Below are 899,647 nucleotides of genomic sequence, written 5' to 3' on the forward strand. Positions count from 1 at the left end.
GAACACCACCGGGCGGTCGTCGGGGGCCTCGGACAGTTCCTCGATGAACACCGCGCCCAGGGCCTTCAGGCGGTCGACCACGTGGCGATTGTGGACGATCTCGTGGCGCACATAGACGGGCGCGCCGAACTTCTCGACGGCGCGCTCGACGATCTGGATGGCGCGATCCACGCCGGCGCAGAAGCCGCGCGGGCTAGCCAGCACGAGCGAGATCTGACGACGAACCGGCAAAGGGGCGAGCGTATGGGCGTTCATACGCGGAAACTAGTCGTTCAGACGGCCAGGCGCCAGGAGTCTGCGTCGTTGCGACGTCACGCATATGCCTTTATCAGGCTGCATGACGCCGACGGGGCTTTGTGGTCCCGTTTGGCTCTTCCTTTCTCGAACCGGACGTTTCATGCGCCGCACCTTGCCGCTCGCCCTCAGCGCCCTGATGGCCTTCTCGATCGCCGCGACGGCGACGACTGTTCACGCGCAGATGGGACCCGGCGGCGGCCAGGGCGGCGGCCCGGACGACGACGGCGGCGCGGCCAAGAAGAAGAAGCGCGACGAGGAGTGGAACCAGCCCAAGGCGCCGCTGCAGCAGCTGCGCAACGCCGGTCCGTGCCCCTATGTAAAGGTGCTGTACGACGCCAGCCGCTATGTCGAGTTCAAGAACGGCAAGGAAGCGGCGAACCAGGCCGGCTTCACCGGCGAGATCCAGAGCCTCTCGTCGGGCTGCGCCTACAAGACCAATGAGCCGATCAAGATTCGCATCGAAGCTTTGTTCCAGCTGGGCCGTGGCCCGCAGGCCGAGGGCGAAAAGCACGTCTATCGCTACTGGGTCGCCGTCACCGAGCGGAACCAGTCGGTGATCGCCAAGGAATTTTTCGACCTGCCGGTGACTTTCGCGCCCGGCCAGGATCGCGCCTACGCGACCGACACCATCGAGCAGATCACCATTCCGCGCGCCGACGACAAGGTAAGCGGCAGCAACTTCGAGGTGCTGCTGGGCTTCGACGTGACCCCGGAAATGGCCGCCTTCAACCGTGACGGCAAGCGGTTCCGGGTCAATGCCGGCCAGACCGTACAGGCTCAGCAAGCTGGGCAAGCAGGGAACACCAACAAGCAATGAGCGATTTGAAGCGGTCCCTGAGCGAGGCGGCCGCGGCCGCTTTCCAGGCCGCCGGACTGCCCCCCGAATTCGGACGCGTCACCGCCTCCGACCGCCCCGACCTGGCTGATTTCCAGTGCAACGGCGCCCTCGCGGCGGCCAAGAGCGCCAAGCGCAATCCGCGCGAGATCGCCGTGCAGGTCGTTGATATCCTCAAGGGCGACCCTCGCCTGGCCTCGGTCGAGATCGCCGGCGTCGGCTTCATCAACATGCGCGTCAGCGACGAGGCCCTGTCGGCCCGCGCCCGCGAGATCGCCTCCGACGATCGCGCCGGCGCCCAGTTGCTGGAGACGCCGCGCCGGGTGCTGGTCGACTATGCCGGCCCGAACGTGGCCAAGCCGATGCACGTGGGCCACCTGCGCGCCTCGATCATCGGCGAGTCGGTCAAGCGCCTCTATCGCTTCCGCGGCGACGACGTGGTGGGCGACGCCCACTTCGGCGACTGGGGCTTCCAGATGGGACTGCTGATCAGCGCCATCATGGACGAGGATGCCTTCATCAACGCCTTGATGGAGAAGCTGCCCGAGGCGCCGCGCGGCTTCAGCGCCGCCGACGAGGCCAAGGTGATGGCCGAGTTCGAGAGCCGCATCACCCTCGCCGACCTCGACCGGATCTATCCGGCCGCCTCGATCCGCCAGAAGGAAGATCCGGCGTTCAAGGAGCGCGCCCGCAAGGCCACGGCCGAGCTGCAGAACGGCCGCTTCGGCTACCGCCTGTTGTGGCGCCACTTCGTCAATGTCAGCCGCGTGGCGCTGGAGCGCGAGTTCCATGCGCTGGGCGTCGACTTCGACCTGTGGAAGGGCGAGAGCGACGTCAACGACCTGATCGAGCCGATGGTCCGCCAGCTGGAGGCCCAGGGCCTGCTGGTCGACGACCAGGGCGCCCGCATCGTCCGCGTGGCCCGCGAGGGCGACAAGCAGGACGTGCCGCCGCTGCTGGTGGTGTCGTCGGAAGGCTCGGCCATGTACGGCACGACCGATCTGGCCACCATCCTGGATCGCCGCAAGTCGTTCGACCCGCACCTGATCCTCTACTGCGTGGACCAGCGTCAGGCCCTGCACTTCGAGACCGTGTTCCGCGCCGCCTACCTGGCCGGCTACGCCGCCGAGGGCTCGCTGGAGCACATCGGCTTCGGCACCATGAACGGGACGGACGGCAAGCCGTTCAAGACCCGCGCCGGCGGCGTCCTGAAGCTGCACGACCTCATCGAGATGGCCCGCGAGAAGGCCCGCGAGCGCCTGCGCGAAGCCGGCCTTGGCGCCGAGCTGTCGGAAGAGGCCTTCGAAGAGACGGCCCACAAGGTCGGCGTCGCGGCCCTGAAGTTCGCCGACCTGCAGAACTTCCGCGGCACTTCGTACGTCTTCGACCTCGACCGCTTCACCAGTTTCGAGGGCAAGACCGGCCCCTACCTGCTGTACCAGTCGGTGCGCATCAAGAGCGTGCTGCGTCGCGCCGCCGAGGCTGGCGCCGTCGCCGGCCGCATCGTGATCCACGAGCCGGCCGAGCGCGATCTGGCCATGCTGCTCGACGCCTTCGAGGGCGCCCTGCAGGAGGCCTACGACAAGAAGGCCCCCAACTTCGTGGCCGAGCACGCCTACAAGCTGGCTCAGTCGTTCTCGAAGTTCTACGCGGCCTGCCCGATCGTCAGCGCCGACACCGAAGAGCTCCGCGCCTCGCGCCTGACCCTGGCCGAGACCACCCTGCGCCAACTGGTGCTGGCCCTCGACCTGCTCGGCATTGAAGCGCCGGAACGGATGTAGGATCGGTCTTGGCGTTCCCTGTGCACGCGTGCATCATCGGATCATGAGCGACAGCGTCTATCATGTTGCGGCCGAGTGGGATGCCGAAGCCGGCGTCTGGACTTCGTCGAGCAACATTCCGGGGCTGGTCGTCGAGGCGGCCACCCTGCCGGAGTTTGTCGACTTGGTTAGCGCTCTTGCGCCGGAGCTTCTGGCGGAGAATGTAGGGGTCAAGGGTAAGGTGCCTTTGGAGATCAGTGCTCACGGCACCATCGAGTTGGCGGTCGCCTAACGTCCTCTCCGAAAGAACCTTTCGAGAACAAACTTTCTCCCTCGGGCATTTCCGCTAGGATTGGGTGCTCGCGGAAAAAGCGCTCGATTCTCAACGCCTAGAGACTTCTATCCGGAACTCATTCGGCTACTGCTTGACGCGGGCTGCGAGCGTGTGCCGGGCGGCAAGGGCCGCCACGAGAAGTGGAGGTGTCCCAACGGCCTTGTCGTGATCGTCCCGCGTTCGAAAAGCCGACACACCGCTAACTCTGTGCTGAAGCAAGCAGGTCTTCCGAAAGCCTTCTGAGCTTTTGTCGCTCACCCGTTGCAATCCCTGAAATCCCGCACGACAGTCCCGCGGCGCGTGCGCTTGCGTCGGGAGGGGTTATGAACAAGTCCGTGGTCGCCATGTTGATGGCGAGCGTCTGCGTCAGTGCTTTTAGCGCGCCAGCCTTCGCCGAGAAGGCCAAACCCAAAGCCGACAAATATGCCGACGCGACCGCCGGCCTCGAGCGCAGGGACGGCCTGCTGCCGGTCTTTGTCGACAAGAAGGACGGCAAGATCCTGGTGCTGCTGCCCAAGCCGGGCGCGGATGGGATCGCTGGGCGCTACATCTACCAGACCTATCTGCGCTCGGGCTTGGGCTCGAACCCGACGGGGCTGGATCGCTCGGCGCCAGGCGACACCCAGATCATCGCCTTCCGCCGCGTGGGCGGGAAGGTCATCGCTCAGTACGAGAACTGGGGCTTTTCCGCCGCGCGCGGCTCGGTCGACGAGCAGAAGGCGGTGGCCGACTCGTTCCCGATCTCCAGCGTCTGGTCGAACACAATCGAGGCCGAGAGCCCGGACGGCGGCCTGCTGGTCGACGTGACCAGCTTCCTCACCCGTGACGCCCAGGGCGTCGCCAAGACCCTCAAGCGCAGCAAGCAGGGCGACTTCCGCCTGAACGACGGCCTGTCCTACGCCGACACCGGCGCGGTGAACGTCTTCCCGCTGAACGTCGAGCTGGAGGCGGTCGAGACCTTCGTCGGCGATGATCCGGGTTCGGAGGTTCGCGGCATCGTTCCCGATCCGCGCAACGTGACCCTGGCCCTGCACCACTCGCTCGTGGCCCTGCCCGAGCCGGGCTATCAGCCGCGCCAGAACGATCCGCGCGTCGGGGTGATCGACCACACCGTCGCCGACTATTCCGCGCCGCTGGGCGAGCCGCTGGTCTATCGCCTGGTCCATCGCTTCCGGCTGGAGAAGACCGATCCGAGCGCCGCCCGCTCGCCGGTCAAGAAGCCGATCGTCTTCTATGTCGACCGCGCCGCGCCCGAGCCGGTGCGCTCGGCCCTGATCGAGGGCGGCCGCTGGTGGAACCAGGCCTTCGAGGCCGCAGGCTTCATCGACGCCTTCAAGGTCGAGCTGCTGCCCGAGGGCGTCAGCCCGCTCGACGCCCGCTACAGCGTCGTCAACTGGGTCCACCGCCAGACGCGCGGCTGGTCGTACGGCCACGCGGTGGTCGACCCGCGCACCGGCGAGATCATCAAGGGCGACGTGCTGCTGGGCTCGCAGCGCGTCCGCCAGGACCGGATGATCTTCGAGGGGCTGGAAGGCGCGGCGGCCACGGGCCAGGGCGGTCCCAACGATCCGATCGAGATCTCGCTGGCCCGCCTACGCCAGCTGGCCCCGCACGAGATCGGCCACTCGATCGGCCTGCAGCACAATTTCGCCGCCAGCACCTATGGCGACCGGGCCTCGGTGATGGACTATCCGGCCCCGAGGATCGCCATCAAGGGCGGCCAGCTGGACTTTTCCGACGCCTATGGGCGCGGCGTGGGCGCCTGGGACAAGTTCGTGATCGACTGGCTGTACGGCGTCGCCCCCGCCGGGACCGACGAGAAGGCGTGGCTGAAGGCCAAGGCCGACAAGAGCCAGGCCGACGGCCTGCGCTATGTCGCCGACGAGGACGCCCGGGGCTCCGATACGCCGCATCCGGTCGGCGCGGTCTGGGACAATGGTTCCGATCCGGTCGTCGAGCTCGATCACCTGATGGCCGTGCGCAAGATCGCGCTGGACCGCTTCGGCCTGGCCAACCTGCCCAAGGGCGGGTCGGTGGCCGACCTGCGCCGCGTGATCGTGCCGATCTACATCTTCCACCGCTATCAGGTCGACGCGACGGCCAAGCTGGTCGGCGGCGTCGACTTCACCTACGCCGCCGAGGGCGATGGCCACGAGCCCAGCAAGATCGTCCCGCCGGCTCGCCAGGTCGCCGCCATTGACGCCCTGCTGCGGACGCTGACGCCCGCCGCGCTGGACCTTTCCGACAAGACCCTGGACGTCCTGACCTCGGGCCAGTCGCAGGGCAACGACAAGGCCAATGATATCGAGACCTTCGGCCAGGGGCCGGTCTTCGACCTGCCGGCGACCGCCGACGTCGCCGCCGACCTCGTCTGGGGCGACCTGTTCGCGCCGGCGCGTCTGAACCGCCTGATGGAGGCCAAGCGCCGCGATCCGACCCAGCCGGGCGTCGAGGGGCTGATGGACAAGGCCCTGGCCTTCGCCGCCTTTGACGGCAAGGCGGCCGGTCGCCAGGCCGAGCTGGCCCGCCGCGTCCGCCAGCGCATGGTGGTCAATCTGGCCAACGCTTTGGGCGACAAGGATCTCTCGCCGACCGCCGCCGCGGTGATCCGTGCGCGCCTGGCAGACTGGGGCAAGGGGCTCAAGGCCGTGACCGCCGGCGACGCCGCCGATCGCGCCCAGGCGCGCGCCCTGGCCGGCGTCGTCACCGACGAGAGCGGCGAGCGCCTGGCCGCGCTGATCGAGGACGGAAAGGCCAAGGTCGCCATCCCGCCCGGCCCGCCGATCGGCGAGGACGACTGGTTTGGAGGCGTCGGCCTCTGACGTGGCAGGCCGTGCTTGACTCGCACGGCCGCCTCCCGCATCACCCCGACGACCCTCGCGGGAGACATCGGGATTCGTCCCGAGGCCGAAGGCGCAACCGCCCCGGAAACGCTCAGGCAAAAGGACCGCGCGGGTTTAGGAACGCTGGAAAGAAGCCTCCCGAAAGGGCGGCTCGCCGAAGGAGCAAGGCCATGCGAATGGCCGGAATCTCTCAGGCCTAAGGGACAGCGGGGGCGCGACCAGTCGGCGAGAGCCGACCGTCTCGCCGACCCCGTTTGGAGCCCGTCCAGTGTCCGACCAAGACCTCAAGAAGACCCCGCTCTTCGACGCCCACGTGGCGCTGGGCGCGCGCATGGTGCCGTTCGCCGGCTATTCGATGCCGGTGCAGTACAAGGACGGGGTGCTGAAAGAGCACCTGTGGACCCGCGAGCACGCCGGCCTGTTCGACGTCTCGCACATGGGCCAGGCGCGCATCCGGGGCGCCAATGGTGACGCAAGCCCGGCCAAGAGCTTCGAGAAGGTGGTCTCGGCCGACTACCAGGGCCTGAAGCCGGGCAAGCAACGCTATGGCGTGCTGCTGAACGCCGAGGGCGGGATCATCGACGACCTGATGACCGCGCGTCCCGACGACGACGGCCTGTTCGTGGTGGTCAACGGCGCCTGCAAGGACAACGACTACAAGATCATCGCCGACGCCCTGGCCGGCGAGGCCACGGTGACCCGCCTGGAGGACCGCGCGCTGCTGGCGCTGCAAGGTCCGCGGGCCGCCGCCGTGCTGGCCGCCCACGTTCCCGAAGCCGCCGGCATGGTGTTCATGGACAGCCTGGCCCTGACCGCGTTCGGCGTCGACGCCATCATTTCGCGCTCGGGCTATACCGGCGAGGACGGCTACGAGATCTCGGTCCCGGCCGACGCGGCGACGCGCATCTGGAACACTCTGCTGGACGACGAGCGCGTCAAGCCGATCGGCCTGGGCGCCCGCGACAGCCTGCGCCTGGAAGCCGGCCTGCCGCTGTATGGCCACGACCTGGACGAGACCGTCTCGCCGATCGAGGGCGGCCTGAACTTCGCCGTCGGCAAGTCGCGCCGCGAGGCCGGCGACTATCTGGGCGCGGCCCGGATCGCCAAGGAGCTGGCCGGTGAGCTGTCGCGCGTCCGCGTCAATCTGAAGGTGCTGGAAGGCGCCCCGGCCCGCGAAGGCGCCGAGATCGCCGACGAAGCAGGCAATGTCATCGGCAAGGTGACCAGCGGCGGCTTCGCCCCCAGCCTGGGCTTCCCCATCGCCATCGGTTTCGCCCCGCCGGCCTATGCCGCGATCGGAACCAAGTTGAAAGTCATCGTGCGAGGCAAACAGGCGGCCGCCGAGGTGGTCGCCACGCCGTTCGTGCCGAACCGTTACGTCCGCAAACTCTAAAGCGCGACAGCCAAAAGTGGCCGCCGGTTTTGGCGGCCGTCGCGCGCTAAACCTAGAAAGAAGGACCCAGGCAATGCGCTTCACCAAAGATCATGAGTGGGTGATCGTCCAAGACGACGTCGCCACGGTCGGCATCACCGCCTACGCCGCCGAGCAACTGGGCGACGTGGTGTTCGTCGAGGTTCCGGAAGCCGGCAAGACCGTGAAGCAGGGCGAGAACCTCGCCGTCGTCGAGAGCGTCAAGGCCGCCTCGGACGTCTACGCGCCGGTCTCGGGCGAGGTCGTCGAGGGCAATGCCGAGCTCTCCGATACGCCGGAAACCGTCAACGCCCTGCCGGAAAGCGGCGGCTGGTTCGCCAAGATCAAGCTGTCGAACCCGGCCGAGGTCGACGCCCTGATGGACCGCGACGCATACGAAGCGTTCCTGGGCACGCTTTAAACCCCGCTCATCCCCGCGAAAGCGGGGACCCATGCGGCCCCTTCAGCTTAGGTCCCCGCTTTCGCGGGGATGAGCGGATTTAGAAAATGCGTTATCTCCCCCTGACCCCTGAAGACCGCGTCGAGATGCTCGGCGCGATCGGCGTCAAGTCGATCGACGACCTGTTCGTGGACGTGCCAGCCTCGGCCCAGCGTTCCGGAACCGTCGACCTGCCGCTGCACGCCGGCGAGATCGAAGTCGAGCGCGAGATGGCGGGCCTGGCCCGTCGCAATCGCTCGGCGGGGGAGGGGCCGTTCTTCTGCGGGGCCGGCGCCTATCGCCACCATGTGCCGGCCACGGTCGACCACATCATCCAGCGGTCGGAGTTCCTGACCAGCTACACGCCGTATCAGCCGGAAATCGCCCAGGGCACGCTGCAGGTCCTGTTCGAGTTCCAGAGCCAGGTCGCGGCCCTGACCGGCATGGAGGTGGCCAACGCCTCGCTCTATGACGGTTCGACCGGCGCGGCGGAAGCCGTGATGATGGCCCACCGCATCACCCGCCGGACCAAGGCGGTGATGTCGGGTGGCGTCCATCCGCACTATGTCGAGACCATCGAGACCCTGGCCCACGCGGCCGGTGTCGCGACGCAGGCCCTGCCCGCCGCCATCGACGCCGAGGCCGCGGTGATCGCCGCCATCGACGCCGAAACCGCCTGCGTCGTCGTCCAGACCCCCAACGTGTTCGGCACGGTCACCGACGTCACCAAGATCGCCGAGGCCGCCCAGGCCGCCGGCGCGCTGCTGATCGTGGTCACCACCGAGGCCGTGTCGTACGGCCTGCTGAAGTCGCCCGGCGAGATGGGCGCCGACATCGCGGTGGCCGAGGGCCAGTCGATCGGCAACGGCCTGAACTTCGGCGGTCCCTATATCGGCCTCTTCGCCTGCAAGGAAAAGTTCGTCCGTCAGATGCCGGGCCGCCTGTGCGGCGAGACCGTCGACGCCGACGGCAAGCGCGGCTTCGTGCTGACCCTGTCGACCCGCGAGCAGCACATCCGCCGCGACAAGGCGACCTCGAACATCTGCACCAACAGCGGCCTCTGCGCCCTGGCGTTCAGCATCCACATGAGCCTGCTGGGCGAGACAGGGCTGCGCCAGCTGGCCGCCCTGAACCACCAGAAGGCCCTGGCCCTGCGCGATGCGCTGAAAGCCGTGCCGGGCGTCGAGATCCTGACCCCGCGCTTCTTCAACGAGTTCGCCATCCGCCTGCCGAAGAACGCCGCCGACGTGGTCGAGACCCTGGCCAACAACGGCGTCATCGCCGGCGTGCCGTTCTCGCGTCTCGACGCGGGCGCGGGCCTGGACGACGTGCTGCTGGTCGCGGCCACCGAAACCACGCTCGACATCGACATGACCTTCTTCGCCAAGATCCTCACCAAGGCGGTGGCCCAATGAGCATGAACAATATCGGCCGCCCCACGCGCCCGGAAGCCGCCGCCCCAAAATCCATCGGGGACGGCCCGGAGGGTCATGAGACCCTGACGGGAAATCGCGGCCTGCTCCAGAACGAAGCCCTGATCTTCGAACTGGATTGCTGGAACAAGACCGGCGTCGACCTGCCCGAAGCCGCCGCCCCGTCGAGCGACCTGGCCGGCCTGCTGCGGGCCGCGCCGATCGGCCTGCCGGGCCTGTCGGAGCCTGAAGCCGTCCGCCACTATGTGCGCCTGTCCCAGAAGAACCACGCCATCGACCTGGCGCTGTATCCGCTGGGCTCGTGCACGATGAAGCACAATCCGCGCCTGAACGAGAAGATGGCGCGCCTGCCGGGCTTCTCGGACATCCACCCGCTGCAGCCGGAGTCCACCGTGCAGGGCGCCCTGCAGCTGATGGACCGTCTGGCCCACTGGCTGAAGACCCTGACCGGCATGCCCGCCGTCGCGCTGAGCCCCAAGGCCGGCGCCCACGGCGAGATGTGCGGCATGCTGGCCATCCGCGCCGCCCACGAGGCCAACGGCCAGGGCCACCGCAAGACGGTGCTGGCCCCGACCAGCGCCCACGGCACCAACCCGGCCACGGCCGCCTTCGTCGGCTACACCGTGGTCGAGATCGCCCAGACCGACGACGGCCGGGTCGACATGGCGGATCTGGAGTCCAAGCTCGGCGACCACGTGGCCGCCATCATGGTCACCAACCCCAACACCTGCGGCCTGTTCGAGCGCGACGTCGTCGAGATCGCCCGCCTGACCCACGCGGCGGGCGCGTACTTCTACTGCGACGGCGCCAACTTCAACGCTATCGTCGGCCGGGTGCGTCCGGGCGACCTGGGCGTCGACGCCATGCACATCAACCTGCACAAGACCTTCTCGACGCCCCACGGCGGCGGCGGTCCGGGCGCGGGTCCGGTGGTGCTGAGCCAGGCCCTGGCGCCGTTCGCGCCCACGCCTTGGCTGGTCCACGACGACAACGGCTTCTCGCTGGTCGAGCACGCGGGCGAGGCGGGAGCCGAGACCGCATTCGGCCGCATGAGCGCCTTCCACGGCCAGATGGGCATGTATGTCCGCGCCTACGCCTACATGCTCAGCCACGGGGCCGACGGCCTGCGCCAGGTGGCCGAGGACGCCGTCCTCAACGCCAACTACGTCAAGGCCCGCCTGAAGGACGTGATGAGCCCGGCTTTCCCGGACGGTCCGTGCATGCACGAGGCCCTGTTCGACGACAGCTGGCTGGAAGGCACCGGGGTGACCACGCTGGACTTCGCCAAGGCGATGATCGACGAGGGCTTCCACCCGATGACCATGTATTTCCCGCTGGTCGTCCATGGCGCGATGCTGATCGAGCCGACCGAAACCGAGAGCAAGCAGGAGCTGGATCGCTTCATCGAAGCGCTTCGCCTGCTCGCGGGCGCGGCCAAGTCGGGAGATACGGAGCGCTTCAAGGGCGCGCCGTTCCACGCGCCGCTGCGTCGCCTCGACGAGACCCTGGCGGCCCGCAAGCCCCGGTTGAGGTGGAAACCTGTGGCCGCGGCGCCACTAGCCGCTGAATAGCAAATTCCATACCCCCCTTGCGACCGCGGGGCGCCTTTACGGCGCCCTGTTGTCTCCACATATCGGGGGAGCGCATCCGGGCTGACTGGCTTTTCCAGGGAGCAAGCGGCGCGTGAGCCCGTTCGTCCTCCCATGACTGCATTAGCCCTCGCCATGCCGCGCGCCCGACGCACCGCCGATGACCTCGCCCGCGAGCTCGTGGCGCGTTTTCTGCGCGTCATTCTGGTGACGCTGGGCGTTCTGCTGGTCCTTGGCGGCATACTGATCGCGCCTCTGCCGGGCCCCATGGGCCTGCCGCTGACCGTGGTCGGCCTGATGCTGGTGCTGCGCAATTCGTTCAAGGCCCGCAAGCAGTTCGTCCGCTTCCAGCACGCCCACCCCAAGCTGATCTTCCCGCTGCGCCGCCTGCTGCGCCGCGAGCCGGAAGTTGTGCTGGTGGCCTGGCAACAGGCCCTGCGGGTCGAGCGCCTGATCGTGCCGCGCCGGTGGCGGGTGGCCGTTCGTTGGCGTAAGTCGTTCAAGCTCCGCGCTCTGAAGCGTAGCCAAAGGTGAGCGCTGTCGCCACGATTGACGATATCAAGCACAGGGTCCGGCGCCGCGCGCGCCTGGCCTTGCTGCTGCGCGAGTCCGCCGCCCGCGCCTTCCGCTGGATCGCCATCGGCTTCGGCACGCTGGTGATCCTGGCCGGCGCCGTGCTGACGCCGCTGCCGGGCCACCTGGGCCTGCCGCTCCTGGTCATCGGGCTGATGATCGTGCTGCGCTACTCGTTCGCCGCGCGGAAGACCTTCATCCGCTGGCAGAAGCGCCACCCCAAGCTGGTCTTCCCGATCCGCCGCCTGATGCGCCGCGAGCCCGAGGTGCTGCTGGTCGTCTGGCAGCAGATGCTCCGTACCGAGAAGATGATCCTGCGCCGCGCCCGCTGGCGCCTGTTGAAGAAGACCCGCAAGCGCGTGAAGAAGTACGTGGCGCGGAAGATGGCGAAGAAGGACTAGGGCAGGGCCTCGGCTTTAGGCCCTTAGCCGACTCTCAACCTTGAGGGCGCAGGTTCGCGGTCATGAAGCTGAAACTTGCACTTCTTGCGTTGATCGCCATGGCTCTGGCTAGCTGCGGGAGGTCGCAGACCCCCGCTCGCCCGGATGCCCCCGCCTGGGTGTCGGAGAAGTTCAATGTTCTGAGGCGGATCGGTATCGACCCGAGCGCTGATCTCGTGGCGGCTGCCAACTACCACTGGAGCTGGAGGTCGCGTAGTGAAGTCGTAGCGGGAAGCTACCGTTGCCCGATCGGTAGTTCTGTGGACGTATCTCGCAGGATAGTTGTCGTACGCACGCCTTCGTCGCAGGCTTGTCGTGGACCTCGCGGCGACGCGGTCCAGACGTTAAAGATCCTCCCGGACGGGTCGGCTGAGCCTCTGGGCGGCCAAGGCGGCTAGCCACCCTTCTCAGGCACCCGACAGGTCTGCTCCACCGCAACCGCCCAAAAGAAAAGGGCGCGGACCTTTCAGTCCGCGCCCTCTTGTCTTGTCCGATGGCGCTAGCCGCTATTGCAGCTTTGCGCCCATCTGGCGGATCGCGGCGTCGACCAGGCCGTCGTTCGTCGAACCGGCGAGGCGGGCGGCCAGGACGGTCTCGGCGGCTTGCGCGGCGAGATCCACCGCGGCGGCCTTCACGTCGGCGGCGGCTTGCGCCTCGGCCTGGGCGATCTTGCGTTCGGCCATTTCGGCGCGGCGCTTGATCTGCTCCTCGAGCTTTTCCTTGGCTTCCTCGGCCATCCGCTTGGCGTCGGCCTTGGCGGCCTCCATCATGGCTGCGGCCTGGCGCTCGGCTTCGTCGCGCTGGGCCTTGACGTCCGCGAGCAGGGCCTGGGCCTCTTCACGCAGCGTCTGGGCTTCGTCGAGCTCGGCCTTGATCTTGGCGGCGTAGCCGTCCAGCGCGCCGAACAGCGCGCCCGGCAGAACCTTCAGATAGACCAGCAGGCCGAAGAAGATCACCAGGGCGACCAGAACCCAGAACTCGGGGTTCGAGAGGCTGAACAGGGATTCGTGTTCCATCGTCAGCTCCTTAGGCCAGGGCCGACTTCAGCTCGGCGGCCGTGGCCGCCTTGCCGGTCAGCTTCTGGACGATCGCGCCGGCCGTGTCCTGAGCCACCTCGCGGACATGGCTCATGGCCGTGTCGCGGGCGGCCTGGATCGAGGCTTCGGCCGCGGCCAGCTTCTCGGCCAGGACGGCCTCTTCCTTGGCCTGACGCTCGGCGGCTTCGGCCGAAGCCTTGGCCTTCGCATCGGCGGCCGTCTTCTGGGCCTTGGCGCGCGCCTCGGCCACTTCGGCGGCGGCCGCGCGGGCCTGGGCCTCCGCCTCGTCCTTCAGACGACGGGCGTCGGCGATGTCGCCGGCGATCTTGGCGCCGCGCTCGTCGATCGCGCCGCTGACGCGGGGCAGCAGGCCCTTCGACAGCACCGCGTAGAGGACGGCGAAGATGAGCAGCAGCCAAACGATCTGACCGCCCCAGTGCTCGAACTGCAGCTGCGGAAGGCCGCCGCTTTCGTGCTTGGGGGCTTCAGTCGTCTCGACCGCGCCGTGATGTTCCGTCGCCATGGGCGAAGGCGCCTCTCAGCTAGTGCGCTTGAAGCGGACCGTCATCCGGCCCGCTCCAGAAAGCGCGAGAAAACAGAAAGCATGGAGCGCGTCGCTTCCGATGAAGCGCCGCGCCCCAGGGTCGGATTACGAGAACAGGATCAGGAAGGCGATGACCAGGGCGAAGATGCCCAGGGCTTCCGTCAGGGCCATGCCCAGGAACAGCATCGGGCGCTCTTGAGCGGCGGCCGTCGGGTTGCGCAGAGCGCCTTGGAAGTAGTTGCCGAACATCACGCCCAGGCCAACGCCCGCGCCGATCATGCCGAGCATGGCCAGGCCAGCGCCGATGTACTTAGCTGCAGCAGCGTCCATGATAGAGACTCCTTGGAAGGGTATTTGTTGGAAAGACTAAAGGTTGATCAGTGGCTGTCGAGGTGCACGACGTCGTTGATGTAGACGCAGGCGAGCACCGCGAACACGAAGGCCTGCAGGAAGGCCACCATGAACTCGAGGGCCGTCAGGGCGACGACCGAGGTCAGGGCCAGGGCCGAACCGGCCCAGCCCAGGGCGCCGAGACCGCCCAGGGCGATCACGAAGCCGGCGAAGATCTTCAGCACCACGTGGCCGCCCAGCATGTTGCCGAACAGACGAAGGCCCAGGGTGATGGGGCGGATCAGGAACGACAGGATCTCGATCGGCACCAGCAGGAAGTACAGCGGCCACGGCACGCCCGACGGGGCGAACAGCTTGAAGAACTTGAGGCCGTTCTTGGCGAAGCCGACGGCGACCACGGTCAGGATGACCATCAGGCCCAGCGTCAGGGTAACGGCCAGCTGCGACGTGGCGGTGAACACCAGGAACATGCCCTGGATGTTCATGAACAGCACGAAGGCGAACAGCGTGAAGATGAACGGCAGGAACTTCTTGCCGTCGTGGCCGATGATCGACTCCGCGAGCCCATCGACCAGTCCGTAGAGCATCTCGCCCACCGCCTGCAGGCGGCCCGGGACGACGGCCTTGCGCGCGGCCAGGCTGTAGAACGTGATGACCAGCAGCGCCGCCAGCATCATCGCGAACACCGAGTTCGTGATCGACAGGTCGATAGCGCCGAGGCCGGGAACGGTCACGGTGGGCAGTTCCACGATCTTCTGGATCTGGAACTGGTGCATCGGATCGGCCATCGGCCCTAGTCTCTCTTCTGCTTGGGGACGGTTGACCCGCCTCCCGTGTCTCCGTCGGCATTCCCTTGAGGGGACGGCGCCGACGCCTGCGCGCTCATTTTCGTCGCCTTGCGGACGACGGAGAAAATCGAGAGCCCCAAGCCGATCAGCAGACCGCCGACCATGCCCCAGGGGCTCGTGTGGACATAGTGGTCGAGCAGCCAGCCGAAGCCGAGGCCCACCAGTACGCCCCCGATCAAATCCGCCAGGAGGCGATAGCCGTCCTGGTTGGCCTTTTCGGACGCGGCTTTCGCCGGCTTTTCCGCCGCCTTCCTCGCCTCAAATGCGTCGAGCCGAGCGTCGAGGCTTTCCAGAGCCTTGTCGTTCGGTTCGTCGGCCTTGGGCATGGGAGCGGCAGGTCCGAAAACGCCGCGGGCGCGCCAAAACAAGGCGCATTTCCGGCCGGCTTGATCGGCGCGGAACCTATAGACCTCGCCGCGGTGCGTCAAGGTAAGCGCTTCGTGGGCCAAGTGACGGGAATACTTAAGGATTTCGCCTTTGGCTTCAGCGAGGGGCAAAACCGTCCCCTTTTCATTCGATTGGCCATGGGCGCGCGGCCCTTTCGAAAGCGGGAACGGCTCCCTACATCTCACCCGTTCTTTCGGCGCCACACCCCATAGGCAAGGTGCGGCGCGGCCCGATCTCGCATTGATTTTTTCGCGGATTTGGGTTTTAGAGCCGCCGCCTCCAAACAATACGAAGATTCATGTCGCACCTGAAGAACACCGGATTCGCCGATCGCATCTCCTCCCAGCAAGAGGCCAAGAAGGCCATGCTGGCGAAGTTCAAGGCCAAGCCGACCGTCCAGGATCCCGATTTCGACAAGCGTGAGGAACTGCGCGCCGCCGAACTCGAGGCTGTCCGCGCCGCCCGCGCCGAAGCCAAGGAACTGGCCCGTCTTGAAGCCCTGGCTCGCCAGGAAGAGATCATGGCCGTCAAGCGCGCCGAGCGCAAAGAGCGCAAGGCCGTCGAGGCCGCGGAAATGCGCGTGCGCAAGGAAGAGAAGGCCAAGGAGCGCGACGAGCTTCGCGCCCTGGGCAAGACCAGCAACAGCAAGGCCAACCGCGCTCACGCGTGGGGCAGCCTCCTGGGTTGATCTGATAAGGGGCCTCATCGGGCCCCTTTTTCTTTGCCTGATGTCTCGAACCGGACCATGAGCCGCTCATGGTCCATCTCGACGTCATCGCCAGCCTGTTCGTGATCGCCGCGCTCGCCGGCGCGCTCGACGCCATAGCCGGCGGCGGCGGTCTGGTGACCCTGCCCGCCCTGCTGCTGGCCGGTCTGTCGCCCGTCCAGGCCCTGGGCACCAACAAGCTGCAGGGCGCGGTCAGCGCCCTGTCCTCGACCACCGCCTTCGCCCGCCGCGGCCTGATCGACTGGAAGACCGCCCTGCCGGTCGCTGGCACTGCCGCCATCGCCGGCCTTTGCGGCGCGCTGTGCGCCAGTCTGCTGTCGCCGCAGGTGCTGCGGGCGATCGTGCCGCTGCTGCTGATCGCCATCGCCCTCTATTTCGGCTTCTCACGCGCCCTCAAGGCCGAGGACGTCGCGCCGCGCATGGCGTTGATCCCCTTCGCCTGCTTCGTCGCGCCGCTGGTCGGCTTCTATGACGGCATCTTCGGGCCGGGCGCGGGAGCCTTCTACATGGTCGCGATCGTCACCCTGCTGGGCTACGGCGTGCTGAAGGCCACGGCCCACACCAAGCTGGCCAACGCCGCCAGCAATGTCGGCAGCCTGTGCCTGTTCATCCTGAAGGGGGCGGTCGTCTGGCCCGTCGGCCTGGCCATGGCCGCCGGGGCGTTCATCGGCGCCCAGGTCGGCTCGAGGCTGGCCATGCGCTTCGGACCCAAGCTGATCCGCCCGTTGCTGGTGGTGATCTCGTGCGCCATGGCCGTGAAGCTGCTGGCGGATCCGGCCAATCCGATCCGGCAGGCGGTTGGCTTCTAAGCGGCGACTAGCTTCTCGGCCGTGCTGAGATCCACGCTGACCAGCTGGCTCACGCCGCGCTCGGCCATGGTGACGCCGAACAGACGGTCCATCCGGCTCATGGTCACCGGGTTGTGGGTGATGGCGATGAAGCGGGTCTGGGTGCGCCGGCGCATCTCGTCCAGCATGTTGCAGTAGCGGTCGACGTTCGCATCGTCCAAGGGCGCGTCGACTTCGTCCAGCACGCAGATCGGGGCCGGGTTGGCCAGGAAGACCCCGAAGATCAGGGCGCTGGCCGTCAGGGCCTGCTCGCCGCCGCTCATCAGGCTCATGCTGGCCATGCGCTTGCCGGGGGGGCAGGCGAAGATCTCCAGACCGGCCTCCAGCGGATCGTCGCTCTCGATCAGCTTCAGCTCGGCCTGGCCGCCGCCGAACAGGGCCTGGAAGAGGGTCTGGAAGTTGGCGTTGATCACGTCGAAGGCGGCCAGCAGGCGTTCGCGGCCCTCGGCGTTCAGCTCCTCGATGCCGGCCCGCAGCTTGCCGACCGCGCCCGACAGGTCGGCGCGCTCGACCCGCATGGTCTCCAGGCGCCCGGCATACTCCTGGGCCTCCTCCTCGGCGCGCAGGTTCACCGGGCCGATGGCGTCGCGCTCTCTCTCCAGCGCGAACAGGTGAGCTTCCACCCCGGCCGCGTCCTTCGGCACGGCCACGGCTTCGCCGGCGACGTGGCGGCCCAGCTCCTCGGGCTCCATGCGGGCCTGCTCGCGGATGGCCGAGGCGACTTCGCCGAAGCGCTGGCGAGCCCCGTCCAGGTGGGCGACCAGGGCCGCGCGCTTCTCGCGAGCCTCGCCGGCGGCCTGTTCGGCGGCGCGGGCGGCGCGGTCGTTGTGGAGGCGGGTGGTCTCGGCGGCTTCCAGGGCGTCGCTGGCCTTGGCCCGGCGGGCCTCGGCGGCGGCGAACTCGTCCAGCAGGACTAGAAGCTTTTCCTTCAGCGCCGCCGGGGCCTCGCGGGCGCCGTCCAGGGCGGCGGCGGCCTTCACGCGGTCGGCTTCGAGCGACTCGGTGCGCTTGCCGGCGGTCTCGGCGCGCTTGGCCCAGTCGGCGCGATCGCGCTCCAGGCTCTCCAGGCGGCGCTGGCGGCCGGCGCGCTCGCGGGTCTCGACGTCGAGGGCGGTGCGGGCGGCGCTGGCGGCTTCGCGGGCCTGGGCCGAGGCCTGGCGGGCGGCGGCGAGTTGGGGCTGGAGATCGCCTGAGGTCTGAGCGGCGGCATGGGCCTCGCGGGCCTCCGCCAGCGCTCCGTCGACCTCGGTCTTCTCGGCCTCGAAGCGGGCGATGGTGTCGTCCAGCGACTGGGCGCGGGCGGCGCGCATCGCCTGCTCGCGCTCGAACTTGGCGACGGCCTCGCGGGCGCCGTTGAGCAGGCGCTCGGCGTCTGGCGGACCGCGACGTTTGTCGCGCAGCAGGTCCTCGATGGCGCGCATTCGGTCGGCGGCGGTCTTCAGCGCCGCGGCGGTGGCCTCGGCGCGCGGGGCCATGACGTCGATCTCGGTCTCGACCTCGGCCAGGCGCGTGCGTTGCTCCAGCCGCACGGCGGCGGGCCTGGGCGCGTCGGCGCGGGCCACGAAACCGTCCCAGCGCCACAGGTCGCCTTCCTTGGAGACCAGGCGCATGCCGGGCTTCAAGGCGGATTGCAGCTTGTCGCCATCAGCACGGGCCACGACGGCGACGTGCGAGAGACGGGCCGCCAGCGCCGGCGGCGCCTTGACCAGAGGCGCCAGAGGCTGAGCGCCCTCGGGCCAGGTCGGGGGCGGGGCCTCGGCGCCGCCCCAGTAGGACGGGGCCTTGGGGTCGAGGGCGGCGTCCAGATCGTCGCCCAGCGCCGCCGCCAGGGCCGCGCCATAACCCTTGTCTGGTGCGACGCTATCGAGGGCCGGCGCGTGGCCGCTCTTGGAGCGGGGGGCGGTCAGTTGGGCCAGACCCCGGGCTTCGGTCCGCAGACGGCCCAGCTGGTCCTCGACATTGCGGGCCAGCTGGCGGGCCTGGGCCTCCTGCTCGGCGGCCTTGACCCGTTCGGTCTCGGCCTCCTCCAGCGCCGCGCGGGCGGCGGCCAGGGCGGCCTGCGCATTGTCGAAGCGCTGGCGGGCGTCGGCGGCGGCCGGATCGACCTCGGGGCCGACGGCGGCGCGCTCGGCCCTGGCCTGGTCGAGGGCGCGGTTGGTGCGGTTGGCGCGGGCCTCGGCTTCCGAGAAGCGCGCGGCGGCGGCGCGGAACTGGGCCTCCTCGGCGGCGACGCGGGCGGCCAACTGCTCGACAGCGGCCTCGGCGGCGGCGCGGGCTTCCTCGGCGGCCTTGGCGGCGGCTGCAAGCTCGGGACCCCGCTCCGGCGCGGCGGCGACCAGGGCGCGGACTTCGGTCAGCTCGGCGTCGATGCGGGCCAGGGCGGCGGCGGCGTCGTCCTTGGCCTGCGCTTCCCGGGCGAGGTCGGCGTCGATCCGCGCCAGGTCGCTTCCGAGACGTTCGAACTCGGCGGCGGCGGCCTCGGCCTCGCGTTCGGCGCGGTCCTTCTGGATGGCCAGTTGACCCAGGATCGCCTGGGCGATGGTCGCTTCCTCCCGCAGCGGCGGCATCGCCGCTTCCGCCTCGGTGATGGCGACCTGTGCGGCGGCGCTGGCGCGGGCGGTTTCCTCGACCAGGCGGGCGGCGCTGGTGGCCTCGCTGGTGGTCCGCTCCAGCGTGTCGCGGGCCTCGGTCCAGCGGGTGTAGAGCACCGCGCCCTGCACGGCGCGGATCTCGGACGACAGGCGCTTGTACTTCTCGGCCTGGCGGGCTTCGCGCTTGAGGCGGTTCAGCGCCGTCTCCAGCTCGCGGGCGACGTCCTCCAGCCGGGCGAGATTGCTCTCGGCGGCCCGCAGGCGCAGCTCGGCCTCGTGGCGGCGGGTGTGCAGGCCAGAGACGCCGGCGGCCTCTTCCAGGATGCGGCGGCGGTTCTGCGGCTTGGCTCCGATCAGCTCGCTGATCTGGCCCTGACGGACCAGGGCCGGCGAGTTGGCCCCGGTCGAGGCGTCGGCGAACAGTAGTTGCACGTCGCGAGCCCGTACCTCGCGGCCGTTGATCTTGTAGGTCGAGCCTTCGCCGCGATCGATGCGCCGGACGACCTCCAGCACGGGATCGTCATTGAACTGGGCGGGGGCGGTGCGGTCGCTGTTGTCGATGGTCAGGGCGACGTCGGCGTGGTTGCGGGCCGGGCGCGCGCCGCTACCGGCGAAGATCACGTCGTCCATGCCGCCGGCCCGCATGGCCTTGGCGGAGTTTGCGCCCATCACCCAGCGCAGGGCCTCCAGCAGGTTGGATTTCCCGCAGCCGTTCGGGCCGACAATGCCCGTCAGCCCGGGCTCGATCCGGAACTCGGTCGGCTCGACGAAGGACTTGAAGCCCGAAAGGCGCAGGCGCTGGAACTGCACGGAGGCGGTCCCTTCCGGTCCTCTAGCCCTTCGCCGCGGTGGCGAAGGCCTTGGAGAGCACGGCGAAGTCGGCGCTGTGATCGTAGGGCGCGCCGTTGACGAAGAAGGTCGGGGTGCCCTCGACCCCATCGTCCACCGCCTTGGCCATGCGCTCGTTGACGCCCTTCAGCGCCGCCGGGTCCTCCAGCGCCGCCTTGAACTGCGCGTCGGTCAGGCCGTACTGCTTGCCGATCGCCTGCAGGCCCTCGAACAGCTTCTCGCTACGATAGATCTCTTCCTGCTTCTGGAAGACCGTGGTCAGCACCTCGAAATACTTGCCCGGGATGCGGCGAGCCAGGATGAAGCCGGCGGCCGCGAACTCGTTCGGCGGGGTCAGGAATTCGCGGAACACTAGGCGGACCTTACCGGTGTCGATGAAGGCCTTGCGGACGTCCGGCAGCACCGTCGTCCACCAGTGGGCGCAGTGCGGGCAACTGGCCGAGGCGTAGACCACGAACTGGACTGGCGCCTTGGCCGAGCCGAGCACCATCTCGCCCGGGGCCGGCGGTAGCGGCGCGGCGCGCGCGCCGGAGGCCGTCGCCGCCAGGGCGAGACCCGAAACGATCAGCGCGCGCCGGTCGATCGCCATTACTTCGAGGCTTCCGCGATGGCCGCGTCCAGCTGGGCCAGGGTGACCTCGCCGCCGGACTCGCCGCCGACCTTCTTGCCGTTGACGATGAAGGTCGGGGTGCCTTCGATCTTGTCGGCCTTCATCGACTTTTCGATGCGCTGGGCCGACTTGGCGGCCTTCTCGTCGGTCAGGCAGGCGTTGAACTGGTCTTCGCTCATGCCGACCGCCTGGGCGATGGTCAGCAGCTCGCCGCGGATGTCACCGGTCTGGAAGATGCTGGCCTGGGCGTTATAGATCGCGTCCGTCACCTGGAAGTACTTATCCTTGCCGGCGCAGCGGGCCAGCATGTCGCCGGCGTTGGCCAGGGTCGGCTCGCCGGTCAGGGCCGGGCGGGCGACATACTTGACCTTGCCGGTGTCGATGTACTTGGTCTTGAAGGCCGGGAAGACGTCCGCGTTCCACCTGGCGCAGTGCGGACAGGCGACCGAGGCGTACTCGACCACGGTGACCTTGGCGGCGGCGTTGCCCAGGGTCATGTCGTCGGCGGTGACCTTGGTTCCCGCGGGACCGCAGGCGACGAGCGCGCCCAGCGAGGCGGTGAGGGCGACGGCGGTCAGAAGCCGGCGGGTCAGCGGACGCATGGTCGATCTTCCTTGCAGTAGAACGGCGAAGTTAAGCGCGATTCTTAGAGGTGGCGAAAAGGGCGCCGATATGGCCTCTGCAACAGCGCGATCAGGGTGGGGTTGTCAATCGGAAGGTCGGCGGATCGGGGGCATCAAGGATGCTCGCGCAACACGCCGCGCCCCAGTTTCAGCAGGGCGTCCTTGAGATCGCCGTCGGGTTGCCCCGCCAGGCTGTCGGCGAGCTGCTTCTCCTGCGCGGCGTCCAGCGGCGGCTTGCGGCGCGGGCGCTGGGCGGCCGGTGCGGCGGCGGCCTTGACCGGGCCCTGGACGATGCGCAGGCGGGTGACGACGCCCTTGCCCAGCAGCATGTCGAGGCGCGCGGTGATCTGCGGCGCCTGATGCTGGATCAGCGAGGCCACGGGGCCGTCGACGCGCAGCTCCAGCGCGCCGCCTTCGCCATTGCGGCCCTTGATGATGCGGACGGGCTCGGTCCGGCGCGCGAGGGTGTCGCCGACAATCTCGCGCCAGCGGGCCTGCAGCGCGGCGGGACCTTTGCCGAAGCGCTCTTCCAGCGACTTTAGCAGCGGGGCCAGGCTCTTGCCGGCGGGCGGCGGCGGACGGCGCTGCGGGCGCGTGCGCTTGGCGCGCAGGATCGCGAGCGCTTCTTCGGCGGTGGGCAGGGGGCGGCGCATGCGAGGAAACTAGCATGCCGGGCTCGGTTCGCGGTAGGCGAGGGATGATGAAAGACCGCTCCCCTTCCCATCGCGATGCGATGCGCGCGGCCCTACTGGCCTGGTACGACGCCCAGGCCCGGACCCTGGCCTGGCGCGTCTCGCCCGCCGACCGTCGCGCCGGCGTGCGGGGCGACCCCTACCGCGTCTGGCTTTCGGAGGTGATGCTGCAGCAGACCACCGTGCCGCACGCCACGCCGTACTTCCTGGGCTTCACCGAGCGCTGGCCGACCGTCTCGGACCTGGCGGCGGTGGAGGACGGCGAGCTGATGGCCGCCTGGGCGGGGCTGGGCTACTACGCCCGGGCCCGCAACCTGCTGGCCTGCGCGCGCGCCGTGGCCGGCGAGCACGGCGGCGTCTTTCCGGACACCGAGGAGGGCCTGCGCGCTCTGCCCGGCGTCGGGGCCTACACCGCCGCCGCCGTCGCCGCGATCGCCTTCGACCGCGCCGCCAATGTCGTCGACGGCAATGTCGAGCGGGTAATGGCGCGGCTGTTCGCCGTCGAGGCGCCGATGCCGGACAGCAAGCCCGAGCTGAAGGCCCTGGCCGGCGAGCTCGTCACCGACGAGCGCCCTGGCGACTGGGCCCAGGCGCTGATGGATCTGGGGGCCACGGTCTGCAAGCCGAAGGCCCCGTTGTGCGACCGCTGTCCGATCTCGGCTTGGTGCGCGGCCTATAAGGGCGGGACGCCGGAGACCTATCCGCGCAAGACCAGGAAGGCCGACCGTCCGCGCCGGTTCGGCGTCGCCTATGTCCTGACGCGCGGCGAGGAGGTCGCCCTGGTCCGCCGCCCGCCCAAGGGCCTGCTGGGCGGGATGCTGGGCCTGCCGACCAGCGACTGGCGCGCGACGCCGTGGTCGGACGCCGAGGCGGTCGCCGCCGCCCCGGCCGCGGCGGCCTGGCGCGACCTCGGCGCGGTCGAGCACGTGTTCACGCACTTCTCCCTGACCTTGCGGGTGTTCGCGGCGGCGGGCGCGAACGCGGGCGACTTCGTCTGGACCCCGCGCGAGGGCCTGGGCGCGCTGCCCAGCGTGTTCCTGAAAGCAGCGCTGGCGGCTGAGCGGCTGGTCTAGTTCATCCCCGCCCGCACCTGGGCCCGCAGCACGTCGATCGGGGCGAGGCCGGCGTCGGTCTTGAAGTGCCAATAGGTCCAGCCGTTGCAGGCCGGGGCCGACTGCACCAGGGCGCCGATCTTGTGGATCGAGCCCGACAGGTCGCCCACCGTGATCGAGCCGTCGGGGCGGACCTTGGCGGCGTGGTTGCCCTTGGAGCAGTAGAGCGTGTCGCCCGGCGACAGCAGGCCGCTCTCGACGATGGTGCCGAACGGCACGCGGGGCTCGGCCCTCTTTGAGCCCATGACCTCAAGGTCATCGGGGTTGATTGGAATGACCTTGGCGATGCGGGCCTTGGCGTGTTCGAGGTATTCGGCCTCGCGCTCGATGCCGATGAACTTGCGGCCCAGGCGCTTGGCGGCCGCGCCGGTGGTGCCGACGCCGAAGAACGGATCCAGGATCACGTCGCCCGGCTTGGTGGTCGACAGGATCACCCGGTAAAGCAGGGCTTCGGGCTTCTGGGTCGGGTGGGCCTTGTGGCCGTCCACGCCCTTGATGCGCTCCTCGCCGGTGCACAGCGGGATGGTCCAGTCCGAGCGCATCTGCACCTCGTCATTGGCCATCTTCAGGGCGTCGTAGTTGAAGGTGTAGCGCTTGGCGTTCTGGCTCTTCGACGCCCAGATCAGGGTCTCGTGGGCGTTGGCGAAGCGGGTGCCCTTGAAATTGGGCATCGGGTTGGACTTGCGCCAGACGATGTCGTTGAGGATCCAGAAGCCCAGGTCCTGCACGGCCACGCCGACGCGGAAGATGTTGTGATAGCTGCCGATCACCCAGATCGCGCCGTCGTCCTTCAGCACGCGGCGGGCGGCCTTCAGCCACTCGCGGGTGAACTTGTCGTAGGCGGCGAAGCTCTCGAACTGGTCCCAGTGGTCGTCGACCGCGTCGACCTTGGAATTGTCGGGACGCAGCAGGTCGCCGCCCAGCTGCAGGTTGTAGGGCGGATCGGCGAAGATCAGGTCGACCGACTTCTCCGGCAGGGCGTTCATCTGCTCGATGCAGTCGCCCAGGATGATGGTTTCCGGCCCGAACTTCATGTCCCGCGTCCCTACAAAAGAGAGCGGAATCATGAGTCTTGCTGGTAAATGCGGGGTGATCAGACATGGTTAGCGGGGCGTTAATGCGGCCCCAGGACGACTATTTGAGTCTGGTCAGACTCAAAACCTCTTTTGGATCAGAGGTCTAGGTCGTCGCCCAGCGCCAGCTCTCCGGCCAGCGCGGCCTTTACCGGGGCCCAGCCCATGCGGTGGATCGGCGAAGGGCCAAGCTTGCGCAGGCCCTCGACGTGGATCGGCGCGTGGTAGCCCTTGTGGCCGGCGAAGCCGTAACCGGGATAGACCGTGTCCATCTCGACCATGATCCGGTCGCGGGCTTCCTTGGCCAGGATCGAGGCGGCGGCGATCGAGCAGGACAGGCTGTCGCCCTTGACCACGGTCTTGATCGGGCAGGGCAGCTTGAAGGCGTAATTGCCGTCCACCAGCGCGATGGCGGGCGTCACCGACAGGCCCTCGATGGCCCGGCACATGGCCAGGCCCGCGGCGTGCAGGATGTTGAGCTCGGCGATCTCGTCGATCGAGGCCAGGCCGACGCCCCAAGCGATGGCGACGGCCTTGATCTCTTCCTCCAAGGCGGCGCGGGCCTTGGCGGTCAGTTTCTTGGAGTCGTTGAGGCCCTTCGGCACCCGGTCGGGATCCAGGATCACGGCGCCGGCGCTGACCGGTCCGGCCCAGGGACCGCGTCCAGCCTCGTCCACCCCGCAGACCGGCCCCGGTCCGCAGGCCAGCTCCAGCATCATGTCGGGTCCGGTGCGCATGAGCCGGTGTTTAGGCCGGTTCGCGGAGACGGGAAAGAATTTTACGAACGTAATAATTATCCTTGACGGTTCGGCATGGCGCCGCTCACTTGATTACAGTCGTAATTCCGGGGGCGAGCATGGATACCGGCCAAAGCTATCGGCGCGACATCGACGGCCTGCGGGCCGTGGCCGTGGCGGCCATTGTCATCCACCACGCCTTTCCGGGCCTGCTGCCCGGCGGCTTCGTCGGGGTCGACGTCTTTTTCGTCATCTCTGGCTTCCTGATCACCCGGCTGATCGCGCAAGCGCGGGACGCGGGGACGTTCTCGTGGGGCGGCTTCTACCTGCGCCGGGCGCGGCGGATTATTCCGGCCTACCTGCTGGTCGTTCTGGTCACGGCCGCCCTGGCGGTGGTGATCGAGATGCCGCGCCTGCTGGCCATGACCGGCGCGGCGACGGCGGCCTCGGGCCTGTTCGCGGCCAATATGCTGTTCACCCAGACCGCCGGCTATTTCGCGCCGGGCGCCCAGCAGAACCCGTTGCTGCACCTGTGGTCGCTGGGCGTGGAGGAGCAGTTCTATCTCGTCTGGCCGGCGCTGATCGCGTTGCTGTCGTGGAAGCCTCCGCGCGGGATGCGGGCCTCCCTGGCTTTGGCCCTGCTGCTGGTCTCGCTGATGCTGGCCCAGATCCTGGTCGGGCGGGGCGCGACGACCTGGGCCTTCTTCGGCCTGCCGACGCGGGTCTGGGAGTTCCTGGCCGGCGGGGTCCTGGCCCTGGGCCTGGTCAAGCCGCCGGCGGACCGTGCCACGGCCAATCTGGCCGGGGCGATCGGCGGGCTGATGATCGCCGGCAGCCTGGCGCTGCTGAACGAGGCCAGCGCCTTTCCGGGGCTATCGGCGGTTCCGGTCTGTCTGGGGACGGCGCTGCTGATCTGGTGCGGCCTGGGCGCTCGCCCGGGTCTGGCCGTCCTGCGCCTGGCGCCGGTTGTCGGCCTGGGACGGGTGTCTTACTCCCTTTATCTCTGGCACTGGCCGCTGCTGGTCCTGGCCGCCGACGTCGCTCAGCAGCCGTTGACGACCCTCCAGCGCTTAGGCCTTGTCGTCCTGTCGCTGGCCCTGGCCGTCGCGACCTGGCGGCTCATTGAGCAGCCGTTCCGGTGCGGTCCGGTCGAGCGGCCCTGGCGGCGTCTCGGCGTCCGGCTTCTGCCGCTGCTGGTCCCGATCGCCGCCGGCGCGGTGCTGTTCCTCGGCCACGGCCTGCCCCAGCGCCTGTCGCCGGCCGCCAAGGCCTTGGCCGACCTGGAGGAGACCGATGTCAATCCGGCCCGCGAGGCCTGTTTCGAGAAGGCCAGGACGGCCAAGCCCGAGGACTGCCGCTTCGGCGCCGCCCCGGGTCTTCAGGGCGACGACGTCCTGGTCTGGGGCGATTCCCACGCCGACGCCCTGACCCCCGGCGTGGTCGACTGGGCCGTGGCGCGCGGCTGGAGCGTCCGCGAGATGGCGCGCGGCGGCTGCCCGCCGCTGGTCGGTGTCAATGTCCGCACGATGTACCGCTTCAAGCTGGAATGCGCGGCCGCCGCCGACCAGGCCATGGCCCTGATCGCGTCCGACCCGAAGCTGAAGCTGGTGGTGCTGATGGGCCGCTGGCCGCTCTATCGCGACGCGCCGCCGTTCTACGACGTCAACTCGCCGCGCGTGACGATGGAGGTCATCGGCCAGCCAGGGAAGCGGCAGCGCGTGTCGACGGCCCTGAAGGCCACGCTGGACGCCATCGCCCGCAAGCGGCCCAATGTCCGGGTGCTGGTGGTCGGGCCGTTCCCGGAACTGACCCTGGGCGCGCCCGAGTGCCTGGCCCAGCAGAAGCAGCTCGGCGGCCCGCCCGGCGTCTGCGCCAGCGTCGCCGCCGACCTGCCCCTGTCGCGGGCCCTGCCGGCCGAGGACGCCCTGCGCGCCGCCGTCCAGGATCGCCCGAACGTGGCGGTGGTGTTTCCGTCCGAGACCCTGTGCCGCGACGATCGTTGCCTGGCGATGATGGACGGGGAGCCGATCTATTTCGACGACGACCACCTCGGCGCCTCGGGCGCGCGCCGCCTGGCGCCGACCTGGCTGGAAATGGGCTGGTCACGCTTGGAAAAGCCGGATCCAGCGCGTCTAGATGGGCCATGACTTTCAAGACCCTCGCTGTCGCCTTCGTCCTGCTGTCCGCCGCCGCGCCAAGCCTCGTCCATGCCGATGAGGGGGGCTGGAAGCTGGTCTGGTCGGACGAGTTCGACGGCGACCGGCTGGACGACTCCAAATGGACCTACGCCGCCGACTGCGGCGGGGGCGGCAATGACGAGCGGCAGTGCTACGTGGTCAGCCCGCAGACGGTGTCCGTCGGCGGCGGCGTGCTCAGGCTGACGGCGATCAAGCGCAAGACCCAGGGCCTGGCCAATCCGTGGGCCGGGCCGACGGGGCCGATGAAGACCGGCGACTACGCCTCGGGCAAGATCCTCACCAAGGGCAAGGCCTCGTGGCGTTACGGGCGGATCGAGGCGCGGGCGCGCGTCCCCGGCGGACAGGGTGTCTGGCCGGCGATCTGGATGATGCCGGAGCGCGAGGCCTATGGCGGCTGGCCCCGTTCGGGCGAGATCGACATCCTGGAGACGATCAATCTGGGCGCGGCGTGCGGATCTTGCGAGGGCGGCCGCGAGAACCGGATCTTCGGCACGATCCACTTCGCCGGCGACGCGGCCGGCGCCCACCGGCAGGTCAGCACGGGCGCGCCGATGCCGGCCTCCGCGACCGGCTTCCACGTCTACGCCGTCGAGTGGTCGCCCGAAGCCATCGTCTGGTTCGTCGACGGCCAGCGCTACGCCGAGGCCAAGGCCGCGCAGTGGAAGCGCGACGACGCCGCCGCGGCCGCGGCTCCGTTCGATCAGCCCTTCCACCTGATCCTCAACCTCGCTTTCGGCGGCCGCTGGCCCGAGGGCGCCAACGCCAAGGGCGTCGACGAGGCCGTCCTGCCGGCGACCATGGAGGTGGACTGGGTAAGGGTGAGCCAGCGGGCGGATTTGTCGCCCAAACCTTGAAGGTGGCCTCGCGCCGGCGAGCGGCTTCGGGCTCTCGCGTCGATTGAGCTCTTGCCCGTAAAGGCGTAGCTTCCTGGGCTGGACGGCATCACTGTCAGAGTTTCCGATCAGTTATGGGATGAGGCGAGCCATGAGCCCGACAAACGCCGCCGCTCGCGTGAAGGTCTCGCGCTACGCGGCGGGCGCCATGGCCACCCATAGTCATGATCGACCCAGCCTGACCCTGGTGCTGAACGGTCGCTACGAGGAAACGATCAGGGGGCGCGCCGCCTGGCACGGCCCCGGCGCCCTGCTGTTCTATCCGCCAGGCGAACCCCATTCCCAGCTTTTCGCGCCCAGCGGAGCGGTGAAGCTCAGTCTGTCGCCGCCAGCGGCCATGCTGGACTATCTGGCGGACCGCCTGCCGCTGTCCGATGCGCCGGTCGCCGATGCGCCGGAACTGGCCCGCCTGGGCCGCCGCATGGCGCAGGAGATCCGCCTGGCCGACGGCTATTCCCGGACGGCGCTGGAGGGCTTGTCCTGGGAGATGGTCGCCCTGTTCGGCCGCCACGCCGCGCGCACCGAAACCGACGGGTCGATCAGCGTCGCCATGGCCCGCGAAATCATCGCGGCCCACCTGGATCAGCCGATATCGGTCGCTCGCCTGGCCGCGCTCTGCGATGTCCATCCGGCGCGCCTGGCCCGCGCCTTTCGCCGCGAGCTGGGCGTCGGGCCGGGCGAGTACCAACGCGCGCTTCGCCTGAGACACGCCCTGCGCCTGGTCGCCGAGACCGACGCGCCCCTCAGCGAGGTGGCCCTGGCGTGCGGCTTCTGCGACCAGTCGCACTTCTCCCGCGCCTTCAAGGCGGCTTATGGCTGCGCTCCTAAAACCTATCGGTGCGCGTAGAATACCAATTGTCGCCGCTGTCCAAGACGGGGCTTCCACCCGGCCTCTAGGCTTCCGAGCTGAACCGGCGGAAAGAGACGATGATTGCATTGCTGAGTGGGGCCTTGGCGGCGGTCGCCCTTACGGGCGTGTCCCCGTCCTATGACGCGGCCGCCTGGCGCGCGGACTTCGCCCAGATGCAGGCCGAGTTGCAGGCGCGCTATGTGAACCTCGCCTGGATGGGGTCGCGCGAAAGCGGAGTCGACGTGCCGTCGATGGTCCGCCGGACCAACGCGGCGCTGGACGCGGCCCACAGCGACGTCGAAGCGGGCCAGGCCTTGCGGGCCTTCATCGCTGATTTCCATGACGGCCACCTCTCGGAACTGGCCACCCTGGCGCCGTCTAAGGCCGCGGTGATCGAGCCCGCCAAGCCGACGCTGAACCCGGACGACCCGATTTCGGGCTGCGCGGCGATCGGCTATGCCTCGACCGCCAGCGTCGCTTTCAGCTTGCCGCTCGAAAGCCTGCCCGGCGTCCGCCTGCTCGGCGACGGGCAGGACAGTGTGTTCCGCGTCGGCCTGGCCGAGGTCGGCGGCAAGCGCATCGGCCTGATCCGAATCCAGGTCTTCCGCGCGCGAGGATTTCCCCAGGCCTGCCGTCGCGCCTGGACCCAGGCGCGGGCCGCCGGGACTCCGGTCACGCGCGGCGCCGTCGGCGAAGCCGCCGGTCACCTTTGGCTCGCGGACCTGGCCGCTCAATTGAAGGCCCTGGAGGCCGCGGGAGCCCAGGCGGTCGTCGTCGACGTCGGCGCCAATTCCGGTGGCGACGACAGCGGGGACTGGATCCCCCGCCTGTTCGGAACGCGTCCTATCGCCTCCGCCCCCCTGCTCGTCGTCGATGCGCCGTCCGGCGTGGCCTATCTCGACGAGGAGATCGACGATCTGACCGACGCGCTGGGCGCGGGACCCGGTCCCAAGGCCAAGGCCGACCTCGAAAAGGCGTTGGCCCTGTTCAAGGCGCGCAAGGCCCGTGTCGGCGCGACGCCCTGCGACCTGTCGTGGGTTTGGCGGGAACGGCGCGCCTGGCGCGACCTCGCTTGCCGCGGAGTGATCGAGGCTGGATACGCCGATGGTCCGCTGCCCGGCCTCCCGGCCCATGCCTATGACGACAAGCGGACGGAGCTTGCCTTGGCCTGGTCGACGGTCGTCCAGGACCTTTACGGCGCGTGGTCCGGTCCGGCCTACGTCCTCACCGACCGTAAGACCTTTTCCTCGGCCGAGATGTTCGCGGCGACCATGCGCGACAATGGCGCGGCGAAGATCGTGGGCGTGCGGACCGGCGGTGACGGCTGCGGGTTCATGGGCGACTCTCCGCCGCTCGTTCTGACCCACTCTCGCCTTCGCTTCCGGGTGCCGAACTGTATTCGCTTGCGCGCCGACGGGACCAACGAGGTCGCTGGCGTCACGCCGGACCTGCCGGTCGCTCCCACCGAGGGCGAAAGCGACCGCGCGCGGGCGGCGCGCTTGCTGCAAACCGTGGCGGCTGACCTGAAGCCTTAACGGCCCCCAGGGCGAGCCGCCATCGCCTTGCACTCTTCATGCCGATAGCACCCCACCAGGTGGTCGTTGACCAGGCCGGTGGCCTGCATGAAGGCGTAGACGATGACCGGGCCGCAGAACTTGAACCCCTTGGCCTTCAGGGCCTTGGCCATGTCGACCGCCAGCGGGGTCTGCGCTGGGACCTCGCCGGCGCGCCACGCGTTCTGGATCGGCGCGCCGCCGACCATGTCCCACAGGAACTGGCCGAAGTCCTCGCCGCGCTCGCGCATGTCCAGATAGATCCGCGCGCCCGAGATGGCCGCGTCGATCTTGCCGTTCGAGCGGATGATGCCGGCGTCGGCCATCAGTCGGGCGCGGTCGGCGTCGGTGAAGCGGGCGACCTTCTCGGGATCGAAATCGGCGAAGGCGGCGCGAAAGCCCTCGCGCTTGCGCAGGATGGTGATCCACGACAGGCCGGCCTGGAAGCCGTCCAAAACGAGCTTCTCCCACAGGGCGCGGCTTTCCCACTCGGGCACGCCCCATTCGTGGTCGTGATAGGCCTCGTAGAACGGGTCGCCGTTCATGCCCTTCCAGGTGCAGCGCGTCAGCTCGGTCATGAGGCCAAGCTACCAGAACTTTTCGAGAACGAAAGGGCCTAGCCTAGCCAGTCGGGGCGTTCGACCCGCACGGGCCGGCCGTCGGCCGTGAGGTCGGCGCCCTCGATGCGGTCGAGGCGCAGCAGGGCCATGGCGCGGCCGTCGCGCCCGCTCAGCACCTCGCCGGCCCGAAGCTCGCCCGCCAGCACCTCGGTCCCGAAGGCGGGCGCGGGGCCGTCGAAGACGATCGGTAACATGCGGGTCTTGATCACGCCACGCCGCTTCATGCGGCTGGTGGTTTCCTGGCCGACGAAGCAGCCCTTCTTGAAGTCGATGCCGGCCATCAGGTCGAAGTCGGCCTCGATCGGATAGGTCGTCTCGCTGCCCCAGTCGGCGGGGCCGGGAACGCCCAACGCCAGGCGATGGGCCTCGTAGGCGTCCTCGTCGGCGGTGGCGGGGCGGTCGTCATAGGCGCGCAGGCCCAGGCCCGACAGACGAGGATCGACGTAGGAACCGGTAACGCCGTCGCCGAACACCGCCAGCACCGGCGTATCGCTGGCCTCCAGCGTCACCTTGGCCCGCAGGCGGTACATCGTCAGCCGCGCGAGGATCGCCGCGCGGTGCTGCGCCGCCACGTCCAGCAGGGCGCCGTCCTCCGTTCCGGCCACGAACAGGTCGTAGAGCAGCTTGCCCTGCGGCGTCAGCAGGCCGGCGAAGCGCAGTTCGCCCGGCGCGAGGGTCTCGACGTCCTGGGTCAGCAGGCCTTGCAGGAAGCTCCTCCAGTCCGGACCGGACACGGCGATGACGGCGCGGGAGGCGAGGTGGGCGACAGCAAGCGTGCTCATGCCAGCGATATAGTCGCGACACGGCGTCGGCGCCACGCTGGGTTTCGCCGCGACGCCATGTCGCGGGAAGCGGAAAGCTCAACCGTTAACGTGGGATGCGCCGACTCGCCGACTGATCTATGGATAGTCCGATGACACAGCGGGCCTTCCCGATTCTCTTCATCACGGCCACCCGCATCGGTGATGCGGTGCTTTCGTCCGGCCTCATCAAGATGCTGGCCGACCAGATCCCCAACGCGCGCTTCACGATCGTCGCCGGCCCGCTGGCCGCGCCGCTGTTCGCCCACGTGCCGGGCCTGGACCGCGTGATCGTCATGGAGAAGGGCAAGGGCAAGGGCAAGGGCCACTGGTTCAAGCTCTGGCGGCAGGTGCGTCACAAGAAGTGGAGCCTGGTCGTCGACCTGCGCGGCTCGGCCACGGCCCTCTTCCTGCGCCGCGACAAGCGGGCGATCTGGAAGAAGCTGCCGGGCGAGGTGGTGCACAAGGTGGTCGACGCCGCCCGCACCCTGAAGCTGGAAGGCGATCCGCCCGCGCCGCACCTCTACATCACCCCCGACGTCCAGGCCCTGGCGGATGATCTGCTGGCGGGTGAGGGACCGATCCTGGCCGTAGGACCGGCCGCCAACTGGGTCGGCAAGGTCTGGCCGATCGAGCGCTTCACCCAGACGGCGGCCCGGCTGCTGGACAAGGACGGCCCGATGGCCGGCGGCCGCCTGCTGATCCTGGGCGGTCCGGAAGACACCCGCATGGTCGATGAGCTGCGCATGGCCTCAGCGCGCGGCCGGACCATCGACCTGACCGGCAAGGTCGACCTGCTGACCGCCTATGCCTGCCTGAAGCGCGCGCGGCTGTTCATCGGCAACGACTCGGGCCTGATGCACATCGCCGCCGCCGCCGGAGCGCCGACCCTCGGCCTGTTCGGCCCCTCGGACGAGCGCCGCTATGCGCCTTGGGGCGACAAGGCCGTGGCCGTACGCGGGCCTCGGACCTTCGACCAGTTCCTGGCCGTCGACCCCGATCTCTCCCAGGCCATCCGTCACATGAGCGACCTGCCGGTGGCCACCGTGGTCCGCGAGGCCAAGGCCCTGCTGATCCGCACCGAACCGGACGCCGAGGTCTCGCCCCGGGAAGCGGTGGTCGAGGAGACGATCGCCGAGGAGGTTTACGGGGCCGAGATCGCGCCGCCGACGGAGGCGTCCGCGCCTGAAGCCGTCGACGCGGTGGTCGACGAGGTTTCGCCCGAGCTGGCCGGGGTCGAAGAGGCGCTTGTCGGAGAGGCTCTGGCCGAAGAGCGCCAAACCGAAGAGCGCATGACCGAACGGGACGCCAGCTAGTTTCGGTTGCCTCGCGCGCGAGCCGGTCCTACGACCGCCTCGACCCATCGCCAGGAGCCGTCCCATGACCCAGACCTTCGACCTGATCGTGCGCGGCGGCGAAGTGGTCAATCACGCGGGGCGCGGGATCACCGATATCGGCGTCCGAGGCGGCAAGATCGTCGCCATCGGCGACCTGTACCACGCCTCGGCCGGCGAGGTGTTCGAAGCTGCGGGTCTGACCGTCCTGCCGGGCGTCATCGACAGCCAGGTCCACTTCCGCGAGCCGGGCCTGGAATGGAAGGAAGACCTCGAGAGCGGCTCGCGCGGCGCGGCCCTGGGCGGCGTGGTCGCCGTGTTCGAGATGCCCAACACCGAGCCGACCACCACCGACCCGGACGCCCTGGCCGACAAGCTCAGCCGCGCCAAGAACCGCATGCACACCGACCATGCCTTCTATGTCGGCGGCACCCACGAGAACGCTGAGTTCCTGGGTGAGCTGGAGCGCCTGCCGGGCTGCTGCGGCATCAAGGTGTTCATGGGCGCCTCGACCGGCTCGCTCCTCGTGCAAGACGACGAGGGCGTCGAGAACGTGCTGCGCCACGTCAACCGCCGCGCCGCCTTCCACTCCGAGGACGAATACCGCCTGGCCGACCGCCGTCACCTGGCGCGTCCCGGCGACTGGACCAGCCACCCGGAGGTGCGTGACGCCCAGGCCGCCCTGCAGTCGACCCACCGCCTGGTCCGCATCGCCAAGAATCTTGGCAAGCGCATCCACGTGCTGCACGTGACCACCAAGGAAGAGATCGACTTCCTGGCCCAGAACAAGGACGTCGCCTCGGTCGAGGTCACGCCGCAGCACCTGACCTTGGTGGCGCCCGAGGCCTATGAGCGGCTGAAGGGCTTTGCCCAGATGAACCCGCCGATCCGCTCGGCCGACCACGTGGCCGGCGTCTGGCGCGGCATCGAGGCCGGCATCGCCGACGTGCTGGGTTCGGATCACGCCCCCCACACCCGCGAGGAAAAGGCCCGGCCCTATCCGGCCTCGCCCTCGGGCATGCCGGGCGTCCAGACCCTGGTGCCGGTCATGCTGACCCACGTGGTCGACGGCAAGCTCAGCCTCGAGCGCTTCGTCGACCTGACCAGCCATGGCGTCAACCGCGTGTTCGGCCTGGCCGACAAAGGCCGCATCGCCGAGGGCTTCGACGCCGACTTCACCATCGTCGACATGAAGGCCCGCAAGACCATCACCCACGCGCAGATGGCCAACCGGGCCGGCTGGACCCCCTTCGACGGCTTCGAAGCCAAGGCCTGGCCGATGGCGACCATTGTCCGGGGCGTCGTGGTCATGCGCGACGACGAGATCGTCGCGGCGGGCAAGGGCGAGCCGGTGCGCTTCCTGGAGACGCTGGCGGGCTGATCTTGTGGCGTCCTCTCCGTCACGTCGCCTATCGGCGCGGCGAGACGGAGGGGGTGCTCAATCCCGCTCGATCTCGCTACGCCGACGCGCCAGCCACAGCCGTTCCGCCGGTCCCGGCGCCATCTCCAACGCCCGGTCATAGGCTCGCAGCGCCTCCTCGCGCCGCCCGAGCCGGGCCAGCAGGTCGGCCCGAACCGCGTGGAACGGCTGGAAATCGTCCAGCCGGGCGGCGTCCAGCCTGTCGACCTCGGCCAGTCCCGCCGCCGGCCCGGCGACCTCGGCCAGGGCCACGGCCCGGTTGAGCCGGACGAACGGATCTTCCCGCCAGTCCAGCAGCAGGTCGTATAGCGCCAGGGCCGCCGACCAGGGCGGCGGCTCGGCCAGCGAGCGGCGGACGCACCAGACGCCGTGCAGCGCCGCCCGCAGCTGGCGCGGGCCCGGGGCGTTGAGCCGCGCCGCGCGGCGCAGCAGGGCCTCGGCCTCGGCGATCAACGGCCGCAGCCACCGTTTCGGGTCCTGTTCCGACAGCGGGACCATCGCGCCGTCGGCGTCGAGCCGGGCGGGCCTGCGCGCCTCGGCGAAACGGACGAGGGCGGCGAAGGCCAGGCACTCGGGCTCGTCGGGCAGCAGCTCGACCAGCACCGCGGTCAGGTCCAGCATCTCGCGGGCGTAGCCGGCGTGGCGCCCCGTCCCGGCGGCGTCCTCGTGGGCGCGGGCATAGGCGACGTCCAGGGTCGAGAGCACGGCCGCCAGGCGTTCGGGCCAGGCCTCGGGGCCGGGGACCTCGAACGACACCCCCGCCTGGGCGATCTTCTTCTTGGCGCGGGTCAGGCGTTGGAACATGGCCGGCTCGGCGACCAGGAAGGCGCGGGCGATCTCCGGCGCCGACAGGCCGCAGACCAGCCGCAGGGTCAGGGCGGCGCGGGCCTCGGGCGCGACGGCCGGGTGGCAGCAGACGAAGATCAGCCTCAGGCGCTCGTCGGGGATCAGCCGCGCGTCCGAGGCCAGGACGTCCTCGGCCGTCGCTTCCGTTTCGGGCGGGTCGAGGACCGTGTTTCGCCTGATATTCTGTCTACGGATCATATCGAGCGCCCGCCGCCGCGCGGTGGCGTAAAGCCAGGCCGCCGGGTCTAGGGGCGGCGCGGCCGGCCAGACGGCGGCGGCCCGCGCGCAGGCCTCGGCATAGGCCTCCTCGGCCAGGTCGAGGTCGCGGAAGGCCGCCGCCAAGGCGGCGACGATGCGCCCGCCGACCTCCCGGGCGGCGGCGTCCAGCGTCTTGGCGGCGTCCAGCGGCGTCAGTCCTCGTCGATCACGGGACGGACCTCGATGGCGCCGTCGCCGGCCATCGGGATGCGTCGGGCGATGGCCAGGGCGGCGTCCAGGTCCGGCGCCTCGACCAGGTAGAAGCCGCCCAGCTGTTCGCGGGCCTCGGCGTAGGGTCCGTCATGCAGGGTGTGCTGGCCGCCGGACTTGCGGACCGTGGTGGCGGTGTCGGTGGTCTTCAGGCCCGACCCGCCTTTCAGGATTCCTTTCTCCGCCAGCTCGCCGGCCAAGGCCTGGTGGGCGGCGATGACATCCTCCAGCGCCCGCCCGTCGCCGGCGCGGTAGAGGTCCTCGTTCTCGTAGATCAGGAGGGCGTATTGCATCGTTCATCTCCCACGAGCGCGCGGCCATCCCGCCGCTCTGTTTCCAGAGACGCGCCAGCCGGAGCGAATTCGACAGGTCTTGGAAAAAATGTCGAGGGTGGCGCATAACGAGGGCATGGACGGATCGCCCCTCAATGCCGCCCCTTTCCGCGACGCCCGCTATGCGCCCCGCGCGCTGGAGGTCGAGCGTGTCTCCGGGCGCGAGGCCGACACCCTGATCCTGCGCAATCCGATGCCGTATTCGGACGCGGTGCGGACCACGACCCAGCCCCTGGCGCGCTGGGCGGCCGAAGCGCCGGACCGCGTCTGGCTGGCCGAGCGGGACGGCGAGGGCTGGCGGACGGTGACCTACGCTGAGGCCAAGGACCGCGTGGCCGCCCTGGCTGGCGGGCTCGCGGGCCTCGGCCTCTCGCGCGGCCAGCCGCTGCTGATCCTGGCCCGCAACGGGATCGACCACGCCCTGATCGCCTATGCCGCCATGAGCCTGGGCGCGCCCGCCGCGCCGGTCTCGCCGCAGTACGGGCTGAAGGGCGCGGACCTGACCCGGCTGCAACACGCCGTCGAGCGGCTGAAGCCCGCCGCCGTCTATGCCGACGACGCCGAGGCGTTCGGCGACGCCCTGGCCGCGCCGTTCCTGGCCGGCGTGCCGGCCGTGGTCAGCCGCAACGCGCGGCCCGGCGACGTCGCCTTCGCCGAGCTTCTGAACAGCGCCCCGGCCGAGCCGATCGCCCAACCCGACGACATCGCCAAGCTGCTGCTGACCTCGGGCTCGACGGGGCGGCCCAAGGCGGTGGTCTGCACCCATGCCAATATCGCGCTGAACGCCGCCCAGATCGAAGCGTGCTACGCCGATCCCGAGCCGCCGGTGCTGGTCAATTCCGCGCCCTGGAGCCACAGCCTGGGCGCCAACGCCATCCTGCACATGGTGCTGCATCGCGGCGGGACCCTGCACATCGACGCCGGCCAGCCCGTGCCCGGCCGTTTCGCCGAGACGGTCCGGAACCTCAGCGAGGTGTCGACGACCTATCACAACATGGTCCCCGCCGGCTGGGGGCTGTTCGTCGGCGAGCTGGAGCGCGACGAGGCGCTGGCGGCGAAGTTCTTCGAAAAGGTGCGGGTGCTGCAGTACGGCGGGGCCTCCATGGCGCAGTCGATCCTCGACCGCGTTCAGGCCGTGGCGGTGCGGACGGTGGGCGAGCGGATCACCTTCGCGGCCGGCTATGGCGCGACCGAGACGGGGCCGACGGCCTGCAACATCCACTGGCTGAACGCCCGCTCAGGGATGGTCGGCCTGCCGACCCCGGGCACTTCGGTGAAGCTGGTCCCGGCCGGTGACAGCGGCAAGTTCGAGATCCGGGTGAAGGGGCCGCAGGTCTCGCCGGGCTATCTGGATCAGCCCGAGGCGACCGCCCAGGCCTTCGACGAGGACGGCTTCTACCGCCTGGGCGACGCCGCGCGGCTGGCCGATCCGGAGGGCCCAGCGGCGGGGCTCGTGTTCGACGGGCGGCTGGTGGAAAACTTCAAGCTGGCCAGCGGCACCTTCGTGGCGGCGGGCGCCCTGCGGGTGGCGGCGGTGTCGGCGATCGGCGGCGTGGTCTCCGACGCGGTGGTTTGCGGCGAAGGCCAGCACGGGGTCGGGCTGATGCTATTCCTCGACGCCAAGGCCTGCGAGCGGCTGGGTGACGCGGCAGCGGTGCGGACGGCGATCACCGACGGCCTTACGCGGATGAACGCGGCGGCCAAGGGCGGCGGCGGCAAGGTGCTGCGCGCGCTGATCCTGGACGGCGCCCCCGACGCGGCCAGCGGCGAGCTGACCGACAAGGGCTACATCAACCAGGCGATGGCGCGCGATCGGCGGCCGAAGGAGCTGGAGCGGCTGTTCGCTACGCCGCCGGATGACGAGGTTCTAGTTCTTTAGCCACGCCCACACAGATCAACAGTTGGCCGAAATAGTAGAGACCCCAGACCGCCAGGCCGGTGGCCAGGTTGTCCGGCAGCGGCCCCAGCCGGCCGAAGATCAGGAGATCCGAGACCACGAACATCAGCGCGCCCAGGCCCACGGTCTTCAGCGGGAAGCGGCTCATCAGCGCCGTGGCGGCCATCACCGCCAGGAACAGGCTGTACAGCGCGATGCCCGAGGCTCCGGATCGATCATGCGGCAACAGATAGGCGATCCCGACCACGACCGGGATGAGGGCCAGAGGGATGAAGGAGCCCGGCTTGCGATGTCGCGGATAGAGGACGCTGGCTACCACATGGCCCAGCAGGAACGACACCGCCCCGACGGTAAGGCCATGGGTCTCCAGCAGCACGTCGCCGCCCGCGCCGAACGCCATGATCGCCGTCAGCAGCCAGCCGTCCAGGCTCCTGGCCCGCAGCGCCGCATGGACCGCCAGCAGCGCCACGCCGGCGCCCTTCCAGGCGGTCTCGACGCCCGGCGGAAGGGCCAGGCCCCAGGTCGCGACATAGCTGACGCCGGCGATCACGGACGCGATTAGCGTCCACCGCGCGGCCGCGCTCATCCCAGGCATGGCCCGTTTCCCCCCCGATTTTGCCGATCAGACTGCAATGGGGATCGCCCGATGCGCAACCGGGTTGGCGGCCTAGCCGAAATGTCGGAGACAGGAGGCATAAAAGCGGAGGAACGCATGAACGGCGCGGACGCCCTGATCACCACCCTGGCCGACAACGGGGTCGTCGCCTGCTTCGCCAATCCAGGCACCAGTGAAATGCAGTTCGTCTCGGCCCTGGACCGCGAGCCGCGCATGCGCTCGGTGCTGTGCCTGTTCGAGGGCGTGGCCACCGGGGCCGCCGACGGCTATGGCCGCATGGCCGGCAAGCCCGCCTGCACCCTGCTGCACCTGGGGCCGGGCTACGCCAACGGCGCGGCCAATCTGCACAACGCCCGCAGGGCGTACACCCCGGTGGTCAATGTCATTGGCGACCACGCCACCTATCATCGGGGCTTCGACGCGCCGCTGAACAGCGACATCGCCGCCTTGGCCGCGCCGAATTCGGTCTGGGTCCAGTCGGCCGAGACCGCCGACAGCGTCGGCCCGCTGGCCGCCGAGGCCATCGTCGCTAGCTACGGAACGCCGGGCGGCAACGCCTGCCTGATCCTGCCCGCCGACGCGGCCTGGAACGAAGCGACGGTGAAGGGACCCGTGGTGACGCCGCCCGCCTTCGCCGAGCCCGACCCGACCGCGATCGACACTGTCGCCAAGGCGCTTTCCTTCGCCAGGAAGCCGGTGCTGCTGCTCGGCTCCGGCGCCTGCGGAGAAGCCGCCCTGGCCGCCGCGGGGCGGCTGGCGGCCCATGGCGTCCGCGTGCTGACCGACACCTTCACCGCCCGCCAGGCGCGGGGCGAGGGGCGCTTTCGACCCGACAAGCTGCCCTATTTCGGCGAGCAGGCCCTCAAGGACCTCGACGGCGTCGACCTGATGGTCCTGGTCGCTACCCAGCGCCCGGTCGCCTTCTTCGCTTATCCCGACAGGCCCAGCGTGCTGGTCCCCGAGGGCTGCTCGGTCGAGACCCTGTGTGGTCGCGAGATCGATGCGGCGGCGGCGCTGAACGCCCTGGCCGACGCGATTGGCGCGCCGGCCGCTGGCGCGGTCGAGACCTATGCAGCGCCCGAGGCCCCGACCGGCCGCCTGGACGCCTGGGCGATCGGCGCCTCGATCGCGCGGCACATGCCGGCCGATACGGTGATCTCCGACGACGCGGTGACCGCCGGCCTGCCGATCTTCACCCAGACCAAGGCCGCCCGGGCTCACGACTGGCTGTCCCTGACCGGCGGCGCGATCGGCCAGGGCATCCCGCTGGCGATCGGCGCGGCCGTGGCCTGCCCGGACCGCAAGGTGCTGGCCCTGACCGGCGACGGGGCGGGCATGTACACGGTGCAGGGCTTGTGGACGATCGTCCGCGAGCAGCTGGACGTCACCGTCGTGGTCTTCGCCAACCACGCCTACCGGATCCTCGGCATCGAGCTCTCCCGCACCGGGGCCGGCAATCCGGGGCCGGCGGCCTCAAAGCTGCTGGACCTGGGCGATCCGCGCATCGACTGGGTGAAGCTGGCGCAAGGCATGGGCATGGCGGCCGAGCGCGCCGAGACCGCCGAGGCCTTCGACGACGCCTTCGCCCGGGCGATGGCCGCGCCCGGCCCCCGCCTGATCGAGGCGGCGATTTAGCAACGAAAAGGCCCGCCGGATCGCTCCGGCGGGCCTAATCATTCAGAGATCAAAGGCTGGGATCAGCTCTTGGTCTTGTTGGTCGGCAGCTTGCAGCCGCCGCCGATGCCCTTGGCCTGGGCGCAGGAGAGGAACTCCTTGGCCGCCGGCTTGGCGACGCCCGTCGGATAGCCCAGCACCCAGCCCGGCAGACCGTCCGAGCAGGCGACTTCGACGAAGCCTTCGTTATCGGTCGAGCCCATGATGCGGACATCCGAAACCTTGCACGAGGCCTTGTTGAAGCCGACCAGGTCCTGGCTCAGGCGAGCGTACTGCGTATCCTTCTTGGTGAAGCTGCAGCGATAGCCGTTGAGCTCGGCCGTCAGGCAGTCGAACACCGTGCCGCCGGTGGCGGTGAACACGGCGATGCCGCCAACGTCGTTGCCCTTGCACTTCAGCTCGACGACTTCCTTCTTCGGGTCGGCGCTCGGCAGCATGCCGTACTTCTCGACGTCGCAGGGGAAGCCGGCCTTGGCCGACAGCTTGCTGTAGAAGCCGGCCTGCTCGGTCTGAGCGGCGACGGAGTCGGTCATCTTGCAGCCGCCGCCGACGAAGCCGGCCTGGGCGCAGGGGATCGACTTGACGAAGGCGCCAGTGGCCATCGTCTGCTGGTACATGTAGCCCTTGCCGTCCTGGCAGGCGACTTCGTAATAGCTGTCGGTCTTGGTGCTCAGGACGTAGCTGCGGTCCTTGATGACGCAGTTGTTGCCGGCCGCGGCGTTCAGGCCATCGACCAGCTGCAGCTGGGTCTGACGGTTGGTCAGCTTGCAGCTGACATTGCCGCCTTCTTCGTACAGCAGGCAGCTGTTGGCGACGACTTCGCCGTTCAGGCTCATCGGGTTCGACGTCTGGACGATGTAGCCCGCGCCGCCCTTACAGGCGACTTCGAAGAACGAGTTCTTGGCGCCCGAGCCGATGGCGCGGGCGTTTTCCTGCTCGCAGGTCACGCCGGCCTTCTTGACGTAGGGGGCCAGTTGAGCGCCCGGGTTGGCGTTGCCGGGCAGCAGGCAGGCGAGACCGCCGACCTTGCCGTCAGGACCCGGCTGGCTCGATTCCAGGCAGGAATAGAGCTGCGGGGCGCCTTCCTTCTTAGCGATGACCGCGAAGCCCATGCCCTCGTTACAGGCGACTTCATAGTACTTGTCACCGGCCTTCTTGTCCTCGCCCATGAAGCGGGCGTCGGAGACGGTGCAGCTGGCGCCGCTGGCCTGGATGACGGCCGGGGCGTCCTTCTTGCCGATCTCGCGCGACTTGGCGTCGATGGCGGCGGGCTTGCCCTTCTCTTCCTTTGGCGCCGAAATGACGGCGGCCGGAATGAGAATGGCGACCGCGAGGGCGGCCGACAGGCCGATCGCGAAAGGCCTCATGGGTAACATCTCCTGGGTGGATTCCTCGCGCGGACATAAGCGCGTGCTTGTATCAGGGGTCAAGATACCGTCCGACCTAGGCATGACGATGACCGGGTTTCAGGGCAAAAAATGGGTTGGATCAACGATAAGCGCCGCTTGAACGGAGCCTGGGGAGAACACGATGCGCGACGGATTTGAGGAAGAAGCGGCGCCCGAGGCGCCGGACGTCCGGAAAGCCGGGCGGCTGGTCTATCCGTTCGAAACCGCGCCGGAGGCTGGTTCGGGCGGCGCGGTCGAGGTCGCGCCGGGCGTGCTGTGGCTACGCATGCCGCTGGGCGGCTCGCTGCAGTTCATCAATGTCTGGGCCATAGCCGACGGCGAGGGCTGGGCGATCGTCGACACCGGCATCCAGACCCGCGAGACCAGCCAGGCCTGGCGCGACGCCTTCGCCGGCGCCATGGGCGGCAAGCCGGTCACCCGGGTGATCGTCACCCACCTGCACCCGGACCATATCGGCCTGGCCGGCTGGATCACCCGCAAGTTCGACTGCCGGCTGTGGATGACGCGGCTGGAATATTTCCAATGCCGGATGCTGGTCGCCGACACCGGCCGCGAGGCGCCAGAGGATGGGGTGAAGTTCTTCCACGCCGCCGGCTGGGACGAGGACGCCATCGAGAACTACAAGGCCCGCTTCGGCGGCTTCGGCAAGGCGATCTACGCCCTGCCCGACAGCTATCGCCGACTGTCCGACGGTGAGGACTTCGACATCGGCGGCAAGACCTGGCGGGTGGTGACGGGGCAGGGACACTCGCCCGACCACGCCTGCCTGTGGTGCCCCGAACTCAATGTGCTGATCTCCGGAGACCAGGTGCTGCCGCGCATCTCGTCCAACGTCTCGGTGTTCCCGACCGAGCCGGAGGCCGATCCTCTGAGCGACTGGCTGCGGTCGCTGGCCAAGGTCAAGGCGACCGTGCCGGACGACGTCATCGTCCTCCCCGCCCACAACGATCCGTTCGAAGGCCTGCACACTCGGATCGACGGCCTGATCTCCGGCCACGAGCGCGGCTTGGCGCGGCTGGAGAAGAAGCTGGCCGAGCCCAAGCGGGTGGTCGACACCTTCGGCGCCTTGTTCGCGAGGCAGATCGGGCCGGACCTGCTGGGCATGGCGACGGGCGAGGCGCTGGCGCATCTCAACTGCCTGCTCGGTCGCGGCAAGATCCGACGCGAGGTCGATGGCGAGGGCGTGGCCTGGTACGCGGCTTTTTCTAGTCCCGACTAGAAACGCTCGTTTGACATTTCGCATACGAAACATAATCTGCGGGCATGTCCGTGTCCGCTGATCGCCGTCTCATCTTCCTGCTCAACGCCGGCCATCGGCGCGTGCAGCGCTGGATCGAGGGCAAGATGGCGGCCAAGGGCGGCCTGACCGCCGCCCAGTCGGGGGTGCTGTTCTATCTGGGTGAGCAGGACGGGGCGCTGATCGGCGAGGCCGCCGACGCCCTGGACCTGGCTCCCTCGGCCATGACCGGTCTGATCGACCGTATGACCCGCGCCGAACTGGTCGAGCGCCAGGCCGATCCCAAGGACGGCCGCGCCATGCGCCTGCACCTGACCGACAAGGGCCGCGCCGCCCGCGCGGCCGCCAAGGCGGGTCTCGACGGCGTCAACGCCCACCTGACCGAAGGCTTCACGGACGAGGAGATCGGCGTCGTCGCGCGCTGGCTCGCCAGTCTGCAGACCAAATTCCCCAAGGGAGAATGATGAGATGACCGACCAGGTTAAGGTCGAGATCGACGCCGGCGTGATGACCATCACCCTGGCGCGTCCGCAAAAGAAGAACGCGCTCTCCAACGCCATGTACGGCGTGCTGGCCGACAGCCTGGAGGCGGCCGAGACCGACGCCGCTGTTCGTGTCGTGGTCATCCAGGCCGACGGCGACAGCTTCACGGCGGGCAACGACCTGCAGGACTTCGCGGCCCAGGCCACCGGCGCCTTCACCGGCGAGCGGCACGTGCTCCGCTTCCTGAAGGCCCTGGCCAACGCCACCCGGCCGCTGGTCGCGGCCGTCCAGGGCCAGGCCGTGGGCCTGGGCACGACCATGCTGCTGCACTGCGACCTCGTGTTCGTGACGCCCGACGCGCGCCTGACCACGCCGTTCGTCAACCTAGCCCTGGTGCCCGAGGCCGCCTCCAGCTGGCTGCTGCCGGCCCGCATCGGCCACGCCCGCGCCTACGCCATGTTCGCCCTGGGAGAGGCGGTCGACGGTGCGACCGCCGTGGCTTGGGGCCTCGCCAACGGCTCGGCCGAGCTAGGCGATCTGCGGGCCCGCGCCCGCGCCGCCGCCGATCAGTTGGCCAAGAAGCCGCTGGGCGCCCTGACGGTCACCAAGCGTCTGATGCGCGACGCCGAGAAGATCGCCGCGCTGATGGACACCGAGGGCGCCGAATTCGCCGCCCGCCTGCGGACGGCCGAGGCCCGCGAAGCCTTCATGGCCTTCGCCGAACGTAGGCCTGCCGATTTCTCGAAGGTGGGCTAAGCTCCACCGATAACAACACGATCTGGGAGGATCGCATGGCGGAACGGATCACCTCGCCCTTCGGGGCGAAGTCGACGGCGCGCGAGGTCGTCGCGGGACATGACCTGTCGGGCAAGGTGGCGATTGTCACCGGCGCGGCCACCGGCATCGGCGTCGAGACGGCGCGGGCCCTGGCCCTGGCGGGCGCGGAGGTGATCATCGCCGCCCGCAAGCCGGAGCTGGGCGAAGAGGTCGCCAACCAGATCAACGAAGAGGCGGGGCTGAAACGCGTCAGCTTCGGCATGCTGGACCTTTCCAGTCTCGAGGCCATTCGCCACTTCGCCCACCGCTGGGGCGATCGCCGGCTGAACATCCTGATCAACAACGCCGGCGTCATGGCGAGCCCTCTGATGCGCACCGCCGACGGCTTCGAGATGCAGTTCGGCACCAATCACCTGGGCCACTTCCTGCTGTCGGTGTTGCTGGCCCCGAACCTGGTCGACGGCGCCGCGCACTCGGGCCACCGATCGCGCCTCGTCTCGCTCTCCTCGATCGGCCACCGCCGCGCCGGGGTGAATTTCGAGGACCCGAACTACGAGCACCGCGACTACGACAAGTGGGAATCCTACGGCCAAGCCAAGACCGCCAACAGCCTGTTCGCGGTCGGCTTCGACAAGCGGTTCAAGGACCAGGGCGTCAACGCCAACGCCGTCATGCCGGGCGGCATCATGACCCCGCTGCAGCGGCACATGTCGATCGAAGAGCAACGGGCCATGGGCTGGCTGGACGAGAACGACAAGCCGCGCGAGGGCTTCAAGAGCACAGAGCAGGGCGCGGCCACCAGCGTCTGGGCCGCGGTCGGCGATGAGCTGGACGACGTCGGCGGGCTCTATCTGGAAGACTGCAATCAGGCCGTTCCGTGGAGCCAGGAGCGCCCCTGGAACGGCGTGATGCCCCATGCGCTCGACCCCGACGCGGCCGAGCGGCTGTGGGACCTGTCGGTGAAGACCGCGGGCGCCGGCGTCTGATGGACGACCGGTCCGTCCTGCGTCTGGCCGGGATCTCCACGATCGTCGGCGCGGTGATCGACGTCATCGCGCCGTTCGTCATCTATCCGCATCTGATCGAGCCGCGGCCGCACCTGGTCTATGTCGCCATCGACTTGCTGCTGACCTTCGGCATACTGGGTGTCTGGTCGGCGAGCCGGCGCACCGCGAGCCTTCTGGGCTTGGCCGGGTTTGTCATGGCGCTGCTGGGCGTGATGCTGGTGCGGACCTCGTCGGCCAAGATGTTCGGGGAGGCCTCTTACATGATCGCCTCCAGCGTCTGGTCGATCGGCATGGGGGTCTGGGCTCTCGACCTTCTGAGGGCGAAAGCCTTTCGCATCCCGGCCGGCCTGTGGATCGCCGCGCTCGTCATCGGCCTTGTCGGGGTGGCCCTGAAGGATCACGGTCCCGTCGCGCACGTGGCGAAGATGAGCTTCATGCTCGGTTTCATCGTCGCCGGCGTCGACCTGATCAAAGCGCGTGGAGAATCCGCATGAGCCAAGCCAAGAGTCTTCGGGGCAAGACCCTGTTCGTCACCGGCGCCTCGCGCGGCATCGGCCTGGCCATCGCCCTGCGGGCGGCGCGGGACGGCGCCAATATCGTCATCGCCGCCAAGACGGCCGAGGCGCATCCGAAACTGCCCGGCACCATCTACACCGCCGCCAAGGCGATCGAGGACGCCGGCGGCAAGGCCCTGCCGCTGGTCGTCGACGTGCGCGAAGAGGCCAATGTCCAGGAGGCGGTCGAGAAGGCCGTCGCCCAGTTCGGCGGCATCGACATCTGCGTCAACAACGCGTCAGCGATATCGCTGACTGGCGTGCTGTCGACCGACATGAAGCGCTACGACCTGATGCACCAGATCAATACGCGCGGCACGTTCGTCACCTCCAAGGCCTGCATCCCCTATCTGAAAAAGGCCGAGAATCCGCACGTCTTGATGCTGTCGCCGCCGCTGGACATGTCGCCGCGCTGGTTCGGCTCGCACGTGGCCTACACCATGGCCAAGTTCGGCATGTCGATGTGCGTTCTGGGCATGGCCGAGGAGTTCAAGAGCGAGGGCATCGCCTTCAACGCCCTGTGGCCGCGCACCGGCATCGCCACCGCCGCCATCCAGTTCGCCCTGGCCGGCGACGAGGGGCTCAAGCACTGTCGGACGGTCGAGATCATGGCCGACGCCGCCCACGCGATCTTCACCAAGCCGTCGCGGGAGTTCTCGGGGAATTTCCTGATCGACGACACCTTCCTTTATGGCGAGGGCGTCCGCGACTTCGACCAGTACAAGGTCGATCCGGCCGCGACCCTGATGCCGGATTTCTTCGTGCCGGAGAGCAGCGAACCGCCGCCGGGGGTGAAGATCGGCTAGCGTTTTTTCTTGGAGGTCGCTGCTTTCGCCGCGACCGCCAGCGACTTGCGCGACCACGCCAGCAGGATGTCCTGGTCGTCCAGCGCCTCGGCCGGCGCCGCCCAATAGGCCATCGGCTTGCCCTCGCCGAACGGGTCGAAGGCGTGGGAGCCGGCGGCTTCGAACTCGACCTTCAGCGCATCGTCGCCCTTGAGGTAGAGGGTGTCGTCATCGATCAGGGCGAAGAACAGGCCGTTCGCATAGACGCCGACTCCGCCGAACATGCGGCGCGCGGTGATCTGGCCCAGTGGGGCCAGTTGCTCCAGAACGAAGTCCCTATAGGCCGCCGAGACCGCCATGCCCGTATCCATCCGTGCCGCCACACCCGCCGACGCGGGCCTGATCCACCAGTTCATCCTCGATCTGGCCGACTATGAGAAGCTGCTGGATACGGTCCAGGCCTGCGAAAGCGACACGGCCGCCGCCCTGTTCGGCGACAACCCGCGCGTCTTCGCCGACATCGCCGAGATCGACGGCCAGCCGGTCGGCTTCGCCCTGTGGTTCTATAACTACTCGACCTTCGTCGGTCGGCACGGGATCTATCTGGAGGATCTGTTCGTACGGCCTTCCGCGCGCGGCTCGGGCGCGGGCAAGGCGCTGCTGGCCAACCTCGCCAAGCGCTGCGTCGACGAGGGGCTGGGCCGCCTGGAGTGGACGGTCCTCGACTGGAACGCCCCCTCGATCGCCTTCTATGACAGCCTCGGCGCGGCCGCGATGGACGAGTGGATCATCCGCCGCCTGACCGGCGACGGGATCAGAAGGCTGGCGGGGCTTTAGGTTCTATTCCAGCCGGTCGGCCTTGCGCAGGTCGGGGAACAGGAAGGCCCACAGGGCGGTGACCGCCATGGCTCCGACGCCGCCGAACACCGCCGCCCCGATCGGACCGAGCAGCCAGGCCATGGCCCCGCTCTCGACCTCGCCCAGTTCGTTGGAGGCGCTGATGAACACGCCCGACACGGCGGCGACCCGGCCGCGCATGGCGTCCGGGGTGACGATCTGCACCAGGGTCTGGCGGACATAGACCGACAGCATGTCGGCCCCGCCCAGCACGGCCAGGGCCCCAACCGACAGCCATTCCAGCTTGGAAAGGCCGAACACCGCCGTCGCCAAGCCGAACACGGCCACCCCCGCGAACATGATCTTGCCGGCGTTGCGGCGGATCGGATTGCTGGCCAGGTAAATGCCGACCAAGGACGCGCCGATGGCCGGCGCGGCGCGCAGCAGGCCGAAGCCGCCGGGGCCGATATGCAGTACGTCCTTGGCGAACACCGGCAGCAAGGCCGTGGCTCCGCCCAGGATCACCGCGAACAGATCGAGCGAGATCGAGCCGAAGACGATCTTGTTGTTCCAGACGTAGGACAGGCCTTCCTTGATCAGCTCCACGCGCGAGCCGGGCTGGGTTTCCGGCTTGGTGTTCTTGCGGATCGCCAGGGCCAGCAGGGCGGCGACTAGGTAGAGGACCAGCGAGGTCCCGAAGGCCAGTGCCGGCGAGTGGATCAGCAGCAGGCCGCCCAGGGCCGGGCCGAGGATGGAGCCGCCCTGCCAGGACAGCGAGTTCCAGGCGATGGCGCGCGGCAGTAGCGGGCGCGGCACCAGCATCGGTCCCATGGCGCTGCTGGCGGGCGACAGGAAAGCGCGGCTGGCCCCGAACATCACCGAGACGGCGAAGATCGGCCACAGCGCGTGCGAGCCCATCAGCGCCAGGACCAGCAGCACGCTGGCGCTGATCGCGTCGAGGCACAGGGTGGTGGCGACGATCAGCTTGCGGGTCCGGCGGTCGGCGTTCTCGCCGGCCACCAGGGTCAGCAGGAACAGCGGCACGAACTGCGCCAGGCCGATCATGCTGACCATGAAGGCCGACTCCCCGACCGAATGGGTCAGGCGGGCGATGGCGTAGACCTGCCAGCCCAGGGCTACCGACTGGATCTGCACCCCCAGGGTGGAGACGAAACGCGCCACCCAGAATAGGAGGAAGTCACGCTCCCGCAACAGGGCGCGGGTAGAGGTGTCGGGAGCGGGCGGCGCGGAGGAGACGGGGTCGGACATCGGCCCGCAACATAGGCCGCGCTTCGCGCACCGCAACGTTATTGACCTGAGAAAGGCTTGGCCCTACAGCGCGCGCATCTTTTGAGGCCACGGAGCGTGATCAAGTCACGCTCCGAATCCTTGGTAAGGAACTTTGGCGATGCCCCGCCTGCGACGAATGACGCGCGAACGCGCCACGATCTGACGCCCTCCCGGTCGCGCCTTCGCGTCGGGAGCCCCCGACGCCCTTTCGCATTTCCCGAAGGCCGATGACCTCCGCTCATAAGACCATCCCCCCCACGCTCGCCTGTCCGCCGCTGGTCCATGAGACCCCGGCGATGGAGGCGGCCGTCACCCACCTGATCGACCGGGTGTTCGGCCCTGGCCGTTTCGCCAAGTCGTCCGAGCGCCTGCGCGAGGGCAACACCCTGCTGCCCGGCTGCTCGTTCGTCGCCCTGCGCGACGGCCAGCCGGTCGGCTGCTGCCGCATGTGGCCGGTGACGATCGGCGGCGAGCCGGTCGCTTTCCTGGGGCCGTTGGCGGTTGATCCCGACGAGCGCAGCGCCGGCCTGGGCCAGGCCCTGGTCGAGAGCGCCGTCGAAGCCGCTCGCGCCGCCGGCTGGCGCGCGGTGCTGCTGGTCGGCGATGGTCCCTATTTCGGCCGGGTCGGCTTCACCAACGCCCACACGGCCGGCGTCGTCATGCCTGGCCCGGTGGATCAGCGTCGCGTGCTGCTGCTGCCGCTGAAGGCCGCTGGCGACGAAGGCCTCGCCGGTCTGGTCGCGATCGATCCTCGAGGTTGAGTGGCCGCTTCGGCTTGAGCCGGGAGGCCATACGGCCTAACTGATCGGTGATGACCGATGCTCCGAAGCCAGGCTTGGAAGGCGTCGCCCTGGCCGCGAAAGCGGCGGGCGCTCGCGGCCTGCCGCCGGTGCACCTGTGGCATCCCGAGCACTGCGGCGAGATCGACATTCGCATCCGCAAGGACGGGGTCTGGTTTCATGAGGGCACGCCGATCGGCCGCGAGGCCCTGGTGCGGTTGTTCTCGACCGTGCTGCGGCTCGATCCGGACGGCTATCACCTGGTCACGCCCGTCGAGAAGATGAGGATCACGGTCGAGGACGCGCCGTTCATCGCCACGCGGGTCGATCGTGAGGGCGAGGCGCTGGTCTTCCAGACCAATGTCGGCGACACGGTCGAGGCGGGGCCGGACAATGCGATCCGCGTCGAGATCGATCCGGAGACCGGCGAGCCGCGCCCCTACGTCCACGTCCGGCGCGGCCTGGAGGCGCTGATCGCCCGGCCGGTGTTCTACGAGCTGGCCGAGATGGCGCGCGAGCGGGACGGCGTCTGGGGCGTCAACTCGAACGGCGCGTTCTTCCCGATCGCGCCGCCGGGAGCCGTCCCGGCATGACGCACCCCGACATGACGCGGGAAGAGCGCCGCGCCTGGATCACCGCCCGCCTGCATCCGATCTCGGACTACGATCCCAGCCTCGCCAATCCGAAGAAGTCCGACTACGACCTCAATCCGGGCTTGAGGGCCGACAACCCGCACGCCCTGCGTCCGGCCGCGGTGCTGGTGGGACTGATTGAACACGAGGACGGACTGACGGTCCTGCTGACCCGCCGTTCCGACACCCTGCGCAGCCACACCGGTCAGATCGCCTTCCCCGGAGGACGCTGCGATCCGGGCGAGACGCCTTGGCAGACGGCCCTGCGCGAGGCGCGGGAAGAGGTGAACCTCGATCCGGCGCTGGTGACGGTGGTCGGCCTGCTGCACGGCTACCAGACGGTGACCGGCTTTCATGTGACGCCGGTGGTCGGCTTCATCGATCCGAAGGCGACCTTCGTGGCCAGCCCCGAGGAAGTGGCCGACGTCTTCGAGACGCCGTTCGCCTTCCTGATGGATCCGGTCAACCATCAGCGCCAGTCGCGTGAGGCGCCGGACGGGGCGCGACGTCATTTCTATGCGATGCCCTGGAACGATCGGTTCATCTGGGGGGCGACGGCCGGCATGCTGCGGTCGCTGTACGAGGCGCTTTACGACGAAAGCGAACGGACACCCTCCGAATAGGGTGTATCGCATCTGGTGAAGCCGGGGTCTCCTGGCCTAACAATGTCGCCCCGTTTCAAGGGGCCAAGACGCGTACTTGTGGGAGTTCGGCGTTGAGCAGTGAATCGATCGGCGTTCAGCCGTGGATGGCGCTATCCGAGACAAAGGCGGTCTTCGCGGCCCTGGAGGCGCGCGGGTATCCCGGCTGCGCCCGCTTCGTCGGCGGCTGCGTGCGCAACGCCGTGATGGGCAAGGCCATCGATGACATCGACATCGCCACCACCCTGACGCCGGACCTGATCATCGACGCCCTGGAACAGGCGGGCCTGCGCGCCATCCCGACCGGCGTCGACCACGGCACCATCACCGCCCTTTCGGGTGGCCGGCCCTATGAGATCACCACCCTGCGCAAGGACGTCTCGACCGACGGCCGCCGGGCGGTGGTGGCCTTCACCCAGGACTGGGGCCAGGACGCCGAGCGCCGCGATTTCCGCTTCAACGCCCTCTACGCCGATCTCGAAGGCCGGGTCTATGACCCGACCGGCGAGGGGATCAAGGACGCCCACGAGGGCCGCGTGGTGTTCGTCGGCGACCCGATGACCCGCATCCGCGAGGACTATCTGCGCATCCTGCGCTTCTTCCGGTTCCAGGCCTGGTACGGCAAGGGCGACGCCGACCAGAAGGCCCTGGCCGCCTGCAAGGCGCTGAAGGGCATGGTCTCGGGCCGCGCCGCCGAGCGCACCCAGAAGGAACTGATGAAGATGCTGGCCGCGGAGGATCCGCGCCCGGCTTTGCGCCTGATGGCGGCGACCAGCGTGCTGTCCTCGATCCTGCCGCAGGTGAAGTCCCTGGCCCGCTTCGAGGCCCTGGTCGCCATCGAGACCGAGCAATTGTTCGAGAACGACCCCGACCTGCGCCTGGCGGCCCTGATTCCGGACGACCCCAAGCAGGCCGCCGACCTGGCCGAGCGCCTGCGCCTGCCCAACAATGTCCGCGACCGGATCGTCGACGCCGTCGGCAAGAGCCCCCGTATTGTTTCGTGGATGAGCCCGCGCGAGGCGCGCCGCGCCGTCTATGGCCTGGGCGTCCGGGCGTTCAGCGACCGGATCAAGCTGGCCTGGGCCGGTTCAGGCCGCGACTCGACGGCGCCACAATGGCGGGCCCTGCTGGCCCTGGCCGAGACCTGGAGCCCGCCGGCCTTCCCGCTGTCGGGCGACGAGATCATGCAGGCCGGGGTGCCCAAGGGCCCGATGGTCGGCGAGGTGATGCGCGAGATCGAGATCTGGTGGATCGACCAGGACTTCATCGAGGACAAGTTCAGCGCCATCGAGCGGCTGAAGGCCGTCGCGCAGGGCATGGTTTACTAGGAGGGTGTCTTGAAGATCGGCCTGCTCGAGACCGGCAATCCGCCCGGCGACCTCGCGGAGACCCACGGCAGCTATTCGGCGATGTTCGAGGCGCTGCTGGGGCCCGAGCACAGCTACCGCGTCTACGATGTCCAGAAGGGCGAACTGCCCGAGAATCCGGCCGAGAACGACGCCTATGTCATCACCGGCTCGGCGGCCGGGGTCTATGATCCGCTGCCCTGGATCGAGCCGCTGAAGGCGTTTCTGCGCGAGGCCAAGGGCGAGCAGCCGCTGGTCGGGGTGTGCTTCGGCCATCAGATCATGGCCGAGGCGTTCGGCGGCAAGGCCGAGAAGTCCGACAGGGGCTGGGGCGTGGGGCTCCAGGCCTATGAGGTCTCCGATCGCGAAGCCTGGATGGATGACGCGCCACACGTCGCCGTGCCCGGCTCGCATCAGGACCAGGTGACCGCCCTGCCGCCTGGCGCGCGAGTGCTGGCCGGCAGCGCGTTCACGCCCTACGGCATTCTGGCCTATGACGACGCCAAGGCGATCTCGATGCAGTTCCACCCCGAGTTCTCGCCGGCCTACGCCAAGGCGCTGATCGAGGCGCGGCGCGGCACACGGTTCACCGACGAGCAGGCCGACGCGGCGATCGCCAGTCTGTCGGCCGACAATGACGCCTTGCGAATGGCCCAATGGATCGGGCAATTCCTGAAGCAGGAAACCCAAGGCTAAGCTGGCGCGTTGGTCCGTCGGTGAAATCCGAGAGGTCCGTCCATGCGTATCGCTACCGTCGTGATCCTGGCCGGAACCCTGGCCGCCGCCGGCGCGGTCGTCGCCAGCGTCCAGGCCGCGCCTGAAACTCAGGCGGCCAAGCCGACGCCCGTTGACCTGAAGACCGCCGCCAGCTTCCAGTCGATCAAGGACCCGGCCGCGCGGTCGGTCGCCTTGTTCCAGGAAGCCGGCAAGGTGATCCAGAGCCCGCGCTGCCTGAACTGCCACCCGGTCCAGCGCGCCCCGACCCAGGGCGACGACCTGCATCCGCATAACCCTCCGATGGTCGCGGGCGACAGCGGCCATGGCCCGACCGGCATGCCGTGCTTCTCGTGCCATATGCAGGCCAACGTCCCAACCTGGGGCGCGGACATCAAGAGCATTCCCGGCGATCCGAAATGGGCCCTGGCCCCGGCCGAGATGGCCTGGCAGGGCAAGTCGCTGGGCCAGATCTGCGCCCAGATCAAGAATCCCTCGACCAACGGCGGCAAGTCGATGGCCGAGCTGCACCACCACATGGCCGAGGATCACCTGGTCGGCTGGGCCTGGAACCCCGGCGCGGGCCGCGTCCCGGCCCCCGGCACGCAGACCCAGTTCGGCGAGCTGATCAAGGCGTGGATCGACACCGGGGCGAAATGTCCTAAGCCCGCGTAGAAGCGCCTTGGGCAAAGCGGTTGCTTGGATTGTCCGCGATGGGGGGAGCGGAAATCAGGCCGCCGCCCGAAACCGGACATTGGACCTTTGGCCCGCAAGCGGACATCGCGAAAGTCAGAGAGGGGTGGATGTCGGACTTTCGTATCTCGGCGTGAAGTGACAAGTATGGCGCCATGCTCGCCCTAACGATTGCCCGCTTCGATGCTCATCCTGACGCGGTCACCGAAATCCTTGATCTTGCGCCGACATCAGTCGCAATGCGTGGTGAGCCCCGGCCAAGTGGGCGGCTACATGATTTCAACATGTGGCGGCTGGAACTGAATGCCGCTCCGCTCGTCGATGGCCGCGAGCACGCAAACGCCATCGCCAAGCTGATCGGTCAACTCAAAGGGCGCGAACACCTCTTCGTCGAGCTGGCCAAGACGATCAGGCCCGCAAGTATCTCGATCTACGGGGGCTTCTATGTCTCTGACGAACAGCAGGGCGTTTGGCTCGACTCTGACCAAATGGCTGTCCTCGCGGGATGCGGCATCGGCTGGGGCCTTGATCTATTCGAGGCAACAATGCTGAGCTGAACGTCCGACTAGGGTCGAGGCTGTGTGAAAACCCCGCAAATCAGCTAGAATCCTGACATCAGACGAGCTGTCAGGAGGTGGAGTTGAGCCGCTTCGTTGAGGGTTGCGACCGCCTGCAGCCAACGCTGCTTCCCGAATGTCTGGACGACTACGTGGCCGAGGAGAACCCGGTGCGTGTGGTCGATGTCTTCGTCGACGAGCTGGATCTGGCGTCGCTGGGCTTCGAAGTGATGCCGGCGGCGACGGGACGTCCGGCCTATCACCCGGCCATGCTGCTGAAGCTCTACGTCTACGGCTACCTGAACAAGGTGCAGTCCAGCCGCCGGCTGGAACGCGAGGCGCGGCGCAATGTCGAGCTGATGTGGCTGACGGGCCGGCTGGCGCCCGACCACAAGACCATCGCCGACTTCAGGAAGGACAACGGCCCAGCGATCCAGGCGGCCTGCGCCCAGTTCGTGGTGCTGTGCCGCCAGATTGGTCTGTTCGGCGCGGCCCTGGTGGCCATCGACGGCAGCAAGTTCAAGGCGGTCAACACCCGCGATAAGAACTTCACGACCAACAAGCTCAAGAAGCGCCTGGAGCAAGTGGCCGAGCACATCGCCGGCTATCTGCGCGACCTGGACACCGCTGATCGTCAGGAGGGCGAGGCCGCCGAGACGCGATCGGAACGCCTGAAGGAGAAGGTCGAGCGGCTGCGCGAGCAGATGCGCTGGCTCCAGTCGATGGAAGCCAAGGTCTCGGCCTCGCCGGATGGCCAGGTCTCGCTGACCGATCCCGATGCCCGTTCGATGGCCACCACGGGACGCGGCAGCGGAATGGTCGGCTACAACGTCCAGTCCGTCGTAGACGCTGAGCATCACCTGATCGTCGCCCACGACGTGGTCATGACCGGTAGTGATCGCCAGCAACTCTCGGCCATGGCCGCCCAGGCCAAGGACGCCCTGGGTGTCGACGAACTGGAGGTGCTGGCCGACCGCGGCTACTTCTCGGGCGAGGAGATCCTGGCCTGCGAGGCTTTGGGCGTCACGCCCTATGTGCCCAGGCCCCTGACCTCCGGGGCCAAGGCCAATGGCCGGTTCGGCAAGCAAGACTTCGTCTATCTGCCTGACCAGGACGTCTACCGTTGCCCCTCGGGCGCGCTGCTGCCGCGCCACATGACCAATGTCGAGAACGGCATGACGCTGCACCGGTACTGGGATCACTTCAGTTGCCAGAGCTGCGCGCTCAAGCCCCAGTGCACGCCGAGCATCACCCGACGGGTGACCCGCTGGGAGCACGAGGCGGTCATCGACGCCATGCAAAGGCGGATGGACCTGACGCCCGGCGCCATGCGCCAGCGAAGGCGGACCGTCGAGCACCCCTTCGGCACGATCAAGGCCTGGATGGGATCCACACACTTCCTGATGAAGCGCCTTCCCAATGTGAAGACCGAGATCGGCCTCCACGTTCTGGCCTATAACCTCAAGCGGGTGATCGCCATCCTGGGCGTGGCGCCGCTCATGGAGGCGATCCAGGCCTGACGCCGGCCTCGCCGCGCGCTCGCCCCGTCTGGCCATGCTGCGGCCGTCAGCGGGTTTTTACACAGCCTCGGTCGGAAGCCGACCTTGGTCGGGGCGAGCCTTTCATCTCTTGGAGGCTGCAGCGTGCAGGGCTGTCCAGGTTAGTCAAGGACGGCTTCGCCGCCGCGCGCGGCCGCTCGGAGAGCGGTCCTTGAGTGACCTGGACAGCCCTGCGATCGTCTCGCCGTGAGATGTGAGGGGCGCGCTCTTCCGGGGCGGAAGGCGGCTTGGACGGGAAGAGGCCGCGCACACCGAAACCCTCTCTCTTTGAGAGAGGGCGGGGCCCGCCGCGTAGCGGTGGGAGGGTGAGAGGTTTCACGGGTGGCCGTTGACGCCCAGGCCGTTCCGACGCGCGTTTCGTCACTGCCTTGTCCGGAGAGGGTGTAACCTCTCACCCTCCCACGCCGCAGGCGTGGGCCCCGCCCTCTCTCAAAGAGAGAGGGGATTGAGCGCGCTCTATCCCCGGCGTTCGCGACACAGACCCCCACGAAATCAACCGCTTCCCACTTTTTCGCACCCCTGCATCATCGGCGTTCAGCACCGCCGCATACTCAGAGCTGTCCCCGTCGCGGGGGAGGGCGTTTGGATCCGGCCCAAAACGGCGGCGGGGGTAGGTTGAGCGGGGCCGCTGGCGGTTCCCAGAGATTCGAAAGTCGCCCCCTCCGTACTCTTTAGGCGGATCGGTTGGCGAACGGGCAGTCTCCGGGGTTCAAGCCATCAGCGGAGCGACAGGGCGGTGATCGTACAAGCCGCCTATCGTGGATCGTCGGGGTCGAGACGGATGTAGCCGATCGACTTGATCCGCGCCCGTCCGGGGGCAAATGGGGTCCCGAGCTGAAATACGCTCACGCCCCCCATCCTCACGGGCAAGAACAACCTGGCGGAGCGGTCTGCGAGCCGAAACACAAACAAACCCTACGGTCCCCGGGTTCGCCCGGCCGCTCCGTCGCCTCCCCAACACCTTCAGCGGCCGCGCCGCGTGAAGCGGCGGACGCACGCCCGAGCGAAGGGTTCAAAGACGTCCTAAGGCCACTTCACGGCCGGCGGCATCGAGCTGAGGATCGACTCGACATTGCCGCCGGTCTTGAGTCCGAACATGGTGCCCCGATCGTAGAGCAGGTTGAACTCGACATAGCGGCCGCGCTGGACCAGCTGCTGCTCGCGCTCGTCCGCCGTCCAGGCCTCGCCCATCCGGCGGCGGACCAACCGCGGATAGATTTCCAGGAACGCCCGGCCGACGTCCTGGGTGAAGGCGAAGTCCCGGTCCCAGTCGCCGCTGTCGTGGTGGTCGTAGAAGATGCCGCCGATGCCGCGCGGCTCGTTGCGATGCGGCAGGAAGAAGTATTCGTCGCACCAGGCCTTGTACTTGGCGTGCCACTCCGGATCGTGCTTGTCGCAAGCGCGCTGGTAGGCGGCGTGGAAGTCGATGGCGTCCGGGAAATCCTGCTGGCGCTGATAGCCGAGCAGGGGGGTAAGATCCCCGCCGCCGCCGAACCAACTGGTCGTCGTGGCGATGAAGCGGGTGTTCATGTGCACGGCCGGCACGCGCGGATTGGTCATGTGCGCGATGAGGCTGATCCCGCTGGCGAAGAACCGGGGATCGTCGGCCGCACCGGGCATGTTCTTAGCCATCTCGGGCGTGAAGGTCCCGTGCACCGTGGAGACGTGGACGCCGACCTTCTCGAACAGGCGACCGTACATCATGCCCATGACGCCGCCGCCGCCAGCCTCGCGGTTCCAGGGCTTCTTCGTAAAGCGGCCGGGCGCGCCGGGATAGAGATCGGCCGGGGCCTCGTCCTCCAGGCGTTCGAATTCGGCGCAGATCTGGTCGCGCAGGCTTTCGAACCAGGCGCGGGCCCTGATCTTCCTGTGTTCGAGGGCCTTCTTGTCGTCGAGGGAGAAGTCGGTGCTCATGCCTGCCGATTAAGCCTACCCGCGTCCGCGTGCAAATAGGTCGCCGCGCCTAAGGAGAAACCGAAGGGCGGTATTCGACAAGATCGGGGTGACGACCCCATATAGATCAAGGTTTCCGCGCCTTCCGGAGTTCGTCCCATGCCCGTCGCCGCCAAGTCCTCAGCCGATGTCTGGATCGCCTCGGGCGTCCGCACCCCCTTCGCCAAGGTCGACGGGCCGCTGGCCTCCTACGATGCGATCGAGCTGTCCGTGCCGGTCGTGAAGGCCATGCTGGCAAAAGGCGCGAGGCCCGACTTCGCGGTCTGGGGCACGGTCATTCCGAACCTGACCTGGAGCAACCTGGCGCGCGAAGTGCTGCTGGACGCCGGCGCCGACCCGACCATCCCGGCCTTCTCGACCATCATGGCTTGCTCGACCAGCATGATCGGCGCGATCGAGGCGGCTGGCATGATCGACGGGCGCGGCCGCGACCTCGCCCTGGTCGGCGGCGTCGAGAGCATGAGCCGGGTGCAGATCGGCCTGTCGGTCGCGCTGTCGGACTGGATCCGCAAGTTCCAGGGCGCCAAGACCGGCCAGCAGCGACTGGCGGCCCTGGGCGCGCTGAACCTGAAGGACGTGAAGCTCTTCATCCCCAAGGTCGCCAACCGGGTCACGGGGCTGTCCATGGGCGAGCACACCGAGATCACCGCCAAGGAATGGGGCCTGACCCGCGCGGACCAGGACGCCATCGCCTTCGCCAGCCACCAGGGCGCGGTGAAGGGCTGGGAGGCGGGCTTCTTCGACGACCTGGTCATTCCGATCGGCGGCGCCAAGCGCGACAGCATCCCGCGCAAGGACTCGACGCTGGAGAAGCTGGCCAAGCTGGGTCCGGCCTTCGACAAGACCAGCGGCAAGGGCACGCTGACGGCCGGCAACTCCTCGCCCCTGACAGATGGGGCGGCGGCGATCTGGGTCGGGTCCGAGGCGGGCATGGCGCGCCTGCCGTCCGAGACCCCGAAGGTGAAGATCGTCGACCACGAGGTCACCTCGATCGACTTGAGACACGAGGGCCTGCTGATGGCCCCGGCCTATGGCGTGCCGCGCATGCTGGTCCGCAACGGCATGACCTATGCCGATGTCGGCCTGTGGGAGATCCACGAGGCCTTCGCCGCCCAGGTGCTGTCGCACATCGCGGCGTGGGAGAGCGCCAAGTTCCTGTCGGAGAAGGCTGGCGTCACCGCGCCGATGGGCGCTTTTCCGCGTGAGCGCATGAACCCGTTTGGCGGCTCCCTGGCGCTGGGCCACCCGTTCGGGGCCACCGGGGCGCGGATCCTCAGCCAGGCGGTGAAGGAGCTGGCCGCCCGTCCCAAGGGCGAGCGCGCCATCGTCAGCATCTGCGCCGATGGGGGGCAGGGCACGATGATGCTGCTGGAGAGCGCGTAAGCGCTCTCGGACGATCCTAGGTCAGGGCCGTGAAGATCAGGGCCACGACGGCGACGTCGAAGATGCGGATGGCGACGGACAGCATTTGATGACCCGTGGGCGATGAATTCACCAACGACTAAGCAAGACGGGCGCCAACCCTTCGGTTCCCGGTTCTAGATGGCCCTCTTCTTCGACGCCGCCTGGTACGACGAACGCCTCGCCGAGCGTGGTCTGAGCCGTACGATCCTGGCCGCCGCCGCTGGCCTGAGCGAGGCTGATCTCACCCTGGCCTTCAAGGACCAGCGCGAGTTGTCGATGCGGGAAGTCTCTGTGTTCGCCGAGCTTTTGGGCGTTGCGCCGGCCGAGGCGGCGTCTCGCGCCGGGGTGCGCCCGCCGCCGGCCAGCGACGCCCAGCGCCTGGCGGCGTTGGAGGCGCGGGTCGCCGCGCTCGAGGCGGAGCTGGCGCGTCTGAAAGGCTAGATCTTGGTCTTCTTCAGCAGGCCCGTCGGGGGACGGCGATCGGCCGGGCCGGAATATTCCGTCCCGAGATAGGTCGATCTGGCCGTATCCAGCACTTCCTGCCCACCGCGCAGGCCGCGTTTCTGTCCAGGCTGGCCCATGACCTGCGCGGCGAAGGCGGCGAAGCCTCCGCGGCGCGGCGGGGGTTCCTGACGCGGTGGGGGGGCGTCTTCCTCCACGACGAACACGACCTCTTCTTCGGTCTCAGGACGCTCGCCATCGCGCGGCGCCGGCAAGGCGCGAGGCGCGGGACCAGGGCGTCGAAGAGGATCGATCGGGCCGCTCATGGTGAAGAGCTTAGAAGCCGGACGGTTAAGAACGGCTGGAGCGTCTTGGTTAAGGCGTGGGTTAGGACTTGTTCGCCAGCTTGGCCAGCTGCGCCTGCATCGCCTCCATCTGGCGTTTCAGGTCGGCCAGGGAGTCGTCGCCAGCCGGGGCGGGCGACGGCGCCGGCTGAGGTTCGGCGGGTGCGGCGCCGCCGTCCTCCGGACGCACATAGGCGAACGGCGAGAACATCTTCATGGCCCGGTCGAACAGGGCCATGTTCTGGCGGATCTGCTCTTCATAGACGCCCATGCCGGGGATCTTGCCGGGCGCCAGGCCCGCGAACTGGCCGCGCATGCGCTCCTGCTGCTTGGAGAAGCTCTCCAGCGACATTTCCAGGTACGACGGCAGGAAGGCCTGCATCGAGTTGCCGTAGAAGCCGATCAGCTGGCGCAGGAACTGGATGGGCAGCAGGTTCTGGCCGCCGCCGCGGTTCTCTTCCTCGAAGATGATCTGGGTCAGGACCGAACGGGTGATGTCGTCATTGGTCTTGGCGTCGTAGACCACGAAGTCGACGCCTTCCTTCACCATGTCCGACAGGTGTTCGAGGGTCACGTAGGACGACGAGGCCGTGTTGTAGAGGCGACGGTTGGCGTACTTCTTGATGATGACGCGCTGGCCGGCCGCCTTTTCGGCGCCGGCGGTCTTTTCGCCTTTTTCAGGGTTCTCGGACATTTCGTTCCCTAAGGTAGCGGTTAGGCCCGCTTCTCGCACCGCACTATCGCTAATGCAAAGGCGAGGCGCCAGTGGTCTGATGACTTGGAGCTGTCGCCAAGCCGTGAAAATGTGCCCGTGACGAACGCCGTCGCGATGTGCATGCTGGATGTTGCATCGCAAAAGCACGGGCGCCGCAACCGCGAAGGCGCCACGTCAGAACCGTCACGGGAGCCTATCCATGAGCGACATCGTCATCGTCTCCGCCGCGCGCACGCCGGTCGGTTCGTTCAACGGGGCGCTGTCCAGCCTGCCCGCTTCGGACCTGGGCAAGATCGCGATCCAGGCCGCCGTCGAGCGGGCCGGCATCGCTCCCGCCGATGTCGACGAGGTGATCCTGGGTCAGGTGCTGCAGGCCGCCGCCGGTCAGGGTCCCGCCCGCCAGGCCTCGGTCAATGCCGGGATCCCGGTCGAGAGCCCGGCCTGGAGCCTGAACCAGCTGTGCGGCTCGGGCCTGCGCGCCGTGGCCCTGGCGGCCCAGCAGATCGCGGCCGGCGACGCCAAGATCGTCGTGGCCGGCGGCCAGGAAAGCATGAGCCAGGCGCCCCACGCCCAGAACCTGCGCAATGGCCAGAAGATGGGCGACCTGTCGTTCGTCGACACCATGATCAAGGACGGCCTGTGGGACGCCTTCCACGGCTACCACATGGGTCAGACGGCCGAGAACATCGCCAACCGCTGGCAGATCACCCGCCAGGACCAGGACGTCTTCGCCGTCGCCAGTCAGAACAAGGCCGAGGCCGCCCAGAAGGCCGGCAAGTTCGACGCCGAGATCGTTCCGGTCACCATCAAGGGCCGCAAGGGCGACACGATCGTCGACAAGGACGAATTCATCCGCCATGGCGCGACGCTGGAAAGCGTCCAGGGCCTCAAGCCGGTGTTCAACAAGGAAGGCTCGGTCACCGCCGCCAACGCCTCGGGTCTCAATGACGGCGCCGCCGCCCTCGTGCTGATGAGCGCCGACGAAGCCGCCAGGCGCGGTCTCAAGCCCCTGGCGCGCATCGCGTCGTGGGCCAATGCCGGCGTCGAGCCGGAGATCATGGGCACGGGTCCGATCCCGGCCTCGAAAAAGGCGCTGGAAAAGGCTGGCTGGACCGTCGCCGACCTCGATCTGGTGGAAAGCAACGAAGCCTTCGCCGCGCAGTCGCTGTGCGTCGTCCGCGAGCTGGGCCTTGACCCGGCCAAGGTCAATGTCAACGGCGGCGCCATCGCCATCGGCCACCCGATCGGCGCCTCGGGCGCGCGGATCCTGACCACCCTGCTGCACGAGATGAAGCGTTCGGGCGCCAAGAAGGGCCTGGCCACTCTCTGCATCGGCGGCGGCATGGGCGTGGCCATGTGCGTCGAGGCCGTCTGAGGTCGGCCCTCAAAGCCATCGACTGACTCGAAAACGTCGCGCAACCTGAGCCGTGATCCGCGCGCTTCCTCTTGCTGAGGCGCGCGGATCACGCGAACCATAAGAAAACTGCGTTCGGGAGAGATCAGATGACCAGAGTGGCTTTCGTGACGGGCGGCACCCGCGGAATCGGCCGGGCGATCTGCGAGCGATTGGTCGCCGACGGCCACAAGGTGGCGGCGGGCTATTCCGGCAACGAAGAGGCCGCCGCGGCGTGCGCCAAGTCGCTGGGCGTCATGGTGGTGAAGGGCAATGTCGGCTCCTTCGAGGATTGCGCCGCCGCCGTGAAGACGGTGGAGGCCGAGCTCGGCCCGGTTGACATTCTGATCAACAACGCCGGCATCACCCGCGACGGCATGCTGCACAAGATGACCTACGAGCAGTGGTCCGAAGTGATCCGGGTCAACATGGACTCGGCCTTCAACATGACCCGCCCGGTGATCGAGGGCATGCGCGACCGCGGCTGGGGGCGCATCGTCAACATCAGCTCGATCAACGGCCAGAAGGGCCAGATGGGCCAGACCAACTATTCGGCCGCCAAGGCCGGCCTGATCGGCTTCACCAAGGCCCTGGCCCTGGAGAACGCCAAGAAGGGCGTCACCGTCAACGTGATCTGCCCCGGCTATATCGACACCGAGATGGTGGCGGCGGTGCCGGAGAACGTGCTGGCCCAGATCATCGCCGGCATCCCCGTCGGCCGCCTGGGCAAGGGCGAGGAGATCGCCGACATGGTCTCGTTCCTGTCGGGCGAGCGCGCGGGTTTCGTCACGGGCGCCACGCTCAGCCTCAACGGCGGTCAATACATGGCCTGACGCGGGCCTGGTCCACGTCTCTCGAAGCCGGAGCTTGACGCTGACTGTTGCGGTTGGGCCTCATGCCGCCGGCTTCGGGGTTTGGACGTTAACGCGTCCAAGATTCGCCCCAGTCGGCGGGCAGTACGGATCGCATGAAATTCTGTAAGGCGGAGTTGGCTCATCTGGGGACGCGCATGTCCCTGACGATCGCGACTCTGATGGTCATGACGGCGTCCGCGAACGCCCAGCAACTGCACTCGCTGCGGGATGCTCTGCTTGGCCACAAGGGGCCGGCCGAGGCCCGCCGCGTCGCCGCCCCGCCGGTCGGGCGCTATGTCTCCGAAAGCGGCGGCGCCTTCATCTTCGACCAGGCCGCTCCCCAGCCGCTGATGAAGTTCGACAACAGCGCCGAGGTCTGGGTGCTGTCTGCCCAGCCCGCGTCGCGCGGCGATGTCATCTACCGCAACGATCTCGGCGAGCCCGTGCTGCGGGTGACCAAGCTGGGCGGGGTGATCCTGTTCACGGACGACGCCCCGATGGGCGCGGCCGCGGCGCTGTCAGGCCGAGCCTCGTCGATCCAGCCGCCCGCGCTCATGTCGTTCAGCGTGTTCGTCCAGCGGGTGCGCATCGCCACGGCCCGCGCCAGTCGCGCGGCGCAACGCGACATCGAGTTCTCGACCGTCGAGGATGTGCGGCCCGAGACCTCGGTCCTGGCCGCCGATTCCGCCACCGTGGTGGCCGAGGCCTTCGAGCGCATGGCCCGCAAGGGCGACCGCTCGCTCATTTCCAAGGTCTTCCGCGTCCTGCTGGCCGAGGGCCACAAGCCGGCCGCGACCCTGAAGGACGGCTCCCTGACCGTCACCTATTCTCCGGATCAGGGCCTGGCCGGGCGGCCCTCGTCCAAGCGGATCATCAAGGTCATGAACCGCTGATCGTTCCCGCGAACTGAGACTCATGGCGAACATCGTTCTCCAAGCGTAACCATAAGCGCTCAGCGGCGGTTTACCGGTATGGTCTAGCTGGGTGACATACGCCTTCGACGGCGTCGCCCGGACGGACTCGACCCGGAGTAGTGCGACGCCAGTGGGGCTTTTCGTGCATCCGCAAGGTTCTATTGTCTGCCCATGGATAGCCCCGAGCTCGCCGAGGTCCCTGAACGCGCACGGCTGAAGATGGCCGACATCGCCCGTATGGCTGGCGTGTCGATCTCGACGGTGTCACGCGCCCTGGCCGGCAATCCGCTGATCCCCAAGACGCTGCGCGACCAGATCGTCGAGATCGCCCAGACCCACGGCTATGTCGTCAACCAGTCGGCGCGATCCTTGCGCCTGCGTAAAACCGACACCATCGGCGTCATCATCCCTCTGGCCCACGAGGCTGGGCAGATGATCTCCGACCCGTTCTTCCTGGAGATGTTCGGACGGCTGGCCGACGAGATCACCCGCCGCGACTATTCCGTCCTGCTGAACAAGGTCACCGTCACCGAGCCCGGCTGGCTGGACCGCATCATCCAGTCGCACCGCGCCGACGGCCTCGTCCTGATTGGCCAGAGCACCCAGCACGAGACGCTGAACCTGGTCGCCGACACCTACAAGCCCATGGTGGTCTGGGGCGCCCAACAGCCGGGCCAGCGCTATTGCGCCGTCGGCAGCGACAACGTCCAGGGCGGGCGCCTGGCCGTCGCGCACCTAGCCGCCGCCGGCCGCAAGCGCATCGCCTTCCTCGGCGCGGGGGAGGCGCCCGAGGCCGCCCAGCGCTTCGAAGGCTACAAGCAGGGCCTGGCCGAGGCGGGTCTCCCATTCGACCCGGCGCTGGCCGTTCCCGCGCCCTTCACCATGGATGAGGCGCAAGGCGCGATGGCGGCCTTCCTGGCGACGGGCGCGGCTTTCGACGCCGTCTTCGCCTTCTCGGACGTCATCGCCCTGGCGGCGATCGGCGCCCTGACCGAGGCCGGCAAGAGCGTGCCCGGCGACGTCGCGGTAGTCGGCTTCGACGATATCGTCCTGGCCCGCCACAGCAATCCGCCATTGACCACGATCCGCCAGGACCTGGCGTCCGGGGCGCGGTCGATGGTCGATCTCCTCTTCCGCCGCATGGCCGGCGAGGACGCGACCGCGATCTTCGCGCCGGTCGAGTTGGTGGTGCGCGGCTCCAGCGTCTAGCAGGCTGTTGAAGAAGCCTCCCGTCTGGCGATGAAGTTGGCTTCGTCGCCGCCGTGGAAGCAGATCTGGCCCTTGAGGGAGCCGTCGGGCTGGAGTTGAGCCCATCCGTCGCCCTGGGCCTCATCCATTTCGTCGTTTCCGCGCCAGTCGAACTGCACGGCGTCGTGGTCGCCGGCGGCGGCGAAGGCGCCAGTGACGCAGCCGAAGGCGAACTGGCCATGGGTGGCTTCGAAGAGGATGTAGGCGGGCTCCATCATGTCCCGATAGTCGTCAGTGTAGTCGGGCGTCTGGACGATGCGCCACTGGCCCAGGACGCTCATGCCGGGGCCGCCAGGAGCTTGGGCAGACGGATCAGGTTGTAGGCCGCCAGCGCCAGGGTGAAGGCGGCGTCGACCTTGGCGCGGCCGCGCACCTTGACCTTGGCTAGGCCGGCCGAGCCCTTGATCCAGCCGAACACCTCTTCGATGCGCTTGCGACATCGCTGGCTGATCGCATAGCCGGGGTGGCGCTTGGTGCGGCCGTCAATGGCGGTCGAGCGCGGCTTGCCCAGCTTGGACAGGTGGCCATCGACGGCGATGTGCGGTGTCACCCGGCGCGCCCGAAGTTGGCCAATGAAGTCGCGCACGTCATAGGCCTTGTCGGCGCCCAGGGTGATCCGACGCCGGCCGCTTCTTCGGTCCAGCATCGCCACAGCCGCCTCGCGCTCGGCTGTGCCCGTGGCCAGGGTCACCCCACCATCCGTCACCAGGCCATGGCGGTTCTCCATCAGGGCGTGGCCCATATAGCAGAGCCTCGCCGGCTGGCCGTCGCCCTTCTTATAGAGCCGAGCCTCAGGATCGGTGGTGCTGCGGTGCGTCTGGTTGGAACGCTTCTCCTTGTGGAAGCCGCGCTCGGCGTTGCGACCCGGCCCCTCGGGATCGCTGTCGTCGCCATCGACCCTGCGGAAGCTCTTGGTCGACGCCCAGGCTTCGATCAGCGTGCCGTCCACCGAGAAGTGGTCTGACGACATCAGCCGCTTCACCCGAGGCTGGGCCAGCACCGCGCGCAGGAACTTGCCGGCGATCTCGCCCGCCAACAGCCGGTCGCGGTTCTTGGTGAAACTGGAATGATCCCAGGCCGCATCGTCCACGCCAAGACCTACAAACCAGCGGAACAGCAGGTCAAACTCCATCCGCTCCATCAACTGGCGCTCCGATCGGATGCCGTAGAACGCCTGCAGCAGCATGGCGCGCAACAACCGTTCCGGCGGGATCGACGGACGTCCCAGCCTCGGCGGATAGAGCGCCGCGAAGTCCGCGCTCAAATCCCCAAGCGCCCCGTTCGCGATCTCCAGGATCGGCCGCAAGGGATGATCGCGCCGAACCCGAGCATCCAGATCTACATATGAGAACAGCGACCCCGTCCGCTCGTCCGACCCGCGCATCCACCCCTCCAGAGCTCCCGCCCAAAGAGTGAATCATGTCGAACTCCGCCCCGCTACGGACTTCTTCAACAGCCTGCTAGAGCATTTTCCGACGAAGTGGACACCGGTTCGTCGTCAGAAAATGCGTCAAAACAAAATGGCGCCGGCCGTCGGCCTAGCTCGCTTCGACGCCGATCGACTTCAGTTCCTTGAGAAAGCGGGCCAGGCTCTGGTGCGAACGCTTCAGGCCTTGCAGGACCTCGGGTTTGGCCAAGGCCGACTGCGGGACGATGAAGCCCTCGCGGCCGACGCGCTGGGCCATGCCCTTCTCCAGCATCTCGACGAAGCGGCGACGCACGGTCTCGTAGGGAAGGGCCAGTGAGTCGGCGACCTGGCGCACGGTCAGCGGGCGACGCTCATGGTCCGGCGGCACCTCGTCGACCTCGGCGTAGAGGCCGCCGCGGATATGCGAGCAGTTGCCGGCCCAAAGAGTAGTGAAAACGAGGGCGTACAGGAGGTCCGAACCGTGGACTTCGTTGGCGATCTCGACCCAGCGTAGAATGTAGTCCGTCGCGTAGCGGCTGGCCGCGCGAGCATTGAAATACTCATCAGACATAGGTGACTCGGTTCCCCAGGGTCGTCGTCTCAACGCGACGTGAAAAGGATTGCATGGCTCGATGAACGACGCCATGCGACCAAGTTGCCCACTATGGGTACCCTATCTGAGCATCCGCGACAGGTTGACGCAGGTATGGCGTTTAGGTTTTCGAAGGGCTCCAGTCGGCTTCGGCCAGCTCGAAACCCTCGAAGCGGAAGCCCGGCGCGACGGTGCAGCCGACCAGGGTCCAGGCGCCCAGGCTGACGGCCGTCTGCCACCACAGCCTCGGCGCCACCACCTGCGGACGGCAGCCCGCGCGCAGGTTCGGACCCAGCACATAGGCCGTGGCGCCTTGGCCGTCGGGCGGCGACAGGGTGATCGAGATCGGCGCCCCGGCGTACCAGTGCCAGGTCTCGACCGCGTCGACGCGGTGCCAGGCCGACATTTGCTCGGCCTCCAGCAGATAGTAGATGCAGGTGGAATAGGCGCGGCCGTCAGGGCCCGGCTCGTCCTCGAAGGTCCGCTTGTACCAGCCGCCCTCGGGATGGGGCTGCATGTCCAGCATGCGGATGATTTCCTTGGCGCCCAGGTCGCCGGAAATACCCGGCCCGGTGTTGTTGGAGTCGATCACGCTACTCATCCCTTGAAGCTGTCCTTGGCGGCCCGGATCTCGGCGAAGGCCTGGGCGGGGGTCGGCGCGTTCGGTCGCAGTAGCGACGCGCGCAGGAATGGATTGGTCGCCCTCTCGACGCCGATGGTGGTCGGCACGGTCGCCTCGCCGCGTTCGCGGGCCGCGAACACCGCATTGGCGCGGGCCTTCAGGGCGGGGGCGTCGTCTACCGACAGCGCGAAGCGGGCGTTCGAGGCGGTATATTCGTGGGCGCAGTAGACGATGGTGTCGTCGGGCAGGGCGGTGACGCGGGAGAGCGACTCCCACATCTGCTCGGGGGTGCCCTCGAACAGGCGACCGCAGCCCAGGGCGAACAGGGTGTCGCCGACGAAGGCGACGCCGTCGGTGGCGTCGTGATAGGCGATGTGGCCCAGGGTGTGGCCGCCGGCGTCGATGACCGCGAACGAGGTCTCGCCCAGCATCACGACGTCGCCGCCGCGCACCACGCGGTCCAGCGGCGCGATGCGGGTGACCTCGGCCGGGCCGGTAATGGTCGCGCCCGTGGCCTTCTTCAGCGCCTCGTTGCCGCCGGCGTGGTCCGGATGCCAATGGGTGTTGAGGATCAGGTCCAGGCCCCAGCCCAGCTTGTCCAATTCGATCAGTATCGTCTCGGCGTCCGGCGTGTCGATGGTCGCCACCTTGCCGCTGGCTTCGTCGCGCACGAGGAAGCCGTAATTGTCGGACAGGCAGGGGAACTGATGGACGGTCAGGGGCATCACGGGGCGCTTGCTCTATCGCGCCTCGGCCGGCGCGCCTACAAGGATGACCTCGACGCCCGGGAGACTCAATGCGCCGCGACGTGCTCGACCTGAGAGCCTTCTACGCCGCCCCGCTGGGGCGCGCGGCGCGCACCATGCTTACGCGCAAGGTGGAGGAGGCCTGGGGCAATACGCGGGACCTCGACGTGCTGGGCGTGGGTTACGCCACGCCGTTCCTGGACGCCGCCCGGGGCAACGCCCGCCGCGTGGTCGCCGCCATGCCGGCTCAGCAGGGCGTCGAGGTGTGGCCGCACGGCGGCCGCAACCAGGCCTGCCTCGTCGAGGAGACCGCTTTGCCGCTGCCCAACGCCATGTTCGACCGCGTCCTGGCCGTCCACGCGCTGGAAGAGGCCGACGACCCGGCGGCCCTGCTGGCCGAGATCGGCCGGGTGATGGCCCCCACGGGGCGGCTGATCGTGGCGGTGTCGTCACGCGACGGCGTCTGGACGGGAGCCGAGACCACGCCGTTCGGCCACGGCAGGCCCTACAGCCGCGGCCAGTTGGAATCGCTGATTCGGGAGGCGGACCTGGAGCCGGCCGGCTGGACGCGGGCCCTCTATGCGCCGCCGGTCGAGGCCATGGCGTCCTGGGCCGAGGGTTTCGAGCAGGTCGGCGCGCGCCTGTGGCCGCGTTTCGCCGGCGTGATCTTGATGGAAGCGATCAAACAGACCTTCGCGGTCAAGCCGCGTGGCCATCGCGCCCGCGCCCGGGTGTTCGCGCCCGGCGTCCTGCTGCCCAGTCCGGCGGGGCCAACCCCCGCGCGACACGACGGCGGGCGGCCCGTTCCCGCTCATCAGGCGCCTGTTCCTCAGGCGCCGAACAGTCGGGACGGCTGATCTTACTTGGAGCGAAGCGCGCGGACGCCTAGCTTATGTCCCTAACCACCGTTCGCTCCCCGGGAACACCGCCATGAAGATGATCGTCGCCGTGATTAAGCCGAGCCGCCTGGATGCGGTGCTCGAAGCGGTCACCGAGGCGGGCGCGTCGGGTTTGACCGTCACCGAGGTGCGCGGCTACGGCAGGCAGAAGGGCAAGACCGAGGTCTATCGCGGCGCCGAGTACGAGGTGAAGCTGCTGCCGAAGGTCAAGCTGGAGATCGCCGTGCCCACCGATGTGCTCGAGCCCGTCATCGAGGCCCTGCAGCGCACCGCCAACACCGGCAAGATCGGCGACGGCAAGGTCTTTGTCATGGACCTGGAACAGGCTCTGCGCATCCGCACGGGCGAACGCGACGCGGCGGCCATCGCGGGGTAAGACAAGCGGAGCCATGAGCCGCCCCGCGCGTTGTCGTGGTCAGCGACGATTTGGGGCGACATGGATCCGGGAACTTCCGTCTTCCAACCGGGATACAACTGCTGGCGGGTCGAGCCCGCCGATCGCGTGGCCCTGTTCATCGACAACGACGAGGCGTTCGACGCGCTGAAGCCGTTGATCCTGTCGGCCAGGAAGTCGATCTGGATCCTGGCCTGGGTGTTCGATCCCCTGACGCGCCTGGATCCCGATCGGGTCAGGCGCAGCCGCGACCCCAGCCACGCCGATCGCATCGGCTTGATCCTACGGCGGCAGGCGGCTCTGAACCCGGCGCTCGACGTGCGGGTGCTAACCTGGGACATGCCGTTCCCGATCGCCGCCTCGCAGCTGTTTGGCCCGCATCGCGGCGCGGCCTTCTTCGCCGGCTCGCGGGTCAAGTACCGCCTGGACGCCACCCTGCCGGCCAGCGCCTGCCATCACCAGAAGGCGGTGATCATCGACGGCGTCACGGCCCTCGTCAGCGGCGGCGACATCGGCGTCGACCGCTGGGACGACACCCGGCACCTGGACAACAATCCTCTGCGCCGCCTGCCGACCGGGCGACACTATCCGGCCCGGCACGAGGTCTCGATGCTGGTCGACGGCCGCGCGGGCGAGGCGATGGCGGACCTGTTCGTCGACCGATGGAAAGCGTCGGGCGGCGACCCGGTCGAGCGCCCGGATCGCCCCGACGAGACGCCCTGGCCCGATGGCCTTTTGCCCGACCTGCGCCGGATGCCCGTTGGGGTGGCCCGCACCTCGGCCGCTTGGCAGGGCAGACCCGAGATCACGGAGTGCCTGCTGCTTCACCTGGCGGGCATACGCGCGGCGCGGCGGCTGATCTACCTGGAGAACCAGTACCTGACGTCTCCGATCATCGTCGAGGCCCTGGCCGAGCGTCTGGCCGAGCCCGACGGCCCCGAGGTGGTCACGATCGGACCGGCGCGCAGTCCCAGCTATTTCGACCAGATGACCATGGATAGCGCGAGGACCTCGGCCATCAACCGCCTGCGCGAGGTCGACGTCCATGGTCGCTTCTCCGCCTTCTCGGCCCATACCCCGAGGGGCGCACCGATCATCGTCCACTCCAAGGTGGCGATCATGGACGACTGGATGCTGCGGATCGGCAGCGCCAACCTCAACAACCGCTCGATCGGTCTGGACAGCGAGTGCGACCTGGCCTTCGAGGCCAGGAGCGAGATCGAGCGCGAGACGGTGCGCGCCTTCCTGGGCCGCCTGGTCGGTCATTTCATCGACCGCTCCGCCCAGGACGTACTGGAGGCCATGGAGCGCGAGGGCGGCCTGGGCGCGGCGATCAATACGCTGGACGTCAAGGGCGGCCCGCCGCGCCGGCTGCAGCCCGTGCGGGCGCGCCGCCTGGCCGGTATTCAGAAGTTTATCGCCGACTGGAGCCTTGGCGACGCCATCGCGCCCGACGACGCTTGGCGCCCGTGGGGCCGTCGCGCTCGCTTGCGCCGCGACATCGCCCGGCTTACCCAGCCGCCGCCGGCGCCTCCCGAGCGGCTTCAGCCGTGATCTCCAGCTCGACCACCAGCGGCAGGTGGTCGGACGCCACGCGGGCCAGCGGGCTGAACGGCGAGCTGACGCCGCGCGTCTCCAGGCCCTTGGTCAGGAACACGTGGTCGATGCGCATGAACGGGAAGCTGGACGGAAAGGTCGCCGTGGCGGGGCGCGGCCAGCTCGGTGTCGGCGCCTGGGCGTCGCGCAGGGCCGTCCGCAGCATCCGATAGGTCGCCGAATAGGGCGTGGCGTTGAAGTCGCCCAGCACCACGCCGGGGGCCAGCCAATCGTCCGCGCCCATCCAGTCGGGACCCAGCAGGGCGGCCGCCTGGCGCTTCTGCTCCTGGGGGATGAGGCCCAGGTGGGTGTTGATGATCTGGACCTTGGTTCCGCCGACATCCACCTCGACCCACAAGGCCCCGCGCGGCTCCAGGCCGGGCACGCGCTTGTAGAGCGGCAGGCTCTGGGCCTTGACCCGCCGTTCGGGCAGGGCGGTCAGGATAGCGTCGCCGTAGAGTTCCTCCTCCACGGTCATCGCCGGGTGGAAGTGAAAGCTCATCTTCAGCAGTTCGGCGAGACGATGGGCCTGGTCGACGCCTTTCGTGCGGGCGCGCAGGACATCCAGCTCCTGCAAGGCGACGACATCGGGCTTTTCAGCCGCGATGACCTCGGCCACACGCTCGACATCGAGCTTGCGGTCCGTGCCCACGCAGCGGTGGACGTTGTAGGTCATGAGACGAAGGGTCTTCATCCGTCGAAGAGATCGCCCGAGACGGGCGGAAGTTCCTTGCCGGAGGACTTTCCTTGGGCCGTCGCGCCGTTGCGGCTGAGCATGAACAGGCAACTCTCGGCCCGCCAGTTCTCGACCGCGCTGGCGGGGTTCATCGGCCGGGCCGGACCGCTTCCCGCGAAGGCGGCGCAGGCGTCGACGCGCAGGTTCAACTCGGCCGTCAGGGCCAGGAAGTCGGCCAGGGTGCAGAGGTGGATGTTCGGCGTCGACCACCACGGCATCGGCAGGGCCTTGGTCTCGGGCATCCGGCCTCGGCTCAGCAGTGACCAGCGCACCCGCCAGTGGCCGAAGTTCGGGAACGAGACGATGGCCCGGTCGGCGATGCGCAGCAGCTCGTCCAGCACGTGCCGCGGATGGCGCGTCGCCTGCAGGGTCTGGGACAGCACCGCGTAGTCGAACGAACGGTCTGGGAAATGGTCGAGATCCAGGTCGGCGTCGCCCTGCACCACCGACAGACCGCGCGCCATGCAGGCGGCGACGCCGCTGGCGCTGATCTCCAAGCCGCGGCCGTCGATCTGCTTGTCGTGGCTCAGCAGGTCCAGCAGAGCGCCCTCGCCGCAGCCGACGTCCAGCACCCGCGAGCCGGGGCGCACCAGGCGCAGGATCTCGCGGAAATCCTCGCGGATGCCACTCTCGGAAAGTGTGGTCAAATCAGCCCCCGGTCACGCTCGGCCGAACTCAGGAAGCCAGCCAGCGCCGCGTCCATCACCGGCTCGTCCAGCAGGAAGGCGTCGTGGCCCTTGTCGCTCTCGATTTCGGCGAAGGCGGCGCGGGCGCCGGCGGCGGTGAGGGCGCGAACGACGTGGCGGTTCTCGGCGGTGGGATAGAGCCAGTCGCTGGAGAAGCTGAGCACGCAGAACCGCACATGGCGCGCGCGGGTGAAGGCCCTGGCCAGCACGCCGCCGTGGCTGGCCGCGATGTCGAAATAGTCCATGGCCCGCGTGATATAGAGGTAGCTGTTGGCGTCGAACCGGTCGACGAAGCTGGATCCCTGGTGGCGCAGGTAGCTTTCGACCTGGAAGTCGGCGTCGAAGCCCCACGACAGGCCGTCGCGCTGCAGCTCGCGTCCGAACTTCCGTTGCAGGGCGGGCTCGGACAGATACGTAATGTGCGCGGCCATACGTGCGACGGCCAGGCCTTTCTCGGGCCGAACACCGTGGTCGGCATAGGCGCCGCCCCGCCAGTCCGGATCGGCCATGATCGCCTGGCGGCCCACTTCGTGGAAGGCGATGTTCTGGGCGGAGTGTCGCGAGGCCGAGGCCAGGATGACGGCGCTGAACATCCGCTCGGGATAGTCCACGGCCCATTGCTGGACCTGCATGCCGCCCATCGAGCCGCCAACCACGGCGAACAGGGTGTCGACGCCCAGGGCCGTGACCAGCATGGCCTGGGCCCTGACCATGTCGGCGATGGTGATCATCGGGAACGACAGGCCATACGGCTTGCCCGTGGCCGGATTGTTCGAGGCCGGGCCGGTCGACCCCATGCAGCCGCCGACCACGTTCGAGCAGATGATGAAGTGGCGGGCCGGATCCAGCGGTTTGCCGGGGCCGACCAGGCGGGGCCACCAACCAGGCTTGCCCGTGGTCGGGTGCGGCGAGGCCACGTACTGGTCCATGGTCAGGGCATGACAGATCAGAACGGCGTTGGACTTGTCAGCGTTCAGTTGCCCGTAGGTCTGGTAGGCGACCTCCAGGCTCTCGAGCATGGCGCCTGAATCGAGCCGCAGGGGTTCGTTCGCGGGAAACCGCCAGGTTCCCCCGTCGGCGGGTGTAACCAGATCGAGCGCAGCCATGGCCCGCCTTGGACCCCTTGGCGCACAAGGTGTCAACCACCGGCTTCCTGACAAGGCGAGGGACGGCTATGGAGGTCGCATGGAGCGACTGATCCTGATGCGCCACGGCAAGGCCGAGCGGCACGCCGCGAACGGCGGCGATTTCGAACGCGCCCTGGCCGACAGCGGCCGGGCGGACGCGGCCGTCATGGGCAAGGTGCTGGCGCGGGCCGGCGTCGCGCCCGACCTGGTGCTGGTCTCTTCGGCCCGGCGTACGCGCGAGACGGCCGAGCGTGTCGCGCCGAACTTTCCCGCCGCGCGGGTCGAGCATCTGCGCGACCTCTATCACGCCGATCCGGAAGACGTCGTCCAGGTGGTCGAGGCGCACGCCGACAGCGTGGCCACGGTGATGGTGGTCGGGCACAATCCCGGCCTGCACGAGCTGGCCCTGCGCCTGGCCCTGCAGGGCGACGCCTCGCCGATCCACACGAACAAGCTGCGCGGCCGGTTCCCGACCTCGACCACGGTGGTGTTCGGCTGGACCGACAAGGGGCCGGCGCTGGAGCACCTCTTCTACGCACACGAGAACGGCGGAGCCGGCGGCGAATGACCCTGATCTACAAGATCCTGTCTCGCGCGGAGTGGGACGCCGCCAAGGCCGCCGGCCGCTTCGAGGGCTCGGCCGTGGACCTTCAGGATGGTTTCATCCACCTTTCCGGGGCCGACCAAGCCCAGGAGACCGCCGCCAAGTACTTCAGGGACCAGCCGAACCTGGTCCTGCTGGGCGTCGAGGCCGAGGGCCTGGGCGCGGACCTGAAGTGGGAAGCCTCGCGCGGCGGCGCCCTGTTCCCTCACCTCTACCGTCCGCTTCTGGTCAGCGACGTGATCACCGAGGCCGAGCTTGGTCTCGACACCGATGGCGTTCCTCAACTGGGCGATCACCTCGCATGATCCTGCATGACATCGCCGCGCGCGCCCTGCATGTCCTGGACCCCGAGGACGCCCACGGCTGGGCCGTCCGGGGCCTCAAGATGGGCCTGGGACCGCGCGAGAGCGGTCCCGACGATCCGATCCTGGCGGTGAAGATCGCCGGCCTGGAGCTGTCCAACTGCGTGGGCCTGGCCGCTGGCTTCGACAAGAACGCCGAGGTCGCCGATCCCATGCTGGCCGCCGGCTTCGGCTTCGTGGAGGCCGGCACCGTCACGCCGCTGGCCCAGGCCGGCAATCCGCGCCCGCGCCTGTTCCGTCTCACCGAGGACCAGGCGGTGATCAACCGAATGGGCTTCAACAATGGCGGCCTGGATCCCTTCTCGGCGCGGCTGAAGGCTCGCCAAGGTAGGGGCGGCGTGGTCGGCGCGAACATCGGCGCCAACAAGGACGCCAACGACCGTATCGAGGACTATGTCACGGGCCTGACCCGCCTGTGGGGGCTGTCGGACTATTTCACCGCCAACATCTCCTCGCCCAACACGCCGGGCCTGCGCGCGCTGCAGACCAAGGCGGCGCTGGAGGAGCTGCTGGGCCGCATCTCCGAGACCCGCGCGGCGATGAAGGTCGCCTCGGGCGCCGACTATCCGATCTTCCTGAAGGTCGCGCCCGACCTGGAGGACGGCGAGATCGAGGCCATCGTCGAGGCGGTGGTCGATGCGGGCCTGGACGCCATCATCGTCAGCAACACTACCATCGCCCGCCCCGCTGACCTGAGGTCGGCCCAGGCCACGGAGAGCGGCGGCCTGTCCGGCGCGCCGCTGCTGGAGCCTTCGACCCAGGTGCTGAAGCGCTTCCACGCCGCCGCGGCCCGCCGGGTCTCCCTGATCGGCGCGGGCGGCATCGCCGACGGCGCGGGGGCCTACGCCAAGATCCGCGCCGGCGCGCGGGCGGTGCAGCTCTATTCGGCCCTGGTCTATGGCGGGCCGGGCCTGGTCACCCGCATCAAGCGCGAGCTGGCCGCCCGCCTGCGGGCTGATGGCTTCGCCGCCGTCGAGGACGCGGTCGGCGCCGCATGACGCGTGAAGGGGCTTTGACGCTGCTGCGCCGCTTTGGCCCGCTCGCGGTCATCGTGATCCTGTTCGTGGCCGCCTTCGCCAGCGGGGTGACCGATCATCTTTCGTTGGAGGAGCTTCGCATCCAGGGAACCGCGCTGCAGGCTTTCGCGCGGGAACGGCCGCTTCTGAGCGTGGCGATCTATCTGGCGATCTATATCGGCTCGGTCGCCGTCTCCTTGCCTGGCGCCCTGATCCTGTCCCTGACCGGTGGTTTCCTGTTCGGCCCTCTGGGCGGCGGCTTCGCGGCGGTCACCGGCGCCACGGGCGGCTCGACCGTGACCTATCTGGTCTTCCGCACCGCGTTCGGCGACGTCCTGCGTCGCAGGCCCGACGCCTTCCTGGCGCGCGTGGCCGACGGGCTGCGCAAGGACGCCTTCAACTACCTTCTGACCCTGCGCCTGATCCCGGCCTTCCCGCTGTTGATCGTCAATGTCGCCGCCGGCGTGGCCAACATTCCCGCCCGCGCCTTCGTCCTGGCCTCGCTGCTGGGCATGATCCCGAGCTCCTTCGTCTATGCCGGCATCGGCGCGGGACTTGGCCATCTCTTCGCGCAAGGCGGGCCGGTGACCATGGAGACCCTCTTCTCGCCACGGATTTATCTTCCCATTGTCGGCATGGGCGTTCTGGCCTTTCTGCCGCCGTTGTGGCGCCATTGGCGCAGGCAGCGCCAAATAGCGCCCTTGCCAAAGCCCTTGGACGAGAAGTAGCCGCACCGGATGGTCGAAACGGTTTCGCCGTCAGAGACTGAGCCCGCCCCGCCCCGGAAGCGATTTCCGTGGCCGGGCGGCCTGTCGGCGCGCCTGCTGCTGTTCACCGCCATTGTCGTCACCTTCGGCGGCCTGCTGATCCTGCCGCCGACCCTGGCGGCCTATGAGGAGCAGTGGCTGCTGGACCGCGTGCGCGCCGGGGAGCTGGCCTCGACCATCGCCGAGTCGGATCCGGACCTGCGGGTCAGCGACGCCGTCGCCAACCAGATGTTCGACCAGGCCGGAGCGGTCACTGTCGCTGTCCAGGCCGAGGGCGCGCGCCGCCTCGTCCTGCCGCCCAAGCAGCCGTTCAAGACGCCCTATCTCGTGGACCTGCGCCGCCAGAACCCGGGCTCGTGGCTGGCCGCGCCGTTCTTCACCCTGACCAGCCCCGAGGGCAGCATGGTCCGCGTGATGGCCGAGCCGCGCTTCCGCAAGGCCGAGTTCGTCGAGGTCGTGGTTCCGGACGCGCCTTTGAAGGCGGCCCTGGTCGAGTATTTCTGGCGACTGGCCGGCGTGACCATCTTCGTCGCCGCCCTGGCCGGCCTGTTCGTCTACGCCTTCCTCAACGTCTTCCTGGTCCGCCCCATGCAGCGGATCACCCGCGCCATGGAAGCCTTCCGCGTCGACCCCGGCGATCCGGAGGCGCGTATCGCCGTGTCCAAGCGCCGCGACGAGATCGGTCGCGCCGAGGCCGAGCTGGACCGCATGCAGGTCGACCTGCTGGCGGCCCTGGCCTCCAAGGCCCGTCTGGCCGCCCTGGGCGAGGCGGTGGCCAAGATCAATCACGACCTGCGCAACATGCTGACCAGCGCCCAGATGGCGTCCGACCGTCTGGCGGCCCTCGGCGATCCCAAGGTGGCCCAGGCCCTGCCGCGCCTGGAGCGGGCTTTGGACCGCGCCATCACCCTGGCCTCGGACGTCATGGCCTATGGCAAGTCCAAGGAGCCCGAGCCGGTGACGCGGATCATCCCGCTGCGCCCGGCTCTGGACATGGCCGCCGAGGATGCCGGTCTGACCCCGCGGGGCGTCGCGCTTGAGACCGTCATCGGTCCGCGCGAGCAGCTTCTGGCCGATCCGGACCAGCTGCACCGCATCCTCACCAACCTGTTCCGGAACGCCCGCGAGGCCATCGAGGGCGCGGCCGATCGCGGCGGCAAGGGCAAGGTCTTCGTCGAGCTGCGCCGCGACGCCGGCCACAGCATCCTGCGCCTGTCGGACGATGGTCCCGGCGTGCCCGAGCGCGCCCGCGCCAACCTGTTCCAGCCCTTTGTCGGCTCGGTGCGTCGCGGCGGCACGGGCCTGGGCCTGGCTATCGCCCGCGAGCTGGCCCAGGGTCATGGCGGCGACCTGGCGCTGGTCGAGACCGGCCCAGGCGGCTCGGTGTTCGACCTGACCCTCGCCGGCGCGCCCGATCCGCTGCCTGAACCTGACGACAAGGCCGCCGACGCCTCGGCCACCTAGGAGGACGTGCGATGACCACCACCTGGACCATCGCCGTGAAGATCGGCGCCTCGGCCGACGGCGCGCCGATCCACGAGATCACGGTCGAGGCGCCGGACGTCCCGACCGCCCTGCGCCGCGTGGCGGCCATGGTCGCGGTGCAGGAGGCCTCCGATACCGAACTACTCATGGATGGCCAGGAGGAGGTCTTCTCCCGCGCCGAGGTCGAGGCGGGCCTGGAGCCCTGATCGTTCGATCAGGGTCCATCTTCAAAATGCAGGGCGTGGCGGGCCCCGAAACCGTTTACACTTTCGGCTGCCATGTCCGGGAAGAACACCGGGCCAGCACCTGGTCCCGCGCGGGGCTCAGAGCCCCTTGGCCACGCCTTCGCGACGCGGATCGGCGCCGCCTTCCAGAATGCCGTCCGGCCGCACGATCACGCCTTGCAGGCCCGAGCCCTCGACCTGGCCGACCTTGATGTTGACGCCGCGTGCGTTCAGCGCCGACAGCATGGCGGGTCCGAACCATTCGGCGTCGCCGGAATAGGTGTCGCCGCGCGCCACGACGTTCGGCAGCGACACGGCCTCCTGCATGTTCAGGTTCCAGTAGAACAGCCCGACCATGGCCTTGAGATTGTAGGACAGGATGGCGTTGCCGCCCGGCGAGCCTACGGCCGCCAGGAACTTGCCCTTCTTGTCCAGCACGATGATCGGCGACATCGACGAGCGCGGGCGCTTGCCCGGCGCGATGGCGTTGGCGGCCGGCGCGCCGTCCTTCTCCTTCGGCGAGAACGAGAAGTCGGTCAGCTGGTTGTTGAGGAAGAAGCCGTTCACCATCCGGCCGTTGCCGAAGATGCTCTCGACCGTGGTGGTCATCGACACGACATTGCCAGCCGGATCGACCACGACCAGGTGAGTGGTGCCGCCCGGCTCCTTGGTCATGTCGACGCCGACCTTGGGCGCGCCCTTCGGTTTGCCGAACGGCGGCGCCGCGCCCGCCGTATCGGTGATCAGCTTGGCGCGTTCGGCGACGTATTTGGGATCCAGCAGGCCGTCGACCGGCACGGTCACGAACGAAGGGTCGCCGACATAGCGGTCGCGGTCGGCGTACATGACCCGCTCGGCCTGGGCCAGCTGGGTCCAGGCCACCGGATCGGTGGGGTCGCGCTTGCCGATGTCGGTGTGCTCCAGCATCCGCAGCGCCTGGATCACCGCCAGACCCGAGGACTGCGGGTTGGGCACGCAGACGGTGTAGACCTTCCACGGCTTGCACAGGGCCTGGGCCGAACGCGGCTTGTAGCTCTTCAGGTCGGCCAGGGTGATGCTGCTGGGCAGGTCGCCCTCGTGCAGGCGGTCAACGATCGCCTGGGCGATCGGGCCGTCGAGCAGGGCCGCCGGACCCTCGGCGGCGATCTTGCGCACCGTGGCGGCATAGGCCGGGTTCTTCAGCACGTCGCCGGCCTGGTAGCGGGTTCCGTCCGGCTTGGTGAAGTACTTCATCGCGTCCGGCTGCGAGGCCTGCGGCGCGCGGCTGACGATCATGCCGGCCAGGCGGGGGCTGACCACGAAGCCGTCGTCGGCCAGTGTCTCGGCGTCCTTGAACAGCGTGTTCCAGGCGATCTTGCCGTGTTCCTTCTGGGCCAGGGACAGCATGGCCACCGCGCCCGGAACGCCGGACGAGCGGCCCGACAGCAGCGCCTTCACGAAGGGCAGGGGCTTGCCGTCCGGTCCCATGAACATGTCCGGCGAAGCGCCGGCGGGCGCGGTCTCGCGGCCGTCATAGGCCGTCACCTTACCGGTCTTGGCGTCATAGAAGACCATGAACGAACCGCCGCCCAGACCGGAGCTCTGCGGCTCGACCAGGCCCAGCACCGCCTGGATGGCCACGGCGGCGTCGACGGCCGAGCCGCCGTCGCGCAGCACCCGCAGGCCCGCCTCGACCGCCAGCGGATTGGCCGCGGCGACCATGCCCTTGGCGGGCGTCGAGGTGGAGACCGGCTTTGCGGCCGGCATGCCCAGCGGGATCGACTCGGCGTGGGCGGCCGAGACCGGAGCCAGCGCCAGTTGCATCGACGCGGCGAGGGCGAGCAGGGAAACGAAACGACGCATACGGATCCTCTATGGCGGACGAGGGCGAACATTGGGGATGGCCTGCCCGCCGTCCCAAGGCGTTCCATGGACACCAATCAAGCGACGCTGTCACGTCCAGATCGTCCGCGAGCGGCCTCAATCCCGCGCCCTGAACCGTGGCGCGGCAACGACATTCCGCCGAGCGAACACCGGCGTGCGAAACTTTTCGATTTTTCCCGCGAACCGGGCTTGCGTTCCCGAAACGGACGGGCTACTTCCCCCGCCTCGCCGAAAGGCAATGCGCGCCCGTAGCTCAGCTGGATAGAGCATCAGACTACGAATCTGAGGGTCGGACGTTCGAATCGTTCCGGGCGCGCCATTTTCTCCAAGAAAATCAAAGATTTAGCCAAGCCCTCCGGGCGAAGCCCCTTTCTAAGTTCCCGTCTAATCAGGGGTTTAGTAAGGGGGCGAGACGGCGCTAATTTTTTTGCTCGCTGGCGTTCGCCATTGCCGCCGCGTCTCGTCTAGCGCGCGCCTGTCGCGCATCGCGCGTGAGACCGCGATTCGGCACAGACTGAACGACATTCCGGCTTTGCCGTCGGGAGGCGGCCAAGTGCAGAGCGCTGCAGAGATCTTCGGCCTTGTGCGTGCAGGGCGCCACGCCCTCGGCTTCGCGTGTCGAAGCCATCCAAGCCCAGCGTCAATGAAGCCGCTCGGGAGGAGTGGACGCACCGATAAGGGGACGCCAAAGTGGGCAGAACTTGGAGGCGCGAATGGACATCACTGTTTTGGCTTCGACCGACGAGGTCAGGAGCGTCCTCCGAGAGGCGCTCGACCCAGAAGCCATGGCCAACATCGCCATCGAAGATGCGCCGCAGGACCCTTTCGCGCCTGCGGAGCGAGGCGAGGCGATCACCTTGGCTGCGCTGGTGACCTGGACAGCTGGCGCTGTAGCGGGCGGGGTTGTCGGAAATGCCGCCTACGATGGTCTCAAAGCCGCCGCGGCGGCGCTCATCAAACGCTTCGGGGCTGACCGTGTCGTGGTGGAAGAAGAGCCCGAGGCCTGATCCCTTCGAGCCGCAGCCGCGCTTCGAGGACGCTCGTGGCGCGCGATATTGGCCCGATACGCTGTTTGTCGACATGTCGGCCTATCCTGAAGAGCTCCAAGCCTTCGAAGGTTCGGCGCGCGATCTCGTTGAAACCGGCGACCTTGGGATCTTCGTCGCCATCGCTGCTCGAATGCACGAACAGACCCACTGGCTTCAGACCGTGGGAACGACATTCGGCCGGTTCCTGGCCCGCAACCGTATTCTGACCGGTGATCTTGCGTCGGCGATCCTGACGACTGCCACCCCTCGCGAACTTGATCTCTTGCGCGCGGCGCGACGGGCTGGAGTAGCGCCAGCTGAACGCAGCCGTAACGGCCAGCTCAAGCACAGCCTGGGCTATTCCACGACCCTGCAGTCTCTGTTCGATCACTGGTGGGCTGGCGTGGCGCTTGAGCACTTCCTGATCGACGGTGGCCGTGACCTCCTAGGCCCTATTCCGCCGACGTTTCTAGTTGGCCTTGGCCTCCGCTACGCAGCCGCAGGCGATGATCTGGCGAGCGTCTTCAACGCGCCCGACGAAGGTTTCATGCCAGCCACGCGCGCCATGGGACCGCGTGGCGAGCTGGTGCTTGATCGATCGCGCGAGCGGATTACCGTCCGACACATCGAGGAAGGGGCGGCGATGGTCGTCCAGCATCTCTTCACCGCTCGCCAGAAAGATCGTCTCCCCGAAGCTCGCTATACGGCTTTCGCCAGCCAGGCCCTGGCCTGGACGCTGACGCGCTTCGCCGACCAACGCCACAGCCTCTACACCGAAGCCGTCACAACCTTCAGTCAGGCCGGTGTTCGGGGTGATGATCTACGCGCCCTCGAACTCTTTCTGTTGGTCTGCGACGTCGCGCTAAACCCAGTGATCCCTGACGACGGATCAGCCGTGAGCACCGATTGGAGTGACTTCCACCCCGTACTTCGGTTCCGTCGGCTCATTGCCGTTTTGAGCGACTACGAGCCGGATCAAGTTCTCGTCGATGGCGCGCCGCCGGCCAGCTGGTGGACCAAGGAGCGCGAGCGTCTCATAACCTTGTCCGGGCTTTCAGACGGCGCGGGCTCAGGCGTCTTCGGCCAAAGCGGTTCTGCGAGCGTCAATCCGCTCAGCGAGCCGGGAAAGTTCCAGCGCCGCTTCCTGGGAGAGGCGGCCGCGCAACTCGATCGACTACGCGCATCCTTTCCGGCTGCTGGGGCAAGTCCGCTACACGCCGGGGACCCCGACGAGGTCGGATTCATGGCTATGCTCGATGCCGCCGAGGGGCCGGGTTACGATCCGCCCTTGCTGATCAAGTCGGGGGGGAATGGTGAGCCGTCATCGATCTCCGAAACGTTGTTTGCGCGCGCGACGCTGGCAGGCGCGTCGCGGCGGGCGCTGCATAGTTGGATCGCCAAGGCCGGCCCGCTGATGTTCATGGGACTGCCGAGTGATCTCCCCGGTCAGCGAGCTTGCGAGCTTTCGACACAGCGCTTGGCCGAGGCGTTCGATCTCGAAGCCTGATGAGCAACAGGAGGCTATGCGCGTTAGGCCAGCACCTTCTCTGAGCCAAGCAGCCAATCGTGATCCGCCCGATATGTTCGGCCGCCGAGAGGCATCCACCGTGCCAAATCCGTTGTCATGTAGGACTGAAATCTCAAACACGCCTGCGTCGGCGAGATTCTGGGCTCGGCTCCGCCCCTAACGCGTTTCGGATCGGCTTCCGCTCAGATCATCAAGGCGGACGCCAAGGCGCGCTTGGGCAAACCGCAACAGCCCGTAGCGCATGATCCGCTCGAGCCCGGCAAAAGTCGGGGCGTCGGCGAGGATCTTTGCGAAGGCCTTGTCCTCGTCCATGGGCCGCCCCGTTTGCACGTCAGGAGGGGCGGCGCCCCGCGATTGGACGCGTGCGCCAAAGCCCTGGCCCGTGTGGACGTAGCGGCTGCGTAGATCATAGGCCGCGCCGAGGGTCTTCAGGAACCGATCGCTGCGATGACGCGCCCAAACGTGCTCGGCTTCCCCGCGCTCGAAGAAGGCTGCGTCGGTTAGGTCGGCGAAGGTTCGCACAAACCGGCGGCGTATCGATCGCATCTTTCCTCTCAGGGTTTTAGCGACCGCCGGGCCATCGGCCAGGCCCACCTCGATGCGCGAAAGCATGTGCCGCGTCTGGGCGTCGAGCAGCTGGTCGGCCGGAATGTCGACGGCGGCCGACAGGATTTCCCCGCTCGTGATGAGGTGAAGATAGGCGACTTCGACATCCGTCTCGGCCGACTGAAGGGCGCGCAGGTAGAACTTCGAGGCGTTGCGGAAAACCGACGCCTCAGGCGATCGACCGGCATCGGAGAACATCAGCTCTGAAAGGCGATCGATCTCCTTCAGGGACAGGGGCACGGGGAAGTCGGCGCGGGGCTGACCGCTATTGGTCGGAAGCTCCGGATCGGCGAAGGCGTCCAGCGCTCGCAGGTCCGGAAGATAGAAAAGACCGGCGCCTTCGTAGGGGCCATGACTGTCGAAACGTTTCCCGTAGAGCACCGCCAAATAGGCGCACATCATCTCGCCGACGTGGTCGTAGTTGGGAATCATCACCTTCGGCAGGTTCGCCGACGGCGCGGCGCGAAACGACAGCGTGATGGCGGTCCGTCCGCCCTCCCGACTACGTCTTGTATGGGCGGCATGATGGCCAAGAGAGGGGTAGGCCTCCCGGGCGACCACAGTTGGCGAGACGAAATCTTCGTTCAGCCGGGCTGTCGTCGAGATCAAGTGCTTCTGGACGTGCTCGTGGGGGTCCAGAGGCGGAAGCGCGCTTGCACGCGCGGCCGAAGCCTCCTCCAGTTCATCTGCGGACACGGACATACTCCGACGGCTTGCGGCGATATTAAAAAAGGCTTTGCTCACGCTGTACACGGGCCCCCGCGCGCGGAGCGAGTTCGCCGATCGCGCCTGCCCCCTCGGCTAGCGCCACTGTCCACGCTTTGCGAGGCGGGCCTGCTCTTCCTCCCCCGCGTAGAGGCCCTTGCTGTATCGGCGATACTCCGTGGCGAAGCCTGAACGGATCAAGGCCGCGTTGAGGTCGGGGCTTTCGCTGGACCAGCACCTGGCGACAATTCGGCCATACCGATCCCGATCGACGGGACGGCAAGCCACTCGGCCCCGCGTCAGGCGGATGAGCTCGTCGCGGGCTTCATAGGCGAAGGGCTCGGCCGGGGTTTGCCCCCGACGCACCTCGGGCGCATCGACGCCGAAAAGACGAATACGGTCAGGACCGCAGCGCAAGGTGTCGCCGTCATGAACGGTCGGGGCGGTGCAGGCGATGATCGCGGCGGCGACGAGTGAAGTGGGCATGGGGCTCCATAGGCTGGTTCGCGTCGGGGCCTAAGGCCGCGCGACGGTGCGGAACGTCACTGAATAGCGCAGGGCGTCGACTGGCGGGATGCTGTGCTGCCAGGCGCTGCGCGCGGGGCCACTCATCAAGTAGGCTGATCGCGGCTCGGCCGTGATCGAGGCGCGCTCCCAGGTCTCGCCGGCCTTGCGCCGCAGGCGGAAGGTGCAGGGCGAAAGCAGCGAGACACCCGCGATGGCTACGGCGGGCGGGCGATCGCGGTGCCAGCCGATGCCGGCGCCGGCGGCGTATTCGGTGACTAGGGCGTGGCGAAAGCTCTCGATCGCCAGGCCGGTGAAGGCGGCGACCTTGGCGAGCAGTGGTTGCAGGAAGTCGGGCACGCCCTCGCCGGTCTCGACCATCGCCCCGTCCTCGCCGCGTCGCCAGCCGAAGGCCGCCACCCGACGATTGCCCAGGTAGCCCAGATGTTCGTACGGTGTGAACGCCAGGGTCTCCAGGCGCGCGACTAGGTCGCGCTCCTCCTGCGGCGTAACCAGCCCGGCCTGGTAGCGAAAGCCTTCCGGCAGGGGATTGCGTGGCGCTATCGGCAGGTCGAACAGGCTCGGCTGCAAGGTCATGGCTTTCCAGTCGTCGCGGACGGCCGCCAGCCGTAACCGTAGTCGCTCGGGTTCAGGCCGGCGTCGAGCAAGGTTGAGATCAAGGCCCAGCGCAGCTGCTCGGCTCTCGCGCCCGGTTCCTGGATCCCCGAGATCCAGATGATCGGCAGCCGGCCCGGGCAGCGTGGACATGCGGCCTTGCGCTGGATCGCGGCGAAGGTCTCGCCCAGCAGGCCGCGGGCCCGGCCCAGCATGAGGTCGCGCCGCCAGGTCTTTGTCGTGCCGCAGTATTGGCACCGAAAGTGGACTTCCCAGCCGCGCTCCAGGGCGTCGACCAGGCGCGAGGACGCCAGCCACGGTTCCATCTGGGCGGCCTTGCGCCGATCGCTGTCGCTGGGCTCAGGCATCGGCCGGAGGCTCCACCTGCCGGACCGCCCGCCACCAGGGCCAGCGATTGTCCCCGCCACGCTCGATCTTTTCCATCTCGAACCAGGCCACGTCGCCCTCGAACTCGGGGACGTTCTCCGGGTCCACAAAGTCGGCGGGGCGGTTGAGACCGCGATGGGGGTGAAGCAGGAAGCGTAGCGTCCGCCGGGTCCGGTCCGGTCCATATCCCTCGTCGACCGCCATCCGGGTAAGCCGGGCGATGGTCCGCTGATAGACCCGAGGCGTCCTCGGGGCGTGTTTCGTCGCGCGCTGACCAGCACGTGGGGTAGGCATTGGCGGCTCCGTTGTGTTCCTTAAATGTTCTCGTTCCGACGATGGCGAGAGTCAACCGGCCAACTAGACGCAGGACGGCTCCCGCCGCCCGCTTGCGCGTTCGGCTCCCGCCGAGGTTCGAGAGCGGCCGGCGGTCGCGCTCGGTCCCGCGGCTTTCGCCGCTCCCTCGGGCGCGACGCCTGGCGGGCGCCTTTGGGGCGCCGCCGGCCGCTCGGCGCCGCTTCCCGCCACGCGCATGCGCGGGCTCCTCGCAGTCTTCATTCTTGTTGGCGACCGGTAGCGCGCAGTTCGGACTGCGCGCTACCGGTCGCGACCTCATCTTGCCAGGGCTCATAGGGCTTCAGCGCGCCGCCGCGGCTTCGCGCGATCGCCGATCGCATGAAATCGCTGCGCGAGGCCGCCCAGCCCGCCGCCGCATAAGCTTGCTCAAGGCTTCCAAACCGGGTCCGGAAGAAGCTCGCCTTCGGAACGCCGGGTGTCAGCATGATCAGCCGTTCGGTCAGATAGCCGTGCTCGGCGGCGAGCCGGCGCAAAATTTCGGCCAGTTGTTCGTCGGTAAACGGCGATCCGTCGGCGTTGCGCGTGACGTTCGGCCGCCGCGGCGGCTTGTCGACGATGCCCGCCGCCGCCAGCCCGTTGCGGAGCTTGGCCGCGCGGCAGATGTCCTGAAGACGGTAGGGCAGCCCGGCCTGCTCATAGGCCTTCGTCAGCCCGTTGAAACGCGACGCGATGGAATCGGCATGAGGAAGATAGTCGCAGGCGTTGATCAGCTTGTAATTGACGAAGCCCTTGTCGTCCCACAGGCGACGGAGGCCCTGGAGGATAGCCTCCTTGGACTGGCGCCGCAGGCGCACGCGATGCAGCCTGCCCTTGATCATGATCGCGTGCGGCAGGCCGGCGGCGACGTAGGCGGCGGGCAAGCTGCCGAAGCGGTAGGCGATCGCTGAAACCGAGGGCAGGTAGGGGCAGTCTTCGATGATCCTGGTCGACAGATAGCCGAACTCGTCGCGGCAATTACGCAGGCGCTCCAGGAGGTCATCCCGGGGAAAGTACCGGCGGCGGGAGGTGCGCTTGCGCCTAGCCGCGTCGAAGGTCTCGCGCGAGACGATCGGCGGGAAGGTCACGCCGCCGATCCACTCGTCTCTCGGCAAATCCAGTTTTTCACCCTGTAGGGGGCGCGTGCTCTTGCCGTAGAAGACTTCCCCGACATAGCCCTCATAGCGCAGGATCAGCATCACCGATGACTGGGTCCAGCCGCCGACAGGCGGCGGCCGACCCTCCGCCGCCATCTGGCGGGCGATGGAAAGCGCGCCGATCGAGCAGCTCAAGTACAGGTCGTAGATGTCACGGATCGCCTGCACCTCCTCATCGGGCCCGTGGACCAGCCGAATGCGCTCGGTGGCGATGGCCTTGCGCTGGCCGCGAGCCATGATCTGGCGAGGCGTCCCGTCCTCGGTCACCAGCTGACGGCGCAGGCCATAGGCGGCGCGCGAGCCGACATAGTTGCCCAGCCGGGTCTGGGTCTGCTGGCCGGCCTTGATCTTCACGCCCAACTCGCGGGCGAACTCCCCGGCCATGATCCGCTTGACGTGCTTGACCAGCGAGGCGGTCGGGCTGCCGTCGTTCAGAAACGGCTCGCCGGTGTAGTGCACCTGCACGCCAGCCATCTTGCAGAGAAATTCATAGGTGGCCGACTCGTCGGTATCCTGGAAGCGTCCCCACCGGCTGACGTCAAGGACCAGCACCGCCGAGAACCCGGCCCGGGTCGACATCACGTCCGCGAGCAGGCTCTGCAGGCCGGCCCGCCCCTTGAGCGTCAGGCCACTGCGCCCATGGTCGCGGTAGGTCTTGACGATCCGGATGCCGTTGTTGAGCGCGTAGACGCCCAGCGCGGCCATCTGGTTCTCGAGCGAATAGCGCTGATGCTCGGTCGACATGCGGATGTACTGGGCGGCGACGATAGGCTGGCGAGAGCCGGTGTTCCTCTGGTCCATGGGATCCTTCGAGAGGGCTGCGAGACATCACAGACGCACGACGGCGGCCCGATCCCTGGAGGCGGGCGAAATATTTTCAGGCCCGCCGGGAATGAAGCGGCCCTGGCCCGTCTATGGGCTTTGGAGATTCCCGATGCTCGCCTTCGCCATCGTCGATCCGCGCAACGACCATGAGCTCTGTCGCTTCAGCGCGCCGTGGGCCACGTCCGTGCCGATCTTCCGCGATGTCGCGGCCGGCTACTTCGCACGGATTCCAAGCGCCGAAGCGCTGCTGTTCTACGCTGCGGCCGGCGCCGACGAGCCCTGGATCCTTGTGTGTCGGGCAGAGCGAAAAGCCGGCGTTTCCAGAGGCGTCGAGATCACGGCGGGGCCGCTTCTGCTTCTCGCCGTTCCGCCGTCCCTGCACTGAGGCGCCGGGCGTTCGCCAGGCATGACCGCGCCGCGTGATGCGCGGCCTCTTTCCTTTGGCGGCCGCTCCGCGACCGCGTGGCTTGGGGGCGCTGCCCCCCAGCGCTCTTCGCATCGGTTCCGCCCACCTTCGGGCGCGCGCGAAGAGCAGCGATCCGCACGCCGGGCTCGACGCCCTGCAGGCGGTTCCCCGCGAACCGACGCTCCGTTTGCACCCCCCGGTCTCGCCGACGGGCAGGGGTCAGGCGCGCCTTGCGCCTGCCCCCAACCCTCAACGGGAGACCCGTCATGACCCAGTCCAGCCAAGCCGCCCTGGAAAAGGGCTTCGTCCTCACCGACACCGGCGCGATCCGCGCCGGTGAGGAGCGCGCCTATCCCCTGAACAAGCTCAAGCGCTCGCCCGAAAACGTCCGCAAGGGCGGCCACAGCGAGGCGGTGATCGAGCAACGCGCCGCCTCGATCCTGGCCAAGGGCCTGATCCACCTGCCGGTGGTCAAGCCCGAGCGCCGACCCGACGGCAGCGAGACCGGGTACGCCCTGGTCACGGCCGGGGAAGGGCGGCGCCTGGCCCTGCGCCTGCTGGCCAAGCGCAAGCTGATCCCGAAGACGGCCATCATTCGCTGCCTGGTGGACGAGGCAAACGACGCGGTGGAGGTCAGCCTCGATGAGAACATTTCCCGCAACCCGCTTCATCCGGCCGACGAGTTCGAAGCCTTCTTCGACCTCTCCGAACGCCAGGGGCGAGGCGCCGAGGAGATCGCCGCGCGCTTCGGCGTCACCGCCGCCGTGGTGCGCCAGCGGCTTCGCCTCGCCGCCGTCGCGCCCGACCTGATCACCCGCTACCGCGAGGAGGAATTGACCCTCGACCAACTGATGGCCTTCGCCGTCAGCGAAGACCACGACCGCCAGCGGCAGGTGTTCGAGGCCTATCCGCACGCCCATCCTTCCGCCATTCGCCGGGCCATGACCGAAAAGACGGTCCAGGCCGACGACCGGCGCGTGCGCTTCGTCGGGGTAGAGGCCTATGTCGCGGCAGGCGGCACGGTCATCCGTGACCTCTTCACCGAGGATCGGGGCGGCTATCTGTCCGACGTCGCCCTGCTCGACCAGCTCGTCGGCGGCAAGCTCGCCGCCATGGCGGCGGACCTGAAGGCCGACGAGGGCTGGAAGTGGGCCGAGACCCACCTGGACTACCCCCATGGTCATGGTCTGGCGCGTATATGGCCCAAGCCCGTGGAGCCTTCCCCGGAGCTTCTGGCCCGCCGCGCGGAACACCAAGCCTTGGGCGAGGAATGGGGCGAGGTCGAAGACCTGCCGCCCGAGGTCGCCGCGCGCCTGACCGCCCTGGAGACCGAACTCGCCGACGATGTGACCGAAGCCTATGACCCTGACGATCTCGCCCGCGCCGGGGTGTGGGTGGTGCTCGGCTATGACGGCCAGCCCCGCATCGAACGCGGCCTCGTCCGGCCCGAGGACGCGGTCGTCGCGCCCGAACCGGAAGGCGACGGCGAGGACGACGAGGGTCCCGCCGACATGGGCGCCGAGGAGAGCCCGGCGGAGTCCGACGACGAGGAGGCGGACGGCGATCCGCGCGCGCCGCTGTCGGCCAAACTCGTCGCTGAACTGACCGCTCATCGGACGGCGGGCCTGCGGTTGGCCCTGTCCAACGATCCGGACATGGCCCTGGTCGCCGTCACCCACGTCCTGGTGTTGGGCACGTTCCACGGCCTCGGGCGCGCCTCGTGCCTCGACATCCGGGTCAACTCCACTTTCCTGCCCGAGCATGGCGAAGGGGTGAAGACGAGCCCCGCCTACGAGGCGATGCAGGCGCGCTATGGCCAGTGGGCCAAGCAAATCCCCGAGGACACCGAAGCGGTCTGGGATTTCGTCGTCGGCCTGGACCATGACAGCCGCGCCAGCCTGCTGGCCTTCTGCGTCGCGAGCAGCCTGGACGCCGTACGGTCTTTCGGCGGTCGCGGCCACGCCCCGGCGCACGCCGACGTCCTGGCCACCGCCACCGGTTTGGACATGACGGCCTTCTGGTCGGCCACCGAGGATCGCTATCTCGCCCGCGTTACCAAGGCTCACGTGCTGGCGGCGATCGACGAAGCCGTCTCTCCCGACACGGCCCAGCGCCTATCGGGCCTGAAGAAGGCCGAACTGGTCGCGGCGGCGGAGCCCGATCTGGTCAAGGCCCGCTGGTTGCCCTGGTTGCTGCGGACCCGCCCCGCGATGGCGACCACGGCGCGGGACGAAGGCGCGCCGAGCGACAGCCCGCCGCCTGAGCCGGTGGCCGAAGGCGACGCCCAGGACAAAGCCGCCGCGATGTTGGTGGCGGCCGAGTAGGAACCGGGCCGGGTCGTCCTGCGGGACGGCCCGGTCTTGGGCGCGGCGTGGCGACCGCCCCGACCTTGGGGGCATGGGTCTCCCCGCCGCGCGGCGCCGGGACGCGGGCGGGCCGCGCCGCCGGGCTTTCGGTTCGGGGCGGCCTTCGGCTTCGGCCGGGACCTCGACTTCCGTGTCGCACTTGTGGGCTAGGCGGGTCCAGGCGAGGTCGAGGCCCTCCTCGGCGGCGTAGACGGGCGTGACCGGAGCCGTAATGCGCGGGCCGCCGCATCGACCGGCGGGTTTCGACGCCCGTGCCGGAGGCGTGGTCCAGGCCGCCGATTCCGGCTTCGAGCGAAGAGGGCAGCCAGGCTGCGACTTGGCCGGGTCGCCCTCGATAGACTTGAAGTCGACCTTGCTCCGGAGCTCCCAGCGGGGACCGAGGCGATCAAGTCGCCCGACGTGGCCTTGAACGTGCCGATGCGAGCCATGGGACGGGGCCTTTGGCCTTGAACCGGGCCGACGTCCGTCGCGACCTCTCCTGGCTTCAACCGGACCGAGGCGGCGTCCGCCGGCAACCTTGGGGGCGGGTTTCTTCCCCGGCGCAAGCGCCTTCCTCGCGAGGCAACAAACCCGCGCCCGGCGGTCCTTCGCTCCGCTGCGGGGCCGCTTGCAGCGTCCTGCCGCCCTCCGCCTGACCCCGGTCTCCGGCGCGCCATCGAGGCCGCGATGGGCGCGGCTCGAGACAAAGCGAAAGGACTATCCCATGGCTCGCATCGGCACGTTCAAGGCCACGTCGGACGGTTTCACCGGCTCGATCCACACACTGCGGCTCCACGTGCGCAAGGTGGACTTCAAGTCCATCGAGGGCGACCCGGCCAAGTCGCAACCCGTCTACCGGGTCTTCGCCGAAGGCGCCGAAATCGGCGCGGCCTGGAAGCACACCTCCAAGAAGGGCGTCGAGTTCCTGTCGGTCAATCTCGACGACCCGAGCTTCCCGGCTTCAGTCAATGCCCGGCTCTACGCCGCCGAGGAGGGCTTCGACCTCGTCTGGACCCGCCCGGCCCGCAAGCGCGACGCCGAGGCCGAGGTCCCGGCCGAAGCCGAAGGCCAGCCCGAGCCGGAAGCCTAACGGCGCGGCCCAACCGCTCCCCGCCGCCGCGCGGCGGGGAGCCCCCATCCCCAAATCATCAGGAGGCCGCCATGTCGCGCGCCCAAGAGACCTCGCGCCCGGACGGCGCGACCCGCCAAGACCTCTATTCGACCATCACCAACCAGATCCTCGCCGATCTCGCCCAGGGGGTGATCCCTTGGACCAAGCCCTGGACCGCCGGGCACGGCGCCGGCCCCGTCTCCCGGCCCCTGCGCCATACGCTGGAGCCCTATTCCGGCATCAACACCCTGGTCCTCTGGGGCACGGCCGTCGAGCGGGGCTACGCCGCCCCGATCTGGATGACCTTCCGCCAAGCCCTCGAACTCGGCGGCGCCGTGCGCAAGGGCGAGAAGAGCACGACGGTCGTCTACGCCAACCGCGTCACGCGCCAGGACACCAACGACAAGGGCGAGGATGTCGAACGTTCGATCCCCTTCCTGAAGGCCTACCCCGTCTTCAACGTCGAGCAGGTGGACGGCCTGCCGGACCGGTTCACCGCCCTGCCGGCGATCCTGCCCGAAAGCGAGCGCATCGCCCGCGCCGAGGCGTTCCTGGACGCGATCGGCGCCGAGGTGGGCCATGGCGGCGACATGGCTTGCTACGACGTGGCGGGCGACCGCATCCGCTTGCCGGTCTTCGGGGCCTTCGCCAGCGCCCACGACTACTACGCCACGCGCGGTCACGAGACGGTGCACTGGACCCGCCATCCCACGCGCCTGGATCGCGACTTCGGTCGCGCGCGGTTCGGCGACGAGGGCTATGCCCGCGAGGAACTGGTGGCCGAACTGGGCGCTGCCTTCCTGTGCGCCGAGCTAGGCGTCGACCTTCGGCCGCGCGCCGACCACGCCGCCTATATCGGCTCTTGGCTGCAAGTGCTGTCGGGCGACAAGCGGGCGATCTTCACCGCCGCCGCCCACGCCCAGCGGGCGGTGGACTTCCTCAAGGGGCTGGCGGGCGAGACGCCCGTGGCGACCGAGGGCTGAGGACCCTGGCCGGCGGTGAAACGCCGCCGGCCGACCGTCAAGCCGTTTCGTCTTGAGGTTCGTCCGGGGCGAAGGCACGGATCAGGCCCAGGACCGAGGCGCGTTGGCGCGGCGGAAGCCGCGCTAGGTTGGCGGCCAGTTCCGCGCCCTCGCGCGTCGCCATCAGCTCCTGGATGGCCGCCGCGCGGGCGGCCATCTTCGGATCGGCCCCCTTGGGACCTTGACCGGGCAGCCCCTCGAAGAACCAGGCGATCGTCACCTTCAGCACCCCGGCCAGGGCGTGCAGCGTCGATGCGGAAATACGGTTTGTCCCTTTCTCGTATTTCTGGATCTGCTGAAACGTGACCCCGACCGCCTCGCCGACGGCGTGCTGGCCAAGGCTTCTCAAGGTGCGGGCTGCGCGCAGGCGATGTCCAACATGGACGTCGACGGGATGGGGCGATGGGGTACGGGGCAAGGATGAGGTCTCCGACACACGCCGGGTAGGGGCGCGGGTCTAGGACGCGCCAGGCGCCGCTCTTCCCTGGCCAACAGCCCGCCGATTTCACGCTAGCGCCTGTCTTTGCACGATCCCCGCCAGCGCGGGCTTGAGGCCGGCGCGCCGCGCCGACATCGTCGTTCCGCCGGCCGCCCTCGGGCCGTGACCGGCGCCGCCCCAGGCGGTAGCGACGACGTCTCGGGCGCCCCCCACCCGACCCGGACGTCGTCGCGAGCCCCTTCATGAAAGGATATGCCATGACCACGATCGGATTGTTCCGGCGCGAAGGCGACGGTTTCGTCGGCCGTCTCGCCACCCTGCAGATCGACGCGACCGTCCGCTTGGCGCCGGTGGACAAGGTCTCGGCCCGCGCCCCGGAATATAGGGCGTTCGTCGGCGAAACCGAGTGCGGCGCCGCCTGGAGGCCCATGGACCCGGCCTCGGGCGCGGTCTTGAACCTGCGCCTGGACGACCCGACCTGGGCCGAGCCGATCGACGCGCGACTGATGGCGGGCGAGGAGCCGCTGCCGCTCGTCTGGATCCGGCGCGACGACAAGGAACGAGAGCCGCGCACCAAGACCGCGCCGGGCTAGCGCCACGCGCCCGATGCCGCGACCGCATCACCCGATGCGATACGGAGGCCATCCCAACGGGCGTGAAATCCACTAGGGTCCGATCCCGGCGACGGGTGGGAGGCCCCATGAGCGACGATGACCTGCGCGACGAGCCGCCGCGCGAGCCGCACGTCACCGACTACGACCGCGCCCACCTGCAAGCCTATGTGCGCCTGCTGGACGCCGCCGCCGCCCACGCCGACTGGCGCGAGGCGGCGTCGCTCGTCCTGGGGCTCGACGTCGAGGCCGACCCAGGCCGCGCCCGGCGTGTGCATGACGCGCACCTGAACCGCGCGCGATGGATGTCGACGACCGGCTATCGCGGCCTCGTCGGCGGGGGCGGGCCAAGGTGATGCCGCGCCGGCATCACCTGTTCTCGAAAAGCCGCCTTCCCGGCGGAGCGACAGCTCGAAAGATCAAGCTCTAGCTCAATCAGAGAGCGAACCAGCTGGAGTCTCTCATGTCGCCAGACGCGTCCCGATGGCGTTTCGCCGAAGCTTACGACTATTTGGATGAACTGCCAGCGGCGGACCTAGCGTGGGAATGCCTCCGGCGAAATCCTGAGTACCGAGACGCCTACCAGCGCGCCGAAGCCGGGAGCGCGCCCGACGACTGGAGCGCGCGCTGGGGGCTGCGATTTCCCAGCCGATCCTTCGCTTGAAGCCCCTGCCGCCGAGGTCTGGTGGCGGCCGGAGATCGACCCAGGTCTCGTCTTGCTCGCCCCCTCGCCAATCGCCGCTGGCGTCCAGTTAACCCCGCCGGCCACCGCCCGGTCGGATGCGGGCCAGGCGTGGTGGATGCGGGCGCGCGGGCGCGATCGCCAGCGCCTAGCCCTCCTGGCGGGTGGGGTCGATGTGGCCGCCAGTCCCTCGGCCGCCGTCATTCCCCTCGACGCGAGCCTGCCCGCCCGCCTCGAGGCGGTGGCGCGGCTTTGGCGCGACCTGCAGGGGCGGGCCTGGAGCAACACCTCCATCACCCCCCAGCGCCGAAGCCGGCTGAAGGCGATGCTGCGCGCGCTAGACGGTCGACAGGACGGGGCGGCCTATCGCGACATCGCCGTAGCGCTCTACGGCGCCGGGCGCGTGGCCGCCGAGCCTTGGAAGACCTCGTCCTTGCGCGACGCCACCATGCGCCTGGTGCGCGACGGCCGCGCCATGTTGGCGGGCGGATACCAGGGCCTACTGCGATAGCGCCGGCTAGGGGTGCGATCTTGCCCTGGCGATCTTCGCACTCCCCGCCCGGGCGCGGCCCTCGCCACGCTCCCCTAGTCCGCGCAAGGCCATCCTGGCCAACGCCGCTGGACCCGGGAGCTTGCCGATGTCCGCCACTTCGCCCGCCAACCCGCCCGCCGCCGGGGCGCGTTTCGTGCGCACCCAGCAGGCGGCCGCCTATCTTGGCCTGTCGCACCGCACCTTGGAAAAGCACCGCACCTATGGAACGGGGCCGGCCTATCGCAAGCTGGGCGGACGGGTGGTCTACGCCATCGAGGATCTCCAGGCCTGGGCCGATCGCGGCGCCAAGGTCTCAACGACCGATCCGGGCGTCGGCGACGTCCTGCCGGCCAAGCGCCATGGCGAGCAGGCCGAGGCCCACTCCGCCCCGGGCATCGGCTGACCATGGCGCGCCAACCCGCCTTTGGCCTGGGCGAACGGGAGCGATTGCATCCTTTCGTCGTCGCCGCCGGAGACGCTAGTCCCCGCGACCAGCGCGACCTGATGGAGCGCCCGTTCTTCTCGCTGTCCAAGTCGCGCCGCGTGCGCCCGATCCTCTACCAGTCCGGCGCCGTAGAGGTGCAGGTCCATGGGTTGCCCGAGCACGGCATGGCCACGATCTGGGACGCCGACCTGCTGATCTGGGCCGCCTCCCAGATCGTCGATGCCGAAAACCACGGGCTGCGCACCTCCCGGCTCCTGCGCTTTACGCCCTACCAGATGCTCACCGCCGTTGGACGGGCGACCGGGGCGACCGAGTACCGATTGTTCAAGGCTGGGCTGCGCCGGCTGCAATCGACCGTCGTGGCCACCACCATTCGCCAAGGCGAGCATTGGCGACGCCAGCAGTTCTCTTGGATCAACGAATGGGAGGAACGCAGCACGCGGACTGGGCGGGTCGAGGGCGTGGAGATCGTGCTGCCCGACTGGTTCTATCGCGGGGTGGTCGATCGCTCGCTCGTCCTGACCATTGACCCGCTGTATTTTCGCCTGACCGGCGGCATCGAGCGCTGGCTCTATCGCGTGGCCCGTAAGCACGCTGGTCGCCAAGCCCATGGTTGGGTGTTCGAGCTGCAGCACCTGCATCGCAAGTCCGGCAGCCTCGCCCGGCCCTCGGACTTCGCCCTCGACATCCGGCGCATCGTCGCCCGCCAACCCCTGCCGGGATACCGCCTGTCCCTGGATCGCGCCGACGGCCACGAACGGCTCTGGATCGCGCCGCGTGGGCCAGCGCGCTTTGTGGACGAGCCTGTGAATGGGGTCGTGAGATCAGGCGCAGCCATTATCGGGATATCGGGCGCGACCGACACGGGAGATCAGGCGTACCGACAGACGCCAATCCCAGGCCAGGCAAGGCCTGGGCCATCGCCTAACTTAGACTCTAACCCAGACTCTAACTTCTTGGTTGTTGGGCGGGACGCGTCCGGTGGACGCGGCGTTGGCGACCGGACTGGCGGACGGTCTGGCGCGCGGCCGGGAGCGCGCCCATGATCGTGGCGCTTCTCAACCAGAAAGGCGGGGTGGGCAAGACGACCCTGGCCGTCAACCTCGCCGGGCGATGGGCCGCGCAGGGGCGGCGCGTCATCCTGGTCGACGCCGATCCGCAGGCCTCGGCCCTGGACTGGGCGCAGGCCCGGGCGCACGCCGGCCTGCCCCGCGCCTTTGGTGTCGTTGGGCTGCCGCGAGACACCCTGCATCGCGAGGCGCCCGACTTAGCGCGCGGCGTCGACCACCTCATCATCGACGGCCCGCCCAGGGTCGCTGCCCTCATGCGCTCGGCCTTGCTGGCCGCCGACCTCGTCGTGGCGCCGGTGCAGCCGTCTCCCTTGGATGGCTGGGCTTCCGAGGAATTGCTGCGGCTGATCGAGGAAGCGCGGATCTACCGGCCAAGCCTGCGCGCCCGCTTCGTCATCAATCGCCGCCTGGCCCGCACCATCATCGCGCGCGACACGGCCGATGCCCTCGCGGGCCAGGAGATCGGCGCCCTGTCGGCGCAGGTCGGCCAGCGCGTGGTGTTCGCCGATGCGGTCCGCACCGGACGGCTCGCCAGCGAGCTCGCGCCGAACAGTTCGGCCGCGCGCGAGATCGCCGCCCTGGCCGCCGAGATCGAGGGCCTGTTCCCATGACCAGCAAGCCCTTCGCCGCTCGCCCGGCCGCCGGCGCGGTCGGAGCCGAAGCCTGGGTCAAGTCCAAGGCGGCCCTAGACGATCGCGCGGCGGCCTTCAGCGCCCGGCTGACGATCGACGTCACGCCCGCCTGTCGCGCGCGCATCAAGATCGCCGCCTTCGCGCGAGGCCAGACGGTCGCCGACATGGTGCGCGAGCTCTTCGATCGCGAGTTTCCGGAGCAAGCGCCATGACGAGGCTGGCCGCGCCGGACACTGCGGTGGACCTCACCTGGATCGCGGGGAAGGTCGAGGATTGGCTGCGCTTTGGCCGCTTCAAGGCCGAGGTGCTCCACGATCGCCGCCGCCGCACGGTCGTCTTTGCGCCTGGCGCCATCTTCGCCCTGGTGAGGTGGGAAGCGGGTGACTATGGCACGGTGCGCTCGGGCCTGGAGATCCTCGTCGCCGCCCAGACCGGCGCGGCGATGACGACCCGGCCAGGCGTCAGGCCCGGCGCGCAGGTCTTGGCCGCGGTGGCGGGATGGACGCGCGTGCAAAGGGCCCTGGCCGCGATTGACGCGGCCGAGGCCTGGGGCTTGGCGGGACACCGGGTCGCGCCAGACTATTGGCGCCATGTCCACAATCGCCTGGCCGCCGGATTGGCGCCACGGCCCTACGACCGCGAGCGCCATCGGGCCTGGCTGCTGCGCCAACGGGTGCGCGCATGAAGGTCGGCCGGGTGCTCTTCCTGGGCGCGGTCGGCTGCGCGCTGCTGACATGGCGGCCCGCCCCGCCACGGCTGATGTGGAACGCCACCGCCAGCGTGCCCGTGGGTCTCTACGCCCTCTCGCCCGCTAGCCCTCTGGCGCTGGGCGACCTCGTCGTCATTCGCCCCCCTGGCGCGATGGCCCGGTTGCTGGCCGCGCGCGGCTGGCTGCCGCCCGGGGTGCCGCTGATCAAGCCCGTGGCGGCGCTTGAGGCTCAGGTCGCCTGCAGGAGCGGCGCGATGGTCAGCATCGATGGTTTCCCCGTGGCCATGGCCCGTCGAGCGGACACCATGGGCCGCACCCTCCCGGCCTGGGAGGGATGCCAGCGCCTGCTGCCGGACGAGGTCCTGGTCTTGAGCCCCGTCGCTGGCAGCTTCGATGGGCGCTACTTCGGCGTCCTGCCTGGCTCGGCGATCGCGGCCAAGGCAAGGCCGCTCTGGATCCCGCGTGCGCCGGCCGGACGTGAAGGAGCGGCGCGGTGAAGGGGCGCGACCTAGCCCTCGCGATCGTGGGCTGCCTGACCGTGGCGGGGCCGGGCCATGCTCAAGCGCCCGGTCTAGATGCGCCCAGTCTCGACGTAACCACGCTCCAGGAGGGCGGCCTGCACGCCCCGCACGTGCAGCGCGCCGCGGCGAGGTTCGGCTTGCCTGCGGAGCTGGTCGCCGAAGTGATCCGCGTCGAGAGCCATGGCCGCTCCGACGCGGTGTCCCGGGCCGGCGCCATAGGCCTCATGCAGTTGATGCCCGGAACCTGGGCGGAGCTTCGCGGTCGCTTTGGCCTGGGCGACGACCCATTCGATCCAGCCGACAACGTCATGGCGGGCGCGGCCTATCTTCGGATGCTGCTGGATCGCTACGGCGCGCCCGGCTTCCTGGCCGCCTATAACGCCGGGCCCGGTCGCTACGAGGAAAGTCTGGCGGGCCGTCCGTTACCCCTGGAGACGCGGCGATATGTCGAGCGCTTGTCGGGTGTCTCGACACCGCGCTCACGAGTCCTGGCGTGGCGAGAGGCGGGCCTCTTCGCCGCCCCGTGGCCCGTCCAACTTGGCGCGTCTCAAGCCGCGAGCGACACCGCCAACGCCCCTTCGGGAGGCCTATTCGCATCACGACGGTCGCCATGGCCGTGAGCCGGAGGCGTCCGATGGGCAGGGCGGGGTGCAAGCCGATAGCGAGCGGGAGCGTAGCCAAGCGAAGCCGAGGAAGATGGCAAGATAAAAGCAGCGCCGGCGGTTCGCACGCGAACCCTTGTGGCGCTGGGGGTTGGCGCGCCATCGCCGCCGAGGCGGCGCTGGCGCGTGGGCCTGAAGGCCTCGTTTTTTCAAGGGGCTTGCCGACGGCGGCTTGCCAGCGCCCCGCATGAACGAATTCGACGACGATTTCTTGCTGAGGCCAGGCCGGGTGCGCAGCGACCGTGGCGGCGCGGGGCGAGGGTTCCTGGGCCAGGTTCGTCGCGCCACCCAGAAGGCGGCAGGCGGCGGCATGGGCGGTGGGCGTAGTCAGCGCGGCCGCACCGCGGCCGGCTCGGGGCGAGGGCTTGGCCGTGGCGGCGCGCCAGCCAATACGCGTCGCGTCGCCGTCGTGGGGCGCATTGTCCGCCACAGCGGCTCTCGCTACCGCGCAGCGCCCTTGGCTCGACACATCGCCTACCTCGAGCGCGACGGCGTGACCCAGGATGGCGAGCGCGCCCACATGTTCGACGCCCAGGGCGATGCGGCCGACATCGAGGACTTCGCCGCGCGGTGCGAGCCGGACCGACACCATTTCCGCTTCATCGTCTCGCCCGCCGACGCCGGCGAGCTGTCGGACCTACGGGCCTTCACCCGCGACCTGATGCGCCAGGCCGAGGCGGACCTGGACACGCGCCTGGACTGGGTGGCGGTCGATCATTGGAACACCGACAACCCTCACGTCCATGTGCTGGTCCGCGGCAAGGCCGACGATGGCCAGGACCTAGTGATTTCCGGCGACTACATCGGACGCGGCTTTCGCGAGCGCGCCCAGGCCTTGGCGATCCTGGAGCTGGGGCCTCGCTCCGAGCTGGAAATGGCCGCGGCCCTCGAGGCCGAGGTGAGCGCCGAGCGCCTGACAAGCCTGGACCGCGGGCTGCGCCGCGCCGCCGATCGCGACACCGGCGTGGTGGACTTGCGCGTAGCGACCCAGGACCCGGCCCATCCCCGATTGCTGATCGCCAGGGCCCAGGTCCTGGAGCGGCTTGGTTTGGCACAGGACGACGGACCAGGGCGATGGCGCCTGGCGACGGACCTGGAGGATCGCCTGCGCGATCTGTCCGAGCGAGGCGACGTAATCAAGACCCTGCACCGGGCGATGGCGCGCAACGGCAGGACGCTCGACACTTCGCGCCTGTCACTGCACGACCAAGCCGCCAGCGAGCCCATAGTTGGGAAGCTGGTCGAGCGCGGGCTCCGCGACGAGCTGGCTGGCACGGCTTACGCCATCGTCGATGGCGTCGATGGCCGGCAACATCACCTGCCGTTCGCCAGCCTGGAGGAGACCGGTGACGGCAAGCCCGGGTCGATCGTCGAGTTGCGCATGTTCTCGGGCAAGGACGGGTTCACCCAGCGCAGCCTGGCCACCCGCAGTGACTTGCCGCTCGAAGCCCAGGTCAATGCGCGCGGCGCCACCTGGTTGGATCGCCAGCTGCTCGGCCAAGACATCGAGCCCGGGGTGGGCGGCTTTGGGCAGGAGGTCGGCCAGGCCGTTGTCCGCCGCGCCCAAGTACTGGTCGATCGCGGCCTAGCCCGCCGTCGGGGCGACGTGATCTCGCCGGCGCCGGGATTGCTGGCCAGGCTGCGCACGCAGGACCTTGCCGCGGCGAGCGCCAACCTCGCGGCCGAGACAGGCTTGGTGGCGCGCGAGGCCAAGCCGGGCGACGCCGTCGCCGGGGTCTATCGGCACCGCCTGGACTTGGCGTCGGGACGTTTTGCGATGATCGACGATGGCCTTGGTTTCCAGCTCGTCCCTTGGCGTCCAAGCCTGGAGGGGCGCCTTGGCCAGGCCGTCTCGGGCGTGGCGACGCCGGGTGGGGTGGACTGGACGATGGGCCGAACGCGCGGCCGAGGTCCCGCGCTCTAGGTCTCTTCCGGAGGTTTGGGAGGCTCGGGCGCCTCTGGATCCTCGGGTCGCTCGGCATCGTCAGGGCCAGACGCGCGGGGCAGGCCCAAACGACCGGCGTTGTTGGCCAACCAGCTGTCGTTGTCGTGCTGGGCGGCGCGAGCCTGGCCCGCCAGGTCCTTGAACATCGCCCGATAGGCCGAGACGAAGGTGGTGGTTTCCAGCCGGGCGATGCTCTCGCCCGCATCCTCGACGAATTCTTGCAGGGTGATCATGAAGGCGATCATCGCCTTGTTCTGGGCGGTGTAGGCGGCGAACTCCGGCTTGCCGATCTGTACTGCGGCCAGCACGCCGATCGGGTCGCAGTCGATGGCGGCCCCGAAGCGCTGCACATGGTCGAGGTTGAGCTGGCCGCCGCCAGCCTCGAAATTCTGGTAGCCGCGCAGCGACAGGCCCAGGGCGGCGGCGAGATCTCGCGAACGCGCCGGGCGGATAGCCCGCACCGCGCGAAGGGCGAGGGATAGAAGCTGACCGCGCTTGCGGCCGTCCGTGTCCTTGTCGCTCATCCAGTCCCACGCAACGCAATCTACCCTAGGTATACCAACGCTTTGGCGCCTAGCGGAAGTCGGTGCGCGGCAAGATGGCGGCGCTCCGGGCAAGGGCGCCGTTCTTAGGGCAGTGTCAAGTAAAGCGCAAATCTATACGCGCATAGATAATGCGCATACGCGCAAATATTATGCGTAGTAGAATAATATAAGACCTTCTGCTCACGGTTGACTGTCGAGTAATTGCGACTAACTGTGAATAGTAGCGTGCCGGAGCGATTTTCTGGCGGGCATAGCGTTTGGAGGCCCGTTTGAGAATTACTTCACACGGAAAGCCGAGGGATCCCTTCAGCACCGCTCTCGAGGCCCTTCGCCATGCGATCGCCAGCGGGCGGATGGTGTTGGGAGAACCGCTGACCGTCACCGACCTAGCCCAAGACCTTGGGCTGAGCGCCACGCCGATCCGCGAGGCGCTCTCGCGGCTGGCGGGGGAAGGCCTGATCGAGGATCGACGCGGACGCGGTTACTTCGCGCGGCGTCTCGACATCTCCGACCTTGTCGAACTCTACGGCTTGCGCAGTCTCTACCTCGTCGGCGCCGTCGAGGGCGCCCTGGTCACCCAGGGACGCGGCGCGTGGATCGCTGATGATGTCGAGCACCCGCCAGCGATGGGGCCCGCCCAGGCGATAAGGCAGGTGTTCGACCAAGTCATCGCCCAAGGCGGCAATCGCGCGCTGTTCGAGGCCTATCGCGTGGCCAGCGATCGCCTAGCCCCCGCGGCCATCGCCGAGTCCGAACTCTTCCCCCTCCAGGACGAAGGGGCGGCCCTGCAAGAAGCCCTGACGCAAACGCCCGCCGAGCGCGTCCAGGCCATCATTGGTTTCCATCAAGCGCGCCAGGAGCGCGCGGGAGAGTTGGTTCGCGTTATGCGAGCTCGGGCGACTATATCCAGCCTATAGGTGCAATATTCTGCCAATGCAGATTGATAGGTGCGCTGATGATTTCGCCGCAACGGTGCGGCGATTTCATCAAAGGAGCGTGCCATGACCATCACCAGCAAGAAGCGCCTCATCCGCCTGGGCGACGCCAAGCGCCTGACGCAAGGCGAAGACGGCCCCGGCGTCGAGAACGCCCTGATCCGCAAGGACATCGGCTGACAAGCCCGCCGGCCTAGCTGGCGACGATGGGCGGCTCCGCTGGAGCCGCCCAGTTTCGGACCAATCTCATGGAGGCTGCGATGCAGACCCAATCCAAGAGCCGGCTCATCCGCCTGGGTGACGCCAAGCGCCTGACCCGAGGCGATTCCGGTACGGGCCTGGAAATGGCGACGTTCCATTTCGAACAGGGCTGAACCTAAGCGGCGTCGGTGCGCCGGCGCCGCGTTCTCGGGAAATCCACGTGCCTAGCCATCTTTCGCCGAACGCTTATCTCGCCGCTATCGGAGCCGACATTGTCGTGCTCGACACCCGCAACAACGCCTACTTCTGTTTGCCGGACGCTGCTGGCGCCGTTCAGGTTGTCGGGCGAACCGTCACGATCAGCGACGCTGCCCTGGCCGAAGAATTCGAAGGCGCGGGTTTCCTGGCTTCCAGCCCTTCCGCCCCGCACGACGCCACGTCGCCGCGTCCGACGCGGGACCTTGGCATGAGGACGGCGGAGCGCGTCTCCGCCAACGATCTCGCCGTGATCCTTGGCGCGTGGCTTTCGATGTTCACGCACTACCACGGTCGGTCCTTTGACAGCCTGCTCAAGGTCGCTCGCAACGGGCGCAAGGGCGGCGGTATCGACAAGCCAATCGACGGCGCGATCAAGTTGGTTGCGGCCTTCGAGCGTGTCTTGCCTTGGCTGCCCTTCCAAGGCGTCTGCCTCTATCGGGCGTTCCTGTTGCTGCAGGTTTTGCGCAGACGTGGATACGACGCGCGCTGGGTGTTCGGCGTGCGAACTTGGCCTTTCCTGGCTCACTGCTGGCTGCAGGTCGGCGAGACGGCGCTGGACGACACGGCCGATCGACTCGTCGCCTTTGAACCCATTCTGGTGGTCTGATGGAGGGCTTCCTTGTCGTCTATGGCGACGCCGCGACACGCCGATCCCGAGAGGCCTTGGAGCCGGGCCTGAAGGCGATCGGATGGCGACTAGCCCGCGCCAACGACGCCGCATGTCTGTTCACGCGGGACGAAACGCCCGTCCGTGATCTCGGTGACCAATGGGTTGTCGGCGAGCTTTTCGTCCGTGGAAGCGGTCGCCCGGCGCCGCCCAGGCTAGAGCCGCCAGCCACTCAAGAAGACCCGTCGTGGCGGGCGGCCAGTCACATGGTCTCTTGCTACTGGGGCCGATACGTCCTTGTCGCACCAGGCGCTCGCGCGGTCATGCGCGATCCCTCGGGCCACATGGATTGCCTAGCCTGGGAAAGCGCGCTCGGGTGGGTGGCGGGTTCCGAGATCCCCGACGATCTCCCCGCCTTGGCCATGCCGATCGACCTTGGCCTGGACTGGAAGCAAATCGCCGTGCTCGCAAGGGGCCAACCCACGCCGGGCGTGCGCCTTGGCCTCGTCGGCGTCGCGCCCGTGCTGCCAGGCGAGCTGAAGACGCTCGGCTCGTCGGGTCTCCGCCGCTTGGCTTGGGATCCGGTGATCGTCGCCAGCACGCCGCACGGGTCCTATGAGGCCTCGCGAAAGGCCGTCGCCCAGGCCGTCGAGGAAAGCCTGACCGCCGAACTGGCCTCGGGCGAGACAATCTTGGCGGAGATCTCCGGCGGGCTCGACTCGGCGATCATGTCGACCACGCTGGCCAGGTTGGGCGGTGAGTCGCGATCGCGCTTCGTGAACTTTCACGCCTCGGACCCGGCAAGCGACGAGCGGCCTTTCGCAAGGGCTGTCGCGGGATGCGCCGGCGTGGATCTTGTCGAGCTGCAAAAGCCGGAGTGGGTGCTGGACGCTGCCGCCCTTGAAAACCTGCCGGTGGCCGTACGCCCATCCGTCAACGGCGTCGATCGCCACTACGATGCAGAGATGGCGGCCCAAGCCCAGGCCAGCGGCGCAGGGCGGATCCTGACGGGGCAGGGTGGCGATATCGTTTTCTTCCAGAGCCCAACGCCGGCCATCGTGTCGGAGCTGTGGGGCCCGTGGCTTCGGCACCCTCGCGCCGATCCCCTATGGCGACAACTTGAGACCGCGGCGCGATGGAATCGCCGCTCGGTCTGGTCGCTCCTGGGCGAGGCCGCCCGGGAAGCGTGGAGGGCGCGGCCGGCCCCGACTGGCGGCGAAGACCACCCGTGGCTCTCTCGAGCGCTTCCACCCGCCAAGGCTCGACAAGTCCGCAGCCTGGCCCGCGCCCAACTGTTTCATGGCGCCAGCCTCCGAGGCCGGCAGGCCAAGCTGATCCATCCACTTCTCCACCAGCCCGTCCAGGAGGCGGTCCTAGCCGCGCCGGCGATTGATCTTGCACGGAACGGGCAAGGCCGATCGCTGGCGCGCGACGTGTTCGCGGGGCAGCTGCCAGACGCCGTCCGCGACCGTCGCTCCAAGGGGGACCTGACCGCCTACTATGGCCGCATGGTCCTTCGGAGCCTTCCGGCAATCGTTCCCTTCCTTCTGGAGGGCCGACTGGCCCAGGAACAAGTCCTGGATCGAGGAGAGGTCGAAGCCCTCCTCGATCCAGACCGGCTTATCCACGAAGGCGACTATCCACGCCTCTTCGAGATTCTCATCCTTGAGGCGTTTGTCCGTCACTGGGAGGCGCGCGTGGGGTCGCTGGCGGCCGGGAGCGGCCGCGCGAGGCGATCGGAAAGCCAGGGCAGGACCTCCGCGTAGATGGCGCGGATGTTGGCTGGGCTCGTCGGCAAATGACCTTCGCCAAACAGCGAGACCAGGGTGGCGTCCTTGTCCTGCCGATAGAGGGCGTTGAACATGGCTTGGCCCTCGGAGAGCGGGACGTGATCCTGGTCGGCGAAGATCAGCATCAACGGCGTGGTGATCCGGTCCGCCTGCAAGAGCGGGCTATTTCTCACGTAGCGCGCGGTCTCGCGCCACGGCGGGCCCTTGAGCGCCCCTTGGCCTGTCTCGCCGTATCCCATGTAGCTTGGATTGGGCGCGCCATCTTCCGGCGCGGTCGAGAAGTAAGGCTGCACCGCGCCCCACCGCGCGATATAGTTGGAAGGACCCGACTGGGCGATGATCGCCTTGAACCGATGGGTCTGCGTCGCCGTCACGAGGGCAGCGTAACCCCCAAAACTATGCCCCCAGAGCGCCAAGCGCTCGGGATCGGCATAACCTTGGTCCACGACTCCATCGACCACGGCCAGGATCTGGTCGGCCAATCCCTCGGCGGGTTCACCCTTGGAGCGATCACGCGGCAATCCCGGCACGAGGACGGCGTAGCCCTGAGCCGCGAGCAGCGGTGCGTTCGGCGTCATCGCTTGGGGCGAGACGCCAAGCCGGCTTGGAACACGCTGGGGCGCCGATCCTGGGTAGGGCACGACGACCAGCGCCAGGCGCTGGCCTGGCCGCCAGCTGGGCGGCAGGCGTAGCCAGCTCCTGACCGGCTTGCCATCACGTCCGGTCGTCTCGATGGCGCGCACTTGGCCAAGGTCGAGCTGGGCGAGGCCCTGGTTGATCCTCAGGAGCTCTCGGTCGTGATCGATGCCTCCGGAAACTGCGACCCTGGCCGCGCCGTTCGGCGGACGCTCCTCATAGACGAGCCCCGCAGCCGCGAGGACGAGCGGCCTGGCGTCCGGGCCAAGCGGAGTGAGGTCCGCCGAAGACGGATCGACGAGCCCCAGCGCACCACGCAGCAAGGGGGTCGGCGAGCGCCAGGGCGCGGCCGCGATGCGTGACCCGGCGCCGAAGGTGGCGGGCCGAAACCAAGCTGTCCCAGCCCCCTTCATGCGGACAGCGCCAGCGGCGTCGATCCGCCAGGCGACGCCATCCACAAGGCCAAGCATCACTTTGTCGTCGACGATCGCGATATCGGCAGGAGCGGCGGGCAAGGTCGAGGTCAGATTGATGGCGCGCTCGCCAGTGAGGGCAAGCCAGTCAGCCCTGCTGGCCTCGGCCGTTTTGGCCAGCACGATCGGGCGATCCCCGAGCCAATCGGCATGGACGGTGGCGAACCCCTCCCCGCCATAGTCCAAGTCAGGCCGCACGCCGCCTCCAACACTCGAACGCTTGCCGGTCGCGCCGTCGATGACCACCAATTGGCCCGTCTCTTCGGAGGACCGCGCATCATGTTGGTAGGCCAAGAGGCGGTCCCCCGTTGGCGCCCAGGCCATTGGCTGGATCAGGGTGGTGCAAGACGTGCACGGGTCTTTGCGAGCTCCGGTCTTCAAGTCGATGATCATTAAGGCGCGGCGCCGATTGGGCGCGCTCATGCGAACCGCAGGGGTGTCCACGAGCCCAATGGGTTCGGCCTCGCTCAAGGCGGCGATGAACCGTCCGCTCGGCGAGACTTCCAGGTCGAGGAGTCCGCCAGTCGCCAGCGTCGTGACATTGCCAGTCCTAAGGTCGAGACGGACGAGACGTCGACTTTCGTTGGCTGTCGCGCGGCGCGCAGCCCCGCTTCCCATGACCGTCACCGACGCGACCTTGCCGAGGGACTGGCGTTCCCAAAGCGCTGTCGTCCTGGCTTGGTTTTGCCATCCGAGCTTGACGTGGATCGGCGCGTCGCCCTGCTCCAGGGCGATAGCCACCAGCGACGTATCCGACAGCCAGTGGAGGCTCCGTCCATAAAGGCCCTGGTCGACACCAAAGCCGAGCCAACGGACAGACCCGGTCCGCAGGTCGACCACGCCGGTGTCCCACCGCCGCGCCATCCAACGATGGACGACTATCTTCCGGCCACTGGGCGCGAAGGGGCCCGCAATGTAGCCGGCCTTGGGGCTGGGCTTGAGCAAGGGTCTTGCGCGTTCGCGCCGCGTGAGATCGACGATCATCAGCCGACCATTGGCGGCGGCGGGTATCTCGAAATCAAAGCGGTCGGCCTGATCGTAGGGCCGTTCGGTTTCGATCACGAGATGGCGGCCGTCTGGTGACAGCGCGCTGCCACCGAGGGCTTCCTGCGCCAGGAGGCGATCAAGGGTGAGAGGCTGGGCCCCGGCCGCGCATGCGCCCAGGGCCAGCCAGGCCGCCAAGAGGCGGCCCAGCCAGCTTGAGGTCATGGTTATCTCCGCCTACCAGCGCTTGGTGAGCTGAAGGGAGACGAAGCGACCTAGGGGATCGGCGTTGGCGGGATCATAGCCCACCCCGACCGGCGTGTCGTAGAAGGGAGGATCGGTGTCGAACAGGTTCTGGACGGACAAGGACAGCGTCAGGCCGTTGGTCACGCCCTCGCCCTGTCCGCGCCATGAGACCTGGGCGTCGGCAGTCGTCCAACTGTCGATCTTCACGCCGCTGGCGGTGGCGTAGTCATCGACGTAGTTGACGCCCGTGGCTATCGACCAAGCCTTCCGAGACCAGCTGGCGCCTAGCTTGGCGCGCAAGTCGACCGGTTGGCCGGCGGTGTTGAGAAGCGTAAGCCAACCGGTGTCGGGCGTGACCTTGCGCTCGTAGTCGAGCAGGTACGTAACAGCGCCGGTCAGGTCGAGACGCCCCCCGGCAAGGTCGCGGCCGAACCGTCCTGACAGGTCGAGGCCTTGGACATGCAGGCCGCCCGTATTGACGTAGCGCCCATCGACGATGGCGGTATAGGCGTTGGCCGGGTAGAGGCCCCCGTTGGTCGTCGTGGCGATCAACGCGGCGATCTTGGCTTGGTCCGCCGCGTTGTTTGGATCCAGGTACTGCACGAACGCGCCGTAGGCGACGTTTCCGAGCACGTTGTAGATGTTTTCGTAGACGGGCGTGCCGATCTGCCCGGCAAAGCGCGTGTCGAACCAGGTCGCGGACACTTTCAGGCCCGGCCAACGCTCCGACGCGTAGTCGACGCCGGCCGTCCAAGACTTTGCCTTCTCGGGCTGGAGGTTGGGATTGCCGCCCGCCCTGAGAAGCACAAGCCTGTTGACGCCTGCATTGGGCAGGAACACGGGCCCAGCATCCTGTGGCTCGAAGACTTGCGGCAAGGACGGCGCCCGGAAGGAAGTGCCGTAGCTGGCGCGCAGGTTCACGGACTGGGTCGGAACCCACAGCACGCCGATCTTCGGGTTGCTTGTGCTCCCCACATCGTCATACCGCTCGATGCGGCCGGCGACCGAGAGTTCAAGCCGCTGGACGCCGGGGAGGGCGTTGTCAGGGCCGACCAGAGGCACGCGAAGTTCCGCGAAACCGGCGCTGACGGTGCGCCTGAACGGGCCTGTGACGGTCCTCGTCTCGGTTGCCCGCGAGGTCATGGCCAGCGTGCGCGTATCAAAGTGTTCTTGGCGAAACTGGCCGCCGACGGCCAGTTTCACGGGGCCGCCGGGAAGGCTAAACAGCGTCCCGTCAGCCTGGCCGTTCAGGGTGGTGACGTTGCTAGCGTAGCGACTGTGGACATAGCCGCTGCCAATGAAGTCGAGCACCGCCTTGCTGTTGGCGCCGCCATCGCCAAACGGATTGAAGTAGCCATCACGCGCGGCGACATAGGTGGTCGCTGGATCGTCGGCGATCGTGCCGAGCGCTTCGCTGAGGAAGCGGGTGTTCAGGCGGTTGGTGCTGGATCGCCGCATCACCTCTTCGGCGTAGGCGCCATAGAGGTTGGCGTGCCACGTGCGCCCCAGGTCGATATCGGCCGCCAGCGACGCTCCGAGGCTGTCGGACGTCCCGCGTGAGCGCAGCGGTCCAAGTTCGTCGGTGAAGGAATAGCCGATGACGTGGGACGTCGAGCCATTGGGCGAGACGAAATAGGGGTTGGCGCGTGTCACGGTCAGGTTGGTCACCGAGCCAGGCAGCGCGAAGGCGGAGCGCCGCTTGCTGATCCGGGCGTCGCCGCTGATTTCCAGCCGAGGGGCGAGTTCTTGCGCGAAGGCTAGGTAGGCGCCGTCGCGATCCTGTTTGGGTAGGATGTCGGAGCCCGTGCGCTGGTTTTCCAGGTTGACGACGCCGGCCTGGAAACTGGCTGGTGTCAGCCCCGTCCCCGATTGCCCTGCTGGGATCGCCCACGTCGGCACATAGACGCCGGCGGCGGCGTTGAGCACCAGGATGTTGCCAGGGTGGCTGGTGACTAGCCGATGGTCCGTCCCGCCCAACGAACGCAGGTCCGCGTTGGCGGTGAAGGCGCGATCGGCGCTTGCCAAGTGGTCTCGCTCATAGTGCTCGTACGAGATCAGGGCGTGGCCACTGGACCATGCGGCGCCAAACGTCTGGGCGAATTGACGCTCGAAGGCGCCCCCACCGGTCGCCGCCCCGACGCGAGCCCGCGTCTCGGCTCCCGAGAAATCCTTCTTGAGTATGACGTTGATGACGCCACCCACCGCGTCGGAACCGTAGAGGGCCGAGGCGCCATCCAGCAGTATTTCAACGCGATCGACGGCCGAGGCCGGCAGGGCCGAAACATCGGCGAAATCGCCTTGCAGGCCAGAGCCTGACATACGTCGTCCATTGACCAGGACCAGCGTCGCCGAGGCGCCCAGGCCGCGCAGGTTCACGCCGGTCGACATGGCAAGGTTCGACCCTGTTCCGTCCGTGTTGGCCAAGGCCGCGTCCGGCGAGCTGGCGCCGCCGAAGGCTTGCGGCAGCTCGGTCAGCATGTCGGAGATGTTTGCGCGGCCAGACCGATCAAGGTCGTCCCGAGACAAGGTGACTACCGGTGAGACGCCGTTAGCCGACCCCCGAATGAGCGATCCCGTAACGACAAGCTCCTCAAGCGCCGTCGGTTCGGCCGCCTGGGGTTCGGCCTGCGACAGCACCGAGCGCGGTTCGACGAGGTTCACCTGGGCCGGGCGGCGTTTGAGAACGAACGCGTTGGCGCCGCCACGGCGAACATCGATCGGCAAGCCGGACAGAAGCTTCTCGATGGCTTGCTCCGGTTCCAAGCGCCCGCGCAGTCCGGTGGTCTGCAGGCCAACGACAAGGTCAGGTGTATAGACGAGCTGGCGTCCGCTCTGGGCCGCGAAGGCGAGCAAGGCAGTGTCCAGTGAGCCTGCGGGAATGTTGAACTCGACCAGCGGAGCTTGGGCCACGGGCGCGGCAAGCGCCTGCGCCGAAACCATGGGAGCCGCCAGGATCGAGGCGGCGATCCCCGCCAATAGCCGCCGTTTAAAAGCGTTGATGCGCACGAAAATAGTCCCCTCGGACGCCTGGCCGGCGTCCGTCGTCGGACGGATCTTCGAGGCACGGAACATGACGTCGTCGGATTGACGCGCCACCCCGCCTTCGTCCCTGGAGCGACTGAAGAAAATTCTACTGGCTCGCGCTGCGGCCTTCCGCCCGACTGAGCCGGATCACGCCCTTGGCCGGCCGCGTGACCGCCAGATCGTGCAGTTCCGCCACCGATCCGACGAAGGTCTCGGTGTCGCCGGCGTCGAAGGCGCCGGTGATCGGGTCACTGGCCATAGACCCAAGATCAAGCTCCACCCGGGTCCGGTTGTAGCGATTGACCTCGGCCACCGCGTCCACGAGCGGCGTGGCGTGGAAGACGAGCCGCCCGCTGGTCCAGCTGGTCGCCGAAACGACATCGACGGGCCTGGGCGTCGGCGCCTGCGCGCCCGTACGAATCCCTTGGCCTGGGGCGAGGCGCCAGACACCGTCGGTTCCTTCACCATCGTGGCGGACCTCGACCGAGCCCCTGACCAAGGTGACGCGAACGCCTTGGTTGTCTCGCCGAACGTCGAAGCTCGTTCCCAGGGCGGTCACGGCGGTGCCGTCCGCCCGCACGACGAAGGGGCGGGACGGGTCATGCGCGACGTCGAACAGCGCCTGGCCTTTTTCCAGCTGGATGTCGCGGCGCTGGCCCGAGAGGCGCACCTGGACACGCGTGTCAGTATCGAGCTTCAGCGTCGAGCCATCCGCGAGGCGCACGAGGCGTTGTTCGCCAACGCCCGTCGAATAGGTCCTTGGACCCCACGCAAAATAGCCGGCCGAGCCAAGCACGACCACGGCAGTCAACCCCGCGAAGGCGATGATCGGCCCAGTGCCCCTTGCACGACGTGTTGAAGGTTTTGCCCTTGAGAGCGTTTCGGCCATGGCGGCCTGGATCTCTGGATCCGCTTTAAGGGAGTCGCTCCGCCGCCAGAGCGCATCGATCTCGTCATAGGCTTCCTTGTGACCAGGCGCCTTGCGCCACAGCCGGAACGCCTCCAGTTCGGAGGCGGCGACGTCGCGCTTCTTGAGGCGCGCGAACCAATCGGCGGCCTCGTGTCGCGCTTGGTCTGTCGGAACGGTCGAGAGAGTCATGGCCGTCTTCCGCTCAATCCTGCTGCCGCGTGGTGCAATGGGACATCGCCTTGCTCAGCCGCCATTCGACGGCCTTGACCGATAAACCACAGCGTGTGGCGATCTCTTCATACGTCAATCCGTGAAAGCGGCTCAAGATGAAGACGTCGCGATAGGCCTCCGGAATGGAGAGGATCGCCTCCTTGAGCAAGAGATCGTCCAAGGGAGCGCCCACCATGGGCGGGCCGACCTCGGCCTGGCGACCTTGGTCTGCGAAGCGTCCTCGCACGGCGCGACGCCGCAAGACATCCTTGGCGAGGTTCACGGCGACCCGCATGAGCAGCGCTTGCGGACGGCGGATGCTAGCCGGGTCATGCGGCGCTAGGCGCACATAGGTCTCCTGGACAACGTCCTCGGCCTCGAGCCCCTGGCCAAAGCGCTTGCGCAGCATCGCCTCCAGCCACGGCGCGTAGCGCCGATAGAGCTGGTCAAGATCTTGGTCGCCATCCCACCCGCCGTCGGGCTGGGTGGCTACGCGCGGGATGTTCCGGTCCATCGCCAACTCCGCTGGTCTCGGAGGCGAAACGGAAACACTCGGGCGGCTAGGGACGCGCGGCCGCGAAGACGCGGACACGTTCATGCGAGCCCGCTAGGCAGGCGCGCGCGGTCAGCCGCAGAGGGCTTTTCGCTATGGCTCTAGTTATCGCACGGGGTTTCCACGCCCCACCAGCGCGCTAGGCGCCGGCGGTTGAATCCTGAATCAATCGGAGGCCTGGCGCAAGCGGCGAACACCGATAGGCGAGTTGGGGGCGGGCGTTGGAACCTCGTGCGTTCGCGAAAGGCCCGCTGATTTCAGCCCCGACCGCCGCCGATTACCCCCGGCTCAAGATCGAGGCCTATAGAGCGGCGCCCGCGTTTGGATGGTTACGGGCGTCGGGTGTGGCGATCAAGAGCGCGCATACCCCTTGGCGGATAGACAGGGAGTGCTTATTATTTATTCTCTGGATGGAGATGAATTATGGGCGCCGCTCGCCTCTACACTCCCGCCGAAGCCGCCGCGGTCAGCGGACTGGCGCTGAAGGCGGTCAACAATCTGATCGACAAGCACATCGTCGATGTCGCCAGACCCCAGGCGGGGCGTTCCGCGCGCCGCTATCTCACCCATAGCCATCTGCTCTGCATGCGGCTCGAGCACTTCCTGGCGGGCAGCTTGCCGGTCGATCGCCGACAGGTCCTGTTTCGTCAGGTCGAAGCTATGCCCAATGCGCGGATGGTGCAGGCCAATAGCGTCCTGCACGTCGATGTTGCGGAGGCCCGTCGTGAAGTGGACGCCAGGGTCCGGGATCTCGAGACCGCCGAGGCGCTCATCCATAGCGACGCGGCGACCTTGAGCGGCGAGCCGGTGTTTCGCGGCACCCGCATCCCGGTCTACGCCATTGCCGCTATGTTGGACGCTGGCGCGGACCCAAGCGAGCTCCTGGACGGCTATCCCAAGCTTGATCAACACAAGCTCGAGCTCGCCCGGCTGTGGGTCGCCGCCCATCCTCGTCGCGGTCGACCCAAGCGTTTGGCCGACCACGGGGTGAAGGCGACTTCGGCCAAGAGGGTCCAATTGAAGTCCGACCCCCTGCCGAAGGGGTCGACGGCGGATCGGTCGTGAACATCCTTGTCGATGAGTGCCTGCACACGTCTCTGGTGCAGGTGGCCATCGATCGCGGCCACGAGGCGACACACGTCACCTGGCGGGGCATGGCCGGCGTACAGGATTGGAACCTGATGGAGCCGATCCGTCAGGAGCTCTTCACGTTCGTCACCAACAACGCCCGGGATTTTCGGCGCCTCTATGCCGAGGAAGAAGTCCATGCGGGGCTACTGATCGTCGTGCCGTTCGTTACGCCGGCCGAGCAGCGAATCCTGTTCGAGGCCATCCTCGACGACATCGGCGGCCAAGAGCTGATGAACGAGGTTGTCGAGATCAGTTACGTCGACGGCGATCCAACGATCTTGCGGTATCCTCTGCCGCTCGATGAGGGCGCCGCGGGCTAGCGTTCAAAGACCTTGTCCGTCGGTCAGGCCGCAGCCTTTCGAAGATGGTCGATCCGCTCCTGGCAGATGGTCTCAACGACCTTCTGCAGGTCGCTCACACGCGCCTCAAGCCAGTCCAGGTGCTCGTCGGAGATTTGGTAGAAGTCCGAGTAGCGCGCCTCGACATAGGCTCGGCGGATCAGGTCGAACCCCTGGCGCTCGAACTTGTTGGTCCTGGGCCAGATGCCGAGCATCCGACTGTCGAGTTCCTCGGCGCGGTCGCGCAACAAGTTAAGCCGGTGGGTCTTCGCGCTGTAGAGGGCCAGGGTCAGTACGAGGCCATGGTAAAATTTCTCGGCGGCCTGATGGAGTAGAAATGCTGCCTCTTTGGGGCTGCCGTCTGAGCGAGCAAACTTAGCAAGTCTTGCAAAGCTCCCCCCGCTGCGCTGCCACTCGTCAGCGTAACCCTTTGTCTGAGTGAAGGCATCGTGGGCGGATAGCGTCGTTGGCTGCACAAACGGAAAGCCGCTTTCCTCGAAAAGCGTAATCCCGTCTCTCAGGATGTCCTTAAAGAAGTAGCGGCCTAGGCGAAGCTGCTCGTTCACATCGTCCAGGCTGTGGACCACGAAGTTGGGCTGAGTGCGCAGAAGCTCGCCCGAAGCCAGGGCGTCGAGAAGTCGTTCATCCGGCTTGCCCCAGAACTCCTCCAACTCCGTCAGGTCCTCGTGGTTGACCACCACCAGCAGGTCGTAGTCCGAGAAGTAACGGCCCTTGGGATCCTCGACCCAGTCCCCGCGCGCATAGCTGCCGAACAAGATGATCTTCAGCAGCTTACCATTGCGAAAGCGCGGCATGGTCCGACGGCTGAGCGCATCGGCAAACCCTTCACGCAGGACCTGCACGACGAAGTCGAGCTCCTTGCGCTTGCCAGCGGGCAGGTGGTCCAGCGAGGTCTTCATCATCCGTCCGGCCGCGTGGCAATCGAGAACGCCACGGCCGCGGCCGCCGTGGGGCGATAGGGCTGCCGGATTGTCCGGCGTGGAGCGAGTCTAAGGCGCCATGGGACCAAAAAGCCATGCCAGCCTTGGTTCGAGTGGCGAATATTGCGCGTATATTCGTCCTATAGAGTAGCCCGGCGCGCTCGCGCGAGCTCCGGTGGCGATGGTTATTTCGCCATGCGGTTCGCCCAAGCTTTGTTCGACACGCAAGCCCGCCTCTCGGACTTTGAACGCCCGCCCGGTCGCTCGACGGCGTGGGCTGGCCTGGGCATGCATCAGCTCCGCTACGTACTGGCCGCCGCGGAGCACGGCGGCTTTCGCCGCGCGGCGCGGCGGCTTGGCGTCCAGCAGTCGGCCGTGTCGCGACGCATCCGCGAGCTTGAGGAGCGTCTCGGCGCCCAGATCTTTGAGCGTGGCCCAAGCGGTGTGCGGCTCACTCAGGCCGGGTGCGAGTTCGTCGCCGGCGCGCGTGGCGCCATGACCGAGCTAGACCGGGTCGTGGATGTCGTCAGCGAATGCGGCCGGGCTGGCCAGGGCGTGTTGCGGATCGGCGTCGTCGGAGCCCTCGGTCCAGGACCGCTCGAAGACATGCTTCGCCAGGCGCTTTCCGGCGACCCAGGTCTCGCTTTGGAGGTCATCGAAGGCGAAGGCCAGGTCCTGGCCGAGCAGTTGGCCCAGGGTCGCCTGGATGTCGCGTTCCAGGCCTCGATGGACCGAGAGCCGGGGGAGCCTGCCTGGCGCGAGCGCATACTACTGGCGCTGCCAGTAGGCCACGAGCTCCAGGCTCGGGCCTCGATCCGCTGGAGCGAACTATCGGGATTGAGGGTCCTGGCCCACGCCGATCCAGCCCTTCGTGCGCTCCTGCATCGCCGCGGCCGCTCGACGTCCAACCTGTCCTGGGTCTCCCAAGCCGCCAGCGCCGCGACGGTGCTACGCCTTGTGTCCTTGGGCCAGGGCGTCGCCCTGGTCTCGGAAGCAAACGCGGCCAAGGTCAGCGGCGTCGTCTATCGGCCGATCTTCCGGGAGTTCCTGTCGTATCGCGCGGTGATCGGCCGTGGTTCGACCAAGCCCGCGCTGCGGCGACTGTTGTCTGCGTTGCCGGGCAGTCCGCCTACGGCCTGAGCCCGTCGCCGAAGACGATGTCGCGGGTCACTAGGATCGTCACGGGGAGACCCGCGCGCAGAGTCAGGGTTGGCTGGACGTCGAGCTGGCGTCGCACGACCTGCTGGCCGGCCTGGCTCACCGTGTCCTGCACGCCGCGCCGCAAGGCTCGCGCCACGTCACCATCGTCGTCGGAGCCAAGTTCGGCGCCGATGCCCAGCACGCTCGACAGGAGAGCGGCCTTTGCCATCGAGCCCCAGTGGGCGTCGACCTTGTCTTGCAGGCCCGAGCCACCGCCGGCGTCGGCCCCAACCAGCCGGTCCAGCTTCAACGAGCGGCCATCGGGGAAGATCACCCTGTCCCAGGCCAGCAACACGCGGCGTTGGCCAAACGAGACGTCGGCGTCGTAGGCGCCAACCAACTTGGAACCTTGCGGGATCAGCAGGATCCGCCCCGTTAGGCTGTCATAGACGTTTCGGGTCACTTGGGCGGAGACGGGACCAGGCAAGTCGGAGTTCACGGCCGTTACCAAGGCAGCGGTGATCACCGTGTTGGCCTGGAGGGCCGGCCCCGAGGGCGCGGGCGCAACGCGAAACGCGCTCTGCGTGGAAGCATCGGGCCCGCGATCCAGGAAAGCGCGCTTGGCGGCCTGCCCGGAAGCGGGCGGCGCGGTCATGGCCGGCGCGATCGGCATGATGGACCCGCCCGCCGCCATCGTGCTCTCGATGGGCGAGGCCGTCGCTGGAGCGGTGCGCGCCGCGCTTGTCGTAAACAGGCTGCTGGTCCGCGCAGCCGCATTCACCTGGCGACGGGCCTGGGCTGCCTGCATGTCGGCGGCGTCCGGCTGGGGGCTGCGCCCCATCGCCGGAGGGGACACCTCCTGGCTCCGATTTTGGGCGGCCACGATCGGGCGTCCAAGATCGCCCGGCAATGGCGGTCCAAGCCGCGGGACGTCGCCATAGGTCTTCGGCGCGTCGGCCACCGCGCTGGGCGGCGGCCGGGCCGCCGGTTCATCCGTGCTCGGATCAATGGGCCTGTGGCTGCGCGATTGCAGGGCCAACACCAAGGCCGCGCCGATCGCGACCGCCGAGACGCCGCCAAGGGCAATGACGACGGGACGGGACAAGCGGGCCACGCGAGGTGGCTCCGCCCGCAGCCGGACGGCGTCGCGCGCGGTCGCATTGGCGTCGTCGGTCGCGCTCATTGGGCGAGGCTTCCGACGCGGGCCAGCCTCACGCGGCGCATGCGGCGCTTGTCGCCAAGCCGAAGCTCGGCCTGGTCGAACAACCGATCCACCACCATCTGCCGACCGTTGATACGGTAGTTGACGAGCTCAAGCCGGCCATCCTGGACGAGGAAGAGCGGCGGCAAGTCGTCTTGCGCGATGCCGGCGGGGAAGACGATGAAGACCTTCTTGCCGTCGTCGAAGACTTGGGTCGGGCGCCAGGCGGGATGGTCGCCGGCGACCTTGTAGTTGAAGTTCAAGTTGGCGATATCGACGCCGCCCGTCGCCGTGATCGATGCGGGCGGCGGTGGCGGCGCCGCAGGCTTGGACACCGCGATCAAGGCTCCTTGCGGATAGGTCCAGGCGACGGAGGCCATGTAGGTCGAGGCGTTGGCCCTCAGCTCGACATAGTAGGTGCGCCGGTCGGTGTTGATCACCAGGTTGGTGGCGAGGTTCGCGGCCGTCGGCTTCACCAGCACGTGGACGCGGCGTTCGGCGCCCACGCCGCTTTCCGTGTCGCCCAACACCCAGCGCGCGGTGTCGCCGGCGGCGATCGGGCCCGGCCCCGCCAGCTGCTCGCCGGGCTGCAAGACGAGATCGGTCACGCGGCCGGGCGCGGCATACACCTGGTAGAGGCCGCCTTCGGTCCAGGCGTAGCGCTGCACCGCGCCTTGGAAGGTGTCGAGGGCGGGCTGCACACGCGCGGCGGCGTTGGCCGCTACCACGGGCGTCTTGGGATCGACGGCGCGGGGCGCGGCCTGGGCCGCCGGGGCGTAGATCAGTAAAGCCGCAACCACGGCTTTGCGGCTTTGCAGGCGCTTCATGGGGCCATCTCCTTGGACCAGTCGATCGCCGAGACGTAGACGCCCAGCGGGTTCTTCTTCAGTTGCTCGACATTGCGGGTCGGGCGGCTGACGAGGGTCACGATCGCTGCCCATCGCTCGGTCGCCACCAGGGCGCCGTCCTGGTAGCGGCGCTCGATCCAGGCAACCCGGAAGCTGTCGGGCGAGGCGCGAATGACACTGGAAACCTCGACCGAGACCTGGACCTTGCCGACCAGCAGGAAGGGATCGTTGGCCTGGGCATAGGCGCTCAGCGCCCTGGCGCCCTCAACGCTCGTGAAGTCGTAGGCGCTAAGCCAGTTCTGCCGCACCACGATGGGGTCCGAGGATATCGACCGCACCTCCTCGATGAACCGGCGCAGCCGCGCGGCGACCACCACGTCCGCGGGGCGATAGTCGGCCTTGGCCGGCGCCACGGTTCGCGCCTCGCCAAGCCGGTCGACCTCGACGACCCAAGGCACGACATGGCCGCGCGCGCCCTGCCAAACGAGCGCGCCGGCAAGTGCGACGACGACCCCGGCCTCGACCAGCGCCAAGGTCCAGGCGCGCCGTCCAGTCACGGCCAGGCGGCCTTCGCGGTCGTCCCAGGCTTGGCGCGCCCGCCGATAGGGCGTGTCGGGTTCGGGCGTGCGCCCGTAGCGAACCTCGGGTCGCTTGAACATCATTCAGGATCCTTCCGAAAGGTCGATCGCCGCGCCGCCGCCACCCGGGCTGGACGACGCCGCATGGCCGACGGCCGACGCGCCGTGGGCGACGTCCTGGCCCTGCTTCATCCGGCGCGCCCAGGCCGGCGGACCGCCTTGTGTCCCGGCGTTCGAGCTAGGCGGACTGCCGCCGTTTGGGGGGCCAGCCTGCTGTTGGCGAGCCGCCTGGAACCGGGCGCCGAGATCTTGGGCAATCTTCCGCAGCGGGCTTGCCGCTGCCTGGGCGCCCGCGCGCGCGACACCTGCCACGCCGCCCGATTGAAAGGCCCCGGTCGCTCCGCCGGCCAGGGTCGCTGCGCCTCGCGCGGCGCCTGCCGCCAGGCCTGCGGCACCGCCCACGGCCATGCCGGCCATGGCCCCGCCAGCCAGCAACGCGCCGCCCGCGGCCGCGCCGGCGCCGACGGCGGCCCCGGCGCTCAGTTGCGGCCCACCCGAGACCAAGCCGTTGGCGATGCCTGGGGCGAAGAGGCCAAGGCCCAAGAGACACAGCGAGGCCAAGACAACAGCGAGCGCTTCCTCGACCGTTGGCTGTGTGTTGGCGAACCCCGCCGTGAACTGGTCGAAGAGCGTCGAGCCGATCCCGACCACGACGGCCAACACCATGACCTTGACGCCAGACGACACGACGTTGCCCAGCACGCGTTCGGCCAGGAACGCCGTCTTGCCGAACAGCCCCCACGGCATCAGCACGAACCCGCAAAGCGTGGTCAGCTTGAATTCGATCAAGGTGACGAAGAGCTGCACGGCCAGCACGAAGAAGCTGAGCACCACGATCAGCCAGGCGATCAGAAGCACGGCGATCTGAATGAAGTTCTCGAAGAACGCCACGTAGCCCATCAGCCCGGAAATGCTCTCCAGTAGCGGGCGTCCTGCATCAATGCCGGCCTGAGCGACGCGGCCCGGTCGAAGGAGGTCGGCGACGGTGAAGCCGGTGCCGGACGCCTTGAGGCCAAGACCCGCGAAGCTCTCGAAGATGATCCGGGCTAAGCCGTTCCAGTTGCCGATTAGGTAGGCGAAAACGCCAATGAACAGCGTCTTCCGGATCAGCCGGGCGATCACGTCCTCGCCTTCGCCAAGGCTCCAGAACAGCGCCGCCAAGGTCACGTCGATGACGATGAGGGTGGTGGCGATAAAGGCGACCTCGCCGCCCAGCAGGCCAAAGCCTGAGTCGATGTAGGACGTGAAGACGCCCAAGAACCTGTCGATGACGCCGGGCCCCTCCATGTCAGGCGCCCCGCTGGCCTGTTGCGCGACCGGCTCCGAGGAAGCGCGCGCGCTCGTCGGCCCAGGCCTTCAGGCAAGCGGGATCCTGCGCTCCGGCTTCGCCGAGGCCCTGGCAACGGCGCAGGGTCGGGTCGGCGACTTGGCCTGGCTTTGGCGCCGGCGCCGCGGCTGGCGTCGCCGGGGAGCGCGGCCGAGCCCCTTGCAGGGCGGCCATCAAGATGGCGAGCGCCGCAAACCCAATCGCGGCCAGCCGGAAGGCCAGGCGCGCGTTCATGGTTGGTTGAACATCTTGGCCGAGCCCGGCTGGTAGCCGGCGCTCGGTGCCAGGAACCGGCGCAGTTGCTCGCGAGCCTGGTCCTGGGCGGCCGCCCGCTGGGCCGCGTCGAGCGTCTGGGCGCGACCCGAGGCGGCGAGCAACGTGACGAGGTCAGACAGCTGCTGGGATTGGAGCGCCAGCAGTTGGTTGCCGGCCTGGGCGGCCTGCAGCGCGCCGCTGGCCGATTGGCTGGCGTTGACCAGCTCGCCCATCTGCGTCCGGGCGCCGTCGAGATTGCCGACGACGCCGGCCTGGATCTTCAGCGCGTCCTGGAAAGCCGCCACGCTGTTGGCCCACCGGGCCTGGGCGTTGGCCACCAAACCCTGGTCCGTCGCCGTCAGGTCGGCCGGGCGGTAGGCTTCCTTGAAGGCCGCCTCGATGTCGCTGACGCGCATGGCCAGGCCTCGGGCTTGGTCGACGAGCGCGCGCGTCTGTTGCAGCTGCGATTGCAGGCCCTGCAGCGCCGAATAGGGAAGGCCCGCCAGGTTGCGCGCCTCGTTGACCAGCGACTGGGCTTGGTTCTGGAGGGCGTTGATCTGGTTGTTGATCTGCTGGAGTGCGCGCGTGGCGGTCAGCAGGTTCTGGGCATAGTTGGTCGGGTCGAAGACCGTGAACTGGGCGCACGCCGGCTCGACGCTCGCGACCAAGGGGATCGCGAAGGCGCAGAGCAGCAGCGCCCGCCGCGAGGCGACGGGGGTCATGACGGGGACTCCAGGGATTGGGACGAAAGCAGGTCCGCGGCCCAGTCCAGGCCACGCTCGCGCAGCCATGCGTCGGCGAAGTCACCAGGCTCCGCGGAGGCCAGGACGCGAGCGATAGCCGCTTGGTCTGGCTTGGAAGAGGCGGCGGCGAAGGCCAGGGCGACTTCGCCCAGGCCCAGGTCGAACAATCGATCGCCCAGCGGGGACTGGCAGTAGTAGTCGCGCTTTGGCGTGGCGCGGGCGAGGATCTCGACCTGCCGGCCGTTGAGGCCAAAGCCGGCGTAGATCGCCGCGATCTGCGGCTCGAGCGCGCGGGGATTGGGAAGGAACAAGCGGGTTGGGCAGCTCTCGATGATCGCCGGGGCGATCGGACTGCCTTGGATGTCGGCCAGGGATTGGGTGGCGAAGACGACGCTGGCGTTCTTCTTGCGCAGGGTCTTGAGCCACTCGCGCAGCTGTCCGGCGAACGCCACGTCGTCGAGCGCCAGCCAGCCCTCGTCGACGATCACCAAGGTCGGGCGACCATCGAGCCGGCCTTCGATGCGGTGGAACAGGTACGACAGCACCGCGGGCGCGGCCGGGGATCCCGCCAAGCCTTCGGTCTCGAAGGCTTCGACGTCGCCGCGACCCAAAGATTCGTGTTCGGCGTCGAGCAGGCGACCAGCCGCGCCGCCGACGCAGTAGGGGCGCAAGGCGAGCTTGAGGGCGTTGACCTGCAACAGGGCCGCGAGGCCGCTCAGCGTGCGCTCCTCGATGGGCGCGGTCGACAAGGCGGCCAAGGCGGACCACAGGTGTTCGCGGGTCTCTGGGGTGACCGCCGCGCCTTCCCGGGCCAGCAACGCCGCCAGCCACCCCGCCGCCCAGGACCGTTCGATCGGGTCGTCGATCTTGGCAAGGGGTTGCAGGGCTGGCGCACCGGCGCCGCCCAGGTCGTGCCAGTCGCCGCCCATTCCAAGCGCCGCCGCGCGGATCGAACCGCCAAAGTCGAAGGCGAAGACTTGCGCCTGGCGGTAGCGCCGAAACGACAGCGCCATCATCGCCAGCAGGACGGACTTGCCTGCCCCGGTCGGGCCGACCACCAGGCAGTGGCCGACGTCGCCGACGTGCAGCGAGAACCGGAACGGCGTGGATCCATCGGTCTGCGCCTGCAAGAGGGGCGGCGCCGCGAAGTGCTCGTCGTGGTCGGGGCCCGCCCAGACCGCCGATAACGGCATCATGTGGGCGAGGTTGATCGTCGAGATCGGGGGCTGGCGAACGTTCGCGTAGACTTGGCCGGGCAGGCTTCCGAACCAGGCCTCCACCGCGTTGATCGTCTCGTTGATGACGGTGAAGTCGCGGCCCTGGATCGCCTTCTCGACGAGACGCTGCTTCTCGGCGGCGGCCAGCGGATCCTTGTCCCACACCACCACGGTGGCGGTGACGAACGCCTGGGCGACATCGTCGGACCCGAGGTCCTGCAAGGCGGCGTCGGCGTCGGCGGCCTTGTTGGCGGCGTCGGAGTCCAGGAGGACGGACGCCTCGTTGGTCATCACCTCCTTGAGGATCGCGGCGACGGACTTGCGCTTGGCGAACCACTGGCGACGAATGCGCGACAGCAGCTTCACCGCGTCGGTCTTGTCGAGCATCAGCGCCCGGGTACACCAGCGGTAGGGGAAGGCCAGGCGATTGAGATCGTCCAGGATCCCGGGGAACGTCGCCGTCGGAAAGCCGATGATCGTCAGGATCCTGAGGTGGTGCTCGCCCAGCCTGGGCTCTAGCCCGCCTGCCAGCGGTTCGGTCGCCAGCACCGCGTCCAGGTACATCGGCGTCTCGGGTACGCGTACGACCTGGCGGGTTGTGGAGACCGCCCCATGGAGGAAGGACAGGGTCTGGCTGTCGTCGAGCCACGCCGCATGCGGCATGAAGCTCTCGACCAGCTGCAGCACGCGGTCGGTGCGCTGGATGAAGCCCTTGGCCTGCTCCCAGGCGTCGACGCCCTTCTGGGCCCGCCCCTCGACGAGGAGACCCTCGAAGCGCGCGCCGTCCTCGGCCGGCGGCCGCCAAGCGAACGTCAGGTAGTAGCGGCTCTCGAAATGGGTCCCGCCCTCGGCGAACTGCTCGCGGCGCTCCAAGTCGACCAGCGCGGACGCGCCGTCGGCGAACGTACCGGGCGGATAGTCGGGCGCCGGATCTCTGCGGGCCTCGACGAACAACGCCCAGCCCGAGCCGAGCCGCCGCAGGGCGTTGTTGAGCCGGGCCGTGGTGGCGACCAGCTCGGCGGGCGTGGCGCTGTCGAGGTCTGGGCCGCGGAAGCTGGCCGTTCTCTGAAGGCTGCCGTCCTTGTTGAGGACGACGCCCTCGGCGACGAGGGCGGCCCAAGGCAGGAAGTCGGCCAGCAACGGCGTTAGGTTGGAGTAGGCGGAGAGCGGCATCATCGATGTCAGGTCCGCAGGAAGGTCGGGTAGCGCAGGTGGCGGCGCGCGACCTCGACGAACTGGGCGTCGCGGCGCGCCGCCCACACGGCGGCGGCGTGGCCGAGGGCCCAGATGACAAGCCCAGCCAACCACAGCCTCAGGCCAAGGCCGATCGCGGCCGCCAACGTGCCGTTGGCGATGGCGACCGTGCGCGGCGCGCCGCCCAGCAGGATCGGCTCGACCAAGGCGCGATGGACGACGGCGAAATAGCCGGGCGGCAGCTCCCGGCTCACGCGACCAGCGCCCCGCCGCCGAAGGAGAAGAAGCTGAGGAAGAAGCTCGAGGCGGCGAACGCGATCGAGAGGCCGAACACGATCTGGATCAGCCGGCGAAAGCCGCCCGACGTGTCGCCAAACGCCAGGGCCAGCCCGGTCGTGATGATGACGATCACCGCGATGATCTTGGCGACCGGTCCCTCGATCGACTCCAGGATCGATTGGAGCGGCGCTTCCCAGGGCATCGACGAGCCGGCCGCACGGGCGGGGACGGCATAGACAAGGCCCGACGCGGCGACTACCGCGCATCCCAGGCGATCGAGCAACGATCGGGCCAGCAGGCGACGCTTGCGGCGCACGGCCGCGACTTGCGAGGTCATGACATGTCTCCAAGGTGGGAAAGGGCGTAGTCGCCGTCGGCCAGGCCTTGGACGGCGGCCAGCTCGGTCAGTCGGCGCTGGGCGCCTCGACCGACGAGGACGGCGATGAGATCGATGGTCTCCGCGATCAGCGGGCGCGGGACGGTGACGACCGCCTCCTGGACCAGCTGCTCAAGCCGGCGCAGCGCGCCTATCGCGGAGCCAGCGTGCAACGTGGCGACACCACCGGGGTGGCCCGTTCCCCAGGCCTTTACGAGATCAAGCGCCTCGGGGCCGCGAACCTCGCCGATGATGATGCGGTCGGGACGCAACCGAAGCGTTGAGCGCAGCAGTTCGGTAAGGCTGGCGACGCCGTCCTTGCTGCGCAGCACGACGGTGTTGGCCACCGCGCACTGCAGCTCGGCGGTGTCTTCGATCAGCGCCACCCGCTGGCCACTGGCCTCCAGTTCAGCGAGCAGGGCGTTGGCCAGGGTGGTCTTGCCGCTAGATGTGCCGCCGGCGACCAGGATGTTGCGTCGCTCGGCGACGGCGGCACGCAGGTGTTGGGCTTGGCCCTCCGTCATCACGCCAGAGGCGACGTAGGCGTCCAAGCGGATGACCTGTCCCGCCGGCTTGCGGATCGCGAAGGTCGGCGCGGCGACGATGGGCGGCAGCAGCCCCTCGAACCGCTCGCCGCCCCCTGGCAGCTCGGCCGAGACGCGCGGGCTCCCGGCATGGACCTCGGCGCCGACGTGGTGCGCCACCAGGCGAATGATCCGTTCGCCGTCCGACCTGCCGAGATGTTGGCAGGTATCGACGAGGCCCACCCCGAGACGGTCGAGCCAGAGGCGACCATCGGGATTGAGCATGATCTCGGCGACGTCATGGCATTCGAGCCATGCCCCGATTTGCGCGCCCAGGGCGGTGCGGAGCATCCGCGCGCTGCGGGCTTCGGACTCGGCGTGGAGCGTGTGGAGGGACATGGGGGCCTCGACAGCGGCCGGCGTCGCCGGCCATCGGGGCTCACTAAGGAGGGGTGAAAAACCTCTTGGACAACAACGATTTAGTCGCCGTCGTGCCCTGGCGTGAAAAGACAGGCGCTAGCGAAAATGCGCCCTCCTGGCCAAGCGTTTTCCGGCACGTCGCGCTGGCTGGACCTTAGTCTTCGGCGGTGTCGAAGGACGCGCTTGGATTGAGGGCGGCGATGTCGTGGGATAGGTCACGCCCCTTGGCGATGCGGCGACCTAACGCCGCCAGGAAGCCTTCGTAGCGTTCCTTCCCCTTCGCCTGTTGCGCCGCCAGCGCCGCCTCGGGCAAGGCCAGGGTGTTGGCTAGCCAAAAGCGGACGAACAGGCCGATGGCCTCGTTGGAGACAAGGGACTGATGCTCGACGCGATCGATCTGGCGCGACAGCCGGTCTAGGCGCCGACTCAAGGCCGCCTCGAGCTGCTCGGCATTGTCAGGCGACAAGAACGACGCCAGGGCGGACTCCACGATCGCCGCCTGGGAGACGCGCTTGCGAATGGCGTACTCGGCCAACCGGCCAGCGAGCGACGGGGGAAGGCGGAAGGTGTGCTTGGTTCGCATCTAGAGCTCCACGCCATCGCTTGGGTCGAGAGCCGCCTGCCGCGCGACGCTGGCCACCTTTCGCTGGAAGTTCGAGGCGGCGACCACCGTGTCGTCGTGGGCTTGGTCTATGTCGTCGAAGTCGAAGTCCCTCGGCTTCGATGTCTCCGTCGGCAGCTGCACGACCAAGTCCAGGCTGCGCTCGGCGGGGCCCTCACCCTCGGCCGCCCCGTCTTCGCCTAACGTGGCGGGCTTGGATGTCGACGGGGACGGCGCGATCGGCGGATTGGACGTCCAATCATCGGCCGGCGGCTGCGCGGCGCGCCAAGGCTTCGGGGGCCTGGCGATCCTGGCCATCAGTCGCGGGTCGGCGAAGTATCGAGCCTTCTGCGCTCGAATAGGCGGTGCGCCTGCGAGCATCACGACCTCTTCGTCGGGCGGCAGCTGCATGATCTCTCCCGGTGTCAGCAAGGGGCGCGGAGACTCTGCCTTCGACACCATCAAGTGGCCGAGCCACGGCGAAAGGCGGTGGCCAGCGTAGTTGCGCATCGCGCGCTCCTCCGTCGCCGTCCCGAGGGCCTCTGAGACACGCTTGGCGGTCCGCTCGTCGTTCGTCGCGAAGCACACCCGGACGTGGCAGTTGTCGAGAATCGCGTTGTTGGGCCCGTAGGCCCGCTCGACCTGGTTCAGGGACTGCGTGATTAGGAAGGCCTTGACCCCGTAGCCGGCCATGAAGGCCAGGGTGCTTTCCAGGAAATCGAGCCGCCCCAGCACCGGGAGCTCGTCGAGCATCAGCAGCATGTCCTGTCGCTCGCCGCGCGCCACCAGCGTCTCTGTCAGCCTACGGACGATCTGGTTCAGCATCAGCCGGATCAGGGGCTTGGTACGGCTGACATCTGAGGGCGGTACGACGAGGTAGAGGGAGCAGGGTCCATCATTGACGAGGTCTTGGATCCGCCAATCGCACCGGCTGGTGACCTTGGCGACGACGGGGTCGCGGTAGAGGCCCAGGAATGTCATCGCCGTGCTGAGCACGCCCGAGCGCTCGTTTTCGCTCTTGTTCAGCAACTCTCGCGCGGCGCTGGCGACGACCGGGTGGGGCCCAGCCTCGCCTAGGTGCGGCGTGCGCATCATCGCGGCCAGCGTTTGCTCAATGGTCCGCTGGGGGTCGGACAAGAATGTCGCCACGCCGGCCAGTGTCTTGTCCTCTTCGGCGTAGAGGACATGGAGAATCGCGCCCACGAGCAGAGCGTGGCTGGTCTTTTCCCAATGGCTACGCTTGTCTAGCGAGCCTTCCGGATCGACGAGGATGTCGGCGACGTTCTGCACGTCCCGCACCTCGGTCTCGCCGCGGCGGACCTCGAGCAAAGGGTTGTATGCCGAGGACGCGGCATTGGTCGGATCGAATAGGAGAACCCTTCCGAACCGCGCGCGAAAGGCGGCCGTCAGCGTCCAGTTCTCTCCCTTGATGTCATGGACGATGCTCGAGCCTGGCCAGGTCAGCAGCGTGGGCACTACCAAGCCGACACCCTTCCCCGACCGGGTAGGGGCAAAGCACAGCACGTGCTCGGGTCCATCGTGACGGACATAGGCTCCGTCCAGCTGGCCGAGCACCACGCCGTCGCTCGATAGCAAGCCGGCGGCCCGGACCTCTGCCGGCGTCGCCCAGCGCGCGGACCCGAACGTGCTGGCGCCGGCCGTTTCGCGGGATCGCCAGGTCGCCATGGCGATCGCGGTCCCGACGGCGAGGATTCCGCCGGAAGCGGCGATCATGCCGCCACGAAGGAAGACGCCAGGGGCATAGGCGTCATAGGCAAACCACCACCAGAAGAAGGCGGGGGGCGGATAGAGGCTGACGCTCCCGAATCGAAGGCAGGGAGACCCTAACGCTTCCTGGTATCCGAGCGCGTGCGCGGTCCATTGGGTGGCGCCCCAAGTCGTGGCCAGCACCACGAGACAGACGACACCAATGGGCGCCCAGAGGATGCGCGTGGCCGACATCGGAACCTGCCGAGGGAGCAATCAGGCGCCTAGCAAAGGGCTTCCGGACTCGTCGGCAAGGTCAATCGTATGAGCGGCGCACCATGGCGTGGAAAGACAGGCGCTGGCGTAGGCGTCCACTTTGAAGGCTCAGTCTGGAAGATGCGCTCCGCGGGAGCCACGACGAGCTGTGCAGCACGACTGCCGGCAACGCGCAAACCTGACTCTCAGGCGACCTTCATTTGGTCCGCTATCGGTGGCGGAAAATTCAAGCGGCGACATAGCTGCCCGTTAAGCGGGAATGGAATAAGTCGCTCGCGCGGCTAGCCATGGCTCCGCTTGCATGATGTTGTGGAAACCGAAGAGAGTTCGGTCTGAGGCTGGGGTATTTGGGAACCGATAAGAACCAACCTGCATCGGCGCTGCAGGTGTTGCCGACACCGTCCGCGTGGCCCAACGCTAATGCGCGCCTTCTGGGTCTGGGGCTGGGTTTGCCGGTTGATCCGCTTGATCGCCTTGCTCAATTCAGCGCTAAGGAGTTCGAACGCTTTACCCTCGAATGGGCAGAGGGTTTTCTGAAGTCCAAAATTCCCGGTGTGCATGAGGTTCAACAACGCGGCGGCGCCGGCGACAAGGGCCGCGACATTGTTGTTTGGCTGGATCCGCCATCGAGTGCGCCGCGTCGTAGCCACATCTACCAGTGCAAGCACTACGGCGTCGCCTTAGGGCCTGGTCCGGCCGCAGGCGAGATCGCTAAGCTTCTCTACTACACCCAGTTGGGCGAGCAGTCTGTCCCTGAGCTTTACGTTTTCGTGACGCACAAGGGCGTCACCGGCACGATGCAAGACCTTCTGGACGCTCCAGAAGATCTCAGGGCATTTATTCTAGCCAACTGGAATGACCATTGCGCCAAAGCCGTTTCGGGTAAGTTCACGTTCGACCTGACCCCGGAGGTCAAGGCGTACATCGCAGCCTTCGACTTCACGATCTTTCGCGCAAAGCAACCGCTGGAGCTGCTGAACGAGCATGCTCAGACGCGCTATCACCTCACGGTGTTCGGCGCGCCGCTGATCGAACGCCCGCCCCCGCAGGCCCCGCCCTCAAGCGTCGCGCCGCTCGAAACAGCCTATGTCGCCCAACTCTACGAGCTGATCGGCCAGCAACTGAAGAAGGTCGTGAACAAGCCGGACGACCTGGCACAGGAAGGAGCCTTCCGTGTGCTTTTCGACCGCTCGCGGATCACCTTCTATTGCGCTGAGGGCCTCAAGGAACTGGCGCGAGACCAGATGGCCGATCAGCAATTCTTCATCTCGCTGCTGGACGAGTTCAGCGACGGGCTCTTCCATACCTATACCGCCGCCGGGCAGTCGGGACATCAACGGTTACTCGAGACAATCAGGCAGTCGCAAAGCCTCCAGCTGGGTGGACATGTCCTGGCTCCCCACGTTCAGGCCAAAGATCGTGAAGGCATGTGTCACCAGATGGCCAATGACAGCCGTCTGCATTGGTGCGCGCCATGAGCCCGCAGGTCGCCAAAAGGCGTGCTACTGCGCGTCCGTTTAACTCCCCGCTGGAATGCGGCTTGCGGATGCTGTTCGTGCTCGATGCGTCGAGGGAGATACCTTGCGATCTGCAACGCCTGATCGCCTACGACTATCTGATGGTCCATTCCGGAGATGTCGAAGGCCCAGTCAGCCTCCATCCCGCTGTGCCATTCCGAGGCGGCGAGATGTTGGTCAAGCGCGATGTGCTGAAAGCGGGGCTGGACCAGATGTTCTCCAAAGAGCTGTTGGACAAGCGTTTTGATGCCAGCGGCATCAGCTATTACGGGACTGAGCTCACGGCCGCGTTCATCGAACTGATGGCCAACTCCTATTCGCAAGCCTTGCGTTGGCGTGCCCGCTGGGTCGTTGAGCGCTTCTCGCCCTTATCCGATCATGAGCTAACGTCGTTCATGGACGAAAATCTCGGCCGGTGGGGCGCGGAATTTGACCGTTTCACCGCCTTGAACGATCTGGAGCTCTAGCGTGTTTCAGCTGCGTAGAGTGGTTGTTCGAGGCATGGGCAAACCGGACGCGACCCTGTCGTTCCGTCCCGGTGCCAATATTCTAGCCGGCCTCTCGGACACGGGAAAAAGCTATCTCATCCACTGCCTCGACTACATCTTCGGGGCGGCCAAGATGACCAAGCAGTTTCCGGAATCGGAAGCCTATAGCCAGCTCTTGGTCGAATTCGCTAACGACGAAGGCGAAGCACTGACGCTCTACCGGGCACTCGCTGGCGGCGATCTACTGGCCTACAAAAGCGCGATCGACGATATCAATGGCGCGGGCGAAACAATCGTGCCGCAACGGCGCGGCAAGAGCCTAGCCAAAGATGTCACCTCCGCGCTTTTTCCGTTTGCTGATCTTCCGGAAGCCCGTCTGCGCAAGAACAAGCTCGGCGAGCTACAGCGCCTGACACTCCGGCACTGGATGCCGGCGATGTTGGTCGACGAGGTTGCCGTCATTGACGAGCGATCGCCGGTCCAAGGCCCTCCGGGTTATGACAAGACCATCAATGAACGCGCCTTTGCGTTCATGTTGTCAGGGCAGGACGACGCAGACGTGGTGTCGGCTGAACGCAACGACGTCATCGTCGCGCGTTTGCGTGCCAAGCTGGGTGTCATCGACGCTTTGATGAAGCCTTTGGAAGACCGACTAGCGACACCTGCAAGTGAAACCGAGGACTCGATTGATAAGGTCGAGGCAGCGATCGCCCGGATTTCCACCGTGATCGACGGCAGCGCTCAGGCGCATGAAGCCCTGCAGGTCGAACGCGAGATCGCGTTAGGTCAGCTGCAAAAGGCCGAGGGCCAGATCCTCGCCATCGACGAGTTGTTGGCCCGTTACCGCCTTCTGGAAAGCCGCTACGTCTCGGACTTGGATCGCTTGGATTTCATCGCCGAGGGCGCGCACTATTTCGGAGAGCTGCAAACTGTTGCTTGCCCGCTCTGCGACCAGGCGATGGAGGACGCGCATGATCATGGCGCGCATGGCACCGACGTCCAACTCGCCGCGCGGGCCGAGGCGGCGAAGATCCTAGCCTTGCGCACGGATTTGATGGGCGCGATCGAAAATGTCGAGGCCCGTCGTATTTATCAGGGCGCGCTTGTAGGTACGGCTCGATCGACGATCGAGCGCGTTGATCGAGACGCGCAAGCGCTGATGAGTCCGACGCTTCGGGACGCTGACGTTCGTCTGACCCGCTTGGTCGAGCGGCGCGTCATGCTTGAGGCGGCGCGCAATGATCGTGACCAACTCGACAGCCTGAAGACGATGCGCCAGACCATCGAACGCGAGGCCGCTCAACCCCGCAGTACGGCGCAGACCTGGGAGGCGCTCCCCGCCAAAGCTCTGGAAGAGCTGTGTCTTGAGATCGAACAGGTGCTGACCGAATGGAGTTGGCCGGGCAAGGGCCGTGTCACCTTCAACCAAGACGCCTACGATATTGTCGTTGATGGCCAGGCGCGACAGTCGCATGGCAAGGGTGTCCGCGGCGTTCTCTATTCGGCCTTCGTCATCGGCCTGATGCACTACTGTCGCGCGAGAGGTCGACCGCATCCGGGTCTCGTTGTGATCGACTCACCGTTGACCGCCTACAGTAAGGTCAAATCCGCAGGCCCAGGCACCAGCGCCGTTCCTGTCGATGCCGGCGTCGAGGCCAAGTTCTGGGCCTCGTTAAAGCGTATCGGCTCTGAAGTGCAGGTTATCATCGTCGAGAACAAGCCGCCGCCCGAAGATGTCGCTAAAGCGCTTGGTTCGGTGTGGTTCGCCGGTGAGTTCGCGATCGACGGCCAGCGCGCTGGCTTCTTCCCTCCGCTGCCATTTACTGGGACGCCCTTGATCGACGACTGAGCCCACTCGCACCTCGTGTTGCCGGCGGCGGCGCTTTACGGCGCTAGCCTCGAACGCGCCCGAGATCGTCATGATCGGCAAGCGACCGTAGCAGGCGGGTGGAGAGATGGACCTGGGTCTCGGCATTAGTACGGTTTAGGTATGCGCGCGCCTGACCCAGCGGCCCCGCTCGGCCACCTTCCATCCAAGCTCGCTGAGCCGATAGCCGACCTCATAGCCGCGGCCGGCATAGGCGTCCGATGGTCGCCCCCTTTCGGCCAAGCCCATCCGCACCAGGCGCTCGGTGACCGTGATGCCGAGATTGCCGCGCTTGGCCAGAGGCTCGAAATCCGACATTGCGTTCTCAAGCTGGTTCACCCCGCGCCACTCATTGGCGTCGAGCGAGATCGTCCTTAGAAACTCGTCGTCATCCATGTCGGCGCTCCTTCTCTGCAGGACGATGGTGCTCGCCTGCGTCAGACGCGGACGGGCCTGCTAGTCTAGGGCCTCTTCTATTCCCGACAGCCAACCGACAATGCGATCGACGTGGTCCGCGGCCTCCAGGAAACCGCCATGCCAGATGGCGGTTCGGTGCGGCCGGGACACTTCGAAGCCGCCACTTCGCGCCAAGGTTTCCGGTTCGGGCCAGCCGTCCTGGTTGGGTGCGCGGAAAAAGCTATTGGGGACGACCAGGGACCGGCAAAGGTCGCGGCTCCAGGCATCCATCCTGCCGGCCATCGCCAGGGTTTGGGGCCGAGCCCAGTCCAACACCATCACGGGCGGCCGCTCGGGCGATGCTAGACCTTCGAGACGATTGCGCAGCGCGCGGTTCACATGGACGTCGGCGAACCCGTAGCCGCCCACGATGATCGCGTCGGCCATGTGGGAGTGACGGATGAGGGCCGCGTGCAGCGAATGGAAAGGCTCCACCAGCAACTGGTCCAGTTTCAATCCGCCGGCGATCAAGGTCGATTTGGGAAAGGTTCGCCCCTCCGACCGCTCATCGCCCAGGATGCTCTGGTAGCTGTCGTTGAAGTCGCCCCCCAGGTCGTCACGCCACGCGATACGGGCGCCAAGTGGGTCGGCCAGCGTGTGATGAACGCTGCCGTGGAGGTGGTAGACAAAACCCCAGTCTTGCTTGCCGTGAACACGCTCGGGCGCGAAGGCGCCGGCGACAAATCCCGTATCCGCCTCGGGCCACGCCGACAGGGCGGCGCTGTCGTAGTTGAGGTTGTAGACGCCCAAGTCGAACCTCGCCCGTAAGCCGTCGAGCAGCGCGCCGTAGGCCGCCACCTTTGGGCCGGCGCGATCGATTTGGCGCGAGCGCTCGCGAATGTCCCGGGCGAGCTGGGTCAACAGATGCTGCAGTTGATCCTGCACCACGTGCGCTGGCCCATACCCCTCTGGATGGGGAAATCTGAAAGGCGGGGGACCCTGAACCGCTAACACTTCGCGCAACGACAAACCCAAGGGCGGCGGTGTCAGCCAGTGCGATAGATGGGCCATGTCGCCGAGCACGGTCTCGAACGTCGGCGTCGGTCGAGGCCGGACCTCACCGCGCAGTGCGTAGGCTCGCGTCGCGGCTTCGACCTGGTGATAGTAGTTTGGCCAGCCGCGCTGGCGGCTCCAGTCGGCGGCCCAGGTGCGCATGCGCTGGTCGAGGTCGGCGACGGAGGGCATGCCCAGTCCGACCGAGCTTCCCGCTCCGAGGATGATCAGGAGCTTTTTCTTGGTCGGGCGTGCGGGATCGGGTGGCCTCACCGGCGGCCCGAGGCAAGCGGCGCCCACTCACTGTAGCCGCCCGCATTCCATAGAGCGTCCAGAGCGGGCTTGAGCGCGGCGCGATAGGCGTCATCAGATCCAAAATCGTCGATCACGCAAATCGGCAACATCAGATCGTCCACCCGAAGCGGCGTCGGCGGATCATCCAGGCCGTAGTCCGAGCAAGTCACCACGGCGCTGTGCGCGCCCTGAAGGGAAAGGGCGACAAACAACGGCGGATTGACCCCGGCGGCCTGCAGTCCCCGAACATAGACCGGAGCGTGCTCGAGGAGGAGCCGTTCAATCTGTCGGCCAGGAATGCGGCGGCTCTCTCCGTTTACATTCAGATAGCCGACAGAGGTCGCCTCCAGTTGACCATCGCGGAATACTTGCGTGTAGCCATGGCACTGGCCGCCGCCACGGGTGTTGATGAAGCCGTCGAGATTGAAACGCGGCGTCCAGCCTGTGGACCCCAGGGGCCTGAACAGCTCGCTACGCTCCAGGGCCACGGTCAGGTCCACGGCGCCGGCGGTGTTGGAAAGCGGCATGATGTGCAGCACCAGGCGATCGGCGCCATCGGCGAGCACCACCGGACCGGCGTCGGCTTCAAGCAGGTTCAGACGGTCTCGGCGAAAGGCGGCGATACGGTCGGCGGCCGCCGAAGTTTGCAGGAACATCGTGCGCAGCTCGTCATAGCTAGCCTCGTAAACGCCGGCCGAGGCCCGCAGATAGAAGCGGTTGGAGTTCTTGCTGGTGACGCGGTGAGGTGGCGCTGGGCTTCGCGGAACGCGAATGGCCAGAATGTATCCCTTGTCGGCCGGGATTGCCTTCATCTGGACCCCGAACACTCGCGGTTCGAGCGCGGACTGCAAAAGGCTGTGTAACCGTTGCTGCATCTGGTCGGCGTCTGGCGTCTGGAGCGGTTGTAATCCGGCCGCGACGCCGCCTTCCTCGCGGACACCGATCAGCAGCATCCCGCCCGCTGTGTTGGCCAGGGCGCTCACGTCCTTGAGAAATTCCCGAGTATCGTCGTGGCTCGGGCCATAGGGCGCCGACTTGAATTCGAGGGTGACACTCTCGCTGGCCTGCGCCTCAACGAGGCCCACTAAAGTTGCCAGGTCCAATAGATCGAGATCCTGCGGCAAGCCCGCCATAAGCGCTCTCTCTAGCTAAGGGGGGGGGCGACCGCCAGCGGCACAAATAGGTGGCTCAGGCGAATTTGACCCGCGCCACTCGACTTCTTGTGATTGGTCTCGAACAGCAGCGCATCGGGCGGGATGTCTTGGGTGTCGGACGCTATGGAGCCGTCCGACGAGGTGATGCAGGCCAGGCGCTTCTGGCATCGCGTGAGGCTGGCGCGCATCGCGTCAACCTCGCTGGCGACATCGACGGTCACCATTCCGCACATGACGCCTGACGGCTCGTTCGGCGCGTAAGGTCCGGCCAGGAACCTGGTGATGCCCGAATTTCGGTAAGCGTTTCGGCAGCTGGTCTTGCCCTGGAGCTTCTTGAATTCAAGCGTCAGGGCCGCGCTGCCAGAGGCTGGGTAGTGGTACTCGACATCGGTGCGGCCAAGTTGCTTGGGCTTGCCACCGCCGCGTCGGTAGTTGATCGGGCGCTCGGCGTGGAAGCGGCCGCCGAGCGCGACGGTTCGACGTCGAGAGGGGTCGTCAAGATAGTCGGCCAGGCTCTTGGTCAGAACAGGCTCGCGTTCGCCAGCGTGATGGGCGCGGGGATAACGTGCGGCCAATTCCGCCCAACTGGCGGCGACATAGGCGACGACGCTGGCGACGTCTTGCTCGGGAAAGCAGGTCAGCCACGCCGTGTCGGCGTCTCCGGCGATCGCCGTCATGCGCGCGTCCTGGCGCTGACCGCCGCCCGGATCTGGCCCACGAGGCGATCGGCGTCCGCCAGGGCCGACCGTTGCAACCAAAAGCGCACGCGCAACGGCTTGACGATCGTGATGGTGCGGCCGCTCGCGACCGTCAGGTGCGGCAGGGTCAGCATGGCGCTGTCGCTGGCCCCGCGAACGTGCGCGCCCAGGCTCTCTCCAATCGCCCACAGGGGCGCGTCGGCCTCGGCCTCCGTGATGGCTCCGACGGGGCCGGTGGAGGTCGCCCCCAACTCGATGATCGCCGCGCCCAGGAGGTTCTTGCCGTCGACCTGAAGTGAAACCTTGATGGCGCCCGAGCCCCCGGCCGCGTCGCGCCAGGCTTCCAGCGTGGTCTGCAACTTTCGTCGATAGGCCTCAAGATCGTCCGTCGAGGGGTGCTTCAACAGGGGCGTCAGGAGGTCTGAGGGACGCGTCGACGAGGGTTGGATCGAGGGGGCGACGCGCTCGACCATCTCCAGAACCAAGACGCGATCGTCCTCGTCCAGTTCGAAATAGTCGAGCACCAAGGCGTTCAACCGGTCGCGATGATAGTCGTAAGCGCCGCCTCGAAAATGGTCGGGCGCGTCGGCCAGGGCCTGGAAGACTTCGCTGACCTGGGCCAGTACCGAGCGCGCCCGATCTGGGTTGGGGTGATGTTCCGGCCGAACAAACGGCATGGCCAGCAGCTCGTTCTTGTGCAGCTTCGGCCGCTCGCCGGAGACCGTATGGCTGCCCAGGATCATCAGATATTGCGCCAGAGGCGAGCGCAGATAGGCCGCAAGGAACTGGAGTAGCGAACGATCGCGTTCAGGGCCGCCAATGGCCTTGATGGAATGGCGGAAGGTGAAGGGCGCTTCGCTGAAGACCGCCCGAATTTCGCCTTCGGCGCTGACACCGTCGGGCCAGATGACGCGCGGCCCCCGGTAGAGTTCACGCTCGCCAAAGAACGCTATATTCGAGAAGTCATCAACCGGGAACGATCGCAGGGCGCTGTCGCCGGCCGCGAGCATGAGGCCGACATGAGGAAGCGTGCGCGCGTCGAGAAAGCGCATATCGCGCAGATCGCCCGCGTCGCTTCCCGGGTATCCTTTGTAGGGGCCGACCCAGCCGGAATTGCAGAGCCACGCGCCGTCGCCGTCTTGGGCTTCCGTCACCAGGTCTTCGAGCCGTCCCAGCCGTCGGCATTTGCGCAAGAGGGCGACATCGTGTTCGGTGCCCCAATAGCGCAGTCCAAACAGTCGCTCGTCGGCATACAGCGTCGAGGCGGGCAGGGTGATGCGGTCGTCGCCGTGAATGGCCAGGCGCCCGTAGGCCAACGCCACGTCGGCCTTGGGAACAAGATACTCGATGACCTCGCCGTGGCCGGCGGCAATGTCGCCCGCGCGGATAGCCGCCTGTTGCGTCCGGTCGCGCGCGCCGCCCGAAATCACCACGAACGGATGCTTGGCGCCGGGGAACACCAGGCGGCGCATGTCGGCGAAGTTGACCACTTGATCGATCTTCATCCGCTCGACAAGCTCGGCTCGGAAGTCCTGGGCGCGGTCGCCGACGATCAACCTCACAGGCAGGACCAAGGACACACGGCCGCCGGGCTTGAGGCATTCAAGGGCGCGAAAGACGTAGGCGATCGCGATCTGGCGATAGGAGACGGCCGGGGCGTCTTCGAGCGCGGCTAGCCATCGCTCGAAGCTGGTGACCTCGTCGGCGTCCGGCTCACGCCAGGGCGGATTGGAGATCACGAGCGAGAAGCGACCCTTGGTGGCCTCCACCGCGCTGGCGCCAAAGACGTCGCCGTCTTCCGGGCCGGCGCGCAAATTGGCGCCAATCAGGTTGGGCAGCTTGCCGCCTTGCTCCTGAATGATTGCCAGGTCGCGTGGCTCCAGTTCGGACAGGAGCGCCAAATAAAGGCTGAAGGCGGTCAGGCGACAGGCGTCGCGGTCGATATCGCTGCCAAATATGCCGCGTTTCAGAATGTCGCGCCGTTCCTCGAACGTGGGCGGGCGGCCTTGCCGATGCTCGGCTAGGCGCAACAGATTCCGATAGGCCGTCGTCAGCAGGATGCCCGAGCCGCACGCTCCGTCGAAGATGGTTTCCTCAAGCGGATCGACCACGCTCGTGAAAGCTTGCTCGACAACATAAACGGCCAGGTGGCGCGGCGTGTAGAAGGCTCCCAGTTCCTTCTGCGTTGGAGGCTTTTGCCCTGCCCGTTGCGGCTGAGACTGGGCGGAGATCTGGCCTTTGGTCGCTAGGAACGTCTGGTAGATTCCCGATATCAATTCGATCGGGATCTCGGAAAAGTCATAGCCCCAGAAGCTGCGCTGGCCCGTCTGTAGGTCGGTGCGCTCTAGGAATTCGCCAATCGCACTCAGGGCGCGAGGGGGAAGGTCCCAAAATTCAGCGGCGTCATCGATCACGGGGTTGAGGAAGTCGCCGTTGAAGTCCGTGCGCAGGCGATCAAAGAGCCGCTCCAAGCCGGCGCGGTCGCCGCGCGAAACCAGCTGCAGGAGCGTGGCGACCTCATGGCGCGCGCGATAGGTCTCGCCGACGATGCCGCGTTGCTCAAGGAAACAGACGAAGATTGCTTTGGAGAGGCTGTGACGCGCCTCGTCCTCGGTTAGTCCGCTTGGTCCAGCGCACAGCACTTTTAGGAGTGCGACGATGTTGGCCAGCAACGAGTTGTCGACGCGAAGCTTAGGGTCGAACCAAGAGCCGTGACGCTCCCAAACCCGCCCAGAACTAAGGTCGGCGTGGGACCAGGGGCCATCGGTGCTCGTTGGGCTGGTCTTGAGGCGCTGCGGCGCCGCAGCTGGGTCGAGCACCGAATAGGCCGAGACTTCGTCCGCGCCCAGCACGAGCACGACGCTGGCGAGGTTCTGGTTCCAGAGCCGGCGACAGAACAGCCGCACGGCAAGCTCCCGAGGTCCAGGCTCCGTGGGCAGGCTGTCAGCGTCGACCAAGCATGCAAGGGGGGCGCCGCCGTGCATGAACACCGCCGTGGCGCCGGCTTCCGCATCGCGCGGCGCGAACATCCTGCGGATTTCTGGCGCGAACGGGTGATCCGCCGGGATGTCCTGGGCATTGCGCAGGAGCGCGCCATCGCGTCGGCCATAGCCGAGCGTGATGATCTGCTGCTCGAAGCTGCGCATCGATCCTCCTGATTTGCCCCGCCGACCCTAGCCGCAACGCGGCTGAGCTACAATGCAAGAGCCTACGGATTTTCCGTGCCTATCAATTTCTCCATACCCTATGGAATTTCAGTAGCTATTTTTGTTGGCGTCGGTTTTCTTGGCGATCCATGGTTCGCCGTTCCACCCCGCGATCAAGTTCGACCGTGCGCTCGCCGCCGGATGGCCGGGGCATCTCCCCGGCGCGGCGACGTCGATTTGCGTTCCTGGAAGAGGAGCTGTTCTGGAAGGGCGAGGTCGGACGCGAGATCCTCAGCAGCGCCTTCGATCTGACGCCCAATCACGTCACCGACGACTTGGCGACCTACAAGGCCGCGTGTCCTTCGAACCTGCTTTATGACGAGCGAAGGCGGCGCTATCGGCCTGGGCCAAGATTCAGGCCGCAATTCACCGCAGCAGATCCTCGTCGCTACTTGGCTGAACTACGAGCGCAGGCTGACGGCTATTTTCCGTTGGCGGGAGGCGTTGCTGGAGTCGAGGTGGTTCCCGACCCCGCCGGCGCGGTCGACGCGACGCTGCTACAAACCTTCACACGCGCGGTTCACGCGCGAACCGGCCTGCGTATCAGCTATCAGTCCCTTTCAACGGCTGTGCCGACGCGAAGGACGATCTTCCCCCATGCCTTGGCCCACAATGGCCGCCGATGGTTCGTCAGGGCTTACGACGCCCTACGCGGCGAGTTTCGCGACTTCGCCTTGTCGCGCGTCTTGACCGTTGTGGGCGCCGCCGGAGCGCCACCCGAAAACGTCGACGATGATTGGGAGGCGCGAGTGCGGCTTATTCTGCGGCCCAATCCGCAGCTGCACGCGTTCCAACGCGATGTTGTGGCCAAAGAATACGGCATGCGGCGCGATGGCGAGGAATGGGTTTGGGAGCTGGACCTCCGTCGCGCCATGGTCGTCTACTTCCTAGATATTCATCGTGTACGGCCGGAGGCCTATGCGGAATGGCCTGACCGGGCGCCTGTGATCCTTGAGAACTACGATGAAATTTCCTCGGCGGATTGGTCGCGTGGGGCCTGGCCTCGAACGCTCTAAAGGTGGCTTTGACAACACGTTCGGGGGAGCCTCCTACTATGTAAGGCGGTGAGGCGCGCCGTTTTGGTGGCGCTGTTTCGGCGCTGCTATTCAGGGTAGTGAACTTGGTCGGTTTGAGACTAAGCTCGACCATGGCCCTGCCTCCAAACGCCGCCACCTTGAAACCGTTCTTGGCTCCGCTGCTCTTGAGCCGGGGTGCCACCACGCCGCCCGCCAACTTGCTGCCCGCGCTTGTCGCCGAGGTGCAGGCCGCGATCGTCTCCAAGGGCGCGGTGACACGAACGAACGTGACCACCTCAGCAGTCCAGGCCTCCGGCGGAATATCTGTCCAAACCATCGAGTATGCTGAAAAGAGCCCGCCCGCATGGGCGCCGCTGAGCGGACTGGAAGACATCAAGCACCAACTCGTGGTGGTCGCCACGAAGGGCGACCTCGCCGCGATCTGTTCTTCCGACCCTGGGCTTCGCAACAAGCTGGGCGCCGGCCTTGCCGCGGCCAGGCCCGTCGACCGCGCGACGATTGAGCAGGCGTTCGTCGGCGCGCAGGCCAGCGCCATGTGGCTCGTCGGCGTTCATACCCCCACGGATTCGCGCCCCAACGCCAAGACGCTGATGGGAACGGCGTTGGAGTACGCTCTGGACCCCTTGGGTGACCAAAGCTTCTACTATTCGGCGGTGCGCAGCCGGATCCCGTGGCAGGCCGCCGGCGGCGCGCCGGCCAACATTTTCGTCGGGGCCGCCCCCGGCTCCGGAAGGATCTGGGTCAAGCGGCCGCAGACCTGGGCCGATTTCCTCATCGAGCTTGAGGCCGTGTTCGACATCCTGGCGACCCCTCCGGCGGCGTCGGTAAAGTTCAGCGCGCTGGCCCAGGCCGTAGCAACGCTGGCTGGAGTGTCCGACGCCTATGCGCTGACCTTGATCCCGCCTGAGCTGTTGTCTGACGACGATATCACGCCGCAAGAGCGTGAGGCCGCGAACACCTGGGCCTATGAAGCGCGGTTTGATGTGCGCGCCGGGGCTGGAGCGTCCCTGGAAGCCACTGTTCATCTCGCCGGCGCCGACCTGGGTGACGTGGCCTTGAATGTCGCCATGGTGGATGGCCGCATCCAGCTGACCCCGGTCTGGATCCGCGATCCCGGTGGCGTGGACGGTCCGCGCGAGCAATGCGTCGCCTATCTCGCCGACACCGACTGGACGAAGATCTACTACGAAACAGGCCACGCCATCAGCCAGGGGCGTTGCTATCAGTCGGCTTACCGCGATCAGCCGTTCGATTGGAAATTCGAGCCGTTCGCAAACTATGACGTCACCGCCGAAAAGCCGACGCCGCAGTTCAATCAAAGTCTTGCCGATGCGATCGGGACACCCAAAGCAAGCGGTCTGCGCGACGACTCTCTCTTTGCCTACGTCCTTGACCAGCTCGGTCCACAAGGCTGGTTGGCCAGTGACGACGGGTCGATGGAATTCGCCGACTTCGTTCACATCGCCGACGACGATGTCGTCACGCTCATCCACGCTAAGGCCGCCAAGTCAGCCAACGCCAACCGGCAGGTCTCGGTCTCGAGCTATGAGGTCGTCGTCGGCCAGGCGGTGAAAAACCTGCGTCACCTGGAGCGAGCGACCTTGGCCGCCGAACTGGAGAAGGGGAAGGACAAGCTGATCTCCAAGGCGGTCTGGCGCGATGGTGTCCGACAAGCGGACCGATCCGGCATCATTGCCCGCGCCGATGCGCTTCCCGCCAGCTACAAGCGCCGGGTGATCGTTCTGCAGCCGCAGTTGACCCGGCGAGAACATGATCAATGCCTGGCGGCGGGCGCGGCGCGCGGCCGCTCGATGCGCATGAAGCAGTTGAACACCCTGATGCTGGCGGCGCGCCTGTCCGCCGCGGCTGTGGGCGCCGATTTCATCGGGTGGGCCGCCAGCTAGCGGCATTGGCTAGGTCGATTTCTCCATTGGAGAGGGTTGAGTGAGCGAATTGGAAGACTGGCTGGAGGCCCAGACCGAAGACCAATTGGTGGTCGAGCGCGTCGCTGATGATGTGACCGCGGCATACTATTTGCCGTGCCGGGCCTCCATCAAGCAGGCCTTCAACCACGAGCGCGGCTCGCTGTTGGACCATCGCAAGCCCCTGGCGCATTTCGACCAAGCCGAGGGCGTGATCACCACATACCCCCTGCAGACCCGTCTCTCGGCCGACTTTTTGACTCCGAAGTATCGACGGCTCGCATCGATCGACTTCGAAATGGAAGATCTCGTGTCGCCCGAGGATGAATGGGAGGCCATCGAGCTGTTCGCCGCGCTGCCGGACGGTTTCGTCAAGGACTGGAAATGGGGCCTGGGAATCCACAAGCTCTACAAACCGGTGCTCGACATGGTGGGGTCCATCAAGCGGTCGGAAGTTTCAAAACCATCGCTTGAAAGGTTGCTGATCTCGCGCGGACGGGCTTCCCACATTGATGACCACGGTTACGTTCTCAGCCTGACTCGGTATGATGGCTTGCGGCTTGGTCTCTATCGCACGCAAGCCGCCCACCAACGCGCGGCGCTCATCGAGCGGACGGTGCTGGCCTACAATAGCCTCCTGTCGGAGGTGGACGCCTCGACCTATCCGCACCGCGCGGTTCCCTACAAACCCGATACGATCTTCAAGTTGATCGACGGCTCGGGCCCTGCGGCAAAACTATCGGCCAGCGATCGATCAAGCCTGGTCGGCGCGGTCGAACGACGCGCCGATGACCTTGCTCGCGACGAGCCCGCGCTCCTGGCGGCTCTGCACAAGACCGTGCAGATCGCCGGCCTCGATGCGCTCATCGAGCGTTTCGAGGCGCTGCTTGGTCGCAACAACGCCGCCGAACGGGACTGGCAAGCGTTGTTGCACCAAAACCCATTCCTGTTGTCGCTCGTGTTCGGTTTTCCGATCGTGCTGGTCGCCCAGCAGGCCAATGTCGGGGGCATGGGCATCGAAGGCGACGGTACGCGATATGCCGACTTCCTGTTGAAGAACGAGGTGACCCAGAGCGCGGCCCTGATCGAGCTCAAGCGTCCCGGCACGAACCTCGTCACCGAAGGCGAATACGCCGGCGTGCGAAACATCTCGTCCGATCTGACCAAGGCCGTGATGCAGGTGCTGGATCAAAGGTTCAGGCTCCTGACCAACCTGCCCACCACGCTGATGAACAGCGGGTGGCGGGACCTGCAGGGCTGGTACGTGAGCTGCGTCGTGATTGCCGGTCGAAATCCCGCTGGGCCAGCGGAGGCGAAGGCTCTTGAGCTTTACCGTAACAGCCTCAAGGACGTCATTGTCCTCACGTTCGACGAGTTGCTGTCGCGCCTCCTAAGTCTCCGAACCTTTCTCGCCACCGATGACGTCGCGCCAGCAGGCGCGGCGGGAGGAGAGGAGCCCTAGGCATCGGCAGGCGCGAACGCGAGTATCCGGAGGTGCGCAAAGACCGCGGCCCATCCATACGGCGTTTACTGAGCTCGCGACAGGCGACGGTCGAGCGCCGAACGTCGTCTTTCTGGAGGCGGGCAAAGGACCGCTTCTCTAATCGGGCATCGGGGTCAAGCTCGTTTGATCTAGCGGCCGGGGTCGTTCACGCGGGTCACGCTTCTCTTCGCAGTCTGATGGCTCCTTGCGAGCGGAGCCGCTGCACGCATGCATGGGATCAGGGTCTGGAGAGCCGCGCTAATGGACGCACTCGAAGTGCAGCAGACTTTTTCGGCTTCATCCATCCCGTCGTCCGCATGGGACGATCCGACCAGGATCCGGGGTTGGGCAGTGAGGGTTAGGTCATGCCGCAGCCTCCGATCCTAGGCGGAAGTCGGAGCCGTCGATCCACATGCGGTGCAGGACGACAGCGATCTTGCGAGCCACGGCGACGATGGCGCGCCGGCGGCCCTTGGTCTTCATCAGCCGCACGCCCCAGGCCTTCAGGCTGGTCCATCTGATGGAGCGCATCAGCATGGCGTTGGCGGCCGCGTAGAGCGTGGCGCGCACGTCGGCGTCGCCGGCGTGGGAGATGCGGCCGGGGTTGTCCTTCTCCCCGGACTGGAAGCGTCTGGGCGTCAGGCCAAAGTGGGCGCCGACGGTGCGCGAGCTCTTGAAGCGGGAGGGATCGTCGACGGCCGCCTTGAAGCTGAGCGCGGTGATCTCGCCCACGCCGGGCACGCCCATGAAGCGCTGACAGACCGGATCGGCGTGGGCGGCCTTGCGAACGCGCCGGTCGAGCTCAGTGAAAGTGTCGAACAGCACGCGCCTGGCCTGCAACATCGGCAGCATCGCGTGGCTCAGCGCCGGATCGCTCTCGATGGTGTCGCGCACGGCGATGTCGAAGCCGCCGCGCGAGAGCCGTAGCGGCAGCTTCACGCCGAAGACTTTCAGGAGCCCGCGGATCTCATTCTCCAGGTCGATGCACTTGCGCTGCATGACCTTCCTGCAGGAGAGCAGGGCGCGTAGGTGATGGCTCTCGACGCTCTTCACATGCACGCGGCTGTACCAGCCTGAGCGCAGGATCTGGGCGATGCCGCGGGCGTCGTGCTTGTCGGTCTTGTTGCGCATGGCCGACAGAGCCGCGGCGACTTGGCGCGCCTCCATGCACACGACGTCGAAGCCGGCTTCCGTCAGGCCGTAGGTCAGATGCTGGGTCAGCGTACCGGCCTCCAGTCCGACCTGGTGGATCGGCTCGCCGAACTCGCGCAGGCAGCGCACCAAATCTGGGACATCCGAAGGCACGGACCGCTCGAGCCGCACCTTGCCGTCCTGATCGATGATGCAGATCGCCACTGACCGCAGCGACACATCCAACGCAGCGTAGAACATCGTCGTCTCCCTTCGTCTCGGCTGAAAACCGAGAGCTTACTGGAGAGCTTGATCCTTCACAGGTCCGCCCGATTACGCATGCTATTGGCGCTGCACGGCCAGCGGAACGGACCTTCTGACCAGCCGGGGAGGGTGGCGAACGGACGTCTCTAGGGATGGAATAAGGCGAAAAGCAAAACCTCGCCTTCGGTCGCGAAGTATCCGTTCCCCTTCGCGCTTTCAGCCCAAACAGCGTCCCTTGCTCGTTTTTCTCAGCTCGGATCACGAACAAGGGGCGACGCGCACCGCTCTCCTCAATGAGATGGGTGAACTGCGGGAAGTTGATTGGCGCGGGCGAACCGGAGGGCTTCAGTCGCATTGCGCAAGTCGCGAACGGCGTGCTGGGGTCTGATTGCAAAGGGGAAAATCCACGTCATCGCGAATGCTAGGCGCTGGAGATATCACCCAGCGCAGGACGTCGCCCTGGCCCTCGCGGGACCTCACGCTCCAGAGCGACGGCATTGACCAGTACTCCGTGACTATCGAGAATCGGGAAGACCTCCACCTCACACCGGTAGGCCTCGCCTGACTTGCGATAGTTGACCAAGGCGACCTTCAGCCGCTTTCCGGCGCGCAGGGCGCGCGACAGTGCGCGGCGTGTCGCAAGACTGGTCTTCTCGCCTTGGAGCAGTCGAGGCGTCTGCCCCACCAGTTCCGCCCCCGGATAACCCGTCATGCGCTCGAAGGCGCCATTGACGTACAGGATGGTCGGGCCCGGATGCGAAAGCTCGCCATCCGTGACAACCACCGCCGTATCCGAGTCGGCTGTCAGGACGGCCAATAGATCTTCCAAACCCATACTCACGCCACCACGCATTGAACTCATCTACCGCGACTGCGGCTTAGATGGGATCGGCCAGATTGCAATTCATTAGTCGTTAACCGTGGCCAATAGTCGCGCCCTCAAGTGTATTGCCCGGTTTGGGGAAGCTTTGCCTGCGGCATACCGTCGTTTGAATTGAAAATTAGGACCCCGTTAGCGTTTAGCGACAAAGTTCGCGCAACATTGTTCTCGGAGCGAAATCAAACCGCCATGCTGTTTTCCAACCTGGCCAAATCCAAGCAAGCCGCCATCGCCGCTGAAGTGCGCGAGCTGAAGGCTCAGGTCGCCGCGATGGATCGATCTCAGGCGGTGATCGAGTTCAAGCTCGACGGAACGATCCTCGGGGCCAACGCCAATTTCCTGAACGCCTTGGGCTACCGGGCCGAGGAAGTCGTCGGCAAGCATCACAGCATCTTCGTCCCGCCAGCCGAAGCGGCGAGCGCCGAGTACCGCGACTTCTGGAATGAACTCAACGACGGGCAGTTCGTCGCGCGCAAGTTCCTGCGGATCGGCAAAAGCGGCGCCGAGTGCTGGATCCAGGCTTCGTACAACCCCGTGCTCGATGAGAACGGTAAGCCCTACAAGGTCATAAAGTTCGCCACCGACGTCACCGCCATCGAGACGGAGCGAATGCGTTCCGAGGGTGAGCGGCAACGCGCGGCCGAGGAGCAGGAGGAGGTTGTCGCCAACCTCGCCGAAAGCCTCAAGCGGATGGCGCAAGGTGACCTGACAGCTCGGATCAGCGCCCAATTCCTGGGTCGCTATGCGCAGATCAAGGACGACTTCAACGCCGCGATCGACAGCCTGCGTGAAGCCATGAGCGGCATCACCGCGACGACGGGCGGCTTGCGCGCCGGCGCGGATGAAATCTCCACCGCGTCCGACGACTTGTCGCGCCGCACCGAGCAACAAGCCGCCAGCCTGGAGCAGACGGCGGCGGCCCTCGACGAGATCACCGCCACCGTCAAGCGGAGCGCCGCCGGCGCCAAGCAAGCGTCATCCGCGGCTTCCAGCGCGCGAACCGACGCCGCCCGATCTGGCGACGTCATGCGAGATGCGGTCGCGGCCATGGGCGAGATCGAGCAGAGCTCAGGTCAGATCACCCAGATTATCGGCGTGATCGACGAGATCGCCTTCCAGACCAACCTCCTGGCCTTGAACGCCGGTGTCGAAGCCGCGCGCGCGGGTGAAGCCGGGCGCGGCTTTGCCGTCGTCGCCCAAGAGGTCCGGGCCTTGGCCCAGCGTTCGGCCGAAGCGGCCAAGGAGATCAAGACCTTGATCGCCAGCAGCACGGCGCAGGTCGAACGCGGCGTCAGGCTCGTCGGCGACACCGGCCAAGCGCTGACGGGAATCGTGACCAAGATCGCCGAGATCGATGTCTTGATCTCCGAGATCGCCACCTCGTCGCAGGAACAAGCCACCGGCCTCAATGAGGTCAACACCGCCGTCAATCAGATGGATCAGGTCACTCAGCAGAACGCCGCCATGGTCGAGGAAGCCACCGCCGCGGCCGCCAATCTGAAGACCGAAGCCGCCGAGCTTGCCTCGCTGGTCGCGCGCTTCCAGACCGGCGCGCCCGCCGCGCGGATCGAACGCGCGCAGCCTGGCCGTCACGCCCCAGCCCCCAACCCAGTGGCGCGGGCCCAGGCCAAGATCGCCGCCTTCGCGCGTCCCGGCGGCGGCGCGCAGGCGTCGGCGCAGTCCTGGGAAGAATTCTGATCCGCGCGAAGGGAGATGGTCCAATGCTGAACGATGGCGGCCTGCCCAGCGCCGGGCAACTAGAACTGATCTCCTTTGAGATCGGCGGCCAGGAGTTTTGTATCGACATCCGCAGCGTAAGAGAGATCCGGGGTTGGACCGCGGCGACGCCGATGCCGCACACGCCAAGCTACGTGCTCGGGGTCATTAATCTTCGGGGTGCGGTGATGCCGGTCATCGATCTGCGCTGCCGGTTAGGTTTGAGCATGACCGAAGTCTCGTCGCGCCATGTCATCGTCGTGATCCAGCACGGCGCGCAGTTGGCGGGCGTGCTCGTCGACGGCGTCCAGGAAACCTTCCAGGTGGACGCCAGCGTGCTGCAAGAGCCGCCTCACATCGAAACCACGTCATCGGACCTTTTCGTCGACGCGATTATTCCGATCGGGGATCGCTTGCTCAGCCGGCTCGTCGTTGGCGCGCTTCTCCCAGCCCAGCGCCTCGCCGCGTAAGATCAGCTCCAGAACTGTGGCATTGCCGCTGCCCATTGCGACTGCCGGCAATCCGACCAACTGTCTGGCGGGCGGCTGTTGAAGGTCTGTCACCGGCCATTCGTGCGTTGGGTAGGCAAGCTGGCCTAAAGCCGAACGTCGTGTTTCTGGAGCCGTACGAGAGTCAGCTCTTGGCGCTGAACGGGCGCAGAGAAAGCGTCAACAACAACGCGCCCGTAGTGGCTTAGTCGGCGTGGCGGGCGCCCTAAGTTTGCCGCGTGAAGCCGTCCCGGCTCCAGGCCTCACTGCCGACGCCATGATGGACGATGAACAGCCCCGCCGGGTCATAGCGTTGTTTGACTTGGCGCAGGCGCGTCCAATGGCGGCCCCAGCTGGAACGCTGCCAGTCGCGCGCGAAGAAATCGCATTCCGACAGATAGCCTCCCGCGTCTGGCGCGGCGGCCCTCAGGGCGGCGGTGGCGGCTTGGACCTTGGCGGCGGCCTCGCGGGCTTGCACCATGTCAGGCTCGGGCATGCCGGCAAAGGCTGGGCCGCCGCAGTCGGCGATGATCGCCAGAGCGAAGGCGTCCAACACCTGGGGGTTCATGGCTGTGTCGCGCGAGGCCGCCAGCACCCCGGCGTCGGCGCCGGCCAGGCCCTTGTTGAAGTGGAAGGCCACCGGCCAATGGCGGCTGGCGGCGAACCAGGCGTCGGCCAGACGATGCTGCGCTGCCGGCTTCAGCAGCGAGACGGGCAGCCAGGCCGAGGTGTAGGCGTGCCAGAACGCGCCGATCTGGTCGCTGTCGCCCGACCACCACCAGTCGCCCGAGCGGCCGTCGGCATGGGCGCTGTGCTTGATCGCGCCGGCCGCGTACTTGTCGAGCACCGCAGGGTTCCAGAAGTGGCGGGCCGGAAGGGCCAGGACGACCGGCTCCGGCGCCTGATACGTCTCGGGGCGGGCCTGGACGAAGGCGACCAGGTCGGCCCAGGCGTCGCGGGCGGCCGAAGCATCCAGACCCTGGAACACCATCGAGATCACCAGTTGGTTGTCCGGCGTGGCGCGGACCTGCTCGCCCCAGTGCGGGTTCAGGAGGTGGATAGCGTAGGTCTGGATGAAGCGGCTGATGAGATCGCGGAAGGCTTGGTCGGACATCGCTTGGATGGTCCATCGCACCGCGCCGAAGGCCGGCGGCAGGTCGTGGGTTTTCAGGGTCAGCCGGGTGACCACGCCGAAAGTGCCGCCGCCGCCGCCCTTCAGCGCCCAGAACAGATCGGGCTCCTGATGGGCGTTGACCACGCGGACGACGCCGTCGGCGGTGACGATCTCGGCCTCCAGAAGACTGGCGGCGGCTAGGCCAAAGCCCTTGGAGAAGCTGCCAAAGCCTCCGCCTTGAACGAGGCCGGCCACGCCCACCGTGGTGCAGCCGCCGCCCTGGACGTAGCGGCCGCCCTTGGTGGTCACCGCGTCATAGACGTCGACCCAGAGGCAGCCGGCCCCGACCGAGACGGCGGCGACGGGCGCGGCGGTCGAGCCCCGGGGCGTGAAGCCGTCGTGCAGGGCGATGTCGCGCATGCCCCTGGTCCAGATCAACAGGGAGTCTGGCGCGTTGGAGCCGCCGAGATAGCTGTGGCCGCCGCCGCGAACGACCAGTCGCAGCCGGTGCTCGGCGGCGAAGCGTACGGCCTCGACGACGTCGGACGTTTGCTCGGCGCGGATCGCATAGACGCTGGGGGCTGAACGCCACCCCTCCAGCCAACCCGAGCTCTGGGTCAACGCGGCCTGCTCGCCAATATAGAAGGGATCGGCTAGCCGCGCGGCCGCGTCCTGCCCTGCCAGATCAGGCATAGTGACGGGCTTCAATCGGCCGCCGACGGCGGCGTCCAGCGACGCCCATTGTTGCTGTGACGGCCAAGCGCGCGTTCCAGGGCGCGCGTGTTGAACCACTGCCGCCACGGCGCGATCCACGCCCGCCACGCCAGCCGCCGTCAGGGCCAGCAGCGACGCAAGCAAGGTCCTGCGGGTCGTAAGGGGCGTGGTGGAAGCGATCTGCATGGGGGTCTCCTGGGATGGCGGCGGTGTGGTGATCTCCACGCTGCGGCCGCCCCGATCCAGCAGCGAGGGACGAGCGGCGCAGTCGTTGGGATGAATGGCTTTGCTCCTCATCCCCAAGGTGACGAGCGGCGTCAGAACCGGGGTCAACCGATCGCGGGGCGCTGCTCTCAAGCGTCCGATGGGCGTGGACGCCAGGCGCCGGCCAAGGTCGTGTTTGCGGCGAGGCCCCAATGTCGGCAATTGGCGCTCTGCGGAAACCTTCCACTTGGGGGAGCCAGCTTTTTCGGTTCGCGTCTGCGGCGGCTTTGATTTGATGGGCATATCACTCAGGCAACTGGCGGAGCCATTCGTCCGCCGGGCCTAGACGCGCCAGGGCATCCCCGTCCCTGGCGCTTGCGCCAGTTTTTTGCGGGCCTCGCATAGGGGAAGTTCCCCCTCCTCGACAGTGGCGAATTCTGGCGATCGTGGGATGATCGTAAGGTAGCCTCGATGGAGCTCGCATCATGCCACGACGCAAAGACCAGGATCCTTCGGTCGCCGAGCTTTTGGCATGGATGCGCGAAATACCCACGCCGTCATGGGCCGCCGTCGTTCTGTCTACGCCGCTTAGAGATGTCGCGGAGTCTGCCATTTAGAAATGTCACCTGGCTCTGCATTTGGGGTCGGGCGGCGGGCGGGCGCGGAGCCTTCACGGAGCGCAGAGCCCGACCGGCGACCGTGGCAAGGGCAGGGCGGCTTCGTCTTTTTGATCTCACCGAGCGCGCCGCCAGGCGGGCGAGGCTCTGACGGGTTTGCTCGCCGCGAGCGGACGTTCCGAACTTCTCAGAAGGGTGGATTGTGTTGAAAAAGGCCGTTGAGGCGGCGCCTGCGGCCTGATTCACTCCTGTTGTAGCAGGAGGTCGCGGCCATGATGGGCGAGCGTCGGATCGAGCAGCCGGCTCTGTTCTACGAGTTTTCGCTCGATGGGCACGTGCCCCAGGATCACCTGCTGCGCGCCATCGATCGGTTCGTCGATCTGGAAGGCGTGCGGGCCCATTTGGCGCCGTTCTACAGCGCGATCGGCAGGCCCTCGATCGATCCGGAGCTGATGATCCGGATGCTGCTGATCGGCTACTGCATGGGCGTGCGCTCCGAGCGCCGACTGTGCGAGGAGGTCCACCTCAACCTCGCCTACCGCTGGTTCTGCCGCCTGGGCCTGGACGGCGACGTGCCCGATCACTCCACCTTCTCCAAGAACCGCCACGGCCGCTTCCGCGACAGCGACCTGCTGCGCGAGCTGTTCGAGAGCGTGGTGCGCCGCTGCATTGCCGAGGGCTTGGTCGGCGGCGAGGGCTTCGCCGTTGACGCCAGTATCATCCGCGCCGACGCCAGCCGGCACAGGACCGCCGTCGATGGCGCCGCGGGCTTGCCGGCAGAGGCCGCCGGGCGGGCCATCGAGGAGTATCTGGCGGTCCTGGACGACGCAGCCTTCGGCGCGGCCACGCCCGTCATCCCCAAGTACATCTCACTGTCGGATCCGGCTTCGCGATGGACCGCCGCCCAAGCCGGGCCGGCCAGCTTCGCCTACTGCACCAACTACCTCATCGACCTGGATCATGCGGTGATCGTCGATGTCGAGCCTTCGACGGCGGTGCGTCAGGGCGAGCTGGCCGCCTGTCGCACCATGATCGAGCGCGCCAACGACCGCCTTGGTCTCTATCCCGAGCGCCTGGCCGCCGACACCGCCTACGGCACGGCCGAGATGCTCGACTGGCTGGTCCATGATCAGGGCATCGAGCCCCACATTCCTGTCTTCGACAAATCCCAGCGCGATGACGGGACCTTTTCCCGCGCCGACTTCAGCTTCGACCACCAGGCCGACGCCTACACCTGCCCGGGCGGCAAGCTGCTCAAGTCCAGCCGGCGCGCCTTCAAGGTTCCGCGCAACGCCCAGCCCGCCGACGACACCATCCGCTACCGCGCCAGCACCCACGACTGCCAGCCGTGCTCGCTCAAGACGGCCTGCTGCCCCAACCAGCCCTATCGAAAAGTGACCCGCTCGATCCACGAGGGCGCGCGTGACATGGCCCGCGACATCGCCAAGACCGACGCCTACATCACCTCCCGGCGCGAACGGAAAAAGGTCGAGATGCTCTTCGCCCACCTCAAGCGCATCGTCGGGTTGGATCGCCTTAGATTACGAGGCCCCAACGGCGCCAGAGACGAGTTCCTCCTCGCCGCGACGGCCCAAAACCTCCGCAAACTCGCCAAACTCGTCCAGCAGCAGCCTCACGCCTCACCAGCCTGAGCGACAACGGCTCTCATCGCTACCTAACGCCCGCCAGATAAGAGGCCTTTTTCAACGGCATCGGTGGTTGTCGGACATTGGCGGGGCTAGCTTCGCCTTATGAAAAGGCTCTGGATCGCCCTTGGGCTAATTGCTGCAGTGCTGGTCGCGGCTGTCGCCTACATCCGCTTTTCGCCGACGGTCGCTCAGGACACGTGTCTCGACGGTGGCGGTGCGTGGCATGCTGGACAATGTGTTGGCCGAAGGCCCAACGGCTAAACCAACACCGGACCTTTTTAGCGTCGCCGACGGGTGGTTAGGAGACATTCTACCCGCTGGTAAGCACTGCGTCCTTTCGCGCTCCTGCCGCGAGGCTGCGCAGCTGAGGCACCAGCCGATCAATTGCCGCGTAGCTAGTCATTAGCTTTGCCTTCAATCTGCAGGACGGATCGTCCGGGTCTGCAATCTCCACGCGGACCTCTAGGGTGCCCAGGCTTCCCACTGGCCGGACTTCGACTGCTAGCCGCAGGTCGTCACCGTCACCCATTCCGTAAGCGAGTTGCAGTCTTGGCGGTTCGCCCGCCCGAATTGGATACGCGGAGAGCTGATCAGCGAAGTCGCTGAAACTCTCGGGGGAGCCCCATGACCAGCCCCTCCCACTGAAAGTCTCTGTTTCCAAGTGCGCATGCACTTGCCAAACACCGTCACCGTCCGGCGTAACGCTGAAAGAGAGTTGGCCCATCCGCCAAAGCTAGCCGTTACTGGCGAGTCCGCAATGGGTCGAGGCTGTGTAAAAACCCGCTGACGGCCGCAGCATGGCCAGACGGGGCGAGCGCGCGGCGAGGCCGGCGTCAGGCCTGGATCGCCTCCATGAGCGGCGCCACGCCCAGGATGGCGATCACCCGCTTGAGGTTATAGGCCAGAACGTGGAGGCCGATCTCGGTCTTCACATTGGGAAGGCGCTTCATCAGGAAGTGTGTGGATCCCATCCAGGCCTTGATCGTGCCGAAGGGGTGCTCGACGGTCCGCCTTCGCTGGCGCATGGCGCCGGGCGTCAGGTCCATCCGCCTTTGCATGGCGTCGATGACCGCCTCGTGCTCCCAGCGGGTCACCCGTCGGGTGATGCTCGGCGTGCACTGGGGCTTGAGCGCGCAGCTCTGGCAACTGAAGTGATCCCAGTACCGGTGCAGCGTCATGCCGTTCTCGACATTGGTCATGTGGCGCGGCAGCAGCGCGCCCGAGGGGCAACGGTAGACGTCCTGGTCAGGCAGATAGACGAAGTCTTGCTTGCCGAACCGGCCATTGGCCTTGGCCCCGGAGGTCAGGGGCCTGGGCACATAGGGCGTGACGCCCAAAGCCTCGCAGGCCAGGATCTCCTCGCCCGAGAAGTAGCCGCGGTCGGCCAGCACCTCCAGTTCGTCGACACCCAGGGCGTCCTTGGCCTGGGCGGCCATGGCCGAGAGTTGCTGGCGATCACTACCGGTCATGACCACGTCGTGGGCGACGATCAGGTGATGCTCAGCGTCTACGACGGACTGGACGTTGTAGCCGACCATTCCGCTGCCGCGTCCCGTGGTGGCCATCGAACGGGCATCGGGATCGGTCAGCGAGACCTGGCCATCCGGCGAGGCCGAGACCTTGGCTTCCATCGACTGGAGCCAGCGCATCTGCTCGCGCAGCCGCTCGACCTTCTCCTTCAGGCGTTCCGATCGCGTCTCGGCGGCCTCGCCCTCCTGACGATCAGCGGTGTCCAGGTCGCGCAGATAGCCGGCGATGTGCTCGGCCACTTGCTCCAGGCGCTTCTTGAGCTTGTTGGTCGTGAAGTTCTTATCGCGGGTGTTGACCGCCTTGAACTTGCTGCCGTCGATGGCCACCAGGGCCGCGCCGAACAGACCAATCTGGCGGCACAGCACCACGAACTGGGCGCAGGCCGCCTGGATCGCTGGGCCGTTGTCCTTCCTGAAGTCGGCGATGGTCTTGTGGTCGGGCGCCAGCCGGCCCGTCAGCCACATCAGCTCGACATTGCGCCGCGCCTCGCGTTCCAGCCGGCGGCTGGACTGCACCTTGTTCAGGTAGCCGTAGACGTAGAGCTTCAGCAGCATGGCCGGGTGATAGGCCGGACGTCCCGTCGCCGCCGGCATCACTTCGAAGCCCAGCGACGCCAGATCCAGCTCGTCGACGAAGACATCGACCACACGCACCGGGTTCTCCTCGGCCACGTAGTCGTCCAGACATTCGGGAAGCAGCGTTGGCTGCAGGCGGTCGCAACCCTCAACGAAGCGGCTCAACTCCACCTCCTGACAGCTCGTCTGATGTCAGGATTCTAGCTGATTTGCGGGGTTTTCACACAGCCTCGGTCGGGTGCAGAAATCGGGTCTGCGCCGGAAACCGGACATCAGGGCAGGGGGCTTAACCCACCCCGAACATATGTCCGGTCTGATCGCGGCGCCTGGGACCTTTACGGGTGCGTGCCCCAGGCGGCCCTGCCGCCTGGCTCTGTTTGATCAAGGCGAGCAGGCCGCCCAGGCGCTTGTTCTCGATCACGGCCGTCTCGGTGACGCGCCGAACCTTGTCGAAGGTCCGGTAGGGCATGCTGCGACCCTTGTGGCGGATCTCCAGGCGGCCATCGGGGAAGTCGACGACCTCGACGCGCTGGCCGATCGCTCCTTGCGCGAACTCGGATGGCTCGATCATGAAGAGGATGTTGTCGTACTGGAGCGTCAGCGCCTGCGAGAGTGTCCGCTCGGCGCGCCAGGTGAACGCCTCGTCCAATCGGTCCCGCGGCGCCATGGGCCGGTGAAGATCCTTGTCGTTGAACGGCGCCTTGGCGAAGCGCGTGTTGTAGTCGGCCATGAAGCTCGGGAGGAAGGCGTTGCCGTCGTCCATCGAGCTGACGCCGGCGAGCCTGAGCTCCTTCACCAGCCGGTCCTGCAGGGTCTTGTTGGCCCGCTCGACCCGGCCCTTGGCCTGGCTGGAGTTGGCGCAAATGATCTCGATGCTCAGGGCTTTGAGGGCGCGGCCGAACTGGGTCATGCCGTCTCCATGGAGGCCGCCGGACTTGTTCACCCGAAAGACCGCATGCTTGTCGGTGTAGAAGGCGATCGGCTTGCCGTGGGCCTCAAGGTAGCGCTGGGTGGCGTTGAAGTAGGCGAAGGTCGACTCCGACTGGACGAACTGCAGGTGCATCAGCCGACTGGTGGCGTCGTCGATGAAGACCAGCAGCGTGCAGCTGTCGGCGCGGTCCTCGAACCAGAAGTGATCGGACCCATCGACCTGGATGAGCTCGCCGACGCATTCCCGGCGATAGCGCGGCTGGTAGACCCGACCACGCCGCTTCTGGCGATCGGCCCATAGCCCGGCCTCAAGCATCCAGATCCGCAGTGTCTCACGCCCGATATAAACGCCGTGGAGCTCGCGGAGCTTCTCGGCCGCCAGCGTCGGACCAAAGCCCGAGTACCGCGCGCGGATCAGGTCCAGCGCCTGCGTCTTGACGGTCGATGGCGTGCGCCGGTTGCTCGGCTGACCACGCTTCTTGGAGATCAGCGCCGTGGCGCCTTGCTCCTGATAGGCCTTGGCCAATCGCTGAACCTGGCGTCGCTCCAGGCCCAGCAGCTGCGCCGCCGCCGGCGTCGTGAGCCGGCCGCTAGCGAGATCGCGAAGGATCTCCAGCCGCGAGAGCTCCTTGTCGCTCATGAAATGCAACGCCATCCTGGAGGCCTCCGTCGCGGTTGCGGCGGAGGGTGACATGTCTAAATGGCACGGTGCGACATTACTAAATGGCGGCTACACGTTCGCAGCGTCGAGTACGCTTTATCGGAAATGAAAGACGAGGCGCGCCTTGCTCGCCGCCGACGTGTCCGGGAGCCGTCCGGTCGGCCTCTCGAAGTCGATTAGGCTAGCGCGGGGATGGCGACGGGGGACAGCGAAACGTGCGGCCAATGCGAGCCGCGCGCCGTGCCTCTGTGGCCATTGCACCGGCTAGTCGAGCTCGGATGTGGGTTGAGACCGAGGTCGCTCGCCGCCTTGCTGTGACGACCCATTCGCTTCAAATCCCAGACCGACGGCGCGCTGGCGGCGCCAGACTCTCGGCGTCGTGCCGACCACACGCCGAAATACCCGCGAAAAATGGGCTTGGTCCGCGAAGCCGCAGGCCAGGGCGATCTCACAAAGCTTGTCCCGCGTGGTCACCATCAAGGATTTGGCCCGGTCCACGCGGCGCATGACGAGAAACTGGGTGAATGGGACGCCGAAGGTCTCCTTGAACGCGCGTCCAAAATGGCTTTTGCTGAGGCAAGCCAGCTCGGCGACGTCCTCAATGCGGACGGTCTGTCCGATGTGGGATTCGATGTGCGCCGTGACGCGCTCTGCTGCCCAGGGCGGCAAGCCACCGCCTTGGGTGTGGTCCGCAGGCAAGGGGCGCAGCAGGCGATTGGCTTGCTGGATCAAGTCGCGGGCAGGACCTTGGTCCTCGCCAAGGCTGGACAAGGCTTCGCCGAGAAGGCTGGCGATGAGGGTGTCGTCTCTTCGGGATGAGGCGGTTGCGGACATCCGGCAGCTCCACAGCTGAAAGAGAGCCTGTCGATGGGCCGGTCCGGCTGGTAACCCCCCCGCCGCTCGCCCACGTGTGGCTATTGATCCGCGAAAAGTTCTTTACGCACGGTCATGCCCAATCCCGGCCCGTCGGGGAGTTTGATCGTCCCATCGGAGCGGACCACGGGCGGATCTTCGAAAATGGCGAAGCCGCTCTCGTATCCACCAAACGGCTGTTCGTTGCCCATCTCGACCCAGGGATAGTTGGTCGCGCTTCCGGACAGGTGCATGTTGCAGACTGTTCCGAGGCGGCCGTCTCCCAAATGGGGGCACACGACCCTTCCCGACGCCTCGGCCATGACGAGCACCTTCCGTATCTCGAGCGCGCCAGTGATTTGGACCTCAGGCTGAAGCACGCGGTAGCAGTCCCGGTCGATGTAGTCCTTGAACTGGTTCAGCCCCTGGTTTTCCTCTCCGCCCGCGATGTTGATGGAGGTTGAGGCCTGCAGCTTGGAGAGCTGCTCAAGATTGAAACGCGGCAGCGGCTCCTCCAGCCAGTAGACGTCGGTCTGCTCATAGGCCTTGGCTGTCTGGTAGGCGCGATGGAAGTCCCACGGGACCTGCGCGGGGCTCAAGGCTGGGATGCGAAGGCCCGCCTTATTGGCGTCCACCATGATCGTGAAATCGTCGCCCGCCTGTTTACGGATTTCCTCGCACAGGCTGATGTCGTCCTTCATCGTCGGGTAGTGCGCCTTGACCTTCATCGCGCGCCAGCCCCTTGCCTTGAGCCGAGCGGCCAGGGCCCCGCGCTGCTTGGGCGTCTCAAGCATGAAGTGGCTGGAGTAGGGGGTCACGTAGTCGACGCCATTGCCGCCGCCCCACAGCTTGTAAAGCGGCTGGTTGGCGAGCTTGCCGATCAGGTCCCACAGAGCGATCTCAACGGCCGGCCCATGGAAGGGCACCGTCTTGAGGCGTTCTGCGTTCAGCTCCATGTCGAATGGGTCTTTGCCGACGATGATCTGGTTGAGCTTTTCAAGCTGGCCCGCCGGCACGAATGAGCCGATGCCGGTGATGCCGGCGTCGGTTTCCACGAGACAGAAGCCTCCACCGCCGACCCGGTAGGATCGGGTGCGGCCAAGGTAATCGACATAGGATCCCAGCTCCTTCTCGACCTTGAGGTTCTGAACCTTGACGGCGGTGATCTTCACCTGGCCGGCGGCCTGGGCTTTCGCCGCGCCGAAAGCGGGCAAGAGCGCCGCCAGGGTAGAGGTCGAAAGGAAGCTTCTGCGATCCATCTGATTTCCTCTGGAGTCGACGCCGACGCGATCGGCGAGGAAGGACTCGGCTCTGGCCCCGCGCGTCAGGAGCATCAGCCCGCCGAGAGCCACACGAAGCGGACAACAAACACGCCCGCGAGGGTTAGCAGCGCCGCGTCTTTCCAGCCTGCCCGACCTCTGACGATGCGCAGCGTGGCGTGTGCGACAATGCCAAAGGCCAGGCCGTTGGCGATCGAGAAGGTGAGGGGGATCATCGCCACCGTGAGGAAGGCAGGAATGGCGGCCATGGGGTCGGCCCATTCCACGTCTGCCAAGGGCGCCATCATCAGCGCGCCGACCAGGATCAGAGCCGGCGCCGTCGCGGCGAGCGGGACCAACTGGGCATAGGGCGCTACGAACATCATCAGGAGGAAGAGGACGCCCGTGACGATGGCCGTAAGCCCGGTCCGTCCGCCAGCCTCCACGCCCGCCGCGCTCTCGACATAGGAGGTGACGGTGCTGGTGCCCACGAGTGCGCCAAACATCGTGGCGACGGAATCGGCGACGAGGATGCGATTGAGCTTTGGGATTTCGCCGTCTGGGCCAATCAGCCCGGCGCGGCGGGTGACGCCCACCAGGGTCCCGATGTTGTCGAGCAGGTCGACGAACAGGAAGACAAACAGGATCTCGAACACGCCCAGGGCTGCCTTGCCGCCGAAGCCGAAGACGCCCGCGAAATCCAGCTTGAACGCGGCGCCCGATATGGCCCCGAGATCGTAGGGCATTGGCGTCATCGACACCTGGCCGAAGGCCCAGGCGACAATGGTCGTCAGGATGACGCCGATCAGGATCGCGCCGCGGACTCTCCAGACGCTGAGGCCCGCGATGATAGCGAGCCCAAGAATGGCGAGCGCGGCGCCAGGCGCGTGCAGGTCGCCCAGCGTTACGGAGGTGGCTGACGAGGAAGTGACGATGCCCGCGTTACGAAGGCCGATAAAGCCGATGAACAATCCGATCCCGCCCGCCGTCGCCGCCAGCAGATGCGGGGGCAGGGCGCGCACGATCGCTTGGCGCACACCGCCCAGCGTCAGCACCAGGAAGCAAAAGCCGGAGATGAAAACGCAGGCCAGCGCCACCGGCCAGGGCACGTGCATGCCTTGCACGACAGTGAAGCTGAAATAGGCATTGAGGCCCATGCCGGGCGCCAGCGCGAGGGGAACGTTGGCGACGAACCCCATCAGGATGCTGGCGAAGGCGGCGGCAAGGCAGGTCGCCGCAGCGACGGCGGCGATGGGCATCCCCGCCTGCCCGAGGATCGCTGGATTGACGAGCACGATGTAAGCCATCGTGAAGAAAGTCGTCGCGCCGGCTGCGATTTCCGTCCGGACGCTCGTGCCCCGCGCGGCCAGTCCGAAGCGGCGGTCAAGCCAGCCCGCCGGGCCCTTTGTGTTCGAGGCCATGATCAATGCGCCGACGCCGGCGCGGTCGGAATCGCGTCGCGGTAGCGAGGCCAGTTGCGCGTCAGTTCATCGACAACCCGGCCGCCGACCATGAAAGCGGCGTCTAGCGACGGCTGGAGCGCGGAGTATTCCGTGCTCTCGGTCAGCAAGCTCTCGGCGGCCCCGACGCCAGGAGGCGGCATCGAATAGTTGGCGCCTGTGCGCAAGACGAGCGCTCGGCGCGGGTCGACCTTCCCCGCGCGCCCAAGCGCTGCCAGCGCGCCCAAGACGCCGCTGTCCTCCATGGCTGTCATCACGAAGCGGCCCCGGCCCGCGGTCCAGTAACGGGTCCACGCCTCGGCGTGAGCGTTAAGGAGCGCCCCGTGCCAAAAGGTCTGGCCGGTGGCTTCGTCGCCCACGACCACGGCGGGTGGTGTTACCGCTTTGGGGAACGCCGCGTAAGGCGCGCGAAGCTGGCGAAGCCCAGGGCTGTCGGAGAGCGCCATGTCACGGGTCAGCAAGAAAGCCCAATCGCGCAACCCGGTGTCCAATGGAAAGAGGTTGTAGCCAGTTTCCTTGGGTGTTCCCTCATAGGGGGACTTGGCGCCGCGCGCGACAGTGCCCGTCGGCCAGCCCTTCGGCGCCTCGCGGGGATCGACCGCATAGGCATAGTCAGTGTCGACGACGTTGCCGATCCACGCGGCCGAGCCCACCGACGCCTCGTTCGGGTTGACCCCTGCGATGGCGGCCACGAGCCAGTAGGCGTGGCTCAGGTCGAAGCGCGGATCCAGCCCGAGCGCCATGGTGGAGACAGCGGCGCGGTTGGTGCCGACACCGGTCGAGAGCAGCAGGACCTGGCGGGCAGGATCATAGCGCAGGGAACGGAAGCCGGCGGGAAAAGGCAGAACTTGGGGAGCCGTTTCCGCCCATGCCTGGAACTCTCCAGGGCGGTCGCCAATGTCCTCGCCGACCTCATAGGCCGTGACGACCACGACGCGCACCGGCAGCGCCGCCGCCGACACGGACGGCGCGAGGCACAGCAGCAGCAACGCGATAATTAGACGGGTAAACGACGTGGCCGCCTCCGTGATCAGACGTGACATCAAAACCTCCGACGAACATCGCATTAGTGCAACCGGTTGCATCAAGTTGCGGCCAGCAGAGGTTGTCAAGGTGCGCGGGTCTCGCCGCCGAACGCCTGCCTGATAGCGTAGAAAACGATCAGGTTATCGGCCATCACGTGCGTTCTGCATGCAGCCGGTCGAAATGGCGTCGGCGCCCCCGATCGCTCCAACACGGCGCGCCCAAGGTGAGGGCCGCCCACTGCAGGGACCAATGGCGGCCATCGTCGAACGCCAGGTCCAGCGCTTTCCGGCCTCTACGACAAGAGCGCCTTAGGGCGTCGTTGGAACGGGCGATAGGACCACCCAGGCAGGCCCGATCCATGAGACCTAGGCTGGAGCGGCGCGTCTGCGCTCGGCGACGCCGCAGGACTTGGTCGCGCAGTCGGCGTCGACCAATTTTCGAGCCCGGCCTCGCTAGCGACTGCGCCCCAGACACGTCACTTTTGTTCGGCCCTGTAGGCCTGCTGGGCCCGCGCGCACTGGTTGATAACGCGCAAGAACCTCTTCACCGACAAGGTTCCCACGACGTAGGGGTTGGGCGTCCCAGCGGCACTCGAGGCCAGTGTCGTCAGCTTGCTCACGCTCTCGTCGTACTTGAGATGATTGTTCAGGATCACGTCTATGCGCTGCTGCCGCACGACCTTCGAGAAGCGCTCGGTCGAGCGCACATAGACCGGAAAATCCGCGGGCTTCATGAAGGTCAGGCCCGTGCCGCCCCACAACGCCGCCTTATGCGGGCGTCCGTGGTCCATGACGGTGAAGACAAGCGATAGCGTGCCCGGCGTATGGCCCGGCGTTTGGTAGAGTCCGATCCTGGTGTCGCCAAGGGTTAGCGTGTCGTCGTGGCGGATCGAGATATCTCGCTGGGGCGGAACGCCGTAGATGTCATGGGCGCGCGGCGGCGCAGTCTCGATCAAGGTCCAGTCCGCATCGCCCATGACCACCCGCGCCTTGTACTTTTCGGCGAGATAGCGCGCACCGCCGTAATGATCCCCATGACCATGGGCGATGACGATGTAGCGGATCGTGGACGGATCGAGCCCCAGCGCGCGCATGCCGCCTTCGATATAGGTCTGGGCATCCTCGGTGGTGTTCAAGGCGTCGATCAGGATGATCCCCGCCGAGGTGGTGATCGCCCAGGAGGAAACCTCGCCCTCTCCGAGATAGTAAAGATTGTCAAAGACCTTGGCTGGCTTGCGCGAAATCGGGGCAGGGGGAGCCATAGGGGCGGCGGCCCTGGGGCGCGGCCCGATCTCACAGAGCTGAAGCGCTCCAGGATAGCCGCTACCCGCGGCCGCCTTGGCCGCCTTGATATGGGCTGCGACGGTGTTCGGCGCGCCGACGGCGCTTGGCGCAAGGCTCACGGCGGCCAACACCGCAGCCGCCGACGAGATCCATCGCGGCATCGTTCTGGAATTTGCTTTCATGCTGGTTCTTCCTTTCCGAACACGCTCTGCCCAGCCAGCCAGACATCTTCGAGCGCAAGCGTGCGATCATCACGTCGAACACGAAAAGAGATCAGGTCGGCGCGCTCGCCGACGGACAGTTCGCCGCCGCCGCCGGCAAATCGCGCGGGGTTCGTCGTCGCCATGCGGACCGCGTCCGCCAACGGGAGGCCCGCGTCCTGGACCGCGCGCGCAATGCAGTCCTTGAGCGATAGGGCGGCGCCGGCCAGGAACGGCGTGCCGGACAGGCCAAGTCGCCCATCTTCGGTCAGGGTCACGCGCCCGCCAACGGGCGTGTCGTACACGCCGGCCGGAAGCCCGGCCAGGGCGACAGCGTCGGAGACGAGGATCGCTCTTTCAAGGCCCTTGGCCCGGATCATGGCCCGCAAGGTGTCGACCGTCAGATGATGACCATCGGCGATGAAGGTGGCCGCCAAGCGGTCCTCCGCCAGTTGCGCCCACAGCAGGTTTGGATGGCGCGGCAGTTGCGAGGCGACGCCATTTCCAAGATGCGTGGAAAGGATCGCTCCGGCGTCGGCGGCGGCACGGATCTGCTCGGGCGAGGCGTCGGAATGGCCGATCGCCACGTGCACGCCTTGCCCAGCCAACGCGGCGACGTATCCGAGCGTCCGGTCGTCATGCGGCGACAGGGTGACCATGCCAACAAGCCCGTCCGACGCCTTCTGCCAACGTGCGAACTCATCCAGGTCCGCAGGGCGAACCCACTCGGCGGGATGGGCGCCGCGCGGGCCGTCCCGAGGAGAGATATGAGGGCCCTCGACATGGACGTACGGGATCATCGCTCGCAGTCGAGCGCTTGCCGAACGCGCCTGGGCGATGGCCTTCAGGTTGGTGATGATCGACTGCTCGCTGCTCGTGATCAGGGTTGGCGCGAACCGGGTTACGCCCACCGCCAACAGAGCCTGCGCCAGCGCGTCGACCGTGCTGGGCTGAAGATCGGCGGCGTTGAGATCGTGGCCGCTATAGCCGTTGACCTGGAGGTCGACGAGGCCTGGCGCAAGCCAGGGATGATCGGCGCTGTCGACGTCCAGGGGGGCGATCGACGTGATGGTTTCGCCGACGACCGCCACCCTCACGGGCTTGCCGGTACTGACATCTCGGCCGGTGATCGTCCTAGGGGTCATAGCGAAGCGATCCGCTTGCGCATCGTGTCGACCTGCTCGGCGTTGTTGCGATCGCCGGCCGCGGCGTTCCGGCTTAGCCAAAGCGCGGGCTGTAGGCCGCGATCGGTCAATATCTCTATCGTCCGAAGCGTTAACGCGTTGAGCGCGAAGCTGTTGGCAAGGGTGGCGACCGGGCCGACCGGCGTTTGCAAGCCATCCACGATCATGGCCGCGTCGCCGTCTGGGATCTTTGTGTCGATCGCGATATCGACAACGTCATGCAGGTTCATCCCGGAAGGATGCCTCGCGGGATGGTCGGCGGGAATGGCCTGCGCGGCGGCTCGGCTGCTCAAGCCGATCACCGTGACGCCCCGTGCCCGCGCGGCGACCGCCGCGTCGATGACCGCCGCATTAATCCCGAAAGCGTTGACGAGCAGGAGCACGTCTCCCGGGCCAATGCCCGAGGTTTCCACGACCGTCGCGCCGTGGCCAAGACGCCGCTCTGCCTCCGTCGATCGAAACGCGCCGTTGCTCAGCGCCGTTTCGGCGTCGAAGATCGGAGAGATGTGCATCAGGCCGCCCGCCCGATAGAACAGCTCCTGGGCGGCCAGGCTTGAGTGCCCTCCAGGTCCGTAGACGTGAATAAGCCGATCGGCGGCGACCTGGTCGGCTAGGTGAGCCGCCGCACGGTCCATCGGCCCCCCCTCCTCGTTGATGATCCGGTGCAGGATGATCTGGCAGTGCGCGAGGTAGTCACCGCACAGCGAGGCGGGGGTGGTCCTGATCATGGCTGGGGCGCCGACGCGGGATCGAGATAAAGCGTGCAGGCAGGGTGGAGCCGGAGCGCGCTGGCCGGGCAACTGCCGCTGATCGGGCCTGAAAGGGCGCGTGCGACAGCCGCGCGCTTGGAGCTGCCGGGAACGACGCAGAACAGCGCATCGGCGCGTAGCAGTCGGGGCACGGTCAGCGTGAGGGCCTGGGCCGGCACCGCGGCGAACGCGTCAAAGCAGCCGTCATCGACCTGCTGCTGGCGGCAAGCGGTGTCGAGCGTAACGACCGCGACATCGCGTGGGTCGTTGAGATCGGCGGGCGGATCGTTGAAGGCCAAGTGACCGTTGGCGCCGATTCCCAGGCAGACGATGTCGATCGGCGCTTGCGCTAGCCGGTCGGCATAGGCCTGCGCCGCTTTGGCGGGATCCTTGCCCGGTTCGAGCAGATGCGCGGCCTTGAGTGGGACGTGGTTGAAGAGGGCAGCTTTCAGCCAGAGACCAAAGCGCTGGGGCGCCGTGCCCGATAGCCCGATGTACTCGTCCATGTGGAAAGCCGTTACGCGATCCCAGGCAATGCCGGGGGCCAGCCGTAGGGCCGCCAGCATCTCGCTCTGGCTGGGCGCGGCCGCGAACACCATGCGCACGTCCGCCTGGCGGGCCAGTCGCTCGCGCAGCATCTGGGCGATGTCCGCTGCGGCGCGCTGGCCCATCGCCTTGCGGTCTGGGGAAACAATAACCGACAGGTCGGTCGAACTGATTTCGGATAGGCTGTTCACGAAGATCTCTCAGTAGGAGCGGAGCAAGTTGAGGCGCTAGGGGGCGTCCGACGAAAGCCGGTCTAGAAGGTCATCCGACCGCGAATTGCGCACGCGCGGGAGCAGCCCGACCGTGACAAAAGCCAGCATCGCGCAGGAGACCGGCACGCCGACGACCAAGGCGGTCGCCTCGCTCGACGCGGCGACGGCGTCGGCGAACACGAACTTCACGAGCAGGAAGCCCGCAGCGCCGGCGAACACCGACGAGATGGCGGCGGCCGGGCCGCAGTTACGGAAAGCCGGTAGCAGTCCTAGAACCATGGGCACCGCGATCGGGCCAACCAGGGCGCCGTACCACAGCAGGATCAGGCCCATCACGCCACCGAAGCGATCGGCGACCATGCCCAGCAGCATGCTAAACGCCAGGAACAGGAAGGTCGCCGCGCGGCCCGCCAGGAGTTCGCTAGAGGCGGCTAGCGCAGCGCGACCGCGGCGCAGCACCGGTAGAATATCGCGGACGACGACCGCCGAGACCGCGTTGGCGTCCGACGAGGTCATCGCCATCGTGTGGGCAAACATGCCGGCCAAGACCAGTCCCACCAGACCGCTGGGCAGCAGCTCCTGCGTCAGCAGGGCATAGGACTCAGTGGGGTCGGCAAGCCCCGGCAACAGGATGGGGGCCGCCCACATCGGAAAGAAGAGGATCGGCGGCCAGACAAGGTAAAGCGCCGCCGAGAGCAAGGCCGCTCTCTTGGCCGAGCTTCCTGAAGGCGCGGCCATGAAGCGCTGGGCCAGATTCCAGGTGCCGCCGTTGTAGGACAGCAGACTGACGGCCAGGAAGGCCAGCGCGAACCACGGGGTGTACTGCCCCTCGAAAGGTTGGTGGTGGGCTGGGGGTAGGCGATCCCATACCGTCCAAAGGCCGGAGACGCCGCCAAGACGAGCCAAAACCGCCACGAGCATCACCAAGCCCGCTACGGTCTGGATCACGAACTGGCTAAGATCGGTAAGGGCATCGGCCCACAAGCCGCCCACGACCGAATAGACGAGCGTGACACCGCCCGTCAGCAGGACCCCCCAGACGAAGGGCACGCCGCCGAACACGTGCAGAAGTAGGGCCGCCGAGGCCCACTTGGCGCCCACATCAAAGAGCTTGAGGAGCGCACCGCTCCAGGCCAGCAACTGCTGGGTGGGAATGTCATAACGGACAGCGAGAAACTCGAGCGGCGAGATCACATCCAGCAGCAAGCGCAACCGTGCCCAGCGCGGGGCAAACAGTCTGGCTCCAACGAGCAGGGCCAGGAAGATCGAGCACGCCCACCAGACGTAGAGGGTGAGGCCGTCATTGTAGGCGATAGCCGCGTATCCCACGAAGACGGCCGAGCTGTAGCCAGACATGTGATGGGAGATGCCCGACAGCCACCACGGCATGGCACCGCCTGCGGTGAAAAAGTCGCGCGCGTCGGTAACCTTGCTGCGGGCCCAGACGCCGACGCCGAGCATCAGGATGAAGAAGAGGGAAAGAACGATCCAGTCGAGGCTGTGCACGGGGTCTCTCGCGATAGACGGCCCGGGGGCCTGTCACAGGGGGCGAACCTAGGGCGGGGCTCTCTCGCATGCCGCTAGGCCGCGAGAGAGCCTTGACACTAGAAGCCGTAGGCGACCTTCAGGCCGGCGTAGCGGCTAAAATCGCGCGGCAGGTATCCGCCGATCGACGCGCCGCCAGTGAAGTAGCCGTTACGGGCAAGACGCGAGTAGTAGTGCTCGTTGAAGACGTTGTTCACGAAGCCGGTGACCGATACGCCCTTGCCGCCGACCTGCTGCACGCCGAAGCGAATGTTGACGATGCCGTAGGAAGGCACGATCGTCAGGGGATCCTGGGAGATGTTGTTCTGCGTCGCGCTCGTCCAGTTGAACGCGCCGCCCACGACAGCTTCCCACGGCGAATTGCCCAGCGGCGCGACATAGTTCGCGTCGAGGTTGCCCTTCCAGCGTGGCGCGTTGTTCAGGCGGGTGCCGGAGAGGTCTTGCAGACCGCCAACGCAACCCTGCGCCACGGTCTGGCTGGTGTAGCACTCGCCGTTGACGAACGATCGGATCGTCGCGTCGGTGTAGCTGCCGCCAGCGGTAATGGTCAGGCCGCCCAGCTGCACCTGAGCGTCGGCTTCAACGCCACGCGTGCGTAGCGCGCCGACGTTGGCGATGAGAAACGCGCCGCCGAGCGTCGGCTCCAACTGCTGGGCTTGGAAATCCTTGAAGTCCGTCCAGAACGCCGCGACGTTCAGCAGCAGGTGGCGATCAAACAAGGTTGTCTTCGCGCCGATCTCGTAGGCGTTCGAGCGCTCAGGCTGCACGGGTTGGCGCGCGATGATGGCCGCGGTGGTGCTGCCGCCCAGGTCATAGGCCTGACCCTTGTAGCCGCGAGCGTAGCTCGCATAGACCATGACATCCTGGTTGGGACGGTACTGCAGGCTCGTCTGGCCGGTGATGACGTCGTCTCGAGAGCTGTTGGGGGCCCCGGGCGCGGGCAGGGTAATGTTGCGCGCGACGTTGGTCAGGACGTAGTCGATGTCTTGAACGTTGTAGCGAAGGCCCGTCACGAGCGTGAAGCCTGGCTGGAAATCCCACTCGGTTTGGCCAAACAGGGCATAGACGTCCGAGCCGGTGCTGTAGTCGTAGTCCGATACGGAAAGCACGGGGCCCCGCTTGTAAACGCGGCGGTTGGTGTTGTGGGAATAGTAGCCGCCGACGAGATAGCGGAACGCGCCTTCGTTCGGCGAGACGAGCCGGACCTCGTGGGTGAACTGCTTTGCGTCCAGCGTTCCCCTTGAGGTGATCGATCCGTGCTGGACGCCGGCCGTCGCGATGCCGAGCACATCGTAGTCGGAGTTATCCTGGTCCTGGCGATCCAGGGCGTGGAACTTCTCATAGCTGGTGATCGAGACGAGCGAAGGGCCGTCCAGATCATAGGTCATTCGCAGCGATCCGCCGGCGTCGCGCGAATTGTAGGTGACGGGGGCGTCCAGCCGAACCTTGTTGTTGCTGTCGTTGATCGTGATCCCCGGCAGGACGCTCGCCCCTGTTAGGCTCGCGACGCCGCGGAACCTGGCGCTATCGTCCAGGCGGGTCATGGCGAATGTGCAGCAATCGGTCCGTGACCGGCTGAAGTGGCCTTGCAGGGCCGCCGTGAAGTTTTCGGTGGGATCCCAGTCCAGGCGGCCCTTGATGGAATATTCCTTGCGGCCGTTGATCCAGTCGCCATTGACGATGTTCTTGGCATTGCCGCGGTAGTCGTTCACCTCGCCGGTGATGCGATAGCCGAGCGTAGAGGTGAGCGGTCCAGAAACGGTGCCGCCCAGCCGCTGCTCATCGTCGCTCGTGACGAGGCCCTCGATACGGCCGGTCTGGTCGCGCGTGGGTCGCAGGGTGGTGATGCTGATGACGCCCGCGCTGGCGCTCTTGCCAAAGAGCGTGCTCTGCGGGCCGCGCAAAACCTCGATCCGTTCAACATCGGAAAGGTTGCTGAACGCCTGGGCCTGGATGGAGACCGGCACGTCGTCGATCAGGATCGCGGTGCTGCGTTCGATACCAATGGAGAACGCGTAAGTGCCCACGCCGCGCAGGGAGATCGAGGCCTCCATCGGGACGGCCGAGCCCTGGATGTAAAGCGACGGGGACAGCTTCGAGAGGTCGGCAAATTGCGTAACGTTAGCGTTGGCCAGGGCCTGTTGGCCGATCACGGTGACGGCGACCGGCACGTCCTGCAGGTTCTGACTGCGGCGCTGGGCGGTCACGACGATTTCGCCGAGCGTCCCGGACGTGTCCGTGGCTTGAGCGGTTGTTGCGCCCGCTGCGGTGTCTTGATCGCCGTCCGCGGCCAGGGCCGCCCCCGTCGAGAGCAGCGGAAGCAAAGCGACAGTCGCGTAAAGTAGTGTCTTCGAGCAAAGCATGATGAACCCCCTTTTTGTGTGAAAAATGTCGTCGTGAAACTCGCTAGGTTGAGGCGTAGAGCGACGGCATGAGCCGGGCAGAGCGCCGGAAACGAGCGAAGTCTTTGTGGCTCGGAGCGCTCCAGCCGGCTTCGGCGACCGCCGACAGGCGCGGGAAGACAAGGCGCTCGAAGATGCCCGGTTGATCAATCAGCGGCGTCCAGATGCAGGCCTGGACGCCCATCACGCGGTCACGGTCGCCATCCGGGAAGCCAGCGAGCGGGTCGAACGCATAGCTCGCCTCGAGGCTGACCGAGCCGTAGTAGGACGCGCCAGGTTCCCACCAGGAGTCCGACAGCGCGCTGTTGAGATAGTAGGGCTGGCCCGGAGCCATCACGAGGTTATAGCCCCGCGCGGCAAGGGGCGGCCCAGAGGCTGCGCGTCGCCAGGCGACCATGTAGGCGTGGTCGCGGTCGAGGCCCGCCCCGTCGGCCGCTTCCTCCCAGGCGCCGGTGATCTTGCCATGTGCGGTCAGCACCGCCTGGACCTTGCGCAGGAAATGGGCCTGCAGGTCGGCTGTGGTCGTGCCGCCGATCGCGCTGAGCTTGGCCTGCGCGGCCGGCGAGTACGCCCAAGCGCGATCGGGGACCTCGTCCCCACCGATGTGGAAATAGCGGGACGGGAAGATATCGACCAGTTCCCCGATCATCGTCTCCGCGAAGCGGTAGGTGACGTCGAGGCCGGGGTTCAGAACGTTGTGGCTGAACTTCTGAATGCTCACATCCGAGTGTGTCTCATCCGGGTCGCTCAGTTGCGGCAAGGCGACGCGAGCCGCGAAGAAGTGCCCCGGCATGTCGATTTCGGGGATGACCTCGATCCCGAGCCGCAAGGCCCAGGCGACCGTATTGGCCATGTCGGCGCGAGAGTAGGAGCCGCCATAACGCTCGGCGCCCGAACCGCAGAACGCTGGGAGCGGCAACCCCTCGCCACGCCAAGCCCCGATCTGAGTGAGCGCAGGGTAGGCGGCGATCTCGGGGCGCCAGCCCTCGTCGTCGCTTAGATGCCAGTGGAACCTATTGAGCTTGTTCCAAGCCATCACGGCCAGGAGGCGCCGGATCTCGCCCATCTCGAAGAAACGCCGAGCGACATCGAGCATGCAGCCGCGCCAGCGATGGACGGGCTTGTCGACAATGACGCCGCTCGCAGGAAAGCCGTACTGACCCGGGTCCTTGACCGTTCCCCTGACCATCTGGCCGAGGGTCACCAGGCCATAGAACCGGCCTTGGTCGCTTGCGGCCGACAGCGTCGCGCCGTGCGCAGAGAACTCGATCTGGTAGCCCTCGGCATGGAGGCTCGCATCGTCCCGAAAACTGATCTTCAGGCCTTTGGGAGAGAGCAGGCGCTCGCGCGGAAAGAGGAGGGCGACCACCTCTGCGAAAGCTTTCGAGGCGTTGCCCGGCGGGAGCGCCAGACTTGAGACGTCCTCCCGTTCGGCCTTGCACCGCACGTCGCTCGGCCAGGGAACGACGCTCAAGGAGGTTGAGGTCGCGGGGGCCTGGCGGTCGCCTTCAACGCCGAGCCTGGGCGACTCCAAGGCGACCGCCGCGGAAGCACAGGGCTCGACCGTGACCGTTGCGACCGCGCCGTCGGCGAAGATGACGTAGGCGCCGTGAACGAGGTCCGTCCAGTGAGACAGCTTCTGCCGCTCTGACGGCCATTGGACCACGAAATCCCACCGCCCGTCGGCTGAGATCGACGGCGTCTGCGGCGCCAGAACCGTGTTGACCCCCTGGCGAAAGACGATCTCTCCGTTGTCCACGGATGCTTTAAGGTCAAAACCCGAAGGGCCCGACACCACGAGCCGGAAGTCACCGACGATCGCGGCGCCTGCGTTGTGAAGGCTAAACGCGAGTTGATGAGGTCGGCTAAGCGCGCCCGGATGATAGGTCGACGCCAGGCGGAGCGCGGCTCCATTTCGCCACTTCAGAGGCTTGGCGGCGGCAATCGGCCGTGGCGAAGCCAGCGCCGGCGAAGCCAGCCCAAGCGCCAGGAGGATTTGCATGATGTCTCTGCGCCTGACAGCGAAGTGCATCGGAAGCGCCCTTCTGCGAGATCGCCATCAACTTTGATGACCGTGCAACCGGTTGCGCACGGAGTTCCGTTTGTCAACAGGCAACCGGTTGCATACCTTGTCAGCGATTGGGCGGAATCGGAGCGTGATTGGCTCGTTCGATTTTCGCTTGGGGACGCCCACGCGCGGCGGAAAAAGGCTGGGGATGACAACACCGCAGAGGCGCGCCGCACCAACGTTGCAAGATGTCGCAGACACTGTCGGCGTCAGCAAATCCACGGCGTCGCGGGCCTATAGTCATCCGCATCGGCTGACGGAGGACACGGTCCGGCGCGTCAAGGAGGCGGCCGATCGGCTCGGCTACCGGCCAAACCAAGCGGCGCGTGCGCTTAGTACGGGGCGGCAGGGAAACGTCGCAATTGTGGTTCCCGACATCGCCAACCCCTTCTTTCCGCCTATTCTGCGCGCGGCCCAGCATCTTGCCGATAAAGCCGGATTTGGCGTTTTCTTGGGCGATGCTGCGGAAAGCGCGAGCAGGGAATTTGATCTGGCCAACAGACTCGTCCCGCAGATTGAGGGCTTGATCCTGGCGTCGCCGCGGATGTCGGCGCAGAAAATCCGCCAAATCGCCAAGTTGCGACCAACGGTGCTGATCAATCGTGACGTCGAGGGACTGTCGCGCGTGCTCATCGATCCCCTGGACGGCCTCGACCAAGCGGTGGCCTTGCTGGAGAGCCAGCGGCACCGGAACGTCGTCTATGTCAGCGGTCCGTCGGTATCTTGGTCCGACCAGCGCCGCCGCGCCGCCTTGGAGGCGGCGAGCCAAAAATATGGCGTGACGATCCAAATCATTTCCGACATCGAACCCAATCTGGAGGGCGCCCGCGCCGCCATCGCACGGGTCCTGGATAGCGGCGCGAGCGCGGCGATCGCGTTTGACGATTTCATCGCGCAGGGTCTGCTGGTCGGCGCGTCCGAACTTGGTGTGTCGATCCCCGCTTCATTCAGCGTGATCGGCTTCGACGATGTGCTTGGCGCTTCAACCTACCCCGCGCTGACCAGCGTCCGCGCGCCAAATGCTGAAGCCGGCTCGCACGCCATGGCGATACTGCTGGACGAGATAGCGGCCGGCTCCGGAATTGCGCGATGCTTGTCGCTCAGCACGGAGTTGATCCTGCGCGGAACCACGGCGGAGCGCATTTAGCAGACGCTTTTCTTGAAGCACTCCGTGCTGCGCCGATCCCAAAGCTAGTTGAAAGCCCGCCCTAAATTGCCCAAGCAAGTGAAGTTGGTCCGCTCACTGAAGACTGCGGTGATGAACTTGGTTGACCCAGCGCCCTAGCTCGACTGTCGCTTTCCTCGCCCAGAACAAACTGGGCCGGGGCGGCGGCTCCCGCCAGAGTCCTGTCCGAAATCAATCTGCGAAAAAATGGCGAGCTAAGCTGACGTGAGCAGTTTATTCCGCCTCCGCCATCAATGCCCGCCGTGTTGCAGGGCTTGGCCAGTGTGGGGCTCCGGCCCGCCGCAAGCGCTGACCCTGTGTGGGTAGAGAGGCTTGTCCGAAGATGCCTCGCCAAGGGGCGGAACCTGAGATTCGGAAGCGACGTTACAGGGCCTCTGAGGAAGGTGAGGGCGACGTATGAGCCCCCAAATGTCCGTTATCGCCACCACGCTCGGATTGTACGCGGCCGGCGTCATGAGTCCGGGTCCCAACTTCGCGCTGATCTCCAGGCTCGCGCTGTCAGGTGGGCGCCCGGCCGCCGTTGGCGCGACATTGGGACTCGCGATTGCGTCGACCTTCTATGCCCTCCTGACCATGACGGGATTGGCGCTGGTCCTGACCAGGATCGGATGGCTGGCAAATGTCGTCCAGATCGGTGGAGGATGTTACCTCGTCTATCTTGGTGTCCAATCGTGGCGATCTGCCGGACACGCAGCGGCCGAGCAGGCCGACGCAAAGGATAGCGGCGTCTTACGAGGCCTTCTCAAGGGCTTGCTGGTCAATCTATCGAACCCGAAGGTGATCACATTCTTTATCGGTCTCTACGCGGTGACAGTGCCGTCAGAGGCACCGCTATGGACTAAGGCGGTGATCCTTGCCGGAGGATTTGTCCTGGAAATCGCTTGGTATGGGCTTGTGACCCTTGCCCTTGCGCTCCGGCCGGTTCATGCGGCCTACCGCCGCTTTGGTCGTTGGATAGAGCGGGCGATCGGCACGCTCCTCGGAGCGTTTGGGTTGCGTCTCATCAGTGAAAAACTCTGAGAGCATCTAAGCTTGGTCGGCGCGATAAACTTGCGGCGGCCTCCCGGAACGGTCGCCCAGGCGCGCCCAATCCATCTGCGAGGATCAAAGAGAAGATTGCCGGCCCAGCGTCGCAGGCAGACCGGCTGTCTCCGGTCGGGGACATGCCGGCTCGGCATGTCCCCTGGCTCGAAGCCTGCGGTTCGATCCGCAATCGTTTAGCCAAGCGCCTCGATTACGGCGGCGGCGAGCATCGAGGACGATGCCGGATTCTGGCCCGTCAACAGGTTGCCATCCTTGACGATGAAGGCGCCCCAGTTCGGTCCCTGCTCGAATTGCGCCCCCGATTTGCGAAGCGTGTCGGCGAGCAACCAGGGCGCGTTGTCTGCGGTCCCGAACTCGATCTCCTCCTCATCGCTGAGCGAAGTCATCCGGCGTCCGGCGAACGGCCACGCGCCGTTCTCGTCCTTCGCCGCGAGGAAAGCGGCCGGGCCGTGGCACACCGCAGCGATGATCTTGGATCGCTTGTTGGCGTCAACGAGCACGCGGCCCATGTCGGGGTCCTTATAGAGATCCTCGACCGGGCCATGGCCCCCAGGGACGACGACAGCGTCGTAGGTGACGGTGTCGATGTCGGCCAGGACCAGCGGACGCTCGATCCGCGCCGCGTTTTTGGCAAGATAGTCGCGCATCTGCGCCGCGACCTCTTCACCGACGACCGCCGGATCGAGGCTTTTCTTGTCCATCGTGGGCGCGACGCCGCCCGGGCTGGCGAGGTCAACCTGATAGCCGGCCTTCACGAACGCCTCGTCGAGGTCGACGAATTCCTGTGCCCAGACCCCCGAGTCGTAAGTCGAGCCGTCGGCGCGGGTCCATTTATCGGCTGCGGAAAGAACAATCAGAATCTTAGTCATCACTATTCTCCTTGCTGGGATCGTTTGAAGTTTCGCGCTGTCGCGCGGGAAGGAGCGCTAACAAGTCCGCGCGCCCGTCGGGCCATGTGGCGGTGCTTCGAGAATTGAGACTCGCAGCCACATCGACCGATACAGCCAGGTTTTGGTCCTGCCTCAGATCGCTGGCGCGTCCAGGGGCGTCGCCCTGAGTGCAGCGAGATCGGGATTACTGCCGAAAATTCCCCAGTTCGCCTCGGCGATCTCTTGGACCACGATGTAGACGGGCGCGCGGTCGGTGATGCCAAGGCGCCGGCCGATGATCTCGGTCACACCGGAGATCAGCCGCGTCTTCGCCGGGGAATCGAGTCCGCCTTCGATGACGTAGAGCTGCACGCTGACGACGGGCATGGTCGCCTGCTGGGCCCCCATAAAGACCGCGTCGCCGTCATAGAGGTTGAAATAGGTCCAGACCGTGCTCTTCACGAAGGGCGATTTGGGTAGCTTCTCGCAATCGAGCGCGAAATCGGTCAGCTCTGCGGCGATCGCCTGCCGGGCCTTCGCATCGAAGGCCGCAGCGGGGGCGTGGACGATGATTTTTGGCATGGTCGCAACTCCGCTGGAAAGGGTGAGGCCGCCGCATCGAGTGTGCTTGCGCGGCGGCCTTCATGTCAGGATCAGATGTTCTGGCCGCCCGACACTTCGATGCGCTGGGCGGTGACCCAGTGATTGTCCGGGCTGAGCAGGCTGGCGACCGCCGGACCGATATCGTCGGGGACGCCGACGCGGCCTAGGGCGATCATTGCGGCGAACGCCTCATTGTAGGCCGGCGTGTCACGAACCGCGCCGCCCAGGAAGTCGGTCTCGATCGCGCCAGGCGCGATCGTGTTGGCGGTGATGCCGCGGCTTCCGAACTCCTTGGCCATGTAGAGCGTCAGGATCTCGACCGCGCCCTTGGCCGCGGAGTAGGCCGAGAAGCCCGGATAGGAGACGCGGGTCAGGCCAGAGGAGAAGTTCACGATGCGGCCGCCATCGGCCATCAGCGGGAGCAGCGTCTGGGTTAGGAAAAACACGCCCTTCACATGGACGTTGAATAGCTGGTCGAACTGCGCTTCGGTCGTTTCAGCGATGCCGGCCATCTCGCCGTGGCCTGCATTGTTGACGAGGTTGTCGAAGCTGTCGCGACCCCACGACTGCAGCGTCGCGCGGACCTTGGCGGCGAAGCCGGCGAAGGCTGAGATATCGGCGACCTCGAGCTGCAGCGCGACGGCCTTGCGACCGAGCGCCTCGATCTCGGCGACGACAGCCTGCGCCTGCTCGGCGCCGCTGCGATAGGTGAGGATCACGTCACCGCCGTGGCGCGCGATGCTCATGGCGGTGTTGCGGCCAAGACCGCGGCTCGCGCCGGTGACGATCGAAATGGTGGTCATAACGAGCTCCTGGGTGGTTGTGGGGTGAGGCACAATATGACCGACCGACCGGCTGCGATGTTGCCGGATCCTCGGCGGTATTTGCCTATTTCTACGAAGGCGCGTCCGAGAAGCGGGCTAGCACACGATCGACCATCGCTCCGGCGGAGCCGAGATAGTTTGTCGGATCGGTCAGGAAGCGCAGCTGTTCAACACCCAGCGGCCCAGCGACGTCGGGCGCCTTTGCGAGGACATCGTACAACGATGCGCCGGTCTCCGCGGCAGTGCGGCAGCCGGCATAGACGAGGTCGTGCGCCACTTGCCGACCGGTGATCGGAGCCAGCGCCATCATCACGGCCTCGGCGACGATAAGGCCGCGCGACACGCCGAGATTGTCGAGCATCCGGCCGGGATGCACTTCAAGGCCAGAAAGCATGAACTTGGCCTGGGCAAGGGCGCCGGACGTCAGCGCGAAGCTTTCGGGCACAGCGGCCCATTCGATGTGCCAGGGTCCGGTCGCGCGCTCGAAATCATGCACCATCGCGTCGAGCATCAGCCCGCCGTGCTGACGCACCATCTTTGCCGCCGCGATGATGATCTCGCACGAGATCGGGTTTCGCTTCTGCGGCATCGTGCTCGACGCGCCGCGGTGCCGGACGAACGGTTCGGCGACCTCCCCGATCTCAGTCGTCATCATGATCGACACGTCGACGGCGATCTTAGCGAGGCTGCCGGTGATCAAACCAAGGAGCTGGACGGTTTCAGCGAGCCCGTCGCGGGACGAATGCCAGGTGATCAAGGGAGCGCCCAGCCCTAGCTCCTTGGCGAGTTCGGCCTGCACCGCTAGGCCCTGGTCGCCGAGAGATGCGAGCGTGCCCGACGCCCCCGAAAACTCGACGACGAGGACGCGCGGCTTAAGTTGGGTTAGTCGCTCGCGGTGGCGCTCGAGCGCCGAAAGCCAGACTGCGGCCTTGTAGCCGAACGTGATGGGCAGTGCGTGCTGGAGATGAGTGCGCCCCGCCATCGGCGTGTTTCGGTGGACCGCCGCGAGGCGCCGCAAGGCGTCAATTGAACCTTCCAGGCCCGCCTCAATGGTCTCGATCCCGCTGCGGACCTGCAGAACTGTCGCGGTGTCCATGATGTCTTGGGTGGTCGCCCCCCAATGGAGATAGCGTCCCGCCTCGCCCGCCGCGTCGGCAAACTGCTCGACGAGCGGCAGGATTGGATAACCGACGATCTCAGTGTCGTGCTGCAACCGTTCGAAGTCGACGCTGAAGCGCAGGGCCGTGGCCGCAATGCCGTCGGCAGCGTCCATGGGAATAACGCCCAGGCGCGACTGCGCGCGCGCAAGCGCGACTTCGCACTCGATGCAGCGTTGCACGAAGCTGCGAACGTTGAAGGCGTCGCGCATTCCAGCGTCGACCAAGCTCGCGCCAAACAGTGGCGAGTCTAGCAGCGTCAGCGGGATCATGGGTTCAGATGGCATCGCCGACACTCCCTTGTGTTCCTTCCTCGGCCGCTAACTTGCGGAAATTGCGGTCCAGCCCGAGGAGCGCTCGGCCACAAGCGCCCTCCTGGAAAAAGGTGATGGTGGCCGTGAGAAGCAGGACGAGCGCGGCGGCGCCGGCGCTGACCAGAACGATGCCGACGGGTGCCGCCGGCAGTGCGTGCAGCTGGACGAGGAACGCGCCGCCGAGACCGAAGACCGTAGTCGCCGCAAACAGCGCCACCGCAGCATTGAGTAGGCCCAGCCCGCGCAGCTGGAGCCGTACGCGACGCCCAGCAAGTTTAAGCGCGGCGTCGCCGTCGAAATATTGCTCGGTGATCCGGCCGTCCCCGATCGAGATCGAGGCGTGGAACTCGCGCCATTGGGTGATCGCCAGATTGTACCGGATCGTCGCCCCATTTTGCATGATGGCGCAAGCGTTGGTCAGGATGGCGGGGCCAGCAATGAAGGAGAGCGGTGAGAACGGATCTTCGAGCATGGTGGGGGCGCCTTCGTGCGCTATGCGATGCTGACGTGCTTGGTGTGCTGGTAGGGCTTGAGGATCTCGATGCCGCCCTCGGTGTCGATGCCGCTCTCCTTCCAGCCGCCGAGCGGCGCTTCGGGATAGTGCGTCACCGCGCCGTTCACGCCGACCACGCCATAGTCGAGCGCGGCCGTGAGGCGCCGCTGGCGGTTGACGTCATTGGTGACGACGTAGGAGGCGAGGCCGAACTCAAGCCCGTTAGCCCGCTTGAGCATGTCGGCCTCGTCGGTAAAGGGTAGGATCGGCACGACCGGGCCGAACGGCTCTTCGTGTAGAACCAGAGCCTCGTTGGGTACGTCGGTGATGACGGTGGGTTCATAAAAGAAGCCACGATCGCCGTGGCGCCTGCCCCCGGTTAGCACGGTGGCGCCGCGCAGCCGGGCGTCCTCGACCAAGCCTGTGATCGCCTCCAGCCGTCGGGCATTGGAGAGCGGGCCCATTTGGGTCTCAGGATCAAGACCGTCTCCGAGGCGTAGCGCGCCTGCCAACTCCACGAAACGACGGGTGAAGCGGTCGCGCACCGGTTCCTCGACAAAGAAGCGCGAGGGGCAAAGGCAGATCTGGCCTGCATTTGTGAACTTGGCGCGGACCAGCATCTCAGCGGCCCATTCAGGGTCCGCATCTGCGCAAACGATCACTGGCGCATGACCGCCCAGCTCCATCGTGACAGGCTTGATCCGGGACGCGGCGTCAGCGGCCAGCCGCTTGCCGATCGGTATCGAACCCGTGAACGTGATCTTAGCGATCTCAGGCGCCGCAATCAGATAGTCCGAGACCTGCCCGGCATCGCCGAAGAGCACCGCGAGCGCGGCCGGCGTGACGCCCGCCTCAAGCAACGCCTTGGCCATGAACAAGACCGAGCCCGGAGTCTCCTGCGATGGCTTGCAGATGATCGCGCATCCCGCGCCGAGCGCGCCAGCGAACTTCTTCGCGGCGAGCGCCATCGGGAAGTTCCAAGGCGTGAAGGCGGCGACGACGCCAATCGGATGGCTCTGGACCTCTACGCGGCTCCCAGGCGTACGGCCCGCCATCACGCAGTCGGTGATGCGCCGCGCCTGCTCGCCGCCCCATTCAAGAAAGTCGGCTGACCGCTCGACCTCGATCCGCGCCTCGGCGAGCGGCTTGCCTTGCTCGAGCGTCATAGTACGGGCCGCTGCCTCGCCGTCGCGACGCAGGATGTCGGCTGCGCGCTTGAGGATGCGGCCGCGGTCCCAGGGCGAGACGGCCCGCCACTCGCGCATGCCGCGGACAGCCGCCGCAACCGTTTCCTCGAGATCGGCGACAGAGGCGTAGGCTGTACGACCGATCGGCTCACCCGTCGCCGGGTTAAGCAGGGCTTCGCTATGGCCGGTCGAGCCTTCTCGATCCTCGCCGTCGATAAGCAAATTGAAATCGCCGTTCATGACAGAGCTCCTGGGCCTGCGGACCCGGCGGCGGCCGGGGCACAATTTTCTAGGCTTCCGAACCAGGAGGTAGTTGCCGGAAGCTCTAAAGTTTTTGCCTGTTCCTCCGGGGTGGCGGCGCTGGCGGCGCGTGGTGGTTCAGCTCGCTGCGGCTCAGGCCTGGATGAAGGTCAGCAGGTCAGCATTGAAGCGGTCCGCCTCGACTTGCGCGAGCCCGTGGCTGCCGCCCGGATAGATTTTCAGGGTCGCGCCGGGGATAAGCTTCGCCGTCCGTTCGGCCGAGGCCTTGATCGGCAGGATCTGGTCATCGTCCCCGTGGATGACGAGGGTTGGCTTGTCGATCGCCAAGAGATCGTCAGTGTAGTCGACCTCCGAAACCCACGGCGCGGAGGCTCGCTCGCGGCGCGTCTAAGCAGCCTCCGCCCGAGCCTTGATTGCTTTGATGTCGCGTGCCGGCGGCGAACCGAACATTCGCGCATACTCGCGCGTGAATTGGGAAACGCTCTCGTAGCCGACATCATGAGTGGCGGCGCCAATGCTGACGCCGTCTGTCAACATCAGGCGTCTGGCCTCGATCAAGCGCAGCTGCTTTTGAAACTGGAGCGGCGTGAGCGACGTGATGGCGCGGAAGTGCTCGTGGAACGACGATGCGCTCATCCCCGCGGTCTCAGCAAGACGTTCGATCCGCAGCGGGCTGGCAAAGCTGCTCCGTATGACCGCGACTGCGCGGGCGATGCGCTCCGCATGGCTATCGGCGACGCCCAAGCTGCGAATGGCGCCGCCATGACGGCCCGACAGCAGCCAAAAGTGTAATTCGCGAAACAGCTGCGCTTCTAGGATCGGGCGTGACGCAGGACGATCGATCAGCTTCAAGAGCCGCAATGCCGCGTCCGCGACCTCACTCTCGGTGCGATCGATCCGCACGGGCGCGCCCGCGGCGAAAGGCGAAGAACCCATCTCCACGACCAATCCGGCGATGACAGCCGGATCAAGGTCAATCACCAGCGAAATATAGGGCTTGGCGGCGCTGGCCTGCGTAATTTGGCTGACGGTGGGGACATCCGCTGTAATCAGCAACGACTCCCCCGCGCCAAATTCGAAGGTGCTGCTGCCGGTGATGACGCGCTTGGTTCCCTGCTGGACCAAGACCACCATGGGCCGCGACACGGCGTATTGCAGCGTGCTCGGCGATGTTGCGCGAATGATTGTGAGGCCTGGAAGGGGCGTGCGCGCGACGCCGTCGCGGTCGGCGTAAGTCGCTGCATAGCGACTGGCATGCTGAGGGAGGGCGTCGTCCATCTTGTAAACGTGGCGCGCTCCCGGTGAACTTGCAACCGGTGCTGTGGAACAGACACACTCAGCGAGCTTGCGTCCGGTGAAGCTCTTCCAACGAGATCAGGCAGGGTTTATCGGGCGCTTTAAGCGGATCGGGAGTGGGAAGCCTTGTCCCCGGGCCGAAAGCGGCGATCGAGAGGGTGCTAGCCGCAGAAGCTAACCACTTGGGAGTATCGCAGGTCGCGTCTGCCGGCCCTCAGCGAGCCTAACGCAAGTCCAAAGGTCGGATCGGCCTCTCGGCTAGCCCCTTTCAGAACCCAGTGGCGCAATGCCCGGGAAGGCGACCCGTGAGCGCAACAGCCGCGAAGCGGCCGCGCAACAAGTGAGTAGTTGACGAACCAGCGGCGGCGGCGGCGCGCCGCCCTCGAAAACATCGCTGGCCATGACCAGGGTGATGATCCCGGCAAGCGTCTCGGTCTGGTCAAAAACCGGCGCGGCGATCGCGCCGTAGCCCACGTTGTACTTATTGCGGTCCCAACAATAGTAATCCTGCTGGATAGCAGAAACCTGCTCGCGGAAGTGCTCCTCGTCGTCGATGCGGAACTCTGGCTCGCGCTGCTTGAGATGGCCAAGTAGCGCTTCCCGCTGCTCTCGCGGCTGAAAGGCGAATGAGATCCTGGCGCTGGGTGAAAGGGGCAGGCCCATGACCAAGCCGACCTTGACCTTGATGCTGATGGCTGAGGCCGATGGCAGGCACCGTAGCACGATTGCATCGGCCCCCGCAGGCGCGCACAGCAGCACCGTCTGGTTGGAGCTGTCACTGAGTTTGCGCAAAGGCTCATCCAGGATCTGGATCAGGTCATAGCGGGTTGCCGCCACCTGCCCCCAGCGCAGAACTCGCCAGCCGAGCTGGTAGCCCCTCCCTGTCGAGACGCGCGACACCAAGCCCAGAAGTTCAAGATTGGCCAAATGACGCGAGGCGCGTGACTTGGTGATCGACAGCACGTCAGCGACCTTCTGAACGCTGGCGGTTCCATTGTTCTCAGCCAAGAGGTCGATGATCGCGCTGGCCATGGCCACCGCCTCGATCTTGGGCGCTTCAGGCTGGGGGACGCGCCGTCTGGGGTCTCGGTTGGACATGGTCCGAGCTTTGCGCTTTGTCGCGATCTGCGCAACTCCCTCACCAGCTTGTTGCGGCTGGCGCGTCCGATAGCCGACTACGGACCCGTGTTTGTCCGGTTTTGTCGCGCGTGCTGCAACTTTTCGACGGCAATGTTGCGGCAGGAAGGCTGAATGCCTAGCCATCGCCAAGCTGGTCAATGGCAAGGGGAGGGGCAATGGTTAGCCCGCTGCAAAACGAGCGCTTCGTTCGGGTCGGACCCGAAACCCCGATGGGGCAGCTGCTGCGCCGATACTGGCATCCTTTCGCGGCCGTGGCCGAAGTCGACGACCTGGGCATAAAGCCAGTGCGTTTGCTGGGCGAGGACCTTGTAGCCTTCCGGTCCAAGTCGGGGACCTACGGCCTCGTAGATCGCCAGTGCCCACACCGTCGCTCCGATATGATGAACGGCATTCTCGAAGAGGACGGCCTTCGCTGTAGCTATCACGGCTGGTGTTTTTCAACGTCCGGCAAGTGCCTGGAGCAGCCGTTCGAGGACATCGCCAATCCACGAGCCCGGTTTAAGGACAAGATACGCATCAAGTCCTATCCGGTCGAAGCCAAGGCCGGAATGCTATGGGCCTATCTAGGACCCCAGCCTGCGCCACTGGTGCCCACCTGGGAGCCGTTCACCTGGGACAATGGGTTCCAGCAGATCGTCTTTGCCGAGGTGCCCTGCAACTGGTTCCAGTGTCAGGAAAACAGTTGTGACCCTGTCCACTTTGAGTGGATGCACCGTAACTGGTCGTCGGTCCTGAAGGGCGATGGGCGCTACGGCCCTACCCACCTGGAACTGGCCTTCGACGAGTTCGAGTTCGGCCACGTTTACCGACGGGTTCGCGAGGACACCGACAAGGACAACCAGCACTGGACGATCGGCGCTACCGCGCTTTGGCCCAACGCCTTCTTCCTGGGCGACCACATCGAATGGCGCGTGCCTATCGACGACGAAACCACCTTGTCGGTGACCTGGATGTTCCATCGCGTGCCGGTCGATCGCGAGCCGTTTGTCCAGAAGCGCATCCCCTACTGGACGGGGCCGGTGAAGGACGAAGACGGCGCGTGGATCACCAGCCACGTGATGAACCAGGATATCGTCGCCTGGGCGGGGCAAGGCGTCATTGCCGACCGGACCCAAGAGCACTTGGGCAAGAGCGATCAGGGCATCGTCATGATGCGCCGCGCCTTCGAGCAGAACATGAAGATCGTCGAAGCGGGCGAGGGCGACCCTAAGGGCCTGATCCGAGACGCCGAACGTAACCGATGCGTCGAATTGCCGATCAAGCACAAGGAGCTCTTCACCAGCTCCATGACGCTCGAAGAAAGCCGGAGACTGGGCGATGCCCTGGCATACCGGCTCAACCGTCCTGACTACCAGCACCAGGTCGGGCAGCCCGAGGCCATCAAGCGCGAATATCAGATCGCCATGGGGATGATCGCCGAGGACGCGACGCACACCCTCTGAACTCAATCCAAAACAAGGAATTGCCCCATGAAACTGGGTACGATCCGGCTTGAGGGCCGCCCGACCGTTATCGCGCGCGTCGCCGACGACAAGGCTGTCGTCTTGGCCGCCTACCCCTGGATGGAAGACCTCATCGAGGCCGGCAACGCCGGTCTCGACACGGCCAACGAAGCCATCCAGGCCGCGCTAGCCGGCAAGCTTGCGGTCATCGATCTGGCCAACGCCGACTGGATGGCGCCCAACCCGCGCGCCTCCAAGATCCTCGGCTGCGCCGTCAACAACAACAATCTGAACGACAAGGCGCTCAAGCCGATGACGGCGCCGATGTTCTTCACCAAGGGCCGCTCGGCCCTCACCGGTCACAACAAGACCATCGATCTGCTTAAGGACCACGGCCCGGCCATTCCTGAGCCCGAACCGGTCGTGGTGTTTGGCAAGACCGCCAAGAATGTGCCGCCCGAGAAAGCGCTCGACTACGTCTTCGGCTACACCCTGACCAACGATGTGACCGCCAGCGGCGTCAAATTCGGTGAGGACTCGATCGCGCTCAAGCAGACCGCCGACATCGTCAAGCCGCACCATACCGCCTGGCGCCCCAAGTTCGAGGGCGAGGACACCTGGCTGCTGTTCATCTACCACTCCAAGTCCAAGGCGGCCGACACCTTCGCGGCCATGGGCCCGTGGCTGACCACCAAGGACGAGGTGCCCGATCCCAACAAGCTGATCGTCCGCGGCTATGTCGATGGCGAATGCTTCACCGAGGACACGACGGCAAACTACTTCTTCCCGGTCGAACAGGTGATCTCGACCGCCTCCAAGTGGTTCACCATGGAGCCGGGCGACTGCATCCACACGGGCACCGCCTCCAAGGGCACCGCCAAGCACCCGCGCGGCAATATCGGCACCTATCTGGCCCCCTACGACGGCAAGCTCTGCGACGTCGAGATCGAGGGTCTGGGCCGTCTTTCCAACCGTATCAACCTGGAGAAGTGACCATGTCCTCTGTCCCGGTGATCGACGTCCATACCCACATGCTGAGCCAGCCGTGGGTGGATGAACTCCGCCAGCACGGCGGGCCCAAATATGAGGTCAAGCCCACCAAGGCCGGCCAGGAGACGGTGTACCTTCGCGGCAATCCATTCGTGACGCTGACGCCGGGAATGTTCGACTACGACCTGCGCATCGCCAACATGGACAAGGCCGGCGTCGACGTGGCGATCGTCTCGCTGACCTGCCCCAGTGTCTTCTGGGGCGGGGAGGCGGTCAGCAGCGCCAACGCCGCGGCGATGAACGACCTGATGGCCTACCAGCAGGGCCGCTACCCCGACCGCCTGCGCTTCTTCGCCGCGCTGCCCTGGCAATATGCCGACCGCGCGGTGACCGAGCTGCGCCGCGCCGTGAAGGCGGGCGCCGTGGGTGTCTTCGTGTCGGCCAATATCGACGGCGAAAGCCTGACCGCCCCGCAGTTTGCGCCGGTCTGGGAAGCGATCGACCAGTTGGCCCTACCAGTTCTGGTGCACCCCACCGCCCCACAAGGCGCGGTCGACCTGCAGCTCGACGAGTACGGCCTGGTGCCGCCCATTGGCTTCATGATCGACACGACCTTGGCCATCTCGCGGATGATCCTCGACGGCTTCCTCGATCGCTATCCGAATCTTGGGATCATCGCCGCCCACGGCGGCGCGGCCCTGCCCTATCTCGCCGGACGCCTGGATCGCTGCCATGAGATGATCCCCGCCTGCGCCGAAAAGATCAGCGACAAGCCGTCCAGCTATCTCAAGCGGATCTACTACGACGCGGTCGTCTATGAGCCGGGCGCGCTCAACCTGTGCCTGGACGTGGCGGGCGGGCCCGAGCGGGTGATGTACGGCTCGGACTATCCGCACAACATCGGCGACATGCAAGGCTGCCTGGCGCGGGTCAACGCCCTGGATCCGGGCGTGTCCAAGCTTATCAAGAGCGGCACGGCCCAGAAGCTGTTCAAGCTATGAAACTGGTGACCTTCGTGACGGGCGGCCAGGCGCGAACCGGGGCGGTGACGCCCGACGGCAAGATCCTCGATCTGGCCGCCGCGGCCGCGGCGGCCCGCCGCGCGCCGCTGTTCGCCCGCATGCTGACGATCATCGAAAATGAGGTGGAGGCCCTCGACATCGCCGCGGGTCTCCTGGCTCAGAACCGCGGCGACCACCTGTTCAGCCTCGATGACGTGACCCTGCAGGCGCCGCTGCCTGTCCCCAACTCGATCCGCGATTTCGCCAACTTCGAATTGCACAGCCTGCAGGCGCTCGAGGCCAGCATGCGCACCCGCGCCGCCACCCAGCCCGACCCGCAAGCCGCCTACGCGCAATACAAGGCCAGCGGCGCCTATGACCTGCCGCCGATCTGGTACCAGCGGCCCTTCTACTTCAAGGGCAACCGGATGACCGCTTCGGGCCATGGGGCCACGATCCGCTGGCCGCGCTTCACCAACACCATGGACTACGAGGTCGAGTGCGCGGCCATCGTTGGTCGCCGCGGCGTCGACATCGCCGTGGACGACGCCCGCGAACACATCTTCGGCTACACCATCTACAACGACTTCAGCGCCCGCGACGAGCAGGTGCGCGATCAGCAGTTCCGGATGGGGCCTTCCAAGGGCAAGGACTTCGACACCGGCAACGCCTTCGGGCCCTGGATCGTAACCCGCGACGAACTCCCTGAACCGGCGAGCTTGCGCATGCAAAGCCGCATCAACGGCCAGGTGCAGGGGCAAGGCCGGCTGGGCGACATGCAGCACAGCTTCGAAGAGATCATCGCCTTCGTCAGTCGCGATGAGACCCTCTATCCCGGCGACGTGCTGGGTTCGGGCACCATGGGCAACGGCTGCGGCTTCGAGACCGGTCGCTATCTCGAACCCGGCGATGTGATCGACCTGGAGATCGAAGGCATCGGCACGCTGACCAACATCATCGGCGAAAAGCGGTGATCCGCGCGCGCCAAGCCAGGGAAGACTGCTGTGGCTGAGATCGTTCTGGGAATTGGTTGCGCCCACACCCCGCAACTGCACACGCTGGCCAAGGACTGGGATATTCGCGCCGCGCGCGATCGCCTCGATGGCGTGCCGATGTGGTGGAAGGGGCGAAAGGTCTCCTACGCCGAACTGGCTGCTTTGCGTACCCATGAGAACATCGCCGCCGAGCTCGACCTTCCCACCCGCCAAGCCGCTCTGGACGCCAGCTTCGCGGCGATCGAGCGCCTGCACGATGCCTATGTCGCCGCCGACCCGGATGTCGTGATCATCGTCGGCAACGACCAGCACGAAATCTTTTCGGACATCGTTCCAGCCTTCGCGGTGATCGCCGCCGAGGAAATCGGCAACCTGCCGCGCACCGACGAGCAGAAGGCGCGGCTGCCGGTCGGCATCGAGATCTCCGATCACGGTCACCTGCCCGAGGCGCAGACCGTCTATCCTGGCCATCGGACGCTCGGCCTGCATCTGGGCAGGAGCCTGACGCAGAGCGGGTTCGACGTTACGCTCTGCCACGAGAAGCCCACGGTGCGCGGCGACAAATCGCTGCTCCACGGCATGCCCCACGCCTATGGCTTCCTCTACAAGAACATCATGCGCGACCACGTCCGGCCGCACGTGCCCGTCGACGTCAACTGCTGGTACTACGACAATAGCCCGAGCGCGGCGCGCTGCTACGACTTCGGCGCGGCCCTGGCTGACGCCGTCGCCGCTTGGGACAGCGATGCGCGGGTGGCGATCCTGACCACCGGAGGCCTGACCCACTTCGTGGTCGATCCGCAATGGGATGCGCGCTTCCTGCAGGCGATGCTGACTGATGACGCGGAGACTTTGCGAAGCCTGCCGCAGAACGAACTGATGGCGGGCACCTCCGAGTGCAAGAGCTGGATCGCGACCTCCGCGGCAATGACCCGTGCGGGTCTGGCCATGGAGGTGGTCGACTACCAACGCCTCTATCGCACCGAGGGGGGCACCGGCTCGTCCTGCGGGTTTGTCGCCTGGCGCAAGCCATAACCTCGTCGGCCTCGCGGCCGAATTTCGCTGGTAAGTGGCGCATTCTGGTCGGCGAGTGCTCGTATGTGTCGAGCTTGCCGGGCGCGCCTTTGAAGGAGTTCCCAAGGGCGCGCAGTCGCTCGCGGGCACGGTTGTGAGTAGGGGCGGAATGGATGTCTGATTTCGATGAACTGATCCGGCGCCGGCAGCAGGTGCTCGGCAAGAACAGTCCGCTCTTCTACGAAAGGCCGCTGCACCTCGTGCGCGGGGAGGGCGTCTGGGTTCATGACGCCGACGGCCGCGTTTATCTCGACGCCTATAATAACGTGCCGTGTGTTGGCCACTGCCACCCGCACGTCGTGGAGGCCATAGCCCGCCAGGCCGCGACACTGAACGTTCACTCGCGCTATCTGGACGAGACGCTCGTGGCCTACGCCGAGCGGCTGACGGCCAAGTTCGAAGAGCCGCTGGATTCGGTGATGCTGACCTGCTCCGGCACGGAGGCCAACGAGCTGGCCTTCCGGCTGGCGCGGTTCGTCACAGGCGGCCAGGGCATCATCGTCAGCGACAACAGCTATCACGGCAATTCGACGATCTTCGCCGGGCTCGCTAAGTCGTTCCCAGGTGGCGAGCCGTTCCCCGCCTTTGCCCGGTTCGTGCGTGTGCCCGATCCGGTTCACGACCGTCAGGGCCGGACCGACGCGGAACTCGCGTTGGCCTACGCCCTGCAGGTGCAGGCGGCGGTGGATTCCCTTGCGGCCGACGGGATCAAGGTCGCCGCGCTGCTCTTGGACACGCTCTTTGCCAATGAAGGCCTGCCCGACCACGCGCCCGGCTACGTCGAGAAGGCGGTGGAGATCGTGCGCCAAGCCGGCGGCGTCTTCATCTGCGATGAGGTCCAGTCGGGCTTTGCGCGGACCGGCGACGGCATGTGGGGCTATCAGCGCACCGGCGTCATCCCCGACATCGTCACCCTGGGCAAGCCGATGGGCAACGGCTTCCCCGTCGCAGGCATGGTGACGCGCCGTGAATGGGTCGACGCGTTCGGCGCGGCCACGCGCTACTTCAACACCTTCGCCGCCAATCCCGTCGCCGCCGCCGCCGGCGCTGCGGTGCTGGACGTCATCGAGCGCGAGGATCTGCTTGGCAATGCCCGCCGCGTCGGCGATCACGTGCGCGCGGGCCTGCTGGGGCTAATGTCGAAACATCCCTTGATCGCCAATGTGCGCGGCAGGGGGCTGTCGTTCGGCGTCGAGTTCCTCAGGCCTGACGGCGAACCCGCCCGGGAGGAGACCACGCGGATCGTCAACCGCATGCGCGAGGACGGGGTGCTGATCAATCGTATCGGCCGTCACAGCAACATCCTGAAGATGCGGCCGCCGCTGGTCTTCTCCGCCGATCATGCCGACCATCTGGTGTCGGTCCTCGATAGCGCCTTGAGCGCCGCATAGGAGGCCATGTCCGTGTCTGGCTTCTATACGATGTCGAGCGAGGATCAGGCTGAACGCCTGACCGAGTTGGCGCGCGCGGCCCTTACCCAATGGGACGGTCGCTTCACCGACCTCAAGCTGTTCAAGAACCGCGAGAACGCCGTCTTCTCCGCAAGGCGCGAAGATGGCGCTCGAGTGGCCTTGCGAGTCCACCGCGCCGGCTATCACGACGACGCGGCGCTACGCTCAGAGCTCTTCTGGATGGCCGAACTGAGCCGTTCGGGGATCGCCGTGCCGCCTGTCATCCGCGCGGCGGACGGCAGCTTGTTCATCCACGCCGAGGCCCCAGGGGTTCCGGAAATCCGTCAGGTCGACATGCTCGGCTGGCTGTCAGGCGGTCCGGTCGGTGCGGATGGCCGCCTTTCCAAGGCCGATCAGTTTCGACGCGTCGGCGCCCTGGCTGCCCAGCTTCACGCCCACGGCGCGGCGCTGCCGCTGCCACAGGGTTTTTTCCGCCACCGTTGGGACGAAGAGGGCCTGCTCGGGTCCAACCCGCTCTGGGGGCGGTTTTGGGAACTTCCAGCCCTGTCGGCAAGCGAGCGGGCGCTGCTGCTTGAGGCGCGGGAATACGCCTGGGCGGATCTGGCGGCCTTCGGCAAGGACGGCGGCCGGTTTGGCATGATCCACGCCGACCTCATCCGTGACAACGTGATGGAGCACGACGGCCAACTGCAGGCGATCGATTTCGACGACTGCGGGTTCGGCTGGTATCTGTTCGAGCTGGCGACCATCCTCAACGCCGCCCGAAGCGAGGCTGAGTATCCCCTGCTGCGCGACAGCCTGCTGGCGGGTTATCGCACCGTCAGGCCGTTGCCCGAGGCTGACCTAGGACACCTGCCGCTGTTCCAATTCCTGCGCGCCACGACGTATCTGGGCTGGCTGCAGACGCGCTCGGAGACAGAGACGGCCCGCGAGAAGGCGCCTTTTCTGATCGAGCAATGCCGCCAGTGGGCCCTGGCCTATCTTGCGCGCAAAGACCGAAGCCAACGAAAAGGGGCGAGCCAATGATCCGCGAGATCCTGAAGCTTGGCGACATTCGCCTGCTGGACGTCGCCAAGCCCGTGAACGACATCCACGACCCGTCGGTCAAGGCGGCGATCGCAGATATGTACGACACCATGAACGCGCTGGGCGGGTTCGGCTTGGCCGCGCCGCAGATCGGGATCGACCTGAGGCTGCTGATCTTCGGCATCGCGCCCAACAAGTATCATCCCGACGAAAAGCCGGTGGCGCTGACCACGCTCATCAATCCGTGGCTGGAATTCCTAACCGAGGAGACGGACCAGAAGCCGGAATCATGCCTTTCGGTGCCGGGGATGCGCGGTCTCGTACCGCGCGTCACACATATCCGTTACGGCGGCACGCTCGAGGACGGGCAGAGCCTGGAGCGCGAGGCAAAGGGCTTTCATGCCCGGCTGTTTCAGCACGAATACGACCATCTCGATGGAATCCTCTACCCGCAACGCATCACCGACATAACGAAATTTGGGTTCACCGAGGCCTTGCTGCCCGGAAACCCATGGGCCCGACACGCCTCCGAGTAGCGCGCCGGACCTGACCACCGACTTTCGCAATCCGCGGGTTCGCGGAGGCGCTGGGGTCCGCACGGCGGGCGCCCAATGCCTTTGCTCGCCATTTGAAGACCTGCATCGGCAGGCTGAAAGAGAGCAAGACATGGAACCGACTCCGACCGCCACGCAGGACGCGCCGCTCACCATTCCCTCCCTGATGGTGGACGGCAAAGCGTTGGCGACGACGGAAACCTTCGCCGTCATCGATCCGGCGACGGGCGCGGCCTTCGCTCAGGCGCCGCAAGCTAGCCGCGAGGATCTCGATCGCGCGGTCGCGGCGGCAAGGCGCGCTTTCCCCGCCTGGGCAGCCACGCCGATCGAGGCGCGGGCCCACGCCATCGAAGCGATAGCCGACGCCCTGGAAGCCGAGCGCGAAGCACTTGGAGCGCTGCTTTCCAAGGAGCAGGGCAAGCCGCTGCGCACCAGCGCTGTTGGCGAAATCATGGGCGCGGCCCACTGGGCTCACGCCACCGCTGCGCTGCGGCCCGTGGTCGAGGTGGTCAAGGACGATGGTGCCGAGACGGTCGAGGTGCACCGCCGGCCGCTCGGTGTCGTGGCTTCGATCACCCCCTGGAACTATCCCGTCATGATCGCCGTCTGGCACATCATGCCCGCGCTGCTGACCGGCAATACGGTCGTGGTCAAGCCCTCGCCCTACACGCCCCTGGCCACCCTCCGCTTCATCGAGATCGCCAACGCACACCTGCCGCCCGGCGTCCTCAACTCGGTGTCGGGCGGCGCCGATCTCGGGCAAGCCATCTCCGAACACCCCGGGATCGACAAGATCGTCTTTACGGGCTCGACCCCGACCGGCCGGCGCATCATGGCCAGCGGCGCGGCCAATCTGAAGCGGTTGACGTTGGAACTGGGCGGGAACGACGCGGCGATCGTGCTGGCTGACGCCGATATCGAGGCGATCGCACCGAAGATCTTCTCCAAGTCATTCGGCAATGTCGGGCAGACCTGCGCCGCGCTCAAGCGCCTCTACGTGCACGAGGCGGTGCACGACGCCCTGGCCGACAAGCTGGCGACCCTCGCCAAGGAGGCCCGGATCGGGCCCGGCGACGATCCGGCCACGCAGTTTGGCCCCGTGCAAAACCGGGCGCAGTTCGACTACATTTCCGCCCTGGCCGAGGATGCTATCGCCAAGGGCGGGCGTTTCCTCAGCGGCGGCGCGCCCCTTGAACGCGAAGGCTACTTCTTCCCTCTGTCGGTCCTGGTCGACGTCGCCGAAGGGGTCCGTGCGGTCGACGAGGAGCAGTTTGGCCCCATCCTGCCGCTGATCCGCTTTTCCGATCCGGAGGATGCGCTCGCCCGCGCCAACGCCAGCGAAAACGGCCTCGGCGGATCGGTCTGGTCGACGGACCTGGATGCGGCGCGGCGCCTCGCTGAGCGGATGCAGGCGGGTACGGTGTGGGTCAACGACCACGCCACCATCTCCCCCGACGCCCCGTTCGGCGGCGCCAAGCAGTCGGGCATCGGCAGCGAGTTCGGGCTGCATGGCCTGGACGAGTACATGCAATTGCAGACCGTGCGGGTCCCCGGCAAGCCAGCGCAAGCGACATGACCGCGCCAACGTCACCCAAGTTAGAGATCGGCATGCTCGTGTTCGATCAGATGACGAACCTGGACTTCGCCGGTCCCAGCGACGCGCTCGCGCGCGTGAAGGACGCGCGGGTGAATGTCATCGGTAAGACACGAGGGTCGATCTCAACCGATTGGGGCTTGCGGATCATGGCCGACATGACGCTCGACGAGGCGCCGCAACTGGACATGATCTTCGTGCCAGGCGGAATCGGGACCACGCGCCTGATGGAAGACGTCGAAGTTCTCGATTTCCTGGTCCGGCAGGCCAAGGGCGCCCAATGGATCACCTCGGTCTGCACTGGGGCCCTGGTGCTGGGCGCTGCGGGCCTGCTGAATGGCTACAAGGCCGCGACCCACTGGGCGGCCATGGGGGAATTGCCGATCTTCGGCGCTGAACCCGTTCATCAGCGCGTCGTCGTCGATCGCAACCGCATCACCGGCGGCGGGGTCACGGCAGGCCTGGACTTTGCCTTGACGCTGATCGCCAAGCTGTGGGGAGATGACCAGGCCAAGCTCATCCAGCTAGGCCAGGAATATGATCCGGACCCGCCGTTCAGGGCTGGCTCGCCGGCGCTGGTCCCTGACGTCGCCGCGCGCTTCGCGGAGCTGACCCGCGAGGGCAAGGCCGAGCGTCGCGCCGCCGCGATGCGGGCGGCGACCCGGCTGGGCCTGGTCTAGGACGATGACGATCTCGCCGTCCGGAAAGCAGCAAGGCATCGGGTCCAGTGGCCGAAAAAGCCCCGTCAACGTCCTTTCCGGGCTGGCCGTCCGCAGGGCAAGATCAAGCACATGTCGAAGGGGGCTTCGCGGCAGCATGGATTCGCTTTTCTTGCCCGTCAGGGCTGACTTTGCGCATGGTCGAGGTGTCGCGTGACCGATCTTAATATGGCTCCGTCGTCCCGCGACCTGGACGTGGCTCTGGCCGACGGCGAGACGCCGGCGAGCCGTCGCTACGCCTATTATGTCCTCTTCATCCTAGTCCTGATCTTCATCCTCAACTGGATCGACCGGATGGTCGTGTCCATCCTCCTCGTGCCGATCCAGCAGGAACTGCAACTGTCCGACACCGCCATGGGCGTGCTGTCCGGTTTTGGCTTCTCGCTGCTCTACGCGCTCTCGACGGTGCTGATCGCGCGCTACTCGGACGTACACAACCGGCGCAACCTCTTGAGCGGCGCGGTGGTGATCTGGAGTCTGGCGACCTCGTTCTGCGGCACGGTCACCGGCTTTGGCCAGTTGCTGCTGGGCCGGGCGATTGTCGGCGTCGCCGAGGCTGGCGGCGGCGCTCCGACCTACTCCATCATCGCCGACTACTTCCCGCCACGCCGCCGAGCGCTGGCCATGGGCATCTATTCCAGTGGCATCTACATCGGCATCATGTTGAGCTTCCTGCTCGGCTCGTTCCTGGCCGCGCGGTTCGGATGGCGCGCGACGTTCTGGCTCCTGGGCCCCCCCGGACTCCTGCTGGCTCTGCTGGTGCGCTTCACCGTCAAGGAGCCCCTGCGCGGTCGCTTCGAACCCCAAACGCTGCGTAGCGATGTGTCGACGCGCACAGTGTTGAGCTTCCTCTGGAGCCAGCGGGCCTATCTGGCCGCCGCCGGGGGGCTGACGGTCGTCGCCGTGACGCAAGGCGCCTATGCCGCCTGGGTCCCAGCCTTTCTGATCAAGGTCCATGGCCTGACGCTGACCCAGGTCGGACTGCAGCTTGGCCTGGTGCTTGGGATTTCCGGCGCGATCGGCACCTTCGCCGGCGGGGCGCTATCGGACTGGCTGTCGGCGCGCAATCCGCGCGTCAGACTCTATTTCCCCGCGATCGTGACTTTCCTGACCACGCCGTTCTTCGCCCTATTCTGTCTGGCTGGTGATCTTCACGTCGGCCTGGCCATCTACGCGGTCGGTACGGTGATCTCGGCGATGCACTTTGGCCCCGCCTTTGGCCTGACCCAGAACCTGGCGCGTCCGGCCATGCGCGGCCTGGCGACCGCCTTGGTGATGGTGACGACAGCCTTGACCGGACAAGGGCTGGGTCCGTTGCTGACCGGCTTCCTGAGCGATCTGCTGCGGCCCGAGTTTGGCGCGCAGTCGCTGCGCTACGCCCTGGCGATCATGGCGGGGTTCGCCAGCCTCGGCGCTCTGCTGTTCCTCTATGGAGCCCGCTTCGTGGCGGGCGACATCGCGCGCGCGACCGGCGCTGACCTCTCCCAAACAGCGCGGCCGACGGCCGGAGGCATCGCATGAATGATCCGATCGATCGTCGAAGCTTCGCCGCTAGTGGCCTGGCGGGCGGCGCTCTGGTCGCGGCAGGCCGCGGCGCCCACGCGGCTGGAGCGGACCACGACGCGATCCTGGCGGCGATCGCCGACCGCCGAAGGGTGTTCGCCGACGCCTTATTCAATCGGGACCACGGCGCGCTGCCTGCTCTGTTCACCGGGGACACGCTCCTGCTGCCGTCGGGTGGTCCTTATGTGGAAGGGCGCGACGCCGTGGTGGCGTTCTGGACCGCAGCAATCAGCGATCCGGATAAGCAATCGCGCGGACAGTTCGACGCCATCGACTCGATCATTCTGGACGAACTGGTCATCGAAAGCGGACGGGCCGTGGTCACCCGCCTGGAGGCCAGGCGCGAGGTCGGCGTCAATCTCGGCAAGTACATCGTCGTCTGGAAGCGCGAAGACGGTTCCTGGAAGCGACACCGCGACATCTTCAACAGCGACACCCCCAGCCGCTGAGCTCGCCGGCTCAGCCATAACCCTTCGCCCGCCCGCAACCGGGCGCTCTGAAAATCCGACAGGAGGACATCCATGAGTGATCCTATCAATCGTCGCACCGCCCTGGGCCTTGCGGGCGGCGCTGCGCTACTCGCTGCGGGCGCGGCGGCCAAGGCGCAACCGGCGCCGGCCGAAGATCCCAAGCCGGGCGCGCCGGTCAAGAAGACCCAAGTGACGATGCTGCTCTACCCCGGCACCACGGTTCTGGACTGGATCGGCCCCTACGAGGCTCTGCATCGCGTCGAAGGCATCGAGGTCGTTCTGGCGGGCAAGACGACCGATCTGATGAAGAGCGACAGCGGCATCGTCGACTACAAGGCCAATGTCAGGATCGACCAGATCGAACGCACCGACGTCCTACTTGTCCCGGGCGGCGCCCAGGGCCTGATGGCTGCGGCCAACGATCCAGTGATCGCTGACTGGGTGAAAAAGATCGACGCCACCTCGACCTACACTGTCGGGATCTGCACAGGCTCGCTCCTCCTGGCCCAGATCGGCCTTCTCAAGGGCCGGCGCGCCACCACCTATTGGAAATTCCCGACCATGATCGAGGGGGCTGGCGGCACGTTTGTGCAGGAGCGCTGGGTGCGGGACGGCAAGTATTGGACCTCCGCCGGCGTGTCGGCGGGCATCGATCTGACGCTGGCTCTCATCGCCGATCTCTACGGACCTCAGCAAGCCATGATGGCGCAATTGGCCATCGAGTACGATCCGCACCCGCCGTTCAACGCCGGTTCGGTCAAGACCGCGCCAAAGGCGGTGATCGACGCTCTGGGCGGGGTCATGCCGCCACACACCCACACGCACGGGTAGCCCCATGGGCCAGGCTACGCCTGGCCCAGCCAACTCTCCCTCACAACCCACGGCCAGGGTTCTCGCTCCATCGACGGCGGCGATCCCTGGCTGTTGCCCGCAAGAGATCTTCGGAGACCCTACCGTGCCAAAACTGATCGTCGTCACTCGGCAGGGCGAGGAAATCGAACTCGAAGCCCAAATGGGGCGATCGGTCATGGAACTGATCCGAGACGGAGGCGTGGACGAGCTTCTGGCGCTTTGCGGCGGCTGCTGCAGTTGCGCGACCTGCCACGTCTATGTGGATCCCGACTTAGCCGCGACGCTGCCGCCGATGGGCGAGGACGAAGATGACCTCCTCGAGAGCTCGAGCCATCGCCAGCCGCACTCTCGTCTGTCGTGTCAGCTGCGCTTCGACGATGCGCTGGACGGCCTTCGCGTGCGGATCGCCGAGGAAGACTAGGCATGATCGATACCGATGTCCTGATCGTCGGCGCGGGGCACGCTGGCGCGGCCTGCGCGATCGCTTTGCGGCAGGCAAAATATGAGGGCCGTATTCTCGTGATAGGGGCCGAGCCGGACCTGCCCTATGAGCGCCCGCCCCTGTCGAAAGACTATTTCGCCGGCGACAAGACATTCGAGCGCCTGCTGATACGTCCGGAAAGCTTCTGGGCCGAACGCGAGGTCGTCTTCAAGCTCGGAGTGGCCGTCGATAGGGTCGACCCCGTTCGTTACAGCGTCACAACGAGCGCTGGCGAGACAATCACATACCGCCACCTCGTCTGGGCTACGGGCGGGCAACCGCGACGGCTGAGCTGCGCCGGCGGGGCGCTCGCCGGCGTAAACACCGTGCGCACTCGTGGAGACGCCGACCAGATCGTCGGCCAGGCGGCCAAGGCTACGCAGGTGGTGGTAATCGGCGCCGGCTATATTGGCCTTGAGGCCGCCGCGGTATTGGCGAAAGCCGGCAAGCAGGTGGTGTTGCTGGAAGCTCTGGACCGCGTGCTGGCGCGGGCGGCGGGAGAGCCGCTGTCGCGGTTCCTCGAGGCTGAACATCGCGCCCATGGCGTCGATGTGCGTCTGGGCGCCGCGGTCGAGGCGATCCTGGGCGAGGAGAGCGTCACAGGCGTACGCCTGGCTGACGGCCAGGTGCTCGAGGCTCAGCTGGTCATCGTCGGTATCGGCATCATCCCAGCCGTCGCGCCGTTGCTGGCCGCCGGCGCCGAAGGCGGCGACGGGGTCGAGGTCGATAGCTTTTGCCAGACCTCCCTGCCCGACATCTATGCGATCGGCGACTGCGCGCGTCACGCCAACGGCTATGCCCGCGGCGCACGGGTGCGGCTGGAGTCTGTCCAGAACGCCAATGACCAAGCCAGCGTCGCAGCCAAGGCCATCCTTGGCCAGCCGGCCGCCTACGACGTCACGCCCTGGTTCTGGTCCAACCAGTACGACATCAAGCTCCAAACGGTCGGCTTGAGCCTTGGTTATGATGAGATCGTCTTGCGTGGTGTTCCGGCCGATCGCAGCTTCACGCTCGTCTATCTGAAGGCTGGACAGGTCATCGCCCTGGACTGCGTCAATAGCGTCAAGGACTACGTGCAGGGGCGCAAGCTGGTGGCGCAAGGCGCCCAGCCGGACCGGCGACGCCTGTCAGATCGGACCATCGCCCTGAAGTCCCTCGAGCCCGAAGCCTAGCATCCGCCGCTAGGCCAAGGCCACTCGGCCGCCGGGCGAGGCTTTGCAGCCGAGCCCGGCGGCCGCTTTTTTAGAACCAGGCGCGCACGCCCGCGACCAGGCTCCAACCGCCAGCCTTCTCACCGGCCGCACGCGCCAGATCGGCAGTGTCGCCAAAAGCGCGGTGGTAGTCGACGCCAACATAGGGCGCCAATTCCGGCTTGAGCGCGTAGCGCAGACGCAGCCCCGTCTCGAAGCTCGAGAGCCCGGCGCCCACGCCAATTGACCGCGTCGTCTGCGCCGAAAGGTTAGCTTCGAGACGCGGCTGCAGGATTAGCCGGTTGGTTAGGCGCGCGTCGTATTCAGCCTCGAACCTGGCTGACACCGCCCCCCGATCGGAGACGAAGGCGGCTGCATCGACCTCGAACCAGTAGGGCGCCAGCCCTTGGACGCCCAGCGTCAAATGGCTACGGTCCTGGCCCCGGCGGATGTCGTGGCGCACGCCCGCCTGCAACTCAAACCACGGGTCTAGAACATGGCTCCAGAGCGCTTGAACCTCGACGGTCTCCGGCGTTCTGCCACGCTCACCCTCGGCGGTGGTCTTGAGCAGGAGACGATCATAGTCGCCGCCGAACCACGCCTGGCCGTCCCAACCGTAGCCGTCCCGGCCATCTTGCGCGCGGGTTTCTAGGCGATCGATCAGGATGCGGCGGCCGCGAAAGTCGCCATGCTCGTTGAAGACCGCGCGCCGCGACGCAGCCATCGCCTGGGCTCCCCAGACAGCGTCGGCGGCGAACGCTGGTCCGCTCGCAGCTTCTGACGGCGGTCCGTTGCGTGGCGGCGCGCCCATTGATGGCGTGCAGTGGCCCATGGCGGCGTGGGCGGGGGGGCAGGCGGGATCCTCGCTAGCAGATGCGGGCGCTGACGGTGACGCGGGGACGCAATGACCCATGGCGGCATGGGCGGGCGGGCAGGCCGAGACAGCCGGCGCGGTCTGGCCAGCGGCCTCGGGCACGGGGGCCGTGTGGGGGGAGGCGGTCGCGGCGGCGATCGCAAACAGGACTGCGGGGATCATGACGCGACCCCTTCGTCCAGCGGCCGCACCTTGACGACATTCATCATCCCCGCGTGCATGTGATAGAGCAGATGGCAGTGGAACGCCCAGTCCCCAGGCGCGTCAGCCGTGAGGTCGAAGCTAGCCTTGCCGCCGGGCATGACGTTGACGGTGTGCTTGATCGGGTGACCGTGGGCCTGGCCGGTCACTAGCTCGAAGAAGTGCCCGTGGATGTGGATCGGGTGGTTCATCATCGAGTCGTTGATCAAGGTCACCCTGACCCGCTCGTTACGCGCCAGCCGGATCGGCTCGGCGCCCTCATTGAGCTTTCGCCCATCGAACGACCACATGAAACGCTCCATGTTGCCGGTCAGGTGGATGTCGATCGTGCGCGTCGGCGCGCGCCGATCTGGGAAGGGCCTTAGCGGCGCGAGATCGTGATAGGTCAACACGCGGTGAGACTCGGTCTCCAGGCCCAGTGGACGGTCGCCGGTTCGATCGACGGGCATGGGCGCGATCATGTCGACGCCCGCGCCGACCTTGACGGTGGGCGGCGCCAGCGACTTGTCGCGCATGCTGTGGTGCATGGCGCCGGCCGGTTGACCCGGCGTGCAATGGCCCATGGCCGCGTGTTCGGGCGGGCAGGCTTCGTTTGCGCTCTGCGCGCCAGCCATAGCGCCCATCCCCATGTCGCGCATCGACAAGATCGGCCGAGCACGCAGAGCCGGCACGGCGGCGGCCATGCCAAGCCGCGGCGCGAGCGTGGCTCGTCCCATGCCTGAGCGATCGATCGCTTCGGCGACCAGCGTGTAGGCTGCATCGGCCTGCGGGGTGACGATGACGTCATAGGTCTCGGCGACCGAGATCTGGAACTCGTCGGTCTCCACAGGCTGGACCGGGTTGCCGTCGGCCTGGATCACAGTCATCGGCAGTCCGGGTATGCGGACGTTAAAGATCGTCATCGCAGAGGCGTTGATGAAGCGCAGGCGCACGCGCTCGCCGGGCCGGAAGAGGCCGGTCCAGTTCTCCGTCGGGCCATGGCCGTTGATCAGGAAGCTATAGGTCGAGCCATTGACGTCGGCGATATCAGTGGGGTCCATTCGCATGGCCGAGAACTGCGCGCGATCGGCGCGGCTCATGCTTCGGCTGAAAGCGGTGAGGCGGCGGCGGTTGAAGTATCCGCCCTCCTGCTTGACCTTCGCGATGACCTGGTGGGGATGCAGGAAGGTCCAATCGGAGAGCACGATGACATGCTCTCGATCGTAGGCGACAGGCTCCGCCTCGGCCGGATCGATGACCAGCGGGCCATAGTGTCCCATCTGCTCCTGCAAGCCCGAATGAGAGTGGTACCAATAGGTGCCCGCCTGGCGGATGGGGAACCTGTAGGTGAATGTCTCGCCCGGTTTGATGCCGGGAAAACTGATCCCGGGCACGCCGTCCATATGGAACGGCACGATTAGGCCGTGCCAGTGGATGGAGGTGTCCTCGGCCAGGCGGTTCTCGACATGCAAGCGCACGTCCTGGCCTTCCCGGAGCCGGATCAGCGGTCCAGGCAGGACGCCATTGATCATCACCGCATGGCCCGTGCGACCCCCGACCGAGAAGCGCTCGTGGGCGATCCGCAGCCGAATGTCCTCGCCGCTCAGCGCCGGGCGCTCGGGTTGCAGGCCTGGCGACCCGCTCTGGGCCCAGGCGGGAAAGGCTCTGTCGAGCCCAAGGCCGACAAGGCCTAGGGCGCCGGCGCGCAGCATGCTGCGGCGCCTCATCATCGAGTTCATCGCGATATCCTGTTGTACTTGAGAAGGCTCTGCCCTGACGTGGCCCGTGGGGGCGGGCAGGACTGCAGTCTGGAGCGGCCAATTGGCCGCCCGGCTCAAGACAGGCGCGGAGGCGGGGTGTCGCCTTCGACCAGGACGCCTTCAGGCAGGGGCACAACGGTGATCAGGGGGGCGATGCGGTAGGATCCCGCCACCAGCACGAGCGAGATCGGCTGCGCCTGGAGCGCAACGCAGACCCCATTGCAGCCATTCGTCTTGGCCGGCGCGTGTTGGCCAGCCGTGTCGCCATGGGCGCAGTGGTTGCTTGATGACAAGGCCATCTGGACCGCGTCCGCCGACGCGGCGCAACCCGGCGCGGTCAGGGCCGGCGCCAGCAGCACGCTCCAAACGAGCAGAGCGATGAAAAGACACCGAGACGTCATTCAGCCACCGTGATCATCGCGCGCGAGCCGTGCAAGGCTGACCGACGTCTTGTCTCGCAGGGCGCAACCTGCGGCCAGGTTTGGCAGAAACTTGTCGGTATATGACCGCATCCGCCTGAAGCGCCGTTGTTAGGCTCAACCTACAAAACGCCGGTAGATGAGCTCGGAGGGCAATGTCCGTCTCGTCTGCTCGCGAAGACTTCTGCGGTGAAGGGAAGCGCCAAGAACGCCGCCTCCATTGGCAGGGTAAAGGGGAGTCCTAGCGGGACACCTATCTTAAGGGGAGAGATATGGTTTCAATTCTTCGGCACAACGCGCGCAGGTCTCTGCGGCAGCAAGCATTTTCGTGCGTCGCTCTAGGCGCGCTCGGCGCGGCGCTTTGCGCTGTCCCGGCGCTGGCGCAGGAGGCTGGGTCATCGTCGTCGGAAACGCTGATCGAAGAGGTCATCGTCACCGTCAATCGGCGGGCTGAGAACGTCAACAAGGTCCCGGCCAGTATCGTGGCGCTTGATCAGCAGGCGCTCGACAGGCAGGGCATCCGCAACTTCACCGACATCGTCGCCCAGACGCCTGGCCTGTCGCTCGTGCTGCCCAGCACCTTCCAGCCGGCCAACATCGCCATCCGCGGGGTGCGTTCGGTGGTCGGGGCGGCCACGACGGGCATCTATATCGACGACACGCCGATTCAGATCCGCAACATCAGTCCGCAGGATCCGGGCGACGCGCTGCCCTATATCTTCGATCTGGATCGTGTCGAGGTCCTGCGCGGTCCTCAGGGCACGCTGTTCGGCTCGGGGTCCGAAGGGGGCGCCGTGCGTTTCATCTCGCCCACGCCAAGCCTTCACTCCCCCAGCGCCTATAGCCGGGCTGAAGTCGCCTCGACCGATAGCGGCGGCGTCAGCTACGAAGGCGGCTTGGCCGCAAGCGTGCCGATCATCGAAGGCAAGCTGGCTGCGCGCTTCAGCGCCTCCTACCGCCATAGCGCCGGATTCGTCGATCGCATCAACGAGCGCACTGGCGCGGTGCTCGACCGCAACGTCAACAGCTCCAACGTCCACACGATGAAGTTGGCCGTTCAATTCGAACCCAACGAGACCTTGCGTATCGCGCCCTCGGTGAACTTCCAGGAAACGCGCAACCACGACGCGGGCCAGTACTATGTGCGTCTGTCGGATCGCGCAAACCAGCGCCTGGTCAGCGGTGCGACGCTGCGCCAGCCGTCGCAAGACCGCTTCTATCTGCCGACACTGAAGGTCGAGCAGGACTTTGGCGAGGTGACCGCCACATCGGTGACCTCGAACTTCTCCCGCCGCCAGTCCGGCATCCAGGACTTCAGCATCGTCGACGACGGCGTCATCCGCCTGTTCAACACCGGCCCTGCCGGCCCGATCAATCCGGCTCTGCCGGCGCTGCCCTTGCCAGCGGTGCTGCCGGCCGCCTTCGTCGCCGCCGGCGGCGCTTCGACGGGGATTCGCAATCGCCAGGACAACTTCACCCAGGAAGTGCGCCTGCAATCCAAGGATGGTTCGGCGCGCTTCACTTGGCTGATCGGCGCTTTCTACCAGCGCAACAAGCAGGTCAACAACATCCACGTCGACGACGCTTACTACGCGGCGGCCTTCGAAGGATTGCTGCACGCGCCCAACGTCAATGGGATTTCCAACTACACGTTGGACTACCATGTGCGTGACAAGCAGGTCGCAGGCTTCGCCAACGTTGACTACCGCCTAGGCGCGGTGAAGCTCTCGGCCGGCGGCCGCATCGCATCGACCCAGTTTTCGTTCGTGCAGAACCTGGATGGGCCCCTCAACGGCGGGCCGCACACCAATGTCGGCAAGCAGAAGGAAAACCCCTTTACCCCGAAGTTCAGCGCCGCCTGGGAGCCGAACGACGACACGCTGCTTTACGCCTCGGCGGCCAAAGGCTTCCGCGTCGGCGGGGCCAACACGCCGGTAGCGGCCTCGCCACCGTGCGCTGCGGGCCTCGCTGGGCTTGGCCTGACGAGCACGCCCTCCACCTACGCCTCTGACTCGGTGTGGAACTACGAAGCGGGCGGCAAGCTGCGACTTCTCGATCGGAAGGTGCAGGTCAACGCCAGCGCCTACCACATCGACTGGAGCAACATTCAAAGCTTCGTCAGTTTGAGCGGCTGTCCGACCGGCTTCGTGGCCAATCTCGGCGCGGCCAACAGCGACGGCTTTGATTTGGCGGTCACGGCTCGTCCTAGCCAAGGCCTGATGCTGTCGGTGTCTGGCGGCTACAACCGCTCGCGCTACCAGGAGACCGTGGTCAAGGGCGGGGTGGTGCTGGCCGAAAAGGACGCGATCGTCTCCGACGCACCGCCCTGGCAGATCACCACAACCATCGAGTATTCAAGGCCGCTGTCGCGCGGGGATGGCTATGTGCGCGCCATCGACCAGTACGCCTCACGCAACAACGGGCGCTACTCGAAGTTCGACAACCCGCTCGCCTCCGGCTTTGATCCGAACGGCCAACGCAACGAAAGCTTCCACTTGGCCAGCCTGCGCGCCGGTTGGCGCGACGACGCCTTCGATGTGTCGCTTTTCGTCGACAATCTCCTCAACACCCATCCGCAGCTGAACCATACCTATGGTGCGCTGCCGACCGACTCCACCTACTTCGCCAGTACGCTCCGTCCACGGACGGTCGGGCTGACTGTTACCGCGCGGCGGTAGTCGCGGGGGCTGCATGCGAGGCGAGGCTCCCTCCCTCGCCACGCATGCGCAAATTTCGAGGGGACGACGACGGCGCTATCTGGCGTTACATCCGGCCTTAGCTCGCCGTCGTCTCTTCCTCCGGGCCGCACTCGGCCTCAAGCCCTGGATCGCGCTGTAGAGCCCGACGAAGATTGCGCTCGTTGCCAAAACCATAGTCACGCGCGATGCGCTTGAGCGATGAGGCGCCGCGCTCGATGGCGCTCTGCGCCGCCTCCAGCCGCAGGTCAGCAATGGCGCGGGCGGGTGTGCGGCCGGTTTGGTCGCGGTAGCGCCGCGAAAAGGTGCGCACGCTCATGCCAGCGATTTCGGCCATGCGCTCGACCGTCAGATCCTGGGTTAGATTCTCGCGGATCCAGGCGTGCAGCCCGGTAAAGCTGTCGTCGGCAGCTTGCAGCGAGAAGGTCTTGCTCAACTGCGACTGCGACCCTGGCCGCCGCACATAAACGACCAGGTAGCGCGCGACCTCCATCGCCGCCTCGTAGCCGTAATCGTCTTCGATCAGCGCCAGAGCGAGGTCGATGCCGGCTGTGACGCCCGCGCAGGTCCAGATGTTGCCCTCGCGCACATAAATGCGATCCTCTTCGATCTGCGCCTTGGGCGCGCGCTTGCGCAGTAGATCCACCGCCGCCCAGTGCGTCGTGGCTCGGCACCCGTCCAGTTGGTGAGCCGCAGCCAGGAGGAAGGCGCCCGTACAGACAGAGCACAGCCGCCGCACCTTGGGCGCGGTTTGGGCGATCCACCCCACCATGTCTTCGGGCACTTTGGGCGACCTGGGGCTGCCGCCACCGGGTACGATCAGGGTGTCGACCGGGTCCAGTGCGTCGCACCGCGTGGTCTCGAACAGGACGCCGCTAGAGCTGCGGATATGGCCGCCCTTGAGCGATACGGTCGAGATCCGATAACGCGGCGGGCTTTCCTTGCCCGACTTCGCCGCCAGCCAGAAGGCTTCGAGGGGGCCTGCGACATCGAGTAAGTTGATATCGTCGAACAGCGCAAACGCGATATGGAGCGGCTTTGTTCTGGCCATGTTGGGCGACGCTAACAGCAGGAGATTCTTCACGCAACGCGAGGCTTCCCATGGCGGTCAAGGTGCGGCCAGACTGCCGCACTTGGCGGCAGCATCGGGCGGGCCGCGAGCTAGAGGCCAGCCATTTGGCAGCGCGGAACGCCGGCCAAGCGGACGGTGCTGGCCAGGGACTACGCTTGACACACTGGGTTCCTATGACGCCGGCGCGACCACGCCGCGGCAGGGGCCAAAGCCGATCGACACGAACCCATCAGCTTCAGCGCGCGCCGACATGAGGATCTCGTCGCCGTCCTCGAGGAAGGTGCGCTGGCCACTGGGGATTGCTATCGGCGTGGCGCCGTTGGCTGACAGTTCCATCAAGCTTCCATAGCCCGAGCACTCCGCCGACGAGATCGTGCCCGTGCCCAGAAGATCGCCCGGCGAGAGGTTGCAGCCGTTCGAAGCATGATGGGCGACGATCTGAGCCACGGTCCAATACATGTCCCGAGCCGAGCCTTGGCTGAGGCGGTGGGGCGCCTGGCCCTCGCGTCGCATTGCGGCGCTGGAGATGGCGACCTCCAAGCTGATCGCAAGCGCGCCATGCGCCTGATCGGTGTCGTCCCACAGATAGTCGAGCGGTCGCGGATCGCTGTGTGCACGGGCGGCCTGACTGACCAGGAACGGCGCCATAGCCTCGGTAGTCACCACCCATGGCGAGATGGTGGTCATGAAGTTCTTGGCCAGGAACGGGCCCAGCGGCTGATATTCCCAAGCCTGCAAATCGCGCGCCGACCAGTCGTTGAGCAAGCAGAAGCCGGCGATGTGCTGATGGGCTTGTTGGATTGGGATGGTTTCGCCCAGCACGTTGCCGGGCCCGATCCAGACGCCAAGCTCCAGCTCGTAGTCGAGCCTGACGCTCGGCGCATAGGCCGGCGCCTGCGCGTCGGGCGCCTTGCGCTGACCCCTTGGCCGACGAACCAAAGCACCCGATGTCCGGATAGACGAGGCGCGTCCGTGATAGCCGATGGGCACGTGCTTGTAGTTCGGCAGCAACGGATTGTCGGGGCGCAGCAGCCGGCCGATGTTCTGGGCGTGATGGATGCCGACATAAAAGTCGGTGTAGTCGCCGATCATTGCCGGTAGGTGCAACGTGCACGCCTGGGCGGGATAGAGCCAGTGCGCGAGCGTGGCCTTGGCGGCGGCATCCGACAGCAGCTCCGACAGCGCGCGGCGCAGAATGCGGCGTTCCTCACCCGGCCGGGCCAGCAAAGGGTTGAGACTCGAAGCCCTCAAGGCCGCGGCGTCGACCGCGTCGAAGCGCCTGAGCGCGGCCGCCGCACGCAAATCCAGGATGAAGTCCCCAATCGCCACGCCAAGCCGTGGTGCTCTCCCGGCCGGAGAAAACACTCCCAGTGGCAGGTTCTGGATCGGGAAGTCGGCGTGGCCGTTGGCGGTCTCGACCCAACTGGTCCGCGCCGGATCGTGGGTCTCGTCGATGAGAGGCTTGGTCACCGCAGCGGTGCTCCCTTTTCGAAATTCGACCAGACGTCGTCATAGTCGACCTGCATGGTGGGCGCGCTCAGCGCATAGGCGGTCGGCTGGATGACCCAGCGGCTCTCGAACATGAAGGCCATGGTGCCGTCGATCTTGTGGGGCTTGAGCGGGGCCTTGATCGCGGCCTCGTAGGTCGCCTGGTCGGGGCCGTGGCCGCTCATGCAATTGTGCAAGCTGGCCCCGCCAGGGGCGAGGCCGCCCGCCTTGGCGTCGTAGACACCGTGCACCAGACCCATGAACTCGCTCATCACGTTGCGATGGAACCAGGGCGGCCGGAAGGTGTCCTCGGCCACCATCCAGCGCGGCGGGAAGATGACGAAGTCGCAGTTGGCGGTGCCGACGGTCTCGCTGGGCGAGGTCAGGACCGTGAAGATCGAGGGGTCGGGATGGTCGAAGCTGACCGTATTGATCGTGTTGAAGCGCGCCAGATCGTAGCGGTACGGCGCCAGGGTCCCGTGCCAGGCGACGACGTCAAAAGGCGAGTGATCCAGCATCAAGGTCCAGAGCTGGCCCTGGAACTTCTGGATTAGCTCAACTGGCCCGTCGTGGTCCTCGTAGGCGGCCGTAGGCGCTTCGAAATCTCGCGGGTTTGCCAGACCGTTCGAACCGATCGGGCCCAGTTCGGGCAGGCGGAACATCGCCCCATAGTTCTCGCAGACATAGCCGCGCGCGCGCTTGTCCAGCAGATGGACTGAAAAGCGCAAACCCCGGGGGATGAGCGCGATCTGCCCAGGCGCGACATCCAGCACGCCAAGCTCGGTGAGGATACGCAAAGCGCCCTGCTCAGGTACGATCAGCAGTTCGCCATCGGCGTTGAAGAAGACTCGATCGCGCATCGAGCGGCTGCAGGCATAGAGATGGATGCCGATGCCCGACTGCGTCGCCACATCGCCGTTGCCGCCATAGGTGACCAAGCCGTCGACAAAATCGACCGGCGCCTCGGGATAGGGCAGCGGATCCCAGCGCAGGCGGTTGGGCGTCGGCGCGCTCTCGAACGGGCCCGAGCGCAGCAGGTCGCGCGGGGCGTAGGGTGAGAAAGGCCCATGGTTGGCGCTCGGCCGCAGGCGGTAGAGCCAGCTGCGCCGGTTTTCCGCCCGCGGCGCGGTGAACGCCGTCCCCGACACCTGCTCGGCGTAGAGTCCGAATGGCGCGGTCTGCGGGGAATTTTGTCCCACAGGCAGGGCGCCAGCCACCGCCTCGCTGGTGAAATGGCTACCAAAGCCAACAAGGTAGCGCATCGCATTGTCGCCCTGCGGCCAGGGTCGGCTAAGCGCGGTCATGCAGCATCTCCCGACTAGGCTTGGCGCGAGGCGGGGCCGGTGGTCGCCGACGAGGGAACCGTGGCGTGCGCCAGGCCGATCGCGGCGGTGACCACGGCGTCGTCGCCGATATGGTTGGCCAGCAGCAGCACCAGCCGCGACAGCGCCAGCAGGCTGTCAGCGTCGGACAGGCCGAAATGGAGCGCGACCAGCCGCTGGTAGATTTCGTCGGGGCGCGCCAAGTTGGGCGCCGTGTTGAGTTTGGTCATGATAGTCCTCCGCTGGCCCGCAGGAGCGCGGCTTCGATCTTGACGGCCGACGGCGCCCGCCAGCGCGCGGCCACGTACTGGTCTGGGCGGATGAGGTAAGCGCAGCCCTTGGCCAGGCCGTATCGAGCGCGCAGGGGATGATCTGCGCCGAGACGAGAGACGTCGATCACTTCCAGTCCGGCTGGGACGTGGGCCAGCCCGTCGGCGAGCAGTGCGAACCCGTCGCCCAGCCGCTCAAGCAGCCAGCCCTCGCCCAGCGGCGCATCGAGCGCTGGCGAGCCTGGAGCGACCCCTGCGGGCCAAGCGTCCTCGTCGGGGGTGTTGAGCGCGCTCGCCGGATAGCTGACGGGCGTCGACAACCGACCCGAATTGACAAACGGGCGGGCGAAGGCGTGGTCCCTGGCCAGTTCGAGCACCGCGTCGCGCAAGGCCCGGGCCGCGGTGGTCTTTGGGGTCATGAAGTCGGTCGAGCGCGAGGAGTTGAGCAGGTTCTCGTCGGCGGTGGTGACGGCCTCGTCGTTATAGGTCTCCAGCAACGTCTCCGGCGCCGCGCCCTTGAGCACGAGATCAAGCTTCCAAGCCAGGTTGTCGGCGTCGGCCAAGCCGCCATTGCACCCGCGGGCGCCAAACGGCGACACCAGGTGGGCGCTGTCGCCGGCGAAGATCACCCGGTTATGCAGGAACCTGGCCATCCGACGGCACTGGAACGTATAGACGCTGTACCATTCCTGGCTGAAGGCCACGTCGGGGCCCACCATGGCGCGGACATAGGTCTCGACGTTTTCCGGCCGGACCGCAGCGTCGCGGTCGACGCCACTGCCCAACTGGAAATCTAGCCGCCAGACATCGTCAGGCTGCTTGTGCATCAGCGCAGACTGCCCCCGATTGAACGGCGGATCGAACCAGAACCAGCGCTCGGCCGGGAACGCCTGCTTCATGCGGATATCGGCGATGAGGAAGTTATCCTCGAACACCCGACCCTCGAAATCCAGACCCAGTGACTCGCGCACCGTCGATCGCGCCCCATCGCAGGCCACCACCCAATCGGCATCGATCTGGTAGTCGCCGTCCTGGGCGGCCACCGACAGGCGTGCGCCCTGCGTCCGAGGCTCGACCCCCTCAACCTTGTGGCCCCATCGCACCGTGATGTTGGGCAGAGCCTCCACCGCCGCCAGCAGGTGCTCTTCGACATAGTACTGCTGGATGTTGATGAAGCCGGGGCGCTTCTGACCCTTCACCGGCAGCATGTCGAACTGGTAGATCGGATCGTCGCTATCGCCCCAGAACACCTTGCCGACATTCCAGGTCACGCCCTGGTCAACGAGCGCCTGACCCACGCCGAGCCGGTCGAAAATGTCGAGCGAGCGCTTCGAAAAGCAGATCGCTTTGGAGCCCGCAGCGATGAAGTCGAGGCGATTGAGCACCAGCACCGGGTGACCGCGCCGGCCCAGATCCAGCGCCAGCGCCAGACCCACCGGGCCTGCGCCGACGATCACGATCGAAGCTTGTTCTCTTGCCGCGGTCGCAGGGCGCGGGCTCGCGCCCACGCGCCGCCAGACGGGAATTCCAGAACCGATTGCCATGGTCGTGCGTCAGTCCTGCAGCTTGGCCCAGACCTCGCGGTCGCGCTCGACCGTCCAGATCCGCGGGTGCTCGATGCCGTCGAATTCGTCCCAAAGCCGCTGCACATCGAAGGGCAGGCAGTGTTCGAAGATCGGCCAACGGCCAAACTGCGGAGCCAGGGCGGCGTGGGTGGCTTCGAAGGCGTCCTTGAGCGTGCCGCCACGCGCGTGCGCGGCGCCGACATGCTCGATCATCGCCGACAGGAAGCCTCGCGTTTGCTCGATGGCCGCGTCGGTGGCGGCCACGCCCCGGGCCACCGCCCCGCGACCGCCCACGAGGTTCTCCGCACGGAAGGCCTTGACGTTGTCGAGCGTCTGGCCAGCCCATTCCTTGTGATAGGCGTCACCCGTGTAGAGCGCCGCCTGGGCCTCGACCAAGTCGCCGGCGAACAGGGTCTTGGTCTTGTCGTGCCAGACGACGATATCGCCAGCGGTGTGGCCACGACCGCAGAAGCGCAGTTCGAGGGCGCCGCGCGATCCGCCCAGGTCGATCGTGAATTCGGTGTCGAAGGTCTGGGTCGGCCAGGTCAGGCCAGGAACCTCTTCGGGGTTCTTGGCGAGGCGCGGCATACGGCCAAATTCGCTGGCCCAGTCCTCCATGCCTCGCTCGGCGATCAAGTCGTAGGTCGCCTGGCTGGCGATGATGTTTTCAGCTCCGAAGGCGCTGGCCCCTAGGACGCGCACCGCGTGGTAGTGCGTCAAGATCAGGTGTTTGACCGGCTTGGTCGTCTTCTCGCGGAGCTTGACCAGCCAGTCGCGCGCGGCGGCCGGGGTGGCGCGGCCCTCAATACAGACGATGAAATCTTCTCCCTCAAAGGCGCCGACATTGGGATCGCCCTCGGCGGTCAGGGCATAGACGCCGTCCGCCAGGATCTCGAGGGTTTCAGCCTTCTCGGTTAGGTCCGTCGAGGACGCGAAAGGTTTCGCCATGGTTCTCTCCCAGATGAAGCGGCCGATATGGGCTCGTCATTGGCCGAGAGAGGTAGAGGCGGGGCGTCGCCTTGTCTGTCCGTAGGTCTATGGACAGGATAGGATGTGGCGGCGCTCAATAGATCGCGCGTCTACGTCATTTACGAGACTGCCTTGAATGGACCCGGCCTCATTGATCCGGACTTTGCCGCGGATCTGATCGATGCAGCCGGCAGCGCCGGTTTCTCCGCCCAGGTCCTGGATCTCGCCCACGATCTTGCTGGCATCGAAGAAGTCTTCGCCTATCAGGTCGAAGCTGCTGGAGCGCCCAAGACGCTGGTCTCGTCGAGCGGCCTAGAGCACGTCGCTGACCGGGCGGCCTGGTACGCCCGGCGCTTCCATCACATCGATCCGGCCAACATCGCCCGCCAGCAGGCGCTGCCCGGCACGGGCTTTGTGAAGCGCGTGACGATCGATGAGATTGTGCAGCCCGATTATCGGCGCATCTGCTTTGAGCGTCCGCGGTTCAGCGAGAAGCTCTGTTATGGTTGGCGCGGCGGGGCGCGATCCTTCGTCGTCAGCTTCTATAGCCGCGCGCCTATTCCGCACGGCGTCGCCGCGCTCGATGCGCTCGCCCAGGTCGTCCTGACGGGCCTTGCGCGTGACCGACGACCACGCGACGGCGGCGCGCTTGTCGCCGTCTTCGAACAGCGCCTGTCGAGCTTATATCCCGCCCTGACCTCCCGAGAACGCGAAGTTACTGCGCGCACCCTGGCTGGGGCGACGGCCAAGGACATTTCTATCCAGCTAGGGGTAAGCCCCGGCACGATCCTCACCTACCGGCAGCGAACCTACCAGAAGCTTGGGGTGTCCAAGGCCAGCGACCTCCTGGCGTCGATGACGCATTGAGACCATATCCGCCAGGTCGTGCGCGACCGCCGCGCTTCCAGAGAATTTACGCCAAGGGCGCCTGGCGCCTTGGCCCTCCCCGCCTCTTGCGGACGGTGAGATAGCGTCGGCAAAGGCGCTGGCCACTCTTGGGGGCCGGATCGCGCGCGCGATCCTTCGCCTTCCAGCGTGAGACCGCCAGTCGGTCCCCGCAATGGTCTCGCTATTGGGGGATGCGAGCGATGACTTTGATCTCGAAGTCAAAGCCGGCGAGCCATGTCACGCCGACGGCCGTCCAGTTGGGATAGGGCGCCTGCAGAAAGATCTCGTTCTTGACTGTCATAACGGCGCCCAATTGCCTTTCCGGATCGGTATGGAAGGTCGTCACATCGACGATGTCGTCTAGCCCGCACCCGCCCGCTTTCAGGGTCGCCTCAAGGTTGGCGAACGCCAGACGGACCTGAGCTTCAAAGTCGGGCTCGGCCGTACCGTCGCTGCGACTTCCGACCTGTCCAGATACAAACAGGAGATCCCCTGACCGGATCGCCGCCGAATATTGGTGGAGGTCGTAAAGGTCTTGTCGATGGGCAGGAAAGATAGCGTGGGATTTGGACATGTCCTGTTCCTTGTCGGCGTATCGCGAGGAAGCCCCGCTGGCCATACGAAGATAGGGCCTTGGCGATCAGTGGATTAGACTTTGAAATGCGCATGCGTTGATGGGAAAATGCCATCAATGGCTCGTCCCTCGATCAACGATCTGACAGCGTTCGTGGCAGTCGCCACTCACCGGAGTTTCCGTCGTGCGGCCGACGAGCTGGGCGCGGCGCCGTCCACCTTGAGCCATACGATGCGGACGCTGGAGGCGCGCCTGGGCGTGCGGCTGCTTAATCGGACCACCCGAAGCGTCTCGCCGACCCAAGCGGGCCTTCAACTCCTGACTAGGCTTCAATCGGCCTTGGCCTCACTCGACGACGCTCTTGAAAGCGTAGCCGGATTTCGCGGCCAGTTGACGGGCACGGTCCGTATCAATGCGCCGCGCGTTGCGGCGGCGCTGATCGTCGACAAGGTGCTGCCGCTGATGTCGGCGCGCCATCCCGAGGTCAACGTCGATATCGTCGTCGAGGGCGCGCTGGTAGACATCGTGGCGGGTGGATTTGACGCCGGCGTACGGCTCTTCGAGTCCATTCCGCGGGACATGATCGCCGTGCCGCTGACCCGGCCGCTCCGGTTCCTGTGCGTGGCCTCCCCGGCCTACCTGGATCGCGCGGGAGCGCTTGCGACGCCCGAAGATCTCAAGGCCCATCGTTGCATCGGCCACCGGCTTCCTAGCGGCAGGCTCTACCGCTGGGATTTCGAGCGTGGCGGTCAGTCCCTGTCGGTCGAGGTGGCGGGAGCCGTCGTACTCGACGATGAGAACCTGATGGTCGACGCCGCCGTCAGGGGGATGGGCATTGCTTATGTGGTCGAGCCGGCGGCCTCGGCGGCGTTGGCGGCAGGGCAGGTGGTTGAAGTGCTCGCGCCCTGGCTTCAGGCGAAGGAAGCGGCGGCCGTCTACTACCCAGGGCGCCGCGCCGTGCCTCTGGCCCTGCGGGCATTCCTGGACATTGTCCGGGAGGTCGGACAGGCCGATTGAAACCGTCGTTCTTGGCGGGCTTAGTCGGTCGAACGGTTGATATAGTAGGCGCCTGGCGCGCTTACAGGTGACAGCGGCAGATCGGGGGTATAACCGCCCCGGCTCACCGGTCAGGCCGTCTAGGTCGTCATGCCTCGACCGACGCCGGCCCCCGGCGTCGAACAAAACGAACCCGCAGGCAAGACCGAAGGACGGACTGTCGAATTTGTCCGCCGGACTGTCGCTAGTGTCATCCACGGGACGTGCCGAGGCATTCTCGGGGGCGTCTTGGGGGGCGGTTATGGGGACGCGCGAAAACGAGGGGCCAATCGCTGGAAGCCCTCGATCAGTCACCCTGTCGCCCGTACGGCTCCTGGTGGACGGCCTGCCGACGGACTCCTACAGCGACGCCGCGATCAGCCTTGTTAATCCTGCCAATGGTGCGCGGCTGCGCGAAATTCCGGCCGGATGCGAGCGCGATGTCGACGCCGCGGTAGCCTCGGCGCGCCAGTCTGTCGGCCTCGGCGCGTGGAGCCGCGCAGAGCCCGCATACCGTAAGGCGGCGCTTGCGCGCTGGGCGGATCTGATCACGGCCGAGGCGGAGGGGTTGGACGCGATTGATGCAACCGAGATGGGCAAACCCGTGCAGTTGGCCGCGTTCAATGCGCAGGCGGCCGCCGGCTTGGTGCGCTTCAACGCTGAAGCCACCGACAAGGGCTTTGGGACTGTGCTGTCTAGCGATCATCCCTCCACTGTGCTGCAAACGCGGATGCCCCGGGGCGTGGTAGGCGCCATCAGTCCTTGGAACTTCCCAGCCTATAATTGCGTCCTGAAGGCTGCGCCCGCCCTGGCCGCCGGCAATAGCCTTGTCCTCAAGCCTTCCGAGCTAGCCAGCGAGTCGGCGTTTCGCTTGGCAAAACTGGCGCTGGAGGCGGGCGTGCCGCCTGGCGTGTTCAATATCGTGCCCGGACGCGGTGAGACCGTTGGCCGAGCCCTTGCCTTGCACCGGGACGTAGACATGGTCTCGTTCACCGGGTCGACCGAGGTCGGCAAACTGATGCTGCAATATTCCGGCGCGTCCAACATGAAGGCGGTGCTCACCGAATGCGGAGGCAAGTCGCCCCATATCGTGTTCGACGATGGGCTGGACCTGGACCTGATCGCGGCCAATATCGCAGCCACGCTCAGCGCCAATTCGGGTCAAATCTGCAGCGTCGGGTCGCGACTTCTAGTCCAGGACACGATCGAGGAAATCCTGGTTCAAAAGATCGTCGCCTGCCTGCAAGCGATCCGCCCAGGCAATCCGCTGGATCCCGAAACGAGCTACGGTCCGCTGGCGTCGAAGGCCCAGCTCGACCGCGTGGAGCGCTATCTCGCCACGGCGGAGATTGACGGCGCGGACATGGTGTACGGGGGCGAACGCATTCTGGAGGAGACCTGCGGCTTCTTCCTGCAGCCGGCCGTTTTCGTAAACGTGCCCGAGGACAGCCGGCTCGCCCGAGAGGAAGTTTTTGGTCCGGTGCTGTCGGTGATGCATTTCAAAGACGTCGGCGACGCGATCCGTCTCGCCCGGGGCACGGCGTTTGGCCTCGCGGCCTATGTCTGGACGACGCGCTTGGATGTGGGGTTTCAGGTTTCAAAGTCGTTGGAGACGGCGATCACAATCGTGAATGGCCGCCCTGAGGGGACGGTTGGACCCGGCTTTGGCTATTCGGGAGAGCCGGCGGGATTATCAGGCGTGGGCGTGGAAGGGGGCATGGCGGGGCTAGAGTCCTATACGCGCCGCCAGACCGTCTGGTTCAATCATGGCTAGGCCTGGCCGGGCGTCCTCAGGCCTGACGATGGCCCACAAGGATAGAAGAGGCCTTGGGCTTGTAGGCTTTGGGCAAGACGCCAAACTTTCGCGTGAAGGCGCGCGTGAAGGACGAAATTTCCGAGTAGCCTACGGTGAAGGCAGCTTCCGTCACGCTGAGTTCGCCTGATTGCAGAAGCTCGCGCGCGCGAACCAGACGAGCGTCTCTCCAGAAGGCTTGGACGGAGTCGCCATAGGTCGCCTTGAAGCCGAGCGCCAGCTTGGTGCGGTTGAGACCGACGCGTCGGGCCAGGCTGGCCAGCGACAGCGTGTTCTCGAGGTCCTCGACCATGATGCTCCGCGCCGCCGCGAGTTTGCCGAGATCCGAGGCGCTGAGTTTGACCGCGCCGGGGAGCTCTGGGCCGGCGGAGCGATCTAAAGCGTCGATCACGGTCGACAGGATTTCGAGGCTCTTGGCGCGCATGAAGGCGCGCCGCACAGCTCCCCGATAGGTGCAGGCGAAGATGTCACTGAGCGGCGCCATCATGGCCGAACTGAGCGGCAGTGTGTCCGAGCGGAACTCATCGTTCCGGCTCGCGGCGAGCCAGTTGGCGTTTTCGGGTAGGGCGTCTTGGCCAATGTCGAGAAGATCGTTGAAAGCGCGGGGTCGAAGATAGAGGCAGGCGTATTTCCAAGTGTCGGCCTGAAGAATCTCGCGCGCGATGACCGAACCCTCGGGATACCGTGACACGATGCAAGAGCGTTCAGGGGTCGCAATGAGGTGGTCTAGCCCTACCTGCTCGGAGCCGCCGCCCTTGAACCGGAACTGCACATGCAGCCAGTCGTCGCCTTCGACGAGTTGAGTGTGACGATTGTCGCTGGTGGGCGCGACCTCGGTGGCCAGCAGATAGGCTTCGTCCGACAACCGCACGGCTTCGTGGAAGAACGTGGCGCCTTGGCCGGGCGCGCGGTACTGAACGCCGTCGCCTGCCGCGTAAAGCCCCTCGGTGGAGGCCAAGCCGCCATAGGTTTTGCCCGGGTCCACCAGGGTGCGATAGTCGGTAACCTGCATCGACGCGCCTCACCGCGGCCAGGCCGCTTAATGACGGCCCGGCATTGATCCGCGCTCTGACCATAGCGACACGGCGGACGTCGCAAAGCGTTAATGAGCGCAGCAGACGCGAGAAAGAACCCGCGGCTGGATTTGCCTGAACGTTCAGCCAAGCAACGCCGTGTCACTTCCATAACGTATGGATGGGGTGGCGCATCACACAGCTTCGACTGGCCCCTCGAGCTCACAACAAGGAGGGGTTGTCATGACATTCGAGGCAGGTCGCGAGATCTCGCGAGAAGTTGTCCGGGACGGCGTTCTGGCTGCGACGCAAGGTCATCGCCTGGCGTTGGTGGCTTCGGTGTTCGCCGGGGCCTTTTTGCTGACGCCGTGTGTCGCGCTAGCGCAAGCAAGCACGATCGAAGAGGTCGTCGTTACGGCGCAGAAGCGGTCGGAGAAACTCACCGAAGTGCCGGTGTCGGTTTCCGTCGTCAAAGGTGAGGCGCTCGCCAACAAGGGCGCGACAGCACTGACCGATTTCGCCTCTTACGTGCCGGGGCTGTCTGTCTCCAACAATGGCGCGCCGGGCGTCAATGGCATCGTCATTCGCGGCCTGGCCACGAGCTACAACAATTCCTTCAACGCCCCGCTGGTGGTCACCTATATCGACGACCAGCCCACGGGAGCGTCGGCGGGGGGCTTCGGGGGCGCGCGCGGCGGGACCTACACCCTTGACCTGATGCCCTACGACGTGGCCGAGGTCGAAGTGCTGCGCGGCCCGCAGGGTACGCTTTACGGCGCCAACGCCATGGGCGGCATCCTGAAGTACACGCTCAAGCGCCCCAGCCTGACCCAGAGCGAATTTCGCATCGGCGGCGACTTGGCGCGCACCAAGGCCAGCGGCGGGGCCGACTGGGGCATTCGCGCGGCCGGCAACATCCCGCTCATACAGGACAAGCTGGCGCTGCGGGTGAGCGCCTATCAAAGGGACACCGCCGGTTACGTCGACAACATCGGCATTGGCCAGAAGGATTCCAACTCGACCAGCACGGTCGGCGGACGAGCGAGCCTGCGCTTCGTGCCGACCGATCGGCTGGACATTGAGGTGACTGCCTTGGCGCAGAGCATTCGGTCCGACGACAATACGGCGGTCAACCTCGCCGCGGCGACCAACGCCCCCGTCTACGGACGCTACGTCCGCTCGACCAAATATGCCGAGCCCTACAAGCAGGACGCGCACAATCTATCGCTGCGGGTCAACTGGGACCTCGATTTCGCGACCCTGACAAATTCGACGAGCTATTCGAAGGCAATCAACACCTCGACGCTCGACCTGTCGGATATTCAATATGTGCCGCCGTATCCGACGGCGCTGATCCCCTACACCTTCCGTACGGAGGTGAAGAAGTTCACCCAGGAGACGCGGCTCACCTCGCCCACGAACGACACCTTCGACTGGATGGTGGGGGCCTTCTATACGACCGAGAAGCCGGACGAGTTCGACGACTTCCGCGCCTATTCCAGCGCAGGCGCTCCGCTGCCCGCGCCCTACGACATCCTGCTCCTGGGCACCAACCCAGGCTCGCGCAACAAGTATACCGAGTGGGCCCTGTTCGCGAACACGACCTATCGCTTCAACGACAAGTTCGATGTGGGCGCTGGCCTTCGCTATGGCGAAAACAAGTCGGCCGGTTGTGACTCCGGCTCCATCGGGCTCTACGCGGTCAACGCCGGCTACCAATGTCAGTCGCGTCCCTACGACGGCGTGACGACGTGGTCGGTCAACGCCCGCTATCACTTCCAACCGGGGGCGATGCTGTATGGCCGGATCGCCACGGGCTATCGCCCGGGCGGCGGCTGTGACACCTGCGGCAATCCCCTGCTGGGCATTCCGGCGATCTATCAACCCGATCGCCTCACCAATTATGAGCTGGGCGTGAAGGGGCTGTTCCTGGAACGCCGACTGCAACTGGACGTCGCCGCCTTCTACATCGACTGGACCGACATTCAGTTGCGCGTCACCAACGCGAACGGCTTCAGCTATCCAGGCAATGGCGAAACGGCGATCAGCAAGGGCGTCGAGGCTAGCATGGCCTATGCGCTCGATAGCGGCCTGCGGCTGGGCGGTTATGTCACCTACACGGACGCCCACCTTACCGCTGATGCGCCCGGCGTCGGCGGCCTGGACGGCGACCGGCTCCCCGCCTCGGCCAAATGGGCGGCGGCCTTCACGGTGGACTATAGTCGCGAGCTGCGCGATGGGCTCAAGCTCGTGGCGGGCGCCGGCTACCACTACAAGGACGGTGTCGACAACCAGTTCCGCGGCACCGGCGAGCCGTTCCCGATGGGCGCACAGAACGCCGTGGATCTCTATGCGGGACTTGATTTCGGACAGACCCAAGCGCGCCTCTACGTCAAGAACGCGCTCAACGACCGCGCCTATACCGGGCTCATGTTCCTGACCGACCGCGCCGCGCCGCTCTTCGTGCCCGTCCAGCCGGTGACGATCGGCTTGCAACTCGACCACACGTTCTGACCGTGATCGGCCCGGTCATGCGCCGGGCCGATCCCCACCCAAGGGGAGGCGAGACCATGGGCCACCTGGCCGAGTTGCAGGCCCGATTGGCCGCGTCTGATTTCGATGCGATCCTGCTGCCGTCCTCCGATGAATATCTGAGCGAATACAGTCAGCCACACGATCGCCGCCTAGCCTGGGCTACGGGCTTCACCGGCTCGACCGGCGCGGCGATCATCGGCCGCGCGCGCGCCTGTCTGTTCGTGGATGGGCGCTACACCGAGCAAGCCGCTCAGCAGGTCGACGCCGCAAAGGTCGAGGTCCGCCCGCTCACCGACGCGGCGCGGCTTGATTGGCTGCTTCACGAGATGGGTCCTGGAGACCGGTTGGCGGTGGATCCTCGGCTGCATGGCGAGCCGGAACTCGGTCGGCTTCGGGAGCAGGCCCAGCGCGCTGGCGTGACCGTGCTGTTCGAACCCAGCAACCTCGTGGACGAACTCTGGCGAACGGGTCGGCCACCCGCCAGCACGTCCGCCATCTTCGACTACGGCGTCCAATATGCGGGGCGCCCGCGCGAGGCCAAGATCGCCGAGGTCCGGACGGGCATGCTTGCCCGCCGCCAGGACCTCCTGCTGCTCGACGACCCGGAAGATGTGGCTTGGTTGCTCAATGTGCGGACCCGCGACAGCGCGGAGGCGATTCCGCAACGACGCCATGTCGTGCCGATCCCGCATTCGCGCGTGATCGTGCTGCCGCAAGGACCGCTCCTCTGGTTCGTCGAGGCTGCGCGTCTGGAACCGGCGCTTGCGCGTAGCCTCCAGGACGTGGCGCGTCTCTGCGCGCCAGAGACCTTTGAGGCGACCCTCGCGGAGTGGGCCGCCGGCCGTTGCGTGGCGACCGATCTGCGCAAGACCTCCTACCGCCATGCCGTGATTATACGGGCCGTGGGGGAACTGGTGGACGACGCTGCGGTGGCGCGGGCGCGCTGGATCAAGCACCCAAACGAGATTGCCGCGGCGCGCGAGGGGCACCTGATCGATGGCGCGGCGGTCATTGGTTTTCTGGCCTGGCTGCTGAAGGCGCTCGGCGAAGGTTCGGTCACCGAGATGGAGGCCGATGAGGCAGTTACTCAGTTTCGCCTGCGTGACGCCCGATATCTTGGTCTGTCGATGACCAATCACTCGGCCAGCGGCCCAAGCGCGGCCCTCCCGCACTATGTGGCCACGTCGGCCTCGAACCGGGTGATCAATGCTCATCCGATCTTCTGGATGGACACAGGTGGGCAGTATTTAGGTTGTTCGACAGACAACACCGTCTGTTTCGCTGTTAGCGAACCGGAGCCCCGGCACGTCGAGGCCCACACCTTGGTGGTCAAGGGTTGGATGGCGCTGGCGCGGGCGCGCTTCCCCGACGGGGTGCACTCGACCCAAATCGACACTTTTGCGCGCCAGTTCCTCTGGAGCCGCGGCATGGACTACGGCCACGGCACGGGACACGGCGTGGGCAACCTCATGAACATTCACGAGGGCCCGTACATCCGAAAGGAAATCCAACATCCCCTCGTCACAACCATGACGGCGGGGATGATCGTCTCGAACGAGCCCGGCTTCTACGCGCCCGGTGACTTCGGCGTGCGGGTCGAGAGCCATCTGTTGACCGTGCCATCGCCGTTCGACGGTTTCCTGCAATTCGAGACCATTTCAAAGCTGCCCATCGACCCGAAACTGGTCGACGCGGCGCTTCTCGACGCCGACGAGGCCGCCTGGCTGCGGCGCTATCACGAAGACCTCGTGACCGCTTACGCAACCCGGCTCGACAGCGTGTCGCTCGATTGGCTGAAGGCTGTGCGCGACGGCTTCATCGCCATCGCCGAACAAAGGAACACGCGATGAGTCTCTGGTCCCGCAGTGTCGAGTCGCTGGCCCTCCCATCCTCGCGTCAGTTCGCTTTGGCCGCCCTGGCGGTGACTGTGCTCTCCATCGCCGGTCACGCGAACGCCTCGCTGAAGCCGTTGCTGATCAGCACCTATGTCAGCTTCCTCGACGTGCCGCGCTCAAGCGCTGGCTATATCGTTGGCGCGGAGGCGGGGGCCACGGCCCTGACGATCGCTCTCGTCGTCAATTTGCTCGACCGGCTGGGACGCGTGCGCACGCTTCTAGCCGCCACCGTGCTGATCGTCCTTGGCAACCTGCTGTCGGTGTTCGCCGGCTCCGTCCACGAATTGGCCGCGACCCGCGCCCTCGCTGGTGTGGGGCACGGCGCGGCCCAGGCCGTCTGCGCCGCGGCCATCGCCAGCTTCATCGGCGCCGAGCGCGTTAGCGCCTTGGTGGCGGTAGGCGTGGCGATCGCCGGGATGGGGTTGATGCTGGGAGTGCCATGGGCTCAAGGCATATGGGGCGCCGCGCCGCTGTTCATCGCCATGGCCGCCCTCACGGCCCTCCCGCTGGCCATGCTACGCTGGCTCCCGACGCGGCCCAGTGAGGCGGTGGTCAAGGCGCACGGCGTCGCCACTCAGGGCCGTCCGCTGCTGGTTCTCGTCAGCCTAATTGCCGCAGGGTGTTTCTATCTTAGTGTCGGCTGCTTCTGGCCCTACTGCACCGAGTTTGGCCGCCTCGCCGGACTCTCCTACCAGCAAGCGTCCGCCGGCGCCGCGTTCGCGCAGCTGGCGGCGGTTGGCGGATCGGCCTGCGTTATGCTGCTGGGGCGCATCATCCCTCGCACGGTAGGCGTGGCCGTTGCGATCCTAGGCGGCATCGCGGCCCAGAGTTTTCTGCTGTTCGGACCCGCCACGCCTGCGCTCTACAGGGGGGCCTGTCTTGGCTTCATGTTCTGCTGGGGCGTGTTCTATCCCCTCTTCGTGGGGTTCCTCTCCGAGCTTGATCGCAGCGGGCGCGCCAATGGCTACTTCTACGTGCTGGCGATGGTCGCCTTCGCCGTTGGGCCCACGCTCGGCGGCGCGGTCATCTCCCTAGGCGCTGGACCGGAGGGGGAGTTGAAAAACATTCTTTGGGTCAGTCTGCTCTTCGAGATTCCGGCCCTTAGCGGTGTGGCCGCGATGTGGATCCAAGGCAGTCGCGGCCGGGCTCCGCGAACGGCCTGACAAAACCAACGGACGGCGCGCCGCGCATGCGGACGCGCGGCGCGCGACACTGGCCACCCTACCATCATCCAGGCGGGCCGGGGAGGCGAGGCGGCGACATGCGCGAGCAGGACCACGACGAGGCGGCGGGGGTGACCGTCTACCTGGCGGCCTTCGCGCTGGACTTCAACACAGGGCGAATGGACCGGATGGAGGACCACTACGTCGCCACCTTCACGGCCGTCGTCGACGGGGTCTTCGTCGATCGCGACGCCTATTTGCGCTCGACCGCGGCCTTGCACGTCGCGGGCTACGCGGCGATCCGGTTCGACCTCAACAAGGCTGTGGCGCTTTGTGAGCGGTTCGTCCTGGCCGACGGAACCACGACCATCACCAGTCCGGAAGGGCAGGCTCTGTCCTCGAGCTTCTCGATCCTTTGCGAGCGGGGCGCGGGAGGGTTGAGGTTCGCCTACACCCATTCCTCGACCCAAAAGGCCCATGAGACCTTCGCCACCTTTGCCGGCGGCGATCACGACGCGTCAGCAGCGCAAGGATAGATCGCGCATGAGCCCGGAACTCCATTTCGACTACGTGATCATTGGCGGCGGGTCGGCCGGCTGTGCGGCGGCCTACGGATTGGCCGAGCGCGGGGCCGGACGCATCCTGTTGATCGAGTCTGGTCGCGACGTGCGGACCATGCAGACCCGGGTGCCCGCCCTCGTGCGTGAAGCCGTTGGACGGTTCGACTGGGGTTACGTTTCCGAAGCCGATCCCAGCCGCCAAGGTCGCCGCGAGGGCTGGGCGCGCGGGCGCATTCTTGGCGGCAGCAGCAGCATCAACGGCATGATGTATGTCCGCGGCGCGCCCTCCGACTACGATCGTTGGGCCAGCTTGCAGAACGCTGGCTGGAGTTGGTCTGACGTCGAACCGCTGTTTCGCGAGATCGAAAGCAGCGACCGTCCCGGCGCGGAGCGCGGCCACGGCGGCCCGTTGTCCGTTCGCACAGTCGGCCGACCGCACGCCCTGACGCGAGCCTTCCTGGAAGCCAGCGCGGCGACGGGATACGCCGGCAACCCCGACTACAACGGCGAGAGTCAGGAAGGTTTCGGCCTAGCCCAACTGTCACAGCGCAATGGCCTGCGTTGCAGCGCGGCCGACGCCTTCATCAGTCGCCTGCGCGGCCGCAAGGACGTGACGATCTGGTCAGAGTGCGACGTTGAGCGGTTGGTCTTCGAGGACGGCGTCGCCCGTCAGGCGATCTGTCGAAGGAAAGATCGCGAAGTCGCCGTTAGCGCCAATCGCTTCATCCTTAGCGCTGGCGCCGTCGGCACGCCGAAACTGTTGATGCTGTCGGGCGTCGGCGACAGGGAGACGCTCAACGCGCTCGACATCCGCTCTACGATCCACTCGCCGCAGGTGGGGCAGAATCTGCTTGAGCATCCTCTGGTGCGTCTGGTGTTCGAGACCACGGCGCAATCGCGAAACCTAACCGGCGGTCTTGGACAGTCCCTCGGCGAGGTGGCCGAGTTCCTCGTTCGCCGCGAGGGCATGCTCGCCAGCGTCTTCGAGGCGGCGGGCTTTGTCAGAAGCGACACAGGCCTGGCTCACCCGGACATTCAATATCATTTCCTGCCGATGGGCATCCAGGATCCGGTCACCCATGCCGATCCGTTGCTCAAGGTCCCGTCGGTGACGCTCTACGCCAACCTAAGCCATCCGGGCGGCAGGGGGAGCCTGGCCCTGTCGTCGAAAGATCCCACGGCTCCGCCACGGTTGTTTCCAAATCTTCTGGGCGGCGGCGAACGTGACGTGGCCGCCCTCGCCAACGCCGTTCGCATCGCCAGACGGATCATGGCCGCCGCGCCCATCGCGGCGTTGGTTAAGCAGGAACTGACGCCGGGAAGCCACGTCCAAGCCGAGGACCAGTTGCGCCAGTACGTGCGCAACCACACCGAGGTCGCCTACCACATCTCCGGCACGTGTCGCATGGGCAGCGACGCCAACGCGGTCGTGTCGCCCACGTTGAAACTCAACGGCTCTCGAAATGTCTGGATCGCCGACGCTTCGATCTTCCCCGACCTGATCAGCGGCAACACCAACGCCGCCTGCATGATGATCGGGACGAAATTGGCTCATATCCTCACTGAGGCCTCAGCCTCGAAGGCGGCCGCATGAACCGCCATCTCACGGCGCTTGAGCGCTTCAAGGCCATACACGAGGCCGAATGGGCCTGGCGCCTTGACCAGTTTGCCGACGTCACGGGTTTGGATGTCGGCGTCGAGCCGGGCCGCCCCCTCTATCGGAGCCTGCCGGACGCCGGTCTGGAGGCCCAAGCCGCGCGGCTCGAGCGCTGGCGGCGCGTCGACGCAGAGCTTGAAGCCCTAGACACGACCGCGCTGGGGCGGCGAGAGCTCGTCGACTACCAAGTGTATCGCGCCCAGATCGCCACCTTGATCGACCGCCAGGTCTGGCGGGATTTCGAAATGCCGCTCAATTCGGACTCCGCCTTCTGGAGCGAGACCGCCGCCATCGCGCGCAGGCCCATGCCTCGGCGCGAGGATCGCGTGCGGTGGATCGAGCAGATGCGCGACCTCCCGCGCTACTTCGCCGAAATGACGCAGAACATGCGTGCGGGTCTCGCTCGCGGCTTCACCCCGCCTCGCGCGACCTTGGTTGGCCGTGAAAGTGCGATCGCTGTCGTTGCCGAGACCCCGGCCATCGACAGCCTCTACTTCGCCCCGTTCCGGCCCGTGCCGGCCGGTGACGAGGCCTTGGCCCAAGAGGCTATCCAGGTCATCGAGGAGGCGGTCATCCCGGCCCATCGGGAGCTTTTGCGGTTCTTTACCGACGAGTACCGCCCCAACTGCCGCCAAACCATCGCCGCCGCTGACCTGCCCGAAGGCCGCGCCTACTACCAATCCAAGATCCGCGAACACACGACAGACAACCGTGCGCCCGAGGCGATCCACGCCTACGGGCTTGAGGAAGTGGCCCGGCTGCGCGCGGAAATGGCGGAGGCGATCGCGGAGACCGGCCACCAGGGCGCGCTGCCTTCGTTCGTCGAGTATCTACGGACCGATCCGCACTTCTACGCGCGCACTGAAGACGAGCTTCTGATGCGGGCTGCTTGGATCGCCAAGAAGTTTGACGCCGTCGCCCCAGCCTTCTTCGGGAAGCTTCCCCGCGCCCGGTTTGCAATCAAGCCGGTCCCGGCTGAGATCGCGCCCTACTACACCGCCGGCCGAGGCGGCCCTGGTCTCTATCTGCTCAACACCTACCAGCCGACGACGCGGCCCCTCTACAGCCTGCCAGCGCTGACCCTGCACGAGTCGGCCCCTGGGCATGCGTTTCAGATTGCCGTGGCGATGGAAGACGAGGCGCTCCCCGCGTTCCGACGCCTCACCTACCTGCCCGCCTACGCCGAAGGGTGGGCCCTCTATTGCGAAGAGCTGGGTCTCGAAATGGGGATCTATGAGACGCCCTACGAACGGTTCGGCATGCTCGGCTACCAGGTCTGGCGCGCCGCGCGCCTCGTCGTCGATACGGGGATCCATTGGCTCGGTTGGAGCCGCGATGAGGCGATCGCCTTCCTGGCCGAAAACACAATCCTCCCGGCCCATGAGATCGTCTCTGAGATCGACCGGTACATCTCATGGCCCGGCCAGGCGCTCTCGTACTATCTGGGCCAAGCCTGCATCCGAGACTGCCGCCGCAAGGCGGAAGACGTCCTAGGGGCGCGGTTCGACGTCCGCGATTTCCACGACGCCATTTTGGCGCTCGGCTCGACGCCGCTCGACGCGCTGCGCGGCGCCGTCGACCTCATGATCACGCAACGATCGAGTTCCGCCGCCTAAGGCGGTGACTGCTTTTGGAGCCGCAAGGTGAACGCCCTGAACAAAGAGTCCCCCATCGCCTGTCTAGGCCACTTCGTTGACGGCTGCGAACGTGCGTCCAAGACAGCCCAGCGCATTGCGGTCATCAACCCCTATGACGGATCTGTGGCCTGCGAGATCCCCCGCGGCGATGCGGGCGACATCGACGTCGCGGTAGCGGTGGCGCGGCTAGCTTTCGAGGACGGAAGATGGTCGCGCCAGGCGCCATCCTGGCGCAAGTCTGTCCTGCGCAAATGGGCTGACCTCATCACGTCGCGGGCCGAGACGCTTGACCAACTCGACGCTGGCGATATGGGAAAGCCCGCCGGCCTGGCGGCCTATAGCGCGCGGTCCGCCGCCGACCTTTTGCGCTTCAACGCCGAAGCGATCGACAAGGTGTTCGGCGATACCCTGCCGAGCGCTCAGCGCAGTCTTGTCGTTCAGCGCTGGGCGCCCCACGGGGTCGTCGGCGCGATCACGCCGTGGAATTTTCCAACCTTCAACGCGCTCCTGAAAATCGCGCCAGCCCTCGCAGCGGGCAACACCGTGGTGCTCAAGCCCTCGGAGCTTTCGCCTCGGTCCGCCCAGGAACTGGCGCGCCTGGCGCTCGAGGCCGGCCTGCCGCCCGGCGTACTCAACATCGTGCATGGCCTAGGCGAGATTGTCGGCAAGGCGCTCAGCGTCCACCCCGATGTCGACATGACCGCGTTCACGGGTTCCACGGAGGTGGGCAGGCTCGTAGTGGCTGACGCCGCGCGCTCGAACATGCGGCCCGTCCTGGCCGAATGTGGTGGTAAATCGCCCCACGTCGTTATGGGTGACGGCGTCGATCTGACAGTCGTAGCGGCGATCGTGGGTGGCGCGATTGTAACCAACCAGGGGCAAATCTGCAGCGTTGGTTCCCGGCTGATCGTCCACGAGGCGATCGCTGAGCGTCTCATCGAGGCGATCGTGCTCGGTTTCGAAAACATCAAGCCCGGCGATCCCAGCTCCGCTGGCGTGACGTTCGGACCGCTATGTTCGACGGGGCAACGCGAGCGGGTGCTCGGATTGATCGAGCGCGCGCGCCAAGCGGGGGCGACGGTGATCTCCGGCGGCCCGGACCTGCCAGAGGGCTGCTTCGTGCGTCCCACGGTGGTGCGCGTACGCTCGCCTGACGATGAGATCTGGCGCGAAGAAGTCTTTGGCCCGGTGCTCAGCGTCTTGACCTTCAAGGACGTCGACGAGGCGATCCGTCTGGCCAACGGCACCGACTACGGTTTGCTCGCTTACGTCTGGAGTGCCGACCTAGCGACGGGATTGACGCTGTCGGACGGCATCCGCTCCTCGGTGTTGCTAAACGCCGCTGCGCCCAGCGGTGAGGGCGCGGGCCATGGCTTCTCGCTAGAGCCCGCCGGCGCATCTGGCCAAGGCGTCGAAGGCGGCGTGGAGGGGCTTAAAAGCTATCTGCGACGCCAGACCGTCTGGATCAACTACTAGCCCGATATGCCAATGCACCGGTCGCGGATGCGAGCGGCGCGGCGACGATTTCCTCAAGGATCATCCATGACCCGTACGCTGCTTAGTAACGTCCGCATTTTCGATGGCCTGAACGATACTTTGAGCGGCCCAGCCTCGCTGCTGATCGAGCACGATCGTATCGTCTCGATCCTGCCTTTCGGAGAGGCCGCAAACGCTGATGTGACGCTCGATCTGGAAGGCCGAACGGTGATGCCGGGTCTGATCGACGCTCACTTCCACGCCTACGCGTCGCGGGCCGATCTCGTCGCCTTGGAAAAGATGCCGCCGACCTACGTGGCCCAGACAGGCCGCGCGGTCATGGAGGGCGCCCTGAGCCGCGGGTTCACCACGGTCCGTGATGTCGGCGGCGCCGACTATGGCCTGTGGCGCGCCTTGGAGGAGGGCTGGTTCGAAGGCCCGCGTCTCTTCTACTGTGGCCGCGCCTTCAGCCAAACAGGCGGCCATGGCGATGCTCGCGCGCCCCATGAAACGGAGTCGCTATGCGGCTGCGCGGGTCACGGCCTGATCGCCGAGCGCGTCGATGGTGTTGATGCGATGCGACTTGCCGCCCGCGAAGCGCTGCGCAAGGGTGCCCATCACCTGAAGATCTTCGTGTCGGGTGGCATCGCCTCGCCCAGCGATCCCATATGGATGGCGCAGTTTTCGGAGGAAGAAATCGCGGTCGTCGTTGATGAAGCCCGGCGACGTCGGGTCTATGTCGCCGCCCACGCCTACACTGCGGAGACCATCATTCGGGCCGTGCGCCTTGGCGTCCGAACGATCGAACACGCGAACCTGATCGATCGAGAAGCGGCCAAGGCCGTCGCGGAAGCTTTCGCTTATGTCGTGCCAACCTTGGCGACGTACGAAGCGTTCAGGCGCAGCGGTCTCGAGGACGGCGCGCCCAAGCATCTGTTGGACAAGCTGGACGACGTCTACAGTCATGGGCTTGAGGCGGTGCGGATCTGTCGCGAGGCCGGTGTTAAACTCGGGTTTGGCACCGACCTCCTGGGGCCGATGCACCGCCATCAGCGCGATGAATTTCGACTGCGCGGACAAGTGGAAACGCCCTTCCAGGTGCTCAATTCGGCGACCGCAATCAATGCCGAGATCCTCGGCATGCAGGGCGAACTTGGGTGCATCGTCCCGGGCGCGTTCGCCGACCTTCTGGTCCTCGACGGGAATCCTTTGGAGGACCTCAGCCTACTTTATGAAGACTCGACGGCTATCCATTCCATTTGGAAGGCTGGCAACTCCCTGCCGAAGGGCATCTCCAGTCTGTAGAGGCTTGCTAGCCAAGCCGATTTGTATCCGCGACCTTAGTTGGCGGCATGTCCTCGGTCCCATAGCCTGACCTGCTAGCGCGCTGCGGGTTCAACCGCCGGCATGAAGCTTCGGCCTCCAGCGCCATCAGTGGGCTGCTCCGGCAAGTGGCCACCGGCGGCCAATTATCCTATAAAATAGGATCTGATCGCCCGCCGGTGGACAGTTGGCCCTCGCCGTCGGCCGTTCGATTCCTCCTCGTTTTGCCAGCACCGCAGAGCCCGGTGATGAAGGGCTCCAACGACCCTGCACCCAGGATGGGTAAGCTTGTCGCGCAAATATCTGACCGGATGGGCGCCTGGCGCCCCGGAAGGATGCACAGGCGTGTCCCGTCGCGAGGGGCCATGAACCTGCCGACAGAGTCTGGGGTGAGGGCTCAGCAAAGCCTTGACGGTGGTGGGTCCAGAGCGACGCAGGTCGCACGCGGAACCAAGCCACACTTTGCCGATTGACAATCAATCAGTTGATTGAATATCGTCCAGGCAACGATAATGGCTCGCTGGAGTGAGCAAGGGGGGGCGATGACGGCCGCTAGCAGCTTAATAGGCTTGATGATGATGCTCGCGTCAGGCCCCGCCCTTGACGGTGGGAACGCCAAAGCCCCCGTGGTCGCAAGCCCGGCCGCCCCGGCGCGCAGCTCGGCCGAACTCATTTCGGCCCAGAAGGCGGCGCTGAAGCACTTCGCGCCGTTGATGGGCGTCTGGCGCGGGACGACCGTACAGACTGGACCCGACGGAAGCGTGCTGCGAACGATCGGGGCTCATCGCGTCGGACCGATGCTCGACGGCGCGACCATGATGCTTGAGGGGCGAGGATATCTGCCGAACGGCTCGCTCGCCTACAATCTGATGTCGATCATCTCCTATGATCCGATCGCCGACGTTTACGGCTTTCGCGCCTACGGCCGCGGCTACGTGGTCACCACCACAATCAGGCTCACACCGGATGGCTACGTCTTCGAGCGGCCCGATCCGAGCGGCGGCCTTCTGCGCGTGACCGTCACACTGGGGGAGGGGCGCTGGCAGGAGCGCGGCGAACGCCTCACACCCGGCGCGGCCCCCGAGACGGTTCTGCAGACAGACTTGCGGCGCGTGGGGGCGACGGGCTGGCCCGCCGCCGATCCCGTCGCCTTCGAGGCGCCCTGAGGTGGAGGAGACCGTGACAACCTCCGCGCGCCAACGCGCGCCGCGGCTTTTCAAGAGCGAGATCTGACATGCCGATCCTTGAGCGCGCGCTCCCGGCCTCCGCTTTGGAGGGCTTGCATCTCTTCCACTACGGCCCGTCAAGCTGTTCGCAGCGCGTGCGGATGGCCCTGGCCGAAAAGGGCCTGGCCTACGAAAGCCACATCGTCGATCTGCGTAGCCTAGCCCAGTTGCAGCCCGACTATCTGGCGATAAACCCCCGCGGCCTAGTGCCGGCGCTCGTGCGCGATGGCGAACGCGTCATCGAGTCTGTCGACATCCTCGCCTATCTCGAGACCCATTATCCTAACCCGCCTCTTGTCGGACCCGACGTCGGACGCTCTCTGGCGCTTCGCGAGGCGGCCGACGGCGCAGTCGAGCCGCTGCGCGTGCTCACCCACGAATTTGTCTTTCGCGCTCAAATGCGTTCGAGCGAGGACATCGAGGCCTACGTCCAGGCCTCTCCCAACCCAGACGCCGGTCCGTTCCTGAGGAGCTATGCCGCGCAGGATGCAGATTGGACCGGTCGCGTGTCCAAGAGCCTCTTGGAAATGCGTCAGGCCCTAGACCTTCTGCAGGCGGCGCTGGCTCCGGGCACATGGCTGGAGGGAGCCAGCCTCGGGCTCGCCGACATCGCCTGGGCCCCTACGGTCCACCGCCTGCAGTCGATGGCCTGGCCGTGGGACCGCTGGCCCGCCGTAGGAGCCTGGTATGAGGCGATCGCGCAGCGTCCGAGCCTCTCAAGCGCGATCCTGAACTTCGAGCCTGCGCCCTATCGCGCCGCTCTCGGCGACTACATCGCCCGCCGCGCCGCCGAAGGCGCCAGCGTCGCCAATCGCTTGATGGAGCTGACCTGATGCTTGACCGATACGCGCCGGCTTCCGCCATGCCGGTCGATGCAAGCGACGATGCAGACCTTGGACGGCGCACGATCTCACGCATTTCCTGGCGCTTGCTGCCCTTGCTGTTCGCCGCGGCGCTGATCGCTGGCGTCGACCGGTTCAACGTCGGCTTCGCCGCGCTGTCGATGAACGCCGACATCGGCCTGACCCACGCCACCTACGCCATCGGCAGCAGCATTTTCTTCCTGGGATTCTTTCTGTTCGAGCTGCCCAGCAACATGTTCCTGGCGACCGTCGGCGCGCGGCGATGGCTGGCGCGCATCATGGTCACCTGGGGGCTGATCGTGATGCTCCTGGCGTGCGTCCAAGGGCCGCGAACCTTCATCGGGCTTCGCCTGCTGCTCGGGATCGCCGAAGCTGGATTCGCGCCGGGCGCGATCTACTTTCTCAGCCAATGGTTCCCCGACCGATATAGGGCGCGTGTCTCAAGCCTGATCGTTCTGTCGGTGCCATTGTCGTCGGCCGTCAGCGGGCCTTTGGCGGCGGCTATCCTTCCGCTGGATGGACGCCTGGGCCTAGCTGGCTGGCAGTGGCTTTTCCTGCTGGAAGGCGCGCCGGCCGTGGTGCTCGGCATCGTCATCTTCTTCAAGCTAGCCGAAGGCCCCAACGAGGCCAAATGGCTGCCGCAAGCCGAGCGGCAATGGCTGAAATCACAGTTTGGCTCCGCCGAGCCCAGACCTCACGTCACCAACTGGAGCGAGTTTCGCGCGGCCCTGTCCATGCCGATGACTTGGACGCTGGCGGTGGCCTTTATGCTGTTTGGCATGGGACTACCCAACTTGAACCTCTGGTTGCCCACGCTTCTCAAGCAGATGGGGTATGGCGTCACGACGATTGGCCTGCTCGCGGCGATACCTTTCGTCGTCAGCGTGGCGGCGATGCTGATATCGGCCCGCAATTCCGATCGCACTGGCGAGCGGACCTGGCACGTGGTGGCGCCGCTTCTCGTTGGTGCGGTCGGTTTTGGCGTTTCGGCCTTGGACTTGCCGCTTGGCCTGCGCGTGCTGGCGATGATGGTGGGCTATGTCGGGCTCACCGGCGCGCTGCCGGTCTTCTGGACCCTGCCGCCGCGATTCCTGTCCGGGCGGGGCATGGCCGCCGGGATCGGAGCGATCGCGGCCATCGGTAATCTGGGCACATTTCTCGGGGGCGCGGCCAGCGGCCTGTTGATGGGACCAGGAAACGACTTCAGCCGCCCGGGGCTGCTCTTCGCCGCGACTGCCCTGGCCGGGGCGCTGATCATTTTCATGGCGCAGCGGCCCTCCCGCGCCAGCGCGCGCACGCCTTCAGCATCGCTTTGAGGATCAAACATGGCTAGCGGTATTGCAAAAGCCAACGGCGTCGACCTCTGGTACGACCGGATCGGCGAGCCAACCGACCCGGCATTCCTGCTGATCACCGGCGCCCACGGCCAGGCCATGGCTTGGAACGTCTGCTTCTGCGAGATGCTCGCCGAGCGAGGCTTTCAGGTGATCCGGTTCGACCAGCGCGATACCGGCCTTTCGGCGCGCATTCCGGCAGACCAGTCCTTTAATGGCGCGGACCTCGGCGATGACGCGATCGGCCTGCTCGACGCCCTAGGCATTGAGCAAGCCCACGTGGCCGGCATCTCCGCCGGCGGCGTCTTCGCCCAGTATGCGGCCCTTCGGCATCCGCATCGGGTGATTTCGCTGATTTCGATGATGAGCACCACCGGCGATTTCCGCACCGACCCCATGCTGGATAAGCCTGATGGTCGCGTCATGGCGTTGCGGGAAAAGCCGGCCCCGACAGACCGCCAGGGCTGGATCGACCGCATGGTGGACTCCTTCACCAACTACGTCTCGGGCCCTCGCTATCCCGTCAACGAGGAGTTCGTTCGCGCCTATGCGTCGGTGATGCTCGACCGCGGAGAGCAGACAGGTGACGCTCATCGCTTGGTTCAAGCCGTCTATGCGTCCCTCCCTGTGCCCGCACAGACGATCACCGCCCCGACCCTGGTCATCCATGGCTCCGATGACCCGCTGCTGCGCTATTCGGGCGGCCTCTCCACCGTGCGCGCCATTCCCGGCGCGCGTCTGCTCACCATTGAGGGGATGGGCCACGACCTGACCTCGCCGCGGGCGTTTCCGTGGATGGTCGAGGCGTTCGCGCATCATGCTCAGACCGCGCCGCCCTTATGGGTTCGCGCCGGCCAGAAGGTCGCGCCCGCCGCTTGACTGAGCGGCGTCGGAAAAGGGGCCTCAGGGCCGAAGTGACCTTGGCTGCGGGCATACCCTGGCTCTGGATCGGTGGGCCCGGGAAAATCGAGAAGAGGCCGCCAAGGCCAAGGGCAAGACCATGTACAAGAAGATCGTGCTGGCTTTCGACAGCACCCTGGAGGGCCGGCGCGCGCTGCGCGAAGGTGTTCTCCTGGCCAAGGTCTGCGCGGCGGAGGTCTTTCTTCTGTCCGTGACCGTCGAAGGGGCCGGCGTGGCGATCGCTGAAGGCGTCCAGGCCGGCGCCGCCCATCGTCACCGTGAAGCCTATGAAGCTGTATTACAGGAAAGCCTCGCGAGGCTGCGCCAGCTGGGGTTCGAGGCGCGTGGCAAGGTCGTCACCGGCGACCCGGCCCAACAGATAAGCTTGTACGCCAATGAGGTGAAGGCCGACCTCGTCGTCGTTGGTCACCGCCGACAAAGCTTTCTGGAGCGCTGGTGGTCTGGCGCGTCTGGCGTCTACATCGTCGACAACATCGACTGTAGCTTGCTGGTGGCGCGCTCGGAGATCAGCGACGAGGCATTCGAGCAGGCCCTCAAAAGCCTCAAGCCTCCTCGTTAGGCGAGAGCTCGCGCACACCCCGCCTGGGCCGAGCGCATCCTCGATCGCCAGCCTCGGCGCGATCGCGCCCGGACACCCTTTTAATGCTGGCGGCGCCTGAGGCGATCGCACCACGTGTTGGCACGCCCCCGGGCGGGCGCGTCCGCAGGCAGCCGGGTGAGGCGCTGTGCCGCTTCGCCGACAATGGCGAGCTCAAAGGGCCACGCGGCGTGACGGCTTTAGGCCTTTGAGATCGGTCGCCTAACGCGATCGGATAGACGGCTCCACGGGCAGGCGGACACAAAAAAGGCCCGGGCGCCAAGCCCGGGCCTGAGTCTGTCGTCTGTCGTCTGTCGGACCTCAGTAGCGGTAGGCCAGCTCGGCGCCGAAGGATCGCGGAGCGTTCACCACTGACGCGGCCCAGGCGCCGCCGCCCAGCCGTCCAACCGAGGCGTAGTAGCGATCGTTGTCCAGGTTGCGGCCCCACACCGATACCTTCCACTGGGTGGAGAGGGCGAGCTCGGCGCGAGCATCCAGGCTCGTGGCGCTAGGACGCACATAGTAGTTGCTGCGCTCGGGCTCGGGCACGGCATTGAAGGCGATCTTGTCCTCATAGGTGTAGGAGCCTTGGAGCAGCAGTTTTCCAAGGCTCGTAGGCACGGTGTATTCGGCGACGAAGCTCCCCTTCCATCGTGGCGCCCGCTCCAGCGTTGAGCCCTTAAGATTAGCCGTCGCGCTGAACTGGTAATCGTCGAACTCGGCGTGGAGATAGGCCAGCGTACCGCTCAGCCGCAGGCCTTCGAACGGAATCACCGTGGTTTCGGCTTCCAGGCCATAGATCGTCGCGGTGGCCGCGTTGCGTAGCGATACGCGCCCGCCCGGCAGGTTCAGAGCGACTTGCAGATCCTTGTAGTCGGTGTGGAAGGCGGCTAGGTTCAGGCGCACGCGACGTTCGGCCAGGTCGGTCTTGGCGCCCAGCTCGTAGTTCCACACCGATTCCGGATTGAAGGGCGCGCCGTCCGGGAAGTTGAAACCGCCGCTCTTGAAGCCGCGGGAAGCCGTGCCGTAGAGGAAGACGCCTTCGTTAAGCTTGAAGTCGAACCCTACCAGCGGCGTGGCCGCCTCCCAACGCTTGCTCGTGTCGGTAGTGAAGAGCGTGGAGCCTCCTGGCGCGGTTGGCGCATAGATCCGCGAGTTGATCTGGTAGTGCTTTTTTTCGGAGCTGTAGCGCAAGCCCGCGCGCAGCGTCAGCCGGCTCGTCACGTCGTAGCCCGCATGAGCGAAGGCGGCGTAGGCGTTGGTCGTCGACTTCTCGAGCGGCCCCCCATAGCCCGAGACGCGCACACCCGCGGGATTGAAGATCCGCAGCTCGCTGCCGCCGCCATCGGGGGCGTCATGCAAGTAGTAAAGACCAGCATCGATGCGGACGCGCGAGAACGAAGTGGAGGAAACGCGCACCTCGCCCGAATAGCCCTTGTAGGCGGCTTTGTAGAAGCTCTCCGACACCCGGTTGGCCGTGCCGTCCTGATCGGTCTGAGCCACGTAGTCATAGTCATTGTAGCCGGCCAAGGCCGTTAGGGTGAGAACGGGGAACTTATATTCGAATTCCGCCGACGCCTCATTGGAGACGCGATGGTTAAAGCCCGGGAAGTCGTTGCGCACCGCGTTCGGACCAAGGCTGGGATCATTGAAGATCGCGTCGCGTTGGCTGGCCCAGCCGACGAGGTTCTTGTAGCCGACGGTCGTATCCTCCTTGGCGTGTCCGGCGCGCAAGACCAGGCGAGCCGCATCCGTGGGCTTCCAGACCAACGAGCCGCGGACCCCGCGCACCGAGAAGCCGAAGATGTCCCGCCCTAGCGTGACATTGCGTCCGTAGCCGTCGGAGTCGCCATAGTCGGCCGCGACGCCGAGGGAGAGAGTGTCGCTGACGGGGCCGCGCACCGACAACTGCGCCTCGCGGGTATTGAAGCTGCTATAGGCCAGTCGGCCCAGCACCGCGAGGCTGTCGCCGGGCAGAGCGTGCTCGATGCGCACGGCGCCGGCGGTGGCGTTGCGACCGAACAGAACGCCCTGGGGCCCGCGCAAGACCTCGATGCGCTCGATGTCGAACAGTTTGGCGTAGACGCCGTAGGGCCGGTCCATGAACTGGCCATCGACATAGAAGGCGACAGGCGAGCTTGTCGACGACAGGGCGCTCACAAAGCCGATGCCGCGAATGGTCGGCGCGGCGGTCCCGTTGAACGTGGGGGCGGGCACGGTTATACCCGGCGCAAACTTTGCCAGGTCGTCGACGTGAGTGACGCCCAGGCGCTCGATCGCCGCGCTGTCGACAGCAGTGATCGCCACCGGCGTTGTCTGGATGCGGGTCTCGCGACGCTGCGCGGTCACGACGATGTCGTCCAAAACGTAGCTATTGTCGGCGGCAGCGATCGGGGCTGCGGGGCTTTGGGGAGGCGCGGCAGGTGGCGCTGCGGTCTGGGCCAGAGCGGAGCCAGAGTATGTCATGAAGGCCGCGCCCGAGAGCAGAAGCGCCCGCAGACCGCAAAGCCGAGTCGGACGCGTGGCGTCGCGTAGTGTCATCCTTGCCTCCCCATATGATCCTGTCGGGCTAAGTCCCGCTTATTGGATTATATCAATCGACTGATTGACACAGGGTGGGGAACTTTTCAAGCGCGCCGTCGCGTCAAGCGTCGGACGTCCTAGTGTTAAGGCCCCGGTCGCCCAATTTGACGAGCGTGCGAGCCGTCAGGCTCGTCGATCGGATGCGGACTAAGTGTCGGCTAGCGGACCACAAGCTTCGATGAAGCCGGCGGCTGCGAAGGTGATGATCGACGCTATCCAGGCCGACACCGGCTCGTTGCGCGCGCTGCGTCCCGTCATGGCCAGGTAGGATTGATCGTAGGGCAGGGTGACCATCATGATGATCACGAACGACAGGCACCTTGCGATCTGAACGCGGCTGGCTTCGGGAAAGAGCCTGCTCAGATCGGCGACAAAGCGATCGCGCAACGGCTGCAGGTCGCCAATCAGGTCAGGGCCCTGGCGGTTGATTTCCACCACCTTGCGAGCGATCAGCCGACCATAGGCCTCCCCAGCCTCGCTGGCGATCACCTCGAGATGCGGCGTGACATAGGCCTCCAGCAGCGCGTCCAGCCGCGCGCGACCGCGCAGGGAAGCGTCCAGCCCCTCATAGCGCTGCTTACGATCGGCCTGTATGCGGCTGAAGTAGGACTCCACGATGGCTTCGTACACGGCCAGCTTGGAACCGAAATGATAATGGGCGGTCGCGGGATTGACGCCGATCTCCTGCTGGATGGCGCGCAGGCTGGCGCCTTCAAATCCGAACTCGGCGAAGTGGCGCGCGGCGGCCTCGATCAGGCGCTGGCGGGTGTCGCCGGCGACGGGTTCTTCGGTCACGGTCGAAGCGTCGGCCTGTGGTCCGCCCTTGGCAAGACGGCGTCCGCCTGACGCCCGCGACGATGTTGGTGCCATGCGCTACGCCTTGATCCACCGCAAAACCGGGACATTCGACATGCGGGAGGCATTGTAACCTGTCAATCGGAAACCAACCGTTTGATTGAATGGTGCGGTGACGACAAGCCGGCCGATCTCATCCCCAGGGCCCTAGGAACGGCTCCCCCGCAAAAAGGCTCGTCGGCGCAGCGATCGTCTCAGGCCAATCTTGCGCGGGCGGCGTGGTTTGGCCGCCTGCAGGATCCATATGCCAGTAGAGCTCGATCAGGTGACCGTGCGGGGAGCGGGCATAGATCGTCCGGTCGATCCCCGGCCGCAGCCAGGGGGGCATCTCGACCATCTCTACGCCGCGGGACGAGAGCCAGTCGCGCGCCGCGCGCAGCTGAGCATAGCCGCCAACCCGGACGCCGAAGCTCAGATGGGTGTCGTCCTGTCGCACCGGCAGCTCAGAGCGCAGCGCCATATCGTAAACCGCGAGCGTGTGGTGTTCGGCCGCGCAACGGAAAAAGGCCGCTCGATCGGTCCGATCGGTAAGGGTCAGGCCCATGCGTCCAGACCAGAAGGCGATCGACGCCTCAAGGTCGCTGACGAACAATCGAAGCGGACCAATGCCGGTGATCTTGAAGGGGCGCGCCAGGCGGACTCCCTCGACCTCATGGATGACGGGAAGGGCTTCGCGATGACGATAGCCTGAGGCGAGCGCATAGCCGCTCGCAAGCGCCTGATCGACCTCCTCGAATTCCGGGCGTTGGGGCAGCTGCGGCGCCTCCCGAAACTCTTGGGCATGCACGCCCTTGGGCTTTGAGACGCCGTCCCAGCCGATCTGCTCCATCCCGTAATAGAGCTCGATGATGTGGCCGTCGGGATCGTAGAAATAGCTATGCCAATTGGAGCCGGGCACATCGCGGCCAGAGCGATGCAACGGTAGGCCCTTTTCCTGGATCCATCCCACCGCATCGACAACTTCCTGCAGAGAGCCGACCTGGAAGGTGATCTGGTTCGAAGAGACCTCCTTGCCCATACGCGCCGTGCGGCCCAGTCCATGGAACACCGCGCCGTTGAACAGCACAAAACTATGATGATCGCCGCCGTGGCGCATGAAAAAGCCGCGCGTGTCGCCAAGGGCGGCTAGGCGGTCGGGGTCGGAAGTCTTGGTGCGGAAGTCCAAAATGTCCGAAACCGCAAAGCCTAAGGTGTCACGGTAAAACACCAGATTGGCTTCGAGATCGGCGACGTTGAGCCCGTAATGGCCAAGGCGGCGCAGATGAAACGGCCGGGGGAGCCTCACCCCCCCGACATCATAAAATGCTTCGTCGAGCTTCATCAGGCGGCCGCTGGCTGACGGTTCGGGATCAAGGCGCTGTGGGAGCCGCTGAGGATGGCCTCGCCATCCGCGCCCATCGCCTTGAGCCCGTCGATGAAGCGCTTGAGATCCTCATCGGTCCGGATTTCGAGCGGGTAGTCGGTGCCAAACACCACGCGCGAGGCGGGGATTTCGCCCAGGGTCGCGCGCACGGCGTTGAGCGAACCGAAGATGCCGGCCGTATCGAACCACAGATTGTTCTCCAGATAATACTGGAGCGGCTTTTGCGGCAGGATCCCGTGGACCGGGTCGCCAACCATTCCCCAGTTCTCGCGCTTGGTGAAGCCGCGCACGCGCTCAAGATGCACCGCGACATTGCCCGCCAAATGGCCGAACTGAACCTTCAAATTCGGGAAGCGATCAAACGTGCCGCCGATCACCATGCGAAGCGCGGTGGTGGCCAGGCTGTACTCGCGGCCCACCGAGCGCACGAGGTCGTAACGGTCCAATTGTGGGCCCACATTCGGCCGCAGGGCCGGGTGCACGAAGACATACAGGCCCAAGCGTTCGCAGGCGGCCCAGTAGGGATCGAACGCCGGATCGTCCAGCGGCAGGCCGTCGACTTCCGAGATGGTCACACAGCCAACCACGCCGTACTCGTTCACGCACCGCTCAAGCTCGGCAGGGGCTCCGGCCGAGTCCAGCGCAGGCGCGTGGCCGAGCATCGTAAAGCGGGTGGGGTGGCGACGGATGGCGGCCGCCATGGCGTCGTTGACCATCTGGCAGATCTCAAGATCCGCCCCGTCCATACCCAGGCCACAGGTCAACACGGCCATGTCGATGCCGGCGTAATCCATGGCCCGAACCTGCTCGTCCAAATCGGTGAGCGCTGGCGGCATGAAGTATTTGGGAGCCTTGCCGGCCTTGTTGATGGCCATGTTGGCGATCTTGGGATGGTTCAGCAGTTCGGGCGGGGTGTAGTGGTGCTGGAAGTCGATGATCATGGGGGTCCTCTCTAGAGTTTAGGCGGAGCGTCGGGCGTTGGACGCCGGTTGGCCAAGACGCGCGCGGAAGCGATCGGCGAATGCGCTTTCGTCCATGGGATGAAAGGCGCCCGCCACGTAGCGGTCCGGTCGCACGACCAAGACCTGTCCGGGATGTTGAGCCAGAACCTGAGCGAGCACGTCGCCGCGGTCCCCCACGGCCGAGGCACTGCGCGGCGTGCGATCGCCGGCAAGGACGACTAGGCGTTTGGCCCGGAGCCGATCCCAAAGCGGGCTGGACAAACCGTCCAGCGCCGCTGGGTCCGCCGAAAGCAAGGTGAAGCCGGGGCCAAGCCGCGTATCGAGCAGCACCAGACTTCCGTCGCCGGACGCCACGAGCGGCTGGGGGAGCATTGCGCCAACCGCCCCGACGATGGCCTGGTCGAGGCAGCCAGCGCCATACCGTGGCGGCGGCTTCCATCGCATGGTCGCAACCCATTCCCGTGCGGCCGGCGCTAAGGACAAAGCTGTGAAAATGGCGTCGCGCGCCCAAGAACCCACGCGCGAACGCGACATGACGATTTGGCCAAGGCGCACCGACAGCGCGATCATCGCTTCGACATGAGGGCGCCGCTCGGCCTCATAGCTATCGAGCAAGGCGGGGCCAGCGTCTCCGGCCGCGCACAGCGCCAGTTTCCAGGCCACATTGTGCGCGTCGCGGATGCCGCTGTTCATGCCCTGTCCGGCGAATGGCGGCATCATGTGCGCGGCGTCGCCAAGCAGCAGCCGCCGGCCGTCGCGAAAGCGCTGCGCGGTCAGGGCGTGGAACGTGTAGACGGTCTTGCGCACGATGTCGGCGCCGTCCAGGTCTCGATAGGGACGGGTAAGCGCCGCCACGGAGTCTGGCGCCAGCATGGCGTCGGCCTTTTCGCCCGGCAGCAGCATGAATTCATAGCGACGTCCGCCGCGGGGGGCAGGGACCGAGACCGCCGGGCGCGCCGCATCGCAAATGAACTTGGTGAAGCGGCTGTCGTCCGGGTCATTGGCGGTGTCGACGATGAGCCAAGGTTCGGCGAAACTGTCGCCGCGCATCTCGATGCCGCTCAGGGTCCGCACCGTCGAGCGGCCGCCATCGCAGCCGATGACCCAGTCGGCCTCGATACGCATTGGCCCGGTCGGACCTTCCAACGACGCGATCTCGCCCTCGCCGTGGCGGGTGAGGGCGGTCAGCCGGGTGGAGAAGCGCTCCGTCACGCAGTCATGGCGACCGAGCGCTGCGCGCAGGATCATCTCCAGGGCGGGCTGGTCGAAGGCCGAGCGCTTGGGGAAGCCGTAGGCCCCGACCATCGGACGCACGGCCGCCAGAAGGCGCCCTGCGGCCGAATAGTAACGCGCGCCCGTGCCATAGACGACGGCCTCGCGGATCTCGTCGGCTAGGCCGATGGCTTGAAAGGTCCGGAAGGACTCGTCGTCGATCAGGATGGCCCTGGGCGTATCCGATGTGGCTGCGTTGGCTTCGATGATGACCGTTTCAACGCCCGCCTCGCCGAGCAGATTGGCCAAGGTCAGGCCAACCGGGCCTGCGCCGACGATCAGAACCGTTACGCGGGCTTGCGTCATTGGGCGGCCTCAAGGCTTGGGACGCTCACGCCCATCAACTCGGACAAGGCTTGGGCGGCGACGTCCTCGTCGGCCGGGTCGAACACCGCGGCGACGTAGCGGTCAGGCCGCACGACCAGGAGCTTGCCCCCGAGCGGCTCGAAGATGTCCGGCGTCGAGCAACCCTGCGGGTCTAAACGTACGGCCCGCGCGCCCAGCCGCCTCCAGAGCGGATGGCGCGGCGCCGGCGAAAACCCCACCCCGAGCAGGGCGAAGCCGCTTCCCAAATCTTCATCGAGCAGCCGCCCGTCGCTCAGTCTGGGCTGGGGCAGCATCTTGCCGACTAGGCCCCGGGGACCGGCGGGCGCGACGAAGAGCCCGTCCGTTATTTCCGGTTTGGGTTTGAAGAACTGGCCGTTGATATAGCGCCGGACTGACGGGATGCTCCTGGCCAGTGCAAAGGCAAGGTTGCGCGCCCAGGCCTTCGCATAGCTGGTGGTCATCGCCAGCTCGGCCACCGTGACCGACGTCTCGATCATCTTTTCCACATGCGGGCGACGCTCCTGCTCATAGCTGTCGAGCAGCCGCCCGTCCGCGCGTCGCTGCGCGTCGATCGCCAGCTTCCAGCCCAGGTTCCATACGTCGCGCATGCAGGAATTGAGGCCCTGGCCCATAAAGGGCGGCATCATGTGCGCTGCATCGCCCGCCAGCAGCACCGGGCCTTGCCGCCAACGCTCGGCGTGACGCGCATGGAAGACATAGATGGTCTGGCGCTCGATCGAGGCGGGGTGGTCCGGCCCGTAGCCGTAGTCAGCCAACAGCCGCGCGATCCGCGCGGGATCCAGGAAGCTTTCACGCCGCTCGCCGTGCTTGATCATGAACTCGAAGCGTCGGCGTCGGTAGGGCCCCGGGACGGCCACGGCCGGTCGACGCGGATCGCAAATAATCAGGGTGTCGGGCGGGTCGAACGGGTCATCGACCAGATCCAGGACCAGCCACGGCTCCTGGTAGCTGTCGCCGCTGGTGGGGATGGCGAGTTTGCGGCGGATCGGACTGGCCCCGCCATCGCAGGCCACGACCCGCCGGGCCGAGACCTTTTCGCCGCTCGCCAAGCTCAAGGTCGCGCCGTCCGCCTCCAGCGTGAGATCAAGCAAAGCCATATCGTAGCGGACGGTGACGCTGGACCATCGTCCTAGTCCTGCCTTAAGCACCCGCTCAAGGTCAGGCTGATGGATGCGCAGGCGCTTTGGCCAGCCGTACTCATTGCCCTGGGGATTGACCTCGGCGAAGGCTTGGCTGGCCCTCGGGCTAGCCATGTAGCGCGTCGAACGGCCTTCCCGGACGTGCGGGATCATCGCGCTGGCCAGTCCGATAGACTGCAGGAAGCGAAGGGTTTCGTCATCGATGATGACCGCTCTGGGCTCGGCGGCCGTGGCGGCGTTGCGCTCGAGCAACAGCGTGGAGACGCCTTGCTGCCCAAGCATATTGGCCAAGCCAAGGCCCGTCGGGCCCGCCCCGACGATGACCACGTCGTATTGGTTCATGCCTGGAGCGCCACGCTGATGCGGTCGGCTGTCTCGGCCTGCCATTGCGCCATCGGCTTGTAGCCGGGCGCGCTTGCGCAGCGGGTTTGGCCCTGAACGTAGATTTCGTCGTCGGTGAGGCTCAGGTCGAGCGGCTCTCGGAGGGGCTGAGGAACGTACCAGGGGGTATCCATGAAGAGCTCCAGCCGGTTGCCCTCGGGATCGCGGGCATAGACTGACCAGGAGATGCCGTGATTGATCGGCTGGATGTCGCCGGCTTCGGCGGCCTTCAAGAGCGCGTGGGCCGAGCGAAGGCCGGTCAGATCCGTCAGGCGCCAAGACAGCTGATTGACGGTGGTGAAGGCCAGGTCCTGCGGTCGCCCGGTGCACAGCACCAATTGATGATGCTCGCGAGGATCGCGCGACAGGAACACTAAGCTCGAGCCAGGCAGTTCTCCGCGATCGGTCACCACCATGCCCAGCACGCGCTTGTAGAAGCCCTCCATCACCGCCAGGTCCGTGACAAACAAGCCGACGTGGGAAAACGAAAGGCTTGCGGGGGCGGGCGGCGCGCTCATGACCAGTTTCCTCTCTCGCGAGGCTGCTGCTGCTCGCTTCCCACAGACGCTAATGTCTGCTAGCACCTCAGTCAATCGACTGATTGAATGAGGGCGATTATGGATTGGCGGTTAGCGGTAGTCAGGGGCGAAGAGGGCGAAGACGCTGCGGCGGTCTTCGGTGATTCAGTCTTTCGGCTAGGGCGGCCTGTGATCAGCCTGATCGGAGATTGGGAGGCGGCGGACCGGCTGGCGCGGGCGGTGAAAGCCAACGGCACGCCTCTGAGCCTGTCGTCGGTCGAGCTCGCCCCGCCCGTGCGGCCGGGAGCCGTGTTCTGTGCGGGGGCCAACTATGTCGATCACGTGATTGAAATGATCGGGCGCCCGCCGGCGCCCAAGGCGGGCTCAGAGCCCTTCTTCTTCCTTAAGCCGGGTCAGGCCTCGATCGTGGCCGACCAGGCTGTCGTGGCCCTTCCCCACCCGGGCGCGCGGCTCGACTGGGAGGCGGAGATCGCCGTCGTGATCGGCCGTCCAGCCCGACACGTCAGCACAGGCGACGCGATGGACTGCGTGGCCGGCTACACCATCGTCAACGACCTATCGTCCCGGGACCTGATGAAGCGGACGGACGTCTCGTTTGTCTATGACTGGATCGGGCAGAAGTGTTTCCCGGGTTCATTGCCCGTTGGCCCTTGGATTACGCCGGCCCCCCTCATCGCCGACCCTCACGCCCTTCAGATCCGCCTCTGGCTCAACGGCGAGCTGATGCAGGACTCCAGCAGCCGCCAGATGCATTGGTCTATCCCCGAACAGATCGCCTACCTGTCGCGCCGCGTGGGCCTTGCGCCAGGCGACCTAGTGGCGACCGGCACGCCAGCCGGATGTGGCGTCCGCAAAAACATAATCCTCAAGCCAGGAGACGAAATGCGCATTGAGATCGAAGGCCTGGGACGGCTGGTCACCAGGATCGCCGCGGCGGAGCGCGCGGCATGAGGGCGGCGGTTCTCCGGGCGTTCGAAGGGGCGGGCGCGCTCAAGATCGAGGCGCTGCCTGACCTCGCCCCAGGCCCGCGCGAGCTGATCATCTTGGTCGAGGCGGTGTCGATCAACCGCAACCTCGATGGCGCAGTGATGGCGGGGCGTTGGCCGATCAAGCCTGCGTTGCCTCACGTGCCAGGCATCGATCCGGCCGGCGTCGTGGTCGCCGCGGGCGCCGAGGTCACCGAATTCGCGCCTGGCGATCGCGTGGCCGCCGCGCCTGTTCGGTGCGGCGAGTGCGCAGGTTGTCGTCAGGACCAAACCGAGGCGTGCGTGCAGACCCGCTTGCTGGGCATGGCGCGGTGGGGCGGGGTTGCAACCCATTGCGCAATCCCGGTGTCGGCCGCCCGCCGCATCCCGGCGGGTGTCTCGGCAATCGACGCCAGCTTCGCCGTCCGTCACGGCTCCCTGGCCATGCACATGCTCCGCCGCCGCCTAGGCCTTGTTTCCGGCGAGCGCCTGTTGGTCACGGGCTCGGCGGGCGCGCTCGGCGCGGCTGCGGTTCAGATCGCCGCCGCCGCGGGCGTGGAGGTCATCGCAGCGGCCGGCGACCCGGCCAGAGCTAGGCTGGCGCTGGAATGGGGCGCGGCCTCGTCGCTGAGCTATGAGGAGCTGCCAGCGCTGGCGAGCTCGGTACGGGGCGTGATTGAGACCACGGGCGCGCCGGCGGTTTGGGAGGCGGCGTTGGCCGCCTTGGGGCGCGACGGGCGACTGGTGGGCTCGGCGGGCGCGCCGGGCGTACGGGCAAGCCTTGAACTTTCGCGCCTCTACACCGCGCGCTTGGTGGTGTCGGGGGCGACGCTGGGCAGCGTCGAGGACGAAAATGCCGCCCTGGCCCTGGCGGCCGAGGGCCGGCTGCGCGCCCCCGTGGGCGCTCGGTTCACGCTCGACCAGGCCGCCGACGCCTATGCCCTGGCCGCCGGGGGGGCGGTGTACGGGAAAATCATTATCGAACCGGGGAAAATTGCATGAAACTGGCCACCCTTAAGCGCGGCGGCCGCGATGGTGCGCTCGTCGTGGTCAGCGACGACCTGTCGCGCTGTGCGTGTTCGTCTTACTCCACCATGCAGGACGCACTTGACGACTGGACGGCCGCCGAGCCGGTTCTGCGGGCCGAAGCCATGGCCTTGGTCGCCGGCGGAGGACAGAGCTTCGACCCGCATCAGGCGCACTCGCCACTCCCGCGCGCCTATGCGTGGTGTGATGGCTCAGCCTATCTGTCGCACATGGCGCGCGTACGAGCTTCCCGGGGGGCGGAGATGCCGCCCAGCTTCCACAGCGATCCGTTGATGTACCAAGGCGGGTCCGACACCTTCATCGGTCCCCGCGACCCCATAAGGATCGCGGACGCGGCCTGGGGCATCGACTTTGAGGGAGAGGTCGCCATTGTCACCGACGACGTGCCGATGGGGGTTTCGGAAGCAGACGCCGCTGGGCACATCGTGCTGGTGATGTTGTGCAACGACGTTTCGTTGCGCAACCTGATCCCGCCGGAACTGGCCAAGGGTTTTGGCTTCTTCCAGTCCAAGCCGTCCTCGGCCTTTTCCCCCGTCGCGGTCACGCCCGACGCCCTGGGGCAGGCCTGGGATGGCGGTCGCCTCTGCCTGCCGATACGCGTCACGTACAACGGCAAGCTCTTTGGCGCGCCGGACGCCGGCAAGGACCTTTCGTTCGATTTCCCCCGCCTGATTGCACACGCGGCGCGCACCCGAGCTTTGGGCGCGGGTACGATCATCGGCTCGGGCACCGTGTCCAATGAAGACGAGAGGACCGGCGGCTCGTGCTTGCAGGAGGCGCGCGTCATCGAGACTCTCCGCTCGGGCGCGCCCGTTACACCGTTCATGCAGTTTGGCGACACCATCCGCATCGAGATGACCGATGGCGAAGGGCGCTCGATCTTCGGAGCCATCGATCAGCGCGTAGAGTGCTACGACGGTCCTTAGTTCAGGGGGCGTCCCGCGCGGGGACACGATGCCCGCGCGGGACTGGTCCACCATCGTGGACCCGTTGTTGCTCACGGCGGCAAGCCAGCGGGCGTGGGTGTCCGGAGGCAGCGTCGGGAACGCCAGCAATGCGAAGGTCAGGCTGCACATCGGCGGCGGCGCGGACTTTCGGATCGGGAGGGCGGGGAGCCCCCAAACCGTGCACGCCGACGCTGCTCATTCCAATAACGAGTTGGCGCGGTCCGCTAGTCGAATGGCGCGCTTGGTGAATGTTCAAATTCTCCGCTGCCCTAACTTCCCCTCATCGGCGCCGGCGATCTCCATGATTGCCGAGGCGCTCTGATCCTGGAGAAGGCAGCCATGAACAACCTCATTAAGGACGCACGTCACATCCCGGTCGACAGCACCGGGACCACGGTGTCGTTCAGCCCGATCACCCTGGACGCGCCGGGCCGGGGCGTGCCGCTTGAGCTGCGGATCACCGGGCCCGTTTCGGGCGACGCCCTGCCCATTGTGCTGCTTTCGCACGGCCATGGCCCTTCGAACTACATCCCCTCGAAGGATGGCTACGGCCCGCTGGTCAACTTCTACGCCGAGCGCGGCTTTGTCGTGATCCAGCCCACCCACCTGAACTCCAAGGTCGCGGGCCTTCCGGCCGGCGCCGCAGGCGGGCCGCTGTTCTGGCGCTCGCGCGTCGAGGACATGAGCATGATCCTGGACCGCCTGGACGAGATCGAGGCGCTGGCGCCGACCTTCAAGGGGCGGCTGGATCGCGCCAAGGTCGCGGTTGTCGGCCATTCTATGGGCGGACAGACCGCCGGCATGCTGCTGGGAGCCCGGCTCACCGATCCGACGGACCCGGAGGCCCAGGACGTCAACCTGTTGGAGGCGCGTATTAAGGCTGGCGTGCTGCTCACCGCGCCTGGCAATGGTGGCGACAGCCTGAGTGAGATGGCGCGCACCAACTACGGGTTCTTCAATCCCGACTTTTCCCACATGACCACCAGGCACCTAGTCGTTGTCGGCAGTGACGACGCCTCGGCCCACCTCACGGTCCGGGGGCCGGCTTGGCATGCCGACCCCTACTACGGCAGCCCTGGCGCCGAGGCGCTGATGACGGTCCTCGGCGCCAAGCACGGCCTGGGCGGCATTTCCGGCTACGACGCGAGGGAGACCGACGACGAGGATCCCGACCGCCTGGAGGTCGTCCTGCGCATGACATGGGCCTATCTACGCTCCGCCTTCGATGGCGACGACCGCGCCTGGGCGGCCGCGCGCGACGCGTTGCAAAGCCAAGCCTCTTCGCAGGCGCGAGTCGACCTGCGCTAGCGAAGCCGCCCGTTCCTGGCCATTCTCACGTGGATGGCCAGGACCGGCGCAAGCGCGGAAAAGGAGCTACGCACATGACGTCGCCAGTGATTGACAGAGGCCGATTTCCGCCGACGCTTTGGCGAGCGATGCGGAGCGCGGGTTTGGAACCGCCCAAGATCCTGCGCACGGCCGGGCTTTCATCGACCCTTCACCTCGACGCCGCCGCGACCCTCTCGACGGCCCAGCTGTTCGCGATCTGGAAGGCGCTCGAGACCATCGCGGACGATCCCGCCGTGGCGCTGCGGCTGCTTGACGGCGCCGATCGCTGCGGCCACCAGCCCGCCTTCATTTCCGCGCTCTACGCGTCCGACTTTCGGGACGCCATCCAGCGTATCGAGCGCTTCAAGCGGATGGGCGCCTGCGAGGTGTTCAGGACGGAGGAGGCGAACGGGCGCTGGACGATCATCAAGGAATGGCCGTTTGCAATGGAGGCAGAACCGGCGGTCTCCGTCGATCTGAGCTTCATGTTCCTACTGGAGCTGGGTCGCCGAGGAACCGGCAGGCGTATTTCACCGGCGCGAATTGAATATCAGCGAGCTGGCCCGGCGAACCGCAAACTCGAGGATTATTACGGCGCGCCTTTGGTGTTCGCGGCCCCGCGAAACGCGATGATCTTTCATGCCGAGGATCTGGCTGCGCCGTTCCCCGGACACAGTCCCGAGTTTCTCGATCTGGTGACGCCGGGATTGGCTGCGGCCTTCGCTGAGATCCATGAAGGACACACGATCGCCGACCGCGTGAAATCGGTTCTCAAGCGCTCTCTCGCTAGCGGACGCCCCGAGGTGGCCTACGTCGCGCGGGTTCTGGGGGTGAGCGAACGCACGCTGCAAAGACGGATAACCGATGAGGCCACGACATTTAGAGCGCTGCTCTCGGATGCGCGCCGCGAGCTGAGTCAACAGCTGCTCGCCGATCCCGCCATTCACATCGACGAGGTGACCTACCTGCTCGGGTATCAGGACGCCACGTCCTTCTATCGGGCTTTCAAGGACTGGGCGGGCATTTCGCCGGGCGAGTGGCGCGCAGGAATTGGAACGCAACCCGAGATGTCCGAGGTGCTGCATTGAAGGTCCGCTTGCCGCGTGGGGCACCAACGTCTGGTGATAGCGCGACCTGAACGCCCGCGTCGGAGGTTCACGTTCCCCCTGCTCTCCGGCAATTGGCCACTGGCGGCCAATTATCCTTTAAAATGGGGTCCTATTGTCCACCGGTGGCCAGTTGACCATAGCGGTCGGCGGTTCAATTCCTCCGTGTCGCAACAGCAGAGCCAGCGCCGCAGGATGAAGGCAGCGCCGCGCCTGTCGCGCCAGCGGCCGTTACACAGATGGAGCCATAGCGGGCAAAGACTGGCTCTGACTTGCAGCGCCGCAAGCTCCGTTGCGGATTAAATCCGCCAAGGCGTTGGCGCTAGATCCCTCGCTTGGTTGGGCGCATACCGGCGAGGGGTAAGCTTGGGTCCCTGGCCAGGTGGCGCTCCCAATAGCTGTCGAAGGCGGCGATACCGGCGGGCGACAGAGCCAAGGCGTCGGGCCTGTCTAGCGGGGGCTCCAAGAGGCCCAGCTTGACCAACGGATTAATGGCGACAGGCGGGTAGCTGTGGGCGGTTTCGGCGGCATCCTCAGCGCGCCAACGTAAGCGACCCTCAACCTCAATTGTTGTGAGCGTCAGGTCTCGTTTGTCGCACCCATGTATGGGTCGTGTCCGGATGCCAAGGGAGGTTAGAGCCTCGCGGGCCCGGGGCGGAATTTCTTCCCAAGTCAGCCCCGTTGTGTCCGCAGCGGGCGCGCCGTCCCGCCCTAGCTTGAACGCGCGCTCCATTGTGTTTCGGCTTGCAAAAGTGACCCCCTTCTCGGGGATATCGGCGTCCAAAAATGACCCCCTGTCCTTGAGGCTTTGATGGCCAGATCGGCGGCTTGTGTAGTCGCGGATCGAGACGGGGATGTTGGTATTGGAGACGGTGGCGAAGATCCGGCGCGAGCACTTCGCGCGGGGCAAGGGCGTGAAGACGATCGCGCGGGAGATGGGCCTGGCGCGCAACACGGTGCGCAAGGTTCTGAGGTCGGGAGAGACCTCGCTGGAGTACGAGCGGCGCGAGCAGCCGCATCCCAAGTTGGGGACCTTCATCGACCGCTTGGAGGGCATGCTGGAGGCCAATGCGTCCGGGGCCCGCAAGGACCGACTGACCCTGACGCGGATCGCCGACCTGCTGAGCCGCGAGGGTTATGACGGCGGCTACGACGCCGTGCGGCGCTACGCGGGGCGCTGGGCCGATCAGCGCCGGGGCGTCAGCTCGCCGGTCGAGGCTTTCGTGCCCCTGAGCTTCGCGCCGGGCGACGCCTATCAGTTCGACTGGAGCCACGATCAGGTGGAGATCGGTGGCACGCCGCTGACGGTGAAGGTGGCCCACCTGCGGCTCAGCCACAGCCGCCGCTTCTACATCCGGGCCTATCCACGCGAGACCCAGGAGATGGTGTTCGACGCCCATGCCCGGGCCTTTGCGCTGTTCGGCGGCGTCACCCGGCGAGGCATCTACGACAACATGAAGACCGCCGTGGAGGCGGTGTTCGCCGGCAAGACCCGGCGCTTCAACCGGCGCTTCGAGCAGATGTGCTCCCACTACCTGATCGAGCCGGTGGCCTGCACCCCGGCCTCGGGCTGGGAGAAGGGCCAGGTGGAGAACCAGGTCGGCTACGCCCGCGACAACATCTTCAAGCCGCGCCCTCGGTTCAGGACCCTGGAGGAGCTGAACGGCTGGCTGGAAGCCGAGTGCGAGCGCCGGGCCCGCAACGATCGTCACCCCGAGTATCGCGACCGCACGGTCCAGGAGGTGTTCGAGGCCGAGCGGCCGTTCCTGGCGCCGTTCGTAGGTCCCTTCGACGGCTTCCACCAGGTCGAGGCCGTCGCCCAGGCCACCTGCCTGATCAACTTCGACCGCAACCGCTACTCGGTGGAGGCCAGGGCGGCGCGGCGCGCGGTGCAGATCCGCGCCTATGCCGACCGGGTCATGGTCCTGTGCGACGGCGAGGTGGTGGCCGATCATCCCCGCGGCTTTGGCCGCGACCACACCGTCTACGATCCCTGGCACTACCTGCCGGTCCTGGCCCGCAAGCCCGGGGCGCTGCGCAACGGCGCGCCGTTCCAGGACTGGTCTCTTCCGCCCGCCCTGACCCGGCTGCGCAAGCGGCTGGGCTCGGGTGACGAGGCCGATCGGCGCTTCGTTCGGGTGCTGGCCAGCATCCTCGATGACGGCCTGGATGCCGTGGACGACGCGGTCCGCGAAGCTCTCGACGCCGGCGCCGCCAGCGACGAGGTGATCCTCAACATCCTGGCCCGCCGGCGCGAGCCGCCCAGGCCCGAGGCGATCACCACCTCCCAGGCCCTGGCCTTGCGCCACCCGCCGATCGCCGACTGCGCCCGCTACGACCTGCTGCGAGGTCCCCGTGCAGCGGCATGAGATGATCGAGGCCCTGGGCCAACTGGGCCTGAAGGGCATGGCCGCCGCGTTCGACGACGCGGTGACCACGGGCCTGCAGCGCAATCGCACCGCCTTGGAGATGCTGGCCGACCTGCTCAAGGCCGAGACCGCGCACCGCCAGGCCGCCTCCATCCGCTACCGGATCACAGCCGCCAAGCTGCCGGCGATGAAGGATCTGGCGCGCTTCACCTTCGACGGCTCGCCGATCAACGAGGGCCTGGTCCGCGCCCTGCATGCCGGCTCGTTCCTGGCCGATCACCGCAACATCGTCCTGGTCGGCGGCACGGGCACCGGCAAGACCCACCTGGCCATCGCCATCACCGCCAACGTTGTGCGGGCCGGCGCGCGCGGTCGCTACTTCAACACCGTCGATCTGGTGAACCGCCTCGAGGACGAGGCCCGGCGCGGCAAGACCGGCGCCCTGGCCGCCCAGCTCTCACGTCTGGACGTCGTGGTGCTAGACGAGCTGGGCTATCTGCCGTTCGCCCAGTCCGGCGGCCAGCGCCTGTTCCACCTGGTCAGCAAGCTCTACGAGCGCACCTCGGTGATCATCACCACCAACCTAACCTTCGGGGAGTGGCCCACCGTCTTCGGCGACGCCAAGATGACCACGGCGCTGCTCGACCGCCTGACCCATCACTGCGATATCGTCGAGACCGGCAACGACAGCTGGCGGCTCAGGAACCGCGCCTGACCGGCGCGCCCAGCGTCATCCACAACTTGTTCAACCTCCCCCAGACCCCCTCCGGGCGGCTGAACGATCAGTGGCTCACTAGGCGGCGACGCGCTGCGCTAGCTGACCGCTACGCGCCTCGCCGCCGGTCCGGGAACAGAGGCTAAAGGGGTCAATATTGGACGCCGATCGGGGGTCAGTTTTGAACGCCGTTTGACACTTTCGGTGATTGACGAGATATTTGTGCTAAGGCGCCAGAGAAATCTCGACCGGGCCGTTGTTGGCGGCGCGATAAATGACATTTACGCAGATCTTGTGAATCAAATATATGTAGATGCAGTTACGCATTTGAAACGCGTATGGTGGGATCCCGACAGCGGGCTTACCTCAGGCCGCGTGTTCAACTTCCCGCGTTAAGCTTTCCTCATTGCGGAAGCGCGAGTTCGCTCAAGTTGCGACCTCCAAGTATCGACAGAACGCGTTGGCGAGCTGCATCTGCCTCGGCGTTCGACAATCGGCCGAGAAAATATTTGGCGAGCCTACAAGTATCGACAAACACTTGGCCCGCGACGTCGCCACGTTCAGGCGGTTTGGGCTGTAGAGAAACTCCATGCCGCGCGGCGCATCTGCGTAGCTGGATGTGGTCATGGAGTAGATGGCGATCGGGGCTTCCTGTCCTTGAAACTTGTCGACCGTTCCGACCCTTGCGCCGGGAATACGCCGCTGGATCTCATAAACCTGGGCGTTGTAGGGCGCGATGATGAGGATGTCGTCCAAGGTCAGGGGATGCTGGCCCTTGTGATCGACCCAGGTGACGTCGGCCCCAAGTAGCCCCGTTACGATGCCAGCAATGGCGTTGGCCTCTTCCAGTGAAGAGCTCTGATTACCGCTATGTTGGACAGGAAAGTAGCGAAGTCCGGAACCATCGAAAGGCCCAGCGCCAGCGATCACCTGCTTTTCGGAGCCGGCGCGGGCGGTCAGCTTGCCCTCGTAGAAAAGCTCCGACGTGTAGTCGCAGATCGATGGCGCTAGTCGCCATGTCTCATCGAGAAAGAGGCCCTCATCCTTTCCGATCGTCTGCTTACCATTGAGCAAGTGATGGAGTGAGGAGCACTCGGTGCCATCGGGGTGGCTTCCTTGGGTGGGTTGATCCAACTGCTGTGGATCGCCGACCAAAACGAGGATTGGCGCAGCCTGCGAAACGGCCAGCACGTTCGCCAGCGACATTTGCGCTGCCTCATCCACGAAAAGGACGTCGACCGACTGGAAGGCTTCAGGACTGGCCCACAGCCACGCGGTGCCGCCCGCGACTTGGCAACCCGTGCTCAATGCGGTGAACAGATCCGACGCCTTGTTTGCGATCTTCAGCCTATGAGAATCCTCTTCCTTCTCTTTGGGCTTCTGAACGCAGCGCACATCGACGTCCGTCTCGTCAGCAGCTTCAATCACCTTGTCGAGGAGGTTGCGGATGACCGCGTGGCCGTTTGCGACAATCCCCACCTTCTTGCCCTGCGCCACCAGAGTGCAGATCATCCGTGCGGCGGTGTAGGTTTTGCCAGTCCCCGGGGGGCCTTGGATCGGGAGCACACCGGCTTGCAGCAGAGGGGCGATGCGTCTGGCGGCTTCTAGTGTGGGCTCGTCGTCGAGCCGCAGAGGGACGTCCTCGCTCAGGGCCGGTCGGCGCCGCATGAGAAGGGCCCGCGCAGACGCATACGGACCATTGCCGACCATCCCGTGCGCAACCACGTGTTCCGCGAGGCGCAACAGCGACAGCTTCATCGGTTCGGGCGATATGTAGTCGTGAACGAATACGGCTTCGGGGTGCAGATCCGCCGTGTCCTTCCGCTTCTTGATGTCGACAGTCAGGTCGTCGGACGAGATGTCCTCCACGGCACCCATGGGTTTTCCACCCACATACTGGAGTCCCTTGCCCGGGCGCACGTCTGTATCTTGCGGCGGAAACTGGTAGCGGTGGATCGGCGCTGCAGCGGTGCCGCCGACGGCGGCCTGGAAGATCAAGCCGGAAAGCGCGGACTTCTCGTCCATGAGTTCATCAGCGCCAAGATCGCCGAGGCGGAAGAACTCCCACCAGACGGCCTTATCCTCGCGTCGATGCCACTCAAGCATATGCGCAAGAAGCCAGCGGCCATGCTGTTCGGGGGACCGCTCCAGCGGATCAACCGGCACATCATTGGTCAGCGCCGCGACGAGCGGCCCTATCTTTTCCAGCCATTCCGCCACCTTCTCGGATGGGGTGCCGTCGCCTGGCTGCGGGCGGGCGATATTGATCCCCTCGGCTAGTCGCCCTTCGCGCAGCGCCTCAAGCCAGTTCCTGAGATGGCGCGTGGCGGTGCAGTCCTCGCGATTATACGCCTGCACGGTGTCGCGATCGGGCGGGTCGATAGCCTGGGCTTCTCCCAGCTCCAGGCAGGTCTCCACGCGGGTCAGCGCCAGTCGCGCATCGGGCAAGCTCGTGTCCCGCGTGAAGCCGAAAAACGGCTCCATTTTCTTGAGGGAATAGCTCTCAACGCCAGCCCTGACGCTCTGTTTGGTGATGCTCAGGAGGTCGACGGGAAGCAGACCGCGCAGGATGCGATCCAAGTCATCTTCGCGGGTGGCGTAGCGCCCCATCAGTCGCTTGAGCGCCCCAGTTTCATATCCGCCGAAATGATAAATGTGCAGGTCTGGAAACTTAGCCCAGCGATCGACGATGAAATCGATGAACGTTTCGAACGCGGCCTTCTCAGCCTCCCGCGTCAACGCCCATAGTGGGGCGTAAGTCCATTCCCCGGCATCGTTGCGGTATTCGTAGCCGAGGAGGTACTCGAGGCCATGCTCGCCGACGTAGGGGGCGGACTCGAAATCGAGAAAGACATCGGCATCTGAGGGCTCGGGTAGTCGCCACAGGCCAAAGCCTTGTTGATTGGGCATCAGCTCGAAAATTTCGCCGCCGGCTTCTCTTGCCTCCACTTGGACGCGGGCCTGCTCCCTGACGCGGACATAGGATTCGGCGGCACCGCGCTCGGGCTTCCACGGCAGCGGAATAGGTAGCGCGGCCAGCGCCGCAGTCGTCGCGATCCCTCGTCCTGTCAGCTCGACCCGTTGAACCTTGGAGATACCGGCTACGAGGGAGAGGTGATCGTCTTCACGCCGGCGTTGATCGCAACGATTGCGCCACCGGCAGATATCACACGACGGATTGGGATCGGGATAGGTTTGCCCGTCCACCAGAGGGGCGGCGGCGGCGGCCTCCAGACTACCACGGACAACGCGATAGTAGGCCGCGAAGTCCGTGACGCGATAGGTCTCAGCTTCAAAGCCGGCGTAAGGGGGAACGACATGCATCCACTCAGGCACCGCTCCTTGCACTTGAGCTAGAAGGTCCGAGTAGAGGCTTATCTGGAGAACCGTGCTTCCCTTTGTCTCTCTCGCAAGCTTTGTGTCGATCACTTCATAGGACCAATCACCCAACTCACTCGCTTCGGCGATCCGCCGCAGGACATCGGTTCGCCCCGCCCAGGCACCAGTTTGTAGCGCCCCTTGGACGATGATCGGCGCACCGGCCTGCATTGCCGCCTTGGTCTCGGCGACGGCGTCGGATGTGATGTCGACGCCGGCGATGGTGACGACTTCCAAGCCCTGATTCGCCAGGTGTTCGACGTAACTGGCCTCGTGCTCCTTTCCCCTTTCCCAAAGGGCCTCCAGGGAGGGGTCCCAAACCTTCGGCGCTGCTAGGTCTCCTTGGGCCACCGCACGATTGAGGTCCGTGAGGTGGCGACAGTTGAGGTGTCCAACCAGGTCGGACGCGCTCAGGCGGATCGTTTGGCCATCGATCTTCATTTGCGAACGATACGGTAGCGCTTGCCCAGGTCAACAACCATGGCGCGTTCAAGCCAACTGATAGCGCCGAAAATCCTCTGAAAAGGGTAGTAGGGCAGTTTGGGGGACGGCAAGATAAAAGGACCGGGACCTTTCAGGTCCAGGTCATTGATGGTGCTAAGCTTTTCTAGGGACCAACCGTTGAGGCAGGTCCCTATTTTTCCGACTTCCCCATATGCTTCGACGGCTTGACCGGGACCAATCGTGTTGGGCCGTCCCGCTGGTCCCGGATAACTCTTTGTCCCTGCTCAAGAAGCTTTGAAATCCGGGACCTAGGCTGAAAACGAGGTCCCGGAAATTACTCAACACCACCAGCGACATAGACCTGAAAGGTCCCGGCGCTTTTATCTCGCCATCGAACTTTTGAGGGAATTTCCGCCTCCCTGCCTCCTCTCAATCACCCCAATCGCCGGCCACCACCAAGGGCGTCGGACCTTCGCTCGGAGACAATCCGCCCTGGTGCGCTTGGTGGAACGAGGGCCGGACGGGCTGGCGCGCGTCAAGGGTGCGCGCCTTCGGCGCGTATCGCGGAGCGACGGCGAAGCCGCCCTTGACCCGCACCATCCCGCCCGGCAGAGGCTCTCCAAGCGCTCCAGGGCGAGCACCGACCTTTCAGGTCCTGGCTCCCTTGAGCGGTTGAGGTGATGCCGGCGGCTATTTCGCCAGGCGGACACCTGGTCCGCCGCTGGCGTCTGCGCTGATGAAAACCGCCCCACCTTCTTCCAAAGCCGTCTGAACCTTGTCGAGGTTGGCGGCCAGAATGCCTCCACGGCCCGTTTCGAAACGAAGGATCGTAGATTCCGCGACGCCTGATCGTTCTGCGAGCTCGCGAACGCTGATGCCCAAGGCGGCTCGGGCCATTCGAACTTGCGGCGGGGCGAGAAGAGTCAACGTTATTCTCCACAAGTGAATGAATTCCGTTGACTCGGTCACCGTAATTCGTTTGAGTGTAGCTTCAATCCATTCAAACTCCACCGATTAGCGTGCTGATCGGACCGAGCGCCTACGCCGGGAGCCCCCGCATGTCTGAAGACAAGGCCGATCCCACCTCCATCTCTCGCCGCACGCTCCTCGGCGCGACGTCCGCCGCGCCGCTGGTTTGCAGCGCCCCGAACGTAGCGGCGACGCCAGCGGAGGATAGCCTCATTGGCCAATGCGCGCTCTGGCTGGCGAACGACTTCGAGCACGATGGCCTGGCCCGGCGCTGGTCCGCGTTGGAGACCCTTGCGGCCTCTGGGTACGATTATTTCCGCATGAGTGGCCATCAGCGCAGCAGCCTCCCCATGGCGCCCGAAATGGCCGCCATAGAGGTTCAGCTCGGTGAACTCTGGAAAGAGCGCAACCGCCGTCTCAAGGAGATCACCAAGCTCGCGCCGCGCAACCTCCATGAGGTCGCAAGCCTTCTAGTGATCGCTGCCCGTATTGACGTTTATGAGCCGGGTGACACGGCTCCGTTTGTGAGCAAGGCCATCGCGTTTCTGGCGTCGGCCAAATGCCCCGGCTGCGGAGAGCCCTATGTGCCGCCGAGCCTACCTACTGGCTGATAGCGTCTGGGCTCCTCACAGTCGGCGTGGGGCTATATCAAAGCTCGCAGGACATGCCTAAGGTCGTGCCTCCGATACCCTCCAAGTCAAACTCTCGATGCTTCCCAATCCAAGTCCAGGCGTCATAGCGGTTGCAAGCTTGAGGCAAGCGTGGCGCCATAAACGGCGATTTGACGCTGTAATCACCCTAGAAGATCCCGCGTGCCGCTCGGCTGATCAGCTGCGGTTTCATCGAGCGCCAAAACCTCCCCACCTCATTTTGCCGTTCGAGGACGTCGATGACGACGGCCTCGGCGTCCGGGTCGCGACGACGGATCAAGTGGGCCAAGCGATCCAATTCGCCAGAGTGCATCGCCATCACTCACTGCTTGTCCATTGCCGGCATGGCGTCGGCCGATCTGCCGCAATCGCGCTGGCGGCAATCGCAGACCGTAAGGGCTCGGGCCAAGAGGCGGCGGCGCTTGAGGCGCTTCTCACCATCCAGCCCGAGGCGACGCCGAATCTGGTGGTGGTCAAGCTTGCAGATGCCGCTCTGGGGCGAGAGGGACGATTGATTGCGGCGGTCGCTGCATGGGAGGCCTCGTCTCCACATATGGCGCGTGCCAGAGCCGCGCGTCGGGCGTTTCTAGCCTCGAACCCACAGCTCTACACCTGGCACACGGACAGGCGCTGACCGACACACCTACGACCGAGGCTTCGGCGACTATCAGCCGAGGTTTAGGTGTCGGAGGCGGCGCTGTTCAGCGTCGCGCGAGCTTTTGCGCTGACGCGGAGCCGTGGCGCCAGAGCCAGCTTTTGTTGGCGAAGCAGGTCGTCCATGCTGGTTGCCTCTGGCGTGGGGAAGAGGCCTGCCAATCCCTCTTCGCACCGAAGCGCGAGCGCGGCTTTTACTAGGTCCTCTATAGAGGCCTTACCTTCGGCTTCCATCCGTCGCCATGTGCGATAGGCGACCCCGGCCCGCGTCGCCGCATCTTTCTGACTGAAGCCGAGGGCGATGCGGCGTATTTTGACCCGATCGCCAAGATCGGTTTGTAGTTCAACAGCGGTTTTCAATGGTGTCCACATAGGGACAATTAAGTCGTTGAATTGACCGTAATTGTCCATATCCGGCCAATTGTTGTGAAGGGGCAGCCGTAAAGTGCGGCTTCGCCCACGATGGTCGTCGCCAAGGTCAGATGCCTCGTCCTCTGTCGATGTTTATGCCGATCTTGGTCGCTATTGCCGTCGTGCCGAAATTCCCTTTTTCACAAGGCATTTTTCGACATCCGACCCGCGACCTAGCCGATTATTCTGCCGATCTTCGGGCCGATATTTTGGAGGTATCAGCGCGCGGGACACACAAAGGAGGGGGAGCCATTATTAGCCCCGGCGGCGCCGGGCCTGACTAAGCGGGGGTTTAAGCCGGGACTTGCGCAATGGCGCGCTTTGCGTCGTTGAAGTCGCGCGTTTCCCTGGCCATCTCGTACTGCTGGATTCCGGCCAGTGAGCGCGGATCCGGGGGCACGGGATCGGCAATGGGATGACCGATCTTGCGGGAGGGCAGGTGAGGCCAGAGCCGACCGTTCGAACCGGGGGTTGGCGCCCCGGCGGTGATGATGGTGCCCGACAGCTTTTCCTGGGCGAACCGTAGGTGGTCGCCCAGCAGCTTGGCGCGGGTGATGTAGCCCGCGTTCACTCCCGGAAGGCTGTGGTTCATCAGCAGGTGCATGTCGATTTCAGAGAGGCCGGCGGCCTGACCCACGGTGCGATAGGTTTGACGCAGGTCATTGGCAAATTTCGACAGGACGTGCCGGGCCTCCTTGTGGACCACCATATGGCCGGTGGCGCTTTCGGCCGCGAAGATCCAGGTCTCGGCATGTCGTGGCCACACCGCGCGGCTGGCTCGAATGGCGCGGATGAGGCAACGGATCATCGGGCGCGAAAGTGGAATGCTGAACGCGCGCTTGGCGCCGCCCTTTGGGCGCGGGATGTGCAGCACGCGCTCCTTCAAATCCAGATGATCCAAGCGCGCCCGACATAGCGCCCCAGGGCGGCTACCCGACAGCAGCGTGAAGAGGTGAAACTCGCGACGAATGGCGTGCCTCATCCGCCCGGCTTCCTCGAACCAGCCAGGCAGATCGGCGAGGCCCATCGCGGTGTCGCGGCGCTTTTCCTCGTTCCAGTCCACGGCCAGCGTTGGGTTTTCCGGCGGCAAGTACCGGTGGGAGCGGCGAGCATGGTTGTAGATCGCGCGTAGGGTTCTCATGCAGCCGTTGGCGGCGTTTGGACCGTTGTCGCGCGAGATCTTGTCATGGCGTTCCGCAACGAGAGCGGGATTGTCGCCCAGCTCAAAGAGTGGTCGATCCAGCCAGTCGGCCATCATCCGCTCAACGTGGCTGCGATAGCCTCGGATGGTTTCTGCGCTGCGGCTCTTCCGTTCCATGTGAGCAGTGCAATAGCGTTCCCAGGCCTGGCGCAGGGTGACGCCAGCTTCACGCTGCGGCTTGGCCTCTTCGGGCCTGGCGGCAAATTCTCCCTTGGCGATCTTTGCCAGCAGTTCCTTGGCGCGGGTGCGCGCTTCGCGCGTGGTCATCTCGCCGGCCGCGCCAATCGCCATCGTCTTGTGCTGGCGACGGCCTTCGCTCCAGAACTCGCCCTTCACCGTGAAGGTTTTCTTCCGTGCTCCGACGACGAGCGAGAAGCCCGGCAACTCCTCGTCGCGAACGACGTATTGGCCGCTTTGGGCGGGTGGGAGGCGGAAGATCGTGCGGTCGTTGAGCGTAGTTCTCAGATTGGCCATGGCAAAGGTCCAATTCCAAGCCGGGTTCTAAGCCGGGTTTGGCGTTTTTCCGATCTCGGGGCCGCCTTACGCTATGGCCCGACGCCATACTACTCGAAATGGAAAGGTCCAACAATAACAAATACCTTTCGTACTCTGGCGTACAATCGGCGACTTACTTCGGAAGTGGTATTCAATACTACGAATTCTGAGGGTCGGACGTTCGAATCGTTCCGGCGTCCAACATTCGGTTTAAACCGCGAACCTCGACCAGAGCAGACTGGTCGCCCGCCGAAGCGGCCATGGTGCGCGGTAGTTCAGTCCTCCCCGCCCCGCGCGTGATCAGACGGTGAACCGCCGATCGGCCAAACCTCCGCATGGTCACCACGGCACGGTTTTGCCATGCCGGTCGATGAAGCGCAGGCCCGGCTTGCCCAGCTGCGCGACAAGCGTATCGACCAACCGCGGAATGGTCTCCTCGATACTGAACGGGGCCTGCGGTCCGCCCAACTCCGTGCGGATCCAGCCCGGGGCCATCAGCACCATGGCCCGCTGGCCGTCGCGATGGCGGGCGGCATAGCTACGCATATATTGGTTGAGGGCGGCCTTGCTGCCTCGGTAGACCTCGTGGCCGCCCTTCAGGTTGTCGCCGATGCTGCCTTGGCCCGACGACATGACGCCGATCAGGCCGGCGGGGCGCACCAGGTCCTGCAGTCCTTCCACGGCGCGCATGACGCCAAAGGCGTTGGTGAGCATGACACGCACGAACTCATCGGCCGACGTTTCGGCGATCGTTTCGGCCTGATCCTGGTTGGCGGTCCCGGCGTTGACGAACAGCATGTCGAAGGCATGGCCCGCGAGACGTTCGCGCAAGCTCACGATCTGGTCAGGCTCGGTGATGTCGAGCCTCTCGACCACGACCCGATCGGGATGGGCGTCGGCGAGGGCGCTCAAGCCCGTCGGACCATCGTTGCGAACCGTGCCGACGACGCGCCAATCCTTCTTGACGAATTCGGCCGCCATCGCCAGGCCAAGGCCGCGCGACGCGCCGAACGGTTTGGGGGTGCGGATTCAGGGATTTTGTCATGTGGCGGTTCCCTTCATTGTCACCGTCTCAATGTGGATCCGCCGGTGGCGTACGCCAGGCGCATGAGACGCAAAGTATGATTTCGTGGAACGCTATCCGAAGGTCGGACGACTGCCGCGGGTCGAGATCCCGCGGCGCTCGGCTGACGATACGGCCACCTTCCTCGCCGAGGCTGGCGTCCGCTAGAGTACCCCCCATGCGTACTGACTATCTCGGCAACCCGGTCAGCCCGACACCAGACGCCGCCCTGGCGGCGGTGAACGGCTTCGTCGACGGCTTCCTCGGGTATGAGGCCCGGGCGGCCGAAGTGATCGGGGCCGCCGAGGCGCATCCGGATTGCGCCCTTCTGAACGCCTATGCCGCGACGCTGTGGCTGCTGCTGGAGGCGCCGGACGCCGCCGAACGCGCCGCGCCGTATCTGGCTCGAGCTCGGGCGGCGGCGGGTCGAGCCCATCCGCGTGAACAGGCTTTCTTGGACTTCGTCACGGCCTGGTCGGCCGACGATATTCCCGGCGCCCTGGGCGTCGCCGACGCTATCCTGGCGGCGTGGCCCCGCGATCTGCTGGTGCTGAAGCTTCGGCAGTATCACGACTTCAACCGCGGCGACTTCCCGGCCATGCTGCGGGCGGCCAGCGCCGTCCTGCCCGCCGCCGAGGACGTGGCCCAGCTGCACGGCATGCTGGCCTTCGCCTACGAGCAGTGCCACCTGCTGGACGAGGCCGAGGCCGCCGCCCGGCGGGCGCTGGCCCTGAAGCGCAAGGAGCCCTGGGCTCAGCACGCCCTGGCCCATGTGATGCTGACCCAGGGTCGGGTCGCCGAGGGCGTTGCGTTCCTGGAGGGCGTCCGCGACACCTGGACGGGCCTGAACTCGTTCATGGATACGCATCTTTGGTGGCATCTCGCGCTGTTCTATCTCAGCCAGGGTCGCTTCGACGCCGCCCTGGCCGCCTATGACGACCACTGCTGGGCGCAGGCGAAGGACTACTCCCAGGATCAGGTCGGGGCGGTGTCGCTGCTGGCCCGGCTGGAGCTGGCCGGCGTGGATGTCGGCGAGCGCTGGACCGATCTCGCCGACCACCTGGCCGTCCGCGCCCAAGACGTGGTGCAACCGTTCCTGACCCTGCAATATCTCTACGGCCTGGCCCGCGCGGGCCGGCCCGAGGCGGGCGCCTTGCTGGCCGCCGTGCGTCGCGCGGCGCTGGAGGCGCCCGACTTCGTCCGCGAGACCTGGCGCGAGGTCGCCTTGCCGGCGGCGGAGGGCTTGGTCGCCCACGCGCGGGGCGATTATCCGAGCGCCCTGCGCGGCCTGCGCGCCGCCCTGCCGCGCCTGGCCGAGATCGGCGGCAGCCACGCCCAGCGGGATCTCTTCGAGCAACTGATCCTGGACGCCCTGATCCGCGCCGACCGGCTGTCGGAAGCCCAGCAGGCGCTGGAGCTGCGGCGCGGCTTCGATCCCGACGGCGTGCCGCTCAATCGCGCCCTGGCGAGAGTCTATGACCGCCTGGGCCTGCCCACCGAGGCCGCCAAGGCCCGGGCGCGCATCGCGTGAAACTCCGCGCTCTTCTTGGTCTGGCGGTCGCCTGCCTGCTGGCCTTCGCGCCCGTCGCCCACGCCGCGCCCAAGGACACCCTGACGGTCGCGCTGCAACTGGAGCCGCCCAACCTGGATCCCACCTCCGGCGCGGCGGTGGCGACCGACGAGGTGGTCTACCGCAACATCTTCGAAGGCCTCGTCCGCCTGGACGCCCAAGGGGCGGTCAAGCCGCTGCTGGCGACCTGGTGGGAGGTTACGCCCGACGGCCTGACCTACACTTTCCATCTTCGGGACGGCGTGCGCTTCCAGGACGGGACGCCGTTCGACGCCGGCATCGTCAAGTTCAGCCTGGAGCGCGCCCTCGCGCCGGCCTCGACCAACGTCCAGAAGCAGGCGTTGAGCGTCATCCGGCGGGTCGAGATCATCGATCCGCGTACGGCGCGCCTGCATCTGTCCAAGCCCGACAGCAACCTGCTCTACGCCCTGGCCTGGGGCGATGCTGTGATGGTCTCGCCGAAGTCGGCGGCGGGCCTGGCCACCACGCCGGTCGGCACCGGCCCGTTCAAGTTCGCCGGCTGGCGGCGCGGCGATACCGTGAGCCTGGTCCGCAACGACGGCTATTGGGGCCAGCCCGCCAAGCTGCGTCAGGTGAAGTTCAAGTTCATCGCCGATCCGGCGGCGGCCTATGCGGCGATCAAGACCCACGAGATCGACGCTTTCCCCGACTATCCGGCCCCGGAGAACCTGGCCCAGCTGCGCGCCGATCCGGCCCTCAAGGTGATCACCGCCCCCAGCGAGGGCGAGGTGATCCTGGGCATGAACAACCGCACTGGCCCGCTGGCCGACGTGCGGGTGCGCCGCGCCCTGCAATACGCCCTCGACCGCCGGGCGATCATCGACGGCGCCATGTACGGCTACGGGACGCCGATCGGCAGCCACTTCCCGCCGCAGAACGCCGCCTATGTCGACCTCACCGGGCTCTATCCGCACGACATCGCCAAGGCCAAGGCGCTGCTGGCCCAGGCCGGCTATCCCAACGGCCTCGACCTGACCCTGAAACTGCCGCCGCCGAACTACGCCCGGCGCGGTGGCGAGATCGTCGCCGCCCAACTGGCCAAGGCCGGCGTGCGGGTGAAGATCGAGAACATCGAGTGGGCCCAATGGCTGAACCAGGTCTATGGCCGCCACGCGTTCGACCTGACCATCGTCAGCCATGCCGAACCCATGGACTACGCCATCTATGACAAGGCCGACTACTATTTCGGCTATCATAGCGAGGCTTTCCACGAGCTGATGGAGGCCCTGAAGGGCGCGACCGACGAGGGCAGGCGAACGGTGATCCTGGCTCAGATCCAGCGCCGGATCGCCGACGACGCGGTCAACGGCTTCCTGTTCCAGTCCCCGCACCTGGGCGTGTTCGATGCTCGCCTGAGGGACGTCTGGATCAATTCGCCGACCCAGACCCTCGACCTGCACGCGGCCGGGTTCGATGGCGCCGGCGGGGCGGAGGCCCTCGGGAGCGGCAAGGCCGGTCCTGCCGGCGCCGTCATGGGCGCGGTCCTGGCGCTCGCCGTGATGGCGGGGGTGGCCCTGCTCGCCGTCCGCTTCGGGGCGGCCTATCTGGGCGGCCGGGCGGTGGTGATGGTGCTGACCCTGCTGACCGCCAGCGTCGTGGTCTTCGCGATCATCCAGGTCGTGCCGGGCGACCCGGCTGCCTACATGCTGGGCCTCAACGCCAGTCCGGAGGCCGTCGCCAACCTGCGCCAGCAGATGGGGCTGGAAGGTCCGGCGGCGCAGCGCTACCTCGCCTGGCTGCTGGGCATGCCGCGCGGCGACCTGGGCGTCAGCTACACCTACCAGACCCCGGTCGCGGCCCTGGTCGCCGAGCGGATCGGCGTCTCGCTGCCCCTGGCCCTGTTGGCCCTGGTCCTCTCAGTCGCTGTCGGCGCGCCGATCGGCGCCCTGGCGGCGGCGCGGCGGGGAAGGGCGACCGACACGGTGGTCATGGGCCTGACCCAGGTGGGCGTGGCCATTCCCAACTTCTGGTTCGCCGTACTGCTGGTCATGGTGTTCTCGATCGGCCTGCGCTGGGTGTCGGCCGGCGGCTTCCCCGGCTGGGACGCGGGCCTGGTCCCGGCGCTGAAGGCCCTGGCCTTGCCGGCTGTCGCCCTGGCCGCGCCGCAAGCCGCCATCATCGCCCGCGTCACCCGCTCGGCCCTGATCGACACCCTGGCCGAGGACTATATGCGCACCGCCCGCGCCAAGGGCCTCACGGCCAGCCAGGCGCTGTGGCGGCACGGCCTACCCAACGCCCTGATCCCCCTGCTGACCATCCTGGGCCTGCAGTTTCCCTTTCTGCTGGCCGGCGGGGTGATCATCGAGAACGTGTTCTTTCTGCCCGGCCTGGGGCGTCTCGTTTTGCAAGCCATCACCCAGCGCGACCTGATCGTCGTGCAGGGCGTGGTCATGCTGCTGGTCTTCGCCGTAGTGGCCACCAACTTCCTGGTCGACGTGGCCTATGTGCTGGTCGATCCCCGCCTGCGGAGGCGCGGATCATGAGCCGCGCCCGCCTTTCGCCAACCCTGATCGTCGGCGGCGTGATCAGCATCGCCTTCGTGGCCGCCGCGCTCCTGTCGCTGGTTTGGACGCCCTACGACGTGGCCAGTTTCGACATCGAGCACCGCCTTCAAGGACCTTCGGCCGTCCACTGGCTGGGCCTGGACCATTTCGGCCGCGACGTCGCCTCGATGATCCTGCTCGGCGCTCGCAACGCCCTGGCGGTCTCGCTGGTGGCCGTGCTGTTGGGCGCGGGCGTCGGCGTACCGCTGGGCCTGCTGGCCGCCGCCCGGCGGGGCCTCGTCGACGAACTGGTCATGCGCGCCTCGGACGTGGTCTTCGCCTTCCCGGCCCTGATCCTGGCCATCCTGATCACCGCCGTCCTGGGTCCGGGGGCGATCAACGCCGTCATCGCCATCGGCATCTTCAACGTGCCCGTGTTCGCCCGCCTCACCCGAGGCTCGGCGCTAAGCCTTTGGACCCGCGACTATGTCCTGGCCGCCCGCGCGGCCGGCAAGGGGCCGACGCAGATCTCGCTGGAGCACATCGCACCTGGGTTGCTCAGTGTGCTGATCGTCCAGGCGACGCTGCAGTTCTCGCTGGGCGTCATCGCCGAGGCGGGGCTCTCCTATGTCGGTCTCGGCGCCCAGCCGCCGGCCGCCAGTTGGGGCAAGATGCTGGCCGACGCCCAGACCCTGGTCGCGGTCGCGCCCCTGCAGGCGATCTTCCCGGGCCTGGCTATCGTCATCACCGTGCTGGGGCTGAACCTGCTGGGCGACGGCCTGCGCGACCGGCTCGACCCGCGCCTGGGCGAGGAGCGCTAGGTGGCCCTGCTCGAGATCCAGGACCTGAAGCTGATGCTGGGCGACCAGCCGATCCTGCGCGGCCTGTCGCTTATGCTGCAGGCCGGCCAGGTGCTCGGCATCGTTGGCGAGTCCGGCTCCGGCAAGTCGCTGACGGCGCTGTCGATCCTGGGCCTGCCGCCGCGTGGGGCGCGGGTCGAGGGGGCGATCCGGTTCGAGGACCGCGACCTCGTCGGCCTGCCCGACGGCGAACTGTCGCAGCTGCGCGGCGACCGCATCGGCATGGTGTTCCAGGAACCGATGACATCGCTCAACCCGGTCATGACCATCGGGGCCCAGGTGGCCGAGGTCGTTCGCCTGCACCGCAAGGCCTCGCGCGCCGAGGCCAAGGCCGCCGCCCGCGAGACGCTGGACCGTGTGGGCCTCGCCGACATCCCCCTGACCCGCTATCCGCACGAATTGTCCGGAGGCCAGCGCCAACGGGTCGCGATCGCCATCGCCGTCGTGCTGTCGCCCCGTCTGCTGATCGCCGACGAGCCGACGACGGCGCTGGACGTCACCACCCAGGCCGAGATCCTCAAGTTGCTGCGCCACCTGGTGCGCGAGGACGGCGCGGCCCTGATCCTGATCAGCCACGACCTGGCCCTGATCGCCGAGGCCGCCGACCACGTCGCGGTGATGAAGGACGGCGAGATCGTCGAGCAGGGCGAGACCGGCGCCGTCTTCAAGGCCCTGGCCCATCCCTACACCCGCGCCCTGGCCGCCGACGCCGAGCGCCTGCCGGTCCGGACCCGGACGCCGGACGTCCAGGCCGCGCCGATCCTGGAGGCGCGCGGCGTGGTCCGCGACTATCCCGGCCCACGCCGCTTCCTTCGCGCCTGCCCGCCGGTCCGCGTGCTGCAAGGCGTCTCGCTGGAAATCCATCCCGGCGAGATCGTCGGCCTGGTCGGCGAGTCCGGCAGCGGCAAGTCAACCCTGCTGCGCGCCCTGCTGGCCCTGGATCCGGTCCAGGGCGGCGAGGTGTGGCTGGCTGGCGAACCCTTCACGCCGGCCTCGCCGCGCCGCCGCCGACGCGCCATCCAGCTGGTCTTCCAGGACCCGAACGGCAGTCTCGATCCGCGCTGGACGGTCGAGCGTCTGGTGGCCGAGCCGCTGCATTTGCTGGACGTCAAGCTCTCGCCCCTGGAACGCCGCGCCAGGGTCGAGGCCATGCTGGCCAAGGTGGGGCTGCCGGCCGAGGCCGCCGATCGCTATCCGCACCAGTTCAGCGGCGGCCAGCGCCAGCGCATCGCCATCGCCCGCGCCCTGATCGTCGAGCCCGACGTCATCGCCCTGGACGAAGCGGTTTCGGCCCTCGACGTCACGGTCCGCGCCGAGGTGCTGGACCTACTGGCCCGCCTCTCCGATGACCTGGGCGTGGCCTATCTGTTCGTGACCCACGACATGGGCGTGGTGCGCGGCCTGACCGACCGGGTGCTGGTGATGCGTGAGGGGCGGATCGTGGAGGCTGGACCGACCGCCGAGGTCTTCGCCGCGCCGAAACATCCGTATACGGCGCAATTGATCGCCGCGACGCCGAATCTGGCCCGCGCTCTGGCCTCGAGAGCCTAGAGCATTTTCCGACGAAGTGGGTACCGGTTCGTCGTCAGAAAATGCGTCAAAACAATAGGCTAGAGCATTTCATCGATCCAATTGGATCGAAAAATGCTCTAGCTTCGCGCCGCGTAGACCCCTCGGGCGATGGCCCGCGCCAGGCAGTCGCCGGCCGCCGAGCCGAGGCGGGCGAGGTGGCGCAGGCGCCCGGTCTCGCCCAGGTCGACGGCGCCCGACGCGGCCGCGAACACCACGTCGCCATCGAACGGCGTGTGGGCCGGACGCACCGCGCGTGACAGCCCATCCTGGGCCATCATCGCCAGGCGCTTGCACTCGGCGGCGGTGAGCGCCGCATTGACCGCGACCACGGCCAGGGTGGTGTTGGCGCCCTGCGCCAGCCGCCCCTGGCCGGCCAGGCGGGAGTCATCCGGCATCGGCTCGACCGCCCCGGCCGGCCCGGAGGGCGTCCGTCCCCCGAACTCGCCGTCGATCTCGAACGGCCAGGCCCAGAAGGTCTCGCCGTCCGGCATGAACACCGAACCAACCGGGTTCACGGCCGCCAGGGCTCCGACGATCAAGCCGTCGCCCAGGTCCAGGGACGCGGAGCCTAGCCCGCCCGGGACCAGGCCCGCCCGCGCGCCACGTCCCGCCCCGACCGCGCCGAGCGCGAAGGTCGTGTCGGCCGAGGCCAAGGCCTCCTGGCCCAGGCGGCGGTACGGCGGCTCCAGTCCCCAGGCCTTGTCGCCGCCATTGCCCAGATCGTACAGCACCGCCCCCGCCACGATCGGCGCCGTCGGCGCGCCGGGGCTGATCGGAAAGCCTTCGCCCGCCCGCGACAGAGCGGCCACGACGCCGTCGGCCGCGCCCAGGCCGAAGACCGAGCCGCCGCTCAGCGTCAGGCCGTGCAGGCGCGCATAGCCATTCTCGGGCGACAGGGTCGCGGTCTCGCGCACACCCGGCCCGCCGCCGCGCACATCGACGGCGGCGGTCCAGCCGCCCGGAAAGCGCACGACGGTCACGCCGCTGCGCACCGCCTCGTCCGTGGCGTTGCCGACCGTCAGGCCGGGCACGTCGGTGAGCAGATTGCGCGGACCGGGTCGAAGCAAGGCGATGTCCTTTCAGGGATTCGCCGGCACTCTAGCGAAGCCGCCCGTGCTGGGCCTAGTCTTCCCGCATGAGCGAGCTTCCCGATCTGACCGCGACCGAACTCTCCCGGCTCTATGGCGAGGGCGGCGCGTCGCCAGTCGAGGTCGTCCAGGCGGTGCTGGCGCGGATCGAGGCCAGGGAGCCGGACCTGGCCGCGACCTGGGCTCTGGACGCGAAGGGGGCGTTGGACGCAGCCCGCGCGTCCGAGGACCGCTGGCGACGCGGCGAGGCGTTGGGGCCGCTGGACGGCGCGCCTGTCACCATCAAGGAACTGATCGCCACCCAGGGCGTGCCCAAGCCGATCGGTTCGGCCGCGTCCGACCTGGTTCCCGAGCCGGTCGACGCCCCGCCGGCCGCCCGGCTGCGCGAGGCCGGCGCGGTAATCCTGGCCAAGACCACCAATCCCGACTTCGGCATGTTATCGTCCGGTTTGTCGAGCTTTCACGCCCTGTCGCGCAATCCGTGGGACCTGGCCAAGACGCCGGGCGGTTCCAGCGCGGGGGCGGGATCGGCCGCGGCGGCGGGCTATGGACCGCTGCACATCGGCACCGACATCGGCGGCTCCATCCGGCTGCCGGCCGGCTGGTGCGGGATCTTCGGCTTCAAGCCCAGCAACGGCCGCATCCCGATCGACCCGCCCTATATCGGCCGCTGCGCCGGCCCCATGACCCGCGCGGTCGAGGACGCCGCCCTGGCCATGAGCGTGCTTAGCGCCCCCGATGGTCGGGACCATATGAGCCTACCGCCGGCGTTGATCGCCTGGGACGACTTCGATCTAGACCTGAAGGGCCTGCGGATCGGCCTGATGCTGGACGCTGGCGTCGGCCTGCCCGTCGAGCCCGAGGTCGTCGAGTCGGTGACCGCCGCCGCCCGGGCCTTCGAGGCGGCGGGCGCGATCGTCGAGCCGTTCGCGCCTTACCTGACCCGCGACATGCTGGACGGTCTCGACCTTTTCTGGCGCACGCGCTCGCTGAGCGACCTGGACGCCCTGCCGCCGGAGCGGGCGGAGCGCTGCCTGCCTTATATCCTGAAATGGGCGCGCGCGGCGCGTGGCGCCGACGGGCTGTCGGTCTATCGCGGCTTCAACCAGATCCAGCGCATGCGCGAAGCCGGCGCCAAGGCGTTCCAGCCGTTCGACTTCCTGCTCTCGCCCACCGCGCCCATGCCGGCCTTCGACGCGCACCTGCCGTCGCCGACCAATGACCCGGCGCGGCCTTTCGAGCACATCGGTTTCACCGTCGCCTTCAACATGACCGAGCAGCCCGCGGCGTCGATCAATTGCGGCTATACCGCCGAGGGCCTGCCGATCGGCCTGCAGATCGTTGGCCGGCGCTTCGACGACCTGGGCGTCCTGCGGCTGTCGCGGGCCTATGAGCGGCTGCGGCCGGTTCAGCGGCCCTGGCCATCCAGGCCGTTCCACGACACCCGGCGCTGACGCTCGAGCGGCGGCTCTCCGTCAGCCGAACGTGAAGGCGTAGGCCTGGGCGCCGGCGTCGAGGAACTGGATCTCGAAGGTGCGGTCGCCGATCGCGCCCTTCTGCCGGACCAACTGATAGAGCCGCTGGCCGGTGATCACGCCATTGCCGGCCGCGTCGGTGTCCATGCCATGGTCGGCGCCGGGCGGCTTGCCGTCGATCGTGACCCGGTAGCGGACCTTCGCGGCATTGGCCGCGCCATTGGCCGCCGGACCCAGCACCAGGTGCAGGTCGCGCGCGTGGAAACGGTAGGCGATCTTGCCGCCGGGCGCGTTTAGGCCGGCCTGCTCGGCGCCGATGGTCCAGTCGCCGGCCAGACCCCAGGCGTTGAGCTTCAGCGGCCCAGCCAGGGCGTAGACGTGACGCGCGTCGCGCACCGCGCCTCCGGTCGAGGCGAAGTTCTCGGCGCGGCCATAGCCTATATAGGTCTCGGGCGAGTTGACGTCCTTGCCGTCCGAAGCGGCTTGCGCGCCGGTGGCCTTGACCGCCACCAGGCCGCTTTCGATCTTGGCCTTGCCGGCCTCGGCCAGCAGTTGCTGGATCACCCGCTCGGACTGGTCGTAGCCGCCCTCGCCGAAGTGGTGGTGGCGCACCTGGCCATTGGCGTCGATGAAGTAGTGCGCGGGCCAGTACTGGTTCCCGAAGGCGCGCCAGATCGCGTAGTTGTTGTCGACCGCCACCGGGTAGCCGATCTTCAGGTCGGCGACGGCCTTGCGCACGTTCTTGACGTCCTTCTCGAAGGCGAATTCCGGCGCATGGACGCCAATCACCACCAGGCCCTGGTCCTTATACTTCTCGGCCCAGGCGCGGACGTAGGGGATCGCGCGCAGGCAGTTGATGCAGGAATAGGTCCAGAAGTCGACGACCACCACCTTGCCCTTCAGCTGGGCGGTGGTCAGGGGCGGGGAGTTCAGCCAGGTCACCGCGCCGTCCAGGGCGGGCGCGGCGCCCTCGACCGGCAGGACCTCCCCCTGGCCGGGCTTGGCCCGCATCATCATCGCGTCGCCCGGAGCGCCATTGGCGGACATCATCGCGGGATTGGCGCTCATCATCGCCGGGTTGGCGGCCATCATGGCGGGACTGCCGCTCATCGCGTCGCCGCTGGCGGGCAGCAGCACCGACTCCTGGCGAGGATGCAGCTTGTTGACCAGGCCCTGCTCCAGCGCGGCCGTGCTGGTCCGCGAGACGCGGGTCAGGAAGCCGGTGTCGACGCCCAGGGCGATGGCGGCGACGGCGACCAGGATCACCGCGCCGACGCCGCGCCGGATCCACTCGCTTGCCCCCAGCGAGCGCTTCATGGCCGTGAAGACCTTGCCGCCGACCAGCAGGGCCAGGCCCAACGAGGTCGCCGCGCCGGCGGCGAAGGCGACCAGAAGCAGGGTCGTCTGGGCGTTGGCGCCCTGTAGCGCCGCGCCGGTCAGGATCAGGCCCAGAACCGGACCCGCGCACGGGGCCCACAGCAGTCCCGTGGCGACGCCGAGCAGGGCCGAGGCCATGACGGTCGAGCCGCCGGCCGCCTCTCGTTCGTCAGCGCTCTGAGACAGCCGTCCGCCCAGGGCGACCAGCGGCCGGGTCAGGCGATCGGCCAGGCTCGGGATCAGCAGGGTCAGGCCGAAGAAGGCCATCAGGGCCAGGGCGATCCAGCGGCCATACTGGTTGACGTGCACCGCCCAGCCGCCGCCCACCGCCGCCAGGGTGGCGATCAGGGCGAAGGTCACGGCCATGCCGGCCAGCATCGGCAGGCCGCTGCGCACGAACGGCTTGTCGGCCCGTGCGAACACGAACGGAAGGATCGGCAGGATGCACGGGCTGACGATGGTCAGCACGCCGCCCAGATAGGCCAGCAGGAACAGGATCATGGAACTCGGGTCCCGAAAAACGCAGGGGTCTAGGCGGCCTTGAAGGTCAGGGCGACGCCGTTCATGCAGTAGCGCAGGCCGGTGGGCTTGGGACCGTCGTTGAACACATGGCCCAGGTGCCCGCCGCAGCGCCGGCAGTGGATTTCCGTACCCCACATGATGCTGCCGCCGGGGCTCTTGGCCGTGGCGTTGGGCAGGGACTGCCAGAAGCTGGGCCAGCCGGTGCCGCTGTCGAACTTGGTCGCCGACGAGAACAGCGGCAGGTCGCAGCCGCGGCAGCTGTACGTGCCCTTCTTGTAGTTCTTGTCGAGCGGGCTGGTGCCGGCGCGCTCGGTGCGGGCGTGGCGCAGCACCTCGTAGGCGTCCGGCGGCAGCATGCGCTTCCACTCGGCGTCGCCGCGGGTGACCTCGAAGGTCTCGGCTCGCGCGCCGAAGCCGGCCAGGCCCAAGGCCGCGCCAAGGACCGAGAGGCCGCCGGTGGCCAGAAGGTGTCGTCGCGTCGTCATCGCAAAATCTCCATTTCGCCGCCCGCAATCAGATACGTCGTGGCGAGCGGAAAGGTTACGCGCCGATCGCTGATTTCGCCGGGTCTCATTTCGCGGGGCGAAGGTTGGCGGGCTTGACGGAGGCCGCTCAGCCAGGCTTGCCGTACAGCTTGGTCAGATAGGCCTGGACCTGCTTGGCGTCATCGTCGCTCAGATCGGCGCCGTTGGCGCGCATGCGCTCGATGACGTTGTTCCACTCCTTGGCGGTGTGGCGGGCTTCAGTGACCATGCCCAGCTCGTGGCACGACTGGCAGGACTTGGCGACGATGGCCTGGCCGGGATCCACAGCCGCATTGGCGGAGGGCGCGCTGGCCGGCGTGTCAGCGGGCGCCGACGCCCCGGCGCTCGCAAATCCACAAGCCAGGGCCGCCCCGATCAGGAGCGCGTTTTTCAGAGTTTTGCTGAACATGGTCTAACGGGTTTTCGCGTGGTGGCCAGCGCTAGACGGGAGGCCAGGTCAGCCTCCCGAGATCGAGCACCCGAGCATAGGGCGATCGTCGCGCAAATCCATGGCGATTCAGTGATGGCCCGATCGGCGCCGCCCCTCGCTCCGCAGCCACAGCTCGGCGACCAGCAGGTTCGGAACCCAGGCCAGGAACGAGATCGCGCGGTACCAGGGCAGGAACGGCAGGTCGAGGATCTGCACCGCCGGCAGGTAGAGCCGCAGGGTGACGGCCGCGAGCGTCAGAGCCCAGGACCGGATCATCCAGCGGCGGTGGTCCACGAAGCGCCGGTCCAAGGCGGCGCGCCAGCCCAGCAGGGAGACGGCGATCCAGATCACGGCCAGGCTTCCGAAGCCGGCGGTCGCGATAGGGCCGGCGAAGGACCCCGGCGCCAGGATCAACCCGGCCACGCCACCGACCAGGCAGCCCAGCACATAGATGCGCCCGATCCACCGATGGCCGCCCGTCCTGCGCGGTCCGGGCAGAAACTGCAGCGAGCCCAGCAACAGGGCGGTCGTCGCGCCGGCGATATGAACGACCAGCCAGGGAACCCCCAGCGGATTGCCCAGGGCCTCGGCCGGGGTGCGTGGCGGATGTAGCAGGTACCGCGCGGCATAGGCGACAATCCCGAGGCTCAGGAGGGCGCCCAGGCCCCACAGGGCGCGGGCGGGCCAGCGGGGCGTCTTGGTCAGGGTCGTGGTGTTCACGGTCGGTCCTTCAGTGGTGTTCGCCGAACCTCGTTGCGACGTGCGCGGCGTCTCGCTAGGCCTTGCTTCGCGAACGGCGCCAGGCTTGCGCGAACGGGACGGCATGGACAGGGAGGCGACGATTCGGGACCGAGCGGCCAACGCGCGACGATGGGCGATCGACATCGCCATCATGGGCGTGATCGGCCTGCTCATGGGGTTCCTGGGACCCTTCGCCTCCGAGCGCGCGCCGATCGTCGGACGCTATGTCTATTGGATGATCTGCATGGTCGGCGGCGGGCTGATCGGTGTCGTGCTGGACGATTGGCTGGCCAGGCGCGTGCCTGAGACCTGGCGACGCGTGGCGGTGGTCTCGGTGCTGATGACGCCGCTGGTGTCGCTGCACGTGCTGGCTACCGAGCACCTGGTCATGGGGGGGCCGTTCGGTTGGGCGGGCTTTCTGCGCCTGCTCTGGCAGGTGTGGCCGATCTCGCTGGCGGTGATGGTCGTGCGGACCCTGGTCTGGCGTCGCCGGCCGACGCGGGTCGAGACCCTGACCATCGTCGCCCCGCCGCTGCCCGAGGCCGAGGCTGCGTTCCGCAGAAGGCTCTCAGCCCGGCGACGCGGCGCGCGGCTGATCGCCGTCGAGGCCCACGACCACTATCTGAAGGTCCACACCGACGCCGGCGCGGAACTGATCACCCTGCGCTTCGCCGACGCGCTGACCGAACTGCAACGCGCCCACGGCTGGCGCGTCCACCGTTCCTGGTGGGTGGCCGCCGAGGCGGTCGAGGCCGTCCGTTGGCGGCGCGGCGCCGGCGAAATTCGCTTGGCGGGTGGCCTGGAGGCGCCGGTCAGCCGGACCTATGCGCCTATCCTGAAGGACGCCGGCTGGTTTTAGCCCTGCCTGACGGCGGCGCGATCGGCCTGGCTCAAGTCATTCGACTAAAGTTTTTACGCAACAGAGGGTTCGTCAAGCTTCCAAAGCAATTGTCGGCGCGCGCGCGGCTCTGTAAGCAGGCCCCTTGCTGGTCGCCGCGAGGCGTTTTGGAAGGTCGCGAATGCCGAGTCCCTTGATGGCGGCGCTGAAGGATGTGGGAGACGGCGTCCGTCTCGCGCCCCTGTGGTGGCGGCTCGGCCTGGACCAGACGGCCTCGCGCTTCCAGAGGTCGATCCTCGGGCCGTTCTGGATGGCCTGCAACCTGCTGGTCGTCGCCTTCGCCCTGGCCTTCCTGGTCAGCGCCCTGATGGGCGTGGACATGTCGAAGAGCTATCCGCAGGTGGTGGCCGGCCTCTTGGCCTGGTCTCTGGTCGGCACCACGATCGCCGAGGCCCAGGCGATCTTCCTCTACAATTCCGGCCTGATGCAGAGCCAGCGCCTGCCGCTGACCTTCTACGTCTTCCTGCACGCGCAGAAGGCGGCGACGAACTTCCTGTTCCAGCTGATCGCCTTCTGGGCGGTGATGCTCGTCATCGGCCGGTTCGCCGTGCCGCACTGGACGCTGATCCCGGCCGTCGCGCTGATGCTGCTGGTTGTGTGTTTCCAGGGCTTCATCATCGCCATCCCGTCGACCCGCTTCCGCGACGTGGCCTACATGATGAGCTATGTCGTCCAACTGCTATTCTACGTGACGCCGGTGTTCTGGATGACCGCCAATGTCAGCGCCAAGCACCGCTGGGTGGTCGAGCTGAACCCGCTGGCTCACCAGGTCGAGCTGCTGCGCGCGCCGCTGACCGGCCATGCCCCCGCCACGATCGACTGGCTCTGGACGCTGGGGACGACCGGCGTCCTGGCGATAATCGCCCTCGCGCTGCTGGCCATGTTCCGCAAGCGCGTGGTCTTCTGGCTGTAGGGGACGGCGATGACGCACCAGATCAAGCTGACGAACGTCGATCTCGACTATTTCGTCTACAGCCTGCGCTCGCAGTCGCTGCGCAGCGCCGTATTCAACCTCGCGGTCGGCGGCAAGATGTACAAGGCCGCCGGGGATGTCGCCGCGGTCAAGGCGCTGCACGACATCAATCTCGACATCGTCGAGGGTGATCGCATCGCCCTAGTGGGCCACAACGGTTCGGGCAAGACCACCCTGCTCAAGGTCATCGCCGGCATCTATTCGCCGACGCGGGGCGAGTTGTCGATCGATGGCGACATCACCTCGATGATCGCCATCAACGCCGGTATCGACATGGAGGCCACCGGCCTTCGCAACATCCACAAGCTGGGCCTGATGCGCCGGTTGCCGCGCAAGGTCATCGACAGCCGTGTCGACGCCATCGCCGAGTTCTCGGGCCTGGGCGACTTTCTGCATCTGCCCGTGCGCACTTACTCGGCCGGCATGCTGGCGCGCCTGATGTTCACGGTGGCGACCGAGTTCGAGGCCGACATCCTGGTGCTGGACGAGTGGCTCAGCGCCGGCGACGCCGCCTTCGTGCAGAAGGCCGCCGACCGCATGCAGCGCATGGTCGAGGACGCCAAGATCGTCGTCCTGGCCACCCATGACCACGACCTAGTCCGCCGGGTCTGCAACCGGGTCTGCGAGCTGCAAGCCGGCAAGATCGTCTTCCTGGGCTCGACCGAGGACTGGCTTGTCCACCGCGAGGCCAGCGTCGCATGACCGCTCGCCTTCTGGCCCATGAGGATCTTCGCGGCCTGGCGCCCGAGGTCTGGCTGGCGCGGCTGAAGCGCTCGGTCGTCGAACGCGTCCAAAGCGGTCTCACCTATCCCGACTTCCCGTCGGCCGAGATCCAGCGGCAGTTCGTCGGCTCGGCCTATGAGGACGCCCTGGACGAGGCGGGCAAGTTCTACGCCTTCGCTCAGGAGGCCATGGCCGACCGCGCCTACAAGGGCTCGACGGGGCAGGGCTATCTGGACTTCGGCTGCGGCTGGGGCCGGATCGGCCGGTTCTTCCTGCGCGACTTCGACGCCAAGGACATGGTCGGGGTCGATATCGATCCTGACATGGTCGCCTTCTGCGCCGGGGCCGATCTGCCGGGCCGCTTCGAGGCCATCGCCAACGGCCGGCCGCTGCCGTTCGCCGACGGAACGTTCCGACTGATCACCGCCTATTCGGTGTTCACCCACCTGCCGCCGCACCTGTTCCGCGCCTGGCTGGCCGAGCTGCTGCGCGTGCTTGCCCCCGGCGGTCAGCTGGTGTTCACGGTCGAGCCGCCGCGTTTCCTGGACATGGTCGAGGCCATCGCGCCAGACGCCGACAACGCCTGGATGGCGGCCCTGTCGATCTACAAGGAACAGCTGCCCAAGCTCCGCGCCGACCTCGCCAGCGAGGGCATCTGCTACCTGGCGTCGGGCGGCGGCGACTATCGCGAGCCTGACGTCTATGGCGAGGCGGTGGTGACGACGAAGTTCGTGGCTAAGGAAGCCGCCCCGCATGGCGGCGAGGTGGTGCGCTATGTCGACGATCCGGCCCAGTTCTGGCAGGCGGCGGTGGTGATCCGCAAACGTGACCCGAACGCGCCGAAGGGGCTCCTGGCGCGGACGATCGCGCGATTGACGGGCAGGGCATGAGCACGCTGCCGCCTAAGGCGATGCTGGGCGGCCTCAAGCCCGGCCGCGACGTCACGGTCCTGGGCCTGGACGCTCAGGGCCGGGCGATCCTGGCGGCGGCCGGCGGCGATCCGCAGATGGTCTGGACCCCGACCCGTCAGCAACGCGCTGACCTGCGCGCGGCCAAGGCCGTGCGCATCGACCTGAAGCTGGAAGCGACCGAAGGTGAGCTGGTCGGTCCGGCGCTCTATGCCGACTGGGGCGATGGCTTTTCCGAGGATTCCTACACGCGGCTGAAGGCGGGGCCGGACGGCTGGTTCGCGTCGCTGCCGGCGCGCAGCTTCCAACTGATCGGCGTGCGCCTCGACCCGTCCGAAGGCGCATGTCGGTTCACCGTCGGCGACTTCAAGGTCACGCGCATCGGCGACCTGGGCAAGGATCCGCGCGGCCTCAAGGGCGCGGCGATCCAGGCGGTCAAGCCGCTGCTGGGTCCGTTGCGCAAACCGGCCGGCGCGCTCTGGCGCCGCGGCCGGACGGCGCTGCAGGGCTCGCGAGCGTCCCGTGTCGGCGGCGACGCCGGACCGGTGCAGGCGACCTACGCCCACGCGATCGCGGTTTCGAAGACCCTGCGCAGCCCGCACTTCGCCGCCCCGATCGCCGCCCCGATCACCTTGCCGGCCGACGCGCCGAGGGTGGTGGCCTTCTATCTCCCGCAATTTCATCCGTTCCCGGAGAATGACCTCTGGTGGGGCAAGGGCTTCACCGAGTGGACCAACGTCTCCAAGGCCCAGCCGCAATTCCTGGGCCACTACCAGCCGCGCCTGCCGGCCGATCTGGGCTTCTACGATCTGCGCCAGCGCGAGGTGCTGGCCCAGCAGATCGACCTGGCCAAGAGCGCGGGCGTCTCGGCCTTCTGCTTCCACTACTACTGGTTCGCCGGCAAGCGCCTGCTGGAGCGGCCGATCGAGCTCTATCTGGCCGATCCGACCCTAGATCTGCCGTTCGCCCTCTGCTGGGCCAACGAGAACTGGACCCGGCGCTGGGACGGCGACGAGAGCGACGTGCTCATGGGCCAGGACCACTCGCCCGAGGACGACCGCGCCGTGTTCGAGGATATGGCGCGCTACATCCGCGACCCGCGCTACCTGAAGGTCGGCGGCAAGCCTGTGCTGGTGCTGTACCGCCCCGAAATCCTGCCGGACGCCAAGGCGACCACCGACCGCTGGCGCGCGCAGGCGCGGGCCATGGGCCTCGGCGAACTGCACCTGCTGTGCACCACGGCCTTCGGCTTCCAGGACCATGCCTCGCACGGCTTCGACGGGATCATCGACTTCCCGCCGCACGCCATCGTCGAGGGCGAGATCACCCGGCAGGTGACCCCCTTGCATCCGAACTTCACCGGCAAGGTCTATGACTATCCGACCGTCGTGCGGTCCAAGCTGGATGAGCTGGCGGCGGTTCCGGACGCCTTCGTGCCCGGCGTCATGCCGGGCTGGGACAACCAGGCCCGCAAGCCCTGGGCCGGCCATGCCTTCCACAACGCCGACCCGGAAAGCTACCTGACCTGGCTGTCGGGCGCGCTGAAGCATGCAGAGGCCAGGCATCCGCAAGGCCAGGCGATGGTGTTCGTCAACGCCTGGAACGAGTGGGGCGAGGGCGCCTATCTCGAGCCCGACCGCTGGTTCGGCCACGGCTATCTGCACGCCACCCGCACGGCGCTGGCCGCCTACGCGCCGCGCCTGACCGACGCCCATCCGCTGGTGGTTGAAGCTCAAGCCGGGTTCGCCAAGCGCGCCGAGGCGGTGACCCTTCTGCATCTCTTCTACCCGGAACTGATCGACTGGTTCGCGGAGCGTCTGGCCGCGACGACCGACGTCCTGGACCTGATGATCACCGTGCCGGAGACCTGGGACGAGGCGGATCTGGCGCGGGCTCGCGAGGCCTTCCCCGCCGCGCACCTGGCGATCGCCGAGAACCGAGGCCGCGACATCCGGCCGTTCGTCGAGACCCTGCGTCGGGCGCGGGCCTCGGGCTATTCGGTGTTCTGCAAGCTGCACTCCAAGCGCTCGCCGCACCGGGCCAAGGGCGACCAGTGGCGCGCCGAGCTGGTCGATGGCCTGCTGGGCGGCGAGGCGGCGGCCCTGGCCCTGCGCGCCTTCGCCCAGGACTCGCAACTGGGCCTGCTGGCCTCGTCGGACGCGCGAATGCGGATCGGCGACCCGGACGTCATGGACAACAACCGCGTGGCCGTCGAGCGCCTGACCGCCCGCATGGGCCTTAAGCCCCGGCCCGAGACGCCGTTCGCGGCCGGCTCAATGTTCTGGGGACGGACGGAAGCCTTCGCGCCGCTGTCCGACCTGACCGACGCCGAGATCGGCTTCGAGCCGGAGCTGGGCCGGGTGGACGGCACCACGGCCCACGCGATCGAGCGCCTGACCGCCGCCATCGTCGCCCGCGCCGGCTATCGCGCGAGCTTCGAACTGTGAGCAAGCTGGTCCGCCTCGCGCGCCGGGTGAAGCGCAAACTCAAGGCCATGATCCCCGAGCCGGCGCCCGCGCCGGGCGTGCCGCTGGCTGTGGTCGAGGAGCCTGCGGTCCTGACCCGCGTCGACGCCCCCATGGCCGGCTCGGCCGGCGTGATCGGTCCCGTCGTCGAACAGTCCGTGCTCGACGACCCCGAAGCCCGCGCACGGCTGGAAGGCAAGAGCGGCGGCGTCGATGCGCCCGCTTGGGCCAACGGCGTCGGCGGCGTCCTGCGCTCGGCCGTGGATCTCGTTCGCGTCGCGGACGTCTGGCACGCCCCGGCCTTCGGCGCGGTGTTCGATCAGGCCGGACGGGTCTTCAAGAGCTCGGTGCACGAGGCCCTCTACCTGACCCCGACCCTGGCGGCCCTGCCGCACACCCGCCGGGAGGGCGAGACCACGGTGTTCGTCCCGCCGGCGGACGCGCCGACCCTTCCGGGCGGCACCGTGTTCATGGCTTGGGGAGGCCTGCACAACTATGGCCACTTCCTGATTGACTGCCTGCCGGCCCTGCTGGCGGCGGAGCAGGCCGGCGCGCTGGGCAGCCATCCGCCCGTCGCCCCGCCATTGCTGCCCTGGCAGGCCGAACTTTTGGCCCTGCTGGGCCTGACGCCGACCGTGATCGAGGTCCCGGTGGCGCGGCTCGGCGAGGCGGTGTTCACGACGCCGATGGATCACTTCCTGCACGCGCCCGGCCCGCCGCTGGACGCGGTGCGGGAGCGCGTCCTGGCCGCCGCGGCGATCACGGATGACCCGGCCGCCCCCAAGCGCCTCTACATCAGCCGCCTGGGCTCGCTGAAGCGGGTGCTGGTCAATGAGGCCGAGCTGCAGGCCGCCCTCGAGGCGCGCGGCTTCACGATCGTGCGGCCGGAGACCCTGTCGGTCCGCGACCAGATCGCGCTGTTCCATCGCGCCGAGACCATCGTCGCCCCGGCCGGCGCGGCCCTGGCCAACGTGCTGTTCGGCAAGCCCGGGGCGACCCTGATCGAGATCCAGCCCAGCAACTTCACCGGCGTCTGGGTGCGCAACATCGCGCTTTTGGCCGGCGTCGACTGGCGCGGCTTCTTCGCCCCGTCGCCGCTCAGCGAGACCGAGATCGTGATGGAGGGGCAACTTCGTCCGGCCTCGGAGTTCCGCTGGCGGCTGGACCTGCCCAGTTTCCTGGCCTTCCTCGACGGCGCGCTCTAGGCCCATGGCCGCCTTCGTCGACATCTCGGCCGCCGACCGGGTCTCGATGGCGGAGGCGCTCAGCGGGGTCCACCGCGCTGCGCGCGTCAAGCTGATGGGTTCCAGCGGCCCGATCCCGCCGCGCCCGATGCTGTGGCCCTGCGCCGGCGATCTTCTGAACGCCATGCACGACCTGGACGGCCTGGTTGCGCCAGAGATCGACCTGCTGGTCGCCCACCGCGTCGTGGCCGGCGGCACTGGCGCGCACCTGAAGCTGGACGGACAGCTCGTCTACGCCGAAGGGCCGTATCCCTTCTACATCCGCCACTGGTACGAAAACGACATCACGCGGGAGGCCTGGGACTTCCAGGCGAAGCCGCGCATCCGCCTCGATCGGGCCTTCGTGATCAGCCACTTCAACTACGTCTGGGGTCACTGGCTGACCGAGATGTATCCGAAGCTCTTCCTGATCCGCGCCCTGAACGCGGCCGGCGTCACCGCGCCGTTGGTGCTGCCGTCGACCGCGCCGGGCTATGTCGCGCGGATCGTGCGCTCGATGCTGCCGGACCAGGAGATTGTCACCTACGACCATCGCGACGAGGCGGTCGAGATCGGCGCGGTCCTGCTGCCGCACATGCTGCACAAGGACTACCAGTTCCACGACGTCCTGCGCTGGGGGCTGGAGCGCGAGGTGCTGGCCTGGCCGCGCGCCGGCGCGGTTGACAAGATCTTCGTCAGCCGGGGCGGGGTGCGCACGCCGCGATCGTTTCGCGAGATGGAGAACGAAGCCGAGATCGAGGCGGTCGCCCAGGAGCTGGGCCTGACCCTGCTGCGGCCCGAAACCCTCCCGTGGGCGGACCAGGCCCGGATCTTCTCGCGCGCGCGGGTCGTGGCCGGCGAGTTCGGCTCGGGCCTGCACAACGCCCTGCTGTCGCCGGAGGGCTGTCAGGTGGTGTCGCTGAACTGGCTGGTCGAGGTGCAGTCGCGGATCGGCAACTTCCGCCGCCACGACGTGGGTTATATCCTGCCCGCCGACGGCCGGGCGCGGTTGCACAGCATCGAGGCCCAGGCCCAGCCGTTCTCGATCGACCCCGACGCGTTCCGCCGCAAGCTGACGATCGCCGTCGAACGCGCCGACGCCCAGCGGCCGATGGCGGGCTGGGACGACGCGCCCATGGCCATAGGGGAGCTGTTGCTATGAAGGCGCTACTTGTGGCTGTTCTGCTGCTCGCGACACCAGCGGCGGCCGAGCGCGTGTCGCTGATCAAGGCCTGCGAGACGCCGAAGGGGATCGAAGTCCAGGGCGGCGGCTATGGCGGCATCTCGGGCATCGACTACGATCCGCGCACCAGGCTCTGGGCCTTCATCAGCGACGACAAGTCCGAGCACGGGCCGTCGCACTTTTTCCTGGGCAAGCTGGACGTGCGGCCGGGCAAGGCCTGTGGCCCGGCGCTGACGGCGATGGTCCCGCTGCGCCGCGAGGACGGCGAGACCTTTCCCGATCGCAAGGCCGGGACCGAGGCGGCGGACGGCGAGGCGATCCGCTTCGACCCGCTGAACGCGGATCTCGTCTGGTCGACCGAAGGCGACTTCGACCACGGCTATCCGCCGGCCATCCGTCGCATGAAGGCCGATGGGGCCCCCGTCGCGCGGCAGGTCGTCCCCGACGCCCTGACCTTCCATGACGGCGGCAAGACCAGGGCGCACAAGAACGCCACGACCGAGGGGGTAAGTTGGTCCGCCGACGGACGATCCCTGTGGGTGTCGATGGAATGGCCCCTGGTCCAGGACGGACCCGCCCCCTCGGTGGCCGAGGGCGGGCTGACCCGGCTGAGCCGGCTGGATCGCGCCGGCAAGCTCCTGGCGCAGTACGCCTATAGCATCGACCCGGTGCAGGTCGCCTCCCCGGTGGGCGTCGGCGACAACGGGGTCAGCGAGATCCTGACCCTGGACGATCATCGCCTGCTGGTGCTGGAGCGCTCGGGGATAAAGCAAGCCGACGGCCGCTACAGCTATCACATCCGGCTCTACCTGGCCGACGTGGGCAGGGCCGAGGACGTGTCAAAGGTCGCCAGCCTGCTGGAGACGCCGGTCCGGCCGGTGGAGAAGCGCCTGCTGTTGAACTTCGACAGCCTCGGGATCCGGATCGACAATCTGGAGGCCATGGCCTGGGGGCTGCGCCAGGCGGACGGCGCGCGGACCCTGGTGCTGGCCTCGGACGACAACTACGACGCCAAGCAGATCAACCAGATCCTGGTCCTGCGCTTCGAACGCTGAGGCGACGAAGAGCCCGCATGACCCTGGCGTGGCGGCTATCAAGGCGCGGCGGTCTCGGGAGCCGCGATTTCGCCGTGCAGAACCTGCCTGAGACGCTCCCGGTCCAGGGCGCCCTCCCACCGCGCGACGACCAGGGTCGCCACGCCGTTGCCGACCAGATTGGTCAGGGCCCGGCACTCGCTCATGAAGCGGTCTACGCCGACCAGTACGGCCAGCGCCGCGATCGGGATATCGGGCACGACCGCCAGGGTCGCGGCCAGGGTGATGAAGCCCGCGCCCGTCACGCCGCTGGCGCCCTTCGAGGTCAGCATCGCCACGCCCAGCAGGGCCAGTTCCTGGCCCAGGGTGATATGGGTGTTGGTCGCCTGGGCCAGGAACAGGGTGGCCAGGGTCATGTAGATGTTGGTGCCGTCCAGATTGAAGCTGTAGCCGGTCGGAATCACCAAGCCGACCACCGAGCGGCGGGCTCCGACGTTCTCCAGCTTCAGCATCATCTGCGGCAGCACGCTCTCCGACGAGCTTGTGCCCAGCACGATCAGCAGCTCTTCGCGGATATAGGCCAGGAACCGCAGGATCGAGAAGCCGCACGCCCAGGCGATCAGGCCCAGCACCACCAGCACGAATAGCAGCGAGGTGACGTAGAAGGTCGCCACCAGCGCTCCCAGCTGAATCAGCGCGCCGATCCCGTACTTGCCGATCGTGAAGCCCATGGCCCCGAACGCGCCCAGCGGCGCCAGGCGCACCACAACCTGGATGATGCCGAAGAACAGCTTGGACGCGTCTTCCAGCACATTGGCGACCTTGTCGCCGAAATCGCCCAGCCGCGTGCAGGCGAAGCCCGTCAGTATGGCGATCAGCAGCACCTGCAGCAGGTTGCCCTCGGAAAACGCCCCGAAGAAGGTGTCCGGGATCAGGTGCAGCAGATAGGCGACCAGGCCCTCGCCGTGCTTGGCCTTCTCCAGGTAGCCGGCGGCGATCGACGGATCGAGCGTCTTGGGGTCGATGTTGAAGCCGGCTCCGGGCTTCAGGGTCCGCCCGACCAGCAGGCCCAGCACGAGAGCGAAGGTCGAGACCACCTCGAAATAGAGCAGGGCCTTCACCCCCACCCGCCCGAACGCCTTGATATCGCCCATCCGCGCGATGCCGCCGGCCACGGTGCAGAAGATCACCGGCGCGATGACCAGCTTGATCAGTTTGATGAAACCGTCGCCCAGCGGCTTCACCGCCACCCCAACCTTCGGCCACAGCGCGCCGACCAGTATCCCCAGCGCGATGGCGATCAGGACCTGGACATAGATCGATTTCAGATGCCGCACCGCGTTCGTCCCCCGGAAGCTCCGCCCAAGCCGTTCGGACAGGCTTCGCACGCCCGCCATCTTGCGCTATTGACCCTGCGCCTCGCACGCTGAGGCCCAGTAGCTCAGCAGGATAGAGCAGCGCTTTCCTAAAGCGAAGGTCGGGGGTTCGAGTCCCTCCTGGGCCGCCAGCGGCTTGCTGGCGACACGGTCAACCGCCTCTCGTTTGAAGGTCTCCGGAAAGGCCCGACGCTTCACGCTCATCAGACACTCCTGTCCAGCTCCGAAAAGCTAGCATGGGTGTCCACTGAAACGAGGGAGGATCAGGATCGTCCTAGATCGCTGCGACACTCATCGCTGAACCTGGAGAGGTCCGCAGATGGGCAGCGGCCAGGGGCAGGCGGTCGGCCTCGATGTAGTCTTTCACCCGCTGCTGGGCGAGTTCACGGGCCCAACGGCCGCGGCGGCGGCAATCATGCTCTTCTCGCATCGAAGGCCGCGCGTGCGGCCTCAATGCGTTCGATATTTTTCTCCGCCCACAGCCAAACGCCGCAGAAGGCTTCGGCGAGGGTCAATCCCAGATCTGTCAGCCGGTATTCGACCTTGGGCGGGATCACCGGGTGGACCGTCCGGACGACAAGCCCATCGCGCTCCATTTGCCGCAGCGTCTGGGTCAGCATCTTCTGGCTGATGTTTCCAACCCGCTCGCCAATAAGGGTGAATCGGGTCTCGCCGTGCTCGGCCAAAACCTCCAAAATCAGCATGGTCCATTTGTCCGCGACCCTGCCGATCACCTCGTTGACGAGGGCTTCGACGCGCGGATCGGCATATTCGCCAGTTTCGGGGTTCGTAATTTTCGCCGGCGGAAGAGCTGTCATTTCCAATTCTTTCTGCTGGGTAAGTATGGCGACTTTTGGTGCCTCCTTCCCAATGGAGAGCGACATTCATACCTGATCTCCAGCGCTTGGGCGCCCTCTTGGAGACCACCATGAACATCACCGGGAATACCATCCTGATTACCGGCGGCGGCAGCGGCATTGGCCGCGCTCTGGCCGAAGCCCTGCATGCGCGCGGCAACCAGATCGTCATCGCGGGGCGCCGCGAGGGCATGCTGAAGGAAACCGCAGCCGCCAATCCCGGCATGGCCTGGGCGACGCTGGACGTGGAGGACCCCGCCGGTGTCGCCGCCTTTGGCGCCCGTATCGTCAAGGAACACCCAGGCCTGAACGCCGTGATTCTCAACGCCGGGATCATGAAGGCCGAGGATCTCGTGGCCGAACCGTTCGATCTGGCGACGGTAGACGCGACGATCACGACCAATTTCCTGGGTCCGATCCGGCTGACGGCGGCCCTGCTGCCGCACTTGCGAACCCAACCAAAGGCGACGGTGATCACCGTGACCTCAGGCCTGGCGTTCATTCCGCTCGCGGCGACCCCGACCTACAACGCGACGAAGGCAGCCATGCATTCGTGGACCCAGTCGCTTCGTCATCAGCTCCGCGATACGGCCGTGGAGGTTCTGGAGCTGGCCCCGCCCGCCGTCGCCACCGATTTAATGCCGGGCCACGCTGAGAATCCCAACTCAATGCCACTGGCCGACTACACCACCGAGGTCCTGGGCCTGATCGAAAGGGGCGACACCCCGCGCGGCGAGATCCTGGTTGAGCGGGTCAAGCCGCTGCGCTTCGCCGAGATCGGCGATTACGAAGCGATCTTCCACAGGTTGAACGGGGCGCACTGACCACGCTCGAATGTTGGAAGTCGTCAGAGCAGGGCGGCTTCCAACTCTCAGAACAGATCTGTCGCCTGTGTCGCGACGGCGTCAATCGCAGACATCGAGGCCCCTCCAGACTACGGACCTACAATCGACGGCCTCAATGGCGATACGACGCCACATCAGAGCGCGCTCTCATTTTAACGCGAACTGCTAAGCGCGGTGACTTCGCCGATGCTCACCGAGCGCGCATCATGGCGCGGTAGCATCGCGAGCGCTGGAGAGCCGATCGCTTAGCGAGCGACGATAGTGGGTCAGTGCGCGGCGATCTGGGCGATGATTGGGAAATGGTCGGAGATAACTTGGCCGCCATCCGTATCGGTCAGGGTGGCGAAGCGTAGAACCCGCAACGCTCGGTCGACGAAGACATAGTCGATGGGCCCCGTCGGCGGGAGGGCCGGCGAGAAGTCGTTGAAGGTTCCCGCTGGCCCAAAGACGACGGGACTCGCGGCGCGCGCGTCCCGCAGTCCGTCGACGCCGGATGTCAGGACGTCGTGAGGCGGCTCGCCGGGCGCGCTGTTGAAATCGCCGAGCACGACCAGGCGCGCGCCGGGCCAGGCGGCCTGGTCGCGTATCTGCTGGGCGCAAAGCCGCCGCGACTCCGCGCCCACATGGTCGAGATGGGCGTTGCGCACATCCAGCAGCACGCCGCTGGCGCGATCGCGCAACACGACCCGCGCATAGGTTCGCGGCAGCGCCGCGTCGTAAGCCTTGCCCGGCCGCTCGGGCGTCGGCGAGCACCACTGGGTCCGCGCCAGCAGTCGCTCGAAACGGGCGCTGCGATAGAAGATGGTCGTGGTTTCGCCGGCCTTGTCGCCATCGTCGCGCCCGACGCCGTAGTGCGCGTAGCCCGGCAGCGCGGCCGACAGGTCCGCCACCATCGGAACCAGCGCTTCCTGCAGGCCCAGAATATCCGGCGAGAAGAAGCTGATCTGCCGCGCCATCGGTCCGCGGCGGGCGCGCCAATCTGGCTGGTCGTCCGGATTGTCGTAGCGGATGTTGTAGCTCATCACCCAGAACGAGGGCGGCGCGGCCTGCGCGGCGGCCGGAAGGACAGTCATCGCGACGATGGCGGTCAGAGCGGTTCTCAAGACGTTTCGGAGCATGGCGGTGTCCTTAGGCCGCGATGACGACGGTGGCGCGACGGAAGGCCTCGGCGAACGGCGGGTCCAGCGGCTTGTCGGTCACCAGGATGTCGACTTCCTCCGCGGAGGCCGTGCGGATCAGGCCCAGGCGACCGAACTTCGTGTGGTCGGCGGCCAGCAGCACCCGGTCGGCGCGCTCGTAGACGATCCTGCTGATGGCCGCCTCGCGGGCGTGCCGGTCGGTCAGGCCGTGATCGGCATGGACGCCGCCGACGGTCAGGATCGCCAAGTGTGGCGTGAACTGGGACACATAGGCCTGGGCGACGTGGTCGGAGAAAGCCTTGTAGTCGTAGTCCAGCTCACCGCCGGCCAGGAACAGACTGTTGCCGTCGCGCCCGCCAAGGATCTGGGCCACGACCAGCGAATTGGTGATCACCTTCAGTTCGCGGCGCGCGCCGGCCAGCGCGCGCGCCACGTAACAGGCGGTGGTGCCGGCGTCGATGAACAGGGTGTCGCCGTCGCGGACGAACGGAGCCGCGGCCGCGGCGATGCGGGTTTTCTCCGCCAGGTTCTCCTGCATGCGCCGATCGTGCGGCCCTTCGCTGGAGACGGCCGCCAGCTGCACCGCGCCGTGTGTCCAGACCACCGCGCCCCGCACCTCGAGCACCCGCAATTCGCGGCGGATCGTCTCCTCGGAGACTTCCAGCTCCTGGGCCAGCCGACCGATCGCGTGGCTTTCGCCTGGCTTCAGCTTACGCAGTATTTCGCGCTGGCGGTCCTGACGCCTGAGCATGCCGCTCCCCTTTCGCCGGCTCCGCGCCGTTTGTGAGAATTCTGATGATATTGTGTGATTTTGTCGAGGCTCGAGTGTGGGTGAGCGGCAAATCGCGCATAAATGTCACACCCTTGTCTCAACAGTCCCTTATGAGCCGCGCCGTCGCGAACAGCGAACCAAGTCAGGGGTGTGGTCATGAAAGTGTGGAATGGCGAGGGCGCCAAGCGTCCGCGCGGGCAAGCGGGCAAGTCGATCAAGGCGGCGCTGTTGGCGGGGGTCTTCGGCCTGGTCGGGGCGAGCGGAGTCCATGCCGAGACAGCCGCGCCGGCGACCGAACCGTCCGAAGCCGTCGATTCGCTGCTGATCGTCGCCAAGCGCAACGACGCGGCCAAGACGCAGATGCGCGCGGCGAACGCGATCGCGGTGCTGTCGGCGGAAGACCTCGAACATACGGCCGTCCACAACGTGGCCGAAGCGCTCGGCATGATGCCCAGCGTCAACGTGATGAACACCGGCTCGTCGTTCTTCGGCGGCATTGACGGCGCCTCGCGCGGCGAAGGCATGTTCGTCTCGATCCGCGGCCTGAACGCCGAGTTCAACGTCAACATGATCAACGGCGTGACCGTGGCGCAGGGCATGCCCTACAGCCGCCAGGTCCAGCTGAGCCTGATGCCGCCGTCGGGCCTGCACACGATCGTGCTGAACAAGACCTCGACCGCCGACATGGACGGCGACGCCATCGGCGGCACGGTCGACTTCCGCACCCCCTCGGCCTTCGACTTCCGCGACGATTTCTCGGGCTCGGTCACCGCCTCGGGCCGGGTCGAAAGCCGCGCGCGCGACTATGGCGACAAGGGCCTGGGCGGCGGCCTGTCGGCCGAACTGGCCAAGAAATTCGGCCCGGACAACAGCTTCGGCGTCTATGCCAGCGCCTTCTACGACAAGCGCAACTACGCCAACAGCGAGATGGCCGGCGTCATGGCCGCCCAGAACGACGGCGGCTGGAGCTACCTGGTCCGCAACGCCGCCGGCGCCAGCTATCCCGGCCTGGATCCCGAGAAGAACATCACGCAGACGGGCGTGAACTTCGGCGTCTCGAACGGCTACACCGAGCGCTGGGGTGGCAACTTCACGCTGAACTGGCGCCCGGACGCCACGCTGGACGCCTATCTGCGCGGCTCCTACGCCTACGCCAAGACCCAGCAGAACTCGACGCTCAGCCAGTTCGTCAGCACCAGCAAGAGCTACAAGGAGGCGGTCGCCGGCAGCGGCCGCTACGCCCTCAGCGTCGATCAGATCTCAACCCGCGTCTGGTACGAAACCAACCCGGAAGAGGCCGATCTGGCCACCCTGCAGGCTGGGTTCGACAAGACGCTGGGCGCCTGGACGCTTTCGCCCCAGGTCTTCTACAGCGAAGGCGCCAATGATCGCCCGAACCACATCGAAGCCTCTGCGCGGATCAACCAGAGCGACAAGTACAACAACGGCGCCAATCGTCCCCTTGGAGGCTTGTCGATCGGCTATGCCGACAACCTGCCCTATCCGCTGTTCACCTCCACGATCTACGACGATCTGAACAACGCCAACACCGCCCTGCTGGCGCGGCGCGCGGGCCAGCTGACCGAGCAATACAGCGGCCAGCAGAAGTACGGCTTCAAGTTCGACGCCAAGCGCGTGTTCGAGGGCGGCGCCCTGCGGTGGATCAAGCTGGGCGGCAAATATGTCGACAGCCACCGTCGGGTGACCAACCGCGACTGGACGAACGACCACTTCGCCAACCTGATCGGCCAGGGCGGCCTGACCTGGCAGAGCCTGGGCCTCTCCACCGGCTACTACGACGCGGTGTTCCCGGGTAAGTACGAGTGGCGCGTGCCGAAGGTCAGCCAGGAGAAGCTGTTCGAGTACTTCTACAAGTACAAGACCGCCGCCTCGTTCGACACCTGCGGCTCCAACGCGATCAACAACTACAACTGCAACACCCAGAAGGGCGACGAGGCCGTGGCCTCGATCTACGCCGTCGCCGACTATCAGTTCGGCGATGTCGAGGTTTCGCCCGGCCTGCGCTACGAGCACAGCAAGATCGACAATACCTATTGGGCGATCCCGACCACCAGCGCCGGCGAGCAGACGGGCAATTGGGCCAAGAGCAACACCGAATATAATGAAGTCCTGCCCAGCGTGTTCGTGACCTGGCGCCCCGGCGACGCGGCCGTCTATCGCGGCTCGGTCTGGACCTCCTATACGCGCCCGGCCTTCATCCAGCTTGCCGGCGGCGAGCGCCGCTCGATCAGCGACGACGGCAGCGTCTCGATCTCCCGCGGCAATCCCGACCTGAAGCCGATCAAGGCGATCAACCTCGACCTGTCGGGCGAGTGGAGCAACACCAAGGGCGGCTACGCCATGCTGGGCGGCTTCTACAAGCGCCTGTCGGACTACATGTACGACAACGGCTCCAGCTCGGTGAACACCGACACCTACGCCGAGGGCAAGACCACGATCAGCCAGCCGACCAATGGCGGCGACGGCGACGTGTATGGCCTGGAACTGCAGCTGCGCCAGAAGTTCTCGGACCTGCCGGGCCTGCTCAGCGGCTTCGGCGCCGGCATCAACGTCACCCGCCAGTGGACGAGCGTGGACCTGGGCGACGGCGTCGACAACCGCATCCAGAACGCGCCCGACTGGCTGGCCAACGCTCAGCTGTTCTACCAGAAGGGCGGCTTCAGCTTCGACGTGATGTACCGTTACACGGGCGCCTATGTGGCCGGCTATGACGTGCTGGATCAGCCCGGCGAGTGGGACAACCTGTGGGTCCGGCCGATGCGTCGCGTCGACCTGCACGTTGGCTATGCGTTCGACAGCGGCTTCAAGCTCGACCTCTCGGTCTCCAACCTGCTGAAGAACGAGAGCTACTGGTCGCATATCGGCAAGGACAGCCTGGCCCTCTCGGACGTCGTCGACTCCGGCCGGACCACGCTGCTGACGCTCAAGAAGAGCTTCTGACGGCGCCACGGGCCCCGGCGCCACGAAGACGCGATGCGCTCCTCCCGCGAGGAGCGCATCGCTGCATTTGGACCACAACCCGCAGAGGATTGCCCATGCTCGGCCTTCGCTCCCGCCGCCTGATGGCGCAAGTACTGCTCGCCTGCGCGGCCCTGGCCTGCGCCAGCGCCAGCCAGGCCGCCTCTCCGCGCGTGGAGCGCGTCATCATCATCATGCGCCACGGCGTGCGCGCGCCGATCGTCGGCGAGGCGCCGCTGGACACCCAGACCGGCGCCCCCTGGCCGACCTGGCCGGTTCCGCCCGAGCACCTGACGGCGCGCGGCGCCAAGGCGCTCGAGGTCTTGGGGCGTTCGGACCGCCGCTGGCTGGCCGGCCTGGGGGTCCTGCCCGCGCGCGGATGCCCCGCCGAGGGCCAGGTGCGGATCTGGACCAACACCGCCCAGCGCACGATCGCTAGCGGCGAAGCCTTCGCCCAGGGCCTGACGGCTGGATGCGGAACCCGCGTCGGTCATCGCCCGCAAGGCGAAGTCGATCCGCTGTTCGAGCCTCTGCGCGCGGGCGTCGCCCCGTTCGATCCGGCGGCCGCCATCGCCTCGATCCAGGCCTATACGGGCGGCGTCGATCGCCTGGCCGCGCGCCTAAAGCCGGCGCTCGACGAACTGGACCAGGTGCTGGACTGCGGCGCGGCCAAACCCTGCTCGCCCCGCCACGCCTCCGCCGTGACGCCGTCGGCGGACGGACGCGGGATCGACCTGACCGGCCCCGTCCGCGACGCTTCCGGCACGGCGCAGGTGCTGCTCCTGCAATATGTCGAGGGGCTGTCGCCCACCCCCAAGAGTTGGCGCGCCATCAAGCCCAGCGCCCTGAAGCGCCTGGGCGCGTTGCACGCCGCGCTGTTCGATGTCTTCACGCGCCCGCCTTACATGACGGCGCGCCAGGCCGGTCCGCTGAGCCGACGCGTGCTGGAGGCCTTCGACGCGCCAGGAGCCGGCGGAGTCGACGTTTTCATGGGCCACGACACCAACGTCACGGCCATGGCGGCGGCGCTCGGCGCTCCCCTCGACGCGCCCGGCTACGCCACGGGGGACGTTCCGCCCGGCGGCGCGCTCATCCTCATGAGCCTCGTGGACGACGCGGGAAACCGATCGGTTCGCGTCCACTACCAGACCCAGTCGCCAGAGACGTTGAGGCGACTGGGCGCCCGCGTTTCCAGGCCGGCGATCGCCGTCCTCGGCCATGAGCGCAAGGCTATCCCGTTGGAAGAATTCCGCCGCCGTCTCGCCGAGGCGATCACGACGGACAGGACGGCGCTCAACTAAGGCGCGGGGGCGGGCCGCTTCAGAAGCGTTGGCGCGCCGCTGTCGGCTGTAGTTTGAGCCCCTCCAGGACCGAAGAAGATCGTCGACCACTAAAGTGGCCTGACCACTCTTTGGAAATTGACAGGCCAATCTCAATTGGCCATGGATGGAATGGCCGTGGGCGGCCCTGGGGGCGGTCGCGCTCGTCGCTCAGATAATAATCAAAGGGGCAGGAAGAACAGTGACTTGGCGCTCGGCGCGGCTGCGCATCCTCCTGCTGGTGATCGCCGGCACGATCATCAACTACATCGCGCGCAATTCGCTCGGCGTCCTGGCGCCGCAGCTGAAGCAAGACCTGGCGATCACGACCGAGCAATACAGCTACATCGTCGGCGCCTTCCAGCTGGCCTACACCGTCATGCAGCCGATCGCGGGGCTGCTGATCGACAAGATTGGCCTGACCGCCGGCTTCGCCTTGTTCGCCCTGGCCTGGAGCGTGGCCAACATGATGCACGGCGCGGCGAAGGGGTGGGTCTCGCTGGCGGCGTTCCGGGGCATGCTGGGCATGGCCGAGGCCGCCGCGATCCCGGCCGGCATGAAGTCGATCGGCGAGTGGTTTCCGGATCGCGAGCGCTCCGTCGCCGTCGGCTGGTTCAACGCTGGCACCTCGCTCGGCGCGGTGATCGCGCCGGTTCTCGTCGCCTTGGTCGCCAAGACCTGGGGCTGGCAGGCGGCGTTCTTCGTCACGGGCCTGATCGGCGTGGTCTTCGCCGGCGTGTGGTTCCGCTTCTACCGCTCGCCGGCCAAGGCGGGCTTCGTCTCGCCCGCCGAGCGCGCGGAGATCGAGGCCGGCCAGCGACCGGTCACGTCCAGCGCCTCGACCCTGAAGGCGATCGCCGCCACGCCGCGGTTCTGGGCTATCGCCGTGCCGCGCTTCCTGGCGGAGCCGGCCTGGCAGACCTTTTCGTTCTGGATCCCGCTATACCTGGCCAAGGAGCGGGGGATGGATCTGACCCACATCGCCCTGTTCGCCTGGATGCCGTTCCTGGCGGCCGACGCGGGCGGCATCCTGGGCGGCTACCTCGCGCCGTTTCTACAGAAGTGGCGAGGCCTGAGCCTGGAGGGCTCGCGTATCGCCGGCGTGGCGATGGGCGCGGTGCTGATGATCGCGCCGGGCTTTGTCGGCATCGTCGGCCATCCGATGGCGGCGATCGCCTTGCTGGCCATCGGCGGCTTCGCCCACCAGGTGATCTCCGTCCTGATCAACACCCTGTCGGCGGACGTCTTCCCAAAGGGCGATATCGCCAAGGCAAACGGCCTCGTGGGCATGGCCGGCTGGACGGGCGGCCTGCTCTTCTCGCTGGCGATCGGCCAGCTGGCCGACAAGATCGGCTTCGCGCCGCTGTTCGCCTGCCTGGGCGTGTTCGACCTGATCGGGGCCATCTGGCTGTTCGCCATGCGCCGTCATCTCATCGTGAAGGAAGCCTGATCATGCGCAAGGCCAGTCTGGCCCAGCCGCCCCTCTTCGCCCTGGCCGAGCGCGACGGCCCCCGGGTGACCCTGCGCGCGGACACCGGCGCGGTCGCCCATGTCTTCGTGCTGGAAGAGGACGTCGTCCGCGTCCTGCTGCTGGCTGATGGCGCGCCGACCTCGCCGCCCAGCTGGGCCATCGCCCCCGGACAGACCGACATCGCCGAGCCCGGCCGCGACCGCATGGACGTCTCGGGCTTCGCCACGCCCGTCTTCACGCTGGAAGAACAGGGCGGATTCCTGGTCCTGGCGACCTCCCGTCTGCGCCTGGAGATCACGCTCGAGGGCTTCTTCTGCCGTTGGTCGCAACAGACGCCCGGCGGCTGGCGAATGATCGCCGAGGACCGCCCGACCCAGGCCTATAACTTCGGCTGGTGGGACGAGGGCGTCTATCACTACGTCAAGCGGACGCCGGGCCAGCGCTACTATGGCCTGGGCGAGCGGGCCGGGGCCATGGACCGCGCCGGCCGCCGGTTCCGCCTGACCAATCTGGACCCGATGGGCTACGACGCTTCGTCCGACGATCCGCTGTACAAGTCGATCCCCTATGTCCTGGTCGTCGACGCCGAGGGCGCGGCGCACGGGGTCTTCTACGACACGACCGCCGACCCGGTGTTCGACTTCGGCCACGAGCACGACAATTACCATCCGCACTACCGGTACATGCGGGCGGCGAGCGGCGACCTCGACTACTACATGATCGCCGGTCCCGACGCCCGCGAGGTCACCCGCCGCTACACCTGGCTGACCGGCCGGCCGGCGCTGATGCCGCGCTGGGCGGTGGGCTATTCCGGCTCGACCATGACCTATACCGACGCGCCGGATGCGCAGAAGCGCATGGGTGAGTTCATCGCCGGGGTGAGCCGCCACGACATTCCGTGCGAGTCCTTTCACCTGTCGTCGGGCTACACCTCGATCGGCGACCGGCGCTACGTGTTCCACTGGAACCGCGACAAGTTCCCCGACGTGGAAGGCTTCGTGCGCGGCTACGCCGAGGCCGGGGTCGAGCTGGTTCCGAACATCAAGCCGGCCCTGCTGGTCACCCATCCGCGCTATGAGGAGCTGGCCGGGAAGGGCTGGTTCGTCAGCGACGCCGACGGCGACCCGATCGTGTGTCAGTTCTGGGACGAGGTCGGCAGCTATGTCGACTTCACCCAGCCCGCCGCCGCCGCCTGGTGGCGCGCCCAGGTGACCGAGCAACTTCTGGCCTACGGCATTCGCTCCACCTGGAACGACAACAACGAGTACGAGATCTGGGACCGCCGGGCCCGCATCGCCGGCTTCGGCCAACCACGTGACGCGGCGGCCGAGCGGTCGGTGCAAACCCTCCTGATGATGCGCGCCAGCCGCGCGGCGCAGATCGCCTATCGGCCGAACGAGCGGCCCTATGTGGTCACCCGCAGCGGCATGGCCGGCATGCAGCGCTACGCCCAGACCTGGTCGGGCGACAACTACACCGCCTGGAAGACCTTGCGCTTCAATCAGAAGATGGGCCTGGGGCTGGCGCTGTCGGGCGTCTCCAACACCGGCCACGACATCGGCGGCTTCGCGGGGCCCGCGCCCGAGCCCGAGCTTCTGCTGCGCTGGGTGCAGGCCGGGATCGTGATGCCGCGTTTCTCGATCCACAGCTGGAACACGGACGGCACCGTCAACGAGCCCTGGATGTATCCGGAGGCGACCCCGGCCATCGTCGAGACGCTGAAGCTGCGCCGCGCCTTGCAGCCGCTGCTGCACGACCTGCTGTGGCGCCACCACGCCGACTACGAGCCAGTGACCCGTCCGTTGTGGCTGGACTTCGCGGATGATCGCCGGAGCTGGGAGGACGGCGACGCCTACCTGCTGGGACCGGACCTGCTGGTCGCCCCCGCCCTAGACCCGGGCGTCGAGGCCGTGCGCGCCTATCTTCCAGCCGGCGCCGTCTGGCGCGACCTGCGCGACGACAAGGCCTATGTGGGCGGGGAGGAACACGACCTCGCCGCGCCGCTCAGCGGTCTGCCGCCGATGCTGGCGAGAGAGGGCTCGGGCGTGTTCGTCGACCTCGCGCCGGCCGGTTTCGCCGCCGTTGCGCCGCGCCCCGGCGTCCTGCTCTACCCGCCGTCCGGCGCGGGGCGGATGACCTGGAGCGGCTTCGACGAGAGCGACGCCGCCCCCCGCGATCCGGCGGCGCCGCAGGGCTGGACCCTCGAGGTCGAGGCCGATGCGGACACGCTGACGATCCAGGTGGGCTGGCGAGGAGAGGTCGCGCCGGCGGCCGGCGCCCTGGGGCTCGTCCTGCCGCGCGGCGAGACTCGCCGCCTTGTCTTGAACGGCGCGGAGGTCACCGCCCAGCGGGAAGAGATTCTGGGGATCGAGCGTCTCGTCCTGACCTGGATCGTCTGAACGAAAACGGCCGGCGCGGTGAACGCGCCGGCCGAACAGGATCTCGGCTATGTCCCCGGATCAGGGCGTCAGCTTCATCGCCTTCAGCCACAGCGCGTACTGATCGAACCAGGCGTCGCTGGTCGTGCCTTGCGGCCGCGAAGCGAAGCCGTGCGCGCCCGCGCTGTACAGATGGAGCTCCACCGAAGCCCCCGAGGCGCGCCAGTTGTGGATCAGGCTGAGGTCCTGGGACCGGAAGAAACGGTCGTCGGCGGCCAGGGCGGCGAACAGCGGCGGGGCGTTCGGGGGGACCACGTCCGACTGGGTCGGGCCGTAGATCATGCCGGCGAAGTCCGGCCGCGCGTCGGGCGCGTTGGCCTGCAGGGCCCCCAGCACCGTCATCGCGCCCGCGGAGAAGCCGAGAACGCCCACGCGCTTGGGATCGACGCCCCACTCATGGGCATGATCGCGGATCGCGCGAATGGCGGCCTGGGCGTCGGCGACGGCGTACGGCGTCTGGCGGGTCCGTTCCTCGGCGCCCTCGCCGCGCTGGAACGTACCGGCGAGCGCGGCCTTGAAGCCGTCGATGCTGTCGGGGAGGGGGATCGTCCGATACTTCAGGATGAAGACGCGTACGCCCAGCGGCGCCAGCCGCTTGGCTACGTCGTAGCCCTCGTTGTCCATGGCCAGGAACTGGAAGCCGCCGCCGGGGACCAGGATCACCGCCGGGGCGTCCTTGTCGGCCGCAGGGCCGCCCGGCATCGGGGTCAGGCTCGGTCGCGCGACGTTGTAGACAAGGCGCTGGCTGGAATCCTGCCGGGCCCAGGCCTCGTGGGCGGGGTTGGCCAACGCGTTCGCCACGGGCAGGGCGAAAGCCGGAGGCTCTTTAGGCGCGGGGATCGGCAGGACGCCGTCGACCCAGCTTCCGGGAGCGGCGGGAGCGGCGTGGGCGGTCAAGGCGGCCAGACAGACCGCCGCGCCGGCTAGAAGGCCGAGCAATCCGCGGGAAGGGGCGTGACACATGGCGAGGTCTCCTGTTTCGCGACTTTGAATAAAAAAGGGGAGCAGGCCAGGCCCGCTCCCCATCGCAGGTCGTCCGGGGAGGAGGGACCTAGAACTTGGTGTCGACCTTCAGGCCGAAGTAGCGGTCGCTATCGCGCGACAGCACCTGGCTCACGAAGTGGACGCCGTACGAGCCGAAGCCGTCGCCAATGCCGCTCACGAAGTGCTCGTTGAGCAGGTTGTTGACGAACAGGGTGGCCTTGACGTCGCCACGCGCCAGCGACGCCGAGGCGTTGAGCAGGCCATAGGCCTTCTGCTCGGCCAGCGGGTTGCCCAGCAGGTCGAAGTTGACCTTGCTCTGGTACTGGTAGTTGACGGTGAAGACGCCCTTCAGGTCGCTGGCCAGATCACGGGTGATGGCGCCGCCCAGATTGATCTTGAACTTCGGGCTGTTGGGTAGCTGGGTGTTCGAGCGGTCCTGAACATTGCCCAGACCGACCGGGTTGGTCGACGGTCCGCAGCCCGTGCCGGTCTGGGCCTGGCCCGGATAGCAGGCCGCGTTCGGGAACGAGATCACCTGGGCGTCGGTATAGGCGGCCGAGGCGTCCAGGCGCAGCCATTCGACCGGCATGGCCTGGGCTTCGATCTCGACGCCCTTGGTGCGCAGCTTGCCGACATTGTTCAGCTTCTGCTGCAGGGCGCCGTTGATGTACTGCGACGACTGGGCCTGGAAGTTGTCGTAGTCGGTGTAGAAGGCCGCGAGGTTCAACTGCACGCGGTTGTCGAAGAAGCGGCTCTTCAGACCGGCCTCGTAGGATTTCGACTTCTCGGGCTGCACCGGGTTCTGGGTGCGCAGCGGCGTGTAGCCCGACGAGATGTCGTAGGCGAAGCCCTTATAGCCGGTGGCCGCGCTGGCGTAGACCGAGACCCGCGGCGCCACTTCCTGGTTCAGCGAAAGCTTCCAGGTGGCGACCGTGTCCTCGTTGCTGCCCGCGCAGAGCTGGCTGCCCGCGCCGCAGGTCCCGATATTGGTCGGCGAGACATAGACCGTGGCGGTGGACAGCAGATTGACGAAGCTGTCCTCGATCCGCTCGTTGTTGACGCGCACCGCGCCGCTGACGGTCGTGTTGGTCGGGAACTTATAGTCCACGCCGGCGAAGGCCGCGACGCTGCGCGTGCTCTGCCAGCCCGTCCAGTTGGCCAGGATCAGGGCCGGGCCGCGCTGGAAGTCGCGGCTCGTCTTGGCGTCGGCGTAGAAGGCGCCCACCACGTAGGAAAGCGGCCCCTCGCCCTTGGAGGTCAGGCGCACTTCCTGGCTGAACGACTTGGAGTGATAGGGTCCCGAATTGCTGACGCCCAGGCCCGGCTGGATCGGGTTCGTCACGTTCGGGGCCGTACCGTTGACCGCCAGGTCGGTGCCATCGACATCGGCCGCGAAGTTGTACTTCCAGTCCTGGTACGAGGTGACCGAGATCAGGTTGGCGAAGCCGAGGTCGTAGCTCAGCTTGCCGCTGAAGCTGGCCTGCTTGTTGTCGGTGAAGCCGAGATTGTCGACCCGGGTCTTGCGGTTTTTCGCGCCGGGCGTGATGCCGGCCAGGGCCGGCACGATCGAGACGCCGTTAAACTTCGGGATCACCGCCGTGGTGGCGCCCGCGGGAATGTAGTTCAGGTCGATGAACCGCAGCGTCGCCGCGGTGCCGTCCGACTTGGACTTGGCGTACGATCCGCTCAGCGACATCACCAGCTTGTCGGTCAATTCGGACCGCAGCTTGCCACGCACGCCGTACGAGGTGTTGTCGTTCAGGCGTTGACCGTTGGTGAGGTTGCGGACGTTGCCGTCCCAGTGGTTGTAGTAGACGCCCAGGCGATAGCCGGTGGCGTCCGAGATCGGGCCGGAAATCGAGGCGTCGGCTTTGTAGCCCCGGTCGGTGGTGGCGGTGGCCGAGGCGTGGCCGCTGAAAGCGACCGAGGGATCACGGGTGACGATGTTGATCGCGCCGGCGCTGGCGTTCTTGCCGAACAGGGTGCCCTGAGGGCCGCGCAGCACTTCGATGCGCTCGACATCGGACAGGTTGTCGAAGGCCTGGGCCTGCTGGACCACCGGTACATCGTCGATGATGACGGCGACCGAAGGCTCGACGCCGATCGAGAAGGCGTAGGTGCCGATGCCGCGCAGGATGATGGCGTTGTTCGGCGAAGCCGTGCTCTGGGTCAGGGTCAGCGACGCGGCGGCGCGGGTCAGATCCCCGAACTCGTTGATGCGCTGGTTCTGGATCGTCTCGCCGGTGATGGCGGTGACGGCCACCGGAACGCTTTGCAGGTTGGCGGAACGCTTCGTCGCGGTGACGACGATTTCGGCCAGGCCGGTGGGCTGATTGTCCTGGGCCGCGGCGAGGCTCGGCACGGCCAGAACACCGGTGGCCGCGCTGGCGAGCAAGATCAACTTACGCATAATTCCCTCCCTAAGTTATTGATTTTAATTTTGTTTAAGCTTGGCTACACCCTGCAAAAAGACTGGTCAAGCCAATTTCGAAGGGTGGCTGAACAGTTTCGCGGAGCGGGGTTTTTATACCTCACGGTCCCGAGGCTCCGGCGCGGGTCGCGGGGCGATAGAGCGTGCGGGCCACCGCGTCGCGCCAGCCTTCCAGGCACTGTTCGCGCGACGGCGGCGTCATCTCGGGATCGAAGCGGCGATCCAGCCGCCAGCCCTCGGCGATGGCGGTCAGGCTGGGCCAGACGCCCGCGCCCAGGCCGGCCAGGAAGGCCGCGCCCAGGGCGGTGGTCTCGATATTGACGGGACGCTCGACCGGCGCGTCGATCACGTCGGAGAGAAAGGCGCAGAGCCAGTCGTTGGCGGCCATGCCGCCGTCCACCCGCAAGGCGCTGGGGCGCGAGGCGCCGTCGGCGAACATGGCCGCGATCAGGTCGTGGGTCTGGAACGCGACCGATTCCAGGGCGGCCCTGGCGATGTGGGCGGCCGAGGTGTCCAGGGTCAGGCCGTGGATCAGGCCCCGGGCGTGCGGATCCCAGTATGGCGCGCCGAGGCCGACGAAGGCCGGCACCATGTAGACGCCGTGGCCGTCTGGCACCTGGGTCGCCATGCTGGAGGTGTCGGACGCCCGTACGATCAGGCCCATCTGGTCGCGCAGCCACTTGATCGCCGCGCCCGCCACGAAGATCGAGCCTTCCAGCGCATAGGTCGGCTGGCCGTTCAGCCTATAGGCGACCGTGGTCAGCAGACGCGTGTTGGAAGACACCGGCCGCGGACCCGTGTTCATAAGCATGAAGCAGCCGGTGCCGTAGGTGGCCTTGACCATGCCCTGATCAAAGCAGGCCTGACCGATCAGCGCCGCCTGTTGGTCCCCGGCCATGCCGCGGATCGGCACGGGCGCGCCGAAGAGGTCGGCCTGGGTCTCGCCGAAGTCGGCGCAGTTGTCGCGCACGTCCGGCAACAGAGAGGCGGGGATGTCGAACAGCGCCAGCAGGTCTTCGTCCCACGCCTGGCGATGGATGTCGAACAGCAGGGTCCGAGAGGCGTTGGTCGCGTCGGTCGCGTGCACGGCGCCGCCGGTCAGCCGCCACAGCAGGAAGCTGTCGATCGTGCCGAACGCCAACTCGCCCCGCTGGGCGGCCTCGCGCGCGCCAGGGACGTGATCGAGAATCCAGGCCAGCTTGCTGGCGGAAAAATAGGGATCCAGGCGCAGACCGGTGCGCGCCTGGACAAGGGCTTCGTGGCCGGCCCGCCGCAGGGCCTCGCAGCGATCGGCCGTTCGGCGGTCCTGCCAGACGATCGCCGGGTGAACGGCCTGTCCGGTCCGCCGATCCCAGACCACGACGGTCTCGCGCTGGTTGGCGATGCCGATGGCGGCTACGGCGTCCGCGGCGACCCCGGCGCGGACCAGGGCGGCGCGCGCGGTGTCCACCACGTCCCGCCAGATGGTCTCGGGGTCATGCTCGACCCAGCCCAGCTCGGGATAGCTCTGGGCGAACTCGCGCTGGTCGACGCCGACGACCGCGCCCTGATCGTCGAAGATGATGCTTCGCGTGCTGGTCGTGCCCTGATCGATGGCCAGGATGCGGCGGCCGGCGGTCATGCTTCCAGCGCCTCTACCGACGGCGTGGCGCGGGCGCGATCCAGATAGGCTTCGAGGCGGGCGGCCCCTTCCGGCGGTATGTGCAGGCCCAGCTTGCCGCGGCGATAGAGGACATCCTCGGCCGTGCGCGCCCACTCCTCGGCGACCAGATAGTCGACCTCGGCGGCGTGCAGCCCGGCGCCGAAGTTCTCGCCGAGGTCCGCCAGGCTCTTGGCGTTGGCCAAGATCCGTCGCGTCCGCGTTCCGTAGGAGCGCGCCAGGCGGAGCGCGAGATCGTCCGGCAGGAACGGAAACTCGGCGCGTAGGGCGCGAGCGAGGGCGGCGCGGTCCAGGTCGGGCAGGTCGCCGCCCGGCAGGACTGCGCCGCGTGTCCATGACGGACGCGCGTCTGGGAAGAACGGGCCGAGGCGGTTCATCGCCTGATCCGCCAGGTGGCGATAGGTGGTGATCTTGCCGCCGAACACCGACAGCACGGGGGCCTGCCCCCGCGGCGCGTCCACCTCCAGCACGTAGTCGCGGGTCACGGCCGAGGCGCTGTCGGCGTTGTCGTCGAACAGCGGACGGACGCCGGCATAGCTCCATGTCACGTCGCGCGCCGTGATGGGGCGGGCGAAATAGCGATTGATGCTCTCGCAGAGATAGTCGACCTCATCGGCGGTGATCCGCGCCGGCCCCGGCGGGGCGTCCCAGGCCACATCCGTCGTGCCCACCAGGGTGAAGCGATCCTCGTAGGGGATGGCGAACACGATGCGGCGGTCGGGGTTCTGCAGCATGTAGGCGTGGTCGCCCTCGAATAGGCGTGGGACCACGATGTGGCTGCCCTTGATCAGGCGCGTCCCGCTGCCCGTCGAGACGTCCAAGGCTCCGCTCAGGACATCGGAGACCCAGGGGCCGGCGGCGTTGACGATGGCGCGCGCGCGCACCGTACGCTCGGGGCCGTCCTGGGGCGCCAGCCGCGCTTCCCAGGCCGCGCCGTCCCGGCGGGCCGAAACCAGTTTGGTGCGGGTCTGGATCACCGCGCCGCGCGCGTGGGCGTCCATGGCGTTGAGCGTCACCAGGCGGGCGTCGTCGACCCAGCAGTCCGAATAGGCGAAAGCCTTGCGGTATTGCGGACGCAGCGCCGCGCCCTCCGGCGCGCCTTTCAGCTGGAGCCCGCGCGACCCGGGCAGCCGGCGGCGACCGCCGAGGTGGTCGTAGAGGAACAGGCCCAGCCGGACCAGCCAGGCGGGGCGGGTCGCGTGGGCGTGCGGAAGCACGAACCGCAGCGGCCAGATGATGTGCGGGGCCATGGCCAGCAGCGTCTCGCGCTCCTCGAGCGCTTCGCGGACCAGCTTGAACTCGTAATATTCGAGGTAGCGCAGGCCGCCATGCACCAGCTTGGTGCTCGCGGACGATGTCGCGCTCGCCAGATCGTTCTGTTCGACCAGCAGGACCGACAGCCCGCGACCGGCCGCGTCACGGGCCACGCCCGCGCCGTTCACGCCGCCACCGACCACCAGAAGATCGAACTCCACCCTGACGCTCTCCCTATTTTGCGATCATGGCTAGCGTGCTTGAGCTAAAAACGCAAATTCGAAAATGAAAAGCGAAACCAATTCGCGAAAAGCGCGCGCCCATCCGAAAGCGGCCGCAAGCCGCTCTGGCCAAGAGCGACATCCGCGCGTTAAGCCGGGGTCGGAGGTGGACTGATGGCTATCGAGCGACGTCACGAAGCGATTCTGGCTCTCGCCCGCAAAAGCGGACGCGTGACGGTCGAGGCCTTGTCCGATCAGCTCCAGGTCTCGCGCCAGACGATCCGCAAGGACCTCAACGATCTTTGCGACCAGGGAGAGCTTAACCGCGTTCACGGCGGCGCGGTGATCGCCGCGGGCGGTGTCGACAACCTGGAATACGAGGCGCGGCGGGTCCTGGCGCGCGAAGCCAAGGAGGCGATCGGCGCCGCCGCCGCGGCCCTGATCCCTGAAAAGGCCTCGCTGTTCATCAATATCGGCACGACCACCGAGGAGGTGGCCAAGGCCCTGCAAGGCCGGACCGGCCTGCTGGTGATCACCAACAACCTCAATGTGGTCGATATCCTGGCGTCGTCGCCCGGCGTCGAGGTCATCGTGGTCGGGGGGCGTGTGCGCACCGCCGACCGCGCCTCCGTCGGGGCTTTCGCGGTCGACTTCATTCGCAACTTCAAGGTCGATTTCGCCATTATCGGCGCTTCGGCCATGGACGAGGACGGATCGCTGCTCGACTTCGACATCAACGAGGTCCAGGTGTCCCGGACGATCATCCAGAGCTCCCGGCGGGTGATCCTCGTCGCCGACAGCCAAAAGCTGGGCCGCCCCGCGCCCGTGCGGATCGGCCACATCGGAGACGTCCACGTCTTCGTGACCGACCGCCTGGACAGCCCCAATCTCGCGGCGAGATGCGAAGCCCAGGGCGTCCGTGTGATCGAGACCGGGACGCGGTAAGGGCTAACCGATCATCCGAGGGAATCTGGCTCGTCCGCCTTCAGCATATCTTATTGTTTTAATTATATTTTCAACGTGCACAAAGGTTACCCGATCTGGGCAGCGTCGATGCTGCCGTTAAGCTCGACTTCACCTCCGCGGCGGACGTTGCGCGCGTTCCAGAAATGAACGCATACGGGGAAAAGCACCATGCGGCTGAAGCTATCGGGCGCGATGAATTTGTTCGGCGTGGCCCTGTGGATCGGCCTCGTTCTGCTGGCGGCGGGTTCGTGGAACGCGATCGCCACCTTGCGGATCGGCGGTCCCCTTTACGAGCGTATCATCGCCGGCAAGGACCTCACCGCCGACATCCTGCCGCCGCCGATGTATGTGGTCGAGGCCTACCTCGACGCCGAGATGGCCTACTACATCCGTTCGCCCGAGAAGATCGAAGACGCCACGCGCGAAATCCGTGAGCGCCGCGAGGAGTACGAGGACCGGGTGGCGCACTGGCGGACGGTCGAGATCGCGCCCGAGATCAAGAGTGTCCTGCTGGAGCAGTCCGACGCTCAGGCGCGCCGCTTCCTGGACGACGCCGAAGCCATGCTCGCGGCGCTGCGCTCCGGCGATCAGGTGCGGGCCGACAGTCTGCACGCCAGCATGATGAAGGCCTATGAGGCGCACAAGGCGCTGGTCAACCGCGCGACGCCGATGATCGCGAAGGACAGCGCCGCCGTCGAAGCCTTGGCGCACGCCAAGCAGCAAGTTGAACTGAGCCTGATGGCCGGCGTGACCCTGCTGCTGGCCGCGCTGATCGGTGGTGGGATCTGGGCCATGCGCCGCGCCATCGTCCGGCCCGTCGAGGCGATCACTCGCTACATGGGCGACCTGGCGGAGGGGCGCTACGAGGCGTCCGTGCCCTATGCTGGTCGCCACGACGAACTGGGCGAGATGGCCAAGGCCATCGCCGTCTTCCGGGAGAACGTCCTGGAGCGGCGCGGTCTGCGCGAACGGGAAGACAGTGCTCGCGCCCAGGTTGAGGGGGGACGCCTCGCGGCGGACGCCGACCGTCGCGCCGCCGAGCATGACCGCCGCACCGCCTTGGACGCCCTGGCGATGGGCCTGGAGCGTCTGGCCGCCGGCGCGGTCGGCACGCGCCTGAACCAAGCCTTCGCCGCCGACTACGAACGCCTGCGCCGAGACTTCAACACGACGGCCGAAACCCTGAACGCCACGATGAGCGACATCGGCGGTTCGTCGCGCGGCGTCGGCGCCGGCGCGGCCGAGATCGCCGCCGCCACCGACGACCTGTCGCGCCGCACCGAACAACAGGCCGCCAGCCTGGAAGAGACCGCCGCCGCGCTCGGCGAGATAACTGGCGCCGTGCGTGATACCGCCGAGGGCGCGCAGAAGGCCAGTGCGCTGGTCGAGGCCGCGCGCTCCGAGGCCCGCTCGACGGAGACCTCGGTTCGCGACGCCGTTACGGCCGTGCGCGAGATCGAGACCGCTTCGGCCCAGATCGGCCAGATCATCGGGGTCATCGACGAGATCGCCTTCCAGACCAACCTGCTGGCCCTGAACGCCGGGGTCGAGGCGGCGCGCGCGGGTGAGAGCGGCAGGGGCTTCGCCGTCGTCGCCCAGGAAGTCCGGGCCTTGGCCCAGCGATCCGCCGAGGCCGCCAAGGAGATCAAGACCCTGATCGGCGCGGCCACGAACAAGGTCGAGGTCGGCGTCGCCCTGGTCGATCGCACTGGCGTGGCCCTGGGCAGCATCATCGCGCGGGTCGGCGAGATCTCGACCATGGTCGCGGAGATCGCCGCCTCCGCCAAGGAGCAGGCCACGGGGCTGCGCGAGGTCAATGCCGCCGTCAATCAGATGGACCAGATGACCCAGCAAAACGCCGCCATGGTCGAACAGACGACCGCCGCGGCCCATGCCCTGAAGGGCGAGGCCTCCCGGCTGGGCGACCTGGTGAAGCGGTTCGACGTTAACCCCGGCGATCACGCCCGCGCGGCCTGAGCGCCCGCCAGGGACGGGGGCGGCGCGCCGCGCCAAGGCGTGATCGCCCGCGCGCGGTAGAGCAAAATCGCGCGGCCCGCGCCGGAATCTCGCTTACATAGCGCCATGCCCGCCCGATCCGACCCCTTGGCCTTCACCCCCCCGGATCGCGACGACGCGCGGGCGCGGGCGGTGGCCGCGGCCATGGACATCGTCGCGGGTCAGGGGCTGGCGGCGCTGTCGGTGCGCGACCTCGCGGCCGCGATCGGCAAGAGCACGACCGTCATCTTCAATCTCTTCCAGACCAAGGCCGGGGTTGTGGCCGCCATGGTCGAGGCGGCGATGGAGGAGGATCTGGCGTTCCATGACGCCTTCCTGGCCCAGGTCGACGGCCTGGTCCTGGATCATCGGAGAATGGTCGACGTCACCGCGCGCTACGTCCTGGCGCGGGCCGAATCCTCGGCGCGCTTCGCCCGGATCTGGGAAGAGGTCCTGATCGATCCCGAGGCCGCCCAGGCCGCGCGCGAACCGCTCTCGCGCTGGCTGGCGATGCGGCGAGGCAAGCTGGACGGTCTGCTGGCCCGCGACGCGCGGCTGGCGCGGCTGGGCGCTGTCTATCTGCCCTATCTGCTGATGGAGGAGCTCTACGCCGCGGCCCTGGCGCGGCGGCTCGACTATGAACTCCTGCTGCGCGAGAGCCTCGAGGGGCTGGTGGCCATGGCGTTCGGCGAGCCGTCCGGCGGCGAGGCCAAGGTCGCGCGATGGTTCACCGACGCCCTGGTGCTGCCCGAGCCGCCCAGCAAACGATATTCGCCGCGATCGGTGAAGATGCGTTTGCTGGACATCGCCGCCGACCAGATCCTGGAACGGGGGATCGGGGCGGTCACCAACCGCGCCGTGACCCAGGCGGCAGGGGTCTCCACCTCGACCATCCTCTACCATTTCGCGGACATGCGTTCGTTCCTGGCCGAGGCGATCTGGCACAGCGTGTTTCGCGAAATCCCCGACTATCTGGACACCCGCAGCCCGCGCGACCGTGAGCGGCCGGCCGACCTCGAGGGCCTGGCGGCGCTGCTGGCGCCGACCCTGCGGCCGGGATCATCCGAGGACCCGGGGCGCGCCGGCTTCTACGTCAAATACGCCCGCCTGATCGCCCAGATCTGCCTGATCGCCCGCCGCGACGCCGCCTTCGAGAACATGGCCATGCTGCTGCGCGGCCCCGAGGGGGGCGGCACCTATGCGCGACGCGAGGCCGTCTGGCCGCCGGCGTTCGACATGACCCGCCTCGGCGCCATGCGCTTCGCGATCTGGATCAAGGGCTCGGCCCTATTGAGTTCGGCCTTCCCCGAGACCGAGGCCCGAGGGGCCGAGGCGCGGCTTGGCGCGGCCGCGCTGGCCCTGGTGCCCACGAAGGCCTAGTGAGTCGAACGAGCGATATTATTCCAGTCGTTCCATCGGCCGCATACCCACCCAGACGCGAGTGGATGAGCGCCTTTAAAGGGGCTTCATCAAAGCGACACGGGGCGCTCCTATATCCCATCTCAGTCGAACAACTGATTTTTCCGGCCGCTGTCGTCGGGAAGAGGGGGCGTGATGCGTGTACTGTCGAAAGTGAAATTCGTGGCTCTGCTGATGGGAAGCGCCGCGATCTTCGCGGGGCCGGCCATGGCGGCCGAGGCGGTCGCTCCGGCGGCGGACGAGGCTGTCTCCAACCGTCTGGACGAGGTCACGGTGACGGCGCGCCGCCGCGCCGAATCCGAGCAGAAGGTCGCCGCCGCCCTGACGGTGGTCAGCGGCGCCGAACTGGACCGCCGCAACATCCAGACCGTCAACGACCTGGAGAACAGCGTCCCGAACCTGGAAGTCACCAGCCAGCTGGGCGGCGGCCAGCCGCAGTTCCGCATCCGCGGCGTCGGCCTGACCGACTACGCCGCCAACAACACCGGCACCGTCGGCGTCTATGTCGATGAGGTGGCCTATCCGTATGGCTCGATGACCCAGGGCGCGCTGTTCGACGTGGCCCGCATCGAGGTGCTGCGCGGTCCGCAAGGCATCCTCTACGGTCGTAACACCACCGGCGGCGCGGTCAGCGTCATCACCAACGCCCCGACCCAGACGTTCGACGCGGGCCTGACCGCTTCTTACGGCCGCTTCGACGCCGCCCATGTCGACGGCTTCGTTTCGGGTCCGCTGACCGAGACCCTGTCGGCCCGCCTGGCCATGACCACCGACCAGGGCGGCGCCTGGCAATATCACCGCGACACCCACGAGAAGCTGGGCGACAAGGACCGCTGGGCCGCCCGCCTGAAGCTGGATTGGAAGCCGAGCGACGTCACCGAGATCGACGGCTCGCTGCGCTACAACCGCGACAAGTCCGACGGCCTGGGCCTGCGCCTGGTCACCCGCGCCTTCCAGTCGCACAACTATGCCCCGATCGGTAAGCTCTACCCGATCGACACCGACCCGCGGATCACTGGCTGGGGGATCACGCCCTATTTCGCCAATCTGATCGGCGCCTCGACCAACGCCAAGCCGTTCCGCGACAACGAGGGCGTCGGCGCCAATGTCCGCCTGCGCCATGACTTCGGCTGGGCCGCCCTGACGGCCGTGGTCGGCTACGAGACCTTCAAGCGTCGCGAGTTCAACGACTGGGACGCCACGGCCTCGAACGAAGCCGGCACCTTCTTCTTCAACGACATCGACACCCTGTCCCAGGAAGTGCGCCTGGCCTCGCGCGGTGACCAGTCGTTCCGCTGGCTGGCCGGCCTCTACCACTCCACGGAGTCGGTCGACGGCGGCTTCTATTCGGACTTCTCGGAAGCCTCGACCCTGAAGAACTGGTTCTCGACCACCTATAAGCAGGACGTCGAGACCACGGGCGCCTTCTTCAACCTCGACTACGACCTGACCAGCCGCCTCACCCTGTCGGGTGGCCTGCGTTACGAGGACGAGACCCGCGAGCTGAAGGGCTTCAAGACCCAGATCATCGCGCCGACCTACTCGCTGCTGGCCAACACCAACAAGGACCGCCACATGGGCGAATGGTCCGGCAAGGTCGGCGGCGAGTACCATTTCACCAAGGACGTGCTGGGCTACGCCAGCGTGGCGCGCGGCGTGAAGTCGGGCGGCTTCACCACCTACAACAGCGGCCTGCCCACCCAGCTGGACCCGTTCGATCCTGAAAAGCTGATCGCCTACGAGGCGGGCCTGCGCTCGGAATTCTTCGACCGCCGCCTGCGCGTCAACCTGGCCGCCTTCTACTACGACTATCGCGACCAGCAGCTGCAGGGCGTGCTCTACACCCAGACGGGCCGCGTCGGCCGGATCATCAACGTCCCCAAGTCGCACATCGAGGGCGGCGAGCTGGAGATCACCTGGAAGCCAACGGCGCGCCTGACGATCAGCCAGTCGCTGGGTTACAAGTACGGCCAGTATGACGAGTTCTTCTTCGTCAACGCCACCGCCACCGAGGCGGCCAAGGATCCGGTCACCGGCCAGTACAACAAGATCGTCTACAGCGACCGCTCGGGCGAGCGCCTGCCGTTCCCGCGCACCGACTACAAGGGCGCCATCAGCTACGTGATGGACGTCGGCGCCTGGCAGGTCGAGGCCGAGACCAACTACAACTACCGCAGCGACCAGTTCAGCACGTCGTCCAATTCGGTGATCGGCGACTACTGGCTGTTCAACGCCAGCCTCACGGCCCGCCCGGCCAACGGCAAGTACTCTGTGGGGGTCTGGGTCAACAACGCCACCGACGACTATTTCGAAGAGACCCGCAACGCCTTCATCTCGGCGGCGACAGCTTCCCCGCACGAGCCCCGGACCTATGGCGTTCGCGTAACCTGGCGCTATTGATCGACGGCCGCTTCCCCTTCGGCCATCGGCCTGGCCGCTGCGCGCCTATCGCGCCGCGGCCAGGTTTGTTCGTTCTGGACAGGAGCTTGTCATGAAGGTCGATCGCAGACGAGTCCTGGGGACGGGCCTGGCCCTGAGCGCCGCGGCCTTGGCCCCAGGCGCCGAAGCCGCCGAGCCCGCCTTCCGTCATGGCGTGGCCAGTGGCGAGCCGGGCGCGGACCGGATGCTGCTGTGGACGCGGGTCACGGGCATGGGCGAAGTCGACGGCCGCTGGCGGATCGCCACGGGCCCGGCCATGCGCGAGGTCGTCGGGGAAGGGCGCTTCATCGCCCTGGCCGAGCGCGACTTCACGGTCAAGGTCATGGCCGAGGGGCTGAAGCCGGCGACCGACTACTGGTATCAGTTCGAGACCGGCGGCCAGCGTTCGCCCGTGGGTCGCACCCGCACCCTGCCGGTCGGCCGGCTGGACCAGCTCGACCTCGTGGTCGCCTGCTGCGCCATGTACGCCATGGGCTATTTCCAGGCCTATCGGGCCATCGCCGAGCGGCCGAAGCTGGATGTGGTGCTGTTCGTGGGCGACTACATCTACGAATACGGGGCCTCGAACTATCCGGGCCTGCCCACACTGCGGCCGGCCGATCCGCCCCGCGACACCGTCACGCTCGACGACTATCGCCGCCGCTTCGCCCAGGCCCGGACGGACGCCGATCTCCAGGCCGCCCACCAGCGCGCGCCGTGGATCTGCACCTGGGACGACCACGAGATCGCCAACGACGACTGGATGCACGGCGCCCAGCACCACGATCCTGCCAAGGACGGCGACTGGGAAGCCCGCAAGGCCGCCGCCGTCCGCGCCTATTGCGAGTGGATGCCGATCCGCGATCCCGACCCCGCCGATCCCTACGCCATCCAGCGCGTGGTGGCGTTCGGCGACCTCGCCACGCTGATCGTCCCCGAAACCCGTCTGAAGGCCCGAGCGGCGCAGCTCGCCCTGCCGAAGGATCTGGACCGTTCGCCGGACGGACGCCCCGATGTCGAAGGCTTCCGGCGCAAGATCGCCGATCCCGAACGCCGGATGCTGGGCCAGCAGCAGGTGGACTGGATCGCCGCCGAGATGCGCGGCTCTGTGACCGCCGGCCGGCCCTGGGTGCTCTTGGGCAGCGCCACGGTCATGGCCGACTACGCCTATCCGGACATGAGCCGCTGGGCCCCGGCCTCGGGCGCCCTGAAGGGCTTCTTCGAGCTGACCAAGTTCGATTTGCCGCTGCTGAACCTCGACGCCTGGTCGGGCTACGCGGCCGAGCGGCAGAGGGTCTATGACGCCATCCGCGCCAGCGGGGCGCGCACCGTCGTGCTGTCGGGCGACAGCCACATGGCCTTCGTCAACGAACTGCACGACGCGCAAGGGCGGGTGGCGGTGGAGCTGTCGACCAGCACCCTGACCGGGCCGTCGCTGGGCGTGGTCCTGGCCATGAAGGACGCGCCGTTCGGCCAGCGGGTGGCCGAGCGTAACCGCGACATCGTCTGGTGCGACCACCTGGCGATCGGCTTTGTCGCCGTCCACGTCACGCGCGAGGCGGTCGAGGCCAGCTTCGTCAGCGTCACCGACCCACGCGTCGTCGGTTCGCCCACCCCGGTTCAGCGCCGCGTGCGCGCCGTCGCCGAGGCCAAGGGCGTCGGCGCTTGGACCCAGCTCTAGGAACCGCCATGTCTTCGCTTACCCTGAACCGCCGCGCGCTGCTGTCCGGCCTGATCGTCGCCCCGGCCCTGCTGCGCTTCGGCCAGGCCCGGGCCGGCGGCGCCTATGTCTTTCCGCTGGGCGTGGCCAGCGGCGATCCGGCCCCCGACGGCATGGTGCTGTGGACCCGGCTGGCGACCGACCCGCTGGCCCCCGACGGTCTGGGCGGCATGGGCGCCGCCGTCCCCGTGCGCTGGGAAGTGGCCGCCGACGAAGCCTTCCGCCACGTGGTCATGGCCGGCGACGCCACGGCCGAGCCCGCCGCCGCTCACAGCGTCCACGTCGAGGTCGCCGGCCTGCGCCCGGGCCGCCCGTACTGGTACCGCTTCACCGCGCTGGGCCAGCAAAGCCCGGTCGGCCGCACCCGCACCGCCCCGGCCGCGAACGCCGACATCGACCGCCTGCGCCTGGCGGTGGCCTCGTGCTCCCACTGGGAGCGCGGCTATTTCAGCGCCTATGGCCACATGGCCGACGAGAACCCAGACCTGACCCTGTTCCTGGGCGACTACATCTACGAATATTCGATGGGGCCCGACCGCAAGGACCAGGTCGTCCGGCCCTACGGGCTGGAAGAGGCCACCACCCTGGCCGGCTATCGCAACCGCTACGCCCTGCATCGCACCGACGCCGATCTCCAGCGCCTGCACCACGTCGCGCCCTGCCTGGCGACCTGGGACGACCACGAGATCCAGGACGACTATTCGGGGATCTGGTCCAAGACGCCCGGCGTCTCGCCGGATAGCTTCCGCCGCCGCCGCGCGGCCGGCTACCAGGCGTTCTACGAGGCGATGCCGATCCGCCGCACGCGGCTGGACGCGCGCCTTCAGATGCCGATCTACCGCCGGGTTCGCTACGGCGAGCTGGCCGAGTTCTTCATGCTGGACGGCCGCCAGTACCGCTCGCGCCAGCCCTGCGCCGACGGTCCGGGCGGCGGCAAGGGTCAGATCCTCACCGACGCGGCCTGTCCCGACCGTCGCGATCCGTCCCGCACGTTCCTGGGCTTCGACCAGGAGCGCTGGCTGTACGACGGCCTGGCCAACACACGGGCCCGATGGACCGTGCTGGGTCAGGATCTGGTGATGGCCGGCCTGCGCTTCGGCGACGGCGGACCCGACACCAAGTACTGGACCGACACCTGGGACGGCTTCCCCGGCGCCCGCGACCGCCTGGCCGAGGCGATCACGACACTGAAGCCGCGCAACCCCGTGGTTCTCAGCGGCGACTACCACTCGTTCTGGACCAATGACGTCAAGCTGAACGCCGACGATCCGGCCTCGGCCACGATCGCCACCGAGTTCGTCGGCACCTCGATCACTTCGTCGGGGCCGCCCTATGAAGGTCTGATGGCGGCCATGCCCAACAATCCGCAGATAAAGTTCTTCGACAGCCGGGTGCGCGGCTACATGTCGATCGACGTGGGGCGTGATCGGATGACGGCCCGCTACAGGGCGATCTCGGACGTCCGCGACCCCCGCGCCACGGTCGCCACGCTCAACACCTGGGTCGTCGAGGACGGCCGCGCCGGCGCGACGAAGGTCTGAGGCCCCTCAGGACACCGGGTTCGGCGTGACAAGCCGCAAGCGGTGATGGACGCGCGTCTAAGTTTGACGGAAAACCCGCAGCCGTGCATCGCAGAGGGGAAGACCCATAACAAGGCGGGGAAACGTGTCGGAAGGACGCGCGCGCATCGTGGCGTGGCTGGGGCGGGAAATCCTGCCCCATGAAGCAGCCGTGCGCGTCTGGCTGCGGCGTTCGTTCGCCGCCGCCGGCGATGTCGACGATATCCTTCAGGAGACCTATTGCCGCTTGGCCGCCCTCAGCAACATCGACCACATCAGCGAGCCGCGCGGCTATTTCTTCCAGGCCGCGCGTAGCGTGGCCCTGGAGCAGATCCGCCGCGCCCGCGTGGTGCGCATCGAAACCGTCAGCGAGATCGAGGCGCTGGACCTGGCGCTCGAGGAGCCCTCGGCTGAGCGGATCGTCTCGGGCCGGCGGGAGCTGGAGCGGGTGAGGGGCCTGATCGCGGCCCTGCCGGACCGCTGCCGCCGGATCTTCGAGCTACGCAAGATCGAGGGCGTGCCCCAACGCGAGATCGCCCGGCGGCTGGGCGTCAGCGAACACGTCGTCGAGAACGAGTCGGTGCGGGGGCTGCGCGCCATCCTCGCGGCCATGACCGAACAGGATGCGCCGGCCGGCGCGCGGGGAGCCAGAGAGAAGACCGATGGTCGAACGCGAAAGCGCCGCTGACATCGAGGCGGACGCCGCCCGGTGGGTGGTCCGCGTCGACCGTGACGGCGAGGCCGTCCGCTCCGACCTCGACGCCTGGCTGGCCGGCGATCGCCGGCGCGTGGGCGCCTATGCCCGGGCCGAGGCCGGCTGGACCCGCCTGGATCGAGGCCGCGCCTTGGGGGGGCAACCACCGGCCGAAGTGGAATACGCGCGCCCGCGTCGTCGAGGCGTGGTGGCGGGCCTGGGGGCCATCGCCGCGGGTCTCGCGGCCCTGGTGGTCGCTCCGCGTCTGCTCGCCAAGCGCTACGACACGACCCTGGGCGAGATCCGCCGGGTGCCGATGGCCGACGGCTCGGTGGCGGCGATCAACACCAGCTCCGAGCTGGAAGTGAACATGCAGCCGCGGCTTCGCGCCGTGAGGCTGCAGCGCGGCGAGGCCTGGTTCGCGGTGGCCAAGGACGTCGATCGTCCCTTCGTCGTCGAAAGCGGGCCGGTCCGCGTCCGGGCGGTCGGCACGGCCTTTTCGGTGCGCAAGCGCGAGGGCGGCAGCGACGTGCTGGTCACCGAAGGCGTGGTCGAGGTCTGGACCAAGGACGGTACGACCCCGCCGCGCCGTGTCGCCGCCGGCGAACGGGTCTTCGCCAACAATGATTCCGGCGTCCTGGTCCCGCCGGAGGCTGACGATGATCTAGCCCGGCGACTGGCCTGGCGTGACGGCCAGATCGTCCTGGACGGGCAGACCCTGACCGAGGCCGCGGCCGAGTTCAACCGCTACAACGACCGCAAGATCGAGATCGCCGACGCGCGTCTGGCCGACGCGCGTTTCGTCGGCTGGTTCCGCACCAACGACCCGGAAGGCTTCGCGCAAGCCGCCGCCGCCACCTTCAACGGCAAGGTCGCGCTTCGCGCCGACGCCATCGTCCTGCGGGGCCAGTAGGGCGTCGTGCGAAAAAATTGACCGATGCCTGACGGAAACCGGTTTCCGCCGCATCGCTCCAGACAGGCGTTCCAAGAAGCGCCGTTTGAACCACAGAGGGAGGGGCGCATGCGGACGTCGCTGCGTACTTACGAAAAGTCCTGTTTGATGCTCGCGGCCGGCGCCAGCGCGCTTTTGGCCGCGTCTGGGGTTCACGCCCAGGTGCGCAAGTTCGACGTGCGCGAGCAGTCCGCCGCCACCGGCATTCCCCAGTTCGGCAAGCAGGCCGAGCTGCAGATCCTGGCCCCGCAGAGCGCGGTCGCCGGCAAGCGCGTCAACGCCGTGCGCGGCGCCTATACGGTCGAAGAGGGTCTGGCGCGCCTGTTGCGCGGCGCGGACCTGACCGTCGTATCCAACAACGGTCGCACCGCGGTGCTGGGCCAGGCCGCCTCGCTGCAGCTGGCGTCCACCGCCGCCGCGCCGATGATCGCCGTTCAGGCCGCCGAGCCGGTCTCGGCGCCACAGGATGAGGCCTCGTCCGAGGTCGAGGCCGTGGTCGTCACAGGCTTCCGCGCCAGCCTGCAAAGCGCCATGAACCTCAAGCGTCGCGCCAGCGGCGTGGTCGACGTCATCAAGGCCGAGGACATCGCCGACTTCCCGGACGCCAACCTGGCCGAGTCGATCCAGCGCGTGCCGGGCGTCTCGATCGCCCGCGACGCCGGCGAGGGTCGCCAGATCACCGTTCGGGGCCTGGGTCCCCAGTTCACCCGCGTGCGCATCAACGGCGTCGAGGGGCAGAGCACCGCCAGCGGCACCGACAGCTCGGGCGGCGCCAACCGTAACCGCGCGTTCGACTTCAACGTCTTCGCCTCGGAACTCTTCAACAGTATCACGGTGCGCAAGACCGCCTCGGCCCAGACCGAGGAAGGCTCGCTGGGCGCCACCGTCGACCTGCAGACCGGCCGGCCGTTCGACTACAAGGGCGCGACCCTCGTGGTCTCGGCCCAGGAGGGCTACAACGACCTCTCCAAGTCGTGGGACCCGCGTTTCGCGGTCCTGGCCTCCAACACCTGGCTCGACGGCAAGCTGGGCGCGCTCGTCTCGGTCGCCTATACCGAGCGTGGCCTGCTCGAAGAGGGCCACGGTTCGGGCGGCTGGCTGAACGGCACGGAGGCCGGCGGCTTCAACCCCGCCTCCACCTTCAAGCCGGCCAGCACGGCCTCGGTCTTCACGCCCCGCTTCCCGCGTTACGGCCGTCTGAGCCATGAGCAGAAGCGCCTGGGCGTCACCGGTTCTTTCCAGATGCGGCCCGACGACAAGACCCTGATCGGCGTCGATGTCCTCTATTCGGACTTCAAGGCCACGCGTGAGGAGAACTGGCTCGAAGCCCTGTCCTTCGCCCGCAACGCCTCGCAGGGCGGCCGCCCCGAGATCATCGTCCGCGACGGCGTGGTCAATTCGAAGGGCGACATGGTCTACGGCCTGTTCGACGACGTCGACGTCGAGAGCGAGACGCGTTTCGACAAGCTTGACACCAAGTACAGCCAGGCCACGTTCACAGCCGAGCACCAGTTCGGCGACCGCTTCAAGCTGAGCGGCCTGGCGGGCTTCTCGAAGTCGGACTTCGACAACCCGATCCAGACCACGGTGATCCTGAACCGCGAGAACGCCGACGGCTTCTCGTATGACTATCGGGTCAATCCGAACCTGCCGGCGATGAACTTCGGCTTCGACGTCACCGATCCGTCGGCCTACAATTTCGGCGCGGCGCGGTCGGAGATCCGCCTGCGGCCGCAGGGCGTGACCAACAAGATCGCGACCGCCCAGCTGGACGGCGACTACCGGCTGAGCGACGGCCTGAACCTGAAGGTCGGCGTCAACTTCAAGAAGTACAACTTCGACTCCTGGGCCCAGGCCCGGGTCAACGAGTCCGTCGTCCCCACCCTGCCGGCCGGCGTGACGCTGAGCAGCCTGACCAAGCTGGTCTCGGGCTTCGGCCACAACCTCGGCGCCTCGGGCATCCCGTCGAGCTGGGCCGCGCCGGACCTCGACGCCTTCGCCAAGCTGTTCAACATCTACAGCGGCACGGGCCTGTTCGAACTGAGCGGAGCCTCGAACGCCAACGCGCGCGGCAACATCCGTAGCGTGGAGGAAAAGGACAGCGCCGCCTACGCGCAGCTGGACTTCCGCACCGACCACTTCGCCTGGCCGATCCGCGGCGATATCGGCGTCCGGTATGTAAAGACCGAGCAGAGCTCGACCGGCTACCAGCTGGTGGCCGGCGCGGCCCAGCAGGCCACGGTCAAGCGCGACTATGACGACATCCTGCCGGCGCTGAACGTCACGGCCGAGGTCACGCCCGACTTCCTGCTGCGCTTCGGCGCGGCCAAGGTGATGACCCGTCCGAACCTGGGCAGCCTGACGCCGGGCGGCAGCCTGTCGACGGTGGGCGTGTTCAGCGTCAGTTCGGGCAATCCGAACCTGGAGCCGATACGGGCGACCACCTACGACCTGTCGGCCGAATGGTATTTCGCCAAGGACGCGTTGCTGTCGGTCGGCCTGTTCTACAAGGACATCGACACCTACATTCAGACCTCGCGCATCTCACAGCCCTTCAACGCCTCGGGCCTGCCGCTGAGCCTGCTGGACGGCCTGGGCGTCTCGGCCGGCGACACCTTCCTGTTCAGCCAGCCTGTCAACACCAAGGGCGGCCCGCTCAAGGGCGTCGAGATCAGCTACCAGCAGCCGTTCAGCTTCCTGCCGGGCCTGCTGAGCCACACCGGCGCGATCTTCAACGTGACGGTGGTCGACTCCAAGATCGACTACATCTCGTCCCGTTCGCCGACCGGCTTTGTCCAGAACGACCTGGTGGGCCTGTCAAAGAACGCCTTCAACGCCACGCTCTACTACGAAGACGAGGCGTTCAGCGCCCGCGTCTCGGCGGCCTATCGCGACAAGTACCTGACCGCCGTGCCCAGCGGCACCAGCACCAACGACATCGACGGCGTGCGTTCGATCACAACCATCGACGCCTCGGCGTCCTATGCGATCAACAAGCGCCTGAAGCTGACGTTCGAGGGGCTGAACCTCACCGACGCCTTCAACAATCAGTACACGGACAGCAACCGCGATAGCGTCTACGTCTATTCGCACACCGGCCGGCAATTCAACTTCGGCCTGCGGTACGCGTTCTAGCGCATTTTGCTTTGACGCAGTTTCTAACGACGAGCCGGTATCCACTTCGTCGGAAAATGCTCTAGGCGCGCTATTCCTCCTTCCGAGGAATCTTGGGCGTCGGCTGTCCTCCCGGCCGGCGCCCGCCCCCTTTCGAAAGAGGCGTCATGTCGCAGATCTGTCCTTCGCGCCGCGGTGTATTGGCGGGCGCGGCGTTGGTGGTTCCAGGCGTAGCGCTCGCCGCGCAACGCTTTAACGCCGTGCTCTGGCGAGGGGAGGGGCGGCCTCCGGTCTCGGTCCCCGCCTTTGCCAGCCTGTCGGCGGCGGTCGCGGCCGCGCCGGCCGACGGCAAGACGCCGTATCGGATCCTGGTCACCCGTGGGGTCTGGGACGAGCAGGTCGTCATCGACAAGCCGTTCGTCCACCTGATCGGCGAGGACCGCGAAGCCTCGGTGATCAGCCACCTTGCGGCCTCGGGCCTGACCGCCCCGGACGGCAAGCGTTGGGGCACCTTCCGCACCCCGACCCTGTTCGTGCGTGCGCCCGACTTTGCGGCGCGAAACCTGACCATCCAGAACGCCTTCGACGGTCTGGCCGAGATGGGCAAGCCGGGCGGGCTTCATTCGCATGACGGCGGCGGCCCGCAGGCCGTGGCCCTGATGCTGGACAAGGGCTCGGACCGCGCCCGCCTGACCGAGGTCGACATCCTGAGCTATCAGGACACGCTGTTCCCGGACGCCGGATCCAGTCTGTTCGAGCGCTGCCTGATCACCGGCAGCTACGATTTCATCTTTGGCGCGGGACGGGCCTATTTCGAGGGGTGCGAAATCCGCTCGCGGCCGCGTCCCGTCGACCCGGTCGACGGCTACATCGTCGCGCCCAGCACGCCGCTCAACCAGCCCTTCGGCTTCGTGTTCCGGGGTTGCCGACTGACCAAGGAAGCCAGCGTCAAGACGGGGTCGGTCTATCTGGGCCGCCCCTGGCGCCCCTCCAGCCAGTTTCCCGACGGCCGCTACGGCGATCCGAAATACGTCGGCATGGCCGCTTTCCTCGACTGCTGGATGGACGACCACATCGCCCCGGCCGGCTGGACCGAGATGTGGTACACGGGCAAGGACGGCAATCCTCGCACCATGCTCCAGCCCGAGGACGCTCGTTTCTCGCAATATCGTCCAACCGGGCCCGGCGCGGGCAAGCTGTCCCGAGGCCGCTGGCTGTCACGCGCGCAGGCGCGAGCCATGACCAAGGCCGCGGTGCTCGCCTGATGATCCTCGCGCTCAAGCCTCTATAGCGGGGCAAGGCGACGAAGACGCATCCGGCTGAGCTTGGCGCGCGTAGATGGATCAGAGGTCCTTCCGCGGAGAGCGCGCTATGATGCTACCGATGATCTTCGCCCTGGCGCTCAGCGGCGCGCCGGCGCCGCAACCGAACCCGATGGGGGGAGACTGGGCGGTCGATCTCTCCGCCAAGGAAAGCGAGCCCTACTTCAAGGGAATGAGTCTCGTTCTGGAGGCTGACGGCCGAGTCACGGGCACCTTCTACGACAGCGCGATCGAGGCTGGCCGCTGGCGAGAGGCGCGTGGCCGCACATGCGTCAGCTTCCGCACCAGCGACGGCAGGGGTCCCTATCACACGAGCGCGTGCCTCAAGGGCAGCGCGGTCGAGGGGCAGACCTGGGCTGAGCACCGGAATTTCGTCTTCGTGTGGAACGCCCGGCGCGCCACGTCCGCCGACCGGGCCGCGCCCTGGTGGTGAGCGCCTAGGTTCGCCGGCGATGAAAGCCGCACATCGACCGAAGGCCGCGATAGCGCCTAAGATCTGCATGGCCTGCGGCCGCCCCTTCTCCTGGCGGCGCAAATGGGCGCGCGATTGGGAGCAGGTCAAAACCTGTTCGGAGCGTTGCAAGGGTGTGCTTCGGCAGAGCGCACGCCAAGATTAGCGCCGCCCCCGCCCGCCGCCCCCGCCCGCCGCGACGTCACGCCATCGCGGGCATCTCCGCCAGCAGTTTGTCCAGCGTCACCGGATACTCCCGCACCCTAACCCCGGTGGCGTTGTAGATGGCGTTGGCCACCGCCGCCCCGACGCCGCAGATGCCCAGCTCACCCACGCCCTTGGCCTTCATCGGCGAGGACATCGGGTCGGTCTCGTCCAGGAAGATCACCTCCTGGTGTGGGATGTCGGCGTGGACGGGGACCTCGTAGCCGGCCAGGTCGTGGTTGACGAAGAAGCCCAGGCGCTTGTCGACCACCAGTTCCTCCATAAGCGCCGCGCCGGCCCCCATGGTCATGGCCCCGATCACCTGGCTGCGCGCGGACTTGGGGTTGAGAATGCGGCCGGCGGCGCAGACGGCCAGCATCCGGCGGATGCGGATCTCGGCCGTGACGCTGTCGACGCCGACCTCGACGAAGTGGCCGCCGAAGGTCGACTGCTGATAGGTCTTGGCCAGGTCGCCATATTCCATCGCATCCTCGACGACGAGCGGCGCGTCGGCGGCGGCCTGGGCCAGCGGCAGGCTCTGGTTGCCCAGCTTGACGCGGCCGTCGGAGAACTCGGCGGTGGTTGGATCCAGGCCGAGCTTGGTCGCCACGGCTTCGCGCAGCTTGACGCAGGCCGCGTAGACGCCCGCCGTCGAACTGTTGGCGCCCCACTGGCCGCCCGAGCCGGCCGAGACGGGGAAGCTCGAGTCGCCCAGCTTCACCGTCACCCGATGCAGCGGCACGCCCATCATCTCGGCGGCGGTCTGGGCGATGATGGTGTAGCTGCCGGTGCCGATGTCGGTCATGTCGGTCTCGACGACGATCTGGCCGTTGCGCTCCAGCCGCACGCGGGCCCCGGACTTCATGACCAGGTTGTTGCGGAAGGCGGCGGCCACGCCGATTCCGACCAGCCAACGGCCATCGTGGATCTGGCCAGGACGGGCGATGCGCTTGTTCCAGCCAAACTTGTCGGCGCCGGTGCGCAGACACTCGACCAGCTTGCGTTGCGAGAACGGCCGGCCCGGCTTTTCCGGATCGACCTGTGTGTCGTTGATCACGCGCAGCTCGATCGGGTCGAGGTTCAGCTTTTCGGCGAGTTCGTCGATGGCGATCTCCAGGGCCATCAGGCCGGGGGCCTCGCCGGGGGCGCGCATGGCGTTGCCCTCGGGCAGGTCCAGGGTGGCCAGCCGCAGCTTCATCATCCGGTTGGGCGCGGCGTAGAGCAGGCGGGTCTGCTGGGTGGCGGTCTCGGGGGCGCCGCCGGGCAGGTCGCCGGACCAGCTCTCGTGGCCGATGGCGGTCAGCTTGCCGTCCGGCGTCGCGCCCAGGCGGATGCGCTGCAGGGTGGCGGGGCGGTGGGTGGTATTGTTGAACATCAGCGGCCGCTGCAGGGCGACCTTGACCGGCCGGCCGGCCGCTTCCGCGCCCAGCGCGGCCAGGATGGCGTCGGCGCGGACGAACAGCTTTCCGCCGAAGCCCCCGCCGATATAGGGCGAGACCAGGCGGACATTGTCCTTGGGGACGCCCAGGGTCTTGGCCACGTCGCCATGCCCCCAGGCGACCATCTGGTTGGCGGTCCAGACGGTCAGCTTGTCGCCCTTCCAGGCGGCGATGGTGGCGTGCGGCTCCATCATGGCGTGGGCGTGATCGGGGGTGGCGTAGGTGGCGTCCAGCTTGACCGGGGCCTCGGCGAACGCCTTGTCGAAGTCGCCGACGGCGGTGTCGGGATTGTCCTTGTGGGCGACACCCGTGTCCTTGACCGAGGCCAGGTCGAAGCTGCCCTTCGCGCGGGCGTAGTCGACCTTGATCAGGGCGGCGGCGGCGCGGGCCTGCTCGAAGGTCTCGGCGACCACCAGGGCGACGGCCTGATGATAGTGCTGGATCTCGGGGCCGCCCAGCAGGTTGGCGGTGTTGAAGTCGCCCTTGGTCAGCTTGCCGGCGCTTGCCGCGTTGACCACGGCCAGCACGCCGGGCGCGGCCTTGGCGCGGCTGATGTCCATCGAGACGATGCGGCCCTTGGCGATCGCCGCGCCCAGCACGTAGCCGTAAGCGACGTTCTCCAGGGCGTCGTGGCGCTCATAGGCGTAGGGCGCCGCGCCCGTGGTCTTCAGGGGCCCGTCGATGCGGTCGGTGGGCTTGCCGATGACTTTCAGCTGGTCGATCGGATTGGTGGTGGCGGGCTTGTCGAACTTCATGACTCTAGGCCCTCGCTTGGGTCATCGCCGCGCCCAGGGCGCGTTCGGCCAGGGTCAGCTTGAAGGCGTTCTGCGGGGTGGTCTTGGCGCCGGCCAGCAACAGCTCGGACACCGGCTTGATGCCTCGCGGCAGGGCGCTTTCGGCCGCCTCGACCCGCCAGGGCTTGTGGGCGACGCCGCCCAGGGCGACCCTGCCCGAACCGTCCTGGTGCAGGATGGTCGCCACCGAGACGAGGGCGAAGGCGTAGGACGCCCGGTCGCGGACCTTGTGATAGGCGTGCGTACCGCCGACCGGCCTGGGCAGGGTAACGGCGGTGATCAGCTCGCCCGGCGTAAGGGCCGTCTCGATGTGCGGCGTGGATCCTGGCAGGCGGTGGAACTCGGCGATCGGAATGGTCCGGGTCGCGCCGTCTGGGCGGACGGTCTCTACGCCGGCGTCCAGCACCCGCATGGCCACCGCCATGTCGGACGGGTGGGTGGCGATGCAGGCCTCGCTGGTCCCCAGCACCGCCAGCGACCGCGTGAAGCCGCCGATCGCCGAGCAGCCCGCGCCGGGGTTACGCTTATTGCAGGGCATGTTGGTGTCGTAGAAGTAGGGGCACCGGGTCCGTTGCAGCAGGTTGCCGGCGGTGGTGGCCTTGTTGCGCAGTTGGCCCGAGGCGCCGGACAGCAGGGCGCGGGAGAGGACGCCGTAGTCCTGGCGCACCCGCTTGTCGGCCGCCAGATCGGTGTTGCGCACCAGGGCGCCGATGCGCAGGCCGCCGTCCGGTGTGGCTTCGATCCTGTCCAGCTTGAGCCCATTGACGTCGATCAGCCGACGTGGCGTCTCGATCTCCAGTTTCATCAGGTCCAGCAGGTTGGTGCCGCCGGCGATGAACCGCGCGGTCGGGTCCTTGGCGGCGGCCGCGGCGGCCTCCGCCGGGGTGCTGGCGCGTTCATAGGCGAAGGCTCTCATGCCGTTTCCCCCTTGGAGAGGCCTCCCGCGACATCGGCGATGGCTTCGACGATGTTTGAGTAGGCCCCGCAGCGACAGATGTTGCCGCTCATCCGCTCACGGAGTTCGCCCTCGGTCAGCTTCGGGTCTTTCGTGATGTCCTCGGTGACGTGGCTGGGGACGCCGGCCTTGACCTCGTCCAGCATCGCCTTGGCCGAGCAGATCTGGCCCGGCGTGCAGTAGCCGCACTGGTAGCCGTCGTGCTTGACGAAGGCGGCCTGCAGCGGGTGCAGCTTGTCGGGCGTACCCAGGCCCTCGATCGTGGTGACCTTGTCGCCCTCGTGCATGACCGCCAGGGTCAGGCAGGAATTGATCCGGCGGCCATCGACGATGACCGTGCAGGCCCCGCACTGGCCGTGGTCGCAACCCTTCTTGGTTCCCGTCAGCTTCAGGTGCTCGCGCAGGGCGTCTAGCAGGGTGGTGCGGGTGTCTAGTGTCAGGGCCTGCTCGCGGCCGTTCACCTCGAAGGCGACCTTGACCAAGCTGGGCGCGTCGGCGGGGGAGGCGTTCGCGGCCCGCGCGGAGCCCGCCAGCGACGCGGTCGCCGCGCCGGCGGCCATCAGATCGCGCCTCGACAAGCTGAGGTCTTCCACGTCGGCCATTCCATCCTCCGATCCTCCACCGCGACAAACGGCATAAAGCGATCAGGCGGGCCAGTGGTTGCGACGCCAGCGTCGCTTTCACGGGTCCAGTCGTGCGCCCGTGGACTATGGAATTTTCGACGCAAGCCCGTGAGCCGCGTCAGTCAGCGGCCGATGCAGGCGCGGCGGCCGGTCAGTGGAAGACGGTGTACCCGCCTATCAGCGCGATCATCAGCCATCCGCTGAGCAGGCTGCCCGCGAAGTGACGCGAAAGCCAGTTCCTGGTTTTGTCCAACGCTGACATGAAACGCCCCTGACTAAACTGAACAGTAGACTGCCGGGTGATTCTATCCACAGGCAATCTCGTTCCGCGTGTTGCGGCAAAGTTTATCGGATTTCGTCGCCTCGCCACCTCCCCATCGACAGAAAAATGCGTTCCTTCTTCAAGAATTAAGAGATGGTTAACAAAATGTCTTGAGTTCAAAAGTCGACATTTCGTCAAGCTTAAGTATGGATATCTTTTTCTGATCAGTATTTTTGACGCATGTCTCAAAATCATAATGCGATAACCTGCCGCATTACCCCCGCGGAATGCTCCGGATACATTGATTAACCACACTGGCTTTTTATCCGTCGAGCTGAAGGGGGCGTGCTTGAGTTTCGGTTTCACCCGTCAGACCGCGTTCATGGCCGTGGCGATGTTCATCGGCGGCCTGCTCGCCCTGCCCGCCGAGGCCCAGGTGCTGGAGATCGGCGCCGACGGCGCGGTGACGCGCTTCGAAGGGCCGGCCGTATTCACCGACGACGGCGCCAAGGCGCTGGTCCAGGACGCGCCGGTGGCGCACGTCTTGATCGGCGCGGACGCCGTTCGCCAGCAGATCTCGACCGCCGCCAACGCCTACGCCCTCGATCCGAAGCTGGTCGAGGCCGTGGCCTGGCGTGAGAGCCGCTTCCATACCGCAGCCTTGTCGGCCAAGGGCGCGATCGGTGTCATGCAGCTGATGCCGGGCACGGCTCGCGACCTGGGCGTCGACCCCCACGACCCGGCCCAGAACATTCGCGGCGGCGCCCTCTATCTGCGCCGGATGATGTCGGCGTTCGGCGGCGACGTCCGCCTGGCCCTCGCCGCCTACAACGCCGGCCCTGCCGCCGTCCGCAAGCATGGCGGCGTGCCGCCCTATGCGGAAACCCAAGCCTACGTGACCTCGATCCTCGGCCGCATGGCCGCGACCGGGGCCGTTCTCGCCGTTCCCGTCCTTGGAGCCCCCCAGTGATGCCCGAAGTGATGCGTAAGTTTCTGAACACCAAGGCCGCTGCTCTCGCGACCGCTCTGACCGCCGCGGCCAGCCAAGCCCACGCCCAGGCCGTGCGGTCCGACCCGCAAGGCTCCAGCGCGCTGCTGGCCGGCGTCATGTGGCTGCAAGGGTCGCTGATGGGCAATGTCGCCACCGCCGTGGCGGTGATGGCGGTGGCCGCCGTCGGCTTCATGATGCTGACCGGCCGCCTGAACTGGCGCTATGGCGCGACGGTCATCCTGGGCTGCTTCATACTCTTCGGCGCCACCACGATCGTCAGCGGCATCCGCGCCGCCTCGGGCGCGGCCTAGGCCATGGCCGCGCCGCTGGATCGCGACGTGGTGTTCGGCGCCCTGACGCGTCCGCAGATGTTCGCGGGCGTGACCTACAGCTACTTCGTGATCAACGGGGTGGTGACCGCCGAACTCTTCCTGATCACCAAGTCGTTCTGGGCCATCGCGGCCGCGCTGGTGATCCACGCGATCGGCTACGCGGCCTGCCTGCGTGAACCGCGCATCTTCGATCTCTGGCTGACGAAGGTCAGCCGCTGTCCCCGCGTACCCAATTTCCGAGCCTGGCGATGCAACAGCTACAGCGCTTGAACCCGCGTAAAGAGATGATGGCAGGCAAGCGCCTGCCGTACGCCCGTCACCTGGACGACGTCACGCTGGAGACGCGCGACGGCCTGCTGATGCAGGTGATCCATCTGGCCGGCCTGCCCTTCGAGACGGCCGACAGCGAGGCGCTGAACTACCGCAAGGCCGTGCGCGACGTGATGTTGCGCGGCCTCTCCAGCTCGCGGTTCGCCCTCTACCACCACGTGGTCCGCCGCCAGGTCGACGCCAGCACGCAGGGCGCGTTCCCGGACGCTTTCAGCGCCGAGCTCGACGCCACCTGGAGCGAGCGGCTGGCCGCGCGGAAGCTCTACGTCAACGACCTGTTCCTGACGATCGTCCGTCGTCCCTTGCAGGGCCATGGCGGGGTGATCGACGGCGTCCTGCGCGCCCTGAAGGGGACCGGCAAGGTCGAGGCCGCCGCCGTCCAGGCCGCCGACCGCCGCGAATTGGACAGCGCCCGCGACAGCCTGATCTCTGCCCTGACTCCTTATGGCGCTCGCGTCCTCGGCGTCTATGACGGCCCGACGGGGCGCTGCTCCGAGCCGCTGGAATTCCTGTCCTGTCTCTACAATGGCGAGATGCGCCCGGTGCTGGTCCCGCAGGGCGACGCCGGCGAGTACCTGCCCTACCGCCGCGCCAGCTTCGGCCTGGAGACGCTGGAGCTCTCACGCGCCGGCGCCCTGGCCCGGAGCTTCGGGGCCATGGTCTCGATCAAGGACTACCCGGCCCAGACCACGCCGGGGATGCTGGACGACCTGCTGCGCCTGCCGTGCGAGATGGTCATCACCCAGAGCTTCGGCTTCGTGGATCGCCAGCCGACCCTGGAGCGGATGAACCTGGCCCTACGCCGCATGAAGGCCGCCGACGACGACGGCCTGTCGCTGCGCGCCGACCTGACCCGCGCCAAGGATGACGTCGTCTCGGGCCGCGCGGCCTTTGGCGAGCATCACCTGACCGTACTGGTGCGCGGCGAGAGCCTGGAGGGCCTGGACCGCTCGGCCGCCGAGGTGATGTCGGCCTTCACCGAGATGGGCGCGATCGCCGTGCGCGAGGACATCAATCTGGAGCCGGCCTTCTGGGCCCAGTTCCCCGGAAACTTCAAGGATATCGCCCGCAAGGCGCTGATCTCGACCGCCAATTTCGCCGGCTTCGCCAGTGGCCACAACTTCCCGGTCGGCCAGGCCGAGGCCAACCACTGGGGTCCGGCGGTGACCTTGCTGGAGACCACCTCGGCGGGGCCCTACCACTTCAACTTCCACAAGGGCGATCTGGGCAACTTCACGGTCATCGGCCCGTCGGGGTCGGGCAAGACCGTGGTGCTGAACTTCCTGCTGGCCCAGGCCCGCAAGTACAGCCCGCGCATCGTGTTCTTCGACAAGGACCGGGGCGCGGAGATCTTCCTGCGCGCCATCGGCGGCCGTTACGAGAGCCTGCGTCCGGGCCAGCCGACGGGGTTCAACCCGCTGGCCCTGCCGGACGGGCCGGGCAACCGCCGCTTCCTGACCGAGTGGGTCGCCAAGCTGGTCGCCTTGCCGGGCGAGGCGCTGTCGGCCGACGATACGGCGCGGATCAAGGACGCCGTCGACGCCAGTTTCGACCAGGCCCCGGGCTTGCGCCGCCTGCGCTACTTCGCGGAACTCTTCCGGGGCGCCCGCCGGCCGGACGCCGCCGACCTCGCCGCGCGCCTGGCGCCCTGGCACGGCACGGGCGAGCACGCCTGGCTGTTCGACAACGAGACCGACGGCCTGGATCTGGACGCGGCCACCCTGGGCTTCGACATGACCCAGCTGCTGGACGATCCAGCTCTGCGGACCCCGGCCATGATGTACCTGTTCCACCGCGTGGAAGAGCGCCTGGACGGCCACCCGACCCTGATCGTCATCGACGAGGGCTGGAAGGCCCTGGACGACGACGTCTTCGTGGCCCGTATCCGCGATTGGGAAAAGACCCTGCGCAAGCGCAACGGCGTGGTCGGCTTCGCCACCCAGAGCGCCCAGGACGCCCTGGAAAGCCGCATCGCCAGCGCCATCATCGAGCAGGCCGCGACCCAGATCTTCATGGCCAACCCCAAGGCCCAGGCCAAGGACTATTGCGAAGGCTTCGGCCTGACCCAGCATGAGTTCGAGCTGGTCAGGACCTTGCCCGACACCTCGCGCTGCTTCCTCATCAAGCACGGGACCGACAGCGTCGTCGCCCGCCTGAACCTGGCCGGGTCGCCCGAACTGCTGACCGTATTGTCGGGTCGCGAGACCAGCGTCCGCGAGCTGGACGCGCTGCGCGAACAGCTGGGCGACGATCCCCAGGCCTGGATGGCCCAGCTGGTGAAGGCCGCGTGATGGCGTCCTGCGCGCAACTGCCCGTCGACGCCCCTATGGTCCCGGGCCTGATCGGCTCGGTCGACTGCCGGGTCCATGATCTGGCTGAGAGCGGCTTCGCCGCCTTGGCCGGACCGGGCTCGCCGGTCGGGCTGCTGCTGACCGGGCTGCTGACCCTCTATGTCGTGTTCATAGGCTATCGTCTGATCCTGGGCCGCGGCGACCTTCGGGTCGGTGACGCCGCCCTGTCGATGCTGAAGATCGGCCTGCTCGTGGCCCTGGCCACCAACTGGGGCCTGTTCCAGACCCTGGTCTACGACACCCTGACCAAGGCCCCGACCGAACTGGGCGGCATCCTGCTGGACGGTCAGGCCCCGTTCGCCCGCCTGCAAGACGCCTTCGACGGCTTGCAACAGTCGGCGACCCTGATGGCCAGCCGCGCCAGCGTCGGCGCCGCAGCCACGCAAGGCGGCCCGGGCTTCGGCGCCTTCGCGGTCAATACCGGGAGCATGACGCTGGTCCTGTCGACCCTGGGCGTACTACTGGCGTCCAAGGTGGTGCTCGCCATCCTGCTGGCCCTGGCGCCCTTGGTCGTCGGCCTGGCCCTGTTCGAGGCCACCCGCGGCCTGGTCGAGGGCTGGCTGAAGGCGATGATCACCCTGGCCCTGACGCCGCTGATCGCCACCCTGACCCTGTCGCTGGAGCTGGCCATGCTGGCGCCGTCGCTGAAAGCCCTGACCGAGGCTCGCGCGGCCCAGCAGTTCGCCGCCTTCGACATCAATCCCGCCGTGACGGTGCTGGTGCTGACCACGGTCTTCGCCCTGGTCATGCTGCTGGCGGTGATCGCCCTGGGCGTCATCGCCGCGGGCCTGCGCTTGCCGCGTGGCTTGGCCGGCGCCGCTTGGTTGGACCAGAACGCCGCCCCCGGCGGGTCGCGCTACGCCACCTCACAGGTCGAGCCGATGAGCCGCGTCGCCACCATCGCCGCCGCCGCAGTGGCCATGGACCGCCGCGACAGCGCCGCTCCGTCGTCAGACCCGGTCAGCACGCGGATGCTCACCGTCGTCTCGGATCGCACCTCAACCACGACCTCCACCGCCCAGGCCGGCCCCGCCGCGCCGCTTGGCCATACCTATCGCCGCACACCCGCCCCCCGTCGCGCCGCCTCCAGCGCCCGGAGAGACCAGTGACCCTCGCTTATCCCCGCACCCTTCTCGCCGCGCTGGCCGTGACCTCCATTGGGAGCGCCGCCCTGGCCGGCCCCGCGCTGGCCGCCGAGACGCCGCGCCCCGGCGCCGTCGACCCGCGCATACGCAGCGTCGCCTACGACCCTGACCAGGTCGTGCGCCTGACCGGCTATCTCGGCATCCAGACCATGCTGGAGTTCGCCGCCGACGAGCGGATCGAGAACGTCTCGATCGGCGACGCCATGGGCTGGCAGGTGACGCCGAACAAGAAGGCCAACCTGCTGTTCCTGAAGCCCCTGGACCGCACGGCCGTCACCAACATGACCGTGGTGACCGACCGCCGCCGCTATGTGTTCGAACTGGTCGTGGCGGGACCCAAGGCCTCCGCCAGGGACATGGCCTATGTCGTCCGGTTCCTGGTTCCGGCCCCCGCGCGGGTCGCGATCATCGCGCCGCCGCCGCCGGCGCCGCCGGCCGCGCCCGTGGCCCGCAACAGCGCCTTCATCCTGAAGGGCGACGCCGCCCTCCAGCCGACCCGTGTCTTCGACGACGGAGTCGCCACCTATTTCGCCTGGCCCGCCCAGGCCGACCTGCCGGCGGTGTTCGTGGTCGGCGCCGACGGCGTGGAGGGCCTGGCCAATGCGGTGGTCCGCGACGGCTATCTGGTGGTCGACCAACTGGCCCCGCGCTTCGTGCTGCGCTCGGGCAAGTCCAGCCTGACCGTGACCAACGCCGCCTTCAGTTCGCTTTCTCCGAAGGGGGGGGCGACCCGATGAGCGATCCCCGCCAGTCCGCCCAGGTCCAGCAGGACCTCGCCGCCGCCGACGCCCAGGCGCGCCCGGCCGTCGCCCGCACCCACGCCGGCCTGCCGACGCCCGTGATCATGGCCGGCTTCGGCCTGCTCGGCGTCGGGGTCTTCCTGTGGATGGCCAGCCACCGCGCCGACGCCCAGCCGCGTCCGCCGCGCAAGGCCGAGGTTATCGCCGCCACCGCCCTGACCGCGCCCGCGGCCCCGGCTGTGGTCATCCCCGGTCCGCAGTTCACCGAGAACAACAGCTTGCCGCCGACTCCGGCCCAGGTCGCGGCGATGAACGCCGCGCCGCTGCCGCCAGCCCCGCCGGCCGATCTGGACCAGCGCCGCCGCGCCCCGACCCTGGTGGTCGACTTCGGCGGGGCGCCGGCCCTGATCAAGGCCAACGTCTCGACGGATCAAGCCGCGCCGATGGCGGGCAAGGCCGTCGACACCGGCCTGAACGCCGACGAGAAGTTCGCCGATCGCGTGGGGACCAGCGACGCCGAGCCGGCCAGGGCCACGGCCATGCGCGATCTCGACGCGGTCATCCCGCAAGGCGCGGTGATCCCGGCGGTGATGGAGACAGCGATCAATTCCGACCTGCCGGGCCTGGCCCGCGCCATGGTCACGCGCGACATCAAGAGCTTCGACGGCTCCACCGTGCTGATCCCGCGCGGCAGCCGGGTGATCGGCCAGTACAAGTCGGGCGTGGCCATGGGCGCCTCGCGCGTCTTCGTGGTCTGGACCCGGGTGATCCGTCCGGACGGCGTCTCGATACAAATTGCGTCTCCGGCCGCCGACCCGCTGGGGCGCGGCGGCCTGGAAGGCAAGGTCGATCGTCACTTCTTCAGCCGCTTCGGCGGCTCGATCCTGATGTCGGTGCTGAACGCCGGCGTCGCGGCGATCGGCAACGCCCGCTCGACCTCGCAGATCTATATCGGCTCGGCGTCCGAGGCCGCCAACCTGGCCGGCACGGTGATGAAGAGCGACCAGGTCGCCCCGACCATCCAGACGCCGCAGGGCGCGCCGGTGACGATCTTCGTGGCCCGCGACCTGGACTTCTCGGGTGTCGGCAAATGACCGCTCACGCCAAGCTTGGGGTTTATCTGGAGGCCTATCTCGCCCCGCTCGCGCCCTGGCTGGCCGAGCCGACGGTGACGGACCTCTATGTGAACCGTCCGGGCGAGCTGTGGGTCGAGCGCCTCGGCGGAGCCGCCGAACGCGTCGAGGTCCCGGCCCTGGACGAGACCAACCTCTGGCGGTTGGCCCGCCAGGTCGCCAGCCTGTCCAGCCAGGGCGTCAGCCGCGAGCATCCGCTGCTGTCGGCCGTGCTGCCAGATGGCGCGCGGGTGCAGGTCGTGGCCCCGCCGGCGACGCGCGAGGGCCTGGTCCTGGCGATCCGCAAGCACGTGGTCAGCGACCTCTCCCTGACCGACTACGCCGCGTCCGGGGCCTTCGACCAGGTGCTGTCGCCCAAGACCAATTCCGATGCGATCCTGCGCGCCTTTCTCGACACGGGCGATATCCGCGATTTCCTGGCCGCCGCGGTGCGGGCCGGCAAGAACATCGTCATCAGCGGCGGCACGTCGACCGGCAAGACCACCTTCCTCAACGCGCTCCTCAAGGAGGTTCCGCTCGACCAGCGCCTGGTGCTGATCGAAGACGTTCCCGAGATCCGCCTCATCCACCCCAACGCCGTCGGTCTGGTGGCCGTGCGCGGCGAGCAGGGCGAGGCGCGGGTGACGACCGAGGACCTGCTGCGGGCCTCGCTGCGTCTGCGGCCGGACCGCATCATCCTGGGCGAGCTGCGCGGAGCCGAGGCCTTCTCGTTTCTGCGCGCCGTGTCCAGCGGCCATCCCGGCTCGATGACCACCGTCCATGCCGACGATCCGGCGGGCGCGGTCGACCAGCTGGCGCTGATGGCGCTGCAGGCCGGGGCCAATCTTCGCCGCGCCGACGTGGTCGATCATGTCCGGCGCGTCGTCGACGTCTTCATCCAACTTCACCGCCAGAACGGTGTCCGAGCGGTCAGGGAGGTCGTCTTCCAGGGCCGCTAACCCCGCCTCTCCCTTCAACCTTTCCTGGTTTTCCAGCTTAAGGCGCGCCGGTCCTCGCGGCGCGTCAGGGACCTTGTCATGCGTAAACAGTACTTTGGCTCGGCCGCCGCGCTGAGCCTGGCCTTCTTTCTCACCGCCTGCGGCGGCGGAGGCTCCAATGGCGGCGGCGGCGCATCGCCCGTCGCCGAGAAGCCCGCGTCGATCGCGACGGGCGGCCTGGCCGGCACCATGCCGACAGCGCCGGAAGACTTCACCCGCGAAGCCGCCGGCCGCCTGGCCAAGCAGGCCAGCTTCGGGCCGACGCCCGAGCTGATCGATCACATCCACGCCCTGGGCAGCGCGGAGGCTTGGCTAAACGAGCAACTGGCGCTCTCGACCAGCACCTATGGCGACCTGGCGGCCAAGCCGGTGCTGGGCAACGCCTGCTCGGCCCTCACCGGCCAGGACCAAACCAACTGCAACCGCGAGAACTTCTCGGCCGCGCCGATGCAGATGCGGTTCTACGCCAACGCGATCGGCAAGGACGACCAGCTGCGCCAGCGGGTCGCCTTCGCCTTGTCGCAGATCGTGGTGGCCTCGGCCGTCGAGGTCGGCAACACCGCCGGCCTGGCGACCTTCAACCAGATCCTGCTGAGCAACGCCTTCGGCAACTACCGCGACATCCTCAAGGCCGTCACCCTGAACCCGTACATGGGCGACTACCTCGACATGGCGGACAGCAACAAGACCCAGCCCAACGAGAACTACGCCCGCGAACTGATGCAGCTGTTCTCGGTCGGCACGGTGCTCCTGAATTCGGATGGCACGCCGCAGACCGACGGCGCCGGCGCGCCCATCGCCACCTACAGTAACGCCGACGTCAAGGAAGTCGCCCGCGCGCTCAGCGGCTGGACCTATGCCCGCCTGAACGGCGCGGCCATGACCGACAACAACGCCCGCGATTGGACACAGCCGATGGTGATCGTCGCTTCCCGCTACGATACGGGCGCCAAGACCTTCCTGGGCAGGACCGTGCCGGCCAACGCGACCCAACAGGCCAGCGTCGACGCGGTGGTGGACGCGGTGTTCAACCACCCCAACACGGGCCCCTACATCTGCAAGCGGTTGATCCAGCAACTGACCTTGGCCAATCCCACACCGGCCTATGTCGGTCGCGTCGCCGCCGTCTTCGCCAACAATGGCGCGGGCGTGCGGGGCGATATGACGGCCGTGATCAAGGCGATCTACCTGGACAGCGAAGCTCGCGCGAGTTCGCAGTTGCCGGGCAAGGTCAAGGAGCCAGTGCTGCTGGCCACGTCGCTGGCCCGAGCGATCGGCTACACGACCGACGGCTACGCCTTCACCACCCGCGACGCCGGCATGGGCCAGGCTCCGTTCCGCGCGCCCTCGGTGTTCAACTTCTACCCCTATGATTTCCCGCTGCCGCAAGGCGCGGGCCTGCTGAGCCCGGTCACCAAGCTGATGACCACCTCGACGATCATCGCCCGCCACAACTTCGTCTATGACTGGACCGTCGGCGGCGACGCCACGCGCGGCGAGTTCCAGAAGCAAGCGACGATCACCTATTCCACCGGCACGGTTCCCAACTGGGCCAGTTGGGAGGCCAGCGGGATGGACGACGGCAAAACCATCGACCGCATCAACCTCGTCCTCCTGAACGGCGAGATGACGGCGGGGCAGCGCCAGGCGCTGGTCTCCGCCATGGCCGCCGTCAAGAACACCGACCCCGCCCTGCAGGCCCGCAAGCGCGCCCAGGTCGCCCTCTACATCGCGGCCTCCTCGCCGCTCTTCCAAGTCGATCGGTAGGCGTAACCATGACCGTTTCTCGTCGTGAAATCATGCAGGTGGTCGCGGGCGGCTCGGCAGTCGCGGCCCTGGGCCAACTCGGCCTTTCCAGCGCCCTGGCGGCTGATACCGGCGCCTATCGCGCCATGGTCGGCGTCTTCCTGTTCGGCGGCAACGATGCCTGGAACATGGTGGCGCCCACCGACAGCCGTTACGCCGACTACGCCAAGCAGCGAGGCGCGAGCCTCGCCCTGGCCCAGAGCAGCCTAGTTCCGTTGACGGGCACGGCCTTCGGTCTCCACGGGTCCATGACCGCCCTGAAGTCGGTCTGGGACGACGGCGGCCTGGGTGTGGTGCTCAACACCGGCACGCTGTTCGCGCCCCTGACCAAGGCCCTCTACACCAGCCGACCGGACCTGCGTCCGATCAACCTGATGTCTCACGAAGACCAGCAGAACCAGTGGCAGGGCATGAGCATGCGGGCCACGAACAAGGACGGCTTCATGGGGCGGATCAACGACCGCTCGGACAGCATGTCCAACCTGCCGCCGCTGATCTCGATCGCGGGCTCGAACCTGGCCTTGATTGGCGACCGCACCGTGCCGCTGATCCTGCCGTCCAGCGGCTCGATCGTTCGCAACGGCTACAACGCCGCCAGCACCGACGCGGCGGTGAAGGCCCGCCAGGCTGCCCTGGACGTCTTCGCCGACGCCTCGTCCTACGGCGCGATCACCGACCTGACCGGCAAGGGCATTTCCTCGGCCTACGCCCAGGCGGTCCAGGCCAACACGATCGTCAGCGCCACGACCTCGGCGGTGGACAAGTACTTCGTCAATCCGAACACCGGCGCGGCCCTGACCTCGGCCATCTCCCGCCAGTTGCTGCGCGCGGCCCGGATGATCGAGGCCCGCAACACGTTGGGTCACGCCAAGCAGACCTTCTTCGTCAGCCAGGGCGGTTACGACACCCACACCAATCAGCTGGCGGCGCACAATGGGCTCTACGCCGACCTCGGCAACGCCCTGGCCGGATTCTACAACGCCATGAAGGCCCTGAGCCTGCAGGACAACGTCACCGCCTTCACGATGTCGGACTTCGGCCGGGTCTACAAAGGCAACGCCAGTGGCGGCAGCGACCACGCCTGGGGCTCCAACCACCTGGTGGTCGGCGGCGCCCTGGCCAACGGCAAGGTGCACGGCCGGTATCCAGACCTGACCTTCGGCGGGCCGGAGGACGCCTCCAACGACGGTCGCTGGATCCCCTCGATCGCCACCGAGGAATATGTCGGGGCCATCGCCCAGTGGTACGGCGTCAGCGCCGCCGATCTGTCCTATGTGTTCCCCAATTGGGGCGCCTGGAACGGTGGCGGGCGCGGTCCCGTGCCGCTGTTCAGCTGACGGCTTGTCAGGCCGGGACGGGCGCCCTTAAGCAGGGAGCGTGTCTCGGCCCGGTTCAGCAGCGAATGGCTTCGATCACCTCCGGCTGATCGCGGCCGCGCTGGTGGTGGTTCACCATGCTCGCGTGCTGAACGGCGACGCGCCGCGGATGATCGGGTGGGGACCCGATCCGGGAACTCTGGGCGTCGGGATCTTCTTCGTGATCAGCGGCTATCTGGTGACCGCCAGCCTGCGCCGCGCGCCCGGTGTCGGCGTGTTCCTGGCCAAGCGGGTGCTGCGCATCGCGCCGGGTCTGCTGGCCGCCCTGTCGCTGACCGCGCTCGTGCTGGGACCCTTGGTCAGCGGCCTGCCGGTCTCCGCGTATTTCGCCGGCGCCGCGCCGCTGCTCTACGTTCTGAAGAACCTCAGCCTCTACGCGGTGACCTACGATCTGCCGGGGGTCTTCGCGCACGCGCCGTATCCGAACGTGGTCAACGGCTCGCTCTGGAGTCTGCGGCTGGAGTTCACCGCCTATCTGGGCCTCGCGGCGTTGGGCGCGCTGAGGCTGGTCCGGGCGCCGGTGCTGGCGGGCCTGGCGCTGCTGGCGGCCGGGGCGTTCCTGGCCGTGCACCTCACTGGCCTGGACGCCCGAAGCGACCTGGCGCGGCTGGCCTCGTTGGCCACCTTGAACGGCTGGCTCTTCCTGTGCGGCGCGGCGCTCGAGGCGTTCGAGGTCAAGCCGCCGGCCTGGACGGCGGTCGTCGGCCTGGTCCTGCTGCCGACCCCGGCCTGGTTCCTGGGGTTGCCGCTGGCCATGGTGGCCCTGGGCCGGATGACCGCGCCACGCCTGCCCGCCGATCTGTCGTACGGCCTCTATATCTATAGTTTCCCGCTGCAGCAGGTGCTGGCCGAGCACGGTCGCCTGAACCTGCTGACCTCGCTGGCCCTCGCCCTGCCGTTCGCGGCGGCGTCGTGGTTCCTGGTCGAGAAGCCGGCTCTGAAGCTGAAGGCGCGGCTGCCCGGCGCGGTGAGCCCAGCCCCCGCGCCGGTCGATCAGCCGCTCCCCTAAGCCTTCGGTCTCGCCAGTCGCAAGATCGCCATGCCGACCAGGGCCGAGGCCAAGGAGCCGGCCAGCACCCCGATCTTGGTCTCGTCGATCAGCAGGGGATCGGCGAAGGCCAGGCCGCCGATGAACAGGCTCATGGTGAAGCCGACGCCGCACAGCACCGCCACGCCGTAGAGCTGGCTCAGCGAAGCGCCGCGCGGCAGTCGCGCCCAGCCCATCCGAACCAGGCCGAAGGTGACGCCGAACACCCCGACCTGCTTGCCGAGGAACAGCCCCAGGGCCACGCCCAGCGGCACGGGATCCAGCAGGGCCGAGAGGCCGATGCCGGCGAATGACAGCCCGGCGTTGGCGAAGCCGAACAGCGGCGTGACGACGAAGGCGACGGGCTTGTGCAGGGCGTGCTCCAGCCGGTGCAGCGGCGAGTGGTCGTCGGCCCTCAGCGGGATCGTCAGGGCCAGGGCGACGCCGGCCAGGGTGGCGTGGATCCCCGACTTCAGCACCAGCACCCAAAGCACCGCGCCCAGCACCAGATACGGCCAGAGGCTCAGCACCTTCAGCCGGTTCAGGGCGATCAGGACCAGCAGCACCGCCCCCGCGCCGGCCAGGGCCAGCAGGTGCAGCTGGGCGGTGTAGAACAGGGCGATGATCACGATGGCCGCCAGGTCGTCCATGATGGCGATGGCGGTCAGGAAGATCTTCAGGGAGGTCGGCACGCGCGGCCCCATCAGGGCCAGCACGCCCAGCGCGAAGGCGATGTCGGTGGCCGAGGGAATGGCCCAGCCGGCGATGCTGTCGGGGTGGCCGGCATTGAAGGCCAGATAGATCGCCGCCGGCGCGATCACTCCGCCCAGGGCCGCCGCGCCAGGCAGCAGCACATCGGCGGGACGCGACAGCTGACCGTCCAGCACCTCGCGCTTAATCTCCAGCCCCACCAGCAGGAAGAACAGCGCCATCAGTCCGTCATTGATCCCGTGCTGCACGCTCATCGGCCCGATCGACTCGTGCAGCGCCGCGAAATAGGCCGGGGCCAGCGGCGAGTTGGCGACGATCAAGGCGAGAGCCGCGGCCGCCATCAGCACGTAGCCGCCGGCCGCCTCGTCCTTCAGAAACGCGGCCAGCGCCCGTCGGGCGCGTAGACTGATCTTCAGCAGGGCCATACTCAAAGCCTCGACAGGAAACGGTTGGCGAAGAAGAGACCTAGCAAACCGAGGCCGCAGGCGACATAGGCCCCGACCGCCAGGAACTGGCCCCAGGCGATGTCGAAGTGGCCGAACGACTTCACCAGCAGCAGCGAGATGCTGCCCACATAGCCGAACGAGTCCGCCACATAGATCAGAAAGCCCGCCGTGCCCACCTTGCCGGTGGCGGCGATCATCCGGTCGAACAGCATGGCGTTGAAAGGCGTGTAGCCCATGTAGAGCCCGGCCCCGGCCAGGATCATCCACCAGACCGGCGGCAGTACGCGCAGCTGATAGGCCAGGGTCGAGGCGCCCAGCAGGATAAAGCCCAGCGCCACGAAGCCAATGTTGAAGGCCACCGCGCGGCGGTTATCCTTGACCCCCATCAGGGCGGCCAGGCCGATCAGCACGATGGCCGCCACCGGCAGCTCCGACAGGGTAAAGATCGAGGCGGCGTTCTTGAACCCCAGCTCGGCCCAGATCTCGGCCGAGAAGTTGTCGCGGACGTCGCGCAGGGCGGTCAGCATCACATAGACCGCGATCAGCAGGATCAGGGCCGGGGCGTGGGCGGCGAACAGCGCCGCGCGGTCCTTGGCGTTCATCGGCGCGCGGCGCACGCGCTCGGCCTCATCGGCCGGCGAGGGCGGCGGAAGCTGAGCCAGGGCGACCACGGCGATCAGCATCAGCGGCGCGAAGACCACGCCCGACACGGCCGGCATCCACGTCTCGTCGACGTTGGACAGCAACAGCATCTTGCCGACCGACTTGGCCACGCCCGACGACAGGATGAAGCTGGCGCACAGCATGGCCCCAAGCACTTCAGTCAGGCGGCGACCCTCGAGAAAGCCGAACACCAGCCCCCAGATCATGCCCAGGCACAGGCCGTTCAGGTACAGCGCCAATGGCCCGATCGCCGCCGGCAGCAGACCGAACAGCAGCAGCGCCATCTGTGCCCCGAAGATCAGGGCCAGGATCGCCACGGCCCGGCGGCTGGCCCGCATCTCGGAGATCACCTTGACGCCGATGAACTTGGCGGTGGCGTAGCCGGCGACCTGGGCGATCACGAGGGCGATCTTGAAGTCGAAGGCGAACGGCCAGCCGTCGGGATGGGCGTAGGCGGCCGAGGTGAACGGCTTGCGATAGCCGAACATGGCGAAATAGACCGCGAACGACGAAAGGCCACCGTAGATCGCCAACACCCAGGGCGGGGCCGAGGCCAGGAAACGGGTGACCGCGCCTCGCGGGGCATTGGCCGCGGCCCTGTCGTCCATGCGAATTGTCGTCCCCGCGGCTGAAGGTCTTCAGCTAGCCTGCTTTGTCGCGCGCGGGCAATTAGGGGAAAGAAGACGCTCCGTAGTCGGAGCGCCTTCTGGTCAGGCTATCGGCTGGGAGCGTTGGGGCCGACCTGAAAAACGATCGGAATCGTAACCTTGCCGCCAGCGGTCGGCTTGCCGTCCAGCGAGGCCGGTTTCATCTGGAAATACTGGGTCAGCCGCAGCGTCGCTTCGCCGAAACCCGCGTCCGTTGGACTTTCCGAAAGCACCACGCAGTTCTCCAGATGTCCGTCGAGCTTGACGTCGCAACTGACCGTCGTCCGGCCGGGGAGGTGGGCCTTCGCGGCGTCGGCCGGATAGTAGCGCGCCAAGTCCTGGGCGGTCGGCTTCTCCGTCCAGTCCGGCGCGACGACCGGCGGCTTGGCGGGGACGGGATTGGCGGCCCAGACCGTCCCGGCGCCGGCCAGGGCGATCGCGCCGACCAGGATCAGGCCGGCCCGGCGGCGGGCCACCGTCGTGGAGATCGTATTCAGCATCGTCAGTCTCTCCTTCAGGGGATGGACGCCGGTCGCCGGCCAGTGGCAGCCGAACGGCGCGGAAAAAGGGGTCATGGCCGCGCCCAGCAGTAACTCGGCGTAGAGCCTTCGGTCGTCGGGGCGGGCCAGGGTGACAGCGGCGTCGCAGGCTATCTCCTGGTCGACGCGGAACCGGCGGGCGCCCAGATGGGCCAGAGGGTTGAACCAGGCCAGGCAGCGCAGACCCACCACCAGCGCGTTGACCGCCGCGTCGCCGCGCGCCTGGTGGACATGCTCATGCTGGAGCACCAGGCGGCGGGCAGGGCCGGTGAAGCGCGTCTCGAAGTCGGCCGGGACGACGATGCGCGGCCGAATCGCGCCTAGAAGCATCGGCCCGCCGCCCAGATGCTCGCCGCGTAGGATCTCGGGATCGCTCTCCAGCGGCGTCAGGCGACCCAGCGCGCGGACGAACTGGATCTGGCGCAGCGCGAACAGGGCCGCCATGACCAGCGCCCCGCCCGCCCAGACCGCGATCAGCGGAGGCGTCAGGCTGGCGGCCTGCCGGGCGACGGGCGCCAGGCCGCGCGCGCCGGCCCCGACCAGGGTGACGACCGGCGCCGCGATCGCCGATGGGGCATGGACGGGCAGCAAACCAGCGAGCAGGCAGACCGGCGCGACGAGCCACAGGGCGTAGGCCGCCAACGGGCCGAAGCGCTTCCGCACGGGGCGTCGCAGGGCGAGGATCGCCAGGACGGCGAGGGCGAGAACCAGATTGGCCAGCAGGAGGGCGGGAAGGATCGCCGCGCTCATTTGCCGATCTTCTCGATCAGGGCCTTCAGCTCGGCGATGTCCTCGTCGCTGAGCTTTTCGCCTTCGGAAAAGTGGGTGACTAGCGGGGCCAGACGTCCGCCGAACAGGCGATCCAACAAGCCCTGGCTCTCGGCTCCGACATAGGCCTGGCGCGAGACCAGCGGCGAATAGAGATAGCGGCGCCCGTCGGCCTGGGCGGCCACCGCCTTCTTCTTGACCAGACGGCTGATCAGCACCTTGACCGTCCCCTCGGTCCAGCCCTGGGGCTCGCCGACCTCGTTGATGATGGCTTCTGAGGTCAGGGGGCTGCGTCGCCACAGCGCCTCCATCACGACGCTTTCCGCCGAACTGATCTTCATGGTGGCCTCTCGATGACAAGTGTCAACGAGGCGACGTTGACACTTGTCATCGATCTGGTCAACCGCCGGTCTTCGGGCGTGGGGCAAACAAAAACGCCCCCCGCGAAGCGAGGGGCGTTTTCGGTAACCGGACCGGAAAAAGGTCTCTTAGGCGGCCTTGACCAGCGACTTGGTCAGGATGCCGATGGCGGCTTCGCGGTCGATGCGCTCGATGGCGGCGACTTCGCGGGCCATGCGGTCCAGGGCCGATTCATACAGCTGGCGTTCCGAGTAGGACTGTTCCGGCTGGTTCTCGGCGCGGTGCAGGTCACGAACCACCTCGGCGATCGAGATCAGGTCGCCCGAATTGATCTTGGCTTCGTATTCCTGGGCGCGACGCGACCACATGGTGCGCTTCACGCGGGCGCGGCCCTTCAGGGTGGTGAGGGCTTGCGAAACGGTGCCGCCTTCCGCCAGCGGACGCAGGCCGGCCGTCTTGGCCTTCTTGGTCGGGACGCGGAGGGTCATTTTCTCGTGGTCGAAGGTGATGACGTAGACTTCGAGCGAATAACCGGCCACTTCCTGGGTCTCGACCGCCTGAATGGTGCCCACGCCGTGCGCGGGGTAAACGACGTGATCGCCGACCGAGAATTCCAGACCAGTCTTGCTCATGTTCGTCCTCATCTATGCGGGCCCGCGGGGCCCGAACGCCGTGATCTTCCCCAAATCAAAAATGACAGGTTCTTGCTCCGCGAAATCAGGTGCGCGGGGCTAAGCCTGTCAGGATTGGGAATAGATCTCTAAGACACCTTCGCCTTCGATCGGGCGGGCCGGCTCGAATAGCGTCTCGAACCGGCTTCTTCGACAAGACGGACCGTCGCGATTAGCCGCAACCGTCACGTCGGCAGCGACAATAGCATAAAATTCAGCCCTATGAAAGGGTTGCGTCCGGCCGAGCCGAGCTCACCGTCAAGCTTTCGCGGCTTGGCGGGGATCAAGCTTGAGAAATCGCCGAGGCGCGTGGCGGTCGAAAGTGTAAGCGTCCAAGCTCCTCGCGCCGGAAAACGAGCCTGCTGATCCGCTTCTGATGTCCCATCAAAAACGGGCAGGCTGTCGGGCTTACGAACCCTTGCCCGGCTTTTCGCTGAAGTACTTCTCGAACTTGCCGGTCTCGCGCTCGAACGCCTCGCGGTCGGCGGGCGGCTCGCCCTTGACGGTGATGTTCGGCCAGACCTTGGCGTAGTCGGCGTTGATCTTCAGCCACTTGCCGTCCGCCTCGTCCTCGGTGTCCGGCTTGATGGCGTCGATCGGGCACTCGGGCTCGCAGACGCCGCAGTCGATGCATTCGTCCGGATTGATGACGAGGAAGTTCTCGCCCTCGTAGAAGCAATCGACCGGGCACACCTCCACGCAATCCATGAACTTGCAGCGGACGCAGGCGTCGGTGACGATGTAGGTCATCGATTTACTCGAATGATGTCGGACAGAGTTCGGCGCGCGCGTTTTCGAAGCCTGGGACCCGCTTGTCAATGCGGCTTGGCCGCGCGCGCGCTCAGGAATTCTCTAGGCGTGGCCAGCGTGCGACGTCTTTCTGACTCCGGGCATTCCGCATGGCGCGACAATGCGCGCGGACGGCGCGCGGCGGACGCAAACACTTTCTTATCGAACGAACACCAATATGTGGGATTGGAAACGCTCAATAAAAACAAAGTCGGAAAGCCGACACACATGAAGATTGAAGCCTTGCCGGTCCAACCGATTCCGGAAGCGGACGCCGCTATACGCGCCCTGGCCAAGGCGCGCGCCCGCGCGTTCGGCGAGTTCGTCGGTCAGATTCCGTTCGCCGCGGCCTTGCTGGACCGCGACCTGACGCTGGTCGCCCGCAGCCGAGAATGGGCGCGGCAAGGCATCGCGCCCGGCCTGACGCTCGGCGGCGACGCCGGAGCCGGCGGGCTGGTGGCGGTCGAGGACGTCGGGTCGCTGCTGATCTGCGCCGAGGCGGGGATCGCCTTCTCGCGCTATCTGCCGACCGTCGACGCCGAGGGCGTCCAGCACGTCTGGCGCACCGAGTTCAGCGCCTGCCGGGATGGTCCTCCAGGAAGCGAAGAGACCTATGCGGTGATGATCACCGCGCGCGACGTGACCGGCTATGCCGACAGCGTGCTGCGCGCCGAGCGCGACAAGCAGCGCCTGACAATGGCCCTTGAGCTCGACGACCTGCTGGTCCGCGAATTCGACCTGCGCACCAAGGAGGTCTATTTCTCGGGGCACGCGCCCGAGTTGCAGAAGTACTGCACGTTCAAGGACGATCCGCTGGAGATCGTCGATCCCGAGGACCGCCAGCGCTGCGCCGACCTGGTGGCCACGCGCAAGATCGGCGAGGCGCGGGTCTTCGAGTTCAAGCTCCGCCGCGACGACGGGGTCGAGACCTGGGTCCGCTCGGTCGGAAAGGTGTTCGTCGGCGCCGACGGCAAGCCGGAGAAGCTGGTCAACCTCTTCAAGGACATCACCGACCGTCGCCGCCAGACCGAGGCGATCGAGACCCTGGCGTTCAAGGATCCGCTGACGGGCCTGCCCAACCGGGCCCTTTTCCAGCACCGCTTCCAGGAGGCGGTGACGGCGTCCGAGACCTTGGGCGAGATGTTCGGCCTGATCATGATCGATGTCGATCATTTCAAGGACATCAACGACACCTTGGGTCACGACGCCGGCGACGCCTTGCTCAAGCGCCTGGCCGGCATGCTGCAGCACGCGTTCCGAACCGGCGACACGGTGGCGCGTCTGGGCGGCGACGAGTTCGCCGTGATCCTGCGCGGCCTGCACGGCGAGGCTGACATGCTGCCGCCGATCGCCAAGCTGCAGGACCTGCTGCGACGGCCGATCGAACACGCCGGCCGCAGCTTCACGGCCAGCGCCAGCATCGGGGCCGCCCTGCACGGCGATCCGGACGCCGACCCGGCCCACATGATCAAGAACGCCGACATCGCGCTCTATCGCGCCAAGGAAGCGGGCCGCAACCGCAGCATCGTGTTCGAGCCGTCGATGCGCTCCGAGGTCGAGCAGCGGATCGAACTGCTGCGCGACGTCCGCGCGGCCCTGACCGAGAACGAGTTCACCCTCTACTACCAGCCGGTCGTCGACATCCGCGAGAACAAGGTCGCCGGCTTCGAGGCGCTGATGCGCTGGATCCATCCCGAGCAGGGCGTGCTGACCCCGGCCCGCTTCATGCCGGCGTTCGAGGACCAGGACCTGTCCTTGAAGCTGGGCGACGTCGCCTTCGAGGCGGCCCTGAAGCAGATGCGCCAGTGGCTGGACGACGGCGTCGAGTTCGGCCGCGTGGCGGTCAATATCAGCTCGGCCCAGTTCCGCTCGGGCCGCCTGGCCGAGGAGATCCAGGAGCGCCTGGCCCGCTGGAACGTGCCGTGCGAGCGCCTGACCATCGAGGTCACCGAGAACGTCTACATGGGCTGGGGCTCGGACCTCGTCAGCAGCACCGTCAGGCAGCTGCACGACGCCGGGGTGATGATCGCCCTGGACGACTTCGGCACCGGTTACGCCAGCTTGGCCAACCTGCGGCAGTTCCCGATCGACCGTCTGAAGATCGACAAGTCCTTCGTCCAGAACGTCGAGGACGAGGCGATCGTCAAGGCGGTGATCACGCTGGGCGCGTCCATGGGCATGAAGGTGGTCGCCGAAGGGGTCGAGGACGCCGCGCAGCTCAAGGCGCTGGAGCACTACGGCTGCGACCAGGTCCAGGGCTATCACTTCGGCCGGCCTATGCCGGCGGGCGAGGTGGCGGGCTTCCTGAAGGGGTTCGGGGTCAACCCTTAGTGGCCTAAGGCGCGCGGCCTCGTATAGCCTCGGGGTATGACTCTGACGATGGGTAAGGCGCCGTGGCGGTCTCGCGGCTTCGTGGGGCGCTCCATCTGGGTGGTGGTCGCCGTCGTGCTGGTGCAGCTCTGCGCCAGCGTCGCCTTCTATAGCGCCATCGATCGCCAGACCCTGCGCGAGGACCACGCTCGGCGGATCGGCGAGTTGCTGGTCGTCGGCCAGCGGGTCGCCAAGCTGGGCCAGGCCGACTTCGACAAGGTGATGACCTCGCACTACATGGAGGCCGAGATCGCCGTCCTGCCGCCGGAGGGGCCGCCCCTCACGCGGCTCCAGATGGCCGAGGCCGAGGCCATCGCCGACTATGTCCGCCAGTGGGAGCCGATCCTGGCTGGGCGGCCGCTGCGCCTGTGGTCGGAAAGCCGGCCCGAGGGCGGCCGCGACCTGGTCGGCGTCATGGGGCTGGAGGACGGTCGGTGGCTGACCTTCCGCTCGCGCAACTTCCCCCGGCCCTGGCCGATCGCCCTGCGCGCGGTGGCCACGACCCTGGTCTTCTCCCTGGCCTGCGTGGCCCTGGGCGCCTATGCCCTGCGCCAGCTGGGCGAACCCCTGCGCCGCCTGACGCAGGCCTCGCGCCATGTCGGCGAGAGCCCGCCGTCGCCGATCCTGGTCGAGGGGCCCAACGACATCGTCGAGCTGGGCCGGGCCTTCAACGACATGCAGCGCCGCATCGCCGGCCTGATCGAGGACCAGGCCCGGGCCATGGAGGCGCTCAGCCACGACCTGCGCACCCCGCTGGCCCGCCTGACCCTGGCGGCTGACTATATCGAGCCGGACGACATCAAGGTCCTGGTCGCAGACAACGTCGCCGAGCTGGACGCGATGCTATGGTCGCTATCGGACTGGCTGCGCGCCCAGCACTCGTCCAGCACCGCCGAGGTCGTCGACCTGCCGTCCCTCATCCAGGGCGTGACGGCCCGCTGGCCGGACGCCGTGCGTTACGAGGGCGGCAAGGCTCTTGAGGTTACCACCCATCGGGGACCGCTGGAGCAGGCGCTGATCCGCCTGGTGGACAACGCCGTGCGGTTCGGCGGCCAGGCGCGCGTTCGGCTGGTGGCCGACGGTCCGGAGGGACCGCTGATCGAGGTGCTGGATCAGGGACCCGGCCTGACCGCCGACGCCATGGCCCGGATCTACGAGCCGTTCTTCCGAGGCGACGTCGCGCGCGCCCGCGACACCGGCGGCTTCGGCCTGGGCATTCCCACCGCCGAGCGCCTGATCAAGCGTTTCGGCGGGCGGTTGGTGATCGGCAACCGCGAAGGCGGCGGCGTCAGCGCCCGGATCTGGCCGCCGGCAGCGGTGGCGGAGGGCTAATCCTCCACCGCCTGATAAAGCCCGCGCGCCTCGGTCGCCGGGCCCCGGCGTTCGCCGCAGTCCAGCACTCGCACGGCGATCAGGCGGCCGCCCAGGCCGAACACCACGACGTCGCCGGGCTTTACCGTGCGGGAGGGCTTGTCGATGCGGCTCTCGGTTCCGGCGCGGGTCAGGCGGATGCGGCCTTCGTCGACGAACTTGGCGGCCAGGGAGCGGGTCTTGAAGAAGCGGGCGCGCCACAGCCAGATATCGGCCCGCACGGAGTCTTTGGCGGACTCGCCGTGGGTGTCGGTCACGACGCGGCCTGCTTGGGCGCGGCCGGCTTGCGTCGGCGCGGCCGCTTGCGGCGCTCGGGCGGCGGCGGCGGCTCCGTCAGCTTGGCCAGAGCCGCGAACGGCGAGTCCGGGCGCGCCTTGACGGGCGTCTGGTCCAGCTTGGCGGCGCCGCGGCGCTTCCAGACGATCGGCTGATCGGGCTTGGCGCGGATGGCGGGGGTGTAGTCGAGCGCGCGCAGGACGTTGGAGGCCTGCTTGGCGGTCCAGCCCAGTTTCCGCGTCGCCGCATCGGTCAGCACCACGCCGCCGTGCTGCTGCTCGGCGCGCAGCAGGGCGTCCAGTTCCTCCAGCGCGTCCACCGGGATGCTGAAGCCCGCCACCGAACGCAGCCCGCTGGCCGACAGCTCGCGGGCCGAGGGCTCGGGCGAGGGCAGGGGCTCCAGCGTCGTCAGCGCGCCGCGCCAGCCGGTCGGGTTCAAGGCGCGTGCGGCGGCGATGGCCTCGGCCTTCAGCACGGCCGGGCAATAGAGGCTGAACGCGCCGATCCGCACGCCCAGGCTCTTGAGGGTGCGGCGCTCGGCCTGGCTCAGCGCCTTTAGTTCGGGATCGACGGGACGCTTGTCCAGCACGCCGCCGGCTTCCAGCAGGCGGTGGGCGACGCCGCGCGGCAGACCGCGAAGCTCGCCGCCGCCCAAGGCTCGCTCCAGCTTGCGCAGCGGGGCCAGGTGCTTGTCGACCTGCGAGGCCAGGAAGGCGTCCAGCCGCCGCTCTGCCCGCTCGCGCACGGCGGCGACGCCCAGCTCGCCCAGCAGGCGGGCGCGGGGCGACAAGAGGGGCAGGCCGTGGCGCACGGCTCCCGCCGCCTCGCCCCGCCACAGGATCGCGCCGTCGGGCGTCAGGGCGAAGGCGTCGTCGGGCTCGGACGCCAGCACACCCAGGCGCTTGGCGATCTCGGGGCCGACCGCGCGCTGGGCCGCGTTGCGCAGGGCCTTCTCCTCAAGCGGAGAGGCGGCCTTGACCGGGGTGAAGGCGACGCCCGACAGGTGCCCCACGACATGGCCTTCGACCGTAACCTCGCCGTCCTGGCCGACGCCGGCATAGAGGGTTTCCCGCTCGCCCAGCTGCTTCATCAGCACGCTGGTGCGGCGGTCGATGAACCGAGCCATCAGCTTTTCGTGCAGGGTGTCGCTGATCCGGTCCTCGAGCTGGCGGGTCAGGCCTTGCCAGTGGGCGGGATTGGCCACCCAGTCGGGACGGTTGGCGATGTAGCTGAGCGTGCGCACGCCCGACAGGCGGCCGGCCAGGCTGTCGATCTCGCCGTCGACGCGGTCCAGCGCTTTGTACTGGCTGTTGATCCAGTCCTCCGGCAGGCGCTTGCGGCCGGTGGTCAGGTCGTCGAACAGGGTGCGCGCCATGCGCTGATGGTCGTCGTCGGTGGTCTTGCGGAAGTCCGGCGTCTGGCAGACGTCCCACAGCCGCAGCAGCGCCGAGCGATCGGTCTTGCAGCGCTTGATGACGTCTTCCTGCTGGGCCAGGGCGCGCAGTGTGCGCTCGTCCAGGGCCTCCTGCGACAGCGACAGGCCATTGCGCCTGGGTGTCTCGTTCAGCGAGCGCAGCAGGCCGGGCAGCGAGCCGAAGTCCAGCCGCGCGTTGCGCCATTCGGCGGCCTGGATCGGCTCGAAAGTGTGGCTTTCGACGGCCTCGACCAAGTCCTCGTCGATCTCCTCGCAGTCGCCGGTGACGCCGAAGGTGCCGTCGCGGGTGTAGCGGCCCGCCCGGCCGGCGATCTGGCCGACCTCCTGCGGATAGAGCCAGCGGGTGCGCTTGCCGTCGAACTTGCGCAGGCCGGCGAAGGCCACGTGGTCGACGTCCATGTTCAGGCCCATGCCGATGGCGTCGGTGGCCACCAGGAAGTCGACCTCGCCGGACTGGTACAGAGCCACCTGGGCGTTGCGGGTGCGGGGGCTCAAAGACCCCATGACCACGGCCGCGCCGCCCCGCTGACGCCGGATCAATTCGGCGATCGCGTAGACCGCGTCGGTGGAGAAGGCGACGATCGCGCTGCGCCGGGGGAGGCGGGTCAGCTTCTTGGAGCCGGCATAGGACAGGTTGGAAAACCGCTCGCGCCCGACGATCTCGGCGTCCGGCAGCAGGCGGCGGACCAGTGGGGCCATGGTGCCCGCGCCCAGGAACATGGTCTCGAACTTGCCGCGCGCATGCAGCAGGCGGTGGGTGAAGATGTGGCCGCGCTCTGGATCGGCGCACAGCTGGATCTCGTCGACGGCCAGGAACTCGACCTCGCGGGCCAGCGGCATGGCTTCGACCGTGCAGACGAAATAGACCGCCCGCGCCGGGACGATCTTTTCCTCGCCGGTGATCAGCGCCACCGACGCCTTGCCGCGCAGCTTGACCACCCGGTCGTAGATCTCGCGCGCCAGCAGCCGCAGCGGCAGGCCGATCATCCCCGACCCGTGGGCCAGCATCCGTTCGACGGCCAGATGGGTCTTGCCGGTATTGGTCGGACCCAGGACCGCGGTCAGCTTCGAAGGGGCCAGTCCGGTCGAACGGTCACTCATGGGTCCAAGGTGGTGCGGGAATCGTGGGGAGGCAAGCCGACGCGGCGTCGTAGGTGAATCTCCCTTGGGTGGAGTGGACAGATCGCGCGCGCTTCGGTAGCGAGGTGGCTAGCGTATTTGGGGGCTAAAGCGTCTTGCAGCGTTTCGTATCGGCAAGGTCGGCCATGTTCGCGACGCTCGTTCTGGCGGCGATCATCCTGTTCCATATCGTCATCGGCCTGCCGCTGCTGAGCGCGGGTCACGACTACTGGCTGGAGCCGGGCGGTGACATGGCCACGATGATGGCCGGTCACTACGCGATTATCGACCACCCCTGGCATTTCCCGCTGGGCGTGACGACCGCTCTGCGCGGCGAGGCCATACCGACGTCGATCGTTTACACCGACAGTCTGCCGTGGCTGACGCTGGCCATGAAGGCATTGGGTCTGGGGCGGGTGTTGAACCCGCTGGCCCTGTTCCTGCTGATCGCCTACGTCGCCCAGCCCTTGGCCATGGTTGCTCTGTTGCGAGCCTGCGGCGTGACGCGCCTGTCGTCCCTGCTGCTGGGCGGGCTGTTGTCGCTGTTCTTCCCGGCCTGGCTTTCGCGCCAGCTTGGTCATATCGCCCTGGCCGGCCAGTTCCTGCTGATCCTGGGCGCGACCTGGACCGTGCTGGTGGCGCGGTTTGGCCTGACCCGGCGGCGGATCGTCGAGATCGCGATCCTCGGTCTGGTGGTCACCGGAACCCATCCCTATCACCTCGTGCCGGTGGCCGCCTGCCTTGGCGCCGGCCTGCTGTCGGAACTTCTGCAGCGGCGCGCCAAGGCCTGGGCCAATGCGGTCGTCGCCACGGTCGCCTTCGCCGTGGCCGTGGCTTTCGCCGCCTGGGTGCTGGGTTATGGCGGCGTCGGCATGTCCGGCGGCGGCGTGTCGCTGGGCTCCTTCTCGATGAACGTGCTGGGCCCGTTCTGGCCCCAGGCCTCGGCGCTGGCCGGGCAGACCTGGAACGGCGTCTGGTTCACCGGCACGCTGGAGGTCCTCGGGCAGCCCTTCGAGGGCTACAATTATCTTGGCGCGGGCGCGCTGCTGGTCGTCATCGCCGCCGCGATCCAGGTCTTGCTAGGCCTGGCGCGCGGCTGGAAGCCGGACGCCGCGGCCTGGCGCCGCTTCGGGCCCTTGATCGCCGCCCTGGTCGTTCTGACCGTCTACGCCATCGGACCGCGCCCCTATGTGGGGCCTTTCTTGTTGTTCGACGTCGGACGTCCGAAGGGACTTTTCGGCGACATCGTGGGCCTGTTCCGCTGTCACGGTCGGTTCTTCTGGATCGTCGGCTACGCGATGCTGGCCTTCGGGGTGGTCCAGGTCGATCGCATCGAGTCCGGCCGCCTTCGCATCGGCCTGCTGGTCGTGGCCCTGGCGCTGCAGGTCGCCGACATGAGTCAGATGATCCATGCCGTGCGTGGTGTCTATGTGCGGACCGCCCCCTTCTACGACGCCGTCCTGCGCACCGATCCCGCGCTCGAAGGCCGCCCCTGGCGCTTCCAGCCGGTGATCGAGTGCTCGTCGAACGTCGACGCCTGGGCGACCATGCAGATGTCGCATCTGGCGCTACGTCGGCACGGCGTTTCCAATTCAGGGCCCGTAGCCCGCCCCCTGGTCGTCAGCTGCGAGGCCGAGCCGGCGGCCAAGGTCGACGCGGCGGCGGGAGACCGAACCATCACCGCCGTGATCGGCGATCCCGTCGAGAAACCCGCTCTGTTCGAGGCTTTCGGCCAGCGTTCCGACTGCTACCGTTTCGTTCGTGGCCTGCTGTGCGGGCGTGACCTCAAGTCGGTCCGCGGCCTGCAGCCCTATGTCGCCGTCTCGGCCAAGCAGGTGGCCGCCGCGCCGGTGATCTACCTGAACAAGGGCGTCCGGCCGCCAGAACTGGGCCCCGGGTGGGGCCTGCCCGAGCAGTTCGCCATCTGGAGCGACGGCAAGGCCGCGTGGCTGATCCTCGACACCCAAGGCGCGCGGGACTTCGCGCTGCTCCTCAACGTCATCGCCATTGGCCCGTCCCAGGACGACACCCAGGCGATCGAGGTCGTGTTGAACGGCAAGGTCCAGCGCCGAGCTCGGATCACTCGAGGCGTTTTCTCCGTGCGGATCAGCGGCGCGACGCCAGGCAAGCCGACCAAGGTCGAGTTGCGCTTGCCCGAGGCCGCCGCGCCACCGCCGTTCCACGGCGTCCCGGATCCCCGCTTGCTGGGCATCGGGGTCAACGAAATCCGTGTGATACCGCTGAAGTCCTAGAGCATTTTCCGACGAAGCGGATACCGGTTCGTCGTCAGAAAATGCGTCAAAACAACAGGCTAGAGCATTTCACCGATCCAATTGGATCGAAAAATGCTCTAGCGGCTGAACACCACCTTGCCGTCCACCACGGTCAGCACCGGCTGGGCGGTGAGGATCTCCTTGGGCTCGATGGTCATGAAGTCCTTGTCGAAGGCGGTGAGGTCGGCCTTCTTGCCGGCTTCCAGCGTGCCCAGCTCCTTGTCGCGGAACACGGCGTAGGCGGGGGCCAGGGTCAGCATCTTCAGGGCCTCGGCGCGGGTGACGGCCTCTTCCAGATGCCAGTCGGCGTTGGCGAAGCCGTCAAGGCCGTGGCGATAGACGGCGGCGTAGAACTCGATGCGCGGGTCGCCGACCTCGACCGGGGCGTCCGAGCCGGCCGCGACCACGACCCCGGCGTTCAGGAAGTCTTTCCAGCGATAGCCCTCGTGCAGGCGGGCCTGACCCAGTCGCGCGGGGGCGAAATAGAGGTCGCCGATCGCGTGGCTGGGCTGCATCGAGGCGATGACGCCCAGCTTGGCGAAGCGCGGCACGTCGGTGTCGGCGACGATCTGCGAATGCTCGATGCGCCAGCGGGCCTTGGTGTCGCCCGCCAGGCTCTGTTCGAACCAGTCCAGGGTCATGCGGTTACCACGGTCGCCGATGGCGTGCATGGCCACCTGGGCGCCTACGGCCTTGGCCTGCTTCATCAGCGCCAGCCCCTTGTCCCGCGGGGTCAGCTGCAATCCAAGCCCTTCGGCATCGCTGTAAGGCTCTAGGAGCGCCGCGCCGCGCGAGCCCAGGGCGCCGTCCATATAGAGCTTGATCCCGCGGGTCCGGATCAGGCCCGTGGCGTCGGTCTGGGGACCCTTGCTCAGCACCTCGGCCGCGCCGCTGGGGTCCATGTAGTTGTCGACGCGGATGTGGAACGCGCCCTTGGCGGCCTCGTCGCGCAGCAAGGCCAGGTCGTCGGCCATGACGCTCATATTGTCGAGGCCGGTCCAGCCCCGCGCGGCGTACAGCGCGCCGGCCTTGCGCAGGGCCTCGCGCTTCAGGGCCTCGCCGGGCGGCGGGATGACGTCCGCGATCAGCGCCTGGGCGTGATCGATCAACATGCCGTCGGGCTGGCCATCGGCCCCCAGCAGGATCTTGCCGCCGGCCGGGGCGGTGGTGGCCGCGGTCACGCCGGCCTTGGCGAGGGCGGCGGTCGAGGCGACGCTGGCATGGCCGTCCGAGCGGCCCAGGACCACGATCCGGCCCGGCGCGGCGGCGTCCAGGTCGGCCTTGGTCGGGAAGCGCTTCTCGGGCCAGTGGGTCTCGATCCAGCCCCGACCGTAGATCGCGCCTTCGGGGTGGGCGGCGGCATAGGCCTTTACCGTGGCGACCAGTTCGGCCAGCGACTTGGTCTGGTCGAGATTGAGGGTCAGCTCGCGCAGGCCTATGCCGGTCAGGTGGGCGTGGGCGTCGACGAAGCCCGGATAGGCCGCCGCGCCCTTCAGGTCGATGTCGCGAACGTCCTTGGCCGCCTTGGCCTTGGCGCTTTTCAGGTCGCCGACGAACAGGATCTTGTCGTCGCGGACCAGCACCGCCTCGGCGGTCGGCTTGGCGTCGACGCCGGTGTGGATCGGACCGCCGTGGATCAGGATGTCGCCGGCGTTCGCGGCCGTGAACGAGGTCGCGGCCAGCAGGGCGGCGAGTAGGATCCGGCGCAAAGGCGACCTCCGAAGCTTAGCAAATTTCGGAAAACGTACGGCGCGCCCCTGCCAAGTCGCAACAGGCCTGCTAGCTTTTCGTCATGAGCGCCCAGCGTTTTGTCCTGTTCGACACGATCATCGGCCGCTGCGGCGTCGCCTGGGGCGATCGCGGCCTGATCGGCGTGCAGCTTCCGGAGACCTCGCCGGGCGCGGCCTGGGCCCGGCTGCGTAAGCGCTTCCCTGACGCGGCCGAGAGCGAGCCGACCGCCGAGATCGAGGCGCTCATAGAGCGGATCCGTGAGCTGCTGGCCGGCGGGCGCGATGATCTGGCGGACATCCCGCTCGATCTGAACGGTCAGCCTGCGTTCAATCTGCGGGTCTACGAGATCGCTCGGGCCATCACGCCGGGCGAGACCTCGACCTATGGCGAGGTGGCCAAGGCCATGGGCGAGCCGGGCGCGGCGCGGGCCGTGGGCAAGGCGCTAGGCGAGAACCCCTGGCCGATCGTGGTGCCCTGCCATCGCGTGTTGGGCGCTTCGGGGAATATGGGCGGCTTTTCCGCGCCGGGCGGGGCCGAGACCAAGGCGAGGCTGCTGACCATCGAGAAGGCGCGGACCGATGCGGTCCCGACCCTGTTCGACCTGGAGTTCTCGGTCGCGCCTCGGCGTGGGGCCTAGGCTTCGAAGACCCTCCGAGCACGTCTCTTAACGCGCGGTAACGCTTCTTCGAACAGGGGCGAAACGAATCAGGACCGAATCAGCGACGTCCGCCAATTCGGTGTTTGTTCCCTACAAGCTATTGTAGCTTGAAGCGGATTAACCACAAATTGGTTTCCGGAGGCGGCGCTACTTCGCCGCCGTTTCGCCGGCCTTTTCCGCCACTTTCTCTTCAGGCGCGCACTCGGCCGCGACGCGCTTGGCGTTCATGCTGCCGGCCAGGTTCATGCCGCTGATGGTCTTGATGTGGATGTTCATCTTGAAGCTCTCGGGCGTGTAGCTGCCCTCGGCGGTCACCGGCGAGACGCGGTCCTTCTTGTCGGTCCAGGTGCCCTTCAGCTGGATCTTGCCGTCCCTGACCACATTGGTGGTGTAGTCGCAGCGATAGCGCTTGGTGCAGATGCCGCGCGAGAACTGCTCGGCGTCGGACGGCTTGAGGCACTTGCGCTCGCTGCTGACCGGGATCACGCCGACCTTGTAGTCATACTCCCACTGGCCCGGGAGAATCGTCGCCTTGCTCGAGGCCGAGGCCGAGGCCTTGGCGGCCGCCGCGCGGACCACGGGCTGGGCGAGGGCGACGCCGCCAAGAAGGCCTCCCAGGGAGAGGATAAGAACAGAAGCGGCGAGGGCGGTCGAACGCATGTGGCGGGTCTCCTTGATACCGCTCCTATATAGAGTGGCATATGAACCGTGCTTGAAGGCGGAGGTTGGGCGGCCGGTTCCCTAACGGATCTGGCGATCCTTGGTCAGGCGCCTTGACTCAGGGGCGACCCTTCGCCTATATCGCCCGCTCTCGCGCGGTCGGCCTGGTCCAGTCGCGTGTCCGAATTCATATCTTATCGGGACCAGGCTCTTCACCGAGCCAGACGGTTTCGCCCAAGCCAAGGTAATCACTATGTCGCGCCGTTGCGAACTTACCGGTATCGGTCCGATGGTCGGCCACAATGTGAGCCACTCGAACATCAAGACCAAGCGCCGCTTCCTGCCGGCCCTGTCGCCCGCCACGCTCCAGTCGGAGTCGCTGGGCCAGAGCTTCCGCCTGCGCATCAGCAACGCCGCTCTGCGTACGCTGGACTTCAAGGGCGGCCTGGACGTGTTCCTGCTGGGCGCCAAGGACGAGCAGCTGTCGCCGCGCGCCCTGAAGATCAAGACCCAGGTCAAGGCCAAGGCCAAGGCCGCCGCGACCGCCCAAGCCGCCTAAGGCTTTACGGTCTCGACCGACGATTGAAAGCCCGCCGGGAGCGATCCCGGCGGGCTTTTCGTCGTGGGCGTGAGGGGCGAGGCGAGTGTGATCCGCCGCGGACCCTCCCCTCCAGGCAAAGCAAAACCCGCCGCGACCGAGCCGCGGCGGGTTTTGAACGCTTGGTACTGTTACGCTTGGTACTAAAGCCTTGGGTCGCTTAGCGCGCGACGACGGCGCTCGAAGCCGGGTTAGCCGAGTTGAAGGCGGTCAGGGCCGGGTTGTTGATCTTCGACACGGCGTCGTTGACCGAGGCGCGGATGCAGGCCGGGTACAGGTAGCCGGCCATGGCTTCACCGCGGATGTCCTGCCAGCAGACGGTCGAAGCCGCCTTGACGATTTCGGCGCGGACTTCGGCGGCCGACTTGCCGGTGAGCTTGACGCGGACTTCGGCGGCCGAGGCCGGAGCGGCGGCGAACAGGGCGATGGCCGAGGCGGCCAGAACGATGGAGCGGATCATGTCGATGTTCCGAAAGAGGGTTGGGTTCAACCCCCTCCAGACGCGTTCCTCTGACGGCCCGTCCCCGGTCTATCGCCTGCTCAGCCCGTCGCGTTGTCTATAGCAACGTTATGTTGGGTTATCAACGATTATGTTGCAGCGCACCTAAGGTGGAGCGGTCGGTTGCTTCGCGCGCGAACAACCGATTGCAGGCGTGAAAAAGCCCGCGAAACGGGGGTTTCGCGGGCTCTGTCGTGAAGCGCTGGGCGTCTTAGCGGGCGGCGATCTTCAGGAAATAGACGTCGCGGCCCTGGGCCTTGTCGTAGGCGATCAGGTCGCGGCTATGGGCGCGGCTGATGGCGTCGCGGGCGACGTCACGCACGCAGTAGGGGGCGATCTGAACGGCGTAGGGATTGCCGATCAGGTCTTCCTGGCACAGCTGCTTGGCGGCCTGGACGATCTCGGCGTGGACGGCGGCGGTGTCGCGGCCGGCGACCTTGACCTTGATTTCGCCAGCGCTGGCCGAGGTGGCGGCGGTGGTGGCCATGAGGGCCGTGAGGGCGATAACGAGCAGACGGATCATGTTGTGTAGTCCCGGAAAGGAGGTTGAGTTCAACCGCCTCCCGACGCGTTCCTCTGACGGCCCCCAGGATCTCGCCTCGTCGTCCGTCGAGGTCTTGGATATATGGTACCGGTACCTTTCGCAAGTGCGAAATTGCCTTTTGCGGCAAAAAGTCCAATACAATCATATGGTTGGTAATGAAACCGTCTCGTCTGAAACGAAACGGCCTTAGCGCTTGCGAACAGGCTTGCGGACCGCCTTGGGCGGCATGGGCGCGGGCAGGGGCGGGGCCACCCAGTCGAAGGCCAGCAGCAGGGTGCGCTGGTTGGCGCCGATCGCCTGGTCGTCGGAGATCAGATAGATCCGCGTCGCGCCGGCCGGCGCTCCGGGCGGGGCGGCGGTGATGGATAAGCCCTCGAAGTTGTCGCGCGGCATGGACCCTTCGATATGCAGCGCCGCCGCGGTGCGCTGGCGGGCGGCCGGCAGGGTCGGGTCGGAGATGAAGCGAACCACCGAGCGCCAGCCTCGGATCGGGTCATAGCCGCGATGCAGGGTGGCGATGGCCGCGCCCTGGAAGGGCGCGAAGCCGGTCAGGCCCCAGGTGAAGTCCGGGCCCGACTGCGGCGGCAGCGATTTGCAGTCGGCCGACAGCTTGCACAGCCACACTTCGCCCTCCTCGCTGCCGACGATATAGGCGTCGGCGCCGGCGGCGGGGTAGGCCGAGATCGCCTCCATGCCCTCGTTGTCCGGGAAGATGGTGGCGGGCTTGGGCGCGGGGGCAGGCAGGCTCCAGGTCCCATCGGATCCGACCGCGTAGCGCCAGATGCGGTGGTCGCGCTCGAAGCTGACCAGGCGGTCGCCGTTGGGCAGCACGGCCACGCCCTCGGCGTCGGCCTGCTGCTTGTTTTGCAGGGGGCGGCCGTCCAGGCCCTTCAGCGGGGCGAGCTTGGTGTCGGTGAGGCCGACCAGCCTGCCGGCCGCGTCCAACTGCACCTTGGCCTCGAAGACGTCGCCCTCGTCGCTGATCGCCGTCAGCCGGCCGTCGGCGGAGACCGACAGGTCCGACAGGCCGTGCAGGCGCGACGTGGTCGCGCTGGTCAGCGCCAGGCCGCCCGCATAGGTGAAGCCGCCGTCCAGCGTGGTCTTGGCCGGATTGGACGCGTCCAGCGGCACGGGCGCGGCGGTGACGGTGATCTCGGGGCCGACCTTGATCGGCGCGGGCGGCGTGGCGACCACGGGCGGCGGCCTGCGCGGCGTGCACTGGGTGGCCAGGCCGCTCAAGCCGCCGACCATGCCCAGGACGAGCGCGGCGCGCAGACCGATCACGCGGAAACCTTACCGACCTTCGGCGCCTGAGGCGTCACCACGGGCGGCGGGGTCAGCAGGCCGCGCGCACGGGCGATCTGGCGCGGTTCTTCCTCGAACAGGGCGGCCAGCTGCTCGACCAGCACTCCGCCCAGCTGCTCGACGTCGACGATGGTGACGGCGCGGCGGTAGTAGCGCGTGACGTCGTGGCCGATGCCGATGGCGATCAGCTCCACGGGGCTCTTGCCCTCGATCTCACCGATGACATGGCGCAAGTGGCGCTCCAGATAGTGGCCCGAATTGACGCTCAGGGTGGAGTCGTCCACCGGCGCGCCATCGGAAATCACCATCAGAATGCGGCGAGCTTCGGGCCGGCCGATGATCCGCTGGTGGGCCCACATCAGGGCCTCGCCGTCGATGTTCTCCTTCAGGAGCCCTTCGCGCATCATCAAGCCGAGGTTCTTGCGCGCCCGGCGCCACGGCGAATCGGCGGCCTTGTAGATGATGTGGCGCAGGTCGTTCAGGCGGCCCGGGGCGGCGGGCTTTCCGGCCTTGATCCACTCGTCGCGGCTGGTCCCGCCTTTCCAGGCGCGGGTGGTGAAGCCCAGCACCTCGGTCTTGACCCCGCAGCGTTCCAGCGTGCGCGCCAGGATGTCGGCGCAGATCGCCGCCACCATGATCGGCCGCCCGCGCATCGAGCCGGAATTGTCGATCAGCAGGGTCACGACCGTGTCGCGGAACTCCTGGTCCTCTTCCTGCTTGAAGGACAGAGGCGCGGTCGGGTCGATGATCACCCGCGTCAGGCGGGCGACGTCCAGCATCCCTTCCTCGAGATCGAAGGTCCAGGCGCGGTTCTGCTGAGCCAGCAGGCGGCGCTGCAGCTTGTTGGCCAGGCGCGAGACGACGCTGGAAAGCGCCGACAGCTGCTGGTCCAGATAGGCCCGCAGGCGCGTCAGCTCCTCGGCGTCGCAAAGGTCCTCGGCGTCGACGACCTCGTCGTGGGCCGTGGTGAAGACCTTGTAGAGCGGCTCCCCGCCCTGGGCGGCGCCCGGGTCGGGACGGGCGGGCTTGGCGCCGTCGCCCATTTCGGGCTGCTCGTCGGATTCCTCGGGCTCGCCCTCCTGGTCCGACTGGACCATTTCCTCGTCTCCAGCCTCGGTCTCGCGGTCGGAGGCTTCGCTTTCCTGCGGCGAGGAGCCCTCGGGCTGTTCGCCTTCGCCCTCGCCCTGATCCTCGTCGGAATTCTCGGTCGCGCCTTCCTCTTCGCCGTCGTCCTCGTCGGCGCTTTCGGTGGCGTCGGACATCTCCTCGCCGAGGTCGAGGTCGCGCAGGATCTCGCGGGTCACCCGGGCGAAGGCGGCCTGGTCGTCGATGGCGGCGGCCAGGCGATCCAGATCCTTGCCGGCCTTCATCTCGATGTCGTTGCGCAGGATGTCGACCAGGGCCTTGGCCCCCTCCGGCGGCGCGTCGCCGGTCAGGCGCTCGCGGACCATCAGGCCCAGGATCTCGGCCATGGGCGCGGACTGGCGGTCGGTGGCGACGGCGCGCGTCAGGCCCTGCTTCTCCAGCCGGGCCTCGAGGGCGGCGGTCAGGTTGCCGCGCACGCCGCCCAGGGCGTTGGCGCCGATTGCTTCGAGCCGCGCCTGCTCGATCGACTCGAAGGCCGCCTGGCCGTCGGGGGAGCTGGGCCGGGCGCGGGCATGGGCGATCGGATCGTGGTGCGCCAGGCGCAGAGCCATCTGGTCGGCCAGACCCCGGATGCGCGCGGCTTCCTTTGACGAGAGGTCGCGCGGCGGGTGCGGCAGGATCGCCCGCTTGCCCAGGAGCTGCGGGCCATCGCCCGAGAACACGACCTCCAGGTCCGGCGTCTCGGCAAGCGAGCGCGCGGCGTGCGCCAGGGCGCGCTTGAAGGGTTCGGTCGGGCTTTCGGGCTTGGAGGCCATGGCTTCGAGTTAGCGGCGCCGGGCGGCGAAAACAAGGAACGCCGTGCCCGGACGGGACGTTGATTTTTCAACAGCGCCGCTCAGGCGGTCTTCAAAGGAAGCCAAGATGCTCAAGTGGGCCATCATTCTCGCCGTCGTCGCCCTGATCGCCGGGGCTTTGGGTTTCACCGGTATTGCCGGCGCTGCCGCCGGCATCGCCAAGATCCTGTTCTTCCTGTTCCTGATCGGGTTCGTGATCGTGGCCTTGCTGGGCGCGACCGTGTTCAAGGCGGCGGCCGGCTCCAAATAGCCGCCACTTGCCTTGCGCGGGCCGGAGCGGACGTCGACCCGCCGCCGGCATCAGTGTGGCGCTAGGACCCCGTGGGAGAGGTCCTAGCGTCCCGCGTACGCATTAGCCTGGCGGGCCACCAGCGCGTTCAGGTCGCCCATCTCCAGATTGACGTCGATCAAGTGCAGGCCCCAGTCCTTCAGCACATAGCCGCCGACCATGACGTCGCCGGCGATCTCGTCGGTGCGGGGATCGGCCGGGTCGGCCTTCACCTTGACCGCCAGATAGGTAAAGTCGCCTTCGCTGACGCACTTGGCCGAGAGCAAGCCGGGCATTGAAACGAAGGGCGTCGAGACCTTCACATCCTTGGCGAACGGTTTCGGCTCGCCGCTCGACTGGAAGCTCTTGCTGCTCAAATAGCTGTGCAGAGGGGTTTCGTCGGTCGCGGCCTTGCCGGCGACCAGGGCGGCGGGGTTCACGCAGCCGGCGCGGTGGCCCTGCTCGTCGGTCTTGCCAAAGCGGCTGTTGGCCGGCGGCGGGCTCGAGGCGCGGAACGAGACGTAGGTGACCAGACATCCGGCCTGATCGGCCTTGTCGCACAACGGGATCGAGCCGAACTTGCCGTCGGCCACCGGCGTGTTCATGCCGAGCACATAGGCCGAGATCATCTGCTTCTGGGCCGGCTTGCCGTCGATCTCGTTCTTCAGGAGGTCCAACAGCATCCGCGAGCCCTGGCTGTGGCCCAGCAGCACAACACCGCGTCCCTTGTTCTCATGGGCCAGGTACCAGCGCCAGGCGTCGCGGACGTCGCCATAGGCCAGGACGCCGTTGCCCGGCGAGGGCTGGCCCATCATCACCGCGCGCAGGGCCGCCAGGGTCACCTGGCGATACATCGGGGCGAACAGCCGGCATTGGCCGCCGAAGCGGGCCAGTTGCTGCTCGACCACGCGGCGCTCGGCCTCGTCGATGACCATGTCGCTGTTGCCGCCCGGATCGGTCGAGACGGTCGGATAGATGTAGAAGCAGTCATAGGCGAGGCTGGCGGCCGGCTTGAAGGCCTCGGTCGAGGTCTTGCCGTCGGCCTGGACGATGGTCGTGGTCTGGTCGACCGCGCAGGCGTCCTGGCGGCCCGGCAGGCACAGCCAGTTCTCCGTCTTGCCGTAATCGTTGGGGGCCGTGTTGGTCGGCGCCTGGGCGTGGGCCGCGCTCGTCAGGGTCAGGCCCGCCACAAGGCCGAAGGCCGCCAGAGTCTTTGAAGCCAGAGTCTTCGCAGCCATCGTCTTTTCCCCGAACGCTTGTTTGGCGCGGACAATGGCCGAGAGAACGGCGCTCGCCAAGGGGCCTTTGGCGCGAGGCTTGCGACGTCGACCGCGATTGTCCCGTCAAGGGACGCTCCTGCGTTCGTATCGAGGTCGGCCATGAGCCCCAAGACCCTTCTCCGCGTCGGCGTGCTGGCGGTTTTCGCTGGCCTTACCCTGGCTTCGCCCGTGCTGGCGGACGGCTATGAGCGCGCGCCCGTACGCCAGCATCACGCGCCAAAACGGGCCACGACGCGCACCAAGGTGATCTATGTCGACCGCGTGGTGGAGCGCCGCGTGCCGGTCTATGTCGACCGCCCCACCACCCAGATCGTCGAGAAGATTGTCGAAAAGCCGGTGATCGTCGAGCGTCCGGTCGTGGTCGAAAAGCGCATCGAGGTGCCCGTCGAGAAGCTGGTCCAGGTTCCGGTCGAGAAGATCGTGGAGCGGCCCGTCTATATCGACCGTCCAGTTGAGAAGATCGTCGAGAAGATCGTCGAGAAGCGAGTGGAAGTGCCGGTGGATCGTCCGGTCTATGTCGATCGTCCGGTTCCCGTGGATCGCCCCGTCCCCGTGGACCGTCCGGTTCCGACCCCGGCCCCGACGGTCACGCCGTGCCAGCAGGCCTGTTCAGGACCTGGCGGCGAGGTGGTCGACAGGATCATTCAGGTGCCGGTCTACGTCTATGTCGACCGTCCGGTGGACCGCCCGGTCTATGTGCCGGTCCAGCAGCAGGACGGTTGCCAGCCGCGCGTCTGCGGAGGCGCGGTCTACCCGCGGCAATGCGGCCCTTGTGGCGGACAACGCTACGAGGAAAGCTATTACGAGGAGAGCCGCGAGCGCTCGTCCTACGACTATTCCGGATCGCGCTATAGCGCGGGCGGCGGCTGGAACGCCGGTTCGGCCGGCAGCTCGGCGTGGGGCGCCTATGTCGAGCCGCCGCCCCTGCCGATGGGCTATGTCGGCGCGCAGTCGGGCGGACGTGGCGGCGGCTATGGCGGTCCCGGCCTGGCCGGCGGTGGCGGCTACGCCGCCGGCTCTTCGAGCGGCTATGCGTCGAGCTCGGCGTCGGCCTCAGCCTCCGCGTCGTCCTCGATCCACATCGGCGGCGGCTATCACGGCGGCGGCGGCGGCTGCGGCGCCTGCGGTGGCGGCGGCAAACACCACTAAGTCTAGAGTGAGAGCCAGCGCCTCGGGTTCTTGTCGCCCAGGGCGCGGGCCTCGCCGGGCTTGAGGCCCAGTTCGCGCATCCGGTAGGCGACGATCTCGCGCAGGGCCTCTACGGGCTCCTGGCCTTTGACGGGGCTGGAGGCGACGGAGCCGGCGTTCATCGCCAGGTCCACGGCCGCCCACTCGGCCTGGGCGCGATCCGACTTTCCGACAGCGAAGTAGTGGCGGACGGGCGTACGCTCACCCGCGACCTCGACCATCACGCCGATGACCCAGCCTTGAACGATGAGATCGGCGTCGGGGCGTTGGCGGAACATAGACGCGCATGTAGCGCCCGCATGGCCTCGCGGATAGGGCCTCTAGCCGATCAGCTGGAACGCCGCCTGACTGATCAGGCCCAGAACAAGCCAAGCCGAGACGCCCAGCGCGACGAGGGTGGCGCGCGACGCGCGACGGCGGCGATGAGCGGGATATAAACGCACGAACGACATATCAGCCTCCATGCTCCGCAACGTGAGCGGAAGGTTAACGTCGAACCTTCGCCTTGGTTCTCGCGCGTCACGGGAGTGTGAGATCGTCGCCATTCGGACAAAGAAAAAGGGCGGAGCCTCACGGCCCCGCCCTCGATCATTTCCTAGCGGTAGGCTGAACTTCTTAAATTAGAAGTCCATGTCGCCGCTCGGGATCGGCGTGCCGATCCCGATCTCCTTGGAAGATGGGCGACTTAATGGATTTCTCTTAGAAATCCATGTCGCCGCTCGGGATCGGCTGGCCGATCCCGATCTCTTTGAAAGATGGGCGACTTAATGGATTTCTCTTAGAAATCCATGTCGCCCATGCCGCCCGGCATGCCGCCGCCCGGAGCGCCACCGGCGTTCTTCTTCGGGGCTTCGACGATGGCGGCTTCCGTGGTGATCAGCAGGCCGGCCACCGAAGCGGCGTCTTGCAGAGCGGTGCGGACAACCTTGGCCGGGTCGATGACGCCGTCGGCGACCAGGTCGACATACTGTTCGGTCTGGGCGTTGAAGCCGAACGAGGCGCTGTCGTTTTCCAGGATCTTGCCGACCACGATCGAGCCTTCGACGCCGGCGTTCTCGGCGATCTGGCGGATCGGAGCCTGCAGGGCGCGACGGACGATCGCGATGCCGGCCGTCTGGTCATCATTGTCGCCGGTCAAGCCCGCCAGGGCCTTGGAGGCCTTCAGCAGAGCCGTGCCGCCGCCCGGGACGATGCCTTCATCGGCGGCCGCGCGGGTCGCGTTCAGGGCGTCGTCAACGCGGTCCTTCTTTTCCTTCACTTCGACTTCGGTCGAGCCGCCGACGCGGATGACCGCGACGCCGCCGGCCAGCTTGGCCAGACGCTCTTGCAGCTTTTCCTTGTCGTAGTCCGACGTGGTGTCTTCGATCTGGCGCTTGATCTGGGCGATACGGGCTTCGATCGCGTCCTTTTCACCAATGCCGTCCACGATCGTGGTGTCGTCCTTGGTGATCGAGACCTTCTTGGCCTTGCCGAGCATGTCGAGCGACACGTTCTCGAGCTTGATGCCCAGGTCTTCCGACACGACTTGAGCGCCGGTCAGGATGGCCAGGTCTTCCAGCATGGCCTTGCGGCGATCGCCGAAGCCCGGAGCCTTGACGGCGGCGACGCGCAGGCCGCCACGCAGCTTGTTGACGACCAGCGTGGCCAGGGCCTCGCCTTCGACGTCTTCAGCGATGATAACCAGCGGGCGGCCCGACTGGACGACGGCTTCCAGCACCGGCAGCAGCGGCTGCAGCGACGACAGCTTCTTTTCGAACAGCAGGATGAGCGGTTCTTCGAGCTGAACTTCCATCTTGTCGGCGTTGGTGATGAAGTACGGCGACAGGTAGCCGCGGTCGAACTGCATGCCTTCGACGACGTCGAGTTCGGTCTCGGCGGTCTTGGCTTCTTCGACGGTGATGACGCCTTCGTTGCCGACCTTGTCCATGGCGCGGGCGATCATGTCGCCCACTTCCTTGTCGCCGTTGGCCGAGATGGTGCCGACCTGGGCGATTTCAGCGTTGGTCGTGACCTTCTTCGACGACGACTTGATCTCGGCGACGACGATGGCGACGGCCTTGTCGATGCCGCGCTTCAGGTCCATCGGGTTCATGCCGGCGGCGACCGACTTCAGGCCTTCCTGGACGATGGCCTGGGCCAGGACCGTGGCGGTCGTGGTGCCGTCACCGGCCTTGTCGTTGGTCTTCGAGGCGACTTCGCGGATCATCTGCGCGCCGAGGTTCTCGAAACGGTCAGCCAGTTCGATTTCCTTGGCGACCGAGACGCCGTCCTTGGTCGAGCGCGGGGCGCCGAAGGACTTTTCGATCACGACGTTGCGGCCCTTGGGGCCCAGGGTCACCTTCACCGCGTTGGCGAGGATGTTGACGCCGCGCAGCATCTTGTCGCGCGCGTCCGAAGAGAAATAAACGTCTTTAGCGGCCATGTGTATGAGCCCTTCTAAAAGAGAAACTAGGGGTCGAAAGCGAAGAGGACGGAGGAGGGCTTAGGCCTCGACCACGCCCAGGACGTCGCTTTCCTTCATGATCAGGAGGTCCTGACCGTCGACCTTCACTTCCGTGCCCGACCACTTGCCGAACAGGATGCGGTCGCCAGCCTTCACGTCCAGAGCGACGACGTCGCCCTTGTCGTTACGCGCGCCGGGACCGACGGCGACGACTTCGCCTTCCTGCGGCTTTTCCTTGGCGGTGTCGGGGATGATGATCCCGCCCTTGGTCTTGGTTTCTTCTTCGACGCGCTTCACGAGGACGCGGTCGCCCAGGGGACGAAATTTCATGGGTGTTCTCCGTCGGAACGGTTTCAAATAAAGGCTGCGCTGGATCGGGGAGCGAGGCTGTTAGCAGTCGCTCCCATCGAGTGCCAACGCTGGGCGTGAGTTAGGCAGCGCGCTCGGTTGAGTCAAGGACAAGGCGGGCGAAGTTTTTGCGTCGCCCGCTCAAAGGGAGACCGCCGATGTTTGATCATATGGGGCTTGGGGTGAGTGATTTCACCCACTCGGCCGCCTTTTATGACGCCGCCTTGGCGCCGCTAGGCATCCGCCTGCTCTATGTCGTGCCCAAGGAATTCACCAACGGCGTCGATGTGGCGGGTTATGGCCGCGAGCGGCCGATGTTCTGGGTGTCCGGCCAGGACGCGACACGGGGCAAGCTCCACGTCGCCTTCGCCGCGGAAACCCGCGCTCAGGTGGACGCCTTTTACGAAGCGGCGCTGAAGGCTGGCGGAAAAGACAATGGTCCGCCCGGACTTCGCCCACATTACGATAAGGACTATTACGGCGCGTTCGTTCTGGACCCGGATGGCTTCAACGTCGAGGCTGTCTGCCGCGCGCCAGAATAAAGTCGAGACTAGCGGGAGTTCCAAGGCCTATGTCGAGCTACGTCCTGTCGCTGTTCCTGGCGGTCCTGGCCTGCGTCATCGGCGGGAGCCTTGGCGGTATGATCCTGGCCCGGCCGCAGACCATGCTGGGCCTGGCGGGACTGGCCGACGACGATACGCCCAAGCCGCCGCTGTTCGCCGAGGGCCGGGCCCTGGGCGGGGTGCTGATCGCCTCGCATGGCGTGGCGGCGCTCTATCTCGGATACCAGCCGCGCATCGGGGCGGCCATGGCCCTGGCCCTGGCCGTCGCCTGGCTGGGCGCGGCGGTGGGAAGGGCGATCTCGGCGGCGCTGGACGGCGAGGCCGGGCGCTACAACAGCGGCGCGATGGTGTTCAACGCCCTGATCGGCGTCACGCTAAGCTTGCCGTTCTTCAATATCGGCCGCGTGGTGCTGGAAGGCGCGCGACTGGCCTAAAGCGCCTGCTCGTGCGTGAGCAGCCAGCGCTTGCGATCTATCCCTCCGCCGTAGCCGGTCAACGCCCCGTTCATGCCGATCACCCGGTGGCAGGGCGCGACGATGCTGAGCGGGTTCGAGCCGTTGGCGTGGCCGGCGGCGCGGACCGCCGGCGGCCGCCCGGCGCGACGGGCAAGCTCCGAATAGGTGATGGTCTCGCCAGCCGGGATCCGCGTCAGGGCCGTCCACACCGCGTGCTGGAAAGCCGTGCCATTGGTGGCCCAGGCGAGGGTGTTCAGGGCGTCGAACTGGCCGGCGAAGTAGGCGGTGATGGCCTCGCGGATCGCGACCGGCGCGGCGCCAGGCTCGGGACGCAACGGGCCGTAGTGGGTCTTCAGCAGGCGGTTGAGGCGGTGTTCGTGGTCGTAGAAGTCCAGCGCCCGCAGAACCCCGTCCACATCGGTGACGATGAGCAGCTCGCCAATCGGCGAGGGCGCGTGGTCCAGGAACAGGCGAGCGGGGCGACTCATGGGGTGATCATCGCCGGCCGAGGCGAGGGTGTCCGCCCGTTTGTTGCTCGCTTCTCACCCTGTGGGAGAAGGTGGCCGCGAAGCGGTCGGATGAGGGGTTGATAGGCCTTACCGCCGCGCACGAAAAAGGGGCCGCTCGCGCGACCCCTCATCCGTCGACTGCGTCGACACCTTCTCCCGCAAGGGGAGAAGGAAAAACCTACCGGATCCCCGGCACGTGCAGGGCGGCTTCCTTCTCCGCTTTCTGCTTGTAAACGAGGTCGCCGTACTTGCCGTATTCCATGCGGGCGATCGTGCGCTGGTGCACCTCGTCCGGGCCGTCGGCCAGGCGCAGGGTGCGGATGCCGGCATAGGCCTTGGCCAGGCCGAAGTCAGTGGTGACGCCGCCGCCGCCGTGGGCCTGGATGGCGTCGTCGATGATCTTCAGGGCCAGGCGCGGGGCCGCGACCTTGATCATGGCGATCTCCAGACGAGCCGACTTGTTGCCGGCCTTGTCCATCATGTCGGCGGCCTTCAGGCACAGCAGGCGGCACATCTCGATGTCGATACGGGCGTCGGCGACGCGCTCTTCCCACACCGAGTGGTCGGAGACGTACTTGCCGAAGGCCTTGCGGCTCATCAGGCGCTTGCACATCTTTTCCAGCGCGACTTCCGCCGTGCCGATGGTGCGCATGCAGTGGTGGATACGGCCCGGGCCCAGGCGGCCCTGGGCGATCTCGAAGCCGCGGCCCTCGCCCAGCAGCAGGGCGTCCTCGATCGGCACGCGCACGTCCTTGAGAATGACCTCGGCGTGGCCGTGCGGGGCGTCGTCATAGCCGAACACCGGCAGCATGCGGACAATCTCGATGCCCGGCGCGTCCAGCGGCACCAGGACCTGGCTCTGCTGGGCGTGGCGGCTGGCGTTGTCGGGATCGGTCTTGCCCATGACGATGGCGACCTTGCAGCGCGGATCGCCCACGCCCGAGGACCACCACTTGCGGCCGTTGATCACATAGTGGTCGCCGTCGCGGACGATGGAAGTCTCGATATTGGTGGCGTCCGAGCTGGCCACCGCCGGCTCGGTCATCAGGAAGGCCGAACGAATCTCGCCGTTCATCAGCGGGCGCAGCCACTTTTCCTTCTGCGCCAGCGTGCCATAGCGCATCAGCACTTCCATGTTGCCGGTGTCGGGCGCCGAGCAGTTGAAGACTTCCGAGGCGAAGCCGACCTTGCCAAGCTGTTCGGCGATCAGGCTGTATTCCAGATTGGTCAGTTGCACGCCTTCGAACTGGAAGGTGTCGTCGACGTGCACCTGACCGCTGTGCGGCGGCATGAAGAAGTTCCACAGGCCGGCGGCCTTGGCTTTCGCCTTCAGTTCCTCGACGACCTGGACGACCTTCCAGCGCTCGGCGCCCAGGACGTTCATCTCGGCCTCGTAGACCGGGATCGCCGGTACGATGTGCTCGTCCATGAACGCGGTGACGCGGTCCAGGAAGGCGCGCTGCGTGGGGGAGATATCGAAGTCCATGGTCGTTTCCCTCTGCCCGGTTCTCAATGTGTCAAACGCTTGTTTGAAGTGTTTGTAGACCGGCTTTCCGCGGGCGGCAAGCGGGCAGGTGGGGACCGGCGCCGAGGGGGCTGTTCGAACTGGGTTGTCACGGCGGCGCTCGTGTCCGAAAACACGATCATGCTGAACCTGACCGCCGATACCTTGCAGGGCCGCTATGTGCGGCTTGAACCGATCACCATCGATCACCGCGAAGAGCTGCAGGGGGCCGTCGACTGCGATCCCGCCAGCTGGGAGATCATGTCGGTCAACGGCTGCGGCGAGGGCTTCGAGGACTTCTGGGGCGCGCTGCGGGGCGAGACCGACCGGGGCGAGCGTATCGGCTTCGCCATCCGCCGCCTGTCTGACGGCAAGGTGGTCGGCACTTCCAGCTACCTCAATATCCGCCGCCTGCATGGCGGGCTGGAGATCGGTTCGACCTTTCTCAATCCCGACGCGCGCTCGGGCCCGATCAACCCGGAGAGCAAGCGCCTCATGCTGGCCCACGCCTTCGAGAAGGCTGGCGCCATCCGTGTCGAGTTCAACATCGACGTCCGCAACGCCCGCAGCCAGGCCGCCGTCGGTAAGCTGGGGGCCAGCAAGGAAGGCGTGCTGCGCAACCACAAGGTCACCTGGACTGGCCACATCCGCGACACGGCGGTCTTCTCGATCACCGACTACGACTGGCCGGCGATCCGCGAACGGCTAGAATTCCGCCTCAGCGAAACGTTCGTCTAAAAAGGTTCCCAGGGGCGGAGAAATAAAACGACGTTAGCTCAACGGTTGTAACCGTTCACAAAGCTTCCGCCTCTAACGTCCTGTTCCATGACGGCCATCTGTTGCCTGCGCATCCTGTTCACCGTTGGCGAAAGTCAGCAGGGTGAAGTCCCCAAGCACAAGGCTCAGGGGGTAGCGGACGCGTTCCTGAAGGCCCGATGGCGTGCGCCGCGCAAGTGCGGAGCCGTGGCGCCTCTGGCCTTCGTCCTGGCCGACAACCGCGTCGAGACCCTCGACCCTACCGAAATGCAGGCCGTGGCGGCCGAGCTGGAGAAGGTGCTCTTCCCCGGGCGTCCGATCGGCCAGATCGCCTTGATGACCTTCGAGGGCGATGAGCAGGCCGTCCTGAAATTCGCGGCCCTGACCCAGGCTGAACTGGCGGGCCTGATGGCCGGTGAAGGCTATGAAGGCCCGGCCGGCCGCGTCCACGTGGTCACCGCCGATAGCGTCGAGCCCCGCCCCAGCACCCGGGCCGAGGCCAAGACCTTCGCCGAGGACAAGGCCAGCGCCAAGAAGCCGGGCCTGGCCGCCGCCACGACCGTGACGCCGGAACGTCCAGTTAAGGCCGCCGCCCCCGTCTCCGCCGCCCCCGCGGCGGAACCGGTCAAGCCGGTCGCCGCCCCGGCTCCGCCGCCTGTCGCCGCGGCCGTCGCGCCGGAACCGCCCAAGGCTCGGCCGGCCCCGCCGCCCAGCCTTGCCGCGGCCAAGGTCGCGGCCCCGCCGCCGCCGGCCCAGACCGGCTGGTGGGGCGTCTATGATCTGGCCCAGGGGGCCTTCGTCGGCTCGGCGATCGGCATGAGATCGGACCTGATTGGCCCGCCGCCAGAGGACGATGGCAAGCTGCTGAAGCGCGACCTGATCTGTCTGACCGACACCCAGGCCGTCCTCAAGGCCGCCCCCTTCGGCGAGATCCAGGCCCCGTTCGGGTTCTGGAACCTGACCACCCCGTCATCGCAGGAGGCCTATAAGAGCCGCCTCTCGCGTTATCCGCTGGACCATCAGCCGCGCCTGACCGCCACGATCTACGCCACGCCGCGCGAGGCCTCGATCGGCATGCTGCAGCAGATGCGCCTGTTCCTGAAGGGCAGCTTTTCGCGGATGGACGTCCAGGTCTGCGACCCGACCTTCCCGATCTCGGGCCTGCCGCACGAGCTGGTCGACAGCATCACCCTGGTGCTGAGCGGCGAAACCGAGCACGATCGGCTGAAGCAGATCCTCAAGTTCGTCGAGCGCAAGGCCGCCTACGTCGCCAAGGGCGTGGCCCAGGCCGCGGCCAATGTCTGCTCTGCGGTCGAGCTGGAAGCCTGCAAGGCGGGCGGGATCGCCTTCGTGCGCGGACCCGCCGTCACCGACCTGCTGGAAAAGCCGGTGGCCAGCGCCGACGGCGCGACCCTGGCGGCGGCCAACGCGGCCTGAAGCCCGGTCATTTTAGGGCATTGACCCTCACGCCGCGTCAGACCTGACTGGTTCTTCCATCGAAGAGGGAAGGTCACCAAGGGCACCGGATGAGCGTCTACACGGTCAAACAGATGGCGAAGCTGTCGGGCGTCTCGGTGCGGGCTCTGCACCACTACGACGCCATCGGCCTGCTGCGGCCTCGCGCCGTCGGGGCCAACGGCTATCGCTACTATGACCGCCAGGACCTGCTGCGCCTGCAGCAGATCCTGTTCCATCGCGCCCTGGAGACTCCGCTCAAGGACATCCAGGCCGCGCTGGACGACCCGGCCTTCGACCTCGCCGCCGCGCTTCGCGCCCATCGCGAACGCCTGGCGGCCGAGGCCGAACGCTACGCCAAGCTGGTGGACATCGTGGACCGCACCCTCGCCGACCTCAAAGGAGACGAGACGATGGAAGATAAAGAGATGTTCAAGGGATTCGACCCAGAGAAGCAGGCCAGGCACGAGGCCGAACTGGTCGAGCGCTACGGCGACGGCATGGCTGAGAAGATCGCCCATTCGAAGGCCGGCATGACGAGCTGGGGCAAGGGCGACTGGGCCGGCTTCCAGCAGGAAGGAGCGGCGATCGAGCACGACATGGCCAAGGCGCTTGGCCAGGGCCTGCCAGCCGACAGCGGCGCAGTCGCGGCGATCATGCGCCGCCACTGGGCCTGGATCGCCAAGTCCTGGAACCGCGAGCCCACCCCGGACGCGTTCACCGGGCTGGGGCGGCTCTATCTGGAGAATCCGGAGTTCACCGCCCGCTACGAAGCGATCGCGCCGGGGCTGACGGAGTATCTGGCCGAGGCGATGCGGGTGTTCGCTGAGAAGCGGGCGGCTTAGCGCCGCCCGAACAGCTTCTCGATATCGGCCAGCTTCAGCTCCACATAGGTCGGCCGGCCGTGGTTGCACTGGCCCGAGTGGGGCGTGGCTTCCATCTCGCGCAGGAGGGCGTTCATCTCGGCGCCGTTCAGGCGGCGGCCGGCGCGGACGCTGCCGTGGCAGGCCATGGTCGAGCAGACCTCTTCCAGCCGTTCCTTCAAAGCCAGGGCCTGGCCGTTCTCGGCCAGGTCGTCGGCGATGTCGCGGACCAGGGCGGCGGCGTCGGTCTTGCCCAGCAGGGCCGGCGTCTCGCGCACGAGGACCGCGCCGGGGCCAAAGCTCTCGATGACGAGACCCAGGCTGGCGAGATCCTCCGACCGGGCGACCACGCGCTCGGCCTCGGCGGGATCCAGGTCGACCACCTCGGGCAGCAGCAGGGTCTGGCGGGACACGCCGCCGGCGGCCATCTCGCCCTTCATGCGCTCATAGACCAGGCGCTCGTGAGCCGCGTGCTGGTCGACGATGACCATGCCGTCGCGGGTCTGGGCGACGATATAGGTCTCGTGCACCTGGGCCCGGGCCGCGCCCAGCGGGAAGTCGACGGGGTCGAACGGCGCGGCGGACGCGTAGTCCTGCGCCGGGCGATCCTCGAAGGCCACGGAGGTGTACGCCTCACGCACGACCTCGGCCAGTTCACCGCCGAAACCATTCGAGTAGCTGGGTTCCACGCGCGCCGAGACCTCGTTCAGCCCCGGCAGATCCATCGGACGCTGCGTCGGCGGCGTCCACCCGCCTTCGCGCCAGGCCGAGAAGCCGGCGGGCGAGGGGCCCCCTTGATAAGAATTGGGCTGATATCCCGAGAACGGGCTCTGCTGGGCGCGGATGCTGTCCAGGGCTTGCGTGGCGACCGTGGTCGAGGCGCGGTGGCCGGCGCCGGCCAGGGCGTGGCGCAGGGCCCCGACGATCAGGCCGCGTACCAGGGCGGGATCTCGGAAGCGGACCTCGGCCTTGGCGGGGTGGACGTTGACGTCGACCTCGCTGGTGTCGAGCGTCACATACAGCGCCGCCGTCGGGTGGCGGTCCCTCGCGAGAAAGTCGGCATAGGCGGCGCGCAGGGCGCCTTGCAGCAGGCGGTCGCGCACCGGGCGGCCATTGACGAACAGGTACTGGTGGGCGGCGTTGCCGCGATTATAGGTCGGCAGGCCCGCGAACCCCGACAGCCGCACGCCGTCGCGGACCTGGTCGATCTCGATGGCGTTGTCCTGGAAGTCGCGGCCCAGCACGGCCGCCAGGCGGGCCAGGCGTCCTTGCGGTCCCGGATGCTCGGGCGGCAGGCGCAGGATGCGGCGGCCATCGATGTCCAGCGAGAAGCCGATGCTCTCGTTGGCCATGGCCTGGCGCTTGATCTCTTCGGTGATCGCCAGGGCCTCGGCGCGCTCGGACTTCATGAACTTCAGGCGGGCGGGGGTGGCGTAGAAGAGATCGCGCACCTCGATCCGCGCCCCGTGCGGGCCTGGGAAGGCGGCCGGCGACACATCTCCGACCTGGCCGCCCTCGACCAGGATCGAATGGGCGTCGCTGGCCCCCTTGGCGCGCGAGCTGATGGTCAGCCGCGCCACCGAGCCGATAGACGGCAGGGCCTCGCCCCGGAAGCCCATGGTGTGTATCCGCAACAGGTCCCAGAGGCCGTCCTCGTCGGGGGCGAGCTTCGAGGTCGCGTGGCGCTCGATGGCCACGGGCAGTTCCTCCGCCGAGAGGCCGCAGCCGTCGTCGGCCACCAGGATGCGGGTCAGGCCGCCGCCATGGGCCTCGACCTCGATCCGCGTCGCGCCCGCGTCGATGGCGTTGTCGACCAGCTCCTTGATGGCGCTCGCGGGCCGTTCGACCACCTCGCCGGCGGCGATGCGGTTGACGGTCTCGGGCGGCAGGCGACGGATGGGCATCACTGGGACTTTCACGAGGCAGGCCGGAGCAGAAGCGCCAGCATTGCAACTCCTTAAGTTGACCGGACGAACCCCGATCAGCCAACGAAGAGGAGATCGCGAAGTTTAACGCGATTCCGCCGCCGTTCGAGGAAGACAGATAGTGACCCTTCGCCGTTTCGCCGCCGCCAGCCTCGCCCTTTCGCTGCTTTGCGGGGGATCGGCGCTGGCGCAGGCCCGCAATGAGGTCTCGGTCCATCAGACCGCGCCGGTCGACCTGCGCGCCGCGGATCCGGAAGGGTCCTTGGTCGAGGAACTGATCGTCAACGCCAAGCTGCCCGGCCCGGCCTGGTGGAAGGTGTCCGACGCCGACAGCACCGTCTACGTCCTGGCCATTCCGGCCCTGTCGCCCAGGAATTTGGCCTTCGACACTTCGGTGGTCGAGCGTCGCCTGGAGGGCGCCAATCGCCTGATCATGGCGCCGGAGCCGGACGTCAGCGTGGTGCGGATCATCGCTCTGGCCCTGGGCGGCCGACGCTATTTCCTGACCGACAAGCCGATGCGCGACACCCTGCCGCCCGAGCTGCGCGCCCGCCTGGAGAAGCGCCTGGCCGACAGCGGCGAGAAGCTCGACAGCATGGACGACATCAAGCCGGCCTTCGCCGGTTTCTTGGTCACGAGCATGAAGAAGGGCGGCGGCTCGATCAGCATCCAGGGCGGCGGCGTCGCCGACAAGATCGAGGAGATCGCCAAGAAGGGCGACCTGAAGAAGCGGCCACGGATCCAGAAGCTGGAAGGCTACGACGTGATCGACGCCCTGAAGTCGGTCGGCTCGCTGCCCAAGCCGATGCAGGAGTTCTGCCTGGACGCGGGCCTGCGCGAGGCCGAGGCGGGCGGCTCAAGGGTCGCCGAGACCGCCGAGACGGCCCAGCGTTGGGCGACGGGCGACGTGGTCAAGCTGGCGGCGGCCGATCGCGGCTACCAGGCCTGCCTGTCGGCGACGCCGGGCGTGGCCTCGGAGATCCGCAAGACCATCGACCGCTCGACCAAGGCCATTGAGCAGGCGCTGAAGACGCCCGGCAAGTCGGTGGCGCTGGTCAACTTCCGGCCGTTGCTGTCGGAGGAGGGCGTCTTGGTCAAGCTGAAGGCCAAGGGCTACACGATCACCACGCCTGGCGACGTACAGCCCTAAACGAAAACGGCCCGGAACCGCGAGGCTCCGGGCCGTTCGAATCTCTGACGCCGTCGGAGCCTTAGAGGCCCGGCAGCTTGATACCGGTCTTCTTCTCGCGGGTAATGACCACGCCACCGGCGCCCACCAGCTTCTTCAGACGGGCTTCCTCGGCGGCGGCGTCGACTTCGGCCGGGGCGTTGGCGCCCGACTCGGCGGCGGTAGCGACGTTCGTCGTCTTGGGCTGGCCCTTCTTCCAGAACATCACCTTGCTGGCGAAGCTCTCGTCCTTGTGGGCCAGGTCGCCGTTCTCGTCGTCGACCACGAAGCGGATCAGCGGATCGGCCTTGTCGGTGCCGGCGCGGGCGACCAGCAGCTTTTCGCCTTCCGAACGACCGGCGGCGTTGCTCTGGCCGATCAGGGCGGCGCGAGCGGCGCTTTCCGGCTGCAGTTCCTGCGGACGCGGCTCGCCGGGCGCCGGCGGGCGCAGGGCGTAGTCCGGCGGCACGGCCAGCGGAGCCTTGCTGACGACGCGGAATTCGTCGGGAACCACCTTGTTCATGCCCAGGGCTTTCTGGGTCGAGGTGCAGCCGGCCAGACCGATAACGGCCACGGCGGTCAGGGCGCTCACGGTCGCGACCCGATTGAAACTCATCAAACCATGCTCCAGCAGGCCGACCCCCGGCCCAAATTTTGGACGCTCTCGATACGACATCCTCGCCCGGGCGCCAATCTCCCACGCGAATGCGGCGTCATTCCGTCAAAAGGCCCTGGCGTCTTAAGTCTCTGTCGGCTCGACCAGCTTCTTCTCGCCATAGAGAAAGCTGTCGATCAGGAGCAGGGCCACCCCGATGTTGATCGCCGAGTCGGCGACGTTAAAAACCCAAGGGAAGTTCAGGCGCGAGACGTCGATGAAGTCGACGACATAGCCATACAGCACCCGGTCGATCAGGTTGTTGCCGATCGCCGCGCCGATGATCATGCCGACACCGAGGGCGGGCAGCAGCTTGGTGGCCTTGCGCGCCCACCACGACAGCCCGATCACCACCAGGAGCGAAAAGCCGATCAGCAGCCAGCGGCCCCAGTCGTGGTCGCGCAGCAGGCCAAAGCTCATGCCGTAGTTGTGGACCATGGTCAGGTGCAGCGGACCGACGGCATGTACCGAAGAGCCCTGCTCGCGGCCGAGGAGGCCCAGGACCCAGAGCTTGGAGATCTGGTCCAGAACCAGGGTGGCGGCGGCGACGGCGTAGGCGGTCCAGCCGAGGCGGGTGATTTTCAGTGACGACAAGCTCATCCATCCATCTTGCACCCTCTCCCATGGGGAGAGGAGGGACCCGCCGCGCAGCGGTGGGAGGTGAGGGGTTTCACCGGTAGCCGGCGTGCCGGCACGCCGTCAAACCTCGTAACCCCTCACCCCTACCCCTCTCCCTATGGGAGAGGGAGGTTTCAGCCGTGCGTCGCGTCCCAGTACGCCACGGCTTCAGCGTCGCGAAGGCTAAGCTCCGGATAGCGGGGATCGGTTCCCACCTCCGGCAGGATGCGCCACGAGCGGGCGCACTTGTTTCCTTCGGCCAGCTTCGGATCCACCGACACGCCATTGACCTCTTCGGTCGTGAACGCGCCGCCTTCACCGGTGACCAGGGTCGCGGCGGATGTGCGGAACACCTCGGCGGCGTCCAGGCCGTCGAAGGCGGCCAGCAGGTCGGCGTCGGCGACGTGGACCACCGGCGAGGCTTCCAGCGCCGAGCCGATGCGCTTTTCGCGGCGTTCGACTTCCAGGGCGCCAGTCACCACCGACATCACGGTCTCGACCTTGGCCCAGCGGGCGGCCTCGGCGTCGTTGCGCCATTCCACCGGCGTCGCCGGGATCACCCGCAGGCTGTTGGAGCCCGCCTCGGGGAAGCGCGTCTGCCACGCCTCTTCCATGGTGAAGCTGGTCAGGGGCGACAGCCAGATGGTCAGGCGCTCGAACACATAGTCCAGCACCGTGCGATAGGCCCGGCGACGCAAGGCGTTGGGCGCGTCGCAATAGAGGCTGTCCTTGCGGATGTCGAAGAACAGGGTCGACAGGTCGCCCTGGCAGAACTCGATCAGCGGCCGCGTCACGTCGGCGAAGCGATAGGCCTCGTAGGCGGCGCGCACCTGGCCATCCAGTTCCCACAGGCGGTGCAGGATGTACTTCTCCAGCGGCGGGAAGTCGGCGTAGTCGGTGACCCGCTCGGCCTCGTCGAAGCCGGCCAGGGCGCCCAGCAGGTAGCGCGTGGTGTTGCGCAGCTTGCGATAGGCGTCGGTTGTCGTGGCCAGGATGGTCTTGCCGATCCGCTGGTCTTCCGAATAGTCGACCATCGCCGCCCACAGACGAAGGATCTCGGCGCCGCTTTCCTTGGTGATGGTCTGCGGCTCGACGGTGTTGCCCTTGGACTTGGACATCTTCTCGCCGTTCTCGTCCTGGGTGAACCCGTGGGTGAGAACCGCCTTGTAGGGCGCGCGGCCGCGGGTGCCGCAGCCTTCGAGAAGCGACGACTGGAACCAGCCGCGATGCTGGTCCGAGCCTTCCAGATACAGGTCCGCCGGCCAGTGGCTGTCGGCGCGGCCCTCGATGGTGAAGGCGTGGGTGCAGCCCGAGTCGAACCAGACATCCAGGATGTCGCCGACCTTCTCGTACTGGGCCGCGTCATGGGCCTCGCCCAGGAAGTCGGCGTCGGGACGCGAGAACCAGGCGTCGGCCCCGCCCTCGCGGATGGCCGCCAGGATGCGGGCGTTGACGGCCTCGTCCATCAGCGGCGCGCCGGTCTCCTTGTCGACGAACATGGCCAGGGGCGTGCCCCAGGCGCGCTGGCGGCTGACCAGCCAGTCGGGACGCGTCTCGACCATCGAGCCGATGCGGTTGCGGCCCGCGTCGGGGTGGAAGGCGGTGTCGGCGATGGCCTGGATCGCCGTCTCGCGCAGGGTCTGTCCGCTATCCAGCGGCTGATCCATGCGGATGAACCACTGCGGCGTGTTGCGGAAGATGATCGGGGCCTTGGAGCGCCAGCTGTGCGGATAGCTGTGCTCGACCCGGCCGCGCGCCAGCAGGTTTCCGGCCTCGATCAGCTTCTCCATCACCGCGCCGTTGGCGGGACCGAACTTGCCGGCCTTCTTGCCCTCGGTCTCGATGACCTTCAGACCCGCGAACAGCGGGACGTGCGGGAAATAGGCGCCGTCGGGGTCGACGGTGTCGGGGATGGAGTCCAGCGCGTAGCCGCTCTTCAGCCAGACCAGATAGTCATCCGCGCCGTGGCCCGGGGCGGTGTGGACGAAGCCGGTGCCGGCGTCGTCGGTGACGTGATCGCCAGCCAGCAGCGGCACGTCGAAGCCGAAGCCCTCATCGAACTGGGCCAGCGGGTGGGCGCAGATCAGGCCTGTGGGATCGACGGGCTCGATCCGGCGCCAGGTCGCGACCTTGGCGGCCTTGCGGACGTCCTCGGCCAGCTTGTCGGCGATGATCAGGCGGTCTCCGGCCTTAGACCACGGCGCGAACTCGAGGTTCTCCTCCATGGCCTCCACCTCATAGAGGCCGTACTCGACCTTGGGGTTGAAGCTGATGGCGCGGTTGGCTGGGATGGTCCAGGGGGTGGTGGTCCAGATCACGACGCTGGCGTCGTTGGGGGCCAGGCGGAAGACATTGTCGCCGGCCGGATTGCCCGACAGCGCATAGTGCTCCTCGTCATAGACCTTGACCGGGAACTTCACCCAGATCGTCGGGCTCACATGGTCGTGGTACTCGATCTCCGCATCCGCCAGGGCCGTGCGCTCGACGGGGCTCCACATCACCGGCTTGGAGCCGCGATAGAGTTGGCCCGAGGCCGCGAACTTGTGGAACTCGGCGACGATCGTGGCTTCGCTGGTGAAGTCCATGGTGGCGTAGCGGTTCCACCAGTCGCCCAGGATCCCTAAGCGCTGGAACTCGGTCTTCTGGGCCTCGACCCAGCCGCCGGCATATTCGCGGCAGCGGGTGCGGAACTCCTCGGCCGGGACCTCGTCCTTGCGGCGGCCCTTGGCGCGGAACTCTTCCTCGATCTTCCATTCGATCGGCAGGCCGTGGCAGTCCCAGCCGGGCACGTAGTCGACGTCGTAGCCCAGGGCGAAGCGCGAGCGGACCACGAAGTCCTTCAGCGTCTTGTTCAGGGCATGGCCGATGTGGATGGCGCCATTGGCGTAGGGCGGGCCGTCGTGCAGCACGAACAGCGGGGCGCCGTCGGCCTGACGCTTGGCGCGGACAGCACCGTACAGGCCCTTGGGCGAGAGGGCGGCCCAGCCCTCCAGGATCTCGGGCTCCTTCTTGGGCAGGCCCCCGCGCATCGGGAACGGAGTGTCGGGAAGGAAGACGGTTTCGCGATAGTCGCGGGCGGTCGTGGCGTCGTCGGCCATGGAAGAGGTGTCCGGCTTGAAGGTATCGGAAGAGGGCGGGAAAACCCGGCGCGCGCTGGAGGTCGTCCGGCGGCGTCACGCCGGGCGGATAATTCGCGAAATCTTCCGAACGAAATTCATGGCCAGCGGGATAGCAGAGGGCGGGCCGGGGCGCAAAGGCTTCGGCTAAGCCCCCGGCTTTCGCAGCTTCGGCGTCACGGTCACGGTCATCAGGCGGGCGTTGCGGATGACCAGGAACGCGGTGGCCCGGCCGATGCTGTGGTGGTCCAGCGCGCGCAGCAGGTCGTCGAGGCCGGTCAGGATCTGGCTCCCCGCCGCGACCAGCAGGTCGCCTTCCTTAATGCCGGCCTTGGCCGCCGGCCCGCCGATGTCGACATGGGCGACATAGACGGCATAGGGCTGCTGGACGCCCGTCGCCCGCGCCAGGGTCGGCGGGATCGGGGCCTGCTGGGCGATCAGGCCGATCGAGCCGCGCCGCACATGGCCGTGCTCCAGCAGTTCGCCGATCACGAATTTGGCGGTGTTGGCCGCCACCGCGAAGCACAGGCCCTGGTAGCCGGCGATGATGGCGGTGGCGATGCCGATCACCTCGCCGGTCGAATTGACCAGCGGCCCGCCGCTGTTGCCGGGATTGAGCGCCGCGTCGGTCTGGATCAGGTCTTCGATCAGCCGGCCGCGCTCGCCGCGCAAGGACCGGCCCATGGCGGAGACGACGCCGGTGGTCACCGTGGCCTCGAAGCCCAGCGGCGCGCCGATGGCGATGACCAGCTGGCCGCGCCGCAGTTTCTTGGAGTCGCCCAGCCGGGCCACCGGGATGTCGGCGGCCTGGTCGATCTTGATGACGGCCAGATCGGTGTCGGGATCGTCGCCGACGCAGCGGGCGGTGAAGTTGCGCCCCTCGGCCGTGATGACCACGAAGCGGCTCGCGCCCTGGATCACATGGCTGTTGGTCAGGATCAGGCTACCCCCAACCCCTTTGGCCTCACCAATGGCGAAGCCCGAGCCGACGCCGGACATCCGGGGATCTTCCAGCATCGGATGGATGCGCACGACGCTGGGCCCCACGCGCTCGACCGCCCGGACCACGGCGTTGGAATAGGCGTCCAGCAGGTCGCCGTCGGGCAGGGCGCAATAGCCGCCCTCGACCTCGACCGCCTTGCCCGTGTCGAACACGAACTGCGCGCCCTCGGGATAGGCCAGGATCTCGTGCGCCCGCGCCTTCACCGGCCGCCTGGCGCGCGCGAAATATTGGTACTTGCGCCCCTTGAGCATGCGGTCCCCACCCAGCCGTTAAACAAGGTTAACGGGGCGGGGGCGGAGGGGAAAGGGTTTCTCCTCCCCCGCAGGCGGGGGAGGAGAAATAGTCAGAACCCCGGCGCCACGATCGCCCGCGCCGCCTGCTCGTCCTCGTGGATCTGCTCGATCATCAGCTCCAGGCTGTCGAACTTCAGTTCCGGGCGCAGGAAGGCGATCAGGTCGGTCTCGATGATCTGGCCGTAGAGATCCTCGTCGAAGTCGAACAGCCAGGTCTCCAGCCGGGTCTCGACCATGCCGGTGGTGGGGTTGTTGCCCAGATTGGCCACGCCGGGCACTTCGCGGCCGTCGGGCAGGCGGGTGCGGGTGGCGTAGACGCCGAGCTTGGGGACCACATAGTCCTCGACCTCGACATTGGCGGTCGGGAAGCCTAGCTGGCGGCCTAGTTGCTGGCCGCGCCGCACCACGCCCTCGATGGCGAAGGGGCGGCCCAGGATGCGGGCGGCCTGATCGGGCTGACCATTGCGCAGGGCGTCGCGCACGCCGGTCGAGGAGAACTTCTCGCCGTCACGGCTCGCTACCGGCTCGGCGATCGAGACAGTGAAGCCGTACTCTTCGCCATAGCGCTTGAGGAGGTCGCCACTGCCGGTGCGGCCCCGGCCGAACGAGATGTCGAAGCCCGCGGCGACGTGCTTCACGGAGAGGCCTTCGACCAGCACCTTCTCGACGAACTCGCGGTCGCCGAAGCTGGCCATCTCGAAGTCGAACGGCAGCAGATACAGCAGATCCACGCCGAGGCCGCCCAGGGCGCGGGCCTGCTGGGCGTGGGTCATCAGCTTGAAGGCCGGCTCGGTCGGGCGGAACAGGCGGCGCGGGTGCGGATCGAAGGTGATCACGCCCAGCGGCGTGTGGTCGGCGAGCGCGGCTTTGGCGGCCTGGGCGATCACCTGCTGGTGGCCGCGATGCACGCCGTCGAAATTGCCCAGCGCCACGGCGGCGCCGCGCGCTTCGGCGGGGAGGTTCTTCCAGGCGTTGACGATCTCGAGCGGCATCAGGCGACCTTGCGCGGAACCATGACCACGGCCTCGCCGTCGACCACCGCCTTGCCATTGACCTTGCAGACGGTGGCGAGCGTGACCTGGGCCTTGGCCGCGTTGATTTCGGAGATGGTGACCATGGCGGTGACCTCGTCGCCGATCTTGACCGGGCGTTTGAACTTCAGCGTCTGCGACAGGTAGATCGCGCCCGGGCCGGGCAGGGTGGTGCCCAGCACCGCCGAGATGTAGCCGGCCGACAGCATGCCGTGGGCGATGCGTTCGCCGAAGCTGGTCGTGGCCGCGTAGTCGGCGTCCAGATGCACCGGATTGGTGTCGCCGGTGACAGCTGCGAACGCGACGAGGTCGGCTTCGCCGACGGTGCGGACCAGCTGCGCCGACTGACCGACGCTCAGCTCTTCGAGAAACTTGCCCTGCATCATGATCCCCTTGTTCTTGTTGCTTACCAGACCAGATCGCCGATGGCGTGGGTCGCGCCCACGGCCTCGGCGTCGAGCAGGGCCTGGACGGCCTCCGGGATCAGCTGGCCATCGGCCCCGACGGCCGTTTCGCCATGGATGCCCTTGGCGATGAACAGGCAGGCCAGCTTCTGGTCGTGGGCGCCCTTCACGTCGGTGATCACGCCATCGCCGATGCACAGCACCCGGTCGCGATCGACGGGACGGCCCAGCAGCTGCGCCGCCTCGGCCACGGCAAGGTCGTAGATCGCCGCATAGGGCTTGCCGGCCATGACGACTTTTCCGCCCAGGGTCTCATAGAGATCGGCCAGGGCCCCGGCGCAGAAGATCAGCTTGTCGCCGCGCTGCACGACACGATCCGGATTGGCGCAGATGAACTTAAGGCCCCGGTCGGCGGCGACCTTCAGGCGGTCGCGATAGTCCTCGGGGACCTCGCTCTCGTCGTCATAGAGGCCCGAACTCAGGATGAAGTCGGCGTCCTCGGGACCGGCCAGGGTCAGGTCGAAGCCCGCCCACAGAGGACCGTCGCGCTCGGGGCCGATCTTCCAGACCTTGGTCCCGGTGTGCGGCGTCAGCAGCGCCCGGGTGGCGTCGCCCGAGGTGACGAAGCCCTGCCAGGCCGAGCGAGGCACACCCAGGCTGTCGAGCTGGGCGACCACGTCGTAGGACGGGCGCGGCGAATTGGAAATCAGCACCACCGGACCCTTGGTCTTAGCCCATTGGGTCAGGGCCGCGCACGCCTGCGGGAAACTCTCCACCCCGTTGTGGATCACGCCCCAGACGTCGCACAGGACCACGTCATAGCGGTCGGAAAGGGCGGAAAGGCCAGCGGGGAAGTCCATCATGGCGACGGCGGTACCGAGTGAAGCGGCGGGCGTCAATGTCGCCCCCGCCTTAGCTGTTCGCGAGGGGCTGGGATTCAAGGGCCAGAAGGCGACGCTTTCGAAGACCGGCGTTCCGTGACTATCCTCCGGGCGAAGAGGAGGGGCCGATGACGATACTGATCCTGGGGCTGGCTTTGTTTTTGGGCGTCCACTCCACGCGGATCCTGGCCGCGCCGTTCCGCAACGCTCAGGTCGCCGCCCATTCGGGGCGGTGGAAGGGGTTGTATTCCGTCCTCTCGGCGGTGGGGCTGGGCCTGATCATCTGGGGCTGGATCCAGTTCCGACCGATGGCGCCGCGGCTCTATGATCCGCCGCCCTGGGGACGCCATGCGGCGATGGGCCTGGTGTGGATAGCCTTCGTGCTGCTGGCAGGATCGAACGGGCCGGTCGGACGGATCAAGGCGACCGTGCGCCATCCGATGCTGCTGGGAACCATCCTGTGGTCGGCCGGCCACCTGCTGGCCAATGGCGACCAGGCCTCGGCGCTGCTGTTCGGCGCGTTCCTGGTCTGGGCGATCGCGGACCTGATCTCGGCGCTGAGACGCGGCGAGCCGGCGCCGGTCGTGACCAGGCCGGTCGCGGATGTGATCGCGGTGGTCGCCGGCACGGCGCTGTACGCGGTGTTCGTGTTCGTCCTGCACCGGCTGCTGTTCGGGGTTTCGCCGCTGGGTTAGGTCGCGTCGTGGAAGATCACCCCCAGCGTCCGTCTCCGACCTGAACGCACCTCGCTCACCCCATGCCGCAGCACGCGCCGATGTACGCCGCGCACGCCTTCCGCCGGCCGTTCGCGCACCGCGAAGATCACGCCCTCGCCTTGCCTTAGCGGCACGACCCGCGGCGCGGACTGCTGCCGGGGCCGCTGCTCGACGATGACGAACTCGCCGCCGTCGAAGTCGCGGCCCGGTTCGTCCAGCAGGAACGCCGCCTGCAGCGGGAAGACGTGCTCGCCATAGAGGTCCTGGTGCAGGCAGTTGTAGTCGCCGGGGCCATAGGTCAGCAGCAAGGGCGTGGGCCGCGCCTGGCCGGCCTCGCGACAGCGGGCCAGCATGTCGTCCAGCGCTTCCGGAAAGCGGCGGTTCTCGCCCAGGCGTTCGGCCCAGGCGTTGGCGATCGTCGACAGCGGTCCGTAAAGGCCCTGCCGGAGCCGCTGGACGACATCCGGCAGGGGATAGCTGAAATACTTGTACTCGCCGCGCCCGAAGCCGTGGCGGGCCATGACCACCCGACCGCGGAAGCCCGCGTCCTGCGGATAGAGGTCGGCGATCCCCTGGCAAGTCTCGGGTTTCAGGATCGGGCCGGTCAGGGCCCAGCCGCGCGCGTCGAGCTCGGCGGCGATGTGGCTCCAGTCCATCCGGGTCTGAGCGAGGGTCACGCCGCCTCGCGCGCCAGCAAGGCCCGCTTGCGCTCGACGCCCCAGCGGTAGCCGGAAAGGCCGCCGTCGGCGCGGACCACGCGGTGGCAGGGCGTGATCACGGCCAGCGGATTGGCCCCGCAGGCCTGGGCCACGGCGCGTGAGGCGGTGGGCTGGCCGATGGCGCGGGCGATGTCGGCGTAGGAGGCGGTCCGCCCGGCCGGGATCTCGCGCAGAGCGGCCCAGACGGCCTTCTGCAGCTCGGTCCCCTGAGCGTCGATCGGCAGGTCTGGAGCCTGGCCGGGATGGTCGATCAAATCGGCCACGGCCTTCAGGTCGGCGGCGAGGCCTTCGGCGTCCCAGGCGATCCGGGCATGCTTGAAGCGCTTTTCCAGGTCTCGCCGCAGCGCCTCGGCGTCATCGCCCAGGGTCAGCAGGCGCAGGCCCGCCTCGGAACGCGCGACCAGAGCCAGGCCCAGGCTGGTCTCGCCGACCGCCGAGCGCAGGGTCTCGCGGTTGATGTCGGGCTTGCAGCGCAGGCAGGCGCGCAGGCCGGCGGCGCGGGCGTCTTCGCGCGTGGCGTGGAAGGCGACGTTCTGGCGCAGCGGACGGCCGCCGCAGCTGGCGACGCAATAGACGCCGGTGGTGCGCACGCCGATATAGAAGGCGCCTTCGGCGGCGCGATCCTTGGCGCGCATGGCGTCCCAGCGCGCGTCGTCATTGGGATAGGTCGCAGCGATCATGGGGATCTCCTTTCGTGAGGAGATCGTGCGCCGCGCCGCGGCCCCGGTCATTCCGAAGCTTGCGGCTTGGCGCCCAAAGCTGTCAGCAGTCGAAAGACCCTACCAGGCGACGGCGCGGCGACGCAGGGCCCCGCGCATGAAGTCCTGCGGCGGCTCGGCCTCGGCCAGGACGGCGTCACGAATGGCGCGCGGCTCGCCGAACAGGTGGCCTTGGCCATAGCCGATGTCCAGGTCGAGAATGTCGACGATCTGCTTCTCGGCCTCGACCTTCTCGACGATGACCTCGATGCCGTAGCGGCGGGTCAGGGCGGCGAAGTCGGTGGCGTTCAGGTCGGGCAGCGAGGCGATGACCAGCTTGCCGTCCTGCTCTTCCAGCTGGTCCAGCATCATCTGGGCGCCGACCTTCAGGTAGCGGACGTCGGCGCGGGCCAGGTCCTGGAAGTCCAGATCCAGGTCGCTGACCTTGTCGAGGCTGAAGCTGAAGCCCAGGCTGGCCAGCCGGGCCATGTGGCGGGCCTCGACCGGACCCCGGCGATCGAACGCCGCCTGGCCCAGCTCGAAGATCACCGCGCCGGCCAGGTCCTTGTTGGCCTGCATGAACTCAAGGAACTGCGGGAAGAAGCTCTCGTCGCCCAGGCTGGCCAGGGAGATGTTGCAGAAGATCCCGACCTTGCGGTCCTGCTTGGCCAGGCGTCGGACGATCTGCACGCAGCGGAACAGCAACAGGTTGTCGATGGCCGTCATCAGGCCTTCGGGCTCTGCCACGGCGAGGTATTCGGCCGGCATCATCACGCGGCCGGTCTCGTCGCGCAGGCGCGAGAAGCTTTCGTAGAACACGGTCCGGCGCTGGGGCAGGCTGACGATCGGCTGCAGGTAGAGGTCGACGCGGTTCTCGGCCAGGGCGTCCTGCACGACCTGCAGCATGTGGCTGGCGTGCGGCGCGCGCTCGCGTCCCAGATTGTGGCTGCGGGCCGAGGCGGCGGCGACCTGGTGGTTCAGCTGATGCTCCAGCCGGTCGTTCATGCCGGCGATCAGGTCTTCCAGCTGGTGGACCTCCGTCGACAGCTCCTCGGTGCGGCGCTGGGCGTCGGCGGCGACCGACTCAACGAGATCCGACACGCGGGCGTCGACCTTCTCGATCTGGTCCAGGAGGATGGCGTGGGCTTCGCGCACGGTGTCGATGTCGCCGCGCAAGGCGGCCGCCAGGAAGGTCTGGCCCAGCACGCCGTGGAAGGCGAAGGCCAGGCCCAGACTGCCGATGAAGGCCGAGACGCCGACAGCCGGGGTCGCGCCCATCCTCCAGAGGAAGAGGGAGACGATCAGAGCCAGACAAAGATAAGCCCCCGTCAGGAGCCACAGCATCAGCCTACGCATCATCCGCCCACACGAATCGTAAGACGCAATCAGACCGACCGGCGCGCCAAGAGTCTAATCTATTAACGACCCTGCGCCATTCGGTCCTAACAGCCCTTAAGGAGCATCATAACCCAAGACGCGCGGATCGTTGAATCGACATTCGCCTCTTCGACTGATAATCGTTCGCAATCTAATCGGAGCCATTATGTCCGAGGCGTTCGCATTGTCCTCCCCGTTCCACCCAGCCGAGACCCCCGGCGTGCGTCCCCTGGCCACCGCCGGGCGGGGTGATCGCGGGGTGATCGTCAAGGTCACCGGCGTGTCCGGCGCGGCCGAGGCCGTGGTGGCGGAGGAGCTTGAGCGGCGCCTTCTGGAGATGGGCTTCGTGGAGGGCGCTTCCATCGAGGTGCTGCACGAAGGCCTGTTCGGCCGCGACCCGATCGCCGTGCGCGTCGACGACACGCGCGTCGCCCTGCGCCGCCGCGAAGCCGCCGCCGTCACCGTGAAATTCGACGGACGCTAATATCTTGGCTCTCGATACCCTCAATACCGCTTCCGACACCGCTTCGAAGTCCTCGGTCGCCGAGCCCGCCCGCGTCGCTCTGGTCGGCAACCCCAATTCCGGCAAGACCGCGCTGTTCAACGCCCTGACCGGCAGCCGCCAGAAGGTGGCCAACTATGCCGGCGTCACGGTCGAGCGGAAGGAAGGCGTGCTGACCACGCCGTCCGGCCGCCAGATGCGCGTGCTGGATCTGCCTGGCACCTATTCCCTGCGCGCCCGCAGCCCCGACGAGGTCGTCACCCGCGACGCCGTGGTCGGCAAGCTGGAAGGCGAGCTGGCGCCACAGGCCCTGATCTGCGTGGCCGACGCCACAAACCTGCGCCTCGTCCTGCGCCTGGTCCTGGAACTGAAGCAGGTGGGCCGGCCGTTCGTGCTGGCCCTCAACATGTACGACATCGCCCAGCGCCAGGGCCTGCGGATCGACCTGGAGCGCCTGTCGGCGGAACTGGGCGCGCCGATCGTCACCACGGTGGCGACCCGCAAGCGCGGCGTGCCGGAGCTGCTGGAAAAGGTCGAGGCGCTGATCGCCGAACGCCGCATGGCGGCCGAGAACGTCTGGCGCGAGCCGACGGCGGGCGAGATCCGCGCCGCCCACGCCGAGGCCCAGCGCATCTTCAAGGCCTGCGTGAAGCCGCCCGAGCGCCCGGACACCGTCACCGGCAAGATCGACGACGTGCTGCTGCACCCCGTCGCCGGCGTCCTGATCCTGATGACCCTGCTGTTCGTGATGTTCCAGGCGGTGTTCACCTGGGCCACGCCGGTCATGGACGGCATAGACGGCGCCTTCGCGGCCCTGGTCGGCTGGACCAACGCCCACCTGCCGGCCGGGCTGGCGACCAGCTTCATATCGGACGGCCTGATCGCCGGCGTCGGCAGCGTGTTGGTGTTCCTGCCGCAGATCCTGATCCTGTTCTTCTTCATCCTGCTGCTGGAAGACAGCGGCTACATGGCCCGCGCGGCCTTCCTGATGGACAAGATCATGGGCGGGGCGGGCCTGCACGGCCGGGCGTTCATCCCGCTGCTGTCCAGCTTCGCCTGCGCCATCCCCGGCATCATGTCGACGCGGGTGATCGACAACAAGGAAGACCGGCTGACCACCATCCTGGTCGCCCCGCTGATGACCTGCTCGGCGCGGATCCCGGTCTACACCCTGATCATCGGCGCCTTCATTCCCAAGCAGACCGTCTGGGGCGTGCTGTCGCTGCAGGGCCTGGTCATGTTCGGCCTCTATGCCGGCGGCATCGTCAGCGCCCTGCTGGTCTCGTTCGTTATCCGCCGCGTCTTCTGGCGCGGCGCGGTCGAGCCCTTCATGATGGAGCTGCCGACCTATCGCTGGCCCGAGCCGCGCAACGTGCTGATGAACCTGTGGACGCGCGCGCGGATCTTCATGACCCGCGCCGGCCGGATCATCCTGCCGCTGATGGTGCTGGTCTGGGTGCTGTCGACCTTCCCCTATCCGCCGGAAGGCGCGACGGGGCCGGCTATCGACTACAGCTTCGCCGGCCGCATCGGCGCGTTCATCGCGCCCGTCATGGCCCCCATCGGCTTCAACTGGCAGATGACGGTGGCCCTGATCCCGGGCTTCGCGGCGCGCGAGGTCGCGGTGGCGGCGCTGGGCACCGTCTATGCGGTGGGCGGCGACGGCGACGCGGCCGCCACGACCCTGGGCTCGCTGCTGTCCCACCAGTGGTCGCTGGCCAGCGCCCTGTCGTTCCTGGCCTGGTACGTGTTCGCCCCACAGTGCGCGGCGACGCTGGGCGTGGTCAAGCGCGAGACCAACGGCTGGACCTGGCCGACGGTGATGTTCGTCTACATGACCAGCCTAGCCTATCTGGCCTCGTTCGTGACCTACCACGTCGCCGTGGCGATGGGGGCGGGCTAGCTGCCGCTATAGACCCTTAAGCCAGGCGAAGACGTCGTCGGGTCGCTCCTGGGCCGACAGACCCTCCTGGCGCGCCACCTCGCCCAGGTTGCGCAGGCGGCCGGGCGTGACGCCGAACCGGGTCCGGAAGGCGCGGCTGAAGTGAGCGTCCGAGCGGAAGCCGTGGCGATAGCCCACCTCGGCGAGGGTCATCTGCTCGGCGCGGTCCTGCAGGATCACGTCGAAGACCCGGTCCAGGCGCCGTCGCTGGATGAAGGCGCTGACGCCGCCGGCGGGTTCGAACACCTTGTAGAGCTGGCTGCGCGACACCCCCAGATGCTCACGCACCGTCTCCGGCGACAGGTCGGGATCGTCCAGCCGTTGCTCGACGAACCGCTGGCCGGCGCTCAGCAGCACCTTTTCCAGCGGGCGGGGATCGGCGCTCATCGGTTCGCCGCAGGCCAGGATCACACCGCTCACCAGGGCGGCCGTGGCCTTGGCGGCCATCGGCGTTTCCGCCGACGTCATCGTCTCGATGGATTCCCACAGGGCGCGCAGATGCGAGGCCAGCATCCTTCCGGTCGGGCTGGCCTCCGAAACCACCCGGCCGTGGAAGTCGAGGCCCGCGGCCCGCGGGTCCAGCAGGCCGCGCGGCATCATGAGGTAGAGCGTGACGTAGGGGCTCTGGATCGTCGAGTGGTAGGGCCGCGCCATGTCCACCAGCCGGATCGCACCCATGTCGCTGCTGGCCTCGCGGCCATCGTAGTCGGCGCTCCAGATGTTCTCCCCCAGATCCAGCACCGCCATGATGGTGTCCGTCGCGTCGGCCATGATGTGGGTGAGCTTGCGCTCGAACCGTTGAGGGACGCCGACGCATCGCGCGAAGACGACAGGACCCAGTTGGTAGCCTTCCAGCCGGTTGTGGAACTCCGCCTCGGGCGACAGCAGGGTGATGTCGAACAGGTGCGCGCAGGCTTTGCGGTAGAGTTCGAGGGCGTCGGGCTGCTCGCGGGCGTCCAGCACCCATAGATCCCGACTTAGACGCTCATTCACGCGGAAGCCTCGACGAACGGCCGAGACTCATCCCGGCGAAAATTCCAGAGCAATAGAATGTGGATCGTCGGTCAATGACAGAGCCGCGAGGCCGCGCGAGAACAAGGGGCATGTCGCGCGCCGGTGGGGTACAGGCGCGCCATGCCCAGTGCCTTCTCCTGTGCGGAAACCCAGGAGGCGGGTGGGGGCGGTTCGTCGGCGCGCATCCTGATCGCGCCGACGAAACGCTGGACCCCAACGGGTGACTTTAGCGGGTCGGAACCGGGACTTCGCCGCGATAGTCGTAGAAGCCGCGGCCGGTCTTCTTGCCCAGCCAGCCGGCCTCGACATACTTCACCAGCAGCGGGCAGGGGCGATACTTGCTGTCGGCCAGGCCCTCGTGGAGCACGTTCATGATGCTCAGCACGGTGTCCAGGCCGATGAAGTCGCCCAGCTCCAGCGGGCCCATCGGGTGGTTGGCGCCCAGCTTCATCGCCGTGTCGATGGCGTCGACCGTGCCGACCCCTTCGTAGAGCGTGTAGATCGCCTCGTTGATCATCGGCACCAGCACGCGGTTGACGATGAAGGCGGGGAAGTCCTCGGCGTTGCTGGTGATCTTGCCCAGCGACTTGGCGAAGGCCACGGCCGTTTCATAGGTCGGGACGTCCGTGGCGATGCCGCGGATGATCTCCACCAGCTTCATCAGCGGCACCGGGTTCATGAAGTGCAGGCCGATGAAGCGCTCGGGACGATCCGTGGCCGAGGCCAGTCGGGTGATCGAGATCGACGAGGTGTTCGAGGCCAGCAGCGTGTCCGGACCGAGGTGTGGCTGCAGCCCGCGGAAGATCGACTTCTTGACCTCCTCGTTCTCGGTCGCCGCTTCGATGGCCAGGTCGGTCGCGCCTATGGCTTCCAGGCCCTCGGCCGCCGAGATGCGGGCCAGGGCCGACTTCATGGCGTCGTCGTCGATGATACCGCGGCCGACCTGGCGGGCCATGTTCTTCTCGATGAGGGCCAGGCCCGCGTCGATCCGATCGCGCGAGACGTCGTGGAGACGCACGTCGTAGCCGGCGAGGGCGACGACATGCGCGATGCCGGACCCCATCTGGCCCGCGCCGATGACGCCGACCGTCTTGATTTCACTCATAAAAGCCAAGCCTTCGCTTGAATTCGCGCCGGACCTGCGTGTCCGCGCCCTGGATGTGCCGACTTTTCTAGCACGAGAAACCGTGGCGCCGCCAAGGCTTTGCTGCGATGCAACGTGGGCGGGGTTGTCAGGCGGAGATCACGCCGTGGGCGGATAGGCGCGGACCACGCCCTCCGGGTCCTCGATAGCGCTCCCGTCTGGTCCTTGAGCGACGTAGTTCGGTCCGACCGGGACCTTGCCGTGGCCGCCGGGGATGTCGAGGACATAGGTCGGCTGGGCCAGGCCCGAGACCGTCCCGCGCAGGGCCTTCATGATCGCCTGGCCCTCGGCCAGGGTGGTGCGCAGATGGGCGGTGCCGGGGGCGTGGTCGCCATGGTGCAGGTAGTAGGGCCGGATCCGCATCTCGACGAATGCCCGCATCAGCTCGGCCAGCACGTCGGCGTCATCATTGACGCCTCGCAGAAGCACCGTCTGGCTGACCATCGGGATGCCGGCGTCGATGATCCGCGCGCAGGCGGCGCGGGCGGCCGGGGTCAGTTCGCGGGCGTGGTTGGCGTGCAGGGCGACATAGACGGTCTTGGTCGAGCGCTTCAGCGCGGCGACCAGACCGTCGGTGACGGCCTCGGGATCGACGGCCGGGACGCGCGTGTGGAAGCGGATGATCCTGACGTGGGGGATCGCCTCCAGGCGGTCCATCAGGTCGGCCAGGCGGCGGGGCGACAGCACGAAGGGGTCGCCGCCCGTGACGACGACCTCCCAGATCTCCGGCCGGCCGGCGATATAGGTGACGGCGGCGTCCAGCTGGGCCGGAGTCAGGTTCGCCAGACCCTCGGGACCGACCATCTCGCGGCGGAAGCAGAACCGGCAATAGACCGCGCAGGTGTGGGTCGGCTTCAGCAGCACCCGGTCGCGATAGCGATGGACGATCCCCTCAACCGGGCTGTGGACGGCGTCACCGATCGGGTCGCCGTCCTCGCCGGGGCTGCTGATCAGCTCCTCGGGCGAGGGGACGAACTGACGGGCGATCGGATCGTTGGCGTCGGCCGGATCGATCAACTCGGCCATCGCGGGCGTGATCGCCACCGCATAGCGCGCGGCCACCGCCTCCAGCGCCGGCAGGCGCTCGGGCGCAACCAGTCCGGCCTCGGTCAGGGACCGGGCGTCGCGGAGGGTTTTCCCCAAGGTCGAAGAGGGGGGCGGCATGAGGCGCGGGGATATGCGGGATTTCCGGGCCCGAGGCAAATTACGGGTCTGTTCAGCTCTGGCCCTTAACCCTGTTTCGGAAGGAGAGAGGACCATCGTGATCCAGGAACGCAACATCGTCCCGCTCGCGGCGGCCCTGGTCATGGCGCTGGTCTTTCTGTTTCTGCCCCAGGTGCTGAACGACGGCGACACCTACTGGCACATGGCCACGGGCGAATGGATCCTGGCCCACGGCCGCGTCCCCGATCACGACATATTCTCCTACACCCAGGCCGGTCGGCCCTGGGTGGCGCACGAGTGGCTGTCCGAGGCGCTGATGGCCCTGGCCGCGCGACTGGCCGGCTGGGCCGGGGTGACGGCGCTGTTCGCCATCGCCGTCGGCGGCGCGACCTGGATGCTGGTCCGCCGGCTGTCCTTGCAACTGGGCGGCCTGACCCTGATCACGACGACCGTGCTGGCCCTGGCCTGCATGAGCGGCAGCCTGCTGGCGCGGCCGCATCTGTTCATGCTGCCGCTGCTGGTGGCCTGGACGATCGAGATGCTGGCCGCCCGTGACGAAAACCGGGCGCCGCGCCTTTGGTTCGCCCCGCTGATGATCCTCTGGGCCAATCTGCACGGCAGCTGGGTGTTCGGCCTGGTGGTCGCCGGCGCCTTCGGCCTGGAGGCCCTGACCGCCCCGGACGCCGACCGCTTGAAGGTGCTGCGCGGCTGGGGCCTGTTCGGTCTGGCCAGCCTGGTCTGCGCCGCGATCACGCCGCACGGGCCGGCGGCGCTGCTGTTCCCGTTCCAGGTGACCAGCATGGCGGTGCTGCCGCACATCACCGAGTGGCGGGCCGAGGACTTCTCGCACCTCTCGACCTTCGCGATGGTGCTGCTGGCGGCCCTGTTCGTCTGCCTGGGCCGGGGCGTGAAGATCCCGACGTTCCGGCTGCTTCTGCTGCTGGGCCTGCTGTTCATGGGCCTGCAGCACGTGCGGCATCAGCTGGTCCTGGCCGCCGTCGCGCCGCTGCTGCTGGCCGGCCCTCTGGCCGAAGCGCTGGGCCATGAGCCGGCCAACCCCAAGCCCTCGCGGGCCCTGCTCGCCGGCTTCGGCGTCGTCTGCGTCCTGCTGCTGGGCGCGCGCCTGGCCGTGCCTCAGCACCGCGTCGACGGCCTCAACAGTCCGGTCACGGCGCTGGACAGCGTGCCGGCCGAGCTGCGAATTCAGCCGGTGCTCAACGGCTACGGCCTGGGCGGCTACCTGATCTACAAGGGCGTGAAGCCCTTCATCGACGGGCGCGCCGACATGTACGGCGACGCCTTCAGTCGGCGCTACTTCCAGGCCGTCGAGCCCGACCCCGTCGCGCTGCGCAAGCTGCTGGCCGACTACCACGTGGCCTGGACGATCTTCACGCCGGACGATCCGGTGGTGGCGCTGCTGGACAAGGATCCGGCCTGGCGCCGGGTCCACGCTGACCCGTACGGCGTGGTCCATCAGCGGGTGAATTAGCCCTCCGCCACCGGCGTCCAGACCACGTCCTCGATCCGTCGCGCGCCGGTGGCCAGGAGCACCAGGCGGTCGAAGCCGAGGGCCGATCCCGACGCTTCTGGCATGTGCTCCAGGGCGGCCAGGAAGTCCTCGTCGAGCGGATAGCGCTCGCCGTAGATGCGGGCCTTCTCGTCCATCTCGATCATGAACCGCCGACGCTGCTCGGCCGGGTCGGTGAGCTCTCCGAAGGCATTGGCCAGTTCGACCCCGCAAGCATAGAGCTCGAACCGTTCGGCCACGCGCGGGTCGGCGTCCTTCGGCCGGGCCAGGGCCGCTTCCGAGATCGGATATTCGCACAGCACCGTGGCGCGACCTTCGCCCAGGCGCGGTTCGACCTTCTCTACGATGATGCGGCTGAAGACGTCGGCCCAGCCGTCGTCATCGGCCACCCGGATGCCGGCGGCGCGGGCGGCTTCGGCCAGGGCGTCGCGGTCCGTGGCGCCATCGGCGGCGATGCTGGCCAGCAGATCGACGCCGGCGTGGCGGTCGAAGGCCTCGGCCACCGACAGTCGCTCGGGCTCGGCGAACGGATCGCAGACCATGCCCCGGAAGTTTAAGCGCCTGGCGCCCGCCGTCTCGGCCGCCAGGGCCAGCAGGGTCGCGCAGTCGTCCATCAGCGTCTGATAGGGCGCGCCGGCCCGGTACCATTCCAGCATGGTGAATTCGGGATGGTGCAGCGGCCCGCGCTCGCGGTTGCGCCAGACCTTGCCCAGGCTGAAGATCTTCTCCTCGCCCGCCGCCAGCAGCTTCTTGCAGGCGAACTCCGGCGAGGTGTGGAGGTAGAGCGGGCTGGCCTCTCCAGAGATCGTCAGCGCCTGCGTCGCGAAGGCGTGCAGGTGGGCCTCGTTGCCAGGGGACACCTGCAGGGCCGCGGCCTCGACCTCCTCGAATCCCTGGGCCTCGAACCAGGCGCGGAACGCCTTGGTGATGCGGTTGCGGGCCAGCAGGAACGGGCGGCGGTCGGCGTGGACGCCTGCGCGCCACCACGGGGAAGAGGTCTGGGACAAGGACAGAAACCGAAGAAGCTGGAGATTTCGCCCCGATCGCTATAGGAGGGCGAACACAGATCAATAGCATGATCGCGCCCGCGGCCTCGCGCGCGCTTTCTTCCAAGGACGGAATTTAAGTGAAGGTCGCAGCCAGCTCGCTCCGCAAAGGCGCCGTCGTCGACATGGACGGCAAGCTCTACGTCGTCCTGACGGTCGACAACATCCACCCCGGCAAGGGCACCCCGGTGACCCAGCTGAACATGCGCCGCATCTCGGATGGCGTGAAGGTTTCGGAACGCTACCGCACGACCGAGCAGGTCGAGCGCGCCTTCGTCGACCAACGTGACCACACCTTCCTGTACCAGGACGGCGACGGCTATCACTTCATGAACCCGGAAACCTTCGACCAGGTCGTGGCCACCGAGGACGTGATCGGCGACGCCGCGCCCTACCTGCAGGAAAACATGATCGTGCAGCTGTCGACGCACAACGACGTGCCGATCGCCATCGAACTGCCGCGCACCATGATCCTCGAGATCGTCGACACCGAACCGTCGGTGAAGGGCCAGACCGCCTCGTCGTCCTACAAGCCGGCCTTGCTGAGCAACGGCGTCAAGACGACTGTCCCGCCCTACATCACGGTCGGCACCCGGGTCGTGATCCTGACGGAAGACAATTCGTATCAGGAACGCGCCAAGGACTAAGGTTCTTCGGAGCTTCCGGACGAACCGAAGGCCCGACGGAGCGATCCGGCGGGCCTTTTGTTTGCGTCCGCGTCGGCCGGACAACAGGTCCTGGGGGAGCCGCTTCACGGAGCCCCGCGCCAAAGCTTAGAGGCCGATGGCCTCCAGTTGCGCGGCGCTCATGGCGTCGAGTTGGGCGGCGGTGAGCTTGTTGACCTGGGCCCGCGAGAGCCCGCTCAGCTGGTTGGGGCTGAAGGCGGCGATCTGCTCGCTGGTGAAGCCCGAGATCTGGCTGGGCATGATCTGGCCGATCTGCGCGCCGGTGAGGGCGCGGATCGCCACGGCCGGCAACTGGCCGACCTGGGTGGTGGTCAGGGCTCCCAGCTGGGCGCCGGACAGCCGCGCCAGGCCCTCGGCCCCGAACGCCGTCAACTGCTCGCCCGAGAAGCCGCGCACCTGGGTCGCCGACAGGCCGCCGAACTGGTCGTCGCTCATGCCGTTCACGGCCGCCAGCGACAGCGCGCTGATCTGGGTGTTGGTCAGGGCCGCGACCTGGGTGCGGTTGAACTCGCCGATGTCGGCGGGGGTCAGGCCGCGCACCTGCACCGGCGTCAGAGCCGAGATCTGGCCGGCCGAGAGCGCCGCCACCTGGGTGATGTTCAGGGCCGAGATGTCGGCGGCCGAGAAGCCTTCCAGCTGGCCGACGCCCAGAGCGCCGATCTGGGTGGCGGTAAACTCGCCGATGTCGGCGCTGCTGAACCGCTCGATCTGGCTGGTCGTCAGGCCGCGCACCTGGGCGGTGGTCAGGCGCGCGAACTGGGTGGCGTCCAGGGCCGAGAGAATCTCGCCGCTGACCGCGCCGATCTGAGTCCCGGACAACACGGCCATCTGGGAGGAGCTCAGGGCCCCGAAGGCGGTGGCGTCGAGGCTGGCCACCTGGCTCGTCGACAGGCCGGTGATCTGGCTGGTCGTCAGGCTGGTCAGGCGCGAGGTTCCCAGGGCCGCGAAGGCCGTGGGCGACAGGGCGCCCAGCTGGGTCGGGTTCAGGTTGGCCACCTCGGTCGAGGTCAGGTTGGCGATGAACGCGCCCGACAGGCCCGCCATCTGGGTGGCGCTGAGCGTCGGCAGGCGGCCCTTGAAGACGCTGTCGGGCAACACGGCGAGCTGGGTGGGCGACAGGCCCGCGAACTGGGCGGCCGTCAGGTCCGCGATGGCCGTGGTGCTCAGGCCGCCGATGTTGGTCGTCGACAGCGCGCCCAGCTGTGAGGGGGTCAGGGCGTCGACCTGGGTGGCGGACAGCTCGGCGAAGTCGGTTGTCGACAGGCTGGCGATCTGGGTGGTGCTGAGGCTCTGCACCTGGGCCGCCGACAGGCGGGCGACTTGGGTGGCGGTGAGCGCGGCGAAGGTCGTGGGCGTCAGCGCCGACAGGAACGAACTGGAGAGGCTGCCGACCTGGGTGATGGCCAGGGCGGCCAGCTGGTCGCCGGTCATGCTTCCCGCCTGGGTGGTCGAAAGGCCGGCGAGCTGGGCCGAGGTGAATCCCGACACCTGGGTGGCGCTCAGCGCCGGCAGGGCGTCGCTGGCCAGGGCCCCGACCTGGATCGAGCTGAGCGCCGCCAGCTGGGTGGCCGACAGGCCGCCGAGCTGGGTCGATTGCAGGGCCGAGATCTGCGACGGGACGAGGGCGCGGACCTGGGCGGTGCTCAGGGCGGCCAGCTGGTCGGGCTTGAGGGCCGCCACGTCCGTGGCCGAGAGACCGCCCAGCTGCGACGCGGCGATGGCGCCCACCTGGGTCGTGCTCAACTCGCCGATATCCTCGGGCGTCAGGCCGCGCAGCTGGGTGGCGTTCAGGCCGCCGATCTGGGTGGTGGTCAGCGCCGCGACGCGCGCGGCGTCCAGGGCCGAGAAGGCGGTCGCCGACAGGCCGCCGATCTGGGCAGGGGTCAGCAGGCGCAGACGCTCCGTCTCGATCGCCGCCGCCGCCGTGCCGCTCAGGCCGGCCAGCTGGCTGGCGCGCAGGCCGGTCCACTGGGTGGTGTCGAGATAGGTGAGGTCGGTCGCGTCCAGGCCGCTCAGTTGGGTGGCGGTGAGGCCCTGAACCTGGGTGACCGCCAGCCCCGCCCATTGGGTGGCGTTGAGATTGCCGATCGTCTCCGGGCTCAGGGCGCCCAGCTGTATCCCGGTCAGGGCGGCGATCTGGGTGGGGGCCAGGACGCCGAACATCGTCGTGGCGAAACCCTTCAGCTGCGTCGACGTCAGGCCGCGCAACTGGGCGCTGGTCAATTGCCGCAAGCTTTCGGGGCTCAGGCGGCCCAGATTGGTCACCGACAGCGCGCCCAGCTGGCTGGCGTTCAGGCTGCCCAGCTGGGTGGCGGTCAGGTTCGAGGCGATGTCGGATGGCAAACCGGCCATCTGGTCGGTGGTCAGACCGCGCAGCTGGGCAGCGCCCAGGGCCGCGATCTGGGCGGCGCTCAGGCTGTCCAGCGCCGTGGTCGACATCTTGCCGACCTGGGTGCTGCCCAAGACGCTGACGGCCGTGGCCGACAGGTGCGGGACCAGGACGCCGACCTGGGTCCCGTCCAGGGCGCCGATCTGGGCGGCGCTCAGCTCGGCGACGTCGCCGTCCGTCAAACCCTTCAGCTGGGTGGTCGTCAGGCCGCGCATCTGCACGACGTTGAGCCGGGCCGTCTGGGTCGCGTCCAGGGCCGACAGCGCTTCGGGCGTCAGGCCGCCGATCTGCGTGGCGCTCAGCGCGGCCACCTCGGTGGTGGTCAGCCGGCCGATGTCGGTGGGCGTCAGCACCTTCATCTGCGTGGCCGTGACGCCCTTCAGCTGAAGACTGGTGAGGGAGGCGACGCCGCGCAGCGTCGCGAACTGCGTCCCCGACAGGGCGCCGATCTGGTCGAACGTCAGGGCCCCGACCTGCTCGGACGTCATGGCGGCCAGATCGCTGGTCGACAGCGCCTTTACCTGCAGCGGCAGCAGCGCCTTGATCTGGGTCGGGGTGAACGCGGCGAAGTCCTCGTCCGACAACGCCGCCAGCCGTTCGGGGGGCAGTTCGCGGATCTGGGCGGCGGTGAAGGCTTTCAGCTGGGCGCGGGTGAATTCGTTGAAGTCGTCGCCGTTCAGGCCCTTCAACTGCTCGGTCCGCAAGCGGGCGATCTGACTGGCGGTGAGCGCGGCCACATGGGTGGCGTCGAGACTGGAGAAGGCCGTGGCCGACAGTCCGCCGATCGCCACGGGGTCCATGGCGGCCAGCAGTTCAGGCTTGAGGGCGTCGACCGCGGTCACGGACAAGCCGCCGGTGTGGTTGCCGGTCAGGCCGGCGATCTGGGCCGGCGTTAGTTGGTTCAGGAAATCGGCGCCGGCGCGGCCGATCTCGGCGGAAGGCAGGCTGCGGATCTGGGCTGGCTTCAGCGCGGCGATCCGCTCGGGGCCCAGCGCCTTGAGCTGGCTGGCGGTCAGGGCCGACATCTGCAGGGTGCTGGCGCCGGCCCACTGTTCGGGGGTCGTCAGGGCGATGGCGTCGGCGCTCAGGCCTTTAAGAGTCGCGACCGACAGGCCGGCGAACTGGGCGGGGCTGAGTGCTCCGACCTGATCGGCCGACAGGCTGGCGAACTGTGTCTGGGTCAGGCCGCCGATCTGGGTGGCGCTGAGGGACGATAGCTGCTGGTTGCTGAATTCGCCGATGTCGGACGCGGGCAGCTGCCGCAGCTGAGCTGGGGTCAGGGACCGCACCTGGGCCAGCGACAGGCTCTGGACCTGTTCGCGCGACAGGGCCGAGACCGCCGTCGAGGACAGGGCGACGATCTGGGTCAGGGCCAGGCTGTCCAGCGCCGTGGTGCTGAGCCGCGCGATGGTCGTGCCCGACAGGGCCTGCACCTGGGCGGCGTTCAGCAGCTTCAATTGGTCGGCGCTGAAGGCGACGGCCGAGGACAGGCGCGGCAGCTGGGTGGTGGTCAGCGCCGACAGCTGGGTCTTGTTGAAGCTGGCGAACTGCTCGGCGGTCAGGCCGCTTATGGCCGTGGCCGAGATCGCCGCGACCTGAGCCTTGGTCAGCTTGGCGAATTCGGACGGCGGAGCCTCGGCCAGGGCCGCGGCGCTCAGCGCGGCGATGCGGGCGGCGGGCAGGCTGGACAGGGCCAAGCTATCGGAAACGCCGGCCACCATCGCTACTCCATACACTTAACGCGCCGCGGGCGCCTCCAACACGATCGGACGAATCGCGGGTCCACTTTAGGTGGAAAATCGTACAGTTTAAACTATATTCCGACTTTGGCGTAGCGGGTCAAGCCTTCGACCAGGGCGTCGAAGACCAGCCGGACCCGGCGGACGTCCTTCAGGTCCTCGTGGGTGACCACGAAGGTCTCCAGGTCGATGACGAAGGTGTCGGTCATCACCCGCTCGAGCATCGGGTCTCGCGCGGCCAGGCCGACCTGGCAGATGCCCAGGCCCAGGCCCGCCCGGATCGCCGCCAGCTGGGCCACGTCGTTGTCGGTGCGGAAGGCGAAATCCTCGACTCGCAGATCCACGCCAAGGCCCATGGCCTTGACCGCCCGAACGCCGATCGTCTCGCTCTCGTAGCCGATCAGCGGCATCCGGCGCGCCTGTTCCATGGTCGTCGGCCGGCCCCAGGCGTCCAGCACGCGCTTGTGGGCGAACATCCCCAGGCTGATGGCGCCGACCCGCTTGGCGACCAGAGCCTCCTGGGTAGGGCGCACCATCCGCACGGCGATGTCGGCCTCGCGGCGCAGCAGGTCCTCGCTGCGGTTGTTCAAGGCCAGCTCGAACACCAGGCCCGGATGCGTCTCGCGCAACGCCGCCAGGATCGCCGGCAGCACTTCCATGCCGACCACCTCGCTGGCGGTGATCCGCACCGCGCCCGAGGCCGCGCCCGCCTCGGCCGAGGCGGCGCGGGCCAGGGAGGCGGCGGCCAGCGCCATGGCCCGGGCGTGCTGGGCCAGGTCCTTGCCCAGCGCCGTCGGCGTCAGGCCCGAGGGTGAGCGGGTGAAGAGGGCCACGCCCAACTGGGCCTCCAGGTCCTCGATCCGTCGCCGCACCGTGGGCTGGGCCGCGCCCAACCGGCGAGCGGCGGCCGACAGACTGCCGGTGTCGATCACGGCCAGGAAGGCGCGCTGGCGCTCCCAGTCAACGGCGTCGGGCGGATCCAGGCTCATTCATTTCTGATAGGCCGATCAATCATTCTCGGCAATTTCTATCAAGAGATGCGCGGCGCATCTTCCGGTCATCGACCTTCACGGAGACGCCCGATGACCACCCCCAACCGTATCGCTCTCGTCCTCGGCGCCAATGGCGGCGCGGGCGGAGAAGCCGCCGCCGCCCTGGTCCGCCGCGGCTGGACCGTCCGCGCCCTGGTCCGCGACCTGAGCAAGGCCACGCGCCCGGACTTCGAGTACATACAGGGCGACGTGATGGACCGCGCCGCCGTGGTCGCCGCGGCCAAGGGCGCGTCGATCATCGTCCACGCGGTCAACCCGCCCGGCTATCGCGGCTGGAAGAAACTGGTCCTGCCGATGATCGACAACAGCATCGCCGCCGCCCGCGCCAGCGGGGCGAGGATCCTGCTGCCGGGTACGATCTACAACTACGATCCCGCCGCCCACGCCCTGATCGACGAGACCACGCCGCAACGCGCCTTCACCCGCAAGGGCAAGATCCGCGTCGAGATGGAGGCCCGGCTCGAAGCCGCCGCCGCCAGCGGCGTGCGCTCGCTCATCCTGCGGGCCGGCGACTATTTTGGGCCGCGCTCGACAGCGAACAGCTGGTTCGCCTCGGGCATGGTCACGCCGGGCAAGCCGGTGAAGACCATCCTCTATCCGGGCGACAAGGGCGTCGGCCACGCCTGGGCCTATCTGCCCGACGTGGGCGAGACCTTCGCGCGCCTGGCCGATCGCGAGGCCGAATTGCCGGCCTTCGCCCGGTTCCATTTCGGTGGGGTCTGGGACGCCGACGGGACCGCCATGGTCAGCGCCATCGCCCGCGCGGCGGGTCTCAAGCGTCCCAATGTGTTCCGCCTGCCCTGGGGCTTGGTTCCGATCGCGGGGCTGTTCAACGAGACCTCTCGCGAACTGACCGAGATGAGGCCGTTCTGGCGCGAACCCGTCCGCCTCGACAACCGCCGCCTGATCGCCTTCCTCGGCGAGGAGCCCCGCACCCCGCTCGACGTTGCTGTGCGAGCGACGATGCGGGGGCTGGCTGTGCCGGTGGCGGATATCGCGCCGATGCGGTTGGCGCGTGCGGCTTGAGGGAAGCTTGGCGAGGACGATGTGGTCGGCTAGGTCTGCAGCCTAAGGTTTTCCCGCGAGTCATCATGTCGTCCACGACCGTCAAGCTAGCGCCTCAAGATCTGCTCGCCGCTTGGCGTCTTCAGCGCCGCAAGAGCTTCCCCGTCCAACTGTCGCGGTTCATGCCCATCGTCCTGATCGCGCTATACCTGTGGGGCAGTTGGCGGAATCTCGTCGACTTTGGCTGGAGTGCGCTGCTCGAAGATCCTGTCCTGCCGCTGCTCACCGTCTTCCTGTCGACGATGAACATCGTGGTAGAGACCGTGACGCTTCCCCGGCGCGCCAAGCGCATCGTGGCCCAGCAGAAAAGCCTGAGCGACGAGGTCACCTTTACCTGGGACGAGAGCGGCATCGAGATCAGCGCCTTGACGGGCCACAATCGCCTCGCCTGGGGCGACTACACGCGCTGGCTGGAGGATGACCTCATCTTGGTGCTGTTCCAGAGCGACAGTATCCTGAATCCGCTGCCCAAACGCTGTCTGAGCGACCAGCAGGTCTCCGAGATCCGGCGCCATCTCACCGCCGCGTTGGGCAAGGCGGGCAAGAAGAAAAAGATCGGGTAGCGGTCTTCTACCTCCGATCCCGCCCGTCTTCCGAGGGAACCTTGGCGCGCTGAGCGCCGGCGCCGCCTAGCAAAAAGGCCCGGAGATCGCTCTCCAGGCCTTTCGCATTCTCGCGATGCTCGGGGGCTGGACTTACTTGCCCGCCGCCGTCAGGGCGTCCATCAGTTCCGGCACGGCCGTCTTGTAGTCGGCCACGAGGCCGAAGTCGGCGACTTGGAAGATCGGCGCGTCGGCGTCCTTGTTGATCGCGACGATCACCTTGGAGTCCTTCATGCCGGCCAGGTGCTGGATGGCGCCCGAGATGCCGATGGCGACGTAGAGCTGCGGGGCCACGACCTTGCCGGTCTGGCCGACCTGGTAGTCGTTCGGGGCGTAGCCGGCGTCGACGGCCGCGCGCGAGGCGCCGACGGCGGCGCCCAGCTTGTCGGCCAGCGGCTCGATCACGCGCTGGAACTCTTCGGCCGAGCCCATGGCGCGACCGCCAGAGACGACGATCTTGGCCGCGGCCAGTTCCGGACGATCCGACTTGACCATCTCTTCGCTGACGAAGCGGGTCTTGGCCGCATCGGCGCCGCCCACGGTCTCGACCGAGGCCGAGCCGCCTTCTTCCGCCGCCGCGAAGGCGGTCGGACGAACGGTGATCACCTTCTTGGCGTCCGACGACTGGATCGTCTCCAGGGCGTTGCCGGCATAGATCGGGCGCGTGAAGGTGTCGGCCGAGACGACCTCGACGATCTCGCTGATCGGGGCGACGTCCAGCTTGGCGGCGACGCGGGGGGCGAAGTTCTTGCCGCCCGAGGTGGCCGGCACCAGGATCGCATCGTAGTTGCCCGCCAGGGCCAGGACGGCGTCGGCTTGCGCCTCGGCCAGGCCATGGCCCAGGGCGTCGCTCTCGGCCAGCAGCACCTTGCGGACGCCGCTGATCTTGGCGGCCGCGTCGGCCACGCCCTTGGCGCCCTTGCCCAGCACCAGCACGTCCACGTCACCCGACAGCTTCAGGGCGGCGGTGACGGTCTTGTGGGTGCCATCGCGCAGGTGCGCGTTGTCGTTATCGGCGACGACGAGAACAGCCATTACAGCACCCCCGCAGTGTTGAGCTTGGAAACCAGATCGGCGGCGGTTTCGACCTTGATGCCGGCCGAGCGCTTGGCCGGCTCGGTGACCTTGACCACCTTCAGGCGAGGGGCGATGTCGACCGCGTAGTCGGCGACCGCCTTACTGGCGATCTCCTTCTTCTTGGCCTTCATGATGTTGGGCAGAGACGCGTAGCGCGGCTCGTTCAGGCGCAGGTCGGCGGTGATCACGGCCGGCAGGTCGACGTCCAGGACCTGGAGGCCGCCGTCGACTTCGCGGGTGACCTTGGCGGTCGAACCGGAGACCTCGATCGCCGAGGCGTAGGTCGCCTGCGGCCAGCCGAGCAGGGCCGACAGCATCTGGCCGACGGCGTTGTTGTCGCCGTCGATCGCCTGCTTGCCCATCAGGACCAGGTTCGGATTTTCTTCAGCCACGACGGCCGCCAGCAGCTTGGCCACGGCCAGCGGCTCGGGATCGGCGTCGGTGGTGATCAGGACGCCGCGATCGCCGCCCATGGCCAGGGCCGTGCGGATCGTTTCCTGAGCTTGCGCCGGACCGATGCTGACGATGACGACCTCGGTCGCCACGCCCTTTTCCTTGAGGCGCACGGCTTCTTCGACCGCGATCTCGCAGAAGGGGTTCATCGACATCTTGACGTTCGCAAGGTCGACACCGGTCTGGTCCGCCTTCACGCGGGCCTTGACGTTGTAATCGATAACCCGTTTGACCGGGACTAGGACCTTCATCGGTTTCCACCGCCTCCAGGCTGCTTTTTATCCATGCTTGGCCTCCGACTTACCGCTTCGGCGCCGCAATGCAAGTTTCCCTTTGCGTAAGCGTAATGCGTAAAGTCGGGTATGGTTCAAACGGTTGTACGATTTTAAGCGCTTCGCGGGTCGGCCGCATCGGCTGAGCCAATTCCCTTACGTGCGGAAAGGCGGGCGAGCGTGGCAGCCGAAAGTGTGAGCGGTTTCGGCGGCCGCCACGCTCCATCTCTAAGTGTTAGAGCCTGTTTGTCCGTTTCTGATGTTCCATCAGAAACGGACAGGCTCTAAAGAGCGCCCATGAACAAGACTTTCACCCGCCTGAAGTACATCTTCCTGGGCCTGTTCGTGCTGCTGAGCGGCGCCGCCCTGACCTACCACGTCGTTTGGGTATGGCCGAAGGCGAAGTGCGAGGAGCAGGGTCGTCCCTGGGCCGGCAAGTGGATGAAGTGCGGGCGGGTCTATTCGATCGAGACCCTGACGCGCCGCCCGCTGAACGTGCCGCCGATCAATGGCGAGGCGCCCGCGTCGCCCGCGCCCGCGGCGACCCCTGCCGCTCCGGCGAAGAAGTAGGCTCTACCGCGTCGCGCCGGGCTTCCAAAGGACGTCGGCGCGGCCCTTGTCGTTGCTCCAGCGCGCGGCGACGAACAAAAGATCCGATAGCCGGTTCAGGTACTTGATCGCCGGCTTTCCCACGATCTCGCCCTCCGTCTCCGACAGCGCCACGCAGGCGCGTTCGGCCCGGCGGCAGACGGTGCGCGCCACGTGCAGGGCCGCCGCCGCCGGCGACCCAGCGGGGAGCACGAACGAGGTCAAGGGCTCCATCTCGCCGTTCAGCAGGTCGATCTCCTGCTCCAGCCGCTCGACCTGGCCTTCGAGGATGCGCAGCGGCTCCCATTCGGGCTTGCCGTGCTGCTCGGGCGTGGCCAGGTCCGCGCCCAGGTCGAAGAGGTCGTTCTGGATCCGCTCCAGCATGGCGTCGAGCGCCGGATCGGCGCTGGTGTGCTGTCTCGCGACGCCGATCGTGGCGTTGGTCTCGTCGACCCCGCCATAGGCTTCGACCCGCAACGAGGCCTTGCTGACCGGCGCGCCGGTGGCCAGGCGCGTCGAGCCGCCGTCGCCGGTGCGGGTATAGATGCGATTGAGCGTGACCATTCGTCGCGGGTTCCGTTTCGGCGAAGCAGCTTAGCTACGCGCCGCCACGCCGCCACCAGAACGCGGCGGCGACCAGCACGATGATGGCGATGAACTGCAGCAGCACCCGCAGTCGCATCAGCTTGTTGGAGTACGAACGGCCAAAGTCGCCGCCGCGAAACAGGGCGTAAAGCCCCGCGGCCAAGGCGAGCAGAACCGCCAATAGCGCGGCTGGGACGAGGAAATCGAACAGGTGGCTCATGGCCTCGGAGAATAGGGCGTTGCGTCAAGCCGCGCCATAGCGACCGGAGCCATAAGGGGGCGTCAGCTGGAAAGCGCGGGGCGGTCACCGCCGCGAACGGCGACTCGGTTCGATGACCTCGGTCCGATGAGTCAATTCGGCGAACTTGTTCGTTGAGCGGATTTGTCGCAGTGACGCTTTGAGAGCGCTCCCATATCTATATCCCGCGCCCCTTGTTCGGGGATTTGAGTTCGTTTTCGCGGTTGCAATGGCGCGCCCCTAGCGTTATTGCGCCCGCTTCCTATTTCTCAGTGCGCGTTCGTTGAACATGATCAACCTCCCCCACCGCGGATCGTTCAACGCTTTTCACTCACCCCAGCGGGGGTAGGAGTTAACTGCAATGGCCCAGAGCACTCTGCTCTCGACCAACGCTGCGCTCTCCGCGTCCGATCGCGAAGATGCCCTGGCCGAAGTCCATCAACTGATCACCGACCTGCGCGACGCCGCGCAGGATGGCCGTCAACTGGCCCGTCGTTACGCCGACGTCCTTCAGAATGTCGTCGACGAGTACTGCATCGAATTCGAGAAGCGCGCCGAAGCGGCTCTCGCCCGCCTGGAGGCCGCCGCATGAGCTTTGTGTCCGTGAACATCGAGTCCGCCACCGACTCTCCGGTGAAGCTGACCCGCCGGGCCCTCGCCAAGCAGCGCACCCGTGAACGCGTCCTGGCCGCCGCCCGCGGCCTGTTCAGCGAGCGCGGCTACGAAGGCGCGACCATCCGTGACATCGCTCAGGCGGCCGGCATGTCGACCGGCGCCGTGTTCGCCAGCTTCGCCGACAAGTCGGAGCTGTTCGAAGAAATCCTGACCGCCGACTACGAAGTCGTCTACGCCCAGATGACCCAGGCCTCGCGCAACGCCAAGACCGTCGATGAAGCCCTGCTGGGCCTGTTCGGCGTCGCCTACGGCTTCCACGTCGAGCAACTGCCGCTGCTGCGCGCCAGCATCGCGGTGTCCTGGACTCGCTCGGAAGCCGCCGAGCGTCGCGCCCGCAACGACATCAAGCACCTGTTCCGCCTGATCGCCGACGCCCTGCAACGTGGCATCGACCAAGGCCAGCTTAAAAAAGATATCGACGCCAAGCTCTTGGCTGAGATGAGCTGGGACGTGTATGTCGCCAACTATCGCCGCGCCGTCTACGACGGCTGGTCGGTGGAAGCTCTGCTGGCGCGGCTTTCGGATCAACTGAAGGTCATCTTCGCGGGCGCTCGCGCCTGACGAACGAAACTGGGCGCTCCGTTCGGGGGAACGGAGCGCCTTTGTAACAGCGACGCTAGCGTGTTCGAGGGGGACGTGCGTGGGCGTAAGAACTGACCAGAAGGCGGCGACCCGGGAACGGGTGCTCGAAGCCGCCAGGGACCTCTTCAACGAGGTCGGCTACGATGAGACGACCATCCGCGCCATCGCTGAGCGCGCGGGGGTCTCCGTCGGGAGCGTGTTCACGACCTTCGCTTCCAAGGCGGAGGTGCTGAGCCATGTGATGGACCACCGTCTTGCCGAGCTCTATGCGGAGTTCGACCGCGTGGTGCCGTTCCTGCGCGGCAGCACGGCCGACAAGCTGTGCTCGATCTTCGCCATCCACTACGAGTACGAGACGCGGCGGGTGAAGCTGTTCCTCGCCCACGTCGCGGCCTCGTACAATCCGAACAACGATCCAGGCGTCACGCCCTACGGGCGCAATCCGCGCCTGAACCAGATGCTGCTCGACGTGCTGGAAGAGGGCGTGCGCAAGGGCGAGGTGCGCCCCGATCTCGAGCCGCAACTCATCGTCGACACCTTGAAGGCCTCGTACGCCTGGAACTACCGCATGGCCGCGGCGGCCGGCGGGAACCTGCCGGCGGCCCAGATGTCGGCGGTGATGGACAAGCAGATCGGGGTGATCGCCGAGGGCTGGAAGCCGCGCTAGGACGCCGAAGGTCCGCGCGCCGGGAACAGGGCCGCCTGTCAGGAATTGTTAACGCGCCAGCCAGGAGCGTCGGCATGCGCGTCACCACCTCGTCCGCAGTCCTTTTCGCCGCCCTTCTGGCGGGTTTCGCGGTTCTCGCCGCGACGCCGGCCCTGGCCTGTTCGGCGCGGGCCATGGCGGGCGAGACCGTCTCTGGACCGGTCCTCGACGTTCCCGCCGCCGGCGTGATCTGCGTCGCCTTGGGACCCAAGCCTTCCGACTGGGTGCTGGTGCGGCTGGATGGCGGGGCGTCGATCGACCGCAAGATCCTGATGGCCGCCGCCTTCTCCCGGCGCGTCGACTGCGTGATGAGCGCCGACGGCCGGGGCCGCTGCAGCCTCGACGGCGCCGACGTCGTGACCCTGGCCCAGACGCCGACGGTTCAGCAGGCCGCGATCAGCTGGCGCTGAACGCCTTCTCCTACTGCGGTCCCGCGCCCGGATTCTGGAACTCGAAGCCCGGATCCTTGCGGCCCTTGCCGGTCCCGAAGGTCCAGGCCAGGGTGATGCGGATATTGCGGGCGTCGGGGTCGCGGACCACCAGGCTCTTGAGCGAGGGCGTGTCGATCACCTGCTTGTCGCGGTAGAGGCCGAGGGCGTCCTGGACGGAGACCAGCAGGGACAACTGCTCGCTCATCTTGTGGCGATAGCCCAGGTCGATGCCCCCGAAGGGCATGGCGTAGCCTTGCGGCGTCAGGCGCTTGCCGACCATGACGCCGTTGATCTGCAGGAGATCCTTGGGCGTGGCCTGCCAGCTCAGGCTGGCGCGGCCCTGAACCGTCGTGCCCTTGCGCTTGTCGGTAAAGCCAAGGTTCGAGCCGTCCAGCTGCGCCCAGAACAGGGTGCTGCTGAGGTTGTAGGTCAGCTTGGGCGTCAGCTTGCCGTTCAGGACCAGTTCCAGGCCGCCGTTGCGGGTCTGGGCGACATTGGCCTTGGTGGTGACGAAGACGCCGCCGCCCCGGTCCGTCACGACATCGGTCACCACCTTGTCGTTCTCGCGATAGAACAGAGTGGCCAGGGCCATCACCGGCGCCCTGCGGTACTGCCAGCCCAGCTCGAACGAGTGGGTCTGCTGCGGCTTAAGGTTCGGGTTGCCGACCCGGTAGTTCAGCGGGTCCAGCAGGAACGGCACGGGATTGAGGTCGAACGGGCCGGGGCGCTGCAGGCGCTCGCTATAGCTGGCGGTCAGCTTCTGCTGGTCGTTCAGCTTGTAGGACAGGTGCAGGCTGGGCATCAGCCGGGTGGTGTCGTTGTCGGTCTCGCGGCCGGTCGAGGTCAGATCCAGCTTCGACTGCTCGTAGCGCAGGCCGGCCAGCATCGTCAGGTCGCCGAGCGGGCGCTCGTAGGTGACATAGGCCTGGCTCAGTTTTTGTTCGTAGAAGAACGTGTTGGTCAGGCCGGGATCGATGGCGAGGCCGCTCAATGCGCCGCCGCTCAGGCCGACATTCTCATAGGCGTTGTCGTCGAACTGCAGGTCGAAGCCCAGCTTCAGGGTCTGGCCCGGACCCATGGGCCGGACATAGTCGCCCTTGAGGTCGGTCTGGCGGGTGTCGTAGCCCAGCCGCTGCTGATCGTAGGCGCTGGAGGCGCTCGGCGCGGTCGCCAAGGTGTGGCCCGTCCGCGTGCGATTGTCGTCGGTGACGTCGTAGCTGAGCCGCAGCGACAGCTCGTGGCCCTCGCCGTCGAACTTGCGGCGCAAACTGCTGACGATCGCCGCGTTCTCACGCTTCTGGCGGATCGAGAGGTCGCGCCCATAGGCCTGGACCAGCGCGCCGGCGGCGTCCTCTCGCGTGGTGTCGGCCGTGCTGTCGAGCGCCAGGTTGAAGCGCGACAGCCGCGCCTCGCCGCCGATCCGCAGCTTGTCGGAGATGTCGTAGTCGACCGTGCCCTGGCTGGTCACGCCGTCGATGTCGAAGTCGGTGGAACCTCGCGTTTCGCTGTCGAGACTGGCCTGCTGGCGGCGCTCGTAGTCGACCTGGTCGAACACGTCGCGGCGGTAGTTGATATCGCCCGAAGCCGACAGCTTGCCGCTGTTGTAGCCGATATTCCCCGACAGCCCGCCGCGGCCGTGGTCGCCGCCGGTGACGCGGATCGAGCTGGTGCGACCCGAGCCCTTGGCCTTCTTGGTGATCAGGTTGATGACCCCGCCCGTGCCATCGGCGCGGAACTCGGCCGAGGGGTTGGTGATCACCTCGACGCGGTCGATGCGCTCGGCCGGCATCTGCTGCAGCGCCTGGCCGCGCCCGTCGCCGCTGAACAGGCCCGAGGGCTTGCCGTCGATCAGGATGGTGACGTTGGGATCGCCGCGCAGGCTGACATTGCCTTGCACGTCGACCTCCACGGAAGGGACGTTGCGCAGGGCGTCGGCGACGCCGCCCGACTGCGCGGCCAGATCGCCCGCGACGCTGTAGCTGCGGCGGTCGATCGAGGTGCGCACCGCCGGAGCGTCGGCCGTGATGGTCACGGCGCTGACGCCATTGGCGCCGTCGCCGGGCTTGGCGGCGGAGGGTTTCGCGGCCGGCGCCTGGGAAACGGGCGGTTGCGCGGCGGGAGAGGCCGCGGCGGCGGCTTGGGCGGCGAACGCGATCCAGACGATACCGACAGGCACTGCGAAATTCCCCCCTAGGTCGCTGGCGTCAGCGACGGACTAGGCTAGGATACAGCTGTATTCTCGCGTAAAATACAAATGTAATTTCGGTAATGGAGTGGGCGCGTGCGGATTTCGGGCGCCGAGAGTCAGGTCATGGAAGCGCTGTGGCGCTGCGGTCCGCTGACGCCCGAAGGCGTGGTGGCGCAGGTGGGCGAGGCTCACGGCTGGGCGCCCGGCACGGTGAAGACCCTGATCACGCGCCTGCTGAAGAAGGGCGCTATCGCCGGTGCGCGCGAGGCGGGCGGTTATCTCTATCGGCCGCTGGTGTCGCGCGACGACTATGTGCAGTCCGAGAGCCAGAACCTGGTCGATCGCCTTTTCGGCGGCGAGGTGGCGCCCTTGGTCGCACACTTCGCGCAGCACCGGGCGCTGACGCCTAAGGACGTCAAGCTGCTGAGGGACCTGATCGCGGACATCGACGACGATGGCTGAGCGCTTCGCGGACCTGCTGAACCTGAACCTCGCCCTGGCCGTCGCGGTCGCGGCGGTGATGGTTCTGCGCCTGCCGGCGCGGCGGCTGTTCGGAGCGCGGGTGGCGTACGGCCTGTGGAGCCTGCCGCCGCTGGCCGGGCTGGCCATGCTGCTTCCCACGCGGGTGCTGACGGTCAGGGTTCCGGCGGCTTCGGTCGAGCCAGGGCGGGCCTCGGTCCTGTCGGCGGAGACCCTGGCCCGTGCGCCGGTCGATATCCGGCCCTATCTGGCCGGGCTGTGGCTGTTGGGCATGGTCGCCAGCCTGGCCTGGCTGGTCTGGAACCAGGTCCAGTTCGCCCGCGCCGCCCGCGCGGGAAAGGCCGGGCCGGCGGTGGTCGGCGTGCTGCGGCCGCGCGTGGTGGTCCCCGACGACTTCGAGCGCCGTTACACCCCCCGCGAGCGGGAAGTGGTGCTGGCCCATGAACAGGCGCATCTCAAGCGCCGCGATCCGCCGATCAACGCCCTGATGGCCCTGGCGACCTGCATCCACTGGTTCAACCCGGCGGTCCACGTGATGGGACGCTGGCTGCGCATCGACCAGGAGCAGGCCTGCGACGCCGGCGTGGTCGCCGCCTATCCCAAGGCCCGCCGCGCCTATGCCGAGGCCATGCTGAAGACCCAGCTGGCCATCCGTCCGCTGCCGCTGGGCTGCCACTGGGCGACCCACCCGCTGGCCCAGCGCGTGAAGCTGCTGTCGCGCCGCACGCCCAGCCGGGGCCGCCGCCTGGCGGGCCTGTCCTGCATCGCCCTGCTGGTCGTGGGCGGCGCCTCGGCCGTCTGGGCCTCGCGGCCGCCGGACGTGGTGATGGCCGTCGATCCGCCGCGCTTCGTCGAACCGCCTCCCCAGGCGCCGCGTCCGTCCCCGGCCCCGGTCGCGCCGCGCGCGCCCACGGGCTCGCCGCATCGCGCCGTCGCGGCCCCGACCCTGGTGGCCGTGGCCGAGCCTGTCCTGGAGCCGGTCGCCGAGCCGGCGCCCGTCGTCATCGCCCCGCCGATGCAGATGCGACGAGCCCGGATCATCCAAGCCGTCGCCGACCGCTCGCGGGTCCAGCCCGGTCTGGCGGTGCGGGTGGTGGCCAGCGGCGTCGCGCCCGACGGCGCCCGCCTGTGGGCCGACTTCACCGCCTTCGGCTCGCAGCGGCTCTATCGCAAGGGCGCCTATGAGCGGGCAGGCAGCCGCTATTCGCTGTTCACCAGCGTGGTCCAGCAGGGCGAGCGTCTTTTAGTGACGGTCAGTCTGGGCCGCAGCTTCCGGCCTGAGCTCACCGCCTCGATCGAGCTTCCGCCCAACCAGTCCGGCGTCGTGCGCCTGCCGACCGGCCAGGACATCGTCGTCACCACCAGCGTCCGCGCCGAGACACCCGAAGAGATCGAGGAAGGCCGCCAGCTCACGGCCTACCAGGCGATGTTCGAGGGGATGCGGCGCTCCGAGCGCGGTTAGGCTTCTTTCGTCAGCCTCAGATCCTGATAGTCGAAGCTGAAATCGGCCAGCGGCGAGACCGCCTTGACCAGGGCCGAGACGACCTTGCCGTCCTTGAGGTCGAAGGTGAAGAAGGCGTCCTCCTGGGTGCGGTCGTCGAACACGGTCTTGAAGGTCTCGCCGTCGAAGACCTCTAGCTTGCCCTTCAGCAGCGGGGTCTTGTCGAAGGCCACGTGCAGGCCCTGCGCCTTACCCTTCCCGACCACCTTGATCGTCACCGTACCGTACCAGGGGTCGCGATAGACGCCAGCATAGGCGCTCAGCGGCAGGCTGGGCTTGGCGCCAGACGACGGCGTGGCGGCCTTGGCCGCGTCCCGGATCGTATCGGCGTCGGCCTGGGCCTGGACGCGCTTGGACGAGGCGATCCAGTCGAAGTCGCTACGGCCCTGCAGGCGGTCCGGCCCGCCGTAGCGCAGCGAGCGCAGGACCGGGTTCTCCTCGGCGTTGGTCATCACCATGATGCCGGACTTCCGACCCGGCAGCAGGCCCGTATAGGAGATGAAGCCGGCCAGGCCCCCGGTGTGCCACAGCAGCCGCTCGCCGCGATGGTCCTGCACGAACCAGCCCAGGGCGTAGGCCTGAATCGACGGCCGCGCCGGGTTCTCCGTGGTCGGACCATCGGTCGAACTGGTGATGGTCTGCGGCTTCCACATTTCCTTGGCCGAGGTCTCGCTCCACAGGCGCTTGCCGTTGGGCGACAGGCCAAGGCCCAGCTGGACCATCAGCCACTGGGCGATGTCCTTGGGCGTGGAATTGACCCCGCCGGCCGGACCCGCCGCGTCGAAACTGCCGTCGAACGGCAGCACGGTCTGGGGGCCCAGGCCCCGCACCGGCGGACCCAGGCGGCAGTGCGGCTCGGCGCGGTGGGCGCGGTCGACCAGGGCCGGGCTGGAGACGGTGTCGTTCATGGCCAGCGGCTGGAAGATCCGGGTCTTGATGACCTCTTCCCACTTCTGCCCGGTGACGGTCTCGATCAGCACGCCGGCGGCGACATAGAGGACGTTGTCATAGGCGTAGCCGCCCCGGAACTGGCCGCCGATCGGCAGGTATTTCAGCCCGGCCACGATGTCGGCGCGGGTGTGGGTGGGCGAGGGCCAGATCATCAGGTCGCCAGCGCCCAGGGTCAGGCCGCTGCGATGGACCAGCAGGTCGCGGACGGTCATCAGCTTGGTGACGACCGGATCGCTCATCTGGAACGACGGCATGTACTGGGTGACCGGCGCGTCCCAGGCCAGCTTGCCCTCCTCAACCAGCATGGCGATCAGGGCGGCGGTCATGGCCTTGGTGTTGGAGGCGATGCCGAAAGCGGTGTTCTCGTCGACCCGACCTTCTGTCCCCAGGCGCTTGACGCCATAGCCCTTGGCCAGGGTGACCTTGCCGTTCTCGACCACCGTGACGCCCAGGCCCGGCTGGTCGGGGAAGGCCGCCATCACCTCCTGGGCGAACTTGTCGACCGCCGCCCCGACCGCGCCGGTGTCCTGCGCGAAGGCCCGGTTGCCGAACGCCGCGAGGCCGCCCGTGGCGAGAGCCGAGACAAGGGCGGTGCGGCGGGTCGTGGCGAGCATGGGCGATCCTTCGGCGTGAGGCAGGCACGCTAAGCTGATGCTCGTGGAGGCGGCAAGGGGCGCTAAGCCTCAGTTCCCACCATCCAGCAGACGGCGCGCGATCACCTGGGCCTGGATCTCGCCCGCGCCCTCGAAGATGTTCAGGATCCGGGCGTCGGCCAGCAGGCGGCTGGCCACATATTCCATGGCGAAGCCGTTGCCGCCGTGGATCTGCAGGGCGTTATCCGCCGCCGCCCAGGCGACCCGCGCGGCGATCAGCTTGGCCATGCCGGCCTCAAGGTCGCAGCGCTTGCCTTCGTCCTTCTGGCGGGCGGCGTAGTAGGTCAGCTGGCGCACGCCCATGATCTCGGCGGCCATCATGGCCAGCTTGTTGTGCACGCGCGGGAAGTCGAAGATCGCCTGGCCGAACTGTTGGCGGTCCAGGGCATAGCCAAGGCCGGTCTCCAGCGCGGCTTGCGCCACGCCGACGGCGCGGGCGGCGGTCTGGATGCGGGCGCTCTCGAAGGTGGCCATCAGCTGCTTGAAGCCCTGGCCCGGAACCCCGCCCAGCAGGTTCTCGGCCGGCACGGTGAAGCCGTCGAAGCCCAGTTCGTATTCCTTCATGCCGCGATAGCCGATCACCCCGATCTCGCCGCCGGTCATGCCGTCGGCGGGGAAGGGGGCCTCATCCGTGCCGCGCGGCTTGGGGGCCAGCAGCATCGAGAGGCCGCGATAGTCGGTGGTGGCCGGGGCGGTGCGGACCAGCAGGGTCATGACGTCGGCGCGGGCGGCGTGGGTGATCCAGGTCTTGTTGCCGGTCACGACGTAATTCTCGCCGTCCAGCACCGCGCGGGTGCGCAAGGACCCGAGGTCGCTGCCCGTGTTCGGCTCGGTGAAGACGGCGGTCGGCAGGATCTCGGCGCTGGCGATCTTCGGCAGCCAATATTCCTTCTGAGCGTCCGTGCCGCCGGTCAGGATCAGCTCGCCGGCGATCTCCGAGCGGGTGGCCAGCGAGCCGACGCCGATCCAGGCGCGTGACAGCTCTTCGGAGACCACGCACATGGCGGTCTTGCCCATGCCGCTGCCGCCATATTCCTCGGGGATGGTCAGGCCGAACACGCCCAGCGCGCCAAGCTCTTCCACCAGCTCGACCGGGATCAGCTCGTCTTTCAGGTGCCACTCGTGGGCGAAGGGGGTGACCTTTTCCTCGGCGAAGGCGTGGAACTGGTCGCGGATCATCTCGAAGGTCTCTTCGAGGCCCGTCTGCTCCAGGGTCGGGCGACCGCGCGCCTCGGCCAGGCGCTGGGCGATGCGGGTCTTTACGGCCTGGGTCCCACCCTCGACCATCAGTTTCATCAGGCCGTTGGAATAGAGCCGGTTCAGCACCGCCCGGTCCTCGACCAGATGGGCCGGGCGGACGATCTCGCCCTGGTTCATCGGCACGCCGCCGACCAGTTGGGCGCAGTATTCGGAAAACAGCAGCTGGGCCAGCAGGGCCTCGATCTCGCCGAACCGGCCCTCGTCCCGCAGCCGCTCGGCCCAGCCGGCGACCTGGTTCAGCAGCTCGGCATAGGCGGCGTACCAGCCATAGCCATGGACGCGGTGCTGATGGACGTCGGCCAGCTTGCGGTCGATCTTGCCGCCATCCGGGGCGATATGGGCCAGCACCGGCGGCTTGGCCTCGGCCACGAACAGCCCCGCCGCGTCGGCGGCCTCGCGCAGAAGGCCGGTCAGTCCCGGGAGGACGAGGTTTTCGGCGTTGTCCCGCGCGATCGTCGTGGTCATGGCTTGCTCCCCTTGGCCAAACAGGTGTTTTAAGCCAAACAATTGTTTTCTTTCACCGTGGCGCATTTCGCACCTGCGAGCAATGCCGCGCTGCAGCATAACGATCACAAAACGGGGAGTCCGATGCTCAAGGTCCACCACCTCAACGAGTCGCGCTCGCAGCGGATCCTCTGGCTCCTGGAGGAGCTGGGTCTGCCTTACGAGATCGTCCAGCACACCCGCGATCCGCAGACGCGCCTTGCGCCGCCGTCGCTGACCGATGTGCATCCGCTGGGCAAGTCGCCGGTGATCGAGGACGCCGGGCAGGTGGTCATCGAGTCCGGCGCGATCATCGACTACGTCATTCGCCGCCACGCCGGCGGCCGGCTGGCGCCCGCTCCCGCCAGCGCCGACTACGACGTTTACCAGCAGTGGCTGCACTATGCCGAGGGCTCGGCCATGCTGCCGCTTCTGCTCAACATGTATGTCGGCCGCCTGGGCGAGGCCGGCGCGCCGCTGCACCCGCGCATCCAGGGCGAGATCGCCAACCACCTGGCCTTCGTCGACAAGCATCTGGCAGGGCGCGAGTTCTTCGTCGGTGACACCCTGACCGGCGCCGACATCCAGATGAGCTTCGTGCCCGAGGTCGCCAAGGCCATGGGCAAGCTGCCGGAGTACCCGCACATGGCCGCCTGGATCGAGCGGATGCACGCGCGCCCGGCCTGGAAGGCGGCGCTGGACAAGAGCGGTCCCTACGCCCTGGGCGCTTAGGCGATCTGGATCGTCAGTGGCGCGCCGCCGGCGGCGATCACCAGCAGGCGGTCGATATTCGGATGCGCGCCGGGACGCTGGCGCGCATCCGTCGTGTGCTCGGCGAAGACGGCCAGGCCATGTTGGGCCGCTTTCTCATCCAGGGCGCCGAAGGTCTGCTTCAGATATTGATAGACGGCCACCGAGCCCTGCTTGCCCGGCTGGTTCTCGATAGTGCCGACCACGGCGCCCTGGGCGTCGATGAGGTCGACGCGCTGAACGCCTTCGATGGGCGGCAACCGCTGAAGGTTGTCCTTGAAGGACGCGCCAGGTTGGATCATCGCCAGCTTCTCCTGAGGGCTTGAGGTCGTCGCGGGCGCGGCCTGTAGCCGCCTCGCCAACTTTTTTCAACATGAACGAAATCTGCTGAAGCTGTCCGCGCAACCGTTCAGCTTCGCCCTGTCATGGTCTGTCTCACGGGGTTGCTGACCCCGAAGACATTCAAAAGGGACTTACGACCATGACCATCAACACGAAGATCAAGACCATCGCCCTGACCCTGGGCGCCGCCGCCACCGCTCTGTCGCTGGCCGCCGCTCCGCAAGCCAGCGCCGGCGTCGTCGGCTGCAAGGCCTCGGGCTCCAAGCAGGAAGTCGGCGCGGTCGTGGGCGGCCTGCTGGGCGCTCTGGCCGGCAACAAGATCGCCGGCAAGGGTGATCGCGGCACGGGCACGGCCATCGGCGCCGTGGTCGGCGCTGGCGCCGGCTCGGCGGTCGGCTGCGGCATGCAGAAGAAGGACGCGGCCCAGGAGGTCGGCGGCATCTACAAGTCGGGCGGCTATCGCTACGCCCAGACGGTGCAGGCCGCTCCGCTGGTCGCGACCAAAGGCAAGTATGTCGCCCGTTCGACCCTGAACCTGCGCGCCGCCGCCTCGACCCGCGGTGAACGCCTGGGCGCGGTCGCCTCGGGTGAGACCTTCCAGGCCCTGGGCCGCACCGGCGACGGCAAGTGGATCCTGGTCGGCCAGGACGGCGTCGGCGTCGGCTACGTCAGCAGCGCGTACGTCTACCGCGCCTAAAGAGGTCTGAGTTTCGGGGCGCGTCCGCTCCGTCCCTCTGGCCGCGCCACGAAGAGAGCCCGTTCGGTCGCCCCCATGACCGGACGGGCTTTTTCGTGTGTCGGGCCTAGGACAGCGCGCTAACCCCGCCGAGCCAGGTCTGCCAGATCACCACCAGCGCCCAGTGCAGGATCACGGCCGGCCAGATCGAGCCGGTCCGGCGCTTCATCACCGCGCAGCCCAAGCCCAGCACGGCGCAGCACAGCAGGAAGTCCGGGCGCAGGAAAACCGAGGCGGCGGACTTCAGGAAGGTCACCGCCTCGAAGACGTGCCAGAGCGTGTAGAGGCCGGTGGACACGGCGATCTCCAGCCTCGGCCGAGCGCTCTCGTTGGGGCCGGGTGTCAGCAGGCCCCGGAAGGGGATTTCCTCGCCGAGCGCGGGGATGAAGAACACCACCAGCATCCGCGGAGCCAGGCCGGGTTCGGTCGGCTGGAGCCGGTAGAGGCCGGTGACGAAGCCGATGGCCATCATCAGCGCCAGGGTGGCGGCGGAGACGGCGAGGCAGAACGCCCAGCCGCGCGGGGCGGGCAGGGTGCGGAGGCTGGTGAGGAGGCGGTGGCGGTAGATCGCTAGATTCGTCACCATGCCCCACCTCCGTTTCCCCGGCGAAGGCCGGGGCCCAGATCGAACCCACCAGGAGCCGAGACGTACACGAGGCCGTTGGCGCGATCACCCCAGACGCTCAGGCTGTATCGGGGCCCCGGCCTTCGCCGGGGAGAACGGATTTGAGAGAGGCCGAACCTGCCCTAAGTCCGCCACCGCAGTGTCTGGTCCTTCACCGGATTGACGAACGCTCGGCCCTCTTTCCGGCTTGCGGCCCACTCCCGCTTGCACTGGTGGTACCAGCGGGCCTGCTGGTCGGCGTCGCCCACCCACATCAGCGGCGGGTTCTGGCGCAGCCCCGGCGTCTGGGCCGCGACGATGGCCCCGTCCTGACGCAGGAAAGCCCGCGCCGCCACGCGGATGATCGGATAGAGCGCCGTGAAGGCCCAGTGATCCGACCACATGATCTGGTTCATCCGGGTCTTGCCGGCGTTGATCGGGGTCATGGCCGACAGGGCCAGCACCTGCTTGTCGCCCACCGTCACATGCTCCCAGCGCAGGCCCGGCAGGCGGAAGGTGATCTCGGTCAGCGGCTCGCCGCCCAGGATGGCGTAGGCCTTGGAATTCTTGGACGGCTCGTGCCGCACCATGGTGAAGCCGGCCTCGGACGGGCAGAAGGTCTTCTTCTTCTCGTGCTGGCTGGTCTTGGTCCGCCACCACCATTGCTGGTGCACGAACGGCCCATGGGCCGGGTCGATCAGGCCCAGCACGGCGTGATCGATGTGGATGTCGTAGTCCAGGTGGTCGACCAGCTTGGGCTTGCCGCCCACGACGCCCGGAATGACCGGTGGCGGCTCCGGCGGCTGGCCGTCGAAGCGGGGGTCCGACGACATCCAGATCCAGACCAGGCCTTGTTGTTCGACCGTGGGATACTTGCGCACCCGAACCTTGGAGATGTCGAAATCGCTGTCGGCGGTCAGGGACGGGATCGACTTGCAGGCGCCGTCCGGCCCGAAGCGCCAGCCGTGATAGGGACACTCGACGCTGTCGGTCCCGTCGGCCTCGCGATGCACGCGGCCAGCCGACAGAGCGGCGGCGCGGTGAGGGCAGATGTCGCGAATGGCGTAGACCTCGCCCGCGCGGGTGCGTCCCAGCAGCACCGGCTCGGCCAGGTATTCGCGCTTGTCCATCTTGCCCGGCTTCAGGTCGGGCGACAGGGCGGCGACATACCAGGCGTCCCAGACGAAGCCCTCGCCGAACTTGTCGATCGGCGGCTTGGCCGTCGGTCTGGCTTTCAGGAGCGGAACGTCGTCGGCGGGCATGGGGCGCTTCTAGCGGTTGGGTGAACGCTGCAAACCAAGGCGCGATGTCGCACGCCAATGCGACAGCCGTACTCAGGCTCGGGAAGGCGACAGCCAAAGTTGTGGGCGGTTTGTTTCCGCCAAGTCCCCCGACCGTGTTCCCCCGAACACGTCCCTGCCAGAAGGAGACGTCACCGCGACGCGGCGGTCTCCACCAGGCGCTGATAGAAGCGCACCATTCGCCCGACATTGTCCAGGCTGATGTGCTCGTCGGTGCCGTGGATGATCTTGGTCTCGTCGACTTTCAGCACCAGCGGCTGAAAACGGTACACGTCGCTGGCCACGCCGCCGAGGTAGCGGCTGTCGGTGCCAGCGGTGACCAGGCCGGGCACGACCGGGGCCTTGCTCTCGTCGGCGGCGAGGCCCGCCAGGGTCTTCCAGGCGTCGGAGCTGGTCGAGGAGATCGGCGAGGGCTCGTCGGTCTTGGTCCAGCTCAGCTCGACCGGCAGCTTGCCGACCGCGTCCTTGGCCCGCGCCATCACCTTGGCCGAGCTGTCGCCCGGCGCGATGCGGTAGTTGATCCAGGCGGTGGCGTCCTGCGGCAGGACGTTTTCCTTCGGCGAGCCCTTCAGCATGGTCGGCGCGATGGTGGTGTGCAGCATGGCCGCGCCGGCCGGCGTCTTGGCCGTGACCTTCACCAGCAGCGGCGCGAACAGCCAGGTATTGGCCGCGAAGACCTTGACCACGGGCGAAGCGTGCGGGGCGATGGCCTTCAGCATGTCCGCGCCCGGACCCTGGAACTTCATCGGGGCCTGGTGCGCGTCGATGGCCTGCACGGCCTTGGCCAGGGTCACCACGCCGCCGCCGTCGGCCGGCGGGGCCGAGGAGTGGCCGCCGACCGCCGGGGCCACGACCTTCATGGTGCCATAGCCCTTCTCGGCCGTGCCGATGATGGCGGTGGGCTTGCCGGTGACGGGATGGTCGGCGACCACGGCCATGCCCTCGTCGAGCACGAACTGGGCCTTGATGTTTCGGGATTTCAGCAGGGCCGCGGCGGCGCGGGCCCCGACGCCGCGCACCTCCTCGTCATGGCCGCTGACCACGATGACGGTGCGCACGGGCTTGAAGCCGCTGGCGGCCACCGCGTCGATCGCCTCGAACAGCGTGACCAGGGAGCCCTTGTCGTCGATCGAGCCCCGGCCCCAGACCGCGCCGTCGGCGACCACGCCGTCGAACGGCGGATGGGTCCAGGCGCCCTCGCTGCCCGGCGTGACCGGCACCACGTCCTGGTGGGCCATCAGCACGATCGGCGGCAGGGCGGGGTTCGAGCCGGGCCAGGTATAGACCAGGGTGTGCTCGGCCACGACCTCGCGGGTCATGACCTTGTGGGCCTCGGGATAAGTCGCCTGCAGCCAGGCATGCAGCTTGTCCCACTCGGCTGGCTGATCCTCGGCCTTGTCCTGGTGGCTGACGGTCTGGAAGCGGACGGCCTCGGCGAGATGGCTGGCGGCCTTGTTGACGTCCAGCGGACGCGCGGCGGCCAGCTTGACGCTGGCGGGATCGACCACGGCCGGGGCCTTGAAAGTGGCGGTCCGCACCGCGACCACGGCCGTCACGGCCAGGACCAGACCCACGGCCGTCAGCGCGACCTTACCCCCGACACCCATCACGCACTCCCCAGGCTCTCTGGCCAAACACTTGTTGGAAGCGACTGTGCGTCGGCCGGGCGCGGCTGGCAATGGCGCCGTTGGGGAGCCCTGAGGCTACCCCTCGCTCAGCTCCTGCACTTCTTCGAACGTCCGCAGGCCGGGCCGTTGCGCGCAGACCAGCACGGCCATGTTTCCCGGCAGGTGCTGGTTGGCCAGCATCTTCTCGTGGGCGGCGGGGATGTCGTTCCAGGGGAAGACTTCCGACAGGCACGGGTCGACACGGCGGTCGATGACCAGCTGGTTGGCGGCCGAGGCCTGCATCAGGTTGGCGAAGTGCGACCCCTGCACGCGCTTCTGGCGCATCCACAGGAACCGGGCGTCCATGGTCAGGTTGAAGCCGCTGGTGCCGGCGCAGATGGCGACCATGCCGCCCCGTTTGACCACGAACACCGAGACCGGGAACGTCGCCTCGCCGGGGTGCTCGAACACCAGGTCCACGTCGCGGTTTCCGGTGATCTGCCAGATCGCCTTACCGAACTTGCGGCTCTCCTTCATGTAGTCGGTGAACTCAGGGCCGTTGACCTTGGGCAGCTGGCCCCAGCAGTTGAATTCCTTGCGGTTCAGCACCGCCTTGGCGCCCATCGACAGCACGAACTCACGCTTGTCGTCGTCGCTGACCACGCCGATGGCGTTGGCGCCGGCCACTGCCGCCAGTTGCACGGCGAAGACGCCCAGCCCGCCGGACGCGCCCCAGACCAGCACGTTCTGCCCCGGCTTCAGCTCATGCGGCTTGTGGCCGAACAACATGCGGTAGGCGGTGGCCAGGGTCAGGGTGTAGCAGGCGCTCTCTTCCCAGGTCAGGTGCTTGGGGCGCGGCAGCAACTGGCGCGACTGCACCCGGCAGAACTGGGCGAAGCTGCCATCCGGCGTCTCATAGCCCCAGATCCGCTGGCTGGATGAGAACATCGGGTCGCCGCCGTTGCACTCCTCGTCGTCGCCGTCGTCCTGATTGCAGTGGATGACGACCTCGTCGCCCAGCTTCCAGCGCCTGACCTTGGCGCCGATCTTCCAGACGATGCCCGAGGCGTCGCTGCCGGCGACGTGGAAGGGCTGCTTGTGGCCGTCCAGCGGGCTGATCGGCTCGCCCAGCGCGGCCCAGACCCCGTTGTAGTTGACGCCGGCGGCCATCACGAGGACCAGCACCTCGTCCTCGCCGATCTCCCAGGTGGGCACCACCTCGACCCGCATGGCCTCCGTCGGCTTGCCGTGGCGCCCCTTGCGGATGCTCCAGGCGTACATGGTCTTGGGCACATGGAAGGCCGGCGGGATCTCGCCGATCTCGTAGAGGTCCTTCAGGACCGGCGTCTCAGACGTCTCGAGCGTCATCTCTGCTCCCCATTCCTTGGCCGTCTTCCGCGTTGCAACAACGCGTTAGGGCCAAACTAGGCCATGCGCGCCCGCTTGTTTTCGGGTCTCGCCCGCGAGGCTGAGACAACTGTTTGAAACTGGCAAGCGGAATCTTGTGCGTCGCAGCATGGTCCAGGGAGAAGACCCCGGGGAAGGTTGCGAGCCCGGGCGCGGCGGGCCACGGTGGCGGCCATGATCCACGTCTCACGCCCCGATCCCGCCATCGCACTCGTCGAGCTCGACACCGCTCCCGCCAACGTCCTGGCCATGGCCGAACGGGCGCGGCTGCTGGAGGCCTTCGCGGCGATCGAGGCGGACAGGGCGGTGCGGGTGGTGGTCCTGACTGGCCGCAATGGCGCGTTCTGCACGGGTGACGACTTGGCCGAGTCGCTGTCGCGCGACGTCCCGACCCAGAGCGCGGCGATCCTGCATTTCCTGGCCATGTGCGACCGCGTCGCCGCCTGCCGTGTCCCGGTGATCGCGGCGGTCGACGGCTGGTGCATCGGCGGCGGACTGGAACTGGCCCTGGCGGCCGACATCCGCCTGGCCAGCGACCGCGCCAGCTTCGCCTGCTCGGCGGTGCGGATGGGCCTGACCGCGTCGGCCGGACGCCTGACGCGGCTGATCGGCGAAAGCCGCGCCAAGCCCCACCTGCTGACGGGCGCGCCCTTCGACGCGGCGCGGGCCCTGGCGGACGGGATCGTGGCCGAGGTCCATCCGGCGGCCGCCCTGCTGGGCGCCGCCTTGGCCATGGCGCGCATCATCGCCTCCCGCGCGCCCCTGGCCATCGAAGCCACCAAGCGGGTGGCCTCTGGCGTCTCGACAACGGAAGCCGAGACCCCCGGCTTGGCCGCCAGCGCCGACCACGCCGAGGCGCGGGCGGCGTTCATGGGCAAGCGTGCGGGGGTGTTCGCCGGGCGCTGAGCGGTCTAGCGATGATCCTCCGCGGCCGCGATCGCGGCCTTGGCGGCGAGGATGTAGGCGGTCGTGGTGCTGACCGTGTACTCGCTCTCGAACCACAGGAACGGCCAGTCGGTCATCATCTCCGGATAGTCCGGCTTGACGACCAGCACGCCGGGCGAAACCCCGCCGGCGATGAAGCCGTAGTCGGCGCGGTTATGGCCGTAGCCGTTCAGCTTCGATCGCGTCCCGACGGTCGAGACCAGGGACAGGTTGTTGGCCGGATGGCGACCCAACAGATAGTCCAGCGCGCGCAAGGTGTATTCCGACCCGATCAGGTCGGGGAACGCCTTGTGCAGCAGGTACATGTTGGCGCCGAAGCCGGCGACCTCGCCCGAGCCCGCCCATGAGCCCATGCTGATCGGAACGCCGAACGGATTACCCGCCAGGTCCTTGTCGAGCTTCGGCTTGACGCCGGCGACCAGGGTCCGGATCCGCGCCTTGTAGGCCGCGTCCATATAGGGGATGGCGCGGACGGCGGGCGCGCTGACGCGATCGAAATTGGCCTCGATCGCCGGCGTTAGCGCTTGCAGCCGCTGGGTATAGACCGGGTCGCCGTTGGTGGTGATCACCAGCTCGACCGTCGCGGCGACCTTGGCCAGGTCCAGGAACTTGGCCATGAAGCCGCTGTCGTCGCGTCCGTCGCTGCCATTGGCGGTTTCGTTCTGGCGCGCGGCCCACAAGACCTTGGCGGCCGCGAGCGCCTCGGCCGACATCGACGGATCGGAGTCCTTCAGCGCGCGGCTGGCGGCCGCCAAGCTGCCGGCCACTATCAGGTCGTTGGCCGGATAGGCGGTGGTGAAGGCCCAGCGGTCGTCGGCCGAGCCCGAGCGGTCACCCTTGGTCTCGTTCGGTCCAAGCGACTCGTCGTGGATCTTGCCGTCGGTCTGCGAGCCGGCGTCGCCCAGGTGTACGTACTGGCGCAGCTTGGGATCGACGATGCCGACGATCGAGTGGCCGAAGACCTTGTACTGCGCCAAGAGCTGCAGGGTTCCGTGGCGGACAAGCTGCAGGGCGTCGGGCGCGCCGTCCGGCTTGCGGATCTCGACCTCGCGGGCCGCCTCGTCGACGCTGGTCTCGTCCCAGTCCAGGCCGAACAGCTCGCGCGTCCAGACCAGGTCGCGCACGACCTGGGCGTTCTGCGGCGTCTGGATGTCGTAGTCGCCGGCGTCCTGGAAGCCGCCGACCGCCAGTCCTGGGATGTGCTCCCCGGGCTTGAATGGCGAGTCGAGGTTGGCCCCCATGCGATAGCCGTCGAAGTGGACGATGTTGGGCGGGGCCTGCACCGCGTCGTCCAGGTGCGAGGCGCGCTGCCAGACCCGGTACTGCTCGCGCACGGTCATGTGGTCCATCTGCACGGGCAGATAGGTGTCGAGCGACGGCTGCCAGATGCGCCCGTAGGCGTCGGCGGCGATCGGGAAGGGATTGGTCGTCTTGCCCGCGTAGGAGATGGCGTAGACGCCCGGCTCGCGCACGCTGGAGAAGTCGAAGGCGGCGTAGGTGTAGCGCAGCCACTTGCCGCGCGGCTGCACGGCGGCCTTGAACACCGGCTTCTGGCCGCTGTCGGTCAGCTTGACCAGGGTGGCTTCGGCCGGCGCCTTGAAGGCCGGGTCCAGCTCGATCAGGGCGACCTTGTCCCGCCCTGGGGTGTAACCCGCTTGGTTGAACGAGACGACCGGGGCGCGGGTCCAGCCGGGGATCATGTTGGGCCGCACATGCCAGACGACGGCGTCGTTCTTGGCGCCCGCGGCGATCATCGAGCGGACCACGAACCAGCCGTTCTGGGCGCGGTTGCGGGCGTCGTAGAGGGCCAGCGGGGCGTTGGCGGTGATGGTGACGCGGGTGGCGGGGTCTTCCGGCGACAGGGTGACGCTGGTCGCGCCCGACGCCATCGGCAGGGGATCGCCCGAACCGTCGGGCGCCATCGGGCCGTTCGGATTGCGTGGGAACAGACCCGGCTTGTCGCCCATCAGATAGGACTTGCCGAAATAGGCGGTCGGCAGGAAGTCGAGGTTGAAGCCGGCCTTTCCGACCAGTTCCGGCGGCAGCGGCGCGTCGAGATCCACCGCGATGCGGAAGCCGCCGTCCTCGGGCGTCACCTTGACGCGATAGTCGAGCTTCTCCTTGGGAAAGCTCGAGCGCACGATGATCTGGCCCGCCGGGTCCAGGGTGCGCTCGCCGAACATCGGCACCGGATCCCACTGCTCGGGCGTGGGATTGAGCCGGACCTCGCCGTCGGTGGCGATCCGCTCGCCATGCAGCACGATCTGGATGCCGGCGTTCTTCTCGTCGAAGAAGATCGGACTGAAGTGGTTCTGCTCGACGATGACGCTGAGACCCGGAGCCTCCAGCGTCTGCTCCGCGCTCACGCGCGGCGTCTGGGCCTGGGCGGCCGTGATCGCCAGCATCGAGCAGGCGGCCATGCACAGCGTGGCTTTGGTCCTTCGCATCTCAATCTCCTCCCGTTACCGGTAACAATTTTTATTCTTGGCCAGCGGTGCGCTTGAGGTCACCGATCTGGAGGCGTCTTCATCGCCGGCTGGTCCCCTCAGGAACCGGCAAGCTCACATTCGCGGTGGCCGGGCCAGCTAACCCCCCGCCATCGTTTCGCGATTATGTTGTATGACTATTGATGAGAACTCACGGCGCGCCTAGCCCATTTTATGGGGCTATCATTCAAGGTGGGGCTCAATGCGCACCTGATTACTCCGTCTAGATGAGCGCCCCAAGCCCGTCGCAATCGGTCGCGCACGTTCTGCCGCACTCGCGAACGGAATATTGCGTCGCAGCAAATCCCGGCTCATGATCACCGGTAAGCAAGGCCGCCAGAGCCGCCCCGGGAGCCCGCCATGTCCTCGACGCCGTACCAGCACGCGCCCGACCCGCCGTGGATCTTCCGCACCTATGCCGGCCATTCGACGGCGGAGAAGTCGAACGCCCTCTACCGGGCCAATCTGGCGCGGGGCCAGACGGGGCTGTCGGTGGCCTTCGACCTGCCCACCCAGACCGGCTACGACCCCGACCACATCCTGGCGCGAGGCGAGGTCGGCAAGGTCGGGGTGCCGATCAGCCATCTGGGCGACATGCGCCAGCTCTTCAGCGAGATCCCGCTGGAGAAGATGAACACCTCCATGACCATCAACGCCCCGGCCGCCTGGCTGCTGGCGATGTACGTGGCCCTGGCCGACGAGCAGGGGGCGGATCGGGCCTTGCTGCAGGGCACGACGCAGAATGATCTGATCAAGGAATATCTGTCGCGCGGCACCTACATCTTTCCGCCGGGTCCCAGCCTGCGGCTGATCGGCGACATGATCGCCTGGTGCTATCGCGAGGTTCCGAAATGGAACCCGATGAACGTCTGCAGCTACCACCTGCAGGAAGCAGGCGCGACGCCGGAGCAGGAGCTGGCCTTCGCCCTGGCCACCGCCATCTCGGTGCTGGACACGGTCAAGGCCGGCGGCCAGGTCCCCGACGAGGACTTCGAGATCGTCGCCTCGCGGATCAGCTTCTTCGTCAACGCCGGCGTGCGGTTCGTCACCGAGCTGTGCAAGATGCGGTCGTTCACCCGGCTGTGGGACCAGATCCTGCTGGAGCGTTACGGCGTGCAGGACAAGAAGGCCCGCCGCTTCCGCTACGGGGTGCAGGTCAACAGCCTGGGCCTGACCGAGCAGCAGCCCGAGAACAACGTCTACCGCATTCTCATCGAGGCCCTGGCCGTCACGCTCAGCAAGGACGCCCGTTGCCGGGCCTTGCAACTGCCGGCCTGGAACGAGGCCCTGGGCTTGCCGCGTCCGTTCGACCAGCAGTGGTCGCTGCGGCTGCAACAGGTGCTGGCCTACGAGACCGATCTGCTTGAATACGAAGACCTGTTCGACGGCTCCCACGTGGTCGAGGCCAAGGTCGCCGAGCTGAGCAAGGGCGCGCTGGAGCAGCTGGCCAAGATCGACGCCATGGGCGGGGCGCAAAACGCCATCGACTACATGAAGACCGAGCTGGTCGGCTCCAACGCCAAGCGGGTGCGCTCGGTCGAGACCGGTGACCTGACCGTGGTCGGCGTCAACCGCTGGACCGACACCGAGGTCTCGCCATTGTCGGCCGGGGAGGGCTCGATCGAGACCGTCGATCCGCGCCTGGAGGCCGATGTCGTCGTCCGCCTGAAGGCCTGGCGCGAGGCCCGCGACGACGACGCTGTGCAGGCGGCGCTCGCCGACCTGAAGGCCGCCGCCCGCGACGGCCGCAACGTCATGGAGCCCTCGATCGTCGCCGCCAAGGCCGGCGTCACCACCGGCGAATGGGCAGGGGCTCTCCGCGAAGTGTTCGGCGAATATCGCGGCCCGACCGGCGTGGCGATCGTGGTCTCCACGGGCGAGGCCGAGGATGTCGAGGCGGTGAAGGCCGAGGTCGAGCGGGTCTCGCGACTGCTGGGCCGCACGCTAACCTACCTGGTCGGCAAGCCGGGCCTGGATGGCCACTCCAACGGCGCCGAGCAGATCGCCACCCGCGCCCGCGCCTGCGGCATGGAGGTGGTCTATGACGGCATCCGCTCGACGCCGGAAGAGATCGTCCGCCGCGCCAAGGAGAGCCGCGCCCATGTGGTGGGCCTGTCGATCCTGTCGGGCTCGCACCTCGATCTGGTGCAAGAGGTCATCCGCGTGATGCGCGCCGAAGGCCTGGGCGACATCCCCGTGGTGGCCGGCGGCATCATCCCGCCCGAGGACGCCCTGATCCTAAAGCAGATGGGCGTGGCGCGGATCTACACGCCCAAGGACTTCCGGATCACCGAGATCATGGGCGACGTGGTGAAGCTGGTGGAAGCGACGGCGCTGGAGCGGGTCTAGCTCCGCCCCAGCCGCCACGCCGCCGCGAACCCCACCACGGCCAGCGGCAGGAACGCGCCGAACAGGATCAGGCCGTTGGTCGGGGCCAGCGCCAGGTCGACGCCGTGGCCGAAGCCGAGAACGTTGGCCATCGCGCCGGCGCCGGCCGAGCCCGCGGCGCCGCCGATCAGCTGGGCGGTGGGGACGGCGCCGGAGGCGGTGGCCTGTTCCTCGGCCGGGACGGCGCCGATGGCTCGGCGGGCGATGAAGGCGTGGCAGAGGCCAAAGCCGGCGCCCAGGAGGGCGAAGGCCAGGGCGATCTCGATCAAGGTACCGCGCGGCACGGCCCAGGCCGACAGGATCGCGCCCAGCAGGATCACCCCGGCCCCGAGGCGGACGAGTTGGCCGTCCTTGTCGGCCGGCGTGTGGCCGACCAGCATGGCGCACAGCGTCCAGCCGGCCGCGATGGCGCCGGTGACATAGCCGGCGGTCAGGGGCGAGGCGTGGTGGATGACCTGGATGAAGGCCGGGCCATAGACGGTGAAGCCGATCACGGCGGTCTCGCAGGCGAAGATAGTGAGCAGGCCAAGGCCGGTGGCCGAGCGGAGGTCGGCGGCTGTCCTCGGCAGCAGGCGGTCGTGGGTGCGGGCGTTGGCGGCCAGCATGGCGGCCATGCCGATGACGCCGCCGACCGCCAGGATGACGGCCGAACGGGGCGAGGCGACGACGCCCGCCGCGCCGATCAGGCTGACGCCGACGACCAACAGGAAGAGCTGCAGGCTGGGGATGCGGCTCTGACCTCTGTCGCTCCTTTCGGCCGGGAGCATGACCATGACCGCGCCGACGAAGAGGATAGCCTGGACCACGAACAGCCAGAACGCCCCCCGCCAGAAGCCGGCGGCGGCGAACAGGCCGCCCAGCAGCGGACCCAGCAGGGTCGCCGCGCCCCAGACGCCCGCCACGGCGCCATAGACGCGCGGCCACAGGCTTTCGGGGAAAAGAGCGGTGATGGCGACGTAGCACAGGGCGACCACGGCGCCCGCGCCCAGGCCCTGGATCAGCCGTCCCAGGATGAAGGTGATGAACTCCGGCGCCAGCGCGCTCATCGCGCAGCCGACGGCGTAGACCAGGCCAGTCAGGGCCGTGGCGGTGCGCAGGCCCAGCGCCATGGAGAGCTTGCCCGAGCACGCGCCGGCGACGATCGAACCGGTCAGATAGGCCGCCACCGACCAGCCGAAATATTGGTAGCCGCCGATTTCGTTGGCCACGCTGGGCATGATCGTCGCCGTCACCAGGGTGTCGGCCGCGTTCAGCCAGATGCCCAGGCACAGCAGGGCGAAGCGCGGCGCCAGGGTCTTGTCGACCAGGCGTCCAGAGGAGGCGGACGTGTTCATGCCCGGGCACATGGCCTTTTTCCGCGTCCTAGCCAAGCCCGGCGGCGCTCGGCGGTTGAACCCGTCGTGGAGCTTGTGCTTGGTGACGGCGTTAACCTTTTCCCTTGAGGTCCCGCCCCGCTCCATGCGTTACCGCGTTCCGCACAATCCACGCATCGAGCATGAAGTCCGTCATCGGGCGCGCCTGGCCCGCTACGCCGGCCTCGTCATCCTGTGGCTGATCGTGCTGCTGATGACATTCGTGGCCGAGCGGAGGATTCCCGACCAGCACCTGCCGTGGAAGCCGCTCAGCGTCGTTGATCCGGTGGGCCTGGCCACCCGGGTCAAGGCGGCGCGGGCCGGGGCCGATCCCAAGCTATGCCGAGGGATCATGGCCAAGGCCGGGGTGGTCTATGCCGAGGTCCCCGAGCGCACCGAGGGCGAGTTCTGCGAACTGCGCGACGCCGTCCAGCTGCGGTCGGGCCTGGCCAGGCTGGAGCCGGCCGAGGCCCCGCTGGCCTGCAAGGAGGCCCTGGCCTTGACCATCTGGGAGCGCCAGGTGGTGCAGCCAGCCGCCGACGAGTTGCTTGGCCAGGGCGTCGTGGGCATCGAGCACTTCGGCAGCTATGCCTGTCGGCGGATGTACGGCCAGAAGGATGGCCCGGTCAGCGAGCACGCCCGCGCCGACGCCATCGACATCGCCGGCTTCCGGCTGACCGACGGCCAGGTGATCAGCGTCGCCTCCGACTGGACCGATCCGGGGCCGCGCGGCCAGTTCCTGCGGCGGGTGCGCGACGGCGCCTGCCGGGTGTTCCTGACCACGCTGAGCCCGGACTACAACGCCGAGCACCGCGACCACTTCCACCTGGACATGAGCGGGTGGACGACGTGTTCGTGAGCTAGAGGGTGGCCGCCAGCGCCGCCAGCTGATCCGCGACGATCCCCCAGCCCTCGTGGAAGCCCATCTGCTCGTGGGCGGCCTTGTCTTCGGCGCTCCAGTGGCGGGCTACGGCGCGGTAACGGGTCTTGCCGTCGCCCAGGTCCTCGAAAGTGACGATGGCGACCATGAAGGGCTTGGCGGACGGCTTCCAGGTCTCGGTGAAGGCGTCGGTGAAAACGATCTTCTCGTTGGGGACTACCTCGAGATAGACGCCCGGCTGCGGCATGACCTCGCCATTGGGGCCGTTCATCTCGAGATAGGTGTTGCCGCCGGTGCGCACGTCCATGCGGACGTTGGATACGGTCCAGGGCTTGGGGCAGAACCACTGCGGCATCAGCTCCGGCGTGGTCCAGCACCTGTACAGCTTCTCGCGCGGCGCATCGATGATCCGTTCGAGGACCAATTCACGATCGGAAGGAAAATCGACGGTGTCGAGCGGCATCGAGCGTCTCCTGTGTCTTGCTGTTCTCGCCCCAAGGACGGCCGTGATCCAGTCGTCCCGACAGCGGTCGCGAAATATTCTCGAACCGCGCTGGGCGATCGGTTTCGACAAACGGCGGCGGGTTCGGCGGAGAGCCGGCGCGCGGAGGACGCGATATTGGCCTTCGACGGTCGGACGGTCCGACCTTGCCCAGGAAAAGACCATGACCCGCAAGCTCGCCGGCGCGCTCGCCGCCCTGACTGTCTCCGCGCTGTTCGCCTCGACCTCGGCCCACGCGGTCGAGCCTTTCCCCGCTGGCTTCAAGACCAGCGAGATCGTCGCCAACGGCACGACCCTTCACGTCCGCGTCGGCGGGACGGGTCCGGCGGTGGTGCTGCTGCACGGCTTCGCCGACACCGGTGACATGTGGGCGCCCGTCGCCACGGCCTTGGTCAAGACCCACACCGTGATCGTGCCTGACCTGCGCGGCATGGGCCTGTCGGCTCATCCGGCCGGCGGCTACGACAAGAAGACGCAGGGCCAGGACATCGCCGCGGTGATGGACGCCCTGAAGGTCCAGAAGGCCCAGTTGGTCACCCACGACATCGGCAACATGGTCGGCTACGCCCTGGCCGCCCAGCACCCCGACCGCGTCACCAAGTGGGTGGTGATCGACGCCCCGCTGCCGGGCATCGGCCCCTGGGACGAGATCCTGAAGCTGCCGATGCTGTGGCACTTCAACTTCCGCGGCCCGGACATGGAGCGCCTGGTTGCCGGCCGCGAGCGCATCTATCTGGACCGCTTCTACAACGAGCTGTCCTTCACGCCCGCCTCGATTACGGAACAAACCCGCCAGCACTACGCGGCGCTCTACGCCCGCCCCGGCGCGATGCACTCGGCCTTCGAGCAGTTCAAGGCCTTCACCCAGGACGCCGTCGACAACCAGGCCTTCGCCGCCAAGGGCAAGCTGCCCATGCCGGTGCTGGCGGTCGGCGCCGACCACTCGTTCGGCGAGCGCCAGGCCGAGGTGCTGCGCTTCGTGGCCAGCGACGTGACGGCCAAGGTGCTGCCGAACTCGGGCCATTGGGTGATGGAAGAGCAGCCCGCCGCGACCACGGCGATCATCACGGGCTTCCTGAACTAGCCTACGTCCGCGCCGATCCGAGATTTCATGGGTCGGCGCGGAACGACGATGACCGGGCGCCGTTGGCTCAGGACACAGACAGGAGCCACCGTCATGCCTGAACGCGAAGACGCCCCGGAACGCGAAGACGCCTACGACCCCAACAGTGTCGAGGTCGAACGCAATATCCAGCAGGGGGGCGGTGTCGGCGCCCGAGATCTGGCCCGCCAGGCCGAGCCTAGCGTTGTCGTCCCCGAGGACGCCGACGACGATGACGCGACCGCCGAGCCCATCGGCCGCGCCCACCCGCACGAATAACCACAGGCGCGCCACCGCTTGACCGTTTGAAGCGTCCGCCGCAGTGTGGTGGAAATTCAAACAAATGTTTGGGGTGGCGCGCCATGAACCTCTTCGATCTGTCCGGCAAGGTTGCGATCATCACCGGATCCTCGCGCGGCATCGGTAAGGCGATCGCCGAAAGGATGGCCGAGCACGGGGCCAAGGTGGTGATCTCCTCGCGCAAGCTTGCGCCCTGCGAAGAGGTCGCCGCCGCCCTCAACGCCAAACACGGTCCGGGGACGGCCATCGCGGTCCCGGCCAATATCGCCTCGAAAGAGGATCTTCAGCACCTCGTCGACGAGACCCGGAAGGTCTTCGGACAGGTCGACATCTGCGTCTGCAACGCCGCCAGCAATCCCTATTACGGTCCGTTGGCCGGGATTAGCGACGATCAGTTCCGCAAGATCCTGGACAACAACATCATCAGCAATCACTGGCTGATCGGCATGGTCGCGCCGGAGATGCGCGAGCGGAAGGACGGCGCGATCATCATCGTCTCGTCCATTGGCGGCCTGCGCGGCAACGCCATCATCGGGGCCTATAACATCTCCAAGGCCGCCGACTTCCAGCTGGCGCGCAACCTCGCCCACGAGTTCGGGCCGGACAATGTGCGGGTCAACTGCATCGCGCCGGGTCTGATCAAGACCGACTTCGCCCGGGCGCTGTGGCAGAACCCCGAGACCTTGAAGCGCGCCACGACCGCCGTGCCGCTGCGCAGGATCGGCGAGCCGGACGAGTTGGCCGGCGCGGCGGTTTATCTCGCCTCCAAGGCCGGCAGCTTCATGACCGGCCAGGCCCTGGTGGTGGACGGCGGAGCAACCATCTGATCGCGCACTCTGGGCGGGGCGACCCAAAAGCCGAGCAACCTGCACGGTCTGCTTAACTCCTCCTACATCTATCACATCGAGGGTGGCCGTAGTCTTCAGGGAACCAGACTTGCGGCGCCTACTAGTCTTTCTCGCCCTGATCGGGTCCCTTGTGGCCGGCGCCGCGCACGCGCAAGGAACCGCGCCCCTTGCTCAGCGCCTGGACGAGTTGGCGCAAGAGATCGGCGCGCATGAGGTCCGCAATCCTCCGCGCGACAACGAAGACATCGAACGGGCCGGCCGCCGCGCCCTGCGGGAGCGCGGCGAGGAACGGCTCTACGGCCTCTGGCGCGTGCTCTACGCCTACAAGAGCAACCAGATCGAGGGCCGCTTTGACGCCTGGACCAAGCTGGCCCGCGAGGCCGCGGCCCGCGACCACGACACCCAGCTCGCCACGCTGGTCGATCTGGAAGCCCTGGCCTACCGCCATGAGACCCACGGGTTCCGCGCCTTCACCGAGGGTGACTGGCGCGAATATCTAAGCCAATCCGGCCCAGACATTCGGGTTATGGCCGGCGTGGAGCGCGTGCGGCATCTGGGGCAGACGCGGCGCTGGGCCGAAGCCGCGCGTCTGGCCGCCGATCTGCAGGTCGATATCGAGCGGCGCGGCCGCGTCGCCGAGCCGGTGCTGGCCGAGCTGCATCAGGTGCACAGCTACACGCTGTCCGACATCGGCGACAAGGAAGGCGCCCTTGACCACATGGCCCAGGCCGTGCGTCTGGACGAGCGCGACGCTTTCCACATCCGCAAGATCGAGCGGATCTACGACATCGCCTACACGGCCGCCGACCTGGGCGAGCTGGGCGCGGCGCGGCGCATGGCCGACCTGCACCACCGGATGGTCATGGCCGATCGCGACAAGGACCTGCTGACCTGGGACCGGCACCTGTGCGCCCGTATCGCCCTGCTGCTGAACCAGCCGCGCAAGGTGCTGGCGTGTCTCAGCGGCGCCCAGGCCGAGCTGGACAACCCCACTCGCCGGCTTCAAGTCATCATGCTGGGCCAACGCGCTCAGGCTCTGGCCCAGCTGGGCATGGCCGCCACGGCCCGCGCCGACCTGGAGCGGCTGAAGACCGTTCCGACCGTGCTGACCCAGCGCGATCCGAGCACCGAGGCGCTGGTCCAGGCCTATATCGACCAGGCCGAAGGCCGCGGCGACCTGGCTTTTCGCGAGCTGGACGCCTGGCGGCGCGCCAATAGCGCGGAGACCGAGCAGGCCCATGCGCGCAGCGTCACCGAGATATCCTCGGCCCTCGACAGCGAACTGCGCGCCAAGCGCGACGAGAGCCGCCGCCTGACCGAAGAGGTGCGGCTGAGCCGCAGCCTAGCGCGGGCGTCGGTGGTCATCGCGCTCCTGCTGGGCGTGCTGGTCGCGGGCGGCGTCGCCTGGGCTTTCCACCAGCGCCGCGCCTCGGGCCGCCTGAAGGGCGCCCAGGAACATGCCGAGGCCGCCAGCAAGGCCAAGTCGGCTTTCCTGGCGGTCATGAGCCACGAGCTGCGTACGCCGCTGAACGGCATGCTGGGCCTGACCCAGGCCTTGCGCGCCGGGACCCTGACGCCGGAGCAGCGCGAGCAGGTCGACCTGATCATGGACAGCGGCGACACGCTGCTGGTCCTGCTGAACGACATTCTCGACCTCTCCAAGATCGAGGCCGGCAAGCTGGAGATCGCGCCCACGGTCGGCGATCTGGTCCAGACCTGCGCCCGCCTGGTCGGCGGCTATCAGCCGACGGCCCGCGAGAAGGGCGTGGCCTTGACCTTCGCCCTGGAGAGCGAGGCCCCGGGGCCGCTGATGTTCGACGGCGTGCGCGTGCGGCAGTGCCTGACCAACCTGGTCTCCAACGCCCTGAAGTTCACCGCGAATGGCAAGGTCGAGGTGGCCCTGGCCTGCTATCCCGAGGAGGCGGGCCGGGTCCGGGTGCGGCTGCGCGTGGCCGACACCGGCATCGGCATGAACGCGTCCACGGTCGCCAAGCTATTCCGCCCCTTCGTCCAGGCCGACGCCTCGACCACCCGAAACTTCGGCGGCACGGGCCTGGGCCTCAACATCACCCGCCGCCTCGTCGAGATGATGCGCGGTGAAATCCGCGTCGAGAGCGAGGAGGGCCGGGGGTCGATCTTCACGATCGAGATGCTGGTCGACGCCGCCGACGCCTCGGAGCTGCCGGCCCACGCGGGCGAGGCCCGCGATGAGGACGTCCCGTTCGCCGCCCTGCACGGCCGCCGCGTGCTGGTGGTCGACGACCATCCCGTCAATCGCCGGGTCATCCGCCTGTTCCTCGAGCCGTTCGAGTGCGAGCTGGTCGAGGCCGGGAACGGCCAGGAGGCGCTGGACGCCTTGGAAAGCGCGCCCGTCGACGTGGTGTTGATGGACGTCAACATGCCGGTGATGGACGGGCTGGAGGCCACGCGGCGCCTGCGGGTGGATCCTCGGTTCATGCGGCTGCCGGTGATCGCGCTGACGGCCGACGTGATGTCGGCCCAGATCAAGACGTGTCTTGAAGCGGGCTGTGACGCGCATGTCGCCAAGCCGATCGACCTTCGCAACCTGCTGTCCGTGATGGATACGTGCCTGGCGCGGGGCGTGGCGCGCGAGGTGATGGCCGGCCTGAGCGCGCTGTAGCCTATCGGCTTTGCGCGCTGAAAGACGCCCGCGCCGCCGCCAACCGTTCCATCGCCGCGTCCAGCGTCGCATCCGCCTTGGCGAAGCAGAGCCGCACCACGTCGCGCACCGGACTCTCGGCGAAGAAGGCCGAGACCGGGATCGCCGCGACTCCGAACTCGACGACGGTCCGCTCGCAGAAGGTCACATCGTCGACCGGGATCCCCGACGCCGTCAGGTCGACATTGAGGAAATAGGTCCCCTGGCTGTCCAGCACGACATAGCCCGCCGCGCGCAGGCCGGCGGTCAGGCGGTCGCGGGAGCGCTGCATCTCGGCGGGCATGTCGTCGAACCAGGCGCGATGGTTGTCGAGGCCCCAGGCCACGCCCGCCTGCAGGTTCGGTGGGGTGGTGAAGGTCAGGAACTGATGGGCGGCCGCCAGGGGCTTGATCAGGGCGGGCGCGGCCATCAGGAAGCCGACCTTCCAGCCGGTCATGCCGAACAGCTTGCCGGCCGAGCCGATCTTCACCGTCCGCTCGCGCATGCCGGGGAAGCTGATCAAGGGTCTGTGCCGACGGCCGTCGAACACCACCGCTTCCCAGACATCGTCGCAGACGGCGATCGCATCGTGCTTGACGCAGAACTCGGCCAGCAGGGCCAGGTCCTCGTCGGGCGTGACGATGGCGGCCGGGTTCAGCGGACTGTTCAGGACGACCATCCCGGTCTTGTCGCTGAACGCGGCCTCCAGCATCGCCCGGTCGAAGCGCCAGTGCGGCGGGGCCAGGCGGATCAGTTTCGGCGCGCCCCCCGCGCGGCGGACCAGCGGCAGATAGGCGTCGTAGAGCGGCTGGAACAGCACCACCTCGTCGCCGGGCGAGATCAGCGCCGTGAACGCCGCCGCCAAGGCCTCGGTGGCGCCGGAGGTGACGACGATCTCGCTTTCGGGATCCAGCGTCAGGTCCTGGGCGCGCGCATAGTGCCCGGCGACCGCGGCGCGCAGCTCGGGCAGGCCGCGCATCGGCGGATACTGGTTGGAACCCTCGATCAGCGCCCGCGCCGCCGCCTCGCGGACGGGCAGGGGGCCTTGGTCGTCGGGAAAGCCTTGGCCCAGATTGATCGCGCCGTGCTGGCGAGCCAGGGCGCTCATGCGCTCGAAGATGGTGGTGGGCAGGTTGTCGAAGATGGGGTGAACCATGCCTTTGCCTAACACGGCGCGGAAATTCTGAAACCCGGCGGCGACTCGCGCATTTTCATGGCTCAGCTTCCAAAGGAGGGCATCAGCATGCACGGCGTGGGTTTCATCGGAGCCATCATCATCGGGATCTTCGCCGGCTGGATCGCCGAGAAGATCATGAAGCGGGACCACGGCCTGCTGACCAACCTGATCGTCGGCCTGGTCGGCGCGCTGATCGGCGCGTTCCTGGCCGGAATGCTGGGCATCCACTTCTGGGGCTGGATCGGCAGCCTGCTGATATCGACCCTGGGCGCGATCCTGCTGCTTTGGCTGCTAGGCCTGATCAAGAAGTCCTAGGCTCTGCCTCGCCACGAAAAAGGCCGCCGTCCTTTCGGACGGCGGCCCAATCTTCGAAGGCTCGAAAAAGCCTACTCTTCCTTGACGCGACGCTTGCGGAACGACGGGTTCAGGATCTGCTTGCGCAGGCGGATGCTCTTCGGGGTCACCTCGACCAGCTCGTCTTCCTCGATATAGGCGATGGCCTGTTCGAGGGTCATGCGGCGCGGCGGGGTCAGGCGGATCGACTCGTCCTTGCCCGAGGCGCGGACGTTGGTCAGCTGCTTGGCCTTCATCGGGTTGACGTCGAGGTCGTCCTGACGGGCGTTCTCGCCGATGATCATGCCGAGGTAGCACTTCTCGTTGGCGCCGACGAACATCACGCCGCGCTCTTCCAGGTTCCACAGCGCGTAGGCCGCGGTTTCACCGTCCGAGTTCGAGATCAGCACGCCCTTGCGCTGCTGGTCGAAGGCGCCCTTGTACGGCTCGTAGTGGCTGAACACGCGGTTCAGCACGCCCGAACCGCGCGTGTCGGTCAGGAACTCGCCCTGATAGCCGATCAGCGAGCGCGAGGGGGCGACCAGCTGGATGCGGGTCTTGCCCGCGCCCGACGGGCCCATGTCCTTCAGCTCGGCCTTACGCAGCGACAGCTTCTCGATGACGATGCCCGAGAACTCGTCGTCGACGTCGATCATGACGTCTTCCATCGGCTCCATGCGCTTGCCGGTTTCCGGATCCGTCTGGAACACGACGCGCGGACGGCTGATCGACACCTCGAAGCCTTCGCGACGCATGTTCTCGATCAGGACGCCCAGTTGCAGTTCGCCGCGGCCCGACACCTCATAGGCGTCGCCTTCGGCCGTCTCGGTGACCTTGATGGCCACGTTCGATTCGGCTTCCTTCAGCAAGCGATCGCGGATGACGCGCGACTGGACCTTGTCGCCTTCGCGGCCGGCCAGCGGGCTGTCATTGACCGAGACGGTCATCGAGATGGTCGGCGGATCGATCGGCTGGGCCGGGAGGGCCTCGGTCACTTCCAGGGCGCACAGGGTGTCGGCGACGGTGGCCTTGCTCATGCCGGCGATGGCGACGATGTCACCGGCCTCGGCGCCTTCGTCGACCGGCGAACGCTTCAGGCCGCGGAAGGCCAGCACCTTGGTGATGCGGCCGCGCTCGATTTCCTTGCCGTTGCGGTCGAGGGCCTTGATGGCCATGCCCGGGATGGCCTTGCCGCTCTCGATGCGGCCGGTCAGCAGGCGGCCCAGGAACGGGTCGCTTTCGATCAGCACGTTCAGGATCTGGAACGGCTCGTCCGTCTTGGCGATCTGCTTCGGCTCCGGCACGTGGCGGACGATCAGGTCGAACAGTGGGGCCAGGTTGTCGTTGGGGACGTTCATGTCCAGCGTGGCCCAGCCGGCGCGGCCCGAGGCGTAGATGTGCGGGAAGTCCAGCTGCTCGTCCGTGGCGCCGATGGCGGCGAACAGGTCGAAGGCGGCGTTGTGGACGCGGTCCGGATCGGCGTGGGCGCGGTCGACCTTGTTGATGCAGAGGATCGGCTTCAGGCCCATCTTCAGCGCCTTGGTCAGCACGAACTTGGTCTGCGGCATGACGCCTTCTTCGGCGTCGACCAGCAGGACGCAGCCGTCGACCATGCCCAGGATCCGCTCGACTTCGCCGCCGAAGTCGGCGTGGCCGGGGGTGTCGATGATGTTGATGCGGGTTTCGCCCGCCTCACCGTTCCACAACACGCTGGTGCACTTGGCCAGAATGGTGATGCCGCGCTCGCGCTCCTGGTCGTTGGAGTCCATGGCGCGCTCGGTGGTGGCTTCGTTGGCGCGGAAGACGCCCGACTGGGCCAGCAGCTGATCGACGAGGGTGGTCTTGCCATGATCGACGTGCGCGATGATGGCGATATTTCGCATGGACATGGGAGCGGACGGACTTTCGGGAGGAATAGGAGATGACGCTGTGCGCGTCAGGCGCGCGGCTTTTACGCGACTGCGTCCGATTTATCCACCCCTCACCTTTGCAAAGACTTGTCGCAGGTAACCGGTGTCATCGGCAAAGCCTTATGCGGCTTGGGTTTGCGAGGTGTTCTCAGTCGAGACCGTTTCAAAGGCAACGAATTGTGCGGCGCAACATGCCTATATTTACAGCAGTTCGGAAGAGCGTCGTTCTGTGATCCTTACGGCGTAACGGGTTGCGCTATACCCCTGTCAAAAAATCGACATTAACGCCTACTTTTTTACTTGCCTGTTTTTGCGCCGCACCCTATAAACATTCCTGTGAGGCGGCGCTGTCGCCTCTGCCCTTCCTGGGCGTTTCCTCCCTAATGAACTGGCCCGGCGGTTTCGCCGGGCTTTTTTTTGGCCTGTGGCTCGGGAGGCGCGTCCGGCTCCCTGAAGCTCGATCCCGGTGCTGGGTCTCAAGTCGTTGCGCCGGGGCGTCAGTTCGCCGAAGCGCGATCACAGACCGCCGAAACGAAATCACCACCGGGCGTTCAACCCTTTCGTGCATTGTGCTAGCCTTCTCATCTGGCGGGAAGGCTGAATGCCGGGCCGCGCCGGATTCGCGGGGGCGAGCGGGTATGGGTGACGAGAAGACGGCGACGCGAGTCCGCGAGCCCGAAGCCGAAAGCATCGCCGGCAACGCCGTGGGCGACCAGCCGACGTCGGTCGATAGCCTGGGCTTCGCGCCCTATGTCGACGCCATAGCGCTTTTCCTCACCGCGCCGGCGACCAAACCCCCGTTCACGATTTCGATCGAGGGCGAGTGGGGAAGCGGCAAGTCGTCGTTCATGCTGCAGCTGGAAAACGCCATCGGTGGGCGCCGGATCAAGTCGCCGTTCCTGGAGCGGCTGCCCCGGTGGCTGGGCGGCCTGGGCGCCGCGGCGCGATCTGTCGGCGACACTCAGGACAAGCCGCTGTCCGTCCGCTTCAACGCCTGGCGCCACGACAAGCAGGACGCGCTCTGGGCGGCCTTCGCCCTGGCCTTCGTGAAGTCGCTGCGCGAGGAGGTTGGCCTTGTCCGCGCCTGGCGAGGAGACATGCTGCTGTTTCTGAAGCGGCTAAAGGGCCTGGGGGCGTGGATCGAAATCTTCCGCCTGCTGGCGTCGGTGCTGCTGTTGTTGGTCGGCGCCCTCGTGGTGTGGAACGTCGCCCACAACCACCCCGCGTGGCTGGGAAGCCTTTTCGGCTGGCTGCTGACGGGCGAGAAGGATTCGAAACTGGCCGAGCAGGGCCTGGGCCTTCTCGCCTCGACGGGGACGTTCGGCGCGACGGTGGCCCTTGGCCTGGCGGGCCTGCGCAAGGTCTATTCCTCGATCAAGCTGCCCCTCTCCCTGAAGCTGGAGAAGTACATCGCCAGGCCCGACTACGAGGGGCATGTCGCATTTATCGAGACCTTCCATCTCGACCTGAACCGGCTGATTGAAGTCTATGCCGGCGATCGGCGCGTGTTCATCTTCATCGACGACCTCGACCGCTGCGACGTGCCGCGCGCCGCCGATCTGATGCAGGCGATCAACCTGATGATCGGCGACGCCAAGAACCTGGTGTTCGTCATCGGGATGGATCGCGAAAAGGTCGCCGCCGGGATCGCCCAGAAATACAAGGATATCCTGCCCTTCCTTCGGGACAGCGCCCACTGGAAGCCGAACGACGAGAAAGACAACTATACGCCGCTGTACTTTGGCTACGGCTATCTGGAGAAGTTCATCCAGATCAGCTTCTCGCTGCCCATTGCGAACGAGAACGCGCTCGATAGCTTCTTCGCGGAAGAGCCCGCCACGGCGGCGCGACCGGTATGGAGCATGAGGCTCCGGGAGTATTGGGCGGCATGGTTCAGGGCGGTCTGGCCCCGGTCCGCGCCGCCAGCCGCCGAGGTCGCGTCCGACCCCGTCCAGCAAAGCGAGGTCGCGGTGGAAGCTCGGCGACGCAAGTTCCAGAGCAAGATGGAGCGGGATTCCGAGCGGATACGCGAGGTCGTGAAGCTCGTCAGCGGGGTGTTCGAACACAATCCGCGACGCATCAAGCAGTTCATCAGCACGTTCCGCCTCGCCCTCTACATCGCCAACGATCAGGGGTTGTTCGACAGCCCGGACGATCGCGAGCCCGACATCACGCCCGAACAGATCGGCAAGTGCGTCGCCTTGCTCCTGCGATTCCCCGATCTTCGCTTCGTGCTGGAGCAAGACCGGGCGCTGTTGGGCAAGCTCCAGGCCGCGGCTCTGGGCGATGTCGCCGCGCGTCCGGCGGCCTATCATTGGCTGGAGAAGCCCGGCGCGATCGAGCTGCTTACATCCAGGTGCCGCCCCGAGGAGGCTTCCGACGCCTACTCGCTCGCCAATTTCGATATCCGCCGGCTTTTCTCGGTGCTTCCCCGCGTGCCGCGACCGGCGGACCCCTCCGATCGGGTGATCGCCGCGTTCGCCGAGCTCGGCCGCCGCTACGAGGCCATTCGGGCGGATGAGCCCGCGAGCGCGGCGCGAACCCGCAAGATGACGGCCCTGGTCCATGAGGCCCTTGCGCTGGCGGGAAGGTTGTCCGCCTCCGACCTGGCGCTGGCGCTAAGCACGCCCGACGGCTCGGACGGCGCGCGCCTGATGCGGATCGTGTTGGCGTCGGTTGCTGTCAACGCGGCCAATCTCACATGGCTTCTGGGATACAATGGGACGTTCCGGACGCCCTTCGAGCACTACTGGTGCATCCGGGTGCTCACCGACTACGTGCCGGCGATGGACGAGGCGCAGCGCGCCCGGGTCAACGCCGATCTCGAGGCGCGGTGGGCGGCGATCGCCACGGATCGCGGTCGCGTGGCCATGGCGCGTCGCCTGTTGGATATGACGAGCCCCTCGCGGCCCGCCGCATCCGGCGGCGGCGGTCGCGTGGCCAATGCGAAACCGCCATCCTCCCAGGGTTCGAAGGGGGAAAGGGCAAACTCCGCGACCAAGACGCCCGCCCGGCCTGGAGCAAAGGTTCCAGCCGAGAAGAAGACGCCGCCGGCTTAGAGGCGCGGCGTGGGCGCTGTGAAGCGCGAGCGTTACTTCAAATCCGCCAGATCCATCCTCGCCAGCGCCCGGGTCAGCGTCTCGGCGTCGGCCGTCAGCCTCGCCAGGCCCTCGGTCGGCTCGCGCGTGGTCTCGTTCATGTAGAGCGCGCGATTGATCTCGATCTGCAGGGCGTGGGTGCGCCGGGCCGGGCGGCCATAGTGCTCGGTGGTGTAGCCGCCGGCATAGGGGGCGTTGCGGACGACGCGATAGCCCAGGGCCTCCAGTTCGCGCTCGACCAGCCCGGTCAGCTTGGGCGAGCAGGCCGCGCCGAAGCGGTCGCCCAGCACGATGTCGCAGGGGCCGCCGTTGCGGGTCCGCTGGCCGCGCGCGGCGGCGGCGGGCATCGAGTGCCAATCGATCAGGATCGCCGCCCCGTGCGCCGCCCGGGCCGCCGCCAGCTGGCGGTCCAGGGCGTCGTGATAGGGGCGGTGGGTCAGCTCCACCCGCGCGCTGGCCTCGGCGAAGGTCAGCTTGCGGGCGTAGATCGGCCGGCCCTCGCTGGCGATGCGGGGGATCGTGCCCAGCCCCGCCGCCACCCGGGCCGAGCGGCCCTGGGCGTAGTCGGGCAGGGCCTCGGCGTACATCGCCGGGTCCAGCTCCCAAGGCTCGCGATTGAGGTCGACATAGGCCCGGGCGAAGCGGGCGCGGATCACGCTGGCCCCCAGGGCCGGCGCCCCGTCGATGATGCGGTCGACGAAGGCGTCCTCCGAAGCGCGCAGCGTCTCGACCGGCAGGCGGGCGGCGGCGATCATGTCCTCGGGATAGATCCCGCCCGAATGGGGCGAGGCGAACACCAGGGCCGTCGGCGGCGGCGCTCCGGCCGGGGCGGCGCGTGTCACCTCGAACGCCGGAGCGCCGAACGTCTCGAACGGCGCCGTCGCCGCGTCATCGGTCGTGAGGGGCCGCCAAGCGCTCATGCCGCGCATCATCGAAGCCCTGCGGCGCCGGGTCAAACGACAAACATCCGCGCGGCGGTTCGTCCACAGCCGCGACACTTAGGTTCATCCCCGATTTACGCTCGGCGCGGTACAGTGCCCCTCCGATCGACGACTTTCCCTGGAACGTGACCTCATGGCCCGCATCCTCCTCGCCGAAGATGATGATTCCCTCCGCGGCTTCCTGGCCCGGGCGCTGGAGCGCGCCGGCTTCGAAGTTCAGGCCTGCGCGGATGGTGAGGAAGCCGTCCAGCACCTGGAACATCCCTGGGATCTGCTGCTGACCGACATCGTCATGCCGGGCATGGACGGCATCGAGGTGGCCCGCCAGGCCGCCGCGCGCGATCCGTCCCTGCGCATCATGTTCATCACCGGCTTCGCCGCCGTCGCGCTCTCGGCCCAGGACCGCGCACCGGCCGGCTCCAAGGTGCTGTCCAAGCCCGTCCACCTGCGCGACCTAGTCGCCGAGGTGGAAAAGATGATGGCGGCATAAGGGGTTAGCGGCCAGGCTCGAAAAAAGTCGGGTAAAAGTTCCTGGGCGGGTTGCGTACCGGCCAAGCCGCCGCTATACCCCCACACCTTCCCGGCCGGGACGTCTTTTCGAAGGCGCTTCGGATCGCTTCGGCGGACGCGTAGCTCAGCGGGAGAGCACCTCGTTGACATCGAGGGGGTCACAGGTTCAATCCCTGTCGCGTCCACCATTCCCTTCCAAGATATCGCGATCGTTGAAGCCCCGTTATCGGGCTGTCGATAACGCTCATCTGCTGCTGAGCGGCATGCGAAGCCCATGGCTGACGTAGCCAGCAACTCGGCCTTCGTCCGCCGGGCGCAAAATGCCTCCTGACAGGCCTGGGAACCCCGCGTCGTGACGCGCCGCCGTCGCGTGAGCCGCCCCGCCATGGGGATTCTCCCTGGCCACCCGCCTTCGCTCCGCCGACCCCCAGCAATTCCGAGAAACGCGCAGCCTCCTTTAGCTCAAGAGGGGAAAGCCGATCGCCGCGGTGATCGTCTCCCGGCCTAGGTCAGGAACGAGAACACCTTGTCGATCGGCCGTCGAGGAATGATCACCTCGATCAGATGGGTCTGGTTGCGAAACAACCGCGCCTGGATCTGGGCGCGATCATCGACGTCCTTTGCGTGCAGCTTGATCTGCCCCTTGGCCGAGTCGGCCTTGGAGTCGAAATACTTGATATTGCGGCCGATGGGCGCGGCGGAAATGCTGACCGCCAACTCATCGGCCTTGTCGTAGAAGACCTCCAGAAGATCCGTGTGGTCGATATAGAGACAGCGATAGGCCGAATGGCTGGAGTTGTTGTGCACCCCAGCCAGCACGTCACGGTGGAAGGTGACCATGCTTTTGCGGTTCCTGGCGGAGGGCTCGCCAAACTCCAGGAAGTAGTCTCCCACCAGATTGCCGTAGTCGTCGCGGACCATGACCACCAGTTGCAGGTAGCGATGGAAATGTTTGGGGCTGGGACGATCCAGGTCGCCGAACACCGCGTCGATCCGCTGCGGGTTCAGCGCCAGGTCGGCGGTGTCGTCGCTGATGGCCTGCCATTGGGCGGTGATCGCGGCGTATTCGTCGGGCGTTTCGCAACGCAGTGCCTGCAGGACAAGCTGTCCCAGTCGGGCGGCGTAGGGGGGGCGCGCCTGACCATCCTGTTCGGGATGGGTGATTTCGCTATGGTCGCGCTCGGGAAGGACCGCGAGGGGCGCGCGCGCCGCCAAGCGGCTCGGCCAGGGCGTCAGCGTCGGCGCGCTGCTGTTCTGGCTGAAGTCGATCGTCAGGCCGACCGCGTTGAGATCGGCCGCCGGCACCCGCACCGTGCCGTCGGATCCATCTTCATTGACGATCTGCTGGGGTCCGGAATCGTAGGCGCGCGTGCCGACGATCACGAAAGGCATGACGCCGCCCGGACCAAACGGGCCTGACGGATCGGCGCTGCCGGGAGGGGCCAGAATGTCCTCGCGCGCCAGATTCCACTGGTAGGGCGAAGCCAGTTCCAAGGCCTTGAGCATCTCCTCGCCGGTTTCGAGACGATTGCTCAGGCCCTTGGTCAGCCGCCCGATCATGCTCTTGCCGATGGCCGCGAGCTTGGATCCGAAATTGGCCGGCGCCAGCATGACGAGCCGTCGGACGAGCGGGCCTTGGCCGGCTCGGCGCCGGTCGAGCAGCCATTGGCGGGCCACAAGGGCGCCGGTGGAATGAACGACCAGATCGAAGGGCGTGGTGAGTTTGCCGGCCGTGATCAGGGCCCGGATCACGACATCCATGCGCTTGGCGACATCTTCCACGCGGACGTCGTCGTCCAGCGAGATGTAATTGCCCAGGAAGACGTCCTCGGTCGCGAAGCCGTTGGCGGTCAGAAACTCGCGCAGGGGCTTGAAGGAATCGCCCTTGTCGCTCCAGCCGTGCAGGACGGCGATGTTAGCCATGGTTGAAATCCCCAGAATTCCCCCATAACGTGTTAATCAAATAACGACGATATGCAAGAGGCTTCACCGCGGCGCGGCTTGGGCCGCTGCTCGGGGACTTTCATGGCGATCGAAGGGATGCGGGCGGCTCTTCGCGAGCCTGGCCTCCACGCGGGAGGCATGGCCGGCGGCTTGGGGCGTCGCGCCTATCAGGACTGGCTGGCGATGTGACGGACGGCGCGGCCCCCGCCGCTATCGGGCCGGCGCTGGCCCGCGTCGCGCTTGGCGACCGGGACTTTCACGAGAGCGGCGCGCCCCGTCCGGCGCCCGCGCCGAAGATGCTCGGCCAGGCTCCAGAACGCGCCGATCCGGCGGTTTAGATGGGCTCGCCGATGGGTTGGAAGCTGCCCGGGTCCAGCCCCTCGTCGACGCCCTTCACGTACAGGCCTTCGGCGTGATGGTGGTAGTCCTCGACCTCGTAGACCTGGCCCGAATAGACGCCCAGGTGCGGCAGGCTCATCCCGGTGCGCAGCAGCATGTCGCCCTGGCGGAAGATGCGTTCGCTCATGGTGGGTCCCTCCTGTGACGACGGAGGGTGCGGCGCCGAGGGCGCTCACGCCAAGACACGAGTTCGTCAGCTTCCGGCGCGGAACGCCTATGGGGGACGAGAGGCTCGCGCACCCGCTGGTTTTCCGCCTCCAGCACGGCCAGCCGTTCGCGCGGTGTAACGACTCACGGCGCTGTCTCCCGGCGTCGCGGCTCCGTGCGGGCGCGACGCCGAAGGATCCTACTCGATCAGGCTGGCGTCGAGGGTGATCTCGGCGTTGAGCAGTTTCGACACCGGGCAGCTGGCCTTGGCCTTGGCGGCGAGTTCTTCGAACCGGGCCTGGTCCGCGCCCGGGATGCTGGCCTTGAGGGTCAGGTGCGAGGCGGTGATGGCGTAGCCGCCCTCGACTTGTTCCAGCGTGATCTTGGCCGAGGTGTCCATGCGGTCGGCCTTCAGGCCGGCTTCGCCCAGGATCAGCGACAGGGCCATGGTGAAGCAGGCCGAGTGGGCCGCGGCGATCAGTTCCTCGGGGTTGGAGCCGGGCTGGCCCTCGAAGCGGCTGGCGAAGCCGTAGGGATAGTCCTGAAGCGCGCCGCTCTCGGTCGAGATCGAGCCTTTGCCGTCCTTTATGCCGCCGCTCCAGGCGGCCGAGCCGCTTCTGACGATCTTCATGTCGGTTTTCTCCGGGTGGGGGGAATGTCGAAGGACAATCCACCACGGTCCAGCCGTGACGGATTGAAGGAAACGGCTCTTCTTGCGCTCAGGCTCAGGCTCAGGCTCAGGCTCCGGCGCAGGGTTCGGTCTCGCCGGTCGACAGATCCACGCGGAAGCACTGCTCGGCGCCGGTGTCTTCATCGCGGACGAGGATCGACAGATCGCCGCCGCCAGCGTCGCTGTCGGGGATATCGTGGGCGAAGTCCTCGACATAGGCGACCGCCGCCGCTTCCGGGCTGCTCTCGTCGATCAGGCGGGCGTGGTGGCCATGCAGATGCAAGGCGCGGGCGGTGAAGGGCATAGCGATCTCCTCGGCCAGGAGAAACGCGCGGGGCCGCCTTTTGGATTCCACGAACGCGAAACGGCGGCGAGACCGAAAGCCCGCCGCCGCGTCTTGTCGTCGGAATGAGGCTCTTGCCTCAGGTCAGATTGTATTCCGGCTTGGCATAGGTCCCGATCAGGTCGACGCCATAGACGTTGTGCGTCACCTGGTCGGCGAAGAAGGCGTCGGCCGACTTGGCGTAGACGCCGATGTGCTCGGTCTCGGCCGCCGCCAACAGCCAGCCGACCATGGCCGCCTTGGTCCCCTGGCCGTCCGCGCCGTCCTGGCCGTAATAGGCCAGGTAGCCGGCGCGGGTCATGGTCGAGCCGCCCACTGTGACGGTGGTGTCCAGCAGATCATGGACCTTCTGGTCGGTCGGGGTCAGGCCGAAGATGGCCGTATAGGCCTTCCGGGTCGCGTCGAAGAGGCTCAAGGCCCCAAAGGTCGCCGCGAAGGCCGAGGCGCCTTCGCCGTTCTTGCCCAGATTGACCGAGAAGTTGATGAAGCGGTTCACCGTGTCGAACGACTGATAGTAGGCGCTGTTCAGGGTGTTGGGGTTCGCGCCGTTCGGATCGACCAGGTAGTCCATGCCGAGGGCGGTCGGGGTCTTGCCCGTGAAGAACTGGTAGGAGAGGGCGGCCACGGCGCTGGTGTTCACCGTGGCCTTGATGACCAGGCCGATGGCGTCCGTGTAGCTGGTCCCCGACGCCATGGCGCCGGCGATCGACTTGGTCATGGCGTCGGCGCCGGTGCTGAAGGTCTGCAGGCGCAGGACGCTGGCCATGGCCGAGGCCACGCGACTGTCGACGAGGGCGACCGCCCGGTCCGCGAACTGCAGGCTCTCGATATTGATGGCGGTGTCGACGCCGTCGGTCCCGGCATTGTCCTTGATCTGCCAGCCGCCATTGGCCTGGGCGGTAACGGCGTAGGACGCGAACTTGCCGGCATAGGCGGCGATGTCGACGCCCGCGCCGCCGTCCAGGACGTCGTTGCCCGCGCCGCCGGTGATGCGGTTGGCCGCCGCGTTGCCGGTGATGGTGTCAGTCGCCGAACCGCCTATGGCGTTCTCGATGACCGCGCCGATGGCGATGGTGACGTTGCCGGTCAGGCCGCCGACGCTGGAGAAGAAGCCTTCGCGCAGGTCGATGGTCTGAGCGACCTTGTAGCCGGAGAAGTCGAAGGTGTCGGTCCCGCCGGCGTCCCAGGCGGCGAACACCAGCTTGGTCGACGACGAGGTCGCCGAGAACCAGTCGCGCTCGGCGGTTGAATTGAAGCCGTAGACCGTGTCGCCCGTCCGGGTGGTCATGTTGGCGCCGTAGGCCAGCTGGGCGGCGGCGATGTCGTCCAGCAACGGCGCGGAGGCATAGGCGCCGCCGAAAGCCGCGCCGGTGTTGGCCTCGCTGAAATAGGACATCACCGTATATTGGCGACTGTCCTCATAATAGTCGGCGTCGGCGCTGTAGGTGATGGCGGTGGCCGCGTCGCCCGCGTTGTACTCGGACGGGTGCGCCAGACCGATGGCGTGGCCGATCTCGTGGACCAGCACCATCCCGCCGTAGTTCGAGGCGCTCGGGTTGCTGTTGTAGCCGAGGCTGGAATTGACCCAGACGTCGCCCGAGCGGCTGCTGGCCTGGGCGTTGCCCGGATAGTAGGCGAAGGCGGCCGAGCCGGACTCGCCCGTGCTGTAGTTGCCGAACAGGATGGCGGCGTTGTCGCTGTAGGCGGTCTCGCCCGTGGTCCCGGTTCCGGCGCGCACGAACTTGACGTTGGCGACGTCCGACCAGGCCTGCAGAGCCTTCTCGGCCTGGGCGATCTGGGCGCTGTTGAACGGGGAGAAGCCCGCCGTGTCGGTGGGCATGGTGGCCGGCGCGGTGGCGCGATAGGCGTAGGTCACCGTCGCCCCGACATGCAGGGCGGGGCCCCAGCCAGGTTCGCCACGCAGCAGCTGCGAGGCGGCTTCGGAGACGGTCATGCTGTTCTTGCCGGCCACGACACCGACGCGAGCATTGGCGTTGACGAAAGAGTTTGGGGTCTCGCCGCCCGTTATCATCACGGGTTCCGGGCCAGCTTCGGGAAACGCTTCAATGCTCACGGACATACTCCACTCGCCCAAGTCAGCAGTATGCGGAAATGGAATTTCTCCTGCAATCTCCGCTACTTGCGACATGTGCGCGCAGGTCCTTGGCTAAGCTAAGCGCTGCCGGAAGGCCGGTGCGGCGGCGAGATTTTCACAATTGACTGCTCTTTGTGGCGTTTCTGCCACACCTGAATCCGCTGGGTGCGCGTTTGTCGTGCTGAGGTCCCGGGGACGTGTCGGGCCCGCGACATACGACAGAGACTAGAGAGGGTTTTTAAACATGAATATGCGGTTGCTAGCCGGCGTCGCCTTGATCGCGCTCGGCGCGGCCTCGGGCGCTTCGGCTCAAAGCGCCCTGAGCGGCTTCTATGTCGCGGGCGATGTGGGCTATCACCAGCCGAAGGACGTCAAGGCCACGTCCTCGAACGGCTATCAGTGGAATTTCGGTGGTGAGAAGGACTGGGCCGGCTTTGCTCGCCTGGGCTACAAGTTCACGCCGAACTGGCGCGTGGAAGCCGAATACGGCTACCGCCCCGGCGATCTGAACAGCGTCCGCGGCAATGGTCTGGCCGGCGCTCAGCCGATCGGCCTCTGCACGCCCGGCGTCGGCCGCTCGCCGGCCGCCCCGGATTGCGGTGAGCTGGACGGCAGCCTGAAGGCCACCACCCTGATGGCCAATGTCATCTTCGACCTGGCGCCGGGTGGCACGTTCAACCCGTATATCGGCGCTGGCGCCGGTACGGCCTGGGTGCACAACAAGGCCTATGGCCAGCTGTCGGGCGTTCCGGCCGGCGGCGCTCGCTTCCAGAACACCAACTTCGACGACGTCGACCAAGCCTTCGCCTATCAAGGCATCGTGGGCCTGGGTTGGAACTTCGCCCCGAACTGGTCGATGGACCTGACCGGCCGCTATCTGGAAACCAAGAACCTCAAGTGGGGTTCGGTGACCCAGAACACGGGTCCGGCCGGTGGTTCGATCACCGACGTCGGCACCTTCTCGGGCAAGTACAAGGACGCTTCGGTGACCTTGGGTCTGCGCTACACCTTCGGGTCGCCGCCCCCGCCCCCGCCGCCCCCGCCCCCGCCGCCCCCGCCCCCGCCCCCGCCGCCTCCTCCGCCCCCGCCCCCGCCGCCGATGCCGGCCGCTCCGGCCTATGAAGCGCGCGAGTTCGTGGTCTACTTCCCGTTCGATCAGTACGTGCTGACGCCGGAAGCCCAGGCGGTGGTCCAACAGGCCGCCGAGTACGCCAAGGGCGGCAACGCGACCAAGGTCGTGGTGACGGGTCACACCGACACCTCGGGTTCGGATCGCTACAACCAGAAGCTCTCGGAACGCCGCGCCAAGGCCGTCGCCGATGGCCTGGTCAGCCAGGGCCTGAACGCCACGACCGTGGCGGTCGACTGGAAGGGCGAAAGCGCTCCGGCCGTCGCGACTGGCGATGGCGTCAAGGAACCGCTGAACCGCCGTTCGACGGTCTCGATCAACTTCCAATAAGGAAGACTTGATCGACGGAATTGGGGGCTGGCCGCGAGGCCGGCCCCTTTTTCTTTTCCCCCTTCCGGGGGAGGATCCGACAGGGACCTAAAACGGAAAGACGCTCCCGATGGGGCGTCGGGAGCGTCCGATCCGGCGGACCAAGAGGGCGGAGGACCGCCGTCACGCAGGCCGGCGATAGGGGGCTCCGGCCTCATTTAGACTTCAGCGGATTAGGAAGCGCGACGACGGCAAAGGGTCCGTCACACGCGCTCCGATAACCACGTTCGATTATACGCCGATGCCCGTGACAGGCGAGTCGAAACGGCGCGACTCGACCAAGTGCGACAATTGGCGCGGCAGGGGCGAAGGATGACCCAGCGCCTTGGCGACCAGATGCTCGGCGAGCAACGGGGCGAGACAGAAGCCCCGTGAGCCAAGGCCCGTCAGGACGATCAGGCCGTCGTCGCGAAGTCCGGCCAGGGGCAGGCGGTCGGGCGTGGTGGCGCGGATGGCCGCGCGGCCATCGAACATCTTGCCCGTCAGGCGCCTGGCCAGGTCCGGCAGCCTCTTGGCCAGGGTCTCGAGATTGCGGGCGTGGTCCTCGGGACGGACATCGACGGCGGTCTGGTCGCGATCGTGGGTGGCGCCGAACAGGACGCCCTCGCGGGTCGGGACGGCATAGCCGCCGAAGGCCGTCGCCGGGGTCGTCGCGCCGGTGGTCCAGCTGGCCTGGCCGCGCACGGGCTTGAGGCGGATGTCGGGAACAAGCTGGCCGCTGGCCGCGCCGCCGGCCAGGGCCACACGGTCGGCGACCAGGATCAGGTCGCCGGCCTCGTCCAGCAGGCACCAGCCTTCACCCTCGCGCTCCAGGCGCGCGGCCCGGCGACGGACGATCTGGCCGGTCCAGGCAGCGGTGACGACGGCGGGCTCGATGACCAGGGCGCGGATCATGGCCAAGGCGTCTTGCCGCACGACCATCGTCCGCGGCTCGAACAGGTCCTGGCCGGCGACGGTGGCGAAGCGGGCCGGGTCGCGCTCGCTGGCCGGCAGTTGCAGGACCTCGCGGGCGATAAGCGCGCCGGGCTCGGCCTCGTAGAGCGCCGCCGCGCGGGCGAAGGCCTGGGCGTAGAGGGCGGCGCGCGGACCGCCGCCGGCGTCGAGCGCGGGGGTGACCAGGGCGGCGGGATTGCCCGAAGCGGCGACGCTGTCCGGATCGTCGATGACGGTGACGGTCAGGCCTTCGGCGCGCGCGGCGCGCGCGAGCGCGGCGCCGGCGATGCCACCGCCAATGACCGCGAGGGTCCGGGGGCGCGGTGCGGTTTCGTCAGCGCTCCCTTCGCTTGAGAGGGGCAGCCAGGCCTCCAGCCGCTCGCGCTTGCGGCCGAAGCCGGGACGCTTGGCGATCTCGAAGCCGGCGGCTTGCAGGCCGCGCCGCACCGCGCCGGCCACGGTGAAGGTCCCCGCGCGAGCGCCCGGAGCCGAACGGCGGGCGACGGCGGCCAGAACCTCCTCGCGCCACATGGCGGGGTTGAGGGCGGGCGAGAAGCCGTCCAGGAACCAGGCGTCGGCCGCGCCGTCCCAGGCTTCCAGCGCCGGAATCACGTCCATGACCGCCAGGTCCAGCACGGCGTCGAAGTCGGGCAGGTCGACGCGGTGGAAACCCCGGGCGCGACCGGGCCAATGGTCCAGCAGCACCTGGGCGGCCTCGCCGAGTTCCGGCCAGTGGGCCAGGATCCGGGCGGCTTCGTCGCGCGCCAGCGGATGGGCCTCGATCGAGAAGACATGCAGGCGGCCGCCCTCCGGCTTCTCGCGCCGCCAGAGATCGAGCAGGGCGGCGATGTTCAGGCCCGAGCCGAATCCGAGCTCGCCGACCGTGAAGTCTGGTTGCCCCCCGAACCGCTCGGGTAGGCCGCAGCCGGTCAGGAACACCGCTTTCGTCTCGGCCAGGCCGTCGACGCTGGAGAAATAGACGTCCCCGTACAGGCTGGACCGCGGCAGGCCGTCCTCGCGCCAGACGAGGGGCGAACCGTCGGGAGGGATGGTGGCGCTCATAAGGCTGCTAGAGCGCTTGCGGGTACGGAGCGTCAACGAAAAAGGGCCGCCCAAGCGGAGCGGCCCTTTGATCAAATAAGAGAGAGTGGGCGCTTAGTGCCCCGCCTTCTTCTCTTCCGGCTTGGCGGCGGTGGCCGCATCGGCGGCGGCGGTGGCCGAGGTCGCGGAGGGCGTCGAGGTCGCGCCGGTGGCCGCGGCGTCGTTGGCGGTCTGCGTGGCGGCGTCCGCGGGATCGGCCGGGGCCGCTGCGGCGTCGGCGGCGGCCTTGTTGGCGTCGGCGGCGGCCTGGTCCTTGGCCGAGGCGGCGTCGGTCACCGTGGAGGCGTCGGCGGCGGCGGCCTTGGCGGCGGCGCTGTCGCCCTCGGCGTCCTCATGCTTGCCGCCGCAGGCGGCCAGCGACAGGGCCGAGACGGCCACGCCGGCGATGATGAGTTTGCGGATGGTGCTCATGAGGTGTCCCCTAAACGTCGTTGACGGCAAGGAATACCGGTTCGAAAGCGGGTGCAAGTTACGACGCGCTAACGTGCGCCTACTCGTTCGGGATCTGCGACAGCGCCTCTTCCAGCTCGGCGAAGCTGGGTTGAGCGGGCGAGGGCACGTTGCCGCGGCCGATCTCGACCGAGATCTGGGCGGCGTTGCCGTGCAGGTGGGCGACCAGGACGGCCTGGATGATCTTGTAGAAGGCGCCGTCCTCGTTGACGACGGCCTGCAGGCGCGTGGCCATCGGGCCAACGATACCATAGGCGATGAACACGCCGAGGAAGGTGCCGACCAGGGCGCCGCCGATCATGCCGCCGAGGACGGCCGGCGGTTCGGTGATCGAGCCCATGGTCTTGATGACGCCCAGCACGGCGGCGACGATGCCCAGGGCGGGGAGGGCGTCGGCCATGTTTTGCAGAGCGTGAGCCGGCTCGAGCGCCTCGTGGTGGTGCTTCTCGAGCTGCTTTTCCATCGCGTCCTCGACCTGGTGGGGGTCCTCCAGGTTCATGGTCATCATCCGCAGGGTGTCGCAGATGAAGTCGACGGCGAAGTGGTCGTGGGTGATTTTCGGGTAGCGGTTGAAGATCGTGCTCTCGCCCGGCTTTTCGATGTGGCTTTCCAGGGCGATGACGCCCTTGGACTTCATCGTCTTGGTCAGCAGGAACAGCAGGGACAGCAGGTCGCGATAGTCAGACGGCTTCCACTTGGGACCCTTGAAGATCTTGCCGAAGCCGCCGGCCGTTCCCTTGATGACGACCATGGAGTTGGAGATCAGGAAGGCGGCGACGGCCGCGCCGAGAATGGCCATCAGCTCGTGCGGGGCGGCTTCGATGATCACGTCCAGCTTGCCGCCACCCATCAGGTAGCTGCCAAACACCATGCCGAAGAGCATGACGATGCCGATGATCTGGAACATGGTGGAAGACCGACCCCGAGAATGAAGCCGCATGATCGCGGTTAATGATTAAGCCAACGTTTTCACGCGGTCGTCCCAGAGCCTGTCCGTTCTGATGGAATCATCAGAACGGATAAACAGGCTCTATCTCAAACACTTAGAGCGTGGCGGGCGCCGAAACCTCTCACACTTTCGGCTGCCACGCTCTAGCCGTCTGTGATCCGCGACACATTGCGTGCGAAGCTCACAGGCTCTAACGATCGTTTGATGACTGGGGAGTCCAAAGAGGCCCGGGATAACCGGGCGCCGTTCGCGATCCTCTTTGGCGTGTCGGTAGCGACCGCCATGGGGAACAACGGCATGTTGTCGGTGCTGCCGGCCATCGGCCGCCAGATCGGCATCCCGGACGCCATGGTCGCGGCCATCTTCTCTCTGTCGGCGGTGCTGTGGGCGATCACCTCGCCGCTGTGGGCCCGCCAGTCGGACATCAGGGGACGAAAGCCGCTGATCCTGCTGGGGCTCGCGGGCTTTTCCGTCTCGATGCTGCTGTGCGCCCTGGTGGTGTCAGCCGGCCTGCATCACTTGGCTCCGCCGCTGGTGATCTTCGTCGCCTTCCTGCTGTGCCGGGCGCTGTTCGGGACCTTCGGCTCGGCGGCCAATCCGGCCACCCAGGCCTATATGGCCGAGCGCACCAGCCGGGAGGAGCGTACCCAGACCATGGCCACCCTGGCCGGGGCGTTCGGCCTTGGCACGGTGGTCGGCCCGCTGCTGGCCCCGCTGTTCGTGCTGCCGGGCGTGGGACTGGCCGGGCCGATGTTCGCCTTCGCCCTGCTCGCGGCGGGCATGATGGTGGTCGTGCATCGCGGCCTGCCCGAGACCTTCAAGCCTGGACGTGGCGAGACCCTGCCCCGCCGCCGGCTCGGCCTGCCCTGGCGCGGCGGCGACAAGGCCCTGTGGCGGGATCCCCGTCTCAAGCCCTTCCTGATCTTCGGCTTCCTGGTCGCCGCGTGCCAGACCGCCCAGACCCAGACCCTGGGCTTTCTGATCATCGACAAGTTGGGCCTGCCGCCGGTCAAGGCCCAGGGCTTCATCACCCTGGCCATGGCGGCCGGGGCCGTCGCCGCGCTGCTGGCCCAGTGGGGCCTGATCCGCATGTTCCGCATGGGGCCGCGCGACCTGATGCGCTGGGGTGTGGGCTGCGCGGCCCTGGGCAACATCGTCGTCGCCTTCGCGCCCGACTACGCCGCCGTCGCGATCGGCTACGCCATCGCCAGCCTGGGCTACGGCTTCGCGCGGCCGGGCTTTACAGCGGGGGCGTCGCTGTCGGTCGAGTCCAGGGACCAGGCCGGCGCGGCCGGAGCGATCGCCGCGATCAACGGCCTCAATGTCGTGGTCGCGCCCCTGTTCGTCCTGCTCTACGAGCGCGTCGGCTGGGGGCCGTTCGTGCTGAACGCGGCGATCCTGACGGCCTTGGTCGTCTACGCCCTGCGCCAAGCCACCCTGCGCGCCATCGACAAGGGCGGCGCGCGGGAAGAGGCGACCATCGCGGGGCTGGAACAGTCGGACGAGGGTGGAGTCTAGTCGACCATCCGCTCCAGCGCCCGACGATCCTTCAGCACCACGTGCCGGACGCTGGGCAGGGCGATCAGGCCTTCGTCCTGCAGGGCCGTCAGCGTCCGCGAGACGGTTTCGATGGTCAGACCCAGATAGTCGGCCATGTCCTGACGGCCCATCGGCACGTCCAGTTCGGCGCGGGCGTGGGTGCGTTCGGCGATGTCCAGCAGCAGGCCGACGACCCGCTCCTGCGCCGAGCGGCGGCCCAGCATCAGCACGTGGTCCTGGCTGCGCTGCAGCACCTCGGCGGTCACGCGGAACAGGGCCCGGGCGGCGTCGCTGCGGGTGGCGGCCAGGTCGCTGAGCGCCCCGCGCCGGATCATCCGGATGCTGGCGTCGGTCAGGGCCTCGGCGGTGATGCGGTGGGTAGCGCCCATCTCCAGGCCGAAATACTCACCGGCGAAGTGGAAGTCGTCGATCTGGCGGCGACCGTCGCGCAGGATGCGGTAGGTCCGTACCGCGCCCGACACCACTTGGTAGACGTAGTCGGCGGCCTCGCCCTCGCCAAAGATCTCCTCGTCGCGCGAGAAGCGCGGGCAGGCGCCCGGAATGGCCAGCACGGTGTCGAGAGCGGTGGGAGCGGCGTCGATGCGAAGCGGAGACAGCATGGAAAGACCCTTCTGTTGGTAGGGTCATGCGCCTATTCCCAGCTTCGCGATATTCGGGAACCGCGCCTAAGGAAACCCCCTTACGCGAGCATGCGGTATCGACGGTTTGAGGCGGATCAATCCACGTGGACCGCCGACCCCGCACAATGGGATCATGACGGACATCCCCCTCATCCTGCTGCTCGTCGAGGACGAGCCCCTCCGCGAGGCGCTCCGCTTCTCGTTGGAGACCGAGGGCTATGCGGTGGGCGTGCGGCCGGACGGAAGACCGGTGGCGGCGGTGGTCATCGACGACGCGCGTGACGAGTGGCCCGCCGTGGGAGAGAGCCCGACGATCGTGCTGACGGGGGACGTCGAGCGGCTGGTGCGCCGGGGCGTGCAGGGCGTGTCTCTGGTGGAGAAGCCGCTCCTGGGGGACGCGCTGAGCGTGAGGCTCAGCGAAGTGCTCGGAGCCAGCCAAACCTTGTCATCCCGGCCGTAGCGAAGCGAACGCCGAGGCCAGCGCTCAGCCGCCCCGCACCGACAGCGTCATCCTCACCAGGGCCGCCAGGTTGTCGGCCTGCATCTTGGTCATCAGCTTGGCGCGATAGATCTCGACCGTCCGGGGGCTGATGCCCAGTTCGCGGGCGATGACCTTGTTGGCGTGGCCGGCGACGACACCGTCCAGCACCTGGCGTTCGCGTTCGGACAGGGTCTCAAGGCGGTGCAGGATGGCGGCCTGGTCGTCGGTGACCGGCGCGGCCTCGGCGGCCTTGATGGCGCGGCCCAGGGCGTCCAGCATCCGGGCGTCCGAGAACGGCTTTTCGATGAAGTCGACGACCCCCGAGCGCATGGCCTCGACGGCCATCGGGATGTCGCCATGGCCGGTGATCATCACGATCGGCATCTTGACCTTCAAAGCGGCCAGCCGCGCGACCAGCTCCTGGCCGCTCATCTCGGGCATGCGCACGTCGGTGATCACCACGCCGGGCTTGGCGTCCGGCAGAGCGTCGAGGAAGGCCGGGGCGCTGGCGTAGGCGATGACCTCGAAGTCGGCGGACTCCAGCAGGAAGGCCAGCGACTCGCGGGCGCTCTCGTCGTCGTCGACCACGTGCACGACGTGGGGCGCCAAGGGGGCGGCGTCAGTCATCAGCGGACTCCTTGTTATGATCGGCGGGCGGCAGGGTGAAGCGGAACAGCGCCCCGCCGCCGGGATTGGCCTCGGCCCAGATGCGGCCGCCGTGCGCCTCGATGATCGAGCGCGAGATCGACAGGCCCACTCCCATGCCCTGCGGCTTGGTGGTCATGAACGGCTGGAACAGGCGCTCCAGCACCTCGGGCGCGATGCCGGGGCCGGTGTCGGCGACGCTGACCCGCGACCAGCCCTGATCGGTCACGGCGCTGGTGATGGTCAGGGCCTTTCGCCGCGCGCCGCCCTCCTGCATGGCGTCGATGCCGTTGCGGATCAGGTTCAGCAGCACCTGTTGCACCTGGACCCGGTCGGCATAGACGTCGTCCGCGGCCGGATCGAGCGACAGGCGCACATCGACCTGGCGGTCGCGTTCGCCGATCAGGGCCAGGGCCGAGGCCTCCTCGATCAGCTTGGACAGGCTCTCGTCGGCCCGCTCGCTGGCCCCGCGGCGAACGAAGTCGCGCATGCGGTGGATCACCTCGCCGGCCCTCAGCGCCTGGGCGGCGGCGCGGTCGATGGCGTCGCGGACCTTGGCCTGGTCGGCCTCGCGGCCCCGGTCGATCAGGCGACGCGAGCCGGTCAGCAGGTTGGCGATGGCCGACAGCGGCTGGTTCAGCTCGTGGGCCAGGGTCGAGGCCATCTCGCCCATGGCCGTCAGGCGCGAGACGTGGACCAGTTCGTTCTGCAGCTCCTGCAGGCGCGTCTCGGTCTCCTGGCTCTGGGTCAGGTCGCGGATGAAGCCGGTATAGGAGGGGGTCGAGCCCTTGGTCTCGCCGACCGCAAGCTCCATCGGGAAGGTCGAGCCGTCCTTGCGCTGGCCCACCACGACCCGGCCGACGCCGATGATCCGCCTGTCGCCCGTGCGGTGGTAGCGCTGGATGTAGTCGTCGTGGGCGGCCGCGTGCGGCTCGGGCATCAGCATCTTGACATTCTTGCCCAGGACCTCGTCCGTGCTCCAGCCGAACATCCGCTCGGCGGCGGGGCTGAACGAGGTCATGATCCCGGCGCGGTCGATGACCACCACCCCGTCGGGCACGGTGTCGAGGATCGAGCGCAGGTGGTCGTTGACCGCCGCCTCGCGCCGCCGCGCGGCGTGGAACCAGCCGCCGCCCACGGCCATGCCGAAGCCCACCGACAGGAAGATCGCCGCGCACAGGCCGCTGACCAGGTTGAACGGGATCTCGCGCGTCACCCACCAGACGCTGCTCCAGGCGAAGGTGGTGGCGAAGGCCCCCGGACCGAGGCCCCCGAGCGCGGCGCTGACCAGCACGGCCGGCACGAACAGCAGGAACGACGAGGGCGCGGTGAAGGCCGCCGGCAGGTACAGGCGCGCGACCGCCGTCGCCATCACCGCCGCGAAGGCGGCGAGATAGGCGGTGGGGTGCGGGTCGCTGTAGAGCGTGGAGGACAGGCCCCGGGCAGGCTTCATCGGTGTTCCCAGTGTTGAGGGTCTTATAGCCGGCCGGGTTTGAGCCAGGTCAAGGCGCGATCATTGCGTAGGTCGGAGGCTGCGCGCTCCAAGCAAAAGGAGCGCTCCGATGTCGGGTGGGCAAATGGCGTATCTGGGTCTGGTCATCGCGTCGTTCACGGCGTTCGCCGTGGTTCTGTTCGTGACCTACATCCGGGTGAACATGAAGTAGCTGGGGCGCTCCCAAGTCGAGCTGGGAGCGTCCTGGCCCCGATCCCCCTGGCGAAGGCCGGGGCCAAGATCCATCCATGCCTTTTGGATTTTCGCAACGGCCTGCGCGTCCAATCCTCAAGCGTTCGTGGGTTCGATCCGGGCCTCGGCCTTGGCCGGGAAGATCGACTTTTTGTTCGGGTTCATCTCCACCCGCCGCCCACAGATCGCCGCCGGCGCCGCGCGGTGGCTGACCAGCACCAGGCCCTGGCCGGTGCGCTTCAGGCGCTCCCGCAGCCTTTCCACCACCAGCGCTTCCGTCGCCGCGTCCAGCCCTTCGGTGGGCTCGTCCAACAGCAGCCACGGCGCATCCCGCAGATAGGCCCGCGCCAGGGCCAGGCGCCGCCGCTCGCCGCCGGACAGCCGTTCGCCGTCGTCCCCGACATAGGCGGCCAGGCCTTGCGGCGCGGCGCGGATGCGGTCGGCCACACCGGCGTCCTCGAGCACGTCCCATAGCTGGGCGTCGGTCGCCTTGGGCGCGGCCAGGCGGAGGTTGTCGCGCACCGTGCCGGCGATCAGCCCCGCGTCCTGCGGCAGCCAGGCGAAGGCGGAACGGGGCGGACCTGGGCGGGACAGGGCGGTCTCGCCGCGCAGGCCCAGCAGGGCCTCGATCGCGGTGGTCTTGCCACAGCCGGACGGGCCGACAACGGCCAGCCGTTCGCCGGGCTTCAGGGTCTGGCCAAGGATCGTCAGGCTGGGCGGCGTCTCCGGCGCGGGTTCGGCCGGCCTGGCGCGATGTCGCAGGATCGTGTCGAGGCGCTCGCGCGCTTCCCGCGCCGCGCCGTCCTGGTCGACGGCGTGGGCGAGGCCCGCCAGGGCGTCGACGCTCATGGCGGCGGCCAGACCGGCCAGGGCCGCCAGCGGCGCGCCGGCCGGGGCCGCGCTGGCGACGGCGGCGGCGACCGCGACGCCGAGCAGGGCGGCCTGGCTCAGCAGGATCAGCCCCTGAGCGCGGGCGGCGGCCAGGCGCGCCGCATCGAGTTCGGCGGCCTTGGCGTTCAACGTCTCACCGGCCCAGGCGTCCAGACCGTAGGCGCGGAGCTCGGCCGAGGCGGCGACCAGGGCGGCGGTGGTCTCCTTCAGCGCCCCGATCCTGGCCTGAACGGCGGCGCGGGCGGGCGTCGAGAAGCGCTTGGCCAGGGCCCGGGCGACCAGGATCGCGGCGCCGGCGGCCAGCAGGATCAAGACGGCGGGCAGCCAGCCGGTCAGGGCGGCCAGGGCCAGGCCCGAACCCAGGCCGGCGACGGCGCTCCAGGGGGCGGACAGGCGGACGAAGCGGGTCTCGATCGCGTCGACGTCCTGGACGAGACGGGCCGAGGCCTCGCCGCGCGACAGGGTCAGCGACTCCGACGGCGGGGCGGCGGCCAGGCTCTCGAACACCGCCGGACGGATGACGGCCAGGGCGCGCAGAGCGGCGGTGTGTCCGGACAGGCGCTCGCCGTAGCGCGCGGCGGTGCGCAGGATGGCCAGCAGGCGGATCATCGCGCTGGGGATCAGCACGTTGAACGTATGGGCCGCGGCCAGGCCCGCCAGGCCGGCGGCGGCGCTGGCGACGATGAACCAGCCGGACAGGCCCAGCAGCAGGGTGGAGGCCGCGCCCACGACGACGGCGCTGGCTATGGCCAGCCGCAGGGCGTCGGCGCGCTGGCGCTTCTGGGCGCGGATCAGGGCGTCGAGGGGACTCGCGGGGTTCGTCACAGGCGGATCACTTGGTCGGCGAGGGCGGCGACGGCCTCGGAATGGGTGGCGATCAGGGTCGTGCGGCCCTTGGCGGCGACGCGGATGGCGGTCAGCAGTTCGGCCTCGGCCTTGGCGTCGAGATTGGCGGTCGGTTCGTCCAGCAGCAGGACGGGGGCGGATTTGAGCAGGGCGCGGGCCAGGGACAGGCGGCGGCGCTCGCCGCCGGACAGGCCGCTTCCGCGCTCGTCCAGCCTGAAGTCGAGGCCGCCGGCGCGGTCGAGGATCAGGCCGACCGCGTTCGCCGCCGCCTCGATCTCGGCGCGGGTCGCCTCGCGGCGCGACAGGGCGATGTTGTCGGCGATCGTGGCTGGCAGGATCAACGGCGATTGGCCCGCCCAGGCGATGTCGGCGACGCGGGGCGCGGCGCCGTCGACCAGGATCCGCCCGCCGCTCAGGGGCGCCAGGTCCAGCAGCAGGTTCAGCAGCGAGCTCTTGCCCGCGCCGCTGGGGCCGACCAGGGCGGTGATGGTTCCGGCTTGGACAGTGAGGTCGAAGCCCTCAAGCGTCGGCGCGTCGGCGTCCGGATAGCGGACCGTGACGCCCTCGAAGCGGAGGGTCGGGGCCAGGCTCAGCGGCGCCGCCGTGGGCTTGGTTTCCGGAACCTCGAAGGTCGACAGGCTCGCGCTGGCGGACTCGGCGGCCTGGCGGTCGTGATAGGCCGCGGCCAGGCGGCGCATCGGCGCGTAGATCTCTGGCGCCAGGGCCAGGACGAAGAAGGCTCGCTTCAGGTCCAGGGTCTCGGGAACCGGGAAGGGCAGCAGGCGCAGCAGGTTGAAACCGCAATAGACCGCCACCAGCGCCACCGACAGGGCCGCGAAGAACTCCAGGGCCGCCGAGGAGATGAAGGCCACGCGCAGCACCCGGATGGTGCGCTCGGCCAGCTCGGAGGCCGAGCGGCGCAGGGCGGCGGTGGTCGTCCCCTCGGCCTGGAAGGCCAGCACGACCGGCAGGGCGCGGACGCGGTCGAGGAACAGGCCCGAAAGGCGCTCCAGGGCCAGGAATTGGGCGCGGCTCTCGGCGGCCGCGGCGGTCCCGGCCAGGATCATGGCGGCGATGAAGGGAATAAGCGTGGCCAGCATGATGCTGGCGCAAATGGGGCTGGCGATCGCGGCGACGGCGATCATAACCAGCGGCAGGACCGCGGCGGATAGTCGCGCGGGCAGGAAGCGGGCGAAGTGCCCGTCCAGCGCCTCGACGCCCTCGACCAGCGCGGTGGCGGCTTCACCGGCCGAGTGGCGCGGGCCCCCCAGAGAAGTATGGGCGAATACGGAGCGGGCGAGGTCCGCGCGAACGGCGGCCTTGGCCTGGGCGGCGGCCTGGGCGCCTGCCCCCGCGGCCAGGCGGGCCAGCAAACCCCGCAGGATTCCGGCCACGACGATCGCCAGCAGGGAGAGGTTCAGAACCAGCGGTCCGCGCTGGCTGGCGATGGCGTCGACGCCGAAGGCCAGGCCCGAGGCGAAGACGATCGCGGCCACGCCGTCGAGCAGCACGAACGCCCGCGCACGGCCGCTCGCGGGCCCGCCGCGACGGCTTGCGCCACCGAGCCACCGCTTTGGCGCCACGGTGCGATCAATCTGCACTATACTGCCGGCCATGGGTCGAGTGTAGGCTGCTTTCATTCGCAAGCCTTGATCCTAATCAAGGACCGGGCGGTCGCGACGGTCTAGGGAAAAGCCCTCGATCGGCGTGATCATCGGCCGTTCGTCTGGGAGCTTTTCATGGACCCCGCCGTCATCGATCTCTCGCGCCTTCAGTTCGCGTTGACCGCCTTATACCACTTCCTGTTCGTACCGCTCACCCTGGGGCTCAGCTTCATGCTGGTCATCATGGAGAGCATCTATGTGATGACCAAGCGGCCCATCTGGCGGACCACCACCCGCTTCTGGGGGACGCTGTTCGGCATCAATTTCGTGCTCGGCGTCGCCACCGGCATCACCATGGAATTCCAGTTCGGCATGAACTGGTCCTACTACTCGCACTATGTCGGCGACATCTTCGGCGCCCCGCTGGCGATCGAAGGGCTGATGGCCTTCTTCCTGGAAGCCACCTTCGTCGGGCTGATGTTCTTCGGCTGGGACAAGCTCAGCCGCGTCGGCCACCTGTTCGTGACCTTCATGGTCGCCCTGGGCACCAACCTGTCGGCCCTGTGGATCCTGGTCGCCAACGGCTGGATGCAGAACCCGATGGGCGCGGCCTTCAACCCCGACACCATGCGCATGGAGGTTTCCAGCTTCCGCGACGTGCTGTTCAACCCGGTGGCCCAGGCCAAGTTCGTGCACACGGTCAGCGCCGGCTATGTGATCGCCTCGGTGTTCGTGCTGGGCGTCTCGGCCTGGTACCTGCTGAAGGGCAAGCACATCGGGGTCGCCAAGCGGTCGATGACCGTCGCCGCCGCCTTTGGTCTCGCCGCCTCGCTGTCGGTCGTCGTGCTGGGCGATGAGAGCGGCTACGCCCTGACCGACAACCAGAAAATGAAGCTCGCGGCTCTTGAGGCCATGTGGGAGACCGAGCCCGCCCCGGCCGGCCTGACCGCCTTTGGCATCCCGGACCTGAAGGAGCGCAAGACCCACTATGAGATCAGGATCCCCTACGTCCTGGGCCTGATCGCCACCCGCAGCTTCGACACGCCGGTGGAGGGCATCTTCCAGCTGGTCGCCAAGGCGCAGGACCGCATCGAGAGCGGCGTGATCGCCTATGGCGCGGTCGAGGCCCTGAAGGTCAATCCGCGGGACATGACCGCCCGCGCCGCGTTCGAGGCGCACCGTCGCGACCTGGGTTACGCCCTGCTGCTGAAGCGCTATGTCGCCGACCCGCGCCAGGCCAGTCCGGACCTGATCGCCAAGACGGCCTGGGACACGGTGCCGCCGGTGCCGGTGATGTTCTGGGCGTTCCGCATCATGGCCGGGATCGGCTTCCTGATGATCGCCATGTTCACCACCGCCTTCGTGCTGGTCACCCTGCGCAAGCACGACACCAAGTGGTTCCTGATGATCGCCGTGGCGGCCATCCCACTGCCGTGGATCTCGACCGAGTTGGGCTGGGTGCTGGCCGAGGTCGGCCGGCAGCCCTGGGCGGTGGACGGCGTGCTGCCCACCTTCCTGGGCGCCTCCAGCCTTTCCGTGCCGCAGCTGCTGACCAGCATCGCGGCGTTCACCCTTCTGTACGGCTCGCTGGCAGTGGTCGAGATCGGCCTGATCCTGCGCGCCATCAAGAAAGGCCCGTTCGCTCAGCACGACCCCGTCCCCGACGGCGAGTTCGCTGAATCCGAACCGGCCGTGGCTTAAGGAGGATCACCTGATGGAACTCCCAATCGACTACGCCACCCTTCGTGTCCTCTGGTGGGCCCTGGTCGGGATACTCCTGATCGGCTTCGCCTTGACCGACGGCTTCGACATGGGCGTCGGCGCGCTGCTGCCCTTCGTCGCCAAGACCGACAAGGAACGCCGGATGGTCATCAACACCGTCGGCGCGACCTGGGAAGGCAACCAGGTGTGGTTCATCCTGGGCGGCGGCGCGATCTTCGCCGCCTGGCCATTCGTCTACGCCATCAGCTTCTCGGGCTTCTATCTCGCTATGTTCGTGGTCCTGGCGGCGATGATCATGCGGCCCGTCAGCTTCAAGTACCGCTCCAAGCGGCCGCATCCCAAGTGGCGGTCGTTCTGGGACTGGGGCCTGTTCGTCGGCGGTTTCGTGCCGGTTCTGGTGTTCGGCGTGGCCATGGGCAACGTCCTGCAAGGCGCGCCCTTCCGCCTGGATACCGACCTGCGGGCCTTCTATGAGGGCGCCTTCATCGGCCTGTTCTCGCCCTTCGCCCTGCTGTGCGGCCTGTTATCGGTGTCGATGCTCGTTCTGCACGGCGCGGCCTGGCTGACCGTCAAGGCCGAGGAAGGCCCGGTCACCGAGCGCGCCCGTCGCATCGGCGAGATCGCGGGCCTGGCCAGCATCGTGCTGTTCGCGGCCGGCGGCTTCTGGGTAGCCTTCGGCGGCCTGGGCTTCCGGATCGAGGGTCTGGCCGACGCGGCCGGTCCGTCCAACCCGCTGCGCGGCGCCGCCGCCGTGCGTGCTCCGGGCGCCTGGCTGGACAACTATGGCCGCCATGGCTGGATGATCATCGCGCCGGTCCTGGGCTTCGTGGGCGCGGCCCTGGCGCTCGTGGGGATGCGGTTCAACAAGGCCTGGGCGGCGTTCGGCGGCTCGTCGGCCTCGACGGTCGGGATCATCGCGACGGTGGGTCTGTCGATGTTCCCGTTCATCCTGCCCAGCAGTTACGACCCGCGCTCCAGCCTGACGGTGTGGAACGCCTCATCCAGCCACATGACCCTGTTCATCATGCTGATCGTCACGGTGATCTTCCTGCCCCTGGTCCTGCTCTACACGACCTGGGTCTACAAGGTTCTGTGGGGCCGCAGCACCACGGCCGCCCTGGCCACCAACCCCGACCTGTACTGAGGAGCTAGAAAGTCATGTGGTACTTCACCTGGATCCTCGGCCTGGGCCTGGCCGTCGCCTTCGGCGTGCTCAACGGCGTCTGGTACGAGTTCAACCTGTCGGACGACGGCGACGAGGGGCTGTCGGAAGAACTCTAAGACTCAGTTTGAGGGGGCGCGACAATCCGGCGCGCTCCTTCAAGCTCAGACTTAACGGTTGTTAAAGACGGTTCGGGCTCTTGTGGCAGGGAGCCCGAGAGCGCGTCGAACACGCCGCCCCGGGCCCGCTGAATTAGACCCGGGGACACCGCCATGACCGACACCACCGCGCCCGCTCTGGAACTGATCTCGTTCTGCATCGGCGAGCAGGAATTCTGCATCGACGTGAAGACGGTCCGCGAGATCCGCGGCTGGACCCCGGCCACCCCGATCCCCCACGCTCCGGCCTATATGCGCGGCGTCATCAACCTGCGCGGCGCGATCATGCCGGTCATCGACCTGCGCAACCGCCTGGGCCTGGGCGTCACCATTCCCGAGACCCGCCACGTGATCGTGGTCGTCGAATGCCAGGACCGTCTGGCCGGCATTCTGGTCGACGCCGTGTCTGAAACCTTCACCGTGCCGCGCGACAGCCTGCAGCCGGCCCCGGACGTCGGCGTCGAGGAACTGCGCTACATCCAGGCGATCATCTCGATGGAAAACCGCCTGATCACCTATCTGCGCATGGACGACGTGTTCCCGGCCGTGGTTCGCGAAGCGGCGTGATTTAGATGCTCCCCCGCGTGCGGGGGAGCTGTCGCGGCAGCGACTGAGGGGGCCAACGCGGCACGCGTCCAGCTTGCCCCCTCCGGCCCTCTGGGCCACCTCCCCCGCGCGCGGGGGGAGGAGCTTTCCAATCCTAGCCCTTGCGGACGATCCGCGCCGCCGCGGCATGGAAGCCGGCTTCGGCGGCGGCGAGATCGGCCACGGCGCCGTTGCGGTCGGCCGCGACGCCCATGTTGCTCGCCGCGTAGCTCTCCGAGACCTTGCGGGCCTCCTGGGCGCGCAGGGCGGCGTTGGAGGCGGCGGTCTCATGCCAGGTCGCCAGGCTCTCGGCGGTGACCTCGGCGTCGGCGTCCGGATGCGGCGCCACCTCGCCGAAGCCGATGGCCACGAAACCGTGGATGACGCCGCCATAGTCTTCTTCCGACAGCAGGAAGGTGATCTGACGCTCCTCGGCCTGGCCAGTATAGGCGTCATCTTCCGGATCGAACTCGCGCAGCACCAGGATGTCGCCGACCTTGAACTCACGGTCATTGCGGCGGATCTCGAAGCGCTTCTGGCCCGAGCGCACGGCGGCGAAATATTTGGGCCAGGTCTTGAGTTCGTGGCGGGTCATGGTCGACGGACTTTTCTTACGGAAACAGGAAGGCGGGGGTTCTGGCGACGGAACCCTAGCTTGAGGTTAATGGCGATCGAAAGGCTGTGGACAGGTCCACGGCCTGGTCAACTCACTCGTCGATGCAGAGCCGGACGATCTCGGCCCGCAGCTCCGGCATCCCCAGGCCCTTTTCGGACGAGGTGGCCAGAACGCGCGGGAAGGCGGCGGCGCGCTTGGCGATCGCCTTCAGCGTCTCGGCCACGACCTTGTCGACCTCGTGCGGTTTGATCTTGTCGGCCTTGGTCAGGACGATCTGGTACGAGACCGCCGCCGTATCCAGGGCGTCCAGCGCCTCCAGATCGACCTTCTTCAGGCCGTGGCGGGCGTCGATCAGCACATAGACGCGCTTCAGGTTCGGGCGGCCGCGCAGATAGGCCCGGCCCAGGTCCTGGAACTTGTCGGCGATCGAGCGCGAGACGCGGGCGAAGCCGTAGCCGGGCAGGTCGACCAGGCGCACCTGCTCGGCCAGCAGGAAGAAGTTGATCTCCCGCGTGCGGCCCGGCTCGTTCGAGGCGCGGGCCAGGTACTTCTGCCCCACCAGCCCGTTGATCAGGCTGGACTTGCCGACGTTGGAGCGGCCGGCGAACGCCACTTCCGGCAGGTCGGGCGCGGGCATGGTGTCCATGCGCACCGCGCCCATCATGAACGAGACGGGCTGGGCGAAGAACACCCGCGCCGCCTCGATCTGCTCGTCCGTGAAGTCGGCCGCGCCGGGCAGGACGCTGGGAAGCTCTGGGGCGAGCTCGGGGGGAAGGTTGGGTTCGTCGCTCATCAGGTGGCGTTAGCAGGTTTGCCCTGCAGACGGGCGATGATCTTGTCGATCGGGTTCTCGACCTTGTAGCGGCGCATGATGATGTACTGCTGGATGATGGTCAGGATGTTGCTCCAGCACCAGTAGATCACCAGGCCCACGGCGAACTGCGACAGGGTGAAGGTGAAGACGATCGGGAACAGCTGGAAGATCCGCTGCTGCATCGGGTCGCCCGCCGGCGGGTTCATCGCCGTCGTCAGCCACATGGTGAAGCCGTACAGCAGCGGCCAGACGCCGATGTGCAGGGTGGTCGACAGGAAGGCGCCGATCAGCGGGGCGTGGGCCGGGTCCCAGGGGATCAGGCCGAACAGGTTGAAGATCGTCGTCGGATCGCGCGCCGACAGATCGTGGATCCAGCCGAAGAACGGCGCGTGGCGCATTTCGATGGTGACGGTCAGCACCTTGTACAGTGAGTAGAAGACCGGGATCTGCACCAGCATGGGCAGGCAGCCCATCATGGGGTTGATCTTCTCCTTGGCGTACAGGGCCATCATCTCCTGCTGCTGTTTGGCGGGATCGTCCTTGTGCTTGGCCTTCAGCTTCTCGACCTCGGGGGAGATCTTCTTGATCTTGGCCATGCTCTCATAGCTCTTGTCCGCCATCGGATAGAGGATGAGCTTGAGCAGGACGGTCAGCGCCATGATGGCCAGGCCGAAGTTGCCGACCAGCTTGTAGAAGATCTCCAGGATATTGAAGATCGGGCGCGTGAAGAAGCGGAACATGCCCCAGTCGACGGCGTCGTCGAAGCGCGGGATTTCGGCCTTCGGGTTGTTCCAGAACTCCCAGATCGCCGGGGCGGGCGTCGCGCCGTACTCGTACTTGCGCAGCAGCGGCACGGTCTTGGCGCCGGCGAACAGGCGGGTCTTCTGGGTCAGGGTCGCGCCCGGGTTCAGGGCCTGGGTCGGTCCGACGAAGTTGACGTCATAGATGTCCGTGCCGCCGGCCTGGGTGACGCGGTACTGGGCCTTGATGGTCTGGTCCTGGTTGGGGATCAGGGCCGCCAGCCAGTACTTGTCGGTGATGCCGGCCCAGCCGCCGACCGAGTCGAAGGTCGAGAGCGGCTTGTCCTTCTTCCACTTCTGGTACTTGGCCATTTCCAGCTTCTGGTCCTTGCCGGAGCCCAGCACGCCGATGGCGCCTTCGTGGACGATCTGGGTCTTGCCCAGGTGGTCGGTGATGCCCTGGCGCTGGACGGTGGCGTAGGGGGCCAGCTGGAAGGCGGCGGTCCCGTTGTTCTTGACGCTGTCGGTGACGGTGAACATCGCCTGGTCGTCCACGCCGATCAGGCGCGTGAAGGTCAGGCCCATGCCGTTGTCGTAGGTCAGGGTGACGGGGGAGTTGGGACGCAGCACCTGACCCGGCGCGGCGGTCCAGACGGTGCGGCTGTCGGGCAGGCCCGGCAGGTTGGCGCCCGCCCAGCCGAAATCGGCGAACCAGGCGTGCTCGGCGCCCTCGGGGCGGAACAGCTCGACCGGCGGCGAGCCCTTGTCGGTGGTCTCGGCGTACTTGCGCAGGAACAGGTCGTCGATGCGGCCGCCCTTCAGGGCGATCGAGCCCGACAGGGCCGGGGTGTCGACCACGATGCGCGGGCTCTGAGCCTTGGCGGCGTCGCGCGACAGGCGCAGCGGCGCCGGATTGCCGTTGGCGTCCAGGGTCACGCCCGGCTGCATCGCGGCCTGGACCTGGGCGGCCTTCTTGGCGCGCGCCTCGATCTCGGCGCGCTTCTGCTGCGGACCCAGGATGAAGAACTGGTACCCGATCAGGATCACGAACGCGCTGACGATGAACATCAGCGTGTTTTTGTTGTCGTTCTGCATGGAGCGCTTAACCGGAAACTCTGGGATCGGGTTGTTGGGAAGAGGCGTCTTGAGTCTTGGCGTCTTTTGGCGGTACGCCGGATGGCGGGCGGGGAACCTTGGGTCCTCCGCGATCGTGCTCGGCGGCGAGGCTTATCAGCGCTGTTTTAACGTCGTCAAGCAAACGCCCCCATTCGCGGACGGTCGTGCCGCCGCGCGCGATGAACACATAGTCGTGCGAAGGGCGCGCATGAAGGGGCAGGACCAGCCGGGCGGCCTCTCGGAGGCGGCGCTTGGCGCGGTTGCGATCGACGGCGCCGCCGATCTTCTTGGTGGCGGTGAAGCCGACCCTGACCGTGGGATCCTCGTCGGGACGCTTGCGCATCTGGATGAACACCGCGCCGCGCGACAGGGCCGGGGCCTTGGCCGCCAGCAGGAAGTCGGGGCGCTTGCGCAGTCTCTCAAAGCGAAGAGGGGCGAACTTCAGGGTCTGGGCTTCAGCCATGAAAAAAGCCGCCTTTCCGGCGAGAACCTGAAAACAGGTCTGTGGAAAAGGCGGCTTTGATCATCGTCTAACCTCCCGAGGGAGGAAGAGAAATTAGGCGGTCAGGCGCTTGCGGCCCTTGGCGCGGCGACGCGCGACGATCTTTTGACCGTTCTTGGTGGCCATACGCGCGCGGTAGCCGTGACGGCGGGCACGCACGAGCTTCGACGGCTGGAAGGTGCGCTTCACGACGTGGCTCCGAAATGCAAATACGTTGAACGCGGTGACTAGGTCCCCGCGAGTGAGGGGCGGTGGATAAAAGAACGGGCGAGGGATGTCAACCTGAGTCGGTTCAATCACTTGCCTGGCGGGTTCACGGAACGATCACCGCCTTGCCCACCACCATACGTTCGGCCAGCAGGTCGAAGGCTTCGCGCCAGCGATCCAGCGGCAACTCAGCGTGGACGTGCGGCCTTATGGCGCCCTCGTCGGCCATTTTCCAGATGGCCTCGGCGTTCTGCCGGCCTTTCTCGGGAAACCGCCGGCCATATTCCCCGGCCCGCACGCCCATGACCGAGAAGCCCTTGATCAGCGGCATGTTGACCGAGACGGTCGGGATCCGGCCCGAGGTGAAGCCGATGACCAGCAGCCGGCCGTCGAAGGCGATGCAGCGGACGCTTTCGTCGAACACGTCGCCGCCCACGGGGTCGTAGATGACATCGGCCCCGCGGCCGCCGGTGATCGCCTTGACCTGCTCGCGGAAGCCGCTCGTGACGTTGACGACGGCGTCGGGAGCGTAGAGCGCCCGCACGGCCGCCAGCTTGTCGTCCGAGGCCGAGGCGGCGATCACCCGCGCGCCCAGCGCCTTGGCCAGGTCCACCGCCGCCAGGCCCACCCCGCCGGCCGCGCCGTGGACCAGCACCCACTCGCCGGGCTCCAGCCGCGCGCGGCGGACCAGGGCGACATAGGCGGTGAGATAGGCCGCGCCATAGGCGGCGGCTTCGGCGAAGGACAGTCGCGCGGGCTTGGGCTTGAGGGCCTCCGCCGACAGCACGGCATATTCGGCGAACCCGCCCAGCCGCGCCCCGCCGACCACGGCGTCGCCCGTCTGGAAGCCGGTGACGCCCTCGCCCAGGGCGGCGACCTCGCCGGCGATGTCGAGGCCGGGCGTGAAGGGCAGGGGCGGCTTGAACTGGTACTCGCCCCGGGTCATCAGCAGGTCGGGGAAGTTGACGCTGGCGGCGCGCACGCGGACCAGCACCTCGCCGGGACCAGGGGGGGGTGTCGGAACGTCACGGACGACGCAGCCGGCGAAGTCGGGGGCAAGGTCCTCGACGACGAGGGCGCGCATCACGCCGTCCGCTGATCAAACGCCTGCCGCACCAGCCCCGCGATCTCGCGACACGCGCCGTCCGCCGCCGGGATCGCGCCGGTGAAGGCCGTGAACCCGTGCGCCAGGCTGTCGTAACAACGGTAGAGCACCGGCACGCCGGCCGCCTGCAGGCGCTTGGCGTAGCCCTCGCCCTGGTCGACCAGCGGATCGAAGCCGGCGGTGGCGATCACGGCCGGGGCCAGGCCGGTCAAGTCGGCGGTCTTGTCCGGCGACAGGCGCGGGTCGGCCGGGTCGGCGTCGGCGCTCATATAGTGGCCCATGAACCAGTCCATGGTCGCGCGGGTCAGGGGATAGGCGTCGGCATAGGTGGTCATCGACGGCGTTTCGCTGGCCACGTCGACGGCGGGATAGATCAGGATCTGGAGCGCCGGTTGCGGCTCGCCCTTGCGCTGCATCTCCTGGGCGACGATGGCCGAGAAGTTGCCGCCCATGCTGTCGCCGCCGATGGCGGGCGGAACCGGCGCGGCCCCGAAGCGGCCGGCGTTGTCGCGCGCCCAGCGATAGGCGGCCAGCACGTCCTCAAGTCCGGCTGGGAACTTGTGCTCGGGGGCCAGGCGGTAGTCGACCGAGATCACCGCCGTGCGGGCGATCCGCGCCAGGATCGAGCAGAAGGCGTGGCAGGACTCCAGGTCGCCGATCACTCCGCCGCCCATGTGGGCGTAGACGATCAGCGGCGCGCTGGAGTCCTGGCTGTCCGGCCGATAGGCGCGGGCCGGGATCGGACCGTTGGGGCCCTCGATCGACAGGCTCTCGGTGCGCACGCCGGGTTCCAGCGGCCCTTGCACGGCGGCCAGGCCGCGAGCGCTGCCCGCCACGGCCTCGGCGGGCGACAGCGCCGTCATCGGTGGAAGTTTCTTGGCCGCGTGGGCGAAGAACTGAAAGCGGGGGTCTAGCGTCCGGCCGCCCTTGTAGACGACCCCGCCGCCCGACATGGCCCGCAGGATCGGGCTGGGCAGGGACAGGATCAGCTTCAGGATGGTTTTCTGGGCGGCGTCGGAAGCCATGGTTTCCCCACTCTCTGCGTTCTTGTCGTTGGACTTGGTGTCTACAGTCTTGGCAGGGTCGGCAAGCCGCCCAGGATCAGCTTGACCGCGAAGTCGGCGGCGCCCTCGGTGTCGACGGGCCGCCGCTCCAGCATCTTGTCGCCGATCTCGCGGGCCACGGCGATGCAGGCGGCGGTCAGGTAGTCCAGGTCGACCGGCGGGGCGTGGGTCTGCTCCAGCACCCGGGCGAAGGCTTCCCGGACCTCGTCGAACACGGCGGTCACCTCGGGCGATGGACGCGCGTGCGGGATCTGTTCGCCGGCCGGCCGGTTGATCCGCCAGCTCTCCTGCTCGGTGGCCACGAAGTTGAAATAGGCCAGGATCGCGCCGCGCAGGAAGCCCTCGAAGTCGGTGGCCTTCTCGGACTCGGCGCGCAGGAGGGGCCGGAAGCGCCGCGCGCCGTCGTCGGCCAGGGCGTCGAACACCTCCTCCTTGGACTTGTAGTAGTTGTAGAAGGTGCCCGAGGCCAAACCCGTGCGGCGGATGATGTCGCGCACTGTGGCGGCGTCGTAGCCCAGCTCGCCGAACACCTCGCGCGCGGCGTCCAGGATCGCCTGGCGGTTGGCGGTCTTGGTGCGCTCCCGCTTGCCCGGTCGCTGGTCGACATGAGGCTTGGGGAAGTAGGCGATATTCGACATGGACCGCGACTCAGGAGCGGGACGTTCGTGACGCCCCGTCATGATCACAGCCTTACTCCGCGGCGACACGCAAGACTTTCGCCGCTCGCGGTTGAATTGGTAGCGGGTTTCCTCTTCGCCCAGGCTCGCTTCATGCCCGATCCCGGACGAACTCACGCCCATGACGCGGGCCCTGGGCAGGGCGAAGGCGGCGGAGCCGGCGGCGGCCATCGAGCTTCCTCCCGTCGCGGGTTACCGAGCGACTTATCGCTGTTCAGGAAGGATGCGCGGCTGGCTGGGGGCGTCAATGTTTACGCGGGGGGAAGTTACAGCCCCTTGATCGGCTGCTCGATCTCGTAGACGGCCTCGCTGATCGCCTCCAGCTTCTCGCGATACAGCGTCGAGGCGTCGTGGAGGCCCTGGTTGTAATAGTAGGGCCCCAGCCGCTCGGTGACGAAGTCGAGCAGGAACTCGGCGTCGAAGCCCTTCACCTCCAGGTCCAGCTCGGTCCGCAGATAGTCCGAGAGCCCGCCGATCAGCTTGGCGCGGGTCTCTTTGTCGAAGGTGATCTTGGCCATGGAGACTTTCTTCTCCCTTCCCCCTCGATTGGGGAAGGGCGGGGATGGGGGTGATGCGGCGGTGGCGACACCTCGCCCTTTTCGGAGGCGGTGTCACCCCATCCCAAACCCTTCCCCCATCAAAGGGGGAAGGGCTTAGCTGGCCAGCAACGGCTCCATCCTGATCTCCGCCAGCGCCGGCACCGGCAGCTTGCCGCCCTGGCTGCGCGCCCGCGCCTCGCCCTTGGCGATCTCCTTCTTCAAGTCGGCGCAATAGACGTTGAAGTCGACCTGGATGGTGTGCCGCGCCGAGTCGTAGAACTGGCCGGTGTGGCGCGCCTCGTCCTTGGCGGTGAGGCGGACCATTTCGGCTTCCGACGGCGGCGCGTACTTGCCCGCCAGATACCCCGCCGCCAGCTTCGCCTGCTGCTCGGCGAAGTTCACCAGGGTCGGCAGCGGCTGGGCCAGGCCCATGAAGAACAGGTTCGGGATCCCCGGCTTCATCATCCGCTTGAACAGCGGGAAGCGGTGGTCGGCGCCCGGCAGCAGGGCCGGGTCGTCGAAGAACGGGAAGCTGATCTTGTAGCCGGTGGCGAAGACGATGGCGTCGACCGCCTCGACGGTGTCGTCGGCGAAGCGTACCCGCTTGCCCTCCAGCGCCTTGATCGCCGGCTTGAACTTGATGTCGCCGCAGCCCGCGCGGGTCAGGAACTCGCCGGAGACCGACGGGTGGGCCTCCAGCGGCTCGTGGTCGGGCTTGGGCAGGCCATAGTCTTCCATCTTGCCGATGGTCTTCTTGATCACCGAGCGGGCGAGGGAGAGCCCCAGCTTGCGCGGCATCCAGGCCGGCATGGCGCTCTTATCCGCCGGCTTGCCATTCAGGTACTTGGGGAACACCCAGACCCCGCGCCGGGCCGAGACCCAGAGGTTTTTCGCGATCGGCCGCTGGGAGAGCTCGCTGGCGATGTCCATGGCCGAATTGCCCATGCCGACCACCACGACGTTCTTGCCGCGCATGTCCACGGGATCGAACGGGTCGCTATAGGCGTGGGCGTGGAAGGCGGGGCCGTCGAACTCGCCCGGATATTCGGGCACGCGGGGGTCCCAGTGGTGGCCGTTGCAGACGAACAGGACGTCGTAGAGCCGGGTCTCGCCCGTGGAGAGCGTCACCGACCACAGGCCGTCATCGGTGCGATGGGCGCGCTCGACGCGGGTGTTGAAGGTGATGGTCGGACGCAGGCCGAAGTGGTCGACATAGTCCTTGAAGTACTGGAACAGCTGCGCGTGATGCGGGAAGTCCGGCCAGTCCTTCGGCACGGGGAAGTCCTCGAACGCCAGGCGCCATTTGCTGGTGTCGATATGCAGGCTCTCGTAGCAGGCCGACAGGCCGTTGGGGTTCTTGAAGTACCAGTTGCCGCCGATCTCGTCGGACATCTCGAAGCAGTCGTACGGGACGCCGTGGTCCTTCAGCCGCTTGATCGTGGTGAAGCCGCTGCAGCCCGCGCCGATGACGCACGCCTTCGGGAGTTTCCCCCCAGAAGCTATGAGCGACATTCCACCCTCCTGACTTATCGTTGTTCAGGAGTGTACCGGCGTTATGCGGGGCGGCAAGCGGCCCTTGGGGAAGCTCAGCGGCCGAAGCGCGCCGGCGTGTAGGTGGCCGTGCAGGCCGCGTTGCACTGGGCCCAGCGGCCGGCGCAGCCGTCGTCGTCGCCGGTGGCCTGGCAGAAGTAGAGCGTCTTCGAACAGGTCGCCTTGCACTGCTGGGCGTCGCCGGCGGGTCGGCTCTGGGCCAGGGGGATCGGGGCGGGCAGGACGAAGCTGGGCGCCGCGAGCGGTGCGGAGACGACCGCGATGGGCTTCTTGGCTTTCGGCGGAGCCGGGATCGTCGCCTGGCCAGCCAGGGCCGGGCCGGCCAAGGCGAGGATCAACAGGACCAAGAGGGGGCGGCGCATGAGGCGACCCTAGCGCGCCAGGGTAAAGGCCCGATTAACCATGTTTCTCGGGGGCGGACCTTATCGGCGGGCCGCTGTCGAGGGGCCGCTCAGGAGGATCGGCAGGCACAGTAGGCCGATCGCCGCGCCCGCCGTCCACACCAGGCCCGGAAACCAGCCGCGGCTGGCGAAATAGACCTGGGCGATGACCACTGGGCCGATGACCGAGGCCAGGCTCGCGAGGCTGGCCAGCACGCCTTGCAGGCGGCCCTGCTGGTCCTCGCCGACCTGGGCCGACAGCAGCGACTGGATGGCCGCGTGGCCAATGCCGCCCAGGCAGAAGAACGGCAGCAGCGCGAACGCCATCCAGCCCTTGGTGGCCAGGCCGATCGCGATATAGGCGAAGGCGTCGCAGACGATGGCGATGGCCAGGGTCCTGCGCTCGCCGAACCGCTCGGCGACCGGGCCCGCCACGAAGGCCTGGGCCAGGGCGGTGAAGACGCCAAAGCCCGCCAGCGAGAAGCCGACCGTCCACGGATCCCAGGCGAACTTGTCCTCGCCGTACAGCACCCAGATCGTGCCGCCGACCTCGCCGACGATAGCCAGCAGCACGAAGGCGGCCATCAGCGGCAGCAGGGCGGGAAAGGCCGTCGCCCAGCGCAGCGAGCCGAACGGGTTGAACGCCGCGCGATCGAACGGCTTGGCGCGCGCCTCATCCAGGCTCTTGTGCGACTCCGGCAGGACGAAGACGGCCATCAGGAAGTTGACGCCGTTCAGCGCCGCCGCCGCCAGGAACGGCGCGCGCGTCCAGACCTCGCCGAGGAACCCGCCCATCACCGGACCCAGGATGAAGCCGACCCCGAACATGGCGCTGAACAGGCCAAAGCGGCGGGTGCGCTGCGCCTCGGGCGTTATGTCGGCGATATAGGCCTGGGCCACGGCCATGTTGGCTCCGGTGACCCCGGCGATGGCGCGGCCGACGAACAGCCAGGCCAGCGAGGGCGCGAAGGCCATGAACACATAGTCGATCGCCGCGCCCGCCAGGGAGACCAGCAGCACGGGTCGCCGGCCAAGCTTGTCGCTGAGCGCGCCCAGCACCGGCGCGCACAGGAACTGCATAAGGGCGTAGAGGCCCAGGAAAGCCCCGAACCGCCAGCCGAGATCCCCGGTGTGGCCGACCTCGCGCAGCAGCCTCGGAATGATCGGCATCACCAGGCCGATGCCGACGGCGTCCAGCACCACCGTGCCCAGGATCAGGGGGAAGGCGAGTTTGGCGCGGCGCTCGAGGAGATGGTTCATAAAATTTATCATCGATAAAGTTCCTTATCGGCGATAAAGTCTGGATCGGCCGCGCGGTCAAGATGATTCAGAATAGGACTTTCATGAAGGTCGATCGCCGGCGGATCCTGGAGACGGCGCTGGAGGTGCTGAACGAGGTCGGGGTCGACGCCCTGTCCACGCGCGCCATCGCCGAACGGCTGGGCGTGCGCCAGCCGGCCCTCTACTGGCATTTCAAGAGCAAGCGCGACCTGCTGGACGCCATGAACGGCGAGATCCTGGCGCGGGCCCACGAGGCGCGCGTGCCCCGGACGGACGAGACCTGGCAGGACTTCGTGCGCCGCAACGGCAGGAGCTTCCGCACGGCGCTCTTGAGCTACCGTGACGGCGCGCGGGTCCATGCGGGCACCGAGGCCGATCCGGGCGATCTGGCGCACGTCGAGGTCCAGGCCGCCTTCCTGGTCGCGGCGGGCTTCACGCCAGGCCAGGCCATGCAGCTGTTCGTCGCCGTCAGCCGCTACGTGGTCGGCTGTGTGCTGGAGGAGCAGGCCTCGCCCGCCGACGGATCTGTTGAGCAGAGCCAGCTGGACGAGGCCGCCAAGGCCTATCCGGTGCTGTCGGAAGCCATCGCCTACTACCGCGCGAGCGGCCACGAAGGCCTGTTCGAGCGCGGGCTGGAGCTGATGGTGAAGGGCGCCGAGACGGAGCTGGCTACCGCGCCGGGCTGACCCGCCACACCGCGTTGCCCACGTCGTCGGCCACCAGCAGCGCGCCCGAGCTGTCCACCGTCACCCCCACCGGCCGGCCCTGGGCCTTGCCATTGGCGTCCAGGAAGCCGGTCAGGAAATCCTCGACCCCGCCGGCGGGCTTGCCGTCGATGAAAGGCACGAAGACCACCTTGTAGCCCGCCTGCGGATCGCGGTTCCACGAGCCGTGCTGACCCACGAAGGTCCCGCCGCGATAGTGGGCAGGGAAGCTCTTGCCCGTGTAGAAGGTCAGGCCCAGCGAGGCGGTGTGGGCGCCCAGGGCGTAGTCGGGGACGATCGCGCGCTCGACGAGGTCGGGGCGGCGGTCCTTGTCCTTGACCCGCTTGTCGACGTGGCGGCCGTAGTAGCTGTAGGGCCAGCCGTAGAAGCCACCTTCGCGGACCGAGGTCATGTAGTCGGGGACCAAGTCGTTGCCCAGTTCGTCGCGCTCGTTGACGCTGGTCCACAGCTGGCCATTGGCCGGGTTCCAGGACAGGCCGACGGGATTGCGCAGGCCCGAGGCGAAGATGCGTTGCTGGCCCGTGGCGAGGTCGATCTCGTGGATCGCGGCGCGCCCCTCCTCGGCCGGGATGCCGTTCTCGCCGACATTGCTGTTGGAGCCGACGCTCGCGTAGAGCTTGGAGCCGTCCGCGCTGGCGATGATGTTCTTGGTCCAGTGGTGGTTGATCGGCCCGCCCGGCAGGTCAGCGACCTTGCGCGGCGCCGCCGAGATCCGGGTCGCGCCGGTCGTGTAGGGGAAGGCGACGACGGCGTCGGCATTGGCGACGTAGAGGGTGTCGCCGATCAGGGCCATGCCGAACGGCGAGTGCAGGCCCGTCAGGAATGGGACCTTCATCTCGGCCACGCCGTCGTGGTCGGCGTCGCGCAGCAGGGTGATGCGGTCGGCGCTGGGCACGCCGGCCCCGGCTTTCTTCATCAGCTTGGTCTCGAAGAAGCCCTTGATACCCTTGGGCTTGTCGTTGCTGGCCGGCTTGTTGCTCTCGGCGACCAGCACGTCGCCGTTGGGCAGGACGAGCAGCCAGCGCGGATGGTCCAGGCCTTGCGCGAAGGGCCGCACCTGGAAGCCCGCCGGGGCGCGGGGCGTCACGCCGGCCGGCCAGCCGACGACGTCGGAGACCTTGACGGTCGGGATCAGGCTCTTGCTGGGCTTGGGCAGTCGCGGGTCAGGGCCGTAGCCGACCGCGCTGTTCTGTTGGCCATTGCTCTGGCCGCAGGCGGCGAGGGCGGTCAACGCCACGCCGACGATCAAGATTTCGCGAAACCGACGCCGCATTGAACGTTTCCCTCTTCATCCTGCGTTCAACGCGCAGGGTGTTTGATCTGTTCTGGTAATTGATACGGTTCGTCGATGGTGAAGTTCCAGTCCCCCGCTTTTGATCCGTCCCTTCTGGGTCGCCGCCGGATCTTGGCCGGTCTCGTGGCGCTGGCCATGCCGGGCGCCGCGTTCGCGGACACGCGCAAGGGCAAGCCGCTGGCGAAGCCCGCGCCGCCGCCGGCTCTCCCGGTGGTCACGGTGCTGGGCGACTCGATCACGGCGGGTCTGGGCCTGGCGCAGGATCTCTCCATGCCCGCGCGGCTGCAGGCGGCGCTGGAGCGGATGGGCGCGCCGTCGCGGGTGCGGAACCTGGGCGTGCTGGGCGACACCAGCGCCAACGGCCTGGCGCGCGTCGACCGCGTGCCGGCCGAGAGCATGGTCTGCGTGGTGGCCCTGGGCGGCAACGACCTGCTCCTGGGCGTCGACCCGTCGATGACCAAGGCCAATCTGCGGGCCATCGTCCAGCACCTGAAGTCGAAGAACATTCGCGTGGTGCTGGCCGGCGTCCGCGCGCCTGGCCTGCTCGGCGTCGACTATGCCCGCCGCTTTACGCAGCTCTATCCGGACCTGGCGAGGGAGCAGGGCGTGTTCTACGCGCCGGATTTCCTGACGGGCGTGATCGGCGTGTCCCGCTACATGCAGCGCGACGGGATCCACCCCAATGCCGACGGGGCCAGGATCATCGCCGACCGCCTGGCGCCGGTGGTGGCGCAGGCGCTTAAGGCTTAGGGACAAGATGCTCGCCCGCGATGCGGGGGAGCTGTCACCCCCGGGACCGACCACAGTCGGCCCGAGGATAAACTCCGTGACGGAGGGGGGCTTCACGGCTTAGGCCCAGCTCGCCCCCTCCGGCCCCGCGGACCACCTCCCCCGCATCGCGGGGGAGGATCTCTACTCGGCGATGTGAGGCTTCTTGGCCGCCACGTGGTGGTGGTTGCCGAACAGGCGGCCCATCAGGCGCTCGGAGCGCGTCTTCAGGCCGTCCATCAGGATGAACACCACCGGGATGTAGAGCAGCGACAGCAGGGTCGAGGTGATCAGGCCGCCGATGACCGCGATGGCCATGGGGGCCCGGAACTCGACTTCCGCGCCGAGGCCGATGGCGGTGGGCAGCATGCCCGCGCCCATGGCCACGGTGGTCATCAGGATCGGCCGGGCCCGCTTGTGCGCGGCGTCGATGATCGCCGTGCGCTTGTCCATGCCGTGTTCCTTCATGGCCATGATCGCGTACTCGACCAGCAGGATCGAGTTCTTGGCCGCGATGCCCATCAGCATCAGGATCCCGATCAGGGTCGAGATCGAGAAGCTGGAGTGGGCCAGAACCAGCAGGCCGAAGGCGCCGCCGATGGCCAACGGCAGGGCCACCATGATGGTGATCGGGTGGGCGAAGCTGCGGAACAGCAGCACCAGCACGACGTACATCAGCAGGATGCCGGTGATCAGCGCGCCCAGGAAGCCGGTGACCATCTCCTGGATGAACTCGGCGTCGCCGGCGGCCACTTCCTTGACTCCGTTCGGCAGGCTCTTGACCGAGGGCAGGGCGTGGACGCGCTTGGCGGCCTCGCCGACGACGATGCCGTCAAGCTCGGCGGTGATCGTGGCCACGCGGGCCCGGTCGCGGCGCTCGACCTGCGAGGGGCCGGCGCCGAAGCGCACGTCGGCGACGGCGTTCAGCGGCACGGGGCCGTTGGGCGACGGCACCTGCAGGGTCTGCAGGACGGCGATGTCCTCGCGCGCGGTCTGGCTGAGGCGCAGGCGGATCGGCACCTGGCGGTCACCCAGATTGTACTTGGGCAGGTTCTGGTCGACGTCGCCGATGGTGGCGACGCGCACGGCCTGGGAGATCGCGCCGGCCGAGACGCCGGCGCGGGCGGCCTGATCGGCCTTGGGCGTGACGACGATCTCGGGACGGGCGATCGAGGCGGTGTTGACCACGTGGGCCAGGCCCGGGACGCCGCGCATCTCGGCCTCGACCTTGCGGGCCGCCGCTTCCAGGGCCGGGCCGTTGTCGCTGACCAGGCTCAGGGTGTAGCTGCCGCCGCTCGATGGACCGCCGCCGTTGTTGCTGCCCGAGCCGATCCGCGCGCCGGGGATGGCGGCGAACTGGTCGACCATCTGGCGGCTGAACACCTTCTGGCTGATGCGCTGCTTCTTGTCGGTCAGATCGGCGGTCAGGCTGGCCTTGTTGACGCCGCCGTCGCTGCCGACCGCGGCATAGACGCTGACCACTTCCTTGCGGGCCAGCAGTTCGCGGGTCACGCGCTGCACGATGGCGTCGGTCTCGTCCAGCGTGGCGCCGGGCGGCAGCTCGACCGAGAACTCGGCGCGACCGCGATCGACCTGGGGCTGGAACTCGAACGGCAGGCGCGTGGCCAGCAGGATCGAGATGACGAACATCGGGATGCCCATCGCCAGCACCTTCCAGCGATTGCGCAGGCCCCAGTTCAGCGCCTTCAGGTACGGACCCATCCACGCCGGGTCCTTGTCCTCGTGCTTGTCGTCGGCCTTCAGCATGTAGGCGCCCATCAGCGGCGTCAGCAGGCGGGCGACCACAAGCGAGAATAGCACCGAGATACAGGCGGCCAGGGCGAAGGCCTTGAAGAATTGGCCGATGATGCCGGGCATGAAGCCCACTGGAGCGAACACCGCCACGATGGTGAAGGTGGTGGCAACGACGGCCAGGCCGATCTCGTCGGCCGCCTCCATCGCCGCCGCATAGGGGCTTTTGCCGCCGCGCATGTGGCGGACGATATTCTCGATCTCGACGATGGCGTCGTCGACCAGGATGCCGACGGTCAGCGACAGGGCCAGCAAGGTGATGCCGTTCAGCGACTGGTTCAGCGGCGCCAGGATGGCGAAGGTCGGGAACAGCGACATCGGGATGGCCACCGCCGCCAGCAGCGTGGCGCGCCAGTCGCGCAGGAACAGCAGCACGACCAGCACCGCCAGGATCGCGCCGACGATCAGGGCTTCCATCGAGGCGATATAGCTCTCCTCGATGTATTTCACGTTCGAGGTGATCTCCTCGATCTGGATCTCGGGATGATCCTTGTCGAGCTTCTCGACGGCCTTGCGGATCTTCTCGGCGGTCTGCACCTCCGACGCGCCGCGACCGCGGACCATGTTGAAGGTGACGACTTCCTGGCCGTCATAGCGGGCGCGCGAGCGGGGCTCGGCCCAATGGTCGGTGACCTGACCCAGGTCGGCCAGGCGCACGGTGCCGCCGCTGGAGACCGGCACGCGGGTCTCGCGCAGTTGCTCCACCGAACCGGCCGCGCCCAGGGTGCGGATGGCGCGCTCGGCGCCGGAGATGGTCACGCGGCCACCGGGCAGGTCGGCGTTCGAGGACACCAGGGCCTGGCTGACGGCGGCGGCCGTGACGCCTCGCGCGGCCAGGCGGTCGGGATCCAGCGCGATCTCGATCTCGCGGCTGACGCCGCCCTGGCGATTGACCTCGCGCACGCCCTTGATGGCCAGCAGGGCGCGACTGACGTCGTTGTCGACGAACCAGCTGCGTTGCTCGGGCGTCAGGGTCGGGGCCTTGACGACATAGGTGATCAGCGCGCCGCCGGAGACATCGACGCGGGTGACGATCGGCTCCTGCATGTCCTGGGGCAGGGAGCCGCGCAGGTTGGACATGGCGTTGCGCACATCGTTGGTGACGCGCTCGTGATCCACCCCGAGTTCGAACTCGATGAAGGTGGTCGAGGCGCCGTCGACGACGGTGGAGTTGATGTGGCGAACCTGGCCCAGGCCCGCGATCGAGTCCTCGATCAGGCGGGTGACCTGGGTTTCCAGCTCCTGCGGCGCGGCGCCGGGGCGCACGGCCGTGACGACGACGAACGGCAGGTCGACGTCGGGGTTGTTGTTGATCCGCATGCTCTTGAAGCCGACGATGCCGGCGAAGCAGAGCAGTATGAACAGCATGATGACGGGGATCGGGTTCTTGATCGCCCAGGAGGAGATGTTGCGCATCGGTCTGTCGTCCTCAGCGCGGGGTCTTGACGGCGGCGCCGACGCGGACCAGGTCGCCCTCGCCCAGGAAGCCCGCGCCTTCGACCACGACCTGCTCGCCGGCGTTCAGGCCGGTAGCCGCCACGCGGTCGCCCGTCGTGGCCAGGATGGCGATGCGGCGGAAATGGACCTTCTTGGCGGCGTCGACCACGAACACGCCGGGGCGGTTCTCGCGGTACAGCACCGAGGCCGACGGCACGACCAGAGCGGGCTGGTCGCCGGCGTCGATCGTGGCGCGGGCGAACATCCCCGGACGGAAGCCGCCCATCGACGACAGGGCGATGCGCGCCGTGCCGATGCGGGTCTGGGCGTTGACCTCCGAGGTGACGATCCGGACGCGGCCGCTCGTCTCGCCGACCTTGTCGGAATAGATCTTGGCCGACATGCCGGCCTTGACCGCGCCGAGGTCGCTCTCGGGGATGTCGGCGTCCAGCTCCAGGCGGCTGTCGCGGACGATGCGGAACAGCTCCGAACCGGCGCTGACGATCTGGCCCTTGGTGACGCTGCGACGGCTGATCAGGCCGCCGACCGGGGCGCGGATCGAGGTCTGGGCCACGCGCGCCGCGGTCTCGCCCCGGCCGGCTTCGGCGGCGGCCAGGTTGGCGGCGGCGGTGCCTTGGCGGGCCGTGGCCGTGTCGAGGCTGGCTTGGCTGAGATAGCCCTTGGCCTGCAGCTCCTTGGCGCGGTTGAGGGCGGCGCTGGCCTCGGCCAGGGTGGCCTTGGCGCTGGCGACGGCGGCGTCCTGCTGGCGCAGCTGGGCGCTGATCAGCGCGCTGTTGAGCTGGACCAGGACCTGACCGGCCCGGACGGTCTGGCCTTCCTCGGCGTTGACGGCGACAGCGGTCAGGCCGCCGGTCTCGGCGCCGACCGGCACCTCTTCCCACGGCGAGATCGTGCCGGTGGCGTTGATCTGGCGCGCGATCGGCTGGCTGGAGACGGTGGCGATGCTGACGGTCGCCGAAGCGCTCGGCGCGGCCCGCGTCTTTTTCTCCGGCTTTTTCCCGCATCCGGCCAGAGCGATCGCGCTCACGCCCAGGACCAAGACCAGCGCGCTCAGAGTCGGGCGGCGCCCATTGATCCCGTTCAGCACGAAAATTCCCCCAGCAACAAATAGAACCCGACGGCCTTCTAGCCGACAAACCTCGGGTCGCTGAGTTAATTTGCCGTAAGACGATAAGAAGAGCGGTTCCTCCCTCTTGAAGAGGGAGGATTCAACTACAGTCGCTCGATGATCGTCACGTTGGCCAGGCCGCCGCCCTCGCACATGGTCTGCAGGCCGTAGCGCGCGCCGCGGTCCTTCAAGGCGTGCACGAGGGTCGTCATCAGCTTGGCGCCGGAGCCGCCCAGCGGATGCCCAAGGGCGATGGCGCCGCCATGGGCGTTCAGCTTGTCGGGGTCGGCGCCGATGACCTTCAGCCAGGCGGTCGGCACCGAGGCGAAGGCCTCATTGACTTCGTAGAGGTCGATGTCGCCGATCTTCAGGCCCGCCCGCTCCAGCGCCTTCTGGGTGGCGGGGATCGGAGCTTCCAGCATGATCACCGGGTCGTGTCCGATCACGGTCATGCTGTGGATCCGAGCCAGCGGCGTGGCGCCCAAGGCCTTGAGCCCGCGCTCGTTGACGATCATCACGCCGGCCGCGCCGTCGCAGATCTGGCTGGAGGTGGCGGCGGTCAGCCGGCCGTCCTCGGTCAGCAGCTTCACCGAACCGATCGACTCCAGGGAGGCGTCCCAGCGGATGCCTTCGTCGGTCGCGTGGGTCTCGGTCGCGCCGTCCGGCAGCGTGACCTCGATCGGCACGATCTCGGCGGTGAACTTTCCGCCCTTGGTCGCGGCCATGGCCCGCTGGTGGCTCGCCAGCGCGTAGGCGTCCAGCTCGGCTCGCGAAAGGTCGTACTTCCGGGCGACCATCTCGGCGCCGGCGAACTGGCTGAACTGGATGCCCGGATAGCGCTCTTCCATGCGCGGGCTCTTGTAGGTCCCGAAGCCGTTCTTGTAGGGCAGGGCCGAGGACAGCCCCATCGGCACGCGGCTCATGCTCTCGACGCCGGCGGCGATGACCACGTCCATGGCGCCCGACATCACGGTGGCGGCGGCGAAGTGGATGGCCTGCTGCGACGAGCCGCACTGGCGGTCGACCGAGGTGGCCGGCACGCTCTCGGGCAGGCTGGAGGCCAGGACCGCGTTGCGGGCGATGTTGATGGCCTGTTCGCCAACCTGGCCGACGCAGCCCATGATCACGTCCTCGATCAGGGCGGGGTCGGCGCCGCTACGCGCCACCAGGGCGTCCAGCACGGTCGCGGCCAGATCGGCCGGATGCCAGCCCGAGACCTTGCCGCCCTTGCGTCCGCCGGCCGTCCGCGCGGCCGCCACGATATAGGCTTCGCCCATGGGATCCTCCTGTTGTTGGGAGGAGTGAAACAGGCGTTCGAGACTATGTCAGCGGTGACGCGGCGTCAGGAGCGTGGGGCTTCCCGGAGCGGACGCGGAGGGCGCCGAACAACAGCGCGGCCATGGCCAGATAGCTGAAGACGCCGCCGCCGGCGTTCAGGCTGGTGTGGTTGGGGATCTTGGGGTCAGCCAGCGTGGCGACCGTCAGGATCAGGCTCAGGCCGTGGAAGCCGCAAGCCCACATCGGCCACCAGCGATTGGATCGCAGCGCGATGAACAGCAGCACCAGCATCAGAGCCAGGTCCACCAGGAACACGGCGGTCTGCGGGCCGAACTTCTGATGGTTGTCGTAGAGAAAGCCGGTCGCGAACCAGGCCAGGATCATGGCGACGCCGGCCAGGCGTTCAGGCCAGCCGCCACGCCACAGCGCCACACCGGCCGTGATCAGCAACGCAGCGAGGCTTGACCATTGCGTGAGGGAGTTGAGCGGCGCCATCGCGTTAGGGTGGAGGCTTTCCGCCAGATTGCAATGATCCTCGCCGATCGGGATCGGCGAGGATCTTGTGTCGGGCCTTGAAGGGCTAGGCGGCGACGGTCAGGCGGCCGGCGGCGCCGGCCAAAGGCGGCGCCTTGCCGAACCCATCCTCCTCGAAGGACACGGCCGAAAGGCCGATATCGTGCTGGGCGACCGTCAGGTGCTTGTGGGTGGTGACGATGCCTTCGCGCGCCACGGCCAGGGCCTGCATGGTGTTGATGGCCGACATGATGGCGTCCTGGCCGATGATCGCGGAGAGCTTGGCCTCCTGACGCGTGGTCGGCATGAGGCCGGCCAGGGTCGCCGTGCTGGCGATCGCGGCGTCGATCGCCTTTTCCGCGGCGAACAGGGCTTGGGCCACGGATTCGGCGGCCTGGCGGCGTTGCTTGAGCATAGGAAATCTCCCTCGCGCCGACGGTGTCGACGCGTTGCCAGATGTTGATGACGATTGAAGGGGATGAATTCGCCCGGCTCCGCGGGCTTGTCGGTCTTAGGGGATCAGGCTTTGCAGCGCGTGGAGCCCCGCCAGGATCGAACCGAACGCGAAGGCGGTCACGATCATCACGGCCGCGATGAAGGCCAGTCGGAGGGGGACGCTCAGTCGGTTGGGTCGAGCGCCTCCGAGTCCGGCGAAGAGGAGTCGCAATCCGACAGGAAAGTCTCGTCCATCACCGCGCTGGCGATGCACAGGATCTCCCGCATCACCAGCTCGCTCGGCTTGAACGAAGCCTGCTTGCGGGTGGCTTCCACCAGGTCGTGCACCATCGAGGCGCCGGTCGGGGTGACCGACAGGCTCTTCAGCTGGCGCTCGAGCTCGCTCCACGTAATCGGAGGCAGGGTCTCGGCCGAATTCAGCAGGGGCCACGCGTGCTGGAAGCTCTTCACTTCCTGGCGCAGATGCGTGGCTCGGCCGATCACGTCTTTCTGATGGGGTGTCAACTCGTTCACTGGGAACTCCTTCCTCAACGCGGCCAACTGACCGCGAGGAAGGATGTTCGCCTAGCCGAGCCGTGTCGGACCCCGATGCGATAGGAGGGGGGGCGCCCCCCTGATCGGGGCCCTGATGATGTGGGCTCTGGTCCGAGACCCCCTGATGGGCGCGGTCGAAGACGCGGCGCGCGGCGTCGTAGCGATCGGCCGCGCCCAGGCGCCGGCGCGCCTTGTCCAGGTGCCAGTCGACGGTGTGCTTGGAGAGGCCCAGTTCGCGGGCGATCTCCTTGGAGCTCATGTGGCGATCGACTAGCCGAAGGCATTCGCGCTCACGCTCGGTGAGGCGTTCCAGGCCGTCGGCCTGGTCAGGCAGGGTGTGAGCGCCCTTATCCATCGCCAGGAACTCTAGGCGAACTGCAGGCCGCGACAAGCCGCCGGAACATTAAACCTTTGGTGTTATGTCCGCGGCAGGTCGCCCGTCGCCAATCGCGAGGACACCTTCCACAGATCGACGCCGCCCTCCGAGGCATGGCGGTCTATCCGCGCCAACTCCTCGGCCGAGAAGGCCGGGGCGTTCAGCGCCGCCAGGGAGTCCTCGAGCTGGGCGACGGTGCGGGCGCCGATCAGGGCCGAGGTGACGCGTGGATCGCGCAACGTCCAGGCGATCGCCATCTGGGCCAGGGTCTGGCCGCGCGCCCGCGCGATCGCGTTCAGCGCCTTGATCCGATCCAGGTTGTCCTCCGTCAGCAGATGCCCGCCGAACGAGCCGTCCTTGGCCACGCGGGAGTCGGCCGGCACGCCGTTCAGGTACTTGCTGGTCAGCAGGCCCTGGGCCAGCGGCGAGAAGGCGATGCAGCCGACGCCGAGGTCGCCCAGCGTCTCCAGAAGTTCGTCCTCGATCCAGCGATTGACCATCGAGTAGGACGGCTGGTGGATCAGCAGCGGCACGCCCTCGCTCTTGAGGATCGCGTGGGCCTGGCGGGTCAGCTCCGGGGAGTAGGACGAGATCCCGACGTACAGCGCCTTGCCCTGGCGGTGCAGGTGAGCCAGGGCGCCCATGGTCTCCTCCAGCGGCGTCGTGGGGTCGACGCGGTGGGAATAGAAGATGTCGACATAGTCGACGCCCATGCGCTTGAGGCTCTGGTCGCAGCTGGCGATCAGGTACTTCCGCGATCCGCCTACGCCGCCGTAGGGGCCTGGCCACATGTCCCAGCCGGCCTTGGTCGAGATGACCAGTTCGTCGCGGTGGGCCTTGAAATCGGTCCCCAGGACCTTGCCGAAGTTCTCCTCCGCCGAGCCGTAGGGCGGGCCGTAGTTGTTGGCCAGGTCGAAGTGAGTGACCCCCAGGTCGAAGGCCCGGCGCAGGATGGCGCGGCCGGTCTCGAACACGTCGGCGCCGCCGAAGTTCTGCCAGAGGCCCAGCGAGATCGCCGGCAAATCAAGGCCGCTGCGGCCCGTGCGGCGATAGGGCATGGCCGCGTAGCGGTCGGCGGCGGCGACATAGGGAATCTGCATGGGGTGTTCCTTGGAGCAGGTGCGAATACAGCCGCGCCGCGGCTTTTCGGCAAGGGTGTTCGGGTCTTAGGTCCGGCGCGGCCGCCTCAATCGGCCTGGCCCTGGAACCGTTCGATCAGGAAGGCCGTCGCCGGACCGGGCGGGGTGTCGCCGCGATAGATGGCGTGCAGCGCGTACACAGCGTCGCTCAGGTCCGGCATGACGAGGCGTTTCAGGCGGCCGGCGGCGATGTCCTCGCGGACCATGGGTTCGGGCATGTTGCCCCAGCCGAAGCCCTCCTTCAGCAGCAGGTGCTTGGCGCCCAGGTCGGCCAGCCGCCACGTGTGGACGCTGCCGACGGCGAAGTCGCGTCCCTCGGTCAGCTTCGAGCGGTCGGTCAAGACGAGCTGGGTATGGCCCCGCGCCGCGCCCGGCGCGTTGCGCCCCTCGGCCAGCGGATGGTCCGGCGCGGCGACCGGGATCAGCAAGGTCGAGCCGACCGCTATGGTCTCCAGAGCGTCGCCGCCGTTGACGACGTCCAGCGGCCCGGCGACGCCGATCGTGGCCCGACGGTCCAGCACCATCTGGGTCACCGCGCCCAGGCCCTCGACATAGAGGCGCAGGGTCACGGTCGGGAAGGCCTCGCGAAAGGCGCGCAGGGCGTCGACCACCCGGGCGGTGGGCAGCATGACGTCCAGCACCAGATTGACCTCGGCCTCCAGTCCCTGGATCAGCCCCTTGGCCTGGGCGCGCAGGGACGCGACGTCGCCGGCGATCACGCGGGCCTGGGCCAGCACGACCCGGCCGGCCTCGGTCAGCACCGGCGTCTTGGCCGCGTCGCGATCGAACAGCGTCAGGCCCAGTTGCGCCTCCAGATTGGCGATGGCGTAGCTGACGACCGAATTGGCCCGGTTCATCCGCCGCGCCGCGCCCGCGAAGCTGCCGGCCTCGACCACGGCCAGGAACACCGACAACTGGTCGAGGGTGGGAATGCCGGGCTCGGTGGTCATGGGCTCACCAATCGAAAATCTCGAACATAATAGACGATTTTATTCGGCTGTTTCGCAAGTCCAAGCGGCGCCAAAAGACGCGCCAACGGCGGGGCATGACGCTTCCGCCAAGCAAGACACCGAGGGTTCGCCGTCATGGCCAAGGTTCTGGTTCTCTACTATTCGTCTTACGGTCACCTGGAAACGATGGCCAAGGCCGTCGCCGAGGGCGCGCGCGAAGCCGGCGCGACCGTCGACATCAAGCGCGTGCCGGAAACCGTGCCGCTGGACATCGCCAAGGGGGCCCACTTCAAGCTCGACCAGGAAGCCCCGGTCGCGGCTGTCGAGGATCTGGCCAACTACGACGCCATCATCGTCGGCGCGCCAACCCGCTTCGGCCGCATGGCCTCGCAGGTCGCGGCGTTCTTCGACCAGGCCGGCGGCCTGTGGGCGCGTGGCGCGCTGCACGGCAAGGTGGCCGGCGCCTTCACCTCCACGGCCACCCAGCATGGCGGCCAGGAAACGACGCTGTTCTCGATCATCACCAACCTGCTGCACTTCGGCACGACCATCGTCGGCATGGACTATGGCCACGCCGGCCAGATGACCCTGGACGAAGTCACCGGCGGCAGCCCCTACGGCGCCACCACCATCGCCGGCGGCGACGGTTCGCGTCAGCCCAGCGAGAACGAGCTGACCGGCGCCCGCTACCAGGGCCGCCGCATCGCCGAAACGGCGATCAAGCTGCACGGCTGATCCCATTCCCGGGTTCAGGCCGCCCGGCCTTGGCCGGTCACATCTTTAGCGACCGGCAGTGAGGGGCCGGCCGGCTCCTTCCCTCTCCCGGGGAGCCGGTCGGCCCTTCTTTCGTTGATCTGGAAAACAAGGAGTCTCGTCATGCGTCGCCGCAACAGTCTATTCGCCGACCTCTGGAGAGGTTTCATCTTCATCGTGACCATCCGGGCGATCGCCAAGCACTATCGCTCGCGCCGTCTGTACCTGGCCGGTCGCTGACGCCCGCCCGGCCGCGTCGCGCCGGCTCCCTGGCCCAGGCGAGGAAGGTTGGTGGCGGCGATGGTTGGGGCTTCAAGTTACGGTCGTCGATATTCAAGATGTGTCATTTTGATACAGAGTGTTGTTTCCTGATCATTCAAATTCAAGGTTTGGACGTTATTAATGGTTAGTGAAATAATCTGAGTTGTTAATTATAGAATACTGAAAATTAAACGAAGGCGTAAGCTCGTTGTGCGAGGGTCGTGTTGGGCAAAACGCCCACCGGTCGTCAAAATGACGCCGGAATACCTCGAATAGGAGTTATTTCGTTATGGCGCTGAACAGCATCAACACGAACTCGGGCGCTCTGATCGCCCTGCAAAACCTGAACTCGACGAATGCCGAACTGGGCGCTGTCCAGCAACGCATCAACACCGGCAAGAAGGTTGGCTCGGCCAAGGACAACGGCGCGATCTGGGCCATGGCCAAGACCCAGTCGTCGAACTCGTCGTCGCTGAACTCGGTGAAGGACTCGCTGCAACGCGGCCAGTCGACCATCGACGTGGCCCTGGCCGCCGGCGACACCATCACCGACCTGCTCGGCAAGATGAAGGAAAAGGCCCTGGCCGCTTCCGACACCTCGCTGAACACCTCCTCGTTCAACGCGCTGAAGGCTGACTTCAACTCGCTGCGCGACCAGGTCCAGAAGGCCGCCGACAACGCCAAGTTCAACGGCGTCAGCCTGGCCGACGGCAAGGCCAGCAAGATGACCTTCCTGGCCAACTCGGATGGCTCGGGCTTTACCGTCACCGCCAAGACCCTGGGTCTGGCCGGCATCGGCCTGTCGGCCGGTTCGACCTTCGCCAGCGCCAGCGCGGCCAAGGCGATGATCGCGAGCATCGACAGCGCCATCGGCACGGCCACCAACAAGCTGGCCTCGCTGGGCACGGCCTCGACCGGTCTCGACACCCACCTGACCTTCATCGGCAAGCTGCAAGACAGCCTGGACGCCGGCGTCGGCAACCTGGTGGACGCCGACCTGGCCAAGGAAAGCGCCAAGCTGCAATCGCTGCAGACCAAGCAACAGCTGGGCATCCAGGCCCTGTCGATCGCCAACTCCTCGAGCTCGTCGATCCTCAGCCTGTTCCGCTAAGCCGGACTTCGTCGACTTAAAGGTCGTCGAAAGGGCGAGTCTCCGGACTCGCCCTTTTTCTTTGCGTGCGGTTTCTCAGAGTCTATTTCCCAGATTTTAGGTGCAGTGAGATTCCTTTAACTGTGTGCCATTTTGGGACAATTTTCGAAATGTAGTAATGAGTCCTAACGTGCGAGGCGTGCTTCTTAAGGAAGTGAGTTGGTGATTCAACCAAAGGGTCCGCGACATCAACTATATTGAAAGAGCGGGTGGCATAGTGTCGCGGTGGGCAAAACGCCCGCCGGCCGTCAAAACGACGCCGGAACACCTCGAATAGGAGTTGTTCGTCTCATGCCGTTGAACAGCATCAACACGAACTCGGGCGCGCTGATCGCCCTGCAAAACCTGAACACCACCAACAGCGAGCTTCAGGTCACTCAGCAACGGATCAACACCGGCAAGAAGGTCGGCAACGCCAAGGACAACGGCGCTGTCTGGGCCATGGCCAAGAACCAGTCGTCGAACTCCACGGCGCTGAACTCGGTGAAGGACTCGCTGCAACGCGGCCAGTCGACCATCGATGTGGCCCTCGCCGCCGGCGACACCATCACCGACCTGCTCGGCAAGATGAAGGAAAAGGCCCTGGCCGCTTCCGACACCTCGCTGAACACCTCTTCGTTCAACGCGCTGAAGTCGGACTTCGACTCGCTGCGCGACCAGGTCCAGAAGGCCGCCGACAACGCCAAATTCAACGGCGTCAGCCTGGCCGACGGCAAGGCCACCAAGATGACCTTCCTGGCCAACACCGATGGTTCGGGCTTCACCGTGAAGGCCCAAACCCTGGGTCTGGCCGGCATCGGCCTGACGGCGGCTTCCAGCTTCTCCACGGCGACGGCCGCCAAGACGATGATCGGCAGCATCGACAGCGCCATCGGCACGGCCACCAACAAGCTGGCCTCGCTGGGTACGGCCTCGACCGGCCTCGACACCCACCTGACCTTCGTCGGCAAGCTGCAGGACAGCCTGGACGCCGGCGTCGGCAACCTGGTGGACGCCGACCTGGCCAAGGAAAGCGCCAAGCTGCAGTCGCTGCAGACCAAGCAGCAGCTGGGCATCCAGGCCCTGTCGATCGCGAACTCCTCGAGCTCGTCGATCCTCAGCCTGTTCCGCTAAGCAACAGGACTCTTTCGACCGCCACCGCGGTCGCGACCTTTGGGGCGGACCTTCGGGTCCGCCCTTTTTTGTCTTCAGCTTCGATTTCTTCCCTGGAGGTTCCCGAAAGTGGTCTGACCACTTGCCTCCGCGCCCTGCGCCATGACAACGTTGTCCAAGACGTTTCCAAAGCGCGCGGCGACGTAGCCGTCGAACAAGAAGAGTTGGGGAGTATGAACACCAGGACCCTCTGCGCCGCCCTGTCGGCGTCGACCTTTCTGTCTGGCGCTTCGCTGGCCGACGAAACGCCGCGAGCGACCGCCCACGCCGCCAAGTGGCCCGCGGCCAAGAGCCAGGGCCTGGTCGATCCGGCCACCGAGGCCTTCGTCGACGGCCTGCTGGCCAGGCTGACCCTCGAGGAGAAGGTCGGCCAGCTGATCCAGGCCGACATCGGCCAGATCAAGCCCGAGGACCTGAAGACCTATCCGCTGGGCTCGATCCTGGGCGGGGGCAGCTCGCCGCCGCTGGGCGCCCCGGACCGCTCGCCGCAAAAGCCGTGGGTCGACACCGCCAGGGCCTTCCGCGAAGGCGCCGCGAAGCGTCCGGGCGGGACGCACATCCCGCTGATGTTCGGCATCGACGCCGTTCACGGGAACAACAACGTCGTCGGCGCGACCCTCTTCCCGCACAATATCGGCCTGGGCGCGGCGCACGATCCCGAGCTGATCCGCCGCATCGGCAAGGCCACCGCGTTCGAGACCTCGGCCGCGGGCTTCGACTGGGCGTTCGGCCCGACCCTGGCCGCGCCGCGCGACGACCGCTGGGGCCGGACCTATGAGGGCTATTCCGAGGACCCGGCGATCATTCGCGAATACGCCGGCCAGATGATCCTGGGCATCCAGGGCGCCGTCTCTCAAGGCGGGGTTCTGCAACAGGGCCACGTCGCCGCCAGCGCCAAGCACTTCCTGGGCGACGGCGGCACCGAGAACGGCCACGACCAGGGGGATACCGAGGTCTCGGAGGACGACCTGATCCGCCTGCACGCCCAGGGCTACGTCCCCGCGATCAACGCCGGCGCCCTGACGGTCATGGCCTCGTTCTCCAGCTGGAACGGGGCCAAGATGCACGGCAACAAGAGCCTGCTGACCGACGTGCTGAAGGGCCAGATGGGCTTCGAAGGCTTCGTGGTCGGCGACTGGAACGGCCACGGCCAGGTCCCAGGCTGCAAGCCGACCGACTGCCCGCGGTCGATCAATGCGGGCCTGGACATGTTCATGGCCCCGGACAGCTGGAAAGCGCTGTACGAGAACACCCTGGCCGAGGTGAAATCGGGCGTCATCCCGATGGCCCGGCTCGACGACGCCGTCCGCCGCATCCTGCGCGTGAAGGCCAAGCTTGGTCTCTTCCAGGTCGCTCGTCCCTATGAGGGCCGCGAGGGCGTGATCGGCTCGGCCGAACACCGCGCGATCGCCCGCGAGGCCGTGCGCAAGTCGTTGGTGCTGCTGAAGAACGACGGCGTCCTGCCGGTGAGGGCCAGCGCGAGCGTGCTGGTCGCCGGCTCGGGCGCGGATGACATCGGCAAGCAGTCGGGCGGCTGGACCCTGTCGTGGCAGGGTACGGGCAATACCAATGCCGACTTCCCCAACGCCGAGTCGATCTGGTCGGGCCTGAAGACCGCGGTCGAGGCCGGCGGCGGCCACGCGACCCTGGCGGTCGACGGCGATTTCGACAAGAAGCCGGACGTCGCCATCGTCGTCTTTGGTGAAAATCCGTATGCGGAAGGTGTCGGCGACCTGAAGACGACGCTGGAGTATCAACCGGGCGCGAAGACCGATCTGGCCTTGCTCAAGAGCCTGAAGGCCAAGGGCGTGCCGGTGGTGGCGGTGTTCCTCAGCGGCCGTCCGCTGTGGGTCAATGCCGAGCTCAACGCTTCGGACGCCTTCGTCGCCGCCTGGCTGCCGGGTTCGGAGGGCGGGGGGATCGCCGACGTTCTCATCGGCGACAAGGCTGGGAAGCCGCGCACCGATTTCCACGGCAGGCTGTCGTTCAGCTGGCCCAGGACCGCCGCCCAGTTCAGGCTGAACAAGGGTGACAAGCCGTACGATCCACTGTTCGCCTATGGCTACGGCCTGACCTACGCCAAGCCTGGCAAGGTCGGGGCGCTGTCGGAAGTCTCGGGCGTGAAGCCGGTGGCCGATAACCTCGTGAACTACTTCATTGGCGGCAAGACGCCGGCGCCGTTCGAGTTCAAGGCCTCGCCGTCCTCGTCGGTGCAGATCGTCCCGGTCGACGCCGGCAACATCCAGGAAGCCGGACGCCAGGTCACCTTCGCCGGCGACAAGCTGGGCCGGATCACGATCGTCGGCGAAAAGGCGCTGGACCTGACCTTCCAGACCAATGCCGACATGGCGTTGAGCTTCGAATACCGGATCGACGCGGCGGCGACCAAGCCGGTGATCCTGGCCATCGGCGCGGGCAAGCTGGACGTCACCCCGCCGGCTGGATCGCCGACGGGCCAGTGGGCCAGCGTCAAGATCCCGCTGAAGTGCTTCCAGGCCGCCGGAGCCGACGTGACCAAGGTCGCCGCGCCGTTCGACCTGGGGACGGCCGGGACCTTCCAGGTCTCGATCGCCAATGTGAAGCTGACTGCCGACCCGGCCGGGGCGATGTGTCCGAGGCGCGCTGCTCAATAGCCGCTAATATCTTGTCATCCCGGCTCTCCGCTTTGCCGCGGCCGGGATGACAAGCTATGAACAAGCCGAAGCTCCAGCACGAAAGCGTGGTCAATGCCGCGTTAACCAGCAACCCCTTGTTCCGCCGAACCATTTGAACCCCCGAAAGGAGTTCGCCCGGTGGAGTACGAAGAGCGTCAGGCGTGGATCGCCCTGTGGGCCGCCGTCTTCGGCGAGCCGCCGCCCGTGGAGCCCGACCGGGAGCCGACCTCGCGGATCCTGGTCGAGCACCTGCCGCCGACGCTCCCCTACGAGATCAAGTCCCGAACTGAGTGAACGGCACGCGGTTGAAGAATTCGCGCTCGGCCCCCCGCGGGTCGTCCTCCAGCCGCGTCGTGGTGTCGAACACCATCGTCTGGCGGCGGGGCAGGGTGTAGGGCTCCCATTTCGGCAGGGCGCCGCCGTTCGGGTCGCCCGTGCTGGCGAAGCGCACGAAGGCGTCGCTCATCGTGTTGGACATGGCCACCGAGTCCGGCCCCGCCCCGACGATCGAGCCCTTGGCGTCCAGCGTCCCGAACACCAGGCCGATGTCGATGGTGTGCGGCGCGCCGAAGATCCCGCCGTCCCTGGGCGACTTCCAATTGACTTGATAGGCGAAGGCGGGAGCCCCGGCCTTGGCGCGTTCCTCGTCCTGGATGATCGCCGCTTTCCAAGAGCGGCCGGCCGTCGAGGCGGCGAAATAGACGTCCGACGGCGAGTAGTTCGGATAGGTCTTGCGATAGAAGGCCACCACCGTCTCGGGATCTATGTCGATGCGGGCGTTGAACTGGCCCGGCAGGCGGGCGACCACCTCGTCCCAGGTCTTGGGGAAGGCCCCGGCGTCCCAGCCGATGAAGCCCTTGGTCTCGTCGTGGGTGTTGCCGCACATCATCGGCACGCCAAGGCCCACCGGCGAGGCGTCGGGGAAGAACGGATGGCGGTCCAGGGTCCGCTCGTCCAGCACCGGGCCCATATAGACGCCGCCCGCGCCGGCGATCGGGTCAACCGCCCGCAGGCCCTCCACCATCTTGTCGGCGGACAGGGCGCGCAAGGACGCCAGGTCCTTGGCGCCGACCTTGTCCATGAACGCCTTGGCGCGCTTGGTGGCATTGAACGGGCCGCCGGCGGTGATCTGCTGGCCGCTCATGGTGGCGGCGCGATGGAACAGGCCCTTGGCGTTCGGCTGGGCCAGCAGGGTGGCGATCTTGGCCCCGCCGCCGGATTGGCCGAACAGCATCACCCGGCCCGGATCTCCGCCGAACGCGGCGATGTTGTCGCGCACCCACCGCAGGGCCAGGACCAGATCCAGCTGGCCGGCATTGCCGCTGTCGGCCACCGAGGGATCGTTGAACAGGCGCGCCAGATAGAGATAGCCGAAGGCGTTCAGGCGGTGGTTCACCGTGACCACCACGACGTCGCCGCGCTTGGCCAGCTTGGTCCCCTCATACCACGGGTGGCTGCCCGAGCCGGTGTTGTAGGCGCCGCCGTGGATATAGACCATCACCGGCCGCCTATGGCCGTCGGCGAGCCCGGTCTTTGAGGCCTTGGCGGGAGTCCAGACGTTGAGAAACAGGCAGTCCTCGCCTTGCGTCTCCTCCTCGCCCTTACCCTGTGGGCAGGACGCGCCATAGGTCAGGGCGTCCTTCACGTCGGTCCAAGGCTCGGGCTTCATAGGCGCGGCGAAGCGGCGCGCGCCGCCGGTGTCCTGGCCGTAGCGCAGGCCCTTGAACACGCTGACCTCGCCGTCGGCATAACCGCGCACCTTGCCGGAGGTCGTGGTCACGATCGGCGAGCGTTTTTGCGCCGCGTAGCCGGCTTGGGGCAGGGCGGCGTAGGCGGCCAGGGCGGCGGCGCCGGTGATCAGGGTGCGGCGGGTGGCGGTATGCACAGCGGGTCCTCCAGCGCTTTCTTGGCGCGCTTTCCGGTAGCGGTAGCACGAATGACACCGGTGACAATCCACTATGTCGAAACTGGCTTAGAGCGCCCGAACCGCCGCCGCGTGCTCGGCGATCACCGCCAGGGTCGCGGCGTCGGTGTCGAACACGCCGTAGAGGCCCTGCTCCTCCTGGGGCGGGTCGCCGACGAAGCTGTTATCGCCGTGAGCGAACCAGGCGTCGGAATGCTGGGCGCGGCCTTCGCCGTTCCAGGCCCAGAAGTTGGTCCCGGCCGTTGGGCCGCCGGCTTTCATGTCGTCCAGGGCCAGGCCGTGGATCGTGCGATAGAAGCGGTCCCTGTCGGCCGTCGCCGAGCCGGGGACGAAGGCCCGGGCGTCGCGGATCAGGCCGAACTCCTCGATGACCAGCGGCTTGTTCAGCGACTTGGCCAGGGCGATGTGGCGGGTCACATATTCGCGGCAGCGGGCCTCGCCCTCCGCGTAGGTGGCCGGCTGGTTCTTGGGATCGATCCAGCTCCAGTTGTTGGGCCAGACGTGCACGGTGACATAGTCGATGGTCGCGGGCCGGTGGGCCTCGACCACGCAGGCCTCGCCGCGCAGGCATCCCATGCTGCCCTCGCTGCCGGTGCAGACCAGATGGCGCGGATCCAATGACTTGATCAGGGCCGAGGTCTCGCGGATCCAGGCGTAGTAGGGCGGCAGCAGCATGTCGGCCTTGGCTTCGGTCCCGCCCGGACGGGGCTCGTTGGCCAGCTGCCAGGCCATGATCGCCGGGTCGTCGCGATAGGCCTTGCCGGTGACGCTGTTAGTCCGCTGGATCAGGCTGGTCAGATAGCGGCGGAACAGGGCGTTGGCCTTGGTGTCGGCATAGAACCGGGCCGCGTAGTCCGGATATTCCGGCCACGGATGTTTTGGGTCGCCGGCCTCGAACCACGGGCCTTGGCCGGCCCAGTTCAGATAGGCCGGCATGCCGCCCGACCAGTCCCAGAAGTTGTTGACGTAGATCACCGCCTTCATGTCGCGGCGGGCCATTGCGGCCAGCAGCCAGTCCAGGCCCTTGAGCAGGTCGGCGCTGTAGACGCCGGGTTCCTCCTGCATCGTCGGCGAAACGGCGGCCTTGGCCGGCGAGCGCTCGCCCGCGCCCAGCACCCGCAGGTTGGTGACGCCCAGGGCCTTCAGACGATCCAGCTCGCGGCCCAACCGCGCGCGGTCGCCGGTGGCGCCGGGCGAGCCCAGCCAGGCCCCGTACCAGAGGTTCGCGCCGGCGAAGCGGTAGGGCTTGCCGTCCAGCGCGAGGTGGCCGTCCTTCACGGCGACGAAGCCGCTGGCCGGCGCGGCGCCGCCTAGCGCCGGCAAAGCGGCGAGGCCCGCCAGCAGCTGGCGGCGCGAGGCGGTCATTTCTTCGCCGCGTGGGCGACGGTCCAGTCGACGATCGTCGCCAGGGCGACCGGGGCGATGGTTTCCTCGATCTGGCCGTACTCGGTGGGACGGTGGCTGCCCACGGTCTGGAAGATGTGGTTGAGGCCGGGAAGGGCGGTGGTGGTGACGTCCGGGCTCTGGACCAGCGCGGCCTTGATCGCCGGCAGGTTCACGGAGGCCGAAACGTTGCCGTCCCTATCGCCGCCCAGGGCCAGTACCGGGCAGCGCACTTGGCGCAGGGCCGGGGTGGGATCGAGCATGATGAAGTAGCGATACCACGGCTGGGTGAGGAAATCGGCCTGGTCGGCGGCGGCCTGGGCGGGCGCGCCGGCCTTGGTGAAGAGTTCGATGATCCGCGCTCGGGCCTTGTCCGGCTCGGGTTCCCCACGGACGACGGCGTTGGCGGCGGCCAGCAGGTCGGCGTTCTTCTGGGCCAGGGCCGGGGGCGCGCCGGCGCCCAGCGCCAGGTCGCGGGCCTGCTGGTTCAGCACTTGCTCGCCAGGCACGCCCGTGCCGGCCAGCAGGACCATGAAGGCGATTTTCGAGTCCTTGGCCGCCACCATCGGCGCGATGACCCCGCCTTCGCTGTGGCCGATCAGGCCGATGCGATCGGGATCAATGTCCTTGCGACCGCGCAGGAAGGTCACGCCGGCCTGAACGTCGGTGACGAAGTCGGCGGTGGTGACGTGGGAGAGGTCCCCGGCTTGCGAGCCGCCCGCCCCGCGATCGTCGACCCGCAGCACCGCCATGCCGCGTTTGGTCAGGGCGTCGGCGATCAGCAGGAACGGCTTGTGGCCCTCGATTGTCTCGTCGCGGTCCTGCGTGCCCGAGCCGGTGATCAGCAGGGCGACCGGATAGGGCCCGGAGCCCTGCGGCAGGGTCAGGGTTCCGGCCAGTTTCAGGCCCGAGGCCGGGTTGACGTAGGCGACCTCCTCACTGCGATAGTCGAACGGCGGCTTGGGCGTCTGGGGGCGGTTGGGCGCGGGCGCGGCGGCCGGCGCGGTGCGGGTCATGGTCAGCGGCGCGCCGCCGCCGTTCTGGCCCCACTTGCCAACCAGACTCTGGCCGTCGGGCGACACGGTCCCCTCGAAGGCCGCGGGGATGGCCTGCAGGGCGACCTTGACCTTGCCGTCGGCCAGGGTCGCGGTGGCGGCCAGGCCCATGGCCGATTGGGCGGGACTGTCCAGGGTGGCCGCGCCGTCGGGCTTGATGTGGAACACGACGGGCAGCTTCTGGCCGCCGGCCTGGACAGTCCCGTACCAGTCGCCGGCGATGGAGCCGACTTGGGCGGCCGCGACGGCGGGCGCGAGCAGAACGGCGGCGACGACCGCGCGAGGCAGGAAACGCATGTGGACTCCCCGATTTTGTCGGGGAGCTTAGGCACTACGCGTGACGGTTGTGAAGGTAGACCATTCGGGATTCAGCAGGAGCGGCTAGCGGTCTTCGAGGCTGTGCCAGATTCTCGCGACAGCGATGCCGTCCGGATCGACGTCGTAGCGGATCACGTAGGACGAGCCGCCGAACGTACGACCAGTTCCCTGACGCCGTCGCCGACAGCGCGACCTTGTTCGGAGAAGTCGACGAGACTCTTCAGGTGTGCGTCCAGCACGGCGATCAGGCGCAGCGCGGCGTTAGGGTTCTTTTCAAACAGCCAGTCGTGAAGTCGTTCGATGTCGAGCCTTGCCGCCGCCGAAACATGGAGCGAGCGGCGCAGGGAGCTAGCGACGGTGACGGGCCAGGAGGCCGTCGCGCACTTCGGACCAGGGCGTCAGCTGTCCCGTGCGCCTGGCGTGATCCAGAATGGCTCTATCGATGGCGGGGTCGGGGTCGACCGGAGGCCGTGCGGCGTGTTCGATTTCTCGATCGATCACCAGCGCGGCGTAGTCTTCGGGAGACATGTCCAACTGGTCCGCCAGCGGCTTCAGCTTAGCGGCGCGTTCAGCGCTGACGTGGATGTCGAAACCGTCGGCCATGAGCGAAGGGTCTCGCCCATGGCCTTCGACGTCAAGATCAGAGATTCAGCAGCGCCGGGTCGCCGCCCTGCGCCGTGATGTTGACGCTGACCGCCCGCTCGACCGCGAAACGCAGCAGGGCGTGGGGGCCGCCGGCCTTGGGGCCGGTGCCTGACAGGCCCTCGCCGCCGAACGGCTGGACGCCGACCACGGCGCCGGTCATCGAGCGGTTGACGTAGCAGTTGCCGGCCGGGACCAGGCGCTGGACGTCGGTCGCGAAGCTCTCGATCCGCGAGTGGACGCCCAGGGTCAGGCCGTAGCGACGGGCGGCCAGGGCGCCGGCCACCTGTTCGAGGTTCTCCGGCTTGTAGCGGACCACGTGCAGAACGGGTCCGAACACCTCGCGCTCCAGGAAGTCGGCGGCCGGGATCTCGGCCAGCACCGGGGCGAAGAACGTGCCGCCGTCCGGAGCGGTCAGGACATGCAGGACCTTGGCGTCCTGCATCAGGCGGTCCTGATGCTTTTTCAGCGCGTCGCGGGCCTCGGCGTCGATGACCGGGCCGACGTCGGTGACGGCCAGGGCCGGATCGCCAACGACCAGGGCGTCCATGGCGCCCTTCAGGCCATCTATGATCCCATCGGCGGTGTCCTCCGGCAGGAACAGCAGGCGCAGGGCCGAGCAGCGTTGGCCGGCCGAACCGAAGGCCGAGACGATCACGTCGTCGATCACCTGCTCGCGTTGCGCCGTCGTGTCGACGAACATGCCGTTGAGACCGCCGGTCTCGGCGATGAACGGCACGATCGGACCCTGGCGGGCCGCGAGCGTCTGGTTGATCCGCCAGGCGGTGTCGGTTCCGCCGGTGAAGGCGACGCCGTCCAGGCCCTCGTGGCTGGTCAGGGCCGCGCCGACCGTCTCGCCGCGGCCAGGCAGCAGGGCCAGCAGGCGCGGGTCCAGGCCCGCGGCGTGGTAGAGCTTCACCGCTTCACTGGCGATCAGCGGGGTCTGCTCGGCCGGCTTGGCCAGCACGGCGTTGCCGGCGGCCAGGGCGGCGGCGATCTGGCCGGTGAAGATGGCCAGCGGGAAGTTCCACGGGCTGATGCAGACGAAGACGCCGCGGCCGGCCAGCTTGAGCGTGTTGGTCTCGCCGACCGGACCCTTCAGCAGCTCGCCGTCGCCGAACTGATCCTCGGCCAGCACCGCGTAGTAGCGGCAGAAGTCGACCGTCTCGCGGACCTCGGCGATGCCGTCCGACAGGGTCTTGCCGGCTTCGCGAGCCAGGATGGCGATCAGGCGGTCGATATCGGCTTCCAGGGCGTCGGCCATGGCGCGCAACACGTTGGCGCGCGCGGCGCCGCCCGAGCGGTCCCAGGCCGGTTGCGCGGCGCGGGCCAGGCGGAAAGCCTCGTCGATCTGCGAGGTCTGGGCTTCGGAGACCGCGCCGACCACCTTGTGATCGTCGGCCGGGGCGACCACCGGCAGGGGCGGGGTTCCGGCGCTGACCTTGCCGTCGATCAGCGGGCCGGCGGAGAGGGTCACGCCGTCCAGCGCGGCGACGGCCGCTTGCAGCCGTTCGCGGTCGGCCTTCACCGACAGGTCGAGGCCGGCGCTGTTGCGGCGACGCGGACCATAGACCTCGATCGGTGTCGGGATCTTGGCGTGGCGGTCGGGGTGGGCCTCGACCGTGTCGATCGGGTCGGTGACGACCTTCTCGACCGGCACGCGCTCATCCAGCAGGGCATGGACGAACGAGGTGTTGGCGCCGTTCTCCAGCAGGCGGCGGACCAGATAGGGCAGCAGGTCTTCGTGGCCGCCGACGGGCGCGTAGGCCCGCAGGGTGATGCCGTCATAGAGGTCGTCGGCGGCCTTATACAGAGCCTCGCCCATGCCGTGCAGGCGCTGGTGCTCGATCTTGACGCCGGCGTTCTTGGCCATGCGCACCACGGCCGCCAGGGTGTGGGCGTTGTGGGTGGCGAACTGGGCGTAGAGGTGCGGGGCGGCGGCGATCAGGGCCTTGGCGTTGACCAGGTACGACAGGTCGGTGGCCGGCTTGGTCGTATAGACCGGATAGTCCGGACGGCCGGCGACCTGGGCGCGCTTGATCTCGCTGTCCCAATAGGCGCCCTTCACGAGGCGGACCATCAGGCGGCGGCCGGTTTCCTTGGACAGGGCCGCCAGGCGGGCGATCACCTCGCCGCAGCGCTTCTGATAGGCCTGGACGGCCAGGCCCAGGCCCTGCCAGTCGCCCAGCTCCGGCTCGCGGCACAGGCGGTCCAGCAGCTTCAGCGACAGAGCCAGGCGGTCGGCCTCTTCGGCGTCGATCGTGAAGTTGAGGTTGTGCTTCGCGGCGATCTTGGCCAGGCGCAGGGTCCGCGGATAGAGCTCCTCCCACACGCGGTCCTCGTGCGTGGCCTCATAGCGCGGGCACAGGGCCGAGAGCTTCACCGAGACGCCGTGGCCCTTCTCGGGTCCCGCGCCGTTCGACAGCTTGCCGACCGTCTGAATCGCGTCGGCATAGGACTTCTCGTAGCGTTCGGCGTCGGCGGCGGTGCGGGCGCCTTCGCCCAGCATGTCGAAGCTGCACATGTCGCCTTCGGCGGCGGCGCGCTTGATGGCGGCCTCGATCGTCCGGCCAAGGACGAATTGTTCGCCCATGATGCGGATGGCTTGGCCGACGGCGGCTCGGATCACGGGCTCGCCCAGGCGACCGGCCATCTTCTTGATGAAGCCCGGCAGGTCCTTCTTGGCGTCATCGTCGGGCTCGACGATCTTGCCGGTCAGCATCAGGCCCCAGGTCGAGGCGTTGACGAACAGGCTGTCGCTGCCGCCCAGGTGCGAAGCCCAGTCGGCGGAGCCGATCTTCTCGGCGATCAGCTTGTCGCGGGTGTCGTCGTCGGGCGTGCGGAGCAGCGCCTCGGCCAGGCACATCAGCGCCAGGCCCTCGCGGGTGCCCAGGCTGAACTCCTGCAGGAAGCTCTCGACCACGCCCTGCTTGCGGACGCTGCGGCGGGCGCCGCGGACCAGGGCCTCGGCCTCGGCGCGGACGGCGGCGCGATCTTCGCTCGACAGGGGCTTGGCGGCCAGCAGGTCGGCGATCACAGCGGCTTCGTCGCGATACTTGCCGTCGTCGAGGCTGTCCCAGTGGGCCAAGTCGGTCATGGTCGGTCCTGTGGTTCTAGATATCGTCGGTTTAACAAGCCTTCGGCCAAAGGTGCTTCGTTTGTCGCGCGGCGGTGCTGTATCTTCTTCGGCCGAAACACCGAAAATGATCGTCCGCTCCAGCGCGGAAAGTTGGCGCGGTTAACGCGAGCGAAGGATGCGCTGGAAGTCTCGTAAGGGGAATGGGGAGGGAGGAAGGGGCGCGTGCTGGGGGAGTTCGCGCCCCTTCCTCTCTTGCGCGACGCCCGGTTAGGGGGAGAGGGGCGAGCGTCGCGTGTGTTCCGCCCTACGGCTTGGCCGTGTCACCGGGCGCCTTTAAGGAGGGGGAGGGCGCGGGGCGGGCTGGAACGATCGAAGGTGTAACGCTAAGCTTCCCGAATGTGCTACGTTTGTAGCAATTGAATCTCGAAGCTTATTCGGCGAAAGATCGATATGGCCATTTCCGCTCTGGATGACACCGATCGCAGGCTGTTGAAGGTTCTGCAGGCCGACGGCCGCATCACCAACGCTGAGCTGGCCAAGCGCTGCAACCTGTCGCCGGCCGCCACTTTCGACCGCGTGCGACGTCTGCGCGAGCGCGGCTACATTCTCGGCTACGCCGCGCTGCTGGATCCGGCCAAGGTCGACCGGGCGCTGCTGATCTTCGTCGAGGTGGTGCTGGACCGCACGACCGGCGAGGTGTTCGAGGACTTCGCCGCCTCGGTGCGCCGCGCGCCCGAGATCCTGGAGTGCCACATGGTGGCCGGCGGCTTCGACTACCTGATCAAGGCCCGGGTGCGCGACATGGAGGCCTATCGCGGCTTCCTCGGCGATATCCTGGTGAAGATGCCCGGCGTGCGCGAGACGCGGACCTACGCGGTGCTGGAAGAGGTCAAGAGCACGGTGCAGCTGCCGCTTTAGAGCATTTTCCGACGAAGTGGACACCGGTTCGTCGTCAGAAAATGCGTTAAAACAAAGGGCTAGAGCGTTTCACCGATCCAGTCGGATCGGAAAATGCTCTAGCCTGGCTTCCCTACCGGCCCAGCCTGGGGGTGGAAGGGCGCCTCCAGGGATGGGGGGAGAAGACGCCCTTCCGTTCGCGACCATCGGGGGGGGGATGATGGCCAGCGAACTTCCCCGGCTCGCGCCGGGGAAGCTTATGAAGACCGTCAGGCCGCGGGCGCGCCGCCGCCGAGGGTCTTGTAGAGGGTGACGAGGTTGGTCGCCCGCGCCAGGCGCGCCGTGATCAGGCCCTGCTGGGCCGAATACAGGGTGCGCTGGCTGTCCAGCAGGGTCAGGGCGCTGTCGAGGCCGGCGTCGCGACGCTGCTGCGACAGGCGCTGGCTGTCGGTGGCGGCCACGACCAGGCGCTCCTGGGCGGCGAGGCGGTCGCCGACCGTGTCGCGCACCGACAGGGCGTCGGAGACTTCACGGAACGCCGTCTGCACCGTCTTCTCATAGGTCGCCACGGCGATGTCGCGGTTGGCCTTGGAGACGTTCAGGTTCGCCACATTGGCCCCGCCGGCGAAGATCGGCAGGCTGATCTGGGGCGTGAAGCTCCAGGCCTTGCTGCCGCTCTTGAAAAGGTCGCCCAGTTCGGTGCTGCTCGAGCCCAGCGAGCCGGTCAGGCTGATGCGCGGGAAGAAGGCCGCGCGGGCCGCGCCGATATTGGCGTTGGTGCCTTGCAGCTGGTGCTCGGCCGACAGCACGTCGGGGCGACGCGTCAGCACGTCCGAGGGCAGGCCCGCCGGCAGGTCGGCCAGAATCTGGGCCGAGGCCAGGCTGCCGCCCGGACCATTTGGCGGCAGCAGGTCGGCCGGCACGTCCGTCCCGACCAGCAGGGTCAGGGCGTTGCGGTCCTGGGCGACCTGGGCGGTGTAGACCGCCATGTCGCTGCGGGCCGTCTCGGCCTGGACCTGGGCGTTGCGCAGGGTGGCCAGCGAGCCGACGCCGCCGTCGACCTGCTGCTGGGTCAGGCGCAACGAGTCCTCGCGGGTGCCCAGGGTGTCCTTGGCCAGGGCCAGGCGTTCCTGGTCGGCGGCCAGGGTCAGCCAGGCGTTGGCGGTCTCGGCGATCAGGCTGATGCGGACCGAGCGGCTGGTCTCCCGCGTGGCGAAGAAGCTCTGCAGGGCCTGGGCGTTCAGGCTGCGGACGCGGCCGAACAGGTCCAGCTCATAGGCGGTGAAGCCGATGGCGGCGCTGTAGACCTCGGTGTCGATCGCGCCGCCGGTCGCGCCGGGGATCTGGCCGAACTGCGAGGCGCTGGCCGGGGTGTGGCTGCGTTGCTCGCTGAGCGTCCCGTTGATCCCCGGGAACAGGGCCGAGCGCTGGACGCCGTACTGGGCGCGGGCCTTCTCGATGTTCAGCACCGCCACGCGCAGGTCGCGGTTCTGCTTGAGGGCCAGGTCGACCACGCCTTGGAGGCGCGGATCGACCAGCACCTGGCGCCAGTCGAGGTCGGCGGCCGTGACCGAGCCGGTGGGCTCGGGGCTGGGCGTGGACCAGGTCTGGGCGACCGGCAGGGCCGGGCGTTCGTACTTCGGCGCCAGGGTGCAGGCGCTGACCGCCGTGGAGGCCAGCAGGATCAGGGTGAGGTTACGCATCATGGTCAGTGAGCCTCGGCCGGAGGAACGGCCGCGGTGTCCTCGTGGCGTTTGTGCTTGGGCTTGAAGATCCGTTCGACGATCACGAAGAACAGCGGGACGAAGAAGATCGCCAGCAGGGTGGCCGACAGCATGCCGCCGATCACGCCCGTGCCGATCGCGTGCTGGCTGCCCGAGCCCGCGCCGTTGGAGATGGCCAGGGGCAGCACGCCGAACACGAAGGCCAGCGAGGTCATGATGATCGGCCGCAGGCGGATGCGGACGGCCTCGACCGTGGCCTCGACCAGGCCCATGCCCTTCTCGTACAGGTCCTTGGCGAATTCGACGATCAGGATGGCGTTCTTGGACGCCAGGCCCATGGTCGTCAGCAGGCCGACCTGGAAGTAGATGTCGTTGCTGAGGCCGCGCAGGGTGGTGGCCAGCAGGGCGCCGAGGATGCCCAGCGGGATGACCATGATCACAGACAGCGGGATCGACCAGCTCTCGTAGAGGGCCGCCAGCAGCAGGAACACGACCAGAATCGAGATGCCGTACAGGGCGGGCGCCTGGTTGCCGGACTCGCGTTCCTGGGCCGACAGACCGGTCCACTCGTAGCCGATGCCGGGCGGCAGCTGGGCGGCGATCTTCTCCATCGCGGCCATGGCCTGGCCCGAGCTCTTGCCGGGAGCCGGCGAGCCCTGGATGTTGACCGACGACAGGCCGTTATAGCGTTCCAGGCGCGGCGAGCCGTAGATCCAGTGCGTGGTGGCGAAGGACGAGAACGGCGCCATGGTGCCGCTGCTGGTGCGGACGTACCAATTGTTCAGGTCTTCCGGCCGCATGCGGTAGGGCGCATCGGCCTGGACATAGACCTTCTTGATCCGGCCGCGGTCGATGAAGTCGTTGACGTACGAGCCGCCCCACGCGGCGCTGAGCGCGGCGTTGATGTCGGCGGTGGTCAGGCCCATCGCCCCGGCCTTGGCCTGGTCGATGTCGATCTTCAGCTGCGGGGTGTCGTCCTGGCCGTTGGGGCGGACGCCCGCGAGCGTCGGATCCTTGGCGGCCATGCCCAGCACCTGGTTGCGCGCGGCGGTGAGGGCTTCGTGGCCGACGCCGCCGACGTCCTGCAGCTGGAAGTCGAAGCCCGACGAGGTGCCCAGTTCCGGCACGGCCGGCGGCACGATGGCGAAGACCATCGCGTCGCGGATCCGCGAGAACGCGCCCATGGCCCGGCCGGCGACGGCCGGAGCCTTGAGGTTGGCGGCCTTGCGTTCGTCGAAGTCCTTCAGGCGGACGAAGGCCAGGCCGGCGTTCTGGCCGGCGCCGGCGAAGCTGAAGCCGGCGACGGTGAAGACGGCCTGCACGGCGTCCTTCTCGTCATTGAGGAAGTGGTTGCGCACGGTGTCGAGCACGGCCTGGGTGCGGTCTTCCGGCGCGCCGGGCGGCAGCTGGACGATGGTGAACATCGTCCCCTGGTCTTCCTCGGGCAGGAAGGCGCTGGGCAGGCGGACGAACAGGAAGGCCATGGCCAGCAGCACCACGCCATAGGCCAGCATCCAGCGCCCGCTCTTGCCGAGCAGGTTGCGGACCGTGCCCTGGTAGCGGCCGCTGACGTCGTCGAAGCTGCGGTTGAACCAGCCGAAGAAGCCGGTCTTGTGGGCCTTGTGGCCCTTCTCGACGGGCTTGAGCAGGGTGGCGCAAAGGGCCGGGGTCAGGATCAGGGCGACCAGCACCGACAGGGCCATGGCCGAGACGATGGTGATCGAGAACTGACGATAGATCACGCCCTGCGAGCCGCCGAAGAAGGCCATGGGCACGAACACCGCGGCCAGCACCAGCGCGATGCCGATCAGGGCGCCGGTGATCTCGTTCATCGACTTGCGGGTGGCCTCGACGGGCGAGAGCCCTTCCTCCTCCATCACGCGCTCGACGTTCTCGACCACGACGATGGCGTCGTCGACCAGCAGGCCGATGGCCAGCACCAGGCCGAACATGGTCAGCGTGTTGATCGAGTAGCCGAAGGCGGCCAGCACCCCGAAGGTGCCCAGCAGCACCACCGGCACGGCGATGGTCGGGATCAGGGTGGCGCGCCAGTTCTGCAGGAACAGGAACATGACGATGAACACCAGCACGATGGCTTCGATCAGCGTCTTGACCACTTCCTCGATCGACAGCTTCACGAACGGCGTCGAGTCGTAGGGGATCACGTACTGGTAGCCAGCCGGGAAGGTCTTGGACAGTTCCTCGACCCGCTTCTTGACGGCGTCGGCGGTGTTCAGGGCGTTGGCGCCGGGGGCCAGCTTGATGGCCAGGCCGGCGGCGGGCTTGCCGTTGTACTTGGCGCCGAAGCCGTAGCTTTCCGCGCCCAGCTCGACGCGGGCCACGTCACGTAGGTGGACGATGGCGCCCCCGGGGCTGTTGCGGACGATGATGTCCTGGAACTCGGCCGGAGTGGTCAGGCGCGACTGGGCGGTGATCGTGGCGTTGAGCGCCGTGCCCGGCAGGTTGGGCGTGCCGCCCAGCTGGCCGGCCGAGACCTGGGCGTTCTGGGCCTTGATCGCGGCGATGACGTCGGCGGGGGTCAGGTTGTAGCTGGTCAGCTGGACGGGGTTCAGCCAGATGCGCATGGCGTATTGCGCGCCGAACAGCTGGACGTCGCCCACGCCGTCGACGCGGCTCAGGGGGTCTTGCAGGTTGCTGGCGATATAGTCGGCCAGGTCGGTGTTGGTGGTCTTCGGATCGTTGGAATACATGCCGACGATCAGCAGGAAGTTCCGCGCCGACTTGGCGACGGTCAGGCCCTGCTGCTGCACTTCCTGCGGCAGGAGGGCGGTGGCCGTCTGCAGCTTGTTCTGCACCTGCACCTGGGCGATGTCGATGTTGGTGCCGGCCTTGAAGGTCAGGGTCGTGGTGGCCGCGCCCGAGCTGTCGCTGGTCGACGACATGTAGTCCAGGCCGTCCAGGCCCTTCATCTTCTGCTCGATGACCTGGGTGACGCTGTCCTCGACGGTCTTGGCCGAGGCGCCGGGATAGACGGCGCTGACGGCGACCTGGGGCAGGGCGATGTCGGGATACTGGGCGATCGGCAGGCTGCGGATGGCCAGGGCCCCCGCCAGCATGATCACGATCGCGACGACCCACGCGAAGATGGGCCGGTCGATGAAGAAACGGGAAAGCATGACGGGCCGGCCTTAGCGTTGAGCTTGAGCGGTGATGGCGACGGGCTTGACCGGCGCGCCGGGGCGCACCTTCTGCAGGCCCTCGACGATGACCTTGTCGCCGACGTTCAGGCCCGAGGTGATCAGCCACTTGTCGCCGACCGTCTGAGAGGCGACGACTGGACGCGGGGTGACCGCGCCCTTGGCGTCGACGATCTGCACGATGGCGTTGCCCTTGGGATCGCGGCTGACGGCGGCCTGCGGGATCAGGATGCCGTCATTGGCCACGCCCTTGCTGAGGATGGCGCGGACATACATTCCGGGCAGCAGCACGCCGTTGGGGTTCTTGAAGGTGGCGCGCAGCCCGACCGAGCCGGTGGTCGGGTCGACGGTCACGTCCGAGAATTCCAGGCGGCCGGGGATCGGATAGGTCGAGCCGTCTTCCAGCTTCAGGGTCACCTGGGCCGAGCCCGAGCGGCCCAGCTTGCCGCTGTTGAACTGCTGCTGCAGCTTCAGCATGTCGGTCGAGGACTGGGTCAGGTCGACATAGATGGTCGACAGGTCCTGGACCGTGGCCAGGGCGGCGGCCTGGCTGGCGGTGACCAGCGCGCCCGGCGTCACCGTGCTCTTGCCGATGCGGCCCGAGATCGGGGCGGTCACGTGCGTGTAGTTCAGGTTGATGCGGGCGTTGTCCAGGGCGGCCTTCTGGACCGCGACGCCGGCGGCGCCCTGCAGGGCGGCGGCCTGGGCGTCGTCATTGTCCTGCTTGGACACTGCCCCGGTCTCGACCAGGGTCTTGTAGCGGTCGGCCTTCAGCTTCGCGGCGGTCGCGGTGGCCTGGGCCTGGGCGAGGGCGGCGGCGGCGCTGTTGACGCTGGCCTGATAGGTGGCCGGGTCGATCTGGTACAGCGACTGGCCGGCGCGCACGTATGAGCCTTCCTGGAACAGGCGGGCCTTGATCACGCCGCTTACCTGCGGGCGCACGTCCGAGACCAGGAAGGCCGAGGTGCGGCCCGACAGTTCGGTGGTCAGGCTCACGGGCTGGGTCTGGGCGACGACATAGCCGACCTCGACCGGACCGCCCATGCCCATGCCGCCAGCGCCTCCCTTGCCCTGACCGCAGGCGGCGAGCGTGAGAGCGACGGCGGAGAGCCCTGCGGCCGTGATCACGGCCGAGCGTTGGAATTGCATATTTGACCCCGGATGCGGTGGCCTCGCGGGCTATTGCCCTTGACGAAACCGGCATGATGAACAATTTGAGAATGAACGTTCATTCTCAAGCGGGCTGGACATAGGTGCGGTACTGTCGCAAGTCAACCTTAGCCCGGCTTGAACATGGCTGACCTAGCGGAAATGTAATGCCGATCAGGATTTTCCCAAATGGGACCTTTAATGTCTGACGAGTCGCATTCGAGCCGGCCGTCGCCGGAATCGCGTCGTCAGCAGATTCTGGACGCGGCGTGCGAGCGCGTGCGGCAGTCGGGCTTCCACGGCGCCAGCATGGCGGACATCGCCAAGGCGGCCGGCCTGAGCGTCGGACAGATCTACCGCTACTTCGAGAACAAGGAGGCGATCATCGCCGCCATCGTCGCCCAGGACCTGGCCGAGATGCGCGACAAGTTCGCCGAGATGGAGAGCCAGCCCGGCGTCCTGCTGGACGCGATCGAAGACCATCTGCCGGAAGCCATCGACAAGTGCTTCGACCCGCGCCGCGCGGCCCTGGCCCTGGAAGTCGTGGCCGAAGCCGCCCGCAATCCCAAGGTCGCCGCCATCGTCCGCGCCGCCGACGAGCAGGAGCGCGCCCTGGCCAAGACCATGATGGAGCGCGGACGCAAGCCCGAGTGGAGCGAGGCTGAGTTCCAGGCCCGCTGCGAGGCGGTCGGCATGATCTTCGACGGCCTGCTGATGCGCGGCGTCAACCACCCGGACCTCAACCGCGAGGCCCTCGCCGCGGTGCTACGGTCGACGGTGCGCCACCTGCTGGGGTAGCGAAGCCACGGCCATCGATTCAAAGCACAAGTGTGGAGTTCGCGGCGAAAGGCCGCGGAGCCCGACGTCCGGGGCTAGCTGGATCTCTGGTCGCGCGCTAGGCTAGACGCGATCTGAGGTTGTGGGAGGCGGAGCGTGAGGCGTTTGTCCGTCGGGGTGCTGGCCGTGTTCCTGCTGGGGGCCGCGGCGAAGGCCGAACCCGTCCGCTACGCCCTGTCGCCGGTCATGGAAAAGGGCGCGCTGAAGGCGCTGGCGGTCGACATCGACTTCAAAGGCGACAACGACGGCCTGACCGTCCTGAAGTTCATCGACAGCTTCCAGGGCGACGCCCGGCCTGGCCGTTTCGCTGATGGCCTGGAGATCACCGGCGCCAAGTCTTTCACGCCCAGGTCCGACGGTGGGGCGGTGATCCACGCCGCGCCTGGCGCCGCGCTGCACGCCCGCTACCGGGTCCGATCGGGCTACGACAAGGCTCCGACCACCGAGGACGTGACCCAGACCAAGCCGATCGTCCTGCCCGACTGGTTTTACGTCTCCGGCGAACTGGTCTTCGCCTATCCCGACGGGCGCCGCGACACCACGGCGACCTTCCGGTGGGACGCCAAGGCTTCGGGCTTCCGCTTCGCCTCGGATCTCGAACAGTTGGCCGCCCGTCATGGAACGGTCGACGACATGCTGGACAGCATCATGATCGGCTCGCCGCGTCTGCGGATTACCGAGGGAGCGGGCGCCGAGGCGGGCCTGCGCCTCGCCGCGCTGGGCGCCTTCGACGCCTATGACGACTTTGCCTTTTCTAGGATGGCGTTCCGCTTGATCTTGGCTGAGCGCGCCTTCTGGGGCGACAGCCCGACGCCGTTCCTGGTCACTCTGGCGCCGCTGGAGACCTGGTTCGGCGAGAGCTATAGCGGTGCTGGTCGCTCGGACGCGTTCGCCTTGTGGGTCGGGCAGACCCTGCCGCTGTCGGATCTTCGCCGGCTCCTGGCCCACGAGTACTTCCATACTTGGAACGCTGGCCAATTGGGGCGACAGGGGCCGCAGCGGCGCAGCGCCTGGCTGTCGGAGGGCTTCACCGACTTCTATGCTCGCCGCCTTCTACTGAGGTCCGGGGTCTTCAGCCTGGCCGACTATGTCGCCGCCTGGAACGAGGATCTGCTGGGCTACGGCGTTTCGCCAGCCCGTAACGCCGAAGAGGACGTGATCGCCAAGGGCTACTGGCAGGACCACGCGCTGGAGGAGGTCACCTACAAGCGTGGGGCTCTGATGGCGGCTCTGTTTGACGCCCAACTCCGCAGGGACGGGCTGGGCCTGGATGCGGTCATGCGCGCCATGCTCGGGCTCTATCGCCGAGATCCAGAGAGCGCGCTGCGCGTCAATTTCGAGACGGCTTTCAAGATCGTGTCCGGCCGCTCGCCCCTGGCCGAAATCGACCGCTATCAGACACGCGGCGAGACCCTGACCTTGAGCGATGGCGACTTCGCGTGCCTAACCGTAGGGACGGTCACCCAGCCGGACTGGAGCCTCGGTTTCGACCCGGCCGCGACCGCGGAAAAGGGCGCCTTCGCCGGCGTCGATCCCGTCGGGCCCGCCCACGCCGCCGGCCTGCGCGATGGCATGAAGCGGATCAAGCGTGAGGGCGGGGCGATGAACGATTCCAGCGTCGAGATCGCCTACACCATCAGCGACGCCGCTGGCGGGCAACGGGTGATCCGCTACCGTCCCGAGGGCAAAGGGAGCGTCAGCTTCCAGCGCCTCTCGACCCCGCATGACCTTACGCCTGCCCAGGAAGCGGCCTGCGTGAGGACCTTGTCGGGCCTCTAGGGCAGCAACTGCCGGCCCAGCTCCGGAACCGCCTGCGCCAACGCCTTCGTCACCATCGCGGAGAACACGTCCGCGCCCTCCGGTCCCAGGTGGGTGTAGTCGAAGATCGGCTTGAAGCTGGCCATCGCGCCCGGCGGCGGCGGCGGCGGCGCTGCAGCCGGGCGCGGCGGGACGACGGCGCCGGGGAGGGCGGGTTCGTAGAACATCGCGCCGGTGGTCGTGCCGGACCTGGCGGCGGCGGCGACCTCGGGCGGCGGCGGGGTCTCGGCCAGGGAGAGGGCCGCGACCGGGCCCATGGCCTGGACGGCCTCGCGCGAGAGGGCGTGCAGGTCGACCAGCGGTGTCTTGGTTTCGGCGGCCACCTCGCGGATGGCGTCGGCCCAGGGAGCGAGGTCGTCGAACACCTTGCCGTCCTTGAACTGCCGGCGGATCAGCGGCGTGACCAGCACCGGCGTCGCCCCGGCCGCGCGGGCCTCGTCGACGAAGCGCCGGATGTTGGCCGGGAACTCGGTGGTCAGATCCGTCGAGCGTTCGGGCCGGCCCGGCTGGTCGTTGTGGCCCAGCTGGATCAGGACATAGGTCTTCTCGAAGCCGCCGGCGCCCATCTCCTTCAGCGCCAAAGCCCAGGAGCCTTCCTCCCGATAGGTCCGGGTCGAGCGGCCCCCGCGTCCCAGGTTCACGCAGGCGACGGTCGAGGTCACGTGGCTGGCGCAGAAAGCGCCGCCCCAGCCGCTGTTCACGGCCGTGGTGGAGTCGCCGACCAGGACGATCTTCGGAGCCTTGAACATCGGCTCCTGTGCGTGGGCGGCGAGGGGGATAGCGAGCAAGGCGGCGGTCGCCCTGAGCAGCTTCAGCATCTCAATCTCCCAAGCTCAAACAAAGCTTGTCATCCCCGCCGCGGCGAAGCGGAGGGCCGGGATGACGGTTTTTACGGAAGCGCTCGGTACTGGAAGTTCCGGAACCGCGCCGAGCCCTTGCCGGCCGCGTAGAGGCCCGGCTTCAGCATCAGGAACCCGCCTCGCACATTGTGATGGTAGCCCGAGACCTCCATGCCCCGGTCGAACCGCTTCCAGGTCTTTCCCGCCCCCTCTTCGCCATTTGGGCCGCTGGTGTGGAAGCTGACGATGTGGCGGGTGTTGATGACCTTCATCAGCATCCGCGCGCCGTGCGGATTGGCCGGCCGGCCGCGCTCGATGCCGTACTGGTGGGTGACGAAGTTCTTCTCGTCGAAGCCCAGGCCGCAATAGAGCTGGCGGTCGTAGAACAGGATCAGGCCGGCGCGGGTCTCGGGATCGATCTCGATGTCGCAGGTGATCTCATAGGCCTGGTCGCCATTGACGAAGATCAGCGGCGCGCCGCTCGATGGGGCCTCGCCCGCCCCCTTCAGGGTCAGGACGCCGTTGGCGCGGCTGATGCGGCCCTGGTCGCTCGGCTTGGGATCGAAGAACGCCCACTGCACGCCGTACTTGTCGGTGCTGAAGTCGTCCGACAGCGCCTTGCCGTGCGGGCCGGGCTTGCCGCCTTTAGGCTTGGCGATAGGCTTTGAAAGATCGCCGCCGCCGACCTCGAACCAGCCGTCGGCGGTCCAGGTGACCGGGGCCAGCAAGGTCTGGCGGCCCAGGGTGTAATAGCCGTTCTCGTAGCCGTGATAGACCGTCCACCAGTCGCCGGGCGTCGGGCCCTCGACCAGGGTGGCGTGGCCGCGCGACCACCACTTCTCGCTGTTGTCGACAGTGCGCACCACCGGGTTGCGGGGGTGGTCCTCCCACGGGCCGGCCAGCGACTTCGACCGCGCGACGATGACCATGTGGCCGGTCGGCGGGCCGGCCGTGCCGCCCACGGCGGTGACCAGGTAATAGTAGTCGCCGCGTTTCATGACCTTGGGGCCTTCGGGCGAGAAGCCCTCGACGTCCCAGTCGTCCGGATAGCGCCACGGGTTATAGACGTGCTCGGGCTGGCCGACGGTCGACAGGCCGTCCGGGGCCAGCCTGATGCGGTCGCCGCCCGACAGGAACAGCCAGCGCTCGCCATGCTCGTCGACGATGTGGCCGGGGTCGATATAGCGCGGCAGTTTCAGATCGACCGGTTCGGACCACGGGCCTTCGATCCTGTCGGCCCAGATCACGTAGCTGGTGTTGTTATTGGGCTGCTTGGCCGGCAGGTAGATGTAGTAGCGGCCCTTGTGCTTGCAGAGCTCCGGCGCCCAGATCGAGCCGACATTGGTCTTCAGCGTGGTGACGACCGGCGTCCAGTTGACGAGGTCTCGGCTGTGCCAGATCAGCAGACCCGGATAGGCGTCGAACGAGCTGTGGGTCATGTAGTAGTCGTCGCCGTCCTTCAGGATCGACGGGTCGGGATGGTCGCCGGCCAGGATCGGATTGAGGAACGTGCCGTCGCCAAGGTCGGCCTTGCGCTGGCCTTCGATCCCCTCGGCCCAGGTCGGCCCGCTGGTGGCCTTGGCGGGAAGGATGCCCATCTGGGCCGCGTCGCCGGCGGCGGGAATGGCGGCGAGGCCGGCGCCGGTCAGCAGCGAACCCAGCGCGCCGCGGCGGTTGATGTCGACCATGGTACTGCCTCCCGGACCCTGCGCCCCATTTCACCAAGAGGCGCTCGTTACCGCTAACCTAGCGGCGAGGCGAAGGGGCTGTCCACCGGTGTCATTCCCTGTCGCCCGCGGAGAGGCGGTAAAGAAAAAGCCCGGGAGGCGAACCTCCCGGGCTTCCGCATTCAGCCGGTGACGGAGGCGCTTAGCCCTCCATCGCCTCCAGTTCCTTGCCGCGCGTCTCGTCGATCAGCTTCTGGACGAGGAAGAACGAGATCACGGCGCAGACGGCGTAGAAGCCATAGGTCGCCGGAAGGCTCGCCTTCTTCATGATCGGGAAGCTGAACGAGATCGCGAAGTTGGCGATCCACTGGGCGAAGCCGCAGACGGCCAGGGCCGAGCCGCGCATCTGGTTGGGGAACATCTCGCCCAGCATGACCCACATGACCGGGCCCCAGGAGAGGTTGAAGAAGATCACGTAGAGATTGGCGGCGATCAGGGCGATCGGGCCGACGCTGGCGTCCAGATGCAGGGCGCCGTTGATGGTGGTGGCGGTCGAGAAGCACCAGGTCATCACGCCCAGGGTCACGGCCATGCCGGCCGAGCCGATCAGCAGCAGCGGCTTGCGGCCGATCTTGTCGATCAGGCCGATCGCCAGCAGGCAGGCCAGGATCGAGAGCCCGCCGGACAGGATGTTGATCTTCAGGCTGTCGTCCTCGGTGAAGCCCACCGACTGCCACAGCACCGAGCCGTAGTAGAAGACGATGTTGATGCCGACCAGCTGCTGGAACACGGCCAGGACCAGGCCGGCCCACAGGATCAGGCGCAGCTTCTTGGTGGTCGGATCCAGCAGGTCCGAGAACTTCGGCTGGTGGTCGGCGGCCAGCGAGGCGCGGATCTCCGCGACCTTGGCGGCGCCCTGACCGGGGCCGAACAGGCGCGACAGGATGGCTTCGGCCTGAGCGTCCTTGCCCTTGGCGACCAGGAAGCGCGGGCTCTCCGGGATCACCAGCAGGGCGAAGAAGAAGATGCCGGCCGGAATGACCTGCATCCAGAACATCCAGCGCCAGGCCGGCAGGCCCAGCCAGAACTCGGCGGTCGAGCTGCCGGCGGTGTGGGCCAGGGCGTAGTTGGCCAGGAAGGCGCCCGTGAGGCCGGTGATGATCATGATCTGCTGCACGGACGACAGGCGGCCGCGGATATTGGCCGGCGTGACTTCCGAGATATAGACCGGGCACAGCACCGAGGCGGCGCCGACGCCCAGGCCGCCGATCAGGCGGAAGATCACGAAGACCAGCGAGGTATGCGCCGCGCCGGTGCCCAGGGCGCTGACCAGGAACAGCAGGGCCGAGATGATCATCACGGTGCGGCGGCCCCAGACATCGGCCAGGCGGCCGGCGGCGAAGGCGCCGAACGCGCAGCCCAGCAGAATGGCGGCGACGTTGAGGCCTTCGCCCGCTTCCGTCAGGTTGAAGGCGGCCTTGAGGCCGGTCTGCGTGCCGTTGATGACGCCACTGTCATAGCCGAACATGAAGCCGCCGATGGTGGCGACGGCGACGATCGCGGCGATGAAGGCCATGTTGACCTTCGCCCCGTCGGCGCTCATGCCGGCGCTCGGACCGGCGTTGATGACTGAAGCCACAGGTTTCCTCCCCATGGGGCCTGGCGGCCCGTTGATGCCCTCGCGGTCCTTGTCAGACCTCTGGTTGGCGGCGACACTAGTGTTACCGGTATCAGCGCGCAAGCGGTGGTTCTGACGACCCCATGCCCGCGCGCGGGACTCGCCCCCACGCCCCTTCGATAGCAGAGGCGCGCGGGATCGCGCGACGTCCGTGGAGTAGGACGCGCCGCTTGTTCCTTCGCACAGTAACTTGTGTTAGCTAGGCTTAGCTAGATGGGATGGACGTCTGATGCCCACGATAAACATGCATGACGCCAAGTCTCGGCTTTCCAAGCTGGTGGAGGCGGTCGAGAGCGGTGAGGTCGAAGAGGTGATCATCGCCCGCAACGGCCGTCCGGCGGCGCGGTTGACCGCGATCTCGCCAAAAGCTCGAACCGAACGACGGATCGGCCTGGCCAAGGGCCTTTTCCTCGCGCCTGCTGAGCCCGAGGCCGACGACGCGGCGGTCGCGGCCCTGTTCCTGCGGTCCGACGCTTGAGGCTGCTGCTCGACACCCACATCGCGCTGTGGTCGCTGACAGACGACCCGCGTCTGTCGGACGAGGCGCGAGCGCTGATCCTCGAACCCGCCAACCAAGTCTGCATCAGCGCCGTGACATTGTGGGAGATCGCGATCAAGCACGGCCTTGATCGCACGGGTCCCAGCGCCATGCCGGTCTCGGCCCAGGAGGCCCAGACGTTGTTCGCGGCGTCGGGCTATGTGTTGATCCCGATCACGCCGGAAGAGGCGGTTCTTGTCGGGGCGCTGCCGAAGATCCATGCCGATCCGTTCGACCGCCTGCTGGCCGCGCAGGCGATAGCGGGCGGGTTCCACCTGCTGACCCACGACGCGATCTTGGCGCGGTATCACGCCAGCGTCGTCCTGGTCTGAGCGTCGGATCCCGACCCGAGACCCCTCCGCGTAACCGAACTCAGTGGCCATCCTCATAGGGCGGGGGGGTCTCGGCGCTGAAGCCCAGGGCGCGGCGGACGGCCGTCACGAGCAGCACGGTCAAGGCGGCGAGGGCGGCGGGAACCAGGGCCAGCAGCCAGACCAGCGCGATGAAGCCGAGCTGCAGCACGGTCGTCGAGACCACCAGGGTCGGCGACTCGCGGTGCTCTCTTAGGGCTGGGCTCAACCACGGCATGAAGTACGAGCTCGATAACTTAGGCCCCGGAACTGGAACATAACCCCGATTTGGGTTTCGCCCCAGAAGAGAATTTTACATTTGACTGCAAGTTTCTCAAGGAATTGTTAAGCAATTACAGGGTGGTGGGGCGAGAACTCGCTCATTCAGGCCCGTATAGTCGCCCTCACCTGGAAGAGCGCGGCGGCCGAGGGTGATCAAGTGAGGCGGAAGAACGAAAACGCCGCGGCCAGCCCATCGGCTGCCGCGGCGTTTCCTTTGGCGCGACTCCTCGTCCGGCCCTTCGGGCCGCCTTCTCCCGCAAGGGGAGAAGGAGACCCTAGTGGTTATGCCGGGGCGGTTTCGACGCCAGGTCCTGGTACTTCACGGCGAATTCCAGCACCCCGCCGGTTTCCAGCTGGCCCGTGTGGGCGCGGTAGATTTCCTGCCAGGGAGTCATGGTCGCCGGGACGGCGGGGATGCCTTCCTCGCGGCGCTCGGCGATCGTGGCCTCGTCCACCAGGGCGTCGCAGCGGCCGGTATTGAGGTCGATGCGGATGGTGTCGCCGGTGCGCAGCCAGGACAGGCCGCCGCCGATGGCGCTTTCCGGCGAGGCGTTGAGGATCGAGGGGCTGTCGGCGGTGCCCGACTGGCGGCCGTCGCCCAGGGTGGGCAGGCTCATGATGCCCTTCTTCAGCAGGTGATCCGGCGGCTGCATGTTGACCACCTCGGCCGAGCCCGGCCAGCCGATCGGACCCGCGCCCCGGATCACCAGGATGCAGTGCTCGTCGATCTCCAGGGCCGGGTCGTTGATGCGGGCGTGATAGTCGTCCGAGCCGTCGAACACGATGGCGCGGGCCTCGAAGATGTCTTCCTGGCCCGGCTGGCTCAGATAGCGCTCGCGGAAGTCGGCGCCGATTACGCTGGACTTCATGATCGCGAAGTCGAACAGATTGCCCTTCAGCACCAGGAAGCCGGCCTTCTCGGCCAGCGGCTGGGCGTAGGGGAAGATCACCTCGCGGTCGTGGGTCTCGCGGCCTTCCAGGTTCTCGGCCATGGTCTTGCCGGTCACGGTCAGCACGTCGCCGTGCAGGCGGCCCTGCTGCAGCAGCTCCCACAGCACCGCGGGCGCGCCGCCGGCGCGGTGGAAGCGCTCGCCTAGATACTTGCCGGCCGGCTGCATGTTGACGATCAGCGGGATGTCGTAGGCCGCGCGCCAGTCGTCGGCGGTGATTTCAAGGCCAGCGTGGCGCGCCATGGCCGCGATGTGCGGCTGGGCGTTGGTCGAGCCGCCGGCCGCCGCCACCAGGGCGATCGCGTTCTCGAAGGCCTTCTTCGTCAGGATGTCGAGCGGCTTTACGTCATCATAAGCCAGGTCGACGATCCGTTGGCCGGTCCTGTAGGCCATCTGGCCGCGCTCGCGGTAGGGGGCGGGGATCGCCGCGCAGCCGGTCAGCGACAGGCCCAGGGCCTCGGCCACCGCGTTCATGGTCGAGGCGGTGCCCATGGTGTTGCAGTGTCCGGCCGAGGGGGCCGACGAGGCCGCCCGGTCGATGAACTCTTCCTCGGTGATCTCGCCGGCCGCCAGTTTGCGACGCGAGCGCCAGATCACCGTGCCCGAACCGACCAGCTCGTTCTCGTGCCAGCCGTCCAGCATCGGACCGCCCGACAGCACGATGGCCGGGATATTGACCGTGGTGGCGGCCATGATCCCGGCCGGCGTGGTCTTGTCGCAGCCGGTGGTCAGGACCACGGCGTCGATCGGATAGCCGTGCAGGGTCTCGACGAGGCCGAGGTAGGAGAGGTTCCGGTCCAGCGCCGCCGTCGGCCGACGGCAGTTCTCGAAGATCGGATGGACCGGAAACTCCATGGGGATGCCGCCGGCGTCGCGGATCCCGTCGCGCACCCGGCTCACCAGATCGAGGTGGATGCGGTTGCACGGCGAGATGTCGCTGCCGGTCTGGGCGATGCCGATGATCGGCTTGCCGCTGCGCAGCTCCTCCGGCGTGATCCCGTAGTTCATGAAGCGCTCCAGATAGAGCGCCGTCATGTCGATATGGTCGGGATTATCGAACCAATCGCGGGACCGGAACCGGCGGGGCGTGCGATCAGGCAAGGCGGACCTCGTGTTGGGGCTGGCCCGCGATATTGACCCCGATGGCGAACAGACCGCCGGCCAGCGGATACTGGGCCAGGGTCTCTTCGCTGAGGCCTTTGCGGGCGGTGGTGAAGAACAGGGTTTTCAGGTCGGGACCGCCGAAGCAGACCTTGGTGACGTTGGGGGCGGGCAGTTCGATGCGGCCCACGATCTCGCCGGCCGGGGACACGCGGATGACGCCGAAGCCGCCCCACAGGGCGATCCACAGGCAACCTTCCGAATCGACGACGCTACCGTCCGGATAGATGTCGTCGCCCAGCTTCACGTGGACGAACGCGCGCTTGTTCGACAGCGTCCCGTCCTCGGCCAGGTCATAGGCCCAGATCGTCTTTTCCAGGGTGTCGGTGTGGTAGAATGTCTTGCCGTCGGGTGAGACGCACGGGCCGTTTGTGATGCAGATGTCCTTGTCCATCCGCGCCACGCCTTCGGCGTCCATGCGGTAGAGCGAGCCGCTCTTTTTCTCTTCGCCGTCGTGCATGGTGCCGAACCACAGGCGGCCGGCGGCGTCGACCGTGGCGTCGTTGGGCCGGTTGTCGAGCGCCTGATCCTCGACCTCGACCAACGGGCGGAAGCCGCCCGCCGGATGAAAGCGATGGATGCCGCCCTTCAGTCCGACCACGAACCCGCCGCGATCCGGCAGGGGCGCCAGGAAGGTGACCTGATCCGGGGCGTCGAAGCTGAAGTGGTCGCCGCTTACCGGGTTGTAGTTGTGGATCTTGCGGCCCTTGATGTCGACGAACCATAGGGCGTCGCCATGCCAGATGGGGCCCTCGCCCAGCGTGGCCTTGAGATCCCAGACGCAGGTGGCGGCGGTCATGCTCGAAACTTCTCCGTAAAGCCGTAACCTGCGTTCGATACGGCGGCGGGGCGCTTCAGGGAAGGCCCCCCGCTCGAAACGGACCTCAAACATCTAGAGCGTGGCAGGCGCCGAAACCGCTCACACTTTCGGCCGCCAGGCTCTAGCGCCAGCCCGCGTCGATCCAGTATTCGTGGCCGGTGCACAGCGCCGCGTCGTCCGAGGCCAGGAACAGCACCAGCGAGGCGACGTTCTCGGGCACGAGGCGGCCTTTCAGGCACTGGGCCTTGACGATCTCGGCCTCGCCTTCGGGCGTGTACCACTTCTCCTGGCGCTTGGTCTTGACGTTGCCCGGCACCACGCAGGTGACGCGGATGTCGTCGGGACCCAGCTCGCGGGCGAGCGCCCGGGTCATGCCCTCGATGCCGGCCTTGGCGGTTTCGTAGAGGACCAGGTCTTCCAGGCCCAGGTGCCAGCTGATCGAACCGAAGTTGATCACCGCCCCGCCGCCGCGCTTGGCCATGCCCGGCGCGACGGCCTGGGTGCAGAACAGCATGTGGCGCAGGTTGACGTTGATCCGCTCGTCCCAGTAGGCGCCGGTGACGTCGCCCAGCTTGTGGCGGTCGTCATTGCCGGCGTTGTTGACCAGCACGTCGATGTCGCCGATCTCGGTGAACACCGCCTTGATCGCCTCCAGGCTCATCAGGTCGCAGCGCTTGTAGACCGGCGGGATGGGCGAGCCCGAGAGCTCGGCTTCCAGCGCCTTGGAATCCTCGTCGGCGATGTCGAGGAAGATCACTTCCGCGCCCTGGCGGGCGAAGCCGGTGGTGAGGCCGGCCCCGATGCCCGAGCCGCCGCCGGTGATGACGACGCGCTTGCCCTTCAGGCTTGGATAGATGGCTGACGACATGCTGCTTAGGACCACGAGTAGGAGGTTTTGGTCTGGGTGAAGAACTCGACCGCCGCGAAGCCTTGTTCGCGCGCGCCGTACGAGCTGCTCTTCGAGCCGCCGAACGGCACATGGTAGTCGACGCCGGCCGTGGCCAGGTTGACCATGGTCATGCCGGCCTTGGCGTGGCGCTGGAAGTGGCGGGCGTATTTCAGCGAGGTCGTGGCGATGCCGGCCGACAGGCCGAACTCCACACCGTTGGCGACCTCCAGGGCCTCTTCGTACGAGCCGACGCGGATGGTCGAGGCGACGGGGCCGAAGACCTCCTCGTTGTTGATCCGCATGCCGGCCTGCGTGTCGGCGATCAGGGTCGGCTGCACGTACCAGCCGGGATTTTCCAGCTTCAGGCGCTCGCCGCCGGTGACGACGCGGCCGCCTTCCGAGGCAGCGATGTCGATATAGCGGTACGAAGTCTCCATCTGGTCTTCGGAGACGGCCGGGCCGATCTGGGTGTTGGGATCCAGCGCATCGCCGACCCGCAGGGCCGCGACCTTCTCGGCCAGAAGGGCCACGAACTTGTCGTGGATGCCGTCCTGGACGATCAGGCGCGAGCTGGCGGTGCAGCGCTGGCCGGTGGCGAAGAACGAGCCGTCCAGGGCGATGGCGACGGCGCGCTCCAGGTCGGCGTCGTCCAGGATGATCAGCGGGTTCTTGCCGCCCATCTCCAGCTGCACGCGGGCCTGGCGGGCCACGGCGGCGGCGGCGACCTGCGCGCCCACGCCTTGCGAGCCGGTGAACGAGACGCCGTCGACATCCTTGTGCTTGATCAGGGCGTCGCCCATCGACCCGCGGCCGAACAGCATGTTGAAGACGCCGGCCGGGGCGCCGCATTCCTGCATGATGTCGGCCAGCACGTTGGCGGTGGCCGGGGTCGGGCCGGCCGGCTTGATCACCACGGTGTTGCCGAAGGCCAGGGCCGGCGCGGCCTTCCAGGCCGGGATGGCGATCGGGAAGTTCCAGGGCGTGATCAGGCCGAACACGCCGACCGCCTGGCGATAGGTCTGCACTTCCACGCCGGGGCGGGTGCTTTCCAGGTTCTGACCGTGACGGCGCAACGCTTCACCAGCAAAGTACTTGAAGATGCGGCCGGCGCGGACGGTCTCGCCGATACCCTCGGCGACCGTCTTGCCCTCTTCGCGGGCCAGCAGGCGGCCGATGTCGGCGCCGCGGGCGATGATGGTCGAGCCGACCTTGTCCAGCAGGTCCGAGCGGACTTCCGGCGAGGCTTCCGACCAGCTTGGGAATGCTTTCTTGGCCGCGTCGACGGCGGCGTCGACCTCGGCCTGGCCGCCCATCGGGACCTTGGCGACGACGTCGTTGGTGTTGGACGGGTTCAGGCTCTCGGCCGGGGCGTCGGCGGCGACGCGTTCGCCGCCGATGTAGTGGCGCAGGGTGTCGGTCATCGCCGAGCTCCTTCGATCTGGATTAGAGCAGGCCGCGGCCGGCCAGGTTGCGGATCAGGGCCGAGATGCCGAAGGTCCACGGCTTGGCCTTGTCGCAGGTGGTGACCTCGTTCTCGAGCACGCCCAGCTTGGGGGTCGAGACGCGGACGCGGTCGCCGACCTTGTGGGTGAAGCCCTGGCCGGGCGTGTCGCGGTCCTGGATCGGGGCGAACATGGTGCCCAGGAACAGGGCGAAGCCGTCCGGATACTGGTGCTGCTTGCCGAACGCCTGGCCGGCCAGCACGGCGGGATCGCGGCTGATCAGACTCATGTTCGACTTGCCGTCGAGCACGAAGTTGTCACGTCCGGTGATCTTCAGCTCGACCTCGGCCGAGCGGACGTCGTCCAGCGAGAAGGCGTCGTCGAACAGGCGGAAGAACGGGCCGATGGCGCAGGAGGCGTTGTTGTCCTTGGCCTTGCTCAGCAGCAGGGCCGAGCGGCCTTCGAAGTCGCGCAGGTTGACGTCGTTGCCCAGCGAAGCGCCGCGGATCTGGCCCGAGCCGTCGCACAGTAGCACGACTTCCGGCTCGGGATTGTTCCAGTGGCTGTCATAGCGGACGCCGACATGGTCGCCCCAGCCCATCGACGACAGGGTCGGACCCTTGGTGAAGATCTCGGCGTCCGGGCCGATGGCGACCTCGAGATACTGCGACCACAGGCCGTCCTTGATCAGGGTCTGCTTCAGGCGCTCGGCGCCCTCCGAGCCCGGGTTCACGCTCTTGAGGTCGCCGCCCATGCTCTCGGCCAGCTGCTCGCGGATCTTGAGGGCCTCGGCGGCGTCGCCGCGCGCGCGTTCCTCGATCACCCGCTCCAGGGTCGAGACGGCGAAGGTCACGCCGGCGGCTTTCAGGCATTGCAGGTCGACGGGGGCCAGCAGCTTCACGGCCGCGGCGCCGTCGGCGTCTTCCCACACGGGGCGGATGTCGAGGGCTTCCAGCGGACCCTTGTCCTCGCCGCGCGGGATCACCGCGCCGGGCGGATAGGCGTTCATCAGGTCGGCGACGGTGGGAGCGATCTTAGAGACGTCCTCGACACGACCGCCGCGCACCAGCACGGGCGTCGGGCCGTCGCCGAAGTCGATGCGGCCCAGCAAGGTCGCGTCTTTCCAGTCTTCCGGAAGGAATTCACTCACGCCCACGGCGTCGTCTCCCCAAGTTCGAGCGTCTGGAAGCTGCCGACACGGCGGCGCTCGTTGATCAGGCACTTGGTAGCGCTAACATGTCTAAGCCGCAAGCGACTTGTCAGACCAATCTTATGGAGCCGTTGGAGACCCTCTCCTTGAGGGAGAGGGAGGGGCTCGCCGCGCAGCGGTGGGAGGGTGAGGGGTTACGAGGGTTGACGGCGTGCCGGCGCTCCGTCGAGCGGTGTAACCCCTCACCCCAGCCCTCTCCCTATGGGCGAGGGAGTCTATTTGGGGATCTACTCGCTGACCGGCCCGCTGGAGTCCCGCACGATCAGGGTGTGGGGATGGATCAGCTGCCGGGGTTCGCCGCTGCCGTCGCGCTTGCGGCGGATTTCCTCCAGCACCAGGTCGACGGCGGCGCGAGCCATGGCCGCGATGGGCTGGTGGACGGTGGTCAGGGCCGGCCAGATGTTGTCGGCGATCGAGGTGTCGTCGAAGCCGACGATGGAGACGTCGCCCGGCACGTCGAGGCCCAGGCGGTGTGCAAGACCCTCGGTGGCGGCGGCCATGTCGTCGTTGGCGGCGAAGATCGCGGTCGGGCGCGGCCCGGCGGACAGCAGGCGCTCGGCCGCTTCCAGGCCCGAGCGATAGGTGAAATAGCCCTGCTCGACCCGGATGTCCTCCATCGGGATCCCGGCGGCCTTCAGGGCCGACATGAAGCCGTCCAGGCGCTGCTGGCTTACGGTCTGGTTCGGGTGGCCCTTGATGAAGCCGAAGCGCTTGTGGCCCAGATTGATCAGGTGCTGGGTCAGCTCATAGGCGGCCGCCTCGTTGTCGATGCGGATGGTGGCCATGTCGGCGCTGGCCATGCCCGGGGCCACGGCCACGGCGGCCGCGCCGGCGGCCTTCACCTCGGCCAGGACCTGCGGCGACTCGCACAGCGGCGGCGGCAGGATCAGGCCATCGACGCCGGTCTTCAGCAGGCGGGCCAGGGTGGCCCCGGCCAGTTCGGGCTCGGCGCATTTCTCGATGACGATCTGGGCGCCGGTGCGGCTGCTCTCGTCCAGGGCCCCGACCAGGAACTCCGACAGGTAGCCGGTCGAGGGGTTGTCGTAGAGCAGGCCGATGCGGAACGGCGCGCTGCCGGCCAGGCTGCGGGCGGCGGGGTTGGGGGCGTAGTTCAGCTCGGCGATGGCCTGTTCGACCAGGGCGCGGGTCTCGTCCTTGACGGTGCTCTCGCGATTGATGACGCGCGAGACGGTCATCGGCGAGACGCCCGCCCGGGCGGCCACGTCGCGAATGGTGGCGCTCTGGGTCGTACGACGACGCTGGCGCTCGACAGGCTGGCTCATTCTTGTATCCGTCCCTTTGCGGCGCGGATGCTAGACCGCTTCGGGGCGGGGTTGGAAGACCGCCGGAAAATCCTGGTAAGGCCAGTTCATGAGCAGTCTCGGCGCGATCATCCTGTGCGGCGGCGCGTCCCGACGGATGGGACGCGACAAGGCCGTGCTCGACTGGCATGGCGCGCGGGCGGTGGACCGGGTGGCGGCCTTGGCGAAGGCGGTCGGCGCCGAGGCGCTGGTGACGGCGGGGGCGGACCTCGGCCTGCCTTGGGTCGCCGATGACGCGGCGTTCGCCGGACCGGTTGGCGGGGTGCTGGCGGGGGCGCGGGCGCTGGGGACGGCGCGGCTGCTGGTGCTGGCGGTCGACGCGCCGACGGTGCTGCCGGAGGATCTGGCGCCATTGCTGGCCGACGGCGGCTATTACGAGGGCCTGCCCGTCCCGATGGTGGTCGAGGCAAGCGCGCTGCCGACGGACGCCGACGCCGGTTGGCCGCTGCGGCGGTTGGTGGAGCGGGCGGGGTTGGTGAGCTTGCCGGCGCCGGAGGGGGCGATGGCCCGGCTGCGCGGGGCGAATACGCCGGAGGAGCGCGAGGGCTTGTTACGCCGCTAGAGCATTTTCCGACGAAGTGGACACCGGTTCGTCGTCAGAAAATGCGTTAAAACAAAGGGCTAGAGCATTTCACCGATCCAGTCCGATCGGAAAATGCTCTAGTACACGTCCCGCCGATACCGTCCCTCGTCCGTCAGCCGCTCCAGCATCTCCGCCCCCAGCACCTCGACCAGGGCCGCGTGGACGTCGCGCGACATGCCTTCCAGCGATCCGCAGACATAGATCGCCGCGCCATTGGCCACCCAGCGGCGCAAGACGTCGGCCGCCGCGCGCAGCCGGTGCTGGACATAGACGCGCTCGGCCTGGTCGCGGGAGAAGGCCAGGTCCGCGCGGTCCAGCAGACCCGAAGCGCGCCAGCCCTCGATCTCTTCGCGATGGAAGTAGTCGTGGGCGGCCGTGCGCTCGCCGAAGACCAGCCAGTTCCAGCGGACGCCCAGGGCCGCCCGAGCCTTCAGGTGGGCGCGCAGGCCGGCCAGGCCCGTGCCCGAGCCGATCAGGATAAGCGGCCGCGAGGGCTCGGGAGCGTGGAAGCCGCGGTTGGTCCGCACGCGCGCGTCGACCGTCCCACCGACCTCGGCGAACCGACACAGCCAGCCCGAGCCCAGGCCCGGCGCGCCATCGACGCGGGGCATGAGGCGGACGATCAGCTCGACGCCGCCGTCGGAGGGCAGGGAGGCGATCGAATATTCGCGATGCGGCAGCGGCGTCAGGCGCTCGGCCAGGGCCTCGGCCGACAGGCCGCGCAGGGCTTCGATCTCGGCGGGCTCGTGCGGCAGGCGCAGGCCCGACAAGGTGTCGGCGAGCGACGCGGGCGAGCCCAACGAACCGATGAGCGCCGCGACGTCGGCCGGATTGTTGCGCGGGCCGATTTCCAGGATGTCGCCGGCCTCCCAGGTCGCACCGTCCATTGGCGCCAGACGCACGTGCCACGCCTCGCCGCCGGGGCTGCCGGGGTTGAGCAGGGTCCGCTCGGCCAGGGTCCAGCGACCATAGCTGGGTCGGCTCCAGTCGGGCGCGTCGGTGACCCCGGTGAGCAGGCTGAGCTGCCCCTGCCAGTGGCGCAGGGCGGCCGGATCGCCGTCGTCGACCTCCACGCGATCGAACAGCGGCGCGGCGCCGGATCGGGCCAGCCAGGCGTCGAGCGACCGGCCGAAGGCGCAGAACTCGGCATAGGTCGAGTCTCCCAGGGCCAGCACGCCGTAGCGCAGGTTGGGCAGGTCGACCCCGTCCCTCATCACGTCGCGGATGAAGGCGCGGGCGGGATCGGGCGCGTCGCCCTCGCCGGTGGTGCTGACCACGAACAGGGCGCGGCCCGTCAGGTCGGCGGCGGTGACGGCGGAAAGCTCGCGCAGGGTCACGGGCGCGCCGGTTTCGGCCAGGGCCCGGGCGGTGGCGTTGGCCAGTTCCTCGGCGAAGCCGGTCTGGCTGGCATAGGCGACCAGCACCGGTTCGCCGGCGCCTTGCGACAGGGCCTGGGTCGCCTTGCGCGTGGCGCGGCGGCGCAGGGTTTCGCGCAGGGCGACACCGGCGCAGAACAGGGCGTAGACGCCGGCCACGGCGCCGGCCTCGATCAGGCGGCGGGTCTCGGGCGCGAAGGCTGAGAGGTCGACCATCAGTCCAGCATCGCTTGCAGGGCGGGGGACAGCCGTTCTTCCAGGCCGCCGGCGCCTCGGCTGACGATCAGGGCGGCCAGGTCGTGTTCGGCCGCGAAGGTCAGCGCCGCATCGGGAGCCATGACGGTCAGGGCCGTGGCCCAGGCGTCCGCGCTCATGCAGTCCTCGGCCAGCACCGTGACGCTGACGGTCGCGTGGCTCGTCGGCGCCCCGGTGGCGGGATCCAGGGTGTGGGCGTAGCGGCGGCCGTCGTGGTCGAAGAACCGGCGGTAGTCGCCCGAGGTGGCGACGGCCAGGTCGTGCAGGGCGACCATCGTGCGTTCGGTGTCATTCGCTGTCGGCGGGCGCTCCAGCTCGACCCACCAGGGCTGGCCGTCGGGCTTGGCGCCGACGCCGCGCAGCTCGCCGCCGACCTCGACCAGGTAGCTCTTCACGCCGGCCCGATCGAGCGCGGCGGCGGCCTGGTCGACGCCGAAGCCCTTGGCGATGCCGTTGAGGTCGAGGGGAAGGTCGCCCGGCTGGAAGAGGGCGTCGCCTTCCAGCGTCAGGCGCGTCCAGCCGGCGGTGTCACGCAGTGGGGCAATGTCACCCTCCAGCGGCGGCCCTCCGGAAAAGGGACGCGGGCCGAAGCCCCACAGGTCGGTCAGGGCGCCCAGGGTCGGGTCGAAGGCGCCGTTGGACTGTTCCGCCACCGCGATCGCGCGACGCAGGACCTTAGCGGTCGCGGCGGGCAGCGTCGTCCAGCTCCCAGCGGCGGCGCGGTTGTAGCGGGACAGGTCCGACAGCGGCTCCCACGGGCTCATCTGGGCGACGACGGCGTCGAGGGCGCGCTGGACCATGGCCTCGAGCGCGGGCAGGTCGGTGGTGGCCGGCAGCACCGCCTTGACCGCCCAGGTCGTCCCCATGGTCGCGCCGCCGAACGCGCGGACGGTTCCGCCGACGGGGCGGGCGGGCGGCGTGCTCATGGCGGGGACAAGGACGCGGGGCATGGCGCTCAAATCGAACCCTTCCCCCTTGATGGGGGAATGGCAGGGTTGGGGGTGATGCGGCGGTGAGGCTGACGCGGCGTCGCTAGTCCTGACGCCGCGCCACCCCCATCCCCGACCCTTCCCCCATCCAAGGGGGAAGGGAGCATTCAGCCGTCGACCTTTACGGCCGCTGGGCTTCGATCGTGGCGGTGTAGCTGGCGCTGTAGCCGTCGCCGGCCAGCGGCGTGGCCGGACCCTGCTGGCCGCCACCCATCCCACCGCCGGGGCCGCCCGGACCGGGACCGCGGCCCGGCGTCGCGCCGGTGCGGACCGTGGCGTTGATCCAGTACATGCCGGCTTCCGGCAGGGTGAACTTCACGACGCCGTCGGCGCCGGTCTTCACCTTCATGTCGGGACGCGGGCTGTAGCGCGAGCCGCCCTCGGCGATCGTCACGTCCAGATCGGCGGCGGGCTTGCCGTCGACCAGGAACTTGAAGCTGGCGGCCTCGCCGGCGACCAGGTCGTTGGGATGGGTGATCGGCACGAGTTCCAGGCCCTTGCCGGTCGGCTTGAAGACCTCGGTCGTCGGCTTGTCGCGGGTGACGAAGGCTTCGTTGCGGTTGAAGCTCTTGATGGTCTTCAGGTCGGCGGCGCCCGCCGGAACCTGCTTGGCGAAGTCGTCCGGCGAACCCCGGAAGCGCTTCACCTCGCCGTTCTCGATGTAGCTGGCCATCACGCTCTGGCTGGCCGAGCCGATCTTCCAGGTGCCCGGCTTGGTCAGGGCCACGTCGAAGGTCGAGCGGTACTTGCCGGTCGAACCGTTCTGGATCTTGTCGACCGAGCCGTCCGGCGCGGTGACGACCACGCCGTCCAGGCGCATGGCGTTGTGGTCGGGATAGAACAGCTCGTTGGAGATGGCCGCGTCGAACGTCACCCAGACGTCGCCCGACAGCACGGTGGCCGACGGCACGATCCAGCCGCGGTGGGCCGAGGCGGTCATCGGCAGGGCAAGGGCGGCGACGCCCAGCGCCGCGGCCAGAAGGCGCTTCTTGAAGGTCATGGCTTTTCTCACTTCACGGAAACGGTGACGGCGCCGAGTTCCGAGGACCCCTTGACCGTGGCGGACTTGCCGGGCTTGCCCCAGACGAAGGGGACGCGGACGGCCTCGTGGCCGCCGACTTCGCGAGCGGCCTCGACGACCAGATTGTAGGCGCCGGGCTTGAGGTCCTTCAGCGGGCCCTTGGCGGCGGAGAACACGACCTTCTGCGGGCCGGGAGCGCGGGTCGCGCCCGAGACGCCGTCGGCCGGGAAGGTCATTTCACGGCCGGCCTTGCGCCACCACTGGCGCATGTCCTTCAGCCACTTCACGCCTTTGTCTTCCTTGGAGTCGGCGTCGTACCAGACCGCCAGGGTGCCGGCGGCGGCGCTGTCAGCCGGGTTCTCGATCCAGATCGAGACGTAGGGCTTGTGGTACTCGGCGACGGTGAGCTTCGGCACCTCGACCGTGACGTTGAGGTCGGCGGCGAGGGCCGGCGCGGCGCCAGCGGCGGCGCCAGCGAAAGTCAGAAGGGAGATCGAACGCTTCACGGGGTCTGCCTCTAAAGGTGGACGAAAAGGATGACGAGAATGACGGGGACGACCAGGCCCAGCCCGACCAGCGGCCAGGTCAGCGGCCGGGCGCGGGCGTGGAACTGCAGCAGGATCAGGCCGGTGACCGTGAAGATCACGCAGGCGCCGGCGAAGATGTCGATGAACCAGCTCCACGCCTTGCCGGTGTTGCGGCCCTTGTGCAGGTCGTTGAGCAGCGAGATCGCGCCGCGCGTGGTCTTTTCGTGCTCGACGGCGCCGGTCTCGCGGTCGATCGAGACCCAGGCGTCGCCGCCCGGCCGGGCCAGGGCGACATAGACCTCGTCCGCCGACCACTCGCCTTCGCGGCCCGCCACCTGCGCGCCGACGGCCTTGTCCAGGAAGGGCTCAAGGGCGACGGGCAGGGGGCGCTTGCCCTGTTCGGGACCCTTGGCCAGCACGGCCAGCAGGTCGGGCGGCAAGGTGGCCTTGCGCGAGACCACCACGGGCTTGGCCTCGATCTGGCCGGCGTGGTTCAGGGTGAAGCCGGTGATCGCGAACAGCAGCATGCCGATCAGCGACAGGGCCGCGCTGATCCAGTGCCACTGGTGCAGCTGCTTCAGCCAGAAGGATCGGCGATGCTGATCGGCGGCGGATTTCACGGTGTCCTGACGAACCTTGGCGACGGAGGTTCGTCCTTACTTGAGAACGAATTGCAATTTCAAGCCACAAGACTCGGCCGGGCGCCCAAAAGCAGGTGGACGCCTCACCGCATCGAGGCCTCACCGCGCGTCCTGGGCGCCCCGGGCCAGGGCGCCTAGCAGGGCGCTCGCGGCGATGGGCTTTCTCAGAATGGGGCCGCCGCCGACATCGGGCTCCTGATAGCCGGTCAGGTAGACGAACGGGATGCGCCGATCGGCCAGGGCCTTGGCCACCGGGGTGATCAGGCGACCGCCCAGATTGACGTCCAGCAAGGCCCGGTCGATCGGCTGGCCGTCATCAAGCAGGTCCAGCGCCGCCTCGATGGCGCCGACAGGACCCACGACCGTGGCGCCGGCCTCGGTCAGGACGCGGGCCAGCTCCATGGCGACCACGGCCTCGTCCTCGACGATCAGCACACGCTGGCCGCGCAGGGTCGGAGCCTCGTCGTTGGCAAGGCCGGGGCGGTAGGCCGGAATGCTCTCGGCCGCGCGCGGCTGGGCGCCGGTGGGGATGTCGAGGCGGACCTCCAGACCCTCGGGGCGCCAGTCCAGGGCCACGCGGGCGGCCGCCTGCTTGACGGCGTTTTCGATCAGCGTCGAGCCGAAGCCGCGCCGCTGGGGCGGGGCGATCCGGACGCCGGCGATCTCGCGCCAGACCAGATGCAGCGCGCCGCCCGCGTTCCAGCTCCAGGTTACCGACAGCCTGCCCTCCGGCCGGGCGAGAGCGCCGTACTTGGACGCATTGGTGGCCAGCTCGTGCAGCACCAGGGCCAGGGACTGGGCGCTCTGGGCGTCGATCAGGGCCGGCGGGCCGTCGATGACCAGCTGTTGGGCGTCCCCAGCGCCATCGGCCCCGCGATAGGGATCCAGCTCCAGCCGTAGCAGGTCATGCAGGTCGACGCCGCTCCATCGGGCGTTCGACAGCAGGCTGTGGGCGCGGGCCAGCGAACCGATCCGGCCCGACAGCGCCTCGACATACTGCGCCTTGCTGTGGAACGGCGTCAGCTGGGCCAGGGACTGGACGACGGCCAGCACGTTCTTGGCGCGGTGGTCGACCTCGCGGATCAGCAGGCGCTCGGTCTCGACGGCGCGCCGGAGGGCCTGCTCCGACCGGGCCCGCTCCCGGGAGATCCAGATCAGCTCGGCGACATCGGCGACGAAAGCCAGCTCGTCGACCGAGAAGGCGCGCGGTTCGTCATGGGCCAGGAACAGGTAGGCCGACAGGCGCCCGGTCTTGATCAGCGAGACGGTGACGAAGGCGCGGATGCCGATCTGGGCGTAGGCCTCCAGCGAGTCCGGCGCGTTGGTGCGCGGGTCCAGGGCCACGTCGCCGACCGCCACGGTGCGTCCCGCGCGCATGTCGGCGCTCATCGAGGCGCCGAAGTCGTCGATGCGGAACCGCTGGCCGGTCAGGAGGACGACGCCGGCGTCCGGGGCGCCGTCGTCGGCCACGATGTCGGCGATGTCGACATCGGCGTCCATCTCGGCATAGCCGGCGCGGGCCACGCCCAACTGCTCGGCCAGGGTTCGCGCCGCGATGCGGGCGATGGCGATGGGGTCGGCCTCGTCGCGCAGTTTCTGGCCCAGGTCGAGCAACGCGGCGCGCCGCCGCTCGCCGCTCAGCGCCCGTTCCAGCTCGGCGGCGGCCCGCCTGCGGTCGGTGATGTCGCTGACCAGGACGTAGTAGCCGGGGATGTCGCCGTTCGGGGCGATATCGGGCACGTACTGGGCCTCTATGTGACGGACCCCCGCGCCTCGATAGTCGTACTCGGCCTCGAAGGTGACGCTCTCGCCGGACAGGGCTTGGGTCACATGATCGCGCACCCGACCATAGGCTTCCGCGCCGAGCACCTCCTCCAGGGTCTTGCCCTCGATCTGCGAGCGATCGATCCCGAACCAGTGCTCGTAAGCGCGATTGACGAAGCGATAGCGCTGCTCGCGGTCGACATAGCTGATCAGGATCGGGACGGCGTCGGCCATCGCGCTGGACAAGACGGCGCGTCTCTCCCCTAGCGCTTTGCCCCGCGGCGGATTGCCCGGCAGACCTTGGTCGTCTCGAGACATGCGCGGACGTTCAATCCTGTCGAAGGGCCAAGCCTCACCGTGTCACGTCGCGACCGTGGTCTAAACCAGGGCGCGGTGAGGCAAACGGTCGCATGTGCAACCACCGCGACGCCTGCGTCGCTACACAACTTCTTCCTGTCGATATGTGACGACCAGCACATCGCGCAGCGCCGGCTGCTCCGGGTCGTGCGGCTGGATCGGCGTGACGCCGTGCAGCACGCGGTGGTCGTCCAGGAATACCGCGTCGCCAGGAGCTGTCAGTGTGAAGGAGCCCAGGCTCGTTCCGTCGGGCGCGTAGATGTCGGTGACGCCGCTGTCGACGTTCTGGCGATCCACCAGCATGACGATCACCCAGTCGACTCCGTCGCGATGCGCGCCCTCGGGCGTCGGCTGGCCCGTCTCGTCGGCGCGGGCCTCGATGCGGAACTGGTGCAGTTCGACATGCCAGGGCGCGGCGGGGGCCCCCGACAGCGGGTGGAAGCGTTCGAGGCCGGCGCGGATGACGCCCTGCGTCACCGGGTGCTCGGCGATCGCGTCGGTGATGGGCTCGAACCAGCGCTGCACGCCGCCGTTCAGCGGGTTGTAGTCGCGGCTCTGCCAGTGCGGCTGGTGCGGCTTTCGTTCGACCTGGCCCGGAAGAGCGGAGAAGGCCGCGAACCGCCGGCGACGATAGCGGCCGCCGTCGGCCATGAAGCCGTCGAGGGGCAGGTCGTTCCAGCTGTCCGCGAAGGTCGGCCACTGGGCCACGGCCTCGTCGCCAAGCAGGGTGTGGGTCTCGGCGGCCTCGAAGCGGACGAAACCCTCGGCGGCCAGGCCGCTCAAGCGACCGCGTCCGGCTTGAAGAACACGCCGAGCTTCAGGCTACGGGCGATGCGCTCGGCCTTCTGGCCCACGATGGCGGCGCGCGGGGCGTCGAACAGCTCGACGCAGGTCTGATGGAACAGGTTCAGCCACGGCATGAACAGGCCCTCGGTCAGGCCTTCGACCTGTTGATGCACCGCCACCGGCTGGCCCTTGTAGCGTCCGCTGGTGTTCAGCACCGACGACCAGAAGTCCTTCAGCGTCGCCAGGTGCGCGGGCCAGCCATCCTCGCCGATCGCGGTCTCGAAGATCGGGCCCAGGCGATGGTGGCGGCGAACGCGCGCATAGAAGGTCTCGACCAGGGCGTCGATCTCGGCGTCGGTGAACTGTGGGGGCGGGAGAGCAGCCATGGCTGGGAACATGGTGCGTGAGGGGCCGAAGCTGAACCCTGATCCGGATCAAACTTGGCTTCGGAGTCTTACAGATCCTCCCCCGCGCTGCGGGGGAGGTGGCCTCCCCGGGTCGCGCGAAACGCGCGCCCGAGGATAAACTCCGGGCCGGAGGGGGCCAGCTCGGCCTAAGCGGCACTTGCCCCCTCACTCGCTTCGCGACAGCTCCCCAGAGGGGGAGCAGCCAGGCGCCCTCAAGCGACCGTCAGCGTCGCCTTCTTCAGGTCCGCGGAGTTCGGGCCGACCAGGATCGAGAAGTCCCCCGGCTCGACGACGCGCTGCATGTCGAGGTTCCAGAACCACAGGTCCGACGGCTTGATCTCGAAGCTCACCGTCGTCCTGGCGCCGGCCGCCAGGGTGACGCGCTTGAAGTGCTTCAGCTCCAGCACCGGACGGGTGACCGAGGCCTGCTCGTCGTGGATGTAGAGCTGGACCACCTCGTCGCCGGCCACCTTGCCGGTGTTGGCCACGTCGATTTCGACCTTGACGCTCTCGCCCTGGCCGATCTTGGCCTTGGCGAGACGCGGCGCCGAGATGTCGAAGCTCGTGTACGAAAGGCCGAAGCCGAACGGATAGAGCGGGGTGACGTCGCCGCCCAGATAGCCGCGGCGGGCGGTGGGCTTGCGGTTGTAGTAGATCGGCAGCTGGCCGACGTCGCGGGCGATGCTGACCGGCAGCTTGCCGCCCGGGTTGGCGCGGCCGAACAGCACGTCGGCGGCGGCGTTGCCGGTCTCCTGGCCGAGATACCAGCCCTCGACGATGGCGTCGGCGCGCTCGGCCAGCAGGTTGATCGACAGCGGTCGGCCGTTCAGCAGGAACACCACGGTCGGCTTGCCCAGGTCGAAGATCGCCTTGGCCAGGTCGTTCTGCTGGCCGACCAGGTCCAGGCTCTCGCGGTCGCCCAGGTGGTTGTCGGCCCAGGCCTCGCGGCTGGTCTGTTCGTTGTCGCCCAGCACCATGACGACGACGTCGGCCTTCCTGGCGACCTCGACGGCCTCGGCGATCAGCTTGGCGTTGACGGCCGGGTCGGTGAAATTGACCTGGTCCTGGGCCCAGATGCGCTGCTCGGTGATGCGCACGGCCTCGGCGTAGTCGAGGGTGAAACCCTGGGCCTTCGCTTCGGTTGTCAGGCCTTCGTAGATCGACACCACATGGCGCGGCACGTCGGAGTAACCGCCGATCGGGGTGTCCTTGGCGTGCGTGCCCAAGAGGGCCAGGCGCTTGATCTTCTTGCCGTCCAGCGGCAGCAGACCCCCCCCGCCATTCTTGCTCTCGTTCTTCAGCAGCACCACGGCCTTGCGGGCGGCCTCGCGAGCCAGGGCGACGGCGTCCGGCGTCGCGGTCTTGGCGTCGGCCGTCTTCTCGTCGCAGTAGGGGTTCTCGAACAGGCCGCCTTCGAACTTCATGGTCAGCACTCGGGCGACGGCGGCGTCGACCTCGAACGCCGGGATGCGGCCGTCCTTCACCAGTTGCGGGATCAGGGCGTAGGCTTCGCCGTCGGGCAGCTCGACATCGACGCCGGCATGCATGGCCATCACGGCCGTCTGGCCAAGGTCGGTGGTCAGCTTGTGGCGAGCGATCAGCTCCTTGATCGCGAAGTAGTCCGACTGGACCGAGCCCTTGTAGCCCCACTCCTCGCGCAGGATCTTGGTCAGCAGCCAGTGGTTGGCGTGCGAGGGGACGCCGTCGATCTCGTTGTATGACGGCATGACGGCGCGGACGGGCAGTTCCTTCACCGCGCGTTCGAACGGCGGGAAGAAATTCTCGCGCAGGGTGCGCTCGGCGATCTGGGCCGGGCCGACATTGGTGCCGTTCTCGGGCTGGCCGTGGCCGGTCATGTGCTTGAGGGTGACGAACACCTTGTCCTTGGCCAGCGGCAGGGTCGACCCCTGGAAACCGCGGATAGCGGCCAGGCCGATCTCGGCGCAGACGTGCGGGTCCTCGCCATAGGTCTCCTCGATGCGGCCCCAGCGCGGGTCGCGGGCCACGTCGACCACGGGGGCCAGAGCGAGGTTCGAGCCGCGGGCGCGCATCTCGCGGGCGGCGACGGCGAAGATCTTCTCGGTCAGCTCGGTGTCGAAGGTCGAGGCCAGGGCGATGGCCTGCGGGAAGCTGGTGGCGTCACGGGCGACATAGCCGTGCAGGGCCTCGTCGTGCATCAGCAGCGGGATGCCCAGGCGCGTCTTTTCCACGGCCCACTTCTGGGCGGCGTTGGTGTAGCGCGCGGTCTCCTTGGCGTTGCGGTTGACCGCGCCGTCGTCGGCGCCGGCCGCCGCGTCGATCACCGTGGCGGGCTTGGCGCCCTTGCGGTCGGACGGACGCGAGATCTGGCCCAGGCCGTTGGGGAAGTTCTTGCTGGCCTCCTCCGGCGAGAACTCGCCCTCGGGGGTCTGGATCTTGTTCTTGGTCAGCCAGATGCCGATCAGCTGGGCGGCCTTCTCCTCAAGCGTCATGCGCGCCAGCAGGTCCTGGACCCGGGCGTCGATCGGCTGGGCGGCGTCCTTGTAGAGCGGCTTGTCGCCGGACTTCTTGGCGGCCTTGTCGGCGGCCCGCGCCAGGCCAGGCATGGCGGCGGCCGACAGCGCCGCGAGGCTCGCGCCGAACAGGCGGCGGGTGAGGGTGGTGGTCATCCGTTTGTTTCCCCCTAGGCCTGTCCTTCGGACAGGCCGTCGTGTTTTAACTTTTGAGCGCGACTAACGCCGAAACCGCAAAGCGCTTTCGGCTGTCGCGCTCCCGGTGCGCAATGGCCGGCGGCTCTGGGGCCGCCTTCGTCAAGGCACTATGGAGGCGGTTGTCTGACCACTCAAGTCAGAAATGGTACCGGTCTCATTTTGGGCGAAGCGGCTAGTGCGAAATCCCTCTCCTTGAGGGAGAGGGGCCTTCTCCGTTTGTCACCCCTGCCAGCGGTCGATCACGCCCTCCAGCACCGTCAGCGGGGCCGGACCCACCATCAGGGCGGTGTCGTGGAAGCGCTTGATGTCGAACTTGCCGCCCAGGCGCTTCTTGGCGCGCTCGCGCGACGCCGCCCAGACGGTGTGCCCGACCTTGTAGGAGCAGGCCTGGCCGGGGTTGGCGCAGTAGCGGTCGACCTCGCGGGAGATCTTGCCGAGGGAGTCGCCGCCGGTGTCGACCATGTAGGCGATGGCCTTCTCGCGGCTCCAGCCCTTGGCGTGCAGGCCGGTGTCGACCACGCAGCGCGAGGCGCGGAACAGCCGGGCCTGGTACATGCCCAGCAGGCTGAGGTCGTCGCCTTCGTACATGCCCATTTCCATGGCGAGCTGCTCCGCATAGAGCGCCCAGCCCTCGGTATTGGCGGAGAAGCCCATGTTCTGGCGCAGCTTGGGCAGGTTGCTCTGGGCGACCAGGGCCAATTGGAAGTGGTGGCCTGGCGCGCCCTCGTGATGGATCAGGGTCGCCAGCGACAGGCGCGGCCACTCGGCCGTGTCCTTGAGATTGATATAGACCGCGCCGGGGCGCGAACCGTCCAGGGCCGGCCGCTCGTAGTAGGCGCCCGACGAGCCGGCCTCGGTATAGGTCGGCACGCGGCGGACCTCGACCGGGATCTTGGGCATCAGGTTGAACCAGTTCGGCAGCTCGGGCTGGAGCTTGGCCAGGCGTCCGCGGCAGTATTCCAGGATCTGGGCGCGGCCCTCGTCGGTGTTCGGGAACACTTGGTCCGGCTGCTTGCCGAGGGCGGCCATGCGGGCGCCGACGGTCCCTTGGGTCAGGCCGCGCTTCTTGAGGATCTCGTCCATGCGCGCCTGGATCTCGGCGCCTTCGTCCAGGCCCAGACGGTGGACGTCCTCGGGGGTCTTGTTAGTGGTCGTGTAGATCTTCAGCAGGGCGGCGTATAAGGCGTCGCCGTCCTTCAGGCGGCCGATGCCGGCGTCGTGCACGGCCTTGGGCCGCATGGCCTGCAAGGCGGCGATCTGGCGGTCGAGGGCGGGCTGGATCTCGCCGGTCAGGACCTTGGCGGCCTGGACGTCATAGTCGCCGTATTGCTTGGCGCGGCGGGCGGCCGAGGCGACCAGCACGTTCCGCTCGACCGGGATGGCGCGGAACTGCCGCAACTGGGCGATGGCCTTGTCGACCATGAAGTCCGACGGGATCACGCCCTTGGCGGCGTCGGCGCCAGCTCGTTCCGTCTCCTGATCGAGCACGACCGCGAAGGCCTTCATGCGGGCAATGTAGTTGTCGGCGTCGGCCGCGTTCTCGATCTTGTGCTTGCTGTCCAGGAAGCTGGGGGTCGAGATGTAGGCTCCGTAGTACTGGGTCAGCACGAACGGGCGCGAGCCGCTGCCATAGTCGAACTTCGACGTGCCCTCACGGGCCTCGTAGTTGAAGAGGGCGGTGTCGTAGTTGATCGCGTCCTCGCCGGTCAGGGCCTTGCGGTCGATCTTCCTGAGGCGGGCGATGCGCTGGGCCGGCTCGGCGCGGTCGCGCTTCCAGGCGGCGATCGAGCGGTCCGAGAGCTTGGAGCGGGCGTCGGCGTGCTTGCCGATGTCGAGGCCCAGATTGGTCGCCTGCTCGGGGCTATCGCTCAGGTCCTCGTCGAAGAAGGCGTCGAACAGCTTGTAGAGATCGTCCTTCGGTGCGGCGATGGCCGGAAGGGCGGTCGAGAGGGCGGCGGCGGCCGTCCCCAACATGATCTGGCGACGGTCGAGCATGGTGATCCCTGAACTGACAACGCCGAAGCCCCCGCGCCCGGCGGAGAGCATCGTTCTCTCGCTGTCACGCGAGCGTCAATGTGCGGGCGAAAAAATGGGCTGGGCGCCGAGTGGCTGGAATCCAGACACAAAAAAGGGCCCGCTTGGGAGAGGGGGCGGGCCCTTTTCGGTACGCGTTCAGAGGGATTGAACGAGCGGGAAGATGACACAAGCGTCGCCTTCCCGCCCTTCCCCAAATCGTCGCAGGCTGCGAGCGGGTCGCAACCTGGCGGCGAACTTGGTTAACTATTTACGCGGCGTCAGGATGTCGCCCAGGCGGTCCGGCGTCCCGGCGATCCGCTCCAGGCGCGGGTAGCGCAGGCCGCCGCGGTAGTCGATCTTGACCATCTTGTAGCGACCGCCGTCCTTGATCAGCAGCTCGACCAGCTGGCCGTCCGGCTTGGCGGCGGCCTTGACGGCGGCCTTCAGCTTGTCGCCGTCGAACTGTTCGCCATTGACCGCCACGACCGTGAGGCCCTGGGTCAGGCCAGCCTTGAACGCCGGACCGCCCCACTGCACGTCGGTCAGCACGCCATCCGCGCCCACCGTCAGGCCCAGCGAGTAGCTGAGCGGGGTGTTCTTGGCCCGGGTCTCGGCCGACTTCATGAACTCGGTGGGGGTGTCGGTATAGACGACCTTGTAGCCGCCGCGCTCGAAGCCATCGAGGGGGCCCTTCTCCTGGACCTCCTGGATGCGGGTCTTGAGGAAGGTCGCCCAGTCATAGGCGTAGACGCCGTTCAGCGTGCCGACCACGTCGTCGAACGTGTAGGTCTTCTCGCTGTAGGAGCCATTGTCGACGCCGAAGAAGGCCTTGGCGAAGTCGTCCAGAGACTTCTTGCCGCCGGTCTTCTCGCGGATCAGGGTGTCGGCGTCGAGCCAGACCAGCAGACCTTCGGAATAGTAGTCCTCGCTGCGCTGCCACGAGAGCCATGACAGAGGCTTGCGGCTGGCGATGATCGGGTCGTTGGTGGTGTCCTGAACGGGGCGCCAGTCGCGGCCGCGGCGGTTGTCGTAGGCGGCGGCCGTGGCGGCCAGCGAGTCCATCGCCTGCTGCTTGGTCAGGAGGCCCGAACGCGCGGCCAGGACGTTGCCCCAGTACTGGGTCTGGCCCTCATAGACCCACATCATGCTGTCGCGCATGGGAACGTTCAGGTTCGGGGTCCAGAGGTCGGCGGCGCGGCGGAACTTGCCGTTCCACGAGTGGGTGTATTCGTGGCTCAGCAGGTCGCGGCCGACGAACTGCTTGTCCCACTCGGTGAAGTATTTCGGCGCGACGCGGTTTTCCGACGAGCGGTGGTGCTCCAGGCCGATGCCGCCCAGCTTGTCCGACATGGCGACCAGGAAGTCGTAGTGGTCGTAGTGGTGGGAGCCGTAGAGCTTGTAGGCCTGCTGGACGAGATCCTTGTGGATCTGGATATATTCCGGCTTGGCCTCGAGGTTCTCGGGGCTGTCGGCGATCAGGTTCAGGCGCACCGGGGCCGGGCCGGTCGGATCCAGCTCGATCGACTTGAAGTACTTGCCGGCCATCATCGGCGAGTCGACCAGGATCTCGACATTGGTCGGCTTGAAGGTCGTGACCTGGCCGTCGGTCTCGGCCGTTTCCAGGGCGGTGGCGAACTTCCAGCCTTCCGGCAGCTTGACGCTGGCCTCGATCGGGATCTGGCGGGTGTAGTAGCCGGCCGGATACAGGGTCACCTGCAGCCATTGCAGGTTCAGCATCTCGGGCGTGACCTCGATGCGGCCGACCTTGCCTTCGACGGCGGTCAGGAACTGGTAGCTGATTTGCAGCTCGGTGACGCCGGCTGGGACATCGACGTGGAAGGCGTGGACGCTGACCACGTCACGGGTCCACGGGATGCGCTTGCCGTTGGCGGTGACCACCAAACCGGCCAGCTTGTCGAGGTCGTTGCGCGGCGAGTGACCGCCCGGGACCCACTGCGGATACAGGAACACGAAGTCGCCGGCCTTGCTGACCGGCATGGTCGTGGTGACGTTCCAGATCTTGCGGTCGAGGTCGGTGGCGTCGACGGCGACCTTCAGCGTGCCGGCGGCGTAGGGCACGTCACGCGGGGCTTCGATCGGCGGGGTGGGCGGCGCGGACTCCGGCGGCGGCGAGGTCTGGGCGAGCGCGGCGGTCGCGACCAGGGACAGGACGGAGACAGAGAAGAACAGCGCTTTCACGAAACACCCCAAGGCAACCCGCGGGCGTGCTCCCGCGACGAGAAGCCGGGATGTTTGTGGCGTTAACCGCCGGTTGTCGAGGGCAAGTTGGCCTCGATGGGCAGATCGCCGGCATTCGGGCGACTTTGCATTTCGAGCCCGAAAACAAGCGTCTAGCTTGCAACGAGATGCTCCCTGGTCAGGAGCATCTCGCTCTTGGACCCTACAGCGGGTCCGACAGGGGAACGCTGGCCGACGGCGTGTCGGTCCCGCGGTCCACGCGCAGGTTGTTCTGGACGTTGTCGACGCCCGAGACGCTCTCGGCCAGAGCCTCGGCGCGCTTCTTGTCCTCACGCGAGCGGACCGTGCCGGTCAGGGTGACGTCGCTATCGGAGACCGCGACCTCGATGCCGTTGGCGTCCAGCCAGCTGTCGTCGGTCAGGCGGTCGCTGACATCCTCGCGGATGCGCTCGTCCGAGCGGCGATAGCCCTTGGGGCCCCGGCCGCGATGGGCGCCGTCGGCCTCGCGGCGATGGAGGGCGTCCTGGTCGCCCATCCACGAGGAGACCTCGTCGCGGGCCCGGTCGAACCAGGTGCGCTCCTCCTGTTGGGGCCGTTGGTCGCGCGGGCTGAACGAGCGATAGGGATTGTAGTCGCGGCCATACGCGCCTTCGCGGCCAGAACGATCGCGTTCGGGGCCATCAAAATAACGCTCGTCGCCATAGTCCGGGGTGCGGCTGGAATAGCCGCTGGAGCCGTAGCCGCCGGTCGCGCCGCCGAAGTCGTGACCGCCGACGCGGCCATAGTCTCCCGGCTGGCGATAGCCGCCGCCGCTGTAGCTCCCGCTCGAGCGACTGCCGCCATAGCCGATGTCGCCGCCCTGCTGGGTCGCGCGCAGGAACTCGCCGCCATGGCGTCGCTGGTTCCGCGGCGCGCCTTCGGTGCGATAGCCAGGCTCCCGCGGCCGGTCGCGGCGCGGCGCGTGGTTGTAGCCGTAGCCACCCGGATCGCGGTCGAAATCGCCGTCGGCTTCGACGTCGAACCGGCCTTCGCGGTCATTCCACTTCTGGGGCATGGGTCTTCTCCGTGGCGTGTCTGGAAGCTGCGGGCGCGTCGAGGCGCCCAGGCCTTCCAAACGGTGAGAGCGGAGTCGATGTTCCTAATGCAGAGCTTTGATCCGTTAATCTGTGGGTAAGTTGTTAGGGACTCGCCATATTGGCTTGGACGGCCGCCGACGTCCGGTTCTGGCGAGACGGCTCGCCAGATAAGATGTCGGGTTCAAGCCCGTGAAGCCCCCCTCCAGCTCAATGCGTTTCGACGACCGCTTTCTCGAAGAACTGAAGTCCCGCCTTCGCCCCTCCGACGTCGTCGGCAAGACGGTGAAGCTGCGGCGGCAGGGGCGCGAATATGCGGGGCTGTCGCCGTTCACCAAGGAGAAGAGCCCCTCGTTCTTCGTCAATGACGAGAAGGGATTCTATCACTGCTTCTCCAGCGGCAAGCACGGCGACATCATCAGCTTCCTGCAGGAGACCGAGCGGCTGACCTTCGCCGAGGCGGTGGAGCGGCTGGCGGCCGAGGCCGGGATGAGCCTGCCGGCCGTCGATCCGCACGCCGCCCGCGAGGAGCAAAAGCGCTCGTCCCTCGGCGACTGGATGGAGCTGGCGACCGCCTGGTTCGAGAGCGAGCTGCGCCGACCCGTCGGCCAGGCCGCCCGCGCCTATCTGGAAAGGCGCGGCCTGCCCGAGACCGAGTGGAGCCGCTTCCGCATCGGCTTCGCGCCCAACAACCGCACGGGGCTGAAGGACTACCTGGTCGCCAAGGGCGCCAAGCCGGGCGATCTGGTCGACGCCGGGGTGCTGATCTCGCCCGAGGACGGCGGCCAGCCCTATGACCGCTTCCGCGACCGGATCATCTTCCCGATCACCGACAGCCGGGGGAAGGTCGTCTCGTTCGGCGGCCGGGCCATGGATCCCAACGCCCGCGCCAAATATCTGAACGGTCCCGAGACCGGGCTCTTCCACAAAGGGCGGGTGCTGTACGGCCTGTTCGAGGCCCGCAAGATCCTCCACGACGGCCAGAGCGGCGGTGGAAAGCCGCCGATGGTTGTGGTCGAGGGCTATATGGACGTCATCGCCTGCCAGCGCGCGGGCGTGCCGGCCGTGGCGGCCATGGGCACGGCCCTGACCGAGGAGCAGATGGAGGGGTTGTGGCGCCTGCATCCGACCCCGACCCTGTGCTTCGACGGCGACAAGGCCGGCCAGCGCGCGGCCGATCGCGCCATCGACCGCGCCCTGCCGCTGCTCAAGCCCGGCCGCTCGTTCCTGTTCTCCATGCCCGTCGGCGGCAAGGACCCCGACGACATCCTGCGCGATCAGGGGCCGGCGGCGCTGAAGGCCCAGCTGTCTGACGCCAAGCCCTTCGTCGAGGCCCTGTTCGACCGCGAGAAGGCCGTCGAACCCTTTGACACGCCCGAGCAGCGCACCAACCTCAAGGTCCGGCTGCGCACCCTGGCGGCGACCATCGCCGACAAGGACCTGGCCCACGCCTATAAGGAAGAGCTGCTGGACCGCCTCGACGAGATGCGGGCGGCGCGACGGGTCAAGACCGACGCCAGCGACGCGGGCCGGCAGCTGTCGCGCCAGCGTTGGGACAACACCCCCCGCAAGGGCGGCTTCGGCAAGCCTCGGATCGAGGGCTCTACCGCCGAGGGCCGCGCGGCCGCCCAGGCCTTGCAGCACGCCCCCAAGCCGTTCTCGGCCGCCCTTTTGATCGCCGCCATCCGCGACCCCAAGGTTGTCGACGACCGCATCGAGGTGCTGATGAACCAGGGCCTGGGCGACGCGCGCCTGGACGGCATCGCCCACGAGCTGGTGAACCTGCGGATGGAGGCCGACCACGTGGAGACCGGCATGCTGCGCGGCCGCCTGGCCTCGGTCGGCTACGACGCCGGGGTCCTGGCGCTGCTGGAGCGTTCCGCTTCCGGCGTCAAGGCGCTGGATGTCGGACAAAGCGCCGCCCAGAACCCGGAAGAAGCCATCCGCGTCCTCTGGTCGCAGGCCTTCGACCTTCTGATCCGCCTGACGGCCCTGGAGCGGGCGGTCGACGACGCCAAGATCGACCTCGTCGACGACAGCGACTTCCAGACCCTGCTACGCCTGAAGACCGAAAGGGACGCGGTCAAGCGCCTGATCGACAGCGGCGGCTGGACCGATCCGGAGATGGTTTCGCAGGTCCTGCACTAGTCTTCCCGTTCCGATCCGGCTCCCAATCCCGATTTCACCGGCGGGGTGTGATCTCCACCATAAATTGCAATATCTGTCTCGAGCATCCGGAAATTGGACCTTCTCGCGCCAAAACAAGGCCGTGCCATCTTGACACCGGCGTCACCCAAAGCCATTTGCCGACTCAAGGATTTGCCAAGCAGCTGATTGACATCGCTCGGGCCGCCGTTGCGCGCGCCCTCATCGAAACAGGATGTCACCCTCGCCGCGGCCCCAGGTCCCCAGCGGTCGCCGACCCGATCAGGGAAAGCGTCAGGCCGCGCCCACGCCACATGGTCTCCGCGGGGTCTCTCGCGGAGCGTTTACATATGGCGGCGAGGGGCGCGGACGGGCGGATTCTGACGGGAACGTGATCCTTGGGAAAGCGCTGAGTGAAAGCCCATATTTGAACGGGGCGCGCGCGACCGGGCTGGCAGCCTTTTCGAAACGGATTTTTTCGGCGCCGCTCTTGCACGACGGCGGTGTCGATTTCGGAGAGCTTGATGAGCAACAATTCCTCGGCCGAGACGGAAGCGCCCGAAACCAACGGCGGTGACGGCCCCCTGCTCGACCTGACCGACGCCGGCGTAAAGAAGTTCATCAAGCAGGCCAAGGCCCGCGGCTACGTCACGATGGACGAGCTGAACAAGGTGCTGCCGTCCGAGGAAGTCAGCCCCGACGCCATCGAAGACACCCTCGCCATGCTGAGCGAGATGGGCGTCAACGTGGTCGAGGCCGAAGAAGACGCCGAGGGCCAGGAAGGCGGCGAAGTCGCCACCCGCGACGAGAACACCACGGTCATCACCAGCGAGAAGCCGGCCGCCTACGACCGCACCGACGACCCCGTGCGCATGTACCTGCGCGAAATGGGCTCGGTCGAGCTGTTGTCGCGCGAAGGCGAAATCGCCATCGCCAAGCGCATCGAGGCTGGCCGCGACACCATGATCCGCGGCCTGTGCGAGTCGGCCCTGACCTTCGAAGCCATCATGGTGTGGCGCGAGGAACTGGGCACGGGCCGGATCCTGCTGCGTGAGGTCATCGACCTGGAAGGCACCTACGCCGCCATCAACGGCGTCGCCGCTCAGCCGGCCGCCGACGAGGAGGAGGCCGAACCGGCCGAGCCCGTCGATCAGGAAGCCGGCGCCGAACCCAAGCCCGAGGGCGAAGGCGACGACGACGACGATTTCGACGACGGCGCCGGTCCGACCGTCAGCGCCATGGAGGGCGAGCTGCGCGAAGGCGTGATGGCCATCCTGGACGCCATCGCCAGCGAGTTCGAGAACTTCCGCAAGCTGCAGGACAAGCTGGTCGGCAGCCGCCTCAAGGGCGAGGACCTGACCGACGCTGATCGCAAGGCTTACGAAGGCCTGTCGCAGACGATCATCCAGCACCTGAAGACGCTGAAGCTGAACAACAACCGCATCGAGGCTCTGGTCGAGCAACTCTATGCGATCAACAAGCGCCTGATCGGTCTTGAAGGCCGCCTGCTGCGCCTGGCCGACAGCTACGGCATCAGCCGCGGCGAGTTCCTGAAGGCCTATTTCGGCTCGGAGCTGAACCCGACCTGGTCGGATCAGGTCAAGGCCATGGGCGTGCGCTGGACCAAGTTCGTCGAGAACGACAGCCAGTCGGTCCTCGACATCCGTGGCGAGATCGCCGCCCTGGCCACCGAGACCGGCGTGCCGATCGACGACTATCGCCGCATCGTCCAGACGGTCCAGAAGGGCGAGCGCGAAGCCCGCCAGGCCAAGAAGGAAATGGTCGAGGCCAATCTGCGCCTCGTGATCTCGATCGCCAAGAAGTACACCAACCGCGGCCTGCAGTTCCTGGACCTGATCCAGGAAGGCAATATCGGCCTGATGAAGGCCGTCGATAAGTTCGAATATCGTCGCGGCTACAAGTTCTCGACCTACGCCACCTGGTGGATCCGTCAGGCCATCACCCGCTCGATCGCCGACCAGGCCCGCACCATCCGCATCCCGGTGCACATGATCGAGACGATCAACAAGATCGTCCGCACCTCGCGCCAGATGCTGCACGAGATCGGCCGCGAGCCGACCCCGGAAGAGCTGGCCGAAAAGCTGGCCATGCCGCTGGAAAAGGTCCGCAAGGTCCTGAAGATCGCCAAGGAGCCGATCAGCCTCGAAACGCCGATCGGCGACGAGGAAGACAGCCACCTGGGCGACTTCATCGAGGACAAGAACGCCATCCTGCCGATCGACGCGGCCATCCAGAGCAACCTGCGGGAAACCACCACCCGCGTGTTGGCCTCGCTGACCCCGCGTGAAGAGCGCGTGCTGCGCATGCGCTTCGGCATCGGCATGAACACCGACCACACCCTGGAAGAAGTCGGCCAGCAGTTCTCGGTCACCCGCGAACGCATCCGCCAGATCGAAGCCAAGGCTCTGCGCAAGCTCAAGCACCCCTCGCGGTCGCGCAAGCTGCGGAGCTTCCTGGACTCGTAAGAGCCCGGCTCAGCCCGAGAACCAAGACGCCCCGGTCGCAAGGCCGGGGCGTTTTTTGTGCTCCTCCACCGCATCGCGGGGAAGCAGCCCGTCAGGCGTTTTCGAGGGTTCTCGCCTGGGGCTGGTGGGCGTCGAGAGCCGTGTTCGGGTCGCCCATCTGGGTCACCGCATTGGCGAAGCCGAGATATTCGGCGGCGAAGGTCGGGGGCAGCAGTTCGACCAGCCAGCTGTTCTCGATCCACACCTCGACGACCCGGAAGTGGCCGCCGCGATCGCAGATGAAGGCGTCCCAGCCCTTGGCCGCCGCCCGGGCCAGGACCTCGGCCTCGCCCATCGCGACGCTCAGGGCGAAGTGAGTCGGCGAGCGGCCCGCCGCTTCCGGCTGACGCAGGAAGATCGCGCCGGGCTCGCCGTTCGGAATCATGACGCTGCCGGCGGGATAGATCTCGACGGCGGTGCCATGGCCGTCAGCCTTGAACACCATGCAGCTGCCGGGATTGGGCGGGAAGTCGACGACGACGCCGCCCATGATGTCGGCGAAGAACTGGCCCACGCCTTGAGGATCGGCGGCGGCGACGGACAGATGATGGATCATTTCATTTTCCCTTTGTCGAGGCGCAGCCGATTCCGTGGCGCGCGACGACTGCCACGCGCGGGATTCAAGCTCGCCTTTTGCTGTTCACTGATCGGCGTTACGCGCCGAGGCCGCGCGATTTACGGGCGGCGCGGGTAAGTCTCAACTTACAAGACGGTCATGAAGCCGATTTAACCTTGAGCGGGACCATCTTGAACCTTGCGTAACTTGGCGAGCACGGCGGTTACGGGCTAGGCGCGATGATCCCGCCTGTCGCGGCGTAAGCGACGGGCGTGGCCGTGGGTGAGACCAGCGATGAACCTCAGGCGTGCGCCGCGTCGCCCTGATCAGCGGCCGTGTCGGACCGGCCTTCCAGCGCCCGGGCGACGGCCGCGAACAACTCCTCGCGGCGGATCGGCTTGGGCACGTGGTCGTCCATGCCGGCGGCGCGGCAGCGGGCGATCTGGTCGGGCAGGACATCGGCGCTGAGCGCGATGATCGGGATCCCCGCCACGGGACCGGGCAGGGCGCGGATGGCGCGCGTGGCGGTCAGGCCGTCCATCCCCGGCATATGCACGTCCATCAGGACGAGGTCGAAACCGCCGGTGGTGACCGCCTCCAGCGCCTGGGCGCCGTCCTCGGCGGTGGTCACCTCGCAGCCCGCCAGGGTCAGCAGCGCCATGCCCAGCTCGCGGTTCATCGGGTGGTCGTCGACCAGCAGCACGCGGGCGGCGCGCGCCGGCGTGGCCTCCGGCGCGGGGCAGCAACCGGCCGCAAGGGCGTCTGGGTCGCAAGGCCCGGCGGTCAGGGTGATCCAGAAGCGGGCGCCGCGGTTCAGCTGGCTTTCGACGCCGATCTCGCCGTCCATGGCGCTGACCAGGGCCTTGCTGATCGCCAGGCCTAGGCCGGTGCCGCCATAGCTGCGGCTGATCGAGCTGTCGCCTTGCGAGAAGCGCTGGAAGAGCCGGGCCTGGACCTCTGGGGCGATGCCGATGCCGGTGTCGGTCACCTCGAAACGCAGGGCGCCAGGGGCGGGGCCGGCGGTCAGGCGCGCGACCACGCCGCCTTCGCTGGTGAACTTCACGGCATTGGCCAGGACGTTCAGCAGCACCTGGCGCAGGCGGGTCTCGTCGAGGGCCAGGGGCGTGTCCACCTCGCCTTCGAACATCGTCCGCAGATAGAGGCCCTTGGCCGCCGCCTCGGGGCCGACGATGTCCACGGCGTCGCGCAGCAGAGCGGCGGGCGAGACGGGCGTCAGGGTCAGGTCCAGGCGGCCGGCCTCGACCTTGGCGAAGTCCAGCAGGTCGCCGACGATCTCGGCCAGCGAGCGGCCGGCGCGGCTGACCAGGTCGAGGCGCCGACGGTTTTCGGTCGAGAGGCTCGGATCGTCGGCCACCAGCGCGGCGAAGCCCAGGATGCTGTTCAGCGGCGTACGGATCTCGTGGCTGATGGTGGCCACGAAGTCGGACTTGGCGCGGTTGGCGGCCTGCGCCTTGGCCTGGGCGGCGCGGGCGGCGGCGGTCCGGCGGACCAGCAAGGCCTGAAGGCGCGCCTGGCGGCCCAGGGCCAAGGCCGAGACCAGGCCGACGGCGTAGAGCACGATGTGGAAGATCAGAGCGTGGCGCAGCGGGCCCAGCGCCGCCTTGATGTCGAGGCCGGTGCGATGGAGCACGGCCGGGATCGCCACGGCCATCGAGCCGGTCACCGCGATCGCCACCGCGCGCGGTCCGCCCCGGAAGGCGGCCAGCAGAACCGGTGCGAACAGCATCACCCGGTAGTCGCCGTCGACGGCGAAGATGACAGCCGAGGTCGCCAGGACCAGGCCTTGGGTGGCCACGCCTTCCAGGGGGCGGATCTTGAAGCCTTCGCGATGGCGGCGATCCGCCAGGATCAGCACGACGGGCAGGGCGATGGCCGCGCCCAGCACGTTCGAGGCGGTCCATTCGCTCCAGTTGTGGAAGAACGGCCGCGCGCGGCTGGCCATCAGCAGGCCATTGACCAGCGCCGAGCCGATGGCCGTCAGGATCGAGGCGGAGGCGATCACCGCCAGCAACCCGCGCGAGTCTCGAACCCTGGCCGGCACGCCGATCGCCCGCATCACGAGCGCGATGATGATGGTCTGGGGCGTATCCAGGACCGACACGATGGCCACGAAACGCCACGGCACGCCCAGCGCCAGCTCCAGCCCGATATGCACCAGCGTGGTGGCGATCACGAAGCCGATCGCCTGGCGGCGCGGCAGCACCATGAGGGCCGCGATCGCCACCGCGTTGGCGGTCCAGAGCGTCGGCACGTTGCGCAGGAAGCTGGCCAGGAACAGGCTGTAGGCCATGGCCGCCGCATAGGCGCACACCAGAGCGATGGGCTTGGCGCTGGCTTGTATGTGCTTGACGCTGGTGGAGGCCCACATCGTGGCGATGGCCCTAGTCGCGGATCGCGATCAGCGACTTGGTCAGACCGACGAAGGTCTCGTCGACATGGCGCTGGAGGGCGTGGATCAGCTTCATGCGGCCACCTTGCCTCGGGCCGCTTGAGATTTCGTATACGCAAACTGGTGTTTTCGCGGAAACGCCCTCACCGGGAAAGCGTTTCCGCCAGGGCCTGGAACATCGGCTTGGGCCGTCCCGCGCCGTCGAAGGGAAGGGGCTGCTCGGTCGAGCGCCGGGCATGCAGCCAGCTGTCGTTGTCGCGCAGGCCCCAGACGGTGAAGGCGAAGCGCTGCTGCCGAGGCAGGTCCATATAGGCCCCCGCCAGCTCGCGGGTCAGGTCGGCCTGGCGCTTCAGAAGGTCGGGCAGTCGCGAGAGGTTGGGCTTGGCGCCGAGCGAGATGTCCAGTTCGGAGACGTGGATCGGCAGGCCGAAACTGGCCAGGTCGCGCATGGCCGCGCGGCACAGCCCCGGCCTCGTCTCGTCGATATCCAGATGGCTCTGGGTCCCGATGCCGCCGATCGGCGCGCCGGCCTTCAGCAGGCGTTCGACCGTGCGCATGAAGGTCGCGCGCTTGGTGGGGGTGTTTTCGAGATTGTAGTCGTTGATGAACAACACCGCGTTCGGGTCGGCTTCCTTGGCGTGATGGAAGGCCAGGACCATGTGCTCGTCGACGCCCAGGTTGCGCGTCCAGACCGACTGGCGCAGGTCCACGCCGTTGTCGTCCACCGTCTCGTTGATCACGTCCCAGCCCACCGCCTGACCGCGATAGCGCCCGGCGACGGCCAGGATGTAGTTGCGATAGGCGTCGGCGAACCGCTTGCCCTGGCCGTCCAGCTTCAGGAAGGCGGGCATGGCCTGCGCGTACCAGACCAGGGCCGTGCAATAGAGCCGGATCCCGTTGCGTCGCGCGAAGTCGGCGATGGCGTCGGGGCGGTCGAAGCGAAAGCTTCCGTCGTCCTGGAGGATGTACTCCATCTTCATCTCCCACTCGGGGGTGAGCTGGGAGTAGTTCCGGACGAACAGGTCGGCATAGGCCGGGTCCTGGATCTGGGCGTGCTGCACGCAGGCGCCGACCGGCGTGGAGGCGACCGACTTCAGCGGCGTGGCGACGGGCTGGGCCTGGGGTGGCTGGCTGGCGGCCTCGCGGCCGCAGGCCGAAAGGGCCAGCGCCGAGGCGATCGCGGAGCGGCGGGTGAGTCGCATCCTGTTAGCGCGCGCCCATGGCGGCGCGGCGGATGCTCACCTCGTCCATCTGGGCGGCCTCGTAGGCGCCCAGCTTCTTGGCGGCCAGGATCTTGGCCTGGTCGGCGACGTGCTCGTACTTCTTGAGGTTCTCGAAGGCCTCGGAGAGGGCGTCGCGGGCGCCGACCTCTTCCTGCAGGCACTGCTCGATCTGCGCCAGCATGTCGGCCTTGCGGCGCTTGTGGCCCTCGCGATAGCCGATCATGTACCAGCCGGCGCTGGCGTCGCCCTCGGCGCTCTTGGCCTCGGCTTCCGCTTCGGCGTCCATCATGGCGATGCGCAGCTCGGCCGCCATGCGGCGTTCGGTGATCTCGGCGAGGCGTTTTTGCAGCGTCTCGACCTCATGGTTCGAGATGCGGATCAGCGAGGCGGCCCACTTGGTCATCAGTACTCACTCGCCAGGATCTGCCCCAGATGACCGAAAGAGTCGTCCAGAGACGTTGCTTCTTCCTTATCCTGGCTAAGGAAAGCCTCGATCGCGGGATTTAGGCGGATCGCGCGGTCGACCACGGGGTCGGCCCCGGCGCGATAGGCGCCGATGCGGATCAGTTCTTCCATGTTGGCGTAGGCGGCCATCACCTGGCGCGCGCCCTTGACGATGTCGCGCTCGTGCGGGTGCTGGCACCCCGGCATGGTCCGGCTGATCGACTTCAGCACGTTGATGGCGGGGAACCGGCCGCGCTCGGCGATGGCGCGCTCCATGACGATGTGGCCGTCCAGGATACCGCGCGTGGCGTCGGCGATCGGCTCGTTATGGTCGTCGCCGTCCACCAGCACGGTGAACAGGGCGGTGATCGGCGCGGCCGTGGTGCCGTCGGCGCGGATCGGGCCAGGCCCGGCGCGCTCCAGCAGCTTGGGCAGCTCGGTGAAGACGGTGGGCGTATAGCCCTTGGTGGTCGGCGGCTCGCCGGCGGCCAGGCCGATCTCGCGCTGGGCCATGGCGAAGCGGGTGACCGAGTCCATCAGGCACAGGACCTCCAGGTCCTGGTCGCGCAGGTACTCGGAGATCGCCAGGGTCATGTAGGCGGCCTGACGGCGGGTCAGGGCAGGCTCGTCCGAGGTGGCGACCACGACGATGGCCCGCTTGAGGCCTTCCTCGCCCAGGGTCTCCTCGATGAACTCGCGCACCTCGCGGCCCCGCTCGCCGATCAGGCCGACGACGACGGCGTCGCAGGTAGCCTCCTTGGCCAGCATCGACAGCAGCACCGACTTGCCGACCCCCGAGCCGGCGAAGATGCCCAGACGCTGGCCGCGGCAGGTGGTGGTGAAGACGTTCATCGAGCGCACGCCCAGGTCCAGGCGCTCGCCCACCCGGCCACGGGCGTGGGCCGGCGGCGGCGAGGTCTTCAGCGGATAGGGAACCTCGCCCTGCGACAACGGTCCCAGGCCGTCGATCGGCTCGCCGAAGGCGTTGATGATGCGGCCCAGCCACGCCTTGGTCGGACGGACGATCGCGCCTTCTGGCATGAAGCGGATTTCCGCGCCGGGGCCGACGCCCTCGACCGGACCGAACGGCATCAGCAGGGCGCGGGTCTCGCGGAAGCCGACCACCTCGGCAGGCAGGGGCTTCTGGCCCGGTCGCTCGATCTCGACCCGGGCGCCGACCGTCAGCCGGGTCAAGCCGCCGCGAACCTCGATCAGCAGGCCGTTCACGGCCGCGACACGGCCATAGATGGTCAGCGGATCGATACGTTCGACGGCGGCGATGAGGCTACGCAAGGCGGCTCCTAAACGGCGCCGAACCTGTCCGTCGGACAGGTTCGGCGTTTATTTCCTCGAGCGTGACGGCCGCCAAAACCGCGGACACTTTTGGCTGTCACGCTCGTGGGCGCAGACTCGACCATCGTGGTTAATCGGGTGTGAACTCAGCCCTTCGGAACCGGCTTGCCCGGTGCGACCAATTGGTCGGTGAAGAACCGGGTGACCGCCGCGTTGAAATCGCGGTGGAAGGCGCGGCGGTCGAAGCCGGGCGCGCTCTCGCACAGGGCCTGGCTCGCGCCTTGCGGGGCGGTGTCGCAGGGCGTGAGGAAGTCGAAGTGCCGGGCGCCCGCGACGACGTGATAGTCGTGCGGACGGCCGAGATCGCGATGCACGGCCTCGGCATAGTCGTCGCCGGGCAGGATCTCGTCGTCGGCCGCCTTCCACAGCTGGATCGGGGCCTTGATGCCCTTCAGCCCGTTTTCGCCGAACGTGAAGCCCAGGGCCGGGGCGGCCGAGACCACGGCCTTGATGCGGTCGTCGTGGACCCATTTGGCGGTCAGGGCGCCGGCCGGGATCGGATGGCCGGCGGTCAGCTTGCAGTCGAAGTTGCTGGGATGCTTCAGGCAGTGGCCGGGCATCCGCGACAGGTGCGGTTCGCCGCCCGCCGCCGCCAGCACCGTGAAGCCGCCCGACGAGAAGCCGAACGCCCCGACCTTGTCCGGATCGATCTTCGCTTTAAGCGGTGAGCTCTTCAGCATCCAGCCGATCAGGGCCGACAGCGCGGCCGGCCGGTCGGCCATGGCGGTGGCGCGGCTCTGGTCCTTGTAGTTGTCGCCGGGATGGGTGAGGGCGGCGACGACGAACCCGGCCTCGGCCAGGGCCTGGGCGGTGTCGGCATGACCGCCGAAGAAGCCGCCATTGCCATGCGACATGACGATCAGCGGCAGATGCTCGCCGACGATGGGCGCGCCGGCCGCCACCGTGTGGCCCCACGAGCCCAGGGGCATGAAGGCGGGCGTGGCCTCGGTGGGATACCAGACCCCGACCTCGACCGGCGGGCCGTCGGGGCGCGGCTCGTGCAGCACCATGAACCCGGCGTTGGCGGCGATCGCCTGGGACGAGGCGGTGGCCGTCAGCAGGACGGCGAACAGGAAAGTCTGGAACGACATGGCGACCCTTCAGCGAATGACGATGAAGCGGCTGTGGTCGTTGGAGCTCTGCCCCGCCAGGGCGTTTGCGCGAATGGGCGAACGGGTTCGCGGGTGGGCGGATGGGTCTTTGCTTGCCCCCTCGCGGAAAGTAAGTTCTTGTTATGTTCTAGTTCTGAGAACGTATCCAATCGGATACGAAGGCTTGCGCGATTGTATCTATTTGGATACGATGATGATCAAAGTCCTGGAGACATATGATTTCAAGGCGTGGCTGCCGGTCTGCGAGATCGGCGGGCCAAGCTGGCGATTGGTATGAGATTGACCCGCCTCGCGCTCGGCCTGCTAGGCGATGCGAGGCCGGTAGGGGACGGCGTCAGTGAACTGCGGATTCACATGGGACCCGGCTATCGGATCTATGTGGTTCGACGTGGAGATGTCCTGATCGTGCTGCTGCACGGCGGCGACAAGCGTTCGCAGGTTCGGGATATCGAGAAGGCAAAGGCAATCGCGAGGAGCTTCGAATGGTAACGCTTACCCCTTTCGATCCCGTCGAGATGATAGACGACGCCGAGGCCGTCGTCGCGTTTCTGGCGGACGCCTTCGACACCGGCAACGCCGACTACATCCAGCACGTCCTCGGCCTGATCGCCCGCTCGAAGGGCATGGCCGAGGTCGCCGACAAGGCCGGGTTGGGGCGCGAGAGCCTCTACAAGGCCTTGAAGGACGGCGCCTCGCCGCGGTTCGACACGATCTTGCGCGTCATTCACGCGCTGGGTTTGAAGCTGGCCCTGGTCGATGCGACCGAAGCAAGCCGCGATGAAGACGCCGAAGCGGCGGCCTAGGGGAGTGGCGACTCCGCGCGACGTCGCTCTATAGGAAGGGCATGGCCCCCCGTCGCTCCAATCCGCCGCTGCTGGGGACCGCCCGTGAATGGGCGGTCGACCTCGCCGTGGCCGTGGGCATCGGCGTTCTGCTGGGGTTGATGGGGCCGTTCGGGAGCTTCTTCAACGGCGGGCCCGTGGTCCGGATCGCCTACTGGGTGGGCAGCGTCGTCACCGGCATGGCCGTCATCAGCGGCCTGGCGCGGCTGGGCCTGGCGCTCGCCTGGCGCCGGCGGTGGCCGCTCTGGCTGGTCCTGCCGGCGGTGGTGCTGATCGGCGCCTTGCTGCAAGGCGCGCCGCTGCGCCTCGTCGCGGTGGCCCTGTGGCCGGAGATCGGCCGGCTGGTCACGCCGCTCGCCTGGTACGGCCAGTGCGTGGCGATCACGACCCCGATCGTCCTGGCCTACTATTTCATCCGCATCCGCCCGCTCGTGCGAAGCCACGCGCACGAGGCGCTGGTCCCCGTGGCCACGCCCGCCGCGACCCTCGATCCGGGGGTGGTGCTCTATCTGAGGATGGAGGACCACTATGTCCGGATCCGCACCGAGCACGGCTCGCGGCTTGAGATGGGGCCCCTGGCGCGGGTGACGGCGGGGCTCTCGGGCGTCGAGGGGCTTCAAACCCATCGCTCTTGGTGGGTGGCCCGGCGCGCGATCGAGGGTGTCGAACGCGACGGCCGCAACCTGCGTCTGCGGCTCGTCGACGGCGAAACCGCCCCCGTCAGCCGCGCCTCGGTCGCCAAGCTGCGCGCCGCCGGCTGGCTGGCCGAGGAAACTCCGCTGTAGCGTCCGCGACAGGGCGTCGCGCCCCCTCCCGGACGGTAAAGCTCACGTCCGGCTGGACGCCTTCAAGCGCCAGTTTAGCGGTCAAATTCTCGCGACGGAACGTCGCAATCTCGCCTCGAAGGCGAACACGATCCGGGCGAAGCCTTAACGCCGTAACAGCGTTCGGACCATTGCGGATGCACGGATTTTAGGGATTTCGCGGCCTCAATTAGCGACCTGGAAAGGCGCCCCGCGACGCCTGCGACCAATGTGTCCGGGGACCCGTCGACCGCTTGCACCCGATTCGCAAATCAGATTAACCATTCGGCCAACGGAAACATTCACCATTAACCAGTCTTAAATTAACTCACCGGCAGAGTGGCCGAAGGGTTTTGCGGCGGACTTCCGCCTAAGACGTTCGAATACGCCAGATTTGGCGTGGAGGGGCTCATGCGCGTACTGTTGATCGAGGATGACAGCGCGACTGCGCAGACCATCGAGTTGATGCTGAAGTCTGAAGGCTTCAACGTCTATACGACGGATCTGGGTGAAGAAGGCGTCGATCTGGGCAAGATCTACGACTACGATCTCATCCTGCTCGATCTCAATCTTCCTGACATGAGCGGCATCGATGTTCTGCGCACCTTGCGGGTCGCGAAGATCAACACGCCGATCATGATCCTGTCGGGCTCGTCGGAGATCGACACGAAGGTGAAGACCTTCTCGGGCGGCGCCGACGACTACATGACCAAGCCGTTCCACAAGGACGAGATGATCGCCCGTATCCACGCGGTGGTCCGTCGTTCGAAGGGGCACGCCCAGTCGGTCATCAAGACCGGCGACATCGTGGTCAACCTGGACGCCAAGACGGTCGAAGTGAACAGCAACCGCGTTCACCTGACCGGCAAGGAATACCAGATGCTGGAGCTGCTTTCCCTGCGCAAGGGCACGACCCTGACCAAGGAAATGTTCCTGAACCACCTGTACGGCGGCATGGACGAGCCGGAACTGAAGATCATCGACGTCTTCATCTGCAAGCTGCGCAAGAAGCTGGCGGCCTCGGCCCACGGCAAGCACCACATCGAGACCGTCTGGGGCCGCGGCTACGTGCTGCGCGACCCGAACGAGCAGGTCAACGCCGCCTAATTCGGACGATTTCGGTAGGCTTAATCCTACCGCGCACACAAGACGCCCGCCGGAAACGGTGGGCGTTTTCTTTTATGGATCATATGGTTACGCTTCGAGTCTTAATTGGCATTAGCCATGCCGTGACAAAACGACCGAAGCGCAGAATAGTCCTTGTCGCCGAGAGCACGCCTCGCGCATGGTCCGGCCCAACGATTGCTGGGGGGCTACCCAGCCGTGTCATTTTGACTTGCGCGGCATCGAACCGACGGGGGCACGATGCAGGAATTTGATCCACGACGCAGCGCCACGCGCTGGGCGCCGAGGGTGTTCACCGCCGTGGCCGGCCTGGCCGCCCTGGCGCTGGGCTGGAAGCTGACCGCCGACGACGCCCAGCCGGCCGTGGTCCGCGCGCCGATCGATCCCGCCGCCCTGACCGCTCTGCAGCACTTGGCCTTCGCCAGCGCCGAGGCCCAGCCCGGCTTCGAGCGTCCCGAGAACGTCGCCGTCAAGGTTCGTCCGGGCGAGACCCTGCAGGGCGCCGTGCAACGGGCCGGCGTCGCCCCCGAGGACGCCCAGGCGGTCGTCGCGACCCTCCAGGGCGCCATCGACACCGTCAACATCAAGGCCGGCATGGCCTTCGAGGCGGCCATCGCCCAGCGCCGCAGCCAGCGTGGCCCGGCCCGCCTGATCGGCCTGTCCATGCGCACCAGCCCCAACTCGACGCTGACCGTCTCGCGCACCTTCGACGGCGCCCTGCGCCTGCGCGAGCTGGAAGAGAAGGTGAAGGACGAGAAGAAGGTCGCCTGCGGCGAAATGAACGGCTCGTTCTACGAGAGCGTGGCCAATGTCGGCGGCACCCCGGCGGTGATCAGCGAGGCGGCCAAGCTGTTCTCGCACAAGATCGACTTCTCGCGCGACATCCACGAGGGCGACCGCTTCTGCCTGGTGTTCGACCGGAAGGTCACCGAGAGCGGCCGCACCATCGAGGCCGGCGACCTGGAATATGCCGAGGTCAAGGGCCAGAAGTTCTACGCCTTCGACCGCAAGGACAGCGACGGCAAGCCGCAGTTCTTCGACGAGCTGGGCAAGAACATCAAAGGCTTCCTGCTGCGCACCCCCGTCGACGGCGCGCGGATCACCTCGGTGTTCGGCATGCGCAAGCACCCCGTGCTGGGCTACACCCGCGCCCACCAGGGCGTCGACTTCGGGGCCGGCACCGGCACGCCGATCCTGGCCGCCGGCGATGGCGTCGTGCTGGAGGCCAAGCGCTGGGGCGGTTACGGCAATTGGCTGCGCATCCGCCATTCGGGCCAGTGGGACACCGGCTACGGCCACATCTCGCGCTACGCGCCCGGCATCCACGCGGGCTCGCGCGTCCGCCAGGGCCAGGTAGTCGCCTATGTCGGCGCCACCGGCTTGGCGTCAGGTCCGCACCTGCACTACGAGGTCTGGCTGAAGGGGCAGCGGGTCAATCCGATCGGCGCCAAGGTCCCGCAGGGCACGATCCTGGCCGGCTCGGAGCTGGCCTCGTTCAAGTCGCAGAAATCGCGCATCGACCGCATGCTGGCCGAAGGCGGCCAGCCCGTCAGCGGCGAGGACACGCCCAAGCTGGCCATGGCCGACCTGGAGAAGGCCAAGAACTCGCTGCGGTAGAGACTGCCCCGTTAAAGCGGGATAAACAGGCTATAGAATCAATTATTTAGAGACCTGAAGGGCGCTACCCCACCGCCGCCTGGATCCCCGCCAGCAGGTTCGCGGCCGTGATCGGCTTGGCGACGTGCAGGTCGGCGCCGGCCTCCAGGGTCTGCTCGCGATGGCCGGTCAGGGCGTTGGCGCTGAGCATGATGATCGGGGTGCGGGCCGCGCCGCTCTCGGCCTCCAGCGCGCGTAGAGCGCGGGTGGCGGCCAGGCCGTCCATGCGTGGCATCTGCATGTCCATCAGCACCACGTCGAAGGTCGCGGCCTGGAAGGCGTCTATGGCCTCGAGCCCGTCATTGACGGTGATGACCTCGGCCCCCTGGGTCGCCAGGATCAGCTGCGCCACGCGCTGGTTGGTCGGGTGGTCCTCGACCAGCAGCACCCGCAGCGGGGCGCCGTCGTTTTCGATCGGCGAAGCCAGGACGTCGCGCGGCTCATTGGCCTGCTCAGGCGGCGCAAGGGGCAGGCGAAGCGCGACGGTGAAGCGGCTGCCGACGCCGGGGGTCGAGGCGGCCGAGATCTCGCCGCTCATCATCTCGACCAGCGAGCGACAGATCGACAGGCCCAGGCCCGTGCCGCCGAACCGGCGGCTGACCGAGGCGTCGGCCTGGTGGAAGCGGCCGAACAGCCCGGCGGCGTGGTCGGCGTCGAAGCCGATGCCGGTGTCCTCGATCTCGAAGGTGAGGGCGGTCTCGTCGTCAACCGGCTCGGTCCGAACGCGCAGGGTCACCGTGCCGGTCTCGGTGAACTTGATGGCGTTCGACAGCAGGTTGCCGATCACCTGGCCGATGCGCGTGCCGTCGCCCTTGTAGCGACCGCCCATTTCCTTGGCCGTCGCGTCCAGGCCCTCCACGCGGAACGCCAGACCTTTTTCTTCGGCCCGGTGGCGCATGATCTCGATGCAGGCGCGCAGTGTCCGGTCGAGGTCGAACGGTCGACGTTCCAGCTCCAGCTGGCCAGCCTCGATCTTGGCCACGTCCAGGAAGTCGGACACCAGCCGCTCCAAGGTGGCGCCCGAGTCCCGGATCAAACCGATCATCTCGGCCTGGTCGGCGCTCAGCGGCGTGCGGGCGAGGGCGTCGACGATGCCGATGACGCCGTTCAGCGGCGTGCGGATTTCGTGGCTGATATTGGCGAGGAAGTCGGTCTTGGCGCGGTTGGCGGCTTCGGCGGCGGCCTTGGCCTCGACCAGCGCCCGGTCGGCGGCCACGCGCTCGGTTACGTCGCGCGCCACGCCATAGATGCGATCGCCCAGGCGCTGGGCGCGCCATTCCAGGATGCGGTAGTGCCCTTCGCTGTGGCGGTAGCGGTTGGTAAAGCCCATGACCGGGTCGCCTTCCCGGCGGCTCTCGACCTCCACCACGCTGTCTCGCGTGCCGGACATGTCTTCCGGATGAACCAGGCGCAGCAGTTCCTGGCCCTCCATGTCCTCGGGGCGGTGACCCAACGCGGCGAACCAGGAGCGGCTGGCCTTCAGCACGCGGCCGTCGATGTCCCGGATCACCAGGAGGTCCAGGGAGACGTCGAAAAAGGCGCTGATATCCTCGGCCAGGCTCTCGTGGGTAGTCAGGGTCATGGCGACCGAATCCTTACTGACGCCGGAACGCCGAAGCGCCGATGTAAAACATCGATATCAGTGACGATTGATAGATGTGAACAACCTTGAGGGGTTTTCGGAAAGACTTGCCTAATGCGTCGTTAGGTCACCCACATCAGTCAATGCGACCGTCTAAAGAACGAGGTTATTTCGCTGTGTCTCGGTGAATATTCGCACATTTGTCGAGATTGAAGCCAGGCGCCCCAAGGCCTAGAAGCACCGCTTGCCTGCAGCGAGCCCGTCTTGACCCCTTCCCGCGCCGACCTCTTCAAAGACCGCCGCTTCGTCGTCGGGATCGCCGTGCTGTGCTGTCTGCTGTGGGGGAGCGCCTTTCCGGCGGTGAAGGCGGGCTACGCCCTCTTGCACGTGGCCAAGACCGACATGGCCACGCAGATGCTGTTCGCCGGCTGGCGCTTCCTGGGGGCGGGCCTGATCCTCCTGGTCCTGGCCGTGCTGGGTCGGCGCTCGATCGCCGTGCCGCGCGAGCGGATCGCCTCGGTGGTCGGACTGGGCGTCGTCCAGACCACGCTGCAGTACGTCTTCTTCTATGTCGGCCTGGCCCACGCCAGCGGCGTGAAGTCGTCGATCATGAACGGCACGGGGGCGTTCTTCAGCGTGATCCTGGCGCACCTCCTCTACGCCAACGACCGCCTCACCGTCCGCAAGGCGGCCGGCTGCCTGCTGGGCTTCGCCGGCGTGCTGGTGGTGAACCTGGGCGGCTCAAGGGGCATGAAGGGCCTCGACTTCGAGTTCACTCTGCTGGGCGAGGGCTTCGTGGTCATCGCCGCCTTCGTGCTGGCGGCGGCCTCGATCTGGGGCAAGACCCTCTCGCGGACGCTGGATCCGATGGTGATGACCGGCTGGCAGCTGGCCATCGGCGGCGCGGGGTTGCTGGCGATCGGCGAGATCGGGGGCGGCCACCTGTCCGGCTTCGACGTCCGGTCGTTGGCGCTGCTGGCCTATATGGCCGGGCTGTCGGCCGCGGCCTTCGCGCTGTGGAGCCTGCTGATGAAGCACAACCCGGTCGGGATGCTGGCGGTGTTCAACTTCCTGATCCCGGTGTTTGGGGTTCTGCTGTCGGGCCTGTTCCTGCACGAGCCTGTGCTGGCCTGGAAGAACGCGGCGGCGCTGGCGCTGGTGTGCGGAGGGATCTGGCTGGTGACGCGGAAGAAGATGCTCCCCCGCGATGCGGGGGAGCTGTCGCGGAGCGACTGAGGGGGCCTTCACCGCGTAGGCCCAGCTCGCCCCCTCCGGCCCTCTGGGCCACCTCCCCCGCAGCGCGGGGGAGGATCTAGCGGCCTAGTTCACCCCCGCCACGGCCAGCAGCGCGGCCAGGCCCACCTGCATCCCCTGCACGCTGGACGCCTTCTCGACGTCGATCCATTCGTCCAGAGCATGGGCGCGGCCCGCCTTGCCGCCCGAGCCGATGGTGACGGCGGGAATCCCTAAGCTCATGGGCACATTGCTGTCGGTCGAGCTGTCCTGGTGCTCGGGCTTCATGCCCAGGGCCGAGACGGCGGCGGCGGTCAGCACCACGATGTCCGAGGTCTGGGGCGTGGTCCCGGCCGGGCGCTCGCCGATCACCTTGGCGTCGTAGCTGATCTTGCCGGCCCCCGTGGAGCGGGCGGCGTTCTCGCCCGCGACGGCCTTGTCCAGGATGCCGATGAAGGTCTGGTCCAGCTTGGCCAGTTCGGCGGCGCTTTCCGAGCGCATGTCGAACTCCATGAACACGCTGTTCGGGATCGAGTTGACCGAGGTGCCGCCGCCCGTGACGCTGGCCGAATAGGTGACCTTCGGATCCTTGGGCGCCTGCACGGCGTAGAGGTCGACCACGGCCTGGCTCATCGCCGTCATCGGGTTGACCAGGCCGAACGCGCCGTAGCTGTGGCCGCCGGGACCCTTGAAAGTCACGCGATAGCGCTTGGAGCCGACGCCGCGATCAACGATCCGCGACGGGTCCGAGCCGTCCATCGAGAAGAAGGCGCTGATCCGGCCCTTGTACGGACCCTTGTTGAACAGGAACCGCGTGCCGCGCAGGTCGCCGGGGCCTTCCTCGCCGACATTGCCGACGAACAGGATGTCGGCCTTGGTCGAGATCTTGGCCGCGTCCAGGGCGCGCATATAGGCCAGCAGGGTGGCCAGGGACCGGGTGTCGTCGCCGATGCCGGGGGCCATCAGCTTGGTCCCCTCGCGCTTGACCTTCACGTCCGTGCCTTCCGGGAAGACGGTGTCGAGGTGGGCGGCCAGGACCACGAACGGGCCCTTGCCCTTGGTCACCGTGCCGGGGCGAACGCCCATGACATTGCCCTCTGCGTCCATCTCGACGTTCGTCAGGCCGTGGGCCTTGAGCATCTCGAGATAGGCCTTGGCGCGCGCCTCTTCCTTGAAGGGCGGGGCCGGGATCTCCGTCAAGGTGACGATATCGGCGACCGTGCGGTCGAAGTCGGCGTCAAGCTTGGCGGCGGCGGCCTTGAAGGCGGGGGACGCGACCATCCTGGCGACGGCCTTGGTCGGGTCGGCTTTTGGCGCGGCGAGCGTCGGCGTGGCGATGAGGACGGCGGCGAGCACGAGAAGCGAGGGGCGGAGCATGGCGAATCCTTGAGGTTCGCCCCACCCTAGCCAAGCTGCGCGGCCTGGCTAGGCCGTCAGCCGCGCCGTCCCGCCCATCAGCGGATCGCTGATCGAATCCTTGCCGGTCTCGATCCGTCCCGCCAGCCGCCGCAGCCACGCCGGATCGGCGGCGTCGCTGACGGTCAGGTCGTACCAGCCCTGTTGGGTGGCGAAGGTCTTGGCCTGGGTCGCGCCGGCCGCCAGGCTGACACGCCAGGGCTGGGCGCCGCCCTCGACCGAGACGGTGCGCGGTTCGCGGCCGGTATTGGTCAGGGTCAGCCGCATCGCCCCGCCGCTGGCCCGCGCGGTGATCTCGACCCCCGGCCCGGCGCCCGTGAGGCGCCGGTGGAAGCCGTTCGGGCCCAGCACCCACAGATCGTGCGGACCGGCCGGCCAGACGTCCGCCAGCGCGGCCTTCGGACCGACCGTGTAGCGGCGCGGCACCGCGTCCAGCCGCAGGCGGTCATAGACATGCAGCACCGCCGCCTGGGCGCCGGCATTGGTCAGGGTCAAGGTCATGGCCCCGTCCTTCACCCGGCCGTCCACGGCCAGGGCGTAGGGCAGGGCGCGCGAGGGCCGCGCGCCCTTGGCCTGGACCGGCGCGACCACGGTCGTCGGCGTCGGCGGCTTGATCTCCTTCAGCTTGGCCGCGCGGGCCGCGGTCTCGGCGGTCGGCGGCAGCGGCGCGAAGGGCTTGTGGTTCGGGGTCTTGAAGTCGAAGCACGAGGTCAGGTCGCCGCACACCGCCCGCCGCCAGGGCGCGATATTGGGCTCCATCACCCCGAAGCGCGTCTCCAGGAAGCGGATCACCGAGGTGTGGTCGAACACCTGGCTGTCAACCCAGCCGCCCCGGCTCCATGGCGAGATGGCGTAGAGCGGCACGCGCGGACCCAGGCCGTAGGGACGGTTCATCAGGTCGTCGCGCTCGGCCTTGGCCTCGGTCGGGTTGCGCACCGTGTGGTGCATGTCCGTCAGGTCGATGGTCGAGCCGCCGATCAGCTTGCCGTCCGCGTCCTTGGACGGCGGCGACGGCGGCGGCATGTGGTCGAAGAAGCCGTCGTTCTCGTCGAAGTTCACGATCAGCACCGTCCGCGCCCAGACCTTGGGATCGGCGGTCAGGGCGTCGATGACGCGGGCGGTGTAGTCGGCGCCCTGAGCCGGGCTGGACGGGGCGGGGTGCTCGCTGTCGGCGGCCGGGGCGATGATCCACGACACCCGCGGCAGACGACCGGAGACGACGTCCTCGCGCAGCTTGTCCAGATGCCAGGTGGACAGCGCCAGGTCCTTCAGCCGCTTGTCCGAACCGGGCGCGTTCTTGTAGGCGTCGCGATAGGCCTTGAAGCCGGCCAGGGGGTTGTCGGTGAAGTTGTCGGCCATGTCCTGGTAGATCCGCCAGGAGACGCCGGCCTTCAGCAGCCGCTCGGGATAGGTGGTCCAGGTGTAGGACTCGGCGGCTCCGCCTTTTTCGGCGAAGTCGTCGTGCGAGTTCGAGATCGACGGGCCGCCTTGCGTTCCGGACGGATCGTTCGTCCCGGTCCACAGGAACAGACGGTTGGTGTTGGTGCCGGTCTGGGTCGCGCAGTGATAGGCGTCGCAGAGGGTGAAGGTCTCGGCCAGGGCGAACTGGAACGGGATGTCGGCGCGCTCGAAATAGCCCATCGACCAGGGGTGCTTGTGGTCCGGCCAACGGTCCATGCGGCCCTGATCCCAGGCGTCCTGGGCGTTGGTCCAGCTGTGCGGCGTGCTCTCGACCCGCATGTGGGCGAAGGTCTTGGTGGTCTCCAGCGGGAAGGGCGCCAGCAGCTGCTCGCCATAGCTCTGGACGAAGACCGAGCCGTCCTTGCGTTTGGCGGTGTCGCGCACCGGAACCGGGAAGCGGTCGCCGAAGCCGCGCACCCCGGCCATGGTCCCGAAATAGTGGTCGAAGCCGCGGTTCTCCTGCATCAGGATCACCACGTGCTCGACGTCCTTGATCGTGCCGGTGCGGACATCGGCGTCGATCGCCGCCGCGCGGGCCAGGGCCGGCGGCAGGGTCATGGCGCCGATGGCGGCGAGCAGACTACGGCGGTCGAGCTGGGGCATGGCGTGGCTCCGGAGAATAGTTCACCGGAGTTAGCACGGCTATTTGGTCAGTGATGTGACAACTGGACTAGACCAGAGCGATCAATCAAACACGATCACCGACCGCGCCAGTTCGCCGCGCTTCAGCTCGTCGAACGCGCTGTTGACGTCCTCCAGCTTGATGCGGCGCGAGATCAGCTCGTCCAGCTTCAGGCGGCCCTGCATGTAGAAGTCCACGAGGCGCGGCATGTCGACCGGGAAGCGGTTGGAGCCCATGTAGCTGCCCTGGATCCGGCGCTCGCCGAGAAAATCGACGCCGTGCAGCTCGATCTTCGTCCCGACCGGGATCATGCCGATCACATTGGCCGTGCCGCCCCGGCGCAGCATCTTGAACGAGGCTTCCGCCGTGGCCTTCAGGCCGATAGCCTCGAAGCTGTGATGGACGCCGCCGCCAGTCAGCTCGACCACGGCCTTGGCGATGTCGTCGACGGCCGAGCCGTCGATCACGTCGGTGGCGCCGAAGGTCTTGGCCAGCTCAAGCTTCCCGGCGACGCGGTCGATGGCGATGATCCGGCCGGCGCCGGCGATGGCCGCGCCGTTGATGGTGGCCAGGCCCACGCCGCCGCAGCCGATCACGGCCACGGTCTCGCCCGGCCGGACGTTGGAGGTGTGCATCACCGCGCCCACGCCCGTCATCACCGAGCAGCCGATCAGGGCGGCGCGGTCGAACGGCATGTCCTTGCGGATGGCGACGCAGGCGTGCTCGTGGACCAGCATGTACTCGGCGAACGACGACAGGTTCAGGAACTGAGCCATCTTGCCGTTGGCGCCGCCTCCGAGGTCCTCCTTGAACAGTCGAGGCTCGGCGTCCTTCGGACGCTTGGTCTCCGGGCTGATGCACAGGTTCATGTGCCCGGTCAGGCAGACCTCGCAGTGGCCGCAATAGGGGTTGAGGCAGGTGATGACGTGGTCGCCGACCTTGACCGTGCGGACCTCGCTGCCGACCGCCTCGACGATCCCGGCGCTCTCGTGGCCCAGCACGGCGGGCAGGGGGTGGCTATAGGAGCCCTCGATGAAGTGCAGGTCGGAGTGGCAGACGCCGGCGGCCTTGGTGCGGATCAGCACCTCGCGCGGGCCGGGCTTGCCGATGGCCACGGTCTCGATCTCGAGGGGCTTGCCCACCTCGCGCAGAACAGCGGCCTTCATGCGTCTCTCCCTTTGTTGGCGAGAGACTAGCGTTCTGCGAGGGGGCAGCGGAAGAGGTTATTCGAACAAATGTTTGGCGCGCGGGTCAGGCGACCTCGACAGGATCAGCAACCAGGGCGGTGCGTTCGGCCAGGTCGTTGATGCGCGCGAAATAGTCCTGGAAGTGCGCCGTCTGGCGGTGCGCGGCCACGGCGGCGTTGTCGACATAAAGCTCGTCCAGAACGAAGCGCGCGGCGTCGGCCTGGTCCTGCCAGATGTCCCAGCGCAGGTTCCCGGGTTCGGCGCGGCTAGGGCTGACCATGCTGGCGAGCAGCGCCCGCAAGGCCTCGGCCTTTCCCGGGCGAGCGGTCAGGATGGCCACGATCTTCACGGCGTTCGACATCGGTATCATTCCTTCCGTGAGGCACCGGCCACCCACGGGTGGCGGCGGTCCCTGATCGGGGAGGCAACGGCGACCGTAGGATTAGGCCGCCAAGGCGACCGGGCGTTCCGGGAGGATGCGGCTGACGGCCAGCAGGACGGTCATGTCGCCTTCGCCGCTGGTGATAACGGCCGCGACCAGCGGGGAATCCTCGCCGTCGCCCAGGGACGGCGGCGCATTGATGTGCTCGGCCTCGACGGTGAAGCTGTCGCAGACGGCGTCGACCAGCAGGCCGGCGACGTCGTCATGGTTCTCGACCACGATGATCACCTGGCGCGCGCCGTCCTGGGCCGCGCCCTTGCCCAGGCGCCACGACAGGTCGATGACCGGCATGACCTGGCCACGCAGGTTGATGACGCCGCGCACATAGGGCGGGGCTTCCGGCAGCGGGGTCGGCGGCGTGACGCCGCGGATCTCGCGCACCGCGCTGACGGGGACGCAATAGGTCTGGGCCCCGACCTCGAACGAGAGGACCTGCAGGGCCTGACCTCGGGCGTAGGACAAGGTGTCGTTCACTTGGACGGTCATGGCGGCGGTCTCCGTGGAGGTCGCGAGAGGCTGTTGAGGGTCACCTTCATTGAAAAAGGTGAACAAACCGGTTCCGCCGACCGTTGAAATAATCCGTTCAGGCGCCGTTCAGGCTCGAAGTCCGATCGTCCATGTGACGCTTGAGACGACGCGCCGCGCCGCCGGGAAGCGAGAGACCCAAAGGAGGCCACCATGGCCAACAAGATCATCACCACGGTCGGTCGGGTCGCCGCCGGCCTCGCCGCGCTCTCTCTGGTCGCCGCCGCCACGACGGCCTCGGCCGACCCGCGCTACGGCCACTATCGCGGCCATCGCGGCAACGATACGGCCGCCGTGGCCGTCGCCGCCGGCATCGTCGGCCTGGCGGTCGGCGCGGCGATCTCCGACGGCAACCGCCACGATCGCTACGACCGCGGCTATTACGACCAGGGCTACTACGCCCCGCCGCCGCCCCCGCCGCGTTATGGCTACGGCTACGCCCCCCGGCCGTATTACGGCGGCGGTGGTCGCGATTGCTGGACGACCCGCGAGTACGACCGCTGGAACGGCGCCTACTACGAACGGACCGTCTGCCGCTAATCGCTCATGAGATCAGGTCGCCGTTGTGAGCCGGCGATCCGATAGGCGCTGTCCGCCCCGACACGCCGACCAGCCCCGAGGCCCCCCGCCTCGGGGCTTTTTCTTATCTGGAGATGGCCGGAGGCTCCCCGCTTCGAGGCTTTTTCGTTTTGGGGATTCGAGGACTCGACTCCGGCGAATAATCGGAACAAAAAAGGAACATTGCTGCACGCCGCAGGAGGGTCGCCCATGTCGTTCGCCGATCAGACTTCCGTCTTCCAGAGCCCGTTCGGCGCCGGTCTGCGCCTGACCGACGACCGGCTGGACATCGCCGAGGCCGTGCTGGCGGGGGCTTGGCGCACCCTGCGCGCGGCGGGATTTGGCGAGGCCGAGGTGCAGGCGCTGTTCGATCAGATCGCCGACCGGCCCGAGGACCTGGCGCGCCGCCTGCGCAAGATGGCCAATGCCGCGGCCTGAAATTTGGGCCTAGGCCCTACTGCGAGCGTTCCAGCAAGGCGCGCAGGATGTCGGCGCGCTGGGCCGTGTCGACGCCGATGCGGCTCGCCAGGTCGCGGATGCCGGCCGGATAGGCCTCGCCGCCGTCGGCGATCGTCCTGGCCTGCTCGGCCAGGCGGCGCAGGTCGCGATCCAGCCGCTCGATCTCTTCGCGGGCCAGCAGACGGGCTTCGGTTTGCAGGCGCTTCACGCGCTGGGCCGTGGTCTCCGGACCGCGTCCCAGGTCATAGATTTCCGCCACGCCGGGGACGGTGGGCACGATCTTCAACGGCTTTCCGGCCATGGATTTGAGCTCCTCGTTCCGGGCCGGTTCACGCCGGTCCACGAGAATACAAAGCCTGGCTTAGCGTCAGTGTTCCGACGGTTTGGCGCGAAAGCGTGGCCGCGTGACCGACGCGCCACAGGCGGCGCGACGGTCGTGGACCTGACGCGCTCTAGTGGGCGACCTGGCTGTACGGCATCTGCGAGGCGGAAGGCGGCGTCGCCGGTTGTGGGGCCGGCTGCGCGTAGGCTTGGGGCTGAGCTTGGGGGGGCTGAGCCTGGGGGGGCTGAGCCTGGACGGGCTGGGCCTGCGGCGGCGCCGGACGGCGGAACTTCAGGCTGCGGCCCTGGAACTGGGCGCCGGTCTCCATGGCCAGTTGCTCGTGGGTGATGTCGCCATCGACGCGGGCGGTGCCGTGCAGGCGTACGGACTGGGCCGTCACGGTGCCGATCACCAGGCCGTGGATCTCCATGGCCTGGGCGACGAGCGCGCCCTCGATGCGGGCGTTCGGGCCGACGATCAGCTTGCCGACCTTCACATCGCCCAGCACCACGCAGTCGAGATGCACCTCGATGTCGCCGACCACGTCGCCACGAATGGTCAGGCCCTGGCCGAACATCGAGATCGGCTTCGGACGCACCGGCGCGGGCGCGGTTTGTTGCGGCTGGGGCTGCGGCGCGGCGGCGCGGCCTTGATCCAGCGGAGCCACGGCGAGCGGCGCGGCGGTCTCTTTCTTCTTGGCGAACATAGGCGGCGACCTTTGTCTCAAAATGGGCTTCAGGAAGCACCATCCCGCAAGATCGGGGCCGATTTCAGAACGGGACCCGTCACGGACGCCGAAGCCGGCGCCCGTGACGTCGTGTCGCGCCTACTGGCTGTCCTTGACGTGGGTCGTGGGCCGGTCGTCGCCCGACGCCACTTCCTGATGCCAGACGGCGTTCTTGTCCTCGTAGGTGATGCCTTCGGTCTCGCCCCCGACCCGCTGTTCGCCGGCCGCGCGCTGGGCCGCCTTCAGCGCCGCGTCGTGGCTCGGAAAGGTCTCGGAGAAGGTGTCGCCCACCTTGTAGGCCCAGCCGCCGTCGTGCTCGACGATGATGTAGGTGAGGTCGGTCATGGGTCGTCTCCGTGAAGCGTCGCAGGTGAACGGGCTGCCAGGTGAGGGGGTTCCGGATCGCGAGTCTTGTCGGATCATGCTGCGAGCGGGCGTCTGCGTCTATCGCACCAAATGCAATCTATGGTATTGGTAATCTACCATAGAGAGAAGTGGCGATGATTGAGCCGCATAACGTTATGCGTTATAGGTGCTGTAAGTGATCCGGAGTTTCGCCCGTCGAGAAACCCAGCTCATCTGGGAAGGTCGCTATTCGCGCCGGTTGCCGGGTGAGATCCAGGCCTCGGCCGTGCGAAAGCTGCGTTCGCTGGACGCGGCGGAGCAGGTGGAGGACTTGCGCTCACCGCCCGGCAATCGGTTGGAGGTGTTGCGGGGAGACCGCGAAGGTCAACACTCGATCCGGATCAATCATCAATGGCGGATTTGCTTCCGCTGGATGGATGGACATGCCTACGATGTCGAAATCTGCGACTACCATTGAGATAGATCCCATCGATTGGCTGCCCAATCCGACCGCTGGCGACATCCTGCTGGAAGAATTTCTCAAGCCGATAGGCATGAGCCAGAGCGCACTGGCGCGCGCTATTGGCGTGCCGCCACGACGGATAAACGAGATCGTGCTCGGAAAGCGCGCGGTCACCGCTGACACCGACCTGCGCCTTTCGCGCTATTGGGGCATGTCGGAAGGCTTCTTCCTGCGCCTTCAGAATAGCTACGACCTGATGGAGCAGCGCCGGAAGATGGGCGCGGAGCTGGACAAGATCACGCCGCGGGCGGCTTGATCGAAGTGGATGGGAGAGACGCGACCGCGCTCGATCTCTTGCGGGCCTACGGCTTCGCGATCGACGCCTTGCATGAGCGGCGGATCGTTCGCACGAAGAACATCGTCGGCGACTATGCCGAGGCGCTGTTCGCGCGCGCCTTTGGTCGGGATCTTCCGGCGAACTCGAACAAGGCGTTCGACGCCACGGATGGCGTGAAGACCTATCAGGTCAAGAGCCGCCGGCTGTCGCCAACCAACCGCTCGTGCGAATTGGGCGGAATGCCGAGCGATGAGCTGATCGGCTTCGACACCCTGGCCGCCGTCATCTTCGAGGCGGACTTCTTGGTCCTATGTGCGGCGCTGATACCGGTTCCGGTCCTGGCGAAGCTTCGCACCAGCCGCGAGACGCGTCCCCGATTTGTCTTCCGACGATCGGTCTTGGACGTCTCCGGAGTGCAGGACGTGACCCAACGACTCCGGTCAGCCCAAACGACCTTTTAAGCCACCTTCACCCGTGCCGCGCTTTCCGGGAGGTCCGTGCCGAACGCGCGCTGGAAGAACTCGGCCACCGTGGGGCGCTCGAGTTCGTCGCACTTGTTCAGGAAGGTCAGGCGGAAGGCCAGGGCCACGTCGTTGTCGAAGATCTCGGCGTTCTGGGCCCAGGTGATCACCGTGCGAGGGCTCATGACGGTCGAGATGTCTCCGTTCATGAACGCGTTGCGGGTCATGTCGGCGACGCGGACCATGGCGGCCAAGGTGCGCTTGCCCTCGGCGGTGTCATACGACGGGTTCTTGGCCAGCACGATGGCGGCTTCGACGTCGTGCTCCAGATAGTTCAGCGTGGTGACGATCGACCAGCGGTCCATCTGGCCTTGGTTGATCTGCTGGGTGCCGTGATAGAGGCCGGTGGTGTCGCCCAGACCAATGGTGTTGGTGGTCGAGAACAGCCGGAAATACGGATTGGCGCGGATGACGCGGTTCTGGTCCAGCAGGGTCAGCTTGCCGCCGGCTTCCAGCACGCGCTGGATCACGAACATCACGTCTGGACGGCCGGCGTCATATTCGTCGAACACCAGGGCGATCGGGCGCTGCAGGGCCCAGGGCAGGATCCCTTCGCGGAATTCGGTGACCTGCTTGCCTTCCTTCAGGACGATGGCGTCCTTGCCGACGAGGTCGATGCGGCTGACGTGGCTGTCGAGGTTCACGCGGACCAGCGGCCAGTTCAGGCGCGCGGCGATCTGCTCGATGTGGGTCGACTTGCCGGTGCCGTGATAGCCCTGAACCATCACGCGGCGGTCCTTGGCGAAGCCCGCGCAGATGGCTTTCGTCGTCTGGGGATCGAACTTGTAGGCCGTGTCGATCTCGGGGACGTGCGGGTCGCGGTGAGAGAAGGCCGGAACCTTCATGTCGCTGTCCACGCCGAACGCGTCGCGAAGCGTCACCCACTTGTCGGGGACCAGGGTGATCAGCGGATCGGCGGCGGAGCTGGTTTCGGCGAACTCGGGCATGTCCACCGGATTAGCGCCTTGACCCCCACCGTTTCAATTGGATTCCAATTTAAACGGAAGGTTTCAGTCCACGAAGCGCGACCAAGTCGCGCTTTGGGGGGTAGGGGAAGAGGGCGCCGCGTGGCAGCGCCCACTCCAGAGCGATTTTTTAGTGGTTGGCGATGATCACCGAGGCGATCAGGCCGGTCGCGACGGCGGCCAGGACGTATTGGTTGTCCACGCGCTGCCAGCGATAGCCGCGCGGGGGCTGGCGCAGACCGCGGGCGCGGTAGTCGCTGACATAGTAGGTGTTGCCGCGATAGCGTTGGTCCAGGCGCTGGCCCTTGGCCCAGCGGCGGTACTCGCGGCGGTCGTGGCGGTTTTCGGCGCGGGCCTGATCGCGGCGGCCTTGCTCATAGGAGCGATCACGGGCGTCATAGCGACCGTCGTTGTTGTGGTCGCGGCGATAGTCCTGGGCCGAGGCCGCGCTGGCGCCGCCGGCCAGCATCAGAACGGCGAGCGAAGCGGTGATAAGACGTTTCATATCGGGTCTCCTTTGAAGGTGAGAGCACCCTAGGATGCTCGACCTAGAGGCAGCATGAACGGCCGCGCTCAGCTTAAGTTCATGTTTCATATGAGAAATGTTGTTGCGAGGCATGTCGACTGCATGACTATCCGTTTGATCCGCATAGGCTTTCCGGGATTGCTGTCGGCCGCGCGGCGCGAGCTGGGCGCCACCTGCGCCCTGCTGGTGGTCGCGCTGGGCGGCTGGGGATTCCTGTCGATCGCCGATGAGGTGGCCGAGGGCGAAACCCGGGCGCTGGATCTTTCGGTGCTGGAGGCCCTGCGCGTCGACGGCCAGCCGCATGAATTGGTCGGACCCGGATGGCTGCATATCGCCGCCACCGACATCACGGCGCTAGGCTCGGTGACGGTGCTGGGCCTGATCATCCTGTTGGCCTTCGCCCTGCTGGCGTCCCTGCGCCGCTGGAGCGAGGGGTTGCTGCTGGTGGCCGGAGCGGGCGGCGGCCTGCTGATCAGCCAGGGCCTGAAGCGGGTGTTCGAGCGCGAGCGGCCGGATCTGGTTTATCGCGCGGTCGAGGCGGTCAACGCCAGCTTCCCGTCGGGCCACGCCATGCTGTCGGCCGTGGTGTTCCTGACCCTGGGCGTGCTGGCCGCCCGCTTCGCCGACCGGCGGCGGGTCAAGGTTCTGGCGGTCGGGGCGGCCGTGCTGGTCAGCCTGCTGGTGGGCCTCAGCCGTGTCTATCTGGGCGTCCACTGGGCCAGCGACGTCCTGGCCGGCTGGTGCATCGGCGCGGCGTGGGCCATGATCTGCTGGCTGGCGGCCTTCTTCGTGCAGAGAAGGTTCAGGCCTTCGGCTTCGGCCGCCACCTGAGCTCCAGCGTCGTCCACACCGCGCCGGCGAAGTCGGCCAGGCCCACGGCCAGCCAGGCCTTGGGCAGCCAGTCCAGCAGGACGAAGGCGCCGATCACGACCACCGAGAACACCCGCAGCACCACCGAGGCCCGCATATAGGTGCGCTGCCCGGTCCAGCCGGCGACGTGATAGCCCATGGCGTAGGCCAGCAGGACGAGACCGACGAATCGCACCCAGGGCAGGGAGGCGGTCTCGACATGGGCGTGCAGCAGGGTCAGCACCGGAAGGGGCGCGACGGCCAGGGCCAGGCCCGCGGTCGAGATCAGGCCGCCCCAGGCCCAGATGCTCCAGGGCTTGCCGAACGGAACCGGCGTCACCGGCGTCGGCGGGTCGACCGGCGCGCGCCAATCTGGGTCGGTCATGAGATGTCTGTCCCTCGCCCGGAAAGGCGGCGCGAGGATGGCCCAGGCGCGGGTCGCTCCGCAAGCTCGGAGCCAACAGGCGTCGCGCCGCTGGCGATTATCGGGATGACGTGGAGGCTCGGCTCGGCCGATAGCCGTGACGAAATACAACTATAGGAAGTTTATGATTCTGGGATCAATTCGGAATTGACCCAGCCCAATATGAATCTATAAGTTGTATTTGTTGGTTAAAAATAAACCTTCAGTTGAATTCGCATCCCCGTCGTCATCCCAGACAGGAAGGTTGAGGTCATGCAATCGACAGAGCAGCTTCTCGAAAAGGCCAATGCCGAGAGCTTGGACAAGCTGAAGGCCACGGCTTTGGCGCTTCACCAGGACAAGATCCGGCGCATCAAGGATTTCGCCGCGATGCGGCCAGATCACCCCTTTACGGCCGCCAACCGGCACGTGCTCGAACTGTCGTCGTCCGACAGCACGTGGAATGCCGCCGGGGTGCTGAGCGTTTCTGGCTTCATGTGGTGGGCGCTGAACCTCACCGTCGACCTCGCGCCGCCCCACTTCGTCACGTTCAACGCGACCGGCGGGCCTGACTGGAGTATCGCGCTCTTCACGTCATCGGTCTTCGGCTACTTCCTGACCGATCCTTCCAAGCTGGACGGGGAGTATGATTTCCAGCTGCAGTCCATCGCGGGCGTCGCCGGCGAGGTGTCGATGGACCTCTACACGACGAGCGGAACCCAGATCGCCACCTTCGTGGGCGTGGTGCTGGGCGTTTCCCTCAGCAAGATGAGCGGCCCGGGCGACCTAGACTACCACTAGAGCATTTTCGGACGAAGCGGACACCGGTTCGTCGTCAGAAAATGCGTAAAAACAAAATGCTCTAGGCCAGAAGAACGCCATGGGGCGACCCGCCAGGCGTTGGGGCGCGATTCCGATTGCCGGGATCGCGCCCTTTTCATTTCAGGACCGGACGAACGGGTTGGCCCTCAGGCCTTGACCATTCCCGACTTCTGCAGGGTCTTGTAGGCCTTGATGACCCGCTGCAGCTTGTGCTCGGCGCTGCGGTCGCCGCCATTGGCGTCGGGGTGGCAGCGCTTGAGCAGCTCCTTGTACTTGGCCTTGATCGCCGCGCTGTCGGCGCCGGCTTCCAGGTCGAGGTCGGCCAGGGCCTGGCGTTCCAGCTTGCCCAGGCTGCGCTCGGCGGCGTCGCGCGCCGACTCGGCCTTGCGCTGCTGGGCGCGGAAGATGCCGAACGGGTCGGCGAAGGCGCGGGCGTCGCGGGCGGCCGCCGCGGCGGCTTCCCGGGAATTGGCGTCGGCCTTGAAGCTCCAGGTCGGACGGCCGCCGGTCTGGCGTTCGGCCTCCTGGGCGGCGCGGATCTGCGCCTCGCTCATCCCGGCGTAGAAGTTCCAGTTCTTGTTGTACTCGGCGGCGTGCTGCTGACAGAACCAGTAGTGCTGGTTCGGCAGGTCGCGCGACTTCGGCGCCTTGGTCGATCCCGCCAGACGGCAGTCGGGATGATCGCAGCGCTTCTCCCCGGGCTTGAGGCCCAGGACGTCATTGACCACGTCGTCCTCGCCCTTCTTGGGGGGGCGGACGCGGATGTCGGTGAATTTGGGACGGTATTCGAACTGCCGGCTCATGGCGTCTAGAGTAAGCCCACGCTATTTCCGTTCAAGGATTGACAAGCAAGAGACTGACATGGGCGACGTCACGGACACCATCCTTCGCAAGCTGAACGAGGCTTTTTCACCCTCGAAGCTGGAACTGGTCGACGACAGCGACCGCCATCATGGCCACGCGGGCCACACCGGATCGGGCGAGAGCCACTTCAATCTGCGAATCGAGGCCGAGGCCTTTGCCGGCAAGGCCCGGGTGATGCGCCAGCGCATGGTGATGACGGTGCTGGCCGAAGAGCTGGCGGGGCCCGTCCACGCCCTGTCGATCGTCGCCAAGGCGCCTGGCGAGGCGTAAGGCCGCGCTTACTTTTTGCTTGCCTGACGGCGGTGCGGCTGATTGCCTCTCTTCCCGGCGCGATCCTGCCGGAAGGTCAGAATCCGCATGAGCGCCGACATTTCCGAGACTCCCGAAATCCAAAGCCCCGAATCTCTGGAACGGGACGCCGCCCAGATCCTGCCGGACCTGCTGTCGCGGTCCTATGCCCGCTATTCGAACTTCACGGTGGCCGCGGCGGTGATCGACGACGAGGGGCGCGTCCACTACGGCGTCAATGTCGAGAACGCCGCCTATCCCGTGGGCACATGCGCCGAACAGACGGCGATCGGCGCGATGATCACGGCCGGGGGCTCGCGGAAGATCGACAAGGTGCTGATCGCGGCCGGCTCCGGCGCCGTGGTCCAGCCGTGCGGCGCCTGTCGCCAGCGGATCGCCGAATTCGCGGGTGAAACCTGCGAGGTCGTCTCGGTCCAGGGCGGCCGGACAACCGAGCGAACGGCTTTCTGGTCCCTGCTGCCCCATTCCTTCGGTCCGCGCGACCTGGATTGATCGGCTGCCTGAAATTTGTGCAACGAATGGCCCGGCATTTTTCGGGCGCGCGCAAAATTCTTCGAAAATATCGATTTCTGTTGAATGAATTCCGTTCATTCGAAAACTGGAAAATAATGCCGCTCTAACGGCGTTGACCGAACGAAGATCCCTGATTTCGGGCGAAAGCGTGTTCATATAGCCACGTTATGCCTAAATGCGGGCAGATTTACTTTCCGTAATGTTGGGCTTCGAGACCAAGCTGCTACAGGGCGCGCCCCGACGTTCAGGGGGCGTTTTTCGCCAAGGATCGTCGGGACACCTTTAGTACCGCCCTTGGGGGATTACCTGTTGAAGTTGACTAAGACTCTGCTGCTGGGAACGACGGTCATCACCGGCGTCCTGTCGCTGGCCGCCATCGCCAATGCCCAGACCGCTCCGGCCCCGGCTGAAGCTCCCGCCGCTCAAGAAGCGCAGGAAGTCGAAGCGATCACCGTCACCGGTTCGCGCATCCGTCGTTCGGAATTCACCGCCGCCGCGCCGATCCAGGTGCTGACGGCCGAGCGCGCGGAAATGGAAGGCTCGGCGACCCTGTCGGCCGTTCTGCAGAACTCGTCGCTGGCCGCCGGCACGGGCCAGATCAACAACCAGTACACCGGCTATAACGTCACCGGCGGTCCGGGCGTCAGCACCATTTCGCTGCGCGGCCTCGGCGCCAACCGCACCCTGGTCCTGCTGAACGGCCGTCGCGCCGGTCCGGCCGGCGTGCGCGGCCAGGTCGGTCCGTTCGACCTTGGCGTGGTTCCGGAGTCGATCGTCGAGCGCGTCGAGATCCTGAAGGACGGCGCCTCGTCGGTCTACGGTTCGGACGCCGTCGCGGGCGTCGTCAACATCATCACCCGCAAGAAGATGGACGGTGGTGAGGTCAAGCTTTACGGCAGCAACCCGCTGGATCACGGCGGCAAGGCCTACCGGGCGACCGCCGCCTGGGGCAAGACCTTCGACAAGGGCTACTTCAACATCTCGGGCGAGTACTTCCGCCAGGAGATCCTGCGTCGTTCGGACCGCAAGGACACGTCCTGCGCCGCCGACTACCTGTTCGACCCGAAGACCGGTGTCCGCAAGGACTACAAGGACTCGGTCACCGGCGACTACAAGTGCAACAACCTGACCAACGGCTACGTCCAGCTGGTCAACGGTTCGGTCAACCTGGTTCCGGTCACGGCCGGCGCCAGCTATCCGACCGCCGCGCAGGGCAATAATTCGACGATCGCCGGCTTCGCGCGCTTCAACCGCATCGGCTATCCGGGCACCTACGCCTACGCCCCGACGACGACCCCGCTGTACGATCGTTCCAGCGTCGTCAGCCCGGAAATCCGTTCGACCGTGGCCTTCAACGGCGGCTACCAGATCACGCCGAACGTGGAAGCCTACACCGAGCTGATGTTCAGCGAGCGCAAGTCGTCGCAGACCGGCGTCGCTCAGATCTTCCAGTCGTTCGCCCAGCGCAACACCATCAACGGCGCGCCGAACTACCTGCCGGCCAGCAACCCGAACAACACGCTCGGTGAGAACGCGCTGACCGTTTCGGCCTACGAGTCGAATGGCAATCAGGACGTGAAGTACTACCGCGCCGTCGCGGGCCTGCGCGGCTCGATCGACTGGAACGGCGGCTGGGACTGGGACATCTTCGGCCAGTACGCCAAGTCGGACGCGACCTATGACTTCGGTCCGCGTATCTATCTGGACCGCTTCGTGGCCCTGAACAGTCCGAACGTGGCCTGCACCAACAACCCGCTGGGCGGCAACTTCTCGAACTTCAATTGTTCGGCCCTGCCGAACGGCATTCCTTGGACCTCGAACCGCGTCCTGCAGGGTAACTTCACCCAGGCCGAGCGCGACTTCCTGTTCTTCAACGAGACGGGCACGACCGAGTACTCGCACGCCTATGTCGAAGGCTCGATCTCGGGCGACCTGTTCAGCCTGCCGACCGGCCCCGTCGCCGGCGCCTTCGGCTTCCAGGTCCGCAAGGAGCGCATCAACGACAAGCCTGGCTACCAGGCCGCCAACCGCAACATGGCGCTCTACAGCTCGGCCGGTCAGACCAAGGGTTCGGACAGCTCGAAGGAAATCTTCGGCGAGCTGGACCTGCCGCTGGTCCGCGACGCGCGCTTCATGGAGCGTTTCGACGTCAACCTGTCGGCCCGTTATTCGGACTATGACAGCTATGGCTCGGACACCACCTGGAAGGTCGGCGCCAACTGGCAGGTCTTCCCGTCGGTGACGCTGCGCTTCACGCACGGCACCTCGTTCCGCGCCCCGTCGCTGTACGAACTGTATCTGGGCAACCAGATCGGCTACTCGGGCCAGAGCGCGATCGACCCCTGCTACGACCTGGGCAACTCGTCCACGGCGACGCAGACGACCCGCACCAACTGCGCCTCGCAGGGGATCCCGACCTCGTACAACGCCCTGGGCGGCTCCAGCGCCACGGTCTACTCGACCGGCGGCCAGGGCAACCTGAAGGCCGAGACGGCCGTGGCCAACACCTTCGGCTTCGTCTGGTCGCCGAAGTTCGCGGACCTGAACGTCGCGGTCGACTACTTCACGATCAACATCGACAACGAAGTCCGCCAGTTCGGCGCGGCGAACATCCTGAAGCAGTGCTACAACGCGTCGGACTTCCCGACGAACCCGTTCTGCTCGCTGTTCACGCGTGATCCGTCGAAGTTCTACATCCTGACGGTCCAGAACAGCTATGTGAACGTCGCCGACCAGGTGAACCACGGCATCGACCTGACCACGCACTATGGTCAGTCGCTGTTCGGCGGCAAGCTGGCGGTGAACTCGCAGTTCACCTGGATGACCAAGAACGTCACCACCCTGCTGGGTGGCGCGACGCCGCTGAACTACCTCGGCACCACCTACAACTACGATGGTCCGGGCTTCTCGGGGAACATCTCGGCGTCCTTCAAGAAGGATGACTGGACGTTCTACTGGGGCGTCAACATGATCGGTAAGGGTTCGGACGCCGACCAGCCCGCCAACATGGGCGATGTCTTCCCGGTGACGAAGTACACGGATCTCGCCAACGGCGTGACCACCAACTGCGCCGCCGCCGTGAACGCCTGCGCCTACTATAACCTGCACTCCGAATTCACCGCGTACCACACGTTCTCGGTGAAGAAGGACTTCGGCGACATGTCGACCCAGATCGGCGTCAACAACGCCTTCGACGAGCGGCCGCCGGCCGCCTCGTCGGGTCAGTTCCGCGTGGGCACCGCCCAGCTCGGCAACTACGACATGATCGGCCGCCGCATCTTCGTGGCCGTGACGAAGAAGTGGTAAGCTGACGGTGTTTCGACCGGTCGGTTCTCCGATCGGTCGATAGCCCAAAAAGAAGGAGCGCCGGAGTGATCCGGCGCTCCTTTTTCTTTGTCTTTAGATCCTCCCCCGCATCGCGGGCGAGCGGCTTCCTAAGCCCTAGGCGATCTGGCCGACCAGGGTTTCCAGCACGCGGCGCAGGTCGGCCTCGCGGAAGGGCTTCTGCAGCACGGTGGCGCCGCGGTGGTCTTCGGTCAGGCCCGCCTCGCCATAGCCGCTGGCGAAGGCGAAGGGCACGCCGCGCGCCTTCAGGGCGTCGGCGACCGGGAAGATCGGACGGCCGCCCAGATTGACGTCCAGCAAGGCCGCGTCGATGTCGGCCGATCCCGCCAGCCGCAGGGCCTCCTCGATCTCGGCCGCGGGGCCGACGATCGTGCAGCCGAGGTCGGTCAGCATGTCCTCGACCAGCATCGAGACCAGCGCCTCGTCCTCGACGACCAGGACCTTCAGGGACGTAAGAGTCTTCATGTTCTAGGGCTCCAGCGCGCGCAGCGGCAACGCCATTAGGCAGACGAGACCAGCGGCATCATAGGTCAGCTCGACCCCGCCGGATAGCTCGGCCGCGAGGCCGCGCTCCAGAAGGCGGACGCCGAAGCCGCGACGGGCCGGCGGCGTGACGGTCGGACCGCCGCTTTCGGTCCAGCTGAGACGCAAAACGCCGTCCTCGACGGCCCAGTCCACGGCCACGTGGCCATCCGGGGTCGAGAGGGCGCCGTACTTGGCCGCGTTGGTGGTCAGTTCGTGGATGCCCATCCCCAAGGCCACCGCGGCCTTCGGGTTCAGGCGCACATCGCCGGGATAGGTGAAGCCGACGCGGTCCTCGCCGGCCATGGCGTGCAGCTCGACGTCGAACACCTCGCGCAGGCTGGCGCCCGCCCAGCTTTCGCGGGTCAGCAGGTCGTGGGTGTGCGACAGGGCGATCAGCCGGGTCTCGAAGGCGTCGCGGAAGAACTCCGGCGCGGCGACCGAACGCAGGGTCTGGGCGGCGATCGACTGCACCGTGGCCAGGCTGTTCTTGACCCGGTGGTTCAGCTCGTTGACCAGCAGCTTCTGGCGTTCCTCGGCGCGCTTGCGCTCGGTGATGTCCAGCGAGACGCCGGCCAGCCGGCGCACGCCGCCGTCATCCGCGGTCTGGGCGGCGCGGCCCCGGGCGTGCAGCCAGCGCAGTTCGCCGGTCCGGTGGACCACGCGGTATTCGACGTCGTACTCCGCCCCGTTCCGGATGGCGTTCTCGATCGCCGCCAGGATGCGCGGGCGATCCTGGGGATGGATGGTCTCGATCAGGTCGGCGAAGGTGAGGGTCTCGTCAGGCTGGCGGCCGTAGTTGAGCTTGCAAAGATCCGAGGCCTCGTAGGCCTTGGTCGCCACGTCCAGGTCCCACGAGCCCATGCGTCCGCTTTCGAGCGCGAACTTCAGCCGCTCCTCGGCCCGGCGGCGCTGGGCCAGCTCGGCGACGGCGGCGCCCGTGAGCTTGAGCGACTCGATGGTGGCCGCCACCTGGGCGCCCAGTCCGGTCAGCAGGGCCGCGTCGCGCGGCGTGAAGCGCCTGGCCTCTGGGTGACCGAAGAACAGGCCGCCCAGCACCTCGCCCCGCCGCGTCGCCACTGGAATGGCCAGGTAGCTGCGCACGGGCAGGTGGCCTTCGGGCATGCCCTCGCGGGGCGCGTTGCGGCCGTAGCGCGGATCCTGGGTGATGTCGTCGGACAGCACCACGCCCAGGTTGTCGAAGGTCGGCGCGAAGACTTCGGTGCGGCGCACCTTGGGGAAGTCGGCGAACGCCTCGCGCGGCGCGCCCGACAGGCGGTAGAGGGCGTAGGACTCGCCGTCCGGCTCAAGGAGATTGTAGAAGAACGCGCCGAACGCGGCGCCGCTGATTTCGCGGGCGCCATCCAGCGCGACCTGCACGCAGGCGTCGATATCGACGCTGGACGCTATGGCCTCGCCAACCTGGGCCAGGGTCTCGGACTTGCGGATTTCATCGGCGAGGGCGGCTTCAAGCTCGACCAGACGCGTGCGCGCATCCGGCTCGTCGCCGTCGCGAAACCTGCTCTCAGCCATCGAGCTGGCCAAAACACGCCCCCTAGACCCCAGACCGCCCCCGGGTCGGTAAGGACCCAAAACGCGCTCATTTCGATCCGGTTCCCACGCGTCGAAATGAGCGAGCTTGACCTTAGAGGCTCAGAGTTCGGCGTCTTCGTCCAGAGGGGCGCTGATGCGCAGGGCGGTGATCTGGTTCCTCTGCCGGCGGAAGACCTGGAAGCGGTGGTGGTGGAAGATGAAGGTCTGGCCCGGCTCGGGGATCATCTGGGCCTCGTGGATGACCAGGCCGGCGATGGTGACGGCGTCGCCTTCGGGCAGGCGCCAGTCCATGGCCCGGTTCAGGTCGCGCACCGTGACGTGGCCGTCGACATAGACCGAGCCGTCCTGCTGGCGGCGCACGCCCTCCAGCGCGGTGTCGTGCTCGTCGTCGATCTCGCCGACGATCTCCTCGAGGATATCCTCCAGCGTCACCAGGCCCTGCAGGGCGCCGTACTCGTCCACCACCAGGGCGAAATGGCTCTTGCGCTTGAGGAAGGCGTTGAGCTGGTCCTTCAGGTTGGTGGTGTCGGGGATGAACCACGGCTCGCGCAGGATGGCGGCGATGTCCAGGCCCTCCACGCCCGTCGGCGATTGGGCCAGGGCCTTCAGCAGGTCGCGGGCGTGCAGCACGCCGATGATGTTGTCGGGCTCGTCGCGGTAGAGCGGGATGCGCGTGTGCTGAGCCTCCAGAACTTCCTCGACCAGGTCGCGGGCGGGCTGGTCGGCGTCCAGCAGCACCATCGACTTGCGGTGGACCATGATCTCCGAGACGTCCATGTCCGACAGGTCCAGCACCCCGCCCAGCATCCGCCGGTCGTCCGTCTCAACGAGGCCTTCGGAATGGTGGTAGTCGACCGCGCCGCGGATCTCCTCGTGGGCGGCCAGCACGTCGACGGCCATGTCCAGCTTGACCCCGAAGATGCGCAGCGCTCGTCGGACGATCCACTGGATCACATAGATGATCGGGCCGAACGCCCGGACGATGAACAGGGTCGGACCCGACAGGGCGCGGGCCGTGTCGTCCGGGCGGACGATGGCCACGGTCTTGGGCAGCACCTCGGCGAACACCAAGACCAGTACGGTCATGGCGGCGGTGGCCACGGCCACGCCCCACGGGCCGGGGATCAGCCGGGTCAGCACCTGGGTCGCCAGGGCCGAGGCCAGGATGTTGATCAGGTTGTTGCCCAGCAGCACCGCCCCGATCATCGTCTCCTGGTCGGACAGCAGCTTGTTGACCCGCCGCGCCGGCGCGTCGCCCTCGCGCTCCAGCTGGTGCATCCGCGAACGGCTGGCCCCCGTCATCGACGTCTCGGCGGCCGAGAAGATCGCCGACAGGGCCAGCAGGGCGATGACGATCGGCGCGAGGCCGAGGAGGGCGGTGAGCATGGGGATGTTCTAGGCCAGGTCGGCTCCCTGGAACAGACCGCCCTCTAGGCGTTCCGCATCGCCGAGCGATAGGCCCGAGGCGTCGTGCCGACCTCGTCGCGGAAGGCGCGGTTGAAAGGGCCCAGCGAGGCGAAGCCGCAGGCGAAGGCGATCTCCAGGATCGACCGCCGCTCGTCCGGATGGGCCAGTAGCGCCTTGGCGTGCGCGATACGGTGATGGTTGATCCAGCGGTTGAAGTTCGGAAAGCCCAGAGCGGCGCTGATGCATTGCGAGACCCGATACTCGGGTTCGCCCAGCCTCGCGGCGACGTGGCCAATCTTGAGTTCGGGCCGGCTGTCGATGGCTTCGTCGACCAACAGGCGCCGCAGGCGCTCGGCCAGGCGCTCGTCGTCTTCGGTCGCGGCGCGCTTGGCCGCCGTCGGCGCGGTCAAGGGGCGACGCAGGCGAAACCGCACCGCGATCAGCATGGCCGCGAGCCCCGCCAAGGCGCAGGCGCTCTTGACCAGGTCGTCGCGCAAGCCGTCGTCGGGCGCGCGCAGCCCCAGGATCGAGACGCCAACCAGCACAGCGTAGACCGCGACGAAGGCGAAGCGGAACCGCTTCTCATGGATCGGCAGATCGCGGTCATAACGCTGAAAAGGCTCGACGAAGGTCAGCAGCAGCGCCGCCGAGCCGCTCAGCGCATAGACGTTGTCGGCCACACGTCCGACCAGCTGGGTCGACGGGCCAAGAACCGCCAGACCGCCGCTGACCGCCACCACCAGCGCGACGACGCGTGGCCACAGCGCGTCGCGCGGCGCGGGATCGAAGAGAGCCCGGGCCACCAGCCAGGCCCAGCCGCAGGCGCCGACGCCGATCACCGAAAAGGCCGCGGCCGCGGCGCCATCGGTGACCCGGCTGAGGACGTAGCAGACAAAGGACGCCGCCGCGATCGCGGCCTGGACGCCCAGTCGTCCGCGCGGCCGCCACGGGCGACCCACCCGGCCGGGCGCCGCGATTGAAGGGTTGTTTGTCGTCGCCGACGTCATGCTCATCTCCCGCCCGCGAAAATGCCTCATCGTCCGGAAAATATCTCTAGCCGACTTCCAAATCGGCGAGACCCGCGGCTCGCGACGCCGCCATCCCTGGCGTCGGCCTCAGTTCCGAGGTCGTGTCAGGAGCGTCCATGTCGACCCCATCCTCATCCCCGATCCGGCTGAGCCCCGGTTCGACCACCCTGCGCTGGGCCGCCGTCCTCTGGTTCGCGGTCGCCGCCATCGGCCAGGGCGCTTTCATCGGCTTCATCCTGGCCTTCTACGGCGTGCGCACGGCGACCGGCGATTTCGCCGGCTGGAACGACAAGCCGCTGATCGACGGCTACATCCAGGGCGACGGCCTGGGCAACGTGGTCTTCGCCGCCCACGTGCTGCTGGCGTCCTTGGTCACGCTGTGCGGCCTCATGCAGCTGATTCCCGCCCTGCGCCGCAAGTGGCCCAACCTTCATCGTTGGACCGGCCGGACCTTCCTGGTCGTCGCGATCTTCATGGCGCTGAGCGGCGTCTGGCTGACGCTCGTCAGAGGGACCTACCTCTCGGTGATCTCGGCGGTCGCCATCCTGATCGACGGCCTGCTCATTCTGATCTTCGCCGGCCTGGCCTGGCGCCATGCGGTCAAGCGGCGGTTCGTCCAGCACCGGTTGTGGGCCCTGCGCGCGTTCATGGTGGTCAGCGGAGTCTGGTTCCTGCGGGTAGGCTTGATGGGGTGGGTGGTCGTCAACCGGGGACCGGTCGGCATGACCAAGACCCTGTCCGGCCCCGCCGACATCGTCCTGACCTTCGGCAGCTATCTGATCCCGCTGGCTCTTCTGGAGCTGTACGGCGCGGCGGAACGCGGCGCCCATGAAGGCCTGAAGATCGTGGTCGGGGCCGTGGTCGGGGCGGCCTCGGTGTTCATGGCGATCGGCGTCTTCGGCGCGATCGCCTTCATGTGGGCGCCCTATCTCTAGGCCGCGCCTTCCTCGATCAGGAACGCTTTCAGTGCTTCGCGATCCACGTCCTTGGCCACGAAGGCGTCGCCAATCCCCCGCACGAGGACGAAGGTCAGCGTACCGCCCTCGGCCTTCTTGTCCTGGCCGCAGTGGGCGACGAGGGCGTCGGCGTTGAAGGGCTCGGGGCGGACGTCGCTCATCAAGGTCGGCAGCCCCGCCGCCTTGATCGCCGCTACGGCGCGAACCGCGTCCTGGCTCGGACACAGGCCTTGCCGGACCGAGAACCGGAACGCCTGGGCCATGCCGACGCCCACGGCCTCGCCGTGCTTGAGCGCGTCGCCAAAGCCCATCTCGGCCTCGATCGCGTGGCCGAAGGTATGGCCCAGGTTCAGCAGGGCGCGGCGGCCGGCTTCCTTCTCGTCCTCGGCGACGATCTCGGCTTTCATCTCGACGCTGCGGCCGACGGCGCGGACCAGGGCGTCGACATCGCGCTCCAGCACCTTGCCGACATTGGCTTCCAGCCACTCGAAGAAGGCGAAGTCGCCCAGCAGGCCGTACTTGACGATCTCGGCGTAACCGCAAGCCAGCTCGCGGGCGGGCAGGGTGGCCAGCACGTCGAGGTCGGCCAGCACGAGGCGCGGCTGGTGGAAGGCGCCGACCAGGTTCTTGCCGCGCGGCGTGTCGATGGCGGTCTTGCCGCCGACCGAGCTGTCGACCTGGGCCAGCAGGGTCGTGGGAACCTGCACGAAGTCGATGCCGCGCTTGTAGATCGCCGCCGCGAAGCCGGCCAGGTCGCCGACCACGCCGCCGCCGAAGGCCACGATCTGGTCGCCGCGCTCCAGGCCGAGCGCCAGCAGGCGGTCGGAAACATCGGCCAGGCCCTCGAAGCTCTTGCTCTCCTCGCCGGGCGGGATGGTGATGACATTGACCGCGACGCCGGCCTTTTCCAGCGACACCGCCAGGCGCTCGCCGTGGTGCTCGCCGACGTTCGAGTCGGTGACGACGGCAACGCGCTTGCGCTTGCCCAGCACCGGCGCGATCCGCTCGCCCGCCCTGTCGATCAGGCCCGGACCGATGACGACGTCATAGGCGCGCTCGCCCAGGCCCACGGAAACAGTGCGGATCACGGCGATACTCCTATTCGACGGACGTGTGGGCCAGCAGCGCGGTCAGGATGGCGTCGACCGCCACCCCGTGCGGCGTGTCGCCGGTCTCGACGTGTACCTGGGCCTCGGCATAGGCGGGATAGCGCGCCTTCGCCAGTTCGGTCAGGACCACCACCGGATCCTTGCCGCGCACCAGCGGGCGGTTGTCCTTGCGCGAGACGCGGCGGGCCAGCAACTCGACATCGGCCTTCAGCCAGACCGAGACGGCCTTGGCGTTGATCAGGGCGCGGGTCTCGGGGCTGACGAAGGCCCCGCCGCCGGTGGCCAGCACGTGCGGCGGCTCGTCCAGCAGGCGGCCGATCACCCGGCGCTCGCCGTCGCGGAAGGCGGCCTCGCCCAGTTCGGCGAAGATCTCCGAGATCGAGCGGCCGGCAGCGGCCTCGACCTCGTTGTCGGCGTCGCGGAACGGCAGGTCCAGCACGGTCGCCAGCCGCCGTCCGACGCTGGACTTGCCCACGCCCATCAGGCCGACCAGCACGAGGGTCCGCTGGCGCAGGGCGGTGAGTTGTTCGGGGGAAAGGACGATGGCGGTCATGATGCGGTCGCGGGTTTACACGAGGCTTGGCCAAACCGCCAAGTTTGCGAGAACGTCGCGATGCGTCATAACCGGTCCATGGTCCTTTCGAAGCGTCATAAGCCAAAGATTCTAGGCGCCGTCGCGCTCTTCGCGCTCCTGCTCACGCCGGCCCTCGCGGCGGCTCAGGAGGAGGTCACGGTCAAGAGCCTGGCCGCGCCCGACTACTTCTCCAGCCCCGCGGCCGAGACCGGCCTTTCCGGTGATCTGTGGAAGGACGCCGCGCCCGACATCATGCGCGACGTCGTGCCCAAGCTGGCCGGGAGCAAGCCGCTGTCGCCCGCCTTCGCCGGCCTGGCCAAGCAACTCCTGTCGACCGGCGCCAATGGCCCGGCCGGGGTGGGCGACAATGTCGACATGGGCGCGGCGCGGGCCATGGCCCTTGTGGCGCTGGGCGAGGCCAAGGGCGCCAACGCCATCCTGGACCGGGCGACCGGCGCGGCTGGCAGCGCTCCGCTGTCGTTGGCCACCGCCGAGGCGGCCCTGATCACCGGCGACGACGACAAGGCCTGCCGGACGCAGGACGCCCTGACCGTCGATCGCGGCGCGGCCTATTGGTTGCGCCTGCGGGCCTTCTGCCAGCTGAGAGCCGGCCAGGCCGACGCCGCCCAGTTGACGTTCCAGCTGGCCCAGAACGCCACGAAAGACACGGATTACGCCCGGCTGATGGGCGCGGCCCTGGGCGGGACGGCCCCGGGCGCGGCCAGTCTGAAGAACGGGGTCAACTACGCCCTGTCGCGCCGCCTGAACCTCGACCTGCGGTCGGCGGCCGCCGTCGCCTCGGCCTCGCCGGCGCTCAAGCCCGTGCTGAAGCCCGCCAACGGCGACCTGGCTGGCGTCGCGCCGGGAGCGGACCTGACAGCGCAGGAGGCCTCGGACATCGCGTTCCTGCGCCAGGCCAAGACCGTGCCGGCCTTCGTCGAGGCCGCCCACGCCTCGGCCGCCTCGATCGCCGCCCTGGCCGCCGCCGGCGCGCCCTTGCAGGAGCCGGTGCTGATGGCCCGCGCAGCCGTGGCGGCCGGCGATGTCGCCAGCGCCCGGACGATCCGGGGCCACCTGGTCCAGGACAGCATCCCCGGCGCCGGTCCCGCCGACCTGGCCATCCTCGACGCCTTGATCGCCGCCGCGTCTGGCAAGGTCGACAACCAGGTGCTGGGCAATCTGGTGGCGCGAGGCGCTTCGGGCGGTCCGAAGTCGCCCGCCCAACCCGCCGCCGTGCTGCTGGCCAGCCTGGGCGGGGCGATGGACCCCGACGCCCGCGCGCAGTTCGCCAATTTCGATCTCGGCAAGCCGGCCGCTTCGTCCGCGCGGGTGATCCTGCTGGAGGACGCCGCCGGCGCCAAGCGCAAGGGCGAGGCGGGCCTGCTGGCCCTGTCGATCGCGCTGGACGCCGGGGCGACCGGGCCGCAGCCGGTGGATCGCGCCCGCATCGCCCATGCTCTGAACCGCGCCGGCCTCGCCGCCGACGCCCGCGCCATTGTCGTCGAGGGGCTGCTGTCGCTCGCCTTTACAAAATGAGCAGCAAGGGCCCGGGTTGGGTCGACGCCTTCCTGGAGATGATGGCCGTCGAGCGCGCCGCGGCCCGCAACACCCTGACCGCCTACGGCAAGGACCTGGAGGACGCCCGAGCCTACCTCGCCCGCACGGGTCGCGACCTGGACGACGCCGACGCCGAGACCATCGAGGCCTATTTCCAGGATCTCGGCGCTAGGGGCCTGTCGCCGGCCACCGCCGCCCGCCGCCGCTCGGCCGTGCGGCAGTTCTACCGCTTCGTGCTGGGCGAGACCTGGCGGACCGACGACCCCTCCCGCCGTGTCGCCGCGCCCAAGGCCGGCCGGCCCCTGCCCAAGGTGCTGGGGCGCGACGAGATCGAGCGTTTGCTGGCGGCGGCCACGGCCAAAGACGGCGCCCAGGGCCTGCGCCTGTCCTGCATCATCGAGCTGATCTACGCCTCGGGCCTGCGGATCTCCGAACTGCTGGCCCTGCCGCTGTCGGCCCTGGCCCGGGATCCGGCCTATCTGATCGTCAAGGGCAAGGGCGGCAAGGAGCGGCTGGCCCCGCTGAACGACGCCGCGCGCACGGCGGTGAAGGCCTACCTCGTCGAGCGTCAGGCCTTCTTTCCGAAAGGCGCCAGGGACAGCCCGTGGCTTTTCCCCTCGCGTAGCGCCGCCGGCCGCCTGACCGCCCGCCGCGTCGGGCAACTTCTGGAGGACGCCGCCATCGCCGCCGGAATCGACCGCGAGAAGGTCAGCCCGCACGTGCTGCGCCACGCCTTCGCCACCCACCTGCTGGAAGGCGGCGCCGATCTGCGCGTCATCCAGACCCTGCTGGGCCACGCCGATATCGCCACCACCCAGATCTACACCCACGTGGCCGGCGAGCACCTGCAGCACGTCGTCCAGACCAAGCATCCGCTGGGGCGCAAGAAGAACTAGGCGCGCGAAAAGCGCCGCGGACGCGTTGACGCCGACGCAGAAAACCTTAGGGAAAGCCCACACATTTTTTACGGGCTTGCCGCCTGGCAACCCGATCCGAAAGGCTCACCATGTCGGAAGAGACCCGCGACTCCAACGGAACCCTGCTGGCCGAAGGCGACACCGTCACCCTGATCAAGGACCTGAAGGTCAAGGGTTCGGGCGGCGTGACGCTCAAGCGCGGCACGGTGGTCAAGAAGATCCGCCTGACCGGCGATCCCGAGGAGATCGAGGCCAATGTCGACAAGGTTCGGGGCCTGGTCCTGCGCACCGAGTTCGTGAAGAAGGCCTAGCTTAACCCTCCCGCGTTAGGGTCTCCGTCGAACGGGCGGAGAACCGCCGGGTGAGGCTGAAAGCCATGATGACGGCGGCGGGGCAGGCGGGGCCGATGGTCTTGGCCGCCTATGGCAAGACGATGGGGCTGGTCGGGCCGACGTCCCTGGACGCGTCGAAGGACGACGCCGTAGCGGCCAAGAGCCCCGAGGCCGAGGCGCTCGACCGCCTGAAAAGCGACATGCGGACCAACCGCAAGACCCAGATTGGCGACGCCAAGGGCCGCGCCCGCGAGAAGCTGCAGCGCGTCATCGAGAAGATGAAGCTGCTCAAGAAGCTCTACGCCAACGACCCCAAGGCGATGGCCAAGGCGCTGGCCGCCGTCGCCAAGGAGCTGCAGGGCGCGGTCAAGGACTACGGCAAGGCCGCCAAGGACGCCGGCGAGTTGTTCAAGGCCGACTTCGCCGCCGCCCCCGATGCTTCGCTGACGCCCGACCAGCAGGCCGCCGCCCGCAAGGACCTGGAAGACCAGGCCAAGGGCGAGGCCAGCGGCGACATGGACTTCATCAAGTCGGTCCGCGCGCTCAGCAAGGCCCTGAAGGACGAGCTGCAGACCGCCAAGACCAAGGGCATCCTGACCCAGCCGGGCAAGTTCGAGCGCTCCGACGAGGTCAAGGACGCCGAGGACGGCCTCAAGGATCTCGACCAGATGACCGAGGACCTGGACCGACAGATCCGGCAGGACATGCCCCCGGGCAGTCTGATGAAGCTGGCGGCTTAGGGGGCATCCCTCACGCCCCCTTGAACGCCCGCTGGATCGCCGCGACGTCGATCTTCTTCATCGTCATCATCGCCTGGAACGCCCGGCCGGCGGCCGCGCGGTCGGAACTGGTGGTCGCCTCGATCAGCTGCTTGGGCGTCACCTGCCACGACAGGCCGAAGCGGTCCTTCAGCCAGCCGCACTGGCTTTCCTGGCCGCCGTCGGCCGTCAGGGCGTTCCAGTAGTGGTCGACCTCGGCCTGGCCGTCGCAGTCGATGACGAACGAGAACGCCTCATTCAGCTTGAAGGTGGGGCCGGCGTTCATGGCGACGACCTTCTGGCCGTCCAGCTCGAACTGGACCACCATCACCTTGCCTTCCCCGATGCCGTTCGGACCGTCGCCGGGATAGCGGGCGATGTGGTTGATCCTGGAGTTGGGGAACAGCGAGACATAGAGCTTGGCCGCGTCCTCGGCCTGGTGGTCGAACCACAGGAACGGGCTGATCTTGGGCATGGGGTCTTCCTCCGTTATCGTGAGCCTAGGACGATTGGACAACAGCCGTTCCAACACGGCCTGAAGAAAATGATTGTCCGCCGCGCCGGGAAGATTGCCTGATCCTCCACATCGACGCGAAGGCTATAGGCTTGCCGCGCGCGGGTCCCATCTTCATCGTCATCCCACACCTAAGGAGCATCCCATGAAGACGCGCAAACTCGGCGACGGCCTCGAGGTCTCGGCCATCGGTCTCGGCTGCATGGGCATGGGCCAGGTCTATGGCACGGCCCTCGACAGCGCCGACGCCCATAAGGTGCTGGCCAAGGCCGTCGAGCTGGGCGTGACCTTCTTCGACACCGCCGAGGTCTACGGCCCCTATCTCAACGAGATCCTGGTCGGCGAGGGTCTCAAGCCCTTCCGCGACAAGGTGGTGATCGCCACCAAGTTCGGCTTCGACATCGCGCCGGAGGGGACGGGCGAGGGCTTCACGCGCATGCGCGGCGTCAACAGCCGTCCCGAGCACATCCGCGCCGTGGCCGAGGCCTCGCTGAAGCGCCTGGGCGTCGAGGTGATCGACCTCTTCTACCAGCACCGGGTCGATCCCAACGTGCCGATCGAGGACGTGGCGGGGGCGGTCAAGGACCTGATCGCCGAGGGCAAGGTCAAGCATTTCGGCCTCTCCGAAGCCGGCGCGGCGACCATCCGCAAGGCCCACGCGGTCCAGCCGGTCGCGGCCCTGCAGAGCGAATATTCACTGTGGTTCCGCGAGCTGGAGGCCGAGATCCTGCCGACCCTGCGCGAACTGGGCGTCGGCCTCGTGCCCTACAGCCCGCTGGGCCGGGGTTTCCTGACCGGGGCGCTGAAGAGCGACCTGGCCGCCGACGACTTCCGCCGCAACCTGCCGCGCTTCCAGGGCGAGGCCCTGGCCAAGAACCTCGGCCTGGTCGAGGCCCTGACCCAGATCGCCGGCGAGAAGGGGATCACCCCGGCCCAGCTGGCGCTCGCCTGGATCCTGCACCAGGGCCCGGACATCGCCCCGATCCCCGGCACCACCAAGATCGCCCGCCTGGAGGAGAACATCGGCGCCGTCGACGTGACGCTCTCGGCCGAAGACCTGACCCGCATCGCCGCGGCGGTTCCGGAAACGGCCATCGAGGGCGAGCGCTACACCAAGGCCGGCATGGCGATGGTGGGGCGGTAACAAGATCCTCCCCCGCGTCGCGGGGGAGGTGGCCTCCCCGGGTCGCGCGAAGCGCGCGCCCGAGGATAACTCCGGGCCGGAGGGGGCTAGCTCGGTCCATGCCGTGAAGGCCCGCTCAGTCGCTTCGCGACAGCTCCCCCGTATCACGGGGGAGCATCCTTATGCTTGATCCCTCCCGTCCTATCCGCCCACACTCCGGCCCATGGCCGCCAACCCGCTCCGCACGCTCGATTCCTTCGAACTCCTGAAGCTGGGCAAGGCTTCGGTCACCGTCGGGGGGCTCGCGGCGGGGGTGCTGATCGTGGCGGTGGCGCTGTTCGCCGCGCGGCTGAGTTCGGCCGGGCTGCGGCGGCTGCGGGAACGGGCGGCCGGCGACGCGGCCTCGCTCTACATCGTCGAGAAGGTCCTGACCTACGGCCTGGTGGTCATCGGGGTGACGGTGGGCCTGTCGACCATGGGCCTGGACCTGACCTCGCTGGCGGTGTTCGCCGGCGCGGTCGGCGTCGGCGTCGGCCTGGGCTTGCAGGGCATCATCAAGGACTTCGCCTCGGGCGTCAGCCTGGTGTTCGAGCGGCTGGTGGCGGTGGGCGACTTCGTCGAGCTGCCCAATGGCGGGCGCGGCGTGGTCCACGAGATCGGCCCGCGCGCCACCCGCATCCGCACCAACGACAGCACCGACATCATCGTGCCCAACTCGGTGCTGGTGAACGACCAGGTGATCAACTGGACCCTGCGCAACACCAACCGTCGCCTGCGCGTGCCGTTCGTCGCCGCCTTCGGGTCCGACAAGAACCAGGTCCGCGAGGCGGTGCTGAAGGCCGCCAAGGCCGCGCCCTTCACCTCGCCCGACGACGCCGTGCGCCGGGCCCAGGTCTGGCTAGTCGGCTTTGGCGAGAGCAGCCTGAAGTTCGAGCTGGTGGTCTGGCCGACGGTCGACGCCGTGCGCCGGCCGGCGGCGATCCATGCGGCCTATATCTGGCTGATCGACGACGCCCTGCGCGGGGCGGGGATCGAGATCCCCTATCCGCAGCGCGACATCCGGGTGCGGGGGCTGTTCGGCGAGGAGGGCGAGGACGCCCTGACCAGTCTCAAGCTGGAACCCGCCGCGCGCCGCCGGAAGGCCGCCAAGGCGATCAAGTCCGGCTCCAGAAACGACGCCGCCGCGGACCTGGAGCGCGAGGATCCGGACGAGATGCCAAAGCCGCCGCCCCCGCCGCCGGCCAAGACTTAACAGCGATAATCTTGACGCTCCTTCGGCGTCGCCGCATGGTCTTCGCAATTGCGAAATGATCCCTTCAGGGGACATCGGGGAGTGATCGGCATGAAGACGCCGCGCGGCTTTTTCAAACCCTTGGCGATCGGCGCGCCCGCGCCGTACCGCGAGCTGCCGGCCCGCGTGGAGCGGATGATCCACTTCGTGCCGCCGCACTTGGACAAGGTCCGCGCCAAGGTCCCCGAGATCGCCCCGACCGTCGACGTGATCCTGGCCAACCTCGAGGACGCCATCCCCGCCGACGCCAAGGGCGCGGCCCTGGCCGGGCTGGTGGCGATGTCGCGCGAGGTCGACTTCAAGGCCCTGGGCGTCGGCTTCTGGACGCGGATCAACTGCCTGAACTCGCCCTGGCACCTGGACGAGATCAGCACCATCGTCGAGAAGGCCGGCGACAAGATCGACGTGATCATGGTCCCCAAGGTCGAGGGGCCGTGGGATATCTTCTACATGGACCAGCTGCTGGCCTCGCTGGAAGCCAAGCATGGCGTCACCCGGCCGATCCTGCTGCACGCCATCCTGGAAACGGCCGAGGGCGTGATGAACGTCGAGGCCATCGCCGCCGCCAGCCCTCGGATGCAGGGGATCTCGCTGGGTCCGGCCGACCTCGCGGCCAGCCGGGCGATGAAGACCACGCGGGTCGGCGGGGGTCACCCTGGCTATCGCGTCATCGAGGATCCGCACGCGGACGGTTCGGCCCGCGCCTCGGTGCAGCAGGACCTTTGGCACTACACCTTCGCCAAGATGGTCGACGCCTGCGCGGCCCATGGCGTCAAGCCGTTCTACGGCCCGTTCGGGGCGATCGACGATCCGGTCGCCTGCGAGCAGCAGTTCCGCAACGCCTTCCTGATGGGCTGCGCCGGGGCGTGGAGCCTGCATCCCAGCCAGATCGAGATCGCCAAGCGGGTGTTCAGCCCGGACCCGGCCGAGGTGGCCTTCGCCCGCAAGATCCTGGAGGCCATGCCCGACGGGACCGGCGTGGCGATGATCGACGGCAAGATGCAGGACGACGCCACCTGGAAACAGGCCAAGGTGATGGTCGACTGCGCGCGTCAGATCGCGGGCAAGGACGCGGAGTACAAGGCGCTGTACGGGTTTTAGGCCTGCGCTGTCCCCCTCCACCGCCGTCCCGGCGGTCCCCCTCCCCCAAAGGGGGAGGAGAGTCACTCTCCGCCACCCCTGTGGGGGCGGACAGACCTCGCGAAGCGAGGTCAGGTGGGGGGTAGTGCTGAGCTAGTCGTTCCCCGCCACCGTCGTCACCACCCGCGCGCCGGCCGTCAGCAGCTTGTGGATCGGGCACTTCTCGGCGATCTCGAACAGGCGCTCGCGCTGTTCCTCGTTGAGGTTGCCGTCGAGGCTGATAACCCGTTCGAAGCGCTCCGGCGGGGTCTTGTCGGCGTCGTAGTGCGAGAACACCTCGACGTGCAGGCCGCTGACCTCCCAGTTCTTGCGGTTGGCGTAGAGGCGCAGGGTCATGGTGGTGCAGGCCGCCAGGCCCGCGGCGACCAGCTCGTGCGGGTCGGGACCCAGGTCCAGCCCGCCCTGGGCCGCCGAGACGTCGGCGACGATGGTCGAGGGGCCGGCGGTGACGAAGGTCTGCAGGGCCCCGGTGCCGGTGTCCGTGGCGGTGGCGAACGGGCGGGTCTGGACGACGTCGGTCATGGTGGAGATCCTTGCAGAGCGGTGGTCGGAAGCTGGCGCTTCCTGGCCCGCCGATCAAGGCCGGGCTTGTACGATCGACTCGAGGCGGAAATCCGGTTCGTGGTCCGGTCCCAGAGTGATCGAGGCGCGGGGAACCACCGGGCGGTCGCTGGCCATCGAGACCTTGAACCGCGCTAGCAGGCTGGCCAGCACGATCTGCGCCTCGGCCAGGGCGAAGCCCGCGCCGATACAGACGCGCGGTCCGGCCCCGAACGGCAGGAAGGCCTCCAGTCCCCACGGGTGGGGCTGGTCAATGAAGCGCTCGGGCCGGAAGGCCGTGGGAGCCTCCCACAGCTTGCGGTGCCGGTGCACGACCCACGGGCTGATCGTGACCATGCAGCCGGGGACGACGTCGCGGCCCGAAACGACGTCGGCCTCCAGCGCCTGGCGGGCGATCAGCGGCGCGGTCGGATAGAGCCGCAGGGTCTCGAACAGCACAGAGCGCAGCAGCGGCCAGTGCTTCAGATCGTCCAGGCTGGTCACCCGCTCGGCCGGGAAGGCCATCACCTCGGCGCGGACGCGGTCCTGGGTCGCCGGATCAAGCGCCAGCAGATAGGTCGCCCAGAACAGCAGCCGCGAGGTGGTCTCGAAGCCGGCGGCCAGCATCGAGCTGCACTGGTCGCGGATCTCCTGGTCGGGCAGGGGCGAGCCATCCTCGTTCCGCGCGGCAAGCAGCCGGTCGAGCAGGTCGCGAACTTCCGGATGCGGCTTGGCCCGCCGCTCCTCGACCAGGGCGTCGACCGCCGTGAACCAGCGCCGGCCGAGCCGGTGGCGCGCGCCGTCCACGAACAGCAGGTCGTCGGCGCCCTTGGCGACGAAGTCCATCAGGTTGAAGTGCGCGGGCCCCTCCATGTAGCGACGCGCCAGGTCGGCCAGCACGGCGCCTTCCGTGTCGGCGCGGCGCGAGAACAGGGCCCGCAGCACGGCGTCCAGGGTGGCGCGATGGAAGTCCTGGGCCAGGTTGGCGCGGTCACGGCCCTCGAGCGCGTCGGCCAGCCCCGCGCCGGCGGCGACGAAGTGGGGCAACAGGCCGCCGATCGCGGCGGGGGTGAAGACCGGCGCCAGGCTCTTGCGCTGCCGCCGCCAGGTCTCGCCCTCGGACATCAGCACGCCCTCGCCGACCAGCGGCTTCAGCGAGCGGGCGGCCTTGACCGGCCGGACGTATTTCGGAGAGGTCAGGACGTGGCGGACGCCGGCGGGGTCGTTCAGGAACAGGCCTGGCTGGCCCATGAACATGTACGGCGCGGCGAGGCTCTCATAGTCCTCCTCGCAATAGGCCCCGATCAGGCTGCGGCCCATCTCCCAGGCGACACGCAGCTGGCCCAGCGGGGTGACGCCCAGCGGCTTGGCGTGGACCTTCGGGGCGGGGGGAATAAGCGGCGCGGGGCGGACTATAGCGTCCATGAAGCGACCTTCCGGTAAGCGGGACCCGTTTGGGATCCCTACCGGAGGTGAAGCCTAGGCGCGCTCAAGTTGCGATGCAATAATTCATCGCTCCAGGAATACCTAGGCGGCCACCGCGCGTAGCGGGCTGACGTCGAACACGCGCTGCGACCCGCGCCAGACTTCCACGAAGTCACAGCGGTGATGCATGTCGAGGAGTTCGAAAGCTCTCGCGCGCGCCGCCGAGTCGTCGGCGCAGGGCGTGACGTCGAAGCGCGGCACCGAGCCGTCGGATTCGACACAGAAAAAGGTGAACACCTGCATGGGCGCTAGGCACTCTCTACAGGCGGGGCCGCGCACGTTCGATGGCGGGGGCCGCGGGGCGCAAGTCGTCTTCCGCGACCTGCTACATATGAACATAGGACTCTATGTCGCGATTCACCAGGGGAGAGAGTCTCGATTCGAGACTCACCTGTGAACCACGCTATTCAGCCTGTGGATAAAACACGTCGGATTCGCGGCGGTTCCTCGCCGGAATCTGGCCTCTTTCCCTCGGGGGATTCCGCCACTAGGTTCGCACCCTTTCAACAACGGCGACGTTTAAGAGTCCATGGCCGCCCATTATCTCGATTTCGAACGCCCAATCGCTGACCTGGAAAGCAAGATCGAAGAGCTGAGCAAGCTCTCCGAGACCGCTGGACCAGGCGCGTTCGACCTCGAGATCCAGGCGCTCCGAGACCGCGCGCAGGAGCTCCGCAAGGAGGCCTACGCCAATCTCGACGCCTGGCAAAAGACCATGGTCGCCCGGCACCCGCAGCGGCCGCACCTGCGCGATTATGTCGCGGGCCTGATCGACGAGTTCGTCGAGCTGCGCGGCGACCGCAAGTTCGCCGACGACCAGGCCATCGTCGGGGGCCTCGGCCGCTTCCGGGGCCAGCCGGTCGTGGTCATGGGCCACGAGAAGGGCCACGACACCACCACCCGCCTGAAGCACAATTTCGGCATGGCTCGTCCCGAGGGCTATCGCAAGGCCGTCCGCCTGATGGACATGGCCGAGCGCTTCAGCCTGCCGGTCATCACCTTCGTCGACACCGCCGGCGCCTATCCGGGCCTGGGCGCCGAGGAGCGCGGCCAGGCCGAGGCCATCGCCCGCTCGACCGAGCGCTGTCTGACCCTGGAAGTGCCGATGGTCGCCACCATCGTCGGCGAAGGCGGCAGCGGCGGGGCCATCGCCCTGGCCGGCGCCAACCGCGTCCTGATCCTGGAGCACTCGATCTATTCGGTGATCTCGCCGGAAGGCGCGGCCTCGATCCTGTGGCGCGACGGCGCCCGGGCCAAGGACGCGGCGACCAATATGCGCATCACCGCCCAGGACCTGATCAAGCTGGGCATCGTCGACCGCATCGTCGACGAGCCCGCCGGCGGCGCCCACTCGAATAGCGACGTCGCCATCCAGGCCGTCGGCGACGCGGTGGAAGAAGAGCTGAAGGCCATGGCCCACATGAGCGCCGCCCAGCTGAAGACCCAGCGCGCCGAGCGCTTCTACGCCATCGGCCGCGCGGGCCTGCAATAGATCGAAAATTCCGGAGCGGCGGATGTCACGTCCGCCGCCTCCGCCTCGTCCTGTCTCCTGAAGGGCCGATCCTTGGCCCCAGATGGAGCAAGACCATGGGCGATAGCGCCGCCTTCCGCCACGACCAGACCATTCCCGAAGTCTATAAGGGCTTCCTCGCCGGCGAGACGGCCGTGCGCACCGTCGGCATTTCGTCGGCCCTGAAGCACCTGATTTATCTGCGGGTCTCGCAGATCAATGACTGCGCTTACTGCGTGACCATGCACAGCCAGGAGGCCCGGGCCGACGGCGAGACCAGCGAGCGCCTCGACCGCCTGATCGTCTGGCGTCACGTCGAGGACTTCACCGCCGCCGAGCGGGCGGTCCTGGCCTGGGCCGAGGCCCTGACCAAGCTGCCGGTCCAGCAGGATCTGGCTCCGCTGCGGGGCGCCCTGCGCGATCACTTCACCGACCGGCAGGCCAGCGCCATCACGGCGGCGATCGCCCAGATCAACCTCTGGAACCGCCTGGGCGTCTCTGGGCACTAGGTTCTGTGGACACTTACCGCAGCCATAGGACGATGGCGGCGAGGGTGACGACGGCGAGGTAGTTCCTGGCGGTCTTCTCGAAGCGAGTGGCGACCCTGCGGAACTGCTTGAGCTTGGAGAAACAGCACTCAACGAGGTGGCGCTGGGCGTAGAGGGCCTTGTCCAGCGCATACTTGCGGGCGCGGGACGGATTGTTGGGAATGACGGCGATAGCGCCCTTGTCGGCGATGGCCTGGCGCAGGTGGTCGGCGTCGTAGGCGGTGTCAGCCATGACGACCTTGGCGGGGAGATCCTGGATCAACGGGCCGGCCTGGGGCGCGTCGCCCTTCTGTCCGGCGGTGAGGGTGAAGTTGACCGGGCAGCCCAGGCCTCGGACGGCCATGTGGATCTTGGTGCTCAGGCCACCGCGCGAACGACCAATGGCCTGATCTTCAGACCCCCTTTTTTTGCCCCCGCCGCATGCTGGTGGGCGCGAACGATGGTGGAATCCACAATCAGGTATTCAAAGTCTGGATCGTCCGACATCGCCGCGAAGATCCGCCACCACACCCCCTTGGCGCTCCATCGACTGAAACGCCGGAAGACGCTGTTCCAGTCGCCGAACACTTCGGGCAGGTCGCGCCAGGGCGAGCCCGTCCGGACCAGCCAGAGCACGGCCTCGACAAACATCCGGTTGTCGCGGCCTGTCGAGCCCTTCTGATCCGGACGGCCAATGATCAGCGGCTCAATCCGCGCCCATGCCGCGTCGTCCAAGACAAGGCGATCCATCACACCCAAGGCTGCCTCCAAAAGACAGCTTTGAATCACAAGCCTAGTTCAATGGGAATCCTAAGAGTCCACACCACCTAGAAGCACTGGCGTTCGGCGAGGTGCGCGCTAAGGTGGTGTTCCCCCGGTGGAGCTTGCCCAGATGATCCGCGTCCTCGCCGTCGCCTCACTTCTGCTGCTGGCCGCGCCCGCCGCCTCTCAAGCGCACGGCGAGACCGCCCGCGACCGTTGCGCCCGGCCGGGCGCGTCGAACATGGAGCTGTTCCAGTGCTTCGCCGGCCCGCGCGCCGACGAGGACGCCCGGCTCAACCGGGTCTACAAGGCGCTGATGGCCCGGCTGAAGCCCGCCCAGAGGCTGGCCCTGCGCGACGAGCAGCGCGCCTGGATCAAGGACCGCGACGCCGCGTGCCTGCCCTACTATGACGAGACGCAATACGGCCGGCAGGGCAAGATGGACGGCGAGGAATGCATGACGGACCGCACCATCGTCCGGGCAAACGCGCTGGCGCGGATGGGGCGGCGCTGAAGGCGCTTGCCTGCCCCTAAGGTCACCCCGGCATAGTCTCCCAAAACCAGAGGGAGCGACCCAGCCATGGCCATCAAGACCCGTTTCACCGCGCTGTTCGGCGTCGAGCACCCGATCGCCCAGGGCGGTATGCAGTGGGTCGGCAAGGCCGAGTTGGTCAGCGCCGTCGCCAATGCCGGGGCGCTGGGCTTCCTGACCGCCCTGACCCAGCCGACGCCGGAAGCCCTGGCCAAGGAGATCGCCCGCACCCGCGACCTCACCGACAAGCCGTTCGGGGTGAACCTGACCATCCTGCCGGCCATGACCCCGCCGCCCTATGCCGAGTACCGGGCCGCGATCATCGAGAGCGGCGTCAAGATCGTCGAGACCGCCGGCTACAAGCCTCAAGAGCACGTGGACGACTTGAAAGCCCACGGGGTCAAGGTGATCCACAAGTGCACCGCCGTCCGCCATGCCCTCAGCGCCGAGCGGATGGGCGTCGACGCCATCTCGATCGACGGCTTCGAGTGCGCCGGCCATCCGGGCGAGGACGACATCCCCGGCCTGATCCTGATCGCCGCCGCCGCCGACAAGGTGAAGATCCCGATGCTGGCCTCGGGCGGCATAGCCGATGCGCGCGGCCTGGTGGCGGCCCTGGCCCTGGGCGCCGACGGCGTCAACATGGGCACTCGCTTCTGCGTCACCCAGGAGGCCCCGATCCCGATGGCCTTCAAGGAGCAGATGGTCGCCAATGACGAGCGCCAGACCGACCTGATCTTCCGCACCCTGCACAATACGGCCCGCGTCATGCGCAACGCCGTCAGCCAGGAGGTCGTGCAAATCGAGCGGGCCGGCGGCGCCAAGTTCGAGGACGTCGCTCATCTGGTCGCCGGCACGCGAGGCCGCGACGCCCTGGCCAAGGGCGACACCGACGGCGGCATCTGGAGCGCCGGCATGGTCCAGGGCCTGATCCACGACATCCCGACCGTGAAGGACCTGGTCGACCGCATCGTCGCCGAGGCCGAAGCGCTCATTCGCGGCCGGCTGGCGGCGATGGTGGGGTAGGGGAGCGGCCGGATGGCGAAATCCGGTCCCGGCTGTCCGGGTTGCCCGGACCTCCCGTTCTCCTCAGCCTGAATCCACCGTCGTTTCTGTGTTCCAGGGTCGACTACCTTAGGGATGGTGCAGTTGCAGAGCTTCCCCCGCGCCGACGAGCACGCCCGCTCGATCGCCGCGCGGAGGGGGCCGAGTTCTCGAAACCGTCTCCCCATGAGAGAGGGTTTCCGGCGCGCGACCCTGCTTGGCGAAAGCCCCCTTTCACCCCGGAAGTGCGCCTGCCTCACATCTCGCGGCGAGACGATCGCAGGTCTGATCAGGCCCCTCAAGGAAGCCCGGCAAGTTGCAGCCTCCATGGGATTTGATAGGCGCACCGCCCGAGGGCTGCGTGTGGCGCTCAATCGCCCTACCGCTAAAACACCGGGGCCTCAGCCCCCGTCGCCGCCCGCTCCCCCAAAGATTGCACTTTTTCCCCGAGGTCGCCTAAGCTGATCTATCAGTCGAGGGCGCTATCCATGTTTCGTCTTATCTCCCCCGTCGCCGCGGTCGCGGCCTTTGTTCTCTGCCTGGCGCCAATCGCCGCGCGGGCGGACGAGGCGCCTGAGGGGCCGCCGGCGGCGGTTCAGGCCAAGGTCGATGCGTTCATGACGTCGCTAAAGGCCGGCAAGGTCTCCGAAGCCTACACGCAAGCCTTCGCCGGCACCCTGATGAGCAAGAAGCAGGCGGAGCTCGAGCAGGCCGTCGCCGGGACCGAGAACGGCCTGCGCTATTACGGCGGGCTGCGAGACTGGCAGCTGGTGGGCACGAGCAGGCCGGCGGACGGCTTCGTCGTGGCGGTCTATATGGCGCGGCTGGAGAGCGCGCCTTTGTTCATGCGCTTCCAGGCCTATGACAATGGCGCGAAGTGGATCGTCTACAACATCATCTTCAGCGACAACTACGACACGATGAAGGGCTGGTAGGCGAGCGCTGACCTCCTCCACCGGCTTCGCCGGTTCCCCTCTCCCACAATGGGGAGAGGGGAGCCCGCGCGGCATGTGTCCAGCTGGCCCCCTCCGGCTCGGAGTTTATCCTCGGCCGTGCTACTTCCGCTTCTTGCGGAACTCCTCGGCCTTCTCCTGGCGGATCTCGGCCCGCAGGCGCTTCGGCGCCGACTTGTCGACCTCGTCCCCCGTCGCGGCCAGGACCTCGTTGGCGAATTCCAGGTCCATCAGCTTCATGCGCTTGATCTCGTCGCGCAGGCGCGCGGCGGTCTCGAACTCGAGGTTGGCGGCGGCCTCGCGCATCTTGGCCTCCAGGTCCTTGAGCGCGGCCTTGAAGTTGTCGCCGCTGAATGGGCGGTCGTCGGTCTCGGACATGCCCATGGGGACCAGAACGCGGTCGCCGCGCTCGTAGGGGCTGTTGAGGATGTCCTTGATGTCGCGCTTGACGCTCTCGGGCGTGATGCCGTGCTCGAGGTTATAGGCGTGCTGCTTCTCGCGGCGGCGGGCGGTCTCGGCCATGGCCCGCTCCATCGAGCCGGTGATCCGGTCGGCATAGAGCACGACCTTGCCGTCGACGTTGCGCGCGGCGCGGCCGATGGTCTGGATCAGCGAGGTCTCCGAGCGCAGGAAGCCTTCCTTGTCGGCGTCGAGAATGGCCACGAAGCCGCACTCGGGGATGTCCAGGCCCTCGCGCAGCAGGTTGATGCCGACCAGCACGTCGATATTGCCCATCCGCAGCTCGCGGATGATCTCGATGCGCTCCAGGGTGTCGACGTCGGAGTGCATGTAGCGGACGCGGATGCCCTGTTCGGTCAGGTACTCGGTCAGGTCCTCGGCCATCTTCTTGGTCAGGACGGTGACCAGGGTGCGGTAGCCCTTCTTGATGGTCTGGCGGATCTCGTCGACCACGTCGTCGACCTGGCTGGCGCCGTCCTTGGCGACCGGGCGCACCTCGACCGGCGGGTCGATCAGGCCGGTGGGACGGATCACCTGCTCGGCGAAGACGCCGCCGGCCCGCTCCATTTCCCACGAGGCGGGGGTGGCGCTGACGTGCACCGTCTGCGGCCGCATGGCGTCCCACTCCTCGAACTTGAGGGGGCGGTTGTCGAGCGCGCTGGGCAGGCGGAAGCCGTACTCGGCGAGGGTCCATTTGCGATTGCGGTCGCCCTTGTACATGGCGCCGATCTGCGGAACCGTCTGGTGGCTCTCGTCGGTGAACAGCAGGGCGTTGTCGGGGATATATTCGAAGAAGGTCGGCGGCGGCTCGCCCGGCTGGCGGCCGGAGAGGTAGCGGCTGTAGTTCTCGATGCCGGCGCACGAGCCGGTGGTCTCGATCATCTCCAGGTCGAAATTGGTGCGCTGCTCCAGGCGCTGGGCCTCCAGCAGCTTGCCGTTCTCGTACATCCAGGCCAGGCGCTCCTTCAGCTCGGCGCGGATGGCGATGATCGCCTGGCGCAGGGTCGGGCGCGGGGTGACGTGGTGGCTGTTGGCGTAGACCTTGATGGTCTCCATGTCGGCGGTCTTCTTGCCGGTCATGGTGTCGAACTCGGAGATCGCCTCGACCTCGTCGCCGAACAGGGTCACGCGCCAGGCGCGGTCCTCATAGTGGGCGGGGAAGATCTCGATGGTGTCGCCCCGGCGGCGGAACGTGCCGCGCTCGAAGGCCACCTCGTTGCGCTTGTACTGCTGGGCCACCAGGTCGGCGATCAGCTGCTTCTCGTCCACCCGGTCGCCGACCGTCAGGGTGAAGGTCATGGCCGTGTAGGTCTCGACCGAGCCGATGCCGTAGATGCAGCTGACCGAGGCCACGACGATGACGTCGTCGCGCTCCAGGATCGCCCGGGTGGCCGAGTGGCGCATCCGGTCGATCTGCTCGTTGATGGAGCTGTCCTTCTCGATATAGGTGTCGGTCCGGGGCACATAGGCCTCCGGCTGGTAGTAGTCGTAATAGCTGACGAAGTACTCGACCGCGTTCTCCGGAAAGAACGACTTCATCTCGCTGTAGAGCTGGGCGGCCAGGGTCTTGTTCGGGGCCAGGATCAGCGCCGGGCGCTGGGTGGCGGCGATGACCTGGGCCATGGTGAAGGTCTTGCCCGAGCCCGTGACGCCCAGCAGCACCTGATCCTGGTCGCGGGCGTTGATGCCGTCGACCAGTTCCTTGATCGCCGTCGGCTGGTCGCCGGCCGGCTGGTAGTCGGAGACCAGCTTGAACTTTTTACCGCCCTCGGACTTGTCCGGCCGCGCGGGGCGGTGCGGGGTCCACAGCATGGGCATGGCGGCGTCGGCGACGTCCTGGACGACATCCAAGACGAAGGGCGTCGAGACGTCGGAAACGCCCCCAAGAGGCGCGGTGTCGGGGGTGCGAGGCATGGCCCCAAGTTAGGGACCCGCGAGGCTCACGGCTAGTGGGCCTGCTGACGCGGAGTGGCAGCAGCCTGGCGGGAGGGGCGGTGCTAGATCCGTCCCCAGTAGGTTCCTGCCAGCGGCACGGTCAGCACGCGGCCCCAGCGGGCGACGGCGGCCTGGACCTCGGGGCGGGCCTGAACGCTCTTGAGGCGGGCGCGGAAGGTCTTTTCATAGGCGGACTCGCCAGGCGGCGGGCGGGCCGTGCGGAAAGCCTCCAGCGCTACGCCGCGGGTGACCGGGTCGTCGAGCCGCTGGACATAGAGGGCGGCGGCTTCGTCGAGCTGCTCGGCGCAGACCTGGGCCTTGGTGACCGCGCCGCCATTGTCCTTCCAGCGCGCGACCATCGTCTGGGCCATGGCGCGGGCGGCGGCCAGGTCGCCCAACTGGGCCTTGGCGCAGGCTAGGCCCGCGTCGCGCCACATAAGGCCGAAAGGCGAGCTTTGCTTCTCCTTGACCGAGTCGAGCACCTTCAGCGCCCGCGCGGCCTGGCCGGCGTCGATCAGTAGCTCGGCCCGGTTGATGCGCTGGCTGACTCCGTCCTTGCCCTCGGCCTCGACCATGATCCTGTCGGCGTCCTCGTAACGGCCGAGGGCGGACAGGGTGTAGGCGTGGCTGTTGAGCATCCACGAGCGCTGGGCGTCGGCGTCCTCGAATTTCTCCCCGGCCTTCAGGCGGCGGACGTGGTCCTCGCCCAGGACCAAGGCCTCGTCATACCGGCCGAGCGCGCGAAGGGCGTCGATTTCGCCGGCGACGTTCATCAGCAGCTCGGGCTGGCGACGACGCGCGTCGCGCCAGCGCTCCAGGTCGATCGTCTGGACCTTGAGCCAGTCGAAGCGGCCGGCGGCCTCCATCTCGGGCCAGATCTTCTCGAAGCGGCGATCCTGGGCCACGTCGAGCAGCGCGAGCGGGTCCGTCGTGCGGTCCAGCAGGGCGAGAGCCTTGGTCCTGTCGCCGTCCTCGACGGCGAGGCGCGCCAGGGACTGGGCCCAGCCGTTGTCGACGGCGTCGCGGCCGGCGGCGTCGCGCCACGGCACCGCGCGCAGGTGGGTGAGCAGGTCGGCGGTCAGGGCCGCATCGCCCCGGGCGCGCTCGGTCGCCCAGCCGAAGGCGCGCGGATCGGTGTCGGCGAAGACGCTCGCGTCCACGTCGATCAGGCGGCCGACCGCGCCGATGAAAGTCTTGGCGTCGCGCCGGCGCTCGCCGTCCCGTAGCAGCGTCCAGTTGGCGGCCTGAATCTCGCCAGGGTCCTGGGCGATCGGCGCCAGGCGCGTGGCGGCCGACAGCGCGGTGGGCGAATCCGCCTTGGCGCAGGCCAGCACCATCAGCAGGGCCACGCGCTGGAAGGGCGAGGGCAGGTCCTTCAGCCCGGGATCGGCCTCGATCCGCGCCAGCCGGGCCTCGACCGGCTTGCAGAGCGAGGGATCGTTCTTGCCGGTGAACAGCATGTCGGCGACGGCCGCGACCTCGGTCTTGAGGTCGGCCGCCGCTTGACCCGGCGCGGTCTGGGCGGCGAGGGCGGCGGCAAGGGCGAAGGGGGCGAGCAGGACCATGCCCAAACACAGCATGTTCCCAAGCGGCGGACAATGCTCGGTTGAGCTTCCGGCCGCTCCGGTCCCGGGCGGCCGACCGGGGTCCGCCTAGCTTAGCGGCAGCTTGGCGTCGCCGAGGGTGACGCCGTCGAACACCGCCTCGGTGTGCAGCTGGGCGATCTTGGCGGCGACGGTCGTGCAGCGCGCCGGATAGGTGTCGGAGCCGATGGCCGACAGGGCGGTCAGCTGCGCCGCCAGGGTGGGTCGGGCCAGGGCGGCGGCGATCTTGTCCACGCCCCGGCCCTGGTGGGTGATGTCGGACGCCCAGATGGCCAGCCGGGGGTCCTTGCCGACCAGGCCGTAACGGTTGGCCGCGGCCTGGACCTTGCGGCGCATGATGCCTGAGGCGACCTTGACCGAGGCGTCGATCGCCAGCGGGTCGTTCAGCAGCCAGTGCATCAGCTTGGCGCCGTTGCGGACCTCGGTCTCGCCCGCCGTGGTGGTGTCGGGGTTGAGATAGCTCATGAACCCGACCAGCTGGGTCTCGACCTTGCCGTTGGGGCGATGGACCTGGGTCTCGGCCTCGAGCGAATACGATGTCGCGTCGTCCGTCCGCCAGACCTTGCCGTCGACCAGATGCAGGTCGGGGAAATAGTCCGCCGCCTTGGGCAGCTTCAGCAGCGCGCGGAACAGCAGGATGAGGTTGTCCTTGGGCGTGTGCGCCGCCAGCTGATAGAAGCCGAAGGTGAAGCGGGCCCGGTCATAGGTGTTGAGCACCAGATGATGCCCGCCGCCCTCCGCGGTGACCGTCGGCCACATGAAGTGCGCCCAGAGGCCGATCGAGGCCGCCGCCGCCTGACGATCGTAGTAGAGCTTGGGCAGCTTGCTCAGGCTGGGTTGATAGAGGCCGCGATGCTGGCCGTCGCCGTCCTTGAACGCCACGGTCTCGCCCACCAGGAAGGCCGGCTCGGTCGAGCCATGGACCTTCGCGCTCCACTTGCTCCCCTTCACCTGGGGAGCGCCACTGACGCTGATGTCGAGCTGGATCATTGTCGTCTCCCGCGCCGCCGGCGCGTTTCTGTCCATTCAGGAAAGGGTCAGTCCTTCACCGCGTTCGCGCAGCCCTGCCCGTGTCCCCAGAAACTGCCCTTGCTGCTCTCCAGGATGTTCTGGTCGCGGCGGGGGAGGGCGGTCAGGAAATCGAGGCCGGTCTCGACCTCGAGTTGGCTGATCGGGACGATGAACTTGTCGGACGGGGTCTTCTTGTAGGCCTTGTTGTCGAGGCGGAAGCCGATCGCCCGGCCGCGCGTCACGTCGTACAGCACCTTGAAGTAGGCGGCCGGCGACAGGATCTTGTACGGGCCCTTGCCGATCCACAGGGCGCTGGAGCCGTAGATCGGGCCGGTGATCACGATCACGTCCTGGTGGCCGCCGCACAGCACGGCCGCGCGCACGTCCTCCTCCAGGAACCGCCACTGGGCGCGGTTGAAGCCGGCTCCCACCTGCGGCGACATGTTGCTCATGTAGAAGCTGTCGTCGGTCTGGGGCTGGCTGGACTTGAAGTCGGCCGCCGGGGCCTGATGGCCGCGATCACGGGGATTGGCCGGGTCGGTATAGTCCTGCGGCGTCGGGCTGAAGCCCTTGGCGTCGGGATCGGCGCGGAAGTTGTCGGCACGCTTGGCGGTCCCGGTCAGGGCGGCGGGCGACAGCCGCTCGATCACCCAGTCGGGATTGCGCGTCTCCTTGTTGAACGACACGGCGTAGCCGTCGCGGCAGATCAGGATCTGCTTGGCCAGTTCGTCGTCGCCGCGATGACGGGGCAGGCCGACCTGGGCGAAGCGGGCCAGGCAGGCGGCCGGGGCCGGATCGGCCCTTGCGCCCTTCCGCGGCGTCCCCGGCGGCGTGGCTTGAGCGAACGCGAGGGCGGGCGTCAGCGCCAGGATCGCGGCGCTCAAGAGCGAGCGGATCATGTCGGTCTCTCCCGTTCAGGGATCAGGGCAGGGATCAGGGCGGGGTCAGGTCTGGGTCGTGTCGCCGGTGTTGGCCTGGCCGCCCGTGCCGCCGCTGCTGTTGCTGGAGATGCCCTTGGAGATGATGAAGCTGCCGCCGCTGATGCCGATCAGGCCCAGCACGGTCGGCGGCACCTCGACGAAGGCCCCGGCCTCGATCGACAGCAGCAGGAACAGCCCGGCCACCACGAAGGTGAAGATCAGGAACTGGAAGCGCGACAGGCTGGCCTTGACCGGCACGCGGCGGACGGCGGCGGCCACGGCGTCGGCGGTCGGGGCCTGGCCGCCGGCGGCGGTGACGGCCGCGACCAGGGCCGCCTTCAGCGCCGTCTCCGACGGGATCTCGGCGATCAGCCCGTCCAGCTCGCCCCGCTTGGTGGCCAGCCGCCAGGCGACCACGGCCGCGAAGCTCAGGATGATGGCGACGACGCCGATGCCGACGACGTAGGCTAAGAGGCCCCACGGCGTGTTGATCATGATGCTTCCCCCTCAGGTGCGTTCATAGAACTTGCCGCCGATGTGCACGCCGAGGCTGGCGGCCAGGATCGAGAGCGCCTCGGTCGGAAGTTCGGGCAGCTTGTCGGCATGGGCCGAGATCGCCTGCAGCCCCAGGGTCGCGTACCAGACGGCGAAGGCGACCACGACGCCCAGGGCCTGCAGCCGCGCGGGCGACACGCCGCCGGTCTTGGGATTGACGATCAGCCCCCGGACGTCTCCGCCGGAGAAGCCCTTCAGCAGCAACACGGCCGCGATCACGGCCAGCCAGATCAGCAGGCCATATTCGGCATAGTCGGCGATCGGCTTCAGCGACATGTGCGCCCCGGTTGCAGGCCTACGCGACGAGACAAACGGACGTGCGGAAACAGGCGCGCTAGGACGTCGTGCGTCCGTCGACACATCGGAATTCACGCCCCCGGTACGGTCGTGAAGCTGACGCGAATTCTTTCGAGTGTCAACTCAGGGATGTTTTTAAAGCCGGGCCAGCGTCAGCGGATCGGGCGCGCCGGCGAAGTACTTGTCCAGCGCGTTCCGGAAGCGCGGTTCGTCCGGCGCGGCGGCCTGGAACAGGGTCAGGGACGAGCGGAGCTTCAGGTCGTCGGGTGATCCGAACACGGCTTGGGCGTCGCGGCTGGGCAGGGCCAGGATAGCCTCGACCGCCTCGATCAGGCGCCGCCCCAGCACGGGGTGGGCCAGATAGGCGCGGGCCTCGTCGAGGTCGGCGATGGCGTAGAAGCGGGCGGTCGGGCCGCGGCCCAGGCCGGCGACCTGCGGGAACACGAACCACATCCAGTGGCTGGTCTTCCGGCCGCGCTTCAACTCGGCGAGGGCGGTGTCATAGGTGGCGGTCTGGGCTTCGACGAAGCGGCCGAGGTCCGTCATCGCGGGGTTCAGTAGTTGCCGAGGCTGAGGATGTTGCCGTCCGGGTCCTTGAACCAGACGACCCGCATCCCGCCGGACAAATGAACGTCGCCGTCGCGGCTCATGCCCGGCAGGTCATAGCGCTCGAAGACGACGCCCCGGCCTCTCAGCATTTCCACCGCCGAGTCGAAAGTCTCGCCCAGCGCCCAGGTCAGCACCGTGGCCTTGTTGCCGCCGGCGAACTGGGACTCGTAGACCAGCACCAGCGATTTGCCGGCCTGGAAGGCCTGGACGCGGGGTTGGTCCGAGGGGAGGGGCTTGAGGCCCAGGACCTCCTCATAGAACGGCCGCGCCGTCTTCAAGTCCGTCACCGCCACCGTGGCCTGGGCGTCCTGGTCGCCGAGCATTCGAAAGCCTCCGTCTCGTTCGCCGGAGAAAAGCCGCGAAGCCGACCGGCGTTCCTTGGCCGTTGACTCCGGTATGTACTGTATGTCATACAGTGTGTATCACACACCATGTGCCACACACTATGCGACGCACACTCAATGCCGACTGACACCGACATCTTCGAATCGCTCCGCCAGGAGCTGCGGCGGGGGAGCCTGATCCTGGCCGTCCTCGCCCAGCTGCGGGAGGAGCGCTACGGCTACAGCCTGCGCCAGGCCCTGCGGGTCGTGGGCGTGGAGATCGACGAAGGCGCGCTCTATCCGATGCTGCGCCGGCTGGAGACCCAGGGGCTGCTGGCCAGCGAATGGCGCGAGGAAGACAAGCGCAAGAAGCGTTTCTACCAGTTGTCGGACGAGGGGCGGCGCGTGCTGGCCCGCCTCGCCGACGAATGGCGCGCGATCAACGCCGCCCTCGAGCCGCTGCTGTGAAGCCGGCCTCTCACTCTCAAGGGGACAAGACCATGAGCGATCTGATCGATCGTTACCTCGCCGCCGTTTCGGCTCTCCTGCCCAAGGACCAGCGCCAGGACATCATCGCCGAGCTGCGCGACCTGATCATGAACCGCGTCGAGGAGCAGGAGGCCGTTCTTCGCCGTCCGCTCGACAAGCGCGAGATCGAGGCCCTGCTGCGCGACATAGGCCACCCGATCGCCGTGGCCGGCCGCTATGGCCCCCGCACCGCCCTGATCGGGCCGGAGCTCTATCCGTTCTGGGAATTCGGCGTGAAGGTGCTGCTGGCCATCGCCGCGATCGCCGCGATCATCCCGGCGGGGATCCTGCTGGTCACGGGGCAGGGCGGGCCGCACACGATCAGCGGCGTGGTCAACGACTTCATCGCCTCGGCGCTCACCCTGATCGGCTGCGCCACCCTGGTCGGCGCGGCGGTCGAGCGCGGCTGGATCAGGCTGGGCGACTTCAGCCAGTGGAAGGCCAGCGACCTGCCGCACATCCCGCAGGGCAAGGGGCTGTTCGTGAAGAGCCGCTTCGAGGGGCTGTTCGAGCTGATCGTCACCCTGCTGTTCATCGCCTGGTGGACCCGGCTGCTGCCGTTCCCGATGGGGGCGCTCGTTCATAATGGCGGCGACGTCGGGATCGCGCTGAGCCCGGTGCTGAAGGCGCTGTACTGGCCGATCCTGGCCTTTTCGGTGGCGCAGGCGCTCTCGTCCCTGATCGTGGTGGTCAAGCCGGGCTGGGTGCGGCCGCGCGCCAGCCTGGAGCTGATCTGTTCGCTGGGCGGCCTGGCCCTGGTCGCCATCCTGTGGCCGGCCCAGCCGCTGATCACCCTGATGCTCCCCACCGCGCCGGGCGAGAATCTGGTCCGCCTGCAGGAGACCGTCGACCTGTCCTTCAAGGTCATGATGGTCGTCGCGGCGGGTGTCTATTTGACCAAGCTGTTCGTCGAGGGGCGGCGGCTGGTGAGGGGAAAGTAGGGGGCGGTTTGGGCTGGGCGAAGCTCCGTGTTCTGAGTCTTCGTCCGGCGCGAATATTAAGGTTTATGTCCTCGTCGAGTAACGATGCGGCGCCGCCGAAGGCGGTTCAGAAATCGGCGAACACAGGTGCGACAAGGCGTTTCCGTCTCCAAAAAAACGACGCTCTTGATCGTCCAGCTTTTCGCGATGATTCAACGCGTTAACCTTTCAACTGTGCGACTTCTGAGCGCAGTGGGCATGTTGCAGCGCAGCAAGTGCTTGCGAGTCGGTCACGGATACGTCATAAGCCGCTACAAGCAGGACCTTGGCCACATCGTGATACGGCCGGGTCTCCGCTTCGAAGCGCTCCCCGCAGTGGATTTACCGGGGGTTTCGGGGCGGTTTTTGTCGGGGGGCCCGAGCGCCCTCGCCGCGCAGGACACGAGTTTTGTATATCAAGTCGCAGACGCGCGCGGATGCGCGCGGGCTGGTCGGCGCCGTATTGGTCGGATCCATCACGGGTCTGGCTCTGGGCGGCGTTTACCTGCTGGGTGGTCTGGCTCAATCGGCCTCAACCCATGCCCGCGTCGCCCGATTGGCGGAAGGCGCTTCGGGGAACTTCTCCGAAGCGGCGATGCTCAGCGCTTCTACGCGTATGGACCCCGGCGCCCTTGCCGTGGCCAAGCGTCATGATCCCTATCTCTTCGCCGCGGTCGAACGCAGCGACCGTCAGACCCAGCAGTTGGCCGCCCGTCTCGACAGCGCCGGCTCGAACCTGCTGCCCGGCCAGAGCGGCCGCACCGGTCCGTTGATGCTGCGCGCCAGCTTCGGCTCCGCATTCAACGTCGGGGGGAGCTCCCCGTTCCAACTGGGCAACGCCCTGGAGAGTTCGCGCGAGCTCGAATGCCTGGCCGACGCCGTCTATTATGAAGCCCGGGGCGAGACCCCCAGCGGCCAGGCGGCCGTGGCCCAGGTGGTGATGAACCGCGTGCGCCATCCGGCCTTCCCGAAGTCGATCTGCGGCGTGGTCTTCCAAGGCGCGGTCAACCGCACGGGCTGCCAGTTCAGCTTCGCCTGCGACGGCTCGATGCGCCGCGCCCGCGACGTCGGCGCCTGGGCCCGGGCCCGCAAGATCGCCTCGCGCACCCTGGCGGGCTCGATGCCCAGCGAGGTCGGCGCGGCCACGCACTTCCACACGACCAACGTTTCGCCCGGCTGGGGTCCGCGCCTGCTGCGCGTCGCCCAGGTCGGCATGCACATCTTCTATCGCTTCGGCCGCGGTGGGGTGTCCAACTACGCGCCCTCGCGCCTGCCGAGCGCCGACGACATCGCGCCGTCCGAGATCGCCAGCTTGACGGCTGACGGCCGTCCGCCGGTGGTCTACGCCGCCAGCGCCCTGGGTCGCGTCGAGCCCGCCTCGACGAACGCTCCGGGCATGGGCGGACCGATCGGCGCGGCGGTCACCGAGCCGGCCTCCGCCCCGATCGCCACGGCCGCCAAGACGACGCCGGCCTTGGCGACGTCGGCCAAGGCCCCGGCCTCGACCAAGGCGATCCCGGTCTCGTCCGACCGCGCGCCGCTGGAAGGCCTCAAGACGACAGTAGGGGCCGGGAGCGGAGCTGCTTCCTGACCGCATTGGGCATGTGGCTGGTGGCGAAGCGCATCTGCTTCGCCCGCTTGCCCACGAAGTAGTGCAGCTGCTTGCCGTGCGCCGCGTCCCACACCGCCTGGGCGGCGTCCTCGACGGGATAGACCTCCAGTCCGCCCGCCCGCAGGGCGTCGGCCATGTGCTCGTTGGAGCCTGAGGCCCCGGCGTTCAGTATCGGCGTCTCGACGAACCACGGCATGACGCAGGCGACGCTGACCCCGTGCCGGGCGTATTCGACGTCCAGGGCCTCGGACAGGCCGCGCACCGCGAACTTGGTGGCCGAATAGACCGCCAGCTTCGGCGAGCCGTAAAGCCCGGCGCACGAGGCGATGTTGATCAGCCGTCCGCCGGCCGCCCGCAGCAGCGGCAGGCCCGCGCGGGCGCCGTTGATCACGCCCTTGATGTTGACGTCGATCTGGATGTCGCAGTCGGCGTCGGACAGGTCCTCCAACACCCCGAACCGCGCGACCCCGGCGTTGTTCAGCAACACATCGGCCTTGCCGTCGGTCTCGCGCCCGAATTCACCCAGGGCGTTGGCCCAGCCGTCGCGGTCGCGGACGTCCAGCGGATGGATGGAGCCGTTCTCCGGTCCGATCGCCTGCAGGGCGGCCTTCAGCCCGGTCTTGTCGATGTCCGACAGCCCGATGAACCAGCCCGCCGCGGCGAAGCGCTTGGCGCAGGCCAGGCCGATACCGCTGGCGGCCCCGGTGATGAAGATGCTCTTGCGCCCGTTGGCCGGCATGACGGCTCCCTCCCGTATCATTGTTATCAATGATCAGAAGGCCAGGAGCCGAAGGGGTCAAGGTGTCTCTGAAAGATCCTCCCCCGCGATGCGGGGGAGGTGGCCCAGAGGGCCGGAGGGGGCAAGCTCGGCCAACGTCCAGCTCGCCCCCTCAGTCGGCTCCGCCGACAGCTCCCCCGCATCGCGGGGGAGCATCTATCAGTCCGCCAGGGTCTGGTCGTCGATCTCGGCGCCCGGGCCGTTCTTCAGGATCGACTCGATGGCGTTCTTGGCCGAGGCCTTCGACGCGTAGCCCTCGGTCCAGAAGATGGTTTCGCTGTTGTAGGTGAAGTAGGCGACGAACTCGCCCGCCTTGTTCTTCTTGATCACGAACTTATGGGCCATCTGTCGTCTCCATCGATCGGTTTGACTTGAGGTCGGCCCCACCCGACCCGGCGAGCGTCGCCTTGCGAAGGCGGGCCTGTCAATCACCGGGTGATGACGCTTAAGCTGGCCTTGCGCGCCGGCTTAGCCGATGCCCCTGCCTTCACCCGCCCAAGAGTCCGCCCATGAATATCGACGAACGCCTCGACCAGCTGTCCCGCGAACTTCTGTCGGTTCCCTACGGGCGACTGAACGAGGTCCAGAAGAGCGTCATCGACCTGATCTGCGCCGAGGCGCCGACCGGCCTGAATTCGGTCCTGGTCAATGACGACCGCTCGTTCTGGGACCGGTTGGCCGACAAGGTGGCGGCGGTCGGCGGCTCTTGGGCCTTCATCGGCGGCTTCAGCGCGGCCCTGCTGCTATGGACGGCCGCCAATGTGGTGCTCAAGCCGCTGAACCTGGCCTTCGACCCCTATCCGTTCATCTTCCTCAACCTGCTGCTGTCCACGGTCGCGGCGCTGCAGGCCCCGGTGATCATGATGAGCCAGAACCGCCAGGCGCTGAAGGATCGCCAGAACGCCGAGCACGACTATGTCGTCAACCTGCGGGCCGAGCTGGAGATCATGCACCTGCACGACAAGCTGGACGCCTTGCGCGAGCGCGACATCGTCGCCCTGAGCAAGCAGCACGCCGAGGCGCTGGGACGGCTCGAGGCCCAGATGACCGCGCTGACGGCGCGGCTGGAGGCCAGGGGGTAGGGGGCGGCGTTGCCCGAGGTCAGCCGCCTACCACCCCTGCCCGTTGCAGATGACCGTGCCGGTGGCGGCGATGCGGTTCTTCTTGAGGCGTGCGATCCGTTCCGGGGTCAGTTGGCTCTTCAGCCAGGTCTCGTAGGCGGTGACGTCCAGACCCGGCAGGCACGAGCGTAGCATCGGCGCCTCGACCAGATAAAGTTCGGCCTCGGGCTTCGTCCGCCAGCGATAGGCGCCGTCCAGGCCGTCGACCCGCGTGGGCGCCGCCGCCGTGCGGTACAGCAGCCAGCCTGGCGGGATCTTGTGGCGGCGCGCGAAGGCCAGCTGCTTGTCGGCCAGGGCCCGGATCGCGGCCTTTTCGCCCGGGGCGACCTTGGCGACCTGGGCGGGATCCATGCCGCCATGGACCATGATGATCGCCTGGCGCCCGACCAGCAGGCGGCGGCCCAGCGGCAGGAAATAGTTGGCGCAGGACGAGGCGCACTCGCCGTCGACCCGGATCGTCAGGTCGCCCAAGCCCGAGAGGCGCTCGGCGATGTCCATGGCCACGCCGCTGGGGCCGCCCGGGCTGTCGACGACCAGCTCGGTCGTGGTCGGCCGCAGCTTGGCGGCCACGCAGTCGGCCATGGCGGGATTGGTCTCGCCGCTGAGGGCGAACACCGTCGGCGAGCGCTGCTCGCACGGCGCGGCCCGCGCCAACCCGCCGAGCGACAGCAGGACCAGCGCCGCCAGCGCCGGCAGGATATGGTTCGGACCGCGCATGACCCCTCCGCGAACGGCGAAAGGCTATCGGGAGGTGTTTGGCGCGTCCAGAGGTTGAGCTAAAGCTTCAAGCCCAGCTTCGGCCCCGCCCAGACCATCGCCGCGTAAAGCGCCATGGTCAGCAGGCACCCCGCCAACAGCGCCGTCCAGAACGGCGCGCCGCGCTTCAGCATCGCCGGGATCAGCAGGAACATCGGCAGCGAAGGCAGCACGAACCAGAAGGTGCCGCTGGCATGGGCCGCCAATCGCGCGGGATCATGGGTGTCGCGCCACAGCCAGATCATGCCCAGCACCGAGACCAGCGGCAGCGAGGCGACCAACCCGCCCAGGCCCGGATAGCGCTTGGCGATCTCCGACACGGCGGCGACGATCACCCCCGAGACGGTGGCCTTGATGACGAGATAGAGCATGGCGTCCAGCCTGGACCGATCCGGCGCCCGGGCCAAGGGTGGAGGCTTGTGGGGAGGGCGAGGCCGCCCGCCGCTCGGGCGGGCGGCCTGCGACCCTAGCGCCAGACGTAGCGGCAGACGGTCACCCGGTGATGATGACGCCACTCGGGGCGGCACACCCGCACCTTGTGGGGGCGATAGTGTCGACCGCGCTCATAGCGCACGCGGTCATGGCGCGCGTGATGGCGGTCGTATCGATGATCATAGCGATCGTGGCGATCGTATCGGTCGAAGGCGCCGGCCGAGGACGGGACGGTCAGGGCCAGGGTGGCGGCCGCCAGGGCGACAGCGCCCAGCAGTTTCGCGACGGGCATGATGTGCTCCAAGATCGAATAGTCCCTCGATCCGGAAACGCATGATCCCGTCGCGATGTTGCGTGGCGATGTCCGAATGTACGGCCGCGCTCGCCGCGACTAGCGGCGGGTCACCCAGTGGCAGACCTTCATCTTCTTGCCGTGGTGGCGCTCCCACTTGCAGACCTTCACCTTGTGCGGGCGATTGTGGTGCGGGGCGGCGGTGACGGCGGTGGGGATAGCCAGGGCGAGGGTGGCGACGGCCAGGGTGGTGACGCCCAGCATCTTCGCGAAGGTCATGTGGTGCTCCAGATCTAGAACAGTGATGTCCCCCGACCAGCGCAAGATCGATGTGCATTGTTGCCGGCCTGTGTCAGGCGGCGCGCTTCACAGGCTCTTCGCCGAGCGGCGCAGCGCCTGGGGCGGCTGGCCGAAGGCGCGGATGAAGGCCCGGCGCATCCGCTCGGAGTCGCCGAACCCGGTCTCCAGCGCCACGTCTTCGACCTGCAGCGGCTGGCTGTCCAGCAGGGCGCGGGCGGCCTCGACCCGCAGGCGCTCGACGGCCTTGGCGGGGGTGACGCCGGTCTCCTGGGCGAACAGGCGGGCGAAGTTGCGCGGGCTCATGGCGGCGCGCTCGGCCAATTGCTCTACCGAGAGGGACTGGGCCAGGTTCTGCCGGGCCCAGGACAGCAAGGTATCGAACCGCCCGGGACGCAGGTCGATCAGGGCCGAGAACTGCGACTGGCCGCCGGGACGGTGATGATAGACGACCAACTGCTGGGCCGTGCGGCGGGCGACGGCCTCGCCTTCGTCGGCGCCGATCAGGGCCAGCGACAGGTCGATGCCGGCGGTGATGCCCGCTGAACTCCACACCGCCCCGTCCTGGATCCAGATGCGGTCGGGCTCCAGCTTCACGCCCGGATAGCGGCGCTGGAAGTCCTTGGTCCGGCTCCAGTGGGTGGTGGCGCGCTTGCCCTCCAGCAGGCCCGCCTCGGCCAGGACATAGGCGCCGGAGCAGACGCTGGCCACACGCCGGGCGTCGCGCGCGGTCTGACGGACGAAGGCCAGGGTCTCGGGGCAGGTGGCCGGGACCTTCACCCCGTCGCCGCCCGAGATGATCAGGGTGTCGAGGCGCGGCGCCTCGGCCAGGGCGGTGGTCTGGATTGTCACGCCCGACGAACTGGGCGTCGGCTCGCCGCGCAGCGACAGGACATGAAGACTGTAAGCGCCCGGCGAGAACCGCCCGGCGATCTCGAAGGCCGCGATGGGTCCGGTGGCGTCCAGAAGCTGGAAGCCTGGATAGACCAGGAAGCCGATCGCGCGGGGCATGACGAAGGCCTTGGCTGAAACCGTGGGAACTATGTCATTTCGGACGGACGCTAACCGAACCATGGTCTCCACGCAATCATGACGGAGACCATCGCATGAGCCAGTCCCAAACCCCTTCTTTGCAAATCGTGATCGCCATCTTCCCGGGCGTCACGCACCTGGACTTCACCGGCCCGCACCAGATCCTGTGCCGCCTGCCCGGCGCCAAGGTGACCGTGGCCAGCCTGGCCGGCGGCGAGATCGAGGCCGACGGCCTGGTGTTCGCGCACCTGCCGAAACTGTCGGACATCGAGGCCTGCGACGTGCTGCTTGTGCCGGGCGGGTTCGGGACGACCCAGGCCATGGGCGACAGGGACTTCATCGCGGAGATCCGGCGGCTGGCGGACGGGGCGCGGTATGTGACCTCGGTCTGCACGGGCTCGCTGGTGCTGGGCGCGGCGGGGCTGCTGAAGGGCAGGCGGGCGGCGTGCCACTGGGCCTGGCGCGACCAGTTGGCGCTGTTCGGTGCCATTCCCGATTCCTCGCGGGTGGCGCGGGACGGCCGTTACATCACCGGCGGCGGGGTGACGGCGGGCATCGACTTTGCGTTGACGGTCGTGGCGGAGCTGGCCGGCGAGGCGGTGGCGCAGGGGATCCAGCTGGCGGTGGAATACGCGCCGGCCCCGCCGTTCGACGCTGGGCGTCCGGAGACGGCGCCGACCGAGGTGCTGGCGCGAATCTCGGGGATGTACGGGAAAGGGATGGAGGAGAGGCTGGCGGCGGCGGAGAGGGCGGCGGCGGCCATCTGAGGCGGCCGGTTCACTCTCCTCCCCCTCTTGGGGGAGGGGGACCGCCGAACGGCGGTGGAGGGGGTTAGCGCGGCGCTATTTAGGTCCGCGCCGTCCCCCTCCGTCACGGCGCGTATTCGCGCCGCGCCACCTCCCCCAAAGGGGGAGGAGAGACTTACAGCGCCGCTCTAACCCACCTTCACCCCCGTCATCGAGATCGCCGCGAACACATCATCCGTGAAGAAGCTCACCGGCTCGCCAGGCGTCTGGGCTCCGAGCACGTAAAGCAGCGGCAGATAGTGCTCGGCGCTGTTGATCGAGATCTCCGCGTCCGGCCCCAGGCTCCGCCAGTCGATCAGCGGATCATGGTCGCCCGCCAGGATCAGCGCCTTGGCCGTCTCGTTGAAGCGATCCGCCCATTCCGGCGCTTCGGGCCGGCGGAAGTCGGCCGCCCGCAGGTTATGGACGATGTCGCCGCTGCCCATGATCAGCACGCCTTCGTCGCGCAGGGCCGCCAGTCGCCGGCCGGCCTCGTAGTGCCAGCGGTCCGGGCGGCCGCGATCGATGCTCAGCTGCACGACAGGAATGTCGGCGTCCGGATACATCGGCCTCAGAACGCCCCAGGCGCCGTGGTCGATACCCCGCGTCGGATGCTGGACCACGACATCAGGCGACAAGAGCTCGGCCGCCCGCGCCGCCAGGGCCGGATCGCCCGGCGCGCGGTACTGGACGTCGAACAAAGCCTGAGGGAAGCCGCCGAAATCGTGGATGGTTTCGGGCGCGGGCGAGGCGCTGACCGCCGAGGCGCCGCGCGTCTCCCAGTGGGCGCTGATCATCAGCACGGCCTTGGGACGGGGCAGCGTCTCGCCCAGCCGGCGCCAGTCGCGGCTCCAGGCATTGTCCTCGATGGCGTTCATCGGCGAGCCGTGGCCAACGAACAGGACGGGCATGCGGGACATGGTCGATCCTATGGAGAAGGGCCTATTAGAAACAACAAGAGTTGCAGATAGTGGCCGCGACGCCATATCGCAAGGCGACGTTCCGGACACGGCTTTCGCCGCGCGGCCGGCTTTGTTATGGCGGGGTCCGTGACCGTCCCGTTTTCCCAGATTCCTCCAGAAACACCGTCTGGTGAACCGCAGGCCGCGGTCGTGCTGGAGCGCCCCGACAAGGCGGCCGTCCGGGGCGGCGCGCTGGATTTCCTGCGCTTCCTCGCCTCGCTGCTGATCGTCGTCTACCACTACGGCGCCGAGAGCCCGATGCGGATCGAGCGCTTCGGCCAGGTGTTCTCGCGCGGCTTTCTGGCGACCGACTTCTTCCTGATGCTGTCGGGCTATGTGCTGGGCCGGGCCTATGGCGGCTCGGTGCTGACCGGGCGGATCTCGCCCGCCCGCTTCTGGGCCCGCCGCGCGGCGCGGGTGTGGCCGGGGCACCTGGTCGTCCTGGGCTTCCTGGCCGTGCTGGTGCTGCTGCTCAACACCGTCGGCACCGACGCCCACAAGCCCAGCCGCTTCGCCTGGGACCAGTTGCCGGCCCAGGCCTTCCTGGTCCACGCCTGGGGCTTCACCAGCGACGGCTGGAACCTGCCCAGCTGGTCGCTGTCGGCCCTGATCGTCTGTTACGCCCTGTTTCCCTTCTTCTGGAAGACGGTCAGCAAGGTGCGCCATGCCTGGATCCTGCCGCTTGGCGCCGCGGCGATCCTGGGCGTGTTCGAGGTCATCGCCCGCCACGTCTTCCACCACGCCCTGCCGGACCTGCAATTCCAGTACGGCGTCATGCGCGCCCTGCCGCTGTTCATCCTGGGCGTCTGCCTGGCGCGAGCGGTCGACATGCGCTGGCCCTCGGAACGGGCGGCCAAGATCCTGCTGTGGAGCGGCGTCGCCCTGCTGGTCTGCACCCAGCCGCTGGACCGCTATGCCCTGCCCGACACCTGGCTGTTCGACGCCCCCTCGCTGCTGGCCATCGCCATGATCGTGCTGGGCGCCGGCCGCCTGCCGGTCAAGCATCCGAAAGCCTGGATCGAGGAGGGGGCCAAGCTGTCCTTCGCCCTGTTCATCACCCACATCTTCGTCGGCGTGATCTATTGGAGCGCCGTGCACAAGCTGATCGAGACGGTGCCGATCGGCATCGGCTGGCAGTGGCTGATGTGGCTGGCCGGCTTCCCGATCGCCTATGGGTTCGCGTGGCTGTTTCACACCTATGTCGACCAGCCCCTGCAGGATCGCATCCAGCCGCTGCTGAGGAAGTAGAATGACCCGCCACATCCCGCTGCAAGGCGTCGAGAACTTCCGTGACTTCGGCGACTACGCCGCGGGGGCGGGGCGCCTGAAGCGGGGCGTGCTGTTCCGCGCGGCCCACCAGGCCGAGGCCACCGACGCCGACCTCGAGGCCATGGCGGCGATGGGCATCGTCACCCTGGTCGACCTGCGCCGGCCCAACGAGCGCGAGCGTTCGCCCTCGCGCCGCTGGACGGGCTTCTCCGCCCAGGTGATCGACAATGACCTGGGCGTCACGGGGACGGATCCGTGGCTGGAGTTCATCACCAGCACGGACCTCACCGTCGAAACCGTCCACGACTACATGGACGAGTACTACCGCCGCCTTCCGTTCAAGGAACGGCACATCGACCTGTTCCGCCGCTTCTTCCTGGCGTTGGCGCGGGGCAAGGGACCGGCCCTGATCCACTGCGCGGCGGGCAAGGACCGCACCGGCGTGCTGGCGGCGCTGACCCACCACATCGCCGGCGTGGCCGATGACGATGTCATCGACGACTACCTGCTGACCAACGACCCGACCCGCTTCGACCGGCGCGGGGCGATGTTCATGGATCACATCGAGGGCCTCACCGGCCGGCGTCCGGACGAGGCCGCCATGCGCGCGGCCATGGGCGTCGAGGCGCGCTACCTGGCGGCGGCCTTCGAGGTGATCAAGGCCGAGCACGGGAGCCTGGACGGGTATCTGGAGCAGGCGGTGGGGATTGATGCGGCGACGCGCGAGCAGGTCCGGGCGCATATTCTGCTGTAACAGCCACCCTCTCTTGTCATTCCGGAAGCCTCGCGGAGGCTGTCAGGGACCCAGGGGGTGACAGAGCGCTGTTCGCGCCGCCCCTGGGTCCCGGCTCTACGCTTCGCTTCGGCCGGGATGACAAGAAAGGTGAGGTGACAAACGCTCGTTTAAGGTCCAGCCTCACCCTACGGTCCCGGCAGAGAACCGAGCGTCATCAGGGTGCGGTATGAGTGAGTTGGCGGGTGGGCCTCCGGGCATGAGCGATGTCGCGGGTGATGACACCCTCATCCCCGCCCCCAAGCAGAAGCTCTCCCGCGGCGCGCTCAGCTGGATCCTGCACCAGGGCTCGCGCGACCCCTATGTGATCCTGGTCACCATCTATGTCTTCTCGCCCTATTTCTCGCGGGTGCTGGTCGGGGATCCGGTCCGGGGCCAGGCGACCGTCGCCGACATCTCCACCGTCTATGGCCTGCTGACCGCGGCCCTGGCGCCGATCCTGGGCGCCTCGATCGAGCGGTTCGGGCCGCGCAAGCCGTTCATGGCCGGCATCCTGGCGATCATGGCCCCCCTGCTGTTTCTCCTGTGGCTGGCCAAGCCCGGCGGCCTGTCGGTCGATCTGGTCGGCGTGGTCCTGATCATCCTGGGCGTGGCCTATAACTGCGGCGACGTGCTCAACAATTCGCTGCTGGCCCGCGCGTCCGAGAAGGGCCAGGAGCCGGTTCTGTCGGGGCTGGGCTACGCCCTGGCCAACGGCCTGTCGGTCAGTCTGCTGATCTTCGTGATGTGGGCCTTCGTGCTGCCGGGCGTCGTTCCGTGGTCATTCGTGCCGTCCGCGCCGCTGTTCGGCCTCAGCCAGGTGGAGCACGAGCCGAGCCGCATTGTCGGCCCGCTGTCGGCGGCGGTCATGCTGCTGGGCGCGATCCCGTTCTTCCTGTGGACCCGCGACGCCCCGCGCACCGGCGTCTCGCTGCTCGCCGCCATCAAGGAGGGGGTCAAGCTGATCCTCGACACCTTCGGCAATCTCAAGGGCCACGCCGACGTCGCCAAGTTCCTGGGCGCGCGGATGCTCTATTGCGACGGCATGACCGCCCTGCTGATCTTCGGGGGCCTGTTCGCGGCGGGGCTGATGAAGTGGGGCGAGCTGGAAATGCTGGCCTACGGCATCTCGCTGTCGATCTTCGGCGTGCTGGGCGGGCTGATCGCGCCGAAGCTGGACCTGGCGCTGGGCCCCAAGCGGGCGATCCAGGTCGAGGTCGGCATCTGCATCCTGGTGCTGCTGGGCACCCTGGGCATGGGCCGCGAGAAGATCCTGTACCTGTGGACCTGGGACGCGGCGACCCATCCGGCCGTCTGGAACGGTCCGCTGTTCCGCACCCTGCCGGAGATCATCTATCTGGGCCTGGGCCTGCTGATCGCCGTCTTCGTCACCGCCCAGTACGCCTCGAGCCGGACCCTGCTGGTCCGCCTGGCCCCGCCGGACCGCATGGCCGCCTTCTTCGGCCTGTTCTCGCTGTCGGGCACCGCGACCATGTGGCTGGGCTCGCTGTTGGTGGCCCTGGCGACCAAGGTGTTCGCCAGCCAGGTCGCGGGCTTCATCCCGATCGCCGGGCTGCTGGCCCTGGGGCTGATCGGGCTGTTCACGGTGAAGGGCGGAGAGCGGGAGACTTAGCACTAACTCTCCTCCCCCTCTTGGGGGAGGGGGGCCGCCGAACGGCGGTGGAGGGGGACCGCTCCGCCTGCTACATCCCGCCCATGCGCCGCGTCGCTCTCCTCACCGCCCCCTGGCGCGAGCCGGTGTGGGCGCTGGCTCCGTTCCGGGACGAGCCGTACGCCTGCGCGCTGATCACCGGCGGGGCGGGGCGGTGGTCGTATCTGCTGCGCCAGCCCGATGAGACCTTCAGCCTTGTCGCCGAGGACGCCGTCGACCCGTTCGCCAAGCTCGCCGACCTTACTGGCCTCCGCCAGCCCAGCGATCTCGAGGGCCCGCCGTTCCAGGGCGGCGTCATTGGCCTGGCCGCCTACGAACTGGGCGACCGCGTCGAGCGCCTGGGCCTTTCCCGCTCTGCCTGGCCGGACCTGACCTGCGCCCGCTATCCGGCCCTGCTGGCCTTCGACCATCACGCTCGGCGGGTGGTGGCGGTGGGCAGGGGCGAGACGGACGCCGAGGCGCGGGCCCGCGCCCGCGCGGCCCTGGTCTGGCTGGACGCTTCGGCCGATCAAGCGCCGTTCGAAGGCCCGCTGTGCCCGGACCTCACCGCCTCCGACGGCGACGCCTATGAGGCCGCCGTGGCCGAGGTGGTTTCGCGCGTGCTCACCGGCGAGATCTTCCAGGCCAATATCGCCCGCGCCTGGACCGGACGGCTCGCCGCCGGCGCCGATCCGTTCGACCTGTTCACGCGGCTGCGAAGCCAGAGCCCGGCTCCGTTCTCGGCCTATTGGCGTCTGCCGGGCCGGGCCCTGGTCTCCAACTCGCCGGAGCGCTTTCTGAAGGTCGGGGCGGACGGGGCGATCCTGACCCAGCCGATCAAGGGCACGCGCCCCCGCGGCCGCGACGCCGCCGAGGACAAGGCCCTGGCCGCCCAGCTGCTGGCCAGCGACAAGGACCGGGCCGAGAACCTGATGATCGTCGACCTGATGCGCAACGACCTGGCCCGGGTCAGCCCGCCGGGCAGCGTCCGCGCGCCGGAGCTGTTCAAGGTCGAGAGCTTCGCCAACGTCCACCATCTGGTCTCGACGGTGACCGGTCAGCTGGCCGGCGGCCGGACGATCGCCGACCTGCTGCGGGCCAGCTTCCCGCCGGGCTCGATCACCGGGGCGCCCAAGGTCCAGGCGATGAAGGTCATCGCCAGCCTGGAGCCGCCGCGCGGACCCTATTGCGGCAGCCTGTTCTGGGCCGGCTTCGACGGGGCGTTCGACTCCAGCGTGCTGATCCGCACGGTCGGCCTGGTCGAGGGCGCTCAGGGCTGGACCCTGGAGGCGCGGGCGGGGGCGGGCATCGTGGCCGACAGCGACCCGCTTGGCGAGCGACTGGAGACCGAGGCCAAGATCGCCGCGCTGAAGAGGGCCCTGACCGAATGATCTCTCACGACGCCATGCCTCTCGATGATCGCGGTCTGCTGCTGGGCGATGGCCTGTTCGAGACCCTGCTCGCCCTCGACGGCGCGCTGCCGCGTCTGGCCGCCCATCTCGACCGGATGGCCGCCGGCTGCGCGGTGCTGGGCCTGCCGTTCGACCGCGACGAGGCCGAGCGGCGTGTTCGCGAGGCGGCGCCGGCCGCTGGCCGGTTCGCCGTGCGGCTGACCCTGACCGCCGGCTCGGGCGGCCGGGGGCTGGATCGCCCGGCCGCGCCGCTGCCGCGCCTGTTCGCCGCGGCCGCGCCCTCGACGCCGCCCGCCGCGCCGGCCAGCGCCATCGTCGCGACCACGCGCCGCAACGAGGGCTCGCCCGCCTCGCGCCTGAAGACCCTGAGCTATCTCGACAACGTCCTGGCCCGGGCCGAGGCCAAGGCCGCGGGCGCCGACGAGGCGGTGATGCTGAACAATCGCGGCGAGCTCGCCTGCGCCGGGGCGGCCAACCTGTTCTGGATCGAAGGCGGCAGACTCTTCACTCCGCGCCTGGACCGCGGCGCGCTGGCCGGGATCACCCGGGCGCGGCTGATGGCGCTGGAGGCCGTGGAGGCGGTCGCCGTCGGGATCGAGGCGCTGGACCGGGCCGAGGCGGTGTTCTTGACCAACAGCCTGATCGGCGTGCGCCCGCTGTCGCGGCTGGGAGAGCGAACCTTCATGCCCAACCTTCTGGTCGAGCGGCTCGCTAAAGCGTGCTGATCCAGGCGACCGCGTCGGTGCGGCGTGGACGCAGATAGTAGCTGCGCTTGAAGGTCATGGTGGTGGGCATGACCAGCTTGATCGGCGAGGTGTAGTCGTAGCTGGCGCGCGCGACGATGACGCTCTGGCTGGCCGGCAGCACGCCGACGTCGATGTTGGTGACGATCGCGTTCTTGGCCGGGCAACCGGTCATGCCGACGCCGGCCGGATTGGTCTGGACCCAGTCGACCTTGTCCTTGCCCGTCGCGTCGGAGATGACGCTGTAGACGCACATCTTCAGCGAGGCCGTCGGGTAGGGGGCCATGATCAGGTTCCCGATGTTGAAGATGTCGGTCATCTTCAACGGACCGGTCTGGGTGCCCTGGGCCACCAGGTCGCCGATCTGCGAGGTGATGTTCGACAGGCGTCGCTGGGCCATCATCGCCTGGGTCGTCTCGGCGAAGCCGCAGTACATCAGCACCAGCACCGGGGCGATCAGGGCGAACTCGATGGCCGAGACGCCGCGGCGGTCGCGCCAGAACGACTTCAGAGAGAAGGTCCCCAGGGAGACCGTCTTCCGGAAACGGGGAGGGCGCCGGGTCATGGCTCGTAGGGCTCGTTGGTGAAGGCCGTGGCGGCGTAGATGATCCGCCTGCCGTTGGCGTTCTGCAGGCCGGTCTGCAGCAGCGGCGTGACCAGCGGCCAGGTGTAGTAGGCGCGGATCAGGACGATCGAGCCCGACGTGCCGGGATTCCACTGCATGGTGGTGGGCACCGTGCCGGTGGCCAGGCCCGAGGTGCTGCTGGTCGAGTAGTCGGCATAGGTGCGCACGTCGATCTGCAGGGCGGTGGCGCAGCTCGTCGAGCCGATCGCGCCGATCTTGTTGCATACGGCGGTCTTGAAGCTGTCGGCCGTGCCGCCGGTGGTCTGGAGCTCGCCGGTGCGGATGGTGCGGCCCACGTCGATGATGGCGTTCTCGAGCAGCAGCGAGACCAGGAACACCAGGCCCAGCTCGATCATCGCGAAGATGAGCATCAGGAAGGGCATGAAGACCAGGGCGAACTCGACCGCCGTGGCCCCTTGCTCGGCGCGCGTGAAGCGGCTGGCGAAGCGGGCCAGCCGGCGTCGGGCGCGAGCGAGGATGTGGTGGTAGGCCATGCGGCGCGCGGACCCCGGAACAATCGACCGCCACCCTAGCCGAACGATCCTACCAACTGGTTAGAGCGCGCGCCCGCGTAGGAGAGGGGCTTACGGCGTGCCCGAGGCCGGGCCCGACGCGCCGGCGGCGCCGACGCGCATACAGCGGGCGACCCCGCAGGCATAGTTGTTGGCCGCCGCGCCGCGATAGACCGTCACGCCGCCGTCGCCGATCTCCGAAACGACCACATGGCGGCTGGTCAGGGTCGCGCCGCCGGCGCCGAAGGCCATGACGGTGGTGACGCCCGGGCGCTTGCCCATCACGACCAGGGTGCGCTCGTTGACGATGCTTACATCGGCAATGGTGGGATCGGCGATCACCACGTCACGCACCACGCCGCCCACGCTCATGGAGGTGGCTTCGCCCGCGGCGAGCGACAGGTCGAAAGAGGTCGCCTTCACCGGCAGGGCGCCCGTCTGGGCGCTGGCGGCCCCGCCCGCGAGGGTCAGGACGGCGGCGATGGCGAGGGATAGGTGGCGCATGAGGTTTCCGATCTGGGATCCGAACGTCCCTCAGCATCGGTCAGTTTGGTCAACAAAAGACTAAAGCCGGGCTGGCCGCGTCCAAGCGTCGCTTGAGAAAGTCATTGATTCAGAAGGGGTTGATCGCGTTCGTCGCGTCCATGGTTAAGAGCAGATAACGGTAAATACAAATAAACCAAAAGAAAATCTCTGAAAACTATTCGGTGTTTACTGGCCATTAAGTGAGGTGGGCCAAATTGATCGTGTTTTCGGGGGTTAGCAAGTCGAGCCGGCTTGAAGCCTCAAATCAACCAGCTCTGACTTTAGGAGATCTACTCATGACCAAGTTCGTCACTCGCTTTCTGAAGGATGAATCGGGCGCCACGGCCATCGAATACGGCCTGATCGCTGCCCTCATCGCCGTCGTGATCATCTCGGGCGTCAGCGTCCTCGGCACCAACCTGAACTCGAAGTTCAAGAGCGTCGCCGACAAGGTCTCGACCGCCGGCGGCACCTGATCCTTAGCTAAACACTCGAAAAGAAGAGGGTCGAGGCGCAAGCCTCGGCCCTTTTCTTTGTTTTGAAGGCCGGGTCTTCGTTTTGAAGGTTGGGGCGCGGGAAACGATTGCTTCATCCGTCCCGCCCAGAATGAACCGTACGGAAGGGGTCCCCGACGGGGATTCGAGAAGGCGCCAGAGCATGCAAGCTATCCAGATCCCGCTGCTGCTGATCTTTCCGGTCCTGGCCATCATCGGCGGCCTGAAGGATCTGATCAGCTACACGATCCCCAACTGGATCTCGCTGGCCCTGATCGCGGCCTTCGTTCCGGCCGCCCTGGTCAGCGGCGCGCCGCTGGCCCAGATCGGTCTGTGCCTGGCCGTGGGCGTCGGCGCTCTCGTCCTCGGAATGGGTATGTTCGCCGCCGGCTGGATCGGCGGGGGCGACGGCAAGCTGTTCGCCGTCTGCGCCCTGTGGATGGGCTGGCCCGGCGCCTTCATGTTCCTGGTCTATACCGGCCTGGCGGGCGGGGTCCTGACCTTCGCCATCCTGACCCTGCGCTCGGGCTATCTGGTCCCGGCCGTGGCCGGCGGGCCGGCCTGGCTGCGCAAGCTGGCGGCCAAAGACGGCGATCTGCCGTATGGCCTCGCCATCGCCGCCGGCGCCCTGTGGGCCTTTCCGCACGGCGCCCTGGCCGCCGCCGCCCTCACCTGAGACTCGTTCGGGTTGAGCCGCGCCGCGCGCTGACTCATCCCGCGACACCCTGCCACGCGCCCTCCCTACCGAACGGTGAAAACTTTTAGCAGCCGTTAACCATGCGCGGGTGAGCATGGAGCGTGGCCAGAAAGGCTGACTGACGAATCGTGCGTGCTCGCCGGACCGGCGGCCGTGCGGCTCACCCTAGAGTTCCAGCCCGCGCATGAGCCCCGTTCGCCTCCTGATCGTCCTGATCGCCGCCGTCTCGGCCATAGGCCTGGCCGTGGTCCTGCAGCGCGCGCTGGGCGGCAAGCCGGCCGTTCCGGCCGCCGTGGCCGCGCCCGTCGCGCCGGGCAAGCCGATGACCCAGGTCCTGGTGGCCAAGCGCGACCTGCCGATCGGCACGCGCCTGGTGGCCGCCGATGTCGCCTGGCAGGCCTGGCCCTCGGACTCCATCAGTCCCGCCTTCATCACCAATGGCGCGGCCCCGGCCGCGCCGAACGGCAAGGTCGAGGCCGCCAAGGCCGCCGTCAGCGGCGCCGCCGACCAGATGATCGGCGGCGATCCCGCCAAGATCGTCGAGGGCGCGATCGTCCGCGACCCGATCCTGACCAGTGAACCGATCACCAACCGCAAGATCGTGCGGGGCGGCGAGGGCGGCTACCTGTCCGTCGTCCTAACCCCCGGCAAGCGCGCCATGGCCGTGCCCGTCACCTCCGAGACCGCGGCGGGCGGCTTCGTCCTGCCCGGCGACCGCGTCGATGTGCTGATGACCCACGACGCCCCGACCGCCGCTCCGGGCGACAGCGGCGCCGGCGGTCGCGTCGTCGTGGCCGAGACCGTCCTTCAGAACATCCGCGTCCTGGCCCTGGACCAGTCCACATCCGCCGACAAGGACGCCAAGTCGATCGTCGCGGCCACCGCCACCCTGGAGGTCGGCCCGACAGAGGCCGAGGCCCTGACCCGCGCCAAGGCCGGCGGTCCGGTGACCCTGGCCCTGCGCGCCTATACCGATCTCGGCGGACCCTCGGGCATCGTCGGGAGGACGGCCGCGGACACCACCGTCCGCATCAATCGGGGCGGCCAGACCTCCAACGTCTCGGTGCGCCCATGAGCCGCCCGGTGAAAGCAGAAATGTCCCTGAAGCGCCGTATCGCGACGGTCCACATGGCCGTCCTGTTGGGCCTGTCCTCGACCGCGCCGGCCTTCGCCGACGGTCCGATCGGCGGCTCGCACGTCTATCGTCCCGCCGCCCGCGTCTCGCGTCCGACTCCGCCGCCGGTCATGCCGATGGCCCCCGCGCCGGTCGGCGAGCAGGTGACCCGCATCGTCCTGACCGCCGACCAGAGCGCCGCGACGGTCGAGCTGGTGCGGGGCAAGTCGGCGGTCATCGAGCTGCCCAGCGACGTCCGCGACCTCTTGGTCACCAACCCGACCGTGGCCGACGCCGTCCTGCGCGACAAGCGCCGCATCTATGTGGTCGGCCTGACCGAGGGTGTCACCGACGCGGCCTTCTTCGACGCCGCCGGCCGCCGGATCGTGTCGCTGAACATTCGGGTCAGCCAGCCGGTCGAGCAGCTTTCCGCCACCCTGGCGCGGGTCCTGCCCGACGCGCGGATTCAAGTGCAGCCGATCCGCGACAGCGTCATCCTGACCGGCACCGTCCGCAACGCCGCGGAGTCCGACGCGGTCACGCGCATCGCCACCCAGTTCGCCGGCAAGCCGGAGAACGTGCTGAACATGCTGACCATCGCCGGCAAGGACCAGGTGATGCTGCAGGTTCGCATCATCGAGGTGCAGCGCAACGTCATCAAGCAGTTGGGCTTCGACCTCAACGCCATCATGGGCCAGCTGGGCCAGGACCAGTTCTCGTTCGGCCTTTCGCCGACCTATGGCGTCAACGGCAGCCTGCTGGGCGGCGTGACCGGCGGCTACAGCCGCGACACCACCAAGGCGCCGGTGATCTCGCGCGACGTGAAGGTGCCGCTGACCAGCTGTTCGAACGGCGTCTGCACGACCTCCGAAACGCTTAAGGCCTACGACTTCGTCGACCCCAAGGATCCGCTGTCGACGATCCGGAACGTGGCCGGCAGCACCGGCCTGAACCAGGCCAAGAGCATGGTCCAGGCGTTCGAGCGGGTGGGCCTGTTGCGCACCCTGGCCGAGCCGAACCTGACGGCGGTGTCCGGCGAGGCCGGCCACTTCCTGGTCGGCGGCGAATTCCCGGTCCCGACCGGCAGCGACCAGACCGGCCGGATCGCGATCGAGTTCAAGCCCTACGGCGTGGGCCTGGGCTACACCCCGGTGGTGCTGTCGGGCGGCCGCATCTCGCTGAAGATCTCGACCGAGGTCTCCGAGCTGTCCAGCCTGGGCGCGTTCTCGCTCAGCAGCGGGGGCTCCGCGGCCCTGGTCGTGCCCGGTCTGTCGGTGCGCCGCGCCGAGACCACCGTCGAGATCCCGTCGGGCGGCTCGCTGATGATCGCGGGCCTGCTGCAGCAGACGACCAAGCAGACGATCGACTCGATCCCGGGCATGACCTCGATGCCGATCCTGGGCACGTTGTTCCGGTCGCGCGACTTCCTGAACGGCCAGACCGAGCTGGTGATCATCGTCACCCCGTACATCGTCGACCCGACCCGTCCGCAGAACCTGCAGACGCCGGCCGACGGCCTGGTCTTCGCCAACGACATGAGCACGGTCCTGCTGGGTCGTCTCAACAAGGTGGTCAAGGCGCCGGTCGGCGCGAACGCGGGGCGCGCGTACCAGGGCCCCGTCGGCTATGTGATCGAGTAGGACGCAGCCATGACGCTTAACCTCTCCGTCAAGTCCGTCCTGATGGCCCTGGCCCTGTCCGGCCTAGCCGCCTGCGCCTCGACGCCGCCCGACCAGGGCCCGTCGAAGACCGCCGCCACCGACACCCAGCAGTGGATGGACCGCATCAAGGTCACCTCCGCGCCGGACGAGATCGTGCTGGCCCCGCACGCCACGGGCCTGTCGTCCAATCAGTCCGCCGCGCTGGAAGCGCTGATGGGCCGCTGGCTGCAGGCCGAGGCGCGCGAGCTGGTGGTGACCTCGCCCAACACCGCCGGCGCCATGGCGACCCAGATCAGGGACCGCCTGGTCACCCTCGGCGCGCCGGGCTCGCGCGTGCGGGTCGTCGGCTTCAACCCGACCGGTCCCGACGACGACACCATCCGCGTCGGCTTCCTGCGCTACGAGGCCGAGAAGCTGAAGTGCGGCCAGCATTGGGAAAACCTGGCGGCCACCCGCAACAACCAGCCCTATGACAACTTCGGCTGCGCCCTGGCCGCCAACCTGGCCGCCCAGGTCGCCAATCCCGAGGATCTGATCCGGCCGCGCGACACCACGCCGATCGACAACGGCCGTCGCGAGACGGTGCTCGGCCTCTATCGCAAGGGCGATGTGACGAGCTCCAAGAAGGACGAGCAGGCCAGCGGCTCGATCTCGAAGGCGATCCCGTAATGCGGCCGTCCGACAACGATCCCTTCGACCTTGGCTTCGACGCCGCGGACGAGTTCACCACCGGGGCGTCCGATCCCTGGCGCGCGTCCGCGCCGCCGTCGCTGAACCCGACGGTGGGCGGCTTCGACGACCCGTTCGCCGACTTCCCGCCGGCCCGCCCGGAGCCCGCGCAGCCGCGCGCGCCTCAAGCCACCCGTCCGACCCCGCAGGCCCAGCCGCAAGCGCAACGCGCCGCCCCGCCGCCGCCGCAACAACAGCGCCCGTCGCCGCCGGCCCGCGCGCCGCAGCCGGCCGTCGCCGCCTATGAAGACGACGACCTCGACATCGCCGAGATCGCGCCGCCGGCCGCGCCGATCTATCACGAGCCGATCTCGGACGGCGGCCTGGGCGACGCGACGATTCCGCGGATCACCATCCACGCCTTCTGCGCCCGACCGGAAACGGCGGCCATGGTCGAGCACGCCGCCGCCGATCGCCGGATGGCCAGGACCTCGACCATCGTTCGCGACGGTGGGCTGGAAGCGGCCGTCGACTACTACCAGAACCAGCCGACCCCCTCGCTGGTCATGGTCGAGGCGATCGACGGCGCCCAGCGCCTGTTGCACCTGCTCGACAGCCTGGCCCAGGTCTGCGACCCGGGCACCAAGGTGGTCGTGCTGGGCCAGACCAACGATATCGCCCTCTATCGCGAGCTGATGCGCCGCGGGGTGAGCGAGTACCTGACCCAGCCGCTCTCGCCGCTGCAGATGATCCGCGCCGTCGGCGGCCTCTACGCCGACCCGTCCGCGCCGTTCATCGGCCGCCAGATCGCCTTTGTCGGCGCCAAGGGCGGCGTGGGGGCCTCGACGCTCTCGCACAACTTCGCCTGGGCGATGGCCGAGAAGATGCAGACGGCCACGGTGCTGGTCGACCTGGACCTCGCCTTCGGCACCGCAGGCCTCGACTTCAACCAGGATCCGCTACAGGGCGTCATCGACGCCCTGACCCAGCCCGACCGCCTGGATCCGGTGCTGATGGACCGCATGATGGTCCGCTGCGGCGATCGCCTGAGCCTGTTCGCCGCCCCGGCCACGCTGGACGATGACTACGACATCGGCGCCGACGCCTACGAGGAAGCGACCCAGAAGATTCGCGGCGCCGCGCCCTTCGTGGTGCTGGATATCCCGCACGTCTGGAACGCCGCCACCCGCCGGGTGCTGGTCGGTTCGGACGATCTGGTCGTGGTGGCGACGCCGGACCTGGCGTCCTTGCGCAACGCCAAGAACATCATCGACCTGGTCAGGGGCTCGCGTCCCAACGACGCGCCGCCGCGCCTCGTTCTGAACCAGGTCGGCGTGCCCGGCCGTCCCGAGATCCCCGTGAAGGACTTCGGCGAGGCCCTGGGCATCCAGCCGTCGCTGGTGCTGCCGTTCGATCCCAAGCCCTACGGCCAGGCGGCCAACAACGGCCAGATGCTGGCCGAGGTGGCGCCCAAGTCGAAGGCCGCCGAGGGCCTGGAGCACCTGGCCCGCCTGATCAGCCGCCGCGAGCCGCCGCCCTCGCAGAAGTCTTCCATGCTCTCGGGCCTGTTCAAGAAGAAGTAGATGTTCGGCAAGCGTGATCGGTCAGCCCCCGCCGAACAGAAGGCGCCGCCCCCCGCCCCGACGGGCGGCGCGGCCATCGCCACGCGTCCGCAGCGGGTCGAGCCGGCGCCCGCCCCGACCGCGCCCCCGCCCAAGGTCGTCAGCCCCGCCAAAGCCGGCCCCGCCCCCAAGGCGACGCCAGGCCTCGATCAACTGCGCGCCGCGCAAGGGGTCGCCGCCGCCCAGACGACCAACATCGTCCGTGAACAGAGCGATTACTACCACGCCACCAAGACCGTCATCTTCAACGCCCTGCTGAACACCATCGACCTGAGCCAGCTGGCCCAGCTCGAGCAGAAGCAGGCCGCCGAGGAGATCCGCGACATCGTCGCCGAACTGGTGGCGATCAAGAACGTCTCTATGTCGGTGGCCGAGCAGGAGACGCTGGTCCAGGACATCATCAACGACGTCCTCGGCTATGGTCCGCTTGAGCCCCTGCTGGCCCGCGACGACATCGCCGACATCATGGTCAACGGCGCCCACCGCGTGTTCATCGAAGTGGGCGGCAAGGTCCAGCTGACCAATGTCCGCTTCCGCGACAACATGCAGCTGATGAACATCTGCCAGCGGATCGTCAGCCAGGTCGGCCGCCGCGTCGACGAAAGCTCGCCGATCTGCGACGCCCGCCTGCCCGACGGTTCACGCGTCAACGTCATCGCGCCCCCCTTGGCTCTGGATGGTCCGACCCTGACCATCCGGAAGTTCAAGAAGGACAAGCTGACCATGAAGAACCTGGTGGACTACGCGTCCATCAGCCCGGAAGGGGCGCGGGTTCTGGGCGTCATCGGCGCCTGCCGCTGCAATATCGTCATCTCGGGCGGTACGGGCTCGGGCAAGACCACCCTGCTCAACACCATGACCGCCTTCATCGACCCGACCGAACGGGTCGTGACCTGCGAGGACGCCGCCGAACTGCAGCTGCAGCAGCCGCACGTGGTGCGCCTGGAAACCCGTCCGCCGAACCTGGAAGGCTCCGGCTCGGTGACCATGCGGGACCTGGTCAAGAACTGCCTGCGGATGCGTCCCGAACGCATCATCGTCGGTGAAGTCCGCGGCCCGGAGGCGTTCGACCTCCTCCAGGCCATGAACACCGGCCACGACGGCTCGATGGGCACGTTGCACGCCAACAGCCCGCGCGAGGCGATCAGCCGTATCGAGAGCATGATCACCATGGGCGGCTATGGCCTGCCCTCGAAGACCATCAAGGAGATGATCGTCGGCTCGGTCGACGTCATCGTCCAGGCGGCCCGTCTTCGGGATGGCAGTCGCCGCATCACCCACATCACCGAAGTTGTCGGCCTGGAAGGCGACGTGATCGTCACCCAGGACCTGTTCGTCTACGAGATCACCGGCGAGGACGAGCACGGCAAGGTCGTGGGCAAGCACCGCTCGACCGGCATCGCCCGCCCGCGCTTCTGGGACCGCGCCCGCTATTACGGCCTGGAGCGCGAGCTGGCCGAAGCCCTCGACGCGGCGGAGTAGACGATGCTGTTCGTGATCGCCGGCATCCTGGGCTTCATCACCATCGCGGGCCTGGGCTTCGCCTTCGCGGGCGGTGACAGCGGCCAGGCCAAGGCCGCCAAGCGCGCCCAGATGATCGCCGGGGGCGGCGAGCGCCAGGTCGCCGTGCGCGCCAAGGCCGCCGCCAACACGCCGGACGCCCGTCGACAGAACATCCTCAAGGCGCTCAAGGAGCAGGAGCGCAAACAGAAGAAGGCCACGCTGAGCATCAGCGCGCGCATGCTCGCCGCTGGCCTGGGCGAGAACGTCAAGATGTTCTGGATCGTCAGCGGCGCGCTGGCGTTGATCGTCGCCCTGGTGCTGCTGGTGCTGAGCCAGAACCCGCTGATCGCCCTGGGGGGCGGTTTCGCCGCTGGCCTGGGCTTGCCGCGCTGGGTCCTGGGCTTCCTGGCCAAGGGCCGCACCAAGAAGTTCACCGAGGCCTTCTCGGACGCCATCGACATCATCGTACGCGGCATCAAGTCGGGCCTGCCGGTCCACGACTGCCTGAAGATCATCGGCAAGGAGAGCCCCGAGCCCCTGGGCGGCGAGTTCCGCACCCTGACCGAGAACATCGCCATGGGCGTGCCGGTCGATGCGGCGCTGGAGAAGATGTACGAGCGCATGCCGACCAGCGAGCTGCGCTTCTTCGCGATCGTTCTGGGCATCCAGGCCAAGACCGGCGGCAACCTGGCCGAGGCGCTGGGCAACCTCTCCACCGTCCTGCGCGCCCGCAAGCTGATGAAGGAGAAGATCAAGGCGCTGTCGGCCGAAGCGGTCGCCTCGGCCTCGATCATCGGCTGCCTGCCGCCCGGCGTCGTCACCCTGATCAGCGTCACCTCGCCGTCCTACATGAAGCCGATGTTCACCGATCCGCGCGGGCACCTGATGCTTCTGGCCGGCGCGGTGTGGATGACCTTGGGCATCGTGGTGATGCGCAAGATGATCAACTTCAAGTTCTAGGGGCGCGCCGCCATGGGCATTGTCGCCACGCTCACCGATCCCTCCAACATCCTGACGGCGTTCATCGCCCTGGTGACGTTCGCCACGATCATCACCCTGGTCTCGCCGGCGCTGCGCGACAACAACCTCGAGGGCCGCCTGAAGTCGGTGGCCAACCGCCGCGAGGAACTGCGGCGTCGCGCGCGCCAGAACATCGCCCAACGCACCGGCGGCGCCGCCGGCGGCACGCTGCGCCACCAGGACGAAGGCCTCTACAAGAACGTCGTCGAACGGCTGCAGCTGTCGCGGCTGCTGGAGGACCCCAAGGTCGTCGACAACCTGGCCCAGGCCGGCTTCCGCGGCCCGCGCCCGGTCAGCACCTTCTATTTCTTCCGCTTCGTGGCGCCGTTCGTGTTCGCCGCCGTGGTGGGTCTGTACCTCAACGTCGTCAACGACTTCGGCCTTCTGCCGATCCAGAAGCTGTGCGCCTGCATGGCCGCCCTGGTGCTCGGCTACTACGCGCCCAACGTCTACATCTCCAACATCGCCCAGAAGCGCCGCGAGTCGATCGTGGCGGCCTTCCCGGATTCGCTGGACCTGCTGCTGATCTGCGTGGAAAGCGGCATGTCGATCGAGGCGGCGATCCAGAAGGTCGGGGCCGAGGTCGGCTCCAGCTCGATGGAGTTGGCCGAGGAGATGTCGCTGCTCACCGCCGAGCTGTCGTACCTGCCCGACCGCCGCCTGGCCTATGAGAACTTCGCCCGACGGACCAACCATCCGGGCATCAAGTCCGTGGCCACCGCCATGATCCAGGCCGAGCGCTACGGCACGCCCCTGGGCGCGGCCCTGCGGGTCATGGCCAAGGAAAACCGCGACCTGCGCCTCTCGGCCGCCGAGAAGAAGGCCGCGGCCCTGCCGGCCCAGCTGACCGTGCCGATGATCCTGTTCTTCCTGCCGGTGCTGTTCGTCATGATCCTGGGCCCGGCGGTCATGCGGGTGCAGGACATCGTCGGCAAGCACTGAGGCTTCCCCCGCCTCGCGTCCTCAACCCACGCACGATTGGCGCGCGGCTTGCGCGCACCCGGCCGTTCAGTATCGGTTTGGGACAGTGGGATGGATCACGAAATCGGCGAAGACCCTCCGATCCGCGCGTTCGCGGCGGACGAGGAAGGCAACGCGGCCATCGAGCTGGCGTTGGTGGCGGGCCTGGCGGCGATCCTGGCGCTGACCATGAAGGAGATGCTGGCCATGCCGCTGCTGGGCGTCTTCACCAAGGCCAGCAAGGTGCTCAGCCAGGTGCTGGCGGGCTGAGCACGCCGCGCACGACGACCACCGACCAGGGCGGCAGAAGCACAGACTTCGCCCCGTCCTGGCGCAGCTCGAACGGCGGCATGTCGCGGACCGGTCGGCTCTTCTCGCCGGCGTCCTTCCAGGCGTAGCGCGAGCCGTCGTAGCGCCAGACCTCCACGCGTCCGGCGAAGCCTTGCGTGCGGCCGTCGGCGCCCTTGAAGGTCATCGCGGCCGCGTGGGCGGAGTTGGCGTCGCGGTTGACCAGCATCAGCGCCCAGGCGCCGTCGGGGCGATGGACAGCGTAGGCGCTGACCAGCGCTCGGCCCTTGGCGTCGCGGACGCTGGAGGCCGCCGGCCAGACTTCGTGCGCGCCATGGCCCGGCTGGCTCCAGGCCTGGGTCAGCAGGCGGGCGGCATGGAAGGTCGGGCTGGGCCACTTGGCCGACCCGTTCTCATCCGTCTGCCAGGTCATCATGTTGCCGTAGCCGGCGCAGGCCTGGTGCTGGTTGATCGGCTGGTTGGGCGTGTAGCCGAACAGGAAGGCCTGCTTGCCGCCCTTGGCCATGAAACGCCCGACGATGTCGGCGTTCAGCAGCGCCGCCGGCATTTCCGACATCACCCGGCCCGAATAGGCCGAGAAGCCGTACTCGCTGATCACCAGCGGCGTCGTGGCCGGCACGTGATCGTCGCGCAGCCTTTGCAGGTCGGCGTCCAGCAGGGCGTCGTGGTCCAGCAGCTTGGTCTCGACCGGCCCGCAGACGTCGTCGAACGGATAGTGCTCGAACGAGACGAAGCCCAGGTCCTTCAGCCGGCCCCGGGCGGCCAGGGCGTCGACGAACCGGCGGGTCCACGAGCGGTCCTCGCCGACGTCCGGCCCCCACATGTCGGCGACGGCGTTCTGCAGGCTGGGGCCGCCGGTGGTGATATTCGGATCCACCGCGTGGACGGCGTCGGCCATCTGTTCGTAGAGGGCGGCATAGTCCTCGGGGGCGTTGTACTGGCCGTCGGCCTCCTCGCCGATCTCGACCTGGTCGACGGGATAGCCGCGCCGCTTCAGCCAGCGAATCTCGGCGGCGACATTATCGGGCGTGTCGAACAGCGCCCCGACCGGCACCATCATGGGCAGGCCGCTGGTCAGGCCGCCGCGGTAGACCAGATCCAGGCCCGGCTGCTCCAGCTCAAGATCCTTGTCGACGGCCCGGTGCCAGGGATCGGTCGAGGACACGTGCATGACGCTCTGGGTCGTGCGCGAACGGCCCTTGCGGATCACGTCGTGAAAGCCGGCCGCATCCAGCGTGCCGAACCCCACCTCGGCCAGCGCATAGCCCAGGCCGTCGCGGACGTCGGTCGAGCCCTTCGGCGCGGTCCCGGACGATCGGCTCATCAGCACCCGCACCATCACGGTGGAAATCGGCGCGTCGGCCAGTTTCAGCATCGCCTCGCCGCCGGTCGCGCCCGTGACCGTCCCGTGCGGGAAGGTGATCCAGCGTCCGTCGGGGTCCCAGTCGTCGTGGCCGGTCCAGTACTGCACGTGGTAGTCGACCGCATAGGGCGTGGCCCAGGTCAGCCGGGCGGCGTCGATCGCCTTGGCCTCGCCCAGCTCCGCCGCCAGCCACTGCGGCCGCGCCGGGGCGTGGGTGTAGCGGGCGTCGAGATAGGGGTTGGACTTCCAGAACGTGCCGGCGTCGCCGTCGTCCAGCCGCGAATAGCCGGCGTTGTTGGCGTTGTCGTTGGTCATGCCGCGCCGGGGCAGGTCGTAGCCGTAAGACAGCAGGATCGGCGCGCCGGGCGTCTCATTCGAGGTCCAGTAACCCTGGGCGTGGGTCGCGTCGCTCCAGCGGCCTTCAGGGTTCCAGTGCCAGACTTGGTTGCCCAGTTCGGTGCGCAGGCGGTAGGTGATCTTGCGCAGCCCCGCCTGGCGCATGGCCTTGATGTTGCGCGGCGTATAGGTCGCCGCCACCTCGCCCCGTCCCATCCCGTCCAGCCCGCCGCCGAACGCCTCGTCCGGGCGAAAGACGTTGAGCGGCCTGCCGGCGGAGAGGTCGACGACAACCGGGTCGGGGATGGGAGGCAGGGCGGCGATCACGGCCGAGGTTTCAGCGCCACCATTTGGGCGAAGGCAAGGCGGCGCTAACCTGCCACACCCTCCAGCTCAGCCATCACCTCATCCGAGAGCTCCAGCGCCGCCGCCGCCAGGTTCTCGCGCAGGTGGCCGACCGACGAGGTCCCCGGGATCAGCAGGATGTTGGGCGAGCGGCGCAGCAGCCAGGCCAGGGCTGTCTGCATCGGCGTGGCGCCCAGCCGCTCGGCCACGGCGGACAGGGCCGACGACTGCAGCGGCGAGAAGCCGCCCAGCGGGAAGAACGGCGTATAGGCGATCCCGGCCATGGCCAGGTCGTCGACCATCGCGTCGTCCTCGCGGTGCGCCAGGTTGTACATGTTCTGGACGCAGACGATGTCGGTGATGCTCCGCGCCTCGGCGATCTGGGCGCTCGTGACGCTGCTGACGCCGATATGGCGCACCAGGCCCTCGCGCTTCAGGTCTGCCAGCACGCCCACATGCTCGGCGATCGAGCCCTCGGCCGGGGCCATCATGCCGAACATGGCGCGGAAGTTGACCACGTCCAGCGCCTCCAGGCCCAGGCGCCGCAGGTTGTCGTGCACCGCCGACCGCAGCTCGGCGGGCGAGGTCGCGGGCAGCCACGAAGCATCGTCGCCCCGCCGCGCGCCGATCTTGGTGACGATCACCAGGTCGTCGGCATAGGGGTGCAGCGCCTCGCGGATGATCTCGTTGGTGACGAACGGGCCGTAGTAGTCGCTGGTGTCGATGTGGTTGACCCCCAGGGCGACGGCCTCGCGCAGCACGGCCACGGCGGCGGCGCGGTCCTTGGGCGGGCCGAACACATGCGGACCCGCCAGCTGCATGGCCCCGTAGCCCAACCGCCGGACGGTGCGGTCGCCGAGTTTGAAGGTTCCGGCTCGATCTATGCTGGTCATGCTGACTTCCCTGGCTTGCGTCTGAACGCGAGACAGAGCATCTGAAGAATCCTTCAGTTTTGGAATTCGCTTTCGATGACCGCCGTCGCAACGCCCCTGAAGCCCAGGAAACAGCCGGTCCAGGCCCGGTCGGCCGCCACGATCGAGGCCCTGCACACCGCCGTGATTCAGGTTCTGACCCGCGAGGGGCTCAGCCGCTGCACCACCACGCGGATCGCCGAGCGGGCCGGCATGTCGGTCGGCAGCGTCTACCAGTACTACCCCAACCGCGACGCCCTGTTGGCCGCGGTGCTGGAGCGCCACCTCAGCGGCATCGCCGACGCGATGGAGCGGGTCTGTCTCGACAGCCGGGGGCTGCCGGTCGCCCGGATGGCCGAGGCCCTGGTCGAGGGCTACATGGCCGCCAAGCTGCGCGACGCCGGAGAGTCCAAGGCGCTCTACGCGGTGGCCGGCGAGCGGGGCGGGTTCGAGCTGGCGGCCCGCGTCTACAAGCGCATCGAGACGGCGGTCACCGCCCTGCTGGCCACCGCGCCCGACGCGACGTTCGAGGATCCGCACATGACGGCGTCGATCGCCTTGAACGCCCTGGTCGGGCCGGTGCGCTCGATCCTGGACGGCCAGGCCACCCCGGCCTTCGAGGCGCGGCTGCAGGGACAGCTGGTGCTGCTGCTGACGGCGTATCTGGAGAGCGGAAAGCTCTGAGCGGGGCTACTGCCCGCCGCCGGCCTTCATCGCGTCCCAGCTGCGGCCGGACCCGGCCTGGCCGAGGGCGGCGCGCAGATAGGCCAGGTTGTTGCTCACCTGATCGGGCGGCAGGTCGGCGCGGGCCAGTTTCTCGGCTTCCGGCAGACGGCCTTGCAGGCCGACCACCAGGGCCAGGTTCTGGCGCACCTGGATGCCGGCGGTGGGCAGGGCGGCGGCGCGGCGCAGCTGGGCCTCGGCGCCGGTCAGGTCGCCCTTGGCGGCCAGGTGCATGGCGTAGTTGGCCAGAGGCGCGGCCTCGGTCGGCGCAAGCGCCAGGGCCTGACGGTGGGCGGCCTCGGACTCGTCGTCGCGCTCGGCCTGCTCATAGGCCACCCCCAGCAGGGTCAGCGGACGCCAGTCGCGGGGATTGAGGGCGGCGGCCTTGCGGGCCGGCTCGATGGCGTAGAAGCCTTGGCCGCGGGCGATGTGGGCGCGGGCCAGTTCCAGCAGCAGGGCCTCGTCGTCGGGACGGGAGACCAGGCCCTTGGTCGCGGCCTCGGCGGCGTCGTCATTGCGGCCCAGGGCGCGCAGGGACTGGGCCAGGGCGGCGCCGGCCTCGGCGTCGGCCGGATCGGTCTCGAACTCGGCGCCCCAGAAGGCAGCGCGGGCCAGCGGGTCCAGGCGACGGGCCTCTGCGCGCTGCTGCGGCGAGGCCTTCACCGGCGCGGCGGCCTTTGAGGCCTCGACCTGGGCAGGCTTGACCGCGTCGGCGGCGAAGGCGGCGGGGGCGCCCAGCAGGATGGCCGGGGCGAGCAGGGTTGCGACGAGCGCGCGCTTGCGACACATGAAGACATGTCTCCAGAAGGTTCGCCCATTGTCCGGGCGCGGCCCTCAAGGAATCGTTAAGCATAATTTTAAAGGACTTCTTCGATGTCCGACGCGACGCATCCGATCCTGGCCGAGGCCAAAGGGCAGGCGATCCCGGTCCACCCGGTCAGCGAGGCCGAGCTGGAGGCCTTCCTGGCCCGAAAGCGCGCGCCGGTCAGGACTTACGCCGCCGCCAACAAATTCACGGGCAAGGCCGGCCAGGTGCTGGCGGTCCCTGGATCCAGCGGCGCGGTCGAGCAGGTGCTTCTGGGCACGGGAGCGGGCCGCGTTGATCTGTCGCTGTTCCGCGCGCTGGCGGGCAAGCTGCCGGCCGGCGAGTACGTGCTGTCGAAGCTGCCGCGCGGCGTCGATCCGGAGCAGGCGGCCCTGGCCTTCGCCCTCGGGACCTATCGCTTTGACCGCTACAAGAAGAAGGGCGAGCCGATCGCCCGGCTCGTGGCGCCCAAGGGCGTCGACGCCGCCGCCGTCACCGCCACGGCCCACGCCTGCGCCCTGGCCCGCGACATGGTCAACACCCCGGCCAACGACATGGGGCCGCTGCAGATCGAGACCATCGCCCGCGAGATCGCCGAGCACTACGGGGCGACGTTCTCCGTGGTCACCGGCGATGCGTTGCTGACCGAGGGCTATCCCGCCGTCCACGCCGTGGGCCGCGCGGCCGTCGAGGCTCGCGCGCCCCGGATGGTAGAACTGAGCTGGGGCGACGCCTCGGACCCGGTCGTGGCCCTCGTCGGCAAGGGCGTGGTGTTCGACACCGGCGGCCTCGACATCAAGCCCTCGGCCGGCATGAGGCTGATGAAGAAGGACATGGGCGGCGCCGCCCACGCCCTGGCCCTCGCTCGGATGGTCATGGAGGCCAAGCTGCCGGTGCGGCTGGTCGTCCTGACCCCGGTGGTCGAGAACGCCATCGCCGGGGACGCCATGCGCCCGGGCGACGTGCTGCGGACCCGCGCCGGCCTGACCGTGGAAGTGGGCAATACCGACGCCGAGGGCCGCCTGATCCTGGCCGACGCCCTGACCCGCGCCGCCGAGCTCAAGCCCGCCCTGACCCTGGACTTCGCCACCCTGACCGGCGCGGCGCGGATGGCCATGGGGCCGTTCGTGATCCCGTTCTGGACCCCCGACGACAAGCTGGCCGACCAGCTCGACGCGGCCTCGAAGACCGTCGCCGACGCCCTGTGGCGGATGCCCCTGACCGAGGCCTATCGCGAGGCCCTGGACAGCGACATCGCCGACCTGAAGAACGACCCCGACGGCTGGGCCCAGGCCGGCGCCACCACGGCGGCCTTGTTCCTGCAGCGCTTCGCACCAAATGGTGAAGAAGTGGGACCCTGGGTCCACTTCGACGTCTTCGCCTGGAACCCCAAGGCGCGTCCTGGATTCCCGGTCGGCGGGGAAGTCCAGGCCATCCGCGCCGCCTTCGCCATGCTCAAGGGCCGTTTCGCATGACGCTAGACTCTCGGATCACCCTGGCCCGGCCCGACCTGGCCGACCAGCGCCTGGAAGGCCTGGTTCCCGCCGAGCGCTACGCCGCCAGCCGCGTGATGGTCTGCGCCGCGCCCGCCGCCGCCATCCGCGCCGCCGCCGCGCCTGACGCCGAGCAGTGGGACCAGCTGTTGTTCGGCGAGGTCTTCCGGGTGCTGGAGGAAAAGGACGGCTTCGCCTGGGGCCAGGCCCCGCGCGACGGCTATGTCGGCTATGTGGCGACCTCCGACCTGGTCGAGCAGGGCCATCCGCCGACCCACGCGGTGTCGGCGATCCGCACCTACGCCTTCAGCCAGCCCGACATCAAGTCGCGGCCCGAGGGGCTCTACAGCCTCAACAGCCTCGTGACGATCGAGGCCCGCGAAGGCCGCTTCGCCAGGGGCGCCGGCACGGGCTGGTTCGTCGAGGCGCACCTGACCCCGATCGGCCGCGGCGAGAAGGACTATGTGTCCGTCGCGGCGCGCTTCCTGGGCGCGCCCTACCAGTGGGGCGGCCGCGAGAGCCTGGGTCTGGACTGCTCCGGCCTGGTGCAGCAGGCGCTCTATGCCTGCGCGCGGGCCTGTCCGCGCGACACCGACATGCAGCGCGGCTTCTTCCCCGAGGTGGCCGAGGCCGACCGCCGGCGCGGCGACCTGGTGTTCTGGAAGGGTCACGTGGCCATCCTGCTGGACCCCGACACCATCCTCCACGCCAACGCCCACCACATGGCCGCGGCGATCGAGCCGCTGGCCGAGGCGATCGCCCGGATCGCGGCGACGCCGACAGGCGACGTGCTGGGGTATCGGCGGGCTTAGTTTCCCCCTCCCGCCAGGGAAGAGGGGAAATGCAGCCAAACAAAAAGGCCGCGGAGCTTTCGCTGCGCGGCCTCTTCGATCTTGTCAGCCTTGGAAGGCTTAGGCCTTCGGAGCAGCGGCCGGAGCGGCGGCGGCTGGAGCGCCTGCAGCGGCAGCCGGAGCGCCAGCGGCCGGAGCCGCGGCGCCTTCGGCGGCCGGGGCGGCCGGAGCAGCGGCGGCGGCGGCCGGACGCGGCGGCGGGACCGGCAGCTTCGAGCCGAGGCTGTGCAGGTAGGCGATGACCGCGATGCGATCTTCCGGCTTCTTCAGACCCACGAAGGTCATGTTGGTGCCGGGGACGTCCTTACCCGGGGCCTTCAGGAAGGTGTACAGGGCGTCGTAGTCCCAGATCGGGGTCTTGCCCGCGAAGTCCTTCATCGCGCCCGAATAGTTGAAGGCCGGGTGCGAGGCGGGCTTGCGGCCGACCACGTCCCACAGGCCCGGGCCGGTGGCGTTGGCGTCCGACGCGTCCAGCTTGTGGCAGGCGGCGCACTTGGCCGAGACGGCCTCGCCAGCGGCCACGTTGGCCGGGGTCAGGACCGCGTTCCAGTCGGGCGGGGTGTCGGCCGCGGCGGCGGCGCCGCCGGCGGATTCTTCCTGGACCGCGATCTCGTAGCCGGCCTTCTCGACTTCATGCTTCTTGAAGACGATGTCCGATGCTTCGCGGAGACCGAAGATTACGAGGCCGGTCAGCAGCACGCCGCCAGCGATCTTGTTGAACGTCAGGTCGCTCATTTCAGCCTAGTCAGCCTCTTGTCGGCCCACCCCAGGGCGGGCTTTGAACCAGCGCCTCGGACTCGCGATACGAGTCTCCAGCGCACGTCATGTTGCGCTCGCGTCTCTTACACGCTACCGCCCCTCGCGCAACAGGGCGGCGGAGATTTGAACCCATGAACCCCCTCATTCTGATCCCCGCGCGCATGGCCGCCGCACGGCTGCCCGGCAAGCCGCTGGCGGACATCGGGGGCGTTCCGATGATCGTCCGGGTTCTGCGCCAGGCCCTGAAGGCGGATATCGGTCCCGTGGCCGTGGCCGCTGGCGACGCCGAAATCGTCGAAGCGGTTCAACAGGCTGGCGGGATCGCGGTGCTGACCGATCCTGACCTGCCGTCGGGTTCGGACCGAATCCAGGCGGCGCTGGCGCAACTCGATCCGGGGTTCGAGCATGACGTCGTGATCAACCTGCAGGGCGACATGCCGTTCGTCGACCCGGCCGTCCTGAGCGACTGCGCGCGGATACTTAAGGAGTTCGATGACGCCGATATCGCCACCGTCGTCGCGCCGGAAGCCTCGATCGCCGACCGCGCCAACCCCGACGTCGTCAAGGCCGTTCTGGCCATGAAGGACGACGGCCAAAGCGGCCGCGCGCTCTATTTCACCCGCTCGACCCTCTATGGCGACGCGCCCGTCTGGCGGCACATCGGCATCTATGGCTATCGCCGCGAGGCGCTGGTGGTGTTCAACGACGCCGCCCCGTCCGCCCTCGAGAAGCGCGAGAAGCTGGAGCAGCTGCGCGCCCTGGAGCTGGGCCTGACGATCCGCGCGGCCGTGGCGACGAGCGCCCCCATTTCGGTCGACAATCCCTCCGACCTCGAAGCGGCCCGTAAGCAGGCCCAGGAAACCGCATGAGCATCCTCAAGAAGATCGCCTTCCAGGGCGAGCCCGGCGCCAACAGCCACGAGGCCTGCCGGACCTACTTCCCGGACTACGAGGCCTATCCCTGCAAGACCTTCGAGGAGGCGTTCGAGGCCATCAAGACCGGGATCGCCGCCCTGGGCATGATCCCGATCGAGAACTCGATCGCCGGCCGGGTCGCCGACGTCCACCACCTGCTGCCGGCCTCGGGCCTGAAGATCATCGGCGAGCGCTTCAAGCCGATCCGCTTCCAGCTGATGGCCAACAAGGGCGTCAAGCTGGAGGACGTGAAGGTGGTCAGCTCGATGCCGATCGCGCTGTCCCAGTGCCGCAACAGCCTCAAGCGCCTGGGGGTCGAGACGGAAGCCGCTGGCGATACGGCCGGCGCGGCCAAGGCCCTGGCCCTGAAGCCCAACCCGACCCACGGCGCCGTCGCCCCGGCCCTGGCCGCGGAGATCTACGGCCTGGACATCCTGGCACGCGACATCGAGGACGAGCGCCACAACACCACCCGTTTCCTGGTGATGACGGCCGACAAGACCCCGCCGGCTCCGGACTTCACCCATCGCTGCGTGACCAGCTTCGTGTTCCGCGTCCGCAACCTGCCGGCCGCGCTGTACAAGGCGTTGGGCGGCTTCGCGACCAACGGCGTAAACATGACCAAGCTGGAAAGCTACATGGAAGGCGGCGCCTTCACGGCCACCTTCTTCTACGCCGAGGTCGACGGCCGGCCCGAGGATCGCTCCCTGGCCCTGGCGCTGGACGAGCTGAAGTTCTTCTCCGAGCGGTTCGAGATCCTGGGGGTCTACCCGGCCGATCCGTTCCGGGATCGGGGCCAAGGCTAGAGCATTTTCCGATCCAACTGGATCGGTGAAATGCTCTAACGTCTTGTTTTGACGCATTTTCCGACGACGAACCGGTATCCACTTCGTCGGAAAATGCTCTAGCGTCGGCATCCTCCCCCCCCCCCCTTGTGGGGGAGGGGGACCCGCGAAGCTGGTGGCTGGGTACGGCGTCGGCCCTCCCCAAACGTCACCCTTTCCGATACCGGCGTTCCGCGCCTACTCTCCTCGCAAAGACGGGGAGGGTTCACGTGAACGATACGATGATCGCGCCGGTGATGGCGCTGGTGGCCTGGTCGCTGGTGATGTGGGTCTGGATGTATGTCCAGCGCATCCCGGCGATGCACAAGGCCGGGGTCAAGCCGCGGGACGCCCGGTTCCCGGGCTCGCTGGACATCCTGCCCGACGGCGCGCGGGCGGCGGCCGACAACTACAACCACCTGATGGAGCAGCCGACGATCTTCTACGCGGCGGCCCTGGCCATCCAGGTGGCCGGCCACGCCGACGGCATGGCGGTGCATTTCGCCTGGGTCTATGTCGGCGTGCGGGTGCTGCACAGCCTGCTGCAGGTCAGCATCAACCTGGTGCCCGTGCGGTTCCTGCTGTTCGTGGTGTCCACGGGCGTGCTGGCGGCGATGGTGGCGCGGGAGTTGATGCGGGTTTTCTGAGATAGATCCTCCCCCGCGTTGCGGGGGAGGTGGCCCGGAGGGCCGGAGGGGGCAAGCTGGAGGTCGGCCGTTTAGGCCCCCTCAGTCACTCCGTGACAGCTCCCCCGCATCACGGGGGAGCATCTATACCGCTCAAACCGCGTCCAGGCCGATATCCAGCACCGGCGCGGAGTGCGTCAGCGCGCCGACGCTGATCACATCGACGCCGGTCTCGGCGATGGCTCGGACGGTGGTGAGGTTCACCCCGCCCGAGGCTTCCAGCACCGCGCGCCCCTTGGCCAGGCGCACGGCGGTGGCGAGATCGGCGAGGCTGAAATTGTCCAGCATCACCACGTCCGGCCCATGCTTGAGGGCCTCGTCCAGCTGGTCCAGGCCGTCGACCTCGACCTCGACCTTGACCAGGTGGCCGGCATGGGCGCGCGCGCGGCGGACGGCTTCGCCGACCCCGCCGCAGGCGGCGACGTGGTTGTCCTTGATCAGGATGGCGTCATCCAGGCCGAAGCGGTGGTTGACCCCGCCGCCGCAGCGGACGGCGTACTTCTCCAGGGCGCGCAGGCCGGGCGTCGTTTTGCGGGTGTCGACGATGGTCGCCCCCGTGCCCTCGACCAGGCGGACATAGGCCCGCGTCAGGGTGGCGATGCCCGAGAGGCGACCCAGCAGGTTCAGCCCCGTGCGCTCGGCGGCCAGCACGGCGCGGGCGTTGCCCTCGGCCCTGGCGAGGATTGCCCCGGGCGCGGCGTCGGCGCCATCGGGCGTCACCACCGCGAAGGTTGCCGTCGGATCCAGCGCCGCCAGCGACAGGCGCGCGCAGGAAAGACCGGAAACCCTCCCATCCTGCCGGCTGGCCCAGGCCACCGACAGGCGGGCGTCCGGGTCGATGCAGGCCTGGCCGGTGATATCGCCGGCCCGGCCCAGATCCTCCGCCAGGGCGTGGTCGACGATCGGGCGGACGAGGATGTCGTCCAGAGGTTGGATAATCATTCGGCGGCGTAGCGGACGGCGGCGTCCGCGCTCGTGAGGGTGACGAAGGTGCGCACCGGCGCGGCGGTGGCGGGGAAGTCGCGGCGATAGTGGCCGCCTCGGCTTTCCTGGCGGGCCAGGGCGGCGTCGACGATCAGCCTGGCGGCGACCAGGGGCGGGCAGGGGCCGTAGGCGGGCTCCAGGGCGTCGATCTGTTCCAGCAGGCGGGTCAGGCCCGCCTCGTCGCGGATCACCCCGGCGTCGCGGCTCATGGCCTTGCGCAGGACCTGGAAGGCCGCGTCGGGCATGTCGGGCAGGGGTTCCAGGCTGAGCGGCTCGCCGCCCGCCTGTCCTTCGGCCGCCGCCGCGTGGCCGGCGCGCGCGCCGAACACGGCCGCTTCCAGCAGGCTGTTGGAGGCCAGACGGTTGGCGCCCTGCACCCCGGTCGAGGCGCACTCGCCGGCGGCGTAGAGGCCCGGCAGGCTGGCGCGGCCGTCCAGGTCCGTGGCGACGCCGCCCATGTGGTAGTGAACCGCCGGGACGACCGGGATCATCTCGCGGCGCGGGTCCAGGCCGCCGGCGCGGCAGGCCTCGAACACGGCCGGGAACTCCTTGGGGAAGTGCGGACCGACGGCGGCGACCGCGTCCAGGAACGCGCCGCGCCCGGCCTCGCGCTCGGCATGGATGGCGCGGGCGACGACGTCGCGCGGGGCCAACTCGCGGGCGGGGTGGTAGTTCGCCATGAAGGCTGCGCCGTCGACATTGCGCAGGATCGCGCCTTCGCCGCGCAGGGCCTCGGTGGCCAGCGGGGCGGGATCGCGGCCGATGTCGATGGCGGTAGGGTGGAACTGCACGAACTCAGGATCGGCGATCGTCGCGCCGGCCAGGGCGGCGAGGCCCAGACCCTCACCGCGCACTTCCTTGGGCGTGGTCGTGACGGCATAGAGGCCGCCGACGCCGCCGGTGGCCAGGATCACGCTGTGGCCGCGGATCTCGACCAGCGCGCCGTCGATCTCGGCGAGAACCCCGACCACACGGCCGGTGGCGTCCTGCAGCAGCCGGCGGGCGCGGGCGTTTTCGCGGACCTCGATGCTCGGGGCGGCGCGGACGGCGGCGATGACGGCGGCCATGATCGCCGCCCCGGCCCCGTCGCCGCCGACCCGGGCGACCCGGGCCTTGGCGTGGGCGGCTTCCAGGCTGAGCACGAACTCGCCACCTGTCTTGCGGTCGAACGGCGCGCCGAGGGCCGCCAGGTCGCGAACGGCCTGCGGGCCTTCGCGGGTCAGCAGCGCGACGGCGTCCGGATCGCAGAGACCCGCGCCGGCGGCGATGGTGTCGGCGGCGTGCAGGGCGGGGGTGTCGTCGGCGGCCAGCGCCGCGGCCATGCCGCCCTGCGCCCAGGCGCTGGAGCAGCCGGTAGCGAGGGGCGTCGGCGACAGCACCAGCGCCTTGTGCGCGGCGAGCGCGGCCGAGAGGCCGGCCAGACCAGCGCCGAGGATGACGGGGCCGTCGAAGTCTAGGCGTTCGATCATTCCACACTCCACTCCCCTCCCCCTTGCGGGGAGGGGTTGGGGTGGGGGTGTAAGCTCGGACTCACAGCCGACACCCCCATCCGACCGCTGCGCGGCCACCTTCCCCGCAAGGGGAAAGGGGACCAACTGTCTAAATCAGCTCGACATTCACGTGATGGCGGGCCTTCACCAGGTCGTAACGCGCGGGGACGGCCGGCGGCGGCAGGTCGATCATCCGCTGCACGGCCAGGCGGGCGCGGTCGAGGATGTCGGCGTCGACCGTCACCTCGAACTGCTCGTGAACAAGGGCGTCATGGATGTTCTGAAGCGTGATCCGCTTCATGTGCGGGCACATGTTGCAGGGGCCGATGAACTGGGTCGCCGGGCTCTCGGCCTGGACGTTGCTGGCCATCGAGCACTCGGTGATCAGCACCACCTGGGCCGGCTTGCGGCTGGCCACATAGTCGTTCATCGCCGCGGTGGAGCCGGCGAAGTCGGCGGCTTCCAGGATCTCGGCCGGGCATTCGGGGTGGGCCAGGACCTCGGCGCCCGGCCAGGCCGCGCGCATGTCGGCGATGTCCTGGGCCGTGAAGCGCTTGTGGACTTCACAGTGTCCGGCCCAGGCGATGATCTTGACGTCGGTCTGGCGCGCGACATTGCGGGCCAGATATTCGTCGGGGATCAGGATGACCTTGTCGACGCCCCATTCCTTGGCCGCCCACTCGACCACCTGCACGGCGTTGGCGCTGGTGCAGCAGATGTCGGTCTCGGCCTTCACGTCGGCGGTGGTGTTCACATAGGTGACCACCGGGATGCCCGGATAGCGCTGCTTGATCAGCCGCACATCGGCGCCGGTGATCGAGGAGGCGAGGCTGCAGCCGGCCTTCAAATCCGGGATCAGGATCTTCTTGTCGGGGCTGAGCACCTTGCTGGTCTCGGCCATGAAGTGGACGCCGGCCTGGACGATGATCTGGGCGTCGCTCTTGGCGGCTTCCTTGGCCAGGGCCAGGCTGTCGCCCACGAAGTCGCCCACGCCGTGGAAGATGTCCGGCGTCATGTAGTTGTGGGCCAGGATGGCGGCGTTCTTCTCGCGCTTGAGGCGGTTGATTTCGGCGATCAACGGAGCCTGGACGCGCCACTCCATCGGGGTGACGTGGTGCTTGACCTTGTCCCAGACGCCGGCGGTCTCCGCCTCGACCTGGGCGGTGAACTCGAGCGGCGCCGTAAACCCGTCAGCCATCTGATACTCCGTTATGCTCAAAGTGAGCATTTCCAGGGCCTCAAAAAACGCCGGTGCCAGCTTGAGCTTTCCGGATGGAAGCTCTTCACGACCTCGGCGTCCGGGTTATGCTGAAAGTGAGCATAACCGACCCGTCACATATAGACCTTGCGCGGCCGATTGCAAACCCGGGCCAAAAGAAAAGCCCCGGAGCGCGCGCTCCGGGGCTGAAGGGTGTCCGGCCAGCGAACCGGCCGGACGGGGGAGGAAGCGGTTATTTCAGCTTGGCGCTGAGCGAGACGCCGACGATGCGGGGCTCGTTGTAGACGGCGGCCATGTAGTTCTCGATCACGCCCTTGAGGTTCTTCTCGTTCGTGATATTGCGGCCGAACAGGGCGATCTCGTAGCCCTTGTCGAGGTTCTCGTAGCCCAGCTTCAGGCCGCCCTCGAACGAACCCTTCGAGTAGAACTCGCGGGTCTTGTAGAGCACGAAGTTGGTGTAGCCCTGGACGTTCCAGTCGGTGGCGACGAACACGCGGCCCGCCTCGCCGACCGGGATGTCGTAGCGGCCCGTGAAGTTCAGGTTGTACTTCGGCGCGTTCGGCAGCGGCTGGCCGTCGATCTGGGCGAAGGTGTTGGCGCCCACCTTGATCGTCGGGTTTTCGACCGTGCAGACCACCACGCCGTTCAGCGCGCAGACCTGGGCGTAGACGCGCTTGTCCTTGATCTCGCTGTGCAGGTAGCTGGCGCCGGCCGTCAGCAGCAGGTTGCGGACCGGGCGCCATTCCAGGTCGGCTTCGACGCCGTAGGCCTGGGCCTTGTCGGCGTTGAACAGCACGCCGTTGCCGTTGCTGTCGTTGCCGTTCAGCTGGATGTCCTTGACCTCATAGGTGAAGGCCGAGGCGTTGAAGCGCAGGGTGTTTTCGAGCAGGAAGCTCTTGAAGCCCACTTCGTACGACTGGATCGTTTCCGAGTCGGCCGTGGTGAAGTCGGCGTTGAACACGGCCGAGCGGCCCTGGATGGTCGGGCCGCGGAAGCCCTTGGCCGCGCGGGCATAGACACTGACGTCCGGATTGACCTGGTAGTTGGCCGACAGGTCCCAGCTGACCTGCTCGTCGGCCATGCGCACGTAGCGGCGGCCGGCATAGGTCGACACGTTGGCGGCGTTGTTCGAGGTCTTCACCAGGACGGTCTTCTTGGCGTCGTAGGTGTCGCGCAGGCCGCCCGTGATCGTCAGGGCGTCGGTCAGCTGGTAGCTGACCTGGCCGAACACCGCCCACGAGGTGTTCAGGTTGTTCAGGCGCACCCAGTTGTTGGGGTTGTAGCCGGCCGAGGTCGGCAGCAGGAAATAGCCGCGCTGATAGAAGTCGGTGGTGTCGCGCGAGTCGAAGTACAGGCCGCCGACCTGCCACTTCAGCTTGCCTTCGCCATTGCTGGCCAGGCGGATTTCCTGGGTCAGCTGGTCGAGGTCGCGGATCTGGCCCATCGACTGGCCAAAGCCGTTCGGCACGCCATTGACCGGGAAGTTGGCCGCCGCGCCGCCGTCGGTGTCGCCACGGCTGTAGCCGCTGGTCGACTCATAAGCGCTGATCGAGGTCAGGGTGACCGGACCGAAGTCGTAGTCGATGTGAGCCGACGTGCCGTAGGTCTTGTAGGCCTGCGGGTTGTTGTTGGCCTCGTCCAGCGCCACGCTGTCGCGCGGGGCGGTCGACTTGTTGCTGCCCTTGGTCAGGGCCTGGCGCAGGAACAGGGTCGAGGTGCCGTCGTAGTCACGGGCATGGGCCGAGACCAGGACCGACAGCTTGTCGTTCGGCTTGGCCAGCACCTGGATGCGGGCGTCCTTTTCGTTGAAGCCGCCCATGGCGTTCTTCTTCGGCGAGACGGTGCCGTCGGCGCTGGCGCCGGCATAGGTGTTGTCCACGTAGTCGTCGCGGTGCTGGTACAGCACCGAGGCGCGGAACATCAGGCCATCGGCCAGCGGGCCGCCGACGCCGCCGTCGAAGGTGGTCGTGCCGTAGGTGCCGTACGAGGCCGCGAAGCGGGCGTTGAAGTCCTCGCTCGGCTTGATGGTGTCGAACTTGACGATGCCGGCGGTGGTGTTGCGGCCGAACAGCGAGCCTTGCGGGCCGCGCAGCACTTCCACCTGGCCGATGTCGAACAGCGGGTTCGACTTCAGGACCACGTGCTCCATGATCACGTCGTCATGGATGATCGACACCGGCTGCGAGGCGCCGAGGTAGAAGTCGATGTTGCCCAGACCGCGGATGTAGAAGCGCGGGAAGATCCGACCCGTGGTGGTCTCGGCGTAGAAGCTGGGGACCTTGCCCGACAGGGCCAGGATGTCGCTGCCGTCGGCGGTGATGGCGCGCAGTTGCTCGCCGGCCACGGCGGCCACCGACAGCGGCACCTTCTGCAGGTTTTCCGAGCGGCGCTCGGCGGTGACGACGACTTCGTCCAGCGCCGTCGAGGCGGTGTCGTTCGAAGCGGCCTGCTGGGCATGGGCGGCGCCGGCGATCAGGGTCGCGGCGGCCGCGCCCAGAAGCAGGGCGAGCTTGTTGGTTTGGGGAGTACGCATGGTGTTTTGAGAGACCCTCGTTCGCGGCCTTTGTGGCCGTCTAAGACGCGCCGGCGGCGAGGGAGCAAACCTCCCCGCGCCCGAGCGCTGAGGCGCTATAGCGGGAAATCGATGTCAGTTCAGTGAAAGATTACTTACTTCTGACGGGGTGTGGCTTTGGCGCCGATCGGCGGGCGCGGGGGCGTCTTTCACACCCGCGCTCGCCGCCTTTGAGCGCTCCGGGGCCGCGTCTCGACATCTAGTCGACCGCGGGAAACTCGATCTCGCCCGTATAGCCGAGGCCCCTGGCCTTGGCCGCGAGTTCGTCCAGCAGGCCCTGAGTGGGCTTCGCGCGGGTGTAGATGAACACCTTCTTGAGTTTGGGGTCGGCCGCGATGAACCAGGCTCCGGCCGGATCGCGGTCGAGCACGTCGTAGCGCCAGGTGATGAACGGCGCATAGTTGACCTTGAGCCGGCGGTTGACCGGCGCGTCCTCGATGACGCCCTTGCCGCGAATGGCGCGCCGCTTGCCGCTGGGGCTGCCTTGGCGGCAATCGTCCTCGACGGCGACGTGGGTGGCGTCCTTCATTTCATAGCGCGTCGTTCCCGCCACGCAGCCCTTGGTCAGGCCCATGGGCGTGCGTCCGACCTCGAGCCAGACGCCGGAATAGTGCGACGCCGCGTCGATCGGCGCCGGCCGGTCTTGCGCCGCCGCCGAGGCCGCCAGGCCCAGGGTCATCGCGGCGGGCAGAAGAAATTTCAGCATGGGGTGGTCCTCCGCCGAAGATACGTTCGGCGCGGCGTCGCGGATGTGAGGGGGTTGTGGCTTTGCGACGGTGTTGGCGAACGGTAGATTGCGACCGCCAAGGAGAACGATCGCTTGTCCAGAACCAAGGGCGCCCGGGATCTCGACTATGACGCCAAGCGCCGCGATCTCCTGGAGAAGATGACTCTCCAGCTGATGCGGCGCGAGGGCGAGCGCGCCAGCTTCCGCGATCTGGCCGCCGCCGCCGGCGTGTCGGGACCGACCCTGCGCCACTATTTCGGTGATCGGCGCGCGGTGATCGGCGCGGTCCTGGAAGAATGCCTGCGGCGCGGCCGCCCTGGACTGGACTCGCAGAAGTCGACGGAACTGCCTCTGGACGCGTCGATCCGGGCCTATGCCGGCGATCTTGTCTCCGCCCTGACCGCCGACAAGTCCGTGCGGCTGGGAGATATCTTCGCGCTCAGCCTGGCCGAGGGTTTGATCGACCCGGCCTATGGTCGTCCCGCGCTGGAACACATTCTGGAGCCCACCCTGCAGGTGCTGGAAGCCCGGCTCGAACTCCACATCGCGCGTGGTGAGATGCGCCCGGACACGGACGCGCGGGCGGCGTCCCTGCAGCTGGTTTCGCCGCTGCTCCTGGCCTGCCTGCATCAGAACCAGCTGGACGGCCTCCAGGTCCGGCCCCTGTCCCTCGACCGCCTTGTCGACGACACGTGCCAAGCGTTCCTGCGCGCCTATCAGGCCTCCCCGGAAACGACCGACAACGGGCGAGCGGCCGCCGGTCGCATCCCGGTGAACGCGATTTGAGGGCGTTCAGGCTTTTCTATATCCCGGTCGAGATATAGAAAGACCCCGACGGCGACGAGCGCCGTGGGGAGATGTTCCATGGCCGATGGCATGATCGAGGCGCCCAAGGCGGACCGCTCGGCGATACGACGGCCGTCGCGCGAAGAGGCCGAAGCGGCCGTCCGGTGCCTGATTTCCTGGGCGGGCGATGATCCGGATCGGGAGGGTCTGCTCGACACGCCGGCCCGGGTGGCGCGGTCCTATGCCGAACTGTTCTCCGGCTATGACGAGGATCCCAGAAGCCACCTGCTGCGCACCTTCGAAGAGGTGGGTGGCTACGAGGACATGGTTGTGCTGACCAACATCCGGGTGGTCAGCTGCTGCGAGCATCACATGCTGCCGGTCGTCGGTCGGGCCCATGTCGGCTATCTGCCGCGCGATCGCGTGGTCGGCATCTCGAAGCTGGCGCGGGTGGTCCAGGGCTTCTCGCGCCGCCTGCAGATCCAGGAAAAGCTGACGTCCGACATCGCCGAGGCCATCGCCGACACGCTCGATCCCCTGGGCGTCGGCGTGGTCATCGAGGCCGAGCACAGCTGCATGACGCTGCGCGGCGTCGACACGCCGGGATCCAGCCTGACCACCAGCCGCCTGCTCGGCCAGATGCGAGACGACGATCGCCTGCGCGCCGAGTTCCTCGATCTGGTGAGGCGGTCGCGGTGACGACGGCGGCCGGCGCCCCACAAAAGATGATGACCGTGCTCGGTGTCCTGGGGCTCATCCCCTTTGTCGCCGCGCCGTTGCGGTTGATGGACGGCTTCGCGCCGGGCCTCTCCTGGTCCAGCCTGCAGGCCGTCTACGCCGCGGTGATCCTGGCGTTCCTCGGCGGTGTGCGCGCGGCCCACGCGGCGTTCGCGGTCGAGGGCGACACGCGGGTGATCGTCGCGGCCATGGCCCCGCCGCTGGTGGGCTTTGGCCTCGGCGCGGCGGCGACCTTCAATCCGGCCAGGACCGACATCACGGCGGGGGCCTTGCTGGCCCTGGCCCTGGCCCTGGCCGTCCAAGGCGCCTGGGACGTCAACGCCAAGGCGCTGCCGGACTGGTACCGTCGCCTGCGCCTCCCCCTGACCGTGGTCGCCTGCCTCGCCCTTGCTTCCGGCGCGCTGCTGGCGGGGATCCTCTCATGAGCCCGCGTATCGCCGTCGTGGTCGGGGCCAGCGGCGGGCTTGGCCGCGCGTTCGTCTCCGAACTGCTGACCGAGCCGGTCTGGCGGCTGGTGGTCGGGGTGGGACGGCGCAAGCCGGCCGACTGGCCCGACCATCCGCGCACGCCCTTCCTGACGGCGGACCTTCTGGACGAAGCCGCGCTGAGCAAGCTGGCCGGCGAGATCGCCGCGCTTGGGACACCGGGGTTCGTGATCATCGCGACCGGGCTTCTCCACGCCGAGGACGTGAAGCCGGAGAAGTCGATGCGGGCGGTCACCGCCGCGTCGATGACGCGCCTCTTCGAGGTCAATGCGGTGCTGCCGACCCTGGTCGCCAAGCATCTGGCGCCGCTGCTGCCCAAGGACGAGTCCAGCGTCCTGGCCGCGCTTTCGGCCCGTGTCGGCAGCATCGGCGACAATCACCTGGGCGGCTGGCACGCCTACAGGGCCAGCAAGGCCGCGCTGAACATGATGTTCCGCTGTCAGGCCATCGAGCTGGCGCGCGAACGCCCCCTGGCGGTCTGCGTCACCCTGCATCCCGGCACGGTCGCGACGCCGCTGAGCGCGCCTTTCGCCCGTTCGTCCAACACGGTCCTTGAGCCCGTCGAGTCCGCCCGACGGTTGCTGAAGGTCCTGCATCGCCTTGAGCCCGCCGATAGCGGCCGCTTCTTCGCCTACGACGCCAGCCGGGTGTCCTGGTGATTCCCTTCGGCCCGGCCATGACCAGGAAGTCCAACGGATGATGATCCCCGCTGACGTGGGCCGGGCGGTTCGCCGATCGGCCACCACCTTCGTGCTGAACTGGATCGATGCGCGGCAGCGCGCGCTCGACCTCGACCCGCTCGAGTTCCTGATCGTCCACACCATCGCGGCCGCGAACCTGCAGCATCTGCCCTTGAACCGGCGCCGCGCCTTGACGGACCCGGAGACGCCGGCCGAACGTCACGCGGTGTCGATGGAGGGGGTCGGGGCGGCGCTGAACGTCTCCAGCGAAACCGTCCGCCGACGCCTGAAGGCGCTGGTGGCGCGGGGACTGGTCGAACGACTGGGGCCGATCGAGGATGAGGACGGCGAGCGCGCGGGCGTCAGCGCCGGGTTGGCGGTCGATCTCGCCGCCCTTGAGAGCCCCGCCATGCGCCAATCCCTGAGCCTGGAACTGTCGCAGCTGTGGCGTCTGCTGCTGTCCCTGGAGAACCTCGGCGTCATCCGGATCAATCGCGAGCGGATGAGCCAGCTGGCGGCTTGAGGGGGGGCGGCTCAGCCGCGCGGCTTGCCCAGCAGCACGACCGCCATGTCGCCGCGCGCCCGGAGGGTGAGGACCAGCAGATACGGCAGCAGGAAGCCGGATCCGCCGAAGAAGGCGATCAGGGCCAGGCCCCAGCCCAGCGGCGAAAACGCGTTTCGCCAGGCGGTCCATAGCGCCGACAGGGTCAGAAAGCACAGGAAGTCCAGATTGAACTGCCCGGGCCAGCCGATCTTGGCGATATGGCCGAAGAAGATCGGCAGCAGATCAAGCCCATGTCGCGCCACGACCGCGGCGGTATAGCCGCCGAGCACGAGCAGCAAAGCGACCAGCAACACGCGAAAGCCCGCCACGCGATCCCCCCAGGGTCTGTCGCCTGAAAAAGGTTAGGCCCGGCTTGAGCCTGGCGCAACCGCCGGCGCCGGCGGCGGCGATTGACGTCAAGCCCCGCAGAAGGCGGCGCTGGCCAGCCTGTAGGACAGACCCGACCCCTGCCAGATTTCGCCGAAGTCGATCCCGGCGCTGTCGGCGAACACCACCAGCGCCCGCCCACGTTCGGGCGCCAGGAGATTTCGCACCTCCACGCCGCCAATTTCTCCACGCCTTTCGACCAGCTTGATCGGCTTGTCGCAGCCGCGAAGCGACGCGGGATAGCTCCACACCCCGAAGGCGACATAACCAAGCTTGGGATCGCCGGTCCACGACTGGGCCCGGGCGGCGGGGGAAAGGAGCTGGCCGCGAAGCAGCGCCTGGTCGAACCGGACAAGGTCGATGGCCTTGCCGTAGACCGCGCCGGCCGCGCCGAACGTCGACAGCTCGAAGTTCGGCTCGCGGGCGCCGTTTTCGAGATAACCCGGCGCAAGGCGGGGCCGGGCGCGACCCGGCTCGGCGACGTCGATGCTTTTGAGCCCCGCGGCGCGGCCCAAACGCTGACGGACGAGCGTGCGGTAGGGTTGGCCGTAGATCCGCTCAAGCACCGCGCCGAGCACGATGTAGTCGCAGTTGTTGTAGGAGAAGCCTTGCCCCGGTTCGGTCTTGGACGGGCCGGCGCAGTAGCCGAGGGCGTCCGCCTCCGCGCCTTGGGTGCGGCGGTAGAAGTCGGGGAAGTCGCCAGCCTGGCGCACCCGGCTGTCGTCGGGATTGGCCAGGCCCGAGGTGTGGGTCAGCAACGCGGCGATGGTGATCCTGGCCGCCGTCTGGCCCTTGAAGGCGGGCAGGGCCTTGTCCAGCGTATCCGAGGTCGCCAGACGCCCCTCATCGACCGCTTGCATGATCAGCGTGGCGGTCAGCTGCTTGCTGACCGAAGCCCAGCGCCACAGCTCGCCGGCGCGATGCGGGCGGTCCGGTCGCGAGGCCACATGGTGGGCCAGGACCCGATCCTTGTCGGCGACATAGATCTCACCGGCCAGACCGGCCTCCCGCGCCAGGGGCGCCAGGTCGTTCACGGTCGGGGCGGCGATCGACATCGCCCCCAGCATGGCGATCGCCGCGATCATTGGCCGGCCTTTCCGCCGGTCACCCGGCCGTGCGTCGTGTCAAACGTCATCCGTCACCCCCATGGCCCGCCGAAGGGCGTTAGCGCGATGGCGGAAGGCCTGGCGGTCGGCCTCGGCCATCTTCTCCAGCGTCTTGAGCGGCATGGTCATGCGGCCATTGCCCGCCAGCCGGCGCGCGTTGCGGTCGATGAAATCCCAGTAGAGGGCGTTGAACGGACAGGCGTTGTCCCCGACGCGCGCCTTGACGTCGTAGCGGCACGATCGGCAGTAGTCGCTCATCCGGTCGATATAGGCGCCGCTGGCCGCATAGGGTTTGGAGCCGACGATGCCGCCGTCGGCGAAGGTGGCCATGCCGCGGGTGTTGGGCATCTCGACCCACTCATAGGCGTCGGCGAACCCGACCATGTACCAGTCGTCCACCGCGTCGGGGTGCACGCCTAGCAGCATGGCCAGATTGCCGGTCACCATCAGGCGCTGGATGTGATGGGCGTAGGCGTGGTCGCGCACGGCGCGCACGGTGTCGGCGACGCAAGCCATGTCGGTCTGGCCCGACCAGTAGAACCACGGCAGCTTGCCTTGGGCGTCCAGGGCGTTGCGCAGGCCGTATTCCGGCATCTTCAGCCAGTAGATCCCGCGCACGAACTCGCGCCAGCCCAGGATCTGGCGGATGAAGCCCTCGACGGCGTTGAGCGGCGCGCGGCCCTCGCGCCACGCGGCCTCGGCGCGGCGGCAGACGTCCAGCGGATCGAGCAGGCCGATGTTGAGGGCTGGCGAAATCAGGGCGTGCCAGAGGAACGGGCGGTCCCAGCTCATGGCGTCCTGCCAGTCGCCAAACCCGGGCAGCATGTCGGCGATGAAGTGGTCCAGGGCGGCCTGGGCTTCGTCGGGATTGGTCGGCCAAGCAAACGCGGCCAGTTCGCCGAAATGATCCTCGAACCCCTGTCCGACGCGCTGGATCAGAGCCTGGGTCACCAAGTTGGGCGCGGTGCGCAGCCGCTCGGGCGGGCGCAGGCCAGACGGTAGCTTGCGGCGGTTCTCGGCGTCGAAGTTCCAGCGCCCGCCGGCCGGCTGGTCGCCGTCCATCAGCAGCCCGGTCTTGCGCCGCATCTGGCGATAGAAGAACTCCATCCGCAATTCCTTGCGGTCGGACGCCCAGGCGGCGAACTCGGCGCGCGAGCACAGGAAGCGGTCGTCCTCGCGGGTCTCGATGGCGACCGGCAGGTCCAGCGCCAGCAGATGCGCCTCCAGGCCCCACTTGCCGCAGGCTGTGCGGATGATCTTGGCGAACGGCCGCTCGGCCAGGGCGCGGCGCAGCTCGCCGTCGATCGAGCCGGTGTTGTCCGGATCGTCCAGCGTGACGTAGCGGACCTGAAAGCCCCGGTCCGCCAGGCGCCGGGCGAACTGGCGCATCGCCGACCAGACCAGGACCAGCTTCTGCTTGTGATGCTTCCAGGCGGTGGCCTCGGCGCGGCTCTCGACCATCAGCACCACGTCGCGCGCCGGATCGGCGCCGGCCAAGGCCGACAGATTGTCGGAAAGCTGATCGCCCAGCACCAGGCGAAGCGCGCCGAGGTTCTGGGCGTCCTGCGTCATCGTCCCCTAGCCCCTTGTTTTAACGCGTTTTCTGACAACGAACCGGTATCCACTTCGTCGGAAAATGCTCTAGAGGCGGACGAACGGGGCCAGCACCCGGCCGAGCCAGCCGGGCAGGGCGATCTGGCCGTCGAGCGCGGCCACGCAAAGGCAGGGCTCGGCCGAGACGACGCGCGGCTGATGGGTGATGCTGGGATCGGCTTCCTCGAAGTCGCCGGGCGAGAACACGCCGTCCTCGGTGGCGTAGGCGCCTTCGATCACGCAGGTCAGTTCGACGCCCGAATGGGTATGGCGCGGCGCGGATTGCCCCGGCGCGATGCGCAGCAGGATCACGCGGCACTCGCCATCGCGCGGGCCCAGCACGTCGCGGACGTGCACGCCCGGTCCCACCCAGCGCCAGGGTCCCAGATCGAACAGGGCGAGCGGCGCGGGCAGGCTGGGATCGGTGCGGCCGGTCGAGGCGGCGATCGGGGCGGGCTCGGGCGTGTCCAGGCGGGCCAGGGTCAGGTCCAGCGCGTCCGGGTCCAGCGCGCTGGGCTCCACGTCGTCGAGGACGGCCCCGCCCACGGCCTCGGCCAGCGCCGTCCAGGCGCGGGTCTGGGGACGCAGCGCCAGATGGGTGGCCACGACCACGGATTCCGGCGCGCTCAAGGTCCCGGCCGCGAAAGCCAGCAACCGTTCTTCGCTGGGTTGGCGACGGGCGCTCATGCGGGACCTCTCGTCTCTCGCTCTATGATGGCGCGAAGCTTGAGCATGCCAAACCGGATTCTCGCCTTGATGGTGCCCAGCGGCACGCCCAGGGCCTGTGAAATCTCGGTATGGGTCTGCTCGTGGAAAAAGGCCATTTCGATGGCGCGCGCCTGGTCTGGAGTCAGGGCGCGCATGGCGGCGCGGACAAGGCGGGCGTCTTCCAGACCGCTGAGAATGGTGTCGGGCTGAGGCGGATCCTGCGCGCCGAAGTGCGGGTCGAAGGCGTGCAGCGCCGTCGAGCCGCCGCGATGGCTGCTGATCTTCAGATTGCGGGCGATGGTGAAGATCCAGGCCGCCGCCGAGGCGCGGTCGGCGTCGAACAGCTCGGCCTTGCGCCAGACCATCAGCATGGCTTCCTGGGCCAGTTCCTCCGCCGCCGATGGCGTTGAGCCGCTGCGCATCAGCAGGGTCTTGATCCGGGGCGCGAAGTGCTCGAACAGCGCGGCGAAGGCGGCGCGGTCGCGCGCTTGCGCCACGGCGGCGACAAGCCGCGCGCTTTCCTGAGGCGTCAGGCTCATCGAGCGAGCGCCTTGCCAACGGACTTGCATCTGTCGCATCGCATGCATGACCCTATTACGCCGGATCGCCGCTCGCGGATGAGGCCCTCGCGCGATAAGCCCGAAAAAATTTCGCGCGACGTCGGTGAACGGGGCCGAAGAGACTGCGCCAGGCGGATCGGCGAAGGCCTGGATCGCTAGCTCGCGCGAGCGAATTGCGCGGCGGCGGTCGGCGCCACGGCCCGTCCGGCGCCTCGGGCCCCCGCGGCCTTCAGCGTGAACCGCGACACCACCGTGGCCAGATCCCCGGCCTCGCCTGTCAGGGCGTGGCTGGCGGCCGTGGCCTCCTCGACCATGGCCGCGTTCTGCTGGACGACCTGATCCATGTGATTGATGGCCGTGTTGACCTCGACCAGACCGGTCGATTGCTCTTGGGCCGAAACGGTGATCTCGGCGACCAGGGCGTCGATTTCCGCCACCTTGCCCACAATGAATTGCAGGGCCTTGCCGGTCTGGTTGACCAGGCCGACACCGCGCTCGACCTGCTGGGTCGAGGTGGAGATCAGAGCCTTGATCTCCTTGGCGGCGTCAGCCGATCGCTGAGCCAGGGCGCGCACCTCCTGGGCGACGACCGCGAAGCCGCGACCCGCTTCGCCCGCGCGGGCGGCTTCGACCCCGGCATTGAGCGCCAGCAGATTGGTCTGGAAGGCGATCTCGTCGATGACCCCGATGATCTGGCTGATCTGCTGGGAGGACGCTTCGATCTGCGCCATGGCTTCGACCGCCCGGTCCACCACGCGGCCGGACTCTTCGGCTTCGGTCCGCGTCAGGGAGACGGTGGCGTTGGTCTGCTGGGCGCTTTGCGCGGACCGCTTGACGGTGGCGGTGATCTCATCGAGCGCCGCGGCGGTCTTTTCCAGGCTGGCGGCCTGCTGTTCGGTGCGGCGAGACAGATCATCCGAGGCTTGAGCGATATCGTCGGCGCCAGAGTGGATCGCGGACGATCCCGAGGCGACCTGGGCGAGCGCTTCGTGCAGGGCTTCGGCCGCGGCGTTGAAGTCGACCCGCAGCTGGTCGAGGGACGGTATGAGGTTTTGCTCCACCCGCGCGGTGAGGTCGCCTTCGGCCAGCTTCGCGAGCGCCGCGCCGATAAAGGCGACATTGACCATGCGGCTTGTCAGGTCGGTGGCGAACTTGACGATCTTGGTGATCTTGCCGTCGGCGTCGAACACCGGATTGTAGGATGCTTCCATCCAGATTTCCCGGCCGTTCTTGCCCAGGCGGCGGAACTCGTCGGCCAGAAATTCGCCGCGGCCCAGCTTCTTCCAGAACTCGGCATAGGCGGGACTGGCCGCGTAGTCGGGCTCGGCCAGTATGCGGTGGTGCTGACCGACCAGTTCGTCGCGACCGTAGCCGGTGACCGCCTCGAAGTTCTCGTTCGCCTCCAGGATGATGCCGTCGAGGTTGAACTCGATCACGGCCTGGGAGCGGAAGATGGCCTTCAGGATGCTTGCGTCCTCGGCCGACCTTTGCTTGGCTTGGGTGATGTCCAGGGCCAGCTTGACGATCTTCGTGACCTTGCCCGCGGCGTTGCGGACCGGCGTGTACGACGCCTGCAGCCAGACTTCACGGCCGCCTTTTCCGAACCGCTTGTACTCCGAGGAATCGAACTGGCCGCTGTCGAGCCGCGCCCAGAAGTCTTGGTAGGCTTGGCTTTGGACCGCGGCGGGGTCGACAAACAGGCTGTGATGCCGGCCCTGGATCTCCGAAAGGCTGTAACCGACGGTCTGACAGAAGAGCGTATTGGCGGTGATGATCTTGCCGCCCGGCTCGAACTCGATGATCGCGAACGATTGCTTGAGCGCGTCCAGGGTCGCTCCAGCATCGCTGGACCACGGGAAGTTCGCCATCGCAACGCCTCGCCTGTCGCCGCATCGTCCGAGCACGGGCGGCTTCATGTTGGCCGGGTGCGGAAGCCTCCGTCTCGGCCCGACCATGCTTAGGCGCCAACGATTAACGGGCGGACTTCATTGCCAAGCTCAAAGCGGCAAAACGTGGGATCTCGCGGCGACAAAGTGTCGCTCCGAGACGACCAGGACGCTGGCGAGCGCCCGGGAAGAGGCATTAAAACGGCTGGCTGCGGAGCAGCCCCCCGTCTTCAAGTCCTACAGCGCGTTGTTTTTGTGTGAGCGGTTAAACCGCTCGAACGCGCTCTAAGTCTATGATTGAGAGCCTGTTTACTCGGTTTAGATGGTTCCATCTAAACCGAACAGGCTCTAGCGCGGTCCGCTCGCCTAGAGCATTTTCCGATCCGACTGGATCGGTGAAATGCTCTAGACCTTTGTTTTAACGTACTTTCTGACGACGAACCGGTGTCCACTTCGTCGGAAAATGCTCTAGCCGACATCCTCGGTGGTGGACTCCGCCGGCTGGCTGCCGCCGTAGGCCTCCCCGGTGCGCTCCCACCAATAGGGCTGGCGGACACGCTTGCCGGTGTCGACCTCGTTCAAGGTCGTCGGGTCGTAGAGCCGTCCGCCCAGCATCACGCGGTTGATCTTGTCGCTGTTGCGGATGTCGACCGTGGGGTCGGCGTCCAGCACCAGCAGGTCGGCCAGCTTGCCGGGCTCCAGCGAGCCAACGTCCTTGTCGTAGCCGAGGCTGCGGGCCGAGCTGATGGTGCCGGCGGCGAGCGCCTCCACCGGGGTCCAGCCGCCGCGCACGAACGACCATAGCTCCCAGTGCGGACCCAGGCCCGCCTGCTGGCCGTGGGCGCCGATGGCCACCTGCACACCGCGATCGGCCAGCTTCTTGGCCTCGCGCGCCGTGGCGCCGTCGACATAGTCCTCCTCCGGCGCGGACGCGCGGCGGACGTTGCGCGCCGCCAGCAGGGCCGGCGGGGCGTGCTTGGACAGCAGCGGGTGCTTCCAGACGTCCATGTGCTGGCGCCAGTAGGGATCGCCGGCCAGGCCGCCATAGGCCACCACCAGGGTGGGGGTGTAGTTGGTCTTGGTCTGGGCCCAGAAGCTGACGATGTCGTCGTAGAAGCGGTCGACCGGCAGGTTGTGCTCCAGCGTCGAATTGCCGTCCTGCACCAGGGTGACGTCCATGCTGTAGAGCGAGCCGCCCTCCGGCACGACCTCCATCCCCTCCTTCTGGGCGGCGACCACCACCATCTGGCGCTGTTCGCGGCGGGGCTGGTTGTAGTTCTTGACACTGTGGGCGCCCTGCGACTTCAGCCTGCGGACATGGGCCAGGGCGTCGTCCAGCGTGTTGATCTCGGCATAGACCTCGGGCGACTTGGCCCCGTAGATGATCTCGCCGGTCGAGAAGGTGCGCGGGGCCAGGATCTTGCCGGCCCGCTGCATCTCGCCGGCCACGAAGATCTCGGCGGCGCGGGCCGACGGATCGTGGATCGTGGTCGCGCCCATGGCCAGGTTGACCATCGACGACCAGTTCTGTTGCGGCACCAGGTCGTCCTCGCCCTGCGGCCCGTGGGCGTGGGCGTCGACCAGGCCGGGGATGATGGTCTTGCCGGCCACGTCGATGACCTTGGCGCCGGCGGGGATCGAAGCGCCGGCCTTGGGACCGACCGAGACGATGCGGTCGCCCTTGATGACGATGACGCCGTCGTCGATGACGCCGCCGTCCTTGCTGGCCATGGTGACGATGCGCGCGCCGGTCAGGGCCACGACGCCGGTCGGCTTGTCGGCGGCGACCTCCATTGAGAGGGAGATGCCCGTGGCGACCGGCTTGAACTTGCCGGCGTCCTTCGAGGCGTCTTTCGGCGCGTCCTTCGGCGCTTCAGCGGGGGGCGCGTTGGCGTAGACCGCCTCGGTGTTGGCCGTGAACAGGGTCGGGCCCATGCTCCAGTGGATCTGTTGCCCGCCGTTCGACCAGTTGATGAAATCCGCGCCCTCGGCGCTGACCCGGGTGACGGGCAGGGCGCCGCCCTTCTGGTCGACCGAGACGTCCTGCGCGCCGGGCAGCAGCGGCATGACGAAAGCTTCGTAGTTCTGGCGGAAGGCGACGTTCTGGCCGTCGGGCGCGACCTGGTAGTCGTTGACCATCTCGCCGCTGGCGTGGACGTGCTTGGCCTCGCCGTCGAGATTGGTGCTGACCAGCTGGCGCTTGCCCTTCTCGGACATCAGCATGAACACGCGGTCGTTGCTGGCCCCGAACTGCGGCTCGGACCCGTCGCGAGATATTCTCACCGGCGTGCCACCGCTGGCGGCCACGCGATAGACGCCCGGGTTCTGCGACCAGCGCGGCGAGGTCAGGCCGCCACCGCGACGCAGCTCGAACACGATGGTCTTGCCGTCGGGCGAAAATTGCGGGACGCCGAAGTGGCCCGGCTGGCTCATCACGTCCTTGGCCGCGCCGCCGGTTGCCGGGACGGTGCGGATATGGCCCAGGCCCTGATCGGTCCAGCCGACGAAGACGATGGTCCTGCCGTCGCGCGACCACGCCGGATAGAGTTCGAACTCGGCCTCGTCGCTGGTCACCAGCCGGCGCGCATTGCCGCCCGCCGTCGGCTTGATCCACAGCTTCCCCAGGGTCTCGAACACCACCGACTTGCCGTCCGGCGAGACGCTGGCCCAGCGCGGCATCTTGGTCTGGAAGCGGTCGGGGGCGATCTCGACCTTCGGATGGATGGCGTCGATGACCACGCGGGTGTCGTCGATCTTGAACGGGATGACGCTATTGGCCCCATCGGCCACGGCCACGCGGCGGATCTTGCCGCCGGCCCAGAACACCACGCTTGTACCGTCCGGCGTCCAGGCCATGTTCGGATAGACGCCGGTGACCGCCCAGGTCTCCTGCACGTCCTGGTCCAGGGCGTCATAGACCTTCTTTTCCTCGCCCGAGGTCAGGTCCTTCACATAGAGCTTGGACTTGGCCCGCTCGCGGCGGACGAAGGCGATCTTCTTGCCGTCCGGCGACGGGGTCGGGCGCACCGAGCCGCCGACGCCCGAGACGACGGTGGTCACCTCGCCGGTCTCCAGGTCGTAGCGCTCGATGTCGAACAGGTCGGTGTTGGAGTCCTGGGCGTATTCGAAGATCGGGCCCGGGGTGATGTTGCGGACGTAGAAGATGCTCTTGCCGTCGGCGGCGTAGATCGGCTCGCCCAGCTCCTTCTGCAGAACTTCGCTGGCGCGCTTGACCAGCGGCACGCCGCCGCCGCCCGAGACGTGGTAGATCCACACCTCGCCGGTGCCCAGCGAGCGGCCGGTGGTGAAGTGCTTCTTGGCCACGATGAAGCGGCCGTCCGGGCTCCAGCTGGGCTGGTTCAGCAGGCGGAAGTCCTCCTTGGTCACCTGGCGCTTGTCGCTGCCGTCCAGGTTCATCACCCAGATGTTGTCGCCGCCGCCGCGATCCGAGGTGAAGGCGATGCGCTTGCCGTCCGGCGAGAAGCGCGGCTGGTGGTCATAGGCCAGGCCCTCGGCGATCCGGGTCGGCGTCCCGCCGGCGATCGGCATGGTGTAGATGTCGCCCAGCAGGTCGAAGGCGATCAGCTTGCCGTCGCGCGAGACGTCGACATTCATCCAGGTGCCGTTGTCGACGGTGATGCGGATCTCGCGGGTGGCCACGCCGGGCGGGGCGTTGACGTTCCACTTCTCGGGCTTGTCCGGTTTGGCCGCATCGGCGGCGGGCGCCGCGGGCGCGGGCGGCGCGGTCTGCGCCAGAGCCGAACCCGACATCAACAACAAGGCGACCAGCGCCGTCAGCCGACGATCCATTCCCAATACCCCCTCAAGCGCACGCGCGGAAGCGGAGCCTAGGGGGGAAGCCGCGCGGAGTCACGGCGGCGGTTGCAAGGTTTTCGCGGGCGCGCCAGCGGGCGGACAGGCTGACGGGCAGACCGGCCGGCCGCGCCGATGGGGTCCAGGGGGCTTTCGCCGCGACCCAGAGCGCGGCCGTCCCGCCGGCTACCAGCAGCGTCTCCGCCAGAACGGCGGCCGGGGACGACGGACCCCAGCGCAGGTTGGCCAGGTTCAACAGCTCGTTGGCGACCTCGGCCAGCACCGCGCCGGTCACGAAAACCGGCAGCGAGCGGCGGCCCAGCACGGCCAGGAACGTGTTCGGATCGGCCCGATGGATCAGGCGGATCACCGGTGCGTCCGCGAAGGCCACGAACAGATAAGCGAGCGCCAGCAGGTGCAGCATCCGCAACGGCGACACCATGCTCTTGCTGGCCCCCAGCCAGAAGCTTTCGTCGCGGGTCTCGAACCAGGCCCGCCCCTCGGGCCAGGAGGGCAGGGCGTACAGCAGCGCGACATAGCCCAGCACCATGACCAAGGCCGCGCCGGCGAGCGGGCGCGAGCGTGGCGGCCGCACGCCTTGCTTCATCGCCGCCGCCAGGGCCACGCCGCAGGCGAAGGTCATGGTCCAGGGCAGGATGCTCAGCATCAGCGACGCGCCGGTCAGGCTGTCATGGTCGACCAGTTCCAGCTGGCCAGCGCAGATCCAGATCAACGCGGCGGGCGGCAGCCCCCACCACCAGCGCCGGGCCGCCAGCCACAGGAACACCGGCGCCATCGCCATCAGCCCGATATAGAGCCGCAGCACCATCGACAGGCCGACCGACTGCTGCTGGGTGAGCACATGCCAGGCCGCCAGCGGCCAGGGCTCGTTGGCCAGCGCGCGCAACAGCGGCGCGCTCAACAGGGGCGTCGGACCGGTCAGCGCCGCCAAGGCGGCCAGGATCGCCAGGGTGGCGCCGATCAGCAGCAGATTGCAGCCATAGAGCTTGGCCGACCGCTTCCACAGGGCGCCCACGCTGTCGCGGAAATCCAGCTTGCCGTACGCCAGGAAGGTCGAGACGCCCGACAGGAACACGAACAGGTCGGCGCTGTCGGACAGCCCGAAATTCGACGGCGAGAACTGGTGCAGCACGCCGACCATGATGTGGTTGACGTAGATGTTCACGAGGCAATAGCCCCGGATCACATCGATGGCTGCGATACGCTTGAGCAAGGCGCGGCATCCACTGAAGGTTGTGCGCCGAGTTGTCGCGCGTCAGGGGTAAACTACCGGTAAAGCTGTGTGATGTTTCCGACATTGCCATCTAGGGTAAATGCGCCGGGGTTCCTCGCGGACAGCGGGGACCGTCAGCGGCTCGCCAAGCAGCTAAAGCGTGCGACGGGTCCGTCCGCCCGACCGCTTCCGGGAAATCTTCGTCGCTGAGACTTTACCGCTTGACCCGTCCCCAGGGGCCGATCCCACAGGAGGTGTGGTCTAGCAGGCTGTTGAAGAAGTCCGTAGCGGGGCGGAGTTCGACATGATTCACTCTTTGGGCGGGAGCTCTGGAGGGGTGGATGCGCGGGTCGGACGAGCGGACGGGGTCGCTGTTCTCATATGTAGATCTGGATGCTCGGGTTCGGCGCGATCATCCCTTGCGGCCGATCCTGGAGATCGCGAACGGGGCGCTTGGGGATTTGAGCGCGGACTTCGCGGCGCTCTATCCGCCGAGGCTGGGACGTCCGTCGATCCCGCCGGAACGGTTGTTGCGCGCCATGCTGCTGCAGGCGTTCTACGGCATCCGATCGGAGCGCCAGTTGATGGAGCGGATGGAGTTTGACCTGCTGTTCCGCTGGTTTGTAGGTCTTGGCGTGGACGATGCGGCCTGGGATCATTCCAGTTTCACCAAGAACCGCGACCGGCTGTTGGCGGGCGAGATCGCCGGCAAGTTCCTGCGCGCGGTGCTGGCCCAGCCTCGGGTGAAGCGGCTGATGTCGTCAGACCACTTCTCGGTGGACGGCACGCTGATCGAAGCCTGGGCGTCGACCAAGAGCTTCCGCAGGGTCGATGGCGACGACAGCGATCCCGAGGGGCCGGGTCGCAACGCCGAGCGCGGCTTCCACAAGGAGAAGCGTTCCAACCAGACGCACCGCAGCACCACCGATCCTGAGGCTCGGCTCTATAAGAAGGGCGACGGCCAGCCGGCGAGGCTCTGCTATATGGGCCACGCCCTGATGGAGAACCGCCATGGCCTGGTGACGGATGGTGGGGTGACCCTGGCCACGGGCACAGCCGAGCGCGAGGCGGCTGTGGCGATGCTGGACCGAAGAAGCGGCCGGCGTCGGATCACCCTGGGCGCCGACAAGGCCTATGACGTGCGCGACTTCATTGGCCAACTTCGGGCGCGCCGGGTGACACCGCACATCGCCGTCGATGGCCACCTGTCCAAGCTGGGCAAGCCGCGCTCGACCGCCATTGACGGCCGCACCAAGCGCCACCCCGGCTATGCGATCAGCCAGCGATGTCGCAAGCGCATCGAAGAGGTGTTCGGCTGGATCAAGGGCTCGGCCGGCCTAGCCAAGGTCAAGGTGCGCGGCCGCGCCAAGGTCGACGCCGCCTTCACCCTGGCGCTGGCGGCCTACAACCTGATCCGTCTGCCCAAGCTCCTGGCGGCCCCGGCATGAGCGTCCTGGGCCAGTGGCGCATCGTCCAGACGCCCGACTACACTGACGACTATCGGGACATGATGGAGCCCGCCTACATCCTCTTCGAAGCCACCCATGGCCAGTTCGCCTTCGGCTGCGTCACTGGCGCCTTCGCCGCCGCCGGCGACCACGACGCCGTGCAGTTCGACTGGCGCGGAAACGACGAAATGGATGAGGCCCAGGGCGACGGATGGGCTCAACTCCAGCCCGACGGCTCCCTCAAGGGCCAGATCTGCTTCCACGGCGGCGACGAAGCCAACTTCATCGCCAGACGGGAGGCTTCTTCAACAGCCTGCTAGAGGAGGATAGCGTGAAACTGCGATGGTTTGGCCCGGCGGAAATGGCAGAACGGCTTGGGGTCAGCCCGAAGGCGCTCCGCGTCTACGAGATTGCCGGTCTCATCGCTCCAACGCGCACACATAAGGGTTGGCGGACCTACGGACCTGTTGAACAGGCCCGCCTGCACCAAGTGCTGACGCTTAAGCGCCTCGGGTTGAGCCTTGCCCGGATTGGCGAACTTCTGGGCGGCAAGTGTCGCAGCCTGGACGACGTCCTCGCCCTTCAGCAACACGTGTTGCAGGCGCGGAAATCGGAGGTGGACCATGCGCTCCAGCTTTTGGCGGCGGCCCGCGGCAAGCTCGCCCTTAACGGGGTCCTTTCTCCTGACGATCTCATGCAACTCACCAGGGAGACCACGATGACGAAGACAGACGATCAGTGGCGCGAGGTCTTCGAGCCACTTGTTGCAAAACACTTTTCTCCAGAGGAAATGGAGGAGATCGGGCGAAAGAAGACTGAATTCTGGACCAAGTCCGGATACGACGCGAGCAGCTTCACCATGGCGTGGAAAGCGCTCCTCACCGAGCTTCAGGCCTTGAAAGCTTCGGGCGACACAGAGACATCGAGAGCCAAGGAGCTTGTCCGGCGCTGGAATGCGCTGCTCGAAGGCCAGCTTGGCGCTCAGACTCCCGATCAAGCGGAGCGGAGCAAGAAGATTTGGGCGGAGGCGACGTCCACGCCCGAAACCGCCAAGCAATTGCCGATCCAGCCCGAGGAGTTCGCCTTCTTGCAGCGGATCGCCGATGGCATGCGGGCTCGCGGCGAGTTGCCGCCTCGCTAGCAACGGCTAGCAGGTCGTGGCCTCGTTCTCCTCAATACGAATTGAGGTCGAAAGGGGTCGCGACCGCCGCACCACCTATTGCAGATGGAGCACGTTGTTCGCCAAAAATGGTTTGGTATTTGACAACCGCTCACCCTCAAAGCCGACCACCGGAGCGTCTTGCCTCAACCCGCCTCTAATGCGGCCGCGCCTGGGCCAGCGCTTGCGCCAGGCTCTCTAGCGAGAACGGCTTGCTCAGGAACGGCCAATCCCCCGCCCGGGCGCGGCCCTGGTCGCCGCCGGTGTAGCCCGAGCACAGCACCACCGGCAGGCCGGGGCGGTCGGCGGCCAGCTGTTCGGCCAGGTCCACGCCGCTCTTGCCGCCGGGCATGATCACGTCGCTGAGCACCAGCTGGATGCCGTCGTCCTGGGCCAGGCGGGTCAGGGCCTCGTCGACGCCGCCGGCGCGGACCACCGAGTGGCCCAGGTCGTGCAGCATGGCCCCGACCAGTTCGGCGACCTGGGGGTCGTCCTCGACCAGCAGCACGCGCGAGGGGACCTGGGCCTGGACATGGTCGACGGCCGGGATCGTGTCGGCGACCGGCGCGCCCTCGTCGATGGGCAGCAGCAGGGCCACGGTCGCGCCCTGGCCGGGCTTGCTCTCGATGTCGACCGAACCGCCCGACTGCCGCGCGAAGCCATAGACCTGGGACAGGCCCAGCCCCGTGCCCTCGCCCGGCGCCTTGGTGGTGAAGAAGGGCTCGACCGCGCGGGCGACGGTGGCCGCCTCCATGCCCATGCCGGTGTCGCGCACGGCCACGCGCAGGTACTTGCCCGGCTCAAGCTCGCCCTGCTTCTTGCCGATGATGATCGGGCGGGACTCGATGGTGACCTCGCCACCGGGCGGGGTGGCGTCGCGGGCGTTGACCACCAGGTTCAGCAGGGCCGCCTCGAACTGGCCGGCGTCGATCCTGGCCGAGCGGACCCCGGCGCCCAGGCGCAGATTGAAGGTGTAGGCGTCGCCCAGGGCGCGTCTCAGCAGGCCCTCGGACTCGGCGATCAGGCGGTCGACGCGGCAGACCTCCGGCTTCAGCGGCTGGCGACGGGCGAAGGCCAGCAGGTGCTGGGTCAGCTTCTCGCCCCGCTTGGCGGCGGCCAGGGCGGCGCCGACCATCCGGGTGCGCCGGCGTTCGTCGTCGGGGTGGCGCTCGACCACGTCCAGGGCCCCGATGATCACGGTCAGCAGGTTGTTGAAGTCATGGGCCACCCCGCCGGTCAGCTGGCCTATGGCCTCTAGCTTCTGCGACTGCAGCAGGGCGGCCTGGGCCGCGTCGCGCTCGGCCACGGCCGCCTCGACGCGCTCTTCCAACAGTTCGTTGATGTCGGTCAGCTTGGCCTCGGCCTGCTTGGCCTCGGTGGTGTCGAAGGCGATGCCGATGAAGCCGGCGAAGCCGCCCGCCGCATCGAAGCGCGGCTGCGAGAACGACTTCAGCCAGCGCCACTCGCCGTCGGCCCGGCGATAGCGGCCCTCCAGGTGGAAGGGCTTGCGCGAGGCCTCGCCCTGGACCTGGGCCTTGAGGATGCCGGGCAGGTCGTCCGGATAGAGGCGCGTGCGCCAGTCCATGCTTACCGCCTCCTCGTAGTCGAGGCCGGCGAACTCGACATAGGCGCTGTTGACGAACTCGCGGACGCCGCCGGGCCGCGAGACCCACATCAGGGCCGGGGCGCTGTCGGCCAGCGTCCGGAAGCGGGCCTCGCTTTCGCGCACGGTCTCTTCGGCGCGACGGCGGTTGGTGACGTCGAAGTTCAGGCCGATCATGCGGATCGGCTTGCCGTCCTCGTCGCGGACCACCTCGCCGCGAGCGTGAATCCAGCGTTCGCCCTGCCGGGTGTCGGCCAGGCGGTACTCGACCTCGTAGTCGCCAAAGTCCTTCAGGGCCCGTCCCACCTGCCCCTGGACCGCGGCCCGGTCGTCGGGGTGGATATAGCGGGGAATGTCGTCCAGGCGGATCACCGCGTCGTCCGGCATGCCCATGCCTCGCCGGGCCGCCAGCGACATGTGGACCGCGCCGGTCACCAGGTCGTAGTCCCAGGGACCCACGCCCGCCGCGCTCTGGGTGACCCGCAGGCGGGCCTCGGCCTCCGCGCGTTCCTCCCGCGCCTGGGCCAGGCCGCGCATCGCCCCGCGCAGGCCCTCGGCGGCGGCCAGCACCATGACCGCGCAGAGCAGGTAGATGACCATGGTGGTCAGCTCGTCCTCGGACATCGGCACGGCGCCCTGGTCGCTCCATAGCCAGGCGGCGAAACCCGCGCCGGCGGTCATGGGGACCAGGCCCCAGCGCCAGCCGGCGTAAAGCGTCACCAACATGATGGGCGGAAAGAAGGGCTGGGTGGCGCCGACGCCGCCGTGCAGACCGAGCAGCGCTATGCGCATCAGCACGGCCATGGCCACGCCGATCAGCGCGGCGGCGGCGCATCGCCACGCCGGCGGTGGAACCGGAGGGATGAGCCAAGCGCTAACTAGAGCATGGATTCGACGGTGCTCGTCGGAAGCCAAGTTCGGGGCGTCTCTCTTCTCCACCTTCGCTCCCCGCAAAGATGTCTTGCCATGAGCATGGACACGCTTACCTAGAGCACGCAACACGGGAGATCAGTGATGGCCGATAGCTTGAACACCGGATTGAGCGCCAAACAGCGCGCCGACATCGCCGCGACGCTGAACAAGGTGCTGGCCGACAGCTACGCGCTCTATCTGAAGACGCACGGCTATCACTGGAATGTTCGCGGCCCGAACTTCCAATCCCTGCACGTTTTGCTGGAAGGTCAGTACCAGGAGGAGTGGGCGGCGCTGGACGACATCGCTGAACGCATTCGCGCCCTGGGCGAGCTGGCCCCGCAGGGCTACGCCGCCTTCGGCAACCTCTCCAGCATCAAGGACGGCAATCCCGAGAATGAGTGGGAGGCCATGCTGAAGGAGCTGCTGGCCGACAACGAGACGGTGATCCGCACCCTGCGCGACAGCTTCCCGACCGCGGACGAGGCGGGCGACGAAGCCACCGCCGACCTCCTGACCCAGCGCCTCCAGGCCCACGAGAAGCACGCCTGGATGATCCGCTCGACCCTGGGCGGAAAGTAAGCTGACCGGGGACGGGGTGGGGACCCTGAGAACGCATCAGGTCTGGAAGGCCGCCGCGACCGTGCTGGTCGTCGGCGGCCTTTCCGCGTGCGCCACCTATTACGTGCCGTCCGGATCGGGGCGCGAGGCCGGCCTCATGCGGGTGACGGGCAGCTTCACCGAGCGGGCCTTGCGTCACTATGTCGCGGACTTCGATCCCGCCATGCTGACCCTGGCCCGGCGTCACGATCCGCGTCCGCACAAGGACTACTGGGGCCGTGTCGAGGGCTGGGAGGTCATCGATCTGAAGGCCATTCCGCGGCTGGGCGACCGCGCGCCGGACTTCGACGAGGCGCGGGTGATCAACGCCCTTCGCCCGGCCGTGCCGGAAGAGCTGGAGGTCGCCAAGCCGTTCGTGCTGACGGGAACCGCCGACGCCCGCGCCAAGGCGCTGAACTGCCTGACCCAGGCGGTCTATTACGAGGCCGGGTTCGAGCCGGGCGAGGGTCAGATGGCCGTGGCCCAGACGGTGATCAACCGCATGCGCCATCCGGGCTATCCGAAATCGATCTGCGGGGTGATCTACGAGGGCGCGGCGCGGGCCACCGGCTGCCAGTTCAGCTTCGCCTGCGACGGCTCGCTGGCCCGCGTCCCGCCGCCGGTGCTGTGGGCCAACGCCCAGGCCGTGGCCAAGCGGGCGCTGAGCGGCTTCGTGTTCAAGCCGGTGGGCGTGGCGACGCACTACCATGCCGACTACGTCTCGCCGTACTGGGCTCCGACCCTGGTCAAGCTGAAGCAGTTCGGCCAGCACATCTTCTATCGCTGGACCGGTCCGGCCGGGACGCTGAAAGCCTTCAACGGCCGCTATTCCGGCAATGAGACGGTCAGCGCCGACATCCTGATGGCCGCCGATCCGCGCACCCTGGAAGCGGCCCCGCCGGAGATCCTGGCCGCCCAGAACGCGCCGGCCCCCCCGGCGGCGACGGGCGCCATGGCCGAGATGCTGGGGGTCTCGAACCTGGCCCTGCCCGACGCCAAGCTGGTGTCGGTGCCCGACGAGAACTCGCCGACCGGCGAGCGTTTGACGATGCAGGGGAGCGTGGCGGGGCGGCGGATCCCGACGGCCGACGAGATCGCGCGGATCAACAAGGCGCTGGAGGCGGTCAGCGAGCCCCCGCCGGCGACCGTTCCGGCGCCGGCCGTGACGCCCCCGCCGCCGCCGCCAAAGCCGAAACCGCGCCCGCCGAGCTTGTTGAGCCCGCTGAATTAGGTGAGGGCCGGGGTAGCCTCTCCTCCCCCTCTTGGGGGAGGGGGACCGCCGAACGGCGGTGGAGGGGGTCAGCGCCGCGCCACCGGCGCATGACAAACCCCCCTCCGTCTCGTCGCGTATCCGCGCCGATCCACCTCCCCCATGAAGGGGGAGGAGAGATCAGCTACCAAACCCCAATTTTATTGGCCTCGGTATGGCTGAGCGGATGGTGCGCGGCCTTGTGGTCTTCCTCGGCCAGGAAGCGGACGGCTTCCAGCGCGGCCATGCAGCCCATGCCGGCGGCGGTGACGGCCTGGCGGTAGACGTCGTCGGTGACGTCACCGGCGGCGTAGACGCCCTCGATCGCGGTCGCGGCCGTGCCCGGCTTGACCTTCAGATAGCCGCCCGGACCGACCTCCAGCTGACCGGCGAACAGCGCCGACGACGGGGCGTGGCCGATGGCGATGAACACGCCGTCGGCGGCGATGTCCTGGGTCTGGCCGGTCTTGACGTTCTTCAGGCGCACGCCGGTGACGCCCATCGGGTTGCTCTCGCCCTTGACCTCGTCGATGGCGCTGTCCCAGATCACCTCGATCTTCGGGTGGGCCAGCAGGCGCTCCTGCAGGATCTTCTCGGCCCGCAGCTCGTCCTTGCGGTGGACCAGGGTCACCTTGCTGGCGAAGCTGGTCAGGAACAGAGCCTCTTCCACGGCGGTGTTGCCGCCGCCGACCACGATGACCTCTTTATTCCGATAGAAGAAGCCGTCGCAGGTAGCGCAGGCCGAAACGCCGAAGCCCTGATATTTGCTCTCGCTTTCCAGGCCCAGCCACTTGGCCTGGGCGCCGGTGGCGATGATGATCGTCTCGGCGATCCAGTCCTGGCCGCTGTCGGTCTTGACCGCGAACGGGCGCTTGGACAGGTCGACCGAGGTGACGATGTCGCTGACGAACTCCGTGCCGACATGCTCGGCCTGGGCGCGCATCTGGTCCATCAGCCAGGGACCCTGGATGACGTCGGCGAAGCCCGGATAGTTTTCGACATCGGTCGTGATGGTCAGCTGGCCGCCGGGCTGGATGCCGGCGATCAGCACGGGCTTCAGCAGCGCGCGGGCGGCATAGATGGCGGCGGTGTAGCCGGCGGGGCCCGAACCAATGATCAGGCAGCGGGTCTGGCGGGGAGCGGTCGTGGACATGGCGGATATCTAGGCGCGATTCCGCTCCGGCGCTATATTGTGGGGTCCAGTCGAAGCCGTTTGGGTTCTAAATTCCGTGACTGAAATGCCTGTTGGGCGCGGGAATCTTGCGGCCTTCCGCCCGGGCGTGGCTCATCCAGTCCTCGATCGCCGCGCGAACGTTCCGCAGCGCTTCGGCTTCGGTTTCACCGTCGGACATGCAGCCGGGAAGATCGGGCACGGTCGCCAGGAACCCTCCACCGTCTTCGACGGAGAGGGGTTCGACCACGATGCTGTAGCCGTCGTCAGGCATCGTTCGCGGGTCCCATCACACGTCCAAGGTAGGTCACGAGCTGTTTGATGTACACCGGCTTGATCGGCCGGCGCGCCGGAATCGTAAGGATTCCAACGCTCGAAGGGTGCGAAAGCGTATAGTGAGAGCCGCCGGACGGCGCTCTGCAGGTCACGCCGAAATGACGGCAGACCGCTTCGACGTCACCGATACGCCAATCGCCCTTCGGGTTCGCCGCCATGGCTGAGAAAAGCTTCGCGCCCCGCGACAAGTTTCCTCCGTCAATACCGGGAACAAATTGAGCGCGAAATAGCGGCGCGGTGCAATCGACTCAATCATGGATTTTGTTCGCGTCGGGCCGCGATTGACGCCTCATCCACCTTTCCGGGGTTAAGCTGGCGGCAACCACGTTTCCGGGTGACCAGGACCCAAGGACCAAGCCATGTCCGCCCCCTTTATCGAGATCGCCGGCCGAAAGATCGGCGCGGACTTCCCGCCGTATGTGATCTGTGAGCTGTCGGGCAATCACAACGGCAGCCTCGAGCGCTGCCTTTCGATGGTCGACGCAGCCGCCGACACCGGCTGCGACGCCATCAAGATCCAGACCTACACCGCCGACACCATCACGCTGAACGTCGACCGGCCAGAGTTCAGGATCCACGGCGGCCTGTGGGACGGGCGCACCCTCTACGAGCTCTACCAGGAAGCCCAGACGCCGTTCGAGTGGCACGCGGCGATCTTCGAGCGCGCCCGCCAGCGCGGGGTGACGATCTTCTCCAGCCCGTTCGACGAGACCGCCGTGGACCTGCTGGACGGGCTGGACGCCCCGGCCTTCAAGATCGCCTCGTTCGAGGCCGTCGACCTGCCGCTGATCAAGTACGCCGCGTCAAAGGGCAAGCCGCTGATCATCTCGACCGGCATGGCCAACCTGGAAGAGATGAAGACCGCCCGAGACACGGCCCTGGCGGCCGGCGCGGCGGGGGTGCTGCTGCTGCACTGCGTGTCGAGCTATCCGGCGACCTTCGCCGACGCCAATGTGCGGAACGTTCCGGACATGGCCGCCCGCTTCGGCTGCCCGATCGGCCTGTCGGACCACACGCCGGGCACGGCGGCCTCCGTGGCGGCGGTGTCGCTGGGCGCCTGCGTGATCGAGAAGCACTTCACCCTGGCCCGCGCCGACGGCGGACCGGACGCGGCCTTCAGCCTGGAGCCGCTCGAATTTAAAGCCCTGGTCGATGATGCCAGGAACGCCTGGGCCTCGCTGGGCGCGGCCCACTACGACGTGCTGGGCGCCGAGCAGGGCTCGTTGCTGTTCCGCCGCTCGCTCTACGTCACAGCCGACATCAAGGCTGGCGAGACGCTGTCTCGCGCCAACATCCGCTCGGTCCGCCCCGGCAACGGCCTGCCGCCGGGCGAGCTGGACAACGTCCTGGGCAAGACCGCGACGCGGGATATCGCGCGCGGCGAGCCACTGGACTGGTCGATGGTCGGTTAGGCGGCGACCGTCACCGGGATCCGCAGGAAGACGTTCCCCGCCGCCGTGGGCTCGGGCAGGGCGCCCGCGCGGATGTTCACCTGCAGCGCCGGCAGGATCAGGGTGGGAGCGGCCAGGGTCGCGTCGCGCGCCTGGCGCAGGGCCACGAAGGCCTCCTCGCCAACATCGCCGCCCACGTGAATGTTGCGCGCCCGCTCTTCGGCCACGGTGGTTTCCCAGCGATAGTCCGAACGGCCCTCCGGCAGGTAGTCGTGGCCGACAAAGATCCGCGTGTCCGCGGGCAGGTCCAGCACCTTGCGGATCGAGCGGTACAGGGTGCGCGCGTCGCCGCCGGGGAAGTCGGCGCGGGCGGTGCCATAGTCGGGCATGAACAGCGTGTCGCCGACGAAGGCCGCGTCGCCGATCCGATAGGTCAGGCAGGCCGGGGTGTGACCGGGCGTATGCAGGGCGCCGATGGTCAACTCGCCCAGCGGCAGGCTGTCGCCCTCGTTCATCAGCACGTCGAACACCGCGCCGTCGGCGGCGGCCCCGGCCTCGAACACCGGGATGAAGGTCTTCTGCACCTCGACGATGCGCGCGCCGATGACGATCTTCGCGCCGGTCTGGCGGCGCAGGTAGTCGGCGGCGGTGAGGTGGTCGGCGTGGGCGTGGGTCTCCAGCACATAGGCCAGGGTCAGGCCCTGGGCCTGGACGGCCGCGAGCAGGGCGTCGGCCGATTGGGTCGAAAGCCGCCCGGCCTTGGGCTCGAAATCGAGGACCGGATCGATGATGGCGGCCACGCGCGTGGCGGGATCGCTGACCAGATAGGTGACCGTGAAGGTGGCCGGATCGAAAAACGCTTGAACCTTGGGTCGCATGGACGGAGCCTCCAAATAAGCGAGACCTTCATATAAGGACTTGCTAAATTAGCACAAGCTAATATATGTGGCTCTCATGTTTGATCTCTCGCGTTTCGATGTCAGCCAGTTCGAGGCCAGCGCCGCCGAAGCCGCAAGGCTCCTGCGCGCCCTGGCCAATGAGCGGCGGTTGATGGTCCTTTGCCAGCTCGCCGAGGGCGAACGGTCGGTGGGGCAGATCCAGCCCCTGGTCGGCCTGTCGCAGTCGGCGCTCTCGCAGCACTTGGCGGTGTTGCGCGACGAGGGGGTCGTGGCCGCGCGCCGCGAAGCCCAAACGGTCTGGTACCGGATCGCCGATCCCGCCGCCCTGAAGGTGGTTGGCGTCCTCGCGGAGATCTTCTGTCCCCCAGCAGAGAGCGCCGCCCATGACCTCCCCCACTCTGACGTCCCTGAAGCCTGACGACGTCGCCCAGCGCCTGCTGGACGGCCGAGCCGTCCTGGTCGACATCCGCGAGCCCGACGAGTTCGCCCGCCGACGCGCGCGGGGCGCCCTGTCGCGGCCCGTCTCGACCCTGGACACCAAGGGCCTGAGCCTGCCTGACGCCCGGGAGGTGGTCTTCACCTGTCGTTCGGGCATGCGCACGACGGCCAACGCCCAACGCCTGGCCACCGCCTGCGGCGCGGGCGCCTATGTCCTTGAGGGTGGTCTCGACGCCTGGGACGCCGCCGGCTTGCCCGTCGAACTGGATCTCAAAGCGCCGCTGGAAATCATGCGCCAGGTGCAGATCGCCGCCGGCCTGCTGGTGTTCGTGGGCGTCGTGCTTGGCGTGACCGTCTCGCCGCTGTTCCTGGGCGTCGCGGCCTTTGTCGGGCTGGGCCTGACCTTCGCGGGGGTCACCGGCTTCTGCGGCATGGCGCGCCTGCTGGCGCTGGCGCCCTGGAACCGTCCGGTGTCGGCGTAAGGCCATGGACATCAGCTTGCTCGCGGCCCTGCTCAGCGGGGCGCTGGTCGCCCTGCTGCTGACCCTGTTCGGCGGGGGCGGGTCGGTGCTGGCCACGCCGTTGCTGCTTTATGTCGTCGGCGTCAGGGATCCGCACGTGGCGATCGGAACCTCGGCGGCGGCCGTGGCGGTCAACGCCGCGGCGGGCCTCGTCGCCCAGGCTCGGGCTGGCCGGGTCAAGTGGCCTTGCGCCCTGACCTTCGGCGCGCCCGGCCTTGTCGGCTCGCTGGTCGGCGCGCACCTGGCCAAGGCGGTCGCGGGCCAGCACCTGCTGCTCGGGTTCGCCGTGGCCATGGCGGCCGTGGGTCTATCGATGTTCCGCGCCCCTGGCTCGCCCGGTGATCCCGATGTGCGCATCGATCCGGCCAAGGCCGCGCGGCTGGTCCCGGTCGGGGCGGCCACGGGCCTGGCGGCCGGCTTCTTCGGGATCGGCGGCGGCTTCCTCATCGCGCCGGGCCTGATGGCGGCCACCGGCATGACCCTGGCCAATGCCGCGGCCTCGTCGCTGGTGTCGGTCACCCTGTTCGGCGCGGCCACCAGCGTCAGCTACGCCGCCTCCGGCCTGGTGGACGGACGCGTGTTCTTGGCCCTGGTGGTCGGCGGCGCCTTCGGCGTGGTCGCGGGCGCGCGCCTTGCCCCGCGCCTGGCGGCCAGGGCGGGCCTCGCCCGCCGCCTGTTCGCCGTGATGATCGTAGCCACCGCCGCCTATGTCGCCTGGCGGGCCCTGGGCTAGAGCATTTTCCGATCCAACTGGATCGTTGAAATGCTCTAGCGTCTTGTTTTGACGCATTTTCTGACGACGAACCGGTATCCACTTCGTCGGAAAATGCTCTAGTTCGCGATCAATCCCAGCCGTTTGGCCGTGATCCGGTCCAGCGTCCGCTTGGGCAGGATCTCGGTCATCAGCACCTGCATCGGCGAGGGCGAGACGACGTAGCGGACCTTGGGTCTCGCGGTCGTCAGCGCCGTGTGGATGACCTCGGCGATCTTCTCCGGCGGCAGGCCCGACTTGCCGATCGCCAGCATGTAGCTCCGCAGGCGCTCCAGGGCAGGGGCGTAGACGGTATTGGCGTAGCGTGTGGTGTCGATCTGGTCGGCCTTGTCCCATATCGGCGTGGCGACCGCGCCGGGGGCGACGACCACGACGTCGACGCCGAACGGCATCAGCTCGCGGCGCAGGGATTCCGACAGGCCCTCCAGCCCGAACTTGGTCGTGCAATAGGGGGCCATGAACGGGTTGGCGTTGCGGCCGCCGACCGACGAGATGTTGACGATCCGCCCGGGGTCCTTGACCGGCCCGCCGCCCGCGCCGAGCAGGGGCGCGAAGGTCTGGGTGGCGATGACCACGCCCGTCAGGTTGACCTCCAGCTGCTGGCGCCACTCGTCGACGGGCAGGTACAGCAGCGGCCCGGCCACGGCGACGCCGGCATTGTTGATCAGACCCGCCAGAGTCGCGCCGGCCAGGGCCCTCTCGACCTGGCGCGCGGCGGCCCGGACGCCGGGACCGTCGGTGACGTCGAACACCAGGGGCGTGAAGGCGTCGCCGAACTCGTCCTGCAAGCGGTTGGCGTCGGCCTGCTTTCGGACGCTGCCGAAGACGTGAAAGCCTCTTCCTATCAATACCTTGGCCGCCGCCCAGCCGATGCCGGTGGATACCCCGGTGATCACCACCGATTTCTTCCGCGCCATGTCGCCCCCTCGCTTGGTCAAGGCCAAGATAGAGGCAGGCGAACGCTGTTCGCTAGAGGGCTTGCGTCGCGAGCAGGGCCAGGAACGCTTCCGCCGCCCGATCCGCCCCTCTTCCGTCGCACACGGCGGCGCTGGCGGTCGACAGGGCCGCGCGCTTGTCGGCGTCGGTCAGCAGCGATCGCACCGCGTCGACGAAGGCCGTCTCGAAATCGGGCGCATCGACCGCCAGGCAGGGCGTGACCCCGACGGCCTCCAGGGCGCGCGCGGCGGCGACCTGATTGTCGGCCAGGATCAGGGTCAGGGCGGGCAGGGCCAGGACGCAGCGCTCCCAGGTCGTCGAGCCGCCAGCCCCGATGGCCAGGTCGGCAGCGAAGACCCGTTCCGGCATGTGCTGGGTGTCGACGTGAAGCTCCAGCCGCGGGTCGTCGGCGGCCAGGGCCCAGAGGACCGGGAGGCTGGGAGCGCCGCCGCCCAGGACCACGTCCAGCGTCACCGCGCCGATGATCGGCCGCAGCAGCGCGACCACGCGACCGGTGATCCCGCCGACGTCGGTCAGGCCCAGCGAGACCAGGATCCGGCCCACCGGCGCGCGCTCGGCGCGGCGCGCCAGCGCGGCCGCGCGCAAGGCCGCGAAGGCCGGGCGGACGGGGGCGTAGTCGGGGCCGAGCAGCAGCTTGGCGGTCGGCGGGACCAGGCCGGCATAGTCGCGCGCCGTTCGCGCCGGGCCGGAGTCCAGGACCAGATCGGCGGCCAGCGGCCGGTCGGCCAGGTCGTCGATGACCAGGCTCGGGCGACCCTTGGCGATCGCGCGGTGGTCGTCAGCGGTGAGGGCGTAGCTGTCGAAGACCACGGCGTCGAAACCCTCGTCGGTTTCGGCCCGGGTCATCTCCGGCGCGAAGGCGTCCAGCACCGTGGCAACCTCGGGGGCGACCTCGGGCGAGGCCAGGAACGCGCAGGTCGCGCCGCGCGCCTCCAAGGCTCGCGCCAGGGTCAGCGACCGCATCACATGGCCGCCGCCGACACGGGATCCGGCCGCGCAGACGAAGAGGATGCGGGTCATGTCTAGAAAAGGGGGAGGCTCAGCGGCGGTCGCTGCGCATGGACAGCCAGAACACGACCAAAGCAATGCCCGCGCCGCCCAGCATCGTCAGTGTGAACTGAAGGAAAGGGTCCATTAGTCCTCCAACGTCTTCAAGACATAGTGGAGAACGACCTGCAGGGCAATGAACGTGACGACGGCGCTGAGGAAGTTCGGGGGGCTGAAATGGCCAGCCATCAGCGGCTGAAGGCCCACCGAGATGAGGAGCGCGACGGACACGGCGTTGCAGGTGGTCGCGACCGCTTTACGCTGCTCGTTGCGGGCCGTCTTGGTGATCGGGATCGGCGTAGGGCGCTTAACCATGTCGCGAACGTAACGCGAACATTCGCGCGCTCGCAAGCCGCAAAAATCAGGCTTTTGCTTTTGTCGCCCGGGGCTTCCTAGGCTTGGGCGCCGGCTTCTCGGCGGGCGTTTCCGTGACCCTCTCGACCGTCTTCGCGCGAGGCTTCCGCTTCGGCTTCGGCGCGTCCTCGACCGCCTCCGCCTCCGCCTCGACCTCGACGACCGGTTCCGGGATCTCCACGCCGATCCGGCTCAGCACTTCCCGCGCCGCGCGGTCGGTCTCGTTGACGGGCGCATAGGACCAGCCGTGGAAGGCGCCGCCGTAAGGCCGCGCCGCGCCCTGGCTTTCCAGCTCCTCGTGGAACATGCGGAACTTCAGGCTGGAACCGTCCATCTTCAGCACGAACACCGGCTTGCCGGTCGAGGCCGCCTCGGTGGCCATGTTGGTCGAGTCCTCGGTGACGAGGATGTAGTCGGCCGCCGCCAGGAAGGCGAAATAGGGGTTGGGACCTTCGCCGCCCCAGACCACGCCCGGCAGGTGGCGCAGGCGGGCGGTCATCAGGGCGCGGGCCGGTTCGGGCGTGCGCCGCGAGAAGGTCATGAGCAAGGACCCGCCGTCCTGCTCCAGCGGGATCTGGATCGAGTGGGCGATCTGGGCCGCGCGCTCGCTGGAGAGATCGAAGGCCTTGGACTTCCCGCCGACCAGCACCGCCACGCGCGGATGGGGCAGGGGATCGATGACATCCGCGAAGGCCGCGTATTCGCTCGTAAGCCGGGCGGGGGTCACGCGGTGCGGCGATCCGGTGATCGGCAGGATGTTGTCGCCGGTCAGGCGGTCGTGCTTGGGCGGGATCACCAGGTCGAACATGGTGGCCGGCACGCGGGGGTCCTGGATCTGAACCACGAAGGTCTTGCCGCCAGACCAGCGCTTGGCGCGGATCGACAGCGGCAGGGTGGCGCGGCCGGCGGCGATCCACAGGTCGGGCCAGTCGCCGTCCTTGGCTTGGGGAATGCCGCTTTCCGGCGTCAGCCAGCGCTTGGGCAACAGGTTCAGCCACCACGGCAGGCGGCCGATATCGCCGCTCCAGCCCACGCGCTTGACGGTGACCTCGCAGGGAACCAGGCGCGCGATCGCCTCCGACAGGCCCACGACCTGGGCCTCGATGCCGGCGCGGCCGTCCGATACGGCCCACACTTTCAGAGGCGGTTTCGAAGCTTCGACCAAGCCGTCGACTCCGGGCAACGCAAAACGAAACGAGGCCGCTCGCGAAAAGCGGCCTCGCTCCATTGTACTCGATTTATGGCGCGGCTGGGGCGGCGGACCGCCCTACAGCCACTCCACCTTGGTGATCTCGTAGGCCTTGGTGCCGCCGGGGGTGTTGACCTCGACCACCTCGCCGACTTCCTTGCCGATCATCGCCCGCGACAGCGGCGAGGACACGGAAATCCGGCCCGACTTCACGTCCGCCTCGTGCTCGCCGACGATCTGGTAGCGAGCCGAGTCCTCGGTGTCTTCGTCGATCACCGACACGGTCGCGCCGAACTTCACCTGCTTGCCCGACAGTTTCGACACGTCGATCACCTGAGCGCGCGCGATCTTGTCCTCGATCTCGGCGATCTGGCCTTCGATCCAGCCCTGACGTTCTTTCGCGGCGTGATACTCCGCGTTTTCCGACAGGTCACCATGCTGGCGCGCCTCCGCGATCGCGGCGATGACCGCCGGCCGTTCCACGGTCTTCAAACGCTTCAGTTCTTCGTCGAGGGTTTGATACCCACCGACGGTCATCGGCACTTTTTCCATTGCGGATTTTAGCTCGGACGCCTTTGGGAGGAAAATTCTTCCGGTCGAGGGCGCTCACGACCGGGGGCTGGGAGGATAGGCGCCCAGCTCCGTAGACGCAAGGGGGGCGGCCAGCTTGTCCCCAAAGGCCGTGCGTCAGGCCCGGCGGCGGATCGGGCCAGCGTCGCGCGGCAGCTCGAACTGGCCCACCAGATCTGCCAGCAGCGCGGCGTCGGCGTTAAGGGTCTGGGTGGCGACCGAGGTCTGCTCGACCATCCCGGCGTTCTCCTGCAGCACCTGATCCATCTGGTTGACGGCGCTGTTCACCTGGGAGAGGCCGTGGGCCTGGCTCTGCGCCGAGCTGGCGATCTCCGAGACCAGGGCGTCGATCTCGGCGATCTGGGCCACCATCTTCTCCAGCGCCGACCCAGTGCGGCCGACGAGACCGACGCCGGCGTCGACCTGCTGGGTCGAGGCGGTGATCAGGGCCCTGATTTCCTTAGCCGCCTCGGCGGAGCGTTGAGCCAGGGCCCGGACCTCCTGGGCGACGACGGCGAAACCCCTGCCGCTGTCGCCGGCCCGGGCGGCTTCCACGCCCGCGTTGAGAGCCAGCAGGTTGGTCTGGAAGGCGATCTCGTCGATCACCGAGATGATGTTGGTGATCTCCTGAGACGAGCCCTCGATGGCGGTCATGGCGGCGACCGCCTGCTGCACCACCTCGCCCGAACGGCGGACGTCGTCGCGGGTGCGGGCCACCACGTCGGCGGCCTTCTTGGCGCCGGAGGCGGTCTGGCCGACCGTGGCGGTAATCTCGTCCATGGCCGCGGCGGTCTCTTCCAGGTTGGCGGCTTGACGTTCGGTGCGGCGCGCCAGATTGACCGAGGCGTCGGCGATCTGGTCCGAGCCGGCGCGCACGCCGTCGACTCGGCCCTCGATCACGGTCAGGGCGTCCGCGAGCTTCGCGGCGGCGGTGTTATAGTCGGCGCGCAGGGCCTCGTAGGCCTCCGCGAAGCGCTGGTCCAGGCGGGTGGTCAGGTCGCCGCGCGCCATGTGGGAAAGGGCTTGGCCAATGGCCGCGATAGCGGCGTCGCGCTGGACCTCGGCGCGTTCGCGGGCGGCGGTGTTGACCGCGCGGCTCTCCTCTTCGGAGCGCCGGGCGTCATTGGCCGCGTCATGGGCGGCGCGGGCCTCCCCGACAGCGTCCTCGGCCTTGGCGCGCGCGCTCGCGGCGACGGAGAACATCGAGTTGACGCTGGCGGTGACGGCGATCAGCGCCCCGGCCTCGACGATCAGGATCACGGCGTGGACGATGACGCGGCCCAGGCTGGCCGAGCCGGGGAACACGGCGCTGGGCAGCAGGTACGACAGGCCCAGATGATGCACCGCGACGGTCGCGGCCGCGGCCGCGATGACGATCCAGTCGCAATAGACGACCAGCAGGGCCAGGGCCGCGAAATAGGCCATGTGCATGTCGGTCTGCCAGGCATGGCCGCCCAGGGCCGAGACCAGCAGCGACACCTGCGCCATCAGCGCCACGCCGACCAGCGCGCGGCCGGCCGAGGTCTCGCCCGCCAAGCGCCGCGCCAGGCTGGCGGCCAGCGCGGCCAGCGCCGAGGCCACGGCCAGGCCGGTCACCGCGTCATGTACGGCCAGGCGCGCGCCGACCACCACCGGGATCATGGCCCAGGTCAGCACGGCGATCATCTTGCCGCCTATGCGGCGTTGAGCGTCGAGATTCGAGAAGGCGAGGTTCACGACAAGGACTCCGGAGCCGGGCGCGCGCAAGCGCCAGCGAGGGCGGGATCGAGCAGAAACAGCGCGCCGGCGGATCTGGCGCGTTCGGAGAGGTTGGCGGGATCGCCCCGCAGGATGACGATGAAGGGAACGGCGCCGACCCCGGCGATATCGGCGGCCGCGCCGCTTGCGCCGATCACCTTGGCGGGGCTCCACCAGGGCGGAAAAACGGCCGCCACCCGGCCGGGTGTGCGCGGCTGGGCGTCGACGGCCACGGCCGCCAGCAGGCTTGCCAGGACGCCCAGGACGCCCAGCGCCGCCGGCCCGGCGACAGCGGCCCGGCGCGTCTGCTTGGTCCGGATCGTCAAGGTCGCGCGGTCTCCGTGCGCCGGGAAAAGCCACGCGGCGTGCAGCGACCTTTGAGGCAGTCTGGGTGAGCGAATGCTTAAGATCGTCTAAAGGCGACGCTTGGCCGCAGGGGGGGGGCGGCTGGCGTGATCTCAAGCGTAGGCGTAGGGCCCGCCCTTCTCCAGCGCCCGTTGATAGGCGGGGCGGGCGTGGATCTTGGTCAGGAAGGCCTTCACGTGCGGGCGGTCGCCCGCCCCGGCGCGCGCGGCGCCAGCTTCCAATGGGAAGCTCATCATGATGTCGGCGGCGGTGAACTCAGGCCCGGCGAACCACGGGGTCTTGGTCAGCTCGGCCTCCCAGTAGTCGACATGGGCCTTCAGCTGCGGGTCGACGAAGCCCTGCTGAGCCTTGCTGGCGATCGACTTGACCAGGCCCTTCAGCAGGCCCGGCGCGCGGTCTGGCAGGGCGGTGAAGACCAGCTTCAGCAGCAGGGGCGTCATGGCCGAGCCCTCGGCATAGTGCAGCCAGTAGGTATAGCGCAGGCGCTCGGGACCGCCGGCGGGCGGGATCAGTCGGCCTTGGCCGTAGGTCTCGATGATGTACTCGACGATCGCCCCAGTCTCGGCGATGGTCTTGCCGTCGTCGGTGATCACCGGGGACTTGCCCAACGGGTGGATCGCCCGCAGCTCCGGCGGCGCCAGCATGGTCTTGGCGTCGCGCTCGTAGCGCTTGACCTCATAGGGAACGCCCAGCTCCTCGAGCAGCCAGAGCACGCGCTGGCTGCGCGAATTGTTGAGGTGGTGGACGACGAGCATCGGGCGTTTCCCCATCATGAATATCTTGTCGCGAGAACGATGGTCGCGTGTTCAGCGTTCGGCAAGGTCTGGCGCCGATGGGTGAAGCCTAGTCGCCCCGCAGCACCGGCGCGGGACGTTGCGACAGCGCCAGGCTGGCGGCGATCAGCCCGCCCAGGGTCGCCAGGCCCGTCGCGCCGGCCAGCAGCACCAGCACCCCGCTCCAGTCGACGCTCCAGCTGGCTTCGAACACCTTGACCACCACCGGCCAGGCGGCGGCGAAGCCGAAGGCCACGCCGGCCGCGCCCGCGATCAGGCCCACCGCGCCATATTCGATGACATAGGCGACCAGGATCTGACCGCGGGTGGCGCCCAGCACCTTCAGCGTCGCGGCCTCGCGGGCCCGCGCCCTGGCCCCGGCGGCGATGGCCCCGGCCAGCACCAGCAGGCCCGCCAGGCCCGCGACCGCCGCCGCGCCGCGCACGGCTAGCGCCAGGCGGTCGAACAGGGCCGCCGCCGCGTCCAGCTGCTCGCGCACGCTGATCACGTTGACGCCCGGAAACACCTCGCCCAGCTTGCGGGTCAGGGTCGCCTCCTGCGTTCGGCTGAGCCGGGCGATGGCGACGCTGCGCAGCTCCGCGCCCTCCAGCGTGGCGGGGTTGAAGATCAGGTTGAAGCTGGGTCCGAAGCCGCCGAAGTCGATCTTGCGCAGCACGGCGACCTTGGCCTCGATCTCGCGGCCCAGCACCAGGACGGTGATGGTGTCGCCGACCTTGAGGTCCGCCGCCTGGGCGATCTCGGCGCTCAGCGCGACCTTGGGCGGACCGGTGTCGTTGGCGGGCCACCAGCGGCCGGAGACCACGCCGGCGCTCTTCGGCTCCTGGGCCAGCAGCGACAGGCTGAGGTCGTTGTCGAAAGCCCAGCGCTCCGAGCTCTTGATCGCCTTCACGTCCACCGGCTTGCCCTTCAGGGCGATGATGCGGCCGGTGGCGAAGGGCATCCGCAGATAGGCGTCCTCGCGCAGCGGGCCGATGACGCTGGCCACGGCGGCGTCGAAGGCGGTCGCGCGGTCGCCTGGGATCTCGGTGAAGACCATGGCCGGGGCGGTGCGCGGGGCGACGTCGCTGACCTGGGCCAGCAGCGCCGACTGGATCAGCACCACGCAGGCCAGCAGGGCCACGCCCAGGCCGATGGCCGGGCTGGCGGTCCGCGCCGCCGAACCGGGACCGGCCAGATTGGCCAGGCCCAGCTTGACGGGGCCGCGCGTCAGGCCGCGCGCCTTGCCCGCCAGCCACGCGGCCGAGCGGCCCAGGACGGTGAGCAGGCCGAAAGCGACGGCGACGCCGGCGATCATGATCGCCGCGGCCAGTGGGGTCGGGGCGGTGGCCACGGCCAGGGCGGCCAGGCCGATGCCGGCGACGACCGCGCCGATCGTCTCCAGGCCCAGCGGCAGGCGAGCCTTGGGCGCACGGCGGAACAGGGCCGACGGCGGCGTGACCCGGGCGCGCGCCAGCGGGATCAGCGAGAAGGCCGCCGCCGCCAGGATCCCGAACAGCCCGGCCTTGGCCAGGGGCAGGGGATAGACCTTGAACAGCGCCGGGATCGGCAGGCTCGAACCGGCCAGCTGCCCCAGGATCAGCGGCGCGACGGCCCCGACGGCCAGGCCGATCGCGACGCCCAGCAGGGCCAGGACCCCGATCTGGATCAGGTGCAGGTCGCGGATCAGGCCGCTCTCGGCGCCCAGGGCCTTGAGCACGGCGATGGCCGGCTCGCGGGTCGACAGATAGGCCGAGACGGCGCCGGCCACGCCCAAACCGCCGGCCACCAGCGAGGCCAGGCCGATGAAGCCGAGGAAATATTCCAGTTGATCGATCAGGCGCCGCGCGCCGGGGGCGCTGTCCAGGCGGTCGCGGACCCGCAGGTGGGCGTCCGGCAGCGCCGCCTGCACGGCCTTGCCGATCGCTCGGGGATCCTCGCTGGGCTTCAGCGCCACGCGGACGGTTCGGCTGGTGAGGCCGCCGGGCGCCATCAGGCCCGAGCGCTCCAGCACCTCGCTACGGACCAATACGCGCGGGGCCATCGAGAAGCCGCGCGACAGGCCGTCGGGCTCGCTGACCAGGCGGGCGCGCACGACCAGGGTCATCGGGCCGGCCTCGAACCGGTCGCCAATCTTCAGGCGCAGGCGGTCCAGCAGCGCCGGCTCGACCGCCGCGCCCGGCAGGCCGTCGCGGTCGGCCAGGGCGGTCGAAAGGTTCGACGCGCCTTGGAGGGTCACCGACCCGGCCAGCGGGAAACGGTCATCGACGCCGCGCAGGCTGACCAGGCGGCGCTCGCCAGTCGGCGCCTCCGCCATGGCCCGCGCTACGGCGGCGTAGGTCGTGACGCCCAGCTTGTCGAAGGCGGCGCGTTCCTTGTCGGTGAAGTCGCGGTTTTCCACCGAGAACGACAGGTCGCCGCCCAGGATCTCGCGCGCCTGGCTGGCCAGGCCCTGGCGGAAGGCCTCGGCGGTCGAGCCGGCGGCGGCGATGGCGGCCACGCCCAGGGCCAGGCAGGCCAGGAAGATGCGGAAGCCGCGCACGCCCGAGCGCAACTCGCGGGCCGCGAGGCGGAAGGAAAGAGGCCAAGAAACGAAAGGAGTGTTCACGAGGCGATGCGCCCGTCGGCCATGCGCACGATGCGGTCGGCGCGGGTGGCCAGACCCGGATCGTGGGTGACCATGACCAGGGCGGCCCCGACCTCGGCGACCAGGTTGAACATCAGGTCGGCCACCGAGGCGGCGGTCGCGCCGTCCAGGTTTCCGGTCGGCTCGTCAGCGAACAGCAGGGCCGGCCGCGCGGCCAGGGCGCGGGCCAGGGCCACGCGCTGCTGCTCGCCGCCCGACAGCTGGTGCGGATAGTGGGTCAGGCGTCCGGACAGGCCCACGCGACCCAGCCAGTCGCGGGCTGTGGGCAGGGCGTCGCGGGTTCCGGCGATCTCCAGCGGGGTGGCGACGTTCTCCTCGGCGGTCATGTTGGGCAGCAGGTGGAACGACTGGAACACCAGCGCCGCCCGGCCGCGCCGCAGGCGGGCCCGGCCGTCCTCGTTCAGCTTGGACAGGTCCTGGCCGAACAGCCGCACCGCGCCGGCGGTCGGCTCTTCAAGCCCGGCCCCGACCGCGATCAGCGACGACTTGCCCGAGCCCGACGGCCCGACCACGGCCACGCGCTCGCCGGCGTTCACGGTCAGGTCGACGCCGCGCAGGATGTTCACGGGGCCGGCGGAGGAGGGCAGGGTCAGGGCGACGGCGTCGAGAACGAGAGGCGAGGCGTCGTCGGTCATGGTGTTTCCCGCGAGACCGGTCCTTGTTCGGCCGGCAGCCTGACTACATAGGAAGGCATGAGCCCGACCGCACAGCGTTTTCTCGACCTTCCCATGGGCCGCCGCCGCATTTTGCTCGGCCTGGGTCTCCTGACCCAGATCGCCGCCGCCCCGAAGGCGCAGATCGTCACCGTACTAGGCGACTCGATCACGGCGGGCCTGGGCCTGCCGGCGCGCGACGCCATGCCGGCCCAGCTGCAGGCGGCGCTGGGCAAGCTGGGCGTTTCGGCCTTGGTCCGCGCGGCGGGGGTCTCGGGCGACACCAGCGGCGGCGGCCTGGCGCGGGTCGGCTTCAGCGTCGCGGCCGACACCCAGCTCTGCGTCGTGGCCTTGGGCGGCAACGACCTGCTGCAGGGGATCGAGCCGGCCCAGACCAAGGCCAATCTGCGCGGCGTGCTGCGGAAGCTGAAGGCGCGCGGCATCGGCGTGGTGCTGGTCGGAGTCGCCGCGCCGCCGGCCATAGGCGCGTCCTACGCCCGCGAGTTCAACGCCCTCTATCCCAGCCTGGCGCGCGAGTTCGGGGTTCCGCTCTACGCCAACATCCTGGCCGGGGTGGGCGGCAATTCGGCCCTGCTGCAGCGCGACGGCATCCATCCCAACGCCGTCGGGGCCAAGCGGATCGGCGAGGCCCTGGCGCCGGTCGTGGCCAAGGCCCTGAAGGGGCGTTGAAAGTCCACTCAAGCCTGAATGGAGGCATCTTGACTTGAGGGTATTTAAAGTTGAGCTTCCGGGCTCGGAAAGCTTATTCGCGTAAGAGGGCACGCATGGTTATGGGGAAAAAGACGTGGGCGGTAATGGCCGCTCTGGGGGTTCTGGCCGCGTCCAGCGCCCAGGCCGCCGACAACAATGCCGCCAAGGGCGCTGAAAAGCTGGCCAAGCTGCTCGAAGGGCGCACCGCCGGCGCGCCGGTCGACTGCATCGAGACGCGCAAGATCATCACCACCGATATCTTCACCGGCACGGCCATCGTCTACCGCCTGCGGGGCAGCCAGACGCTTTACGTGAACACGCCCACGGTCGGCGCCGAGACGCTGAGCTCCAGCATGCAGCTCCAGACGCAAGGCTCCCCGACCCTGTGCGCCCAGGCTCCGCTGCTGGGCATGGACAACGGCGGCCGCGGCGCGGGTCCCGGCTTCAACGGCGGCGTCACGCTCGGGACCTTCATCCCGTACGAAAAGCCGTAGCCGGTATCTAAAAGTCCCGCCGCGCGGGCGGGTGGTCCAGCGGCTTCAGGTCGGGGTCCACCCACCAGCGGCGGGCCTCGACCGAGAACAGCCGCGCGCGCGACCAGTGGGTCAGCGGCCAGTCCTTGTCGCCCAGCGGCGAGGCCAGCAGCAGGGCGGCGGCCTCGGCGTCGGACGTCCCGGGCGGCAGGGCCGCCTCGAAGGCGCGGATCTCGGCGAGGTAGGCCTGGGTGATCGTCTCGTGATAGCCGCTGGTCTCGGTGTTCTGGCCGCCGACCGCGACATTGTAGGTGCGGATCACCCACGGCAGGTCGCGCTCGAGGTTCTCATCGCGCAGACGGACCAGGCGCAAGGTGGCCGTCAGGTGCGCGGCGTGGGTCCACTGGTCCTTGGGCAGGCTGCGGTCCAGCAGCCCCTCGGCCAGCGCGGCGATCTCGGCGTCGGTGTAGCTCATGCGGTCAGGGTTTAGCTGAATCTTTGCAGGCGCGTCAGGTCCTCGCGCAGTACGCCGTCATCCCCGCCTCCGTGGCGGAAATCTATCGGGACGGGCGATCGTCCCGACCCTGGCGATCCGAAGGTCCGCGTGCCGGAAGGATGCTGGCGGCGAATTTCGACCCGTCGCGGACGTTCAGCTCGTCTGCTGTTGAGCAACCTCCAGCATTTCGAGAAGCGTGGCGCGTCGGTCAGCGGGGCCAACGTCCACGATGATCGTCTCGTCGATTGGGACGGTGGGATGGTGGGCCGTATGCTCGGAGAACCAGAAGGTTTCAGACAACGGCTCGTGGTCGTGCCAGGTCGTTATGACAAAGTCGTCGTCCGGGATTCCCTCGCCAACGAGAGCTTCGGCTCCGCCAAGAGCAATGAGGTTCGCCCAGTCCACGCTGTCGTCCCAAGCGCTGCTGTCCGGCCCCCATGCCATCATGTAAAGGCACCCGCTCCGCACGAGCCAGTCGCTTATCTTCGCTCGCCACTCCGACGACGTGTCTTGCTCCACGACCACAACCGCCCGGTAGGGGCGTTTTGGACCAATGTCGGGAGGGTCCTGGCCGGAAGGCAAGTGAAAGTAGCTGGCCGTCATTGGTGCAGCGTGGCACGGCTTGAGCGTTGGCGTTAGACCCTAAGTTCTGCTTCCCACCCGTTGGCGACCCTCGCGATGTCTGGTGATATCCGCCATCGCCGCCGGAGTCCGAGATGCCGCTTTTCCGCTATCACATTACCTGCGGTGCCGAGACGAGGACGATCGAGCTTCGGAAAAGTAATCCCCAGGGCTGGCTGCTGGATGCTGTCACGGCGGCCTTCCCGGAGATCGCTTCACGACGAGCCGCAGACGTCATGCGACTGCGGCTCGAAGCTGTCAGCGGCGTAAAGCAATCCTGGCAGGCCATGCTCCCTGATGAGCGCACCGACCTAATGATCCAGGTCTCCGAAACGCGTCGCTGACGTCCACTGCCCGCCCTCAACGGACAGTTGCGGCGCCCAATATCTGCTATCGTATCAGCATGAAGCTCTTCCCGACGCTTTTCGCTTGCGCCCTGGTCGCCGCGTTCGCGAACGGTGCCCGAGCCGCAGATCCTATCGGCTTGGTTCGGTATACAAACCTCCGATACATCGCGGAGGCGGATGACTATGTAGGTTTGAACCTCGGCATATCGACTGGGCTAAGCCCCGTTGTCAGCTACGAGCTGTGCGAAGGCTGGTGTAGTGGCGCACTTAGCTTTCCTGCAAAAATTGAAAGCGGGGTGATCCGCTTTACCGTGAAGCAGGAGCTGGTGGACCAAGCGGGCAACGCTGTGCCGCCGCTGGTCTATCGCGTGGAGGCCAGGCTCGTCCGAACGCTGCTTGGCCGTAGAATGATCGTGACGAGCCCAGACAACCCAGACTTTCATGAGGTGCTCAAGCCGGCCAAGGACGCCCACTAGCGACGTCCTTTTCCCACCTCGTACAGACGATCGGAATGTCCGCTGTTCGGGGTGTCGGTGGAGGCTCCCGCCGCCAGGACGGGCGGGCGGCGCTTCCCGCCGCCTCAGAACGCATTGCTCCACCGCACCTGCTCGGGCAGCGGCAGACTGGCCTCGAACACCAGGCCGTCGGGCCGGAAGTCGAACCGAGCCTGGCCCTTCTGTTCGCGGCGGATCGAGTTTTCGATCAGGCGGGTGCCGAATCCCGATCGCCCGGGCGGCGTCACCGGCGGGCCGCCGACGTCGCGCCAGGTGAAGAGCAGGTTGTCGGTGACCGGATCGCGCTTCCAGGTCAGCTCGACCCGGCCGCCCGGCGCGGACAGGGCGCCGTACTTGGCGCTGTTGGTGGCCAGTTCGTGGAACACCATCGACAGGCCCACGGCCGTATGGGGCGGCAGGGACACCTCGGGACCGGAGCGGTCGACGCGCTCGACATGCGCGCCCAGGCTGGCCTCGACCAGGGCGGCCATGTCGGCCTCGCGCCAGCCGGTGCGGGTCAGCAGGTCATGGGCCCCCGAGAGCGCGATCAGCCGGTCGGTGAACACCTCGAGCGGCGCGCCGCCATCCGCGGAATTCGGGGTCTTGGCGAAGGTCTGGCGGGCCAGGGCCTGGACCGTGGCCAGGGTGTTCTTCACGCGGTGGTTCAGCTCGTTGATCATCACCCCCTGGCGCTCTTCGCGGGTCTTCAGCTCGTGTGAGGCCTGGCGCAGGGCGGCGTGGACGGCGGCGATCTCTTCCAGGCCGTCGGGATCGGCGGGCGGCAGGGTCTCGCCGCGACCGATGACGCCGGCGTCCAACACCAGGCGACGGATCTCCTGGTTGATGCGTCGCGAATAGATCAGGGCCAGGGCGACGCCCAGCACCAGCAGCAGCAGGAACACCCCGGTGCCCAGGGCCACGGCGCGGTTGACCGTGCTGGCCAGGTCCTCGCGCGGGATGGCCACCACCAGGGTCCAGCCTGTCTGGGGCGAGCGGGTATAGGCGACCCTGGTAGGCACGCCTTCCAAGGAGACGCTCTTGCTGACGCCTTCGGTCGAGTGGCGAAGGTTTTCCTCCATGTCCTTGGAGGCCAGGCGTCCGGTGAAGGTCTCGTTCAGCCGCGAGCGGGTGATCACCCGGCGGTGGTTGTCCAGCACGGTGGCGACCCAGCGGTCGGGCACCCGCTGCTGGCGAAACACAGAGGCGAACGAGGCCGCGTCGACCACGTAGGACAGGACGTAGAACTTGCCCTTGACCACGATCGGCGTGCCGACCGTGATCACCGGCTTGCCGGCGACGGGGCCGTCCAGCAGGTCCGAGACCTTGCTGCGCCCGGCCGAGTAGGCGGCGGCCTCCTCGCGGGTGCGCTTAACGCGGGGCAGGGGCCCGCCATAGGGCTTGAGCGTGTTGATCACCTGCTGACCGTCCTGGTCGGCGACCACGATCCAGCCGGCGCGGCGCTCCGTGGCGCGGCGGGCGCGGGCGTGGAAGGCGGCCCAGTCGCCGTTGATCAGCGCCTGGTCTGTGGCCAGGGTCTCGGCCACCGAGACGCCCACCGCCGCCTGGCGGTCGACGGCGCCGTTCAGGGCCCGGGCGGTGGTGACCAGCTGTTGGTAGAGCTGTCCGCGCGACTCGCGGTCGGCGCTGGCCAGCAGGAAACCCATCGACAGCAGGGCGGGAACCAGCAGGCTGATGGTCAGGAGCACGAGCCGGCCGCGCACCGAACTGGCGCGACGCCGACGCCTGAAGCCTCGCTGATCCCGGTCTTGCATGCCTGGGCAGGCCCGCCATGACGAGCGCCTCGCCGCTCTTGCGACTTGTATAGCGAAGCGAGTCGCGGACGGCGTCTCAAAAATCGGAGGTCTCGGTTAAAGCGCGTTAGGCAAAGTGTGAGCGGTTTTGTCGCCCGGACGCGCTTCAAGACCTTAAGACTGGAGCCTTCCAATGAAGGCTCTAGCGCCGGACCGTATCCGAGAGCGGCGTTTGTGCGTTATGAACAGCGCCATGAAGAACCTGCCCAATATCCTGACCGGCTCGCGCCTCGTGATGGCGCTGTTCATGTTCGTCGCCCTGGCGGCCGCGGCGGGGGCCGTGCCTTATCTGAGCGAGACCCTGACGGCGGACGCCCAGCTGCGGCTGGAGCGCTGGGCGTTCTACGCGTTCGTGGTCGCCTCGGTGACCGACTTCTTCGACGGCTGGCTGGCGCGCAAGCTGGACGCGGTCAGCGTCTGGGGCGCGATCCTCGACCCGATCGGCGACAAGATCCTGGTCTGCGGCGCCCTGCTGGGCCTGATGGCCCTGGGCCCCAACGCCATGGTCGTGCTGCCGGCCGGCCTGATCCTGTTCCGCGAGTTCGCGGTCAGCGCCCTGCGCGAAGTCGGCGCCGGCAAGGGCGTGAAGCTGCCGGTGACCCTGCTGGCCAAGTGGAAGACGACCCTGCAGCTGGTGGCCATCGGCGCGGAGCTGATTCTGGCCAGCTGGGGCGCTTTCGGCCTGTCGCCCGAGCCCAGCGTGATGGGCGGCTTCACGGTCGTGGCCCACGGCCTGCTGTGGCTGGCGACCCTGGTGACGCTGATCACCGGCGCGCAATACTGGGAAGCGGCGCGCAAGGCGCTGGTTTAACCGTCCGCGCGGCTTCTCTCCTCCCCCCCAATGGGGGAGGAGAGTTTTGAACCATCCTCGTCATTCTCCCGTTCCCCCCAAGCACAGCTTCGGGGACTTCACACGTGACACTGCACCAAGGCCTCGCGTTCGGTCTGATCGCGGGCGCCATCGCCGCCTTTGTCTGGGGGCGGTGGCGCTATGACCTGATCGCCCTGGGCGCGCTGGCGGTCGGCATTGCCATCGGCCTGATCCCGGTGAAGGAGGCCTTCAACGGCTTCGCCAACGACATCGTCATCATCATCGCCAGCGCCCTGGTGCTCAGCGCCGCCGTCGCGCGGTCGGGGATCGTCGACCTAGTCATGGCCCCGCTGCTGCCCAGGCTGAAGGACGAGCGCACCCAGGTGCCCGTGCTGGCCGGGACGACGGCGCTGCTGTCGATGGCCACCAAGAACGTCGGCGCCCTGGCCCTGATGATGCCCAGCGCCTTGCAGATCGCCCGCCGAACGGGCGTGTCGCCGGGACGCCTCCTGATGCCGATGAGCTTCGGCTCGCTGGTCGGCGGGCTGGCGGTGCTGGTCGGCACGTCGCCCAACATCATCGTCTCGGAGGTGCGCCAGCAGGCGCTGGGACAGCCGTTCAGGATGTTCGACTTCTTCCCGGTCGGCGGGATACTGACGGTCATCGCCATCGCCTACCTGACCTTCGCCTACCGGCTGCTGCCGCGTGATCGCAAGGCGGCCATCGATGTCGACGCGGCCCTGGCGGCCAGCGCCTATGTCACCGAGGTCGAGGTTCCCGAGGGCTGGGGCTTCCACGCCGGCAGCGTCGGCGCTCTGAAGAAGGCCGCCGAGGGCGCGGTCTCGGTGGTCGCCATCCTGCGCGGACGCAAGCGGATCGAAGCCCCGCACGCCAATCTCAAGATCCATCCCGGCGACGTCCTGCTGTTGGAGGGGCAGCAGCAGGAGCTGAACCAGCTGATCGTTTCGGCCAAGCTGAGCCTGCGCGACGCCAGCCGGCCGGTGGCCATGAACGAGCCGACCGAGGAGGTCCGCGTGGTCGAGGCGGTGATCGGCGGCGAGAGCGACCTGATCGGCCAGTCCGCCCGCAGCGTCACCCTTAGCCACACCCACGGCGTCAACCTGTTGGGCGTGTCGCGCAGCGGCCACCGCATGGCCGGCCGCCTGGCGACCATCCGCCTGAAGGCCGGGGACATCCTGGTGCTGCAGGGGGCCGAGCAGTCGCTGCCGGGCGCCTTGCAGGCCTTGGGCCTTCTGCCGCTGGCGGAACGCGAGGTGCGTCTGGGCGGGGTGCGGCACGCGGTGATGCCGGTGGCGATCCTGGCGGTGGCCATGGCCCTGGTGGCCGCCGGCGTCGTACCCGTCGCGGCCGGCTTCTTCGGGGCGGCGGTGCTGGTGGTGGCCGTCGGCGCCTTGCGGATGCGCGAGGCCTATGCCGCCCTGGAAGCGCCGGTGCTGGTGCTGGTCGCGGCCCTGATCCCGGTCAGCGACACGGTGCAGAAGACGGGCGGGGCCGACCTGATCTCGGCCTGGCTGTCGGGCGCCTTCCACGGACTGCCGCCGATCGCCACCCTGACGGCGATGATGGCGGTGGCCATGGCCGCCACGCCGTTCCTCAACAACGCCGCCACGGTGCTGATCGCCGCCCCGATCGGCATGGGCGTGGCCCAGCGCCTTGGCCTGTCGCCCGACCCGTTCCTGATGGCCGTGGCGGTCGGGGCGGGCTGCGACTTCCTCACGCCGGTCGGACACCAGTGCAACACCCTGGTCCTGGGGCCGGGCGGCTATCGGTTCGGCGACTACGCCCGGCTGGGCGCGCCGCTCACCGTCCTGATCCTGCTGATCGCGCCGTGGCTGATCGCCTGGATCTGGCCGTTCGCGAAGTAAGACGCGGGGTGTTCTCTTCCCCCTCTCGCGGGAGGGGGCCGCCGAACGGCGGTGGAGGGGGTCAGCGCCGCGCGCTTGAGCCCGCGCTGTCCCCCTCCGTCTCGTCGCGTATCCGCGCCGATCCACCTCCCCCAAAAGGGGAGGAGAGTCGTTCAAGCCTCTCAGGCTCGGGCGCCCCGTCCAGCGGCGCTGACCGCTCTTCCGGCGCGCGCTCGGCCCGCATCATCGACGCCAGCCAGCTGGCGCCTGTCTCCCGCAGAACCATCGTCGTCTCCTCGCGATGATGTTTCTGAGAATGAATTGCAATTACGAGTCCCGCAAGGCCGATTTCGCGCTGCTGGCGGTCTTCGAGCGGGCCGCCCGCCTGCGCGAGTCCTCGCGCTCCAGCGGCGTCATCACCTCGGCTACCTGACGGCGCTGGGCGGGGGTGCCGGTGACGTCCAGCCGCCGGGCGTTGGACAGCAGGGTCTTGAGCTCGGTGTCGCTGAGGGTGGGAATCTTCTCGATCAGGGTCATGCCAAGCTCCGGAGGTCGGGCGAACGGTAGGGTCCGCCTGACGAGGCAACGCTTGAAGCCCAACGGGGGTCCGGGATTCCCGTTAAGTAGACCGGAAATTCCGGCCTTGATTTCTGAAATAAAATCGCCGATCATGAGCTATCGAATTCGCTGCCGCTCGGCCTGCTATTCCTTGCTCCCGTGGTGGAGCGCCGGACGCGCCTTCCGAACTTCCAACGAAATTTGATCGTCGATCGGGACGTTTTCGGCCGACGAACACACTTGTCTACAAGGATACTCACCATGGCTACTGGCACCGTGAAGTGGTTCAATTCCACCAAGGGCTTTGGCTTCATTCAGCCGGACAACGGCGGCGCGGACATCTTCGTGCACATCTCGGCCGTCGAACGTGCGGGCCTCGGCTCGCTGAACGAAGGTCAGAAGATCTCGTTCGAGCCTGAAGTCGACCGCCGCAGCGGCAAGACCTCGGCCGGCCAACTGCAAGCGGTCTAATCGACCCTCGCAGTCGGACCCACGGGTTCAACGGAACAGGCCAGCGCTCGCGCTGGCCTGTTTTCGTTTGGGGCGCCAAGAGGCTTGACGCCGCCCCGCTGTGCGGCTTTCCAATCTCCGATGGCCAGGCTTTTCGCCCTTCTCTTCGCCGTGCTGACCCTGGCCGCCTGCGGTTCGCTGCCGCGCGACCGGTTCACGGTCAACGACCTGGCGGGCGAGGCCCCGCGGGGGCTGGCCGACATCCGCTTCAACGCCAGCGACGCCGACGCCAGCATCCGTTTCGCCGACGCCGCCCGCACCCGTCGCGCTCACCAGAAGACCTTCGACGTCCTGGCCATTTCGGGCGGCGGCTCGAACGGCGCCTACGGGGCCGGCGTGCTGGTCGGCTGGACCAAGACCGGCCAGCGGCCCGAGTTCGACATCGTCACCGGCGTCTCGACCGGCGCCCTGACCGCGCCCTTCGCCTTCCTGGGCCCCGATTGGGACCGTCGCCTGACCGAGGCCTATACCAGCGGGGCCGCCGCCAAGATCCTGGAGCGGCGGGGCATCGACCTGCTGTTCCGGCCCGGATTCTACGACAGCAAGGCGCTGCGGGGCCTGGTCGAGAAATATGTCGATCCGCCGATGCTCTACGCGATCACCATGGAGCAGGCCAAGGGTCGGCGCCTGCTGATCGCCACCACCAATCTCGACACCGAGGAGACGGTAATCTGGGACATGGGGGCCATCGCCGCGCGGGGCGACGAGGCCTCGTTGAAGCTGTTCCAGGACGTGCTGGTGGCCTCGGCCAGCATCCCGGGCGTCTTTCCGCCGACCCTGATCCAGGTCGAGGGCAAGGGTCGCCAGCTGTCGGAGATGCATGTCGACGGCAGCGTGACGATCCCGTTCTTCGTGGCCCCGGAGTCGCTGTTGCTGTGGACCGCGCCCAAGACCGGCGAGGCGCGGCCTGGACGGATCCGGGTGATCGTCAACGGCAAGGTCGGCGGGGCCTTCGGCTTCACCAAGGGCGGCACCCTGTCGGTGGTCGGCCGCTCGTGGCTGACCATGAGCAAGGCCCTGTTGCGCACCCACCTGACCGCCAGCGCCGCGTTCGCCCGCCGCAACGGCGGCGGGCTGGTCTATGCGGCCATTCCCGACGACGCGGCGGTCGACACCTCGGGCCTGGACTTCAGCGCCGACAATCGCCTGACCCTGTTCGAGCTGGGCCGGCGGCGCGCCGAGATGGACGTTGCCTGGACCGAACCGGCGATCCCCGAGGCCGCGCCGCCGACCGCCGCGCCCGTCGCCGCCGCGCCCTCCTCGGCCTCGATGTTCCACCCTTAGCGTCGTCGGATCCGGCGGCTCGACAAGAAAAGGGCGGCCGGCCTAAGCCGCGCCGCCCTTCGAAAGGTCCCGTCGCCGCCTGCGCGGCGGCGGCGGGACAGACTGATGGTCCTTAGAGCGTCAAGACCGCGCCGGCGACCGTCGACGCCGCCAGGTTCAGCGTTCCGACCAGCTTGACCGCATAGTCCACACCGGCGGTGAAGGTGGTGTTGTCGCTGTGATCGAGCACGACATAGGTGTCGCCGGCGAACACGAACCATGTGACCACCGGCGTCCCCGCGCCGGTGGCGCTGGCGGCGGCGGCGTCAAGCGAGGCCGCCAGGGAGCCGCCCGCCGCGACCGCCGCGCCCAGCGCGCCCGCCGTCGGCGCCTGGCCGGTGAAGGTGATCGTATCCGCGGCCCCCATGCCGGTGATCGCCGTGAAACTGGCGCTGCTGGCGGTCGCGGCGCTGAAGGTGACGTTGTCGGCGCCCGAACCGACGTCGATGGTATTGGCGCCGCCGCCGACGGAAATCGAATCGGCGCCCGTGCCGGCCGTGACGGTGTGGTTGCCCGTCGTCGCGGTATAGCTGTTGGCGCCGTTGCCCAGGGTGACGATGTTGTTCAGGCCGTTCGAACCCGTGACGTTGTCATCGCCCGAACCGCCGGTGTAGGTCACCGCGCCGCCGGTCGCCGAGGAGAAGTTGACGGTGTTGGCTCCGGTGGCCGAGCCCTTGATCGCCGCGGCCGCCGCGAGGGCGCCCGCGGTGAAGCTGAAGCCGCCCAGGGTTATGCCGCTGGCGTCGACGCTGGTCAGTGCGGTGCTATTGGCGGTCAGGGTCAGGCCGGCGTTGCCGCTGACATTGATGGTCGTGACGGAGTTGCCCAGCCAGGTCACGGCGTCATTGAACGCGCCGGTGGGCGTCGCCTGGGTGTCGGTGACGGTGATGTTGGCCGTCTCGACGCCCGAGGCGGTGATCCCGGTCGATGCGAAGCTCACGGCGCCGGTCGAGCCGTCGGTCAGCTGCAGGTTGATGCTGTCGGAGCCGCCGCCGAAATTGCCCGAACCGAGCGTGTAGGCCGTGCCGGCCCCCGTCAGGACGAAGGTGTCGGTTGAAGCCAGGCCGCTCAAGGTCAAGCCGTTGCCGCCGCTGGTCGAGACATGGTGATAGTTGCCCAGGACGGCGAGATCGATCGTCTGGTTGGTCGCGCCGGTCAGTTGCAGGCGCTCGAAGTTGGTGACCAGGGTGGCGAACGTCCCCGACCCCGAGGCCGTCGCCGCTTGAGCGGCGGTCATCTTCAGGATGTCGACCCCGCCCGTGCCGCCATTGATGGCCTTGGTGACCGTGGTGTTCGTCAGGGTCACGGTGTCGGCGCCCGTGCCGCCGGTGAAGGTGGCGTTGGCGCCGTTGATGGTCACGGTGTTGGCGCCGGTCGTGGCGGACGTGTTGACCGAGGTCACGGTCCCGCTCGACAGGTCGGCCGCGATGCTGGCCGCCCCGGTGACCGTCACGGTCGCCAGGGCTGACAGGCCCGCCGTGCTGGTCAGGGTTAGCTTGTTCGAGCCCGCGATGTTCAGCGTGGTGAGGGCCCCGAAGGTGAAATTGGCCAGGGTCGAGGCCTGGGCGCCGATCGTGGCGTTGACCGTCGTGTAGATGTCGGCGTCGTCCAGCGTGCCGCCCGTCGTGCCGTTCAGCGTCAGGGCCAGGGTCAGGGTCTGGGCGCCGGGCGCCAGGGCGCTGCTGTTGTCAATGATCAGGTTGCTGCTGGTATGGGCGGCGCTGAAGGTCGACAGGGCGTTGCTCGTGATGTTCACCGAGGTCGCGCCGTCGACGCTGATCGATGTGATCGTGGCCTTGGTGGCCGAACCGCCGCCGACCAGGTCGTTGACGGTCACGGTGTTGGCGTTGACGCCCGGGACGCCGGCGGCCTGAGCGATCGCCGTGGGTCCTTTGACGGTCACGGCCGTCGTCGTGGCCTTGCCGTTGACGGTGACGGCGCCCGTGGTCTGGGTCGTGGCGTTGGCGTTGCTGTTGGTCGCGTTGACGGTGACGGTCGTACCGCCGTTCACCGTGACGGCGCCGAGCGCGGTCGCGGAGGTCGAGTTCACATTGACGACCACGGCGCCGGTGGGGGCGGTCGCGCCGCCGACCGTGATGGTTCCAGTCGTGCCGTTATTGGCGTTGACGGTGAGGCCGGCGCCGCCGTTCACCACGATGTTGCCCGCGGCCAGCGTATTGGCGGTGACGGTCGTGGTCGCGCCGGCGCCGGCGGTGACGGTGGCCGCGCCGGTGCTGGTGACGTTCAGCTGGGTGACGCCGGTCCAGTTCGCGACGTTGGTGGCGACGACGGAATTGTCGCCGACGATGGTGACGGTCTCGATGCCGCTCACCGCCGCGTTCGCCGCCGTGAAGGCGCCCGTGGCGTTGATCGTCAGCGTATCGTTGCCCGGGCCGCCGGTCAGGGTGTCAGCGGCGTCAAGCGTCGCGCCGGTGGCCGTGAACGTGTCGTCCGCCCCGCCGCCGTTGAGCGTTTCGGCGCCAGCCACCAGGGTGAACGATAGCGGCGTCGGCGGCGTCGGCGTCGGCGGGGTGACCACCGGCGGCGGCGTGATCACGGTCGGGCCGCGATCGATGGCCTTGCCGGTGCCGTGCGAGAACGAGTCGACCGTCGGCTCGTAGGTCTTGGTGATGTCGGTATTGTAGGTCGCCGAGCCCTGGGCCATGGCGACCATGAAGTTGTTGGCGGCGGCGGCGTAGATGCCGACGTCCGACTTGATCGCTTCGCCCATCAGGTAGCCGGCCGTCGCGGCCTTGAGGGCCAGGTCGATCTCGGCGGCGGTCGCGTTCGGCTTGATCATGCCGGCCGACTGGGCCGTGGCCAGGATCGCGTCCTTGCGCGAGATGATGTCGGCGATCGCGTTCGCGACATTGACGCCGGCCGCGGTCGCGTACGAGCCGCCGATGATCGTCTGATAGATCGAGGCCACGTAGTCGGCGAAGCTCAAAGCCCCGTACTTGCTGGCGAAGGTCGTCGCGCCTTCGCCGACGATGCCCAGGTTGGCGGCGAAGTTGATGTAGCGGTTCTCGATATTGAACTTGGCGTAGTAGCTGTCGTTCAGATCGGCCTGATTGACCGACGAGTTGACCAGGTAGTCGATGCCGACCTTGGTCGGACTCTTGCCCGTGAAGAACTGGTAGCTGAGGATCGCCAGGGCCGTGCTGTTGTCAGCGCTGTTGACGATGTTACCCAGGATCTGGGCGTCGGTGAGCTGACCGTTGGCGCTGAGCACCGCCACCACCTGGAAATTGGCCGCTGTCGCCGCATCGGGCACAACGCCGTCGTGGACGGCGGTCCACGCCTGAATCAGCTGCTCGTACGTGTAAGCCATCCCGTATTCCTCCATTTTTTGGTTTTGCCGGGCATTGTGCGCCTGGATTGTGACGGATCTTAACTTCAACCGAAATCTGCAACTGAAGCCGAGTTGCCGGTGCGCGGATCGCAATCTCGGAGCGCACTTATAAATTGCATTTTCTGCCCGATACACCATCGTTAACAGTAAGCGCTGAACTAGCAAGCGGATGTTTCCAAGCTTGCGGTGAAGCTTTTCAGCGGTTTTGACCCGTTGATGGCGCTGTTGCTTGCGCCTGCTCTCTAGGGCGGGCGGCGATGCTGTCGCGCCCGCGCGCGCTTCCGGTAACCACGGTCGCCGCATCCGGGGTTGCGCCTGACCGACTCCGTCTCTAAACGGGCGGCTTAACCTGCAAGATGGTCGACAGCGGGCGCGCGGATGTGCGCGACCGTGTCTTTGCGCGAGTTAGCCATGCCCAAGAGAACAGACCTTTCCTCGATCCTGATCATCGGCGCGGGCCCGATCGTCATCGGTCAGGCCTGTGAGTTCGACTACTCCGGCGTCCAGGCCTGCAAGGCTCTGCGCGCCGAGGGCTACCGCATCATCCTGGTCAATTCGAACCCGGCCACGATCATGACCGATCCGGACGTGGCGGACGCGACCTATATCGAGCCGATCACCCCCGAGATGGTCGCCAAGATCATCGAGAAGGAGCGTCCCGACGCCCTCCTGCCGACCATGGGCGGCCAGACCGCTCTTAACACCGCCCTGGCCCTGGAAGCCGACGGCACCCTGGCCAAGTACGGCGTCGAGATGATCGGCGCCAAGGCCGAGGTCATCGACAAGGCCGAGGACCGCCAGAAGTTCCGCGACGCCATGGACAAGCTGGGCCTCGAGAGCCCCAAGTCCAAGGCCGCCCACAACATGGACGAGGCCCGCGAAGGCCTGGCGTTCGTCGGCCTGCCGGCGATCATCCGTCCGTCCTTTACCCTGGCCGGCACCGGCGGCGGCATCGCCTATAATGTCGAGGAGTTCGAGGAGATCGTCGAACGGGGCCTGGACCTGTCGCCGACCACCGAGGTCCTGATCGAGGAAAGCGTCCTCGGCTGGAAGGAATACGAGATGGAAGTGGTCCGCGACACGGCGGACAACTGCATCATCGTCTGTTCGATCGAGAACATCGACCCGATGGGCGTCCACACCGGCGACTCCATTACCGTCGCCCCGGCCCTGACCCTGACGGACAAGGAATATCAGTGGATGCGCGCGGCCTCGATCGCCGTGCTGCGCGAGATCGGCGTCGAGACCGGCGGCTCGAACGTCCAGTTCGCCCTGAACCCGGCCGACGGCCGCATGGTCGTCATCGAGATGAACCCGCGGGTGTCGCGCAGCTCGGCCCTGGCCTCCAAGGCCACCGGCTTCCCGATCGCCAAGGTCGCCGCGCGCCTGGCCGTCGGCTACACGCTGGACGAACTGAAGAACGACATCACCGGCGGCGCGACCCCGGCCTCGTTCGAGCCCAGCATCGACTACGTCGTCACCAAGATCCCGCGCTTCGCCTTCGAGAAGTATCCGGGTTCGGAGCCGCTGCTGACCACGGCCATGAAGTCGGTCGGCGAGGTCATGGCCATCGGCCGCACCTTCAAGGAAAGCGTCCAGAAGGCCCTGCGCGGCCTGGAGACCGGCCTGTCGGGCTTCGACGAGGTGGAAATCCACGGCGCCGACGATCCCGACACCGGCAAGGCCGCGGTGATCCGCGCCCTGGGCACGCCGACCCCCGACCGCCTGCGCGTCATCGCCCAGGCGTTCCGCCACGGCCTGACCGTGGAAGAGGTCAACGCCGCCTGTTCCTACGAGCCCTGGTTCCTGCGCCAGATCGCCGAGCTGATCCGCCAGGAAGGCTGGGTCCGCGCCGGCGGCCTGCCCAAGGACGCCGCCGGCTTCCGCGCGCTGAAGGCCCAAGGCTTCTCCGACGCCCGCCTGGCCAAGCTGACCGGCTCCAACGAAGGCGCCGTGCGCGCCCTGCGCCAGGCGCTCTCGGTCCGTCCGGTCTTCAAGCGCATCGACAGCTGCGCCGGCGAGTTCCTCGCCTCGACGCCCTACATGTACTCGACCTACGAGACCAGCGCCCTGGGCCAGGTCCCCGAGTGCGAGAGCGAGCCGTCCGACCGCAAGAAGGCCGTCATCCTGGGCGGCGGTCCCAACCGGATCGGCCAGGGCATCGAGTTCGACTACTGCTGCTGCCACGCGGCCTTCGCGCTCGACGCCATCGGCATCGAGTCGATCATGGTCAACTGCAACCCCGAGACCGTCTCGACCGACTACGACACCTCCGACCGCCTGTACTTCGAGCCGCTGACGGCCGAGGACGTGCTGGAGCTGCTGCATGTCGAGATGAGCAAGGGCGCGCTGGCCGGCGTCATCGTCCAGTTCGGCGGCCAGACCCCGCTGAAGCTGGCCCATGCGCTGGAGGAAGCCGGCATCCCGATCCTGGGCACCAGCCCCGACGCCATCGACCTGGCCGAGGACCGCGAGCGCTTCCAGCAGCTGCTGAACGGCCTGAACATCGCCCAGCCCGAGAACGCCATCGCCCGCACCTGGGACGAGGCCCGCGCGGCCGGCGAGCAGATCGGCTTCCCATTCGTGATGCGTCCGTCCTACGTGCTGGGCGGCCGGGGCATGGAGATCATCCGCGACCACGAGCACCTTGAACGCTACATCGCCAACACCGGCGAGATCTCGTTCGAGCACCCGATCCTGCTGGACCACTATCTGAGCCGCGCCACCGAGGTCGACGTCGACGCCCTGTGCGACGGCAAGGACGTGTTCGTGGCCGGCGTGCTGGAGCACATCGAGGAAGCCGGCGTCCACTCGGGCGACTCGGCCTGCTCGATGCCGCCCTTCTCGCTGAAGGCCGAGACCATCGAGGAGCTGAAGCGCCAGACGGTGCAGATGGCCCTCGCGCTGAACGTCCGTGGCCTGATGAACGTGCAGTTCGCCATCGAGGAGCCGCACTCGGCCAATCCGCGCATCTATGTGCTGGAAGTGAACCCCCGCGCCTCGCGCACGGTGCCGTTCGTGGCCAAGACCATCGGCCAGCCGGTCGCCGCCATCGCCGCCAAGATCATGGCCGGCGAGACGCTGGCCAGCTTCGGCCTCGTCGACAAGCCGTACGACCATATCGCGGTCAAGGAAGCGGTGTTCCCCTTCGCCCGCTTCGCCGGCGTCGACACGGTGCTGGGCCCGGAAATGCGCTCGACCGGCGAGGTCATGGGCCTGGACTGGAAGCGCGACGGCGAGGCCGACATGGCCCCCGCCTTCGCCCGCGCCTTCGCCAAGAGCCAGCTGGGCGGCGGCGTGAAGCTGCCCCGCAAGGGCACGGCCTTCGTCTCGGTCAAGGAAAGCGACAAGCCCTGGATCGTCGAGCCGGTGAAGCTGCTGCAGGCGGCGGGCTTCACGGTGATCTCGACCGAGGGCACCCGGGCCTATCTGGCCGAGCAGGGCGTCCAGGTCGACTATGTGAAGAAGGTCCTGGAAGGCCGTCCGCACATCGTCGACGTGATGAAGAACGGCGGCGTCCAGCTGGTGTTCAACACCACCGAGGGCAAGCAGGCCCTGGAAGACAGCTTCGAGATCCGCCGCACGGCCCTGATGATGAAGGTGCCGTACTACACGACCTCGGCCGGGGCCCTGGCGGCGGCGCAAGCCATCGCGGTGGCGCCCGAAGAGGTCTTGGACGTGCGCCCGCTGCAGAGCTACGCCTGACGCTGAAAGGCCCTCTCCTCGCGGGGAGAGGGCCTCTGGGTCCTGAAGAGGTGAGGGGGCCTTAGGCCGCCCGCAGACGCTCGAGGATCAGCGGATAGAGGTCCTGGTTGCTGGCCAGGATCGACTTGCCGGCGACCACGTCGTGGTCGTTGTCGTCGATCGTCGTGACCTTGCCGCCCGACTCCTGAACCATCAGCACGCCGACGCCGACGTCCCACGGATTGAGGTTGCGCTCCCAATAACCGTCGAAGCGACCGGCGGCGACCCAGGCCAGATCCAGGGCGGCGGCGCCGAAGCGACGGACGCCGGCGACCTTCTGGCTGACCTGGTGCAGCTCCTTCAGGAACTGGCCGTGGCCCGGCTTGCCAGCGAACGGCACGCCCGTGGCCAGGACGCTCTCGTCCAGGTTCCGGCGGGCGGCGACGCGCAGGCGCTTCTCGGCGCCCAGGAACGCGCCCTTGCCCTTTTCGACCCAGAACAGGTCGTTGGTGATCGGGTTGTAGGTCACGCCGGCCACGACGCCTTCGCCCTCGCGCTGCAGGGCGATGTTGACCGCGAAGTGCGGGATGGCGTGCATGAAGTTGGTGGTGCCGTCCAGCGGGTCGACGATCCAGGTGTGGGTCTTGTCGGTGCCCTCGATCATGCCGCGCTCTTCGCCCAGGAAGCCGTAGCCCGGGCGGGCCTTGGTCAGGATCTCGAACAGGGTCTGTTCGGCCTTGATGTCGGCGTTGGTGACGAAGTCGGCCGCGCCCTTCTTGGAGACCTGCAGTTCCGTGACTTCACCGAAGTCGCGGGCCAGGCCGCGGGCGGCCTTCCGGGCCGCGTCGATCATGACGTTCAGAAGGGCGGAAGGCGTAGCCAAGGCGTGTAATCCTCATGGAATGCCGTCGACGCCCGCCGGAAGGTCCGGCGGCGGAGCGGTAGGTCGACGGTGTGAAAGAACGGGCGCGGAACCTAGTCGTCCACAGGCGCGATGGCAAGACGGGGCTGGGTTGACAAGGTTAAGGCGGGGGCGGAGCGCTCAACGCCCGGGCTAACCTCCATTTCCTTGTCATCCCGGCTCTCCGCGTCGCCGCGGCCGGGATGACAAGCGATGGATCGTTCAGGGCAGCTCCACCTTCGGCAGGCTGTCCTTGGTCTCGCAGAGCAGCTTGCCGGCCTTGCCGACGGCGCCGGAGATGTCTTCGATCTTGGCTTCCTTGCGCCAGCCCTTGGGCAGGCCCTTGGAGCCGTCGAAGTCCATGCCCAGGTCCATCCACTTGTCCGACGCGCAGTCCAGGGCGAAGACCAGGATCGGCCCCTTGCTGGCCGGCCAGGTCTTGTAGGGGCCGTTCGGCTTGCCCTCGGCGACGCGGGTCACGATCAGCCCGGTGGCCTGGTCCACGCGAGTGAAGTCCGCGTCGTAGTAGGACTTGGTGTCTCCCGGCGCCTGCTTCCAGGTTTCGGCGGTCGCGCCCGTCGAGATCAAGGCCGTGGAAAGCGCCAGGACCGTTACGCTAAGCAAACACAACTTGAGTCGCTTCATCAGCGTCCTCCCCCGGTTTTATTGTTCGCTGACGGGGAAGCTATGCCTATGTGCGGCGCGTCACAAGAGAACGCCGTTATTTCGCCCTATTCGCCTGCGGCGCCCGACCTGGCGCTCAAGCCCTCGGCGATCGCGGCGTTCAGCGCGGCGACGGCCGCGTCGGGACCTTCGGGATAGGCCCAGACCCCCGCCGAGACGGCCAGGAAGTCGGCGCCGGCCGCGGCCAGGGGCGCGGCGTTGGCGGCGGTGATCCCGCCGATGGCCACGCACGGGATCTCCATCGTCTCCTGCCAGATGGTCAGGATCTCGGGCTCGGCGGTGGTGGGGGCGTCCTTGGTCGTGGTCGGGAAGAAGGCACCGAAGGCGACGTAGTCGGCGCCGCCCTCGGACGCCTCCATGGCCAGGTGGCGGCTGTCGTGGCAGGTGACGCCGACCATCCGCTGGCCCATCAGCTTGCGCGCGTCCTTCAGGGCCATGTCCGACTGGCCGACATGGACGCCGTCGACCGGCAGGCGGGCGGCGAGGTCGGGGCGGTCGTTGAGGATCACGGCGACATCGCGGGCCAGGGCGATCGGGACCAGGGCCTCGACGGCGGCGGCGATCACCTCGTCCGGGGCGTCCTTCAGGCGGATCTGCAGGGCGGCGACGTCGCCGCCGTCCAGGGCCTTGGCCAACTGGCGGCCGAAGCCCGCGAGGTCGGTCAGGGCGGGCGGGGTGATCAGGTAGAGGCGGCAGGCGGCGGTCATGGGCTGGGCTTTAAGCCAATTCGACGCGCGAGAGTAGATGCGCCCCGCGCCGCGGGAGCGCCCCCGCGACTCCACGTCGCTGCTAACCAGAGTGAGAGTCAGTTGCAAAAGGGGCCGAGAGTCGCTAATTGAGAATGACACTCAATCGGGTAGGGCGTTCTGCCTTGTACGTCTGCAATTGTAACGGCATCCGCGAGCGCGAAGTGCGCGCCGCCATCGACGCTGGCGCGACACGCCCGGCGGACATCTTCCGTCACAAGGGCTGCCAGGCCCAGTGCGCCAAGTGCGTCTGCGAGATGCGCCAGATGATCCAGGACAATCGCGAAGCCCTGGCTTTCGCGGCCGAGTAATGACCGAAACGCCAGCGGGATCAGCGCTCGCGCGGATTTCCGTGAGAGCGCGAGACACTCGCACACATTCAGGTTGAAGCCCCTTTCGGCTTGCCCCAGGTTCCGCCCGAACACGTGACTCTCAAGGAGGCCGCCATGCAGGGCGATCCCGGCATCATCCGACTGCTCAACGCGGTGCTCACCAACGAGCTGACGGCGGTCAACCAGTACTTCCTGCACGCGCGGATGTACGACAACTGGGGCTTCAAGCGCCTCGGCAAGATCACCTACGACGAATCGATCGGCGAGATGAAGCACGCCGACAAGCTGATCAACCGCATCCTGTTCCTGGAAGGGCTCCCGAACCTCCAGGACCTGCACAAGCTGAAGATCGGCGAGACCGTGCCCGAATGCCTGGCCAGCGATCTGGCCGTGGAGGTCGGCGGCCGCGAGACCCTGATCCCCGGCATCATCCAGTGCGAACAGGCCCGCGACTATGTCAGCCGCGAGCTGCTGCGCGAGATCCTCAGCGACACCGAGGAGCATATCGACTTCCTCGAGATGCAGCTGGGCCTGGTCAAGGCGCTGGGCGAGCAGAACTACCTGCAGTCGGCGGTCGGCGAACTGCCGGCCTAAACCGCTGTTCGCGTTCGGGTCTCGGACGACAATCGGTCGCACGAGGCCCGAAGGCGTTTTAGCTGGCGCGCCGCGCGGATCAGGCCATCATGAGGCCAAGAGGCCCCGGCGCGCTGGAACCAAGGCTTAGCTGGGCTGTTTGACCTAGCGAGTTCACGAGGGAGTCCCGCCATGCACATCGCCAACGGAAAGTCGCGCGAGCGCGCCCTGGCTGGACGCGAGGCGTTCGAACTGGATCGGCGCGAAGGCCACCATCCCGCCGCGCAGATCGCCGTCGGCGCGGCCCTGGCCGGCGGCGCCATCATCGCGGCCCTGATCATGGGGCGGCGTCACGAGCAGGTGCTGGACGACGAGATGTACGCCGTCGAGTTCGCCGAGATGCACGAGCCCGTGGCCCATCAGCCCAAGCCCCTGACCAGCCTGCTGCTGCCGCCGCTGTTCATCGCCATGACCCTGTCGGGCCTGCGCACCTGGAACGCGCCGGCCAGCCCCGCTCGCACCCGCGCCCTGACCATCTGGAGCCTGGTGCAAGGCTTCAACGCCCTGTGGCTGGGCCTGGGCGCCAAGCGCCTGGGCGGTCAGCTGGGCGCGGCCACGGCCTCGCTGACGGCCTCGGCGGCCTATGCGATCGAGGCCCGCAAGGTCGGCGGCGGCGTCGCCCCGGACTTCGGCTGGCTCGGCATCGCCAACGCCCTTACCTCGCAGCTATGGCGCCGGCCCGTGCCGCGCATGCCGACGATTCATTGAGGGCCGGCTACGCGCTGCTCGCCGGCGCGATCTTCCTGATCGAGGTCGTGATCGCGCTTTGGTGGCGTGACGGCTTCGTGCGGCCGTATCTTGGCGACGTCCTGGCGGTGGTCCTGGTCTATCTGGCGCTTCGTGCGACCACGCGGCTGGACCAGATCGGCGCGGCGGGCGTCGCCTTCGCAATAGCGGTGGCCATTGAGTTGGGCCAGCTGATCCATGTGCTAGACGCCGTGGGGCTGGCCGAAAATCGGCTGGCCCGCGTAGTGCTGGGCGGCGTCTTCGATCCTGCCGACCTGCTCTGCTACCTGGTCGGCGCGGTCGTGGCTCTGGTCTCGGACCTCGCCTGGCTCAAGCGATCTTCAGCGCCCGGTCCAGGCTGAACCGGCCGCCGCCGCGCGCGATCAGGAACAGCAGCAGGGCGGCCCACGACAGGTGAGTCGGCCAGGCGTCGGGATAGACGAAGATCTCGATCACCGCCGTCATCCCCAGGAAGGCCAGGGCGGAGAGCCGGGTGAACAGGCCCAGCACCAGCAGGATCGAGAACAGGTGCTCCGAATAGGTCGCCGCGTGCGCCGCCACGTCCGGCGACAGCAGCGGCACGTGGTACTCGGTTTCGAACAGCGAATAGGTGCTGTCCGTGATGTGCAACAGCCCGTCGACCTTGGTGCGGCCCGACTGGAAGAAGATCGCCGCGACGCCGAAGCGGGTGACGAGGGTCAGGACGTCCTCGGGCAGGACCTTGCCGGCGATCCGGGCGAAGGCGTCGAAGGGGGCGCGGAGCGTGGCGGTGGTCATTGGTCGATGTCCATGAAGGCGCCGTCGGCGATCAGGCCGGCGAACAGCGGCGCGAGGTCGGCGGCGGGATGGGTTGTCAGGACGCGCTCGGCGGCCTGGGCGGTGGTCTGGCCCCCGCGACAAGCGCGGAGGAACTCGGCTTCGGCCTCGCCGATCACGCGATGCCTCACCGCGCCGTGGGGGCGGACGCAGAGCAGCGCTTCGGGTCGGTCGGAAAGTTCAAGGTCGTCCTGGCCCTCGCGGGCCGCGGCCCACAGGCTGGGCAGGCCGGCCTCGAAGGCGGCGAAGCGGACGCTGGGATGCAGGGCGAGCCGCGTCTCGGCCAGGGCCTCGGGCGCCAGCGCGGCCAGCGCCTCGGCGGTGAGGGCCGGCGCCTCGGCGGCGAACAGGGCTTCGGTCCACAGGCGGTCCAGATGGGCGACGCCGACCAGATAGGGCAGGTCTTGGGCCGGTGGGAAGCGTCCCAGCCAGGCGGGAAAGTCTTCGCCATAATCCTGCAGGGCCGCTCCGGTCGGCGGCGCCTCGCGGGCGAACAGGGCGGCGGCGGCGCGGAACCAGTCCTCGCCGACCATGGAGAGCACGGTCGGAAAGTTGGCGCTCAGGGCGTCGACGCAGCCCTTGGCGATGGTGTTGCGATAGACCGACAGCCCCGCGTCGCCGGCGCCGGGCGCGAGCCAGGGGGACAGGGCCGAACGCTCGCCGCGCAGCGCCGCGACGAAGGCGTCCTGGAAATCCAGCAGCTCAGGCATCGGCCTTCTCCCGGACAGGTTCCAGCATGGCGGCGGCGCGGTCGCGCTCGGCCATCAGCGTCGCGAAGTCGGGAATGTCGTCGTCGCGCTCGATCAGGGTCGGGCGCGGGCCGATGCGGTCGATCAGACGGCGATAGAGCGTCCAGACGGTCTCGGCCACCGGCGCGCCATGGGTGTCGATCAGAAGGTCGGAGCCCCCCTCATCGGCGCCGTGGCCGGCCAGGTGGATCTCGCCGATCGCCTCGGCCGGCAGGGCGTCCAGATAGGTCTCGGCGCGGTAGCCGAGGTTGCTGGCGCTGACGAAGACATTGTTGACGTCGACCAGCAGGCCGCAGCCGGTCCTGGCGACCAGGGCCTTCAGGAAGTCGACCTCATCCAGGTCGTGGCCGGTCAGGGGCAGGTAGAGCGAGGGGTTCTCGATCAGCACCGCGCGGCCCAGGGCGTCCTGCATACGGCCGATATTGCCGGCGATGCGGGCGAGGGCGGCGTGGGTGCGGGGAAAGGGCAGGAGGTCGGGCTGGTGCAGGCCTCGGTGTGTCGACCAGGCCAGATGCTCGGAGACCACGAACGGCTCGAACCGATCGACCAGGCGCTTGAGGGCGATCAGGTGTTCGCCGTCCGGATCGGCGTCGGCGGCCAGGGACAGGCCCACGCCGTGCAGTGACAGCGGACGGCGTTCGCGGATGGCCTCCAGCGCCGAAAGGCGCGGCCCGCCGGCCGACATGTAGTTCTCGGGATGGACCTCGAACCACAGGCCCTCCGCCTCGCACGCGAGCGCGTCGGCATGGTGCTGCGACTTGAGGCCGAGGCCGGCGGTGGGGGTCATGGGGGCGCTTTCAAAACCCTTGTCGTCCCGGAAGCCTCGCGGAGGCTGTCCGGGACCCAGGGCCAAGCGCATCGCGGCTCCCCCTGGGTCCCGGCTCTCCGCTTCGCCGCGGTCGGGATGACAAGAATGGGTGTTGCCGGGCTTACGCCTTCGGGGTCAGCGAGCCCATGCCGTTCGGGGTCTTCATCGTCACGCACGAGCCCTTGGCCACGTTCTTCCAGGCGTTGCCCTGGTAGTCGACCTTCGAGGTGCCGGCGCACGAGGTGCCCGCGCCCGCCTTGCAGTCGTTCTGGCCGGCCTTGGCCACGCCGTAGCACTTCTCCATTTCGACCTTGGCGCCGCTCTTCATGTGCTCGTCGGCGGCGGAGGCCATCGAGACGCCGGCCGAGAGGGCGAGCACGGCGGCGAGGGCGGCGGTGGTGGCGGTGCGGTTCATGGGGTTTCTCCTTGATGGGTTCTTCGGGAAGACTTGTGATCGTTGCTGGCCGAGGCGGCGTCTCGTCGCCCGGTCGATGGGAGATACGAAGCCTCCGCCGTGAAGGTTACACCGGCCAGAAAACAAAAATGGGTCCAACAAAATTTCGGCGCGGCGTTTTCCACCCGTTCCGGCGCGGCGCGACACCGTGTAACCATCGGCCCTTCCCGCGCGAATAGGGGTGTGCGTGACGGATACCGAGACCCGTTTGAAGGCGCTGATGCTGCGCGGGCTGGACGGCGACGCCGCCGCCTACCGCGAGTGTCTGGCCGTTCTTGGCGTCCGGCTGCGCGCCTATTTCGCGCGACGGATGTCCGGCGCGCCCGGCGATGTGGAGGATCTTGTGCAGGAGACGTTGCTGGCGGTGCATCTGAAGCGGTCGACCTGGGACTCGTCCCTGTCGTTCACCGCCTGGGCGCATGCGGTGGCGCGCTACAAGCTGATCGACCACTGGCGCCGCCGGAAGATCCGCCAGACCCTGCCGATCGAGGACCACATCGAATTCCTGGCCGCCGACGAGCCCGACCCGGGCGTCGGGCTTGAGCTGGACCGCGCCCTCGCCACCCTGTCCGACAAGCAGCGGATCCTCGTCTCCGACGTCAAGCTGACCGGCCTGTCCCTGGCCGAGGCGGGCGCGAAGGCCGGCATGTCCGAGGGGGCGGCCAAGGTCGCCCTGCACCGGGCGCTGAAGGCCCTGGCCGAAAGGATGCGCCGTGCGAACGGATGATCTGATCGACGCCTTGGCCTCGGACACGGGTCCGACGCGCGCGCCGCCGCGGCGGCTGGCCATGGTCGCCGGCCTGGGCGCCCTGGCGGCCCTGCTGCTGGTGCTGGGCTGGCTGCACACGCGCCACGACCTGATGCCCGCCATGCGCGGCGGCATGTTCTGGATGAAGGCGCTCTACACCGGCCTGCTGGGCGTCGCCGGCTATCTGGCCGTCGAGCGGCTGGCGCGGCCGACGGGTTCTGGGCGGCGGGGCTGGATCCTGGGCCTGTCGGTGCTGGCGGTCTTCGTGGTCGCGGGCCTGGTCCAGGCGATGATGAGCCCCGACATCCAGATGATGCTGCGGATGCTGCGCGGCGGGTCCTGGCACGTCTGCAGCCGCAACATCCTGGTGCTGGGCCTGCCGATGCTGGCCCTGGGCCTGTGGGCCGTGCGCGGCATGGCTCCGACCCGGCCGACCCTGGCGGGCCTGGCGACGGGGCTGTTCGCGGGCGGGGTGGCGGCGACGGTCTACGGCCTGCACTGCCCGGAGAACACCTTCACCTTCGTGGCGCTCTGGTACAGCCTCGGGGTGCTGGCCCTGGCCGTCTTGGGCGCGATTATCGGGCGTTGGGCGCTGCGCTGGTAGGCAAGGGCGGCCTTGGCGGCGCGTCCCAGGATTTAGCCCCAATAAGTTTCGCGTCATCGCCTTCCGGTCGGTTGACAAACCATCGTTCCGCCACTGAAGTGCCGGCGTTTCGCGAATGAGACGCGATAAGCGTTCCGCCATACGGCTCTTTGGGGAGAGACGGGTGACCATCGACGATACCGTCGTCTCCCTGAAGGATGGGGGCGCGCCGATCTGGTCGGCCGCGACCCTGCCGTGGCGCCTGGTGGAGATCGCCACCGCCGGCGCCCTGACGGGCGTGCTGATGATCCTGGTTTGGCTGGACCTGCGTCCGGACCTGCCCGCGGCCGCCGCACAACCCTTCTTCTGGATCAAGGCCGCCTATCCCGCCGCCGTGGCCGCGTGCGCCATGGTCGCGGCCACGCGAATGGCGCGCGTGCGTCCGGGCGGAACGCGGGCTCTGGCCGTCGCCGGCGTCTTGGCCAGCGCCCTGTTGATCGCCGGCGGGGCGCAGGCGTTCGGCATGACGGCGGGGGCCCTGGCCGCCCTCTACTGGCCGAACGCCGCCGTCTGCCTCGGCGACATCCTGCTGCTCGCCGCGCCGATGCTGGCCCTGCTGGTGGCGGGTCTGCGCGATGTCGACCTGGAGCGGCCCGCGCCCACCGGCTTCGCCTGCGGCCTGTTTTGCGGGGGCGTGGCGGCGACGGTCAACGGCCTGCACTGCTGGGAGGGAACCTACGCCTTCGTCGGCCCCTGGTTCACCCTGGCCATGCTGCTCTGCGGCGCGGTCGGGGCCGGCGCGATCAAGCTGCTCGCCCGTCGCCGCCGCTTTCTCGTCCCGGCGGAGTAGCCGGCACGAAAAAGGCCTCCCGGATCGCGCCGGGAGGCCTCTTCGTCTTCAAGGGCTCGACGCCTATTCGGCGGCGGCCTTGGCCGCGTCACCGCCAAACTTGGCGTGCAGTTCGCCGGAGGCGTAGCGCTTGCCCATGGTCGCGGTCGACAGCGCCTTGATCTTGTCGGCGTGGCCGGCCGAGCCGAACTCGACGAAGCGGGCCTGGCAGACCTTGCGCATGGCTTCCTTGGCGGGCTTCAGATAGGCGCGGGGATCGAACTCGCCCGGCTTCTCGACCAGGATCTTGCGGATCGCGCCGGTGATGGCCATGCGGTTGTCGGTGTCGACATTGATCTTGCGCACGCCGTGCTTGATGCCGCGCTGGATCTCTTCGACCGGCACGCCCCAGGTCTGGGGCATCTCGCCGCCATACTGGTTGATGATGTCCTGCAGGTCCTGCGGCACGCTGGAGCTGCCGTGCATCACCAGGTGGGTGTTGGGCAGGCGGCGGTGGATTTCCTCGATCACGTTCATGGCCAGGACGTCGCCGTCCGGCTTGCGCGTGAACTTGTAGGCGCCGTGGCTGGTGCCCATGGCGATGGCCAGGGCGTCGACGCCGGTCTGGGCGACGAAGTCGACCGCCTGGTCCGGATCGGTCAGCAGCTCGTCATGGCTGAGCTTGCCTTCGAAGCCGTGGCCGTCCTCGGCCTCGCCCATGCCGGTCTCCAGCGAGCCCAGCACGCCCAGCTCACCTTCGACCGAGACGCCGCAGCTGTGGGCCATCTGGACCACCTTGCGGGTGACCTCGACATTGTACTCGTAGGAGGCCGGGGTCTTGGCGTCCTCCATCAGCGAGCCGTCCATCATCACCGAGGTGAAGCCGTACTGGATCGCCGTGGCGCAGGTCGCCGGGCCGTTGCCGTGGTCCTGGTGCATGCAGACCGGGATGTGCGGATAGATGTCGACCAGCGCGTCGATCATCTTGGCCAGCATGATGTCGTTGGCGTAGTTCCGCGCCCCGCGCGAGGCCTGGATGATGACCGGCGAGTTGACGGCCTCGGCCGCCTCCATGATCGCCAGGCCCTGTTCCATGTTGTTGATGTTGAAGGCGGGCAAGCCGTACTCATGCTCGGCGGCATGGTCCAACAGCTGGCGCAGCGTGATGCGAGCCACGTAGTTCTCTCCTGCAAGCGTTAAGTGGTTGGGTCGTTTCTTGTTTTTGGGGCCGTGACGCTTGTGCGTTCTCTGCCCGGGTCAGTCTCACAGAGGCTAAACGCGGATCTGCACGATCCGCGCCAGCTGAATATCTCAGGATTCGAGCGCCGCGACGCCCGGAAGCGTCTTGCCCTCCATCCATTCGAGGAACGCGCCGCCGGCGGTCGAGACGAAGGTGAAATCGGCCGACACGCCCGCGTGGTTCAGTGCAGCGACAGTATCACCGCCGCCCGCGACGGCCACGAGTTTACCCGACTTGGCCAACGATGCCGCATGTTTCGCCGCCGAAACGGTCGCTTCATCGAACGGCGGGACTTCGAAAACACCAAGCGGACCATTCCAGATCAAGGTGACACTAGCATCCATGGCGGCCAGCAGGGTCTTCACCGTCTCGGGGCCGGCGTCCAGGATCAGGTCGTCGGGCTGGACGTCATAGACATTGCGGGTCTCGGCATGGACGCCCGGCTTGACGCTCTTGGCCACCACCACGTCGGTCGGCAGCAGCAGCTTGCAGCCGGCCGCGCCCGCCAGGTCGATGATCTCCAGGGCGGTGTCGGCCAGGTCGGGCTCGCACAGCGAGGCGCCGACATCGATCTTGGCCGCGTGCAGGAAGGTGTTGGCCATGCCGCCGCCGATGGCCAGATAGTCCAGCTTGGTCACCAGGTTGCGCAGCAAGTCGAGCTTGGTCGAGACCTTGGAGCCGCCGACGATGCCGATCACCGGCTTCTTCGGGTTGCCCAGGGCGGCGTCCAGGGCTTCCAGCTCGCGCTGCATGGCCAGGCCCGGATAGGCCGGCAGCAGGTGGGCCAGCCCTTCCGTCGAGGCGTGGGCGCGGTGGGCGGCGCTGAAGGCGTCATTGACATAGACATCGCCATTGGCGGCGAGCTCAGCCGCGAACTTCGGATCGTTCGCTTCTTCACCCGCATGGAAGCGGACGTTCTCCAGCAACAGCACCGCGCCACCGCGAAGGTTTTCGGCGAGGCCATAGGCGGCTTGGCCGATGCAGTCTTCCGCGAACTGAACAGGCGCGCCGAGCAAGGCCGACAGCGGCTCCACGATCGGCCGCAGGCTCATCTCCGGCACGACCTTGCCCTTGGGGCGATCGAAGTGGGCGATGAGCACCACGCCGTCGACGCCCTTTTCCTGCAGCTTGCGGATGGTCGGCAGCGCAGAGCGGAGTCGGGTGTCGTCGGTGACCTTTCCGTTCTCCATCGGGACGTTGAAGTCCACGCGCACGAGCGCGGTAAGGCCGGTGAGGTCGGCGGTGTCGAGGGTGCGGAAGGTCATGGGGCGTCCTGCGGTGCGTTGAACCTCGTCCTTCGACAAGCTCAGGATGAGGTTCAAGAGATCGGCAATAGCCCTCATCCTGAGCTTGTCGAAGGACGAGGGCGGGCCAAGGAAAACCCCGCTCCTTGCGGGAGCGGGGTTTGGTGGTGCGTTCCTTACAGGAACTTCGCCATCTCAAGAGCGGTGTCGCTCATGCGGGTCGCGAAGCCCCACTCGTTGTCGTACCAGCTGAGCACGCGGACCAGCTTGCCCTCGATGACCTGGGTCTGGGGCAGGGCGGCCGTCGAGCTGGCGGCGATGTGGTTCAGGTCCGACGAGACCAGCGGGTCGGTCGTGGTGAACAGCACGCCCTTCATCGGACCGTCGGCGGCGGCTTGCAGGGCGGCGTTGACCTCGGCGGCCGTGGTGTCGCGCGTCGGCACGACCTTCAGGTCGATGACCGAGACGTTCGGGGTCGGGACGCGGATCGACGAACCGTCGAGCTTGCCCTTCAGTTCCGGCAAGACCAGGCCCAGGGCCTTGGCGGCGCCGGTCGAGGTCGGGATCATGCTGAGGGCCGCGGCGCGGGCGCGGTAGAGGTCCTTGTGCATGGTGTCCAGCGTCGGCTGGTCGCCGGTGTAGCTGTGGATCGTGGTCATGTAGCCACGCTCGATGCCGACCAGGTCGTGCAGGACCTTGGCGACCGGTGCCAGGGCGTTGGTGGTGCACGAGCCGTTCGAGACGACGATGTCGTCGGCGGTCAGGGTCTCGTGGTTGACCTTGTAGACGATGGTCTTGTCGGCGCCGTCGGCGGGGGCCGAGACGAGCACGCGCTTGGCGCCGGCTTCCAGGTGCAGGGCGGCCTTGTCGCGGGCGGTGAAGATGCCCGTGCACTCGAACGCGATGTCGACGTTCAATTCCTTGTGCGGCAGGTCCTTGGGATCACGGATCGCCGTGACCTTGATCTTGCCCATGCCGACGTCGATCCAGTCCTCGCCCGAGGTGACGACGCCGGGGAAGCGGCCGTGGACGCTGTCGTAGCGCAGCAGGTGGGCGTTGGTTTCGACCGGACCCAGGTCGTTGATGGAGACGACCTCGATGTCGCGGCGGCCATGCTCGGCGATGGAGCGCAGGACCAGACGTCCGATGCGGCCGAAGCCGTTGATGGCGACACGGATAGCCATGGGTCGTTCTCCTGTTATGACCGCGCGATCGAGTTCGATCGGCGTTCCCTATTTGGGTGCGCGTTTTGCGGGGGAAAGGCGCTGAGTCAAGGCCTAGAAACTGACACGGCTTCGGGAAATGCTGCTATGGGCTCCGCGCCGCCCAAATGTCGCCCTGACGACTGGCATAGACGGGGCTCATCTATATGTTGCGTCGCATGATTGGAAATCGCCGATGAACCCGGCCGACGGTACGGCCCTCGACCTGGCCGTGCGCCGTCTGGAGCGCGCGGTGGCTCAGCTTGAGCAGCGCCAGGCGGCCCGCGCCGCCGAGGCCGAGCGTGCGCTCGCCGCCGCGTCGTCGCCCGCCGCGTCGTCACCTACCGCCGAGCCGGGCCTCTTCGATGACGAGGAGCGCGTCCGCCTGGTCGCCGACCTGGAAGCCGCCCGCGAGCGTGAGAAGGCGCTGGAGGAAGCCGGCGAACAGGCCTCCGCCGCCCTGGGCCGCGCGATCGCGGAAATCCGTTCGGCGCTCGGCGACGAGTTCGTGGCCAATGACGACCACGCGCATGACGACGACGAAGCGGGCGACGTGGTCGCGCCGCCGGAGGACGATGACCTGTTTGACGCGCCCCAGGCAGGCGATCCCCAGGCGGGCGATCCCAAGGCAGGCGATCCCAAAGTCCGCGATTTGGGGGAGGCCTGAACCATGGCCCAGGTGACCATCCACGTGAACGGCCGCCCCTACATGGTCGGCTGCGAGGACGGCCAGGAGCCGCACCTCTCGGAGCTGGCGCGACTGTTCGACCGCCAGGTCCGCCAGGTCAGCTCCGACGTCGGCCAGCTGGGCGAGACCCGGCTGTTCCTGATGGGCGCCCTGCTGCTGGCCGACGAGCTGTCGGACATGAAACTCCGCCTGGCCCACGCCAACGCCGAGATCGCCCGCCTGAACCAGGACGGCACGAAAGCCGAGATCGCCGCCATCCGCGCGCTGGACGCGGCGGCCGAGAAGATCGAGAAACTGGCGGCGGAGTAGGGGCGTCCCGCTCGCGCTATAACTTGAGGTTGTTCTCTCCGCTGCATTCCCTATCGTCGGGGCCTGTTTCGGAAGAGGGCTCTCGATGAGATCGCTGGCGACGTTTGGGGTTCTGGGTCTGGCCTTGAGCGGACCCGCCATGGCGGCGGATTCCACCGCCGCGGCGTTCGGCGCGCGCGAATATATCCAGCAGATCAGCCTGTCGCCCGACGGCCAGAAGGCGGCGATGATCGTCCCGACCGCGGGGCGCGGCGTCCATCTGGAGGTCGTCGATACGGCCGCTTCCGGCCCGCCCAAGGCGATCCTCGCCTCCAACGGTAGCCCCGAACGACTGACGAGCTGCCGTTGGTCGACCAATACGCGCCTGGTCTGCCAGATCTATGTCGTCGTGAAGGACGCCCAGAACCGGTTGGGCTTCACGCGCCTGATCGCGATCAACAGCGACGGCGGCGACCTGAAGGTGCTCAGCGCCCAGACAAACGACCGCTCGTTGCGGATGTCGCAGAACGGCGGCGTGGTGATCGACTGGGCGACCGACGACGCGCCGGGCGGGATCCTGATGACCCGTGACTACGTGCCGGAGCGCGGCACTGGCACCCACCTGGCCAAGGAAGACGATGGCCTGGGCGTGGATCGCGTCGACACCACCACCCTGGCCCGCCGGTCCGTCGAGAAGCCGAACCTCAACGCCATCGAATATATCGGCGATGGGCGCGGGACCGTCCGGGTGATGGGCGTTCGGCCGACGCGGTCGTCGGGCTACGCCAGCGACAAGATCCTCTATTTCTATCGCCAGCCTGAACGCCGCGACTGGCTGCCGTTGGGCCAGCTGACCCTCGGCGCCGCGGGCTACAGCGGCTTCAGCCCCGAAGCCGTCGATCCCAAGCTCAATGTGGTCTACGGCTTCGACGTCAAGGACGGCCGCCTGGCCTTGTACCAGACGGCGCTGGACGACAGCCTCAAGCGCGACCTGGTGCTGGCGCGGCCGGACGTCGACGTTACGGGCCTTGTCCGGATCGGTCGCCAGAACCGCGTGGTCGGCGTCTCCTATGTCACCGACAAGCGCGAGACCGAATTCTTCGACCCCGAGTTGCGCAAGCTGGGCCTGGCGCTGGGCAAGGCCCTGCCGGGTCGCCTGGTGACGTTCGTCGACGCCTCGGCGGACGAGTCGAAGCTGCTGCTGTTCGCCGGCGGCGACAGCGATCCAGGCCTCTACTACCTCTATGACAAGACCACCCGGAACCTGCAGGAGCTGATCGCCGCCCGGCCGCAGCTGGAAAAGTTGAAGCTGGCCACGGTGAAGGCGGTGACCTATCCGGCCGCCGACGGCACGCGGATCCCGGGCTACCTGACCCTGCCGCCGGGCAGCGACGGCAAGAACCTGCCGACGATCGTCATGCCGCACGGCGGCCCCGGCGCGCGCGACGAATGGGGCTTCGACTGGCTGGCTCAGTTCTTCGCGCAGCAAGGCTACGCGGTGTTGCAACCCAACTATCGCGGCTCGGCCGGCTACGGCGCCGACTGGTTTCAGAAGAACGGCTTCCAGTCCTGGCGCACGGCGATCGGCGACGTGAACGACGGCGGTCGCTGGCTCGCCCAGCAAGGGATCGCCGCGCCGGGCAAGCTGGCCATCGTCGGCTGGTCTTACGGGGGATACGCGGCGCTGCAGTCGGCCGTGCTGGATCCGGACCTCTTCAAGGCCATCGTGGCGATCGCGCCGGTCACGGACCTGGAAACCCTGCGCGGCGAGTCGCTGAACTTCACCAACTACCTCCAGGTCAGTGAATTCATCGGCAAGGGGCCGCACGTGACCGAGGGCTCGCCCGCCCAGAACGCCGCGAAGATCAAGGCGCCGGTCCTGCTGTTCCATGGCGACCTCGACGCCAATGTCGGGATCGGCGAGTCGCGGCTGATGGAGCGCAAGCTTCGCGACGCTGGCGGCAAGGTCGAGCTGTTGGAGTTCAAGGGGTTGGACCACCAGCTCAACGACGACACGGCGCGAACCGAGCTGCTGACCAGGACCGACGCCTTCCTCAAGGCGTCGCTGGGCCTTTGATTTTCGCCCGCGACGCGGGCGCCTCTATCGCTGGGGCGCCCGACCTCCTATATTGCTCAACGGCGGGTCTTGCTGTGGCTCTCGTCGAAGATTTCTATTCCCAGGGACCTTAATCTCTCTATCGGGACCTGTTCCCTCCCGTGGCCGTGGCTGCGGGAACACGGGGCCCACCTGTAACTAACAGGTTCGAGTGGATTGAAACGTCTTCACGGTTCTTCGCGGCGCCGCCACCTTTCTTCTATAAGCGACGGTCTTCTATAAGCGATGGATGACCATCGCCGACCCCCTCGCGGCCAAGATCGCGCTGCGCGTCTTCCTGCGGAACCAGCGCAAGCAACTGGCCCTTGAGCATCCCGAAGCCGACTGGATGATCGCCGAGGTGGCGCGCGCGCCCTTGGCCAAGCTGTTTCCCGATCCCGCCGGCAAGGTTGTCGCGCTCTATCACGGGCTTGGCTCTGAGGTGTCGCCGCGCATCCTGGCCGACGAGCTGGCGGAAGCGGGATGGGATCTGGCGCTGCCGGCGGTGCTGGACAAGGACGACGGCGAGATGGTGTTCCGGCGCTGGGACCGCGCGACGCCCCTGGTCCACGACGCCATCGGCCTGCGCGGACCGCCGCCTCAGGCGCGGGTTGTTCAGCCCGATCTGGTCATCACGCCTTTGCTGGCCTTCCAGCGCGACGGCCTGAGGCTGGGGCAGGGCGGCGGCTATTACGACCGGGCGCTGCAAGCCTTGCGGGCCGAGAAAGAGGTCTTCGTCCTGGGCCTGGCCTATAGCGGCCAGCAGGTGGAGAATTTGCCGCGGGAGCCGCACGATCAAAGGCTGGACGCTATTCTCACAGAAAAAGAGTATATCGCCGTCAATGACATGAGCCGCTGACGGCTCGATCCACACCTTTTCTTGGACCTATCGATGCGTTTCGCCTTCTTCGGCGATGTCGTCGGCAAGTCGGGCCGTGACGGCCTGGCCGACCATCTGCCCGACCTCCGCCGCCGGCTCGGCCTCGAGTTCGTGATCATCAACGCCGAGAACGCGGCCGCCGGGTTCGGCATCACCGAGAACACCGCGCGCGAGCTGTTCGAGGCCGGCGCCGACTGCCTGACCCTGGGCAATCACAGCTGGGACCAGCGCGAGGCCCTGACCTACATCGTGCGCGAGCCGCGCCTGATCCGGCCGGCCAACTACCCGATCCTGTCCGACGCGCCGGGCCGGGGCAGCCATCTGTTCCAGACCGACTCGGGCAAGACGGTGTTCGTCGTCAACCTGCTGGGCCGGGTGCACATGGACGCCATGGACGATCCGTTCGCCGCCGCCGACCGCGAGCTGGACAAGGCGCCGCTGGGCCAGGTGGCCGACGCGGTGATCGTCGACATGCACTGCGAGGCGACGTCCGAGAAGATGGCCATGGGCCACTATTGCGACGGCCGCGCCTCGCTGGTGGTCGGCACCCACACCCACGTCCCGACCGCCGACTGCCAGGTCCTGCCCGGCGGCACGGCCTACCAGACCGACGCCGGCGCCTGCGCCGACTATGACAGCGTCATCGGCAACCAGAAGGAAGAGCCGCTGCGCCGGTTCACCACCAAGATCAGCGGCGGGCGCTACACGCCGGCCTCGGGTCCGGCGACGGTGTGCGGCGTGTTCGTCGAGACCGACGACCGCACGGGCCTGGCGGTGCGCGTCGAACCGATCCGCGTCGGCGGGCGGCTGCGGCAGAGCATCCCGGAAGTCTGACACGATTGCTTTCGTCATGCGTTGGGGGTTGGCTGTCTTCAGCCAATCTTCAGGAGCCTCCCATGACCGACGCCATCTACACCGCCCACGCCCACGCCGTCGGCGGCCGCAACGGGACCGCCAAGTCCGATGACGGCCATCTGGACGTCAAGCTGGCCTTCCCCAAGTCGATGGGCGGCGACGGTAACGGGACCAATCCCGAGCAGCTGTTCGCGGCCGGCTATTCGGCCTGTTTCCTGGGCGCGCTGGGCCTGGTGGCCCGCAACCAGGGCGTCAAGCTGGGCGAGCACAGCCTGGACGCCGAGGTCGACCTGATCAAGGACGACACCAGCTTCCACGTCGGCGTGCGCCTGAAGCTGACCGCCCCGGACCTGGACCGCGAAACCGCCGAGAAACTGCTGCACGCCGCCCACGAGGTCTGCCCCTATTCGAAGGCCACGCGCGGCAACGTGGATGTGGCGCTGGAAGTCGCCTAGGCCGCCGGGAAGTACTGGAAGAACGGTTCGGCCTCGGCCAGCACGCGCTGGACCGACGGCCGGGCCTTCAGGCGCTCCAGATACGCCAGGCTCAGCGGCCAGCGGTCCCCAAACGGGGTTTCTGGCGCCTGGACCTTGTCGGCGTAGAACAGCGCCGGCATGGCCGCGCAGTCGGCCAGGCCGAAGTCGCCGCACATCCAGTCACGGCCGTCGGCCAGTTGCTTTTCCAGATGATCGCAGGCCGTGGCCAGCTGAGCGTAGGACTCCCGGACGCCGTACGGGTCCTTGCCGGCGTCCGCCGGCCGGATGCGGTCGGCGACGATGCGCTGCATCGGGTGATGGATGTAGTGGTCGAAAAAGCGGTCCCAGAACCGCACCCGCCAGGCCAAGTCGGGGTCCCGCGGCACGAACCGAACGCGGCCCGGATAGCGCAGGTCCAGATAGTCGAGGATGACGCTGGTCTCGTTCACCGTCTCGTCGCGCAGCGCGTCGCGCAGGGCCGGCATCTTGCCCATCGGCGACAGCGTCAGGAACGCCGCGCGCCCATCCGGATCGCCCAGGTTGACCATCGCGTTCTCGAAGGCGATGTCGTTCTCGTAGAGGCCGATCAGCACCTTCCAGCAGAACGACGACAGCGGGTGGGCGTGCAGCGTCAGGCTCATCGGTCGCTTCCAAACACTTAAGTTATTGCCTAACTATAATCGAGGCCAGGCGGAGCGCAAGCCTGGCCCCGCGCCCCTTGGGGGTGACAGAACCCGCCCTCGGGGGCTAGAAGCGCGCACACTCCATTTTTCAGATCAGAGACAGAGCCTCCGAATGGCCGGCCACTCGAAATTCAAGAACATCATGCACCGCAAGGGCCGCGCCGACGCCGCGCGCTCCAAGCTGTTCTCCAAGCTGTCGCGGGAAATCACCGTCGCGGCCAAGACCGGTCTGCCCGACCCGGCCATGAACCCGCGCCTGCGCCTGGCCGTGAACAACGCCAAGGCCGAGAGCCTGCCCAAGGACGTCATCGACCGCGCGATCAAGAAGTCGCAGATGGGCGACGCGGCCGACTACTCGGAAATCCGCTACGAAGGCGTCGCCGCCGGCGGCGTCGGCATCATCGTCGAGGTGCTGACCGACAACAAGAACCGCGCCGCCGCCAATGTCCGGTCCTACTTCACCAAGATCGGCGGCAACATGGGCGCCACCGGCTCGGTGACCTTCAACTTCGATCACGTCGGCCAGATCACCTACCCGGCCAAGGTCGCGTCGGAAGACGACATGATGGAAGCCGCCATCGAGGCTGGCGCCGACGACGTCACCTCGGACATGGACGAGGAGGGCGAAGGCCACACCATCTACACCGCCTTCGAAAGCCTCAACGAGGTGGCCGCCGCCCTGGAAGCAAAGTTCGGCGCGGCGTCGAACACCAAGATCGCCTGGCGCCCGAAGATGCAGGTTCCGGTCACCGGCGACTCGGTCGCCACCCTGATGAAGTTGCTCGACCTGCTGGACGACGACGACGACGTCCAGAACGTCTATTCGAACGAAGACATCAGCGACGAAGACCTGGCCAAGCTGGGCTGACGCGTCCTGGGGGAGGTCCGATGGGCCTCCCCTTCTTGTTTCCAGTCTTTCCAGCGACGAGGCCCCGGTGACCTTTTCCGCCCCGAACGCCCTGGACGTGGTCGACCTGCCCGGCCTGCCCAACCACTATCGCGGCAAGGTGCGGGACAATTACGACCTGCCGGACGGCCGCCGCGTGATCGTCGCCTCGGACCGCCTCAGCGCCTTCGACCGCAACCTGTGCGCCGTGCCCTACAAGGGCCAGGTGCTGACGGAGACGGCGCGCTACTGGTTCGACGTCACGGGCGACATCTGCGCCAACCACGTCTTGGCCTATCCGGACCCGAACGTGCTGATCGGCCAGCGCCTCACGATGCTGCCGGTCGAGCTGGTGGTGCGCGGCTATCTGGCCGGGACCACCTCGACCTCGATCCTGACGCTCTACAACAAGGGCGAGCGCCAGATGTACGGCGTGACCCTGCCCGACGGCCTGCGCGCCAACCAGCGCCTGCCCGAGCCGATCCTGACCCCGACCAGCAAGGCCGCCGACGGCGACCACGACGCGCCGCTGTCGCCGGCCCAGATCCTGGAGCAGGGCCTGCTGACGGCCGGCCAGTGGGAGAAGCTCAGCGCCTACGCCCTGGCCCTGTTCGCGCGCGGCCAGGCCCTGGCCGCCGAGCGGGGCTTGATCCTGGCCGACACCAAGTACGAGTTCGGTCTCGACGCCGACGGCGCCATCGTGCTGGCCGACGAGATCCACACCCCCGATAGCAGCCGCTTCTGGAAGGCGGCGACCTACGCGGCGCGCTTCGAGGCAGGCGAGCGTCCCGACAGCTTCGACAAGGACTTCGTCCGCGCCTGGGTCGCCCAGCGCTGCGATCCCTATAACGACCCGATCCCGGAAATCCCCGCGGACCTGATCCGGCAGACCTCGGACGTCTATATCGAGGCGTTCGAGACGATCACGGGGCAGGCGTTCCAGCGCCCGACGGCGGACGAGCCGGTCATGGCCCGCGTGAAGCGCAACCTGGACGCCTACCTGGCGCGCTAGGGAGGGGTGATCTCTCTCGCCGCTCTTCTCGCCGTCATGGGGCGCGGCTAGACTGCGTCGCATGGTTCTGCGGGTTCACATCGACACCGATTGCGGCGTGGACGACGCCCTGGCGCTGGCGCTGCTGGCGCGCGCGCGGCAGGCCGTGGACGTGGTCTCGGTCTCGGCTGTGTTCGGCAACACCTATGTCGACCAGGCCGCCGCCAACGCGCGGGGCGTGCTGCGGCTGGCCGGCTGCGGGGCCGAGGTCTATATCGGCGCCGGCTCGGGTCTGGCCCGCCGCCGGGTCGAGCGGATGCGCCCCGCCCACGGGGTCGACGGGCTGAACGGCGCGGGCTTCTCGCAACGCTGGAAACTGCCCGAGCTGGAGCGCGGCCACTCGGCCAACTTCCTGGCCTTCGCCGCGCGTCGCAAGGTGACGGGCCTGTTCCTCGGACCGCTGACCAACCTGGCCAAGGGCCTGCTGGAAGATCCCGCCGCCTTTCGCGACTGGCGGCCGACGATCATGGCCGGCGCCTTCGAGGTGGCCGGCAAGGCCACCGGCGGCGCCGACTTCAACAGCTGGAGCGATCCGGAGGCCTTGCAGCGGACGCTGGAGGGCGGGGTCATGCCGCGGCTGATGCCGATGGACGCCTCCCACCAGGTGTCCGTCACCACCGAGGACCTGGCCAAGGGCGCGATCTGCTGCGGCTCGCCCCTGTCCCAGCGCCTGACCAAGGCCGCCGGCCCCTATATCGCCTTCCATCAGCAGGTCTGGGGCGGCGCGGGGTGTCGGCCGCACGACGCGGTGGCGGCCGTCAGCCTGATCGCGCCCGAGCTGTTCAGCTTCACCCCCGCGCGCCTGCGGGTGATCATCGACGGCGAGCGTCACGGGCGCGTCGAACGCGTCGACGGCGCGCCCAACGCCGAGGTCTGCACCGGCCTGGACGTCATCGCCGTCAAGCGCATGATCCTGGGCGGCCTGTTCGGCGGCAGCGCGGTCGAGGCGGCCTGAGCGCCCTGAGCGCCCTGAGCGCCTTCGCCTTGGGGGGGGCGCTGGAGGGCGAGCGGCTTCGGCGGCGTCATTCGATGACGGACTGGCGGCGTTGCTACCGGTATTCTGGCGGCCGGGAACGATGCTGAATGTCTAACACCTATTTCTCCGACGTCCGCCGTTCGCTCCTTCAGCGGTCGGAAGGAGAGGGGCGCCATGGGCGTCTCCTGCGGCGTTCGGCCTTGATCATCTGCGGCGTCGCCGCGCCCGTCGCCGTCGGCATGGCGGCCGGGCATTCCGCCTCCAGCCCGATCATGGCGCTGTGGTTCGCGCCGCCCATTTTCCTGGTCGCCCTATGGGGCGGACTGGCGCCGGCGTCCCTGACGATCCTGGTGGCCCTGATCGCCTTTGACTACTGGGTGCTGCCGCCGCGGAGGTCGTTCAACCTGGCTCAGGTCTCCGATCTCTGGATGGCCATCGGTCTGCTGCCCTGCGCGGCGATCGCCAGCTTTCTGGGCGCGCGCCTGCGCCGCCAGCTGCGAACGATCCATCGGCATGAGATGCGGAGCGAGGCCTTGCGGCTGCTCTCGCACGCCGTCGTCGCGCACGAGCCGCCCGAGGCGGTCTATTTCGCCGCCGCCAACGCCCTTTCACGGACCTATTCGGCGCGGGCCGTGGTGCTGGTCGCGACGGGCGGCGCCCTGGAACTGGCCGGCGGCAGTCCGGGCGCGAGCGTCAGCGAGGGCGATCTGAACGCGGCGCGCTGGGCGCTGGCCAACAACGCCCCTGCCGGGCTGGGCTGCGAGGCCAGCCTGGGCAGCGGCTACGACTTCTGGCCGCTGACCACGCCGACCCTGTCGGCCGTGCTGGGCGTCGAGCGCAAGGAAGGCGGGTCGGAGGACGGCCTGCGCGACGGGGTGGTCGAACTGGTGGCGGGCTATCTGCTGGCCTGCGTCTGGCGCCGGCCGCTCTACGTCGTTCGATAGGTCAAAAAGTCAGTGGGGCTGGCCCCACTGGGCGGCGCGTTCGCGCACCAGGTCGCGCATGAACTGGTCCAGCTCGGCCAGACGGCGATCCATCTCGGCCACCGGGACGCCGTTCCAGACGGCGTGGTCATAGGCCGAGCGCGCTTCCCGCAGGTTCTCGCCGGCCTGGTAGCGTTCGGTGATGTAAAGGGTCTCGAGAAGCCGGGTCGGGCGGTCGAGCTTCTCGTGCTTCATCGACCAGTAGCTGACCATGTACTCGGTCAGGATTCCATCGTCCGATGTCTCGACCATCGTCCGTCTCCCTATACGCTGGAGCGGAGATAGGGAGGCCGCGAAGCCGTTCCAGCCCGCACCGCCAAATTCGATCCCGTTATCCCGGACGCCTCCGTCCGGCGTCCGGGAAATCGGGAAGGCCGAGAGACCCGCGCCGAGGCGCCTGGACCCTATTTCGCCGGGTCCTTCTTCCAGCCCCAGGCGTCCATCATCACGTCGAACAGGTGGGTGTTGGGGAAGTAGCCGCGGACGCGCTCGGCCCCGGGGCCGGTCGCCAGGGCGACGACCTCCTCGCCCGTGTGGCCGCGGTTGACCATGACGTTCTTCAGGCGGATGAGGTCCTCGTCCTTGCCGCCCGGCTTCTGGCCCGCCTTCCAGGCCTCATAGCCTTCCAGCAGCGGCTCGCCGCGCCGGCCGCCGTCGACCTGCAGGCCGAAGGAGTGGTCGGCGGTGAACACCAGCAGGGTGTCCTTCAGGTCGACGCGCGTCTCGATCTCGGCGATCAGCTTGTCGAAATCGACGATGTGCTGGAGGCCCTCGCGCGGGTCGTCGGTGTGGGCGTCCCACTCGACCACCAGCAGATAGCCCTTGGGAGAGCCCTTCAGCAGGTCCAAGGCCCGCAGCGTGGCGGCGCGGGTGTCGATCTCGTCGGCCACGACCACGGGTCGGGCGTTGGCGGCCGGGGCGTCCTCCAACCGCGCGTAGATGGGACGCTGATGCGCCTTGGCGATCTGGTCGAAGCCGGTTCCCGCCGCGGCCAGTTGCTGGCCGATCTTGGCGCGGCCGGTCCCGAACAGCACGTCGACCCCGTCGCCATAGCGCGGGGCGAAGGCCTGCTGGAAGATCTCGCCCCATTTCCCGCGATCGTTCGAATGGGCGTAGGTCGCCGCCGGCGTGGCGTCGGCGATCGGCTGGGAGGTGACGACGCCGGTGCGCAGGCCGCGCTCCTCGGCATATTCCAGCAGGGTCTTGGTCGGCTCGCCGTCGGTCTTGCCGCGCACCGCGGCGGGAGACTGGCTGATCACGCCGTTGCGGGTCTTCACGCCGGTCATGATCGCCGACATGCCGTTGGCCGAGTCCGAGACGAACTGGTCGACCGGCGTGGTGTCGCTGAGACCAAGATAGGGCCAGTGCTGCACGTGCAGCTTCAACGGTTCGCCGTAGCCCAGCAGGCTCGCGGCGTTCACCGAGGCCACGCCGCCCGCGTCCGCCAGGAAGAAGATGACGTTCTTGGCCTTCTGCGCTTGGACCTCTCGCGGCGGGACCTTCTGAGGGGGAGCGGACCGCGCCAGGACGGGCGATCCGATCGTCAGGGACAGGGCTGCGGCGATCAAAAGACCTTTGAACATAGGCGTCTCCCAAGGCGGACATCGTGTCATGGGGACGGCTTCTAGCCGGTGCGCGGCGCGGTTTGTGTGAAACAAGTATTACAGCCGAGGCCTACTCCCGCGCGCCGCCCCGCGTGGTGTAGCAGTGCCGCCTTCCGGCCTCGCTGCCGCAGAAGCCGGGCTCCATCGTGCCGGCGTGCAGAGCCACGTACTGGTCGCGACGGCACTCGAACCACGCCTTCTGGAAGGCGATGTGGTCGACGTCCTGGTGGAACACCGGCTTTTGGTCGACCGTGTAGAACCGCACCATGCTGGAGAGGCCGCCGAAACTGCCGCGACCATTGACCAGGCCGCAGATCTGGCCGGTGCGGGTGGACCACACCGCGCCCAGCTCCAGCGGCAGGGTCTGGTTCAGGCGGGCGTCGAGATTGGCCCGCACGATCCGCCACTCGGTCTGGGCCAGGGGGCGATAGCGGGCCAGTTGCTCGGGGCCGGGCTTGGGCAGGAAGGCGTTGGCGCGCTCGAACAGCGCCAGGTCGAAGCCGGTATAGACCATCGCGCCCAGGGTCCCGACCACGGCGACGGCCGAGAAGATCAGCGGCGTCCACAGCCGTCGCGTCGTCCGCGTCCCGAAATCCCGCACCGCCATGGCCTGGCCTCCATCCGTCTCTGGGGCGAAGGTTTGGCGGTGTTTATGGAAATTACAAGCATAAACTATTTACGGGCGTAATTATGCGTCCGGCCCGCGCCGCCGCCAGGGCTGCGCGTTGGCGGGCTTCGATGCTAAGCAGGCGATCGAGTTCCCGGGGGGCGAAGCATGATTCCGTTCAAGGCCGGCTTCAAAGTCGATCGCGGCCAGATCCTGTTCGCCCTGGCCGCGACGCTGATCCCGGTCGTGCTGTGCGGCGTCATGTTCGGCTTCGACATCGCCTCGGCCCACGCCGCGTTCTGGGCGCGGCCCAAGGGCGACATGGCCGTGATGAACGCGGGCTACGAAGCCTTCCTGCGCCAGCCTTGGCATTGGCCGCTGACGGCGGTCAGCGGGCTGGGCGACAAGCCGATCTCGATCGTCTTCACCGACAGCATCCCCTGGCTGTCCCTGGTGCTGAAGGCGACGGGCTTGTCGCATGTGTTCAACCCGATCGGCCTGTTCCTGCTGCTGTCCTATCCGCTGCAGGCCTGGAGCATGATCGCCCTGCTGCGGGCCCTGGGCGTCACCGATCGCTGGACGCTGCTGCTGGGCGGCTTGCTGGCGCTGATGGTTCCGGCGTGGATCGCCCGGCAATTTGGCCACATCGCCCTGTCGGGGCACTGGATCCTGCTGCTGGCCCTGGCTCTGTCGGTGCGGTCGGCGCGCGAGGGCCTGACCTGGCGGCGGATCGGCGGCTTCGTGGCCCTGCTGGTCCTGGTCGTCGGAGTCCATGCCTATCACCTGCCGCCGGTCGGGGCGCTGTTCGGCGCGGCCCTGCTGGCCGAGTTGCCGCAGCGCCGGGCCGGCGCCGGGGGCCGGGTGGCCGGAGCCGTGGTCCTGGCCGGCGCGGCGATCGCCGTCTCGGTCTGGCTGCTGGACTATCAGGACGGCCGGGGCTGGACGGGGGCGGCGACGGCGCTGGGGCTCTATTCGATGAACCTGGCCGGGCCGTTCTGGCCGCAGGCCTCGACCCTGGCCGGCCAGGCCTGGAACGGCTCGTGGTACGAGGGCGTGATGGACGCCACCGGCGGCCAGAGCTTCGAGGGCTTCCAGTACCTGGGCGCGGGGGCCCTGCTACTGGTGCTGGCCATGGCCGCCTTCCAGGCGACCCTGGCGGTGCGGCGCCGCGGCGTTTCGAGGGATTTCTGGGTGCGCTGGGCGCCGATGACCCTGGCCCTGATCGGCCTGACGGTATGGGCGGTGGGCTGGTCCGCCTACGCCTTCAAGACCCACGTCTATGACCTGCCGCGGCCCAAGGGCGATATCGCCGAGGTGATCGGCGGCTTCCGCGCCCATGGCCGGTTCTTCTGGGCGGTCGGCTATCTGCTGCTGGCGCTGGCCGTCACCTGGACCAGCCGCCTGCCGCGCCGGACGGGGCTGGCGGTGTTGGCCGCCGCCCTGGTCGTGCAGGCGATCGACACCAGCCACCTGCGCCACGGCGTGCGCGAGACCTTCTCCTCGCTGGATCCGCTGAGCTATCCGGTCGCCCTGGTGTCCAGCCCGAGGACGGCCAACCGGCCCTGGGTCTTCGCGCCGACCTACTACTGCTCGGCCAATTGGCGCGACCTGCGGGTCATGCGGCAGATGTTCCAGGCCATCGGCCGGACCGGCGGCACGGGCAACACCTTCCCGACCGCGCGCGACAGCGACCCGCCCTGCGTCGTCACCCGGCCCGAGACCTTCGTCGACGCCGCGCCCGGTGATCGCCGCATCACCGTCGTGGTGGCCGACGGCGTGGCGCGGGGCGGCGTGCTGGAGCCGATCGCCAAGCGGACCGACTGCTACCGCTTCGGGCCCGGCGTGGCCTGCGGCCGCGACCTGGCGGGGATCGCCGGCCTGACGCCCGTGAAGCCCGGCGAGTTGGCGGCGCTACCCTAGGGCTTTCACCGCCCAAGCTTTCACCCTGGCGTTTTGCTGCTAGAAAACCTCGCGCGTGGGGCGCGCGAGAATCGAGTTGAGGGATCCGGTGAAGAACAACACCAAGTGGATGTGGGGCGTCGGCGCGGCGTTGTGGTGCCTGCTGCTGGCCGGCCTGCTGTCGACCGACCGCCTGCTGTCGCTGTCGGTGGACAGCTCCTACCACCTGCAGGTCATGGAGGTCGTGCGCCACGCCTTCCTGATCCCGCAGAAAGGCCATGAGTTCATGGCCGAGATGTTCATCTACCCCAAGCTCAGCCACCGGTTCGCGGCCCTGTTCGCCACTCTGGGATGGTCCGAGCTGAACGCCCTGCTGATGGCCGGGGTGCTGTCGGCGGCGGTGGTCTGGATCGTGCTGTTCGACCAGGCGCGGCGGGTGTCGCTGACCTATCTGGTCGCCAGCCTCGGCTTCATGCTGGTCAATATCTTCGCCGTGCGCGGGGCGTTCGGGGCCGAGCTGGTCAACAACTTCTTCTTCCCGCAGATCGTCGGCGAGGCCGTGGCCATGCTGTGCCTGGTCGGCGGCGGCGCGCTGCTGCCCCGCTCGCGTCCGCTCTATGTGGTCTACGCCACCGCCGCGGTGCTATTCTGCGGCTGCTTCCACCTGGTGCCGACCCTGAAGCTGGCCGGGGCCCTGATGGCCATGCTGGCCCTGGCCTGGCTGCGCGACCTGATCCACGCCCGCCGCTTCGACTGGGTGGGACTGGTCGGTCTGTTCGCCATCGTCGGCGGCGTCGTCGGCAGTCCCTATTTCTGGCGCATGCGCTGGATGGCGGCCAACAACGGCAGCCTGAATCTGATCGGACCCATGCCGCTGAACGGCCTGGCCGCCGCCGCCGCCGTGCTGGCCCTGCTGTCGGCCTGGGTGTTGCTGGTCGAGCTGCGCCGCGATCCCGGCGCGGTCCAGGAGGACAAGGGGCCCACCGCCGCCACCGTGCTGCTGGCCTGCCTGGGCGCGGCCGCGGCCCTGGCGGCGCTGGCCCAGTACGGCATGTACGTGTTCAAGGGCGATGGCTCGGAATACGCCGTGCTCAAGCACAGCTTCGGGGTCTTCACCCTGCTGGCCTTCGTCACCCCGCTCTGGTTCCTGACCGTGCTGGGCGTGCGCGTGACCGGCGCCGAGGCCGCCTCCGACAAGATCGCGCCCGCCTGGGTCGCCGCCATCGGCCCGGCGCCGGCCTTCGCCGCCCAGCTGGTGGTCATGCTGTGCCTGTTCCTGCGGCCCAGCGCCCTGGACGTCCACCGTCTGAACGCCATCCTGCACGACGTGCGCGAGGTGCGCCTGACGCGCGGCCTGGAGGGCGAGAAGGTGATGTTCTCGGCGTCCGACACCAAGCCGGTCACCACCTATATGGCCACCATCGCCATGCTGCGCTCGCCCCACGGCGGCAATGTGCTGAGCCTGCTGGCCGACGGTCGTCCCGACCGCCCGGGCGATGTCGACTATGTCGTGACCCTGCCGGGCGACGCCTACGACAAGCCCGGCTGCCGCTCGGGCAAGCCCGTCGGCCTGGTCGTGGTGATGATCGGCCCGTGCATCGAGCCGCCGTCGCTGCTGTTCAAGGCGGGCGGCTCGGGCGTCTCCTACCTGCGCGAGGGCTGGGGCCTGCCCGAGGGCGGCGGCGTCTGGTCCAACGGCAAGCGCGCGGTCGTCGAACTGCCGATCTCGCCGGGCCAGCGGACCCTGGCCAACGCCTCGGTCCAGGTCGCGGCCTTCGCTTACCTGCCGACCCAGTCGCCGTCGCGCACGATCACCGTCTCGGTGCCGGGCGGCCAGCCGGAGACCTTCACCTTCGGCCTGCAGACGGCGCTGCGCCACGACTACCTGCTGGCCCTGCCGCCGGAAGCCCTGAAGGGGCAGACCGTCAAGGTGACCTTCGACATCCATGACCCGAAGACCCCGCGCGAACTGGGCGCGGGCCCCGACGACCGCCAACTGGGCGCGGGCCTGGAAGCCATGCGGATCATCCCGACGCCGGTCATGCGGTAGGGGGGCGCCGAGGCGGACAATGGTCGGCGGTCGCGATCTGAACGTCGGCTGGCCGGCCGGACGCCGATGGCGTGCTTCGACCCGTTGCGGACATTTTGGTCCTGCGCCAGGGTGCTATCATGACCGCGTCGAACGATCTCCTTGAGCACTGGGCAAGCTTGGATCGACTACTGACACTGGCCTTAGATAGCGAACGTCATCTGCTGCCTGTCGAGAAGCAAGCCGAGATCGCTGAATTTATTGAGCATGGCGAATACGGAGTTGCCTTGGACCTTTTAGTGGAGGCGCTCCAAAGTACCCGATCCCAGCCTAGCTCAGCCGGGGCCACCGCGTTAGCCGAAGCCGAACGCTTGATGGTCTGACTCAGAGGTCACGTTCCCACCCCGTACCGACGATCACAACGTACGCTTCCAGCAGGCGGACGACCCGCCGATTTCGCTAAACCTTTCGCGCGATCACCGCGATCGAGAGGCCGAACGGCAGGCCGCCGCCGACGGCCAGGGGGGCCTCCAGGGAGAACACGCCGGCCAGGGCCTTGTTCAGCCAGGATGGCGGCATCGCGTCGTCGGCGCTGTTGTCCTTCAGCAGCTTCTTGGCGGTGCGCTGCACGGCGGCCAGGGGGAACAGCAGGCTGTTGAAATAGGTCGCGGTCTCGACCTTCAGGCCCGCTTGCTCGAACAGGGCGCGGTACTGGGGCAGCAGGTAGCGGCGCTTGTGGTGGTGCAGCACGTCGTGGTGGCTCCACATCCACTGATAGGCCGGCACCGTGGTCAGGATCGCGCCGCCGGGCTTGACCAGCCGGGCCAGGGCCTTGACCGAGCCGGCGTCGTCATCGACGTGCTCGACGACGTCGAAGGCGCAGACCAGGTCGAAGGTCTCGGGCGCGTAGGGCAGGCCGTCCGGCAGCAGGCCGGTGTCGATCGCCAGGCCCAGGCGCTCGGCGGCGTAGGCGCGCGACTCGTCGTCCGGCTCCAGGGCCTTCACATCGCCGAACTCGCGCAGCAGCGGGACATTGCCGCCCGCGCCGCAGCCGACCTCCAGGATCCGCGCGCCGGCCGGCGGGGCCAGGCGCTGGAGCAGGCCGCGCAGGATCTTGCGGCGTCCGACGAACCACCAGTGGTCGCTCTCCAGCTCGCGGATGCGGTCGTAGATCAGGCGGTCCATGCGGGGTCTCGGTCGGCGGTGGGTTGGTGGGCGAAAACCCAGAAATGGCTCAGCAGGAAGAGCGCGGCGGTGTAGCTGGCGACGGCCGCGCCCTGGGCGGCGACGTCGAACAGGGCGCCGTGCGGAAGAACGAGGCGCGCCAGGGTCAGCACGCCCTGGTTCAGGGCGAAGGCCGCGGCCACGGCCACGCCGTAGCGCAGCGGCGCCGAGCGCGCGGCGCGGCGGGCCTTGAACACGAACAGCTTGCTCAGGGCGAAGCTGACACAGACCCCGATCGCGTAGCCGACAGCGTTGGCGATGTGCGGGTCGACGTGCAGCCCGACATCCAGGGCCAGGATGATGGTCAGGCCGACCAGGGTGTTGGCCACGCCGGCCACGCCGTAGCGCAGGGCCGAGACCAGGAATTCGCGCCGGGCCGGGGTCAGCAGGGCGCTCACGTCTCCGGGTTCCGCGCGTCGAAGCCGTAGCGGTCCATGATCACGTACAGCGGCCGGCCCTTCACTTCCTGATAGATGCGGGCGACGTACTCGCCCAGCGAGCCGATGGCCAGCATCTGGATGGCGAAGCCGGTCAAGATCACCACCATCAGCGACGGATAGCCGGGGACCTTGTTGCCCTCCAGCAGGGTCCGCGCCACCAGGAACACGGCCGCCGAGGCCGCCAGCACGCCGGCGATCAGGCCGACATAGCTCCAGATCCGGATCGGCGCGGTGCTGAACGAGGTGATGCCGTCGAGGGCGAAGTTCCAGAGCTTCCAGTAGCGGAACGAGCTGGTCCCGGCCGCGCGCTCGGGGCGGGCATAGGGGATCGGCGCCTGCTTGAAGCCGACCCAGGCGAACAGGCCCTTCATGAAGCGGTTGCGCTCGGGTAGCTGGCGCAGCACCTCGACCACCCGCTTGTCCATCAGCCGGTAGTCGCCGGCGTTGTAGGGCAAGTCGACGTCCGACATCCGGTTGAAGGCCTTGTAGAAGCCCTGGGCCGTCAGGCGCTTGACGAAGGTGTCGCTGCTGCGGTCGACCCGCACGCCATAGGCCACGTCGGCCCCGGCCTCCCAGGCCTCGATGAACTGGCCGATCAGCTCCGGCGGGTCCTGCAGGTCGCAGTCGATCGGCACCACCATGTCGCCCGTCACCGCGTCCAGGCCGGCCGACAGGGCGACCTCCTTGCCGAAGTTGCGGGCCAGGTTGATGACCTTGATGCGCGGGTCGCGCTGATGGTGCTTCAGCAGCACCGCCAGGGTGTGGTCGCGGCTGCCGTCGTTGACGCAGACGATCTCGTAGTCGACCCCCAGCCGCGCCAGCTCGGCGTCGATGCGGTCGAAGAACATGTCCAGCACCTCCTGCTCGTTGAAGCAGGGCGCGACGATCGACAGCGTCTTGCCGACGCGCGAGCGCGTGGCGACGGGCGTGGGCTGGAGCGCTACGGGGGGCGCGGCGATGACGGACGCGGACGACTGAACCATGAGGGAGGGTTTAGCGGGCTTACGCGCGAAGGGGGAGGGGAAAGCGCCGCCGGCGCGCCTGATGCGGCGTCGCCGACGGCCATTTCGTCAGGAAGCTTCGGCTTCCGTCTCGGTCTCGTCGGTCCCGTCGCGGAATTCGTCCGCCGTCAGGAAGGCGATGCCTTCCTCGTCCAGCACCCAGGCCCCCAGGAACGCGGCGTGGCTGGGATCGACCTCTTCGTCGATCAGGTCGCCTTCATAGAGGCCGACATGGCTGTAGTCGAAGTCCAGCGACAGCTGGTGGGCCATGCTGAGCATCTCGTCGGCCATGCGGCGCGAATAGCCCAGGGCTTCGATGTCGCTGCCGAACTCATCGGCCAGCGAGCTGACCTCCGCCGCATCGCTGCCTTGGGTCGCACTGGTCGTGACGATGGTGAAAGCGGGCATGGCAAGGGTCTCTCTTCAGTCTGGAGCCCCACCCCTAACCCGTTCGGCCGGGGGAAGGGTCCAAATTCTGAGAGAACGTCGTGCGGCGAGGCGGCCGGTTCAGCGATCGGCGCCGCCGCGCACGTCCTTCTTGGTGGCGCGATAGACCTTCTGCAGCCCGCCCTGGCGACGGCGCTCGGCGTCGCGGGCCAGACGCTCGGTCTTCTGCTCCATGGCGGCCAGCTCCAGCCCCAGCTTCTGGAAGTGGGCCCAGCGGTCGGGATCCAGCGCCCCGCTCTCGACCGCCTCGCGCACGGCGCAGCCGGGTTCGTTGGCGTGCGTGCAGTCGCTGAACTTGCAGGCCCCCGTCAGCTGCTCGATGTCGTCGAACACCACGCTGACGCCCTCCTCGGCGTCGACCAGGCCGATCTCGCGCACGCCGGGGGTGTCGACGATCAGCCCGCCGCCGGGCAGCAGGACGAGCTCGCGGTGGCTGGTGGTGTGGCGGCCCTTGTCGTCGCCTTCGCGGACGTCCGCGGTGGCCATGCGCTGCTCGCCCAGCAGGACGTTGACCAGGGTGGACTTGCCGACCCCGGACGAGCCGATCAGCACGCAGGTCTCGCCCGGCGCCAGGTGGGCCAGCAGGGCCTCCAGGCCGATCCCTTGCCGCGCCGAGATGCTGACCACCGGGCAGCCGGCGGCCAGGGCCTCGATCTCGGCGGTCTGGGGACCCGTCTCGACGACGAGGTCCGACTTGGTCAGCACGATCACCGGTCGCGCGCCGCTCTGCCAGGCGGCGGCCAGGTAGCGCTCGATCCGGCGCGGATTGAGGTCGCCGTTCATCGAGGTGACGATGAAGGCCAGGTCGACATTGGCGGCGATCACCTGCGGCGACTGCAGGCTGTCGGCGGCCCGGCGGATGAAGGCGGTGCGGCGCGGCAGCAGGGCGTGGATGGTGGCGCTGCGCTCGGCGGCGTTGACCGACATCGCCACCCAGTCGCCGACGGCCGGGTGGCCGATCTCGCGGGCCTCGTGGCGCAGGCGGCCGGAGGGCTTGGCGCGCAGCTCGCCCTTGTCCGTGGCCACCAGATAGCCGTTGCGCTGCTGGACGACGACGCGTCCGGGAACATAGCCGGCGCGGGCGTGCGGCTTGAAGTCCCGCGCCAGCGCGTCGGACCATCCGTATTGCGTGATCAAGTCGAGGCTTTCAAACGCCAGGGCTCCTTGAGGCGGTTCTGGGAGGCGGTTCTGGGAGGCGGTTCTGGGAGTGCGGGTTCGGGAAAGCTCATTCTAGGGCCGTCGGCCTCCGACGGCCAGCGGTCCGTGTCGCCGCCCCGGAGTAGCGAGGCGCCGCGAAAAACGGCATAGGGTTCTCCATGGCGAAAGACATGACCTACGCGCGCTATCTGGCGCTGGACGAACTGCTCGCGGCCCAGAAGCCGCAGAGCGACCGGCACGACGAACTGCTGTTCATCGTCATCCACCAGACCAAGGAGCTGTGGCTCAAGGAGATCATCCACGAGGTCGAGCTGGCCAAGCGGCTGATCGCCGCCCACGACGTCGAGCCGGCCTACAAGGCCCTGGCGCGGGTGTCGCGGATCCAGACGGTGATGACCCTGTCGTGGGACGTGCTGGCGACCATGACGCCGGCCGACTATCTCAGCTTCCGCGGCGACCTGGGCTCGTCCTCGGGCTTCCAGTCGCACCAGTTCCGGACCCTGGAATATCTGCTGGGCCTGAAGGATCAGAGCTTCCTGAAGTTCCACGAGGAGGGCTCCTCGGCCCTGGGCCAGCTACAGGCGGCGCTCGACGCGCCCAGCCTCTACGACGTGGCCATCGCCCAGCTGCCGCGTCATGGGCTTGCCGTGCCCGACAGCGCCTTGAACCGCGACTTCAGCCAGACCTACGCGCCGTCGCCCGAGGTCGAGGCCGCCTGGCTGGAGGTCTATCGCGACCCGCAGCGCTATTGGGAGCTGTACCAGCTGGCCGAGAAGCTGGTCGACCTGGACGACGCCCTGGTCACCTGGCGCCACAAGCACGTGCTGACGGTCGAGCGGATCATCGGCGGGCGACCGGGCACGGGCGGCACCGATGGGGTGGGGTATCTGGCGAGCACCCTGCGCCGCCGGGCCTTCCCCGAGCTGTGGTCGCTGAGGACGAAGCTGTAATGACCGCGCGCAAGGACCTGTTCTCGAAGGCTCTGAGCGTGCCGGGCCGGCTGCACATGGCCGCCCACAGCCACCACCTGTGGCCCGACGCCACCCTGGCCGGGCAGGTCGAGGCCTGGGAGGACGCCGTCGTCCTGGCCGACCACAAGTGGGACAAGGCGCTGGGTCAGGTCTATCCGGCCGCCCAGGGCCTGGTGGCCCGCGAGCTGAACCTGCTGTCTCCTGACAGCGTGGTCTTCGCGCCCAACACCCACGCCCTGCTGGCGGTGCTGATGTCGGCGATCGAGCGCCCATCGGCCAACCAGCCCATCCGCGTGCTGTCCACCGACGGCGAGTTCCACTCGTTCCGCCGCCAGGCCCAGCGCTGGGCCGAGGCCGGCCGGATCGAGCTGACCCTGGTCGAGACCGACCGTCCCGACTTCGTCGAGCGGTTCCTGTCGGCGGCCCGGACCGGGACCTACGACCTGATCTTCGTCAGCCACGTGTTCTTCAAGACCGGCTTCGTCTTCGACCGCGTCTGGGAGCTGGCCGAGCTGGCCCGGCCCGAGGGCCCGTGGGTGGTGGTCGACGGCTATCACGGCTTCCGCGCCGTCCCGACCGACCTGTCGGCCGTGGCGGACAAGATCTTCTACGTCGCCGGCGGCTACAAGTACGCCATGGCCGGGGAGGGCGCGGCCTTCCTGCACGCGCCGGAGGGCTTTGGCCCGCGCCCGGTGCTGACCGGCTGGTACGCCGAGTTCGGCGACCTGGAAGGCCCGCCCGGCGGGGTCGGCTATGTCCGCGACGCCGGCCGCTTCATGGGCGCGACCTTCGATCCCTCGGGGCTCTACCGCTTCGTGGCGGCGGGTCGGATGCTGGAGGCCGAGGGGCTGAGCACGGCGGTGATCGCGGCCCATGTCGGACGCCTGCAACGGCTGCTGCTGGACCAGATCGCCGACGGCGAGGCCGGGCCGCTGAAGGACGCCGTGGTGCTCAATCCGCCGGGCGACGGCCCCCAGGCCCGGTTCCTGGCCTTGCGACACGAAAAAGCCAGCGCCTGGAAACAGGCGCTGGCTGAAAAGGGCGTGGTGACCGACGTCCGCGACGACGTGCTGCGCGTGGGGCTGTCGATCTATCACGACGAGGCGGACGTGGCGGCGTTCTGCGGAGTGTGTAGGGAGCTGCCCTAAACGCAAAAAAGCTTGTCATCCCGGCCGCGGCGAAGCGGAGAGCCGGGACCCAGGGGCAACCGCGATGCGCCGGCCCCTGGGTCCCGGACAGCCTCTGCGAGGCTTCCGGGATGACAAGCTATTTGCTGGCTTTGCTTAGGCCGCCAGGCGCTCCAGCGCTTGCAGCATCGAGCCCATGGCCTCGTGCACCGGCTTGCCGTCGCGGTCGTAGCTGCCGGTCTCGAAGATCTGGACCAGGTCGGCGCGGGCGCGGCTGACGCGGCTCTTCACCGTGCCGACGGCCACCCCGATGATCTCGGCCGCTTCCTCGTACGAGAAGCCGCCGGCCCCGATCAGGATCAGCGCCTCGCGCTGGTTCTCGGGCAGCATCAGCATCGCCTGGCGCAGGTCGTCCAGGGCGATGGCGCCGTCGAAATTGGTATTGGCCACCAGGGTGCGTTCGGCGGTTTCCTGATCCAGGCCCACCGAGCGCCAGCTGCGGCGCTTTTCCGAATAGAACTGGTTGCGCAGGATCATGAAGGTCCAGGCCTTCATGTTGGTGCCCATGGCGAAGCTGTTGCGGCTGGCCCAGGCCTTGGCCACGGCCTCCTGCGCCAGGTCATCGGCGGCGGTGGCGTCGCCGCACAGCGAACGGGCGAAGGCGCGCAGGTGAGGGATCAGCGCGACCAGGTCGCGTTCGAAGGTCTTTTGGTCCTGATGGTCCATGACGGTCCCCGCTTGAAGATACTCAAGCTATCAAACGGGGCTGGAAGGCTTTGGTTGCGCCGGAGAACGGTGTTCTTTACTCTGCGGCGATCGACTGCAGGCGCCCGACGTGCGTGTTGAACTCTTCGCAGACCGCCGCCTTTTCCTCGGGCGGCAGCCAGTTGGACATCTGCGGCGTCACCACGATCCAGAAAGCCAGCTCGCGCGGCGTCAGCGGCATGACCTCGGCGACGCGCAGCGAAGCCAGCAAGGCCTCCAGACGCGCCCGAATTGAGTCGACCGACGGGGTTGTCGGTTCCGCGACGACAGGTTGTATGAATAGCTCAAGCTGAGACATGCCTGAATCTTCGCGTGATTCGGGTTCGGGCGCAGTCGGTTCGGGCGGTTATCCACCGCTAGGTCAGGGGTACGAGGGGCGACAGTTTGACGACGCTAGACGACGCCATCGCTGCATTTGGGGCAGCGGCCAAGGCGACGCTGGACAACCCAGGGATCACCGGCGAGCCGGAAGACCAACTGCGCACGCCGCTGGTGCTACTGGTCAAGGCCATCGCCGGCCTGACCGGCCTGGCGGCGCACAACACCGAACTGGTCGGCGAGACCAAGCTGTCGGACCTGATGATCCGGCCCGACTTCGCGGTGACCCGCAAGGGCGCCCTGATCGGCTTCATCGAGGTCAAGGCGCCAGGCAAGGGCGCCGATCCGGCCAAGTTTCCCGCCAAGTCTCACGACCGCGCGCAGTGGGAAAAGCTCAAGGCCCTGCCCAACCTGATCTACACCGACGGCAACGCCTTCAGCCTGTGGCGCGACGGCAAGCGGATCGGCGACATCATATACCTGCAGGGCGACATCCGCTCGGCGGGCAAGGCGCTGAAGGCGCCGGCCGAACTGCTGACCCTGTTCACGACCTTCTATCAGTGGGACCCGATCCCGCCGCGCTCGCCCAGGCAGCTCGCCGAGATCACCGCCCGCCTGTGCCGCCTGCTGCGCGACGAGGTGGTCGAGCAACTGGACCGTAAAGCGCCAGGCCTGACCAGCCTGAAGGACGACTGGCGCAACCTGCTGTTCCCGCACGCGACCGACGCCGAGTTCGCCGACGGCTACGCCCAGGCCGTGACCTTCGGCCTGCTGATGGCCAAGGCCCGCAAGATCTCGCTGAAGGACGGCATTGACGACGCGGCCAAGGAGCTGCGCAAGTCCAACACCCTGATCGGCTCGGCCCTGCGGCTGCTGACCGAGGAGATGGACGACCAGCATACGCTGGACACCTCGCTCAAGACCCTGACCGCCGTGCTGGAGGTCGTCGACTGGGACAAGCTGAGCAAGGGCGAGCCCGAGGCCTGGCTCTATTTCTACGAACTGTTCCTGCAGCAATACGACACTAATCTGCGCAAGAAGACAGGCTCGTACTACACCCCTCCCGAGGTCGTCACGGCCATGGTGCGGCTGGTGGACGAGGCCCTGCGCTCGCCCAAGCGGTTCAACCTGGGCCGGGGTCTGGCCTCGTCCGAGGTGACGGTCGCGGACCCGGCCGTGGGCACGGGCACCTTCCTGCTGGGCGTACTGCGCAACATCGCCGCCACGGTCGAGGGCGAGGAGGGGGCCGGTTCGGTCCCCGCCGCCATCACCGAGGCCCTGAAGCGTCTGGTCGGCTTCGAGCTGCAGTTTGGCCCGTTCGCGGTTGCCCAGCTGCGCCTGCTGGCCGAGCTGATCGATCTGGTCACCTTCGGCGAGGGCGAGGAAGCTTCGGAGGATCTGCACAAGGTGCTCAGCGGCACCTTGCGGCTCTACATCACCGACACCCTGGCCGATCCCGACGAGGAGTTCGGCTGGATTCCCCACAGCATGGCCGGCATCGCCGAGTCCCGTCGCGAGGCCAATCGGATCAAGCGGCACGAGGCGATCACCGTGGTGATCGGCAATCCGCCGTACAAGGAAAAGGCCAAGGGGCTGGGCGGCTGGGTCGAGGATCGCGGCAAGCACCTGAACGCGCCGCTGGACGACTGGCAGCCGCCGCCCAGCTGGGGCGTCGGCGCCCACGCCAAGCACCTGCGCAACCTCTATATCTATTTCTGGCGCTGGGCGGCGTGGAAGGTGTTCGGCGGCGACCCGTTCCGCGGCGGCACCGACCAGACCGCGATCGACGACTGGACCAAGCGCAAGGGCGTCATCTGCTTCATCACCGTGGCCGGGTTCCTGAACGGTCCCGGCTTCCAGAAGATGCGCGCCGACCTGCGCCGCGACGCCGACGAGATCTGGGTCATAGACTGCACGCCCGAGGGGCATCAACCGCCGCAAGCCAGCCGGGTGTTCGGCGGCGTGCAGCAGCCGGTCTGCATCGTCATGGCCTCGCGCAAGGCCAATATCGAGCGCGACACGCCAGCCCGCGTGCGTTTCCGCGCCCTGCCCGAAGGCTCCAAGGAGGACAAGTTCGCGGCCATCGCGGCGATTGGCCTGGACGACGACGGCTGGGGCGAAGCGCCCGGCGACTGGCGCGCGCCGTTCCTGGCGGCGCTCGCAGATGAGTGGGGGAGTTACCCTTCAATCGAAGCAATCTTCGAGTTCAATGGTCCGGGAATTATCACTGGGCGGCAGTGGATCATCGCTCCGGACGAAGAAACTCTTCGCCGTCGGTGGCAACGGCTCATCGAGGAGCGAGATGCAGCCCGTCGTCAAAAGCTGTTTCATCCCCAGCTTCGTCATGGCGTTTTGGCCAGCCGTCACGCGGACGCTAAAGTGTCGAAGTGGTTTGACGGAGTTGAACCCCGTACTCTTCCCATTTCCTCCGAGACAAGCACTTTTGAAAGAGCTTACCGATACGGTTTTCGCTCCTTCGATCGCCAGTGGATTGTCGGCGACGCGCGGGTAATAAACGACGCAAGACCTCGTATCTGGAACGTACATTCCGACCATCAAGTTTATATCTCAGCTCTTCGTGCCACCTCTCCGACCAAAGGCCCCGCTCTAACCTTGACGGGCCTCCTGCCTGACTTTGACCATTATCGAGGCTCCTTCGGCGGCCGCGTCTTCCCGCTCTGGTCCGACCCCGAGGCCACGAAGTCCAACATCGCCCCGCGCCTGCTGGCCGAACTCGGCGCCGCCTATGGGCGCGAGGTCGCCGCGCCCGAGGTCATGGCCTATATCGCCGCCGTCGCGGCCCATCCGGGCTATATCGCCCGCTTCGCCAAGCACCTGAAGCAGCCGGGCCTGCGCATCCCGCTGACCGCCGAGGCCGCGCTGTTCGACGAGGCCGTCGCCCTGGGGCGCGAGGTCGTCTGGCTGCACACCTTCGGCGAACGCTTCGCCGAGGGCCGCCCGCCCGGCCCGCCGCGCGTGACCGACGGCCCCGAGCCCACCATCCCCGCCGACGGCGTCCTGCCCAAGACGCTGGACGCCATGCCGCACGAGCTGGACTACGACGCGGCCGGGCGGCGGCTGAAGATCGGGACCGGCTATATCGACCATGTCGCGCCCGAGGTCTGGGCCTACGAGGTGTCGGGCAAGCGGGTGCTGAGCCAGTGGTGGAGCTATCGCCGCAAGGACCGCTCCAAGCCGCCGATGGGCGACAAGCGCCCGCCGTCCGAGCTGTCCAGCATCCAGCCGACCGCGTGGCTGCCGGAATATACGACCGAGCTCTTGGCCGTGCTGCGCGTGCTGACCCGCCTGGTGGCGCTGGAGCCCCGGCAACTGGACCTGCTGGACCGGATCATCTCGAGTCCGACTATCGATGCGGACATCCTCCGGGAGTCGGGGGCTCTGTCCGAAGGTTCGGCTGAAGCAGAGGCGGTCGGTAACGACGAGGACGGGGCCTTCGAAGAAGAGGTGTGAGGCTACCCCTTCCTGAAAAACCCATGGATCCGCTCGGCCAACGCCTGGCTCACCCCCTCGACCTTCACCAGATCCTCGACGCTCGCCCGGCCCACGCCCTTGGCTGAGCCGAACGCGTGCAGCAGCGCCTTCTTGCGGCCCGGGCCGACGCCTTCGATCTCGTCCAGCGGGTTCTTCTTCATGTCCATGCTGCGCCGCGTGCGGTGGGCGCCGATGGCGAAGCGGTGGGCTTCGTCGCGGAGGCGTTGCAGGTAGTAGAGCACCGGCGACTTGGGCTCGAGCATGAACGGGGTCTGGCCGGGGATGAAGAAGCGCTCCAGGCCGGCGTCGCGGTCGGGGCCCTTGGCGACGCCGACCACGGCGATGTCGTCGACGCCCAGGTCGGCCATGATCTCCAGGGCCGCGTCCAGCTGGCCCTTGCCGCCGTCGACCAGGACGAGATCGGGGCGGTTGTCGCTGTCGCCGTCCTCCTCCTCCTTGACCAGGCGGGCGAAGCGGCGCTTCAGCACCTCCTTCATCATGCCGTAGTCGTCGCCGGGGGTGAGCTCGGTGCTCTTGATGTTGAACTTGCGGTACTGGCCCTTCATGAAGCCTTCCGGCCCTGCCACGATCATGCCGCCGACGGCGTTCGTGCCCTGGATGTGGCTGTTGTCATAGACCTCGATCCGCTCAGGGCTCGCGTCCAGCTTGAAGGCCTCGGCGACGCCGGCCAGCAGCTTGGTCTGGGCGCTGCCCTCGGCCATCTTGCGGCCCAGGGCCTCGCGGGCGTTGGTCAGGGCGTGCTGGACGAGATCGGCCTTCTCGCCGCGCTTGGGGGTGGCGATCTCGACCTTGCGGCCGCTCTTCAGGGCGAAGGCCTCGGCCAGCAGGTCGGCCTCGGCCGGCGGCAGGTTGGACAGGATCAGCCGCGGGATCGGCTTGTCGTCATAGAACTGGCCGAGGAAGGCGGTGAGGATGCGCTGCTCCTCGGTGGTGGTCTCGTCCTCGGATTCGTCAGCATTGCCGGTGACGCGCGGGAAATAGGCGCGGTTGCCCCAGTTCTGGCCGGCCCGGAAGAAGAACACCTGCACGCAGGCCTGGCCGCCCTCGACGTGCAGGGCCACGACGTCGGCCTCGTCCACGGTCTCGGGGTTGATCTGGGTCTCCTGGGCGACGCTGGAGAGGGCGCGGATGCGGTCGCGCAGGCGGGCGGCGCGCTCGAACTCCAGTTCCTCGGCGGCGGCCTCCATTTCCTTGGCCATGGTCGCCATGACCGCGCGGGACTTGCCGCGCAGGAAGGCCTCGGCCTGGTCGACCAGGCCCTGATAGTCGTCCTTGCCGATCAGGCCGGTGCAGGGGGCGGCGCAGCGCTTGATCTGGTGCAACATGCAGGGCCGGTCGCGGCTGTCGTAGACGCTGTCGCTGCACGAGCGGAGGAGAAACGCTTTCTGCAGGGTGTTGAGCGTGCGGTTCACCGCCCAGGCGCTGGCGAACGGTCCGAAATAGTCGCCCTTGATCGTGTGGGCGCCGCGGTGCTTGCGCAGCTGGGGCGCGTCGTGGTCGCGGCGGATGACGATCTCGGGAAAGCTCTTGTCGTCGCGCAGCAGCACGTTGAAGCGCGGCTTCAGCTGCTTGATCAGGTTGATCTCGAGCAGCAGGGCGTCGGCTTCGGTGCGGGTGGTGATGAACTCCATCGACCGCGTGGCGTCGACCATGTTGGCGATGCGGTTGGTGTGGAAGCGGCCTTGGGCGTACTGGATGACGCGCTTCTTCAGGCTCTTTGCCTTGCCGACGTACAGCACCTCGTCGGCCTCGCCGATCATCCGGTAGACGCCGGGCGCGTCGGGCAGGCGCGTGACCTCGTCCTTGATCAGGGCGGCGCCGGACAGGCGGGGCGAGGCGGGGGTGTCGGTCGTCGTATCGGTCACGGGGGAGATATAGGCGAGTCCGGCGCGTTCAGCGATGTTCGAGGGCGTGGTGAATACGCAGAACGACGACGTCGTCACCGTGAACCTGATAGCGCACGACGTATTGGTTGGCGTGAAATCCGACGAGGAGCTCGCGGTTGCGGCCCCGAGACAGCCGCGTCCGCAGGGGATACTCGCGCAGTTCGAGAATCGCGTCCGCGAGATGATGGCCAAGATCCGTGGCGTAGGTCGCGCCATGATCCCAAAGCCAGGTCTCCAGGCGATCAATATCGGCCCACGCCCTATCCGAGACGAGGATGCGAAACATCGCTAGAGCCTGTCCGGTTTAGATGGAACCATCTAAACCGGATAAACAGGCTCTAGATTCAAACATTTAGAGCCCTTTTGAACGCTTTAGATGATTCCATCTAAAGCTAAAGGGCTCTAGCGCGGCTTGCCGAGGGTCCTGAGGCGCGCTTCCACCTGTTCCCAGGGAACGCCGCCGGTGCGCAGAGTCTCCTGGCAGATGCGATCCAGCTCATCGGCATAGGCCTCGTCGTCCTCGCCGATGCCGTCGCCTGACGGAACGCGCGCCGGCGCCCCGTCCCATCGGGTTTCGCTCTCCGCGAGGCCTGGCGGGTCGACGTCACGCCGCAGGACAAAGTGCGCGTACGCCTCCACGCTCAGCCCCGCCGCCTCGGCGCGAATCCGCAGGCGCTCCGCGAGCGCCGCGTCGAGGGTCAGTATCAGATCGTCGGCGGCCATGTTCCGACTATGTTCCGCCTGGCGGGCGGCGTCAATCACGCCGGGAAGGTGGCCGTCACGGTGTAGGTCGCCGGGTTGGAGCCCGCGTCGCGGACCACGTCGACCCGCAGGGCGCCGGCATGCCAGAGGTCGGCGACCAGGATCGGCCGCTGCTCCTCGCTGACCCCGGTATAGACGAACTGCTGCAGGGCCTTGGTCGTGGCGGGGGCGTCGGGATGGCGGGTGGCCGGACCCGCGGCGGCGGGGCCTGCGACGGGAGGAGCAGCGTCGGTCATGGTCATGCCTCTCAGAGTGTTTCGCCGGCGGTGGTCAGGCAGGCGATCAGGGCGTTCTTCTGCGTGGCGCTGCCGCCGTGGATGACGTTGGTCAGCTGCAGCGTCGTCGCGCTGGGGCCCAGGCAGGCCAGCATCTTGGCCTCATGGGCGGGGTCGTAGCCGCCGTCGGCCTTGCGCCAATAGGTCGAAAGCTGGCGGCTGGGATCGTCGTAGGCGGTGGCGATGGTGGTGACCTTGGCGATCCGGTCCTCGGCGGCCTGGGTCTTGACCCCGGCGTCCTTGGAGATCTGGTTCAGGGCCCCGTTCAGCGTGCCGGCGATATAGTAGTCCTGCAGGTCGGACAGGGCCGCGACCAGCGGATAGTCGCCGTCGGGCTTGGCCAGGCCCTCGCTGATCTTGGCCAGGACCGTGCGCCGCGAGGCGTCCATCTGCGAGACGACGGCCGGCAGGGTCTGGCTGTAGAACAGCTCCTTGTCGACCGTGGCGCGCACGCCCAGAGCGGCGCTGGCATAGGTGGTCAGGTGCGTCTTGGTGGCGGCGCTCTTGGCCAGGGTCGCCGCGCCGGTCAGACCCGCCGAGACCAGGTCGGCGCCGATGGCGAAGGCCTTCTGCTGGCTGGTCACCTGGCGGATGAACTGGTCGTACTGGATGTCGATCGCATAGGCGCGGGCGCGGACGATCTGGTCGCGCTTGGCGCGCCGCTGGACGGGGTCGGTCAGGCCCGTATAGGCGGTGACGGCGGCCGGCTCGGTGTCGGCCTGAACCAGGGCGAGCGAGGTCTTCGACGACTCGATCGGGGTCGGATAGCCCTGCAGCGACTGGCAGCCGCACAGGCTGACCGACAGCAGCGAAATGAAAAGGGCGGCGGCGCGCATCCTGGTCCCCCCGGATCATGGATTTGGATGCTCACTATGCGCGAATTTTATCATTATGCAATTATGAAGGGCGTTGTTGGGCGCGCCGTTCTCGCGACGCCTTTGCCCTCTTGCTCCGCCGGCGCTATGACGCCCCCATGACCACGCGCCCGCTCTTCGTCACCCCGCTCTATGAAGCCAGCCTCGCTAGCGACAAGGACGCCGAGGCGTTCATCGACGAACTGCACGACGCCTGCATCGCCATCGCCGAGGACGACGAGGCCGGCCAGGCCTGGGCCTATAACAAGGGCTATCTGGGCTACACGTCCTACGCCTCGCTGAACGACCTGCCGCAGCGCGACAGCCTGTTCGAGACGCTGAAGAAGAAGCTGGACAAGCACGCGGCGGCCTTCGCCAAGGACCTGGCCTTCGACCTGGCCGGCGGCAAGCTGGTCATGGACAGCCTGTGGATCAACATCCTGGAGCCGGGCGGTTCGCACAGCGGCCACATCCACCCGCACAGCGTCATCTCCGGCACGGTCTACATCACCATACCGCCGGGCGCCTCGGCCCTGAAGTTCGAGGATCCGCGCCTGCCGATGATGATGGCCGCCCCGACCCGCGACGAGGACGCGCCCGAGACCCTGCGGCCGTTCATCTACGTCAAGCCGGCGGCCGGCGCGGTGCTGATGTGGGAGAGCTGGCTGCGCCACGAGGTGACCACCAACCAGGCCGACGAGCAGCGCATCAGCGTCAGCTTCAACTACGCCTGGCGGTAAGCCGGACCACCAGCCGCTGCAGCCGGGGGCGGAACCGCAGGAAGCGGACATAAAGCGCTTCCAGGACCTTCAGCGCCCAAGGGCGGCGGGCCAGGACGCCGAGCGGCCGCAGGACCGGAACCGCCCGCCACATGGCCGCGAAGGCCGCCGCGCCCGACAGCAGTTGGCCGTCCTCGCGCGCGTGGAAGCGGGCCAGCAGCTCGGCGCGGTCGATCGGGCAGGTGGTCTCTCCGTCCGCGACATCGATGAAGGTGATCGCGCCCCGCCGATCCAGGCGTCGCATCAGCGCGATCTCGCGCAGGCACAGCGGACAACCCCCGTCATACCAGACGGTCAGACGCGGGGCGGGAGCAGCGGCGGTCATGGCGCTGATATGGACCCGCGCACGCGGGGCGGGAAGGGCGTAGGAGCCCAAGGCGGCTTAGCGCCGCGCCGCCGCTTCCAGGGCCTCGACCGCCCGGTGCGCCCGCTCGGGACCGGCGCAGACCTCGACCAGGGCCAGGCCGTCCAGCAGGGCCAGGATCGCCGCCGCCGCGCCGGGCGGGTCGGGCGTCGTCGCCGGGTCCAGCCGGGCCTCCAGCCACGCCAGGAAGCCGCCGCCGATCTGGCGGGCGATGTCGACGAACGGCGCCTCGCCCCGCGCGGCGGCGGCCACCGCCTCGATCCACAGCCTCATGAAGGGCCGGTAGGCGTCGTCGATGACCAGCCGCGCGGCGCGGGCGCTGAGCACGGCGGGCGACAGGCGCTCGGTCTCGGGCAGGGCGGACGCCAGACGGCCCGCCATGTCGGCGGCCAGGCGCGCCATGGCCTGGGCCAGCACCTCGGTCTTGTCGGCGAAATAGTACAGCAGCATCCGGTCGCTGACCCCGGCCGCCGCCGCCAGCTGGCGAAGGCTGGCCTGGGAAAGGCCCGTGCGCAGCAGATGATCGGCCAGGGCCGCCGCCACCCGCTCCCGCTGTTCGTCCCGAACGTTCATGCCGCCTTTCCGATTGTAGCGACCGCTACAATGCGTTATGCCTGTAGCGACTGCTACAGGAGACCTCGATGCCAGAGTCCGTGTACGCCATCCTGCCCGCCGGCGCAGCCCTGGGCCTGCTGCTGGCCATGATCGTCATGGCCGCTCGCCCCCAACTTGGCCCGCGCGCCTGGATCCTTCCCGCCGTGCTGTCGGCGGCGTTTCTGATCGTCAGCGTCGACGTGGTCGCCAAGGCCGGGCCGCTGGGCTTCTGGAACGAGCACCTGCGCGGCCCCTGGGGCGCGCAGATCTGGTGCGACCTGCTGCTGGCGGCGGGAACCGCCCTGGCCCTGCTGCTGCCCCGCGCCCGCGCCGTGGGCATGCGCGCGCTGCCGTGGCTGGTGCTGGTGGCCGCCACCGGCTCGATCGGCCTTTTGGCCATGATGGCCCGCTGCCTGTTCCTGGAAAGCCGGACGGCGCCGAGCATCACGCTGGAAGCGGAGACCGCCCGATGACCCCGTTTCGCCTGTTCCTGCTGGCCTGCCTGCTGGTGATCGCCGGCTACACCAGCGTCACCATCGCCCATCATGGCTGGACCCTGCTGCCGGTGTTCTTCGGCGACATGGCGGCGATGACCTGGCCCGGACAATTCAACCTGGACTTCTTCTGCTTCCTGCTGCTCTCGGGCCTGTGGACCGCCTGGCGCGGCGGCTGCAGTCCCGGCGCCCTGGCCCTAGGGCTCCTGGCGGTGTTCGGCGGGATGCTGTTCCTGTCGGCCTATCTGCTGATCCTGCTGGCGGCGACGCGGGGCGACATCCGGCGGGTGGTGCTTGGCGTGCGCGCCTGAGGCGCTTTAGGCCGAGGCGGATTCCAGGTCGCCCAGCCGCTCGTGCCGCCAGCCCTTCTCCAGGCTCCAGGCGGCGATGGCCAGCCACAGCAGGCCCAGGAACGCGTGGCCGCGCTGCCAGTAGCCGACGTCATAGCCGGTACGGACGTTCCACACCCCGGTCAGCAGGGCGAAGACCAGCAGCAGGCCGAAGAACCAGCCCAGCGAGAAATGGGCCAGCCGTCGGTAGCCCGGCCTGCCCCACAGCGCCCAGGCGGTGAACAGCGGCGCGAACTGCATGGCCAGGCCCACCCCGCAGGCGCGGTGCATGGGATCGGGCCAGTGAAACACTCCGGCGAAGAAGGCTCCCAGCCCCGTCAGCGCCACGAACAGCCCGGCGAAGGCCGAGACCTGACGCCGGCCGCCGGCCGCTTCCAGCGCATGGGCGAAGCCGGCCCCGGCCAGCAGGCCCGCGAGGCCGGCGATCATCATGCCGTAGTTGAAGACCTCGGGCAGGGGAGCCTTGGGTCCGCCCAGCTCGCTGATGAACTGGGCCCCGGCGTCGAAGCCCGGGAACAGCCGCTGAGCCAGCCACACGTCGGCCACCATGATGGCCGGCGCGATCACGCCGATCTTCAGGAAGGCGCCGGTGCGGGCGGTCACGGGGCGAGGATGTCCGGGGCGAGAACGAGAGAGGGCGGCAGAATCCCTTCCGCCGCCCTCCGGGTCAATCGTGCTTTTCAGCTCAGCTCACTTCGCGGCCGACGGATGTCCCGCCGGGGCGAACGTGCCGCCGAAGAAGTCGCCCTTCTTCCAGACCGGGCGGGCCGGCACATTGGCCAGTTCGCGGGCGATCTCGTAGTTGACCAGCGCGAACTTGGCGGCCGCCTGGTAGTCGATCGGCTGGTTCAGGTCGTCGCCCGGGTGGTGGTAGTTGCCCTTCAGGAAGCCCTTGAAGGCCGCCTCGCCGCCGTTCTGGAAGCCGGTCATCAGGAACACCGACGGGATCCCCTGTTCGACGAAGCGGTAGTGGTCCGAGCGGGTGAACAGGCCCTCTTCCGGCATCGGATCGCCGGACAGCGCGATCCCCACGCGGCCGGCGGCGTGCTTGACGGCCTCGCCGATGGTCGAGCGGTCGGCGCCGAACGCGATCACGTCGGTGAACGGGTACAGCAGCACCGGCATGTCCAGGTTCACGTCGGCCGCGATGTCGGCCTTCTTCACCGTCGGGTTGTTGGCGAAGTAGTCCGAGCCGACCAGGCCCTTCTCCTCGCCCGTGACGGCCAGCAGGATGATCGAGCGCTTCGGCCGGGCCTTGCTGTTCTCGAAGCCGCGCGCGACCTCCAGCAGGGTGGCGATACCCGAGGCGTTGTCGAGCGCGCCGTTATTGATGCGGTCCTCGCCGGGCTTGGCGTTTTCCTTGATGCCGATGTGGTCCAGGTGCGCCGACAGGATGATGGTCTGGGCCTTCAGCGTCGGGTCAGAGCCCTCGATCAGGCCGACGACGTTGCTGCTCTCGCGCTTCTCGATCTCGGTCTTGACGTTGATGCTGGCCTTGGTCGTCAGGGGAAAGCCCTTGATCGCGCCTTCCGGCTTTTCGGATTCGGCCAGCACGTCGGCCAGGGCCACGGGAGCGCCGGCGAACAGCTTGGCCGCGCCGGCCTGGCTGATCGAAGCCAGCGACGGGGCGCCCGGCGCGCGGATGGCGCCGACGTCGTTGGCGTCGCGCCAGATCACCCGCCAGCCGCGCATCATGCCGGCGCCGGCCGCGAACGGGCGGCGCTTCTCGGCGCTGGGACCCGACATGGTGATCACGCCGATGGCGCCGCGCTTGGCGGCCTCCTGACGTTTGGTGTTGGGGTTGCTGAAGTGGGCGCGTTCCTCGGTCTGCAGCGACGACGGCGCGCCGTTCAGCATGACGACGATCTTGCCCTTCACGTCCAGGCCCGCGTAGTCGTCGCGGCCCGTGGCCGGGTTGACCAGGCCGTAGCCCACGAAGACCAGCGGCGCGGCGACCGTCAGGTCGGCCGACTGGGCCTGGGCGTTCGGCAGATAGTCCTCGCCGTACTTCAGGGCGACGGTCTGGCCATCCGCGCCGGTCAGGCCGAACGAACCCTCGCCGGCGCCGCGGAAGGCGATCAGCGGCACGTGCTGCTGGTACGAGACCCCGGTGGCGGTCTTGTCGCCGGCCGGCTTGACGCCCAGCAGGGCGTATTGGGCGGCGACGTAGTTGGCGGCGATGTCATAGCCGCGCGTGCCGGTCTCGCGGCCTTCCATGAGGTCATCGGCCAGGAAGGTCATGTGGGCCTTGATGGCTTCGGGCGACGGCGTGAAGTCCGAGACGGGCGCGGCCGTCTTGCCAGCCTTCTGGGCGGTGGCGACAGGCTTGGCGGGTGTGGCCGCGAGGACCGGTTGCGCCACCATGAGCAGGGCGGCGCTGGCCAGCGCGATACGACGCGTGAACGACATGTCTTTCAGAGACTCCCGGGGAGCGGACCGCCCCCCGGCCCGCGAAGGGGCGAACCATGTCGGGACGATGACAGCTTGTCGATACGGCCGAGTCTGAACGTTTCGTAATGTTGGAGCGAAAACGTTTCTGCTTCTCCCCCGCGGGAGAAGGCAGCTCGCGCGGCGAGCCGGATGAGGGGTTGAAAGTCCTCACCGTGAGTCCCTTGCGACCCTTCGACTGGCGTCGACGCCGTCGCCCGAAAGGGAGGCGGCGCACCAGAAAGGTTAACCGCTGCTAAAAAAGATGACCAAGCCGTGAATTTTACCATTTTCGATTGCGAGGGCTTAACCCAACCGGCCGGATAACCAACGTCAAGAACCCCAGGCCCTGACGGAGGCATCTCATGCAGGCTCTCTCGATCTCCGCCGCCGGAATGATGGCCGCCGCCGACCGCCTCAGCGCTTCGGCCCAGCGGGTGGCCGCTTCGGACGCCCAGGTGGAAAAGAACGCCGAGACCAAGGACGTCGACTATGTCGGCGAACGCGTCGCCCAGATCACCGCGGCCACCGACTTCAAGGCCAATGCGGCGGTCCTCAAGACCGCCGACGAGATGAACAAGCGTCTTCTCGACCTCAAGGTCTGAGGTCAGCCTCCCCCCGTTCAAGAGCGTGAGCCCGCCCGCCTTCGGAGCGTCACCCGAACCGGCCGGCTCCCCCGCCAGACGCCCGAAGCGCCCCCCTGTAGAGGGCGTCTGGCCGCCGCCTCCCGCTTTGCCCCCTAGTCTTGCGGGAGGCGGCCCCCACCATTTTTGGTCCAAGCAGCAAGAAGCCCGCGCCACCGAGTGACGCGGGCTTCCTTGGTTCTGTTCTCCTCCCCCTCATGGGGGCGGAGCGAAGGGAGCGCCTAGGCGCTTACTTCGCCTTGTCCATCAAACCCGCGAAGCGTTCGAACAGGTACAGGCTGTCCGTCGGGCCGGGCGAGGCTTCCGGGTGGTGCTGCACCGAGAACACCGGCTTGTCGGCCAGCTGGATGCCGGCGTTGGTGCCGTCGAACAGCGAGACGTGGGTCTCCTGGACCGGGGCGGGGAGGCTCTCGCTGTCCACGGTGAAGCCGTGGTTCATCGAGACGATCTCGACCTTACCGGTGGTCAGGTCCTTGACCGGGTGGTTGGCGCCATGGTGGCCCTGTTCCATCTTTACGGTCTTGGCGCCCAGGGCCAGGGCCAGCATCTGGTGGCCCAGGCAGATGCCGAACACCGGCTTGCCGCTGGCGACCAGCTTCTGGATTTCCGGAACCGCATACTCGCCCGTGGCGGCCGGGTCGCCGGGACCGTTGCTCAGCAGCACGCCGTCCGGATTACGGGCCAGGATGTCCTCGGCCGAGGTGTTGGCCGGCACCACCGTGGCGCGGGCGCCGACATGGGCCAGGGCGCGCAGGATGTTGCGCTTCACGCCGTAGTCGATGACGACCACTTCGTACTTGGGCTTGTCCAGCTTGGCGTAGCCTTCCGGCCACGACCACAGGCCCTCGTCCCAGGTGAAGGTCTGGGTGGTCGAGGCGTCCTTGGCCAAATCGAGGCCTTCCAGGCCGGCCCAGGCCTTGGCCTTGGCGACCAGGGCTTCCAGGTCGAACTTGCCCTCGGGCGAGTGGGCGATGACGCCGTGCGGCATGCCGGTCTCGCGGATCTTGCGGGTCAGGGCGCGGGTGTCGATGCCGGCCAGGCCGATGACGCCGCGCGCCTTCATCCAGGCGTCGAAATCGCTGTTGGCGCGCCAGTTGGCCTGCTCGGTCGGGACGTCGCGGAACAGCGCGCCGCGGGCGGCCGTCTCGGCCACGCCGGTGATCTGCTCGACGTCCTCGACATTGGTCCCGACATTGCCGATGTGCGGGAAGGTGAAGGCGACGATCTGGGCCATGTAGGACGGGTCGGTCAGGATCTCCTGATAACCGGTCATGGCGGTGTTGAAGCACACCTCGCCGACCGCGTCGCCGACCGCGCCGCAGCCCACGCCTTGCAGGATCGTGCCGTCGGCCAGGGCCAGAACGCCGGTAACGCCGGGGAGAAGGTCTTGGGACATTCCGTGGAGCGCTCCTGGACGCGTGCTGGGTTGGGACTATTTTCGCAAAAAAGCGGGCAAGGTGTAACCCCGGCCCAGCCCCGGCGAGCCGGGGCGTTCGCCTGCAAGAAAGCGGTCGGACTTGTGGTCCGACCGCCCGCGCAAACGGCGCGGTGTCTAGGGGGTATGGGGAGGGGGGTCAACCCCCGCTGATCACGCGAATCTGGCTTGTTTCCACATTCCCGTGATCGGCGAACGCGCACCCTCGCGCGAGGGGCTCAAAAGCCCTTATGGTACAAGGCTTCCAGACCCAAACACGCGAAGCGTCAAACGAACACGGGAGGACGGCCCCATGCTCGAACTGCGCCCCAATTGCGAGTGCTGCGACGCGGACCTGCCGCCGGCCAGCGCCGCGGCCCGAATCTGCACCTTCGAACACACCTTCTGCGCCGACTGCGCGGACATCCGCTTCGACGCGGTGTGTCCCGACTGTGGCGGCGGCCTGGTGGCCCGGCCAATCCGGCCCGAGCAGCAGCTGCACCGCTACCCGGCCTCGCTGCGCCGCGTGAACAAGGGACACCGCTACGCGCCGACCTCGCGCCGGCGGCCGGAAGGCCCGGCCAGCTGGGCCTGAGGTCTGGCCACGCCCCCTCCGTCACGTCGCCTGTCGGCGCCGCGCCACCTCCCCCTGAAAACGGGTGAGGAGAAGGCCGCCTGACAACTTGTCGCAGCGATCGGTTCGTTCAAGATCCCGGATCGTTAACCAGTCAGGGTGCAAGCTACAGCGTGCAAGGAGCACCCGCCATGACGCCAGCCGCCGCCCCGTTCAAGCTGCCCAGCCGCTCGGTCTTCAGCTTGACCGAGACCGTGCTGCACATGGCGCTTTCGGCGGCGATTCCGATCAGCGCGGTGATGTTCGTAGTGCTGAGCTTCTAGCAGGCTGTTGAAGAAGTCCGTAGCGGGGCGGAGTTCGACATGATTCACTCTTTGGGCGGGAGCTCTGGAGGGGTGGATGCGCGGGTCGGACGAGCGGACGGGGTCGCTGTTCTCATATGTAGATCTGGATGCTCGGGTTCGGCGCGATCATCCCTTGCGGCCGATCCTGGAGATCGCGAACGGGGCGCTTGGGGATTTGAGCGCGGACTTCGCGGCGCTCTATCCGCCGAGGCTGGGACGTCCGTCGATCCCGCCGGAACGGTTGTTGCGCGCCATGCTGCTGCAGGCGTTCTACGGCATCCGATCGGAGCGCCAGTTGATGGAGCGGATGGAGTTTGACCTGCTGTTCCGCTGGTTTGTAGGTCTTGGCGTGGACGATGCGGCCTGGGATCATTCCAGTTTCACCAAGAACCGCGACCGGCTGTTGGCGGGCGAGATCGCCGGCAAGTTCCTGCGCGCGGTGCTGGCCCAGCCTCGGGTGAAGCGGCTGATGTCGTCAGACCACTTCTCGGTGGACGGCACGCTGATCGAAGCCTGGGCGTCGACCAAGAGCTTCCGCAGGGTCGATGGCGACGACAGCGATCCCGAGGGGCCGGGTCGCAACGCCGAGCGCGGCTTCCACAAGGAGAAGCGTTCCAACCAGACGCACCGCAGCACCACCGATCCTGAGGCTCGGCTCTATAAGAAGGGCGACGGCCAGCCGGCGAGGCTCTGCTATATGGGCCACGCCCTGATGGAGAACCGCCATGGCCTGGTGACGGATGGTGGGGTGACCCTGGCCACGGGCACAGCCGAGCGCGAGGCGGCTGTGGCGATGCTGGACCGAAGAAGCGGCCGGCGTCGGATCACCCTGGGCGCCGACAAGGCCTATGACGTGCGCGACTTCATTGGCCAACTTCGGGCGCGCCGGGTGACACCGCACATCGCCGTCGATGGCCACCTGTCCAAGCTGGGCAAGCCGCGCTCGACCGCCATTGACGGCCGCACCAAGCGCCACCCCGGCTATGCGATCAGCCAGCGATGTCGCAAGCGCATCGAAGAGGTGTTCGGCTGGATCAAGGGCTCGGCCGGCCTAGCCAAGGTCAAGGTGCGCGGCCGCGCCAAGGTCGACGCCGCCTTCACCCTGGCGCTGGCGGCCTACAACCTGATCCGTCTGCCCAAGCTCCTGGCGGCCCCGGCATGAGCGTCCTGGGCCAGTGGCGCATCGTCCAGACGCCCGACTACACTGACGACTATCGGGACATGATGGAGCCCGCCTACATCCTCTTCGAAGCCACCCATGGCCAGTTCGCCTTCGGCTGCGTCACTGGCGCCTTCGCCGCCGCCGGCGACCACGACGCCGTGCAGTTCGACTGGCGCGGAAACGACGAAATGGATGAGGCCCAGGGCGACGGATGGGCTCAACTCCAGCCCGACGGCTCCCTCAAGGGCCAGATCTGCTTCCACGGCGGCGACGAAGCCAACTTCATCGCCAGACGGGAGGCTTCTTCAACAGCCTGCTAGAGCATTTTCCGACGAAGTGGATACCGGTTCGTCGTCAGAAAATGCGTCAAAACAAGACGCTAGAGCATTTCACCGATCCAGTTGGATCGGAAAATGCTCTAGGCTCCTAGCCCTCGTTCACCAAGGCCCGCCGCAGCGCCAGCACGCGCGTGTTCAGCTCGGTGATCTGCGGCACGGTCAGGCCGGACTTCTCCAGCAGGGTCGAGGTCAGGCAGGTGGCGTCGGCGCGCAGATCCAGGCCCTTCTTCGACAGCCGCACCCGCACCTGCCGCTCGTCGATCGGGTCGCGCTGACGGTCGACGAAACCGGCCTGCTCCAAGCGTTTGACCAGGGGCGTGATGGTGCTGGGCTCCAGCGACAGCCGGGTCCCGATCGCGCCGATCGTCTGGCCGTCCTCCTCCCACAGCGCGCTCAGCACCAGGTACTGCGGATAGGTGATGCCCAGGCCGTCCAGCATCGGCTTGTAGGTGCGGTTGATCGCCAGGGTCGTGGCGTAGAGCGAAAAGCACAGCTGGTTGTCCAGCGGAATGAATTCGGGGCCGGGGGCGGACGAGGACATCGAGCGCGAACTCCTGGGGCGGCGGGCGTCGTCAGCTTCTTATCATAAAAAAGCTTATCGCGATAAGTAGGTTGCTCCGGGGCCGGATCAAGGCGTTGGGTCATGCGGCATAACGCCTCGCGACCTCAGCCGATCGGCGGCAGGCCGTCCATGATCGCCGTCAGGGCCAGCACGGTCTGGGCTTCCATGGCGCTGTGGCCGGCATTGGTCTTGACGTAGCTGGCCGGGGCCGCGCCCGCCGCCGCCATGGCCGCGATCAGCCGCGAGGCCTGCGTCAGCGGGCACACCTGGTCGAAGCGGCCGTGAACGATGTGGGTCGGGACGGCGGCGAACTTGTCGACGTTGCCGACGATGTAGTCCGGTTCCAGGAACAGGCCGTTGGCGAAGAAGTGGGCCTCGATCTGGGCGAAGCACAGGGCGAAGTCGGCCTCGCCGAACTTGCCCGGGTCGCTGTCCTTCGGGATCATGTTCGAGATCGTCCCTTCCCAGACCGACCAGGCCACGGCGGCGCGCAGCTGGCGGGCGCGGTCGGTCTCCGTCTTGGCCTCCAGGTCGAAGATCGCCTTGTAGGCGGCCATCATGTCGCCGCGCTGGCCGGCCGGGATCTCCTCGACAAAGGCCTTCCACGCGTCGGGATAGGTCACGTAGCTGCCCGGCTCGGTCAGGGCGTAGGGCGCGTCGGCGAAGGTCGCGGCGTTGCCCTGGTACATGTAAAGCAGGTCCTCGCTGGCGCCGAGGAAGATGCCGCGTAGGATCAGCGAGGCCACCTTGTCCGGGTGGCGGATGCCGTAGACCAGGGCCAGGGTGCTGCCCCAGCTGCCGCCGAACACGTGCATCTTGCCGGTGATCCCGAGGGCGTCGCGCAGGCGGTTGATGTCGTCGACTAGATGGTTGGTGTCGTTGCGGGTCAGGGCGATTCGCGGGCCATGGGTCGCGACCGTCGGCTCGCTCTTGCCGCAACCGCGCTGGTCGAACAGGATCACGCGGTAGCGCTGGGGATCGAAGAACCGCGACATCACCGGCGCGCACGCCCCGCCCGGACCGCCGTGCAGGAACATCACCGGCTCGCCGTCCGGGTTGCCGTATTCTTCCCAATAGAGCTTGTGGTCCGGCCCCTGGTCGACCCGCAGCAGCCCCGAACGGTTGGCTGGCTTCAGCGGATATTTCCACTCGGTGGTGACCGTGCTGACGGCCTGCAGCTTCGAGAAATCCATGGGGCTCACCTTGGGGATCGACGGCCCTGGCCTACCGCGATGGAAAGCGCCGCGCCATGGGCAATGCGTGCAGGACCAGGCTAGACCTTGGCCTTGAACTTGTAGACCAGCGACACGCGCACCGCCCGGGCGTTGGGGGCGAGGTCGCTGTCGATCACCACGCCGCCATCCCGATAGCGGCTGCGCTGCCGGTTGGTGTTGAAGATGTCCGTGGCGTTCAGGGTCACCGAATAGCGGGCGTCCAGCTTGTGGCTCCAGGTGGCGTCCAGCTGCTGGTAGGCGGCCTGATAGCCCTGCAGCGTAGGGGTCTTGCCCACGCCACTGAGATTGAACTGCAGCTTGTCGCCGTTCTTCAGAACCTTATCGACCACGATATTGCCGGAATAGTTCGTCCGGGTCGCGGTCGAGAGGGTCGCGGTGGCCGGGACCAGTTGCCGGCGGAAAACGTTCAGGTTGACGACGTACTTCCAGCCGCCGGGCGCCTCGCCGCGAGCATTGGCCTCCAGCCCTCCGGACGTCGCGCGGTCGTAGTTCAGCGGCCGGCTCGCGGTGGTCAGGTCGGGATTCCAGGTGGTGTATCTCTGCCAGGGATCGTGGCTGACGCGGTAATAGGCCGTCAGCCCCAGCGTCGTCTTGCCGAAGGTCCGCTCGTAGCCGCTCTCGTAGGACTCGGTGGTGGTCGAGGCGAGATCCAGGTTGCCTTGCATGGCGCTGCGCTGGCTGCTCGGCATCCGTCGGGGGTCATAGAGCTCCAGTTCTGGGCGCTGGATGCGGCGGCTGTAGCTGGCCTTGAGCTTGCCGCCGACCAGCGGATGAGACAGGTGGAACGAGGGGAAGAGGCGCGTGACGTCGCGGTCGCGCGCGGCGGCCGGCGCGTTCAGCCGCAGGGATTCCGTCTCGACCCGCAGGCCGGGCATCAGCTTGAAGCCGGCGAACGGGAACTGGTAGGTCGCATAGCCCGAGAGGCTGGACCGCCGGGCGTTGAACACGCCGAGATCGCCGCTCGCCAGGCCCAGCACGGCGATGTCGCCGTCATAGGACCGGAAGAGATCGCGCTCGACCCGGTTGGCTTCCAGGCCGGTGGTCAGGATGGCGCCGCCGGCCAGATTGGCGACCACCGCGACCTTGGCCTGATCGTCCGGCCCCCGGCTGCGTTGGGTGTCGCCGTAGCGCTGAACCAGAGCCGTCGGCGCGACCTGGTGGTCGTCGTGGTCCATACGGCTCCGGTTGTCGCTTTGGGAATGCGAGATATTGGCCTCGAGCGAGCCGCGATCATCGGGCCAGGTGTCGGAATAGCTGGCCTGGATGTCGTCGGACCGGTTCGTGTCGCGCTGCGTCCCCGCCTCCTCCGACTGCACCGGGGCGCCGCCGAACGCCTGATAATGGGCCAGGTTGTCGACGCGGAAGCGATTGCCCATGTGGTGGGCCTCCACGCTCAGTTCGCGGTTCTCGGAAAGCCGCCGGGTGACTCCCAGCGATGCCTGGGCGAAGTCCAGCTTCGACTTGCCGCGGCTGTCCCTCGCCACCAGGCTCCGGTCGCTCGCCGCGTCGCGCTGGCTGTAGTGGGCGTCGGTTTCCGCCGGGCCGTGGATCAGCAGGACGCGGCCGTCGACGCTCCAGTCGCCCCGGGTGGCCGAGGCGCTGGCCGAGATGTGGGTCTGCTCGCGCGTGTCGGCCCGGGCCGAGATCGTGCCGGAGACGCCCAGCGCGCGCCCCTGGCGCGTGACGATGTTGATGATCCCGGCCGTGCCGTCGGGCGAGAATTGCGCCGACGGGTTGGTCATCACCTCGATGCCGCTGACGCTTGAAGCGGGCAGGGATTGCAGCACCGACGTCCCGGTGGGCGGCGGCTTGCCGTTGATCAGGATCTGGACGCCGGTATCGCCGCGCAGCGCGATCCGGCCGCTCGGCGACACCGTCACGGAGGGGATGCGATTGAGGATGTCCAGAGCGACGCCGCCCTGCGATCCGGTGTCCGCTCGGACGTCGTAGACGCGGCGGTCGATCTTGTCGCGAACCTGGGCCGGCCGGGCGGTGACGACGATAGACTCGACCTTCTGGGCCGCCTCCGACGCGGCGGCCTGGAACCACAACAGCAACATCGACGCCCCGCCTTGAGATCACCAGGGCTCTCACGGCGAAGCTCGGCTCGCAATCGAAAATTGCAATCCGGGCATTACGGTTCTTTTAGGGGAGCGATGGCGCCCTCACTCCGTCTGGCTCGACACCAGTTTGGCGCGCGCGCGGGTGTGGATGGCGTCCGCGCCGTAGACCATGGCCAGGCCGTCGCGATCGTTGACGAACCTGTAGGCGCCGACGATCCCCGGGCTCTCCATCAGGGCGTGGATGGCCAGCCGGCCCCGCGCGTCGCGCTCCAGCCAGACCTCGCGCCCGTCGGGAAACTCCTCGGCCGTTTCCGGCGCCCGGTCGGCGGCGGCGCCCCCCCCCGCCAGGAGCGTCAGGGCGGCGCGGCGATCAAGCAAGGACAATAGAAAACCTCGGGCGGATACCGACGGGCGCGCGGATTTGGGCGCGCCGTTTAAAGGGAACTTGCGGCGGAAATGGTTCGATCGGGCCGACCAGAATCCGCGCTTCCGGTCAGAAATGTCATCCGGCGGTCAGGCTGACGACCGTGGAGGCGCGGCAGGATGCGCCGTCCTCGCCTCGCCGCCGGACATGGTCCCCCACCTCCAGCGATGGCGGCGGACGCGAGGGCGCCTTATCTTGTCGGCCCGGATTGCCTCCGCACTCCGGGCCGCTGGTCGTGAGACGCCTCACCCTGATGAAGATCCTGATCGTCGAGGACGAGCCCAAGACCGTCGCCTACCTGCGCAAGGGGCTGACCGAGCAGGGCTACGCCGTCGACTTCGCCGGCAATGGCGAGGACGGCCTGCACCTGGCCCAGACCCTGGACTATGACGCGGTGGTGCTGGACGGCATGTTGCCGGGCCTGGACGGGGTCGAGGTGCTGGCCCGCCTGCGCCAGACCCGCCAGACGCCTGTGATCATGCTGACCGCCCGCGACAGCGTCGAGGACCGGCTGAAGGGCCTGGGCGCGGGGGCCGACGACTATCTGGTCAAGCCGTTCTCGTTCCTGGAGCTCCTGGCCCGGCTGCAGGCCATCACCCGGCGCGGGCGCAGCGAGTCGTCGACGATCACGGTCGGCGACCTGCACCTGGACCTGCTGGCGCGGCGCGCCACGCGGGCGGGCCGGCGGCTGAACCTGACGGCCAAGGAGTTCGCCCTGCTGGTCGTGCTGGGCCGCCGTCAGTCGCAGATCGTCTCCAAGACCATCATCACCGAGCTGGTCTGGGACATCAATTTCGACACCAACACCAACGTCGTCGAGGTCGCCATCAAGCGGTTGCGGGCCAAGATCGACGGGATGTTCGAGACCAAGCTGCTGCACACGGTGCGCGGCATGGGCTACGTCCTCGAGCACCGTCCCGAGGGAACCCCGCCGTGACGCCGCGCTCCCTGGCCCCCAGATCCATCGCCGGCCGCCTGGCCCTGATGTTCGCCATCGCCACCAGCCTGGTCTCCATGCTGGCCGGCGTGGCCTTGTTCAGCTTCCAGAGCCTGGAACTGAAGCGCCACCAGGCCGAGGAGCTGAGCGCCCGCTCGCAGATCATCGAGGCGATGATCCGCCGAGCCGGCGATCCGCTCCGCTGGCCGCTGCTGACCGACAAGCTGAAGTCGTTCACCCCGGCCGACGGCGGCATCCGCTACCGGATCGAGTCCGCCGACCCGCGCTTCCGGTTCACGCCGGGCGCGGCGCTGGAGCCGGCCCGGGACGGCCTCGGCGTCATCCATGTCGACGGCAAGCGGTTCATGACCCTTGCCCGGCGCGTGCCGGCCTATGGCCTGCGCCCGGAGGCGCGGCTGGTCATCGCGGCCGCCACCGCGCCGTTCGACGCCTCGCGCTACGTGCTGGGCGTGGGGGCCCTGGCCATGTCGGTGCTGACGACCGGGCTGGTCAGCCTTCTGGGCTGGTGGATCGCGCGTAGGGGGCTGGCGCCGGCGGACCGCCTGTCGCACCGCGCCGGCGCCCTGAACCCGGCCGACCTTTCCCTGCGGATGCCTACCCGCGACCTGCCGGCCGAACTGGTCGGGCTGATGAGCGCCTTCAACGGCGCGCTGGACCGGCTGCAGGCGGCCTATGATCGGTTGGCGGCCTTCAACGCCGACGTCGCCCATGAGCTGCGCACGCCGCTGGGCAACCTGATCGGCCAGACCCAGGTGGCCCTTTCGCGCCCCCGCGACGCCGACGAACTGGAGGAGACGCTGCACTCCAACCTCGAGGAGTTGGAGCGCCTGCGCACGATCATCAACGACATGCTGTTCATGGCCCGCGCCGACCAGGGGGCGCTCGCGGCCAACCTGGCCCCGCTGTCGCTGGCGGCCCTGACCCACAAGACCGCCGACTTCCTGGACGTGCTGTTCGAGGACGCCGAGGTCAAGCTGGAGGTGCGCGGCGACGCCACGGTCAACGCCGACGCCTCGCTGCTGGGCCGGGCGGTGACCAACCTGCTCGACAACGCCATCCGCCACGGCGTCGACTGCAAGACCGTGCGGGTGACGATCGAGCCGCGGGACAAGGCCGTCTGCCTGTCCGTCCGCAATCGCGGCGGCCCGATCCCCGAGGCGCACCTGGCCCGCCTGTTCGACCGCTTCTACCGCCTCGACCGCGCCCGCAAGGACAGCGGCGAGATCCATGGCCTGGGCCTGGCGGTGGTCAAGGCCATCGTCCTGATGCACGGCGGGTCGGTCTTCGCGCGATGCGAGGGCGGCGAGGTGCTGATCGGGTTCCTGCTGCCGGGGAGCGAGGCGGGTGTCGGGCCGGTGATCACGCCGGAGCGGGAAGCGGTCGAGGCTTAGAATCCCTCTCTCTAAGAGAGAGGGATTTTGAGCGCCCCCCAACCCCCGCCCAGCGCCCGGATCAGGTCCACGCTGGCTGACAACCGCCGGGTCCGCAGGTCCTGGGCTTCACGCCGCGCTTGCAGTTCCGCCGTCTGGGCCGTGACCACGTCCAGGTAGCTGGCCGCGCCTTCGCGATAGCGGGTCGTGGCCAGGGCGGTGGTGCGGACGGCGGCGGCGAGGGCTTCGTCCTGGCGGCCTTGGGCGGCGGCCAGGCGGTTGGCCAGGACCATCTGGTCCTCGACCTCGCGGAAGGCGTCCAGCACGGTCTGGCGGTAGCCGGCGGCGGTCTCGTCGAACACCGCGCGGCCGCGGGCGACCTCGGCCTTGCGGGCGCCGCCGTCGAACAGCGGCAGGGCGGCGGCCAGCGGGCCCAGGGCCCAGACGTGGTTGGCGGCGCTCAGCAGTTCGCCGCCGTTGGACTGGTAGCCGCCGGCCGCGGCCAGGGTGACGCTCGGGAACCAGGCGGCGCGGGCGACGCCCACGCGGGCGTTGGCCGCCGCCATCCGGCGCTCTGCCGCGGCGATGTCGGGCCGGCGCTGCAGCAGGGTCGAGGGCGCGCCGACCGGGGTGACCGGGGCCTCGATCAGTTGCGGCGCGGCGGCCAGCGTGAAGCTGGAGGCCGGCTCGCCGACCAGCACGGCGATGGCGTGTTCAAGCAAGGCCCGGTCGGCCACCGCCTGCTCGTACTGCGCTTGCGTCGCCGCCAGCTGGGTCTGGGCCCGGCCGGTGTCGAGTCCGCTGGCCGCGCCGCCGGCCTGGCGGCGGTTGGTCAGGTCGAGCGCGCGTTGATAGGCCTCGACCGTCGAGCCCAGCACCGCGATCTGGGCGTCGGCCCCGCGCAGGTTGAAATAGGTATCGGCCAACTGGGCCTGCAGGCTGAGACGCACGCCGGCCAGGTCGGCGGCGCTGGCTTGCGCGTCGGCGCGGCCGGCGGCGACCAGGTTGCGGACCCGGCCCCACAGGTCCAGCTCATAGGCGGCGCTGGCCGCCAGGGTGGTGGTGTCGTAGCGGCCATTGGCCGGGGTGCGCTGGCGCTCGACGCTGGCCGAGGCGCCGAAGCGGGGCAGCAGGGCGCTCGAGGCCTGGCGCGACAGGGCGCGGGCCTGGTCGTAGCGGGCCAGGGCGGCGGCGAGGTCGGCGCTGCCGCTCTCCAGCCGGCGTTCCAGGCCGTCCAGCGTCGGGTCCTTGAACACCGCCCACCAGGTCCCGTCGCGGACGGCTTCCGCCGGCGCGGCCGGGGTCCAGGGGCCGGTGTCGCGGAAGGCGACGGGCGCGGCCGGTGTCGGCGGCGCATAGGCCGGGGCCATCGAGCAGCCCGCGAGACCCAGGCCCGCCAGGATCAGGAGGCTAACCCTTCGCACCGGCGGCTCCCGTCTTGGCCTTGACGACGTTGACGTGGTCGCCGCTGGCGATGGCGTCCGGCGGGCTGGTGACGATCCAGTCGTTGGCCGCGACGCCGCCGGCCAGTTCCAGCTCGGCCCCGTCGTCGCGGGCGATCTTGACCGGGCGGATCGAGACGGTGTTGTCGCCGCCGACCACGGCCACGGCCGTCCCCTCCTTGCGGAACAGCAGGGCGTTGGACGGGATCCGCACCGCGCTGGCCGCGGCGGCGTTCGCCGCCTTCAGGTCCAGGCTGACCTGGGCGTAGGCGCCGGGCTTGAGAGCGCCGGCGGCGTTGTCGACCTCCAGCTGGATCAGCATCGACCCCGACTGGGCGTCGACCGCGTCGGCCGTGCGCACCAGGCGGGCGTTGAAGGTCCGGCCCGGCAGGTCGGGCGAGGCGAAGGTGGCGCTCATGCCCGGACGGATCTGGCCGGCCAGGCTCTGTGGCACGCTGACATAGAGGCGCAGGCGGCGGGTGTCGGACACCGTGAACAGCGGCGAGGGCCGCGCGCCGCCGGCGCTGATCAGGGCGCCCTGGTCGGTGTCGCGGCTGGTCACCACCCCGTCGAACGGGGCGACGATCCGCTTGAAGGCGGTCAGGCTCTCCAGCCGGCGGACATTGGCCACAGCTTCGTTGCGCATGGCCTCGCGAGCGGCCAGGTCGCCGGCGCGCTCGTCGGCCTCCTGCTGTGAGACCGCGTTCTCGCCGACCAGGCGCTTCCAGCGGGCGGCGGTGGTGGCGGCCAGATCACGTTGAGCCTGGGCGGTGGCGAGGGCGGCGCGGGCGGCGACCAGTTGCTGGTCGACTTCCGGGGCGTCGATCTCGGCCAGCACCTGGCCCGCCTTCACCGGCTGGCCGATGTCGACATACCAGCGGCGCAGATAGCCGTCGGTGCGGGCATAGACCGGGGCCTCGGCCCAGGCCTGCAGACGGCCCGGCAAGACGAGGTCGGCGCTTTCGCCGCCGCCCGGCTGGACGACGTGGACCGTGGTCAGGGCGCTGGCCTGGCTGGTCTTTTTCAGGTCCTGGCTGGCCATCAGCCGCGAGGCTGTCCCGGCGGCCAGGATCACCACGAAGCCGGCCCCGCCGATCAAGGCCAGGCGTCGCAGGCTTCGGGCGCTGGTCTTGGGGTAGTCGCCAGAGGGGCGCGGGGGGGACTCAGACATGGGCGACGCCTTCGGGGGAGGCGGCTTCCGCGCGGGGGCGGCGGCCGTGAACGATGGAGAAGATGGTGGGGACGAACAGCAGGGAGGCGCAGGTGGCGAAGATCAGGCCGCCGATCACCGCGCGGCCCAGGGGGGCGTTCTGCTCGGCGCCTTCGCCCAGGGCCAGGGCCATCGGCGCCATGCCGATGATCATGGCCAGGGCCGTCATCAGCACCGGGCGGAAGCGGGTGACCCCGGCCTCGAACGCGGCCTGGACCGCGTCGCCCGTGGCCGTCAGCCGCTCGCGGGCGAAGCTGACCACCAGGATCGAATTGGCCGTGGCCACGCCCATGCACATGATCGCGCCGGTCAAGGCCGGCACCGACAGCGGCGTCCCGGTGGCGAACAGCATCCAGGCGATGCCGGCCAGGGCGGCGGGCAGGGCCGAGATGATCACGAACGGATCCAGCCAGGACTGGAAGTTGATGACGATCAGCAGATAGATCATCACCACCGCGCCCAAGAGGCCCCAGCCCATGCCGGAGAAGGCGGTGTTCATGGTCTGGAACTGGCCGCGCAGGTTCACCTTGACCTTGGCGGGCTTGTCCTTCTCCAGCTTCTTGAGGGCCTTCTCGATGTCGGCCGCCACGCCGCCCAGGTCGCGGCCTTGGGTGGCGGCGAAGACATTGACCATCGGCTGGATGTTGTACTGCGAGACCACGGCGGCGGTGGAACCCCGGCTGAGCGTGCCCAGGCCTCCCAGCACCCGCGGCGCGGAGTCTGTCGCGCGGGCCCCGGTGACCGGGATCGAACGCAGCTTGTCGAAGCTGTCCAGCATGTATTCCGGCGTCTGGGCGACGACGGGATAGGAGACGCCGTTCTTCGGGTTCAGCCAGAACACCGGGGCGGTCTGCTGGCTGCCGGCCACGGCGCCGGCCAGGCTGGCGGTGACGTCGCGCTCGTCCAGGCCCAGGGCGTGGATGCGGGTGCGGTCGACGTCGAAACGCAGCTCCGGCGCGGCGGCCGGCTGCTGGATGCGCACGTCGGCTATGCCCCGGATGCTCCGGATCTCGCGCAGGATCTTCTTGGCGTAGGCCTGGTTGGTCGCCGCGTCGCCGCCGGTGACCTGGATGTCGATCGGGGCCGGGCTGCCGAAGTTGAGGATCTGGCTGGTCACGTCGGCCGGCAGGAACGAGAAGGTCGCGCTGGGGAAGGCCTTGGGCAGCTCCTCGCGCAGCGCCTTGATATAGCCGTCGGTCGGGCGGTGGCCCTTCTTCAGGCTGATCAGGATGTCGCCGTCCTGCGGACCGATGGTCCCCGAGGCGTTGTAGGCGGTGTTGATGCCGCTGGAGGACAGGCCGATGTTGTCGACGATGGTCTCGACCTCGTCGGCCGGGATCACGGTGCGGACGTGGCGCTGGATGCGGTCGAACAGGGCCGCCGACTCCTCGATCCGCGTGCCGACCGGGGCGCGGACGTGCAGGGCGATCGAGCCGGAGTCCACTGCCGGGAAGAAGTTCTGGCCCAGGAACGGGACCAGGGCCAGGCTCAGCAGGGCGAACGCCAGGAAGCCGACGACGAACACGCCGCGCGCGTCCAAGGCAAAGCCCAGCAGGCCGGCATAGGCGTCGCGCACCTTCGAGAAGCTCCGCTCGAAACCACGCTGGAAGCGCACGAAGCGGTTGGTCGACGGGGCCTCCTCGTCATGCGGCACGTGCGGCTTGAGCAGGTAGGCCGCCATGGTCGGCACCAGGGTCCGTGACAGCAGGAACGAGGCGATCATCGCGAAGACCACCGACAGCGCCATCGGCACGAACAGGAAGCCCGACACGCCCGGCAGGAAGAACATCGGCACGAAGACGATGCAGATGCACAGCAGGGACACGAAGGCCGGGGTGACGATCTGGGCCGCGCCGTCCAGGATCGCCGTCCGGACGTCCTTGCCGTGCTCCAGGTGCCAGTTGATGTTCTCGATGGTGACGGTGGCGTCGTCGACCAGGATGCCGACGGCCAGGGCCAGGCCGCCCAGGGTCATGACGTTCAGGGTCTGGCCGAACGCCGCCAGGGCCGCGATCGCCGCCAGAACGGCCAGCGGGATCGAGACGGCGATGATCACCGTCGAGCGCCACGAGCCCAGGAACAGCAGGATCATCAGCGAGGTCAGCACGGCCGCCAGGGCGCCTTCATGGACCACGCCCTCGACGGCGGCCTTCACGAAGGTCGACTGGTCGTTCAGCGGGGTGACGGTCAGCGCGGGCGGCAGCTGGGCCTTCAGGTCGGGCAGGGCGGCCCGGACGCCGTCGACGATGGCGATGGTCGAGGTGGCGCCCGACTTCAGAACGGTCATCAGCACCGAGCGCTGGCCGTCGACGTGGACGATGTTCTGCTGCGGGGCCGAGCCGTCGCGCACGTGGGCGACATCGCCGATGCGGATGGTCGCGCCGTTGATGGTCTTGACGGGAAGGGCGTTCAGCTCCTCGACCGAGCCGGGGGCGTTGTTCAGGCGCAGGCTGTACTGGAACTCGCCGATCTTGACGAAACCGGCTGGGGTGATCTGGGTCTGGGCCGCGATCGCCGCCCCGACGTCGGACGCCGACAGGCCCTTGGACAGCAGGGCCTGCGGGTCGATGTCGACCTGGATCTGGCGGCTCCGGCCGCCGAACGGCAACGGCACGGCCGCCCCGGGCACGGTGACCAGGCGCGTGCGGATGACGTTGAGGCCGAAGTCGGACAGTTGCTGCTCGGACAGGCCCTGGCCGGCCAGGGCCAGCTGCAGGATCGGCACGGTCGAGGCGTTGTAGTTCAGGATCAGCGGCGGGGTCACGCCTGGCGGCATCTGGCGCAGCAGGGTCTGCGAGATGGCGGTGATCTGGGCGTTGGCCAGGCGCACGTCGGCTCCCGGCTGGAAGTAGATCTTCACCACCCCGATGCCCTGCAGCGAGGTCGCCTCGATGTGGTCGATGTCGTTGACCGTGGTGGTCAGGGTCCGCTGGTAGGGTGTCAGGATCCGTCCCGACATGTCGGCCGGCGACAGGCCGCCATAGGTCCAGGCCACGGCGACGACGGGCACGCGGATATTGGGGAAGATGTCGGTCGGCGTCCGCAGGATCGCCAGGACGCCGACGATCAGGATCATCGCGGCCATCACGATGAAGGTATAGGGACGCGCCAAGGCCGTCCGCACGAGCGATATCATACAAAATTCCGTCGTTGCGGAGGGGAAGCTTAGGCCGGGTCTAGCAAGGCCAGGGGGTCCGCAGCCTGACGGCTAACTGACAAGATGGTCAGGGAGCGAGCAAGGGCCCTCTCGCGACCGCCGAGCCGTTTTGCTATGGCTGCCTCAATGAGCACCATCACCACCGTCGGCGTCGACGCCGACGACACCCTCTGGCACTGCGAGAGCAAGTTCCGGCTTTCCCACGCGCGCTTCCTGGACCTGCTGTCCGACCATGGCGACGCCGAGAAGATCGAGAGCCAGCTGCTGGCCGTCGAGAAGCGTAACCTGCGGGTCTATGGCTACGGGGCCAAGGGCTTCACCCTGTCGATGATCGAGACGGCGCTGGAGGTCACCGACGGCCGGGTCGACACCCGGGTGATCCGCGAGATCCTGGCCGTGGGCCGCGAGATGCTGACCGAGCCGATCGAGCCGCTGTCGGGCGTCGACAAGGCCCTGGCCGAGCTGTCCGACCGCTACCGCCTGATCCTGATCACCAAGGGCGATCTGCTGCACCAGGAGCAGAAGCTGGCCTCTTCCGGGCTGGGCGACTACTTCGTGGCCGTCGAGATCGTGTCGGAGAAGGACGCCGGGACCTACCGCCGGGTGTTCGACCGCTACGGCACGGGCGCCGAGCAGGCTGTGATGGCCGGGAACTCGATGCGCTCGGACATCCTGCCGGCGCTGGAAGCCGGCTGCTGGAGCGCGCTGATCCCCTATCCCCTGGTCTGGTCGCACGAGGCGGCCGAAGCGCCGGTGGGGCACGCGCGGTATGCGGAGCTGGGCAGCATCAGTGAGCTGCCGGGGTGGGTGGATCGGATCGCGCAGGGCTGATCGAGTTCTCTTGGACCCTCTTCTTTAGGGAGAGGGAGGGGCCCGCCGCGTAGCGGGGGGAGGGTGAGGGGTTACAGCGGCAGCCGGAGTGCCGGCACGCCGTCGAACCTCGTAACCCCTCACCCCAACCCTCTCCCCATGGGAGAGGGGGCTTCTTTGGGCGGTTTGCCCATCCTAGCCAACGCATCCCGCGCCGGCCGCTCGAACCCGATCAGCGACAGGTACGCCACCGGGATCAGCAGGATCACCCACAGCAGGCACCACAGCCGCATGGCGTCTCCATTCAGCCCCCACATCCCCAGCCCCACCCAGTTCAGCGCGATCTTCAGGGCGATCGGGTGCAGCAGGTAGAGGCTGAAGCTGAGCTGCGCCCACGGGGCCAGGGCCTTGCTTACCCCGCCCTGGACGCCCGCCGCGTCGGCCGCGACCCCGGCCAGGCCGACGGCGTAGACCAGGAGGAGCAACGAGGTCCGCGACGCGCCGGCCCAGGAGGCGACGAAGAACGCCGCCAGCAGGGCCCACATCACGAAGCGGGCGAAGGGCAGTTTCGCCAGCACGTCCTTCAGTTGGAACGCCAACATGCCCAGCATGAAGCCGGGCACGGCGCGGGCGACGCCGAAATCGTAGGTCCACTGCGAGAAGGTCTCGCCGGTGCGCGAGATCCACAGCAGCAGGGCCAGGCTTCCGAACGCCACCAGAGCGGTCGCCCGCCAGCCGCGCGCGGTGATCCAGAACAGCAGCGGCAGGGCGACATACATTCCCATCTCGGCGCTGATCGCCCAGCTGACGAAGTTCCAGGTCTGGGCGTGGCAGGTCCCCCAGGCGTGGATGAACAGCACGTTCTGGGCGATGCACGAGACGTCGTAGCGCGACGGATCCCGCTCGTTCAGCACCCCGGCCCAGCCGAGGGCGGCGATGGCCACGAACACCAGCAGGGTCGCCCAGTGCAGCGGCCCCAGGCGCGCGACGCGCTTCTGCAAGAAGTCGCGGTACTTGGCGAGCGTGGTCAGGCGGCCGGTATAGATCGCGGCCATGACGTAGCCGGAGATCAGGAAGAACAGGTCCACGATCAGGCTGAAGCTCTTGATCGTATCGTCGGCGGCCTGCCAGCGGCCGTCCAGATTGATGAAGCGGTTGAAGTGGAACACCACGATCATCAACGCCCCGACGATGCGCAGGGCGTCGAGGTGCAGCATCTGGTCGGAGTCGGGTTTCAGGGCGGGGAAGCGCATGGTGCTAGCTGTGCCACGGAGCGGCGAGCGCGTCATGGAGTTCGTCTCTCCTCCCCCTCTGGGGGAACCGCCGAACGGCGGTGGAGGGGGTTAGCCGTGGCGCTATTCAGGCCTGAGCGGTCCCCCTCCGTCTCGCCGCGTATTCGCGTCGATCCACCTCCCCCAAAGGGGGAGGAGAGGGAAGGTGCGCGGCCCTGGGTCCTAAATCGCCACCCTTTTCGCGATGGCGTTCCTTCGCGCCTTCGTCTCCTGCTGGGCCTTCTGCACGGCCTCGGTCTCGGTGGCGTGCAGAAGGTGGTCGATCACGCGTTCCAGGTGGTCGCGCATCGCCTGGCGGGCCGCCGCAGGATCACGCGCCTTCAGGGCGTCGACCACCCGGCGGTGCTCGACGATCCGGGGCTCCAGCCCCATGCCGCGGGCGCGGGCCAGGATGTTGCGGGCCAGGGACGAGCGGTTGCGCCAATCCCAGAGGTTCTCGACCGTGGCGATGATCGCGCCGTTGCCGGTGGCCCGGGCGATGGTCAGGTGGAAGTCGCGGTCGGCGTCCTCGCCCCGGATCTCCTCCTCGACGCGCATGCGCTCCAGCAGGCCTTCCAGCTCGCCGATCTGCTCGTCGGTGATCGAGGTGGCGGCCAGGGCGGCGGCCTCGCCCTCGAACAGGCGGCGGGCCTCGATCAGCTCGAAGGCGCCGATCTCGAAGTCGATCTCGGCCGAGGGCGCCTGGGGGCGGACATTGCCGGTGACATAGATCCCTAGCCCGTGGCGGGCCTCGATCATGCCCAGCATTTCCAGGGCGATCATCGCTTCGCGCAGGGTGGGGCGCGAGACCCCGAACTGTTCGGCCAGCTCGCGCTCGGTCGGCAGGCGGTCGCCGATCTTGTACTGCCCCGCCTCGATGGCGTCGGCCACGGTGTCGGCGATCTTTCGGTAGAGCTTGACGTTGTCTGACATGGGAGGCGGAGGCTCGAAAGGACGCATGCGCCCAGATGGGGCGGTCTCGGGACCCTGGTCTCCTAACACGGAGACCGGGGCGAATTGTCCTATTTTTCGCGTTATCCGCCCAGGAGGTCAGGCTTGCCCAGCCTTCATGGTTTGACCCGACGGCCTGACCAGGGCCTCACCAGTCGTGCATCGAGCCGTCCAGGCGGCGGGCGATCGGCAGATAGGCGCGCTGGTAGGGGTATTTGGCCGCCAGGTCCTCGTCGATATCGACCCCCAGGCCCGGCGCCTCGCCCGGGTGCAACATGCCGTCGCTGAAGGTGTAGGCATGGGGGAACACCGCGTCGGTCTCGGGCGTGTGGCGCATATATTCCTGGACGCCGAAATTGGGGATCGACAGGTCGAAGTGCAGGGCCGCGCCCATGCAGACCGGCGAGAGATCCGTGGCCCCGTGGCAGCCGGTCCGCACGTGGTGCAGGTCGGCGAAGCTGGCCAGCTTCTTCAGGTGGCTGATGCCGCCGGCATGGACCACGGTAGCGCGGATGTAGTCGACCAGCTGCTCCTCGATCAGCTGCTTGCAGTCCCAGACCGAGTTGAAGATCTCGCCGACGGCCAGCGGCGTGGTGGTGTGCTGGCGGATCAGGCGGAAGCTGGCCTGGTTCTCGGCGGGGGTGGCGTCCTCCATCCAGAACAGGCGGTAGGGCTCCAGGTCCTTGCCCAGGCGGCCGGCCTCGATCGGGGTCAGGCGGTGGTGGACGTCGTGCAGCAGATGCAGATCATCGCCCAGGCGGGCGCGGGCGGCTTCGAACAGGGCCGGGGTCGAGCGCAGGTAGCGCTCGGTCGACCAGATCGTTTCCTTGGGCAGATCGCTGTCGGCCGGCTCATAGAACATCCTGTCCTTGGAAACGCCGTAGGTGCCGCTCATGCCCGGCACGCCGGTCTGCAGGCGGATGGCCTTGTAGCCCTGCTCGGCGTAGTGGGCGGCGTTGTCGAGGGTCTCTTCGATCGTCTCGCCATTGGCGTGGCCATAGACCATGACCCCCGTGCGGCAGGCGCCGCCCAGCAGCTGATAGACCGGCAGGCCGGCGATCTTGCCCTTGATGTCCCACAGCGCCGTATCGACGGCGGCGATGGCGGCCATGGTCACCGGGCCGCGACGCCAATAGGCCCCGCGGTAAAGGAACTGCCAGATGTCCTCGATCTGGTGAGCGTCGCGGCCGATCAGGCAGGGGATGACGTGCTGGGTCAGATAGGCCTCGACGGCCAGCTCGCGGCCGTTCAGCGTGGCGTCGCCGATGCCGTACACGCCCTCGTCGGTGATGATCTTCAGGGTGACGAAGTTGCGCCCCGGGCAGGTGACGATGGTCTTGGCGGCGATGATCTTGGGCATGGGACGCGAGGACCTTGGGGGCGCGGGGTTTGAAACCGGGGACCAAAGATCGAGGACGCGCCGTTGTCGCGGCGCGGCGTCCATCTTCCTCCCCGCCTATCGATGTACCGGTACCATGAGGGTTGTCAATCCAGTGGTCTGACCACTATGACTGAGGTCACCCGACCTTTTCGAAGTCGGGACAGGGAGTGAAACGATGCGTTTTCTGGCGCTGATCCTGGGGCTGGTCCTGATCGCCCCCTCCGCCCGGGCGGAGGACGGCTACGACCTGTGGCTCCGCTATCGGCCCGTCGAGGCCAGCGCCAGGCCGGCCTACGCCGCCCGGGCCGCCGCCATCGCCCCCGCCTCCGCCACCCCGACCCTGAAGGTCGCCCGCGCCGAGCTGGAGCGCGGCCTGACTGGCCTGGTCGGCAAGCCCGCCACCGCCGCCGCCGGCGCCCGCGACGGGGTGATCCAGCTGAAGTCCGGCGGCGCGGACCCCGCGCTCGGCGACGAGGGCTACCGGATCCGCACCCAGGCGGTAAACGGCAGGAAGACCACCGTCATTTCGGCCAATACGGACATCGGCGTCCTCTATGGCGTGTTCCGCTACCTGGAACTGATCCAGACCCGCCAGGGCGTCGACAGCCTCGACATCACCTCGGTTCCCAAGGTCAAGCTGCGGATGCTGAACCATTGGGACAACCTCAACCGCCACGTTGAGCGGGGCTATTCCGGCCAATCGATCTTCGACTGGTGGCGGCTGCCCGGCCATGTCGATCCGCGCATGGTCGACTACGCTCGCGCCAACGCCTCGATCGGCATCAACGGAACGGTGCTCAACAACGTCAACGCCAAGGCCGACAGCCTGACGCCGGCCTATATCGCCAAGGCCGCCGCGCTGGCCGACACGTTCCGGCCCTATGGGATCAAGGTCTATCTGTCGGCCCGCTTCTCGGCCCCCATCGAGAACGGCGGCCTGAAGACCGCCGACCCGACCGACCCCGCCGTCGCCGCCTTCTGGAAGGCGAAGGCCGACGAGATCTACAAGGCCATTCCCGATTTCGGCGGCTTCCTGGTGAAGGCCAATTCCGAGGGGCAGCCGGGGCCTCAGGACTATGGCCGCACCCATGTCGACGGGGCCAACATGCTGGCCGATGCGGTGGGCCCCCACGGCGGCGTCGTGATCTGGCGCGCCTTCGTCTATTCGCACGAGCAGCCCGACGACCGCGCCAAGCAGGGCTATTCGGAGTTCAAGCCGTTCGACGGCCAGTTCCGCGACAATGTCGTCATCCAGGTCAAGAACGGGGCCATCGACTTCCAGCCGCGCGAGCCGTTCCACCCGCTGTTCGGGGCCATGCCGAAGAGCAACCTCGGCATGGAGTTCCAGATCACCAAGGAATATCTCGGCTTCTCCACCCACCTCGTCTATCTCGGCCCGCTGTTCGAGGAGACCCTGCGCTCGGACACGATGGCCCACGGCAAGGGCTCGACGGTGGCCAAGGTGATCGACGGGTCGCTGGACGGCCACAAGCTGACGGTGATGGCCGGGGTGGCCAATATCGGCTCCGACCGCAACTGGTCCGGATCGGAGTTCGACCAGGCCAACTGGTACGCCTTCGGCCGCCTGGCCTGGGACCCGGAGGCTTCGGCCCGGGATATCGCCGTCGACTGGACGAAGATGACCTTCGGAAACGATCCGCGCGTGGTGAAGCCGGTCGTGGCCATGATGATGGGCTCGCGCGAGGCGGCGGTGGACTACATGACCCCGCTGGGCCTGCACCACCAGATGGGCGAGGGGCATCACTACGGCCCCGGCCCGTGGGTGTCCGGCGGCCCGCGCGCCGACTGGACCAGCGTCTACTACGCCAAGGCCGGGCCGGACGGGATCGGCTTCGACCGCACGCCCTCGGGCAGCAACGCCACGGCCCAGTACGCGCCGACGGTGGGGGCCTGCTTCGCCGACCTCAAGTGCGTCGACGAAAAGGACCTGCTGTGGTTCCACCACCTGCCCTGGGACTATCGGCTGAAGTCCGGGGACACCCTGTGGGACGGGATGGTCAAGCACTACGGCCGGGGCGTCGCCTATGTCGACGGCATGGAGAAGACCTGGGCGGGCCTGGCGCCCTATGTGGACGCTCAGCGCCACAAGGAGGTCGCCGACTTCCTCAAGATCCAGCGCGACGAGGCTCAGTGGTGGCGCGACGCCTCGGTGGCGTGGTTCGGCAGCTTCGCCAAGCGCCCGCTGCCGCCGGGCGAGAAGCCTCCGGCCAAGAGCCTGGAGTACTACGAGAGCCTGAAGTTCCCCTGGGCGCCGGGGAATGGGCAGTAGTTTTCCGACAATTCTTGTCATCCCGGAAAGCGCGTAGCGCTTGTCCGGGACCCAGGGGGTGAGGGAATGCTGTGCGCGCCGCCCCTGGGTCCCGGACAGCCTCTGCGAGGCTTCCGGGATGACAAGTTTTGGGACGGCGGGGACTGGCGGATGAGGGCTCGGCATGCGTCAGTCAGGGGACTCACCGCCCTCGAGACCTCGCATGAAACTCCTCGTCACCACGGCCCAAGCCGCGATCATGGCCGCGTTCCTGGCCACGACCGCCTACGCCGCGCCCCTCAATGTTCCGGCCACGCTGAAGACTATCGACGCCCAGCTGGACCGCGACTACCCGGCGCTGGACGTCCTCTACAAGGACATCCACGCCCATCCGGAGCTGGGCTTCCAGGAGGTCGAGACCGGCAAGAAGCTGGCCTCCCAGATGCGGGCCCTGGGCTTCACGGTGACCGAGGGCGTCGGCAAGACCGGCGTGGTCGCGGTGTTCAAGAACGGCGACGGGCCCAAGATCCTGGTTCGGACCGAGCTGGACGGCCTGCCGATGCAGGAAAAGTCGGGCCTGCCCTACGCCAGCCAGGCCACCGCGATCTATCGCGACGAGAAGACCTTCACCGCCCACTCGTGCGGCCACGACATCCACATGGCCGCCTGGGTCGGCACGGCCAAGCAGCTGGTCGCCCTGAAGGCCAAGTGGAAGGGCACGCTGGTCTTCATCGCCCAGCCCTCGGAGGAGACGGTCGGCGGCGCGCGAGCCATGCTGGCCGACGGCCTGTTCGACAAGATCGGCGGCAAGCCGGACTACGGTTTCGCCCTGCATGTGGGCAACGGCCCGGCCGGCGAGGTGGCCTGGAAGGCCGGGGTGCTGACCTCGACCTCGGATGGCCTCGATATCACCTTCAACGGGCGCGGCGGTCACGGCTCGATGCCGGCCACCACCATCGACCCGGTGCTGATGGCGTCCCGCTTCACCGTCGACGTCCAGAGCGTGATCAGCCGCGAGAAGGACCCCGCCGCGTTCGGCGTGGTCACGGTCGGCTCGATCCAGGCGGGCAGCGCCGGCAACATCATCCCCGACAAGGCCCGCATCCGCGGCACGATCCGCACCCAGGACAACGCGGTGCGCGAGCGGATCCTGGACGGCGTCCAGCGCACGGTGAAGGCCGTGACCGACATGGCCGGCGCGCCGCCCGCCGACGTCAAGATCACCCCCGGCGGCAAGATGGTGGTCAATGATCAGGCCCTGACCGACCGCACGGCGGTGGTGTTCAAGGCCGCGTTCGGCAAGAACGCCGTGGTCCAGGACAAGCCGGGCTCGGCGTCCGAGGACTATTCGGAGTTCGTGATCGCCGGGGTGCCTTCGGTCTATTTCGGCATCGGCGGCTATGACCCGGCCGAGGTCGCCAAGGCCAAGGCGGAGGGCCGCCAACTGCCGTCCAACCACTCGCCGTTCTTCGCCCCCACGCCCGAGCCGACCATCCGCACGGGCGTCGAGGCCATGACCCTGGCGGTGCTGAACGTCGTGGGGAAGTAGGGGCGGGAGGAAGGCAACCCCCAGAACAGGGGGTGTCTTCATAACGACGTTCCGTGAAGGTTGCGACGACGCCGGTCCTGTCCCAAGGTCCGACGGTCCTCAACTGTTTCCGTAAAGGCCGCATGCGCGCCTCTTCCCCCACCACCCTGTTGCTCGGCGTCGTCCTGCTGTGCGTGGCGACGGCGCTGATCGGCGTCTGGATGGCGATGACGCCGGCCTGGCTGGGCGCGGACTTCACCGCCAGGCCCGACGGGGCCGTGGCGATCACGCGCCTCACGCCCGGTGGGCCGCTGGCCCGTGTCGGGGCCAAGGTCGGCGACCGCCTGGCCGGGGTTGGCGGCGACCGCGCCGCGCCCGCCCTGCGGGCCTCCGAGATCGGCGGCCTCGACACGCCGGCCACCCAGACCCAGGCGCGCGAACAAGCCCGCCGCGAGGACGCCTTCGCCCGAGCCCTGAGCGCCGAGCCCCGGATGCTGCGCCTGGCGGGTCAAGACGGCGCCCAGCGGGTCGTGACCCTGGACAGCCGCGTCCGGCCGCTGTCGACCCTGGGCGCGGAGTTCTGGGCCAATCTGGCGTTCGGCCTGATCGCCGCCCTGATCGTCGGTTGGGTCTGGGCCCTGCGGCCGCGCGAGCTGTCGACCCAGCTGTTCGCCCTGACCGGCCTATCCATGCTGGCCTTCACCTTCGGCTGGGCGGTCAGTTCCAGCGTCGAGCTGGTCATGGACGGGACGCTGGCGGCGATCGTCGCGCTACTGAACATGTCCGGAGCGGTGGCCTATGGCGGGGCGATGATCGCCTTCTTCCTGGCCTATCCCAAACGGGTGACCCGGCTGCCGGTCATGCTGCTGGCGCCGCTGTGGGTGCTGGCCTGGGCGCTGACGCCGCTGCTGCCCGGCAATCCGTCGGTCGAGAGCACGGGTCAGGCGATCACCTCGATCGAGATGGCCCTGATCATCGTGGCGATCGCCGTTCAGGCCTTCGCCAGCCGCAAGGACCCCGCCGCCATGGCCGCCACCCGTTGGCTGGGCCTGTCGGTGATCGTCGGGGCGGGGGCCTTCATCGGCAATGTCGCCGTGCCCATCGCGCTGGGGATGCGGCCGTTCCTGGACCCGCGCTTCTCGCTGGGCTTCTTCGTGATCATCTATGTCGGCATGGCCGTGGGCCTGCGCCGCCACCGCCTGTTCGAGCTGGACCAGTGGGCGTTCCGGATCCTGTTCTACCTCAGCGCCGGCGCGGCCCTGCTGGCCCTGGACGGCTTGTTGATCACCGCGATGGGGACCAGTCCGCAGGCGGCGCTGGGCGTGTCGCTGCTGATCGTCGCCTTCGCCTACCTGCCGTTCCGTGACGTGCTGTGGCGGCGGACCCTGGGCCGCAAGACCCTGAAGGATCACGAGATGTTCGCCGCCGTGGCCCAGGTCGCCCTGATCCACGGGGCCGAGGCGCGGGCGGACGCCTGGAAGGCCTTGCTGTCCAAGGTCTATGAGCCGCTGGAGATCACGCCGGCCCTGGCGACCCGCGCCAAGGCCGAGATCCTCGACGAGGGCGTGGCCCTGGGCCTGCCCGCCGCCGCCGGGACCACGGCCCTGATCCTGCGTTTCCCGTTCCGCGGGCGGGGCCTGTTCGGTACGGCCCAGGCCCAGCTGGCTGACCAGCTCGTCGCGCTCCTGTCGCAGATCGAGGAAGGCCGCGACGCCTATGCCCGCGGGGTGGTCGAGGAGCGCCTGCGCATCGCCCGCGACCTGCACGACGACGTCGGGGCGCGGCTGCTGTCGGGCCTGCACCGCCAGGACCTGCCCCAGACGCGCGAGGCCGTGCGCGGGGCGATCGGCGACCTGCGGGCCATCGTCTCGGGCCTGTCGGGCCAGGACCTGCCGCTGGAGGCGGCGCTGGCCGACCTGCGCCACGAGACCGCCGAGCGGCTGGAGGCGGTCGGCATCGCCCTGGACTGGCCGCCTGTCGAGCTGGCCGATCCGGGCGTGACCGCGCCCTATCGCGTCTACAAGAACCTGACCTCGGCCGTGCGCGAGGTGATCTCCAACGCCATCCGCCACGCCGGCGCGACCACGGTGGCCGTCACGATCCACGAGGACGCCGGCCGGCTGGAGCTGACCCTCAGCGACGACGGCGTCGGCCTGCCGCGCGAAGCGGGCGGACGCCGCAGCGGCCTGGCCAATCTGGAACGGCGGCTGGGCGAGATCGGCGGCACGGTGGACTTCCCTGAAACCCCGAAGGGTACGGTGGTCCGCCTGTCGACGCCCGTGGATGCGAGCGCCCCGGCATGACCCTTCCCCAAAACGCCCCTGGCACCGCGCTTGTCCTCGAAGACCAGTCCGAGACCCGCGAGCACCTGCTGGCGGCCCTGTCCGAGGCGTTCCCCGGCGTTATCGCGCGCGGCGCGGCGGACCTGGCCGAGGCGCGCTCGTTCCTGTCCGATGGCGCGCCGGACCTGGCCCTGGTCGACCTGGCCCTGCCGGACGGTCGCGGCGTCGACTTCCTCCGCGATCTGGCCGAGCGCTCGGGCGGGGCGACGCGGTCGGTGGTGGTGACCATCTATGCCGACGACCACCACCTGTTCGACGCCATCGCGGCCGGGGCGGGGGGCTACCTGCTCAAGGACATGGGCCGCGACGAGCTGGTCCGCTATCTGCGCCGCCTGGAAGCCGGCGAGACCCCGCTGTCGCCGGCCGTGGCCCGGCGGATGCTGGACTACTTCCGGGCCCGGCCGGTTCTGATCCAGACGGTCGAGCCCGAGGCGGCCCTGACCCCGCGCGAGACCGAGGTCCTGCGCCTGATCGGCCGGGGCCTGCGTTCGGGCGAGGCGGCCAAGGTGATGGGCGTCACCGAGCTGACCGTGGCGGGCTACGTCAAGGCGATCTACCGCAAGCTCAACATCTGCTCCCGGGCCGAGGCGGCGCTGGAGGCGCAGAAGCGGGGGCTGGTCTGAGGGGCCACCCAAAATTTCGCCGCGAAGTTCCGCTCAAGGGTCGCTACGGTGTCGCTCACTGACACCAGCGTTCGAAAGACCCTTGATGCGCCTTCTCGCCTCCCTGGCCGCCCCAATGGCTGCAATGACCTTCCTCGCCGCCGGTGCGGCCCATGCCCAGGTGACGCCCACCGCCCCGCCTCAGCTGAACGCCGGCCCGTCGGCCAACGCCCTGGCGGGCAAGGCCTTCCTGGAAAAGAACGCCAAGGCCCCGGGCGTCGTCACCCTGCCGTCGGGCCTGCAGTACAAGGTCGTGACCTCGGGCCCGAAGACCGGCCCGTCGCCCAAGCTCGGCGACATCGTCAAGGTCCACTACGAGGGCAAGCTGCTGGACGGCACGGTGTTCGACTCGAGCTTCGCGCGCGGCAAGGCGGCGATCATGCCCGCCGACGGCCTGATCCAGGGCTGGCTGGAAGCCCTGCCGAAGATGAAGGTCGGCGACGAGTGGACCCTCTACATCCCCGCCGAGCTGGGCTACGGCGCCCGCGACATGGGCGAGATCCCGCCGGACAGCGTGCTGGTGTTCAGGTTGCAGCTGATCGGAATGCTGGCGGTCGATTAGGACGGCGGCGCGAAGATGCTCCCGGATCTCTCCTCCCCTTTTGGGGGAGGTGGATCGGCGCGGATACGCGACGAGACGGAGGGGGACGGCGCAGGCCCCTTGGCGCGGCGCTGACCCCCTCCACCGCCGTTCGGCGGTCCCCCTCCCCCATAGGGGGAGGAGAGAGGACGCCCCGCTCGGCTTATTTCCGGCTCTTCATCAGGGGCTGGATCTTCTCCCCGAAGTCCTCGACGCCCCTCACGAAGTCGTCGAAGGTCAGCAGCACGCCGGCCGTGCCTGGCACTGCGGCGATCTCGTCCATCATCCTCGCGATGCTCTCATAGCTGCCCACCAGCGTGCCCATGTTGAGGTTCACCGCCGATTCCGGCGCGGCCAGCTGGGTGGTGTTGGTCGTGGCGCCGGCCTTGGCGTTCGGGGCCGCCTGCTGGGTCAGCCAGGCCAGGGCCTCCTGGTCCGCGCCGTCGCGGTACTTCTGCCACTTGGCCATGGCCTTCTCGTCGGTCTCGTCGGCGATGATCATGAACAGGATGAACGACTGGACGTCGCGGCCGGTTTTCTCGGCGGCCGCCTCCAGGCGCTTGTTGACCGAGGCGAAGGCCGTGGGCGTGTTGGTCCCCTTGCCCAGGGCGAAGCTGTAGTCGGCATACTGCGCCGTGAAGGCCAGACCCTCGTCCGACGAGCCGGCGCAGATCAGCTTGGTCTCCTTCGGGTGCGGGCTGACCCGGCAGTCGTCCATGGTGAAGTACTTGCCCTTGAAGTCCGAAACCCCGGTCTCCAGCAGGTCCTTCAGCACGGTCGTGTATTCGGCCAGGTAGTTGTAGCGGTCGGTGTAGTGCTCTTCGCCGGGCCACAGGCCCATCTGGCTGTACTCGGCCTTCTGCCAGCCGGTCACCAGGTTGATGCCGAAGCGGCCGGGGGCGATCGAGTCGATGGTCGAGGCCATGCGCGCCACGATGGCCGGCGGGATGGTCAGGGTGGCGACGGTGGCGAAGATCTTGATCTTCGAGGTCACGGCCGCCAGGCCCGACATCAGGGTGAAGCTCTCGAGATTGTGCTCCCAGAACTGGGTCTTGCCGCCGAACCCGCGCAGCTTGATCATCGAGAGCGCGAAGTCGAAGCCGTACTTCTCGGCCTTCTGGGTGATCTCTTTATTGAGCTCGAAGCTGGGCATATACTGCGGAGAAGTCTCCGAGATCAGCCAGCCGTTGTTGCCGATGGGGATGAAGACGCCGACCTGCATTGGGTTATTCCCCCTCTAGAAACTTGATGAGGCCTTCATTGAAGGTCTCGGGATCGGTGACGGTGAAGCCGTGGCCGCCCCAGGCGGCGACCTGGTAGTCGGCGTTGGGCAGGCGGCCGGCCAGGCGCTGGGAGCAACTGGGCGGCACCAGCATGTCGTCGGCGCTGGCGCTGATCAGGACACGGTGGGTGATCTCCTCCAGCCGCGCATCGACGTCGAAGGCCAGCAGGGCGTTGATCCGCGCCAGCATCACCTCGCGCTGCGGAAAGCCGGCGACATGGTGGTCCTCTTCGGCCTCGAGCCGGGCGTGGTTTCGCGAGATCCAGTCGGCCGGATAGAGGAAGATCGGCTGGGCGTGGACATAGGCTCTCGGGCCGCTGTCCTTCAACAGGTGGAGGCGGGTGGTAAAGCAGCGCTTGATGTGCGGATCGGGCCGCGACCAGCCGTTGACGACGACCAGCTTGGAGAGGCGATCGGGATGGGAGAGCGCCAGCGCCAGGCCCGCATTGCCGCCGGCCGCGTGGCCGACGATGTGGGCCTTGGGCAGGGCGAGGGCGTCCATGACCTTGACCATGTCGTCGGCCATGTCCTGGACGCTGTAGGGAGACGCCAAAGAAGAGGAAAGCTCGCGGACGCTGCGACCCGTGCCTCGGTGGTCGTACAGCACCACCGGCCAGCGCTCGGTCAGGGCCGCCATCTGCGGGGCCCAGAACGCGCCCGAACCGCCCAGGCCCGACGACAGCAGCACGACCTCGCGGCCGGCGACCGGTCCGCCGTGCAGCTCGTAGTGGAGGCCGTCGACCGTGCCGGAGGTCATGCGGCTACTTCTTCCCGATGTGCGCGACGGAGGCGATCTCGACCACGAAGCCGGGCTTCACCAGGCCGCACTGGATGCAGTAGCGGGCGGGTTTGTCGCCGGGGAAGTACTCGGCATAGACCTTGTTCATCGGCGCGTAGTGGGCCCAGTCGGTCAGGAAGATGTGGTTCATGGTCACGTCCTCCATCGTGCCGCCGGCGGTCTCGATGACGGACTTGATGGTCTCCAGCACCTGCCGGGTCTGGGCCTCGGCGTCGTCGGGGAAGGCGACGTTGTTGTCCTTGTCGAAGGCGAGCGTGCCCGAGACATAGACGATCCCGTCGGCCAGGGTCCCCGGCGAGAACGGGGCGATGGGGACGCCCGTGCCGGGCGGGGTGATGACGGTCTTGGGCATCTAAAGTCTCCTAGGTTTCCGGCGCCAGTTGCCCGAACGCCCCCTTGAAATCCGCCGTCGTCGAGACCCAGCCGAAGAAGCTCTCGATGTTGAACAGCGCCGCCTTCTGCACGAAGTCGGGGCCCGCCTGATGGGTGGCGTCCTCCAGCACGGTCCCGAAATATTCGAGGAAGAAGCCGTCGCGCAGGGTCGACTCGACGCAGACATTGGTGGCGATGCCGACGAACACCAGGTGGCGGATGCCGCGCGCCCGCAGCACGCTGTCCAGCTGGCTGTTGAAGAAGCCGGAATAGCGGGTCTTGTGCAGCTGGATGTCGCCCGGCTCGGGCTTGAGGTCGTCGACCAGCTCATAGTCCCACTGGCCCCGCGCCAGCAGCTTGCCCTGCAGCTCGGGCCGGGCGCGCATGGTCTTCAGGGCGTTGGACTTCCACCAGTTGGGCGAGCCCGGACCGCCGGCTTCCACGTAACTGTCGTCCCAGCCGTTCTGGAAATAGATCACCTGCATCCCGGCCGCGCGGGCCACGGGCAGGATGGCCTTGATCTCCTGGATCACCTTCGCCGCGCCCGAGATGTCGAAGCCGGCCAGGTCGAGATAGCCGCCCTTGGAGGCATAGGCGTTCTGCATGTCGATGACGATCACCGCCGTCGTCTTCGGGTCCACCGGGATCGGCTCGGGCCGCGCGGGCAGCATGAGCGCGCCAGGCGAAAGCGGGGTGATCGGAGAACTCATCGACGCGGCGCCTTGTGATGTCCAGACGGCATGGAATACCATTCGGAAGAACGTTGCAATCCGAACCGTTCGGTCCATGTTTGACCAAATGGTCCAAGTTCGAGAGTGCATGACCGACGCCGCCGCCCCCACCGTCAAGCCGCCGCGCAAGCCGGCCGTCAAACGGGCCTCCGGCGCCCGCGAGCTGGTCAAGGCCGCTCAAAGCGTGGGCGACAACGAGGCGACCGAAGCGCCCAAGGGCCGCCGCGCCCCGGGCCCTCGCGAAAGGGCCGGCGAGGCCCGCAAGGCGGCGATCCTGAAGGCCGCGCTGGGCGTCTTCGCGCGCCTCGGCCTGGACGGCGCCAGCGTCGAGGCCATCGCCCAGGCGGCCGGCATCTCCAAGGCCAACCTGCTCTACTACCATCCCACCAAGGACGCCCTGTACGTGGCGGTTCTGGAGCAGGGGCTATCGCTGTGGCTGGCGCCGCTGAGCCGCTTCACCGAGGGCGACGACCCCGCCGAGGCCATCGCCGCCCTGATCGACGCCAAGCTGGCGCTCAGTCGCGACCACCCCGAGGTCTCGCGCCTGTTCGCCCTGGAGATGCTGCGGGGCGCGCCGCTGCTGAAGCCGGTCCTGGCCGGCCCGCTGAAGGCGGTGTTCGACGCCAAGGTCGTGGTGATCCAGGCCTGGATCGCGGCCGGCAAGCTAGACCGGGTCGATCCGTCGCACCTGATCTTCGCGATCTGGGCCCTGACCCAGCACTATGCCGATTTCGCCGTCCAGGTGCGGGCCCTGACCGGCAAGACCTTGTCCGACAAGGGGTTCATGGACGAGACCCGCGCCGCCCTGACCGCCTTGGTCCTGGACGGGGTAAGAGGCCGTTAGCCATGCGCCGCGGCGCCACGTCACCTGTCGGGAAGGGCCATTCGCCCTCAGGGTGGCTCCGCCATGACGCAGCTCTCCCCCTCCCAGCAAGCCGACGCGCGGCCGATGCGCCTGATCCACGGGATCGTCGGCGCGGCCGCGGTGCTGGTGGTCGTCTCGATCCTGGGCAGCCTGGCCCTGATGCTGCTGGCCGCCCGCTCGGTGGACCGCGGCGACGACATCCATGACATCGCCCTGGTCCGTCGCACCGTCTCGCGCACCCTGGACCGCCTGGAGCGCGAGCTGACCTCCGCGACGGTGTGGGACTCGGCCTATGTGGCGATGGGCTGGAAGCCCGACCTGGCCTGGGGCGACGCCAATTTCGGGACCTATTATCGCCAGCAGTTCGGCCATGACGTGACCTTCGTCATGCAGTCGGGTCAGGTGGTCTATGCCGCCCAGACCGGCCATCGCGTTCCGGCGCGAGCGCTGGGCGATTTCCCGCGGCAAGCCGCCCGCGCGGTCGCCGACGTGGCCGCCAAGGCCCGGATCGCCCGCCGCGAGGGGCGGGTCAGCGCCGCTGGGGAAGTCACGCGAACCGGTCTGATGCGCGCCGACGGCCAGGTCTATCTGGCGGCCATCGCCGCCGTCACGCCCGAGAGCGCCGCCGGATCCCATCGTTACGACGGCCCGCCCGCGGTGGTCGTGACCGCGCGCCGCCTGGACAAGGCCTTCGTGCGCGGCTTCGCCGCCGATCTCGATCTGAAGGGCCTGGTCTTCGTCGATCAGCCGCGCGACGAGACGCCGCGCGTGGCCCTCGACGACATCTACGGCCGCCCCATCGGCGCCCTGGCTTGGGCGGCGAAGCATCCTGGCCTCTCGCTGCTGAAGGGCCTGGCCCCTTGGATCGCCGCCGGCTTCCTGGTGCTGACCGCCGCCGGCGCCATGCTGACCCACCGGGTGCTGGAGGCCCTGCGCACGCTGAAGGCCGGGCGTCTGGACCTGCTGGCCGCCAAGGACGAGGCCGAGGCAGCCAACGCCGCCAAGACCCGCTTCCTGGCCAATATGAGCCACGAGGTCCGCACCCCGCTGAACGGCGTGCTGGGCATGGCCCAGGTGATGGCCGCCGACACGCTGAGCGAGACTCAAGGCCGTCGCCTCAAGATCCTGCAGGAGTCCGGCCAGGCGCTGCTGGCCCTGCTGAACAGCATCCTCGACATCGCCCGCCTCGAGTCCGGCGCGGTGCGGCTGCGGACCGAGACGTTCGATCTGGCCGCCCTGGTCGAGGCCTCGTGCGCGGCCTTCTCCGGCGCGGCCATGGCCAAGGACATCGACCTGACCGCCGACATCGCCCCCGAGCTGCGTGGCCGCTGGGTGGGCGACCCGATGCGCCTGCGCCAGGTGCTGGGCAACCTGATCGCCAACGCCGTCAAGTTCACCGACGATGGCGGCGTCACCGTCCGCGTCCGCCCCACGGCCAAGGGCCTGCGTTTCGAGGTCGAGGACACGGGCCTGGGCATCGCCGCCCAGGATCTGCCTGAGCTGTTCAAGACCTTCTCCCAGGTCGACAGCTCCCTGACCCGCGCCCACGACGGGGCTGGTCTTGGCCTGTCCATCTGCCGCGAGCTGGTCGAGCTGATGGGCGGAACGATCGACGTCAACTCGACGCTGGGGCTGGGGTCCAGCTTCCACTTCGTCGCGCCGCTGATCCAGGCCGCGGCCGACCGGCCGACCTTGCGGGTGGTGGGGTAGGGCTGCACAGTTCCCACGCAACCGCGTCGTCAGGGCGCCGATAATTCGGAGTGTCGGTCACGACCTGCCGTCCTTGACCGTCTCACCCCTCGCCCAAACGCCCACCCCTGCTAGCCCTTGGCCACACCGTCCGTCGCGACGGTTCTGTTGGGGACGGACTCTGCAATGGAATTGGGTGTGAGGGCGCCAACCAGGCGTCAGCTTCTTTCGGCCATCGCCAAGGTCGGCGGCACGGCCGCGCTGTACCAGGCCATGACCACCCTGGGTCACGCGGCGGAGACCCAGTTCCACGGCCCGCCCAACCTGCAAGGCGCGCGGCCCGGCGCCAGCGTCATCGTGCTGGGCGCGGGCCTGGCCGGGATGCTGGCGGCGTTCGAGCTGACCAAGGCTGGCTACAAGGTCAAGATCCTGGAGTTCCAGAACCGCGCCGGCGGCCGCAACTGGTCGCTGCGGGGCGGGGACACCTACACGGAACTGGGCGGGGCGACCCAGAAGGTGGCCTTCTCGCCGGGCAACTATCTGAACCCCGGCCCCTGGCGGATCCCGCACCACCACCGCACCCTGCTGCATTACTGCAAGCAGTTCGGCGTGGCCCTGGAGCCGTTCATCCAGTTCAACCACTCGGGCTGGGTCCACTCGTCCCAGGCCTTCGGCGGCAAGCCGGTGCGCTTCAACACCGCCGCCGCCGACTTCGAGGGCAATATCGCCGAACTGCTCGCCAAGTCGGTCAACGCCAAGGCGCTGGACGACACGGTCACGCAGGAGGACCGCGACAAGCTGCTGGAGGCCCTGAAGGGCTGGGGCATGCTGGACAACGACTACAAGTATTCGGCGTCCTTGCGCGCCTCGTCGCACCGCGGCTTCGAGCGGCCGGGCGGCGGCGGGGTGAACGGCGCGCCGATCCCCTCCAAGGATCTCTATGGCCTGCATGACGTGCTGGACCCGCAGGTCTGGACCTCGATGGCCTTCTTCATGGGCCACGAGATGCAGACCACCATGTTCCAGCCGGTGGGCGGCATGGACATGATCGGCAAGGCCTTCGCCAAGCAGGTCGAGGGCCTGATCACCTACGGCGCCAAGGTCAGCAAGATCGCCCAGGACGATAAGGGCGTGGTGGTGACCTATGCCGACACCGCCACCGGCAAGACCACCGACGCCAAGGCTGACTGGTGCGTCTGCACGATCCCGCTGGGCATCCTGGGCCAGATGGACCTGCAGGTCACCGACGAGATGATGGCCGCCATCAAGGCCGTGCCGTACTCGGGCCAGGTCAAGATCGGCCTGGAGATGAAGCGCCGCTTCTGGGAAGAGGACGACTTCATCTACGGCGGCCACAGCTTCACCGACCAGGAGATCGCCCTGATCTCCTATCCAAACAACAACATGTTCAAGGACGGGCCGGCGGTGCTGCTGGGGGCCTTCGCCCGTGAAATGGGGGCCTATCGCCTGGCCGGCATGACGCCCGAACAGCGCATCGAGGTCGCCCTGGCGCAGGGCTCGGTGCTGCACCCCAAGAGCTACCGCCAGGAGTTCGCGAGCGGCGCCTCGGTGGCCTGGAGCCGGGTGCCCTGGACCCTGGGCTGCTGCGCTCGCTGGACCGACGACACCCGCAAGGAACACTACCAGACCCTGGTCGGCATGGACCGCCGGATCGTGCTGGCGGGCGAGCACGCCAGCTATGTCGGCTGCTGGATGGAGGGCGCGCTGCTGTCGTCCATCGACGCCATCACCCGTCTGCACAAGCGCGCGCTGGAGGCTTGAGGATCATGCGGAAGCTCATCTTGACGGCCGCGTTGGTCGTGGCGCTCCCCGCCGCGGCCCAGACCCCGGCCCAGGCCCCCGTCTCTGGCGGCGGCGACACCGGCGGCGGCATCGTCCGGGCGGTCAAGCCGGTGACCGGCGAGCAGGTCTATGGCGCGGTCTGCCAGGCCTGCCACATGGCCGACGCCAAGGGCGGGACAGGGGCGGGGACCATCCCGGCCCTGGCCAACAACCCCCGGCTGGCCGGAGCGGCCTATCCGATCATGATCGTGACGGGCGGCAAGGGCGCGATGCCGGGGTTCAGCGGGACCTTGAGCAACGCGCAGATGGCCGAGGCGGTGACCTATGTTCGGACGCACTTCGGGAACAGCTACGCCAAGCCGGTGACCGAGGCGGATGTGGCGAAGCTGGCCAAGCCGCCGAGCGCCGGGGGGCACTGAGGCGAGGCCGGTTCTCTCTCCTCCCCCTTTGGGGGAGGGGGACCGCCGGACGGCGGTGGAGGGGGACAGCGCCGCGCTATTGAGTCAGGACCAGCCCCCTCCGTCTCGCCGCGCTTCGCGGCGAGCCACCTCCCCCATGAAGGGGGAGGAGAGCCGTGCTTCAGCCTTCGACGATGGGGGCGATCGCATCCAGCTGCCACCGTATCCCGTGCTCGCGGCCTTCCGCCGAGTAATAGCCGTCCAGGAACGCCCCGACCTCGGTGATCACCACCCGCGTCTTGTCGCCCTCTGGCCGAAACTCGATGGTCGCCACCGAGGCCGAGGCCAGCGGCTCGCCGTGGTGCATCCAGTAGGCATAGACGATCCGCTCGCTGGGGATGATCTCCAGATAGCGGTTGTAGAACCGGTGCTTGGGTTCACCCGGCGGGCCGCCGATGCTGTGCTCCTCGCCGCCGACGCGGAAGTCGAAGCTCTGATCCGGCGGACCCCATTCGTCGGGCCCCTTGAACCATTGCTTCTTCTTCTCCGGATCGGCGAAGGCGGAAAACACCCGGCCCGGCGCGGCGGCATAGAGCCGCTCGACGACGAAGGTGGCGTGGATGGCGTTTCTTTCGACTTTAGAACTGGCGGTCATTTCGAGTCCCCATCTTCCGCGGCCCGGATCTCCAAGGAAAGGAAATCGCCCAGCCGGTCGAGGCGCCGCTCCCACTGGGTGCGCCTCTGGTGGATCCACTGTTCGGCGAGGCCGAGGACGTCGGGGTTGATCCGGCAGGTGCGCACCCGGCCGACTTTCTCCGAGGCCACGATCCCGCCGGCCTCCAGCATGGCCAGGTGCTGCATGACCGCCGGCAGCGACATGTCCAGCGGCCGCGCCAGCTCGCTCACCGAGGCAGGGCCTCGGCTGAGCCGCTCGACCATGTCGCGCCGCGCGGGGTCCGCGAGGGCTTGAAACATGAGGTCAAGCGAGGGCTGATGGTTAGGCATGTGGTTAAGTATCGGGGCGTGTAAAGATGGTCAAGTGGATGCTTAAGTGTTGGGGTTCTCCTCCCTCTTTGGGGGAGGCGGCGCGGCGCGGATACGCGCCGTGACGGAGGGGGACCGCGCGGGCCTAAATTGGCGCGGCGCTGACCCCCTCCACCGCCGTTCGGCGGTCCCCCTCCCCCAAGAGGGGAGGAGAAATGGAGTTCCCGGCCTAAGCCAGCTTCACCTTGCCATCGACCCGGCGCGCGATGCCCAGCGGGTTTTCCGTCCGCAGCTCCGCCGGCAGCAGCGCTTCGGGCAGGTTCTGGTAGCTGACCGGGCGCAGGAAGCGGGCGATGGCCAGGGTGCCGACCGAGGTCGCGCGGGCGTCGCTGGTCGCCGGGAACGGACCGCCGTGGACCATGGCGTTGGCCACTTCCACCCCGGTGCCGAAGCCGTTGACCAGGATGCGGCCGGCCTTCAGCTCCAGGGCCGCCAGCAGGGCGCCGGCGAGGGCGTGGTCGGCCTCTTCCAGGTGGAGGGCGATGGTCAGCTGGCCTTCCAGGGCGTCGATGACCTTGGCCAGCTCGGCCTGGTCGGCGGCGCGGACGACCACCGAGGCGGCGCCGAACACCTCCTCGTGCAGGTGCGGATTGGCCAGGAAGTCGGCGGCCTTGACGCTGAACAGGCCCGCGCGGCCGGTGTGGCTGCCGTCCGCGCCGGGCAGGCCGCGCGCCACGGTGGTGACCGCCTTGTCCGCAGAGAGGGCGTCGACGCCGTGGGCGAAGGCCTGGCAGATGCCGGGGGTCAGCATGACGGCGGCCGGAGCGGCCTCGACCACCTTGCCGGCGGCTTCGACGAAGGCGTCCAGCTCGGGGCCGTCGATGGCCAGGATCAGGCCGGGATTGGTGCAGAACTGACCGGCGCCCAGGGTCAGGGCGGACACGAAGTCCGGGGCGATCTTGTCGCCGCGCGCCTTGAGGGCGGCCGGCAGCAGGATGACCGGATTGATGCTGCTCATCTCGGCATAGAACGGGATCGGCTCGGGCCGGCCCTGGGCGACGGCCATCAGGGCCAGACCGCCGCGACGCGAACCGGTGAAGCCGGCGGCCTTGACGCGCGGATCGGCGACCAGGGCCACGCCCATCTCATAGCCGCTGTCGTGGATCATCGAGAACACGCCCGGGTGCAGGCCAACCGAGGCGACGGCGGCCTGGATGGCGCGGCCGATCAGCTCCGAGGTCCCGGGGTGAGCCGGGTGGGCCTTGACGATGACCGGGCAGCCGGCCGCCAGGGCCGAGGCGGTGTCGCCGCCGGCCACCGAGAAGGCCAGCGGGAAGTTGCTGGCCCCGAACACCGCCACCGGGCCCAGCGGCACGTTGCGCAGGCGCAGGTCGGGACGCGGCAGCGGCTTGCGGTCCGGCATGGCGGGATCGATGCGGGCCTCCAGGAAGCCGCCGTCGCGCAGAACGCTGGCGAACAGGCGTAGTTGGCCGGTCGTGCGGCCGCGCTCGCCTTCGAGGCGGGCGCGCGGCAGGCCGGTCTCGGCCATGACACGGACGATCAGGTCATCGCCGATCGCCTCGATATGCTCGGCGATAGCCTCCAGGAAGGTGGCGCGGGTCTCGTAGGGCAGGGACCGGTAAGGACCGAACGCCTCGGCGGCCAGGGCCGCGGCCTGGTCGATGTCGGCCTTGGTCGCGCCGCCGAACGCGGGCTCCAGGGTCTCGCCCGTCGCCGGATTGACGCCCTTGATCTCGCCGTTGGTTCCCTTGCGGCTTTCGCCGCCGATCAGAAGCTCGCCCGTCAGATGCACGTTCGTCGTCCCGCGGTTAGTGGTTTCAGTCGGTATAGATGGGAGCGCTAACATGACAAGTCCATGCGCGCATCGGCGGGATCAGGCGTAGAAAGGGCTGAACCGTGCCGGAGGCGCCCTTGAAAGCCCGTTTCGCCGACGCCGCCAAGGCCTTGATGGCCAAAACCCTGTTAGAAAGTCCGGGGGCGCCGCGCGTGGATTTTACCGTTCCGGCGGGCGAGCCGGCCCTGGCCGCCCCGGACTCGGTGTCGTGGCGGGTGTTCAAGAGCCCGGTCGCCTTGTTCGTCGGCGGGGTGACGGCGGTGATCCTGGAGCTGGCCGAGCCGCGCGTGCGGACCGGCGTGTGGGAGCATTCCAGCTTCCGCGCCGACCCGGTGGCCCGGCTGAAGCGCACGGGGCTGGCGGCCATGGTCACGGTCTATGGCGCGCGCTCGACGGCCGAGGCGATGATCGCCGGGGTCGGGCGCCAGCACGCGCGGGTCGGCGGCGTGACGCCCGGCGGGGAGGCCTACCGGGCCTCGGACGTGGCGCTGCTGGACTGGGTGCAGGCCACGGCCAGCTTTGGGTTCCTGAGCGCCTATCATAGCCTGGTCGCGCCGCTGTCGGCGACCGACCGCGACCGGTTCTACGCCGAGGCGGGACCGGCCGCGCGGCTCTACGGAGCCCTGGGCGCCCCGACATCCGAAGCCGCCTGGGAGTCCCAGCTGGCGGCGATGCTGCCGAGGCTGGAGCGGTCGGGGATCGTGCTGGAGTTCCTGGCGCTGATGCGCGAGGTCAGGGTCGCCGGGCCGCTGAGCCGCCTGCAGCATCCGCTGATCCGGGCGGCCGTGGGGCTCGTGCCAGGCGAGGTGAGGGCGGTGCTAGGGCTCGGGCGCGAATGGCTGCCGCGGCCGCTGGAGCTGCCGTTGATCCGCGCGGCGGCGAGGCTCGCCGACCGGACCCCGATCCCGGGCGCGCCGCCTTATGAGGCGAGCGTGCGGATGGGGTTGCCGGGGGCGTGGCTGTATCGCCGCCCCTAGATCGACTGCCCGTCGTCCACCGTGAACACACTCCCCGTCACCGCCCGCGCCGCGTCGGAGCACAGGTAGAGGGCCGTGGCGGTCAGGTCCTCCTCCGCCATCAGCCGCCGGCGCGGGAAGCCCGCCACCAGCTTTTGGCCGCCCTCGCTGTCGAACCAGTCGCTGTTCAGCTCGGTGCGGATGTAGCCCGGGCAGAGGACGTTGACGTTGATGCCCTTGCGGATCCACTCCCGCGCCAGGCTCTTGCCCAGCATGGCGGTGGCGGCCTTGGACGTGCAGTAGGCCGTCAGCCCCGGCAGCGCCTTGTGCGCCCCGATCGAGGCGACCAGCAGGATCCGCCCCCGCGCGCTGGCTTCCGAGCCGGCCTTGATCATCCGCCGCGCCCCCTCGCGGGCAGTCAGGAACACGCCCCGGGTGTTGACGCCCATGACCTTGTCGAAATCCTCGGCGGCGATGTCCAAGGCCAGGCCCTGGATGCTGATGCCGGCATTGGCGATCACCGCGTCGGGGGCGCCGAACCGGGCCTCGATGGCGTCATAGCCGGCGATGATCGAGCCCTCGTCCTCGACGTCCATCGAGAAGGCCGCCGCGTCGGGGCCGATCTCGGCGACCAGGTCGGCCAGCCGGTCGGCGCGGCGGGCGGCCACCGCGACCTTGGCCCCGGCGGCGGCGGCGCGGCGGGCCAGGTGCGCTCCGATGCCGGACGAGGCCCCGGTGATCAGCACGGTTCTTCCGCTGAGGTCGGTCATGGTCGCTCCCCTGTGTTCGTTGTTGCGACGCAGCATGTCGGCCGACCGCGGTCCTGTCGAGCCGCCCCTGGCGTCAAGCACGGGGATCGGAGCCGCTGAATCCCCGGCGTTGGCGAAACGGAAAGCCGTGAAATCAACGGCTTGTCACTTTTATGGTCCGCTGGATCATCGGAGCCCGCTGGCGCCGTACCTTTGTGTCATGGCCGGAAGAAGCGAAGAGATCGAAGCCCTGCTGGTCGCGGTCGAGGACATGGTGGCGGCGTTCTACGCTGTTTCCGTGGTCGAAGCCGTCGACGCCGCAGAGGGCAAGTCGGGCGAGGCCCGCGTCAAGGCCGCCGGAGAGATCTCCAAGGCCGGCCGTTACCTGAAACTGTTCCGTGGGACCGGGACGCGGGCCGTGAAGGCCATCGCCGCCCTGCCGGGTCGCCAGCGCGACACCGCCCCGGACGCCGAGGAGAGCGCGATGAATGATGACGACTCCCGATGGACCCCCGAGCGTATCGCCGAACTTCACGCCAAGGTGCGCGAGCGCATGGACAAGTTTGTCGGATCCCTCGAGTTTAAACGCATGGCTGCTCGCGAGCTCGCCAAGTCTGATCGAGCGGTGGCTGCCGACCCTGCGGTTCAGGGAAAACCATCAGCTCCCGCCCCCTGACGCCTGGGCAACCTGGCTGTTCCTGGGCGGACGCGGCGCGGGCAAGACCTTCGCCGGCGCGGCCTGGATGATCGAGCAGGCGGAGGCCGGCGGACGGCTGGCCCTGGTCGGACCGACCTTTCACGACGTCCGCGAGGTGATGATCGAAGGCCCGTCCGGTCTTCGCGCTCTCTCGCCGCCGGATGCCCGCCCCCGCTGGGAAGCCTCCCGCCGGCGCCTGGTCTGGCCCAACGGCGCGACGGCCTACGCCTTCTCGGCCGAAGACCCCGACAGCCTGCGCGGGCCGCAGTTCCACGCCGCCTGGGCCGACGAGTTTTGCGCCTGGCCCAAGCCCACCGAGACCCTGGCCATGCTGCGCTTCGGCCTGCGGCTGGGCGAGGATCCGCGCCTGGTCGTCACCTCGACGCCCCGGCCGATCAAGGCGCTGAAGACCCTGATCGCCGAACCGGGCGTGGCCATGACCCGGGCCGGGACTTCGGCCAATGCGAGCAACCTGGCGCCGGCGTTCCTGCGGACGCTGGAAACCCTCTATGGCGGCACGCGCTTGGCCGCCCAGGAGCTGGACGGGATCATCGTCGAGACCGACGGCGGCCTGTTCCGGGCCGAGGACCTGGCGCGCTGCCGGGCGGCGAAGCCGGCGCGCTTCGACCGCGTGGTGGTGGCGGTGGACCCGCCGGCCACCGCCACCGGCGACGCCTGCGGGATCGTGGTCGTGGGACGCCGCGACGACCGGGCCTTCGTGCTGGCTGACGAGACCGCGCGAGGCCTTTCGCCCGCCGGCTGGGCCGCGAGGGCCGTGGCCGCCGCGCGCGCCTGGACCGCCGCCGCCCTGGTGGCCGAGGCCAACCAGGGCGGCGACATGGTCCGCTCGGTGCTGGCGCAGGCCGATCCGCCGTGCCGCGTGAAGCTGGTCCGCGCGAGCGTGGGCAAGCGGGCTCGCGCCGAGCCGGTGGCGGCCTTGTACGAGCAGGGCCGCGTGCTCCACTGCGGCGCGTTCGTGGCGCTGGAAGAGGAGTTGATGGCCTTGGGCTCCGGCGATCTCGAGCACAGTCCCGACCGCGCGGATGCGCTGGTGTGGGCGGTGAGCGAGTTGATGCTGGGCGGGCGGAAGGCGCCGAGGTTGCGGGCGCTGTGACCCAGCACAGGCCCCCACCTGACCTGCTGACGCAGGTCTCTCCGCCCCCAAGCGGGGCGGAGAGGAGGACGCCTCTACCGCGTCGGGCTTTGCCTCTCCTCCCCCTTTGGGGGAGGGGGACCGCCGAACGGCGGTGGAGGGGGACCGCGCCGCTCCTCCGCGATGAACGCCCGGATCGCGCTGACCGCGCTGTCCACGGAGTCCATCACCTCGTGCGCCGGAATCCGCAACGTTCTGACGCCCTGAATAAGCAGCCATCGATCCCGCGTGACGTCGCGCTCTGGCCGGCTGTCGAGCGTGTGGTCGGACCCATCCACCTCGACCGCCAGGCGTAGAGCCGCGCAGTAGAAATCCAGCACGCAGCGTCCAAAGGGATGCTGCCGACGGAACTTCAGGCCGTCGAGGCCGCCGCGTCTGAGGGCGCTCCAGAGCCGGGCTTCCGGCGGCGACATCTGTCGGCGCAGGCGGCGGGCTTGGGTCACGGTTTCGGGCTTGGTTTGCTCCATTCTTCGGGTCTCCCGTGCTGTCCCCCTCCACCGGCGTTCGCCGGTCCCCCTCCCCCAAAGGGGGAGGAGAGGTTGTTCCAGTCGCCTAACGCCACCCTAAATTGTTCACTATTTGTTCTCAACTCCGAAATCGGAGCCCATCATCATGCCCCTCTTCAAACCCCGCCCGCCGCGCGAGACCAAAGACTCCCGCGCCGCGCAACTGATCGCCCTCACCACCGGCGGGCGGCCGCAATGGACGCCTCGCGACTATGGCGCGCTGGCCAGCGAAGGCTTCGCCAAGAATCCCGTGGCCTATCGCTGCGTGCGGCTGATCGCCGAGGCCGCCGCGTCGACGCCGCTGGCGGTGTTCGTCGAGGGCCAGCGGGCCGACGATCATCCGCTCAAGCGCCTGCTGGACCGGCCCAATCCCGAGCAGGGCGGGCCTGACCTGATGGAAGCGTTCTTCGGCGGCCTGCAGGTGGCCGGCAACGCCTATCTGGAGGCGGCCGGCGACGGCGCGCCGACCGAGCTCTACGCTCTGCGCCCCGACCGGATGACCGTCGTCCCGGGACCGCGCGGCTGGCCGCTGGCCTATGACTACCAGGCCGCCGGGCGCACGGCGCGGATCGCCCGCGACGCCGACGGCTGGCTGCCGGTGCTGCACCTCAAGCTCTTCAACCCGACCAACGACCACTACGGCTTCTCGCCTCTGGAAGCCGCCGCCTTCGCGATCGACGTCCACAACGCCTCCAGCGCCTGGAACAAGGCCCTGCTGGACAATTCGGCCCGGCCGTCGGGGGCGCTGGTCTATTCCTCGAAGGACGCCGGCGACCGGCTTTCCGACGAGCAGTTCGATCGGCTGAAGACCGAGCTGGCCTCCGCGCACTCAGGGACCGCCAATGCCGGCCGGCCGCTGCTGCTGGAGGGCGGCCTGGACTGGCGGGCCATGTCGCTGACCCCGGCCGAGATGGACTTCACCGAGGGCAAGCACGCCGCCGCCCGCGAGATCGCTCTGGCGTTCGGGGTTCCGCCGCAGCTGCTGGGCATTCCCGGCGACAACACCTACGCCAACTATCGCGAGGCCAACGCCGCCTTCTGGCGCGGGACGGTCGCGCCTCTCGCCGAGCGGGCGGCGCGAGCCCTGACCGGCTGGCTGGCCGGCAAGTTCCCCGGCGCCAGGATCGCGCCGGACCTGGACGCGGTGCCGGCCCTGTCGGCCGAGCGTGACGCCCTGTGGAGCCGGCTGCAGGGCGCCAGCTTCCTCACCGACGCCGAGCGCCGGCGGTTGGCGGGGCTGGAACATTGAGCGCGCCGGTGAGCCGCTGGCGGTTCGACCGCCAGGTGTCGCTGGGTCTCTGCGTCACCGTCTTCCTGCAAGCGGCGGCCGCCCTGATGTGGGCCGGTCGCGCCTCGGCCCGGATCGACGACATGCAGCGCCGTCTCGAGGCCCAGGCGCCGGTCGCCGAACGCCTGGCGCGGCTGGAGGAGCAGGCGACCGCCACCCGCCAGTCGCTGGACCGCATCGAGGCCAAGCTGGAGCGATCGCGATGAGCGATGACCTGAAGATCGAGGGCTACGCCTCGTTGTTCTGGACCCGCGACCTCAATGACGACGTCACCGCCGCCGGAGCCTTCGCCGAGAGCCTGGCCGCCGGCGCGCCCGTGGCCATGCTGCACCAGCACGACGAGGCCGAGCCGGTCGGGGTTTGGGACGAGGTCGTGGAGGACGCCAAGGGCCTGTTCGTTCGGGGGCGTATTTTGCGCGCGACCCCGAGAGGCCGCCTCGTCGCCGCCCTGGTCGAGGCCGGCGCGCTGGACGGGCTGTCGATCGGCTTCCGGCAGGTGAAGGCCCGCACCCGGGACCGCCTGCGCGTGCTGTCCCGCGTCGAGCTGTGGGAGGTGTCGATCGTGACCTTCCCGATGCTGCCGCAAGCGCGGCTGACGATCAGCTGACCAAGATCCTCCCCCTCTGGGGGAGGTGGCCCAGAGGGCCGGAGGGGGCAGCTCGGCATTCGCCCAGATGACCCCCTCAGTCGGCTTCGCCGACAGCTCCCCCAGCGGGGGAGCATCCACTTCAACGGAGATCCCCATGAAGGAAACCAAACACGCGGCCTCGCCCGAGGCCCGCGCGGCGCTGGCTGACGTCCTGTCGGCGTTCGAGAGCTTCAAGGCCGCCAACGACCAGCGGCTGGCGGCCATCGAGACCAAGCGGGCCGATGTGCTGCTGGAGGAGAAGGTCGGCCGCATCGACGACGCCGTCGCCCGCGCCCAGGACCGTCTCGACCGGCTGATGTCGGACCTGCGCCGGCCTGATCTTGGCGGTGACGCGCCGCTGGCGCGTGTCGACGAACGCAAGGCCGCCTTCGACCGCTATGTGAAGACCGGCGAGACGCCCGGCGCGCTGCTGGAAGCCAAGGGCCTGTCCGAGGGCGCGGCCACGGCCGGCGGCTATGTCGCCCCGCCGGAGCTGGAGCGGCTGATCCTGCGTCGCCTGGCCGCCACCAGCCCGATGCGCGAGATCTGCCAGGTCCGCACCATCGGCGCCGGGACCTTCCGCAAGCCCGTGTCGCCCACGGGTCTGGCCGCCGCCTGGGTGGCCGAGACCGCCGCACGGCCGGAGACCACGGCGCCCACCCTGGACGTGATCGACTTCCCGGCCGGCGAGCTCTACGCCAGCCCGGCCGCCACCCAGGCCCTGCTGGACGACGCCTATGTCAGCATCGACGAGTGGCTGGCCGAGGAGGTGCAGGACGCCTTCGCCGCCCAGGAGACCACGGCCTTCGTGACCGGCGACGGGGTCAACAAGCCCAAGGGCCTTTTGGCCTACACCGCCGCGCCGGACGCTTCGTACGCGTGGGGCCAGGTCGGCTATCTGGCCACGGGCGTCGCCGGCGGCTGGCCGGCGTCCAACCCGACCGACAAGCTGATCGACCTGATCTACGCGGCCAAGACCCAGTACCGCCAGAACGGCCGCTTCGTGATGAACCGCCGCACGGTCAGCGCCGTGCGCAAGTTCAAGGACGCGCAGGGCAACTACATCTGGAACGCCGCTTTGCAGCCGGGCCAGTCGGCGAGCCTGCTGGGCTTCCCGGTCACCGAGATCGAGGCCATGCCCGACGCCGCGGCCAACACCTGCCCGATCGCGTTCGGCGACTTCGAGAAGGGCTACCTGATCGTCGACCGCGCCGGCGTGCGGGTGCTGCGCGACCCATACTCGGCCAAGCCGCATGTGCTGTTCTACACCACCAAGCGCGTCGGCGGCGGGGTGCAGAACTTCGATGCGGTGAAGCTGCTGAAGTTCGCGGCGAGCTAGTCGAACCAAGGTCCCCCTCCCCCTTGCGGGGAGGGGGCAGGGGGTGGGGGTGTCAGCGCCTCGATATCCCCGACGAGCGCCCCTTCCGCGGAGCCGGCGCCCCCACCCCAACCCCTCCCCGCGAGGGGGAGGGGCTTTCTACGGAAACCCCCCATGCCCCAATCCCTCACCCTGGCCGAGGCCAGGGCGTTTCTGCGCGTCGCCGATTCCGCGGAGGACGCGCTGCTGACCCTGCTGATCGACGCCGCCGAGACGCGCGTCGCCGTCGCGACTGGCGTGACGCTCAGCCCCGCTAGCCCCGCCCCGCTGCGGCTCAGCGTGCTGATCCTCGCCGCCCACGCCTACGAGCATCGCGCCTCGGTCGACGAGGCCGAGCCTTCCCTGGCGCTGGTCGAGCCCTGGCTGGCCCCCTACAGAAAGGCGCGGCTGTGAGCGACAAGCCCCTGATCGACGCCCTGGTCGCCAGCCTGAAGGCCGCCCCCGCCGTCACCGCGATCGCCGGCCAGCGGATCCACGCCAGCCCGCCGCGCCTGCCGACCTATCCCTGCGTCGTCGTCACCCGATCTGAGGGCCGGCCAGTTAGCGAGAACGACGCCGTCGAGCACCTGCTGACCCTGACCTGCGCCAGCCGCTTCGGCGGTCCTGAGGAGGCGCGGGCCCTGGTCGCCGCCGTTCGCCTGGCGCTGCACGACGCCCGTCCCGTGCTGAGCGGCCGGCGGCTGGTCAATCTGCGCGTGCCGTATGCCGACGTCTTCGCCGGCGCCGACCGCGAAACCACCCTCGGGATCGTCCGCGTGCGGGCGGTGACCGAAACCCTCTGACAACGGAGAAACTCATGGCCGCTCAAGCCGGCAAGGACATCCTGCTGAAGATCAGCGACGGAGCGTCCGGCTTCGTCACCGTCGCGGGCCTGCGCGCCCGGACCATCAGCCTCAACGCCAAGACCATCGACGCCACCGACAGCGACAGCGCCGGCCGCTGGCGCGAGCTGTTGGCCGGGGCCGGGGTGCGCTCGGTCGCCGTGTCGGGCTCGGGCGTGTTCCGAGACGCCGCCTCCGACGCCCAAGTGCGGACCAGTTTCTTCGACCAGTCGGCCCGGACCTGGCGGCTGATCGTGCCGGACTTCGGCCAGCTGGAAGGTCCGTTCCTGGTGGCGGCCCTGGAATATGCCGGCGACCACGATGGCGAGGCGGCCTTCGCGCTGAGCCTGGCCAGCGCGGGCGCGGTGACGTTCACGGCGATCTAGATGCTCCCGCCCAACACCGCTCGCGGCGAGGTAGTGGTCACCCTGGCCGGCGCGCCCCGCCGTCTGTGCCTGACGCTGGGCGCCCTGGCCCGTATCGAGGCCGCGCTGGGCCTGTCCGACTGGTCGCAGCTGCCGGAGCGCATCGCCACGCTCAGCGCGAGCGACCTCGCCGCCGTGCTCGCGGCGCTGCTGGACGGCGGCGGCGAGCCTGTTGAGGTCGCCGTCCGCGCCACGGTCCCCGAGGCCGCCAGCGCCCTGGCCGCCGCTCTCGCCGCGTCCGCATGAGCTGGCGCGAGCCGCTGCGGCTGGCCGTCCGGCTGGGCGTCGCGCCCGAGGCGTTCTGGCGGCTGTCGCTGGTCGAGTGGCGGGCGCTGACCGAAGCGCCGGCCTCGCCGGTCCTGACTCGCGCGGGCCTCACCGCGCTGATCGCCCGCTATCCCGACGAGGAGATCCCATGAGCTTTGAGCAAGAAGGCCTGTCCGCCGTCCCCGCCCGCGCCGCCGAGGCCGCCGCGTCGTTGGAGGCCCTGAAGGCGCCGGCCGAACGCGCGGCCCGCTCGATCGACGAGGCGTTCACACGGGCCGGGGCGTCCCTGGCCCGCTCGCTGGCCCGCGCGGCTTCCGACGGCCAGGTGTCGCTGGCGGAGCTGGCCCGCGCCGTGCTGGGCGCGGCTGGGGCGGCGTTGAAGGGGGGCGGTCTCGGCGAGGCGCTGAGCAAGAGCTTTTCCGGCGCTCGCGCGGATGGCGGGACGGTTTTGCCCGGGGGGAGCTACTTGGTCGGGGAGCGTGGGCCAGAGGTGTTCCGCCCGGCCGCCGCCGGTAGTATCGAGCCGGCCGGGGCCGGTGGGATCTCGGTGACGGTCAATGTCCAGGGCGGGGAGGCGTCGGGGCTGATCCGCTCCGACGCCCAGATCGCCCAGGCCTTGGCGCGGGCCGTCAGCCTGGGCGCCAGAGGTCTTTAGATCGCTACCGCCGCGACATTGGTCGGGGCCGAGCCGTACTTGTTCTCGCGCACCTCGCCGCTGCTGCAGCCGACCCACAGGGTGAAGGCCAGCCACACCGCGAAGGCGATGAAGCACGAGATGAAGAACCCGCCCAGCGCCGTCAGGGCCGACAGTTCCGGCTCGCCGTTGGTGATGGCCGCGATGGCCGGCAGCACACCGATCGACAGGGCCGAGCCCATGATCAGCAGGGGGCCGAACACCCAGGGCAGGACCTGCCACCAGCCGGTCTGACCCATGTCGTGCAGGCGCTTGGTATGGATGCAGACGCTGGAATAGATAGTGCCTAGCGCGATGATGTGGCCCACCAGCGGCACCCAGCCCACGGCGACGTTCACGCCCAGCAGGACGAGCCAGCCGATCCAGAACGACTGCCGGCCGATGCGGCCCTCAGGCGACAGGAACAGGGTTTTCCAATCCATTTTGGTCTCCAATCTCGAACCCATACGTAGGGCCCGACGACCCGTCCTTGAAGTGAAAAGCGGGTCATGACGCAGACTTAATGGCGTTCGCCCGCCAATGGCTCCGCTTGGCGGCCGATTTTTCCGCAAACCTTTTCTTGAATTGAGGGATCGCCATGAGCGAGTTCCACGAGGCGCGCCTGCCCGCGCGCCTGGCGTTCGGCTGCACGGGCGGGATCGAGCGGCGCACCGAGGTCGTCGCCCTGGCGTCCGGCTTCGAGCGCCGGACCAGTCCGTGGTCACAGGCGCGCCGCCGCTACCTGATCGCCACCGCCGCCCGGCCGCTGGATGAGATCGCCGAGCTGACCGCCTTCTTCGAGGCGCGGGGCGGGCGGCTGGCGGGCTTCCGCTTCCGCGACCCGGCCGACTTCAAGTCGTGCGCGCCCTCGGCCCAGCCCGGCCTTGGCGACCAGGCGATCGGCGTGGGCGACGGGGCGCGCAAGACCTTTCAGTTGATCAAGGCCTACGGGACGGCGGCGCGGACGATCGCCAAGCCGGTGGCCGGCACGGTGAAGATCGCCGTGGCCGGCGTCGCCGCGCTCTTTACCGTCGATACGACGACGGGTGTGGTGACCTTGAGCACGGCGCCGGCCATCGGGGCGGTGGTCACGGCCGGCTTCGAGTTCGACACGCCGGTGCGCTTCGACCTCGACCGGCTGGACGTCACCCTGGAGGGGTTCGCCGCTGGCCGGGTCACCGCCTGCGCCCTGGTCGAGGTGCGGGTCTGATGCGCCTGCTTCCGGAAGGGCTGGACGAGGCCCGCCTGTGCCGCGCCTGGATCGTGCTCCGTCGCGACGGCGTCAGGCTGGGCTTCACCGACCACGACCGTGACCTGGTGGTCGACGGCGTCGCCTGCCGGGCCAGCGGCGGCTGGAGCCCCGGCGCCCGCGACGCGGTCGCCGGCTATGCAGCCGGCCAGGGCGCGGCGCTGGGCGTGCTGGACGACGCCGGGATCACCGAGGCCGACCTGGCGGCGGGCCTCTATGACGGCGCGCGGGTCGCCGAACTGCGGGTCGACTGGAGCGCGCCGGGGCGTCTGGTGCGCCTGTGGACCGCGACCATCACGGCGGTCAGCCGCGAGGGCGAGGCGTTCAAGGCGACCCTGGCTGGACCGCTGGCCGAGCTGGACCGGGTGGCGGGACGGGCCTTTACACGGCTCTGCGACGCCCGGCTGGGCGATGCGCGCTGCGGGATCGCCGCGCCGGCCGGAGCGACCTGCGACAAGCGCTGGACGACCTGCGTCGGGACGTTCGGCAATGGGGCGAACTTCCGAGGCTTTCCGGCCGCGCCGGGCGAGGACTTTCTGACGCTGTACCCGGTGGAGGGCGAGCGGAATGATGGGGGGAGGCGGTGAGTGCGCCGCCAAGCTGCTCCCCCGCGACGCGGGGGAGCTGTCGCGGAGCGACTGAGGGGGCGAGCTGGACGCAAGCCGCACTAGCCCCCTCCGGCCCTCTGGGCCACCTCCCCCGCATCGCGGGGGAGGATCTGGTTGCCCACACCCGCCTCTGGCTCGGCACCCCCTACCGCCACCAGGCCTCCACCCTGCACGCCGGTTGCGACTGCCTGGGCCTGGTCCGGGGCGTCTGGCGCGCCCTGCACGGGACCGAACCCGAACCGCCGCCGCCCTATCGCCCCGACTGGGCCGAGACCGGCGGCCGCGAGTTGCTGCTTGAGGCCTTCGCCCGCTGGCTCATCCCCACGGAAAACCCCGAGCCCGGCGACGTCCTGGTCTTCCGCATGGCCCCCGGCGCGGTCGCCAAGCACTGCGCGATCCAGTCCGGCGCCGACCGCATGATCCACGCCTATTGGGGCCGGGCCTGCGTCGAGAGCGCGCTCGGCCGCTGGTGGCGCGAGCGGCGCGTGGCGGCGTTCCGCTTCCCCCAAATCTGAAGGAGGCCGCATGGCCCAAGTCATCCTCTCCAGCGTCGGCGCGGCGATCGGCGGACCTCTGGGGGCCGTGGCCGGCGCGGGGCTGGGCGCGATGGTCGACCAGGCGGCGATCAATGCGCTGGGCCCCACACGGCAGGTCGGCCCGCGCATTCCCGAGCTGCGCCTGACCGGCGCGGCCGAGGGCGCGGCGCTGCCTTGCGTGTTCGGCCGCGCGCGGGTGGGCGGGCAGATGATCTGGGCCGCCCGCTTCCGCGAGAAGCGGGTCGAGGGCCGCGTCGGCGGCTCCAAGGGGCAAAAGACGGCCAGCTACGCCTACAGCCTGTCGTTCGCCGTCGCCGTGGCCGAGGGGCCGATCGACGGCCTGGGCCGCGTCTGGGCCGACGGCAAGGTCATGGACATGACCGGCGTGACCATGCGCCTGCATCGCGGGACCGAGGACCAGTCTCCCGACCCCCTGATCGCCGCTGTGGACGGCGAGGCGCCAGCCTATCGCGGCGTGGCCTACGTCGTGTTCGAGGATCTGGCTCTGGACGCCTTCGGCAATCGCCCGCCGCAGCTGTCGTTCGAGGTCTTTCGCCGCCCGCGCGCGCCGGGGACCGTGGGCTTGGAAGAACGCCTGAAGGGCGTCTGCCTGATCCCCGGCGCGGGCGAGTTCGTCTATGCGACCGAGGCGGTGCTGCGTCGCGAGGGCCTGACCCGCACGGCGTCCGAGAGCGTCCATAACGCCGAGGGCCGGCCGGACCTGGTGGTGGCGCTGGACCAACTGCAGGCCCAGCTGCCGGCCGTTGACCACGTGACCCTGGTTGTCGCCTGGTTCGGCACCGACCCGCGCTGCGGCCAGTGCGAGATCCGTCCCGGCGTCGAGCAGGCGGCCAAGGACACCCTGCCGATCAGCTGGAGCGTGGCGGGCGTCGATCGCGGGGGCGCGCACCTGATCTCGCTGAAGGACGGCGCCCCGGCCTATGGCGGCACGCCGGCCGACGCGGTGGTGCTGCAGGCGATCGCCGAGCTGAAGCGGCGCGGGCTGAAGGTGACGCTGTATCCGTTCATCCTGATGGACACGCCGACCTATCCCTGGCGCGGCCGGATCACCTGTGAGGCCGGAGCCGACGGGACGGCGGCGGCGACCAGCCAGGTGAACGCCTTTTTCGACGGCGCGTGGGGCCTCCGGCGGATGGTGCTGCACCAGGCCTCGCTGGCCGCGCAAGCTGGCGGTGTCGACGGCTTCATCCTCGGCTCGGAGCTGCGCGGCCTGACCACGGTGCGCGGCGCGGGCGGGACCTATCCGGCGGTCGCCAAGCTGAAAAGCCTGGCCGCAGAGGTCCGGGCCGTGGTCGGTCCCTCGACCAAGCTGGGCTACGCGGCCGACTGGAGCGAATATTTCGGCCACCAGCCGGGCGGGGGTCACGCGGTCTTCCATCTCGACCCGCTGTGGGCCGATGCGAACATCGATTTCGTCGGCGTCGACTGGTATCCGCCGGTGACCGACTGGCGCGAGGGCGAGGTCCATCTCGACGCGGACGCCGGTTACCTGGGCTCGCGTGACCCGGCCTATCTGCGGGCCGGGCTGACGGGCGGCGAGGGCTTCGACTGGTACTACGCCAGCCCGGCCGATCGCGACGCCCAGGTCCGCGCCCCGATCACCGACGGCGCCCATGGCGAACCCTGGATCTGGCGGGCCAAGGACCTCAAGTCGTGGTGGAGCAACCCGCACCACGACCGGCCGGGCGGCGTGCGCTCGGCGACGCCCACGGCCTGGATCCCGATGTCCAAGCCGATCCGCCTGACCGAGTTCGGCTGTCCCGCCGTCGACAAGGGCGCCAACGCCCCCAACCTGTTCGTCGATCCCAAGAGCGCCGAGAGCGGCCTGCCGCCCTATTCGACCGGCGAGCGCGATGACTTCGGCCAGCGGCGCTATCTGGAGACCGTGCTGGCCTGGCTGGAAGAGCCGAGCGCCAATCCGGTCTCGCCGCTGTATGGCGGGCCGATGATCGAGAGCGCCAGCGCCTGGTGCTGGGACGCGCGGCCGTTCCCGGACTTCCCCGCCCGGACCGGCGTCTGGAGCGATGGCGACAACTGGACGTTGGGCCACTGGCTGACTGGCCGGGCGGGCATCGCGCCGCTGCCGGAGCTGATCGAGGCCCTGGGCGCGCGGGCCGGCGTGGCGATCGATCCGGGCGAGGCGGGCGGGAGCGTCGGCGGCTATGTCGTCGACCGGCCGATGCGGCTGCGCGACGCGCTGACGCCCCTGACCGAGGCCTTCGCCCTGGATCCGGTCGAGCGCGGCGATCACGTGAAGATGCTGGCCCGCGCCGGGCGCGCCGTCGGGGTGCTGGCGGGGGACGACCTGGCCCTGCCCGACGAGGGGCCGAGCGAGACGGAGACCCGCGCGCTCGACCCCGCCGCCGAGGCCCTGCGCCTGCGGTTCCTGGACGCCGCCCGCGACTATCAGGTCGGGGCGCTGATCGTCCGCCGCGAGGCCGGGCGGGGGACCCGCGACGCCGACGCCCCGATCGTGCTGGCGGCGTCCGAAGCCGAGGCCGTCGCCCACCGGATGCTGGACGCCGACGCGGCGGCGCGGCGCGCGCGGATCGTCCGCCTGTCGCCTTCGGCGGGCCTGCGCTTCGAGGCTGGCGACCGGCTGGTTCTGGACGGCGCGACTTGGCGTATCCAGCGGCTGGAGCTCGACGAGCGGCCGCGCGCCACCCTGGTTCCGACCGTGGCCGAGATCGGGGTCAGCGGTCGCGTGGACTGGACGCCGGCTCCGCCCCGCGATCCGCCGGCGCCGCCGGTGCTCCATGTGCTGGACCTGCCCGGCGACGGGACCGACGATGGGCGGCCCCGCGTCGCGGCGGCGGCCGAACCCTGGCGGTCGCTGGAGGTCCATGCCGGCGCCTCGGCGGCCCTGCTGAGCGTTCGCGCGCGCCTGGTCGCGCCGGCCACCCTGGGCCAGACGCTGGAGGCCCTGGCGCCGGCCTCGCCGCATCGCCTGGACCGCGCGGCGACCCTGACCGTGCGCATGGAGGGCCGGAGCCTGTCCTCGGCGCCGTTGGCCGCTGTCCTGGCCGGCGACAACGCCCTGGCGATCCGCGCGCCGTCAGGCGACTGGGAGGTCATCGGCTTCCAGGGCGTCGAGCTGATCGCGCCGGATGTCTGGCGGCTATCGGGCCTGCTGCGCGGTCAGCGTGACGGCGTCGTCGGCCCGGCGACCGTCCCGGCCGGCGCGCCGGTGGTGTTGCTGGACGCGGCGGTGGTTCCGATGGAGGTCGCCGCGTTCGAGCGCGGTATCCCGCTGGTGGTGCGCGCCGCGCCGGCTGGCGGGCCGCCTTCGGGCGCGGCGATGAGCGAGATCACGACGACCTGGAGCGCCCGCGCTTCGCGACCGCTGACGCCGGCGCACCTGCGCACGCGCTGGATCGGCGAAGATTTCAGCGTCACCTGGATCCGCCGGACCCGCGTCGGCGGCGACGTCTGGGACGGCGAGGTCCCCCTGGAGGCCGGCGCCGAGCGCTTCCGCGTCCGGGTGCTGGACGGCGCGGCCGTGCTGCTGGAGGTCGAGATGGCAGGGCCGGCGTTCGTCTACCCGGCGGCCTCGCGCGCGGCAAATGCGCCGTCGTCGGATGCGCGGGTCGAGGTCTCCCAAGGCTCCGCCCTCTACGGCTGGGGCGCGCCCGCGACAACAGGGTTGTGGTAAATTAGCCACATCGGGACTTGCGTAGCGCGCTGGACGTTCTAGATGGAGGGCGGTAACCCAACCGCCTACTTCTGCAGAGGATACTCCTTGGCGCGCGACCCCTATCAGGAACTCGGCGTTTCCCGCACCGCGACCGCGGACGAGATCCGCAAGGCGTTCCGCAAGCTCGCCAAGGCCCACCATCCGGACACCAATCCGGGGGACAAGAAGGCGGAAGAGAAGTTCAAGACGGTCAGCGCCGCCTTCGACATCGTCGGCGACCCCGAGAAGCGCAAGAAGTTCGACCTGGGCCAGATCGACGCCGACGGTCGCGAGACCGCGCGCGGCTTCGGCGGTCAACCGGGCAACGGCCCCTTCAACGCCGGCGGCTTCGGTCGCGGCGGCTTCCACCGTGACGAGGGGCCGGAGATCGATCTGTCGGACCTGTTCGGCGGCATGTTCGGCCAAGGCGGCGGCGTGGGCGGGGGTCGCGGTCCGTTCGGCGGCGGCCAGGCCGGCGGCGGCTTCTCGACCAAGGGCGCCGACATCAAGGCCCGTCTCGACATCGACCTGGAAGACGCCATCAAGGGCGGCAAGAAGCGCGTGGCCTTCTCGGACGGCCGCACGATCGACGTCACCATCCCGACCGGCGCCCAGGAAGGCCAGACCCTGCGCTTGAAGGGCCAGGGCAGCCCCGGCCGAGGCGGGCAGGGCGACGCGCTGATCGAGCTTTCGATCAAGCCGCACCCGATCTATCGCCGCGAGGGTGACGCCCTGGTCATGGACCTGCCGATCTCGATCCCCGACGCGGTGCTGGGCGGCAAGGTCGAGGCCCCGACGCCCGACGGCAATGTGATGCTGAATGTGCCCAAGGGGTCCAACAGCGGCCAGACGCTCCGCCTGAAGGGGAGGGGGATGCCCGACGCGAAGGGCAAGCGCGGCGACCTGCTGGCCAAGCTGGTGGTGACCCTGCCGGAAACCGTCGACCAGGACCTGGAAAAGTTCGCCGAAGCCTGGCGGGATCAAAAGCCCTACACGCCGAAGCGGAAGTAGGCGGACGCCTGAACTCCGCTCACCCGAAAGGGGAGGAGAAGGGTAAAGCGTGTCCGATCGTGACAGAACGTCGCGGCCCGTTCATAACCTGGGCGTTCAGTCTCCATTCAGCCGCGATCCCTTAGACCGGAGAGCATGAAAACGATCCGCGCCATCATCGTCGCCGCCGCGCTGGCCGCAGCCCTTCCGGGCGCGGCTTCGGCGCAGCATCGTCCGGACTCGCTGGGCGCCGACTGGCGCGCGCAGTCGGACCAGGCGCGGGGCGGCGTGCAGTCGGGCCAGCTGGTGCCGCTGTCGCGGGTGATCGACATGATCGGCCGCCGCGTGCCGGGCCGCGTGCTGGACGCCGGACTCGAAGGCTCGAACTATCGCGTGCGCTGGGCCGCCGCCGATGGCCGCCGCATCGACTTCATCGTCGACGCGCGGACCGGGCAGATCATTAGCGGCGGCTAAGGAGTCTCCATGCGTATCCTGCTCGTCGAGGACGATCCCGACCTGTCGCGTCAGCTGAAGCTGACCCTGGGCGACGCCGGCTATGCCGTCGACCACGCCCCGGACGGCGAGGAAGCCCAGTTCCTGGGCGAGACCGAACCCTATGACGCGGTCATCCTCGACCTGGGCCTGCCCAAGGTGGACGGCGTGTCGGTGCTGGAGCGCTGGCGACGGGGCAATGTCGCCACGCCGGTGCTGATCCTGACCGCGCGCGGCGCCTGGAGCGACAAGGTCGCCGGCTTCGACGCCGGGGCCGACGACTACCTGGCCAAGCCGTTCCACACCGAGGAGCTGCTGGCCCGCCTGCGCGCCCTGCTGCGCCGCTCGGCCGGCCACGCCGCGCCCTCGCTCTCCTGCGGCGCGCTGCGCCTGGACCCTCGCGCCGCGCGCGCCAGTGTCAATGGCGAGCCGCTGCGCCTGACCTCGCTGGAATACCGCCTGCTGCACTACATGATGATGCACCAGGGCCGGGTGATCGGCCGCACCGAGTTGGTCGAGCACCTGTACGACCAGGACTTCGACCGCGACAGCAACACCATCGAGGTGTTCATCGGCCGTCTTCGCAAGAAGCTGGGCGCCGACCGCATCGAGACCGTCCGGGGCCTGGGCTATCGCCTGACGCCGCTGGCAGGCGAGAGCGACAGCTAGCCCTTTGCTGGACCTGCGCCGCCGCTCGCTGGTCCGCCGCCTGGTCCTGATCGCCGGGATCTGGACCCTGCTGGTCGTGCTGATCGCAGGTGTGTTCCTGACCGCCCAGTTCCGCAGCGCCGCCATCCGGCGCTTCGACCAGTCTCTGGCCGTGCTGACCGACGACCTCTATGCCGGCTCGACCGTCGAGGAGGGCCAGCTGCGCGCGCCGGTGCTGACCGACATTCGCGCCACCCGCGCCTATTCCGGCCGCTACTGGGTGATCCTGGACAAGTCGGCGGACGGGGCGATGCGGCCGGTCGAGCGCTCGCGCTCGCTGTTCGACAGCGACCTGATGCTGTCGTCCAAGCAGATCGACCAGCTGGACGCCGCCCCGGGCAAGACCCAGTACTTCAACATGCGCGGTCCACAGGACAAGCCGCTGCGCGCCGCCGCCATCCTGGCTCGCCTGCCGGGCTATGCCGATCCGGTGGTGTTCCTGGCCGCCGAGGACCGCACCCCGATCGACGCCGACGCCGACCGTTTCGCCGGAGTCACCGCCGTCGCCCTGGCGATCCTGGCCGGCGGCCTGATCCTGGCCACGGTGGTGCAGGTGCGCTTTGGCCTGCAGCCTCTGTTCCGTCTGCGCCGCGAGGTGGCCTCGGTGCGTCGCGGCAAGGCCGAGCGCCTGGCCGACGACTATCCCGAGGAGCTGGAGCCGCTGTCTCGCGAGCTGAACGCCCTGCTGGCCCACAACCAGGAAGTCGTCGAGCGCCAGCGCACCCACGTCGGCAACCTGGCCCACGCGCTGAAGACCCCGCTGTCGGTGATGCTGACCGAGGCCTCCCAACAGCCGGGTCAGCTGGCCGAGGTCGTCGAGCGCCAGGCCCAGACCATGCGCGAGCAGGTCGACCACCATCTGCGGCGGGCCCGCGCCGCCGCCCGTTCGCAGACCTCGGGCGAACGCACGCCGGTCGAGCCTATCCTGGACGAACTGGCCGTCACCCTGGAGCGGATCTTCCAGGACAAGTCGGAGGGGCGGGGGATCGAGATCGACTGGCGCTGCCCCGAGGACCTCTGCTTCCAGGGCGAGAAGCAGGACTTCATGGAGCTGGCCGGCAACGTCATGGAAAACGCCGGCAAGTGGTGCCGGGGCAAGATCCGCGCCGAGGCGACGCCCTCGGGCGAGGCGCGGATGCTGCTGACCGTCGACGACGATGGTCCCGGCCTGCCGCCGGAGGCGCGCGCCCAGGCCCTCAAGCGGGGGCAACGGCTCGACGAAAACGCCCCGGGATCCGGTCTGGGCCTGTCGATTGTCGACGAATTGACCCGCGCCTATGGCGGATCGGTGCGGCTTGGTGAATCGCCGATGGGCGGATTGCGCGTGACCCTGGATCTGCCGAGGGCTGAAACCTAACTTTCGGTTGTGTTCAATTGTTACGGGGCGGGCTTTGCCGCACCGATGATAGCGGTGACTTAAACTTCTGGTGGCTAAAGACTTTCCCACCGCGACATCTGGATGCGGTCCGCGTGAATTTTACGCGATTTCGGAAATCCTTAACCTCGTTCCTAACATGGTTGACGCCTGTCGGAATCGGTTGCGCCGACACGGGGGACCATGGCCGCCATCGCCGCGCACAAATTGCAGATCATCCGGACGCTGGTGGAAACCGCTCCGGACGCGGCGCTGCGCAGTCTTGAACTGGCGCTGTCCAGCGCCGGCGCGACCGGCTCCCTGGCCTTGGTGCGGGGTCTGGTCGAGGACGAGACCGCCAGCCGCTTCGTGCGCAACAACATCCTGGCTCCGATCGTGCCGCTGTGCGCCACGCGGCGCGAAGGCCAGGTCCAGTTTCCCTCGGCGGTGCTGCCGCGCCTGTGGCGGGCCCTGAAGGCTGAGGTTCCGTCGCGGATCGACGACGCCGCCGCCAAGTGCAATCCGTGGGATCTCGAACAGGGTGTGCCGGAGGTGTTCGACGATCTGTGCAAGACCGCCGCCGCCGGCCTGCGCGATCCCGAGAACGCCGCCTTCGATAGCGTTCGGTCCATCTGCGACCCCGAGCAGCTGGCCATGTGCCTGCAACTCTCGGTCATCACCCGCTCGTGCCTGCCCAAGCTGTCGGAATGGGTCAGCCGCATGTCGGACGAGCGCGGGGCCGCCGCCCGCCTGGCCTACCGCGACGCCTGCCGGATCAGCGAGGACGCTGGGCCGCTGTTGCTGGACATCCTGTCGGCGCACCTGCCGGACGACTGGCGCATCCTGCGCGTGATCTCGGCGGTCATGGATCGGCCCAGCGACCGCTACCTGGCCTCGTCCGAGGTCAAGGCGTTCGGCGAGCGCGTTCTGACCGAGATCGACGCCGCCATCGTCGAGGTCGAGACCTTCAACTTCTCGGACGGCGAGCGGGTCGGCCGGAAGGCCGCCCAGACCGCCCACAAGGTCCAGCTGCAGATCGTCGAGTTCCAGCAGTCGGTCGATGTCGCCAAGGACGGCCCGTGGGGAAAGCGTCTGGCGCGCCACAAGCAGGCGATGGCCAAGGCCTGCGAAATCAGAATGGACCAGGCCGACAAGGTCCTGGAAGCGGCTCTGCCGCTGCGGTCGATCTCGATGATGTCCAAGAAGGCCAGCAAGGGCGCGGCCAGGCTGACCGAGGAGCCGGACGAGGCGTTGATCCGCCGCGCCCAGTCGGCGCTGGCCTTCATCGCCGAACTGCGCTCCTGCGCCGACAAGGCCGGCTATGGCACGTCGCGCAACAAGGTCCTGGAAAAGCTCAATAGTCGTCTCGACCCCTATATCGAGGACGTCCTGCACGTCGCCCGCACCGGCGACGGCGGCGACGCTGGATTGGCCGTGAAGTACCTGGACGTCGCCGCCGGCTTCATCGCCTACACCCGCGACGACAAGACCGCCGAGATCGTGCGCCGACGCGCGGCCGCGGCGATCGCCGCCTAGGCCTTTTGCCCGATCCGTCCTCCAAGGAAGGCCGTGGGCTCACTTAAGCGCTTTTTCCGCTAACGGCCGAGGCAGGAACAGGCTACCACGCGGCCATGATCGCTTTCTGGATCGCCGCGGCGGGGCTGTCGGCCGCGACGGCGGGGCTGGTGCTGCGGGGCGCGGCGCGCGCCCGGCCCGTCGACGACGCCCAGGCCCGGCTTGAACCGCATCGCCGCCGTCTGGCCGAGGTCGAGCGCCTGGCCATCGATGGCCTGTTGGCGCAGACCGAACTCAAGGCCGCCCGCGCCGAGGCCGGGCGAGGCCTGCTGGCCGCGGCCGACCAGGCCGAGACCTGGGCGCGCGACGGGGTCGGTCCCCGCAAGGCGGTGGTGATCGCCGTCGGCGCGGCCTGCGTCGCCGCCGTCGGCCTGTATGTCGCCTTAGGCAAGCCCGAGATGGCCGACCAGCCCTACGTCAAGCGCGTGGCGGAATGGAAAGCCGCCGACCCGTCCACGCTCGAACCCGCCAAGATCGCCGCCGTGCTGGAAGGCGTCGCCGCCGAGCGGCCGACCGATCCCGAACCGCTGGCCTTCCTGGCCAAGGCCCGCGCCGCAGCCGGCGACCTGCCCGGCGCCGAAGCCGCTCTGCGCAAGGCCGTCCGCCTGGCGCCCAAGCGCGGCGACCTCTGGAGCCTGCTGGGCGAGACCTTCGTCATGGAGTCCAAGGGGCAGGTGGGCGCCGACGCCAAGCTGGCCTTCGGCGAGGCGCTGAAGGTCGCGCCGAACGACATTCGCGCCCGCTACTATCTGGGCCGCGGCAAGGTCGCCGACGGCGACGTGGTCGGCGGCGTCGCCGACTGGCGCGCCCTCGCGGCCAGCCTGCCGGCCAACGACCCGGGCCGCGCGGCGCTCTCCCAGGAGATCGCCCAGGTCGAAGCCTCGGGCCGCCTGCCCAGCGACCAGCAAGCCGCCGATCAGAATCCGCAGGTGCAGGGCATGATCGCCGGCATGGTCGAAGGTCTGGCCGCGCGCCTGGCTCAATCCCCCGACGATCCCGACGGTTGGGTCCGCCTGGTCCGCGCCTATTCCGTGCTGGGCGAGAGCGCCAAGCGCGACGCGGCGCTGGCCTCGGCGACCGCCCGCTTCAAGGACCAGCCCAAGGTGCTGTCGGCCCTGCGCCAGGCCGCCGACACGCCTCCGCGGAAGATTGCCCAGCCATGAGTTTCTGGCCCAAATCCCGCAAGGCGCGTCGTCGCCTGACCATCCTGCTGGCCGTCGCGCCGGTGCTGGCCCTGGCCGTCGGCCTGGCGCTGTATGGCCTGCGCGACAACATCTCGCTGTTCTACACGCCGGCCCAGGCCCAGGAGGCCCACGTCGCGCCCGGCCGCAAGGTGCAGCTGGGCGGCCTCGTCCAGCACGGCAGCGTCGTCAAGCATCCCGGCGGCGATGTCGACTTCGTGGTCGCCGACCAGAGGGCCACGGCGAAGGTGAGCTATCACGGCGACCTGCCGGACCTGTTCCGCGAGGGGCAGGGTATCGTCGCCGAGGGGACGTTCAATGAAAGCGGCGTCTTCGTCGCCAAGCAGGTGCTGGCCAAGCACGACGAACGCTACATGCCCCGCGACGTCGCCAAGGCGCTGAAGAAGCAGGGCGAGTGGCGCGGCGAGGGCGCGCCCCCTCCGAACTATGGCGCGCCGAGCTACGGAAAACCGACCACATGATCGTCGAACTGGGCGCCTTCGCCCTGATCCTGTCGCTGATGCTGTCGGTCGCCCAGACCGGCCTCTCGGCCGTGGGCGGCGCGCGGCGTTCGCCGGTGCTGGCCGGGGCCGGACGCGGCGCGGCGGTGGCGACCTTCGTGGCCGTCGCCGTGGCCTTCGCGGCCCTGATCCACGCCTTCGTGGTCTCGGACTTCTCGGTGGCCAATGTTGCCGCCAACTCCCACACCGCCAAGCCGCTGCTCTACAAGGTGGCCGGCGCCTGGGGCAGCCACGAGGGCTCGATGCTGCTGTGGTGCCTGGTGCTGACCGGGTACGGCGCGGCCATGGCCTTCTTCGGCGACAGCCTGCCGCCGCGCTTGCGGGCCTACGCCATCGCCATCCAGGGCGCGCTGGGCGTGATGTTCCTGGCCTACACCGTCTTCGCCTCGAACCCGCTGGCCCGCCTGGTCGACGTTCCGGTCGAGGGCCGCTCGCTCAATCCGCTGCTGCAGGACTGGGCCTTGGCCGTCCACCCGCCGTTCCTCTACAGCGGCTATGTCGGCTTCTCGGTGGTCTATTCGCTGTCGCTGGCGGCGCTGATCGAGGGCCGGATCGACGCGGCCTGGGCCCGCTGGGTGCGGCCCTGGACCCTGGCGGCCTGGAGCCTGCTGACCGTCGGCATCACGCTCGGCGCCTTCTGGGCCTATTACGAGCTGGGCTGGGGCGGCTGGTGGTTCTGGGACCCGGTCGAGAACGCCAGCTTCATGCCGTGGCTGATCGGCGCGGCCCTGCTGCACTCGGCCATCGTCACCGAGAAGCGCGGGGCGCTGCCCGGCTGGACGGCGTTCCTGGCCCTGGCGGCCTTTACCTTCTCGATGCTGGGCGCCTTCCTGGTGCGTTCCGGCGTGCTGACATCCGTCCACGCCTTCGCGGTCGACCCGACGCGCGGCGTGCTGCTGCTGATGATGATGGGCGTCGCGGCCGGCGCGGGCTTCCTGCTGTTCGGCCTGCGCGCCGGCGGCCTGAACCCTGGCGGCCAGTTCCGTCCCGTCAGCCGCGAGAGCGCCATCGTGCTCAACAACATCCTGCTGTCGACGGCGACGGCGGTGGTGCTGCTGGGCACGCTGTATCCGCTGATCCGCGAGGCCATGGACGGCGAGGCCGTCTCGGTGGGCACGCCGTTCTTCAACCTGACCTTCGTGCCGCTGATGATCCTGGCCTTCTGCGTCCTGCCAGCCGGGCCGCTGCTGGCCTGGAAACGCGGCGACGCGCGCGGCGTGGCCCGCAAGCTGTGGGTCGTGCTGGCCGCCGCCGCCGCGCTGGGCCTCGTGGCCTACGGCGTCGTCCAGCCGCGCAAGGCCCTGGCCAGCGCCGGTCTGGCCCTCGGCTTCTGGCTGCTGGGCGGGGCGCTGCTGGAGATGGCCGAGCGCCTGAAACTGTTCCGAGCGCCCGCCGCCGAGAGCGTCCGTCGCGCCAAGGGCCAGCCGCGCGGGGCCTGGGGCACGACCCTGGCCCATGCGGGCCTGGGCATCTTCGTGCTGGGGGCCTCGTTCGAGACCGCCTGGCGCGTCGAGGCCGCCCAGGCGCTGAGCCTGAACGACAGCCACGCCCTGGGCGCCTACACCCTGACCCTGACCGATGTCGGCACGGTCGAGGGCCCGAACTATCTGGCCGAGCGCGGGATCGTGAAGGTCCTCGACAAGGCCGGCCATGAGATCTGCCACGCCGAGCCCGAGCGCCGCTTCTATCCGACCGGCTCCCAGACCACCTCGGAAGTCGCCATCTGCCCGCGCGGACTGGACGACATCTATGTCGTGTTGGGCGAGCGCCGGGCGGGCGAGGGCGGCAAGCCGGCCTGGCTGGTGCGCGCCTATGTGAACCCGTGGGTGCGGCTGATCTTCCTGGGCCCGCTGATCATGGCCCTGGGCGGGGTGGTGTCGCTATCCGACCGCCGCGTGCGCCTGGGCGTCGGCCGCCGCGCCGGCGAGGTCGTGTCGTGAGCCGCGTCCGCGCCTTGCTGGTCGCGCTGGCCGCCGTCGCCCTGATGGGCAGCGCGTCGGAGCCCAGCGAGCGTCTGCCCGATCCGGCGCAGGAAGCCCGCGCCCGCGATCTCTTCAAGGAAGTCCGCTGCCTGGTCTGCCAGAACGAGTCGATCGATGACTCCGAGGCCCAACTGGCCGGCGACCTGCGGCGAATTGTCCGTGAACAGGTCAAGGCGGGTCGCAGCGATCGCGAGATCCGCGCGTTCCTTGTGCAGCGTTACGGCGAGTTCGTGCTGTTGAAGCCGCGCTTTTCGGCCGGCAACGCCGCGCTGTGGCTGGCTCCGGTGGGGGTGCTGCTGGTCGGCGGCGTCCTGATGGTCGGCTTGCTGCGGCGTCGCGAGACCGTCGAGACAGAGCTTTCGCGCGACGAAGAGGACCGCGTCGCTAGATTGCTGCAAGACGATTGACACGATTGCGCCGAAATGGAGCCGCAAGAAGCGAGTTCCAATGACGCAAAGGTAATCCGAGAACCATTGCACGTTTCGCCGTCACGACTAGGTTCTCAGATCCAAAGGGACCGCGCGTAGGACGCGCGGGTGAGGAAAGCAGAGAATGACCGCTAGGAAGTCGGGTTTCGTTGTGGGCGCCATCGCGGGCGCGGGCGTGGCTTGCGCCGCTCTGGCCGGTGTGGGCATGCGCATGGGAACGGCGGCCGCCGAGGCTCCCGTGGCCCGTCCGGCCGTGGCCGGTTCGCCGTCGTTCGCGCCGCCGCCGGGCGCGCCGATGTCGTTCGCCGATATTTTCGAGAAGGTTTCGCCGGCGGTCGTCCAGATCAACGTGACCTCCAAGGCCTCGCCACAAGCGCTGCGCATCCCGGGTCTCGAAGGCTTCGACATCGTGCCGCGCGGCCAGAAGGGCAAGCCGGGCCAGGGCCAGGACGGCGAGGACGGCGATTCGCCGGCCACGCCGAAGCAGCAGTCGGCCGGTTCGGGCTTCTTCATCTCGGCCGACGGCTACATCGTCACCAACAACCACGTCGTGGCCGACGCCGACGACATTCAGGTCGTCATGAAGGACGGCCGCGAGCTGAAGGCCACCCTGGTCGGCCGCGACGAGGGCACCGACCTCGCGGTGATCAAGGTCATCGACCCCAAGGCCAAGGGCGCGGACTTCCCGTATGTGAACTTCGAGAACCAGGCCAAGCCGCGCGTCGGCGACTGGGTCATCACCATCGGCAACCCGTTCGGCCTGGGCGGCACCGCCACGGCCGGCATCATTTCGGCCTACAACCGCGACCTGGGCGACAACACCTCGTCGTTCGTCAACTACATCCAGATCGACGCGCCGATTAACCGGGGCAACTCGGGCGGTCCCAGCTTCGACATCTATGGCCGGGTGATCGGCGTCAACAGCGCCATCTACTCGCCGTCGGGCGGCTCGGTCGGCATCGGCTTCGCCATTCCGGCGGACATCGCCGAGGCGACCGCCAAGCAGCTGATTTCGGGCGGCAAGGTTGTGCGCGGCTATATCGGCGTCACCATCCAGGACTTCAGCGCCGAGTCGGCCGAGGCCCTGGGCCTGAAGGACGTGAAGGGCGCGATCGTCGCCGAGCTGGTCCCGGGCGGTCCCGCCGCCAAGGCCGGCCTGCTGCCGGATGACATCCTGACCGGCGTCAACGGCGTGACCATCGCCAACCGCTCGGAACTGACCCGCGAAGTGGCCAAGGCCCGTCCGGGCGAGACCATCAAGATGTCGATCATCCGCGACGGCAAGCCGCGCGTGGTCGACGTCAAGTCGGGCACCCGTCCGGCCGAGAACGCCTTGGGCCTGAACGACGACGATAGCGACAAGGACGGCGGCGCCGCCCAGACCCCGGACAAGCCCGTTACCCAGAAGGTCGACTCTCTGGGTCTCACGCTCGGCCCCATCGATCCGGCCTCGCGCCAGACCTACAAGATTGACAGCGAGATCAAGGGCCTGCTGATCACCGGCGTGAAGGGTGACAGCGACGCCGGCGAGAAGGGCCTGGCCAAGGGCGACGTCCTGGCGAACATCAACGGCATGGCGGTTGCCAGCGTCGTCGACGTCAACAACGCCGTTGCCTCGGCCAAGAAGGCCGGCCGCACCAGCGTGCTGGTCAAGGTGATCCGCCAGAACCGCCCGGTCTTCGTGCCGCTGAAGATCGCGCCGTAAGGCCGGCGCGTGAAATCCTCGTCCTTCGACAAGCTCAGGATGAGGATTTCACGGCGACCGCGGTAGTCCTCACCCTGAGCCTGTCGAAGGGCGAGGGCGGGCCAACGATCAGCCCCGCTTCGGATCTCCGCGGCGGGGCTTTTTCTGTCCAAGGTTTAAGTTACGGCGCTCGCCGAAACCGCTATTGCAAGAGCAACTATCGCGCGATGCGTGGAATCGGGGGAACGTCGATCGTTCCGCCATTCCGCCCGAGCGCATGAGGGGCTCTGACGATGCGTATTCTGATTATCGAGGACGACCTGGAGGCCGCCGCCGCCATGGCCCACGGCCTGACGGAGGCCGGCTACGACGTCCAGCACGCGCCGGACGGCGAGGCTGGCCTGGGCGAGGCCCAGAAGGGCGGCTACGATGTCCTGGTCGTCGACCGGATGATGCCGAAGATGGACGGCGTCACCGTCGTCGAGACCCTGCGCCGCGAGGGCGACCAGACGCCGGTGCTGTTCCTGTCGGCCCTGGGCGAGGTCAATGACCGCGTGGTCGGCCTGAAGGCCGGCGCCGACGACTATCTGGTCAAGCCGTACGCCTTCCCCGAGCTGATGGCCCGTGTCGAGGCCCTGTCGCGCCGCCGCGAGACCGGCGCCGTCGCCACGACCCTGAAGGTCGGCGAGCTGGAGATGAACCTGATCAACCGGACGGTCCACCGTCAAGGCAAGGAGATCGACCTGCAGCCGCGCGAATTCCAGCTGCTGGAATTCATGATGCGCCACGCCGGCCAGTCGGTGACCCGCACCATGCTGCTGGAGAAGGTCTGGGAATATCACTTCGACCCGCAGACCAACGTCATCGACGTCCACATCTCGCGGCTGCGCAGCAAGATCGACAAGGGCTTCGACCGGGCCATGCTGCAGACCGTGCGCGGCGCCGGCTACCGGCTCGATCCGTAGGCGCTCGGGCCAGGTTGTGGTACGGTCAAACCATGAACAAGCCGGCGAAACCCGTGGCGCGGTCTGACGACGCCTTCGAGATGTCCGAAGCGGCGTGCGATGCTCAGTTCGACGCCTGGGTAGAACGCAATCGAGATGCGTTCGTGGCGTCGCTGGAGGAGGCTCGGGCCCAGATCCAGCGCGGGGAAGTCGATACACGCAGCTTCGCCGAGATCATCGCGGAGGGAACTCTCAGGCTCGGCTTGAAGTCCTGATATCGCGGATGGCGGGGCGGGTCACGAGGTCGACGGAGGTCGCGCGCGATCTTGACGGTGTCTTCGGCGATATTGTCCGGAACAACGGTTGGACCGTAGCGGTCGCTCAGATGCAACGGCTCGAAAGGGCGTTGGAGCGCCTTGGCGATTTTCCCAGACTTGGCCGACCTCGTGTCGACATCGATGGCGAGCTTTTCATTCTCCCCATACCGCCCTGGACAATCGTCTACGAGATTCATGACGCCGATGTGCACGTGCTGAGGATTATCGATGGTCGCCGTGATCTCGGTGCGGCCCTGCGTAGGAAACCCTGACCTATGCGTCTGCCGCGCCTTCTCCGCACCACGCCGTTCCGGTTGACCCTGCTGTTCCTGGTCCTGTTCGCGGCGGCCGCCAGCGCGTTCCTGGGCTACATCTACGTGGCCACGGCGGGCGAGGTGAACCGCCGCTCGCAGGCCGAGATCAGCCGCGAGTTCGAGAGCCTGGAGGCGGCCTACCGCCAGGGCGGCGTCGACGCCCTGAACCAGACCATCGTCGAGCGGGCGACGGGCGAAAAGCCGTTCCTCTATTTCCTGGCCGACAAGGCCGGCAAGCGCATCTCGGGCTCGATCGAGGAGTCGCCGGTCAGCGACTTCACCGGCGACGGCCCGACCTGGGCCAGTTTCAAGGTCACCGAGACCGATCTCGATGGCGCCGAGGTCAAGGCCGCCGCGCGCGGCGTGCAGCAGCGGCTGGACCACGGCGAGATCCTGTTCGTCGGGGCCGATGTCGACGCCTCCGAGGCCTATGTCCGCAAGATCGTCCGGGCCCTGTGGGGCGCCGCGGTCCTGGTCATCCTGCTGGGCCTGTCGGGCGGCGTCCTGATCAGCCGCAATGTCAGCCGCTCGATGCAGGGGCTGGTCGACGTGGTCAACGACGTCCGCGCCGGCGACCTGCACGCCCGGGCCAAGATCCGCGGGGCGCGCGACGAGTATGACGAACTGGCCGAGGGCCTGAACGACATGCTCGACCGCATCGAGCGTCTGATGGGCGGCCTGCGCCACGCCGGTGACGCCATCGCCCACGACCTGCGCTCGCCCCTGACCCGCCTGCGCGCCCGGATGGAAGTCGCCCTGATCGACGCCGAGAACGGCAAGGGCGACCCGGTGGCGGCGCTGGAGACGGCGCTGCAGGACGCCGACGGTGTGCTGAAGACCTTCAACGCCGTGCTGGCCATCGCCCGCCTGCAGGCCGCCGGCTCGGCGCCGGACCAGCGCGTGTTCGACGCCTCGGAACTGGCCAGCGACATGGCCGAGCTCTACGAATTCGCGTGCGAGGACAAGGGGCTGGACTTCAAGGCCGAGATCGTCCCGGCCCTGACGATCAAGGGTAACCGCGAGTTCCTGGCCCAGGCGCTGGCCAACCTCCTCGACAACGCCATCAAATATACGCCGGAGGGCGGGGCGATCATGCTGCGGGCGCGGCGCACCTCGTCCGGCGAGCTGGAGTTCTCGGTCACCGACACCGGCCCCGGCGTGCCCGAGGCGGACCGCCCCCGCGTGGTCCAGCGCTTCGTGCGCCTGGAGAACAGCCGCAGCGAGCCCGGCGCGGGTCTGGGCCTGTCGCTGGTCAGCGCCGTCGCCGTCTCGCACGGCGGCCGGCTGGAGCTGGCCGAGGGGCCGGGCGAATATAACGGCATGGGCCCTGGCCTGCGCGTCGCCCTGGTGCTGCCGCGGGTGGAGTAGTCTTGGCTTGAGGAGGGCTTGATGGACCGTCGACAGTTTCTGGCTGGATCACTGCTCGGCGCCGTCGTCGCGCCATCCCTGGCGCTGGCCCAGACGCAAGCCTCCCCTCCGCCGTTTCCGCCCGTCGACGCCAGGAGCGTCTGGCTGGTCGGCGACAGCGCCCCGCCCGACGCCGTGCGCACCGCCACCCGCCTGGTCGAGCTTGTCCAGAAGGGCAAGCCGCGCGACAGCTACCTGTCCGGCGGCGCGGTGGCCGAGCTGGAGACGCGGTTCGCGACCCTGCTGGGCAAGGAGGATTGCGCCTTCCTGCCGACCGGCACGCTGGCCAATCACGTGGCCGTGCGTATCCTGGCCGGGGACGCCACGCGGGTCATCGTCCAGCACGAGAGCCACCTCTATCGCGACGAAAGCGACGCCACCCAGCTGCTCTCCGGCCTGAACCTGGTCAACCTGGCCCCCGGGCGCGCTGGTCCGACGCTGGACGAGATCAAGGCCGCGGTCGACGAGGCCGAGAACGGGCCATATCCGCTTCGGATCGGCGCCATCTCGCTGGAAAGCCCGGTGCGCCGCGCCCATGGCGAGCTGCTGGAGGAGTCGGCCCTTCGGGACATCGCCGCCTACGCCAGGTCCAAGAGCATCCGCCTGCACCTGGACGGCGCGCGCCTGCTGCTGGCCCCGCCCAGCTACGACGTGGCTAGCGCCGCGGCGCTGTTCGATACAGTCTATGTCTCGCTCTACAAGTACCTGGACGCGCCGTTCGGAGCGGTGCTGGCCGGCTCCAAGGCCGACATCGCCAAGGCCCGCGCCCTGCGCCACCAGTTCGGCGGCGCGATTTATCAGGGCTGGGAGAGCGCGACGCTGGCCCTGGCGGCGCTGGACGACTTCGACGCCCGCCACAAGGCCGCCTTCGCCACCGCCGACCAGGTGTTCGCCGCGTTGGAGAAGGCGGGCGCCGCCAAGCTGAAGCCCGCGCCCAACGCCTCGAATATCCGTCAGCTGGCCCTGAAGCCCAAGGTCGCCGAGGGCCTCTTTGACCGCCTGCGCGTGGCCGGCGTGCGCCTGCCGAGGCCCGACAAGGGCGGCGTAGTCGACTTCTGGATCAACGACACGATCAACCGCCGGCCGGCCGACGAGTACGTGAAGCTGTTCCTGGGTTAAGGTCGGCTAAGGCGGCCTTGGGCACTCTCCAGCCATGCTCCGCGCTCGGGACATACAGCGCGTCCGGGGACATGGCCAGCGGGTCGAAACCACGCGGGGCCATGGTCCACACGCCCACGAAGGTGGCGATCGCCAGGACCGGCAGGAGCACATAGCCGGCGAACTGGCGGCGGACGCTGGGCTCGGTCCGGCCTAGGAAGCCGACGCGCAGCACCAGTGGATGGGTTCCCCAGCCGCAGGCCAGGGGCGAGGCGACGCCGAAGCGCGAGACCTTCAGCAGCGCCCGGGCGTAGTCGGCGCGGATACCGTCGCGCAGCGCCAGCACCGTGGCGTCGCAGGCCAGTTCCTGATCGATGCGGACGAAGGCCGCGCCGAGGTGGATCATGGGATTGCACCAGCCCGCCACGCGGCAGCCGGCCACGATGAGGTTGGCGACCGGATCGCCCCGGCGGATGTGGGTGCGCTCGTGCAGCAGGATCAGGTCGCGCTCGCGGGCGCTGAAGCGGGGCTCGAAATCGGCCGGCAGCACCAGGCGCGGCCACAGGGCGCCCATGACGGCGGGGCCGGCTTCGCCCCGTTGAGCCCGGCGGCGGAAAGCCCGCTCCTGCAGCATCATGGCGCCGGCGAGCAGCGCCGCCCCCATCAGCCAGGCCAGCAGCAACTTCAGCGCCAGGCTCGGCCCCAGCGGCTCGGCGGCGACGCCGGCCCGGGTGGTCTCGGCCATACTCGGAAACAGGCCGGCGATGGCGGCGGTCGGGACCAGCATCCACAGGCCATACGCCAGGCGCGGTCCCAGCAGCCAGCGAACCGGCAGGCGCAGCAGCAGCACGGTCAGCACGCCGACGGCGGCGGCGATCTGCGCGCGCATCAACGCCAGGACCAGCAGATCGATCATCGCCTTGCTCCCCTGGCTTGGCCGCGCCTCAGCGCTCGACCTTCACCCAGATGATCGCGCCGGTATAGGGATCCATCTGGGCCACCACGCCGGGATTGAGGTCGGTGGCGTTGGGGCCGCGCGGGGCGATGCTCCACACCGTGCCCATGGCCGCCAGCGACAGGAAGGTCATCGTCAGGAAGCCTGTGATGTCGCGCGTCAGGCTGGGCTCGCGGCGGTTCAGCAGCGAGACGCGCAGGATCAGCGGATGGGTGGCCCAGCCGCAGGCCAGGGGCGAGACGGTGGCGCTCATCTGAGCCTTCATCAGCGCCTTGGCGTAGTCGGCGCGGATGTCGGAGCGCAGGGCCACGACCGTGGCGTCGCAGGCCAGTTCCTGATCGATGCGCACCAGGCCCGACGCCAGGTAGATCATCGGGTTGCACCAGCCCAGCACGCCGATCACGGCGACGATCAGGTTGGCGATCGGATCGCCGCGATTGATGTGGGTGCGCTCGTGCAGCGTGATCATCTCGCGCTCGCGGGCGTCGAAGCGCTCGGCGAAGTCGGACGGCAGCACGATGCGCGGCCACAGGGCGCCGACGACGGCCGGCCCAGCCTGACCCTTGTCTACGCGACGGTGGAACAGGCGCTCGCGCACGACCAGTACGGCCGTCGCGATCATGCAGCCGGCCAGCCACAGCAGGACGAGCTTCGAAGCCAAGGCTCCCCACGGACGGGCGGGATCGCCGATCTCCATGGTCTCGGCCAGGCTGGGGAAGAAGGCGGCTGCGGCGGCGGCCGGCACGATGGCCCACAGGCCGTAGGCGCGGCGCGGCCCGAACAGCTGGCGCGCCGACGGGCGCAGCAGCACGACCAGCAGCACCGCGGCGGCGGCGGCGATCTGGGCCCGGACCAGGGCGAGGGCGAAGAGCTCGATCATTGTCGGAGCGGTTCCTGCCGTTTCCTCTGGTTGAATGGTTACAACTGTAATTTCCAACGTCAAGGGCGAGTCTTGTTCCACGCGAGAAGGCGGGTCACGGTGCCGGCATGACTCGTCTATCCGAATGCCTCGTCCCCTGCGGCCCGATCCTTGACGCCAAGGCCGTCGAGCGGGCCCACGAGATGATCGCCAAGCGGACCGGCGAGGCCATGGCCGGCGTCGACGCGGCCTGGGAGGCGCTGGCCCCGGTGTTCGGCGCCTCGCCCTATCTGGCCAGCCTGGCGCGGCGCGACGGCAAGCGTCTGCCGATGATCCTGGACGGCGATCCGGACGCGACCCTCGCCGCGACCCTGGCCGCCGCCGAGGCCGTCGCCGCCGAGCCGGACTTCGAGACCGCGCGGCGGACCTTGCGCGAATTGAAGGCTGACCTGCACCTTCTGACGGCCCTGTGCGACCTGGGCGGGGTCTGGGACCTCGACCAGGTGACCGGCGCCCTGACCCGCTTCGCCGACGCCACCCTGAAGGCGGCCTTGGCCCAGGCCGTCCGCCAGGAGGTCGATCGCGGCGCGCTCACGCATGTGGGAGAGGGCGAGGACGGCCCCGCGCCGGGCCTGTTCTGCATCGCCATGGGCAAGCACGGCGCGTTCGAGCTGAACTATTCCAGCGATATCGATTTCTCGATCTTCTACGCGCCCGAGAAGCTGCAGGTGGCCGACGGCGTCGAGCCGCAGGCCGTGGCCGTGCGGATCGCCAATCACCTGGGCCGGGTGCTGCAGGAGCGGACCGCCGACGGTTATGTCTTCCGGATCGATCTGCGCCTGCGCCCCGACCCGTCCTCGACCCCGCCGGCCATCCCGGTCGACGCGGCCATGGACTACTATGAGAGCGTCGGCCAGAACTGGGAGCGGGCGGCCCACATCAAGGCCCGCATCGCCGCCGGTGACCTCAAGGAGGGCGCGGCCTTCTTGGAGGGGCTGCAGCCCTTCATCTGGCGGCGCAACCTGGACTTCGCGGCCATCGCCGACATCCACTCGATCAAGCGCCAGATCCACACCTACAAGGTGGACGACCGCCTGACCGCCAAGGGCGCGGACCTGAAGCTGGGGCGCGGCGGCATCCGCGAGATCGAGTTCTTCGTCCAGACCCAGCAACTGATCCTGGGCGGCCGCCAGCCGGACCTGCGCGGGCCGCGCACCCTGGACGCGCTGCTGGCGCTGGCCACCGCCGGCCACGTGACCCTTGAGGACGCCGGCTGGTTGTCCAAGGCCTATCAGGACCTGCGCGCGCTGGAGCACCGCGCCCAGATGATCGCCGACGACCAGACCCACAAGCTTCCGGAGTCTGACAACGACCGCAAGAAGGTCGCCGCCCTGTGGGGCCAGGACAATCTGCGCGGCTTCGACGCTTCGGTCGGCAAGATCCTCAAGGGCGTCAACCAGCGCTACGGCCGCCTGTTCGCGGGGGAAGAAGAGCTGTCCTCGCGGTTCGGCAGCCTAGTGTTCACCGGCGTCGAGGACGATCCCGAAACCCTGGCCACGCTCAAGCGCATGGGCTTCTCGTCGCAGGAGCGCGTCGCCGCCACCATCCGGGGCTGGCACCACGGCCACATCGCCGCCACCCGCACCGAGCGGGGTCGGGAGCTGTTCACCCGCCTGGCCCCGCGCCTGCTGGACGCGGCCAACGCCACGGGCGCGCCGGAGCAGGCCTTCAACCGTTTCGCCGACTTCTTCGCATCGCTGAGTTCGGGCGTGCAGATCCAGTCGCTGTTCCTGGCCCAGCCTCGCCTGTTCGAATTGATCGTCGAGGTCATGGCCTTCGCCCCGCGCCTGGCCGCGACCATGGCCAAGCGGCCGACGGCGCTGGACGCTCTGCTGGATCCCAGCTTCTTCGGTCCGATCGAGACGCCCGCTGTCGCCCCGTGGGACCCGGCCGACTTCGAAGGCGCGATGGACGCGGCGCGGCGGCTGTTCCGCGACCAGAGCTTCCGCATCGGCGTGCGGGTGATGAGCGGCAGCGCCGACGCCCGCGACATCGGCCGGGCCTTCGCCGAGCTGGGCGACCTGGTCATCGGCGGCCTGGCGCCGGCGGCCCTGGCCGAGACCGAGCGCCTGGGCGGGGCCTTTCCCGGCCAGGTCGCCGTGGTCGCCCTGGGCAAGGCCGGCTCGCGCGAGATGACGGCCAAGTCCGACCTGGACCTGATGACGCTCTATGTCGCCGATGGGCCGGCGGCCCATTCCGCCACGAAGGAATGGAGCGCCGACACCTTCTACGCCCGCTTCACCCAGCGGATGATCGCGGCCCTGTCGGCCCCGACCGGCGAGGGGACGCTGTATGCGGTCGACATGAAGTTGCGTCCGTCCGGGGCCAAGGGGCCCGTCGCGGTCAGCTTCGCGGCGTTCGAGGACTACTACGAGCGCGAGGCCGAAACCTGGGAGCTGCTGGCCCTGACCCGCGCCCGGGTGGTCTGGGCCAGCTCGCCGGACTTTAAGGCCAAGGCCGAGGGGGCGATCGAGGCGGCATTGCGCCGGCCCCGCGACTGGAAGAAGACCGCCGCCGACGTCGTCGAGATGCGCGAGCTGATGGAGCGCGAGCGACCGGGCAAGGGCGACTGGGACCTGAAGCTGGTCCCCGGCGGGCTGGTGGACATCGAGTTCGCCGCCCAGTTCCTGCAGCTGGCCCACGCGGCCAAGGGCGGTCCCCTGCGCCAGAACACCGGCGAGGCCCTGGCGGCCCTGCGCGAAGCGGGCCTTGCCGACGCCGGCGCCCTGACCCGGCTGGAGACCGCCTGGCGGCTGGAGCAGGACCTCTCGCAGCTGATCAAGGTGGCCCTGGAAGACGGCGGCGACCCGGAGGCCGAGCCCAAGGCCTTCAAGGCGCTGATGGCCAGGGCTGGGCATGTCGGCCAGTTCAAGTCGCTGAAACCCAAGCTGGCCAAGGCCAAGGCCGAGGCCCGCGCCGCCTATTCGGCGATCGTGAAGGCGCCAGGCTAGGTTTCGCGAAAATCGGCGACGGAATCCCCGCCGTCGCGCGTTTAGTCTGATGGGACGGGCCTTCCCCAATGGAGACCTTGAGACAGATGATCGTACGCACCCTGATCGCCGCCGGCGCCGTTCTGGCGCTGGCCGCACCCGCCTTGGCCCAGAACGCGCCCGCTAAAGCCGCGCCCGCGGCTACGGATGGCATGACCCTGCAGCAGTTCCAGGCCAAGAACGGCGACAAGCTGTTCGCGCGGCTGGACACCAACAAGGACGGCAAGATCTCGCCCGACGAGTTCGCCGCCTTCCGCAAGCAGAACGCCGAGGTCGACGCCAAGGCGTCGGGCAAGGCCGGCAAGCGCGGCCAGCGCCTGTTCGCCCGCTTCGATACGGACAAGGACGGCTCCCTGTCGCGAACCGAAGCCGACGCCCTGCTGGCCTGGCGGTTCAAGCGAATGGACACCAACAATGACGGCGTCCTGACGCTGGAGGAATTGCAGGCCAAGCCCGGCAAGGCCAGGGTCGGGGTCTGATGGCGACGTGCGCGGTAGATTGACGGTTGGCCTCCGACGGGAACGACCCCGACGAAGCCTTGCTGGCGGGGGTGGGCCGGGGCGACCCGTCCGCCGTCCGCAGGCTGCTGGACCGACGCCTGCCGCGCATTCTCGCCCTGGCCAGGCGCATGCTGAACGACTCGGGCGAGGCCGAGGACGTCGCCCAGGAGACCTTCCTGCGCGCCTGGAAACAGGCGCGGGGGTGGAAGCCAGGCGCGGCCAAGTTCGACACCTGGCTGCACCGGGTGGCGCTGAACCTCTGCTACGACCGTCTGCGTCGACGACGAGAGATCGCGACGGACACGCCGCCCGAGCAGATCGACACCGGTCCCGCTCCGGATGCGGGCCTGATCGGCGCGGATCTGTCCAAGCGCGTCGAGGCGGCGCTGGCGGCCTTGCCGCCGCGCCAACGCGAGGCGATCGTGCTCTGTCACCATCAGGGGCTGGGCAATATCGAAGCCTCGGGACTGATGGGGATCAGCGTCGAGGCGCTGGAGAGCCTGCTCTCTCGCGGGCGTCGGGCGCTGAAGGCGTCGCTGGCGGATCTACAGGGGGCTGGCGGATGAAGGACGCGTGGTCATGATGACGCCAGAGATGGCTATGGGGCGGTTCGAGGACCTGGCCGAAACCTATGGCGGCGAGATCGCGCGCTGGCCGGAAGGCGAGCGCGAGGCCGCGCGCGCGCTGCTGGCGTCGAACGCGACGCGCCTGTCGCCGGTGCTGAGCGCCGCCGCGCGGCTGGATCGCCTGCTGGACCTGGCGCCCGCCCAGAGCGCCGACGCCGCCCTGCTGGGCCGGCTGATCGCCGCCGCGCCACAAGCGCCCACCACCGCCCGCCGCTGGATCGCCGGACTGGGCGCGGCCCTGGGCCTGTCGGCCGCCGCCTTCGCCGGAATCGCCGTGGGCGTGGCGGTCGGTCGTCCGCAAGCCGTGGCGCCGATCGTTGTGGCCGAACAGCCCGTCGTCACCGCCGTCGACACCTCGTCGGCCCTGCAGGACGCCATCGCGGAGCCGTCAGAGCTATGACGTCGCGGCCTTGGATCATCGCCCTGGCCGCTTCGGCCGTGGTCAATGTGTTTCTGGTCGGCGGTCTGGCCGGCATGGGCTATGCGCGTCTGACGGCGCCGCCGGTCGCGCCGACCGTCACGACCGCCTATGCGCCGCGTCTCGCGGCGCCGACCATCCCCGCGACAGCCGTTCCCGCGACGGTCGTTCCCGTTGCGCCGACCGAGGCGCCCTCCAAGCCGGCGCATCACGCGACGACTCGAGCGCCGCCGGCCGCGCCTGCCATGACGCCGCCCGTCTCGCCCCCGGTGGCCGCCGCGCCGCCCGTCGAGGACGCGACGCGGGCCGCCCCCGCCAGACCCCCCCTGATCTCGGCCGGCGACGTGCTCTCGCCCGACAGCCGCAAGGCGTTCCGCAAGGCGCTCGGCGAGGCGAACAAGAAGAACAGGCCCCTGGCCCAGCAGGCCCGCGCCGAGCGGCAGGCGGCCCTTGCCGCCCTCGGTTCCCCGGGCTTCGACGCCGCCGAGGTCGCCAAGCGCTTGAGCACGGCGCGCGCCCTGGACCTGCAGGCGCGCGGCAATGTCGAGGCCGCCCTGGCCAGCTACGCCGCCACCCTGACCCCGGCCGAGCGGGCGGGACTGGCCGACGGCTTGGCGCGGGTCTACACCCCGGCGGCGGCGCGACGGGCGGCCTTCGAGGGGCCGCCCCGCTAGATCCTATTTGCTCGCGACGCTCTTGGCGTAGGCCTGGGCGCCGGCGACCAGTCGCAGCACATTGCCGCTCCAGATCGCCTGGATGTCGGCGTCGCTGTAGCCTTCGGCCCTCAGGCGGGCGGTGATCTTGGGCAGGTCGGCCACGTCCTCCAGGCCCTCGACGCCGCCGCCGCCATCCCAGTCGGCGCCGACGCAGACGGCCTTGGGCCCCGCGATCTTCAGGGTGTGCAGCATGCTGCTCATGAAAATCTCGAAGTTGGCGCGCGCGGGAAACTTATACTTGGCCTTGAGTTCCGCCATCTTGACCATCCTGGCCTTGACCTGCGCCTCGGTGGCCTCGTCGTCGAGCGGACCCAGGGCCTTCAGCGCGGCCATGAGCTCCGCGCTGGGCTGCTCCGAGGCCTTCAGATAGACCGAGTTGATGCAGATGGCGCCGCCGCTGTCGGCGATCTTCTTGATACGGACGTCGTCCAGGTTTCGCGGATGGTCGAAGATCGCCTTGGCGCCGGAATGCGAGGCGATGATCGGCGCTTTGGACAGGGCGATCGACTGGTCGACGACGTCGTCCGATGCGTGGCTGACGTCGACCAGAATGCCCAGGCGATTGGCCTCCGCCAGCCAGCGCAGGCCCAGCGGCGAATAGCCGTGCCAGATCTTGCCCTTCGGATCGGTCGAGCTGTCGGCGAACTGGTTGTTCAGGAAGTGGACCGGACCGGCCATGCGCACGCCGGTGGCGTAGAAGGTCCGCAGCAGCGTCAGGTCCTCGCCGATCGGCCAGGAGTTCTCGATGCTCTGGAAGACGAAGCTCTTGCCGGCCTTGTTGATCCGCGCGGCGTCGTCGGCCGTGTAGGCCAGTTCGAACTGGTCGGGGTGGGCGGCGACCATCTCGCGGATCTCGGTCGCGCGGTTCAGGGCGAAGTCGCGGGCCTTGCGATAGCCCTCGGCCGTCAACTCGCCCTGGCCCGTGTAGATCACGTAGAAGCCGCCATCCAGGCCGCCGGTCTTCATGCGCGGCAAGTCGACCTGCGTGCCGTCCTCGGTGACCGCGTGGCGGTCGACCATCGACCAGCCCTGACGCGAGAAGTGCTCGGGCGTGTCGAGGTGGGTGTCCAGGGTCAGGAAGCCGTCATGCAGCGCCTTGATCGCTTTGGGGATTTCGCCGGGCTTTTCCAGAGCCTTCTTGGTGTCGGCCGCGTGAGCGACGCCGGTCAGCAGAGCGGCCGAGCCGAGGAGAACGGTGAGCAGGCGACGCATGCGGGGACTCCGGAGCAACAGGAGCCGTGACGCTAAGGTCTGGCGACAAGGCGTCAAGCCAAGCTGGCTGATCCCGTGGCGAAATGAACGTCCTGATCCGAACCCTGTCTGATCTGCATCCGTCCCACCTACATCAGCCCCAGCGCCTTGAAGCTTGCCACGCCCTCGCGGCCGACCACCAGGTGGTCATGGACAGCGATCTTCAGCGCCTTCCCCGCTTCAACGATCTGCTTGGTCATGTCGATGTCCGGCCGCGAGGGGGTCGGGTCGCCGGACGGGTGGTTGTGCAGGATGATGATGTTGCTGGACGACAGCTCCAGCGCTCGCCGCATGACCTCGCGCGGATAGACGGGCGCGTGGTCGACCGTGCCCCGGTTCATCACCTCGTCGGCGATCAACTGGTTCTTCTTGTCGAGGAACAGGACGCGGAACTGCTCGCGCGACTCATTGGCCAGGGCGACACGGACATAGCCCAGCAGGGCGCTCCACGAGCTGATCACGGGCCGCTTGAAGATCTTGTCGCGGCCAGCCCGCAAGGCAGCCTCGTGCAGCAGCTTGATGTCCATGGCCGCCGCCTCGCCGACGCCGGGCACGGTGGCCAGCTCCTCGATCGTCGCGCCCAGCACCGCGCCCAGCGAGCCGAAGCGGGCCAGCAGGCTCTTGGCCAGCGGCTTGACGTCGCCGCGCGGATAGGTGCGGAAGAGGTAGAGCTCCAGCAACTCGTAGTCGGGCAGGGCCACGAAGCCGCCGATCTTGGCGCGCTGGCGAAGGCGTTCGCGGTGCCCGGCGTGGTGGGCGTGGGCCGAGACCCTCTTGGCCTTGGTCGGCTGAACCAAGGCCGACGGGACGGTCTCGGCGTCCGAGGCGCCCAAGGATTTGACGCTGACCATGCCGCCCCCGACTCTGCGAGAGCATCTTGGCGGCATCGCGCCAAGGTTGTCTAGTGGCTAGGCGGTCAGCCCACGATCGGCGGCTGGAACAGCCCGGCCGGCGAGGCGGTGAAGATTTCGTAGCCGTCTTCGGTCACGCCGATCGAGTGCTCGCACTGGGCCGACAGCGACTTGTCGCGGGTCACGGCGGTCCAGCCGTCGTTCAGCACCTTCACGGCCGGCTTGCCCAGGTTCACCATCGGCTCGACGGTGAAGAACATGCCGGGCTTCAGCACCGCGCCCTGGCCAGGACGGCCAAAGTGCAGGATGTTCGGCGCGTCGTGGAAGACGCGGCCCAGGCCGTGGCCGCAGAAATCGCGGACGACCGAGCAGCGCTGGGCCTCGACATAGCTCTGGATGGCGTTGCCGATGTCGCCCAGCGTGGCGCCCGGCTTCACGGCGTCCAGGCCGCGCTTCATGCCTTCATAGGTGATCTCGACCAGGCGGCGGGCGCGCGGGCCCACTTCGCCGACGCCGTACATGCGCGAGGTGTCGCCGTGCCAACCGTCGACGATGACGGTCACGTCGATATTGACGATGTCGCCTTCCTTCAGGCTCCAGTCGCCGGGAATGCCATGGCAGACCACGTGATTGCGCGAGATGCAGACCGTCTTGGGGTAGCCGCGATAGTACAGGCAGGCCGGCAGGGCGCCGTGATCCAGGATGAACTCGCGGGCCAGGGTGTCCAGGTGATCCGACGACACGCCCGGCCGCACGTGCGGGATCAGCATGTCCAGGCACTCGGCCGCCAGCTTGCCGGCCTTGCGCATGCCCTCGAAGTCGGCGGCCGTGTGGATCTTGATCTGGCCCGTGCGGGTTTCGGCTTCGATCTCGAGGGTGTCGTCTAGGGTCATGCTCTACTCGGGCGTCGCCGCCGCGTTTCGGGCGGCGATCTGGTCGGCGGAAGGGGCGTATCTGTCCATGCTAGCACGGATTTCAACCCCAAGTCCGCTTTCAATGCCCCGCCTTCACTGAGGATTGATGCGTCGCACCGTGTCGGTCGCCGGGCGGATCTCCTTGACGAAGGCCGCGTCCAGGGTCGTGGGCTTGTCGCGGCGCACGTGGCAGACGCCCTTGTAGCGCGTCACCCGGCCGGTCTCCTTCTCGGTCAGGTCCGCCGTGAACTTGACGTCCCATTCGCCGGGCTTGCCCGTCGAGACAGGGTCCATGTCGTTGGAGTTGACGCTGGATATCGTCTTGAGGCCGAAGCGGTCCTCCAGCTTTCCGGTGCAGGCCTTGAAGGCGAAGATCGCCCGCAGACCCGTCATCATGCCGCTTTCGGACTTGCCGGGCTCGCTGGGGCCGCACCCACACAGGGCGAGCGTCAGAACGGCCAGGGCCAGGACAGTCGTCTTCATGCGATCCCCTCAGTTCGCGCGCCCGGAATGGGTAGCGAAATGCGAGCCGATTGCAGCTTAAATCGCTGTTAGGTGAGAATGAGCCCAGCGGATCGGTCTGGCGATGCGGATGGCCTGCGGGCTCATGGCGCAAGCGTAAACCAGCACCTCCACGCCCGCCTTGGCCGCGGCGTCCAGGCCGGCCGCGAATTTTGGGTCGAGGTCGGCGCAGGCCTGGAAGGTCTCGCAGTCCTCGCGCTGGACGACGAACAGCACCACGGCGCGGTCGCCCTCGGCGACCTGGGCGGCGAGGTCGGACAGGTGGCGGGTCGAACGCTCGGCCTTGCAGTCGGGGAACTCGGCCAGGCCCGGCGTGCGGCTGAAGTGACAGTTCTTGACCTCCAGCCAGCAGGGCGGGCGGTCCTCGTGGGTCAGCAGGAAGTCGACGCGGCTGGCCTGCGCGTACTTCACCTCAGGGCGGATGGTCGTATAGCCGGTCAGTTCGGGGATGGCGTCCGCCGCCAGCGCCTCGGCGACCAGCCTGTTGGGCAGCAGGGTGTTGACGCCCACCAGCGCGTTGCCTTGCTCGACACATTGCAGGGTCCAGGCCAGCTTGCGCTTGGGATCGTCCGACCACGACACCCAGGCGCCCTGGCCGGGATCCCGGACGCCAAGCATGGCCCCCGGATTGGGGCAGTGGGCGGTGATCTCGCGTCCGTCGTCCAGTATGAGATCGGCGAAGAAGCGCTTGTAGCGACTGATCAGCCGGCCATGAACGAGCGGTTGCGGGAGCAGCATGTGCGGCCTAAGTCGGAGAACAAGAGCGACAGGCGATGTAAGGGATCGAACGCATGACCACCACCCAAGGCAAGGTTGGCGAGCGCGTCACGGCCGCCGTGATGATCATCGGCGACGAGATCCTTTCCGGCCGGACCCAGGACGTGAACCTGTCGGCCATCGCCAAGTACCTGGCGACCTACGGCGTCGACCTCCGCGAGGCCCGCGTGGTCCCGGACATCGAGGAAGAGATCATCGACGCGGTCAACGCGCTGCGGGCCCGCTACGACTACGTCGTCACCACCGGCGGCATCGGCCCGACCCACGACGACATCACCGCCGACTCGATCGCCAAGGCCTTTGGCGTCACGGCCCCGGAGCATCCCGAGATCATGGCCATGCTGCGCGAGCGCTGGGGCGAGCCCAACGCCGCCCGCCGCCGCATGGCCCATGTGCCGGAAGGCGGCAGCCTGGTGAACAACCCCGTGCAGGGGCCGCCGGGCTTCCAGAAGGACAACGTCTTCGTGCTGGCGGGCGTGCCGGCCATCATGCGCGGCATGCTGGAGGACGTCGGCCCGCGCCTGCGCACGGGCGCGGTCGTGCTGGCCAAGACCGTGCGCGTCACCGGCACCGGCGAGGGCGCGATCGCCGCGCCGCTGGAAGCGGTGGCCAAGGCCCATCCGGACATGTCGCTGGGCAGCTATCCGTTCTTCAGCCCGCCGGACGTCTACGGCGCGAACCTCGTCCTGCGCGGCCGCGACGCCGCCGAACTGGACGCGGCGGTCGCCGAGCTCATCGCCGCCTTGACCGAGGCCAAGGCGCAAAACATCGAGCTGCTGGCCGAGCCGGGCTGAGGTTCGCGGAGGACCTAGTCCTCGCCGGCGATGGCCTTGGCCAGGTCCACCAGATGCTTGCGCATGCCGGTCGACTCGATCGCCACGTAGGACCGCGCCAGCTCCGGGCCGCCGGGCTGCGACCAGAACTGGGCCATCTCATTGGCCAGGTCGGCGGCGGTGGTGTCCGCGCCTTCCGGATCGTCCAGGCCTTCGAAGAAGAAGCCGATCGGCGTCTTCAGGAACATGGCGGTGGCCTGCAGCTTGCTGGCGCTGATCCGGTTGGATCCGCCCTCGTACTTCTGCACCTGCTGGAAGGTCAGGCCCAGCGCGTCGGCCAGGGACTGTTGGGAATACCCCAAATCCTTGCGGCGCATGCGCAGGCGACGACCGACATGAATGTCGACGGGATCGGGGGTCTTGTCTTCAGCCATGCTCACAAACTCGGACGCGACGGTGGGGGAGGAAACGACTCATCGAGTGGCGATACGTGAACGCCGTGCCGATCTTGAGCGGAGTCGAGGTCCCAAGAAACGTATAATCTATGCGAAATGTCTTATTCACGCAGGGCGGGCAGACCCTTGCGCGGCACGCCTTTCGGTCACATCGCGCGCTGCGGGTTTCGGGCCTGGACCGCAACCGTTCGTGGGTTAGGCGGGCGTGCGTCGATGGTAGGGACGGTGGGACTCGAACCCACACGGATTGCTCCAACGGATTTTAAGTCCGGCGCGTCTACCATTCCGCCACGTCCCCGCTGCCCGTGCCGTAAGGGTTTTCTGGGGTAATCACAAGGCCGGGCGTTTCCCGAAAACCGGAACGAGGCGCGAACATAGGCGGGTGTTTGGGGCGGTCGTGACACAAAATCGACCACAGTACGTTCCCGTTTTGGTCTGGCGCGTCGTCCGCGCGCTCTCCGAGCCGAGGGCGTAGCGATGGGGCTTCAAGCCATGACGTGGGCGTTCAGCGTCCCGGTCGACCGCTCCGGCGCCAAGTTCGTCCTGCTCGCCCTCGCCGAGCACGCCAGTGACCGAGGCCCAGACGCCTGGACCTGTTTTCTCTCGATCAGGCGTCTCAGCGAGTGGACCTCGCAAGGCGAGCGCACCGTCGAGCGCCATTTGAGCTGGCTTATCGCCGAAGGCTGGATCAGCCGCGTGGTGCGGCCGGGGCGACGCCGGAGCGACAGCGCCTATGTCTATGTGCTTCGTCGCGAGAAGGGCGGGGGCGTTGATGGCGACCCGCGGGGCGATAGCGGCCAAAAGGTCGACAAAGCGACGGGCGTTCAGCGTGCCTCTAGCCGCCGATCTGGCGCGGTCCACTCGCCAATCTCAACGGCGTCACCCGCCAAATTGGCGCCGCCCTATATGGAAGAACCGATCATTGAACCGATCACTGAACCAGACGCGCGCGAGCCGCCTGACGTCGAGGCCGGCTTCACCGTGTTTTGGTCGGCCTATCCCAGCAAGATCGAGGAGCGTGGGGCGCGGATCGCGTTCCGACGGCTTGTTCAACGCGGCGAGGCCTCCATCGACGCTCTAATCGAAGGGGCAAGGCGTTACGCGATCCTCGTGCTCGGCCGGGCCGCTCGGTACATCAAATCGCCCATGAACTGGCTGCGCGGGGGATGCTGGGCCGAAGGCCGGCCTGCGGTCGGCTCGCCCGCTACTCGTCCGACGGCGGAAGCGACCAATTTCGAAGGACCGGCGGACATCTGGCGAGCCGTGGCCGAGAGGAAGGGCGTCGCCTGGGCCAGAAGCTATCTCGCTCCGTGCGCCTGGTCCGGCGCGACGCGGACCCTCCGTCCCCGAACCGGCGTCGCTGCAAGCAAGCTCCGCAACGAGCTCCGCCAGCTCCTGCGCGACATATCGGTCTCGATCGTTGAGCCAGGAGACACGATGGGGGCGGCGCGTGCGGCCTAGCCTTTGCCGCGAGTACGCGGGGAGGGTCCTAGCCTGGCGCACCGCGACCGCCTTATCGAGCCAATTTTACGAGAATTGAGTCGCCAGGATGCTTGTCCACGACGTCTTGGCTTCACATCGCCCGGAAGCGATGACGGAACGCGTCGCTGACCCGAAACGGCTCGGCGACGCCCTTGAGCCAGAGGTGCAGGCGTCCGTCCTCGTCCGGTTTGACTTGGCGGATGGCGGCGACGCGGACGATGGCGTTGCGGTGTATGCGCCAGAAGTCCTCTGGATCCAGTTGAGCGGCCAGGTCCTTCAGCGGCGTGCGGATATGGGCCGACTCCGAGGCCGTGGCGACGCGGGTGTACTTGTCCTCTGACTGGAAGCAGAGGACGTCGTCGATGGCGATCATCTTCACCACTTCGCCGACGCTGGCGGTGATCCAGCCGATCGCCCGCCGGGGGGCGAAGTGGCCGGACAGGGCCTCGGCCAGAGCCGCCATGTCGATCCTGCGCGCCGTGCGTCGGGCCCGCAGTCGCGCCACGGTCTCGGCCAGGCGATCGGCGCGGATCGGCTTGAGCAGATAGTCGACGGCCCCGGCCTCGAAGGCCTTCACCGCGAACTCGTCATAGGCGGTGACGAAGACGATCTGAGCCGCCTCCGGCGCCTGCCGCGCCACCTCCAGGCCGTTGAGACCGGGCATGCGGATGTCGAGAAAGGCGATGTCCGGCGCGCGCGTGGTCCACGCCTCCAGCGCCTCCAGGCCGTCTTCGCACTCGGCGATGACCGTCAGCTCGGGCCAGAGGTCGGCGAGCATGGCGCGCAGCTCCTGGCGCTGCGGCGCCTCGTCCTCGGCGATCAGGGCAGTGAAGGGTTGGGTCATGCGATCGGCACGTGGATGCGGGCGCTGACGCCGCCCTCGGGACGCGAGGTGACGTCCAGGCCCGCGCGATCACCGAACAGGCTCTGCAGCTGGGCGCGCACGTTGGCGAGACCGAGGCCCGGGGTGACGCCGGGCGTGAGGCCCGCGCCATCGTCCTCGACCGAGACGATCAGTCTGCCACCGTCGACCTCCGCGACGATCGTGATCTCGCCTGGGCCGGGCTTGGGTTCGACCCCGTGCGTGACGGCGTTCTCGACCAGGGTCAGCAGGATCAGCGGCGGGAAGGGCAGGGCGCGAAGGGCTTCGTCGACCTCGATCCGCACGGAAAGCCGTCCGGCCATCCGCACCCGCATCAGGTCAAGATAGCCCAGGCAGAGCTCGATCTGGCGATCCAGGGTGGCGTCCTCGACCCGGTCTTCGCGCAGGCGGGGCAGGGCGGCGCGCAGGTAGTCGGCCAGGGCGTCGATGGTCTGAGCGGCGCGCGCGGGTTCGCTGGCGATCAGCGAGCGCACCGAGGCCAGGGTGTTGAACAGGAAGTGGGGCTCGACCTGAGCCTGCAGCACGGCCAGGCGCGTGTCGGCCGCGCTGCGCTCGGCGCGCAGGGTCTCCAGCTGATGCTGGGTCGCGTACTGGGCCAGGCGCCCCCGCTCGCCCAGATAATAGACCGTCGCCAGGCCGCCGCCCGCGAAGATCCACACGAAGACCGAGGTGTCGATGCTGGCGCGCAAGACCTGGGCGAAGGCTCTGGCGAAGGCGCCGACCTTCATCGAGCGGCCGGAATAACCCTCCATCAGATGGTCGTGATAGTGCGAAGCCCACGAGAGGGCGAGCAGTCCGATCCATAGGCCAAGGCCGATGGCCGCGATCACCAGCACGCGCTCCAGGATCGCCGGCGGGCGCAGGTGGCGGATCAGGGTCGCCAGGGCCGGGCCGGCCGTGACCGTCACCAGGCCGGCCAGGCAAGCGCGCCAGGCCAGCGGGGGCCAGTCGCTCCAGGTCCCCATGCTTGAGGCGTGATAGGCCGCGAAGGCCGAGCCGGCCGCCACTGCCAGCGGCCAGAACACGATCCCGCGCCGCAGCAGCCACGGCCAGGTGAAGGTGCGGAAGCTCTGATACAGCGTCCAGCCGCCCAGGTCGGACAGCACGCCGCGCGGCAGTCGGGTGCGGAGATCGTCGTTGAGCGTCGCCATTCCGCCAAGCTAGCAAAGCCCGGCCGTGCACGCACGGCGGCCCATCCCGTCCTGGGCCGTTTCGTCGGGCGAGGGGCGGCTTCGTCGCGCCAACGGCCCCGCTGTCCGCCGCGCCCGTATCCATGGTCCTCACCGAAGAAGGGGAAAGATCATGCGACAGCGGTTTCTGGCGGCGGCCGTGGCGGCCGTGATGATGGCGGGCGGCGTTCAGGCCGCGCCGCGCGAAGAGGTGACGATCTCGCCCGAGTGGCTGAAGGGCCACCTGAAGGATCCCGACCTCGTGCTGCTGCATGTCGGCGACGCGGACGACTACAAGGCCGGCCACATTCCCGGCGCGCGCTTCGTCCGCCAGATGGACTTGGCCGTCGACGTCGGCGGTCGCAGCCTGCAGATGCCGTCGGCCGAGGACCTGCGCGCCAGGCTGCAGGCGCTGGGCGTCACCGACCGCTCACGGGTCGTGGTCTATTTCGGGAGCGACTGGGTCTCGCCGGCCACGCGGGTGTTGTTCGCGCTGCAGAGCGCGGGCCTGGGCGCGCGGGCGGAGCTGCTGGACGGCGGCATGAAGTCATGGCGTCGCGGGGGCGGGGCGGTAACGACCGAGGCGGTCCCGGTGGCTAAACCCGGCGCGCTGGCGCCGATCCAGCTGCGCCCGACGGTGGTCGACGCCGACTATGTCCGCGCCAATGCCGGCAAGCCGGGTTACGCCCTGATCGATGCGCGGGCTCAGGTCTTCTATGACGGCCTGATGCCGTCGGGCGCGTACGGCCACATGAAGCGCGGCCACATCCCCGGCGCGCGTAGCCTGCCGTTCACCAGCATCACCAACGACGACCTGACCGTGAAGCGGCCGGACGACCTGCTGGCTCTGTTCCAGAAGGCCGGCGTCAAGTTCGGCGACAAGGCCATCGTCTACTGCCACATCGGCCAGCAGGGCACGGCCGTACTGCTGGCCGCCCGCGCGGCCGGGGTCGACGCGGTGCTCTATGACGGCTCGTTCGAGGACTGGTCGCTGCGTGACCTGCCGGTCGAGCGATGACGCCGCGTCCTTACGCCGATCCTTATCTCGCAGGCGTGGGTCTGGGACTGGTGCTGCTGTGCTGTTTCGCGCTGAGCGGCCAGGGCCTGGGCGCGTCCGGCGCTTTCGCCGCCGTCGCCAGCCATGCGGTCGGGAGCTTCACCCGGAACGCCTGGGTCCAGGACTATTTGAGTGGCGGCTGGGCGTCGTGGATGGTCGTCGAAGTTGGCGGACTGATCCTCGGCGCGGGTCTCTCGGCCTGGCTGGCCGGACGGCTTGTCAAGAAGCGGGCGCCGGCGCCCCGCGGACGATTGGTCGCCGCAATGACGGGCGGCGTCCTGATGGGCGTCGGCGCGGCCCTGGCGCGGGGCTGCACCAGCGGCCTGGCGCTCAGCGGCGGCGCGCTGCTCAGCTTTGGGGCCTGGGTGTTCATGATCGCCCTGTTCGCCGCCGGCTTCCTGGCCGCGCCGCTGCTGCGGAGGCTGTGGGCATGAGCGATCTCCTCGTCGCGGCGGCCGTCGGGGTCGCGTTCGGCTGGACCCTGGAACGCGCGGGTCTCGGCGATCCGCCCAAGCTGGCCGGGCAGTTCTTCCTGCGCGATTTCACCGTGCTGAAGGTGATGATGAGCGCGCTGGTGACGGCCATGCTCGGGGCCTTCTGGCTGAACCGGCTCGGCCTGGTCGATCTGAACGAGGTCTATGTGCCCGAGACCTTTCTGCTGCCGCAGCTGGTCGGCGGCCTGGTCTTCGGTCTCGGCTTCGTGCTGAGCGGCCTATGTCCCGGCACGTGCTGCGTGGCCATGGCCAGTGGGCGCGGCGAGGGCGCGGCGACCGTGCTCGGCCTGCTGGTCGGCATGTTCGCGATGGGCCTGGCCTTTCCGAGCTTGGAACGCTTCTACGGCGCGACGCCGATGGGAGCGATGACCCTGCCGCGCTTGACCGGCCTGCCCTACGGCGTGGTGGTGGCCATCGTCACCTTGGCCTGCGTCGGCTTGCTGGCCGCGATCGGGCGGTGGGAGGCGCGGCGATGAGCACGACCCGACGCCTGGGTCTTGGTGCGCTGGCCCTCGGTCTAATGGCGCCGTTCGTCGGGACCCCCTCCCGGACTGCGCCGGCTGGCCTGGACCTCGACGCCATCGCCCGCGCCATCGACGACGGATCAGACCACGTCAGCGCCCGTCAGCTGGCGACCTGGATTCGCGCACGAAAATCCGGCCTGCGCGTTATCGATGTCCGCGACGCCAAGGCTTTCGCCGAGGACGGCATTCCCACCGCCGAGAACCTCCCGATCGACCGGCTGGTGCGCACGACCTTCAGGACCGGCGAGACGGTGGTGCTCTATTCGCAGGAGGGCGCGCACGCCGGCCAGGCCTGGGTGCTGCTGAAGGCGCTCGGCGTCGCCGACGTGGTCTTTATTCCCGGCGGCCTCGCCGACTGGTGGGCGGAGGTCATGACGCCGGTGCTGCCGGCGGACATGCCCGTCGCCGAGCGTGAGGCCGTCGCCGATCTCAGCCGCTATTTCGGCGGCTTCCCGCAGGTCGGCGAGGCCACTGGCGAATCGGTGGCGCCCAAGACGTACCGGAGGCGCGGATGCTAGCTCGCCAACCGATCACGACGCCGGCGTTCGACTTCGAGGCCTTCCGCGCCGAGGAGTTCGGCCGGTTGGACGCGGCGGGGATCGCCTATCTCGACTACACCGCCGCCGCCCTCTACGGGGCCTCGCAGGCGCGGTCCCACGCGGCGCAGCTGGAGGCGGGGGTGTTTGGTAACCCGCACTCCGAGCACCTGGCCTCGCGCAACAGCGCCGAGGTGATGGACGCCGCCCGCGCCGCGACCCTGGCTTTCTTCGACGCCGACCCGGCTGTGTACGAGGTCTGCTTCACCGCCAACGCTACGGCGGCCTTGAAGCTGGTCGCAGAGAGTTATCCGTTCTCGCCAGAGCGCGGCCTGGTGTTGACCGCCGACAATCACAACTCGGTCAATGGGATACGGGAATACGCTCGCCGAGCGTCGGCGCCGGTGGAAGTGCTGCCGCTGAACGCGAAGCTGCGTCTTGACCACGGCGACGAGCGCCTTCGAGCCGTGCGCGGGCGGGGCCTCTTGGCGTTCCCGCAGCAGTCGAACTTCTCCGGAGTCCGACACGATCTCAGCCTCGTCGACACCGCCAACGCCCTGGGCTGCGACGTCCTGATCGACGCGGCCTCGGCCGGGGCGTGCGGAGGGCTCAGCCTGCGCCGGCATCCGGCCGCGTTCGTGGCCTGCTCGTTCTACAAGCTGTTCGGCCTGCCGACCGGTGTCGGCGCGCTGATCGCCCGAAAGTCGGCCCTGGCGCGGCTGCGGCGACCATGGTTTGCGGGCGGCACGGTGGATTTCGTGTCGGTCGAGCACGATCGGCACACGCTGCGCGCGGGCCATGAGGGCTTCGAGGATGGCACGCCCAACTATCTGGACATAGCGGCGTTGGAGACGGGCTTTTCCTTCCTCGATCAGATCCCGCACGAGGCGCTGCGAGCCCATATCGACAGGCTCACCCAGCGGTTCCTGGACGAGATCGGCGGCCTCAGCCATCCGAACGGCGCGCCCAAGGTGCGGCTCTATGGCCCCGCCAACATGGAGGGGCGCGGCGGCGCGGCGGCCTTCAACCTGCTGGATGCCGAGGGGCGGATCGTGGCCTACGAGGCGGTCGAGCGCGTGGCGTTGGACCACGGTGTCGCGATCCGGGGTGGCTGCTTCTGCAATCCCGGCGCGGCTGAGAAGGCCTTCGCCTTCGATGCGCTGCCGCTCGCCGCGTCGCTCGATGACCTGGAGGGCCGCTTCAGCATTCCAGCCTTGCGCAAGAGCCTGGACGGCGCGGCAGTGGGCGCGTTGCGCCTTTCCGTGGGCGCGCCAACCATCCAGGCCGACGTGGACCGGGCGCTAGCGCTTCTGGCGGCTTTCGCTGAGTATCAAAGCGCGGCGAGTTAAATGTCCTCATACCGCAGCGGCGCCGATGTCCGGTTATGGCGCGTTCCAGATCCCTGCGGCCTAGCGCTTTGGTGTTTCTGCGGCCTTTCCCTCCTCAGCCTGGGCGTTGGCGAGCCAACGCCGGTATTCCTGCAGGAAGGGTGAGCCGGGATCGATCCGCTCCAGGATCTCCGGCATGGCGGTGAGGGCGCGGCGGTTCGGCGCGTTCAGAAAGATGATTACTCCCGAGCGCGACGGCTTAGCGATATAGGCCACCGCTAGCTCCGACCAGTCGGCCCCGCCGTGCTCGAGGATGACCGCGTCGCCATAGCGCAGCACATTGAAGCCCAGGCCGTAGCCCTGCGCTTCAGGACAAGGGACGGCCGGGAGCGTGGCGCAGTCGACGACCGGCTGGTCGGCCTTGTCCGTCTGGATGCGATCGCGATCGGCGGCTAGGGCCGGGCCATAGCCCTTGGCGTCGATCACGGCGCGCAGGAAGGCCGCGTAGTCGCCCACCGTCGTGACCATGTCGTCGGCGGCGGCATAGCTGCCCTCGGCGCGACACGCGGCCTTGCCCGCCGGACGGCAGTAGTAGCCGGGAAAGACGCCGCGCTCGTCGACGGGGCGAGCGATCGTTTCGGTGTCGCCGCGACGCACCACGATGCTGCTGTGGCTCATCCCGATCGGCTTGAACACCGTCTCGTCGACGAGGTCGGGAAAGGGCGTGGCGAGTTTCCGCTCGGCGTAACGGGCGACATAGTCCAGGCCTTCGCCGGAATAGCCGTAGCGCTCGCCGGGCGTCTGTAGGAACGCCAGCTTGCCGCCGCGCAGGAAGAACCGCCAGTTGGGCAGCCCGGTCGTGTGGTTCAGCGCCATGCGCGGCGTGAGCAGCTTCACACGCGGGTCGCTCGCCAGGTCGGGATCGATCCAGTAGGCCGCCATGGACTCGTCGAGAGACAGGCGCCCCTGGCCGACAAGGCGCAGGATCGTCTCGGCCGTGACCGTCTTGGTGATCGAGGCGACGTTGTAGCGCGTCGCGGCGCTGGCTGGCACGCCCGGTGACTGCTCGCCGGCATGATGCTCCCAGACCAGGACCCCGTCGCGGATGAGACCCATGCCGGCGGTGATCACGCGGTGGCGTTTGGCGATCTGGTCGATCGCGCGAACGTCGGCCGCCGACGGAAGCGGGCTCGGGCGAGGCTTTGCCTGCGCGGGCGCGACGCTGGCGAGCAGCAGGAACGCGACGACGAGGCGCGCGATCGCGCCGAGGTGTCTGAAGCTCATGAAAGGACTCACTAGGCCGGAGATCGGGCTCATGGGTCTAGCCGTGCAGCGAGCGCCGCCGAGGAAAAACCCGCCAATCGACACGGGCGCGGCCGAACCGACGTACTGGGCCGGTTAAACGGTCAGCTCCCGCAGCCGCTTGGCGCCGGCCCGGCTGGTCATGATCCTCTCGCCGTCCTCAAGGTGCAGCAGCATGCGAGCGTTGCCGGCCGGCTCGGCGTGCGCCACCGCGCCCAGGCGGACGATGTGCGAGCGGTGGGCCCGCACGAACTGATCGGGCTGGAGCATTTCCTCGAACCGCGACAGGGGCGTGGTCGACAGGATGCGGCGCTGGCGCGTGACCACTTCCGAATAGCCGTCGGCCCCGGTGATCCGGATCAGATCATTGGCCAGGATGGGCACGACCTCCTTGTCGCAGCGGATCAGGAGCGAGGCGGACGGCGGGAGCTTGGCGGCGCCGTACGGCTGAGCGAGGGGCTGCGGACTGGCGACGACGCTCGATCGACGCAAGGCTGCCAGCTCCCGCGCGGCGGCGCGCCAGGCGGTGAACAGCGCCAGGACCGCATAGACCGTCACGCCCTGGAAGATCTGCCAGCTGAGCGCGCCTTGGGCGAACGGCGCGGCCTTCAGGCCCCGGTCCAGCCAGTCGGGCGACAGCGCGTAGCCGGCCAAGGTGCAGAAATACCAGGTGATCGAGAATGCCGCTGCCAGAACCGGGTGAAGCAACACCAGCCCGCGGGTGCGACGGCCCACCACCAGGCGGTTCAGCACGGGCTGGAAGAGCAACCCCGTGACGCCAGCGCCCAGCGTGTTGACGGCGGCGAAACCGGCGGACCGGACGAACGGCTGGTCCAAGGTGACGCCGAAGGCGATCAGGTACCCGACAAACAGCAAGGCCAGACCCAAACCCAGCAGCCAACCGGCCGCCACGGCATCGGGTCCGAGTAGGTTTCCGATCATGAGACGAGGATGCAAACGCATCCTTCAAGGTCACACCGCGCGTTGGCATTCGCAATGGCCCTGGTCCACGCGACCATCCGGTCATCCGGACCTCGGGACCGGCAGGGCAGGGTGGTGGACGGCCCCAGGTTACGTCGTTGGCTGCTCACGATCAGCCAGGATCTCAGCGACGGGGCGTTTGCGGTCGACAGCGCAACGGCCTGAGCGTCGCCCTTCCGGAGGTGCGCCAACTTCCGCTCCTGGTGCAGCGCTTCCGCAGGCTGAAGCCCCCTTGCCATCCGTGTCGATGGACCTTGGCGCTGAGCGATGACGGGCGGCCGTGGCGGGCCGCCCGCTTTCGGCTTGCGCCTAGTCCATTCCGCTCAGCGCCGCCGCGATGGCTCGCCCGACGGGATAGGTCGGGTCCAGCCCGCTGATCGGCTCGAGCGGCGGCTGGGCGATGAAGCGAACCTGCCTGCCGCGATGCGGCTGAGCCGCGTGCACCAAGAACGGGTGGCACAGGTAGACCGTGCCCGCCGAACCTGTCGCGGCGACCTCACGCCGGTGCGCCGTCTCCTCGAAGCCAGTGGCGGCTAACTCGCCCAGCGGCAGGCCGATCTCGCCTGCTGGAGCCAGACGGCGGGCGATGTCGCGGTGCGAACCGGCGCGAATGCGAGTTGGCGCGTCCGCGGGGCCGACATCGGAAAACAGGAACAGCACCAGGAGAGCCCGCCCGCGGGAGGCGATATTGGCGCGCCACTGCAGGAAATCGGGGTTCTCGGTTCCGAAGCTCACGTCGATGTGCCAGCCGGCGTCGCCCGGTTCCTTTGGTGAGGGGAAGCGGATTGGGAAGGTCCCAAGCGCTCGCATTGGCCGCCAGCGGTCGGGTCCGACCAACTGGTCGAAGGCCGCAGCCAAGACCGGTGAGCCAGCGGCGTCCCTGAAAGGTTGCTCGGCGTGCATGCCCAGCCGGATCACAGGCTCTGTCCAAGTCGCCGGATCGTCGGGATCGCATCCGGTCTCGCGCCACAGGATGGCGCGACCGGCTTCGGCCAGCGGGCGAGGGAAGGCCTTATCGAGCCTCACGAAGCCGTCGCGAACGAAATGCTCGACCTCCGCCGCGCTCAGCGGGCGGGATGGGGGATTGGTCATGATGGGATCAACGCAAGTTGAACCGTCGCCGGAGGCGACGGCTGTCTGAAAAGGGCCGGCGCGAACCTCGCGCCAACGAACTCGTCCGCGAAGGACGGCCGCTTTCAGTTCAGCGGAAAGCGGGTGCGGATCATCATCATCATGGCCAAGAGCCTATTCTTCCGCTGTTGCCTGAGGATGTCTCCGACCTCTCCGCGAGAATTCGGCTGGCGCGCGCTGCAGGGATCGACACGCCATGGCTTCGGCAGATGAAGGACGGCAGCCTGCGACCGGTCACCTACAGCGGCTTTTCCTGGGCGTCACGCAAGGCGCTCAACAGAGCCGGGATCGCGGACGCCAGACCCGCGCATGATCTGCGCCATCACACAGCCACCGAGATCACGCGACGAGGGGGTCTGAAGGCGGCGCAGATCGTCCTGGGCCACGCCTCGATCATCTCCACGCAGCGTTACGCCCACCCCAATCGCGATGACACGCTTGCGGCTCTTGGTCAAAAAATCGACCACAGTAACGGGTTTTCAGAGAAGAAGGTTAGTAAAAACAGATGATTATAGAAATTTCAGATCGGTTTTTAAGTCCGGTGCGTCTACCGATTCCGCCACGTCCCCATGCCCGTGGCGTAGGGGTTTTCAGGGGTAATCACAAGGCCGCGGTCCGCGTGGAAACCGGAGGATCAAACCTATCATCGTTCCTGTGCGGGTTGGACTAAAAGCTATAGCGCGGCCTCAGGAAGGCGATCGGCTCGGCGACCTCCTCGGGCTTGGCCGGCCGAGGGGGATGCCGCCGAGGGCGCCTAGGATGCTTTGCTCGGTCTCGTCGAGACTTCCGCCCGTGCGGTCGGCGATCCGGCGTATCAGGTCATCGGCAGCTTCGGTGTGAATCCAGCCCGGCGACACGACGTTGACGCGGACGCCCTTGGGGCCGATCTCGTTGGACAGGGCCTTGCTGTAGGTGGTCAGCGCGGCCTTAGCCGCGGCATAGGCCGTCGTGGACTCCGGCGGCGGCAGGGTCCGCTGGATCGACGAGACATGGACGACCGCGCGCCAGCATCTGCGGCAGCAGCGCCCGGTCGAGCCGCGCCGCCGCTCAGCAGACGTTCCACCGTCGCGCGGCCAGCGCCCTTGGCGCCGGCGGTGACCACGGCGCGGACGCCTTCGAATTCACGTTGCTGGCTGGACATCAGGCGATCTCCAGGCCCGAGATGGCGTCGCCGTCCAGCTTGAAGCGGAAGGCGAAGGGCAGGGGGCTGCCCGGGAAATCGCCGGCGGTGGTTCCGTCGACGATCAGCGCGCCGTCGTCCTCCTCGCGCCACTCTTCGGGGGTGAAGACCGCGCGCGCGGCGATGGTCGCCGACTGGATCCAGGGCCTGATCTCGGCGTGACCGCGATGCTCGCGCGCCTCGTCCCTGACGATGGCGTCGGGGGCGAAGGCGGCGAGCATGCCGTCGATATCAAGGCGGGCGTTGGCTTCCACATAGGCGGCGATGGGGCGGGGGAGGTTAGTGGACACCGAGGGGCTCCGGCGTAAGGTTGCTGTCCGCCCCAAACTGTGAACACCCTCCCGAAATGACAAGAACGGACGAAAAAGTAAGGTACGCACCTGAAAGTAAGCGTGTGTCCTATACGGCGGATACGGCGTCGCTGAGCATCCAGAATGTCATCCGGGTGCTGGAAGGGCGGTGGAAGCTGGTGATCCTGTTTCAGCTGTTCGGTGGTCGGGTGCGGCGGTTCTCCGACCTGGAACGCGCCATCCCCGGCGTCTCCCAGAAGATGCTGATCCAGCAACTGCGACAGCTTGAGGCCGATGGGGTGGTGACGCGGATCGTCCACCCGCAGGTGCCACCGAAGGTCGAGTACCATCTCACCGAGTGGGGACAGTCGTTGTGCCCCGCTCTGGACGCTCTGCTGGTCTGGGCCGAGACCGCGCCCGCCGAGCAGCGTTCGCGGCTGATCTCCTAGGACCTGTAGAAGGGCGTCGGCCAAGGGCGTAAATCCCGCTCGGCGCGACAAGGCCGTGAACTTCATAGCCTCTGACGTGTTCAGCCAGGATGAAATCTCTCTCTCTTGTTCCGTCCGCGTTGATCGGTGTGGTCGCCAGCGCGCGCTCCATGACGCCCATGGCCGCCCTGGCGACCGCCCGGTTGGCGGGGCGCGCCACGCCTGGCCACCTCGTCCTGCTCGACCAGCCCCTGTTCAAGTTCGGGGCCTTGGCCATGGGCGTGGGGGAGCTGTTTGGCGACAAGATGAAGTCGGCGCCGGACCGGACGGTTTTCCTGGGGCTGCTGGCCCGCGTGATGAGCGCCGGTATCGCGGGCGCCGCCCTGGCCCCCCGGGGCCGCGAACGCGCCGGCGCGGCGATCGCGGTCACGACGGCTGTCCCCCTGGCCTATCTCACCCTGGCGGGCCGCAAGCGTGGGATGGCCCGCGTCGGGCAGACGCGCAGCGGCCTGATCGAGGACGCGCTGGTGGTCGCCGCCGGCGCCGCCGTCGTGGCGCTGACCGTCGGGCGCGAGCGTCGCTGGTTTCCGCGCGCCGCCTGAACCCAGTCGAGGGCCGCCCCGGACCGGCCTTCGGGATGAGCCCTAACGAGCGCGCGCACACAGCGCCGCTGACGTCACGCGCCGCCTATCGGAGAGTTCCATGCCAGCTTCTCGAGGGATCAGAGCCACGTTGCTCCATCCTCTTCACGCCATCCTCCTGGCCTTTCCCGTCGCGCTGTTTTCAGCTGGGCTCGCTTCGGATGTCGCCTATCTGAAGAGCGCCGCCATCCAGTGGTCCAACTTTTCGTCCTGGCTGATCGCGGGCGGATGTTTCTTCGGCGGACTGGCGCTAGCCTGGGCCATTGTCGCGGCCGTCTTCCCAGGGCGCGCTTCGCGCGGGCGGGCGCTAGCCTATCTGGCGGCGCTGGCCGTGATGTTCATCGCCGGCCTCGTCAACGCTTTCCAGCACAGCCACGACGGCTGGAGTTCGGTGGGATCGCTGGGCCTGACCTTGTCGATCGTCTCGACCGTGGCGGCGCTCATCGCCGGGCTGATCGGCTATTCCGAACAACGCGTCGAAGGAATCGCCCGATGAACAAGCGCTGGCTTCTCCTCGCCGCCGCCGCGGTCACGTTGCAGGCCTGCGGCCGCGGCGATCCGGGTCTCGACCAGACGGGCGCCGGCAAGCCGCCCCTTCCGGATCAGCAGCAGACCCTGCTGCCGCCGATGAAGATCGCCAAGCCGGCCGGCTGGGACAGCGCTACGCCGCTCGCCCCCAAGGGCTTCACCGTCACGGCCCTGGCCACGGACCTGAAGATCCCGCGCCAGATGCTGGTGCTCCCCAACGGAGACATCCTGGTGGCCGAAGGCTCGGGCGGGGCGCAGGCGCCGAAGGTCCGCCCCAAGGATATCATCGCCGGCTACATCAAGGCCCAGGGCAAGACCAAGGTGAAGGGCGGCAACCGCGTCACCCTGCTGCGCGACGCCGACGGCGACGGTCGGGCCGAGGTCAAGGAGACGCTGATCGACGGCCTCAACGCCCCCTATGGCCTGGCCTTCGTCGATGGCCAGCTCTATGTCGCCAACCAGGACGCCCTGCTGCGCTTCGCCTTCCAGCCGGGCCAGACCCGGATCACCGAAAAGGGCGTCGAGGTCACCAAGCTGCCCTCGCGGATCAACCACCACTGGACCAAGTCGCTGGCCGCCAGCGCCGACGGGACCAAGCTCTATGTCGGCATCGGCTCCAACAGCAATGTCGGCGAGCGCGGCCTGGACGTCGAGGAAGAGCGGGCGGTGGTCTGGGAGATCGATCGCCTGACCGGCGCCCATCGCACCCTGGCGCGCGGCATCCGCAACCCGACCGCCCTAGCCATCGAGCCACAGACCGGCGCCTTGTGGGCCGTGGTCAACGAGCGCGACGAACTGGGGCCGCAGCTGGTGCCGGACTACCTGACCGCCGTGCGCGACGGGGCCTTCTACGGCTGGCCCTACAGCTACTGGGGCCAGAACGTCGATCCGCGCGTCCATCCCCAGAACCCGGACATGGTGGCCAAGGCGATCGCGCCCGACTACGCCCTCGGCTCGCACGTGGCGGCGCTGGGCGTCAGTTTCGCGCGCGACGGCGGCTTTGGCGGCGACTTCCGGGAGGGCGCGTTTGTCGGCGAGCACGGCAGCTGGAACCGCCAGGATCTCTCCGGCTACAAGGTCGTCTGGGTCCCGTTCGCGGGCGGGCGTCCGAACGGCAAGCCCGTCGACTTCGTCACTGGCTTCCTGGACGGCAAGGGTCATGCGCGCGGCCGACCGGTGGGCGTGGCCTTCGATCCGGCCAAGCGCATCCTGCTGATCGCCGACGATCTCTCCAACACCGTCTGGCGGGTCGCCCCGTCCAAGTGACCTAACTCAGCCAGGCCGGCGCCGATCGCGACGGCCATCATCACCGAGGCCTCGACACCGCGCGTCCGGGTGCTAGCGTCACCGGCTCAAGTTTGGGATGGGGACGGAAAAGACATGCATGTGGGGATCAAGGCCGCGGCTCTTGCTGCCGCGGCGGGCCTTCTGACGGCGGGAACGGCGAACGCCGCGCAGGTCGAAGCGGTCAGCGCCGCACGGCTGCTGGACGTGGCCAGCGGCAAGTATGTCGACAATCCGCTGGTGATCGTCACCGACGGCCGCATCACCAGCATCGGCAAGAAGGGCGACGCGATCCCCACGGGCGCAAAGGTCGTCGACCTGCCGGGCGCGACCCTGCTGCCGGGCCTGATCGACATGCACACCCACATCGACGGCCTGGCCGAGATCGGCGGCTACAACAGCCTGGAATACAGCGACCGGTTCTGGAGCGTGGTGCAGGTCGCCAACGCCAGGAAGACGCTGGAAGCGGGCTTCACGACCATCCGCAATGTCGGCTCGGCCGACTTCGACGACGTGGGTCTTCGCGAGGCGATCGACGGCGGCTACGTGATCGGGCCGCGCATCGTCACGGCGACCTGGGCCATCGGGGCGACCGGCGGTCACTGCGACTCGACCTTCTTCCCGCCGTCGATGGACGAGAAGAGCCCCTACAACATCGACAGCCCCGACGAGGCGCGGAAGGTGGTCCGCACGCTGAAGAAGTACGGCGCCCAGGTGATCAAGATCTGCGCCACGGGCGGGGTGTTCTCACGCGGCGACGAGCCGGGGCAGCAGCAACTGACCTATGACGAGATGCACGCCGTGGCCGACGAGGCCCACATGGCCGGGCTGAAGGTCGCCGCCCACGCCCATGGCGCGGCGGGCATCCGCGAGGCGATCAAGGCCGGTATCGACACCATCGAGCACGCCAGCCTGGTCGACGACGAGGGGATCAAGCTGGCGGTCCAGCACGGGACCTACTTCTCGATGGACATCTACAACACCGACTACACCCAGGCCGAGGGCAAGAAGAACGGGGTGCTGGAGGACAATCTGCGCAAGGATCGCGATATCGGCGAGATCCAGAGGCAGAACTTCAAGAAGGCCCTGAAGGCCGGCGTGAAGATGATCTACGGCACCGACGCCGGGGTCTATCCGCACGGCGACAACGCCAAGCAGTTCGCGGTCATGGTTCGCTATGGCGCGACGCCGCTGCAGGCGATTCAGGCGGCGACCCTGACCGCCGCCGAGGCCCTGGGCCAGACCAAGGACGTGGGCCAGGTCGCCGTCGGCCGCTTCGGCGACATTATCGCGGTCTCGGGCGATCCGCTGGCCGATGTCACGGTGCTGGAGAAGCCGGTGTTCGTGATGAAGGGCGGGGCGGTTGTGAAGCAGCCCTAGCCTCGACTATTGGGCGGGGAGCGCCTAAGTGCAGCGCTCCCCAATCCACAGGACCCTCTCGACGTGATCGCCTTCGAGGCTGTTTCCAAGACCTACTCCGCGGGCGGCCCCGCCGCCCTGACCGGAGTCTCGCTGTCGGTGAACGCCGGCGAGGTGTTCGGGGTGATCGGCGCCTCGGGCGCGGGAAAGTCGACCCTGATCCGGCTGATCAACGGTCTGGAGACGCCGACCGGCGGCCGCGTGGTCGTCGACGGCGACGACGTGGCGGCCCTGGGCGTCGAGGGGCTGCGCGCCCTGCGCCGCCGTGTCGGGATGATCTTCCAGCACTTCAACCTGCTGTCGGGCAAGACGGTGGCCCAGAACGTCGGTTTTCCTTTGAGGCTGGCTGGCCGTCCGGCCAGCGAGGTCAAGGCGCGGACGGCCGAGCTGCTGGAGCGGGTGGGCCTGACCGCCCACGCCCACAAGTATCCGGCCCAGCTGTCGGGCGGCCAGAAGCAGCGCGTCGGCATCGCCCGGGCGCTGGCCACCAATCCCAAGGTCCTGCTGTGCGACGAGGCCACCAGCGCCCTCGACCCGGAGACCACCGAGCAGATCCTTGACCTGATCTCGGGCCTGAACCGAGAGCTGGGCCTGACCATCGTTCTGATCACCCACGAGATGGACGTGGTCCGCCGGGTCTGCGACCGCGTCGCCGTACTCGAAGCCGGACGGGTCGTGGAGGAGGGCGCTGTCGAGCAGGTGTTCCTACATCCGATCAGCGACACCGCCCGCCGCTTCGTGCGCGAGGCGGATGGTGAAGTGACGGCCGCCGCTGGCGTCGATGGCCGCGTTGTGCGCCTGACCTTCCGGGGCGATGCGACCTACAAGCCGGTGCTGGGCGAGGTCGCCCGGACCACCGGCGTCGACTATTCGATCCTGGGCGGGCGCATCCACCGCCTGCGCGAGACGCCTTATGGTCAACTGACCCTGGCCCTGACCGGTGGCGACGTCGCCGCGGCCATCGCCCAGTTCCAGGCGGCGGGCGTGCGCGTGGATGAACTTTCCGGGGAGACCGCCCGATGAGCGACTCGAACACCGCCTTCGCCAATGTGGATTGGTCGGAGATCGGCCACGCGACCGTCGACACCCTGTCCATGCTGGGCGGCTCGCTGGTGCTGACCATAGCGCTCGGCCTGCCGCTGGGGGTGATCCTGTTCCTGACCGGCAAGGGCCAGATGCTGGAGAACAAGGTCGCCAACAACCTGCTGTCGCTGCTGGTCAATGTGCTGCGCTCGGTGCCGTTCGTGATCCTGCTGATCGTGATGATCCCGCTGACCGTGGCCCTGGTGGGCACGTCTCTGGGCGTGGCCGGCGCCATTCCGCCGCTGGTGGTGGGCGCCGCGCCGTTCTTCGCGCGGCTCGTGGAGACGGCCCTGCGCGAGGTCGACAAGGGCGTGATCGAGGCCAGCTTCGCCATGGGCGCCAAGCGGCGTCAGGTGGTGCTGGGCGCGCTGCTGCCCGAGGCCCTGCCAGGCCTGATCGCGGCCGGAACGGTGACCGCCGTCGCGCTGGTCTCCTATACCGCCATGGCCGGCGTTGTCGGCGCGGGCGGCCTGGGGGACCTGGCGATCCGCTTTGGCTATCAGCGCTTCCAGACCGACGTGATGATTGTCACCGTCGTCCTGATGCTGGTGCTGGTTCAGGTGCTGCAGATGATCGGCGATGCGGTCGTGCGCCGCGTTTCGCACAAATAGAGCCTAAGATGACCGACGATATCGACACCGACGCCCATTGGGACGCCGCCTTCGCCAAGAGCATGCTGGGCAAGACCCTGCTGATGAACCTGACCTTCCTGGACGAGGACGGCGAGGTGGCCGAGCGCCAGCAGTTCTTCGGCGTGGTCATCGACGCCACCGAGGACGAGGGCATCGTGCTGGACCTGCTGGGCGAGCACGACGGCGACACCTACACCCTGCCGCCCCAGACCTCGGCCATCCAGGTCGCCGAGGCGGGAGTCACCACCCTGGCCGGCGAGACGCCCGACTTCATCGCCAACTGGGTCATCCACGGCGAACCGGACGTGCCGGAAGCCGCGAACGACGAGGACTAAGCCTGGTCGAACGGGTGCGGCAGGCGGCCGGCCTTGAACAGGATGTCCGGGTTCTCGTCGTAGTCGCCCAGCTCGACGTCGGCGCTGGCCGAGAAGGCCACGACGCCTTCGCGCAGCGGCGCCAGGCGCTCGGCCTTGCGGCGCGCCTCTTCCGCCGTCTTGCAGCCGATCTGCTGCTCGGCCTTCAGGCCCTTGCCGCGCCCGGCGATGTAGGCTTGGACGATGTGGACGGTTTCTTTGGCCATCCCTACTCAAACGGCCTGTTTGGAGGCAGGGTCAAGCTAACTCGGGGAGCGGCTTCGTCAGCGCTCGACGCACCCTCAGGAAAACTGATTTCCTCCAACACGCCTGAGCGGGCAAAAGCCTAGCTGTCAGATCGATTTATGGAGCCGTTCATGGCCGCCCGTCGCGCTTTCCTCGTTCTCGGCCTCGCCGCGATCACCCTCGCGGCTTGCGGTCCCAAGGAGCCCAAGGCCAGCGCGCCCAACACCCTGACCGTGGCCGCCACGGCCATTCCGCACGCCGAGGTGCTGGAGTTCATCAAGCCGAAGCTGGCCGCCGAAGGGCTGAACATCGAGATCAAGGTGTTCAACGACTACGTTCAGCCCAACACGCAGGTGGCCGAGAAGCGCATCGACGTGAACTACTTCCAGACGCTGCCCTATCTGAACGAGTTCAATCGCGAGAAGGGCACGAACCTGGTGACGATCACCGGCGTGCATGTCGAGCCGATCGGCGCCTATTCGTCGAAGTGGAAGTCGATCGCCGAGGTGCCGAACGGCGCCACCGTGGCCATTCCCAACGACGCCAGCACCGAGGCTCGGGCCCTGATCCTGCTGGCCAAGAACGGCGTGATCGGCCTGAAGAACGCCAGCGACCTGTCGACACTGAAGGACATCACCAGCAACCCCAAGAACCTGAAGTTCAAGGAACTGGAGGCGCCGGCCCTGCCGCGTATCCTGGGCCAGGTCGACCTGGCGGTGATCAACACCAACTACGCGCTGGACGCCAAGCTGAACCCGTCCAAGGACGCGCTGATCGCCGAGGACAAGACCAGCCCGTACGTGAACTACCTGGTCGGTCGTCCGGACAACAAGGACGACCCACGCGTCAAGAAGCTGGCCGCCGCCCTGACCTCGCCGGATGTGAAGGCGTTCCTGGCGACCAAGTACAACGGCGCGGTGGTGCCGGCGTTCTAAGGCTGAGGATGCTCCCCCGCGTTGCGGGGGAGCTGTCACGGAGTGACTGAGGGGGCGAGCTGGAGGCCGGCCGCGCTGCCCCCTCCAGCCCTCTGGGCCACCTCCCCCGCAACGCGAGGGAGGATCTACGGTCTAGCCACCCCTGACATTTCACACTACCTATCAGCGACCGCCGCTCACGGATCGCCCATGGCCCCGCCCTTGCTCAACGCCGCTCGCACCCTGGTGCTGGACGTCGCCAATTCCTCGGGACTCGAGGATTGGTCGCCGGACCTGCAGAAGACCAAGGTCTATGAGCGGATCCTGCTGGACCTGATCCTGGGCGCGCTGCCGGCCGGATCGCGGCTGGACGAGCAGTCGCTGGCCGCGCACTACGACACCGGCCTGGCCGGGGTGCGCGACGCGCTGGGCCGCCTGGCGCTGGAGGGCCTGGTGATCCGCCGGGCGCGCTCGGGCACCACCGTCGCGCCGCTGGACCTGGTCGAGCTGCGCCAGGGCTATGAGGCCCGGGTGCTGATCGAGCCGCACTGCGCCAGCCTGGCCGCCAAGCACGCCTCCAAGGCCGAGGCCCAGGCGATGTACGAGGTCTTCGCCGAGGGCGAGGCGGCCGCCAGGACCTGCGACCTGCCGGCGCTGGTGGCCATGGACCTGCGCTTCCACGCCCTGGTCGCCCGCGCCTCGGGCAACCTGGCCTTGGCCCGCATCCTGATCCCCCTGCAGCACAAGGCGGCTCGCTTCTGGGTGTTCTCGTTCAACGGGGCGACCGAGCAGGAGCTGCTCGACGAGATCGAGGAACACCGCCTGGTCGCCCGCGTCATCGCCGGCGGTGACGCCGAGGCCTCGCGCGACGCCATGCTGCGGATCTTAAACGTGCAGCCGGAAGCCCAGACGCGCCCGCACGTCGGCGCGGCCTAGCCCCATCGAACCTGCGTCTTTCCCGCCACAGCGGCTTCGCAATCCTAACTGAAATGTCAGAAGACCTTTTGACCAAGATCAAGACATACCCAGATATCGGACCTTGACCGCAGGGCCTTTCCGCCCTGCGGCGTGAAGGCCGAAACTCCGATGCCGTCCAGAAGCGCTCTCCTGTCCGCCAGCGTCTTGGCTCTTTCGAGCATGACCGCATCGGGGGCGCGTGCGGAAGACCAGCTCGCCGATCAGGTCGATGCGGTGGTCATCGTGGCGCGCGACAAGGCGGGGCTGCTGGAGAAACAACCCAGCACCACCGTGTTCGGCGTCGCCAAGCCGCTGATCGAGACGCCGCGTTCGGCCAGCCTGGTCAGCGACGTGACCTTGGAGCGCTACGGGGTGTTGACCCTGGACGGCGTCACCAAGGTCTCGCCGGGGACCCACACCGCCAGCTTCTACGGCGTCCCCGGATCGCTCAACATTCGGGGCACCCTGGCCGAGAACTACTTCCGGGGCTTCAAGCGCGTGGAGAACCGCGGCACCTATTCGACCCCGATCGGCGGCGCTTCGCGGATCGAGATTCTGCGCGGACCGCCAACCCCGGTCTATGGCGCCGGCAAGGTTGGCGGCCTCGTGAACTTCATCCCCAAGTCCGCCCGCGACGAGGGCCGCTTCCTGGCCGAGCCGGAGGGCGAGATCACCGCTACCGTCGGCAGCTTTAACAAGAAGCTGGTCACCGGCCAGTTCGGCGCGCCCTTGAACCTGGGCGCGGTAGAGGGCGGCGCGCATGTCTATGGCGAGGCCGAGGACAGCCACGGCTACTACAAGGGCATCTATCCGCGTCGACAGATCCTGGAGGTCTCGTCCGACTTCGATCTCGGAAAGGGCTGGAGCACCGCGCTCGGCGGCATGGTGTTCCACTCGGCCGGCGACGTGCAGACGCCCGGCTGGAACCGCCTGACCCAGGACCTGATCGACAACCGGACCTACATCACCGGCCGCGACACGTCGCTGCTCGACGCCGACCGCAACGGCAAGCTGACCCCCAACGAGGTCGGGGCCTATCCCTACGCCAGCGCGCTCTACATCCCGTACTACGGCTTCCCCAGCACGGATGCGGCCCACACCCTGGACACGGGCGTCGGCACGACGAAGCTGGATCGCCGGACGGTGTATATCAGCGCGGCCGACTTCTCGAAGACCAACACCCAGACGTTCTATTTCGACCTGGCCAAGGACCTGGGAGAGGACCGCTCGATTAAGCTGCAGCTGTTCCACGACCGCCTGGAAAACCGCCGCTTCGTCTCCTACGGCTACCCGGCCACCACCGACGCCAGGGTCAGCGAGATCCGCCTGACCTACGCCTTCCAGACCGATGTCGGCGCCGTCCGCGCCCGCACCCTGGTCGGCGGCGCGCATCGCTGGTTCGAGGGACGTCGACGCGAGAGCTTCAACAGCGGCCTGATCGCGCTCGATCGCCGCGACATCAGCTTCGGCGCCACGCCCACCGACACGATCGACAGCCCGTTCGACACCGAGCCGGGCAATGTCGGCCTGCAGTGGGAGAACGACAACCGCTCGACCTGGAAGCAGACCGGCGTCTTCGTCACCTCCGACATCGAGGCCGGGCGCTTCAATCTGGTGCTGGGCGGCCGCTGGGACCACTACAGCGTCGAGAGCCAGGACACCGGCGTTCTCAGCTATGTGATCGCCGGCAAACAGGCGGACGATCGGAACAAGGCGACCTGGAACGCCAGCCTGACCTACAGGCTGCCGATCGGCCTGATGCCCTATGTCAGCTACGCCAAGGCCGCCGCGCTGGAGATGAGCCAGGCCGGAGACGTCGCGCCGAACTTCGTGGCCGACGGCTCGTGGCTGTCGAGTTCGGACCTGACAGAGGCCGGCGTGAAGTTCCAACTGCTGCGCGGGACGCTGATCGGCTCGTTGGCCGCCTACAGGCAGAACCGCACCCAGGTGACCGGCGCCATCGCCCCGCCGGTGGTGCAGGGCACGCGCGCCAAGGGCGTCGAGGTCGAGGTCCGCTGGCTAGCGTCGGAGCATCTGTCCTTCACCTTCGCCGGCAACAGCCAGCGCACGACGATCAAGGGGCCGGACGCTTCGTTCCAGTACATCCCGGCCTATACGGCGGGCGTTCCCGGGGCCCAGGGCTATGGCGGCTCCTACGTCGTGTGGAGCTTCGCCGGTCTGCCGGGGAGAAGCGGCGACTACGCCTACACTCTGATCCCGAAGTCGGTGGTCAGCCTGTATGGAACCTACACCAGCAAGGGGTATGACTGGGGTCAGGCCGGGGCGACGGTCGGCGTCAGCCATGTCAGCCGCACGGCGGGCACCGTGCAGAACGCCGTGCGCTATCCGTCCTATTCCCTGGTCAACGCTTCAGCTTTCGTGAACCGTGGGCCGTACACCCTGTCGGTCAACATCGATAACCTGCTCGACAAGTTCTATTTCACCCCCGACGCCGATACCTACGCCAACCTCGGCGCCCTGCCGGGCAAGGGGAGGGAGTGGCGCGCCACCCTGAAGCGGACGTTCTGATCGTGACAAAAATCGACGAGGACCGCTTCCGCCCGTGGCTGCTGTTGGCGGCGTTCAGCCTGTTGCTGTTCCTGATCACCGCCTCGACCTACGGCTCGCTGGGCGTCGTCCTGCCGGCCATGATCGGCGAGCTGAAGTGGAGCTTCGAGAAGGCGTTCCTGGGCTTTTCGGTGCTGGGCGTCTTCACCGGCGCCTCGTCGTGGCTGCCGGCCATCCTGATCCGCCGGATCGGCGTGCGCGGTACGCTGCTGCTGGGCGCGGCGGTGCTGGCGGCCGGGTTCCTGGGGCTGGCCAATTCCGAGAGCCTGCTGAGCTACTATGTCGGGGCGGCGGCGTGCGGCGTCGGCTTCCAGATGGCGGCCCTGATCCCCGGCACCCACGTGCTGTCGTCGCTGTTTCGCAAGCGCGCCCTGCCGTTCGGCGTCTATTTCACCTTCGGCTCGCTGGGTGGCGCGGCCGGGCCGTGGATGACGCTGACCCTGATGGGCATGAGTGGCAATGACTGGCGGGCCTACTGGATCGTCCAGGCCGTGCTGGCCGTCGTCGTCGGCCTGGTCTGCGCCCTGATGGTCGGCGGCTCCAAGTGGCTGAGCGCCGCTGCCCACGAGGTCGATCTGGAAGTCGAGCAGGAGGCCCGCGAGGCGCCGGCCAACGCCCGCGTCTACCGCACCCCCTACGAGTGGACCGTGCCCCAGGCTTTGCGCACGCCGCAGTTCTACATCCTGGTCGCCGCCTATTTCAGCCACCTGCTGGTGGGCGTGACCGTGGCCAGCGTCTCGGTGACCCACCTGACGGAGCTAGGTATCGCCGCGGGCGTGGCCTCGATCGCAGCGGCAGCGATCGCCGCCAAGATGCTGAGCCTGGAATCGCTGATGCAGACCCTGGCCCGACTGGCCGGCGGCGCGCTGGGCGACCGGGTCGATCCGCGCTGGCTGCTGATCCTCGCCCAGGGGATGCTGGTCGTCGGCCTGCTGGCCCTGGCCAAGGCCGCGAGCCCGACCCTGATGCTGCTCTACGCCATCGGCACCGGCGTGGGCTTTGGCCTGACGGTGCTGGCCGTGACCGTGCTGCTGCTGAACTACTATGGCCGCCAGTCGAACCTGGAGCTGTTCTCCCTGACGTGTCTGGTTGGCGCGGTCTCGGCGGCGGGACCGTTCATCGCCGGGGCCATGCGTGACCGGCTGGGCAGCTTCTCGCCGACCTTCGAGCTGTTCGCGGCGGTGACGGCGGTGGTGTTCGTCGCCGTCCTGGCCATGCGGCCGCCCAAGGCGCCGGCCTGACAGACAAAGAAAAAGCCGCCCCGGGCGAACCGGGGCGGCTTCGTCTTTTCGTCTCTAAAGCTCGAGCGAGCTTAGAAAGCGGCCTTCAGGCTGACGGCCACGCGGCTGTCATAGATCTTGCCGAGGCTGTGCTCGTCGGTGTCGTGATAGCGAACGTCGACGGTCAGGTTTTCACCGACCAGATAGCCAACGCCGATGTTCCAGGTGTTGTAGCTGGTGTAGTTCTTGATTTCCTGGTGACCGACGGCGCCCGAGACGGTGAAGCGCTTGGTCAGCGGCAGGGCGGCGTTGCCTTCGATGTAGGTCGCGTCACCACCCTTGCCCGGCCATTCCGGCGAGTAGTAGACGGCGGCGCCCAGGGTCGCCGGACCGAAGGTGTGCGACGCGGCGGCCTTCAATTCGGTGTAGCTGTTGGCGCCCGGCGCGCCGTTCTTGTCCTTGCGGTAGCCGTAGTACAGCACGCCGAAGTCGAACGAGGTGTCGCCAATGGTCGGCTTCACGCCGGCATAGATGTCGACTTCAAGCTTCGGGTCCGGCACGCCGAAGTCGACGTTCGAGGCCCAAACGCCGGCGTAGAAATTGCTGTAGGTCAGGTCCAGGCCGCCTTGGATGGCGGGATCTTCCTGGGTTTGGCTGACGCCGCGGAAAACATAGTCGCTGGTGAAGGCGATGTTCGGCGCCAGCTTCAATTCTTGAGCCATCGCGGCGCCCGAGAGGGCGACGGTGGCGACGGCCGCGACCAGCGCGATCTTCATGGTTTTCATTTTCTATCCCCTTATCTGTGTCGTTCCCCCGGGCTGTGGACCCGGAACCCCGACGCGCGCCTGCAAGCGCTTGCGTCCCCAAGGATTAGTTGAGGGCGTATGCTTTGTTGCAACCGAGGGACTCGAAGCGCCAGCGAGATCGGCGCCCAAAGCTCAAAGTTTGAGCGGAGTGTGACGCTTTTGCTTCAGAATGGTCGCGTGCAAGTCACAGGTGACGGAAAAGACGATGGGGCTTGTGCTGTGTCTTTACCGCATTGAAAGACTTGCGCCGCCCAGGTGCAGACCTGCGTCGACCAGCAGGGTTTCGCCCGTAACATGGCGCGATGCTGGCGAGGCCAGGAACACGGCGGCCCCGGCGATGTCCTCGGCCGTCGAGGCGACCTTCAGCGGGGTGGCCGCCGCGGCGCCGGCTCGCAGACGCTCCAGCGACTCGTCGGGCATGTTCTTGAACCAGGGCGTGTCGATGAAGCCCGGATTGACCGCGTTGACGCGGATGCGAGGGCCCAGGGCCCGGGCCAGCGACAGGGTCATGGTCGTCATCGCGCCCTTCGAGGCGGCGTAAGGCACCGACGACCCGTTGCCGACCACGCCGGCGATCGAGGCGGTGTTGACCACCGCGCCAGGGGCCGGGGCGGCCTCGAGCAGGGCGCGGGCGGCGCGGACCATCTGGAAGGCCCCCACCACATTGACAGAATAAAGCTTCAGGAAGTCCTCGGCGTTGACCGCGTCGAGGTCGGCGTGGTTGGGCGCGAACTTGGTCATGCCGGCGTTGTTGAACAGGGCGTCGATGCGACCCGTCGGCTCGGCGGCCGCGACGATCTTCTTGCAATCCTCGTCATTGGCCACGTCGCCCTGGACCAGAACGGCCTTGGAGCCCTCGGCCTCGACCAGGCGGGCGGTCTCGGCGGCCTCGTCGGCGCTGCGGGCGTAGTTGACGACCACCAGCCCCGCGCCGCGCCGGGCGACCTCCACCGCGATCGCGCGGCCCAGGCCCGTGGAGGCCCCCGTGATCACCACCGTGAAGCCGTCGAAGTCGCGTCCCGACATGGATCTCTCTCCCAGTCCATTTGGCGAACAGTTGTTCGCGACGTTGTAGCGGGGTGCGCGCGGCTTGTCTCGCGGGGCGGGGAAGCCTAAATCGCGGCGATGACCGATCTCAACGTCACCCAGCTGGGCCGCGTCGTCGACGCGCCTGAAAGTCCCGAAGCCGCCACCCTCGAGCGCGTGCCCAATCCGCAGAACGACGTGCTGTATCTGGCTCGCTTCGTCGCGCCGGAGTTCACCTCGCTGTGTCCCGTCACCGGCCAGCCTGACTTCGCCCACCTCGTGATCGACTACGCGCCGGGCGACTGGCTGATCGAGAGCAAGTCGCTGAAGCTCTATCTGACCAGCTTCCGCAACCACGGCTCGTTCCACGAGGACTGCACCGTTAAGGTCGCCCGCAAGATCGTCGAGGTCGCCCAGCCCCGCTGGCTGCGCATCGGCGGCTACTGGTACCCGCGCGGCGGCATCCCGATCGACGTGTTCTGGCAGACCGGTCCGGCCCCGGAAGGTCTGTGGGTCCCCGACCAGGGCGTGGCGCCGTATCGCGGCCGAGGCTGAAAAGGCGTCGCCGCACCTTCGAGGCGCGGCGACGAGTTTGTTTTGGAGATGACCGTCCCGAATGGGGCGTGCTCGTGCGAGGGATTTGCCGGGCGTCGCCTTATGTCAGGGGCGGTCGCTTCCTCATCGGCCGGTTGCGTCGCCCTGTCGGGTCGCGTGCGACCGGGCCGTCTTCGCTGGCGGCGGAGCGACGAAAGCCGACGTCGGCGCGTCCGACGCGGGCTGCGCATTTTCCGCCTTCCGCTAGACTGCCGGCATGACCGATCTGGACGCCGGCTCAAGATCCCATCTCTCGCGGCCCCATCTGTCCAGGCAGGCGGCCATCCTGACCCTGGGCGTCTGGGGGCTGGACACCCTGCTGTTCAGCCTGCCGTACCTCGCCGCCGGCAAGGCCCCGCCTATGGGCATGATCGCGAGCTTCCTGCTGTTCATGGTCGCTGGCCTGTTCATGTCCGTGCTGATCTACCGCCGCGCCGCCCGCACGGAGCGGGATGAGCAGCCGGCGCGCTTCACGGCCATGCTGCCGACCCTGCTGGGCGCCGCGCTCACCATGGCCGTGTTCGACATGCTGGCGGGCGGCCAGGCGCGCCTCATCCTGGACGGCGCCCACCCGACGGCCCGGCTTGTCGCGAGCCGCTTCGCCAGCCAGTTCATGGTCGCCGGCTGGATGTTCGCCCTGCTGAGCGCGCTGTATCTGATGATGATCGCCGTGCGGGTGACGCGCGAGCGTGAGCGCCAGTTGGCCGACGCCCGCGCCCAGGCCCTGGCCGCCGAGGCCCAGGCCAGCGCCGCGCGGCTGGCGGCCCTGCGCTATCAGCTCAATCCGCACTTCCTGTTCAACACCCTGAACGCCGTCTCGGCCTCGGTGATCACCGGCCGCAACGACGAGGCGGAGTCGATGCTGGCTCGCTTGGCCGACTTCCTGCGCCTGACCCTGGCGGCCGATCCCCAGGCGATCATCCCGCTGGAGGACGAGCTTGCCACCTTGCAGGCCTATCTGGAGATCGAGAGTGTGCGCTTTCGCGACCGGCTGGGCGTCGAGTTCTCGTGCCCCAACGATCTGCGCGGGGCGCTGGTCCCCAGCTTCGTGCTGCAGCCGCTGATCGAGAACGCGGTCAAGCACGGTGTCGCCCCGACCAGCCGGCCGGTGACCATCCGCCTGGAGGCCTCGCGAGATGGCGACGACCTGGTGGTGATCGTCGAGGACGACGCCGAGGCGTCAAACCCCTTGGGGACCCACGCGGCGGGCGGCATGGGCGTGGGGCTGACCAATGTCCGCCAGCGGCTGGAGGTGCTTTATGGCGCGCGCGGCGTCTTGCAGGCGACTTCGCGCGAGCGTGGCTTCCTGGTGCTGATGCGCATTCCGCTGAAGCTGGAAGCCCAGGCGAGGGCGGCTTGATGCGGCTGAAGGTCCTGCTGGTCGACGACGAGCCCGCCGCCCTGGAACGGCTGACGGCCCTGTTCGACCAGATCCCCGACACCGAGCTGGTCGGCGTGGCCCGCAATGGCCGCGAGGCGGCCGAGGCCATAGCCGACTTGTCGCCCGATCTCGTGATGCTGGACATCCAGATGCCCGAGCTGAGCGGCCTGGCCCTGGCCTCGGAACTGCCGGCCGAGCGCCGACCCGAGATCGTGTTCGTCACCGCCTTCGAGGTCTATGCCGCCGACGCCTTCGCGGTGGAGGCCGCCGACTATCTGCTCAAGCCCGTGCGCTTCGACCGCCTGCGCCAGGCCGTCGAGCGCGCCCGGCGTCGCCGCACCTTGCAGAAGGTGTTCGAGCAGGCCGAGGCGGCGACCGCGCCGTTACGCGACAACGACCTGGACGGTATCTGGGTCGCCACGCGTCATGGCCATGTCCGCGTGGCGGTCAGCGAGATCGACTGGATCGAGGCGGCCAAGGACTATGTCCTGCTGCACACCGCCACCCGCAGCCATATCCACCGCATCACCATGAGCGCCCTGGAGCAGGGCCTCGATCCCAACAGGATGATCCGCGTCCACCGCTCGGCCTTCGTCAGCCCAGACCGGGTCGAGGCGGTCAACCGCCTGGGTAAGGGTCTGATCGCTCTGGTGCTGCGGGACGGCGTCGCCGTCCCGGTGGGGCCAACCTATGTGAAGGTCGTGCAGGCGCGATTGGGCTTGGCGGTGGAGGCCTAACCCTTGGCCAGCCGCCGCCGGTTGGCCCGCACCTTCTTGCGCAGATGCGCCAGGGAGCCCGCGGCGATGGCGGGCCCGGATGCGCCCAGCTGGCCGGTCATGGCCAGCATTGGCAAGGTCATGCTGGTCGCGACCTTCTCGCCGACCATCAGTTGGGCCTCGGCCTGGGCGGCCGCGCCGCCGGCGGCGAGCTTCATCATGCGCAGGCCGATCACGGTCGAGGCTTCCAGCCCCAGCGACCAGGAATCGAAGGCCAGGCTCGTCCAGGGGTCTCTACGCTTGGCCATGGGGTGTCCTCGTTGTGTGGAAGCAACGCGGCGAGCCTAGTTAGGGCTCCATTCCGTGGTGATCGCCGCCACATCGGGGCGGACGCGCTCCTGCGGCGGCTCGGTCGCCGTGCCGAGATAGAGGTAGCCGGCGACCTGCTCGTCCTCGGCCAGGCCCAGGATCGCCGTGGCACGCGGGTCGTAGCTGTACCAGTCGGTGATCCAGTTGGCGCCCCAGCCCAGGGCGGCGGCGGCCAGCAGCATCTGGTGGCAGACGGCCGAGGCGCTCTGGCGCTGTTCCCACTCGGGGATCTCGCCGGGGATGAAGCGCGAGATGACAGCCACGGCGACTGGCGGGCGGGTCAGCTTGCGCAGGGCCGCGTTGGCCTTGGCCGGATTGGCCTGGCTGTCGGCCAGTTGGGCGATCTTTTCGGCGAAGGCGTCCTTGGCCGCGCCCTTCAGGACCACGAACCGCCAGGGGGCCAGCTTGCCATGGTCGGGCACGCGGGCGGCGATGCGCAGCAGGTCGGCTAATTGAGCGTCGTCCGGCCCCGGGGCGGCCAGGCTCATGGCCGAAGCCGAGCGGCGCTTGGCCAGGAAGGCGACCACTTCGGGCGACGCCTCGATCGGCAGCGTCTCGGCGAATTCAGGGGCGGGGGGAGCGGAAGCTGCCAAGACGATTTCTCCGAAGCGCGGTAGACCGATCAACTATGGCCGCCGAGCGGCCGCCACAAGTCGCGAGCCCTCGCATGTCCGAAAAGCCCGGCCCTCCTAAGCCTATTTGGCTGAAGCCGCACGGAAAGCCCTGGGGCGTCTCGTCCCGTCAAGTCGTGTACGACAATCCGTGGATCACCTTGACCGAGTACCAGGCCATCGCCCCCACGGGCCGGCCGGCGCTGTACGGCAAGGTGGGTTTCAAGAACCAGGCGATCGGCGTCGTGCCCCTGCACGCGGACGGCACGGTGACCCTGGTCGGGCAGAACCGCTTCTCGCTGGCCAACTACAGCTGGGAACTACCCGAAGGCGGCGCGCCGCACGGTGAGGATCCGCTGGACGGCGCCAAGCGCGAGCTGGCCGAGGAGGTGGGCCTCCAGGCCGCCGACTGGCGCCAGATCTTGCGGATGGAGCTCTCCAACTCGGTCACCGACGAGATCGCCTACGGCTTCCTGGCCATGGACCTGTCGCCCACCCAGACCGCGCCGGACGCGATTACGGTGGCGTTACTGCTCCGGACGCACCATATGGCCGTTCGAGGGGAACTGCCGGCGGAGTTGGCGGCTCTCATCCTGGAATAGCCGGCGCTCGTCGCGTCGGGGGAGCATTTTTTATCAAGATGCTCTATGAAAGTTGCCTGCTGGGCCTGTCCGGTCAGATGGAATCTGAACCGGATAAACAGGCCCAGGTTTTTTAGGTCGGATCGCATGTCGAAACCGCTCGCGGTTTCGCTTATGCGCTCGGGGAAGGGAGAGCCCGATGGCCAAGCCTCTGGAAGTCGTGACGTCGGAGACGGATACCCCCGTCTGGGTGGCGCTGCGCAACCAGGCCGAACACGCCGCCAAGGCCGAACCGGCCCTGGCGTCGCTGCTGAACGCGGTGATCCTGAGCCACGACAATCTGGCCGACGCCCTGACCTTCCAGCTTGCCCGCAAGCTGGGCGACCAGGAGATGCGGGCGATGACGGCGCGCGAGTTCGCGGCCGACGCCTTCAAGAGCGATCCCAGCCTGGTCGAGGCCGCCGAGGCCGATCTGCGGGCCGTGTTCGAGCGCGATCCGGCCTGCAAGGGCTATGTCCAGCCGTTCCTGTTCTTCAAGGGCTTCCTGGCCCTGCAGACCCACCGCGTGTCGCACTGGCTGTGGAACGAGGGTCGCGAGACCCTGGCCTTCTATCTGCAGAGCCGGGCCAGCGAGATCTTCCAGGTCGACATCAACCCGGCCGCCAGGATCGGCAAGGGCGTGTTCATCGACCACGGCACCGGCATCGTCATCGGCGAGACCGCGGTGGTGGGCGATGACGTCTCGATGCTGCACGGCGTGACCCTGGGCGGCACCGGCGCCGACCGCGGCGACCGCCACCCAAAGATCGGCAACGGCGTCCTGCTGGGCGCGGGGGCCAAGGTGCTAGGCAACATCACGGTCGGCGACTACGCCAAGATCGCCTCGGGCTCGGTCGTTCTTCGCCCCGTGCCGGCCCACTGCACGGCGGCCGGCGTTCCCGCCCGCCTGGTCAACTGCCCGACCTGCGAGGAGCCCGCCCGGACGATGGACCACACCCTGGCCGAGACTGTCTATTCGTACGAAATCTGATCGGGCGAATCTAGGTGCGATCATTTCTTCGGGTCCTGAACGGCCTCTTCCTCGCCGCTGCTCTTCTCGTCGGAGCACCCGCGCTGGCCGCCACCGCGCCGGTCGGCGGCTATACGGTGGTGAAGGCCTATCCGCATGACACGACGGCCTTCACCGAAGGCCTGTTCTATCGCGACGGCTTCATTTTCGAGAGCACGGGCCTGAAGGGCCGGTCGTTCATCCGCAAGTGGAACCTCGAGACCGGGGTCTCCGAGCAGGAGCGCATCGTCGACAGCCGCTATTTCGGCGAGGGCATCGTCGACTGGAAGAACCGGCTCTACGAGCTGACCTGGACCGACGAGACCGGGATCATCTACGACATCGACACCTTCGAGCGGATCGGCGAGTTCAGCTATCCGGGCGAGGGTTGGGCCATGACCCGCGACGACAAGCGGATCATGATGAGCGACGGCACGTCGTTCATCCGGTTCCTCGACCCTGAAACCCTGAAGGAGACGGGCCGTGTGGAGGTCACCGACCATGGCGTGCCGGTGCGCAATCTCAACGAGCTGGAATGGGTGAAGGGCGAACTGCTGGCCAATGTCTGGCAGACCACCCGCATCGCCCGCATCGACATCAAGACCGGCAATATCGTCGGCTGGATCGAACTGGCGGGCCTGCTGAAGGAGGCGGGGGTCACCGGAACCCAGGACGACGTGCTGAACGGCATCGCCTATGACGCCGTCGGCGACCGCCTGTTCGTCACCGGCAAGCTGTGGCCCAAGCTGTTCGAGATAAAATTGACGGCGCCGCGGTAGCTGGCGGAACCACGTTCAGGGGCTGGCGTTTATCTCACGTCCGCCCCTCTACGCCCCCCCGACCTAGTGGGCGGACCTGGGCCCCGGCAGCGTAACGCGCCGGGGCCCAACCCCTATCTGGGCCATGATTTCTGCCCGGTCAGCCTTGCTTGGCGCAGGCGACGAGGGCGGGCTTCTTCAGTGAGATTTGATCGGTTTCCGGCGGCCGCTTGGCCGTGACGCCGTAGATCACGACGGTCCAGATCGCCATAAGGGCCAGGACCTGAGGCAGGGTGATGCGGTGTGGAGCGGCGGCGGGCATACGCGCGACTATCCATCGGTTGCGCGGCCTCGGATAACGACTTATCGGTCAGGCTTCTGTGAGGTTTAATCACATGGCCCGACGGCAGCTGCCTTCGCTCAACGCCCTGCGCGCCTTCGAGGCGTTTGGCCGCCACGGCCGAATGACCCTGGCCGCCGACGAGCTGTGCGTGACCCACGGCGCGGTCAGCCGCCAGATCCGCCAGCTGGAAGAGCATCTGGGCGTCGCCCTGACCGAAGGCCCGCGCACCCGGCTCCGCATGACCGAGGCGGGGCTGAAGCTGGCCCAGGCCCTGTCGCCGGCATTCGACCAGATCGAGGCCGCCGTGCCGCGCCCGGTGCAGTCTGGCCCCAGGCCCCTGGTGATCTCTTGCCTGCCGACCTTCGCCATGAAGTGGCTGATCCCCCGCCTGCCGGGCTTCCAGGCCGCCCACCCCGACATCCCGGTGCGGGTGGCCGAGTCCAATGGTCCGTTCGACTTCAAGGCGGACGGCATCGATCTGGCCATCCGCATGCGCTCTCCCGATACGGTGGTGACCTACGACTCGGTCGCCACCCCGTTCATGGAGCATTTCCACGGGCCGGTGATGGCCCCGGAACTGGCCGAGACAGCCATGAGCCTCGAGCAGATCTGCGCCATGCCGCGCCTGCTGACCCGCACCTTCCCAGAGAGCTGGTCGGACTGGGCGCGGAACTTCGCGCTCGACTACCTGCCCCCGCCGATCAGCGAGCAGGAGTTCGACCATTATTTCTACATGCTGGAAGCCGCCGCCGCCGGCATGGGCGTCGCCATCGGGCCGTGGGCGTTCGTGCAGCGCGACCTGGCCAACGGGCGTCTCGTGGCGCCGCTCGGTTTCACGCCCGGCCGGGCCAAGATCGTGGCCGTCACGCCGCCCGACGGAGCCACCGACGAGGCCGTCCTCTTTCGCGACTGGCTGCTGGCGGAAGGAGCGTCCACACCTCTTCCGCCGGAAGCGCTTGCGCCCCACGCCGCGGACGCTAGTTTCGCCCCGACAACGCGCTCCCGGGCGCACAGCTAGAACAAGAGGCCCCCCGTGGACGCCAACGACATCGCCAAGCTCGAAAAGCACCTGAAGCGCACCTTCGGCAACCCGCACATCGCCGTGAAGCCGCGCCCCAAGCAGAAGGACTCGGCCGAGGTCGAAGTCGCCGGCGAATTCATCGGCGTGCTGTTCCAGGACGAGGACGAGGATGGCTCGTTCATGTTCGAAATGGCCATCCTGGCCGAAGACCTGGACTAGACCTCTCTAACCGCCGCGCGCCTCGGGTCAGAGCTGGCTCGCGGACCGCGCGGCGGATCGTTCCATCGTCCCGCTTGAATGGACGCATGACCGCCAACGTTCTCGCCCATGTCCTGGATAGGCCCGCCGTCTCCACCCTGACCGGCCGCCAAAGCCATCTGGCCATTCAGCGCGGCGGCGCGATCCGGATGCATCCGGACTTCGGCCTGTTCGCCGGGACGCTGGACGACAGCCCCGAGAGCCTAGTCGACCTGGGCGCGCTGGTTCGTGAAATGGGGACTGTCGGCCTCATCGAGCTGACCCCGCCGCCGGCGCCGCCCGGAACGCGGATCGTCTCCAGTTCCCCGTGCCTGCAGATGGTTGCCGATCGGGTCGCGCCGGCCTGGGACGTCGCCTTCGACATTTTGCCTCTGGGCGACGCCGACGCGGCCGAGATGCTGGCCCTGGCCACCCTGACCAAGCCCGGCCCGTTCTTCTCGCGCACCCACCAGTTGGGCGACTTCATCGGCGTGCGGGTTGGGGGGCAACTGGTCGCCATGGCGGGCCAGCGGATGCGGCCCGACGGCTTTACCGAGGCCAGCGGGGTCTGTGTGCATCCGGACCATCGGGGCCAGGGCTACGCCGCCCGTCTGCTGCGCGAGGTGACGGCCACCATCCTGGCGACCGGCGAGAAGGCCTTCCTGCACAGCTACGCCGACAACGCCACGGCCATCGGGCTCTATGAGTCGCTCGGCTATCGCGGGCGGGCCGAGGTGATGTTCACGATCCTGGCGCCAGAATAGGGAGCGCCTAGTAGGCCAGCCGGCCCTTCATTTCGCCGAACGGGACCATGACGGCCTCGCGATAGGCGGGACGATCACGTAGCCGCGCGTACCAGGCCTCGACGTTCGGCATGTACGGCCGCTCGATCTCGAGTTCGTAGTAGCGGTAGAGGTGAGTGCCTGTCGGGATGTCGGCCAGGCTCGGCGCATCGCCGCCCAGGAACGGTCGGTCGGCCAGCACCTTGTCGAGCAGACGGAAATGGCGGGCGCAGGCGGCGAGAGCGGCTTCGACGGCGCGGCTGTCCCGCTGGGCTTCCGGTGTCCGGTGCCAGCCCCAGAATACCCCGGTCAGGAAATCGCGCTGCAGGGCGGTCTGCGCCCAGTCCATCCAGCCCTCGCCCTGGGCGCGATCGGCAGGGGCCGTTGGCCACCAAGCGGGGCCGCCATGCTGGGCGGCGAGATAGCGGAGAATGGCGTGGGATTCCCAGACGACCACGCCGTCGTCGTCTATGACCGGGACCCGTCCGTGCGGGTTCATGGCCAGGAAGTCGGGGTCGTCGAGTCCGCCGTGGTCACCGCCGGCGGGGACCTGCTCGTGGGGAAGACCAAGCTCCCCCACGAGCCACAGCACCTTCTGGACATTGAAGGAGGAGCGGCGGCCCCAGACCTTCAACGTCATGGCTCTTAAGCCTCGGCCGTCTTCTTGGCCGCGCCGCGCGCCCAGTTGTAGAGCCCGAACACCACGACCGCCGCGGCGACCAGGGACAGGATCATGCCGATGTGCTCGGACGGCGCGAACGGCAGGGCCAGGGGCTCGCCCTTGCCGGAGCCGACGATCAGGCCGGCCAGGGCGACGTTGAACAGGCTCTCGCCGACGATGAAGCCCGACGCGACCAGCACGCCGAGCCGCTTGGCGGCCTCGCCGGTGGCGTCCTTGTCGACCAGCTTGTCGTAGACCCAGCCGACGACGGCGCCGACCACGACGGGGGCGGTGACCGAGCTCGGCAGATAGATGGCCAGGCCCACGCCCAGGGCGGGCAGGCTGTAGCGGCCGGCCGAGGTCTTGCGCAGGGTCTCGTCGACGGCGACCAGGGCCAGGCCGATCAGGGCCCCGATCCCCAGCAGGCTCCAGTTCAGGTCGCCGCCCAGCACGCCCTTGGCGAGGGTCGAGATCAGGGTGGCCTGGGGCGCGGCCAGCGGGTCGTTGGCGATGGCGTTCAGGTTCGGGGCGCCGGCGAAGCCGTTCGACAGGTTCAGCAGCTCCAGCACGAACGGGATCACCACGGCGCCGGAGATGACGCCGATGACCAGACCGACCTGCTGCTTCCACGGGGTGGCGTCGACCAGTTGGCCGGTCTTCAGGTCCTGCAGGTTGTCGTTGGCGACCACGGCCACGGCCAGAACGACGGTGGTGACATAGAGGGCGAAGGCGACCAGGGCCTTGGTGACGTCCGGGCCGATGACGCCGCGACCGACCGCGCCGACCATCAGCGAGGCGCCCAGCACCGTCAGGATGGCGATGCCCGAGACCGGGCTGTTGGACGATCCGATCAGGCCGGCCATGTAGCCGCAGACGGCGGCGGCCAGCAGGCCGGCGATCAGGACGTAGCCGATGCCGATGGCGACCAGCGGGACGGTCAGGTGGGCGATTGGACCGCCGCTCAGGAAATGGGCCAGGAACCAGCCGGCCGGCGCCAGCAGCAGCAGCGAGACCAGGCCGACGATGGTGATCGGGATGTCCTGCTCGATGCGGGGGATGACGCCACCGGCCTTGCGGGCCTTGCCGGCGTCCAGCGACGAGACCAGGCCGCTCCAGATCGGGGCGGCCAGCTTGCCCAGGGTCCAGATGGCCGCCGCGCCGATGACGCCGGCGCCCATGAAGCGCACTTCGGTCTTCCAGACGGTCAGGGCGTGGGTGGCCGCGTCGGCGCCGGGGATCTGGTGGATCGTGGTCATGATCGGGACCAGCACGCCCCAGGCTATGGCCAGGCCGGCGAACATGGCGATGCCGACGGTGATGCCCATCAGGTGGCCCGCGCCCATCAGGGCCAGCGAGGCGGAGGCCCCAAGGCCCGTCGCGCCGGCCCCGGCCTTGAAATAGCCGGCCACTTCGGCGGCGAAGATCTTGGCGGCGGCCAGCGCGCCAAAGGCGGCCGAGGCCAGCGTGCCCAGGGCGACGGCGACCAGGCCAGCCTTGCCCTCGGCGGCGCCTTCACGCGAGCCGGTGCCGACCTTCAGCACCTCGGCGGCGGCGACGCCTTCCGGGTAGGGGAGGTTGGAGTTGGTCACCAGGGCCCGGCGCAGCGGGATCGTGTACATCACGCCCAGGACGCCGCCGACGGCGCAGGCGCCGAAGGTGGGCAGGAACGGAATGTGCGCCCACCAGCCGATCATCAACAGGCCCGGCAGCACGAAGATCACCGACGACAGCGTGCCCGCCGCCGAGGCGATCGTCTGGACGATGTTGTTTTCCTGGATGGTCGCCGTCTTGAACGCCCGCAGCAGGGCCATCGAGATGACGGCGGCGGGGATCGAGGTGGCGAAGGTCAGGCCGACCTTGAGGCCCAGATAGACCTGGGCGGCGGTGAAGACGAGCGTGATCAGGACGCCGAGGAGGACCCCTCGCGGGGTCAATTCTGAGCGCGGCGCTGCGGGGTCGGCCATGAACGAGTCCGGAAAAGTTAAGACGGCGGACCTTGCACGTCCTGCCGCCTGCAACTCAAGCTCGGATTTGGGGCCTCAACAGCCCAAAGACCCCCGTTTCGGATCGAAACGGGGGTCCCAGGGAAAGGTTCGTGCTTAACGGAGGCTAGAGGACGCCCAGCATCTCCGCGACCAGCGGGTGACGGACGATGTCGCGGTCGGCCAGGCGGACGACGGCGATATTGGCGACCGCTTCGAACCTGGCGGCGACGTCGGCCAGGCCCGAGATGCCGGGCAGCAGGTCCGACTGGTTCGGGTCGCCGGTGACGACCATGGTCGAGCTCCAGCCCAGGCGGGTCAGCAGCATCTTCAGTTGCATGTAGGTGCAGTTCTGGGCCTCGTCGATCACCACGAAGGCGTTGTTCAGGGTGCGGCCGCGCATGAAGCCGACCGGGGCGATCTCGATCGCGCCCTCGGCCATCAGCGCCCGCATGCGCTTGACCGACAGGCGATCGGTCAGGGCGTCGTAGAGCGGGCGCAGATAGGGGGCCAGCTTGTCCTCCATGTCGCCCGGCAGGTAGCCGATCGACTCGCCGGCCTCGACGGCGGGGCGCGAAAGGACGATGCGCCCGACCTTGCCGGCCTCGAGCGCCTCAACGGCCTTGGAAATGGCGATGTAGGTCTTGCCGGTGCCCGCCGGGCCCAGGGCCATGACCAGGTTCTTTTCGTCGATGGCTTCCATCAACTGCGCCTGGCCTGGTGATTTGGGTTTTATGGTTTTCAGGTAGCTCTGATCGCGCTCGGGATTGTTTGGCGCGCCGTCATGTCCCAATGGATTCCAGCTGTTCCCCCGTTCGCGAACATCGATCGGCAGGCGACGCACCTTGGCGTCATCACCATATTGGCCGGTCTCATACGCGCCTTCGCGCGCCATCCGCTTCAGGGCTCGCTTGGTCATCAAAGCCTCCATGAGGGCAATAAAAAAGGACGAGGCCAAAAGGCGTCGTCCTTGGATGTGAGCTGGAAGATAGAGACGAAGTCGCGTGCGCGGCGAGGCGGCCCGGAGGGGCTTCCAATAGGCGGTGCTGAACGCCGGAACGCCAAGAGCTACACCTTCTTCGTCAGCGGGTGGGTCGATGGCGGTGGTCGCCCCCGACCCGTACGAGATAAGAATCATCCCCGCGTGAGGAAGGTTCCCTCTCGAATCGCCTGAATACAATGGCGCATTATGGTTTCCGGGGTGTTAACCGGAAAATGGCGCGCAAGAAAACGAGGCATACGGATGACTGTCTATTCCCTGGGCGCCGTGGCGCCGACGCTCCCCCCGCAAGGCGAATACTGGATCGCTCCGACGGCCAGCGTGATGGGCAATGTGATTCTCAAGAAGAACGCCAGTATCTGGTGGGGTTCGGTGCTGCGTGGGGACAACGATCCGATCACAGTCGGCGAGAACAGCAACGTCCAGGACGGTTCTGTTCTTCACACGGATGCTGGCGTTCCCTTGACCATCGGCGCCAACGTGACCATCGGCCACATGGTGATGCTTCACGGCTGCACGATCGGTGACGGTTCGCTGATCGGCATCGGCGCGGTGGTGCTGAACGGGGCCAGGATCGGGAAGAACTGCCTGATCGGCGCCGGCGCCCTGATCACCGAGGGCAAGGAGATCCCGGATAATTCGATGGTCATGGGCGCGCCGGGCAAGGTGGTGCGCGAAGTGTCGGAGCATCACACCATGATCCTGCAAGGCTCGGCCCTGCACTATGTCGAGAACTGGAAGCGCTACGTCCGCGAGCTGAAGGTGGTGGCGGAGTAGTTGCGAGACCTCAGGGAGCGCCGCCCGCCTTGTTTGGGGGGATGCGATGCGGCGCTCCCGCTCCTCGCGCAGGCACGTAAGCGCGAGAAGAGCTCGCCACGCCAAAAGGCGTCGCGTGGCGAGACGGCGCGGGCGAGCCGCTTCCGTTTCGTCTCAAGGTAGCATTGGCACGGTTTGAGTTGAGTGTGAACGCACAACAGGTGTTTTCCTTCAGCGGCGTCGTTGTCGGCGCAGGTTTGAGATGTCCCACAACGCGCTGGCTTTTCAGGGGATCGCCAAATGCACACATTTGGCAAACAGGCTTAGGCGGTTCCAGCGTTCTAGCGGAGAGGCTAGTCCGGCCGCGCAACGCCAGTCGCGCACGCAAAAGCGTCATCAAGGCGTGCTAGCGCCGCGCCATGCTTGAGATGCGCGCGCGCGGTTCCACTGGTTTCAGCACCTGCACCGCGGGCGGGCGCGGTTGACTGACCTCGCCAGCCTGCGCGCCCAGCGCCACGATCTCTATCACTTCATCGTCCGCCGCACGCGCGACCCGGTAGCCGCTGACGATCTGGTGCAGGAAACCCTGCTTCGCCTGATGACCTACGAGCGCGCGCGAACCGTCGTTGACCGGGCGGCGCTCGGCTACCGGATCGCGCTGAACCTCGTACGCGACCACTTTCGTCAACGCAGCCGTCGCCCCGTCGAGGCCCTGGACGACGACATTCCCTGCGAAGCCCCCGCTGCGGAGCAGATCCTGATGCATCGCCAAAAGGTCGAGGTGTTCGGAAAGGTGCTAGACGCCATGCCGCCGCTGCGGCGCGACGTCTTCATTCGGCGGAGGCTGCACGGCCACTCCCCCGGCCAGATCGCCGCCGCGTTGAACATGAACGAGGCGGCGGTTGAAAAGCACGTCGTGCGGGCGCTGGAGCAGTTGCATCGCGAAATGGCCAAGGCCGAGCGCCGCGCGGGAGGCCGTTCATGAGCCGGACCCGGCAAGAAGCGGCCGTATGGGTCGCGCGTCGCCTGGATCGTCAGTGGCGAGACGACAAGGACTTCGACGCCTGGCGCGCGGCCGACGCCGCCAATGGCGCGGCCTTCGACCAGATGTGGACCACGGCGCAGGACGCGGCTCTGACTGAGGCCTTGGCCCTCGATGTTCAGCGTCGTTCAGTCCGGAGACCGGTCTGGGCGCCGATCGCGGCCTTGGCGAGCGGGCTGGCGGCCTGCGGCTTCGCTCTGGCCCTGGCGTGGCCGCAACTGCAGCTGATGACCGTAGAGCCGGTGACGTTCCAGACGGCGCCAGGCCGGATTCGCACCGTGGCCCTGGCCGATGGCTCGAAGGTCACCCTGGACGGCGCCACCAAGCTGGAGGCTCGAATGGGCGCCTACCGCCGCGCGGTGCGCCTGGTGACCGGCGAAGCCTATTTCGACGTCGCCCACGACGCCGCCCGGCCGTTCACGGTCAGCGCGCCGGAGGGCTCGGCCCGCGTGCTGGGCACCGCCTTTGACCTGGAGCGCGGCGACGGCAAGTTGGAACTGTCGGTGCATCGCGGCAAGGTGCGCCTCGCGCCGTCGGGCCTCATCCATCGCGCCGCCGACCTGACGCCGGGCCAGCAGGCCTTCGCCAAGGAGGGGCGGCTTTCACGTCCGCGCGCCTTTGATCCGTCAGCGGACGACTGGCGGTCGGGCTGGCTTGAGACTGACGGCGTGACGCTGGCGCGGCTGGTCGAGCGGCTCAACCGCGCTTCGACGACGCCGATTGTCATTGATGATCCCATCCTTGGCCGTCGGCGCGTCGCCGGCCGGTTCCGCCTCGCCGAGCCCGAGGCCCTGGTCCGCAACCTGGCCCTGGTTCACGGTTTCAAGGTGCGCGAAGAGGCGGGAAGGGTGGCGTTGTCCCGCTGACAAATTCGGCGTCGCGGAAACTTCACAAAATTCCCTGTCCTGGAAAGGCGTCGGCCGACGTCTTCCCCGCCGAAGCCGGCGATCGCGCCGCGCGAATTCGGGGATGACGCGATGACCTTCAAGACCTGGACCTGGCTCGGTACGGCCTCCGCCGCCGCCCTGCTGACGGCTGCTCCCGCCCTGGCGGCTCCGGCGCCCAAGTCCGTCCTGGCCATTCCGGCGGGCGAGCTGGCCTCGGCCCTACCGGCGTTCTCGCGCGCCACCGGCATCCAGGTGCTGGCCGATCCGGCCCTGCTGGCGGGAAAGCGCACCGGCGGCGTCAAGGGCGAGCTGAACGTCGAGACCGGCCTTACCCAGCTGCTGCGCGGCACGGGTCTGACCTATGTCCGCAGCGGCGGCGCGGCCATCCTGCGCCCGACCGCCCAGAAGATCTCGACCGCGCCGACGGCCCGCGCCTCAGCGACGGCGCAAGTCGCTGACGCCCCTCGGGAAGAGGCCAGCACCGTCGAGGAGGTCGTGGTGACCGGCGGCTTCGCCAACTCGCTGGTCCGCGCCCTGTCGGAAAAGCGCAAGGCCGCCAATGTGGTGGACGGCATTTCGGCCGAGGACATCGGCAAGTTCCCGTCCAACAACATCGCCGAAGCCCTGCAACGCGTGCCGGGCGTGGCCATCACCCGCGACCGGGGCGAGGGGCTGTTCGTCCGCGTTCGGGGGCTGGGTCCCAACTTCCAGATCGTCACCCTGAACGGCCGTAGCGCGGCGGTGAACGAGAACATGCGCGACAGCGGCCAGAGCGGCCGCCAATTCCGCTTCGACACCCTGCCGTCCGAACTGGTCGCCGGCGTCGAGGTGGGCAAGACCCCGTTGGCCTCGCTGGACGAGGGCGCGATCGGCGGCGTGGTCGACATCAAGACCTTCCGTCCTCTGGACCTGGGCCGCAGCACGGTGGCGCTGTCGGCGACGGCCAGCCGCCCCGAACTGGCGGGTCAAACCGATCCGCGGGTCTCGGGCCTGGTCAGCTGGACGAACCAAGCGCAGACCTTCGGGCTGCTCGCCGCCGCGGTATTCGACCAGCGCACCTTGCGCCAGGATCGCATTACGGGCGTGGGCTGGAGCTATCCGAACGCCAGCACCGCTCTGGGAAAAAGCCTGATCGCTCAAGGCGTGAACCTTTATGCGACCAACATCCGCCCCACGCTGGAACGCGAGGACCGCGAGCGCAAGGGCCTGGTCCTGTCGGCCCAGTACCGTCCGAGCGACGCCACGGAAGTCACGCTGGACGCCAGCTACACGAAGCTGGACGACCACTATGACGAGCTGACCTATTCGGTCGATCCGGACCTCTCGACCCTGGTCCCGGGCTCGGCCGTGATCAAGGACGGCGTCATGACGGGCGGTACGGCGAACACCAACAGCCAGATCGGTCGCGAAGTCAGCGATCTCGCGCACGACAACATGATGATCGCCGGCAAGATCCGTCAGAAGCTCGAGGCGTGGACGATCACCGGCGACCTGGCCTACGCGCGGGCCTATTCGGAAACGTCCAAGCCGATCACCCGCACCCGTCTCCAGGGCGCGATGGGCCAGGCGACCTTCAACCTGCCGCAGGCCGGCGACTCGCTGCCCGACGTCAAGCTGCTGACCGCCGACCTGAACAACCCGTCCCTGCTGCCGTTCCGCCGTATTGAATGGCGAGTCAACAACGCCACGGACGACGAGACCGCCCTACAGTTCGACGCCGAACGGCCGGTTAGCCTGGGTCCGGTCAGCCGCCTGCAATTCGGCGTCAAGTTCCGCGAGCGCTCACGGTCCTACAATCGCGCCGACATCAACTACACGACCAATCTGGCCGGCAAGTTCTTCGGCGCGGACTATTTCGACCCGTTCCCGGTCAGCGGCTTCCTGGGCGGGGTCGATGGAAGCCTCCCCGTGACATGGGCCATGCCGGATCCGGCCGCCTTCTGGGCTTTGCGCGACCCGAACCAAAAGGGCGCCGCTCGAGCGGACCAGCGCAATTCCTACAGCGTGTCGGAGAAGATCGGGGCCGGCTACGCCTTGAGCGATATCGACACGAGCCTGTTTGGCGCCGCCCTGCGCGGTCAGGTCGGCGTGCGCGTGGCGCAGACCAAGCAGGTCTCGGCCGGTCACGCCGACAACGGCACAGCCGCGCTGCCGGTTCGGTTCGAGAAGACCTATACCGACGTCCTGCCCACGGTGAACTTCGCCTTGGAGCCCTCGCCGTCCCTGCAAATCCGCGCCGCCGCCGCCAAGGTCATCACCCGGCCGTCGTTGGCCGATCTGGCCCCGCGTCTGACCCTGAACTCCGGAACCCTGCTGACCGCGGTGGGCGGCAATCCGCTGCTGAAGCCGTTCGAGGCCTGGCAGTACGACGCGACGGTGGAATGGTATTTCGCGCCGGGCAGCGCGCTCATCGGCGGCGCGTTCTACAAGGACATCACGACCTTCGTTTACAGCCAGAACACCAACATCGTCGTCGACGGCCAAACCTATGTGCTGACCTCGCCCACCAACGGCGGCAAGGCGACGATCAAGGGCGTGGAACTGGCCTACCAGCACCTGTTCAAGAGCCTGCCCGCGCCGTTCGACGGGCTGGGCTTCCTGGCCAACTACACCTACACCGACACAGAAGCGACCTACTCGCCGACCCTCAGGGACGAGATGGTCAATGTCGCCAAGAACAGCTTCAACCTCACCGGCTTCTACGAAAAGGGGCGTTTCGCAGCCCGCGCCAGCTATAGCTGGGTGGACGATGTCCTGCAGGACGTCGGCGGGGCGGGGCTGTCGGCGCTGAACGACAAGGCGTTCGGCTCGCTGGACGCCAGCGTCAGCTACAAGATCACGCCCCAGATCACGGGGGCGATCGAGGCCCAGAACCTGACCGACGCCGCCCAGTGGCAGTTCATCAAGGGCGGCTGGTTCGGCGGCTACACCAAGTACGGCCGTACGGTGAGCGTTGGCCTCCGCGCCAAGTTCTAGGTCTTCCCGACAATTCCATACACTGGCCCGCGCGTTCACTCGCGCGGGCCGTTTTTCTGTCGCCACCCGTTCCTTCGATCATCGCCTAAGGTCGCGGGGTCGAAGGTTCCGAGTCGGAAGCGTCGCAATCGATCACTACGGCCTTTGACCATGCGCAAGACCTCTCCCGACGCCGTCGTCGTCATTGCCCCGGGCCTGATCTCGGCCACGCCGCTTCCAGTGTACGCCCACCCCGGCCATGCCATTCAACCGGTCGCCCCCACGGACGGACCGGTCCGTCGGGCCAGGCCGTCGGAGCGGCGCTGGCCCGGCGCGCCCAGCGTCAAGCTGCGCCGATCGCCTTTTCGACGTCGTGCAATGCGTGGCCCGTCAGGTCCTTAGCGATTTCTCCCAGGAGGATCGCGCTGAGCTTGGCGTGGTATTGAGGTCGGATAGCGCCAAGGGCTCGCGGCGCGGCGATGATCAACAGGGCGGTGATCTGTCCATCTAGGACCTGTTTGTTGAGCAGGCTGATGACGCCCGCCGAGAAGCCGTCCTCATCATCCTGCCCGCCGTCGGGATTGGCGGAACTGCCGTGGCGACCCGGCGTCGCGCCTTGGTGGTCGGCATTGACGGCCGCGTGATCGACGGCCATGAGCTTCAGCTCGGCTTCATCGCCAGCGTTGCGGAAGAGATTGAGCTTTTCGCCATCGGCGACGGCGACGGTGGCGCCCTTGGGAAGTTGCATGTGTGTCTCCAGATGTGACCGCGGTTTGCCGCGCCTAAGCGGGGACATCCCGCACTGAGAGGAATTGGCTCGGCGGCGGGGCCGACAGAGCGCACGGCCAAAGTGGCCGGCCGTTTCGGACCCAGGTTGTATGGGGAACCTCCGTAATGCGTGGCCGGGATCGGAGTTGCGCGAGGCGGGGAGGAAAGGAACCCATTCCTTTGCGGGCGCTTGGCGCCAAAGGAGGGCGGGATCGGCAGCGGAAGTCGTCTCGGCCGATGGTCGCTGGGGCAGAGTTGAAGGTCGTGTTTCTGGCGCGACCTGAGAGTCCGCGCGTTACGCATTCGCCCCACGGCCCTCAAAGCAGTCGGGAAGGGCGCGGAAACACCCTTCCCCAATTTGACTACTGCTCCTTCTTGAACATGTTCTGGAAGATGAGCGGCCCCCAGGTGGGACCGCGGGCGTGGACGAGCGCGCCGCCTTCGTCGAACCGCCCCAGATTGACGGGTGCGAAGCCGAGCTGTTTGGCCAGGGCCGCCACGGGCGCGACAGCGTCTTCGTCGTCGCTCGCGAGGAAGACGACGCGATGTCCCCCCGGAACGACGGGATCCGCCGCAAGAGCGGTGGCGCCCAGGTGGTTGAACCCCTTCACCACCCTGGCCCCGGCATAGAGCTTGGCGACGAAGGCTGAAGACAGCAGCCCGTCCATCTGCTCCAGTGGCGCCTGCGAGTTCGTAACGTCCACCAGGGTCTTGCCTTTCCAGCTCGACAGAGCCTTAGCGACATCTCGATGAGACTCGGAACGCACGGCCAGGAAGATCGTGTCGGCCTTCAGTGCTTCCTGCAGGGAGGTGGCGACGACGGTCGGGCCGATCGCCCTTGCCTGCGGGGCGAGGACCTCAGGCGGGTGGCGGCTGGCGACCGCCACCTCGATGCCGCGGCGCGCGAAGGTGTGAGCGAGGGCCTGGCCGATCTTGCCGAACCCTATGATCGCGTAGTTCATGATGGGTCTCCTGAGATGATGGATCCGCCGCGCGGGCGATCCAAGACAAGGTCAGATGGCTGAGAAGCCGCCGTCGACGGCCAGCTCCACGCCGTTCACGAAGCTGGAATCCTCCGAGGCCAGGAACAGCGCGGCCGCGGCGATTTCCTCGGGACGTCCCATCGTTCCCCGCGGGATCAGGGACTCGAACATCTGCTTGGCCTCCGGGGTGAGGACCTGATCCTGCATTGGCGTGGCGATCGGCCCCGGGTGCAGCACGTTCACCCGGATGTTCCGGGCCTTCAGCTCGTTGAGCCAGCCGCGGGCGAAGGCGTGGAGGGCCGCCTTGCTAGCCGCGTAGACGCTGTAGCCTGGAAACCCTTTGATCGAGGCCACAGACCCCGTCATGAATATGGAGCCGCCGTCGTTGAACAGGGGCAAGGCCTTCTGCACGGTGAAGAGCGTACCGCGCGCGTTCAGACCAAAGATCGTGTCGAAGTGCTGTTCGGTGATCTCACCAAGCGGCGCGGCTTCGCCCCAGCCGGCGCTTGCGTAGAGCACGTCGATCCTACCCTTCTCGCGCTTGACCGTTTCGAACAGGCGGTCGAGGTCGTCGAGATTGGCCGCGTCGCCGCGCACGCCCGTGACGTTCCGGCCGATCGCCTTCACCGCGTCGTCCAACGCGTCCTGACGACGGCCGGTGATGAAGACGTATGCCCCTTCGTCCACGAAGCGTTTGGCGCTGGCCAGCGCCATGCCGCTTGTCGCGCCCGTGACAACCGCCACCTTACCTTCAAGCTTGCCCATGATCTTTCCTCTCGGGTTCCGTTTGGCCGCCAGGGGCGGTCCGACAGCCTCGAAGTAGGTCTGGCATAGGCCGGCTTTCAGTGCGGAGCGGCGCACATCGGTGGTGCGGAAACAATCCGGACGGTTGAGAAATGGCGCAGACGGTGGCGACGCGAATCTTGAATGTCGCTCGCTGAGGTGCAGGATCGCACCATGGCTTCAATCGACTGGGACGATGTTCGTTACTTTCTCGCCGTCGGGCGAGGCGGCTCGGTAAGAGCCGCCGCGGAACGCCTTGGCGTGAACCACGCCACCGTGCTCAGGCGCATCGCCCAGCTGGAGCAACGGCTTGGGGTGCAGGTGTTCGAAAAGCGGCCCTCGGGCTATCGCCTGACGGCTGCGGGGGAGGAGGTCGTCGAATTCGCCGAGCAGATGGAAGCGTCTTCCCACCAACTGGAGACGCGCGTCCTCGGTCGCGACCAGAGCGCGCGCGGTCTTCTGCGGATTACGCTGCCGCCATTCCTGGCCCATCTTCTGATGCCGGACCTGGCAGACTTCGCCCAACGGCATCCGGATATCGAGAGCGAGATCCTGTCGACCGGCGAAGTCGCGAACCTGACCAACCGCGAAGCCGATGTCGCGATCCGCTTCGTCGTCGATCGCAAGGCCCTGCCACTCAATTTGCACGGCCTGATGGGACCGCAACTGGCCGGCGGCGTCTACGTGTCACGCGATCTGCTGGCCAGATGGCGCGTCGGCGCGATTGGGCCGATCAGGCCGATCGTCATCAATGATCGTGGCGTCCCGGACTGGGCCAGCGGGGGTGAGATAAAGGCGACGGGGGCGCCTTTCAGGGCGCCCGACGCGGAGGTACAGCTCGCGGCGGTGCGGCAAGGACTCGGGATGACAAGGCTGCCGTGCTTCGTCGGCGACGCCGACCCCCTGCTGACGAGGGCGCCGGGCATCGCGCCACGCCTGAATGGCGCGCTTTGGATTCTCACCCAAGGCGAGACGCGCAACACCAAGCGCGTCGGGCTCTTCATCGACTTCGTGTCCCAAAGGCTGGCGGGCCACGCGCCGCTTCTTATGGGATCTTTGGCGCCAGGCGACTGATACGCGGCAAGATCTCACCACGCTGAATGTCTCGTCCCCGGAGCCGGGCCAGCGGCGGCTCTTGGCGCAGCTCTGCCACCGATATCACCGCCGGCTGGCCGGCGCCCGGGCGTAGGGAATGGAGTTGGCCTGTAGGTCGCGGCCAAACCCCATCAGGCGACTTCGCGAGCCCTCATGCCACCGAGGCCATCAAAACCAACAAGTTCCTCGAACATCGGCTTAGCCAACACATAGCCCTGGATTAGGTAGGCGCCGAGGTCCTGAAGAACGCCAAGCTCCTCGGTCGTCTCGACCCCTTCGCAGATGGTCTGGATGTTCAAATCGCTGAGCAGGGTGATCATCGACTTGACGATCTGCTGCTTGACCCGATCCCGGTCAATGCCACGGATCAGCTCCATGTCGAGCTTGACTATATCGGGTTGGAATTTCGAGAGCAGGCCAAGTCCCGCGTAGCCAGCCCCAAAATCGTCGATCGCCGTCTTGAACCCCATCGCGCGGTAGGTTCGCAGGATGTTGAGCAGATGATCGGTGTCTAACTTCTCGTCCTCGGTGAATTCGAAGATGACTTTGTTGAGAGGGAAGCCGGTGCGCATGGCCGTGGCCAAGGTCAGGCGTATGCAAGCCCTGGGCTCATAAACCGCGTTCGGCATGAAATTGATGGAGAGCGAAGCGCCCGTTCGGGGCAAGCCTAGGCCAGTGGCTAGCTCGATCGCCTTGACGCGGCATTGTTGATCGAACGCATAGCGGTTGCCGTCAGCGACCTGGCTCAAGACTGAGTAGGCGCCTTGCCCTTCCGTGCCGCGAACCAGCGCCTCGTAAGCGAAGATCGCTTGGCCGGTGACATCGACGATGGGCTGAAACGCCATCGAGAACGGCTGTTCAAAACCCGCGCCGTCGCGGCAGCCCTCGCATCCCGTCGCCATGGTCCGCCTTCCTCAACCGCTATGAGTTCAGCATAGAGATGGCCGGTTTATGGAGTCTTGCGCGCCATACTGAACGTCCGGAAGTTGGGGCGAGCCCAACTTCCGCTGTTGGCGCGAACCGACCTTCATATAAGATTGCGTCGCATTATTGACCGCTAAAGTTGCCGCGGGGACAGTTCTAATTTGCAAGGACAGTCGTGAGGGAACCTTGCGCGGCGATCGATCCCGGATCACTCTCTGCCTTAACAATGATAACCTTCCAGGGAGGGCGTCGGGGCCATGGCCAGCGAACGCTATGATTACGTCGTCATCGGCGCCGGTTCAGCCGGCTGCGTGCTGGCCGCGCGGCTGACGGAAGACCCCAACATCAAGGTTCTGCTGCTGGAGGCCGGCGGCAAGAACAACTCGATCCTGGTCAAGATGCCGGCGGGCGTGGGCCAACTGATCAAGGACAAGGGCGCGCAGAACTGGGGCTTCTGGACCGAGGCAGAACCCCACCTGGACAATCGGAAGCTCTGGTGGCCGCGCGGCAAGGGTCTGGGCGGCAGCTCGGCCATCAACGGCATGATCTATATCCGCGGCCACGCGCGCGACTATGACCAGTGGCGGCAGATGGGCCTGTCGGGTTGGTCTTACGAGGAGGTTCTGCCTTACTTCAAGCGCTCGGAGACCCACCACGCCGGCGGCGACGCCTATCACGGCGACAAGGGTCCGCTGCACGTGTCGAAGGGCGAGAGCGACAATCCGTTCTATTCGACCCTGGTCGAGGCGGGCCGCCAGGCCGGCCACAAGACCACCAAGGACTTCAACGGCTTCCAGCAGGAGGGCTTTGGCCCCTACGACCTGACCATTCGCGACGGCCAGCGCTGGAGCGCGGCCATGGCGTATCTTAGCCAGGCCTTGTCGCGCCCGAACCTGACCGTCGTGACCGAGGCCCGCACCACGCGGATCATCGTCGAGAAGGGTCGCGCGGTCGGCGTCGACTACGTGGTCGGCAAGGCCGCCGATAAGAAGACCGCCCATGCCGACGCCGAGGTGCTGCTGAGCGCCGGCGCGGTGCAGTCGCCGCACATCCTGCAGCTGTCGGGCATCGGCGCGCCGGACGACCTGAAGGCGCACGGCGTCGCGGTGGTCCACGAGTCCAAGGGCGTCGGCGCCAACCTCCAGGATCACCTGGATGTCTGCGTATCGTGGACGGCCAAGAACCTCAAGACCGCCTATTCGGCCAACAAGGGCCTGAACAAGCTGGGTGTCGGCCTCAACTACATGATCTTCGGCAAGGGCCTGGGCCGGCAGCAGTTCCTGGAGAGCGGCGCGTTCCTGAAGTCGCGGCCCGACCTCGACCGCCCGGACCTGCAGATCCACGGCGTGCTGGCCATCATGCAGGACCACGGCAAGGTCGTTGTCGAGAAGGACGGCTTCACCCTGCACGTCTGCCAGCTGCGCCCGGAAAGCCGTGGCAGGGTCGGGCTGCGCTCGGCCGATCCGTTCGACGATCCGACCATCCTGGCCAACTATCTGGCCACGGATGAAGACCGCCGCGCCATCCGGGAGGGTGTCCGCATCGCCCGCGACACCGTCGCCCAGGCCGCCTTCGACCCCTATCGCGACGCCGAATACGCCCCGGGCGCGGATGTGAAGACCGACGTCGACCTCGACGCCTGGATCCGCGCCAAGGCCGAGACGATCTACCACCCGGTCGGCACCTGCCGCATGGGCGTGGCCGGCGATCCGCTGGCGGTGGTCGACGATCAGCTGCGGGTGCAGGGCCTGGCCGGCCTGCGGGTCATCGACGCCTCGGTCATGCCGAACCTGATCGGGGGCAACACCAACGCCCCGACGATCATGATCGCCGAGCGGGCCTCGGACCTGATCCTGGGCAAGGCGCCTCTGGCCGCGCTGGACGTTCCGGTGTTCGAGGACGGTCGCGCCGTGGCGGCCGAGTAGAGGAAGTTCGTATGCGTCATCGCCCGCTCGGCCGCTCCGGCCTCTCGACCGCGCCGCTGGTGTTCGGCGGCAACGTGTTCGGCTGGACGGCGGACGAGGCGACCTCGCATCGTTTGCTGGACGCCTTCATCGACGGCGGCTTCAACGCCGTCGATACGGCGGACGTCTATTCGGCCTGGGCGCCGGGCCACGAGGGCGGCGAGTCCGAGGGCGTGATCGGCCGCTGGCTCAAGGCGAGCGGCAAGCGCGACAAGGTGCTGATCCTGACCAAGGTGGCCATGTGGCCCAAGCAGCCTGGCCTGTCGGCCGCCAATATCGAGGCGGCGGTGGAGGGTTCGCTCAAGCGCCTGCGGACCGACTATATCGACCTCTACCAGTCCCACCGCGACGATGCCGAGACGCCGATCGACGAGACCCTGGAAGCCTTCGACCGCCTGGTGAAGGCTGGCAAGGTGCGGGCGATCGGGGCGTCGAACTTCTCGGTCGAGCGGTTGAAGGCCAGCCTCGACACGTCGAAGACCAAGGGCTTCACGCGCTACGAGACCCTTCAGCCGAAGTTCAACCTGGTTGATCGCGATCAGGTCGAGGGCGCTGTGGCCGAGCTGACGCGGGCCGAGGGCGTGGGGATCATCCCGTTCTATGGCCTGGCCGCCGGCTTCCTGAGCGGCAAATACCGCACCGAGGCTGACTTCGAGGGCAAGGCGCGGGCGGCGACGATCCGGCGGGACTACTGGAACGACAAGGGCCGTGCGGTGCTGGCGGCTCTCGACGAAGCGGCGGCGCGGGTCGGTGCGTCCCAGGCCCAGGTCGCCCTGGCCTGGATCATGGCCCACCCGCTGATCACCGCGCCGCTGGCGAGCGCGACCTCGGTCGAGCAACTGGACGAGCTGATGGCCGCCGCCCGGCTGGAATTGCCGGGTGACGTGTGGGCGAAACTGGACGAAGCGGGCCGCCTTTGACTTTCAGGCCTAAGCGATCGCCCGTCCGTCCAAGGTCGCCAGGCGCAGCCGTGGCATGTCCGCGTTGCCTTCTCCCAGCGGCTTGATCTCGCGGAGGCCCAGCTCGTAGGCGGGGCGGCCCATCAGCCGGGCCATCATGGCGATCGGCTGGTAGAGGCCCAGGAACCGGTCGGTCTCGCCCGACGCGCCCTGCAGCGGCGCGAACAGCACTTCCATGCCGACGCTGGGCACGCCGTGGGCGCGGATATCGGCGGTCACCACCACCGGCGTGCGTCGCTTGCGCGCGACGTCGAGGGCGCTCTTCAGCTCCAGGCGGTGCGCCAGGGCCCACAGCGACAAGGCGTCCTGGCCGCGCAGGTCACGGGCGTGCAGCTCGGTGACGAAACCGCCGGCCAGGCGGAATGGCAGCTTGCCGCCGTCACGGCCCAGCACGAACACCTGGGGCAAAAGCTCCAGGAAATCGCCCGGATTGATGTCGGCGCGGCGGGGCAGGGCGGATTCACCCTTTTTGTCGCGCCAATAGTCTATCAACCGTTCCGTGCTTGGATGGAACATCGTCGTCCCCTGGCGGGTCCTGTCGCGGCTGTTTTCGACCGCATGGACCTTGCTGGGAGAACCGGGCCAAGGGCTCGACCGTCTCATTCTGGCGCAATCCAGACGGAGCGGCGGGTTCGGCCCGATTCTTGCTTAACGAAAAGCGAGACGACCCGATGTGAAGGGAACCGCCGGATGAAGGCGCCGAAACTGAACCTGCGCGGACTGCTGATCGGCCTGGGCGTGCTGCTCGGCGGCCTGACGATCGGCGGCATCGCGGTGGCCTGCACCACGGGTTGCCCGGCCCCGCCGACCTGCTGCTCGCCGCCTCCGGCCCCGCCGAAGCCGCCCGCGCCGCCGACCGGTTGCTGCGGCGGCGGCGGTGGTGGTGGTGGCGGACACCACGTCAATATCCCCGGCGTCAATGTGAACATCGGCGCGACCGTGATCGTGAACGCCAATTCCAGCGCCTCGGCGGTAGCCAATTCGGGCGCCAGCTCGGGGGCGAGCTCGGGCGCCGGTTCGCTGGCCGGTTCGGCCGCGGGCGTCACCAACTACTATGGCGGCGGCGGTCACGGCGGCTACTATTCCGGCCCGATGGCCAGCGGCTACATCCAGGGCCTCAACGTCGAGGGCGGCGAGGCCCGTCGTCGTCAATCCTACGAAGCCACCCGCACGAGGACGCGCCGCGTGATCATCCGCGCCGTCTGCCTGGACGACCGCGACATCCCGCACCCCGCCTCGCAGGTCACCCCCGACCGCGACATCGACGACGCCTATGACGGCGAGCTCTATCGCTGCATCGCCGGCTCACGCATGCAGTACGTGATCGCCGACTATTCCGGCCAGATCGACATCTCGACCGGCGGCGCCGGCCAGACCTTCATCTGCCAGAAGAACGAGTCGCTCTATCACAGCCCCGGCTCGGGGCTGGCCGGCGGCCCCAACGGCGCCCAGTCGGGCGGTCAGGGCAGCATCTCGTGCCGCCCGCAACGCCCGGCCCGCGACTGCAACGAGCGCTCGCTGCTGCGTCGCTTCGGCGCCGGCGTGAAGATCCTGACCATCCTGACGACCGAGACCTACACCGCCTACCGTGAGGAGACGGTGCAGGAGCGCCAGAGCCTGACGACCAGCTTCAGCCTGGATGGCGGGGTCGGCGGGGTCGTCTACTAGGACACGCTCACCCAGCGGCGATTGAAAAGGCCCTCCCGATCGGGAGGGCCTTTTTGTTGGTTGCTACTTCGCCGCCGTCGCGCCCACTTCCGGCTTCACCAGCAGCAGCCACGACTGGTCGTCGCCGAGATAGGTCCTGGCCGCCTTCTGGACGTCGGCCGGGGTGACGCGGGACAGGCCCGCCAGCACCGAGCGGGTGGCGTCCAGCAGGCGCGGGTCTTCCTGAGCGCCCGACAGCGCGCCGAGCCAGTACTCGTTGGTCACGCGGGCCTTCTCGATCTGGTCGATGCGCGGCTTCTTCGCCCGCTCCAGCTCGTCGGCGCTGACCGGCTTGTCGCGCAGGTCGGCGGCGATCTTGCGGATCGAGGCCACGATGCCGTCCAGCTTTTCAGGCGGCGCCTCCAGGCTGACGGCCAGATAGCCCCAGTTCTTGAAGGTGACATTGGCCGTGGCCGAGGCGTTGGGCGAGTAGGTCGCGCCCTGCTTCTCGCGCAGTTCGTCGATCAGGCGCAGCTGCAAGACCTGGCTCAGGATCGAGACGTCGCGCGAGCGCTGCAGGTTCGAGAACAGGTCGTCCGTCCGCCAGACCATGAACAGGGCGGCCTGGTCGGGGCGGCCCTTGTGGGTGCGCACGACGGGCTGGGCCGACGGCGCCGGGAACGGAGCCTTGTCGGCGCCGGCCAGCGGCGGTTCGCCCGGACGTTTGGGCAGGGCACCAAAGGTGTCGGCGACGGCGGTGATGGCCTTGTCGACCGTGGTGTCGCCGACAATGACGATCTCCAGGTCGCCCTGCGCCAGCGGATTGGCGACGGTGGCCTTCAGCTGTTCCAGCGACGCGTTGGCGATCTGTTCGCGAGATGGGAAGGTCCAGCGCTGGTCGCCGCCGTGCATCAGTCCGCCCAGGTCTCGGCTGAGAACGCCGCCCGTCGTGCTTTCCAGCTGGTCGTGGAAGGTGGCGTAGCTGGTCTTGACGCGATTGAACGCCTCCGGGCGCCAGCCGGGTTCGGTGGCGTAGGCGGCCAGGACCTGAAGCTCGGTCGCCAGGTCCTCGGGGCGCGTGCGGCCGCTCAGCGCGAAGGCGTCGTCCTCGACGCCAAGGCCGGCGTTCCAGATCTTGCCGGTCAGCACGCGCTCCATGTCCGAGGCGCTGATCTGCTTGAGGCCGCCCTCGATGAAGGCGCTGGCCGACCATAGCGGGCTCTGGGCGTCGGACGGCATATCCAGCAGCCCGTGGCCGGTGCGGACCTTCACCACGATCTGGTCGTCGCGGAACTTGGTCGGCTTCACCGTCAGGCGCACGCCATTCTCGAAGCGCACGAAGACGGCGTCCAGATCGGTGACGTCCTTCTGCTCGACGACCTTGCCGCTGGGTCCGAAGGTGGAGTACGGCCAGATGCTGACACCCGGCGCGGCCGGCGGGGTGACGGGCTGGTTCTTCAGCTCGTCATAGGCCTTGAGGATCGCCGCCTCGCCGCCGTCGATATTGCTGGGCGCTGCGACGACGAGCAGCGGGCCCGAACCGGCGAAGGCGCTCTTCAGCACCGCGTTTACCCGCTCGGCGGTCAGGCCCTTCACCAGGACGTCGTAGGCGGCCAGATTCTGGCTGGGCGAGGTGATGACCTCGGCGTCGCCCAGGGTGTTGAGCAACTGATTGGCCAGGACAGGCGTACGCTGGGTGGCTTCGCCGGCCGCGGCGGCGACCAGTCCGGCGCGGAAGGTGGCGATCTCGCGATCCAGTTCGTCCTGGCGCACGCCGTACTGCACGGCCCGGCGCTGCTCGGCGTCGAGCGCGCTCATCGCCTCGCGCCAGCGGTTCGGCTGCGCGGTGGCGCCGAAGGTCGTCACCCGCACCGCGCCATACTGGTCACCCTTGAAGGCCCCGCCGGCGATGAAGGGCGGCTCGGCCGAGCGGCCGATGGCCTGAAGGCGGCGATTGATCACCGCGAAGGCCAGGTTCTCGATCATGTCGCGATCGTCGACGGCCTTGGTCTCCAGCAGGCCGTCGGGCTTGCGCATCCAGGTCATTTGCACCGACCAAGGGGCGCCGGTCTCGACCAGCAGCTTGGCGGTCGGACCGCGCTTGGCCACCGCGCCGATGTCGGGGTTCTTTCCGGGCTGGCCTTTGCCGGCCCAGTCGCCGAACTTGGCCTTGATCTTGGCTTCCATCGCGTCGACGTCGAAGTCGCCGACCGCGACCAACACCGCCCGCTCGGGACGGTAATAGGCCTCGTAGAAGTCGCGGATGCGTTGGGCGGGAGCGGTCTTCAGGATCTCGGTCTTGCCGATCGGAATCCGCTTGGGCGGCAGTTGGCCTTCCATCTGCGCCGACAGGGTGGCGATGGCGACCCGGTAGCCGGGCGTATTGCGATTGCGCTGCTCCGACAACACCACGCCGCGCTCGCGGTCGACGGCGTCGGGGGCGATGGTCAGCTCGCCGGCCGCCTCGCGCAGGAGCATCAGCGAGGTGTCGACCGTGTCGTCGTCGGCCTTGGGCAGGTCCAGCTGATAGGCGGTCTCGTCGAAACTCGTCTGGGCGTTGGTGTCGGCGCCGAAGGCCAGGCCGTGACGCTCCAGGATCTTGACCATGTCGCCTTCGGGCACGTTCTTGGAGCCGTTGAAGGCCATGTGCTCCAGGAAGTGGGCCAGGCCCTGCTGGTCGTCGGCCTCCATCATCGAACCGGCGTCGACCCACAGGCGCAGAGAGGCTTGCCCGGGCGGGGTGGCGTTCTTGCGGATGGCGTAGCGCATGCCGTTGGACAGCGTGCCGAAGCGCCAGGACGGATCGGGCGCGACGTCGGACAGCTCCTGGGCCCACTGGCCCGGCTTCAGGTCGGTGATCTTCGGGCCGGCCAGCGGCGGGGCCTCGGGGATCTTCGGCGCGGACGCGGTCGGCCTGTCGGCGGCGTCCTTGCTCATGAACGGGATGGAAGGCTTGGGGAGGTGCGAGCAGGCGGCGACCGAGAGGCCGGCGGCGGCGACGAGCGCCAAGCGCGAAGCGCTGATCATCGAGAATCCAGGGCAGGAGAATAAGAGGGCGGCACCTTGGCTGTCGGACATGGCGCACGCAAGGCGCGCGAGCGGCCGATTTTCGCCCTAATGCTCTAGGTCGGGGCCTTGGGCGGGCGGCCTAAGCCGCGGCGACGTCGCCGGTCGAGCGGCGCAGGCGCCAGAAGCGGATCGTGCGCAGAGCCGAATCCCGCGGCAGGGCGGCATAGAGCTCGCCGTACGCCTTGGCCTTGGTCATCACGTCGTCGCTCGGCTCGAGGATCAGCAGGGCGAAGGTGAGAAACAGCGAGCGGTCGAAGTCGGCCGCCTTACAGATCACCGACAGGGCGTCCATCTCACGCCGCTCAACGATTTTGCGGGCGGTGTGGAAGTCGACATCGGCCATGTCGGCCAGGGCCACCAGGAACAGCGTCGTCTTCTTGCCGCGCAGCATGTTGGCCAGGAGCTGCGGCGAGATTTGCGCCTTGGCCCGCAGGGTGCGGAATTCCTTCTCGGCCTCGGCGAAGTCGGCGGGCAGGGCGCCGTCCTCGACCGCGACGCGTTTGCGCCCGGCGGTGAGGGCGGCCTCAAGCATGGCGGGGTCGACGCCGGCGTTCTTTTGCATGATCCGGTCGCGCAGGCGCGCCTCGACCACGAAGTACATCTCGTTCAGCAGGTCAACCGGCAGGCTGTTGCGGTCGATGACCGCCTCGTGCAGCGAAGGGTTGGTGGCGGCGCGATCGACCACGGTCTCGTGCGCCTCCCGCGACAGCACCGCGCCCTCGTTGCGCAGCAGCACGCTCAAGGTGGTGTCGTCACCGCGCGCGACGATGGCGTCCGAGACGATGCTGGACACGCTCTGGCGTTGCGAGATGGCGCGCAGGTGGTCCTGGCCCTGGGTGCGGGCCACGTGCAGCAGGTCTTCGTCGGTCAGGGCGCTGGAGTTGCGCAGGATCGGGGCGGCGACGGTGATCGAGTCCGAGGCCAGGGTGCGCGACAGGCCACGCGGCGGGGCCGGAGCCTCGCCGAGACGCTGGGCCAATTCGACCTTGACGGCCTCTTCCATTTCGCCGGCCAGCTGGCTCATAACGTCGTCGAACAGGCCCATCTCGACGGCATTGTGGCCTTCGCCCGAGAAGAACATGTCGGTGACGCCGCGCAGCAGCTCCCGGCGCTTGACGCTGGAGGGCTCGTTGGCGAGCGAGATGAGGTCGTGAAGCCGCGACTGCATTATTGCCCGCTCTCCTTCTCGGGCTTGGCCGACCACTCGCCGTTACCCTCTTCGCGCGGCTTGTCCTCGTCCTGCGTCGGCGGGGCGGTGATCAGGACCATGCGCGGCGGACCGGCGGCGGGGATGGGATCCGGGGCCATGCCGAACTGGCGGCCGACGGAATAGGTGCGTGCGCCGATCTGGCCGTCGCGGAACCGCGGCGCGGGCTGGGCCGGAGCGGTATAGGCGGCGGGAACCGGCGCGACCTGTGGCGCGGGAGAGTCGTAGATGCTGCGCGGCAAGGCGGTGCTTGAGACCTGCGGAGCTTGCGGCGCGGAGGCCGGAGCGGGCGGCTGATAGGCCGCTCGCGCGACTGGCGGTTGCTGGGTCTCCCGGGCTTGCTGAGCCCACCAAGGCTGGACCTGGGCGGCGGCCTGGGCCTGAGGGGCGACGATATCGCGCTTGCCGCTCCAGCCCAGGGCGCGACCGCCGTAGGTCGAGCCGGTATAGCCGGGGGCGCGGCCGTTGACCGGCGTGGGCGCGCGTTCGGGCGCGGGGCCGTAGCGGCTCTCCTGGCCGGTCTCCGCATGCGCGCCCACGCACGCCAGGGGCGCGCAGGCGAGGGCGGCGATGAGGAGGGCGGCGCGCATGGACCGTTCCGATGAATTCTCTATCGAACCGCCATGGTAGGGTCCGCCGCCTTAATCTCGCGCTAACGTCCACGCCAAGACTTGAGAAGTCGCCGTTCGATCGCTTCCATTAAAGCGTGCAAGGCAACGCCGAGTACAGCCAGAGACACGAGCGCGGCGAAGACCTTGGCGGTCTGCAGTCGATTATAGGCCTCCAGGATACGCCAAGCCAGGCCTTGGGACCCGCCGGAACCCGCCACGAACTCGGCGACCACGGCGCCGATGATGGCCAGGCCGGCCGCGACCTTGTGGCCCTCCAGCAAGGCCGGCACGGCCGACGGCAGGCGCAGTCGGACCAGGCGCTGCCAGGGGTTGGCGCCATAGAGATCGAACAGGCGGGCCAGATCCGGATCGACCGCCTTCAGCCCCGCCAGGGCGCCGGAGAAGATCGGGAAAAAGGCCACGACGGCGGCCAGGCCGATCACCGCGCGCTCGGGATGGTCGATGCCGGCCCAGATGGTGACCAGCGGCGCGATGGCCACGAGCGGCGTCACCTGCAGCGTGACCGCGATCGGCCGGATGGCGTCTTCCAGGAGGCTGTTCAGGCTGACCGCCAGCGCCAGGGCGCAGGCGAGAAGGCTGGCGATGACCAGAGCCAGCAGGGCGGTCGACAGCGTCGCCCAGGCCGAGCCCAGCAGCAGTGGCCAGGACTCCGCGAAGGCCCGGGCCACGGCGCTGGGCGCGGGCAGCAGATAGGGCGGCACGGCCAGGGCGCGGCAGGCGATCTCCCAGCCGCCCAGCAGCACGGCGATCAGCATCACGGGGGCGAGTATGCGTTTCACGCCGCGGGCTCCGTCGCGCGCGCGAGCAGGGACGACACCGCCTCGGCGGCGGCGCGGAAAGCCTCGGTGGTGCGGAAGCCGGCCGGGCGGACGACCGGTCCGTCGATGGCGACCTCACCGGCGATGCGGCCTGGGCCGGGGGTCATGACCACGACGCGGCGGGCCATGTAGACGGCCTCCTCGACATTGTGGGTCACGAAGACGACGGCCGGCGTCAGGTCGTCCGCCAGGGCCAGGACGTCGTCGGCCAGGGCGCGGCGGGTGATCTCGTCGAGGGCGGCGAAGGGCTCGTCCAGCAGCAGAAGGCGCGGTCGGGTCACCAGGGCGCGCGCCAGCGAGGCGCGCATGGCCATGCCACCGGACAGTTGGGCGGGGCGGGCGTTCAGGGCGGAACCCAGGCCAACCTGGCGCAAGGCTTCGGCGGCCGCCGTGCGGGCGGCGACCTTGGCCATGCCCGCCAGCTCCAGCGGCAGGGCGACATTGTCCAGCGCCGAGAGCCACGGGGCCAGGGTGTGCGACTGGAAGACGACCGAGGTCTCGCCTTTGCCGGCCGCACGGCTCACGGTTCCGCGCGTGGGCGCCTCGAGACCCGCCAGCAGCCGCAGGGCCGTGGACTTGCCGCAGCCGGAAGGGCCGACCAGGGCGAGGATTTCGCCGCCCGCCAGCGTAAGGTCGACCGGTCCCAAGGCGCGACCGCGCGCATAGTCGACCTCGACAGCGGCGAGGCTGGCGACGGGGTCGCTCATTGGCCCTTGGGCAGGAACTGCAGCGTGTAGGCCTTCTTGAAGTCCCCGTCCTTCGGATAGACGCCCTGCGCCATGGCGTCCTTGAAGAACGCGCTCCAACGTTCGTCGGTCATCAAGCCGATGTCGCCGTCACCGTTCTTGGCGCTAACCACGCCGTAGGACCGCATCTTGTCGCGCGCCTGGTCGAGGACGTCCTGGGTCATCTCCGGATTGTCCTTCAGGATCGCCGCGTCCCCCGGCTTGGGATCGCCGTACAGGTAGGACTTCCAGCCCGCCGCGGTGGCGTCGACGAAGGCCCGCACGGCCGCCGGGTTCCTGGCGATCAGGCTGTCATTGACCAGGGCCATCGAGCCGTAGGCCGGATAGCCGCTGTCCGCCAGCAGGAAGACCTTGGGTTTCACCTTGCCCTCCTTCTCGATGAGGTAGGGCTCGCTGGTCACATAGCCCTGCTGAACGATGCGCTTGTCGGCCAGGAACGGGGCGGTGGAGTAGTTGTACTTGCGGACCTGATCGTCGGTGAAGCCGTACTTGGCCTTCAGCCAGGCCCAGTAGCCGGTGATCGAGGCGTCGGACAGCAGGACTGGATGGCCCTTGATGTCGGCGATGGTGTCGACGCCCTGGTCGGGGTGGGCGATCAGCGACCAGGGGTCCTTCTGCATGAAGGCCGCCACGGCCTTCACCGGCGCGTTCTCCTTGGTCAGGTTCATGACCACGTAGCTGTTGGAGCCGACGCCGACATCGACCGCGCCGGTCGCCAGCAACTGGGGCACGTTCACCGCCGGGCCGCCCTGGATCAGGGTCACGTCCAGGCCTCGCTTCTTGTATTCGCCGGTCGCCAGGGCCTGGTAGTAGCCGCCCAGCTCCGCCTCGGCCCGCCAGTCGGTGGCCAGCTTGAGCTTCGTCACGCCTGCGGGGGCGGTCGTCTCCTTGCTGGCTGGCGAACAGGCGGCCATCAGGGCCATCAGGGCCATCAGGCCCCAAGCGGCACAGGAGGCGGCGAAAGCGCGGCGCTGCATGGATGGGGCTCCCCGGTTGTTCGCGGTCAAGTTAGGGGGGAGCGGACGGAGTTCCAAGTCTCCATGATCCACGGTTTGGGGGAGTCTAGATCTCGGGCGTCGCCTTGCGGTTCAGCCAGCGCTCGACCTTGGCGTACAGCACCTCGCGCTGGATGGGCTTGGCGATGTGGTCGACCATGCCGGCGGCGTAGCAGCGCTCGACCTGGCGGGGCAGGGCGTCGGCGCTCATGGCGATGATCGGGGCCTTGCCGGGACGGCCGGGCAGCGCCTTGATCGCCCGCGTGGCCTGCAGCCCGTCCATCTGCGGCATGTGAATGTCCATCAGGATGATGTCGTAGTCGCCGCTCGCGGCGCGTTCGACCGCCTCCTTGCCGTTGTCGGCGACGTCGACCTCACAGCCGACCAGGGTCAGCAGCGCCGCACCGATCTCGAGATTGATCGGGTGGTCGTCGACGATCAGAATCCTGGCCGCGCCCGGAGCCGCGGTCTTGGGCCGCTCCGAGACGGCGATGGGCTCGGCGGTCGGGGCCAGGACCTCTATCCAGAAGCAGGAGCCGCGACCGGCCACGCTGTCGACGCCGATCTTGCCGCCCATCACGTCGATCAGCGCCCGGCAGATGGCCAGGCCCAGGCCCGCGCCGCCGTGCAGCCGGCTCATCGAGCTGTCGGCTTGGGAGAAGCGCTGGAACAGCAGAGCCTGCTTGTCGAGGTCGATGCCGACGCCGGTGTCGATGATTTCGAACCGCAGGCGATCCTCCAGATCGCCCGGCTCGACGATCAGGCGCGCGTCGATGCGGCCGCGATCGGTGAACTTCACGGCGTTGTTCAAAAGGTTGATCAGGACCTGGCGCACGCGATCGGCGTCTAGATCGTGCAGGGCCTGGACCGGGTCGACGATCTCCAGGTCCAGGGTCAGGCCCTTGGCGCGGGCCTCGGGTTCCATGATCGCCACGGTGTCGCGCAGCAGGCCGGCGGCCGAGGTCGGCTGGGGCAGGAGCTCGATCTGGCCGGCCTCGACCCGCGAGAAGTCCAGGATGTCGTTGACGACGGTCAGGAGAGCCGCGCCTGCGCTGTCGATCAGGTTGACCTGCCGGCGGGCGTCGGGCGGCAGGTCTTCGCGCGCGGCCAGGAGTTGGGCGAAGCCGAGCACGCTGTTCAGCGGCGTGCGGATCTCGTGGCTCATGGTGGCCAGGAACTCGGTCTTGGCCTCCGTGGCGGCGAGCGCCCGGGCGCGGGCGGCGCGGGTCAACTGCTCCCGGCGTAGAAGCAGGCGCTTGAGCCGGTCCTGCTGGGCCAGGGCCAGACCCGCGGCCAGGCAGGTGTAGAACAGCACCAGGATGAACACCTGGATGGTCCGCGCCTGGGCCGTGGGACCGAGGATCGCGTTGAAGCGCGGGGAGGCGCCGGCCATGGCGATCGGTAGCGTGATCACGGCAACGACCAGCGAAGCCATGGCCGCGCCACGCGCGCCCAGGCGGTAGGCGGCGATCAGGGCGACCGGGAAGATCAGGAACGGCGGCAGGCCCGAGGCCGGATGGGCGCACAGCAGGGTGATCGCGCCGACCCCGAACATCAGGGCCAGCTGCTCGCGCCAGGTCCGGTGGAACGAGCGGCGGTGCTCGGCGTCGATCAGGACAAGCGCCGCGGGCACGGCGATGGCCAGGCCCAAGGCTCCGCGCAGGAACCAGTCGAGCAGCACGCTCCAGAACGGCGCGCCGAACCCCAGCGCCAGGATCCCCGCGCAGAGGAGGGCGGAGGCGGCGGCGATCGGCGTGGTGACGGCGGGCAGCAGGACCAGCGAGCCGAGCGTGCGGATGCGCGGCGTGCTGCCCCAGATCCGCAGGCAGACGGCCCAGACCGCGAAGGCCTCCAGCGTGTCGATCCCGACGTAGAGCAGGGCGCGCGCCGGGCTGTCGCCGACCAGCAGGTCGAAGGCCAGGTGGAAAACGACGAAGACCGTGGTCAGCGACACGCGACGCCAGCCGCTCAGGGTGATCAGGCCGGCGGCCAGCAGGGCGTTGGCCGGCCAGAAGGTGGCGACGTCCAGGATGGAGCGGCTCAGATAGTCGCTGAACGCCAGGCCGGCGACGATGGCGACCGACAGACCCAACAGCAGGGTGGTCTGCCGTCTTTGTTCCTGCTGGGCCAGCCTTTGCGGCATGCTGTTTCCATCCCCCAGGTCGAGCGTCGACGGCCGAAGTTCGGAAGACAACGCCGGGATCACCGCGCCATCCGGAAGCGATCACCAAGGCGAGCTTGAGGACGACGTAACCCTTCAATACGCCCGCGCACGGCCCGGTTGCCGTTCTATCGCCGGATGTGTCGTTTGGCCGCAGGACGTTCGCGCGACGTCGACACCCTAAGCGATTGTATTTCCAGGCCTGAGGGCGAGTGATGCTGAGAATGCACGGCCGGGCCCGCAATTCAAGAGGGCGGAGGCCGCCCGCGGGATGGTCCGCGGGCGCGGTCCGCATCCGGCATCGCGACGCGCGTGAAGCGATGTCTGGCTCAGCCCTCAGCCGGCCAGGTTTTCCCTTTTCTCTTCCAGCTCCAGCCACTCCATTTCTGCCTGCTCCAGGTCGGCGCGGGCCTTGTCGAGAGCTTTCATGGTCTTGTCGAAGCTCGCCGGATCGCGGCTGTAGAGGTTCGGGTCGGCCAGGGTCTTCTCGAAGCCGGCGATGATGGCCGGGCTCTTGGCGATCAGGGCTTCGCACTCTTCAAGGCGGCGCTGGTCCTTGAAGGTCAGCTTGCCGGTCTTCTTCGGCGGCGGCGCCGCGACGGGAGTTGCCGCTGGGGCCTTGGTGGTCCGGGCCACGGGCGTGAATGACGAGCCGACACTGGCCCCACGGGCTCCTTTGAAGAAGTCGGGGCTCTGGTCGATCAGGTCGGTCCAGCCGCCGGGGGTCTCCAGCACCTTGCCATGACCGTTCATGGCGATGGTCGAGGTCGCGAGGCGGTCGATGAAGTCACGGTCGTGGCTGACCAGGATCAGGGTGCCGTCGAAGTCGGCCAGCAGGTCCTCCAGCAGGTCCAGCGTGTCCATGTCCAGGTCGTTGGTCGGTTCGTCCAGCACCATGAGGTTGGTGGGGTTGGCCAGGGCGCGGGCCAGCAGAAGGCGGTTGCGCTCGCCGCCTGACAGGCTGGTCACCGGCTGGCGCAGCTGAGCCTCGGTGAACAGGAAGTCCTTGGCGTAGCCGGCCACGTGCTTGGGCTGGCCGCGCACCAGGATGGAGTCGCCGCCGCCGGGGGTCAGGAAGTCCCACAGGGTGATCTTGTCCGACAGCGCCATGCGGCCCTGGTCGATGTAGGAGACTTCCAGGTTGGTGCCGAGCTGCACCGTGCCGGCGTCGAGTTCGAGCTCTCCCAGCAGCAGGCGGACCAGGGTGGTCTTGCCGGCGCCGTTGGGGCCGACCAGGGCCACGCGGTCGCCGCGCAGGATACGGGTCGAGAAGTCCTCGACGATCACGCGGTCGCCGAACTTCTTGGTCAGGTGCTTAGCCTCGATCACCTTCTTGCCGGACGTCGTGGCGCTCTCGACGGCCATGTACATCGACCCGCGTTTGTCGCCCTGCAGGTCCTTCTTCTGAGAGCGCAGGTCCATCAGGGCGCGCCGGCGGCCTTCGTTGCGGGCCCGGCGACCTTGGACGCCGCGCGCCAGCCACGCGTTCTCACGCTCCAGCACCTTGTTGAGGCGACGCTCTTCCTCGGCCTCGGCGGCCAGGACCTGTTCGCTCCAGATCTCGAACTCGGCGAAGCCCTTGTCCAGGCGGCGGACCTTGCGGTGCTCCAGCCAGTAGGTGCGCTGGGTGACGCGGTTCAGGAAGGCGCGATCGTGGCTGACGATCAGGGCCGCGCACTTGGAGCTGGCCAGCTCTTCTTCCAGGGTCTGGATCGCGAAGATGTCCAGGTGGTTGGTCGGCTCGTCCAGCAGCAGCACGTCGGGCTGCTCGGCGAAGGCGCGGGCCAGCGCGGCGCGGCGCTTCTCGCCGCCTGAGAGGCCTTGCGAGCTCTTTTCCGGATCCAGGCCGAAGTCGGCCAGGGCCGCTTGGGCCTCGTAGTCCTCGGCGCCGCCGGCGGTGCAGTAGTCCAGCAGGGTGTCGCCGGTGATCTCGGGCTCCTGGCTGACGAAGATGATCTTGGCGCCCGGTTGCACGGCGCGCTCGCCGCTGTCGGGCTCGACACCCTGGGCGGCCAGGATCTTCAACAAGGTGGACTTGCCCGCGCCGTTACGGCCGACCAGGCAGGCGCGCACGCGCGGCTCCAGGGCGAGGTCGACGCCGTCGAACAGGGGCTTGGCGCCGTCGGCGAGACGGACGTCCTTGAGGGCGAGAACGGGCGCGCGGGTCGGGGAGGCCATGATCGTTCAATACTAAAGCGGCGGTATGTCGCGGAGATGAGGGCCGTATAGCAGGCCGCGCGCCGAGGAAACGTCAAAATCGCCGCCTAGTTTGGGTTGATCCCGCCAGGGCCTGACACG

General features: G+C 67.9%; 842 protein-coding genes, 4 tRNA genes, 1 other RNA gene, 15 pseudogenes and 1 riboswitch (1 of these 863 only partly in view). Of the genes and pseudogenes, 437 read left to right on the plus strand and 425 right to left on the minus strand.

The annotated features are described in order from the left end of the window. Positions 1–255, minus strand: the 5' end (the start) of a protein-coding gene (gene ispH / locus ACW175_RS00915; RefSeq protein ID WP_492102806.1) for a 4-hydroxy-3-methylbut-2-enyl diphosphate reductase. It extends 717 nt beyond the left edge of the window; the window shows 255 of its 972 coding nt (coding positions 1–255); it begins with the start codon at positions 253–255; its stop codon lies off the left edge, out of view. Between the two features lie 142 nt (positions 256–397). Here ispH and ACW175_RS00920 point away from each other — a divergent pair, with 142 nt between their 5' ends. From ACW175_RS00920 to ACW175_RS00970, 11 genes are all read left to right on the plus strand, one after another. Continuing rightward, positions 398–1,114 (plus strand): Tat pathway signal sequence domain protein, encoded by a 717-nt coding sequence (locus ACW175_RS00920; protein WP_492102807.1) that lies wholly within the window; start codon positions 398–400, stop codon positions 1,112–1,114. Beyond that, a complete protein-coding gene (gene argS, locus ACW175_RS00925; RefSeq protein ID WP_492102808.1) occupies positions 1,111–2,913 on the plus strand; it encodes an arginine--tRNA ligase in 1,803 nt (600 codons plus the stop codon). The genes ACW175_RS00920 and argS overlap by 4 nt, the downstream gene beginning before the upstream one ends. Positions 2,914–2,956: 43 nt before the next feature. Then, positions 2,957–3,184 (plus strand): DUF1902 domain-containing protein, encoded by a 228-nt coding sequence (locus ACW175_RS00930; RefSeq protein WP_492102809.1) that lies wholly within the window; start codon positions 2,957–2,959, stop codon positions 3,182–3,184. Between the two features lie 60 nt (positions 3,185–3,244). Continuing rightward, the gene (locus tag ACW175_RS00935; RefSeq protein ID WP_492102810.1) at positions 3,245–3,469 is read left to right on the plus strand and encodes a type II toxin-antitoxin system HicA family toxin; all 225 of its coding nucleotides are present in this window, start codon (positions 3,245–3,247) and stop codon (positions 3,467–3,469) included. An 80-nt stretch (positions 3,470–3,549) separates the two neighbouring features. Continuing rightward, positions 3,550–6,048 carry a zinc-dependent metalloprotease gene (locus tag ACW175_RS00940; RefSeq protein ID WP_492102811.1) on the plus strand — a complete coding sequence of 833 codons (2,499 nt, stop codon included), beginning with the start codon at positions 3,550–3,552 and terminating at the stop codon, positions 6,046–6,048. A gap of 48 nt (positions 6,049–6,096) precedes the next feature. Continuing rightward, positions 6,097–6,186: riboswitch (glycine riboswitch) on the plus strand. Between the two features lie 151 nt (positions 6,187–6,337). Then, complete coding sequence (gcvT, locus tag ACW175_RS00945; protein ID WP_492102812.1) at positions 6,338–7,462, plus strand: glycine cleavage system aminomethyltransferase GcvT; 1,125 nt, start codon at positions 6,338–6,340, stop codon at positions 7,460–7,462. A gap of 73 nt (positions 7,463–7,535) precedes the next feature. Beyond that, positions 7,536–7,901: a glycine cleavage system protein GcvH gene (gcvH, locus tag ACW175_RS00950; RefSeq protein ID WP_492102813.1), complete on the plus strand. Its 366-nt coding sequence runs from the start codon at positions 7,536–7,538 to the stop codon at positions 7,899–7,901. 86 nt (positions 7,902–7,987) lie between these two features. After that, on the plus strand, positions 7,988–9,334 hold the full coding sequence (gene gcvPA / locus ACW175_RS00955; protein WP_492102814.1) for an aminomethyl-transferring glycine dehydrogenase subunit GcvPA: 1,347 nt from the start codon (positions 7,988–7,990) through the stop codon (positions 9,332–9,334). Beyond that, entirely contained in the window at positions 9,331–10,923 is a 1,593-nt protein-coding gene (gene gcvPB / locus ACW175_RS00960; RefSeq protein WP_492102815.1) for an aminomethyl-transferring glycine dehydrogenase subunit GcvPB, read from the plus strand. The genes gcvPA and gcvPB overlap by 4 nt, the downstream gene beginning before the upstream one ends. Before the next feature lie 132 nt (positions 10,924–11,055). Next, entirely contained in the window at positions 11,056–11,475 is a 420-nt protein-coding gene (locus tag ACW175_RS00965; RefSeq protein ID WP_492102816.1) for a hypothetical protein, read from the plus strand. Beyond that, on the plus strand, positions 11,472–11,915 hold the full coding sequence (locus ACW175_RS00970) for a hypothetical protein (RefSeq protein ID WP_492102817.1): 444 nt from the start codon (positions 11,472–11,474) through the stop codon (positions 11,913–11,915). Before ACW175_RS00965 ends, ACW175_RS00970 begins: the two co-directional genes overlap by 4 nt. Before the next feature lie 545 nt (positions 11,916–12,460). On the opposite strand, the gene ACW175_RS00975 is transcribed toward ACW175_RS00970, so the two are convergent. From ACW175_RS00975 to ACW175_RS00995, 5 genes are all read right to left on the minus strand, one after another. Then, the gene (locus ACW175_RS00975; protein ID WP_492102818.1) at positions 12,461–12,970 is read right to left on the minus strand and encodes a F0F1 ATP synthase subunit B; all 510 of its coding nucleotides are present in this window, start codon (positions 12,968–12,970) and stop codon (positions 12,461–12,463) included. Between the two features lie 10 nt (positions 12,971–12,980). After that, positions 12,981–13,514 carry a F0F1 ATP synthase subunit B family protein gene (locus ACW175_RS00980; RefSeq protein WP_492102819.1) on the minus strand — a complete coding sequence of 178 codons (534 nt, stop codon included), beginning with the start codon at positions 13,512–13,514 and terminating at the stop codon, positions 12,981–12,983. Positions 13,515–13,640: 126 nt separating this feature from the next. Beyond that, positions 13,641–13,865, minus strand: a complete 225-nt coding sequence (locus ACW175_RS00985) for a F0F1 ATP synthase subunit C (RefSeq protein WP_004615714.1) — start codon at positions 13,863–13,865, stop codon at positions 13,641–13,643. 47 nt (positions 13,866–13,912) lie between these two features. Continuing rightward, on the minus strand, positions 13,913–14,674 hold the full coding sequence (locus ACW175_RS00990; RefSeq protein ID WP_099575531.1) for a F0F1 ATP synthase subunit A: 762 nt from the start codon (positions 14,672–14,674) through the stop codon (positions 13,913–13,915). A 5-nt stretch (positions 14,675–14,679) separates the two neighbouring features. Continuing rightward, the gene (locus tag ACW175_RS00995) at positions 14,680–15,060 is read right to left on the minus strand and encodes an AtpZ/AtpI family protein (protein WP_492102820.1); all 381 of its coding nucleotides are present in this window, start codon (positions 15,058–15,060) and stop codon (positions 14,680–14,682) included. Positions 15,061–15,419: 359 nt separating this feature from the next. Between ACW175_RS00995 and ACW175_RS01000 the strand changes: the two genes are divergently transcribed. Together ACW175_RS01000 and ACW175_RS01005 are read left to right on the plus strand one after the other, a co-directional pair. After that, on the plus strand, positions 15,420–15,809 hold the full coding sequence (locus ACW175_RS01000; RefSeq protein ID WP_492102821.1) for a DUF6481 family protein: 390 nt from the start codon (positions 15,420–15,422) through the stop codon (positions 15,807–15,809). A 68-nt stretch (positions 15,810–15,877) separates the two neighbouring features. Then, positions 15,878–16,657: a TSUP family transporter gene (locus ACW175_RS01005; protein ID WP_492102822.1), complete on the plus strand. Its 780-nt coding sequence runs from the start codon at positions 15,878–15,880 to the stop codon at positions 16,655–16,657. Here the strand turns inward: ACW175_RS01005 and smc are convergent. The 4 genes from smc to ACW175_RS01025 all read right to left on the minus strand — a co-directional run bounded on the left by smc (position 16,654) and on the right by ACW175_RS01025 (position 22,022). Continuing rightward, complete coding sequence (gene smc / locus ACW175_RS01010) at positions 16,654–20,097, minus strand: chromosome segregation protein SMC (RefSeq protein WP_492102823.1); 3,444 nt, start codon at positions 20,095–20,097, stop codon at positions 16,654–16,656. The genes ACW175_RS01005 and smc overlap by 4 nt on opposite strands. A gap of 22 nt (positions 20,098–20,119) precedes the next feature. Continuing rightward, the gene (locus tag ACW175_RS01015; RefSeq protein WP_492102824.1) at positions 20,120–20,725 is read right to left on the minus strand and encodes a thioredoxin domain-containing protein; all 606 of its coding nucleotides are present in this window, start codon (positions 20,723–20,725) and stop codon (positions 20,120–20,122) included. Then, positions 20,725–21,348, minus strand: coding sequence for a DsbA family protein (locus ACW175_RS01020; RefSeq protein ID WP_492102825.1), 624 nt, complete (start codon positions 21,346–21,348; stop codon positions 20,725–20,727). The genes ACW175_RS01015 and ACW175_RS01020 overlap by 1 nt, the downstream gene beginning before the upstream one ends. A 134-nt stretch (positions 21,349–21,482) precedes the next feature. After that, positions 21,483–22,022 (minus strand): DUF721 domain-containing protein, encoded by a 540-nt coding sequence (locus ACW175_RS01025; RefSeq protein ID WP_492102826.1) that lies wholly within the window; start codon positions 22,020–22,022, stop codon positions 21,483–21,485. A gap of 47 nt (positions 22,023–22,069) precedes the next feature. Between ACW175_RS01025 and mutY the strand changes: the two genes are divergently transcribed. Then, positions 22,070–23,134: an A/G-specific adenine glycosylase gene (mutY, locus tag ACW175_RS01030; protein ID WP_492104871.1), complete on the plus strand. Its 1,065-nt coding sequence runs from the start codon at positions 22,070–22,072 to the stop codon at positions 23,132–23,134. Here mutY and ACW175_RS01035 read toward each other — a convergent pair. Together ACW175_RS01035 and rnhB are read right to left on the minus strand one after the other, a co-directional pair. Further along, entirely contained in the window at positions 23,131–24,207 is a 1,077-nt protein-coding gene (locus tag ACW175_RS01035) for a site-specific DNA-methyltransferase (RefSeq protein WP_492102827.1), read from the minus strand. The genes mutY and ACW175_RS01035 overlap by 4 nt on opposite strands. 137 nt (positions 24,208–24,344) lie before the next feature. Next, entirely contained in the window at positions 24,345–24,983 is a 639-nt protein-coding gene (gene rnhB / locus ACW175_RS01040; protein ID WP_492102828.1) for a ribonuclease HII, read from the minus strand. Between the two features lie 119 nt (positions 24,984–25,102). Here rnhB and ACW175_RS01045 point away from each other — a divergent pair, with 119 nt between their 5' ends. The 4 genes from ACW175_RS01045 (at position 25,103) to ACW175_RS01060 (ending at position 30,459) form a co-directional block, all read left to right on the plus strand. Then, positions 25,103–27,130: an acyltransferase family protein gene (locus ACW175_RS01045; protein WP_492102829.1), complete on the plus strand. Its 2,028-nt coding sequence runs from the start codon at positions 25,103–25,105 to the stop codon at positions 27,128–27,130. Next, positions 27,127–28,035 carry a glycoside hydrolase family 16 protein gene (locus tag ACW175_RS01050; RefSeq protein ID WP_492102830.1) on the plus strand — a complete coding sequence of 303 codons (909 nt, stop codon included), beginning with the start codon at positions 27,127–27,129 and terminating at the stop codon, positions 28,033–28,035. Before ACW175_RS01045 ends, ACW175_RS01050 begins: the two co-directional genes overlap by 4 nt. Before the next feature lie 130 nt (positions 28,036–28,165). Next, positions 28,166–28,921, plus strand: a complete 756-nt coding sequence (locus ACW175_RS01055; protein WP_492102831.1) for a helix-turn-helix transcriptional regulator — start codon at positions 28,166–28,168, stop codon at positions 28,919–28,921. An 80-nt stretch (positions 28,922–29,001) separates the two neighbouring features. Next, positions 29,002–30,459 carry a S41 family peptidase gene (locus tag ACW175_RS01060; protein WP_492102832.1) on the plus strand — a complete coding sequence of 486 codons (1,458 nt, stop codon included), beginning with the start codon at positions 29,002–29,004 and terminating at the stop codon, positions 30,457–30,459. Here ACW175_RS01060 and ACW175_RS01065 read toward each other — a convergent pair. Both ACW175_RS01065 and ygfZ read right to left on the minus strand, forming a co-directional pair. Further along, the gene (locus ACW175_RS01065) at positions 30,456–31,055 is read right to left on the minus strand and encodes a DNA-3-methyladenine glycosylase I (protein WP_492102833.1); all 600 of its coding nucleotides are present in this window, start codon (positions 31,053–31,055) and stop codon (positions 30,456–30,458) included. The genes ACW175_RS01060 and ACW175_RS01065 overlap by 4 nt on opposite strands. Positions 31,056–31,093: 38 nt before the next feature. Continuing rightward, entirely contained in the window at positions 31,094–31,879 is a 786-nt protein-coding gene (gene ygfZ / locus ACW175_RS01070; protein ID WP_492102834.1) for a CAF17-like 4Fe-4S cluster assembly/insertion protein YgfZ, read from the minus strand. Positions 31,880–32,010: 131 nt separating this feature from the next. On the opposite strand from ygfZ, the gene ACW175_RS01075 reads away from it, so the two are divergent. Continuing rightward, positions 32,011–33,213, plus strand: coding sequence for a glycosyltransferase family 9 protein (locus ACW175_RS01075; RefSeq protein ID WP_492102835.1), 1,203 nt, complete (start codon positions 32,011–32,013; stop codon positions 33,211–33,213). A gap of 64 nt (positions 33,214–33,277) precedes the next feature. Beyond that, positions 33,278–34,612: a dihydroorotase gene (locus ACW175_RS01080; RefSeq protein WP_492102836.1), complete on the plus strand. Its 1,335-nt coding sequence runs from the start codon at positions 33,278–33,280 to the stop codon at positions 34,610–34,612. 57 nt (positions 34,613–34,669) lie between these two features. Here ACW175_RS01080 and ACW175_RS01085 read toward each other — a convergent pair whose 3' ends face one another. Both ACW175_RS01085 and ACW175_RS01090 read right to left on the minus strand, forming a co-directional pair. Continuing rightward, entirely contained in the window at positions 34,670–35,884 is a 1,215-nt protein-coding gene (locus ACW175_RS01085) for an RNA polymerase sigma factor (protein WP_492104872.1), read from the minus strand. 23 nt (positions 35,885–35,907) lie between these two features. After that, positions 35,908–36,258, minus strand: coding sequence for a YciI family protein (locus tag ACW175_RS01090; RefSeq protein ID WP_492102837.1), 351 nt, complete (start codon positions 36,256–36,258; stop codon positions 35,908–35,910). 115 nt (positions 36,259–36,373) lie between these two features. Here ACW175_RS01090 and ACW175_RS01095 point away from each other — a divergent pair, with 115 nt between their 5' ends. Next, entirely contained in the window at positions 36,374–38,176 is a 1,803-nt protein-coding gene (locus ACW175_RS01095; RefSeq protein WP_492102838.1) for a feruloyl-CoA synthase, read from the plus strand. Here ACW175_RS01095 and ACW175_RS01100 read toward each other — a convergent pair. Then, on the minus strand, positions 38,142–38,789 hold the full coding sequence (locus ACW175_RS01100) for a lysoplasmalogenase (protein WP_492102839.1): 648 nt from the start codon (positions 38,787–38,789) through the stop codon (positions 38,142–38,144). The genes ACW175_RS01095 and ACW175_RS01100 overlap by 35 nt on opposite strands. A 117-nt stretch (positions 38,790–38,906) precedes the next feature. On the opposite strand from ACW175_RS01100, the gene ACW175_RS01105 reads away from it, so the two are divergent. Next, positions 38,907–40,445 (plus strand): acetolactate synthase large subunit, encoded by a 1,539-nt coding sequence (locus tag ACW175_RS01105; RefSeq protein ID WP_492102840.1) that lies wholly within the window; start codon positions 38,907–38,909, stop codon positions 40,443–40,445. A 62-nt stretch (positions 40,446–40,507) separates the two neighbouring features. Here the strand turns inward: ACW175_RS01105 and ACW175_RS01110 are convergent, their stop codons facing one another. Further along, positions 40,508–41,860 (minus strand): hypothetical protein, encoded by a 1,353-nt coding sequence (locus ACW175_RS01110; protein WP_492102841.1) that lies wholly within the window; start codon positions 41,858–41,860, stop codon positions 40,508–40,510. Between the two features lie 154 nt (positions 41,861–42,014). Here ACW175_RS01110 and ACW175_RS01115 point away from each other — a divergent pair, with 154 nt between their 5' ends. From ACW175_RS01115 to ACW175_RS01140, 6 genes are read left to right on the plus strand one after another with little or no spacing between them, the layout of a single operon-like run. Beyond that, entirely contained in the window at positions 42,015–43,112 is a 1,098-nt protein-coding gene (locus tag ACW175_RS01115) for an MBL fold metallo-hydrolase (RefSeq protein ID WP_492102842.1), read from the plus strand. A gap of 44 nt (positions 43,113–43,156) precedes the next feature. Continuing rightward, entirely contained in the window at positions 43,157–43,594 is a 438-nt protein-coding gene (locus ACW175_RS01120; protein WP_492102843.1) for a MarR family winged helix-turn-helix transcriptional regulator, read from the plus strand. Positions 43,595–43,598: 4 nt separating this feature from the next. Continuing rightward, on the plus strand, positions 43,599–44,369 hold the full coding sequence (locus tag ACW175_RS01125; protein ID WP_492102844.1) for an enoyl-CoA hydratase-related protein: 771 nt from the start codon (positions 43,599–43,601) through the stop codon (positions 44,367–44,369). Positions 44,370–44,404: 35 nt separating this feature from the next. Beyond that, a complete protein-coding gene (locus tag ACW175_RS01130; protein WP_492102845.1) occupies positions 44,405–45,376 on the plus strand; it encodes an SDR family NAD(P)-dependent oxidoreductase in 972 nt (323 codons plus the stop codon). Continuing rightward, entirely contained in the window at positions 45,376–45,891 is a 516-nt protein-coding gene (locus ACW175_RS01135) for a hypothetical protein (RefSeq protein ID WP_492102846.1), read from the plus strand. Before ACW175_RS01130 ends, ACW175_RS01135 begins: the two co-directional genes overlap by 1 nt. Continuing rightward, the gene (locus tag ACW175_RS01140; protein WP_492102847.1) at positions 45,888–46,757 is read left to right on the plus strand and encodes an SDR family oxidoreductase; all 870 of its coding nucleotides are present in this window, start codon (positions 45,888–45,890) and stop codon (positions 46,755–46,757) included. Before ACW175_RS01135 ends, ACW175_RS01140 begins: the two co-directional genes overlap by 4 nt. On the opposite strand, the pseudogene ACW175_RS01145 reads toward ACW175_RS01140, so the two are convergent. After that, positions 46,750–47,107: pseudogene (locus ACW175_RS01145) on the minus strand (TfoX/Sxy family protein); the annotation flags it as partial. The gene ACW175_RS01140 and the pseudogene ACW175_RS01145 overlap by 8 nt on opposite strands. Here ACW175_RS01145 and ACW175_RS01150 point away from each other — a divergent pair. Then, the gene (locus ACW175_RS01150; protein WP_492102848.1) at positions 47,094–47,573 is read left to right on the plus strand and encodes a GNAT family N-acetyltransferase; all 480 of its coding nucleotides are present in this window, start codon (positions 47,094–47,096) and stop codon (positions 47,571–47,573) included. The pseudogene ACW175_RS01145 and the gene ACW175_RS01150 sit on opposite strands and share 14 nt — an antisense overlap. A 3-nt stretch (positions 47,574–47,576) precedes the next feature. Here ACW175_RS01150 and ACW175_RS01155 read toward each other — a convergent pair whose 3' ends face one another. Then, positions 47,577–48,842, minus strand: coding sequence for an MFS transporter (locus tag ACW175_RS01155; RefSeq protein ID WP_492102849.1), 1,266 nt, complete (start codon positions 48,840–48,842; stop codon positions 47,577–47,579). Between the two features lie 139 nt (positions 48,843–48,981). Between ACW175_RS01155 and ACW175_RS01160 the strand changes: the two genes are divergently transcribed. The 9 genes from ACW175_RS01160 to ACW175_RS01200 all read left to right on the plus strand — a co-directional run bounded on the left by ACW175_RS01160 (position 48,982) and on the right by ACW175_RS01200 (position 55,745). Beyond that, positions 48,982–49,026 carry a hypothetical protein gene (locus ACW175_RS01160; RefSeq protein ID WP_199170699.1) on the plus strand — a complete coding sequence of 15 codons (45 nt, stop codon included), beginning with the start codon at positions 48,982–48,984 and terminating at the stop codon, positions 49,024–49,026. Between the two features lie 64 nt (positions 49,027–49,090). Beyond that, positions 49,091–49,624, plus strand: coding sequence for a GNAT family N-acetyltransferase (locus ACW175_RS01165; protein WP_492102850.1), 534 nt, complete (start codon positions 49,091–49,093; stop codon positions 49,622–49,624). A 50-nt stretch (positions 49,625–49,674) separates the two neighbouring features. Next, a complete protein-coding gene (locus ACW175_RS01170; RefSeq protein ID WP_492102851.1) occupies positions 49,675–50,235 on the plus strand; it encodes a DUF1285 domain-containing protein in 561 nt (186 codons plus the stop codon). An 11-nt stretch (positions 50,236–50,246) separates the two neighbouring features. After that, positions 50,247–50,897: a CoA pyrophosphatase gene (locus ACW175_RS01175; protein ID WP_492104873.1), complete on the plus strand. Its 651-nt coding sequence runs from the start codon at positions 50,247–50,249 to the stop codon at positions 50,895–50,897. A gap of 92 nt (positions 50,898–50,989) precedes the next feature. After that, positions 50,990–52,243, plus strand: a complete 1,254-nt coding sequence (locus ACW175_RS01180; protein ID WP_492102852.1) for a CCA tRNA nucleotidyltransferase — start codon at positions 50,990–50,992, stop codon at positions 52,241–52,243. A gap of 9 nt (positions 52,244–52,252) precedes the next feature. Then, positions 52,253–52,957 (plus strand): glutamine amidotransferase-related protein, encoded by a 705-nt coding sequence (locus tag ACW175_RS01185; protein ID WP_492102853.1) that lies wholly within the window; start codon positions 52,253–52,255, stop codon positions 52,955–52,957. Positions 52,958–52,999: 42 nt separating this feature from the next. Then, positions 53,000–53,650, plus strand: coding sequence for an Isoquinoline 1-oxidoreductase subunit (locus ACW175_RS01190; RefSeq protein WP_492102854.1), 651 nt, complete (start codon positions 53,000–53,002; stop codon positions 53,648–53,650). A 173-nt stretch (positions 53,651–53,823) separates the two neighbouring features. After that, positions 53,824–54,225 (plus strand): DUF4279 domain-containing protein, encoded by a 402-nt coding sequence (locus tag ACW175_RS01195; RefSeq protein WP_492102855.1) that lies wholly within the window; start codon positions 53,824–53,826, stop codon positions 54,223–54,225. Positions 54,226–54,308: 83 nt separating this feature from the next. Then, on the plus strand, positions 54,309–55,745 hold the full coding sequence (locus tag ACW175_RS01200) for an IS1182 family transposase (RefSeq protein ID WP_492102035.1): 1,437 nt from the start codon (positions 54,309–54,311) through the stop codon (positions 55,743–55,745). A gap of 1,062 nt (positions 55,746–56,807) precedes the next feature. Here the strand turns inward: ACW175_RS01200 and hemF are convergent. After that, the gene (hemF, locus tag ACW175_RS01205) at positions 56,808–57,698 is read right to left on the minus strand and encodes an oxygen-dependent coproporphyrinogen oxidase (protein WP_492102856.1); all 891 of its coding nucleotides are present in this window, start codon (positions 57,696–57,698) and stop codon (positions 56,808–56,810) included. A 138-nt stretch (positions 57,699–57,836) separates the two neighbouring features. On the opposite strand from hemF, the gene ACW175_RS01210 reads away from it, so the two are divergent. Then, positions 57,837–59,120 (plus strand): acetyl-CoA C-acyltransferase, encoded by a 1,284-nt coding sequence (locus ACW175_RS01210; RefSeq protein ID WP_492102857.1) that lies wholly within the window; start codon positions 57,837–57,839, stop codon positions 59,118–59,120. A 16-nt stretch (positions 59,121–59,136) separates the two neighbouring features. Here the strand turns inward: ACW175_RS01210 and ACW175_RS01215 are convergent, their stop codons facing one another. Next, the gene (locus ACW175_RS01215; RefSeq protein WP_125155815.1) at positions 59,137–59,202 is read right to left on the minus strand and encodes a hypothetical protein; all 66 of its coding nucleotides are present in this window, start codon (positions 59,200–59,202) and stop codon (positions 59,137–59,139) included. Positions 59,203–59,279: 77 nt separating this feature from the next. Here ACW175_RS01215 and ACW175_RS01220 point away from each other — a divergent pair, with 77 nt between their 5' ends. Next, entirely contained in the window at positions 59,280–59,582 is a 303-nt protein-coding gene (locus tag ACW175_RS01220; protein ID WP_492102858.1) for a helix-turn-helix domain-containing protein, read from the plus strand. On the opposite strand, the gene ACW175_RS01225 is transcribed toward ACW175_RS01220, so the two are convergent. Both ACW175_RS01225 and phaR read right to left on the minus strand, forming a co-directional pair. Next, a complete protein-coding gene (locus ACW175_RS01225; RefSeq protein ID WP_492102859.1) occupies positions 59,579–59,908 on the minus strand; it encodes a hypothetical protein in 330 nt (109 codons plus the stop codon). The genes ACW175_RS01220 and ACW175_RS01225 overlap by 4 nt on opposite strands. 61 nt (positions 59,909–59,969) lie before the next feature. Continuing rightward, positions 59,970–60,620, minus strand: coding sequence for a polyhydroxyalkanoate synthesis repressor PhaR (gene phaR, locus ACW175_RS01230; protein WP_492102860.1), 651 nt, complete (start codon positions 60,618–60,620; stop codon positions 59,970–59,972). Between the two features lie 220 nt (positions 60,621–60,840). On the opposite strand from phaR, the gene ACW175_RS01235 reads away from it, so the two are divergent. From ACW175_RS01235 to ACW175_RS01250, 4 genes are all read left to right on the plus strand, one after another. Further along, complete coding sequence (locus tag ACW175_RS01235) at positions 60,841–62,016, plus strand: acetyl-CoA C-acetyltransferase (RefSeq protein WP_492102861.1); 1,176 nt, start codon at positions 60,841–60,843, stop codon at positions 62,014–62,016. Positions 62,017–62,144: 128 nt separating this feature from the next. Next, positions 62,145–62,867, plus strand: coding sequence for a beta-ketoacyl-ACP reductase (locus ACW175_RS01240; RefSeq protein ID WP_492102862.1), 723 nt, complete (start codon positions 62,145–62,147; stop codon positions 62,865–62,867). A gap of 134 nt (positions 62,868–63,001) precedes the next feature. Continuing rightward, positions 63,002–63,781, plus strand: a complete 780-nt coding sequence (locus ACW175_RS01245; RefSeq protein WP_492102863.1) for a DUF4908 domain-containing protein — start codon at positions 63,002–63,004, stop codon at positions 63,779–63,781. A gap of 240 nt (positions 63,782–64,021) precedes the next feature. Then, on the plus strand, positions 64,022–65,011 hold the full coding sequence (locus tag ACW175_RS01250; protein ID WP_492104874.1) for a LacI family DNA-binding transcriptional regulator: 990 nt from the start codon (positions 64,022–64,024) through the stop codon (positions 65,009–65,011). On the opposite strand, the gene ACW175_RS01255 is transcribed toward ACW175_RS01250, so the two are convergent. The 5 genes from ACW175_RS01255 to gloB form a co-directional block, all read right to left on the minus strand. Next, positions 65,008–65,331, minus strand: coding sequence for a hypothetical protein (locus tag ACW175_RS01255; RefSeq protein ID WP_492101776.1), 324 nt, complete (start codon positions 65,329–65,331; stop codon positions 65,008–65,010). The two genes, ACW175_RS01250 and ACW175_RS01255, sit on opposite strands and share 4 nt — an antisense overlap. Continuing rightward, entirely contained in the window at positions 65,328–66,434 is a 1,107-nt protein-coding gene (locus tag ACW175_RS01260) for an IS5 family transposase (RefSeq protein WP_492101777.1), read from the minus strand. The genes ACW175_RS01255 and ACW175_RS01260 overlap by 4 nt, the downstream gene beginning before the upstream one ends. 154 nt (positions 66,435–66,588) lie before the next feature. After that, the gene (locus ACW175_RS01265) at positions 66,589–67,029 is read right to left on the minus strand and encodes a hypothetical protein (protein WP_492102864.1); all 441 of its coding nucleotides are present in this window, start codon (positions 67,027–67,029) and stop codon (positions 66,589–66,591) included. A 142-nt stretch (positions 67,030–67,171) separates the two neighbouring features. Next, positions 67,172–67,651 (minus strand): cupin domain-containing protein, encoded by a 480-nt coding sequence (locus tag ACW175_RS01270; RefSeq protein WP_492102865.1) that lies wholly within the window; start codon positions 67,649–67,651, stop codon positions 67,172–67,174. Then, entirely contained in the window at positions 67,648–68,397 is a 750-nt protein-coding gene (gene gloB / locus ACW175_RS01275; RefSeq protein ID WP_492102866.1) for a hydroxyacylglutathione hydrolase, read from the minus strand. The genes ACW175_RS01270 and gloB overlap by 4 nt, the downstream gene beginning before the upstream one ends. A gap of 71 nt (positions 68,398–68,468) precedes the next feature. On the opposite strand from gloB, the gene ACW175_RS01280 reads away from it, so the two are divergent. The 3 genes from ACW175_RS01280 (at position 68,469) to ACW175_RS01290 (ending at position 71,265) form a co-directional block, all read left to right on the plus strand. Then, positions 68,469–69,275: a class I SAM-dependent methyltransferase gene (locus ACW175_RS01280; protein WP_492102867.1), complete on the plus strand. Its 807-nt coding sequence runs from the start codon at positions 68,469–68,471 to the stop codon at positions 69,273–69,275. Positions 69,276–69,348: 73 nt separating this feature from the next. After that, positions 69,349–69,693 (plus strand): P-II family nitrogen regulator, encoded by a 345-nt coding sequence (locus tag ACW175_RS01285; RefSeq protein WP_010918409.1) that lies wholly within the window; start codon positions 69,349–69,351, stop codon positions 69,691–69,693. A 60-nt stretch (positions 69,694–69,753) separates the two neighbouring features. Next, positions 69,754–71,265 carry a phospholipase D-like domain-containing protein gene (locus tag ACW175_RS01290; protein ID WP_492102868.1) on the plus strand — a complete coding sequence of 504 codons (1,512 nt, stop codon included), beginning with the start codon at positions 69,754–69,756 and terminating at the stop codon, positions 71,263–71,265. On the opposite strand, the gene ACW175_RS01295 is transcribed toward ACW175_RS01290, so the two are convergent. From ACW175_RS01295 to metX, 3 genes are read right to left on the minus strand one after another with little or no spacing between them, the layout of a single operon-like run. Next, positions 71,222–72,001 carry an endonuclease/exonuclease/phosphatase family protein gene (locus ACW175_RS01295; protein WP_492102869.1) on the minus strand — a complete coding sequence of 260 codons (780 nt, stop codon included), beginning with the start codon at positions 71,999–72,001 and terminating at the stop codon, positions 71,222–71,224. The genes ACW175_RS01290 and ACW175_RS01295 overlap by 44 nt on opposite strands. Next, the gene (gene metW, locus ACW175_RS01300; RefSeq protein WP_492102870.1) at positions 71,998–72,690 is read right to left on the minus strand and encodes a methionine biosynthesis protein MetW; all 693 of its coding nucleotides are present in this window, start codon (positions 72,688–72,690) and stop codon (positions 71,998–72,000) included. Before metW ends, ACW175_RS01295 begins: the two co-directional genes overlap by 4 nt. Next, positions 72,687–73,835, minus strand: a complete 1,149-nt coding sequence (gene metX, locus ACW175_RS01305; RefSeq protein WP_492102871.1) for a homoserine O-acetyltransferase MetX — start codon at positions 73,833–73,835, stop codon at positions 72,687–72,689. Before metX ends, metW begins: the two co-directional genes overlap by 4 nt. A 79-nt stretch (positions 73,836–73,914) precedes the next feature. Between metX and ACW175_RS01310 the strand changes: the two genes are divergently transcribed. From ACW175_RS01310 to ACW175_RS01335, 6 genes are read left to right on the plus strand one after another with little or no spacing between them, the layout of a single operon-like run. Beyond that, positions 73,915–74,424 (plus strand): SixA phosphatase family protein, encoded by a 510-nt coding sequence (locus ACW175_RS01310; protein ID WP_492102872.1) that lies wholly within the window; start codon positions 73,915–73,917, stop codon positions 74,422–74,424. Continuing rightward, complete coding sequence (locus tag ACW175_RS01315) at positions 74,421–74,765, plus strand: DUF952 domain-containing protein (protein WP_492102873.1); 345 nt, start codon at positions 74,421–74,423, stop codon at positions 74,763–74,765. The genes ACW175_RS01310 and ACW175_RS01315 overlap by 4 nt, the downstream gene beginning before the upstream one ends. Then, a complete protein-coding gene (locus ACW175_RS01320; RefSeq protein ID WP_492102874.1) occupies positions 74,762–75,820 on the plus strand; it encodes a quinone-dependent dihydroorotate dehydrogenase in 1,059 nt (352 codons plus the stop codon). Before ACW175_RS01315 ends, ACW175_RS01320 begins: the two co-directional genes overlap by 4 nt. After that, positions 75,817–76,566 carry a TVP38/TMEM64 family protein gene (locus ACW175_RS01325; RefSeq protein ID WP_492102875.1) on the plus strand — a complete coding sequence of 250 codons (750 nt, stop codon included), beginning with the start codon at positions 75,817–75,819 and terminating at the stop codon, positions 76,564–76,566. Before ACW175_RS01320 ends, ACW175_RS01325 begins: the two co-directional genes overlap by 4 nt. A 9-nt stretch (positions 76,567–76,575) precedes the next feature. Then, positions 76,576–78,069 carry a sensor histidine kinase gene (locus ACW175_RS01330; protein ID WP_492102876.1) on the plus strand — a complete coding sequence of 498 codons (1,494 nt, stop codon included), beginning with the start codon at positions 76,576–76,578 and terminating at the stop codon, positions 78,067–78,069. Between the two features lie 11 nt (positions 78,070–78,080). Continuing rightward, positions 78,081–78,296 carry a hypothetical protein gene (locus ACW175_RS01335; protein WP_492102877.1) on the plus strand — a complete coding sequence of 72 codons (216 nt, stop codon included), beginning with the start codon at positions 78,081–78,083 and terminating at the stop codon, positions 78,294–78,296. A 117-nt stretch (positions 78,297–78,413) separates the two neighbouring features. Here the strand turns inward: ACW175_RS01335 and ggt are convergent, their stop codons facing one another. Beyond that, the gene (ggt, locus tag ACW175_RS01340; RefSeq protein ID WP_492102878.1) at positions 78,414–80,156 is read right to left on the minus strand and encodes a gamma-glutamyltransferase; all 1,743 of its coding nucleotides are present in this window, start codon (positions 80,154–80,156) and stop codon (positions 78,414–78,416) included. A gap of 263 nt (positions 80,157–80,419) precedes the next feature. Between ggt and ACW175_RS01345 the strand changes: the two genes are divergently transcribed. The 3 genes from ACW175_RS01345 (at position 80,420) to ACW175_RS01355 (ending at position 82,712) form a co-directional block, all read left to right on the plus strand. Next, a tRNA-Arg gene (locus ACW175_RS01345) sits at positions 80,420–80,496 on the plus strand. Positions 80,497–80,890: 394 nt separating this feature from the next. After that, on the plus strand, positions 80,891–81,184 hold the full coding sequence (locus ACW175_RS01350; RefSeq protein ID WP_492102879.1) for a hypothetical protein: 294 nt from the start codon (positions 80,891–80,893) through the stop codon (positions 81,182–81,184). After that, positions 81,153–82,712 carry a hypothetical protein gene (locus ACW175_RS01355; RefSeq protein ID WP_492102880.1) on the plus strand — a complete coding sequence of 520 codons (1,560 nt, stop codon included), beginning with the start codon at positions 81,153–81,155 and terminating at the stop codon, positions 82,710–82,712. The genes ACW175_RS01350 and ACW175_RS01355 overlap by 32 nt, the downstream gene beginning before the upstream one ends. A 177-nt stretch (positions 82,713–82,889) precedes the next feature. On the opposite strand, the gene ACW175_RS01360 is transcribed toward ACW175_RS01355, so the two are convergent. From ACW175_RS01360 to ACW175_RS01385, 6 genes are all read right to left on the minus strand, one after another. Next, positions 82,890–84,035: a hypothetical protein gene (locus ACW175_RS01360; protein ID WP_492102881.1), complete on the minus strand. Its 1,146-nt coding sequence runs from the start codon at positions 84,033–84,035 to the stop codon at positions 82,890–82,892. 105 nt (positions 84,036–84,140) lie between these two features. Then, on the minus strand, positions 84,141–84,530 hold the full coding sequence (locus tag ACW175_RS01365; protein WP_492102882.1) for a thermonuclease family protein: 390 nt from the start codon (positions 84,528–84,530) through the stop codon (positions 84,141–84,143). Between the two features lie 30 nt (positions 84,531–84,560). Continuing rightward, a complete protein-coding gene (locus ACW175_RS01370; protein ID WP_492102883.1) occupies positions 84,561–85,145 on the minus strand; it encodes an alpha-ketoglutarate-dependent dioxygenase AlkB in 585 nt (194 codons plus the stop codon). Continuing rightward, entirely contained in the window at positions 85,142–85,531 is a 390-nt protein-coding gene (locus ACW175_RS01375; RefSeq protein WP_492102884.1) for a hypothetical protein, read from the minus strand. The genes ACW175_RS01370 and ACW175_RS01375 overlap by 4 nt, the downstream gene beginning before the upstream one ends. Further along, entirely contained in the window at positions 85,524–85,754 is a 231-nt protein-coding gene (locus tag ACW175_RS01380) for a hypothetical protein (protein ID WP_492102885.1), read from the minus strand. Before ACW175_RS01380 ends, ACW175_RS01375 begins: the two co-directional genes overlap by 8 nt. A gap of 347 nt (positions 85,755–86,101) precedes the next feature. Beyond that, entirely contained in the window at positions 86,102–87,838 is a 1,737-nt protein-coding gene (locus tag ACW175_RS01385; protein WP_492102886.1) for a recombinase family protein, read from the minus strand. A gap of 133 nt (positions 87,839–87,971) precedes the next feature. Between ACW175_RS01385 and ACW175_RS01390 the strand changes: the two genes are divergently transcribed. The 4 genes from ACW175_RS01390 to ACW175_RS01405 all read left to right on the plus strand — a co-directional run bounded on the left by ACW175_RS01390 (position 87,972) and on the right by ACW175_RS01405 (position 92,707). Beyond that, complete coding sequence (locus ACW175_RS01390) at positions 87,972–88,247, plus strand: hypothetical protein (RefSeq protein ID WP_492102887.1); 276 nt, start codon at positions 87,972–87,974, stop codon at positions 88,245–88,247. 287 nt (positions 88,248–88,534) lie between these two features. Beyond that, a complete protein-coding gene (locus ACW175_RS01395; RefSeq protein ID WP_492102888.1) occupies positions 88,535–90,592 on the plus strand; it encodes a ParB/RepB/Spo0J family partition protein in 2,058 nt (685 codons plus the stop codon). 745 nt (positions 90,593–91,337) lie between these two features. After that, positions 91,338–91,703, plus strand: coding sequence for a DUF736 domain-containing protein (locus ACW175_RS01400; RefSeq protein WP_492102889.1), 366 nt, complete (start codon positions 91,338–91,340; stop codon positions 91,701–91,703). Between the two features lie 71 nt (positions 91,704–91,774). Then, the gene (locus ACW175_RS01405) at positions 91,775–92,707 is read left to right on the plus strand and encodes an ArdC family protein (RefSeq protein WP_492102890.1); all 933 of its coding nucleotides are present in this window, start codon (positions 91,775–91,777) and stop codon (positions 92,705–92,707) included. Between the two features lie 37 nt (positions 92,708–92,744). On the opposite strand, the gene ACW175_RS01410 is transcribed toward ACW175_RS01405, so the two are convergent. Further along, positions 92,745–93,164 (minus strand): helix-turn-helix domain-containing protein, encoded by a 420-nt coding sequence (locus tag ACW175_RS01410; protein ID WP_492102891.1) that lies wholly within the window; start codon positions 93,162–93,164, stop codon positions 92,745–92,747. A 278-nt stretch (positions 93,165–93,442) separates the two neighbouring features. Between ACW175_RS01410 and ACW175_RS01415 the strand changes: the two genes are divergently transcribed. The 12 genes from ACW175_RS01415 (at position 93,443) to ACW175_RS01470 (ending at position 100,973) form a co-directional block, all read left to right on the plus strand. After that, positions 93,443–93,778, plus strand: a complete 336-nt coding sequence (locus ACW175_RS01415) for a DUF736 domain-containing protein (RefSeq protein ID WP_492102892.1) — start codon at positions 93,443–93,445, stop codon at positions 93,776–93,778. Positions 93,779–93,885: 107 nt separating this feature from the next. Next, complete coding sequence (locus ACW175_RS01420; protein WP_492102893.1) at positions 93,886–94,152, plus strand: DUF2285 domain-containing protein; 267 nt, start codon at positions 93,886–93,888, stop codon at positions 94,150–94,152. A 107-nt stretch (positions 94,153–94,259) separates the two neighbouring features. Then, on the plus strand, positions 94,260–94,460 hold the full coding sequence (locus ACW175_RS01425) for a transcriptional regulator domain-containing protein (protein WP_492102894.1): 201 nt from the start codon (positions 94,260–94,262) through the stop codon (positions 94,458–94,460). 136 nt (positions 94,461–94,596) lie between these two features. Continuing rightward, positions 94,597–94,989, plus strand: a complete 393-nt coding sequence (locus ACW175_RS01430) for a DUF2285 domain-containing protein (RefSeq protein WP_492102895.1) — start codon at positions 94,597–94,599, stop codon at positions 94,987–94,989. A 127-nt stretch (positions 94,990–95,116) separates the two neighbouring features. Beyond that, complete coding sequence (locus ACW175_RS01435) at positions 95,117–95,413, plus strand: helix-turn-helix transcriptional regulator (RefSeq protein ID WP_492102896.1); 297 nt, start codon at positions 95,117–95,119, stop codon at positions 95,411–95,413. Positions 95,414–95,415: 2 nt separating this feature from the next. Then, on the plus strand, positions 95,416–96,501 hold the full coding sequence (locus tag ACW175_RS01440) for a replication initiator protein A (protein WP_492102897.1): 1,086 nt from the start codon (positions 95,416–95,418) through the stop codon (positions 96,499–96,501). Then, positions 96,498–97,136, plus strand: coding sequence for a ParA family partition ATPase (gene parA, locus ACW175_RS01445; RefSeq protein ID WP_492102898.1), 639 nt, complete (start codon positions 96,498–96,500; stop codon positions 97,134–97,136). Before ACW175_RS01440 ends, parA begins: the two co-directional genes overlap by 4 nt. Next, positions 97,133–97,369: a hypothetical protein gene (locus tag ACW175_RS01450; protein ID WP_492102899.1), complete on the plus strand. Its 237-nt coding sequence runs from the start codon at positions 97,133–97,135 to the stop codon at positions 97,367–97,369. The genes parA and ACW175_RS01450 overlap by 4 nt, the downstream gene beginning before the upstream one ends. Further along, on the plus strand, positions 97,366–97,842 hold the full coding sequence (locus tag ACW175_RS01455) for a DUF2840 domain-containing protein (RefSeq protein WP_492102900.1): 477 nt from the start codon (positions 97,366–97,368) through the stop codon (positions 97,840–97,842). Before ACW175_RS01450 ends, ACW175_RS01455 begins: the two co-directional genes overlap by 4 nt. Next, positions 97,839–98,363, plus strand: a complete 525-nt coding sequence (locus ACW175_RS01460) for a S26 family signal peptidase (protein WP_492102901.1) — start codon at positions 97,839–97,841, stop codon at positions 98,361–98,363. Before ACW175_RS01455 ends, ACW175_RS01460 begins: the two co-directional genes overlap by 4 nt. Beyond that, entirely contained in the window at positions 98,360–99,007 is a 648-nt protein-coding gene (locus ACW175_RS01465; protein WP_492102902.1) for a lytic transglycosylase domain-containing protein, read from the plus strand. The genes ACW175_RS01460 and ACW175_RS01465 overlap by 4 nt, the downstream gene beginning before the upstream one ends. Positions 99,008–99,236: 229 nt before the next feature. Then, entirely contained in the window at positions 99,237–100,973 is a 1,737-nt protein-coding gene (locus tag ACW175_RS01470; protein ID WP_492102903.1) for a relaxase/mobilization nuclease domain-containing protein, read from the plus strand. Here the strand turns inward: ACW175_RS01470 and ACW175_RS01475 are convergent. Beyond that, positions 100,970–101,518, minus strand: a complete 549-nt coding sequence (locus tag ACW175_RS01475) for a hypothetical protein (protein ID WP_492102904.1) — start codon at positions 101,516–101,518, stop codon at positions 100,970–100,972. The two genes, ACW175_RS01470 and ACW175_RS01475, sit on opposite strands and share 4 nt — an antisense overlap. A 290-nt stretch (positions 101,519–101,808) precedes the next feature. On the opposite strand from ACW175_RS01475, the gene ACW175_RS01480 reads away from it, so the two are divergent. From ACW175_RS01480 to ACW175_RS01490, 3 genes are all read left to right on the plus strand, one after another. Then, positions 101,809–102,456, plus strand: coding sequence for a GntR family transcriptional regulator (locus ACW175_RS01480; RefSeq protein ID WP_492102905.1), 648 nt, complete (start codon positions 101,809–101,811; stop codon positions 102,454–102,456). A gap of 439 nt (positions 102,457–102,895) precedes the next feature. Beyond that, on the plus strand, positions 102,896–103,540 hold the full coding sequence (locus tag ACW175_RS01485; protein WP_492102906.1) for a lasso peptide biosynthesis B2 protein: 645 nt from the start codon (positions 102,896–102,898) through the stop codon (positions 103,538–103,540). 323 nt (positions 103,541–103,863) lie between these two features. After that, positions 103,864–105,306 (plus strand): asparagine synthase-related protein, encoded by a 1,443-nt coding sequence (locus ACW175_RS01490; protein WP_492102907.1) that lies wholly within the window; start codon positions 103,864–103,866, stop codon positions 105,304–105,306. On the opposite strand, the gene ACW175_RS01495 is transcribed toward ACW175_RS01490, so the two are convergent. The 4 genes from ACW175_RS01495 to ACW175_RS01510 all read right to left on the minus strand — a co-directional run bounded on the left by ACW175_RS01495 (position 105,222) and on the right by ACW175_RS01510 (position 112,327). Further along, on the minus strand, positions 105,222–107,648 hold the full coding sequence (locus ACW175_RS01495) for a S9 family peptidase (protein ID WP_492102908.1): 2,427 nt from the start codon (positions 107,646–107,648) through the stop codon (positions 105,222–105,224). The genes ACW175_RS01490 and ACW175_RS01495 overlap by 85 nt on opposite strands. Before the next feature lie 12 nt (positions 107,649–107,660). Next, positions 107,661–110,675: a TonB-dependent receptor gene (locus tag ACW175_RS01500; protein ID WP_492102909.1), complete on the minus strand. Its 3,015-nt coding sequence runs from the start codon at positions 110,673–110,675 to the stop codon at positions 107,661–107,663. A gap of 124 nt (positions 110,676–110,799) precedes the next feature. Continuing rightward, positions 110,800–111,792 carry a FecR family protein gene (locus ACW175_RS01505; protein ID WP_492102910.1) on the minus strand — a complete coding sequence of 331 codons (993 nt, stop codon included), beginning with the start codon at positions 111,790–111,792 and terminating at the stop codon, positions 110,800–110,802. A gap of 13 nt (positions 111,793–111,805) precedes the next feature. After that, the gene (locus tag ACW175_RS01510; RefSeq protein ID WP_492102911.1) at positions 111,806–112,327 is read right to left on the minus strand and encodes an RNA polymerase sigma factor; all 522 of its coding nucleotides are present in this window, start codon (positions 112,325–112,327) and stop codon (positions 111,806–111,808) included. 462 nt (positions 112,328–112,789) lie between these two features. Here ACW175_RS01510 and ACW175_RS01515 point away from each other — a divergent pair, with 462 nt between their 5' ends. Further along, positions 112,790–113,431 carry a DUF433 domain-containing protein gene (locus tag ACW175_RS01515; protein ID WP_492102912.1) on the plus strand — a complete coding sequence of 214 codons (642 nt, stop codon included), beginning with the start codon at positions 112,790–112,792 and terminating at the stop codon, positions 113,429–113,431. Further along, positions 113,428–113,817, plus strand: coding sequence for a DUF5615 family PIN-like protein (locus ACW175_RS01520; protein WP_492102913.1), 390 nt, complete (start codon positions 113,428–113,430; stop codon positions 113,815–113,817). Before ACW175_RS01515 ends, ACW175_RS01520 begins: the two co-directional genes overlap by 4 nt. 23 nt (positions 113,818–113,840) lie before the next feature. Here the strand turns inward: ACW175_RS01520 and ACW175_RS01525 are convergent, their stop codons facing one another. Then, positions 113,841–114,758 (minus strand): HEPN domain-containing protein, encoded by a 918-nt coding sequence (locus ACW175_RS01525; RefSeq protein WP_492102914.1) that lies wholly within the window; start codon positions 114,756–114,758, stop codon positions 113,841–113,843. 213 nt (positions 114,759–114,971) lie between these two features. Here ACW175_RS01525 and ACW175_RS01530 point away from each other — a divergent pair, with 213 nt between their 5' ends. Then, the gene (locus ACW175_RS01530) at positions 114,972–115,916 is read left to right on the plus strand and encodes a LysR family transcriptional regulator (protein ID WP_492102915.1); all 945 of its coding nucleotides are present in this window, start codon (positions 114,972–114,974) and stop codon (positions 115,914–115,916) included. On the opposite strand, the gene ACW175_RS01535 is transcribed toward ACW175_RS01530, so the two are convergent. From ACW175_RS01535 to ACW175_RS01590, 12 genes are all read right to left on the minus strand, one after another. Further along, positions 115,906–117,099: a TraB/TrbI/VirB10 family type IV secretion system protein gene (locus ACW175_RS01535; RefSeq protein ID WP_492102916.1), complete on the minus strand. Its 1,194-nt coding sequence runs from the start codon at positions 117,097–117,099 to the stop codon at positions 115,906–115,908. The two genes, ACW175_RS01530 and ACW175_RS01535, sit on opposite strands and share 11 nt — an antisense overlap. Next, positions 117,096–117,944, minus strand: coding sequence for a P-type conjugative transfer protein TrbG (gene trbG / locus ACW175_RS01540; protein WP_492102917.1), 849 nt, complete (start codon positions 117,942–117,944; stop codon positions 117,096–117,098). Before trbG ends, ACW175_RS01535 begins: the two co-directional genes overlap by 4 nt. After that, positions 117,941–118,624: a conjugal transfer protein TrbF gene (trbF, locus tag ACW175_RS01545; RefSeq protein ID WP_492104875.1), complete on the minus strand. Its 684-nt coding sequence runs from the start codon at positions 118,622–118,624 to the stop codon at positions 117,941–117,943. The genes trbG and trbF overlap by 4 nt, the downstream gene beginning before the upstream one ends. A 3-nt stretch (positions 118,625–118,627) precedes the next feature. Further along, positions 118,628–119,890, minus strand: a complete 1,263-nt coding sequence (trbL, locus tag ACW175_RS01550) for a P-type conjugative transfer protein TrbL (protein ID WP_492102918.1) — start codon at positions 119,888–119,890, stop codon at positions 118,628–118,630. Position 119,891: 1 nt separating this feature from the next. Further along, entirely contained in the window at positions 119,892–120,164 is a 273-nt protein-coding gene (trbK-alt, locus tag ACW175_RS01555; protein WP_492102919.1) for a putative entry exclusion protein TrbK-alt, read from the minus strand. Further along, positions 120,161–120,907 carry a P-type conjugative transfer protein TrbJ gene (trbJ, locus tag ACW175_RS01560; RefSeq protein WP_492102920.1) on the minus strand — a complete coding sequence of 249 codons (747 nt, stop codon included), beginning with the start codon at positions 120,905–120,907 and terminating at the stop codon, positions 120,161–120,163. The genes trbK-alt and trbJ overlap by 4 nt, the downstream gene beginning before the upstream one ends. Beyond that, complete coding sequence (gene trbE, locus ACW175_RS01565; protein ID WP_492102921.1) at positions 120,904–123,321, minus strand: conjugal transfer protein TrbE; 2,418 nt, start codon at positions 123,319–123,321, stop codon at positions 120,904–120,906. The genes trbJ and trbE overlap by 4 nt, the downstream gene beginning before the upstream one ends. Before the next feature lie 5 nt (positions 123,322–123,326). Continuing rightward, entirely contained in the window at positions 123,327–123,593 is a 267-nt protein-coding gene (locus ACW175_RS01570) for a VirB3 family type IV secretion system protein (protein ID WP_492102922.1), read from the minus strand. Beyond that, entirely contained in the window at positions 123,590–123,955 is a 366-nt protein-coding gene (locus ACW175_RS01575) for a TrbC/VirB2 family type IV secretion system protein (protein WP_492102923.1), read from the minus strand. The genes ACW175_RS01570 and ACW175_RS01575 overlap by 4 nt, the downstream gene beginning before the upstream one ends. Further along, on the minus strand, positions 123,952–124,917 hold the full coding sequence (trbB, locus tag ACW175_RS01580) for a P-type conjugative transfer ATPase TrbB (protein WP_492102924.1): 966 nt from the start codon (positions 124,915–124,917) through the stop codon (positions 123,952–123,954). Before trbB ends, ACW175_RS01575 begins: the two co-directional genes overlap by 4 nt. A 175-nt stretch (positions 124,918–125,092) precedes the next feature. Continuing rightward, complete coding sequence (locus ACW175_RS01585) at positions 125,093–125,521, minus strand: CopG family transcriptional regulator (RefSeq protein ID WP_492102925.1); 429 nt, start codon at positions 125,519–125,521, stop codon at positions 125,093–125,095. Next, positions 125,522–127,501: a conjugal transfer protein TraG gene (locus tag ACW175_RS01590; protein ID WP_492102926.1), complete on the minus strand. Its 1,980-nt coding sequence runs from the start codon at positions 127,499–127,501 to the stop codon at positions 125,522–125,524. 368 nt (positions 127,502–127,869) lie between these two features. On the opposite strand from ACW175_RS01590, the gene ACW175_RS01595 reads away from it, so the two are divergent. The 3 genes from ACW175_RS01595 to ACW175_RS01605 are packed head-to-tail and all read left to right on the plus strand — an operon-like array spanning position 127,870 to position 131,376. Continuing rightward, complete coding sequence (locus ACW175_RS01595; RefSeq protein WP_492102927.1) at positions 127,870–129,000, plus strand: ABC-three component system protein; 1,131 nt, start codon at positions 127,870–127,872, stop codon at positions 128,998–129,000. Further along, complete coding sequence (locus tag ACW175_RS01600; RefSeq protein WP_492102928.1) at positions 128,997–129,506, plus strand: ABC-three component system middle component 2; 510 nt, start codon at positions 128,997–128,999, stop codon at positions 129,504–129,506. Before ACW175_RS01595 ends, ACW175_RS01600 begins: the two co-directional genes overlap by 4 nt. Position 129,507: 1 nt before the next feature. Continuing rightward, positions 129,508–131,376, plus strand: coding sequence for a hypothetical protein (locus ACW175_RS01605; RefSeq protein ID WP_492102929.1), 1,869 nt, complete (start codon positions 129,508–129,510; stop codon positions 131,374–131,376). A gap of 135 nt (positions 131,377–131,511) precedes the next feature. Here ACW175_RS01605 and ACW175_RS01610 read toward each other — a convergent pair whose 3' ends face one another. The 5 genes from ACW175_RS01610 to ACW175_RS01630 all read right to left on the minus strand — a co-directional run bounded on the left by ACW175_RS01610 (position 131,512) and on the right by ACW175_RS01630 (position 137,403). Further along, positions 131,512–131,790, minus strand: a complete 279-nt coding sequence (locus ACW175_RS01610) for a hypothetical protein (protein ID WP_492102930.1) — start codon at positions 131,788–131,790, stop codon at positions 131,512–131,514. Between the two features lie 60 nt (positions 131,791–131,850). Further along, a complete protein-coding gene (locus ACW175_RS01615) occupies positions 131,851–133,035 on the minus strand; it encodes a hypothetical protein (RefSeq protein ID WP_492102931.1) in 1,185 nt (394 codons plus the stop codon). A gap of 77 nt (positions 133,036–133,112) precedes the next feature. Next, complete coding sequence (locus tag ACW175_RS01620) at positions 133,113–134,270, minus strand: AlbA family DNA-binding domain-containing protein (RefSeq protein ID WP_492102932.1); 1,158 nt, start codon at positions 134,268–134,270, stop codon at positions 133,113–133,115. A gap of 11 nt (positions 134,271–134,281) precedes the next feature. After that, complete coding sequence (locus tag ACW175_RS01625) at positions 134,282–134,968, minus strand: hypothetical protein (protein WP_492102933.1); 687 nt, start codon at positions 134,966–134,968, stop codon at positions 134,282–134,284. Then, positions 134,965–137,403 (minus strand): HsdM family class I SAM-dependent methyltransferase, encoded by a 2,439-nt coding sequence (locus tag ACW175_RS01630; RefSeq protein ID WP_492102934.1) that lies wholly within the window; start codon positions 137,401–137,403, stop codon positions 134,965–134,967. Before ACW175_RS01630 ends, ACW175_RS01625 begins: the two co-directional genes overlap by 4 nt. Positions 137,404–137,967: 564 nt before the next feature. Between ACW175_RS01630 and ACW175_RS01635 the strand changes: the two genes are divergently transcribed. From ACW175_RS01635 to ACW175_RS01650, 4 genes are all read left to right on the plus strand, one after another. Then, complete coding sequence (locus ACW175_RS01635; protein ID WP_492102935.1) at positions 137,968–138,147, plus strand: hypothetical protein; 180 nt, start codon at positions 137,968–137,970, stop codon at positions 138,145–138,147. A 137-nt stretch (positions 138,148–138,284) separates the two neighbouring features. Continuing rightward, entirely contained in the window at positions 138,285–139,211 is a 927-nt protein-coding gene (locus tag ACW175_RS01640; RefSeq protein ID WP_492102936.1) for a helix-turn-helix transcriptional regulator, read from the plus strand. Positions 139,212–139,381: 170 nt separating this feature from the next. Further along, positions 139,382–141,136: a hypothetical protein gene (locus ACW175_RS01645; RefSeq protein ID WP_492102937.1), complete on the plus strand. Its 1,755-nt coding sequence runs from the start codon at positions 139,382–139,384 to the stop codon at positions 141,134–141,136. Positions 141,137–141,176: 40 nt separating this feature from the next. Then, positions 141,177–142,616 (plus strand): Shedu immune nuclease family protein, encoded by a 1,440-nt coding sequence (locus ACW175_RS01650; protein WP_492102938.1) that lies wholly within the window; start codon positions 141,177–141,179, stop codon positions 142,614–142,616. 384 nt (positions 142,617–143,000) lie between these two features. Here the strand turns inward: ACW175_RS01650 and ACW175_RS01655 are convergent, their stop codons facing one another. Continuing rightward, positions 143,001–144,029 carry an IS110 family RNA-guided transposase gene (locus ACW175_RS01655; RefSeq protein ID WP_492102939.1) on the minus strand — a complete coding sequence of 343 codons (1,029 nt, stop codon included), beginning with the start codon at positions 144,027–144,029 and terminating at the stop codon, positions 143,001–143,003. A 424-nt stretch (positions 144,030–144,453) separates the two neighbouring features. Continuing rightward, positions 144,454–144,867, minus strand: a complete 414-nt coding sequence (locus ACW175_RS01660) for a PAS domain-containing protein (protein ID WP_492102940.1) — start codon at positions 144,865–144,867, stop codon at positions 144,454–144,456. Positions 144,868–145,101: 234 nt separating this feature from the next. Here ACW175_RS01660 and ACW175_RS01665 point away from each other — a divergent pair, with 234 nt between their 5' ends. Both ACW175_RS01665 and ACW175_RS01670 read left to right on the plus strand, forming a co-directional pair. Next, positions 145,102–146,610: a methyl-accepting chemotaxis protein gene (locus ACW175_RS01665; RefSeq protein ID WP_492102941.1), complete on the plus strand. Its 1,509-nt coding sequence runs from the start codon at positions 145,102–145,104 to the stop codon at positions 146,608–146,610. Positions 146,611–146,633: 23 nt separating this feature from the next. Beyond that, positions 146,634–147,098 carry a chemotaxis protein CheW gene (locus ACW175_RS01670; RefSeq protein WP_492102942.1) on the plus strand — a complete coding sequence of 155 codons (465 nt, stop codon included), beginning with the start codon at positions 146,634–146,636 and terminating at the stop codon, positions 147,096–147,098. A 244-nt stretch (positions 147,099–147,342) separates the two neighbouring features. On the opposite strand, the gene ACW175_RS01675 is transcribed toward ACW175_RS01670, so the two are convergent. Next, positions 147,343–149,130 (minus strand): FAD-binding oxidoreductase, encoded by a 1,788-nt coding sequence (locus tag ACW175_RS01675; RefSeq protein ID WP_492102943.1) that lies wholly within the window; start codon positions 149,128–149,130, stop codon positions 147,343–147,345. A 907-nt stretch (positions 149,131–150,037) separates the two neighbouring features. Between ACW175_RS01675 and ACW175_RS01680 the strand changes: the two genes are divergently transcribed. Next, entirely contained in the window at positions 150,038–151,417 is a 1,380-nt protein-coding gene (locus ACW175_RS01680; RefSeq protein ID WP_492102944.1) for an IS1182 family transposase, read from the plus strand. Between the two features lie 830 nt (positions 151,418–152,247). Here ACW175_RS01680 and ACW175_RS01685 read toward each other — a convergent pair. The 13 genes from ACW175_RS01685 to ACW175_RS01745 all read right to left on the minus strand — a co-directional run bounded on the left by ACW175_RS01685 (position 152,248) and on the right by ACW175_RS01745 (position 169,830). After that, on the minus strand, positions 152,248–153,684 hold the full coding sequence (locus ACW175_RS01685) for an IS1182 family transposase (RefSeq protein ID WP_492102035.1): 1,437 nt from the start codon (positions 153,682–153,684) through the stop codon (positions 152,248–152,250). A gap of 121 nt (positions 153,685–153,805) precedes the next feature. After that, entirely contained in the window at positions 153,806–155,104 is a 1,299-nt protein-coding gene (locus ACW175_RS01690; RefSeq protein ID WP_492102945.1) for an ISNCY family transposase, read from the minus strand. Positions 155,105–155,374: 270 nt separating this feature from the next. Then, on the minus strand, positions 155,375–155,944 hold the full coding sequence (locus ACW175_RS01695) for a helix-turn-helix domain-containing protein (RefSeq protein ID WP_492102946.1): 570 nt from the start codon (positions 155,942–155,944) through the stop codon (positions 155,375–155,377). An 80-nt stretch (positions 155,945–156,024) separates the two neighbouring features. After that, on the minus strand, positions 156,025–157,296 hold the full coding sequence (locus ACW175_RS01700) for a mandelate racemase/muconate lactonizing enzyme family protein (RefSeq protein WP_492102947.1): 1,272 nt from the start codon (positions 157,294–157,296) through the stop codon (positions 156,025–156,027). After that, on the minus strand, positions 157,296–158,642 hold the full coding sequence (locus ACW175_RS01705) for an NCS2 family permease (protein ID WP_492102948.1): 1,347 nt from the start codon (positions 158,640–158,642) through the stop codon (positions 157,296–157,298). The genes ACW175_RS01700 and ACW175_RS01705 overlap by 1 nt, the downstream gene beginning before the upstream one ends. A 2-nt stretch (positions 158,643–158,644) precedes the next feature. Continuing rightward, positions 158,645–159,724 carry a purine nucleoside permease gene (locus ACW175_RS01710; RefSeq protein ID WP_492102949.1) on the minus strand — a complete coding sequence of 360 codons (1,080 nt, stop codon included), beginning with the start codon at positions 159,722–159,724 and terminating at the stop codon, positions 158,645–158,647. A 458-nt stretch (positions 159,725–160,182) separates the two neighbouring features. Then, positions 160,183–161,172, minus strand: a complete 990-nt coding sequence (locus ACW175_RS01715; RefSeq protein ID WP_492102950.1) for an MBL fold metallo-hydrolase — start codon at positions 161,170–161,172, stop codon at positions 160,183–160,185. Further along, a complete protein-coding gene (locus ACW175_RS01720; protein ID WP_492102951.1) occupies positions 161,169–162,281 on the minus strand; it encodes an N-acetylglucosamine-6-phosphate deacetylase in 1,113 nt (370 codons plus the stop codon). Before ACW175_RS01720 ends, ACW175_RS01715 begins: the two co-directional genes overlap by 4 nt. A 50-nt stretch (positions 162,282–162,331) precedes the next feature. Next, positions 162,332–163,102 (minus strand): sugar isomerase domain-containing protein, encoded by a 771-nt coding sequence (locus ACW175_RS01725; protein WP_492102952.1) that lies wholly within the window; start codon positions 163,100–163,102, stop codon positions 162,332–162,334. Next, positions 163,099–163,860, minus strand: a complete 762-nt coding sequence (locus tag ACW175_RS01730) for a glucosamine-6-phosphate deaminase (protein ID WP_492102953.1) — start codon at positions 163,858–163,860, stop codon at positions 163,099–163,101. Before ACW175_RS01730 ends, ACW175_RS01725 begins: the two co-directional genes overlap by 4 nt. A 36-nt stretch (positions 163,861–163,896) precedes the next feature. Then, a complete protein-coding gene (locus tag ACW175_RS01735) occupies positions 163,897–165,387 on the minus strand; it encodes a sodium:solute symporter family protein (RefSeq protein WP_492102954.1) in 1,491 nt (496 codons plus the stop codon). Between the two features lie 98 nt (positions 165,388–165,485). After that, complete coding sequence (locus ACW175_RS01740; RefSeq protein WP_492102955.1) at positions 165,486–167,633, minus strand: TonB-dependent receptor; 2,148 nt, start codon at positions 167,631–167,633, stop codon at positions 165,486–165,488. 199 nt (positions 167,634–167,832) lie between these two features. After that, positions 167,833–169,830 carry a beta-N-acetylhexosaminidase gene (locus ACW175_RS01745; RefSeq protein ID WP_492102956.1) on the minus strand — a complete coding sequence of 666 codons (1,998 nt, stop codon included), beginning with the start codon at positions 169,828–169,830 and terminating at the stop codon, positions 167,833–167,835. 154 nt (positions 169,831–169,984) lie between these two features. Between ACW175_RS01745 and ACW175_RS01750 the strand changes: the two genes are divergently transcribed. Together ACW175_RS01750 and ACW175_RS01755 are read left to right on the plus strand one after the other, a co-directional pair. Next, positions 169,985–171,043, plus strand: a complete 1,059-nt coding sequence (locus ACW175_RS01750) for a LacI family DNA-binding transcriptional regulator (protein WP_492102957.1) — start codon at positions 169,985–169,987, stop codon at positions 171,041–171,043. A gap of 447 nt (positions 171,044–171,490) precedes the next feature. Continuing rightward, a complete protein-coding gene (locus tag ACW175_RS01755; RefSeq protein ID WP_492102958.1) occupies positions 171,491–172,102 on the plus strand; it encodes a LysE family transporter in 612 nt (203 codons plus the stop codon). A 197-nt stretch (positions 172,103–172,299) separates the two neighbouring features. On the opposite strand, the gene ACW175_RS01760 is transcribed toward ACW175_RS01755, so the two are convergent. From ACW175_RS01760 to ACW175_RS01800, 9 genes and pseudogenes are all read right to left on the minus strand, one after another. After that, positions 172,300–172,995 carry a type 1 glutamine amidotransferase domain-containing protein gene (locus ACW175_RS01760; RefSeq protein ID WP_492102959.1) on the minus strand — a complete coding sequence of 232 codons (696 nt, stop codon included), beginning with the start codon at positions 172,993–172,995 and terminating at the stop codon, positions 172,300–172,302. Positions 172,996–173,148: 153 nt separating this feature from the next. Beyond that, the gene (locus tag ACW175_RS01765) at positions 173,149–173,577 is read right to left on the minus strand and encodes a tautomerase family protein (RefSeq protein WP_492102960.1); all 429 of its coding nucleotides are present in this window, start codon (positions 173,575–173,577) and stop codon (positions 173,149–173,151) included. A 71-nt stretch (positions 173,578–173,648) separates the two neighbouring features. Further along, positions 173,649–174,401 carry an SDR family NAD(P)-dependent oxidoreductase gene (locus ACW175_RS01770; RefSeq protein ID WP_492102961.1) on the minus strand — a complete coding sequence of 251 codons (753 nt, stop codon included), beginning with the start codon at positions 174,399–174,401 and terminating at the stop codon, positions 173,649–173,651. Between the two features lie 91 nt (positions 174,402–174,492). Next, entirely contained in the window at positions 174,493–175,851 is a 1,359-nt protein-coding gene (locus ACW175_RS01775; RefSeq protein WP_492102962.1) for a class-II fumarase/aspartase family protein, read from the minus strand. Between the two features lie 4 nt (positions 175,852–175,855). After that, the gene (locus tag ACW175_RS01780; RefSeq protein ID WP_492102963.1) at positions 175,856–176,365 is read right to left on the minus strand and encodes a hypothetical protein; all 510 of its coding nucleotides are present in this window, start codon (positions 176,363–176,365) and stop codon (positions 175,856–175,858) included. A gap of 20 nt (positions 176,366–176,385) precedes the next feature. Next, positions 176,386–177,813: an NAD-dependent succinate-semialdehyde dehydrogenase gene (locus tag ACW175_RS01785; protein ID WP_492102964.1), complete on the minus strand. Its 1,428-nt coding sequence runs from the start codon at positions 177,811–177,813 to the stop codon at positions 176,386–176,388. 153 nt (positions 177,814–177,966) lie between these two features. Further along, a pseudogene (locus tag ACW175_RS01790) lies at positions 177,967–178,185 on the minus strand (alpha/beta fold hydrolase); the annotation flags it as partial. A gap of 36 nt (positions 178,186–178,221) precedes the next feature. Further along, entirely contained in the window at positions 178,222–179,112 is an 891-nt protein-coding gene (locus tag ACW175_RS01795; RefSeq protein WP_492102965.1) for an AraC family transcriptional regulator, read from the minus strand. A gap of 276 nt (positions 179,113–179,388) precedes the next feature. Next, positions 179,389–180,162 (minus strand): IclR family transcriptional regulator, encoded by a 774-nt coding sequence (locus ACW175_RS01800; RefSeq protein ID WP_492102966.1) that lies wholly within the window; start codon positions 180,160–180,162, stop codon positions 179,389–179,391. A 263-nt stretch (positions 180,163–180,425) separates the two neighbouring features. On the opposite strand from ACW175_RS01800, the gene ACW175_RS01805 reads away from it, so the two are divergent. The 15 genes from ACW175_RS01805 (at position 180,426) to ACW175_RS01875 (ending at position 195,615) form a co-directional block, all read left to right on the plus strand. After that, positions 180,426–181,712 carry a Rieske 2Fe-2S domain-containing protein gene (locus ACW175_RS01805; RefSeq protein WP_492102967.1) on the plus strand — a complete coding sequence of 429 codons (1,287 nt, stop codon included), beginning with the start codon at positions 180,426–180,428 and terminating at the stop codon, positions 181,710–181,712. Between the two features lie 27 nt (positions 181,713–181,739). Continuing rightward, positions 181,740–182,705, plus strand: a complete 966-nt coding sequence (locus tag ACW175_RS01810) for a fumarylacetoacetate hydrolase family protein (RefSeq protein WP_492102968.1) — start codon at positions 181,740–181,742, stop codon at positions 182,703–182,705. Positions 182,706–182,707: 2 nt separating this feature from the next. Beyond that, the gene (locus ACW175_RS01815; protein ID WP_492102969.1) at positions 182,708–183,703 is read left to right on the plus strand and encodes an amidohydrolase family protein; all 996 of its coding nucleotides are present in this window, start codon (positions 182,708–182,710) and stop codon (positions 183,701–183,703) included. Continuing rightward, positions 183,700–184,677 carry a fumarylacetoacetate hydrolase family protein gene (locus ACW175_RS01820; RefSeq protein ID WP_492102970.1) on the plus strand — a complete coding sequence of 326 codons (978 nt, stop codon included), beginning with the start codon at positions 183,700–183,702 and terminating at the stop codon, positions 184,675–184,677. Before ACW175_RS01815 ends, ACW175_RS01820 begins: the two co-directional genes overlap by 4 nt. A 30-nt stretch (positions 184,678–184,707) precedes the next feature. After that, complete coding sequence (locus ACW175_RS01825) at positions 184,708–185,733, plus strand: DODA-type extradiol aromatic ring-opening family dioxygenase (RefSeq protein ID WP_492102971.1); 1,026 nt, start codon at positions 184,708–184,710, stop codon at positions 185,731–185,733. A 152-nt stretch (positions 185,734–185,885) separates the two neighbouring features. Further along, the gene (locus ACW175_RS01830; RefSeq protein WP_492102972.1) at positions 185,886–187,163 is read left to right on the plus strand and encodes an aspartate aminotransferase family protein; all 1,278 of its coding nucleotides are present in this window, start codon (positions 185,886–185,888) and stop codon (positions 187,161–187,163) included. A gap of 66 nt (positions 187,164–187,229) precedes the next feature. Further along, a complete protein-coding gene (locus ACW175_RS01835; protein WP_492102973.1) occupies positions 187,230–188,210 on the plus strand; it encodes a phosphotransferase enzyme family protein in 981 nt (326 codons plus the stop codon). Then, positions 188,207–188,746 carry a peptide deformylase gene (gene def, locus ACW175_RS01840; RefSeq protein ID WP_492102974.1) on the plus strand — a complete coding sequence of 180 codons (540 nt, stop codon included), beginning with the start codon at positions 188,207–188,209 and terminating at the stop codon, positions 188,744–188,746. Before ACW175_RS01835 ends, def begins: the two co-directional genes overlap by 4 nt. Before the next feature lie 130 nt (positions 188,747–188,876). After that, on the plus strand, positions 188,877–190,340 hold the full coding sequence (locus tag ACW175_RS01845; protein ID WP_492102975.1) for an aldehyde dehydrogenase family protein: 1,464 nt from the start codon (positions 188,877–188,879) through the stop codon (positions 190,338–190,340). A gap of 32 nt (positions 190,341–190,372) precedes the next feature. Further along, on the plus strand, positions 190,373–191,038 hold the full coding sequence (locus tag ACW175_RS01850; protein WP_492102976.1) for a DJ-1/PfpI family protein: 666 nt from the start codon (positions 190,373–190,375) through the stop codon (positions 191,036–191,038). Between the two features lie 192 nt (positions 191,039–191,230). Beyond that, positions 191,231–192,598 carry a spinster family MFS transporter gene (locus ACW175_RS01855; RefSeq protein ID WP_492102977.1) on the plus strand — a complete coding sequence of 456 codons (1,368 nt, stop codon included), beginning with the start codon at positions 191,231–191,233 and terminating at the stop codon, positions 192,596–192,598. Continuing rightward, complete coding sequence (locus tag ACW175_RS01860; protein WP_492102978.1) at positions 192,595–193,089, plus strand: YybH family protein; 495 nt, start codon at positions 192,595–192,597, stop codon at positions 193,087–193,089. Before ACW175_RS01855 ends, ACW175_RS01860 begins: the two co-directional genes overlap by 4 nt. A gap of 72 nt (positions 193,090–193,161) precedes the next feature. After that, complete coding sequence (locus ACW175_RS01865; protein WP_492102979.1) at positions 193,162–193,941, plus strand: DJ-1/PfpI family protein; 780 nt, start codon at positions 193,162–193,164, stop codon at positions 193,939–193,941. 124 nt (positions 193,942–194,065) lie between these two features. Beyond that, the gene (locus ACW175_RS01870) at positions 194,066–194,383 is read left to right on the plus strand and encodes a 2Fe-2S iron-sulfur cluster-binding protein (RefSeq protein WP_492102980.1); all 318 of its coding nucleotides are present in this window, start codon (positions 194,066–194,068) and stop codon (positions 194,381–194,383) included. A gap of 2 nt (positions 194,384–194,385) precedes the next feature. Then, entirely contained in the window at positions 194,386–195,615 is a 1,230-nt protein-coding gene (locus ACW175_RS01875) for an NAD(P)/FAD-dependent oxidoreductase (protein WP_492102981.1), read from the plus strand. Between the two features lie 70 nt (positions 195,616–195,685). Here ACW175_RS01875 and ACW175_RS01880 read toward each other — a convergent pair whose 3' ends face one another. From ACW175_RS01880 to ACW175_RS01890, 3 genes are all read right to left on the minus strand, one after another. Then, positions 195,686–196,357, minus strand: a complete 672-nt coding sequence (locus ACW175_RS01880; protein ID WP_492102982.1) for a copper resistance protein B — start codon at positions 196,355–196,357, stop codon at positions 195,686–195,688. A gap of 308 nt (positions 196,358–196,665) precedes the next feature. Next, a complete protein-coding gene (locus ACW175_RS01885; protein WP_492104876.1) occupies positions 196,666–198,426 on the minus strand; it encodes a copper resistance system multicopper oxidase in 1,761 nt (586 codons plus the stop codon). Positions 198,427–198,521: 95 nt separating this feature from the next. After that, positions 198,522–198,848 carry a hypothetical protein gene (locus ACW175_RS01890; protein WP_492102983.1) on the minus strand — a complete coding sequence of 109 codons (327 nt, stop codon included), beginning with the start codon at positions 198,846–198,848 and terminating at the stop codon, positions 198,522–198,524. A 290-nt stretch (positions 198,849–199,138) separates the two neighbouring features. Between ACW175_RS01890 and ACW175_RS01895 the strand changes: the two genes are divergently transcribed. Continuing rightward, positions 199,139–201,544 (plus strand): TonB-dependent receptor, encoded by a 2,406-nt coding sequence (locus ACW175_RS01895; protein WP_492102984.1) that lies wholly within the window; start codon positions 199,139–199,141, stop codon positions 201,542–201,544. 97 nt (positions 201,545–201,641) lie between these two features. Here ACW175_RS01895 and ACW175_RS01900 read toward each other — a convergent pair whose 3' ends face one another. The 6 genes from ACW175_RS01900 to ACW175_RS01925 form a co-directional block, all read right to left on the minus strand. Beyond that, entirely contained in the window at positions 201,642–202,646 is a 1,005-nt protein-coding gene (locus ACW175_RS01900) for a GlxA family transcriptional regulator (RefSeq protein WP_492102985.1), read from the minus strand. Between the two features lie 159 nt (positions 202,647–202,805). After that, on the minus strand, positions 202,806–204,104 hold the full coding sequence (gene fahA, locus ACW175_RS01905) for a fumarylacetoacetase (protein ID WP_492102986.1): 1,299 nt from the start codon (positions 204,102–204,104) through the stop codon (positions 202,806–202,808). Then, on the minus strand, positions 204,101–205,384 hold the full coding sequence (gene hmgA, locus ACW175_RS01910; RefSeq protein ID WP_492104877.1) for a homogentisate 1,2-dioxygenase: 1,284 nt from the start codon (positions 205,382–205,384) through the stop codon (positions 204,101–204,103). Before hmgA ends, fahA begins: the two co-directional genes overlap by 4 nt. A 56-nt stretch (positions 205,385–205,440) precedes the next feature. Then, entirely contained in the window at positions 205,441–205,674 is a 234-nt protein-coding gene (locus ACW175_RS01915) for a DUF2783 domain-containing protein (protein ID WP_492102987.1), read from the minus strand. Next, the gene (locus ACW175_RS01920; protein ID WP_492102988.1) at positions 205,671–207,257 is read right to left on the minus strand and encodes an FAD-dependent oxidoreductase; all 1,587 of its coding nucleotides are present in this window, start codon (positions 207,255–207,257) and stop codon (positions 205,671–205,673) included. Before ACW175_RS01920 ends, ACW175_RS01915 begins: the two co-directional genes overlap by 4 nt. A 9-nt stretch (positions 207,258–207,266) precedes the next feature. Then, positions 207,267–208,226 carry an MBL fold metallo-hydrolase gene (locus tag ACW175_RS01925; RefSeq protein ID WP_492102989.1) on the minus strand — a complete coding sequence of 320 codons (960 nt, stop codon included), beginning with the start codon at positions 208,224–208,226 and terminating at the stop codon, positions 207,267–207,269. Positions 208,227–208,331: 105 nt separating this feature from the next. Between ACW175_RS01925 and ACW175_RS01930 the strand changes: the two genes are divergently transcribed. Further along, entirely contained in the window at positions 208,332–209,114 is a 783-nt protein-coding gene (locus ACW175_RS01930) for a LuxR C-terminal-related transcriptional regulator (RefSeq protein ID WP_492102990.1), read from the plus strand. A 202-nt stretch (positions 209,115–209,316) separates the two neighbouring features. On the opposite strand, the gene ACW175_RS01935 is transcribed toward ACW175_RS01930, so the two are convergent. Then, positions 209,317–209,709, minus strand: a complete 393-nt coding sequence (locus ACW175_RS01935; RefSeq protein WP_492102991.1) for a RidA family protein — start codon at positions 209,707–209,709, stop codon at positions 209,317–209,319. 117 nt (positions 209,710–209,826) lie between these two features. Between ACW175_RS01935 and ACW175_RS01940 the strand changes: the two genes are divergently transcribed. Continuing rightward, positions 209,827–210,726, plus strand: coding sequence for a LysR family transcriptional regulator (locus ACW175_RS01940; RefSeq protein ID WP_492102992.1), 900 nt, complete (start codon positions 209,827–209,829; stop codon positions 210,724–210,726). 355 nt (positions 210,727–211,081) lie between these two features. Next, entirely contained in the window at positions 211,082–212,518 is a 1,437-nt protein-coding gene (locus ACW175_RS01945; RefSeq protein WP_492102993.1) for an aldehyde dehydrogenase family protein, read from the plus strand. Between the two features lie 16 nt (positions 212,519–212,534). On the opposite strand, the gene ACW175_RS01950 is transcribed toward ACW175_RS01945, so the two are convergent. Beyond that, positions 212,535–213,569 (minus strand): helix-turn-helix transcriptional regulator, encoded by a 1,035-nt coding sequence (locus ACW175_RS01950; protein ID WP_492102994.1) that lies wholly within the window; start codon positions 213,567–213,569, stop codon positions 212,535–212,537. A gap of 178 nt (positions 213,570–213,747) precedes the next feature. On the opposite strand from ACW175_RS01950, the gene ACW175_RS01955 reads away from it, so the two are divergent. From ACW175_RS01955 to ACW175_RS02015, 13 genes are all read left to right on the plus strand, one after another. After that, a complete protein-coding gene (locus ACW175_RS01955) occupies positions 213,748–216,084 on the plus strand; it encodes a TonB-dependent receptor (RefSeq protein ID WP_492102995.1) in 2,337 nt (778 codons plus the stop codon). A 56-nt stretch (positions 216,085–216,140) separates the two neighbouring features. Further along, positions 216,141–217,955, plus strand: a complete 1,815-nt coding sequence (locus ACW175_RS01960) for a M24 family metallopeptidase (RefSeq protein ID WP_492102996.1) — start codon at positions 216,141–216,143, stop codon at positions 217,953–217,955. Further along, positions 217,952–219,163, plus strand: coding sequence for an MFS transporter (locus ACW175_RS01965; protein WP_492102997.1), 1,212 nt, complete (start codon positions 217,952–217,954; stop codon positions 219,161–219,163). Before ACW175_RS01960 ends, ACW175_RS01965 begins: the two co-directional genes overlap by 4 nt. Before the next feature lie 98 nt (positions 219,164–219,261). Then, positions 219,262–219,699 (plus strand): hypothetical protein, encoded by a 438-nt coding sequence (locus tag ACW175_RS01970; protein WP_492102998.1) that lies wholly within the window; start codon positions 219,262–219,264, stop codon positions 219,697–219,699. Beyond that, positions 219,659–221,317, plus strand: coding sequence for a GMC family oxidoreductase (locus ACW175_RS01975; RefSeq protein WP_492102999.1), 1,659 nt, complete (start codon positions 219,659–219,661; stop codon positions 221,315–221,317). The genes ACW175_RS01970 and ACW175_RS01975 overlap by 41 nt, the downstream gene beginning before the upstream one ends. After that, the gene (locus ACW175_RS01980) at positions 221,314–222,996 is read left to right on the plus strand and encodes a DUF885 domain-containing protein (RefSeq protein ID WP_492103000.1); all 1,683 of its coding nucleotides are present in this window, start codon (positions 221,314–221,316) and stop codon (positions 222,994–222,996) included. Before ACW175_RS01975 ends, ACW175_RS01980 begins: the two co-directional genes overlap by 4 nt. Before the next feature lie 27 nt (positions 222,997–223,023). Beyond that, the gene (locus ACW175_RS01985; RefSeq protein WP_492103001.1) at positions 223,024–224,493 is read left to right on the plus strand and encodes an aldehyde dehydrogenase family protein; all 1,470 of its coding nucleotides are present in this window, start codon (positions 223,024–223,026) and stop codon (positions 224,491–224,493) included. Between the two features lie 66 nt (positions 224,494–224,559). Then, positions 224,560–225,798 (plus strand): metal-dependent hydrolase family protein, encoded by a 1,239-nt coding sequence (locus ACW175_RS01990; RefSeq protein ID WP_492103002.1) that lies wholly within the window; start codon positions 224,560–224,562, stop codon positions 225,796–225,798. Between the two features lie 560 nt (positions 225,799–226,358). Further along, the gene (locus ACW175_RS01995; RefSeq protein WP_492103003.1) at positions 226,359–226,982 is read left to right on the plus strand and encodes a DUF1579 domain-containing protein; all 624 of its coding nucleotides are present in this window, start codon (positions 226,359–226,361) and stop codon (positions 226,980–226,982) included. A gap of 68 nt (positions 226,983–227,050) precedes the next feature. Next, a complete protein-coding gene (locus ACW175_RS02000; protein ID WP_492103004.1) occupies positions 227,051–227,875 on the plus strand; it encodes a glutathione S-transferase family protein in 825 nt (274 codons plus the stop codon). Beyond that, a complete protein-coding gene (locus ACW175_RS02005) occupies positions 227,875–229,221 on the plus strand; it encodes an MFS transporter (RefSeq protein ID WP_492103005.1) in 1,347 nt (448 codons plus the stop codon). The genes ACW175_RS02000 and ACW175_RS02005 overlap by 1 nt, the downstream gene beginning before the upstream one ends. Positions 229,222–229,230: 9 nt before the next feature. Then, positions 229,231–230,118 carry an alpha/beta fold hydrolase gene (locus ACW175_RS02010; protein WP_492103006.1) on the plus strand — a complete coding sequence of 296 codons (888 nt, stop codon included), beginning with the start codon at positions 229,231–229,233 and terminating at the stop codon, positions 230,116–230,118. A gap of 121 nt (positions 230,119–230,239) precedes the next feature. Next, positions 230,240–230,719 (plus strand): universal stress protein, encoded by a 480-nt coding sequence (locus ACW175_RS02015; RefSeq protein WP_492103007.1) that lies wholly within the window; start codon positions 230,240–230,242, stop codon positions 230,717–230,719. 339 nt (positions 230,720–231,058) lie between these two features. On the opposite strand, the gene ACW175_RS02020 is transcribed toward ACW175_RS02015, so the two are convergent. The 7 genes from ACW175_RS02020 to ACW175_RS02050 all read right to left on the minus strand — a co-directional run bounded on the left by ACW175_RS02020 (position 231,059) and on the right by ACW175_RS02050 (position 240,158). Then, positions 231,059–233,086 (minus strand): TonB-dependent receptor, encoded by a 2,028-nt coding sequence (locus ACW175_RS02020; protein WP_492103008.1) that lies wholly within the window; start codon positions 233,084–233,086, stop codon positions 231,059–231,061. 381 nt (positions 233,087–233,467) lie between these two features. Next, positions 233,468–234,115 (minus strand): TetR/AcrR family transcriptional regulator, encoded by a 648-nt coding sequence (locus ACW175_RS02025; RefSeq protein ID WP_492103009.1) that lies wholly within the window; start codon positions 234,113–234,115, stop codon positions 233,468–233,470. Positions 234,116–234,308: 193 nt separating this feature from the next. Next, positions 234,309–235,496, minus strand: coding sequence for a VOC family protein (locus ACW175_RS02030; RefSeq protein ID WP_492103010.1), 1,188 nt, complete (start codon positions 235,494–235,496; stop codon positions 234,309–234,311). After that, positions 235,496–236,479, minus strand: coding sequence for an amidohydrolase family protein (locus ACW175_RS02035; RefSeq protein WP_492103011.1), 984 nt, complete (start codon positions 236,477–236,479; stop codon positions 235,496–235,498). Before ACW175_RS02035 ends, ACW175_RS02030 begins: the two co-directional genes overlap by 1 nt. 18 nt (positions 236,480–236,497) lie before the next feature. Beyond that, positions 236,498–238,078 (minus strand): bifunctional 3-(3-hydroxy-phenyl)propionate/3-hydroxycinnamic acid hydroxylase, encoded by a 1,581-nt coding sequence (locus ACW175_RS02040; protein ID WP_492103012.1) that lies wholly within the window; start codon positions 238,076–238,078, stop codon positions 236,498–236,500. After that, positions 238,075–239,586: a bifunctional 3-(3-hydroxy-phenyl)propionate/3-hydroxycinnamic acid hydroxylase gene (locus ACW175_RS02045; RefSeq protein ID WP_492103013.1), complete on the minus strand. Its 1,512-nt coding sequence runs from the start codon at positions 239,584–239,586 to the stop codon at positions 238,075–238,077. The genes ACW175_RS02040 and ACW175_RS02045 overlap by 4 nt, the downstream gene beginning before the upstream one ends. Before the next feature lie 11 nt (positions 239,587–239,597). After that, positions 239,598–240,158, minus strand: a complete 561-nt coding sequence (locus ACW175_RS02050; RefSeq protein WP_492103014.1) for a VOC family protein — start codon at positions 240,156–240,158, stop codon at positions 239,598–239,600. 189 nt (positions 240,159–240,347) lie between these two features. Between ACW175_RS02050 and ACW175_RS02055 the strand changes: the two genes are divergently transcribed. The 7 genes from ACW175_RS02055 to istB all read left to right on the plus strand — a co-directional run bounded on the left by ACW175_RS02055 (position 240,348) and on the right by istB (position 248,657). Further along, positions 240,348–241,130: a fumarylacetoacetate hydrolase family protein gene (locus ACW175_RS02055; RefSeq protein ID WP_492103015.1), complete on the plus strand. Its 783-nt coding sequence runs from the start codon at positions 240,348–240,350 to the stop codon at positions 241,128–241,130. After that, positions 241,127–242,146: an alcohol dehydrogenase catalytic domain-containing protein gene (locus ACW175_RS02060; RefSeq protein WP_492103016.1), complete on the plus strand. Its 1,020-nt coding sequence runs from the start codon at positions 241,127–241,129 to the stop codon at positions 242,144–242,146. The genes ACW175_RS02055 and ACW175_RS02060 overlap by 4 nt, the downstream gene beginning before the upstream one ends. Further along, positions 242,143–243,117, plus strand: coding sequence for a fumarylacetoacetate hydrolase family protein (locus ACW175_RS02065; protein WP_492103017.1), 975 nt, complete (start codon positions 242,143–242,145; stop codon positions 243,115–243,117). Before ACW175_RS02060 ends, ACW175_RS02065 begins: the two co-directional genes overlap by 4 nt. A gap of 360 nt (positions 243,118–243,477) precedes the next feature. Further along, positions 243,478–244,446, plus strand: a complete 969-nt coding sequence (locus ACW175_RS02070; RefSeq protein ID WP_492103018.1) for an alpha/beta hydrolase family protein — start codon at positions 243,478–243,480, stop codon at positions 244,444–244,446. A gap of 143 nt (positions 244,447–244,589) precedes the next feature. After that, positions 244,590–245,555: an AraC family transcriptional regulator gene (locus ACW175_RS02075; protein WP_492103019.1), complete on the plus strand. Its 966-nt coding sequence runs from the start codon at positions 244,590–244,592 to the stop codon at positions 245,553–245,555. An 872-nt stretch (positions 245,556–246,427) separates the two neighbouring features. Further along, entirely contained in the window at positions 246,428–247,942 is a 1,515-nt protein-coding gene (istA, locus tag ACW175_RS02080; RefSeq protein ID WP_492100655.1) for an IS21 family transposase, read from the plus strand. Further along, positions 247,929–248,657, plus strand: a complete 729-nt coding sequence (gene istB / locus ACW175_RS02085) for an IS21-like element helper ATPase IstB (protein WP_492100654.1) — start codon at positions 247,929–247,931, stop codon at positions 248,655–248,657. The genes istA and istB overlap by 14 nt, the downstream gene beginning before the upstream one ends. A 426-nt stretch (positions 248,658–249,083) precedes the next feature. Here istB and ACW175_RS02090 read toward each other — a convergent pair whose 3' ends face one another. Together ACW175_RS02090 and ACW175_RS02095 are read right to left on the minus strand one after the other, a co-directional pair. After that, positions 249,084–252,476, minus strand: coding sequence for a TM0106 family RecB-like putative nuclease (locus ACW175_RS02090; RefSeq protein ID WP_492103020.1), 3,393 nt, complete (start codon positions 252,474–252,476; stop codon positions 249,084–249,086). 693 nt (positions 252,477–253,169) lie between these two features. Beyond that, positions 253,170–253,406 carry a helix-turn-helix domain-containing protein gene (locus ACW175_RS02095; RefSeq protein ID WP_492103021.1) on the minus strand — a complete coding sequence of 79 codons (237 nt, stop codon included), beginning with the start codon at positions 253,404–253,406 and terminating at the stop codon, positions 253,170–253,172. 131 nt (positions 253,407–253,537) lie between these two features. On the opposite strand from ACW175_RS02095, the gene ACW175_RS02100 reads away from it, so the two are divergent. Beyond that, entirely contained in the window at positions 253,538–254,059 is a 522-nt protein-coding gene (locus ACW175_RS02100; RefSeq protein WP_492103022.1) for a hypothetical protein, read from the plus strand. 717 nt (positions 254,060–254,776) lie between these two features. Here the strand turns inward: ACW175_RS02100 and ACW175_RS02105 are convergent. The 3 genes from ACW175_RS02105 to ACW175_RS02115 form a co-directional block, all read right to left on the minus strand. After that, on the minus strand, positions 254,777–255,163 hold the full coding sequence (locus tag ACW175_RS02105; RefSeq protein ID WP_492103023.1) for a helix-turn-helix domain-containing protein: 387 nt from the start codon (positions 255,161–255,163) through the stop codon (positions 254,777–254,779). A gap of 292 nt (positions 255,164–255,455) precedes the next feature. Further along, positions 255,456–256,838: a tyrosine-type recombinase/integrase gene (locus ACW175_RS02110; RefSeq protein WP_492103024.1), complete on the minus strand. Its 1,383-nt coding sequence runs from the start codon at positions 256,836–256,838 to the stop codon at positions 255,456–255,458. Positions 256,839–257,198: 360 nt separating this feature from the next. Beyond that, on the minus strand, positions 257,199–257,888 hold the full coding sequence (locus ACW175_RS02115; RefSeq protein ID WP_492104878.1) for an SDR family oxidoreductase: 690 nt from the start codon (positions 257,886–257,888) through the stop codon (positions 257,199–257,201). Between the two features lie 212 nt (positions 257,889–258,100). Between ACW175_RS02115 and ACW175_RS02120 the strand changes: the two genes are divergently transcribed. The 4 genes from ACW175_RS02120 to ACW175_RS02135 are packed head-to-tail and all read left to right on the plus strand — an operon-like array spanning position 258,101 to position 264,407. Next, on the plus strand, positions 258,101–259,453 hold the full coding sequence (locus tag ACW175_RS02120) for a tetratricopeptide repeat protein (protein ID WP_492103025.1): 1,353 nt from the start codon (positions 258,101–258,103) through the stop codon (positions 259,451–259,453). Beyond that, a complete protein-coding gene (locus ACW175_RS02125; protein ID WP_492103026.1) occupies positions 259,450–261,996 on the plus strand; it encodes an ABC transporter substrate-binding protein in 2,547 nt (848 codons plus the stop codon). Before ACW175_RS02120 ends, ACW175_RS02125 begins: the two co-directional genes overlap by 4 nt. Further along, entirely contained in the window at positions 261,993–262,817 is an 825-nt protein-coding gene (locus ACW175_RS02130; protein ID WP_492103027.1) for an ABC transporter permease, read from the plus strand. Before ACW175_RS02125 ends, ACW175_RS02130 begins: the two co-directional genes overlap by 4 nt. After that, positions 262,818–264,407, plus strand: a complete 1,590-nt coding sequence (locus ACW175_RS02135) for a dipeptide ABC transporter ATP-binding protein (RefSeq protein ID WP_492103028.1) — start codon at positions 262,818–262,820, stop codon at positions 264,405–264,407. Positions 264,408–264,505: 98 nt separating this feature from the next. On the opposite strand, the gene ACW175_RS02140 is transcribed toward ACW175_RS02135, so the two are convergent. Then, positions 264,506–265,495, minus strand: coding sequence for a P1 family peptidase (locus ACW175_RS02140; RefSeq protein WP_492103029.1), 990 nt, complete (start codon positions 265,493–265,495; stop codon positions 264,506–264,508). 68 nt (positions 265,496–265,563) lie between these two features. Between ACW175_RS02140 and ACW175_RS02145 the strand changes: the two genes are divergently transcribed. Then, complete coding sequence (locus tag ACW175_RS02145) at positions 265,564–266,970, plus strand: amidase (RefSeq protein ID WP_492103030.1); 1,407 nt, start codon at positions 265,564–265,566, stop codon at positions 266,968–266,970. 21 nt (positions 266,971–266,991) lie between these two features. Here ACW175_RS02145 and ACW175_RS02150 read toward each other — a convergent pair whose 3' ends face one another. From ACW175_RS02150 to ACW175_RS02165, 4 genes are all read right to left on the minus strand, one after another. Beyond that, positions 266,992–268,869 carry a cytochrome c biogenesis protein DipZ gene (locus tag ACW175_RS02150; RefSeq protein WP_492103031.1) on the minus strand — a complete coding sequence of 626 codons (1,878 nt, stop codon included), beginning with the start codon at positions 268,867–268,869 and terminating at the stop codon, positions 266,992–266,994. A gap of 29 nt (positions 268,870–268,898) precedes the next feature. Continuing rightward, positions 268,899–269,375 (minus strand): peptide-methionine (R)-S-oxide reductase MsrB, encoded by a 477-nt coding sequence (msrB, locus tag ACW175_RS02155; protein ID WP_492103032.1) that lies wholly within the window; start codon positions 269,373–269,375, stop codon positions 268,899–268,901. Between the two features lie 127 nt (positions 269,376–269,502). Then, the gene (locus ACW175_RS02160) at positions 269,503–269,823 is read right to left on the minus strand and encodes a c-type cytochrome (RefSeq protein WP_492103033.1); all 321 of its coding nucleotides are present in this window, start codon (positions 269,821–269,823) and stop codon (positions 269,503–269,505) included. A 108-nt stretch (positions 269,824–269,931) separates the two neighbouring features. Beyond that, complete coding sequence (locus ACW175_RS02165) at positions 269,932–270,564, minus strand: DUF2306 domain-containing protein (RefSeq protein WP_492103034.1); 633 nt, start codon at positions 270,562–270,564, stop codon at positions 269,932–269,934. A gap of 85 nt (positions 270,565–270,649) precedes the next feature. Between ACW175_RS02165 and ACW175_RS02170 the strand changes: the two genes are divergently transcribed. The 8 genes from ACW175_RS02170 (at position 270,650) to ACW175_RS02205 (ending at position 280,013) form a co-directional block, all read left to right on the plus strand. Continuing rightward, positions 270,650–271,444, plus strand: coding sequence for a LytTR family DNA-binding domain-containing protein (locus tag ACW175_RS02170; protein ID WP_492103035.1), 795 nt, complete (start codon positions 270,650–270,652; stop codon positions 271,442–271,444). A gap of 160 nt (positions 271,445–271,604) precedes the next feature. Then, positions 271,605–272,396, plus strand: coding sequence for an ABC transporter permease (locus ACW175_RS02175; RefSeq protein ID WP_099575622.1), 792 nt, complete (start codon positions 271,605–271,607; stop codon positions 272,394–272,396). Positions 272,397–272,405: 9 nt separating this feature from the next. Next, positions 272,406–273,158, plus strand: a complete 753-nt coding sequence (locus ACW175_RS02180) for an ABC transporter ATP-binding protein (RefSeq protein ID WP_492103036.1) — start codon at positions 272,406–272,408, stop codon at positions 273,156–273,158. Beyond that, entirely contained in the window at positions 273,155–274,069 is a 915-nt protein-coding gene (locus tag ACW175_RS02185) for a class I SAM-dependent methyltransferase (protein WP_492103037.1), read from the plus strand. The genes ACW175_RS02180 and ACW175_RS02185 overlap by 4 nt, the downstream gene beginning before the upstream one ends. Beyond that, on the plus strand, positions 274,066–276,534 hold the full coding sequence (locus tag ACW175_RS02190) for a glycoside hydrolase family 99-like domain-containing protein (protein WP_492103038.1): 2,469 nt from the start codon (positions 274,066–274,068) through the stop codon (positions 276,532–276,534). The genes ACW175_RS02185 and ACW175_RS02190 overlap by 4 nt, the downstream gene beginning before the upstream one ends. After that, positions 276,531–277,757, plus strand: coding sequence for a glycosyltransferase family 61 protein (locus ACW175_RS02195; protein ID WP_492103039.1), 1,227 nt, complete (start codon positions 276,531–276,533; stop codon positions 277,755–277,757). Before ACW175_RS02190 ends, ACW175_RS02195 begins: the two co-directional genes overlap by 4 nt. 4 nt (positions 277,758–277,761) lie before the next feature. Then, positions 277,762–278,937, plus strand: a complete 1,176-nt coding sequence (locus ACW175_RS02200) for a glycosyltransferase family 61 protein (protein ID WP_492103040.1) — start codon at positions 277,762–277,764, stop codon at positions 278,935–278,937. Continuing rightward, positions 278,934–280,013 carry an esterase-like activity of phytase family protein gene (locus ACW175_RS02205; RefSeq protein ID WP_492103041.1) on the plus strand — a complete coding sequence of 360 codons (1,080 nt, stop codon included), beginning with the start codon at positions 278,934–278,936 and terminating at the stop codon, positions 280,011–280,013. The genes ACW175_RS02200 and ACW175_RS02205 overlap by 4 nt, the downstream gene beginning before the upstream one ends. A gap of 38 nt (positions 280,014–280,051) precedes the next feature. Here ACW175_RS02205 and ACW175_RS02210 read toward each other — a convergent pair whose 3' ends face one another. Further along, a complete protein-coding gene (locus tag ACW175_RS02210) occupies positions 280,052–281,320 on the minus strand; it encodes a dicarboxylate/amino acid:cation symporter (protein WP_492104879.1) in 1,269 nt (422 codons plus the stop codon). Between the two features lie 102 nt (positions 281,321–281,422). On the opposite strand from ACW175_RS02210, the gene ACW175_RS02215 reads away from it, so the two are divergent. Next, positions 281,423–281,499, plus strand: a tRNA-Arg gene (locus ACW175_RS02215). Between the two features lie 282 nt (positions 281,500–281,781). Here the strand turns inward: ACW175_RS02215 and ACW175_RS02220 are convergent. Next, positions 281,782–282,252, minus strand: a complete 471-nt coding sequence (locus ACW175_RS02220; protein ID WP_492103042.1) for a winged helix-turn-helix transcriptional regulator — start codon at positions 282,250–282,252, stop codon at positions 281,782–281,784. Between the two features lie 44 nt (positions 282,253–282,296). Between ACW175_RS02220 and ACW175_RS02225 the strand changes: the two genes are divergently transcribed. Further along, on the plus strand, positions 282,297–283,049 hold the full coding sequence (locus ACW175_RS02225) for an SDR family oxidoreductase (RefSeq protein WP_492103043.1): 753 nt from the start codon (positions 282,297–282,299) through the stop codon (positions 283,047–283,049). A 287-nt stretch (positions 283,050–283,336) separates the two neighbouring features. Here the strand turns inward: ACW175_RS02225 and ACW175_RS02230 are convergent, their stop codons facing one another. Both ACW175_RS02230 and ACW175_RS02235 read right to left on the minus strand, forming a co-directional pair. Continuing rightward, entirely contained in the window at positions 283,337–284,188 is an 852-nt protein-coding gene (locus ACW175_RS02230) for an endonuclease/exonuclease/phosphatase family protein (protein ID WP_492103044.1), read from the minus strand. Between the two features lie 10 nt (positions 284,189–284,198). Then, positions 284,199–284,960, minus strand: coding sequence for a DeoR/GlpR family DNA-binding transcription regulator (locus ACW175_RS02235; RefSeq protein WP_492103045.1), 762 nt, complete (start codon positions 284,958–284,960; stop codon positions 284,199–284,201). Between the two features lie 177 nt (positions 284,961–285,137). Between ACW175_RS02235 and ACW175_RS02240 the strand changes: the two genes are divergently transcribed. From ACW175_RS02240 to ACW175_RS02255, 4 genes are all read left to right on the plus strand, one after another. Next, positions 285,138–287,942, plus strand: a complete 2,805-nt coding sequence (locus tag ACW175_RS02240) for a TonB-dependent receptor (RefSeq protein ID WP_492103046.1) — start codon at positions 285,138–285,140, stop codon at positions 287,940–287,942. 95 nt (positions 287,943–288,037) lie between these two features. Continuing rightward, a complete protein-coding gene (locus tag ACW175_RS02245) occupies positions 288,038–289,261 on the plus strand; it encodes a histidine-type phosphatase (RefSeq protein ID WP_492103047.1) in 1,224 nt (407 codons plus the stop codon). Between the two features lie 220 nt (positions 289,262–289,481). Then, on the plus strand, positions 289,482–290,729 hold the full coding sequence (locus ACW175_RS02250) for an MFS transporter (protein ID WP_492103048.1): 1,248 nt from the start codon (positions 289,482–289,484) through the stop codon (positions 290,727–290,729). Between the two features lie 2 nt (positions 290,730–290,731). Then, positions 290,732–293,149, plus strand: a complete 2,418-nt coding sequence (locus ACW175_RS02255) for a glycoside hydrolase family 31 protein (protein ID WP_492103049.1) — start codon at positions 290,732–290,734, stop codon at positions 293,147–293,149. Between the two features lie 60 nt (positions 293,150–293,209). On the opposite strand, the gene ACW175_RS02260 is transcribed toward ACW175_RS02255, so the two are convergent. The 4 genes from ACW175_RS02260 to ACW175_RS02275 form a co-directional block, all read right to left on the minus strand. Beyond that, positions 293,210–294,151 carry an alpha/beta hydrolase gene (locus ACW175_RS02260; protein ID WP_492103050.1) on the minus strand — a complete coding sequence of 314 codons (942 nt, stop codon included), beginning with the start codon at positions 294,149–294,151 and terminating at the stop codon, positions 293,210–293,212. Between the two features lie 88 nt (positions 294,152–294,239). Then, on the minus strand, positions 294,240–296,582 hold the full coding sequence (locus ACW175_RS02265) for a TonB-dependent receptor (RefSeq protein ID WP_492103051.1): 2,343 nt from the start codon (positions 296,580–296,582) through the stop codon (positions 294,240–294,242). Between the two features lie 121 nt (positions 296,583–296,703). Continuing rightward, on the minus strand, positions 296,704–298,224 hold the full coding sequence (glpK, locus tag ACW175_RS02270) for a glycerol kinase GlpK (protein ID WP_492103052.1): 1,521 nt from the start codon (positions 298,222–298,224) through the stop codon (positions 296,704–296,706). Further along, positions 298,221–299,738, minus strand: coding sequence for a glycerol-3-phosphate dehydrogenase (locus ACW175_RS02275; RefSeq protein ID WP_492103053.1), 1,518 nt, complete (start codon positions 299,736–299,738; stop codon positions 298,221–298,223). Before ACW175_RS02275 ends, glpK begins: the two co-directional genes overlap by 4 nt. A gap of 174 nt (positions 299,739–299,912) precedes the next feature. On the opposite strand from ACW175_RS02275, the gene ACW175_RS02280 reads away from it, so the two are divergent. The 12 genes from ACW175_RS02280 to ACW175_RS02335 all read left to right on the plus strand — a co-directional run bounded on the left by ACW175_RS02280 (position 299,913) and on the right by ACW175_RS02335 (position 316,514). After that, on the plus strand, positions 299,913–300,683 hold the full coding sequence (locus tag ACW175_RS02280; protein ID WP_492103054.1) for a DeoR/GlpR family DNA-binding transcription regulator: 771 nt from the start codon (positions 299,913–299,915) through the stop codon (positions 300,681–300,683). A 189-nt stretch (positions 300,684–300,872) separates the two neighbouring features. Continuing rightward, positions 300,873–302,681 (plus strand): methyl-accepting chemotaxis protein, encoded by a 1,809-nt coding sequence (locus ACW175_RS02285; RefSeq protein WP_492103055.1) that lies wholly within the window; start codon positions 300,873–300,875, stop codon positions 302,679–302,681. Between the two features lie 126 nt (positions 302,682–302,807). Then, complete coding sequence (locus ACW175_RS02290; protein WP_492103056.1) at positions 302,808–304,079, plus strand: TetR family transcriptional regulator; 1,272 nt, start codon at positions 302,808–302,810, stop codon at positions 304,077–304,079. Positions 304,080–304,253: 174 nt separating this feature from the next. Beyond that, positions 304,254–306,518, plus strand: coding sequence for a TonB-dependent receptor (locus ACW175_RS02295; RefSeq protein WP_492103057.1), 2,265 nt, complete (start codon positions 304,254–304,256; stop codon positions 306,516–306,518). A 91-nt stretch (positions 306,519–306,609) separates the two neighbouring features. After that, positions 306,610–308,217 carry an alkaline phosphatase D family protein gene (locus tag ACW175_RS02300; protein WP_492103058.1) on the plus strand — a complete coding sequence of 536 codons (1,608 nt, stop codon included), beginning with the start codon at positions 306,610–306,612 and terminating at the stop codon, positions 308,215–308,217. An 8-nt stretch (positions 308,218–308,225) separates the two neighbouring features. Continuing rightward, positions 308,226–309,797 carry an alkaline phosphatase D family protein gene (locus tag ACW175_RS02305; RefSeq protein ID WP_492103059.1) on the plus strand — a complete coding sequence of 524 codons (1,572 nt, stop codon included), beginning with the start codon at positions 308,226–308,228 and terminating at the stop codon, positions 309,795–309,797. Between the two features lie 124 nt (positions 309,798–309,921). After that, the gene (locus ACW175_RS02310; RefSeq protein WP_492103060.1) at positions 309,922–310,503 is read left to right on the plus strand and encodes an RNA polymerase sigma factor; all 582 of its coding nucleotides are present in this window, start codon (positions 309,922–309,924) and stop codon (positions 310,501–310,503) included. After that, positions 310,478–311,422 carry a FecR family protein gene (locus ACW175_RS02315; RefSeq protein ID WP_492103061.1) on the plus strand — a complete coding sequence of 315 codons (945 nt, stop codon included), beginning with the start codon at positions 310,478–310,480 and terminating at the stop codon, positions 311,420–311,422. Before ACW175_RS02310 ends, ACW175_RS02315 begins: the two co-directional genes overlap by 26 nt. Positions 311,423–311,530: 108 nt before the next feature. Further along, complete coding sequence (locus ACW175_RS02320) at positions 311,531–314,596, plus strand: TonB-dependent receptor (protein ID WP_492103062.1); 3,066 nt, start codon at positions 311,531–311,533, stop codon at positions 314,594–314,596. 146 nt (positions 314,597–314,742) lie between these two features. Beyond that, positions 314,743–315,840 (plus strand): pectinesterase family protein, encoded by a 1,098-nt coding sequence (locus ACW175_RS02325; RefSeq protein ID WP_492103063.1) that lies wholly within the window; start codon positions 314,743–314,745, stop codon positions 315,838–315,840. Positions 315,841–315,946: 106 nt separating this feature from the next. Then, positions 315,947–316,330 carry a hypothetical protein gene (locus ACW175_RS02330; RefSeq protein ID WP_492103064.1) on the plus strand — a complete coding sequence of 128 codons (384 nt, stop codon included), beginning with the start codon at positions 315,947–315,949 and terminating at the stop codon, positions 316,328–316,330. A 19-nt stretch (positions 316,331–316,349) separates the two neighbouring features. Then, positions 316,350–316,514, plus strand: a complete 165-nt coding sequence (locus ACW175_RS02335) for a DUF2256 domain-containing protein (RefSeq protein WP_492103065.1) — start codon at positions 316,350–316,352, stop codon at positions 316,512–316,514. Between the two features lie 36 nt (positions 316,515–316,550). On the opposite strand, the gene paoC is transcribed toward ACW175_RS02335, so the two are convergent. From paoC to paoA, 3 genes are read right to left on the minus strand one after another with little or no spacing between them, the layout of a single operon-like run. Further along, complete coding sequence (gene paoC / locus ACW175_RS02340; protein ID WP_492103066.1) at positions 316,551–318,746, minus strand: aldehyde oxidoreductase molybdenum-binding subunit PaoC; 2,196 nt, start codon at positions 318,744–318,746, stop codon at positions 316,551–316,553. A 4-nt stretch (positions 318,747–318,750) separates the two neighbouring features. Then, entirely contained in the window at positions 318,751–319,701 is a 951-nt protein-coding gene (locus tag ACW175_RS02345) for an FAD binding domain-containing protein (RefSeq protein WP_492103067.1), read from the minus strand. Further along, positions 319,698–320,342 (minus strand): aldehyde dehydrogenase iron-sulfur subunit PaoA, encoded by a 645-nt coding sequence (gene paoA, locus ACW175_RS02350; RefSeq protein ID WP_492103068.1) that lies wholly within the window; start codon positions 320,340–320,342, stop codon positions 319,698–319,700. Before paoA ends, ACW175_RS02345 begins: the two co-directional genes overlap by 4 nt. A gap of 632 nt (positions 320,343–320,974) precedes the next feature. On the opposite strand from paoA, the gene ACW175_RS02355 reads away from it, so the two are divergent. From ACW175_RS02355 to ACW175_RS02405, 11 genes are all read left to right on the plus strand, one after another. Beyond that, positions 320,975–321,595, plus strand: coding sequence for a lytic transglycosylase domain-containing protein (locus tag ACW175_RS02355; protein WP_492103069.1), 621 nt, complete (start codon positions 320,975–320,977; stop codon positions 321,593–321,595). Further along, positions 321,595–321,927 (plus strand): TrbC/VirB2 family protein, encoded by a 333-nt coding sequence (locus ACW175_RS02360; protein WP_492103070.1) that lies wholly within the window; start codon positions 321,595–321,597, stop codon positions 321,925–321,927. The genes ACW175_RS02355 and ACW175_RS02360 overlap by 1 nt, the downstream gene beginning before the upstream one ends. Positions 321,928–321,930: 3 nt before the next feature. Then, complete coding sequence (locus ACW175_RS02365) at positions 321,931–322,218, plus strand: VirB3 family type IV secretion system protein (protein WP_056045755.1); 288 nt, start codon at positions 321,931–321,933, stop codon at positions 322,216–322,218. After that, complete coding sequence (locus ACW175_RS02370) at positions 322,197–324,569, plus strand: VirB4 family type IV secretion/conjugal transfer ATPase (protein ID WP_492103071.1); 2,373 nt, start codon at positions 322,197–322,199, stop codon at positions 324,567–324,569. Before ACW175_RS02365 ends, ACW175_RS02370 begins: the two co-directional genes overlap by 22 nt. Next, complete coding sequence (locus ACW175_RS02375) at positions 324,569–325,738, plus strand: TrbL/VirB6 family protein (RefSeq protein ID WP_492103072.1); 1,170 nt, start codon at positions 324,569–324,571, stop codon at positions 325,736–325,738. The genes ACW175_RS02370 and ACW175_RS02375 overlap by 1 nt, the downstream gene beginning before the upstream one ends. Further along, on the plus strand, positions 325,735–326,511 hold the full coding sequence (locus tag ACW175_RS02380) for a TrbG/VirB9 family P-type conjugative transfer protein (protein ID WP_492103073.1): 777 nt from the start codon (positions 325,735–325,737) through the stop codon (positions 326,509–326,511). Before ACW175_RS02375 ends, ACW175_RS02380 begins: the two co-directional genes overlap by 4 nt. Beyond that, positions 326,508–327,608, plus strand: coding sequence for a TrbI/VirB10 family protein (locus ACW175_RS02385; protein ID WP_492103074.1), 1,101 nt, complete (start codon positions 326,508–326,510; stop codon positions 327,606–327,608). Before ACW175_RS02380 ends, ACW175_RS02385 begins: the two co-directional genes overlap by 4 nt. Continuing rightward, complete coding sequence (gene virB11, locus ACW175_RS02390; protein WP_492103075.1) at positions 327,605–328,585, plus strand: P-type DNA transfer ATPase VirB11; 981 nt, start codon at positions 327,605–327,607, stop codon at positions 328,583–328,585. Before ACW175_RS02385 ends, virB11 begins: the two co-directional genes overlap by 4 nt. Positions 328,586–328,663: 78 nt before the next feature. Then, positions 328,664–330,391 carry a DUF1800 domain-containing protein gene (locus ACW175_RS02395; protein ID WP_492103076.1) on the plus strand — a complete coding sequence of 576 codons (1,728 nt, stop codon included), beginning with the start codon at positions 328,664–328,666 and terminating at the stop codon, positions 330,389–330,391. Positions 330,392–330,399: 8 nt separating this feature from the next. After that, positions 330,400–331,767 (plus strand): DUF1501 domain-containing protein, encoded by a 1,368-nt coding sequence (locus ACW175_RS02400; protein ID WP_492103077.1) that lies wholly within the window; start codon positions 330,400–330,402, stop codon positions 331,765–331,767. 40 nt (positions 331,768–331,807) lie between these two features. After that, positions 331,808–332,815 (plus strand): acyltransferase family protein, encoded by a 1,008-nt coding sequence (locus ACW175_RS02405; protein ID WP_492103078.1) that lies wholly within the window; start codon positions 331,808–331,810, stop codon positions 332,813–332,815. Here the strand turns inward: ACW175_RS02405 and nhaA are convergent. From nhaA to fdxA, 6 genes are all read right to left on the minus strand, one after another. Next, positions 332,812–333,969, minus strand: a complete 1,158-nt coding sequence (gene nhaA, locus ACW175_RS02410; protein WP_492103079.1) for a Na+/H+ antiporter NhaA — start codon at positions 333,967–333,969, stop codon at positions 332,812–332,814. The genes ACW175_RS02405 and nhaA overlap by 4 nt on opposite strands. 2 nt (positions 333,970–333,971) lie before the next feature. Continuing rightward, a complete protein-coding gene (locus ACW175_RS02415) occupies positions 333,972–335,261 on the minus strand; it encodes a DUF5690 family protein (RefSeq protein WP_492103080.1) in 1,290 nt (429 codons plus the stop codon). 107 nt (positions 335,262–335,368) lie between these two features. After that, entirely contained in the window at positions 335,369–336,589 is a 1,221-nt protein-coding gene (locus tag ACW175_RS02420; RefSeq protein ID WP_492103081.1) for a TonB family protein, read from the minus strand. Next, a complete protein-coding gene (locus tag ACW175_RS02425) occupies positions 336,586–336,948 on the minus strand; it encodes a BlaI/MecI/CopY family transcriptional regulator (protein ID WP_492103082.1) in 363 nt (120 codons plus the stop codon). The genes ACW175_RS02420 and ACW175_RS02425 overlap by 4 nt, the downstream gene beginning before the upstream one ends. 147 nt (positions 336,949–337,095) lie before the next feature. Continuing rightward, positions 337,096–337,599: a CarD family transcriptional regulator gene (locus ACW175_RS02430; protein ID WP_454714006.1), complete on the minus strand. Its 504-nt coding sequence runs from the start codon at positions 337,597–337,599 to the stop codon at positions 337,096–337,098. Between the two features lie 447 nt (positions 337,600–338,046). Next, positions 338,047–338,388: a ferredoxin FdxA gene (fdxA, locus tag ACW175_RS02435; RefSeq protein ID WP_295109221.1), complete on the minus strand. Its 342-nt coding sequence runs from the start codon at positions 338,386–338,388 to the stop codon at positions 338,047–338,049. 267 nt (positions 338,389–338,655) lie between these two features. Between fdxA and ACW175_RS02440 the strand changes: the two genes are divergently transcribed. Together ACW175_RS02440 and ACW175_RS02445 are read left to right on the plus strand one after the other, a co-directional pair. Further along, positions 338,656–340,758 (plus strand): putative bifunctional diguanylate cyclase/phosphodiesterase, encoded by a 2,103-nt coding sequence (locus tag ACW175_RS02440; protein ID WP_492103083.1) that lies wholly within the window; start codon positions 338,656–338,658, stop codon positions 340,756–340,758. 36 nt (positions 340,759–340,794) lie between these two features. Next, positions 340,795–342,129: an ATP-binding protein gene (locus ACW175_RS02445; protein ID WP_492103084.1), complete on the plus strand. Its 1,335-nt coding sequence runs from the start codon at positions 340,795–340,797 to the stop codon at positions 342,127–342,129. On the opposite strand, the gene ACW175_RS02450 is transcribed toward ACW175_RS02445, so the two are convergent. Together ACW175_RS02450 and ACW175_RS02455 are read right to left on the minus strand one after the other, a co-directional pair. Further along, positions 342,126–342,425, minus strand: a complete 300-nt coding sequence (locus ACW175_RS02450) for an RNA-binding S4 domain-containing protein (RefSeq protein WP_492103085.1) — start codon at positions 342,423–342,425, stop codon at positions 342,126–342,128. The genes ACW175_RS02445 and ACW175_RS02450 overlap by 4 nt on opposite strands. Further along, on the minus strand, positions 342,422–344,980 hold the full coding sequence (locus ACW175_RS02455; protein ID WP_492103086.1) for a helicase-related protein: 2,559 nt from the start codon (positions 344,978–344,980) through the stop codon (positions 342,422–342,424). Before ACW175_RS02455 ends, ACW175_RS02450 begins: the two co-directional genes overlap by 4 nt. Before the next feature lie 164 nt (positions 344,981–345,144). On the opposite strand from ACW175_RS02455, the gene ACW175_RS02460 reads away from it, so the two are divergent. Then, positions 345,145–347,250 (plus strand): DUF6311 domain-containing protein, encoded by a 2,106-nt coding sequence (locus ACW175_RS02460; RefSeq protein WP_492103087.1) that lies wholly within the window; start codon positions 345,145–345,147, stop codon positions 347,248–347,250. A 98-nt stretch (positions 347,251–347,348) separates the two neighbouring features. On the opposite strand, the gene ACW175_RS02465 is transcribed toward ACW175_RS02460, so the two are convergent. Further along, on the minus strand, positions 347,349–348,980 hold the full coding sequence (locus tag ACW175_RS02465) for an amidohydrolase (RefSeq protein ID WP_492103088.1): 1,632 nt from the start codon (positions 348,978–348,980) through the stop codon (positions 347,349–347,351). An 83-nt stretch (positions 348,981–349,063) separates the two neighbouring features. On the opposite strand from ACW175_RS02465, the gene ACW175_RS02470 reads away from it, so the two are divergent. Then, a complete protein-coding gene (locus ACW175_RS02470) occupies positions 349,064–349,639 on the plus strand; it encodes a methylated-DNA--[protein]-cysteine S-methyltransferase (RefSeq protein ID WP_492103089.1) in 576 nt (191 codons plus the stop codon). A gap of 168 nt (positions 349,640–349,807) precedes the next feature. Here ACW175_RS02470 and ACW175_RS02475 read toward each other — a convergent pair whose 3' ends face one another. Beyond that, positions 349,808–350,320 carry a DUF3617 domain-containing protein gene (locus ACW175_RS02475; protein WP_492103090.1) on the minus strand — a complete coding sequence of 171 codons (513 nt, stop codon included), beginning with the start codon at positions 350,318–350,320 and terminating at the stop codon, positions 349,808–349,810. Between the two features lie 253 nt (positions 350,321–350,573). Between ACW175_RS02475 and rpmB the strand changes: the two genes are divergently transcribed. After that, on the plus strand, positions 350,574–350,879 hold the full coding sequence (gene rpmB, locus ACW175_RS02480) for a 50S ribosomal protein L28 (RefSeq protein WP_099575676.1): 306 nt from the start codon (positions 350,574–350,576) through the stop codon (positions 350,877–350,879). A gap of 199 nt (positions 350,880–351,078) precedes the next feature. Here rpmB and ACW175_RS02485 read toward each other — a convergent pair whose 3' ends face one another. The 4 genes from ACW175_RS02485 to cobT all read right to left on the minus strand — a co-directional run bounded on the left by ACW175_RS02485 (position 351,079) and on the right by cobT (position 355,167). Continuing rightward, positions 351,079–351,378: a hypothetical protein gene (locus ACW175_RS02485; RefSeq protein ID WP_492103091.1), complete on the minus strand. Its 300-nt coding sequence runs from the start codon at positions 351,376–351,378 to the stop codon at positions 351,079–351,081. Positions 351,379–351,628: 250 nt separating this feature from the next. Further along, entirely contained in the window at positions 351,629–351,940 is a 312-nt protein-coding gene (locus ACW175_RS02490; protein WP_492103092.1) for a hypothetical protein, read from the minus strand. A gap of 207 nt (positions 351,941–352,147) precedes the next feature. Continuing rightward, on the minus strand, positions 352,148–353,245 hold the full coding sequence (locus ACW175_RS02495) for an esterase-like activity of phytase family protein (RefSeq protein WP_492103093.1): 1,098 nt from the start codon (positions 353,243–353,245) through the stop codon (positions 352,148–352,150). Beyond that, a complete protein-coding gene (gene cobT / locus ACW175_RS02500) occupies positions 353,242–355,167 on the minus strand; it encodes a cobaltochelatase subunit CobT (RefSeq protein ID WP_492103094.1) in 1,926 nt (641 codons plus the stop codon). Before cobT ends, ACW175_RS02495 begins: the two co-directional genes overlap by 4 nt. Before the next feature lie 106 nt (positions 355,168–355,273). Between cobT and ACW175_RS02505 the strand changes: the two genes are divergently transcribed. Next, on the plus strand, positions 355,274–355,456 hold the full coding sequence (locus tag ACW175_RS02505; protein WP_492103095.1) for a DUF1328 domain-containing protein: 183 nt from the start codon (positions 355,274–355,276) through the stop codon (positions 355,454–355,456). Between the two features lie 83 nt (positions 355,457–355,539). On the opposite strand, the gene ACW175_RS02510 is transcribed toward ACW175_RS02505, so the two are convergent. Then, positions 355,540–356,712 (minus strand): DUF3089 domain-containing protein, encoded by a 1,173-nt coding sequence (locus ACW175_RS02510; protein ID WP_492103096.1) that lies wholly within the window; start codon positions 356,710–356,712, stop codon positions 355,540–355,542. 141 nt (positions 356,713–356,853) lie between these two features. On the opposite strand from ACW175_RS02510, the gene ACW175_RS02515 reads away from it, so the two are divergent. After that, positions 356,854–357,903, plus strand: a complete 1,050-nt coding sequence (locus tag ACW175_RS02515; protein WP_492103097.1) for an IMCp domain-containing protein — start codon at positions 356,854–356,856, stop codon at positions 357,901–357,903. A gap of 2 nt (positions 357,904–357,905) precedes the next feature. On the opposite strand, the gene ACW175_RS02520 is transcribed toward ACW175_RS02515, so the two are convergent. The 4 genes from ACW175_RS02520 to groES all read right to left on the minus strand — a co-directional run bounded on the left by ACW175_RS02520 (position 357,906) and on the right by groES (position 360,715). Then, on the minus strand, positions 357,906–358,220 hold the full coding sequence (locus tag ACW175_RS02520; RefSeq protein WP_492103098.1) for a hypothetical protein: 315 nt from the start codon (positions 358,218–358,220) through the stop codon (positions 357,906–357,908). A gap of 42 nt (positions 358,221–358,262) precedes the next feature. Beyond that, positions 358,263–358,394, minus strand: coding sequence for a hypothetical protein (locus ACW175_RS02525; RefSeq protein ID WP_492103099.1), 132 nt, complete (start codon positions 358,392–358,394; stop codon positions 358,263–358,265). Positions 358,395–358,720: 326 nt separating this feature from the next. Further along, positions 358,721–360,364 carry a chaperonin GroEL gene (gene groL / locus ACW175_RS02530; protein ID WP_492103100.1) on the minus strand — a complete coding sequence of 548 codons (1,644 nt, stop codon included), beginning with the start codon at positions 360,362–360,364 and terminating at the stop codon, positions 358,721–358,723. 60 nt (positions 360,365–360,424) lie between these two features. Further along, positions 360,425–360,715 carry a co-chaperone GroES gene (groES, locus tag ACW175_RS02535; RefSeq protein WP_010918572.1) on the minus strand — a complete coding sequence of 97 codons (291 nt, stop codon included), beginning with the start codon at positions 360,713–360,715 and terminating at the stop codon, positions 360,425–360,427. Between the two features lie 176 nt (positions 360,716–360,891). Here groES and ACW175_RS02540 point away from each other — a divergent pair, with 176 nt between their 5' ends. Next, positions 360,892–361,275 carry a VOC family protein gene (locus ACW175_RS02540; protein ID WP_492103101.1) on the plus strand — a complete coding sequence of 128 codons (384 nt, stop codon included), beginning with the start codon at positions 360,892–360,894 and terminating at the stop codon, positions 361,273–361,275. 29 nt (positions 361,276–361,304) lie between these two features. Further along, positions 361,305–361,730 carry a DUF4345 family protein gene (locus ACW175_RS02545; RefSeq protein ID WP_492103102.1) on the plus strand — a complete coding sequence of 142 codons (426 nt, stop codon included), beginning with the start codon at positions 361,305–361,307 and terminating at the stop codon, positions 361,728–361,730. On the opposite strand, the gene ACW175_RS02550 is transcribed toward ACW175_RS02545, so the two are convergent. Both ACW175_RS02550 and ACW175_RS02555 read right to left on the minus strand, forming a co-directional pair. Further along, positions 361,727–362,239 (minus strand): methylated-DNA--[protein]-cysteine S-methyltransferase, encoded by a 513-nt coding sequence (locus ACW175_RS02550; protein ID WP_492103103.1) that lies wholly within the window; start codon positions 362,237–362,239, stop codon positions 361,727–361,729. The genes ACW175_RS02545 and ACW175_RS02550 overlap by 4 nt on opposite strands. Positions 362,240–362,438: 199 nt before the next feature. Then, positions 362,439–363,746: an acyl-CoA dehydrogenase family protein gene (locus tag ACW175_RS02555; protein WP_492103104.1), complete on the minus strand. Its 1,308-nt coding sequence runs from the start codon at positions 363,744–363,746 to the stop codon at positions 362,439–362,441. A gap of 159 nt (positions 363,747–363,905) precedes the next feature. Here ACW175_RS02555 and ACW175_RS02560 point away from each other — a divergent pair, with 159 nt between their 5' ends. From ACW175_RS02560 to ACW175_RS02570, 3 genes are all read left to right on the plus strand, one after another. Next, complete coding sequence (locus ACW175_RS02560; RefSeq protein WP_492104880.1) at positions 363,906–364,502, plus strand: GNAT family N-acetyltransferase; 597 nt, start codon at positions 363,906–363,908, stop codon at positions 364,500–364,502. Positions 364,503–364,589: 87 nt separating this feature from the next. Further along, complete coding sequence (locus tag ACW175_RS02565; protein WP_492103105.1) at positions 364,590–365,957, plus strand: hypothetical protein; 1,368 nt, start codon at positions 364,590–364,592, stop codon at positions 365,955–365,957. A gap of 89 nt (positions 365,958–366,046) precedes the next feature. Then, positions 366,047–366,820: a MerR family transcriptional regulator gene (locus tag ACW175_RS02570; RefSeq protein ID WP_492103106.1), complete on the plus strand. Its 774-nt coding sequence runs from the start codon at positions 366,047–366,049 to the stop codon at positions 366,818–366,820. Here ACW175_RS02570 and mutL read toward each other — a convergent pair. Next, a complete protein-coding gene (gene mutL / locus ACW175_RS02575; RefSeq protein ID WP_492103107.1) occupies positions 366,817–368,742 on the minus strand; it encodes a DNA mismatch repair endonuclease MutL in 1,926 nt (641 codons plus the stop codon). The two genes, ACW175_RS02570 and mutL, sit on opposite strands and share 4 nt — an antisense overlap. 142 nt (positions 368,743–368,884) lie before the next feature. Between mutL and ACW175_RS02580 the strand changes: the two genes are divergently transcribed. Continuing rightward, positions 368,885–369,913 (plus strand): TraB/GumN family protein, encoded by a 1,029-nt coding sequence (locus ACW175_RS02580; protein WP_492103108.1) that lies wholly within the window; start codon positions 368,885–368,887, stop codon positions 369,911–369,913. Positions 369,914–369,974: 61 nt separating this feature from the next. On the opposite strand, the gene ACW175_RS02585 is transcribed toward ACW175_RS02580, so the two are convergent. The 7 genes from ACW175_RS02585 to ACW175_RS02615 all read right to left on the minus strand — a co-directional run bounded on the left by ACW175_RS02585 (position 369,975) and on the right by ACW175_RS02615 (position 377,914). Beyond that, on the minus strand, positions 369,975–370,547 hold the full coding sequence (locus tag ACW175_RS02585) for a DUF3035 domain-containing protein (RefSeq protein WP_492103109.1): 573 nt from the start codon (positions 370,545–370,547) through the stop codon (positions 369,975–369,977). A 123-nt stretch (positions 370,548–370,670) separates the two neighbouring features. After that, the gene (gene lspA / locus ACW175_RS02590) at positions 370,671–371,180 is read right to left on the minus strand and encodes a signal peptidase II (RefSeq protein ID WP_492104881.1); all 510 of its coding nucleotides are present in this window, start codon (positions 371,178–371,180) and stop codon (positions 370,671–370,673) included. Between the two features lie 158 nt (positions 371,181–371,338). Then, complete coding sequence (ileS, locus tag ACW175_RS02595; RefSeq protein ID WP_492103110.1) at positions 371,339–374,302, minus strand: isoleucine--tRNA ligase; 2,964 nt, start codon at positions 374,300–374,302, stop codon at positions 371,339–371,341. 165 nt (positions 374,303–374,467) lie between these two features. Then, the gene (locus ACW175_RS02600; protein ID WP_492103111.1) at positions 374,468–375,574 is read right to left on the minus strand and encodes a S1C family serine protease; all 1,107 of its coding nucleotides are present in this window, start codon (positions 375,572–375,574) and stop codon (positions 374,468–374,470) included. 92 nt (positions 375,575–375,666) lie between these two features. Next, the gene (locus ACW175_RS02605) at positions 375,667–376,608 is read right to left on the minus strand and encodes a bifunctional riboflavin kinase/FAD synthetase (RefSeq protein WP_492103112.1); all 942 of its coding nucleotides are present in this window, start codon (positions 376,606–376,608) and stop codon (positions 375,667–375,669) included. Then, complete coding sequence (locus ACW175_RS02610) at positions 376,608–377,033, minus strand: MaoC family dehydratase (RefSeq protein WP_492103113.1); 426 nt, start codon at positions 377,031–377,033, stop codon at positions 376,608–376,610. The genes ACW175_RS02605 and ACW175_RS02610 overlap by 1 nt, the downstream gene beginning before the upstream one ends. A gap of 20 nt (positions 377,034–377,053) precedes the next feature. Further along, positions 377,054–377,914, minus strand: coding sequence for a TIGR01459 family HAD-type hydrolase (locus ACW175_RS02615; RefSeq protein WP_492103114.1), 861 nt, complete (start codon positions 377,912–377,914; stop codon positions 377,054–377,056). Positions 377,915–378,060: 146 nt separating this feature from the next. Here ACW175_RS02615 and ACW175_RS02620 point away from each other — a divergent pair, with 146 nt between their 5' ends. Continuing rightward, complete coding sequence (locus tag ACW175_RS02620; RefSeq protein ID WP_492103115.1) at positions 378,061–378,627, plus strand: NnrU family protein; 567 nt, start codon at positions 378,061–378,063, stop codon at positions 378,625–378,627. On the opposite strand, the gene ACW175_RS02625 is transcribed toward ACW175_RS02620, so the two are convergent. The 3 genes from ACW175_RS02625 to tipF form a co-directional block, all read right to left on the minus strand. Next, positions 378,624–379,304: a 2OG-Fe(II) oxygenase gene (locus ACW175_RS02625; RefSeq protein ID WP_492104882.1), complete on the minus strand. Its 681-nt coding sequence runs from the start codon at positions 379,302–379,304 to the stop codon at positions 378,624–378,626. The genes ACW175_RS02620 and ACW175_RS02625 overlap by 4 nt on opposite strands. 17 nt (positions 379,305–379,321) lie before the next feature. Then, entirely contained in the window at positions 379,322–380,047 is a 726-nt protein-coding gene (locus ACW175_RS02630; RefSeq protein ID WP_492103116.1) for a methylated-DNA--[protein]-cysteine S-methyltransferase, read from the minus strand. A 99-nt stretch (positions 380,048–380,146) separates the two neighbouring features. Then, positions 380,147–381,421, minus strand: coding sequence for a flagella assembly cyclic-di-GMP phosphodiesterase TipF (gene tipF / locus ACW175_RS02635; RefSeq protein ID WP_492104883.1), 1,275 nt, complete (start codon positions 381,419–381,421; stop codon positions 380,147–380,149). 187 nt (positions 381,422–381,608) lie between these two features. On the opposite strand from tipF, the gene ACW175_RS02640 reads away from it, so the two are divergent. Continuing rightward, complete coding sequence (locus ACW175_RS02640; RefSeq protein ID WP_492103117.1) at positions 381,609–381,926, plus strand: FeoA family protein; 318 nt, start codon at positions 381,609–381,611, stop codon at positions 381,924–381,926. A gap of 4 nt (positions 381,927–381,930) precedes the next feature. Beyond that, on the plus strand, positions 381,931–383,847 hold the full coding sequence (gene feoB, locus ACW175_RS02645) for a ferrous iron transport protein B (RefSeq protein WP_492103118.1): 1,917 nt from the start codon (positions 381,931–381,933) through the stop codon (positions 383,845–383,847). 6 nt (positions 383,848–383,853) lie between these two features. On the opposite strand, the gene ACW175_RS02650 is transcribed toward feoB, so the two are convergent. The 3 genes from ACW175_RS02650 to ACW175_RS02660 form a co-directional block, all read right to left on the minus strand. Further along, positions 383,854–384,849, minus strand: coding sequence for an AraC-like ligand-binding domain-containing protein (locus ACW175_RS02650; protein WP_492103119.1), 996 nt, complete (start codon positions 384,847–384,849; stop codon positions 383,854–383,856). Between the two features lie 277 nt (positions 384,850–385,126). After that, the gene (locus ACW175_RS02655; RefSeq protein WP_492103120.1) at positions 385,127–386,005 is read right to left on the minus strand and encodes a 3-hydroxybutyryl-CoA dehydrogenase; all 879 of its coding nucleotides are present in this window, start codon (positions 386,003–386,005) and stop codon (positions 385,127–385,129) included. Between the two features lie 138 nt (positions 386,006–386,143). Further along, entirely contained in the window at positions 386,144–387,208 is a 1,065-nt protein-coding gene (locus ACW175_RS02660; RefSeq protein WP_492103121.1) for a lysine-2,3-aminomutase-like protein, read from the minus strand. A gap of 97 nt (positions 387,209–387,305) precedes the next feature. Between ACW175_RS02660 and ACW175_RS02665 the strand changes: the two genes are divergently transcribed. Next, complete coding sequence (locus tag ACW175_RS02665; protein WP_492103122.1) at positions 387,306–388,697, plus strand: hypothetical protein; 1,392 nt, start codon at positions 387,306–387,308, stop codon at positions 388,695–388,697. On the opposite strand, the gene epmA is transcribed toward ACW175_RS02665, so the two are convergent. Then, positions 388,694–389,743 (minus strand): EF-P lysine aminoacylase EpmA, encoded by a 1,050-nt coding sequence (gene epmA / locus ACW175_RS02670; RefSeq protein WP_492103123.1) that lies wholly within the window; start codon positions 389,741–389,743, stop codon positions 388,694–388,696. The two genes, ACW175_RS02665 and epmA, sit on opposite strands and share 4 nt — an antisense overlap. 119 nt (positions 389,744–389,862) lie before the next feature. On the opposite strand from epmA, the gene efp reads away from it, so the two are divergent. Further along, entirely contained in the window at positions 389,863–390,429 is a 567-nt protein-coding gene (efp, locus tag ACW175_RS02675) for an elongation factor P (RefSeq protein WP_099575711.1), read from the plus strand. Positions 390,430–390,555: 126 nt separating this feature from the next. On the opposite strand, the gene ACW175_RS02680 is transcribed toward efp, so the two are convergent. Then, positions 390,556–394,578, minus strand: a complete 4,023-nt coding sequence (locus ACW175_RS02680; RefSeq protein ID WP_492103124.1) for an ice nucleation protein — start codon at positions 394,576–394,578, stop codon at positions 390,556–390,558. Between the two features lie 92 nt (positions 394,579–394,670). Then, the gene (locus ACW175_RS02685) at positions 394,671–395,585 is read right to left on the minus strand and encodes a LysR family transcriptional regulator (protein ID WP_492103125.1); all 915 of its coding nucleotides are present in this window, start codon (positions 395,583–395,585) and stop codon (positions 394,671–394,673) included. Between the two features lie 93 nt (positions 395,586–395,678). Here ACW175_RS02685 and ACW175_RS02690 point away from each other — a divergent pair, with 93 nt between their 5' ends. Continuing rightward, on the plus strand, positions 395,679–396,674 hold the full coding sequence (locus tag ACW175_RS02690) for an NAD(P)H-binding protein (RefSeq protein ID WP_492103126.1): 996 nt from the start codon (positions 395,679–395,681) through the stop codon (positions 396,672–396,674). A 65-nt stretch (positions 396,675–396,739) separates the two neighbouring features. After that, positions 396,740–397,276: a YcxB family protein gene (locus ACW175_RS02695; protein WP_492103127.1), complete on the plus strand. Its 537-nt coding sequence runs from the start codon at positions 396,740–396,742 to the stop codon at positions 397,274–397,276. A gap of 132 nt (positions 397,277–397,408) precedes the next feature. Here ACW175_RS02695 and ACW175_RS02700 read toward each other — a convergent pair whose 3' ends face one another. Next, positions 397,409–398,350: an electron transfer flavoprotein subunit alpha/FixB family protein gene (locus ACW175_RS02700; protein WP_492103128.1), complete on the minus strand. Its 942-nt coding sequence runs from the start codon at positions 398,348–398,350 to the stop codon at positions 397,409–397,411. After that, positions 398,350–399,096 carry an electron transfer flavoprotein subunit beta/FixA family protein gene (locus ACW175_RS02705; RefSeq protein WP_492103129.1) on the minus strand — a complete coding sequence of 249 codons (747 nt, stop codon included), beginning with the start codon at positions 399,094–399,096 and terminating at the stop codon, positions 398,350–398,352. Before ACW175_RS02705 ends, ACW175_RS02700 begins: the two co-directional genes overlap by 1 nt. Positions 399,097–399,414: 318 nt before the next feature. Between ACW175_RS02705 and ACW175_RS02710 the strand changes: the two genes are divergently transcribed. Further along, positions 399,415–399,687, plus strand: coding sequence for a hypothetical protein (locus tag ACW175_RS02710; RefSeq protein WP_492103130.1), 273 nt, complete (start codon positions 399,415–399,417; stop codon positions 399,685–399,687). A 3-nt stretch (positions 399,688–399,690) separates the two neighbouring features. On the opposite strand, the gene ACW175_RS02715 is transcribed toward ACW175_RS02710, so the two are convergent. Both ACW175_RS02715 and ACW175_RS02720 read right to left on the minus strand, forming a co-directional pair. Beyond that, on the minus strand, positions 399,691–400,269 hold the full coding sequence (locus ACW175_RS02715; protein WP_492103131.1) for a cob(I)yrinic acid a,c-diamide adenosyltransferase: 579 nt from the start codon (positions 400,267–400,269) through the stop codon (positions 399,691–399,693). Positions 400,270–400,303: 34 nt separating this feature from the next. Then, the gene (locus ACW175_RS02720) at positions 400,304–400,510 is read right to left on the minus strand and encodes a twin transmembrane helix small protein (protein ID WP_099575721.1); all 207 of its coding nucleotides are present in this window, start codon (positions 400,508–400,510) and stop codon (positions 400,304–400,306) included. A 379-nt stretch (positions 400,511–400,889) separates the two neighbouring features. Here ACW175_RS02720 and ACW175_RS02725 point away from each other — a divergent pair, with 379 nt between their 5' ends. The 4 genes from ACW175_RS02725 to ACW175_RS02740 all read left to right on the plus strand — a co-directional run bounded on the left by ACW175_RS02725 (position 400,890) and on the right by ACW175_RS02740 (position 402,901). Further along, complete coding sequence (locus ACW175_RS02725) at positions 400,890–401,120, plus strand: CC0731 family SpdR-regulated protein (protein WP_492103132.1); 231 nt, start codon at positions 400,890–400,892, stop codon at positions 401,118–401,120. Continuing rightward, positions 401,117–401,764, plus strand: a complete 648-nt coding sequence (locus tag ACW175_RS02730) for a TetR/AcrR family transcriptional regulator (protein WP_492103133.1) — start codon at positions 401,117–401,119, stop codon at positions 401,762–401,764. The genes ACW175_RS02725 and ACW175_RS02730 overlap by 4 nt, the downstream gene beginning before the upstream one ends. Positions 401,765–401,843: 79 nt before the next feature. Next, positions 401,844–402,452, plus strand: a complete 609-nt coding sequence (locus ACW175_RS02735) for a TetR/AcrR family transcriptional regulator (RefSeq protein WP_492103134.1) — start codon at positions 401,844–401,846, stop codon at positions 402,450–402,452. Positions 402,453–402,526: 74 nt separating this feature from the next. Beyond that, positions 402,527–402,901: a hypothetical protein gene (locus tag ACW175_RS02740; RefSeq protein WP_492103135.1), complete on the plus strand. Its 375-nt coding sequence runs from the start codon at positions 402,527–402,529 to the stop codon at positions 402,899–402,901. Positions 402,902–402,911: 10 nt separating this feature from the next. Here the strand turns inward: ACW175_RS02740 and ACW175_RS02745 are convergent, their stop codons facing one another. Then, positions 402,912–405,098, minus strand: a complete 2,187-nt coding sequence (locus tag ACW175_RS02745; RefSeq protein WP_492103136.1) for a TonB-dependent receptor domain-containing protein — start codon at positions 405,096–405,098, stop codon at positions 402,912–402,914. A 105-nt stretch (positions 405,099–405,203) separates the two neighbouring features. Here ACW175_RS02745 and ACW175_RS02750 point away from each other — a divergent pair, with 105 nt between their 5' ends. Both ACW175_RS02750 and ACW175_RS02755 read left to right on the plus strand, forming a co-directional pair. Next, positions 405,204–405,572 carry a BlaI/MecI/CopY family transcriptional regulator gene (locus tag ACW175_RS02750; RefSeq protein ID WP_492103137.1) on the plus strand — a complete coding sequence of 123 codons (369 nt, stop codon included), beginning with the start codon at positions 405,204–405,206 and terminating at the stop codon, positions 405,570–405,572. Beyond that, positions 405,565–407,052 carry a M56 family metallopeptidase gene (locus ACW175_RS02755; protein ID WP_492103138.1) on the plus strand — a complete coding sequence of 496 codons (1,488 nt, stop codon included), beginning with the start codon at positions 405,565–405,567 and terminating at the stop codon, positions 407,050–407,052. The genes ACW175_RS02750 and ACW175_RS02755 overlap by 8 nt, the downstream gene beginning before the upstream one ends. On the opposite strand, the gene ACW175_RS02760 is transcribed toward ACW175_RS02755, so the two are convergent. Together ACW175_RS02760 and ACW175_RS02765 are read right to left on the minus strand one after the other, a co-directional pair. After that, the gene (locus ACW175_RS02760; protein WP_492103139.1) at positions 407,049–408,656 is read right to left on the minus strand and encodes a serine hydrolase; all 1,608 of its coding nucleotides are present in this window, start codon (positions 408,654–408,656) and stop codon (positions 407,049–407,051) included. The genes ACW175_RS02755 and ACW175_RS02760 overlap by 4 nt on opposite strands. Positions 408,657–408,725: 69 nt before the next feature. Then, positions 408,726–410,420, minus strand: a complete 1,695-nt coding sequence (locus ACW175_RS02765; RefSeq protein WP_492103140.1) for an acyl-CoA dehydrogenase family protein — start codon at positions 410,418–410,420, stop codon at positions 408,726–408,728. Positions 410,421–410,543: 123 nt separating this feature from the next. Here ACW175_RS02765 and ACW175_RS02770 point away from each other — a divergent pair, with 123 nt between their 5' ends. After that, positions 410,544–411,170: a glutathione S-transferase family protein gene (locus ACW175_RS02770; protein ID WP_492103141.1), complete on the plus strand. Its 627-nt coding sequence runs from the start codon at positions 410,544–410,546 to the stop codon at positions 411,168–411,170. Here ACW175_RS02770 and ACW175_RS02775 read toward each other — a convergent pair. Then, positions 411,167–411,490: a DUF2322 family protein gene (locus tag ACW175_RS02775; protein WP_492103142.1), complete on the minus strand. Its 324-nt coding sequence runs from the start codon at positions 411,488–411,490 to the stop codon at positions 411,167–411,169. The two genes, ACW175_RS02770 and ACW175_RS02775, sit on opposite strands and share 4 nt — an antisense overlap. A 179-nt stretch (positions 411,491–411,669) precedes the next feature. Here ACW175_RS02775 and ACW175_RS02780 point away from each other — a divergent pair, with 179 nt between their 5' ends. Beyond that, positions 411,670–412,227 (plus strand): SH3 domain-containing protein, encoded by a 558-nt coding sequence (locus tag ACW175_RS02780; RefSeq protein WP_492103143.1) that lies wholly within the window; start codon positions 411,670–411,672, stop codon positions 412,225–412,227. Between the two features lie 106 nt (positions 412,228–412,333). Here ACW175_RS02780 and ACW175_RS02785 read toward each other — a convergent pair whose 3' ends face one another. The 4 genes from ACW175_RS02785 to ccrA form a co-directional block, all read right to left on the minus strand. Further along, positions 412,334–412,852, minus strand: a complete 519-nt coding sequence (locus ACW175_RS02785; RefSeq protein WP_492103144.1) for a CPBP family glutamic-type intramembrane protease — start codon at positions 412,850–412,852, stop codon at positions 412,334–412,336. A gap of 161 nt (positions 412,853–413,013) precedes the next feature. After that, on the minus strand, positions 413,014–414,132 hold the full coding sequence (locus ACW175_RS02790) for a Rieske 2Fe-2S domain-containing protein (protein WP_492103145.1): 1,119 nt from the start codon (positions 414,130–414,132) through the stop codon (positions 413,014–413,016). Positions 414,133–414,302: 170 nt separating this feature from the next. Continuing rightward, complete coding sequence (locus tag ACW175_RS02795; protein WP_492103146.1) at positions 414,303–415,778, minus strand: M20 family peptidase; 1,476 nt, start codon at positions 415,776–415,778, stop codon at positions 414,303–414,305. A gap of 96 nt (positions 415,779–415,874) precedes the next feature. Continuing rightward, positions 415,875–417,146 carry a crotonyl-CoA carboxylase/reductase gene (ccrA, locus tag ACW175_RS02800; RefSeq protein ID WP_492103147.1) on the minus strand — a complete coding sequence of 424 codons (1,272 nt, stop codon included), beginning with the start codon at positions 417,144–417,146 and terminating at the stop codon, positions 415,875–415,877. Between the two features lie 213 nt (positions 417,147–417,359). Between ccrA and ACW175_RS02805 the strand changes: the two genes are divergently transcribed. Next, positions 417,360–418,091: an enoyl-CoA hydratase/isomerase family protein gene (locus ACW175_RS02805; protein WP_492103148.1), complete on the plus strand. Its 732-nt coding sequence runs from the start codon at positions 417,360–417,362 to the stop codon at positions 418,089–418,091. 5 nt (positions 418,092–418,096) lie between these two features. Here the strand turns inward: ACW175_RS02805 and ACW175_RS02810 are convergent, their stop codons facing one another. Beyond that, positions 418,097–420,577, minus strand: a complete 2,481-nt coding sequence (locus ACW175_RS02810) for a glycoside hydrolase family 9 protein (RefSeq protein WP_492103149.1) — start codon at positions 420,575–420,577, stop codon at positions 418,097–418,099. 399 nt (positions 420,578–420,976) lie between these two features. On the opposite strand from ACW175_RS02810, the gene ACW175_RS02815 reads away from it, so the two are divergent. Then, complete coding sequence (locus ACW175_RS02815) at positions 420,977–422,965, plus strand: methylmalonyl-CoA mutase family protein (protein WP_492103150.1); 1,989 nt, start codon at positions 420,977–420,979, stop codon at positions 422,963–422,965. Here ACW175_RS02815 and ACW175_RS02820 read toward each other — a convergent pair. Further along, positions 422,962–424,338 (minus strand): MFS transporter, encoded by a 1,377-nt coding sequence (locus ACW175_RS02820; RefSeq protein ID WP_492103151.1) that lies wholly within the window; start codon positions 424,336–424,338, stop codon positions 422,962–422,964. The genes ACW175_RS02815 and ACW175_RS02820 overlap by 4 nt on opposite strands. Before the next feature lie 124 nt (positions 424,339–424,462). Between ACW175_RS02820 and ACW175_RS02825 the strand changes: the two genes are divergently transcribed. Next, positions 424,463–425,215: an extensin-like domain-containing protein gene (locus ACW175_RS02825; protein ID WP_492103152.1), complete on the plus strand. Its 753-nt coding sequence runs from the start codon at positions 424,463–424,465 to the stop codon at positions 425,213–425,215. Between the two features lies 1 nt (position 425,216). Here ACW175_RS02825 and ACW175_RS02830 read toward each other — a convergent pair whose 3' ends face one another. Further along, entirely contained in the window at positions 425,217–425,699 is a 483-nt protein-coding gene (locus tag ACW175_RS02830; protein ID WP_492103153.1) for an SRPBCC family protein, read from the minus strand. Between the two features lie 202 nt (positions 425,700–425,901). Here ACW175_RS02830 and ACW175_RS02835 point away from each other — a divergent pair, with 202 nt between their 5' ends. The 4 genes from ACW175_RS02835 (at position 425,902) to ACW175_RS02850 (ending at position 430,629) form a co-directional block, all read left to right on the plus strand. Next, complete coding sequence (locus ACW175_RS02835) at positions 425,902–426,822, plus strand: alpha/beta fold hydrolase (RefSeq protein ID WP_492103154.1); 921 nt, start codon at positions 425,902–425,904, stop codon at positions 426,820–426,822. A 93-nt stretch (positions 426,823–426,915) separates the two neighbouring features. Further along, positions 426,916–427,119 (plus strand): hypothetical protein, encoded by a 204-nt coding sequence (locus tag ACW175_RS02840; protein WP_492103155.1) that lies wholly within the window; start codon positions 426,916–426,918, stop codon positions 427,117–427,119. An 83-nt stretch (positions 427,120–427,202) separates the two neighbouring features. Beyond that, positions 427,203–427,967 carry an SDR family oxidoreductase gene (locus ACW175_RS02845; RefSeq protein ID WP_492103156.1) on the plus strand — a complete coding sequence of 255 codons (765 nt, stop codon included), beginning with the start codon at positions 427,203–427,205 and terminating at the stop codon, positions 427,965–427,967. Between the two features lie 109 nt (positions 427,968–428,076). Next, complete coding sequence (locus ACW175_RS02850) at positions 428,077–430,629, plus strand: hybrid sensor histidine kinase/response regulator (RefSeq protein WP_492103157.1); 2,553 nt, start codon at positions 428,077–428,079, stop codon at positions 430,627–430,629. Position 430,630: 1 nt separating this feature from the next. Here the strand turns inward: ACW175_RS02850 and ACW175_RS02855 are convergent, their stop codons facing one another. After that, a complete protein-coding gene (locus ACW175_RS02855) occupies positions 430,631–431,803 on the minus strand; it encodes an aminotransferase (protein WP_492103158.1) in 1,173 nt (390 codons plus the stop codon). 87 nt (positions 431,804–431,890) lie between these two features. Here ACW175_RS02855 and ACW175_RS02860 point away from each other — a divergent pair, with 87 nt between their 5' ends. Continuing rightward, complete coding sequence (locus ACW175_RS02860) at positions 431,891–432,139, plus strand: GlsB/YeaQ/YmgE family stress response membrane protein (protein WP_492104884.1); 249 nt, start codon at positions 431,891–431,893, stop codon at positions 432,137–432,139. Between the two features lie 71 nt (positions 432,140–432,210). Here the strand turns inward: ACW175_RS02860 and typA are convergent, their stop codons facing one another. After that, positions 432,211–434,046, minus strand: coding sequence for a translational GTPase TypA (typA, locus tag ACW175_RS02865; protein WP_492103159.1), 1,836 nt, complete (start codon positions 434,044–434,046; stop codon positions 432,211–432,213). A gap of 659 nt (positions 434,047–434,705) precedes the next feature. Here typA and ACW175_RS02870 point away from each other — a divergent pair. Further along, positions 434,706–437,126, plus strand: coding sequence for a KAP family P-loop NTPase fold protein (locus tag ACW175_RS02870; protein ID WP_492103160.1), 2,421 nt, complete (start codon positions 434,706–434,708; stop codon positions 437,124–437,126). A gap of 32 nt (positions 437,127–437,158) precedes the next feature. Here the strand turns inward: ACW175_RS02870 and ACW175_RS02875 are convergent, their stop codons facing one another. Further along, positions 437,159–438,085: an N-formylglutamate amidohydrolase gene (locus ACW175_RS02875; protein WP_492103161.1), complete on the minus strand. Its 927-nt coding sequence runs from the start codon at positions 438,083–438,085 to the stop codon at positions 437,159–437,161. 154 nt (positions 438,086–438,239) lie between these two features. Between ACW175_RS02875 and cpdR the strand changes: the two genes are divergently transcribed. Next, positions 438,240–438,596 (plus strand): cell cycle two-component system response regulator CpdR, encoded by a 357-nt coding sequence (gene cpdR, locus ACW175_RS02880; RefSeq protein ID WP_099575750.1) that lies wholly within the window; start codon positions 438,240–438,242, stop codon positions 438,594–438,596. A gap of 133 nt (positions 438,597–438,729) precedes the next feature. Next, positions 438,730–438,804, plus strand: a tRNA-Val gene (locus ACW175_RS02885). A 316-nt stretch (positions 438,805–439,120) separates the two neighbouring features. On the opposite strand, the gene ACW175_RS02890 is transcribed toward ACW175_RS02885, so the two are convergent. The 5 genes from ACW175_RS02890 to sapA form a co-directional block, all read right to left on the minus strand. Beyond that, positions 439,121–440,539 (minus strand): esterase/lipase family protein, encoded by a 1,419-nt coding sequence (locus tag ACW175_RS02890; protein WP_492103162.1) that lies wholly within the window; start codon positions 440,537–440,539, stop codon positions 439,121–439,123. A gap of 355 nt (positions 440,540–440,894) precedes the next feature. After that, positions 440,895–441,086, minus strand: a complete 192-nt coding sequence (locus tag ACW175_RS02895; protein ID WP_099575751.1) for a hypothetical protein — start codon at positions 441,084–441,086, stop codon at positions 440,895–440,897. A 219-nt stretch (positions 441,087–441,305) separates the two neighbouring features. Next, positions 441,306–441,737 (minus strand): OsmC family protein, encoded by a 432-nt coding sequence (locus ACW175_RS02900; protein ID WP_492103163.1) that lies wholly within the window; start codon positions 441,735–441,737, stop codon positions 441,306–441,308. A 106-nt stretch (positions 441,738–441,843) separates the two neighbouring features. Beyond that, positions 441,844–442,080, minus strand: coding sequence for a DUF5961 family protein (locus ACW175_RS02905; protein WP_492103164.1), 237 nt, complete (start codon positions 442,078–442,080; stop codon positions 441,844–441,846). Between the two features lie 118 nt (positions 442,081–442,198). Continuing rightward, complete coding sequence (sapA, locus tag ACW175_RS02910) at positions 442,199–444,193, minus strand: protease SapA (RefSeq protein WP_492103165.1); 1,995 nt, start codon at positions 444,191–444,193, stop codon at positions 442,199–442,201. A gap of 265 nt (positions 444,194–444,458) precedes the next feature. Here sapA and ACW175_RS02915 point away from each other — a divergent pair, with 265 nt between their 5' ends. After that, positions 444,459–445,673 (plus strand): OmpA family protein, encoded by a 1,215-nt coding sequence (locus ACW175_RS02915; protein WP_492103166.1) that lies wholly within the window; start codon positions 444,459–444,461, stop codon positions 445,671–445,673. A 270-nt stretch (positions 445,674–445,943) separates the two neighbouring features. Here the strand turns inward: ACW175_RS02915 and mnmC2 are convergent, their stop codons facing one another. The 3 genes from mnmC2 to motA all read right to left on the minus strand — a co-directional run bounded on the left by mnmC2 (position 445,944) and on the right by motA (position 449,103). Next, a complete protein-coding gene (mnmC2, locus tag ACW175_RS02920; protein WP_492103167.1) occupies positions 445,944–447,707 on the minus strand; it encodes a tRNA (5-methylaminomethyl-2-thiouridine)(34)-methyltransferase MnmC2 in 1,764 nt (587 codons plus the stop codon). A 93-nt stretch (positions 447,708–447,800) separates the two neighbouring features. Beyond that, complete coding sequence (locus ACW175_RS02925) at positions 447,801–448,157, minus strand: hypothetical protein (RefSeq protein ID WP_492103168.1); 357 nt, start codon at positions 448,155–448,157, stop codon at positions 447,801–447,803. A 79-nt stretch (positions 448,158–448,236) separates the two neighbouring features. Continuing rightward, a complete protein-coding gene (motA, locus tag ACW175_RS02930; RefSeq protein ID WP_492103169.1) occupies positions 448,237–449,103 on the minus strand; it encodes a flagellar motor stator protein MotA in 867 nt (288 codons plus the stop codon). A 99-nt stretch (positions 449,104–449,202) separates the two neighbouring features. Here motA and ACW175_RS02935 point away from each other — a divergent pair. Then, a pseudogene (locus tag ACW175_RS02935) lies at positions 449,203–449,289 on the plus strand (hypothetical protein); the annotation flags it as partial. A 60-nt stretch (positions 449,290–449,349) separates the two neighbouring features. Next, entirely contained in the window at positions 449,350–450,663 is a 1,314-nt protein-coding gene (locus ACW175_RS02940; RefSeq protein ID WP_492103170.1) for an MFS transporter, read from the plus strand. On the opposite strand, the gene fixK is transcribed toward ACW175_RS02940, so the two are convergent. After that, positions 450,660–451,304 carry a transcriptional regulator FixK gene (gene fixK, locus ACW175_RS02945; RefSeq protein ID WP_492103171.1) on the minus strand — a complete coding sequence of 215 codons (645 nt, stop codon included), beginning with the start codon at positions 451,302–451,304 and terminating at the stop codon, positions 450,660–450,662. The genes ACW175_RS02940 and fixK overlap by 4 nt on opposite strands. A gap of 154 nt (positions 451,305–451,458) precedes the next feature. Between fixK and ACW175_RS02950 the strand changes: the two genes are divergently transcribed. After that, a complete protein-coding gene (locus ACW175_RS02950; RefSeq protein ID WP_492103172.1) occupies positions 451,459–451,785 on the plus strand; it encodes a nucleoside transporter in 327 nt (108 codons plus the stop codon). Positions 451,786–451,809: 24 nt separating this feature from the next. Here ACW175_RS02950 and fixJ read toward each other — a convergent pair whose 3' ends face one another. From fixJ to cydD, 4 genes are all read right to left on the minus strand, one after another. Further along, entirely contained in the window at positions 451,810–452,433 is a 624-nt protein-coding gene (gene fixJ, locus ACW175_RS02955) for a response regulator FixJ (RefSeq protein ID WP_492103173.1), read from the minus strand. Further along, positions 452,426–453,904 (minus strand): PAS domain S-box protein, encoded by a 1,479-nt coding sequence (locus ACW175_RS02960; protein WP_492103174.1) that lies wholly within the window; start codon positions 453,902–453,904, stop codon positions 452,426–452,428. Before ACW175_RS02960 ends, fixJ begins: the two co-directional genes overlap by 8 nt. 327 nt (positions 453,905–454,231) lie before the next feature. After that, complete coding sequence (locus ACW175_RS02965; RefSeq protein ID WP_492103175.1) at positions 454,232–455,851, minus strand: amino acid ABC transporter ATP-binding/permease protein; 1,620 nt, start codon at positions 455,849–455,851, stop codon at positions 454,232–454,234. Further along, a complete protein-coding gene (gene cydD / locus ACW175_RS02970; protein WP_492103176.1) occupies positions 455,848–457,488 on the minus strand; it encodes a thiol reductant ABC exporter subunit CydD in 1,641 nt (546 codons plus the stop codon). Before cydD ends, ACW175_RS02965 begins: the two co-directional genes overlap by 4 nt. Positions 457,489–457,611: 123 nt before the next feature. On the opposite strand from cydD, the gene ACW175_RS02975 reads away from it, so the two are divergent. The 4 genes from ACW175_RS02975 (at position 457,612) to ACW175_RS02990 (ending at position 461,085) form a co-directional block, all read left to right on the plus strand. Then, positions 457,612–459,177 (plus strand): cytochrome ubiquinol oxidase subunit I, encoded by a 1,566-nt coding sequence (locus ACW175_RS02975; protein ID WP_492103177.1) that lies wholly within the window; start codon positions 457,612–457,614, stop codon positions 459,175–459,177. Between the two features lie 13 nt (positions 459,178–459,190). Then, positions 459,191–460,342 carry a cytochrome d ubiquinol oxidase subunit II gene (gene cydB / locus ACW175_RS02980; protein WP_492103178.1) on the plus strand — a complete coding sequence of 384 codons (1,152 nt, stop codon included), beginning with the start codon at positions 459,191–459,193 and terminating at the stop codon, positions 460,340–460,342. A 14-nt stretch (positions 460,343–460,356) separates the two neighbouring features. Next, complete coding sequence (cydX, locus tag ACW175_RS02985; RefSeq protein WP_492103179.1) at positions 460,357–460,479, plus strand: cytochrome bd-I oxidase subunit CydX; 123 nt, start codon at positions 460,357–460,359, stop codon at positions 460,477–460,479. Between the two features lie 153 nt (positions 460,480–460,632). Continuing rightward, on the plus strand, positions 460,633–461,085 hold the full coding sequence (locus ACW175_RS02990; protein ID WP_099575770.1) for a chemotaxis protein CheW: 453 nt from the start codon (positions 460,633–460,635) through the stop codon (positions 461,083–461,085). A 133-nt stretch (positions 461,086–461,218) separates the two neighbouring features. Here ACW175_RS02990 and ACW175_RS02995 read toward each other — a convergent pair whose 3' ends face one another. The 12 genes and pseudogenes from ACW175_RS02995 to tet all read right to left on the minus strand — a co-directional run bounded on the left by ACW175_RS02995 (position 461,219) and on the right by tet (position 471,674). After that, positions 461,219–461,698, minus strand: a complete 480-nt coding sequence (locus ACW175_RS02995) for an ASCH/PUA domain-containing protein (protein ID WP_492103180.1) — start codon at positions 461,696–461,698, stop codon at positions 461,219–461,221. A 112-nt stretch (positions 461,699–461,810) separates the two neighbouring features. Beyond that, the gene (gene yihA, locus ACW175_RS03000; RefSeq protein ID WP_492103181.1) at positions 461,811–462,512 is read right to left on the minus strand and encodes a ribosome biogenesis GTP-binding protein YihA/YsxC; all 702 of its coding nucleotides are present in this window, start codon (positions 462,510–462,512) and stop codon (positions 461,811–461,813) included. Next, the gene (gene yidC, locus ACW175_RS03005; protein WP_492103182.1) at positions 462,512–464,368 is read right to left on the minus strand and encodes a membrane protein insertase YidC; all 1,857 of its coding nucleotides are present in this window, start codon (positions 464,366–464,368) and stop codon (positions 462,512–462,514) included. Before yidC ends, yihA begins: the two co-directional genes overlap by 1 nt. Before the next feature lie 7 nt (positions 464,369–464,375). Next, complete coding sequence (gene rnpA / locus ACW175_RS03010) at positions 464,376–464,852, minus strand: ribonuclease P protein component (protein WP_492103183.1); 477 nt, start codon at positions 464,850–464,852, stop codon at positions 464,376–464,378. 93 nt (positions 464,853–464,945) lie between these two features. Further along, on the minus strand, positions 464,946–465,080 hold the full coding sequence (gene rpmH / locus ACW175_RS03015; RefSeq protein ID WP_012284717.1) for a 50S ribosomal protein L34: 135 nt from the start codon (positions 465,078–465,080) through the stop codon (positions 464,946–464,948). Positions 465,081–465,204: 124 nt separating this feature from the next. Continuing rightward, positions 465,205–466,182, minus strand: coding sequence for an NADPH:quinone oxidoreductase family protein (locus tag ACW175_RS03020; RefSeq protein ID WP_492103184.1), 978 nt, complete (start codon positions 466,180–466,182; stop codon positions 465,205–465,207). Next, positions 466,182–467,237: pseudogene (locus ACW175_RS03025) on the minus strand (alpha/beta hydrolase); the annotation flags it as partial. The pseudogene ACW175_RS03025 and the gene ACW175_RS03020, both read right to left, overlap by 1 nt. Before the next feature lie 32 nt (positions 467,238–467,269). Beyond that, the gene (locus ACW175_RS03030) at positions 467,270–467,905 is read right to left on the minus strand and encodes a TetR/AcrR family transcriptional regulator (RefSeq protein WP_492103185.1); all 636 of its coding nucleotides are present in this window, start codon (positions 467,903–467,905) and stop codon (positions 467,270–467,272) included. A 305-nt stretch (positions 467,906–468,210) separates the two neighbouring features. After that, positions 468,211–468,462, minus strand: a complete 252-nt coding sequence (locus tag ACW175_RS03035; protein ID WP_492103186.1) for a DUF2164 domain-containing protein — start codon at positions 468,460–468,462, stop codon at positions 468,211–468,213. Positions 468,463–468,597: 135 nt separating this feature from the next. Continuing rightward, positions 468,598–469,995: a flavin-containing monooxygenase gene (locus ACW175_RS03040; RefSeq protein WP_492103187.1), complete on the minus strand. Its 1,398-nt coding sequence runs from the start codon at positions 469,993–469,995 to the stop codon at positions 468,598–468,600. A 74-nt stretch (positions 469,996–470,069) separates the two neighbouring features. Continuing rightward, a complete protein-coding gene (locus ACW175_RS03045) occupies positions 470,070–470,396 on the minus strand; it encodes a hypothetical protein (protein ID WP_492103188.1) in 327 nt (108 codons plus the stop codon). A gap of 60 nt (positions 470,397–470,456) precedes the next feature. Next, positions 470,457–471,674 carry a Tet(A)/Tet(B)/Tet(C) family tetracycline efflux MFS transporter gene (tet, locus tag ACW175_RS03050; RefSeq protein WP_492103189.1) on the minus strand — a complete coding sequence of 406 codons (1,218 nt, stop codon included), beginning with the start codon at positions 471,672–471,674 and terminating at the stop codon, positions 470,457–470,459. A gap of 83 nt (positions 471,675–471,757) precedes the next feature. Here tet and ACW175_RS03055 point away from each other — a divergent pair, with 83 nt between their 5' ends. Next, positions 471,758–472,381 carry a TetR/AcrR family transcriptional regulator C-terminal domain-containing protein gene (locus ACW175_RS03055; RefSeq protein WP_492103190.1) on the plus strand — a complete coding sequence of 208 codons (624 nt, stop codon included), beginning with the start codon at positions 471,758–471,760 and terminating at the stop codon, positions 472,379–472,381. On the opposite strand, the gene ACW175_RS03060 is transcribed toward ACW175_RS03055, so the two are convergent. Further along, entirely contained in the window at positions 472,365–473,693 is a 1,329-nt protein-coding gene (locus ACW175_RS03060) for a PQQ-dependent sugar dehydrogenase (RefSeq protein WP_492103191.1), read from the minus strand. The genes ACW175_RS03055 and ACW175_RS03060 overlap by 17 nt on opposite strands. 75 nt (positions 473,694–473,768) lie before the next feature. On the opposite strand from ACW175_RS03060, the gene ACW175_RS03065 reads away from it, so the two are divergent. Further along, positions 473,769–474,464, plus strand: a complete 696-nt coding sequence (locus ACW175_RS03065) for an arylesterase (RefSeq protein WP_492103192.1) — start codon at positions 473,769–473,771, stop codon at positions 474,462–474,464. Positions 474,465–474,626: 162 nt separating this feature from the next. On the opposite strand, the gene ACW175_RS03070 is transcribed toward ACW175_RS03065, so the two are convergent. The 6 genes from ACW175_RS03070 to ACW175_RS03095 all read right to left on the minus strand — a co-directional run bounded on the left by ACW175_RS03070 (position 474,627) and on the right by ACW175_RS03095 (position 481,620). After that, the gene (locus ACW175_RS03070) at positions 474,627–477,710 is read right to left on the minus strand and encodes an efflux RND transporter permease subunit (protein ID WP_492103193.1); all 3,084 of its coding nucleotides are present in this window, start codon (positions 477,708–477,710) and stop codon (positions 474,627–474,629) included. A 13-nt stretch (positions 477,711–477,723) separates the two neighbouring features. Beyond that, a complete protein-coding gene (locus ACW175_RS03075; RefSeq protein ID WP_492103194.1) occupies positions 477,724–478,839 on the minus strand; it encodes an efflux RND transporter periplasmic adaptor subunit in 1,116 nt (371 codons plus the stop codon). Positions 478,840–478,964: 125 nt separating this feature from the next. Then, a complete protein-coding gene (locus ACW175_RS03080) occupies positions 478,965–480,137 on the minus strand; it encodes an acetyl-CoA C-acetyltransferase (RefSeq protein WP_492103195.1) in 1,173 nt (390 codons plus the stop codon). 43 nt (positions 480,138–480,180) lie between these two features. After that, positions 480,181–480,588 (minus strand): hypothetical protein, encoded by a 408-nt coding sequence (locus ACW175_RS03085; protein ID WP_492103196.1) that lies wholly within the window; start codon positions 480,586–480,588, stop codon positions 480,181–480,183. A gap of 130 nt (positions 480,589–480,718) precedes the next feature. Further along, positions 480,719–481,066 (minus strand): hypothetical protein, encoded by a 348-nt coding sequence (locus ACW175_RS03090; protein WP_492103197.1) that lies wholly within the window; start codon positions 481,064–481,066, stop codon positions 480,719–480,721. A 203-nt stretch (positions 481,067–481,269) separates the two neighbouring features. After that, positions 481,270–481,620 (minus strand): hypothetical protein, encoded by a 351-nt coding sequence (locus ACW175_RS03095; RefSeq protein ID WP_492103198.1) that lies wholly within the window; start codon positions 481,618–481,620, stop codon positions 481,270–481,272. A 115-nt stretch (positions 481,621–481,735) separates the two neighbouring features. On the opposite strand from ACW175_RS03095, the gene ACW175_RS03100 reads away from it, so the two are divergent. Then, positions 481,736–481,915, plus strand: coding sequence for a hypothetical protein (locus ACW175_RS03100; RefSeq protein WP_492103199.1), 180 nt, complete (start codon positions 481,736–481,738; stop codon positions 481,913–481,915). Here the strand turns inward: ACW175_RS03100 and ACW175_RS03105 are convergent. The 3 genes and pseudogenes from ACW175_RS03105 to ACW175_RS03115 all read right to left on the minus strand — a co-directional run. Beyond that, positions 481,847–481,996: pseudogene (locus ACW175_RS03105) on the minus strand (helix-turn-helix domain-containing protein); the annotation flags it as partial. The gene ACW175_RS03100 and the pseudogene ACW175_RS03105 sit on opposite strands and share 69 nt — an antisense overlap. A 62-nt stretch (positions 481,997–482,058) precedes the next feature. Then, positions 482,059–483,117, minus strand: a complete 1,059-nt coding sequence (gene mgrA, locus ACW175_RS03110; protein WP_492103200.1) for an L-glyceraldehyde 3-phosphate reductase — start codon at positions 483,115–483,117, stop codon at positions 482,059–482,061. Positions 483,118–483,203: 86 nt separating this feature from the next. Next, positions 483,204–484,106, minus strand: a complete 903-nt coding sequence (locus tag ACW175_RS03115) for a LysR family transcriptional regulator (protein WP_492103201.1) — start codon at positions 484,104–484,106, stop codon at positions 483,204–483,206. Between the two features lie 135 nt (positions 484,107–484,241). Between ACW175_RS03115 and wrbA the strand changes: the two genes are divergently transcribed. The 5 genes from wrbA (at position 484,242) to ACW175_RS03140 (ending at position 490,370) form a co-directional block, all read left to right on the plus strand. Continuing rightward, on the plus strand, positions 484,242–484,841 hold the full coding sequence (wrbA, locus tag ACW175_RS03120) for an NAD(P)H:quinone oxidoreductase (RefSeq protein WP_492103202.1): 600 nt from the start codon (positions 484,242–484,244) through the stop codon (positions 484,839–484,841). Positions 484,842–485,409: 568 nt separating this feature from the next. Beyond that, on the plus strand, positions 485,410–486,231 hold the full coding sequence (locus tag ACW175_RS03125; protein ID WP_492103203.1) for a flagellin: 822 nt from the start codon (positions 485,410–485,412) through the stop codon (positions 486,229–486,231). A 330-nt stretch (positions 486,232–486,561) separates the two neighbouring features. Further along, positions 486,562–487,383: a flagellin gene (locus ACW175_RS03130; RefSeq protein WP_492103204.1), complete on the plus strand. Its 822-nt coding sequence runs from the start codon at positions 486,562–486,564 to the stop codon at positions 487,381–487,383. Between the two features lie 203 nt (positions 487,384–487,586). After that, the gene (locus tag ACW175_RS03135; protein ID WP_492103205.1) at positions 487,587–490,055 is read left to right on the plus strand and encodes a glycoside hydrolase family 3 protein; all 2,469 of its coding nucleotides are present in this window, start codon (positions 487,587–487,589) and stop codon (positions 490,053–490,055) included. 159 nt (positions 490,056–490,214) lie between these two features. Further along, positions 490,215–490,370, plus strand: coding sequence for a hypothetical protein (locus ACW175_RS03140; protein WP_492103206.1), 156 nt, complete (start codon positions 490,215–490,217; stop codon positions 490,368–490,370). Here ACW175_RS03140 and ACW175_RS03145 read toward each other — a convergent pair. The 6 genes from ACW175_RS03145 to putA all read right to left on the minus strand — a co-directional run bounded on the left by ACW175_RS03145 (position 490,351) and on the right by putA (position 498,486). Further along, a complete protein-coding gene (locus ACW175_RS03145) occupies positions 490,351–491,961 on the minus strand; it encodes a carboxylesterase/lipase family protein (RefSeq protein ID WP_492103207.1) in 1,611 nt (536 codons plus the stop codon). The two genes, ACW175_RS03140 and ACW175_RS03145, sit on opposite strands and share 20 nt — an antisense overlap. Positions 491,962–492,048: 87 nt before the next feature. Beyond that, positions 492,049–493,365, minus strand: a complete 1,317-nt coding sequence (locus ACW175_RS03150; RefSeq protein WP_492103208.1) for a glycoside hydrolase 5 family protein — start codon at positions 493,363–493,365, stop codon at positions 492,049–492,051. Continuing rightward, positions 493,362–494,735: an alpha/beta hydrolase family protein gene (locus ACW175_RS03155; protein WP_492103209.1), complete on the minus strand. Its 1,374-nt coding sequence runs from the start codon at positions 494,733–494,735 to the stop codon at positions 493,362–493,364. Before ACW175_RS03155 ends, ACW175_RS03150 begins: the two co-directional genes overlap by 4 nt. Positions 494,736–494,887: 152 nt before the next feature. After that, positions 494,888–495,100, minus strand: a complete 213-nt coding sequence (locus tag ACW175_RS03160) for a type II toxin-antitoxin system RelE/ParE family toxin (RefSeq protein WP_492104885.1) — start codon at positions 495,098–495,100, stop codon at positions 494,888–494,890. A 4-nt stretch (positions 495,101–495,104) separates the two neighbouring features. Continuing rightward, entirely contained in the window at positions 495,105–495,359 is a 255-nt protein-coding gene (locus tag ACW175_RS03165; protein WP_492103210.1) for an antitoxin, read from the minus strand. Between the two features lie 37 nt (positions 495,360–495,396). Beyond that, entirely contained in the window at positions 495,397–498,486 is a 3,090-nt protein-coding gene (putA, locus tag ACW175_RS03170; protein WP_492104886.1) for a bifunctional proline dehydrogenase/L-glutamate gamma-semialdehyde dehydrogenase PutA, read from the minus strand. 441 nt (positions 498,487–498,927) lie between these two features. Between putA and ACW175_RS03175 the strand changes: the two genes are divergently transcribed. Then, entirely contained in the window at positions 498,928–499,395 is a 468-nt protein-coding gene (locus tag ACW175_RS03175) for an Lrp/AsnC ligand binding domain-containing protein (RefSeq protein WP_099575799.1), read from the plus strand. Positions 499,396–499,643: 248 nt separating this feature from the next. Here ACW175_RS03175 and ACW175_RS03180 read toward each other — a convergent pair whose 3' ends face one another. Genes ACW175_RS03180 through ACW175_RS03190 form a run of 3 tightly spaced genes read right to left on the minus strand, consistent with a single transcriptional unit; the run spans position 499,644 to position 505,405 of the window. Then, the gene (locus ACW175_RS03180; RefSeq protein ID WP_492103211.1) at positions 499,644–501,080 is read right to left on the minus strand and encodes an efflux transporter outer membrane subunit; all 1,437 of its coding nucleotides are present in this window, start codon (positions 501,078–501,080) and stop codon (positions 499,644–499,646) included. A gap of 2 nt (positions 501,081–501,082) precedes the next feature. Continuing rightward, positions 501,083–504,235 carry an efflux RND transporter permease subunit gene (locus ACW175_RS03185; RefSeq protein ID WP_492103212.1) on the minus strand — a complete coding sequence of 1,051 codons (3,153 nt, stop codon included), beginning with the start codon at positions 504,233–504,235 and terminating at the stop codon, positions 501,083–501,085. Between the two features lie 12 nt (positions 504,236–504,247). Further along, positions 504,248–505,405 (minus strand): efflux RND transporter periplasmic adaptor subunit, encoded by a 1,158-nt coding sequence (locus tag ACW175_RS03190; RefSeq protein WP_492103213.1) that lies wholly within the window; start codon positions 505,403–505,405, stop codon positions 504,248–504,250. Between the two features lie 189 nt (positions 505,406–505,594). On the opposite strand from ACW175_RS03190, the gene ACW175_RS03195 reads away from it, so the two are divergent. Further along, positions 505,595–506,203, plus strand: coding sequence for a TetR/AcrR family transcriptional regulator (locus tag ACW175_RS03195; RefSeq protein ID WP_492103214.1), 609 nt, complete (start codon positions 505,595–505,597; stop codon positions 506,201–506,203). Positions 506,204–506,338: 135 nt separating this feature from the next. Continuing rightward, positions 506,339–508,021 carry a M61 family metallopeptidase gene (locus ACW175_RS03200; protein WP_492103215.1) on the plus strand — a complete coding sequence of 561 codons (1,683 nt, stop codon included), beginning with the start codon at positions 506,339–506,341 and terminating at the stop codon, positions 508,019–508,021. On the opposite strand, the gene ACW175_RS03205 is transcribed toward ACW175_RS03200, so the two are convergent. The 3 genes from ACW175_RS03205 to ACW175_RS03215 form a co-directional block, all read right to left on the minus strand. Beyond that, complete coding sequence (locus ACW175_RS03205; RefSeq protein WP_492103216.1) at positions 508,018–508,878, minus strand: rhamnogalacturonan acetylesterase; 861 nt, start codon at positions 508,876–508,878, stop codon at positions 508,018–508,020. The two genes, ACW175_RS03200 and ACW175_RS03205, sit on opposite strands and share 4 nt — an antisense overlap. 71 nt (positions 508,879–508,949) lie before the next feature. Further along, complete coding sequence (locus ACW175_RS03210) at positions 508,950–510,587, minus strand: family 43 glycosylhydrolase (protein ID WP_492103217.1); 1,638 nt, start codon at positions 510,585–510,587, stop codon at positions 508,950–508,952. A 181-nt stretch (positions 510,588–510,768) separates the two neighbouring features. Then, positions 510,769–512,205: a sugar porter family MFS transporter gene (locus ACW175_RS03215; RefSeq protein ID WP_492103218.1), complete on the minus strand. Its 1,437-nt coding sequence runs from the start codon at positions 512,203–512,205 to the stop codon at positions 510,769–510,771. A 268-nt stretch (positions 512,206–512,473) separates the two neighbouring features. On the opposite strand from ACW175_RS03215, the gene ACW175_RS03220 reads away from it, so the two are divergent. Next, positions 512,474–512,722, plus strand: a complete 249-nt coding sequence (locus ACW175_RS03220) for a type II toxin-antitoxin system Phd/YefM family antitoxin (protein ID WP_492103219.1) — start codon at positions 512,474–512,476, stop codon at positions 512,720–512,722. Then, positions 512,719–513,114 (plus strand): type II toxin-antitoxin system VapC family toxin, encoded by a 396-nt coding sequence (locus tag ACW175_RS03225; protein ID WP_492103220.1) that lies wholly within the window; start codon positions 512,719–512,721, stop codon positions 513,112–513,114. Before ACW175_RS03220 ends, ACW175_RS03225 begins: the two co-directional genes overlap by 4 nt. Before the next feature lie 40 nt (positions 513,115–513,154). Here ACW175_RS03225 and ACW175_RS03230 read toward each other — a convergent pair whose 3' ends face one another. The 8 genes and pseudogenes from ACW175_RS03230 to xylR form a co-directional block, all read right to left on the minus strand. After that, positions 513,155–513,370, minus strand: a complete 216-nt coding sequence (locus tag ACW175_RS03230) for a hypothetical protein (protein ID WP_492103221.1) — start codon at positions 513,368–513,370, stop codon at positions 513,155–513,157. A gap of 319 nt (positions 513,371–513,689) precedes the next feature. After that, positions 513,690–515,465, minus strand: a complete 1,776-nt coding sequence (gene xylD / locus ACW175_RS03235; protein WP_492103222.1) for a xylonate dehydratase XylD — start codon at positions 515,463–515,465, stop codon at positions 513,690–513,692. Next, entirely contained in the window at positions 515,458–516,324 is an 867-nt protein-coding gene (gene xylC, locus ACW175_RS03240) for a D-xylonolactone lactonase (RefSeq protein ID WP_492103223.1), read from the minus strand. The genes xylD and xylC overlap by 8 nt, the downstream gene beginning before the upstream one ends. A 142-nt stretch (positions 516,325–516,466) precedes the next feature. After that, positions 516,467–517,213: a D-xylose 1-dehydrogenase gene (xylB, locus tag ACW175_RS03245; protein ID WP_492103224.1), complete on the minus strand. Its 747-nt coding sequence runs from the start codon at positions 517,211–517,213 to the stop codon at positions 516,467–516,469. 5 nt (positions 517,214–517,218) lie between these two features. Further along, a complete protein-coding gene (locus ACW175_RS03250; protein WP_492103225.1) occupies positions 517,219–518,655 on the minus strand; it encodes an aldehyde dehydrogenase family protein in 1,437 nt (478 codons plus the stop codon). Positions 518,656–518,677: 22 nt separating this feature from the next. Beyond that, positions 518,678–519,832: a fumarylacetoacetate hydrolase family protein gene (locus ACW175_RS03255; protein WP_492103226.1), complete on the minus strand. Its 1,155-nt coding sequence runs from the start codon at positions 519,830–519,832 to the stop codon at positions 518,678–518,680. Between the two features lie 132 nt (positions 519,833–519,964). Beyond that, positions 519,965–520,099: pseudogene (locus ACW175_RS03260) on the minus strand (hypothetical protein); the annotation flags it as partial. 14 nt (positions 520,100–520,113) lie between these two features. After that, on the minus strand, positions 520,114–521,169 hold the full coding sequence (xylR, locus tag ACW175_RS03265; RefSeq protein WP_492103227.1) for a transcriptional regulatory XylR: 1,056 nt from the start codon (positions 521,167–521,169) through the stop codon (positions 520,114–520,116). Between the two features lie 88 nt (positions 521,170–521,257). Between xylR and mobA the strand changes: the two genes are divergently transcribed. Next, the gene (gene mobA, locus ACW175_RS03270; protein ID WP_492103228.1) at positions 521,258–521,770 is read left to right on the plus strand and encodes a molybdenum cofactor guanylyltransferase; all 513 of its coding nucleotides are present in this window, start codon (positions 521,258–521,260) and stop codon (positions 521,768–521,770) included. A 98-nt stretch (positions 521,771–521,868) separates the two neighbouring features. On the opposite strand, the gene ACW175_RS03275 is transcribed toward mobA, so the two are convergent. The 12 genes from ACW175_RS03275 to ACW175_RS03330 form a co-directional block, all read right to left on the minus strand. Further along, positions 521,869–523,383, minus strand: a complete 1,515-nt coding sequence (locus ACW175_RS03275; protein ID WP_492103229.1) for a sulfite reductase subunit alpha — start codon at positions 523,381–523,383, stop codon at positions 521,869–521,871. Beyond that, positions 523,383–524,348, minus strand: coding sequence for an FAD:protein FMN transferase (locus tag ACW175_RS03280; RefSeq protein ID WP_492104887.1), 966 nt, complete (start codon positions 524,346–524,348; stop codon positions 523,383–523,385). Before ACW175_RS03280 ends, ACW175_RS03275 begins: the two co-directional genes overlap by 1 nt. A 184-nt stretch (positions 524,349–524,532) precedes the next feature. Continuing rightward, positions 524,533–525,411 carry a DUF4198 domain-containing protein gene (locus tag ACW175_RS03285; protein WP_492103230.1) on the minus strand — a complete coding sequence of 293 codons (879 nt, stop codon included), beginning with the start codon at positions 525,409–525,411 and terminating at the stop codon, positions 524,533–524,535. 8 nt (positions 525,412–525,419) lie between these two features. Next, positions 525,420–525,938 carry a DUF2271 domain-containing protein gene (locus tag ACW175_RS03290; protein WP_492103231.1) on the minus strand — a complete coding sequence of 173 codons (519 nt, stop codon included), beginning with the start codon at positions 525,936–525,938 and terminating at the stop codon, positions 525,420–525,422. Positions 525,939–525,949: 11 nt separating this feature from the next. Next, entirely contained in the window at positions 525,950–526,579 is a 630-nt protein-coding gene (locus ACW175_RS03295; protein WP_492103232.1) for a PepSY-associated TM helix domain-containing protein, read from the minus strand. A 120-nt stretch (positions 526,580–526,699) separates the two neighbouring features. Further along, positions 526,700–528,610 (minus strand): HWE histidine kinase domain-containing protein, encoded by a 1,911-nt coding sequence (locus tag ACW175_RS03300; RefSeq protein ID WP_492103233.1) that lies wholly within the window; start codon positions 528,608–528,610, stop codon positions 526,700–526,702. A gap of 192 nt (positions 528,611–528,802) precedes the next feature. Then, the gene (locus tag ACW175_RS03305; protein WP_492103234.1) at positions 528,803–529,504 is read right to left on the minus strand and encodes a 2OG-Fe dioxygenase family protein; all 702 of its coding nucleotides are present in this window, start codon (positions 529,502–529,504) and stop codon (positions 528,803–528,805) included. Beyond that, positions 529,501–529,893 (minus strand): group III truncated hemoglobin, encoded by a 393-nt coding sequence (locus ACW175_RS03310; protein WP_492103235.1) that lies wholly within the window; start codon positions 529,891–529,893, stop codon positions 529,501–529,503. The genes ACW175_RS03305 and ACW175_RS03310 overlap by 4 nt, the downstream gene beginning before the upstream one ends. A 233-nt stretch (positions 529,894–530,126) precedes the next feature. Next, a complete protein-coding gene (locus ACW175_RS03315; protein WP_492103236.1) occupies positions 530,127–532,562 on the minus strand; it encodes a glycoside hydrolase family 3 N-terminal domain-containing protein in 2,436 nt (811 codons plus the stop codon). Between the two features lie 261 nt (positions 532,563–532,823). Further along, entirely contained in the window at positions 532,824–534,605 is a 1,782-nt protein-coding gene (locus ACW175_RS03320) for a DUF885 domain-containing protein (RefSeq protein ID WP_492104888.1), read from the minus strand. A gap of 279 nt (positions 534,606–534,884) precedes the next feature. After that, positions 534,885–536,831 (minus strand): M61 family metallopeptidase, encoded by a 1,947-nt coding sequence (locus ACW175_RS03325; RefSeq protein ID WP_492103237.1) that lies wholly within the window; start codon positions 536,829–536,831, stop codon positions 534,885–534,887. A 190-nt stretch (positions 536,832–537,021) separates the two neighbouring features. Continuing rightward, on the minus strand, positions 537,022–537,873 hold the full coding sequence (locus ACW175_RS03330; protein ID WP_492103238.1) for a BON domain-containing protein: 852 nt from the start codon (positions 537,871–537,873) through the stop codon (positions 537,022–537,024). 232 nt (positions 537,874–538,105) lie between these two features. Between ACW175_RS03330 and dnaG the strand changes: the two genes are divergently transcribed. Continuing rightward, positions 538,106–540,040: a DNA primase gene (gene dnaG, locus ACW175_RS03335; RefSeq protein ID WP_492103239.1), complete on the plus strand. Its 1,935-nt coding sequence runs from the start codon at positions 538,106–538,108 to the stop codon at positions 540,038–540,040. Positions 540,041–540,561: 521 nt separating this feature from the next. Then, positions 540,562–542,523: an RNA polymerase sigma factor RpoD gene (gene rpoD / locus ACW175_RS03340; protein ID WP_492103240.1), complete on the plus strand. Its 1,962-nt coding sequence runs from the start codon at positions 540,562–540,564 to the stop codon at positions 542,521–542,523. Between the two features lie 91 nt (positions 542,524–542,614). Here rpoD and ACW175_RS03345 read toward each other — a convergent pair whose 3' ends face one another. From ACW175_RS03345 to ACW175_RS03370, 6 genes are all read right to left on the minus strand, one after another. Next, positions 542,615–543,118, minus strand: coding sequence for a VOC family protein (locus tag ACW175_RS03345; protein ID WP_492103241.1), 504 nt, complete (start codon positions 543,116–543,118; stop codon positions 542,615–542,617). Between the two features lie 301 nt (positions 543,119–543,419). Then, positions 543,420–545,507 carry a hybrid sensor histidine kinase/response regulator gene (locus ACW175_RS03350; protein WP_492103242.1) on the minus strand — a complete coding sequence of 696 codons (2,088 nt, stop codon included), beginning with the start codon at positions 545,505–545,507 and terminating at the stop codon, positions 543,420–543,422. Positions 545,508–545,671: 164 nt separating this feature from the next. After that, positions 545,672–546,730 (minus strand): endo-1,4-beta-xylanase, encoded by a 1,059-nt coding sequence (locus ACW175_RS03355; protein WP_492103243.1) that lies wholly within the window; start codon positions 546,728–546,730, stop codon positions 545,672–545,674. A 4-nt stretch (positions 546,731–546,734) separates the two neighbouring features. Then, positions 546,735–547,154: a flagellar export protein FliJ gene (locus tag ACW175_RS03360; RefSeq protein ID WP_492103244.1), complete on the minus strand. Its 420-nt coding sequence runs from the start codon at positions 547,152–547,154 to the stop codon at positions 546,735–546,737. After that, positions 547,154–548,488 (minus strand): flagellar protein export ATPase FliI, encoded by a 1,335-nt coding sequence (fliI, locus tag ACW175_RS03365; RefSeq protein ID WP_492103245.1) that lies wholly within the window; start codon positions 548,486–548,488, stop codon positions 547,154–547,156. Before fliI ends, ACW175_RS03360 begins: the two co-directional genes overlap by 1 nt. Before the next feature lie 146 nt (positions 548,489–548,634). Continuing rightward, positions 548,635–549,639: an alpha/beta hydrolase family protein gene (locus tag ACW175_RS03370; protein ID WP_492103246.1), complete on the minus strand. Its 1,005-nt coding sequence runs from the start codon at positions 549,637–549,639 to the stop codon at positions 548,635–548,637. 249 nt (positions 549,640–549,888) lie between these two features. Between ACW175_RS03370 and ACW175_RS03375 the strand changes: the two genes are divergently transcribed. The 5 genes from ACW175_RS03375 (at position 549,889) to ACW175_RS03395 (ending at position 554,047) form a co-directional block, all read left to right on the plus strand. After that, positions 549,889–550,149, plus strand: coding sequence for a type II toxin-antitoxin system RelE/ParE family toxin (locus tag ACW175_RS03375; RefSeq protein ID WP_492103247.1), 261 nt, complete (start codon positions 549,889–549,891; stop codon positions 550,147–550,149). Then, entirely contained in the window at positions 550,143–550,463 is a 321-nt protein-coding gene (locus tag ACW175_RS03380; RefSeq protein WP_492103248.1) for an addiction module antidote protein, read from the plus strand. The genes ACW175_RS03375 and ACW175_RS03380 overlap by 7 nt, the downstream gene beginning before the upstream one ends. A gap of 41 nt (positions 550,464–550,504) precedes the next feature. Beyond that, positions 550,505–551,287: a LytTR family DNA-binding domain-containing protein gene (locus tag ACW175_RS03385; protein ID WP_492103249.1), complete on the plus strand. Its 783-nt coding sequence runs from the start codon at positions 550,505–550,507 to the stop codon at positions 551,285–551,287. A 429-nt stretch (positions 551,288–551,716) separates the two neighbouring features. Beyond that, the gene (ctrA, locus tag ACW175_RS03390; RefSeq protein ID WP_099581093.1) at positions 551,717–552,412 is read left to right on the plus strand and encodes a response regulator transcription factor CtrA; all 696 of its coding nucleotides are present in this window, start codon (positions 551,717–551,719) and stop codon (positions 552,410–552,412) included. A 258-nt stretch (positions 552,413–552,670) separates the two neighbouring features. After that, positions 552,671–554,047, plus strand: a complete 1,377-nt coding sequence (locus ACW175_RS03395) for a M23 family metallopeptidase (protein WP_492103250.1) — start codon at positions 552,671–552,673, stop codon at positions 554,045–554,047. Between the two features lie 64 nt (positions 554,048–554,111). On the opposite strand, the gene ACW175_RS03400 is transcribed toward ACW175_RS03395, so the two are convergent. Continuing rightward, positions 554,112–555,668 (minus strand): ATP-binding protein, encoded by a 1,557-nt coding sequence (locus tag ACW175_RS03400; protein ID WP_492103251.1) that lies wholly within the window; start codon positions 555,666–555,668, stop codon positions 554,112–554,114. A gap of 264 nt (positions 555,669–555,932) precedes the next feature. Between ACW175_RS03400 and ACW175_RS03405 the strand changes: the two genes are divergently transcribed. Next, positions 555,933–556,904, plus strand: a complete 972-nt coding sequence (locus ACW175_RS03405; protein ID WP_492103252.1) for a DMT family transporter — start codon at positions 555,933–555,935, stop codon at positions 556,902–556,904. Between the two features lie 84 nt (positions 556,905–556,988). Here ACW175_RS03405 and ACW175_RS03410 read toward each other — a convergent pair whose 3' ends face one another. The 5 genes from ACW175_RS03410 to ACW175_RS03430 all read right to left on the minus strand — a co-directional run bounded on the left by ACW175_RS03410 (position 556,989) and on the right by ACW175_RS03430 (position 562,515). Beyond that, entirely contained in the window at positions 556,989–558,278 is a 1,290-nt protein-coding gene (locus ACW175_RS03410) for a M20/M25/M40 family metallo-hydrolase (RefSeq protein ID WP_492103253.1), read from the minus strand. 48 nt (positions 558,279–558,326) lie between these two features. After that, positions 558,327–560,381: a phosphocholine-specific phospholipase C gene (locus ACW175_RS03415; RefSeq protein WP_492103254.1), complete on the minus strand. Its 2,055-nt coding sequence runs from the start codon at positions 560,379–560,381 to the stop codon at positions 558,327–558,329. 81 nt (positions 560,382–560,462) lie between these two features. After that, entirely contained in the window at positions 560,463–561,566 is a 1,104-nt protein-coding gene (locus tag ACW175_RS03420; protein WP_492103255.1) for a Zn-dependent alcohol dehydrogenase, read from the minus strand. An 85-nt stretch (positions 561,567–561,651) separates the two neighbouring features. Further along, complete coding sequence (locus tag ACW175_RS03425) at positions 561,652–561,948, minus strand: putative quinol monooxygenase (protein WP_492103256.1); 297 nt, start codon at positions 561,946–561,948, stop codon at positions 561,652–561,654. Between the two features lie 81 nt (positions 561,949–562,029). Then, on the minus strand, positions 562,030–562,515 hold the full coding sequence (locus ACW175_RS03430) for a chemotaxis protein CheW (protein ID WP_492103257.1): 486 nt from the start codon (positions 562,513–562,515) through the stop codon (positions 562,030–562,032). Positions 562,516–562,707: 192 nt separating this feature from the next. Between ACW175_RS03430 and ACW175_RS03435 the strand changes: the two genes are divergently transcribed. Both ACW175_RS03435 and ACW175_RS03440 read left to right on the plus strand, forming a co-directional pair. Beyond that, positions 562,708–563,094, plus strand: a complete 387-nt coding sequence (locus ACW175_RS03435) for a hypothetical protein (RefSeq protein WP_492103258.1) — start codon at positions 562,708–562,710, stop codon at positions 563,092–563,094. 228 nt (positions 563,095–563,322) lie between these two features. After that, entirely contained in the window at positions 563,323–563,550 is a 228-nt protein-coding gene (locus tag ACW175_RS03440) for a hypothetical protein (protein ID WP_099581075.1), read from the plus strand. Positions 563,551–563,566: 16 nt separating this feature from the next. Here the strand turns inward: ACW175_RS03440 and ACW175_RS03445 are convergent, their stop codons facing one another. The 3 genes from ACW175_RS03445 to ACW175_RS03455 form a co-directional block, all read right to left on the minus strand. Further along, positions 563,567–563,872: a hypothetical protein gene (locus ACW175_RS03445; protein ID WP_492103259.1), complete on the minus strand. Its 306-nt coding sequence runs from the start codon at positions 563,870–563,872 to the stop codon at positions 563,567–563,569. Positions 563,873–564,023: 151 nt separating this feature from the next. Next, on the minus strand, positions 564,024–564,599 hold the full coding sequence (locus ACW175_RS03450; RefSeq protein WP_492103260.1) for a bactofilin family protein: 576 nt from the start codon (positions 564,597–564,599) through the stop codon (positions 564,024–564,026). A gap of 120 nt (positions 564,600–564,719) precedes the next feature. Then, positions 564,720–564,965, minus strand: a complete 246-nt coding sequence (locus tag ACW175_RS03455; RefSeq protein ID WP_492103261.1) for a DUF2188 domain-containing protein — start codon at positions 564,963–564,965, stop codon at positions 564,720–564,722. Positions 564,966–565,161: 196 nt separating this feature from the next. On the opposite strand from ACW175_RS03455, the gene ACW175_RS03460 reads away from it, so the two are divergent. Genes ACW175_RS03460 through ACW175_RS03470 form a run of 3 tightly spaced genes read left to right on the plus strand, consistent with a single transcriptional unit; the run spans position 565,162 to position 566,226 of the window. Next, positions 565,162–565,443 carry a type II toxin-antitoxin system RelE/ParE family toxin gene (locus tag ACW175_RS03460; RefSeq protein WP_492103262.1) on the plus strand — a complete coding sequence of 94 codons (282 nt, stop codon included), beginning with the start codon at positions 565,162–565,164 and terminating at the stop codon, positions 565,441–565,443. After that, positions 565,409–565,744 carry a HigA family addiction module antitoxin gene (locus ACW175_RS03465; protein WP_492103263.1) on the plus strand — a complete coding sequence of 112 codons (336 nt, stop codon included), beginning with the start codon at positions 565,409–565,411 and terminating at the stop codon, positions 565,742–565,744. The genes ACW175_RS03460 and ACW175_RS03465 overlap by 35 nt, the downstream gene beginning before the upstream one ends. After that, positions 565,741–566,226, plus strand: coding sequence for a hypothetical protein (locus ACW175_RS03470; RefSeq protein ID WP_492103264.1), 486 nt, complete (start codon positions 565,741–565,743; stop codon positions 566,224–566,226). The genes ACW175_RS03465 and ACW175_RS03470 overlap by 4 nt, the downstream gene beginning before the upstream one ends. On the opposite strand, the gene cobS is transcribed toward ACW175_RS03470, so the two are convergent. Together cobS and ACW175_RS03480 are read right to left on the minus strand one after the other, a co-directional pair. After that, positions 566,223–567,233, minus strand: a complete 1,011-nt coding sequence (gene cobS / locus ACW175_RS03475) for a cobaltochelatase subunit CobS (protein WP_492104889.1) — start codon at positions 567,231–567,233, stop codon at positions 566,223–566,225. The genes ACW175_RS03470 and cobS overlap by 4 nt on opposite strands. A gap of 148 nt (positions 567,234–567,381) precedes the next feature. Next, complete coding sequence (locus ACW175_RS03480; protein WP_492103265.1) at positions 567,382–567,756, minus strand: RcnB family protein; 375 nt, start codon at positions 567,754–567,756, stop codon at positions 567,382–567,384. A 123-nt stretch (positions 567,757–567,879) separates the two neighbouring features. On the opposite strand from ACW175_RS03480, the gene ACW175_RS03485 reads away from it, so the two are divergent. Beyond that, a complete protein-coding gene (locus tag ACW175_RS03485; RefSeq protein ID WP_492103266.1) occupies positions 567,880–568,608 on the plus strand; it encodes a phosphatase PAP2 family protein in 729 nt (242 codons plus the stop codon). On the opposite strand, the gene ACW175_RS03490 is transcribed toward ACW175_RS03485, so the two are convergent. Next, on the minus strand, positions 568,580–569,011 hold the full coding sequence (locus ACW175_RS03490) for a hypothetical protein (RefSeq protein WP_492103267.1): 432 nt from the start codon (positions 569,009–569,011) through the stop codon (positions 568,580–568,582). The genes ACW175_RS03485 and ACW175_RS03490 overlap by 29 nt on opposite strands. A 291-nt stretch (positions 569,012–569,302) precedes the next feature. Here ACW175_RS03490 and ACW175_RS03495 point away from each other — a divergent pair, with 291 nt between their 5' ends. Continuing rightward, entirely contained in the window at positions 569,303–569,830 is a 528-nt protein-coding gene (locus ACW175_RS03495) for a hypothetical protein (protein ID WP_492103268.1), read from the plus strand. A 167-nt stretch (positions 569,831–569,997) separates the two neighbouring features. On the opposite strand, the gene ACW175_RS03500 is transcribed toward ACW175_RS03495, so the two are convergent. After that, positions 569,998–570,654, minus strand: coding sequence for a J domain-containing protein (locus tag ACW175_RS03500; protein WP_492103269.1), 657 nt, complete (start codon positions 570,652–570,654; stop codon positions 569,998–570,000). Positions 570,655–570,712: 58 nt separating this feature from the next. Here ACW175_RS03500 and ACW175_RS03505 point away from each other — a divergent pair, with 58 nt between their 5' ends. The 3 genes from ACW175_RS03505 (at position 570,713) to ACW175_RS03515 (ending at position 574,843) form a co-directional block, all read left to right on the plus strand. Further along, the gene (locus ACW175_RS03505) at positions 570,713–570,985 is read left to right on the plus strand and encodes a BolA family protein (protein WP_492103270.1); all 273 of its coding nucleotides are present in this window, start codon (positions 570,713–570,715) and stop codon (positions 570,983–570,985) included. 87 nt (positions 570,986–571,072) lie between these two features. Beyond that, positions 571,073–571,516 carry a cytidine deaminase gene (gene cdd, locus ACW175_RS03510; RefSeq protein WP_492103271.1) on the plus strand — a complete coding sequence of 148 codons (444 nt, stop codon included), beginning with the start codon at positions 571,073–571,075 and terminating at the stop codon, positions 571,514–571,516. A 330-nt stretch (positions 571,517–571,846) separates the two neighbouring features. Continuing rightward, a complete protein-coding gene (locus ACW175_RS03515) occupies positions 571,847–574,843 on the plus strand; it encodes a TonB-dependent receptor plug domain-containing protein (protein ID WP_492103272.1) in 2,997 nt (998 codons plus the stop codon). A 135-nt stretch (positions 574,844–574,978) separates the two neighbouring features. Here the strand turns inward: ACW175_RS03515 and ACW175_RS03520 are convergent, their stop codons facing one another. The 4 genes from ACW175_RS03520 to ACW175_RS03535 form a co-directional block, all read right to left on the minus strand. Further along, positions 574,979–575,347 (minus strand): response regulator, encoded by a 369-nt coding sequence (locus ACW175_RS03520; RefSeq protein ID WP_492103273.1) that lies wholly within the window; start codon positions 575,345–575,347, stop codon positions 574,979–574,981. Between the two features lie 3 nt (positions 575,348–575,350). Further along, positions 575,351–576,937, minus strand: a complete 1,587-nt coding sequence (locus ACW175_RS03525; RefSeq protein ID WP_492103274.1) for a sensor histidine kinase — start codon at positions 576,935–576,937, stop codon at positions 575,351–575,353. Positions 576,938–577,057: 120 nt separating this feature from the next. Then, positions 577,058–578,344, minus strand: a complete 1,287-nt coding sequence (locus ACW175_RS03530) for an HlyC/CorC family transporter (RefSeq protein WP_492103275.1) — start codon at positions 578,342–578,344, stop codon at positions 577,058–577,060. 44 nt (positions 578,345–578,388) lie between these two features. Beyond that, positions 578,389–579,372 carry a helix-turn-helix domain-containing protein gene (locus ACW175_RS03535; RefSeq protein ID WP_492103276.1) on the minus strand — a complete coding sequence of 328 codons (984 nt, stop codon included), beginning with the start codon at positions 579,370–579,372 and terminating at the stop codon, positions 578,389–578,391. A gap of 137 nt (positions 579,373–579,509) precedes the next feature. Here ACW175_RS03535 and ACW175_RS03540 point away from each other — a divergent pair, with 137 nt between their 5' ends. Continuing rightward, entirely contained in the window at positions 579,510–580,328 is an 819-nt protein-coding gene (locus ACW175_RS03540) for a DUF2306 domain-containing protein (RefSeq protein WP_492103277.1), read from the plus strand. On the opposite strand, the gene aroB is transcribed toward ACW175_RS03540, so the two are convergent. Both aroB and ACW175_RS03550 read right to left on the minus strand, forming a co-directional pair. Continuing rightward, positions 580,325–581,437, minus strand: coding sequence for a 3-dehydroquinate synthase (gene aroB, locus ACW175_RS03545; protein ID WP_492103278.1), 1,113 nt, complete (start codon positions 581,435–581,437; stop codon positions 580,325–580,327). The two genes, ACW175_RS03540 and aroB, sit on opposite strands and share 4 nt — an antisense overlap. A 10-nt stretch (positions 581,438–581,447) precedes the next feature. After that, positions 581,448–582,011, minus strand: coding sequence for a shikimate kinase (locus ACW175_RS03550; protein ID WP_492103279.1), 564 nt, complete (start codon positions 582,009–582,011; stop codon positions 581,448–581,450). Between the two features lie 78 nt (positions 582,012–582,089). On the opposite strand from ACW175_RS03550, the gene ACW175_RS03555 reads away from it, so the two are divergent. The 4 genes from ACW175_RS03555 to ACW175_RS03570 all read left to right on the plus strand — a co-directional run bounded on the left by ACW175_RS03555 (position 582,090) and on the right by ACW175_RS03570 (position 585,578). Continuing rightward, positions 582,090–583,568, plus strand: coding sequence for a hypothetical protein (locus ACW175_RS03555; RefSeq protein ID WP_492103280.1), 1,479 nt, complete (start codon positions 582,090–582,092; stop codon positions 583,566–583,568). After that, positions 583,565–584,485, plus strand: coding sequence for a site-specific tyrosine recombinase XerD (locus tag ACW175_RS03560; RefSeq protein ID WP_492103281.1), 921 nt, complete (start codon positions 583,565–583,567; stop codon positions 584,483–584,485). The genes ACW175_RS03555 and ACW175_RS03560 overlap by 4 nt, the downstream gene beginning before the upstream one ends. Before the next feature lie 110 nt (positions 584,486–584,595). Further along, positions 584,596–584,817, plus strand: coding sequence for an alkylphosphonate utilization protein (locus ACW175_RS03565; protein ID WP_099581025.1), 222 nt, complete (start codon positions 584,596–584,598; stop codon positions 584,815–584,817). Between the two features lie 50 nt (positions 584,818–584,867). Then, complete coding sequence (locus ACW175_RS03570; protein ID WP_492103282.1) at positions 584,868–585,578, plus strand: hypothetical protein; 711 nt, start codon at positions 584,868–584,870, stop codon at positions 585,576–585,578. Between the two features lie 10 nt (positions 585,579–585,588). Here the strand turns inward: ACW175_RS03570 and ACW175_RS03575 are convergent, their stop codons facing one another. Beyond that, complete coding sequence (locus tag ACW175_RS03575; RefSeq protein WP_492103283.1) at positions 585,589–586,071, minus strand: VOC family protein; 483 nt, start codon at positions 586,069–586,071, stop codon at positions 585,589–585,591. 184 nt (positions 586,072–586,255) lie between these two features. Between ACW175_RS03575 and ACW175_RS03580 the strand changes: the two genes are divergently transcribed. The 3 genes from ACW175_RS03580 (at position 586,256) to ACW175_RS03590 (ending at position 589,625) form a co-directional block, all read left to right on the plus strand. After that, on the plus strand, positions 586,256–587,254 hold the full coding sequence (locus tag ACW175_RS03580; RefSeq protein WP_492103284.1) for an aldo/keto reductase: 999 nt from the start codon (positions 586,256–586,258) through the stop codon (positions 587,252–587,254). Between the two features lie 202 nt (positions 587,255–587,456). Then, positions 587,457–588,485 carry a mechanosensitive ion channel family protein gene (locus ACW175_RS03585; RefSeq protein ID WP_492103285.1) on the plus strand — a complete coding sequence of 343 codons (1,029 nt, stop codon included), beginning with the start codon at positions 587,457–587,459 and terminating at the stop codon, positions 588,483–588,485. Positions 588,486–588,566: 81 nt separating this feature from the next. Next, entirely contained in the window at positions 588,567–589,625 is a 1,059-nt protein-coding gene (locus ACW175_RS03590) for an HpcH/HpaI aldolase/citrate lyase family protein (protein ID WP_492103286.1), read from the plus strand. A gap of 132 nt (positions 589,626–589,757) precedes the next feature. On the opposite strand, the gene ACW175_RS03595 is transcribed toward ACW175_RS03590, so the two are convergent. From ACW175_RS03595 to ACW175_RS03605, 3 genes are all read right to left on the minus strand, one after another. Continuing rightward, positions 589,758–590,186, minus strand: coding sequence for an OsmC family protein (locus tag ACW175_RS03595; protein ID WP_492103287.1), 429 nt, complete (start codon positions 590,184–590,186; stop codon positions 589,758–589,760). A gap of 54 nt (positions 590,187–590,240) precedes the next feature. Then, entirely contained in the window at positions 590,241–591,629 is a 1,389-nt protein-coding gene (locus ACW175_RS03600; protein ID WP_492103288.1) for a cytochrome P450, read from the minus strand. A 102-nt stretch (positions 591,630–591,731) separates the two neighbouring features. Continuing rightward, positions 591,732–591,932 (minus strand): hypothetical protein, encoded by a 201-nt coding sequence (locus ACW175_RS03605; RefSeq protein WP_099581009.1) that lies wholly within the window; start codon positions 591,930–591,932, stop codon positions 591,732–591,734. 286 nt (positions 591,933–592,218) lie between these two features. Between ACW175_RS03605 and ACW175_RS03610 the strand changes: the two genes are divergently transcribed. Continuing rightward, positions 592,219–593,181 carry an acetyl-CoA carboxylase carboxyltransferase subunit alpha gene (locus ACW175_RS03610; RefSeq protein ID WP_492103289.1) on the plus strand — a complete coding sequence of 321 codons (963 nt, stop codon included), beginning with the start codon at positions 592,219–592,221 and terminating at the stop codon, positions 593,179–593,181. Positions 593,182–593,276: 95 nt separating this feature from the next. Continuing rightward, positions 593,277–593,708 (plus strand): carboxymuconolactone decarboxylase family protein, encoded by a 432-nt coding sequence (locus tag ACW175_RS03615; RefSeq protein WP_492103290.1) that lies wholly within the window; start codon positions 593,277–593,279, stop codon positions 593,706–593,708. Between the two features lie 13 nt (positions 593,709–593,721). Here the strand turns inward: ACW175_RS03615 and ACW175_RS03620 are convergent. Then, positions 593,722–594,485, minus strand: a protein-coding gene (locus ACW175_RS03620; RefSeq protein ID WP_492101412.1) for an IS5 family transposase whose coding sequence is annotated in 2 segments (ribosomal slippage) — positions 593,722–594,147 and positions 594,150–594,485 — 762 coding nt in all. Because the reading frame shifts where the segments join, the coding sequence is not laid out codon by codon here. Between the two features lie 133 nt (positions 594,486–594,618). On the opposite strand from ACW175_RS03620, the gene ACW175_RS03625 reads away from it, so the two are divergent. The 3 genes from ACW175_RS03625 to ACW175_RS03635 all read left to right on the plus strand — a co-directional run bounded on the left by ACW175_RS03625 (position 594,619) and on the right by ACW175_RS03635 (position 596,999). Continuing rightward, positions 594,619–595,002, plus strand: a complete 384-nt coding sequence (locus tag ACW175_RS03625; protein WP_492103291.1) for a lysozyme inhibitor LprI family protein — start codon at positions 594,619–594,621, stop codon at positions 595,000–595,002. 66 nt (positions 595,003–595,068) lie between these two features. After that, a complete protein-coding gene (locus tag ACW175_RS03630; protein ID WP_492103292.1) occupies positions 595,069–596,046 on the plus strand; it encodes an NAD(P)H-dependent flavin oxidoreductase in 978 nt (325 codons plus the stop codon). A gap of 506 nt (positions 596,047–596,552) precedes the next feature. Further along, positions 596,553–596,999: a hypothetical protein gene (locus tag ACW175_RS03635; RefSeq protein ID WP_492103293.1), complete on the plus strand. Its 447-nt coding sequence runs from the start codon at positions 596,553–596,555 to the stop codon at positions 596,997–596,999. A gap of 120 nt (positions 597,000–597,119) precedes the next feature. Here ACW175_RS03635 and uvrB read toward each other — a convergent pair whose 3' ends face one another. From uvrB to ACW175_RS03675, 8 genes are all read right to left on the minus strand, one after another. Further along, complete coding sequence (gene uvrB, locus ACW175_RS03640; RefSeq protein WP_492103294.1) at positions 597,120–599,390, minus strand: excinuclease ABC subunit UvrB; 2,271 nt, start codon at positions 599,388–599,390, stop codon at positions 597,120–597,122. Between the two features lie 83 nt (positions 599,391–599,473). Further along, positions 599,474–600,976 carry a tetratricopeptide repeat protein gene (locus ACW175_RS03645; RefSeq protein WP_492103295.1) on the minus strand — a complete coding sequence of 501 codons (1,503 nt, stop codon included), beginning with the start codon at positions 600,974–600,976 and terminating at the stop codon, positions 599,474–599,476. Positions 600,977–601,063: 87 nt separating this feature from the next. Then, on the minus strand, positions 601,064–602,005 hold the full coding sequence (locus tag ACW175_RS03650) for a hypothetical protein (RefSeq protein ID WP_492103296.1): 942 nt from the start codon (positions 602,003–602,005) through the stop codon (positions 601,064–601,066). 47 nt (positions 602,006–602,052) lie between these two features. After that, positions 602,053–602,925 (minus strand): DNA/RNA non-specific endonuclease, encoded by an 873-nt coding sequence (locus ACW175_RS03655; protein WP_492103297.1) that lies wholly within the window; start codon positions 602,923–602,925, stop codon positions 602,053–602,055. Between the two features lie 45 nt (positions 602,926–602,970). After that, the gene (locus tag ACW175_RS03660) at positions 602,971–603,441 is read right to left on the minus strand and encodes a hypothetical protein (protein WP_492103298.1); all 471 of its coding nucleotides are present in this window, start codon (positions 603,439–603,441) and stop codon (positions 602,971–602,973) included. Between the two features lie 12 nt (positions 603,442–603,453). Next, positions 603,454–603,777 carry a hypothetical protein gene (locus ACW175_RS03665; RefSeq protein WP_492103299.1) on the minus strand — a complete coding sequence of 108 codons (324 nt, stop codon included), beginning with the start codon at positions 603,775–603,777 and terminating at the stop codon, positions 603,454–603,456. A 156-nt stretch (positions 603,778–603,933) separates the two neighbouring features. After that, positions 603,934–604,344: a DUF1810 domain-containing protein gene (locus tag ACW175_RS03670; protein WP_492103300.1), complete on the minus strand. Its 411-nt coding sequence runs from the start codon at positions 604,342–604,344 to the stop codon at positions 603,934–603,936. Between the two features lie 8 nt (positions 604,345–604,352). Then, a complete protein-coding gene (locus tag ACW175_RS03675; RefSeq protein ID WP_492103301.1) occupies positions 604,353–604,730 on the minus strand; it encodes a VOC family protein in 378 nt (125 codons plus the stop codon). A 138-nt stretch (positions 604,731–604,868) separates the two neighbouring features. On the opposite strand from ACW175_RS03675, the gene ACW175_RS03680 reads away from it, so the two are divergent. The 3 genes from ACW175_RS03680 (at position 604,869) to ACW175_RS03690 (ending at position 607,808) form a co-directional block, all read left to right on the plus strand. Beyond that, positions 604,869–605,198: a PadR family transcriptional regulator gene (locus ACW175_RS03680; protein WP_492103302.1), complete on the plus strand. Its 330-nt coding sequence runs from the start codon at positions 604,869–604,871 to the stop codon at positions 605,196–605,198. A 32-nt stretch (positions 605,199–605,230) separates the two neighbouring features. Next, positions 605,231–606,199, plus strand: coding sequence for an HAAS signaling domain-containing protein (locus ACW175_RS03685; RefSeq protein WP_492103303.1), 969 nt, complete (start codon positions 605,231–605,233; stop codon positions 606,197–606,199). A 427-nt stretch (positions 606,200–606,626) separates the two neighbouring features. Then, on the plus strand, positions 606,627–607,808 hold the full coding sequence (locus ACW175_RS03690) for a cell wall hydrolase (RefSeq protein WP_492103304.1): 1,182 nt from the start codon (positions 606,627–606,629) through the stop codon (positions 607,806–607,808). Here the strand turns inward: ACW175_RS03690 and ACW175_RS03695 are convergent. Both ACW175_RS03695 and ACW175_RS03700 read right to left on the minus strand, forming a co-directional pair. Then, the gene (locus tag ACW175_RS03695; RefSeq protein WP_492103305.1) at positions 607,768–608,598 is read right to left on the minus strand and encodes an SDR family oxidoreductase; all 831 of its coding nucleotides are present in this window, start codon (positions 608,596–608,598) and stop codon (positions 607,768–607,770) included. The genes ACW175_RS03690 and ACW175_RS03695 overlap by 41 nt on opposite strands. Positions 608,599–608,766: 168 nt before the next feature. Further along, positions 608,767–608,952 (minus strand): YegP family protein, encoded by a 186-nt coding sequence (locus ACW175_RS03700; protein ID WP_492103306.1) that lies wholly within the window; start codon positions 608,950–608,952, stop codon positions 608,767–608,769. Positions 608,953–609,116: 164 nt separating this feature from the next. Here ACW175_RS03700 and ACW175_RS03705 point away from each other — a divergent pair, with 164 nt between their 5' ends. Beyond that, entirely contained in the window at positions 609,117–609,689 is a 573-nt protein-coding gene (locus ACW175_RS03705) for a DUF1003 domain-containing protein (RefSeq protein ID WP_492103307.1), read from the plus strand. Positions 609,690–609,716: 27 nt separating this feature from the next. On the opposite strand, the gene ACW175_RS03710 is transcribed toward ACW175_RS03705, so the two are convergent. The 5 genes from ACW175_RS03710 to ACW175_RS03730 form a co-directional block, all read right to left on the minus strand. After that, positions 609,717–610,445 (minus strand): hypothetical protein, encoded by a 729-nt coding sequence (locus tag ACW175_RS03710; protein WP_492103308.1) that lies wholly within the window; start codon positions 610,443–610,445, stop codon positions 609,717–609,719. A gap of 59 nt (positions 610,446–610,504) precedes the next feature. Continuing rightward, a complete protein-coding gene (locus ACW175_RS03715; protein ID WP_492103309.1) occupies positions 610,505–610,855 on the minus strand; it encodes a DUF3147 family protein in 351 nt (116 codons plus the stop codon). A 95-nt stretch (positions 610,856–610,950) separates the two neighbouring features. Next, on the minus strand, positions 610,951–611,208 hold the full coding sequence (locus tag ACW175_RS03720) for a hypothetical protein (protein WP_492103310.1): 258 nt from the start codon (positions 611,206–611,208) through the stop codon (positions 610,951–610,953). Between the two features lie 99 nt (positions 611,209–611,307). Continuing rightward, a complete protein-coding gene (locus ACW175_RS03725; protein WP_492103311.1) occupies positions 611,308–611,487 on the minus strand; it encodes an HHHH-motif protein in 180 nt (59 codons plus the stop codon). Between the two features lie 87 nt (positions 611,488–611,574). Further along, positions 611,575–612,516 (minus strand): GlxA family transcriptional regulator, encoded by a 942-nt coding sequence (locus tag ACW175_RS03730; RefSeq protein ID WP_492103312.1) that lies wholly within the window; start codon positions 612,514–612,516, stop codon positions 611,575–611,577. Between the two features lie 95 nt (positions 612,517–612,611). Here ACW175_RS03730 and ACW175_RS03735 point away from each other — a divergent pair, with 95 nt between their 5' ends. Continuing rightward, positions 612,612–613,304: a DJ-1/PfpI family protein gene (locus ACW175_RS03735; RefSeq protein WP_492103313.1), complete on the plus strand. Its 693-nt coding sequence runs from the start codon at positions 612,612–612,614 to the stop codon at positions 613,302–613,304. Between the two features lie 167 nt (positions 613,305–613,471). On the opposite strand, the gene ygiD is transcribed toward ACW175_RS03735, so the two are convergent. Next, entirely contained in the window at positions 613,472–614,242 is a 771-nt protein-coding gene (gene ygiD / locus ACW175_RS03740) for a 4,5-DOPA-extradiol-dioxygenase (protein WP_492103314.1), read from the minus strand. Between the two features lie 117 nt (positions 614,243–614,359). Here ygiD and ACW175_RS03745 point away from each other — a divergent pair, with 117 nt between their 5' ends. From ACW175_RS03745 to ACW175_RS03765, 5 genes are all read left to right on the plus strand, one after another. Beyond that, a complete protein-coding gene (locus ACW175_RS03745; protein ID WP_492103315.1) occupies positions 614,360–615,532 on the plus strand; it encodes an acyltransferase family protein in 1,173 nt (390 codons plus the stop codon). Between the two features lies 1 nt (position 615,533). Further along, positions 615,534–616,307: a tyrosine-protein phosphatase gene (locus ACW175_RS03750; RefSeq protein WP_492103316.1), complete on the plus strand. Its 774-nt coding sequence runs from the start codon at positions 615,534–615,536 to the stop codon at positions 616,305–616,307. 208 nt (positions 616,308–616,515) lie between these two features. Continuing rightward, positions 616,516–617,958 carry an MFS transporter gene (locus ACW175_RS03755; RefSeq protein WP_492103317.1) on the plus strand — a complete coding sequence of 481 codons (1,443 nt, stop codon included), beginning with the start codon at positions 616,516–616,518 and terminating at the stop codon, positions 617,956–617,958. An 83-nt stretch (positions 617,959–618,041) separates the two neighbouring features. Continuing rightward, positions 618,042–619,367, plus strand: a complete 1,326-nt coding sequence (gene pabB, locus ACW175_RS03760) for an aminodeoxychorismate synthase, component I (RefSeq protein WP_492103318.1) — start codon at positions 618,042–618,044, stop codon at positions 619,365–619,367. Continuing rightward, positions 619,364–620,113, plus strand: a complete 750-nt coding sequence (locus tag ACW175_RS03765) for an aminotransferase class IV (protein WP_492103319.1) — start codon at positions 619,364–619,366, stop codon at positions 620,111–620,113. Before pabB ends, ACW175_RS03765 begins: the two co-directional genes overlap by 4 nt. Here the strand turns inward: ACW175_RS03765 and ACW175_RS03770 are convergent. From ACW175_RS03770 to ACW175_RS03780, 3 genes are all read right to left on the minus strand, one after another. Beyond that, complete coding sequence (locus ACW175_RS03770; RefSeq protein WP_492103320.1) at positions 620,100–620,696, minus strand: TadE/TadG family type IV pilus assembly protein; 597 nt, start codon at positions 620,694–620,696, stop codon at positions 620,100–620,102. The genes ACW175_RS03765 and ACW175_RS03770 overlap by 14 nt on opposite strands. Further along, on the minus strand, positions 620,693–621,250 hold the full coding sequence (locus tag ACW175_RS03775; protein WP_492103321.1) for a TadE/TadG family type IV pilus assembly protein: 558 nt from the start codon (positions 621,248–621,250) through the stop codon (positions 620,693–620,695). Before ACW175_RS03775 ends, ACW175_RS03770 begins: the two co-directional genes overlap by 4 nt. A 90-nt stretch (positions 621,251–621,340) precedes the next feature. After that, a complete protein-coding gene (locus ACW175_RS03780) occupies positions 621,341–621,772 on the minus strand; it encodes a pilus assembly protein N-terminal domain-containing protein (RefSeq protein ID WP_492103322.1) in 432 nt (143 codons plus the stop codon). Positions 621,773–622,089: 317 nt separating this feature from the next. Here ACW175_RS03780 and ACW175_RS03785 point away from each other — a divergent pair, with 317 nt between their 5' ends. The 10 genes from ACW175_RS03785 (at position 622,090) to ACW175_RS03830 (ending at position 631,803) form a co-directional block, all read left to right on the plus strand. Further along, positions 622,090–622,269 (plus strand): Flp family type IVb pilin, encoded by a 180-nt coding sequence (locus tag ACW175_RS03785; protein ID WP_492103323.1) that lies wholly within the window; start codon positions 622,090–622,092, stop codon positions 622,267–622,269. 181 nt (positions 622,270–622,450) lie between these two features. Continuing rightward, the gene (locus ACW175_RS03790; protein WP_492103324.1) at positions 622,451–622,963 is read left to right on the plus strand and encodes an A24 family peptidase; all 513 of its coding nucleotides are present in this window, start codon (positions 622,451–622,453) and stop codon (positions 622,961–622,963) included. A 205-nt stretch (positions 622,964–623,168) separates the two neighbouring features. Then, positions 623,169–624,059: a Flp pilus assembly protein CpaB gene (cpaB, locus tag ACW175_RS03795; protein WP_492103325.1), complete on the plus strand. Its 891-nt coding sequence runs from the start codon at positions 623,169–623,171 to the stop codon at positions 624,057–624,059. A gap of 20 nt (positions 624,060–624,079) precedes the next feature. Then, on the plus strand, positions 624,080–625,738 hold the full coding sequence (locus ACW175_RS03800) for a type II and III secretion system protein family protein (protein ID WP_492103326.1): 1,659 nt from the start codon (positions 624,080–624,082) through the stop codon (positions 625,736–625,738). Between the two features lie 9 nt (positions 625,739–625,747). After that, on the plus strand, positions 625,748–626,428 hold the full coding sequence (locus ACW175_RS03805; RefSeq protein ID WP_492103327.1) for a CpaD family pilus assembly lipoprotein: 681 nt from the start codon (positions 625,748–625,750) through the stop codon (positions 626,426–626,428). Then, complete coding sequence (locus ACW175_RS03810) at positions 626,428–628,011, plus strand: CpaE/TadZ family protein (protein ID WP_492103328.1); 1,584 nt, start codon at positions 626,428–626,430, stop codon at positions 628,009–628,011. The genes ACW175_RS03805 and ACW175_RS03810 overlap by 1 nt, the downstream gene beginning before the upstream one ends. Continuing rightward, a complete protein-coding gene (locus tag ACW175_RS03815; RefSeq protein WP_492103329.1) occupies positions 628,012–629,532 on the plus strand; it encodes a TadA family conjugal transfer-associated ATPase in 1,521 nt (506 codons plus the stop codon). It begins immediately after the preceding gene. A 3-nt stretch (positions 629,533–629,535) separates the two neighbouring features. Then, on the plus strand, positions 629,536–630,513 hold the full coding sequence (locus tag ACW175_RS03820) for a type II secretion system F family protein (RefSeq protein WP_492103330.1): 978 nt from the start codon (positions 629,536–629,538) through the stop codon (positions 630,511–630,513). A 12-nt stretch (positions 630,514–630,525) separates the two neighbouring features. Continuing rightward, positions 630,526–631,515, plus strand: coding sequence for a type II secretion system F family protein (locus ACW175_RS03825; RefSeq protein WP_492103331.1), 990 nt, complete (start codon positions 630,526–630,528; stop codon positions 631,513–631,515). 90 nt (positions 631,516–631,605) lie between these two features. Further along, positions 631,606–631,803: a hypothetical protein gene (locus ACW175_RS03830; RefSeq protein WP_492103332.1), complete on the plus strand. Its 198-nt coding sequence runs from the start codon at positions 631,606–631,608 to the stop codon at positions 631,801–631,803. On the opposite strand, the gene ACW175_RS03835 is transcribed toward ACW175_RS03830, so the two are convergent. Both ACW175_RS03835 and ACW175_RS03840 read right to left on the minus strand, forming a co-directional pair. After that, positions 631,781–633,868 (minus strand): hypothetical protein, encoded by a 2,088-nt coding sequence (locus tag ACW175_RS03835; protein WP_492103333.1) that lies wholly within the window; start codon positions 633,866–633,868, stop codon positions 631,781–631,783. The two genes, ACW175_RS03830 and ACW175_RS03835, sit on opposite strands and share 23 nt — an antisense overlap. A 44-nt stretch (positions 633,869–633,912) precedes the next feature. Then, positions 633,913–634,779, minus strand: a complete 867-nt coding sequence (locus tag ACW175_RS03840) for an aldo/keto reductase family oxidoreductase (RefSeq protein ID WP_492103334.1) — start codon at positions 634,777–634,779, stop codon at positions 633,913–633,915. A 75-nt stretch (positions 634,780–634,854) separates the two neighbouring features. On the opposite strand from ACW175_RS03840, the gene ACW175_RS03845 reads away from it, so the two are divergent. Next, positions 634,855–635,481, plus strand: coding sequence for a TetR/AcrR family transcriptional regulator (locus ACW175_RS03845; protein ID WP_492103335.1), 627 nt, complete (start codon positions 634,855–634,857; stop codon positions 635,479–635,481). Between the two features lie 6 nt (positions 635,482–635,487). On the opposite strand, the gene ACW175_RS03850 is transcribed toward ACW175_RS03845, so the two are convergent. Then, on the minus strand, positions 635,488–636,309 hold the full coding sequence (locus ACW175_RS03850; RefSeq protein ID WP_492103336.1) for a tetratricopeptide repeat protein: 822 nt from the start codon (positions 636,307–636,309) through the stop codon (positions 635,488–635,490). Positions 636,310–636,393: 84 nt separating this feature from the next. On the opposite strand from ACW175_RS03850, the gene ACW175_RS03855 reads away from it, so the two are divergent. Next, entirely contained in the window at positions 636,394–637,800 is a 1,407-nt protein-coding gene (locus tag ACW175_RS03855; RefSeq protein WP_492103337.1) for a leucyl aminopeptidase family protein, read from the plus strand. Continuing rightward, positions 637,797–638,630, plus strand: a complete 834-nt coding sequence (locus tag ACW175_RS03860; RefSeq protein WP_492103338.1) for a C40 family peptidase — start codon at positions 637,797–637,799, stop codon at positions 638,628–638,630. Before ACW175_RS03855 ends, ACW175_RS03860 begins: the two co-directional genes overlap by 4 nt. A 99-nt stretch (positions 638,631–638,729) precedes the next feature. Here ACW175_RS03860 and ACW175_RS03865 read toward each other — a convergent pair whose 3' ends face one another. After that, on the minus strand, positions 638,730–639,404 hold the full coding sequence (locus tag ACW175_RS03865; RefSeq protein ID WP_492103339.1) for a c-type cytochrome: 675 nt from the start codon (positions 639,402–639,404) through the stop codon (positions 638,730–638,732). A 155-nt stretch (positions 639,405–639,559) separates the two neighbouring features. Here ACW175_RS03865 and ACW175_RS03870 point away from each other — a divergent pair, with 155 nt between their 5' ends. The 3 genes from ACW175_RS03870 (at position 639,560) to ACW175_RS03880 (ending at position 641,813) form a co-directional block, all read left to right on the plus strand. Continuing rightward, positions 639,560–640,297: a 3-deoxy-manno-octulosonate cytidylyltransferase gene (locus ACW175_RS03870; RefSeq protein ID WP_492103340.1), complete on the plus strand. Its 738-nt coding sequence runs from the start codon at positions 639,560–639,562 to the stop codon at positions 640,295–640,297. After that, complete coding sequence (locus tag ACW175_RS03875; RefSeq protein WP_492103341.1) at positions 640,294–641,148, plus strand: prephenate dehydratase; 855 nt, start codon at positions 640,294–640,296, stop codon at positions 641,146–641,148. Before ACW175_RS03870 ends, ACW175_RS03875 begins: the two co-directional genes overlap by 4 nt. Before the next feature lie 260 nt (positions 641,149–641,408). Next, positions 641,409–641,813, plus strand: a complete 405-nt coding sequence (locus ACW175_RS03880) for an MAPEG family protein (protein WP_492104890.1) — start codon at positions 641,409–641,411, stop codon at positions 641,811–641,813. A gap of 132 nt (positions 641,814–641,945) precedes the next feature. Here ACW175_RS03880 and nadC read toward each other — a convergent pair whose 3' ends face one another. From nadC to ACW175_RS03905, 5 genes are all read right to left on the minus strand, one after another. Continuing rightward, complete coding sequence (gene nadC, locus ACW175_RS03885; protein WP_492103342.1) at positions 641,946–642,794, minus strand: carboxylating nicotinate-nucleotide diphosphorylase; 849 nt, start codon at positions 642,792–642,794, stop codon at positions 641,946–641,948. Continuing rightward, entirely contained in the window at positions 642,791–644,305 is a 1,515-nt protein-coding gene (locus ACW175_RS03890; protein WP_492103343.1) for an L-aspartate oxidase, read from the minus strand. The genes nadC and ACW175_RS03890 overlap by 4 nt, the downstream gene beginning before the upstream one ends. 130 nt (positions 644,306–644,435) lie before the next feature. After that, positions 644,436–645,524: a quinolinate synthase NadA gene (gene nadA / locus ACW175_RS03895; RefSeq protein ID WP_492103344.1), complete on the minus strand. Its 1,089-nt coding sequence runs from the start codon at positions 645,522–645,524 to the stop codon at positions 644,436–644,438. A 253-nt stretch (positions 645,525–645,777) separates the two neighbouring features. After that, entirely contained in the window at positions 645,778–648,078 is a 2,301-nt protein-coding gene (locus tag ACW175_RS03900) for a TonB-dependent receptor (protein ID WP_492103345.1), read from the minus strand. Positions 648,079–648,316: 238 nt separating this feature from the next. Then, the gene (locus ACW175_RS03905) at positions 648,317–648,823 is read right to left on the minus strand and encodes a lipocalin family protein (protein ID WP_492103346.1); all 507 of its coding nucleotides are present in this window, start codon (positions 648,821–648,823) and stop codon (positions 648,317–648,319) included. Positions 648,824–648,937: 114 nt separating this feature from the next. Between ACW175_RS03905 and ACW175_RS03910 the strand changes: the two genes are divergently transcribed. The 5 genes from ACW175_RS03910 to ACW175_RS03930 all read left to right on the plus strand — a co-directional run bounded on the left by ACW175_RS03910 (position 648,938) and on the right by ACW175_RS03930 (position 652,056). Then, positions 648,938–649,630: a TetR/AcrR family transcriptional regulator gene (locus ACW175_RS03910; protein ID WP_492103347.1), complete on the plus strand. Its 693-nt coding sequence runs from the start codon at positions 648,938–648,940 to the stop codon at positions 649,628–649,630. Between the two features lie 78 nt (positions 649,631–649,708). After that, positions 649,709–650,329 (plus strand): GTP cyclohydrolase I FolE, encoded by a 621-nt coding sequence (gene folE, locus ACW175_RS03915; protein ID WP_492103348.1) that lies wholly within the window; start codon positions 649,709–649,711, stop codon positions 650,327–650,329. A 26-nt stretch (positions 650,330–650,355) separates the two neighbouring features. Beyond that, positions 650,356–650,793, plus strand: a complete 438-nt coding sequence (locus tag ACW175_RS03920; protein ID WP_492103349.1) for a DUF3429 domain-containing protein — start codon at positions 650,356–650,358, stop codon at positions 650,791–650,793. After that, positions 650,790–651,512, plus strand: coding sequence for an SDR family NAD(P)-dependent oxidoreductase (locus ACW175_RS03925; protein WP_492103350.1), 723 nt, complete (start codon positions 650,790–650,792; stop codon positions 651,510–651,512). The genes ACW175_RS03920 and ACW175_RS03925 overlap by 4 nt, the downstream gene beginning before the upstream one ends. Before the next feature lie 37 nt (positions 651,513–651,549). Beyond that, positions 651,550–652,056 carry a DeoR family transcriptional regulator gene (locus ACW175_RS03930; RefSeq protein ID WP_492103351.1) on the plus strand — a complete coding sequence of 169 codons (507 nt, stop codon included), beginning with the start codon at positions 651,550–651,552 and terminating at the stop codon, positions 652,054–652,056. An 11-nt stretch (positions 652,057–652,067) separates the two neighbouring features. On the opposite strand, the gene ACW175_RS03935 is transcribed toward ACW175_RS03930, so the two are convergent. From ACW175_RS03935 to opgC, 8 genes are all read right to left on the minus strand, one after another. After that, positions 652,068–652,406 (minus strand): hypothetical protein, encoded by a 339-nt coding sequence (locus tag ACW175_RS03935; protein WP_492103352.1) that lies wholly within the window; start codon positions 652,404–652,406, stop codon positions 652,068–652,070. Between the two features lie 87 nt (positions 652,407–652,493). Further along, positions 652,494–653,549, minus strand: coding sequence for a serine hydrolase domain-containing protein (locus ACW175_RS03940; protein WP_492103353.1), 1,056 nt, complete (start codon positions 653,547–653,549; stop codon positions 652,494–652,496). 39 nt (positions 653,550–653,588) lie between these two features. Beyond that, positions 653,589–655,142: a cryptochrome/photolyase family protein gene (locus ACW175_RS03945; RefSeq protein ID WP_492103354.1), complete on the minus strand. Its 1,554-nt coding sequence runs from the start codon at positions 655,140–655,142 to the stop codon at positions 653,589–653,591. A gap of 69 nt (positions 655,143–655,211) precedes the next feature. Then, positions 655,212–655,850 carry a cadmium/peroxide/UV radiation responsive anti-sigma factor ChrR gene (chrR, locus tag ACW175_RS03950; RefSeq protein ID WP_492103355.1) on the minus strand — a complete coding sequence of 213 codons (639 nt, stop codon included), beginning with the start codon at positions 655,848–655,850 and terminating at the stop codon, positions 655,212–655,214. After that, entirely contained in the window at positions 655,847–656,410 is a 564-nt protein-coding gene (locus ACW175_RS03955; RefSeq protein ID WP_492103356.1) for a sigma-70 family RNA polymerase sigma factor, read from the minus strand. Before ACW175_RS03955 ends, chrR begins: the two co-directional genes overlap by 4 nt. Before the next feature lie 176 nt (positions 656,411–656,586). Beyond that, positions 656,587–658,299, minus strand: a complete 1,713-nt coding sequence (locus ACW175_RS03960) for a methyl-accepting chemotaxis protein (RefSeq protein ID WP_492103357.1) — start codon at positions 658,297–658,299, stop codon at positions 656,587–656,589. Positions 658,300–658,785: 486 nt separating this feature from the next. Then, positions 658,786–662,127: an amidohydrolase family protein gene (locus ACW175_RS03965; protein WP_492103358.1), complete on the minus strand. Its 3,342-nt coding sequence runs from the start codon at positions 662,125–662,127 to the stop codon at positions 658,786–658,788. A 13-nt stretch (positions 662,128–662,140) separates the two neighbouring features. Beyond that, positions 662,141–663,364: an OpgC domain-containing protein gene (opgC, locus tag ACW175_RS03970; protein WP_492103359.1), complete on the minus strand. Its 1,224-nt coding sequence runs from the start codon at positions 663,362–663,364 to the stop codon at positions 662,141–662,143. A 341-nt stretch (positions 663,365–663,705) separates the two neighbouring features. Between opgC and ACW175_RS03975 the strand changes: the two genes are divergently transcribed. The 3 genes from ACW175_RS03975 to ACW175_RS03985 are packed head-to-tail and all read left to right on the plus strand — an operon-like array spanning position 663,706 to position 665,953. Then, the gene (locus ACW175_RS03975; protein WP_492101777.1) at positions 663,706–664,812 is read left to right on the plus strand and encodes an IS5 family transposase; all 1,107 of its coding nucleotides are present in this window, start codon (positions 663,706–663,708) and stop codon (positions 664,810–664,812) included. Then, positions 664,809–665,132, plus strand: a complete 324-nt coding sequence (locus ACW175_RS03980) for a hypothetical protein (protein WP_492101776.1) — start codon at positions 664,809–664,811, stop codon at positions 665,130–665,132. The genes ACW175_RS03975 and ACW175_RS03980 overlap by 4 nt, the downstream gene beginning before the upstream one ends. A gap of 11 nt (positions 665,133–665,143) precedes the next feature. Next, complete coding sequence (locus ACW175_RS03985) at positions 665,144–665,953, plus strand: MerR family transcriptional regulator (RefSeq protein WP_492103360.1); 810 nt, start codon at positions 665,144–665,146, stop codon at positions 665,951–665,953. Positions 665,954–666,128: 175 nt separating this feature from the next. Here ACW175_RS03985 and ACW175_RS03990 read toward each other — a convergent pair whose 3' ends face one another. Continuing rightward, on the minus strand, positions 666,129–668,528 hold the full coding sequence (locus tag ACW175_RS03990; protein ID WP_492103361.1) for a hybrid sensor histidine kinase/response regulator: 2,400 nt from the start codon (positions 668,526–668,528) through the stop codon (positions 666,129–666,131). A gap of 60 nt (positions 668,529–668,588) precedes the next feature. Between ACW175_RS03990 and ACW175_RS03995 the strand changes: the two genes are divergently transcribed. Further along, complete coding sequence (locus ACW175_RS03995) at positions 668,589–669,068, plus strand: Dps family protein (RefSeq protein WP_492103362.1); 480 nt, start codon at positions 668,589–668,591, stop codon at positions 669,066–669,068. Between the two features lie 16 nt (positions 669,069–669,084). Then, complete coding sequence (locus ACW175_RS04000) at positions 669,085–670,317, plus strand: cell wall hydrolase (RefSeq protein ID WP_492103363.1); 1,233 nt, start codon at positions 669,085–669,087, stop codon at positions 670,315–670,317. Positions 670,318–670,480: 163 nt separating this feature from the next. Here the strand turns inward: ACW175_RS04000 and trxB are convergent, their stop codons facing one another. Next, positions 670,481–671,488: a thioredoxin-disulfide reductase gene (gene trxB, locus ACW175_RS04005; RefSeq protein ID WP_492103364.1), complete on the minus strand. Its 1,008-nt coding sequence runs from the start codon at positions 671,486–671,488 to the stop codon at positions 670,481–670,483. Between the two features lie 67 nt (positions 671,489–671,555). Next, the gene (locus tag ACW175_RS04010; RefSeq protein WP_492103365.1) at positions 671,556–671,780 is read right to left on the minus strand and encodes a type II toxin-antitoxin system HicB family antitoxin; all 225 of its coding nucleotides are present in this window, start codon (positions 671,778–671,780) and stop codon (positions 671,556–671,558) included. A 421-nt stretch (positions 671,781–672,201) separates the two neighbouring features. On the opposite strand from ACW175_RS04010, the gene pseI reads away from it, so the two are divergent. Further along, complete coding sequence (gene pseI, locus ACW175_RS04015; RefSeq protein ID WP_492103366.1) at positions 672,202–673,254, plus strand: pseudaminic acid synthase; 1,053 nt, start codon at positions 672,202–672,204, stop codon at positions 673,252–673,254. Here the strand turns inward: pseI and ACW175_RS04020 are convergent. Continuing rightward, on the minus strand, positions 673,251–674,111 hold the full coding sequence (locus tag ACW175_RS04020) for an MBL fold metallo-hydrolase (RefSeq protein ID WP_492103367.1): 861 nt from the start codon (positions 674,109–674,111) through the stop codon (positions 673,251–673,253). The genes pseI and ACW175_RS04020 overlap by 4 nt on opposite strands. Before the next feature lie 76 nt (positions 674,112–674,187). Between ACW175_RS04020 and ACW175_RS04025 the strand changes: the two genes are divergently transcribed. The 3 genes from ACW175_RS04025 to ACW175_RS04035 are packed head-to-tail and all read left to right on the plus strand — an operon-like array spanning position 674,188 to position 675,824. Continuing rightward, positions 674,188–674,550, plus strand: coding sequence for an ArsR/SmtB family transcription factor (locus tag ACW175_RS04025; RefSeq protein ID WP_492103368.1), 363 nt, complete (start codon positions 674,188–674,190; stop codon positions 674,548–674,550). Next, positions 674,516–675,052 carry a rhodanese-like domain-containing protein gene (locus tag ACW175_RS04030; RefSeq protein ID WP_492103369.1) on the plus strand — a complete coding sequence of 179 codons (537 nt, stop codon included), beginning with the start codon at positions 674,516–674,518 and terminating at the stop codon, positions 675,050–675,052. Before ACW175_RS04025 ends, ACW175_RS04030 begins: the two co-directional genes overlap by 35 nt. Positions 675,053–675,056: 4 nt before the next feature. Beyond that, positions 675,057–675,824: a sulfite exporter TauE/SafE family protein gene (locus ACW175_RS04035; protein ID WP_492103370.1), complete on the plus strand. Its 768-nt coding sequence runs from the start codon at positions 675,057–675,059 to the stop codon at positions 675,822–675,824. 98 nt (positions 675,825–675,922) lie between these two features. Here the strand turns inward: ACW175_RS04035 and ACW175_RS04040 are convergent, their stop codons facing one another. The 10 genes from ACW175_RS04040 to ACW175_RS04085 all read right to left on the minus strand — a co-directional run bounded on the left by ACW175_RS04040 (position 675,923) and on the right by ACW175_RS04085 (position 686,135). Further along, positions 675,923–676,780 carry an SDR family NAD(P)-dependent oxidoreductase gene (locus ACW175_RS04040; protein ID WP_492103371.1) on the minus strand — a complete coding sequence of 286 codons (858 nt, stop codon included), beginning with the start codon at positions 676,778–676,780 and terminating at the stop codon, positions 675,923–675,925. Positions 676,781–676,832: 52 nt separating this feature from the next. Beyond that, positions 676,833–677,840: a UDP-2,4-diacetamido-2,4,6-trideoxy-beta-L-altropyranose hydrolase gene (pseG, locus tag ACW175_RS04045; protein WP_492103372.1), complete on the minus strand. Its 1,008-nt coding sequence runs from the start codon at positions 677,838–677,840 to the stop codon at positions 676,833–676,835. 114 nt (positions 677,841–677,954) lie between these two features. Then, positions 677,955–678,182, minus strand: coding sequence for a hypothetical protein (locus ACW175_RS04050; RefSeq protein ID WP_492103373.1), 228 nt, complete (start codon positions 678,180–678,182; stop codon positions 677,955–677,957). 46 nt (positions 678,183–678,228) lie between these two features. Continuing rightward, positions 678,229–679,386 carry a mitochondrial fission ELM1 family protein gene (locus ACW175_RS04055; protein WP_492103374.1) on the minus strand — a complete coding sequence of 386 codons (1,158 nt, stop codon included), beginning with the start codon at positions 679,384–679,386 and terminating at the stop codon, positions 678,229–678,231. Between the two features lie 102 nt (positions 679,387–679,488). Then, complete coding sequence (greA, locus tag ACW175_RS04060) at positions 679,489–679,962, minus strand: transcription elongation factor GreA (RefSeq protein WP_099575936.1); 474 nt, start codon at positions 679,960–679,962, stop codon at positions 679,489–679,491. A gap of 135 nt (positions 679,963–680,097) precedes the next feature. Next, positions 680,098–681,696 (minus strand): methyl-accepting chemotaxis protein, encoded by a 1,599-nt coding sequence (locus ACW175_RS04065; RefSeq protein WP_492103375.1) that lies wholly within the window; start codon positions 681,694–681,696, stop codon positions 680,098–680,100. Then, positions 681,693–682,043, minus strand: coding sequence for a hypothetical protein (locus ACW175_RS04070; RefSeq protein WP_492103376.1), 351 nt, complete (start codon positions 682,041–682,043; stop codon positions 681,693–681,695). The genes ACW175_RS04065 and ACW175_RS04070 overlap by 4 nt, the downstream gene beginning before the upstream one ends. 132 nt (positions 682,044–682,175) lie before the next feature. After that, positions 682,176–682,838, minus strand: a complete 663-nt coding sequence (locus tag ACW175_RS04075; RefSeq protein WP_492103377.1) for a glutathione S-transferase family protein — start codon at positions 682,836–682,838, stop codon at positions 682,176–682,178. Between the two features lie 88 nt (positions 682,839–682,926). Then, entirely contained in the window at positions 682,927–685,461 is a 2,535-nt protein-coding gene (locus ACW175_RS04080; RefSeq protein ID WP_492103378.1) for an ABC transporter permease, read from the minus strand. After that, a complete protein-coding gene (locus ACW175_RS04085; RefSeq protein WP_492103379.1) occupies positions 685,458–686,135 on the minus strand; it encodes an ABC transporter ATP-binding protein in 678 nt (225 codons plus the stop codon). Before ACW175_RS04085 ends, ACW175_RS04080 begins: the two co-directional genes overlap by 4 nt. 57 nt (positions 686,136–686,192) lie before the next feature. Between ACW175_RS04085 and ACW175_RS04090 the strand changes: the two genes are divergently transcribed. Together ACW175_RS04090 and ACW175_RS04095 are read left to right on the plus strand one after the other, a co-directional pair. Next, positions 686,193–686,843 carry an arylesterase gene (locus ACW175_RS04090; protein ID WP_492103380.1) on the plus strand — a complete coding sequence of 217 codons (651 nt, stop codon included), beginning with the start codon at positions 686,193–686,195 and terminating at the stop codon, positions 686,841–686,843. A gap of 95 nt (positions 686,844–686,938) precedes the next feature. Beyond that, positions 686,939–687,358, plus strand: a complete 420-nt coding sequence (locus ACW175_RS04095; protein ID WP_492103381.1) for a hypothetical protein — start codon at positions 686,939–686,941, stop codon at positions 687,356–687,358. Positions 687,359–687,365: 7 nt separating this feature from the next. Here ACW175_RS04095 and ACW175_RS04100 read toward each other — a convergent pair whose 3' ends face one another. Then, the gene (locus ACW175_RS04100; RefSeq protein ID WP_492103382.1) at positions 687,366–687,812 is read right to left on the minus strand and encodes a hypothetical protein; all 447 of its coding nucleotides are present in this window, start codon (positions 687,810–687,812) and stop codon (positions 687,366–687,368) included. Positions 687,813–687,986: 174 nt separating this feature from the next. Then, complete coding sequence (locus ACW175_RS04105; protein ID WP_492103383.1) at positions 687,987–688,436, minus strand: DUF7684 family protein; 450 nt, start codon at positions 688,434–688,436, stop codon at positions 687,987–687,989. A gap of 113 nt (positions 688,437–688,549) precedes the next feature. Between ACW175_RS04105 and ACW175_RS04110 the strand changes: the two genes are divergently transcribed. Together ACW175_RS04110 and ACW175_RS04115 are read left to right on the plus strand one after the other, a co-directional pair. Further along, positions 688,550–688,798 (plus strand): hypothetical protein, encoded by a 249-nt coding sequence (locus tag ACW175_RS04110; RefSeq protein ID WP_492103384.1) that lies wholly within the window; start codon positions 688,550–688,552, stop codon positions 688,796–688,798. Positions 688,799–688,857: 59 nt separating this feature from the next. Then, positions 688,858–689,277 carry a hypothetical protein gene (locus ACW175_RS04115; RefSeq protein ID WP_492103385.1) on the plus strand — a complete coding sequence of 140 codons (420 nt, stop codon included), beginning with the start codon at positions 688,858–688,860 and terminating at the stop codon, positions 689,275–689,277. Between the two features lie 104 nt (positions 689,278–689,381). Here the strand turns inward: ACW175_RS04115 and ACW175_RS04120 are convergent, their stop codons facing one another. Next, complete coding sequence (locus tag ACW175_RS04120; protein ID WP_492103386.1) at positions 689,382–691,067, minus strand: sensor histidine kinase; 1,686 nt, start codon at positions 691,065–691,067, stop codon at positions 689,382–689,384. A 232-nt stretch (positions 691,068–691,299) separates the two neighbouring features. On the opposite strand from ACW175_RS04120, the gene pgsA reads away from it, so the two are divergent. Together pgsA and ACW175_RS04130 are read left to right on the plus strand one after the other, a co-directional pair. Continuing rightward, entirely contained in the window at positions 691,300–691,917 is a 618-nt protein-coding gene (gene pgsA / locus ACW175_RS04125) for a CDP-diacylglycerol--glycerol-3-phosphate 3-phosphatidyltransferase (protein ID WP_492103387.1), read from the plus strand. Between the two features lie 104 nt (positions 691,918–692,021). Next, on the plus strand, positions 692,022–693,803 hold the full coding sequence (locus tag ACW175_RS04130; protein ID WP_492103388.1) for an SLC13 family permease: 1,782 nt from the start codon (positions 692,022–692,024) through the stop codon (positions 693,801–693,803). A 306-nt stretch (positions 693,804–694,109) separates the two neighbouring features. Here ACW175_RS04130 and ACW175_RS04135 read toward each other — a convergent pair whose 3' ends face one another. After that, the gene (locus tag ACW175_RS04135) at positions 694,110–694,319 is read right to left on the minus strand and encodes a hypothetical protein (RefSeq protein ID WP_492103389.1); all 210 of its coding nucleotides are present in this window, start codon (positions 694,317–694,319) and stop codon (positions 694,110–694,112) included. A 282-nt stretch (positions 694,320–694,601) separates the two neighbouring features. Between ACW175_RS04135 and ACW175_RS04140 the strand changes: the two genes are divergently transcribed. Together ACW175_RS04140 and ACW175_RS04145 are read left to right on the plus strand one after the other, a co-directional pair. Continuing rightward, on the plus strand, positions 694,602–694,811 hold the full coding sequence (locus ACW175_RS04140; protein ID WP_099575950.1) for a cold-shock protein: 210 nt from the start codon (positions 694,602–694,604) through the stop codon (positions 694,809–694,811). Positions 694,812–694,931: 120 nt separating this feature from the next. Continuing rightward, complete coding sequence (locus ACW175_RS04145) at positions 694,932–696,134, plus strand: patatin-like phospholipase family protein (RefSeq protein ID WP_492103390.1); 1,203 nt, start codon at positions 694,932–694,934, stop codon at positions 696,132–696,134. A 112-nt stretch (positions 696,135–696,246) separates the two neighbouring features. Here ACW175_RS04145 and ACW175_RS04150 read toward each other — a convergent pair whose 3' ends face one another. Next, positions 696,247–699,504 (minus strand): hypothetical protein, encoded by a 3,258-nt coding sequence (locus ACW175_RS04150; protein ID WP_492103391.1) that lies wholly within the window; start codon positions 699,502–699,504, stop codon positions 696,247–696,249. Between the two features lie 432 nt (positions 699,505–699,936). Here ACW175_RS04150 and carB point away from each other — a divergent pair, with 432 nt between their 5' ends. Further along, on the plus strand, positions 699,937–703,230 hold the full coding sequence (gene carB, locus ACW175_RS04155; RefSeq protein ID WP_492103392.1) for a carbamoyl-phosphate synthase large subunit: 3,294 nt from the start codon (positions 699,937–699,939) through the stop codon (positions 703,228–703,230). Between the two features lie 61 nt (positions 703,231–703,291). Here the strand turns inward: carB and ACW175_RS04160 are convergent, their stop codons facing one another. The 3 genes from ACW175_RS04160 to thiE all read right to left on the minus strand — a co-directional run bounded on the left by ACW175_RS04160 (position 703,292) and on the right by thiE (position 705,501). Beyond that, positions 703,292–704,092, minus strand: a complete 801-nt coding sequence (locus ACW175_RS04160; RefSeq protein ID WP_492103393.1) for an inositol monophosphatase family protein — start codon at positions 704,090–704,092, stop codon at positions 703,292–703,294. 240 nt (positions 704,093–704,332) lie between these two features. After that, positions 704,333–704,755, minus strand: coding sequence for a hypothetical protein (locus ACW175_RS04165; protein WP_492103394.1), 423 nt, complete (start codon positions 704,753–704,755; stop codon positions 704,333–704,335). 86 nt (positions 704,756–704,841) lie between these two features. Next, complete coding sequence (gene thiE / locus ACW175_RS04170) at positions 704,842–705,501, minus strand: thiamine phosphate synthase (protein WP_492103395.1); 660 nt, start codon at positions 705,499–705,501, stop codon at positions 704,842–704,844. Positions 705,502–705,665: 164 nt separating this feature from the next. Here thiE and ACW175_RS04175 point away from each other — a divergent pair, with 164 nt between their 5' ends. The 4 genes from ACW175_RS04175 (at position 705,666) to ACW175_RS04190 (ending at position 707,593) form a co-directional block, all read left to right on the plus strand. After that, a complete protein-coding gene (locus tag ACW175_RS04175; protein WP_099575957.1) occupies positions 705,666–705,851 on the plus strand; it encodes a (2Fe-2S)-binding protein in 186 nt (61 codons plus the stop codon). 135 nt (positions 705,852–705,986) lie between these two features. Continuing rightward, on the plus strand, positions 705,987–706,466 hold the full coding sequence (gene bfr / locus ACW175_RS04180; protein WP_099575958.1) for a bacterioferritin: 480 nt from the start codon (positions 705,987–705,989) through the stop codon (positions 706,464–706,466). A gap of 171 nt (positions 706,467–706,637) precedes the next feature. Continuing rightward, positions 706,638–707,213, plus strand: coding sequence for a tryptophan-rich sensory protein (locus tag ACW175_RS04185; protein WP_492103396.1), 576 nt, complete (start codon positions 706,638–706,640; stop codon positions 707,211–707,213). Next, a complete protein-coding gene (locus ACW175_RS04190) occupies positions 707,210–707,593 on the plus strand; it encodes a ribosomal maturation YjgA family protein (protein WP_492103397.1) in 384 nt (127 codons plus the stop codon). The genes ACW175_RS04185 and ACW175_RS04190 overlap by 4 nt, the downstream gene beginning before the upstream one ends. Here the strand turns inward: ACW175_RS04190 and ACW175_RS04195 are convergent. The 4 genes from ACW175_RS04195 to ACW175_RS04210 all read right to left on the minus strand — a co-directional run bounded on the left by ACW175_RS04195 (position 707,562) and on the right by ACW175_RS04210 (position 710,019). Further along, positions 707,562–708,008: a DoxX family protein gene (locus tag ACW175_RS04195; RefSeq protein ID WP_492103398.1), complete on the minus strand. Its 447-nt coding sequence runs from the start codon at positions 708,006–708,008 to the stop codon at positions 707,562–707,564. The genes ACW175_RS04190 and ACW175_RS04195 overlap by 32 nt on opposite strands. After that, positions 708,005–708,757 carry an HvfC/BufC family peptide modification chaperone gene (locus ACW175_RS04200; protein ID WP_492103399.1) on the minus strand — a complete coding sequence of 251 codons (753 nt, stop codon included), beginning with the start codon at positions 708,755–708,757 and terminating at the stop codon, positions 708,005–708,007. Before ACW175_RS04200 ends, ACW175_RS04195 begins: the two co-directional genes overlap by 4 nt. Beyond that, positions 708,750–709,583, minus strand: a complete 834-nt coding sequence (gene bufB / locus ACW175_RS04205; RefSeq protein WP_492103400.1) for an MNIO family bufferin maturase — start codon at positions 709,581–709,583, stop codon at positions 708,750–708,752. Before bufB ends, ACW175_RS04200 begins: the two co-directional genes overlap by 8 nt. A 142-nt stretch (positions 709,584–709,725) precedes the next feature. Next, entirely contained in the window at positions 709,726–710,019 is a 294-nt protein-coding gene (locus ACW175_RS04210) for a BufA1 family periplasmic bufferin-type metallophore (RefSeq protein ID WP_492103401.1), read from the minus strand. Between the two features lie 226 nt (positions 710,020–710,245). Here ACW175_RS04210 and ACW175_RS04215 point away from each other — a divergent pair, with 226 nt between their 5' ends. From ACW175_RS04215 to ACW175_RS04225, 3 genes are all read left to right on the plus strand, one after another. Then, complete coding sequence (locus ACW175_RS04215) at positions 710,246–710,785, plus strand: sigma-70 family RNA polymerase sigma factor (protein WP_492103402.1); 540 nt, start codon at positions 710,246–710,248, stop codon at positions 710,783–710,785. After that, the gene (gene nrsF, locus ACW175_RS04220; protein WP_492103403.1) at positions 710,772–711,410 is read left to right on the plus strand and encodes an anti-sigma-F factor NrsF; all 639 of its coding nucleotides are present in this window, start codon (positions 710,772–710,774) and stop codon (positions 711,408–711,410) included. The genes ACW175_RS04215 and nrsF overlap by 14 nt, the downstream gene beginning before the upstream one ends. 163 nt (positions 711,411–711,573) lie before the next feature. After that, positions 711,574–712,239: an NrsF family protein gene (locus tag ACW175_RS04225; RefSeq protein ID WP_492103404.1), complete on the plus strand. Its 666-nt coding sequence runs from the start codon at positions 711,574–711,576 to the stop codon at positions 712,237–712,239. A 63-nt stretch (positions 712,240–712,302) separates the two neighbouring features. Here the strand turns inward: ACW175_RS04225 and fba are convergent, their stop codons facing one another. Beyond that, positions 712,303–713,394, minus strand: a complete 1,092-nt coding sequence (gene fba / locus ACW175_RS04230; protein WP_492103405.1) for a class II fructose-bisphosphate aldolase — start codon at positions 713,392–713,394, stop codon at positions 712,303–712,305. A 135-nt stretch (positions 713,395–713,529) separates the two neighbouring features. Next, a complete protein-coding gene (locus ACW175_RS04235) occupies positions 713,530–714,723 on the minus strand; it encodes a phosphoglycerate kinase (protein WP_492103406.1) in 1,194 nt (397 codons plus the stop codon). Positions 714,724–714,741: 18 nt separating this feature from the next. On the opposite strand from ACW175_RS04235, the pseudogene ACW175_RS04240 reads away from it, so the two are divergent. Next, positions 714,742–714,828: pseudogene (locus tag ACW175_RS04240) on the plus strand (hypothetical protein); the annotation flags it as partial. A gap of 50 nt (positions 714,829–714,878) precedes the next feature. Here the strand turns inward: ACW175_RS04240 and gap are convergent. Then, entirely contained in the window at positions 714,879–715,886 is a 1,008-nt protein-coding gene (gap, locus tag ACW175_RS04245) for a type I glyceraldehyde-3-phosphate dehydrogenase (RefSeq protein ID WP_492103407.1), read from the minus strand. Between the two features lie 214 nt (positions 715,887–716,100). On the opposite strand from gap, the gene ACW175_RS04250 reads away from it, so the two are divergent. The 7 genes from ACW175_RS04250 (at position 716,101) to ACW175_RS04280 (ending at position 721,165) form a co-directional block, all read left to right on the plus strand. Further along, positions 716,101–716,571 (plus strand): hypothetical protein, encoded by a 471-nt coding sequence (locus ACW175_RS04250; RefSeq protein ID WP_492103408.1) that lies wholly within the window; start codon positions 716,101–716,103, stop codon positions 716,569–716,571. A 3-nt stretch (positions 716,572–716,574) separates the two neighbouring features. Further along, the gene (locus ACW175_RS04255; RefSeq protein WP_099575970.1) at positions 716,575–716,901 is read left to right on the plus strand and encodes a cell division protein ZapA; all 327 of its coding nucleotides are present in this window, start codon (positions 716,575–716,577) and stop codon (positions 716,899–716,901) included. 85 nt (positions 716,902–716,986) lie between these two features. Beyond that, positions 716,987–718,957, plus strand: a complete 1,971-nt coding sequence (locus ACW175_RS04260) for an alpha/beta hydrolase family protein (protein ID WP_492103409.1) — start codon at positions 716,987–716,989, stop codon at positions 718,955–718,957. A 66-nt stretch (positions 718,958–719,023) separates the two neighbouring features. Further along, positions 719,024–719,186: non-coding RNA, 6S RNA (gene ssrS / locus ACW175_RS04265), on the plus strand. 39 nt (positions 719,187–719,225) lie between these two features. Continuing rightward, complete coding sequence (locus ACW175_RS04270; RefSeq protein WP_492103410.1) at positions 719,226–719,834, plus strand: 5-formyltetrahydrofolate cyclo-ligase; 609 nt, start codon at positions 719,226–719,228, stop codon at positions 719,832–719,834. A 21-nt stretch (positions 719,835–719,855) separates the two neighbouring features. Further along, positions 719,856–720,689: a TIGR00282 family metallophosphoesterase gene (locus ACW175_RS04275; protein ID WP_492103411.1), complete on the plus strand. Its 834-nt coding sequence runs from the start codon at positions 719,856–719,858 to the stop codon at positions 720,687–720,689. A gap of 62 nt (positions 720,690–720,751) precedes the next feature. Next, positions 720,752–721,165 (plus strand): organic hydroperoxide resistance protein, encoded by a 414-nt coding sequence (locus ACW175_RS04280; RefSeq protein ID WP_099575974.1) that lies wholly within the window; start codon positions 720,752–720,754, stop codon positions 721,163–721,165. On the opposite strand, the gene ACW175_RS04285 is transcribed toward ACW175_RS04280, so the two are convergent. After that, entirely contained in the window at positions 721,162–721,827 is a 666-nt protein-coding gene (locus ACW175_RS04285) for a glutathione S-transferase family protein (protein WP_492103412.1), read from the minus strand. The two genes, ACW175_RS04280 and ACW175_RS04285, sit on opposite strands and share 4 nt — an antisense overlap. Positions 721,828–721,981: 154 nt before the next feature. Between ACW175_RS04285 and ACW175_RS04290 the strand changes: the two genes are divergently transcribed. The 4 genes from ACW175_RS04290 (at position 721,982) to ACW175_RS04305 (ending at position 725,726) form a co-directional block, all read left to right on the plus strand. After that, the gene (locus tag ACW175_RS04290) at positions 721,982–722,737 is read left to right on the plus strand and encodes a YebC/PmpR family DNA-binding transcriptional regulator (RefSeq protein ID WP_492103413.1); all 756 of its coding nucleotides are present in this window, start codon (positions 721,982–721,984) and stop codon (positions 722,735–722,737) included. A 67-nt stretch (positions 722,738–722,804) separates the two neighbouring features. Continuing rightward, on the plus strand, positions 722,805–723,767 hold the full coding sequence (locus ACW175_RS04295) for a phosphoribosylaminoimidazolesuccinocarboxamide synthase (RefSeq protein ID WP_492103414.1): 963 nt from the start codon (positions 722,805–722,807) through the stop codon (positions 723,765–723,767). Between the two features lie 61 nt (positions 723,768–723,828). Continuing rightward, the gene (locus ACW175_RS04300; protein WP_492103415.1) at positions 723,829–724,761 is read left to right on the plus strand and encodes a nucleoside hydrolase; all 933 of its coding nucleotides are present in this window, start codon (positions 723,829–723,831) and stop codon (positions 724,759–724,761) included. Between the two features lie 128 nt (positions 724,762–724,889). Further along, on the plus strand, positions 724,890–725,726 hold the full coding sequence (locus tag ACW175_RS04305; protein ID WP_492103416.1) for a DUF4118 domain-containing protein: 837 nt from the start codon (positions 724,890–724,892) through the stop codon (positions 725,724–725,726). A gap of 9 nt (positions 725,727–725,735) precedes the next feature. On the opposite strand, the gene ACW175_RS04310 is transcribed toward ACW175_RS04305, so the two are convergent. The 3 genes from ACW175_RS04310 to ACW175_RS04320 all read right to left on the minus strand — a co-directional run bounded on the left by ACW175_RS04310 (position 725,736) and on the right by ACW175_RS04320 (position 727,976). Next, positions 725,736–726,017, minus strand: a complete 282-nt coding sequence (locus ACW175_RS04310; RefSeq protein WP_099575980.1) for a hypothetical protein — start codon at positions 726,015–726,017, stop codon at positions 725,736–725,738. 152 nt (positions 726,018–726,169) lie between these two features. Beyond that, the gene (locus tag ACW175_RS04315; protein WP_492103417.1) at positions 726,170–727,348 is read right to left on the minus strand and encodes an alkaline phosphatase; all 1,179 of its coding nucleotides are present in this window, start codon (positions 727,346–727,348) and stop codon (positions 726,170–726,172) included. 91 nt (positions 727,349–727,439) lie between these two features. Beyond that, on the minus strand, positions 727,440–727,976 hold the full coding sequence (locus ACW175_RS04320; RefSeq protein ID WP_492103418.1) for a hypothetical protein: 537 nt from the start codon (positions 727,974–727,976) through the stop codon (positions 727,440–727,442). Between the two features lie 168 nt (positions 727,977–728,144). Between ACW175_RS04320 and ACW175_RS04325 the strand changes: the two genes are divergently transcribed. The 3 genes from ACW175_RS04325 (at position 728,145) to ACW175_RS04335 (ending at position 732,287) form a co-directional block, all read left to right on the plus strand. After that, on the plus strand, positions 728,145–729,896 hold the full coding sequence (locus tag ACW175_RS04325) for a DUF6311 domain-containing protein (protein WP_492103419.1): 1,752 nt from the start codon (positions 728,145–728,147) through the stop codon (positions 729,894–729,896). An 88-nt stretch (positions 729,897–729,984) separates the two neighbouring features. Then, positions 729,985–731,925 (plus strand): hypothetical protein, encoded by a 1,941-nt coding sequence (locus ACW175_RS04330; RefSeq protein ID WP_492103420.1) that lies wholly within the window; start codon positions 729,985–729,987, stop codon positions 731,923–731,925. Positions 731,926–732,044: 119 nt separating this feature from the next. Next, the gene (locus tag ACW175_RS04335; RefSeq protein ID WP_492103421.1) at positions 732,045–732,287 is read left to right on the plus strand and encodes a hypothetical protein; all 243 of its coding nucleotides are present in this window, start codon (positions 732,045–732,047) and stop codon (positions 732,285–732,287) included. Between the two features lie 76 nt (positions 732,288–732,363). On the opposite strand, the gene ACW175_RS04340 is transcribed toward ACW175_RS04335, so the two are convergent. The 5 genes from ACW175_RS04340 to rsgA form a co-directional block, all read right to left on the minus strand. Further along, positions 732,364–733,089 (minus strand): class I SAM-dependent methyltransferase, encoded by a 726-nt coding sequence (locus ACW175_RS04340; protein WP_492103422.1) that lies wholly within the window; start codon positions 733,087–733,089, stop codon positions 732,364–732,366. Next, positions 733,077–733,526, minus strand: a complete 450-nt coding sequence (locus tag ACW175_RS04345; protein WP_492103423.1) for a GtrA family protein — start codon at positions 733,524–733,526, stop codon at positions 733,077–733,079. The genes ACW175_RS04340 and ACW175_RS04345 overlap by 13 nt, the downstream gene beginning before the upstream one ends. Continuing rightward, a complete protein-coding gene (locus ACW175_RS04350; protein WP_492103424.1) occupies positions 733,523–734,551 on the minus strand; it encodes a glycosyltransferase family 2 protein in 1,029 nt (342 codons plus the stop codon). Before ACW175_RS04350 ends, ACW175_RS04345 begins: the two co-directional genes overlap by 4 nt. 87 nt (positions 734,552–734,638) lie before the next feature. Continuing rightward, positions 734,639–734,977 carry a hypothetical protein gene (locus ACW175_RS04355; protein ID WP_492103425.1) on the minus strand — a complete coding sequence of 113 codons (339 nt, stop codon included), beginning with the start codon at positions 734,975–734,977 and terminating at the stop codon, positions 734,639–734,641. 99 nt (positions 734,978–735,076) lie between these two features. Further along, on the minus strand, positions 735,077–736,153 hold the full coding sequence (rsgA, locus tag ACW175_RS04360) for a ribosome small subunit-dependent GTPase A (RefSeq protein ID WP_492103426.1): 1,077 nt from the start codon (positions 736,151–736,153) through the stop codon (positions 735,077–735,079). Positions 736,154–736,332: 179 nt separating this feature from the next. Here rsgA and ACW175_RS04365 point away from each other — a divergent pair, with 179 nt between their 5' ends. The 3 genes and pseudogenes from ACW175_RS04365 to ACW175_RS04375 form a co-directional block, all read left to right on the plus strand. Beyond that, positions 736,333–737,124 carry a tryptophan 2,3-dioxygenase gene (locus ACW175_RS04365; protein WP_395444559.1) on the plus strand — a complete coding sequence of 264 codons (792 nt, stop codon included), beginning with the start codon at positions 736,333–736,335 and terminating at the stop codon, positions 737,122–737,124. Beyond that, complete coding sequence (locus ACW175_RS04370; RefSeq protein ID WP_492103427.1) at positions 737,100–738,293, plus strand: aminotransferase class V-fold PLP-dependent enzyme; 1,194 nt, start codon at positions 737,100–737,102, stop codon at positions 738,291–738,293. Before ACW175_RS04365 ends, ACW175_RS04370 begins: the two co-directional genes overlap by 25 nt. Position 738,294: 1 nt before the next feature. Beyond that, positions 738,295–738,432 (plus strand): annotated as a pseudogene (locus tag ACW175_RS04375) (hypothetical protein); the annotation flags it as partial. Here the strand turns inward: ACW175_RS04375 and ACW175_RS04380 are convergent. Both ACW175_RS04380 and ACW175_RS04385 read right to left on the minus strand, forming a co-directional pair. Further along, positions 738,429–738,998 (minus strand): sigma-70 family RNA polymerase sigma factor, encoded by a 570-nt coding sequence (locus ACW175_RS04380; protein WP_492103428.1) that lies wholly within the window; start codon positions 738,996–738,998, stop codon positions 738,429–738,431. The pseudogene ACW175_RS04375 and the gene ACW175_RS04380 sit on opposite strands and share 4 nt — an antisense overlap. Before the next feature lie 76 nt (positions 738,999–739,074). Continuing rightward, complete coding sequence (locus ACW175_RS04385; RefSeq protein ID WP_492103429.1) at positions 739,075–739,248, minus strand: hypothetical protein; 174 nt, start codon at positions 739,246–739,248, stop codon at positions 739,075–739,077. A gap of 173 nt (positions 739,249–739,421) precedes the next feature. On the opposite strand from ACW175_RS04385, the gene ACW175_RS04390 reads away from it, so the two are divergent. Then, positions 739,422–742,826 (plus strand): type ISP restriction/modification enzyme, encoded by a 3,405-nt coding sequence (locus ACW175_RS04390; RefSeq protein WP_492103430.1) that lies wholly within the window; start codon positions 739,422–739,424, stop codon positions 742,824–742,826. A gap of 2 nt (positions 742,827–742,828) precedes the next feature. Here ACW175_RS04390 and uvrC read toward each other — a convergent pair whose 3' ends face one another. The 5 genes from uvrC to ACW175_RS04415 all read right to left on the minus strand — a co-directional run bounded on the left by uvrC (position 742,829) and on the right by ACW175_RS04415 (position 746,627). Next, positions 742,829–744,742, minus strand: a complete 1,914-nt coding sequence (gene uvrC, locus ACW175_RS04395) for an excinuclease ABC subunit UvrC (RefSeq protein ID WP_492104891.1) — start codon at positions 744,740–744,742, stop codon at positions 742,829–742,831. A gap of 19 nt (positions 744,743–744,761) precedes the next feature. Next, positions 744,762–745,040, minus strand: a complete 279-nt coding sequence (locus ACW175_RS04400) for a type II toxin-antitoxin system RelE/ParE family toxin (protein ID WP_492103431.1) — start codon at positions 745,038–745,040, stop codon at positions 744,762–744,764. 116 nt (positions 745,041–745,156) lie between these two features. Next, positions 745,157–745,477: a hypothetical protein gene (locus tag ACW175_RS04405; protein ID WP_492103432.1), complete on the minus strand. Its 321-nt coding sequence runs from the start codon at positions 745,475–745,477 to the stop codon at positions 745,157–745,159. 35 nt (positions 745,478–745,512) lie between these two features. Further along, the gene (locus ACW175_RS04410) at positions 745,513–745,752 is read right to left on the minus strand and encodes a hypothetical protein (protein WP_492103433.1); all 240 of its coding nucleotides are present in this window, start codon (positions 745,750–745,752) and stop codon (positions 745,513–745,515) included. Positions 745,753–745,763: 11 nt separating this feature from the next. Then, complete coding sequence (locus ACW175_RS04415) at positions 745,764–746,627, minus strand: hypothetical protein (RefSeq protein ID WP_492103434.1); 864 nt, start codon at positions 746,625–746,627, stop codon at positions 745,764–745,766. 137 nt (positions 746,628–746,764) lie between these two features. Between ACW175_RS04415 and ACW175_RS04420 the strand changes: the two genes are divergently transcribed. Further along, a complete protein-coding gene (locus tag ACW175_RS04420; protein WP_492103435.1) occupies positions 746,765–747,385 on the plus strand; it encodes a TIGR02466 family protein in 621 nt (206 codons plus the stop codon). Here the strand turns inward: ACW175_RS04420 and ACW175_RS04425 are convergent. Both ACW175_RS04425 and ACW175_RS04430 read right to left on the minus strand, forming a co-directional pair. Then, positions 747,366–747,749 (minus strand): thiol-disulfide oxidoreductase DCC family protein, encoded by a 384-nt coding sequence (locus ACW175_RS04425; RefSeq protein ID WP_492103436.1) that lies wholly within the window; start codon positions 747,747–747,749, stop codon positions 747,366–747,368. The two genes, ACW175_RS04420 and ACW175_RS04425, sit on opposite strands and share 20 nt — an antisense overlap. 57 nt (positions 747,750–747,806) lie before the next feature. Then, entirely contained in the window at positions 747,807–748,361 is a 555-nt protein-coding gene (locus ACW175_RS04430; RefSeq protein WP_492103437.1) for a TetR family transcriptional regulator, read from the minus strand. Between the two features lie 68 nt (positions 748,362–748,429). Here ACW175_RS04430 and ACW175_RS04435 point away from each other — a divergent pair, with 68 nt between their 5' ends. Together ACW175_RS04435 and ACW175_RS04440 are read left to right on the plus strand one after the other, a co-directional pair. After that, entirely contained in the window at positions 748,430–748,855 is a 426-nt protein-coding gene (locus tag ACW175_RS04435; protein ID WP_492103438.1) for a hypothetical protein, read from the plus strand. Continuing rightward, a complete protein-coding gene (locus ACW175_RS04440; RefSeq protein ID WP_492103439.1) occupies positions 748,852–749,187 on the plus strand; it encodes a hypothetical protein in 336 nt (111 codons plus the stop codon). Before ACW175_RS04435 ends, ACW175_RS04440 begins: the two co-directional genes overlap by 4 nt. Positions 749,188–749,193: 6 nt before the next feature. Here the strand turns inward: ACW175_RS04440 and ACW175_RS04445 are convergent. After that, a pseudogene (locus ACW175_RS04445) lies at positions 749,194–749,897 on the minus strand (DUF998 domain-containing protein). A gap of 19 nt (positions 749,898–749,916) precedes the next feature. Next, entirely contained in the window at positions 749,917–751,635 is a 1,719-nt protein-coding gene (locus ACW175_RS04450; protein ID WP_492103440.1) for a M20/M25/M40 family metallo-hydrolase, read from the minus strand. A 383-nt stretch (positions 751,636–752,018) separates the two neighbouring features. On the opposite strand from ACW175_RS04450, the gene ACW175_RS04455 reads away from it, so the two are divergent. Further along, positions 752,019–752,258 (plus strand): flagellar basal body rod C-terminal domain-containing protein, encoded by a 240-nt coding sequence (locus tag ACW175_RS04455; RefSeq protein ID WP_492103441.1) that lies wholly within the window; start codon positions 752,019–752,021, stop codon positions 752,256–752,258. Positions 752,259–752,526: 268 nt separating this feature from the next. Here ACW175_RS04455 and carA read toward each other — a convergent pair whose 3' ends face one another. After that, complete coding sequence (carA, locus tag ACW175_RS04460; RefSeq protein WP_492103442.1) at positions 752,527–753,693, minus strand: glutamine-hydrolyzing carbamoyl-phosphate synthase small subunit; 1,167 nt, start codon at positions 753,691–753,693, stop codon at positions 752,527–752,529. Between the two features lie 331 nt (positions 753,694–754,024). On the opposite strand from carA, the gene ACW175_RS04465 reads away from it, so the two are divergent. The 4 genes from ACW175_RS04465 (at position 754,025) to ACW175_RS04480 (ending at position 756,111) form a co-directional block, all read left to right on the plus strand. Continuing rightward, positions 754,025–754,306: a DUF1272 domain-containing protein gene (locus ACW175_RS04465; protein ID WP_492103443.1), complete on the plus strand. Its 282-nt coding sequence runs from the start codon at positions 754,025–754,027 to the stop codon at positions 754,304–754,306. Between the two features lie 170 nt (positions 754,307–754,476). Next, on the plus strand, positions 754,477–754,608 hold the full coding sequence (locus ACW175_RS04470) for a hypothetical protein (RefSeq protein WP_492103444.1): 132 nt from the start codon (positions 754,477–754,479) through the stop codon (positions 754,606–754,608). Between the two features lie 76 nt (positions 754,609–754,684). After that, entirely contained in the window at positions 754,685–755,791 is a 1,107-nt protein-coding gene (locus tag ACW175_RS04475; RefSeq protein ID WP_492101777.1) for an IS5 family transposase, read from the plus strand. Beyond that, entirely contained in the window at positions 755,788–756,111 is a 324-nt protein-coding gene (locus ACW175_RS04480; protein ID WP_492101776.1) for a hypothetical protein, read from the plus strand. The genes ACW175_RS04475 and ACW175_RS04480 overlap by 4 nt, the downstream gene beginning before the upstream one ends. A gap of 106 nt (positions 756,112–756,217) precedes the next feature. Here the strand turns inward: ACW175_RS04480 and ACW175_RS04485 are convergent, their stop codons facing one another. The 4 genes from ACW175_RS04485 to ACW175_RS04500 form a co-directional block, all read right to left on the minus strand. Continuing rightward, positions 756,218–756,670, minus strand: coding sequence for a MarR family winged helix-turn-helix transcriptional regulator (locus ACW175_RS04485; protein WP_492103445.1), 453 nt, complete (start codon positions 756,668–756,670; stop codon positions 756,218–756,220). A gap of 125 nt (positions 756,671–756,795) precedes the next feature. Beyond that, entirely contained in the window at positions 756,796–757,884 is a 1,089-nt protein-coding gene (pip, locus tag ACW175_RS04490; RefSeq protein WP_492103446.1) for a prolyl aminopeptidase, read from the minus strand. Positions 757,885–757,964: 80 nt separating this feature from the next. Then, entirely contained in the window at positions 757,965–759,986 is a 2,022-nt protein-coding gene (locus tag ACW175_RS04495) for a TonB-dependent receptor (protein WP_492103447.1), read from the minus strand. A 105-nt stretch (positions 759,987–760,091) separates the two neighbouring features. Continuing rightward, a complete protein-coding gene (locus ACW175_RS04500; RefSeq protein ID WP_492103448.1) occupies positions 760,092–760,373 on the minus strand; it encodes a glucan biosynthesis protein in 282 nt (93 codons plus the stop codon). A gap of 275 nt (positions 760,374–760,648) precedes the next feature. Here ACW175_RS04500 and ACW175_RS04505 point away from each other — a divergent pair, with 275 nt between their 5' ends. Together ACW175_RS04505 and ACW175_RS04510 are read left to right on the plus strand one after the other, a co-directional pair. Continuing rightward, positions 760,649–761,350 carry a heavy metal response regulator transcription factor gene (locus tag ACW175_RS04505; protein ID WP_492103449.1) on the plus strand — a complete coding sequence of 234 codons (702 nt, stop codon included), beginning with the start codon at positions 760,649–760,651 and terminating at the stop codon, positions 761,348–761,350. Beyond that, a complete protein-coding gene (locus ACW175_RS04510; RefSeq protein ID WP_492103450.1) occupies positions 761,347–762,762 on the plus strand; it encodes a heavy metal sensor histidine kinase in 1,416 nt (471 codons plus the stop codon). Before ACW175_RS04505 ends, ACW175_RS04510 begins: the two co-directional genes overlap by 4 nt. An 11-nt stretch (positions 762,763–762,773) precedes the next feature. On the opposite strand, the gene ACW175_RS04515 is transcribed toward ACW175_RS04510, so the two are convergent. From ACW175_RS04515 to ACW175_RS04525, 3 genes are read right to left on the minus strand one after another with little or no spacing between them, the layout of a single operon-like run. Beyond that, positions 762,774–764,165, minus strand: a complete 1,392-nt coding sequence (locus ACW175_RS04515) for an efflux transporter outer membrane subunit (protein WP_492103451.1) — start codon at positions 764,163–764,165, stop codon at positions 762,774–762,776. Next, entirely contained in the window at positions 764,152–765,354 is a 1,203-nt protein-coding gene (locus tag ACW175_RS04520) for an efflux RND transporter periplasmic adaptor subunit (RefSeq protein WP_492103452.1), read from the minus strand. The genes ACW175_RS04515 and ACW175_RS04520 overlap by 14 nt, the downstream gene beginning before the upstream one ends. Next, a complete protein-coding gene (locus ACW175_RS04525; RefSeq protein ID WP_492103453.1) occupies positions 765,347–768,529 on the minus strand; it encodes an efflux RND transporter permease subunit in 3,183 nt (1,060 codons plus the stop codon). Before ACW175_RS04525 ends, ACW175_RS04520 begins: the two co-directional genes overlap by 8 nt. Before the next feature lie 147 nt (positions 768,530–768,676). Between ACW175_RS04525 and ACW175_RS04530 the strand changes: the two genes are divergently transcribed. Next, positions 768,677–769,381 (plus strand): HAD family hydrolase, encoded by a 705-nt coding sequence (locus tag ACW175_RS04530; protein ID WP_492103454.1) that lies wholly within the window; start codon positions 768,677–768,679, stop codon positions 769,379–769,381. A gap of 15 nt (positions 769,382–769,396) precedes the next feature. Further along, a pseudogene (locus ACW175_RS04535) lies at positions 769,397–769,534 on the plus strand (hypothetical protein); the annotation flags it as partial. On the opposite strand, the gene ACW175_RS04540 reads toward ACW175_RS04535, so the two are convergent. The 3 genes from ACW175_RS04540 to manD form a co-directional block, all read right to left on the minus strand. Beyond that, the gene (locus ACW175_RS04540) at positions 769,501–770,649 is read right to left on the minus strand and encodes an acyltransferase family protein (protein WP_492103455.1); all 1,149 of its coding nucleotides are present in this window, start codon (positions 770,647–770,649) and stop codon (positions 769,501–769,503) included. The pseudogene ACW175_RS04535 and the gene ACW175_RS04540 sit on opposite strands and share 34 nt — an antisense overlap. A 165-nt stretch (positions 770,650–770,814) precedes the next feature. Continuing rightward, entirely contained in the window at positions 770,815–771,564 is a 750-nt protein-coding gene (locus tag ACW175_RS04545) for a FadR/GntR family transcriptional regulator (RefSeq protein ID WP_492103456.1), read from the minus strand. A gap of 166 nt (positions 771,565–771,730) precedes the next feature. Beyond that, the gene (gene manD, locus ACW175_RS04550) at positions 771,731–772,942 is read right to left on the minus strand and encodes a D-mannonate dehydratase ManD (protein ID WP_492103457.1); all 1,212 of its coding nucleotides are present in this window, start codon (positions 772,940–772,942) and stop codon (positions 771,731–771,733) included. A gap of 196 nt (positions 772,943–773,138) precedes the next feature. On the opposite strand from manD, the gene ACW175_RS04555 reads away from it, so the two are divergent. The 5 genes from ACW175_RS04555 (at position 773,139) to bamJ (ending at position 780,326) form a co-directional block, all read left to right on the plus strand. Next, a complete protein-coding gene (locus tag ACW175_RS04555) occupies positions 773,139–775,253 on the plus strand; it encodes an alpha-glucuronidase family glycosyl hydrolase (RefSeq protein ID WP_492103458.1) in 2,115 nt (704 codons plus the stop codon). A gap of 238 nt (positions 775,254–775,491) precedes the next feature. Further along, positions 775,492–776,781 carry an amidohydrolase gene (locus ACW175_RS04560; protein ID WP_492104892.1) on the plus strand — a complete coding sequence of 430 codons (1,290 nt, stop codon included), beginning with the start codon at positions 775,492–775,494 and terminating at the stop codon, positions 776,779–776,781. A gap of 122 nt (positions 776,782–776,903) precedes the next feature. Continuing rightward, on the plus strand, positions 776,904–779,063 hold the full coding sequence (locus ACW175_RS04565; protein WP_492103459.1) for an ATP-binding protein: 2,160 nt from the start codon (positions 776,904–776,906) through the stop codon (positions 779,061–779,063). Further along, complete coding sequence (locus ACW175_RS04570) at positions 779,060–779,725, plus strand: response regulator (protein ID WP_492103460.1); 666 nt, start codon at positions 779,060–779,062, stop codon at positions 779,723–779,725. The genes ACW175_RS04565 and ACW175_RS04570 overlap by 4 nt, the downstream gene beginning before the upstream one ends. 85 nt (positions 779,726–779,810) lie before the next feature. After that, positions 779,811–780,326: a BamJ family beta-barrel-assembly machinery protein gene (gene bamJ / locus ACW175_RS04575; protein ID WP_492103461.1), complete on the plus strand. Its 516-nt coding sequence runs from the start codon at positions 779,811–779,813 to the stop codon at positions 780,324–780,326. Positions 780,327–780,507: 181 nt separating this feature from the next. Here bamJ and rutA read toward each other — a convergent pair whose 3' ends face one another. From rutA to rutB, 4 genes are read right to left on the minus strand one after another with little or no spacing between them, the layout of a single operon-like run. Then, the gene (rutA, locus tag ACW175_RS04580; protein ID WP_492103462.1) at positions 780,508–781,566 is read right to left on the minus strand and encodes a pyrimidine utilization protein A; all 1,059 of its coding nucleotides are present in this window, start codon (positions 781,564–781,566) and stop codon (positions 780,508–780,510) included. Positions 781,567–781,570: 4 nt separating this feature from the next. Then, positions 781,571–782,383, minus strand: a complete 813-nt coding sequence (rutD, locus tag ACW175_RS04585; RefSeq protein ID WP_492103463.1) for a pyrimidine utilization protein D — start codon at positions 782,381–782,383, stop codon at positions 781,571–781,573. 4 nt (positions 782,384–782,387) lie between these two features. After that, entirely contained in the window at positions 782,388–782,777 is a 390-nt protein-coding gene (gene rutC, locus ACW175_RS04590; RefSeq protein WP_492103464.1) for a pyrimidine utilization protein C, read from the minus strand. A 10-nt stretch (positions 782,778–782,787) separates the two neighbouring features. After that, positions 782,788–783,507 (minus strand): pyrimidine utilization protein B, encoded by a 720-nt coding sequence (gene rutB / locus ACW175_RS04595; protein WP_492103465.1) that lies wholly within the window; start codon positions 783,505–783,507, stop codon positions 782,788–782,790. Between the two features lie 109 nt (positions 783,508–783,616). Here rutB and rutR point away from each other — a divergent pair, with 109 nt between their 5' ends. From rutR to ACW175_RS04615, 4 genes are all read left to right on the plus strand, one after another. Continuing rightward, positions 783,617–784,372, plus strand: a complete 756-nt coding sequence (rutR, locus tag ACW175_RS04600; RefSeq protein ID WP_492103466.1) for an HTH-type transcriptional regulator RutR — start codon at positions 783,617–783,619, stop codon at positions 784,370–784,372. 63 nt (positions 784,373–784,435) lie between these two features. After that, positions 784,436–786,103 (plus strand): sensor histidine kinase, encoded by a 1,668-nt coding sequence (locus tag ACW175_RS04605; protein ID WP_492103467.1) that lies wholly within the window; start codon positions 784,436–784,438, stop codon positions 786,101–786,103. Positions 786,104–786,268: 165 nt separating this feature from the next. Next, complete coding sequence (locus tag ACW175_RS04610) at positions 786,269–787,864, plus strand: flavin monoamine oxidase family protein (protein WP_492103468.1); 1,596 nt, start codon at positions 786,269–786,271, stop codon at positions 787,862–787,864. Between the two features lie 5 nt (positions 787,865–787,869). Then, on the plus strand, positions 787,870–788,304 hold the full coding sequence (locus ACW175_RS04615; protein ID WP_492103469.1) for a c-type cytochrome: 435 nt from the start codon (positions 787,870–787,872) through the stop codon (positions 788,302–788,304). Between the two features lie 160 nt (positions 788,305–788,464). Here ACW175_RS04615 and ACW175_RS04620 read toward each other — a convergent pair whose 3' ends face one another. The 3 genes from ACW175_RS04620 to ACW175_RS04630 all read right to left on the minus strand — a co-directional run bounded on the left by ACW175_RS04620 (position 788,465) and on the right by ACW175_RS04630 (position 791,080). Next, positions 788,465–788,938: an SRPBCC family protein gene (locus ACW175_RS04620; RefSeq protein ID WP_492103470.1), complete on the minus strand. Its 474-nt coding sequence runs from the start codon at positions 788,936–788,938 to the stop codon at positions 788,465–788,467. Then, positions 788,935–789,258 (minus strand): ArsR/SmtB family transcription factor, encoded by a 324-nt coding sequence (locus ACW175_RS04625; RefSeq protein ID WP_492103471.1) that lies wholly within the window; start codon positions 789,256–789,258, stop codon positions 788,935–788,937. Before ACW175_RS04625 ends, ACW175_RS04620 begins: the two co-directional genes overlap by 4 nt. Before the next feature lie 238 nt (positions 789,259–789,496). Beyond that, positions 789,497–791,080: an aldehyde dehydrogenase (NADP(+)) gene (locus ACW175_RS04630; RefSeq protein WP_492103472.1), complete on the minus strand. Its 1,584-nt coding sequence runs from the start codon at positions 791,078–791,080 to the stop codon at positions 789,497–789,499. Positions 791,081–791,199: 119 nt separating this feature from the next. Here ACW175_RS04630 and ACW175_RS04635 point away from each other — a divergent pair, with 119 nt between their 5' ends. Continuing rightward, complete coding sequence (locus ACW175_RS04635; RefSeq protein WP_492103473.1) at positions 791,200–792,099, plus strand: oxygenase MpaB family protein; 900 nt, start codon at positions 791,200–791,202, stop codon at positions 792,097–792,099. Here ACW175_RS04635 and ACW175_RS04640 read toward each other — a convergent pair. Beyond that, entirely contained in the window at positions 792,096–792,848 is a 753-nt protein-coding gene (locus tag ACW175_RS04640; RefSeq protein ID WP_492103474.1) for an SDR family NAD(P)-dependent oxidoreductase, read from the minus strand. The two genes, ACW175_RS04635 and ACW175_RS04640, sit on opposite strands and share 4 nt — an antisense overlap. A gap of 470 nt (positions 792,849–793,318) precedes the next feature. Here ACW175_RS04640 and ACW175_RS04645 point away from each other — a divergent pair, with 470 nt between their 5' ends. Further along, on the plus strand, positions 793,319–794,638 hold the full coding sequence (locus tag ACW175_RS04645) for a DNA-packaging protein (RefSeq protein ID WP_492104893.1): 1,320 nt from the start codon (positions 793,319–793,321) through the stop codon (positions 794,636–794,638). A gap of 73 nt (positions 794,639–794,711) precedes the next feature. Here the strand turns inward: ACW175_RS04645 and ACW175_RS04650 are convergent. Further along, a pseudogene (locus ACW175_RS04650) lies at positions 794,712–794,780 on the minus strand (hypothetical protein); the annotation flags it as partial. Between the two features lie 79 nt (positions 794,781–794,859). Next, positions 794,860–795,144, minus strand: a pseudogene (locus ACW175_RS04655) (endonuclease domain-containing protein); the annotation flags it as partial. On the opposite strand from ACW175_RS04655, the gene ACW175_RS04660 reads away from it, so the two are divergent. The 11 genes from ACW175_RS04660 (at position 795,143) to ACW175_RS04710 (ending at position 800,645) form a co-directional block, all read left to right on the plus strand. Further along, positions 795,143–795,244, plus strand: a complete 102-nt coding sequence (locus tag ACW175_RS04660; RefSeq protein ID WP_492104894.1) for a hypothetical protein — start codon at positions 795,143–795,145, stop codon at positions 795,242–795,244. The pseudogene ACW175_RS04655 and the gene ACW175_RS04660 sit on opposite strands and share 2 nt — an antisense overlap. Positions 795,245–795,289: 45 nt before the next feature. Beyond that, on the plus strand, positions 795,290–796,432 hold the full coding sequence (locus tag ACW175_RS04665) for a phage portal protein (RefSeq protein WP_492103475.1): 1,143 nt from the start codon (positions 795,290–795,292) through the stop codon (positions 796,430–796,432). A gap of 8 nt (positions 796,433–796,440) precedes the next feature. Beyond that, complete coding sequence (locus ACW175_RS04670) at positions 796,441–796,677, plus strand: hypothetical protein (RefSeq protein ID WP_492103476.1); 237 nt, start codon at positions 796,441–796,443, stop codon at positions 796,675–796,677. Further along, positions 796,674–797,078 (plus strand): HK97 family phage prohead protease, encoded by a 405-nt coding sequence (locus ACW175_RS04675; RefSeq protein ID WP_492103477.1) that lies wholly within the window; start codon positions 796,674–796,676, stop codon positions 797,076–797,078. The genes ACW175_RS04670 and ACW175_RS04675 overlap by 4 nt, the downstream gene beginning before the upstream one ends. Positions 797,079–797,214: 136 nt before the next feature. Continuing rightward, a complete protein-coding gene (locus tag ACW175_RS04680; protein ID WP_492103478.1) occupies positions 797,215–798,438 on the plus strand; it encodes a phage major capsid protein in 1,224 nt (407 codons plus the stop codon). A gap of 153 nt (positions 798,439–798,591) precedes the next feature. Beyond that, a complete protein-coding gene (locus ACW175_RS04685) occupies positions 798,592–798,870 on the plus strand; it encodes a head-tail connector protein (protein WP_492103479.1) in 279 nt (92 codons plus the stop codon). Continuing rightward, a complete protein-coding gene (locus ACW175_RS04690; RefSeq protein WP_492103480.1) occupies positions 798,867–799,259 on the plus strand; it encodes a DUF3168 domain-containing protein in 393 nt (130 codons plus the stop codon). The genes ACW175_RS04685 and ACW175_RS04690 overlap by 4 nt, the downstream gene beginning before the upstream one ends. A 14-nt stretch (positions 799,260–799,273) precedes the next feature. Continuing rightward, positions 799,274–799,684 carry a phage major tail protein, TP901-1 family gene (locus ACW175_RS04695; RefSeq protein ID WP_099576040.1) on the plus strand — a complete coding sequence of 137 codons (411 nt, stop codon included), beginning with the start codon at positions 799,274–799,276 and terminating at the stop codon, positions 799,682–799,684. Further along, the gene (locus tag ACW175_RS04700; protein WP_492103481.1) at positions 799,685–799,969 is read left to right on the plus strand and encodes a GTA-gp10 family protein; all 285 of its coding nucleotides are present in this window, start codon (positions 799,685–799,687) and stop codon (positions 799,967–799,969) included. Next, positions 799,966–800,142, plus strand: coding sequence for a phage tail assembly chaperone (locus ACW175_RS04705; protein WP_492103482.1), 177 nt, complete (start codon positions 799,966–799,968; stop codon positions 800,140–800,142). Before ACW175_RS04700 ends, ACW175_RS04705 begins: the two co-directional genes overlap by 4 nt. Beyond that, positions 800,139–800,645: a phage tail tape measure protein gene (locus ACW175_RS04710; RefSeq protein WP_492103483.1), complete on the plus strand. Its 507-nt coding sequence runs from the start codon at positions 800,139–800,141 to the stop codon at positions 800,643–800,645. The genes ACW175_RS04705 and ACW175_RS04710 overlap by 4 nt, the downstream gene beginning before the upstream one ends. On the opposite strand, the gene ACW175_RS04715 is transcribed toward ACW175_RS04710, so the two are convergent. Then, positions 800,642–801,106: a DUF805 domain-containing protein gene (locus tag ACW175_RS04715; protein WP_492103484.1), complete on the minus strand. Its 465-nt coding sequence runs from the start codon at positions 801,104–801,106 to the stop codon at positions 800,642–800,644. The two genes, ACW175_RS04710 and ACW175_RS04715, sit on opposite strands and share 4 nt — an antisense overlap. Before the next feature lie 155 nt (positions 801,107–801,261). Between ACW175_RS04715 and ACW175_RS04720 the strand changes: the two genes are divergently transcribed. The 20 genes and pseudogenes from ACW175_RS04720 (at position 801,262) to ACW175_RS04815 (ending at position 821,766) form a co-directional block, all read left to right on the plus strand. Beyond that, positions 801,262–801,873 carry a phage distal tail protein, Rcc01695 family gene (locus tag ACW175_RS04720; protein ID WP_492103485.1) on the plus strand — a complete coding sequence of 204 codons (612 nt, stop codon included), beginning with the start codon at positions 801,262–801,264 and terminating at the stop codon, positions 801,871–801,873. Further along, positions 801,873–802,499, plus strand: coding sequence for a phage/gene transfer agent baseplate hub protein (locus ACW175_RS04725; protein ID WP_492103486.1), 627 nt, complete (start codon positions 801,873–801,875; stop codon positions 802,497–802,499). The genes ACW175_RS04720 and ACW175_RS04725 overlap by 1 nt, the downstream gene beginning before the upstream one ends. Before the next feature lie 98 nt (positions 802,500–802,597). Beyond that, the gene (locus tag ACW175_RS04730) at positions 802,598–803,035 is read left to right on the plus strand and encodes an NlpC/P60 family protein (protein ID WP_492104895.1); all 438 of its coding nucleotides are present in this window, start codon (positions 802,598–802,600) and stop codon (positions 803,033–803,035) included. 10 nt (positions 803,036–803,045) lie between these two features. Beyond that, positions 803,046–806,729 carry a baseplate multidomain protein megatron gene (locus ACW175_RS04735; RefSeq protein ID WP_492103487.1) on the plus strand — a complete coding sequence of 1,228 codons (3,684 nt, stop codon included), beginning with the start codon at positions 803,046–803,048 and terminating at the stop codon, positions 806,727–806,729. An 87-nt stretch (positions 806,730–806,816) separates the two neighbouring features. Further along, a complete protein-coding gene (locus ACW175_RS04740) occupies positions 806,817–807,761 on the plus strand; it encodes a DnaJ C-terminal domain-containing protein (RefSeq protein ID WP_492103488.1) in 945 nt (314 codons plus the stop codon). Between the two features lie 135 nt (positions 807,762–807,896). After that, a complete protein-coding gene (locus ACW175_RS04745) occupies positions 807,897–808,214 on the plus strand; it encodes a PepSY domain-containing protein (RefSeq protein ID WP_099576049.1) in 318 nt (105 codons plus the stop codon). Between the two features lie 9 nt (positions 808,215–808,223). Beyond that, entirely contained in the window at positions 808,224–808,901 is a 678-nt protein-coding gene (locus ACW175_RS04750; RefSeq protein WP_492103489.1) for a response regulator transcription factor, read from the plus strand. 4 nt (positions 808,902–808,905) lie between these two features. Then, positions 808,906–810,297 carry an ATP-binding protein gene (locus ACW175_RS04755; RefSeq protein WP_492103490.1) on the plus strand — a complete coding sequence of 464 codons (1,392 nt, stop codon included), beginning with the start codon at positions 808,906–808,908 and terminating at the stop codon, positions 810,295–810,297. Positions 810,298–810,498: 201 nt separating this feature from the next. Continuing rightward, positions 810,499–811,830 (plus strand): hypothetical protein, encoded by a 1,332-nt coding sequence (locus tag ACW175_RS04760; RefSeq protein ID WP_492103491.1) that lies wholly within the window; start codon positions 810,499–810,501, stop codon positions 811,828–811,830. Positions 811,831–811,925: 95 nt separating this feature from the next. Beyond that, positions 811,926–813,032 carry a c-type cytochrome biogenesis protein CcmI gene (gene ccmI, locus ACW175_RS04765; RefSeq protein ID WP_492103492.1) on the plus strand — a complete coding sequence of 369 codons (1,107 nt, stop codon included), beginning with the start codon at positions 811,926–811,928 and terminating at the stop codon, positions 813,030–813,032. Then, entirely contained in the window at positions 813,029–813,532 is a 504-nt protein-coding gene (gene ccmE / locus ACW175_RS04770) for a cytochrome c maturation protein CcmE (protein WP_492103493.1), read from the plus strand. The genes ccmI and ccmE overlap by 4 nt, the downstream gene beginning before the upstream one ends. Further along, on the plus strand, positions 813,529–815,511 hold the full coding sequence (locus ACW175_RS04775; protein ID WP_492103494.1) for a heme lyase CcmF/NrfE family subunit: 1,983 nt from the start codon (positions 813,529–813,531) through the stop codon (positions 815,509–815,511). The genes ccmE and ACW175_RS04775 overlap by 4 nt, the downstream gene beginning before the upstream one ends. Next, positions 815,508–815,960 (plus strand): cytochrome c-type biogenesis protein, encoded by a 453-nt coding sequence (locus ACW175_RS04780; protein ID WP_492103495.1) that lies wholly within the window; start codon positions 815,508–815,510, stop codon positions 815,958–815,960. Before ACW175_RS04775 ends, ACW175_RS04780 begins: the two co-directional genes overlap by 4 nt. 145 nt (positions 815,961–816,105) lie before the next feature. Then, entirely contained in the window at positions 816,106–817,686 is a 1,581-nt protein-coding gene (locus ACW175_RS04785) for a Do family serine endopeptidase (protein ID WP_492103496.1), read from the plus strand. A gap of 14 nt (positions 817,687–817,700) precedes the next feature. Next, positions 817,701–817,786: pseudogene (locus ACW175_RS04790) on the plus strand (hypothetical protein); the annotation flags it as partial. A gap of 172 nt (positions 817,787–817,958) precedes the next feature. Next, entirely contained in the window at positions 817,959–818,630 is a 672-nt protein-coding gene (gene uczR / locus ACW175_RS04795; RefSeq protein ID WP_125155742.1) for a two-component system response regulator UczR, read from the plus strand. 32 nt (positions 818,631–818,662) lie between these two features. Next, positions 818,663–818,884, plus strand: a complete 222-nt coding sequence (locus tag ACW175_RS04800) for a hypothetical protein (protein ID WP_492103497.1) — start codon at positions 818,663–818,665, stop codon at positions 818,882–818,884. Between the two features lie 8 nt (positions 818,885–818,892). Continuing rightward, positions 818,893–819,198: a type II toxin-antitoxin system RelE/ParE family toxin gene (locus tag ACW175_RS04805; RefSeq protein WP_492103498.1), complete on the plus strand. Its 306-nt coding sequence runs from the start codon at positions 818,893–818,895 to the stop codon at positions 819,196–819,198. Positions 819,199–819,201: 3 nt separating this feature from the next. Further along, positions 819,202–820,608, plus strand: coding sequence for a two-component system sensor histidine kinase UczS (uczS, locus tag ACW175_RS04810; protein ID WP_492103499.1), 1,407 nt, complete (start codon positions 819,202–819,204; stop codon positions 820,606–820,608). Between the two features lie 21 nt (positions 820,609–820,629). Beyond that, positions 820,630–821,766, plus strand: coding sequence for a threonine aldolase family protein (locus tag ACW175_RS04815; RefSeq protein WP_492103500.1), 1,137 nt, complete (start codon positions 820,630–820,632; stop codon positions 821,764–821,766). On the opposite strand, the gene ACW175_RS04820 is transcribed toward ACW175_RS04815, so the two are convergent. Further along, positions 821,720–822,661: a M56 family metallopeptidase gene (locus tag ACW175_RS04820; protein ID WP_492103501.1), complete on the minus strand. Its 942-nt coding sequence runs from the start codon at positions 822,659–822,661 to the stop codon at positions 821,720–821,722. The two genes, ACW175_RS04815 and ACW175_RS04820, sit on opposite strands and share 47 nt — an antisense overlap. Positions 822,662–822,689: 28 nt before the next feature. Beyond that, positions 822,690–823,580 (minus strand): M56 family metallopeptidase, encoded by an 891-nt coding sequence (locus ACW175_RS04825; RefSeq protein WP_492103502.1) that lies wholly within the window; start codon positions 823,578–823,580, stop codon positions 822,690–822,692. A 107-nt stretch (positions 823,581–823,687) separates the two neighbouring features. Between ACW175_RS04825 and ACW175_RS04830 the strand changes: the two genes are divergently transcribed. The 5 genes from ACW175_RS04830 to ACW175_RS04850 all read left to right on the plus strand — a co-directional run bounded on the left by ACW175_RS04830 (position 823,688) and on the right by ACW175_RS04850 (position 828,827). Then, positions 823,688–826,570, plus strand: coding sequence for a bifunctional [glutamine synthetase] adenylyltransferase/[glutamine synthetase]-adenylyl-L-tyrosine phosphorylase (locus ACW175_RS04830; protein WP_492103503.1), 2,883 nt, complete (start codon positions 823,688–823,690; stop codon positions 826,568–826,570). A gap of 86 nt (positions 826,571–826,656) precedes the next feature. After that, complete coding sequence (locus ACW175_RS04835) at positions 826,657–827,088, plus strand: EF-hand domain-containing protein (RefSeq protein WP_492103504.1); 432 nt, start codon at positions 826,657–826,659, stop codon at positions 827,086–827,088. A 26-nt stretch (positions 827,089–827,114) separates the two neighbouring features. Beyond that, on the plus strand, positions 827,115–827,675 hold the full coding sequence (locus tag ACW175_RS04840) for an RNA polymerase sigma factor (protein ID WP_492103505.1): 561 nt from the start codon (positions 827,115–827,117) through the stop codon (positions 827,673–827,675). A 13-nt stretch (positions 827,676–827,688) separates the two neighbouring features. After that, the gene (locus ACW175_RS04845; RefSeq protein ID WP_492103506.1) at positions 827,689–828,135 is read left to right on the plus strand and encodes a hypothetical protein; all 447 of its coding nucleotides are present in this window, start codon (positions 827,689–827,691) and stop codon (positions 828,133–828,135) included. After that, positions 828,132–828,827, plus strand: a complete 696-nt coding sequence (locus ACW175_RS04850; protein ID WP_492103507.1) for a periplasmic heavy metal sensor — start codon at positions 828,132–828,134, stop codon at positions 828,825–828,827. The genes ACW175_RS04845 and ACW175_RS04850 overlap by 4 nt, the downstream gene beginning before the upstream one ends. Positions 828,828–828,830: 3 nt before the next feature. Here the strand turns inward: ACW175_RS04850 and ACW175_RS04855 are convergent, their stop codons facing one another. The 5 genes from ACW175_RS04855 to sfsA all read right to left on the minus strand — a co-directional run bounded on the left by ACW175_RS04855 (position 828,831) and on the right by sfsA (position 833,145). Continuing rightward, positions 828,831–830,081, minus strand: a complete 1,251-nt coding sequence (locus ACW175_RS04855) for a dipeptidase (RefSeq protein ID WP_492103508.1) — start codon at positions 830,079–830,081, stop codon at positions 828,831–828,833. A gap of 128 nt (positions 830,082–830,209) precedes the next feature. After that, complete coding sequence (gene radC / locus ACW175_RS04860) at positions 830,210–830,971, minus strand: RadC family protein (RefSeq protein WP_492103509.1); 762 nt, start codon at positions 830,969–830,971, stop codon at positions 830,210–830,212. A 65-nt stretch (positions 830,972–831,036) separates the two neighbouring features. Continuing rightward, on the minus strand, positions 831,037–831,864 hold the full coding sequence (gene map / locus ACW175_RS04865) for a type I methionyl aminopeptidase (RefSeq protein ID WP_492103510.1): 828 nt from the start codon (positions 831,862–831,864) through the stop codon (positions 831,037–831,039). A gap of 114 nt (positions 831,865–831,978) precedes the next feature. Further along, positions 831,979–832,368: a hypothetical protein gene (locus ACW175_RS04870; protein ID WP_492103511.1), complete on the minus strand. Its 390-nt coding sequence runs from the start codon at positions 832,366–832,368 to the stop codon at positions 831,979–831,981. A gap of 57 nt (positions 832,369–832,425) precedes the next feature. Continuing rightward, entirely contained in the window at positions 832,426–833,145 is a 720-nt protein-coding gene (gene sfsA / locus ACW175_RS04875) for a DNA/RNA nuclease SfsA (protein ID WP_492103512.1), read from the minus strand. 53 nt (positions 833,146–833,198) lie between these two features. Here sfsA and ACW175_RS04880 point away from each other — a divergent pair, with 53 nt between their 5' ends. Beyond that, positions 833,199–833,978, plus strand: coding sequence for a competence/damage-inducible protein A (locus tag ACW175_RS04880; protein WP_492103513.1), 780 nt, complete (start codon positions 833,199–833,201; stop codon positions 833,976–833,978). 14 nt (positions 833,979–833,992) lie between these two features. Here the strand turns inward: ACW175_RS04880 and ACW175_RS04885 are convergent, their stop codons facing one another. Further along, positions 833,993–834,391 carry a helix-turn-helix domain-containing protein gene (locus ACW175_RS04885; protein WP_492103514.1) on the minus strand — a complete coding sequence of 133 codons (399 nt, stop codon included), beginning with the start codon at positions 834,389–834,391 and terminating at the stop codon, positions 833,993–833,995. A gap of 235 nt (positions 834,392–834,626) precedes the next feature. Next, positions 834,627–834,710 (minus strand) — tRNA-Leu (locus ACW175_RS04890). A 194-nt stretch (positions 834,711–834,904) separates the two neighbouring features. Here ACW175_RS04890 and ACW175_RS04895 point away from each other — a divergent pair. Together ACW175_RS04895 and ACW175_RS04900 are read left to right on the plus strand one after the other, a co-directional pair. Continuing rightward, positions 834,905–835,090: pseudogene (locus ACW175_RS04895) on the plus strand (helix-turn-helix domain-containing protein); the annotation flags it as partial. 228 nt (positions 835,091–835,318) lie between these two features. Beyond that, positions 835,319–835,873: an LvrA C-terminal domain-related protein gene (locus tag ACW175_RS04900; protein WP_492104896.1), complete on the plus strand. Its 555-nt coding sequence runs from the start codon at positions 835,319–835,321 to the stop codon at positions 835,871–835,873. Positions 835,874–835,985: 112 nt separating this feature from the next. Here ACW175_RS04900 and ACW175_RS04905 read toward each other — a convergent pair whose 3' ends face one another. Both ACW175_RS04905 and ACW175_RS04910 read right to left on the minus strand, forming a co-directional pair. After that, a complete protein-coding gene (locus tag ACW175_RS04905; RefSeq protein ID WP_492103515.1) occupies positions 835,986–836,738 on the minus strand; it encodes a LytR/AlgR family response regulator transcription factor in 753 nt (250 codons plus the stop codon). Continuing rightward, positions 836,735–837,928, minus strand: coding sequence for a sensor histidine kinase (locus ACW175_RS04910; RefSeq protein WP_492103516.1), 1,194 nt, complete (start codon positions 837,926–837,928; stop codon positions 836,735–836,737). The genes ACW175_RS04905 and ACW175_RS04910 overlap by 4 nt, the downstream gene beginning before the upstream one ends. A 151-nt stretch (positions 837,929–838,079) precedes the next feature. Here ACW175_RS04910 and ACW175_RS04915 point away from each other — a divergent pair, with 151 nt between their 5' ends. The 5 genes from ACW175_RS04915 to ACW175_RS04935 are packed head-to-tail and all read left to right on the plus strand — an operon-like array spanning position 838,080 to position 841,906. Beyond that, entirely contained in the window at positions 838,080–838,964 is an 885-nt protein-coding gene (locus ACW175_RS04915; RefSeq protein ID WP_492103517.1) for a sulfurtransferase, read from the plus strand. After that, entirely contained in the window at positions 838,961–839,437 is a 477-nt protein-coding gene (locus ACW175_RS04920; RefSeq protein WP_492103518.1) for a YeeE/YedE thiosulfate transporter family protein, read from the plus strand. Before ACW175_RS04915 ends, ACW175_RS04920 begins: the two co-directional genes overlap by 4 nt. Next, the gene (locus tag ACW175_RS04925; RefSeq protein ID WP_492103519.1) at positions 839,434–839,973 is read left to right on the plus strand and encodes a YeeE/YedE thiosulfate transporter family protein; all 540 of its coding nucleotides are present in this window, start codon (positions 839,434–839,436) and stop codon (positions 839,971–839,973) included. Before ACW175_RS04920 ends, ACW175_RS04925 begins: the two co-directional genes overlap by 4 nt. Further along, complete coding sequence (locus ACW175_RS04930) at positions 839,970–840,539, plus strand: rhodanese-like domain-containing protein (RefSeq protein ID WP_492103520.1); 570 nt, start codon at positions 839,970–839,972, stop codon at positions 840,537–840,539. Before ACW175_RS04925 ends, ACW175_RS04930 begins: the two co-directional genes overlap by 4 nt. Then, positions 840,533–841,906 (plus strand): aminotransferase class V-fold PLP-dependent enzyme, encoded by a 1,374-nt coding sequence (locus ACW175_RS04935; RefSeq protein WP_492103521.1) that lies wholly within the window; start codon positions 840,533–840,535, stop codon positions 841,904–841,906. Before ACW175_RS04930 ends, ACW175_RS04935 begins: the two co-directional genes overlap by 7 nt. A 60-nt stretch (positions 841,907–841,966) precedes the next feature. Here the strand turns inward: ACW175_RS04935 and ACW175_RS04940 are convergent, their stop codons facing one another. From ACW175_RS04940 to ACW175_RS04950, 3 genes are all read right to left on the minus strand, one after another. Further along, on the minus strand, positions 841,967–843,169 hold the full coding sequence (locus ACW175_RS04940; RefSeq protein ID WP_492103522.1) for a serine hydrolase domain-containing protein: 1,203 nt from the start codon (positions 843,167–843,169) through the stop codon (positions 841,967–841,969). 114 nt (positions 843,170–843,283) lie between these two features. Next, positions 843,284–844,099 (minus strand): LytTR family DNA-binding domain-containing protein, encoded by an 816-nt coding sequence (locus ACW175_RS04945; protein WP_492103523.1) that lies wholly within the window; start codon positions 844,097–844,099, stop codon positions 843,284–843,286. Positions 844,100–844,477: 378 nt separating this feature from the next. Next, a complete protein-coding gene (locus ACW175_RS04950; protein ID WP_492103524.1) occupies positions 844,478–845,260 on the minus strand; it encodes a phytanoyl-CoA dioxygenase family protein in 783 nt (260 codons plus the stop codon). 17 nt (positions 845,261–845,277) lie between these two features. On the opposite strand from ACW175_RS04950, the gene ACW175_RS04955 reads away from it, so the two are divergent. After that, the gene (locus tag ACW175_RS04955) at positions 845,278–845,808 is read left to right on the plus strand and encodes a tyrosine-type recombinase/integrase (protein ID WP_492103525.1); all 531 of its coding nucleotides are present in this window, start codon (positions 845,278–845,280) and stop codon (positions 845,806–845,808) included. A 177-nt stretch (positions 845,809–845,985) separates the two neighbouring features. Here ACW175_RS04955 and ACW175_RS04960 read toward each other — a convergent pair whose 3' ends face one another. Both ACW175_RS04960 and ACW175_RS04965 read right to left on the minus strand, forming a co-directional pair. Continuing rightward, positions 845,986–846,420: an SDR family oxidoreductase gene (locus ACW175_RS04960; protein WP_492104897.1), complete on the minus strand. Its 435-nt coding sequence runs from the start codon at positions 846,418–846,420 to the stop codon at positions 845,986–845,988. 19 nt (positions 846,421–846,439) lie between these two features. Then, entirely contained in the window at positions 846,440–846,769 is a 330-nt protein-coding gene (locus tag ACW175_RS04965; RefSeq protein ID WP_492103526.1) for a nuclear transport factor 2 family protein, read from the minus strand. A gap of 104 nt (positions 846,770–846,873) precedes the next feature. On the opposite strand from ACW175_RS04965, the gene ACW175_RS04970 reads away from it, so the two are divergent. From ACW175_RS04970 to ACW175_RS05005, 8 genes are all read left to right on the plus strand, one after another. Next, positions 846,874–847,218 (plus strand): winged helix-turn-helix transcriptional regulator, encoded by a 345-nt coding sequence (locus ACW175_RS04970; protein ID WP_492103527.1) that lies wholly within the window; start codon positions 846,874–846,876, stop codon positions 847,216–847,218. Positions 847,219–847,367: 149 nt separating this feature from the next. Then, positions 847,368–847,799: a hypothetical protein gene (locus tag ACW175_RS04975; protein WP_492103528.1), complete on the plus strand. Its 432-nt coding sequence runs from the start codon at positions 847,368–847,370 to the stop codon at positions 847,797–847,799. 130 nt (positions 847,800–847,929) lie between these two features. Next, positions 847,930–848,334, plus strand: coding sequence for a DUF2231 domain-containing protein (locus tag ACW175_RS04980; RefSeq protein WP_492103529.1), 405 nt, complete (start codon positions 847,930–847,932; stop codon positions 848,332–848,334). Next, a complete protein-coding gene (locus ACW175_RS04985; RefSeq protein ID WP_492103530.1) occupies positions 848,331–849,632 on the plus strand; it encodes a PQQ-dependent sugar dehydrogenase in 1,302 nt (433 codons plus the stop codon). The genes ACW175_RS04980 and ACW175_RS04985 overlap by 4 nt, the downstream gene beginning before the upstream one ends. Before the next feature lie 114 nt (positions 849,633–849,746). Next, positions 849,747–851,030: a Xaa-Pro dipeptidase gene (locus tag ACW175_RS04990; RefSeq protein WP_492103531.1), complete on the plus strand. Its 1,284-nt coding sequence runs from the start codon at positions 849,747–849,749 to the stop codon at positions 851,028–851,030. A 63-nt stretch (positions 851,031–851,093) separates the two neighbouring features. Continuing rightward, entirely contained in the window at positions 851,094–852,092 is a 999-nt protein-coding gene (locus ACW175_RS04995; protein ID WP_492103532.1) for a methionine ABC transporter ATP-binding protein, read from the plus strand. Beyond that, complete coding sequence (locus tag ACW175_RS05000) at positions 852,089–852,763, plus strand: methionine ABC transporter permease (protein WP_492103533.1); 675 nt, start codon at positions 852,089–852,091, stop codon at positions 852,761–852,763. The genes ACW175_RS04995 and ACW175_RS05000 overlap by 4 nt, the downstream gene beginning before the upstream one ends. 8 nt (positions 852,764–852,771) lie before the next feature. Further along, complete coding sequence (locus ACW175_RS05005) at positions 852,772–853,119, plus strand: hypothetical protein (RefSeq protein WP_492103534.1); 348 nt, start codon at positions 852,772–852,774, stop codon at positions 853,117–853,119. Here the strand turns inward: ACW175_RS05005 and ACW175_RS05010 are convergent. Further along, entirely contained in the window at positions 853,116–853,364 is a 249-nt protein-coding gene (locus tag ACW175_RS05010) for a hypothetical protein (protein WP_099576131.1), read from the minus strand. The genes ACW175_RS05005 and ACW175_RS05010 overlap by 4 nt on opposite strands. A 138-nt stretch (positions 853,365–853,502) precedes the next feature. On the opposite strand from ACW175_RS05010, the gene ACW175_RS05015 reads away from it, so the two are divergent. The 4 genes from ACW175_RS05015 (at position 853,503) to ACW175_RS05030 (ending at position 859,063) form a co-directional block, all read left to right on the plus strand. After that, on the plus strand, positions 853,503–854,318 hold the full coding sequence (locus tag ACW175_RS05015) for a MetQ/NlpA family ABC transporter substrate-binding protein (RefSeq protein WP_492103535.1): 816 nt from the start codon (positions 853,503–853,505) through the stop codon (positions 854,316–854,318). 189 nt (positions 854,319–854,507) lie between these two features. Continuing rightward, positions 854,508–855,233 carry a GntR family transcriptional regulator gene (locus ACW175_RS05020; protein WP_492103536.1) on the plus strand — a complete coding sequence of 242 codons (726 nt, stop codon included), beginning with the start codon at positions 854,508–854,510 and terminating at the stop codon, positions 855,231–855,233. Between the two features lie 150 nt (positions 855,234–855,383). Continuing rightward, positions 855,384–857,783: a TonB-dependent siderophore receptor gene (locus ACW175_RS05025; protein ID WP_492103537.1), complete on the plus strand. Its 2,400-nt coding sequence runs from the start codon at positions 855,384–855,386 to the stop codon at positions 857,781–857,783. Positions 857,784–857,794: 11 nt separating this feature from the next. Further along, a complete protein-coding gene (locus ACW175_RS05030) occupies positions 857,795–859,063 on the plus strand; it encodes an MFS transporter (protein WP_492104898.1) in 1,269 nt (422 codons plus the stop codon). 71 nt (positions 859,064–859,134) lie between these two features. On the opposite strand, the gene ACW175_RS05035 is transcribed toward ACW175_RS05030, so the two are convergent. Further along, complete coding sequence (locus ACW175_RS05035; RefSeq protein WP_492103538.1) at positions 859,135–859,827, minus strand: TorF family putative porin; 693 nt, start codon at positions 859,825–859,827, stop codon at positions 859,135–859,137. 246 nt (positions 859,828–860,073) lie between these two features. Beyond that, positions 860,074–860,874, minus strand: coding sequence for an SDR family NAD(P)-dependent oxidoreductase (locus ACW175_RS05040; protein ID WP_492103539.1), 801 nt, complete (start codon positions 860,872–860,874; stop codon positions 860,074–860,076). Between the two features lie 99 nt (positions 860,875–860,973). Here ACW175_RS05040 and queF point away from each other — a divergent pair, with 99 nt between their 5' ends. The 3 genes from queF to ACW175_RS05055 all read left to right on the plus strand — a co-directional run bounded on the left by queF (position 860,974) and on the right by ACW175_RS05055 (position 863,586). Continuing rightward, positions 860,974–861,429, plus strand: coding sequence for a preQ(1) synthase (gene queF, locus ACW175_RS05045; RefSeq protein ID WP_492103540.1), 456 nt, complete (start codon positions 860,974–860,976; stop codon positions 861,427–861,429). Positions 861,430–861,685: 256 nt separating this feature from the next. Continuing rightward, positions 861,686–862,828, plus strand: a complete 1,143-nt coding sequence (locus ACW175_RS05050) for a sensor histidine kinase (RefSeq protein ID WP_492103541.1) — start codon at positions 861,686–861,688, stop codon at positions 862,826–862,828. After that, positions 862,828–863,586 (plus strand): LytR/AlgR family response regulator transcription factor, encoded by a 759-nt coding sequence (locus ACW175_RS05055; protein ID WP_492103542.1) that lies wholly within the window; start codon positions 862,828–862,830, stop codon positions 863,584–863,586. Before ACW175_RS05050 ends, ACW175_RS05055 begins: the two co-directional genes overlap by 1 nt. Here the strand turns inward: ACW175_RS05055 and ACW175_RS05060 are convergent. Continuing rightward, positions 863,583–863,873 (minus strand): hypothetical protein, encoded by a 291-nt coding sequence (locus ACW175_RS05060; protein WP_492103543.1) that lies wholly within the window; start codon positions 863,871–863,873, stop codon positions 863,583–863,585. The genes ACW175_RS05055 and ACW175_RS05060 overlap by 4 nt on opposite strands. Before the next feature lie 36 nt (positions 863,874–863,909). Further along, positions 863,910–864,527, minus strand: a complete 618-nt coding sequence (locus ACW175_RS05065) for a nitroreductase family protein (RefSeq protein WP_492103544.1) — start codon at positions 864,525–864,527, stop codon at positions 863,910–863,912. A gap of 4 nt (positions 864,528–864,531) precedes the next feature. On the opposite strand from ACW175_RS05065, the pseudogene ACW175_RS05070 reads away from it, so the two are divergent. The 3 genes and pseudogenes from ACW175_RS05070 to ACW175_RS05080 all read left to right on the plus strand — a co-directional run bounded on the left by ACW175_RS05070 (position 864,532) and on the right by ACW175_RS05080 (position 866,953). Continuing rightward, positions 864,532–865,147: pseudogene (locus ACW175_RS05070) on the plus strand (NUDIX domain-containing protein). Between the two features lie 178 nt (positions 865,148–865,325). Beyond that, the gene (gene cysE / locus ACW175_RS05075) at positions 865,326–866,156 is read left to right on the plus strand and encodes a serine O-acetyltransferase (RefSeq protein ID WP_492103545.1); all 831 of its coding nucleotides are present in this window, start codon (positions 865,326–865,328) and stop codon (positions 866,154–866,156) included. Positions 866,157–866,170: 14 nt separating this feature from the next. Beyond that, complete coding sequence (locus ACW175_RS05080; protein WP_492103546.1) at positions 866,171–866,953, plus strand: glutaminyl-peptide cyclotransferase; 783 nt, start codon at positions 866,171–866,173, stop codon at positions 866,951–866,953. Positions 866,954–867,092: 139 nt separating this feature from the next. Here ACW175_RS05080 and ACW175_RS05085 read toward each other — a convergent pair whose 3' ends face one another. Next, positions 867,093–867,254, minus strand: coding sequence for a hypothetical protein (locus ACW175_RS05085; protein ID WP_492103547.1), 162 nt, complete (start codon positions 867,252–867,254; stop codon positions 867,093–867,095). A gap of 73 nt (positions 867,255–867,327) precedes the next feature. Between ACW175_RS05085 and ACW175_RS05090 the strand changes: the two genes are divergently transcribed. From ACW175_RS05090 to ACW175_RS05100, 3 genes are all read left to right on the plus strand, one after another. Further along, entirely contained in the window at positions 867,328–868,293 is a 966-nt protein-coding gene (locus ACW175_RS05090) for a LysR substrate-binding domain-containing protein (protein ID WP_492103548.1), read from the plus strand. Positions 868,294–868,308: 15 nt separating this feature from the next. After that, positions 868,309–868,515, plus strand: a complete 207-nt coding sequence (locus ACW175_RS05095) for a DUF3126 family protein (RefSeq protein ID WP_099576144.1) — start codon at positions 868,309–868,311, stop codon at positions 868,513–868,515. Between the two features lie 86 nt (positions 868,516–868,601). Beyond that, entirely contained in the window at positions 868,602–869,297 is a 696-nt protein-coding gene (locus ACW175_RS05100) for a GNAT family N-acetyltransferase (RefSeq protein WP_492103549.1), read from the plus strand. 7 nt (positions 869,298–869,304) lie between these two features. Here the strand turns inward: ACW175_RS05100 and ACW175_RS05105 are convergent, their stop codons facing one another. The 3 genes from ACW175_RS05105 to ACW175_RS05115 form a co-directional block, all read right to left on the minus strand. Further along, entirely contained in the window at positions 869,305–869,955 is a 651-nt protein-coding gene (locus ACW175_RS05105) for a glutathione S-transferase family protein (protein WP_492103550.1), read from the minus strand. Positions 869,956–869,960: 5 nt separating this feature from the next. Continuing rightward, positions 869,961–871,940: an OPT family oligopeptide transporter gene (locus ACW175_RS05110; RefSeq protein WP_492103551.1), complete on the minus strand. Its 1,980-nt coding sequence runs from the start codon at positions 871,938–871,940 to the stop codon at positions 869,961–869,963. A gap of 145 nt (positions 871,941–872,085) precedes the next feature. After that, a complete protein-coding gene (locus tag ACW175_RS05115) occupies positions 872,086–872,889 on the minus strand; it encodes a PhoH family protein (protein ID WP_099576149.1) in 804 nt (267 codons plus the stop codon). A gap of 312 nt (positions 872,890–873,201) precedes the next feature. Between ACW175_RS05115 and ACW175_RS05120 the strand changes: the two genes are divergently transcribed. The 4 genes from ACW175_RS05120 to ACW175_RS05135 all read left to right on the plus strand — a co-directional run bounded on the left by ACW175_RS05120 (position 873,202) and on the right by ACW175_RS05135 (position 878,619). Beyond that, positions 873,202–873,735 (plus strand): gamma carbonic anhydrase family protein, encoded by a 534-nt coding sequence (locus ACW175_RS05120; protein WP_492103552.1) that lies wholly within the window; start codon positions 873,202–873,204, stop codon positions 873,733–873,735. A gap of 439 nt (positions 873,736–874,174) precedes the next feature. Then, positions 874,175–874,699, plus strand: coding sequence for an RNA polymerase sigma factor (locus ACW175_RS05125; RefSeq protein WP_492104899.1), 525 nt, complete (start codon positions 874,175–874,177; stop codon positions 874,697–874,699). Then, positions 874,696–875,622: a FecR family protein gene (locus tag ACW175_RS05130; RefSeq protein ID WP_492103553.1), complete on the plus strand. Its 927-nt coding sequence runs from the start codon at positions 874,696–874,698 to the stop codon at positions 875,620–875,622. The genes ACW175_RS05125 and ACW175_RS05130 overlap by 4 nt, the downstream gene beginning before the upstream one ends. Before the next feature lie 111 nt (positions 875,623–875,733). After that, the gene (locus ACW175_RS05135) at positions 875,734–878,619 is read left to right on the plus strand and encodes a TonB-dependent receptor (RefSeq protein ID WP_492103554.1); all 2,886 of its coding nucleotides are present in this window, start codon (positions 875,734–875,736) and stop codon (positions 878,617–878,619) included. A gap of 322 nt (positions 878,620–878,941) precedes the next feature. On the opposite strand, the gene ACW175_RS05140 is transcribed toward ACW175_RS05135, so the two are convergent. The 3 genes from ACW175_RS05140 to ACW175_RS05150 form a co-directional block, all read right to left on the minus strand. Further along, positions 878,942–879,346: a host attachment family protein gene (locus ACW175_RS05140; protein ID WP_492103555.1), complete on the minus strand. Its 405-nt coding sequence runs from the start codon at positions 879,344–879,346 to the stop codon at positions 878,942–878,944. 382 nt (positions 879,347–879,728) lie between these two features. Then, positions 879,729–880,328 carry an NADPH-dependent F420 reductase gene (locus ACW175_RS05145; protein ID WP_492103556.1) on the minus strand — a complete coding sequence of 200 codons (600 nt, stop codon included), beginning with the start codon at positions 880,326–880,328 and terminating at the stop codon, positions 879,729–879,731. Between the two features lie 51 nt (positions 880,329–880,379). Continuing rightward, complete coding sequence (locus tag ACW175_RS05150; RefSeq protein WP_492103557.1) at positions 880,380–881,114, minus strand: SDR family NAD(P)-dependent oxidoreductase; 735 nt, start codon at positions 881,112–881,114, stop codon at positions 880,380–880,382. Between the two features lie 192 nt (positions 881,115–881,306). Here ACW175_RS05150 and ACW175_RS05155 point away from each other — a divergent pair, with 192 nt between their 5' ends. Further along, complete coding sequence (locus tag ACW175_RS05155) at positions 881,307–882,206, plus strand: LysR family transcriptional regulator (RefSeq protein WP_492103558.1); 900 nt, start codon at positions 881,307–881,309, stop codon at positions 882,204–882,206. A gap of 152 nt (positions 882,207–882,358) precedes the next feature. Here ACW175_RS05155 and ACW175_RS05160 read toward each other — a convergent pair whose 3' ends face one another. Next, complete coding sequence (locus tag ACW175_RS05160) at positions 882,359–883,129, minus strand: EAL domain-containing protein (RefSeq protein ID WP_492103559.1); 771 nt, start codon at positions 883,127–883,129, stop codon at positions 882,359–882,361. 279 nt (positions 883,130–883,408) lie between these two features. Between ACW175_RS05160 and ACW175_RS05165 the strand changes: the two genes are divergently transcribed. Next, entirely contained in the window at positions 883,409–885,076 is a 1,668-nt protein-coding gene (locus ACW175_RS05165; protein ID WP_492103560.1) for a choline dehydrogenase, read from the plus strand. Between the two features lie 11 nt (positions 885,077–885,087). Next, positions 885,088–886,035 carry an aldo/keto reductase gene (locus tag ACW175_RS05170; protein ID WP_492103561.1) on the plus strand — a complete coding sequence of 316 codons (948 nt, stop codon included), beginning with the start codon at positions 885,088–885,090 and terminating at the stop codon, positions 886,033–886,035. 9 nt (positions 886,036–886,044) lie between these two features. Here the strand turns inward: ACW175_RS05170 and ACW175_RS05175 are convergent, their stop codons facing one another. Then, positions 886,045–886,590, minus strand: coding sequence for a PAS domain-containing protein (locus ACW175_RS05175; protein WP_492103562.1), 546 nt, complete (start codon positions 886,588–886,590; stop codon positions 886,045–886,047). 174 nt (positions 886,591–886,764) lie between these two features. On the opposite strand from ACW175_RS05175, the gene ACW175_RS05180 reads away from it, so the two are divergent. Continuing rightward, positions 886,765–887,742: a hypothetical protein gene (locus ACW175_RS05180; RefSeq protein WP_492103563.1), complete on the plus strand. Its 978-nt coding sequence runs from the start codon at positions 886,765–886,767 to the stop codon at positions 887,740–887,742. A 63-nt stretch (positions 887,743–887,805) separates the two neighbouring features. Here ACW175_RS05180 and ACW175_RS05185 read toward each other — a convergent pair whose 3' ends face one another. The 8 genes from ACW175_RS05185 to ACW175_RS05220 all read right to left on the minus strand — a co-directional run bounded on the left by ACW175_RS05185 (position 887,806) and on the right by ACW175_RS05220 (position 899,527). Beyond that, complete coding sequence (locus ACW175_RS05185) at positions 887,806–890,748, minus strand: M16 family metallopeptidase (RefSeq protein WP_492103564.1); 2,943 nt, start codon at positions 890,746–890,748, stop codon at positions 887,806–887,808. A 121-nt stretch (positions 890,749–890,869) separates the two neighbouring features. Continuing rightward, entirely contained in the window at positions 890,870–891,958 is a 1,089-nt protein-coding gene (locus tag ACW175_RS05190) for a DUF2336 domain-containing protein (protein WP_492103565.1), read from the minus strand. Beyond that, positions 891,958–892,587, minus strand: coding sequence for a hypothetical protein (locus ACW175_RS05195; protein WP_492103566.1), 630 nt, complete (start codon positions 892,585–892,587; stop codon positions 891,958–891,960). The genes ACW175_RS05190 and ACW175_RS05195 overlap by 1 nt, the downstream gene beginning before the upstream one ends. Before the next feature lie 62 nt (positions 892,588–892,649). After that, positions 892,650–893,408, minus strand: a complete 759-nt coding sequence (locus ACW175_RS05200) for an ABC transporter permease (protein WP_492103567.1) — start codon at positions 893,406–893,408, stop codon at positions 892,650–892,652. Then, the gene (locus tag ACW175_RS05205) at positions 893,405–894,154 is read right to left on the minus strand and encodes an ABC transporter ATP-binding protein (RefSeq protein WP_492103568.1); all 750 of its coding nucleotides are present in this window, start codon (positions 894,152–894,154) and stop codon (positions 893,405–893,407) included. Before ACW175_RS05205 ends, ACW175_RS05200 begins: the two co-directional genes overlap by 4 nt. After that, positions 894,151–895,170 (minus strand): ABC transporter substrate-binding protein, encoded by a 1,020-nt coding sequence (locus tag ACW175_RS05210; protein ID WP_492103569.1) that lies wholly within the window; start codon positions 895,168–895,170, stop codon positions 894,151–894,153. Before ACW175_RS05210 ends, ACW175_RS05205 begins: the two co-directional genes overlap by 4 nt. Positions 895,171–895,255: 85 nt before the next feature. After that, positions 895,256–897,331 carry an MASE1 domain-containing protein gene (locus ACW175_RS05215; protein ID WP_492103570.1) on the minus strand — a complete coding sequence of 692 codons (2,076 nt, stop codon included), beginning with the start codon at positions 897,329–897,331 and terminating at the stop codon, positions 895,256–895,258. Positions 897,332–897,685: 354 nt separating this feature from the next. Then, complete coding sequence (locus ACW175_RS05220; protein ID WP_492103571.1) at positions 897,686–899,527, minus strand: ABC-F family ATP-binding cassette domain-containing protein; 1,842 nt, start codon at positions 899,525–899,527, stop codon at positions 897,686–897,688. Between the last annotated feature and the right edge of the window lie 120 nt (positions 899,528–899,647).

The organism is Caulobacter sp. FV1ye6ST, from assembly GCF_058681225.1.

What these genes read in the sequence shown, in the direction of transcription:
- ACW175_RS00920 (WP_492102807.1), top strand. Translation starts at nt 398, where the DNA reads ATGCGCCGCACCTTGCCGCTCGCCCTCAGCGCCCTGATGGCCTTCTCG.
- argS (WP_492102808.1), top strand. Translation starts at nt 1,111, where the DNA reads ATGAGCGATTTGAAGCGGTCCCTGAGCGAGGCGGCCGCGGCCGCTTTC.
- ACW175_RS00930 (WP_492102809.1), top strand. Translation starts at nt 2,957, where the DNA reads ATGAGCGACAGCGTCTATCATGTTGCGGCCGAGTGGGATGCCGAAGCC.
- ACW175_RS00940 (WP_492102811.1), top strand. Translation starts at nt 3,550, where the DNA reads ATGAACAAGTCCGTGGTCGCCATGTTGATGGCGAGCGTCTGCGTCAGT.
- gcvH (WP_492102813.1), top strand. Translation starts at nt 7,536, where the DNA reads ATGCGCTTCACCAAAGATCATGAGTGGGTGATCGTCCAAGACGACGTC.
- gcvPA (WP_492102814.1), top strand. Translation starts at nt 7,988, where the DNA reads ATGCGTTATCTCCCCCTGACCCCTGAAGACCGCGTCGAGATGCTCGGC.
- gcvPB (WP_492102815.1), top strand. Translation starts at nt 9,331, where the DNA reads ATGAGCATGAACAATATCGGCCGCCCCACGCGCCCGGAAGCCGCCGCC.
- ACW175_RS00965 (WP_492102816.1), top strand. Translation starts at nt 11,056, where the DNA reads ATGACTGCATTAGCCCTCGCCATGCCGCGCGCCCGACGCACCGCCGAT.
- ACW175_RS00975 (WP_492102818.1), bottom strand. Translation starts at nt 12,970, where the DNA reads ATGGAACACGAATCCCTGTTCAGCCTCTCGAACCCCGAGTTCTGGGTT.
- ACW175_RS00980 (WP_492102819.1), bottom strand. Translation starts at nt 13,514, where the DNA reads ATGGCGACGGAACATCACGGCGCGGTCGAGACGACTGAAGCCCCCAAG.
- ACW175_RS00985 (WP_004615714.1), bottom strand. Translation starts at nt 13,865, where the DNA reads ATGGACGCTGCTGCAGCTAAGTACATCGGCGCTGGCCTGGCCATGCTC.
- ACW175_RS00990 (WP_099575531.1), bottom strand. Translation starts at nt 14,674, where the DNA reads ATGGCCGATCCGATGCACCAGTTCCAGATCCAGAAGATCGTGGAACTG.
- ACW175_RS00995 (WP_492102820.1), bottom strand. Translation starts at nt 15,060, where the DNA reads ATGCCCAAGGCCGACGAACCGAACGACAAGGCTCTGGAAAGCCTCGAC.
- ACW175_RS01000 (WP_492102821.1), top strand. Translation starts at nt 15,420, where the DNA reads ATGTCGCACCTGAAGAACACCGGATTCGCCGATCGCATCTCCTCCCAG.
- ACW175_RS01005 (WP_492102822.1), top strand. Translation starts at nt 15,878, where the DNA reads ATGGTCCATCTCGACGTCATCGCCAGCCTGTTCGTGATCGCCGCGCTC.
- ACW175_RS01015 (WP_492102824.1), bottom strand. Translation starts at nt 20,725, where the DNA reads ATGGCGATCGACCGGCGCGCGCTGATCGTTTCGGGTCTCGCCCTGGCG.
- ACW175_RS01020 (WP_492102825.1), bottom strand. Translation starts at nt 21,348, where the DNA reads ATGCGTCCGCTGACCCGCCGGCTTCTGACCGCCGTCGCCCTCACCGCC.
- ACW175_RS01025 (WP_492102826.1), bottom strand. Translation starts at nt 22,022, where the DNA reads ATGCGCCGCCCCCTGCCCACCGCCGAAGAAGCGCTCGCGATCCTGCGC.
- mutY (WP_492104871.1), top strand. Translation starts at nt 22,070, where the DNA reads ATGAAAGACCGCTCCCCTTCCCATCGCGATGCGATGCGCGCGGCCCTA.
- ACW175_RS01035 (WP_492102827.1), bottom strand. Translation starts at nt 24,207, where the DNA reads ATGAAGTTCGGGCCGGAAACCATCATCCTGGGCGACTGCATCGAGCAG.
- rnhB (WP_492102828.1), bottom strand. Translation starts at nt 24,983, where the DNA reads ATGCGCACCGGACCCGACATGATGCTGGAGCTGGCCTGCGGACCGGGG.
- ACW175_RS01045 (WP_492102829.1), top strand. Translation starts at nt 25,103, where the DNA reads ATGGATACCGGCCAAAGCTATCGGCGCGACATCGACGGCCTGCGGGCC.
- ACW175_RS01050 (WP_492102830.1), top strand. Translation starts at nt 27,127, where the DNA reads ATGACTTTCAAGACCCTCGCTGTCGCCTTCGTCCTGCTGTCCGCCGCC.
- ACW175_RS01055 (WP_492102831.1), top strand. Translation starts at nt 28,166, where the DNA reads ATGAGCCCGACAAACGCCGCCGCTCGCGTGAAGGTCTCGCGCTACGCG.
- ACW175_RS01060 (WP_492102832.1), top strand. Translation starts at nt 29,002, where the DNA reads ATGATTGCATTGCTGAGTGGGGCCTTGGCGGCGGTCGCCCTTACGGGC.
- ACW175_RS01065 (WP_492102833.1), bottom strand. Translation starts at nt 31,055, where the DNA reads ATGACCGAGCTGACGCGCTGCACCTGGAAGGGCATGAACGGCGACCCG.
- ygfZ (WP_492102834.1), bottom strand. Translation starts at nt 31,879, where the DNA reads ATGAGCACGCTTGCTGTCGCCCACCTCGCCTCCCGCGCCGTCATCGCC.
- ACW175_RS01075 (WP_492102835.1), top strand. Translation starts at nt 32,011, where the DNA reads ATGACACAGCGGGCCTTCCCGATTCTCTTCATCACGGCCACCCGCATC.
- ACW175_RS01080 (WP_492102836.1), top strand. Translation starts at nt 33,278, where the DNA reads ATGACCCAGACCTTCGACCTGATCGTGCGCGGCGGCGAAGTGGTCAAT.
- ACW175_RS01090 (WP_492102837.1), bottom strand. Translation starts at nt 36,258, where the DNA reads ATGCAATACGCCCTCCTGATCTACGAGAACGAGGACCTCTACCGCGCC.
- ACW175_RS01095 (WP_492102838.1), top strand. Translation starts at nt 36,374, where the DNA reads ATGGACGGATCGCCCCTCAATGCCGCCCCTTTCCGCGACGCCCGCTAT.
- ACW175_RS01100 (WP_492102839.1), bottom strand. Translation starts at nt 38,789, where the DNA reads ATGCCTGGGATGAGCGCGGCCGCGCGGTGGACGCTAATCGCGTCCGTG.
- ACW175_RS01105 (WP_492102840.1), top strand. Translation starts at nt 38,907, where the DNA reads ATGAACGGCGCGGACGCCCTGATCACCACCCTGGCCGACAACGGGGTC.
- ACW175_RS01110 (WP_492102841.1), bottom strand. Translation starts at nt 41,860, where the DNA reads ATGTTACCCATGAGGCCTTTCGCGATCGGCCTGTCGGCCGCCCTCGCG.
- ACW175_RS01115 (WP_492102842.1), top strand. Translation starts at nt 42,015, where the DNA reads ATGCGCGACGGATTTGAGGAAGAAGCGGCGCCCGAGGCGCCGGACGTC.
- ACW175_RS01120 (WP_492102843.1), top strand. Translation starts at nt 43,157, where the DNA reads ATGTCCGTGTCCGCTGATCGCCGTCTCATCTTCCTGCTCAACGCCGGC.
- ACW175_RS01125 (WP_492102844.1), top strand. Translation starts at nt 43,599, where the DNA reads ATGACCGACCAGGTTAAGGTCGAGATCGACGCCGGCGTGATGACCATC.
- ACW175_RS01130 (WP_492102845.1), top strand. Translation starts at nt 44,405, where the DNA reads ATGGCGGAACGGATCACCTCGCCCTTCGGGGCGAAGTCGACGGCGCGC.
- ACW175_RS01135 (WP_492102846.1), top strand. Translation starts at nt 45,376, where the DNA reads ATGGACGACCGGTCCGTCCTGCGTCTGGCCGGGATCTCCACGATCGTC.
- ACW175_RS01140 (WP_492102847.1), top strand. Translation starts at nt 45,888, where the DNA reads ATGAGCCAAGCCAAGAGTCTTCGGGGCAAGACCCTGTTCGTCACCGGC.
- ACW175_RS01150 (WP_492102848.1), top strand. Translation starts at nt 47,094, where the DNA reads ATGCCCGTATCCATCCGTGCCGCCACACCCGCCGACGCGGGCCTGATC.
- ACW175_RS01155 (WP_492102849.1), bottom strand. Translation starts at nt 48,842, where the DNA reads ATGTCCGACCCCGTCTCCTCCGCGCCGCCCGCTCCCGACACCTCTACC.
- ACW175_RS01165 (WP_492102850.1), top strand. Translation starts at nt 49,091, where the DNA reads ATGACCTCCGCTCATAAGACCATCCCCCCCACGCTCGCCTGTCCGCCG.
- ACW175_RS01170 (WP_492102851.1), top strand. Translation starts at nt 49,675, where the DNA reads ATGACCGATGCTCCGAAGCCAGGCTTGGAAGGCGTCGCCCTGGCCGCG.
- ACW175_RS01175 (WP_492104873.1), top strand. Translation starts at nt 50,247, where the DNA reads ATGACGCGGGAAGAGCGCCGCGCCTGGATCACCGCCCGCCTGCATCCG.
- ACW175_RS01190 (WP_492102854.1), top strand. Translation starts at nt 53,000, where the DNA reads ATGCGTATCGCTACCGTCGTGATCCTGGCCGGAACCCTGGCCGCCGCC.
- ACW175_RS01195 (WP_492102855.1), top strand. Translation starts at nt 53,824, where the DNA reads ATGCTCGCCCTAACGATTGCCCGCTTCGATGCTCATCCTGACGCGGTC.
- hemF (WP_492102856.1), bottom strand. Translation starts at nt 57,698, where the DNA reads ATGAGCACCGACTTCTCCCTCGACGACAAGAAGGCCCTCGAACACAGG.
- ACW175_RS01210 (WP_492102857.1), top strand. Translation starts at nt 57,837, where the DNA reads ATGCCCGTCGCCGCCAAGTCCTCAGCCGATGTCTGGATCGCCTCGGGC.
- ACW175_RS01220 (WP_492102858.1), top strand. Translation starts at nt 59,280, where the DNA reads ATGGCCCTCTTCTTCGACGCCGCCTGGTACGACGAACGCCTCGCCGAG.
- ACW175_RS01225 (WP_492102859.1), bottom strand. Translation starts at nt 59,908, where the DNA reads ATGAGCGGCCCGATCGATCCTCTTCGACGCCCTGGTCCCGCGCCTCGC.
- phaR (WP_492102860.1), bottom strand. Translation starts at nt 60,620, where the DNA reads ATGTCCGAGAACCCTGAAAAAGGCGAAAAGACCGCCGGCGCCGAAAAG.
- ACW175_RS01235 (WP_492102861.1), top strand. Translation starts at nt 60,841, where the DNA reads ATGAGCGACATCGTCATCGTCTCCGCCGCGCGCACGCCGGTCGGTTCG.
- ACW175_RS01240 (WP_492102862.1), top strand. Translation starts at nt 62,145, where the DNA reads ATGACCAGAGTGGCTTTCGTGACGGGCGGCACCCGCGGAATCGGCCGG.
- ACW175_RS01245 (WP_492102863.1), top strand. Translation starts at nt 63,002, where the DNA reads ATGAAATTCTGTAAGGCGGAGTTGGCTCATCTGGGGACGCGCATGTCC.
- ACW175_RS01250 (WP_492104874.1), top strand. Translation starts at nt 64,022, where the DNA reads ATGGCCGACATCGCCCGTATGGCTGGCGTGTCGATCTCGACGGTGTCA.
- ACW175_RS01255 (WP_492101776.1), bottom strand. Translation starts at nt 65,331, where the DNA reads ATGAGCGTCCTGGGCCAGTGGCGCATCGTCCAGACGCCCGACTACACT.
- ACW175_RS01260 (WP_492101777.1), bottom strand. Translation starts at nt 66,434, where the DNA reads ATGCGCGGGTCGGACGAGCGGACGGGGTCGCTGTTCTCATATGTAGAT.
- ACW175_RS01265 (WP_492102864.1), bottom strand. Translation starts at nt 67,029, where the DNA reads ATGTCTGATGAGTATTTCAATGCTCGCGCGGCCAGCCGCTACGCGACG.
- ACW175_RS01270 (WP_492102865.1), bottom strand. Translation starts at nt 67,651, where the DNA reads ATGAGTAGCGTGATCGACTCCAACAACACCGGGCCGGGTATTTCCGGC.
- gloB (WP_492102866.1), bottom strand. Translation starts at nt 68,397, where the DNA reads ATGCCCCTGACCGTCCATCAGTTCCCCTGCCTGTCCGACAATTACGGC.
- ACW175_RS01280 (WP_492102867.1), top strand. Translation starts at nt 68,469, where the DNA reads ATGCGCCGCGACGTGCTCGACCTGAGAGCCTTCTACGCCGCCCCGCTG.
- ACW175_RS01285 (WP_010918409.1), top strand. Translation starts at nt 69,349, where the DNA reads ATGAAGATGATCGTCGCCGTGATTAAGCCGAGCCGCCTGGATGCGGTG.
- ACW175_RS01290 (WP_492102868.1), top strand. Translation starts at nt 69,754, where the DNA reads ATGGATCCGGGAACTTCCGTCTTCCAACCGGGATACAACTGCTGGCGG.
- ACW175_RS01295 (WP_492102869.1), bottom strand. Translation starts at nt 72,001, where the DNA reads ATGAAGACCCTTCGTCTCATGACCTACAACGTCCACCGCTGCGTGGGC.
- metX (WP_492102871.1), bottom strand. Translation starts at nt 73,835, where the DNA reads ATGGCTGCGCTCGATCTGGTTACACCCGCCGACGGGGGAACCTGGCGG.
- ACW175_RS01310 (WP_492102872.1), top strand. Translation starts at nt 73,915, where the DNA reads ATGGAGCGACTGATCCTGATGCGCCACGGCAAGGCCGAGCGGCACGCC.
- ACW175_RS01315 (WP_492102873.1), top strand. Translation starts at nt 74,421, where the DNA reads ATGACCCTGATCTACAAGATCCTGTCTCGCGCGGAGTGGGACGCCGCC.
- ACW175_RS01320 (WP_492102874.1), top strand. Translation starts at nt 74,762, where the DNA reads ATGATCCTGCATGACATCGCCGCGCGCGCCCTGCATGTCCTGGACCCC.
- ACW175_RS01325 (WP_492102875.1), top strand. Translation starts at nt 75,817, where the DNA reads ATGACGCGTGAAGGGGCTTTGACGCTGCTGCGCCGCTTTGGCCCGCTC.
- ACW175_RS01330 (WP_492102876.1), top strand. Translation starts at nt 76,576, where the DNA reads ATGGTCGAAACGGTTTCGCCGTCAGAGACTGAGCCCGCCCCGCCCCGG.
- ACW175_RS01335 (WP_492102877.1), top strand. Translation starts at nt 78,081, where the DNA reads ATGACCACCACCTGGACCATCGCCGTGAAGATCGGCGCCTCGGCCGAC.
- ggt (WP_492102878.1), bottom strand. Translation starts at nt 80,156, where the DNA reads ATGCGTCGTTTCGTTTCCCTGCTCGCCCTCGCCGCGTCGATGCAACTG.
- ACW175_RS01350 (WP_492102879.1), top strand. Translation starts at nt 80,891, where the DNA reads ATGGACATCACTGTTTTGGCTTCGACCGACGAGGTCAGGAGCGTCCTC.
- ACW175_RS01365 (WP_492102882.1), bottom strand. Translation starts at nt 84,530, where the DNA reads ATGCCCACTTCACTCGTCGCCGCCGCGATCATCGCCTGCACCGCCCCG.
- ACW175_RS01370 (WP_492102883.1), bottom strand. Translation starts at nt 85,145, where the DNA reads ATGACCTTGCAGCCGAGCCTGTTCGACCTGCCGATAGCGCCACGCAAT.
- ACW175_RS01375 (WP_492102884.1), bottom strand. Translation starts at nt 85,531, where the DNA reads ATGCCTGAGCCCAGCGACAGCGATCGGCGCAAGGCCGCCCAGATGGAA.
- ACW175_RS01380 (WP_492102885.1), bottom strand. Translation starts at nt 85,754, where the DNA reads ATGGCGGTCGACGAGGGATATGGACCGGACCGGACCCGGCGGACGCTA.
- ACW175_RS01385 (WP_492102886.1), bottom strand. Translation starts at nt 87,838, where the DNA reads ATGGACCAGAGGAACACCGGCTCTCGCCAGCCTATCGTCGCCGCCCAG.
- ACW175_RS01390 (WP_492102887.1), top strand. Translation starts at nt 87,972, where the DNA reads ATGCTCGCCTTCGCCATCGTCGATCCGCGCAACGACCATGAGCTCTGT.
- ACW175_RS01395 (WP_492102888.1), top strand. Translation starts at nt 88,535, where the DNA reads ATGACCCAGTCCAGCCAAGCCGCCCTGGAAAAGGGCTTCGTCCTCACC.
- ACW175_RS01400 (WP_492102889.1), top strand. Translation starts at nt 91,338, where the DNA reads ATGGCTCGCATCGGCACGTTCAAGGCCACGTCGGACGGTTTCACCGGC.
- ACW175_RS01405 (WP_492102890.1), top strand. Translation starts at nt 91,775, where the DNA reads ATGTCGCGCGCCCAAGAGACCTCGCGCCCGGACGGCGCGACCCGCCAA.
- ACW175_RS01415 (WP_492102892.1), top strand. Translation starts at nt 93,443, where the DNA reads ATGACCACGATCGGATTGTTCCGGCGCGAAGGCGACGGTTTCGTCGGC.
- ACW175_RS01420 (WP_492102893.1), top strand. Translation starts at nt 93,886, where the DNA reads ATGAGCGACGATGACCTGCGCGACGAGCCGCCGCGCGAGCCGCACGTC.
- ACW175_RS01425 (WP_492102894.1), top strand. Translation starts at nt 94,260, where the DNA reads ATGTCGCCAGACGCGTCCCGATGGCGTTTCGCCGAAGCTTACGACTAT.
- ACW175_RS01430 (WP_492102895.1), top strand. Translation starts at nt 94,597, where the DNA reads ATGCGGGCGCGCGGGCGCGATCGCCAGCGCCTAGCCCTCCTGGCGGGT.
- ACW175_RS01435 (WP_492102896.1), top strand. Translation starts at nt 95,117, where the DNA reads ATGTCCGCCACTTCGCCCGCCAACCCGCCCGCCGCCGGGGCGCGTTTC.
- ACW175_RS01440 (WP_492102897.1), top strand. Translation starts at nt 95,416, where the DNA reads ATGGCGCGCCAACCCGCCTTTGGCCTGGGCGAACGGGAGCGATTGCAT.
- parA (WP_492102898.1), top strand. Translation starts at nt 96,498, where the DNA reads ATGATCGTGGCGCTTCTCAACCAGAAAGGCGGGGTGGGCAAGACGACC.
- ACW175_RS01450 (WP_492102899.1), top strand. Translation starts at nt 97,133, where the DNA reads ATGACCAGCAAGCCCTTCGCCGCTCGCCCGGCCGCCGGCGCGGTCGGA.
- ACW175_RS01455 (WP_492102900.1), top strand. Translation starts at nt 97,366, where the DNA reads ATGACGAGGCTGGCCGCGCCGGACACTGCGGTGGACCTCACCTGGATC.
- ACW175_RS01460 (WP_492102901.1), top strand. Translation starts at nt 97,839, where the DNA reads ATGAAGGTCGGCCGGGTGCTCTTCCTGGGCGCGGTCGGCTGCGCGCTG.
- ACW175_RS01470 (WP_492102903.1), top strand. Translation starts at nt 99,237, where the DNA reads ATGAACGAATTCGACGACGATTTCTTGCTGAGGCCAGGCCGGGTGCGC.
- ACW175_RS01475 (WP_492102904.1), bottom strand. Translation starts at nt 101,518, where the DNA reads ATGAGCGACAAGGACACGGACGGCCGCAAGCGCGGTCAGCTTCTATCC.
- ACW175_RS01490 (WP_492102907.1), top strand. Translation starts at nt 103,864, where the DNA reads ATGCGCGATCCCTCGGGCCACATGGATTGCCTAGCCTGGGAAAGCGCG.
- ACW175_RS01495 (WP_492102908.1), bottom strand. Translation starts at nt 107,648, where the DNA reads ATGACCTCAAGCTGGCTGGGCCGCCTCTTGGCGGCCTGGCTGGCCCTG.
- ACW175_RS01505 (WP_492102910.1), bottom strand. Translation starts at nt 111,792, where the DNA reads ATGACTCTCTCGACCGTTCCGACAGACCAAGCGCGACACGAGGCCGCC.
- ACW175_RS01510 (WP_492102911.1), bottom strand. Translation starts at nt 112,327, where the DNA reads ATGGACCGGAACATCCCGCGCGTAGCCACCCAGCCCGACGGCGGGTGG.
- ACW175_RS01515 (WP_492102912.1), top strand. Translation starts at nt 112,790, where the DNA reads ATGGGCGCCGCTCGCCTCTACACTCCCGCCGAAGCCGCCGCGGTCAGC.
- ACW175_RS01525 (WP_492102914.1), bottom strand. Translation starts at nt 114,758, where the DNA reads ATGATGAAGACCTCGCTGGACCACCTGCCCGCTGGCAAGCGCAAGGAG.
- ACW175_RS01530 (WP_492102915.1), top strand. Translation starts at nt 114,972, where the DNA reads ATGCGGTTCGCCCAAGCTTTGTTCGACACGCAAGCCCGCCTCTCGGAC.
- ACW175_RS01535 (WP_492102916.1), bottom strand. Translation starts at nt 117,099, where the DNA reads ATGAGCGCGACCGACGACGCCAATGCGACCGCGCGCGACGCCGTCCGG.
- trbG (WP_492102917.1), bottom strand. Translation starts at nt 117,944, where the DNA reads ATGAAGCGCCTGCAAAGCCGCAAAGCCGTGGTTGCGGCTTTACTGATC.
- trbF (WP_492104875.1), bottom strand. Translation starts at nt 118,624, where the DNA reads ATGTTCAAGCGACCCGAGGTTCGCTACGGGCGCACGCCCGAACCCGAC.
- trbL (WP_492102918.1), bottom strand. Translation starts at nt 119,890, where the DNA reads ATGGAGGGGCCCGGCGTCATCGACAGGTTCTTGGGCGTCTTCACGTCC.
- trbK-alt (WP_492102919.1), bottom strand. Translation starts at nt 120,164, where the DNA reads ATGAACGCGCGCCTGGCCTTCCGGCTGGCCGCGATTGGGTTTGCGGCG.
- trbJ (WP_492102920.1), bottom strand. Translation starts at nt 120,907, where the DNA reads ATGACCCCCGTCGCCTCGCGGCGGGCGCTGCTGCTCTGCGCCTTCGCG.
- trbE (WP_492102921.1), bottom strand. Translation starts at nt 123,321, where the DNA reads ATGATGCCGCTCTCCGCCTACTCCAACCTAACGCCGTTGCTGGCCGAC.
- ACW175_RS01575 (WP_492102923.1), bottom strand. Translation starts at nt 123,955, where the DNA reads ATGACCTCGCAAGTCGCGGCCGTGCGCCGCAAGCGTCGCCTGCTGGCC.
- trbB (WP_492102924.1), bottom strand. Translation starts at nt 124,917, where the DNA reads ATGTCCCTCCACACGCTCCACGCCGAGTCCGAAGCCCGCAGCGCGCGG.
- ACW175_RS01585 (WP_492102925.1), bottom strand. Translation starts at nt 125,521, where the DNA reads ATGCGAACCAAGCACACCTTCCGCCTTCCCCCGTCGCTCGCTGGCCGG.
- ACW175_RS01590 (WP_492102926.1), bottom strand. Translation starts at nt 127,501, where the DNA reads ATGTCGGCCACGCGCATCCTCTGGGCGCCCATTGGTGTCGTCTGTCTC.
- ACW175_RS01600 (WP_492102928.1), top strand. Translation starts at nt 128,997, where the DNA reads ATGAGCCCGCAGGTCGCCAAAAGGCGTGCTACTGCGCGTCCGTTTAAC.
- ACW175_RS01610 (WP_492102930.1), bottom strand. Translation starts at nt 131,790, where the DNA reads ATGGATGACGACGAGTTTCTAAGGACGATCTCGCTCGACGCCAATGAG.
- ACW175_RS01615 (WP_492102931.1), bottom strand. Translation starts at nt 133,035, where the DNA reads ATGCCCTCCGTCGCCGACCTCGACCAGCGCATGCGCACCTGGGCCGCC.
- ACW175_RS01620 (WP_492102932.1), bottom strand. Translation starts at nt 134,270, where the DNA reads ATGGCGGGCTTGCCGCAGGATCTCGATCTATTGGACCTGGCAACTTTA.
- ACW175_RS01625 (WP_492102933.1), bottom strand. Translation starts at nt 134,968, where the DNA reads ATGACGGCGATCGCCGGAGACGCCGACACGGCGTGGCTGACCTGCTTT.
- ACW175_RS01640 (WP_492102936.1), top strand. Translation starts at nt 138,285, where the DNA reads ATGGTTCGCCGTTCCACCCCGCGATCAAGTTCGACCGTGCGCTCGCCG.
- ACW175_RS01655 (WP_492102939.1), bottom strand. Translation starts at nt 144,029, where the DNA reads ATGTTCTACGCTGCGTTGGATGTGTCGCTGCGGTCAGTGGCGATCTGC.
- ACW175_RS01660 (WP_492102940.1), bottom strand. Translation starts at nt 144,867, where the DNA reads ATGGGTTTGGAAGATCTATTGGCCGTCCTGACAGCCGACTCGGATACG.
- ACW175_RS01665 (WP_492102941.1), top strand. Translation starts at nt 145,102, where the DNA reads ATGCTGTTTTCCAACCTGGCCAAATCCAAGCAAGCCGCCATCGCCGCT.
- ACW175_RS01670 (WP_492102942.1), top strand. Translation starts at nt 146,634, where the DNA reads ATGCTGAACGATGGCGGCCTGCCCAGCGCCGGGCAACTAGAACTGATC.
- ACW175_RS01675 (WP_492102943.1), bottom strand. Translation starts at nt 149,130, where the DNA reads ATGCAGATCGCTTCCACCACGCCCCTTACGACCCGCAGGACCTTGCTT.
- ACW175_RS01680 (WP_492102944.1), top strand. Translation starts at nt 150,038, where the DNA reads ATGATGGGCGAGCGTCGGATCGAGCAGCCGGCTCTGTTCTACGAGTTT.
- ACW175_RS01690 (WP_492102945.1), bottom strand. Translation starts at nt 155,104, where the DNA reads ATGGCGTTGCATTTCATGAGCGACAAGGAGCTCTCGCGGCTGGAGATC.
- ACW175_RS01695 (WP_492102946.1), bottom strand. Translation starts at nt 155,944, where the DNA reads ATGTCCGCAACCGCCTCATCCCGAAGAGACGACACCCTCATCGCCAGC.
- ACW175_RS01700 (WP_492102947.1), bottom strand. Translation starts at nt 157,296, where the DNA reads ATGCTCCTGACGCGCGGGGCCAGAGCCGAGTCCTTCCTCGCCGATCGC.
- ACW175_RS01705 (WP_492102948.1), bottom strand. Translation starts at nt 158,642, where the DNA reads ATGGCCTCGAACACAAAGGGCCCGGCGGGCTGGCTTGACCGCCGCTTC.
- ACW175_RS01710 (WP_492102949.1), bottom strand. Translation starts at nt 159,724, where the DNA reads ATGTCACGTCTGATCACGGAGGCGGCCACGTCGTTTACCCGTCTAATT.
- ACW175_RS01715 (WP_492102950.1), bottom strand. Translation starts at nt 161,172, where the DNA reads ATGAAAGCAAATTCCAGAACGATGCCGCGATGGATCTCGTCGGCGGCT.
- ACW175_RS01725 (WP_492102952.1), bottom strand. Translation starts at nt 163,102, where the DNA reads ATGATCAGGACCACCCCCGCCTCGCTGTGCGGTGACTACCTCGCGCAC.
- ACW175_RS01745 (WP_492102956.1), bottom strand. Translation starts at nt 169,830, where the DNA reads ATGCAAATCCTCCTGGCGCTTGGGCTGGCTTCGCCGGCGCTGGCTTCG.
- ACW175_RS01755 (WP_492102958.1), top strand. Translation starts at nt 171,491, where the DNA reads ATGTCCGTTATCGCCACCACGCTCGGATTGTACGCGGCCGGCGTCATG.
- ACW175_RS01760 (WP_492102959.1), bottom strand. Translation starts at nt 172,995, where the DNA reads ATGACTAAGATTCTGATTGTTCTTTCCGCAGCCGATAAATGGACCCGC.
- ACW175_RS01765 (WP_492102960.1), bottom strand. Translation starts at nt 173,577, where the DNA reads ATGCCAAAAATCATCGTCCACGCCCCCGCTGCGGCCTTCGATGCGAAG.
- ACW175_RS01770 (WP_492102961.1), bottom strand. Translation starts at nt 174,401, where the DNA reads ATGACCACCATTTCGATCGTCACCGGCGCGAGCCGCGGTCTTGGCCGC.
- ACW175_RS01775 (WP_492102962.1), bottom strand. Translation starts at nt 175,851, where the DNA reads ATGATCCCGCTGACGCTGCTAGACTCGCCACTGTTTGGCGCGAGCTTG.
- ACW175_RS01780 (WP_492102963.1), bottom strand. Translation starts at nt 176,365, where the DNA reads ATGCTCGAAGATCCGTTCTCACCGCTCTCCTTCATTGCTGGCCCCGCC.
- ACW175_RS01785 (WP_492102964.1), bottom strand. Translation starts at nt 177,813, where the DNA reads ATGAACGGCGATTTCAATTTGCTTATCGACGGCGAGGATCGAGAAGGC.
- ACW175_RS01795 (WP_492102965.1), bottom strand. Translation starts at nt 179,112, where the DNA reads ATGGACGACGCCCTCCCTCAGCATGCCAGTCGCTATGCAGCGACTTAC.
- ACW175_RS01800 (WP_492102966.1), bottom strand. Translation starts at nt 180,162, where the DNA reads ATGGCCAGCGCGATCATCGACCTCTTGGCTGAGAACAATGGAACCGCC.
- ACW175_RS01805 (WP_492102967.1), top strand. Translation starts at nt 180,426, where the DNA reads ATGGTTAGCCCGCTGCAAAACGAGCGCTTCGTTCGGGTCGGACCCGAA.
- ACW175_RS01810 (WP_492102968.1), top strand. Translation starts at nt 181,740, where the DNA reads ATGAAACTGGGTACGATCCGGCTTGAGGGCCGCCCGACCGTTATCGCG.
- ACW175_RS01815 (WP_492102969.1), top strand. Translation starts at nt 182,708, where the DNA reads ATGTCCTCTGTCCCGGTGATCGACGTCCATACCCACATGCTGAGCCAG.
- ACW175_RS01820 (WP_492102970.1), top strand. Translation starts at nt 183,700, where the DNA reads ATGAAACTGGTGACCTTCGTGACGGGCGGCCAGGCGCGAACCGGGGCG.
- ACW175_RS01830 (WP_492102972.1), top strand. Translation starts at nt 185,886, where the DNA reads ATGTCTGATTTCGATGAACTGATCCGGCGCCGGCAGCAGGTGCTCGGC.
- def (WP_492102974.1), top strand. Translation starts at nt 188,207, where the DNA reads ATGATCCGCGAGATCCTGAAGCTTGGCGACATTCGCCTGCTGGACGTC.
- ACW175_RS01845 (WP_492102975.1), top strand. Translation starts at nt 188,877, where the DNA reads ATGGAACCGACTCCGACCGCCACGCAGGACGCGCCGCTCACCATTCCC.
- ACW175_RS01850 (WP_492102976.1), top strand. Translation starts at nt 190,373, where the DNA reads ATGCTCGTGTTCGATCAGATGACGAACCTGGACTTCGCCGGTCCCAGC.
- ACW175_RS01860 (WP_492102978.1), top strand. Translation starts at nt 192,595, where the DNA reads ATGAATGATCCGATCGATCGTCGAAGCTTCGCCGCTAGTGGCCTGGCG.
- ACW175_RS01865 (WP_492102979.1), top strand. Translation starts at nt 193,162, where the DNA reads ATGAGTGATCCTATCAATCGTCGCACCGCCCTGGGCCTTGCGGGCGGC.
- ACW175_RS01875 (WP_492102981.1), top strand. Translation starts at nt 194,386, where the DNA reads ATGATCGATACCGATGTCCTGATCGTCGGCGCGGGGCACGCTGGCGCG.
- ACW175_RS01880 (WP_492102982.1), bottom strand. Translation starts at nt 196,357, where the DNA reads ATGGCTGCGTCGCGGCGCGCGGTCTTCAACGAGCATGGCGACTTTCGC.
- ACW175_RS01885 (WP_492104876.1), bottom strand. Translation starts at nt 198,426, where the DNA reads ATGAACTCGATGATGAGGCGCCGCAGCATGCTGCGCGCCGGCGCCCTA.
- ACW175_RS01890 (WP_492102983.1), bottom strand. Translation starts at nt 198,848, where the DNA reads ATGACGTCTCGGTGTCTTTTCATCGCTCTGCTCGTTTGGAGCGTGCTG.
- ACW175_RS01895 (WP_492102984.1), top strand. Translation starts at nt 199,139, where the DNA reads ATGGTTTCAATTCTTCGGCACAACGCGCGCAGGTCTCTGCGGCAGCAA.
- hmgA (WP_492104877.1), bottom strand. Translation starts at nt 205,384, where the DNA reads ATGCGCTACCTTGTTGGCTTTGGTAGCCATTTCACCAGCGAGGCGGTG.
- ACW175_RS01915 (WP_492102987.1), bottom strand. Translation starts at nt 205,674, where the DNA reads ATGACCAAACTCAACACGGCGCCCAACTTGGCGCGCCCCGACGAAATC.
- ACW175_RS01920 (WP_492102988.1), bottom strand. Translation starts at nt 207,257, where the DNA reads ATGGCAATCGGTTCTGGAATTCCCGTCTGGCGGCGCGTGGGCGCGAGC.
- ACW175_RS01925 (WP_492102989.1), bottom strand. Translation starts at nt 208,226, where the DNA reads ATGGCGAAACCTTTCGCGTCCTCGACGGACCTAACCGAGAAGGCTGAA.
- ACW175_RS01935 (WP_492102991.1), bottom strand. Translation starts at nt 209,709, where the DNA reads ATGTCCAAATCCCACGCTATCTTTCCTGCCCATCGACAAGACCTTTAC.
- ACW175_RS01940 (WP_492102992.1), top strand. Translation starts at nt 209,827, where the DNA reads ATGGCTCGTCCCTCGATCAACGATCTGACAGCGTTCGTGGCAGTCGCC.
- ACW175_RS01950 (WP_492102994.1), bottom strand. Translation starts at nt 213,569, where the DNA reads ATGCAGGTTACCGACTATCGCACCCTGGTGGACCCGGGCAAAACCTAT.
- ACW175_RS01955 (WP_492102995.1), top strand. Translation starts at nt 213,748, where the DNA reads ATGGATGGGGTGGCGCATCACACAGCTTCGACTGGCCCCTCGAGCTCA.
- ACW175_RS01960 (WP_492102996.1), top strand. Translation starts at nt 216,141, where the DNA reads ATGGGCCACCTGGCCGAGTTGCAGGCCCGATTGGCCGCGTCTGATTTC.
- ACW175_RS01965 (WP_492102997.1), top strand. Translation starts at nt 217,952, where the DNA reads ATGAGTCTCTGGTCCCGCAGTGTCGAGTCGCTGGCCCTCCCATCCTCG.
- ACW175_RS01970 (WP_492102998.1), top strand. Translation starts at nt 219,262, where the DNA reads ATGCGCGAGCAGGACCACGACGAGGCGGCGGGGGTGACCGTCTACCTG.
- ACW175_RS01980 (WP_492103000.1), top strand. Translation starts at nt 221,314, where the DNA reads ATGAACCGCCATCTCACGGCGCTTGAGCGCTTCAAGGCCATACACGAG.
- ACW175_RS01990 (WP_492103002.1), top strand. Translation starts at nt 224,560, where the DNA reads ATGACCCGTACGCTGCTTAGTAACGTCCGCATTTTCGATGGCCTGAAC.
- ACW175_RS01995 (WP_492103003.1), top strand. Translation starts at nt 226,359, where the DNA reads ATGACGGCCGCTAGCAGCTTAATAGGCTTGATGATGATGCTCGCGTCA.
- ACW175_RS02000 (WP_492103004.1), top strand. Translation starts at nt 227,051, where the DNA reads ATGCCGATCCTTGAGCGCGCGCTCCCGGCCTCCGCTTTGGAGGGCTTG.
- ACW175_RS02005 (WP_492103005.1), top strand. Translation starts at nt 227,875, where the DNA reads ATGCTTGACCGATACGCGCCGGCTTCCGCCATGCCGGTCGATGCAAGC.
- ACW175_RS02010 (WP_492103006.1), top strand. Translation starts at nt 229,231, where the DNA reads ATGGCTAGCGGTATTGCAAAAGCCAACGGCGTCGACCTCTGGTACGAC.
- ACW175_RS02015 (WP_492103007.1), top strand. Translation starts at nt 230,240, where the DNA reads ATGTACAAGAAGATCGTGCTGGCTTTCGACAGCACCCTGGAGGGCCGG.
- ACW175_RS02030 (WP_492103010.1), bottom strand. Translation starts at nt 235,496, where the DNA reads ATGAAGCTCGACGAAGCATTTTATGATGTCGGGGGGGTGAGGCTCCCC.
- ACW175_RS02035 (WP_492103011.1), bottom strand. Translation starts at nt 236,479, where the DNA reads ATGATCATCGACTTCCAGCACCACTACACCCCGCCCGAACTGCTGAAC.
- ACW175_RS02040 (WP_492103012.1), bottom strand. Translation starts at nt 238,078, where the DNA reads ATGACGCAAGCCCGCGTAACGGTTCTGATCGTCGGCGCAGGCCCGGTT.
- ACW175_RS02050 (WP_492103014.1), bottom strand. Translation starts at nt 240,158, where the DNA reads ATGAGCGCGCCGCCCGCCCCCGCAAGCCTTTCGTTTTCCCACGTCGGC.
- ACW175_RS02060 (WP_492103016.1), top strand. Translation starts at nt 241,127, where the DNA reads ATGAGGGCGGCGGTTCTCCGGGCGTTCGAAGGGGCGGGCGCGCTCAAG.
- ACW175_RS02065 (WP_492103017.1), top strand. Translation starts at nt 242,143, where the DNA reads ATGAAACTGGCCACCCTTAAGCGCGGCGGCCGCGATGGTGCGCTCGTC.
- ACW175_RS02070 (WP_492103018.1), top strand. Translation starts at nt 243,478, where the DNA reads ATGAACAACCTCATTAAGGACGCACGTCACATCCCGGTCGACAGCACC.
- istA (WP_492100655.1), top strand. Translation starts at nt 246,428, where the DNA reads ATGTTGGTATTGGAGACGGTGGCGAAGATCCGGCGCGAGCACTTCGCG.
- ACW175_RS02090 (WP_492103020.1), bottom strand. Translation starts at nt 252,476, where the DNA reads ATGAAGATCGATGGCCAAACGATCCGCCTGAGCGCGTCCGACCTGGTT.
- ACW175_RS02100 (WP_492103022.1), top strand. Translation starts at nt 253,538, where the DNA reads ATGTCTGAAGACAAGGCCGATCCCACCTCCATCTCTCGCCGCACGCTC.
- ACW175_RS02105 (WP_492103023.1), bottom strand. Translation starts at nt 255,163, where the DNA reads ATGGACAATTACGGTCAATTCAACGACTTAATTGTCCCTATGTGGACA.
- ACW175_RS02110 (WP_492103024.1), bottom strand. Translation starts at nt 256,838, where the DNA reads ATGGCCAATCTGAGAACTACGCTCAACGACCGCACGATCTTCCGCCTC.
- ACW175_RS02120 (WP_492103025.1), top strand. Translation starts at nt 258,101, where the DNA reads ATGCGTACTGACTATCTCGGCAACCCGGTCAGCCCGACACCAGACGCC.
- ACW175_RS02130 (WP_492103027.1), top strand. Translation starts at nt 261,993, where the DNA reads ATGAGCCGCGCCCGCCTTTCGCCAACCCTGATCGTCGGCGGCGTGATC.
- ACW175_RS02145 (WP_492103030.1), top strand. Translation starts at nt 265,564, where the DNA reads ATGAGCGAGCTTCCCGATCTGACCGCGACCGAACTCTCCCGGCTCTAT.
- ACW175_RS02150 (WP_492103031.1), bottom strand. Translation starts at nt 268,869, where the DNA reads ATGATCCTGTTCCTGCTGGCCTATCTGGGCGGCGTGCTGACCATCGTC.
- msrB (WP_492103032.1), bottom strand. Translation starts at nt 269,375, where the DNA reads ATGACGACGCGACGACACCTTCTGGCCACCGGCGGCCTCTCGGTCCTT.
- ACW175_RS02160 (WP_492103033.1), bottom strand. Translation starts at nt 269,823, where the DNA reads ATGTTCAGCAAAACTCTGAAAAACGCGCTCCTGATCGGGGCGGCCCTG.
- ACW175_RS02175 (WP_099575622.1), top strand. Translation starts at nt 271,605, where the DNA reads ATGCCGAGTCCCTTGATGGCGGCGCTGAAGGATGTGGGAGACGGCGTC.
- ACW175_RS02180 (WP_492103036.1), top strand. Translation starts at nt 272,406, where the DNA reads ATGACGCACCAGATCAAGCTGACGAACGTCGATCTCGACTATTTCGTC.
- ACW175_RS02185 (WP_492103037.1), top strand. Translation starts at nt 273,155, where the DNA reads ATGACCGCTCGCCTTCTGGCCCATGAGGATCTTCGCGGCCTGGCGCCC.
- ACW175_RS02190 (WP_492103038.1), top strand. Translation starts at nt 274,066, where the DNA reads ATGAGCACGCTGCCGCCTAAGGCGATGCTGGGCGGCCTCAAGCCCGGC.
- ACW175_RS02200 (WP_492103040.1), top strand. Translation starts at nt 277,762, where the DNA reads ATGGCCGCCTTCGTCGACATCTCGGCCGCCGACCGGGTCTCGATGGCG.
- ACW175_RS02205 (WP_492103041.1), top strand. Translation starts at nt 278,934, where the DNA reads ATGAAGGCGCTACTTGTGGCTGTTCTGCTGCTCGCGACACCAGCGGCG.
- ACW175_RS02220 (WP_492103042.1), bottom strand. Translation starts at nt 282,252, where the DNA reads ATGTCGCTCTCCATTGGGAAGGAGGCACCAAAAGTCGCCATACTTACC.
- ACW175_RS02225 (WP_492103043.1), top strand. Translation starts at nt 282,297, where the DNA reads ATGAACATCACCGGGAATACCATCCTGATTACCGGCGGCGGCAGCGGC.
- ACW175_RS02230 (WP_492103044.1), bottom strand. Translation starts at nt 284,188, where the DNA reads ATGCTCCGAAACGTCTTGAGAACCGCTCTGACCGCCATCGTCGCGATG.
- ACW175_RS02235 (WP_492103045.1), bottom strand. Translation starts at nt 284,960, where the DNA reads ATGCTCAGGCGTCAGGACCGCCAGCGCGAAATACTGCGTAAGCTGAAG.
- ACW175_RS02240 (WP_492103046.1), top strand. Translation starts at nt 285,138, where the DNA reads ATGAAAGTGTGGAATGGCGAGGGCGCCAAGCGTCCGCGCGGGCAAGCG.
- ACW175_RS02245 (WP_492103047.1), top strand. Translation starts at nt 288,038, where the DNA reads ATGCTCGGCCTTCGCTCCCGCCGCCTGATGGCGCAAGTACTGCTCGCC.
- ACW175_RS02255 (WP_492103049.1), top strand. Translation starts at nt 290,732, where the DNA reads ATGCGCAAGGCCAGTCTGGCCCAGCCGCCCCTCTTCGCCCTGGCCGAG.
- ACW175_RS02260 (WP_492103050.1), bottom strand. Translation starts at nt 294,151, where the DNA reads ATGTGTCACGCCCCTTCCCGCGGATTGCTCGGCCTTCTAGCCGGCGCG.
- ACW175_RS02265 (WP_492103051.1), bottom strand. Translation starts at nt 296,582, where the DNA reads ATGCGTAAGTTGATCTTGCTCGCCAGCGCGGCCACCGGTGTTCTGGCC.
- glpK (WP_492103052.1), bottom strand. Translation starts at nt 298,224, where the DNA reads ATGACCGCCGGCCGCCGCATCCTGGCCATCGATCAGGGCACGACCAGC.
- ACW175_RS02280 (WP_492103054.1), top strand. Translation starts at nt 299,913, where the DNA reads ATGGCTATCGAGCGACGTCACGAAGCGATTCTGGCTCTCGCCCGCAAA.
- ACW175_RS02285 (WP_492103055.1), top strand. Translation starts at nt 300,873, where the DNA reads ATGCGGCTGAAGCTATCGGGCGCGATGAATTTGTTCGGCGTGGCCCTG.
- ACW175_RS02295 (WP_492103057.1), top strand. Translation starts at nt 304,254, where the DNA reads ATGCGTGTACTGTCGAAAGTGAAATTCGTGGCTCTGCTGATGGGAAGC.
- ACW175_RS02300 (WP_492103058.1), top strand. Translation starts at nt 306,610, where the DNA reads ATGAAGGTCGATCGCAGACGAGTCCTGGGGACGGGCCTGGCCCTGAGC.
- ACW175_RS02305 (WP_492103059.1), top strand. Translation starts at nt 308,226, where the DNA reads ATGTCTTCGCTTACCCTGAACCGCCGCGCGCTGCTGTCCGGCCTGATC.
- ACW175_RS02315 (WP_492103061.1), top strand. Translation starts at nt 310,478, where the DNA reads ATGGTCGAACGCGAAAGCGCCGCTGACATCGAGGCGGACGCCGCCCGG.
- ACW175_RS02320 (WP_492103062.1), top strand. Translation starts at nt 311,531, where the DNA reads ATGCGGACGTCGCTGCGTACTTACGAAAAGTCCTGTTTGATGCTCGCG.
- ACW175_RS02325 (WP_492103063.1), top strand. Translation starts at nt 314,743, where the DNA reads ATGTCGCAGATCTGTCCTTCGCGCCGCGGTGTATTGGCGGGCGCGGCG.
- ACW175_RS02330 (WP_492103064.1), top strand. Translation starts at nt 315,947, where the DNA reads ATGATGCTACCGATGATCTTCGCCCTGGCGCTCAGCGGCGCGCCGGCG.
- ACW175_RS02335 (WP_492103065.1), top strand. Translation starts at nt 316,350, where the DNA reads ATGAAAGCCGCACATCGACCGAAGGCCGCGATAGCGCCTAAGATCTGC.
- paoC (WP_492103066.1), bottom strand. Translation starts at nt 318,746, where the DNA reads ATGAAGTTCGACAAGCCCGCCACCACCAATCCGATCGACCAGCTGAAA.
- ACW175_RS02345 (WP_492103067.1), bottom strand. Translation starts at nt 319,701, where the DNA reads ATGAGAGCCTTCGCCTATGAACGCGCCAGCACCCCGGCGGAGGCCGCC.
- paoA (WP_492103068.1), bottom strand. Translation starts at nt 320,342, where the DNA reads ATGGCCGACGTGGAAGACCTCAGCTTGTCGAGGCGCGATCTGATGGCC.
- ACW175_RS02360 (WP_492103070.1), top strand. Translation starts at nt 321,595, where the DNA reads ATGCCCGAAGTGATGCGTAAGTTTCTGAACACCAAGGCCGCTGCTCTC.
- ACW175_RS02365 (WP_056045755.1), top strand. Translation starts at nt 321,931, where the DNA reads ATGGCCGCGCCGCTGGATCGCGACGTGGTGTTCGGCGCCCTGACGCGT.
- ACW175_RS02370 (WP_492103071.1), top strand. Translation starts at nt 322,197, where the DNA reads ATGCAACAGCTACAGCGCTTGAACCCGCGTAAAGAGATGATGGCAGGC.
- ACW175_RS02375 (WP_492103072.1), top strand. Translation starts at nt 324,569, where the DNA reads ATGGCGTCCTGCGCGCAACTGCCCGTCGACGCCCCTATGGTCCCGGGC.
- ACW175_RS02385 (WP_492103074.1), top strand. Translation starts at nt 326,508, where the DNA reads ATGAGCGATCCCCGCCAGTCCGCCCAGGTCCAGCAGGACCTCGCCGCC.
- virB11 (WP_492103075.1), top strand. Translation starts at nt 327,605, where the DNA reads ATGACCGCTCACGCCAAGCTTGGGGTTTATCTGGAGGCCTATCTCGCC.
- ACW175_RS02395 (WP_492103076.1), top strand. Translation starts at nt 328,664, where the DNA reads ATGCGTAAACAGTACTTTGGCTCGGCCGCCGCGCTGAGCCTGGCCTTC.
- ACW175_RS02400 (WP_492103077.1), top strand. Translation starts at nt 330,400, where the DNA reads ATGACCGTTTCTCGTCGTGAAATCATGCAGGTGGTCGCGGGCGGCTCG.
- nhaA (WP_492103079.1), bottom strand. Translation starts at nt 333,969, where the DNA reads ATGGCCCTGCTGAAGATCAGTCTACGCGCCCGACGGGCGCTGGCCGCG.
- ACW175_RS02415 (WP_492103080.1), bottom strand. Translation starts at nt 335,261, where the DNA reads ATGGACGACAGGGCCGCGGCCAATGCCCCGCGAGGCGCGGTCACCCGT.
- ACW175_RS02420 (WP_492103081.1), bottom strand. Translation starts at nt 336,589, where the DNA reads ATGAGCGCGGCGATCCTTCCCGCCCTCCTGCTGGCCAATCTGGTTCTC.
- ACW175_RS02425 (WP_492103082.1), bottom strand. Translation starts at nt 336,948, where the DNA reads ATGAAGATCAGTTCGGCGGAAAGCGTCGTGATGGAGGCGCTGTGGCGA.
- ACW175_RS02430 (WP_454714006.1), bottom strand. Translation starts at nt 337,599, where the DNA reads ATGAGCAAGACTGGTCTGGAATTCTCGGTCGGCGATCACGTCGTTTAC.
- fdxA (WP_295109221.1), bottom strand. Translation starts at nt 338,388, where the DNA reads ATGACCTACATCGTCACCGACGCCTGCGTCCGCTGCAAGTTCATGGAT.
- ACW175_RS02440 (WP_492103083.1), top strand. Translation starts at nt 338,656, where the DNA reads ATGAAGATTGAAGCCTTGCCGGTCCAACCGATTCCGGAAGCGGACGCC.
- ACW175_RS02445 (WP_492103084.1), top strand. Translation starts at nt 340,795, where the DNA reads ATGACTCTGACGATGGGTAAGGCGCCGTGGCGGTCTCGCGGCTTCGTG.
- ACW175_RS02455 (WP_492103086.1), bottom strand. Translation starts at nt 344,980, where the DNA reads ATGAGTGACCGTTCGACCGGACTGGCCCCTTCGAAGCTGACCGCGGTC.
- ACW175_RS02460 (WP_492103087.1), top strand. Translation starts at nt 345,145, where the DNA reads ATGTTCGCGACGCTCGTTCTGGCGGCGATCATCCTGTTCCATATCGTC.
- ACW175_RS02470 (WP_492103089.1), top strand. Translation starts at nt 349,064, where the DNA reads ATGAGCGCCCAGCGTTTTGTCCTGTTCGACACGATCATCGGCCGCTGC.
- ACW175_RS02475 (WP_492103090.1), bottom strand. Translation starts at nt 350,320, where the DNA reads ATGCGTTCGACCGCCCTCGCCGCTTCTGTTCTTATCCTCTCCCTGGGA.
- rpmB (WP_099575676.1), top strand. Translation starts at nt 350,574, where the DNA reads ATGTCGCGCCGTTGCGAACTTACCGGTATCGGTCCGATGGTCGGCCAC.
- ACW175_RS02485 (WP_492103091.1), bottom strand. Translation starts at nt 351,378, where the DNA reads ATGATCCGCTCCATCGTTCTGGCCGCCTCGGCCATCGCCCTGTTCGCC.
- ACW175_RS02490 (WP_492103092.1), bottom strand. Translation starts at nt 351,940, where the DNA reads ATGATCCGTCTGCTCGTTATCGCCCTCACGGCCCTCATGGCCACCACC.
- cobT (WP_492103094.1), bottom strand. Translation starts at nt 355,167, where the DNA reads ATGGCCTCCAAGCCCGAAAGCCCGACCGAACCCTTCAAGCGCGCCCTG.
- ACW175_RS02505 (WP_492103095.1), top strand. Translation starts at nt 355,274, where the DNA reads ATGCTCAAGTGGGCCATCATTCTCGCCGTCGTCGCCCTGATCGCCGGG.
- ACW175_RS02510 (WP_492103096.1), bottom strand. Translation starts at nt 356,712, where the DNA reads ATGGCTGCGAAGACTCTGGCTTCAAAGACTCTGGCGGCCTTCGGCCTT.
- ACW175_RS02515 (WP_492103097.1), top strand. Translation starts at nt 356,854, where the DNA reads ATGAGCCCCAAGACCCTTCTCCGCGTCGGCGTGCTGGCGGTTTTCGCT.
- ACW175_RS02520 (WP_492103098.1), bottom strand. Translation starts at nt 358,220, where the DNA reads ATGTTCCGCCAACGCCCCGACGCCGATCTCATCGTTCAAGGCTGGGTC.
- ACW175_RS02525 (WP_492103099.1), bottom strand. Translation starts at nt 358,394, where the DNA reads ATGTCGTTCGTGCGTTTATATCCCGCTCATCGCCGCCGTCGCGCGTCG.
- groL (WP_492103100.1), bottom strand. Translation starts at nt 360,364, where the DNA reads ATGGCCGCTAAAGACGTTTATTTCTCTTCGGACGCGCGCGACAAGATG.
- groES (WP_010918572.1), bottom strand. Translation starts at nt 360,715, where the DNA reads ATGAAATTTCGTCCCCTGGGCGACCGCGTCCTCGTGAAGCGCGTCGAA.
- ACW175_RS02540 (WP_492103101.1), top strand. Translation starts at nt 360,892, where the DNA reads ATGTTTGATCATATGGGGCTTGGGGTGAGTGATTTCACCCACTCGGCC.
- ACW175_RS02545 (WP_492103102.1), top strand. Translation starts at nt 361,305, where the DNA reads ATGTCGAGCTACGTCCTGTCGCTGTTCCTGGCGGTCCTGGCCTGCGTC.
- ACW175_RS02550 (WP_492103103.1), bottom strand. Translation starts at nt 362,239, where the DNA reads ATGAGTCGCCCCGCTCGCCTGTTCCTGGACCACGCGCCCTCGCCGATT.
- ACW175_RS02555 (WP_492103104.1), bottom strand. Translation starts at nt 363,746, where the DNA reads ATGGACTTCGATATCTCCCCCACGCAGCGCGCCTTCCTGGACCGCGTC.
- ACW175_RS02560 (WP_492104880.1), top strand. Translation starts at nt 363,906, where the DNA reads ATGCTGAACCTGACCGCCGATACCTTGCAGGGCCGCTATGTGCGGCTT.
- ACW175_RS02565 (WP_492103105.1), top strand. Translation starts at nt 364,590, where the DNA reads ATGACGGCCATCTGTTGCCTGCGCATCCTGTTCACCGTTGGCGAAAGT.
- ACW175_RS02570 (WP_492103106.1), top strand. Translation starts at nt 366,047, where the DNA reads ATGAGCGTCTACACGGTCAAACAGATGGCGAAGCTGTCGGGCGTCTCG.
- mutL (WP_492103107.1), bottom strand. Translation starts at nt 368,742, where the DNA reads ATGCCCATCCGTCGCCTGCCGCCCGAGACCGTCAACCGCATCGCCGCC.
- ACW175_RS02585 (WP_492103109.1), bottom strand. Translation starts at nt 370,547, where the DNA reads ATGAGTTTCAATCGGGTCGCGACCGTGAGCGCCCTGACCGCCGTGGCC.
- ileS (WP_492103110.1), bottom strand. Translation starts at nt 374,302, where the DNA reads ATGGCCGACGACGCCACGACCGCCCGCGACTATCGCGAAACCGTCTTC.
- ACW175_RS02600 (WP_492103111.1), bottom strand. Translation starts at nt 375,574, where the DNA reads ATGCTCAAGGGGCGCAAGTACCAATATTTCGCGCGCGCCAGGCGGCCG.
- ACW175_RS02605 (WP_492103112.1), bottom strand. Translation starts at nt 376,608, where the DNA reads ATGCCGCTCGAGATCGTCAACGCCTGGAAGAACCTCCCCGCCGAAGCG.
- ACW175_RS02610 (WP_492103113.1), bottom strand. Translation starts at nt 377,033, where the DNA reads ATGATGCAGGGCAAGTTTCTCGAAGAGCTGAGCGTCGGTCAGTCGGCG.
- ACW175_RS02615 (WP_492103114.1), bottom strand. Translation starts at nt 377,914, where the DNA reads ATGATGGACTTCCCCGCTGGCCTTTCCGCCCTTTCCGACCGCTATGAC.
- ACW175_RS02620 (WP_492103115.1), top strand. Translation starts at nt 378,061, where the DNA reads ATGACGATACTGATCCTGGGGCTGGCTTTGTTTTTGGGCGTCCACTCC.
- ACW175_RS02625 (WP_492104882.1), bottom strand. Translation starts at nt 379,304, where the DNA reads ATGGACTGGAGCCACATCGCCGCCGAGCTCGACGCGCGCGGCTGGGCC.
- ACW175_RS02630 (WP_492103116.1), bottom strand. Translation starts at nt 380,047, where the DNA reads ATGATCGCTGCGACCTATCCCAATGACGACGCGCGCTGGGACGCCATG.
- tipF (WP_492104883.1), bottom strand. Translation starts at nt 381,421, where the DNA reads ATGCGTAGGCTGATGCTGTGGCTCCTGACGGGGGCTTATCTTTGTCTG.
- ACW175_RS02640 (WP_492103117.1), top strand. Translation starts at nt 381,609, where the DNA reads ATGTCCGAGGCGTTCGCATTGTCCTCCCCGTTCCACCCAGCCGAGACC.
- ACW175_RS02655 (WP_492103120.1), bottom strand. Translation starts at nt 386,005, where the DNA reads ATGAGTGAAATCAAGACGGTCGGCGTCATCGGCGCGGGCCAGATGGGG.
- ACW175_RS02660 (WP_492103121.1), bottom strand. Translation starts at nt 387,208, where the DNA reads ATGCCGCCCCCCTCTTCGACCTTGGGGAAAACCCTCCGCGACGCCCGG.
- ACW175_RS02680 (WP_492103124.1), bottom strand. Translation starts at nt 394,578, where the DNA reads ATGGTGGCCGGCGTTTCCGATAGCTTGGCCCTGTCCAGCCTGCCCGCC.
- ACW175_RS02685 (WP_492103125.1), bottom strand. Translation starts at nt 395,585, where the DNA reads ATGAGCCTGGATCCGCCCGACGCCGTTGACTGGGAGCGCCAGCGCGCC.
- ACW175_RS02690 (WP_492103126.1), top strand. Translation starts at nt 395,679, where the DNA reads ATGACCACCCCCAACCGTATCGCTCTCGTCCTCGGCGCCAATGGCGGC.
- ACW175_RS02695 (WP_492103127.1), top strand. Translation starts at nt 396,740, where the DNA reads ATGTCGTCCACGACCGTCAAGCTAGCGCCTCAAGATCTGCTCGCCGCT.
- ACW175_RS02700 (WP_492103128.1), bottom strand. Translation starts at nt 398,350, where the DNA reads ATGGCTGTTCTCGTCGTCGCCGATAACGACAACGCGCACCTGCGCGAT.
- ACW175_RS02705 (WP_492103129.1), bottom strand. Translation starts at nt 399,096, where the DNA reads ATGAAGGTCCTAGTCCCGGTCAAACGGGTTATCGATTACAACGTCAAG.
- ACW175_RS02710 (WP_492103130.1), top strand. Translation starts at nt 399,415, where the DNA reads ATGAACAAGACTTTCACCCGCCTGAAGTACATCTTCCTGGGCCTGTTC.
- ACW175_RS02715 (WP_492103131.1), bottom strand. Translation starts at nt 400,269, where the DNA reads ATGGTCACGCTCAATCGCATCTATACCCGCACCGGCGACGGCGGCTCG.
- ACW175_RS02720 (WP_099575721.1), bottom strand. Translation starts at nt 400,510, where the DNA reads ATGAGCCACCTGTTCGATTTCCTCGTCCCAGCCGCGCTATTGGCGGTT.
- ACW175_RS02725 (WP_492103132.1), top strand. Translation starts at nt 400,890, where the DNA reads ATGGCCCAGAGCACTCTGCTCTCGACCAACGCTGCGCTCTCCGCGTCC.
- ACW175_RS02730 (WP_492103133.1), top strand. Translation starts at nt 401,117, where the DNA reads ATGAGCTTTGTGTCCGTGAACATCGAGTCCGCCACCGACTCTCCGGTG.
- ACW175_RS02740 (WP_492103135.1), top strand. Translation starts at nt 402,527, where the DNA reads ATGCGCGTCACCACCTCGTCCGCAGTCCTTTTCGCCGCCCTTCTGGCG.
- ACW175_RS02755 (WP_492103138.1), top strand. Translation starts at nt 405,565, where the DNA reads ATGGCTGAGCGCTTCGCGGACCTGCTGAACCTGAACCTCGCCCTGGCC.
- ACW175_RS02760 (WP_492103139.1), bottom strand. Translation starts at nt 408,656, where the DNA reads ATGCTCGCCACGACCCGCCGCACCGCCCTTGTCTCGGCTCTCGCCACG.
- ACW175_RS02765 (WP_492103140.1), bottom strand. Translation starts at nt 410,420, where the DNA reads ATGACCACGACGATCGCGCGGGACAACGCCGAAAACCTCGTCCTCCCG.
- ACW175_RS02770 (WP_492103141.1), top strand. Translation starts at nt 410,544, where the DNA reads ATGCTCAAGGTCCACCACCTCAACGAGTCGCGCTCGCAGCGGATCCTC.
- ACW175_RS02775 (WP_492103142.1), bottom strand. Translation starts at nt 411,490, where the DNA reads ATGATCCAACCTGGCGCGTCCTTCAAGGACAACCTTCAGCGGTTGCCG.
- ACW175_RS02780 (WP_492103143.1), top strand. Translation starts at nt 411,670, where the DNA reads ATGACCATCAACACGAAGATCAAGACCATCGCCCTGACCCTGGGCGCC.
- ACW175_RS02785 (WP_492103144.1), bottom strand. Translation starts at nt 412,852, where the DNA reads ATGGTGACGAATCTAGCGATCTACCGCCACCGCCTCCTCACCAGCCTC.
- ACW175_RS02790 (WP_492103145.1), bottom strand. Translation starts at nt 414,132, where the DNA reads ATGCCCGCCGACGACGTTCCGCTCCTGAAAGCCAGACCGACGGCCAAG.
- ACW175_RS02795 (WP_492103146.1), bottom strand. Translation starts at nt 415,778, where the DNA reads ATGGGTGTCGGGGGTAAGGTCGCGCTGACGGCCGTGGGTCTGGTCCTG.
- ccrA (WP_492103147.1), bottom strand. Translation starts at nt 417,146, where the DNA reads ATGACGCTCGAGACGTCTGAGACGCCGGTCCTGAAGGACCTCTACGAG.
- ACW175_RS02805 (WP_492103148.1), top strand. Translation starts at nt 417,360, where the DNA reads ATGATCCACGTCTCACGCCCCGATCCCGCCATCGCACTCGTCGAGCTC.
- ACW175_RS02810 (WP_492103149.1), bottom strand. Translation starts at nt 420,577, where the DNA reads ATGCGAAGGACCAAAGCCACGCTGTGCATGGCCGCCTGCTCGATGCTG.
- ACW175_RS02815 (WP_492103150.1), top strand. Translation starts at nt 420,977, where the DNA reads ATGTCCTCGACGCCGTACCAGCACGCGCCCGACCCGCCGTGGATCTTC.
- ACW175_RS02820 (WP_492103151.1), bottom strand. Translation starts at nt 424,338, where the DNA reads ATGAACACGTCCGCCTCCTCTGGACGCCTGGTCGACAAGACCCTGGCG.
- ACW175_RS02825 (WP_492103152.1), top strand. Translation starts at nt 424,463, where the DNA reads ATGCGTTACCGCGTTCCGCACAATCCACGCATCGAGCATGAAGTCCGT.
- ACW175_RS02830 (WP_492103153.1), bottom strand. Translation starts at nt 425,699, where the DNA reads ATGCCGCTCGACACCGTCGATTTTCCTTCCGATCGTGAATTGGTCCTC.
- ACW175_RS02835 (WP_492103154.1), top strand. Translation starts at nt 425,902, where the DNA reads ATGACCCGCAAGCTCGCCGGCGCGCTCGCCGCCCTGACTGTCTCCGCG.
- ACW175_RS02840 (WP_492103155.1), top strand. Translation starts at nt 426,916, where the DNA reads ATGCCTGAACGCGAAGACGCCCCGGAACGCGAAGACGCCTACGACCCC.
- ACW175_RS02845 (WP_492103156.1), top strand. Translation starts at nt 427,203, where the DNA reads ATGAACCTCTTCGATCTGTCCGGCAAGGTTGCGATCATCACCGGATCC.
- ACW175_RS02855 (WP_492103158.1), bottom strand. Translation starts at nt 431,803, where the DNA reads ATGGTTCACCCCATCTTCGACAACCTGCCCACCACCATCTTCGAGCGC.
- ACW175_RS02860 (WP_492104884.1), top strand. Translation starts at nt 431,891, where the DNA reads ATGCACGGCGTGGGTTTCATCGGAGCCATCATCATCGGGATCTTCGCC.
- typA (WP_492103159.1), bottom strand. Translation starts at nt 434,046, where the DNA reads ATGTCCATGCGAAATATCGCCATCATCGCGCACGTCGATCATGGCAAG.
- ACW175_RS02870 (WP_492103160.1), top strand. Translation starts at nt 434,706, where the DNA reads ATGGGTGACGAGAAGACGGCGACGCGAGTCCGCGAGCCCGAAGCCGAA.
- ACW175_RS02875 (WP_492103161.1), bottom strand. Translation starts at nt 438,085, where the DNA reads ATGAGCGCTTGGCGGCCCCTCACGACCGATGACGCGGCGACGGCGCCG.
- cpdR (WP_099575750.1), top strand. Translation starts at nt 438,240, where the DNA reads ATGGCCCGCATCCTCCTCGCCGAAGATGATGATTCCCTCCGCGGCTTC.
- ACW175_RS02890 (WP_492103162.1), bottom strand. Translation starts at nt 440,539, where the DNA reads ATGGCTAACATCGCCGTCCTGCACGGCTGGAGCGACAAGGGCGATTCC.
- ACW175_RS02895 (WP_099575751.1), bottom strand. Translation starts at nt 441,086, where the DNA reads ATGAGCGAACGCATCTTCCGCCAGGGCGACATGCTGCTGCGCACCGGG.
- ACW175_RS02900 (WP_492103163.1), bottom strand. Translation starts at nt 441,737, where the DNA reads ATGAAGATCGTCAGAAGCGGCTCGGCCGCCTGGAGCGGCGGCATAAAG.
- ACW175_RS02905 (WP_492103164.1), bottom strand. Translation starts at nt 442,080, where the DNA reads ATGCCCTTCACCGCCCGCGCCTTGCATCTGCATGGCCACCACGCCCGC.
- ACW175_RS02915 (WP_492103166.1), top strand. Translation starts at nt 444,459, where the DNA reads ATGAATATGCGGTTGCTAGCCGGCGTCGCCTTGATCGCGCTCGGCGCG.
- mnmC2 (WP_492103167.1), bottom strand. Translation starts at nt 447,707, where the DNA reads ATGAGCGCCACCATCCCTCCCGACGGTTCGCCCCTCGTCTGGCGCGAG.
- ACW175_RS02925 (WP_492103168.1), bottom strand. Translation starts at nt 448,157, where the DNA reads ATGAGCACCATCCGCAAACTCATCATCGCCGGCGTGGCCGTCTCGGCC.
- motA (WP_492103169.1), bottom strand. Translation starts at nt 449,103, where the DNA reads ATGTTCCAGATCATCGGCATCGTCATGCTCTTCGGCATGGTGTTTGGC.
- ACW175_RS02940 (WP_492103170.1), top strand. Translation starts at nt 449,350, where the DNA reads ATGACTGGGGAGTCCAAAGAGGCCCGGGATAACCGGGCGCCGTTCGCG.
- fixK (WP_492103171.1), bottom strand. Translation starts at nt 451,304, where the DNA reads ATGCTGTCTCCGCTTCGCATCGACGCCGCTCCCACCGCTCTCGACACC.
- ACW175_RS02950 (WP_492103172.1), top strand. Translation starts at nt 451,459, where the DNA reads ATGACGGACATCCCCCTCATCCTGCTGCTCGTCGAGGACGAGCCCCTC.
- fixJ (WP_492103173.1), bottom strand. Translation starts at nt 452,433, where the DNA reads ATGACTGACGCCGCCCCCTTGGCGCCCCACGTCGTGCACGTGGTCGAC.
- ACW175_RS02960 (WP_492103174.1), bottom strand. Translation starts at nt 453,904, where the DNA reads ATGAAGCCTGCCCGGGGCCTGTCCTCCACGCTCTACAGCGACCCGCAC.
- cydD (WP_492103176.1), bottom strand. Translation starts at nt 457,488, where the DNA reads ATGGCCGGCAGTATAGTGCAGATTGATCGCACCGTGGCGCCAAAGCGG.
- ACW175_RS02975 (WP_492103177.1), top strand. Translation starts at nt 457,612, where the DNA reads ATGGACCCCGCCGTCATCGATCTCTCGCGCCTTCAGTTCGCGTTGACC.
- cydB (WP_492103178.1), top strand. Translation starts at nt 459,191, where the DNA reads ATGGAACTCCCAATCGACTACGCCACCCTTCGTGTCCTCTGGTGGGCC.
- cydX (WP_492103179.1), top strand. Translation starts at nt 460,357, where the DNA reads ATGTGGTACTTCACCTGGATCCTCGGCCTGGGCCTGGCCGTCGCCTTC.
- ACW175_RS02990 (WP_099575770.1), top strand. Translation starts at nt 460,633, where the DNA reads ATGACCGACACCACCGCGCCCGCTCTGGAACTGATCTCGTTCTGCATC.
- ACW175_RS02995 (WP_492103180.1), bottom strand. Translation starts at nt 461,698, where the DNA reads ATGACCCGCCACGAACTCAAGACCTGGCCCAAATATTTCGCCGCCGTG.
- yihA (WP_492103181.1), bottom strand. Translation starts at nt 462,512, where the DNA reads ATGAGCGACGAACCCAACCTTCCCCCCGAGCTCGCCCCAGAGCTTCCC.
- yidC (WP_492103182.1), bottom strand. Translation starts at nt 464,368, where the DNA reads ATGCAGAACGACAACAAAAACACGCTGATGTTCATCGTCAGCGCGTTC.
- rnpA (WP_492103183.1), bottom strand. Translation starts at nt 464,852, where the DNA reads ATGGCTGAAGCCCAGACCCTGAAGTTCGCCCCTCTTCGCTTTGAGAGA.
- ACW175_RS03020 (WP_492103184.1), bottom strand. Translation starts at nt 466,182, where the DNA reads ATGCGCGCCCTCGTCGTCGAGGACCTTGCCCCCGACTTCGCCGGCTGC.
- ACW175_RS03030 (WP_492103185.1), bottom strand. Translation starts at nt 467,905, where the DNA reads ATGTCGAATATCGCCTACTTCCCCAAGCCTCATGTCGACCAGCGACCG.
- ACW175_RS03035 (WP_492103186.1), bottom strand. Translation starts at nt 468,462, where the DNA reads ATGGCCAAGATCACCTTCGACAAAGAGACCCGCGCCAAGCTGATCGGC.
- ACW175_RS03040 (WP_492103187.1), bottom strand. Translation starts at nt 469,995, where the DNA reads ATGTCGCTCATAGCTTCTGGGGGGAAACTCCCGAAGGCGTGCGTCATC.
- ACW175_RS03045 (WP_492103188.1), bottom strand. Translation starts at nt 470,396, where the DNA reads ATGCGCCGCCCCCTCTTGGTCCTGTTGATCCTCGCCTTGGCCGGCCCG.
- tet (WP_492103189.1), bottom strand. Translation starts at nt 471,674, where the DNA reads ATGAACCATCTCCTCGAGCGCCGCGCCAAACTCGCCTTCCCCCTGATC.
- ACW175_RS03055 (WP_492103190.1), top strand. Translation starts at nt 471,758, where the DNA reads ATGAAGGTCGATCGCCGGCGGATCCTGGAGACGGCGCTGGAGGTGCTG.
- ACW175_RS03060 (WP_492103191.1), bottom strand. Translation starts at nt 473,693, where the DNA reads ATGCGGCGTCGGTTTCGCGAAATCTTGATCGTCGGCGTGGCGTTGACC.
- ACW175_RS03065 (WP_492103192.1), top strand. Translation starts at nt 473,769, where the DNA reads ATGGTGAAGTTCCAGTCCCCCGCTTTTGATCCGTCCCTTCTGGGTCGC.
- ACW175_RS03070 (WP_492103193.1), bottom strand. Translation starts at nt 477,710, where the DNA reads ATGCGCAACATCTCCTCCTGGGCGATCAAGAACCCGATCCCCGTCATC.
- ACW175_RS03080 (WP_492103195.1), bottom strand. Translation starts at nt 480,137, where the DNA reads ATGGGCGAAGCCTATATCGTGGCGGCCGCGCGGACGGCCGGCGGACGC.
- ACW175_RS03090 (WP_492103197.1), bottom strand. Translation starts at nt 481,066, where the DNA reads ATGCTCAAGCAACGCCGCCAGGCCGCCGAATCCGTGGCCCAAGCCCTG.
- ACW175_RS03100 (WP_492103199.1), top strand. Translation starts at nt 481,736, where the DNA reads ATGATGTGGGCTCTGGTCCGAGACCCCCTGATGGGCGCGGTCGAAGAC.
- mgrA (WP_492103200.1), bottom strand. Translation starts at nt 483,117, where the DNA reads ATGCAGATTCCCTATGTCGCCGCCGCCGACCGCTACGCGGCCATGCCC.
- ACW175_RS03115 (WP_492103201.1), bottom strand. Translation starts at nt 484,106, where the DNA reads ATGACCACCGAGCCCGGCATTCCCACCCTCGACCAGTTGTCGGTGTTC.
- wrbA (WP_492103202.1), top strand. Translation starts at nt 484,242, where the DNA reads ATGGCCAAGGTTCTGGTTCTCTACTATTCGTCTTACGGTCACCTGGAA.
- ACW175_RS03125 (WP_492103203.1), top strand. Translation starts at nt 485,410, where the DNA reads ATGGCGCTGAACAGCATCAACACGAACTCGGGCGCTCTGATCGCCCTG.
- ACW175_RS03130 (WP_492103204.1), top strand. Translation starts at nt 486,562, where the DNA reads ATGCCGTTGAACAGCATCAACACGAACTCGGGCGCGCTGATCGCCCTG.
- ACW175_RS03150 (WP_492103208.1), bottom strand. Translation starts at nt 493,365, where the DNA reads ATGACCGCCTCGCGCCGCCAGCTGCTGGCGGGCCTCGCCGCTTTGCCG.
- ACW175_RS03155 (WP_492103209.1), bottom strand. Translation starts at nt 494,735, where the DNA reads ATGCGTTTCCTGCCTCGCGCGGTCGTCGCCGCCGTTCTGCTCGCGCCC.
- ACW175_RS03165 (WP_492103210.1), bottom strand. Translation starts at nt 495,359, where the DNA reads ATGGCCGACGGTTTCGACATCCACGTCAGCGCTGAACGCGCCGCTAAG.
- ACW175_RS03175 (WP_099575799.1), top strand. Translation starts at nt 498,928, where the DNA reads ATGGCCATTTCCGCTCTGGATGACACCGATCGCAGGCTGTTGAAGGTT.
- ACW175_RS03180 (WP_492103211.1), bottom strand. Translation starts at nt 501,080, where the DNA reads ATGATGCGTAACCTCACCCTGATCCTGCTGGCCTCCACGGCGGTCAGC.
- ACW175_RS03185 (WP_492103212.1), bottom strand. Translation starts at nt 504,235, where the DNA reads ATGCTTTCCCGTTTCTTCATCGACCGGCCCATCTTCGCGTGGGTCGTC.
- ACW175_RS03190 (WP_492103213.1), bottom strand. Translation starts at nt 505,405, where the DNA reads ATGCAATTCCAACGCTCGGCCGTGATCACGGCCGCAGGGCTCTCCGCC.
- ACW175_RS03195 (WP_492103214.1), top strand. Translation starts at nt 505,595, where the DNA reads ATGGGACCTTTAATGTCTGACGAGTCGCATTCGAGCCGGCCGTCGCCG.
- ACW175_RS03205 (WP_492103216.1), bottom strand. Translation starts at nt 508,878, where the DNA reads ATGCTGAAGCTGCTCAGGGCGACCGCCGCCTTGCTCGCTATCCCCCTC.
- ACW175_RS03210 (WP_492103217.1), bottom strand. Translation starts at nt 510,587, where the DNA reads ATGGTCGACATCAACCGCCGCGGCGCGCTGGGTTCGCTGCTGACCGGC.
- ACW175_RS03220 (WP_492103219.1), top strand. Translation starts at nt 512,474, where the DNA reads ATGCCCACGATAAACATGCATGACGCCAAGTCTCGGCTTTCCAAGCTG.
- ACW175_RS03230 (WP_492103221.1), bottom strand. Translation starts at nt 513,370, where the DNA reads ATGCCGTGGTTGAGCCCAGCCCTAAGAGAGCACCGCGAGTCGCCGACC.
- xylC (WP_492103223.1), bottom strand. Translation starts at nt 516,324, where the DNA reads ATGACCGCCGCCACCTGCGTCTGGGATCTCAAGGCCACGCTGGGCGAG.
- xylB (WP_492103224.1), bottom strand. Translation starts at nt 517,213, where the DNA reads ATGTCGTCAGCCATCTATCCAAGCCTGAAGGGCAAGCGCGTCGTCATC.
- ACW175_RS03250 (WP_492103225.1), bottom strand. Translation starts at nt 518,655, where the DNA reads ATGACCGACACCCTGCGCCACTACATCGGCGGCGAACGCGTCGCCGCC.
- xylR (WP_492103227.1), bottom strand. Translation starts at nt 521,169, where the DNA reads ATGAGCCAGCCTGTCGAGCGCCAGCGTCGTCGTACGACCCAGAGCGCC.
- mobA (WP_492103228.1), top strand. Translation starts at nt 521,258, where the DNA reads ATGAGCAGTCTCGGCGCGATCATCCTGTGCGGCGGCGCGTCCCGACGG.
- ACW175_RS03275 (WP_492103229.1), bottom strand. Translation starts at nt 523,383, where the DNA reads ATGGTCGACCTCTCAGCCTTCGCGCCCGAGACCCGCCGCCTGATCGAG.
- ACW175_RS03280 (WP_492104887.1), bottom strand. Translation starts at nt 524,348, where the DNA reads ATGAGCACGCCGCCCGCCCGCCCCGTCGGCGGAACCGTCCGCGCGTTC.
- ACW175_RS03285 (WP_492103230.1), bottom strand. Translation starts at nt 525,411, where the DNA reads ATGACCTTCAAGAAGCGCCTTCTGGCCGCGGCGCTGGGCGTCGCCGCC.
- ACW175_RS03310 (WP_492103235.1), bottom strand. Translation starts at nt 529,893, where the DNA reads ATGGCTGCTCTCCCGCCCCCACAGTTCACCGACGCCGAGATCGACGCC.
- ACW175_RS03315 (WP_492103236.1), bottom strand. Translation starts at nt 532,562, where the DNA reads ATGACCACCACCCTCACCCGCCGCCTGTTCGGCGCGAGCCTCGCGGCG.
- ACW175_RS03330 (WP_492103238.1), bottom strand. Translation starts at nt 537,873, where the DNA reads ATGCCCCAGAAGTGGAATGACCGCGAAGGCCGGTTCGACGTCGAAGCC.
- dnaG (WP_492103239.1), top strand. Translation starts at nt 538,106, where the DNA reads ATGCGTTTCGACGACCGCTTTCTCGAAGAACTGAAGTCCCGCCTTCGC.
- rpoD (WP_492103240.1), top strand. Translation starts at nt 540,562, where the DNA reads ATGAGCAACAATTCCTCGGCCGAGACGGAAGCGCCCGAAACCAACGGC.
- ACW175_RS03345 (WP_492103241.1), bottom strand. Translation starts at nt 543,118, where the DNA reads ATGATCCATCATCTGTCCGTCGCCGCCGCCGATCCTCAAGGCGTGGGC.
- ACW175_RS03350 (WP_492103242.1), bottom strand. Translation starts at nt 545,507, where the DNA reads ATGTGGGCCTCCACCAGCGTCAAGCACATACAAGCCAGCGCCAAGCCC.
- ACW175_RS03355 (WP_492103243.1), bottom strand. Translation starts at nt 546,730, where the DNA reads ATGCGACTCACCCGCCGCTCCGCGATCGCCTCGGCGCTGGCCCTTTCG.
- ACW175_RS03360 (WP_492103244.1), bottom strand. Translation starts at nt 547,154, where the DNA reads ATGACCAAGTGGGCCGCCTCGCTGATCCGCATCTCGAACCATGAGGTC.
- ACW175_RS03370 (WP_492103246.1), bottom strand. Translation starts at nt 549,639, where the DNA reads ATGTCGTTCCAGACTTTCCTGTTCGCCGTCCTGCTGACGGCCACCGCC.
- ACW175_RS03380 (WP_492103248.1), top strand. Translation starts at nt 550,143, where the DNA reads ATGGTAACGCTTACCCCTTTCGATCCCGTCGAGATGATAGACGACGCC.
- ACW175_RS03385 (WP_492103249.1), top strand. Translation starts at nt 550,505, where the DNA reads ATGGCCCCCCGTCGCTCCAATCCGCCGCTGCTGGGGACCGCCCGTGAA.
- ctrA (WP_099581093.1), top strand. Translation starts at nt 551,717, where the DNA reads ATGCGCGTACTGTTGATCGAGGATGACAGCGCGACTGCGCAGACCATC.
- ACW175_RS03395 (WP_492103250.1), top strand. Translation starts at nt 552,671, where the DNA reads ATGCAGGAATTTGATCCACGACGCAGCGCCACGCGCTGGGCGCCGAGG.
- ACW175_RS03400 (WP_492103251.1), bottom strand. Translation starts at nt 555,668, where the DNA reads ATGACCCTGACTACCCACGAGAGCCTGGCCGAGGATATCAGCGCCTTT.
- ACW175_RS03410 (WP_492103253.1), bottom strand. Translation starts at nt 558,278, where the DNA reads ATGCTCCGCCCCTCGCTTCTCGTGCTCGCCGCCGTCCTCATCGCCACG.
- ACW175_RS03415 (WP_492103254.1), bottom strand. Translation starts at nt 560,381, where the DNA reads ATGCCCCAGCTCGACCGCCGTAGTCTGCTCGCCGCCATCGGCGCCATG.
- ACW175_RS03420 (WP_492103255.1), bottom strand. Translation starts at nt 561,566, where the DNA reads ATGAAGGCCGCTGTTCTGCGCGAGGTGGGCAAGCCCCTCGAGATCGAG.
- ACW175_RS03425 (WP_492103256.1), bottom strand. Translation starts at nt 561,948, where the DNA reads ATGTCGAACGCCGTGAAGATCGTGGCCATCCTGACCGCTCGCCCGGGA.
- ACW175_RS03430 (WP_492103257.1), bottom strand. Translation starts at nt 562,515, where the DNA reads ATGACCGTCCAAGTGAACGACACCTTGTCCTACGCCCGAGGTCAGGCC.
- ACW175_RS03435 (WP_492103258.1), top strand. Translation starts at nt 562,708, where the DNA reads ATGGCCAACAAGATCATCACCACGGTCGGTCGGGTCGCCGCCGGCCTC.
- ACW175_RS03440 (WP_099581075.1), top strand. Translation starts at nt 563,323, where the DNA reads ATGTCGTTCGCCGATCAGACTTCCGTCTTCCAGAGCCCGTTCGGCGCC.
- ACW175_RS03445 (WP_492103259.1), bottom strand. Translation starts at nt 563,872, where the DNA reads ATGGCCGGAAAGCCGTTGAAGATCGTGCCCACCGTCCCCGGCGTGGCG.
- ACW175_RS03450 (WP_492103260.1), bottom strand. Translation starts at nt 564,599, where the DNA reads ATGTTCGCCAAGAAGAAAGAGACCGCCGCGCCGCTCGCCGTGGCTCCG.
- ACW175_RS03455 (WP_492103261.1), bottom strand. Translation starts at nt 564,965, where the DNA reads ATGACCGACCTCACCTACATCATCGTCGAGCACGACGGCGGCTGGGCC.
- ACW175_RS03465 (WP_492103263.1), top strand. Translation starts at nt 565,409, where the DNA reads ATGCCTACGATGTCGAAATCTGCGACTACCATTGAGATAGATCCCATC.
- cobS (WP_492104889.1), bottom strand. Translation starts at nt 567,233, where the DNA reads ATGCCCGAGTTCGCCGAAACCAGCTCCGCCGCCGATCCGCTGATCACC.
- ACW175_RS03480 (WP_492103265.1), bottom strand. Translation starts at nt 567,756, where the DNA reads ATGAAACGTCTTATCACCGCTTCGCTCGCCGTTCTGATGCTGGCCGGC.
- ACW175_RS03485 (WP_492103266.1), top strand. Translation starts at nt 567,880, where the DNA reads ATGACTATCCGTTTGATCCGCATAGGCTTTCCGGGATTGCTGTCGGCC.
- ACW175_RS03490 (WP_492103267.1), bottom strand. Translation starts at nt 569,011, where the DNA reads ATGACCGACCCAGATTGGCGCGCGCCGGTCGACCCGCCGACGCCGGTG.
- ACW175_RS03495 (WP_492103268.1), top strand. Translation starts at nt 569,303, where the DNA reads ATGCAATCGACAGAGCAGCTTCTCGAAAAGGCCAATGCCGAGAGCTTG.
- ACW175_RS03500 (WP_492103269.1), bottom strand. Translation starts at nt 570,654, where the DNA reads ATGAGCCGGCAGTTCGAATACCGTCCCAAATTCACCGACATCCGCGTC.
- ACW175_RS03505 (WP_492103270.1), top strand. Translation starts at nt 570,713, where the DNA reads ATGGGCGACGTCACGGACACCATCCTTCGCAAGCTGAACGAGGCTTTT.
- cdd (WP_492103271.1), top strand. Translation starts at nt 571,073, where the DNA reads ATGAGCGCCGACATTTCCGAGACTCCCGAAATCCAAAGCCCCGAATCT.
- ACW175_RS03520 (WP_492103273.1), bottom strand. Translation starts at nt 575,347, where the DNA reads ATGAAGACTCTTACGTCCCTGAAGGTCCTGGTCGTCGAGGACGAGGCG.
- ACW175_RS03525 (WP_492103274.1), bottom strand. Translation starts at nt 576,937, where the DNA reads ATGGCTGAGAGCAGGTTTCGCGACGGCGACGAGCCGGATGCGCGCACG.
- ACW175_RS03530 (WP_492103275.1), bottom strand. Translation starts at nt 578,344, where the DNA reads ATGCTCACCGCCCTCCTCGGCCTCGCGCCGATCGTCATCGCCCTGCTG.
- ACW175_RS03535 (WP_492103276.1), bottom strand. Translation starts at nt 579,372, where the DNA reads ATGACGTCGGCGACGACAAACAACCCTTCAATCGCGGCGCCCGGCCGG.
- ACW175_RS03540 (WP_492103277.1), top strand. Translation starts at nt 579,510, where the DNA reads ATGTCGACCCCATCCTCATCCCCGATCCGGCTGAGCCCCGGTTCGACC.
- ACW175_RS03550 (WP_492103279.1), bottom strand. Translation starts at nt 582,011, where the DNA reads ATGACCGCCATCGTCCTTTCCCCCGAACAACTCACCGCCCTGCGCCAG.
- ACW175_RS03555 (WP_492103280.1), top strand. Translation starts at nt 582,090, where the DNA reads ATGGTCCTTTCGAAGCGTCATAAGCCAAAGATTCTAGGCGCCGTCGCG.
- ACW175_RS03560 (WP_492103281.1), top strand. Translation starts at nt 583,565, where the DNA reads ATGAGCAGCAAGGGCCCGGGTTGGGTCGACGCCTTCCTGGAGATGATG.
- ACW175_RS03565 (WP_099581025.1), top strand. Translation starts at nt 584,596, where the DNA reads ATGTCGGAAGAGACCCGCGACTCCAACGGAACCCTGCTGGCCGAAGGC.
- ACW175_RS03575 (WP_492103283.1), bottom strand. Translation starts at nt 586,071, where the DNA reads ATGCCCAAGATCAGCCCGTTCCTGTGGTTCGACCACCAGGCCGAGGAC.
- ACW175_RS03580 (WP_492103284.1), top strand. Translation starts at nt 586,256, where the DNA reads ATGAAGACGCGCAAACTCGGCGACGGCCTCGAGGTCTCGGCCATCGGT.
- ACW175_RS03585 (WP_492103285.1), top strand. Translation starts at nt 587,457, where the DNA reads ATGGCCGCCAACCCGCTCCGCACGCTCGATTCCTTCGAACTCCTGAAG.
- ACW175_RS03595 (WP_492103287.1), bottom strand. Translation starts at nt 590,186, where the DNA reads ATGACCGACGTCGTCCAGACCCGCCCGTTCGCCACCGCCACGGACACC.
- ACW175_RS03600 (WP_492103288.1), bottom strand. Translation starts at nt 591,629, where the DNA reads ATGGACGCTATAGTCCGCCCCGCGCCGCTTATTCCCCCCGCCCCGAAG.
- ACW175_RS03605 (WP_099581009.1), bottom strand. Translation starts at nt 591,932, where the DNA reads ATGCAGGTGTTCACCTTTTTCTGTGTCGAATCCGACGGCTCGGTGCCG.
- ACW175_RS03610 (WP_492103289.1), top strand. Translation starts at nt 592,219, where the DNA reads ATGGCCGCCCATTATCTCGATTTCGAACGCCCAATCGCTGACCTGGAA.
- ACW175_RS03615 (WP_492103290.1), top strand. Translation starts at nt 593,277, where the DNA reads ATGGGCGATAGCGCCGCCTTCCGCCACGACCAGACCATTCCCGAAGTC.
- ACW175_RS03625 (WP_492103291.1), top strand. Translation starts at nt 594,619, where the DNA reads ATGATCCGCGTCCTCGCCGTCGCCTCACTTCTGCTGCTGGCCGCGCCC.
- ACW175_RS03630 (WP_492103292.1), top strand. Translation starts at nt 595,069, where the DNA reads ATGGCCATCAAGACCCGTTTCACCGCGCTGTTCGGCGTCGAGCACCCG.
- ACW175_RS03635 (WP_492103293.1), top strand. Translation starts at nt 596,553, where the DNA reads ATGTTTCGTCTTATCTCCCCCGTCGCCGCGGTCGCGGCCTTTGTTCTC.
- uvrB (WP_492103294.1), bottom strand. Translation starts at nt 599,390, where the DNA reads ATGCCTCGCACCCCCGACACCGCGCCTCTTGGGGGCGTTTCCGACGTC.
- ACW175_RS03645 (WP_492103295.1), bottom strand. Translation starts at nt 600,976, where the DNA reads ATGGTCCTGCTCGCCCCCTTCGCCCTTGCCGCCGCCCTCGCCGCCCAG.
- ACW175_RS03650 (WP_492103296.1), bottom strand. Translation starts at nt 602,005, where the DNA reads ATGATCCAGCTCGACATCAGCGTCAGTGGCGCTCCCCAGGTGAAGGGG.
- ACW175_RS03655 (WP_492103297.1), bottom strand. Translation starts at nt 602,925, where the DNA reads ATGATCCGCTCGCTCTTGAGCGCCGCGATCCTGGCGCTGACGCCCGCC.
- ACW175_RS03660 (WP_492103298.1), bottom strand. Translation starts at nt 603,441, where the DNA reads ATGATCAACACGCCGTGGGGCCTCTTAGCCTACGTCGTCGGCATCGGC.
- ACW175_RS03665 (WP_492103299.1), bottom strand. Translation starts at nt 603,777, where the DNA reads ATGTCGCTGAAGCCGATCGCCGACTATGCCGAATATGGCCTGCTGATC.
- ACW175_RS03670 (WP_492103300.1), bottom strand. Translation starts at nt 604,344, where the DNA reads ATGACGGACCTCGGCCGCTTCGTCGAAGCCCAGACCGCCACCTATGAC.
- ACW175_RS03675 (WP_492103301.1), bottom strand. Translation starts at nt 604,730, where the DNA reads ATGCTCGGCGACCAGGACGCCCAGGCCACGGTGGCGGTGACGGACTTG.
- ACW175_RS03680 (WP_492103302.1), top strand. Translation starts at nt 604,869, where the DNA reads ATGCCGACTGACACCGACATCTTCGAATCGCTCCGCCAGGAGCTGCGG.
- ACW175_RS03685 (WP_492103303.1), top strand. Translation starts at nt 605,231, where the DNA reads ATGAGCGATCTGATCGATCGTTACCTCGCCGCCGTTTCGGCTCTCCTG.
- ACW175_RS03700 (WP_492103306.1), bottom strand. Translation starts at nt 608,952, where the DNA reads ATGGCCCATAAGTTCGTGATCAAGAAGAACAAGGCGGGCGAGTTCGTC.
- ACW175_RS03705 (WP_492103307.1), top strand. Translation starts at nt 609,117, where the DNA reads ATGAATATCGACGAACGCCTCGACCAGCTGTCCCGCGAACTTCTGTCG.
- ACW175_RS03710 (WP_492103308.1), bottom strand. Translation starts at nt 610,445, where the DNA reads ATGCGCGGTCCGAACCATATCCTGCCGGCGCTGGCGGCGCTGGTCCTG.
- ACW175_RS03715 (WP_492103309.1), bottom strand. Translation starts at nt 610,855, where the DNA reads ATGCTCTATCTCGTCATCAAGGCCACCGTCTCGGGGGTGATCGTCGCC.
- ACW175_RS03720 (WP_492103310.1), bottom strand. Translation starts at nt 611,208, where the DNA reads ATGCCCGTCGCGAAACTGCTGGGCGCTGTCGCCCTGGCGGCCGCCACC.
- ACW175_RS03725 (WP_492103311.1), bottom strand. Translation starts at nt 611,487, where the DNA reads ATGACCTTCGCGAAGATGCTGGGCGTCACCACCCTGGCCGTCGCCACC.
- ACW175_RS03730 (WP_492103312.1), bottom strand. Translation starts at nt 612,516, where the DNA reads ATGCCCCGCGCGATCGGCTTCCTGGTCTATCCAGGCTTCCAGCTTCTG.
- ACW175_RS03735 (WP_492103313.1), top strand. Translation starts at nt 612,612, where the DNA reads ATGAGCCAGTCCCAAACCCCTTCTTTGCAAATCGTGATCGCCATCTTC.
- ygiD (WP_492103314.1), bottom strand. Translation starts at nt 614,242, where the DNA reads ATGTCCCGCATGCCCGTCCTGTTCGTTGGCCACGGCTCGCCGATGAAC.
- ACW175_RS03745 (WP_492103315.1), top strand. Translation starts at nt 614,360, where the DNA reads ATGGCGGGGTCCGTGACCGTCCCGTTTTCCCAGATTCCTCCAGAAACA.
- ACW175_RS03750 (WP_492103316.1), top strand. Translation starts at nt 615,534, where the DNA reads ATGACCCGCCACATCCCGCTGCAAGGCGTCGAGAACTTCCGTGACTTC.
- ACW175_RS03755 (WP_492103317.1), top strand. Translation starts at nt 616,516, where the DNA reads ATGAGTGAGTTGGCGGGTGGGCCTCCGGGCATGAGCGATGTCGCGGGT.
- pabB (WP_492103318.1), top strand. Translation starts at nt 618,042, where the DNA reads ATGCGCCGCGTCGCTCTCCTCACCGCCCCCTGGCGCGAGCCGGTGTGG.
- ACW175_RS03765 (WP_492103319.1), top strand. Translation starts at nt 619,364, where the DNA reads ATGATCTCTCACGACGCCATGCCTCTCGATGATCGCGGTCTGCTGCTG.
- ACW175_RS03770 (WP_492103320.1), bottom strand. Translation starts at nt 620,696, where the DNA reads ATGACCCGGCGCCCTCCCCGTTTCCGGAAGACGGTCTCCCTGGGGACC.
- ACW175_RS03775 (WP_492103321.1), bottom strand. Translation starts at nt 621,250, where the DNA reads ATGGCCTACCACCACATCCTCGCTCGCGCCCGACGCCGGCTGGCCCGC.
- ACW175_RS03780 (WP_492103322.1), bottom strand. Translation starts at nt 621,772, where the DNA reads ATGCGCCACCTATCCCTCGCCATCGCCGCCGTCCTGACCCTCGCGGGC.
- ACW175_RS03785 (WP_492103323.1), top strand. Translation starts at nt 622,090, where the DNA reads ATGACCAAGTTCGTCACTCGCTTTCTGAAGGATGAATCGGGCGCCACG.
- ACW175_RS03790 (WP_492103324.1), top strand. Translation starts at nt 622,451, where the DNA reads ATGCAAGCTATCCAGATCCCGCTGCTGCTGATCTTTCCGGTCCTGGCC.
- cpaB (WP_492103325.1), top strand. Translation starts at nt 623,169, where the DNA reads ATGAGCCCCGTTCGCCTCCTGATCGTCCTGATCGCCGCCGTCTCGGCC.
- ACW175_RS03800 (WP_492103326.1), top strand. Translation starts at nt 624,080, where the DNA reads ATGTCCCTGAAGCGCCGTATCGCGACGGTCCACATGGCCGTCCTGTTG.
- ACW175_RS03805 (WP_492103327.1), top strand. Translation starts at nt 625,748, where the DNA reads ATGACGCTTAACCTCTCCGTCAAGTCCGTCCTGATGGCCCTGGCCCTG.
- ACW175_RS03810 (WP_492103328.1), top strand. Translation starts at nt 626,428, where the DNA reads ATGCGGCCGTCCGACAACGATCCCTTCGACCTTGGCTTCGACGCCGCG.
- ACW175_RS03815 (WP_492103329.1), top strand. Translation starts at nt 628,012, where the DNA reads ATGTTCGGCAAGCGTGATCGGTCAGCCCCCGCCGAACAGAAGGCGCCG.
- ACW175_RS03820 (WP_492103330.1), top strand. Translation starts at nt 629,536, where the DNA reads ATGCTGTTCGTGATCGCCGGCATCCTGGGCTTCATCACCATCGCGGGC.
- ACW175_RS03825 (WP_492103331.1), top strand. Translation starts at nt 630,526, where the DNA reads ATGGGCATTGTCGCCACGCTCACCGATCCCTCCAACATCCTGACGGCG.
- ACW175_RS03830 (WP_492103332.1), top strand. Translation starts at nt 631,606, where the DNA reads ATGGATCACGAAATCGGCGAAGACCCTCCGATCCGCGCGTTCGCGGCG.
- ACW175_RS03840 (WP_492103334.1), bottom strand. Translation starts at nt 634,779, where the DNA reads ATGACCAGCATAGATCGAGCCGGAACCTTCAAACTCGGCGACCGCACC.
- ACW175_RS03845 (WP_492103335.1), top strand. Translation starts at nt 634,855, where the DNA reads ATGACCGCCGTCGCAACGCCCCTGAAGCCCAGGAAACAGCCGGTCCAG.
- ACW175_RS03850 (WP_492103336.1), bottom strand. Translation starts at nt 636,309, where the DNA reads ATGTGTCGCAAGCGCGCGCTCGTCGCAACCCTGCTCGCCCCGGCCATC.
- ACW175_RS03855 (WP_492103337.1), top strand. Translation starts at nt 636,394, where the DNA reads ATGTCCGACGCGACGCATCCGATCCTGGCCGAGGCCAAAGGGCAGGCG.
- ACW175_RS03860 (WP_492103338.1), top strand. Translation starts at nt 637,797, where the DNA reads ATGACGCTAGACTCTCGGATCACCCTGGCCCGGCCCGACCTGGCCGAC.
- ACW175_RS03865 (WP_492103339.1), bottom strand. Translation starts at nt 639,404, where the DNA reads ATGAGCGACCTGACGTTCAACAAGATCGCTGGCGGCGTGCTGCTGACC.
- ACW175_RS03870 (WP_492103340.1), top strand. Translation starts at nt 639,560, where the DNA reads ATGAACCCCCTCATTCTGATCCCCGCGCGCATGGCCGCCGCACGGCTG.
- ACW175_RS03875 (WP_492103341.1), top strand. Translation starts at nt 640,294, where the DNA reads ATGAGCATCCTCAAGAAGATCGCCTTCCAGGGCGAGCCCGGCGCCAAC.
- ACW175_RS03880 (WP_492104890.1), top strand. Translation starts at nt 641,409, where the DNA reads ATGATCGCGCCGGTGATGGCGCTGGTGGCCTGGTCGCTGGTGATGTGG.
- nadC (WP_492103342.1), bottom strand. Translation starts at nt 642,794, where the DNA reads ATGATTATCCAACCTCTGGACGACATCCTCGTCCGCCCGATCGTCGAC.
- ACW175_RS03890 (WP_492103343.1), bottom strand. Translation starts at nt 644,305, where the DNA reads ATGATCGAACGCCTAGACTTCGACGGCCCCGTCATCCTCGGCGCTGGT.
- nadA (WP_492103344.1), bottom strand. Translation starts at nt 645,524, where the DNA reads ATGGCTGACGGGTTTACGGCGCCGCTCGAGTTCACCGCCCAGGTCGAG.
- ACW175_RS03900 (WP_492103345.1), bottom strand. Translation starts at nt 648,078, where the DNA reads ATGCGTACTCCCCAAACCAACAAGCTCGCCCTGCTTCTGGGCGCGGCC.
- ACW175_RS03905 (WP_492103346.1), bottom strand. Translation starts at nt 648,823, where the DNA reads ATGCTGAAATTTCTTCTGCCCGCCGCGATGACCCTGGGCCTGGCGGCC.
- folE (WP_492103348.1), top strand. Translation starts at nt 649,709, where the DNA reads ATGGCCGATGGCATGATCGAGGCGCCCAAGGCGGACCGCTCGGCGATA.
- ACW175_RS03920 (WP_492103349.1), top strand. Translation starts at nt 650,356, where the DNA reads ATGATGACCGTGCTCGGTGTCCTGGGGCTCATCCCCTTTGTCGCCGCG.
- ACW175_RS03925 (WP_492103350.1), top strand. Translation starts at nt 650,790, where the DNA reads ATGAGCCCGCGTATCGCCGTCGTGGTCGGGGCCAGCGGCGGGCTTGGC.
- ACW175_RS03930 (WP_492103351.1), top strand. Translation starts at nt 651,550, where the DNA reads ATGATGATCCCCGCTGACGTGGGCCGGGCGGTTCGCCGATCGGCCACC.
- ACW175_RS03940 (WP_492103353.1), bottom strand. Translation starts at nt 653,549, where the DNA reads ATGATCGCGGCGATCGCCATGCTGGGGGCGATGTCGATCGCCGCCCCG.
- ACW175_RS03945 (WP_492103354.1), bottom strand. Translation starts at nt 655,142, where the DNA reads ATGACGCAGGACGCCCAGAACCTCGGCGCGCTTCGCCTGGTGCTGGGC.
- chrR (WP_492103355.1), bottom strand. Translation starts at nt 655,850, where the DNA reads ATGAGCGCCCGTCGCCAACCCAGCGAAGAACGGTTGCTGGCTTTCGCG.
- ACW175_RS03955 (WP_492103356.1), bottom strand. Translation starts at nt 656,410, where the DNA reads ATGAGCCTGACGCCTCAGGAAAGCGCGCGGCTTGTCGCCGCCGTGGCG.
- ACW175_RS03960 (WP_492103357.1), bottom strand. Translation starts at nt 658,299, where the DNA reads ATGGCGAACTTCCCGTGGTCCAGCGATGCTGGAGCGACCCTGGACGCG.
- ACW175_RS03965 (WP_492103358.1), bottom strand. Translation starts at nt 662,127, where the DNA reads ATGGATCGTCGGCTGACGGCGCTGGTCGCCTTGTTGTTGATGTCGGGT.
- ACW175_RS03975 (WP_492101777.1), top strand. Translation starts at nt 663,706, where the DNA reads ATGCGCGGGTCGGACGAGCGGACGGGGTCGCTGTTCTCATATGTAGAT.
- ACW175_RS03980 (WP_492101776.1), top strand. Translation starts at nt 664,809, where the DNA reads ATGAGCGTCCTGGGCCAGTGGCGCATCGTCCAGACGCCCGACTACACT.
- ACW175_RS03995 (WP_492103362.1), top strand. Translation starts at nt 668,589, where the DNA reads ATGGCCGATAGCTTGAACACCGGATTGAGCGCCAAACAGCGCGCCGAC.
- trxB (WP_492103364.1), bottom strand. Translation starts at nt 671,488, where the DNA reads ATGTCCACGACCGCTCCCCGCCAGACCCGCTGCCTGATCATTGGTTCG.
- ACW175_RS04010 (WP_492103365.1), bottom strand. Translation starts at nt 671,780, where the DNA reads ATGCCTGACGACGGCTACAGCATCGTGGTCGAACCCCTCTCCGTCGAA.
- pseI (WP_492103366.1), top strand. Translation starts at nt 672,202, where the DNA reads ATGTCCGCCCCCTTTATCGAGATCGCCGGCCGAAAGATCGGCGCGGAC.
- ACW175_RS04020 (WP_492103367.1), bottom strand. Translation starts at nt 674,111, where the DNA reads ATGCGACCCAAGGTTCAAGCGTTTTTCGATCCGGCCACCTTCACGGTC.
- ACW175_RS04025 (WP_492103368.1), top strand. Translation starts at nt 674,188, where the DNA reads ATGTTTGATCTCTCGCGTTTCGATGTCAGCCAGTTCGAGGCCAGCGCC.
- ACW175_RS04030 (WP_492103369.1), top strand. Translation starts at nt 674,516, where the DNA reads ATGACCTCCCCCACTCTGACGTCCCTGAAGCCTGACGACGTCGCCCAG.
- ACW175_RS04035 (WP_492103370.1), top strand. Translation starts at nt 675,057, where the DNA reads ATGGACATCAGCTTGCTCGCGGCCCTGCTCAGCGGGGCGCTGGTCGCC.
- ACW175_RS04040 (WP_492103371.1), bottom strand. Translation starts at nt 676,780, where the DNA reads ATGGCGCGGAAGAAATCGGTGGTGATCACCGGGGTATCCACCGGCATC.
- pseG (WP_492103372.1), bottom strand. Translation starts at nt 677,840, where the DNA reads ATGACCCGCATCCTCTTCGTCTGCGCGGCCGGATCCCGTGTCGGCGGC.
- ACW175_RS04050 (WP_492103373.1), bottom strand. Translation starts at nt 678,182, where the DNA reads ATGGTTAAGCGCCCTACGCCGATCCCGATCACCAAGACGGCCCGCAAC.
- greA (WP_099575936.1), bottom strand. Translation starts at nt 679,962, where the DNA reads ATGGAAAAAGTGCCGATGACCGTCGGTGGGTATCAAACCCTCGACGAA.
- ACW175_RS04075 (WP_492103377.1), bottom strand. Translation starts at nt 682,838, where the DNA reads ATGCTCGTCGTCCACCACCTCAACAATTCGCGCAGCCAGCGCGTGCTC.
- ACW175_RS04085 (WP_492103379.1), bottom strand. Translation starts at nt 686,135, where the DNA reads ATGACCGACGACGCCTCGCCTCTCGTTCTCGACGCCGTCGCCCTGACC.
- ACW175_RS04090 (WP_492103380.1), top strand. Translation starts at nt 686,193, where the DNA reads ATGAGCCCGACCGCACAGCGTTTTCTCGACCTTCCCATGGGCCGCCGC.
- ACW175_RS04095 (WP_492103381.1), top strand. Translation starts at nt 686,939, where the DNA reads ATGGTTATGGGGAAAAAGACGTGGGCGGTAATGGCCGCTCTGGGGGTT.
- ACW175_RS04100 (WP_492103382.1), bottom strand. Translation starts at nt 687,812, where the DNA reads ATGAGCTACACCGACGCCGAGATCGCCGCGCTGGCCGAGGGGCTGCTG.
- ACW175_RS04105 (WP_492103383.1), bottom strand. Translation starts at nt 688,436, where the DNA reads ATGACGGCCAGCTACTTTCACTTGCCTTCCGGCCAGGACCCTCCCGAC.
- ACW175_RS04110 (WP_492103384.1), top strand. Translation starts at nt 688,550, where the DNA reads ATGCCGCTTTTCCGCTATCACATTACCTGCGGTGCCGAGACGAGGACG.
- ACW175_RS04115 (WP_492103385.1), top strand. Translation starts at nt 688,858, where the DNA reads ATGAAGCTCTTCCCGACGCTTTTCGCTTGCGCCCTGGTCGCCGCGTTC.
- ACW175_RS04120 (WP_492103386.1), bottom strand. Translation starts at nt 691,067, where the DNA reads ATGCAAGACCGGGATCAGCGAGGCTTCAGGCGTCGGCGTCGCGCCAGT.
- pgsA (WP_492103387.1), top strand. Translation starts at nt 691,300, where the DNA reads ATGAAGAACCTGCCCAATATCCTGACCGGCTCGCGCCTCGTGATGGCG.
- ACW175_RS04135 (WP_492103389.1), bottom strand. Translation starts at nt 694,319, where the DNA reads ATGACCCTGATCGAGAAGATTCCCACCCTCAGCGACACCGAGCTCAAG.
- ACW175_RS04140 (WP_099575950.1), top strand. Translation starts at nt 694,602, where the DNA reads ATGGCTACTGGCACCGTGAAGTGGTTCAATTCCACCAAGGGCTTTGGC.
- ACW175_RS04145 (WP_492103390.1), top strand. Translation starts at nt 694,932, where the DNA reads ATGGCCAGGCTTTTCGCCCTTCTCTTCGCCGTGCTGACCCTGGCCGCC.
- ACW175_RS04150 (WP_492103391.1), bottom strand. Translation starts at nt 699,504, where the DNA reads ATGGCTTACACGTACGAGCAGCTGATTCAGGCGTGGACCGCCGTCCAC.
- carB (WP_492103392.1), top strand. Translation starts at nt 699,937, where the DNA reads ATGCCCAAGAGAACAGACCTTTCCTCGATCCTGATCATCGGCGCGGGC.
- ACW175_RS04165 (WP_492103394.1), bottom strand. Translation starts at nt 704,755, where the DNA reads ATGAAGCGACTCAAGTTGTGTTTGCTTAGCGTAACGGTCCTGGCGCTT.
- thiE (WP_492103395.1), bottom strand. Translation starts at nt 705,501, where the DNA reads ATGACCGCCGCCTGCCGCCTCTACCTGATCACCCCGCCCGCCCTGACC.
- bfr (WP_099575958.1), top strand. Translation starts at nt 705,987, where the DNA reads ATGCAGGGCGATCCCGGCATCATCCGACTGCTCAACGCGGTGCTCACC.
- ACW175_RS04185 (WP_492103396.1), top strand. Translation starts at nt 706,638, where the DNA reads ATGCACATCGCCAACGGAAAGTCGCGCGAGCGCGCCCTGGCTGGACGC.
- ACW175_RS04195 (WP_492103398.1), bottom strand. Translation starts at nt 708,008, where the DNA reads ATGACCACCGCCACGCTCCGCGCCCCCTTCGACGCCTTCGCCCGGATC.
- ACW175_RS04200 (WP_492103399.1), bottom strand. Translation starts at nt 708,757, where the DNA reads ATGCCTGAGCTGCTGGATTTCCAGGACGCCTTCGTCGCGGCGCTGCGC.
- bufB (WP_492103400.1), bottom strand. Translation starts at nt 709,583, where the DNA reads ATGACCCCCACCGCCGGCCTCGGCCTCAAGTCGCAGCACCATGCCGAC.
- ACW175_RS04210 (WP_492103401.1), bottom strand. Translation starts at nt 710,019, where the DNA reads ATGAACCGCACCGCCACCACCGCCGCCCTCGCCGCCGTGCTCGCCCTC.
- ACW175_RS04235 (WP_492103406.1), bottom strand. Translation starts at nt 714,723, where the DNA reads ATGACCTTCCGCACCCTCGACACCGCCGACCTCACCGGCCTTACCGCG.
- gap (WP_492103407.1), bottom strand. Translation starts at nt 715,886, where the DNA reads ATGGCTATCCGTGTCGCCATCAACGGCTTCGGCCGCATCGGACGTCTG.
- ACW175_RS04250 (WP_492103408.1), top strand. Translation starts at nt 716,101, where the DNA reads ATGAACCCGGCCGACGGTACGGCCCTCGACCTGGCCGTGCGCCGTCTG.
- ACW175_RS04255 (WP_099575970.1), top strand. Translation starts at nt 716,575, where the DNA reads ATGGCCCAGGTGACCATCCACGTGAACGGCCGCCCCTACATGGTCGGC.
- ACW175_RS04260 (WP_492103409.1), top strand. Translation starts at nt 716,987, where the DNA reads ATGAGATCGCTGGCGACGTTTGGGGTTCTGGGTCTGGCCTTGAGCGGA.
- ACW175_RS04270 (WP_492103410.1), top strand. Translation starts at nt 719,226, where the DNA reads ATGACCATCGCCGACCCCCTCGCGGCCAAGATCGCGCTGCGCGTCTTC.
- ACW175_RS04280 (WP_099575974.1), top strand. Translation starts at nt 720,752, where the DNA reads ATGACCGACGCCATCTACACCGCCCACGCCCACGCCGTCGGCGGCCGC.
- ACW175_RS04285 (WP_492103412.1), bottom strand. Translation starts at nt 721,827, where the DNA reads ATGAGCCTGACGCTGCACGCCCACCCGCTGTCGTCGTTCTGCTGGAAG.
- ACW175_RS04290 (WP_492103413.1), top strand. Translation starts at nt 721,982, where the DNA reads ATGGCCGGCCACTCGAAATTCAAGAACATCATGCACCGCAAGGGCCGC.
- ACW175_RS04300 (WP_492103415.1), top strand. Translation starts at nt 723,829, where the DNA reads ATGGTTCTGCGGGTTCACATCGACACCGATTGCGGCGTGGACGACGCC.
- ACW175_RS04305 (WP_492103416.1), top strand. Translation starts at nt 724,890, where the DNA reads ATGTCTAACACCTATTTCTCCGACGTCCGCCGTTCGCTCCTTCAGCGG.
- ACW175_RS04310 (WP_099575980.1), bottom strand. Translation starts at nt 726,017, where the DNA reads ATGGTCGAGACATCGGACGATGGAATCCTGACCGAGTACATGGTCAGC.
- ACW175_RS04315 (WP_492103417.1), bottom strand. Translation starts at nt 727,348, where the DNA reads ATGTTCAAAGGTCTTTTGATCGCCGCAGCCCTGTCCCTGACGATCGGA.
- ACW175_RS04320 (WP_492103418.1), bottom strand. Translation starts at nt 727,976, where the DNA reads ATGGCGGTGCGGGATTTCGGGACGCGGACGACGCGACGGCTGTGGACG.
- ACW175_RS04325 (WP_492103419.1), top strand. Translation starts at nt 728,145, where the DNA reads ATGATTCCGTTCAAGGCCGGCTTCAAAGTCGATCGCGGCCAGATCCTG.
- ACW175_RS04335 (WP_492103421.1), top strand. Translation starts at nt 732,045, where the DNA reads ATGACCGCGTCGAACGATCTCCTTGAGCACTGGGCAAGCTTGGATCGA.
- ACW175_RS04340 (WP_492103422.1), bottom strand. Translation starts at nt 733,089, where the DNA reads ATGGACCGCCTGATCTACGACCGCATCCGCGAGCTGGAGAGCGACCAC.
- ACW175_RS04350 (WP_492103424.1), bottom strand. Translation starts at nt 734,551, where the DNA reads ATGGTTCAGTCGTCCGCGTCCGTCATCGCCGCGCCCCCCGTAGCGCTC.
- ACW175_RS04355 (WP_492103425.1), bottom strand. Translation starts at nt 734,977, where the DNA reads ATGCCCGCTTTCACCATCGTCACGACCAGTGCGACCCAAGGCAGCGAT.
- ACW175_RS04365 (WP_395444559.1), top strand. Translation starts at nt 736,333, where the DNA reads ATGGCGAAAGACATGACCTACGCGCGCTATCTGGCGCTGGACGAACTG.
- ACW175_RS04380 (WP_492103428.1), bottom strand. Translation starts at nt 738,998, where the DNA reads ATGGACCATCAGGACCAAAAGACCTTCGAACGCGACCTGGTCGCGCTG.
- ACW175_RS04400 (WP_492103431.1), bottom strand. Translation starts at nt 745,040, where the DNA reads ATGTTTCGCATCCTCGTCTCGGATAGGGCGTGGGCCGATATTGATCGC.
- ACW175_RS04405 (WP_492103432.1), bottom strand. Translation starts at nt 745,477, where the DNA reads ATGGCCGCCGACGATCTGATACTGACCCTCGACGCGGCGCTCGCGGAG.
- ACW175_RS04410 (WP_492103433.1), bottom strand. Translation starts at nt 745,752, where the DNA reads ATGACCGACGCTGCTCCTCCCGTCGCAGGCCCCGCCGCCGCGGGTCCG.
- ACW175_RS04415 (WP_492103434.1), bottom strand. Translation starts at nt 746,627, where the DNA reads ATGCGCGCCGCCGCCCTTTTCATTTCGCTGCTGTCGGTCAGCCTGTGC.
- ACW175_RS04420 (WP_492103435.1), top strand. Translation starts at nt 746,765, where the DNA reads ATGACCACGCGCCCGCTCTTCGTCACCCCGCTCTATGAAGCCAGCCTC.
- ACW175_RS04425 (WP_492103436.1), bottom strand. Translation starts at nt 747,749, where the DNA reads ATGACCGCCGCTGCTCCCGCCCCGCGTCTGACCGTCTGGTATGACGGG.
- ACW175_RS04430 (WP_492103437.1), bottom strand. Translation starts at nt 748,361, where the DNA reads ATGAACGTTCGGGACGAACAGCGGGAGCGGGTGGCGGCGGCCCTGGCC.
- ACW175_RS04435 (WP_492103438.1), top strand. Translation starts at nt 748,430, where the DNA reads ATGCCAGAGTCCGTGTACGCCATCCTGCCCGCCGGCGCAGCCCTGGGC.
- ACW175_RS04440 (WP_492103439.1), top strand. Translation starts at nt 748,852, where the DNA reads ATGACCCCGTTTCGCCTGTTCCTGCTGGCCTGCCTGCTGGTGATCGCC.
- ACW175_RS04450 (WP_492103440.1), bottom strand. Translation starts at nt 751,635, where the DNA reads ATGTCGTTCACGCGTCGTATCGCGCTGGCCAGCGCCGCCCTGCTCATG.
- ACW175_RS04455 (WP_492103441.1), top strand. Translation starts at nt 752,019, where the DNA reads ATGCAGGCTCTCTCGATCTCCGCCGCCGGAATGATGGCCGCCGCCGAC.
- carA (WP_492103442.1), bottom strand. Translation starts at nt 753,693, where the DNA reads ATGTCCCAAGACCTTCTCCCCGGCGTTACCGGCGTTCTGGCCCTGGCC.
- ACW175_RS04465 (WP_492103443.1), top strand. Translation starts at nt 754,025, where the DNA reads ATGCTCGAACTGCGCCCCAATTGCGAGTGCTGCGACGCGGACCTGCCG.
- ACW175_RS04470 (WP_492103444.1), top strand. Translation starts at nt 754,477, where the DNA reads ATGACGCCAGCCGCCGCCCCGTTCAAGCTGCCCAGCCGCTCGGTCTTC.
- ACW175_RS04475 (WP_492101777.1), top strand. Translation starts at nt 754,685, where the DNA reads ATGCGCGGGTCGGACGAGCGGACGGGGTCGCTGTTCTCATATGTAGAT.
- ACW175_RS04480 (WP_492101776.1), top strand. Translation starts at nt 755,788, where the DNA reads ATGAGCGTCCTGGGCCAGTGGCGCATCGTCCAGACGCCCGACTACACT.
- ACW175_RS04485 (WP_492103445.1), bottom strand. Translation starts at nt 756,670, where the DNA reads ATGTCCTCGTCCGCCCCCGGCCCCGAATTCATTCCGCTGGACAACCAG.
- pip (WP_492103446.1), bottom strand. Translation starts at nt 757,884, where the DNA reads ATGGATTTCTCGAAGCTGCAGGCCGTCAGCACGGTCACCACCGAGTGG.
- ACW175_RS04495 (WP_492103447.1), bottom strand. Translation starts at nt 759,986, where the DNA reads ATGTTGCTGTTGTGGTTCCAGGCCGCCGCGTCGGAGGCGGCCCAGAAG.
- ACW175_RS04520 (WP_492103452.1), bottom strand. Translation starts at nt 765,354, where the DNA reads ATGTCTGAGTCCCCCCCGCGCCCCTCTGGCGACTACCCCAAGACCAGC.
- ACW175_RS04525 (WP_492103453.1), bottom strand. Translation starts at nt 768,529, where the DNA reads ATGATATCGCTCGTGCGGACGGCCTTGGCGCGTCCCTATACCTTCATC.
- ACW175_RS04530 (WP_492103454.1), top strand. Translation starts at nt 768,677, where the DNA reads ATGAGCACCATCACCACCGTCGGCGTCGACGCCGACGACACCCTCTGG.
- ACW175_RS04540 (WP_492103455.1), bottom strand. Translation starts at nt 770,649, where the DNA reads ATGACGCGCTCGCCGCTCCGTGGCACAGCTAGCACCATGCGCTTCCCC.
- ACW175_RS04545 (WP_492103456.1), bottom strand. Translation starts at nt 771,564, where the DNA reads ATGTCAGACAACGTCAAGCTCTACCGAAAGATCGCCGACACCGTGGCC.
- manD (WP_492103457.1), bottom strand. Translation starts at nt 772,942, where the DNA reads ATGCCCAAGATCATCGCCGCCAAGACCATCGTCACCTGCCCGGGGCGC.
- ACW175_RS04555 (WP_492103458.1), top strand. Translation starts at nt 773,139, where the DNA reads ATGCGTTTTCTGGCGCTGATCCTGGGGCTGGTCCTGATCGCCCCCTCC.
- ACW175_RS04560 (WP_492104892.1), top strand. Translation starts at nt 775,492, where the DNA reads ATGGCCGCGTTCCTGGCCACGACCGCCTACGCCGCGCCCCTCAATGTT.
- ACW175_RS04565 (WP_492103459.1), top strand. Translation starts at nt 776,904, where the DNA reads ATGCGCGCCTCTTCCCCCACCACCCTGTTGCTCGGCGTCGTCCTGCTG.
- ACW175_RS04570 (WP_492103460.1), top strand. Translation starts at nt 779,060, where the DNA reads ATGACCCTTCCCCAAAACGCCCCTGGCACCGCGCTTGTCCTCGAAGAC.
- bamJ (WP_492103461.1), top strand. Translation starts at nt 779,811, where the DNA reads ATGCGCCTTCTCGCCTCCCTGGCCGCCCCAATGGCTGCAATGACCTTC.
- rutA (WP_492103462.1), bottom strand. Translation starts at nt 781,566, where the DNA reads ATGCAGGTCGGCGTCTTCATCCCCATCGGCAACAACGGCTGGCTGATC.
- rutD (WP_492103463.1), bottom strand. Translation starts at nt 782,383, where the DNA reads ATGACCTCCGGCACGGTCGACGGCCTCCACTACGAGCTGCACGGCGGA.
- rutC (WP_492103464.1), bottom strand. Translation starts at nt 782,777, where the DNA reads ATGCCCAAGACCGTCATCACCCCGCCCGGCACGGGCGTCCCCATCGCC.
- rutB (WP_492103465.1), bottom strand. Translation starts at nt 783,507, where the DNA reads ATGAGTTCTCCGATCACCCCGCTTTCGCCTGGCGCGCTCATGCTGCCC.
- rutR (WP_492103466.1), top strand. Translation starts at nt 783,617, where the DNA reads ATGACCGACGCCGCCGCCCCCACCGTCAAGCCGCCGCGCAAGCCGGCC.
- ACW175_RS04605 (WP_492103467.1), top strand. Translation starts at nt 784,436, where the DNA reads ATGACGCAGCTCTCCCCCTCCCAGCAAGCCGACGCGCGGCCGATGCGC.
- ACW175_RS04610 (WP_492103468.1), top strand. Translation starts at nt 786,269, where the DNA reads ATGGAATTGGGTGTGAGGGCGCCAACCAGGCGTCAGCTTCTTTCGGCC.
- ACW175_RS04615 (WP_492103469.1), top strand. Translation starts at nt 787,870, where the DNA reads ATGCGGAAGCTCATCTTGACGGCCGCGTTGGTCGTGGCGCTCCCCGCC.
- ACW175_RS04620 (WP_492103470.1), bottom strand. Translation starts at nt 788,938, where the DNA reads ATGACCGCCAGTTCTAAAGTCGAAAGAAACGCCATCCACGCCACCTTC.
- ACW175_RS04625 (WP_492103471.1), bottom strand. Translation starts at nt 789,258, where the DNA reads ATGTTTCAAGCCCTCGCGGACCCCGCGCGGCGCGACATGGTCGAGCGG.
- ACW175_RS04640 (WP_492103474.1), bottom strand. Translation starts at nt 792,848, where the DNA reads ATGACCGACCTCAGCGGAAGAACCGTGCTGATCACCGGGGCCTCGTCC.
- ACW175_RS04645 (WP_492104893.1), top strand. Translation starts at nt 793,319, where the DNA reads ATGACGACTCCCGATGGACCCCCGAGCGTATCGCCGAACTTCACGCCA.
- ACW175_RS04665 (WP_492103475.1), top strand. Translation starts at nt 795,290, where the DNA reads ATGCCCCTCTTCAAACCCCGCCCGCCGCGCGAGACCAAAGACTCCCGC.
- ACW175_RS04675 (WP_492103477.1), top strand. Translation starts at nt 796,674, where the DNA reads ATGAGCGATGACCTGAAGATCGAGGGCTACGCCTCGTTGTTCTGGACC.
- ACW175_RS04680 (WP_492103478.1), top strand. Translation starts at nt 797,215, where the DNA reads ATGAAGGAAACCAAACACGCGGCCTCGCCCGAGGCCCGCGCGGCGCTG.
- ACW175_RS04685 (WP_492103479.1), top strand. Translation starts at nt 798,592, where the DNA reads ATGCCCCAATCCCTCACCCTGGCCGAGGCCAGGGCGTTTCTGCGCGTC.
- ACW175_RS04695 (WP_099576040.1), top strand. Translation starts at nt 799,274, where the DNA reads ATGGCCGCTCAAGCCGGCAAGGACATCCTGCTGAAGATCAGCGACGGA.
- ACW175_RS04700 (WP_492103481.1), top strand. Translation starts at nt 799,685, where the DNA reads ATGCTCCCGCCCAACACCGCTCGCGGCGAGGTAGTGGTCACCCTGGCC.
- ACW175_RS04705 (WP_492103482.1), top strand. Translation starts at nt 799,966, where the DNA reads ATGAGCTGGCGCGAGCCGCTGCGGCTGGCCGTCCGGCTGGGCGTCGCG.
- ACW175_RS04710 (WP_492103483.1), top strand. Translation starts at nt 800,139, where the DNA reads ATGAGCTTTGAGCAAGAAGGCCTGTCCGCCGTCCCCGCCCGCGCCGCC.
- ACW175_RS04715 (WP_492103484.1), bottom strand. Translation starts at nt 801,106, where the DNA reads ATGGATTGGAAAACCCTGTTCCTGTCGCCTGAGGGCCGCATCGGCCGG.
- ACW175_RS04720 (WP_492103485.1), top strand. Translation starts at nt 801,262, where the DNA reads ATGAGCGAGTTCCACGAGGCGCGCCTGCCCGCGCGCCTGGCGTTCGGC.
- ACW175_RS04725 (WP_492103486.1), top strand. Translation starts at nt 801,873, where the DNA reads ATGCGCCTGCTTCCGGAAGGGCTGGACGAGGCCCGCCTGTGCCGCGCC.
- ACW175_RS04735 (WP_492103487.1), top strand. Translation starts at nt 803,046, where the DNA reads ATGGCCCAAGTCATCCTCTCCAGCGTCGGCGCGGCGATCGGCGGACCT.
- ACW175_RS04745 (WP_099576049.1), top strand. Translation starts at nt 807,897, where the DNA reads ATGAAAACGATCCGCGCCATCATCGTCGCCGCCGCGCTGGCCGCAGCC.
- ACW175_RS04750 (WP_492103489.1), top strand. Translation starts at nt 808,224, where the DNA reads ATGCGTATCCTGCTCGTCGAGGACGATCCCGACCTGTCGCGTCAGCTG.
- ACW175_RS04760 (WP_492103491.1), top strand. Translation starts at nt 810,499, where the DNA reads ATGGCCGCCATCGCCGCGCACAAATTGCAGATCATCCGGACGCTGGTG.
- ccmI (WP_492103492.1), top strand. Translation starts at nt 811,926, where the DNA reads ATGATCGCTTTCTGGATCGCCGCGGCGGGGCTGTCGGCCGCGACGGCG.
- ccmE (WP_492103493.1), top strand. Translation starts at nt 813,029, where the DNA reads ATGAGTTTCTGGCCCAAATCCCGCAAGGCGCGTCGTCGCCTGACCATC.
- ACW175_RS04775 (WP_492103494.1), top strand. Translation starts at nt 813,529, where the DNA reads ATGATCGTCGAACTGGGCGCCTTCGCCCTGATCCTGTCGCTGATGCTG.
- ACW175_RS04785 (WP_492103496.1), top strand. Translation starts at nt 816,106, where the DNA reads ATGACCGCTAGGAAGTCGGGTTTCGTTGTGGGCGCCATCGCGGGCGCG.
- uczR (WP_125155742.1), top strand. Translation starts at nt 817,959, where the DNA reads ATGCGTATTCTGATTATCGAGGACGACCTGGAGGCCGCCGCCGCCATG.
- ACW175_RS04800 (WP_492103497.1), top strand. Translation starts at nt 818,663, where the DNA reads ATGAACAAGCCGGCGAAACCCGTGGCGCGGTCTGACGACGCCTTCGAG.
- ACW175_RS04805 (WP_492103498.1), top strand. Translation starts at nt 818,893, where the DNA reads ATGGCGGGGCGGGTCACGAGGTCGACGGAGGTCGCGCGCGATCTTGAC.
- uczS (WP_492103499.1), top strand. Translation starts at nt 819,202, where the DNA reads ATGCGTCTGCCGCGCCTTCTCCGCACCACGCCGTTCCGGTTGACCCTG.
- ACW175_RS04815 (WP_492103500.1), top strand. Translation starts at nt 820,630, where the DNA reads ATGGACCGTCGACAGTTTCTGGCTGGATCACTGCTCGGCGCCGTCGTC.
- ACW175_RS04820 (WP_492103501.1), bottom strand. Translation starts at nt 822,661, where the DNA reads ATGATCGATCTGCTGGTCCTGGCGTTGATGCGCGCGCAGATCGCCGCC.
- ACW175_RS04825 (WP_492103502.1), bottom strand. Translation starts at nt 823,580, where the DNA reads ATGATCGAGCTCTTCGCCCTCGCCCTGGTCCGGGCCCAGATCGCCGCC.
- ACW175_RS04830 (WP_492103503.1), top strand. Translation starts at nt 823,688, where the DNA reads ATGACTCGTCTATCCGAATGCCTCGTCCCCTGCGGCCCGATCCTTGAC.
- ACW175_RS04835 (WP_492103504.1), top strand. Translation starts at nt 826,657, where the DNA reads ATGATCGTACGCACCCTGATCGCCGCCGGCGCCGTTCTGGCGCTGGCC.
- ACW175_RS04845 (WP_492103506.1), top strand. Translation starts at nt 827,689, where the DNA reads ATGATGACGCCAGAGATGGCTATGGGGCGGTTCGAGGACCTGGCCGAA.
- ACW175_RS04850 (WP_492103507.1), top strand. Translation starts at nt 828,132, where the DNA reads ATGACGTCGCGGCCTTGGATCATCGCCCTGGCCGCTTCGGCCGTGGTC.
- ACW175_RS04855 (WP_492103508.1), bottom strand. Translation starts at nt 830,081, where the DNA reads ATGCGTCGCCTGCTCACCGTTCTCCTCGGCTCGGCCGCTCTGCTGACC.
- radC (WP_492103509.1), bottom strand. Translation starts at nt 830,971, where the DNA reads ATGGTCAGCGTCAAATCCTTGGGCGCCTCGGACGCCGAGACCGTCCCG.
- map (WP_492103510.1), bottom strand. Translation starts at nt 831,864, where the DNA reads ATGACCCTAGACGACACCCTCGAGATCGAAGCCGAAACCCGCACGGGC.
- ACW175_RS04870 (WP_492103511.1), bottom strand. Translation starts at nt 832,368, where the DNA reads ATGAAGACGACTGTCCTGGCCCTGGCCGTTCTGACGCTCGCCCTGTGT.
- sfsA (WP_492103512.1), bottom strand. Translation starts at nt 833,145, where the DNA reads ATGCTGCTCCCGCAACCGCTCGTTCATGGCCGGCTGATCAGTCGCTAC.
- ACW175_RS04880 (WP_492103513.1), top strand. Translation starts at nt 833,199, where the DNA reads ATGACCACCACCCAAGGCAAGGTTGGCGAGCGCGTCACGGCCGCCGTG.
- ACW175_RS04885 (WP_492103514.1), bottom strand. Translation starts at nt 834,391, where the DNA reads ATGGCTGAAGACAAGACCCCCGATCCCGTCGACATTCATGTCGGTCGT.
- ACW175_RS04900 (WP_492104896.1), top strand. Translation starts at nt 835,319, where the DNA reads ATGGAAGAACCGATCATTGAACCGATCACTGAACCAGACGCGCGCGAG.
- ACW175_RS04905 (WP_492103515.1), bottom strand. Translation starts at nt 836,738, where the DNA reads ATGACCCAACCCTTCACTGCCCTGATCGCCGAGGACGAGGCGCCGCAG.
- ACW175_RS04910 (WP_492103516.1), bottom strand. Translation starts at nt 837,928, where the DNA reads ATGGCGACGCTCAACGACGATCTCCGCACCCGACTGCCGCGCGGCGTG.
- ACW175_RS04915 (WP_492103517.1), top strand. Translation starts at nt 838,080, where the DNA reads ATGCGACAGCGGTTTCTGGCGGCGGCCGTGGCGGCCGTGATGATGGCG.
- ACW175_RS04920 (WP_492103518.1), top strand. Translation starts at nt 838,961, where the DNA reads ATGACGCCGCGTCCTTACGCCGATCCTTATCTCGCAGGCGTGGGTCTG.
- ACW175_RS04925 (WP_492103519.1), top strand. Translation starts at nt 839,434, where the DNA reads ATGAGCGATCTCCTCGTCGCGGCGGCCGTCGGGGTCGCGTTCGGCTGG.
- ACW175_RS04930 (WP_492103520.1), top strand. Translation starts at nt 839,970, where the DNA reads ATGAGCACGACCCGACGCCTGGGTCTTGGTGCGCTGGCCCTCGGTCTA.
- ACW175_RS04935 (WP_492103521.1), top strand. Translation starts at nt 840,533, where the DNA reads ATGCTAGCTCGCCAACCGATCACGACGCCGGCGTTCGACTTCGAGGCC.
- ACW175_RS04940 (WP_492103522.1), bottom strand. Translation starts at nt 843,169, where the DNA reads ATGAGCTTCAGACACCTCGGCGCGATCGCGCGCCTCGTCGTCGCGTTC.
- ACW175_RS04950 (WP_492103524.1), bottom strand. Translation starts at nt 845,260, where the DNA reads ATGACCAATCCCCCATCCCGCCCGCTGAGCGCGGCGGAGGTCGAGCAT.
- ACW175_RS04975 (WP_492103528.1), top strand. Translation starts at nt 847,368, where the DNA reads ATGACGCCCATGGCCGCCCTGGCGACCGCCCGGTTGGCGGGGCGCGCC.
- ACW175_RS04985 (WP_492103530.1), top strand. Translation starts at nt 848,331, where the DNA reads ATGAACAAGCGCTGGCTTCTCCTCGCCGCCGCCGCGGTCACGTTGCAG.
- ACW175_RS04990 (WP_492103531.1), top strand. Translation starts at nt 849,747, where the DNA reads ATGCATGTGGGGATCAAGGCCGCGGCTCTTGCTGCCGCGGCGGGCCTT.
- ACW175_RS05000 (WP_492103533.1), top strand. Translation starts at nt 852,089, where the DNA reads ATGAGCGACTCGAACACCGCCTTCGCCAATGTGGATTGGTCGGAGATC.
- ACW175_RS05005 (WP_492103534.1), top strand. Translation starts at nt 852,772, where the DNA reads ATGACCGACGATATCGACACCGACGCCCATTGGGACGCCGCCTTCGCC.
- ACW175_RS05010 (WP_099576131.1), bottom strand. Translation starts at nt 853,364, where the DNA reads ATGGCCAAAGAAACCGTCCACATCGTCCAAGCCTACATCGCCGGGCGC.
- ACW175_RS05015 (WP_492103535.1), top strand. Translation starts at nt 853,503, where the DNA reads ATGGAGCCGTTCATGGCCGCCCGTCGCGCTTTCCTCGTTCTCGGCCTC.
- ACW175_RS05020 (WP_492103536.1), top strand. Translation starts at nt 854,508, where the DNA reads ATGGCCCCGCCCTTGCTCAACGCCGCTCGCACCCTGGTGCTGGACGTC.
- ACW175_RS05025 (WP_492103537.1), top strand. Translation starts at nt 855,384, where the DNA reads ATGCCGTCCAGAAGCGCTCTCCTGTCCGCCAGCGTCTTGGCTCTTTCG.
- ACW175_RS05035 (WP_492103538.1), bottom strand. Translation starts at nt 859,827, where the DNA reads ATGAAAACCATGAAGATCGCGCTGGTCGCGGCCGTCGCCACCGTCGCC.
- ACW175_RS05040 (WP_492103539.1), bottom strand. Translation starts at nt 860,874, where the DNA reads ATGTCGGGACGCGACTTCGACGGCTTCACGGTGGTGATCACGGGGGCC.
- queF (WP_492103540.1), top strand. Translation starts at nt 860,974, where the DNA reads ATGACCGATCTCAACGTCACCCAGCTGGGCCGCGTCGTCGACGCGCCT.
- ACW175_RS05050 (WP_492103541.1), top strand. Translation starts at nt 861,686, where the DNA reads ATGACCGATCTGGACGCCGGCTCAAGATCCCATCTCTCGCGGCCCCAT.
- ACW175_RS05055 (WP_492103542.1), top strand. Translation starts at nt 862,828, where the DNA reads ATGCGGCTGAAGGTCCTGCTGGTCGACGACGAGCCCGCCGCCCTGGAA.
- ACW175_RS05060 (WP_492103543.1), bottom strand. Translation starts at nt 863,873, where the DNA reads ATGGCCAAGCGTAGAGACCCCTGGACGAGCCTGGCCTTCGATTCCTGG.
- cysE (WP_492103545.1), top strand. Translation starts at nt 865,326, where the DNA reads ATGGCCAAGCCTCTGGAAGTCGTGACGTCGGAGACGGATACCCCCGTC.
- ACW175_RS05085 (WP_492103547.1), bottom strand. Translation starts at nt 867,254, where the DNA reads ATGCCCGCCGCCGCTCCACACCGCATCACCCTGCCTCAGGTCCTGGCC.
- ACW175_RS05090 (WP_492103548.1), top strand. Translation starts at nt 867,328, where the DNA reads ATGGCCCGACGGCAGCTGCCTTCGCTCAACGCCCTGCGCGCCTTCGAG.
- ACW175_RS05100 (WP_492103549.1), top strand. Translation starts at nt 868,602, where the DNA reads ATGACCGCCAACGTTCTCGCCCATGTCCTGGATAGGCCCGCCGTCTCC.
- ACW175_RS05105 (WP_492103550.1), bottom strand. Translation starts at nt 869,955, where the DNA reads ATGACGTTGAAGGTCTGGGGCCGCCGCTCCTCCTTCAATGTCCAGAAG.
- ACW175_RS05110 (WP_492103551.1), bottom strand. Translation starts at nt 871,940, where the DNA reads ATGGCCGACCCCGCAGCGCCGCGCTCAGAATTGACCCCGCGAGGGGTC.
- ACW175_RS05115 (WP_099576149.1), bottom strand. Translation starts at nt 872,889, where the DNA reads ATGGAGGCTTTGATGACCAAGCGAGCCCTGAAGCGGATGGCGCGCGAA.
- ACW175_RS05120 (WP_492103552.1), top strand. Translation starts at nt 873,202, where the DNA reads ATGACTGTCTATTCCCTGGGCGCCGTGGCGCCGACGCTCCCCCCGCAA.
- ACW175_RS05130 (WP_492103553.1), top strand. Translation starts at nt 874,696, where the DNA reads ATGAGCCGGACCCGGCAAGAAGCGGCCGTATGGGTCGCGCGTCGCCTG.
- ACW175_RS05135 (WP_492103554.1), top strand. Translation starts at nt 875,734, where the DNA reads ATGACCTTCAAGACCTGGACCTGGCTCGGTACGGCCTCCGCCGCCGCC.
- ACW175_RS05140 (WP_492103555.1), bottom strand. Translation starts at nt 879,346, where the DNA reads ATGCAACTTCCCAAGGGCGCCACCGTCGCCGTCGCCGATGGCGAAAAG.
- ACW175_RS05145 (WP_492103556.1), bottom strand. Translation starts at nt 880,328, where the DNA reads ATGAACTACGCGATCATAGGGTTCGGCAAGATCGGCCAGGCCCTCGCT.
- ACW175_RS05150 (WP_492103557.1), bottom strand. Translation starts at nt 881,114, where the DNA reads ATGGGCAAGCTTGAAGGTAAGGTGGCGGTTGTCACGGGCGCGACAAGC.
- ACW175_RS05155 (WP_492103558.1), top strand. Translation starts at nt 881,307, where the DNA reads ATGGCTTCAATCGACTGGGACGATGTTCGTTACTTTCTCGCCGTCGGG.
- ACW175_RS05160 (WP_492103559.1), bottom strand. Translation starts at nt 883,129, where the DNA reads ATGGCGACGGGATGCGAGGGCTGCCGCGACGGCGCGGGTTTTGAACAG.
- ACW175_RS05165 (WP_492103560.1), top strand. Translation starts at nt 883,409, where the DNA reads ATGGCCAGCGAACGCTATGATTACGTCGTCATCGGCGCCGGTTCAGCC.
- ACW175_RS05170 (WP_492103561.1), top strand. Translation starts at nt 885,088, where the DNA reads ATGCGTCATCGCCCGCTCGGCCGCTCCGGCCTCTCGACCGCGCCGCTG.
- ACW175_RS05175 (WP_492103562.1), bottom strand. Translation starts at nt 886,590, where the DNA reads ATGTTCCATCCAAGCACGGAACGGTTGATAGACTATTGGCGCGACAAA.
- ACW175_RS05180 (WP_492103563.1), top strand. Translation starts at nt 886,765, where the DNA reads ATGAAGGCGCCGAAACTGAACCTGCGCGGACTGCTGATCGGCCTGGGC.
- ACW175_RS05185 (WP_492103564.1), bottom strand. Translation starts at nt 890,748, where the DNA reads ATGATCAGCGCTTCGCGCTTGGCGCTCGTCGCCGCCGCCGGCCTCTCG.
- ACW175_RS05190 (WP_492103565.1), bottom strand. Translation starts at nt 891,958, where the DNA reads ATGCAGTCGCGGCTTCACGACCTCATCTCGCTCGCCAACGAGCCCTCC.
- ACW175_RS05195 (WP_492103566.1), bottom strand. Translation starts at nt 892,587, where the DNA reads ATGCGCGCCGCCCTCCTCATCGCCGCCCTCGCCTGCGCGCCCCTGGCG.
- ACW175_RS05205 (WP_492103568.1), bottom strand. Translation starts at nt 894,154, where the DNA reads ATGAGCGACCCCGTCGCCAGCCTCGCCGCTGTCGAGGTCGACTATGCG.
- ACW175_RS05210 (WP_492103569.1), bottom strand. Translation starts at nt 895,170, where the DNA reads ATGCAGCGCCGCGCTTTCGCCGCCTCCTGTGCCGCTTGGGGCCTGATG.
- ACW175_RS05215 (WP_492103570.1), bottom strand. Translation starts at nt 897,331, where the DNA reads ATGCCGCAAAGGCTGGCCCAGCAGGAACAAAGACGGCAGACCACCCTG.
- ACW175_RS05220 (WP_492103571.1), bottom strand. Translation starts at nt 899,527, where the DNA reads ATGGCCTCCCCGACCCGCGCGCCCGTTCTCGCCCTCAAGGACGTCCGT.